777 protein-coding genes, 17 tRNA genes, 1 other RNA gene, 10 pseudogenes, 2 riboswitches and 1 other annotated feature (2 of these 808 running past the window's edge) are annotated in these 922,746 nt (G+C 33.4%); of the genes and pseudogenes, 387 read left to right on the forward strand and 418 right to left on the reverse strand.

Going from position 1 to position 922,746, the window contains the following annotated elements:
* The 3 genes in view from FPB0191_RS05055 to FPB0191_RS05065 are tightly spaced (at most 3 nt apart) and all read left to right on the forward strand, a layout consistent with a single transcriptional unit that may run on beyond the window.
* Positions 1–2,288 carry the 3' portion of a type VI secretion system Vgr family protein gene (locus tag FPB0191_RS05055; RefSeq protein ID WP_052236778.1) on the forward strand. The gene continues 103 nt to the left of window position 1, outside the view, so only the last 2,288 of its 2,391 coding nucleotides appear in the window; its start codon lies beyond the left edge, outside the window; its stop codon occupies positions 2,286–2,288.
* A 3-nt stretch (positions 2,289–2,291) separates the two neighbouring features.
* Positions 2,292–3,254, forward strand: coding sequence for a DUF4123 domain-containing protein (locus FPB0191_RS05060; protein WP_039104446.1), 963 nt, complete (start codon positions 2,292–2,294; stop codon positions 3,252–3,254).
* On the forward strand, positions 3,241–6,633 hold the full coding sequence (locus FPB0191_RS05065; RefSeq protein ID WP_039104448.1) for a T6SS effector BTH_I2691 family protein: 3,393 nt from the start codon (positions 3,241–3,243) through the stop codon (positions 6,631–6,633). The genes FPB0191_RS05060 and FPB0191_RS05065 overlap by 14 nt, the downstream gene beginning before the upstream one ends.
* 1,066 nt (positions 6,634–7,699) lie before the next feature.
* Here the strand turns inward: FPB0191_RS05065 and FPB0191_RS05075 are convergent.
* Positions 7,700–8,281, reverse strand: a complete 582-nt coding sequence (locus FPB0191_RS05075; protein WP_146202394.1) for a hypothetical protein — start codon at positions 8,279–8,281, stop codon at positions 7,700–7,702.
* 1,097 nt (positions 8,282–9,378) lie between these two features.
* Here FPB0191_RS05075 and FPB0191_RS05080 point away from each other — a divergent pair.
* The 8 genes from FPB0191_RS05080 (at position 9,379) to FPB0191_RS05110 (ending at position 20,955) form a co-directional block, all read left to right on the forward strand.
* On the forward strand, positions 9,379–11,967 hold the full coding sequence (locus FPB0191_RS05080) for a type VI secretion system Vgr family protein (protein WP_052236779.1): 2,589 nt from the start codon (positions 9,379–9,381) through the stop codon (positions 11,965–11,967).
* 11 nt (positions 11,968–11,978) lie between these two features.
* Positions 11,979–13,553 carry a VRR-NUC domain-containing protein gene (locus FPB0191_RS05085; protein WP_039104452.1) on the forward strand — a complete coding sequence of 525 codons (1,575 nt, stop codon included), beginning with the start codon at positions 11,979–11,981 and terminating at the stop codon, positions 13,551–13,553.
* 36 nt (positions 13,554–13,589) lie between these two features.
* On the forward strand, positions 13,590–14,843 hold the full coding sequence (locus FPB0191_RS05090) for a type VI immunity family protein (RefSeq protein ID WP_052236780.1): 1,254 nt from the start codon (positions 13,590–13,592) through the stop codon (positions 14,841–14,843).
* Between the two features lie 18 nt (positions 14,844–14,861).
* On the forward strand, positions 14,862–14,999 hold the full coding sequence (locus FPB0191_RS12125) for a hypothetical protein (RefSeq protein ID WP_162485154.1): 138 nt from the start codon (positions 14,862–14,864) through the stop codon (positions 14,997–14,999).
* A 113-nt stretch (positions 15,000–15,112) separates the two neighbouring features.
* The gene (locus FPB0191_RS05095) at positions 15,113–16,687 is read left to right on the forward strand and encodes a hypothetical protein (RefSeq protein ID WP_039104454.1); all 1,575 of its coding nucleotides are present in this window, start codon (positions 15,113–15,115) and stop codon (positions 16,685–16,687) included.
* Between the two features lie 36 nt (positions 16,688–16,723).
* Positions 16,724–17,977, forward strand: a complete 1,254-nt coding sequence (locus FPB0191_RS05100; RefSeq protein WP_052236781.1) for a type VI immunity family protein — start codon at positions 16,724–16,726, stop codon at positions 17,975–17,977.
* Between the two features lie 113 nt (positions 17,978–18,090).
* The gene (locus FPB0191_RS11650) at positions 18,091–19,665 is read left to right on the forward strand and encodes a VRR-NUC domain-containing protein (protein WP_052236782.1); all 1,575 of its coding nucleotides are present in this window, start codon (positions 18,091–18,093) and stop codon (positions 19,663–19,665) included.
* A gap of 36 nt (positions 19,666–19,701) precedes the next feature.
* Positions 19,702–20,955, forward strand: coding sequence for a type VI immunity family protein (locus FPB0191_RS05110; protein ID WP_039104456.1), 1,254 nt, complete (start codon positions 19,702–19,704; stop codon positions 20,953–20,955).
* Positions 20,956–22,623: 1,668 nt separating this feature from the next.
* Here FPB0191_RS05110 and FPB0191_RS05115 read toward each other — a convergent pair.
* Complete coding sequence (locus FPB0191_RS05115) at positions 22,624–23,091, reverse strand: hypothetical protein (protein ID WP_162485155.1); 468 nt, start codon at positions 23,089–23,091, stop codon at positions 22,624–22,626.
* Positions 23,092–23,795: 704 nt separating this feature from the next.
* Between FPB0191_RS05115 and FPB0191_RS05120 the strand changes: the two genes are divergently transcribed.
* The 6 genes from FPB0191_RS05120 to FPB0191_RS11660 all read left to right on the forward strand — a co-directional run bounded on the left by FPB0191_RS05120 (position 23,796) and on the right by FPB0191_RS11660 (position 32,881).
* Positions 23,796–26,492, forward strand: a complete 2,697-nt coding sequence (locus FPB0191_RS05120) for a type VI secretion system Vgr family protein (protein ID WP_052236783.1) — start codon at positions 23,796–23,798, stop codon at positions 26,490–26,492.
* The gene (locus FPB0191_RS05125; protein ID WP_039104458.1) at positions 26,492–28,036 is read left to right on the forward strand and encodes a hypothetical protein; all 1,545 of its coding nucleotides are present in this window, start codon (positions 26,492–26,494) and stop codon (positions 28,034–28,036) included. The genes FPB0191_RS05120 and FPB0191_RS05125 overlap by 1 nt, the downstream gene beginning before the upstream one ends.
* 13 nt (positions 28,037–28,049) lie before the next feature.
* Positions 28,050–28,850: a PoNe immunity protein domain-containing protein gene (locus FPB0191_RS05130; protein WP_039104460.1), complete on the forward strand. Its 801-nt coding sequence runs from the start codon at positions 28,050–28,052 to the stop codon at positions 28,848–28,850.
* A gap of 441 nt (positions 28,851–29,291) precedes the next feature.
* On the forward strand, positions 29,292–30,659 hold the full coding sequence (locus tag FPB0191_RS11655; protein ID WP_110021847.1) for a hypothetical protein: 1,368 nt from the start codon (positions 29,292–29,294) through the stop codon (positions 30,657–30,659).
* A 21-nt stretch (positions 30,660–30,680) separates the two neighbouring features.
* Positions 30,681–31,481: a PoNe immunity protein domain-containing protein gene (locus FPB0191_RS05140; protein WP_052236785.1), complete on the forward strand. Its 801-nt coding sequence runs from the start codon at positions 30,681–30,683 to the stop codon at positions 31,479–31,481.
* Positions 31,482–32,080: 599 nt separating this feature from the next.
* Positions 32,081–32,881: a PoNe immunity protein domain-containing protein gene (locus FPB0191_RS11660; RefSeq protein ID WP_052236786.1), complete on the forward strand. Its 801-nt coding sequence runs from the start codon at positions 32,081–32,083 to the stop codon at positions 32,879–32,881.
* Between the two features lie 286 nt (positions 32,882–33,167).
* Here the strand turns inward: FPB0191_RS11660 and FPB0191_RS05155 are convergent, their stop codons facing one another.
* On the reverse strand, positions 33,168–34,058 hold the full coding sequence (locus tag FPB0191_RS05155; protein WP_039104463.1) for a LysR family transcriptional regulator: 891 nt from the start codon (positions 34,056–34,058) through the stop codon (positions 33,168–33,170).
* Between the two features lie 143 nt (positions 34,059–34,201).
* Here FPB0191_RS05155 and FPB0191_RS05160 point away from each other — a divergent pair, with 143 nt between their 5' ends.
* Positions 34,202–35,425 (forward strand): alpha/beta fold hydrolase, encoded by a 1,224-nt coding sequence (locus FPB0191_RS05160; RefSeq protein ID WP_162485156.1) that lies wholly within the window; start codon positions 34,202–34,204, stop codon positions 35,423–35,425.
* Positions 35,426–35,792: 367 nt separating this feature from the next.
* Here the strand turns inward: FPB0191_RS05160 and FPB0191_RS05165 are convergent, their stop codons facing one another.
* Positions 35,793–36,470: an ArsR/SmtB family transcription factor gene (locus tag FPB0191_RS05165; protein WP_110021846.1), complete on the reverse strand. Its 678-nt coding sequence runs from the start codon at positions 36,468–36,470 to the stop codon at positions 35,793–35,795.
* 182 nt (positions 36,471–36,652) lie between these two features.
* Between FPB0191_RS05165 and FPB0191_RS05170 the strand changes: the two genes are divergently transcribed.
* The 6 genes from FPB0191_RS05170 to FPB0191_RS12290 all read left to right on the forward strand — a co-directional run bounded on the left by FPB0191_RS05170 (position 36,653) and on the right by FPB0191_RS12290 (position 45,604).
* The gene (locus tag FPB0191_RS05170; RefSeq protein WP_039104466.1) at positions 36,653–37,570 is read left to right on the forward strand and encodes a ThiF family adenylyltransferase; all 918 of its coding nucleotides are present in this window, start codon (positions 36,653–36,655) and stop codon (positions 37,568–37,570) included.
* A 17-nt stretch (positions 37,571–37,587) separates the two neighbouring features.
* The gene (locus tag FPB0191_RS05175; protein ID WP_052236788.1) at positions 37,588–38,484 is read left to right on the forward strand and encodes a methionyl-tRNA formyltransferase; all 897 of its coding nucleotides are present in this window, start codon (positions 37,588–37,590) and stop codon (positions 38,482–38,484) included.
* 23 nt (positions 38,485–38,507) lie between these two features.
* Complete coding sequence (locus FPB0191_RS05180; protein WP_039104467.1) at positions 38,508–39,872, forward strand: MFS transporter; 1,365 nt, start codon at positions 38,508–38,510, stop codon at positions 39,870–39,872.
* Positions 39,873–40,326: 454 nt separating this feature from the next.
* Positions 40,327–40,722: a rhodanese-like domain-containing protein gene (locus FPB0191_RS05185; protein ID WP_039104468.1), complete on the forward strand. Its 396-nt coding sequence runs from the start codon at positions 40,327–40,329 to the stop codon at positions 40,720–40,722.
* A gap of 197 nt (positions 40,723–40,919) precedes the next feature.
* A complete protein-coding gene (locus FPB0191_RS05190) occupies positions 40,920–44,429 on the forward strand; it encodes an NACHT domain-containing protein (protein ID WP_202965383.1) in 3,510 nt (1,169 codons plus the stop codon).
* Positions 44,430–44,437: 8 nt separating this feature from the next.
* The gene (locus FPB0191_RS12290) at positions 44,438–45,604 is read left to right on the forward strand and encodes a hypothetical protein (RefSeq protein WP_202965384.1); all 1,167 of its coding nucleotides are present in this window, start codon (positions 44,438–44,440) and stop codon (positions 45,602–45,604) included.
* A 1,254-nt stretch (positions 45,605–46,858) separates the two neighbouring features.
* Here the strand turns inward: FPB0191_RS12290 and FPB0191_RS05195 are convergent.
* Positions 46,859–47,488 carry a TetR/AcrR family transcriptional regulator gene (locus FPB0191_RS05195; protein WP_052236789.1) on the reverse strand — a complete coding sequence of 210 codons (630 nt, stop codon included), beginning with the start codon at positions 47,486–47,488 and terminating at the stop codon, positions 46,859–46,861.
* 137 nt (positions 47,489–47,625) lie between these two features.
* On the opposite strand from FPB0191_RS05195, the gene FPB0191_RS05200 reads away from it, so the two are divergent.
* From FPB0191_RS05200 to FPB0191_RS05230, 7 genes are read left to right on the forward strand one after another with little or no spacing between them, the layout of a single operon-like run.
* A complete protein-coding gene (locus FPB0191_RS05200; RefSeq protein ID WP_052236790.1) occupies positions 47,626–48,177 on the forward strand; it encodes an HPP family protein in 552 nt (183 codons plus the stop codon).
* A 1-nt stretch (position 48,178) separates the two neighbouring features.
* On the forward strand, positions 48,179–48,559 hold the full coding sequence (locus FPB0191_RS05205) for a tautomerase family protein (protein WP_039104470.1): 381 nt from the start codon (positions 48,179–48,181) through the stop codon (positions 48,557–48,559).
* Positions 48,560–48,580: 21 nt separating this feature from the next.
* A complete protein-coding gene (locus FPB0191_RS11665) occupies positions 48,581–49,012 on the forward strand; it encodes a cupin domain-containing protein (protein ID WP_052236791.1) in 432 nt (143 codons plus the stop codon).
* Positions 49,009–50,499, forward strand: a complete 1,491-nt coding sequence (locus FPB0191_RS05215) for a malonate decarboxylase subunit alpha (RefSeq protein ID WP_039104471.1) — start codon at positions 49,009–49,011, stop codon at positions 50,497–50,499. Before FPB0191_RS11665 ends, FPB0191_RS05215 begins: the two co-directional genes overlap by 4 nt.
* Positions 50,492–52,030, forward strand: coding sequence for an FAD/NAD(P)-binding protein (locus tag FPB0191_RS05220; RefSeq protein WP_039104473.1), 1,539 nt, complete (start codon positions 50,492–50,494; stop codon positions 52,028–52,030). Before FPB0191_RS05215 ends, FPB0191_RS05220 begins: the two co-directional genes overlap by 8 nt.
* Positions 52,027–52,632 carry a glutathione S-transferase N-terminal domain-containing protein gene (locus FPB0191_RS11670; protein WP_052236792.1) on the forward strand — a complete coding sequence of 202 codons (606 nt, stop codon included), beginning with the start codon at positions 52,027–52,029 and terminating at the stop codon, positions 52,630–52,632. Before FPB0191_RS05220 ends, FPB0191_RS11670 begins: the two co-directional genes overlap by 4 nt.
* Before the next feature lie 10 nt (positions 52,633–52,642).
* Positions 52,643–53,587 carry a D-2-hydroxyacid dehydrogenase gene (locus tag FPB0191_RS05230; protein ID WP_039104475.1) on the forward strand — a complete coding sequence of 315 codons (945 nt, stop codon included), beginning with the start codon at positions 52,643–52,645 and terminating at the stop codon, positions 53,585–53,587.
* 375 nt (positions 53,588–53,962) lie between these two features.
* Here the strand turns inward: FPB0191_RS05230 and FPB0191_RS05235 are convergent.
* The 13 genes from FPB0191_RS05235 to FPB0191_RS05295 all read right to left on the reverse strand — a co-directional run bounded on the left by FPB0191_RS05235 (position 53,963) and on the right by FPB0191_RS05295 (position 64,334).
* Positions 53,963–54,038 (reverse strand) — tRNA-Gly (locus FPB0191_RS05235).
* An 18-nt stretch (positions 54,039–54,056) separates the two neighbouring features.
* Positions 54,057–54,144 (reverse strand) — tRNA-Leu (locus tag FPB0191_RS05240).
* A 101-nt stretch (positions 54,145–54,245) separates the two neighbouring features.
* Positions 54,246–54,800, reverse strand: a complete 555-nt coding sequence (gene pgsA, locus FPB0191_RS05245; RefSeq protein ID WP_039104477.1) for a CDP-diacylglycerol--glycerol-3-phosphate 3-phosphatidyltransferase — start codon at positions 54,798–54,800, stop codon at positions 54,246–54,248.
* 104 nt (positions 54,801–54,904) lie between these two features.
* Complete coding sequence (gene uvrC, locus FPB0191_RS05250) at positions 54,905–56,746, reverse strand: excinuclease ABC subunit UvrC (protein WP_039104479.1); 1,842 nt, start codon at positions 56,744–56,746, stop codon at positions 54,905–54,907.
* Between the two features lie 32 nt (positions 56,747–56,778).
* A complete protein-coding gene (gene artM / locus FPB0191_RS05255; protein ID WP_039104481.1) occupies positions 56,779–57,462 on the reverse strand; it encodes an arginine ABC transporter permease ArtM in 684 nt (227 codons plus the stop codon).
* An 8-nt stretch (positions 57,463–57,470) separates the two neighbouring features.
* Positions 57,471–58,229 (reverse strand): arginine ABC transporter permease ArtQ, encoded by a 759-nt coding sequence (gene artQ, locus FPB0191_RS05260; protein WP_039104483.1) that lies wholly within the window; start codon positions 58,227–58,229, stop codon positions 57,471–57,473.
* A 104-nt stretch (positions 58,230–58,333) separates the two neighbouring features.
* Positions 58,334–59,068, reverse strand: coding sequence for a transporter substrate-binding domain-containing protein (locus FPB0191_RS05265; protein ID WP_039106689.1), 735 nt, complete (start codon positions 59,066–59,068; stop codon positions 58,334–58,336).
* A 23-nt stretch (positions 59,069–59,091) separates the two neighbouring features.
* Complete coding sequence (gene artP, locus FPB0191_RS05270) at positions 59,092–59,820, reverse strand: arginine ABC transporter ATP-binding protein ArtP (protein ID WP_039104485.1); 729 nt, start codon at positions 59,818–59,820, stop codon at positions 59,092–59,094.
* A 204-nt stretch (positions 59,821–60,024) separates the two neighbouring features.
* Entirely contained in the window at positions 60,025–60,690 is a 666-nt protein-coding gene (locus FPB0191_RS05275) for an ElyC/SanA/YdcF family protein (protein ID WP_052236793.1), read from the reverse strand.
* A 10-nt stretch (positions 60,691–60,700) separates the two neighbouring features.
* Positions 60,701–61,390, reverse strand: a complete 690-nt coding sequence (locus FPB0191_RS05280) for a CidB/LrgB family autolysis modulator (RefSeq protein WP_039104487.1) — start codon at positions 61,388–61,390, stop codon at positions 60,701–60,703.
* A 3-nt stretch (positions 61,391–61,393) separates the two neighbouring features.
* Entirely contained in the window at positions 61,394–61,849 is a 456-nt protein-coding gene (locus FPB0191_RS05285; RefSeq protein WP_052236794.1) for a CidA/LrgA family protein, read from the reverse strand.
* A gap of 154 nt (positions 61,850–62,003) precedes the next feature.
* Positions 62,004–63,764 carry an aminodeoxychorismate synthase component I gene (pabB, locus tag FPB0191_RS05290; RefSeq protein WP_052236795.1) on the reverse strand — a complete coding sequence of 587 codons (1,761 nt, stop codon included), beginning with the start codon at positions 63,762–63,764 and terminating at the stop codon, positions 62,004–62,006.
* Between the two features lie 3 nt (positions 63,765–63,767).
* On the reverse strand, positions 63,768–64,334 hold the full coding sequence (locus tag FPB0191_RS05295) for an anthranilate synthase component II (protein ID WP_039104489.1): 567 nt from the start codon (positions 64,332–64,334) through the stop codon (positions 63,768–63,770).
* 213 nt (positions 64,335–64,547) lie between these two features.
* Here FPB0191_RS05295 and FPB0191_RS12460 point away from each other — a divergent pair, with 213 nt between their 5' ends.
* The gene (locus tag FPB0191_RS12460) at positions 64,548–64,910 is read left to right on the forward strand and encodes a YbaN family protein (protein ID WP_039104492.1); all 363 of its coding nucleotides are present in this window, start codon (positions 64,548–64,550) and stop codon (positions 64,908–64,910) included.
* 181 nt (positions 64,911–65,091) lie between these two features.
* Positions 65,092–66,162, forward strand: a complete 1,071-nt coding sequence (locus tag FPB0191_RS05305) for an AI-2E family transporter (RefSeq protein ID WP_039106696.1) — start codon at positions 65,092–65,094, stop codon at positions 66,160–66,162.
* Positions 66,163–66,235: 73 nt separating this feature from the next.
* On the opposite strand, the gene bcp is transcribed toward FPB0191_RS05305, so the two are convergent.
* Positions 66,236–66,700: a thioredoxin-dependent thiol peroxidase gene (gene bcp / locus FPB0191_RS05310; RefSeq protein ID WP_039106698.1), complete on the reverse strand. Its 465-nt coding sequence runs from the start codon at positions 66,698–66,700 to the stop codon at positions 66,236–66,238.
* Between the two features lie 33 nt (positions 66,701–66,733).
* Positions 66,734–68,014 carry a glutamate-1-semialdehyde 2,1-aminomutase gene (gene hemL, locus FPB0191_RS05315; RefSeq protein ID WP_039104494.1) on the reverse strand — a complete coding sequence of 427 codons (1,281 nt, stop codon included), beginning with the start codon at positions 68,012–68,014 and terminating at the stop codon, positions 66,734–66,736.
* Between the two features lie 204 nt (positions 68,015–68,218).
* Here hemL and erpA point away from each other — a divergent pair, with 204 nt between their 5' ends.
* Entirely contained in the window at positions 68,219–68,557 is a 339-nt protein-coding gene (gene erpA / locus FPB0191_RS05320) for an iron-sulfur cluster insertion protein ErpA (RefSeq protein ID WP_039104496.1), read from the forward strand.
* Between the two features lie 40 nt (positions 68,558–68,597).
* Here the strand turns inward: erpA and FPB0191_RS05325 are convergent, their stop codons facing one another.
* Together FPB0191_RS05325 and FPB0191_RS05330 are read right to left on the reverse strand one after the other, a co-directional pair.
* On the reverse strand, positions 68,598–69,110 hold the full coding sequence (locus FPB0191_RS05325) for a GNAT family N-acetyltransferase (RefSeq protein ID WP_039104497.1): 513 nt from the start codon (positions 69,108–69,110) through the stop codon (positions 68,598–68,600).
* Between the two features lie 263 nt (positions 69,111–69,373).
* On the reverse strand, positions 69,374–69,709 hold the full coding sequence (locus FPB0191_RS05330; RefSeq protein WP_039104499.1) for a zinc ribbon domain-containing protein YjdM: 336 nt from the start codon (positions 69,707–69,709) through the stop codon (positions 69,374–69,376).
* Between the two features lie 208 nt (positions 69,710–69,917).
* On the opposite strand from FPB0191_RS05330, the gene FPB0191_RS05335 reads away from it, so the two are divergent.
* The 3 genes from FPB0191_RS05335 (at position 69,918) to FPB0191_RS05345 (ending at position 72,537) form a co-directional block, all read left to right on the forward strand.
* Positions 69,918–70,160, forward strand: coding sequence for a zinc ribbon domain-containing protein (locus tag FPB0191_RS05335; protein ID WP_039104501.1), 243 nt, complete (start codon positions 69,918–69,920; stop codon positions 70,158–70,160).
* Between the two features lie 304 nt (positions 70,161–70,464).
* Positions 70,465–71,100 carry a hypothetical protein gene (locus FPB0191_RS05340; RefSeq protein ID WP_039104503.1) on the forward strand — a complete coding sequence of 212 codons (636 nt, stop codon included), beginning with the start codon at positions 70,465–70,467 and terminating at the stop codon, positions 71,098–71,100.
* A gap of 660 nt (positions 71,101–71,760) precedes the next feature.
* Positions 71,761–72,537 (forward strand): endonuclease, encoded by a 777-nt coding sequence (locus FPB0191_RS05345; RefSeq protein ID WP_039104506.1) that lies wholly within the window; start codon positions 71,761–71,763, stop codon positions 72,535–72,537.
* A 97-nt stretch (positions 72,538–72,634) separates the two neighbouring features.
* Here the strand turns inward: FPB0191_RS05345 and umuD are convergent, their stop codons facing one another.
* The gene (umuD, locus tag FPB0191_RS05350; protein WP_082018241.1) at positions 72,635–72,976 is read right to left on the reverse strand and encodes a translesion error-prone DNA polymerase V autoproteolytic subunit; all 342 of its coding nucleotides are present in this window, start codon (positions 72,974–72,976) and stop codon (positions 72,635–72,637) included.
* Positions 72,977–74,378: 1,402 nt separating this feature from the next.
* Positions 74,379–75,410: an acyltransferase family protein gene (locus tag FPB0191_RS05360; RefSeq protein ID WP_052236797.1), complete on the reverse strand. Its 1,032-nt coding sequence runs from the start codon at positions 75,408–75,410 to the stop codon at positions 74,379–74,381.
* Between the two features lie 1,011 nt (positions 75,411–76,421).
* Here FPB0191_RS05360 and hcp point away from each other — a divergent pair.
* Both hcp and FPB0191_RS05370 read left to right on the forward strand, forming a co-directional pair.
* Complete coding sequence (gene hcp / locus FPB0191_RS05365) at positions 76,422–78,083, forward strand: hydroxylamine reductase (protein ID WP_039104509.1); 1,662 nt, start codon at positions 76,422–76,424, stop codon at positions 78,081–78,083.
* Positions 78,084–78,157: 74 nt separating this feature from the next.
* Positions 78,158–78,568, forward strand: a complete 411-nt coding sequence (locus tag FPB0191_RS05370; protein ID WP_039104511.1) for an Rrf2 family transcriptional regulator — start codon at positions 78,158–78,160, stop codon at positions 78,566–78,568.
* Between the two features lie 227 nt (positions 78,569–78,795).
* On the opposite strand, the gene ispE is transcribed toward FPB0191_RS05370, so the two are convergent.
* Positions 78,796–79,656: a 4-(cytidine 5'-diphospho)-2-C-methyl-D-erythritol kinase gene (gene ispE, locus FPB0191_RS05375; protein ID WP_039104513.1), complete on the reverse strand. Its 861-nt coding sequence runs from the start codon at positions 79,654–79,656 to the stop codon at positions 78,796–78,798.
* 1 nt (position 79,657) lies between these two features.
* Positions 79,658–80,284 carry a lipoprotein insertase outer membrane protein LolB gene (gene lolB / locus FPB0191_RS05380; protein ID WP_162485157.1) on the reverse strand — a complete coding sequence of 209 codons (627 nt, stop codon included), beginning with the start codon at positions 80,282–80,284 and terminating at the stop codon, positions 79,658–79,660.
* 346 nt (positions 80,285–80,630) lie between these two features.
* Between lolB and hemA the strand changes: the two genes are divergently transcribed.
* The 4 genes from hemA to kdsA all read left to right on the forward strand — a co-directional run bounded on the left by hemA (position 80,631) and on the right by kdsA (position 84,798).
* Positions 80,631–81,917 carry a glutamyl-tRNA reductase gene (gene hemA / locus FPB0191_RS05385; protein ID WP_039104517.1) on the forward strand — a complete coding sequence of 429 codons (1,287 nt, stop codon included), beginning with the start codon at positions 80,631–80,633 and terminating at the stop codon, positions 81,915–81,917.
* 80 nt (positions 81,918–81,997) lie between these two features.
* On the forward strand, positions 81,998–83,080 hold the full coding sequence (prfA, locus tag FPB0191_RS05390) for a peptide chain release factor 1 (RefSeq protein ID WP_039104518.1): 1,083 nt from the start codon (positions 81,998–82,000) through the stop codon (positions 83,078–83,080).
* Positions 83,080–83,916, forward strand: a complete 837-nt coding sequence (gene prmC, locus FPB0191_RS05395) for a peptide chain release factor N(5)-glutamine methyltransferase (RefSeq protein WP_039104520.1) — start codon at positions 83,080–83,082, stop codon at positions 83,914–83,916. The genes prfA and prmC overlap by 1 nt, the downstream gene beginning before the upstream one ends.
* A gap of 27 nt (positions 83,917–83,943) precedes the next feature.
* The gene (gene kdsA / locus FPB0191_RS05400; protein WP_039104522.1) at positions 83,944–84,798 is read left to right on the forward strand and encodes a 3-deoxy-8-phosphooctulonate synthase; all 855 of its coding nucleotides are present in this window, start codon (positions 83,944–83,946) and stop codon (positions 84,796–84,798) included.
* A 72-nt stretch (positions 84,799–84,870) separates the two neighbouring features.
* On the opposite strand, the gene rraB is transcribed toward kdsA, so the two are convergent.
* Positions 84,871–85,263: a ribonuclease E inhibitor RraB gene (gene rraB, locus FPB0191_RS05405; protein ID WP_039104525.1), complete on the reverse strand. Its 393-nt coding sequence runs from the start codon at positions 85,261–85,263 to the stop codon at positions 84,871–84,873.
* 89 nt (positions 85,264–85,352) lie between these two features.
* Between rraB and rnm the strand changes: the two genes are divergently transcribed.
* From rnm to FPB0191_RS05430, 5 genes are all read left to right on the forward strand, one after another.
* Positions 85,353–86,213, forward strand: coding sequence for an RNase RNM (rnm, locus tag FPB0191_RS05410; protein WP_039104527.1), 861 nt, complete (start codon positions 85,353–85,355; stop codon positions 86,211–86,213).
* A 27-nt stretch (positions 86,214–86,240) separates the two neighbouring features.
* Positions 86,241–86,861 carry an L-threonylcarbamoyladenylate synthase gene (locus tag FPB0191_RS05415; RefSeq protein ID WP_039104528.1) on the forward strand — a complete coding sequence of 207 codons (621 nt, stop codon included), beginning with the start codon at positions 86,241–86,243 and terminating at the stop codon, positions 86,859–86,861.
* Between the two features lie 168 nt (positions 86,862–87,029).
* Positions 87,030–87,581 carry a DUF3592 domain-containing protein gene (locus FPB0191_RS05420; RefSeq protein ID WP_419185255.1) on the forward strand — a complete coding sequence of 184 codons (552 nt, stop codon included), beginning with the start codon at positions 87,030–87,032 and terminating at the stop codon, positions 87,579–87,581.
* A 37-nt stretch (positions 87,582–87,618) separates the two neighbouring features.
* On the forward strand, positions 87,619–88,461 hold the full coding sequence (gene rluB, locus FPB0191_RS05425; protein ID WP_039106705.1) for a 23S rRNA pseudouridine(2605) synthase RluB: 843 nt from the start codon (positions 87,619–87,621) through the stop codon (positions 88,459–88,461).
* Between the two features lie 160 nt (positions 88,462–88,621).
* Positions 88,622–88,698 (forward strand) — tRNA-Arg (locus FPB0191_RS05430).
* 43 nt (positions 88,699–88,741) lie between these two features.
* On the opposite strand, the pseudogene FPB0191_RS12565 reads toward FPB0191_RS05430, so the two are convergent.
* Positions 88,742–88,935, reverse strand: a pseudogene (locus tag FPB0191_RS12565) (tyrosine-type recombinase/integrase); the annotation flags it as partial.
* Here FPB0191_RS12565 and FPB0191_RS05435 point away from each other — a divergent pair.
* From FPB0191_RS05435 to FPB0191_RS05485, 12 genes and pseudogenes are all read left to right on the forward strand, one after another.
* Complete coding sequence (locus FPB0191_RS05435) at positions 88,930–89,409, forward strand: phage tail fiber protein (RefSeq protein WP_473234763.1); 480 nt, start codon at positions 88,930–88,932, stop codon at positions 89,407–89,409. The pseudogene FPB0191_RS12565 and the gene FPB0191_RS05435 sit on opposite strands and share 6 nt — an antisense overlap.
* A 103-nt stretch (positions 89,410–89,512) precedes the next feature.
* A complete protein-coding gene (locus FPB0191_RS11675) occupies positions 89,513–90,103 on the forward strand; it encodes a PAAR domain-containing protein (RefSeq protein ID WP_052236799.1) in 591 nt (196 codons plus the stop codon).
* An 8-nt stretch (positions 90,104–90,111) separates the two neighbouring features.
* A complete protein-coding gene (locus tag FPB0191_RS05445; RefSeq protein ID WP_039104533.1) occupies positions 90,112–90,762 on the forward strand; it encodes a DUF4225 domain-containing protein in 651 nt (216 codons plus the stop codon).
* 880 nt (positions 90,763–91,642) lie between these two features.
* Positions 91,643–91,843, forward strand: a complete 201-nt coding sequence (locus tag FPB0191_RS05455; RefSeq protein ID WP_039106712.1) for a PAAR domain-containing protein — start codon at positions 91,643–91,645, stop codon at positions 91,841–91,843.
* 12 nt (positions 91,844–91,855) lie between these two features.
* On the forward strand, positions 91,856–92,029 hold the full coding sequence (locus FPB0191_RS12130) for a hypothetical protein (RefSeq protein ID WP_162485158.1): 174 nt from the start codon (positions 91,856–91,858) through the stop codon (positions 92,027–92,029).
* A gap of 532 nt (positions 92,030–92,561) precedes the next feature.
* Complete coding sequence (locus FPB0191_RS05460) at positions 92,562–94,913, forward strand: tail fiber domain-containing protein (protein WP_039104537.1); 2,352 nt, start codon at positions 92,562–92,564, stop codon at positions 94,911–94,913.
* A gap of 321 nt (positions 94,914–95,234) precedes the next feature.
* A pseudogene (locus FPB0191_RS05465) lies at positions 95,235–95,570 on the forward strand (HP1 family phage holin); the annotation flags it as partial.
* Positions 95,571–96,268: 698 nt separating this feature from the next.
* Positions 96,269–98,920, forward strand: a complete 2,652-nt coding sequence (locus FPB0191_RS12135) for an SEL1-like repeat protein (RefSeq protein ID WP_052236800.1) — start codon at positions 96,269–96,271, stop codon at positions 98,918–98,920.
* A gap of 321 nt (positions 98,921–99,241) precedes the next feature.
* Positions 99,242–100,282 (forward strand): SEL1-like repeat protein, encoded by a 1,041-nt coding sequence (locus FPB0191_RS05475; RefSeq protein WP_052236801.1) that lies wholly within the window; start codon positions 99,242–99,244, stop codon positions 100,280–100,282.
* Between the two features lie 307 nt (positions 100,283–100,589).
* Positions 100,590–101,444: a tetratricopeptide repeat protein gene (locus FPB0191_RS05480; RefSeq protein ID WP_052236802.1), complete on the forward strand. Its 855-nt coding sequence runs from the start codon at positions 100,590–100,592 to the stop codon at positions 101,442–101,444.
* Complete coding sequence (locus tag FPB0191_RS12140) at positions 101,431–101,637, forward strand: tetratricopeptide repeat protein (protein WP_238574488.1); 207 nt, start codon at positions 101,431–101,433, stop codon at positions 101,635–101,637. The genes FPB0191_RS05480 and FPB0191_RS12140 overlap by 14 nt, the downstream gene beginning before the upstream one ends.
* Before the next feature lie 304 nt (positions 101,638–101,941).
* Positions 101,942–103,402, forward strand: a complete 1,461-nt coding sequence (locus FPB0191_RS05485) for an SEL1-like repeat protein (RefSeq protein WP_082018245.1) — start codon at positions 101,942–101,944, stop codon at positions 103,400–103,402.
* Between the two features lie 305 nt (positions 103,403–103,707).
* Here FPB0191_RS05485 and FPB0191_RS05490 read toward each other — a convergent pair whose 3' ends face one another.
* Positions 103,708–103,944 carry a transposase gene (locus FPB0191_RS05490; RefSeq protein WP_162485159.1) on the reverse strand — a complete coding sequence of 79 codons (237 nt, stop codon included), beginning with the start codon at positions 103,942–103,944 and terminating at the stop codon, positions 103,708–103,710.
* A 436-nt stretch (positions 103,945–104,380) separates the two neighbouring features.
* On the opposite strand from FPB0191_RS05490, the gene FPB0191_RS05495 reads away from it, so the two are divergent.
* Complete coding sequence (locus FPB0191_RS05495; RefSeq protein WP_052236804.1) at positions 104,381–105,631, forward strand: PAAR domain-containing protein; 1,251 nt, start codon at positions 104,381–104,383, stop codon at positions 105,629–105,631.
* Between the two features lie 759 nt (positions 105,632–106,390).
* On the opposite strand, the gene FPB0191_RS05505 is transcribed toward FPB0191_RS05495, so the two are convergent.
* The 4 genes from FPB0191_RS05505 to FPB0191_RS05520 form a co-directional block, all read right to left on the reverse strand.
* Positions 106,391–107,479 (reverse strand): XRE family transcriptional regulator, encoded by a 1,089-nt coding sequence (locus FPB0191_RS05505; RefSeq protein ID WP_052236805.1) that lies wholly within the window; start codon positions 107,477–107,479, stop codon positions 106,391–106,393.
* A 245-nt stretch (positions 107,480–107,724) separates the two neighbouring features.
* Positions 107,725–108,096: a hypothetical protein gene (locus FPB0191_RS05510; protein WP_039104541.1), complete on the reverse strand. Its 372-nt coding sequence runs from the start codon at positions 108,094–108,096 to the stop codon at positions 107,725–107,727.
* Between the two features lie 420 nt (positions 108,097–108,516).
* Positions 108,517–108,792, reverse strand: a complete 276-nt coding sequence (locus FPB0191_RS05515; RefSeq protein ID WP_039104543.1) for a hypothetical protein — start codon at positions 108,790–108,792, stop codon at positions 108,517–108,519.
* Positions 108,793–109,190: 398 nt separating this feature from the next.
* Positions 109,191–109,913: a S24 family peptidase gene (locus FPB0191_RS05520; RefSeq protein WP_039104545.1), complete on the reverse strand. Its 723-nt coding sequence runs from the start codon at positions 109,911–109,913 to the stop codon at positions 109,191–109,193.
* Positions 109,914–110,041: 128 nt separating this feature from the next.
* Here FPB0191_RS05520 and FPB0191_RS05525 point away from each other — a divergent pair, with 128 nt between their 5' ends.
* The 33 genes from FPB0191_RS05525 to FPB0191_RS11710 all read left to right on the forward strand — a co-directional run bounded on the left by FPB0191_RS05525 (position 110,042) and on the right by FPB0191_RS11710 (position 135,614).
* Positions 110,042–110,266: a transcriptional regulator gene (locus tag FPB0191_RS05525; protein ID WP_039104546.1), complete on the forward strand. Its 225-nt coding sequence runs from the start codon at positions 110,042–110,044 to the stop codon at positions 110,264–110,266.
* A gap of 223 nt (positions 110,267–110,489) precedes the next feature.
* Positions 110,490–111,227 carry a replication protein gene (locus tag FPB0191_RS12145; protein WP_110021858.1) on the forward strand — a complete coding sequence of 246 codons (738 nt, stop codon included), beginning with the start codon at positions 110,490–110,492 and terminating at the stop codon, positions 111,225–111,227.
* Complete coding sequence (locus tag FPB0191_RS05535; RefSeq protein WP_039104548.1) at positions 111,227–111,910, forward strand: replication protein P; 684 nt, start codon at positions 111,227–111,229, stop codon at positions 111,908–111,910. Before FPB0191_RS12145 ends, FPB0191_RS05535 begins: the two co-directional genes overlap by 1 nt.
* Before the next feature lie 74 nt (positions 111,911–111,984).
* Positions 111,985–112,122 (forward strand): hypothetical protein, encoded by a 138-nt coding sequence (locus FPB0191_RS12150; RefSeq protein ID WP_162485160.1) that lies wholly within the window; start codon positions 111,985–111,987, stop codon positions 112,120–112,122.
* Complete coding sequence (locus tag FPB0191_RS05540) at positions 112,112–112,462, forward strand: RusA family crossover junction endodeoxyribonuclease (protein ID WP_052236806.1); 351 nt, start codon at positions 112,112–112,114, stop codon at positions 112,460–112,462. Before FPB0191_RS12150 ends, FPB0191_RS05540 begins: the two co-directional genes overlap by 11 nt.
* A 10-nt stretch (positions 112,463–112,472) precedes the next feature.
* Entirely contained in the window at positions 112,473–112,826 is a 354-nt protein-coding gene (locus FPB0191_RS05545) for an antiterminator Q family protein (protein WP_039104551.1), read from the forward strand.
* A gap of 964 nt (positions 112,827–113,790) precedes the next feature.
* Positions 113,791–115,821: a phosphodiester glycosidase family protein gene (locus FPB0191_RS05550; RefSeq protein WP_039104553.1), complete on the forward strand. Its 2,031-nt coding sequence runs from the start codon at positions 113,791–113,793 to the stop codon at positions 115,819–115,821.
* A gap of 506 nt (positions 115,822–116,327) precedes the next feature.
* Positions 116,328–116,416: transfer RNA gene (locus tag FPB0191_RS12155), tRNA-Ser, on the forward strand.
* Between the two features lie 7 nt (positions 116,417–116,423).
* A tRNA-Trp gene (locus FPB0191_RS05555) sits at positions 116,424–116,500 on the forward strand.
* A 92-nt stretch (positions 116,501–116,592) separates the two neighbouring features.
* Positions 116,593–116,916: a phage holin family protein gene (locus FPB0191_RS05560; protein ID WP_202965385.1), complete on the forward strand. Its 324-nt coding sequence runs from the start codon at positions 116,593–116,595 to the stop codon at positions 116,914–116,916.
* Positions 116,917–116,919: 3 nt separating this feature from the next.
* Complete coding sequence (locus FPB0191_RS05565; RefSeq protein ID WP_039104554.1) at positions 116,920–117,351, forward strand: lysozyme; 432 nt, start codon at positions 116,920–116,922, stop codon at positions 117,349–117,351.
* Positions 117,338–117,694: a DUF2570 domain-containing protein gene (locus tag FPB0191_RS12160; protein WP_039104555.1), complete on the forward strand. Its 357-nt coding sequence runs from the start codon at positions 117,338–117,340 to the stop codon at positions 117,692–117,694. Before FPB0191_RS05565 ends, FPB0191_RS12160 begins: the two co-directional genes overlap by 14 nt.
* The gene (gene lysC, locus FPB0191_RS12575; protein WP_110021859.1) at positions 117,591–117,821 is read left to right on the forward strand and encodes an Rz1-like lysis system protein LysC; all 231 of its coding nucleotides are present in this window, start codon (positions 117,591–117,593) and stop codon (positions 117,819–117,821) included. The genes FPB0191_RS12160 and lysC overlap by 104 nt, the downstream gene beginning before the upstream one ends.
* Positions 117,822–118,305: 484 nt before the next feature.
* Entirely contained in the window at positions 118,306–118,476 is a 171-nt protein-coding gene (locus FPB0191_RS12165) for a hypothetical protein (protein ID WP_162485163.1), read from the forward strand.
* Positions 118,477–118,555: 79 nt separating this feature from the next.
* Positions 118,556–119,050 (forward strand): phage neck terminator protein, encoded by a 495-nt coding sequence (locus FPB0191_RS05575; protein ID WP_052236807.1) that lies wholly within the window; start codon positions 118,556–118,558, stop codon positions 119,048–119,050.
* A gap of 2 nt (positions 119,051–119,052) precedes the next feature.
* Positions 119,053–120,564, forward strand: coding sequence for a DUF3383 domain-containing protein (locus FPB0191_RS05580; protein WP_039104557.1), 1,512 nt, complete (start codon positions 119,053–119,055; stop codon positions 120,562–120,564).
* A 9-nt stretch (positions 120,565–120,573) separates the two neighbouring features.
* Positions 120,574–121,005 (forward strand): tail tube family protein, encoded by a 432-nt coding sequence (locus FPB0191_RS05585; RefSeq protein ID WP_039104558.1) that lies wholly within the window; start codon positions 120,574–120,576, stop codon positions 121,003–121,005.
* Positions 121,005–121,421, forward strand: a complete 417-nt coding sequence (locus FPB0191_RS05590; RefSeq protein ID WP_039104559.1) for a phage tail assembly chaperone — start codon at positions 121,005–121,007, stop codon at positions 121,419–121,421. The genes FPB0191_RS05585 and FPB0191_RS05590 overlap by 1 nt, the downstream gene beginning before the upstream one ends.
* Before the next feature lie 144 nt (positions 121,422–121,565).
* On the forward strand, positions 121,566–123,371 hold the full coding sequence (locus FPB0191_RS11685) for a phage tail protein (RefSeq protein ID WP_052236808.1): 1,806 nt from the start codon (positions 121,566–121,568) through the stop codon (positions 123,369–123,371).
* Positions 123,371–124,306 (forward strand): phage baseplate protein, encoded by a 936-nt coding sequence (locus tag FPB0191_RS05600; protein ID WP_052236809.1) that lies wholly within the window; start codon positions 123,371–123,373, stop codon positions 124,304–124,306. Before FPB0191_RS11685 ends, FPB0191_RS05600 begins: the two co-directional genes overlap by 1 nt.
* 84 nt (positions 124,307–124,390) lie before the next feature.
* Complete coding sequence (locus FPB0191_RS05605) at positions 124,391–124,717, forward strand: phage baseplate plug family protein (RefSeq protein ID WP_039104560.1); 327 nt, start codon at positions 124,391–124,393, stop codon at positions 124,715–124,717.
* The gene (locus FPB0191_RS05610; protein ID WP_039104561.1) at positions 124,701–125,525 is read left to right on the forward strand and encodes a phage protein; all 825 of its coding nucleotides are present in this window, start codon (positions 124,701–124,703) and stop codon (positions 125,523–125,525) included. The genes FPB0191_RS05605 and FPB0191_RS05610 overlap by 17 nt, the downstream gene beginning before the upstream one ends.
* A 107-nt stretch (positions 125,526–125,632) precedes the next feature.
* Complete coding sequence (locus FPB0191_RS05615) at positions 125,633–126,307, forward strand: Gp138 family membrane-puncturing spike protein (protein ID WP_039104562.1); 675 nt, start codon at positions 125,633–125,635, stop codon at positions 126,305–126,307.
* The gene (locus tag FPB0191_RS05620; protein WP_039104563.1) at positions 126,297–126,662 is read left to right on the forward strand and encodes a contractile injection system sheath initiator; all 366 of its coding nucleotides are present in this window, start codon (positions 126,297–126,299) and stop codon (positions 126,660–126,662) included. The genes FPB0191_RS05615 and FPB0191_RS05620 overlap by 11 nt, the downstream gene beginning before the upstream one ends.
* Positions 126,643–127,761, forward strand: coding sequence for a baseplate J/gp47 family protein (locus FPB0191_RS05625; RefSeq protein WP_039104564.1), 1,119 nt, complete (start codon positions 126,643–126,645; stop codon positions 127,759–127,761). Before FPB0191_RS05620 ends, FPB0191_RS05625 begins: the two co-directional genes overlap by 20 nt.
* Entirely contained in the window at positions 127,754–128,443 is a 690-nt protein-coding gene (locus FPB0191_RS05630; RefSeq protein WP_052236810.1) for a baseplate wedge 1 family protein, read from the forward strand. The genes FPB0191_RS05625 and FPB0191_RS05630 overlap by 8 nt, the downstream gene beginning before the upstream one ends.
* Positions 128,407–129,960: a phage tail protein gene (locus tag FPB0191_RS12580; protein WP_082018249.1), complete on the forward strand. Its 1,554-nt coding sequence runs from the start codon at positions 128,407–128,409 to the stop codon at positions 129,958–129,960. Before FPB0191_RS05630 ends, FPB0191_RS12580 begins: the two co-directional genes overlap by 37 nt.
* Positions 129,961–129,977: 17 nt before the next feature.
* Positions 129,978–130,589 (forward strand): tail fiber assembly protein, encoded by a 612-nt coding sequence (locus FPB0191_RS05645; RefSeq protein ID WP_039104565.1) that lies wholly within the window; start codon positions 129,978–129,980, stop codon positions 130,587–130,589.
* 441 nt (positions 130,590–131,030) lie between these two features.
* Complete coding sequence (locus FPB0191_RS12260; RefSeq protein ID WP_193790357.1) at positions 131,031–132,512, forward strand: phage tail protein; 1,482 nt, start codon at positions 131,031–131,033, stop codon at positions 132,510–132,512.
* 10 nt (positions 132,513–132,522) lie between these two features.
* Positions 132,523–132,891: a tail fiber assembly protein gene (locus FPB0191_RS11695; protein WP_052236811.1), complete on the forward strand. Its 369-nt coding sequence runs from the start codon at positions 132,523–132,525 to the stop codon at positions 132,889–132,891.
* 491 nt (positions 132,892–133,382) lie between these two features.
* On the forward strand, positions 133,383–133,667 hold the full coding sequence (locus FPB0191_RS11700) for a baseplate wedge 1 family protein (protein WP_082018250.1): 285 nt from the start codon (positions 133,383–133,385) through the stop codon (positions 133,665–133,667).
* A gap of 25 nt (positions 133,668–133,692) precedes the next feature.
* Positions 133,693–135,213, forward strand: a complete 1,521-nt coding sequence (locus tag FPB0191_RS11990; RefSeq protein WP_082018251.1) for a phage tail protein — start codon at positions 133,693–133,695, stop codon at positions 135,211–135,213.
* Between the two features lie 11 nt (positions 135,214–135,224).
* The gene (locus FPB0191_RS11710; RefSeq protein ID WP_052236813.1) at positions 135,225–135,614 is read left to right on the forward strand and encodes a tail fiber assembly protein; all 390 of its coding nucleotides are present in this window, start codon (positions 135,225–135,227) and stop codon (positions 135,612–135,614) included.
* Between the two features lie 68 nt (positions 135,615–135,682).
* On the opposite strand, the gene FPB0191_RS05675 is transcribed toward FPB0191_RS11710, so the two are convergent.
* Together FPB0191_RS05675 and FPB0191_RS05680 are read right to left on the reverse strand one after the other, a co-directional pair.
* The gene (locus FPB0191_RS05675; protein WP_110021854.1) at positions 135,683–136,768 is read right to left on the reverse strand and encodes a glycosyltransferase family 9 protein; all 1,086 of its coding nucleotides are present in this window, start codon (positions 136,766–136,768) and stop codon (positions 135,683–135,685) included.
* 890 nt (positions 136,769–137,658) lie between these two features.
* A complete protein-coding gene (locus FPB0191_RS05680; protein WP_052236814.1) occupies positions 137,659–138,339 on the reverse strand; it encodes a LexA family transcriptional regulator in 681 nt (226 codons plus the stop codon).
* A 515-nt stretch (positions 138,340–138,854) separates the two neighbouring features.
* Here FPB0191_RS05680 and FPB0191_RS05685 point away from each other — a divergent pair.
* From FPB0191_RS05685 to FPB0191_RS05705, 5 genes are all read left to right on the forward strand, one after another.
* Positions 138,855–139,301 (forward strand): hypothetical protein, encoded by a 447-nt coding sequence (locus tag FPB0191_RS05685; protein WP_039104567.1) that lies wholly within the window; start codon positions 138,855–138,857, stop codon positions 139,299–139,301.
* A 449-nt stretch (positions 139,302–139,750) separates the two neighbouring features.
* Positions 139,751–140,143 carry a hypothetical protein gene (locus FPB0191_RS05690; RefSeq protein ID WP_039104570.1) on the forward strand — a complete coding sequence of 131 codons (393 nt, stop codon included), beginning with the start codon at positions 139,751–139,753 and terminating at the stop codon, positions 140,141–140,143.
* A 107-nt stretch (positions 140,144–140,250) separates the two neighbouring features.
* Entirely contained in the window at positions 140,251–140,637 is a 387-nt protein-coding gene (locus FPB0191_RS05695) for a hypothetical protein (RefSeq protein WP_039104571.1), read from the forward strand.
* 969 nt (positions 140,638–141,606) lie between these two features.
* Positions 141,607–141,969, forward strand: coding sequence for a hypothetical protein (locus tag FPB0191_RS05700; protein ID WP_039104573.1), 363 nt, complete (start codon positions 141,607–141,609; stop codon positions 141,967–141,969).
* Between the two features lie 644 nt (positions 141,970–142,613).
* Positions 142,614–142,958, forward strand: a complete 345-nt coding sequence (locus FPB0191_RS05705; RefSeq protein WP_039104576.1) for a hypothetical protein — start codon at positions 142,614–142,616, stop codon at positions 142,956–142,958.
* Positions 142,959–143,399: 441 nt separating this feature from the next.
* Here the strand turns inward: FPB0191_RS05705 and FPB0191_RS05710 are convergent, their stop codons facing one another.
* Entirely contained in the window at positions 143,400–144,077 is a 678-nt protein-coding gene (locus FPB0191_RS05710) for a S24 family peptidase (protein WP_039104578.1), read from the reverse strand.
* A gap of 663 nt (positions 144,078–144,740) precedes the next feature.
* Between FPB0191_RS05710 and FPB0191_RS05715 the strand changes: the two genes are divergently transcribed.
* A complete protein-coding gene (locus tag FPB0191_RS05715; RefSeq protein ID WP_039104580.1) occupies positions 144,741–145,106 on the forward strand; it encodes a hypothetical protein in 366 nt (121 codons plus the stop codon).
* A 457-nt stretch (positions 145,107–145,563) separates the two neighbouring features.
* Positions 145,564–146,337, forward strand: a complete 774-nt coding sequence (locus FPB0191_RS05720) for a DUF421 domain-containing protein (RefSeq protein WP_039104583.1) — start codon at positions 145,564–145,566, stop codon at positions 146,335–146,337.
* Positions 146,338–146,384: 47 nt separating this feature from the next.
* On the opposite strand, the gene FPB0191_RS05725 is transcribed toward FPB0191_RS05720, so the two are convergent.
* Positions 146,385–146,657, reverse strand: coding sequence for a DksA/TraR family C4-type zinc finger protein (locus FPB0191_RS05725; RefSeq protein WP_039104586.1), 273 nt, complete (start codon positions 146,655–146,657; stop codon positions 146,385–146,387).
* A gap of 184 nt (positions 146,658–146,841) precedes the next feature.
* Here FPB0191_RS05725 and msrA point away from each other — a divergent pair, with 184 nt between their 5' ends.
* From msrA to fabV, 5 genes are all read left to right on the forward strand, one after another.
* Positions 146,842–147,375 carry a peptide-methionine (S)-S-oxide reductase MsrA gene (msrA, locus tag FPB0191_RS05730; RefSeq protein ID WP_039104588.1) on the forward strand — a complete coding sequence of 178 codons (534 nt, stop codon included), beginning with the start codon at positions 146,842–146,844 and terminating at the stop codon, positions 147,373–147,375.
* Between the two features lie 36 nt (positions 147,376–147,411).
* A complete protein-coding gene (locus tag FPB0191_RS05735; protein WP_039104590.1) occupies positions 147,412–147,930 on the forward strand; it encodes a cytochrome b in 519 nt (172 codons plus the stop codon).
* Positions 147,931–147,987: 57 nt separating this feature from the next.
* Entirely contained in the window at positions 147,988–148,434 is a 447-nt protein-coding gene (gene msrB / locus FPB0191_RS05740) for a peptide-methionine (R)-S-oxide reductase MsrB (RefSeq protein WP_039104593.1), read from the forward strand.
* A 41-nt stretch (positions 148,435–148,475) separates the two neighbouring features.
* Positions 148,476–149,909: a deoxyribodipyrimidine photo-lyase gene (gene phrB / locus FPB0191_RS05745; protein WP_039104595.1), complete on the forward strand. Its 1,434-nt coding sequence runs from the start codon at positions 148,476–148,478 to the stop codon at positions 149,907–149,909.
* 145 nt (positions 149,910–150,054) lie between these two features.
* Positions 150,055–151,260: an enoyl-ACP reductase FabV gene (gene fabV / locus FPB0191_RS05750; RefSeq protein WP_039104597.1), complete on the forward strand. Its 1,206-nt coding sequence runs from the start codon at positions 150,055–150,057 to the stop codon at positions 151,258–151,260.
* A gap of 107 nt (positions 151,261–151,367) precedes the next feature.
* Here fabV and yddG read toward each other — a convergent pair whose 3' ends face one another.
* Positions 151,368–152,282 carry an aromatic amino acid DMT transporter YddG gene (yddG, locus tag FPB0191_RS05755; RefSeq protein WP_039104599.1) on the reverse strand — a complete coding sequence of 305 codons (915 nt, stop codon included), beginning with the start codon at positions 152,280–152,282 and terminating at the stop codon, positions 151,368–151,370.
* A 213-nt stretch (positions 152,283–152,495) separates the two neighbouring features.
* On the opposite strand from yddG, the gene FPB0191_RS05760 reads away from it, so the two are divergent.
* Positions 152,496–154,091 carry an ABC-F family ATPase gene (locus FPB0191_RS05760; protein WP_039104601.1) on the forward strand — a complete coding sequence of 532 codons (1,596 nt, stop codon included), beginning with the start codon at positions 152,496–152,498 and terminating at the stop codon, positions 154,089–154,091.
* An 89-nt stretch (positions 154,092–154,180) separates the two neighbouring features.
* On the opposite strand, the gene FPB0191_RS05765 is transcribed toward FPB0191_RS05760, so the two are convergent.
* Genes FPB0191_RS05765 through FPB0191_RS05775 form a run of 3 tightly spaced genes read right to left on the reverse strand, consistent with a single transcriptional unit; the run spans position 154,181 to position 156,770 of the window.
* Entirely contained in the window at positions 154,181–155,008 is an 828-nt protein-coding gene (locus FPB0191_RS05765) for a MetQ/NlpA family ABC transporter substrate-binding protein (RefSeq protein WP_039104602.1), read from the reverse strand.
* Positions 155,009–155,059: 51 nt separating this feature from the next.
* Positions 155,060–155,737 (reverse strand): methionine ABC transporter permease, encoded by a 678-nt coding sequence (locus tag FPB0191_RS05770; protein ID WP_039104603.1) that lies wholly within the window; start codon positions 155,735–155,737, stop codon positions 155,060–155,062.
* The gene (locus FPB0191_RS05775) at positions 155,730–156,770 is read right to left on the reverse strand and encodes a methionine ABC transporter ATP-binding protein (RefSeq protein WP_039104604.1); all 1,041 of its coding nucleotides are present in this window, start codon (positions 156,768–156,770) and stop codon (positions 155,730–155,732) included. The genes FPB0191_RS05770 and FPB0191_RS05775 overlap by 8 nt, the downstream gene beginning before the upstream one ends.
* 513 nt (positions 156,771–157,283) lie before the next feature.
* On the opposite strand from FPB0191_RS05775, the gene FPB0191_RS05780 reads away from it, so the two are divergent.
* Complete coding sequence (locus FPB0191_RS05780) at positions 157,284–158,003, forward strand: type 1 glutamine amidotransferase (protein WP_039104605.1); 720 nt, start codon at positions 157,284–157,286, stop codon at positions 158,001–158,003.
* Positions 158,004–158,111: 108 nt separating this feature from the next.
* On the opposite strand, the gene FPB0191_RS05785 is transcribed toward FPB0191_RS05780, so the two are convergent.
* The 4 genes and pseudogenes from FPB0191_RS05785 to FPB0191_RS12585 form a co-directional block, all read right to left on the reverse strand.
* The gene (locus tag FPB0191_RS05785) at positions 158,112–159,362 is read right to left on the reverse strand and encodes a M20 family metallo-hydrolase (RefSeq protein ID WP_039104606.1); all 1,251 of its coding nucleotides are present in this window, start codon (positions 159,360–159,362) and stop codon (positions 158,112–158,114) included.
* Positions 159,352–159,837: an L-2-amino-thiazoline-4-carboxylic acid hydrolase gene (locus FPB0191_RS05790; RefSeq protein ID WP_110021855.1), complete on the reverse strand. Its 486-nt coding sequence runs from the start codon at positions 159,835–159,837 to the stop codon at positions 159,352–159,354. The genes FPB0191_RS05785 and FPB0191_RS05790 overlap by 11 nt, the downstream gene beginning before the upstream one ends.
* A 69-nt stretch (positions 159,838–159,906) precedes the next feature.
* A complete protein-coding gene (locus FPB0191_RS12420) occupies positions 159,907–161,454 on the reverse strand; it encodes an amino acid ABC transporter permease/ATP-binding protein (protein ID WP_052236987.1) in 1,548 nt (515 codons plus the stop codon).
* Positions 161,455–161,514: 60 nt separating this feature from the next.
* Positions 161,515–162,282 (reverse strand): annotated as a pseudogene (locus FPB0191_RS12585) (ABC transporter substrate-binding protein); the annotation flags it as partial.
* Between the two features lie 263 nt (positions 162,283–162,545).
* Between FPB0191_RS12585 and FPB0191_RS11715 the strand changes: the two are divergent.
* Positions 162,546–163,310 (forward strand): ChbG/HpnK family deacetylase, encoded by a 765-nt coding sequence (locus FPB0191_RS11715; RefSeq protein ID WP_052236815.1) that lies wholly within the window; start codon positions 162,546–162,548, stop codon positions 163,308–163,310.
* A gap of 86 nt (positions 163,311–163,396) precedes the next feature.
* On the opposite strand, the gene FPB0191_RS05805 is transcribed toward FPB0191_RS11715, so the two are convergent.
* The 4 genes from FPB0191_RS05805 to lptF form a co-directional block, all read right to left on the reverse strand.
* The gene (locus FPB0191_RS05805) at positions 163,397–164,326 is read right to left on the reverse strand and encodes a hypothetical protein (RefSeq protein ID WP_039104613.1); all 930 of its coding nucleotides are present in this window, start codon (positions 164,324–164,326) and stop codon (positions 163,397–163,399) included.
* Between the two features lie 644 nt (positions 164,327–164,970).
* A tRNA-Leu gene (locus FPB0191_RS05810) sits at positions 164,971–165,057 on the reverse strand.
* Positions 165,058–165,151: 94 nt separating this feature from the next.
* Positions 165,152–166,216: an LPS export ABC transporter permease LptG gene (gene lptG / locus FPB0191_RS05815; protein ID WP_039104615.1), complete on the reverse strand. Its 1,065-nt coding sequence runs from the start codon at positions 166,214–166,216 to the stop codon at positions 165,152–165,154.
* 12 nt (positions 166,217–166,228) lie between these two features.
* On the reverse strand, positions 166,229–167,344 hold the full coding sequence (gene lptF / locus FPB0191_RS05820) for an LPS export ABC transporter permease LptF (protein ID WP_039104617.1): 1,116 nt from the start codon (positions 167,342–167,344) through the stop codon (positions 166,229–166,231).
* Between the two features lie 275 nt (positions 167,345–167,619).
* Between lptF and FPB0191_RS05825 the strand changes: the two genes are divergently transcribed.
* The 6 genes from FPB0191_RS05825 to FPB0191_RS05850 all read left to right on the forward strand — a co-directional run bounded on the left by FPB0191_RS05825 (position 167,620) and on the right by FPB0191_RS05850 (position 175,989).
* Complete coding sequence (locus tag FPB0191_RS05825; RefSeq protein WP_039104619.1) at positions 167,620–169,104, forward strand: leucyl aminopeptidase; 1,485 nt, start codon at positions 167,620–167,622, stop codon at positions 169,102–169,104.
* 54 nt (positions 169,105–169,158) lie between these two features.
* The gene (locus FPB0191_RS05830; RefSeq protein ID WP_039104620.1) at positions 169,159–169,620 is read left to right on the forward strand and encodes a DNA polymerase III subunit chi; all 462 of its coding nucleotides are present in this window, start codon (positions 169,159–169,161) and stop codon (positions 169,618–169,620) included.
* Positions 169,621–169,750: 130 nt separating this feature from the next.
* Positions 169,751–170,221 (forward strand): DUF3597 domain-containing protein, encoded by a 471-nt coding sequence (locus FPB0191_RS05835; RefSeq protein WP_039104624.1) that lies wholly within the window; start codon positions 169,751–169,753, stop codon positions 170,219–170,221.
* Between the two features lie 210 nt (positions 170,222–170,431).
* Positions 170,432–173,299, forward strand: coding sequence for a valine--tRNA ligase (locus FPB0191_RS05840; protein WP_039104626.1), 2,868 nt, complete (start codon positions 170,432–170,434; stop codon positions 173,297–173,299).
* A gap of 435 nt (positions 173,300–173,734) precedes the next feature.
* Complete coding sequence (locus tag FPB0191_RS05845; protein ID WP_039104627.1) at positions 173,735–174,622, forward strand: SDR family oxidoreductase; 888 nt, start codon at positions 173,735–173,737, stop codon at positions 174,620–174,622.
* A 1,064-nt stretch (positions 174,623–175,686) separates the two neighbouring features.
* Positions 175,687–175,989: a hypothetical protein gene (locus FPB0191_RS05850; RefSeq protein ID WP_039104629.1), complete on the forward strand. Its 303-nt coding sequence runs from the start codon at positions 175,687–175,689 to the stop codon at positions 175,987–175,989.
* Positions 175,990–176,710: 721 nt separating this feature from the next.
* Here the strand turns inward: FPB0191_RS05850 and FPB0191_RS11995 are convergent.
* Positions 176,711–176,890: pseudogene (locus FPB0191_RS11995) on the reverse strand (SDR family oxidoreductase); the annotation flags it as partial.
* A 157-nt stretch (positions 176,891–177,047) separates the two neighbouring features.
* Between FPB0191_RS11995 and FPB0191_RS05855 the strand changes: the two are divergent.
* Positions 177,048–177,770, forward strand: a complete 723-nt coding sequence (locus tag FPB0191_RS05855; protein WP_052236816.1) for a cyclic nucleotide-binding domain-containing protein — start codon at positions 177,048–177,050, stop codon at positions 177,768–177,770.
* Between the two features lie 30 nt (positions 177,771–177,800).
* Entirely contained in the window at positions 177,801–178,913 is a 1,113-nt protein-coding gene (locus FPB0191_RS05860) for a YdgH/BhsA/McbA-like domain containing protein (protein WP_039104631.1), read from the forward strand.
* A gap of 56 nt (positions 178,914–178,969) precedes the next feature.
* On the opposite strand, the gene hrpA is transcribed toward FPB0191_RS05860, so the two are convergent.
* Positions 178,970–182,872 carry an ATP-dependent RNA helicase HrpA gene (hrpA, locus tag FPB0191_RS05865; RefSeq protein WP_039106761.1) on the reverse strand — a complete coding sequence of 1,301 codons (3,903 nt, stop codon included), beginning with the start codon at positions 182,870–182,872 and terminating at the stop codon, positions 178,970–178,972.
* Between the two features lie 152 nt (positions 182,873–183,024).
* Here hrpA and FPB0191_RS05870 point away from each other — a divergent pair, with 152 nt between their 5' ends.
* The 5 genes from FPB0191_RS05870 (at position 183,025) to FPB0191_RS05890 (ending at position 189,635) form a co-directional block, all read left to right on the forward strand.
* Positions 183,025–183,465 carry an META domain-containing protein gene (locus FPB0191_RS05870; RefSeq protein WP_052236817.1) on the forward strand — a complete coding sequence of 147 codons (441 nt, stop codon included), beginning with the start codon at positions 183,025–183,027 and terminating at the stop codon, positions 183,463–183,465.
* Between the two features lie 414 nt (positions 183,466–183,879).
* On the forward strand, positions 183,880–185,289 hold the full coding sequence (gene pykF, locus FPB0191_RS05875; protein WP_039104635.1) for a pyruvate kinase PykF: 1,410 nt from the start codon (positions 183,880–183,882) through the stop codon (positions 185,287–185,289).
* Positions 185,290–185,610: 321 nt separating this feature from the next.
* Positions 185,611–187,665 (forward strand): polyphosphate kinase 1, encoded by a 2,055-nt coding sequence (ppk1, locus tag FPB0191_RS05880; protein ID WP_039104639.1) that lies wholly within the window; start codon positions 185,611–185,613, stop codon positions 187,663–187,665.
* A 15-nt stretch (positions 187,666–187,680) separates the two neighbouring features.
* A complete protein-coding gene (locus tag FPB0191_RS05885; RefSeq protein ID WP_039104641.1) occupies positions 187,681–189,228 on the forward strand; it encodes a Ppx/GppA phosphatase family protein in 1,548 nt (515 codons plus the stop codon).
* Positions 189,222–189,635 (forward strand): H-NS family histone-like protein, encoded by a 414-nt coding sequence (locus tag FPB0191_RS05890; protein WP_039104643.1) that lies wholly within the window; start codon positions 189,222–189,224, stop codon positions 189,633–189,635. The genes FPB0191_RS05885 and FPB0191_RS05890 overlap by 7 nt, the downstream gene beginning before the upstream one ends.
* A gap of 32 nt (positions 189,636–189,667) precedes the next feature.
* On the opposite strand, the gene lolE is transcribed toward FPB0191_RS05890, so the two are convergent.
* Genes lolE through lolC form a run of 3 tightly spaced genes read right to left on the reverse strand, consistent with a single transcriptional unit; the run spans position 189,668 to position 192,804 of the window.
* Positions 189,668–190,903: a lipoprotein-releasing ABC transporter permease subunit LolE gene (gene lolE, locus FPB0191_RS05895; protein WP_039104645.1), complete on the reverse strand. Its 1,236-nt coding sequence runs from the start codon at positions 190,901–190,903 to the stop codon at positions 189,668–189,670.
* Between the two features lies 1 nt (position 190,904).
* The gene (gene lolD, locus FPB0191_RS05900) at positions 190,905–191,603 is read right to left on the reverse strand and encodes a lipoprotein-releasing ABC transporter ATP-binding protein LolD (RefSeq protein WP_039106765.1); all 699 of its coding nucleotides are present in this window, start codon (positions 191,601–191,603) and stop codon (positions 190,905–190,907) included.
* Positions 191,604–191,613: 10 nt separating this feature from the next.
* Entirely contained in the window at positions 191,614–192,804 is a 1,191-nt protein-coding gene (lolC, locus tag FPB0191_RS05905) for a lipoprotein-releasing ABC transporter permease subunit LolC (protein WP_039104647.1), read from the reverse strand.
* Positions 192,805–193,110: 306 nt separating this feature from the next.
* On the opposite strand from lolC, the gene mfd reads away from it, so the two are divergent.
* From mfd to FPB0191_RS05920, 3 genes are all read left to right on the forward strand, one after another.
* A complete protein-coding gene (mfd, locus tag FPB0191_RS05910) occupies positions 193,111–196,554 on the forward strand; it encodes a transcription-repair coupling factor (protein WP_039104649.1) in 3,444 nt (1,147 codons plus the stop codon).
* Positions 196,555–196,575: 21 nt separating this feature from the next.
* Positions 196,576–197,892: a DUF945 family protein gene (locus FPB0191_RS05915; protein WP_039104651.1), complete on the forward strand. Its 1,317-nt coding sequence runs from the start codon at positions 196,576–196,578 to the stop codon at positions 197,890–197,892.
* 272 nt (positions 197,893–198,164) lie between these two features.
* Positions 198,165–199,655 (forward strand): DUF945 family protein, encoded by a 1,491-nt coding sequence (locus FPB0191_RS05920; RefSeq protein WP_039104653.1) that lies wholly within the window; start codon positions 198,165–198,167, stop codon positions 199,653–199,655.
* Between the two features lie 68 nt (positions 199,656–199,723).
* Here the strand turns inward: FPB0191_RS05920 and FPB0191_RS05925 are convergent, their stop codons facing one another.
* A complete protein-coding gene (locus FPB0191_RS05925) occupies positions 199,724–200,344 on the reverse strand; it encodes a riboflavin synthase (protein WP_039104655.1) in 621 nt (206 codons plus the stop codon).
* Positions 200,345–200,548: 204 nt separating this feature from the next.
* On the opposite strand from FPB0191_RS05925, the gene crcB reads away from it, so the two are divergent.
* Positions 200,549–200,923: a fluoride efflux transporter CrcB gene (gene crcB, locus FPB0191_RS05930; RefSeq protein ID WP_039104657.1), complete on the forward strand. Its 375-nt coding sequence runs from the start codon at positions 200,549–200,551 to the stop codon at positions 200,921–200,923.
* A 45-nt stretch (positions 200,924–200,968) separates the two neighbouring features.
* On the opposite strand, the gene rnd is transcribed toward crcB, so the two are convergent.
* Together rnd and FPB0191_RS05940 are read right to left on the reverse strand one after the other, a co-directional pair.
* Positions 200,969–202,060, reverse strand: a complete 1,092-nt coding sequence (gene rnd / locus FPB0191_RS05935) for a ribonuclease D (protein ID WP_039104659.1) — start codon at positions 202,058–202,060, stop codon at positions 200,969–200,971.
* 19 nt (positions 202,061–202,079) lie between these two features.
* Positions 202,080–203,216 (reverse strand): metallophosphoesterase, encoded by a 1,137-nt coding sequence (locus tag FPB0191_RS05940; protein ID WP_039104660.1) that lies wholly within the window; start codon positions 203,214–203,216, stop codon positions 202,080–202,082.
* A gap of 73 nt (positions 203,217–203,289) precedes the next feature.
* Here FPB0191_RS05940 and cmoA point away from each other — a divergent pair, with 73 nt between their 5' ends.
* The 4 genes from cmoA (at position 203,290) to pbpC (ending at position 213,814) form a co-directional block, all read left to right on the forward strand.
* On the forward strand, positions 203,290–204,021 hold the full coding sequence (gene cmoA / locus FPB0191_RS05945; protein WP_039104662.1) for a carboxy-S-adenosyl-L-methionine synthase CmoA: 732 nt from the start codon (positions 203,290–203,292) through the stop codon (positions 204,019–204,021).
* A gap of 120 nt (positions 204,022–204,141) precedes the next feature.
* Positions 204,142–205,110 carry a tRNA 5-methoxyuridine(34)/uridine 5-oxyacetic acid(34) synthase CmoB gene (cmoB, locus tag FPB0191_RS05950; protein WP_039104664.1) on the forward strand — a complete coding sequence of 323 codons (969 nt, stop codon included), beginning with the start codon at positions 204,142–204,144 and terminating at the stop codon, positions 205,108–205,110.
* Between the two features lie 195 nt (positions 205,111–205,305).
* The gene (locus tag FPB0191_RS05955; RefSeq protein WP_039104665.1) at positions 205,306–211,347 is read left to right on the forward strand and encodes an alpha-2-macroglobulin; all 6,042 of its coding nucleotides are present in this window, start codon (positions 205,306–205,308) and stop codon (positions 211,345–211,347) included.
* A gap of 109 nt (positions 211,348–211,456) precedes the next feature.
* Positions 211,457–213,814 carry a penicillin-binding protein 1C gene (gene pbpC / locus FPB0191_RS05960; RefSeq protein ID WP_039104667.1) on the forward strand — a complete coding sequence of 786 codons (2,358 nt, stop codon included), beginning with the start codon at positions 211,457–211,459 and terminating at the stop codon, positions 213,812–213,814.
* Positions 213,815–213,974: 160 nt separating this feature from the next.
* Here pbpC and FPB0191_RS05965 read toward each other — a convergent pair whose 3' ends face one another.
* The 8 genes from FPB0191_RS05965 to FPB0191_RS06000 all read right to left on the reverse strand — a co-directional run bounded on the left by FPB0191_RS05965 (position 213,975) and on the right by FPB0191_RS06000 (position 222,861).
* Complete coding sequence (locus FPB0191_RS05965; protein ID WP_039104669.1) at positions 213,975–215,036, reverse strand: beta/alpha barrel domain-containing protein; 1,062 nt, start codon at positions 215,034–215,036, stop codon at positions 213,975–213,977.
* A gap of 105 nt (positions 215,037–215,141) precedes the next feature.
* Positions 215,142–216,152, reverse strand: a complete 1,011-nt coding sequence (locus FPB0191_RS05970; RefSeq protein ID WP_039104671.1) for an amidohydrolase family protein — start codon at positions 216,150–216,152, stop codon at positions 215,142–215,144.
* A gap of 375 nt (positions 216,153–216,527) precedes the next feature.
* On the reverse strand, positions 216,528–218,027 hold the full coding sequence (locus FPB0191_RS05975; protein WP_039104672.1) for a helicase HerA-like domain-containing protein: 1,500 nt from the start codon (positions 218,025–218,027) through the stop codon (positions 216,528–216,530).
* A gap of 156 nt (positions 218,028–218,183) precedes the next feature.
* A complete protein-coding gene (locus FPB0191_RS05980; protein ID WP_039104673.1) occupies positions 218,184–219,068 on the reverse strand; it encodes an L-ribulose-5-phosphate 3-epimerase in 885 nt (294 codons plus the stop codon).
* 124 nt (positions 219,069–219,192) lie between these two features.
* Positions 219,193–219,837 (reverse strand): 3-keto-L-gulonate-6-phosphate decarboxylase UlaD, encoded by a 645-nt coding sequence (locus FPB0191_RS05985; protein WP_039104675.1) that lies wholly within the window; start codon positions 219,835–219,837, stop codon positions 219,193–219,195.
* 38 nt (positions 219,838–219,875) lie between these two features.
* The gene (gene araD / locus FPB0191_RS05990) at positions 219,876–220,571 is read right to left on the reverse strand and encodes an L-ribulose-5-phosphate 4-epimerase (protein WP_039104677.1); all 696 of its coding nucleotides are present in this window, start codon (positions 220,569–220,571) and stop codon (positions 219,876–219,878) included.
* Positions 220,572–220,581: 10 nt separating this feature from the next.
* Positions 220,582–221,049: a PTS sugar transporter subunit IIA gene (locus FPB0191_RS05995; RefSeq protein WP_039104679.1), complete on the reverse strand. Its 468-nt coding sequence runs from the start codon at positions 221,047–221,049 to the stop codon at positions 220,582–220,584.
* A gap of 27 nt (positions 221,050–221,076) precedes the next feature.
* Positions 221,077–222,861 carry a PTS ascorbate-specific subunit IIBC gene (locus FPB0191_RS06000; protein ID WP_039104681.1) on the reverse strand — a complete coding sequence of 595 codons (1,785 nt, stop codon included), beginning with the start codon at positions 222,859–222,861 and terminating at the stop codon, positions 221,077–221,079.
* A 378-nt stretch (positions 222,862–223,239) separates the two neighbouring features.
* Here FPB0191_RS06000 and ulaR point away from each other — a divergent pair, with 378 nt between their 5' ends.
* The 6 genes from ulaR to FPB0191_RS06030 all read left to right on the forward strand — a co-directional run bounded on the left by ulaR (position 223,240) and on the right by FPB0191_RS06030 (position 231,046).
* Positions 223,240–224,001 carry an HTH-type transcriptional regulator UlaR gene (gene ulaR, locus FPB0191_RS06005; protein WP_039106766.1) on the forward strand — a complete coding sequence of 254 codons (762 nt, stop codon included), beginning with the start codon at positions 223,240–223,242 and terminating at the stop codon, positions 223,999–224,001.
* Between the two features lie 32 nt (positions 224,002–224,033).
* Positions 224,034–225,101 carry an L-ascorbate 6-phosphate lactonase gene (gene ulaG / locus FPB0191_RS06010; protein ID WP_039104684.1) on the forward strand — a complete coding sequence of 356 codons (1,068 nt, stop codon included), beginning with the start codon at positions 224,034–224,036 and terminating at the stop codon, positions 225,099–225,101.
* A gap of 234 nt (positions 225,102–225,335) precedes the next feature.
* The gene (locus tag FPB0191_RS06015; RefSeq protein ID WP_039104686.1) at positions 225,336–225,611 is read left to right on the forward strand and encodes a hypothetical protein; all 276 of its coding nucleotides are present in this window, start codon (positions 225,336–225,338) and stop codon (positions 225,609–225,611) included.
* Positions 225,612–226,029: 418 nt separating this feature from the next.
* On the forward strand, positions 226,030–227,718 hold the full coding sequence (gene aspT, locus FPB0191_RS06020; RefSeq protein ID WP_419185261.1) for an aspartate-alanine antiporter: 1,689 nt from the start codon (positions 226,030–226,032) through the stop codon (positions 227,716–227,718).
* A gap of 25 nt (positions 227,719–227,743) precedes the next feature.
* A complete protein-coding gene (locus tag FPB0191_RS06025) occupies positions 227,744–229,345 on the forward strand; it encodes a bifunctional aspartate transaminase/aspartate 4-decarboxylase (RefSeq protein WP_039104689.1) in 1,602 nt (533 codons plus the stop codon).
* Between the two features lie 432 nt (positions 229,346–229,777).
* The gene (locus FPB0191_RS06030) at positions 229,778–231,046 is read left to right on the forward strand and encodes a hypothetical protein (RefSeq protein WP_039104691.1); all 1,269 of its coding nucleotides are present in this window, start codon (positions 229,778–229,780) and stop codon (positions 231,044–231,046) included.
* Between the two features lie 188 nt (positions 231,047–231,234).
* Here FPB0191_RS06030 and FPB0191_RS06035 read toward each other — a convergent pair whose 3' ends face one another.
* The 3 genes from FPB0191_RS06035 to FPB0191_RS06045 all read right to left on the reverse strand — a co-directional run bounded on the left by FPB0191_RS06035 (position 231,235) and on the right by FPB0191_RS06045 (position 234,773).
* Positions 231,235–232,788: a hypothetical protein gene (locus tag FPB0191_RS06035; protein ID WP_039104693.1), complete on the reverse strand. Its 1,554-nt coding sequence runs from the start codon at positions 232,786–232,788 to the stop codon at positions 231,235–231,237.
* A 979-nt stretch (positions 232,789–233,767) separates the two neighbouring features.
* Complete coding sequence (locus FPB0191_RS06040; protein WP_039104694.1) at positions 233,768–234,355, reverse strand: hypothetical protein; 588 nt, start codon at positions 234,353–234,355, stop codon at positions 233,768–233,770.
* On the reverse strand, positions 234,339–234,773 hold the full coding sequence (locus tag FPB0191_RS06045; RefSeq protein WP_052236819.1) for a helix-turn-helix domain-containing protein: 435 nt from the start codon (positions 234,771–234,773) through the stop codon (positions 234,339–234,341). The genes FPB0191_RS06040 and FPB0191_RS06045 overlap by 17 nt, the downstream gene beginning before the upstream one ends.
* A gap of 93 nt (positions 234,774–234,866) precedes the next feature.
* Here FPB0191_RS06045 and FPB0191_RS06050 point away from each other — a divergent pair, with 93 nt between their 5' ends.
* The 7 genes from FPB0191_RS06050 to FPB0191_RS06080 all read left to right on the forward strand — a co-directional run bounded on the left by FPB0191_RS06050 (position 234,867) and on the right by FPB0191_RS06080 (position 238,810).
* Positions 234,867–235,067, forward strand: coding sequence for a DNA-binding protein (locus tag FPB0191_RS06050; RefSeq protein ID WP_039104696.1), 201 nt, complete (start codon positions 234,867–234,869; stop codon positions 235,065–235,067).
* Between the two features lie 39 nt (positions 235,068–235,106).
* Positions 235,107–235,412: a helix-turn-helix domain-containing protein gene (locus tag FPB0191_RS06055; protein WP_039104697.1), complete on the forward strand. Its 306-nt coding sequence runs from the start codon at positions 235,107–235,109 to the stop codon at positions 235,410–235,412.
* Positions 235,413–235,422: 10 nt separating this feature from the next.
* Complete coding sequence (locus FPB0191_RS06060) at positions 235,423–236,103, forward strand: hypothetical protein (protein WP_039104699.1); 681 nt, start codon at positions 235,423–235,425, stop codon at positions 236,101–236,103.
* A gap of 18 nt (positions 236,104–236,121) precedes the next feature.
* A complete protein-coding gene (locus FPB0191_RS06065) occupies positions 236,122–236,832 on the forward strand; it encodes a hypothetical protein (protein ID WP_039104700.1) in 711 nt (236 codons plus the stop codon).
* Positions 236,832–238,070, forward strand: a complete 1,239-nt coding sequence (locus tag FPB0191_RS06070) for an ExeA family protein (RefSeq protein WP_052236820.1) — start codon at positions 236,832–236,834, stop codon at positions 238,068–238,070. Before FPB0191_RS06065 ends, FPB0191_RS06070 begins: the two co-directional genes overlap by 1 nt.
* Positions 238,060–238,329 carry a hypothetical protein gene (locus tag FPB0191_RS06075; protein WP_052236821.1) on the forward strand — a complete coding sequence of 90 codons (270 nt, stop codon included), beginning with the start codon at positions 238,060–238,062 and terminating at the stop codon, positions 238,327–238,329. Before FPB0191_RS06070 ends, FPB0191_RS06075 begins: the two co-directional genes overlap by 11 nt.
* A 148-nt stretch (positions 238,330–238,477) precedes the next feature.
* Complete coding sequence (locus FPB0191_RS06080) at positions 238,478–238,810, forward strand: Mor transcription activator family protein (protein ID WP_039104705.1); 333 nt, start codon at positions 238,478–238,480, stop codon at positions 238,808–238,810.
* 233 nt (positions 238,811–239,043) lie between these two features.
* Here the strand turns inward: FPB0191_RS06080 and proC are convergent, their stop codons facing one another.
* The 4 genes from proC to thiB all read right to left on the reverse strand — a co-directional run bounded on the left by proC (position 239,044) and on the right by thiB (position 243,310).
* Positions 239,044–239,856, reverse strand: coding sequence for a pyrroline-5-carboxylate reductase (gene proC, locus FPB0191_RS06085; RefSeq protein WP_039104707.1), 813 nt, complete (start codon positions 239,854–239,856; stop codon positions 239,044–239,046).
* Between the two features lie 210 nt (positions 239,857–240,066).
* Positions 240,067–240,762: a thiamine ABC transporter ATP-binding protein ThiQ gene (thiQ, locus tag FPB0191_RS06090; protein ID WP_039104708.1), complete on the reverse strand. Its 696-nt coding sequence runs from the start codon at positions 240,760–240,762 to the stop codon at positions 240,067–240,069.
* Positions 240,759–242,336: a thiamine/thiamine pyrophosphate ABC transporter permease gene (thiP, locus tag FPB0191_RS06095; protein ID WP_039104710.1), complete on the reverse strand. Its 1,578-nt coding sequence runs from the start codon at positions 242,334–242,336 to the stop codon at positions 240,759–240,761. The genes thiQ and thiP overlap by 4 nt, the downstream gene beginning before the upstream one ends.
* Positions 242,312–243,310: a thiamine ABC transporter substrate binding subunit gene (gene thiB / locus FPB0191_RS06100; RefSeq protein WP_039104719.1), complete on the reverse strand. Its 999-nt coding sequence runs from the start codon at positions 243,308–243,310 to the stop codon at positions 242,312–242,314. Before thiB ends, thiP begins: the two co-directional genes overlap by 25 nt.
* Before the next feature lie 71 nt (positions 243,311–243,381).
* A riboswitch (TPP riboswitch) is annotated at positions 243,382–243,505 on the reverse strand.
* Between the two features lie 118 nt (positions 243,506–243,623).
* Between thiB and argS the strand changes: the two genes are divergently transcribed.
* The 5 genes from argS (at position 243,624) to FPB0191_RS06125 (ending at position 250,107) form a co-directional block, all read left to right on the forward strand.
* Positions 243,624–245,360: an arginine--tRNA ligase gene (gene argS / locus FPB0191_RS06105; RefSeq protein ID WP_039104723.1), complete on the forward strand. Its 1,737-nt coding sequence runs from the start codon at positions 243,624–243,626 to the stop codon at positions 245,358–245,360.
* 345 nt (positions 245,361–245,705) lie between these two features.
* A complete protein-coding gene (brnQ, locus tag FPB0191_RS06110) occupies positions 245,706–247,064 on the forward strand; it encodes a branched-chain amino acid transport system II carrier protein (RefSeq protein WP_039104726.1) in 1,359 nt (452 codons plus the stop codon).
* 12 nt (positions 247,065–247,076) lie between these two features.
* Positions 247,077–247,628 carry an adenine phosphoribosyltransferase gene (apt, locus tag FPB0191_RS06115; protein WP_039104728.1) on the forward strand — a complete coding sequence of 184 codons (552 nt, stop codon included), beginning with the start codon at positions 247,077–247,079 and terminating at the stop codon, positions 247,626–247,628.
* Between the two features lie 225 nt (positions 247,629–247,853).
* Positions 247,854–248,624: a dimethylargininase gene (gene ddaH / locus FPB0191_RS06120; RefSeq protein WP_039104730.1), complete on the forward strand. Its 771-nt coding sequence runs from the start codon at positions 247,854–247,856 to the stop codon at positions 248,622–248,624.
* A 61-nt stretch (positions 248,625–248,685) separates the two neighbouring features.
* Positions 248,686–250,107: a basic amino acid/polyamine antiporter gene (locus FPB0191_RS06125; protein WP_039104732.1), complete on the forward strand. Its 1,422-nt coding sequence runs from the start codon at positions 248,686–248,688 to the stop codon at positions 250,105–250,107.
* A gap of 19 nt (positions 250,108–250,126) precedes the next feature.
* Here FPB0191_RS06125 and FPB0191_RS06130 read toward each other — a convergent pair whose 3' ends face one another.
* Complete coding sequence (locus FPB0191_RS06130) at positions 250,127–250,873, reverse strand: tRNA1(Val) (adenine(37)-N6)-methyltransferase (RefSeq protein WP_039104734.1); 747 nt, start codon at positions 250,871–250,873, stop codon at positions 250,127–250,129.
* Between the two features lies 1 nt (position 250,874).
* Positions 250,875–251,549, reverse strand: a complete 675-nt coding sequence (nfi, locus tag FPB0191_RS06135) for a deoxyribonuclease V (protein ID WP_039106771.1) — start codon at positions 251,547–251,549, stop codon at positions 250,875–250,877.
* A gap of 59 nt (positions 251,550–251,608) precedes the next feature.
* Between nfi and FPB0191_RS06140 the strand changes: the two genes are divergently transcribed.
* Together FPB0191_RS06140 and cptA are read left to right on the forward strand one after the other, a co-directional pair.
* Positions 251,609–252,205 (forward strand): IMPACT family protein, encoded by a 597-nt coding sequence (locus tag FPB0191_RS06140; RefSeq protein WP_039106773.1) that lies wholly within the window; start codon positions 251,609–251,611, stop codon positions 252,203–252,205.
* Between the two features lie 73 nt (positions 252,206–252,278).
* Positions 252,279–253,979 (forward strand): phosphoethanolamine transferase CptA, encoded by a 1,701-nt coding sequence (cptA, locus tag FPB0191_RS06145; RefSeq protein WP_039104736.1) that lies wholly within the window; start codon positions 252,279–252,281, stop codon positions 253,977–253,979.
* A gap of 72 nt (positions 253,980–254,051) precedes the next feature.
* On the opposite strand, the gene glpG is transcribed toward cptA, so the two are convergent.
* The gene (glpG, locus tag FPB0191_RS06150) at positions 254,052–254,879 is read right to left on the reverse strand and encodes a rhomboid family intramembrane serine protease GlpG (RefSeq protein WP_039104738.1); all 828 of its coding nucleotides are present in this window, start codon (positions 254,877–254,879) and stop codon (positions 254,052–254,054) included.
* Between the two features lie 166 nt (positions 254,880–255,045).
* Here glpG and FPB0191_RS06155 point away from each other — a divergent pair, with 166 nt between their 5' ends.
* On the forward strand, positions 255,046–255,546 hold the full coding sequence (locus tag FPB0191_RS06155; protein WP_039104745.1) for a thermonuclease family protein: 501 nt from the start codon (positions 255,046–255,048) through the stop codon (positions 255,544–255,546).
* Positions 255,547–255,782: 236 nt separating this feature from the next.
* Here FPB0191_RS06155 and cspE read toward each other — a convergent pair whose 3' ends face one another.
* The 7 genes from cspE to FPB0191_RS06185 form a co-directional block, all read right to left on the reverse strand.
* Positions 255,783–255,992, reverse strand: a complete 210-nt coding sequence (gene cspE / locus FPB0191_RS06160; protein ID WP_039104747.1) for a transcription antiterminator/RNA stability regulator CspE — start codon at positions 255,990–255,992, stop codon at positions 255,783–255,785.
* Positions 255,993–256,785: 793 nt separating this feature from the next.
* Positions 256,786–257,919, reverse strand: a complete 1,134-nt coding sequence (locus FPB0191_RS06165; RefSeq protein ID WP_039104748.1) for a hypothetical protein — start codon at positions 257,917–257,919, stop codon at positions 256,786–256,788.
* Between the two features lie 896 nt (positions 257,920–258,815).
* Entirely contained in the window at positions 258,816–259,835 is a 1,020-nt protein-coding gene (locus FPB0191_RS12295; protein ID WP_211305599.1) for a hypothetical protein, read from the reverse strand.
* Positions 259,836–259,852: 17 nt separating this feature from the next.
* Positions 259,853–263,932 carry an ATP-binding protein gene (locus FPB0191_RS06170; protein WP_052236823.1) on the reverse strand — a complete coding sequence of 1,360 codons (4,080 nt, stop codon included), beginning with the start codon at positions 263,930–263,932 and terminating at the stop codon, positions 259,853–259,855.
* Positions 263,933–264,741: 809 nt separating this feature from the next.
* Positions 264,742–266,325: a glutamine-hydrolyzing GMP synthase gene (guaA, locus tag FPB0191_RS06175; protein WP_039104750.1), complete on the reverse strand. Its 1,584-nt coding sequence runs from the start codon at positions 266,323–266,325 to the stop codon at positions 264,742–264,744.
* A gap of 199 nt (positions 266,326–266,524) precedes the next feature.
* Positions 266,525–268,663 carry a phosphate acetyltransferase gene (gene pta / locus FPB0191_RS06180; RefSeq protein ID WP_039104752.1) on the reverse strand — a complete coding sequence of 713 codons (2,139 nt, stop codon included), beginning with the start codon at positions 268,661–268,663 and terminating at the stop codon, positions 266,525–266,527.
* 58 nt (positions 268,664–268,721) lie between these two features.
* Positions 268,722–269,924: an acetate kinase gene (locus FPB0191_RS06185; protein ID WP_039104754.1), complete on the reverse strand. Its 1,203-nt coding sequence runs from the start codon at positions 269,922–269,924 to the stop codon at positions 268,722–268,724.
* Positions 269,925–270,146: 222 nt separating this feature from the next.
* Between FPB0191_RS06185 and yfbV the strand changes: the two genes are divergently transcribed.
* The 4 genes from yfbV to FPB0191_RS06205 all read left to right on the forward strand — a co-directional run bounded on the left by yfbV (position 270,147) and on the right by FPB0191_RS06205 (position 272,971).
* Positions 270,147–270,596, forward strand: coding sequence for a terminus macrodomain insulation protein YfbV (gene yfbV, locus FPB0191_RS06190; RefSeq protein WP_052236824.1), 450 nt, complete (start codon positions 270,147–270,149; stop codon positions 270,594–270,596).
* Between the two features lie 10 nt (positions 270,597–270,606).
* Complete coding sequence (priC, locus tag FPB0191_RS06195; RefSeq protein WP_039104755.1) at positions 270,607–271,140, forward strand: primosomal replication protein PriC; 534 nt, start codon at positions 270,607–270,609, stop codon at positions 271,138–271,140.
* A 335-nt stretch (positions 271,141–271,475) separates the two neighbouring features.
* A complete protein-coding gene (gene cysK / locus FPB0191_RS06200; RefSeq protein WP_039104757.1) occupies positions 271,476–272,441 on the forward strand; it encodes a cysteine synthase A in 966 nt (321 codons plus the stop codon).
* A gap of 113 nt (positions 272,442–272,554) precedes the next feature.
* Entirely contained in the window at positions 272,555–272,971 is a 417-nt protein-coding gene (locus FPB0191_RS06205; RefSeq protein ID WP_052236825.1) for a hypothetical protein, read from the forward strand.
* A gap of 41 nt (positions 272,972–273,012) precedes the next feature.
* Here FPB0191_RS06205 and FPB0191_RS06210 read toward each other — a convergent pair whose 3' ends face one another.
* A complete protein-coding gene (locus FPB0191_RS06210; RefSeq protein ID WP_052236826.1) occupies positions 273,013–273,960 on the reverse strand; it encodes a type IV pilus twitching motility protein PilT in 948 nt (315 codons plus the stop codon).
* A gap of 14 nt (positions 273,961–273,974) precedes the next feature.
* Between FPB0191_RS06210 and FPB0191_RS06215 the strand changes: the two genes are divergently transcribed.
* Positions 273,975–274,688: a YggS family pyridoxal phosphate-dependent enzyme gene (locus FPB0191_RS06215; protein WP_039104760.1), complete on the forward strand. Its 714-nt coding sequence runs from the start codon at positions 273,975–273,977 to the stop codon at positions 274,686–274,688.
* A gap of 33 nt (positions 274,689–274,721) precedes the next feature.
* Positions 274,722–275,291, forward strand: coding sequence for a YggT family protein (locus FPB0191_RS06220; RefSeq protein ID WP_039104762.1), 570 nt, complete (start codon positions 274,722–274,724; stop codon positions 275,289–275,291).
* A 101-nt stretch (positions 275,292–275,392) separates the two neighbouring features.
* Here FPB0191_RS06220 and FPB0191_RS06225 read toward each other — a convergent pair whose 3' ends face one another.
* Positions 275,393–276,259, reverse strand: coding sequence for a YicC/YloC family endoribonuclease (locus tag FPB0191_RS06225; protein ID WP_039104764.1), 867 nt, complete (start codon positions 276,257–276,259; stop codon positions 275,393–275,395).
* A 250-nt stretch (positions 276,260–276,509) separates the two neighbouring features.
* Between FPB0191_RS06225 and FPB0191_RS06230 the strand changes: the two genes are divergently transcribed.
* The 3 genes from FPB0191_RS06230 to pyrE all read left to right on the forward strand — a co-directional run bounded on the left by FPB0191_RS06230 (position 276,510) and on the right by pyrE (position 278,536).
* Positions 276,510–276,845, forward strand: a complete 336-nt coding sequence (locus FPB0191_RS06230) for a YegP family protein (protein WP_039104766.1) — start codon at positions 276,510–276,512, stop codon at positions 276,843–276,845.
* 243 nt (positions 276,846–277,088) lie between these two features.
* Entirely contained in the window at positions 277,089–277,811 is a 723-nt protein-coding gene (gene rph, locus FPB0191_RS06235; protein ID WP_039104769.1) for a ribonuclease PH, read from the forward strand.
* An 80-nt stretch (positions 277,812–277,891) separates the two neighbouring features.
* A complete protein-coding gene (pyrE, locus tag FPB0191_RS06240) occupies positions 277,892–278,536 on the forward strand; it encodes an orotate phosphoribosyltransferase (protein WP_039104770.1) in 645 nt (214 codons plus the stop codon).
* Between the two features lie 183 nt (positions 278,537–278,719).
* Here pyrE and FPB0191_RS06245 read toward each other — a convergent pair whose 3' ends face one another.
* Positions 278,720–280,483: a carbohydrate porin gene (locus tag FPB0191_RS06245; protein ID WP_052236827.1), complete on the reverse strand. Its 1,764-nt coding sequence runs from the start codon at positions 280,481–280,483 to the stop codon at positions 278,720–278,722.
* A gap of 478 nt (positions 280,484–280,961) precedes the next feature.
* Here FPB0191_RS06245 and FPB0191_RS06250 point away from each other — a divergent pair, with 478 nt between their 5' ends.
* Complete coding sequence (locus tag FPB0191_RS06250) at positions 280,962–282,071, forward strand: SIMPL domain-containing protein (RefSeq protein WP_039104772.1); 1,110 nt, start codon at positions 280,962–280,964, stop codon at positions 282,069–282,071.
* Between the two features lie 369 nt (positions 282,072–282,440).
* Here the strand turns inward: FPB0191_RS06250 and dinB are convergent, their stop codons facing one another.
* On the reverse strand, positions 282,441–283,496 hold the full coding sequence (gene dinB, locus FPB0191_RS06255; RefSeq protein WP_039104774.1) for a DNA polymerase IV: 1,056 nt from the start codon (positions 283,494–283,496) through the stop codon (positions 282,441–282,443).
* Between the two features lie 214 nt (positions 283,497–283,710).
* Between dinB and rnt the strand changes: the two genes are divergently transcribed.
* Entirely contained in the window at positions 283,711–284,343 is a 633-nt protein-coding gene (gene rnt, locus FPB0191_RS06260) for a ribonuclease T (RefSeq protein ID WP_039104775.1), read from the forward strand.
* Between the two features lie 307 nt (positions 284,344–284,650).
* On the opposite strand, the gene FPB0191_RS06265 is transcribed toward rnt, so the two are convergent.
* Positions 284,651–284,980: a Grx4 family monothiol glutaredoxin gene (locus tag FPB0191_RS06265; RefSeq protein ID WP_039104777.1), complete on the reverse strand. Its 330-nt coding sequence runs from the start codon at positions 284,978–284,980 to the stop codon at positions 284,651–284,653.
* 191 nt (positions 284,981–285,171) lie between these two features.
* Between FPB0191_RS06265 and yccS the strand changes: the two genes are divergently transcribed.
* Positions 285,172–287,319 carry a YccS family putative transporter gene (yccS, locus tag FPB0191_RS06270; protein WP_052236828.1) on the forward strand — a complete coding sequence of 716 codons (2,148 nt, stop codon included), beginning with the start codon at positions 285,172–285,174 and terminating at the stop codon, positions 287,317–287,319.
* A gap of 140 nt (positions 287,320–287,459) precedes the next feature.
* Here the strand turns inward: yccS and FPB0191_RS06275 are convergent, their stop codons facing one another.
* The 6 genes from FPB0191_RS06275 to yejK form a co-directional block, all read right to left on the reverse strand.
* On the reverse strand, positions 287,460–288,926 hold the full coding sequence (locus FPB0191_RS06275; protein ID WP_039104780.1) for a glycoside hydrolase family 32 protein: 1,467 nt from the start codon (positions 288,924–288,926) through the stop codon (positions 287,460–287,462).
* A gap of 208 nt (positions 288,927–289,134) precedes the next feature.
* Positions 289,135–289,815, reverse strand: a complete 681-nt coding sequence (locus tag FPB0191_RS06280) for a methionine ABC transporter permease (RefSeq protein WP_039104781.1) — start codon at positions 289,813–289,815, stop codon at positions 289,135–289,137.
* Positions 289,816–289,837: 22 nt separating this feature from the next.
* Complete coding sequence (locus FPB0191_RS06285; RefSeq protein WP_039104784.1) at positions 289,838–290,899, reverse strand: methionine ABC transporter ATP-binding protein; 1,062 nt, start codon at positions 290,897–290,899, stop codon at positions 289,838–289,840.
* A gap of 115 nt (positions 290,900–291,014) precedes the next feature.
* Positions 291,015–291,845, reverse strand: a complete 831-nt coding sequence (locus tag FPB0191_RS06290) for a MetQ/NlpA family ABC transporter substrate-binding protein (protein ID WP_039104786.1) — start codon at positions 291,843–291,845, stop codon at positions 291,015–291,017.
* A 304-nt stretch (positions 291,846–292,149) separates the two neighbouring features.
* Positions 292,150–292,992: a deoxyribonuclease IV gene (gene nfo / locus FPB0191_RS06295; protein WP_039104787.1), complete on the reverse strand. Its 843-nt coding sequence runs from the start codon at positions 292,990–292,992 to the stop codon at positions 292,150–292,152.
* A 229-nt stretch (positions 292,993–293,221) separates the two neighbouring features.
* The gene (gene yejK, locus FPB0191_RS06300; RefSeq protein ID WP_039104789.1) at positions 293,222–294,220 is read right to left on the reverse strand and encodes a nucleoid-associated protein YejK; all 999 of its coding nucleotides are present in this window, start codon (positions 294,218–294,220) and stop codon (positions 293,222–293,224) included.
* Positions 294,221–294,448: 228 nt separating this feature from the next.
* Here yejK and FPB0191_RS06305 point away from each other — a divergent pair, with 228 nt between their 5' ends.
* Positions 294,449–295,855, forward strand: coding sequence for an MATE family efflux transporter (locus tag FPB0191_RS06305; protein ID WP_039104791.1), 1,407 nt, complete (start codon positions 294,449–294,451; stop codon positions 295,853–295,855).
* A gap of 8 nt (positions 295,856–295,863) precedes the next feature.
* On the opposite strand, the gene FPB0191_RS06310 is transcribed toward FPB0191_RS06305, so the two are convergent.
* The 5 genes from FPB0191_RS06310 to FPB0191_RS06330 form a co-directional block, all read right to left on the reverse strand.
* The gene (locus FPB0191_RS06310; protein WP_052236829.1) at positions 295,864–297,744 is read right to left on the reverse strand and encodes a DNA topoisomerase III; all 1,881 of its coding nucleotides are present in this window, start codon (positions 297,742–297,744) and stop codon (positions 295,864–295,866) included.
* A gap of 103 nt (positions 297,745–297,847) precedes the next feature.
* Positions 297,848–298,891 (reverse strand): zinc transporter ZntB, encoded by a 1,044-nt coding sequence (gene zntB / locus FPB0191_RS06315; RefSeq protein WP_039104792.1) that lies wholly within the window; start codon positions 298,889–298,891, stop codon positions 297,848–297,850.
* 181 nt (positions 298,892–299,072) lie between these two features.
* Positions 299,073–299,654: an acyl carrier protein phosphodiesterase gene (locus FPB0191_RS06320; RefSeq protein WP_039104794.1), complete on the reverse strand. Its 582-nt coding sequence runs from the start codon at positions 299,652–299,654 to the stop codon at positions 299,073–299,075.
* A gap of 29 nt (positions 299,655–299,683) precedes the next feature.
* Positions 299,684–300,484 (reverse strand): siderophore-interacting protein, encoded by an 801-nt coding sequence (locus FPB0191_RS06325; protein WP_039104796.1) that lies wholly within the window; start codon positions 300,482–300,484, stop codon positions 299,684–299,686.
* 35 nt (positions 300,485–300,519) lie between these two features.
* A complete protein-coding gene (locus tag FPB0191_RS06330; RefSeq protein WP_082018261.1) occupies positions 300,520–301,635 on the reverse strand; it encodes an extracellular solute-binding protein in 1,116 nt (371 codons plus the stop codon).
* A gap of 405 nt (positions 301,636–302,040) precedes the next feature.
* Here FPB0191_RS06330 and licT point away from each other — a divergent pair, with 405 nt between their 5' ends.
* From licT to FPB0191_RS06405, 15 genes are all read left to right on the forward strand, one after another.
* Complete coding sequence (gene licT / locus FPB0191_RS06335; protein ID WP_039104797.1) at positions 302,041–302,895, forward strand: BglG family transcription antiterminator LicT; 855 nt, start codon at positions 302,041–302,043, stop codon at positions 302,893–302,895.
* Positions 302,896–303,073: 178 nt separating this feature from the next.
* Positions 303,074–304,969 (forward strand): beta-glucoside-specific PTS transporter subunit IIABC, encoded by a 1,896-nt coding sequence (locus FPB0191_RS06340; protein ID WP_039104798.1) that lies wholly within the window; start codon positions 303,074–303,076, stop codon positions 304,967–304,969.
* 3 nt (positions 304,970–304,972) lie between these two features.
* On the forward strand, positions 304,973–306,382 hold the full coding sequence (locus FPB0191_RS06345; RefSeq protein ID WP_039104800.1) for a glycoside hydrolase family 1 protein: 1,410 nt from the start codon (positions 304,973–304,975) through the stop codon (positions 306,380–306,382).
* Between the two features lie 8 nt (positions 306,383–306,390).
* Positions 306,391–307,188: a histidine phosphatase family protein gene (locus tag FPB0191_RS06350; protein WP_052236830.1), complete on the forward strand. Its 798-nt coding sequence runs from the start codon at positions 306,391–306,393 to the stop codon at positions 307,186–307,188.
* A gap of 117 nt (positions 307,189–307,305) precedes the next feature.
* Positions 307,306–308,652: an OprD family outer membrane porin gene (locus FPB0191_RS06355; RefSeq protein WP_052236831.1), complete on the forward strand. Its 1,347-nt coding sequence runs from the start codon at positions 307,306–307,308 to the stop codon at positions 308,650–308,652.
* Positions 308,653–308,664: 12 nt separating this feature from the next.
* A complete protein-coding gene (locus FPB0191_RS06360; protein ID WP_039104802.1) occupies positions 308,665–309,432 on the forward strand; it encodes a histidine phosphatase family protein in 768 nt (255 codons plus the stop codon).
* Positions 309,433–309,749: 317 nt separating this feature from the next.
* Positions 309,750–309,870: a sequence feature (His leader region), on the forward strand.
* A 52-nt stretch (positions 309,871–309,922) separates the two neighbouring features.
* A complete protein-coding gene (gene hisG / locus FPB0191_RS06365) occupies positions 309,923–310,822 on the forward strand; it encodes an ATP phosphoribosyltransferase (RefSeq protein ID WP_039104804.1) in 900 nt (299 codons plus the stop codon).
* Between the two features lie 4 nt (positions 310,823–310,826).
* The gene (hisD, locus tag FPB0191_RS06370; RefSeq protein WP_039104806.1) at positions 310,827–312,128 is read left to right on the forward strand and encodes a histidinol dehydrogenase; all 1,302 of its coding nucleotides are present in this window, start codon (positions 310,827–310,829) and stop codon (positions 312,126–312,128) included.
* Positions 312,125–313,216 (forward strand): histidinol-phosphate transaminase, encoded by a 1,092-nt coding sequence (gene hisC / locus FPB0191_RS06375; RefSeq protein ID WP_039104808.1) that lies wholly within the window; start codon positions 312,125–312,127, stop codon positions 313,214–313,216. Before hisD ends, hisC begins: the two co-directional genes overlap by 4 nt.
* Positions 313,209–314,276 carry a bifunctional histidinol-phosphatase/imidazoleglycerol-phosphate dehydratase HisB gene (gene hisB, locus FPB0191_RS06380; RefSeq protein ID WP_039104809.1) on the forward strand — a complete coding sequence of 356 codons (1,068 nt, stop codon included), beginning with the start codon at positions 313,209–313,211 and terminating at the stop codon, positions 314,274–314,276. Before hisC ends, hisB begins: the two co-directional genes overlap by 8 nt.
* Complete coding sequence (gene hisH, locus FPB0191_RS06385; RefSeq protein WP_039104811.1) at positions 314,276–314,863, forward strand: imidazole glycerol phosphate synthase subunit HisH; 588 nt, start codon at positions 314,276–314,278, stop codon at positions 314,861–314,863. The genes hisB and hisH overlap by 1 nt, the downstream gene beginning before the upstream one ends.
* Positions 314,864–314,868: 5 nt before the next feature.
* Positions 314,869–315,618, forward strand: a complete 750-nt coding sequence (gene hisA / locus FPB0191_RS06390; protein ID WP_039104813.1) for a 1-(5-phosphoribosyl)-5-[(5-phosphoribosylamino)methylideneamino]imidazole-4-carboxamide isomerase — start codon at positions 314,869–314,871, stop codon at positions 315,616–315,618.
* Positions 315,600–316,376: an imidazole glycerol phosphate synthase subunit HisF gene (gene hisF, locus FPB0191_RS06395; RefSeq protein WP_039104814.1), complete on the forward strand. Its 777-nt coding sequence runs from the start codon at positions 315,600–315,602 to the stop codon at positions 316,374–316,376. Before hisA ends, hisF begins: the two co-directional genes overlap by 19 nt.
* Positions 316,370–316,981 carry a bifunctional phosphoribosyl-AMP cyclohydrolase/phosphoribosyl-ATP diphosphatase HisIE gene (gene hisIE / locus FPB0191_RS06400; protein ID WP_039104815.1) on the forward strand — a complete coding sequence of 204 codons (612 nt, stop codon included), beginning with the start codon at positions 316,370–316,372 and terminating at the stop codon, positions 316,979–316,981. Before hisF ends, hisIE begins: the two co-directional genes overlap by 7 nt.
* A gap of 389 nt (positions 316,982–317,370) precedes the next feature.
* The gene (locus FPB0191_RS06405) at positions 317,371–319,203 is read left to right on the forward strand and encodes an ABC transporter ATP-binding protein (RefSeq protein WP_039104817.1); all 1,833 of its coding nucleotides are present in this window, start codon (positions 317,371–317,373) and stop codon (positions 319,201–319,203) included.
* Between the two features lie 153 nt (positions 319,204–319,356).
* Here the strand turns inward: FPB0191_RS06405 and FPB0191_RS06410 are convergent, their stop codons facing one another.
* The 5 genes and pseudogenes from FPB0191_RS06410 to FPB0191_RS06430 form a co-directional block, all read right to left on the reverse strand.
* Positions 319,357–320,115 carry an iron ABC transporter ATP-binding protein gene (locus FPB0191_RS06410; RefSeq protein ID WP_039104818.1) on the reverse strand — a complete coding sequence of 253 codons (759 nt, stop codon included), beginning with the start codon at positions 320,113–320,115 and terminating at the stop codon, positions 319,357–319,359.
* Position 320,116: 1 nt separating this feature from the next.
* Positions 320,117–321,103, reverse strand: coding sequence for an iron chelate uptake ABC transporter family permease subunit (locus tag FPB0191_RS06415; RefSeq protein ID WP_039104819.1), 987 nt, complete (start codon positions 321,101–321,103; stop codon positions 320,117–320,119).
* Positions 321,090–322,055: an ABC transporter permease gene (locus FPB0191_RS06420; RefSeq protein ID WP_039104820.1), complete on the reverse strand. Its 966-nt coding sequence runs from the start codon at positions 322,053–322,055 to the stop codon at positions 321,090–321,092. Before FPB0191_RS06420 ends, FPB0191_RS06415 begins: the two co-directional genes overlap by 14 nt.
* A 130-nt stretch (positions 322,056–322,185) precedes the next feature.
* Positions 322,186–323,169: pseudogene (locus tag FPB0191_RS06425) on the reverse strand (siderophore ABC transporter substrate-binding protein); the annotation flags it as partial.
* Between the two features lie 245 nt (positions 323,170–323,414).
* Positions 323,415–324,746 carry an NAD(P)/FAD-dependent oxidoreductase gene (locus tag FPB0191_RS06430; RefSeq protein ID WP_039106793.1) on the reverse strand — a complete coding sequence of 444 codons (1,332 nt, stop codon included), beginning with the start codon at positions 324,744–324,746 and terminating at the stop codon, positions 323,415–323,417.
* 261 nt (positions 324,747–325,007) lie between these two features.
* Here FPB0191_RS06430 and FPB0191_RS06435 point away from each other — a divergent pair, with 261 nt between their 5' ends.
* On the forward strand, positions 325,008–325,427 hold the full coding sequence (locus tag FPB0191_RS06435; protein WP_039104822.1) for a DoxX family protein: 420 nt from the start codon (positions 325,008–325,010) through the stop codon (positions 325,425–325,427).
* A 170-nt stretch (positions 325,428–325,597) separates the two neighbouring features.
* On the opposite strand, the gene FPB0191_RS06440 is transcribed toward FPB0191_RS06435, so the two are convergent.
* The 19 genes from FPB0191_RS06440 to aspS all read right to left on the reverse strand — a co-directional run bounded on the left by FPB0191_RS06440 (position 325,598) and on the right by aspS (position 346,176).
* The gene (locus tag FPB0191_RS06440; RefSeq protein ID WP_039104823.1) at positions 325,598–325,861 is read right to left on the reverse strand and encodes an HPr family phosphocarrier protein; all 264 of its coding nucleotides are present in this window, start codon (positions 325,859–325,861) and stop codon (positions 325,598–325,600) included.
* 193 nt (positions 325,862–326,054) lie between these two features.
* Positions 326,055–327,881: a DNA helicase RecQ gene (recQ, locus tag FPB0191_RS06445; RefSeq protein WP_039104825.1), complete on the reverse strand. Its 1,827-nt coding sequence runs from the start codon at positions 327,879–327,881 to the stop codon at positions 326,055–326,057.
* A gap of 82 nt (positions 327,882–327,963) precedes the next feature.
* Positions 327,964–328,947 carry an alpha-L-glutamate ligase-like protein gene (locus FPB0191_RS06450; RefSeq protein WP_039104827.1) on the reverse strand — a complete coding sequence of 328 codons (984 nt, stop codon included), beginning with the start codon at positions 328,945–328,947 and terminating at the stop codon, positions 327,964–327,966.
* 12 nt (positions 328,948–328,959) lie between these two features.
* A complete protein-coding gene (locus tag FPB0191_RS06455; protein WP_039104829.1) occupies positions 328,960–330,528 on the reverse strand; it encodes a UUP1 family membrane protein in 1,569 nt (522 codons plus the stop codon).
* Positions 330,529–330,551: 23 nt separating this feature from the next.
* Positions 330,552–331,079 (reverse strand): ATP-dependent zinc protease family protein, encoded by a 528-nt coding sequence (locus tag FPB0191_RS06460; RefSeq protein ID WP_039104831.1) that lies wholly within the window; start codon positions 331,077–331,079, stop codon positions 330,552–330,554.
* Positions 331,080–331,357: 278 nt separating this feature from the next.
* Positions 331,358–333,610 (reverse strand): DNA helicase II, encoded by a 2,253-nt coding sequence (uvrD, locus tag FPB0191_RS06465; RefSeq protein WP_110021788.1) that lies wholly within the window; start codon positions 333,608–333,610, stop codon positions 331,358–331,360.
* Positions 333,611–333,759: 149 nt separating this feature from the next.
* Positions 333,760–334,476 carry a 5-amino-6-(5-phospho-D-ribitylamino)uracil phosphatase YigB gene (yigB, locus tag FPB0191_RS06470; RefSeq protein WP_039104835.1) on the reverse strand — a complete coding sequence of 239 codons (717 nt, stop codon included), beginning with the start codon at positions 334,474–334,476 and terminating at the stop codon, positions 333,760–333,762.
* The gene (gene xerC, locus FPB0191_RS06475) at positions 334,476–335,408 is read right to left on the reverse strand and encodes a tyrosine recombinase XerC (protein WP_052236833.1); all 933 of its coding nucleotides are present in this window, start codon (positions 335,406–335,408) and stop codon (positions 334,476–334,478) included. Before xerC ends, yigB begins: the two co-directional genes overlap by 1 nt.
* 82 nt (positions 335,409–335,490) lie before the next feature.
* The gene (locus FPB0191_RS06480) at positions 335,491–336,267 is read right to left on the reverse strand and encodes a DUF484 family protein (RefSeq protein WP_202965322.1); all 777 of its coding nucleotides are present in this window, start codon (positions 336,265–336,267) and stop codon (positions 335,491–335,493) included.
* A 26-nt stretch (positions 336,268–336,293) separates the two neighbouring features.
* Complete coding sequence (gene dapF / locus FPB0191_RS06485; protein ID WP_039104837.1) at positions 336,294–337,118, reverse strand: diaminopimelate epimerase; 825 nt, start codon at positions 337,116–337,118, stop codon at positions 336,294–336,296.
* 260 nt (positions 337,119–337,378) lie between these two features.
* Complete coding sequence (lysA, locus tag FPB0191_RS06490; protein ID WP_039104838.1) at positions 337,379–338,626, reverse strand: diaminopimelate decarboxylase; 1,248 nt, start codon at positions 338,624–338,626, stop codon at positions 337,379–337,381.
* Entirely contained in the window at positions 338,626–338,754 is a 129-nt protein-coding gene (gene lptM / locus FPB0191_RS12365; protein WP_219997444.1) for an LPS translocon maturation chaperone LptM, read from the reverse strand. The genes lysA and lptM overlap by 1 nt, the downstream gene beginning before the upstream one ends.
* A gap of 390 nt (positions 338,755–339,144) precedes the next feature.
* Positions 339,145–340,155, reverse strand: a complete 1,011-nt coding sequence (ruvB, locus tag FPB0191_RS06495; protein ID WP_039104840.1) for a Holliday junction branch migration DNA helicase RuvB — start codon at positions 340,153–340,155, stop codon at positions 339,145–339,147.
* Positions 340,156–340,203: 48 nt separating this feature from the next.
* Positions 340,204–340,824, reverse strand: a complete 621-nt coding sequence (gene ruvA, locus FPB0191_RS06500; RefSeq protein WP_039104842.1) for a Holliday junction branch migration protein RuvA — start codon at positions 340,822–340,824, stop codon at positions 340,204–340,206.
* Between the two features lie 165 nt (positions 340,825–340,989).
* Positions 340,990–341,472 carry a crossover junction endodeoxyribonuclease RuvC gene (ruvC, locus tag FPB0191_RS06505; protein WP_052236834.1) on the reverse strand — a complete coding sequence of 161 codons (483 nt, stop codon included), beginning with the start codon at positions 341,470–341,472 and terminating at the stop codon, positions 340,990–340,992.
* Positions 341,472–342,215, reverse strand: a complete 744-nt coding sequence (locus FPB0191_RS06510) for a YebC/PmpR family DNA-binding transcriptional regulator (RefSeq protein ID WP_039104844.1) — start codon at positions 342,213–342,215, stop codon at positions 341,472–341,474. Before FPB0191_RS06510 ends, ruvC begins: the two co-directional genes overlap by 1 nt.
* A gap of 286 nt (positions 342,216–342,501) precedes the next feature.
* A complete protein-coding gene (gene agp, locus FPB0191_RS06515; RefSeq protein ID WP_039106801.1) occupies positions 342,502–343,776 on the reverse strand; it encodes a bifunctional glucose-1-phosphatase/inositol phosphatase in 1,275 nt (424 codons plus the stop codon).
* Between the two features lie 122 nt (positions 343,777–343,898).
* Entirely contained in the window at positions 343,899–344,360 is a 462-nt protein-coding gene (nudB, locus tag FPB0191_RS06520) for a dihydroneopterin triphosphate diphosphatase (RefSeq protein WP_039104846.1), read from the reverse strand.
* Between the two features lie 55 nt (positions 344,361–344,415).
* Positions 344,416–346,176, reverse strand: coding sequence for an aspartate--tRNA ligase (aspS, locus tag FPB0191_RS06525; RefSeq protein ID WP_039104847.1), 1,761 nt, complete (start codon positions 346,174–346,176; stop codon positions 344,416–344,418).
* Positions 346,177–346,461: 285 nt separating this feature from the next.
* On the opposite strand from aspS, the gene FPB0191_RS06530 reads away from it, so the two are divergent.
* The 24 genes from FPB0191_RS06530 to FPB0191_RS06645 all read left to right on the forward strand — a co-directional run bounded on the left by FPB0191_RS06530 (position 346,462) and on the right by FPB0191_RS06645 (position 367,264).
* Positions 346,462–347,007: a cysteine hydrolase family protein gene (locus FPB0191_RS06530; RefSeq protein WP_039104849.1), complete on the forward strand. Its 546-nt coding sequence runs from the start codon at positions 346,462–346,464 to the stop codon at positions 347,005–347,007.
* 31 nt (positions 347,008–347,038) lie between these two features.
* Complete coding sequence (locus FPB0191_RS06535) at positions 347,039–347,818, forward strand: DUF3100 domain-containing protein (RefSeq protein ID WP_039104851.1); 780 nt, start codon at positions 347,039–347,041, stop codon at positions 347,816–347,818.
* A gap of 1 nt (position 347,819) precedes the next feature.
* Positions 347,820–348,269: a hypothetical protein gene (locus tag FPB0191_RS06540; RefSeq protein ID WP_039104852.1), complete on the forward strand. Its 450-nt coding sequence runs from the start codon at positions 347,820–347,822 to the stop codon at positions 348,267–348,269.
* 14 nt (positions 348,270–348,283) lie between these two features.
* Positions 348,284–349,603 (forward strand): amidohydrolase, encoded by a 1,320-nt coding sequence (locus FPB0191_RS06545; RefSeq protein WP_039104854.1) that lies wholly within the window; start codon positions 348,284–348,286, stop codon positions 349,601–349,603.
* A gap of 162 nt (positions 349,604–349,765) precedes the next feature.
* Positions 349,766–350,521, forward strand: a complete 756-nt coding sequence (locus tag FPB0191_RS06550) for a molybdopterin-synthase adenylyltransferase MoeB (RefSeq protein WP_373680993.1) — start codon at positions 349,766–349,768, stop codon at positions 350,519–350,521.
* A complete protein-coding gene (dusC, locus tag FPB0191_RS06555) occupies positions 350,511–351,476 on the forward strand; it encodes a tRNA dihydrouridine(16) synthase DusC (RefSeq protein WP_039104856.1) in 966 nt (321 codons plus the stop codon). The genes FPB0191_RS06550 and dusC overlap by 11 nt, the downstream gene beginning before the upstream one ends.
* 162 nt (positions 351,477–351,638) lie before the next feature.
* A complete protein-coding gene (locus tag FPB0191_RS06560; protein WP_039104858.1) occupies positions 351,639–351,971 on the forward strand; it encodes a DMT family transporter in 333 nt (110 codons plus the stop codon).
* A gap of 536 nt (positions 351,972–352,507) precedes the next feature.
* Complete coding sequence (locus FPB0191_RS06565) at positions 352,508–352,732, forward strand: Flp family type IVb pilin (protein ID WP_052236835.1); 225 nt, start codon at positions 352,508–352,510, stop codon at positions 352,730–352,732.
* Between the two features lie 198 nt (positions 352,733–352,930).
* A complete protein-coding gene (locus FPB0191_RS06570; protein WP_039104860.1) occupies positions 352,931–353,134 on the forward strand; it encodes a hypothetical protein in 204 nt (67 codons plus the stop codon).
* Positions 353,135–353,435: 301 nt separating this feature from the next.
* Positions 353,436–354,740, forward strand: coding sequence for a TadA family conjugal transfer-associated ATPase (locus FPB0191_RS06575; protein ID WP_052236836.1), 1,305 nt, complete (start codon positions 353,436–353,438; stop codon positions 354,738–354,740).
* On the forward strand, positions 354,737–355,663 hold the full coding sequence (locus FPB0191_RS06580; protein ID WP_039104864.1) for a type II secretion system F family protein: 927 nt from the start codon (positions 354,737–354,739) through the stop codon (positions 355,661–355,663). Before FPB0191_RS06575 ends, FPB0191_RS06580 begins: the two co-directional genes overlap by 4 nt.
* Positions 355,664–355,673: 10 nt before the next feature.
* Complete coding sequence (locus FPB0191_RS06585; protein WP_082018264.1) at positions 355,674–356,534, forward strand: type II secretion system F family protein; 861 nt, start codon at positions 355,674–355,676, stop codon at positions 356,532–356,534.
* Positions 356,535–356,599: 65 nt separating this feature from the next.
* Positions 356,600–357,823 carry a tetratricopeptide repeat protein gene (locus FPB0191_RS06590; RefSeq protein ID WP_039104868.1) on the forward strand — a complete coding sequence of 408 codons (1,224 nt, stop codon included), beginning with the start codon at positions 356,600–356,602 and terminating at the stop codon, positions 357,821–357,823.
* 59 nt (positions 357,824–357,882) lie between these two features.
* Positions 357,883–358,719 carry a CpaB family protein gene (locus FPB0191_RS06595; RefSeq protein ID WP_039104870.1) on the forward strand — a complete coding sequence of 279 codons (837 nt, stop codon included), beginning with the start codon at positions 357,883–357,885 and terminating at the stop codon, positions 358,717–358,719.
* 8 nt (positions 358,720–358,727) lie between these two features.
* Positions 358,728–360,167, forward strand: coding sequence for a type II and III secretion system protein family protein (locus tag FPB0191_RS06600; RefSeq protein ID WP_162485164.1), 1,440 nt, complete (start codon positions 358,728–358,730; stop codon positions 360,165–360,167).
* A gap of 17 nt (positions 360,168–360,184) precedes the next feature.
* Positions 360,185–361,360: a CpaE/TadZ family protein gene (locus FPB0191_RS06605; RefSeq protein ID WP_039104871.1), complete on the forward strand. Its 1,176-nt coding sequence runs from the start codon at positions 360,185–360,187 to the stop codon at positions 361,358–361,360.
* Positions 361,361–361,389: 29 nt separating this feature from the next.
* Complete coding sequence (locus FPB0191_RS06610) at positions 361,390–361,869, forward strand: TadE/TadG family type IV pilus assembly protein (protein ID WP_039104872.1); 480 nt, start codon at positions 361,390–361,392, stop codon at positions 361,867–361,869.
* 16 nt (positions 361,870–361,885) lie between these two features.
* A complete protein-coding gene (tadF, locus tag FPB0191_RS06615; protein ID WP_039104873.1) occupies positions 361,886–362,686 on the forward strand; it encodes a tight adherence pilus pseudopilin TadF in 801 nt (266 codons plus the stop codon).
* A gap of 26 nt (positions 362,687–362,712) precedes the next feature.
* Positions 362,713–364,650, forward strand: coding sequence for a TadE/TadG family type IV pilus assembly protein (locus FPB0191_RS06620; RefSeq protein ID WP_039104874.1), 1,938 nt, complete (start codon positions 362,713–362,715; stop codon positions 364,648–364,650).
* 14 nt (positions 364,651–364,664) lie between these two features.
* Positions 364,665–366,017, forward strand: coding sequence for an RCC1 domain-containing protein (locus FPB0191_RS06625; protein WP_039104875.1), 1,353 nt, complete (start codon positions 364,665–364,667; stop codon positions 366,015–366,017).
* A gap of 11 nt (positions 366,018–366,028) precedes the next feature.
* Complete coding sequence (locus FPB0191_RS06630; protein ID WP_039104877.1) at positions 366,029–366,466, forward strand: A24 family peptidase; 438 nt, start codon at positions 366,029–366,031, stop codon at positions 366,464–366,466.
* A 491-nt stretch (positions 366,467–366,957) separates the two neighbouring features.
* Positions 366,958–367,045 (forward strand) — tRNA-Leu (locus FPB0191_RS06635).
* A 31-nt stretch (positions 367,046–367,076) separates the two neighbouring features.
* A tRNA-Gly gene (locus FPB0191_RS06640) sits at positions 367,077–367,152 on the forward strand.
* Positions 367,153–367,190: 38 nt separating this feature from the next.
* Positions 367,191–367,264 (forward strand) — tRNA-Cys (locus FPB0191_RS06645).
* A gap of 348 nt (positions 367,265–367,612) precedes the next feature.
* On the opposite strand, the gene FPB0191_RS06650 is transcribed toward FPB0191_RS06645, so the two are convergent.
* Entirely contained in the window at positions 367,613–368,044 is a 432-nt protein-coding gene (locus tag FPB0191_RS06650; RefSeq protein WP_039104879.1) for a lysozyme, read from the reverse strand.
* Positions 368,045–368,051: 7 nt separating this feature from the next.
* The gene (locus FPB0191_RS06655; protein ID WP_039104881.1) at positions 368,052–368,360 is read right to left on the reverse strand and encodes a phage holin family protein; all 309 of its coding nucleotides are present in this window, start codon (positions 368,358–368,360) and stop codon (positions 368,052–368,054) included.
* Between the two features lie 680 nt (positions 368,361–369,040).
* On the opposite strand from FPB0191_RS06655, the gene trhP reads away from it, so the two are divergent.
* Positions 369,041–370,417: a prephenate-dependent tRNA uridine(34) hydroxylase TrhP gene (trhP, locus tag FPB0191_RS06660; RefSeq protein ID WP_039104882.1), complete on the forward strand. Its 1,377-nt coding sequence runs from the start codon at positions 369,041–369,043 to the stop codon at positions 370,415–370,417.
* A 51-nt stretch (positions 370,418–370,468) separates the two neighbouring features.
* On the opposite strand, the gene proA is transcribed toward trhP, so the two are convergent.
* The 5 genes from proA to gpt form a co-directional block, all read right to left on the reverse strand.
* Positions 370,469–371,722, reverse strand: a complete 1,254-nt coding sequence (gene proA / locus FPB0191_RS06665; protein ID WP_039106807.1) for a glutamate-5-semialdehyde dehydrogenase — start codon at positions 371,720–371,722, stop codon at positions 370,469–370,471.
* A gap of 17 nt (positions 371,723–371,739) precedes the next feature.
* The gene (locus FPB0191_RS06670) at positions 371,740–372,228 is read right to left on the reverse strand and encodes a hypothetical protein (RefSeq protein ID WP_039104884.1); all 489 of its coding nucleotides are present in this window, start codon (positions 372,226–372,228) and stop codon (positions 371,740–371,742) included.
* A gap of 65 nt (positions 372,229–372,293) precedes the next feature.
* Positions 372,294–373,394, reverse strand: coding sequence for a glutamate 5-kinase (gene proB, locus FPB0191_RS06675; protein ID WP_039104886.1), 1,101 nt, complete (start codon positions 373,392–373,394; stop codon positions 372,294–372,296).
* 36 nt (positions 373,395–373,430) lie between these two features.
* Positions 373,431–374,711 (reverse strand): alpha/beta fold hydrolase, encoded by a 1,281-nt coding sequence (locus tag FPB0191_RS06680; RefSeq protein WP_039104887.1) that lies wholly within the window; start codon positions 374,709–374,711, stop codon positions 373,431–373,433.
* An 88-nt stretch (positions 374,712–374,799) separates the two neighbouring features.
* Entirely contained in the window at positions 374,800–375,348 is a 549-nt protein-coding gene (gene gpt / locus FPB0191_RS06685; RefSeq protein ID WP_082018265.1) for a xanthine phosphoribosyltransferase, read from the reverse strand.
* Positions 375,349–375,504: 156 nt separating this feature from the next.
* Between gpt and FPB0191_RS06690 the strand changes: the two genes are divergently transcribed.
* Positions 375,505–376,968 (forward strand): aminoacyl-histidine dipeptidase, encoded by a 1,464-nt coding sequence (locus tag FPB0191_RS06690; protein ID WP_039104889.1) that lies wholly within the window; start codon positions 375,505–375,507, stop codon positions 376,966–376,968.
* 61 nt (positions 376,969–377,029) lie between these two features.
* Here the strand turns inward: FPB0191_RS06690 and FPB0191_RS06695 are convergent, their stop codons facing one another.
* Positions 377,030–378,226, reverse strand: a complete 1,197-nt coding sequence (locus FPB0191_RS06695; RefSeq protein WP_039104890.1) for a sugar efflux transporter — start codon at positions 378,224–378,226, stop codon at positions 377,030–377,032.
* A 100-nt stretch (positions 378,227–378,326) separates the two neighbouring features.
* Between FPB0191_RS06695 and cutC the strand changes: the two genes are divergently transcribed.
* The 3 genes from cutC (at position 378,327) to moeA (ending at position 381,667) form a co-directional block, all read left to right on the forward strand.
* Positions 378,327–379,055: a copper homeostasis protein CutC gene (gene cutC / locus FPB0191_RS06700; protein ID WP_052236838.1), complete on the forward strand. Its 729-nt coding sequence runs from the start codon at positions 378,327–378,329 to the stop codon at positions 379,053–379,055.
* Positions 379,056–379,211: 156 nt separating this feature from the next.
* Positions 379,212–380,303 carry a redox-regulated ATPase YchF gene (ychF, locus tag FPB0191_RS06705; protein WP_039104892.1) on the forward strand — a complete coding sequence of 364 codons (1,092 nt, stop codon included), beginning with the start codon at positions 379,212–379,214 and terminating at the stop codon, positions 380,301–380,303.
* A 125-nt stretch (positions 380,304–380,428) separates the two neighbouring features.
* On the forward strand, positions 380,429–381,667 hold the full coding sequence (moeA, locus tag FPB0191_RS06710; RefSeq protein WP_039104893.1) for a molybdopterin molybdotransferase MoeA: 1,239 nt from the start codon (positions 380,429–380,431) through the stop codon (positions 381,665–381,667).
* Between the two features lie 207 nt (positions 381,668–381,874).
* On the opposite strand, the gene FPB0191_RS06715 is transcribed toward moeA, so the two are convergent.
* From FPB0191_RS06715 to folB, 4 genes are all read right to left on the reverse strand, one after another.
* The gene (locus FPB0191_RS06715) at positions 381,875–382,303 is read right to left on the reverse strand and encodes an EamA family transporter (protein ID WP_039104894.1); all 429 of its coding nucleotides are present in this window, start codon (positions 382,301–382,303) and stop codon (positions 381,875–381,877) included.
* Between the two features lie 15 nt (positions 382,304–382,318).
* Positions 382,319–382,525 carry a hypothetical protein gene (locus FPB0191_RS06720; protein WP_039104895.1) on the reverse strand — a complete coding sequence of 69 codons (207 nt, stop codon included), beginning with the start codon at positions 382,523–382,525 and terminating at the stop codon, positions 382,319–382,321.
* A gap of 247 nt (positions 382,526–382,772) precedes the next feature.
* Positions 382,773–383,747, reverse strand: a complete 975-nt coding sequence (locus tag FPB0191_RS06725; RefSeq protein ID WP_039104896.1) for an MBL fold metallo-hydrolase — start codon at positions 383,745–383,747, stop codon at positions 382,773–382,775.
* Between the two features lie 34 nt (positions 383,748–383,781).
* Positions 383,782–384,141: a dihydroneopterin aldolase gene (folB, locus tag FPB0191_RS06730; protein ID WP_039104897.1), complete on the reverse strand. Its 360-nt coding sequence runs from the start codon at positions 384,139–384,141 to the stop codon at positions 383,782–383,784.
* 159 nt (positions 384,142–384,300) lie between these two features.
* Here folB and rsmE point away from each other — a divergent pair, with 159 nt between their 5' ends.
* From rsmE to ruvX, 5 genes are all read left to right on the forward strand, one after another.
* Positions 384,301–385,026: a 16S rRNA (uracil(1498)-N(3))-methyltransferase gene (rsmE, locus tag FPB0191_RS06735; protein ID WP_039104898.1), complete on the forward strand. Its 726-nt coding sequence runs from the start codon at positions 384,301–384,303 to the stop codon at positions 385,024–385,026.
* Between the two features lie 80 nt (positions 385,027–385,106).
* Complete coding sequence (gene gshB, locus FPB0191_RS06740) at positions 385,107–386,063, forward strand: glutathione synthase (protein WP_039104899.1); 957 nt, start codon at positions 385,107–385,109, stop codon at positions 386,061–386,063.
* Positions 386,064–386,074: 11 nt separating this feature from the next.
* Entirely contained in the window at positions 386,075–386,527 is a 453-nt protein-coding gene (locus FPB0191_RS06745; protein ID WP_052236839.1) for a GNAT family N-acetyltransferase, read from the forward strand.
* A gap of 76 nt (positions 386,528–386,603) precedes the next feature.
* Positions 386,604–387,161, forward strand: a complete 558-nt coding sequence (locus tag FPB0191_RS06750) for a YqgE/AlgH family protein (RefSeq protein ID WP_039104900.1) — start codon at positions 386,604–386,606, stop codon at positions 387,159–387,161.
* Positions 387,162–387,164: 3 nt separating this feature from the next.
* The gene (gene ruvX, locus FPB0191_RS06755; protein ID WP_039104901.1) at positions 387,165–387,581 is read left to right on the forward strand and encodes a Holliday junction resolvase RuvX; all 417 of its coding nucleotides are present in this window, start codon (positions 387,165–387,167) and stop codon (positions 387,579–387,581) included.
* Between the two features lie 41 nt (positions 387,582–387,622).
* On the opposite strand, the gene ribB is transcribed toward ruvX, so the two are convergent.
* The gene (ribB, locus tag FPB0191_RS06760) at positions 387,623–388,300 is read right to left on the reverse strand and encodes a 3,4-dihydroxy-2-butanone-4-phosphate synthase (protein WP_052236840.1); all 678 of its coding nucleotides are present in this window, start codon (positions 388,298–388,300) and stop codon (positions 387,623–387,625) included.
* Between the two features lie 102 nt (positions 388,301–388,402).
* Positions 388,403–388,544: riboswitch (FMN riboswitch) on the reverse strand.
* Positions 388,545–388,743: 199 nt separating this feature from the next.
* Positions 388,744–389,463 (reverse strand): epoxyqueuosine reductase QueH, encoded by a 720-nt coding sequence (locus tag FPB0191_RS06765; protein WP_039104902.1) that lies wholly within the window; start codon positions 389,461–389,463, stop codon positions 388,744–388,746.
* A 1,160-nt stretch (positions 389,464–390,623) separates the two neighbouring features.
* On the opposite strand from FPB0191_RS06765, the gene sbcB reads away from it, so the two are divergent.
* From sbcB to ade, 4 genes are all read left to right on the forward strand, one after another.
* On the forward strand, positions 390,624–392,054 hold the full coding sequence (gene sbcB / locus FPB0191_RS06770; protein ID WP_039104903.1) for an exodeoxyribonuclease I: 1,431 nt from the start codon (positions 390,624–390,626) through the stop codon (positions 392,052–392,054).
* Between the two features lie 439 nt (positions 392,055–392,493).
* Complete coding sequence (locus FPB0191_RS06775; protein ID WP_052236841.1) at positions 392,494–393,819, forward strand: NCS2 family permease; 1,326 nt, start codon at positions 392,494–392,496, stop codon at positions 393,817–393,819.
* 62 nt (positions 393,820–393,881) lie between these two features.
* Entirely contained in the window at positions 393,882–395,696 is a 1,815-nt protein-coding gene (locus FPB0191_RS06780) for an adenine deaminase (RefSeq protein WP_039106818.1), read from the forward strand.
* Positions 395,697–395,789: 93 nt separating this feature from the next.
* Positions 395,790–397,526: an adenine deaminase gene (ade, locus tag FPB0191_RS06785; RefSeq protein WP_039106820.1), complete on the forward strand. Its 1,737-nt coding sequence runs from the start codon at positions 395,790–395,792 to the stop codon at positions 397,524–397,526.
* 719 nt (positions 397,527–398,245) lie between these two features.
* On the opposite strand, the gene FPB0191_RS06790 is transcribed toward ade, so the two are convergent.
* The 3 genes from FPB0191_RS06790 to FPB0191_RS06800 all read right to left on the reverse strand — a co-directional run bounded on the left by FPB0191_RS06790 (position 398,246) and on the right by FPB0191_RS06800 (position 400,571).
* Entirely contained in the window at positions 398,246–399,025 is a 780-nt protein-coding gene (locus tag FPB0191_RS06790) for an amino acid ABC transporter ATP-binding protein (RefSeq protein WP_272866953.1), read from the reverse strand.
* A complete protein-coding gene (locus FPB0191_RS06795; RefSeq protein ID WP_052236842.1) occupies positions 399,006–399,704 on the reverse strand; it encodes an amino acid ABC transporter permease in 699 nt (232 codons plus the stop codon). Before FPB0191_RS06795 ends, FPB0191_RS06790 begins: the two co-directional genes overlap by 20 nt.
* A gap of 69 nt (positions 399,705–399,773) precedes the next feature.
* Positions 399,774–400,571 carry an amino acid ABC transporter substrate-binding protein gene (locus FPB0191_RS06800; RefSeq protein ID WP_039104904.1) on the reverse strand — a complete coding sequence of 266 codons (798 nt, stop codon included), beginning with the start codon at positions 400,569–400,571 and terminating at the stop codon, positions 399,774–399,776.
* A gap of 354 nt (positions 400,572–400,925) precedes the next feature.
* On the opposite strand from FPB0191_RS06800, the gene nifJ reads away from it, so the two are divergent.
* Positions 400,926–404,468 (forward strand): pyruvate:ferredoxin (flavodoxin) oxidoreductase, encoded by a 3,543-nt coding sequence (nifJ, locus tag FPB0191_RS06805; RefSeq protein WP_039104905.1) that lies wholly within the window; start codon positions 400,926–400,928, stop codon positions 404,466–404,468.
* A 69-nt stretch (positions 404,469–404,537) separates the two neighbouring features.
* Here the strand turns inward: nifJ and ilvC are convergent, their stop codons facing one another.
* Positions 404,538–406,016, reverse strand: coding sequence for a ketol-acid reductoisomerase (gene ilvC, locus FPB0191_RS06810; RefSeq protein WP_039104906.1), 1,479 nt, complete (start codon positions 406,014–406,016; stop codon positions 404,538–404,540).
* A gap of 168 nt (positions 406,017–406,184) precedes the next feature.
* Here ilvC and ilvY point away from each other — a divergent pair, with 168 nt between their 5' ends.
* Together ilvY and FPB0191_RS06820 are read left to right on the forward strand one after the other, a co-directional pair.
* Positions 406,185–407,069 carry an HTH-type transcriptional activator IlvY gene (ilvY, locus tag FPB0191_RS06815; protein ID WP_039104907.1) on the forward strand — a complete coding sequence of 295 codons (885 nt, stop codon included), beginning with the start codon at positions 406,185–406,187 and terminating at the stop codon, positions 407,067–407,069.
* Positions 407,070–407,252: 183 nt separating this feature from the next.
* A tRNA-Arg gene (locus FPB0191_RS06820) sits at positions 407,253–407,324 on the forward strand.
* A 171-nt stretch (positions 407,325–407,495) separates the two neighbouring features.
* Here the strand turns inward: FPB0191_RS06820 and FPB0191_RS06825 are convergent.
* The 4 genes from FPB0191_RS06825 to serC form a co-directional block, all read right to left on the reverse strand.
* Positions 407,496–409,649 (reverse strand): peptidase domain-containing ABC transporter, encoded by a 2,154-nt coding sequence (locus FPB0191_RS06825; RefSeq protein ID WP_039104908.1) that lies wholly within the window; start codon positions 409,647–409,649, stop codon positions 407,496–407,498.
* A 2-nt stretch (positions 409,650–409,651) separates the two neighbouring features.
* Positions 409,652–410,914 (reverse strand): HlyD family secretion protein, encoded by a 1,263-nt coding sequence (locus FPB0191_RS11725; RefSeq protein WP_082018267.1) that lies wholly within the window; start codon positions 410,912–410,914, stop codon positions 409,652–409,654.
* Between the two features lie 413 nt (positions 410,915–411,327).
* The gene (locus FPB0191_RS11730; protein ID WP_052236844.1) at positions 411,328–411,726 is read right to left on the reverse strand and encodes a hypothetical protein; all 399 of its coding nucleotides are present in this window, start codon (positions 411,724–411,726) and stop codon (positions 411,328–411,330) included.
* Positions 411,727–412,497: 771 nt separating this feature from the next.
* The gene (serC, locus tag FPB0191_RS06840) at positions 412,498–413,583 is read right to left on the reverse strand and encodes a 3-phosphoserine/phosphohydroxythreonine transaminase (RefSeq protein WP_039104909.1); all 1,086 of its coding nucleotides are present in this window, start codon (positions 413,581–413,583) and stop codon (positions 412,498–412,500) included.
* Between the two features lie 259 nt (positions 413,584–413,842).
* On the opposite strand from serC, the gene pcnB reads away from it, so the two are divergent.
* The 6 genes from pcnB to sppA all read left to right on the forward strand — a co-directional run bounded on the left by pcnB (position 413,843) and on the right by sppA (position 422,962).
* Positions 413,843–415,258: a polynucleotide adenylyltransferase PcnB gene (gene pcnB, locus FPB0191_RS06845; RefSeq protein WP_211305600.1), complete on the forward strand. Its 1,416-nt coding sequence runs from the start codon at positions 413,843–413,845 to the stop codon at positions 415,256–415,258.
* Between the two features lie 261 nt (positions 415,259–415,519).
* The gene (gene lptD / locus FPB0191_RS06850; RefSeq protein WP_039104910.1) at positions 415,520–417,913 is read left to right on the forward strand and encodes an LPS assembly protein LptD; all 2,394 of its coding nucleotides are present in this window, start codon (positions 415,520–415,522) and stop codon (positions 417,911–417,913) included.
* On the forward strand, positions 417,900–419,258 hold the full coding sequence (gene surA / locus FPB0191_RS06855; RefSeq protein WP_082018269.1) for a peptidylprolyl isomerase SurA: 1,359 nt from the start codon (positions 417,900–417,902) through the stop codon (positions 419,256–419,258). Before lptD ends, surA begins: the two co-directional genes overlap by 14 nt.
* Position 419,259: 1 nt before the next feature.
* The gene (gene rsmA / locus FPB0191_RS06860; protein WP_039106834.1) at positions 419,260–420,081 is read left to right on the forward strand and encodes a 16S rRNA (adenine(1518)-N(6)/adenine(1519)-N(6))-dimethyltransferase RsmA; all 822 of its coding nucleotides are present in this window, start codon (positions 419,260–419,262) and stop codon (positions 420,079–420,081) included.
* A 2-nt stretch (positions 420,082–420,083) separates the two neighbouring features.
* Positions 420,084–420,893: a bis(5'-nucleosyl)-tetraphosphatase (symmetrical) ApaH gene (apaH, locus tag FPB0191_RS06865; protein WP_039104911.1), complete on the forward strand. Its 810-nt coding sequence runs from the start codon at positions 420,084–420,086 to the stop codon at positions 420,891–420,893.
* Between the two features lie 233 nt (positions 420,894–421,126).
* Positions 421,127–422,962, forward strand: a complete 1,836-nt coding sequence (sppA, locus tag FPB0191_RS06870) for a signal peptide peptidase SppA (protein ID WP_039104912.1) — start codon at positions 421,127–421,129, stop codon at positions 422,960–422,962.
* A gap of 70 nt (positions 422,963–423,032) precedes the next feature.
* Here the strand turns inward: sppA and asnA are convergent, their stop codons facing one another.
* Together asnA and fabB are read right to left on the reverse strand one after the other, a co-directional pair.
* Entirely contained in the window at positions 423,033–424,025 is a 993-nt protein-coding gene (gene asnA, locus FPB0191_RS06875; protein WP_039104913.1) for an aspartate--ammonia ligase, read from the reverse strand.
* 372 nt (positions 424,026–424,397) lie between these two features.
* The gene (fabB, locus tag FPB0191_RS06880; protein WP_039104914.1) at positions 424,398–425,609 is read right to left on the reverse strand and encodes a beta-ketoacyl-ACP synthase I; all 1,212 of its coding nucleotides are present in this window, start codon (positions 425,607–425,609) and stop codon (positions 424,398–424,400) included.
* Positions 425,610–425,857: 248 nt separating this feature from the next.
* On the opposite strand from fabB, the gene rsfS reads away from it, so the two are divergent.
* From rsfS to FPB0191_RS06925, 9 genes are all read left to right on the forward strand, one after another.
* Complete coding sequence (rsfS, locus tag FPB0191_RS06885; RefSeq protein ID WP_039104915.1) at positions 425,858–426,184, forward strand: ribosome silencing factor; 327 nt, start codon at positions 425,858–425,860, stop codon at positions 426,182–426,184.
* Positions 426,185–426,189: 5 nt separating this feature from the next.
* Positions 426,190–426,660 (forward strand): 23S rRNA (pseudouridine(1915)-N(3))-methyltransferase RlmH, encoded by a 471-nt coding sequence (rlmH, locus tag FPB0191_RS06890; RefSeq protein WP_039104916.1) that lies wholly within the window; start codon positions 426,190–426,192, stop codon positions 426,658–426,660.
* An 8-nt stretch (positions 426,661–426,668) separates the two neighbouring features.
* A complete protein-coding gene (gene ybeY, locus FPB0191_RS06895; protein ID WP_039104917.1) occupies positions 426,669–427,127 on the forward strand; it encodes an rRNA maturation RNase YbeY in 459 nt (152 codons plus the stop codon).
* A gap of 238 nt (positions 427,128–427,365) precedes the next feature.
* Entirely contained in the window at positions 427,366–428,232 is an 867-nt protein-coding gene (gene corC / locus FPB0191_RS06900; protein ID WP_039104918.1) for a CNNM family magnesium/cobalt transport protein CorC, read from the forward strand.
* Positions 428,233–429,792, forward strand: a complete 1,560-nt coding sequence (gene lnt / locus FPB0191_RS06905) for an apolipoprotein N-acyltransferase (RefSeq protein WP_039104919.1) — start codon at positions 428,233–428,235, stop codon at positions 429,790–429,792.
* A gap of 455 nt (positions 429,793–430,247) precedes the next feature.
* On the forward strand, positions 430,248–431,168 hold the full coding sequence (locus FPB0191_RS06910) for a glutamate/aspartate ABC transporter substrate-binding protein (protein WP_039104920.1): 921 nt from the start codon (positions 430,248–430,250) through the stop codon (positions 431,166–431,168).
* A gap of 75 nt (positions 431,169–431,243) precedes the next feature.
* Positions 431,244–431,978 (forward strand): amino acid ABC transporter permease, encoded by a 735-nt coding sequence (locus FPB0191_RS06915; protein WP_039106836.1) that lies wholly within the window; start codon positions 431,244–431,246, stop codon positions 431,976–431,978.
* Positions 431,979–431,980: 2 nt separating this feature from the next.
* On the forward strand, positions 431,981–432,673 hold the full coding sequence (locus tag FPB0191_RS06920; protein ID WP_039104921.1) for an ABC transporter permease subunit: 693 nt from the start codon (positions 431,981–431,983) through the stop codon (positions 432,671–432,673).
* A gap of 2 nt (positions 432,674–432,675) precedes the next feature.
* Positions 432,676–433,401, forward strand: coding sequence for an amino acid ABC transporter ATP-binding protein (locus FPB0191_RS06925; RefSeq protein WP_039104923.1), 726 nt, complete (start codon positions 432,676–432,678; stop codon positions 433,399–433,401).
* A gap of 93 nt (positions 433,402–433,494) precedes the next feature.
* Here FPB0191_RS06925 and recD read toward each other — a convergent pair whose 3' ends face one another.
* The 8 genes from recD to FPB0191_RS06965 all read right to left on the reverse strand — a co-directional run bounded on the left by recD (position 433,495) and on the right by FPB0191_RS06965 (position 440,189).
* On the reverse strand, positions 433,495–435,423 hold the full coding sequence (gene recD / locus FPB0191_RS06930; protein ID WP_052236846.1) for an exodeoxyribonuclease V subunit alpha: 1,929 nt from the start codon (positions 435,421–435,423) through the stop codon (positions 433,495–433,497).
* A 41-nt stretch (positions 435,424–435,464) separates the two neighbouring features.
* A complete protein-coding gene (gene nagK / locus FPB0191_RS06935; RefSeq protein WP_039104924.1) occupies positions 435,465–436,391 on the reverse strand; it encodes an N-acetylglucosamine kinase in 927 nt (308 codons plus the stop codon).
* Between the two features lie 236 nt (positions 436,392–436,627).
* Entirely contained in the window at positions 436,628–437,254 is a 627-nt protein-coding gene (locus FPB0191_RS06940) for a protein-L-isoaspartate(D-aspartate) O-methyltransferase (protein WP_039104925.1), read from the reverse strand.
* A gap of 23 nt (positions 437,255–437,277) precedes the next feature.
* Positions 437,278–438,303 carry a tRNA pseudouridine(13) synthase TruD gene (gene truD / locus FPB0191_RS06945; protein WP_039104927.1) on the reverse strand — a complete coding sequence of 342 codons (1,026 nt, stop codon included), beginning with the start codon at positions 438,301–438,303 and terminating at the stop codon, positions 437,278–437,280.
* A gap of 15 nt (positions 438,304–438,318) precedes the next feature.
* Positions 438,319–438,798 (reverse strand): 2-C-methyl-D-erythritol 2,4-cyclodiphosphate synthase, encoded by a 480-nt coding sequence (ispF, locus tag FPB0191_RS06950; RefSeq protein WP_039104928.1) that lies wholly within the window; start codon positions 438,796–438,798, stop codon positions 438,319–438,321.
* Between the two features lie 32 nt (positions 438,799–438,830).
* Positions 438,831–439,556 carry a 2-C-methyl-D-erythritol 4-phosphate cytidylyltransferase gene (gene ispD, locus FPB0191_RS06955; RefSeq protein ID WP_211305601.1) on the reverse strand — a complete coding sequence of 242 codons (726 nt, stop codon included), beginning with the start codon at positions 439,554–439,556 and terminating at the stop codon, positions 438,831–438,833.
* On the reverse strand, positions 439,553–439,849 hold the full coding sequence (gene ftsB, locus FPB0191_RS06960; protein ID WP_039104930.1) for a cell division protein FtsB: 297 nt from the start codon (positions 439,847–439,849) through the stop codon (positions 439,553–439,555). The genes ispD and ftsB overlap by 4 nt, the downstream gene beginning before the upstream one ends.
* 10 nt (positions 439,850–439,859) lie before the next feature.
* Positions 439,860–440,189: a TusE/DsrC/DsvC family sulfur relay protein gene (locus FPB0191_RS06965; protein ID WP_039104931.1), complete on the reverse strand. Its 330-nt coding sequence runs from the start codon at positions 440,187–440,189 to the stop codon at positions 439,860–439,862.
* A gap of 179 nt (positions 440,190–440,368) precedes the next feature.
* Between FPB0191_RS06965 and FPB0191_RS06970 the strand changes: the two genes are divergently transcribed.
* Positions 440,369–440,456, forward strand: a tRNA-Ser gene (locus FPB0191_RS06970).
* Positions 440,457–440,792: 336 nt separating this feature from the next.
* Here the strand turns inward: FPB0191_RS06970 and FPB0191_RS12000 are convergent.
* The 4 genes from FPB0191_RS12000 to FPB0191_RS06980 all read right to left on the reverse strand — a co-directional run bounded on the left by FPB0191_RS12000 (position 440,793) and on the right by FPB0191_RS06980 (position 442,286).
* Positions 440,793–440,990: a DUF3987 domain-containing protein gene (locus FPB0191_RS12000; RefSeq protein WP_082018270.1), complete on the reverse strand. Its 198-nt coding sequence runs from the start codon at positions 440,988–440,990 to the stop codon at positions 440,793–440,795.
* Positions 440,991–441,142: 152 nt separating this feature from the next.
* Entirely contained in the window at positions 441,143–441,337 is a 195-nt protein-coding gene (locus FPB0191_RS12590; protein ID WP_419185262.1) for a DinB/UmuC family translesion DNA polymerase, read from the reverse strand.
* Between the two features lie 30 nt (positions 441,338–441,367).
* Positions 441,368–441,955: a Y-family DNA polymerase gene (locus tag FPB0191_RS11735; protein WP_272866974.1), complete on the reverse strand. Its 588-nt coding sequence runs from the start codon at positions 441,953–441,955 to the stop codon at positions 441,368–441,370.
* A gap of 142 nt (positions 441,956–442,097) precedes the next feature.
* Positions 442,098–442,286 carry an acyl carrier protein gene (locus FPB0191_RS06980; RefSeq protein ID WP_162485165.1) on the reverse strand — a complete coding sequence of 63 codons (189 nt, stop codon included), beginning with the start codon at positions 442,284–442,286 and terminating at the stop codon, positions 442,098–442,100.
* A 101-nt stretch (positions 442,287–442,387) separates the two neighbouring features.
* Here FPB0191_RS06980 and FPB0191_RS06985 point away from each other — a divergent pair, with 101 nt between their 5' ends.
* The gene (locus tag FPB0191_RS06985) at positions 442,388–442,621 is read left to right on the forward strand and encodes a hypothetical protein (RefSeq protein ID WP_039104934.1); all 234 of its coding nucleotides are present in this window, start codon (positions 442,388–442,390) and stop codon (positions 442,619–442,621) included.
* 657 nt (positions 442,622–443,278) lie between these two features.
* Here the strand turns inward: FPB0191_RS06985 and FPB0191_RS06990 are convergent.
* Positions 443,279–444,346, reverse strand: coding sequence for a flavin-containing monooxygenase (locus FPB0191_RS06990; RefSeq protein ID WP_039104936.1), 1,068 nt, complete (start codon positions 444,344–444,346; stop codon positions 443,279–443,281).
* Positions 444,347–444,627: 281 nt separating this feature from the next.
* Here FPB0191_RS06990 and FPB0191_RS06995 point away from each other — a divergent pair, with 281 nt between their 5' ends.
* From FPB0191_RS06995 to FPB0191_RS07035, 9 genes are all read left to right on the forward strand, one after another.
* A complete protein-coding gene (locus tag FPB0191_RS06995) occupies positions 444,628–445,830 on the forward strand; it encodes a LuxE/PaaK family acyltransferase (protein WP_202965326.1) in 1,203 nt (400 codons plus the stop codon).
* 12 nt (positions 445,831–445,842) lie between these two features.
* On the forward strand, positions 445,843–446,202 hold the full coding sequence (locus tag FPB0191_RS07000) for an iron-sulfur cluster assembly scaffold protein (RefSeq protein WP_039104937.1): 360 nt from the start codon (positions 445,843–445,845) through the stop codon (positions 446,200–446,202).
* Positions 446,202–447,386, forward strand: a complete 1,185-nt coding sequence (locus tag FPB0191_RS07005) for a cysteine desulfurase family protein (RefSeq protein WP_039104938.1) — start codon at positions 446,202–446,204, stop codon at positions 447,384–447,386. Before FPB0191_RS07000 ends, FPB0191_RS07005 begins: the two co-directional genes overlap by 1 nt.
* Positions 447,387–447,425: 39 nt before the next feature.
* Positions 447,426–447,665 (forward strand): acyl carrier protein, encoded by a 240-nt coding sequence (locus FPB0191_RS07010; RefSeq protein WP_039104939.1) that lies wholly within the window; start codon positions 447,426–447,428, stop codon positions 447,663–447,665.
* A 9-nt stretch (positions 447,666–447,674) separates the two neighbouring features.
* Positions 447,675–448,931 (forward strand): beta-ketoacyl-[acyl-carrier-protein] synthase family protein, encoded by a 1,257-nt coding sequence (locus FPB0191_RS07015; RefSeq protein ID WP_039104940.1) that lies wholly within the window; start codon positions 447,675–447,677, stop codon positions 448,929–448,931.
* Positions 448,931–449,731, forward strand: coding sequence for a MaoC/PaaZ C-terminal domain-containing protein (locus tag FPB0191_RS11740; protein ID WP_052236848.1), 801 nt, complete (start codon positions 448,931–448,933; stop codon positions 449,729–449,731). Before FPB0191_RS07015 ends, FPB0191_RS11740 begins: the two co-directional genes overlap by 1 nt.
* Before the next feature lie 21 nt (positions 449,732–449,752).
* A complete protein-coding gene (locus FPB0191_RS07025) occupies positions 449,753–450,490 on the forward strand; it encodes an SDR family NAD(P)-dependent oxidoreductase (protein ID WP_039104941.1) in 738 nt (245 codons plus the stop codon).
* A 69-nt stretch (positions 450,491–450,559) separates the two neighbouring features.
* Positions 450,560–451,735, forward strand: coding sequence for an HlyD/EmrA/EmrK family protein (locus tag FPB0191_RS07030; protein WP_039104943.1), 1,176 nt, complete (start codon positions 450,560–450,562; stop codon positions 451,733–451,735).
* A gap of 8 nt (positions 451,736–451,743) precedes the next feature.
* Positions 451,744–453,273 carry a DHA2 family efflux MFS transporter permease subunit gene (locus tag FPB0191_RS07035; protein WP_039104945.1) on the forward strand — a complete coding sequence of 510 codons (1,530 nt, stop codon included), beginning with the start codon at positions 451,744–451,746 and terminating at the stop codon, positions 453,271–453,273.
* Positions 453,274–453,277: 4 nt separating this feature from the next.
* Here the strand turns inward: FPB0191_RS07035 and FPB0191_RS07040 are convergent, their stop codons facing one another.
* Entirely contained in the window at positions 453,278–453,991 is a 714-nt protein-coding gene (locus FPB0191_RS07040; protein WP_039104946.1) for a 4'-phosphopantetheinyl transferase family protein, read from the reverse strand.
* A 125-nt stretch (positions 453,992–454,116) separates the two neighbouring features.
* Between FPB0191_RS07040 and FPB0191_RS07045 the strand changes: the two genes are divergently transcribed.
* Entirely contained in the window at positions 454,117–454,959 is an 843-nt protein-coding gene (locus FPB0191_RS07045; protein WP_052236850.1) for a helix-turn-helix domain-containing protein, read from the forward strand.
* A 28-nt stretch (positions 454,960–454,987) separates the two neighbouring features.
* Here FPB0191_RS07045 and FPB0191_RS12595 read toward each other — a convergent pair.
* Positions 454,988–455,515 (reverse strand): annotated as a pseudogene (locus FPB0191_RS12595) (KilA-N domain-containing protein); the annotation flags it as partial.
* Positions 455,516–456,368: 853 nt separating this feature from the next.
* Here FPB0191_RS12595 and FPB0191_RS07055 point away from each other — a divergent pair.
* From FPB0191_RS07055 to FPB0191_RS07080, 8 genes are all read left to right on the forward strand, one after another.
* The gene (locus tag FPB0191_RS07055; RefSeq protein WP_039104947.1) at positions 456,369–456,848 is read left to right on the forward strand and encodes a hypothetical protein; all 480 of its coding nucleotides are present in this window, start codon (positions 456,369–456,371) and stop codon (positions 456,846–456,848) included.
* Between the two features lie 56 nt (positions 456,849–456,904).
* Positions 456,905–457,036, forward strand: a complete 132-nt coding sequence (locus FPB0191_RS12430; RefSeq protein WP_272866956.1) for a hypothetical protein — start codon at positions 456,905–456,907, stop codon at positions 457,034–457,036.
* Positions 457,037–457,091: 55 nt separating this feature from the next.
* Complete coding sequence (locus FPB0191_RS07060) at positions 457,092–457,574, forward strand: hypothetical protein (RefSeq protein ID WP_039104949.1); 483 nt, start codon at positions 457,092–457,094, stop codon at positions 457,572–457,574.
* Positions 457,575–457,618: 44 nt separating this feature from the next.
* A complete protein-coding gene (locus FPB0191_RS12435) occupies positions 457,619–457,747 on the forward strand; it encodes a hypothetical protein (protein ID WP_272866957.1) in 129 nt (42 codons plus the stop codon).
* Positions 457,748–457,806: 59 nt separating this feature from the next.
* Positions 457,807–458,286, forward strand: coding sequence for a hypothetical protein (locus FPB0191_RS07065; protein WP_039104952.1), 480 nt, complete (start codon positions 457,807–457,809; stop codon positions 458,284–458,286).
* 916 nt (positions 458,287–459,202) lie between these two features.
* Positions 459,203–464,707, forward strand: coding sequence for a calcium-binding protein (locus FPB0191_RS07070; RefSeq protein WP_039104953.1), 5,505 nt, complete (start codon positions 459,203–459,205; stop codon positions 464,705–464,707).
* Between the two features lie 117 nt (positions 464,708–464,824).
* Entirely contained in the window at positions 464,825–466,933 is a 2,109-nt protein-coding gene (locus tag FPB0191_RS07075) for a type I secretion system permease/ATPase (protein ID WP_039104955.1), read from the forward strand.
* The gene (locus FPB0191_RS07080) at positions 466,933–468,261 is read left to right on the forward strand and encodes an HlyD family type I secretion periplasmic adaptor subunit (protein ID WP_039104956.1); all 1,329 of its coding nucleotides are present in this window, start codon (positions 466,933–466,935) and stop codon (positions 468,259–468,261) included. The genes FPB0191_RS07075 and FPB0191_RS07080 overlap by 1 nt, the downstream gene beginning before the upstream one ends.
* A gap of 353 nt (positions 468,262–468,614) precedes the next feature.
* Here FPB0191_RS07080 and FPB0191_RS07085 read toward each other — a convergent pair whose 3' ends face one another.
* Both FPB0191_RS07085 and FPB0191_RS07090 read right to left on the reverse strand, forming a co-directional pair.
* Positions 468,615–469,133 carry a DUF2867 domain-containing protein gene (locus FPB0191_RS07085; RefSeq protein WP_052236851.1) on the reverse strand — a complete coding sequence of 173 codons (519 nt, stop codon included), beginning with the start codon at positions 469,131–469,133 and terminating at the stop codon, positions 468,615–468,617.
* Between the two features lie 778 nt (positions 469,134–469,911).
* Positions 469,912–470,655 carry a DeoR/GlpR family DNA-binding transcription regulator gene (locus FPB0191_RS07090; RefSeq protein WP_039106847.1) on the reverse strand — a complete coding sequence of 248 codons (744 nt, stop codon included), beginning with the start codon at positions 470,653–470,655 and terminating at the stop codon, positions 469,912–469,914.
* 396 nt (positions 470,656–471,051) lie between these two features.
* Here FPB0191_RS07090 and FPB0191_RS07095 point away from each other — a divergent pair, with 396 nt between their 5' ends.
* Both FPB0191_RS07095 and FPB0191_RS07100 read left to right on the forward strand, forming a co-directional pair.
* Positions 471,052–471,915: an aspartyl protease family protein gene (locus FPB0191_RS07095; RefSeq protein ID WP_039104957.1), complete on the forward strand. Its 864-nt coding sequence runs from the start codon at positions 471,052–471,054 to the stop codon at positions 471,913–471,915.
* 333 nt (positions 471,916–472,248) lie between these two features.
* The gene (locus FPB0191_RS07100) at positions 472,249–473,124 is read left to right on the forward strand and encodes a hypothetical protein (protein WP_039104959.1); all 876 of its coding nucleotides are present in this window, start codon (positions 472,249–472,251) and stop codon (positions 473,122–473,124) included.
* A gap of 105 nt (positions 473,125–473,229) precedes the next feature.
* Here FPB0191_RS07100 and FPB0191_RS07105 read toward each other — a convergent pair whose 3' ends face one another.
* Together FPB0191_RS07105 and FPB0191_RS07110 are read right to left on the reverse strand one after the other, a co-directional pair.
* Positions 473,230–475,662: a formate C-acetyltransferase/glycerol dehydratase family glycyl radical enzyme gene (locus FPB0191_RS07105; RefSeq protein WP_039104961.1), complete on the reverse strand. Its 2,433-nt coding sequence runs from the start codon at positions 475,660–475,662 to the stop codon at positions 473,230–473,232.
* A gap of 14 nt (positions 475,663–475,676) precedes the next feature.
* The gene (locus FPB0191_RS07110) at positions 475,677–476,576 is read right to left on the reverse strand and encodes a glycyl-radical enzyme activating protein (RefSeq protein WP_039104963.1); all 900 of its coding nucleotides are present in this window, start codon (positions 476,574–476,576) and stop codon (positions 475,677–475,679) included.
* A 204-nt stretch (positions 476,577–476,780) separates the two neighbouring features.
* Between FPB0191_RS07110 and FPB0191_RS12180 the strand changes: the two genes are divergently transcribed.
* From FPB0191_RS12180 to FPB0191_RS07135, 6 genes are all read left to right on the forward strand, one after another.
* The gene (locus tag FPB0191_RS12180) at positions 476,781–476,957 is read left to right on the forward strand and encodes an ROK family protein (protein WP_146202366.1); all 177 of its coding nucleotides are present in this window, start codon (positions 476,781–476,783) and stop codon (positions 476,955–476,957) included.
* A gap of 40 nt (positions 476,958–476,997) precedes the next feature.
* Entirely contained in the window at positions 476,998–477,246 is a 249-nt protein-coding gene (locus tag FPB0191_RS07115; protein WP_039104965.1) for a hypothetical protein, read from the forward strand.
* A 62-nt stretch (positions 477,247–477,308) separates the two neighbouring features.
* A complete protein-coding gene (locus FPB0191_RS07120; protein ID WP_039104967.1) occupies positions 477,309–478,049 on the forward strand; it encodes a DeoR/GlpR family DNA-binding transcription regulator in 741 nt (246 codons plus the stop codon).
* Positions 478,050–478,667: 618 nt separating this feature from the next.
* Positions 478,668–479,330 (forward strand): fructose-6-phosphate aldolase, encoded by a 663-nt coding sequence (gene fsa / locus FPB0191_RS07125; RefSeq protein ID WP_039104968.1) that lies wholly within the window; start codon positions 478,668–478,670, stop codon positions 479,328–479,330.
* A 102-nt stretch (positions 479,331–479,432) separates the two neighbouring features.
* Positions 479,433–480,542 carry a glycerol dehydrogenase gene (locus tag FPB0191_RS07130; protein ID WP_039104970.1) on the forward strand — a complete coding sequence of 370 codons (1,110 nt, stop codon included), beginning with the start codon at positions 479,433–479,435 and terminating at the stop codon, positions 480,540–480,542.
* A gap of 309 nt (positions 480,543–480,851) precedes the next feature.
* Complete coding sequence (locus tag FPB0191_RS07135; protein ID WP_162485166.1) at positions 480,852–481,280, forward strand: hypothetical protein; 429 nt, start codon at positions 480,852–480,854, stop codon at positions 481,278–481,280.
* Between the two features lie 295 nt (positions 481,281–481,575).
* Here the strand turns inward: FPB0191_RS07135 and FPB0191_RS07140 are convergent, their stop codons facing one another.
* A complete protein-coding gene (locus FPB0191_RS07140) occupies positions 481,576–482,283 on the reverse strand; it encodes a hypothetical protein (protein WP_039104973.1) in 708 nt (235 codons plus the stop codon).
* An 823-nt stretch (positions 482,284–483,106) separates the two neighbouring features.
* Here FPB0191_RS07140 and FPB0191_RS07145 point away from each other — a divergent pair.
* Together FPB0191_RS07145 and FPB0191_RS07160 are read left to right on the forward strand one after the other, a co-directional pair.
* Positions 483,107–484,036 carry a hypothetical protein gene (locus tag FPB0191_RS07145; protein WP_039104974.1) on the forward strand — a complete coding sequence of 310 codons (930 nt, stop codon included), beginning with the start codon at positions 483,107–483,109 and terminating at the stop codon, positions 484,034–484,036.
* 3,574 nt (positions 484,037–487,610) lie between these two features.
* Entirely contained in the window at positions 487,611–488,246 is a 636-nt protein-coding gene (locus FPB0191_RS07160; RefSeq protein WP_039104978.1) for a hypothetical protein, read from the forward strand.
* A gap of 89 nt (positions 488,247–488,335) precedes the next feature.
* On the opposite strand, the gene FPB0191_RS11745 is transcribed toward FPB0191_RS07160, so the two are convergent.
* The 3 genes from FPB0191_RS11745 to FPB0191_RS07170 form a co-directional block, all read right to left on the reverse strand.
* Positions 488,336–488,566 carry a hypothetical protein gene (locus FPB0191_RS11745; RefSeq protein ID WP_146202372.1) on the reverse strand — a complete coding sequence of 77 codons (231 nt, stop codon included), beginning with the start codon at positions 488,564–488,566 and terminating at the stop codon, positions 488,336–488,338.
* Positions 488,567–488,630: 64 nt separating this feature from the next.
* Positions 488,631–488,870 carry a hypothetical protein gene (locus FPB0191_RS11750; RefSeq protein WP_052236853.1) on the reverse strand — a complete coding sequence of 80 codons (240 nt, stop codon included), beginning with the start codon at positions 488,868–488,870 and terminating at the stop codon, positions 488,631–488,633.
* Between the two features lie 136 nt (positions 488,871–489,006).
* Complete coding sequence (locus FPB0191_RS07170; protein WP_146202373.1) at positions 489,007–489,318, reverse strand: hypothetical protein; 312 nt, start codon at positions 489,316–489,318, stop codon at positions 489,007–489,009.
* A 1,392-nt stretch (positions 489,319–490,710) separates the two neighbouring features.
* Between FPB0191_RS07170 and FPB0191_RS07175 the strand changes: the two genes are divergently transcribed.
* A complete protein-coding gene (locus tag FPB0191_RS07175) occupies positions 490,711–490,920 on the forward strand; it encodes a helix-turn-helix domain-containing protein (protein WP_039104982.1) in 210 nt (69 codons plus the stop codon).
* A gap of 833 nt (positions 490,921–491,753) precedes the next feature.
* Here FPB0191_RS07175 and FPB0191_RS07180 read toward each other — a convergent pair.
* The 9 genes from FPB0191_RS07180 to FPB0191_RS07220 all read right to left on the reverse strand — a co-directional run bounded on the left by FPB0191_RS07180 (position 491,754) and on the right by FPB0191_RS07220 (position 507,628).
* Positions 491,754–495,797 (reverse strand): RHS repeat domain-containing protein, encoded by a 4,044-nt coding sequence (locus FPB0191_RS07180; protein WP_039104983.1) that lies wholly within the window; start codon positions 495,795–495,797, stop codon positions 491,754–491,756.
* 42 nt (positions 495,798–495,839) lie between these two features.
* Positions 495,840–499,607: an Ig-like domain-containing protein gene (locus FPB0191_RS07185; RefSeq protein ID WP_039104985.1), complete on the reverse strand. Its 3,768-nt coding sequence runs from the start codon at positions 499,605–499,607 to the stop codon at positions 495,840–495,842.
* Positions 499,608–499,640: 33 nt separating this feature from the next.
* Positions 499,641–500,507 carry a hypothetical protein gene (locus FPB0191_RS07190; RefSeq protein WP_039104987.1) on the reverse strand — a complete coding sequence of 289 codons (867 nt, stop codon included), beginning with the start codon at positions 500,505–500,507 and terminating at the stop codon, positions 499,641–499,643.
* 253 nt (positions 500,508–500,760) lie between these two features.
* On the reverse strand, positions 500,761–502,785 hold the full coding sequence (locus tag FPB0191_RS07195) for a hypothetical protein (RefSeq protein WP_039104988.1): 2,025 nt from the start codon (positions 502,783–502,785) through the stop codon (positions 500,761–500,763).
* Between the two features lie 830 nt (positions 502,786–503,615).
* Positions 503,616–504,521: an endonuclease/exonuclease/phosphatase family protein gene (locus FPB0191_RS07200; protein WP_039104989.1), complete on the reverse strand. Its 906-nt coding sequence runs from the start codon at positions 504,519–504,521 to the stop codon at positions 503,616–503,618.
* A gap of 76 nt (positions 504,522–504,597) precedes the next feature.
* A complete protein-coding gene (locus tag FPB0191_RS07205; RefSeq protein WP_039104992.1) occupies positions 504,598–505,497 on the reverse strand; it encodes an endonuclease/exonuclease/phosphatase family protein in 900 nt (299 codons plus the stop codon).
* A gap of 347 nt (positions 505,498–505,844) precedes the next feature.
* Positions 505,845–506,273, reverse strand: a complete 429-nt coding sequence (locus FPB0191_RS07210) for an Sbal_3080 family lipoprotein (protein ID WP_052236854.1) — start codon at positions 506,271–506,273, stop codon at positions 505,845–505,847.
* Positions 506,274–506,718: 445 nt separating this feature from the next.
* The gene (tatA, locus tag FPB0191_RS07215; RefSeq protein WP_039104994.1) at positions 506,719–506,913 is read right to left on the reverse strand and encodes a twin-arginine translocase TatA/TatE family subunit; all 195 of its coding nucleotides are present in this window, start codon (positions 506,911–506,913) and stop codon (positions 506,719–506,721) included.
* Between the two features lie 286 nt (positions 506,914–507,199).
* Positions 507,200–507,628: a universal stress protein gene (locus FPB0191_RS07220; RefSeq protein ID WP_039104995.1), complete on the reverse strand. Its 429-nt coding sequence runs from the start codon at positions 507,626–507,628 to the stop codon at positions 507,200–507,202.
* Between the two features lie 205 nt (positions 507,629–507,833).
* On the opposite strand from FPB0191_RS07220, the gene mog reads away from it, so the two are divergent.
* The gene (gene mog, locus FPB0191_RS07225) at positions 507,834–508,424 is read left to right on the forward strand and encodes a molybdopterin adenylyltransferase (protein WP_110021814.1); all 591 of its coding nucleotides are present in this window, start codon (positions 507,834–507,836) and stop codon (positions 508,422–508,424) included.
* 150 nt (positions 508,425–508,574) lie between these two features.
* The gene (gene argR / locus FPB0191_RS07230) at positions 508,575–509,045 is read left to right on the forward strand and encodes a transcriptional regulator ArgR (protein ID WP_039106852.1); all 471 of its coding nucleotides are present in this window, start codon (positions 508,575–508,577) and stop codon (positions 509,043–509,045) included.
* A 17-nt stretch (positions 509,046–509,062) separates the two neighbouring features.
* Here the strand turns inward: argR and nudC are convergent, their stop codons facing one another.
* From nudC to glyA, 15 genes are all read right to left on the reverse strand, one after another.
* Positions 509,063–509,857 (reverse strand): NAD(+) diphosphatase, encoded by a 795-nt coding sequence (nudC, locus tag FPB0191_RS07235; RefSeq protein ID WP_039104999.1) that lies wholly within the window; start codon positions 509,855–509,857, stop codon positions 509,063–509,065.
* A 112-nt stretch (positions 509,858–509,969) separates the two neighbouring features.
* Positions 509,970–511,589: a membrane protein insertase YidC gene (yidC, locus tag FPB0191_RS07240; RefSeq protein ID WP_039105001.1), complete on the reverse strand. Its 1,620-nt coding sequence runs from the start codon at positions 511,587–511,589 to the stop codon at positions 509,970–509,972.
* Positions 511,573–511,839 carry a membrane protein insertion efficiency factor YidD gene (gene yidD, locus FPB0191_RS12005; RefSeq protein ID WP_238574498.1) on the reverse strand — a complete coding sequence of 89 codons (267 nt, stop codon included), beginning with the start codon at positions 511,837–511,839 and terminating at the stop codon, positions 511,573–511,575. Before yidD ends, yidC begins: the two co-directional genes overlap by 17 nt.
* Positions 511,840–511,856: 17 nt before the next feature.
* Positions 511,857–512,219, reverse strand: a complete 363-nt coding sequence (rnpA, locus tag FPB0191_RS07245) for a ribonuclease P protein component (protein ID WP_082018343.1) — start codon at positions 512,217–512,219, stop codon at positions 511,857–511,859.
* Positions 512,220–512,233: 14 nt separating this feature from the next.
* On the reverse strand, positions 512,234–512,374 hold the full coding sequence (gene rpmH / locus FPB0191_RS07250; RefSeq protein WP_039105005.1) for a 50S ribosomal protein L34: 141 nt from the start codon (positions 512,372–512,374) through the stop codon (positions 512,234–512,236).
* Positions 512,375–512,526: 152 nt separating this feature from the next.
* Positions 512,527–513,453 carry an N-acetylmuramic acid 6-phosphate etherase gene (gene murQ / locus FPB0191_RS07255; RefSeq protein ID WP_039105006.1) on the reverse strand — a complete coding sequence of 309 codons (927 nt, stop codon included), beginning with the start codon at positions 513,451–513,453 and terminating at the stop codon, positions 512,527–512,529.
* 82 nt (positions 513,454–513,535) lie between these two features.
* Positions 513,536–514,714 carry a lysophospholipid transporter LplT gene (gene lplT / locus FPB0191_RS07260; RefSeq protein ID WP_039105007.1) on the reverse strand — a complete coding sequence of 393 codons (1,179 nt, stop codon included), beginning with the start codon at positions 514,712–514,714 and terminating at the stop codon, positions 513,536–513,538.
* Positions 514,715–514,790: 76 nt separating this feature from the next.
* The gene (aas, locus tag FPB0191_RS07265; RefSeq protein ID WP_039105009.1) at positions 514,791–516,935 is read right to left on the reverse strand and encodes a bifunctional acyl-ACP--phospholipid O-acyltransferase/long-chain-fatty-acid--ACP ligase; all 2,145 of its coding nucleotides are present in this window, start codon (positions 516,933–516,935) and stop codon (positions 514,791–514,793) included.
* A 481-nt stretch (positions 516,936–517,416) separates the two neighbouring features.
* The gene (locus FPB0191_RS07270) at positions 517,417–517,656 is read right to left on the reverse strand and encodes a FeoC-like transcriptional regulator (RefSeq protein ID WP_039105010.1); all 240 of its coding nucleotides are present in this window, start codon (positions 517,654–517,656) and stop codon (positions 517,417–517,419) included.
* A gap of 39 nt (positions 517,657–517,695) precedes the next feature.
* Positions 517,696–520,026, reverse strand: a complete 2,331-nt coding sequence (gene feoB, locus FPB0191_RS07275) for a Fe(2+) transporter permease subunit FeoB (RefSeq protein ID WP_039105012.1) — start codon at positions 520,024–520,026, stop codon at positions 517,696–517,698.
* A complete protein-coding gene (locus FPB0191_RS07280; RefSeq protein WP_039105014.1) occupies positions 520,023–520,271 on the reverse strand; it encodes a FeoA family protein in 249 nt (82 codons plus the stop codon). The genes feoB and FPB0191_RS07280 overlap by 4 nt, the downstream gene beginning before the upstream one ends.
* A 178-nt stretch (positions 520,272–520,449) precedes the next feature.
* Positions 520,450–521,838, reverse strand: coding sequence for a hypothetical protein (locus FPB0191_RS07285; protein WP_146202374.1), 1,389 nt, complete (start codon positions 521,836–521,838; stop codon positions 520,450–520,452).
* A gap of 110 nt (positions 521,839–521,948) precedes the next feature.
* Positions 521,949–524,765: a bifunctional [glutamate--ammonia ligase]-adenylyl-L-tyrosine phosphorylase/[glutamate--ammonia-ligase] adenylyltransferase gene (gene glnE / locus FPB0191_RS07290; RefSeq protein WP_039105018.1), complete on the reverse strand. Its 2,817-nt coding sequence runs from the start codon at positions 524,763–524,765 to the stop codon at positions 521,949–521,951.
* An 82-nt stretch (positions 524,766–524,847) separates the two neighbouring features.
* Positions 524,848–525,819 carry a CYTH domain-containing protein gene (locus FPB0191_RS11755; protein ID WP_052236855.1) on the reverse strand — a complete coding sequence of 324 codons (972 nt, stop codon included), beginning with the start codon at positions 525,817–525,819 and terminating at the stop codon, positions 524,848–524,850.
* A gap of 176 nt (positions 525,820–525,995) precedes the next feature.
* Entirely contained in the window at positions 525,996–527,252 is a 1,257-nt protein-coding gene (glyA, locus tag FPB0191_RS07300) for a serine hydroxymethyltransferase (protein WP_039105020.1), read from the reverse strand.
* A gap of 392 nt (positions 527,253–527,644) precedes the next feature.
* Here glyA and FPB0191_RS07305 point away from each other — a divergent pair, with 392 nt between their 5' ends.
* From FPB0191_RS07305 to prmA, 4 genes are all read left to right on the forward strand, one after another.
* Entirely contained in the window at positions 527,645–529,039 is a 1,395-nt protein-coding gene (locus tag FPB0191_RS07305; protein ID WP_039105021.1) for an SLC13 family permease, read from the forward strand.
* Positions 529,040–529,212: 173 nt separating this feature from the next.
* Positions 529,213–529,491: a YhdT family protein gene (locus FPB0191_RS07310; protein ID WP_202965327.1), complete on the forward strand. Its 279-nt coding sequence runs from the start codon at positions 529,213–529,215 to the stop codon at positions 529,489–529,491.
* Positions 529,492–529,499: 8 nt separating this feature from the next.
* Positions 529,500–530,933: a sodium/pantothenate symporter gene (gene panF, locus FPB0191_RS07315; protein WP_039105023.1), complete on the forward strand. Its 1,434-nt coding sequence runs from the start codon at positions 529,500–529,502 to the stop codon at positions 530,931–530,933.
* Position 530,934: 1 nt separating this feature from the next.
* Positions 530,935–531,825 carry a 50S ribosomal protein L11 methyltransferase gene (gene prmA, locus FPB0191_RS07320; protein WP_039105025.1) on the forward strand — a complete coding sequence of 297 codons (891 nt, stop codon included), beginning with the start codon at positions 530,935–530,937 and terminating at the stop codon, positions 531,823–531,825.
* A 127-nt stretch (positions 531,826–531,952) separates the two neighbouring features.
* On the opposite strand, the gene fdhD is transcribed toward prmA, so the two are convergent.
* Genes fdhD through FPB0191_RS07335 form a run of 3 tightly spaced genes read right to left on the reverse strand, consistent with a single transcriptional unit; the run spans position 531,953 to position 533,802 of the window.
* Positions 531,953–532,744 carry a formate dehydrogenase accessory sulfurtransferase FdhD gene (gene fdhD, locus FPB0191_RS07325; protein ID WP_052236856.1) on the reverse strand — a complete coding sequence of 264 codons (792 nt, stop codon included), beginning with the start codon at positions 532,742–532,744 and terminating at the stop codon, positions 531,953–531,955.
* Positions 532,745–532,789: 45 nt separating this feature from the next.
* Positions 532,790–533,116, reverse strand: a complete 327-nt coding sequence (locus tag FPB0191_RS07330; protein WP_039105027.1) for an AzlD domain-containing protein — start codon at positions 533,114–533,116, stop codon at positions 532,790–532,792.
* Positions 533,107–533,802, reverse strand: coding sequence for an AzlC family ABC transporter permease (locus FPB0191_RS07335; protein WP_039105030.1), 696 nt, complete (start codon positions 533,800–533,802; stop codon positions 533,107–533,109). The genes FPB0191_RS07330 and FPB0191_RS07335 overlap by 10 nt, the downstream gene beginning before the upstream one ends.
* Positions 533,803–534,017: 215 nt before the next feature.
* Here FPB0191_RS07335 and FPB0191_RS07340 point away from each other — a divergent pair, with 215 nt between their 5' ends.
* Positions 534,018–534,548 (forward strand): DedA family protein, encoded by a 531-nt coding sequence (locus FPB0191_RS07340; RefSeq protein ID WP_039105032.1) that lies wholly within the window; start codon positions 534,018–534,020, stop codon positions 534,546–534,548.
* Positions 534,549–534,582: 34 nt separating this feature from the next.
* Here FPB0191_RS07340 and mscM read toward each other — a convergent pair.
* The 5 genes and pseudogenes from mscM to FPB0191_RS07365 form a co-directional block, all read right to left on the reverse strand.
* Positions 534,583–537,117: pseudogene (gene mscM, locus FPB0191_RS07345) on the reverse strand (miniconductance mechanosensitive channel MscM); the annotation flags it as partial.
* Between the two features lie 104 nt (positions 537,118–537,221).
* The gene (gene asd, locus FPB0191_RS07350; RefSeq protein WP_052236858.1) at positions 537,222–538,070 is read right to left on the reverse strand and encodes an archaetidylserine decarboxylase; all 849 of its coding nucleotides are present in this window, start codon (positions 538,068–538,070) and stop codon (positions 537,222–537,224) included.
* A gap of 47 nt (positions 538,071–538,117) precedes the next feature.
* Positions 538,118–539,518: a replicative DNA helicase gene (gene dnaB, locus FPB0191_RS07355; RefSeq protein ID WP_039105033.1), complete on the reverse strand. Its 1,401-nt coding sequence runs from the start codon at positions 539,516–539,518 to the stop codon at positions 538,118–538,120.
* A gap of 141 nt (positions 539,519–539,659) precedes the next feature.
* Positions 539,660–541,195: a murein biosynthesis integral membrane protein MurJ gene (gene murJ / locus FPB0191_RS07360; protein ID WP_039105034.1), complete on the reverse strand. Its 1,536-nt coding sequence runs from the start codon at positions 541,193–541,195 to the stop codon at positions 539,660–539,662.
* A 32-nt stretch (positions 541,196–541,227) separates the two neighbouring features.
* Entirely contained in the window at positions 541,228–541,803 is a 576-nt protein-coding gene (locus tag FPB0191_RS07365; RefSeq protein WP_039105036.1) for an LOG family protein, read from the reverse strand.
* 162 nt (positions 541,804–541,965) lie between these two features.
* On the opposite strand from FPB0191_RS07365, the gene FPB0191_RS07370 reads away from it, so the two are divergent.
* Positions 541,966–542,041 (forward strand) — tRNA-Asn (locus FPB0191_RS07370).
* A 205-nt stretch (positions 542,042–542,246) separates the two neighbouring features.
* On the opposite strand, the gene FPB0191_RS07375 is transcribed toward FPB0191_RS07370, so the two are convergent.
* The 16 genes from FPB0191_RS07375 to sucC all read right to left on the reverse strand — a co-directional run bounded on the left by FPB0191_RS07375 (position 542,247) and on the right by sucC (position 559,148).
* Positions 542,247–544,004 (reverse strand): fructose-specific PTS transporter subunit EIIC, encoded by a 1,758-nt coding sequence (locus FPB0191_RS07375; protein ID WP_039105038.1) that lies wholly within the window; start codon positions 544,002–544,004, stop codon positions 542,247–542,249.
* Complete coding sequence (gene fruK, locus FPB0191_RS07380; RefSeq protein WP_039105039.1) at positions 544,001–544,948, reverse strand: 1-phosphofructokinase; 948 nt, start codon at positions 544,946–544,948, stop codon at positions 544,001–544,003. Before fruK ends, FPB0191_RS07375 begins: the two co-directional genes overlap by 4 nt.
* Complete coding sequence (gene fruB / locus FPB0191_RS07385; protein ID WP_039105040.1) at positions 544,948–546,144, reverse strand: fused PTS fructose transporter subunit IIA/HPr protein; 1,197 nt, start codon at positions 546,142–546,144, stop codon at positions 544,948–544,950. The genes fruK and fruB overlap by 1 nt, the downstream gene beginning before the upstream one ends.
* A gap of 130 nt (positions 546,145–546,274) precedes the next feature.
* Positions 546,275–547,312 (reverse strand): catabolite repressor/activator, encoded by a 1,038-nt coding sequence (gene cra, locus FPB0191_RS07390; RefSeq protein ID WP_039105042.1) that lies wholly within the window; start codon positions 547,310–547,312, stop codon positions 546,275–546,277.
* 510 nt (positions 547,313–547,822) lie between these two features.
* Positions 547,823–547,898, reverse strand: a tRNA-Lys gene (locus FPB0191_RS07395).
* Between the two features lie 93 nt (positions 547,899–547,991).
* A complete protein-coding gene (ybgF, locus tag FPB0191_RS07400; protein ID WP_052236859.1) occupies positions 547,992–548,690 on the reverse strand; it encodes a tol-pal system protein YbgF in 699 nt (232 codons plus the stop codon).
* Between the two features lie 146 nt (positions 548,691–548,836).
* Positions 548,837–549,310, reverse strand: a complete 474-nt coding sequence (gene pal, locus FPB0191_RS07405; protein ID WP_039105044.1) for a peptidoglycan-associated lipoprotein Pal — start codon at positions 549,308–549,310, stop codon at positions 548,837–548,839.
* 216 nt (positions 549,311–549,526) lie between these two features.
* Complete coding sequence (gene tolB, locus FPB0191_RS07410; protein ID WP_039105046.1) at positions 549,527–550,825, reverse strand: Tol-Pal system beta propeller repeat protein TolB; 1,299 nt, start codon at positions 550,823–550,825, stop codon at positions 549,527–549,529.
* Between the two features lie 137 nt (positions 550,826–550,962).
* Entirely contained in the window at positions 550,963–552,075 is a 1,113-nt protein-coding gene (gene tolA / locus FPB0191_RS07415) for a cell envelope integrity protein TolA (protein ID WP_082018274.1), read from the reverse strand.
* Positions 552,076–552,285: 210 nt separating this feature from the next.
* Positions 552,286–552,705, reverse strand: a complete 420-nt coding sequence (gene tolR / locus FPB0191_RS07420; protein ID WP_039105048.1) for a colicin uptake protein TolR — start codon at positions 552,703–552,705, stop codon at positions 552,286–552,288.
* A gap of 4 nt (positions 552,706–552,709) precedes the next feature.
* Positions 552,710–553,390 carry a protein TolQ gene (gene tolQ / locus FPB0191_RS07425; protein ID WP_039105050.1) on the reverse strand — a complete coding sequence of 227 codons (681 nt, stop codon included), beginning with the start codon at positions 553,388–553,390 and terminating at the stop codon, positions 552,710–552,712.
* Positions 553,391–553,789: a tol-pal system-associated acyl-CoA thioesterase gene (gene ybgC, locus FPB0191_RS07430; protein ID WP_039105051.1), complete on the reverse strand. Its 399-nt coding sequence runs from the start codon at positions 553,787–553,789 to the stop codon at positions 553,391–553,393.
* A 461-nt stretch (positions 553,790–554,250) separates the two neighbouring features.
* Positions 554,251–555,387 carry a cytochrome d ubiquinol oxidase subunit II gene (cydB, locus tag FPB0191_RS07435; protein ID WP_039105053.1) on the reverse strand — a complete coding sequence of 379 codons (1,137 nt, stop codon included), beginning with the start codon at positions 555,385–555,387 and terminating at the stop codon, positions 554,251–554,253.
* A gap of 17 nt (positions 555,388–555,404) precedes the next feature.
* Complete coding sequence (locus FPB0191_RS07440; RefSeq protein WP_039105055.1) at positions 555,405–556,982, reverse strand: cytochrome ubiquinol oxidase subunit I; 1,578 nt, start codon at positions 556,980–556,982, stop codon at positions 555,405–555,407.
* A gap of 107 nt (positions 556,983–557,089) precedes the next feature.
* A complete protein-coding gene (sucD, locus tag FPB0191_RS07445) occupies positions 557,090–557,959 on the reverse strand; it encodes a succinate--CoA ligase subunit alpha (RefSeq protein WP_039105057.1) in 870 nt (289 codons plus the stop codon).
* A 16-nt stretch (positions 557,960–557,975) separates the two neighbouring features.
* Positions 557,976–559,148 (reverse strand): ADP-forming succinate--CoA ligase subunit beta, encoded by a 1,173-nt coding sequence (gene sucC / locus FPB0191_RS07450; RefSeq protein ID WP_039105058.1) that lies wholly within the window; start codon positions 559,146–559,148, stop codon positions 557,976–557,978.
* A 226-nt stretch (positions 559,149–559,374) separates the two neighbouring features.
* On the opposite strand from sucC, the gene fldA reads away from it, so the two are divergent.
* The 5 genes from fldA to cls all read left to right on the forward strand — a co-directional run bounded on the left by fldA (position 559,375) and on the right by cls (position 563,308).
* Complete coding sequence (fldA, locus tag FPB0191_RS07455; protein WP_039105060.1) at positions 559,375–559,887, forward strand: flavodoxin FldA; 513 nt, start codon at positions 559,375–559,377, stop codon at positions 559,885–559,887.
* A gap of 377 nt (positions 559,888–560,264) precedes the next feature.
* Positions 560,265–560,717 carry a ferric iron uptake transcriptional regulator gene (gene fur, locus FPB0191_RS07460; RefSeq protein ID WP_039105062.1) on the forward strand — a complete coding sequence of 151 codons (453 nt, stop codon included), beginning with the start codon at positions 560,265–560,267 and terminating at the stop codon, positions 560,715–560,717.
* 98 nt (positions 560,718–560,815) lie between these two features.
* Positions 560,816–561,382: an inner membrane-spanning protein YciB gene (locus FPB0191_RS07465; RefSeq protein ID WP_039105064.1), complete on the forward strand. Its 567-nt coding sequence runs from the start codon at positions 560,816–560,818 to the stop codon at positions 561,380–561,382.
* Complete coding sequence (gene yciA / locus FPB0191_RS07470; RefSeq protein WP_039105065.1) at positions 561,375–561,836, forward strand: acyl-CoA thioester hydrolase YciA; 462 nt, start codon at positions 561,375–561,377, stop codon at positions 561,834–561,836. Before FPB0191_RS07465 ends, yciA begins: the two co-directional genes overlap by 8 nt.
* Before the next feature lie 2 nt (positions 561,837–561,838).
* Complete coding sequence (cls, locus tag FPB0191_RS07475) at positions 561,839–563,308, forward strand: cardiolipin synthase (protein ID WP_039105066.1); 1,470 nt, start codon at positions 561,839–561,841, stop codon at positions 563,306–563,308.
* Positions 563,309–563,374: 66 nt separating this feature from the next.
* Here the strand turns inward: cls and cpdA are convergent, their stop codons facing one another.
* Both cpdA and nudF read right to left on the reverse strand, forming a co-directional pair.
* Positions 563,375–564,199, reverse strand: coding sequence for a 3',5'-cyclic-AMP phosphodiesterase (cpdA, locus tag FPB0191_RS07480; protein ID WP_039105068.1), 825 nt, complete (start codon positions 564,197–564,199; stop codon positions 563,375–563,377).
* A gap of 127 nt (positions 564,200–564,326) precedes the next feature.
* Positions 564,327–564,965 (reverse strand): ADP-ribose diphosphatase, encoded by a 639-nt coding sequence (nudF, locus tag FPB0191_RS07485; RefSeq protein WP_039105070.1) that lies wholly within the window; start codon positions 564,963–564,965, stop codon positions 564,327–564,329.
* 128 nt (positions 564,966–565,093) lie between these two features.
* Here nudF and tolC point away from each other — a divergent pair, with 128 nt between their 5' ends.
* Positions 565,094–566,455 (forward strand): outer membrane channel protein TolC, encoded by a 1,362-nt coding sequence (gene tolC, locus FPB0191_RS07490; protein WP_052236861.1) that lies wholly within the window; start codon positions 565,094–565,096, stop codon positions 566,453–566,455.
* Between the two features lie 57 nt (positions 566,456–566,512).
* On the opposite strand, the gene eco is transcribed toward tolC, so the two are convergent.
* Positions 566,513–567,016 carry a serine protease inhibitor ecotin gene (eco, locus tag FPB0191_RS07495; protein ID WP_039105071.1) on the reverse strand — a complete coding sequence of 168 codons (504 nt, stop codon included), beginning with the start codon at positions 567,014–567,016 and terminating at the stop codon, positions 566,513–566,515.
* A 197-nt stretch (positions 567,017–567,213) separates the two neighbouring features.
* Between eco and ydiK the strand changes: the two genes are divergently transcribed.
* Positions 567,214–568,263, forward strand: a complete 1,050-nt coding sequence (gene ydiK / locus FPB0191_RS07500; protein WP_082018276.1) for an AI-2E family transporter YdiK — start codon at positions 567,214–567,216, stop codon at positions 568,261–568,263.
* Positions 568,264–568,314: 51 nt separating this feature from the next.
* Here the strand turns inward: ydiK and htpX are convergent, their stop codons facing one another.
* Together htpX and ffs are read right to left on the reverse strand one after the other, a co-directional pair.
* The gene (gene htpX, locus FPB0191_RS07505) at positions 568,315–569,181 is read right to left on the reverse strand and encodes a protease HtpX (RefSeq protein ID WP_039105073.1); all 867 of its coding nucleotides are present in this window, start codon (positions 569,179–569,181) and stop codon (positions 568,315–568,317) included.
* A gap of 131 nt (positions 569,182–569,312) precedes the next feature.
* An RNA gene (ffs, locus tag FPB0191_RS12010) (signal recognition particle sRNA small type) lies at positions 569,313–569,408 on the reverse strand.
* A gap of 262 nt (positions 569,409–569,670) precedes the next feature.
* Here ffs and FPB0191_RS07510 point away from each other — a divergent pair.
* From FPB0191_RS07510 to yciH, 11 genes are all read left to right on the forward strand, one after another.
* A complete protein-coding gene (locus tag FPB0191_RS07510; RefSeq protein WP_039105075.1) occupies positions 569,671–572,442 on the forward strand; it encodes a sigma-54-dependent transcriptional regulator in 2,772 nt (923 codons plus the stop codon).
* A gap of 186 nt (positions 572,443–572,628) precedes the next feature.
* The gene (locus FPB0191_RS07515; RefSeq protein ID WP_039105077.1) at positions 572,629–573,051 is read left to right on the forward strand and encodes a PTS sugar transporter subunit IIA; all 423 of its coding nucleotides are present in this window, start codon (positions 572,629–572,631) and stop codon (positions 573,049–573,051) included.
* A 14-nt stretch (positions 573,052–573,065) separates the two neighbouring features.
* Positions 573,066–573,545 carry a PTS sugar transporter subunit IIB gene (locus FPB0191_RS07520; RefSeq protein WP_039105079.1) on the forward strand — a complete coding sequence of 160 codons (480 nt, stop codon included), beginning with the start codon at positions 573,066–573,068 and terminating at the stop codon, positions 573,543–573,545.
* An 11-nt stretch (positions 573,546–573,556) separates the two neighbouring features.
* Positions 573,557–574,330, forward strand: a complete 774-nt coding sequence (locus FPB0191_RS07525; RefSeq protein ID WP_039105081.1) for a PTS mannose/fructose/sorbose/N-acetylgalactosamine transporter subunit IIC — start codon at positions 573,557–573,559, stop codon at positions 574,328–574,330.
* Entirely contained in the window at positions 574,308–575,138 is an 831-nt protein-coding gene (locus FPB0191_RS07530) for a PTS system mannose/fructose/sorbose family transporter subunit IID (protein ID WP_052236862.1), read from the forward strand. Before FPB0191_RS07525 ends, FPB0191_RS07530 begins: the two co-directional genes overlap by 23 nt.
* 10 nt (positions 575,139–575,148) lie before the next feature.
* The gene (locus FPB0191_RS07535; RefSeq protein WP_039105082.1) at positions 575,149–576,240 is read left to right on the forward strand and encodes an SIS domain-containing protein; all 1,092 of its coding nucleotides are present in this window, start codon (positions 575,149–575,151) and stop codon (positions 576,238–576,240) included.
* Between the two features lie 23 nt (positions 576,241–576,263).
* Positions 576,264–577,274 carry an SIS domain-containing protein gene (locus tag FPB0191_RS07540; RefSeq protein ID WP_039105084.1) on the forward strand — a complete coding sequence of 337 codons (1,011 nt, stop codon included), beginning with the start codon at positions 576,264–576,266 and terminating at the stop codon, positions 577,272–577,274.
* Positions 577,275–577,510: 236 nt separating this feature from the next.
* The gene (tmk, locus tag FPB0191_RS07545) at positions 577,511–578,149 is read left to right on the forward strand and encodes a dTMP kinase (protein WP_039105086.1); all 639 of its coding nucleotides are present in this window, start codon (positions 577,511–577,513) and stop codon (positions 578,147–578,149) included.
* Positions 578,136–579,143, forward strand: a complete 1,008-nt coding sequence (locus FPB0191_RS07550) for a DNA polymerase III subunit delta' C-terminal domain-containing protein (protein ID WP_052236863.1) — start codon at positions 578,136–578,138, stop codon at positions 579,141–579,143. Before tmk ends, FPB0191_RS07550 begins: the two co-directional genes overlap by 14 nt.
* A 41-nt stretch (positions 579,144–579,184) precedes the next feature.
* Positions 579,185–579,919 (forward strand): orotidine-5'-phosphate decarboxylase, encoded by a 735-nt coding sequence (pyrF, locus tag FPB0191_RS07555; protein WP_039105087.1) that lies wholly within the window; start codon positions 579,185–579,187, stop codon positions 579,917–579,919.
* A gap of 10 nt (positions 579,920–579,929) precedes the next feature.
* Positions 579,930–580,250: a stress response translation initiation inhibitor YciH gene (gene yciH / locus FPB0191_RS07560; RefSeq protein ID WP_039105090.1), complete on the forward strand. Its 321-nt coding sequence runs from the start codon at positions 579,930–579,932 to the stop codon at positions 580,248–580,250.
* A gap of 43 nt (positions 580,251–580,293) precedes the next feature.
* Here the strand turns inward: yciH and tmaR are convergent, their stop codons facing one another.
* The 5 genes from tmaR to leuA form a co-directional block, all read right to left on the reverse strand.
* Positions 580,294–580,614, reverse strand: coding sequence for a PTS system regulator TmaR (gene tmaR / locus FPB0191_RS07565; RefSeq protein ID WP_039105092.1), 321 nt, complete (start codon positions 580,612–580,614; stop codon positions 580,294–580,296).
* A gap of 207 nt (positions 580,615–580,821) precedes the next feature.
* The gene (gene leuD, locus FPB0191_RS07570; protein WP_039105093.1) at positions 580,822–581,424 is read right to left on the reverse strand and encodes a 3-isopropylmalate dehydratase small subunit; all 603 of its coding nucleotides are present in this window, start codon (positions 581,422–581,424) and stop codon (positions 580,822–580,824) included.
* Positions 581,425–581,435: 11 nt separating this feature from the next.
* Positions 581,436–582,845, reverse strand: a complete 1,410-nt coding sequence (gene leuC / locus FPB0191_RS07575) for a 3-isopropylmalate dehydratase large subunit (RefSeq protein ID WP_039105095.1) — start codon at positions 582,843–582,845, stop codon at positions 581,436–581,438.
* Between the two features lie 66 nt (positions 582,846–582,911).
* A complete protein-coding gene (gene leuB / locus FPB0191_RS07580) occupies positions 582,912–583,991 on the reverse strand; it encodes a 3-isopropylmalate dehydrogenase (protein WP_039105097.1) in 1,080 nt (359 codons plus the stop codon).
* 53 nt (positions 583,992–584,044) lie between these two features.
* The gene (leuA, locus tag FPB0191_RS07585) at positions 584,045–585,589 is read right to left on the reverse strand and encodes a 2-isopropylmalate synthase (RefSeq protein WP_039105098.1); all 1,545 of its coding nucleotides are present in this window, start codon (positions 585,587–585,589) and stop codon (positions 584,045–584,047) included.
* 482 nt (positions 585,590–586,071) lie between these two features.
* On the opposite strand from leuA, the gene FPB0191_RS07590 reads away from it, so the two are divergent.
* Entirely contained in the window at positions 586,072–586,581 is a 510-nt protein-coding gene (locus FPB0191_RS07590) for a GyrI-like domain-containing protein (RefSeq protein ID WP_039105099.1), read from the forward strand.
* 215 nt (positions 586,582–586,796) lie between these two features.
* Here the strand turns inward: FPB0191_RS07590 and ggt are convergent, their stop codons facing one another.
* A complete protein-coding gene (ggt, locus tag FPB0191_RS07595; protein ID WP_052236865.1) occupies positions 586,797–588,500 on the reverse strand; it encodes a gamma-glutamyltransferase in 1,704 nt (567 codons plus the stop codon).
* Between the two features lie 323 nt (positions 588,501–588,823).
* Between ggt and nfsB the strand changes: the two genes are divergently transcribed.
* Entirely contained in the window at positions 588,824–589,468 is a 645-nt protein-coding gene (nfsB, locus tag FPB0191_RS07600) for an oxygen-insensitive NAD(P)H nitroreductase (RefSeq protein WP_039105102.1), read from the forward strand.
* A 93-nt stretch (positions 589,469–589,561) separates the two neighbouring features.
* On the opposite strand, the gene FPB0191_RS07605 is transcribed toward nfsB, so the two are convergent.
* From FPB0191_RS07605 to purE, 10 genes are all read right to left on the reverse strand, one after another.
* On the reverse strand, positions 589,562–591,250 hold the full coding sequence (locus FPB0191_RS07605) for an ABC transporter ATP-binding protein (protein ID WP_082018277.1): 1,689 nt from the start codon (positions 591,248–591,250) through the stop codon (positions 589,562–589,564).
* The gene (locus tag FPB0191_RS07610; protein ID WP_052236866.1) at positions 591,250–592,305 is read right to left on the reverse strand and encodes an ABC transporter permease; all 1,056 of its coding nucleotides are present in this window, start codon (positions 592,303–592,305) and stop codon (positions 591,250–591,252) included. The genes FPB0191_RS07605 and FPB0191_RS07610 overlap by 1 nt, the downstream gene beginning before the upstream one ends.
* Before the next feature lie 2 nt (positions 592,306–592,307).
* Positions 592,308–593,381, reverse strand: a complete 1,074-nt coding sequence (locus FPB0191_RS07615; protein WP_039105104.1) for a microcin C ABC transporter permease YejB — start codon at positions 593,379–593,381, stop codon at positions 592,308–592,310.
* 21 nt (positions 593,382–593,402) lie between these two features.
* Positions 593,403–595,223: an extracellular solute-binding protein gene (locus tag FPB0191_RS07620; RefSeq protein WP_039105105.1), complete on the reverse strand. Its 1,821-nt coding sequence runs from the start codon at positions 595,221–595,223 to the stop codon at positions 593,403–593,405.
* A gap of 135 nt (positions 595,224–595,358) precedes the next feature.
* Positions 595,359–596,060: a leucyl/phenylalanyl-tRNA--protein transferase gene (gene aat / locus FPB0191_RS07625; RefSeq protein WP_039105106.1), complete on the reverse strand. Its 702-nt coding sequence runs from the start codon at positions 596,058–596,060 to the stop codon at positions 595,359–595,361.
* Between the two features lie 343 nt (positions 596,061–596,403).
* A complete protein-coding gene (gene amtB, locus FPB0191_RS07630) occupies positions 596,404–597,708 on the reverse strand; it encodes an ammonium transporter AmtB (protein WP_082018278.1) in 1,305 nt (434 codons plus the stop codon).
* 76 nt (positions 597,709–597,784) lie between these two features.
* The gene (glnK, locus tag FPB0191_RS07635; protein ID WP_039105108.1) at positions 597,785–598,123 is read right to left on the reverse strand and encodes a P-II family nitrogen regulator; all 339 of its coding nucleotides are present in this window, start codon (positions 598,121–598,123) and stop codon (positions 597,785–597,787) included.
* Between the two features lie 281 nt (positions 598,124–598,404).
* Positions 598,405–599,889, reverse strand: coding sequence for a dGTPase (gene dgt / locus FPB0191_RS07640; RefSeq protein WP_039105110.1), 1,485 nt, complete (start codon positions 599,887–599,889; stop codon positions 598,405–598,407).
* 28 nt (positions 599,890–599,917) lie between these two features.
* Positions 599,918–600,997 (reverse strand): 5-(carboxyamino)imidazole ribonucleotide synthase, encoded by a 1,080-nt coding sequence (gene purK, locus FPB0191_RS07645; RefSeq protein ID WP_039105112.1) that lies wholly within the window; start codon positions 600,995–600,997, stop codon positions 599,918–599,920.
* A 22-nt stretch (positions 600,998–601,019) separates the two neighbouring features.
* On the reverse strand, positions 601,020–601,550 hold the full coding sequence (gene purE / locus FPB0191_RS07650) for a 5-(carboxyamino)imidazole ribonucleotide mutase (protein WP_039106890.1): 531 nt from the start codon (positions 601,548–601,550) through the stop codon (positions 601,020–601,022).
* 366 nt (positions 601,551–601,916) lie between these two features.
* Here purE and FPB0191_RS07655 point away from each other — a divergent pair, with 366 nt between their 5' ends.
* The gene (locus FPB0191_RS07655; RefSeq protein WP_039105114.1) at positions 601,917–602,414 is read left to right on the forward strand and encodes a single-stranded DNA-binding protein; all 498 of its coding nucleotides are present in this window, start codon (positions 601,917–601,919) and stop codon (positions 602,412–602,414) included.
* A 342-nt stretch (positions 602,415–602,756) separates the two neighbouring features.
* Here the strand turns inward: FPB0191_RS07655 and ubiB are convergent, their stop codons facing one another.
* The 7 genes from ubiB to trxA form a co-directional block, all read right to left on the reverse strand.
* The gene (ubiB, locus tag FPB0191_RS07660) at positions 602,757–604,301 is read right to left on the reverse strand and encodes a ubiquinone biosynthesis regulatory protein kinase UbiB (protein ID WP_082018279.1); all 1,545 of its coding nucleotides are present in this window, start codon (positions 604,299–604,301) and stop codon (positions 602,757–602,759) included.
* A gap of 12 nt (positions 604,302–604,313) precedes the next feature.
* Positions 604,314–605,096: a bifunctional demethylmenaquinone methyltransferase/2-methoxy-6-polyprenyl-1,4-benzoquinol methylase UbiE gene (ubiE, locus tag FPB0191_RS07665; RefSeq protein ID WP_039105116.1), complete on the reverse strand. Its 783-nt coding sequence runs from the start codon at positions 605,094–605,096 to the stop codon at positions 604,314–604,316.
* A 187-nt stretch (positions 605,097–605,283) separates the two neighbouring features.
* The gene (nadR, locus tag FPB0191_RS07670) at positions 605,284–606,219 is read right to left on the reverse strand and encodes a multifunctional transcriptional regulator/nicotinamide-nucleotide adenylyltransferase/ribosylnicotinamide kinase NadR (protein ID WP_052236867.1); all 936 of its coding nucleotides are present in this window, start codon (positions 606,217–606,219) and stop codon (positions 605,284–605,286) included.
* 241 nt (positions 606,220–606,460) lie between these two features.
* Entirely contained in the window at positions 606,461–607,570 is a 1,110-nt protein-coding gene (locus FPB0191_RS07675) for a TrmH family RNA methyltransferase (RefSeq protein ID WP_052236868.1), read from the reverse strand.
* Between the two features lie 14 nt (positions 607,571–607,584).
* Complete coding sequence (nusB, locus tag FPB0191_RS07680; protein ID WP_039105118.1) at positions 607,585–608,007, reverse strand: transcription antitermination factor NusB; 423 nt, start codon at positions 608,005–608,007, stop codon at positions 607,585–607,587.
* A 3-nt stretch (positions 608,008–608,010) separates the two neighbouring features.
* Positions 608,011–608,481 (reverse strand): 6,7-dimethyl-8-ribityllumazine synthase, encoded by a 471-nt coding sequence (gene ribH / locus FPB0191_RS07685; RefSeq protein ID WP_039105120.1) that lies wholly within the window; start codon positions 608,479–608,481, stop codon positions 608,011–608,013.
* Between the two features lie 296 nt (positions 608,482–608,777).
* A complete protein-coding gene (gene trxA, locus FPB0191_RS07690) occupies positions 608,778–609,104 on the reverse strand; it encodes a thioredoxin TrxA (RefSeq protein WP_039105121.1) in 327 nt (108 codons plus the stop codon).
* A gap of 168 nt (positions 609,105–609,272) precedes the next feature.
* Between trxA and rhlB the strand changes: the two are divergent.
* Positions 609,273–610,539 (forward strand): annotated as a pseudogene (gene rhlB, locus FPB0191_RS07695) (ATP-dependent RNA helicase RhlB).
* Between the two features lie 172 nt (positions 610,540–610,711).
* Here rhlB and FPB0191_RS07700 read toward each other — a convergent pair.
* The 4 genes from FPB0191_RS07700 to FPB0191_RS07715 are packed head-to-tail and all read right to left on the reverse strand — an operon-like array spanning position 610,712 to position 612,506.
* Positions 610,712–611,026 (reverse strand): type IV pilus modification PilV family protein, encoded by a 315-nt coding sequence (locus FPB0191_RS07700; RefSeq protein WP_039105124.1) that lies wholly within the window; start codon positions 611,024–611,026, stop codon positions 610,712–610,714.
* Positions 611,016–611,495, reverse strand: a complete 480-nt coding sequence (locus tag FPB0191_RS07705; protein ID WP_039105126.1) for a DUF2509 family protein — start codon at positions 611,493–611,495, stop codon at positions 611,016–611,018. The genes FPB0191_RS07700 and FPB0191_RS07705 overlap by 11 nt, the downstream gene beginning before the upstream one ends.
* The gene (locus tag FPB0191_RS07710) at positions 611,473–612,030 is read right to left on the reverse strand and encodes a prepilin peptidase-dependent protein (RefSeq protein ID WP_039105128.1); all 558 of its coding nucleotides are present in this window, start codon (positions 612,028–612,030) and stop codon (positions 611,473–611,475) included. Before FPB0191_RS07710 ends, FPB0191_RS07705 begins: the two co-directional genes overlap by 23 nt.
* A complete protein-coding gene (locus FPB0191_RS07715) occupies positions 612,024–612,506 on the reverse strand; it encodes a prepilin-type N-terminal cleavage/methylation domain-containing protein (protein WP_039105130.1) in 483 nt (160 codons plus the stop codon). Before FPB0191_RS07715 ends, FPB0191_RS07710 begins: the two co-directional genes overlap by 7 nt.
* Before the next feature lie 401 nt (positions 612,507–612,907).
* Between FPB0191_RS07715 and epmA the strand changes: the two genes are divergently transcribed.
* The gene (gene epmA, locus FPB0191_RS07720; RefSeq protein WP_039105131.1) at positions 612,908–613,894 is read left to right on the forward strand and encodes an elongation factor P--(R)-beta-lysine ligase; all 987 of its coding nucleotides are present in this window, start codon (positions 612,908–612,910) and stop codon (positions 613,892–613,894) included.
* A 1-nt stretch (position 613,895) separates the two neighbouring features.
* Positions 613,896–615,230 carry a DNA recombination protein RmuC gene (gene rmuC / locus FPB0191_RS07725; RefSeq protein ID WP_052236869.1) on the forward strand — a complete coding sequence of 445 codons (1,335 nt, stop codon included), beginning with the start codon at positions 613,896–613,898 and terminating at the stop codon, positions 615,228–615,230.
* Positions 615,231–615,677: 447 nt separating this feature from the next.
* Here rmuC and FPB0191_RS07730 read toward each other — a convergent pair whose 3' ends face one another.
* A complete protein-coding gene (locus tag FPB0191_RS07730) occupies positions 615,678–616,499 on the reverse strand; it encodes a Cof-type HAD-IIB family hydrolase (RefSeq protein ID WP_039105132.1) in 822 nt (273 codons plus the stop codon).
* 254 nt (positions 616,500–616,753) lie between these two features.
* Between FPB0191_RS07730 and FPB0191_RS07735 the strand changes: the two genes are divergently transcribed.
* From FPB0191_RS07735 to manA, 5 genes are all read left to right on the forward strand, one after another.
* Complete coding sequence (locus tag FPB0191_RS07735; RefSeq protein WP_039105133.1) at positions 616,754–617,734, forward strand: mannose/fructose/sorbose PTS transporter subunit IIA; 981 nt, start codon at positions 616,754–616,756, stop codon at positions 617,732–617,734.
* Between the two features lie 23 nt (positions 617,735–617,757).
* Positions 617,758–618,561, forward strand: a complete 804-nt coding sequence (locus tag FPB0191_RS07740) for a PTS mannose/fructose/sorbose transporter subunit IIC (protein WP_039105135.1) — start codon at positions 617,758–617,760, stop codon at positions 618,559–618,561.
* 17 nt (positions 618,562–618,578) lie between these two features.
* Positions 618,579–619,490, forward strand: a complete 912-nt coding sequence (locus tag FPB0191_RS07745; RefSeq protein ID WP_039105137.1) for a PTS system mannose/fructose/sorbose family transporter subunit IID — start codon at positions 618,579–618,581, stop codon at positions 619,488–619,490.
* 97 nt (positions 619,491–619,587) lie between these two features.
* Complete coding sequence (locus tag FPB0191_RS07750; RefSeq protein WP_039105139.1) at positions 619,588–619,977, forward strand: DUF956 family protein; 390 nt, start codon at positions 619,588–619,590, stop codon at positions 619,975–619,977.
* 165 nt (positions 619,978–620,142) lie between these two features.
* Entirely contained in the window at positions 620,143–621,333 is a 1,191-nt protein-coding gene (manA, locus tag FPB0191_RS07755) for a mannose-6-phosphate isomerase, class I (RefSeq protein ID WP_039105140.1), read from the forward strand.
* A 31-nt stretch (positions 621,334–621,364) separates the two neighbouring features.
* Here the strand turns inward: manA and FPB0191_RS07760 are convergent, their stop codons facing one another.
* Together FPB0191_RS07760 and FPB0191_RS07765 are read right to left on the reverse strand one after the other, a co-directional pair.
* The gene (locus FPB0191_RS07760; RefSeq protein WP_039105142.1) at positions 621,365–621,718 is read right to left on the reverse strand and encodes a succinate dehydrogenase/fumarate reductase transmembrane subunit; all 354 of its coding nucleotides are present in this window, start codon (positions 621,716–621,718) and stop codon (positions 621,365–621,367) included.
* Between the two features lie 13 nt (positions 621,719–621,731).
* A complete protein-coding gene (locus tag FPB0191_RS07765) occupies positions 621,732–622,130 on the reverse strand; it encodes a succinate dehydrogenase/fumarate reductase transmembrane subunit (RefSeq protein WP_039105144.1) in 399 nt (132 codons plus the stop codon).
* Positions 622,131–622,488: 358 nt separating this feature from the next.
* Between FPB0191_RS07765 and hslV the strand changes: the two genes are divergently transcribed.
* The gene (gene hslV, locus FPB0191_RS07770; protein WP_039105146.1) at positions 622,489–623,016 is read left to right on the forward strand and encodes an ATP-dependent protease subunit HslV; all 528 of its coding nucleotides are present in this window, start codon (positions 622,489–622,491) and stop codon (positions 623,014–623,016) included.
* 25 nt (positions 623,017–623,041) lie between these two features.
* The gene (gene hslU, locus FPB0191_RS07775; RefSeq protein ID WP_039105148.1) at positions 623,042–624,370 is read left to right on the forward strand and encodes an HslU--HslV peptidase ATPase subunit; all 1,329 of its coding nucleotides are present in this window, start codon (positions 623,042–623,044) and stop codon (positions 624,368–624,370) included.
* Between the two features lie 592 nt (positions 624,371–624,962).
* Here hslU and FPB0191_RS07780 read toward each other — a convergent pair.
* The 4 genes from FPB0191_RS07780 to aceE all read right to left on the reverse strand — a co-directional run bounded on the left by FPB0191_RS07780 (position 624,963) and on the right by aceE (position 631,258).
* Positions 624,963–625,451 carry a PTS sugar transporter subunit IIA gene (locus FPB0191_RS07780; RefSeq protein WP_039105150.1) on the reverse strand — a complete coding sequence of 163 codons (489 nt, stop codon included), beginning with the start codon at positions 625,449–625,451 and terminating at the stop codon, positions 624,963–624,965.
* A 94-nt stretch (positions 625,452–625,545) separates the two neighbouring features.
* Positions 625,546–626,970: a dihydrolipoyl dehydrogenase gene (gene lpdA / locus FPB0191_RS07785; protein WP_039105151.1), complete on the reverse strand. Its 1,425-nt coding sequence runs from the start codon at positions 626,968–626,970 to the stop codon at positions 625,546–625,548.
* A gap of 13 nt (positions 626,971–626,983) precedes the next feature.
* Complete coding sequence (gene aceF, locus FPB0191_RS07790) at positions 626,984–628,579, reverse strand: pyruvate dehydrogenase complex dihydrolipoyllysine-residue acetyltransferase (protein WP_082018283.1); 1,596 nt, start codon at positions 628,577–628,579, stop codon at positions 626,984–626,986.
* A 12-nt stretch (positions 628,580–628,591) separates the two neighbouring features.
* Positions 628,592–631,258 carry a pyruvate dehydrogenase (acetyl-transferring), homodimeric type gene (aceE, locus tag FPB0191_RS07795; protein ID WP_039105153.1) on the reverse strand — a complete coding sequence of 889 codons (2,667 nt, stop codon included), beginning with the start codon at positions 631,256–631,258 and terminating at the stop codon, positions 628,592–628,594.
* A gap of 470 nt (positions 631,259–631,728) precedes the next feature.
* Between aceE and lipB the strand changes: the two genes are divergently transcribed.
* On the forward strand, positions 631,729–632,346 hold the full coding sequence (gene lipB / locus FPB0191_RS07800) for a lipoyl(octanoyl) transferase LipB (RefSeq protein WP_039105155.1): 618 nt from the start codon (positions 631,729–631,731) through the stop codon (positions 632,344–632,346).
* 53 nt (positions 632,347–632,399) lie between these two features.
* Positions 632,400–633,359: a lipoyl synthase gene (gene lipA / locus FPB0191_RS07805; RefSeq protein ID WP_039105157.1), complete on the forward strand. Its 960-nt coding sequence runs from the start codon at positions 632,400–632,402 to the stop codon at positions 633,357–633,359.
* A gap of 172 nt (positions 633,360–633,531) precedes the next feature.
* On the opposite strand, the gene hldE is transcribed toward lipA, so the two are convergent.
* The 12 genes and pseudogenes from hldE to FPB0191_RS07865 all read right to left on the reverse strand — a co-directional run bounded on the left by hldE (position 633,532) and on the right by FPB0191_RS07865 (position 646,710).
* Complete coding sequence (gene hldE, locus FPB0191_RS07810) at positions 633,532–634,956, reverse strand: bifunctional D-glycero-beta-D-manno-heptose-7-phosphate kinase/D-glycero-beta-D-manno-heptose 1-phosphate adenylyltransferase HldE (protein ID WP_039105159.1); 1,425 nt, start codon at positions 634,954–634,956, stop codon at positions 633,532–633,534.
* Between the two features lie 68 nt (positions 634,957–635,024).
* The gene (tatC, locus tag FPB0191_RS07815; RefSeq protein ID WP_039105161.1) at positions 635,025–635,774 is read right to left on the reverse strand and encodes a twin-arginine translocase subunit TatC; all 750 of its coding nucleotides are present in this window, start codon (positions 635,772–635,774) and stop codon (positions 635,025–635,027) included.
* A 187-nt stretch (positions 635,775–635,961) separates the two neighbouring features.
* Positions 635,962–636,220, reverse strand: a pseudogene (gene tatB, locus FPB0191_RS12600) (Sec-independent protein translocase protein TatB); the annotation flags it as partial.
* Positions 636,221–636,223: 3 nt separating this feature from the next.
* Positions 636,224–636,442, reverse strand: a complete 219-nt coding sequence (gene tatA / locus FPB0191_RS07825; RefSeq protein ID WP_039105163.1) for a twin-arginine translocase TatA/TatE family subunit — start codon at positions 636,440–636,442, stop codon at positions 636,224–636,226.
* 384 nt (positions 636,443–636,826) lie between these two features.
* The gene (era, locus tag FPB0191_RS07830) at positions 636,827–637,759 is read right to left on the reverse strand and encodes a GTPase Era (protein WP_052236871.1); all 933 of its coding nucleotides are present in this window, start codon (positions 637,757–637,759) and stop codon (positions 636,827–636,829) included.
* Positions 637,756–638,442 (reverse strand): ribonuclease III, encoded by a 687-nt coding sequence (gene rnc / locus FPB0191_RS07835; RefSeq protein ID WP_039105164.1) that lies wholly within the window; start codon positions 638,440–638,442, stop codon positions 637,756–637,758. Before rnc ends, era begins: the two co-directional genes overlap by 4 nt.
* Positions 638,443–638,596: 154 nt before the next feature.
* The gene (lepB, locus tag FPB0191_RS07840) at positions 638,597–639,586 is read right to left on the reverse strand and encodes a signal peptidase I (RefSeq protein WP_039105166.1); all 990 of its coding nucleotides are present in this window, start codon (positions 639,584–639,586) and stop codon (positions 638,597–638,599) included.
* Between the two features lie 23 nt (positions 639,587–639,609).
* Positions 639,610–641,406, reverse strand: coding sequence for a translation elongation factor 4 (gene lepA, locus FPB0191_RS07845; RefSeq protein WP_039105167.1), 1,797 nt, complete (start codon positions 641,404–641,406; stop codon positions 639,610–639,612).
* A 322-nt stretch (positions 641,407–641,728) separates the two neighbouring features.
* Positions 641,729–642,769, reverse strand: a complete 1,041-nt coding sequence (locus FPB0191_RS07850; RefSeq protein ID WP_039105168.1) for a MucB/RseB C-terminal domain-containing protein — start codon at positions 642,767–642,769, stop codon at positions 641,729–641,731.
* Between the two features lie 63 nt (positions 642,770–642,832).
* On the reverse strand, positions 642,833–643,390 hold the full coding sequence (locus FPB0191_RS07855) for a sigma-E factor negative regulatory protein (RefSeq protein ID WP_052236872.1): 558 nt from the start codon (positions 643,388–643,390) through the stop codon (positions 642,833–642,835).
* Positions 643,391–643,419: 29 nt separating this feature from the next.
* Positions 643,420–643,992 carry an RNA polymerase sigma factor RpoE gene (rpoE, locus tag FPB0191_RS07860; RefSeq protein ID WP_039105170.1) on the reverse strand — a complete coding sequence of 191 codons (573 nt, stop codon included), beginning with the start codon at positions 643,990–643,992 and terminating at the stop codon, positions 643,420–643,422.
* A gap of 207 nt (positions 643,993–644,199) precedes the next feature.
* Entirely contained in the window at positions 644,200–646,710 is a 2,511-nt protein-coding gene (locus FPB0191_RS07865) for a class I adenylate cyclase (RefSeq protein ID WP_146202377.1), read from the reverse strand.
* Positions 646,711–646,876: 166 nt separating this feature from the next.
* Here FPB0191_RS07865 and FPB0191_RS07870 point away from each other — a divergent pair, with 166 nt between their 5' ends.
* Together FPB0191_RS07870 and ubiG are read left to right on the forward strand one after the other, a co-directional pair.
* Entirely contained in the window at positions 646,877–647,455 is a 579-nt protein-coding gene (locus tag FPB0191_RS07870) for an NUDIX hydrolase (protein ID WP_162485167.1), read from the forward strand.
* A gap of 63 nt (positions 647,456–647,518) precedes the next feature.
* Positions 647,519–648,223, forward strand: a complete 705-nt coding sequence (gene ubiG / locus FPB0191_RS07875) for a bifunctional 2-polyprenyl-6-hydroxyphenol methylase/3-demethylubiquinol 3-O-methyltransferase UbiG (protein ID WP_039105172.1) — start codon at positions 647,519–647,521, stop codon at positions 648,221–648,223.
* Between the two features lie 262 nt (positions 648,224–648,485).
* Here ubiG and FPB0191_RS07880 read toward each other — a convergent pair whose 3' ends face one another.
* A complete protein-coding gene (locus tag FPB0191_RS07880; protein WP_039105173.1) occupies positions 648,486–649,085 on the reverse strand; it encodes a YdcF family protein in 600 nt (199 codons plus the stop codon).
* 227 nt (positions 649,086–649,312) lie between these two features.
* Between FPB0191_RS07880 and FPB0191_RS07885 the strand changes: the two genes are divergently transcribed.
* Positions 649,313–649,528: a DUF4177 domain-containing protein gene (locus FPB0191_RS07885; protein ID WP_039105175.1), complete on the forward strand. Its 216-nt coding sequence runs from the start codon at positions 649,313–649,315 to the stop codon at positions 649,526–649,528.
* 404 nt (positions 649,529–649,932) lie between these two features.
* Here FPB0191_RS07885 and FPB0191_RS07890 read toward each other — a convergent pair whose 3' ends face one another.
* The 5 genes from FPB0191_RS07890 to prlC all read right to left on the reverse strand — a co-directional run bounded on the left by FPB0191_RS07890 (position 649,933) and on the right by prlC (position 656,223).
* Complete coding sequence (locus tag FPB0191_RS07890; protein ID WP_039105177.1) at positions 649,933–650,838, reverse strand: EamA family transporter; 906 nt, start codon at positions 650,836–650,838, stop codon at positions 649,933–649,935.
* A gap of 298 nt (positions 650,839–651,136) precedes the next feature.
* Positions 651,137–652,378, reverse strand: a complete 1,242-nt coding sequence (locus FPB0191_RS07895) for a nucleoside permease (RefSeq protein WP_039105179.1) — start codon at positions 652,376–652,378, stop codon at positions 651,137–651,139.
* Between the two features lie 66 nt (positions 652,379–652,444).
* Positions 652,445–653,263, reverse strand: a complete 819-nt coding sequence (locus FPB0191_RS07900) for a purine-nucleoside phosphorylase (protein ID WP_039105180.1) — start codon at positions 653,261–653,263, stop codon at positions 652,445–652,447.
* Positions 653,264–653,435: 172 nt separating this feature from the next.
* The gene (locus FPB0191_RS07905; protein ID WP_039105182.1) at positions 653,436–654,155 is read right to left on the reverse strand and encodes a class I SAM-dependent methyltransferase; all 720 of its coding nucleotides are present in this window, start codon (positions 654,153–654,155) and stop codon (positions 653,436–653,438) included.
* Positions 654,156–654,177: 22 nt separating this feature from the next.
* Positions 654,178–656,223, reverse strand: coding sequence for an oligopeptidase A (gene prlC, locus FPB0191_RS07910; RefSeq protein ID WP_039105184.1), 2,046 nt, complete (start codon positions 656,221–656,223; stop codon positions 654,178–654,180).
* 457 nt (positions 656,224–656,680) lie between these two features.
* Here prlC and FPB0191_RS07915 point away from each other — a divergent pair, with 457 nt between their 5' ends.
* Positions 656,681–659,713, forward strand: a complete 3,033-nt coding sequence (locus FPB0191_RS07915; protein ID WP_039105186.1) for an SEL1-like repeat protein — start codon at positions 656,681–656,683, stop codon at positions 659,711–659,713.
* A gap of 83 nt (positions 659,714–659,796) precedes the next feature.
* On the opposite strand, the gene FPB0191_RS07920 is transcribed toward FPB0191_RS07915, so the two are convergent.
* Positions 659,797–660,666, reverse strand: coding sequence for a thioredoxin family protein (locus FPB0191_RS07920; protein WP_039105188.1), 870 nt, complete (start codon positions 660,664–660,666; stop codon positions 659,797–659,799).
* A gap of 25 nt (positions 660,667–660,691) precedes the next feature.
* Positions 660,692–661,462 (reverse strand): SDR family oxidoreductase, encoded by a 771-nt coding sequence (locus FPB0191_RS07925; RefSeq protein ID WP_039105190.1) that lies wholly within the window; start codon positions 661,460–661,462, stop codon positions 660,692–660,694.
* A gap of 126 nt (positions 661,463–661,588) precedes the next feature.
* On the opposite strand from FPB0191_RS07925, the gene mtnN reads away from it, so the two are divergent.
* From mtnN to FPB0191_RS07940, 3 genes are all read left to right on the forward strand, one after another.
* Positions 661,589–662,287 (forward strand): 5'-methylthioadenosine/S-adenosylhomocysteine nucleosidase, encoded by a 699-nt coding sequence (gene mtnN / locus FPB0191_RS07930; protein ID WP_039105192.1) that lies wholly within the window; start codon positions 661,589–661,591, stop codon positions 662,285–662,287.
* A gap of 20 nt (positions 662,288–662,307) precedes the next feature.
* Positions 662,308–662,946 (forward strand): TRIC cation channel family protein, encoded by a 639-nt coding sequence (locus FPB0191_RS07935; protein ID WP_039105194.1) that lies wholly within the window; start codon positions 662,308–662,310, stop codon positions 662,944–662,946.
* Positions 662,947–663,176: 230 nt separating this feature from the next.
* Positions 663,177–665,495, forward strand: a complete 2,319-nt coding sequence (locus tag FPB0191_RS07940) for a TonB-dependent hemoglobin/transferrin/lactoferrin family receptor (RefSeq protein ID WP_052236874.1) — start codon at positions 663,177–663,179, stop codon at positions 665,493–665,495.
* A 196-nt stretch (positions 665,496–665,691) separates the two neighbouring features.
* Here FPB0191_RS07940 and FPB0191_RS07945 read toward each other — a convergent pair whose 3' ends face one another.
* From FPB0191_RS07945 to FPB0191_RS07995, 9 genes are all read right to left on the reverse strand, one after another.
* The gene (locus FPB0191_RS07945) at positions 665,692–666,144 is read right to left on the reverse strand and encodes a DUF2931 family protein (RefSeq protein WP_082018286.1); all 453 of its coding nucleotides are present in this window, start codon (positions 666,142–666,144) and stop codon (positions 665,692–665,694) included.
* Between the two features lie 24 nt (positions 666,145–666,168).
* On the reverse strand, positions 666,169–666,420 hold the full coding sequence (locus tag FPB0191_RS07950; RefSeq protein ID WP_039105198.1) for a DUF2931 family protein: 252 nt from the start codon (positions 666,418–666,420) through the stop codon (positions 666,169–666,171).
* Positions 666,414–666,701, reverse strand: coding sequence for a hypothetical protein (locus tag FPB0191_RS07955; RefSeq protein ID WP_162485168.1), 288 nt, complete (start codon positions 666,699–666,701; stop codon positions 666,414–666,416). The genes FPB0191_RS07950 and FPB0191_RS07955 overlap by 7 nt, the downstream gene beginning before the upstream one ends.
* A 650-nt stretch (positions 666,702–667,351) precedes the next feature.
* Positions 667,352–667,948: a hypothetical protein gene (locus tag FPB0191_RS07965; RefSeq protein ID WP_039105203.1), complete on the reverse strand. Its 597-nt coding sequence runs from the start codon at positions 667,946–667,948 to the stop codon at positions 667,352–667,354.
* A gap of 259 nt (positions 667,949–668,207) precedes the next feature.
* The gene (locus FPB0191_RS07975) at positions 668,208–670,034 is read right to left on the reverse strand and encodes a hypothetical protein (protein ID WP_039105206.1); all 1,827 of its coding nucleotides are present in this window, start codon (positions 670,032–670,034) and stop codon (positions 668,208–668,210) included.
* A 23-nt stretch (positions 670,035–670,057) separates the two neighbouring features.
* Entirely contained in the window at positions 670,058–670,504 is a 447-nt protein-coding gene (locus FPB0191_RS07980; protein ID WP_039105208.1) for a hypothetical protein, read from the reverse strand.
* 273 nt (positions 670,505–670,777) lie between these two features.
* Positions 670,778–671,404: a hypothetical protein gene (locus FPB0191_RS07985; RefSeq protein ID WP_039105210.1), complete on the reverse strand. Its 627-nt coding sequence runs from the start codon at positions 671,402–671,404 to the stop codon at positions 670,778–670,780.
* On the reverse strand, positions 671,404–672,108 hold the full coding sequence (locus FPB0191_RS11760; RefSeq protein WP_052236875.1) for a hypothetical protein: 705 nt from the start codon (positions 672,106–672,108) through the stop codon (positions 671,404–671,406). Before FPB0191_RS11760 ends, FPB0191_RS07985 begins: the two co-directional genes overlap by 1 nt.
* A gap of 25 nt (positions 672,109–672,133) precedes the next feature.
* A complete protein-coding gene (locus FPB0191_RS07995) occupies positions 672,134–673,918 on the reverse strand; it encodes a DUF2345 domain-containing protein (RefSeq protein ID WP_238574500.1) in 1,785 nt (594 codons plus the stop codon).
* A 209-nt stretch (positions 673,919–674,127) separates the two neighbouring features.
* Between FPB0191_RS07995 and FPB0191_RS12185 the strand changes: the two genes are divergently transcribed.
* Entirely contained in the window at positions 674,128–674,316 is a 189-nt protein-coding gene (locus FPB0191_RS12185; RefSeq protein ID WP_162485169.1) for a hypothetical protein, read from the forward strand.
* Between the two features lie 444 nt (positions 674,317–674,760).
* Here FPB0191_RS12185 and FPB0191_RS08000 read toward each other — a convergent pair whose 3' ends face one another.
* The 35 genes from FPB0191_RS08000 to prmB form a co-directional block, all read right to left on the reverse strand.
* Positions 674,761–675,681 (reverse strand): hypothetical protein, encoded by a 921-nt coding sequence (locus FPB0191_RS08000; protein ID WP_162485170.1) that lies wholly within the window; start codon positions 675,679–675,681, stop codon positions 674,761–674,763.
* Positions 675,682–675,802: 121 nt separating this feature from the next.
* Complete coding sequence (locus FPB0191_RS08005; RefSeq protein ID WP_039105212.1) at positions 675,803–676,189, reverse strand: hypothetical protein; 387 nt, start codon at positions 676,187–676,189, stop codon at positions 675,803–675,805.
* 219 nt (positions 676,190–676,408) lie between these two features.
* On the reverse strand, positions 676,409–677,518 hold the full coding sequence (locus FPB0191_RS08010) for a hypothetical protein (protein ID WP_039105213.1): 1,110 nt from the start codon (positions 677,516–677,518) through the stop codon (positions 676,409–676,411).
* A gap of 20 nt (positions 677,519–677,538) precedes the next feature.
* Positions 677,539–679,014 (reverse strand): hypothetical protein, encoded by a 1,476-nt coding sequence (locus FPB0191_RS11765; RefSeq protein ID WP_052236877.1) that lies wholly within the window; start codon positions 679,012–679,014, stop codon positions 677,539–677,541.
* A gap of 134 nt (positions 679,015–679,148) precedes the next feature.
* On the reverse strand, positions 679,149–679,799 hold the full coding sequence (locus tag FPB0191_RS08020; protein WP_039105214.1) for a hypothetical protein: 651 nt from the start codon (positions 679,797–679,799) through the stop codon (positions 679,149–679,151).
* Between the two features lie 247 nt (positions 679,800–680,046).
* The gene (locus FPB0191_RS12190; protein WP_146202395.1) at positions 680,047–680,280 is read right to left on the reverse strand and encodes a hypothetical protein; all 234 of its coding nucleotides are present in this window, start codon (positions 680,278–680,280) and stop codon (positions 680,047–680,049) included.
* Positions 680,281–680,357: 77 nt separating this feature from the next.
* The gene (locus FPB0191_RS12195; protein ID WP_162485171.1) at positions 680,358–680,495 is read right to left on the reverse strand and encodes a hypothetical protein; all 138 of its coding nucleotides are present in this window, start codon (positions 680,493–680,495) and stop codon (positions 680,358–680,360) included.
* A complete protein-coding gene (locus FPB0191_RS08025) occupies positions 680,479–681,051 on the reverse strand; it encodes a hypothetical protein (protein ID WP_039105215.1) in 573 nt (190 codons plus the stop codon). Before FPB0191_RS08025 ends, FPB0191_RS12195 begins: the two co-directional genes overlap by 17 nt.
* A 764-nt stretch (positions 681,052–681,815) precedes the next feature.
* Positions 681,816–682,784, reverse strand: coding sequence for a hypothetical protein (locus FPB0191_RS08030; RefSeq protein ID WP_039105216.1), 969 nt, complete (start codon positions 682,782–682,784; stop codon positions 681,816–681,818).
* A gap of 3 nt (positions 682,785–682,787) precedes the next feature.
* Positions 682,788–683,393: a hypothetical protein gene (locus FPB0191_RS08035; protein ID WP_039105217.1), complete on the reverse strand. Its 606-nt coding sequence runs from the start codon at positions 683,391–683,393 to the stop codon at positions 682,788–682,790.
* Positions 683,394–683,488: 95 nt separating this feature from the next.
* Positions 683,489–686,866 (reverse strand): hypothetical protein, encoded by a 3,378-nt coding sequence (locus FPB0191_RS08040; protein ID WP_039105218.1) that lies wholly within the window; start codon positions 686,864–686,866, stop codon positions 683,489–683,491.
* Between the two features lie 19 nt (positions 686,867–686,885).
* Positions 686,886–689,279, reverse strand: coding sequence for a type VI secretion system Vgr family protein (locus FPB0191_RS08045; protein ID WP_052236878.1), 2,394 nt, complete (start codon positions 689,277–689,279; stop codon positions 686,886–686,888).
* 759 nt (positions 689,280–690,038) lie between these two features.
* Complete coding sequence (locus tag FPB0191_RS08050) at positions 690,039–690,788, reverse strand: Imm52 family immunity protein (protein ID WP_039105219.1); 750 nt, start codon at positions 690,786–690,788, stop codon at positions 690,039–690,041.
* Between the two features lie 176 nt (positions 690,789–690,964).
* The gene (locus FPB0191_RS11770; RefSeq protein ID WP_052236879.1) at positions 690,965–691,714 is read right to left on the reverse strand and encodes an Imm52 family immunity protein; all 750 of its coding nucleotides are present in this window, start codon (positions 691,712–691,714) and stop codon (positions 690,965–690,967) included.
* Between the two features lie 17 nt (positions 691,715–691,731).
* Positions 691,732–692,841, reverse strand: coding sequence for a Tox-REase-5 domain-containing protein (locus FPB0191_RS12200; protein WP_039105220.1), 1,110 nt, complete (start codon positions 692,839–692,841; stop codon positions 691,732–691,734).
* Between the two features lie 9 nt (positions 692,842–692,850).
* On the reverse strand, positions 692,851–693,192 hold the full coding sequence (locus FPB0191_RS08065; RefSeq protein WP_039105221.1) for a hypothetical protein: 342 nt from the start codon (positions 693,190–693,192) through the stop codon (positions 692,851–692,853).
* Positions 693,192–693,707, reverse strand: coding sequence for a DUF4123 domain-containing protein (locus FPB0191_RS08070; protein WP_082018289.1), 516 nt, complete (start codon positions 693,705–693,707; stop codon positions 693,192–693,194). Before FPB0191_RS08070 ends, FPB0191_RS08065 begins: the two co-directional genes overlap by 1 nt.
* Positions 693,707–696,130, reverse strand: coding sequence for a type VI secretion system Vgr family protein (locus FPB0191_RS08075; RefSeq protein WP_052236880.1), 2,424 nt, complete (start codon positions 696,128–696,130; stop codon positions 693,707–693,709). Before FPB0191_RS08075 ends, FPB0191_RS08070 begins: the two co-directional genes overlap by 1 nt.
* A 589-nt stretch (positions 696,131–696,719) precedes the next feature.
* The gene (locus FPB0191_RS08080) at positions 696,720–697,448 is read right to left on the reverse strand and encodes a DUF2931 family protein (RefSeq protein ID WP_039105222.1); all 729 of its coding nucleotides are present in this window, start codon (positions 697,446–697,448) and stop codon (positions 696,720–696,722) included.
* A 381-nt stretch (positions 697,449–697,829) separates the two neighbouring features.
* Positions 697,830–698,564, reverse strand: a complete 735-nt coding sequence (locus tag FPB0191_RS08085) for a DUF2931 family protein (RefSeq protein WP_039105223.1) — start codon at positions 698,562–698,564, stop codon at positions 697,830–697,832.
* A 387-nt stretch (positions 698,565–698,951) separates the two neighbouring features.
* Entirely contained in the window at positions 698,952–699,686 is a 735-nt protein-coding gene (locus FPB0191_RS08090) for a DUF2931 family protein (RefSeq protein WP_039105225.1), read from the reverse strand.
* A gap of 381 nt (positions 699,687–700,067) precedes the next feature.
* On the reverse strand, positions 700,068–700,802 hold the full coding sequence (locus FPB0191_RS08095) for a DUF2931 family protein (RefSeq protein WP_039105227.1): 735 nt from the start codon (positions 700,800–700,802) through the stop codon (positions 700,068–700,070).
* Between the two features lie 16 nt (positions 700,803–700,818).
* Positions 700,819–702,429, reverse strand: a complete 1,611-nt coding sequence (locus tag FPB0191_RS08100; protein ID WP_039105229.1) for a T6SS phospholipase effector Tle1-like catalytic domain-containing protein — start codon at positions 702,427–702,429, stop codon at positions 700,819–700,821.
* Between the two features lie 9 nt (positions 702,430–702,438).
* Complete coding sequence (locus tag FPB0191_RS08105) at positions 702,439–702,786, reverse strand: hypothetical protein (protein WP_039105231.1); 348 nt, start codon at positions 702,784–702,786, stop codon at positions 702,439–702,441.
* 333 nt (positions 702,787–703,119) lie between these two features.
* The gene (locus FPB0191_RS08110) at positions 703,120–704,070 is read right to left on the reverse strand and encodes a hypothetical protein (RefSeq protein WP_039105232.1); all 951 of its coding nucleotides are present in this window, start codon (positions 704,068–704,070) and stop codon (positions 703,120–703,122) included.
* A gap of 15 nt (positions 704,071–704,085) precedes the next feature.
* The gene (locus tag FPB0191_RS08115; protein WP_082018290.1) at positions 704,086–706,602 is read right to left on the reverse strand and encodes a type VI secretion system Vgr family protein; all 2,517 of its coding nucleotides are present in this window, start codon (positions 706,600–706,602) and stop codon (positions 704,086–704,088) included.
* 699 nt (positions 706,603–707,301) lie between these two features.
* Positions 707,302–707,892: a hypothetical protein gene (locus tag FPB0191_RS08120; RefSeq protein ID WP_039105233.1), complete on the reverse strand. Its 591-nt coding sequence runs from the start codon at positions 707,890–707,892 to the stop codon at positions 707,302–707,304.
* A complete protein-coding gene (locus FPB0191_RS08125; RefSeq protein WP_039105235.1) occupies positions 707,852–708,691 on the reverse strand; it encodes a hypothetical protein in 840 nt (279 codons plus the stop codon). The genes FPB0191_RS08120 and FPB0191_RS08125 overlap by 41 nt, the downstream gene beginning before the upstream one ends.
* On the reverse strand, positions 708,663–711,230 hold the full coding sequence (locus FPB0191_RS08130) for a type VI secretion system Vgr family protein (protein WP_052236881.1): 2,568 nt from the start codon (positions 711,228–711,230) through the stop codon (positions 708,663–708,665). Before FPB0191_RS08130 ends, FPB0191_RS08125 begins: the two co-directional genes overlap by 29 nt.
* 591 nt (positions 711,231–711,821) lie before the next feature.
* The gene (locus FPB0191_RS08135; protein ID WP_039105237.1) at positions 711,822–712,550 is read right to left on the reverse strand and encodes a DUF2931 family protein; all 729 of its coding nucleotides are present in this window, start codon (positions 712,548–712,550) and stop codon (positions 711,822–711,824) included.
* 367 nt (positions 712,551–712,917) lie between these two features.
* Positions 712,918–713,517 carry a glycerol-3-phosphate 1-O-acyltransferase PlsY gene (gene plsY, locus FPB0191_RS08140; protein WP_110021838.1) on the reverse strand — a complete coding sequence of 200 codons (600 nt, stop codon included), beginning with the start codon at positions 713,515–713,517 and terminating at the stop codon, positions 712,918–712,920.
* A gap of 69 nt (positions 713,518–713,586) precedes the next feature.
* Positions 713,587–716,415, reverse strand: coding sequence for an excinuclease ABC subunit UvrA (gene uvrA, locus FPB0191_RS08145; RefSeq protein WP_110021840.1), 2,829 nt, complete (start codon positions 716,413–716,415; stop codon positions 713,587–713,589).
* Between the two features lie 324 nt (positions 716,416–716,739).
* Entirely contained in the window at positions 716,740–717,498 is a 759-nt protein-coding gene (locus FPB0191_RS08150; protein WP_039105243.1) for a TSUP family transporter, read from the reverse strand.
* A gap of 258 nt (positions 717,499–717,756) precedes the next feature.
* Positions 717,757–718,842: a chorismate synthase gene (gene aroC / locus FPB0191_RS08155; protein WP_039105246.1), complete on the reverse strand. Its 1,086-nt coding sequence runs from the start codon at positions 718,840–718,842 to the stop codon at positions 717,757–717,759.
* Between the two features lie 70 nt (positions 718,843–718,912).
* Entirely contained in the window at positions 718,913–719,815 is a 903-nt protein-coding gene (gene prmB, locus FPB0191_RS08160; protein ID WP_039105248.1) for a 50S ribosomal protein L3 N(5)-glutamine methyltransferase, read from the reverse strand.
* A gap of 357 nt (positions 719,816–720,172) precedes the next feature.
* Between prmB and dapD the strand changes: the two genes are divergently transcribed.
* The 3 genes from dapD to FPB0191_RS08175 all read left to right on the forward strand — a co-directional run bounded on the left by dapD (position 720,173) and on the right by FPB0191_RS08175 (position 722,208).
* Positions 720,173–720,997, forward strand: coding sequence for a 2,3,4,5-tetrahydropyridine-2,6-dicarboxylate N-succinyltransferase (dapD, locus tag FPB0191_RS08165; RefSeq protein WP_039105250.1), 825 nt, complete (start codon positions 720,173–720,175; stop codon positions 720,995–720,997).
* A 95-nt stretch (positions 720,998–721,092) separates the two neighbouring features.
* Complete coding sequence (locus FPB0191_RS08170) at positions 721,093–721,584, forward strand: YajQ family cyclic di-GMP-binding protein (RefSeq protein WP_039105253.1); 492 nt, start codon at positions 721,093–721,095, stop codon at positions 721,582–721,584.
* A 243-nt stretch (positions 721,585–721,827) separates the two neighbouring features.
* Entirely contained in the window at positions 721,828–722,208 is a 381-nt protein-coding gene (locus FPB0191_RS08175; RefSeq protein ID WP_039105254.1) for a carboxymuconolactone decarboxylase family protein, read from the forward strand.
* Positions 722,209–722,572: 364 nt separating this feature from the next.
* Here the strand turns inward: FPB0191_RS08175 and FPB0191_RS08180 are convergent, their stop codons facing one another.
* The 9 genes from FPB0191_RS08180 to FPB0191_RS08220 all read right to left on the reverse strand — a co-directional run bounded on the left by FPB0191_RS08180 (position 722,573) and on the right by FPB0191_RS08220 (position 738,615).
* A complete protein-coding gene (locus FPB0191_RS08180) occupies positions 722,573–723,814 on the reverse strand; it encodes a hypothetical protein (RefSeq protein ID WP_039105256.1) in 1,242 nt (413 codons plus the stop codon).
* 11 nt (positions 723,815–723,825) lie between these two features.
* Complete coding sequence (locus tag FPB0191_RS08185; protein WP_039105258.1) at positions 723,826–724,935, reverse strand: nucleoid-associated protein; 1,110 nt, start codon at positions 724,933–724,935, stop codon at positions 723,826–723,828.
* 540 nt (positions 724,936–725,475) lie between these two features.
* Positions 725,476–729,882 carry a chromosome partition protein MukB gene (gene mukB, locus FPB0191_RS08190; protein ID WP_039106926.1) on the reverse strand — a complete coding sequence of 1,469 codons (4,407 nt, stop codon included), beginning with the start codon at positions 729,880–729,882 and terminating at the stop codon, positions 725,476–725,478.
* Entirely contained in the window at positions 729,879–730,568 is a 690-nt protein-coding gene (gene mukE / locus FPB0191_RS08195; RefSeq protein WP_039106928.1) for a chromosome partition protein MukE, read from the reverse strand. The genes mukB and mukE overlap by 4 nt, the downstream gene beginning before the upstream one ends.
* 85 nt (positions 730,569–730,653) lie before the next feature.
* Positions 730,654–731,976: a chromosome partition protein MukF gene (gene mukF / locus FPB0191_RS08200; RefSeq protein ID WP_039105259.1), complete on the reverse strand. Its 1,323-nt coding sequence runs from the start codon at positions 731,974–731,976 to the stop codon at positions 730,654–730,656.
* 329 nt (positions 731,977–732,305) lie between these two features.
* Complete coding sequence (locus FPB0191_RS08205) at positions 732,306–733,415, reverse strand: PIN-like domain-containing protein (protein ID WP_039105261.1); 1,110 nt, start codon at positions 733,413–733,415, stop codon at positions 732,306–732,308.
* Between the two features lie 708 nt (positions 733,416–734,123).
* Positions 734,124–735,425 carry a pyrimidine-nucleoside phosphorylase gene (locus tag FPB0191_RS08210; RefSeq protein WP_039105263.1) on the reverse strand — a complete coding sequence of 434 codons (1,302 nt, stop codon included), beginning with the start codon at positions 735,423–735,425 and terminating at the stop codon, positions 734,124–734,126.
* 19 nt (positions 735,426–735,444) lie between these two features.
* Positions 735,445–737,397 carry a bifunctional 2',3'-cyclic-nucleotide 2'-phosphodiesterase/3'-nucleotidase gene (locus FPB0191_RS08215; RefSeq protein WP_110021836.1) on the reverse strand — a complete coding sequence of 651 codons (1,953 nt, stop codon included), beginning with the start codon at positions 737,395–737,397 and terminating at the stop codon, positions 735,445–735,447.
* Between the two features lie 9 nt (positions 737,398–737,406).
* A complete protein-coding gene (locus FPB0191_RS08220) occupies positions 737,407–738,615 on the reverse strand; it encodes a NupC/NupG family nucleoside CNT transporter (protein ID WP_039105265.1) in 1,209 nt (402 codons plus the stop codon).
* Positions 738,616–738,808: 193 nt separating this feature from the next.
* Between FPB0191_RS08220 and deoC the strand changes: the two genes are divergently transcribed.
* The 4 genes from deoC (at position 738,809) to FPB0191_RS08240 (ending at position 742,724) form a co-directional block, all read left to right on the forward strand.
* Entirely contained in the window at positions 738,809–739,492 is a 684-nt protein-coding gene (deoC, locus tag FPB0191_RS08225; protein WP_039105267.1) for a deoxyribose-phosphate aldolase, read from the forward strand.
* A 24-nt stretch (positions 739,493–739,516) separates the two neighbouring features.
* Positions 739,517–740,275: a DNA-binding transcriptional repressor DeoR gene (deoR, locus tag FPB0191_RS08230; RefSeq protein WP_039105269.1), complete on the forward strand. Its 759-nt coding sequence runs from the start codon at positions 739,517–739,519 to the stop codon at positions 740,273–740,275.
* A 77-nt stretch (positions 740,276–740,352) separates the two neighbouring features.
* Positions 740,353–741,594 (forward strand): phosphopentomutase, encoded by a 1,242-nt coding sequence (locus FPB0191_RS08235; protein ID WP_039105270.1) that lies wholly within the window; start codon positions 740,353–740,355, stop codon positions 741,592–741,594.
* Between the two features lie 254 nt (positions 741,595–741,848).
* Entirely contained in the window at positions 741,849–742,724 is an 876-nt protein-coding gene (locus FPB0191_RS08240; RefSeq protein WP_052236882.1) for a D-hexose-6-phosphate mutarotase, read from the forward strand.
* A 59-nt stretch (positions 742,725–742,783) separates the two neighbouring features.
* Here FPB0191_RS08240 and FPB0191_RS08245 read toward each other — a convergent pair whose 3' ends face one another.
* From FPB0191_RS08245 to FPB0191_RS08260, 4 genes are all read right to left on the reverse strand, one after another.
* Complete coding sequence (locus FPB0191_RS08245) at positions 742,784–743,344, reverse strand: PqiC family protein (protein WP_039105271.1); 561 nt, start codon at positions 743,342–743,344, stop codon at positions 742,784–742,786.
* A 2-nt stretch (positions 743,345–743,346) separates the two neighbouring features.
* Positions 743,347–744,984, reverse strand: a complete 1,638-nt coding sequence (gene pqiB, locus FPB0191_RS08250; RefSeq protein WP_039105272.1) for an intermembrane transport protein PqiB — start codon at positions 744,982–744,984, stop codon at positions 743,347–743,349.
* 155 nt (positions 744,985–745,139) lie between these two features.
* Positions 745,140–746,387: a PqiA/YebS family transporter subunit gene (locus tag FPB0191_RS08255; RefSeq protein WP_039105273.1), complete on the reverse strand. Its 1,248-nt coding sequence runs from the start codon at positions 746,385–746,387 to the stop codon at positions 745,140–745,142.
* Between the two features lie 169 nt (positions 746,388–746,556).
* A complete protein-coding gene (locus FPB0191_RS08260; RefSeq protein WP_039105274.1) occupies positions 746,557–748,476 on the reverse strand; it encodes an ABC transporter ATP-binding protein in 1,920 nt (639 codons plus the stop codon).
* 427 nt (positions 748,477–748,903) lie between these two features.
* On the opposite strand from FPB0191_RS08260, the gene FPB0191_RS08265 reads away from it, so the two are divergent.
* Entirely contained in the window at positions 748,904–751,144 is a 2,241-nt protein-coding gene (locus tag FPB0191_RS08265; protein WP_052236883.1) for a hypothetical protein, read from the forward strand.
* Positions 751,145–751,212: 68 nt separating this feature from the next.
* Here FPB0191_RS08265 and FPB0191_RS08270 read toward each other — a convergent pair whose 3' ends face one another.
* Positions 751,213–753,624 (reverse strand): glucose/quinate/shikimate family membrane-bound PQQ-dependent dehydrogenase, encoded by a 2,412-nt coding sequence (locus tag FPB0191_RS08270; protein ID WP_052236884.1) that lies wholly within the window; start codon positions 753,622–753,624, stop codon positions 751,213–751,215.
* Positions 753,625–753,901: 277 nt separating this feature from the next.
* On the opposite strand from FPB0191_RS08270, the gene zwf reads away from it, so the two are divergent.
* Positions 753,902–755,374: a glucose-6-phosphate dehydrogenase gene (gene zwf / locus FPB0191_RS08275; protein ID WP_039105275.1), complete on the forward strand. Its 1,473-nt coding sequence runs from the start codon at positions 753,902–753,904 to the stop codon at positions 755,372–755,374.
* A 15-nt stretch (positions 755,375–755,389) separates the two neighbouring features.
* Entirely contained in the window at positions 755,390–756,085 is a 696-nt protein-coding gene (gene pgl / locus FPB0191_RS08280; protein ID WP_039105276.1) for a 6-phosphogluconolactonase, read from the forward strand.
* 148 nt (positions 756,086–756,233) lie between these two features.
* Here pgl and FPB0191_RS08285 read toward each other — a convergent pair whose 3' ends face one another.
* The 10 genes from FPB0191_RS08285 to FPB0191_RS08330 all read right to left on the reverse strand — a co-directional run bounded on the left by FPB0191_RS08285 (position 756,234) and on the right by FPB0191_RS08330 (position 764,526).
* Positions 756,234–757,094 carry a metal ABC transporter permease gene (locus tag FPB0191_RS08285; RefSeq protein ID WP_039105278.1) on the reverse strand — a complete coding sequence of 287 codons (861 nt, stop codon included), beginning with the start codon at positions 757,092–757,094 and terminating at the stop codon, positions 756,234–756,236.
* Entirely contained in the window at positions 757,094–757,960 is an 867-nt protein-coding gene (locus FPB0191_RS08290) for a metal ABC transporter permease (protein WP_039105279.1), read from the reverse strand. Before FPB0191_RS08290 ends, FPB0191_RS08285 begins: the two co-directional genes overlap by 1 nt.
* Position 757,961: 1 nt before the next feature.
* Positions 757,962–758,858 carry an ATP-binding cassette domain-containing protein gene (locus FPB0191_RS08295; RefSeq protein WP_039105281.1) on the reverse strand — a complete coding sequence of 299 codons (897 nt, stop codon included), beginning with the start codon at positions 758,856–758,858 and terminating at the stop codon, positions 757,962–757,964.
* Positions 758,855–759,766: a metal ABC transporter substrate-binding protein gene (locus FPB0191_RS08300; protein WP_039105283.1), complete on the reverse strand. Its 912-nt coding sequence runs from the start codon at positions 759,764–759,766 to the stop codon at positions 758,855–758,857. Before FPB0191_RS08300 ends, FPB0191_RS08295 begins: the two co-directional genes overlap by 4 nt.
* Before the next feature lie 351 nt (positions 759,767–760,117).
* Complete coding sequence (gene tusA / locus FPB0191_RS08305; protein ID WP_039105285.1) at positions 760,118–760,354, reverse strand: sulfurtransferase TusA; 237 nt, start codon at positions 760,352–760,354, stop codon at positions 760,118–760,120.
* Entirely contained in the window at positions 760,347–761,159 is an 813-nt protein-coding gene (locus tag FPB0191_RS08310) for a Cof-type HAD-IIB family hydrolase (protein WP_039105287.1), read from the reverse strand. The genes tusA and FPB0191_RS08310 overlap by 8 nt, the downstream gene beginning before the upstream one ends.
* Positions 761,160–761,308: 149 nt before the next feature.
* Complete coding sequence (locus tag FPB0191_RS08315; RefSeq protein WP_052236885.1) at positions 761,309–762,577, reverse strand: secretin N-terminal domain-containing protein; 1,269 nt, start codon at positions 762,575–762,577, stop codon at positions 761,309–761,311.
* A 1-nt stretch (position 762,578) separates the two neighbouring features.
* The gene (locus FPB0191_RS08320; protein WP_039105289.1) at positions 762,579–762,962 is read right to left on the reverse strand and encodes a hypothetical protein; all 384 of its coding nucleotides are present in this window, start codon (positions 762,960–762,962) and stop codon (positions 762,579–762,581) included.
* Complete coding sequence (locus FPB0191_RS08325; protein WP_146202386.1) at positions 762,955–763,413, reverse strand: hypothetical protein; 459 nt, start codon at positions 763,411–763,413, stop codon at positions 762,955–762,957. Before FPB0191_RS08325 ends, FPB0191_RS08320 begins: the two co-directional genes overlap by 8 nt.
* A gap of 84 nt (positions 763,414–763,497) precedes the next feature.
* A complete protein-coding gene (locus tag FPB0191_RS08330) occupies positions 763,498–764,526 on the reverse strand; it encodes a PilN domain-containing protein (protein ID WP_039105292.1) in 1,029 nt (342 codons plus the stop codon).
* Positions 764,527–764,758: 232 nt separating this feature from the next.
* Here FPB0191_RS08330 and FPB0191_RS08335 point away from each other — a divergent pair.
* The 3 genes from FPB0191_RS08335 (at position 764,759) to FPB0191_RS08345 (ending at position 765,035) form a co-directional block, all read left to right on the forward strand.
* Positions 764,759–764,834: transfer RNA gene (locus FPB0191_RS08335), tRNA-Val, on the forward strand.
* A 39-nt stretch (positions 764,835–764,873) separates the two neighbouring features.
* Positions 764,874–764,949: transfer RNA gene (locus tag FPB0191_RS08340), tRNA-Val, on the forward strand.
* A gap of 10 nt (positions 764,950–764,959) precedes the next feature.
* A tRNA-Lys gene (locus FPB0191_RS08345) sits at positions 764,960–765,035 on the forward strand.
* A 412-nt stretch (positions 765,036–765,447) separates the two neighbouring features.
* On the opposite strand, the gene FPB0191_RS08350 is transcribed toward FPB0191_RS08345, so the two are convergent.
* The 4 genes from FPB0191_RS08350 to coaA form a co-directional block, all read right to left on the reverse strand.
* Positions 765,448–766,689, reverse strand: a complete 1,242-nt coding sequence (locus tag FPB0191_RS08350) for a nucleoside permease (protein ID WP_039105294.1) — start codon at positions 766,687–766,689, stop codon at positions 765,448–765,450.
* 57 nt (positions 766,690–766,746) lie between these two features.
* Positions 766,747–767,460 (reverse strand): purine-nucleoside phosphorylase, encoded by a 714-nt coding sequence (gene deoD / locus FPB0191_RS08355; protein WP_039105296.1) that lies wholly within the window; start codon positions 767,458–767,460, stop codon positions 766,747–766,749.
* Positions 767,461–767,776: 316 nt separating this feature from the next.
* Positions 767,777–768,190, reverse strand: coding sequence for a DUF1090 domain-containing protein (locus tag FPB0191_RS08360; RefSeq protein ID WP_052236886.1), 414 nt, complete (start codon positions 768,188–768,190; stop codon positions 767,777–767,779).
* A gap of 60 nt (positions 768,191–768,250) precedes the next feature.
* The gene (gene coaA, locus FPB0191_RS08365; RefSeq protein WP_039105298.1) at positions 768,251–769,189 is read right to left on the reverse strand and encodes a type I pantothenate kinase; all 939 of its coding nucleotides are present in this window, start codon (positions 769,187–769,189) and stop codon (positions 768,251–768,253) included.
* A gap of 243 nt (positions 769,190–769,432) precedes the next feature.
* Here coaA and yihI point away from each other — a divergent pair, with 243 nt between their 5' ends.
* Together yihI and hemN are read left to right on the forward strand one after the other, a co-directional pair.
* Positions 769,433–769,918, forward strand: a complete 486-nt coding sequence (gene yihI, locus FPB0191_RS08370) for a Der GTPase-activating protein YihI (RefSeq protein WP_052236887.1) — start codon at positions 769,433–769,435, stop codon at positions 769,916–769,918.
* A 149-nt stretch (positions 769,919–770,067) separates the two neighbouring features.
* Entirely contained in the window at positions 770,068–771,453 is a 1,386-nt protein-coding gene (hemN, locus tag FPB0191_RS08375; protein ID WP_039105300.1) for an oxygen-independent coproporphyrinogen III oxidase, read from the forward strand.
* Between the two features lie 144 nt (positions 771,454–771,597).
* Here hemN and rpsI read toward each other — a convergent pair whose 3' ends face one another.
* From rpsI to FPB0191_RS08420, 8 genes are all read right to left on the reverse strand, one after another.
* Positions 771,598–771,990: a 30S ribosomal protein S9 gene (rpsI, locus tag FPB0191_RS08380; protein ID WP_039105302.1), complete on the reverse strand. Its 393-nt coding sequence runs from the start codon at positions 771,988–771,990 to the stop codon at positions 771,598–771,600.
* An 11-nt stretch (positions 771,991–772,001) separates the two neighbouring features.
* Positions 772,002–772,430: a 50S ribosomal protein L13 gene (gene rplM, locus FPB0191_RS08385; protein ID WP_039105303.1), complete on the reverse strand. Its 429-nt coding sequence runs from the start codon at positions 772,428–772,430 to the stop codon at positions 772,002–772,004.
* A 539-nt stretch (positions 772,431–772,969) separates the two neighbouring features.
* On the reverse strand, positions 772,970–774,496 hold the full coding sequence (ilvA, locus tag FPB0191_RS08390) for a threonine ammonia-lyase, biosynthetic (RefSeq protein WP_039105304.1): 1,527 nt from the start codon (positions 774,494–774,496) through the stop codon (positions 772,970–772,972).
* A gap of 13 nt (positions 774,497–774,509) precedes the next feature.
* A complete protein-coding gene (gene ilvD / locus FPB0191_RS08395; protein ID WP_039105305.1) occupies positions 774,510–776,360 on the reverse strand; it encodes a dihydroxy-acid dehydratase in 1,851 nt (616 codons plus the stop codon).
* A 102-nt stretch (positions 776,361–776,462) separates the two neighbouring features.
* The gene (locus tag FPB0191_RS08400; protein ID WP_039105307.1) at positions 776,463–777,392 is read right to left on the reverse strand and encodes a branched-chain amino acid transaminase; all 930 of its coding nucleotides are present in this window, start codon (positions 777,390–777,392) and stop codon (positions 776,463–776,465) included.
* 59 nt (positions 777,393–777,451) lie between these two features.
* On the reverse strand, positions 777,452–777,673 hold the full coding sequence (locus FPB0191_RS08405; RefSeq protein ID WP_039105309.1) for an ACT domain-containing protein: 222 nt from the start codon (positions 777,671–777,673) through the stop codon (positions 777,452–777,454).
* A 4-nt stretch (positions 777,674–777,677) separates the two neighbouring features.
* Positions 777,678–779,390 (reverse strand): acetolactate synthase 2 catalytic subunit, encoded by a 1,713-nt coding sequence (gene ilvG / locus FPB0191_RS08410; protein ID WP_039106942.1) that lies wholly within the window; start codon positions 779,388–779,390, stop codon positions 777,678–777,680.
* 658 nt (positions 779,391–780,048) lie between these two features.
* Entirely contained in the window at positions 780,049–780,276 is a 228-nt protein-coding gene (locus tag FPB0191_RS08420; RefSeq protein ID WP_039105312.1) for a YccJ family protein, read from the reverse strand.
* A gap of 171 nt (positions 780,277–780,447) precedes the next feature.
* Here FPB0191_RS08420 and yaaA point away from each other — a divergent pair, with 171 nt between their 5' ends.
* Both yaaA and map read left to right on the forward strand, forming a co-directional pair.
* Positions 780,448–781,242: a peroxide stress protein YaaA gene (yaaA, locus tag FPB0191_RS08425; RefSeq protein ID WP_039105314.1), complete on the forward strand. Its 795-nt coding sequence runs from the start codon at positions 780,448–780,450 to the stop codon at positions 781,240–781,242.
* 172 nt (positions 781,243–781,414) lie between these two features.
* Positions 781,415–782,206 (forward strand): type I methionyl aminopeptidase, encoded by a 792-nt coding sequence (map, locus tag FPB0191_RS08430; RefSeq protein WP_039105316.1) that lies wholly within the window; start codon positions 781,415–781,417, stop codon positions 782,204–782,206.
* Positions 782,207–782,625: 419 nt separating this feature from the next.
* On the opposite strand, the gene yfbR is transcribed toward map, so the two are convergent.
* The 18 genes from yfbR to rsuA form a co-directional block, all read right to left on the reverse strand.
* On the reverse strand, positions 782,626–783,216 hold the full coding sequence (gene yfbR, locus FPB0191_RS08435; protein ID WP_039105318.1) for a 5'-deoxynucleotidase: 591 nt from the start codon (positions 783,214–783,216) through the stop codon (positions 782,626–782,628).
* A 74-nt stretch (positions 783,217–783,290) separates the two neighbouring features.
* The gene (lpxC, locus tag FPB0191_RS08440; protein WP_039105319.1) at positions 783,291–784,205 is read right to left on the reverse strand and encodes a UDP-3-O-acyl-N-acetylglucosamine deacetylase; all 915 of its coding nucleotides are present in this window, start codon (positions 784,203–784,205) and stop codon (positions 783,291–783,293) included.
* An 81-nt stretch (positions 784,206–784,286) separates the two neighbouring features.
* Positions 784,287–785,426, reverse strand: coding sequence for a cell division protein FtsZ (gene ftsZ, locus FPB0191_RS08445; protein WP_039105321.1), 1,140 nt, complete (start codon positions 785,424–785,426; stop codon positions 784,287–784,289).
* Positions 785,427–785,541: 115 nt separating this feature from the next.
* The gene (ftsA, locus tag FPB0191_RS08450; RefSeq protein WP_039105323.1) at positions 785,542–786,795 is read right to left on the reverse strand and encodes a cell division protein FtsA; all 1,254 of its coding nucleotides are present in this window, start codon (positions 786,793–786,795) and stop codon (positions 785,542–785,544) included.
* Positions 786,796–786,811: 16 nt separating this feature from the next.
* Entirely contained in the window at positions 786,812–787,642 is an 831-nt protein-coding gene (locus tag FPB0191_RS08455) for a cell division protein FtsQ/DivIB (RefSeq protein ID WP_052236888.1), read from the reverse strand.
* Positions 787,643–787,868: 226 nt separating this feature from the next.
* A complete protein-coding gene (locus FPB0191_RS08460; protein WP_039105324.1) occupies positions 787,869–788,777 on the reverse strand; it encodes a D-alanine--D-alanine ligase in 909 nt (302 codons plus the stop codon).
* On the reverse strand, positions 788,777–790,252 hold the full coding sequence (gene murC, locus FPB0191_RS08465) for a UDP-N-acetylmuramate--L-alanine ligase (RefSeq protein WP_173405094.1): 1,476 nt from the start codon (positions 790,250–790,252) through the stop codon (positions 788,777–788,779). The genes FPB0191_RS08460 and murC overlap by 1 nt, the downstream gene beginning before the upstream one ends.
* An 87-nt stretch (positions 790,253–790,339) precedes the next feature.
* The gene (gene murG, locus FPB0191_RS08470; RefSeq protein WP_039105326.1) at positions 790,340–791,395 is read right to left on the reverse strand and encodes an undecaprenyldiphospho-muramoylpentapeptide beta-N-acetylglucosaminyltransferase; all 1,056 of its coding nucleotides are present in this window, start codon (positions 791,393–791,395) and stop codon (positions 790,340–790,342) included.
* Positions 791,392–792,546, reverse strand: coding sequence for a cell division protein FtsW (ftsW, locus tag FPB0191_RS08475; RefSeq protein WP_052236889.1), 1,155 nt, complete (start codon positions 792,544–792,546; stop codon positions 791,392–791,394). The genes murG and ftsW overlap by 4 nt, the downstream gene beginning before the upstream one ends.
* Positions 792,547–793,872 carry a UDP-N-acetylmuramoyl-L-alanine--D-glutamate ligase gene (gene murD, locus FPB0191_RS08480; RefSeq protein WP_039105328.1) on the reverse strand — a complete coding sequence of 442 codons (1,326 nt, stop codon included), beginning with the start codon at positions 793,870–793,872 and terminating at the stop codon, positions 792,547–792,549.
* 59 nt (positions 793,873–793,931) lie between these two features.
* Positions 793,932–795,014, reverse strand: coding sequence for a phospho-N-acetylmuramoyl-pentapeptide-transferase (gene mraY / locus FPB0191_RS08485; RefSeq protein ID WP_039105329.1), 1,083 nt, complete (start codon positions 795,012–795,014; stop codon positions 793,932–793,934).
* A 3-nt stretch (positions 795,015–795,017) separates the two neighbouring features.
* Positions 795,018–796,376 carry a UDP-N-acetylmuramoyl-tripeptide--D-alanyl-D-alanine ligase gene (gene murF, locus FPB0191_RS08490; protein ID WP_039105330.1) on the reverse strand — a complete coding sequence of 453 codons (1,359 nt, stop codon included), beginning with the start codon at positions 796,374–796,376 and terminating at the stop codon, positions 795,018–795,020.
* On the reverse strand, positions 796,373–797,926 hold the full coding sequence (gene murE / locus FPB0191_RS08495; RefSeq protein WP_039105332.1) for a UDP-N-acetylmuramoyl-L-alanyl-D-glutamate--2,6-diaminopimelate ligase: 1,554 nt from the start codon (positions 797,924–797,926) through the stop codon (positions 796,373–796,375). Before murE ends, murF begins: the two co-directional genes overlap by 4 nt.
* 333 nt (positions 797,927–798,259) lie before the next feature.
* The gene (ftsI, locus tag FPB0191_RS08500; RefSeq protein ID WP_052236890.1) at positions 798,260–799,984 is read right to left on the reverse strand and encodes a peptidoglycan glycosyltransferase FtsI; all 1,725 of its coding nucleotides are present in this window, start codon (positions 799,982–799,984) and stop codon (positions 798,260–798,262) included.
* Positions 799,985–799,986: 2 nt separating this feature from the next.
* Positions 799,987–800,316, reverse strand: coding sequence for a cell division protein FtsL (ftsL, locus tag FPB0191_RS08505; protein WP_039105333.1), 330 nt, complete (start codon positions 800,314–800,316; stop codon positions 799,987–799,989).
* Positions 800,316–801,260 carry a 16S rRNA (cytosine(1402)-N(4))-methyltransferase RsmH gene (gene rsmH / locus FPB0191_RS08510; RefSeq protein WP_039105335.1) on the reverse strand — a complete coding sequence of 315 codons (945 nt, stop codon included), beginning with the start codon at positions 801,258–801,260 and terminating at the stop codon, positions 800,316–800,318. The genes ftsL and rsmH overlap by 1 nt, the downstream gene beginning before the upstream one ends.
* Before the next feature lie 22 nt (positions 801,261–801,282).
* On the reverse strand, positions 801,283–801,729 hold the full coding sequence (gene mraZ / locus FPB0191_RS08515; RefSeq protein WP_039105336.1) for a division/cell wall cluster transcriptional repressor MraZ: 447 nt from the start codon (positions 801,727–801,729) through the stop codon (positions 801,283–801,285).
* A 290-nt stretch (positions 801,730–802,019) separates the two neighbouring features.
* A complete protein-coding gene (rsuA, locus tag FPB0191_RS08520; RefSeq protein ID WP_039105337.1) occupies positions 802,020–802,721 on the reverse strand; it encodes a 16S rRNA pseudouridine(516) synthase RsuA in 702 nt (233 codons plus the stop codon).
* 269 nt (positions 802,722–802,990) lie between these two features.
* Here rsuA and hemW point away from each other — a divergent pair, with 269 nt between their 5' ends.
* Positions 802,991–804,121: a radical SAM family heme chaperone HemW gene (gene hemW, locus FPB0191_RS08525; RefSeq protein ID WP_202965329.1), complete on the forward strand. Its 1,131-nt coding sequence runs from the start codon at positions 802,991–802,993 to the stop codon at positions 804,119–804,121.
* Positions 804,122–804,256: 135 nt separating this feature from the next.
* Here hemW and pgeF read toward each other — a convergent pair whose 3' ends face one another.
* Both pgeF and rluD read right to left on the reverse strand, forming a co-directional pair.
* A complete protein-coding gene (gene pgeF, locus FPB0191_RS08530; protein WP_039105341.1) occupies positions 804,257–805,000 on the reverse strand; it encodes a peptidoglycan editing factor PgeF in 744 nt (247 codons plus the stop codon).
* 4 nt (positions 805,001–805,004) lie between these two features.
* Positions 805,005–805,994: a 23S rRNA pseudouridine(1911/1915/1917) synthase RluD gene (rluD, locus tag FPB0191_RS08535; RefSeq protein WP_052236891.1), complete on the reverse strand. Its 990-nt coding sequence runs from the start codon at positions 805,992–805,994 to the stop codon at positions 805,005–805,007.
* Positions 805,995–806,160: 166 nt separating this feature from the next.
* Between rluD and bamD the strand changes: the two genes are divergently transcribed.
* Positions 806,161–806,937 carry an outer membrane protein assembly factor BamD gene (bamD, locus tag FPB0191_RS08540; RefSeq protein WP_082018293.1) on the forward strand — a complete coding sequence of 259 codons (777 nt, stop codon included), beginning with the start codon at positions 806,161–806,163 and terminating at the stop codon, positions 806,935–806,937.
* A gap of 105 nt (positions 806,938–807,042) precedes the next feature.
* Here the strand turns inward: bamD and fabR are convergent, their stop codons facing one another.
* The 17 genes and pseudogenes from fabR to FPB0191_RS08615 all read right to left on the reverse strand — a co-directional run bounded on the left by fabR (position 807,043) and on the right by FPB0191_RS08615 (position 829,043).
* A complete protein-coding gene (fabR, locus tag FPB0191_RS08545) occupies positions 807,043–807,699 on the reverse strand; it encodes an HTH-type transcriptional repressor FabR (RefSeq protein ID WP_039105343.1) in 657 nt (218 codons plus the stop codon).
* Between the two features lie 12 nt (positions 807,700–807,711).
* Positions 807,712–808,638, reverse strand: a complete 927-nt coding sequence (gene oxyR / locus FPB0191_RS08550) for a DNA-binding transcriptional regulator OxyR (RefSeq protein WP_039105345.1) — start codon at positions 808,636–808,638, stop codon at positions 807,712–807,714.
* 170 nt (positions 808,639–808,808) lie between these two features.
* Entirely contained in the window at positions 808,809–810,194 is a 1,386-nt protein-coding gene (gene argH / locus FPB0191_RS08555) for an argininosuccinate lyase (protein WP_039105347.1), read from the reverse strand.
* A gap of 229 nt (positions 810,195–810,423) precedes the next feature.
* Positions 810,424–811,647 (reverse strand): argininosuccinate synthase, encoded by a 1,224-nt coding sequence (locus FPB0191_RS08560; RefSeq protein WP_039105349.1) that lies wholly within the window; start codon positions 811,645–811,647, stop codon positions 810,424–810,426.
* 161 nt (positions 811,648–811,808) lie between these two features.
* Complete coding sequence (argB, locus tag FPB0191_RS08565) at positions 811,809–812,582, reverse strand: acetylglutamate kinase (protein ID WP_039105350.1); 774 nt, start codon at positions 812,580–812,582, stop codon at positions 811,809–811,811.
* 15 nt (positions 812,583–812,597) lie between these two features.
* Complete coding sequence (gene argC, locus FPB0191_RS08570; RefSeq protein WP_039105352.1) at positions 812,598–813,608, reverse strand: N-acetyl-gamma-glutamyl-phosphate reductase; 1,011 nt, start codon at positions 813,606–813,608, stop codon at positions 812,598–812,600.
* A gap of 178 nt (positions 813,609–813,786) precedes the next feature.
* Complete coding sequence (locus FPB0191_RS08575; protein ID WP_039105354.1) at positions 813,787–815,313, reverse strand: RHS repeat domain-containing protein; 1,527 nt, start codon at positions 815,311–815,313, stop codon at positions 813,787–813,789.
* A 167-nt stretch (positions 815,314–815,480) separates the two neighbouring features.
* A complete protein-coding gene (locus FPB0191_RS08580; RefSeq protein WP_039106955.1) occupies positions 815,481–816,155 on the reverse strand; it encodes a hypothetical protein in 675 nt (224 codons plus the stop codon).
* Between the two features lie 2 nt (positions 816,156–816,157).
* Positions 816,158–816,307 carry a hypothetical protein gene (locus FPB0191_RS12205; protein WP_162485172.1) on the reverse strand — a complete coding sequence of 50 codons (150 nt, stop codon included), beginning with the start codon at positions 816,305–816,307 and terminating at the stop codon, positions 816,158–816,160.
* A gap of 118 nt (positions 816,308–816,425) precedes the next feature.
* Positions 816,426–817,100 carry a hypothetical protein gene (locus FPB0191_RS08585; RefSeq protein WP_052236893.1) on the reverse strand — a complete coding sequence of 225 codons (675 nt, stop codon included), beginning with the start codon at positions 817,098–817,100 and terminating at the stop codon, positions 816,426–816,428.
* Positions 817,101–817,492: 392 nt separating this feature from the next.
* Positions 817,493–819,361: pseudogene (locus tag FPB0191_RS08590) on the reverse strand (RHS repeat-associated core domain-containing protein); the annotation flags it as partial.
* 160 nt (positions 819,362–819,521) lie between these two features.
* The gene (locus tag FPB0191_RS08595; protein WP_052236894.1) at positions 819,522–820,196 is read right to left on the reverse strand and encodes a hypothetical protein; all 675 of its coding nucleotides are present in this window, start codon (positions 820,194–820,196) and stop codon (positions 819,522–819,524) included.
* Between the two features lie 145 nt (positions 820,197–820,341).
* Entirely contained in the window at positions 820,342–820,470 is a 129-nt protein-coding gene (locus FPB0191_RS12440) for a hypothetical protein (RefSeq protein WP_272866961.1), read from the reverse strand.
* A complete protein-coding gene (locus FPB0191_RS08600) occupies positions 820,440–825,260 on the reverse strand; it encodes an RHS repeat-associated core domain-containing protein (protein WP_052236895.1) in 4,821 nt (1,606 codons plus the stop codon). The genes FPB0191_RS12440 and FPB0191_RS08600 overlap by 31 nt, the downstream gene beginning before the upstream one ends.
* Before the next feature lie 19 nt (positions 825,261–825,279).
* A complete protein-coding gene (locus FPB0191_RS08605; protein ID WP_052236713.1) occupies positions 825,280–825,723 on the reverse strand; it encodes a DcrB-related protein in 444 nt (147 codons plus the stop codon).
* A gap of 330 nt (positions 825,724–826,053) precedes the next feature.
* Positions 826,054–827,982: a type VI secretion system Vgr family protein gene (locus tag FPB0191_RS08610; protein WP_052236896.1), complete on the reverse strand. Its 1,929-nt coding sequence runs from the start codon at positions 827,980–827,982 to the stop codon at positions 826,054–826,056.
* A gap of 548 nt (positions 827,983–828,530) precedes the next feature.
* The gene (locus FPB0191_RS08615; protein WP_039105356.1) at positions 828,531–829,043 is read right to left on the reverse strand and encodes an Hcp family type VI secretion system effector; all 513 of its coding nucleotides are present in this window, start codon (positions 829,041–829,043) and stop codon (positions 828,531–828,533) included.
* A gap of 431 nt (positions 829,044–829,474) precedes the next feature.
* Between FPB0191_RS08615 and tssB the strand changes: the two genes are divergently transcribed.
* The 14 genes from tssB (at position 829,475) to FPB0191_RS08685 (ending at position 848,188) form a co-directional block, all read left to right on the forward strand.
* Positions 829,475–829,981: a type VI secretion system contractile sheath small subunit gene (tssB, locus tag FPB0191_RS08620; protein ID WP_039105357.1), complete on the forward strand. Its 507-nt coding sequence runs from the start codon at positions 829,475–829,477 to the stop codon at positions 829,979–829,981.
* Between the two features lie 71 nt (positions 829,982–830,052).
* Positions 830,053–831,534 (forward strand): type VI secretion system contractile sheath large subunit, encoded by a 1,482-nt coding sequence (tssC, locus tag FPB0191_RS08625; RefSeq protein ID WP_039105358.1) that lies wholly within the window; start codon positions 830,053–830,055, stop codon positions 831,532–831,534.
* 6 nt (positions 831,535–831,540) lie between these two features.
* Positions 831,541–831,963 carry a type VI secretion system baseplate subunit TssE gene (gene tssE / locus FPB0191_RS08630; RefSeq protein WP_052236897.1) on the forward strand — a complete coding sequence of 141 codons (423 nt, stop codon included), beginning with the start codon at positions 831,541–831,543 and terminating at the stop codon, positions 831,961–831,963.
* Positions 831,964–832,003: 40 nt separating this feature from the next.
* Positions 832,004–833,722: a type VI secretion system baseplate subunit TssF gene (gene tssF, locus FPB0191_RS08635; protein ID WP_039105359.1), complete on the forward strand. Its 1,719-nt coding sequence runs from the start codon at positions 832,004–832,006 to the stop codon at positions 833,720–833,722.
* A complete protein-coding gene (gene tssG / locus FPB0191_RS08640) occupies positions 833,701–834,678 on the forward strand; it encodes a type VI secretion system baseplate subunit TssG (protein ID WP_039105360.1) in 978 nt (325 codons plus the stop codon). The genes tssF (FPB0191_RS08635) and tssG overlap by 22 nt, the downstream gene beginning before the upstream one ends.
* A 2-nt stretch (positions 834,679–834,680) precedes the next feature.
* On the forward strand, positions 834,681–835,916 hold the full coding sequence (tagH, locus tag FPB0191_RS08645; protein WP_039105361.1) for a type VI secretion system-associated FHA domain protein TagH: 1,236 nt from the start codon (positions 834,681–834,683) through the stop codon (positions 835,914–835,916).
* Positions 835,913–836,440, forward strand: a complete 528-nt coding sequence (tssJ, locus tag FPB0191_RS08650; protein ID WP_039105362.1) for a type VI secretion system lipoprotein TssJ — start codon at positions 835,913–835,915, stop codon at positions 836,438–836,440. Before tagH ends, tssJ begins: the two co-directional genes overlap by 4 nt.
* Before the next feature lie 12 nt (positions 836,441–836,452).
* Positions 836,453–837,796, forward strand: coding sequence for a type VI secretion system baseplate subunit TssK (tssK, locus tag FPB0191_RS08655; protein WP_039105364.1), 1,344 nt, complete (start codon positions 836,453–836,455; stop codon positions 837,794–837,796).
* Complete coding sequence (gene icmH, locus FPB0191_RS08660; protein WP_039105366.1) at positions 837,796–838,560, forward strand: type IVB secretion system protein IcmH/DotU; 765 nt, start codon at positions 837,796–837,798, stop codon at positions 838,558–838,560. Before tssK ends, icmH begins: the two co-directional genes overlap by 1 nt.
* A 13-nt stretch (positions 838,561–838,573) precedes the next feature.
* Positions 838,574–841,267 carry a type VI secretion system ATPase TssH gene (tssH, locus tag FPB0191_RS08665; RefSeq protein WP_039105368.1) on the forward strand — a complete coding sequence of 898 codons (2,694 nt, stop codon included), beginning with the start codon at positions 838,574–838,576 and terminating at the stop codon, positions 841,265–841,267.
* A gap of 2 nt (positions 841,268–841,269) precedes the next feature.
* Positions 841,270–841,953, forward strand: a complete 684-nt coding sequence (vasI, locus tag FPB0191_RS08670) for a type VI secretion system-associated protein VasI (RefSeq protein ID WP_052236899.1) — start codon at positions 841,270–841,272, stop codon at positions 841,951–841,953.
* Between the two features lie 6 nt (positions 841,954–841,959).
* Positions 841,960–843,339 carry a type VI secretion system protein TssA gene (gene tssA, locus FPB0191_RS08675; protein ID WP_039105370.1) on the forward strand — a complete coding sequence of 460 codons (1,380 nt, stop codon included), beginning with the start codon at positions 841,960–841,962 and terminating at the stop codon, positions 843,337–843,339.
* 3 nt (positions 843,340–843,342) lie between these two features.
* Complete coding sequence (gene tssM / locus FPB0191_RS08680) at positions 843,343–846,819, forward strand: type VI secretion system membrane subunit TssM (RefSeq protein ID WP_039105372.1); 3,477 nt, start codon at positions 843,343–843,345, stop codon at positions 846,817–846,819.
* A 46-nt stretch (positions 846,820–846,865) separates the two neighbouring features.
* On the forward strand, positions 846,866–848,188 hold the full coding sequence (locus FPB0191_RS08685) for a VasL domain-containing protein (protein WP_162485173.1): 1,323 nt from the start codon (positions 846,866–846,868) through the stop codon (positions 848,186–848,188).
* Between the two features lie 43 nt (positions 848,189–848,231).
* Here FPB0191_RS08685 and FPB0191_RS08690 read toward each other — a convergent pair whose 3' ends face one another.
* Positions 848,232–849,005 (reverse strand): lipoprotein YafT, encoded by a 774-nt coding sequence (locus tag FPB0191_RS08690; protein ID WP_039105375.1) that lies wholly within the window; start codon positions 849,003–849,005, stop codon positions 848,232–848,234.
* A 311-nt stretch (positions 849,006–849,316) separates the two neighbouring features.
* Between FPB0191_RS08690 and tssF (FPB0191_RS08695) the strand changes: the two genes are divergently transcribed.
* From tssF (FPB0191_RS08695) to FPB0191_RS08715, 4 genes are all read left to right on the forward strand, one after another.
* Positions 849,317–851,068 carry a type VI secretion system baseplate subunit TssF gene (gene tssF / locus FPB0191_RS08695; protein ID WP_039105377.1) on the forward strand — a complete coding sequence of 584 codons (1,752 nt, stop codon included), beginning with the start codon at positions 849,317–849,319 and terminating at the stop codon, positions 851,066–851,068.
* Positions 851,069–851,999: 931 nt separating this feature from the next.
* The gene (locus FPB0191_RS08705) at positions 852,000–852,890 is read left to right on the forward strand and encodes a hypothetical protein (protein WP_039105382.1); all 891 of its coding nucleotides are present in this window, start codon (positions 852,000–852,002) and stop codon (positions 852,888–852,890) included.
* A 34-nt stretch (positions 852,891–852,924) separates the two neighbouring features.
* Positions 852,925–854,850 (forward strand): hypothetical protein, encoded by a 1,926-nt coding sequence (locus tag FPB0191_RS08710; protein ID WP_146202388.1) that lies wholly within the window; start codon positions 852,925–852,927, stop codon positions 854,848–854,850.
* Between the two features lie 623 nt (positions 854,851–855,473).
* The gene (locus tag FPB0191_RS08715) at positions 855,474–856,631 is read left to right on the forward strand and encodes a hypothetical protein (protein ID WP_039105386.1); all 1,158 of its coding nucleotides are present in this window, start codon (positions 855,474–855,476) and stop codon (positions 856,629–856,631) included.
* 55 nt (positions 856,632–856,686) lie between these two features.
* Here FPB0191_RS08715 and FPB0191_RS08720 read toward each other — a convergent pair whose 3' ends face one another.
* The 4 genes from FPB0191_RS08720 to FPB0191_RS08735 all read right to left on the reverse strand — a co-directional run bounded on the left by FPB0191_RS08720 (position 856,687) and on the right by FPB0191_RS08735 (position 860,013).
* Complete coding sequence (locus FPB0191_RS08720) at positions 856,687–857,619, reverse strand: TPM domain-containing protein (RefSeq protein WP_082018295.1); 933 nt, start codon at positions 857,617–857,619, stop codon at positions 856,687–856,689.
* Positions 857,619–858,215: a LemA family protein gene (locus FPB0191_RS08725; RefSeq protein ID WP_052236900.1), complete on the reverse strand. Its 597-nt coding sequence runs from the start codon at positions 858,213–858,215 to the stop codon at positions 857,619–857,621. Before FPB0191_RS08725 ends, FPB0191_RS08720 begins: the two co-directional genes overlap by 1 nt.
* A gap of 150 nt (positions 858,216–858,365) precedes the next feature.
* Positions 858,366–859,721 (reverse strand): PFL family protein, encoded by a 1,356-nt coding sequence (locus FPB0191_RS08730; RefSeq protein WP_039105388.1) that lies wholly within the window; start codon positions 859,719–859,721, stop codon positions 858,366–858,368.
* Between the two features lie 22 nt (positions 859,722–859,743).
* On the reverse strand, positions 859,744–860,013 hold the full coding sequence (locus FPB0191_RS08735; RefSeq protein WP_039105390.1) for an ACT domain-containing protein: 270 nt from the start codon (positions 860,011–860,013) through the stop codon (positions 859,744–859,746).
* Between the two features lie 142 nt (positions 860,014–860,155).
* Between FPB0191_RS08735 and FPB0191_RS08740 the strand changes: the two genes are divergently transcribed.
* Entirely contained in the window at positions 860,156–861,370 is a 1,215-nt protein-coding gene (locus tag FPB0191_RS08740) for a pyridoxal phosphate-dependent aminotransferase (RefSeq protein ID WP_039105392.1), read from the forward strand.
* A 112-nt stretch (positions 861,371–861,482) separates the two neighbouring features.
* On the opposite strand, the gene ptrA is transcribed toward FPB0191_RS08740, so the two are convergent.
* From ptrA to bamE, 4 genes are all read right to left on the reverse strand, one after another.
* Complete coding sequence (ptrA, locus tag FPB0191_RS08745; protein WP_052236901.1) at positions 861,483–864,359, reverse strand: pitrilysin; 2,877 nt, start codon at positions 864,357–864,359, stop codon at positions 861,483–861,485.
* A 611-nt stretch (positions 864,360–864,970) separates the two neighbouring features.
* The gene (prfC, locus tag FPB0191_RS08750; protein WP_039105394.1) at positions 864,971–866,563 is read right to left on the reverse strand and encodes a peptide chain release factor 3; all 1,593 of its coding nucleotides are present in this window, start codon (positions 866,561–866,563) and stop codon (positions 864,971–864,973) included.
* Between the two features lie 111 nt (positions 866,564–866,674).
* The gene (dusA, locus tag FPB0191_RS08755; protein ID WP_039105396.1) at positions 866,675–867,643 is read right to left on the reverse strand and encodes a tRNA dihydrouridine(20/20a) synthase DusA; all 969 of its coding nucleotides are present in this window, start codon (positions 867,641–867,643) and stop codon (positions 866,675–866,677) included.
* A gap of 199 nt (positions 867,644–867,842) precedes the next feature.
* Positions 867,843–868,199, reverse strand: a complete 357-nt coding sequence (gene bamE, locus FPB0191_RS08760) for an outer membrane protein assembly factor BamE (protein WP_052236902.1) — start codon at positions 868,197–868,199, stop codon at positions 867,843–867,845.
* Positions 868,200–868,387: 188 nt separating this feature from the next.
* Here bamE and pheA point away from each other — a divergent pair, with 188 nt between their 5' ends.
* From pheA to FPB0191_RS08905, 29 genes are all read left to right on the forward strand, one after another.
* The gene (gene pheA / locus FPB0191_RS08765; protein ID WP_052236903.1) at positions 868,388–869,563 is read left to right on the forward strand and encodes a bifunctional chorismate mutase/prephenate dehydratase; all 1,176 of its coding nucleotides are present in this window, start codon (positions 868,388–868,390) and stop codon (positions 869,561–869,563) included.
* Between the two features lie 16 nt (positions 869,564–869,579).
* Positions 869,580–870,650 (forward strand): A/G-specific adenine glycosylase, encoded by a 1,071-nt coding sequence (mutY, locus tag FPB0191_RS08770; protein ID WP_039105400.1) that lies wholly within the window; start codon positions 869,580–869,582, stop codon positions 870,648–870,650.
* Between the two features lie 75 nt (positions 870,651–870,725).
* On the forward strand, positions 870,726–870,995 hold the full coding sequence (locus FPB0191_RS08775) for an oxidative damage protection protein (protein WP_039105402.1): 270 nt from the start codon (positions 870,726–870,728) through the stop codon (positions 870,993–870,995).
* Positions 870,996–871,010: 15 nt separating this feature from the next.
* Positions 871,011–872,096 carry a membrane-bound lytic murein transglycosylase MltC gene (gene mltC / locus FPB0191_RS08780; protein WP_052236904.1) on the forward strand — a complete coding sequence of 362 codons (1,086 nt, stop codon included), beginning with the start codon at positions 871,011–871,013 and terminating at the stop codon, positions 872,094–872,096.
* Between the two features lies 1 nt (position 872,097).
* Entirely contained in the window at positions 872,098–872,430 is a 333-nt protein-coding gene (locus FPB0191_RS08785) for a nitrous oxide-stimulated promoter family protein (RefSeq protein WP_039105403.1), read from the forward strand.
* Between the two features lie 7 nt (positions 872,431–872,437).
* On the forward strand, positions 872,438–873,538 hold the full coding sequence (trmA, locus tag FPB0191_RS08790) for a tRNA (uridine(54)-C5)-methyltransferase TrmA (protein ID WP_039105405.1): 1,101 nt from the start codon (positions 872,438–872,440) through the stop codon (positions 873,536–873,538).
* Between the two features lie 493 nt (positions 873,539–874,031).
* On the forward strand, positions 874,032–874,721 hold the full coding sequence (locus FPB0191_RS08795) for a heavy metal response regulator transcription factor (RefSeq protein WP_039105407.1): 690 nt from the start codon (positions 874,032–874,034) through the stop codon (positions 874,719–874,721).
* Entirely contained in the window at positions 874,696–876,138 is a 1,443-nt protein-coding gene (locus FPB0191_RS08800) for a heavy metal sensor histidine kinase (RefSeq protein WP_082018296.1), read from the forward strand. The genes FPB0191_RS08795 and FPB0191_RS08800 overlap by 26 nt, the downstream gene beginning before the upstream one ends.
* A gap of 339 nt (positions 876,139–876,477) precedes the next feature.
* The gene (locus FPB0191_RS08805) at positions 876,478–879,048 is read left to right on the forward strand and encodes a transglycosylase domain-containing protein (protein WP_052236992.1); all 2,571 of its coding nucleotides are present in this window, start codon (positions 876,478–876,480) and stop codon (positions 879,046–879,048) included.
* A 27-nt stretch (positions 879,049–879,075) separates the two neighbouring features.
* A complete protein-coding gene (gene rsmD, locus FPB0191_RS08810) occupies positions 879,076–879,642 on the forward strand; it encodes a 16S rRNA (guanine(966)-N(2))-methyltransferase RsmD (RefSeq protein ID WP_039105411.1) in 567 nt (188 codons plus the stop codon).
* Position 879,643: 1 nt separating this feature from the next.
* Positions 879,644–879,904, forward strand: a complete 261-nt coding sequence (locus FPB0191_RS08815; RefSeq protein WP_039105413.1) for a DUF1145 domain-containing protein — start codon at positions 879,644–879,646, stop codon at positions 879,902–879,904.
* Positions 879,905–880,153: 249 nt separating this feature from the next.
* On the forward strand, positions 880,154–882,187 hold the full coding sequence (locus FPB0191_RS08820) for a type VI secretion system Vgr family protein (RefSeq protein ID WP_039105415.1): 2,034 nt from the start codon (positions 880,154–880,156) through the stop codon (positions 882,185–882,187).
* Positions 882,188–882,201: 14 nt separating this feature from the next.
* A complete protein-coding gene (locus tag FPB0191_RS08825) occupies positions 882,202–882,762 on the forward strand; it encodes a DUF4123 domain-containing protein (protein ID WP_162485174.1) in 561 nt (186 codons plus the stop codon).
* Between the two features lie 23 nt (positions 882,763–882,785).
* Positions 882,786–884,036, forward strand: a complete 1,251-nt coding sequence (locus tag FPB0191_RS08830; RefSeq protein ID WP_039105417.1) for a hypothetical protein — start codon at positions 882,786–882,788, stop codon at positions 884,034–884,036.
* Between the two features lie 29 nt (positions 884,037–884,065).
* On the forward strand, positions 884,066–884,944 hold the full coding sequence (locus tag FPB0191_RS08835; RefSeq protein WP_039105419.1) for a hypothetical protein: 879 nt from the start codon (positions 884,066–884,068) through the stop codon (positions 884,942–884,944).
* 1 nt (position 884,945) lies between these two features.
* Positions 884,946–885,902 carry a hypothetical protein gene (locus tag FPB0191_RS12300; protein WP_039105420.1) on the forward strand — a complete coding sequence of 319 codons (957 nt, stop codon included), beginning with the start codon at positions 884,946–884,948 and terminating at the stop codon, positions 885,900–885,902.
* Positions 885,899–886,621: a hypothetical protein gene (locus FPB0191_RS08845; protein WP_039105423.1), complete on the forward strand. Its 723-nt coding sequence runs from the start codon at positions 885,899–885,901 to the stop codon at positions 886,619–886,621. The genes FPB0191_RS12300 and FPB0191_RS08845 overlap by 4 nt, the downstream gene beginning before the upstream one ends.
* Positions 886,621–886,917, forward strand: coding sequence for a PAAR domain-containing protein (locus tag FPB0191_RS08850; protein ID WP_039105425.1), 297 nt, complete (start codon positions 886,621–886,623; stop codon positions 886,915–886,917). The genes FPB0191_RS08845 and FPB0191_RS08850 overlap by 1 nt, the downstream gene beginning before the upstream one ends.
* A 364-nt stretch (positions 886,918–887,281) precedes the next feature.
* Positions 887,282–887,357: transfer RNA gene (locus FPB0191_RS08855), tRNA-Gly, on the forward strand.
* A 602-nt stretch (positions 887,358–887,959) separates the two neighbouring features.
* Entirely contained in the window at positions 887,960–890,671 is a 2,712-nt protein-coding gene (locus FPB0191_RS08860; protein WP_336433184.1) for a type VI secretion system Vgr family protein, read from the forward strand.
* Positions 890,672–890,683: 12 nt separating this feature from the next.
* A complete protein-coding gene (locus FPB0191_RS08865) occupies positions 890,684–893,305 on the forward strand; it encodes a YwqJ-related putative deaminase (RefSeq protein ID WP_039105427.1) in 2,622 nt (873 codons plus the stop codon).
* Between the two features lie 20 nt (positions 893,306–893,325).
* Complete coding sequence (locus FPB0191_RS08870; RefSeq protein WP_039105429.1) at positions 893,326–894,351, forward strand: hypothetical protein; 1,026 nt, start codon at positions 893,326–893,328, stop codon at positions 894,349–894,351.
* Positions 894,352–894,356: 5 nt separating this feature from the next.
* A complete protein-coding gene (locus tag FPB0191_RS08875; protein ID WP_162485175.1) occupies positions 894,357–895,388 on the forward strand; it encodes a hypothetical protein in 1,032 nt (343 codons plus the stop codon).
* Between the two features lie 6 nt (positions 895,389–895,394).
* Positions 895,395–896,426, forward strand: a complete 1,032-nt coding sequence (locus FPB0191_RS08880; RefSeq protein WP_039105433.1) for a hypothetical protein — start codon at positions 895,395–895,397, stop codon at positions 896,424–896,426.
* A 6-nt stretch (positions 896,427–896,432) separates the two neighbouring features.
* Complete coding sequence (locus FPB0191_RS08885) at positions 896,433–897,452, forward strand: hypothetical protein (RefSeq protein WP_039105434.1); 1,020 nt, start codon at positions 896,433–896,435, stop codon at positions 897,450–897,452.
* A 6-nt stretch (positions 897,453–897,458) separates the two neighbouring features.
* Positions 897,459–898,478, forward strand: a complete 1,020-nt coding sequence (locus FPB0191_RS08890; RefSeq protein WP_039105436.1) for a hypothetical protein — start codon at positions 897,459–897,461, stop codon at positions 898,476–898,478.
* A gap of 6 nt (positions 898,479–898,484) precedes the next feature.
* Positions 898,485–899,492, forward strand: a complete 1,008-nt coding sequence (locus FPB0191_RS08895; RefSeq protein WP_039105438.1) for a hypothetical protein — start codon at positions 898,485–898,487, stop codon at positions 899,490–899,492.
* Between the two features lie 45 nt (positions 899,493–899,537).
* Positions 899,538–900,062: an endonuclease V gene (locus FPB0191_RS08900; RefSeq protein ID WP_039105440.1), complete on the forward strand. Its 525-nt coding sequence runs from the start codon at positions 899,538–899,540 to the stop codon at positions 900,060–900,062.
* A gap of 483 nt (positions 900,063–900,545) precedes the next feature.
* Positions 900,546–900,935 carry a DUF4878 domain-containing protein gene (locus FPB0191_RS08905; RefSeq protein ID WP_039105442.1) on the forward strand — a complete coding sequence of 130 codons (390 nt, stop codon included), beginning with the start codon at positions 900,546–900,548 and terminating at the stop codon, positions 900,933–900,935.
* A gap of 404 nt (positions 900,936–901,339) precedes the next feature.
* Here the strand turns inward: FPB0191_RS08905 and celB are convergent, their stop codons facing one another.
* From celB to FPB0191_RS08945, 8 genes are all read right to left on the reverse strand, one after another.
* A complete protein-coding gene (celB, locus tag FPB0191_RS08910) occupies positions 901,340–902,692 on the reverse strand; it encodes a PTS cellobiose transporter subunit IIC (protein ID WP_039105444.1) in 1,353 nt (450 codons plus the stop codon).
* A 14-nt stretch (positions 902,693–902,706) separates the two neighbouring features.
* Entirely contained in the window at positions 902,707–903,174 is a 468-nt protein-coding gene (locus FPB0191_RS08915; RefSeq protein WP_146202383.1) for a hypothetical protein, read from the reverse strand.
* Positions 903,175–903,207: 33 nt separating this feature from the next.
* Positions 903,208–903,558 (reverse strand): PTS cellobiose transporter subunit IIA, encoded by a 351-nt coding sequence (locus FPB0191_RS08920; protein WP_173405095.1) that lies wholly within the window; start codon positions 903,556–903,558, stop codon positions 903,208–903,210.
* 2 nt (positions 903,559–903,560) lie between these two features.
* A complete protein-coding gene (locus tag FPB0191_RS08925; protein WP_039105447.1) occupies positions 903,561–905,570 on the reverse strand; it encodes a BglG family transcription antiterminator in 2,010 nt (669 codons plus the stop codon).
* 163 nt (positions 905,571–905,733) lie between these two features.
* Positions 905,734–906,051, reverse strand: coding sequence for a PTS cellobiose transporter subunit IIB (locus FPB0191_RS08930; protein WP_039105449.1), 318 nt, complete (start codon positions 906,049–906,051; stop codon positions 905,734–905,736).
* A gap of 25 nt (positions 906,052–906,076) precedes the next feature.
* Positions 906,077–907,513, reverse strand: coding sequence for a 6-phospho-beta-glucosidase (locus FPB0191_RS08935; RefSeq protein WP_039105451.1), 1,437 nt, complete (start codon positions 907,511–907,513; stop codon positions 906,077–906,079).
* A gap of 503 nt (positions 907,514–908,016) precedes the next feature.
* On the reverse strand, positions 908,017–908,244 hold the full coding sequence (locus tag FPB0191_RS08940) for a ChaB family protein (RefSeq protein ID WP_039105455.1): 228 nt from the start codon (positions 908,242–908,244) through the stop codon (positions 908,017–908,019).
* 406 nt (positions 908,245–908,650) lie between these two features.
* Complete coding sequence (locus FPB0191_RS08945) at positions 908,651–909,634, reverse strand: AEC family transporter (protein ID WP_039105458.1); 984 nt, start codon at positions 909,632–909,634, stop codon at positions 908,651–908,653.
* A 1,034-nt stretch (positions 909,635–910,668) separates the two neighbouring features.
* On the opposite strand from FPB0191_RS08945, the gene FPB0191_RS08950 reads away from it, so the two are divergent.
* Both FPB0191_RS08950 and FPB0191_RS08955 read left to right on the forward strand, forming a co-directional pair.
* A complete protein-coding gene (locus FPB0191_RS08950) occupies positions 910,669–911,553 on the forward strand; it encodes a lipase family alpha/beta hydrolase (RefSeq protein WP_039105459.1) in 885 nt (294 codons plus the stop codon).
* Between the two features lie 1,062 nt (positions 911,554–912,615).
* Positions 912,616–913,500: a lipase family alpha/beta hydrolase gene (locus FPB0191_RS08955; protein WP_039105462.1), complete on the forward strand. Its 885-nt coding sequence runs from the start codon at positions 912,616–912,618 to the stop codon at positions 913,498–913,500.
* A gap of 197 nt (positions 913,501–913,697) precedes the next feature.
* Here the strand turns inward: FPB0191_RS08955 and FPB0191_RS08960 are convergent, their stop codons facing one another.
* From FPB0191_RS08960 to FPB0191_RS08980, 5 genes are read right to left on the reverse strand one after another with little or no spacing between them, the layout of a single operon-like run.
* Positions 913,698–914,519, reverse strand: coding sequence for a transporter substrate-binding domain-containing protein (locus FPB0191_RS08960; protein WP_039105464.1), 822 nt, complete (start codon positions 914,517–914,519; stop codon positions 913,698–913,700).
* A 58-nt stretch (positions 914,520–914,577) separates the two neighbouring features.
* On the reverse strand, positions 914,578–915,003 hold the full coding sequence (locus tag FPB0191_RS08965; protein WP_039105465.1) for a GNAT family N-acetyltransferase: 426 nt from the start codon (positions 915,001–915,003) through the stop codon (positions 914,578–914,580).
* 24 nt (positions 915,004–915,027) lie between these two features.
* Positions 915,028–915,786: an amino acid ABC transporter ATP-binding protein gene (locus FPB0191_RS08970; RefSeq protein ID WP_039105467.1), complete on the reverse strand. Its 759-nt coding sequence runs from the start codon at positions 915,784–915,786 to the stop codon at positions 915,028–915,030.
* Positions 915,783–916,523, reverse strand: a complete 741-nt coding sequence (locus FPB0191_RS08975) for an amino acid ABC transporter permease (RefSeq protein ID WP_039105469.1) — start codon at positions 916,521–916,523, stop codon at positions 915,783–915,785. Before FPB0191_RS08975 ends, FPB0191_RS08970 begins: the two co-directional genes overlap by 4 nt.
* Positions 916,524–916,580: 57 nt before the next feature.
* On the reverse strand, positions 916,581–917,519 hold the full coding sequence (locus FPB0191_RS08980) for a glutathione S-transferase family protein (protein ID WP_039105472.1): 939 nt from the start codon (positions 917,517–917,519) through the stop codon (positions 916,581–916,583).
* Between the two features lie 235 nt (positions 917,520–917,754).
* Here FPB0191_RS08980 and FPB0191_RS08985 point away from each other — a divergent pair, with 235 nt between their 5' ends.
* On the forward strand, positions 917,755–918,534 hold the full coding sequence (locus tag FPB0191_RS08985; RefSeq protein WP_039105473.1) for a hypothetical protein: 780 nt from the start codon (positions 917,755–917,757) through the stop codon (positions 918,532–918,534).
* A 138-nt stretch (positions 918,535–918,672) separates the two neighbouring features.
* On the opposite strand, the gene panC is transcribed toward FPB0191_RS08985, so the two are convergent.
* The 3 genes from panC to FPB0191_RS09000 are packed head-to-tail and all read right to left on the reverse strand — an operon-like array spanning position 918,673 to position 921,224.
* Positions 918,673–919,524, reverse strand: a complete 852-nt coding sequence (gene panC, locus FPB0191_RS08990; protein WP_039105474.1) for a pantoate--beta-alanine ligase — start codon at positions 919,522–919,524, stop codon at positions 918,673–918,675.
* Positions 919,525–919,527: 3 nt separating this feature from the next.
* Positions 919,528–920,385 carry a 3-methyl-2-oxobutanoate hydroxymethyltransferase gene (gene panB / locus FPB0191_RS08995; RefSeq protein ID WP_039105476.1) on the reverse strand — a complete coding sequence of 286 codons (858 nt, stop codon included), beginning with the start codon at positions 920,383–920,385 and terminating at the stop codon, positions 919,528–919,530.
* Positions 920,382–921,224: a Rossmann-like and DUF2520 domain-containing protein gene (locus tag FPB0191_RS09000; protein ID WP_039105478.1), complete on the reverse strand. Its 843-nt coding sequence runs from the start codon at positions 921,222–921,224 to the stop codon at positions 920,382–920,384. The genes panB and FPB0191_RS09000 overlap by 4 nt, the downstream gene beginning before the upstream one ends.
* A gap of 436 nt (positions 921,225–921,660) precedes the next feature.
* Here FPB0191_RS09000 and nrdA point away from each other — a divergent pair, with 436 nt between their 5' ends.
* Positions 921,661–922,746 carry the 5' portion of a class 1a ribonucleoside-diphosphate reductase subunit alpha gene (nrdA, locus tag FPB0191_RS09005; RefSeq protein WP_039105479.1) on the forward strand. 1,200 nt of this gene lie beyond the right edge of the window, so only the first 1,086 of its 2,286 coding nucleotides appear in the window; its start codon is at positions 921,661–921,663; its stop codon lies beyond the right edge, outside the window.

Raw genomic sequence — 922,746 nt, forward strand, 5'->3', positions numbered from 1 at the left:
GATTATCCGTATTATCAATTGAAGGACAAGCGTCATTAAATCAGCCCTGGCGTTACGATATTACCTTTACAACATCTAATAAACAAATGGCTATTGATGCCGTACTCAGTCAAGCCGCATCACTCACCTTTGAAGCCCCGAGTCTTATTTCACAAATTGCTCAAATCAGCTCCCTTGAAAAACCGACCTTACCACACACATTATATGGCGTAATTACTGAGTTTAGTTTGGTCTCTGTCAGTAAAGATGAAGCCCGTTATCAGGTCACCTTACAACCACGTCTGGCTTTATTTGCAAATGACCATTTTAGTGCAATTTACCAAAACCAAAGTGTAGTAAGCGTGGTTGAAGAGGTGCTCAGGCGACATGGTTTTACGGGGATTGATTATCGGCTTGAGCTAAAAGATAACTACCCAGCGCGTGAGTTTATTACGCAATGGCAAGAGAGTGACTTGGCATTTATTCAGCGTTTGCTGGCAGATGTTGGTATTTGGTTTCGTTTTGAAAGCCACAGTGACCACCACTGTGATGTTCTAGTCCTTAGTGACTATGAAGCAGGCTATGAGAATGCGGGACATATTACTCTGAAAGCGCCGAGTGGTATGGTTGATGGCAGAAAAAACAGTGTATGGGACTTACAGTTTAGCAGCTATACCAAGGCAAAAGAAATTATCACACAAGATTACAACTACCGCACCGCAGATAGTAATCAATATTCCCTTGTTAATGCCGATACCAAAGATAGCACCACTCAAGGCACAGAATACCGCTACGGTGAACACTACAAAAGCAAAGGCGATAATAGCCAAATTGAAAGCGGGCAGTGGTATGCGAACATACGTCATGAGGCACATCTCAGTCAAAAGATGATTATTCAGGGAGAATGTAATGACTACCACTTACTGCCGGGTCAACGAATTATTATTGATAATAGTGGAATAGAAGGTATTAATGAAGGGGTTATCATTCTCTCGACCCAGAGTTACGCAGACCGCAGTGATGCTTACCAATGTCACTTTACCGCTATCCCGTACGATGTGTTAAAGCCATATCGACCAATGCCATTACCCTGGCCACAAGTTGCAGGTACCTTACCGGCGCGAGTCACCAGTCCAGACAATGATACCTATGGGTATATTGACACAATGGGTCGTTACCGAGTTAAGTTTGATTTTGACCTCAAGACATGGAAAAACGGCGAAGAGAGCTTATGGGTAAGATTGGCTAAACCGTATGCGGGCAGTACTTATGGTTTTCATTTTCCGTTAATTGATGGCACAGGTGTTGCTATTGCTTTTAGCGAAGGTAATCCGGATAGACCATACATAGCACACGCACTACATGACAGCACCCACCCTGACCATGTGACCACCATCAACAAACATCGTAATGTCATTCGTACTCCAGCTAACAACAAACTGCGGATGGATGATAAACGCGGGCAAGAGCATATCAAATTAGCCACCGAATACGGTAAAACCCAGCTTAACATCGGTCATTTAGTTAACCAAAACAAAGAGCAGCGCGGTGAAGGGTTTGAACTGCGCACTGATGAGTGGGGAGCGATTGCTGCCAATAAAGGTTTATACCTGACCAGTCAGACCGAGCCTAAAGCACAGGGTAAACAACTTGATATGCAAGGTGCCATTACCCAGCTTGAAAATGCGTTATCAATTGCCAAAGCACTGCAAAATGCAGCAAACTCATCTGAAGCCCATGGTGCGGACACTGACAGTCAGGAGCAACTTAAAGCGACATTAACCCAGTTATCCCAAAGTGGCATTATTGCTTATGCACAAGAGGGGATAGCGTTAACCAGTCCGGAAAATATCCAACTGTCCACATCAAATAGTGTATCGGTGACCAGTGAAAACCAGACAGACATCAATGCCTTAAAAAACATCACGGTTTCATCAGGGGAATCAATTAGTTTATTTGCCCATAAATCAGGCATGAAGGTCTTTGCTAATCAGGGAGATGTTGAAGTACAAGCGCAAAATGCCAACCTGAATATGGCCGCCAAACAAGATATTAAAATAGATAGCGTAGATGGCAGTGTTGATTGGTCAGCCGCAAAAGAAATTACCTTAATATGTGGCGGTTCATACATCAAAATTAGTAGCGCAGGGATTGAACTAGGCACGGCGGATAATGTTTATATAAAAAGTAATGCATTGCAGAAAATGGGTTCGACAAGTAAACAAATAAATCCTAAGTTACCAACTGGTTGTGAAGCATCACTTCAGGAAGCAAGTAATTTACAAAAAGGTAGCGTTACACTGGGATAAATAATGAATACTAATAATGAAGTAATACTAACAGTTAAATCTGGAAAAATTAAGGAAATTTTTCAAAAAATTATAGATTTATCATTACAAACTGATGGATATTTTTATCTTATCTATCAATCAAATAATAATAAAACAAACTTTGAGAATAAAATAGTAAAAAAAGAGGTAGTATTATTTCAATATATAAATTACAACATTAAGCCTACACCTGGATTAATTAAACTTAATTTAGCAAAAGAACAAGATCGAATAATATTACAACAAAGTATTGAACAATTTTACTTAGAAGTAGCACCTCAAAATACGTTATTCGCAAAACCTCGCTGTGTATATGGTTGGATTTTTTCGCCATTGAAGATTGAAATGTTAGTCAAAGATATGGGTCTTACAGCTATTCAAAAGAATAATAACACCACTGAACTGTTACGTTATTACGATCCGACAGTACTATCTGTATTATTGCGTATTTTTTCTGACAATCAAAAGAACATGTTAATTAGGTCTCTCTATTTTTGGTTATATATAAATAGTGATAGACAATTAATTATAGAAAAAAATCCTAGAAATATCAGTCGACATGCATTTTTGAATTATTCTATTAGTGAAAAGCAATGGCGACAAATCGGTTGGATTGAAAGCCGTAATCAAACACTTGCTCGTTACCATTTTTTTCATCCTCAATATACGTTGTTAGAAAGTCAAGCAGATACAATAATATTACAAGCTTTTGAAAATGCGGAAAGAAGAGGATATAAAAATAAAAATGACTTATCAGAATACGCTTATTACAGTTTAACCATCCATCCTGAATTTATCGACCATGATGTTATTTCTCAAGTTATTAAACAAAATGATAATTGCCCATTGATTGCACAACTAAAAAATATTACCTCGTCACAATGGAATAAAATTAAAGATGATTTAAACATGAACAAAATAGGAAAAAGAAATGAGTCTGTGTGAAAAATGTCGTTCTTGTGGATTACCCATTTATCCTGTTCGTTATGCTGTATCTCCAGTAGAAATGGCTGCTAATTTACCAAAATGGGCAGAAAAAAAAGAACTTTTATCCTTAAATAAAGATAGTAAATATGTACTAAGAACGACTAGAAAAGGTTATCTTTATATTCTTAGTCAATATGAAGATAATGCAACAGATTTAGACGTTTCGATATATAAAGTGGATGAAAATGGTGGATTTTGGCAGATAGATATTAGCAAAGAATTAGATTTATTACGGTTCGGTGATGATATAAAAAATGCGAATAACGAGCAACAGACCATTCCATTAAATGATATTGAAACAAGTTGCAGTAATAGTGCACATGAATCAAGTTATATTGCATTTATAGTTCTGGCCAAACCCGATAAATGTGATAAAGCATGGTTAGCTTATAGTGAACATAAATGGAGTCTAGATACTTTAAGAAAATATCTTAATGAAGAAGATAAACGTGATATTCGTATGCAGGTTATAAGACCAAAAGAGTGGTTACAAAAACAAGAAAGCGCAAATGGTGTCACCCCTGTAACTAAAGAAGCGATAGCCAGTACAATAGAAGGTCAATATTATAATTATTTATTACAACCGAATGATGTATCTAATATATTTTATGGTAAATATCCTGAAATATTTCCTTATTTATATAATCATCGGGATAATAATTCCCCGATTTCAAAAAGTCCAATTGCTGAAATCTATGAGGATCTGGTCTTTCAATATGATAAATCTTTGTTTAAAAGAAGAACAACTTTAACCCCTTGGCTTAATTTATCATACTATTCTAAAGAATCCTCTCAGTTAACAGAAGGTTACTCAGCTTTTATATATCGTAAGATCCAATCAAAACAACGTAATAATACAAAAGCTCCGGCTATGATGGTAGCTTTGATGGATAGTGTTGGAATTGTTGCTGAATTAAGTAATTGGAGTAATAGCGCACTTGCAGCATTTAAAAAAGTTGTAACAGAAAGACAATGGGAAAACTCAACATGCAGTAGTATTGAATTTTTTGAGCAATTTATTAAAAATGATGATTTAATTAATAATCAGCAAAATTTTAAAGAACATATTCGACAAAAAAATAAAGAATATCTTTCAAATGCCGAACATTATAGAACAAAGGAAATAGATCCTCCAAGCGCCCTTGGTCTACCGCCTACGTCAAGAAGAATACCGGGATGGTCTACAGCAGATAAAGCAAAAGGCGAAAGAGTAATTAAAATTATCAATCAGGCAAAAAAGCATATAATATATGATCCAAAATATCCCTATGACATCTATATGTCTGATTCAGAACTTTATTTGTATACTTGTAAAACGAATGCCAAAGAATTAGTAAATTTCACGGAGGAAAACTACTTATTAAAAGAGTTAGGCGAGGATAGGTATGCAAGTATTCTTGAAGATATATTTGAATTAAATAAGACATCACATAGAAATGAAATTGAAAAATTAAAAAATCAATGTAAGTTAATTCGAAATGAGCTTGAAGTAAAAGCTAAAGAATATGAAGCAAGTTGGCATCAACAAAACGGGACTCAAGCGTCGGGTGAAAAGCGTTGGCGTAAGTATAAAAATAGATTATTGCACACTGAATCAGGCTCCTTTGCTTATGATAATTACAGAAAAAAATATAATCAATTTTTACAAGAAAGTGGAAGTTATGTTGAAAGATTAATTGAAGATTTAATTAAATGGGTTGATTGCTTTAAACAAAAGGAAAAACACCCGCTATCATTGGCTGCCGATGATTTTGCACAAGATAGTGATGATTATCTTGCATTTGCAAACGATATTTTAATGACATTAGGAACGCATGTTAATAATGATAGAATTGTTGATCTATTTACACAATTCATTACTGATGAAACCTTAGATGCACATAATATAGTCTGGTCGGCAGTATTTGCCAAACGAAAATTAACTAAAGAGCAACAGCAAAAATACATTAATCTTATGCATGGCTTAGATAAAACAACACCAATGCAACGACAAGATTATGGGCAATTATTAGATAAATTGTCATCTGTTTTAAGCTTTTCTCAAGAAGAGTATGAAGAATCTGAAGAAGCCAAAATATTTGAAGATTGGGCGAAAGCACTGATTGACTTCGATTTTAGCATTTTAGACAAAGAGAATAAATCTTCTCCACTTGATTCAACTAACGAATTAGCAGATTTATTCAACGAACAACGTAATTTTTTATTAGAAGACAACTCAACCAATACCCAAATTACGGCTAATTATATAAAACCTATTAAAGAAAAAATATTTGCTACATCAGTAGTTCTACTGAAATATTTGCAACTCAAAGGCGGTAATATTTCGTCTGCTTTTGCTGAAGCTTTTTTTGTTGCTACTAATCCATCGCCTCATTTATCTAAATCGGCTTTACAGAGACAAATGGAATCTTATTATAATTGGTCAAATCGCATTAAAAAATCAGTAGATAGTTATATTAATACAGCAGGCACAAAATTGAGCATTGCTTATCAAGCCATCAATCAAAAAATATCAAGTATTATAAGTAGCAGAGCAGCCGGCAAGGGATTAATTGGTTTTATGGCGTTCTATCAACTAAAAACTTTATATGAAATAATTTCAGATGATAGTTATAAAACCCGAGCACAATATTTTGAAGAAAATTATAAACTCGTAATGGCGGCAACAGGAATAATCTCGTTAAGTTTTAAATTTGTTATTGTTCATGGTGAAAATAATCGGCTAAATGAAAAAATACTTAAGCAGCTAGGCTTTTTTGGTAACATTTTTGGCTTTATTTCCAATGTTATCCAAATTGGTACAAGTTGGAATGAGGATACGTCAAATAAAACAAAAAAAGAAAAAGCCTTTTATTGGATGGGAATGATTACGTCTATTGTTAGTACCGTTGATATATTCTTGCAATTAGGAAAGAAAAGCTTACTTCAAATTACTAATACCAGTCTTAAATTAATAAGTACAGCTCTTGTTAAAAAATTTATTTTAACAAGAATAGCAATTTCTGTTGGTAAAAGTGTAATAGTATTATTTATATATGCACTAAATCCATGGATAAGTTTAGGACTATTTATCTGCGAAGCGATATATGAATGGACTAAACCTGATGAAATAGAAGAGTGGTTAGAGCGTTGTCGTTTTGGCAAATTGCAAGTTGGTTATAGTTCTTATCGCTATGAATCTCAGCAACAAGAAGTCGTAGCATTAAAAGCGATTTTCATGAAATACGAAAAAGAGTGGGAAAAAAGGGAACAAGAGCGAAAACAAAGAGAGTATGAAGAAAATAATCCAGTACCCAATGGTGGATGGGAAACAATTTTCAATTATCGAATAAATTAGATAAAAGGTCTATCATGTCCTACGCAAAATATGATGGAACAGATATTCTTTATAATAATAAAGAAGAGTTATTAAAAAAACGGGGATCAGTATTACTGATCCCATTTTACCCCCTAAAAATTTAGTAAAATTTGCTGGTTCACTTTCAGAGTTTAAGGGCATATTCTGTTCTGTAGCTGTGGGTTATGATGCTTATATGAGTAAAGAAGAAAGAAAAAAATGAACGCTAAAATACGAAGTAGAGCAGCGCTTGCAACATCAACTGGAAATAATAGTGCTGGTTTAGCGACATTAGGGTATGATGATGATAATATACATGCTTGCTGGTAGTTTGATTAAGCCATTTGAATAATACCTAAGTTAAGTTGAGCAAAAGCATTGACATAAGTTTGAGGCTATTACTTAGAGATTTAATTCAAAGCTCATATTAGGTTATGATCAGATTAAAGATACTACTTTATAAGTTTGGTACATTCTTTATTTGGGTAACATACTTAGCAATGCTAAAGTGAGGAATAATAAAAGTATTGAATCAAAAATTATAATACCATTATTATCTTTATTATTTAATCTACTGAATCTGATGACTGTTGACACAATAACAACGCATATACCGATAAAAATAAAATATAACTCGTTCATATTCATAAAAGTTCACAAAAAATCTTATTCAAAAGTACAGCAAAAAATGGCTTCAGATTGCTTAATGTTACCGCCTCCAGTTCCTGGTGATAGAAAGACTGCTCATTATTTATCTAACGTTAAGTTTTGTTTAATTCAAAATTATAAACAAGAAATAACCGATATTGAAAAACAACTCGCTCACTAGCCAGAAAGTTGGATTTGGAAGAATAACATAAAAAAGTTAGATGATTACCGAGAAAAAGTTGTGTTTTTTTAAACGCAACTTTTTCAAAAATAAAGAAAGGATTAATGGTTAACAGATGAAATATTCTTATTATCTGGCATTCATTAATATCTTAAACATTATGTTATATTATTAATTAGCTAATTGATGTAATGAATGGTACCTCATCGCTTAATAATATTATTACTTCAATACTTTTTACCATTTTTTCTCTCTATCAAGATATTTTATCAATCCCTCTTTCGTCGAAAATTCACAACGTCTATCGGTTTCAAAATCATCAATACAAGGAATTTTTGATAAACTGTTATCATCCCCTATAAAAAATAACGCCCTCAATATACCATCTTCTTCTATATATAAAGGTAATTCAGTAATGCGATAGCTGTAGGATTTGTTTGGCGTTAAAGTGTCTTTAAGCAACATATAAATATATTTGTCACCTGTTTTTTTATCAACATACTCAAAAGCGCTTACTAGTTCTTCATCACCATATTGATATGTATAAAGTTCGTACGCTTTATTCAATTCTTTATTATTATTTGTTAAAAAATACACCTCTAAATTACGCCTTCCGTCTTCAAAAGTATTACTAAGAAACATCGCTGTTCCTTTATGGCCTTTATATTCAATATCAATTGGAGGATGGGCAATATTATTATATTTAGGGAATCGATATTCTTCTGGAATGCTATCTAATTCAAAATATTCATCTGAATAAGCATTTGACATGGTAAAAATTAAACTTAATAACATAAACAGTACTATTTTATATTTCATTGCATCACCTTATTTGAAAGAAACCGAATTAAATGCTTTTGCTTTATTTATTTTCTCAAAATTTGTTCGTCATTCGGCATAAGAATTAGTCACCAAATTGATTTTTTTATTACATTATCAACATTTTCGCCTTTGTTACCCTTATCTGAACATTTTATCTATTGTGCTAACATCACTAAAAACATTGTTACTTATAAATATTAATATAAATATAAATATAAATAGTAGAACTTTCTTCATTACTATAATCCATTTGCGAAAAATTTAGCTTCATCATCTCTTCTTTTCATTAATCCATCTAGCTTTTTCTTTCTCATAATCTTTTCATAGATCTAAATAAATCAGGAATCGTTAAGCTCATTATGTGGTAATTCCTCTATTGCTTTTTACTTTGATAATTTTATACGCAAAAATTGTTAGTAAGGTGTGATTAAAGGCATATTATTATTTAACTCAATGGCGTAAACATAATCGGAGCTTTTTTTAGCTTTCTCGTTCAATTTATTGCCTAATATGTTGGTGAAGATCAGATATCATAATTACAAAGAAGTATACAATATCAAGATTTTCTACTTGAAATATGTAATCATCATAAAAAAACTAATGTTATTTAATATGTTTCCAAAACAAACCAATAAAAAGCAGTCGTGAAGTGATAAATATGATGCTAAGACAGAACTATAAAATATCAATCTCACAAGTCTCTTATAAACCTATCGACACTTAAAACTAAATACAGATATTAATATACAATCAAACGGCATACACTCCTAAATATTTTTTACAGCGTAATTTATAACTTATTATAATTGTTTTAAATCAATGATATGAGATAAGTTATCTGTCTAATTAGATCCCAATCATTTTTAAAAAGGTTATAAAACATGCGAAACAGGTGTTTTATATAGTAATTCTTATCTAAAAATTACCGACAATATAAACCATACACGATCCTAATAACCCAATTACAAAGGGTATTGATCTAACCTAAAAGATCAACTATTTTATAATAACAAAACTGCTTATCGTTATTGTTTTATAAAGTTACTTAAGAATTAAATAATTATAAATTTGAGTGCAAATAATAAGGAATCAACATGGTCACGATAGAAAAAGTGACAGATACGCTAACCTCTGTTGCGAGTGGCAGTCCCAAAAATCAATATACATTAATAATTGATGGAATTGATGCTAGCGCTGGATTATCCGTATTATCAATTGAAGGACAAGCGTCATTAAATCAGCCTTGGCGTTACGATATTACCTTTACAACATCTAATAAACAAATGGCTATTGATGCCGTACTGAGTCAAACTGCATCACTCACCTTTGAAACCTCGAGTCTTATTTCACAAATTGCTCAAATCAGCTCCCTTGAAAAACCAACCCTACCACACACATTATATGGCGTTATTACTGAGTTTAGTTTGATATCTGTCAGTAAAGATGAAGCCCGTTATCAGGTCACCTTACAACCACGTCTGGCTTTATTTGCAAATGACCATTTTAGTGCAATTTACCAAAACCAAAGTGTAGTAAGCGTGGTTGAAGAGGTGCTCAGGCGACATGGTTTTACGGGGATTGATTATCGGCTTGAACTGAAAGATAGCTACCCAGCACGTGAGTTTATTACGCAATGGCAAGAGAGTGACTTGGCATTTATTCAGCGTTTGCTGGCTGATGTTGGTATTTGGTTTCGCTTTGAAAGCCACAGTGACCACCACTGTGATGTGCTAGTTCTTAGTGATTATGAAGCAGGCTATGAGAATGCGGGACATATTATCCTGAAAGCGCCAAGTGGTATGGTTGATGGCAGAAAAAACAGTGTATGGGACTTACAGTTTAGTAGCTATACCAAGGCAAAAGAAATTATCACACAGGATTACAACTACCGCACCGCAGATAGTAATCAATATTCCCTTGTTAATGCCGATACCAAAGATAGCACCACTCAAGGCACAGAATACCGCTACGGCGAACACTACAAAAGCAAAGGCGATAATAGCCAAATTGAAAGCGGGCAGTGGTATGCTAACATACGTCATGAAGCACATCTCAGTCAAAAGATGATTATTCAGGGAGAATGTAATGACTACCACTTACTGCCGGGTCAACGAATTATTATTGATAATAGTGGAATAGAAGGTATTAATGAAGGGGTTATCATTCTCTCGACCCAGAGTTACGCAGACCGCAGTGATGCTTACCAATGTCACTTTACTGCTATCCCGTACGATGTGTTAAAGCCATATCGACCAATGCCATTACCCTGGCCACAAGTTGCAGGTACCTTACCGGCGCGAGTCACCAGTCCAGACAATGATACCTATGGGTATATTGACACAATGGGTCGTTACCGAGTTAAGTTTGATTTTGACCTCAAGACATGGAAAAACGGCGAAGAGAGCTTATGGGTAAGGTTGGCTAAACCGTATGCGGGCAGTACTTATGGTTTTCATTTTCCGTTAATTGATGGCACAGGCGTTGCTATCGCTTTTAGCGAAGGTAATCCGGATAGACCATACATAGCGCACGCACTACATGACAGCACTCACCCTGACCATGTGACCACCATCAATAAACATCGTAATGTCATTCGTACTCCAGCTAACAACAAACTGCGGATGGATGATAAACGTGGGCAAGAGCACATTAAGTTAGCCACCGAATACGGTAAAACCCAGCTTAACATCGGGCATTTAGTTGACCAAAACAAAGAGCAGCGCGGTGAAGGGTTTGAATTGCGCACTGATGAGTGGGGAGCGATTGCTGCTAATAAAGGCTTATACCTAACCAGTCAGACCGAGCCTAAGGCAGAGGGCAAACAACTGGATATGCAAGGTGCCATTGCCCAACTGGAAAATGCGTTATCGATAGCCAAAGCGCTACAAAATGCAGCAATTGCCTCTGATGCCCATGATGCGGATACCGGCAGTCAGGCGCAACTTAAAGCGACATTAACCCAGTTAGCCCAAAGTGGCATTATTGCTTATGCACAAGAAGGTATCGCTTTAACCAGTCCGGAAAACATCCAACTATCAACTTCAAACAGTGTATCGGTGACCAGTGAAAACCAGACAGACATCAATGCCTTAAAAAACATCACGCTTTCATCAGGGGAATCAATCGGCTTATTTTCCCATAAATCAGGCATGAAGGTCTTTGCTAATCAGGGAGATGTTGAAGTACAAGCGCAAAATGCCAACCTGAATATGGCCGCTAAGCAAGATATTAAAATAGACAGTGTCGATGGAAAATTAACGGTCACCGCAAGTAAAGAGCTGACGTTAATGTGTGGCGGTTCATACATCAAACTCAGTGGTGAAGGAATTGAACTGGGCACGGCGGATAATGTTTATATAAAAAGTAATGCATTGCAGAAAATGGGGCCAGCTTCAATACCGACGCCTTATCTTAGCTTACCTTATGTCAATGGATGTAGCGAATTTTTTATTCTAACGGATCATGAAACCGGCAAGCCTTTACCTTTCCATCCTTATCAAATTGAAATTAATGGACAAATGGTTAGTGGTATCACAGATGCAAAAGGGCATACCCGACGAATATTTACTGATAATCCAGAAACAATTGTTGGTGAGGCTCTTGAGAAAAAATCACAAAATACGTTCGAAGCAAGACATATAGCAACAGGTAAGCGAGTAAAGCTCGATTTTAATGATAGTTAGGATAAAAAACAATGAATGGAATGATTGATAAAAAAACCGCAAAACCAACATCTGCAGGGCGTAGTACTGCCACAACTCGTCGTGATGCATCCGCATCAGGTACAGTATTACCAGTAGTTCATCCCGTCGATATTTTTTATTTATGCCTTAAAATGCAAGCAGCAAAAAATTCCCCCTATATTTGTAAAACAAATAATACACCTCGATATCAACGACAAGTAACCATGTGGATTAGGCAAGATGCTGCAAGTTTTGGATATCAATTCCCTTATTGCGGTGAGGTAGGATACAAAATGACGACTATCCCACCTACACCATTAATGAGTAACAGTGAACCGTTTCGACCAAGTTATTGGCCAGTATCGAAATATCAAATGATCTATCGTGAATACCGCGAAGCAAATATATATGGTGACCCAACAGGAGGTTATCGATTTGATTTTGGTGGCGTTAACGTGGTTGACTCTATGGTTAATAAAACAACACTTGAAAACGAGCTATCGCTAAAAAGAAGTCGTGATAATGATATTGAAAAAGCCTATCGAACACTCAATGCCAAAGTTGCAAATGAGCGATTCCCAAATGGACGCGGTATGATCCGCATTCCTGACGTAATTAAAAAAAAGGATCATACTTTAACCGGTGAAAAAGGTTACCATCCTGATAATATTGATACTGTTATTGAAATAAAATTTCCTGGGGATAGTCTTAGTAAAGACCAAAGTAATGATTATTTGATAATAGCAGGTAATGATGTTAATAAATTTCGTTTAATGACATTAAAGCAATGTGAATTCCGTAACCGCAAAGACAAAGAAGAAGAGATGCTTGCCAAAGCTAAAGCCGATCCACTATATCAGACAGTTGGTGAAACCGCTATGGCTAATACTAAATTAGCTCTAAGCATTGAACAGCGCATGCAGCTTGAATATGATGCTATATATAAACATATTATTAAATGGGTCAAACAACAAGAGATTGAATACAGCCGCCCACAATTAGTGGCAATTGATGATTACAATGAAAAAAATTATCTAAAAGCTTGGCAACGTTATGAACAACGGCATGAGATGATTGTTAACTATCCATTAGCTGCAGTTGGCGTTGCAAGCATGTCCGCAATGGCTGGTGCTTTCGTTGCTGGGACCTCCGTTACCGAAATAGCAACTACAACAGTGGTTCGTAGTGGTGCTAAAGTCATTAAGTTTACCCCAATAACAAAAGCCACGGTAGCAACCGTTGGATCAGCATCTTTACCATTAGCAGCCAAGCAGAGAACAACTAATAATTACGTATTAGAACGTAATGGGCAGCTTACCTATTATCCAGAATTTAATGAGCAAGAAAAGCTTAAGTATAAAGATGATCGCCTTATTGAGATTGATTATCGTTATCAGCAGAATTCAGACTTTGATAAAATAAATAAAACGATAGGGTATATCGATGATTCTGCCGAAGCTAAGCAAAATAAAGACAGATTTCGGTTGGATAAAAACAATTATAAAATTCATTACTATCCATATCGACAACAGTTTTATTACTACTTTACTCCCGGTGATGAACCGACAGATTTTGAAGGCAGTTGATAACCACATTAAGCACAATGAATTATAGGATATACCATGCAAGATAAATTACAAAAGTTATTAAATGAATATCAGGAAAACTATAACAGATTTACCTATGGTCATTATTTGGATCCCAATAATATCGAAGATGCAATAAAAACCGGCTTGGTAGGATGTTATTATTTAGACCAGGGTTATCTACCTGAAAAGCGCCAAGCAATAGGTCAGGTTTTGGCACTATATGATAAATATTGGGGCAATAAGCTAAAGTTTGGTTTTTTGGATGGAAACCCCAACCAACTGCATCCTTATCAAAAATTCAGTATAGATAAAAAGCAAGATCTTATTAATAACTATGCTTTTGAAACATTGAATTTTTATTGGAGTAACGTTGATAATTTAGAGTTTGTTCCAGAATATTTTATTGAGACTTTTTCAAAACCAGAGTGGCATGAAAAATTACATCAGTACCTAAGTTATGTTCAACTCTATTTACCTATATCGGAACTTAAAGAGTTTGGTGTCGAGCAATTAATAGCGTTAAATCAACAAATCAGCGAAATATTACAGCCAATGCATGGATTTTTTGGATTAGGTATCCAGCATAGTCATGAGTATTATGATTATCAATATTTAGAGTATGAACTGGCACATCAGTTTTTGGGATTAGATATCTCTAATGTTGAAAGTGATTTGCGTTTTCGTGGTGGTTTTAAGTGTATCAACTGGTTAACCATACTCAGTGACCAACTTATAGCCGATAAATTAGGCAGTCTTGAGGCGTTAAAAGAGCGTAATAATGATAACGAGATCCGTTTTTATCCTTACACCGGCGGTGTGGTTGTTCGGGCAGGTGAAGTGCCTGAGCTGGGTGATGTAGCAAGCAATCCCTATCCTAAGCACTATGTTAATGTTAATGCTTTATTGAAACCCGCACGAGCACCAGAAATTGCCTCATTAGGTTTTGGCTCAATAAACGGTGAAGTTCGTTTTAATAATCGAACCTCAAAAGAGTGGCAAAGTCGGTTTGATGATGTCGAAGCAACGGATATTGCAGTAAGTCATGAGCAACAATCAGCGGAAGTTATTAATATGGATTCAAAAGTTCGGATTAGCATTCAAACCGGTCAATTATGCCCACATACGGGTGTTTATTCCGCTCAGATTAATGGCAAGGTTGAATATCGGGAGTTAATCCAAGGTTATAAAGTTGAGCCATTTATTGATAGTGAAACGCAACAAGTCTATAACGATGTAACTTGGCAACTGTTACGTCGGGAAGATGGTGGCAATGTCTTTCGTGATTAACCCAAGGCTGAGCAGTGAATGAAAATTGAATATCGGGAGTTAATCCAAGGTTATAAAGTTGAGCCATTTATTGATAGTGAAACGCAACAAGTCTATAACGATGTAACTTGGCAACTGTTACGTCGGGAAGATGGTGGCAATGTCTATCGTAATTAACCCAATGCTGAGCAGTGAATGAAAAATAAATCACAAAATACGTTCGAAGAAAGACATATAGCAACAGGTAAGCGAGTAAAGCTCGATTTTAATGATAGTTAGGATAAAAAACAATGAATGGAATGAGTGATAAAAAAACCGCAAAACCAACATCTGTAGGGCGTAGTACTGCCACAACTCGTCGTGATGCATCCGCATCAGGTACAGTATTACCAGTAGTTCATCCCGTCGATATTTTTTATTTATGCCTTAAAATGCAAGCAGCAAAAAATTCCCCCTATATTTGTAAAACAAATAATACACCTCGATATCAACGACAAGTAACCATGTGGATTAGGCAAGATGCTGCAAGTTTTGGATATCAATTCCCTTATTGCGGTGAGGTAGGATACAAAATGACGACTATCCCACCTACACCATTAATGAGTAACAGTGAACCGTTTCGACCAAGTTATTGGCCAGTATCGAAGTATCAAATGATCTATCGTGAATACCGCGAAGCAAATATATATGGTGACCCAACAGGAGGTTATCGATTTGATTTTGGTGGCGTTAACGTGGTTGACTCTATGGTTAATAAAACAACACTTGAAAACGAGTTATCGCTAAAAAGAAGTCGTGATAATGACATTGAAAAAGCCTATCGAACACTCAATGCCAAGGTTGCAAATGAGCGATTTCCAAATGGACGAGGTATGATCCGCATTCCTGACGTAATTAAAAAAAAGGATCATACTTTAACCGGTGAAAAAGGTTATCATCCTGATAATATTGATACTGTTATTGAAATAAAATTTCTAGGGGATACATTGTCAACATATCAAGCACAAGATTATTTAAAAATTGCAGGAGATGATCCTGATAAATTGCGTTTAATGACATTAAAGCAATGTGAATTCCGTAACCGCAAAGACAAAGAAGAAGAGATGCTTGCCAAAGCTAAAGCCGATCCACTATATCAGACAGTTGGTGAAACCGCTATGGCTAATACTAAATTAGCTCTAAGCATTGAACAGCGCATGCAGCTTGAATATGATGCTATATATAAACATATTATTAAATGGGTCAAACAACAAGAGATTGAATACAGCCGCCCACAATTAGTGGCAATTGATGATTACAATGAAAAAAATTATCTAAAAGCTTGGCAACGTTATGAACAACGGCATGAGATGATTGTTAACTATCCATTAGCTGCAGTTGGCGTTGCAAGCATGTCCGCAATGGCTGGTGCTTTCGTTGCTGGGACCTCCGTTACCGAAATAGCAACTACAACAGTGGTTCGTAGTGGTGCTAAAGTCATTAAGTTTACCCCAATAACAAAAGCCACGGTAGCAACCGTTGGATCGGCATCTTTACCATTAGCAGCCAAGCAGAAAACGACTAATAATTACGTATTAGAACGCAATGGGCAGCTTACCTATTATCCAGAATTTAATGAGCAAGAAAAGCTTAAGTATAAAGATGATCGCCTTATTGAGATTGATTATCGTTATCATCAGAATTCAGACTTTGATAAAATAAATAAAACGATAGGGTATATCGATGATTCTGCCGAAGCTAAGCAAAATAAAGACAAATTTCGGTTGGATAAAAACAATTATAAAATTCATTACTATCCATATCGACAACAGTTTTATTACTATTTTACTCCCGGTGATGAACCGACAGATTTTGAAGGCAGTTGATAACCACATTAAGCACAATGAATTATAGGATATACCATGCAAGATAAATTACAAAAGTTATTAAATGAATATCAGGAAAACTATAACAGATTTACCTATGGTCATTATTTAGATCCCAATAATATTGAAGATGCAATAAAAACCGGCTTGGTGGGGTGTTATTATTTAGACCAAGGTTATCTACCTGAAAAGCGCCAAGCAATAGGTCAGGTTTTGGCACTATATGATAAATATTGGGGTGATAAGCTAAAGTTTGGATATATTGACGGTGAACCAAATAATCTAATTTCTTATACACAAACAACATTACATGAAAAAATTAATCAAATTAATCTAGCAGGAACAGATAATATTTGTTTTTATTGGAGTAATGTTGATAATTTAGAGTTTGTTCCAGAATATTTATGCAATGCCTATTCAAGAGCAGAATGGTATGAGAAGGTACATCAAGAAATAAGTTATGTTCAAATTTATTTACCTATATCGGAACTTAAAGAGTTTGGTGTCGAGCAATTAATAGCGTTAAATCAACAGATCTGCGAAATATTGCAGCCAATGCATGGATTTTTTGGATTAGGTATCCAGCATAGTCATGAGTATTACGATTATCAATATTTAGAGTATGAACTGGCACATCAATTTTTGGGTTTAGACATTTCTAATGTTCAAGCTGATAAGCGCCTTAGAGAAGGTTTTAAATGTATCAACTGGTTAACCATATTAAGTGACCAACTTATAACCGATAAATTAGGCAGTCTTGAGGCGTTAAAAGAGCGTAATAATGATAACGAGATCCGTTTTTATCCTTATACAGGCGGTGTGGTTGTTCGGGCAGGTGAAGTGCCTGAGTTGGGTGATGTAGCAAGCAACCCCTATCCTAAGCACTATGTTAATGTTAATGCTTTATTAAAACCCGCACGAGCACCAGAAATTGCCTCATTAGGTTTTGGTTCAATAAACGGTGAAATTCGTTTTAATAATCGAACCTCAAAAGAGTGGCAAAGTCGGTTTGATGATGTCGAAGCAACGGATATTGCAGTAAGTCATGAGCAACACTCAGCGGAAGTTATTAATATGGATTCAAAAGTTCGGATTAGCATTCAAACCGGTCAATTATGCCCACATACGGGCGTTTATTCTGCCCAGATCAATGGCAAGATTGAGTATCAGGAGTTAATCCAAGGTTATAAAGTTGAGCCATTTATTGATAGTGAAACGCAACAAGTCCATAACGATGTAACTTGGCAACTGTTACGTCGGGAAGATGGTGGCAATGTCTATCGTAATTAACCCAAAGCAGAGCAATTAATGAAAAATAAATTACAAAATACGTTCGAAGCAAGACATATAGCAACAGGTAGACGAGTAAAGCTCGATTTTAATGATAGTTAGGATAAAAAACAATGAATGGAATGAGTGATAAAAAAACCGCAAAACCAACATCTGCAGGGCGTAGTACTGCCACAACTCGTCGTGATGCATCCGCATCAGGTACAGTATTACCAGTAGTTCATCCCGTCGATATTTTTTATTTATGCCTTAAAATGCAAGCAGCAAAAAATTCCCCTTATATTTGTAAAACAAATAATACACCTCGATATCAACGACAAGTAACCATGTGGATTAGGCAAGATGCTGCAAGTTTTGGATATCAATTCCCTTATTGCGGTGAGGTAGGATACAAAATGACGACTATCCCACCTACACCATTAATGAGTAACAGTGAACCGTTTCGACCAAGTTATTGGCCAGTATCGAAGTATCAAATGATCTATCGTGAATACCGCGAAGCAAATATATATGGTGACCCAACAGGAGGTTATCGATTTGATTTTGGTGGCGTTAACGTGGTTGACTCTATGGTTAATAAAACAACACTTGAAAACGAGTTATCGCTAAAAAGAAGTCGTGATAATGACATTGAAAAAGCCTATCGAACACTCAATGCCAAGGTTGCAAATGAGCGATTTCCAAATGGACGAGGTATGATCCGCATTCCTGACGTAATTAAAAAAAAGGATCATACTTTAACCGGTGAAAAAGGTTACCATCCTGATAATATTGATACTGTAATTGAAATAAAATTTCCTGGGGATGATCTTAGTAAGGATCAGCGTAAAGATTATTTAAAAATTGCAGGAGGCAATCGTGATAGATTTCGCTTAATGACATTAAAGCAATGTGAATTTCGTAACCGCAAAGACAAAGAAGAAGAGATGCTTGCCAAAGCTAAAGCCGATCCACTATATCAGACAGTTGGTGAAACCGCTATGGCTAATACTAAATTAGCTCTAAGCATTGAACAGCGCATGCAGCTTGAATATGATGCTATATATAAACATATTATTAAATGGGTCAAACAACAAGAGATTGAATACAGCCGCCCACAATTAGTGGCAATTGATGATTACAATGAAAAAAATTATCTAAAAGCTTGGCAACGTTATGAACAACGGCATGAGATGATTGTTAACTATCCATTAGCTGCAGTTGGCATTGCAAGCATGTCCGCAATGGCTGGTGCTTTCGTTGCTGGGACCTCCGTTACCGAAATAGCAACTACAACAGTGGTTCGTAGTGGCGCTAAAGTCATTAAGTTTACCCCAATAACAAAAGCCACGGTAGCAACCGTTGGATCAGCATCTTTACCATTAGCAGCCAAGCAGAGAACAACTAATAATTACGTATTAGAACGCAATGGGCAGCTTACCTATTATCCAGAATTTAATGAGCAAGAAAAGCTTAAGTATAAAGATGATCGCCTTATTGAGATTGATTATCGTTATCAGCAGAATTCAGACTTTGATAAAATAAACAAAACGATAGGGTATATCGATGATTCTGCCGAAGCTAAGCAAAATAAAGACAAATTTCGGTTGGATAAAAACAATTATAAAATTCATTACTATCCATATCGACAACAGTTTTATTACTATTTTACTCCCGGTGATGAACCGACAGATTTTGAAGGCAGTTGATAACCACATTAAGCACAATGAATTATAGGATATACCATGCAAGATAAATTACAAAAGTTATTAGATGAATATCAGGAAAACTATAACAGATTTACCTATGGTCATTATTTGGATCCCAACAATATTGAAGATGCAATAAAAACCGGCTTGGTGGGGTGTTATTACTTAGATCAGGGTTATCTACCCGAAAAGCGTCAAGCAATCGGTCAGGTTTTGGCACTATATGATAAATATTGGGGCAATAAGCTAAAGTTTGGTTTTTTGGATGGAAACCCCAACCAACTGCATCCTTATCAAAAATTCAGTATAGATAAAAAGCAAGATCTTATTAATAACTATGCTTTTGAAACATTGAATTTTTATTGGAGTAACGTTGATAATTTAGAGTTTGTTCCAGAATATTTTATCGAGACCTTTTCAAAACCAGAATGGTATGAAAAATTACATCAGGATATAACTTATGTTCAACTCTATTTACCTATATCCGAACTTAAAGAGTTTGGTGTCGAGCAATTAATAGCGTTAAATCAACAAATCAGCGAAATATTACAGCCAATGCATGGATTTTTTGGATTGGGTATCCAGCATAGTCATGAGTATTACGATTATCAATATTTAGAGTATGAACTGGCACATCAATTTTTGGGTTTAGACATTTCTAACGATGAAGATGATGAACACCTTAGAGATGGTTTTAAATGTATCAACTGGTTAACCATACTCAGTGACCAACTTATAACCGATAAATTAGGCAGTCTTGAGACGTTAAAAGAGCGGAATAATGATAACGAGATCCGTTTTTATCCTTACACCGGAGGCGTGGTTGTTCGGGCAGGTGAAGTGCCTGAGCTGGGTGATGTAGCAAGCAACCCCTATCCTAAGCACTATGTTAATGTTAATGCTTTATTGAAACCCGCACGAGCACCAGAAATTGCCTCATTAGGTTTTGGCTCAATAAACGGTGAAGTTCGTTTTAATAATCGAACCTCAAAAGAGTGGCAAAGTCGGTTTGATGATGTCGAAGCAACGGATATTGCAGTAAGTCATGAGCAACAATCAGCGGAAGTTATTAATATGGATTCAAAAGTTCGGATTAGCATTCAAACCGGTCAATTATGCCCACATACGGGTGTTTATTCCGCTCAGATTAATGGCAAGGTTGAATATCGGGAGTTAATCCAAGGTTATAAAGTTGAGCCATTTATTGATAGTGAAACGCAACAAGTCTATAACGATGTAACTTGGCAACTGTTACGTCGGGAAGATGGTGGAAATGTTTTTCGTGATTAACCCAAAGCAGAGCAATTAATGAAATACTAATTTAAAACTGATACAACCTATGAGTATAAAAGACTTTTATAAAATTCAAAAAGAAATTGAAAATAGCGCTTGAGGTCATTCAGCCAATGACAAGGTTTTGCCACAGCAATATGAAGAGCAGTGTTAACTAAACAACATTATAGAGACCAACATTGCCCAGTATTTTGGCGAGGATCAAAAGTTAAAAATTCTTTATGAGTAAAATTATATTAAAATAGTTATAAACTTTAGACTTAAGTTTGAGGCTATTACTTAGAGATTTAATTCAAAGCTCATATTAGGTTATGAGCAGATTAAAGAGACTACTTTATAAGTATGGTACATTCTTTATTTGGGTAACGTGCTTAGCATAACGTGCTTAGCAATGCTAAAGTGAGGAATAATAGAAGTATTGAACTAAAAATTGTAACACCATTATTATTATTATCTTTATTATTTAATCTACTGAATCTGACGATTGTTTGCACAATAACAACGCATATACCGATTAAAATAAAATATAACTCGTTCCTATTCATAAAAGTTCACCTTTTTAATTATTATTTATACTATTTTAGTGTTTTTTTTCAACAATGCAATAAATTATAAGTTTTAATGAATTTTTTAGATCATTCAAACAAAGATTAAAACGCATTCATTATTTTTTATTTAGAACAGATTGATCTATTTGATAACTAAACAATTAAAAAAATATATTATTCATTAAGTTACTTAAAAAATCATTTGATCTACATCAGGATTCTATATTGGCAAGCTAATCAGTTATTATTTGAAAATAAAATAAACATTGGTATCATAATCAGCCAATAATTAATATAAGCTTATGATATTTTGTTTTTAAAAGAAAAATAGAGACAATTAAAATCAAAATTACATTATGTTTTTTGCTTTTAATTACTTTTGATGCATTTAATTACTATAGTACAAAAAGGAATATGTATTGAATATATCAGGATAAACTTACCACCTAAAGAATAAGAAAAAATGGATTTGGTATAGTTTTCTATTTTATCGCTATTATCTGTTTTTTAAGATTATCAGTTATTTTCTTATACTTAATCAATAAAAACTAAAATAATCTATCATCATATACAGAAGAATAATAAACTCAAAAAATATAGAAGAAATAATAATGAAAAACATAGTGGTACTTTTAATTTGTTTCCTGATTCATATAGATACAGCCTTTTCATATATCCGACCCATACATGTACCATCAATGTCATCAATGAGACATGGTCCGACTTTTGTAGACTATTTTTTTATGTGGACTTTTTTAGGAATCATATCCTTAATACTTCTGTTTGTCTTATTTGCTTTTTGTACGCAATTTCTTCCTGACCGCGTGTCGAGGGGGATTTTGTTTATATTTGTAGGCATTTATTTTTTAATATACTTTTGTATAAAAATTATTATAAAACCATTTCAATTACTATATGCAATTTTATGGTCAAAAAATTAGATTATTTAATTATTTTGTATGTGGTTACAAAATAATTAAGTCAATTGACAATCATTGAATAAATCCAAGGGAATGAATACTAAACTTGTATTAGTATTCATTATGATCATGCAATTACTTATGTATAGGCTTTAAAGAAAACTCAAAATAAAATAGAGCAATTATTAAAAAACAGACTATTTTATCTTTTGTTTGCGATATTGATCGGTAACAATTGATATATCGATTGTCCCATCTTCTGACGAGGAGAAGAATAAAATATTATTACTACTATTCACATCGTCCACGGTGAATTTCCACATTTTATCACCCATAAAGTTTTTGGATTGTTCTTTACCATATTTTTTGACTAATGCTTCATACTCATGTTGCTCTGCTTCACTAGAATAGGGTATCATTTGATCGATACCAAAGACAACTATTTGAACAGGATCATGCATGATATCTTCTTCCAGTCTAACAATTAATGTGACAGACTTATTCGGATCTAACGTTACTTTGTAAGTTTTTAGCGTGCCGATGATTGTAGATTGTTCCTCAGGTTTTGATGGTGGCAATTTCATTTTTTGTTCTTTAATGGTAATGTCAGTATCAGCAAGTTGATATTTATTTTTAAAGAGTTGTATCAATTCAGATTCTGTCATTCCTAACTTAACTCCAGCTAGTTCTAAAGTTTTAACGTCTTTTTCAGGTATACTGTTAGCAAAACAAATCGGAATAAAAAACAAAACAGCTAGCAGAATGCAGTATTTTTTTAACATAAATTTCCTCATCATTATATTAATTATTTTATTTGTAGATTTAATATTATAATACAGTATCTATAGTGTAAATGGCTATTTAAACTCAAGCGACTCCCCCCTCCATATTGTGTAATGTTGACTCAATAATTCTCCCTTAATCTACCAAGATACTTGTTTTCTAATACTATAGTATATTCTCATTCAAATCTCTATTTTTTCATAATGCAATGAATTTTGTTGGGAATTTGAAGGCAAATCACGTTCATTTTTATTTTTGTTAATTGATTTGGTTGTGTATTACCTTCAACCTTGATGGTTAATGCAAACCTAACGTCGTTATTTATGCTGCTTCGTCAAGCAATTTCACGGTAAACAAACAGTTAGCCAGTAAACTAGAAGAAAGACTCGGATTTGTAATGAATAACCTGTATTGTTCGATTTGTAGGAAAGGGGATAACAGCGTCAAGTTTGAAGAATTTATCTGACTAGTTATAAATTTATGTTTGCTATAAATTGTTAATAATAGTATTTTTATTAATTAACTAAGTTTGTTAAAATTTTATAAAAATAATAATTACTCATAATAAAAACAATAAGGAGAGCTAATGGTTGATATACCTATAGCATTTGATCAGTTAGGAAAATTGAAAGCATCCAATCAATATACACTTACAATTGATAATTTAAACTCTTCACTCTCTGTATTATCCCTCACCGGCGAGGAAACATTAAACCAACCATGGCGTTATGAGGTGATCGTAACTTCAACTGATAAGAGTATTTTGGTTCAGTCCGTATTAGCCCAAAAAGCCACCCTTACATTCAACCCTAAGCTTAGTTTTAATATCACTAAGACGATAACCTTTTCAGATAATCACATTAAAGAACGGTTACTTCATGGGGTAGTAAGTGAATTTAGCCAAATAGCTGTCAATAAAGAAGAGGCACATTACAAAATTGTGCTTGAACCTCGTTTGGTGTTGCTCAACTTAAATCGCTATAGTGCTATTTATCAAAACCAGAGTGTCATTGCAGTAGTTGAAGAAGTATTACGTAAACATGGTTTTACGGGGGTAGATTACCGTCTTGAACTTAAGGAAGCTTATCCTGCACGTGAATTTATCACCCAATGGCAGGAAAGTGATTTGACTTTTATACAACGAATTTTAGCTGATATAGGTGTTTGGTTTAGATTTGAAAGTGATGCTAAACATCACTGTGATGTATTAGTTATTAGTGATTATGAACAAGGTTTAGAAAATGCAGGCTCAATAACATTTAAACAACCAACTGGAACGAATGACGGTGGTACAAGCAGTGTTTGGTCTTTACAAACTCATAGTAAAATGGTGACAGCCTCTGTTTTAGTACAGGATTATAATTATCGCCAAGCACAGACTAACATGTCAGATGAAGTTAATACTCAGCCAAAGGATGAAACCACATATGGTATTGACTACGGTTATTCGGAACATTATAAACAACTAGGTAGTGAAACTGAACCAGAAAGTGGTTTATGGTATGCAAAAATTCGTCATCAACGACATATTAGTGAGCAAATATTGATTAAGGGTACCAGTAATGAATATACACTTACCCCCGGACAAAGAGTATTGTTGAAAGGGCATCCGCTTAGTCAGAGCTTAACTGAAGGTGTAATGATTTTAAGTATTGAATCTGTAGGAGACAGAGTTAATCCTTATGAACTCAGATTTACCGCAATCCCTTTTGATGTTCTCAAACCTTATAGACCTAATCCCCTACCTTGGCCAGAGATAAATGGTACTCTTCCTGCTCGCGTAACAAGCCCAGATAATGATACCTATGGCTACATAGATGTTAAGGGTCGTTATCGGGTTAAGTTTGAATATGATTTAAAGACATGGAAAAATGGTGAAGAGAGTTTATGGGTTCGTCTTGCAAAGCCTTACGCCGGCAATCTTTATGGATTCCATTTTCCTTTAATTAATGGCACTGAAGTTGCAATAGCATTCACAGAAGGTAATCCTGATCGCCCCTATATTGCTTATGCACTGCATGATAGTAGCCATCCTGATCACGTTTCTACCGCTAATAAACACCGTAATGTGATCCGAACACCTGCAAATAATAAACTAAGGATGGACGATAAGCGTGGACAAGAACATATTAAATTGGCGACAGAATATGGTAAAACACAAATAAATTTAGGGCACTTAGTTGATAAAAAGAAAAAACAACGAGGTGAAGGTTTTGAACTACGTACCGATCAGTGGGGGGCGATTGCTGCTCAAAAGGGATTATATTTAACAACGGACACCCAGTCTAAAGCACAGGGAAACCAGTTGGATATGCAAGACGCGATTGCTCAACTTGAGAATGCTTTATCTATTGCTAAATCATTGCAGAATGCGGCTAAAAATTCACAAGCCCATTTAGCCGATATACCGAATCAACAACAACTTAAAACTGCACTTAGTCAGTTATCTGAAAGTGGTATTCTTGGCTACGCGCAACAAGGAATTGGTCTGCTTAGTCCAAAAAATATACAATTGTCAAGTGCTCAGAGTATTTCTCTTATTGCAGAAAAAAACACCGATATTAGTACATCCCAAACAATTACCTTAGCAGCAGAAAAGGCACTAGGCTTTTTTGCTCAACACGACGGAATTAAAATGTTCGCCTCTCAAGGTAAGACCGAAATTCAGGCACAAAATGATGCAATGGATTTGATCGCTAAACAGAATATTAAGATTGACAGCGTGGATGGTTCTGTACTAGTTACAGCGTCAAAAGATTTAACATTTGTTTGTGGTGGATCTTATATCAAAATTGATGCCAGTGGTATAGAGCTAGGAACATCAGGTAATGTGAGAGTGAAATCCGCGTCGCTTGAAAAAATAGGTCCATCACAAATCAATCTAACCCCCACATCCTTACCTGTTCCGTTTGTTGATAACACTGGGCAGCTCAAACTTTTTTATCATGACAGTGATTTGAATCCTATTCCTAGAGTGAGTTATCGCGTTGAATTTGATGATGGTTCTGTTCGAGAAGGTATTTTGGATGATAATGGAGAGGCTTTACTTGAGGATACACCTCTAGGTCATGCCAATGTCTTTTTTGGTTACAGTACGGATGACGCAATTTTACCATCATTGAAAGAATATGAAACGGAAGATTATTCTAAAACGAGCGTAGCCGCGCAATTGCAAGAACACATCAATATAACCCCGGAAGAATTGAAGGCTTATATCGATAGTCAGCTTGCTTACACAGAAGAATACCTCGAAATCGGTAAACAAAAACAGGGAAAAGAATAATGACTAACGAATACAATGATGAAGAAGTTCGACCCGAAGATGATGAAATAGAGTTTGAAGAAGAAGATGATGATGAATTTGATGAAGATGATGCCGATAGTGAAGAGTCTACCCAAGATGAAAAAAAAGCTTATGCCGAAATCATGGGGGATATGGCCTTTGCTATAGCATCCAGTATTCCACCCGCTTCACTAGTTGTTGCCGTTTCTGAAGTGGCTAAAGCTGCATGGGATATGTTCCAAGCAAAAGATAACTCGCCCGAAAAATCACAAGCAAAATTTCAATTATTAATGGGTATTATTTGTGTTATTCCTGGAATTGGTGGTGGTTTTCGGCTTGCATTTAAATCTTTAATTAGAAAACCGCAGTATTATGGTCCAGTAATGTTTGATGTGGTTGTGGCAATTTTAGAAGAGGCTAATCGGCTTTTTAAAATGGACTTACCCCTCAATCCCGAGAAGTATCTGACACAAATGATTAATGTACCTGTGTTACAGGGTTATTTGGATGATGTTCGTGAAAAATGTGTTGCAGAGCTTAACGACTATGCCTTTGCTCGTTGGTTAGATTTACCTGGGATGCTAGATGGGTTTTTACGTGAAACTAGTAAGCAATTAGCTACTATAATTGAAGATGTACTAGCACCAGCTGTACGAATTGCTATTGAGCGTTGTATTATGCGACGCAAAAATTCAGCAAAACCTAGCAACACTACATCTAAAAATACCAATCCTGGGACAGGTACAACGAATAAGGGGAACAGTAAACCGACCGTATCAAAAAGCCGAGGTAATTTATCCGCTCGAATCAGAAGTAAGTTTAACGATATCAATATGGCCTTTGTTATTGGTGGAGTGGGGGAACATATTGCAGATTATTATTGTTTAGAGGTATTAGGCTGGGGCAAAGATCAATGGAATGGACATGACAAACATAAACAAGGAATTTGGCGTACGAAACCGAGTTCTATTACTTTAGGTAAACTTAATGATAACTATATACTTAACAAAAACCATGCGATAGGTAATGATAAAGGGATCGATGGATTATGGCGGGCAAATCCTCTTACTAACCAAGATAAAAAATATGCTGTGATTGAAACAAAAGCAACCATTGGGGCAGCATATCCAACGACTAAATATGTTGCGAGTAGATTGTCAGTTTTAAAGAAAAAATTTAGAGGTAAACCTATTATTCAGATGGATCGTAATTGGATACGAGCAAGATTAAAAAAAGAGTTAATCAAATTACCAATTGACATTCAAAATGATTTTAGAGGTATGAACTCAAAGATTGTCCCGTATACACGCCATATTATTGTAGTATCCTTATTAGTTGATCCGGGAAAAATACATATTGAATCGTTGTTGCGGGGTTATAGTGATCATGGTGATCATGGTGATCATGGAAATGTGGTGATGCCGGATGAGTTTGATCATAGTTTTCATAATGGTATAGTGATACATAAACATGGTGAGCCGACTATTGAAAATATTATTGAATTCAAACGTAAACGTCTTAAAAGTAATAGAAAAAAGCCTTAGGAGATAAAATAATATGTCAGAATTTGAAAAACAACGCCGCCAAAAATTATTGGATGAAGATTTTTACCCTTATATTAAAAAAATGTTTGATTGGCAGATAGAAGATTTAAAACAAAGGGCACAGGCTATAGAAGATCCTTATCGGGAAGGATTGATAGAAGTTTATTATCAACAATTATGCCTTGATTATACGGCTGGTAAACCGATTACTGATTTATTACCGATAATGGATAAAGTAATATATTATACCGAAGATACAATTGATTTCGTTAAACGATATAATCTCGCTCATCCAGATGAAAGAGAAGAAATTACAATTTTAACCGAGTACTTTGAGACTGAAAAATTATCAAATTTATTAGGTTTATGTATTTTATTTGAACGGCAAGACTGGTTAGAAACGATTGTTGAAGCTGTCGATTTAGATTATGAAAATCGAGAAAAAGCATTAGATAGTTTGATTGCTATGAAAATTCCTAACTATCCGATTACCGAAGAAAAAACACCGCGAATACTCAGCTTTCGTAATTCTCTTTATAAAGCGATTCATGCAGAAAAACCTGAGGATACTTTAAAATTCTTGGATGAATATTTACGCCGTTGGTATAATGGATTGCGTAAAGCCGGCAATGTTTATATGGACATTCATTTAATGCAACAAAGTGATTCACGAGAATGTTGTTCGTTTTATGGTTACTGGTGTTTTGAAGCAGCAGCCGTTGCATATTTAAAAAATATTGATGATAGTACATTACATCGTTTTATGTATTACCCAAAAGATATGGTTGAATATGCTCGTCAGCAATTTTCATAAGCGATTGAAGCACATAACCTAACTAGAAATAAAACCACCTAAACCCATCAGACTATGAAACGGTATAAGTATCATAGTAATTGTGTTGGGCAGGTGCTTTTTTGTTTGCTGTTTGTTACTCCTATGAGTATTAACAATAATTAACTTTTTATAGTAATTCTCAGTCATATCCTCTAATTTGTAACAACAGTACTGCTTGTTAAAACTTTAAAATTTGAGATACACAAATCAGGAACTACGATAGACAATGACAAGCATAGTCAATTCAATTTTTGGTTACGTTTTGAATGTCGCTAATAAATATTAAAATTTATCGAACGATGATTCTTTGAACAATCAAAGTATGATGAAGCGTTTGAATAGGATAATGAGCAACTTGATACCGTTAATGAAGAGTCTACCGAAGATGAAAAAAAAGCTTATGCCGAAATCATGGGGGATATGGCCTTTGCTATAGCATCCAGTATTCCACCCGCTTCACTAGTTGTTGCCGTTTCTGAAGTGGCTAAAGCTGCATGGGATATGTTCCAAGCAAAAGATAACTCGCCCGAAAAATCACAAGCAAAATTTCAATTATTAATGGGTATTATCTGTGTTATTCCTGGAATTGGTGGTGGTTTTCGGCTTGCATTTAAATCTTTAATTAGAAAACCGCAGTATTATGGTCCAGTAATGTTTGATGTGGTTGTGGCAATTTTAGAAGAGGCTAATCGGCTTTTTAAAATGGACTTACCCCTCAATCCCGAGAAGTATCTGACACAAATGATTGATGTACCTATGTTACAGGGTTATTTGGATGAGGTTCGTGAAAAATGTGTTGCAGAACTTAATGATTATACCGCTGCTCGTTGGTTAGGTTTACCAGAAAAGCTAGATGGTTTTTTACGTGAAATTAGTAAGCAATTGGCTACTATAATTGAAGATATACTAGCACCAGCTGTACGAATTGCTATTGAGCGTTGTATAATGCGACGCAAAAATTCAGCAAAAACTAGCAACACCACGTCTAAAAATACCAATCAAGGGACAGGCACAACGAATAAGGGGAACAGTAAACCGACCGTATCAAAAAGCCAAGGTAATTTAACAGCTCGAATCAGAAGTAAGTTTAACAATATCAATATGAACTTTGTTATTGGTGGAGTAGGGGAACATATTGCTGATTATTATTGTTTAGAGAAATTAGGCTGGGGCAAAGATCATTGGGATGGTCATGATAAATACAGGCAAGGAACTTGGCGTACGGAACCGAGTTCTATTAGTTTAGGTAAACTTAATGAGGGCTATAAACTTAACAAAAACCATGCGATAGGTAATGAAGATGGGATAGACGGCTTTTGGCGAGCAGATCCTCTTAATAACCAAGGTAAAAAATATGCAGTGATTGAAGCAAAAGCCACTACTGGGGTGGCAAGACCAACGACTAAATACGTTGCGAGTAAATTAGGAGTTTTAAAGAAAAAACATGAAGGTAAACCTATTATTCAGATGGATCATCATTGGGTACAGGAAAGAATAAAAATAGAGATAGCCAAATTACCTAAGAGCATTAATAATGATTTTAGATCTGGAAAAATAGGCAATAGCATGTATACACGACATATTATTGTCGTATCGCTTTTAGTTGACCCAGGATTATCACATATTGACGCACTATTGAATGATAAATCTGAACTTGATCATACTCGTCATGATGGTACTGAAGGTATAGTGATACATAAATATGGTGAGCCGACTATTGAAAATATTATTAAAGCCAAACGTGAACGTCTTGAAAATAAAGGTAAGAAAAATAAGTCGAAGAAATAAAGCCAAGGAGATGAAATAAATATGTCAGAATTTGAAAAACAACGTCGCCAAAAATTATTGGATGAAGATTTTTATCCATTTGTTCAAGAAAGATTTGAATGGGAGATAAAGGAGTTTAAAAAAACAATACAAGCTATTGAAGATCCTTATCTGGAACCAATGATAGATCTTTATTATCAACAATTATGTCTTGATTATACAGCAGGTAAACCTATTGCTGATTTATTACCGACGATGGAGAAAATAATAAATTATACCGAGAATACAATTGATCACGTTAAACGATATAATCTCGCTCATCCAGGTGATAGGGCTGACATTACAATTTTAACCGAGTACTTTCAGACTGAAAAATTATCAAATTTATTAGGTTTATGTATTTTATTTGAACGCCAAGACTGGTTGGAAACGATTGTTAAAGCGGTCGATTTAGATTATGAAAATCGAGAAAAGGCATTAGATAGTTTGATTGCTATGAAAATTCCTAACTATCCGATTACCGAAGAAAAAACACCGCGATCGCTCAGCTTTCGTAATCCTCTTTATAAAGCGATTCATGCAGAAAAACCTAAAGATACTTTAAAATTCTTAGATGAATATTTACGCCGTTGGTATGATGGATTACGTAAAGCAGGTAATGTTTACATTGATAGCCATTTAATACAACAAGGTGATTCACGAGAATGTTGTACATTTCATGGTTACTGGTGTTTTGAAGCGGCAGCCGTTGCATATTTAAAAAATATTGATGATAGTACATTACATCGTTTTATGTATTACCCAAAAGATATGGTTGAATATGCTCGTCAGCAATCTTCATAAGCGATTGAAGCACATAACCTAACTAGAAATAAAACCACCTAAACCCATCAGACTATGAAACGGTATAAGTATCATGGTACTAATGTTGGGCAGGTGTTTTTTTGTTTGCTGTTTGTTACTCCTATGAGTGTTAACAATAATTAACTTTTTATAGTAATTCTCAGTCATATCCTCTAATTTGTAACGGCAGTACTGCTTGTTAAAACTTTTAAATTTGAGATCCACAAATCAGAAACTATGATAGACAATGACAAGGATAGTCAATTCAATTTTTGGTTACGTAGTTACGCTTTGAATGTCGTTAATAAATATTAAAATTTATCGATCGATGATTCTTAGAAAAATCAAAGTATGATGAAGCGTTTGAATAGGATAATGAGCAACTTGATACCGTTAATGAAGAGTCTACTCAAGATGAAAAAAATAGTTATGCTGAAATAACGGGAGATATGGCCTTTACTATAGCATTCGGTATTCCAACCGCTTCACTAATATGGTGAACCTACTATTGAAAATATTATTAAAGAAAAGCAACTACGTCTCGAAGGCCAAGGTAGTAAAAGTAAGAAAAAATAAAGTAGTAAAGGAGAAACATTAATATGTCCGAATTTGAACAACAACGTCGTCAGAAACTATTAGATGAGGATTTTTACTATTATTTCCAAGAAAGACTAACCAAACTAATTAGTATGGTTGATAGTGATATGAAAAGGGAAAAAGATGGTTATGCTGAATTTATGATAGGACTACAATATCAACAACTCTGTTTAGATTATACCGTAGGTAAAAAAATCATTGGATTATCATCCAGAATGGAGTGTATTTTAAAATATATACAAAGTTCTATCGATTATGTAGATAAATATAATATTGCCAATCCTAATGATAGAATGGATATTACTATCCTGACGGAATATTTTGAAACGGAAACATTATCAAATTTATTAGGTTTAGCTATTTTATTTAAACGCCAAGATTGGTTTGAAACTATTGTTAAAGCTGTGGATTTTGACCAAGAAAATCGAGAAAAAGCGTTAGATAGTTTGATTGCCATGAAAATTTCTAACTATCCGATTACTGAAGAAAAAACACCGCGATCACTCAGCTTTCGTAATCCCCTTTATAAAGCGATTCATGCAGAAAAACCTAAAGATGCTTTAAAATTCTTAGATGAATACTTGCGTCGTTGGTACGATGGGCTACGTAAAGCAGGAAATGTTTATATTGATATTCACTTATTGCAACAAGGAGACTCCAGAGATTGTTGTTCTTTCCATGGCTACTGGTGTTTTGAAGCAGCAGCCGTTGCATATTTAAAAAATATTGATGATAGTACCTTACATCGTTTTATGTATTACCCAAAAGATATGGTTGAATATGCTCGTCAGCAATCTTCATAAGCGATTGAAGCACATAACCTAAATGGATATAAAACCACCTAAGCCCATCAGACTATGAAACGATATAAGAACCATGGTACTAATGTTGGGCAGGTGTTTTTTTGTTTGCTGTTTGTTACTCCTATGCGTGTTAGCAATAATTAACTTTTTATAGTAATTCTTAGTCATATCCTTTATTCGAACAGCAGGGATGCAGTTAATCCAAACACAACTAAGACCTGTTGCATTTATAAATGGAGTTAATGAAAAATGTATAATCCAACTTCCCCATAGAGCCCGCACTGCGCTATAATGAATCAATTAATTTAAATTCATTAAGTTCCTGAACAATAAAATCAATAACTGCTCTTATATTTTTTGATGAGCGTAATTCCGCATAAGATACTATCCAAAGATCATCTGCAAAAACATCTTCTTTTATAGCAATCAGCTTTTTATCATGTGCAGTCAATAAATTCGGCAATACAGCAATACCTAACCCGGCTTTTACTGAAGCTAACTGAGTAGCGATACTGGTTGTTGCAAGAATTGATTGAGCATTCGGGATATGTTTGGCTAACCAGCGGGCACTAGGTAGATGAGAATAAACACTATCCCAAGTTATAAACTGATACTGATCTATATGCTTGGTGTAAGGTTTCTTAAAATTAGCCAGATATTTTGTATGCGCAAAAAGGCTATATGACATTTTTCCAACACGTCTGACTAATAAATTATCTTGTTCTGGTCGCACAGAGCGCAGAGCAATATCAACTTCATGCTTTAGAAAACCAACAGTATTGGGACTAGTCACTATTTCTAAGCGTAAATTAGGATATTTTTGATATAGTTTTGGTAATGCTGGAATAATCACCTCAATCGCCATGTTCTCTGCTGTCGCTAATTTCACGGTACCTGCCACATCATCTTTTACTGAATCGACAGCAGATTCAAATCCCATTATCTTAGCTTCTACAGCCAGCGCATATTGAAAAATACCTTTTGCTTGATCAGTTAAAAAATATCCAGTTTGATGGCGAGTAAATAGTGTAATTTTTATATCTTTTTCTAGACCACTAATTCTTCGAGCAATGGTAGATTGACTGACTTTTAACTCCAGTGCCGATTGCGTTAAATTATTTGTTCTCGCAACATGTAAAAAATACCGTAAATCATCCCAATTTAATTGATTCTTCATTATCTTAATTACGCATGTTTTCTATTTTTGCAAAGTAGTCTGGCATTATTTTGCATTTTCATCTTTATTGCAATGGCATAGCATAGATTTATCAAGTTTCTGACAAATCGGTAGATTCACTGATCTTAATGGAGATGCATTTAATGACAGATAAACGAAAATTATTACCCACCAAAGATATTATACAAAGCTATTTTAAAGCCATTGCACAAGGAGATATCGATAAAGCACTTTCATTACTTACGGAAGATGTGGTCTGGCATGTAGATGGCGATGCTAATATTTTTAGTATTGGTCTTGCCTCAGGTAAGCAACAAATTGCCAACTGGATGAGAGCTTTTCCAAAGCAATTAAATCCTATTGCAGTCAATATTAACAATACATTAATTGACGGAAATGAAGCGATTGTATTGGGTGATTTTCGTTATTCAGTAAATAAAACTGGCCATTTTATTAGCAGCGATATGGCTATCCATTTTACTTTACGTGACGGAAAAATTGCTAGATACCATATTTTCGAAGATTCATTACTATTATCACGGAGTTTTAACTTTACTAACGATTTTACTAAAAAAGAAATTAAACTTAACGGCACACGATATGCTTATTCTGACCGAGGAAACGGCCCTACATTAATCTTCATGCATGGATTATTTGCCGATAGAGCTATTTTCGAGTCTCTGGTTACACAACTAGAAAAGAATTATCGTTGTATCACGTTTGATTTACCCGGACACGGTCACAGTGATTATCCTAAACAAGGTTGGACGTTGGAGGACTTGGCTCAAGATATTGCTTTATTTATTAGTGAATTAAAACTATCTCCCGTTACATTGATAGGGCAAAGTCAGGGAGGGATGATTGCGATTTTACTTGCTGCTTTACATTCATCACTCGTCGCTAATCTGATAGTAATAGGCACCTCTGCACGCAAAGAATATAGCGAAAGGTTGCCAAGATGGCAAGAAACCAAACATATTATTGCTAAAGGTTCATTTGACGAGAAAGAGCAACTTTTTATACGAATACAATCACTTGCCAACTCATCTGAATGGATAAATAGTAATACAGAGCAGGCTGCTAATGAAAGACGGCTAATGCACACTTATAATGAAGTCGGTCTGTGTTTAGCTATTGATGCAGCAACAATTAAACGACAAGATATCCGATCTTATTTACCAGAAATTCGAGTACCAACCCTTGTTATTTGTGGTGATAAAGATCAAGCTACCCCTATTGAAGTCAATAAAGAAATCAGTGATAACGTAGCTAATGGTAGACTTATTGTATTGGAAGGCGTCGCTCATCATCCGCCAACAGAAGCACCTGATGAAGTTTTAAAGCACATAAAATTGTTCCTACAATAAGATAGTCATAACGATTTAATTAATTTATTAATTATAGCTATCCTATATTTGATATAAAAAATGCCCTTGGCTAAAGGGCACGCTAAGAATTAGCATGATTGGGTATTTATTTGGATAAATAATTAACATTTAGAACAATAACGGTATAGACTCCTGAATATTTTTTACATGATAAAACTGTTTTGTATTTAAAAATGCACACAATCTAAAAGTTTTTGAGATAATTTAAGTGGTTGTATTATTCACTATAGGAAAGCGACGCATTTGATGAAATATATTCAACGGATTATTGGTTAGATTCAGTGCTATATTTTTTGACCAAATATAAAACGAGCTTATCATCAAACAGTTTTAAACCTCCTATTTATCAATTAATAATAGATTTAAGTTTTTTTCTACCTTTTGACGTAATTGTTAATTCGCGATTATTATTATTTTGTACGAACCATTCTTGTTGTAGCATTGATTGCAGCAATAAAGTCCCTAATGGTCCGCCAATATGATCTCTATGTTCAGAAAAATCTATACAGCGCTTTCCAATAGAAGCCGTATTTAACATATTAACTAATAACTTATGTTCATTAAAAAAATTTTTACCATTCTCAGTAACCACAAAAAAATTATTTTGTATAACAATAAATTTATTATCAATAAATGACTGGGTAAGTGCAACAGACCATGAACCCGCTAAATGTTTATAGCATGTTCTTGCTTCTTTAAACTTCTCTTTAGTATTAGCATTGGTTAAAAATAAATCCTCTTTAGGTGGGATAACTTTAAAAGTTGATTCAATAAACATCGCTGTATCTTGATTTTTTATTTCATAGTAGCGATGTTTACCACATGCCCTGTGGTGGATAAGTTCAACATCTTCTAATTTTTTTAAATGAAAACGAGTAGCTTGTGGTGACAAATTTAATCGATTTGCTAGCCATGAGGCTGAAAGAGCTCTGCCATTCATCAATTCCGTAATAATTAACACTCTATTGAAGTCAGACATTGCATCCGAAAATCGTATTAGATCCTCACAATATAATTTATTCACTCTTAATATTCTCCCTGAAAGATCAATGATGTTGTTAATTATTATTCAATTCAAAATAACTTAAACAGAGCATATTAATACATACTTTAGATAAATTGTTTAAATTTATTTTTAAACATAACCCTTAAAAAGTAAATAAACTGATCCGATATTTTCACCAACAAAAAATAAGAGAGAAAGACATGAAAAAATATGAAAAAAATAGAATTTTTTATCGTACTTTTGATATTGACCAAGAGTTTTATTGGGAAAGAGTCAATCGTAGTTTAGGTTGGTTAGGTAATACAGAAGAAGAGCAAAAACAAACCCAGCAAAAACTTAGTAATATTACAGTCGGTTTAGCAGGGTGTGGAGGAATTGGCGGTATGGTAGCTAGCCGTTTGGGTCGGTTAGGTATAAAAAAAATAAAATTGGCAGATCCTGACTCTTTCGATGTATCGAATATCAATAGACAGATAGGTGCTTCTCCTGCGAATTTGAAGAGGAACAAAGCAGAAGTTGTTGCTGAATTAGTAAATGACGTAACGCCTGATGTTGATATTGATGTTTTCACGGATGGTATTCTTCCTCAAAATGCCGAAGAATTTGTTGAAGGATGCGACTATATTCTAGATCAAATGGATTTTTATGAAGTAAAAAATAGATATGCTTTACATCGTGCTTTTAGAAAATCACCTAAATTTAAATTTGCTCTAAAAGTCCCGACAGTTGCCCATGGGACTTATATATTTAAATATACTAAAGAATCAATGCATATAGAAGACGTTTACGGTATTGATGAAAATACCACATTAACGCCAGAGGCTATTTTAAGGCTGATGGAGAGAATTATGCCTCAAATTCCAGATTACCCATCAAGAGAGATGTTGAAACATTGGTTTATTGATTTAAAACGCATGCCTATATTTGCCGCTTGCCCCCCATTAGCTGAAGGAGTGCTGCTAGAAAGGCTTACTATAGAAATGGCTGGTTTAGGAGAAAAAATTCCCAATTATAAATCATTGCCAGAACAACCAGGATATGCATTTTTTGACACCGCTTCATGGGAAGCCCGTCTTTTTAATGGTAAATGGTGGGATAACGATAACATTGTTAGATAAAAACAAAGGATTGAATTATGAAGGTAATATTATTTACAGAAAAAAACTCTCCCTATGGAATAGAGTTTTTAAAAAGAATTCACGAACATGAAAAAGTATCATCTGTAATGTTAGTGACCCGAGAAAGTTTAATGCCATTTAATTATTACCAATATGATAATCAACTTTATGATATAAAAGAAATAGTTAAAGAACTCAATGTTAAACATATTGAGCAGGATGATTTAAAAAATCAGGACTTTCTAAAGGTTATTAAACAATTTGATCCTGATTTAATTGTGATTGGCAATTTTCAGAAAAAGTTAAATTCTGAGCTATGCAATTTAGCAAAGAAAGGGGCGCTAAATTTTCATCCAAGTCCTTTACCACGTTATGCAGGATTGGCTCCCTTTTTCTGGATGGCTATGAATAGTGAACGATTAGGTGGTGTCTCCTGTTGCAGAGTTGCAGATATTATTGATGGCGGTGATATCATCGATCAATATGCAATAGCGCTAAATGGTAATGAAAATTCTTATCAAATTAGAGAATGCCATTTTCAAAAAGCTTATCAATTATTAGATAAAATTCTTTATGATGCTTTTGACGATTGTTTGGTTCCTACAACACAAACATCTGAAAATAGAACCTATTATAGTGCTCCTACTGAAGATCTTTTGCAGATTAACTGGTCTGATACTACACAGCATATATTGCAAATAATCCGAGCTGCATCTCCTTTACCTGGTGCTATGGTCACATTAGGAAACAATAAAACTATCCGGATTACTGATGCCGATGAGTTTTTCTTAATACAAGAAATCGCTTCACCCGGAACAATTAAATACCATAATGAATATCCAATTATTGCAACTTCTGACGGTTGGTTACGGGTAAAATCACTTTCTTCTGTAGGAAGTCAGCTAATAGTTTAATTATATTGAGATGAGGCCTATAAATGACAAAAGTAGCAGATAGTTCTAAACCTATATTTTCTATTTATATTATATGTTGCTTAGGATTGTTTTTATCAACCCTAGATACCGGTATTATTAACTTAGCACTCAATGCATTTTCTATCAATTTTGACGTTTCTTTGGAATATATCGGATTATCTGTTACTTTATATTTATTATTTTTAATTATTTTTCTCATTCCTAGCGGTTGGCTTGGTGACTTTTGGGGGCAAAAAAAGGCCTTAATACTGGGTTTCTTGCTTCTTGGGATAACCTCATTAATTGCTGGGCTTTCTGAATCTGCAAATCAGCTTATTTTATCAAGGTGTGGTCAAGGAATAGGTGCCGCATTATTGCAAGCAAATTGTTTGGGATTGGCTGGTTTACAATCAAGTGAACAGAAAATAAGATTAAATTCTTTCATAATGTTGGCGATAAGTTTAGGACCAATTTTAGGACCTTCTTTTGGCGGTATTATTTTAAAATTATGGGGGTGGCAATTCTTGTTTCTAATTAATGTTCCCTTGTGTATTGTGGGTTGTTTTTTTTGTTTAAAAATAAATAATGCAGTAAAAAGACTAATGAGAAAGACTTTCGATTTAAACGGAATGATACTATTTTTCATAATGTTAGTCGGTTGTGTTTCTCTTATTTATTCTAACAATATAAATCTGTCGCTGATTGAAACAAGTTTCATTGGTATTTCTACTTTAATCATATTTATATTTTTTTGGAGGATAGAGTCAAAATGCTCCAATCCTTTTTTCCCTGTTAAATTATTATTAACCTCGTCAATTAGATACATTTCAATTAGTAGTTTGATATTTGGATTGACAGCGGGCATTATTTTTTCAGCATCACCTATCATATTTATTAGAGAAACTAGTTATACTATTGATTATATAGGATTAATTTGTACTGCTTCACCCATTGGCGTTATTTTAAGTGTGTTTGTAAAAAAAGTAATGAATTCAAATTATGATAAAATTATACTAATTTATGCTTTACCGCTTATGTTGTTTGCTTTTGCTTTATTTTTCTTGGTTAGTTTTAATATTTCAGTCTTTAATTATGTTATAGCTGCTTTGTGCTACGGACTAGGTGGCGGACTGTTTCAAAGTTCATTAATTCAGATAGCAATGGATCAAAAAGAAGATAAACAATCAATGATTGGTGGCTTGTTAAGGCTTTTTCAAAATGGAGGAATTATTATTGGAGCAGCATGTTCTTTAGCGTTGTTAGAAATAGATATTTCTCCTTTAAAGTACATTTCCACCTATCAAAAATTATGGGGTATCACTTTCATCGTACTTACTATCATGTTTGTTTATTCATATGTGTCTTTATTTAGGATGAAAAATAAATAAAATCTCATTGGCTAGCAATCCAATGACGACCGCTGATTCCGTATTTACCATATTTTTCATAAAAATCTTCATAAAAAAATAACAGCGCAACCATTCAACCGTAAAAACAAAATCCACATAACCAAAAAAAGATCATTTTTACTTTAATTTATCCTTAAAAAAGGATAGTTAATAATCATCAAAGTTACCAAATTCACACAATAAGATGATTAGATTGTTTGGTGGCAATAAATTACCGTTTATCTAGGTTCTTTATAAGGAATAATGATCGTTGTTAGGTAAAATAATAAAAAATAGACATAGATCTACAAAATTACTTTAATTTAATCAAAACAGTTTATATTTGCGTTATAAACAGCTAATTGAAAATAAAATTAACATTGATATGATAATTGATCGATTAGCCTATATTTTAGGCAATATTCTTCACGTTTAAATTTTAAAAGGAGTTTTTATGAGTATCGAGCAAATGTGTCATTATCAAGCAAAATTATCTTTTGAATTAGATTCAGCAGATTTATACACGTCCATTATAAAGCAAGAAAATATAACCATCATTGATGCTCGATCTCCTCAAGCATATAAAAAGGAACATATACCAGGAGCCGTAAATTTATGGCATAAAGATATGTCATTTCATACAACCGACCATTTAGATAAACATAAAATTTATATTTGTTATTGTGACGGTATTGGCTGTAATGCCTCAACTAAAGCGGCGCTTAAACTTTTAACGCTAGGATTTAAAGTAAAAGAATTAATAGGCGGTCTTGATTGGTGGAAACGAGATGGTTATGCAACAGAAGGGGACGAATCTCAAAGCGGTCTTGAAGTCGATTGTGGCTGTTAAATGTAGATTTACACAGTGGATATAATGATAGCAAAATATCTAAATTTTATTATTGTTGAATCAACGATTGTGGGTTGCTTCTGTTGCTATTATGGTAAAAAGTGGTGCTTAAGTTACATTAATGGAACTATCTGAATTTGAGATTAAACTATTCAAAAATATATCATAACCAGTAAGGGTATCATAAGGGACATAAGATGGCTTTAGAAGCAGGTGGCTATGCTGAAAAATTAGGTAATGGATATGAAGCTAATTGGGTTGCTCTCCAATTACTTCGTCTACTTGAAGAAAAGATCACATGGATTGTCGTCGAACCTATTGGTGATGATGAAGTTGGTGTTGATGTAATAATTGGTATCGATCAAGATCATACAGAGCATCATCAATGTAAGGTTGGTGTAGGTTATAATGAGCTTTGGACATTATCTCAACTCAATGAATCCAAAATTTTTCGCAATGCGTTATTTCAAATTGAACGAAATATTGAAAAACAGATAGTTACCGAGTTTCATCTTGTATCCCCCTTATCCAGTAAAAAAATGAGTGATCTCAGCGATACTGCACTTAATAGCAACATGAACCCTAATGATTTTATGGAATACCAAATTAAGGTTAGCAAAGAACGCGAAAAAAATTTTACTGCTATTTGCAATTATTTAGGATTAAATATTGCTGACCCATCAGATATAAAAAGAGCCATTTACTTTCTTCAAAAATTCAAAGTTACCCCCTATATTATTAATCGTTATACCCAAAGTGAGCTTGAAGATAAGGCTTCGGCATTATTTTCAGATGAGCCAGTAAAACTATTAAGTTTTCTCAAAAATTATCCAGTAGAGTTTAAGAAACTAAGGAAAAAAATAACATTATCAGAGTTATTGACCGATTTAAAAACAAGTGGTTTTGAACAAAGAATTGTACCCGATGACCACAGAATATCGACTGTACTAGATAAGCTTTCCACAGAGTTTGAAGAGTCAATTAAACCGTTTCTCATTTCCAATACATTAATTCGGCGGAATGAACTAAACGCTATTATTAATTCAATTCAAGATAACGCAGTAACCTTAATTAAAGCCGAGGCAGGAACAGGAAAAAGTGCTTTACTTTTGGAGTTGCATAATCATTTAAAAGCCAACAATATAATTTCGGTTCCTATTAGATTAGATAGAAGACATCCTCAAGATAATTCAAAAGAATTTGGAAAGTCTTTAGGGTTTCCTTATTCTCCTGTACATAGTTTAATTAAATTTACATCACAACAAAAAGTTGTGTTTATTCTTGATCAACTCGATGCCATAAGATGGACTGCATCACATTCAAGTAATGCATTAGATATTTGCAGAGAAATAGTTCGGCAAATTATTAGGTTAAGAAAAGAAGGGAAAGATATCTGCATTGTTCTCGCATCACGAGAATTTGATTTAAATGAAGATATTGCCTTATCCAGTTGGCTACAAAGCATTAACGATAATCGTTTAGATATCACATTATCTTCTTTAGGTGAAAACACAATAATCCCTTTAGTTTCACCATATGAAACTTATTCTTCTTTAGCAAAGGAAAAAAAAGAGATACTTAAAATTCCTTTATGGTTAGGTATCTACTTATCTATTGCACAACGTACGCAAACAGCTCCTCAATTTAATAATAAATTAGAACTAGTAAGAACGTTCTGGGAAGATAGACTAAAACAAATTACCGATTGTAAGGTAACAGAGCAAGAGGCAGCCATTTTTATTGATCATATTGTGACATTGATGATTAATCACTCACAATTATCAATTTCTGAAAGTGCACTACAAATAGGGACCAAAAAACAGCTAGAGGCACTAATTTCTGTTGGGGTACTCAGTAAACAAAACCAAAGAATCAGCTTTCGGCATCAAGCTTTATTTGATTATCTAGTGGGCACCAAACTTTTTAAAGCAGGAAGTGAGTCCCCAGAAAGACTCTTATTTGAAATTGGTCCTTATGAAACACAAACCTTAGCCAAAAGAGAGCATCTCAAATATGCGCTAAATATACTATTGGATTCCGGGCAAGATCTCTTTTGTAACTGCGTTGAGGCAATCTTATTCAATGATAATATTAGATTCCATCTAAAATACTTAGTTTTAAACTCAATTAAAGAAATCAAAGATATTAAAAAACCAGCAAAATCACTCATTGATAAAATCCTCGAGTCCCCGGCGCTTTGTAAAAAATTCTTAACGATAAGTTGTTACTCAAATAGTGCTATTATCCATTACTTAACTGAAAATCAGTATATTTCAAAATGGCTACACAGTAGCGATGATAATCTAATTAATATAGCTATTAGATTACTCAGATCCATAGCGACAAATGATTCAGAATTAATTATCAAAGAGCTATCTGACTTCGTTGGCCAATCAGAACAATGGAATCAAAGGGTATATTCTGCACTACCTTGGACAATTGAAGATGATACCGATGATATTTTTGAGCTTCGAAAAAGATTACTCAATTTAGGTTGTACGGCAAATTATATTAATTGGGCGTCACTTAGCAAAACCCATCCATTACGAGTACTATCTTTAATTGAATTAATATTAGAGCAGTATAGAAACGTTATCTGCGAATCTCCACACTCATCAAGTAAAAAAAATATTAAACAGATAACTAGTCGTTATCGTTGGACTAGTGATGAACTCAAACAAATTAAACAATTAGCCATAGAGATACCCGAAGAAACTATTAAGCTTTTGTTAAAATATATAGACCGTGTTTTTAACTCAGAACAAGATAAATACGCTATTCATGAATGGTTTTATCGATATTGGTATAGCAACTATCAAGATGTAAGTAGTATTCAACATGGGCTATTCATCCTCATTGAGTTGGCAGGCCAACAGTTAGAAGCCGATCCAGACATATTGTTAAGCATGATTGCACCTTATGTGCAAAAATCAAATGCCGTGATAACACATTTGGTTGCAACGCTTTTATTAAATTTATCAAATCAACATGCCGATCAGGTTATTAACTGGCTATTGGCTGCTCCTAAAACACGTTTAGCCTGTGGCAATAAGTATATTGAGCCTGCTTGGATTTTATCAGGAAAACTTATCACTAAATTCTCCCCACATTGTTCAGATGCATTATTTTGGCAACTGGAGAAAATAATTTATTTTTTCCCATCCTCAATAGATATCGAACAAATAAAGATAGAATTAAAAGCGAGAAGAGTTAACTTATATTATAGTTATTGGGGGGAACTCCAATATTTTTTATTGCCGACCTTGGATCAGCAGCGCATATCGTGTAAATCAAAAAATTTAATTCCAGTACTAGAGCGGAAATTTAGCGCCTATACTAACTTTGATTTCTGTAAGGCGAATAACAGTATTGGAGGGATTGTCATCTCGCCCTTACGTGGAAAAAATAAACTCTCTAATAAAGCATGGCGCAAGTTAATATTAACACCAGCATCTGCATTTACCCCCCATAAGTTAACTCAAATAGATAATGATACTGTTGCCGAAGCAGATATTAAGCAATTTGCTCGTGATTTGCAGTCGCGTGTAAAAAACGAGCCAATTCGTTTTGCTCAATTAGCGCTTTCACTCCCTCAGAACATTCATACAGAATATATTGATGCTTTTTTCTATGGTTTAGCCGAAACTAATAATACACCAATTAGGATAATTATAAGGAGCAATGGGAAACTTGTCCTACGGAATTAATAGAGCAAGTGATTCTTCATTTTAATAATGAGGCTTGCGAATATTCGTTAGCTAGCTTATTAGCAAGCAGAGCTGATAGCTGGTCTAAGCAGATCATTGATAGATTAATAAACCTCGCAAAATATTCAACTAATCCTGAATCAAATCAATTAACTGTTTGGGACCCCCAAAAGGAGAACTCAACAGATTGTGTAGATGCTCAAACATTGCTAGATACAACGATTAATAGTATTCGAGGCAAAGCTTATCGAGGCATTTCTAACATTTTTTGGCGTAACCAGACATTTGCATTGGAAAACCTTGAACTAGTCGATTGTGCAATTAATGATGAACACCCTTCCGTTAAAATGGCTGCCTTTTTTCTTTTAACACCACTACTTAATTATCAAAATGATTATGCGCATGAAAAATTTATTGAATTGTGTCATAAAGATTTACGTATGACGTGTGGAAATTATGCTTATCATTTTTTTAATCAAGGTTTTGAAGGAAAACATCAACAGCAATATATAGCTTTAACCCTATCAATGCTAGCGTCAACCAACGATGAAATAAAAAAACAAGCCGCAATACAAATATACGCACGTTGGTTTTTTAATGGTTTATTTGAGGAACAACTTAACGCGGTGCTTCAAGGGGATAATATTTTAAAAGAGGGGTGCGTATCTGTTATTTTACAGTTTCTTCGTGAGGATAAATATAACGATAAGCTAGATAAAATAGAACATGCCTATCAGTTATTAATCAATGATGATAATGATGAAATACTAAGGAAACTAGCAATATGTCTTAGATACGAAAACTATTGGTTAAAACCTAATGCTGATAAATTATTCAGCTTATTTATCGTGTCAAAGGCGGCTTTGAAATGTTTAATCATGCTATTTGATTCATTGAAAAAATATCCTGGAAATTTATCCAATTTTAGTGTTCCTATTTTACAATTAGTAGAAAATATTACGGGTAATTGCAATGCAAATAATCAACCATCAGGAATAGATCTTGAAGAATCAAGTCTGCTTGCTGTTCTTCAAAGAATTTATGATGAAGCCACAGAGGATATGGATAAAGAGGCTATTAATACCTGTTTAGATATATGGGATAAATTACTACAATCTGATATTTATTCAGCTATGATAGCAATAGATAAATTAGATGGCGGTCTACTTAGTTAAAGGTGAATCAATCCTACATATTGTTATAGCTTAGGCTTCTACTATTGAAACAAATATGTTTTAGACTCAAATGTTAGAGGAGAGAACGTTAACATCGCAATGTGCGGCATTATTTTTGCGTTTTGGTTGCTACGGAGCAAAATTATGCCTATCTGCCTTGGTTGTTAATTACTGTTGGAATCTGCAATATATAAGATAGCTCTATTGCATTTTTTGTTCCTATCAATAATGAGTAAACAAGGAAACCATAAAAACAAAACCCGCATAATACAGTGGATAGATTAATCTAAAAATTCAATTTCTAGCCATAGAAAACAAGTTTAGCGCTTGTTTTAATGCATCATAGATTAAATTCTGACCAATATAACAACCCGTTAGAGGACCAGTCACATGTTATGTTAACGAATCAATAATTACAGGTGGGTTTGATAAACCTCCCGATTTTTTGACTTAAGTGATATCAGTTACCTAAGCAATATACAGCTTATCGGAATTAAATTACTCACCAACATAACGGGAACAAAATCTTATCAAATATAGGCAATCACTGCGCTAAGTTCTCAGCAACAGTCACATAGACACGTTCAGCTACGAACTAACGCAAAATTGATCATTGCCTTTCCAATTCGAACTTTATTTGAGTTTATTAAAGATATATGTGGCAGATTTTGTTAGTTGAGTTGAATTTTCTGCTCTCTTTATCGATCATCATTGAAATGTTTTGTTTAATTCATCACGATAAACAAGGAATTCATAATTCTCAAACTAGGGATAATTGTATTAAACTTTTAAAAAAATGAATCTATCAGTGAGAATTACACATCAATAATTAGAGGATTATTTTAGCTAAATTGAAATCGGATGAAAATCTAATTGATATTGGTTGTGAAATGGTTTTAAAATTCGCATGGTAATGATTTTTTTTAAAATTTATCTAGGTATGATGTAAACTTACCAAGTTTCTACTGTTTTTCAATGCTTTCCAGTTAGTCTGCAATCCTCATCAAAAAGAAAGAAGAGTCATTAAGGGGAAGCTATAAGTATTGCCTATAAAAGAACTGATAGGACGTTGCTAGATTGGAGCGGGAGGCGAGCCCCACACCCAACCCTACGACCAAGTAAATAAATTATCCCTTAATCTCACTATGCCAAAAACTTCTTGGACCTAATTTCCCGAGGAACTTCATGGATTTTTATGGACTACGACGAACTGAAAATAATAATGGCAACCCATTGACAATAATCAACTTTGTTTTATTCTGTAGCTTGCTTGGCACTGTCAATACTGTCTATTATATCATAGATATACATTTTTTCCCTTTCAAAATCATATCCATCGACACCAAAAATTGAGGTATACGAGATCATACCCTCAAGTATTAACATAATTAGAAGAGCAGGTTCTAAACTTTGTTCCGTCCCACCTAGACACTGACAAATCGAATCTTGAATCCATTGTTTATGCTCTTTGACAATGGCGCACACCTCTTCGCTTTTGTTATCATATTCAGCTTTAGCCCGAACAAACATACAACCACGATAATTCTTGTCATTGAACCATTTAATATGCCACGAAACAATGGCATTAATTTTATCTTTTCTCCCTGAGAAAACCGCAATTACATCCGTTAATGATTTTTTAAAAAAAGCGTTCCGCTTTTCCAAGACTTTACATACAAGTCCATTTTTGTCACCAAAGTATTTATACAGCGTTCTCTTCGAAACACCTGCACTTTCTGCAACAAGTTCAAGACTTACTGGGCAATATCCCTGCTCATTGAATAACGATTCGGCGGCAGTAAGTATAGTTTCCATAATTTCAGGTTTTAGTTTCATTTTTACAATTTCCAAATAAATAACGAAATAACGCGCCCATATTAACATAAAAAATCATTTAAGGATAATTATAAATAATATTTGACCTTTAATGTTTTTAACTATAAGATTTGTATCTGGTATCGTTTACAAAGTTTATTTATTTAAACTTAATGGTTTCACTGTATAACTAACGGGAGATTTCCATGTTAAGAAAGATTACGGGGGGAGAGGCTATACAACCTACACCCAATTTTACATCAGTACTACGGGGCTTTGTTGGTGGCTCATTGGGGATCTCAGTCCTGCTTGCGGTTACTTACTGGGCTGGGACTCCATCAATCATGGCCCCGTTTGGTGCAACATGTGTGCTGCTATTCGCAGTGCCTAAAGCTCCGTTGGCACAACCTAGGAGCGTCATAGGGGGACACTTCGTTTCCGCTCTGGTGGGGCTTTTGGCCATTCATTTGTTCGGCGACGGAATGCTGACCGTGGCACTCGCTGTCGGAATATCAATTGCATCGATGCAGTTGTTGCGTGTCGTCCACGCTCCAGCGGGAGCGAATCCCATACTTATTATCATGTCTGGTATCACTGATTATTCGTTCCTATTCACGCCGGTTTTGATGGGATCTGTGTTATTGGTCATTGTCGCGTTGATAGTCAACAATATAGGTGCAGGATCGCGATGGCCTAGTTACTGGTTTGGGCATTCTTTAAATATGTTCAGCAAAAACACTAAATCAAAGGAGGATTAAAATGCCTATACTAACTCTAACAACATCGATTGCTATCACAGAATCGAAACAAGAAAAGATTGCCAAATCACTAACCACACTGACGAGTCAATGCCTGCATAAAAATAAGGATGTCACGATGGTTAATATCGTGCCTGATCACGGACTGTGGTTTGGTGCAAACGGTTTAGTCACCGACGCAGTCTACCAGTTATCCATATTCATTACAGCAGGAACAAATACCGAAAAAGACATAGTTTCATGGTTGGATGAAACATGGCAGTACCTCAGAAAAGAGCTTGATATCGCTGATGATAGCGTTTGTTACACCTCAGTGTTAAATAACGACGGTACTAATTGGGGATTCAATGGAATTAATCAATCGACAAGAAACAAAACTTAACAACAGAAAAAAGGAGATTATATGGAATTTAAAACACCACCAGATCAGAGAGATTCCGTAATCAATTTGGGTTTCCCACAGGATATACAATTACCCGACAGCATGCAGTTTGTTCCATATCAAAAGGGATTAAGGGAGGGGGTTGATATCTCCGTCATCTTCGATGAAACAGTTAACAACCCAAAGGGTCCTGACTTAGCATTTCTAAGATACGAACCGGGGGCTTATGTGCCAGGCCACGTTCATATGGGGTTTGAGACTGTTCTGGTCTTGAATGGCGATTATATAGAAAATGGTCAAGTATTTACCGCAGGAAATTTTATTGTTCGAGCTCCGGGAACATGTCATAGCATGGCATCGAAGGGGGGATGTACTATTCTTGCTTCGAGATACATTCCAGTGAAGCAGCTGGTTGATGGCTTGGCAGACGATGGGAAAAAGGATGCTAAATGAAACTTATTACAACAGATGAGGCAGCTTTGCTAATTTCCGATCATGCTACTATTGTTCCTGGTGGGTTCGGTAGTTGCGGGCATCCAGACTTGTTAACTGAAGCTATAGAGCGGCGTTATCTAAACACTGGAACACCTAGAAACCTCAGGCTTATGTTTGCTTCTGGGGCAGGCGATCGGGCTGATGCAGGTCTAAATAGATTAGCTCATGATGGATTGGTAAGTTTCGCAATAGGAGGTTATTGGGGCTTGTGCCCCAAGCTTGTCGATATGGCCAAAAAAGGATCTCTTGAGGGGCATAATTGGCCCCAAGGTGTAATGAGCAATTTGTTTAGAGAAATTGCCTCAGGATCTCCAGGTGTTCTGACTAGGATTGGCATGGATACTTTCGTTGATCCTAGACATGAAGGAGGCGTCATTTCCCCATGCGGAGAGTCAATGGTTAAAGTTAAGCACTTTGAGGGGAAGGATTACTTGTTTTATCCCACGATAAAAGTTGACTGTGCCTTGCTCAGAGGAACAGAGTGTGACAAAAATGGCAACATAACGATGACGGATGAGGTTGCTTACCATGATGCGCTGGCGCAGGCGCAGGCTGTTAAAATATGTGGTGGTAAGGTGATCGTACAGGTTAAAAAGATCGTTGATCAGGTTTTGCCTCAGTCGGTTAGAATTCCCGGACATTTAGTTGATTACGTCGTTGTTGCTGATTCGGACGAATGCCATCCGCAGACTTATGGTCATGCCTTGCCGAGTGCGGAAAAGCCAGAAGATGATCTGCAAAAATTGATTATAGCCAGTAGAGCATTATGCGAGATACCTAAAGGTAACGCGGTAATTAATCTCGGGATCGGAATACCAGCCCTCATCGGGGCTCTTCTGAAACAACAAGAGGAAACGGTTACGCTTACTGTTGAGTCCGGAGTGATAGGGGGAAGTCCACTATACAATTTATCATTCGGAGCATCAAGTTGTCCTCATGCCGTTATGGAACAATCCTCTTTATTCAATTTTTACGATGGTGGTGGAATAGATGTTGCGTTCCTTGGCTTTGCCGAAATAGACAGACGTGGCGCTATCAATTCTAGCAAATTCGGCAAAAATTTAATGGGTGCAGGTGGTTTCATTAATATCGCACAGTCAGCAAAAAAAATTGTCCTTTGTGGAACTCTCACTACGAAGGGGTTAGAAATAGAACTACAAGAAGGTGTTGGACTCAACATAATAAAGGAAGGGAAGATTAGAAAGTTTGTCGATTGTGTACAACAGATCACTGTCCAAGCTAAGTCCACTTGTAACAATATACTCATCATCACTGAACGGGCGGTATTTCGCTTGAAAGACGATGAACTTATTTTAGTTGAGATCGCACCTAACATCTCAATTGATTCAATCAAACAACTAATTGCTTTTCCGATTCAAGTGTCGAAAAGCATTAGGACAATGAACCTATTAAACTCTATATCAAAGGAAATCATTTATGGATAATATTATTGGTGTTATTGGTGGAGGCGCTGCCGCAATTGCATTTCTTCATAACTTATCGAAGATAAAATCGAGTGAAATGATTACAGTATATTTATTTGAAAAAAATATGTCATTTGGTCCCGGAAATGCCTATTCGCCAATGGATCTCGACTCTAATATACTCAATACTAAAGCTGGTTATATCACTGTTTTTAAAGATAAACCGGGGGATTTTTACCGTTGGTATCTGGAAAACTACGCCAACTTCGAACATCGATTCCCTAAAAAATATACTGAAGATGATTATGTGCCGCGTTCCTTATTTGGTCTATACCTGAAATCAGCCATGTGGTTTAGTATAAAGGAGGCGTCAAGAAATGGAATAATAGTAATGCCAATTAACGCTAATGTAATTGATATAGAGGTTGGTAATGGTAACGAGAAACATATTTTAAAAACCGCGTGCAATGAGGAGTTCCGTGTGAATAAAGTTTTGCTCGCGTGTGGCACTATGAAAAGAAAAATCGGCGACAGCGAAAGATTGGGCAAAAATCTGTTCTCAGATCCTTATCCAATCAGTAAGCTAGTGACTAGAGTTTGTAAGAATGATAATGTGGCCATCATTGGTTCGAGACTAAGCGCTATCGATTCGGTAATCGGTTTAATTGAAAATGGTCACAAAGGCAAAGTTACTCTTTATTCCCGAAGTGGATTTTTTCCCTACGTAAGGGGCTCGCAGGGACGTTATGAGTGCAAACACTTAACAAGGGAAATATTAGAACAATTGACACATCGTAATGGTAAATTAACTTTGTCAGATTTACTTGATTTGTTCAAGCAGGAATTGACTGTTTATAAAATGGAAAATGATGATCAAGATGAAGAAATTATTTTTCCTCCAAAGGCGGTTGATAACTTGGGTAATTTTCTTTCAAAAGAAATATCGCTTGCTGAGGGAAGCCGTGGTTGGCAAGCTATCTTGTATAACACCAATCACTTATTGGGGTTAATTTGGGCGTCAATGCAGGATGAAGAACGTAATCTCTTTTTTTCGAGTTTATTTGCCGCCGCAATAGCGATGAGAGTTTCTATCCCTAGGGAAAATGCAGAAAAACTATTCGGTTATTTCAAAGAGGGTAAAATTGATTTCGTCACGGGTAATGCTCAGGTTTCCGACGGGGTAGATAATAAGTTTCATATAACCGTTGGTGAGCAAAGCCGACATGTGGATACCGTCATCTATGCAACTGGAAGTCCTCGCAAACTCGCTGAAGCCGATGCTCCATTTATAAATAGATTGATAGAAAAGGGAATTGCAGTTGAGCACCCATTCGGAGGGATCGATGTTGATAAAAATCATTCAATCCTTAATAAAAAGGGGAATGCGAGTCAATGTTTTTTCGCCATAGGTGAGATTGTCAGTGGTAAGTTTTTATTCACAAGCGCTTTGGATATAATTATTCCTCAAGGCGAAGCATGTGCCCATTCAATTGGTGCTGTAATTGGTGGCCTCAGTGGCTCCCAAAATATAATGAAGGAAGTAAGTCTATGAATATCAAATTGATTGGCAACAAAACGAGCCCTTTTGTTCGCAAGGTCGAAATTGTACTCCAGGAACTAGGTTTATCGTACGATTTTTTACTAGACTCGCCTTGGGAACCCAATAGCCAAGTGGTAAAACTTAATCCAATAGGGAAGATCCCCGTCATTGTTATTAATGAAGAGATTGCCCTATTTGATTCATCAGTTATTACCGATTTTTTATTGGAGAAGATCCCTTCTGATTCATTAAGAGGGCTGGAAGGAATTAATGAAAAGTTGTTCATCAGGGTTGTTCATGACACTTTAGATACCGCCGTATTATGTTCATGGGAATTGAAACGAGCTGAGGGTAAGATCGATTCAGGTGTCTTGGAAAAATATAAGAAGAGGATAAGTTCTTGTCTACAATATATTGATGGGTTCTATAGTGTAGAGAAGGCACAATTTTCTATATCAGATATAGCGATGGTGTGTTGTATTGATTATCTGTTATTGCGACAATTCTTTTACATTGTGGAAGATGATTATCCGAATTTATTCAACAGACGTAAAAATCTGTATGAACGTGAAAGCGTGAAAATAACATCCCCTATTTCATTAGATTTTAAATGAGGTACGTCGAATGTATAAAATAGCAATTTTAGATGGGATAACTATCCCCGATATATCTTTGGTTCTGAATTTTCCGAACGAAATCTCCTATCGTGAGTCTTGCACTGACCACGGTGTATTTGATGTCATTGCAGGAAAAGATATTATTATTACCAATAAAGTAAGGATTACGCGAGATCATATGGTAGCTAATCCTGAGTTGAAGATGATAGCGGTTGCGTCTACAGGTTTTAATCATATTGATATTAGTGCGGCTAGAGAGTTTAACATTGTTGTTACAAACGTGAAAAGTTATAGTACGCAATCGGTTGCTGAACATACCATGATGATGATGCTAGCTTTATCGCATCAATTGTTTGTATACAATACATTTATTCGCGAAGGAAAGTGGCAAAAGTCTGCATTTTATTCGATATCTGGTCCCGATTATTTTGAGTTAATGGGCAAAATTTTGGTCATTATTGGTAAAGGTGATACGGGTCGGGCTGTCGCCAAGTTAGCGAAAGCATTTGGTATGACGGTATTGTTTAGTGAGCGAAAAGGTGCTGAGAGTTGTCGTTCCGGTTATGTCCCTTTTGAAGAAGCTTTATCTCTAGCGGATGTTCTGACATTACATTGCCCACTAAACGAGACCACCGTAAACTTGATCGGTTCAAATGAGCTGGAGCAAATGAAAAAAACAGCGTTGCTGATCAATGTCGGTCGTGGCGGTTTGGCGAATGAACAAAGTCTGGTTAATTCTCTGCGTCGTAGTGATATCGCCGGTGCAGGTTTTGACGTATTATGTGAAGAGCCACCGAAAAATGGAAGTCCATTGTTGCAGGAGGATCTCGGTAATTTTATTATAACACCGCATCTTGCTTGTAGAAGTTCGGAGTCTTTCCAGCGCTTGGTCGAAGGATTGAGTGATAATTTGAATTCCTTTGTCGCCGGTCATCCGATCAATGTTGTTTAAGTGTCATTATAATGGTTCATAGCTCTGCGGTGTGGATTGTGTTTACTATTCCAAGGGAGTTGATTTGGCCAGTATTTTGTATCGCTGGGATGAATGTTGAGAAATGGGGAGTGCCTATCTTTTAAGTATATTATTTCTCTTCGGATTTTGCCGACTTGATTGTATATTGTAATGCGCAGAGCCGTGATAAAATTTTTACATTACAAATAAACCTGAGGGTGGTTGTTCAATATTTAAAGAAAGACATATTATTAAAACAATACATTTCCTAAACCAAATCCTCGGGGAAGGTTTTAAATGGCTCTGTTCTCTGATTGAAAGTAAGATTAAACCTTCGTTTATCGAACTTATACGGACTACTATGTAGTGTCGATTTGGAGCGGGAAACGAGGTTCGAACTCGCGACCTCAACCTTGGCAAGGTTGCGCTCTACCAACTGAGCTATTCCCGCGTAAGACGTGTTTGTTATTGGTGCCCGGGGCGAGACTTGAACTCGCACGGCTAAAAAAGCCGAGGGATTTTAAATCCCTTGTGTCTACCGATTTCACCACCCGGGCGTTTTAGCGAGTGATTCGCTGAAAACCAGTGCATTATACGTAATTGAGAATTTACATCAATAACAATTTTGCATTTTTAAGTTTGATTGATTATTTTTAAGTCATTCTCCATCATCTAGTAGATCTTTTCGAGCAACCCAGAGATATTGGAACATAGACCAAAGCGTTAATATTGTTGCAATATAAAGCATTATTAAACCTGCATTAATAACCAAATCACACGGTCGCCATAATAACCAGGTCAATGCTGTCATTTGAGCTATAGTTTTAAATTTGCCAATTCCAGATACTGCCACATTTTTACGTTTACCGATTTCTGCCATCCATTCCCTTAATGCTGAGATAATAATTTCACGGGAAATCATGATAATTGCTGGAATGGTAATCCACCATGCATCATAATTTTCGGTCACCAATACGAGGGCAATGGTGACCATTATTTTATCTGCAACAGGATCAAGAAATGCACCAAATCGTGTCGTTTGCTTTAATCTTCTAGCTAAATGACCATCTAAAATATCAGTAAGTGCCGCTACCAAAAATATAAGTGCAGTAAAAAAAGCTGACCATTCACCGGGAAAATAAAATGAAAGTACGAAGAAAGGAATTAAAATGAGTCTAAATAATGTTAAGTAAATGGGTATATTGAATTTCATGACTGAACTCTAAAAAGATATAACGTAAAACAAAAAACGACGATTCATAATATTATAACATCAAGTGACAAGCTTGACTCTAATGTTTTGTCGATTTAAGAATATTAACGTTGCAATTCTTCAAATATTTTTTCCGCTAATGATTTAGAAATACCTTGTACTTGAGATATTTCGCCAGCCGTAGCATTTTTTAGTTCTCGCAATCCGCCAAAATGTTTTAGTAATGCTTGTCTTCGTTTTGCGCCAACACCTTCTATCTGTTCTAAGGTGCTTTCGGTTAATTGTTTTAAGTTTTTCTTGCGTTGACCGATTATAGCATGATCATGTGAAGCATTACGTATCTGTTGAATTAAGAGTAATGCAGGTGAATGGACATCCAAATAGTGTCCTTTACCATGAGTTTCAAAAAATAACGTTTCTAACCCTTCTTTACGTTCAGAACCTTTAGCAACCCCTAATAAAATAGGGTGATCTTTATTCCAGTTAACGTCTAACGAATCAAAAAGGGTTTTTGCTTGATTAAGTTGTCCTTTTCCACCGTCAATAAAAATAACATCAGGAATTTTATCTTCTGGTAAGTCAGGTTTATTATAACGACGAGTTAAGACTTGATTCATCGCAGCATAATCATCACCTTCTGTTATACCACTAATATTATACCGTCTGAATTCAGATTTAACGGGTCCTTTATCATCAAATACGACACAGGAAGCAATGGTATTTTTGCCCATAAAATGACTGATATCAAAGCATTCCATGCGATTAATTTCTTTGATCCCTAAGAACGTTTTTAAGTCATCATAACGTTGTTTTAGGGTTGAACTTTGCAATAATTTATTTTTGACTTCTTTTTGTGCATTTTCAATGGCAAGATTAAGTAGTTTTAGATTATCACCTTTAGGTTCATCAACTAATTTTACTTGGTAATTAGCAACAAGCGATAGGGTTTCTTCCATCGCCTTGCGATCAGATAACGAATAATTAAGCAAAATTTTCTTTGGAATATTGCGATTATTATTACCTTGTAAATAAAATTGTCCTAAAAAGGTTTCGATAACTTCTTCAAGTTCGGTATTAGACGGCACTTTAGGATAATAGGCACGGTGTCCAAAAGTTTGTCCATTACGTATAAATAGGATATAGACACAAGCTACCCCTAGTTGGTAATGAAAACCAATCACATCTAAATTATCATTTTTATTATAAATAACCTGTTTTTCATTGATCTGTTTAATAGCTTGTAATTGATCTCGTAGCTTAGCCGCTTTTTCAAAATTTAAATCAGCACTCGCTTGCAGCATATCACGAGTGATGGTCTCTATAATTGTTTCAGACTGCCCCTGTAAAAATAGTCTGACATAATTAACTTGCTGTTGATAATCTTCATCACTTACAAGACCAGCAACACAAGGCCCTAAACATCGCTTGATCTGGTATTGTAAGCAAGGTCTGGTGCGATTATGATAAGTTGAGTCTGGGCACTGACGAATTGGGAAGAGTTTTTGCAATAAGATCAATATTTGTTTAACTGCATAGGAACTCGGATAGGGTCCATAAAACTCATCCGTTTTTCGATTAATCGAACCTCGATAAAGTGATAATTGAGGATGACGCTCTTTGGTGATTTTAATAAAGGGGTAACTTTTATCATCTTTTAGTAGAACGTTATATCTTGGCTGATATTTTTTTATATATGTCTGTTCAAGAAGCAATGCTTCTGTTTCAGTGTGAGTCAGTGTAAATTCAACACGCGCTATGTGGCTAACTAACAAGTCAGTCTTTAGTGTTTTTTTGCTGCTGTTAAAGTAACTTTTTAAGCGATGATTAAGATTTTTCGCCTTACCCACATAAATAATGGTATTTTTATCATTAAACATCTGATAAATACCCGGTTTATGTGGGACAGTTTTTAAAAATGATACAGAATCAAATTTAGTAGGGTTCATAAATGGTTTTAATATCAATTCAAATTAAAAAATTATTGAGTATTTTCAAAAGCTAATGCTTTTTTCTCCAATAATCTCATAATGGTACTTAATAGGCCATTTATCAAGAGGTAAATACAACCTGTTGCAATAAAAATAGTAAATTCATAATAACGACCATTCAAAAATTGGTTATAGCCCATTAGATCCATAAGCGTAATGGTCGAGGTTAAAGCTGTACCTTTAACTACAAATATGACTTCATTAGAATAAGAGGACAATGCACGTTTTAAAGCATAAGGTAAGATTACTTTTAAGGACTGTTTACGATTCATACCCAATGCGACACATGCTTGCCATTGTCCTTGAGGCACAGCTTTTAAAGCACCATGAAAAATTAATGTTGTATAAGCGGCACTATTAAGTGTTAAGGCGACATAAGCACAAAACCAAGGATAGGATAATAGCTGCCATAAAAGTGGTAATGATTCTCTTATGAATTGGAATTGTGCAGGACCATAATAAATTAAAAATAACTGAACTAATAAAGGTGTACCAGTAAATAATGTAATAAAAACGCTAATTGGTTTGGTTACATACCATTTATCTGAAGTTAATAAAACAGAAAGGAATATAGAGATTAAACAGGCAGACAAAATGCCAGCTATACTTAGTGACAGTGTTGTAGGTAAACCCTGAATTAAAATAGATAAATAATAAAAAAACTTGTCAGACATATATTCCTCTATTTTTCATTAACAGATTGCGATTGTTCAAAATAAAGCGAACGTGTCTCAAAATATTTCAAAACGCGTTGACTGAACAATGAAATGACTAAATAAATAATAGCTGCAATTAGGTACCAGGTGAATGGTTCACGCGTATAACCGATAATACTGCGAGTTTGCATCATTATGTCATTGACTGTTATTAATGAAACTAAAGCAGTATCTTTTAATAAAACTAACCATTGATTACCCAAGCCGGGAAGGGCATGACGCCACATTTGAGGCATAATTATACGGGTGAACGTTCTGAATTTACTTAATCCTAATACTTGAGCCGCCTGTTTTTGGCCATTAGGAATGGCTTTGAAAGCACCACGTAAGGTTTGTGATGCATAAACAGCATATAAAATCGATAATGCAATAATCCCACATAAAATAGGATTTACATCAAAATCAGTAATTTCAAGATGTAATGATAGATTTGTGAAAAATAGTGGTATTGTGACATCCAAACCGCCATTTAAAATAGTATCATTGATAAATATTAATGCTAGTGGTGCACCATTATAAATGGCAATAACAATCAGCATTTCGGGTAATGCACGAATGGCGATGACACATAATGAAACAAACCATGCAATAGGTTTAAATCGCCATGATTCTAAAATAGTAATGATAAATGCTAACACTATTCCGATTAGTAAAGCACTAATCGCAATGAATAATGTGATTTTAGTCGCATCAAATAAAGGTAATAAAGTATGCCAATCTTGCATCGTTAATTGCTTTCTATGTGATTAAAGTAAATTAATTAAATACGCTAATAAAAAAAAGCGCCGCAGTTATGCGGCGAGTTGATTTGAATCAACAACAAATAGAACTATTTAAACCATTTTGCATAAATTTGATCATAAGTACCGTCAGATTTAATTTTAGTTAATACCTGATTAAATTGGTCAAGAAGGGCACTATTCCCTTTACGTACAGCAATACCTAAGCCAGCGCCAATATAATCTGGATCTGAGACTTCTTTACCAATCTTAACTAAACTTGGTTCTTTATTTAACCATTCTGTGGCAGCGGCTGAGTCGATCAAAATAGCATCAATACGTTTCGCTTTTAAATCTAATACAGCAAATTGATAACTATCATAGCTTACGATATCTATTTCAGGATATTTATCAATAAGATATTTTTGTAAAGTAGTACCATTTTGTACACCTACATGCTTTTTATTTAATTCAGAAATGGAATCTAAAGATTCTAAATTTCCCTTTAAACCAATGAACTGAGCGACATTATCATAATATGATTGTGTGAAATCGACTTGTTCACGACGTTCAGGGGTCATGTCTAAACCCGAAATAGCAGCGTCAATACGACGAGTTTTAATACTTGGAATTAAACCATCAAAAGATTGGTTGGTAAATTTACAAGTGTAGTTTAATTCTTCACAAATTTTATTCGCAATATCAATATCAAAACCAACTAATGTATTATTATCATCATAAAATTCATAAGGTGCATATGTAGCTTCAAGACCAAAATTGATATCTTTGGCTGAAACACTAAATACTGCGGAAGTCAAAGCCGCGATAAGGAAAATCTTTTTCATAATTTCACCTTTTATATTAATGGTTAATGCGATAAATATGCCTGAAATTGTTTTGAAAGCGGGTGAATAAAGCACGTTTTATCACCTTGTTCGATTATTTTGCCTTTTTCCATATAAATCACTTGTGATGCTACTTTTTTGGCGAAATCAACTTCATGAGTCACAATAATTTGTGTAATACCTGTTTCAGATAATTCATTAATGATATCCGCCACTTGTGAGGTGATTTCTGGATCTAAGGCCGCCGTTGGTTCATCAAATAATAAAATCTTTGGTTCCATCATCAGCGCTCTAGCAATAGCAACACGCTGTTGTTGTCCTCCCGAAAGATGTAATGGATAACGATTTGCCATACTATCAATTTTTAATCGTTGTAATATTTTTAGTGCTTTTGCAGTCGCTTGTGCCTTAGACATTTTTAGCACCTGACAAGGCGCTTCGATCAAATTATCTAAAACTGTCAAATGCGGCCAAAGATTATAATTCTGAAATACAATACCAACATCACGACGTAATGTTCTGACTAATTCTTCAGCCGGCTTTTGCTGAAAATCAAGATGAATATCGGCAATGGTCATTTCACCAGAAACCGGTACCTCAAGTAAGTTAAATACTTTCAACAATGAACTTTTACCTGCACCACTAGGACCAAGTAACACTATCGTTTCCCCTAAAGGGTAGCAAATAGAAATATCATATAAAGCCTGATGCGAACCATAAAAACAATTAATATGGCTTAATTCAATATTCATAAAATAATAAAAACTCGGGTTATTAAATTTAGAAATAATAATTTCTACTTAAGAAAGAAGAACTCAGTTATTGATTATTTAAGATCTTATCCATAATTCCTAATTGTTTATTTTAGTCCATATGGCATTACTGAGAAACAAAATATGACTAAATATTATATTTTTATGAATAGAAATGCAATCTAAATTATGAGATTCCTAATTTTAATTCACTTTATTTGTCGATAATGGGGGGGTAATAATAGGAATAACAGGTCCTAGGAATTTCGGTTCTCGTTTTAATATATAAAGATCAATCATTACACTAATACGAGCAAAAAATTCACGAACCCGAACCAGTTTCATGCGACGCGGTGAAGGAACAGCAAAACATTGCGCTTTTATGCCTTGGTATTGAGCGATAAATAAAGCACGTTCGCAATGAAATTTTTGAGTAATAATAGTAAAGTTATCGGCGTCAAAGACTTTATTAGCTCTAATGATAGAATCCAATGTTCTAAATCCAGCATAATCTAAGACTATGTCTGAACTAGGGATACCCGCTTTTAGTAAATCGCGACGCATAGTAATTGGCTCATTATAATTAAGTTGAGCATTATCACCACTAAGAAGCAAATATTTCACTTTATCTAACCAATAAAGATCTATTGCTCCTTCAATCCTATATTTATAAAATTCATTTATTCCACCTGATTTTACGTATTTAGATGTACCTAACACAATACCAATAGAGGTGGGTGGTAAATCTTCATAGTTATAATAGATATTTGATCTTGTTTTTAAACCAACATAAAAATCTAATAAAAATATAATGAGAATAAAAAACATCATTAAATAGAAAAGGTATACAAATAATTTTTTTAATTTCATCAATATTCCATTAGAAAAGGCTAAATATAAAAATTAATACAGGAAATAAAAATGGAGCAGTAATCGATGTCATTATAGCACATAATACTAATGATAATGAACTATAAGCCCCTTCATTATAATCAACTTCAATACACCGTGCAGTACCCACGGCATGTGCCACCGCCCCAATTGCTAAGCCTCTAGCTGCTGGCGATTTAATTTTAAATAGGTTTAATAATTGGTGACCAAATATTGCACCTAATGTACCAACTAAAATGACACACATCGCAGTTATAGAAGGAACGCCACCTTCATTTTGCGATATAGTCACGGCGATAGCTGTGGTCACTGATTTGGGTAGTATTGAAGCAAGAATTTCTTTATCACCACCTAACCAAAAAGCAATAGATACCCCACTCAACATTGCTGTTATTGATGCAACAAAAGTAACAAATAAAATTGATTTCCAACGTGATTTAATTTGTGGCATGAGTTCATATAGTGGATAGGCAAGTGCAACTACCGAATAGGGGAGTAATTCATGAATAATTTTCACATTAGAAAAATAGGTAGTATAAGATGTGTGAGTCACTAATAAGATAGGTATCAAAATAAGTACTGTTATTACGATTGGATTAAATAATGGATTTTTAATCTTTAGCGCCATTTTTCGTGTATATAAAAAGATAATTAAAGTTAATGGTAACATCCAAAACATGGGTTATTCTCCTTTGGTATTATCATTTATGCTATTATCAATAGCCGGTAAGGCCCGTGAATGAAGCCTCTGAGTTAACCAACCAATGAAGACCATAATAATAAAGGTGCTCGCCAGGCTCCCAATGATAATTGGCGCCCAACTATTTAAAAGATAAACATAATTATCCATTATTCCCATTGCAGCCGGTACAAAAAGAATGGTCATGTAACGCATAAAGAGATTGCAGCCATTACGAACCCATGTAGACGGTATAATTTGAAATACGAGTAAGAAGAATAGAATTAATAACCCAATGATACTGCCAGGAATCAAAATAGGTAATAACAGGGATAAAAAGTTACCTACCCATAAACAAACAAATAAAATCAATAAACTACGAGCATAACAAAATAATGTGCAATAAAGTGAATAACAGCGATGGCGTAGTGTTGCGTTTTTGGCTAAAAAGTGTTTCATAATTATTTTAAATAACAATCTATATTGTATCTTACTAGGTTAATGATACGCCTATAAAATTAAATGTGCAAAAACGTATTATTATTTAATCAAGTAAATCTTACCGTTATCATGAAATTCCTTATTAAAAAAGATAGACATCCTTATGAGGTTTCTATTCATGATTGAGATTTCTATGATCGTGTTGGATTTGTTGTTTTAATTTAGTGAGAGTTAGATCATTAATGTTGATCCATTTTCGTACACTATTTATAAACGCCATTTTTTCAGCTTTTAAGATATCTTCAATCGATAAAGTTGCTTCAAAAAGGATCGCTTGTTTTAAGTAATGTTCACGCATTACGCCAGGTAATAGACCACTAGTGAGTTTGGGAGTCAGCCATTGATTATTGATGAAAAGCGCGATATTACCATTTACAAATTCGGTAATCTGTCTTGATTCATTGTATAATAGTATTTCTTGACCCGATTCAATTTCCGGTAAATGAGACCGATTTGATGTTTTATGATAGATAAAGATATTATCGCGTTTAATGCAATGCGTAGCTAATGTTATGTTAGATATTTGCATCGGTTGGAGAATTGGATTTGCATCAAGAGTATAATGACCATTTTCTCTCAAACATAAACGAATTTTGTAATCATATTTAGGATCAAGTTTTTCAATATGCTTAACATCCTTTCTGATAAGATCTAAATCATGCTTAAAATTAAAAAACTGCGCGGATAACGTTAATCGATTTAAGTGTTCATCTAATAAATAAATTTGTTGATTTTGACATAAAAAACACTCAATGAGGTATTCGGGTTTTATGGCTTTATAATTCAACATCGCTGTTTTATTGATAATTTCTTGATACTCATTTGAGGCAGTTGAATCCCAAGTAATACCACCGCCTACACCATAAGTTGCTTGTTGATGATGGACTGTTAGCGTTCTAATGGGAATATTGAATATTGTTTGCTTAAAGTTAGGTTCAATATAGCCAATTGTTCCACAATAAACCTCACGTGGTTGTTTTTCAATATCAGCAATAATTTGCATGGTACTCGCTTTGGGAGCACCAGTAATTGAACCACATGGGAACAGTGCTGTTAAAATATCGAAGAGGGCAGTATCTGGTTTTAATTCTGCTTGTATTGTTGAAGTTAATTGCCAAACGGTTGGGTATTTTTCTGCACTGAAAAGTTGGCTAACATTGACCGTTCCGGGGATTGATATTTTACTTAAATCATTTCGTAAGAGATCGACGATCATCATATTTTCAGCTTGATTTTTTTCTGAAAATAATTCTCTTAACTGTAGATCATCATCAATAAGATTAATACCTCTTGCTGTCGTGCCTTTCATCGGTTTAGTGGTGATTTGGTGATTTTGCGTTTTAAAAAACAGTTCAGGTGATATTGATAAAATATGTAAGTTATCTAATTGGATATAAGCACAATAATCAGCTTCATTATGTCGTTGTAAAAATTGATAAAAGGCATAAGGATCACCATTAAATTCACTATGAAATTGAACAGTATAATTCGTTTGGTAAGTGATACCGGATTCAATATATTGCTTTATCTTGGTAATATTGTCTTGATAGTCTGACTCTGAGGTATTGCAATTTAATGATAATGTTGCAGATTGGTTATAATTAAGATCTTGCATAGGTGTATGATATTCTTTATAAATACCAAAAAGTAATAAAGGCAATTTATTTTCAGCCCAATCTTTTGTAATGTGATATTGATTAAATGCTGAGGAAGCCTCATAAGCAAGATAACCAACGGCATAAAAACCCTGATTAACTAACTGTGTTATTTCATCAATTGTTTGTGCGATTAATGATATATCATTACAGATAAACGTTTTTATAGGATTTTTGAAAAGTCGGCTTTCACCTTCAAAATCAATTTGAACCTTCATGTTTTATATAGTTCCATTAATAAAGTTGGCTATCATTTCTATGCCGGAATCGGTTTTAATCGCTTCTGGATGAAATTGAACGGATTCAATGGGGAATTCTGGATGTCTTAATCCCATAATTATATTATCTTTGTTACGTGAGGTAACGTGTAATCTATGGGTAGAGGATTCTTTGACTATCAATGAATGATAACGTACAACCTTTAATGGATTGATTAAGTTAGTATATATTCCTTTGTTATCATGCCAAATTGTATCAATCTTTCCGTGCATCGGGCAGGGTGCTTTGACAATTTGATAACCAAAATATTGGGCAATAATTTGATGCCCTAAACAGATACCCAATATTGAAATTTGTTGATGATATTTATCAACGATTTCTAACGATATTCCAGCTGAATCAGGATTACCCGGGCCCGGTGATAAAATTATCTTATCAAAATATAACCGCTTAATTTGATTAATTGTCAGTTGATCATTTTTGATAACTTGAATTTCTTCACCTAATCTTTTGACATAATCATAGATGTTATAGGTGAATGAATCATAATTATCAATAAGTAAAATCATAAATAGAACAACCGATGAATTGAAGGGATATCACGCCAGAGATGTATATTGTTTGTTTAATATTGAGCATATATTAAAGCGTTTTTAGGCTATTATCAATTAACAAATTGAAATAACATGATATTCTAATAATTAATTTGATGTACTTATATTAAGATGTACTTATATTAAAAAGTGCAACCAAGAAAGAGCTTACAAAGAGTTATAGTATTAATGAAAAAAATAATTTTTATCACACTTGGTTATCTATCATTTTTTTTGGGAACAGTTGGAATATTTCTACCAGTACTACCAACTGTGCCATTTTACCTATTGACTGCTTATCTTTGGTTTAATAGCTCTGATAAACTACATAATTACTTAGTAAATAACCGTTACTATAAACAATATATACAAGAAGCATTTTTAAAAAAGAAATTAACACTTAAAAAATTAATCAAAATACTGATATTTCTATTTATACTATTGGCCATTCCAGCCGTTCTTGTTAATTCCTTACATGTCAGAATGATGTTATGTTTTGTTTACATCGCTCATGTGATCGGTTTTTATATATATTTTTATCGAAATAAATAATTGTTAGGTTGTTAATAAAACAACTTATCTTTATTTATAAAAAATAGATATAATCAAAAAAATAAAAAAATTAATTATTAACTTGCCTTAGCATATGTCATTATATTAATGCGTTTAATAATAGTTATACGTAAAGGTATTTTCGTAATTAAATTCTAATCTAATCAAAGTGGTCAAACAAATGTTTAAAATATTTATGGATTGGTATCGAAGGCGATTTAGTGATCCAGATGCAGTATCATTGTTAATTCTTATTATCCTCTTTTTTGTTATTATCTATTTTTTTAATAAGATTTTATTACCTATTTTAATTGCCATAGCCTTGTCTTATTTATTAGAAACTCCGATTAAGTTTTTGATAAATAAAGGTCTACCTAGAACCTTTGCGGTTGTACTCGTTTTATTGATTTTCGTCTCCTTTGTTTTATTAACTGGGATAATTCTTTTACCACTTATATGGCAGCAGGGTATCAGCTTACTCGATAATATCCCGGCGATGCTCACCTTTTTGAATAAATTTTTAATGACTTTACCGCAACATTACCCAGAACTGATTGATGTAGGCGTGTTTGATACCATTATTCAGAGTATCAACCAACGGGTAGTTCAAACCGGCAATTCCTTACTACAATTTTCAATAGACTCTATCTTTAATTTACTGACCGTGATTGTAAATTCTGTATTGATACCTATTATGATGTTTTTGTTACTTAAGGATAAAGAAAAAATCTGGAATTATTGTTCAAAGATGTTACCTAAAAATCGACAAGTTCTTAATAAAGTCGCGGCGGAAATGGACAAACAAATTGGTAACTACATTGTCGGTAATGTATTACACATTATTATCCTATTTTGCTTAATTAGCATTCCTTTTTCGTTTATGAAATTGGATTATGCATTACTGTTGGCATTTATTGTCGGTGTTTCGGTTATAGTGCCTTATATTGGTATCATAATTTCCACGATACCAGTAATTTTAGTGGCACTTTTCCAATGGGGATGGAGTTCAGAATTAGGCATATTAATAGCCTTGTATACTTTAATTCAGGTAATTGATGGTAATGTAACTGTTCCCATGCTATTTTCGGAAAAACTCAATCTTCATCCTTTAGTTATTATTATTGCAGTATTGATTTTCGGCGGATTATGGGGTTTTTGGGGGGTATTTTTTGCCATACCTTTGGCAACATTAGTTAAAGCGATTATTAATGCTTGGCCAACAAATCAAGAGGAATTAGTGAAGAACAAGTAACCTAATATAAGGCGTCTTAAAGACGCCTATTTATATTAATATCGACAAACTTTAGGCAATATTATAGATTAAACTAACCTCTTAAGTATTTTAAAACGACTTCGTGATGGTTATTTGTTTTAAAGTCATCAAAAACGTGTTCTACCTTACCATGTTGGTCAATGAGAAAACTGATGCGATGAATGCCATCATAGCTTTTCCCCATGAATTCTTTATGACCCCAAACACCAAATGCTTGCGCTACTTTATGCTCCTCATCAGATAATAAAATGAAATTAAGTAATTCTTTTTCAACGAATCTATAAAGCTTTTCCGATTTATCGGTACTAATGCCAATAATAGCGACCTGATACTTTTCAAATTCTTCGAAATTATCACGTAAATTACATGCTTGCACTGTACATCCTGGTGTCATCGCTTTGGGATAAAAATAAATTAAAACACGCTGACCTTTAAAGTCTTTGGAACTTACTATCTCGCCATCTTGATCAGGAAGTGAAAATTCAGGGGCGTTTTCACCTGCTTGAAGTGGTTTAATCATATCATTATTACCTATAGAAAAACTAAATTGTTAAAGTGTTTTGAAAAAACGATTGGCAGAATCAATCGTATGATTGATTTCTCTATCGCTGTGAGCCAGTGACATAAATCCTGCTTCAAATGCGGATGGAGCAAAATAGACACCTTCAAGAAGCATATGATGATAGAATTTTTTGAATAATTCAATATTACTTTTCATTACGTCTGAATAACTGGTGACTTCTTCTACATCTGTAAAAAAGAGACCAAACATAGCCCCAACATAGTTGGTGACAAAGGGTACATTATGACGTTTAGCAGCGTATGATAATCCTTCACAGAGTTGAGCAGTTGAATCGGCTAATTGTTGATATATACCAACATCATTAAGTCGATTTAAAGCCGTAAAACCGGCTGTCATAGCAATTGGATTTCCAGACAATGTTCCAGCTTGATATATCGGACCTGTTGGCGCTAATTGCTGCATGATTTCAGCACGCCCACCAAATGCCCCGACAGGCATTCCACCACCAATAATTTTACCTAGGCAAGTAAGATCAGGAATAACATCATAATACTCTTGCGCACCACCAAGGGCTACTCTAAAACCTGTCATGACTTCGTCAATGATTAATAATGCACCATATTCATCACATAATTGACGTAAACCGGATATAAATTCACTTTTAGCCGGTACACAATTCATATTACCGGCCACCGGTTCAACAATTATTGCAGCAATTTCTTCTGGATATTGTTCAAAACGCTGTTTCACCGAATTTAAATCATTATAATTACAAACTAAAGTATGTTTGACAAAATCTTGTGGAACACCCGGTGACGTAGGATGACCGAAGGTTAATGCACCCGATCCCGCATTTACTAATAAATAGTCTGCATGGCCATGATAACAACCCTCAAATTTGATAATTTTATCTCTTTTAGTAAAACCACGCGCTAACCGTATGGCGCTCATCGTTGCTTCTGTTCCAGAATTAACCATACGGATCATTTCAATTGAAGGTATAATACTTGAAACAAGATTAGCTAGTTTTACCTCAATTTCGGTTGGTGCGCCATAACTTAAACCTTGTTGAATCGCTTTGGTTACGGCAGAAGCAATTTCAGGATGATTATGACCCAATATCATTGGACCCCACGAGCCAACATAATCTATATAAGCTTTGCCGTCTACGTCATAGATATAGGCGCCATCCGCTTTTTGTATAAATATTGGGGTGCCACCCACGCCATTAAAGGCACGTACAGGTGAATTAACACCACCGGGCATAATGTGTGATGCCTTTTGATAAAGTAATTCAGATTTATTCATTATCATCTCTCAAAGAAAATTAATTTAGGTTATTTATTCATAAAAAACATTTGAATTCAAGTGAGTTGTTTTACAGTGCATATTAGTAGATTTATTTAATTTACTTATTTTGTCCTTGAATGAGTTATAATATAATAAATTTGTTATTAAAATTTCTATAGTTTGCTGAAAATTTAATAAAGCAAATCAAAGTAGGAGAGTAGTATGAGTAGTGCAATGCCATTAGTTTTTACCGATGCCGCAGCTAACAAAGTAAAGTCATTGGTTACTGAAGAAGAGAATTTAAATTTAAAGTTGCGTGTGTATATTACTGGCGGTGGTTGTAGCGGTTTCCAATATGGTTTTACTTTTGATGAAAAGGTAAATGACGATGATTTAACCATCGAAAAAAATGGTGTCGCTTTAGTTGTGGATCCTATGAGCTTACAGTATTTGATTGGTGGCACAATTGATTATGTTGAAGGATTACAAGGATCACGCTTTGTTGTTGACAACCCTAATGCTGTTACCACCTGCGGATGTGGATCTTCTTTTAGTGTTTAATTAAATTTAGCGGATTACCTCCCGTTTAACGCGGGAGTTGTTATTTTAGTTGTTTACCTAATATCACTAAATCCCGCTTTATTTCGTCAAGTTCCGCAATTCCGGGTAAAAGTCCCCATTTTTGGTAACCTAATTTATTAAATAATGCTAGACTCGGTTGATTGTGACCAAAAATAAAACAAAAGATATTACATATACCAATTTCTTGCGCATATTTTTCTAGGGTTTGCATGGTATATTGACCAATTTTTTTTCCTCTATATTGTTCTTCAATATAAAGACTTACCTCTACTGTTTTATTAAAGGCTGGTCTGCCATAAAAAGTAGATAAACTTACCCAACCACATGGTTTATTTTTGTATTGAATAAGCCATAAAGGACGGTTAGTTGTATTATGAGCTTCAAACCATGTAATGCGATCTGCCACTGTTACGGGGGAAGTATCAGCTGTGATCATTCGGCTAGGTATGGTCTGATTATAGATATCAACAATGTAAGGAAGGTCATTCAATTCAGCTTTTTTAAAGGTTATATCATTATTGAATTCGGTCATATTTTAAATATTATTAAGTTAGAATTTATATCTATGCGAATCATACAACATTTTTATTGATAATTTAATTGATAATTTTGGTTATTCAAAAACAAGACAATTAGAATTCTTGTAGATTTTTAGTTTAGTTTGAAATGGTAAATTTTGTATGCTTTATTTTTTTATTTAAACCAATTTTACGGCGAAATGTAATATTTAAGATTTGTGTTGAAATGCTCTTAAGCAAGTCAATGCTGATATAAATCAGCATTAAAATAACGCAATTATGCTTTTTTAACAAAACATGCTTTTAGCATAATTTTCATATTATCAATTTTACAATCGATTTCGTGGTCACCTTCAACTAAACGAATTCCTTTAGCTTTTGCGCCTTTTTTAAGAACGGTAGAAGAGCCTTTTAATTTTAAATCTTTAATTAGAATAATATCGTCGCCATCAGCGAGTAAATTACCATTGCTATCTTTAACTTGTAATCCTTCCGACACATTTGATTGTTCATCAGGATTCCATTCATGTGCACATTCAGGACAGACGAAAAATGTGCCATCATGATAAGTATGTTCCGATTTACAAATAGGGCAGTTAGGTATTAATTCCATTATTACAGTTACCTTTTTAAATAAAAATGGCGTGTAATATAGCAAAAAAAAGCCTAAAAGTCATGAATTACCATTTCAAAATAAAGATTAGCGAACGGATATAACCAATAATAAATTAAATAATTAGTTTTATCGGACTAGTAGTATTGAAAAGCTAACGACCTCAGAGTAGCATAAGATAAATTAATGGCATCTTGAAGGTTTAAACATGAAAATGTGTATTGCTTGTGGCATGCCAATGACACAAATTTCTGAATATCCATTATATGATATTTCAAAGAATTATTGTAAATACTGTGCTAATCCTGATGGAAGTATGATGAGTTTTGAGCAAAAACTTTCAATATTAACTGCCAATTATATCCAAACTTACAAAATGGATAATAATACCGCTAAATACACAGCTTATACCATTTTAAAAAAACTACCAGCATGGAGAAGGAATCAATAATTTTCATAACATATTGATTAATTGTGATTAAAAATAACTGATTATTTTTGTTTCAATAGCCTTTATAATACTAAAACGATTTCTACTTAAAGTTATTAATGAAATGAGTGTGCATAAAAAACTAATAAAATGCCCAAAATGTCGTTGCAACAATATGATATCTTTATCAGAAGAAACCCCTATTTGTTGTATTCGATGTAAAAATTCTCTATCTATGGATAAAAATTTAAGGTCAATTAACGTTAATCATCAGTATAGACGTTCAAGATTTATCGAACGGATTTTAATCTGTTTAGTACTATTAATGCTTATTGCTTTACTTTCCTTCCAATATTTTAATCGGTTTGAGAGAGCTAAAAATCGATCCTTACAACAAAGTAATTATTTAAATGAAAATGCTGACGAAATCAGTTTAAAGGATAAAAATACTCCGATTGATTCTTATTCCAGAACAGCGTTTGTTTTGTATCCAGAGACAAACAAACAAGAACGTTACTTATTTAAAGCAACTTTTCTTACTGATAATCAAGATACAAACGATACAAATGCGGTTTTAATTAAACAAAATGGTGATTCTTATATTGGCTTAGATGCAATAAGTGGTGAAATCATTCCTAATTTTGGACGTTTAGTCAACACTCCTTTTTCCATTGATGCAGAAATACTTTATTCTGATACAGATTATGTGATTGTTAAAAATAAAGTAAATAATCAATTCCAATTAGAAATGATCGATAGCTATACAGGACAGATTAATTGGACTCTATCCAATCAAGAAATTCTAGGATTAGAAAAACTTACAGCGCCCAACTCATCAACAAGTGATTCAGTAGTGAGTTCATATTACGGTGATTTTAAAATCCAAATCCCACCTAATTATTATATTGTTGATAAATATGGTGAAATTACAGATTTTGGCAATATTGATTATATAAATTAGTGTATATATTCAATTAATTTCTTTTTTTTATCACTTCGTTATATTTGGCTAAATATAACAATTTCAATATTTAGCTGATATAACCTATCTTTTAAATTACTTTAAGTCCAACATTAATAATGTAATCATTAGCCTAGATAAGGACGTCAATGTTATCTGTAGATCAAGTTCTTAGTTTTCGATAAAACAGTACTATTTAAATAAGATCACTTAATTAAAAAATTATTCTTAAATAGTACTTAACCCTTTGATGTTTATATTATTAAATTAGATCTCTTTTTTCACTTATTTAATATTAAATTCAACACTTCTTCTGTTTAGTACATCAAATTACTACTTTAAACAATTTAAATGTATTAGACCTGTTATCTCAATATTTAGTTTTGATTTATATATTTTTAGTTAAAACTTTTTCGTATCAATTAATTGTTTTTTCTAAAATTGGAAATTTTTATTCTAAATATAACAAATTGTAAGAAATGAAACAGAGTCTTTTCATCTAAATTTTAGGATCAATATTAAGAAACAAATTTATAATTTTATAATTATTGAGTTCGTAAAATTTTGAAAGTATAATTTGCCAAAAATGCGATTAATATCGCATAAATCTTAACGCCTTGAGGTACATTAAGGTGATTTAGTGCATTAGGAATTCTATAAATGGACTTTAAGAAAAAGCTGATTTTACTTATAACTTTCGTAATTTTTTCCTTTAATAGCCAAGCAGTTAACAAAAATTATCATGTTGTTAATTCTTCTAACGGAGCTATTAGTCAAATTGTCGTTGATGATCCTGCCCCAAACAGGCAAAATTTCACTAAAGCAAAAACACAATTAATTAAGTTATATAATGATAATCCATCGACCTTAACCTTCTATTGTGGTTGTGAATTTAAATTTATTAATAAAAAGGGGATGGTAGATTTCGAAAAATGTGGTTATAAGTCACGTAAAAATGAAACCAGGGCTTCTCGAATCGAGTGGGAACATGTTATGCCAGCAGAGAATTTTGGACGTAATTTACAATGTTGGCAAAATGGTGGGCGTAAGAATTGTAAAAAAGATAAAACCTTTAATCAAATGGAAGGTGATATGCATAATTTACAACCTGCTATTGGTGAAGTAAATGGCGATCGTTCTAATTATCAATATTCATTATTTACTAAAAAATTTACTCAATATGGAAAGTGTCAAACTGCTGTAGATTTTAAACTTCGTCAATTTCAACCACGCGATGAAATTCGGGGCATAATTGCACGTACTTACTTTTATATGTCTGATAAATATCATATAACTTTATCAAAACAGAATAAGCAGTTAATGTTAGCATGGGATAAATTGCATCCGCCAGAACGTTGGGAATGTGAACGCAACAAGCTGATTGCCAAGATTCAAGGTAATGAAAATAAGTTTATCAGTCAACAATGCTTAAAATGATTAATCATAGCAAAGGATGATTTAGAATTGTTTTTTAGCCTAAATTCGTTCGAAAAGCTAAGTTAATATCAATGTTACAATATGATAGTCTTTGATATTAACTTATTTTTTCAATTGAATGTGTTACTACACCAAAAATAATATTATTATCAATATCACCTAGCGAATCCAAGTAGATAGGATTGTAGTCTGGATTCATCGGTATCAAAGCCAAACGAGGATGAAGTTGTAGTTTTTTTACAGTAAATTCGCCATTAATCGCTGCCACGACTATATCACCATGGGTTGGTTCTTTAGCTGAATCAACTATAATTATATTACCATCATTAATTCGCCCATCTTTCATTGATTCACCGCTTACTCTTAAAATATAAGTTGCGTAAGGGTGTTTTATTAATAATTGGTTTAAGTCAATTTTGTTAACGTTATCTCTGTTCATTTATACAGTATAATAGGAAATGATAGCGTTGAATGTATAATTCTTGAAAATGATTTTTTAAGGAATTGTATTAAATAATAGATTATTATCAGATCATTAAGTTATAGATTTAACATAAAAATAGAACTAACGAATGAAATAAATTTATCGAAATCTTAAATCTAAGAAGATTTGTTGATCATTAAATAATAAGCAAATTTAAATAGCTATTAAATATTGTACTCTTTACAAAATGAAAGTTAGCCTGAATAGAGTAATTGGAATCGGAACACCTCATTGCAGTAGACTTAACTGATTTTATCTGGTTTATATTGATTCCTCACTATAAAAAAGATGTCTTATATGTAATTCAGATAGAATAATTAATTCTTAAAATGAATCATCATATATAAATAGTGATATTAAAAAAAACTACCCTATCGGTTTCTGATATACTGAAAAAGTTAAATGATTTAACAGGAAGAGCTATTTTGGCACAAGGAGAATTTGATCTACAAATAAGAAAAATATTTAAATACGTCTGTTTAAAATAAATCCACTCAATATGGTTTTTTCTCGTTTAAAATTCACAGAGTGATAGAACAAATTATATATTCTGCATTATGTAAATTATTGCTATTTAAAAAAATGAATATAATATATAGCATTCAAAACTAAAGGTAAGTAGTTCAGCATAATAAATGCAGGAAACTCATAAGAATGATAATAAATATGTTACAAAAAAAGGGAAATAAAATTACTAAGATTGCAGTATTGTTCCTTATTGCAATTCAAAGTATTAATAGTCATTGTGCACTTGCGTATTCTAGGAGTACTTATCATCCACATATTAGAAGATCTTACACTCATTCTCATTCTCATAATAATAATAGCGAGTTCTATACATTTCTTATTTATCTATTCTCATTTGCGGTAATATTTGTTTTAATTCAATTAGTTATTGAACGATTTATTATTAACAAAAAAACTAATTTAACAAAACCTGTAAATAATATAAATGTGACAAATTATAAAAAAAAGCGTAGGAAAAAAAAGAAAAAAAAGATACAACAAACCTTTAATAATGACAGTTAATATCTAAATTAATTGGTTATGGAATATACAATAATATTCAAATTAAGAGAATATAAAGGTTTGCAACTGATAGTATTATTATTTCGATGAATGTCCTTGGCCATTTAAAATAGATGAGTTATAAACTCAGCGTGAATGGAAAATCTATTACATTAAAATAGAATAATCAATAAATTATTTATAGTGTAAATATATGTGTTTAATATTATTCATAACGATACTACCATAATCTTATTTACTAGGATTCTGATAGTATCATATGCTTCATATAATCTAACTTAATATTGTTTTAATAAAATAACTTAAAAAATTTACTGGACTGTGATCATTAAGTATAAAATTTCTTTTCGATAAACAAATAGGTTATTTTTGCTATAAATGCAGTGCTTAAGAAGAATACCACACTAAAAGCTATACAAGTAAAATAATTCAATTGAGTTCCATCAGGAATGAATCTAACTAAAATAGATAATACTAATCCATGGAGTAGATAGATACTATAACTAACTTCACCTAATGATACGATTGTTTTATTAGATAAAAAGGTGAATAAATTGTTGCCACTTGAAATAATTAGGAAAAATATTGATGAAAAGAGAAAAATAAGGATGTAGTAAAAAGTATTTGAAGTAATAAAAAAACTAATTATAAAACAAAAGATAGCTATAATTGATGCAATATTATTATTTTTCAATATGCTTAATTTATCACTTAATTTAAAGGCAACAAATCCTGTAAAAAATCCTAATGTAGGTCTAGGATCAACGTAAAAATCGCAATAAATTCTCATTAAAGTTGCAATTGATAATATTAATAATATGCTTACTATTACAAATAAATCTTTTATTTTGTTATTAAACTTCTTCAAAGAGATAGATAAAATTACTATTGACAAATAGAGAAGCCACTCAATTTTAAGCGTCCATTCAACACCCTGATTTATATCTGCTGTCGATAAATTGCCAATCTTATAATTTCCAATAAATAAGGCCCATTTTATTGATTGTATAAATGCAATAAGATTAAATTTGAAATCTAAAAAAAATAAGCCAAAAGCAATTATTAATAACAAAGAAAACCAATACATTGGGATTATTCTTAAAACTCGTTTTTTTATCATTTCTTTAGCATTAAAGTTTGGATTGTAAATGCATCTATAAAATAAAAAACCTGATATCATGAAGAATATCAATACCCCAACTTTGCCTGAATTAGAATAAAAATTATCTAATCCAAAGTAAATTTTATGGTCCTTATCAAAAATCCATTTATTTCCATTCATTGTATAAAGAAAGTGATTAGAATGGGATAATGCTACGAAACCAGCAAGAAATGCTCTAGAGCCTGTTATAGATATCACACCATAATTATTATTAATTTTATTGCTAAAATTTATCCTATGCAAAATAAAAAAAGATATAAAAAGAGATATGATTGAACATAATATGATCATAGAATTGAACTAAATATTATAATAAGTATTCATTATTATAAATTTATAAGAAACTCATGGTAAACAAGAAATATGTAAATAATTGATTAATAAAATTATTTCTCATTATAAATTGTTTATTAGTCACAACAAATAATGTTTTTTAAGAAAAATAATTATAAATATATTTTCTAAATATGAAAATAAAATATAACATTATGATGTTATAAATCCTCCAAAATTAAATAATAATTATTATTTCTTAACTTTTCTATTTACAAATAAAATAAACAATTACCATTTTATCTTCCATCCTTCTTTTAAATATGAGTTTTATCTATCTGTTATTAGAAAAATATAGATTGCTGAAATTATGTTTTGTATTCAGTGTGAACAAACAACAATAAAATCAAAAATAAAGCGTTGAACATATTATAAAGAAATGTGTGCTAAAACTGTTGAAGTTTGAAATTTGCAAGGTGTTTTAATAGGTAATTTGCATACAGTATCATTTTGGGCTGTTCCTTGCCGAAAATATGGCATTGTGATTAGATAGATTGACAGATGGTTAAATCAAACTTTTCCTATACTATGGGGTTTATAGTATCTTGAACGGTTGATGAAGATAGCTTTTCCGAGCTATTGCATAATACAGAATTAATCTATTAACTTAATCTCATTTTCACGTTTTATTGTCGATAAATTTTTAATCTTATTTGATTACCAAAAATAAGAATGAAAACGGTATTAAAAGAATTTTATCCGTAGCTTTGGAATAATGTTTAAATATCATTAATAGTAAAACTAAATATTAATTATTATTCCTTAACTCTCTGATTTATTAAATAAAATAAATAAAAATCATTTTACTTTCCATTCACGCTTAAAACATGTATTTTATATACATCTTTTGGGAAAGTAAAATAGACTGGTGAAATCATGTTTTGTATTCAGTGTGAGCAAACAATAATAAAATCAAATATAAAAGGGTGTAGTTATTCAAAAGGAATGTGTGGTAAGACCGCTGAAGTTTCAGATTTGCAAGATGTTTTAGTGGCTAGTTTGCAAAGGGTATCATTTTGGGCAACACTCTGCCGAAAATATGGCATTGTAGTTAGAGACATTGATAGATGGTCAGCTCAAACGTTTTTTTCTACACTAACGAATGTTAATTTTGATGCAGATAGAATGTTAGAATATCTTGAACAGGCTGATAAAAATAGTCTAACATTAGAAAAATTAGCAAAAGAAGCTGCACATAATTTCAAAGATAATCTGCCATCATATACCTATGCAGCACAGTTAAATTATCCAAAGACTAAAGAAGCATTTTTAAAATTATCTACTTTGGTGATGTTAAATCGTGAGCAAGATAGCGTTGGTAAGGATGTGATCGGATTACGTCTATTAGTTTTATATGGCTTGAAGGGTACAGCGGCATACATGGAACATGCTGCGGTATTAAATCAATTTAATCAAGAAATATATACTGAATATCACCAAATTATGAGTATATTAGGTAATAATCCAACAGATATTGATCAACTTTTCCAATTATCTATGCAAGTAGGTCAATTAAATTACAAAGTAATGGAAATGTTGGATAATGGAGTGACAACTTCATTTGGTCACCCGATACCTACACAAGTTAATACTAAACCAATCGCTGGAAAGTGTATTTTAGTTTCGGGCCATGATTTTCATGATTTACGGCTTATTCTGGAACAAACGCAAGGTAAAGGAATCAATATCTACACCCATGGAGAAATGTTACCCGCTCATGCTTATCCGGAGCTTAAGAAATATTCTCATTTAGTTGGAAACTATGGAACGGCTTGGCAAAATCAGCAAACTGAATTTGCTAATTTTCCTGGTGCAATTGTGATGACATCAAATTGCTTAATCAATCCATTCACACGAGGTTATGCTGATCGGATTTTTACTCGCAGTATTGTTGGTTGGCCAGGTGTGACACATATTAAGAATAACGATTTTAGTCAGGTAATTGATTGTGCATTAAATCAAAGCGGTTTTAGTTATACCGAACTGGAACATTATATTACGATTGGTTTTGCAAGAAATACATTGATAAATGTTGCACCTAAAGTCCTTGAGGAAATTAAATTAGGCAATATTAAACACTTTTTCTTAATTGGTGGATGTGATGGTAGTAAGAGTGAACGCCATTATTATTATGAAATGGCTAATAATGTGCCCAGAAATAGCATTATCTTGACTTTAGGTTGTGGTAAATTTAGATTTAATATGCAAAATTTTGGTGACATTAATGGTGTCCCTAGATTACTTGATATAGGTCAATGTAATGATGCTTATTCAGCTATTCAACTTGCCCTAACGTTAAGTCAGGCTCTCAATTGTAGTGTCAATGAATTACCTTTAACGTTAGTATTATCTTGGTTTGAACAAAAAGCTATTGTTGTTTTATTAACACTTTTATCATTAGGTATTAAGGGGATCTATGCTGGTCCGACTATGCCTGAATTTTTAACGGACAATCTACTACAGGTTTTACAAGAAAAATTTGATTTGCATAAGACTACCCGTGTTGATAAGGATTTAAATCAAATCTTAAATTCTTGAGTAGATTTGAAAGATATGAATTTAATTTTATGTATTTTTGAATATAATCCCAATTATTTATCATGGAAATGTAAATGCAATTATCTAATTTCACTGACTATAGTATCCGAGTTCTTCTTTATTTATCGTTTTTAACTGATGAAGAACGAGTGACTATTACTCAAATTAGTGAATATTATAAGATATCCAATAATCATTTGGTTAAAGTTGTTTATAATTTAAGTAAATTGGGTTATATCGAAACAAAACAAGGAAAAAGTGGCGGGATTAAATTAAAGATAGCCAGTAAAGATATAAATGTAGGCAAATTGATAAGGCAAGTAGAACAGATGGAATTACTGAATTGTCAACCATCAGCTTGTAAGATAAGTCAATTTTGCCTATTAAAGAATTATCTTCTCGATGCTAAAGAAGCTTTTTTAAAGCAATTGGAACAATATACCATTGATGATTTAATGGTTAATGAAAACCTATTAAAAAAATAGAATTCGATAATATAAAATTCCATTATTTAATTTTAATTATTAAACATAACATTATAATCTTCGGAAAAAATACATCGTGATATTCTGTTTCAAAAAATAACCTAAATAACTTAATTTCAACTAGTATTTGAAACAGTCATATATAAGAAAAGTGATTAAGACTTTAGTCGGTTATTTAGGTTTAACATAATTCTTATCACGCCTATTTAGGCTGATAAATAGATTACTCATTGATAAAGTGGTGACTTATTACATCCTTTAGCTAAGAAGCTCGTTATATTATCTGTAGGTAAAAATTGGTTATTTAAAAATAATTGTAGTTTTTGAGCGTGTTGTAATGATTCACATTCACAAAAGATGCAAGAGCCTGTACCCGTCAAACGGGTAGGGGCTTTAGTGGATAACAATGTGATTATACGGTCAATGATAGGATATAACTTTCTTACTATTGGCTCACAATCATTTTCGAACGAATTATTAAGTAATTGATCAATATCTCTAGTGACAGTGTCACGTTTAAGTTCAGGGTGTTTAAATATAGATACCGTGGAAATCTCAATATTTGGTTTAATAATTAAGAACCACTTTTCTGGAATTGCGACAGATTTTAATAAATCGCCTATACCTTGAGCAAAAGCACTATGCCCATAAATAAAAATAGGCACATCTGCACCTAATGACTTACCAAGCGTCATAAGTTGATTAACAGATAAATGCAATTGCCATACTTCATTTAATGCAACCAACGTTGTTGCCGCATTAGACGAGCCACCACCAAGTCCCCCTCCAATAGGCAACTTTTTATTAATGTGAATTGTTATGCCATATTGTTCTGGTAGCGTCAGATGATGAGTATGGGCATATTCCAGTAATAATTTGCTTGCTTTAATAACAAGATTATTATTGTCATCAATATCTTTAATGGGGGTTGCTAGGGTAATACGATTGTCCTGACGTCTGGAAAATTGCAACTCATCACATAAATCTACAAATTGAAATAATGTTTGTAAATTATGATAATTATCAGCTCGTTTACCCGTTATATAGAGAAACAGGTTTAATTTTGCCGGTGATTGCCAGATTTTCATATTAATTTAATTTCCAATTACTGATGGTTAATCGAAGTTTATTATTTGAATTGTTAAGTTCAATGATTGTTGGCAGATCTATATTACTACCGCTAAATCTAACTTTATTATATTTATTAAATGATACATCCCAAGTCTGATTGGCTTGTAATAATTTAGAATTGAGCAGTCTTCCTGCGTTATCAAACTTATCGGTAGCCAGATCGTTTGAATAACCAATCAACCATTTCGTCATGGTCTTTAAAGGCATGTCCATACCAGTAATATTTTTCATTAATTGCTCTGCATTAACATCGTGATATGTTTTGCCTTTATTATCAGTATATTCTGCATAACTTGGTGTGACATTTAATGAAAAGATAGAGGTTCCGATTGGAGTAGTGAGTTTTAGTTGATAATTATTATACGATGTTTGCTTAAGGTAAAACCGACCATAGTAGCGTGATTTTTCTGCAAAATAGCTTAAGCTACCGGTAATCTGGAAGGCAGTGATATGCTTAAGTTGATTTTGACGTTGCAGCTTTAGTTGCGATTGGTTTTCGGTTATTGGGGTATTTTGAGTAAAACTACAAGCGGTGATTAAACAGGATAACAGCAGGGTAAACAATAAGTTAATGGGTTTTTTCATATTTAGCATTGACAATTTCAACAGTAGTATGGCTATAAGCTATTATAGCTAAACATATTCATTATGGGAAATATGTTTACTATGAAAGCAATTCATTAACTTTTATTAATTTTAATGTATAATTACGCCATATCATTTTTAATAATTAAATAGCTGTGATTCATGAGTTATATAACCAATTCTTATATTTAATGAAATCACATGTAATTATGCTATTCAAATCATTTTAGACAATATAAATAAGGTAATTACGTATGAGTTTTTCATCGTTTTATACCCCAATTTATTGACTAAATTGTTGCATGAATAATGTTGCTCACAGCGTTGGGAAAATTGAATATTAACAATGTCTATTGCAATTTTAGGTATTAATCATAAAACAGCATCGGTTAGTTTAAGGGAAAGAGTTACATTTTCACCAGAATCCATTGATAAAGCATTGTATAGTCTTTATCAACATCCGTTGGTTGACGGTTGCGTGATTTTGTCCACTTGTAATCGTACTGAAATCTATTTTAGTTATCAGCAGGCATCAGATTTAGTGCGTTTGCAAAGTTCTGCAGAACAATGGTTAAGCCAATTTCATCATTTAGATATTCAATTATTTAAAGCTAACCTATATTGGTATACCGATCATCATGCAGTTGAGCATTTAATTCGAGTTGCTTGTGGGATTGATTCAATGATAATTGGTGAACCGCAAATTTTAGGTCAAGTTAAACAAGCTTATGCTTATTCTCATGAGAATCAATGTTTATCTGTTGAGTTAACAAAATTATTTCAACGGGTTTTCCATGTAGCTAAACGTATTAGAACGGAAACGAATATCGGTTCTAGTTCTGCTTCGGTTGCTTATTCCGCATGCCTTATTGCCAGACAGTTATTCAAAAATCCAGCACAGCTGAATGTTATGCTCGTGGGAGCAGGTGAAACAATAGAACTCATTGCTCGTTATCTCAAGCCGCATGGATTTAACCATATTATTGTTGCTAATAGAACGCGTGAAAAAGCATTAAATTTAGCGAATTTATTAGATGCGGAAATCATTGCGCTACCAGATATCGCTGTGAGACTGAAAGAGGTTGATATTGTCATCAGTTCTACGGCTAGTCCATTACCCATTATTGGAAAAGGTATGGTGGAGCGATCTATGGCGCTTCGTAAACAACTTAATTCAGTTAATCAAAAAATGTTATTAATTGATTTGGCTGTACCTCGTGATATTGAGGGCGAAATTAGTAACATGGATGATATTTATCTTTATACAATTGATGATTTGCAACAAATTGTTCAATCGAATTTAGAACAACGTTTAATTGCAGCTAAAGAAGCAGAGCTTATCATTGAAGAAGAAGCTAACCTTTTCATGCAATGGTTACGCTCACGAAATGCAGTAGCATTAATTAAACAATATCGAAGTCAAGCTGAAATGATTAAAGCAGAATTAACCCATAAAGCTATCAACGCGATTAAAGAGGGCGGAGATATAGATGAAATTATGACTAAATTCTCTCATCAACTCACTAATCGACTTATTCATGCCCCGACGCAATCTCTACTTCAAGCTGCCAGTCAAAATTGCTGTAACTGTTTAAAAGTGTTAAGTCATGGACTTGGCCTTAAAGAACATTAGCAAGTTAAATTCATCTATCAAAAACCTTTATTTAAACGCAGTTTTAAAAATTTTAACAGTTAATTAGGTACTACTTTTATATGAAACCGTCTATTATTACTAAATTAGAAACTTTACAAGAACGTTTTGAAGAAGTTCAAGCGCTTTTATCTGATGCCAGTGTTATATCCGATCAAGAACGTTTTCGCACTTTATCAAAGGAATATGCACAATTAACAGATGTTGTTAATTGCTTTTCCCAATGGAAACAAACTCAAGATGACATTGAAACAGCAAAAATGATGTTGTCAGATCCTGAAATGGGTGAAATGGCTCAAGAAGAGTTAAACGAAGCGAAAGAGAGAATCGATCAACTTGAAACTCAATTACAATTACTATTATTACCAAAAGATCCTAATGATGAATATAACTGTTTTCTGGAAATTCGTGCCGGTACAGGTGGCGATGAAGCCGCTATTTTTGCAGGTGATTTAGCTAGAATGTATACACGATATGCGGAAGCTAAACGTTGGCGCGTTGAGATTATGAGTTCTAGTGATGGTGAACATGGTGGATATAAAGAAGTAATCATGTTAGTCAGTGGAGATAGTGTATATGGTAATCTAAAATTTGAATCTGGTGGGCATCGAGTGCAACGTGTACCTGAAACTGAATCACAAGGGCGGATTCATACCTCGGCATGTACAGTGGCAGTATTACCTGAAGTACCAGAAGCCGATTTACCTGAGATTAATCCTGCGGATTTACGTATAGATACATATCGTTCTTCGGGAGCCGGTGGTCAGCATGTAAATACCACAGATTCAGCCATCCGTATTACCCATATTCCTACTGGTATAGTTGTAGAATGCCAAGATGAACGTTCTCAACATAAAAACAAAGCAAAAGCGATGTCTGTATTAGCAGCTAGAATTCAAGATGCTGAAAGGCAAAAACGCCAACAGGAGGAAGCATCTACTCGTCGTAACTTATTAGGAACGGGTGATCGTTCGGATCGTATTCGCACTTACAATTACCCACAGGGACGAGTAACCGATCATCGTATCAATCTAACAATCTATCGATTAGATGAAGTCATGCAAGGTAAGTTAGAAATGTTAATTGATCCAATTGTACAAGAATACCAAGCAGATCAGCTAGCAGCGCTTTCGGAACAAGAATAATGACCTATTTAGAATGGCTTAAACAGGCATCTTTATCTCTTAATGAAAGCGAAAGTCCGAAACGAGATGCAGAAATATTATTAGGATTTGTTACAAATAAAACACGTACTTTTCTTATGGCATTTTGTGAGACGGAATTAACTCAACAAGAATTAGACTTACTTGATACCTATTTAAAGCGTCGGCAAGAAGGTGAGCCGATTGCTTATATTACCGGTATGAAGGAATTTTGGTCATTGAAATTTCAGGTTTCTCCATCGACCTTAATTCCAAGACCCGATACTGAGAAACTTGTTGAAATAGCATTAGAATATTTACCTAAAGTTCCTTGCGAGGTGCTAGATTTAGGTACGGGTACAGGTGCAATTACTATTGCGATGGCAACTGAACGACAAGATTGCCTTTTTACAGCAGTAGAAAAAAGTGAACAAGCCTTACACTTGGCACAGAATAATGCTAAACACAATGGGGTTAACAATGCCTATTTTTTACTGGGTAATTGGTATAAATCATTAAAAGGGCGTAAATTCTCAATGATTGTTAGTAATCCACCTTATATTGATGAAAACGATATTCACCTTTCTCAAGGAGACGTACGATTTGAGCCAAGAAGTGCTTTGGTTGCTGATGATCAGGGGCTAGCAGATATTAAACTAATTGTTGAGGGTGCAACGAAGCATCTTAACCAATATGGATGGTTATTAATAGAGCACGGTTGGCAGCAAGGAGAGGATGTAAGAACTATTTTTAAACAAAATAATTTTCAACTAGTTGAAACTCATACCGATTATAGTGGTAATGATAGAGTGACGGTCGGTCGCTGGTTTAAACCATAAAGTCGAACTAATATTTAGGAAAAAAATATGAAACAAAAGATTGTTAAAATTGATAATATCTCCGTTGCTAATGATTTGCCATTTGTTTTATTTGGCGGAATGAATGTGCTTGAATCTCGCGACTTAGCCATGCAAATCTGCGAACATTATGTAACGGTAACGCAAAAATTAAATATTCCATACGTTTTTAAAGCGTCTTTCGATAAAGCTAATCGTTCTTCCGTTCACTCATATCGTGGACCTGGCTTAGAAGAAGGAATGAAAATTTTTGAAGAATTAAAAAAGCAATTTGGTGTCAAAATTATCACTGATGTTCATACGGAACAACAATGTCAACCCGTTGCTGATGTAGTGGATGTCATTCAATTACCTGCATTTTTAGCACGACAAACTGATTTAGTCGTTGCAATGGCAAAAACGGGTGCCGTAATTAATGTAAAAAAACCTCAATTTGTCAGTCCAGGACAAATGGGAAATATTGTCGAAAAGTTTGAGGAAGCCGGTAATGATCAAATCATTCTGTGTGACCGTGGCAGCTGTTTTGGCTATGATAATTTAGTAGTCGATATGCTAGGCTTCAATATTATGAAGAAAGTCAGCAAAGGTTCTCCTGTAATTTTTGATGTTACTCATGCCCTGCAATGCCGTGATCCAATGGGTGCTGCTTCTGGTGGTCGTCGTGGTCAAGTAACTGAATTAGCGCGAGCTGGTATGGCCGTAGGAATTGCTGGATTATTTTTAGAATCTCATCCAGATCCTGCTCACGCAAAATGTGATGGACCTTCGGCTTTACCATTAGCTAAATTAGAACCTTTCTTAAAACAGATGAAAGCTATAGATGAATTAGTGAAGAATTTCGAAGAAATCGATACCGAAAACTAATCGTTTTATTGGGGATAAAAAACAATAAAAGCGGATATTAAGCTATCCGCTTATTCATAAAAAAATGGTAATTTAATGAAGTGTATTTTCAGCTTCAAAATCATCTTCTTCATCTTCACCATCTTCAAAATAGGTACCCCATCCATCATAATGGACATTAAACTTATTTATTAACTCAATAAGTTGGGCTATTTGACTATTAATAAGATCCGCTTCAAGAGGAATTTCAGAAATAATATCACAACAGATAATAGGTTGATTATTATCATCTTCCATTTCTTCTGGATCAGTCACTTCATAACCTAATTTAAATGCTTCAACCGCTACTTTTTCTAAACTGTCAAAGTCAGTTGAAGATATATGATGCTCTATAAGATATAGCGCATCAGGATCACTGCCATCCTCTAGCAGTTCTTCAATGATAGAATCCGTTTCTTTTTGTGCTAATGCAATTTGAGTTTTCATAATATACCTATATAGGAATAAATAGTTGTGTGGTATATTACACGCTAATCATTTAAATACTAACATTTTTTATTTATAAAGTAGAATTAATGACCATTACTAACGCAAATCAGGCGTCTGTATATGATCTTCATAGCCATACTAAAGCCTCTGATGGTATTTTAACTCCTGCTCAAGTCGTTCAAAGAGCAGTAGATAATCTTGTGGATGTGCTAGCAATTACAGATCACGATACAGTCAAAGGTTTAAACGAAGCTCATCAGTATATTCAAGATAAAAATTTATCAATACGATTAATTAATGGAGTAGAAATTTCGACACTCTGGAAAAATACAGAAATTCATATTGTTGGTTTGAATATTGATATCGATGATTCACAATTAGATGTATTTTTACATCACCAAGAACAATGTCGAATAGAGCGAGCTTTGCAAATTAGTCAGAAGCTTAAAAAAGTCGGGATTGAAAATGCTTATGAGAATGCTCGCAATTATGCACAAGGCGATATTGTCTCAAGAGCACACTTTGCACGGTTTCTTGTTGATAATGGTTATGCTAAAGATATTAAGCGAGCATTTAAGAAATATTTAGGAAAGTCGGGCTATGCTTATGTAGCACCAAAATGGTCAACTATAGATGAGGCTATTAATATTATTCACCAAGCAAAAGGCCAAGCTGTGCTGGCTCATCCTTCTCGATATGATTTTACAGCTACTAAAATGCAGACTCTGATTCACTATTTTAAAGAGCAGGGTGGTGATGCAATGGAAGTATCACAAAGTCGTCAAACGTTAGAAGCTCTGAAATTGTTAGCACATTTTGCTAATAAATTTGATCTTTTGGCTTCGCAAGGTTCTGATTTTCATGATCTAAATAATTACCTTGATTTAGGGAAAACTCAACCTTTACCAACTAATGTAAAGCCTATATGGTATAATTGGTCAACTTAAAACCACTCTTAATATAAAGTGATAGCTATGGCACAAATGTTTTATATTCATCCAGACAATCCACAGAAACGATTACTTGAACAAGTCGTTAATATACTAAACAATCAAGGTGTGATTGCCTTTCCCACTGATTCTGGTTATTCGCTAGGTTGCACCTTGGATAATAAATATGGTGTTGATCGAATTTGTAAAATAAGAGAATTAAATAAAAATCATAATTTCACTTTAATGTGTCGTGATTTATCAGAATTATCATCCTATGCTTATGTAGATAATTCTAGATTTCGATTATTAAAAAATAATACACCCGGTCAGTATGTTTTTATTTTAGAAGCTAATAAAGAAGTTCCAAGACGTTTGATGAATGAAAAACGCAAAACAATTGGTTTGCGTATCCCGGATAACAAAATTGATCAGTCCCTATTAGCATTATTAACCAAGCCGTTAATGACAACTAGTTTAATTTTGCCTAATGATGATTTTGCGCAGTCTGATCCGGAAGAAATTGATCAGGTTATTGGTCATCAAATTGATGCCATAATTCATGGTGGTTATTTGGGGCAACAACCTACCTCTATCATTGATTTAACCCACGATTATCCAGAGATTATTCGTAGAGGGAGTGGTGATGTAACGCCATTTATCTAAAACAATAGTATAACGAGAAAAATAATGAAAAAAGTGATGCTAAGTTTATTAATTATAGGTAGTTTATTGCTAATTTGTACAGTTATATTGCTTTTTAACCAACTTGCATTCATTAATAATTCATATCATGCTTCGGGTAATGTTATTAATTTTAGAATAAATTATAAAATGAATTCAAAAGGTGAAAAAATTCGTTTTTATCACCCAATTGTTAAATATACAGATAAAAATGGTCATGCTGCTTATTTTTTATCTACTGAGGGAAGTATTAATCCTCAATATGAATTAGGTCAAGAGGTAGATGTACTATATACATCAAATCATGCGGAAATCAAAACCTTTCATGCTATATGGTTAGTTATTGTGCTTATGGCAATGCTAGGTATCGTACCGATAATCATCGCACTGATTTATTTTGGATGTATCTATATAAAAAATAAACGAATAAATCGATTAATTCATAAAGGACGATGCCTTGAAACCATAATTCAATCAATTGAAGTAAAGATGTTTTTCAGGTTTAGATGGCTTTGTTCTTATGTTATCTATAGTGAGAATGCGGATAGCAATTACCCGGATATTAAACAAGTTTTCAAAAGCGGATCATTTTGGTTTAATCCAAAACCTTATATCAAAAACGAAACTATTTCTGTATATATTGATGAATCTAATCCTCGTCGATATTATATGGATACCAGATTTATATCAGCAGTTAAATAACAAAATAGGATACCTGTGAAGGTAGCTAGAGGAGATTATGAAAAGTATCAAAGATAATACTGAAAAGTTACAAAAAGTTTTAGCTAATTTAGGGCACGGCTCACGCCGAGAACTTGAAGCATTAATTCAAGAAGGTAAGGTGAGTGTTAATGGTCAATTAGCGAAACTTGGTGATAGAATTGATGTGCAAACGCAACCTAAAATCCGAATTAATGGCCATTTGATCTCCACTAGACTAAAAGAACAAGATATCTGTAGAGTGCTATTATATTATAAACCAGAGGGCGAAATTTGTTCACGTAATGATCCACAAGGGCGTGCAACTGTTTTCTCTAATTTACCTAAATTAAAAAATGCTCGCTGGATTAATATTGGTCGTTTAGATATTAATACCTCCGGCTTATTGTTATTTACCACTGATGGTGAATTAGCTAATCGTTTAATGCATCCGCGTAATGAGATCGAACGCGAATATGCGGTTCGAATTTTTGGGCAAATCACTGATGAACAAATACGACAGCTTCAAAAAGGTGTACAACTAGAAGATGGTCCCGCATCTTTTAAATATATCCAAGCTCAAGGTGGGCAAAATGCTAACCAATGGTTTAATGTCGTTATAACCGAAGGTCGAAATAGGGAAGTCCGTCGCATGTGGGAAGCTGTAGGGGTTAAGGTTAGCCGCTTAATGCGTGTTCGATATGGGAATATCTATCTTCCTAAAGGTTTACCTCGTGGCGCTTATACTGAATTAAATATTAATGATGTAAATTACTTAAGAGACTTAGTCGGTTTAAATAGTGAAGAAAAAAGTTTCTTAACGCCAGAACAGCGCAAAAACAAATACAAACGACTCCGAGCTAAACGCCCAAGTCAGCGATAGCACCAATTATTTTCAATCATTGGTTATGAGTCGATGACAAATAGCCAATGATTTTAATTATTGTCGATATTTTATATAAACAATCATAAAAATACTAAAATTCATTGACTGATTAAAATTGCTGAATATAATACCTAACGCAACAACAAATCCTATCTAAGTCTCCTTAGCTCAGCTGGATAGAGCAACGGCCTTCTAAGCCGTAGGTCACAGGTTCGAATCCTGTAGGGGACGCCATGAAAAACCTTAGTAATCAATCATTTATGAACACCAAGCCTAACTATTGATTATCCTTACTTTCATTTTGTGACCAAATTGTGACTGCATTTGAAAATTGGCTTAAGTGTCCCGCATTTAAATGAGCATATTTTTATACCTTTTCTAAAGTTTCCCAACCCCTAATTCTTTTAAGGTGAATAAAGGCGTTCCTCTTTGCACATGCCAACTCGTTCATGTGTGTCGCAAATCATGAAATACGGTAGATTTATAGGGATTGCTGAATTTATTACTTCTGCGAATTCAACAATTGATAGTAATGGCTTTCTTAAAGCTGCTTCACCTATTTTTAGATTATTTGCTAGTGATGATGTTAATCCGGATGAAGGTTTTATTAAATCCGGTTTTGCTCATGTAAATGATGAAGCTAAAAACGCGTATGCAAAGAAAATTGCTGTCGGTCATTATGAAATACACGGAAGCTTAGGATTTGCCAAAGATGGATGGTATATCACACTACCAGAAGACGCGAACGGTAATAAAAAATTCTTTGCTGACTATTCAGTTGATGAAAATAATATTATTACTATTAAAACCTACACTAAAAAATTTGATACAGATCGCTGTGAAACTGTTGCAAATGATCCAATTGATATTACGAAAAGGCGTTGGATTGATGTGCGTCTACACATGATGATTAATGATCCACCTTATAAACAATCAGAAGAGTAATAAAGATTATCTAAACAATATAAATAATAGATTTTTTATTATAAATATATAAACTATATACCCATTCCTAACAAATATAATAATTATAAAGTGAGGTTCTGAAATGGGTAAACTTGTCGCAGTGGTAGGCGATCGAACCACGAAAGGCGGATATATACTTACTGGGTCAGGTCCGGCTACTTGTGGTGGACGGAGTATCGCTTTAGTGGGTGATTTGGTCACTTGTCCAAAATGTGGAAGTAAAGGACAAATTGTTGAGGGCACACCTAATCTTACATTTCATGGTAAACCGGCTGCTTATAATGGTTGCCATGTAGCTTGCAAATGTGCTCCTGTAGGAAGTAATCAAATTATAGCGGGTCTAAGCTGGATGTCCGTTGATGTTATCCCGCCAAAATCATCAGAAAGCACAAGCTATGTATCTAATTCAGAAACCCGCTCAAAAATTAGATTAGATGTAAAAAAGCTATTAGATTTAGCTAAAGAAGTTAGCGAAAAGCATTTATATTACGAAGAGATAAAACAGCAGTTTATACAAGCTATAGAATCCTTTGCAAATAGTATAGTTACTCAGGTTGATAATGGCTCAATAAGTTATGCTGAAGGCTCGGAAGAAATCCAAAAAGAGAAAAAAGCCTCCTTAATCAAGCATATCTCTGGGTTAAAAATGGTCTTTCTGTTTTTGGTGGTATAGGTCAGATTGTGTCAGGGGTAGCATTTTGTGAGACGGGTATCGGTTGTGTATTTGCAGCGCCTATGGTTGCTCATGGATTTAATGGCGCATATGAAGGTGGGGCGGGTATTTATAATGGAGTTATGAATCAAATTGATGGCGGTAATAGGAGTTTGGAAGTTAAAGGTGACTTAAGGAAATTATATGAATCAGCCGCTGAAGCATTAGGTTTTGACGCTTCGGTAGGTTCTACAATCTATGATTCGGTAGATTTAGCAGTTTCAGTACGAGGTAAATTAAAGCTTGTGCCTAAATTAAACGAATTTGGAGATCCAAAATTTAAACTGTTTTGGTATGGAAGACAGGATCTATTAAGGGCTTATAAACAAATGAATATTAAACTACTTAATTTAGAGATGTTGGGTGATCTTTCATTGACCGTAGATATTATAAAACAGTTTAAAAATGCTTTCTTTTATAACAAAGATAATGAACAGGTTATTATGGTTGTAAAAGAGCCAGAAACAATTACTAATGTAGGGCAAATTGTTGATGATTGTCATCTTGTAATAACTGTAACGGGTACAGATGAAGATGTACCGGCTTATTATCGTTGTAAAGCAAGTGATAACTCGGAATATAGAAAAGATCTAGATGGCAATATAATTAAGGTTGATTAGAACAATGATAATTTTCACTTGTGCCCTCTATTATTTTTTAGTAATAGTAGGGTTCTTTTTTCAATATTATTTTAAAAAATTTACAGCTTCTGATTATTACATGAATCCACAATTAAATCTTAAAAGGGTATTTTGCATTGCATATCATTATTTTATATTAGGTTACTCAATGTTATTATTTGAGTTAGTTGGAAATGAAGTAATACAAAGTTTTACCGTCCTAATTTCTGTAGTTATCATTTTCATAGTTTATATTTCTTTTTCTGGTAATTTAGAGTTTGCCATAAGTCCCAGAGAAATAAAAAGAAAAAGAAAAAGAAAATGGAAATAATGTATTAAGACTAAGGAGCTATCTAACAATGATTATTCAATGGATATTATTTATTTGCTTTACGGTATTCAGTGTTTACGTTAGGCTTTATTTTTTCTTACGTGCAACAAATTATTACAGTGATAAATCTTTAAATCTTAAGCGAATATATGCAATTATTTATTACATTTTTACGCTTAGTTATTGTGTTTATATGTTTTTTGTAGTATTTGATAACTTGGATGTGTTCGGAGGGGATTTTTTATTCACATTCATTTCATGGCTTTTAATTATGAACTTCACTATGAATGTGTTTTTTGTAATTAGCCTAACACAAAAATACTAAAATAAATAAAGGTAATTGGTAAGGTGATCCAATTGATATTACGGAAAGGCGTTGGATTGATGTTCGTCTGGACATGGTAGTTAATGATTCGCCTTATAAACAATCCGAAGAGTAATATAGATTACCCAAACAATATAAATAATAGACCTTTTATTATAAATATATAAACTATATACCCATTCCTAACGCATATAATAACGATAAAGTGGAGTTCTGATATCACAGTGGTAGGCGATCGAACAACGAAAGGCGGATATATTATTATTGGATCGGGTCCTGCTACCTGTGGAGGCAGAAGTATCGCTTTAGTGGGTGATTCGGTAACCTGTCCAAAACGTGGAAGTAAAGGACAAATTGTTGAGGGAGCACCTGATCTTACATTTCATGGTAAACCGGCTGCTTATAATGGTTGCCGTGTAGCTTGACAATGTACCCCTGTGGGAAGTAATCAAATTATAGCGGGTTTAAGCTGGATGTCCGTTGATGTTATCCCGCCAAAATCATCAGAAAGCACAAGATATGTATCTAATCCTGAAACTCGTTCAAAAATCAGAATAGATGTAAAAAAGCTATTAGATTTAGCTAAAGAAGTTTGCGAAAAGCAGTTATAAAAGAATATGCTTTCTTATCTATTGTTATCTTGTAATTACCTACAGTGTATTTATATTAGTTTTACTAAAACAAGGGTATATATTAAGTTTTCTTGTTTTATTATCTGTATTGTGAATATTTATTATATATATTTGTTTCACAGGTTTTTTAGAAACGCCCCCAAGATACAAAAAGCGGAAGAAGTAGGAGTAACCCAGACAAATCGAATTAAAGTGCGACATGCGCTTATTAATAGATATTAGAGATTAAAGATTAAAAATATTTTGTTTTAAAAGATCCAGTCATTTTTTCCTATCAACGTGAAGAGATTTTGTTTTCGGTGATAGATAACAATAAACCAATCTCAAGTGTTCATTCCTTAAACGTTATTTTTTTTATTTGAAATTTCCTCTCTAATTTCACGCAGTGTCATTGCTATTACCATTAAATTAGTAATAATTGAATTAAGCATGACTAAGAACATTATTGAAAAACATAATAAAGAGGCATAAATTAACACACATACAATAACTATTAATCAAGGAACTTGGCATGGTAGATTTGAACAATAATTCAAAATGGGAAAATGATGTTTATATAAAACAATCGGGCGATGCTGTAAAAAAAACTCACGAAGCATTAGCAAACAGAACAGAATATTTAAAGGAGAATTTAGAGGCTTTAACTGAAGAAGTTAAAAACAGTGTTAGCGCTAATGCACTCCAAGAAAACTTAATTAATACCAGTGATGATAAACTTGGTGATGCTATGATTGGGGTTAAACAACCCTTTGCTGGTGCGGTGGCTCGAACTCAACATGATAAAAATACGGAACAACTTTCATCTGCGGATTTTGGCGCGTTGGGTGATGGCACTTCAAATGAAACAGAAATATTTTTATTGATTGATAGTGTAGCAGCTAATCGAACCATCGACTTATTAGGTAAAACATACCTTGTAAATAAAATGCCCACCAAAGCACATTATTTTAATGGTTATTTTTTGATAAATGGTACTCTAAAAAAGGCAACATATAAAACATTAATTAAAGCATGGGATCATGAAGCAAAAATATCAGGACCTGGAAACGGATTAATTGCAATAGGAACGAACACGGCCAAAAATTTACCATCGGATCAAATTGGTCATATTGCCGATAATATAGCAATGGGTCGAGATGCATTAGGTGCGGCAACACAGAGCAATATGAATATTGCCATTGGTGCACAAACAATGAGTAAAAATACACCAGGTGCAGCAAATATAGCTATCGGTTCATGGGCATTAACTAACATTACTGGTGATCCATCGAAGGTTTCAAATACTACGGGTTCTAGAAATATTGCAATCGGAGCGTTGTCTCTACATTTTTTGGAAAAAGGCTATAGAAATGTTTGTATTGGTAGAGACGCGGGGCATTCACTCGTTGATCAACATGATAACACGTCTGTTGGTTATGGTTCTTTATCTCACGGACATTGTACTATGTTTGTTGATGGTAAAATAACAAATCAACAAATACCGGTGGGAGGGAATGGCAATTCAGCATTAGGTTCACAAGCGGGTGCATATAATTCAGAAAATTATAATGTTTTTGTCGGTCACCAAGCAGCAAAGTACAGTAAAAACTTATATGCCAGTGTTTTTGTTGGTGCAGGCGCTGCGGGAACTGTTCAGAAAAACACTTCAATCAATGGACGAATTATTTCTCAAGTCGAAAGTATTGGTACCTACATACAAATTGATACAGATATTATTATTACAATGCCATCACATAATGTTATTGTTGGTAATTACGTAACGCTAAGATTCACATCAGGCGAAATTTATAATAACACAACCGAAAATGTTTGTATGAAGGTGAGTTCAATAGATGGTAATAGTTTTACAGTAGTTTCGCCAGTCGAACTTTCAACAAGAGGTGAGGTGATTTTAGTTAACTATGAAACCGATGTTATAGATGATGCAGCTAATTCTAAATTCATTACTGTTGTTGGTCGAGGAGCTGCGTTATCAGCGCAACAAATTTATAACAATAATACTATTATAGGAGGCTATTCTACATATTCAGCAATAGCCATTAAAGAGGGTAATACTGTAATCGGAAGCCAGGGAGCTAGGAATGCAATAGAGATTGGCGCTCATAATGTCATATTAGGTACAAACGCAGGTGCAAAATCAACATCAATTGGTACCCAAAATACAGTTGTTGGAGGGTACGCTGGTGAAAAAATGGTTGGTAATGGTAATGCGCTATTTGGTTATTCTTCGGGTGGAGCATTAATTACTGGAGATAGTAATACTTTAATCGGGCGTGATGCTGGATATCGAATGGTAACCGGGGAGACAATGAAGACCGCAAACAATGTCACTTGTATTGGCGCTTATTCATTCGTAAGCGGTTCAAATCAGGTACAATTAGGTAATTCAGAAACAACGCCATATGCATACCAACCACTACAGTTACGTTCTGATATTAGAGATACAACGGATATTAGAGATTCTGATTTAGGTATTGATTTTATTTTAGGTTTACGTCCTGTTCGTGGAAAATGGAACATCCGTGAAGATTACTTAGAAAAGTCTGAGGTTCAAGTTGGAACAAGTAAAAATGGCCAACCAATTTATGAAACAAGAATTAAATTTAATAAAACTGATTATCTAGCAAAAACTAAAAAACGTACCCGTGATCACGAATGGTTTATTGCTCAAGAAGTAGAAACACTTTGTAAAAAAATGGGCGTTGATTTTTCAGGATTACACCATTCTTTAGTTAATGGAGGGAGTGATGTGTACTCATTAGGTTATGACTCATTTATTCCACCCATCGTTAAAGCAATACAAGATTGCTGGAATAAAATTACTACTCTTGAAAATCGTATAAAGAAACTTGAGTCTAAATAAAATATTTTTATTAAAACTATATGGATAATTTTTAAACTAATAAACTCTCTTCTGAGAGTTTTACTCCTTCAAAAAGACTGTCCTCTAACATCCCAATAGAACATTTAAATGGGTCGGGAATCGTTATGGCAGTCACCAAATCGGTGGCAACACTAGACACACATTAAACTAGTATTGACCAATCAGCTAGTACGCCGCCATCCTTTAAATAGCCCACTTCACGGAGGGCATAACGATGAACATACACAAAATGAATAATAAAACTTCCTTATCAACATGGTTGTTTAGGGTGGTTAGCATGGTTTTTGACTCACTCTTAACGAATGGGCAGTAGTCATAGGTATGTCCGCAACAATTTTTAGTTTCTTGATTAATTGGTACTACAAACATCAGGAAGTTAAGATAAAAAAACAATCATTAGAGAATCACGGACATGGCCATAAAAAAAATAGCAAGAAAGCGAATGCTGAAAACAAAGTAATCTATAAACACGAAAATGGTGAGTATGAATTGATCGATCAGCTCACTTATCAAACTTGTAGCTATGTTAATAGCGAATGGATTGAAGATGCCACCAAGAAAGCAGCTTATCAACAAAAAATCATAAATATGAACAAATTGACTTCAAGTAATTTACTAGATGAGGCGAATAATTGAATGTCTACACTTCTTCATACAACAAAATTAAGGGGTAACTGTTTATTAAATGCCATCGGCATCAAATAACCTAATGATGAATGCAACCGATTGTTGTTGTACCAATATGCATAAGCAGAAAAACCCGGTCTTAGTTCATTGCCGTTTTATTTTCATCGTATTTTCTTTTTTTAAGGTGGTTTATCTTATCCCTTAAAAAAGTTGTACGAATTAGTGTAACCTATCCAAAAAGTAGCAGGACAAAGTGATGCTGAAGCACAATATCGTTTAGCGTTTATGTACGATAAAGGGGGGGTGTTAAGCAAGATAAATCTTTAGCTAAAAAGTATTACCAACAAGCTTGCGATGGAAATTATAAAAAGGCTTGTAATAAATTAAAGTAACTAACAGAATAATTAAATTATTTCAAAAAACACCTTAAATCACCGTTTTTCACCAAAAGCACTCAATGAGTGCTTTTGGTGTTTTTCCCCTAGAATAAAAAATGAGTTGATGCATTTTTAATTTAGATAAAAATAGCCATTCTATTAATGATTTTTTCGGAAAAATTCGTTATAGTTTTCTTCGATTTTTTTATAAAAATCCTATTAATAATTTTGTATAAATTTTATAAATATATTGATAGTTAACTCCTAAAATAACATTTAAAAAGTATAAGTAAGTTTTCGTTGTTATATAAATATAATATAAGGAAGATTATGAAAAATGGATTATTAATCATATCATTATGCTTATTTTCTTTTGCCGGGTATGCAAATCAATGCAGTGAATATTGGCAAAAGGAAAATTACGAAAAAGCCTTTACTCCCTGTAAAGAAGAAGCAGAGCAAGGTAATGCTGACGCCCAATATAATTTAGCGCTTATGTACGATAACGGTGATGGCACCGAACCAGATAAGCAAAAGGCTTTTTATTGGTATACAAAAGCAGCGGAGCAAGGTTACCCCAACGCACAACATAATTTAGCGATAATGTATTATCAAGGTGAAGGCATAGAACAAGATAAGCAAAAGGCGTTTTATTGGTTTACAAAAGCAGCAGAGCAAGGTTATCCCGACGCACAATATAATATAGCAGTTATGTATAATAATGGTGATGGCACCGAACCAGATAAGCAAAAGGCGTTTTATTGGTATACAAAAGCAGCAGAGCAAGGTAATCCCAACGCACAACATAATTTAGCGTATATGTATGAAGAAGGAGACGGCATAAAGCAAGATAAGCAAAAGGCGTTTTATTGGTATACAAAAGCAGCAGAGCAGGGTTATGCTGATGCCCAAAATAATTTAGCGCTTATGTACGATAACGGTGATGGCACCGAACCAGATAAACAAAAGGCGTTTTATTGGTATACAAAAGCAGCGGAGCAGGGTTATGCTGACGCCCAATATAATTTAGCGTATATGTATGATAAAGGAAACGGTATAAAGCAAGATTATCAAAAGGCGTTTTATTGGTATACAAAAGCAGCAGAGCAAGGTTACCCCAACGCACAATCTAATTTAGCGTATTTGTATTATCAAGGTGAAGGCATAAAGCAAGATAAGAAAAAGGCGTTTTATTGGTTTATAAAAGCAGCAGAGCAAGGTGAGTTTTATGCGCAAAACAATTTAGCACTTATGTATGATAATGGTGATGGCATAAAGCAAGATAAGCAAAAGGCGTTTTATTGGTTTACAAAAGCAGCAGAGCAAGGTTACCCCAACGCACAACATAAGTTAGCGGTAATGTATGATGAAGGAGACGGCATAAAGCAAGATAAGCAAAAGGCGTTTTATTGGTTTACAAAAGCAGCAGAGCAAGGTAACCCCAACGCCCAATCTAATTTAGCGTATATGTATGATAAAGGAGACGGCATAAAGCAAGATAAGCAAAAGGCGTTTTATTGGTATAAAAAAGCTGCGGAGCAAGGTGAGTTTTATGCGCAAAACAATTTAGCGTATATGTATGATGAAGGAAACGGCATAAAGCAAGATAAGCAAAAGGCGTTTTATTGGTATACAAAAGCAGCAGAGCAGGGTTATGCTGACGCCCAATATAATTTAGCGAATATGTACGATAACGGTGATGGCACCGAACCAGATAAACAAAAGGCGTTTTATTGGTATACAAAAGCAGCGGAGCAGGGTTATGCTGACGCCCAATATAATTTAGCGAATATGTACGATAACGGTGATGGCACCGAACCAGATAAACAAAAGGCGTTTTATTGGTATACAAAAGCAGCAGAGCAAGGTTACCTCTACGCACAATATAATTTAGCGAATATGTATTATGATAAAGGAAACGGCACAAAGCAAGATAAGCAAAAGGCGTTTTATTGGTATACAAAAGCAGCAGAGCAAGGTGAGTTTTATGCGCAAAACAATTTAGCACTTATGTATGATAATGGTGATGGCATAGAACAAGATAAGCAAAAGGCGTTTTATTGGTATACAAAAGCCGCGGAGCAAGGTAACCCCATCGCACAATCTAATTTAGCGTATATGTATGAAGAAGGAGACGGCATAAAGCAAGATTATCAAAAGGCGTTTTATTGGTATACAAAAGCAGCAGAGCAAGATAACGCCTACGCACAAGATAAGTTAGCGTATATGTATCATCAAGGTGAAGGCATAAAGCAAGATAAGCAAAAGGCGTTTTATTGGTATAAAAAAGTTGCGGAGCAAGGTTACCCCAACGCACAACATAAGTTAGCGGTAATGTATGATGAAGGAGACGGCATAAAGCAAGATAAGCAAAAGGCGTTTTATTGGTATACAAAAGCAGCAGAGCAAGGTTACCCCATCGCACAACATAATTTAGCGTATTTGTATTATCAAGGTGAAGGCATAAAGCAAGATAAGCAAAAGGCGTTTTATTGGTTTACAAAAGCAGCAGAGCAAGGTTATCCCAACGCACAAGCTTATTTAGCGTATATGTACAATAACGGTGATGGCATTGAACAGGATAAACAAAAGGCGTTTTATTGGTATACAAAAGCAGCAGAGCAAGGTAACGCCTACGCACAATATAATTTAGCGGTAATGTATGATGAAGGAGACGGCATAAAGCAAAATAAGCAAAAGGCGTTTTATTGGTTTACAAAAGCAGCAGAACAAGGATTAGCTGACGCTCAACGTAATTTAGCGTATATGTATTATCAAGGTGAAGGCATAAAGCAAGATTATCAAAAGGCGTTTTATTTGTTTACAAAAGCAGCAGAGCAAGGTGACGCCTACGCACGATATGTTTTAGCGCTTATGTATGATGAAGGCGTTGGTGTTAAGCAAAATAAATCTTTAGCGAAAAAGTATTACCAACTAGCTTGCGATGGAGATTATAAAAAGGCTTGTAATAAATTAAAGTAACTAACAGAATAATTAAATTATTTCAAAAAACACCTTAAATCACCGTTTTTCACCAAAAGCACTCAATGAGTGCTTTTTTTGTTTTCTCCCCAGGATAAAAAATGCGTTGATGTATTTTTAATCTTAATCTTAATCAAAATATCCATTCTATTAATGATCTTTTCTGAAAAACTCGTTATAGTTTTCTTCGATTTTTTTATAAAAATCCTATTAATAATTTTGTATAAATTTTATAAATATATTGATAGTTAACTCTTAAAATAACATTTAAAAAGTATAAGTAAGTTTTCGTTGTTATATAAATATAATATAAGGAAGATTATGAAAAATGGATTATTAATCATATCATTATGCTTATTTTCTTTTGCCGGGTATGCAAATCAATGCAGTAAATATTGGCACAAGGAAAATTACGAAAAAGCCTTTACTCCCTGTAAAGAAGAAGCAGAGCAAGGTAATGCTGGCGCACAAGATAAGTTAGCGTATATGTATCATCAAGGTGAAGGCATAGAACAAGATAAGCAAAAGGCGTTTTATTGGTATACAAAAGCAGCAGAGCAAGGTAACCCCATCGCACAACATAATTTAGCGATAATGTATTATCAAGGTGAAGGCATAGAACAAGATAAGCAAAAGGCGTATTATTGGTTTATAAAAGCTGCGGAGAAAGGTAACCCCAAAGCACAATATAATTTAGCGTATATGTATCATCAAGGTGAAGGCATAAAGCAAGATAAGCAAAAGGCGTTTTATTGGTATACAAAAGCAGTAGAGCAAGGTGACGCCTACGCACAACATAATTTAGCGTATATGTATCATCAAGGTGAAGGCATAAAGCAAGATAAGCAAAAGGCGTTTTATTGGTATACAAAAGCAGCAGAGCAAGGTAACCCCAACGCACAATCTAATTTAGCGTATATGTATGATGAAGGAGACGGCATAAAGCAAGATAAGCAAAAGGCGTATTATTGGTATACAAAAGCAGCAGAACAAGGTGACGCCTACGCACAAGATAAGTTAGCGTATTTGTATCATCAAGGTGAAGGCATAGAACAAGATAAGCAAAAGGCGTATTATTGGTATACAAAAGCAGCGGAGCAAGGTAACGCCTACGCACAATATAATTTAGCGGTAATGTATTATCTAGGTGAAGGCATAGAACAAGATAAGCAAAAAGCTGTATATTGGTATACAAAAGCAGCAAAGCAAGATGCCCCCTACGCACAATATTATTTAGCGGTTATGTATGATAAAGGTGATAGTATTGAGCAAAATAAACCTTTAGCGAAAAAGTATTACCAACTAGCTTGTGAAAGGTATCATGAAAAGGCTTGTAGTAAATTAAAGCAACTAACAGAATAATTAAATTATCTCAAAAAACACCTTAAATCACTATTTTTTTCACAAAAAGCACTCAATGAGTGCTTGTTCTGTTTTCACCCTAGGATAAAAAATGAGTTGATGTATTTTTAACCTTAATCAAAATATCCATTCTATTAATGATTTTTTCTGAAAAACTCGTTATAGTTTTCTTCGATTTTTTATAAAAATCCTATTAATAATTTTGTATAAATTTTAAAAATACATTGATAGTTAATATCCCTAAAATAACATTTAAAAAGTATAAGTAAGTTTTTGTTGTTAATATTAATATAATATAAGGAAAATTATGAAAAAAGGATTATTAAACATATTATTACACTTTTTTTCTTTTACCGGGTATGCAAATAAACGCAGCAAATATTTGCATAAGGAAAATTATGAAAAAACCTTTACTTCTTGTAAGGAAAAAGCAGAACAAGGTGATGCTGACGCTCAATATAATTTAGCGTATATGTTTGATGAAGGAGTCGGCATAAAGCAAGATAAGCAAAAGGCGTTTTATTGGTATACAAAAGCAGCAGAGCAAGGTGACCCAAACGCACAATATAATTTAGCGTATATGTATGATGAAGGAGACGGCATAAAGCAAGATTATCAAAAGGCGTATTATTGGTATACAAAAGCAGCAGAGCAAGGTTCCCCCATCGCACAACATAATTTAGCGAATTTGTATGATGAAGGAAACGGCATAAAGCAAGATAAGCAAAAGGCGTTTTATTGGTATACAAAAGCAGCAGAGCAAGGTTACCTCTACGCACAATATAATTTAGCGAATATGTATTATGATAAAGGAAACGGCACAAAGCAAGATAAGCAAAAGGCGTTTTATTGGTATACAAAAGCAGCGGAGCAGGGTTATGCTGACGCACAATATATTTTAGCGTTTATGTACAATAACGGTGATGGCATTGAACAGGATAAACAAAAGGCGTTTTATTGGTATACAAAAGCAGCAGAGCAAGGTTACCTCTACGCACAATATAATTTAGCGAATATGTATTATGATAAAGGAAACGGCACAAAGCAAGATAAGCAAAAGGCGTTTTATTGGTATACAAAAGCAGCGGAGCAGGGTGATGTTAACGCACAATATATTTTAGCGTTTATGTACAATAACGGTGATGGCATTGAACAGGGATAAACAAAAGGAGTTTTATTGGTATACAAAAGCAGCAGAGCAAGGTTATCCCAACGCACAATATAATTTAGCGCTTATGTATGATAAAGGCGATGGTGTTAAGCAAAATAAATCTTTAGCGAAAAAGTATTACCAACTAGCTTGTGAAGGGCATCATAAAAAGGCTTGTAGTAAATTAAAGCAGCTAACAGAATAATTAAATTATTTCAAAAAACACCTTAAATCACTATTTTTTTTCACAACAAGCACTCAATGAGTGCTTGTTCTGTTTTCCTCCAGGATAAAAAATGAGTTGATGTATTTTTAACCTTAATCAAAATATCCATTCTATTAATGATTTTTTCTGAAAAACTCGTTATAGTTTCTTTGGATTTTTTATAAAAATCCTATTAATAATTCTATATAAATTTTATAAATACATTGATAGTTAACTCCTAAAATAACATTTAAAAAGTATAAGTAAGTTTTCGTTGTTATATAAATATAATATAAGGAAGATTATGAAAAAAGGATTATTAAACATATTATTACACTTTTTTTCTTTTGCCGGGTATGCAAATAAACGCAGCAAAGATTTGCATAAGGAAAATTATGAAAAAGCCTTTACTTCTTGTAAGGAAAAAGCAGAACAAGGTGATGCTGACGCTCAATATAATTTAGCGCTTATGTATGAAAAAGGTTATGGCATAAAGCAAGATAAACAAAAGGCGGTATATTGGTATACAAAAGCCGCGGAGCAAGGTGAGTTTAAAGCGCAAAACAATTTAGGGTTGATATATGATGGAGGTGAAGGCATAGAACAAGATAAGCAAAAAGCAATATATTGGTTTACAAAAGCAGCAGAGCAAGGTAACTCTACTGCACAAAACAATTTAGCGTATATGTATTATAAAGGCACAGCACAAGATAAAGTTAAAGCTGTATATTGGTTTACAAAAGCAGCGGAGCAGGGTGATGCTGAAGCTCAATATAATTTAGGGGTTATGTATAATAAAGGTGAAGGCATAGCGCAAGATAAAGTTAGTGCTATATATTGGAATACAAAAGCAGCAAAACAAGGATTATCTCAAGCCCAATATAATTTAGCACTTATGTATTATGAAGGCACCGAGCAGGATAAGCAAAAGGCGTTATATTGGTTTACAAAAGTAGCAGAACAAGGTGATGCTAACGCCCAACACAATTTAGGAGATATGTATTATAACGGTGAAGGCACCGAGCAAGATAAGCAAAAGGCGTTATATTGGTTTACAAAAGCCGCGGAGCAGGGTTATGCTGATGCCCAATATAATTTAGGGGTTATGTATGATGAAGGTGATGGCATAGAGGAAGATAAGCAAAAAGCAGTAAATTGGTTAACAAAAGCAGCAACACAAGGATTATTTCAAGCCCAATATAATTTAGCACTTATGTATTATCAAGGTGAAGGCATAGCGCAAGATAAAGTTAAAGCTGTATATTGGTTTACAAAAGTAGCAGAACAAGGATTAGTTGACGCACAACACAATTTAGCGATTATGTATGGTAAAGGTGATGACATAAAACAAGATAAAATAAAAGCTGTATATTGGTGTACAAAAGCTGCGGAGCAAGGTTATCCCAACGCACAATATAATTTAGCGGTTATGTATGATGAAGGCGATGGAATAGAGCAAGATAAGCAAAAGGCAGTATATTGGTTTACAAAAGCGGCAGAACAAGATATTGCTATCGCCCAATATAATTTAGCGTTTATGTATTATGAAGGTAATGGCGTAGAACAAGATAAGCAAAAGGCGGTATATTGGTATACAAAAGCGGCGGAGCAGGGTGATCCTGACGCCCAATACAATTTAGCGCTTATGTATGATGAAGGCGATGGTGTTAAGCAAAATCAATCTTTAGCGAAAACGTATTACCAACTAGCTTGTGAAGGGCATCATAAAAAGGCTTGTAGTAAATTAAAGCAGCTAACAGAATAATTAAATTATTTCAAAAAACACGTTAAATCACTATTTTTCACAAAAAGCACTCAACGAGTGCTTTTTCTGTTTTTCCCCTAGGATAAAGAATGAGTTGATGCATTTTTAATTTAGATAAAATTAGCCATTCTATTAATGATTTTTTTAAAAAAACTAGTTATAGTTTTCTTTGATTTTTATAAAAATCCTTGGAATGAATACTTTTTTCTCAAGGCGCGTTTTGCACTGATAATAAAAGTAATGCCTTGATACACCTAAACATCGACCCAACCAACTCAATAAATGGCGATGTCGATTTGATTGTATTACTGCGATTTTCGTGCCATTATCAGTGTGGCTTGCTTTAGGATATCGTTTTCCATCAATAACCGTTTATTTTCTTTGCGCAGGGCAAGTAACTCATTATCTTCAGTACTTAGATTATCTTTAGTTTTGAATGAACCCGTTGTGGAGTATTGTTTTATCCATCTATCTAATGCTGATGGCGTTAACTCATACTGTAAAACTAATTCACTGCGGGTTTTACCTTGTTGATATAGCATTACCATCTACTGTTTAAAATCATCTGTATAGGTTCGTCTTTCTGGTCGTTTTATTTTCATCATATTTTTCTTTTTTAGAGTAGTTTATCTTATCCCTTAAAAAAGTTGTACGAATTAGTGTAGCCTATCCAATAATAATATATCGATACTGCAAGACGCTATTGATTTAGATATGCAAGCAGGTAATGAGGAGGAACAGATTAAAAATGGAAAAAGTACCGTATATTATTGACTGGTATTGATATAAAAATTCCCGATGTTGTTTCCCTTCAAAATTAATAACGTTTAACGATCATAATTAATAATACACCTTACAAACAGTTTAAAGAGTAATATAGATTACCCAAACAATATAAATAATAGATCTTTTATTATAAATATATAAACTATATACCCATTCCTAACAAATATAATAATTATAAAGTGAGGTTCTGAAATGGGTAAACTTGTCGCAGTGGTAGGCGATCGAACAACGAAAGGCGGATATATACTTACTGGATCAGGTCCTGCTACTTGTGGTGGCAGGAGTATAGCTTTGGTGGGTGATTTGGTTACTTGCCCAAAATGTGGAAGTAAAGGGCAAATTGTTGAGGGTGCTCCTAATCTTACATTTCATGGTAAACCGGCTGCTTATCATGGTTGCCGTGTAGCATGCCAATGTACTCCTATAGGAAGTAATCAAATTATAGCGGGTCTAAGCTGGATGTCCGTTGATGTTATCCTACCAAAACCATCAGAAAGCACAAGATATGTATCTAATCCTGAAACTCGTTCAAAAATCAGAATAGATGTAAAAAAGCTATTAGATTTGGCTAAAGAAGTTTGCGAAAAGCATTTATATTATATGGTGATTCAACAGGAATTTATGAGGGCTATAGAAATCTTTGCAAATAGTATAGTTGCACAGGTTGATAATGGCTCAATGAGTGATACGGAAGGCTCGGAAGAGATCCAAAAAGAGAAAAAAAGCCTCCTTTATCAATCATATCTCTGGGGTAAAAATGGTATTTCTGTTTTTGGTGGTATAGGTCAGATTGTGTCAGGGGTAGCATTGTGTGAGACGGGTCTCGGTTGTGTATTTGCAGCTCCTATAGTTGCTCACGGATTGAATGGCACATATGAAGGCGGGGCGGGTATTTATAATGGAGTTATGAATCAAATTGACGGTGGTAATAGGAGTTTAGAAGTTGAAGGACCTTTAAGAAAGGGGTATCAATCAGCCGTAGAAGCATTAGGGTTTGACAGTTCGGTCGGTTCTATAGTCTATGATGTATTTGATTTAGCAGTTTCAGTACAAGGTAAATTAAAGCTTGTGGCTAAATTAAACGAATTTGGAGATCCAAAATTTAAACTGTTTTGGTATGGAAGACAGGATCTAGAAAGGGCTTATAAACAAATGAGTATTAACCTACTTAATTTAGAGATGTTGGGTGATACTTCATTGACCTTTGATATTATAAATCAGTTGAACAATGTTTTCTTTTATAACAAAACTACAGAACAGGTTATTATGACTGTTAAAGAGCCTGAAACAATTACTAATGTAGGGCAGATTGTTGATGACTGTCATCTAGTAATAACTGTAACGGGCACAGATGAAGATGTACCGGCTTATTATCGCTGTAAGACAAGTGATAACACAGAATATAGAAAAGATCTAGAAGGCAATATAATAGGGATTGATTAGAACAATGATAATTTTCACTTGTGCCCTCTATTATTTTTTAGTAATAGTAGGGTTCTTTTTTCAATATTATTTTAAAAAATTTACAGCTTCTGATTATTACATGAATCCAGAATTAAATCTTAAAAGGGTATTTTGCATTGCATATCATTATTTTATATTAGCTTACTCAATGTTAATATTTTGGTTAGTTGGAAATGAAGTAATACAAAGTTTTACCGTCCTAATTTCTGTATTTATAATTATCTTAGTTTATAACTCTTTTGCAACTACTTTAGAGTTTGCCATAAGTACCAGAAAAAGAAAAAGAAAAAGAAAATGGAAATGATGTATTAAGACTAAGGAGCTATCTAACAATGATTATTCAATGGATATTATTTATTTGCTTTACGGTATTCAGTGTTTACGTTAGGCTTTATTTTTTCTTACGTGCAACAAATTATTACAGTGATAAATCTTTAAATCTTAAGCGAATATATGCAATTATTTATTACATTTTTACGCTTAGTTATTGTGTTTATATGTTTTTTGTAGTATTTGATAACTTGGATGTGTTGGGAGGGGATTTTTTATTCACATTCATTTCATGGCTTTTAATTATGAACTTCACTATGAATGTGTTTTTTGTAATTAGCCTAACACAAAAATACTAAAAATAAATAAAGGTAATTGGTAGGTAGTGGTGAGTGTTTTATTAAAAATTATTTATCTTTTCTTTTATTATTCCATTTGCCACTACAATCGTGATTCACACAATATTGGTTATTGAACTATTCTAAATGTGGGAATAGCAGGCTTTAAGTTGTAAAGTTGTTCAACTTCTTTTGAAGACAGAAAAAATATTTTGGCTATATCGTCCAAATCATAATCCAATTCATTTCTCATATAATTTAATATAGCAGTTATAAGAGTTGGTTTTTCGCCAAGTATTTCAATTTCAACAGGCTCATTTATCCTATAACCTCGTAACGACATTTGTCTATTTAGATAATTTTCTTGTCCTGCTGTTATAACCTTAAGTGTTTTCGCTCTATAAATTAGCGACTTCATAGAAGCCCGCCAGAAAGGTTTCAAATAAGCAGCCTTTTCTATAGTCATCTCTTTTAGGTCTGATTTTATGTCCGATGCTGGCATTAAAAATTCTGCTGCAAATCGATCTGCTTCCTCTTCCATTGTTGGCGTTGGAATTCTATGCATAACTAAATGTCCTAGTTCGTGCGCTAGTGTAAATCTATAATTGTCTTGAAATTGGTTTTTATTAATAAAAATTAAAGGAGGTAAACCAGATATATAATAACTCACGCCTGATAATCCAGTGTGCTCCATATCGCAGTCCATAACTATGCAGCCAGCACGCTCTAAAGCTGAAATGATATTTTTAATTGGACCAGACGGTAGATGCCATGCTTTTCTTACATTTTTAGCGATTTCTTCAACATTTCCGTCATAATCATCAAGATCATATTGTGGGAATATATATTCTGGCTCAAAATCAATAAATTCAAGTAGTTTACGCAAATGAATTATTCTAATGTTGATCTCGGCCACCAATTTATCTAACACCTTTACGCCAATAGATGCATTTTTCTTAAACATAGGTATCGCGCTTAAAGGACCACCATATAATCTTGATTTTTGGAAAAATAAAGATTTGGGGCACGCTAAAGCAGACGAAAATAAATCTATTTGTTTGTCAGTAATAGGGTTCAAACCTTGTTCTATTTTTGATAAAGTACCTTGAGTAATACTAACTCTTAAGGCTAATTCTTTTTGACTTAGCCCTAGCATTTTTCTTCTTAGCTCAATCATTTCAGGGTGAATTAATTCACTCTCATTTATTAGCTTCGTCATTTGTAACCTTAAGTTTCTTTAAAATATATCTTTTTCATTTTTAAATACTGAATATCATTTCAGAATGAGCAAGCATGATATTGCTAGTTTGTCATTGACCTTCAATATAAACTTGTGAGCCTTTTTACAATATTCACCTATAATCCCGGTTAACTTATCAATACCACAATTTAATGCTATGCTGTTTTATCGCAACTCTCGCTTCCGGAGGAGAGGTTTAAAGTCGGTATAGAATGAGGTGAGTTTTACGGCAAAGAGCAAGTCATAAATTGGTTAAACTTAGATATTCTACGATGTTTATCCATAAAATATCTGATTGCAAGTTCTGTCAATATTGACTTCATTACATCCCTTAATCGATTAAGGCGTTTGTAAGTTAACAGTTTTTTCTCCAATTTAAAAAGGCGAACAGCTAACTTCTCATCAATCCAAGTTATTTCGTTTATGAACTCATCATATTCTTTAGTATAGGATCCATTAATTAGCTTTTTTGCTTCCTCAATAGCTTGATTTTCAATAATTAACTCTTGATTACGTTTTAAATCTTCTTCATGGTCTAACCTACGTAGATGTTGATTAGTTATACAGTCATTTGCAGATATGGCTTCGGCGTACATGATCAACCTCACTCGTTATTATTAATTTCAAACTAAAAACCATTGGATAAAATGGGCTTTGATTTGAATGTTATGTAAAACATTAGCAATCTATTTAGTAAAAGAACTTGCTAGCTAGTCGATCTCTCTTTAAGGTTAGGGCTAGTAGTGGGTAAGTCGTTCACCCGATGCGTACTTTTATGATTGCTAATTTTTACTTTGTTATGAGGTATAAATATTACCAAATGGTTATATTTTAGTAAATACCATTTAGTTAGATTGATTTAAATTTATTGACCAATAGGTAATAATTTATTGTTTTGTTAGGGTTAATTTATTTTCTGATTGATTACTTTTTAATCTAAAATATACATGAAAGTGGATTCAGAGATGTTTTTGAACTAAAAAAGCCCCAAAGGGGCTTTGTCAATCATTATGATGTTAAGCCGCTATAGCTAAAGATAATGCAAATTTATATCCATCATTATATGCAGCAAAAGCATCTTTATGACGAACATGACCTGCTTGACTATAAGGAATAGTAGCTAATACAGAATCATTTTTTGCTTTAGGTATTTGATTTATTGCATGAAAATAACCTAACTCATATGCGCAGCCAGCACATTTGTGTCGGCTGAACGTTCCTTGATAATTAGGTAACGATCCAAATGAATTATCATATCGATGAGAGTTCTGACATATTGGTGAATAGGCCATATATATTTTACCTTCTGATAATAGAAAGCATTAAATAGGGCTTTACACAAAAAGAAAACGAATATACAATCATTTCGAGATCTCAAAATAAAAGCCCTAATGCTTTATGTTTTTATATTTGCCCGATATATCACACATATCGGGCCCCCATATCTAGTAGCATAAAAAATAATTAACCACTAAATATAGATCAAAGTTTATACGATAAAGGAAAAACTTTCAATAATTGATCGAATTAAAAACGCTCAAAATCAAAAAAAGTGATTCTTTTAACCTAATATTGCCCTTTGGATTACTTTAATTAGAAACTATGCTTAAAATGTCATTGAGGAGTAAATAGGCGTAGGTTAGAAATAGGGATAAAGAAACCGCCGAAGCGGTTAGGTATGAATCAAAGTTTAGTCAAAGTATATATAATCAATATTTTGGCCAATAAAAACTTTTCCTTGTATATAAAAATTTTTCATTAACTGTTTATCAAGTCGCCATCTTTCATAAATGGCGTTATCAGAAATAACAATAATTTCTGTGCCAGTCATTTGTAATCTTTTAATATATATTTCATTATCAAAAACAAAGACATAAACACCATCACCATCAAAATAATTTATTTTTGTATCAACGAAAACATTTGCACCCGATTTAATTGTTGGCATCATGCTATCACCTTTAGCGGTAATTACTTTTATATATTCCGTTGATCTTTTCCCAAATATTTTCATAGCAAAATCATGTGTGAACTCAATTGAGCGCAAGACACTTACGAATTCGCGATCAGTTATAATTCCATTACCACAGCTCGCTTTTACATCTAAAACTTCTATTTTCACTCCGCTATTTCCATCGTTTTCGTTACCTGCCAAATCGTTTCCTTGTTTGACCATTTTATTATCATCGCTTAAGCCATCGAGCCATCCACGCGGTAAATTAAATGCTTTTTCAATATCGAAAACTAATTTGTCGGCTATGTTTTTTTTATATTTTTTACCTTCTATGTATAAAAGTCTCGATACGAAACCTTGATCCTTATTTAACTTCTTAGCAAGATTAACGATTTTTCCATCGCAAAATTCATCTCTTAAGCGAATTAAATTTAATCTTCTAATTTCATATCTATTCATACGCACTCCTTAATATATATCGGTTAATACTAAAAAAAAATTACCAAAAGGTAAATATAAAAAATTGTTGATTTAAATATTACCTATTGGTATCATTTGGTAATAAATAAAACCTAAAGGTCATTGGAATGGAAGAATTAAGAGCCTTTTTAAAAACATTAACGGTACCTGAAAAAAAAGAATTCGCGACTAAATGCGGTACTACTATTAGTTATTTAAGAAAACGATTAAGCGATCGTACCTCTAATCTTGGCATAAAAATATGTATAGAAATTGAACTACATTCTAAAGGCAAAGTTAAATGTGAAGATTTAAGACCTGACATCAACTGGTCAGTTATTCGTAAGAGTTAAATATGTGACATTAATAACGACAAAACTCAAAATCAATGTGAGCTAATTTTAGAACATCTACAAAGCGGTAAATCAATTAACCCAGTATAAGCGTTAGAGCAACATCATTGTATGAGAGTAAGTTTACATATTTATGATCCAAAAGAAGCAGGTTTTGACATTGATAGCAGATTGGTTTGTAAAAATGGAAAAATTTGCTGAGTATTTAATGGAGTGTTAATTAATGACGAAGTTTATAACTAATTCCTTTCAGGTTCCTAACGCTGTTATAGATGAGTTAATGGCTGAAATGTCAGCAAATGCTTTACGTTGTTATCTGTTAATAACTCGTAAAACAACAGGATGGGGTAAACCGAGTGACAAAATCAGCATTTCACAGTTTATGGATTATTTAGGAATAAAGGACAAAAGAACTATTTATACAGCATTAACTGAATTAGTTAGTTTGGGATTGATTAACACGATAAAGAACAGTGGCACAATAACAGAATATTCACTCGTTCTTGATTCATCAATACCAATAGCCAAAAATGTGGGTTCAAAAATTGCTACTGGTGGCAAAAAATGCATTGAACCAATAGCAAAAAATGTACCTGCTACCAGTGACAAAAAATGTACCTCTACAAAAGAAAATACAAAAAACAATATTACAAAAAAAAGAAATGTTAATTTTGATCCTCTGATTGTTAAGCCTAGAAACGTAAGTCTTGAGATTTGGAAAAACTGGATTGATTACAGAAGTAAAATAGGTAAAAAACTTCAACCGCAATCCTGGATAAAACAATCTCAAATGTTAGAGGAACAAAATAGCCCTGAGGCGATAATCAATCAATCGATTATGAACGGTTGGCAAGGACTATTTCCTACTAAAAATAAACCAATAACTATTACTTCTACCAGAAATAACACCAATATACAGGACATATCTTGGATAGAAGATATCGAAAGGGATTTTTTCTAATGAGAAACATTACTGAATTAGTACCTCAAATCAAAATCATTAATAGTGATGATTCTGAAAAAAAACAAAAGAAGGAAGAGATTGCTGAGATTGTAAATAAATTATTTAGACAACTTAAAGCAGCATGTCCGGCCATGTTTCACACACTGAATAATAATGATGAGAATGCGGTTAAACGTCAATGGATTATTGGATTTATAGAAAATGGCATTAATCCCACAATGATTAATTCAGGTATGCGAATAGCAAGACGACAAAATAATCCATTTATGCCGTCAGTAGGGCAATTTATTGAATGGTGTGAAAAGGGAATGTCAGAAATCTACGGATTACCCACCCCCGATGAGTTAGTCAAAAATGTTATTAGATTTTGTGAATGCAAATGGTCTGATGATTTTTGTAATTATGATTATGGCAGTGACGCTAATTATTGGTTGGTCAATGATCTATACCGAGCAATGCAAGATGAATATTTAAGTAGAGATAAATTACTGATTAAAGCTGAGAAGTTAATAGCAATACTCACAAAAAAGATGATGACGGGTTATGTTATTCAACCTGCTAAAAAAGCAATAACTCAAACAATAAAAGTAAAACGCGAGCCATTATCGCGTGAAGCACAATTATCAAAACTTAATGAGATAAAACAAAAATTTGGATTTATCCATGCGCAAGGACGTTAGTTAGAAACATTTTTCACATAAACAGATTTAATAACATTCGACAGATACAAAGAACAATTATTCAAGGTAGCATGATGGAACAATTAGAAACATTGGACAGGCTCATAGCCGAAACGGAACAATATTTAGAGCGATTATATGAACAACGTAGAGAAATCGTTAATCGAAATGATTTGAACAAAGTAAGGGATGAGCAATTAAATGTTAAATAAAGTGACTCTACCTTATCAGCCATTAGTCAATCATTATTGGCCGGTATCTCATGGACATGTTTATATTAACGAACAAGGCATTGATTTGAGAAATGCCGTCATCGCGATAGTAATTAAAGAAAACGTTGCCCACAAATTAATTGGCAAGTTAAAAATAGAAATTTACACAATTATGCCAGATTGGCGAGTTAGAGATTTTGATAATTTAAATAAGGTTATTTTGGAATCATTAACCTACGCAAAAGTGATTGAAGATGATAAGTACATTGATGATTTACGTATCGTTAGAGCAGGTTTTGAGAACAATAATGACACGTTGAAATTTATATTAGCGAATTAAAGGAGGCAAAATGAGAGGAACTAAAGATATTCTAATGGCGTGGAAGAATACACGTGTTTTAAAGCGTATTGGAACAGAATATCCATCAAAATCAGCGGGTATTGAGGGAGCTTTAAGAGATTTTGACTATCGCCAATATTTGACAGAAGACGAGGCACAGATTGTTGATAATGCCGTGTTAGCGCTTAAGGCTGATAACTTTGAGTATTGGACTGTACTGACTTCTTTTTATTTACGTGAAATATCATGTACTAAGCAGGCTAAAGTTTTAGGTAAACAGACAACTGAAATCACAAAGATATTACTTGCAGCTGAATGTTTTATCAGAGGTCACATCATTGAACTATTTTCAAAAGCTGCATAATTATGGTTGGTTAAAAATAACTAAATATACTAGACTGTTTAAACGTTTAAATATATAATATGTTAATAATGCGGTGTTGAGCGTACGAAATACCGAAAAAGTTCAAATAAAGCCTCTCATGAGGCTTTTTTCTTTTCTTTAAAGAATTTTATCGTTTCTATTACAAGCTTGACTTTTGACCATATTCAAATCTATGGCAGTTTGTTTGATTTTAGTAAACTGAGAAACTCGAACCTACTAACATCAAGAGAATTAAAACTTGGACCATCTTCTTTATCTCTTCATTTCTCTTCTGACTTACTCTTTGGTAGGTTTAGCACTACTGCATTAACATATAAACAAAATTTCAATAATACTAAAACTCACTTTGTTAAAACTTAGAGAACCAATCCTGGATAAACTACTTTTTATTTTGGCTGTGAGTTTTGATTCAATTATAAAAAAGTAATGTGGATTTCAGTTAAGGGCGATAGGTCAAATTACCCTTACTTGAAATTTACCAAGACATGTAACTAATACGGTCAATGTCAATTTGCCGTAGATTTTAAAGCCCGAAAATGTCAGCCGAGGGACGAGGTATATTTCTTAATGTTGAGTTATTCTCTCAACACCAAACCGATAACAACACCAGACTCACACACATTACTAATCATGAGCTAGTACGCTGTCACATCGTTAACTAATAAGAAGATTTAATCTTAGAAAGAAACTCATCACCAATATCTTATTTCTGTGGTTGTAATATGCACGCTTTTAGGTGTGATTATCTTAAATGATGGGGATCGCGACATTTATTATTAATTGGTTGTATAAATGCCGAGATTTTTTTCATAAAAAAACTCGTTTACACAGCTAAATTGATAAAAGAATAACTTTGGGGACAATGTTAAGTTCTTTACTCAGAGTTGTTGAACGAACTTAGGCAATGCAATGCGAATAAAATTACTATTAAGGAGATAATTAAATGAATTCATTACAAGAGTATGATAAAAAATCAAATATTATTTCAGTTAAAGAATTCGGAGCCGTAGGGGATGGGTTACAGGATGACACTTTAGCTATTACTAAGGCAATTGATGAAACGTATAAGAGTGGTGGAATTTTACTATTCCCGAGCGGCACTTATATTATTTCATCAGATATTGAATTAAAAAGACAGTTTATTTCCACAGGCGTTGTTTCTTTTAAGGCTCCTGACAATAAAGATCTTTCTCCTAGTGTGGTTTTTTATATTGGACGTAGAATGAATGTTTCAAATGTAACATTTTATAATCTGGTAGTGAAAATTGCGCCAAAAGATAATGAACAAATCTATACTCCGGTTGAGTTAAACGGTGTGAATTTTTTACATTCGAGCCTTCAAATTGGTCAATCGCGTACGATAACAAGTGGATATTCTATTCGTTGTTGTAAATTTACTTCGATTAAGAGCCGAGCATTCAATGGATTAACTGTTCTAAATGCTAATCACGTATTAATCGACAATTGTGAATTTCAAGAGTTCCTAACAGGGATCTATATTGAACCAACAATGTCATTTGCTGCTACTGAAATTCGTATCCAAAATACCCGTATAACAAATTGTGTCGTTTCTGGTATATCTTTAATTGGTACGAATACAGCAAGACTATCTAAAATAATTTTAGATAATTTGGTTATTACAGGTTCATTGCGTGATAGGGATATGTTAAAGCATGGCGGGATTAGAGCATACTTTTGTAATGGTCTTATGATTAATAATATTACAGCCAGTACAATAACAGACACTATAAAATTAGAGGCCTGTACTGATGTAAAAGTTCATAACTCGAATTTAACTTCTAACCAAAGAGCGAGTAATATTAGGGCAACGGGATGTGTTAATGTTGATTTATTCAATTGTGTATTTGATCGTGGTATTGAAGCAGGTTACGCCGTTATTATTGGTGATGCTAATTTCAATGCACAAACAAAAGCAAATACTTATCCAAGTAAATTCTGGCGAATACATGATTGTAGATTTCATTGTATAGCAGTAGGCGTAAAAATTGAATCCACTGATAGTATTTCTGTTTTTAATAATAAATTTTACACAGATATTGCAAAAACAAATACAGGATTATTATGGTTTAGTAAGGAAGTAACAAATGGCCAATACTATAACAATGAATTCTATGCCCCTGGAGAAATAAAAACCATTAGAAATGATTCTTCTGCTAACGTAACAAATACTTATAATGAGCAAAAATTAAATATAATTAAGCCGTCAAGAAATGATTATATTTCAGAACCAATTATAAAAGAGCGTGATTCAGATCTTAATGATGCAACTTCATACCTTATTGAGTTTCGAGTCAATGATTACCGAAATATACGACAAGCAGCTGATAACTATGATTTTAAAACACTATCAGACTGGATGAAATCTATTAATAATGCAACCTTAGCATGGAATAGCAGTGCTTGGCATGTTCCAAGTAAAAAACTTGGTGATATCGTCGTAAATGGGACTGTATATGATACTTATGGCACAGAAAATTTTTGGTGGGCACGTAGCATGCTTGTTATTGATAGATACAATAGATTAACATGTCGCGATTTTTCAACACCTAGTTATAGTTCCAATAACCCATTAATGATTGCTTCAGCTAGTATTGCTGAAAATGCATGGCAAACAGCAACATTCCAATCTCCACTTGTTGTAGATGGTGAGGTATATGATCCGCTTCCATATGGATTGGTAACTCATTATGGTTGGTTTAAAAATTTATCCGCTAGAATGTGTTTAGGACAGAAAAATGATGGAAGTTATATATTGCTTGCGGTTGATGGTAAATCTGGATTTGCTGGTTGTACAATGGATCAAATAGCTAGAAAAATGAAAGATCTTGGTTGCATTCATGCATTTAATCTTGATGGAGGTGGTAGCGCATCATTGTGGTACAAAGGAAAAATTATAAATAATCCTAGTATAGGTGAAGGAGAAAGGAAAATACCAGCAATCATGTATATTTAAGCAAAATTGAGGAAAGATTATGAAAAAGGGCAAAAGAAAAAAATAGTTTGCCCAAGTGAATCCGACTTTAAAAGCTGCATAATTATGGTTGCTTAAAAATAATTTAATAAAAAAACATTAAATACTTGACCGTTTAAACGTTTAAATATATAATATGTTAAAAATGCGGTTTTGAACGTAAAAAATACCGCGAAAATTTAAATAAAGCCTCTCATGAGGCTTTTTTCTTTTGTTTAAAGAGTTTTATCGTCTCTACTATAAACTTGACTTTTGACCCTATTCAAATCTATGGCAGTTTGTTTGATTTTAATAAATTGAGAAACTCAAACCTACTAACACCAAGAGAATTAAGATTTGGATCATCTTCTATTTTTAACTTCTTGCTTTGTTCCAGCTCTATGAGCAATTTGTCATCTTAAAAACTCACTTTGTTTCACTATCCCTCAGTATTGCTTTGAGACATGATTAAAATAAACAAAAATGTTATTTTTTTTTAAAAGATCATTGGATGGTTTGCTGAGCAGGTTAATGTACTGGTCTTGAAAATTAGCAAGGGCTAGCACTCTGCGTGAGTACGAATCTCACACATCCACCACAATTATATGAGCTTAGTTTAACGGTATTAAAACGATGGTCTCCAAAACCATTGATAAGGGTTCAATTCCTTTAGCTCATGCCAAATCGACAGCAACCTAGAACACTCACTGAAATGACTTGGTCATTAGCTAGTACGCTGTCACTACTATTAACCGCCTCACAATGGAGGCCTTTATGAAGAAAAAGAAAATGCCTATAAAAGACCCAAACAACATAAATTGGACGGTTGTTATATATTTATTTTTTATAACATTACTAGGTTCCCTAGCTAGTTATTGCTATCACATTATGAATGGTGATACGTTCCGCATTGGTATGCTATTGGCACAAATATTAGTATCAACATTTGCAGGCGCATTAGTTGTGCTAGGCGCCAGTTATTTCAATCTGGATTTTGAGCTAGCAGGTGGTATAGCTGGGTTGGCCGGTTGGTCAGGCGCAACATTGATAAAAGCGTTAGAAGAACGACTAATTAAGAAAGCCAGTGGAAAGGATTAGGACATGATCATTAGTAAGAATGGTTTAGACTTAATTAAACACTTCGAATCATTGCAACTAAAAGCCTATAAATGTTCAGCCAATGTATGGACGATTGGCTATGGTCATACGAAGAACGTCAAAGAAGGCGACCGTATATGTGAAGATCAAGCTAATTGTTTTTTGATGCAAGATTTATATTCGGTTGAACGGGCAATTATTCGTTTGGTTAAGGTGAAAATTAATCAAAATCAATTTGATGCGTTATGTTCATTGATATTTAACATTGGTATTTCAGCATTTAACAAATCTACATTATTAGCCAAGCTTAATACAAGTGATTTCGTTGGAGCATCTAATGAGTTTAAACGTTGGAACAAAGCAAACGGAATGGTTTTGTGTGGTCTAATTCGTCGTAGACAAGCAGAAGAAGATTTGTTCAATGCTAAGCTCTAATAAATTCTTGATGATAAGTGCCATTATTGGCGTTTTATTAATGTGTCTTGTTTATAACCTATGGCAAGACAATAGAGTGGCCCATCAAAAAATCAATGAGTTGTCCGCAAAGTTACTACAGTTAGAAAATAACGCAATCAAGCAAAACAAAATCATAACAGAGAATGAAAATGCAACGCGTGAATTAGAAAACACATCACAAGAACAGCAGGAAAAAATCAATGAATTACTTAAAAATAATGATTGTGCTGATCAGCCTGTGCCTGTTTCCATTTCTAACAGCCTGTACAACAGAGCGAAAAGTCTACGTCAATCAACCGATACCAGCAAACCTGCTAAGTGATTGCCTCCCCAATATACCGCCTAAAACAATGACCTTTGGTGATAGTGTTAGATATAACGAACATCTATTAAATGTTATTGAGATATGTAACCAGGATAAAAAAGCGATTAGGTTAATTAATCAATAATTATTAATTCTTACTACATAAACTATAAAAATTTGCGTGTATAGCAATATAACCAGTTAATGCATATTTTAATCAGCTTGATATCGTCAACAATCAAAGGAAGTTGAATGTAAAGGGCGATAAGAAAAAAGCCTTGATTTATGAGTTTGGCGTACCGGAAAGAGGGATCCCTAAGCGATCATTCTTGCGCTCTAACGCTTCAAAGTAGTCAGGAAATTTAACGCAGTTAAGTAAACAGCTATTAAATGAATCTTTAGCGGGTAATATCTCTCATTATGATGCTTATGCAACGATTGGCTCATATTTTAGGGGAAAATCGTGGATAAAATCACTGACGGTGATTTTGAGCATAACACCACAGAAAAACCACAAGACGAAAGTTAGCTACTGTTAGAAATAACATAAGGAGGTCACCCGATGCAAACATACCACTGATTAACACGCGTCAATTACATGCATCCATAACATATGAGGTCAGGAAAAAATGAAACGTGAATTTATATCACAGGTTCTAAGTGATGCGTTTTTCGCAAATAAAGTTAATGTTGACGGGTTAGGTGATATCACATGCATTATTCGACCGACCTGTAATGACGATTTGCAAATTCTGTCCGAAAGCGAAAGGTTTAATCCCACAGTTCGGCTATTTTCTTAAACTGCATTAACTAATGGGATGCTATTTCATTATCACGATATGAAAAACAAAATCATATCTAAATCAATATGGAGTGATTATGGCTATTACGACTGTTTGGCAACTCGATATGGAGGAAGTCAGGCGCATGATAGCGGAGATTTTAACGTTACCTGATGAGCGAGTATTTGATGCTAACAATATGCAGGATGTTTCGGAACTGGATTATTTTGTTACCGTTTTAAATTCACACCAGTTGGATATCGGTACTGAAATAAAGTTTAACGGTAAGGATGAGGAAGAAATCATATCGACATTGAAAGAGGTCAACATCTCGATTAATGCCTACGGTAAAAATTCCTATCAGCTACTGTGTAAATTAACACAATCCATGCGATCAACGTCAGTTTGGCAACGATTAAAGCGTATGGGTATGGGTTATTTACGATGTTCAGAGATTCGAAGTCTGCCGACTGCTATTGATGGCGGTGAAGAACAACGTGCAGAGGTTGATCTTATTTTTTCAATTAATTCAATCATTAAAGCCAACGTTAAATGTGGCAAAACAGTAAATTTTAAATTAATACGAGGTTAACAATGAGTTTACCAATTAGTCAGGTTGTAGATGTAATTCTACAACAGTCCCCACAAGGCGCACAGAAACGCGATTTAAGCGTTGTGGCAATTTTTACTAATGAAATGTGCGACGAGTATAACAACCCTGATTCACGTTATATCGTTGTGTCAGATGCTAATCAAGTTGCATCACTATTCGGTACTAATTCGGATGCATATAGAGCAGCATCAGCATTATTTTCAGCAAAACCTAAGCCTAAAACGGCGATCATTGCTAGATATGTTCAAGAAACAGTAACGATCCCCGCTACCTATTCTAAAATTAACGGATCAGCTTTAGCGATAAGTTATATTCATTTTAAAACCATCACTGATGGCTATTTATCTTTTTATTATGGCTCAGACCAAATCGATATTAGTGGCTTAGATTTTTCTAAAGTATCGAATATGGATGATGTAACAAAGATCATTAATGCAAAATTAGAGGATCACCAAGTCAAATTTATCTTTGATTCGGTCGGTAGGCGTTTTATTTTATCGTCTAAAACAGAAGGTAAAGGATCTAATTTTGGTTATGTTTTTAATGCTGAATTAGGTGGTACTTACATCGGTCATTTAACTAACCTAGTTGACGGTAAATGTACGCTAATTAATGGTGAAGACGCGGCAAGTTATAACAAAGAAACGCCAGCCGAAGCACTGAGTAAATTACAAAATCAATACCAGAATTGGTACGGTGTTTATTTTGCAAATACGATTAATGACGCTGAATTAATCGAAGCACATGATTGGATCATTGCTCAAGGGGTCGAAAATGCGAAGGTTATGGCATTTACTGAGACGCGACCTGCTAACATTGAATACGTTGATACGAATGTACTTAAAACACTTTCTATGCGCAACAGTGGTCGTTTAATGGTTCAATATAACAATAAAGGTAATACACATGCTGCTGCGGAATTAATGGGTATTGCATTAACTACAGTTTGGAATGGAATCAATACTGCAAAAACAGTTAAATTTAAACAGCAAGTTAGCGTAACATCTGACGATAAAATCACCATAAATGAGGCTAACAAATGCCGCCGTTTAGGTATTAACTATTATACCGATTATGCAGGTGTCAATATGTTGGCGGAAGGTGTCATGCTAGGTGGTACATTTATTGACGAAACAACCGGATTAGATGCATTTATTAATGCCGTCCAGATTCAAGCTTTCAATACGTTACAAGGTCAGCCAACTAAAATTCCTCAAACCGACAGAGGTCAAGAAATTCTCATCAGTTCTATTAAAGTGATAGGTGAGCAGTTTATCGATAATGGCTTTTTAGGTTCAGGTAAATGGACATTAGGCGATTTGGGTGGCTTGTCTTATGGTGACCAAATCAATGGCTATTATTTTTATTCTGATTCATTTGATACGCAAGATATAGCAGACCGTGAAGCACGCAAAATGATGCCAATCAATTGTGCATTAAAACTTGCTGGTGCAGGTCATAGCGTTGATATTATTGTCCAATTTAATCGATAAGGAGGTTAAATGTCTAAATCATTTTCTTTAGAAGATGCAATCGTGACTATTGATGGTGTTGAAATAACAGGTTACGAGAATGCACAAGATTCAATCTCAATCGCTCCCGCTGGCGATGATGGTAGTATCACCCATGGTATTAATGGGCAAGGTGTTTTTGTCCACTCAAGTAATCGTGGTGCGACTGTTACGATTAAAACATTACAGCACAGTGAAATTAACGAAACACTCAATAGATTACGTGAGCAACAAATTAATAACCCGACTAATGCAACAGCAAAATTAATTACCTATAAAGATATGCGTAATGGCGATGAAATTTTATTATCGGGATGTTGGTTTTCCACACCGCCAACTATCAGTCGTGGAACGTCACACAATGGTATGACATGGACATTTGTAGCAACTAAAGCAGAAATAAAAATTAAAGGTGGTTTATAATGCAAAACAAAGATTTTATAATTGATGATGTAACCTATACATTCAAACAAGCCGATTTTTTCAAAGCCAACAAATATCTTAAAAAATTAACAGCCCTTTTAAAGGGCTGTTTTTCATTGGAAGGTAATCAAACAGGCTTTGATATTGGTCAGCTCGCATCCAATATTGGTAGTGAAGAATTTGTTGAGATTGAAAAGTTTGTTCTGGATTATGTATCCGCGGTTGATGAAAACGGTAAAACGATTTTATTTCAAAATCCTAAAGAACAAGGTGAATTTTTTAATACACATCGAAACCATTATTATCAAATTATTATTGAAGGTCTGAAGTTCCATTTTTTGGGTTTTTTACCAAATGGCATATTGTCCAATCTAAGTACGCTCAGCTTGGCGGAAATAACCAAGAAAGCGATATAGATTGGTTTCTATGGGGCGTTGTCGTTAATAAATACGCAACGCTTCACGAATTGAGGACTGTTTATTCGCTTGATGATGTCATTGATATGCATAACGTCATAGCAGAACTGAAATTAGCCGAAAAACAACAGAGTGAGGCATAATATGATTTTAGAGGAAATTTTAATAAAAATAGGTGTTGATGCTTCTAAAGCCGCTGAAATTTCTGGTGTCATCAATAATTTAAAAACAGGCTTTTCAGAGTTGAATAATGTTGCCGTTACATATGGCAAAATGATGTGGAATGCATTTAACGGGGCAATAGAGAATGCGCAAATTCTTGCTTTACAAAAAAATGCACTTTTTGACATCTCTGAAAAAGAGCTGCTTCAGGCAGAACAGTATAAAAGTGTAATGTGTAAGGTAGGGCTCGCGGTTGAAACTATAAAGACCAAAATTGCGCTTGGTCTTGCACCGGCTGTTACTGATTTAATTTTAGTCTTTAGTGATTGGCTCATTGCCAACAAAGAATTGATCGCGGATGGGATCGACATAATCGTTAAAGTGGTTGGTAATATTATTCAAGTTATAAAGCATTTTTGCGAATTCTTGGATTTGGTTATTACTAATACGATTGGTTGGAAAAATGCAATTATTGCCTTTATCGCTATATGGGCATTATTTAATAAGGCTTTTTTACTGAGTCCTGTGGGACTTGTGATTGGGGCGATTACGGTTTTACTGTTACTTATAGATGACTTAATGGTTTATCTGAAGGGCGGTAAAAGTCTTTTGGGCAGTTATTGGCAACCACTCATTGATGGCGCAAAAGCACTGTGGGAGCATATCAAATTAATTTTTCAATTTATAAAAGCTCTTTGGAGTGGTGATTCAGAAGCTATCAAATCAACATCGAAAAAACTCATTAGTTCTATTATACAAATATATGAAGGCTACATAAATGGAATTAAAACCATACTATCAAATTTGTTAAAATACATTTTTGTTTTTTTCGGTATGTCAGAAAGTAAAGCCAGTAAAACAGTAGATAGAATAGGGAAAATATTTAGTTATCTATTTGATCTGATTATTTTTCCTTTCCGTGCTTTATACAAAGCAATTTGTTATATCATGGATATGCTTGGGCTTGATATCGGTGATGTTATAAATGGTATTTATTTATCATTTATAAGACTTTGTGAGTCAATAATTGCACCTTTCAAAGCAGCGTGGGAATTGGTCAGTTCACTGTTTGATATTTGGGAGGATGACACCACAACGTTTATAGATAAAATTTGTCAAACATTTAAAGCTATCTTAACTTTCTTGTTGTTTCCTTTTGTACAACTTTGGCAGAATATTAAAGGTCTTGGTAAAGCCATTTTAGAGCTATTTGAGCTGATCATCAATGGCTTAATTAATTGCATAGATTGGGTAATCGGTAAAATTATAGAGACATGTAAAGATATTTTTGCTTTCATTACATCTACTTTTACACAATTTTGGCAGTATATTAAAGACGGGTTTGAGTCTTTGGTGACGGATGTTAGCGAGATCTTTACAGGTCTATATGAATCGTTAATTAATCCAGTTAACGATGGCATAGATTGGATAAAAAATAAGTTTTCCGAATTAATTGATTGGTTTAACAATATTTATTCCAATTTAAGTAAAAAGTTCACATCCAAATTCAAAAAATATTTTTCTTGGACAGGATTATTTGATGATGATAAGGACAAAGAACAGGTTAAAACTACTATAATTGAGCACCCTAACTCGTTAAATACTAATAACGCAAACGCAGCAGCCATGAATCGAGTTTCATCAAAGGTGAATAATAATGCTGTGACAATTAATAACACCATGCACGTTAGTACACCGCAAGAAGGGTTTGATAATTTGAATAATCTTGCCAAAAATGAGATTCAAAATGTCGCTGATAATACACAAACCGCACTCGGAGCAAATTAATGTATAAATCTATACTGAATGAATCATCCTTAAATTCTGGTTTAATCATTACCGATGATTTTACTTTTAATTTGGACATAAATACGGTAGAACAGCATACATCAAAGCTAAGATTGACAGAAAATCCGATAGAGAATGGGGCAAATATCGCAGATCATGCGGTGTTAGAGCCTAAAGAGGTGACCGTTAATGGACTGGTTGTTAGTTATAATCCTAATAATAACATAGACAAAAGCGTGACGAGTTATGACATTAAAGACTATCCGTCACCCATACCGGTAAGATCTATCACACCACAAGCTGAAAAAACGGTTAAGGGGTACTATACATCACTTAATCAGACTAAGGAAGAAAACTTAGTTCAGCCTGTTGCCGACTTTTTGCCGGATTACCAATCACCTAAATTCCAAAAACTATCATCTGATAGGATCGCTGATGCTCATGAGAAATTATTAGCTATCCAGCGAAGCGGTAAACCAGTGACGCTACTAACCAATGCACGGCAATACAAAAATATGATTATTACGTCTATTGGTCTTACGCAAAAAGAAAGTACCGTCGGTGAATTTATCATAACATTTCGTGAGATATTCATTGTTGAAACTCAAATCTTTAACGTTCTAAGGATCTCTAAACTTGAAAAGACTAATTCAGGTCACATTCAGCTCGAAAATAAGGGGAATTTCAGAAGTGTGTTTGCAAAAACGGCTGAAGGGGATTTCTCCTTAAACCCGATTTTTTATCCAAATCAGGGATCATATGATAACTATTGGATTTATGAGAGACTCAACAGTAACAATGGTAACAGTGTTCAGAATAAACAGGTTAGATTTCCCCAGAATCAAAAGGATACAGGTAACCCGAGTAACAAGGGTAACAAGGGTAACAAGGGTAACAAGGGTAACAAGGGTAACAAACAGGTTAAATTTCCCTAAAATAAACAGGATACAGTTAACCCTTATCCATCGATTTTGACGAAAGACTAGTAGTGTATCAAAGGATAGAAGGAACAAACAAACATGTATATCATACCTATAACATCAGATGATATTCTAGTGCAATCATTTTCTTTGTACGATATCAATTTGCGATTAACACTGCGTTACAATTCTGTCTTGAGGGGGTATCAATTCGATTTATTTGATATAAATAAAAACCAGTATATTACGAGAAATAAAGGACTTGCTGTTGGTAGTCCTTCACTCATTGAGTTTAATTTGCCTTTTGTGCTAGTTCTTTATGATAAATCAGGTAAAGGTATTAACTCAATTTCGAAAGATGATTTTAATAATCGTATGCAATTGCTAATCATGATAAAGGAGGAATACCGTGCGTCAATTTGGTAGAATGTTGCAACTTAAAATTGGTAATCAAAATGAGAGCATTATTATTGATCACCTGCGTGTCACATTCTCAATAAAAAAAACGTTATCCTCCAATCCCAATGCTGCAGAAATTAGTATTTATAATCTCAACGATTCAAATCGTAATCTAATCGCGACTAAACAATATCATTTATTAGAGTTAAGCGTATGTTATAAGGATGATATGCTTAGGTTAATATTTTGCGGAGACATTATTAACGTAGAAAACAAATTAAATGATAAAGATATCATCACGGTTTTACGTTGTGGAGATGGATATAAGGCTTTTACTGAAAAAACGATCATTAAAACAGTGGCAAAAGGACAAACTGATAACGACTTGTTGAATGAAGCGGCAAACAGTTTCGGTATACAAAAAGGCAGTGTCAATTTACCGAATGATAGAGTATTACCTCGAGGCAAAGTAATGATGTGTGATACCCGAGAAGTTATGCATGAAATAGCTATCAACCAAAATGCTGATTGGTTTATTCAAGACGGTCAACTTTTTATTATTCCTAAAAATAAGGGACTGGCTAATAACCAGGGTTGGGTTATTTCTCGGACAACAGGCATGATAGGCATCCCACAAAAAAATAATGAGGAAGTAGAGGTGAAAACGCTATGCAACCCTCATTATAAAGTTGGTTCAATTGTCCGTATTGAATCGAGAGTATCTGAATGCAATGGCGATTATAAAATTAAATCAATAGAGCATAATGGCGATCTTTACGGTTCAAATTGGTATAGTAAATTGGTTTGTACGAGTGGAAAATTTGAAGAGATTTAATTATTTAAATTTCACGACAATACAACCCGTAAAAGATTAATATAAATGTTTGAATTACGACCCTCTTAATGAGGGTTTTTTATTATCTAATAAATCATAGGTAATTTATGACAGTTTCATTATATACCGCAATAGAAAATCAAATTAAACGCGCACAATCAAATATCTATACTGCGTTACCGGCAAAAGTAATTAACTTTAATGGTCATACGGTTAGTTGCCAAATTATGATTAACCGAATTATTGCAAATGGACAAGAAATCACGATCCCCCCTTTAGTGGATGTCCCCGCTCAGTTCCCACATGCTGGCGGATTTTGTATTACTGTACCAATAAAAGCTGGGGATGAGGGGTTGGTCGTTTTTTCAAGTCGCTGTATTGATGGTTGGTATATAAGCGGTCAACAATCAAAACCACTAGATAACAGAATTAATGATCTAAGTGACGGCTTTTTTATTGTAGGTTGCAATAGCGTACCTAATAAAATCCCTGATTTTTATCATAATGGCGCATCAATGCAAACTGATGATGGCTCAACTCATATTCGACTAACTAAGGGGACTATTTACATAAAAGGTAACATTATTCATGAGGGCAGCACGGAACAACTGGGCAATTATAACCAAGTTGGAAGTTATAACCAAACTGGAGGAAATACAGTAAGCTCAGGTACGCTAAAAGCTGAAAATGTTATTACTAATAAAGGCGTGAGTTTAAATACACACGTTCACAATGGTGTACAGAAAGGAAACAACAATACAGGAGCGCCAAATGAAGGTTAGACAGCTTGATGACGATCATGACTGGATGTTTGGGCGAGGTTATGCTGATTATCTTAATTCATCTCAAGCCATAACGCAATGCATTAAAACAAAGTTACAAGCACTAAAAAGTGATTGGTTCATGAATCGTAATGATGGTATTGCCTGGTTTGACTATCTCACCAAAAATCCGAATACGAAACAATTAGAAATTGATGTTAGGACAGAGATTTATAAGGTTGAAGGTGTTGTAAGTATTGATGAATTCGATATTTTACTCGATCCAGAAACTCGCCAATTTCAGATTCACATTACTTATACTGATAAATTCAATAATACTAATGGGGCATCATTCAATGTTACAAATAACAGATAAAGGTATAGAAATAGACGATATATTAACGATTCAGAATCGATTAGTGAATGCGTTTAAGTCCATTTATGGCGATGATGTAAACCTAGATAGCGATACCCCCGATGGACAATTATTAGGTTTGTTCTCACAAGAGCTTGCAAATATCCACCAGTCGATTTCTTTTATTGTTCAGATGTTAGATCCCTACCAAGCAACAGGGCAGTGGTTAGAGCAGCGTGCAATGTATGCAGGAATAACACGAATAACCGCATCCTATTCATATTTAGATCAAGTTATTTTTAACGGTGAACCTAAAACTCATATCCCGGCCAATTCAATTTACCAGGATAAAAATAAAAATAAGTGGGTTACAACCGAGCCAATAACGTTAAATGATTTAGGTAGTGCGACAACGACATTAAGATCGTTAGAACTAGGTTGCTTCAATGTTAATGCGCAAGAAGAACTAATGCCATGCGCTATTATTCTGGGTGTAGAAAAAGTCACAGCGAGCAAGGAAAGTTACGGCGGTGTTGATGAAGAATCCGATCCTCAACTATTAAAGCGCTTTATGCTATCTCATTCCATTAATAATTATGATGACAGACAAGGCATACAATCTGCATTATTAAATATCACAGGTGTGACTAAATGTGTTGTTTATGAAAATTTTACGGACATAACAGACGAAAAAGGAGTACCTGCGCATTCATTAAATGCAGTTATTCTTGGCGGAGTTAATGAAAATATAGCTGAGGTCATTGCCAAGAAAAAAATAGGTGGGTGTGGTCTATTTGGCAAGATAGAAAGTGCTTACCTATTGGATGGACTACTCCGAAAAGTCTTTTTTGATCGTCCGAAAAAAATAGACGTTAACGTATCAATGATCATTGGTCGTTATCAATTATTTAGTGATATTGATATTGAACAAATCAAAGATAATTTAATCACACTAGAATTTGATATTGGCGAGAACGTTTATGCATCTCGGATTATCTCTGATATTAATTTAGTGGATGGTTTTTATATTAAATCTCTTACTGTCAATAATTCCAATATTGCCGATATCGGTTTTAGAGAATATGCACAGATTAATAATGTAGAGGTGATCATTGAGTAGGGAAAATTTCTTAATATGGCAATATCGTACCAAGCCAAAAGCGCTTAAAACTATCAAAGCAATCAACAAAGAAACTGAAAATACCTTTAAAAATGCAATTCAAATCGCTGATATTCTAAACATAGAGACAGCAACTGGTTACGCACTTGATTTAATCGGTCGACATGTTGGCGTGTCACGGGTTTTACCAACGGCTCTTAAAAAAGAGTATTTTGGTTGGCTAGAAGATGAAAGTGCACTTCCATTTGGAATAGGTGACTTCTATCGATATGGTGATGCGTTATCCGCATCAGTTATTTTGAATGATAGTGATTATCGTTTTTTTATTAAAGCGCGAATAACTAAGAATTATCAAATCGGCACATTATCAAATATCGTCAAATCAATAAAATTTGTCATAGGTGCGAAGGGTAATGTGATAGATCTACAAAACATGTCCATGAATATCATTCTTAATAGTGATCATCTCAATTCATTATTATTTTATGCTATAAGCAAAATGGATATTTTAGTTAGACCCGTAGGCGTTAATTATCAATCAATAGTTTTAGTAAATCATACACCTTTTGGATTTTCTAATGATAGTCAAGCAAAAGGCTTTGGTATCGGTAGATTCGTAAGGATTCAAAATGTAGGAGGCAAGCAATGTCAAGAGAAGTACAAGAAACCCCAGATTATTTAATTTTTGCTGAGGAGGCAAAACAAGGAGAATTCATCGCATTTCCTGATATTAGTCGTGGATGGGGTGTAACAAGTGAACGAACCGGGAAAAAGCCACCAATGGAATGGTTTAATGGGGCATTTAATAGGGTTGATAGGCATTTGCTTTATTTACTTCAACAAGGTGTGCCCGAATGGAATGATAAGGTCACATATCCCGTTAATGCCGTAATTAAATATAACGGTATTTTATACATTGCGACAAATGAAAATAATAATGCTAAACCTTCAACGACTACAACAAAATGGAAAAAATTGTTAGATGATGCCAGTTTAACTAAAAAGGGGATTGTTCAGCTTAATTCAGCAGTGAATAGCGTATCAGAATCCGAAGCTGCTACACCTAAAGCGGTTAAGGCTGCATATGATAAAGCGCTTAATGCATTCCCTAAAACTGGTGGAATCGTTAGTGGATTAATAAAATCTAACCAACCAAAAACATATGATATTGTTGCTTCTAAGAATTGGTTACGAGCTGTAGAAAACACTTTCCCAAATGCCATTCTTGCACATGAAGCCGGAGGTGGTGGATTTGCTATTGTTACCGGTGCCGATGATGCCAGACTAGGGAAAACAGCCAATTTAACATTTGCATCATGGAACGGTGTTGGTTTCGCTCCGATGCATGCTTCAGGTCAAGAAGATACTGCTATTAATAGTACTGTTGTCATTAATTGTCGCAACGGGGAGGTTAATGCATTAAAGGGATTTTATGAAAAAGGTATTAAATTAATAAAGCGAGGTGAGTATGGCGTAGGTCATCAAAACTTATCTCTTACAAAGATATCGGATAATTTGAACGAGCAGAACGCCTCTTTTTTTGGTAGTACATATGTCAATATGCCAGAATCGATTAAACCATATGTTAACAAAGGTTCAGGTGTAGTTGGATTTGTTTTGCCATATCGAGCGACAGACAAAGGATGGAATTTTTCGGCTAGGATTTACGCAGAAGTAGGCGTGACACCTTTAAACCTATGCTATCAAGAAAACAGGGATGATACTTGGCAAAAACCAATAAAATTAATAACTGAAGAAAACGTCAATGATATATTGCCTGTAGGTATTCCCCAACCTTGGCCTACAACGACACCACCCACAGGCTGGCTTAAATGTGATGGGTCAGCATTCAATAAAAATAAATACCCATTATTAGCTAAAGCTTATCAATCGGGCTTTCTTCCTGATTTGCGAGGTGAATTTATTAGGGGGTTAGATAGTGGTGCTAATATTGATTTAAATCGAAATATATTAAGCAAGCAAGGTGACCAAGCTCGAAATGCTACTGGTTTTTGGTTCTGTAAGAACCGAGGAGGAGTAGACGGTGAGCTTATCACTGCTGAACCTGGTGGAAAAACTGGTGGAGACGCCGGAGGACAGGCCATGAAACATACAATTGATTTCTCAAATGTGTGGCCGACAGGGGACGAGTTCAGACCAAGAAATATTGCATTTTTATATATTGTTAAAGCCGCATAAGAGAAAGGAGTTTATAAATGGGTTATCAAATAAAACCTACACAAGCCGTATTTGATCCAGCAACAGGTTTTGCAAAAATTGCAGGCTGGGCAGAAGTCTATCACTATGATTCAAAAACTAAAGAGTTTACCGGCGTCACCTATGAATTTATCAATGAAGGGGTAAGCGTTCCTGCAAATTCATGTACAGATGAACCTTCTCCGGTTGAAAATGGAAAGGCAATAGTTAGAGAAAATAACCAATGGGTTTATTTAAATGATTATCGAGGACAAACGATTTACTCAAAAGAAACACTTGCCGAATCAATACAAATTAAAATTGGCGAGATTTCTGATGAGTTTACATTACTTAAACCGACTAGCGATTTTGATAGGTGGAACGGGAAAGGATGGGAGCTTGATAAGCAAAGAAAGCACCAATTTTATGTTGAACAAGCCACAACTAAAAAAGCTGATTTAATTAAAGAGGCAACAGATCAAATTAATTATTTTCAAGATGCAATTGATACTGAAATAGCTACAGAAAAAGAAAAAATGCTATACACAGAGTGGAAAAAATATCGGGCGCTATTAAATCGCATTGATGTTAATCAAAATTCCGATATCACGTGGCCAGCGAAACCTGAATAGTAAAATGGGTGCATGCGCCCATTTTATATTCTATCCCATGAAAGGAATTTGTAAGTTGCCTTTATTATTAAGATAAGTGTTTTTATTCATTTATCAACAATTGCTAATCTCATTACTTCTTATTCCATACTGAAATTAGTCAATTAAAACAATCAACCAACTACCGATATTACAAAATTTTTGTATATTTCCAATATTGGTTTTAAAGAATATGCATAGTTAATAATGTAGGGATGATTGTTGAATAGGGAAAAGGCTGTATCTCACTAACCCCAAAATGCTTATTACCATCAAGGCAATCATTGAGTTAGACCAATTGGCGTCATTTATCAATCAATAGTTTTAGTGAATCATACACCTTTTGGATTTTCTAATGATAGCCAAGTAAAACGACTTTGGTATCGGTAAATTCGTAAGGATTCAAAATGTAGGAGGACAGCAATGTCAAGAAAAGTACAAGAAACCCCAGATTATTTAATTTTTGCTGAGGGTGCAAAACAAGAAGAACTTAATGCATTCCCTGATATCAATCGTGGATGGGGTGCAACAATTGAACTAACCGACTCAAAGCCACCAATGGAATGGTTTAATGGGGCATTTAATAGAGTTGATAGACATATGCTTTATTTACTTCAACAAGGTGTGCCGGAATGGAGTAATAAGGTTACATATCCCGTTGATGCCGTAATTAAATATAACGGTATTTTATACATTGCGACTAACGAAAATAATAACGCTAAACCTTCAACGAACACAACAAAATGGAAAAAATTGTTAGACGAAGCAAGTTTAACCAAAAAGGGGATTGTTCAGCTTAATTCGGCAGTGAATAGCGTATCAGAATCCGAGGCAGCAACGCCATCAGCTGTCAAAAAGGCATACGATTTAGCATCAAATGCGCAAAACAGTGCAAATACGGCGAATGATACTGCAAAAAAAGCATATGATAAAGCAAATAATGCATACCCAAAAACTGGTGGAATCGTTGAGGGATTAATAAAATCTAACCAACCAAAAACATATGATATTGTTGCTTCTAAGAATTGGTTACGAGCTGTAGAAAACACTTTCCCAAATGCCATTCTTGCACATGAAGCCGGAGGTGGTGGATTTGCTATTGTTACTGGTGAGGATGATGCCAGACTAGGAAAAACAGCCAATTTAACATTTGCATCATGGAACGGTGTCGGTTTTGCTCCGATGCAGACAGGAGACAATGAAGATAAGGCTATTAATAGTACTGTTGTCATTAATTGTCGCAACGGGGAGGTTAAAGCATTAAAGGGATTTTATGAAAACGGTATTAAATTAATAAAGCGAGGTGAGTATGGCGTAGGTCATCAAAACTTATCTCTTACAAAGATATCGGATAATTTGAACGAGCAGAACGCCTCTTTTTTTGGTAGTACATATGTCAATATGCCAGAATCGATTAAACCATATATTGATAATGGTGCTGGTATTGCTGGCATAAATCTACCTTATAGAGCAACAAGTGAGGGATGGAAAGTTTCATCAAGATTTTTTACAGTAGTAGGCGGGATCCCGTCAAAAATATTCTATCAAGAATGCCACAATGGTACTTGGCAAAAACCCGTACAATTAATAACTAATGAAATAATAAACAATTACCAAAATGGCATTGGAATAGGTCAGACCTGGCAAAATGTCAAAAAATTGAGAGCTTTTGGCGTAAATTATACAAATACAACAAATAAACCAATATTAGTAAATGTCTCTTTTTTACCGAGTGATGCTGGTTTTAGTGAAAATGCACTATATGTTGATAATATTGCGGTTGCAAAAATTTGGCGGAATTCAAGTTATAACAATGGGGGAACATTATCCGCTATAGTACCAGTTGGTTCAGTATATTGTTTGAAAGGTTATTGGGTCATTGAGACTTGGACTGAATTAAGATAGGAGTTTTTTTATGAAATTTTACAAAAATGATGATAATCAAGTCTATGCTTACGAAGATGATGTGCCTGAATATGGAGAGTCCGATGGTTCCGAAATAACCGTTCAATCGGGATTAAAGCGAATTACTGAAGAAGAATTTTTAGAATTATCAAAACCGAAAATAACAAAAGAAGATATTATTTTTAATAATAAAATTAGAAAGGATAATCTAATCATTGAGGCTAATGAGAAAATAAAAATATTAGAAGATATTATTGAGCTTGAAATGCAAGAAACTAATGAGGAAGAGCAACTTAAGGAGTGGAAACGGTATCGTATTGTTTTAACTCGTATTGATACCAATAATATTGATATAAAATTTCCATCCAAACCAAATTAATTTTTTCATGATACTGTAATAGCTACAGAAAAGAAAAAAGGATTTCCAGATATGAAATAATGTCAGGTGCTATTAAATCGCATTGATATTAATCAAGAGTCTGATATCACATGACTATCGAAATCTGATTAATAAAATGGGGGCATGCCCCCATTTTTAAATTCAACCCGATGAAAGGAATTTGTAAGTTGCCTTTATTATTAAAATGACTGTTTATATTCATTTATCGACAATTTCTATTCTCATTACTTCTTATTCAATACAGAAATTAGTCAATTAAAACAATTAACAAACTACCGATATTACAAAATTTTTATATATTTCCAATATTGGTTTTAGAGAATATGCATTGTTAATAATGTAGAGATGATTGTTGAATAGGGAAAAGGCTGTATCTCACTAAGCCAAAAGTGCTTAATACCATCATGGCAATCATCTGGAATAGATGACTTCTATTAATATGATGATTATTGCTTTTTTATTAAACGCGAATAACTAAGAATTATCGAAACAGCACACGATCAAATATCGTCAAATTAATTAAATTTGTTATAAGCTTGAATGGTAATGTGATAGAGCAGCAAACCATGTCCATGAATATCATTCTTAATAGTGATCATCTCAATTTGTTATTATTTTATGCCATTAGCAAAATAGATATTTTAGTTAGACCAATTGGCGTTAATTATCAATCAATAGTTTTAGTGAATCATACACCTTTTGGATTTTCTAATGATAGCCAAGTAAAACAGCTTTGGTATCTGGTAAATTCGTAAGGATTCAAAATGTAGGAGGACAGCAATGTCAAGAGAAGTACAAGAAACCCCAGATTATTTAATTTTTGCTGAGGGTGCAAAACAAGAAGAACTCAATGCATTCCCTGATATCAATCGTGGATGGGGTGCAACAATTGAACTAACCGACTCAAAGCCACCAATGGAATGGTTTAATGGAGCATTTAATAGAGTTGATAAACATATGCTTTATTTACTTCAACAAGGTGTGCCGGAATGGAGTGATAAGGTCACATATCCCGTTAATGCCGTAATTAAATATAACGGTATTTTATACATTGCGACTAACGAAAATAATAACGCTAAACCTTCAACGAACACAACAAAATGGAAAAAATTGTTAGATGATGCCAGTTTAACCAGAAAGGGGATCGTTCAGCTTAATTCGGCAGTGAATAGCGTATCAGAATCCGAGGCAGCAACCCCATTAGCTGTCAAAAAGGCATACGATTCAGCATACAATTTAGCATCAAATGCACAAAATAGTGCAAATACGGCGAATGATACCGCAAAAAAAGCTTATGATAAAGCGCTTAATGCATTCCCTAAAACTGGCGGAATCGTTAGTGGATTAATAAAATCTAACCAACCAAAAACATATGATATTATGGCATCAAATAGTTGGATACAAGCTGCAGCAAACACTATTCCGAATGCCATTCTTGCACATGAAGCCGGAGGTGGTGGATTCGCTATAGTTACCGGTGCGGATGATGCCAAACTAGGGAAAACAGCCAATTTAACATTTGCATCATGGAACGGTGTTGGTTTTGCACCGATGCATGCTTCAGGTCAAAAAGATACTGCGATTAATAGCACTGTCGTAGTTAATTGTCGCCTTGGGACAGTTTATGCAATGGGTGATTTTTATGCACAAGGTAAAAAATTAATAAAGCAAGATGAATATGGCGTAGGTCATCAAAACTTGTCTCTTACAAATATATCCGATAATTTAAACGAGCAGAATGCCTCTTTTTTTGGTAGTACCTATGCCAATATGCCAGAATCGATTAAACCATATATTAAAATTGGTTCTGGAGTTGCTGGGGTAATCTTACCCTACAGAACAACAAGTGATGGATGGAAATTCTCATCTAGATTTTTTACAGAAGTAGGCGTGTCTCCTTCAAAATTATTCTATCAAGAATGCGACCAAGGTACTTGGAAAAAACCTACACAATTAATAACTGATGAAAATATAAAAAGCCATATAGGGTCAGCGCATATTATAGAAACATACGCTAGCGAAGACGGTAGCAGTTGGTATAGAAAGTGGAGTAATGGCTTTGTTGAGCAAGGAGGGATAAAGCAAGGTATATTTAATATGTCTACTGTTCACAACTTGGTCACTCCATTCTCATCTAATAAATACGTTATTTTGGTCAATACGCTAGCATTAAATGACACTGTAAGTACAACTAGTGCTGCTCAAGACAAACAGCCTTCTACATTTAGATGCGAAGCATCAAGATCGCAGGGTTACAATTATACCTATTCCACCCTTACATTTTTAGCTTATGGATTTTAATAGGGACAATTATGATAAGTAATAAAGAATATGCTGATTTAGCCGTAAAAGCAAATGCTGAAAACAAAGTAATCTATAAACACGAAAATGGTGAGTATGAATTGGTTGATCAGCTCACTTATCAAACTTGTAGCTATGTTGATGGCGAATGGGTTGAGGATGTAACAAAGAAAGCATCTTATCAACAAAAAATCATAAATATGAACAAATTAGCTATAAGTAGTTTACTAGAAGAAGCTAATAACAATATATCGATGCTGCAAGATGCTATTGATTTAGATATGCAAGAAGGTAATGAGGAGGAACGGATTAAAGAATGGAAAAGGTATCGTATATTATTAACGCGGATAGACGTTAATAATATAGTAAATATTGAATATCCGGAAAAACCTATCTTTTAGTAATAATAGGACTAATATATAGTTAAGTATATTAGTCCCTTATTTTTTAATAAGTTATTTGAAGGTAATTAGATTAAAGCTCGTTGTATCTCTTGATAAAGTTCTCTTTGATCGACATCATCCATATTTTCACTTTTTGAAAATAATTGAGTAGAATTATTGTAATTCGGAGACCAAATTAAATTGTTATTAAACCGACCCCACATTAAATTATTATAGAGACTAATTAATTTTTTATTGAATATTTTAGAAAAATGAACGATTGATGTATCAACACTTATAACAATATCGCTAAGAGAAAGTAACGCAATTGCATCACTTATATCATTACTAATAAATTTAATAACATTATTAAAACATGGTAATGAATTAATTAAACGTGGGTCTCCAATTATGATAGTTTTATGATCATATACAGCATTTAGATATGTCATAATATTGATTGTTTTTTCAATAGACAAACTCCTTTTATCATTTGCAGCAAATGGATTGAAGATTATAATTTTTTTGCCATCAAAGTTTGAAACAAAATTTTTTGCATTAGACAAATTATTTTCTTTTAAATTAAAAATATAGCTTAGTTTTCCATAGTTTGTAATGTTTAATCGTTCTAAGATATGTTTATATATATTTTCACAATGCTTATTGTATTCTTTATAAATTATTGCTTCGTTGTGTATTCGAGTTAATTTTTCGTATGATGGCTCTTTTCGTGTGCTAGTATGAAGATAAAGATAAATCGAATAAATTGGATTTATTTTTTCTTTTAGTATTATTCTATGATATTCAGTCAGAGTGTTATAGGTAAGATCAATCAATAAATCAATGTTAAGATGATTATATTCATCTATATGCTTCAAACTTTTAATAATAATCAACTGATCTAGATATTCATTGTTTTCTAAAATTGTTTTGGCTTTATCATCACAGAAAATAAATATTTTGAAATTATTTTCTTTAAGAGGTCTTAGTATTGAACTCATAACCAATGTATCTCCCAACTGCTTGCCATAAAATAAGATACCAATATTTCTACATTTATTTATTTCTAATATGGCAGGGGTAGTTTTATAAGAGAAAAATATTTTAAAGTTGAATTTAATATTTCTTGTAAATTTAATTCTTTCTCTATTTATCTTTTTTAAAATTTTCATAATTCAAGGTTTATAGTTAGTTATATTATTTATATTTTACATCATTATTTACTATCGGAACGTTTGAAATAAAAGTGGGAGCAGTACTAAGTTTTTAATTTTCTAAGACTTTTTTGCATAATATGCAATTTTAAATCGTTCATTAAATGTATTCATAGAGACTCTCACTTTCTAATTATATAATTTTGGTTATAAAAAATTAATAAATATAAGTTATCGCAATATTGATATCATTTTCAATAACTTTAGTTATCGGATTTATTGTTAATTGGTTAATTATTCGTAGAAAGTGATTTTTATGCTGAAAATCAAAAAATACAAAGCCATTGCGAACGGATATTAATTCATTTGCAGATTGGTAGAGCCATTAACTCATTACAAGCATGGAATTTATACGGTTGTTATTGATTGAACGTTCACATTTATGACCTTAAGAAGGCTGGATTTGATATTGATACCGATTTGGTTAGTAAGAACGGTGCTCAATAAGCCGAGTACACTATGATGGATGTTAAATAATGAATCATTTTATAGCTAATCCCTTCAGGTTTCTAATGCCGTTATAGTTGAGTTAATGGTTGAAATTCATCAAATGCTTTACGTGTGTATCTGTTAATAACTTGTAAATCAACAAGATAGGGTAAAACGAGTAACAAGATTAGCATTTCACCGTAAATTGATTATTTAGGTATAAAGGATAAAAGCGCCATTTATCAGTATTAAATGAATTAGTTAGTTTAGGACTGATCAACACTCTAAAAAATAGTGGTCAATAACTGAATAGTTGCTAGTTCAAGTATTGTCCTTAAATACAGAAATAGCCAATTGAAATCACAATCTAGCTATGGAAGCTACTTCATTCCTAAAATAAAATAGTTATAACAATAAGCTCATATTAGCCGTGTTTTTTTAAGCATCATTGATTGGCTTAACATTACTTTGCCGTGTATGTATAAAAGGTCAAATTCATTTTCGTTAATATTCCATTCTTTGTATTTTTTATTATCCGATATAACAAATAACTTGTTCTTAATCATTTGTAATCGTCTAACATATAAGTTTCTATCAAATGAGAAAACATATATGCCGTCACCATTAAACTCTTTTTTTGATATATCTACATAAATTGAATCGCCACTTTCAAAAGTTCCCATCATACTGTCACCAACGATATTGATTACTTTTAAATTATTAGCGTCAATATTATTAAATAAAATTTTTGCTTGATCCGAATCATATTCTATCGATTTTATCACTTCCATAACATCCGAATTAAGATATCCATTGTCGGTGTTAGCTGTAACATCTAACCCTTCAATATAAAAATTATTTTTATTATAATTTAGTTGCGAGTTTGTTTCATCGGCAGAACCATCTGAACTTATTGTTATACTCTTAATTCCAACTGCTTTTATTATTGATGCTACTATATCTATATCAGGTTTTCTCCGGCCAGATAACCAATGAGCAATACTGCCTTGGGTAACATTCAATTTTTCCGCTAATCCTTCTTGAGTTTCACCAATACCCTTCATTTTTTTCTTTACTAAGCTTTGCCATGTGTTGCGCATAAAGCATTCCTTTTTAAAATTTAAATACTATAGTTTGAGTTAAACACGTAACTAGCAAAATATAATATTAAATAACCCAATGATGAAAATATCTATCTTAACTATAAATTGGTGGAAAAACCAATTTGCTAAAGGAATTGAAGGGGATTTTTCTAATGAAAAATATTACTGAATCAGTACCTTAATCTATTTTATTTGCAAGTAATAGTAGAATTTATTGAATTTTGGACTACATTTAATTTAGATATATTCTAACGTTGAAAGGATAATCACCTTCAATCGAACGTCCCATGAATTGTACAGTAAATTCTTTTTGTTCTATATCAGACATTTTATTAACCGATGCTAGAAAATAGGGTATAACTGTATTATTAAATTCAAAAAATAGCAGATAGCATTCGAGTCCCTTGTGGTATGTGGATTTCCGTGTTTAATTGCACAAAAATATAGCTAAAATCGTATTTGATGTTTTAAAGGATTTTATATATTATTGTTCCAAAAATAAGGAGAATGGTATGAAAAAGGTATTTTCGATTGGTTTGGTTAGTTTATTTTTGATTGGTTGTGATAAGACTGTTACAAAAGAAATGCTTGTAGGTGATTGGAAATGTGAAGCTATCGAATATAAATCTACTTGGGATGGAAATAATTTCGGTGAATTTACAATAAATGGAACACATGAAGCATCAATAAAATACAAAAATAAAAATAATTCTTTGTATGTACGGAAACAAGATGATAGAGGATGGCATGAAGCTAATGACTTACTTGATAAGTATACAAATGAAACAAAGACATTTGAAGGGGACGATTACATTGCTAAATCAACTAAAACCTTAAGAAAAATAAATGATAATAAATTTCTTGTAATTGAGGAATATGAAAATATCCAAAAATATGATAAAGACAGTTCAAGTAATAAAAAAGATAAAACTGAAGTTACTTGTACTAGAATAAAATAATTATCTAACGAGCAACTCAATTAATGATGAATATAAATAAAAACATGAACTAATAAATGATTAATTAGATATAACGATTATAGGTTTTATTTTCCATGGGTGACATGTGAAACTTTACCAACTTCCTATCAGAAATTTTATTAATCCATTAGTTTTTTAAATTTTATTTAAAGTTATTATTTATAATCAACTATAGAGAAATTGACTATAGTTGATTTATCTTCAATTATATATTCCCCGCAATTTTATAGACTAATTTCTTGTACTGATTTATTTTATCTAATTAGATTTGTTGAACCAACAGATTATTTAATTTATATAAAATAATTCGGGAATTTATCCTAAAATAGAGAATAATTATTAATAAAAGCTATTTTATATGTAAGTAATAGAAAAATTAATTGAATTTTGGACTACATTTAATTTAGATATATTACAGCGTGGGAATAATGAATATTTTAAACAAACTAGCTAGGGGTGAATTAAGTTTAGCGGTCACTTTTTGGATATTTTATATTTTAGTTCGTCTCATTGTAAATAGTATTTTTGGCATATGTTATATCCTATCTCTTGAAAGTTGGATTTTTTTTATTTCAATTCGCTTTATTGTGGAAAATATTTTTGGAATATGTTACACCTTATTTTTTGCAAATAGAATACCCGCAACACCTTTCTTTGAAATTCTTTTGGTAACCAGCATTATTGATTTTATTATAATAATAATGGTCATTATCGGTATATTTAATATGCTGAGAAAAAAAGTAACATTTTGGGGAATAATAGCATTATTAATATGTTTGATAAATTTTATAGCTATTTTTATAGTTCCCGTTGCTGACTAATAAACTAAATTGATATGATAATGATTAGATAACTGTTAAGAGATTTATAATTAAAATATAATAAACTCTATTAGGTTAAATATAATAAGACAATAAGGATGAATATAATGGGTATTTTAAAAAAACTAGTTGATGGTAGATTGAGTTTAGCGGTAACTTTTTGGATATTTTATTTTGTATTTCGAACTGTAATGAATATTGGCATTATCATAGGTTATGTAGTAGCTCTTTTAGGTGTGATAACTGAACCTGTGCTTTATAGTATCATTACTGTAATTGTTATACTCGAATTTATCATGCTTATTGTAGTAATTATTGGTATATCTAATATTTTAAAAAATAAAGGAGTTACATTTTGGCCTATTGTTGCATTGATTGTATGTGGTTTTAACTGGATATTTATGATGCAATCTTTCTTTGATGGTTGCTATTCTTATGATGTTTTTTTAGACACTTATGCAATCGCTCTTGATGCATTAGAATCCCTAAATTAACTATAACATTTTTTAATTTTATTGAATTATATAGTTTTTACATAAAACTTAACATGATCAACCATTAAGCTAAATGGAAAAATTAACAAAATAAAAATAGTCATTCATTTTATATAATTCTCTTCTTAAGATCTTTTTAAAAGAGAATTATTAAAAGTGAATAAGATTCAATGGTTAGTTTTCATATTTCACTCTGATTTTCTTTTAATTAATCGCCTTTACTTGAAAAAACATCGCATACTATTTGAAAACCATAGTTTTAAATTTTTAGATCTACGCGTTTGTAATTGGTTTTTCTTCATAGTTGCTCCTATTTTTTATTTTTATTCACTACACAAGCAAATGCTAAACTTTAATTTTAAATAAACCAATGGTGAAAATAAATTCTTAAAATATTTATCTTAGCTTTAAAGAGGTGGAAAAAATTTATTAAAGAAATTGAAATCTCAAAATCATTTTATATCAGCTTAAGTTAGGTGTCGTTTATATTTCAACAAGAGATACCACCAATAACACTAGTTACATCTTGAATTGAAGGAGTTTCTCTAATGAAAAATATTACTTAATTAGTACCTTAAGTCAAAATTATTAATAGTGATGATTCTAAAAAAATATGAAAAAAGAAGAGGTTGCCTAGACTCTTAATAAGGCATATGTTATACCTTATTTTTTGCAAACAGAATTCTTGCAACACCTTTCTTTGAAATCCTTTTAGTAACCAGCATTATTGATTATTTTTATAATGGTCATTATAAGTATATTTAATATACTAAGGAAAAAAGTAACATTTTGGGGAATAATAGCATTAATAATATGTTTGATAAATTTTATAGCTTTTTTTATAATTCCCGCCGCTGATTAATAAACTAAATTTTATATGATAGTAATTGGATAATGGCTAAGAGATTTATTATTAAAATATAATAAACTCTATTAGCTTAAATATAATAAATATTAAGGATGAATATAATGGATATATTAAAAAGAATAGTTAGTGGTAAATTGAGTTTAGCGGTAATTTTTTGGGGATATTATTTTGGATTTATAATTATAGCTAATATCTGCTTGGGCATAAGTGGTGGAATAGCCCTTAGTAGTGGTATAATTAATGAATCTGTGCTTAATTGTATCGTTATAGTGACGGTGATCCTTGAATTAATCATGATTATTGCAGTAATAGTTGGTATATCTAGGATTTTAAAATATCAAGGAGTTACGTTTTGGCGTATTGCTGCATTGATTGTATGTGCTATTCACTGCCTTGGAATAATCGGATGTTTGATAAATGGTGAGTATTCTTATTACGTTCTTGTAATTGGCATTTCTTCATAGTTACTCCTATTTTTTATTTTTATTCACTACACAAGCAAATGCTAAACTTTAATTTTAAATAGACCAGTGGTGAAAATAAATTATTAAAATATTTATCTTAGCTTTAAATAGGTAGAAAAAATTTGTTAAAGAAATTGAAATCTCAAAATCATTTTGCACAGCTTAAGTTAGGTATCGTTTATATTTCAACATGAGATACCACCAATAACACTAGTTACATCTTGAATTGAAGGAGATTTCTCTAATGAGAAATATTACTGAATTAGTACTTTAAGTCAAAATTATTAATAGTGATGATTCTAAAAAATATGAAAAAAGAAGAGGTTACCTAGACTCTTAATAAGGCATATGTTATATCTTATTTTTTGCAAACAGAATACCTACACCACCTTTCTTTGAAATTCTTTTAGTAACCAGCATTATAATTATAATGACCATTATAAGTATATTAAATATACTAAGAAAAAAGTAACATTTTGGGGAATAATAGCATTAATAATATGTTTGATAAATTTTATAGCTTTTTTTATAATTCCCGCGCTGATTAATAAATTAAATTTTTTATGATAGTAATTGGATAATAGCTAAGAGATTTATAATAAACTCTGTTAGCTTAAATATAATAAATATTAAGGATAAATATAATGGATATTTTAAAAAAAATAATTAGTGGTAAATTGAGTTTAGCGGTAATGTTTTGGGGATATTATTTTGGATTTATAATTATAGCGACTGCCTGCATGGGCATTACTTACGGATTCGGATTTAATAAACCTATGCTTTATTGTATCTTTTTAGTGACTACTATAATTGAATTATTAATGATTATTGCAGTAACAATTGGTATATCTAGGATTTTAAAATATCAAGGAGTTACGTTTTGGGGGCTTGCTGCATTGATTGTATGTGTTCTTCACTGCATGGGAATAATCATATGTTTCTTAGATGGTTCGTATTCTTATAATGAATTTTTAGATAAACATTTATAATTTGAAGAATCCGCAAATTAACTATAACATTTTTTAATTTTATGAATTATATAGTCTTTACATAAAACTTAACTGATCAACCATTAAGCTAAATGGAAAAATTAACAAAATAAAAATAGTTATTCATTTTATATAATTCTCTTCTTAAGATCTTTTTAAAAGAGAATTATTAAAAGGGAATTAGATTCAATGATTAGTTTTCATATTTCACTCTGATCTTCTTTTAATTAATCGCCTTTACTTGAAGAAACATCGCATACTATTTTGTTGTGCAAGGAATAAAAAATCAATTAATGGTATTTTTCTACCAAAGCAATAAAAATAAGATTATTTTATGACAATTTTAAACAATAAAAACACAAAGTCAGTGTGAATGATATATAGTACTCAAGTATTCAATGAGGGTATTAATTAATGACTAAGTTTATAGCTAAGTTCATATTAGCCATGCTTTTTAAGCATCATAGATTGACTTAATATTACTTTACCATGTATACCTAATTGATCAAACTCATCAGTTAATATTTCCCAATCTCTATATTTCTTGTTATCTGATAACACAACAAGCTTATTTTTTATCATTTGAAGACGCCTTACATATAATCTATTTTCAAAGGTAAATATATATATACCATCATTTTGGAATTGATTAACTGTAATATCTATATAAATAATGTCCCCATTCTCAAACGTTCCTTGCATCGAATCATTGGAAACATTAATAATCTTTAAGTTGTTAGATGGCATTCCGTTAAATAATGTTTTTGCTAGCTGATTGTCATATTCGATACATTTTATAAGTTCTACTATATCTTTATTTAAATTTCTATTTTCTGAAAATGCAGTTACGTCCAAAACTTCTATTACATACTTATTATTATCGATGTAATCTTCATTAACATTATTAGTTACACTTAAATCTTCGTTAAGTAATTTATCTAAATAAAACGGAGGCATACCATAATCAGATTCTAAACGACGTGCTGATCTTTCCCCGAAAGGGGCTTTACCATGAGTTAGCTGAGAAATATAGCTTTTCTCTTTTGGTGGTATTGATCTATTTGAAAACCATAGTTTTAAATTTTTAGATCTACGCGCTTGTAATTGGTTTTTCTTCATAGTTGCTCCTATTTTTTATTTTTATTCACTACACAAGCAAATGCTAAACTTTAATTTTAAATAAACCAATGGTGAAAATAAATTATTAAAATATTTATCCTAGCTTTAAAGAGGTGGAAATAATTTGTTAAAGAAATTGAAATCTCAAAATCATTTTATATCAGCTTAAGTTAGGTGTCGTTTATATTTCAACAAGAGATACCACCAATAACACTAGTTACATTAAATTGAAGGAGATTTCTCTAAAGAAAAATATTACTGAATTAGTACTTTAAGTCAAAATTATTAATAGTGATGATTCTAAAAAATATGAAAAAAGAAGAGGTTACCTAGACTCTTAATAAATAGTATTTTTGGCATATGTTATACCTTATTTTTGCAAACAGAATACCTGCAACACCTTTCTTTGAAATTCTTTTAATAACCAGCATTATTGACCATTATTATAATGGTCATTATAAGTATATATAATATATTAAGGAAAAAAGTAACATTTTGGGGAATAATAGCATTAATAATATGTTTGATAAATCTTATAGCTTTTTTTATAATTCCCGCGCTGATTAATAAACTAAATCTTTTATGATAGTAATTGGATAATAGCTAAGAGATTTATAATAAACTCTGTTAGCTTAAATATAATAAATATTAAGGATAAATATAATGGATATTTTAAAAAAAATAGTTAGTGGTAAATTGACTTTAGCGGTAATTTTTTGGGGATATTATTTTGGATTTATGATTATATCTACCATCTGCATGTTCATTAGTCGCCGTTTCCCATTTAATAATACTATGCATTATTTTATCTTTTTAGTGACTATTATAATTCAATTATTAATGATTATTGCAGTAATAATTGGTATATCTAGGATTTTAAAATATCAAGGAGTTACGTTTTGGTGTCTTGCTGCATTGATTGTATGTGTTCTTCACTCCCTGGGAATAATCGTAGGTCTTTTCGAAGGTAAGTATTCTTATGATGTATTTTTACATAAATATTTATCAATTAAAGAATCCGCAAATTAACTATAACATTTTTTAATTTTATGAATTATATAGTCTTTACATAAAACTTAACATGATCAACCATTAAGACAAATAGAAAAAAATTAACAAAATAAAAATAGTCATTCATTTTATATAATTCTCTTCTTAAGATCTTTTTAAAAGAGAATTATTAAAAGGGAATTAGATACAATGGTTAGTTTTCATATCCCACTCTGATCTTCTTTTAATTAATTGCCTTAATTACTTAATTATAACTTCTTCATTTTTTAATCATCTTTTTAACAATCCAACTTAAATTTTCAATATCGTTCATTTCTTATTTTATATTCATTGAATTGATTTTATGTAATAAAAAGGATGTTATTTTGTCATTTTTCAATCCAAATTCAGCATTTAAATTAGTTGTATAATATTGATTTTTAATGATATTCTAATAAAACAATGACTTAACTTTTAAACTGTTCGGAGAGTGGTTATGTATTTAGTAGAGATGACACCCAAATTTATATTAGCGCTTATAATATTACTTATCTATGTAAAATTATCTGGTAAAAGTCAAATTGCACCGATGTCCCAATTAGATCAAGTCGGTAGTATGGTCATTGGTGCTTTAGTTGGTGGTGCACTATTAAGTCCATCTGTATCGGCTATAGATGCATCTTGTTTAGTTATCATTTGGGGAGCTTTATTAATTCTCATTCGTTATATTAAATCGAAAAATTCTCGTTTAAGAGATGCCATCGATGGTAAACCGATTCAGTTAGTTAAAAATGGTCATTTGATTTCAACAAATTTCACAAAAGCGAATTTACCAGTTAGGGATTTTGAAACTTTAGTCAATATCCAAGGGGTATATAGCTTTAATCAATTGAAAGAAGTCTGGTATGAATTAAATGGTTCATTAACCATTATCAAAAAAGGCGATAAAGATATTGCCGTATTAGTGATTGAAGATAGTGCAATAAGTCAAAATAATCTTGAACAGTTACATAAAGATGAAAATTGGTTAAATGAAGAAATCAAAAAACAGGGATACAAAGAAGTGAGTGAAATTTTCTGTGCAGAATGGTTTGATAATAAATTATGGATATATCCTAACGATGGAGTTGTCGTTCAACCTCCTAAAGCACATCATGAAGTTCGCCATGAAAATACTTTGACAGAAACAGAGGATAAACCCGTTAAAAAAACCGCTACTAAAAGAGCAACAAAGCCAAGAGTAAGCAAAAAAACCACGCCAACGGAATAACTTAAATAAGGTGGAAATAATTCCACCTTACCCAATAAATTACTTATTCAACGTAATTGACTATCTTTATTACCACGTCGATTAAATAATGAAAAATTTTTTTCAAGTTGTTTATCGATTTGATATTGACAATCTATACAATATTTTACGCCTTTTATAGCTTTTCTTCTTGCTTCTGGGATTAATTCTCCACATTCAAAACAATACTTTGCACTGATTGAATTTTGATTTAACTGACGTCGCGCGTTTTCAATTCCATCAGTTATTGTACTTTCAATTTGTTGATTAACGGCATCATCAGACGCCCATCCAACTGCCATATACTTATTACTCCTGATAGATTTTATATTGCCTATATATGGGTATAAATTGTTAAATATCAATAGGTTATATTGATTTTAGTAATAAGTTTGGCTTGTGGTTAATTACTTTAATGATATGATAAAATGAAAGTATATAAATAACTGAATTTTAAATATAACGGGTTAAAAATTGGGTGATAGGATGAAAAACTATGAACTTGCAACTTTTGCGGGTGGTTGTTTTTGGTGTATGGTAAAACCATTCGATCAGTATGATGGCGTAATTAAGGTTATATCAGGTTATACTGGTGGTCATTTGATTAATCCCACTTATCAACAAGTATGTAAGGGAGATACCGGACATACTGAAGCTGTACAAATTACTTATGATCCAAACAAAATTAGCTATTCACAATTATTATCAATTTTTTGGCAGCAAATTGATCCTACCGATGGAAATGGACAGTTTGCCGATAGGGGAGATTCTTATCGGCCCGTGATTTTCTATCATAACGCTGAACAGCAGAATCTGGCATTAGAATCGAAAAAAGCATTACAAGACAGTAAACAGTTTAATAAACCTATAAAGGTAGCGATAGAACCCGCTCAACCTTTTTATCCTGCAGAAGATTATCATCAAAATTTTTATTTAAAACAACCTAATCATTATCAACGTTATAATCAATTATCTGGCCGAGCGGATTTCATCACTAAACATTGGTCTCATAAGAAATAACCTCTATAACATGACTTTTTAGGAAAAGGAAAGAAAATGCAAAATTATCCACAATATACTAATAAGCAAAAATATTTACACTGGTTTTCAGCATGTTTAGTTTTCATCGTTATTGCTTTACCGCTTTATAAATTATATTTCGTAAATTGGTTAGGTTCGATGGCTAATTTATTTTCTTTGCATAAATCTCTTGGGATCATCATTTTATTATTGACCATATGGCGTATTATAATCATCAGAAAAAACGGGGTACCCGATGTCATACCCAGAGAGCATAAATTACAACGTATTTTAGCTAAATCTGTTCAAGGTTTCATCTATTTACTATTGTTTCTTTTACCTCTTTCCGGCTATTTAATGAGTAGTAAAGCACTTAATTTTTTGGGGATAATTTCCATACCCGCTGTCTCATTGCCTAACAATGGCTATGTAATATTTCATCTTATTCATAATTATGGTTCTTACTTATTAATTATGTTTCTTTTTTTACACATAATTGGTGCATTATTTCACTATTTTTGGGTAAAGGATAAGGTACTTCAATCTATGCTATAAATTTGTATCAACGAATATGATGAAGATTCGTTGTTTTGTATTTTAAAGGGGAGATTTATGAATAATGTCAGTAAAAAACAAGCAATATTAGCTTTGAATGCTATGCAACGATATGTGACACAGCAAGATGGCACTGAACCTCCCTTTGATAATGAATTTAATAGTCACAAAGCAGAAGGATTGTATGTTGATATAGTCTCCGGCGAACCTTTATTCTCATCTTTAGATAAATTTGATTCGCGTTGTGGGTGGCCAAGTTTTAGTAAACCTGTTGAACCTAACAATATTGTCGAGAAAGCTGATAATAGTTACGGTATGCATCGTACCGAGGTACGATCCGCTGATGCAGATTCCCATCTAGGGCATGTATTTAATGATGGGCCTAAAGCAGCAGGCGGTTTGCGTTATTGTATTAATTCGGCAGCATTACGTTTTATACCCAAAAATGAATTAGAGAAAGAGGGGTATGGACAATATCTGAAATTATTTACGAAACAAAAGTAGCTTTTTAATTTGATTCACTTTTTTACTAAGACAGGTATTGTATGGCTGTGCATTTAGTATGGTTTCGTAATGATCTACGCATTAATGATAACATGGCACTTTATCATGCTTGTACAGACCCAAATGCATTGGTAATTGCTGTTTATTTTGCGACGCCCAAGCAATGGCATAAACATAATTTATCAGCGCGACAAGCTTGGTTTATTTATCAACATTTGCAATCGCTTAATGATCAATTATCTGAATTAAACATTCCACTAATTTATAAGGAAGTTGCATTATTTGAAGATTCAATTCCAGTAGTTTTATCTTTATGTCAACAATATAAAGTGACTGATGTTTATTTCAATCGACAATATGAATTTAATGAACAGCAACGTGATAATAACTTAAAAAATCAACTAAGTTTGTATAACATATGCTGTCATCATTATGATGATTCAGTATTGCTACCACCAGGAAAAGTTGTCACTAGTAGTGGTAATATGTATCAAGTTTTTACACCTTTCAGACGGCGCTATCAAAAATATTTTTTACAACATTCGATAACTGTATTGCCTAAACCTAATAAACGTTGTCAATCGCTATTATCTGAACATCATGCAAAACAGATTAGATCATTTAATTATCCCATGTTGAGTAGCACATTTTTTGCAATAGGTGAAAAGCAGGCTATAAACCTTTTAGATAAATTTTGTGAACAGTCGGTAGAGAACTATCTAGCATTTCGGGATATTATGTCCATAAATGGCACAAGTCAATTATCAGCCTATTTAACAGTTGGTATACTATCCCCAAGACAATGTTTATCGAATTTATTATCAAAACATCCAAACTTACTACATTTCAGCCAATCAGGTGCTTATGGTTGGTTTAGCCAATTAGTTTGGCGGGAGTTTTATCGTCACCTTCTGGTTGCTTATCCTAAATTATCTAAAAATTTGCCATTTATTGATTGGACTTGTCGTATTATCTGGCGCAATAATGAAGCTGATTTTTTAGCATGGCAAAAAGGATTAACCGGTTTTCCAATTGTTGATGCAGCTATGCGACAGTTAAACTCTACTGGTTGGATGCATAACCGTTTAAGATTGATTACTGCTAGTTTTCTTGTAAAAGATTTACTGATTGATTGGCGTCAAGGTGAATCCTTTTTTATGTCGCAACTTATTGACGGTGATTTAGCAGCGAACAATGGTGGGTGGCAATGGTCTGCATCGACTGGAACAGATGCAGCTCCTTATTTTCGGATTTTCAATCCTACAACTCAGGGAAAACGTTTTGACCCGCAAGGTAAATTTATCCGGCAATACTTACCCGAATTAGCCGATGTTCCTGATAAATTTATTCATCAACCGCATAAATGGGCTGAGCAACAGCATTTAAATCTTGATTATCCTAAACCTATAGTCGATCATAAACAAGCAAGACTACAAACCTTAACTGCATTTGATATGGCTAAATTAACATCTTGATCTGAAAGATCAGTATTGTCTTATTGGCACATTTTTAAAAGAAATGATAGAATTAGTTGCTTTTTTAACATTAAAAATTAAATGAATTTATTTTGTTACATATCAACATGTAATAAAAATGTTATAAAATTATTGAGACAAAATTATGATAATTAAACCAAAAATTCGTGGCTTTATCTGTACAACCACACATCCAGTGGGTTGTGAGGAAAATGTAAATCAACAAATTGCTTATGTTAAGTCAAAAGGGAAAATTGCCAATGGACCTAAGAAAGTATTAGTCATTGGTGCTTCTACAGGTTACGGATTGGCCTCACGTATTACAGCAGCATTTGGTTCTGATGCAGCAACAATTGGCGTATTTTTCGAAAAGCCAGGAACTGAATCTAAACCGGGCACAGCTGGATGGTATAATTCTGCAGCATTCGATAAGGCAGCTAAAGCGGCTGGTTTATATGCTAAAAGTGTAAATGGCGATGCATTTTCTAATGAATGTCGTCAAACAGTGATTGATTTAATCAAACAAGATTTAGGTCAAGTTGATCTTGTCATTTATTCTTTAGCTTCTCCTGTTCGTAAAATGCCAGACACAGGTGAAGTGGTACGTTCTTCACTTAAACCAATCGGACAACCTTATAAATCAGTCGCTGTTGATACTAACAAAGATGTTTTAATTGAAGCAACGGTTGAACCGGCTAATGAACAAGAAATCGCTGATACCATAAAAGTAATGGGTGGTCAAGATTGGGAATTATGGATGAATGCATTAGCAGATGCAGGTGTATTAGCTGACAATGCCCAAACGGTTGCTTATTCTTATATCGGTACAGAATTGACATGGCCAATTTACTGGCATGGAACATTAGGTAAAGCAAAAGAAGATTTAGATCGAGCAGCTCATGCAATTGATCATCAATTAGCTGCAAAACACGGTCATGCTTATGTTGCTGTGTTAAAATCAGTTGTGACACAAGCTTCTTCAGCTATCCCTGTTATGCCATTATATATTGCTATGTCATTTAAGGTGATGAAAGAGCAGGGCATTCATGAGGGTTGTATAGAGCAAATTCAACGTATGTTTTATACTAAACTTTATGTAACAGGTGAACCTGAAACAGACGATAATCATCGTTTACGTTTAGATGATTGGGAATTACGTCCTGAAGTACAAAACGCTTGTAAAGAAATTTGGTCAAAAGTGACTAATGATACCATTTATCAAGTGACTGATTACCAAGGTTATAAAGATGAGTTTTTACGTTTATTTGGTTTTGGTATTAGTGGTGTTGATTATGATGCTGATGTTAATCCAGACGTTAAATTTGATGTTATTGATTTAACTGCAAATTAACCCGTAAAAACCATGGCTTAATCCCCCAGTGCTGGGGGATTTTTTAAAACAATTAAAACAGTATCAATTAATTATTATCCGTTTAGTCAATATCTTAATTATTGCTATCATTGCTTAATCTCTTTAAGATGACTTTTTTTATTTCGCGTTGCTAACCAACATAACATAGCGCCAAAACAAACTAACCCCGTACCTTGCCAAAAACTGTAAGTTAAAGTCAGATTTAACAAAATCGAAGATAAAAATGCTGAAATGATTGGAATAAAATAAGATGCGCCAGCTAGTATTGTAACATTGCCATAAAATACCCCATAATTCCATGCCGCATAGCCAACGCCAATGGCAAATGCAGCTAAAAAACTATATAAAATTAAACTGAAACTATTAATTGATAAGGCAGGTTCTGAAGAGAAAGCATATTGAACCCACATAATGATCGCAGTGAAAATAAGGAAAAGTGCTACACCATTTTTTCCATCAGCTAATTTGACTGTTACCATACAGTAACTAGCCCAAATTAAAGAACCAATGAAAGCAAGTGCATAACTTAATGGATTATCTTGTATATTAGCTAACATCATCATAGGGTTTAAGCCTTGATCTCCGCCTAATACCCAACTAATGCCAATAACAGGTAATATCGCGCCAGGTATAATTAAAAAATTTGCTTTTTGGTTATTGAAAGCAATAGCAAATAAAATAGTCAAAGTTGGCCATAAATAATTAAGCATACTAACTTCTACTGCTTGTCGCCCATTATTTGCAAAACCTATAGATAAAGAGAAACATAGCTCATAACTTGCAAATAATAATCCTCCCCAAAATAAATATCGTTTCGGAATATGACGAATTGTTTTCAAACCAAAAATTAACAGTAATATTACACTTGCCGCACTATAAATGACTGCAACTCCGCCATAAGCACCAAGATTTTCACAGACGATACGGATTGTACCAACTAAAGAACTCCATAATAAAATGGCTGAAAAACCTATTAAAGTCGCTCGATTTTTATTTGTCATAGAATGAAACTTCACATCATTATTTGGGATTAAAAATAGAAGAGAGGTTAATATACAATTTTCGTAGATATCAGACCTAATTACGATTCCTATTATATCATATAGTTATAGTAAACTAGATAAAAATGTTGATTTACTCGCGCCAATTGTCACGATATGGCATAATACCCCACAATTTTTTGACCACATTTTTTTAAATCTGAGAGTTAATCTGTGCTAAGTACAAATAATATTACAATGCAGTTTGGTAGCAAACCACTATTTGAAAATATATCGGTTAAATTTGGTGGTGGTAATCGTTATGGACTGATTGGTGCTAATGGTAGTGGTAAATCGACATTCATGAAAATCTTAGGTGGCGATTTAGTGGCAACATCTGGCAATGTTGCTTTAGATCCACATGAACGCATTGGTAAACTAAAGCAAGATCAGTTTGCTTTTGAGCAATTTACTGTTATTGATACTGTAATAATGGGACATACCGAATTATGGCAGGTTAAACAAGAGCGTGATCGCATTTATGCTTTACCTGAAATGAGTGAGGAAGATGGTTACAAAGTAGCAGATTTAGAAGTTCAATATGCCGAAATGGATGGTTATAGTGCAGAGTCCCGTGCCGGTGAACTTTTATTAGGCGTTGGAATTCCCGTCGAACAGCATTATGGTTTAATGAGTGAAATAGCACCAGGTTGGAAATTACGCGTGTTATTAGCTCAAGCACTTTTTTCAGATCCCGATATTCTATTGCTTGACGAACCTACTAATAACTTAGATATTGCAACGATTCGTTGGCTTGAACAAGTGCTTAATGAACGTGAAAGTACTATGATCATTATTTCCCATGATCGTCATTTTTTAAATATGGTTTGTACCCATATGGCAGATTTAGATTATGGTGAATTACGGATATATCCAGGTAATTATGATGAGTATATGACGGCAGCCACACAAGCACGAGAACGTTTATTAGCCGATAATGCTAAGAAAAAAGCACAAATTAGCGAATTACAATCTTTTGTTAGTCGTTTTAGTGCTAATGCGTCAAAATCAAAACAGGCAACATCTCGAGCTCGTCAGATCGAGAAAATTCAATTAGAAGAAGTCAAAGCATCAAGTCGACAAAATCCTTTTATCCGTTTCGAACAAGATAAAAAGCTATTTCGTAACGCATTAGTAGTCGAAAATTTAACTAAGGGTTTTGATAATGTTCCGCTTTTCAAACAGCTTAAACTAATGGTTGAAGTAGGGGAGAAAGTAGCAATTCTAGGTACCAATGGTATTGGTAAATCTACGCTATTAAAAACACTGATGGGTGAATTGAGTCCAGATCAAGGTGAAATCAAATGGTCTGAAAATGCTAACATTGGCTATTATGCACAAGATCATGAATACGAGTTTGATCAAGATCTCAATCTTTTTGACTGGATGAGTCAATGGAAACAACCACAAGATGATGAGCAAGCGGTTCGAGGTATTCTTGGGCGTTTACTTTTTTCTCAAGATGATATTAAGAAAAATGTTAAAGTTTTATCGGGTGGGGAAAAAGGGCGTATGTTATTTGGTAAATTAATGCTACAGCGTCCAAATATCATTGTAATGGATGAACCTACGAATCATATGGATATGGAGTCAATTGAATCATTAAATCTAGCTTTAGAATTATATAAAGGTACTTTGTTTTTTGTTTCACACGACCGTGAATTCGTAAGCTCTCTAGCAACAAGAATTATCGAAATTACACCTGAAAAAGTAATTGATTACAGTGGTAATTATGAAGATTATCTTCGTAGTCAGGGTATTGTGTCATAACACATCTTATTTTTGCTAATGATACCAAATGACGCCTATTCTGTTTTTGACTCGAATAGGCGTTTTTTAGCATACCAATTTAGAATAGGTTATCCACGAGGCCAAATGAATCGACCTTTCGCGTCAGGATCGTTATTGATAAATTTCTTCATTAAATCGGATTGATAAAGGTTTTTAATGTCTTTTGCCCACTGTTTATTAAGATCTTCTTTTTTAACCACAACCATTAGTTCAAGATCCGGTGTTAATTGTTCTTGAACTAATGCATCAGACGCGGGTACTTTACTTAACCAAGCAACACCGCCAGGCATAATACCATAATCCATTTCACTCAACATGCGGGGTATTAATTCAGATAGTACTGACTTAAATTGTAAATTATATTGATTCTCTGCTAAATCCGTCAAATTTGCTGTTCCTAATTCAATTCCGGGTTTGAGGGAAATCCAATTTAATTTCTGTAGCATTAATAATGCTCGCGCGGTATTGGATGGATCATTGGGTATAGCAATTGTTTGACCTTTAGCAATTTCATTAATGGAATGATGTTTTTTAGAATATAATGCTGCCGGTATTGAAGGTATATGTACAAGAGAAACTAAGTTATTGTTTGTTTCTTTATTATAGACATCCAAATATGCTTGATGCTGCGCAGCATTTAAATCAGTGTAACCTTCTACTAAAGCCGAATTAGCATCACGTAATGAGCTAAAATTAACCAGCTTAACTTTATATCCCATCTTTTCTAATTCAGGTTTGATGACACGTTCCATCATTATATTGTGCATACTAGGTGGTAGTCCGACTACAATCTCTTTTTTCTCTGAATGATTTGTTTGGTTATCCGATTTGTGATCACATGCAAAGGAAAGAAAGCCTAAAATGATCACAATGGGTATAGATAACAATTTCTTCATGATAACTCCTTTATAATTGGGGTTTTATAGAATCTAATAATAGAGATTGATTTAATCTTTACGATGATGATTGCGTATTGATTTGGATAGTCGATTACCAATGGTTTGTATAATTTGAACAATGATAATTAAGGTGATAATCGTCGTTATCATTGCAATATGATCAAATCGATAATAACCATAGTTAAGCGCTAAGTCACCAATTCCTCCCGCACCTATTGTGCCAGCTACAGCTGTCGCACCAATTAAACCGATTGTTGCTGTGGTATAACTTAACACTAACGATGATTTTGCTTCTGGAAGTAAAAAATGCCAAATAACTTGCCAGGTTGTTGCTCCCATAGCATTAGCTGCTTCAATAATACCAGTATCAACTTCTAACAATGAATTCTCTACTAATCGAGCAATATAAGGACTTACAAAGAAAATTAACGGTAAGACGGCTGCTGTTGTGCCATAAGAAGTACCAATGATAAAGTAGCTTAAAGGTAGAACAGAGACGAGAAGAATTAAAGAAGGAATTGAGCGAACAATATTAATGAAGGTATTGAGTATTACATAAATAATCCTATTTTCGGCGATACCTTTTGGTTTAGTGATAACTAAGATTACAGCGAATATTGTTCCTAAAATTGCGCCAAAAAATAATGATATTCCAACCATCAAGAAGGTTTGATACAACGAAGTTAGAAATAAATCAGTTGTCAATAAGCTATTAAAATCAAACATAATTACCATCCTTATCCAATTTTGCAATTCGAACTTGCTTATTTCTTAAGAACTCGATCGCATCTTTAATATCTTTTGGTTTTCCTTCAATATTTACAAACATATAACCAATGACATTTTCTTTGATATCAATCATGTTTGAGAAAAGAATATTGATAGAGATTTTTCCGCAATCACGCAGTATGGCATCACTTAATACAGAATGTCGGCAAGATGAGCCTAGAAATTCAAATCGATAAATATTCGTAATGTCATTTTCCAACATATTATTAAGAATTTGGGTTGGTAATTTATCGTAAATAACGGCATTGATAAATTTTCGAGTAACAGGGGAGGCCGGGTTTTGAAAAATATCTACTACATTGCCTTGTTCGACAATTTGTCCTTTTTCCATGACTAACATATTATTACATATATGTTTAACCACACTCATTTCGTGTGTTACCAAAACGATCGTAACTTTTTGTTCTTGATTAATACGCTTAAGTAAATCAAGAATTGCTCGTGTTGTCTGTGGATCTAGTGCCGAAGTTGCTTCATCACATAATAGTATTTTAGGTTGGTTAGCAAGCGCTCTGGCAATACAGACGCGTTGTTTTTGCCCGCCCGATAATTCACTTGGATAAGCAAATTTTTTCTCTTTTAAATCAACAAAATTTAATAGTTTATCGACGATTTTATCGCGTTCTTTTTTAGCTACTTTAGCTAACAATAGCGGTAATGAAATATTTTCAGCGACAGTTTTAGACTCTAAAAGGTTAAAACCTTGAAAAATCATCCCTATCTTCTGTTTCATTTGGCGAATTTCATGAGTATTGAAATTTGCTAAATCATGACCATCAATTAAAATTTTACCAGAAGTAGGTTTTTCTAAAGCATTAATGAGTCGAATTAAGGTACTTTTACCTGCACCACTGTAACCAATGATGCCAAATATATCATTGTCCTCAATAGCAATATTAATATTCTTTAATATCTTAGTTTCCTGTTTATTATGATAAAACGACTTATTAACATGTTTAAATTCAATCATAGGAATCTTACTTAATAAATTATCATTAATGCATCAAATGCGCCCAATTTATAAACTGCTAGTTATCAAAGAGTGACAAATGGAATAATAAATATTGATTACTACCAGTTTTGATTCCTACCTAAATTAAATCTTCTTTATTTTCGATTCATTTTTTAAATATTACATTATTATAATAAAAACAAATATTTAGCAAATATTTTTTATAAAAAACCCATCCTTTTAATATATTAAATGCATCTTACCGGTGTATTTTTGTTTGATTTTCTCAAAATAATGAGAATAATTCCTATTTAAATAAAAATATCTAATTCGTATTTGTATAATAAATATATTATTATCTGTTCTAAATTGATATTAATAAAATAATTGACGATTTTATTTGATGTTAATTGGGCATTATTTTTAACTTATTACAATAATAAAAGTTGGATTTATTGATTTTTAACTATTGGCATGAAAAGAATATTGAGCCAGCGTTAGTGAATTAAATTATAAAAAGGAGTTGATCTAATGCATATTCATTTTGTTATTCATGAAGCATTTGAAGCACCAGGCGTATATTTAACTTGGGCACAGCAGCACCATTATCAAATAACCTATTCTCGAGTTTATCTTGATGAACTATTACCAAAGGATGTTAAGGACATTGATTTACTTATCATTATGGGAGGGCCTCAATCTCCAGCTACTTCAATTGATGAATGTCCATATTATGATTCAAAAGCAGAACAACAATTGATTTACGATGCTATTCAAGCAAATAAAATGGTATTAGGTGTTTGCTTAGGAGCTCAATTGATCGGTCAAGCGCTGGGTGCTAATTATGAACATAGTCCAGAAAAAGAAATTGGAAAATATCCAATTACGATGACACACATTGGACAGAATCATCCATTATTTAGCCATTTTGGTTCTCAATTAGAGGTTGGACATTGGCATAGTGATATGCCTGGATTAACAGCTGATGCAGTTATTTTAGCACATAGTGAAGGTTGCCCTCGTCAGATTATAGCTTATAGTGATCGAGTTTATGGTTTTCAATGTCATTTAGAGTTTACTACAGAGATCATAGAAATGTTAATTTCTAATACACAGAACGATCTCCGTCATGCAACTAAATATCGATTCGTTGATACAGTTGAAACGCTTCGTTCTCATGATTACAACGATATGAACCAAAAATTGTGTGTATTTTTAGATAAATTGGTAGCAATGTATAAAAGTAAATAATGCTTGAACGGTAATTTCAAAATTGTCGTTTATCATTCGATAAACGACCTAATCCTGATAGGTAAAGTAATAATAGAAATTGGGGACTGTAACTAGTCTTATCAACGATTAATCACCGCCATTTTCTGCCAAAATTAATAATGTATCTAATAATACATTAGCACCGGCTTGGCACCATTCGGTTGTAATCGCTTCACTCTCATTATGACTCAATCCCTTTATACAAGGAATAAATATCATTGAAGTAGGGGCAATGGTACTTAGATGACAAGCATCATGGCCTGCACCAGAAATCATTTCGCGTGATGCATAGTGATTTTTAGTTACGGCCTTGCGGACGGCATCTATACACTGTTCATCAAAATGTATTGCGGGCATTGAAAGCACCCGTTGGATATTTATATTTAAATTTAATTGGTCGGCAATAGAAGTCAACTCTGAACGTAATTGAATTTCGAGATCGGCTAACAGGTCAGCATCATAATGGCGCATATCAATAGTAAAAAACGCTTCATCCGCTACAACGTTGCGTGAATTTGGGCTAGCTGTAATCATGCCTACGGTTAACCTAACATCGTTGCTGCTTGGTTTAAGTGCCAAACGATTAAGAGCGACAATGCAATGGGCCATCCCAAGAATTGCATCTTGACGCATATTCACCGGTGTTGTTCCAGCATGCATGGCAAGACCAGTAAGTTTTACTTCAAACCAACGTTGGCCAAAGGCACCGGTAACAATACCTATAGTTTGATTATTTAATTCTAAGATAGGTCCTTGTTCAATATGAGCCTCTATTACCGCTTTGATTGGTTGTCCAATAACTTTATCTGTTCCTATATAACCAATTTTTTCTAAGGCTTCTTTGACAGAAATTCCATCCTTATCCTTGATCTTATAGGCAGTTTCAATTTCAAGTTGTTCTGTAAATATCGCTGATCCCATCATTGCTGGCGCAAAGCGAGAACCTTCTTCATTTGTCCACATTACTAACTCTATCGGATGACGAGTCTGAATATTAAAATCATTTAGGGTCAACAAAACTTCTAAACCGGCTAATACACCATAGATACCATCATAACGTCCACCTCTTGGTTGGCTATCGCCATGAGAGCCCGTCATCACCACGGGAAGATCTTCAAGTCCATTACGACGAATAAAAATATTGCCGAAATTATCTATGCGAATCTTAAATCCAGCCGTTTTACTAATGCTTATTAGTAGATCTCTCGCTTGTTGATCAACTTTAGTCAGTGTTAATCGAGTCACACCACCTTTATCAGTTTTACCGATCTGCGCAAAATCACTCAACATCTGTTCTAAACGATTAATGTTAATTTGGGGTAGAGTTCTATTTTTCATTTTCAACCTGCAAGCGATAACGAAAATCACAAATGCCGTCACCCATCATTATGGTATGTGGGCGATCTAGTTTAACGTGTGGGGCATAGCCTTCTATGAATTTACTATCTCGATTGCATGATAGTAAAAAACCGATTTCAGCTAATCCCATTTCTTGATACATTTCTGCATAACGACAACGATGGACATTGTAATCATATTTTTCGTGGTCATTTTCTACTACGGTAATTTTTAAAGCATCATCTTGTTCCCAAAGATGTTGTAGTGCGACAAAGCTCTCAACACTTGTACCATTCGGCTCTTTAGCAGCGAACTCTTTTCCAGCATTAACGGCAGCTTGCCCCACAGCTTCACCAATAATGGCTTTAGCCACTTCTTTACCGTAATCACGGACTAATATTTCATAAATAGGTTTGATTATTTCTGCTTCGATTTTACGTCGATGTAAAATACCAATATCAGGAAACTCTTGCATCATTTAATCCTTAAAAAAATCATTTTCTTTCATTTAACAGTTATTTATATTAATAATATACAATTGTTTTTAATGTTCACATTGATTTAAAAATTGTTGTAGACGTTTATCACTACTTTTTCTTATAGCATCCGGAGAATCATCATGAATAATTTCCCCATTCTCCATAAAAATAATACGATTTGAAACTTTAAACGCAAAAGACATCTCATGTGTCACAATTAACATTGTCATACCTTCCGCCGCTAATTGAGCTATCACTGATAAAACTTCATTAACTAACTCGGGATCTAAGGCAGAAGTTGGCTCATCAAATAATATTATACTCGGTTTCATTACTAAAGCTCGTGCTATTGCCACACGTTGCTGTTGCCCGCCAGATAATTGATGAGGATATTTAAATGCATGATCTATCATTCCCACTTTATTTAATAAAATTAAAGCCGATCGTTTGCTTTCCTCTTTATCCATTTTATGATAATCCGGTGCTAATAGCAGATTGTCTAGAACCGTTTTATGCGGGAATAAATTATAATTCTGGAAAACCATACCTAAATGAACAATTCGTTCATAAAACTGTTTATTAGGATTTTTACGTCCTTGAATAAAAGGCGTACCTTCCAACTTAATCGTACCTTCATCTAAGTGGGTTAAGCCGTTTATCGATCGTATTAATGTCGTTTTACCCGATCCAGATGGTCCAATAATTGATATTACATTTCCCCAACAGACATTTAAATTAATATTTTTTAATACCTGAGTATGTCCATAGTATTTATTTAGGTTCGCTAGTTCTAAAACAAATTTACTTTTTTGATTATTTGATAAGATTGAGGTTGTTTCGGTGTTTGAAAATGAAGTTAAAGATGTCAATTTTTCTGGTTGTTTATTTTTGCGTTTTGTGACGTCTAGATAGATTTCAAATCGTTTAATTAACCATGTAACCATTGTCACAATCGCGACATAATAAATTGCAACAACTGTTAGGGTTTCTATGACTAAAAAATTTCGCGTATAAAGCTGCTGTCCTACTAGTAAAATCTCAGTTAATGAAATCACGGACAGTAATGAGGTAAGCTTAACTATGGTAACGAGTTGATTCGTTAGAGGAGGTAGTGCAATGCGTAAGGCTTGAGGGAAAATTATTTTTGTTTGAATTGCCCAATAACGTATACCTAATGCTTTACCCGCCTCTATTTGACCATTTGGAATAGCTTGTAAAGCTCCGCGATGAATTTCGGCCATATAAGCACTTTCACTTAAAATTAAAGCTATCAAACCAGCCCAAAAAGGGTCAGACAACACAACACTGCTTGCTTCCCAAAATCGCGGTAAACTGTAAATGTAAATTAAAAGAACAAGCAAAGGTAAGCTACGAAATAACCAAATATAGGATGTTGTTAAATTCTGTAAAATTGGATTTTTAGCTCGATTGCCTAAAGCTAATAACAAACCAAAGAGTAGGGCACATGTCCAAGCTATGATACTTAACTTAGTTACTGTCCAGCTTGCTTTAACAAAATTAGGATTTACTAATTGTGATACAAAATAATGCCAGTCAAAACCTTGTGATGTAACGACATCTCTATTTTTTAATTCACCATTTAAATCAGTAATGATGAATTGCTGATTACTTGCCAGCAAAGACTGATTTGGGTAGGCTAAATTATATTGCTTCACTAATTCATCATATTGACCCGTTTCTCTTACTTGCTTAATTAAACCAACTAAATCTTGTTTAATACTAATATCATTTTTTCTAACCGCTAATCCTATTAAAACTGGGTTAAGCATATGTTTACTTGTGATCTTTAATTCATTATTTAATTGTGCGATCACCATTTGTGCAACAGCGGCATCTTCATATTGTACGTCAACTCCACGGGCTAATAATGCTTGCGATGCTTCAGGGGCACTTGGATATTCTTTAACAACAATAGCGCCTAAATTATGCGTTTTACAATAGGTTTCACTGATTTGGTTAATGGTTTCAATCCAAGCAGCACCTTTCATTGATGAGACTTTTTTATTACATAAATCTGTTATATTTTGTGGATTAAAGTTATCCTCCTTACGGACTAGTAATACACCGCCAGTTTGTAAGTAAGGGATAAAATCCACTTGTTTAGCGCGAGTTTCATTCACGTAGAGTGCACTGGCCACAACATCATAATGACCAGACTCTAAACCAATAATAATATTCTCGATTCGTGTATCATTGAATTGTGCAGTTTTATTACCTTTGCTAGCTAATAATCGCATAAAATCTGGATCAAATCCTTCAGGCTGATTATTCTCTAAATACGCAAATGGCGCATAGGTCAAATCAATTCCCACTCTTAAGATATCTGTCTTAGCTTGAGCTAGAGGAGTGATAAAAATAATTAAAAGAGCGAGGATAAATCCTAAAAAGTCCTTTTTAGGTAACGGGTAAGCATGCATCATTTATTTATCCTATTTCCTATAATAATATAATTTTAATTTTGTTATGTTTAATGTTATTGATTATAGTTAGCTAATAAGATTTAAATAATAATAAATCGTTATATTGATATGATGATTTAATATATATTTCTAATTTACCTTCAAGTTATTAGCTTATTAATATGTATTATTGGTTTGTATAAAAGATTAGAAATAGTGAACTGAAAATATTGAATTTATTTTCAATAAGAAATATTAGAACAATTAAAACGGAGTTACCAAACATGAAACTAATTATCAACGGAGATGATTTTGGGATTTCGCGCGCATGTAATCTTGGCATTATTGATTGCTTTAATCATGGTGTTTTAACTTCAACTTCAATCATGATCAATATGCCCCATGCTGAAGATGCAATTAAACTCTGGGAAGCTAATCCAAAGCTATCTGTCGGTTTACATTTGAATATTACGCTAGGGTATCCAGTAAATAAAAGAACTAAATCAATTCTTAAAGAAGATGGCACATTCAATAAAGCAATCCTTAATGATTCCTCAAATCATATAAAATTAGTTGAGATTGCTCAAGAGTGTCAGGCACAAGTAGATAGGTTTATTCAATTAACAGGTAAAATCCCTGACCACATTAATTCCCATCATGGTATTGAAGCAATATACGGAGGCTCGCAAATTATACAGGAATTAGCGAATCGTTATGATTTGCCTATCCGCCAATTAACCTTCGTTAATAAAAATGAATGTTTTAAGGAAATTATCCATAGAACTATACCAATCCAAAAAATGTTAACTGTACCAAGTAAAAATATAGCAGATACCATAAATCTTTTTTCTCAAGAGGAACTGAATAGTGACGGATATTTTGAATTAATTGGACACCCTGGATATATTGATTATGAATTGACACAATTATCAAGTTTGACGATCGGAAGATGTATTGATATACAATGCTTTTGTGCAGAAGAGTTAAAGAATTGGATTAAACAGAATCATATAGAATTAATTAGTTATAAAGATTTACCACAAAAATAATAATACATTTAAGAGAGTTGAGGTGAGGGCATAAAATTTACACTAATAATTTTATGCCAATTTAGTAATTATGTACCTTGATTGTACTAATTGATTACGTAAAGATGAACATCACGTACATCATTTATAGATTTAAGGAATTTTGTTAAGTTTTTATGATAAGTTTTATTAGGATCATTTTCTTGAGTACACAGTTTTTCTGATTCACTGTTTTTATGATTTTCATCATCTGAAACTAATTTATTATATGAACTTGCAAAATCACCACCTTTTAATGTAAAAAGATGTTCCCAGTTATCTAATAAGTTTTTCATATATTCACGACCAGGTTCACAAGTTATTTCGTTTAGATTAATCTTAGCAAAACTGTATTTTTTAATTTTTTCGAATTTTTGAGGTTCGTAAGGGAAAATAAACTCATCTTTATCGCGTACTTCATCACCTAATAAATATTTGAGATAATCATTTTGTCGGTATAGTTTTCTTTTTATTTCAAAATTAGTCGTGTTTTTAGATAAATCTGCCTCTTCTTTAGGTAATTCTTCATCATATGAATAGTCCCAATTATTATCATATCTATCAATAATAACATCATTAATGAGTTTAGCAGGTAGGGTGAATTCTCTTCGAACACCATCAATAATTACAGGAATATTTCTAAGCTCCTTTCTTGCAACTTTTTCATATTCTTCGTTATTCGTATTTGGTGCTGCAAGAATGATAGAACGTACAAAATAATTACTCTGCGTTGGATTAATAAAACTAGTAGTACCTAATTTAGCGGGTTTGACAACAAAAGTTAACGTTTCATTGTTATAGGTTAAAGTATGTTTACCAAAATCAAATTCATAATCAATACCAGATCTTGCTGGAATTGTTAATTCAGTATTATCGATCTTTAATTTAATTTCATTTGCTGTTGGATTATCAATCCAACGATTGAGAGAGCCTTTTTCAAAACAACCCACAAGAGACAAGCTAGAAGCGAATAATAGGATATATTTTACTAATTTCATCACATTAAAAATTTTATAAGAATTAATTGTAAAGCGATTTTAGCACAATTTTAAAGTAACTTTCTAATCAATTCAAAATAACACCATTGTTTTGGCAATGAAGCTATACTGAAAAGTTTAATAACAATCTAGATATCTGAATGATACGTTAGAATTCTATTGATTACATTTTTATTTCAGAGGTGAATGTATACAGATGATTTATTTATATTCAATGGATTTGATAGCCTACTTTTCTTTTAGGAAGAAATAGTATTTAGTCATTTTTCTATATTTTCGGTGAATTTTCATGTGACACTGTCACGTTACTTTACAGTATAATAAATTAGCTTAGAGGAAAGTAGAAACAAATTCTATTAATTGTTTCGCATTAACAACCTTGATTTGTTATACACCATTCATTATTTGTTTCACAAGTCTTGCTAAGACTACATAGCTAGGCAAATAAATAAATCAAATCAAGCAAAGAGAGCTGTAAACAGATTGATATCAGCAAAATGTAGAATAGTGCAAACTTAATCGCGTTACAATTTTTGTTCAGTGTATGTGAGAATAAGTACTAATGAATAGATTGTTTTATTTATTGAGATGGGCGATTTAATTAATTTTTAAAACTATTATAGTGGATTATGTATAGTGGATTATGGTGCCAGTGGTCGGACTCGAACCGACACGCTTTTAAGGGCGGCGGATTTTGAATCCGCTGCGTCTACCGATTTCGCCACACTGGCATTGCTAGGTAAATAAAGTAAACGTTGGCATTATACTAAGCTCTTATTTCCTTGCAACTATAATTATTCATTTTCGCATTGAATGATGAAAAATTCACCTTTTCCGCGTAAACAGATAATAACTAAAGCCTAAAAATAGCATACTTGTAATTAAAGCACCTAGCATAGGAGATAAGCCAATATAAATAATAATCTTAGAAAATAGCGTATCGGTGATATAAAAAATAAAACCAAAAAAGACACCAGTAACGACTCTAATTCCCATTGGAACACTTCGCAAAGGTCCAAATATAAAAGATAGAGCAAGAAGCATCATTACTGTAATAGAAAGTGGTTTAAACATTTTCTTCCAGAATAAAAGCTCATAATTACTTGCATCTTGACCTGATAATTTTAAATACTGTGCATACTGATACAACCCAGATGCTGATAATGAATCAGGATCTTGTGCTACGATATTTAATTTATCAGGTGTGATAGTGGTTTTCCAATCCATATTAATATAGTTAGTATTTTGAATTTTATTAGCATTGGTTAAATCGGTTTTATCAACTTGCTGTAATTGCCAATGATTTTTTTTATAAGTACCAAAAGCTGCATGTGTAATTGCGGTTAAATTACCATTATTAACTGAATAGATATCAATATTTGAAATAGAATTATCTGCATTAACTTTATTTATATGTACAAACTCATTAGTATCCTTGACCCAGATACTATTTTGTGAAGCTAATAATGAACCACCATACAGTTTTTCAGATCGCATATTACGCGCTGCTTGCTCAGCTACAGGAGCGACCCATTCACCAACGGCCATAACAATTAGCATTAACGGAATAGCTGTTTTTAATACTGATTTGACGATATTAATGCGACCAAAACCAGCCGTTTCCATAACAATCAATTCACTCTTAGACGCTAATATACCAAGCCCAATTAAAGCACCAATAAGTGCTGCGATTGGAAAGAATAATTCTAAATCTTTTGGCACTAAGAACAGGGAATATAATGCTGCTGAAAAGGCATTATAATCTAACTTAACTCGTCTTAATTGATCGATAAAACGAATAATCACTGATAAACTAATAAGCAAAAATAATGTAATACCAATCATATTCAAAATCGTTTTGCCGATATAACGGTCTAAAATCGTAAACATGTCTGTATTTCCTTATGAAGCAAAACGAGTTGGTAAAAATTTATAACGCAATTTTCTCATTGGTAAACTATCCCAAATATTAAAGATAACCGCCAACATAAAATAACTACCATTAACAAGAAAAAACCAAAATGCCGGGTCAAGTCTTCCTTTAGCAGCATTAGCCTTAATTGAACTTTCTAGTAAAAAATAGATTAAATATAGCAAAATAGCAGGTAATACCCTCGCTAATCGCCCTTGTCTTGGGTTGGCCGCACTAAGAGGTATAACTAGAAAGGCCATTAATGGAGCAGAGATAATTAACGTCAAACGCCAAAAATATTCAGCTTGAGCCTTAGGTGTATTGAGCTGACGTAATTCACTTAATGAGATTTGATCAACATCATTTGCTTTTTTATAGTCTGATTCTTTCAATTCTTTTGTTTTGATAATACCTTGATAATGATTAAAATTCGATATACGAAAATCTTTGATATTCGATGTACCTTCGTAACGATTTGCATTATCTAGAATAATAATTTGATTGTTACTTTCATCAGACAGAATTTGACCTTTATTAGCTAAGATAATAGTAGGGCGCTGTGATTTAGAACGATTTGTAGTAGCAATAAATACATTTTCAATTGTATTATTTTTCACATTACCGATATAAATAACAGAATCACCTTGTGGCATTCTTTGGAATTGTCCAGCTAATAATCCGGCCAAACTTGGATTTAATTTAGCGTGTTCAACTAATTGCTCTTGCTGAATATCAGACCAAGGTCCAAACCAAACAATATTACTTATAGTAAATACAGATGTAATTATAGAAAGTAAAATAACGACTTGATAAATGATAGCCTTTTTAACGCCACAAGCATACATAGCTACCATTTCACTATTTGAATAAAAACGACCTAATGTAATTAAAATTCCGAGAAATAGGCTTAGTGGTAAAATAAGTTCGGCCATATCTGAGACACCCAACAATAATAACGGCATAACTAAATTTGCAGGGATATCACCATCAACAGCATTTGATAAAATTCTTATTAATTTTTGAGAAAAGAATATCATCAATAAGATAAAGAGTATTGCTAATTGGGTTTTTAGGGTTTCTTTTGTAATATATCGACGAATTATCACGCGTACTTTGCCTACAACAAATGTTTTATATGAAAATGACACAGGATTATAACGCGAAAATGTTCATTTCGTTATTAATTTTTGTTGATATCAATGTGTTTAACGTTAGAATAACAATCATTATTCTTTTTTTATTGAAATTTATAATCCGCATATCGAAAAACAACCACTATTTGTTGTTAATTTTAGCATATCAATTTGATTTGAAATAATATGCAAAATAAAATCAACTAGTTATTGCTTTTGATCAACCAGACTAATTTTGAGGTCATGTTATGAAGTTTGAGATTAAACACTATGATATATTTAAACAAGAAACGGACTGTTTAATTTTAGCCGTAGTTAACGGTGAAGAACAATCAGATCAGATTAAAGCATTTGATCAGTTAACAGATAATTTGGTAGCTAAACTAATTAAGTCAGGTGATTTCAAAGGAAATATTGGTGACACACTACCACTATATCATTTATCGCAGGTGGCAGCTAAGAAAGTATTATTAGTCGGGATTGGTAATTCGCAAGATAATCTATTAATCAACATACCTAAAATTACGAAAAGTATCGCTGATCAATTAGCTTGTTTAAATAGCAAAACAGTTAGTTATGCAGTAAGTCATATTACTGATTCATCCGTTTATCACTTCGTACGATTTTTCATAGAAAACCTTAACAATCATACATATCGATTTGATGAGTATCAAACGACAAAATCCAAGACCGTTATTACTGAAAAACTTGACTTAATTTTAGCTGATAATACATTGTTAAAATCTGCGCAATTAGCGGTTGATCATGGTCAGATTATTGCTAATGCTGTAAGTGCAACCAAATCACTCGCTAATCAACCATCAAATATATGTAATGCACAATATTTAGCGGATAGAGCTAAACAATTGAGTCTTGAACATGAGAAATTATCATTTTCTTGTTATGACGAACAAGCATTGGCATTATTAAAAATGGATGCCTATTTAGCTGTTGGTCGAGGTTCAGATAATGAGTCTATCATGACCATTCTAGATTATCGTGGTTCAAAAAATAAGAAAGATGCGCCAATTGTATTAGTTGGAAAAGGTTTAACTTTTGATTCGGGTGGAATATCGATAAAACCTGCAGCGTCTATGGATGAAATGAAATATGATATGTGTGGGGCTGCAACGGTATATGGTGTAATGAAAGCTATTGCTGAACTCAATTTACCGATCAATGTAATTGGTGTTATGGCAGGTTGTGAGAATATGCCAAGCAGCACATCTTATCGCCCAGGTGATATTTTGACAACACTATCCGGTCAAACAGTTGAAGTTATTAATACAGATGCTGAAGGTCGTTTAGTATTATGTGACGTACTGACCTTCGTTGAACGATATAAACCGCGTTCAGTGATTGATATCGCAACATTGACTGGTGCTTGTATTGTTGCGCTAGGACATCATTATACAGGTGTATTAGGTAATGATGATCAACTTGTTGCTCAACTAATAGAAGCATCAAAAAAAGCACATGATAAAGCTTGGGCATTACCTATGGATGATGATTTTCAAGCGCAAATCAAATCAACTTGTGCCGATATTGTTAATTCGGCAGGGCGAGATGGTGGGACTATAACTGCCGGTTGCTTTTTATCACGATTTACAAAAAATTACCATTGGGCTCATTTAGACATTGCCGGTACCGCTTGGAAATCAGGTGCTAATAAAGGTGCAACGGGTAGACCTGTTGCAATGTTAATACAATATTTGTTAGATCAATCTCATTAGGTCAATATGACTTAATGAAATATTTAATACTAAATTAGTTTGATTGGAGCAATAATGCTAAAAAAAGTTATTTTTTACTTAATTGAAAATGCAAAAAAATTTTCTATTGATAACGCATTATTGCCTCATGAAAAACTAGCTTGTGAACAGATTATATTAAATTGGCAGCAAGGATTACGAATTCTTGTTGCTTGTCAAAATCAAGAGCAAGCGGAAAGGATTGATGAATATTTATGGCAACTAAGTCCAGAGAGTTTTGTTCCGCATAATTTAGTAGGAGAAGGGCTAACCAATGGTTCTCCTGTTGAGATTGCATGGGTCGGCAAAAAGGGGAATGGTAATAGGCAATTATTAGTTAACCTTCAGGAACAATTCCCTGAATTTTCGCCAGCATACAATGACATTATTGATTTTGTTCCACCAGATGAGAACTTAAAAGCATTGGCAAGAGAGCGTTATTTAACTTATAAAAGTATGGGATTCAATATTAAAACTATTAAAGTTTCTGGTGGGTAATTCTACTATCTTATTGATAAATATAGTAATTTTTTAAATCTAACTCATTGACATATACGTTGATTTAATATTAACTAAATACATAGTTTTATGTATTGGTGAAATTTTCTAGTTAACCGAGGAGTTTTAAATGAGTATTTTGCAAAATATATTTTCAAAAATTATTCCATCATCATTTGGCAATGTCGTTGGTAATATCAAAGATAAAGTCGAAAATGCAGCTAAAGCAACGAAAGACGCAGTCACCAATCATCCTAATGAATCTAATCAAGCAAATCAATCTAACCAGACCCAATCATCAACTAACCAAAACCAAAATAATCAAACTAATTCAAGCAATCAAACACCACATATAGATGTCGTTTCGATCCTTGACGGTTTAGCAAAAAATAATCCTCAGAAACTTAATTGGCGTACATCAATTGTTGATATGTTAAAATTGTTAGGATTAGATAGTAGTTTAGAGGCACGTAAAAAATTAGCTGCTGAACTTCATTATCAAGGTAATACTAGTGATAGTGCTACAATGAATACTTGGTTACATAAAGAAGTAATGAAAAAAATTGCCGAAAAAGGCGGTAATGTAAAAGATCTTTTCTAAAATAAACTTCACTCTTTAATTCGATATTTATTTTAATTTTGCTTTTCATTTAAACATAAATATCGAATTTCTTCTATTGAACATTTTTGCCTATTAAATTGTAATTATTCCGTTTCTTTCTCAGAGCAAATTGTTGTAGAATAACGGCTATTTATTTATGTGCTTAAATTTTATGGGCACAGTTTCTTTATATTGGATTTGCAAAGTCACATGAAAATAACATTAGATAAAACATATAATCCTCAAGAAATAGAACAACCCATTTATACTCACTGGGAAAAAAGCGGCTATTTCAAACCAAATGGTGATAAATCAGCACCAAGCTATTGCATCGCAATTCCACCACCAAATGTAACGGGTAGCTTACATATGGGGCACGCATTTCAGCAAACCATCATGGATGCACTAATTCGCTACCATCGTATGCAAGGTGATAATACGCTATGGCAATCAGGTACTGATCATGCTGGCATTGCAACACAAATGGTTGTTGAACGTAAAATTGCAGCTGAAGAAAATAAAACGCGTCATGACTATGGTCGAGAACAATTCATTGAAAAAATCTGGCAATGGAAAGCTGAGTCTGGTGGTAGTATCACTAAACAAATGCGTCGTCTAGGTGATTCCGTAGATTGGGATCGTGAACGTTTCACTATGGACGATGGTTTATCTAATGCCGTTAAAGAAGTCTTTGTTCGTTTATATAAGGAAGATTTAATTTATCGAGGAAAACGATTAGTTAATTGGGATCCAAAACTTCGTACAGCAATTTCAGATTTAGAAGTTGAAAATAAAGAAGTTAAAGGTTCAATGTGGCATATTCGTTATCCTTTAGCAGATGGTGTTACTACTGCTGATGGTAAAAATTATCTTGTTGTAGCAACCACACGTCCAGAAACTTTATTAGGTGATACAGGCGTAGCGGTTAATCCTGAAGATCCTCGTTACAAAAATCTCATCGGAAAATATGTTTTATTACCTTTTGTTAATCGCCGTATACCAATTGTTGGCGATGAACATGCGGATATGACTAAAGGAACGGGATGTGTGAAAATCACACCTGCACATGACTTTAACGACTATGAAGTTGGTAAACGTCATCAATTACCGATGATCAATATATTTACATTTGATGGTGATATACGTGAACAAGCAGAAGTCTTCGATACCAATGGTGAACCTAGTTCTGTTTATTCTTCAGAAATCCCGCAAGAATTTAGAAAGTTAGAACGTTTTGCCGCTCGAAAAGCTATGATTGCGGCTTGTGAAACATTGGAAATACTAGAAAAAATCGAACCTCATGATTTAACAATTCCATATGGCGATCGTGGTGGTGTAGTCATTGAGCCAATGTTAACCGATCAGTGGTATGTTAGAGCCAAAGTGTTAGCTGAACCCGCTATTGATGCTGTAAAAAATGGAGATATTCAATTTGTACCAAAACAATATGAAAACATGTATTTTTCTTGGATGAATGATATTCAAGATTGGTGTATTTCTCGTCAACTTTGGTGGGGACATCGTATTCCGGCTTGGTACGATAATCAAGGTAATGTTTATGTTGGCCGTGATGAAGCGGAAGTGAGACGAGAAAATAATCTTGCTAATGATATTATCTTAAATCAAGATGAGGATGTTCTTGATACTTGGTTCTCATCAGCACTTTGGACTTTTTCAACTTTAGGTTGGCCAGAAAATACCGATGATTTAAAAACCTATCATCCAACAGATGTGCTAGTAACTGGTTTCGATATTATTTTCTTCTGGGTAGCCAGAATGATTATGATGACTATGCATTTTATTAAGGATGAACATGGTAATCCACAAGTACCATTCAAAACTGTTTATGTAACAGGTTTGATTCGTGACGAAGAAGGGCAGAAAATGTCAAAATCTAAAGGGAATGTCATAGATCCTTTAGATATGATTGATGGTATTTCTTTACCCGATCTACTTAATAAACGTACTGGCAATATGATGCAACCTCAGTTAGCTGAAAAAATAGCAAAACGCACTGAAAAACAGTTCCCAAATGGAATTGAACCACATGGTACTGATGCATTACGTTTTACATTAGCTGCTTTAGCTTCAACTGGACGAGATATTAACTGGGATCTTAAACGTCTAGAAGGTTATCGAAATTTCTGTAATAAATTATGGAATGCTAGTCGTTACGTATTAATGAATACACAAAATCATGATTGTGGTTTCAAAGGTGGGAATTTAGAATATTCTCTAGCTGATAAATGGATTTTAGCTGAATTTAATCAAACTATTAAATCTTATCAAGATGCTTTTGCAACCTATCGATTTGATATTGCTGCGAGTATTTTATATGAATTTACTTGGAATCAATTCTGTGATTGGTATTTGGAATTAACCAAATCTATTTTAAATAATGGAAATACAAATCAACAAAGAGCTGCTCGTCATACATTAGTTTCAATACTTGAATCACTATTACGTTTAGCCCATCCGATTATTCCATTTATTACTGAAGCTATTTGGCAAAATGTTAAAGGTATAATGAATATTCATGCCGATACCATTATGTTGCAAAAAATACCAAATCCTGATCATAGACATGATAATGAACAAGCGGTTTCTGATTTAAATTGGATTAAACAGGTTGTCATAGCAATTCGTAATATAAGAGCTGAAATGAATATTGCACCAAGTAAACCATTACAACTCTTAGTACGTGATGCATCACCTTTAGTTCATCGACGAATTAGTGACAATGTCACATTTATTAAATCATTGGCGAAGCTTTCCGAGATTCTTATTTTAGATGAAGGAGAGAAAGGTCCAATGTCTGTAACTAAATTAGTCGATGGAGCTGAATTATTGATTCCAATGGCAGGATTAATTAACAAAGCTGATGAATTAGCACGATTAAGTAAAGAAATAGATCGTCTTGATAATGAAATTAAACGAATTGATGGGAAGCTCTCTAATGCTAGCTTTGTAGATAAAGCACCTGAAGCAGTTGTAGCAAAAGAGAAAGAAAAACGTCAAAATTATCAAGATGATAAAATGAAATTACTTGATCAATATGCTTCAATTGAAAAACTATAACTAGGAGTGCTCAAAGTTACACCCTATAGCCCGTCCTTTGGACGGGTTTTTTTATGGTTTTTAATTTATAAACTATTGCTTGAAAAGATCACAATACGATCCTCTTTAAATAGGGGAGGGGGACACAATAAAAAGCCATATAAAAGTAATCTTCAATTAATCGTTATGTGACAATGTCACGTTTATTTAATATTAATGTATCTGACTGTGTTGTGAATATGATTTAGATTTGACTTATATATGTATATACGAAACTGATATGGTTAAAACGACATTCATTGTTTTAATAATCGCCATAAATCATAACTATATGAATTATTTAAATAATTTAACGATAAATAACATTCAGCAATAGGATTTTGTGATTAGTAAATTGATTTTATTTAAGTTATATTAAAGTTGCATTTAAATGCAAGTCTAACTTAGGAGAAAATCATGAGTAAACAATCAAACAATCCGCTAACTAAATACTATCACGACAAATTCCCAAAACAGAAACAGCCAGCTCCGGGATTACAATTTGAAATGAAGCCTGTTCCGGATTGTGGAGAAAAAAGCTATCAAGGTCATCAACGTTTAGAAGGCCTTAAAATGTTGGTTACCGGTGGCGATTCTGGAATTGGTCGAGCGGCAGCAATAGCTTATGCTAAAGAAGGTGCTGATGTAGCAATTAATTATTTACCTCATGAACAGAAAGATGCCGAAGATGTAGCTAAAGTGATTGAATCAGTTGGTCGCAAAGCTGTGCTCATTCCAGGCGATCTAAGTGATGAAGCATTTTGTAAAAAATTAGTTGATCAGGCTCATGAGAAACTTGGTGGATTAGACAATGTCACATTCGTTGCCGGAAAACAAACGGCTGTCGAAGATATAATGAAATTAACAACAGAGCAAATTAAGAAAACCTTTGAAATCAATGTATTCTCTTTGTTCTGGGTCACGAAAGCTGCATTAGGATATTTAAAAGCAGGTTCAACAATTATTACTACCTCATCAATTCAAGCTTATCAACCAAGTGCCAATTTATTAGATTATGCTTGTACTAAAACAGCTATAATTGCTTTCACTCGAGGCTTAGCAAAACAAGTTGCTAAAAAAGGTATACGAGTAAATAGTGTTGCCCCTGGTCCAATCTGGACACCGTTACAAATCTGTGGAGGTCAACCAAGTGAGGTGATCCCGGAATTTGGGAAACAAGCTCCATTAATGCGAGCGGGTCAGCCGGTAGAATTAGCGAGTTTATATGTATTTTTAGCGTCAGAGGAATCGAGTTATATTACGGCGGACACATTTGGTGTTACGGGTGGTATGCACATCAATTAAGATCGGAACGAAGATCGTTACTCTCTATTATTCAGGTTAAAAAACAAAAGGGCTTTAAGAAGTCCTTTTTATTTTATGACTTAATCAGAACTTGAAACCAACATAATAAAACGGGTACATATTTTTACCAATATAATTAAACGTCAAAAAAAACCATAGACTTAGTTTGTTCCCAGCACATCACACAAATTGACAAAACAAAGATAGAGCAGACATCAGACCATATAATTCATCAGCAAAGACTCGTGTTAAAATAGTTAATTTAACATAATATACATTATGCGAATTTATTATTTTTTTAAAAAGGATCTTAATTTATCAATGCGATCCTAGATAAAACGATCAAACTCAAAACCTATCCATCATAATCCAATTTTTAATTACGCCAAGTTTCCATAACTTTCCTTTTTCTTATCCAAAATATTTCTTATAGATTTATTCAAATATTCTGTTTTTGTAAAATTTGAACTTATAAAATAAAAAATTAATTTTCTTTAGCAATTTCTAGTAAATAAAATATGACTAAATTTTATTATGTTACTTGCCAATAAGATATGTTATTAATAAGATATTTCCAACCTAAAAACTTCGCATAACTCAACCAATCAAAAAACATATGTATACATGTTACTTATTACTTGCCAACAAGTAACAGACAATGACCGCACAATAAAGTAGAATTTATATCAACTATGCGGATTAGTTATCAAACAAGGTTATAAAAGGGGTTAAAGTGGATACTCTAAAAAAAACTATTAGATTAAAAAAGAAGAATCTGTTTCATTACAAGATAAAGCATTTTCTCTAACAAAAAGGCAATCTATCAGGGTAATAAAATTGTTTATCAAGAATCTAATATTGTTCATTATATAATTGATAAAATCTTAGAAAAAGTTGATATTGATGAAAATGGGAAATTAACTATAAGATAATTTTTACCATGGAAAACCATGGTAAAGTTCGGGTGTCACTTAATTGACGTCGAAAGTGATAGTATAAATAACAAGCTATTTGTAATATATTGTTACAAAATTAAACTATATTAATAAAAAGGATAAAAAATTATGAATATAATAACAGCAGACACTTTGCCTAATAATATGAGAATAAAAGAAATTCACGGTATTATTGAAACAACGTATCCAATTGAAATATCAAAAAAAGGATTTATTAGAGGTCTTGTAGAGCGCAATAAAAATGAACATCAAGAGGCTTATGATAATTTTGTTAATTCAGCCAAAGAGTTAGGTAACGGTAATACCATATATGGCGTAAAAATATCAACAGCAATTGGATCTTTTTCAAACGGTACATATCTTTATATAACTTATTATGGAACAATTGCTACCACAGAAATCATTGAGTAATAAATATTGATTCACATTTCGCATAATGACGTTATGCTAAATTCTTGATTGTTAGCCGACTGAGTCGGCCAACATTTAACAATCTGCGACTTCAACATAACGCATAACGCATAACGCATTTTACATTATGCGAAGTTTTTAGGTTGGAAATATCTTATTAATAACATATCTTATTGGCAAGTAACATAATAAAATTTAGTCATATTTTATTTACTAGAAATTGCTAAAGAAAATTAATTTTTTATTTTATAAGTTCAAATTTTACAAAAACAGAATATTTGAATAAATCTATAAGAAATATTTTGGATAAGAAAAAGGAAAGTTATGGAAACTTGGCGTAATTAAAAATTGGATTATGATGGATAGGTTTTGAGTTTGATCGTTTTATCTAGGATCGCATTGATAAATTAAGATCCTTTTTAAAAAAATAATAAATTCGCATAATGTATATTATGTTAAATTAACTATTTTAACACGAGTCTTTGCTGATGAATTATATGGTCTGATGTCTGCTCTATCTTTGTTTTGTCAATTTGTGTGATGTGCTTGGCACAAACTAACACTATGGGCTTTTTTGACGTTTAATTATATTGGTAAAAATATGTACCCGTTTTATTATGTTAGTTTCAAGTTCTGATTAAGTCATAAAATAAAAAGGACTTCTTAAAGCCCTTTTGTTTTTTAACCTGAATAATAGAGAGTAACGATCTTCGTTCCGATCTTAATTAATGTGCATACCACCCGTAACACCAAATGTATCCGCCGTAATATAACTCGATTCCTCTGACGCTAAAAATACATATAAACTCGCTAATTCTACCGGCTGACCCGCTCGCATTAATGGAGCTTGTTTTCCAAATTCCGGGATCACCTCACTTGGTTGACCTCCACAGATTTGTAATTATAATCAAGACAAAAACTTTATAGGCGATTTAAAAAAATTTTTAATGGAATTATAAATTATTTATTAATGTTGTTACCCAACCTTTAATTTTTTTTTGAAAAATGTTAATCTTTACGAAGATAGGCACAATTTAACAATAAGATATATAATCCTAATGCAAAATATTTATAAAACCATTCGCAGTAAGAGTTACTCAGTATCATGTGAACTATGTCGCATTGGTCCATCTATTTGCATACCTAAATTACTAAATAACGCTCTTGATACAGTGGTCAATTGTAAACATGCGGTTTCAAAGGATGAAATTATCGTTAATGAAGGTACTGCTTTAGATAGATTCTATATTATAAATGCTGGCGCATTAAAAACCTATATTACTGTCGAAGGTAAGGAGCAAATAAATGGCTTTTATTTACCCGGTGATATTATAGGTTTAGATAGTATTCATTCTTTAAAATATAATTGTTCAGTTAAAGCATTAACCAATAGCTTAATCTGTGAATTAAAATATGAAGAATTGATGACATTAGTATCACAAAATACTCATGTACGAGATACTTTATTTAAATTAATGAGTGAAGATATTCATGACTTTAAGAAGCTAATTTTGTGTTTTTCGCAAAAAAATGCTGAAGAACGAGTTGGAATGTTCATTTATTCTTTATATAGCAAATATGCCCGTCGGGGTCATGTATCCCTTAATATAAAATTATCGATGAGCCGTAATGACATTGCAAACTACCTAGGGTTAACTATTGAAACGATTAGTCGTATCTTGACTCGTATGCAGGATTTAAATATTCTAACGGCACGCGGTAAGTATATTACAATTAAAAATCTACCTGCATTAATCAAATTTGCTGAATATCACAAGTGACAAGGTCACAAACAGGGAAATGAATTTTATATGAAACTAATTAAGACATCTTACATAGCTACATTGTTAGCTACTATGATTGGGGTTGGTACTGCCAATGCATCTCAAGAATTAACACCTGAAAAAGCCGATTCACTTCAGTCTTTTAAAGAAATCTCTATTCGAGGATTATTCTATAGTGAATCTGATAGTGTTAGAGCAATGTCAAAAGCAGCAGATAAACAAGGTGCTGACTACTTTTATATTACGAGTACCAATGTAGCTCCAAGTAATGATGGATTAAGAATTGTTTATGCAAAATTATATAAAGCAGATGCAAAACCAGTTGATAAGACAGTAGAAAATTTCCGACAATTTAATGGTGTACTTGAATATCCAAAAGATACCGCTATTCATTATGAACCTTATGACATAATAAGATTACGTGGATACTTCCCTACTCAAGTTGAATTAAATAATGCTGTTGCTAAAGCCGCATCTAAAAAAGATGCTTATGCTTTTTTTATAGATAGATTAGTTGAAGTTAATGGTGGAAATAAACAAATTACTGCATATTTATTTAAAAAAGATGCTGCTGAAAGAAAACTTCAACCTGAAAATGCGATTCCTTATGATTCAGAAGCGGGTCAATTAGCTTTAGCTCAAGGGGGCGAAGCTGCAATGCAGGTAGAACGCCCAGGATATTATTCGTCATCAGCATTTAATGAACAATTTTATTCTAAAAAATTCAATAATTCAGTAATTGAAGATGTTAAGCAAGAACCAAATGTTAAAAAAGAACAAGCTGTAGAGAAAAACCAAACAATTGTGACTAATAACAATAAACCGGTCGCTTCTACAACTTTGGTCACCCCTACCCCATCTACGAATAATCAATTAGTAATTCCTCAAGTAAAAAGCTCTCGTTACACTGTAACGTTGCCAGATGGAACAAAAATTGAAGAACTTAATGATGGAACTGCGGCTAAAATGGTAGCATTTGATACAATTAAAATTAGAGGTTATTTTGTAACAGCACAAGAAATTTCTTATAAAGCTGGTAAGAAAGCAGCAGAAAATGGAGCTAAATATTTCCATATATCTCGAATTGCACAAGATTCAAAAGGACCAAATAAAACAATTTATATTGATCTTTATCGTTAACGCTATAAATATCGATTTAATAAATTAAATAAAAGAAGAGGATCACCCTCTTCTTTTTATTTCTCTAGTTCATCAAAAATTTGGTTAATCCGTTTTTCAGAAATTGGATATGGTGTGCCAAGTTGTTGGGCAAAAAGGTTAACTCTTAATTCCTCAATCATCCAACGTATTTGCTGAATTTTATTTTCTTGTCCTTTATATAAATTGCTATTTTTTTTGAGAAATAAATAGCGTTGCGTTACTCTTTCAACAATTATCAAATTATTACGATCTTTGTTAGGATCTATTAATAATTTTTCAATGCGTTTTTCTATTGCCTGTAAATAACGATACAGATCAGGTAATCGTTGATAACCAATATCACAGACAAACCCTTTATATATTAAATTAGATAATTGTTGTTTAATATCAGCAAATGCTAAAGCCTGATTTAAATCAACTCGACCTTTCAGCTTTTTATTGATTTGATAATTTAACGTTAATATTTTTTCTAGTTGTTGTGCAATATCGACGACTAATTCATTGATATTACTTTTCACTTTTTCTAATAAAGGCGGGAATAAATGTTGTTCATAAATAATACCTTCAGATTTTTGCTGAATTAAATAATCTATTCCACAAAAAATACAATCATCGATTAGGTCATTAATTTTGCCAAATGGATTAAAGTACAAACCTAATTTTGCTTTATTAGGAAGTTTCTCATGTAAATATTTAATCGGTGATGGAATATTCAAATAAATTAATCGCCTAATTCCCGATAACATTAATTGAGATTGGTCATAGGGATTGTCGACTAATTTTATTGCAACGCTATTACCTTCATCAATTAAAGTTGGATAAGCCTTGATTGTATAATTCTTTTTTCTTTGCTCATAAATAACAGGAATATCCCCAAAATCCCAATTAGTTAATTCTTGTTTTTCTATATCACTGTCAGTATGTTGAGTAACTTGTTGAAGAGCAGATTGAACTTGATCTTTCAATTGCTGTTTGATTTGATTCAAATCTTTACCAGCTAAAATCGTTTTATTATTATCATTAACTATATTAAATGTTATTTTCAGATAATCATCAACTAATGCTAATTGCCAGTTTTCACGATTTATTATGACGCCCGTCATTCTTTTAAACTCCTTTTCAAGAGTTACTAATAAATCTTCCTCACCAGGTTTGACTCTTTCCAGAAAAGCTTTGGCATAATTTGGTGCGGGCACTAAATTTCGCCGTAATGATTTAGGTAGGGACTTTATTAACGATATGATTAAGTCTTGACGAAAGCCGGGAACTTGCCATTGAAAAATAGTATCGTTGTCGATTTGATTTAAAACAGAAACCGGTATTGTAACCGTGACACCGTCACGTGCACCACCAATGTCAAAATGGTAACTTATTTTTAGTTTGATATTGTTATAAATCCAGTAATCTGGATAATCTTCAGTAGTTACTTTATTAGCATTAGGATTAATTAAGGTTTGTTTATCAAATAACAAATAATCTGGGTTTGTAAGATGCTCTTTTTTCCACCAACTATCAAAATGTTTGGTTGAAATGACAGTATGAGGTATTTTTTGATCGTAAAATTGAAATAATGTATCAACATCGACTAAGATATCTTGTCGCCTTGATTTATGTTCGAGTGTTTCAACTTCTTTAATGAGTTTCTGATTTTTGAGATAGAAATCATATTTAGCATCCCACTCCCCTTCTACTAAGGCATGACGAATAAATAGTTCACGACTCAACACAGGATCAATGTCGCTGTAATTGACCAAACGATTATTAACAATTGGTAAACCAAATAGTGTGACTTTTTCATTGGCAATAGTCGTTCCTTGCTTTTTAGACCAATGCGGTTCGTGATACTGTTTTTTTATTAAATGTTTAGCTAAAGGTTCAATCCACTCAACTTCAATTTTAGCAACATTTCGACCCCATAGTTTTGCTGTTTCAACTAACTCATTGGCCATACACCATTTAGGCGAGTTTTTAAATAAGCTAGAACCCGGGAAAATAGCAAATTTCATATTTCTAGGACCAAGATATTCAAATTTATCAATTTCTTTCATCCCAATATGAGATAATAAACCACTTAAAATTGATGTATGTATAGCTTGATAATCACTGTCATGATTATTAATTGGAAAATTGAGTTGCTTTATAGTTTGTCTAATTTGCGTATAAATATCTTGCCATTCTTTAATTCTTAAGTAATTTAGGAACTCCTTCCGGCATAATTGACGAAATTGATTATTTGTTAATGCTTTTTGTTGTTCTTCAATATATCTCCATAAATTTAAATAACTTATGAAATCTGAATTTTTATCTGCAAAGCGTTGATGTTTTTGATCTGAAGCTTGTTGTTTGTCAAAAGGTCTTTCCCTAGGATCCTGTATAGACAGTGCAGCAGTTATAATCATTATTTCTTTCACGCTTGCATGTTTACGAGATTCAACTAGCATACGAGCAAAACGAGGATCAATAGGCAATTGTGCTAACATCCGCCCTATTTTGGTTAAATGATAATGATTTTTCTTAGTATAAATTGCACCCAATTCTTCTAATAAACGGCTACCATCTTTTATATGCTTTTTTTCAGGCGATTCGATAAATGGAAATGCAGCTAAATTACCAAGATTTAATGCAATCATTTGTAAAATAACTGATGCTAAATTTGTCCGTAGAATTTCAGGTTCAGTAAATAAAGGTCGATTTAGAAAATCTTGTTCATCATATAAACGTATACAAATTCCATCTGAGGTTCGTCCACAACGACCTTTACGTTGATTCGCTGATGCTTGAGATATTGCTTCTATCGGTAAACGTTGAACTTTTGTGCGATAACTATAACGGCTAATTCTTGCCATTCCTGGATCAATCACAAATTTTATGCCAGGCACTGTTAATGAAGTTTCAGCGACGTTAGTTGATAAAATAATGCGTCTACCATTATGTGGGCGAAATATACGATTTTGTTCAGCACTTGAAAGACGAGCATATAAAGGAATAATTTCTGTATGGAATAGGTTTAATTTAGACAGAACATCGGCCAAATCTCGTATTTCTCGTTCACCTGTCAAAAAAATCAGAATATCACCACGATTATCTTCCATTGACAATTCATCAATTGCATTAATAATCCCTTGAAAATCATCATAATTATTTTCATCATCTTTCATAATAGGTCGATAACGAACTTCAACAGGATAAGTTCTACCCGATACTTCTATGATAGGTGCATGATTAAAATGACGAGAGAAACGCTCAACATCAATTGTTGCTGAAGTAATAATAACTTTTAAATCAGGTCTTTTAGGTAAAATTTGCTTTAAATAACCTAAAATAAAATCAATATTGAGACTTCTTTCATGGGCTTCATCAATAATAATCGTATCATATTGAGTTAATAACCGATCATTTTGGATTTCGGCTAACAATATACCGTCGGTCATCAGTTTTATTAGCGATGAATCTTTAACATTATCATTAAATCTGACTTTATATCCGACGATATCTCCTAATTCAGAGTTCAATTCCTCAGCAATACGAACGGCAACAGATCGGGCTGCAAGTCTTCTTGGTTGCGTATGACCAATAAACCCTTTGACACCGAGTCCTAGCTCTAAACAAATTTTTGGTATTTGTGTCGTTTTTCCAGAACCTGTTTCGCCTGCAATAATGACAACTTGATTATCATTTATAGCTTTATATATATCGGCTTTTTTTTGAGTTACTGGTAATTCTTCTGGATAACTAATTCTATTAGGTACCTTATGTAGTCGAATAAGATAATCATTGTGCGCAATTTCTATGCGAGATTTAACTGATAGTAAATCGGCTTCGCTCGCTAATTTCCTTTTAGATAAATCAGATAATTCTTTGATAAATTTCACTTTTTCCTTAATAGTGACAGTATCTAACTTATCAAATAATTCTTGTATTTGCTGAGAATTAAGCATATTTTGTAATAAAGTTAATTTCATGAAAATCTTCAATTAGTTATGTATTATAGCAAAATTTAAAGATTTTAAAAAAAACTATTACTTAGTTATGATTTTAATCATAATGACAAGAATATAGTGTTTTGTACCGACAAATGAGGAGTAAATGTATGAAAAATGTATTTTATTTATTAATGATATTAACTGGAACAATATTATTAAGCGGATGTGACGATAAAGATAAAACCGATATTATGAAAGAAGAGCTGCAACACCATCGTTTTTTACTAGTTAAGGCTAATGGTGAAAATATTGCACCTGAAAAACAAGCTTTTATTGAATTTAGTGAAAAATTAACTTTTAATGGAAAAATGTGCAATACTTTTTTTGGAGAAGCGTCTTTAAATAAAGATACGATAACCAGTAAAAACTTATCTTCTACACAAAAATATTGTAGTGATGATCAACAACTTAATAAACTTGATGGTATTGTCAGCGATTTATTTACTTATGGGGCTAAAGTCAAAATTAAACATGATTATGATACAACTTATTTAGAATTATCAAATAAGAGTAATGAACTACATTTTGAAGTTAAAGATTTAATGTAGTAATCTTCAAATTAAAGGGAGCAATGCTGTTTTTTAAGCTCCCTTTAGCACAAAAATTGATAAATTAAAATGATGTGAAACCAGATATTAACCTTATCTATTTTTTAATATTATTCCTAATGTTAATATTAAAAACATCTTACTTTAGCACCATATAAATCATAAAATTCTTTATAAAAAAAAATGTTGCGATATAATATAGCCAACGATTAAAATGGTTTATGAGTTCAACTTGTGAGTATATTATCATTAAAAAATACAGGTAACTTTAACAATATTGTTTTAACTTTGTTTTTATTATTCAAGAAACCATAATCTATTTATACCAATGCTTTGCCATTGGTTTTTTTATTTCCGATTTAAAATATTCCACTAATTTTTATTTTTAACATTAACTTAACAGCAGATATTAATATGAAAAAAACTAAAATTGTATGTACGATAGGACCGAAATCAGAATCTAAAGAGATGCTAACTAAACTTTTAAATGCAGGTATGAATGTCATGCGTTTAAATTTCTCTCATGGTGATTATAATGAACACGGAAATCGTATCAAAAATTTACGTGAAGTAATGCAAGAAACCGGGCTAAAAGCGGCGATTATGTTAGATACTAAAGGCCCTGAAATCCGTACTATTAAACTTGAAGGCGGTAATGACGTATCTTTAGTTGCAGGACAAACGTTTACTTTTACTACCGATAAATCAGTTGTTGGTAACTCACAACGTGTTGCTGTGACCTATGAAGGTTTCGCTGAAGATTTAAGTGTAGGTAATCGTGTTTTAGTTGATGATGGGCTGATTGCGATGGAAGTTACCGAAATTAAAGGTAACGAAGTTGTTTGTAAAGTATTAAATAATGGTGACTTAGGTGAAAATAAAGGTGTTAATTTACCAAATGTCTCTATCAAATTACCTGCATTAGCCGAAAAAGATAAACAAGATCTTATTTTTGGTTGCGAACAAGGTGTTGATTTCATTGCAGCTTCTTTTATTCGTAAACGTTCAGATGTGGAAGACATCCGTAAACATTTAGCAACACATGGTGGCGAAGATATTAAAATTATTTCTAAAATTGAAAACCAAGAAGGTTTAGACAATTTTGATGAAATTCTTGATGCATCTGATGGTATTATGGTCGCTCGTGGTGATTTAGGTGTTGAAATACCGGTTGAAGAAGTTATTTTTGCTCAAAAAATGATGATCAAAAAATGTGTCAGAGCATCTAAACCAGTTATTACTGCGACACAAATGCTTGATTCAATGATCAAAAACCCTCGCCCTACTCGTGCTGAAGCCGGTGATGTTGCAAATGCAATATTAGATGGAACTGACGCAGTTATGCTTTCAGGTGAGAGTGCTAAAGGTAAATATCCTTTAGAAACAGTACAAGTTATGGCAACAATTTGCCAACGTACAGATAAAACAATTTCTGCATCTTTAGAACTGCAAGCTCTTGAAAAACTCAGAATTACAGCAGCTGTTTGTTGTGGCGCAGTTGAGATTGCTGAAAGATTGAATGCTCCTCTAATTATTGTTGCAACAAGAAGTGGTAAATCAGCTCGTGAAGTTCGTCATTACTTCCCGAAAGCAAAAATCTTGGCGTTATCTTCTAGCCAAAAAACAATCAATCAATTACTATTAAGTAAAGGTGTTGAGCCTATCTTAATCGATTCTATTAACTCTACTGATGATTTCTATCGTTTAGGTAAAGAAATGGCCGTTAAGTTAGGTTATGTGAAATCTGGCGATATCGTCGTAATGGTTTCTGGTGCGCTAGTTCCCAGTGGTACAACTAATACAACTTCCGTCCACCGTGTATAGTTAATTGATAACTTCAATTTGATTAAGTTTATTAAAAACCCGATGATTCCATCGGGTTTTTTATCTTTGATAAATACATTCTTCTATAGTTATATATGTTTCTAAATATGATTATTCGCAATTCAATTGTTTAATTTTAGTTGTTTCTTAAAATTAAACAATTAACTGAAACAAAAATTAGTTAATCTCATTTATTATTGACCAGATATTATTATCAGGTGATTTTGTTTTTTTTAATCACAATAATGTGCAAAATCAATTAATTTAAGTATAATCATTAATCATCAAAGTATATGATTGTGAGGCTAATCTAAAATTAATATGAATAGTGAAAATTTATATTTTCAGAAAGAAATAAGTTGGTTAGCTTTTAATGAAAGAGTATTACAAGAAGCCGCAGATCCAAGTAATCCATTAATTGAGCGTGTTCGATTTTTGGGTATTTATTCAAATAATCTTGATGAATTTTACAAAGTCCAATTTGCCAATTTAAAACGATATGTTTTAATTGAACAAGAAAAAGGCAATGCTTCTAATGCTAAGAATACGCTTAAATTAGTACATCAAAAAGTTATTCAAGCTGAGTTGAAATTCGAAACACTTTATAACGAATTACTTTTAGAAATGGCTAGAAATCAGATATTTCTAATCAATGAAAGACAACTCACATCTAATCAAGAAGAATGGATTAAGAAATTTTATAAACAAAATCTGCGACAGTATATCAATCCTATTTTACTTGATAGTCATACAGAATTGATCCAGTTTCTAAAAGATGATCATTCCTATCTTGGTGTTGAAATCATTAATAATAATGAAATTAAATATGCATTATTGGAATTACCTACTGATAAAATTTCACGTTTTGTCTTACTTCCATCAGATAGTGCTTCAAAAAATAAATCTATTATTTTCTTAGATAATATTTTACGTTACTGCTTACCAGATATTTTTAAGATTTTCTTTGATGCTACTGAATTCAATGCCTATTCTATCAAAATCAATCGCGATGCTGAATATGAGCTAAGTAGTGAAATGGATAGCTTATTGGAACTCATGTCTCAAGGATTAAAGCAACGTGTAACTGCTCAACCTGTAAGGTTTATCTATCAAAAAGATATGCCTAAAGCGCTCATGGAGTTATTGTTAACGAAATTAAAGCTAACTGAAAATGATGCAATGCAAGGTGGCCGTTATCCTAATCTTAAAGACTTAATGAGTTTTCCATATATTGGTCGAACGAATTTATTAAATAAAGTACTACCGAATTTGACATATAAACGATTTAAACAATTTCGTAATACCTTTGATACGATACGCGATCGAGATATTCTATTGTATTATCCTTATTATTCATTTGGTCATGTTTTGGAAATTATGCGTCAAGCTTCGTTTGATCCGAACGTGACGCATATAAGAATTAACATTTATCGTGTAGCTAAAGATTCTCGGTTTGTCCAAGCTGCTATTAATGCTGCCAATAATGGGAAAAAAGTAACAGTTGTAGTGGAATTACAAGCACGTTTTGATGAAGAAACGAATATCCATTGGGCTAAAACACTCATGAGTTCAGGTGTTAAAGTCATTTACTCCCAACCAAGACTAAAGATTCATGCTAAATTGTTCCTAATTGAACGTAAAGAAAATGAACGTATTACTCGTTATGCGCATATTGGCTCCGGTAATTTTAATGAAAAAACAGCCAAAGTTTATACTGATTTCTCTTTATTAACAGCCGATCCAATGATTACCGAAGAAGTTAAAAAAGTATTTAACTTTATTGAAAATCCATTTAAACCAGTTACATTCCATTATCTTTTAGTCTCCCCGCAAAATACACGTATGCGATTTATGGAATTGGTACAACGAGAAATTAATAATGCAAAATCCGGTAAACCGAGTGGTATTTATTTAAAACTCAATGCTATTACCGATAAAGAAATGATTAATAAACTATATGAAGCGTCTACAGCCGGTGTAAAAATTAGATTGATTATTCGTGGCATGTGCATACTTAAACCGCAGATTCCAAATTTAAGTGAAAATATTTTTGTGACTAGTATCGTCGATCGTTTTTTAGAGCATGCGAGAGTTTATATATTCGAAAATAATGGATTAAAAGATACTTATATCTCTTCAGCAGATTGGATGCCAAGAAACATTGATAACCGCGTTGAAGTGGGAGTAAAGATTTTAGATACAGGTATAAAAAAAATAATCCGAGATATATTCACAATCCAATCTAATGACAATGTTAAAGCTAGGATTATTGATCAAGACTTAAAAAATAATTACGTTCAACGCGGTAATAAGAAAAAGATAAGATCACAGATTGCTATTTATGATTATTTAAATCGTTTAGAAAATGATAAATAACGATTGAGGGTGCAAATGCATACGAATAAGCCAGATTTTAATGAATATGCGGTTATCGATTTAGGATCCAATAGTTTCCATATGATTATTGCGAAAAAGATCGATAATTCTCTCCAAATAATCTATAAAAATAAACAACAGGTTCAATTAGCTTCAGGCTTAGATAAATATTATCATCTTAGCCAAGAAAGCATCCAACGTGCAATAAACAGCTTAGCCTTATTTGCCGAGCGTTTGAAAGATTTTCCTATTTCACATGTTAAAGTTGTGGGAACTTTTACATTGCGTGTTGCTAAAAATAGACTTGAATTTCTAAAAGCAGCAAGTCTTGTTTTCCCCTTCCCTATTGAGATCGTTTCTGGTCAAGAAGAAGCGCGATTAATTTATTTGGGAGCTATTAATAGTGAATCGGTCAAACAATCTGATGTTAAATTTATTATTGATGTTGGCGGAGGATCGACAGAAATAGCTATTGGCAAAGATCAAATACCAGCCTTTGTTGAAAGTCGTCCAATGGGCTGCGTTACTTATGCCAAACGTTTTTTCCCAAATCAAGTTATTACAAAACAATATTTTGAACGGGCGAAATTGGCTGCTGAACAACAAGTTGAGAAATTTACACAATCAGTGAAAAGTAAGAATATTACGATTGCTTTTGGTTCTTCTGGCACAATTAAAAGTATTTATAAAATCTTACTCGACCTTGGCGTTACTGATGGAATTATAACCCTCAAACGGTTAGAAGATTTAGTATCTTATGTTCTTGAATTTAAGTGCTTTGATGACATTGATTTCCCATCATTATCTAATGATCGTAAACTAATTTTCGTAAGTGGATTAGCGATATTCTACGGTGTATTTAGTGCATTTGGTTTACAGGAACTACACTATACCCACAGTGCTTTAAGAGAAGGTGTTTTATATGAAATTACTGGTCACAAAAGTACACAAGATATTTGCGAGAAAACGGTTGGTTTTCTAATTAAACACTATAACATTGATAAACTTCATGCTGGTAAAACCGTCGATATTGTAAAATGGTTATTTTCGCAATGGAAAATGTCAGCGAATATAATTATTGACGAAAAGTTAGAATCACTACTCTATTGGTCGGCATGGTTACATGAAATTGGTTTAAGTATCAATTTCTCAAATATTCACAAACATTCAGCCTATATTTTGAAAAATTGTAATATGCCTGGTTTCAATGAAGAGCAGCAATTTTTGCTGTCTACTCTAGTTCGCTATCATCGCAAAGGATTTATGGTTGAAAACATTCCTAATTTTAGTTTGTTTGAACAAAAACAGGTTCTGGTTTTACTACAAATACTAAGGCTTGCCGTTTTAATTAATAATCAACGTAGTGCGACACTTAATGAAAAAGTATTTAAGTTGAGAATTGTAGATGATAACATTTTTCATGTGGAATTATATATTGAAAATAACTTTGCCAAAACAAATGGCTTGATACTGCTTGATTTAGAACAAGAACAAATTTATTGGCAAGAAAATAAACATTGGCAATTGGATATTCGAATAAATGAAGCTGGTCAAATATGGTAAAAAAGATTTTAATTTCTAATAATATTCGGAATATAAGAGCACAAACCAAAAATTTATCACTTGAACTTTTGGAAGAGATACATCAAAAATTAGGCCTAGTAATCGAAGAACGGCGTAAGATTAATGAGCAAGCTCAAGAAGATATCAATAACTATAATAAAAAAATAGCGACATATTTACAATTAATTAAGAAAGATGGCATAGAAATTAATGATTTGCTGAAAAAAGCTGACTTCCCAACTTTCAAGCGACTACGAAAATCTCGAGCAATCCGCCCACCAAAATATAAATACTATGATCAAAATGGTGATTTAAAAACTTGGACTGGGCAAGGAAGAATGCCCAAACCAATACGACAAGCTTTAAATGCTAATAAAAAAAAATCATTAGAAGATTTTCTTATTTAACACTGCCCTCTTCTAACATCGTTAACGTTTATCTAATACCCATTTAATATTTTTACTGGATCGATTTTACATGCTCGACGGGCTGGGTAATAGCTGGCAATCAATGTAAGTATAACGGAAGTACAAAATACGATTAGAATATCTATCATATGAATTTCTGTAGGAATGAAATCAATAAAATAGATATGGCTATTAAGTAATTGATGACCAATTAAATACTCAATACATTTTACAATATTAGATAACTGATCAGTTATCAAAACACCTAATACAATGCCAAAAATACTACCAATTAGACCGGCTATAATCCCATAATAGATAAAAGTTTGGCTGATTAGACGATTTGTTGCGCCTAAGGTTTTTAAAATTGCTATCTCACGCTGCTTATCCTTCACCGCAATAACTAATGTTGAAACAATACTAAAGCAGGCAACACCAATAACAATTATCATAGCTAAGTACATAATTTGCCTAATCATTTGTATATCATGATACATAAAACCATAGTTACTTTGCCAACTAACTACATAAATGGGTTGAAAATAACTTAGCTTTGTCCGTTGAATAATTTCACTGGCATGATAGAGATCGTTAACATTTACTTGAATACCTGTGACAGTGTCACCTATTCCTAAATAATTCTGTGCATCTGATAAGGGTATTATTGCTAAATCATTACCTAAATTACCACTAAAATCCATTAAGCCCGCTATTTGTAATCGGATTCGCTTAGGTTGCTTTAATTTCTTTTGTGAATCCGAAATAGGAATTAACAGCGTAATCCAATCCCCGGCAGTGACAGACAGTGATTTTGCTAATCCGGTGCCGATTAATATACCTTTATTATTCGATTTAAAGTCATTCCATCGGTTATCTAAAATATATTGTGGTAAACGGCTCATTCTAGCTTGTTGGTCAATATCAATTCCCTGTATTTGTATTGCTTTTAATTTATTACCATTTTCTAATAAACCGGTAAAGCGAACAAAAGGTGTTGCTGCTGTGATATCTGGATTTTTTTCAATTTGTGATTTAAGTTGACGCCAATGAGATATTTGTCCCTCTGGTACATAGAATTCACCATGCGGAATAACCGATAAAACACGATTATGTAATTCTTTTTCAAATCCATTCATAGCACTCAAACCAATTATTAGCGCAGCAATACCAATGGCTATACTAAGAGTTGAAAGTATCGAAATGAAAGATAACATACCACTTTGACGACGACCTTTTCTAAATCTTCTTGCCATAGTTAACGATAACATATTACGATCCTTGATGATTTATTGGTTTTAACGTGCCTGATGTCATCACATATTGGTATTTCATCTTTTGGGCTAATGTTAAGTCATGCGTAACAACTAAAAAAGCCGTTCCATGTTTTTGGTTAAGATTGATTAATAATTCAAAGATCGACTCAGCCGTATTCTGATCTAAATTACCAGTAGGTTCATCCGCCATTACGATTGAAGGATTATTTATCAATGCCCTACCAATTGCTATACGTTGCCGTTCACCTCCGGATAATTCAGAAGGTCGATGTTTTGCTCTATGAAGTAGATTTATTGACTCAAGCATTTCATATGCATGTTCATATGATTGTTTATGATTAATACCTGCTATCATTAATGGCATCGCTATATTTTCTAATGCGTTAAAGTCAGATAGCAAATGATGAAATTGATAAACAAAACCAATTTCTTTATTACGTAAATTTGCTTTTTGCGATTCTGATAATTGTGAAATAGATTGAGAATTAAATAATATATCACCCGATGAAGCGGTATCTAAGCCTCCTAGAAGATGTAATAAAGTACTCTTACCTGAACCTGAACTGCCAATTATCGCATTCATAGTTTTAGGCATAATATTGAAATTAATTGATCTTAATACTTCAGTGCTAACCTTACCTTCTTGGTAACTTTTACATAGGTCAATCGTTTTAATAAGTGGTTTACTTTCCATAGTATATTCATTATTCATAACGTAATGCCTCTGCTGGTTGAGTACTGGCCGCTCGATAAGCGGGATAAAGAGTTGACAAAATTGATAATAATAACAATGAAATAAAGACTATTATAACTTGTTTTGAATCAACTATGGAAGGTAAAGGGATACCAGAAAAAGTTAAATTAAATTTGGCTAAACTCAATGCGAAAATCAGTCCAATTGAACATCCAATCAACGATCCTATAATACCTGAACTGGCACCTTGGATAATAAAAATCAGCATGGTTTTAAAACGGTTTAAACCTTGAGTTTTTAAAATTGCAATTTCTGTTTGTTTTTCCATAACAAGCAAGCTTAATGAAGTAATTATATTAAATGCGGCAACAATAACGATAAGACTAATTAATAAAGCCATAACATTCTTTTCCATTCGTATGGCTTGAAATAATTCACCTCGTTTATCGCGCCAATCGTTAAATTGTAATTGTTTACTCAATGGTTGTGCCACAATAGACTGTATATTTAATGGATTGTCTAAAGTTAATCGCCAACTTGTAATCGTATCAGATGGATAACGCATTAATTTTGCTGCATCGTTGATATTTAGATAAATGATTGATTGATCAATATCGTGATTAACAGAAAATATACCTGCAACTTCAAAAAGTCTTTGGCTTGGGATTTTGCCTACAGGTGTTATTTGGCTAGCATCAGTTACCATTAAACGTAATTTATCACCAACGCCAACATTAAGTTTGCTAGCTAGATAATCGCCAATAATAATTTTATACTCATTCGGTTTAAGATCTGATAAATTACCCAAATAAATATACGAAGTGATAGGATCAAATTCGTTTGGATCCACCCCTACTATTGTACTCATCGTAATATTGTTTGGACTTTGAATAATCACATCACCAGTAATTAATGGTGTAATATGCTTAATATGGTCATTATTAGGAACCACTGTTTTTGGATAATCTATGAAATTTAAACGATGTGTTTGAGTCGTTATTTGAGCTTGCGGAATAAATTGTAGAATATTTTTTTGCATCTCATTTTCAAATCCATTCATAACTGACATAATAACGATTAAACCAAATGAGCCTAACATAATGCCAATCATTGATAACCAAGAGACAAAACGACCAAAGCTATCTGATTTTCTACTGTAGGCATAGCGTAGACCGATAAAGAACGGCAAAGGATAAAACATAGTGAATTCTCGAAATAATCTTAAGAATAGCTAATTTGATTAAATGTCGCATTAATAATTCCATGATAACGGCTATTAGTGATGAAGACAAGTTATTGCGACAATGACTAATGCGGCTCAATTAGCGTAAATAATAATAATTTGCTAAATAATACTTAGCTTTACTATTTGTAGGTTAATAAATAGTTAGCTTTGAATATTTTGAAAAATACTAAAGTAAAATAAGTAAGATAATAAAATCTGTTTTTTTCTTACATTTCGGTATAATTAAACACATAATATTTTATGTAATTTTATAATTTATCTATGTCTGATATAAAACTACCCACAAAAGCTGGCACGGTATTGGAATATGGTCAGTTAATCGGTTCTTCCTTAGCATTATTTTGTGCGCAGGTATTAGCTCAACATCAGGGAACCATTGTAATTATTACAGATGACATGCAACAAACAACACGCTTGCATGAGGAATTAAAGCAATATACTTCCTATCCAACCCTATTATTTCCAGATTGGGAAACTCTACCCTATGACAGCTTCTCTCCGCACCAAGATATCATATCTGAACGGTTATCAACGCTTCATCAATTGCCTCAATTGACTCAAGGCGTATTAATTCTACCTATTAATACCCTGATGCAGAAAGTTTGTCCTATTTCCTATTTGAATGGGCATGTTTTTATTATGCAAAAAGGGCAAATTTTATCTCGCGAAAATCTAAGATTACAATTGGAAAATGCTAGTTATCGACATGTAAGTCAAGTCATGGAGCATGGAGAATATGCAACCAGAGGGGCATTATTCGATATTTTCCCTATGGGAAGTGATGTTCCTTATCGTATTGATTTCTTTGATAATGAAGTTGATAGTATCCGTATTTTTGATGTTGAGACACAACGAACTTTAGACGAAATTAATCAAATTCAATTATTGCCTGCCCATGAGTTTCCTTTTGATAAATCAGCAATAGAATTGTTTCGTTCCCAATGGCGTGAAAATTTTCCCGTACGCTTAGAATCAGAAAGTCTTTATCAACAAGTATCAAAAAATATTCTTCCCACCGGTATTGAGTATTGGCAGCGACTTTTTTTTAATGAACCACTCATCCCTTTATTTGATTACTTACCTGAAAATACGTTATTAATATCAACAAAGAATATCCATAATCATGCTGAAAAATTTTGGTTAGATATACAGGCTCAATACGAAAGTCGTAATGTGGATCCAATGCGTCCCCTACTTCAACCAAAGGATATTTGGTTAAATACCAATGAAACCTTTGCTTTATTTAAGCGCTATCCCCGAATATCTATTAGTCAAGAAAACTTAATGACTAAAAACGCGGTAAACATGCACTTTACCGAATTACCCGATTTAGCAATCCAAATTCAACAAAAAGAGCCCTATTTATTATTCAAACAATTTATTAATAACTTTGAAGGAAATATTATATTTTCAGTCGAATCTGAAGGCCGTCGTGAAGCCCTGCAAGATATATTGAGACGTATTCAAATTTTTCCTACTTTCATTAAAAAAATAGATGATATTCAAGTAGATTCAGTTAATCAGTTTTATTTAATGATAGGGGCAAGTGAAAAAGGGTTTATCGATCAAACAAATCACTTTGCCATCATAACTGAAAACGAGTTATTAGGTAGACGAATCATTCGTCGACGAAAAGAAACTAAGCAAACAATAAATACAGACGCTTTAATCGGTAGTTTAGCTGAATTGACGCCGGGTAAACCCGTAGTTCATTTAGAGCATGGTATTGGTCGTTATGCAGGATTAACCACTCTAGAAGCAGGTGGCGTTACAGCTGAATATTTAATATTAATTTATGCAAATGATACCAAACTCTATGTTCCTGTTTCCTCATTAAACTTGATCAGTCGTTATTCTGGTGGGAATGAAGAAAATGCACCACTCAATAAATTAGGTACCGATGCTTGGAGTAAGGCACGTCTAAAAGCTGCCGAAAAAGTACGTGATGTTGCTGCAGAATTATTGGACATTTATGCGCAACGTGAATCTAAACCAGGATTTGCATTTAAACAAGATCGTGAACAGTATGAATTATTTTGTCAAAGTTTTCCCTATCAAGAAACGGATGATCAATTAAATGCTATTGGTGCTGTGATTGGTGATATGTGCGCTCCATATGCAATGGATAGATTGGTTTGTGGTGATGTAGGTTTTGGCAAAACTGAAGTGGCCATGCGGGCTGCTTTTTTAGCCGTCATTAACCATAAACAAGTCGCAGTTTTAGTTCCAACAACGCTACTAGCTCAGCAACATTATGAGAATTTTTGTGATCGTTTTGCAAATTGGCCTATCAGAATTGAATCATTATCACGCTTTAAAACAGCCAAACAACAACAACAGGTTATACAAGCATTAGAAGATGGCAAAGTTGACATCGTTATTGGTACTCATAAATTGCTACAAGCTGACGTCAAATGGCATGATTTAGGTTTATTAATTATTGATGAAGAACATCGGTTTGGCGTTAGACAGAAAGAACGAATTAAAGCTATGCGCGCTAATGTTGATATTTTAACATTAACCGCTACACCTATTCCAAGAACTTTAAATATGGCAATGAGTGGTATGCGTGATTTATCGATCATCGCCACTGCACCCGCTAGAAGATTAGCTGTAAAAACCTTTGTTAGAGAATATGATAATTATGTAATTCGAGAAGCCATCTTACGTGAGATATTACGTGGCGGTCAGGTTTATTATTTGCATAATGATGTGGCGGATATTGAAAATCGGCGTGATAAATTACAGGAGCTTATTCCTGAAGCAAGGATTGCTATCGGTCACGGTCAAATGCATGAAAGAGAATTAGAACGTGTAATGAATGACTTTCATCACCAGCGCTATAATTTATTAATTTGTACAACAATTATTGAAACGGGAATAGATATTCCTAATGCTAATACAATTATTATTGAACGGGCTGATAAATTTGGGCTAGCACAATTACATCAATTACGTGGACGAGTTGGACGCTCCTACCATCAAGCATATGCTTATTTATTAACTCCCCCACCAAAAGCATTAACGAAAGAAGCAAAAATGCGATTAGATGCGATCGCTTCATTAGAAGATTTAGGAGCAGGTTTTGCTTTAGCTACTCATGATCTCGAAATACGCGGTGCTGGAGAGCTATTAGGTGAAGATCAAAGTGGTCAAATTGAATCAATCGGATTTAATTTATATATTGAATTACTTGATGAGGCAGTAAAATCTCTCAAATCAGGGAAAGAACCGTCGCTAGATACATTACTTAACAATCAGCAAACTGAAATCGAACTTAGATTACCGGCGTTAATTCCTGATGATTTTATTCCAGATGTAAACGCTCGTTTATCTTTATATAAACGAATAGCATCAATTGATGATCTTAATCAATTAACTGATATCAAAATAGAAATGATAGATCGCTTTGGTAAATTACCTGATCCGGTTTTATTTTTATTAGAATTGACTAAACTCCGTTATATTGCTCAACAACTTGGAATTAAGAAAATAGAATTAACTAAAAAAGGAGGTTACATAGAATTTAGTGAAGCGAATCAAGTATCGGTAGATTATCTTATTAGCCTAATCCAGAAAGACCCTAGAAGTTATCGTTTGGATGGTCAAAATAGACTTAAATTATTAAGAATGGAACTTCAAGGACAACAACGAATTGACTATCTTATGAATTTATTAGAACAATTTGCATTGAATAAAGAATAAACCAAAAGAGGAAATAAATTAATGAAAAAAAAATTATTACTAGCAGGAATCCTACTTGTAGTTGGCGGTACCTATACCATAGCTTCATGGCAAGTTGGCAATCAAATTGAAGCTGGAATTGATACGAATTTAAAAAATGTTTTAGCTAAAATAAGAGCAGAATATCCAGATTCACATGTTTATGCTGAATTAAGCGATTATCAAAAAGGGATATTTTCTAGTACAGTTCGTCTTAAAGTAGAATTTGCTGATTATAATGATATGAATTTTGATGATATAATTAAAATACATCATGGACCATTCCCACTATATAGTTTTACCGAAGGTGATTTTTATCCTAAACTTGCCGTGATTACCTATGATTTAGATAAAAAATATAATGAAGATTTATGGGAAATGGCAGGAAATAAACCTTTCATTAATCTTTCTTTAACAAGATATTTTGATAATACTAATAAAATCGTGTTAAAAAATGCGGCAATTCATAAATTTGAAGATTCAAATTCTATTGATCTAAGTGCTAACAAAATGATAATAAATTATGATTCCACTACAGATTTATTACAAACAAATCTGTCAATAAATAATTTCACATTAATTAAAAATAATAAAAAAATAGAACTCAAAGACTTATCATTAATTAGCGATTCTAAACAAAATTCGGATAATATGAAAATTGTGGGGAAATTAGTATTAAATCTTGGTTCTCTATCTATTTCTGATGATGAGTATGAAGTTGAAAAAACATTCAAAATTAATGGATTATCTATTAATCAGGATTCATTGCAAAATAATAATAATATTTCGAGTAATTCATCGCTTTTAATTGATAGTATATATTTTAATAAACAAAATTTAGGTAAATTTAAAGCAAATATGGATTTAGGATTTGTCTATGACTTCAATAATACTAGTGAATATACACTAAAAACTAATCAACTTTCATTTGAAACAATGCATGGTTCACTTGAAGCTGACATTAATATGAAGATGAAGACTGATAACTTGTTTAAAAATCCATTCTCTTTCGGTTCCTTTAATAATTATGAATTTTTACAAACTCGTATTGAATTACCTTACAACGCACTATTTTCAATAATCGCTAGATGCCAAAATAGTGAAAAAACAACAATTTCACAAGAAGACATTGATCAAGCCACTTATCAAACGATACCGTTTATTAGTATGATGACAGCAAGAACGCCATTTATTGTTATTAAAAACGATGAAAATGATTTTTCTAAAAATGTTATCTCTAGTAGCATATATTATTCACCAAGAGAAAATAAACTAGAAATTAATGGTAAATCCTACGATCCGTTAGAATTTGGTTTCTAAAATATAAACAAATAATAAGGATAATGTGAAAATAAAATCTATTAGAAATAAATAATTTCTTTATTTATGAAACTCTACTTATTCTAAAGGATTTTATTTTCTTTTTTGTTCAATAACGTTAGAAAGTTAAGATAAGGTTTGATAGTATAAATAGCCATCGTATAATTGAAAAAAACAATATATATAATTATTAAATTACATCATTTTGTTAAATTATCAATTTTATAAAATATTCAATACGAAAAATAAGCAACTTTTAAGGATTAAAAATAATGAAGAAAAGTGCATTAATCGTTGGAATAGTAGGAATATTAGCAATTAGTTATACAGGGAGTTCATGGTATTTTGGTTCTAAAATTAAACATACCGTTTATGAAACATTACCCCTTGTACAACAAAGATTAAATGATATTTTAGCAGACAATGATTTGTTTTATGATAAAGAAATCCAATTAGTTATTAGTGAATATGAACAAAATATTTTTAGCAGCGATTTGAAAATAGAAATTGTTCTAATAGATAATTATGGATTAACACAAAAGGAAATTAAGTTACTTGACTCTAAAGAACCTTATTCATATGAAGAGCTGGCAAGATTTAGCGATTATTTAACTATCTATCATGGTCCATTTCCTATTTTTAGCATTTTAAAGGGTGATCTGATCCCTAAACAGGCTTTACTAACTTATCAATTAACTAAAACACCTAAATTTATACAAAAAGCGATTGATAATAAGCCTTTATTAACATTAGAGGCTAATTTTGATCTTAATGATAATAGTCATGTCATTATAGAAACCCCTCCCATCAACATCAAAAACCGAGATTATTCTTTAACCGTCAGTGCCAACAAAGTTATTTTAGACCAATCAACTGATGGTGACTTATTTAATCAACACTCAGATTTCATTATTAAAAATATTGATTTTACAGTTTATAGTCCCTATTTTGACATAATCTTTAAACTGGATAATTTTAATTTACAGAGCAATGTAAATTATGATTTCATAAAAAAGAATTTTTCTGCCACTGCCAAGATGCAAACTAATGAATTCAGTATAACGGATAAATCTGAAACGAGCGTTCGTTTCAAAGATATTTTATTACTGACTAATCAAGATACTATAAACAGCACAGGAACCATTAATTTCGATATTGGAAGCATTACCTATAGTGAGCAAAACCTAGGTAAGTTCAATACAAAACTATCTTATCATGCAAAAGATAGTAGAGATTTATTTGAAAATATGGAATTAGATATTGAAAATATTTCCTTAGAGACATCTCAAGGTACACTTAAAGCACAGTATAAAAATAAATATTTTATGAAAAGTGACCTTTATTACGATCCTTCTGATATTTTTTCAGAAAATGAATTCAATGAACTCAATATTGAGACACATGTCAGTTTGCCTGCTAAAGCTTTAGCATTATTGTCTTCTCAGTTTCAAAACAAGCATCAAATAATCAGCTTTCCTGATTTATTCATAGATCCAAAACGTCAAATTGCTAGTAATTGGTTAACAATCCGTGAATCATATACTTATGATGATTACACTTTTTATCCATTCTTTGTTATCAACGAAGATAATAATAGTATTGAATCTAATATCATTATCTCATTAGAGGATAACAAAATGATAATTAATGGTAAATCAATCGATTATGATTATACCCAACGTGTAGTTGATAATTTTGATAAAGATTTATTCTTTAGCTATTATATTAATATTCCTGAAGTTGATAAGGTTTATGAGGAATAATACCTTAATCTTTTTTATGCTACCTTAGAATATTTTGCTAAAGTAGCATAAACAAAGAAATTAAAAAACTAATCCAATTTTCCTTCTTTCATAGCCATTACTCTTTCGACAGTATCAACAATAGCTTGTGTTTGACTATCTATTTCAATATTGACTTTATCACCTTCTTTTTTATCTTTAAGTGTAGTTATGGCTAATGTTTCGGGAATTAGATGAATTGAAAATTGATTATCATTTATTTTGCCAATCGTTAAGCTTGCTCCATCAATACCAATAAACCCTTTATATAAAATATATTTCTGAAAAAGCGATGGTATTTCAATGACCATCGTACAATTTGTTTCTGTCTTTATAATTTGAGTAATCTTTGCAGTACAAGCAACATGACCGGACATAATATGCCCCCCTACTTCATCACCATATTTAGCACTACGCTCAATATTAATATAATCTCCGACTTTTTTATCTCCGAGTGTAGTTATAGATAAAGTCTCTTGCATAATGTCAAATAGTACCCAATTATCACCAAACCCCGTTAATGTTAAGCAACAACCGTCATTAGCGATTGAAGCACCTATTTGTAAGTTTTGCATTAGGTGTTTAGGCAATTCTATTTTAAAACTCCGCAATTTGTCTTTATCTATAATCTGTATTATTTTTCCTACGCCCTGAACAATTCCAGTAAACATACAATATAATCCTGAACTATGCTATTTAAGTGTAAGCGCTATTTTAGCACTTTTTATTTATTTTTTTCTTTCAGTTTTAACCTATCATCAACATGTTAATAACCATCATCTTTTTAACAGGTATTATTTAATGATATCTTTATCATGATTAACTCATTTATAATAAAAACTTCAACTAGTTGGTTAAAAGATTAGGAAATGTCTATGTTAAAAACTATGTTTGCCATAATACTTGGTTCAAGTATGGGAGGTTTATTACGTTGGTTATTATCAATACGTTTTAACACATTGATAACAATCCCTTTTGGTACTTTATTATCGAATCTTATTGCTGGCTACATTATAGGTTTTGCGATGATGTTTTTTTCCCATAATCCTAATATTTCATCTGAATGGCGTTTATTCATTATGACGGGGTTCTGTGGTGGACTTTCAACATTTTCCACCTTTTCAGTCGAAGTAATTTCATTTTTTCAGCGTGGGCAAATTGCTTTAGGTTGTTCAACTATTTTTATTCATGTTATGGGCTCATTATTAATGACAATATTAGGTATCATAACCTTTCAATACTTAAAATAAAAATAGCTATGAGCACCGTTAAGTGTGCTCATTAACGTGTTTTAATCATTCATCCTTAATTAATATTCTTTTAAATAACTTACCACGCCAGCCTGTTAAGATTTCGGGCTGCTCAGTCATATCATGATTATGCCATCTTAAAAATTGTTCAATATGTCGTTTACTCACTAAAAGCTCACTATTTAAACCTGTTTTCATTGAGATCTCTTCAGCAGCTTCTTTGATGAGCGTTGACCATTTTTTATAATCAGGATAATCAGTCATGCGCTTGATCTGCGCTACTGGTTCACTCGCTTTTTTGAGGATAGATAAAAGCGTATCACCAAATAAACGTAATTGTTTGCCATTCATACCTAAAGCTGATAATTCACTTAATGATTTTGGCTGATAACGCGCTAAAGACCAAAGTATATCTTGATGAATTACAAAATTAAGTGCCATATCATGAGTTTTAGCATATTCAAAACGCCAACTTGCTAGTTTTTTCAAATAGCCTAATTGTATGGGGCGCAGTTGCCAAGCATTTTTGATTTGTAAATAAGCCTCATCAGCTTGAGGTGATTGGCTACGACGTTTTACTGCATTAAGGCATTCCTCATAGGCTGCATTTAAAAAACCATTATCAAAAAGTAACGATTTTAATTTATGCATTAATGGTAAAAGATATAACACATCATTCGCCGCATAAAGACATTGTCTATCTGTCAATGGACGTTGTAACCAATCAGTGCGAGTTTCACTTTTATCCAATTTAATTGATAGATATTTGTCTATTAATGTTGCATAACCCGAACTAAGTGGGTTATCTAGAAAAGATGCCAAAATTTGACTATCAAGTATATTTTCAGGCACACAATCAAAGTGACGTATAAATACTTCAATATCTTCACTACACGCATGAAAATACTTTTCAATTTTGTTGTTTTTCAATATATCGACGAAAGGTTGCCAATCTTCAATTAATAAAGGATCAATAAGCGCTAGATTTATACCATCATATACCTGTAGTAACGCTAAGCTCGGATAAAAAGTTTTGGTTCGCATAAATTCCGTATCTAATGCCAAACCATTTGATATTTGTAAATGTGTACAAAATTCTTTTAAAGCGACATCGCTATTAATGAATTGATAAGACAAAATTATTCCTTAATAATTATCACATATGTTTTTTAAAATGTAGTTCAGCAACAACAATTTCAGCCCGAGACATTAATCGTATCGGTGGTCCCCATAGACCATACCCGCTAGTAACAATACTGGTAAAACTGTCATTACCTTTCGGGTGATAAATCCCCCAAGCATTAGTATATTGTTGTTTAACCACAAGTGTCATAGGAAATAATTGCCCGCCATGTGTGTGACCCGCAAACATTACATCAATCCCAACCTTCTCAGGCTCAACTAAATCACTCGGGCGGTGATCTAACAATATAATAGGTTTATCCTTTTCGACAAAATTCATTAGAAATGGCAAATCCATACGCTGAACAGATTCATCATCACGACCGATAATATAAATACCGGTTCGACTATCATAAAAAACATCATCATGAAGAACTTTCATATTACCTGCTTTGAAAGCAGTAATAACATCTTCTGTCGTATTATAATGATCTCGTTCGATCCCATAATGTTCATGGTTACCAAAAATAATAATTGTGCCATAAGTTGATTTAATTTTACTAAAATCTTCGGCCAGATTTTTTTCAAGATAAGGTTGTAGCTTATTATCTAATGTATCACCAGTAATAAATACATAGTCCGGTTTCAGTTTATTTATATTACTAACCATAGTTTGGATGAACTGTTTTGCAGTGATTTCACTTAAATGAATATCAGAAACCTGAACAATTTTTAATTGTTCTACTTCAGCTGGTTTATTAATATCAACTTGATAAGTTACAATCCTTGGAAAACTTGCACAATATAATCCAACGAAAAATAGACAAAAAGAGAAAAATATATAGAATCCTTGCAATACAATACTATTTTTAGTGCTTTGTTTTAGAATAAATCGAATAATATCTACAACAATGATTCCGTAAAAAAAACAGATTATAATGGAAAAGACTATATAACCAATCATCGGTAACCAATAATCAGACAAATCCCTTAATAGCATACATCCTATAAAGGAAAACGAGCCGATTAAAAGAATGAACCAATATAGTTTTTTAGCAATAGTGTTAACATAACCAAAATACTGCAAATTAAAAAGATTGATTGATCTAAAACCTAAATACAAAGCAATAAAAAGGCTACCACATAATTCAACAATTAAATTCCATTCCATAAATTTTACATCTATAAAAGCAATATTAATGTTATCATATCAGAAATTTATAAGTATTTAGTATTATTAAGTAATGAAAAATAAAAAAGATTCCCTTTTTTCTTCACCAATTGAGCAATTAGGTGATTGGACTTTTGATGAAAAAGTCGCAGAAGTTTTTCCAGATATGATTAAGCGTTCAGTACCAGGTTATTCTAATATACTAGCTATGATTGGTATGTTAGCCAAGCGATTTATCACCCCTAGTTCCAATATTTATGATCTAGGTTGTTCACTTGGCGCAGCTACACTTTCCATTCGCCGGAACATTGTACACAATAATTGTACTATTTTTGCTATTGATAATTCTCCAGCTATGATTGAACGTTGTAAAACACATTTAAGAGCTTATAAAGGTATTACGCCTGTAGAAGTGATTTGTGCTGATATTAATGAAATAGAAATGCACAATGCCTCAATGATTGTTCTAAATTTTACCTTACAATTTTTAACACCTGAAAATCGTCAATTATTAATTAATAAAGTTTATCAAGCCTTACAACCTGGAGGTATTTTAGTCTTATCAGAAAAATTCAGTTTCGCTGATAACATTATTGACGAATTATTATTTGAAATGCATTACGATTTTAAACGTGCCAATGGCTATAGCGAATTAGAAATTAGCCAAAAACGGAGTATGCTAGAAAACGTTATGATCACAGATACTTTTGAAACACATCAACTAAGGTTAAGTAAAGCTGGATTTATGCATGTTAATATGTGGTATCAATGTTTTAATTTTGGTTCGATGATTGCTATAAAATAGCAGTCTGATAAAAGTTAATACATATGGAAAATGCAAAAATCCTCTAAATACGATATAAACGCGTGATAATAATTAAACTTTTTAACAATTTAATTGAATTAATTTAAAGTGAATAACAAAATGATAGATTTTGGTAATTTTTATCAAATAATTGCTAAAAACCAACTTGCACCTTGGCTTGAAACACTACCGGCGCAGTTAGCAACTTGGCAAAAACATAATATTGATAATCGTTATAATCAATGGTTGAATATTATTGAACATCTACCGATGTTAAAACCCAATTATTTAGATTTTTTACATAGTGTAACGGCTAATAATCAAATCCCTTTATCCGATGGTGAACAAAAACGAATTCGCCATTTATTAATGAATTTATCACCTTGGCGTAAAGGTCCCTTTTCTCTATATGGCATTAATGTTGATGCTGAATGGCGCTCAGATTGGAAATGGCAACGCTTAATTCCTTTTATTACTAATTTGGAAGGAAGAACAGTTTTAGATGTAGGGTGTAATAGTGGTTATCATCTTTGGCGAATGATTGGTGCGGGAGCAAAACTTGCAGTAGGGATTGACCCTATGCCATTATTCTTATGTCAATTTGAAGCGATCCGGAAATTACTTGGTAATGATCAACGTGCTCATTTTATTCCTATCGGAATCGAAGATATGCCAAAATTGGCAGCATTTGATACGGTTTTCTCAATGGGGGTATTATATCATCGCCGTTCGCCACTGGATCACCTTTATCAATTAAAAGATCAGTTAAAAAACAAGGGTGAATTGATACTTGAAACGTTAGTCATTGAAGGTGATGAGCATCAAGTACTCATGCCGGGTGAACGTTATGCACAGATGCGCAATGTTTATTTTATACCATCCATTCAAACAATGAAAATTTGGCTCGCAAAATGTGGTTTCCATGACATTAAAGTAGTTGATGTATCCATTACCAGTTTAGAAGAACAGCGTAAAACAGATTGGATGACATCGGATTCGCTTAGTGATTTTCTTGACCCACATGACCGACAAAAAACCATTGAAGGTTATCCAGCACCAATGCGAGCGGTTTTTATTGCTAAAAAATAATCATTGCCATTCAATTAATTTTATTTATGGTTTATACTTTTATCAAAGTATTTACTTTTTTTAGTAACATCAAATTATTCACACTAATAATATAACAACACAAAACAATAAAACTTAATATAAATTATATATTAAGTTTTTTTGCGATTAAAAATCTATTATTGATAATAATTAATTGAGATGATAAGGAATACCATGGACATAATACGTTTCATTCTCCGTCTACCCTATCGCATCTTCTGTATCTGTCTAGAAGCGATTATCTATTTTGCATTTTTTCTACTAATTGTATTACGATCCATATTATGGTTTATAAGCCCGATTATTGGTCAAGTTAATTGGTCAATACCTAAATGGTATCCACGGGTTAAAGATATTTATCAAGCATCAATTAAAAGACTCAATAATTATAGTATGATTATTGGTAGTGTTGTTATTTTTGGAATTATTGCCTATTTCAGTGGTAATTATGCCTACCATTGGTACTTAAATAGACCAAAACCTATTGAGCCAGCCCCGGTAATAGTTAATACGTATGGCATTTCTTATTATGCGCCTGAAGAATCAGGTACCTTTAATAATAATAATCCTAATGAATCTTATTTAAAAATCCGATTTACTGGACATACACGATCACCCGCTCCAATAGATAAAATTGGTAAGGAAATAACTGAAGGTATTCAAATTTCACCTGAAATTAAAGGTACATGGCGTTGGCATGATGATGAAAATATCCTTTTTAAACCAGAACAACCATGGCCAATAGGTGAAACCTATACGGTTAAGTTAGATGATTCAAAGTTACTTGATGCTAACAATTTAATCAGAAAAAAAGATAATATTTTTACATTCAAGACAAACGGTTTTTCTTATGGATTTATAAGTAGTGAATTTTATCAAAATCCTATTGATCTTGATGAAAAACAGGGTATTTATGAAATAAAATTCTCTCATCCTGTCGATCCCTCAACCTTTGAAAAAAAATTAAAATTATCACTATTTGAAATATCAAATGAAAAATATCAGCCAAATAAATTTGTCCAAAATGTAAACTTTACAATTGATTATAATAAAGATAAAACACGTGCCTATATAAAAAGTGATAAATTAGAATTCGCTGATATGGATAGGTATTTATCATTAACTATTGCAAAAGGTGTAACATCTTCAATAGGCGGATTTCCAACGACCTCAGAAACTAGGAAAGATATCTCCATACCGAATAAATATAATCTTAGTATCTATTCAACTAATATTTCCATTGTTGAACTGTCGAATAATGAAATGCGTCAAATTATCACAATTACTTTAGATTATAACGTTAAAGCGAGAGATTTACAGAAAGCATTGTCAATCTGGCAGTTACCCGATCCAAAAGCCAAATATAGTGAAGAATATTACGATAAAATCGATAATACCTACAAAACTAAATATTTTATCGATAAAGCCATTTTAGATAAATCAAAACGATTAACCACTAAATACATTGAAACTGACGACAATAGAACTTATCAAAATCAATTTAGCTTTGAAATAAACGGTGATCAACGTCAACAAATATTTCTCACTATTGATCCATCTTTAACGTCCGAAGGTGGTTACACATTTAAAAATAAATATGAGAAATTGATGCGAATTAGTGAATATAATAAATTACTTAATTTTGCTGCATCCGGTTCCCTATTATCACTATCAGGTGATAAAAAGATTCCTGTCGTTTCTCGTAATGTTAATCAAATAAAGCTAGAACTCAAACGTGTTATCCCATCCCAATTACAGCATTTGGTCTACGATAATGAAAGCGATTTTAGTTATATGAATTTTGAATATTATAACAGTGATAATTTTGTTGAAAAATATTCAATTATAAAAGATGTTAAGGGTAAATCAGGAGCTATTCAATACTCTGACTTTGATATAACACCATACCTTAACAAAGATGTTAAGGAAAACGAAGCTAATCACGGTGTATTTTTATTAAATCTCTATGCCAAAAAAGATAATGTAAAAAAAGGTGAAGAACCTTACGATTATTACAATTCTCGATTCATATTAGTGACCGATTTAGGCATTATAAATAAAAAATCACTTGATGGCTCTTATGATCTCTTTGTGCAATCTATTAACAGTGGTTTACCTGTCAACGGTGCTAAAGTTTCAATACTCGGCGCCAATGGTATTGAAATTACGTCTTCAATCACCGATAACACTGGTCATGTCCATTTCGCACCATTATCGGATTACTACAAAGGTATTAAACCGTTGTTATTCTTGATTGAAAAAGATAAAGATATGTCATTTTTGCCAATTTCTAAAGGTTATCGCAATCATGATAGACAACTTAATTACTCTCGTTTTGATGTAGATGGCCAATACGAAACAATTGACCGAGGAGAGCTACATGCACATCTATTTTCTGATAGAGGAATCTATCGACCTGGTGATACATTCCACATTGGAATGATAATTAAAGCAGAGGATTGGACTAAATCATTGAATGGAATTAAGTTAGTAGCCGATATTTATGATGCTAAATATAATATTGTTGCAACTAAAAAAATCAAACTTGATGAGTATGGTTTTAATGAGATTTCATTTAAAACGGAAGAAAGTTCTCCAACCGGACAATGGTATGTATATCTATACATTGATAATGTTAAAAAAGATTCAGAGTATGATGATCGGGATTACCTAGGTTCTACTTCTGTCATTATTCGAGAATTTGAACCAGATAAAACTAAAGTTACAGCACAAATAGTGACAGAAAACAAACAAGGATGGGTTAATCAATCTGACATAATTGCTAAAGTGACTGCGAAAAATCTTTTTGGTACCCCTGCTCAAGACCGTCGGGTTGAGAGTAAATTATATTTACAACCAACAAGATTTAGTTTTAAAAAATATGAAGATTATCAATTTTATCAAGTAAGTAATAACCGTAATAATTTCAAAATTGAACTTGAAGATAATTATACAAATGAAGAAGGAATTGCTGATATTGATTTACATATTGAAGACTTTGAAGGTCAATATGAAGCCAAATTCTTGACTGATGTATTTGAACCAAATAGTGGTCGTAGTGTTGCAGCAACTGATTCTATTTTGATTTCTGCATCTGATTATTTAGTTGGGGCAAAACCTGATGGTCGATTAAGCTATATTAAACGGGATAGCAAACGTTTACTTAATCTCATAGCGATAAATCCAGCGCTAGATCAAATTACACTAGATAGTCTCAAACTCGTTACCCTTGAGAAAAAATATCTTTCAGTGTTAGTTAAACAGCCTTCAGGTGTTTATAAGTATGAATCAAAACAAAAAGATGTATTAATTTCACAAGTCCCTTTTGAAATTGATAATAAAGGAACTGTTTATCAAATTCCAACTCAAACCCCGGGTAACTATATTCTTCAATTGTTAAATAACAAAAATCAAGTAATTTATCAAACCGAATATACAGTTGCAGGATCAGCAAATGTAACACGTTCATTAGATCGTAACAGTGAATTAATGTTAAAAATTGACGCTAATCAATATAAACCGGGTCAAGATATAGAAATAGCAATAACGGCACCTTATACCGGAAGTGGAATCATCACTATAGAAAGGGATAAGGTTTATGCTTGGAAATGGTTTAAAACCGATACGACAAGTTCAGTACAAAAAATCACTTTACCTAAAGAAGTGGAAGGAAATGCCTATATCAATGTGCAGTTTGTTCGTGATCCAAATTCAGAAGAAATATTCATGAGCCCACTTAGTTATGGTGTTGTTCCATTTAAGGTTTCAGATGATAAATTTGTAGAGAAGGTAACATTAGAAACACCGAAATTAATCAAACCTGGAGATACGATTCCAATTACGATTAAAACTAATAGCAAACAACGTGTCGCAGTTTTCGCAGTTGATGAAGGTATATTACAAGTTGCTGGCTATCAGTTAAAAAATCCAATTAAAGAGTTTATGCGTAAAAAAGCTTTATCAGTAAGAACGGATCAGATTTTAGATCTTATCTTACCGGAATATAAACGCCTACTTACTTTATCTGCACCAGGTGGTGATCTAGAAAGTGCTAGCGCAAATGATAAAATTGATGCTCATTTGAATCCATTTAAACGTAAGACGGATGAACCTGTTACCTACTGGTCAGGAATTATAGACGTTAATGGTGAAAAACAACTGAATTACACAGTTCCAGAGTTTTTCAGTGGAAAAATTAGAGTGATGGCAGTGACGGTCGGTAAAAAAACAATGGGCGTTGCACAAACGGCTACTACAGTTCGTAATGACTTTGTATTAAGCCCTAATGTACCTTATTTCGTCACGCCAAACGATGAATTTGAAATAAGTTTATTAGTTGCAAATAATATTACTGAAATTGGTAATGAAGAAATTCCAATTGAAGTTAAGCTAACAACAACGCCACATCTAACTGTTTTAGATGAGCCAATGAAAACCGTCAAGTTAGCGTCAATGAAAGAAGGTACTTTAAGTTTCCGTTTAAAAGCAACCGAACAACTAGGTAGTGGTGATTTACTCTTTACTGCAACTTATAAAGATAAAACGATAACAAGACAAGTCAGTACTTCTGTTCGTCCGGTAAATCCTTATCGAATAAAAACCATTATGGGACGAATGGATGGTAAAACACAAACTTTTTCTGGGTTTAGACAAATGTATCCAGAATTTAATGAACAGAATGCTGGCGTCTCTTATTCTCCAATGATCTTAGTTAAAGGTCTTACCGAATACCTAGATGATTATGAATATTTCTGTTCTGAACAGATTGTTAGTCGTGCTTTACCACTGGTGATTGGCAATAAATATCCTGATTTTAATTTGATCACCGATAAAACAATACCATTTAACGGAGTAATGCAAAAACTACAAAGTCGTCAAAATAGTGGCGGTGCAATTGGTTTATGGTATTCAACATATAATGTTGATCCATTTATTACACTTTACACGGTTCATTTCCTACTTGAAGCAAAAGATGCTGGATTAGTGATACCAAAAGATCTACTAGAAAATGCAAATAAATATGTTAAATTAGTTGCTGCTGGAAGTTTAACTGATAGTTACAACTTACGATTACGAGCTTATGCAATTTATTTGCTAACTAGACAAAATATCATTACAACCAATCAGATTGCTTCAATCGTTGAGGATTTAAATCATAACTATAAATCATGGACAACAGATCTTACGGCATTGTATTTAGCATCATCATACAAAATGCTGAAAATGGACAAACAAGCAGATAAACTTTTAAAACCGATTTGGAAGGATCTGTCCAAAGCCTATGATAAAGCATGGTGGAATCACAATTATTATGATCCATTAGTTATTGATGCTGGAAAAATCTATTTAATTGCAAAACATTTTGATAATAAAATCAATGACATTCCTGCTCAAGCTATTGAGAATATGACATTAATGCTGAATGAGGAACGCTATACTACGCAATCGGCTGCCATGACTATGTTGGCTTTAGATAGTTATAATTCTGCAATTAAAGCTCATGAGTTAGATGAAAACGATCTAACCGTAACAACAAAGTCTAAAGATCAAGAGGCAAAAATTGCAACTATCGCTAAATTGAAAAACTTGTTAGCTAAAGGTAAATTCAATAATTCGGTAGAGTCTATTAGCTTCCACAACGCTAAAAATTTGCCTGCATGGTATTCAATATCGCAGAAAGGCTTTGATCGTTCAATTCAACAAGAACCAATTAATAAAGGGCTTGAAATTTACCGTGAATTTACAGATAACGATGGTAAGCAAATTGATACGGTGAAATTAGGTGATACTATTAATGTAACCGTCAGAATCCGTTCATTATCTAAAGAAGGATTAACTAACATTGCAATTGTTGATATGCTACCAGGTGGTTTTGAAGTTGTTCAACAAAAAGCAATTAATAATCATGCCGAATCTGAAAACGATGAACAAAGTGATGAGAGTGAAGATAATAATTATGATTCTGGAGAACAGTGGATATCACCAATTGCCACCGGTAAATATACTTGGTATCCAGAATATACAGATGTTAGAGAAGATCGCGTCATTATTTATGGTTCGACTATGGATGATCATATACAAACATTTAATTATCAGATAAAAGCTACCAATATTGGCGAGTACGCTGTTCCTCCAGCTTATGGTGAAGCAATGTATGATCGAGATATTCAAGCTGTATCTAAAGGTGGAAATAAGATTATTATTGAACCTCGTTAATTAACCACTGGCAGAGGGTAAACGCCTTCCCTCTGCTATTTTGTATTTATTGCATGATTACTAACATTAATTTTTTAGTGTTATATCATTACTGGTGTAACTTAATAAAATGGTAAAACAACTTAAGTATATTGGGAATATTATTGTTATTCTTATTATCCTTTCTTTAATCGTCATTGCCTTTCGTTTAACCCCTAACCCACCGTTAAACCAATCGCTAAATTTTTCCACTATTTTGTATGATGAAAAAGACCAATTATTGCGCATAACGTTAGCAAACGACCAACAATATCGAACATGGACACCACTGGAAAAAATTTCTCCACACATCATTAATAGTCTTCTATTACATGAGGATCAATGGTTTTATTATCATGTTGGATTTAATCCGGTTAGTTTGATTAGGGCATTTTGGGCAACCTATATTGGTGGTGGTAATCGACAAGGAGCATCGACTATCACTATGCAACTGGCACGTATGCATTGGAAAATCAATACTAAAACAATAGATGGTAAATTACTGCAAATATTTAGAGCTATTGAATTAGAGTTAAAATACTCTAAACATGACATTTTAGAAGCCTATCTTAATTATGCTCCTTTCGGTCGTAATATTGAAAGTATTGGTGCTGCATCGTTAATTTATTTTGATAAAACGCCTGATAGAGTTAACTTACCCGAAGCGTTAACGTTGACAGTTCTTCCTCAATCGCCTACTTATCGTATAGACAAGGAAAAAGGCATTGCAGGAAAAGCATTAGTTAATGCTAGGCAACGATTATTTGAACGTTGGCAAGAACATTATGAAACCGAAGAAAATATAGCGGTGCTATTTGATTTACCACTAATAATGCGTCAACCAGAACAATTACCGTTCATCGCCCCCCATTTCACCAACCAAATACTTCAACAACAAATTCAAAAACCAAATACTGAACAAAACGTCATTAAAACTACATTAAAAATAGATCTACAAACAATTATTGAACAGCAAGTCAGGGCATTTATTGAACGCAATAAAACAAAAGGGATTCATAACACATCTGTGTTATTAGTTGATAACAACACAATGGAGGTGAAAGCATTACTTGGATCTGCCGATTATTTTAATCGTAGCATTCAAGGACAAGTTAACGGAACTGATGCTAAACGTTCACCCGGCTCAACATTAAAACCTTTTATCTATGCCTTAGGTATGGATCAAAGTATCATTCATCCTAAAACAGTATTAAAAGATGTCGCAACAGATTTTGGATTTTATACGCCAGAGAATTTTGATCACCATTTTAAAGGTCCTATCTCTGTTACCGATGCACTCATTCACAGTCGTAACATTCCTGCGGTATATGTTGCCGGTAAATTAAAAAAACCTTCATTTTATCAATTCTTAAAACAAGCTCATATTCGCGAGATGAACACAGAAGATCATTATGGTTTAGCTTTAGTTCTTGGCGGAGGTGAAGTGACAGCCCAAGAATTAGCAACACTATATGCAATGTTAGCGAATCAAGGTATTTGGCAACCGTTAAGAATGACAAGAAATACCGATAGCCAACCACCTTTAAGTCAGCGTTTGTTGAGTCCTGAAGCGAGTTTCATGACATTAGATATGTTGTTAAAAAACACTCGCACTGAAGATATTTTAGCAAAAAAACAGCAATCTTTAACACCTATATATTGGAAAACAGGCACATCTTGGGGATTTCGAGATGCTTGGACAGCGGGTGGATTTAATAATTATACTCTTATTGTTTGGATGGGTAATTTTGACGGGCATAGCAATAATGCTTTTGTTGGTGCTAATGCCGCAGCTCCCCTATTTTTCAATATTATTGATTCAATAACTGCTTATTATCCTAATCAGAAAGGTTATCAAAACCCAATTCCACCTAACTTAACGCAAGTCGATATTTGTTTACCGAGTGGGAATTTAGTCACACAATGGTGTAAGATAAAGGGTAAAACGTGGTTTATACCAGGAGTATCACCGATTAATATCGATACAGTTTATCGTCCTGTTGTAATTGATAATAAAACGAATAAAGTTGCTTGTCCTCCTTTCAATCCGAAGGATACGCATGTAGAAGTTTATGAATATTGGTCTTCAGACTTAGTTAAAGTATTTGCTAAAGCGGGAATTCCCAAAAAAACACCACCTAATAGTGCACATTGTGAAACAACACAAAATTATATTGGTTCTCCTCCCCGAATTACTTCACCATTAAAAAACGTTGTTTATAAATTAAGGTTAAGTAATAAAGAAAATGAGAAAATTGTGCTAAATGCCATTGCAGATGGTGAGGTTAAGAAATTATATTGGTTTGTCGATAAAAATTTTCTTGGTAGTAGTTCAGTTGAAAATACACTGGATTGGGTTCCTAGTAAAAGTGGCATTTACAAAATATCTGTAATTGATGATCTAGGGCGAAGCGACAGCAGAAAATTAAAAGTAGACTTAATTGATTAATTAAAACAAGACTAATACTCTTAGTAACGCTATAACAACATGATGTATAACGTTGAAATATAATTTACCAACTTGAAATTAGTCAAGATCATTAAACACATTAAAATAAATTATCAATTAAAACGCCCACTTGGGCGTTTTGTTTTATTGATTTCGATAATTAGCTTTTGAGAGCGCGTTTAATATCAAAAGCTAATTGTGGATTCCACATTGCACCTGTTGCACTCATTACTGCATCAGCTCCCGCTGCTAAAAATGCTTGATAATGCTCTACTGAACTCACACCGCCCACACCTATTATCGTAAAGTGATGATCTAAATGAGTTCTTAGGCGGGCAAGACGAGCTACCATATCCAATCCAGCCCAACGTATAGCATCACCACAGACACCACCTATTGGTCTATCTACTCCTAATGCTGGTTGACCATTAGCCGTAACAGGACGTGCAGATAACGTATTTATCGTACTATACCCATCAACAACTCCCGCTAATTTTTTTAATAACGGCAATACCGCATCATCTTGCGCAAAATAAGCCAATTTTAAGAACAACGGTCTATCAGGAACGGCATTTTTTATCTCTTTAGCTACACGTTCAACTTTATCAAAGTCAAAGCATAATAACTTATTAACCCCTTCATTAGGGCAACTTAAATTCGCTTCTAAAATAGGTGCTCCTGTTTCGGCTACTAGCCGAGCTGCTCGGGCATAATCTAATTCTATAGTGTTTTCATTACCCGGTGTACCTTGAAAACTCCCTATCATATATTGCCCTTCCCCTGAAGCATTTACTGCTTCAGCCATATCCGACTGCCAAACATCGGGATCAAATGAGGGTACTCCAAAGGAATTAGTAATTGAAATCGGCATATCAAACTGCTGATCAGCTAAGACTGTATCAACATTTGCCGATAATTTTTCATGTGGATGAACCGATAAAATATTAGGTAACTTATGACTTTTATGCGCTCGAGTACGGACTGTTTTATATACACATAAGTCAAATCCATAACTAAATGCAGCCTTAATATATTTAGCATTAAGCAATGGACCAGCAGGTATACCAAAGGGTAAATTAACCGCTAAATCTACAAAATGAGTATTTCTCGGCATTGAAATTGGTGATTGAGGAGGAGCAGAAAAATCACCAAATGGACCTTGTATATAATTGTCCTCATAACTTAGAAAAGGATCATAAAATGGGAGTATGCTGTTTTTCATTTAATAACCTTCATAGAATAATCTATATTTGTAATTTACTTATTTAGAAGTGTCGAAACTTGAATCAAATACGTACTTTTATTCCAACATTCTCTTTAATAATGCTTATAATCCAAGTACTAAACGACCATTCTGGCTAGCAACTTTAATTACATTTTCCAAATCGGTATAACGACAACCTGTTACTAATAATTTTAGTTCTTCCCACATATTCCCTGTTGAGAAAGGTAACATATAATCACTGATGTTATCGGTACCAATTGCCACAGGAATTCCTGCTGCAGATAGTTCATCTACTGGTGTTAGAGAGTTGCGAGTCGGGCCATGATCTTCACGTCTTGGACTATCAATCCAAGCAAATGGGCAAGCAATAACCATCATTTCTGCTTCTTTCATTTTTTTATACAATTTTTGGCGATACGCTAAATCGTGAGCGGTTATAGAAATACTATGAATTGCAACAACTTTACCATGCATGCCATGTTCAAGTGTCTTATCAGCCAATTGTTCTGTTTCAATTTCTTCACTTGAATTAAACTGATCAACATGCACATGCACCATTTTCCCCAGTTTCTTTCCTGTTTGCATTAAGACATCTAAATGGACTAATCCCATACCCGGACCATGATCTCGTTCATCTCGGCGTGGTAATCCACCGATAATATCAACTAAATCAGCACCTTTATCAAACCAATAACGTGCCTCTTTATCAATTACCCCTTTTAGTGTTTGATTGACTAATTTGATAACAATATCATTTTTATATGTTTCTCTGGCTCGTAAGGCACCCTTAATTGCGCGTTCTTGCGCAATAGGATCAATGTCAACAAAAGAACCCATAGCGCTTACACCTTGCTCAATCATGCGTTCTACCGCCATGCTAAAATGGCGATAATAATCATCTTCGGTCATGGCCGCTTTTATTCGATCCAGTGTGTCCCATTTTTCAATTAATGTTTGTTTTTGATAAACATCAAAACTATCTCGAGTTATTGTAAAAGCACGATCAGCATGCATATGTGCATTAACCCACCCTCCGTTTTCTTTAATACTTTTTAGCAAAAATGCTTTTAAGCTTTGGTCTCGAGTAGCTAAAAGGATCTCTTTATTAATCATAATTTGTTCTCGCTGTTGCCCTAATGTAATCTCTGAATTTTAGTCAAAAAAAATCCTCCAAAAAGGAGGATAAAATGAGAAATAATACGCTTGCAATTTAAAACCGCTGATGAAAAAAATAAGTAAATAAGCATTGTTTGTTATTATTCCAACTGCTAAATATTAATAATATTCTAAATGAGAATACGAGAATAGCAACTGTTTTATCTTGAAAAAATATAAATAAATGAAAAAGTTACAGTATCAAAATTGAGACAGCCAATTAACTACATTGTTCTGATAACATAAATAAAGTAATCATTGACCTATATACTTTTAAAAAAATCTTTTAGAAAAGATCAGAAAATTTTTTCAAGTCAATTAATTAACCGAAGCTTATTTCTTCTTTAGACTACCTAAAATACCTCGTGTAATTTCACGACCTATATTATTGGCTATTTGCCGAGAAGTACTTTTAACAACTTTTTGGGCTAAGCCATCTTTATTACCGCCTCGCGATCCTTTTGTGCCAAATAAAAAACCTTTTAACATGTCCCAAAAGCCACCTGATTGTTCGGAGGAACTCTCAGTTTGAGCTGTATTATCTGAATGATGAAAACCTGCTTTTAACATTTCATAGGCTGAATTACGATCTATTGTTTGTGTGTATTTTTGATTCAGATTAGATTGGTTAATAATTGATTGTTGCTGATCAATTGGCATCGCTCCCATTAATGATTGTGGTGCGATAATCGCGCCGGTTTCTACTTGATTAGGGCGCCCATGTTCATCAAGAAAAGAGATAAGTGCTTCACCAACGCCCAGTGTCGTAATGACTTTCTCGGTATCAATTTTCGGATTTTGATTCATTGTTTTAGCTGCTGCTCGCACCGCTTTTTGATCATTCACAGAAAAAGATCGTAATGCATGTTGGACACGGTTACCAAGTTGCCCCAAGATAGAGTCTGGTATATCCGTTGGGTTTTGGGTAACAAAATAAATCCCTACTCCTTTTGAACGGATTAAACGCACGACTTGCTCTATCTTATCCAATAGTACTTTAGGAATTCCATTGAATAATAAATGAGCTTCATCAAAAAAGAATATCAATTTAGGTTTATCTATATCCCCTACTTCGGGTAATTGTTCAAACAATTCGGATAACAACCAGAGTAAGAAAATGGAATATAATTTTGGAGCATTAAACAATTTTTCACATTCAAGAATGTTAATTTTACCTTGACCTTTGGCATTTTGTTGTATCAGATCATTAATATTCAACATTGGTTCACCAAAGAATTTTTCCGCTCCTTGCTGATCTAACGCTAATAAATTACGCTGTATGGCACCTATCGATGCGGACGAAATATTACCATAATCAGTAGTGAATGATTTCGCATTATCACCCACATATTTAATTAGTTCACGTAAGTCTTTAAAATCTAGCAAAAGCAATTGATTATCATCAGCAATTTTAAAAGCTAATTGTAAAATACCTGATTGTACTTCGTTTAAATTCAATATACGGCTTAATAATAATGGACCTAAATTTGAAACAGTCGCCCTAACCGGAATACCTTTTTCACCATAAACATCCCATAATTCTATAGGATATGACTGAGGATGCCAGTCATTAGCACCAATAGCTTTTAAACGCTTACTCAATTTATCTGATACGCTGGCTGCAACACCAAGACCCGTTAAATCGCCTTTGATATCGGCTAAAAAAACTGGCACCCCAATTTGCGAAAAACCTTCGGCCATTTTTTGTAAAGTTACTGTTTTACCTGTACCGGTGGCTCCCGTTATCAAACCATGCCTATTTGCTAGGGCTGGTAAAAGAATCAAATCCTGATGATCAGTGATAGATTTTGCAATCACAAGAGGACTTACCATATTTATTCCTTATCAATTTTTTAAACATCATAGTCTTTTTTAGGGTAAATACTCAAGATTATTTTAATGAAATATTTAAATTATTCATATATTTATGATGATTAATAATGAAATAAGCAGTAGTTGTACTGCTTATCTATTAGATTTGCTAAAGACTTAGCTATGAGAAGACATAAATTGAAAATCAGCCGATTGCGCTGCAGTTTGTAACCTGTTAATAGCTGTTATAATATTTTGTTGCCAATTATCATCATTTGCCCACATTTCAATCACAAAAGGGGCTTGATAATCTATCTGTTTTAACGTCTTAAATATATTGACAAAATTAACCTCTCCTTCACCTATAACTAAATCACGGAATTGACCTTTAAAATTATCTTTAACTTTTAAAGTATCTTTTAAATGAATTTGTACGATGTGCTCTTTAGCCAATTGTAGTTCGGTACACGTATCATAATTCCAACCATTAATATTGCCAACATCTGGATAAGCCATAAAATAAGGCGATGGTATATGTTTTTTCAAAATCTCGAATTTACTTAAACTATTGAGATAATTGGTGTCCATAATTTCTACAGCTAACATGACTCCAGCTTGTTCAGCTAATTTCGCACTAAATTGCATACCTTCAATAAATCTTTGATGGGTTGCAGTATTAGCTGGTTCATAATAGACATCATAACCTGCTAATTGGATAACACGAATTCCCAATTGATGTGCTAACTTGATAGCCTTAATCATAATTGTTTTAGCTTGCGCAACAATATTTGGATCAGCGGAACCAAATGGAAATTTACGATGAGCACTTAAACACATTGATTGAAGGGGTATGGCATAATCGTCACATAATAGTTTCATATCACGAATTTGCTGTTTTGACCAATCCAATCTTGCTCGCCTGTTTTCCGTTTCGTCAATCGAAATTTCCAGAAAATCAAAGCCTAACTCCTTAGCAGCTTGAATTCGTTGTTGCCAAGACATTTCAACAGGAAGCGCCTTTTCATATATACCAACAAGGTTTCGACTATTTATTATTGTCATAAAACTCCTCTTTTATCATTTGATTCTATTAATTTTGTTTAACCATTTTCAAAATTAATAGCTCATTCTTGTTTGAGAAGAAGCAGTCATTAAACTGCTTTCCTATCACAATACTGAAATCGACCTACCAATATTTAGCAATTTGTTCACGAATTGCTGCTGCAACTTCTTGCCCACTTTCACTTGCTAATGCCCGCCCAGCAATAAATGTTTTCGTTGAAATCCCAGCAAATAAATGAATATCTTCTGGAACTATTCCCCCTGTAATAGAAAGTTCTAGACCAAGTTCGGACAATTTGCGCATTTTATTTAGATCTTCATCTGTCCAACCTACTCCTGCTAATTCAGCATCGCGCGAGCGATGATAAATAGCCTGCTTTATACCTAATGCCCGCCATGCTTTAGCATCTTCATATGTCCAATGTCCATAGAGTTCTATTTGGATTTCACGTTGAAACTCATCGGCAATTTTCTTACATGCTGCCACTGTCGCAATATGTGCAGCAGCCGATACGGTCAGCCAATCAGCCCCCGCTTCAAATGCCATTTTAGCTAAAATAGCCCCACCATCGGTGGTTTTTAAGTCACAGACTAAGATATGATTAGGATGAGCTTTACGCAACTGACGGACAGCGTCAATACCGGCACCAAAAGCTAGGATTGTACCAACTTCAATAACATCAACATAATTTGCAACATTTTCAGCTACTTTCAAAGCTGGTTCTAATTGTGTTTGATCAAGAGCGATTTGAATCATAGGTTTACTCATTGCATTCTTCCTTATTCTCTTATTTATAAATTGAAAAGTTATTTACGTTGACCATAATATGCATTTGCACCATGTTTACGAAAATAGTGTTTATCTGACAAGTTTTGGTCAATATGAGCTAACGGATTAAGAAAACATGTAGATATTGCCATTTTCGCGACTTCTTCCATTACTACCGCATTATGTACAGCATCAAAACTATCTTTACCCCAACAAAATGGTGCGTGACCCGAAACTAGCACACCAGGCATTGCGACAGGATCAAGTTTCCGATTTGAAAACTCTTCTACAATGACCATACCCGTATTTTTCTCATAATCGTGTTGTATTTCTTGAGCAGACAAAGATCTAGCACAAGGAATATCGCCATAGAAATAGTCAGCGTGGGTTGTACCAAGTGCCGGAATATCTTTGCCAGCTTGTGCCCATACTGTAGCGTGGGTTGAATGCGTGTGCACAATACCACCTATATTGGGATACGCTTTGTATAACTCTAAATGTGTTGGCGTATCACTGGATGGATTTAGCGTACCTTCAATAATATTACCTGCTAAATCAACAATGACGATATCATCAATTTGCATATGATCGTACTCAACGCCAGAAGGTTTAATTGCTATAACCTGTTTTTCTCGATCAATTTCAGATACATTACCCCATGTAAACGTAACTAAATGATACTTAGGTAATAATAGATTTGCCTTAAGAACTTTTTCTTTTAATGTTCTAAACATGTTAAACTCCTTAGGCTAAGGCTTGATCAATAACATTGTAAATTTCATCTTTAGAGCGACATTGGATAAATTTATCAAGATTTATACCGGTATCACTATTTTCATCTTCTAAGACTTGCGTTACTTCCATCAATCCTGCCATATGTTTGTCCGAATCACTGCCGGCTAGTGTAATTAATACCCTTACTGGTTCATCTTCACCGTCAAAATAGACAGGTTTATCTAACGTTACCAATGCAAAAGCCGTACGGATAACGCCATCTTCAGGTCGAGCATGGGGCATGGCAAATCCGGGGGCAATAATAATATAAGGCCCCATATTTTCGACACAATTGATGATCGCATCATAATAACCTGGGGTTATAGCCCCAGACTTTACAAGCATATCCGTACCTAATTTCACTGCTGCTTTCCAATCATTGGCAGAAGCATTGAGTAAAACAGAATTATTTTCAATTAAAGATTGTTTTAATGCCATTGTTCCGTTCCTCCCAAAAATCGATCATTATATATTTTGTTGTTTTTGATTAACTTGATGAATCAGTTCAATTAACTCATCACCGAATGTATTTGGATTTAGCATATTTTGTACCCCTAAAGCATATTGGTTTTCACCAACTTGTATTTCATGTAATAAGTGCTTAGATGAGACAATAATATCAACATTATTTAGACGTGATTTATAATCAGTTACCGCACAAGAATCCATGATGTTGGCAATACCTTTTTTATCCAAATAGTTAGCAATCTTCATTTTCATCATCATTGAAGAGCCTTGACCACTACCACAGACGGCAAGGATTCTTATTGGACGAGATTCAGCATTAGCAACGTCATTTAATTTTGCGACAACTGATGGATTTTGATCTTCCTCAGCAATCATTTCATCTGCTGTTGGTTCATGTTTCTGTTGGGCTTCTTCAGCACGAAGTGTTTTTGCTGCGAAATACATATAAATTAAGGCGAGACCAATAAGAACATAGATAAACAAGTGAGAAATAGATAAACCTTGTAAGATTGGTGGGAATAATATTGCCCAATCAGCCATACCCATCCAAGCAGGAATTGGCGTATTATTTTGTAAGAAAATGTTTAAAGCCCAAGCTGAACCAAGTACTTCAACGATTCCCATTACAAAACAGATTTTCATTACGGCCTTCCAACCCCCAAAGTGGTTAGCAAATACGCCGATGGTTGCATTCGAGAAAAACATCGGAATAAAACCCGGAATAATCATAATTGGAGAATGGAATCCTAATAAAATTGCAATAGCAGTAAATTGCCCTAAAGCCCCCCAAATGAAACCAAATACCATTGCATTAGGAGAGAAAGCATAAATAGCTGCACAATCAATGGCTAGAACAGCATTTGGAATCAGTTTTTCAGAAATACCTTTAAAGGCTTCAGATAATTCGGCAACGAACATACGTACACCGCCAACAATAATTTGAATCGCTACAGCAAATTTCAAACCGGTCTCAAAAATATAAATACTCCAATGAGTCTTATCAGCCATAGCTTGTAAATTATCTAAACCAAATGACAATAAAATAATACCAAAGAAAAAAGTCATGACTATTGTAGTTGCGGCGATGCTGTCATGAAAAATATGTAACCATTTTGGTAGTTTCAAATTATCAACGGTATCATTTTTATTACCTAATTTGGGCGCTAATTTTACTGCGATCCAAGAACCGAGTTGTTGTTGGTGACCAATAGAAAAACCTGCACCACCCGTAACCGCTTCCGTCGGTTTAAACATCATATTGGAGAAAATACCCCAATATAAAGCAATAATAATGGCGCTATAAATTATGGTTTCCCACATTCCGAAACCAAATAAATAATAGAAAAGAACAATCAGTCCTACTTGTTGGAACATGATATGCCCAGTTAGCATTATGGTTCGAATACCCGTGATTCGTCGGAATAACACTAATACAATATTAATGGCTAATGCTAATAGTACCGCATAACCGACCCAAGAATAATTTTCCCCCATACCCTGCTCAACGGCGACCATGGATGCATAAGTATCAATGATAGAACCATCAATGTTATGATATTTGGACAAGTTAGCAATTACAGGTTTAAAGGTTGACACGAGTACATTGGATCCAACTTGTAATAACATAAATCCAACAATCGTTTTAATTGTTCCTTTAATGATAGTTGTGATATCTTTTTTTAATAGACTATATCCTAAACAGGTTACTAGCCCTAATAACAGTGGTGCTTTAGTCATCACCTGACTATAAAATATATAAAACACTTCATAGATTGTTTCCATATTGCCTCACCTTGTTTCTTTATTTTTGTACAATCAGATAGCTATCTGAGCTTCCACATAAAAACTAATTAACCATTATTTCTTTATGTAACTTTCACCTCGTCTCATTATCCATAATCCTTAAAAACAACTTAATAATAACAATCAAATTAAATCACTCAATGATTATTTATGAGTATTGTGATAATTATCACGATTGTTAAATTTTCTTCACAAATAGATGATTCAACAATAGACATACTGAAAAATGTAGAGTTTAATGTATTTAAAGGAATTTGTTGACAATGAGAATCACTACTAATAAAATCAAAAGTAATCATAATAAATTATCAAATTACTGTTTCAGTGATTTACTAAAAGGTATTAATAGAAATGGTTATGAATGAAGCAAAACGACATGAGGATATCGTTAAACTCATTGATTCAAAGGAGAGCTTATCAGTCGTTGAATTGACTGAAATGTTTAATATCTCACCTGCTACAGCTCGTCGGGATATCATCAAACTTGCCGAAGCAAATAAGGTAAAAAAAGTCCGTAATGGTATTGTTCGTATTGAAGATAAAAAACCGATTTGGACACCGTTGGATATTAACAATACTGATAATTATCATGAAAAAGCGCGAATAGCCATTAAGGCAGCAACTTTGATAAAAGATGGTGAGAGTATCATTTTGAATTGTGGTTCCACAGCATTTTTATTAGGTCGAGAGCTTTGTGGTAAAAATGTCAACATAATTACAAATTACTTTCCTCTAGCTAGTTATTTAATTGAACACGATCATGAGAATGTCACTATTATCGGTGGGCAATATAATAAAACTCAGAATATTATTCTAAATCCAACAAGTGAATTATCAGCGATTTATAGCGGTAATATTATGTTTACTAGTGGAAAACAGTTAACCCCTGCTGGGTTATATAAAAGTGAAATTTTAACGGCAGTATCTGAGCAACAAATACTTAATAATGCACAAAAATTAGTCGTTGTCGTTGATAGTACCAAAGTGACCAATCGAATTGGTTCTGGCATGCTATTTTGCCCAACCTCTAAAATAAATGTAGTTATTACTGGCAAATCTGCTGATAAAACTGTTGTTGAAAGTCTAAAAAAACAAGGTGTTGAAGTGATATTAGTATAATTTTAATAATTGATAACGATAAGGATTGAAATATGAGTAAAGTTAATGAAATCACACGTGAATCATGGATTTTAAGTACTTTTCCTGAATGGGGAACTTGGTTAAATGAAGAAATTGAAGCCACTAAAGTTGCCCCTAATACGTTTTCCATGTGGTGGTTAGGTTGTACCGGCATCTGGCTTAAAACAGCCGGTAATACCAATATTTCAGTAGATTTTTGGTGTGGTACAGGTAAACGTACCCATGGTAATCCTTGGATGAAAAAACAACATCAAATGATGCGAATGGGGGGAGTACGAGAACTACAACCGAATTTACGTACGACACCTTTTGTATTAGATCCTTTCGCTATTAAAGAAGTCGACGCTATAATGGCCACTCATGATCATGCTGATCATATTGATATTAATGTTGCCGCTGCCGTTCTACAAAATTGCAGTGAAAAAGTTAAATTTATTGGACCTAAAGCTTGTGTTGAATTATGGCAAAAATGGGGCGTACCTGCTGATCGCTGCATTACGGCACGTGTTGGTGATATCATTGAAATTGGTGATGTCACAATTAAAGTGCTCGATTCCTTCGATCGTACTTCATTGGTGACATTACCTGAAGGCGTTTCTTCAACTGATAAGTCCATATTAGATGGTATGAATGATCGAGCGGTAAATTATCTTTTTGAAACCACGGGTGGTAATCTTTACCATTCAGGCGATTCTCATTATTCAAATTATTATGCTAAACACGGTAATGACCATAAAATTGATGTTGCCTTGTTATCTTATGGTGAAAATCCTCGAGGGGTTACCGATAAAATGACTTCTTCAGATATTATTCGTGCTGCTGAATCACTTAATACAGAAGTCGTCATTCCTTTCCATCATGATATTTGGTCTAACTTCCAAAGTGATACCCGTGAAATTGAAGTCCTTTGGAAAATGAAACGGGATAGATTGCAATATAAATTTGCGCCATTCTTCTGGCAAGTAGGTGGAAAATATACCTATCCGACCGATAAAGGGCGTATGTATTATCAACATTTCCGTGGATTTAAAGATATCTTTACCGATGAACCTGAATTGCCTTATCGTTCATTCCTATAAGCAACGTAAGTTTAATAGCCATCCAATACTGGATGGCTTTTGTATTTTAATAAAAAAATGAATAATAAATTCAATCATAAATTCTACGTTAATAATATCTTAAAATTTTAAAATCCTCTTATCAAACTCTCGTCATTTATCGTAACTCATTGTAAAATAAAGATTTTTTAATTGCTATTCTGATTAAAACCATGTAACATCAAATTACGGTAACCTTTTGATATATTTGATGTTATGAAAAAATTCATTAAAGTTCTATCTATCATTTCTGCTATTCTAGGCTGTTTGGCTGTCATAAATGGCATTATCTGTTTAATCATTGTGATGTTAAATATGTTCAGTGAAAGCAATCCTTCCTTGTATATCATTGATCAATTATTTTTTATCCTTGAAATTTATCTCATTTTTGCTGCTGCGAGCGTCATTGTGTTTTTACAAAGTATTTGGATTTATTATCAAATCACTCGAAAAAAACCAGTGGGAAGAACCCCTAGAGTTCATCAAAAATAGTTTTATTAAGTGCCAAATCTGAATTGTTTTGGCACTTGTTTTCATTTGACGTCCAAGGTAAACAATTGGTAATTGCAGTAGTTACTTGATCATAACTTCATTAATTATTTTTAATATTTAATAGTAATTAATACCATCACAATATGTGACAACGTCACTTTAAAACCACATTAAAAACCACATTCAACATTTAAATTCTTTCTTGTTTCGAAATAAAAACGTCTAAATTGTCATCAATAATCCTAATTTTTGTTCAAAAATTAATTGTTATTCATAATTAAAGCAATTATTTAATTTTACTTTATATTTTATTTACATAAGGTTAATATACTATAAATATAATAAAATCAGGAATATAGCAAAATCACTTCAACACCTTTTTATTTTGACTTTAAGGAGATTTGGTATGCTTCATTGGTTGTCTAACTGGATAACAGAAGGACTTAAAAACTCACCTGAAATTTTATTATTTTTGTCTTTAAGTTTAGGTTATTTGATTGGTAGTATTCGGTTTGGTAAATTTCAGCTAGGTGGCGTAGCGGGTTCGTTACTAGTTGCTGTTTGCTTTAGTCTGCTGGGCGTAACCGTTGATGCCGGTGTTAAAGCAGTTCTATTTGCTTTATTTATTTATGCTGTCGGTTTCGAAAGCGGTCCGCAATTTTTCCGCTCTTTAGGTATTAAGACGCTACGTGAAATATTTTTAGCATTGTTCATCGCTATTGTCGGTTTAATTACTGTATTAATTATGGCCAAACTTTTCCATCTAGATAAAGGTTTAGCGGCAGGTTTGGCTGCAGGTGGATTGACTCAATCGGCTATTATGGGTACAGCTTCCGATGCCTTAACACACTTAGGCTTATCCACGCAAGAACTGAGTAAGTACCAAAGTAATATCACTATCGGTTATGCGGTAACTTACATATTTGGTTCACTTGGCGCGATTATTGTGTGTGTCAATATTCTACCGAAATTAATAAAACGCGATATCCGTGATGATGCGATGCAAGCTCAAGCGGAACAACTTAATGGATCACTCTTATTAAATAGTAATCAAAACTTTGCTATATCAGAAATTAGCGGACGTTTGTTCCGTCTTTCTCACAAAACAAATCAAACCGTTGCTCAAATTGAACGTAATATTAATGGTATTAGTATTGAACGTATAAAACGTGGCAATAAAATCATTGAAGTTACCCCTGAAACGAAACTCAAATTACGCGATATAATCTTAGTAGTAGGACATAGAGACTCCATTATTAAGGCCAATTCCTTATTTGGTACGGAAATCACTTCAGCATCGGGTATGGATTTTATTATGAATACACAGGATGTTGAAATGCGTAATGAGCGTTATGTTGGACAAACATTATCGCAAATACTCAAATCAGAAGAAGTGAAACAATTTAAACACGGTGTATATCTTATTGCTATTCACCGGGATGGCGAATCGGTACCTCTCCGAGATAATGTGAAATTACAACTTGGTGATGTTATTACTATTTATGGCGCTGATAGTGACCTTAGACGCGTTATTGATCGAATAGGTGCTCCGATAACAAAAAGCCAAAAAACGGATTGGGTTTTCCATGGTTTAGGTTTGGTTGTTGGTTTGATAATTGGTTTAATCGTCATTCGAATTGGTGATATTCCACTTACCCTTGGTGCAGGCGGTGGTGCCCTTCTTTCAGGTCTATTGTTCGGTTGGTATCGTTCACGTCACCAAACAACCGGTAATATTCCTTCTAGTGCACTACAATTATTAAAAGACTTTGGCTTAGCTGGTTTTGTGGTCGTAATTGGATTGAGTTCTGGATTAGAAGCAATCAATACCATAAAACAACAAGGTCTTTCACTGTTTTTAATCGGCATTGTCGTAACGTTGTTGCCAATGATACTCGCAATTTTCTTTGGCAAATATATTCTTGGTTATAAAAACGCTGCTGTTTTTGCAGGTGCTTTAGCTGGCGCTCGTAGTGCTAATCCTGCATTCGGTGAAGTACTTAATAAGGCTGGTAATGCAACACCAACCAACTCATTTGTTATTACCTACGCCTTAGCTAACGTTTTCCTTACTTTATTAGGTCCGTTAATTATTGCTTTTGTTTAAATTATCCCAACAAGGATCCAAGATCATGAAAAAACCAATCGATTATGCTCAATATGCTAATTTAAGTCCATTTGAATTAAAAGATAACTTAATTAAACTGGCGCAAAGCCATACTGACCGTATTATGTTGAATGCAGGCCGTGGTAATCCTAATTTCCTCGCTACTTGGCCTAGACAGGCTTTCTTTCAACTCGGACTTTTTGCTATTGAAGAGTCTGAAATGTCCTATTCTTATTTAAATGAAGGGGTTGGCGGTTTTCCAATTCGAACAGGATTAACGGGACGTTTTGAAGCATTTATTCGTCGTAATTATAACACTCCGGGTGTGTCGTTTTTAGGTAAAGCCTTTTCTTATATTCGTGACCAATTAGGATTGGATGAGAATGCTTTTTTACAAGAAATGGTAGAAGGTATTTTAGGTTGTAATTATCCCGTTCCCGATAGGATGTTACATTTTAGTGAAGAAGTAATTAAAAGCTATGTTTTACAACAGATGGGGGCACAAGGACTAAAAACTGACGAACTCGATCTCTTTGCTACTGAAGGCGGTACAGCAGCAATGACATACGTTTTTAATTCCATGAAAGAAAATGGGTTAATTAATAAAGGTGATAAAATCGCTATCGGTGCACCAATATTCACGCCTTATTTAGAAATTCCCAGTTTAAATGATTACCAATTGGTAGAAGTTTTAATCAATGCTGATCCACAATTAGAGTGGCAGTATCCTGAATCAGAATTACGTAAATTAGAAGACCCTAGCATTAAAGCCTTTTTCTTAGTTAACCCTTCTAATCCACCATCCGTGAAAATTGATGATAAAAGTCTGCAATTAATTGCGGATATCGTTAAAAAAAGACCTGATTTAATTATTTTAACCGATGATGTTTATGGTACATTTGCGGATAATTTCCAATCACTGTTTGCAATTTGCCCTAAAAATACGATTTTGGTTTACTCTTTTTCAAAATACTTTGGTGCGACCGGTTGGCGTTTAGGGGTAATTGGTTTAGCCCATGATAATGTCATTGATAAATCCATTAGTGCTCTTCCATCAAAAACCAAGCAAATTTTAAACAAACGTTATAGTTCAATTGTCACTGAACCAGATAAATTGAAATTTATTGATCGATTAGTGGCGGATAGCCGTGCCGTTGCTCTAAATCACACTGCGGGATTATCGACCCCACAACAAGTACAAATGGTACTTTTTGCTTTATGTGAAATGATGGATGCCGATCAAAGTTATAAATCTACGTTAAAAAATCTTATTCGACGTCGTGATGCAGCGCTTTATCAACGCTTAGGTTCTAGTAAAAAAAGAGATATTAACAGTGTCGAATATTATACATTAATCGATTTAGAAACTATTTGCCATGAATTATATGGTGATGATTTTGCTAAATGGATATTAACAAATAAAAATCCAACCGAATTATTATTTAGAATTGCTGATGAAGCTGGCGTTGTTTTATTACCTGGTAAAGGATTTGCTGTGCAACACCCTTCCGCACGTGCTTCATTGGCAAATCTAAATGAATATCAATATGCTGCTATCGGTTCTTCATTACGTAAACTTGCCGAAGAATACTATGCTGAATATACATCTAAACATAAAAAGAAATAATCACTTAAATAATAAGCAACGGATTGCTTATTAATTTTAGAGTCGAATTATTGATGAGCTTTTTCTTGCTATCTTTTAGTACTTTCTTATCTCGTCTCTATATTGATAATTTTATTTATTATGTTTAATTCATGTTAAAATCTGACATGTTATACGGAATCAAATAAAATATTCTTAATATATGCAATAATTTAGTAATACTTGCAAAATCCACAATAAATCATTAGATTATGATCAAAATAATGAATACTCCTAATTATTTGATAATCACATAAGTCATTTTAAGCAATAAGTAATTTCATTATGTTTTCAAATCTGTTATTACCATCAAAAGCAATATGCCACAATAATTTTATTTATTTCAAGCTACTGTTTATTTGGTTGAATTCGATCGTTTTTTGCCCCTATTCTTATGCTGAAGTTATCTCAACAATGACGAATATAATTCAAGGTACTGCCCCTTACTTAACTTTTGATGGCGATCTAACACCGGCAAGTAATACTGATGAATTACTTACTATTCAATTACCTGACGGAACAATTTACTCAAAAACCAACAATCAGTCTTCACTATCCAATCCCATTATTCTTCCTGCAAATGGAATCAAACTAGGCGATATAATCACGTTTATTCCAGCAGGACAAATTTCCATATCGATGACTGATTTATTAAATAATAACGCTTTTTGGCATGATTTAGACGGTGATGACGAAATGATTGCAACTGGAAATTTAAGGCTTGTGGCTCATGATATTAAAGGAAATGAGATAAGTTTAAATGATCCATTTGTCGACTGTTATGCCCCTTATAGTATAATGCTACAAAACGACGCAACTATCTTATCAACAACTTATGGTTTCCCTAATTCAACATTAATCAATGCAAATAACGTTATTTACTATATTACACCGCCGAAAGGAGCGTGTAGTTACGCTGCGCAACCTAATTTAACATTAAGTAATAGCCACAATAATGGCTCGCTGGGTTCGAATTATTCAGGACCTACTGCTGAATGGGACGATGTAAAAGGCTTCAAACTTCAAGATATTAATAATCACAAGCTAAACTTCCCAACAACAGGTGCAAATAACTTCTTTTTTTTGATGGATCTCATGAATACTGTAGCCAACGAGGTAAACTATGTTAAAACCCCCTCCAATTCGGGTATAAATCTAAGCATTACTTCTGAAGGTGGAAGTAAAATTAAAGTTCGTTTAATGGGTCCCAAAGCTGGGGCAAGTTTAAACGAAGCTATAACCGCCGTACCAACGTCATTCATTCTATATTCAGATAAAGAAAAACAGAATAAAATCTACAGTTTTACCATAAAAAAATGGTTTATCGCCCAAACCGGTGATGGCATTAGTTATCATGATGCTACACAATATTGTAATAATTTGGGATATCAGCTACCTAAAATTGAACAACTAACTAATGCGTCTTTGGACGATATAAATGGTAATATAGCCGGTCAACCGAACCATTATCAGCGAAGGATTGGAGGAGGATTATTTTCAGAATGGGGTGAAGCAAATGATGAATATTATCGTGGCAGCAACTTTAAAAACAATACTAATTATTGGACACTAGCTTCCTCGCAAGAGGATCTATTTGAGGATAAAGATCTAAATACCAATGAACCTATTAATTTAGATACAATGGAGCTTAACAACCAAACTGTTTGTATCAGTCCTGATTAACTTATAAAAATATGCGCACAGAAATCAACCAGTTTTAGAGATTATTTTTGATAGTATTAAGTCTGAAAAGAATTAGAGCCTACAATTTTTGCAAGCTCGTGATTACTTATCGTTATTTCACTAAGTTAATAGACTTCATTTACAATTATTATCGTCGTTAAATAAGATGAAACATAGCACTTATTATCCTATGGTGTAACACACCCAATATTTTGTTGGTAATAAAGGTAACTATCAAGTACCGTTCCTGTCCAATTTATTATTATTGGTCTTCCGTTTACTGTACTATTAACAGCATTATTAATAATAAATGATGTCCAATAGCCAAATGGTTGAGCTACTGCCGAAGGTCTCTTATCCTGATTCCCCCATTCATTATATAACCCACCAACCCAACGATCTCCTGATCGGTAACTCAATTGTCTATGAAACCAATTAATATCTTCTGGAAGCCCTCCTTCCCATCCGAGACGTTTATTAGTTCCATTTGAGTAATCGTATGGTGCAGGGAGTCTATATCCACTAATACTATTACAATATTGTACAGCCTCACTATAGTTCATAGTTTCAGTCTGGGGCTTTTGAATATACCAACGTTCAATTTTGAAACTATATAATAATTGGTTATGGCTCTTATCAGCATAAATTTTAAATAAAGAAGGTGAAAAATGTTTATTCGCCGAATTAACATTAGGTCCATTAAACAAAATTTTTAACACTGTCAATTTACGTTTACTTGGAGAATCATAAGAACCAGGAATTTCTTTTTCAGACGATAATGATAAACTCACCCCTCTACCACTTTCCGCCATTACAGTTGTACCATTAGCGGCAACAACTTGTTCGGGAGTAATACCGGCTAATACTAAATAGAAAAAATAACCGTCTACAGCCACGGTAGGAAAATTAGAACTTGGATTATTAATATCCCCTACTTCAAAGCCAACCTCATCTATAAATCCTTTTCCTGCATACATACTGCTTCGACTTTTATAGTCTATTAATGTCGCATAACATACGTATGGCTTAATTATTTGAGGAGAAACATAGTAGGTGTGACTTACACTAGAAAGATTAGTTACCTTTGGGAAACCATACTGAGATTGCAGACTAATATCTTCCCCTGTTGTCATAATTAAAGAATAAGGGGCTTGACAAGGATCTAATTCTTGAATTGAATTTTCACCAATTTTTTTAGTAATATCATTATCATTTCTATCTAACCATTGTAAACGTATTTTACCAGTAGCATGTAAATTTCTATCACCATCTTCATCTACTATGGTAGTAGATGAGGATCTAATGATGTCATTTAATAAAACTCTTGGATAAATTCCATTACCTGCTGATGAAGGTGGGACAATAGTTTGAAAATGATTAAATTTTACTGATTGAGGGACTATTATTGGCTGTGTTAGCGTTGAATGATCTTCTTTAGCATTAATCACTCTATCATCAGCTATTTTCAACCACAATAACCCTTCCATTGTTAGTTCTTTCGTTACACCACCGTCTAGTGATAAATAAGGCTCTGTTCCTTGAATTACGTTTGCAGTTCTGACGCTTAAAGCATTGGCATGATTAATAGCTAAACAAAAGCTTAAGCATAAAATCATGATTTTAATTATTAATGAATAAGCAACTAAAGATTTTAAAACTACGTCTATATTATTTGGAAATTTAAAGTAATTTACTTTCTTAATAGATGAAAAAAAACGGTACTTTAATACATTAGTTTCCATATGCAATCGTATCCTACTTTTATAATTTTATTTTTGAGATCAAAAAAAATATAAATTTCTATCTATATTTAAGCAAATTTAATATGGTAAAAATTTGTTTAGTTTTTTAATATTAGTTTATAAATTAAAAAAATTATCAAAAAACTAAAAATTATTTTTATTAGAAATAAACATTTTTTTCATCTTGAAATTTCAAAAATAAATGTATTTATGATGTATTTAATTGTCGAAGGTAAACTAATTATTTTGAAAATCTGACTATATAATGACTTAATTTTATTTAGTAAAATATTTTTAATTGTTCAATCGCTAGCTTTTTTATTATTTGAAATATTCCTTTTTATATATGTATTGTTTAGATAATCGATTATTTTATAGTTTTCTTAATTATCTTGACGCTTGTGGTTAATGTTAACTCTTTATTTGCAAATTTAGTAATAAAAATAGAATTATTTTTTGGAATAATTATTTTATTATAAACAATTTCTGTAATTTTTCTTATTTTTTTAGATGTTTTTAAAAAGTAATGGAAGAATAAGCGTTAAAGATAAGGTTAAATACATATCTAATTTTTCAAAAAAATTAAATGTACTTTGAATTTTTTAAACAAAAATAAACAGATTTTATTTTTAACAATCCTTTATCTGGCACTTTAAAATAGTCAAAGCTGAAGGTGAAAAATTGAAGATAATTACACTAATGCACTCAATTCACAAAAACTTTAAATTACATCAAAGGGTGATTAAGTGCATATTTTATTTCCATTGAAATTAACTGGATTAAAAAATGTCTTTTATCATTAATAGTTTATAGTAGTCTAATTAAACTGATTATATGATACATACTTATCCTACATGAACGCTTATTAAGGTGTGATAAAAATTCATAACTATTCTATGTTTACTACTCCTTTTCAACGATTAATTAAACATAACTTAAGTTGTCATTTTTGACTTAATCTCAGAGATAGTATCGATTTTCATAAATGCGTCACAATGGCGCCCAAAATAAATCCCGTCAATAATATCGCTAGAGTCGGTCTAGTATTAGTTTTGAATAAGCTTTTAGTTTGTTTAAAGAGACTTTGGTTGTTTAAGTTTTGAAGGTTTGACAACTCTTCAATATAATTTAGGATATTTTGTAATTGAATTTTATTAAGTTGTTTAAGATTAGACGTTCCAAATTGCCTTGTTCCATAATAATTCATCTTTTCTTTTATATCAATCCGGTTATCTATTTCGATCAAAATTAAATGAATTAGCATGTTGCAAGTAGCTTTTTCAGCTGCTACTTCAATTTCATTTATCAAAAATTTTTCGGCAGTAGAATATTGAGATACTGTTATCTCATTGATACTACAAACGCCTAATAGAGCATGCAATTTAAGCCAAATCTCTCTTGCACTAAATTCACCATATCCTTCAATATCTGAAATTAAGCTATGTAAAGTTCTTCTTTGAGCGGGAACTAATGGGCGACAATCATTTTCAACACCATTAGTAGTTATATTATAAATATTTCTGCCAGCTATTTGCTCGGCTACATTATCCTCAACTTTTATTATCATTTTTTATTTGCCTTCTTAATGTATAAATATTACCGCCAGCTATTTGTCCATTATGGATACTATTATTAGATATATTAACACCTGTTTTTTGTTGTGCTGTTCCTGCTGTTAGTGCGCCCAAAGCTGCAGCCTTAACGGCTAAAGGGGAAGAACGAAATAAAAGCAATAGCTCTTGCTCATCGTTTGTTAAATCTAACGTATTTCCCTCACCAGTAAGTAACCAAGTTGGATCGATATTAAATTTAACCATTAAGATAAAGATGACATTTGCATCAATAACCCTATTCCCTGATTCATATCGAGCAATACTCTGTCTATCTAAACCTAATTCTTTCGCAAAAGCTGTTTGTGAAAGGTTACCTCTGACTTTTTTTAACCTTTCACCGACTTGTAATTTATCTAATTCGATTAAATGCATCCAAAAACACCTTGACATAGCATCCATTTGGATACAATATGCCTATATAAATTATAAATTACTTATTAATAACTAATATTAACGGAGAATAAAATGCCAAAAATACTCACTCCAGAACAAGTTAAACAGAAATTCCAACAAAACGGAAAGACCATTAAATCATGGGCAATTGAAAATGGTTACCATCCTGTCGTTGTTTACAATGTGCTTAACGGCTTGAGCAAAGCTCATCGTGGAAAAACACATGATATTGCAGTTAAACTTGGTCTTAAGCAAACACATAAGTACAAGTAATTGTAACAGTTTTTCGTATACAGCAAAAGGTAGAAAAATATGAGTGGATCACAAATTTCAACTTCCGGAACAAGAATATTAAAAGTTTTAAAGGCTTTGAAAGGACATACCTTAACTGGATTATCTAATGGTGAAATTGCCAAAATACTAAACGAATCACCTGTAAATATAACAAGATCGCTTCAAACATTAATTGAAGAGGGACTAGTTATTAAACTTGAGAATGGATCATTTGCACATAGTATTCAAATGTTACAAATTGCTCAAGCACATGCGATGCATTTAAATCAAATCCATAAAAAAATAATTGATATAAATCAAGAAATTATGAATGACGCAAGTTAGGATCAAGGAAATGTTTATAGCAAGAAATTCATATTCTAAAGCGATCAAATCTACAATATTTTATCAGCAAGGAATTAACAAGGTAATGAACACTCTAACCACTTTGGTACCGGCTGCTTATGTTTTTAAGAAAGAATATGTTTATATAAATCAATTGGATAAAAATAAAAAGTCGAAAAAAAACATTAACATTTTACTTATTTCTGTAACGAGTTCTATATCTTGGCAATACTTTAGTTTAACGATTACTAGACTTAAATTTTCAATTAAAAAGGTATTAGAGGTAATATCTCAAATGGATATTAATCATCGCCAAATAAGTCAAAATGATGGACATTTAAAATTCAAAAATCCATCATTTTTTAATGTTACTCAATCAAATAGTAATGCATTATTAATTAAATCAGCCTTAGCATTAATCACTAAAAATAATCATGAAAAAGCACTGTTAATCAAAAAAAAGTACTCTCGCAGATTACAAAAAGAGAAATTAAAACAGAATTGTAGCCTTTTTCAAATTTATATCTTATTAAAATCATTACTTAGAAAATTAACAATGCTACAGCAAATTATAAATGTGAGCGCTATGAATATGAGAAAAATTTATCGTTTATTTTGGATAGTTTTCACAATCAATATAGAAACTAATGCCGTCATCAATAGTAATGTTATGACCACTAATACTAAATAGTAAGAATCGGTGATTAAAATGATTATGTTTACTATTAATAAATTTTTAATGACATTTACAGCTTTATTTAATCAAATTATTGATAGTCAATTTGGTTTCATTTTTGCATTAACACGAACACAAAAAACAAAGTATTTATATTATTTAAATCATGTAATTAGCAAATTAATTATTGACGATTATCTTATCTCAACAAACATTTTTACCTTTAATAACAATTGTTTACCTTCTGTTATCAACAAGGCTGATCATTTTGACCACATTAATTTGCAAGCAGATTTATATATTATTGATAAAAAAAATGAATCTAAAAAGAAGAAAAAATCCAAAACGCTAACGCTGTTTACGATCATGGATCAAATAATTTTTAGGCAAGCCAATAAACCATTTTTATTAATCTATAATTTATATAACCACCTAATATATAATTTTTCTGTTATTTATCATCTTGATAATTTAGAAAATCATTATAAATGTAATGATTTTCATTCATTAAAGTCTTTCAAATCTATTTTTACAATTTTTTCTATCCATAGCGACACACTAAAAATAATTAATACACAAAAAAAGAATTTAGCCATTGAAAAAAATCATTGGTTAAACAATCGTTGGTTAAACAATCGTTATAAAAATGATATCCAAGGATTAGAAGATAATAGCTTGAATAAATTAAATAAAAAAACTATTACAATCGAAAACGGAACAACCAGATTAAGGAGCGTCAAATAATGCTAAAATTAAAAAGAGTTATGAAGCAATTCAATATTACCCAAGCGCAATTAGCAAAGCACATTGAATACAAAGGCAATAGCATTAGCCAAGCCGTGATTAATTTGATTGTTAATCGTGATATATGGCCACGTTCAATTTCTCGTAATCAACTTGAACAACAGATTAAGAAAGCACTAATTAAGTTAGATGTCGAAAATCACTATTTAACTGATATTTTCGAACCAGATTCGGGGGTTGAAAACGATTTAGTCAATACACCTCCACCTTTGAGTTTAACGAGATCATTAAATCAGGAATCGATTTATAGGTTATTAAGAAAACAGAAAATTAGTCAAGAAACGCAAACATATTTTAATATACCGCGCGATCCATTCACCAACGAAATAACGCAAAATATTGATGTCTATTTGTCAGATGATATTCGTAACGTGCGGGATTCAATGCGTCTAACGGCAAAAAATGGTGGAATGCTAGCTGTAATCGGTGAGTCAGGTAGCGGTAAATCGGTTTTATATCAAGATTTAATTAATTGGATTAACGTAAAAAATGAGCCGATTACTGTCATTGCTCCTTATATTTTGGGATTAACGGATAATGAACTCAAAGAAAACACTCTCAATAGTACAGATATGAGTGTTGCTATTATCCGTGCCATTAATCCACATATAAAACCGAGTCTTAATCCTGAGGAATGTGCTAGACAAATGTATGAACTACTTAAGAATAGTGCACTTACCGGTCGTAAACATTTATTGATTATCGAAGAAGCTCATCAATTATCAATTTCTATGCTTAGGCAGTTAAAACATTTCTATGAGTTGCAGGAAGGATTCAAAAAATTATTATCGATTATTTTAATTGGTCAATTAGAATTACAAGCCAAACTTTCAGAAAGTAATCCTATTTTACGAGAATTAATACAACGCTGTGAAATCGCCAAATTAAAACCACTTGATTTAAAAATTGAAGACTATATTAAACACAAATTCGCGCGAATAGATATGGATTATATAACATTATTTGATTCCTCAGCATTTGATGAAATTATGAATCGTTTTCGTATTGTTTCTAATAATGGTGATATCAAATATGTTCATTCTTTATGTTATCCCTTAGCTGTAAATAATCTGATATCCAATGCCTTGAATACCGCCACACGTCTAGGAGCTCAGAAAATAACCAGAGAAATCATTATTGAGTGTATTAAGGAATATGGAGGAGTGAATGAATATTAACCACCGCGTCCATAATAGTATTAATGCCATCAATCAGGCTGTTAAGTTATTATCACGTGAAGGTTTTATCATCATTGGTTTTTACCATGATTCACAATCTAAACCAACAGTTGAGATTGATTATGCTCCAAAATGTAATACTTATATTACTATTGGACAAGCCATTTATTATCGCCATGAAGGTTATTATCGATTTGGACAATTTGAATTAGAAGGTTGCCGAATAATTTGGAAAGAACGTAATATTCGTCGTTCATAATAAAAATAACAAGGCGATTTAGTAACATTGATTATAAATATAAAATAAATTTTACTGTAAATCGCCATTAAATTTTCAGCTACAACACTTAAGTACTACAAAAACATATCAAACTTAGTAACCTAATATATTTTAAAAGGAGAATTTTATGGCTAAATCTGCAATGTCAATTAAACGTCACCATTTATTAACTCATATTGCCTTATCTGTTACTAATCAAGCCCTTGACTTTGGTCTAAGTCAAGAAGTTGCTTCGCAATTAGGTGATAACGTGGCAAATACTATTTCAGAACTATTCGGTGGTCAAAATTTTACTTTTCCACGTGATCATATTTTTAAATTAAATCAACGAGATCTCGAAATATATGCTGAATTTAGAGGAAATAACTACAATGAACTGAGTAATAAATATAACATGACTGAAAGGGGAATAAGAAAAGTTATCGATCGTATTCACAAACGTCAATTAAATGAAAAATAATTATGATTCTAAATTGCAATCTATGTGGTTAATACTTGATTAAATATCGCAATTTAATAATTTTTGTTAATTAGACTATGATTGGTCATTCACTTCTTGGGTTATTGATTCCTCCCAATAATAAAGGTAAAACCCATTATCTGTTACATTTTTAGAAATACATTACAAATAATACCCGTTATGCTCTTGATCAATTCATTGATTTAATTGAACAAGAGCTTAAGCCAGTGAAACTATTTTTCTCCCGAGAGCTGTTTTGAGCGATTTACACATGCTTCAACCGCATTCATTATCGCTGCTCTGAAGTTATTTTGTTCAAGTGTTTGAACGCCTTCAATAGTAATACCGCCTGGTGAACATACCATATCTTTTAGTTCACCTGGGTGTTTATTTGTTTCTAACATCAGTTTAGCTGATCCCATAACTGTCTGAGCTGCAAATTTATAGGCTTGTTTACGTGTCATCCCCCCTTTTACTGCACCATCCGCTAGAGCTTCAATAAACATAAAGACAAAAGCAGGACCACTTCCACCAACGCCTGTTGCTGAATGGACTAACGATTCTGGTATAACTTCGGTTAATCCAATACAATTTAATAAACCTCTAACCGTAAGAAGCTCTTCGGGACTAACTTCCGTATTAGGTGTAAGCGAACAGATAGCTGAATTAACTAAAGCCGGTGTATTAGGCATAACTCTCACAATCTTTTGTTCATAACCAATGATAGCTTCGATCATTTTTATAGTCACACCTGCGACAACAGACACAACAACAGTAGATTTTTTAAGTTCTTTTTGAATTTCAGCTAAAACTTCATTAATATTCTGTGGTTTAACAGCAATAAAAACGATATCAGACTCTTTTGCTACTTCTTTTGCTGATGCTAAAACATTTAAATCATAACTCTCTTTTAATTTTTCACCATTCTCAGGATGAATATCATAAACATTGATTTGAGAAGCCGGAATAAATTGGCTGGCAATAATTCCATGTAAAATCGCACACCCCATATTTCCTAGCCCAATAAATCCAATACGTTGTTCCATGAGGTTCCTCTTTGATTATTAAATAGATTTGTGTAAAAGTTATATAACGATTCAGGATAAATAGCAAAAGATATTTTAAACAATATATTTTGCATTTTGATATCAACGAAATATCAAGCTTAATAAATTATCTTTAATATTGATTATAAATATCCTTCAAACTTTGCCATTAATGACTTCAAAATACAACTTTATGTTATTCGTTTTGGATTAGGATTCTATTCCCAAATATTTTGCAATTTCTTGTTGTTGTTTAAGACCTGAGTATGTTCCATCATAGACTATTTGACCATCAAATATAACCAAACAACGGTTTTGATAACTATTTATATCGTCCAACTGATGAGTTACCATAAGTGTAGTCAACTGGTATTCATGTTGAATTTCATTAAGTAAAATATGCATTTCCTTTTTCAATTTTGGATCGAGTGAAGAAAACGGTTCATCTAATAATAGAATTGGTCGTTGCATAAGTAGGCAGCGCCCTATTGCAACGCGTTGGCGTTGCCCACCCGATAATTGTTGCGGATATTTTGATAAATGATTGGTTAATCCAATTCGTTCTGCAATGGCATCAAGTTTTAAGCGCTGAGTAATATTTAGCTTCATCGTTGGTGTTAACCCTAGAGCAAGATTTTGTTCAACGGTTAAATGAGTAAACAGATTATTTTCTTGAAACAATATTGCTACGGGTCTTTTAGCTGGCGATATTTCTGTGTTATTTTTGTTATTTAAGATAATTTGACCATTATCAGGCATGATAAAACCGGCAATGATATTTAATAATGTACTTTTACCTGCTCCACTAGGACCTAAAATTGTTACAGTTTCTCCTTTTTTAACCGTAAAATTAAATCTCATTATTTGTTCTTGATAAGCGTAGTTCACATTTTGTAATTCAATCATGGGGTTCTCTCAAACGAGTTAATTAATAAATAGCTAGTAATTAATAAAATTAACGCAGAAAATGAAGCTTCTTGATAACGATAATGTGAAACTAATTCAAAAAGATAATAAGGTAAAGTCATAAAGTCTTGACTACCGAAAAGCGCAATAATACCAAAATCCCCCAATGAAATAACACAAGCAAAGGCGAAACTATAGGTAAATAATTGTCTTAATGCCCTAAATTCAACAATATATAAATAGTTTAATCCCGTGATATTTAAGGATAATGCTAAATATTGATAACGTTTAGTTAAATCTACTAAGGGAGTAGCTAAATTCCTAAGAATGAACGGCAATGCTAATAAAGCGTTACTTACAACAACCAATACAAAAATAAAACCTGGTACATCAGTCATACTGATGAATAATAAAAAACAACCCACTGATAAAACCATATTAGGTATAGCTAAAATCAATGATCCTAGAAATAGCAGATAATCACTAACTAATGTATGTCCAACAAGCCTTAAACGACTATTAGTCCAAAGAATCGACAGCGCTAATATCATCGCTAATATGGCTGAACATAATGCCACAATAAATGATGTTAATAATGATTGGATTAATGAAAATGAGATAAATTCAGTAGAAAAATAACAAATGGTATCAAGAATGATCGCCAATAAAGGACTGAGTATATAGACCGCACTCATTAAGATCACAATAACAGCAATACCTTTTTTTACTAAAGATGTTCTCGCAATATAATACTCTTTATTAGCGATTAACTGCGGGGAATGTTTTGGAGTAAGTAACCTTAGCAATAACATAAATCCGATACAAAATAATAGCTGCACAAAAGACAATATTACGGCTTGGGATAATTCAAAGTCTCGTATTGCCTGATAAATTGCGACCTCAATCGTAGTGTATTTAGGACTCCCGCCCAATGTTAAAACAGTTGCAAAACTTGAAAAGCAAAACATGAATATTAACCCGCCCATTGGTAATAATTGTTTGGCAACTATAGGCCATTCAAGATATTTAAAAGATTGCCATAAATTAAAATTGAGTTGTTGGGCAAGTTTCTTTTGCTCATTAGGTATTAGTAACAAAGACTGATAATAAATTTTGGTTGCTAAAGGAAAGTTAAAAAAAACATGTGCCATCAAAATACCCTTAATACCATATAGTGACAATGAATAATTAAGTTCAAAATAATGGCAAATATTAGCAATAATGCCCTGTGTCCCATAAACTGATAGTAAACCTGTAATAACCACTAACGAAGGCAGTGCAAAAGTCAATGAATAGCAATTTAATAAAAATGATTTACCTTTAAAATTAATTGAAAGCAGTGATTTTGCCACGATTACCGCTAAAGCAAGCGATAGCAATGTTGAAATAATTGCTTGATAAAAAGTAAAAAACAAAACATGTTGTAGATATGGATCTAGACTAACCTCACTTTCTCCTTGTTGATAAGCAAATAACCATAAAGTAAATAAGGCACAAATTATTACTACAGTAACAAAAATAACGGCCAAGGATCCAGGTAAATAATCACTTATTGACTGACGGAATTTTGCCATTGTGTAATCCATGCTTTTTGGTTGTTACTCACTTCATCCTCAGTAAAAGAAAGCGATTTTTTCACTGTTTCTATTTCATTGTAAGCATTGGGTAATTCGATCTTAATTGATGGATACATATAGTTCTTTTCAACAAATTGATTTTGCACCTCTGGCGTTAATAAAAAAGCCAAAAATTTTCTCGCTAAGGTTGTTTGTTTTGTGTAACGACTTAAAGCTGCGACTTCAATTTGTCGATAATGGCCTTCATCAAAGATAGCGGCTTTATATTGATAATCGTGATCATTAATAATGTGAACAGTGGGTGATGTGCTATAACTTAAGACGAAATCAGCTTCCCCCTTTAAAAATAATCCGTAAGCTTCACTCCAACCTTTGGTTACCGTTAAAGTATGTTTGCTTAAATCTCGCCATGCTTGATTGACTTTATCGCCATAAACATTATTCATCCATAACAAAAAACCTAGACCCGGCGTACTCGTTCTTGGATCTTGATAAACTATTTTCCAATTATGTTGATTATGAATCAGTTGATCTAAACTTGTTGGAGGATTCTTGATTTTATTTTGATTATAAATGAAAGCAAAATAACCATAATCATATACTATAAAATCATTATCCCACCAATCAATTGTTAGGTTAGCGGGTTTAGCGATTTGATGTGGTTGCACTAACTGTGCTTTTTTAGCTGTGCTGATTAAATTAGTATCAAGACCCAGTATCACATCCGCTTTTGTCTTTGCTCCTTCTAAACGCAGTCGATTAACTAGGGTGACGGCATCACCGACACCAACAATGTTTACAATACAGTCACATTGTTGTTCAAAATCATGTTTGATTTTATCACCAGGTCCCCATTTTGATTGGAAGGAACTATAACTATAAACCGTCAGAATCGGTTTCTTTTCTTCCGTTGCCATAACTAAAGGGATAAATAATAAAGAAATAAATAAGATCGTAAGATTACGAAACATTTTGCCTCCAATGGTAGCCATTTCAGTAAAAGACAAAAGGTTTGAGTTGAATAAAGATGGTGCATAATTACATCTTTGATAAGCTCAATCCCTCCGCCGGTATTAGCCGGTTCAGGTTCGACGGGTCATGTTTTCCATTTCTAATGAATTACAACTCTCAGCTGACTTTCGTTATTAGCTCCCCGTTGAGAACAATTTTATTTTAGCTGATTTATTAATAAAGTAAACGCTTAACACATTGTTAGCATGACAATTCCATCCTTTACAGGTATTATATTGCCCAATTTACTTTGCAATAATTAGGTAACTTTCTGTGAATATTCAAAATTTATTATCTGACAAAATTAAACATGCCATGATTGCTGCCGGTGCGCCACCTGAATGTGATGCTTTAATCAAGCAATCGGCCAAAGCGCAATTCGGTGACTATCAAGCTAATGGTATTATGGCTGTCGCCAAGAAAATGGGCATCAACCCGCGTCAATTAGCGGAAAAAGTCGTAGCTCAATTAGCTATTGAGGATATTGCAGATAAAATAGAAATTGCAGGACCGGGCTTTATCAATATATTTCTAAAGTCAGACTTTATTGCTAACTTGAATGAATTAGCACTTAAAGACAGTAAATTAAATTTAACAATAGCAAATAAAGGGCAAACTGTCGTTGTCGATTATTCAGCACCAAATGTTGCTAAAGAAATGCATGTTGGTCATTTACGTTCAACAATTATTGGCGATGCAACTGTCCGAGTATTAGCATTTTTAGGTCATCATGTTATTCGAGCTAATCATGTTGGGGATTGGGGTACGCAATTTGGTATGCTCATCGCCTATTTAGAAAAAATGCAAAACGAAAACGCTAATGATATGGCATTGGCTGATCTTGAATCATTCTATCGTGCTGCTAAAAAACACTATGATGAGGATGAACAGTTTGCTGAAAAAGCCCGTAATTATGTTGTAAAACTTCAAGGTGGTGACGAATATTGTCTTGCTATGTGGCGAAAATTAGTCGATATAACTATGACACAAAATATCGCAACTTATAAACGTTTAAATGTGACTTTATCGCTTGAAGATACAATGGGTGAAAGTATCTATAATGAATTACTGCCTAAAGTGGTAAGTGATCTTAAAAATCAAGGATTGGCGGTAGAAAGTGATGGCGCGTTAGTTGTATTTTTAGACGAATTTAAAAACAAAGAAGGCGAGCCAATGGGAGTAATCATTCAAAAACGTGATGGTGGTTATCTCTATGCTACGACTGATATTGCAGCCATTAAATACCGTTATGAACAACTTCATGCTGAACGAATTCTCTATTATACCGATTCACGTCAACATCAACATTTAGAACAAGTATGGATGATCGCACATAAGGCACATTACATACCAGAATCTTTAAAATTAGAGCATCATATGTTTGGAATGATGTTAGGTAAAGATGGCAAACCATTTAAAACACGTTCAGGCGATACTGTCAAATTAAATGATTTATTAGATGAAGCGGTTGAACGAGCCCAAAATCTAATTAAAAATAAAAATACGGAATTAACCGATGAAGAATTGGCTGAAGTAGTGGATGCGGTAGCAATTGGCGCTGTGAAATATGCTGATCTCTCTAAAAACCGCACGACGGATTATGTCTTTGATTGGGATAATATGCTCTCATTTGATGGAAACACTGCACCTTATTTACAATATGCATACACCCGCGTGCTATCTGTATTTAGAAAAGCAGAACTTGCAATTGATAGTGATTTAAACGGTAACATTGAACTCGTTCATGATAAAGAACGTTCTTTAGCGATTCGTTTAGCACAATTTGATGAAACTATTGTTACAGTAGCGAATGATGGTTTACCCCATATTTTGTGTAATTATTTGTATGACATTGCCACATTATTTTCAAGTTTTTATGAAAACTGTCCGATCTTAGCAGCGGAAAGTAGTAATGAAAAACAAAGCCGTTTAAAATTAGCTGCACTTACAGCTAAGACCCTAAAAACAGGCTTGGATATGTTAGGCATTAAAACTGTAGAAAAGATGTAAAAGTCTTTTGATATAATCATTGCTCGGTAAAGACTAATGTCGAGCAATGATCATATTAGGCTTAAATTTATTGACTCATTCTTGCCGTTCACTTCATTAAGTATCAGTAATTCAATATCTATTAAATAATTAACATTCATTAGTAACAAATCATAACCTATTGAAATATTTAATTAAATATTTGGGTATGGATAAAAAAGTATGTGATACTAATTTATAAATGGTTATTTTCACTGTGTTTTATATCAAAGAGAAGGCTTTAACACTTGGGGAATTTTGCAATTATTGCCTCATCAAGTATATAATAGCCGGTTTTTGATAAACAATTAAATTTAAAGGAATGATATGCGGATTTTTGTTATAGGAATAGCCTTATTTGCACTCTATTTTGGTGCTGGAAATTTGATTTTTCCTGTCATGCTTGGGCAATTGTCGGGGGATCATTTTACCCTTGCCTCTTGGGGATTTGTTATTACAGGGGTAATACTCCCATTATTAGGTGTCATTGCCGTCGGTTTTTCTGGTGAAAAAGACTGCCTTAAAATTACGCAACGAGCAGGAACTATATTTGGCCTAATTTTTGCTACAACACTTTACTTAACAATTGGTCCATTATTCGCAATGCCAAGAACAGGTAGTGTGTCTTTTGAGATTGGTATTAAACCTTTCGTTAATGAAGAATACTACACACTGGCCTTAGCAATTTTTTCAGTTCTATTTTATGGCATCTGTTGCTTACTAGCACTTAAACCGCATAATTTCATTGATATTGTCGGTAAATTTCTAACACCTATTAAGATTAGTTTTATTCTTATTCTTATTTTAGCTGCATTATTTTTCCCAATGGGAGAAACATTACCACCTGTCACAAAAAATTACCAAGATTTTCCTTTTTTCACTGGCTTTTCTGAAGGATATCTCACAATGGATACCTTAGCATCACTAGTATTTGGTATTATTGTTGTACAAGGTATTATTCAATCAGGTGTCGAAGATAAACGCAAAATTATGTTGGGTTGTTTGAAAGCAACATTAATTGCAGGTTCAATTCTTGCGTTTTTCTATATTTCATTGGCATATATGGGAGCAACCAGTGTCTCTCAATTAGGTGTACTAGAAAATGGTGGGCAAGTTTTAGCTCATACTTCAACTTACTATTTTAGTAGTTGGGGTAATTTGGTTTTAGGTTTAATGGTAACCGTGGCATGTATGACAACTAATATTGGACTAACCCATGCCTGTGCTAACTATTTAGTATCAATCTATCCAAAATTATCCTATCAAAAATATGCCATCTTATTTACTATCATCAGCGCCCTCTTTGCTAATATTGGTCTTAATGCCCTTATTTCATTTTCTATACCCGTATTGTCGATTATTTATCCGGTGACAATTGTATTTATTATTTTAACCTTTGCTCATAATTTGTTTAAAGGGTATAAAGCGGTATATGTTGGTGCAATATACTTTACTCTTTTCACTAGTATTTTATCTGTAATTAATACTACCCTATTACCAGGTACGGCATTACATGAAGAAATGCCCACTATTGCCTATATTGTTAATCTAATTAATGCTATGTTTAGCAAATATATACCTTTATATGTACAAGGTATAGGGTGGTTAATACCTGCTATTATTGGCGGTATATTGGGTTATATCGTCGCTAAGTGTTTTGCCAAACAAAACACGGTTTGCAATTAAGGAACATCAGCTATGCAAAATAAACAAGCTCAACTAGACTTAATCAAAAATAGTATCATTACTATACCTAATTACCCTAAGGAAGGTGTTTTATTTAGAGATATTACAAGTCTATTAGAAGACCCTATCGCTTTTAAAACAACAATTGAACTATTTGTTGAACATTATCGTGATAAGAAAATTGATAAAGTAGTCGGAACAGAAGCAAGAGGATTTATCTTTGCAGCACCCGTTGCATTAGCCCTCAATGCGGGATTTATTCCAGTTCGTAAACCACATAAATTACCGCGTCATGTATTTAAAGAAGAATATCAACTTGAATATGGTAAAGATGCTTTAGAAATTCACACTGATGCGATTAAACCTGGTGAAAGAGTGTTAATGATCGATGACCTACTTGCTACTGGTGGCACTATTGCCGCAACAACCAAACTGATCCGTAAAGCAGGTGGCATTGTTGAAGATGCGGCATTTGTTATTGATCTACCTGATTTAGGGGGTAGAAATAAACTTACCGAGTTAGGTGTTAACTGTTTTACTCTTGTTGAGTTCTCTGGCGAATAAAGTCTATTATAAAGAGCAATCCCTATTGCTCTTTATTCTCCACTTGATTTTTCTTTCTTCTTATCATTGAGTCGTAATGACCTCATTATTATTTTTTTAATATTATATTTCTTACATTTTTAATGATTTATATATTTTCATGCATAATAAATCAATTTATTACTTGATTAAGCCTGAAATGTGAATTATTATTCAAAAATAAAGCATAATTATTAAGGAATAAAAATGACAAGATTTAATCATATTATCGTTAGAACACCTGCTAAATCTCTCGTCGATGGTTTAACTTCGGCTAATTTAGGCAAACCAGATTATAAAAAAGCGCTTGAACAACATAATGAATATATTCGCGCTTTACAACAATGTGATGTTGATATCACTATTTTATCTCCTGATGAGCATTTCCCTGATTCTGTTTTTGTTGAAGATACCGTCCTTTGTACACCACATTGTGCCATTATCACACGCCCGGGTGCAAAAAGCCGACGTGATGAAACACTAATTATTGAAGATACTATTAAACGTTTCTATCCTAACAAAGTCGAAAAGATAATGGACCCAGGCACGGTTGAAGCTGGTGATATTATGATGGTAAATGATCATTATTTTATTGGCTTATCGGCAAGAACTAATCAACAAGGTGCCGAACAAATGATCGCACTTTTAAATAAATATGGTTTGACAGGTTCAATAGTCACGCTAGAAAAGGTACTACATCTTAAAACTGGCTTAGCCTATTTGGAAAATAATAACTTGCTAGCCGCTGGGGAATTTATTACCAAACCAGAATTCCAACATCTAAATATTATTGAGATTCCTGAACAAGAAAGTTATGCAGCAAATTGTATTTGGGTTAATGATCGTATCATTATGCCAGCCGGTTACCCAATCACAAAAGCTAAAATTGCTGCATTAGGATATCAAGTTATCGAGGTTGACACTTCCGAATACCGCAAAATTGATGGTGGTGTAAGCTGTATGTCATTACGATTCTAATGGAACGACGCATATAACACCTAAACACAATATATAAATCAACATTAAGTAAGAATTGATGATGAATAGAATAGTACGCAATAAACTTGGCATACTTCCCTTAACTCTTCTTGTAGTTGGGAGTATCGTGGGGAGTGGTATCTTTAGTCTACCGCAAAACATGGCTGAAGGTGCTGGAGCCGGTTCAATATTAATTGCATGGAGTATTACGCTTTTCGGCATGTTAATGTTGACACGTATTTTTCAATATTTATCTATTCGATTTTATAAAATAAATGATGGTCTATATGGCTATGTTCGAGAAGGTTTCGGTGATTATATTGGTTTTAATGCTGCATGGGGTTATTGGATTTCAGCATGGATGTCTTGCGCAAGTTATCTCGTAATTTTATGCAGCGCATTAGGTTCTTTTGACTGTTTGAGTTATTTTGGTGATGGTACGACTTTGCCGGCTGTGATATTTGGTCTGTTTTTTTTATGGTTAGTACATTTTTTTGTTTTAAAAGGTATTTATCAAGCTTTTTTGCTAAATTGTTTGGTAACTTTAGCTAAAATTGTTCCAATTGGTCTATTTATTATTTGCATTATTCTGGCATTCAAAGTTTCAACTTTTAATACTGATTTTTGGGGATCACCACAATTAGGTTCTGTCATAGACCAAGTCAAACATACCATGCTCTATACGGTTTGGGTATACTTAGGGATTGAAAGTGCAACTGTTTATGCGGCTAGAGCTAAGACAATTTTAACAATCAGCCGTGCTACATTTTTTGGTTTTGCTATCACGAGCTTATTATTAGTCTGTGTTTCCGTATTGTCTTTAGGTGTGGTACCTCAAGAAGAACTCGCCATGATGAAAAACCCATCTATGGCATTGGTGATTGAACGTGTAGTTGGTAGTTGGGGCGCAACATTTATTAATATTGGTCTTATCGTTTCAGTTAGTGGCGGTTTATTATCTTGGATTATGCTAGCTGCCGAAATGTTATATTTAAGTGGACAAGGTGCACAGCATACGGTACCTAGCCGATTTGGTAAACTAAATAAAGTGGGTACTCCAGTCAATGCTTTGTGGTTAACCAGTTCATTAATTACTCTCTTAATAATTTTAGCCCATTTTTATCAATCCGGTTATAACACCTTAATTCAGTTATCAACATCAATGGTGTTAATTCCATATCTCCTTGCTGCTGCATTTGTACTTAAAATAGCGTTACTTAATCGGAAACCTTATTTAGTTATGATAGGAATAAGTGGCACTATTTATGGAATATGGCTCATTTACGCCGGCGGTATCGATTACCTGTTATTGTCAATGATTTTGTATAGTTTAGGATTGTGTTTCTATCTGTATGCTCGCAAACAACGAAAATTACCAGCTTTTAGCTATTTTCACGACAAAATTTATGCCATTTTCATTGTGTTATTAGCTGTTTATGCATTAATCTATTTTTTTATCATACCGTATTTTTCTAATTGTTAATAATGAAACAGGTATTTGATTAATCGATCTTATTCTTTGATCTAAATAAATAAAAATCTGTTAATAATTTTCTAAAATCATTAGTATAACTGCCATCATTATTTCGCATACATAGTTCGGAATAAACACTGGGTTCATACTGTTTAGTAAAACACATTAAACTTAATGAAATTGGTCTTGTCATCATATAACGTACATTTAAACGCTGTGCCATAAGCAATTGATTGGCTTCACACATATATTTAAAAGTATCAGCTATGTGATACGGTAAAACTAAACAGAATTTACCCTCTGACTTAAGCAAACGTTTTACAGTAAAAATCAGTTGTTCAAAATTCAGACTTTCTGTATAGCGTGCTAATTGCCGTGGCTGATCACGACAATTAACTGCCGGTTGAAAATAAGGTGGATTTGTAATAATCAGGTCATAGTAATCCGTTACGTCTTGTTTAAATTGGTTAATATCACTTAAATAAGACCTAACTTGCTTAAAGGGTGATTGTTGAATATTTTCTTGGCATTGTTTTGTCGCATTGTTATCAATATCCACGGCGTCAATCTGACAACATTGATGCTCTAGACGTTGTGCTAACATTAAAGCAATGATGCCGCATCCTGTACCAATATCCAAAACGCTTTCAATTTTAGGATTGATTGGAACCCATGCACCTAATAAACAACTATCAGTCGTCACTTTCATTGGACTTTTATCATGTCCTACAAAAAAGCGTTTAAATGTAAACCCTCCCTTTTTCAATGACGACACGTTACATTCCTCGCAATACTTGACTAAAGAAAGGTTTATTTGATGCGACAGCATCGGCAAAGCGTGTCGGTTCGGGCAATCGATATCCCTTCAAACATTTAATGACCCAATCTAATGCTGTTTGATAACTGACACGATGACCCGGCGAAATGAACAAAGGATTACAACGTAATTTACTGCGTAAGACCCAGCCTATTTGTTGTTCCCCATGTTTATCCCACAGTTTTTCATATGACAAAGGTTTACTATCAGGATCGGTATATTGCCCATAAAGGCGTTTTTTGGCGACACCAATAGTTGGTATATTTAATAATAGGCCAAGATGACTGGCTATACCAACGCCTCTAGGATGTGCGATTCCTTGTCCATCTACCAGTAACAAATCCGGTTTTTGTGATATTTGCTGCCACGCTTCTTCTAACGCTGGATATTCACGAAAAGATAAATAACCTGGAATATAAGGAAATTCTGTTTTAACTTTCGCTACTTTATACTCAACTAATCTAAGATCTGGATAAGATAAAACAACGATAGCCGCTCGGGTTATCTCTCCTCCATTTTCAAACCCAACATCTGTGCCACCAATGAATTTTGGTATTGTGAAATCAAGCTTATCTTGAATGATGATTGATTCAGCATATTCAAGCTGTTGTTGTTTTAATTGTGCCAAATTGATAGACATTTTTCATAGGTATCGTATTATTGAAGCGTTTTACTATTTTAGCAGATTATTCAATGGCATTTACATTAATTACACCCTATTGCATCACTGAAGAAATAAAAAAGAGTCGCTTTGTTGTTAATGCTTCTCCTATAAAATCGATTCACGAAGCGAATGAGTTTATTGAATTGGTCAGCGATCAAGCTGCAACACATAATTGCTGGGCATGGAAACTGGGGCATCAATATCGATTTAATGATGATGGTGAACCCTCTAGTACTGCCGGACGCCCTATTCTGGCAGCAATTGAAGGGCAAAATTGTGATCAGGTTATTATTGTTGTTACCCGTTATTTTGGTGGGATAAAATTGGGCACCGGTGGACTAATAAGAGCTTACGGTGGTAGTGCAAGCCATTGTTTGCAGCAGGCTGAATTACAGCCGATTATTGAACGTATAAAGTGTCATTTTTCTTGTTTATATGCACAATGGCCAATTCTGGAGAGCAAACTTAGAGAAATAAACGCAATTATTGAAACACAAGATTTTGATGCCAATGGTCCCAAACTGATGATTGCCATAACTGAAGATAAGTTTGAATATTTCAATCAATTATTAATAAATCTAACTCGAGGAAAAGAGCAATTAAATATCATAAATACAAATAATTAATTATTGTAATTTAAGGTTTTCTTAATTTTCGATTGATAGACTCCATTAAACTTTTATTAATGGAATATCAAATATGAAAAATACGAAAATAACTAATTGTATAGCCATACTCTGGCAATTTCTATTTTTTGCTTACTTTTCGTGTGGTTTACAATTGGTTTTAGTACTCACAAGACATAGTATGATTGGAGGATTACGTGATTCTCTCATTTATTCACTACTTTATTTAATTCCAGGAATATTATTTCCCAAATATACCAAAAAAATAGCTGCCATGGTAGGTTGTATATTATGGATAGCCTCCTTAATTCCAATTGGATATTTCTACATTTACAGACAAGAATTTTCTCAAAGCGTATTTTTTGTTATGTCGGAATCAAATTGGCGTGAATCCTCTGAATATTTACAACAATATTTCAGCATCAGCTGTTTAATTGTATTGATCATATACAGTATCATTGCCTATTTGCTATGGAAATGTATTCGTCCTATTAAGTTCAAACTGACTAACAAATTAATCGCTTGTTTTTTGATTATTTGTCTAGCATTTATATGGCCTTTTGTTAATTGTTTAATTTTAAAACAAAAAAACCTTGCCGGTAGTACCAAATATATTATGTCAAAAATGGAAACTACAGTACCTTGGCAATTGTTAATCAGCTTTAATAAATACCATCAGCAATTATCAAATATGCAAACACTGTTAAAACAATATGAATTAGTGCCACCCATTCTGAATTTAAAAGATAAAAATGGTGACCAACCAAGAACGTTAGTATTGGTAATAGGTGAGTCGACCACTAAAACACGTATGAGCTTATATGGTTATGAACGAAATACTACACCTTTACTCGATAAACGTTTTAAAGAGGATCCTAACTTTATCAGATTCAATGATGTCATTACTCCCAGACCTTATACTATTGAAGTATTAGAACAAGTTTTAACATTTGCTGATCAACATCATCCCGATCTTTATTCACAATCACCTTCAATCATCCAGATTATGAAACAAGCTGGTTATAAAACCTATTGGATTACAAATCAGCAAACGATGACAAGACGAAATACCATGCTGACTATGTTTTCCCAACAAGCAGATGAACAGTTCTATCTTAATAACGATCGTAATCAAAATTCTAGCCAATATGATGAAGTTGTATTTACGCCATTTCAACAAGTACTACAAGAACCAAACGATAAGAAGTTTATTATTATCCATCTTTTAGGTACTCACATGAATTATCGTTATCGTTTTCCAAAACAATATGATCTCTTTAAAACAATACCAACTAATTCTGACTTTAAATTAGATGATCGAGAATTGGAGCTTTACAATAATTATGATAATGCAGAACGATATAACGATTTTGTTGTTAATCAACTGATTGATATCTTTTCAAAAAATAACTCAAATGGTTTTTTACTTTATTTTTCTGATCACGGAGAAGATGTATTCGAAAGTCCTTCACATAAAATTTTAGGACGAAATGAAAAAGCACCGACTAAACCAATGTATACCATACCATTTTTACTTTGGTTATCACCTCAATGGCAGGAACAACACAACATAAATTATAAACAATACGTTGATCGAAAATATAGTACTGCTGATTTTATTCATACTTGGTCAGATCTCGCAGGATTAGAATATGATCTTTACGATGCAAGTAAAAGTCTTGTCAATCCTTCATTTATTAAAACACCACGTTGGATAGGTGACCCTTATATCAAAAATGGGTTAAGTGATTTTGATAAACGATTTGCTAAATAGATATTTTAGAAATACCATTTTTATAATGATTCTCAATCAATATATATCAAAATACATTTAGATATATATTGATTATTTTTTAATAAACCAGATGTCTTTAGCGGCCAACAATAGACCTATTATTAAACCCATCAAATGCGCTGTATTTGCAATTGATCCTAACCAACCAAGATAACCTGCAACTAACCAGATTAAGGCAAAAAACATCATTGTTCTATCAAAGCGTATTGGTGAGGATTTTACTTTTTCACCATATAACCAAACATAACCCATTAATGCATATACGACCCCAGACAATCCACCAAAACTTGGTCCCGATATAATACCTGTTGCATAATTAGATAATATTCCCGCAAATAACAACAATTCAAGTAGCTTAAAAGTTCCTCGATTTTTTTCAATCATGCCACCTAAATACCACCACCACATAAGATTTGAAACAATATGAATTAGAGAGAAATGAATCAATGCTGGGGTAAAGTAGCGCCAAATTTCATAAAAATGCCCTACTGTCGGATAGCCAATATAATCCAATATTTGATAAGGACCCATAATAGTATATAAAACAAATACTAAGACACAAATCAACGTGATTGAAGTGGTTAGCTTCCCGGCTGAAATAATTTTAGGTAAACCTAAATTCAATCTTATGCTTTGTTTTTCTTTAAAATGTGATCCTATCTGCCAACTAGCATTACTATATTGTGGATCAAAAGGATTTTTAAGATATGAAATAAGTTCTGATTTAACTAACGCAATAGTTTGTTCATCTTCACTATCTATGAATAATTGACTATTTCCTTCTATATCTAATTCAATATGCATTGCAATACCTTTTGTTTTCATATAATCAACAAAAGTTTGCGCATATTGTGCTTGTTTAAATGACATTAAATACATATTCATTACCATATTTTATTGAAAACAATAATTCAGCCTAATACTAAAGTATAACAAATCGAATAAATATAAAATTAAACTAACCTTTCGATTCCAATAATTTTAAAAAACATAACAAAACAACGTATAATTTATTAGAAACTGGCTTATTACGGTTACTAGTTAAATGAGAAAATATAATACACGATTTTGGATAGTAGCTCTTCTTTTTGTATCCTTTAATTTATTTGCTGAATATCCGGCAACCGTTATTCGAGTCATTGATGGTGACACGGTTGTAGTAATAACCGAACAAAAAAAGAAAACTCGTATCCGTTTAATTGATATTGATGCACCAGAATTAGGTCAACCTTTTGCAAAGAAATCTAGACAACATCTTTCATCACTTATTGCAAATAAAAAAGTAATAATACAAGAAAGCGGTAAAGACACTTACAATCGGAAATTAGCAACAATATTTTATTGTGAAGATAATATCAATGAATTAATGGTTAAAGAGGGCTATGCGTGGGCTTATCGTTACAATAACATAGCTTCTAATCCTAAAATGGTAAAATTTGAAAGGCAAGCAAAGCAAAAGAAGTTGGGTCTTTGGCAAGATAAAAAACCGATAGAACCCTGGAAATATCGACAAATTCAAAAAAACTTACATAATTTTATTAAATAAAATGTTTACCTAATAACATTCATTGAACAAATTAAATTGAATAACAATGATAAGTAAAAACAAGAGTTAAAAACTTAAATTAAAATGGAATAATGTGATAAGAAAGGATTAATATCAGTCTTTACATTATGCAATACCCAAAGGGGTATTGCAAATAACAGAAGATTCACTGGAATCAAAGTTTTAAAATCTAAAAAAACATCATTAATTTTTTGTAGATTTTAAGACTATTATGCTTAGATTACTCTAACATCTGCAGCAGCTGGACCACGAGCACTGTCTTGAATTGAAAACTCAACGTTTTGACCTTCCGCTAAGGTTTTAAAACCATCATTTACGATTGCAGAAAAGTGAACAAAAACATCTTTGCTACCATCAACAGGAGTAATAAATCCAAAACCTTTACTTTCGTTAAACCATTTTACTTGGCCAGTTTTTTTAGTCATCTAAAAATATCCTAAATATATAAACAAAATAAAACACATAGTTAATCTATGTGGATCAACATATAACTTACAAATCTTATTTATAACGCTAGAAAGAAGCTAAAGCTGAAGAAAACTAACACGGTTTGGCAAGTAAACTATTAACGACTTATATTCAAATTCTAATGCTTTAATAGAGCTGCATGTTGTATGCATGCCCATATTAACGCATATTACCTTACATATAGCAAGCTTATTTTGAATTTTTTTCTTAATGATAATTTTACAAAAACTAGATAAAAAAATATTATAATTAAGATTGAAGCTCTCTCTTTTTAGAATAAGACTCTATTACTTTCATAAAATCAAACTGTTGAATAATTTTCCCTATTTGTAATTTGTTTTATTCATGAGTAAATTCAATATAATCGTCACACCTTCAACCATTTATAATATTGTTGTTATTGCTGGCACAGTTTCACTTAGATGACACTAGAGAAACAACGATAGGATTTTTGGCAAATTATGTGAACTTATATACTTTTACTGGATAATGTATACTATTCAAGTTATTGAAGACAGAATCAGTGTTTAAGTAACGCAATAAAAGTGTATTTTTTATCAAATTCATAGAACTGTAATTTGATTAAGAACCAAAATATGTTTCTACTTAAATTGCGTTACATTACTTAATTTTTAAAACGAAGAAATTAAACTTAAAACTAGCTGAAGAGAAAATGCATTACAATGCGATAATACCAAAATTCAAATTCAGCGTTCTTTAGCTAATAATTTTTTGTTTAATTGCTGTAATTCAAATTTCCTTAGGCCAATGCCCGGTTGTTTCACATAGCCACTTTAAGACTCGTTTGCTATAGGAACGATCATTAAAATATGCAATTAGCGAATAAATTAATAACGTCAATGGAGGATAAATAATCTTTAATCCTATTAACCCTAATAGCATAATACCATTAGTTGGAGACCAACCATCAAAAATTCCATATGCTATTGCTAGTAAAAACAATACGTTATAGGAAGGATCGAGATACCAATGACGTAGTAAAATTTTTGCTTTTCTTCTACTTATCCAAATACAGTGACTAATTAGGTAACTTGAACCATCGCTATGATTAACAATACCTCGGATTTTATTTTTTTCCAATACTAAGCTGAGTCTATCTTTAGAGGCAATAAAGGTCGGGTGGTTAATGTTATAAATAACAGGTACAAGAAAGTTAGATAAAACGAGGCTAGACTCTTTTATTGTAAAAGAACTGGCATTGAAATTAAATGATATTTCCTGCCAAACATTTACTTTTATAGATGATGATGATGATGTTGATGATTTTTTCATTTTGCTAGTAACATTAGTAGCAATTCCTTCATAAATAGGTAAGTCTGTTACTGCACAACATAAGGGTTGGCGTTCTTCTAAAAGCGAATTCTTCATAAACCCAAAATCACCGCCTTTTAATCTAAAATATTGCTTACGTAAAAAAATTTGTTTAGGTAAAAATAAATTTATTAAATTAAATAAATTTAGACAAATGTACCCTGCTATCATTAAAAACAGAAAACCATTCAATATTAGTGATATGATATCTATATTTAGCCAAACAAATAACAGCCCTAAAAATGCTAAAACTAGCATAATTAACATAAGACGATATGGCATATCATAATTAAATTTATCCTTAATTGCCAAATCACCTTTAGATGAAACTAGCCAATGAAGCCAATAAGTACCATCATCAAGCTCATGAGAACCGACATGGATAACATCATCTTTTTTTAATTCATCTAAAACCTTTACATCAATAAATTGATTTCGATAAAAAAAATAGACCTCTTTATTGGTAATAATACGACAACAAATCTTACCTGAATCTAAAAACCGGTCATATCGATTAAATTTTGCAGTAATAAATTGACAATTATTTTTCATATTTCTCTTTTTTAAATTTTATTATTTTATTTTGTAATCTAATTATTTATTTAGTTAATTATTAATAACCGTGACATTATTTCATTTTACAATGAAAATATTTCAAATATTTTACTATTTTAACAGATTAACAATCATGTAAATGTAAATAATATTACTACACAACTTAAAAGAGGGGAAATGAAAAAATAGACAAGAAAATCTGGTTACGATATTTTAAAGAAAAATAACAATTAATATCAAGTTTGATAAGTGAACAGTATTTTCTACAAGACATCTATCATCATTTACAGCGTAATGAAAAGCTGAAAACATGATTATTTAATTTTTATAAAATAATTTGAAGCAGGCATTATGAATTAATCAATAGTGCATTAAAATCAGAAAAGAAGATATAAAAAAATAAATAGTTATTTTATTTACTCAATACCATGATTCAATTTATTAGCAATCCACACTCTTAGTTTTTTATTCAACGTTCTTGATGATAAAACCCAAATCCCTTTAGTTTCACACGGAACTGTTACAGATATAAAATAGCGTTGATTGGGGGAAATGTCGTTATGTAAATCTACATGCTGATTATAATCAAATTCGAAAAGAATTGTTAAACTATTATTGGATGATAAAAATCAGTTTATCGATCATTCGCAATGTTTAATCTGGTATGTAACGGCACAAGCGATTATTTAAATGCATATGCATTATTATAATTAGTTGTTATAACTTTTAGTTTTAATAATGTTTAGAATCTGATACTAAATAAAAAGCCATTCTTGTGGAATGGCTTTTTTATATTGATGAAAGTTAACAATTGAGAAAGATATACACCTACTCAAGAGTCATATGATATATAACATTTTTAAAAGTAAATAAATTATATTTTATTTAAAAATTTATACCTCTATTTTTCTTGAACGGATCAAATGTTCTCTAAGATAGTAGGCTCTAGCGGACCCCGTTTCAATCACTCCATTTAGTAATATCATACATGAATTAAACATTTCTTTAGGTAATGAACCAAGATTTTCAACTTGTAAATAATGCTGGATAGACATTTCAAGGTAATAAGCTGTATTCAGCCGTTTTGAAATTATTGATGAATTCTTATCAAAATAATTAGCAAGAATAGAAATACCTTTATTGAAAAATAATGTTGGGAAATAATGAATCAATGAAGCTAAGCCTTCAAAAACATAGCTATTACTCGCCGTCTCTTCTGCAAATTGCAGTATTGCGTTAGCTCCCCCAGAAATATAGCGGGATTCATCAATATGCCCTTGCCATTTTCTTCCTGAATAAAGCATATCTTTTAATAGGAGAACACTGTCCGTTTCAATCCCAGAATAACGCACATTCATTTCGGTTTGAGCTAGTTTTTTAACATCAGGAGCTAACATATTCCAAAGCAACCATATAGACTGAGGTTCGTTTTTTCGTTCCATTTCCGCTTCAAAACTAACTTTTACTGAATACATAAAAGCAGGGGCTTTCTGGCAAGCTTCAATTAATAAACTCTTATAAGGGTGAAAATTCTTATTTCTTAAAAAAACAATATGTTCAATAAAACACTCTTCTATTTCTCGTTTTATTTCATGATGTAATTCTTTATCTGAATCCTGATCTGAGAAGTGACTTTTATATTTATATTCATTTTCAAATAAAATATTTATTAGTTTCTCTATCAAAAGAATATGATTTTGTTCCTCTGAGCCTAAAGGAACGATAAACATTGCAACAGAAATAAACCATGGTAGATGACTTGAAAGTTCAACATCATCAAGGATTGGCTGATATTTTCCTTGAATTAAATTCTGTCGAAAAGTTCGAATTAAATTCTCCCAATTTTTTATGGCTTCATCCAATTCATGTTTTTTTATATAATAAAATCTCCAAGCTTTACAATTTTCCTTCATAAATTTAGGAAACTCTATCATTCCGTATAAGCAGTTTGTGGCAAACTCAGCATCCCTTTGCCAAAGGAAATCTCTAATACCTTTGGCTGTTTTTTTCTTACAGTTGCATTTGGGTGAGTTAAAGCTATAACTATTAATTCTTTTAATTGCTCTTTTTCATCTTCTTCGGTGTAGTCAAATAATATAGGTAGAACATAAGCACAAGCCGCAGAACCAAATGAATCGCTAATATCGTCTGATAATTCTGAATAGTCATTGTTTGCATCTTTAATGGCAGCCTCACAAATAAGTAAACTACACCATTCTAAATCTTCATCAGTCAAGTTCTTTGCGTGATCGCGCATACAAATCGCGGCTGTTTTAATAATAGCTCCTAGAGCCATCATAGAATATGATTCCTGAATTTCATTTTCTTGCCAAGCTGTAAATAATGTTTTTGCCAATAACAGGGCTTTATCAATATTTATTGATTTTTTGTCACTTACTTTCTTTAGATCTAACATATCATGAGTCCATACATAAAGTGTATGGATTGAGGTATCGTGTTGGTGCTTTTTTTGATAAACTTGCTGGGAATATTGCAACTCATTAGGTAAATTTGAACTGTTTTGTAATAGTAATCTATTATTTTCTTGATCTACAATAACTTCCCACTGGCGACTATCTGAACGATAAATTAGAAACTTTAAGTTCTCATTGTTAGTTTGTTTTGCAATATTAGATAATTCATCAAGTATTTCTAATACATCTTCTCTATATAATTCATTAAGTTGCAACTCACACAATAATGTTTCTAATGTGTTTTTTCGCCATGATTTTTGATTAGAGTCGATACGTTCCCGACGATAGTATGGAGTCATAATATCATTATCGATACCAAACCAGTGTGGATGATTTTCTCCCATCTCATTCGCAAATCTTTTTATATCTAAAAAATATAGGTCATAGTTTCTTAATAAGGGATAAGCCGCTTTTCCTACCTTTCTAGGAAAACCTACTGCAATCGATGCCAGTACGGATGTTGGCATAACTGAATTGCTGGCACGTAATGTATAATCAAATATCCATTCAATAAGGTTAATTTCAGCATTAGGTATTATTTCTATCAACCAGTTTTCCAGAGCCATCAGTGCACACTGTAAAATATAAGGTAATGTTGATGAACCTCGATAACCTTTCCATAAATATGGGGAAGCATATTGTTTAATAACGGTTCCATCATTAAGGGTTAATTCAATTTGTTTTGCAACAGTTTCAAAAGCCATTATAGAATGCTCTTCATCTTCTTTGGCTTTCGAAAAATCAGAATTAGCGTATGATTGAGCTGTAGTGTTAAATAATTGAATAATAAAATCTAACCCCAATCTTGTATGGAAGTTTAGAAGTGGCTTAAATGGTCCCTTCATACCACTTGCTGGAAAGAATCCTTTTTCATACTCAAGTCCAAAGTATTCATTAAAACCCATACGTGCATACCTTCCAAAAATATCTTCATTTTCTTCTATCGGTAGAGATAAACATTCATGCCACACTAATTTAATAATTAATTTAGGTGAATATTTACAAATAAATGGTACATATGGGCTAACAAACAGCAAATTAATCAATGTATCAACATAAGCAAGTCTTTCGCTAGGTTTTTGAGAAATAAATACATCCTTCTCCATTAACTCATTAAATTCACCGTCTATTGCTAAGCTTACTCTAATTAAAATACTTAGTATAATTTCTCGGTGTTTTTTATCATTATCTTGATATGAGTCTTTAATTGGTTCCAAAAGCCATAATGCAATCAGACCAACTGTTCGTGCAAATTCCGGCAGATTATTTTGAATGTTAATGATCTTACACCACTCATCCATTAATTGTATTAATTGAGGTTTGGCATTGTCTGTTATTTTTTCAAGATTTTCATAGATGAAATCAAATATACTTTGCCATCCCTTACCATTAGGTTTTAAAAATAATGTGTTAGTTTGATGACTATCATGCGCCTTGTTATTTAACTGTAATGAGACTGGTTTTTGGCAGGTAAGTCGAAGGATAAAACAAAACCTGATTAAAAAATAACACTCATTTTCTAATAAGATATTAGTCATGGTTTTAATAAATTCATCAGGACAATCACTTTGTAAAAGTGCAGAAATAACTTCATCCTTCCAATGATTATCAATGTTATCTGTGAGTAGTAGTTTATAAATAAAGTCAATATTAATTTCTTTATATTTTATTTGTTGGAAAAACCATAAACGAAAAGCACGATTTATTGCGGGCTCATTACCAATAGAACGCAAAAATAGTTTAATATCATGGCGGTTTTTTGCATATTCTTTTGATATAAACTCTTCTAAAGCCCAATCTTCGAGTACATCATGCTTTGGGCTAATAACATATTTTTTTGAATCCCTATGAATTAAATTATCAGCTTCGAGTTTTGCAATTACCTCAGAATCATAGTCGTCTTCGTCAACACCAAATGTCATTTCTTTAGCACGTTTTTTTGCAATTTCAATAAATGTCATTTTTCTTTTTATGTGCATACCTAATTTTCTATCTGAATCACGCGATATCACACTTTGCCAAATAATTTCTTTAAATTCTTTTTCGGTGTTATTGGCATTAAATTTTGCGCCATTGTTTATTGCTCGCATAGCTAGTTCAATATAAAACGGAATGTGTAGTAACTTATTTAATGATTGATTTTCTAAAAGTGTTTTTAATGCAGGTATCTTACTACCCAATTCTTCAATTTGATCGTCAGAAAATGGACCAACATTGATACTTTCATAAAGTATTCCTCTTGGCTGAACATAATTAAACATAATCTGTTGATAAGCATAGTCTCGCCCAGTTGCAATAATTTTCCAGCCAGTCTGTTTTTTTAAGAATTGTAATAGATCAATAAAAGCATTATTTAAATTTAGCTCTAATATCTTTTCTAATGATTCAATAACTAAAATTTTTTCAGGTAGAAGAGAAAAATAACCTTCTAGTTGAGAAAGCGAAGATGCTAATCCAAAAGAAGCAAAAACATCGTTAATATGACCTTTATCCAGATCCTCTGTTCGTAAATAAAAAGTAGAGACTTCAAGATTTCTATCTAATATAAAATCACGAATGATGGCTGATTTTCCTGTCCCTCTTGCTCCAGTAACAAACAAAAAATCATGGTTACTTAGTTTTTCATATATATCAGTTAAATAATCGGCACGTATAACATGCATATCAATGATGCAACTATTAATACCATTAAAAACGTAATCACTGCGCTCTTTCAATAAACGAATATCTTGATAAACAGAATTAATAATTTTTTTATCAAAAAGGTTACGAATTTCTTGTGAAACATTATCTAATTCTAATGTACCTGCATTTTGATTAAACTCCTGTGTATACGTTATAACTTTTGACAGGACTAATGATGGAGTTTGAGATGAGCAGGTTTCAATAAGTGAGCATAACAAGTTTGCGACAATAGAAGATTTAGAATCTAGATCATAAGAAATTACTTGAAATGTTTTTAAAAATAACCAAAATTCCTCATCTGTTATAGCAGCCTGATTGGCCATATTAAGCTGGTGACGAAAAACCTCTAATTTATTAATTTTATCTTTACTTGTGAAGCCTTTAGTATTTACTTTTTTAATAAACTCAGAAGAACTAGATGCATATTTTGCCCAATCAAGAATTGGTAGTATATTATTTATGTCATTTTTTGATAATGTTCCTGTAATTAGCACAATTAAATCAGCATTAAGATTGAAATGGTCGCTTTTAAAATCATGCCATGCATTATTAATAACCTCTTTAAATATACTATCTCTTTCAGTCATTGATATTTCATGTTTTATTTGAGCAAACAGCTTATTTTCAGATCCTTTACTATCTACTGCATAAAGTAAGAAGTCATCAGTGTTAATTCCTTCATATTTACTTTGAAATTTAATTTTTTTTGCTTTCATCGTAGAAGAAAGGCATGGAACATATAAACCTGCTAATAATGCGATAACAAAAGTTGCTTGTACCCGTGTCTCAAAATTAACTCCACCCCCACCAGTTGAAAAAGGATTACTTTGTTGTTTTAGATTATTAGCCATAATGATCCCTTATACTTTAAAAGAAATGTTATTTTGATTTAGATACTTTTATTAATGTATATTATCTCATTTAAATAAGATATGAACATATGCTGTACTAACTGTTGATTTTAATTATATGATCTCGATAAACAATACAAATAAAATAAACATTTAAAAAGCAAAATATTAAATTATTTTAATTAAAAAATTTTAATGAGAATATTAAGATGTTTTATGTCATAATATTTTTATTTTTAAATAGTCATTAATAATAGTAATATCTCATTTTTACATTTCTTATTATAATGAAATATTTGATTTCTTAAATTTTAACTACTCAATATCAACCTTAATAACATTCCCTTCAATAAAAACAAGCTTTGCATCCACTAATTTGCTTAGCCACTGAGCAGACTTCTTACCTACATCATTCCTCATTGAACATAAATCGTTGTGAATGATCGTTTTTGAGTAAGAGTCATTATCTTGTATGTGATTAAGTATATACTCTCACAAAGCAATATAATTTTTTGTCAGATTAGGAATATTTTTTAAGTTCTGGATATATACTATCACCTTATTCTAGGGCTGTTCTTGATATCTCACTGATAAAATTAGCTACTGAACATCATAACCCTTTGCTTTTAATGGTTTCAATTAACATATAGATTTCCTAATAAAAGCTAATTAATTTTCCGATTATATTTTACGTGAAAATTTAAAGATATACTGGATGATAGTTCTTTTAAAGGCACAAAAAAACCAGTGATATAACTAATATCACTGGCTTTTATATATACTCATTAAAATTTACAACTAAAAAATCTTTACTCCCATTCAATAGTCGCTGGGGGTTTACCACTTATATCATAGACAACACGTGATATGCCATTGACTTCATTGATAATGCGGTTCGATACTCTTCCTAAGAAGTCGTAAGGAAGATGAGCCCAATGGGCGGTCATAAAGTCGATAGTTTCTACAGCACGCAATGACACTACCCAGTCATATCGGCGTCCATCCCCCATAACTCCAACCGAGCGTACCGGTAAAAATACGGTAAATGCTTGGCTGACTTTGTGGTATAGGTCAGCTTTGTAGAGTTCTTCAATAAAAATAGCATCAGCTTGCCTTAATAAGTCACAATACTCTTTTTTCACTTCACCTAATACACGTACGCCTAAACCAGGTCCAGGGAATGGATGACGATAAAGCATATCGTATGGTAAACCAAGCTCCAGACCGACTTTTCGTACTTCGTCTTTGAATAACTCTCGTAATGGTTCAACTAAGCCCATTTTCATATCTTCGGGTAAACCACCGACATTATGGTGAGATTTGATGACATGAGCTTTACCGGTGTCAGCAGCAGCAGATTCAATAACATCTGGATAGATAGTTCCTTGGGCAAGCCATTTGACATCTTTTAATTTTGCTGCTTCTTCATCAAAAACGGCAATAAATTCACGACCAATGATTTTACGTTTAGCTTCTGGATCGGTTTCGCCTTTTAATGCAGCCATAAAACGGTCCTCAGCATTAACGGCAATAATATTTAATCCAAATTTATCACCAAACATCTCCATTACTTGCTTTGCTTCATTTAAACGCAGTAAACCATGATCAACAAAGACACATGTTAACTGATCGCCGATTGCTTGATGTAATAATAGTGCCGTAACGGATGAGTCAACACCACCAGAAAGACCTAATAACACTTTATCGTTGCCAACTTTCTCTTTAATACGGGCAACGGCATCGGTAATGATAGAAGACGGTGTCCATAATTTTTCACACTGGCAAATATCAATAACAAAACGTTGTAGTAACTCTAATCCCTTAACAGTATGTGTTACCTCAGGATGAAACTGCACACCATAAAACTGTTTTTCATCGTTGGCCATAATGGCAAATGGACATGTCTCGGTTTGGCCGATTAGAGTAAACTCATTGGGCAATGAAGTAACTTTATCTCCATGACTCATCCATACATCAAGTTGATCAATACCCAAATCATTAGTGCTATCTAAAATACCCTCAGTTAATTTTGATTTTGCAACAATATCTACTTTAGCATAACCAAATTCGCGTTGATTAGATGCCGTAACTTGTCCGCCCTGACCTACTTGGATTGCCATAGTTTGCATACCATAGCAGATACCTAATACAGGTACACCAGCATTAAAGACATATTCAGGTGCTCTCGGGCTATTTTCTTCCGTAGTACTTTCAGGACCACCAGATAAAATAATACCTTTAGGATTAAATTGTTTAATTTTTTCTTCCGAAACATCCCACGGCCAAAGTTCACAATACACGCCAATTTCCCGAACTCTTCGAGCAATTAATTGCGTTACTTGTGAACCAAAATCCAAAATTAAAATACGCTGCTGGTGGATGTCTTTTTTCATGAAGTTTTTCCTAATTAGCAATTGAATATTATGAACTGAAAATAAACATCAAAACATAAGTTATTGATTTTATTGTTAAATATAGCTTTTAATAATAATCTTAATAAATATACGATAATAAGATTATTATTAAATACTCTAAAACAATATGAGGCGATATATTATCACCTCATATGTATTATTCTACTTGAAAAAATGATTATTGTTGAGTCGCTTGAATCGCAGTTAAAGCAATTGTATAAACAATATCATCTACCAATGCGCCTCGGGATAAATCATTCACTGGTTTACGCATACCTTGTAACATTGGACCAATTGAAACCAGATCAGCAGAACGTTGTACCGCTTTGTAGGTAGTATTACCTGTATTTAAGTCAGGGAAAATAAATACAGTTGCTTGACCCGCTACTTGTGAATTTGGCGCTTTAGATTTAGCAACATCAGGCATTACCGCTGCATCATATTGTAAAGGTCCATCAATTAATAAATCAGGACGTTTTTCTTTTGCAATACGCGTTGCTTCTTTTACTTTCTCAACATCGGCACCTTGTCCAGAGTTACCTGTTGAGTAAGAAATCATAGCAACTTTTGGCTCTATACCAAAGGCAATCGCAGTATCCGCTGATTGAATTGCAATTTCAGCTAATTCTTGTGCATTAGGATCTGGATTAATAGCGCAGTCACCATAGATATAAACTTGCTCAGGCATTAACATAAAGAACACTGATGAAACAAGTGAACTACCTGGGGCAGTTTTGATTAATTGTAATGGTGGGCGAATAGTATTAGCTGTAGTATGAACAGCACCGGATACTAAGCCATCTACTTCATCACGTTCCAACATCATAGTTCCTAAAACAACATTATCGGCAAGTTGTTCTCGAGCTAAAATTTCGGTCATACCCTTATTTTTACGTAATTCAACTAAACGAGGTACATAATTTTCACGAATCGCCTCTGGATCCATGATCTCAATGCCTGCACCTAAAGTTACCCCTTGGGTAGCTGCAACACGTTTAATTTCATCAGGATTTCCAAGTAATACACATTTAGCAATACCACGTTCAGCACAGATTACAGCGGCTTTAATAGTACGTGGTTCATCACCTTCAGGTAAAACAATCGTTTTGCCTGCCTTACGTGCAAATTCAGTTAATTGATAACGGAAAGCCGGTGGTGACATACGAGCGATTCCTGAAGTAGATTCATTTTTCAGTGCTTTAATCCATTCAGAATCAATATGATCTGCCACAAAATTTTGTGTATTATCTAAACGTTCTTTATCATCGACAGGAATTTCAAGATTAAAACGTTGCAAGTTGATCGAAGTTTGGAAAGTATTAGTATCAACACTAAAAACAGGTAAACCTGTCTCAAATGCTGGTTTACAAAGTTTTGCAACATTTGCATCAAGTTCATATCCACCGGTTAAAAGTACGCCACCGATCTCAGTACCATTCATAACTGCTAAAGAAATAGTTGTAATAATATCAGCGCGATCAGCAGAAGTTACTAATAATGCATTAGGTCGTAAATGAGAAATGATATTAGGAACGCTACGAGAACAGAAGGAAACATGTTTGATACGACGTTGTTTAATACCACCTTCATTAATAATTTTAGCTGATAAGTGATTTGCCATATCAATAGCACGGCATGCTGTTAAATCAATATTCCATGGAATACATCCTAATACAGGCAATGGACTATGTTGTCTTAAATCTTCAATAGTAATTGTTTTACCATCAAATTTTGGTGTATGGTAAATATCTGAAACATCAGGTCGAGCTAGTGTTTGCGCATCAATTGGTGCATTCACTTTATTAATAATAACGCCTGTAATTTTCTCGTTTTTAACACCACCAAAGTTAGATCGCGCAATCTCAACGCGTTCTTTTAATTGTTCTGGGGTATCACTTCCCATAGACATGACGAAAATAATTTCAGCACCTAAGGTTTTAGCAATATTATAATTCAGTTCACTTGCAAACGGATAATTATTGGTTGGTACGATACCTTCAACAAGCACAACTTCTGATTGCTTATTATTTTCAGCAAACAAAGCTATAATCTCTTCCATTAATACATCTTGCTGATTTAGACCTATTAACTTTTCCACATGACTCATTTTCAGAGGTTTATTTGACGGAATTGATGTATTGCTTTGAATTAAGGTAGTAGTTTGATCAGGACGATCACCACCTAGAGCAGGTTGCGCAACAGGTTTAAATAAACTGATTTTTACCCCTTGACGTTCCATTGAACGAATAACGCCTAAGCTCACGCCTGTTAAACCGACATTTGAAGACGTAGGGATTAACATAATTGTACGAGCCACTTTTGTACTCCTTTTTCTTTTAACCTAAAAAAACCGCCAGATTTGGCGGTCAATTATTTTATGCTGTCAAACGTGCAGCATCTTGCGCAATAACCAATTCTTCATTGGTCGGAATTACCATCGCAATCGCCGAACCATCTTTAGTAATCGTTCCGCCTTTACCAAAACGAGCTGCTAAATTACGTTCTTGATCGAGTTCAAATCCTAGTAAACCTAATTTTTGTAAAGCCATACGACGAACTTCTTCAGAGTTTTCACCAATACCACCTGTGAAAACAATTGCATCCAAACGACCATCTAATAACATTGCATAACCACCAATATATTTTACTAAACGGTGCACAAATACATCTAGAGCATTTTTAGCATTTTCATCCGTTTCATAATGGTCAGTTACATAACGGCAGTCACTACTAACACCGGTTAGACCTAATAAACCAGATTTTTTGTTTAATAGGTTATTAATATCAGCTACTGACATTTTCAAATTATCATGTAAGAAGAACATAATAGCTGGATCAATATCACCACTACGTGTACCCATGACTAAACCTTCAAGAGGAGTTAAGCCCATTGAAGTTTCAACACATTTACCATTCTTAACTGCAGAAATTGAAGCACCGTTACCTAAATGACAAGTAATTACGTTAGTTTCTTCTACTGGTTTATTCAATAATTTAGCAGCTTGTTGGCTAACATAATAATGACTAGTCCCATGAGCACCATATCGACGAATACCATATTTTGTATATAATTCATTTGGAAGCGCATATAAATAAGCTTCTTTTGGCATGGTTGTATGGAAAGCGGTATCAAATACTGCTACGTTCTTATCTTTCAAATGTGGGAAAGCTTTAAATGCTTCTTCGATACCGATAAGATGAGCTGGGTTATGTAAAGGAGCAAATGCTGATGCGTCTTTAATACCTTGTAATACACTATCATCAATAACAACAGATTGTGTATATTTTTCTCCACCATGAACAATACGATGTCCAATGGCTTTAATGTTAGCTAATAACTCTGGCTTTTTAGAAAAGATTTCTTTAACTAGATAGTTAATCGCTTGACTATGCGCGGCGCCTGCACCTAAAGATGCTTCACCTTTTTCACCGTCTAATTTCCATTTAATACGCGCATCAGGAAGATTAAAACATTCAGCCAAACCAGAAATATATTCATCACCATTTTGTGGATCGATAATGGCAAATTTTAATGATGAACTGCCACAGTTCAAAACGAGAACAAGATTACTCGACATAATAAATCCTTTTTTAAAATAAAACAAAACCACCAACCAAAATGGGGATGGTTAAACTTATTTAAATTAAAAACATATAAATTAATCATGATGATTAATATGACTTAGAAACTCTATATAAGACGCTTTTTTTATAATAAAATAAAGGTTAGATAAAATTCCCAATGCTAATGAGCAATATTTTATGCCATTAAATAACTAATGTCGAGGAATCCTCTTGTAATGAATTTATTAAAACTGTTTAAGTTTGGTCAAAAATATATGTCTGTTTGTCCAATTGAAAAGTCTTTGGTTCACTCTTTTCCAGAAATCACGATTATTAAGTATATTAAGTATGGCATGAAATATTTACCACCACTTATTGTGCTGCTATTTGTGTGGCAATACTATATGAACATTGAGATTGCGATTACCCTAGTTACAATAATCTTTGCTTTAAGTTTACCCATTCAAGGTATAATTTGGTTAGGTAAACGCGCCCTATCCCCATTACCATTAAACCTATTAGAATACTATAATACCATTCAGGAACGGTTAATTAATAAGCAAATTATCGGGGCGAAATCTATTAAAACGACAACCATAAATTTTATGGATTTTATGCAATTAATGAATCTGGCTAAAAGTCATTTAGATGATGATACAGATTCCAATCAATTTCTAGACAACTGATCAAAATATTATGCCAAATAGTACAACTGATTTACTGGATAAATTTAATAGAATTATCCAACAATTAACGCAGAATGTAGAAAAGTACCAACATATCACCCTATACAGCCCATGTTTTGATATGTCACTTTTTGGGAATGTCCCGCCAAAGGCGAATTATCAGTTCTATTTAAAGGAAATTAATCAAAACTATCAAAAATTATGTAAATTAATTGAGAAAAATAATATTCTACCTTGTTTAGAAACAATTGAATATTTAACACAACGATTAATAAATCAGATTGAAGCACTTAATCGACAACTAGCCAATATTCAAACTAATGATGAACCAGCGAAAACAAATCAATCTCCTCAATCTTTATATGAAAGGTATAACACTAATTTGGATTATCTAAGAAGATTGCAAGCAAGCAAATATGAATTAGAACTATCATCAAACATTGCCGATAAATCAAAAATAGCTCTGCTTAATCAACGCATTTATCATTGTCAACAAGCAATAAAACAAATTGAATTAGAGATCGAGCAAGATATCAATAATTAATTTAAATAATAAATACAAGCAGTTAGTTAAATTGTGAGATTTATTTTCCTATAGAAGCAATTAATCTTGGTTTATGACATAAACTAAATGTTATAAATACCAATGCCATTCGAGTATTTGAGTAAATAATAATAAAAAATCGTAACTTTGAAATAATAACGCTAGGGCTTAAAAAACAAATAACTAAGATAAAAATGTTGTTGCTTATATTTAAAATGCATCTAGATATAATTATTAATTAGTATCATCTTTTCGAGTTAGTTTTATAATATCGAACATTGTTAAATAACGTTGTTAATAGTTAACTTTTATAAATTATTTATAAGGATTTTATTATGAGTAAGATATTTGATGATAATTCACAAACTATAGGCCATACTCCCCTTGTCCGTTTAAAACACTTTGGTAATGGAAATATTTTAGCGAAAATTGAATCGCGTAATCCAAGTTTCAGCATTAAATGTCGTATTGCCTCTAATATGATTTGGGATGCTGAAAAACGTGGTTTACTAACAACTGACGTTGAGTTGGTTGAACCAACGAGTGGTAATACAGGTATTGCTTTAGCAGCTGTTGCTGCAGCTAGAGGTTATAAATTGACGTTAACTATGCCAGAAAGTATGAGTATTGAACGTCGTAAATTACTTAAAGGGCTTGGCGCAAATCTAATCCTGACGGAAGCATCCAAAGGGATGAAAGGCGCGATTGAAAAAGCAGAACAAATTGTTGCATGTGATCCTAAACATCATTTAATGTTACAACAGTTTAGTAACCCATCTAATCCAGAAATCCACGAAAAAACTACCGGTCCTGAAATTTGGCAAGATACGGATGGTAAAATCGATATTTTTGTTGCTGGTATAGGTACAGGAGGGACTTTTACTGGAATCACCCGTTATATTAAGAAAACACATGGTAAAGATATTACTGCTGTAGCTGTTGAACCATTAAGCTCCCCAGTTATTTCACAAGCATTAGCAGGACAACCTTTGCAACCTGGACCTCATAAAATTCAAGGTATTGGTGCTGGATTTATTCCTGATAATCTTGATTTATCACTTATTGATTTAGTTGAAAAAGTATCAAATGAAGAAGCTATAGAAACCGCTCGCAAAATTATGGATAAAGAAGGCATTTTAGCGGGAATTTCCTCTGGTGCAGCTGTTTTTGTCGCAGATAAATTAGCCAAATTACCTGAAAATAGAGATAAAACGATCGTTGTTATCTTACCATCATCAGGTGAACGTTATTTAAGTACTGATTTATTTAGTGGGCTATTTACTGAGAAAGAATTATTATAAAAAATACACATCTCATTGAATTTTAAAGATATTTATAAATAAATTTCTTGATTAATGCTAAAAAAACAGCATAATTTATATGCTATTTAGCATCAATCAGAGGAAATTTATAAATGATTATCACTTGTATTATTTTAATTGTTTTAGGTATTGCAGCGGCACCATCAATTATTTTGTCTAAAAAACCTAATGCAAAAGATATACTCGATAAATTGGTTCCATTTCAAGGTTGGCTCGGTGTAATAATTTGTATTATAGGTATTTGGAGTTTAATTGGCAGCATAATGGGTATTAAAGTGGTAGGTCAAGCACCTTTTTACTGGTTAGCCGGTTTAATTGTATCCCTCGTGGAGGCTGTCTTAGGTTTCATAATGGGCTTCAATTTAATTAACAAATATCTATTGTCACATAGCCCTGCTACCGAAGAGAAAGGTCTAAAGTTGATGGCTAAGTTACAACCTATGCAAGAAAAATTAGGTATAGCAGCTATCATCATTGGCGTTATCGCACTGATCATCATTTTTATTTAAGTAAGATAAAAGAATTTATTTTGATTAACTGTTTAAAACAGTTAATCAAAATTCTGCATACCGTAGTTCCTTCCTGTTTGCATAATTGAAATAATCTGCTTGATTTTCCCTTCCTGTATCAGATTGCTGATAGCAGGAAGGTTTAATAGAATTTCATATTGTGCTTTACGACCAAGCTGAGCATCAGGAATTAATCGTTGTGAAATAACTGCCTGTAAAGTGTGAGCTAATTGAGATCTAATAAATGGTTTTGCTTCATCAGGAAATGTATCGATAATACGACTCACTGTTGCAATAGCACAGTGTGTATGTAAAGTAGCAAAAACAATATGCCCTGTTTCGGCTGCCTGTAAAGCTGCACTAATAGTTTGCTGATCACGTAATTCACCAATAACAATCACATCGGGATCTTCTCTTAAAACAGCAACAAGCCCTTCATTATAACTATGGCAATGTATGCCTATTTGACGCTGTTGTATCAGAGATAAATCACTTTCATATAAAAATTCTATTGGATCCTCTAACGTAATAATATGTTTCTTTTGATTTAGATTAATATAGTTGATCATTGACGCTAAAGTAGTAGATTTACCACTTCCTGTAGCACCACTAATCAATATTAGACCTTGAGATTTTGAGACTAGATGCTTAAAAACATCTGGCGCCTGAATTTCATTAAATGAAGGTATATGATAATTAATCAGTCTAAAAGAGACCGAAATACCACGATTTTGATAAAAAATATGTCCACGAAAACGTGCTAATCCATTTATCTCATATGCAAAATCAAGTTGTTTATCCTGTTTGAGTATTTGCCTTTGTTGAGAATTTAATATTGCTAATAATTTTTGTTCAAGTTGTTGGTTGGTTATCCTATCATGATCTAATTTTAATAATTCACCATAACGACGAATAATTATGTTTTCCCCACTGGAAAGATGCACATCGGAGGCATTTTGAGTTAAACTTAACGCTAATATTGATTCCATATTTGAATTTATTAATGCTTATGACAATTAAAGATAATTTACATGAAATACGCCAACAAATTACAACAATAGCGAAACAATGCGATCGTGATCCCAATCAAATTCAGTTAATTGCTGTAAGTAAAACTAAACCTGTTACAGCAATTGAACAAGCTATTGAATGCGGACAATATCAATTTGGTGAAAATTATGTTCAAGAAGGTGTAGATAAAATACATTATTTTCAAGAGCAACAAAAAACTGATTTGGAATGGCATTTTATTGGTCCTTTACAATCAAATAAAACTAAACTTGTTGCAGAGAATTTCGCATGGGTGCATACAATTGATCGAATTAAAATAGCCAAACGTTTAAACGATCAACGCCCTTCTAATCTGCCATTACTCAATGTTCTTATTCAAGTCAATATAAGTAATGAAGCAAGCAAATCAGGTGTTATTGTTGAAGAAATTAATGATTTAGCTCAAGAGATAGCCAAATTACCAAATCTAAAACTGCGAGGATTAATGGCAATACCCGCTGTAACAGATAATTATGAACAACAACTTGCCACGTTCAAAAAAATGCAATGCTTATTTCAAGAGCTTCAACAGCAATTTAATAATATTGATACACTATCAATGGGAATGACAGATGATATGCAAGCCGCTATAGTTGCCGGTAGTACAATGGTCAGAATCGGTACAGCGATCTTTGGCGCCAGAGCATACAATTCAACAAAATTATGATATATTACAACGATCAATTTAAAGGAGTTTTTAATGTCACCTTTGTTTTTTGTTGTTAATACTGTATTAGGGCTAAGTGTTTATTTGTTTATTCTACGTCTATGGATGCAATATGCAGGCGTCAATTTTTACAACCCTTTAGCGCAATTTGTAGTAAAAATTTCTCAACCTATAATTGGTCCATTGCGTAAATTTATACCATCTTTAGGTCGATTTGATACAGCAACATTCATTGTGTTATTTTGTGTTGCTGCGCTTAAATTATGTGCAACATTATATTTCACTAAATTTAATATCTATTTAGGATATAAGTATTGGCAGTGTTTTATATATGCCCCTCTCGTCATTATTCATAGTTTTGGTTATTTGATATTTTGGTTATTATTTATACGTGCTATTTTAAGCTGGGTTAGTCATGGTCAATCACAGCTTGAAGTCGTACTTTATCAACTTACAGAACCGCTTATTACACCTATCCGTCGTGTTATTCCACCGATTGGCAATATTGATATTTCATTTATGATCTTTTTGTTTGGACTGACATTTTTAAATATTGTTTTTAGTAATCTATTTGGTTTTTGGTGGGAAATTCTATCTATTTAAATAACCTTTATTATTATTAATATTGTTTTCAAAACACATAAAAAAGCCCTTATATAAAGGGCTTTTATTTTATTTAGAGAAAATTAAATTTAAAACAATGATTACTCAATGTTTTGGATCTGTTCTCGCATTTGTTCAATTAATACCTTTAATTCAATGGCTGAAGCGGTAATATTTGCATTAATAGACTTTGAGGCAATAGTATTTGATTCTCGGTTAAATTCTTGCATCATAAAATCTAGACGCCGTCCGACAGCTTCATTTTTTTTCAAAATAGCATAGGTTTCTTTAACATGAGTCGATAGACGATCTAATTCTTCTGCAATATCGATTCGTTGTGCCGTTAAGATCAGTTCTTGCTCCAATCGATTGGGTTCAAATTCGATATTAGCTTCTTCCATTTTTGTTTTTAGTTTATCTTTTTGCCATTGTAAAATTTCCGGCATCCAATTACGAATCTTAGTTACTTCGCCGGTAATAGCTTCAAGTCTTTGAACGAGTAATTGTTCTAGAGATTTACCTTCGCTTTCTCTTACTTTAATAAACTCATCAATCGCTTTTTCAAGCAAAGCCAAAATCTCTATAGAAATTTTATCAAGGTCTTGCTCTTTAGCTGACATCACCCCAGGCCAACGTAAAATATCAATAATATTAATATTGCCATCGTTTACTTGATCCTTGATCCAATTGGCGGATTGTATTAATTGACTAGCCAAATCTTTATTTAGAAAAAGCTGTTGCTGAAAATTAGACAAATCCAATTCAAAACGTAAATTACACTCCACTTTACCTCGCGTTAAACGGCTTCTTAACCTTTCGCGAATGATGGGTTCAAGTGAACGAAACTGTTCAGGTAAACGAATATATGTTTCTAAATAACGTTGATTCACCGAACGAAGTTCCCAACTTGCATTTCCCCAATTAGCATTTATTTCTTTTCTGGCATATGCCGTCATACTACGAATCATATAAAATAACCTTACTAACAAATTTATAATCATCATAGCATACTCTTAACTAAGAATTGCAATTATTAGATTGGCAATCATTCTTCAATATTAATGGAAGAATTATAATCAATTGATTATTTTCATTTTTTAAAACAATTTTTTATTTTCCAAAGTAGCAATATCTTTTATAATCTGTTATAAATAAATCTTTAAAAATTAAATAGATACAGTTTATTGTAGTCATAAATTAATTGTAAAGGAGAGAAGTATGAGTGGTAAATTTGAAATCTTTAAGAGTGAAAAAAATCATCAATTTTATTTTCGTCTTAAAGCGAGTAACGGACGTATTATTTTACAAAGTGAAGGCTACAAAACTAAAGCAAGCTGTTTAGCAGCAGTAAAATCTGTTAAAAAATATGCAACGGTTGAAAAGGCATATCACATACAAAATCTGCATTTCAATTTAAAATCGACCTCTAATGGCAAAATTATAGGTTCAAGTGAAAAATATTCGAGTAACGCTTCACTAACTAATGGCATTGCTTCTGTAATGAAAAATGCACCAACAGCTATCATTAACGATCTTACTGTTAAAACTTCGTAACTCATTTTTATTGGTTTGGTCCTATATGTTGAATAGGACCGACCATTAAGCGCTTTGTTAATCAATTAATAAAAAATCTTATTTAAATCTTATCTTTTTTCCTTAATTGCAGTGTGCATTGTCCGCTAAATTCTGTATAATATCGCCTTAGCTTTAGCTAAACATTATAAAATCTTAATTTATAATGTCCTTCTTAATTGTTATAACCATTTTAAAATTTATTCATTAGATCTGGAGAATTGCATGCGCCCTTCTGGCCGAACAGCGGAACAAGTCCGTCCAATTAACATTACTCGTCACTATACTAAACATGCGGAAGGTTCGGTATTAATTGAATTTGGCGACACAAAAGTCCTCTGTAATGCCACTGTCGAAGAGGGAGTACCACGTTTTTTAAAAGGGCAAAATCAAGGATGGATCACCGCTGAATACGGTATGTTACCAAGAGCAACCAATAGCAGAACCCAACGTGAAGCAGCTAAAGGTAAACAAACAGGTCGCACAATGGAAATTCAGCGTTTAATAGCTCGCTCTTTAAGAGCAGCGGTAGACCTTGGATTACTCGGTGAATATACTATTACTGTTGATTGTGATGTCATTCAAGCTGATGGCGGTACACGGACTGCATCTATTTCAGGCGCATGTGTTGCTTTATATGATGCATTACACGCCATGGTAGAAAAAGGTTTACTAAAATCGAATCCATTTAAAGGATTTATCGCAGCAGTATCAGTAGGTATTGTTGATGGTAATGCTATTTGCGACTTAGAATATATTGAAGATTCTAATGCGCAAACTGATATGAATGTCATCATGACAGAGGAAGGTAAGTTGATTGAAATTCAAGGTACAGCTGAAGGTGAACCTTTTTCTCATGATGAATTACTAGAATTATTATCATTAGCAAAAGGTGGTATTAATTCCATTATAAAAGAGCAAAAAAAAGCATTGAATATTGCTTCTTGAATGAATTTAAAAGCGACTTAGGTCGCTTTATTTTTGCATAGAATAAAATGATATCGTCACAAAAGTCTGGAGAATTTAAAATGAAATCTTATAAACGCCAATTTATTCAATTCGCATTAGAAAGGCAAGTATTACGATTTGGCGAATTTACTCTGAAATCCGGACGCAAAAGTCCTTACTTTTTTAACGCAGGCTTATTTAATACGGGTAAAGACTTAGCTTTATTAGGTCGTTTTTATGCTGAAGCCCTAATTGACGCTAATTTGGAATATGATGTAATTTTCGGTCCAGCTTATAAAGGTATCCCAATTGTGGCATCTACCGTAGTCGCACTCTCTGAGCACCATAATATTGAAGTACCTTATAGTTTTAATCGCAAAGAAGCAAAGGATCATGGTGAAGGGGGTAATTTAGTTGGTTGTTCAATCAAAAACAAACGCGTAATGTTAGTTGATGACGTAATTACCGCCGGAACAGCGATTCGCGAATCAATGCGTATTCTCGAAGACAATCATTCTCAATTAGCCGGCGTGTTAATTAGTCTTGATCGACAAGAAAAAGGGCGTGGTGAACTTTCAGCTATTCAAGAAATCAAACAAGCCTACCATTGTGATGTAATTTCAATCATAACCTTAACTGATTTAATTAATTATCTAGAACAAGATGGTAAAACCACTGAATTAAATCAAGTGAAAGCTTATCGCGCTCAATATGGAATTAATTGATGACAAGATAAAGATATTTAAATAAAAACTGAAAAATATATTATGTTCATGGTAATCAATTATTATTAAATTGATTACTTACTTTATACATTAATTGAAATTATTTTCATTGAATATTGTTTGTAAAAAGAACCATAAAACTAATATCGTTTATGGTTCTTTTTTATGAATGACTTTGAGAATTTAGTACCAAACTTCTGTTTGAACACCAAAACTAATTTGATGATCTTTTCCATTAAAATCAAATTTACTTATATCATTTTTTCTTGATTTTATGTAAGAAAGATAGAAACGGATATCCGGTCTAGAAGTTAAAAGACTCTCTTCAACTTTAAATGAATGATAAAGTGTTGCTTTATAACCTTCCTCACGATAAGTTTTACCATTGACTTTATTCTTTTGTCTAAAGTAACCAACTTCAAATCCAGATTGATTGTAAGTATTCCAGATATAAGCTGGGCGGAAAGCAGATTTAATACTGTTAAAATCGGTATGTGGCATATTCAAGTCATAAGAATAGACATCTTGACCTGTAGTTAACGCTAAAGCGTGTGCCATAATAATTTTATCTGATAAGTAGGCTTCCCCTTGTGAAACAAAGCGATAAGCCTTTCCATCATGATCTCCATAATAATCATTATCTGAATTAGCCGCAAATTCTGGGTTATTAGTGTTAATATTGGCAAACTGCGCTGCAACCGAATTTGTTGCTGCCTGTAAAGTGAATTGATTGAATCCACCAAAGAATTCATTTTGCGTTAAAACTAAACTGCCTAACCATGCATTTTTAACCGTGATATCATTCTGCAATTTTGATTTATTTGGTGCTGAAAATCTAATATTTGCACCTAATGTCGCATCTTTCCATAATGGAATATCATAATATCTAGCCTCAAATTCATTCAAATCCACATCTGTTTTTTTCCGTTTTTCTACCGGCACGTTATTTTGTTTTTTAAGTGGGACGTTGACATCAGCTCTTACAACGGCTAAATCAACTTTACCAACACCCATTTCAAGATTCTCTATACCAATCCCGCCGCCAGCAGGTGCTTTTTGAGTTTTCCAATCAAGCATTTGTATTTCATTATAAAATAAGGAGTGTTTACCTACCCAGAATTTAGCCTCTGGAAAACCTGGTACGAAGCCAATAGTTGATAAATATATATCTGAGAATTGCATGATATTATCATCTTGCGTGTTAAATAATCCTGCTGCTTTATCTGTTGCAACATTACCATCTACCATAATAATCGCATCAACACGGTGTCCATCTTTATCATAAACTTTTTGTTTAAATATTAAGTCATACCAACCACCATATTCATTACCAAAACGCCCTAGTGCTCCTTCAGCATAATTTTTAGGTTTACCATTACTTGATGTAGACCAACCGCCACGGAAATAACCATTAAATGAGAAGCCTATTTCATCTTTAATATAATCTTTAAATTCTGTAAGGGTATAAGTATTTTTCACCCCTGCAGTATCTTTAACTTCACCCTCTAATGAGTCATTAACCAGCACTATTTGATTACTGTTAATAGTAGTTGTATTAATATTTGGGTTTTTCTGTGTATTTTGAACAGTGGCAACTTGTTGTTTCGATGTTTCTTTAGTGGCTTGCTGTACTTTTGGTTTGGTTTTAGCTGGCGATGGATTAGTTTTAACATTTTGTTGTTGAGTTTGTTGTTGTAGATTTTTATTTAATAAAGCGAGTTGTTTATTAGATTCAATTACTTGTTTCTTCAAATCAACAGATTCTTGTGTAAGTTCAAGCAATTTCTGTTCTAACAGTGAAATTCTAGCCTCCATTTCTTCTTGAGTGGCACCCCAACTATTAGGTAAATAAAATAAGCCTAATAATGTTATTAATGCTATACGTTTGCATTTCACATTTAGCTTAGGCTTAGTTATCAATTGACGGTTTAAAGACGATTTTTTCATTTTTTCCCTACTCTTTGTTAATGGACAATAAATAAATTTCGCTATTTTTGAATGAAAAAAAAACCTAAAAAACAGATGGTTAATCTGTCTTTTAGGTTTTGCCCGATACTTCGTCGGTAACAATCCATTCTTTATCAACTATGCGTTATTAATATAACGAATAAAAAAACGCTTTCAAAACCAATTTATAAATTCTGTGATTGCTGTCACTTTCTCTATACATTTTTTTAAATATCTCATAAATATATCTCACAATTGCGTGACTTTTGAGCAAATCATCACTATTCTATGAACAATATATCCATGTTCGTTCAAAGTTGAAGCGCTTAAAAAAATAAATTTATTGTGATCTATTTAACTGAATAATCTAATTAAATAATTAAAAAAAAACATAAGATTACTTGAGTTAGGAAATCTAATTATAGAATTAATCTTGGTATAGTATTGTTATAGCGTAAATTATTTAATGAGGATAATGATGAAACATAAATTATTATTGATAGTGCTACTTAATTTAGCGATATTACCCCTAGCAAATGCACAAAAACAATCAGATGAAAATCAGCTTTTATTGCAAGAATATAAATACGGTAAAGGATTTATTTCTGTTGGTAATATCAATTTAACGGTTAATGATAAATTTAAAGTCAAACCAGATGTTGCTGAATTTACCGTTACTTATAAAACAGAAGGAAATAGTTATAAAGAAGCATCTGATAAAAATGCTGTAACAATGAAAGAATTCAATCAATTTTTATTAGATTCGGGATTAAAGAAAGCTGATTTAACCACGGTAAGCTACCGTAACCTCGAAAGACAAATAGAGCAACCAATAAAAACAAAAACTGTACAATATCAATCTAGCTACGTAGTTCAACTATATATCGATCAAAATCTATTTTTTAACGTTACTGAAATACTTGATAAAAATGGTATCCATAATATTAAACAAAATAATTATGATTTTAATCTGAAACAATCTGGCAATATCTCACATTATGTTTTTAATCTTCAAGAAGTGGCAAGTTCGCGTGAGAAAGCTAAACAACTAGTTCAACAAAAATATCAAAATATTGTTGATGAACTGAAAAAATTAGGGGATAACACTATTACTGTTAGTGCATATGATAACCAAGAAAATGCTCAAGACACAAACGCTGAATTAGTCAAAAAATACTACGTACTCAATACTCTTGCTTTAAAAGTGAAAAATTTTGATTTAATTGGCAAGATAATGGCTAAAGCTCAAGCGTTAAATATAAGTGTTAATAATGATTTAAGTTATAGCGTATCCGATGAAGAATTGGAAAATACGCTTCAGCAACATGAAAAAATGTTGTATAAGAAGCTTGAAGAGAAAGCTAATCGTTTACTTGGCAATCACTACCAACTTGGTGTTGCTAACTATTTGAATTACACAGCTACTGATGATTTTCCAATCCAAAAAAATCCGAGGTTATATGCTCAATCTTTAGTTGCACAAGAAGCAAGTATCGATAATAAAATTGATATACAAACCCCTGAAGATTTAGAACTCATATTAACAATGGAAGGATCTTTTGAAATCGTTAGAAAGATAATAAATTAATAATTATTATCCTTTTTATAGCGTTAATGTATGCAATTTGAATGAATAGAACGCTATAATTTAACTCTATTTTTGTTTTGAGCATACTTTAAATATTAAACAATATATTAGTGACACAATTGGCAATATTGAAATAATTTTATCATATTCAAAATGATATGAAGTGAAAATTTGAAAAAGGTAAAATAACGATTTTACCTTTTTTAGTTTATAGAGTATGTCCAATTTTCTTTTTATAACAAAAGGTTATTAAAGCTTATATTTTTCAGATGCTACTTTAGTTTTAACTAACTGATTTTAAAGATTGGAAACGTTTTGATGACAGGAAATATCTAAAGGACAAACAGAAATCATATATAAAAGAGTATACTACCACGGTAAAACAAGTTGTTTATCAACTTGTGGATCAATGAGCGTTACATGAAATCCAATGAGTCGAACGCCACGTTCTTTACGTCGTTCATGCCAAATTTGATATGCTTGATTAATTAAATCTTGCTTATCTAACTTAGGGAAAATATGTTCTTGTGTAGTTAGTTGAAAATCGTGAAATTTAAATTTTACGCCTTGTCTGGCAATGGAACCATCAGGTCTCACTCTCTCTAATCGTTTTTCAAGTTCATCGTAAAGTGAATCAAAAATCGGTAAGCAGTCATCCCACAAATAGAGATCCTTAGCAATCGTCCGTTCGACACCAACCGATTTTCGTTGTCGATCATTATTAACTTCTCGATCGTCAATACCATTACATCGTTCATAAAGCACACTACCAAATTTCCCAAATTGGGACAGAAGTTTATTTAAATCATAATTTACAACATCACGACAATAAATTAATCCAAGCTCAGCTAAACGTTTTTCTATTACCTTACCTACTCCTGGTATTTTTTTTAACGGTAAATCAGCGATGAACGTTTTAACATCTTTCGGTAGAATCACGTATTGTCCATTTGGCTTATTCATATCAGACGCTATTTTGGCAAGAAATTTCAACGGTGCAATACCGGCTGAAGCGGTTAAATGCAACTCATTAGCAATCTTTTGTCTGATATCTTGAGCGATTAATGTAGCTGAACCGTGAAATAATGAGCTGTTAGTTACATCCAAATATGCTTCATCTAAAGATACCGCCTCAATAATATCTGTATAACGTTTAAATATTTGGTGAATTTGAATAGATACTTCTTTATAAACCGGAAACCGTCCAGGGATAACCTTTAAATGTGGGCATAGTTTGATTGCTTGAACCATTGACATTGCACTATGAATACCAAATTGACGAGCAAGATAATTCGCAGTAGCAACCACCCCACGTTTTTTTGGATCACCCCCTACTGCAATTGGTAGATTTCGATAACGCGGATTATCACGCATTTCTACTGCAGCATAAAAGCAATCCATATCTATATGAATTATCTTTTTCATCGATTTAAAATGCTTTCTTTATGATTAAGTCACAATTATATAATTACTTATTTAATTAATACTGACTAAATATACAGTAAAAAATAATTTTTTTCTATAACAAAATACAAGGACTTAGCTAAAAATGGTATAATTTATCTACCCGTTAATCAATAAAACTGGCATAATAGCCCATTGTGTTAGTCTTACCTTTCTATTTAAAACAGTAAATACAGTGTCGAATATTACTTATAATAAACTATGTAACCGATTTCGAGGATTTTATCCTGTTGTGATTGATATTGAAACCTCTGGTTTCGACAATAAACTCAATGCCATTCTTGAAATTGCAGCAATTACCTTAAAAATGAATCAAGATGGTTGGCTTGAGATCGATCAGAAATGTCACTTTCATGTTGAACCCTTTGCCGGAGCAATTTTGGAGCCATCATCTTTAGCCTTTAATGGCATTGATCCCAATAACCCTTTACGTGGTGCCGTACCAGAAAAAATAGCAATCGATGAGATTTTTAAAGTTGTACGAAATGGGGTAAAAAGTAATGACTGTACACGAGCCGTGATTGTTGCACATAATGCTAATTTTGATCAGGGTTTTTTAATGGCAGCGGCTGAACGTTGTAAGATGAAACGTAATCCATTTCACCCTTTTGCCATGTTTGATACCGCTACTTTAGCAGGTATGGTATATGGGCAAACGGTTTTAGCTAAAGCTTGCGAAGCAGCCAAAATAACTTTTGATCAGCGAGAGGCTCACTCAGCATTATATGATACAGAAAAAACGGCTGCTTTATTTTGTGATATGATTAATCGTTTCAAAAAACTAGGTGGTTGGCCATTAAGCGATTAACTCAAGTCGCTTAATTTGTTTATTTACGATTGTTTATTCTTAGTCCGTTTGATAGATTGGTTTATTTATCTTAGATTAACTTGTTAATTTGACATTAAATCATTCAATAATCATTGACATAGATAAATTATAAGCTAGATTTTTGATGATTTTGTATTGGTTTAATGGTGTTTGGATTGCTTTTAACTAAAAAGCTTAAAAAGCTATTTTTCTGACTATGATAAATAGTCCATGCCTACATTATTTAAGAAAATTAATAAAGAACTAAAGTGCTATGTGAACATAGCACGAATAATAAAACAGTTAATTATGCGGTTTGGTATTTATTTGCCGTTTCTTTAATAAGCGTTTGTAATTCACCAGATTGGAACATTTCAATCATAATGTCGCAACCACCAATTAATTCACCTTCAACCCAAAGTTGTGGGAAGGTTGGCCAGTTAGCATAATTAGGTAATTCTGCACGGATGTCAGGATTTTGTAAAATATCAACATAAGCAAACGGTACACCGCATTGGGATAATACTTGCACTGCTTGTGCTGAAAAACCACAACTTGGTAATTTAGGTGAACCTTTCATATATAAAATAATAGGATTTTCGCTTATTTGCTTCTGTATTTTTTCAATAGTTGTCATATTTATCTCAAGTTATTTAGAAATGGTTAATATTAACTGAAAAGAACATTTTATATTGATTGAAATTAACTATTATTTCAGTTGTTAAATATTAAATAAGTTCGATTTTAGTTTAGTGTAAAATTATTTTACATCAAATGTTAATGGCATACTTATTTTAGATTTTTTAAGTTAGAATAGTAAAATGGATCATGAGCATTAAGTCAATTTTGTCTTCACTACAAACATCATTTAAAAAAGTATTCTATCATAGCAATATGCTTTATAGCATACGTATAGTCATTAGCTTAGCGGGTAGTACATTTATTCCGTGGTATTTGGGTAATATTAAAGCAGTAATTCCATTGACCTTGGGTGTTGTAGCTGCAGCTTTAACGGAAATCGATACGCGCTTATTATATCGAGTTATTAATTTAGTATTAACTTTATTCTGTTTTGCATTAGCGATTTTCTCCGTCCAATTACTATTCCCGTATCCAATCCTTTTTATTATCGGTCTGGTTTCTTCAACTTTTCTGTTTACCATTCTTGGATCATTAGGCCAGCGATACGGCGTCATTGCTTTTGGTTCATTACTAATTGCAGCTTATACTATGTTGGGACATCAATTATTTGATGATTTCTATACACAACCTTTGTTATTACTATTAGGTGCAATTTGGTATAATTTAGTTTCTTTTACTGAATCACTCATTCAGCCGATTAGAACCACACAGGAAAGTCTATCTGTCACATTTGCTAAATTAGCAACTTATCTTGATGCTAAAGCGACTTTTTTCGATCCTGATGAAAATGATGGTTTTAAAATTCAATCTCGCCAATTAACGGATAGCAATGATCAATTAATAGCAGCATTGAATCAAACCAAACATTCATTATTTAATCGTTTTAAGAGTTTTCGCGGACAGGCTCATATTCGCATGATGCTTAATAGCTATTTCGTTGCCCAAGATATTCATGAACGAATTAGTGCTGCACATGTCAATTATCAGGTACTGAGTAATCAATTAAAACATAGCGATATTTTATTTCGTTTTTCACATATTATTCATTTACAAGCACAGGCTTGTCAGAAACTATCTGTCTGTTTTAAATATAATCAGACTTATCATCATGATGCCTCTTTTGATAAATATTTCAAACATTTGGAGGAAGCTATCAGCCATGTTGAAAATAATACTAGGCTTTATAATGTGCTGACATTATTAATGAAGAATCTTGAAAATATAAATTTACTCTTAGCTAATATTAACAATGAACAACAGTTATCAAGTCAATATACTGAACGACAACTCATTGATGATCAGTTGTATGGATTGACAGATGCTTGGCAGCGAATTCGACAGAACTTCACCATTAAATCACCATTATTTCGTCATGCTGTACGAATGAGTTTGGTCTTTCTTGTAGGATACTTCATTATACAAATGACTGAAATCCAGCATGGCTATTGGATTATTTTAACAAGTTTATTCGTATGCCAACCCAATTACTCAACAACTAAATATCGGTTAACGTTAAGAATATTAGGTACTATTGGTGGAATCATGCTTGGTATTCCATTAACCTATTTATTACCAAATGTTGAAGCTCAATTGGTATTAATCGTATTAAGTGGGTGGTTATTCTTTTTATTTAAAAATTCACAATATGCCTATGCTACAGCATTTATCACACTTTTAGTATTTTTTAGTTTTGGTTTAGTCGGCGAAAGTAGTTTGTCAGTAGCTGGAGCTCGTATGATAGCTACAATTATTGGTTGTGCCATCGCTTGGTTAGCTGTTACCTATATCTGGCCAGATTGGAAATTCCGTAATTTAAGTAAACTAATAAAACGAGCCTGTGAGGATGATTGTCACTATTTATCCTTAATTGGTATGCAGTATTTATCAGGTAAGAGTAACGATGCACATTACCGAGAAGTACGCCGACGGGTACATGAAAATAACGCCGATTTATCCTCTTTAGTCAGTATCATGACCAAAGAGCCCCATGTTAATCAACATATTATTGAACTTGCCTTTCGTTTTATTACCATTAACTATACTTTGATTAGTTATATATCCACACTTGCTGCTCACCGTGATAAACCGATATCATTAACAATACTTAACTTATTCGACGAAGTTAATTTATTAATTATTGATGTATTAAATGGCAATAAGACGCTTGATAGACAGTTCGAAACAATGAAAAATGCAATCAATCATTTAATAGAAGATGATTCCGAGCATTTTAGTCATAATGACACATTAGTATTACAACAATTACTATTAATTTTAGATATCGTTCCGCAAACCGCACAGCTTGCCGAACAACTGATTAATAATCAAGAATAGATTAATTACCACATTTTCTGATTATTAAATTATTATTTGGGTTTAATTCTTATTAATTTGAACATACTAAAACTATGGTAATGAATAAGTTCAACTTAATTTACTATTTTGTCTTTTATTATTTCAATTTACTATTATTTTTAACCTCGCATATTTTTGATTTGCCAGTAATCCAATTGTTCGACTCTTAATGCACCATTTTCTGCAAATAGGAAAAGAGTCCGTTTTTCAGATGTTGGATAAATACGGCTAGTTAACGTAGCTTGTCCTTCATTAACAAAAACTTCTACCGAAGAATGATCAATAAAGATATGTAATGTTAAAAACTTATCAGCAGGTAGCGCAACACTTCGATACCCTACCATACCTTCACCTGAATAGGTTCTATCTAAAATTACCCGTTGTGCTTGATTATCAACATATAATAATGTGGACTGCTTACCATCTGGCGATGCAGATAAAGCTATACCTGCACGTTCAGCATCACTATTTGTTAAATCAATTTTTAGAATTAATTCACATTGCATACTATCTAACTGTAAATCTTGTATAACATTGCTTAAATTAATTGAGGTGATTTTTTTTTGAATACCTCTTAATGATTTAAGTTCTGTGATGGGATTGATTAGCAACTTATTATTGGAAGATAGCATTAATGTTCTAGGTAGCGTTAATACTCCTGCCCATTTATCTGCTTGGCTTGGCATGACAGAATCCCACATATCCATCCAAGCAATAACAATACGTCGCTGGTCATGGCTAATTAGCGTTTGCGGTGCATAATAATCATGCCCAAAATCTAATTCGGTAAAATCCTGTGTAATAGTAAAGGGTGAGCCGGGTTGCCAATCACCGACTATATAACCTGATTGATATCGATTTCGATAATGATAACCGTTAGCTTTCATACCCTGTGGCGAGCAGGTTAATACATATTTATCACCTAATGGAAAAAAGTCTGGGCATTCTAACATGTATACATTCGGGTCAGCCATTTTTGCCAAGACCTGCACAAACTGCCAATGATAAAGATCTTGAGAATGATATAACCAAACCTGACCAGTATTATCATGATCATTGACGCCTACCACCATATACCATTGATCATCTTGACGCCAAACTTTTGGATCACGAAAATGCATAATACCTTCAGGGGGAGTAACAATCACACCTTGCTTTTCAAAATGAATCCCGTCCTTACTGGTCGCTAAACATTGTACTTGTTTGAATACACTTTTATCACCGGCTTCTTTTAAAACAACATGACCAGTATAAATAAGCGTTAGTATACCATTGTCATCAATTGCACAACCCGAAAAACAGCCATCTTTATCATATTCTTGAGAGGGAGCTAATGCGATAGGCAAATTACGCCAATGAACTAGATCATCACTAACAACATGCCCCCAATGAATTTTACCCCATTGCTCATTGTAAGGATGATGCTGGAAAAAAACATGATATTGATTATTAAAATAAATCAAACCATTGGGATCATTGATCCATCCGGATTTTGCTGCAATGTGATAAGCGGGATAGTAACGGGCTTTAACCTGCCCAGCAAACTGCTCAACTGCTTGATTAGCTTCAGCGATTAAGTTTTTCATGTCACATTCCTTTTCAATATCATCAATAATTTAAATAAAGATGAATAGCGTGTTTGTTAAGGCAGTGTCTTGTATAGATTCATATAACTAAATGATTATCTATCATATTTCTTTATTATACCGTTTAACACTAATTACAAAAATCACTGATAACTATTAATATAATATATCTATGATAGATAATACCAATGGAATGATTTCTGAAAACTTAATGACTGACTTTCTTAATTAAGACATTACACACCCATTGAGTAAAGAATACCAAAACAAGAATAATCAATGTACAAACAATTGAAATGTCATCCTTGAATCCCTCATGGCCTTTTTTGACAGCTAATGTGCCTAATCCTCCTGCTCCTACTGCTCCAGCCATAGTAGTTAAACCTATTAAACTGATAATGCTAACAGCTGAAGCACGAATAATAGCAGGTAATCCCTCTTTTAAATAAACATGGACAAAAATCTCGTAAGGTGAGGAACCCATAGCTTTCGCTGCTTCAATGATTCCCTCATCAACTTCAAGTAATGCATTTTGGATCTGTCTGGCAAAAAAAGGCGCAAAACCGATAATTAATGGAACTAAAGCTGCATCTAATCCTATCGTTTTACCAACTATTTGACGAGTGAATGGTGTTAATAATGATAGTAAAATGACAAACGGAATTGCTCTAAATAAATTAATGAGTTTGTCTAAAGCCGCATAGATTTTAGGTTGCGCTAAAACTCCATTAGGTTGTGTGGCTACCAATAGCAACGCTAAAACAATGCCAAAAAATCCTCCAACTAATCCAGAAAAAAATGTCATATACAACGTGTCAAAAGTAGATTGTAGGATTTCCATTTTCATATCAATGACATTAGGAAAATAGTGGTAAAAAAAGTCATCCATAATTTAAACTCGCTTAATATCTTTAGATTGAATAATAGTTCTCATGTTGCAAGGCATGTAAACGACTTAACGCAATATTTTGCGACTGTAAATAACTCTCAATAACTTCAATCGGTGTTGAATCAGATGTCAATAATACGATTAGTCGACCAACAGGTTGAGCTTGGATTATTTCTACATTACTGTACAAAATGGTAAGCTTAGCTTGATAACGTTGGTTAATTTCACTGATAAATGGAGAAAATGAATTATGCCCTTTATATTGAAGCTCAAATAAATGATTAATTTGCAATTTACTGGCTAATTGAGGGTGATCAAAAATATTCTGATAAGCCAGCTCAACATTAGACGCCGTATATATAAAATCTTGTGTTAGAGAATGTTTGGGATGACAGAATATATCCACTAAATTACCTGCTTCAATAACTCGTCCTTTTTCCATTACGGCAACTTTATGGCAAATCTCTTTGATGACATCCATTTCATGGGTAATTAACACCATAGTTATACCGAGTTTTTGGTTAACCTCTTTGAGTAATTTTAAAATCGCTTGGGTATTTTTGGGATCCAGTGCACTTGTTGCTTCATCACACAATAAAATCTCTGGATCATTAGCTAGCGCTCTGGCAATGGCAACTCGTTGCTTCTGCCCGCCAGAGAGTTGAGAGGGATAGACATCACGTTTATCAGACAAACCCACTAAAGATAATAGCTGTTCTATTTTTTGTTCTTTCTCCGTTTTGGATAGTTTAGCATCCCGTAAAGGATATAATACGTTGCCATATACGGTTCGGCTATTCATTAAATTAAAATGCTGAAAAATCATGCCGATTTTCTTTCGGGCAGCACGTAATTGTTTATCGTTAAGATCCATAAGATCTTGGTTATTGATAATTACACTACCGGCTTGTGGTTTTTGAAGTAAATTAATTACACGTACCAGCGTTGATTTACCTGCGCCACTGTAGCCAACTATGCCAAAAATCTCACCTTTTCTTATATGTAAATTAACCTTATCGACCGCTTGAACGGTTTGACCATGTTTATCATGAAAATAAACTTCAATATTTTCAAGTTTTATCATAACGTTTATTCCTAGGATTCTTATATTTACTCACATAAATTACGAATTAGCTTGCATCATTAAAACTTAAATAGTTAAAAACTAACAAACTCTTTTTAATCGCTCTTAATAAACGTTATTGTAATTCTTGAGGAACAAACCAAAAATTATGTGGATTGTGTTGAGCTAAATATTGTTTAAACGCATCTGAATGATAAGCGGCAACAACTGCTTTTGCCCAATTCGTTTCTTTATTACTTTGCTTAACGGTAGCAACCAAAATTAAGGGTTCAAGGAGATCTTCACGTAATAAAGCTCTTTGCGAATCAATTTTTGCTGCATGCACAATACTTCCAGTGATAACTGCATATTCAAGATCTGGTAGCGCTCGAGGAATTGTAGCACTATCCATTTCAACAATTTTAATCCCATATTTATTTTCAATGATGTCGCGAGAACTAGCTTTAGTTAAATCAATTCCTTGTTTTAACGTGATCCAACCAGCTTTTTGGAGCAGAACATAGGCCCTTGCGGTATTTGAAGGATCGATTGGAATTGCAACTGTATCACCTTTAGCTACCTGATTGAGATTATTTTTTTTACCTGCATATAATCCTGCTGGTACGGTAGGAATCTTAGTAATGCCGACTAAATCACTACCACTACTATGATTAAAATCTTCATAATAAGCCGTATGTTGATCCACATTTAAATCAATATCACCATAATCTAAAGCGACATCAGCTTGGCGTAAATTAACAAAATCTGTGGTAACTATTTGGTAACCTTGTTGTTCTAAGATAGGTTTTATTGCATCTAAAAATAATTCACTATATGGACCCGGTGATGTACCAACACGAATCGTTGTTTTATCTTGATTAATAGTCTGATTGGCAGATTTATCACACCCTACTAAACCGAAAATCAAAGCAAAAGCAAGCAAAATACGGCTTAATATATTATTCATTATCATTCATTCCTTATTTAAATCATTAAAAGATATTAATTAGTTAATATAAGTCATAAACTAACAATAAAAATGATAACTATTAAATATAAAAAGAGTATATTGTTATGCTCTTTAGTTATATAGTCGCAATAAAATAGTAAATTCTTAACGATATATTCAATAATGACATGATAATTCTGGTAGTCAGGATTAATCATGTAAAAGGTAGTTTATTAAGTAACATAACTAAACCACCTCAATTAATAATCAATACCAAAACGGGTAATAGGGACTAGGTGAAATAAGAAAAAGTAATATTCACTTATTTATGAAGGGATTTTAACCAAGCTATTTCATCTGCCCAAATATCTGGGTTAATTGTTTCTAAGATAAGTGGGATTTCATCAATTCGGGGATCTTGCATAATGTATTCAAAGGCTGTTTTACCAATATTACCTTTACCTAAACTATCATGACGATCAACATGGCTTGCCAGTTCACTTTTCGCATCATTCAAATGCATTGCGCGTAGATATTTGAAACCCACGATTTTATCAAATTCAGCGAATGTCTCATCACAAGCTTTTTTAGTTCTTAAATCATAACCAGCAGCAAAAGCATGGCAAGTATCTATACAGACACCAACACGCGACTTATCTTCAACTTGATCGATGATTTGAGCTAAATGTTCAAATTTATAACCTAAATTAGAACCTTGACCTGCTGTATTTTCAATTACCGCTACAACGTTTTGAGTTTTTTCTAAGGTAATATTGATCGATTGAGCAATCCTTGCTAAGCAGTCATCAACTGAAATTTGACGAAGGTCACTACCTGGATGGAAATTTAATAAAGTCAAACCTAACTGTTCACAACGCTGGAATTCATCTAAAAATGCTGAGCGTGATTTTTCTAACTGTTCTTTATCTGGATGACCTAAATTGATCAGATAACTATCATGTGGCAATATCTGTTTACTATGAAAATGGTATTTCTCGCAATTTAACCGAAATTGATCAATGGTCTTGCTCTCTAATGGTTTAGCATGCCATTGACGTTGATTCTTGGTGAACAATGCAAATGCCGTTGCATTGATTTGATGAGCATTCAAAGGGGCATTATATACACCACCTGATGCACTGACATGAGCGCCAATATATTTCATGCTAAAACTCCTTAAAAGGGTGCTGGTAATATCGATGATATTTTCAATGAGAATGATTTAAAAAATGTCTTTAATTAATATAAAGTAACGAAAAGTTCACTAGTTATGAAGCTATTAAATTGATTGGTTAATTTTATTTGGTTAACAACACGTTCCAAATTAAACAAAATCCCATGCTAATGTTACGTTATTAGCATGGGATATGCTATTGAATCAATGGCTTATATATTTAGTTTTGATTTCGTTGAAGTTGATCACGTAAGTTAGGTGGTAAACCAGTAATAACTAATGAATCAGCTTGAGGGTCCCATTTAATACGGTCACCCAATAAATCGGCATCAAAATTGATAGTTAAACCACCACCGCTACCAGAGAACTTTTTAAGCTGACGAAGCGTCGAACGATCTACGGGGAACTCCTCATCTAAATCATAGTCATTTTCAGTAATAAAAGAATTAAAATCTTGCTCATGCCCAGACGGTAATTCTTTAGCAAGATTGGTCAGTTTGATCTCTTCACCGGCTTCCAACTGCCCTTTACAATAACCATAAACTTGTTCGCGAACCGCTTTCTTTTCTTGCTTATCCAGCTCAATTACTTGACAATAATCATCAACAGCTTTTACAAGCGCTTTATTTTGCTGTTTGGTATTAAGTCCTTCACTCGCCCCAAGATAATCCATAAAGAAATCTGCAACTTTGCGCCCTACTCTTCCTTTTAAGAAAGTTAAATAACGTTTAGAATTTGGGTCTGTTTGCCACTCGGTAATATCTATACGTGCGATAATATCTGCATGATCAACATCAAGATATTGAGTCTGGTTAATTTCTAATTGTTCGTTAACTAACATGCTATGACAACTACTTAATACCGCAATCATTAAATATTCAACCGCCAAATAGCGATATTGGCAAAAAATGACCGTTCCACCTTCTACAAAAGGATATTTAGCTAATTCATTGCGTAATTGCTTAACAGAATGTTGGCTAAAATTGAGAAAATCTTGGTTACCGCATTTCAACTCTTTAACAGAAGTTTCAAACAAACTATTTTCATGAAACAGACCATATGCTTTAGTCTTATTATTGTAAACCCTATTGATATCAGCGATTAAATCACTTACTACTTGATGGTTTTCAAGGAGTGAATCGCGCAATTCAACATCAATTTCCGTTTCGCTTTTACGAATTAATTGATGCAGAACAATTTGTTCAATCTGTAAACTCATTAACTGACCTTTCTTATTGGGTAAAATTGTGGGCTATTGTAACAGAATTTATAAAAAAATAGATATTATCGTAGTATTTGTCTGTTAGAATATTTCTAATGAAAACAAACATATTTGAATATTTTTAGCCATTAATAGCCGCTATCAATATTGATTTTCTATTATTTGACGTATATTTAATAGATTCGTAATAATCAACCGACTTATTTAATTGTAAAAAGACAGACTATGACTAACCAATACCGCGATTTTACTGATAAAAAAATCAGTACCCTATTTTGGCAATACGCCCTCCCTGCTATTATTGGTACCAGTGTAAATACCTTATATAATATCATTGATGCCACCTTAATTGGTCATTTTATTGGGCGAGAAGCATTAAGTGCTACTGGATTAATTTTACCAATCATGAACTTTGCTACTGCGATTGGTGTTTTAGTCGGTGTAGGTTCGGCAAGTCGCATATCAATTTTATTAGGTCAAAAAGCTTATGATAAAGCTGAAAAATTGGTCGGCACATCATTTATGCTATCTTTATTATTAAGCGGAAGTGCTTTATTAACGATGTTATATTTTATTGACCCACTCCTTTATTTTGTTGGAGCGAGTAATGTCACGCACTCTTATGCTAAAGATTTTTTAGAGATTTTCCTTCCTGGTAGTTTGTTTCTTACTCTCGCTTTTAATTTTAACAATATGATGCGGGCATGTGGTTTTCCTTTTAAAGCAATGATAACGATGTTTATAAGCGTCATTGCCAATATTATTTTGGCACCGATATTTATTATTATTTTTGATATGGGTATGCAAGGTGCGGCAATTGCGACCACTATATCAATGATAATTAGCTTTTTATTTGTCATGCACCATTTTACTAATAAGAAAAGTACGATCCGACTTTATTGGCATAACATTCGACTAGATTTAGATTCCATTAAAGGCATTTTATCGATTGGTATGTCCCCTTTTGCTATGCAGTTAGCCGCATCGGTCATCGTTGTTTTTATCAATTGGCAGCTTAACAATTATGCGCCAATAAGCCATATTAATAGTGATGATGCAATCGCTGCTTATGCTAATGCTAACCGATTAATTACACTTATTATTATGATCGTAATAGGGGTTAATCAGGGGATGCAACCTATTGTTGGCTATAACTATGGTTGTAAGAATTTAAAACGTGTTAAAGAGACTTTTTTCTATGCGGTAAAAGTTGCCACAGCTATTACCAGTATCGGTTTTTTACTTGGCATGTTTTTCCCTCACATATTGGTAAGTGCGTTTAGTTCTGACCAAGATATGATTGATTTATCTTCTGTTGCATTAAATTTTGTCACAGCCGCCTATGTTTTCGTCGGCTTCCAAATGGTAACTACTAGTTTCTTTCAATGTATCGGAATGGCAACTATTTCCATTATTTTAAGTCTGTCACGACAAGTACTTATTTTGCTACCTATGTTATACATCTTACCGCTATTTTTAGGGGTCAATGGTGTTTGGGCGGCTCCACCAATTTCTGACTTTTTATCTACAGCGCTTGCTTATATCGCAATTTATTGGTATTTCAAATCTATCAATAAACGCCACGGTTTAAACAAAGTCCCTAAAACTAGTAATAATAAACCCCAGAAGTAATAAGCTAATTAAGGCAATTGTTGTGTAAAATGCGTTTTATCAATTTGCGCAATTAAATGATGAATAGATTGAGTTAATTGCGCCATAAATTGATGATAACTATATGTCTTATGACTGATGGCATTTAATTGAGATTCCCAATGAGCGGTCATATCAGGAACTGTCATATCCGAAGGAAGCATATTAATTAAACGGCGCCCAATAGGTGTTGAACGAATTCTTTTTCCTTGTCGTGTTAAAAATTCCCGTTTGAATAATAGTTCTATGATTCCTGCGCGTGTAGCTTCGGTACCTAAACCGTCAGTAACGCGTAAGATTTTCTTGATCGCAGGATCATTGACAAAACGCGCAATGCCGGTCATTGCTGAAAGCAAAGTAGCATCACTAAAAGGTTGAGGTGGTGTAGTCTCTTTATTTATTAATTCCGCATCAATACATAATCCTTGATCGCCTTTTTTTACCAAATGAGTTAATAAAGGTTCGGATTGTTGATTTGGTTCACTATTAGTTGATCTAAACAATTTCTTCCAACCTTCTGCTATCATTTGATTAGCCTTCGCAATGAATTTACCTCTAGCGATTTCAGCATCAATCTGTAATTCTGCATATCGATAATTCGGATAAAATTGTGCTAAATATTGTATTGCAACCGCAATATAAACAGCTTGTTCATCAGCTGTTAAACGACTAAGATCAGCCTTTCTCAGAGTGGGAATAATAGCATGGTGTACTTCGACTTTTTTATCATCCCAAGTTTTGCTTCGCAAATTGAGATCAGCCTGTTCAATGGCAGGTATCAAACTAGGGCAATTATGACTCATCGCAACGATAACCCCTTTTATTTGTTTAAGGTGGTCTTTAGGTAAATAGCGACAATCTGAACGAGGATAGGTAATGAGTTTATGTTTTTCGTACAACGACTGACAAACGTCTAATACATCTTGTGCACTTAATCCCTTCTTTTTTGCCATTTCGATTTGTAATGTCGATAAATTATAAGGTAATGGCGGTGCAATTTCTTTTTTCTTATTACTCACATTTTTTATATAAGCGGGTTGCTGTTTGATACGTTGACAAACATTTTCTGCTAATGCTTTAACCAGTATGCGCCCTTCTTCATCCTGATAAGGTGCACAAGCCTCACTTGGTTGCCATTTAGCTTTAAATGTCTCTTTATGCTCCGTTTCAATAACAGCAAATACTTCATAAAAAGGTTTACTCACGAAATTCTCAATTTCTAGATCACGACGCACTACTAATCCTAACACTGGCGTTTGTACGCGACCGATTGAAAGTACACCTTGATAACCTTGACGTTGTCCTTTGATAGTACATAAACGACTCATATTAATACCATATAACCAATCAGCCCGTGCTCTAGCTAAAGCGGAAGTGGATAGTGATATAAAATCTTGGTTATCACGTAAATTATTCAGTGATTTTTCAACTGCCTCCGCGTTTAAATCACTAATTAAACAGCGCTTTATCGCTCGACGCTTTTCTATATTGATTTTGCAATAATTAATTACTTCATCAACCAACAATTGACCTTCTCTATCAGGATCCCCGGCATGAACAATTACTGAAGCATCCTTTATTAATTGCTTAAGAATAGTAAATTGTTTTTCAGTACTGTTTTTGGGAATGAGTAACCAATGCTCGGGTAAAATTGGTAAATCACTAATTTGCCATTTTTTATACCGAGGATCGTATTTATCTGGCGCAGCTTGCTCTAATAGATGACCAATACACCAACTTACAATATCACCATTACCGGCACGAATAAAACCTTGACCTTTTTGGTGTGGTTTAGGTAATACATCCGCAATTGCTCGGGCTAGGCTTGGTTTTTCGGCAATAAATAACCGGTATGGTTGCTTGTGTTGCATAATGAGTTAGTTAAATTAAAGTTCATAGTAAAAATCCTACAAGATCTTAACAGTCTTATAGGAAATAGAGATTAAATATAAACATGCTATTTAGCGGTATTTATTACCACCATTTTTTTAGTCTTAGCCAAATTACAGAAACAATGCTAATGGCAAAAATTAAAACGACTAATAAACTAAAAGACCATATTCGATCATTGAACGGTATCCCTCCTAAATTAACGCCCAGCAGACTAGTTAAAAAAGTAATAGGAGTAAATATGATCGTAAATACGGACATTAAATAAATGCGTTTGTTTGTTGATTCGGCCAAAAAACTAGTAATTTGTTCCATAATTGACGCTAATCGTAATAAGCAACTATCAATATCAGAGACATAATGATTTTGCTGATTGGATATATCATGTAAACGTTGCCGATCATTATCATCAATCCATGATATACGTTCGGTTGAGATCTTAACAAAAATATCACGTTGAGGCGATAATAAGCGTCGTAAAACAATTAATTGTTTCCGCACTCGTCCAATTTCCTTATAAGAAAGGATATGTTGATTTAATACTGAATCTTCAAGTTTGATAATTTTATTGTGCACACCATCAAAAGACAAATTGACTTGATCACTAATCAGTTCAGATACCTGAATCAACCAGTCTGCAACATCCACAGGACCAATTCCTTTTTCTAAATTCTCTTTTAGTTGAGATATAGCATCAATTTGTTGATGTCGGGTTGAAATAACAAGATTATCAGTAATATAAAAACGAAATGTGACAATTGGATCAGGTAATGTATTAGGCGTATAATTTACACCACGCATAACGACTAAAATACCTGAATCAAATCGAGTCTCTTTGGAAATTTGATTTGGTTTGATCAATTCTTCCTTAACTAAGTTTGGAAGTAAATCGGTTGATTGTATCCAATTTATAGTCTGTTGATTTGAAAAATCTAAATGAATCCAACACGGTTTTGCAATAGTTGCTTTACCATGGCTCTCTATCGGCATTCCATTACCTTTACCATCTAGTTGGCAACTAAAAATTGGATTCGCTGACAGAAGTTCGGAATTTTTGATGGGTAAGATCTTGACCTTTTTATCAATAAAACGATTAGCTTCACAATTTTGGGAATCTTTATCCGCCATAATTTAACCTTTAAAATTTAATCTGAACTCTTCATATTCATTATTCTTAAAAGTCAGTTTTATTAATATACTCTCATCTGGCTACCATAAATTAACCAAATAAGAAACCTCATCTCCTTTCGTCTATTTAGTTATTAATATAGATAGAATTATATTATTTATTAAACTCATATCAACCCAACTATAGTTTGTTAAATGTAGCATCATGCACTAATAGTGGGTAAAAGCTGTCAAAGATTTGTGCCAATTGATCGTAATGCTGCTCAATATCCATAAACGTATTACGTAATGAGATCAATTTAGGACGGCGATTAGCCATACCATTAAGTACTTTGCCAATAAACTGTAAATTGGCATACCTGATCAACCAATTATCTTGCCACATATGTTGTATGAATTGTTTAAATTCAGTACCAAATAGATCAATATAAGGATTAATTTGATGTTGCATATTGTTATTGAATGTCACTAAATCAAGTTTCAAACCATAACGATGCCAATATCTCGATAAAAAATGGTCCCATACAATGTCCAACGTTATGGGGGCGACTCTTTGATACTGTGGTTGAAATAATGATTTTGCTTGTTTTACAGCATCAAGTTGATCTGTTCGTTTATCGATTCGCCGATGTAACATAATGCCATCGGCTATTTTTGTTGGATACTGCCGGTAAGGATCGCCTTTAACAAAATCAGCAGCAACATTGCCAATTATTGAGCTGTTAGCCAAAGTAGCCAAATGCATATGAGCAAGTAAATTCATATAATCTTCTTTACCTTGTTAGGTAATACTTAATCATGATGTTTAAATTCCCCTTCAGCAAAACCTTTACGCCAATAACTAATTAGGCTTAGATTCTCACGTGTAAGTGTTGGAAATAAATCCATTATGGTATGACGTAATTGCTGAGCCGCCGAGGATTCCAGTCCACCCCAAATCATTATTTTTGAAGTGTCACTTAAATTGTTTAAATATTTAACCATATGTTCATGTAACGAATTTTCGTCATGAGTTTGAATTAACCAATTAACATTGGCATTAGCGGGTAGATTTAATGTTTGAATATCGGACTTATTTTTTATTTCGATAAAAGCCAATATTTGTTGTTGTGCTGGAGCGTGCTCCAAGGTATAACATATAGCGGGCAATGCTGAAAGATCTCCTGCTAAAATCCATTGTTTGTCAATATCATAGGTTGATTTTGCTCCTAAACCAATTATTCCGATCACATCATTAATTTTTGCATTTCGTGCCCAATTAGTGGTCTTACCTTGATCGTGAATAACAAAAATCACTGATAATATTTGTTTTTTAACATCATATTGACGGACACTATAGATTCTTACCCTTTCCTGAGCACCATCCTGCCAAATAATTTGATTGTCTTGATTAATAGTTGGAAAAGCCAGATCGCCATTTTGGTCAGGGAATAATAAAGTTATATGAGGACCAATCCACTGATCCTCTATGGGTAAAGGTTTGGATGATATAAAGCTGATCTCAATCAGATTGTCAGAACATAATTTAATTTCACTAACGGTTAATAGACCATTGATAATAATCCGTTTTTTTGCTGATTGTTTTTTATTCATCCTTCAGATTCCTTTTTGTATTATATATGCGACATTCAGCGACCTGTTAATACTCGAGTCCACATTCTTGTCATCATGCGATCGATATTAGGAGATTGTTCTTTAACTATAAATAAACGATTTATCACATCTTTATCAGGATAAACAATCGGATTATTCCTAACATCTGGTTTAACATACTGTAATGCATCTTTATTGGCACTAGGAAAATAAATACCATTAGTTATATTTGCCATAACTTGAGGTTCTAATAAATAGTTTAAAAAAGTATACGCTTCTTTTATATTATGTGCATCTTTTGGAATAGCTAAAGCATCAAATGAAATAATTGCACCTTCTTTAGGAACAAAATAATCAATTTCGACGCCATTTTTTGCTAATTTGGCAGCACTAGCGGCTTGCTGGATATCACCCGACCAACCTATTGCTACACAAATATCACCGGCTGATAAATCATTAATATATTTGGAGTTATGGAAATACGTCACATAATCACGTAGTGTCTTTAAAAATTGTGTAGCTTGGTCATAGTCAGCTTGTTTTCGGCTATTAGGATCTTTACCAAGATAATTTAATACGGTAGGAAACATTTCACTTGCCGTATCCAAAAATGCCACACCACACTGTTTTAATTTGGCTAAATTTTCCGGTTTAAAAATCAAATCCCAACTATCAACAGGTGCATTTTCGCCTAAAATTTCACGCACTTTTTTTACATTATAGCCAATACCCGTTGATTGCCAAATATAAGGGATAGCATAACGATTTTCAGGATCGTGGATCGCCATCATTTCAAGAAATTTCTCATCTAAATGATAATAATTTGGTAATTTAGTTTTATCTAAGGGTTGATATATATCAACGCGCAACTGCCGAGCAAGGAAATTATCAGAAGGTACAACAATATCATAACCCGTTTTACCAGCCATTAATCGACCATCTAATACTTCATTAGAATCATAAACATCATATGTCACATTAATATGTGTTAATTGTTCAAAATTAGCAATCGTATCTTTGGCAATAAAATCCGACCAATTATATATGTGCAAATCTTGTGCCTTAGCAAAAGTAGCAAAAAATATCCATAGACCAATGAATATTATGAAATTTTTAAGTCGAGTTGGAATCTGAAGATATTTGCTTACCATTTCTGCGCTTGTCCTCCTTTAAGCAAAGTAGTTAGTTTAATTCAAAATTAAAATATAATTATTAATCAATAGCATAACGATTAATTGCGATAATTACTATTATTTAATTTTTATTTACAATCTTTAATTTAAGTAAATCGATCAATTCATTAATATAAGTTAAAATAGTAACTAACCATGCAAATAATATTGATAAGTCGCTAATATTACTATTTTTAATCCTAATTATTAAGTGACTTTACATAATCAATAATAGCTGAACGTTATTTTTTTTGATCCACAGCACATAATTAAGCTGTAAAGTCTGATTAAGATCACACAATCTAGTTTTGCAACTTTTCAGGTACGAATTTAACGGAGTATCATGTTTAGGGGCAGTTCTAATGATAACTATACAATTACGATATGAGAATTCATAAAATACTAAATAATAATGTCCTTGTTACGCTTGATAGCGTAGGTAACGAGAAAATCATTACGGGACGAGGAATAGGATTTAAAAAAAAAATTGGCGATGTTGTTGATAAATCCTTGATTGAAAAACAATTTTCATTAACTAGCCAAGAGTTATTGCCCAAATTCAGCGAGCTATTGTCGGAAATCCCACTAGAAGTTATTACCGTAAGTGAAATTATCATTAATTATGCCACCACATCTTTAGGACAAAAGTTACAAGATAGCATCTATATTTCACTTACCGATCATATTCATTATGCCATCGAAAGGCAAAAACAAGGATTTTTCATACCAAATAGTTTTTTATGGGAAACCAAGAAACTTTATGCTAAAGAGTTTAAAATTGCCGAATATGCTCTTGAGATTATTAATGAAAGATTAGGTATTAAATTACCAGAAGATGAAGCAGGTTTTATTACTTTTCACATCATTAATGCCCAACTCAATGATTCCATGTCAAACATTATTACCATGACCAAAATCATGCGAGAAATTTTGCATATAGTTAAATACTATTTCAAATTTGAATATGATGAGGAAAGCCTAACGTATCAGCGTTTCATTGTTCATTTAAAATTTTTCGCTCATCGAATGCTGAATAATAATGTTACAAAATGTCGTGATATCGCTCTACTTGAAATCATTAAACATCAATATCAACAAGCATTTCTATGTACTCAACGCGTTGCAAAACACTTGGAACAACATTATGATCACACCTTAACAGAAGATGAAACGCTTTATCTAACAATTCATATTGAACGGCTTCGTAATGAGTTACAGCAAATTGCTGAAACAGGTTAAATTGCGAAGCTGATCACAATTCTAATTTTATTATTAATTAGGGACTTTTCAGAATATAAAAAAAAATGCTAGTCTTGTCTCAAAATTTGGATTGTTACTGTTAGTAATAACAGGCAAAACCTAAATCTCCTGCCTCGGGGGGTTTAGGTTTTTTTTTGATTTGGAAATAGGATGACTTATGAAAAACAAAGAATTAGCTGAATCAATTATTCAGTATGTTGGCGGTAAGGATAATGTAATTAGTTTAGTGCATTGTGCAACCCGATTACGTTTTGTATTAAAGGATGATAATAAAGCCGATGATGCAACAATAAAAAAACTAACCGGTGTCATAACAGTAGTTAAAAGCGGTGGACAATTCCAAGTTGTCATTGGCAATCATGTTGCTGATGTATTTGCTGAAATTATGAAACTTGCTAATTTCAATAATGCAGGTGATACTCCTAGCAAAAAAACAGGTATTTTCTCTAAACTGATTGATTTAGTTTCAAGTATCTTTGTTCCAGCATTAGCTATCTTAGTTGCTGGTGGGATAATAAAGGGATTGATGGCATTATTACAAACATTTGATTATTTACAACTAAACTCTCCAACTTATAATATCTTAAATGCAATTGCAGATGCCCCGTTCTATTATTTACCTGTTATATTAGGATATTCTGCTGTTAAAAAGTTTGGAGGTAATCCCTTTGTTGGATTAGCAATGGGTGCGGCATTAGTACATCCTAGTATTACCGAAATGCTAAATACAAAAGATTTGGTAGTTGATTTTTTCAATATCCCAATTAAACTCATTTCATACTCCTCATCTGTATTCCCAATTATTCTTGCCAGCTGGTTATACTCTATATTAGAACGTACCTTTAACAAAATAATGCATGATTCATTCAAGAAATTCATTTCACCATTATTAGGTATGTTAATTACGGTTCCTCTAACATTTGCCGTTTTTGGACCGATTGTTAGCATATTGAGTGATGGGGTAGCTGGAGGAATTTTGTATATTTATGAACTTAATTCCGTTATTGCTGCCATGATTTTATCTGCATTTTGGCAAATTCTGGTAATGTTTGGTATTCACTGGGGTTTTGTACCTTTTATGATGACTAACTTTAAAGCCTTTAATCAAGATTTCATGGGTCCTATTTTGTTCCCAGCAGTTTTTGCCCAAACCGGCGCAGTGTTAGCAATCATGTTGCGAGCTAAAAATCAACAATTAAAAGCGTTGGCTAGCTCATCCGTTTTATCTGGTATTTTTGGGGTCACTGAACCAGCCATTTATGGTATCAATCTGCCATTAAAGAGACCATTTATTATTGGTTGCTTAGTAGCATCAATTGGTGGTGGTATTATTGGTTATTATAAAAGTGTAATCTATTCTTTTTGCTTTGTTAGCGTTTTCTCGTTTTTACAACTAATTCCATCAACGGGTATTATTGATGAGCGTTTCTATGCCGTTGTTGTTGGTTCAATCTCATCATTTGCATTAGCTTGTGTGATTACTTATTTCTTCGGTATACCAAAAGATAAACTATCAATGGTTATGGGAGACGATTCTACATCAGATTCAGACGTTACTGAAACACCCGTTAAAGTTAATAAAGCTAAGCAATCAACAATCGATAGTCCTATGACAGGCAAAATTATCCCATTAAGTGAAGTTAATGATCAAACTTTTGCAAGTGAATTAATGGGGAAAGGCGCTGCTATCATCCCAACTGTTGGTCAAGCTGTAGCACCTGCTGATGGTGAAGTGGTATCACTATTTCGAACCAAACATGCTATTGGATTACTCACAAATACAGGTGCTGAAATATTAATTCATATCGGAATTGATACCGTAAAATTAGATGGGCAATATTTTACCGCACATGTACAAACAGGTAGCAAAGTTAAAAAAGGTGATGTTCTAGTTAGTTTTGATATTGATGCCATAACTCAAGCGGGCTATGAAATTACGACACCGATAATCATCACTAATAGCGATGATTACGACGATATACAATGTATTTTTAATGGTGACAATATTCAAAATGGTGAAGCGTTATTAGCGCTCAACAAAAATAAGGAGTGAAACATGACAATAAAATTTCCTAATGATTTTCTTTGGGGCGGTGCGATTGCCGCCAACCAAGTTGAAGGTGCTTATCGTGAGGATGGTAAGGGGCTATCATCATCAGATTGTACCCCAAATGGTTTGTTTGGCGATATAGTTGATCGTAATCAAAATAATATTACTGGTATTAAAGATCGCGCTATTGATTTTTACCACCGTTATCCAGAAGATATCGCACTTTTTGCCGAAATGGGATTTACTTGTTTACGTCTTTCTATTGCTTGGACACGGATTTTTCCTAATGGCGATGAAACGCAACCAAATGAAAAAGGGTTAGCGTTTTATGACCGATTATTTGATGAAATGGAAAAATATAATATTACCCCATTAGTGACGTTATCTCACTATGAAATGCCTTATTATTTGATAACGCAATACGGTGGTTGGGGAAATCGTAAAGTCATTGAATTTTTCACACGTTATGCCAAAACCGTTTTTGAGCGTTATAAAAACAAAGTTAAATATTGGCTAACCTTCAACGAAATCAATATGTCATTGCATGAGCCTTTTACTGGTGTTGGCTTAGCACGAAATAGTACTAAAGAACAGATCTATCAAGCAATTCATCATCAACTCGTTGCTAGTAGTCAAGCGGTTAAATTATGTCATGAAATTATCCCTGATGCTAAAATCGGTAATATGTTATTAGGTGCTGTAGCCTATCCATTAACACCAAAACCGGAAGATGTTTGGGCAACACATAATGAAAATCATGGTTGGTTATTCTTTGGCGATGTTCAAACGCGTGGTTACTATCCAACTTATATGCGACGTTATTTTAAAGAGAATAACATTAATATTAACATCACGGATCAAGACAAAGAAGATCTTAAGTCTACCGTCGACTTCGTTTCTTTCAGCTATTATATGAGTTGCTGTGGGACTTCAGACGATTCATTACGTCAAAAAGGTAATATCCTTGATATGGTACCTAATCCATATTTAAAAGCCTCCGAATGGGGTTGGCAAATAGATCCGACAGGTATCCGTTATTTATTAAACTTGCTATATGAACGTTTCCAAAAACCACTTTTCATTGTTGAAAATGGCTTAGGTGCGAAAGATGAGGTTCAACCTGATGGGTCAATAAATGATGATTATCGTATTGATTATATGAATGATCACCTAGTTCAAGTCCATGAAGCAATTGAAGATGGTGTTGAAGTTCTAGGTTACACCAGTTGGGGACCAATTGATTTGATTAGTGCTTCAAAAGCAGAAGTTACTAAGCGTTACGGTTTTATTTACGTTGATCTTAATCAAGATGGCAGCGGAAGTTTACAACGTCGACCTAAAAAGAGTTTTTATTGGTATCAATCAGTAATTAAATCTAACGGTCAAACGCTTAAAATTAAATCATCTAACGAGTAACCGAAAATATGACGATGAAATTGAAATCTATATTAACCATTGCGTTTTTTTTCATTTTATCGGCAATTACCGGCTGTAGTAGTACGCAGTCGGTATCATCTGACGATACGGTGACAATCTATTTTGCACGTCATGGCAAAACACTTTTTAATACATTTGATTTAGTTCAAGGTTGGGCTGATTCACCTTTAACTGAACAAGGCATTGAGGTGGCACAATTTTTGGGTGAAGGGTTGAAAGACACCAAATTCGATGCATTTTATACCAGCGATGCAGGTAGGCAGCGTGAAACTATGCGTGTCATTTTACAACAAATGAAAGTTGAAAATTACTCCATCCAAGAACTTAGTGGTTTACGTGAGGTATTTTATGGTGGTTTTGAAGGTCAACCTAACAAAACCATGGTAAATGCTAGTATGAAATTACTAGGTTATCAATCAACATCTGCTTTCTATGATGCCTATAAGGCCGGCAAAATTCCAGTAAAACGTCTAACTAATAGCATCGCACAGATGGATAACAAAAAACTAGCAGAAACTTATGCGCAAGTAAAATCAAGAACACAAGATGCTCTAAATACTATCGTTAAGAATGCCCTAGCTAGAGGTCAAAATAATGTGTTGGCGATTTCATCAGGTATGTCAATGCAAATTATGATCGATGATTTAACCGATGATAGTACTAAGAACAAACCATTAAGTAATGCCACAATCGTAAAAATTACTTATCACAATGGTCAATATCACGTTGATGAAATTGGTAATATGCAATACGTCAATCAAGGACGAATAGCTTTAAAAAAATAGTATTTATCGATCAAAAAATTAGGTTAACTTTAAGTTAGAAGCTAATTTAACTAATAACCCCAAATAATTTAGTAATTATATTTATTGAATTGTTTAGGCTCCTAAAAGGAAATAAATATGAAAAAAATAATACTGTTAGGACTCATCGCATCAATGCCATCTTATTATGTTTATGCAGACAATAATCAAGAACATACATTTTTTTCCTCAATTGGTGATGATCCTTTTTTTAAAGATAGTAAATTTTACTTATCTACCCGCAACCATTGGAAGTATTTGAAAGAAAATGCCGCTCAGCAAAAAGAGGTCCATAGTGCATGGGGGCAAGCATTTAGTTTTGATTATAAATCAGGTTATTTATTTGATACTTTAGGTTTTGATGTTACCTATAATAACGTAATCAAACTTGGCGCAAGTGATTACTTTGCATCACGTAATTTACTTTATAATCATGGCAAAGGCCTCAATAAGCACAATGCAACAGGTTTTAATAAATTTACACAACGCTATGCTAAGATTAAATTAGGCGATGATGATAGTACGGTTAATTTTAATGGCAAAATGGGTTGGCATAGTTTAAAAGACTTTGGTGTAATTAGCTCTTCACAACATTTAACGCGCAATAGTTACCTCGGCTATAGTGGAACGCTTAAATATGATAATTTTGCCTTTTCATTGGGTTATATTACCAGTACGTTACCCCGTGAATCATCTAGAAAAGTTCATTTTATGAGTTTAGATGGTAAGCATGTTATTGATAATATCAGTACTGCAGAAATTGCTTATAAAGATAAAAACATGACACTTGATTATTCTTATGGTGTAGCTAAAGATTACTTACGGCGTCATGCTATTGAGTTGGCTTATAAACCCATACCTAAACTTACATTAGGTGCCCAATTTTATGGTAGTTATGCATTAAAGAATCATGATAAGATGAAGCAAAATGTCACAGATTTTGAAGATCATGCTTGGCATTATGCGACTGATTTAGAATGGAAAGAAACGGATTGGTCAATTAAAGTCGGATTAGGCTATACCGATGCCAATAAACGTAATGCAATAGGTTATTATCACCGTCATCTAGGTAAAAATAACCGTGCTCGCTTTAATGGAATGGCAGCAACTGGCGCCGATTATATGCGAGATGGTGAATGGGTAATTTCAAGTATATTATCTTACGATTTTATAAAAGATAATACTTCAGGACTTTATTTAAACTATGGTGAATTTAACTACAAACATGATACATTAAAGAACGGAGAAATTAATGTTTTTAACATTTGGACTCCAAGTAGTGGCATGTTTAAAAATTTATCTATATTATCTAAATTTGGCTATGGATGGTCTTATAAAACACAAAGTGTCAAAGATATAACACCAAAACTAAGACACGGCAAGGCACAACGCTCTCCTACTTTATCAGCTGAAACTGCTATTGATTATCGCTTTAACATATTATAGAAGGAATAAATTATGAAAAATATCATTAAATTAGCTAGCATCTTGGTACTTTTTACTTCCAGCATAGTACAAACCGTTGCTGCCGATGTTAATCTTTATTTTACTCGTCATGGTAAAACCATGTTCAATACTGCTCAACGTGTACAAGGTTGGTCTGATACACCACTTACAAAACCCGGTATTGAAGTTGCTCAATATTTAGGTAAAGGTCTAAGAGGAACTGATTTTATTGCTGTTTATTCAAGTGATCTCGGTCGAGCAAGAGAAACTGCTCGCTTAGTATTGGAGGCAAAAGGTGAGGAAAGAATCAGTATTATTGAGTCTAAAAACCTACGTGAAACATGTTTCGGTTTATATGAAGGTGATTTAGATCCAAATATGTGGACCCCTGCGGCTCAATATCTTGGTTATAATTCAGATAAAGAATTAATGGCTGATTTAGCTGTGGGTAACATCACATTAGATAAAATGATGAATGCCATTGCTGCAATTGAAAAATCAGGTGAAGCTGAAAATTACAACACAGTTAAAAAACGTATGACTCTGGCAATGGAACAAATCGCTAAATCTGCTCAAGCTAAAGGTGGCGGTAATGTATTAATCGTATCTCATGGTATGGCAATTATGGCATTGGTTAATGATATAGCTGACTCTCCAGTTAGAGAAGGTTTAGGAAATGCTAGCGTTACTAAAATCCGCTACACTGATGACGGTAAATTTATTGTCGAAAGTATCGGTGATATGAGTTATGTTGAAAAAGGTAAACAAGCTAAAAAATAACTAATTATTGTAGTATTAACTTGCCACCCCAGTAGCGGGTGGTTTTTTATGATAAAATCAGACTCTCCTTATTTTCGGTACCGTATTAAATTTCCTGATCTTTCTATCCAATTTATATTAACAAACTATAATAAAAATTAATCATCTAAGTAGAGATGTAAAATTAATTAATAAAGCCTGATTTTTAGCTCTTTTAATCGTAATCAGAATAAAAATAACTTGTCAGTGGTGGATTTCTAAGCTATTTTATTCAAATTGTTATTTGATTATTATTATTTTATGAATTTACTTTGCACCATTATGATTAACAATATTATCCATCATCACCATCACCCTGATTAGTCTTCGGGCATTTGGTGCTGGAAGACAAAGGTCTTCCGGATAAGTGCGAAAGTAATCAGAAAGCCCTCGGAAGATCTCTTCCGGGGGCTTTTTTTATTGTTTCAAAAGGGAATAAGTTACATTTTAAGTCATCAATCAGGAGGGAAATATGTTAGATAATTCACGATTAAGAATTGCAATGCAAAAATCAGGGCGACTCAGTGAAGAGTCCCAAAAACTACTTGCTCAATGCGGTATTAAAATTAACTTACAAGAACAGCGCCTTATTGCTTTCGCTGAAAATATGCCTATTGATATTCTCAGAGTTCGAGATGATGATATTCCTGGTTTGGTGATTGATGGTGTTGTCGATATCGGTATCATCGGTGAAAATGTACTTGAAGAAGAGGTGCTTTCTCGCCAAGCAGAAGGTCAGCTACCACAATTTAAAATGCTTCGACGTTTAGACTTTGGTGGATGTCGTTTATCCATTGCTGCTCCACGCGATTTTGATTATCAAAGTCCACAATGTCTAGATAACTTGCGCATTGCTACAACCTACCCTCACCTACTTAGACGTTATTTAAATCAATATAACGTCAAATTTAAAACGTGTTTATTAAATGGTTCGGTTGAAGTGGCTCCTCGTGCAGGTTTAGCTGATGTAATTTGTGACCTTGTTTCCAGTGGTGCAACATTAGAAGCTAATGGCTTAAGAGAAATAGAAGTTATATACCGCTCAAAAGCCTGCTTAATTCAACGTGAAGGTAAATTAACAGAAGATAAACAAGCTTTAATAGATAAATTATTGACTCGTATTCAAGGTGTCATTCAAGCACGTGAATCAAAATATATTATGTTACATGCACCAACCGAAGTATTGGATCAAGTCATTGACTTACTACCCGGAGCTGAAGATCCAACCATCTTACCGCTTGCTAATGAGAATAACCGAGTAGCGTTACATATGGTAAGTAGTGAATCGTTATTCTGGGAAACCATGGAAAAACTTAAGGCGCTAGGTGCTAGCTCAATCCTAGTATTACCAATTGAAAAAATGATGGAGTAAAGCTATGCAGATCTACTATTGGCAACAGTACAATCAAGATGAGCAGCAAATGTTACTAACACGCCCTGCTGTTAATCAGTCACAATCAATTAGTATTGCAGTCAGTTCAATTTTACAGCAAGTAAAACAAGGGGGAGATAGTGCGCTAAAAACTCTAAGTAAAAAATTTGATAATATAGATCTTGATAATGTTCAAATGTGTAGTGAAGAGATTTCTGATGCAACCAATCGTATAAAACCAGAGCTTAAACAAGCGATGCAACAAGCAGCAGATAACATTACTTTATTTCATCAAGCTCAAATTCCTACGCCGATTACCATAGAAACAATGCCTGGGATAAAATGTCAACAAGTGACTCGACCTATTAAATCGGTTGGTTTATATATTCCTGGTGGATCAGCGCCGCTATTGTCTACTGTATTGATGCTTGCTATTCCAGCGAAAATTGCAGGCTGCCAACAAGTAATCTTATGTTCACCTCCGCCAATAGCTGATGAGATCCTTTATGCAGCTCAATTATGTGGTATTAGTAAAATTTACCAGTTGGGCGGTGCACAAGCAATTGCTGCCATGGCTTTTGGTACTGAAACGATACCAAGTGTAGATAAGATATTCGGACCGGGTAACGCCTATGTTACGGAAGCAAAACGTCAAGTTAGTCAACGTATCGATGGTGCAGCCATAGACATGCCTGCCGGTCCTTCCGAAGTCTTAGTTATTGCTGATAGCGAAGCAAATCCAGCTTTTATTGCGGCCGATCTTCTTTCACAAGCGGAACATGGTCCAGATTCTCAAGTTATTTTATTAACTCCTGATGAAAAACTAGCAAATGCTGTATCAATTGAAGTGGATAAACAATTAGTATTACTTGCCAGAAAAGAGATTGCCGAGATAGCACTTAAACAAAGTCGTTTAATTATTACTACTGATCTTGAACAATGTATAGCAATCAGTAACCAATATGGTCCAGAGCATTTAATTATACAAGCCAGAAATGCCAACGACTTAGTTGATAAAATCACGAGTGCTGGTTCAGTCTTTTTAGGTGACTGGTCGCCTGAATCTGCAGGTGATTATGCTTCGGGTACTAACCATGTGTTACCAACTTATGGTTATACCGCCACCTATTCAAGTTTAGGATTAGCAGACTTTCAAAAACGTATGACAATTCAAGAATTAACCCCGCAAGGTCTGTTAGCTATTGGAAAAACCGTCGAATTAATGGCCGAAGCAGAGTGGTTAACAGCTCATAAAAATGCAGTAACAATTCGACTTGCTGCGTTAAATAAGGAGTCCCAGAAATGACGAATACTTTTGATATTAGCCCATTAATTAGGAAAAATGTTCGTGAACTTACACCTTACCAGTCCGCTCGAAGAATCGGTGGTAAAGGCGATATTTGGTTAAACGCAAATGAATTTCCGACCGCCCCCTATTATCAATTAACTCAACAAACGCTTAATCGATATCCTGAACCACAACCTGAACAAGTCATAAAACTTTATGCAAATTATGCTGGGGTTAAACCTGAACAATTAATTGTCAGTCGTGGTGCAGATGAGGCTATTGAGTTACTAATGCGTGCCTTTTGTGAACCTGAGAAAGATAGTATCATATATTGTCCACCAACCTATGGTATGTATATGGTTAGTGCTCAAACTATGGGTATTGGATATAAAGCCATACCGCAGACCGAAAATTGGCAATTAGATCTGCCAAATATTGAAAAAAACCTTGAAAATGTGAAATTGATTTACATTTGTTCTCCCAATAATCCGACAGGTAATATACTCAATCCGGATGACATTAAAACACTTTTAAATATGACTAGAGGCAAAGCGTTAATCATTGTTGATGAAGCTTATATTGAGTTTTCAATGCAAAATACGGTTGTAAGTTGGTTAGAAAACTATCCGCATTTAGTAATTTTACGCACCCTGTCTAAAGCATTTGCATTAGCTGGATTACGTTGCGGTTTTACTATTGCTAATGAACCGATAATTACCACGTTGCAGAAAGTAATCGCACCTTATCCACTCGCTACGCCTGTTGCTGATATTGCCGCACAAGCTTTATCGCCTGAAAATATTAGCATCATGCAAAATAATGTTGCTGGTTTAAATAAACAAAAGCAAAAGCTGATTGATGATTTACAAACCATTAATTTAGTCGATATTGTCTACCCAAGTTATAGTAATTATCTTTTGGTCAAATTTAATAGTTCAGTGCCTGTATTTAATGAGCTTTGGCAGCATGGTATTATTTTGCGAGATCAACATAATCAACTTGGTTTAAATAATTGCATTCGAATTTCTATTGGTACCCAAACAGAATGTGATAGATTAATTACGGCATTACGTCGTTTAACAAATGAGGAAATATCATATGGCTGATAAATATCTATTTATTGATCGTGATGGCACATTAATTACCGAACCACCTGTTGATTTTCAAGTCGATAAATTTGAAAAATTGGCCTTTGAACCAAATGTGATTCCCGCACTATTAAAATTACAAGCGGCTAACTTTAAGTTAGTTATGGTTACCAATCAAGATGGTCTAGGTACTGATAGTTTTCCGCAAGCTGATTTTAATGGTCCACATAATTTAATGTTACAAATTTTCAAATCTCAAGGGATCAATTTTGAAGAGGTATTAATCTGCCCACACTTCCCAACGGATAACTGTAATTGTCGTAAACCCAGTATTCAGTTAGTGTTACCTTATTTGTTAGAAGGCAAATTGGATAAGAACAATAGCTATGTCATAGGGGACAGGGAAACGGATCTTCAATTAGCAACTAATATGGGAATAAAAGGCTTACGTTATCACCCTAATGAATTAAATTGGGATGAGATAGCTCAACGCCTTACTACACCTGACCGCTATGCTAAAGTTGAACGTAAAACGAAGGAAACCGAGATATTAGTTGAAATCTGGTTAGATCGTCAAGGTAACAGTACCATTAATACAGGTATCGGCTTTTTTGATCATATGTTAGACCAAATTGCAACGCATGGTAATATACGGTTAAACATCCAAGTTGCAGGCGATTTGCATGTGGATGATCATCACACGATTGAGGATACTGGGTTAGCATTAGGTGAAGCATTAAAAATTGCGCTAGGTAATAAACGTGGAATTACACGATATGCATCAACTATCCCTATGGATGAATGTTTAGCTTCTTGTTCAATAGACATTTCTGGTCGTCCTTACTTAGTATATTCGGCTGAATTTACGCATCAGAAAGTCGGTGATATGAGTACACAAATGGTTGAACATTTTTTCTATTCACTTAGTTATGCTATGGGAATTACGTTACACTTAAATACAATTGGTACTAATGATCACCATAGAGTTGAGAGTTTATTCAAGGCTTTCGCACGTGCTTTAAAACAATCCATAAAAATAGACGGCAACAATCTGCCAAGTTCGAAAGGAGTGCTCTAATGAAAGTCGTCATCATTGATACCGCCTGCGCTAATTTGGCTTCGGTAAAATATGCTGTTGAACGTTTAGGCTATCAGCCTGTTATAACAATGGATCCTGATTTGATTTTACAATCGGATAAATTGTTCTTACCCGGCGTCGGAACGGCTGAAGCAGCAATGAATCAATTAGCGCAACGAAATCTCATCGATCTGATAAAAGTCTGTACACAACCTATTTTAGGAATTTGTCTTGGCATGCAGTTGTTAGCGAGTCATAGTCAAGAAGGAAACGTCAATACGCTCGGTGTAATTGATGAATCGATTGTTAAATTACCTGATTGTGGTTTACCATTACTACATACTGGTTGGAATCAAGTCAATGCTAAGGCTGGCGATCATTTATTCAGAGATATTCCCGAAGGTTCTTATTTTTATTTTGTTCATGGATACGCACTACCAATATGTTCAGCAACTATCGCGGAAACCAAATACGGCGAAAACTTTTCCGCTGCCGTACAAAAAGACAATTACTTCGGCGTTCAATTTCATCCCGAACGTTCTGGTTCAGTAGGTGCAAAACTGCTGAAAAACTTCTTGGAGATATAGATACTATGCCAATACCAACTATTATCCCCGCATTAGATCTTATAGATGGGCAGATTGTCCGCCTCCATCAAGGTGATTATGCACAAAAAAGAGAATATGCGCACGATCCTCTAAAACAGTTACAATTTTATCAAGCACAAGGTGCCAAACAACTTCATTTAGTTGATTTAACGGGTGCAAAAAATCCACAACTACGTCAAATTGAATTGATAACAAAACTCATCAATGGTGTTGATATTCCGATACAAATTGGTGGAGGAATTCGCCAACAAGCCGATATTGAAGCTTTGCTAGCTGCCGGTGCTCAACGGGTGGTGATTGGTTCAACTGCTATTAAAACACCAGAGATCGTCAAACAATGGTTTAGTAATTACGGCGCTGATAGATTAGTATTAGCCTTAGATGTACGAATTAGCCCTGAAGGTAAAAAATACATTGCTATTCATGGATGGCAAGAACAATCTAACCAGACCTTAGAGCAGGTCATTGATAATTACTTACCTTTTGGGCTTAAGCATGTACTTTGTACTGATATTTCAAAAGATGGCACTTTAAGTGGTTCTAATGTAGCGTTATATCAGCACATTACCCAGCAATACCCTCAAATTGCTTTTCAAGCATCTGGTGGCATTGGTGATATCAATGATATTAAAGCGCTAGAAAAAAGTGGTGTAGCAGGCATTATTGTCGGTCGAGCATTATTAGAAGGCAAATTTACCATTCAGGAGGCGATGACATGTTGGCAAAACGTATAATACCTTGTCTTGATGTTCGTAATGGTCAAGTCGTTAAAGGTGTACAATTTCGTAATCATGAAATTATCGGCGATATCGTACCACTTGCTGAACGTTATGCTAAAGAAGGAGCGGATGAATTGGTATTTTATGATATTACTGCCTCTTCTGATGGACGTGTTGTTGATAAAAGCTGGGTAGCAAAAGTCGCCGAAGTGATTGATATCCCTTTCTGCGTGGCAGGTGGAATTAAAACGATTGATGATGCTGCCCGCATACTTGCTTATGGAGCAGATAAAATATCCATTAATTCCCCTGCCTTAGCAAATCCAGATCTTATCAGCCAATTGGCCGATCGTTTTGGTGTTCAATGCATCGTAGTGGGTATCGATACTTGGTATGATAGCCAAACCAATCAATATAATGTTTACCAATTTACTGGTGATGAGAAACGGACTATCGCCACTGTTTGGAACACTTTAGATTGGGTTGAAGAGGTACAAAAACGAGGAGCTGGTGAGATTGTTTTAAATATGATGAATCAAGATGGAGTGAAACAAGGCTATGATTTAGTTCAGTTACAAGCTGTACGCGCCAAATGTAAAATTCCATTAATTGCATCAGGTGGTGCAGGTGAAATGCACCATTTTCTTGATGCTTTTTTAAAAGCTAATGTAGATGGTGCACTGGCAGCATCCGTATTCCATAAACAACTTATTAATATTAAAGAATTGAAACAATATTTAGCTAAAAAAGGAGTGATAATACGCTTATGTTAACCTTAGAACAAATCAATCAATTGGATTGGCAAAAAGTGGGAGATTTAATGCCTGTTATCATTCAACATGCCGTTTCCGGTGATGTACTCATGCTCGGTTACATGAACAAAGAAGCATTAGAACATTCTATTACAACAGGTAAAGTAACGTTTTATTCTCGCACTAAAGCGCGTTTATGGACTAAAGGTGAGACGTCTGGACATTTTCTGGAGTTAGTAGATATTGCACCCGATTGTGATCATGATAGTTTGTTAATATTAGTTAATCCGCTCGGACCAACTTGCCATAATGGCACTAAAAGTTGTTTCAGTCCCGCACAGTCAGAATGGGGATTTTTGTTTGAACTTGAACAGCTCCTTGCTTCTAGGAAAAACGCTGATCCTAATTCGTCATATACCGCTAAACTTTATCAAGATGGGACTAAACGTATTGCACAAAAAGTTGGCGAAGAAGGTGTAGAAACAGCATTAGCCGCTACCGTTAGAGATCGCGAAGAACTAAAAAATGAGTCTGCTGATTTGATTTATCATCTTTTAGTGTTATTGCAAGATCAAAACTTAAACTTACAAGATGTTATTGGTATTTTAAAATCCAGACATCAATAAGCGTTACTAATTCTTTGAGCTATTTTTAACTTAATTCGTCGTTATTTAAAAAATGTGTTTTAGGTTAAAAATAGTTCAGTATATAGGTCTACCCTTCCTCATGATCGACTTTATCATTTATAATTTATCTCATTCAACACTATAAATTATTTGTAACTAAAACTTGATCATTTCATCAATACATTTGAAATGTTACTAAATTTGTTGTTATCCATTCTAATCACGTGGTTTGTATCTACAACTCACTGAATAATCGCGTTTGAAATGATCCCACTTATAAATAAAATAACAAGATTAAAACACCTATTATTCGGTCATTATATTAACATCTCTTGCATTATAGTTTATGATCCTAAACAATTGTAATTAATATTGTATTGGATCTTCTGATGTATCGCTGGTTTGAAAAACGAATTAACCCCTACCCTAATAATGATCCTCAACCCGTTGCTAAAAATCTGTTTGTATTTTTATGGCAAATGACAAAAGGTATTCGGTTTTATATTTTATTATTAATCTTTTTTAGTGCCTTTGTCAGCGCTTTTGAGACTTTTTTATTTGCTGTTGTTGGGAAAGTAATAGACAAATTAAGTATCGTGACACCTCTTGAGTTGTGGCAAAAAGAGGGGGGTACATTAATCATATTGGCAATCATTATTGCAGGTAGTACTTTATTTGTTGCGCTAGGTACGATTATCAAACATCAAGTGTTAGCTGGCAACTTCCCTATGCGTTTACGTTGGAATTTACATCGGTTAGTTCTCAATCAAAGTATGCAGTTTTTTCAGGATGAATTTGCCGGTCGGGTATCGGCAAAGGTAATGCAGACCGCATTGGCGGTACGCGATACTATATTTTTGATTTCCGATATTTTAGTTTATGTTGTTATCTACTTCTTTACTATGTCGTTAGTTTTATCAGACTTCAATATCTGGTTACTTATTCCTTTTACCAGTTGGTTATTCTGTTACATGATAGCGATGATTTATTTCGTACCCCGTTTAGGAAATATTGCTGAACGTCAAGCCGATGCCCGTTCACTGATGACAGGTCGCGTTACTGATGCTTATACGAATATTATGACAGTAAAACTCTTTTCACATTCAGGTAGTGAAGCTAATTATGCTAAAGAATCAATGGATGGCTTTTTGGTTACCGTTAACAAGCAAATGCGTTTAGTTAGTAGCTTTGAGATTGTGAATCATATTCTAAATATTGGTCTATTTTTAAGCACTTTTGGTCTGTCCTTATGGTTATGGAGTAGTTCCATGATAGGTGTAGGAGCAATCGCAGCTGCTACTGCGCTGGCTTTACGTTTAAGTGGTACATCACACTGGGTAATGTGGGAAATGACTTCACTATTTGAGAATATAGGTGTAGTCAAAGATGGAATCAATACTTTTTCTGTCAATCAAGAAATCAAAGATAAACCTAATGCTAGCGAACTTAAAGTAACAAAAGGTAATATCGTATTTAAAGATGTTAATTTTAATTATGATAATCGTGTAGATGATCCGATTATTGAGCAACTAAATCTTAATATTAAACCCGGTGAAAAAATTGGTTTAGTCGGTCGTTCTGGTGCAGGTAAATCTACTCTGATAAATCTCTTACTACGTTTTTATGATCTAAAAAGCGGGCAAATTATCATTGATAACCAAGATATTCGTAACGTGACACAAGATAGTCTGCGTTCTCAAATTGGTATGGTTACCCAAGATACCTCTTTACTGCATCGCTCGGTACGAGAAAATTTGCTTTATGGTAATCCAACCGCCAGTGAAGAACAAATGTATCAAGCTGCGAAACAAGCAGAAGCTGATAAATTTATTGTCACCTTACGTGATGCACAAGGTCGAATGGGCTATGATGCTTATGTCGGCGAACGTGGAATAAAATTATCTGGTGGACAACGGCAACGAATTGCTATTGCCCGCGTAATGTTAAAAAATGCACCAATTCTATTGTTAGATGAAGCTACGAGTGCATTGGATTCAGAAGTGGAACTTGCCATCCAACATAGTTTATATCAACTAATGGAAGGAAAAACAGTAATTGCCATTGCTCATCGTTTGGCAACTATCGCTGCCATGGATCGCTTAATAGTACTGGATCAAGGTAAAATCATTGAACAGGGTAGCCATCAAGAATTGTTAGCGTTAAATGGTCTTTATGCCCAACTATGGAAACATCAGAGCGGTGGTTTCTTAGGTGATGCTTAAATAATTAAATGCTCATTAGATCGTCATCAAGAATTTGATGACGATAAATCAATGAAGTATAGATTGATAAACCTTATAAGCATTTCATAAATTTGACTGAATATGATTTTTTGATAGTGATTTACTCAATAAGAGTATTATTAGATTCTGTCATTATTGATAATACATCGCAATTAATTGCCCAGCGACTTCATGGATAGATAAGGGCGTATCAAATATATCTTGCAAAATATCGGCCTGCATAATCGCTTTAGGTTGCCCCTGATAACAAAGTGCACCTTTTTTCATGGCTAAAATATAATCAGAATATGCAGAAGCGAAATTAATATCATGAATGACTAGAATAATGGTTTTACCTAACTGATCGGCTGCTAAACGTAGCTGTTTCATCATGGCAACTGCATGTTTCATATCAAGATTGTTAAGCGGTTCATCTAACAATATATAATTGGTATCTTGGCATAAAACCATTGCAACGTAAGCCCGTTGTCGCTGTCCACCTGATAATTCGTCTAAAAAGCGATGTCGCAAATCCAATAAGTTTAAGAATGCTAATGATTGGTCAATTATCTCCAGATCTTTTGTGGTTAATCTTCCTTTGCTGTATGGATATCGACCAAACCCTACTAATTCTTCTACTGTTAATCGACTATTGAATTGATTTTCTTGTCGTAGAATTGACAAATTTTTTGCCAACACAGCACTATTCGTTGTCACAACATCTAGATCGCCAACTTGCACTCTACCAGAATCCGCTAGTAATAATCGACCTATGATAGATAATAACGTTGATTTACCCGCTCCATTTGCGCCAATGATAGAAGTAATACCGCCATTTGGAATGGTTGTTGTGATATTGTCTAAGATGACAGCATCGCCATATTGTTTTCTAATGTTATCAATGGTGATCATTTTAGAACCTTTTTAATATTAAATAAATGAAGACGATACCGCCAATAAATTCTAATACTACCGATAATGTACCTGACATATTTAATGCATATTCTAAAACAAGTTGACCGGCTACTAAGGCAATGACAGCCAATAAAAATGCGGTAGGTAATATAAATCGGTGTTGGTAACTTCCAGCTAGCAAATAAGCTAAATTTGCAACCATTAAACCTAAAAATGTCAATGGACCAACTAAAGCCGTAGCAATGGCGACTAAAATCGAGACTAAAAATAACGTCACCATCACTTCACGCGAAAAATTCAGTCCCAAATTAATTGCATGACTTCGACCTAAAGCTAATACATCAAATAGATGACGTTTGCGCCAAACAATCCAGCCGATGATTATAATAATAAAAACAGAAAACCAAATTAACTCTGGCGCTGCACGAGTAAAAGTAGCGAAGATCCGCCCTTGTAAAATCGCGAACTCGCTTGGATCGAGTAACCGTTGTAATAATGTGGATAGACTGCGAAATAGTGCCCCTAGAACAATACCAATCATTAACACAAGATTAATGTTAAATTTTACAACTTTAAAAATCCATTGATATAGCAATATCGAAAACACAACGAGTAAACTTGTCTCAATAACAAATTTCAAAATGCTAAATAACCAATATGAACTAACATTACCGCTATAGCTAAAGACAATTAGTGTTTGAATCAATACAAATAGACTTTCAAACCCCATTAATGATGGCGTTAAGATACGATTATTAGTAACACTTTGAAATAGCACAGTTGAAATACTTGCTGAAAATGCCACAATAATCATCGTCAAAAGAATATAACCTCGATGAACTAAGACATAATGTAGATTATTTCCCAGATTAATCGTCATGAAAACACTTATCAATATGCACGCTAAAATACAAAGCAGTACTAAGCGCTGTTTTGATGTAAAATTTGATTTCCAAAATGTCAAATAGTGTTTAATGCTTTGCATATTTGGCTTGCTTAATTAGTAAGTAAAGAAAAATGATTGCACCAATCCCACCTAAAATAGTGCTGGCTGGTATTTCAAAGGGGGCAATAACAATACGGCCAATAATATCACACACCAGAACTAAACCGGCACCGAAGATACAAACGTAAGGAATAGTTTTGCGAACATTGTCTCCCATTATCATACTGATCAAATTAGGTACAATTAAACCAATAAATGGTAATAATCCAACTACTGAAATCACAATGCCGGTTACTAATGCAATGACTGTTAGACCCATTAACATGACAGAACGATAATTTAGACCAACGTTTATAGCAAATTCTCGCCCCATACCTGCAACAGTAAAACTATCTGCTACCCAACATGCAAATAATGTTAAGAAACCAACCAACCATAACAATTCATAACGTCCTTGAAGCACGCCGGAAAAATCACCACCATATATCCAAGCCCACAATGATTGTAATAAACCATAATACATAGCGATAAAAATTGTTACAGCACTGATGACACTTCCTAACATGATTCCTACTAATGGTACAATCAATGCTGACTTTAGAACTATCTTACGCAAAATTATCATAAATAACGCTGTTCCAACCAAAGCAAATAGACTCGCAATTGTCATTTTAAAGAAGATTGTTGCCTCAGGTACAAACACCATGACTAGCAATAACCCCAAACTTGCAGATTGTGTTGTACCTGCTAAAGAAGGTTCGATAAAACGGTTTTGAGTCAACAATTGCATAATTAATCCGGCCACACTCATAGCACTACCGGCTAATAATAGAGCCATTGTACGAGGAAGACGACTGATAAAAAGTATATCGCGCGTATCTGAATCAGTCATAAAGGTTAGAAAAGAGATATTTGTTACACCAGTTAATAGGCTTATCAATGATAAGCCTATTAAAATTATGATACCAATAATTAGGTAAGTTGACTTCATAGATTAATTATTCTTGACCTACTATTGTTATTTCATCAGCTTGCGTTGTATCTTGTTCTTCATCATATATCACATTCTCATCCGTATCGTCTGATTCATCTTCCACATCCTCATCGGATTGAGTCGAAGCTTGATCGAGCGCATCACTGACTTGGTCAAGTAAGATATTATAAGTCTGAATACCACCGGCAATATAAATAGAGGCTGAATCTAAATAAACAATATGGTTATATTTCCATGCATTAGTTTTATGTATTAAAGCATTATCTAATAACTGTTTCGCAGATGGTGAATCAGTTCGACCAATAGCATTATCACGGTCAATAACAAATAACCAGTCAGGATTTACTGTAAGTAAAAACTCAGCATTAATCACATTGCCATGAAGACCTGTACTAGCAAAGGTCGTTGCAGGCGCAAAACCTAATTCGTCATAAATAAAACCAAAGCGTGAACCCGGACCATAACCTGACATTTTACCGCCGGTCACTAGTATAACCATGGCATTACCTTGATTTGTTGCCTTTTCTTTAACAGTGGCTACTTTTTGTTTAAACTGGTTAATCAATTCTTCAGCGGCTTGTTGTTTTTCAAAAATCTGTCCCAATTGTTCAACTCGTTGAGTCAAACTTGGTAAAAAATTATGGCTATCAATTGTTAATGAAACCGTTGGCGCAATTTCGTTTAATTTCTGATAAGCATCATTTGCACGACCACCCGCAATGATTAAATCAGGTTGTAGATTGCTAAGTGCTTCGTAATTTGGTTCAAATAAGCTACCAGCATTTTGGTAATCACTACTTTCGTATTTACTTAAAAAAGGAGGTAAAGATGCATCAGTTTGCGGAACTGCGGTAATGTTAATACCAAGTGCATCCATCGTATCAAGTGTAGCCGGATTTAAAACTACGACTTTTTTAGGGTTAACGGGTACAGATGTTGTTCCCTGTTCATGTTCAATCGTGATTGTTTTAGTCGTTACCGATGCCGTATTATCAGATGTTTGCGACGTTTCAGATGAAGAATTTTTATTATCACACCCTGTCATAGTAACGGCTAACATTAGGGAAAATGCTATACTTATTGTTTTAACTAACTGTTGACGTACCAACATACAATTACCTCATTTCGTAAAAGAGACTTATTATCATTATCAATTAGTTGTCCACTATAACAAAAATTACAATATATAAAAATAAGATTATTTAATTGATTATTTAGCTGTTTAAATATTAATCGTAATAATTATTATAATCGTGTTTAACAATGGTACGAAAAGGCTTGGACAAAAATTATAATACACTGAAAATAATTATTTTTTATTATTTTTCCCCTTCAGAAACTACTTTTTAGTTACTATCAGTAGCTTTCTTTAATTTTATCAGCTACATATAACCCTGTTGCCGCAGCTTGTGATAATGAACAGCTTACACCCGAGCTATCACCTATAATATAAAGCCCATTAACCTTAGTGGCAAAATCATCATTAGTTTGTATTATAGGCGCGTAAGATTTGCTATCCATCGCATATAATATAGTATTTCCATCAATTGGCTCACCTATTAAACTTTGTAGAGCAAACAGAAAATCACATGTTTGTTGTAAGTAATCATTGGGTGTTAAACTAGCTAAATTAGCAAATTCTGCTTTAGTTAAAGTTGGTTCTATTAGATGCTTTTTAAATTTAAAGCGCGCATCAATGGTATGTAATCGTTGATAAGCAATCGGCTGTTGACCCTGATTTATGTGGTTTATTGTTTGTTGGAGATAACTATGGGCTATTTGATGATGCTTAAACCATTTGGGAATAAATAATGTAAAATTAAGATTGCTACTCTCACCTACTTCATAACAGTTTTGTCCATCTGGCATGACTAATCCGTTCTGATATTTTGCAATTACACGCCCTGATGGATTCATGCAATAAGTATAACCGGTAAAATTTTTCGTTTGATACAAAAGCTTGGTTTCAAAGGTGTTAGCTAATAATGATTGCAATTGCTTATTATGCATTTCAATTCTAAATCCAAGATCGAGTCGTGTTTCACCATAACTAAGTTCTAACTTTTGTGCGATTGTTTGCAACCATGGTAGACCACTATTTCCAACGGCAATAATTACCTGTCTACTTTGAATTATCTCACCATTAGATAATTGCAACAATATGCCATTATTATTTGGTTCAATATCCTGGGTGGTAATATTGAATTGAAACTCAACTTTTTGATTTAGTTGGTGAGCTAATTTTTTAAATATTGATGTTGATAGCGATGTTCCTAAATGTCGCGTTTGCGTGGTAAGTACTTTAAATCCATATTGTTGAGCTCGCTGCATAAGCTCTTCATTATAAGTATTATAAAGAGGTCGTTGATCAGCACCAAATTGACACAAAAGTTGATCAACTTGGAACTGATAATTAATACTCTGCTGCGCACCAATCTTTTGAGCTAATTCTCCACCAAAATCATTCGTATAATTGTATTTCCCTTCGGATAATCCTAATCCACCAAAGCCTAAATAACGAGCCTGTGTTTGATGAGTAGCAACATCTTCTCCTAGTAATAATAAGCGCTCTGTTAAAGAATGACCGGCATCCAACACTAAAACTCGTTTTTTAGTTGATGACAGACCTAAGGCTGCAAATAACCCACTCACTCCAGCGCCAATAATAACTACATCATAATTTCGCATAGTTCTAATAATACAAATATATAAATGCGCTAGTATAACACTTTTATGTAGGCTGAATAAAAAGGAAATTAACATAATAAATTACCAAGACTACATTTTTTACTGAACAACATTTTTTACTAAACAAACTATCATTATTAACGGCATGTAATTTATTAAGTTAAAACTAGATATCAGATTAGATTATTTATCTTGTTATTATTCATAAGTATAATAAAATAAATTATAACGTTTTGATTTTATTTAACTTGAGGGGAAATTATGAAAAAAAACAGTTCTGTCGATTTAGCGACTTTAATAATAAGAATTGCATTTGGTGTAATGTATTTAGCTCATGGATTAACCAAACTCTTAGTTTTTACTCCATCAGGTACCGCAGCGTATTTCACATCGTTAGGATTTCCAGCTTTGCTAGGTTATCTAGTCATTGCATTTGAAATTGGAGGAGGGATATTGCTCTTAGCTGGTTTTTTCACACGATTAATTGCTCTATTAGCGGTTATTGAAATGATCACCATTAGTCAAATTCATTCGGTAAATGGTTGGACATTTAGTAATCCTGGAGGTGGTTGGGAATATCCTGCATTTATGGCATTTATCGCATTAGCACTGATGTTTCTTGGAAGTGGAAAATTAAAATTGAATCGCCTATTCCATCATAATGACTTCAATAATAATTAATCAAAACTCGTTTATGATAGTCTTTTAATTCTAATATGATTAAAATCTTGATGTGTTATTAACTTTGGTGAATATAGAAAAAAGGAAAAATAATGAAAAATAAGTTAATAATAAAATGAAAACACGAATGATCAAATGAGCTTGCCCATTTGATCATTAATTACTAATAATTATTCACCAAATCCAGTAGCAAATAATTCACGGATTTCATCCATCGCAGCTTGTTCGTCTTCACCATCACAGACGATTTCAACAGTAGAGCCACCTTTAACGCCTGCACCAAGTAAACCCATCATACTTTTCATTTTAATGGTTTTATCGTTATAAATTAGTTCAATATTACTTTTATAACGACCCGCTAATTTAACTAAAGTGGTAACAGGACGTGCGTGAAGACCCGTACTATTCTTAACTACCATTTGTTCTTTTAACATAATTAAAGTCCTTGTTTATTTCATTAAACTTAAAATTTTAAATATTGTGTCTTATTTATTTAAATTCGTCTAGAGGAAATTTGTGCGCCCATTTGGCATCTAAATTGATTAGTCAATCAAATTATGATGTATGGTCTATAACTTATTGAATATTATATTAATAATCACCGAATTGGTAACAATAAATCATTTATCAATAATAGTTATTAATAAAACCTCGAATTTCTTTGAGGAATAAATCACCATATTTTTCCAATTTTACTTTTCCTATTCCGCTTACAGATAAAAGATCCTGTTCTCTTTCAGGAAGAATCTGCACCATTTCAAGTAAGGTTCTATCGCTAAAAATGATAAAAGGTGCCACATCTTCTCTTTCGGCGATGGTTTTACGTAATTTCTTTAAACTTGCAAACAATACTCGTTCTTCATCAGATAACAATGCCGATTGTAATGTGGATTTTGCGTTGCGTTTTTGTTGATCTATATTTGATATTTTTACACTTGGTTTAACCATCATTAAAGGAGATTCTCCACGAAATATCGTTCTTGCCGCTTCTGTAAGATATAATGTTGAGAACGTCGCAAAATTCTGTTTTATATAACCGCGATGAATCAATTGTCGGATTAAGCTCATCCAATGATGAGATGATTCCGATTTTCCAATACCAAATACCGATAATTTATAGTGACCATTATCTATAATTGCCGCTCTTTTAGAGCCTCTTAATACATCGACAACATATTGAGAACCAAAACGTTGTTCAATTCGATAGATACAAGATAAGATTTTTTGTGCATCAATTAGGGCATCATAATGTTTCGGAGGATAAAGGCAAATATCACAATTATGACAGGAACCATCATGGTTCTCACCAAAGTAATTCAGTAATATTGTTCGTCGACAAGTTTCTGCTTGTGTATAAGCTTCCATTTCGTTGATTTTTACGGTTTCAATTTGCTTTTGAAATCCATCTTCTTTTTGTGCAATTAACTCTTTAAACCAATTGAAATCGCGCAAATTATATAGTAATAATGCCTCAGCAGGTAGACCATCTCTACCGGCTCGTCCGGTTTCTTGGTAATAGGCTTCAATGGTACGAGGTGCATCCGCATGAATTACAAATCGAACATTAGATTTATTAATTCCCATCCCAAATGCAATTGTGGCTATCATAATTTGAATTTGATCTTTTAAAAAGCGCTCTTGCGCTTTGGCGCGCTCTGCTCGTGTTAATCCAGCATGATAAACCATTACCGAGAATCCTTTCAAAGATAATTTGGTTGCCATGTTTTCTACTTTAGCTCGGCTCGAACAATAAATAATGCCACTTTGTCCTGCTTGTAGTGCTAAGAAATCGGTAATTTGTTTGATCTGATCATTACGTTCCATTACGGTATAACGAATATTGGGTCGATCAAAACTGCTAATATGAATATTGGGGTTATTTAGATTGAGCCGTTCAATGATATCTTTACGAGTCATCTCATCGGCTGTTGCTGTCAATGCAATTACAGGAACTTGAGGGAATCTAGTTTTAAAACTACCAATTTGGAGATATTCAGGACGAAAATCATGTCCCCATTGTGAAATACAGTGTGCTTCATCAATACTAATTAAGGCAGGAGGATATTGTTGTATAATTGCTGAAAACATTGATGTTACAAGGCGCTCTGGCGCAATATATAACATTTTTATTTCATTACAGCTATATTGACGTATAACTTCACGCTGTTCTTCATTAGATAACATTGAATTTAAATAAGCAGCTTTAATTCCAAAGGCCGCTAATTGATCAACTTGATCTTTCATTAATGCGATTAATGGTGAAATCACAATGGTTATGCCAGAACATAACAGAGCTGGAATTTGATAACACAACGATTTTCCTCCACCAGTTGGCATTATGACTAGATTATCTTCACCAGCCATTATAGACTCAATAATTTGTAGCTGCTTATGGCGAAAAGTTTTATAACCAAATATGTTTTGTAATATGTCTTTGGCTTGATCAGCAATCATGAAATAGCACCTTTAATTATTACAACTTTAGCTGAAATAGCTTATGTAAAGATTTATAAAATCCATATTACAAATCTATTGCTTACCGTCCTCCTAAGACGGAGAAATGTTTCATCGAAAATTTGATACGCTGTTGAACCGTTTCTGTTTTATTTGCTTTTTTTAATTCAGCAATATGCTGTTCAACGATACTTGCTCTTTGATGTAAACCCACATCATTTGCAATTTGGATATTTAAACCTGGTCTTGCATTAAGTTCTAATATTAGTGGGCCTTTGTCTTTATCTAAAACTAGATCAACACCTATATAACCAAGATCTACTAGTTCATAACAACGAGTCGCTAATTCAATAAACTTAGGCCAAAGAGGTAATTGAATATTACTTACAATATTGTCTGTATCTGGATGCCTTGAAATTTGCTCATTAAACCAAGAACCATTTAAAGTTATCCCGGTAGCTAAATCAACACCTACACCAATCGCACCTTGATGGAGATTTGCCTTACCATTTGATTGCCGTGTTGGTAAGCGTAACATTGCCATAATAGGGTATCCTAATAACACAATAATCCGAATATCAGGAACACCTTCATAACTGATGCTTTTAAAAATAGGATCTGGCTTAACACGATATTCAACAATAGCATTATCACGCATACCACCAAGTGAATATAAGCCAGTAATAATATTAGATAATTGGTATTCCAATTCACTATGTAATACCAATTTACCCGATACGGTTTTAAAACGATCTTTTTCGTAACGATCAGCGATAACGATAATGCCATCGCCTCCTGAACCTTGAGCAGGTTTTATTACGAAATCACGATGATCCTTTATAATTTCATCAAATTTTGAAATATCATGTTCGGTTCGAATTATCCCATACATTTCAGGTACACTGATACCCGCTTCAATAGCTCGCATTTTGGTAAGAATCTTGTCATCAACATAGGGATAATTACGACGATTATTATATTTTAAAATATAATCTGCATTACGTTGATTGATTCCCATAACGCCTTTTTTTCTAAGATTCTTCCACGTATTAATTAATGAGATCATCTTTTCTTCTCACTATTTCAACATTGCTTGAAAGCGAAATAATTCTAATAATCGATAACCACGATAGCGCCCCATTGCTAACATAAAACTGATCAATATTAATAGAATTGATGGGAAGGTGAACACCCAATAAATCAATGGCTTAAAGCCCATTATTCCATATGCTAAAGATGCTGTTATTAGTGTTCCTAGTGCCACTTTTAGGGCGAAATTAGCACCTCGCTCTTCCCATGTTATGGATAATCGTTCAATTGTCATTGTGAGGATTACCATTGGGAATAGTGATACAGATAAGCCTTGCTCAAAACCTAATTTGTGACTTAATAAACCAGTAAATATGATTAACATAACTACGAACGTGAGTACCACCGATAGTCTTGGGAGCATCTGCAATTTCAAATGTTCTAAATAAGAACGTAATAATAATCCAAAAAATACGATTATTGAGAAAAATACTAATCCGAATATCAAACCGGTTTCTCTAAATGCTAGTGCAATAAGCACAGGGGTAAAGGTTCCTAAAGTATTAACGCCAATTATATTCCGTAATAACAATATCATTAATACACCAAAAGGAATCATTAGCATAACTTGATAAGCCAATTGGGTTGTGATAGGTAAAGTATAAAAGGAATATTCAGTTAAATTATTACTGTCGGGTGTTAACTTAGCTAAATGAATAGCAGTTAATTCACTATTTGCTAAACTAAAATTCACTCTTGCTCTGCTCGCATTATCGGCTTTAATAATATCATCATTACCTATCCACCAGACCATTTGGTCATCCGGTAATCCTATGTCTCCATTTGAAGGATTAAAATAATACCAATTACCATTGGATCCATTTATAGTACTATCACGATTATCAATGCTCTTACTTGGTTCAATATAACTGCGAATCCATAGATTCAGGTTCTGATTGGTTGATTTACTTAATTGTAAAGTATGAACTAATTGAATGGGAATGTAAGCGTGAGATAAAACTAATTCAATGGCATTAACTCTATTTTCTAAGGAATTATTGCCATTTAAAATCAATTGTACATCACTGTTATTAGGATCATTGATTATATTAATGGTTGTAGTAATAAATGAAGATATATTAGCAGATTTACTTCTGATCTCTTTAACTAGACGTTCAACTGCATCTTTCTTGGCGCCAACAACCGAAATGGGTGAGCGCCACATATCGCCTTTAATATTGTTTGCTGTAGCGTCCGAATAACGTTTAGTGAGATTTAAGCGATAAAATAAAGTTTGCTGTCCGGATACTGATCTAGCAGACCAAGTTACTTGGCGATTATAAGGCAAGTTAGTGATATTTTGACCATAACCACTTGCTAAAAATAATTCATTAGATACCGTGTAATCACCGCCTTTTGGTGGAATATAAAATTCAATATTAACAGGCTTGCTTCCCTTAACTTCAAAATTAACTCTAGCATCAATAGTCCATAAATTGTCTACCTCTTTCTCCGTAAGTGGTGTTTTAAGTACGAAAATTTGATAGGACAGAATCGAGACACCTAATACTAATAAAATTGTAATAATAATTTTTAAATGCATGGTTAATGAACGCATGATAAAACTCACCTATAAAATATTTACAGTGAACAATCCGATTTGGCTTTATATCTTAAACTCGGATCAACAATAGCTTTGAATTGCACTAAAGCTGTACGTGCTATTAGAAGAGGGTAATTAAAACGTGACCGATCAGTTAAATTAACTTCAATTTCATGAACTTGCCCATCAAAGCAAACATTTAGCTTAACGACGGGTCGTTGAGTATGAGATTTGTCTTCATCATCACGAATATCATCATTTCTTGTTTTAATCTTACTATATCTAATTAATGGTTTTTCAATTGTTGGCAAATTTAATCCTTCGACTTGTGGTTGGAATCTAACCCATGGTTGGCCATTTTTGTTAAAAATGGCCACATTTGTAGCACTAAACGAAGAAGTTAACGCTCCAGTATCAAGTTTGGCTTTAATTGCAACATTTCCTAATTCTTTAATATGTACCTGTTCATATAGTCCATAAATACTTTTATTTTGCTTAGCTTGTAAATTCATTGACAGAGGGAACGATAATAAAAATAGACTTATTATAAAACCAATTAAACGCATATTATTAATATCCTGAAAAAATGCTCAAACAAAGATACAACAAGAATAAGATATTTAGACTAGCAATGACTATATTATTATAATTACTGTCTTTAGAATTATTTAATCAGTTGCTTATGCTTATATTTAAAGCTAATGCTAATTACACTAAAATTATAAAAAATTACCATATCTTGTATTATTAATATCTGATACTGATATAAAAATCTTTATAAGATAAAACGAATCGGTAAAATAGCAATATTATTTTTATTATTTTTACATTAAATGACTTTAATTTAAGCTAACGTTAAATTTGCAAGTTTGATAACTAACCATTTGACCCCTTCATTAACAAAAGCAATTTGTACGCGCTTATGTTCACCTTCACCATCAATATTAATAATGGTACCTTCACCAAATCGCTTATGAATGACTTTTCGGCCTAAAGTATATCCCTCATTCTCAGACTGGCTTTTGATAAAGGCATTACGACGCTGTTCAATAAATTGCTTATTTTGTTCTTTATTAGCAATATTATCATAATGATTTGTATCAGCAGTTGTAAAATTAATCCCACCACGATAGCTTACATCTTGCAGTAATTCTTCGGGTAACTCAGCTAAAAAACGAGACGGCAAATTCCGCTCTTCTTTACCATATAAACGCCTAATTTCACACATTGTCAGTGTCAGTTTCTTTCGCGCTCGAGTAATGCCAACATAAGCTAATCGGCGCTCTTCTTCCATTCTCTGCATATCACTAATAGATCGCTGTGCAGGAAAGATTCCTTCTTCTAAACCAACAATAAATACATGATCAAATTCAAGTCCTTTAGCTGAATGTAACGTCATCAACTGTACTGCATCACTATTTTTTTTGCTCTCTTTTCCTTCTAAAGAAGTGTAGGCTAAAAAGGCTTCTAAAACGTTTAATGTTCTTCCATCTTGCACGTCAACAATTTCAGTTAGTTGATTGTTTTTAATATATTGTTGATAAAATTGTTCTGCAGCACTGATCAATTCATCCAAGTTTTCAAGGCGGGATTGACCTTTTATGCCTGCTTCTTGTTCATACATTTCATAAATACCAGAATGTTTAATCATTTGTTCCAGTTGCTGATAAAATGGTAGTGTTTCAACTTGTTCATGAATTGATTGGATTAACTCAACAAAACGAGCAAGACCTGAACGTTGTCGAGCAGTTAGTATATTCAATCCTAAAAGGTCAATCGTTGTTTTCCATAATGATTGTTGACGTTGTTTTGCTAGATTGCGTACTTTATTTAAAGTCACATCGCCAATACCACGTGTTGGGGTATTTATAATAAGTTCATAAGCATTATCGTTATCGTGATCATGAATAAAGCGTAAATACGCTAGCGCTAGCTTGACTTCCTGACGTTCATAAAAGCGAATTGAGCCATAAATTTGGTAAGGAATAGACGATTGCAAAAGTGTATCTTCTAATAAACGAGATTGCGAATTATTACGATATAAAATCGCACAATCTTTATATTTAGCACCATCATCATAGTATTTTTTGATTTGACCAATGACAAAACGGGCTTCATCAATATCATTAAAACCAACATAAATGGCGATTTGCTCACCCTTTTCACTTTCAGTCCATAAGTTTTTACCTAATCGATTGCGGTTGTTAGCTATAAGGTGATTAGCAACCGCTAAAATATTACCGGTTGAACGATAATTTTGTTCTAAGCGAATAATTTCAGTATCTGGATAATCATTTATAAATAATTGTAAATTATCGGCATTAGCTCCGCGCCAACTATAAATTGATTGGTCATCATCCCCGACAATCATGATATTAGCCGTATGGCCTGCAAGAATTTTGACTAATTGATATTGTATTAAATTGGTATCTTGAAATTCATCAACTAAAATATTGGTGAAACGTTTATGACAATATTCTAATACCTCACGATCGCGCTTTAATAACTCATAAGTTCTTAATATCAACTCGGAGAAATCAACATAGCCTAAACGATCACATATTGCTTGATAATCCAGATATACTTTTTGCCACATCGCTGATTTTGGGCTATCAATTATAATTTGATGAGGTCGTAAGCCATTTTCTTTTTGGCTAGAAATAAATCCTGCGCATTCTTTTGCTGACCATTGCTTTTCGTCAATCTTTAACTCTCGGAAAATACGTTTTACTAATCGATTTTGATCTTCAGTATCAATCAATTGGAAATTACTTGGCAACCCAGCTTGTCTAGCAAAAATACGCAATAAACGATGAGTCAAACCATGAAATGTTCCAACCCACATACCATTTAAATGACCTTCCCCAACTAACGCTTCAATACGTTCTTGCATTTCAGCTGCCGCTTTATTAGTAAACGTAACCGCAAAAATCGAATTAGTTGGGTAGTGTTTTTCAATACACAACCAAGCGATACGATGTACCAGCACGCGAGTTTTACCACTCCCCGCTCCTGCTAGTACTAAAGAATACTGGCTATCGGTTGTAACTGCGTTATTTTGTTCTGTGTTTAAATCAATCAATAAGGACTTTTTCATCATTTTTTTATTGTGAATTGGCGATTTATAATCTTTAACAACACATTATAAATCGCGATAAGATGGCATTAGATATGCTTAAAAAAGTATATCTTGTCATTAAAATAAACAAGATATAACAGACTTTAAATGCATAATAGTTATAAATATTATAACAAAAAATTCAATTCGAACAAATCAGTTATTGAAAAATGCGGCAACAGTCGAGTTTCAGGTTGTTGATAAATATTAATATGTGAGATTTGTAACCAGCAAGCCATCATTCCACTGTTTATTGCGCCAATAACATCAGTATTTAAATTATCACCAACATGTAATATATGCTCTGGATTGATTTTTAATCGATGGCTAGCTAAATGAAACATATCACTATATGGTTTGGATAATCCATCTACCCCAGAACGTAATGAAAACTGAAAATAATCGCTTAACCCAATTTTATTAACATCCGCATTACCGTTGGATATGATGGCTAATGGGTAGCGCTCTGCCAGTTTTTCTAAAAGATTTAGCGATGCTTGAGGTACATTGATTTGATTGCGCCAATAAATAAATGCATTCATAGCATTATCAGTGATGTTATTAATGATTTGAGAATCGTTAATTCCATTTACTTTTAAAAATTGATATATACTTTTTGTTCGCCATCGCGTTACATCATGATAGATAGATGGATCGTCAATGGTTAGTGCATGTTTAATTTTATCAAATTCACTAAGCGTTGCTTGTTGTAAACCATCGACTTTCTGTATTTCTTTCATCATGGCATTTAAGGCTTGTTCCATATGGGGAACATTGTCATAAAGTGTATCATCAAGATCAAAAGTAATGGCTTGAATTGGATTAATTCGACGATAACAATGCATTAAATTTTTCCCCTTTTTGATCGCGGATGGGCTGAATCATAGACCTCAGCAAGATGAGCGAAATCAAGATGCGTATAGATTTGAGTTGTCGATAAATCAGCATGACCTAGTAATTCTTGAACAGCTCTAAGATCACCGCTGGATTCCAACATATGCGTTGCAAATGAATGTCGTAATTTATGTGGATTGATGTGTATACGAAGTCCTTGCTTTATTCCCCATTGTTCAAAACGTTTTTGTACATTTCGGTGTGATATTCGCTTACCCAACTTTGAAATAAATAGCGCATCATTTTCAGGCGAGAGTAATGGACGAACGGCTAACCACTGTTTTAACCATTTAACAGATTCACCACCAAGAGGTAATTTTCTTTCCTTACTACCTTTACCTAATACTCGAATTTCAAAATCTATCAAATTCAATACTTTGCAATCGAGACCTATCAACTCAGATAAACGTAAACCTGAACCATACATTAATTCAAGCATAGTTCGATCTCTGATAGACAGCACATCATTCCGATCTATATTCATTAGTTGATTAATATCATCAATCTCAATATTTTTGGGTAAATGACGAGCTTGCTTTGGGTTCGATACGCCTGTAACTGGATTAGCTGTTAAATCTCCCTGTTTTACCATCCAGTTAAAAAAACTTCGCAATGCAGATAATCGCAACGCAATACTACTGGTGCTTAGTCCATCACGTTTACTGCGAGAAACAAACATGCGTACTACCGAAGGATCTACATTGCTCCAACATGAAATTTCTAATTCCATAGCATGTTTAATAATAACGTAAAGTTGCCGGAGATAATTACTTTGAGTATGAACACTTAGCTGACGTTCAGATTTCAAATATAGCAAAAATTGCTCAACAGGTTTGCTAAGTGCTTCGTTATATTGAAATGTATTTTCTGCTTGCTCTTTCACGTCTTACCCAATAATTTTTACACATTAATCCGAATTTGCTTACTTTGATTATCTATTTTCTGGTTATCTATTTTCTGGCTATCTATTTTCGATGTACCCATTTTTCAATAAATAAGGGTAAAACTTTACTTAATTTTTCTAATAAAAATGTCCCTTGACCGGCTTGATAATGATCTTTATGGCGACTAGCAAAAACTAATACGCCGAGATCTCCATATTCACCTAGTAAAGTCATAGCCACAGAACCGACAAACTGGGTATCGGTTATTAGTAATTCTAGTTCGGTAGTATTAAGCTGACCCAGATATTGAAAATGGTATTGTAAATGACGAACACGAATAAAATCAAACTTATTGGGTGAGAGTGCATATGAATAGTAATTAGAAGGGGGAGAAACTTGCCATTTATTATCAAAAAGATACAAATAGGCACCAGTAAGTCCCATTGATTTAGCCCAACCATCTAATCGCTTAATGAATTCAGAAAAACTATCTGCTTGTAATAATACCATGAATAATTCTATTAAGGATTCAAACAGTTTTTGATTAAAGCTTGCTTGCTCCATTAGTAGCGTAATTTCTGTTTCAAGCTCTTGAATTCTAATACGTTGACGCGCTAGCTGCCACTCAGGTAAAGATATTGCCCCTCTTACTGGATGTGGAATAACTAAGTCCGCAATTTGTTGAGCATTACGTATGAAAAAATCAGGATTCTCAATTAAATATTGATGAACCAATTCATCATTTAAAATATGGCGTGCATTGGTGTTTTTAATGTGCTTCTGCTTACGCTGTTTTTTACGTACGGTAGTTATTGACTGTTTTGATTGTTGCGTTGATTGTGGTTGCTTAGATTTCAATGGGGAATCCTTATTTAATCATTATACTATAAGGCAATAAACCCATCATAAACATGAGTTGCAGAGCCTGTCATAAATAGTGGAGAATTTCCACCTTGCCATTCAATGAGTAACTCTCCACCCGGTAAATTAACACTCACTTTATTATCAAGTAATCCTTGATTAATGCCTACGGCAACGGCTGCACATGCTCCAGTTCCACAAGCTTGTGTTTCACCTACACCACGCTCGAATACTCTTAGTTTGATGTTGCGTCGATCTATAATTTGCATAAAACCAATGTTTGCCTTTTCAGGAAAACGTTCGTGCGTTTCCAATACAGAACCTAAGGTTGTAACGGGTGCAGTTACCACATCATCGACTTGTATAACACAGTGTGGATTGCCCATTGATACCACACCACATAAAGTAGTCTGATCTTGAGTACGAATGATATAAGTTTTTTCTTCCTTTATTGCTTTAAAAGGCACTTTACTCGGCGCAAATACAGGCGAGCCCATGTTAACACGAACTGTTTCATCTGAATTAACAGTAAGTGTAATCAGTCCCTTTTGAGTACTAACTTTTAGGACATTTTTCTTAATTAATCCTTTAAGACGAACAAAACGCGCAAAACATCGTGCACCATTTCCACACTGCTCAACTTCACTACCATCGGCATTAAAAATACGGTAATGAAAATCAGCGTCTGGGTTATAGGGCGGTTCTACTAATAAAAGCTGATCAAAACCAATCCCTGTATGTCGGTTAGCTAATCGTTTTATTGATTCAGAGGATAAATGAACATTTTGCGTAATGCCATCAATAACCATAAAGTCATTGCCCAATCCATGCATTTTAGAAAAATTCATACTAATCTCACTTTACGTATGCAATACGTTTTCATTCTATATTGATTGAATTATTATATCAGTGACTGCTATAACTAGCTATTAATGAGTTAAAATACAATTTGGTGAGATTTTATTGCTTGATGATATGTTTTAATGATTATCTTTCGAGGGATTCATTGAAAATAAAGGATAAAAAAGAACATTAAGCAATAGAAGAATTACTTAATATTCTTGAGATGTATATAAAAAAACATGGAATATGGTCACGGGTAAAACCGTTAAATCGTCTCACCGTCCCAAAGTGACTGAAATGTTTCACGTTTTCTAATTAATCGATGTTCAAGACTATTAATCATTACCTCTGCGGGTCTTGGGTGACTATTGTAATTGGATGCCATACTAAACCCGTAAGCCCCTGCCCCACAAATTGCAAGTAAATCATCTTGTTTAATTGCTAATTGTCGGTTTTTACCTAGTACATCACTTGATTCGCAGATCGGACCAACGATGTTATAAGAATATGGCGTTTCATTGCTCTCATGTTTATTAACAGGAATTATGTTCATCCATGCATTATATAAAGCTGGGCGAATTAAGTCATTCATCCCTGCATCAACAATAGCAAAGTGATTGTCGTCCTGATGTTTAGTATATTCTACCTTAGTGACTAATAGTCCCGCATTAGCCACTATAGATCGTCCTGGTTCGAATAATATTTCAACTTCAGGATAATTAACTAATTTTTCACTTATTGCATTAACCAAATCAACGATTTCGAGTGGTTGTTCGTTTTTATAACAGACACCTAAACCCCCTCCAAAATCAATGTGCTTGATATGGATGCCATCTAATTTTAATTGTTCAAATAAGGCAATAATTCGATCTGCACTATCTAAAAAAGGCGATAACTCAGTTAATTGCGATCCTATATGACAATCAATGCCTTCAATAGAAATATGTGATAACTCGGCAGCAGCACGATAAACGTCATAGGCTAATTGATAGCTAATACCAAATTTATTTTCCCGTAAACCAGTCGATATATAGGGGTGCGTTTTAGCATCAACATCAGGATTGATACGTAATGATATAGGGGCTATTTTATTCAACTGTTTTGCTATAGCCTGAATACGATAAAGCTCAGCTTCTGATTCAACATTAAAACACTTTATACCTACATTTAATGCTCGTTCAATTTCGGTAACTGACTTTGCGACACCTGAAAAAACGATCTTCTTGGGATCAGCACCAGCATGTAATACTCTTTCTAATTCACCTTGTGATACAATATCGAATCCAGCACCTAACTTTGCCAATGAATGCAAAATTGCTAAATTACTATTGGCTTTAATTGCATAGCAAATTAGATGTTTACGGTTATTTAACGCTTGATCATATTTAATCCACCGATTTTTTATATAATCTTCATTATAAATATATAAAGGAGTGCCATATTGTTCTGCCAATGCTTCAACAGGATAGTCTAAAGCATACAGTTTTCCACTACGGTAATTCAAGAAATCCATTACTCAACTCCATTTGAGACAGATGATGATACCTGAGTTGTCTGATTTTCAGGTGAATGCAGTGAACCTTTCAAACCACAGGCAGTAAGTAAGCCACTGACTAATAAAACGGCAATGAAAAATCTCATAATAAATTCTTCTTATAAATAGGTTAGCTAAAATTATTATTGATGGTTTAACCATCACAATGTGTGACGTATTTTATAAAATCTATACTTAATAAGCTATTACATTGTCATACAATGGTAAAATTATTAATAATTGATTAAATATAATTAATCACAATTATAGTTGCTGTTTTAAGGGAATAACACTTACATAATATTCGTATAATAAGTATTAATCGTGATTGATTCTAATAGGCTGTTTAGAATTTATTATCGTCTTATAAATTTAACGTTTTTTCAAATATATCTTAAATTTGCGCTAGAATTGTCTCACTTTTAAGTGACAGATATTTTGATACCATTACTTTTGTTAATTAAAAATATCATAAGATAATATCTAACCTACTAACTCTATTTATTATCTTGATAAATGATTCCAAAATGCCGATAAGCATGTGGGGTTGCAAGACGACCTCGTGGTGTTCGTTGGATATAACCTTGCTGAATTAAAAATGGCTCTAGAACATCTTCAATAGTTTCACGTTCTTCACCGATTGCTGCCGCAAGATTATCCAATCCAACCGGTCCTCCCATAAATTTTTCAATGATGGTCAATAATAATTTACGGTCCATAAAATCAAATCCTTCCACATCTACATCTAACATATCTAATGCACGAGTAGCGATTTCACAATCCACAACACCATTTGATTTGACATCAGCAAAATCACGGACTCGTCTTAACAGACGATTAGCGATTCGAGGCGTACCTCTTGAACGTTTTGCTATCTGGTGAGCGCCTTCTAAAGATAAATCCATACCTAGAAATTTAGCGCTACGATTAACAATATATTCTAGATCCTCAACTTGATAAAATTCTAATCGTTGAACTATGCCAAAACGATCACGTAATGGAGATGTTAATGATCCTGCACGTGTTGTTGCACCAATTAAGGTAAAAGGAGGTAAATCAATTTTTATGGAGCGAGCCGCCGGCCCTTCTCCGATCATTATATCCAGCTGATAATCTTCCATAGCAGGATAAAGTATCTCTTCAACAACAGGTGATAAGCGATGTATTTCATCAATAAATAATACGTCATGGGGTTCTAAATTAGTCAACATGGCGGCTAAATCACCCGCTTTTTCGAGAACGGGTCCGGAAGTTGTTCTTAGATTGACATTAAGTTCATTGGCAACAATATTAGCTAATGTCGTTTTACCTAAACCCGGTGGACCGAATATTAATAAATGGTCTAATGCATCCCCCCTATGCTTGGCAGCTTGAATAAATATTTTCATCTGTTCGCGGACATGAGGTTGACCTATGTACTCGTCAAGATACTTAGGACGGATAGCTCGATCTATCGTTTCTTCTTCTTTTTTACCTGTTGGGGATATTAAGCGATCTGCTTCAATCATGACTCATGCTCTTAGGATAATCAGTTATTAATTTCAATTGGTCGCATATTATAATGCGGATTTTAATGCTTCTTTAATCAAAGTTTCGCAATCCATATTTGGTTTCAATACTTTGTTAATAATTTTGCTTGCTTCTTGTGGTTTATAACCCAGAGTGATCAATGCTGAAATAGCTTCACTTTCAATTTGGTTTTGTGAAGAAATAGATAAAGCTGATTTATCATTATCAATATGTTCATGAATTGGATTGATTAATTCATGACTAAATTGTTTTAAACGATCTTTCATTTCAACAATTAAGCGTTCTGCTGTTTTAGTGCCAACTCCTGGTAATTTTATTAAGGTTTTGATTTCACCTTGCTCCACTGCTGCAACAAATTGAGTAGCAGACATACCCGACAATATGGCTAGTGCTAATTTAGGTCCAACACCATTAACTTTGATCAGTTCCCTAAATAATGTACGTTCTTGCTTATTATTAAATCCATAAAGTAATTGTGCATCTTCACGGACAACAAAGTGGGTTAGAATAGTCGCTTCTTGTCCATTATCTGGTAATTCATAGAAGCAGGTCATTGGCATAGTAACTTCATAACCAACGCCATTAACTTCAATCAAAACTTCTGGAGGTTGTTTTTCAACAATGAGTCCACGTAAACGACCAATCATTTTAATCTCTTTTTATAAATACAAATTTTTATGCAGTTTAACTCATGTTACCAAAAGAATAAAGCATTAACTGTATATATAGCCAGTTTATAGAATTAGAAATTTGATAATAAATAAAAACTTCAAGGCTAATTTTATTATGATTAAGTAAAAGCAAAAATCTTACTATTTTTTAATCAAGGTATGCATCATATGAGCATGAGTAATAGCAATGGCTAATGCATCAGCGGCATCAGCTTGTGGAGAAGCAGGCAATTTTAATAACATTTTTACCATATGCTGGACTTGTTTTTTATCGGCTGCACCAGTTCCAACAACAGATTGTTTTACTAACCTAGCGGCATATTCAAATACGGGTAATTCATTATTGACCGCAGCAACAATTGCGGAACCACGTGCTTGCCCTAATTTTAACGCTGAGTCAGCATTTTTCGCCATAAAAACTTGTTCAATTGCAAAATAATCAGGTTGAAATTGTAATATAATTTCACTAACACCCGCATAAATTCGCTTCAAACGAGTAGGAAGATCATCAACAGCGGTTTTAATACAACCACTGCCGAGATAACTAATTTGACGTCCAACTTGACGAATTACACCGTAACCCGTCAATCTTGAACCGGGATCAATGCCTAAAATTATAGACATTATAATGTAGCTGCAACCTCATCAGAAACTTCACCATTATGGTAAACTTCCTGAACATCATCGCAGTCTTCTAACATATCAATTAGACGTAATAATTTAGGTGCGGAATCAACATCTAAATCAACTTTAGTTGCAGGAATCATTGAAACTTCCGCTGATTCAGAAACTAAGCCGGCAGCATCTAATGCATCTTTGACCTCTCCAAAAGAATCTGGTGAAGTAAATACATCAATCGCGCCGTCATCATAGGTGACTACATCGTCAGCGCCTGCTTCTAAAGCAGCATCCATGACTTTATCTTCATCCGTACCGCTAGGATAAGAAATTACACCTTTTTTAGTGAAAAGATAAGATACTGAACCATCAGTCCCTAAATTACCACCTGTTTTAGTAAAAGCATGACGTACTTCTGAAACAGTTCGGTTACGGTTGTCACTTAAACATTCCACCATGACTGCTGTACCGCCAGGACCGTATCCTTCATAGATGATAGATTCCATATTGCTATCATCTTCACCACCAACCCCGCGAGCAATAGCACGATTCATAGTATCGCGAGTCATATTATTAGATAGTGCTTTATCCATTGCTGCACGTAAACGAGGATTTGAGCTTGGATCACCACCACCTATTTTTGCTGCAGTAACTAGTTCGCGAATAATTTTGGTAAAGATTTTACCACGTTTGGCATCCTGTGCCGCTTTACGGTGTTTGGTATTAGCCCACTTACTGTGACCTGCCATAAAATTCTCCAAAAATAAATTGGTCTTATAAAATCGGCGTATCTTAACATAATTTTTAGGCTAATTCATTATTGTTTGTTTCGATTATAACGGCTTAGATAAGCTTTAGTGCTGATATATGATTTAAATAATTTTATTTTCAAATATACAATAAAGAATATTAATTGTTGTATCCAACTAAAATATATAGCTTCAACCAGTTGAATCGTGTTTAAAAATAATTTTACCTATTAAATGAAATTAGCGACCACTTCGTTAAAATCATTAATAACGAAATGGTTAACGATTATTGCGTTAAATTATCAAGATAAGATTTAAAGGTAGTATATTGACAATATCCTTGATTGTCTGTTGGGCAATCAGTCATTTTCAATGTTACTTTTTGTGGTGGATTCTGTCTATTTAGCATTGTAGCATTCACAATCTGTTTAGTAGTTTGATAAACATATTCAATTTTTATGAATTCTTGACCTGTCTTAGGATTTTTCCATCGTTCAAAGAACAGCTTCCCACCTATTGGCGTCGTTTCAAATTGATTAGGTAGTTGGTAAGGCGTAATCTTTAATGCTGCTAGTAGAGATGCCACATTTGAGTCATGACCAACTAATACGGTTACCTTTGGTTTATTTTCCGAATTGGTAAAAGTATTGTCTATATATGTTAACAAGTTTTTAGCTACGTAATTAGCAATAACGGGAGCACCAAAAATAACCGAATTATAATATTCTTTGACTGAAATCAATTGTTCCAGTTCATCTAAAGATTGTATTTTACCCCATCCCACATTTTGAATCGGTGTTCCCTCATAATATTGTAAGATAAAGGCATCAGATAATGATGTACCTATTCGTAAAGGTCCTGTTATTGCCGGTTCCTGACCTTTTACAATTTTAATTTCAGCATCAAGATTATTTAAATGACATTGATTAATCCCTGTGCATGCGCTTGCACCTTGATAATCAATGACTTGCTCCATTTTCTGGTAAATTGGTTTTAACCGTTGATTAAGTCCATTAATTCCCCCCTCTCCTGCCTGTTGTATAATAGAAGCCATCGCTTGTTGTTTAAATTGCTCATTATCAGTTTGAATATTTAAACTAAATAATGGATCCATCGTATTGATTTTTTCTTTATGAAAAATAGTAACATCACATCCAGAAAATCCACCTAAAGCCAGATATTGTGCGGTAGCTATAGTTCGCTGCATGCTATTAGCATAGAAAAAAATATCTTTCTCAGTTGGGCAGGTTTTTTCATTTAATAATTTATTATCAACTAACCATTCTTGTAGATAATGTCCAAAATAACTTTCTAATACACCGCCTTTTATAGTTAAATAGCTTGCCGGTGTTTCCCATTGTGGCCATTGATGTGATGTTAATTGTCCTAACGCACTACTTGGTGTAGCTAAGGGGGCTCTTAAACCATGACGACTAAAAATGACAACTTGTTCAAGCGTATAATCCTCAATATCGCCTGCTGCCTGTACTGGTAAGGAGGTTACTAATAAAAATAAGGCCATTAACTTTGTTTTGCCGAAACATAGTTTACTAAATTTCATTTTTTCCCCATATATATTTATTTCAACTATTACATTATCAACTGTCAGATATGATAAATCTAACTTGATTGAATTATATAACATTGGATTGATTCAGTATGTGATCATCTCATCACATTTAATTAAACTGTATGAAATTTAGACAAAATTGATTGCTGAACTAATTGTAAAGCTTGACGATTGTTCCATGAGGGGGTCATATTAATAGCTTGTATATAAGGTGACCATTGATATGACAAATGTTCAGTTAATATAGGTTTAATTTGATATGGAAGATCCAAACAAAACCAATGTTCCTTATTAATATTCACATTGGGTGCATAGCGATATTTGAACTGAGGAAATATTTCAAATTCTACTGTTGTATGTAGATCTTTTAACGATAAATCAGATTGAAGGATATCAATTCCTGTCTCTTCTTTAACTTCTCGTAATGCTGTTTGTATCGGTTCTTCACCCTCTTCCATACTCCCTGTTACCGATTGCCAAAATGTGGCATCGTCTTGGCGTTGTAACATAAGAAAGTTACGGGTCAAGGAACAATATATTACGACTAGAATAGATTCAGGATTTTTATATTTCATTTCACGAATACCCAAAGCGTTAAGATATGCTTAACGCTTTGATGATATGAATAGTTTAACTATTTTTAATCACTTCAATACCTAATTCAATTAGCGATGAAGGATTTGCAGGACTTGGTGCCTCTGTAAGTAAGCATGCTGCTGCTGTCGTTTTAGGAAAAGCAATTACATCGCGAATATTATCTGTACCCGTTAATAACATGGTTAGACGATCTAAACCAAATGCCAAACCGGCATGAGGTGGTGTACCATATTTAAGTGCATCAAGTAAGAAACCAAATTTTTCACGTTGTTGCTGTTCATCAATTCCTAACAATGTAAATACAGCTTGTTGCATTTCATTCCGATGAATACGGACTGAACCACCCCCCACTTCATAGCCATTAATGACCATATCATAAGCATTAGCAACCGCATTGAGAGGATCGGCAATCAATTGCTCTGGAGTATAATCTTTTGGTGAAGTAAATGGATGATGCATAGCACTCATTCCATCATCACTTTCTTCAAACATAGGGAAATCAATAACCCACAGTGGTGCCCATTCTTGTTCATGGGTTAATTGCAGATCTTTGCCAACTTTTAATCTTAATGCTCCTAATGCGTCGCATACAACTTTATAGCTATCTGCACCGAATAATAGGATATCACCATCATTAGCCTGAGCTCGCATTAACAAGGCTTCCATTTGTTCTGCTGTAAAAAATTTTGCTACTGGGCTTTGTACACCTTCAATGCCTTTATTACGTTCGTTGACTTTAATCCAAGCCATACCCTTAGCACCATATACACTAACAAATTGTGTATATTCATCTAATTGCTTACGTGTTAATGTTGCTCCATTCGGTACACAAAGAAGTGCAACACGACCTTTCGGATCATTAGCCGGGGTTGAAAATACTTTAAAATCGACATCTTTGACAATATCTGCAACATCAATAATTTCAAGAGGATTACGCAAATCTGGTTTGTCACTACCAAAGCGACGCATTGCCTCAGCATAGGTCATTTGAGGAAATTCACCTAATTCAATCTGCGCTATATTTTGCCATAAACCTCGAATCATTGTTTCCATCATTTTGCGGACTTGTTCAGCTGTCATGAAAGAGGTTTCTACGTCAATCTGAGTAAACTCTGGTTGACGATCTGCACGTAAATCTTCATCACGAAAACACTTTACGATTTGATAATAACGATCAAATCCAGACATCATCAGTAATTGTTTGAATAATTGAGGTGATTGTGGCAATGCATAAAATTCACCTTTATGAATTCGACTCGGTACTAAATAATCACGAGCACCTTCAGGTGTTGCCTTGGTTAACATTGGTGTTTCGATATCTAAAAAACCATGTTCATCCATAAAAGCTCTGACGAAAGCGGTTATTTTGGCTCGCGTTTTAAAAATATGAGTCATCTCAGGACGACGTAAATCTATATAACGGTATTTTAAACGCTGTTCTTCAGTATTGTTTTGATTAAAATCCAGTGGTAATACATCACTACGATTGAAAATAACAAGTTCTGTCGCTAATACTTCAATTTCACCGGTTGCCATATCTCGATTTACTTGACCTTCTGGCCTACTACGTACTTTACCTTTAATTTGAATGCAGAATTCATTGCGTAATTCGGCTGCCAACTTGAATGCTTGTTCATAATCTGGATCAAAATAAACTTGAACTATACCTTCACGATCACGGAGATCAACAAAAATCATGCCACCTAAATCTCGACGTTTATTAATCCACCCACATAATTTAACCTCTTGATTAATATGAGAGGCGTTAAGCTGACCGCAATAAATTGTTCTCATTAAATATATATCCTGTGTGCTAATGCAAAAATGCCAATTATTATAGAACAAATTATTTTTGTATAAAGACTGTAATTAAAAATATTCGCTATTTATTTTATTTATATTCCTATTACTAAAATTACTTTGATTTATAATTGATTTATTGATTTTCATTAAATTCAAACAGTTAGTAAAATAAATCTATCATTTAATTAATAATATAATGATATTAATTAGTTAAGGACTTGTCATAATTGACATTTATTAATAAGCTTTAGCAACTTTTAAGAAAAATAAATCGTTATGAAAGCACTAATTTCAATTGATTATACTCATGATTTTATCGCTGATAAAGGCGCATTAACTACAGGTCAAGCAGGCCAATTGATTGAGTCTGCAATGATCTCATTAGCCACATCATTCATTAAACAAAATGATTTTGTTGTTTTTGCAATTGACGCTCATAACCCAGAAGATAAATATCATCCTGAAAATACGCTTTTCCCGCCACATAATATTATTGGAACTAAAGGGCAAAAATTATTTGGAGATTTAGGAAAATGGTATGAAATTCATAAAGATTCTCCTCAAGTCTATTGGATGAATAAACGACACTATTCCGCATTTTGTGGCACTGATTTAGATTTAAGGTTACGAGAAAGACATATAAATGAAATTCATTTATCCGGTGTTTGTACTGATATTTGTATTCTACATACTGCAATAGATGCCTATAACTTAGGTTATAAGATTGTGATCCATCAAAACGCCGTTGCGAGTTTTGACCCTATCGGTCATCAATGGGCCTTAAATCATTTTCAAAAAACCTTAGGGGCGACTTTAATATGAAATTAAGTCGAATAAATAAAAAGGAACAATAATGGAAATATTAAGAGACTACAAAGTGCATATTCTTGCGCTATTAATAGTACTAGTTTGTGAATTAATAGGGAAACAAACCCTTTGGGTGGTTACTGTTTATCCAATGTTATATGCTATGATCATTGGTGGTTTTTTTAGTTTGCCTAAATTTAAAATATTAGCTACGAAAAACATGAATAATGCTAGCAGCATTATGCTCATTGCTTTAATGCTTTTAGTCGCTAAATTAGGTGTATCAGTTGGTCCGAAAATTGATGAAATATTAAATGCTAAATTAGCCTTAATTTTTCAAGAAATTGGTCACTTTGCCGGCACAATATTACTTGGTTTACCTTTAGCTGTGATGTTAGGTATGGGGCGTGAAGCTGTCGGGGCTACCTACTCTGTGGCACGAGAACCAAATATTGCCATTGTTGCTGATAAATATGGCTTAGATTCTCCTGAAGGTCGGGGGGTAATGGCGATGTATGTCTGCGGTACCCTATATGGTGCAATTTGGATGAGTATTCTAGCTAGCGCGATTGCACACTTAAATATTATTCATCCTTATGCACTTGCAATGGGGGCTGGTGTTGGTAGCGGAAGTATGATGGCAGCGTCATTAGCACCAATTAGTGATCTTTATCCACAAATATCAGAAGAAATTAAAGCCTATGCTACTGCAGCAAATTTGATGTCTAGTATATTAGGTATCTATATCTATATTTTGTTTTCACTCCCCTTCGCATCGTTTTTATATAATTTAATTACTCGTCGCCATAAAAAACCAGAGGCTTAATATGAAGATTTTAGAAACACTATTTTTATTAATACTTGTCGGGATTATTGTGGCTGCTGGTAATTCTGTGGGTTATCAAATCAACATTGTAAATTCATTAGAAGCTTTAGTTGTTTTGGTCATTATTTCCGCTATTGGATTTTTATTAAGCAGACTACCTTTACTCAATAAATTACCTGTGATTTTATGGGTATCAGTTGTTGCAGCGTTTGTATCATCACCTATTTTCCCTTGGCATGAAAAGATCATTACCCTTTCCGATCAGGTCAGTTTATTAGCTGTCTGTACGCCTGTATTAGCATATGCAGGATTAGCTATTGGTAAAGATCTTGCACTATTTAAACGTATCTCATGGCGTATAATACCAGTATCACTTGCCGTGTTCTCGGGCACTTTTATTTTTGCATCATTAATAGCTCAACTTACACTTACATGGGAAGGGGTGATTTAATTTAAGGACTCATTATGAATAAAGAACAATTAAAACAGAAAGTATGTCAGGCTATTGCTGACAGAAAAGTTGATATTAAAGCAATGGCACTTGCCATTTGGGAAGAACCTGAGTTAGGTTATAAAGAAACAAAAACTGCGCAAAAAGTTGAGGCTGCTTTTGATAAGCTTGGCGTTGAGTACAGAAATAAGTTGGCATTAACAGGTGTTAAAGGTCGCTTAAAAGGTGGAAAAGGAAGCAAATATAGCGTTGCGGTGATTGGTGAGCTTGATGCAATTATTTGTGCAGATCATCCATCTGCTAATGACATATCAGGTGCAGCACATTGCTGCGGTCATAATGCTCAGATCGCTAATATGATGGCTGTTACCATGGGATTAATTGATTCTGGTGCAATGGAATATCTAGCGGGGGATGTTGTGCCTTTTGCTGTTCCCGCCGAAGAATATGTAGAAATAACTTACCGTAAACGTTTAATTGAAGAAGGTAAAATAAAATATGTGGGTGGAAAACCTGAATTGATTCATCGAGGCGAATTTGATGATATAGATATGGCATTACAAATTCATTTAACTAGTGTTCCTAAAGATAGATCGAATGGTTTCATTGAAATATCAACAACTAGTAATGGATTTATTGGTAAATTGATAGAGTATAAAGGGGAAGCAGCACATGCTGCAGCAGCACCACATGCTGGAGTTAATGCTTTAAATGCAGCAATGATGGGAATGATGGGTGTACATGCTATTCGCGAAACCTTTCAGGAAAAAGATTATATTCGTTTTCATCCAATTATTACACAGGGTGGCGATCTTGTTAATGTTATTCCTAGTAGTGTTAAAATGGAAAGCTATGTTCGTGCAAGCAATGTTCCAGCAATGATAGATGCAAATGAACGTATCAACCGAGCTTTAAAAGCAGGTGCAATGTCTGTCGGTGCAACTTGTGAAATAAAAGATCTTCCGGGTTACCTTCCATTGCAAAATAATCCTACTTTAAATGAATTATTGCAAAATAATGCCCAACAACTGATTGGTGAAGAAAATGTATGGGTAGCACCACATATGACGGGTAGTACAGATACCGGTGATTTATCTCACATTATGCCTGTCAGTCATCCATGGATTGGCTCTGTCCGAGGTGTCTTACATGGTAAAGATTATGAAGTATTTGATGAAGATATGGCTTACATTCGTCCCGCTCAAATGATGGCGTGTACAATTATTGATCTACTTTATAATGATGCAGAACAAGCTGAGCAAATGATGGCAAATTATCAACCATTAATGACTAAAGAAGCTTATCTTGAATTCCTATCAGATTTTGATAAATAGCATATGTAAAGCTAGGCAAAAGTTATTGCGCCTAGCTTTAGATTTTAAATCCTATCTTTTAATTAATTTTCCATTACAATGCTATCAATTATCTATTACAATCTAATTATAAACCGATTTTTTATGTTATAATCCAGCTAAATATATTTTTTTTCAGAAATGATGTTACCTCTTTCCAAAGAAGAACTATTACGTTATAACCGTCAAATCTCTCTAAAAGGTTTCGACATCGATAAACAGCAACTTTTAAAAAATTGCTCAGCACTAATCATTGGTGTTGGTGGTTTAGGATGCAGCGCCTCATTGTATCTTACAAATGCTGGTATTGGACAATTAACGATTGTTGATTTTGATACGATTTCAGAATCAAATTTAAATCGCCAAATTTTATACACAGAAAACTCTATTGGATTAAAAAAAGTTACAATAGCGAAACAAACATTAGCTCAATATAATTCACAAATTAAAATTAATACCATCAGTCACACACTTAATGATAACGAACTGCAAGACCTGATTAGTCATCATCATGTTGTCTTAGATTGTAGTGATAATCTTGCAACGCGACTACAAATCAACCGTTGTTGCCATAAACTGAAAAAGCCACTTATTTCAGCATCGGCTATTAGAATGGAGGGTATATTAAGTGTTTTTACCTTTCAGGAACATGAACCTTGTTATCAATGCTTAAGTCAGCTGTTTAAAGATGAACAATTAAGCTGTGTGGAATCCGGTATTATGGCTCCTTTGGTTGGTGTTATGGGCACAATGCAAGCACTTGAAGCGATCAAAATCATTACTCATTATGGAACACCCCTTGTTGGTCGAGTATTAGTGATGGATGCATTGTCAATGCAATTCAATGAACTCAAATTATTACAACAAGCTAACTGCCCTATTTGCCAATATGTCAATTAAATTCAATCAAATTATTCTTGCTCCGATGGAAGGGGTTTTAGACTATTATGTAAGAGATTTATTAACAAAAATCAATCAATTTGATTATTGTGTAACAGAGTTCGTTCGTGTCACTCATCATCTTTTAACTAAAAAAACATATTATCGACTTTGCCCAGAGCTTCATCATGGTGGTAAAACTAAATCTGGTACGCCCGTAAGAATTCAATTACTTGGTCAAGCACCCGATCTTATGGCTGAAAATGCGGCTTTGGCGATTGAATTGGGATCTTACGGAATAGATATTAATTGTGGATGCCCTGCTAAAACGGTTGTCGGAAGTCAAGGTGGTGCATATTTGTTAAAATCACCACAATTAATATATCAAATAACAAAGAAAGTACGTCAAAATATAGGTCTTAATGTGCCTTTATCCGTCAAGATAAGGCTTGGATTTGATGATAAAAGTCAGTGTTTTGATATTGCAGATGCCGTTGAACAAGCCGGCGCATCAGAAATAGTAATTCATGGAAGAACAAAAGTTGATGGCTATCAACCCGATAAAATCGATTGGTTAACCATTGGTAAAATCAAAAATCGACTAACAATTCCCGTTATTGCTAATGGTGAAATAATGACTAGACAATCAGCTCAGCAGTGTATTGCACAAAGTCAGACAACAAATATTATGCTGGGAAGAGGTATTCTAACAATCCCAAATTTAGGTAATGTAATTCGTAATGAAGAATTTCCGCTTAGTTGGGATGAAGTTTTATTATTACTACAACAATATGCTCAATCAGATTCGGTAGACGAGAGTATATCGCATAAACCACTGTATTTTTCATCTAGAATCAAACAGTGGTTATCCTATTTAAAACAACATTATTCTCAAGCGCATCAATTACTACAACAAATTCGTACTTTAAAAACCCAACAAGACATTATTGATGGTCTTCAAAACTACAAAATATAGATATTATGATAATTTGATGAGATTTATGTAAATAGAAATGATATCGATAAAATTCAAACAATTATAATATGTTTTGTATTATAATAGTCACAAACTATTTTTATTAAAAATAGTTAATAAGGATTTTTTACATAATTTATATCGAAAATATATTATTTAAATATGAAAGCATATCTTTTTTTATTTCTTGCAATTTTTTTTGAAGTTATTGGTACAAGTTTTTTAAAATTATCTAACCAATTTACCAATATTGGACAGACTATCGTTGCTATTGGTGCCTATTTAATTGCCTTTTTCTTTTTAAGTTTAGTTTTAAAAACCATTCCTATTGGTATCGCTTATGCAATATGGTCAGGTGTCGGTATTATCTGCATTACGCTAATTGGACTGCTTGTTTTCAAACAAAATTTAGATTTCCCTGCCTTTCTAGGTTTAACATTGATTATTCTTGGTGTAATTATTATCAATATTTTTTCCAAAACAACAGGACATTGAAAATGTTTATAATAGTTTTATTTTAAACTAATTAATAAACAATTTATAATCTTTTGAAAGAGAAAAATAACCTACAATATTTTTGACAAATATCATAACTATAACAAAAAGTTATTTATGCTAGTGTCACCATTTTTTTGATAAGTGCGCTTCAAATTTTTATTATGGAATGTATTTGGTTAAAAGCTAATTTCTTATCAATATTATTAAAATAATTTTACTATTTATAATAAAAAAGATGTTATTTACAATTTAATAGCAATTATTTTTCAAATATTTTATTAATAATATAATTCTATGAAAAAGCAGTTAACTTATTGAATTAAATAATTATTATTACAATTAAAGAATTAAAAAAAATTTTTTTTAAGTTTTTTTATATGGTTTAACGATAAAATAACGAAGAATAATTAGACTTTGCCTATTGTAAGGTCATATTTCGTTGGATATAATGCGTCCAGAATTAATTGCTTATCTTTTAATTCAAATTTGTAATTTATTACATATCTCATCTTATAATAATGAAAGGAGAAATTATGAAATTAACTCAATCTATTTTTTCAGCATACAATTCAGCTAAAAATTCTGTACAAAACTTTTTAAAACGCGAAGATGGTGTAACTGCTATTGAGTATGCAATTGTTGCAGCTGGTGTTGCCGCTGTTGTGGTTGTTCTTTTCCAAGATGGTGGTACTTTCCAACAAGCAATGGAAGGTATCTTCAACAGATTAAGTTCACAATTAGATACTTTATTACCATAAGTAATGAATTAACTGATTCATTATAATTAATTTTTAAGCTATTAGGTTATGCCTAATAGCTTTATGAACCGGCTATTGCTTTGGTTAAATTAATTTTCGGTTATTAATAGTTTATTCTTAATATTAGTATCAGTCAGTGAGTGTAAATCTCCAAAATTGTTTTTTATTTGCCTTATAACTATAAAAAAGAGGCTAAAAATGATATTTAATATTATTTATTTAACGATTAGAACTTTTGTAATTAAATTTTACAAGCTACAAAACGGTATTACATCTATAGAGTACACGGTATTGATAGCCTGTATTGCTGCAATAGTAATTGCTCTTTTCCGTGATGGCGGTTCTCTCGCAGTTGCTCTTGAAGGAATGTATCAAAGTTTAGGTAGTAGATTGATAAGATAATCCAATCATAAGTTTGATTATATAAAAATGGATTTTATTGAAAAAAGTATGTAATAACATACGGTTAGTTGTAAAAATATCCATAATATCAGATATCAAGTTAGATAAAGAATAAAGTAATTGTTTAAATGTTATTAAAAAACAGATGTGTGAAAAGGGATGATTTTATTTCGATTCGCCGTATAGATAATTTGTCTTTACTAATCCCTCTGATTACAAATCTGTTCTAATTTTTAATCAATTCATGATAGGTTTAAACTTTTTATAATAAAATTATAAAAATTAACGTTGAAAAATAATAATGAGCGAACAAAACATTGTACCACTGGAATGGGTAAAAGTAAGAGATTTAGTATTCCAATCTCTTGATCTTGATCTAATAGATGGATTGAAAGATGATCCTAATAAAGTTACGCGTGAAATTGTATTAATTATTCGCGATATTATTAGTTCAGGTAGAGCTTATATATCTTCAGATGACGCTAATACATTAGCTAGCATGATCTGTGACGAAATCGTCGGATATGGTCCGTTAGATTCTTTAATGAATGACGATTCAGTGAATGATATTTTAGTCAATGGTCCTTATAGTATCTACGTCGAAAGAGCAGGAAAACTAGTTAAAACTAACAAGTTTTTTATTAATGATCGTCAATTACTGGATATCGCTAGGCGCTTAGTTAATAAAATTGGTAAAAATGTTGATGAAGCTCACCCTCTTGTTGACTCAAGAATGCCAGATGGCAGTCGATTAAATGTTGTAATCCCCCCTATTGCTATAGACGGTGCATCTCTATCTATACGTAAATTTGGTAAAGGTAGTCGAAGTTTTTCTGATCTGATTAATTTTCGCTCATTAAATGAAGATATGGCAAACTTCTTAGTTATTGCTGCCCGTTGTCGAATGAATATTATTGTATCAGGTGGTACGGGTTCGGGTAAAACAACAATGCTCAATGCCTTATCACAATTCATAAATGATTATGAACGTACCATAACCTTAGAAGATGCCGCAGAATTGCGTTTACAACAGGATCATGTTGTTAGATTGGAAACTCGCTCTGGCGGTGAGGATGGACGAGGTCAAGTTACAATGCGTAATCTGCTTATCAATGCTCTACGTATGCGGCCAGACCGAATAATATTAGGTGAGTGTCGTGGCGAAGAGGCATTTGAAATGCTACAAGCTATGAATACAGGTCACAATGGTTCTATGTCAACATTGCATGCTAATACAGCCCGTGATGCTTTGGCGCGTTTAGAAAGTATGGTTATTATGGGTCAATCTGAGCTACCTATTACTGCTATTAGACGTTACATTAGCTCCTCTGTTAATTTTATAATTCAAGTCTCTCGACTTCCTGATGGTCAACGTAAAGTTACCAGTATTACTGAAGTATTAGGCATGGAGTCTGAAAATATAGTCACTCATGATGTATTTAAATTCGAAATAGATGATGAACGTGATGTTGACGGTAAAATTCAAGGAGAATTTGTCTGTAATGGATTAGTTAGACGTTCGGCACTTTATGAAGGTGCACAATATTATAATTTAACCAACATTTTGGAAGAACTCATGTTAAAAGCAGGGGGATTTGAAAAATGAATTTTATTTTTGGTTTTATTTTAGTACTAACATCTGTAATTAGTTTATTCTCACTAAAAAGAAAGCATGAACGGTTACAGATTTTTAATCTGGTCACTCAACAAAATAATTCTGCATTATCCCTCTTTGAAAATAAGATGGATGAACATAAAGTTTCATTATGGCAGAGCATCAATAGATCAATTATTATAAATTTTAAAACTAACTATAATTTACTTATTGATAATTTACCGAGTAAATTACATTTAGTTTTTATGATCTTCGCTGGCACCATAAGTGGCGTAATTTTCAATAATTTATATTTAGATGTAGATAATATTCTTGTCATTTTCGGTAGTGCAGTATTTTCTATTTTGCTTATGTTATTTATTGTTAAACGAAAAGTTAAAAAGCAATTCTATGAAACTTTTCCAGAAGCATTAAGTACAATAATCGGGATAATTAGCTCAGGTTCATCTATTTCAGTTGCATTTCAACAATGTGCGAAAATGGAGGGATCTGTTGGTAAAGCCATGAAAGAAGTTAATGCTAGAATGGAAGTCGGTGAGAATCCTCACAATGTTCTGTTAAACTCTTATCGTTTACTACCTTTTAATGAGTATTACTTTTTTGTCCTTACTGTGATGGTAAATTTAGACGGCGGTGGTGAATTAAAAGATGTTTTGACTAATTTATCCAAAGTGTTAACAAACAATGCTGCATTAGCAAAAATTCGTGATGGTAAAACAGCTGAGTTACGGATGACGTTACTTATTCTTTCACTAATTCCACCTGGATTCATTTTGTTACTTAAATATCTTGCTAAAGAAAACTATGAATTATTAGTAAATACTGATGGTGGTCATTATATACTTTATTATGTTGTTTGTAGTGAGCTTTTAGGTATCATTTTAATTAAAAAGATGATTAATAAAGCTATTTAAAAGGATAACAATGATGTTGATTTTGGTCTCTCTATGCTTAATATTTTTCGCTCTTAAAGAGCTAATTAATGAATATCAATATCAAAAGCAGAAAAAAACTTTAACTTCTTTATTAAAGGAAGAAGTTATTAAGCCTAAGACTACTAATAGAAAAAATAACGACGTAGCATTCGAAAAAATTATCGCTCAAAATAGTGTTGCTGTTAGTTTTCTAAATCGTTTTCAAGATGAGCAACTTTGGAAAGTTTACGCTATAGTAGTTATCCTTGGTATACTTTTCTTAATTAATAGTATATTTGATATTGTAAATTTAGATGAGACGACTTTAATAGTATCACTGTTTTTAATTGCTGTCGTGATAATTATAATACCCGAGCGACTAGTGAAAGCTCAAACAGCCAAAAGAATTAGAGGCGTATCTCGAGATTTACCTCTTGTCATTGATATTATCGCAATTATGGTCAAATCAGGGATGACCGTAGAAAATAGTTTTAATTATCTTAGTACACGAACTAGTAATATCAATAAAGATATAGAAACTATATTAGAACGGGCTTGCTTAATGATGGAAGTAAATGGCATTGAACAAGCGATTGATCTCATTTACCGAGAAGTACCATCTAAAGAAATGAGAATGTTTTGTACAACGTTGAAAAGAAATATAAGTTATGGCGACTCAATTTATATTACGCTATTGAATCTTTCATCTGAAATAAGGGAAATGCAACGGCTCTCTATTGAAGAAAAAATTGCAGCAGTTTCAGCAAAGATGACCGTACCAATGATGGTTTTTATACTTTTCCCATCATTAGTCGTTATTGCTGGTCCTATAATTTTAAAAATTTTAAGTATGCCTGTATTCAACAATTAATGCGAAAAAGTTGATAATTAATAGAATTTGAATAACCAGATAACATTAACCAAGTAGGAATCATTATGAAAGCAAAATATTTTTTTATATTTGCGATTATTGTAATAACGACAGGATGCCAAAACAGTAGCTTCAAAAGAGATCTTGCGGAAGAGCAAAGAATATATATTCTAGAAACCACAAAAAATTATGGCGGTCTAGTTGAAATTTATAAAAATCAACTAAAGGTTTCCGACTCAGAGAAAACACGCTTTAAGCTCGCTCAAGCCTATTATTTATCAATGGATTACGACTCCGCTCTGCGTGCACTAAAACCTATAATTAATGAAAGTAAAAATGATAGTGTTTTAGTACTCTATGGTAGAGTCCTTTCTGAGATTAAAAATCCAAAAGAGCAACAACCAAGATATCAAGAAGCTCTTCAATATTTAAATTTAGCATTAGAATTCAATCCGAAAAATGGTGAAGCATATAATTTGAAGGGTATAGTCGAAGTTAAGCTAGGTCAATATGATGCCGCGCGCTACTCGTTTATGAAATCCAGAGAGTTATTTTATGATGAAAATAAAGTCCTCAATAATTTAGCTACTTTGTCATTATTAGACAAAGATTATTTGACAGCTTATGATTATCTTAACATTCTATATAATAAAGGATATCGTAATAAAACTGTATTACATAATCTTTTATTTACCTTAGTAAAATTGGATAAGATAACGTTAGCTAAACAATTTTGTAAAGAACATAAATTATCTAACCGACCTGAAATTTTGATTGAAGAATTAAAAAAAGTGGAGCCAAATACTACTGTTAATTTTAATGAATTAGTTCCACCGGCAGGTCAAATGAAAAAGAACTATGAAAAAGTAAAAAATGCTGAAGAGAATACTAATAATCAAAAAAACAATATACCTCAAAATGATATTGTCAAATCGAAAGGGAATAATTTAGTTGCTATTCGTTCTGGTGAACATAAATCTTTTTCACGAATTACTTTTGAAACCACTAGTAAATTAACAAAAGAACAATATAGCATCCAAATATCATCAGGCAATGTATTACAGATAAAATTATTTAATGTGGAATTATCAACTTTAAATATAAATCAAATAATCAATAAGATAAAAAATAGCGATCGTAATTTTTCTAATGTATCTGCACAATATACCGATCAGGGAGTGTTAGTAATAAATATAAAAATTAAAAATGTTACTGAGCCTAAGATATCTTATATGGGTAAAGGCCAAAAAGGACACTGTACTTCAATTGACTTTTATCTGAAAAACTAATACCTGATAATTGTGTTAACAAAAATGATAATAGAAATATACTGTAAGGTTGGAGTTGTATGAGAAATAAAAGAATCATTATTTTATATATTATAATGTTAGTGATTGGTCTAGCTTTACTTTTTACCAATCGTTCTAATGAAAAAGAAGCCGTAGTAGCTCCACCTAAAGTAGAAACTGATTTACCAGTTTCGACAAAACCTGTTACTGAAATGGTAAATGTGGCTGTTGCTAAAACAGACATTCAATTACGTACGATTATCAAACCAAAAGATTATTATTTCAAAACTATAGAAGTAAATATCGAAACATTTGATAAATCAAAATACATATTTGATCCAAGTGAAATTAATGATTATGTGGTGAAAACTAACATTCAAAGAGAATCTCTAATTGAAAAAAGTCTTATTGCCTCCCCTTATAGTGAAGAATTTCGAACGTTATCATTAAAAAAAGGTGAATTCATATTTCCTATTGACATTGCCAAGGCAGATTCTTACTTATTAAAGAATCTACGTATTGGAGATTTGATTGATATCTATATAGTATTTGGTTTTGAACCTAATAATGCTGATTCTGTTATATCACCTGGTCGTAATTTTTCTACTACGAATATTAAACCAATCGTTGCAGGAAAGAAAATTCTATTTATTCAAGATGAAATGAACAATAATGGAAAATTTTCTAACGGTAGAATTGATCTTATTCTTACAAATGAAGAGATTAAATTGGTCAGAACACTTATGACTAATTCAACAGTTATATTATATCCGAGCTCCTTTAATGAAAGTTTTGATAAAGGTATGTTTATTTTAGCTGATAAAGAAAAAAGTTGGCCCGAATCAAATCAACAAATATTTAATAAAACTCCAATTTCAAGGCTAAGAGGCAAGTAAATATGTTAATGCTAGTAATAAAAAAAATATATGAACGACGATTTAGCTTAGCTATTTCTTTAGCTTTAATTTGTTCATCAAGTTTTAGTTGGGCGCAAATATATTATTTTCAACCAGGTCAAAGTAAGACAATCACACTCCCTGAAAAAATTCGTACTGTATTTATTGCTAAAGAAAGTGTAGCGAATTACGAGATTATTGGTGAAAATAAATTGCTTATTTATGCCAAACAAAACGGCTTAACAGGATTGCTAGCATATGATGAAAATAATAATATCATAATTGATGATACGATTATAGTTGATCCAATATTATCACAAGTCGTATTCCGTTTGAAAAAAGAGTTTCCTAACAGTAATGTAACTATAACTAAGTATGCTATTGGCCAAACTGGTGATGAATTTGCCTATCTTGTAAGTGGTGATGTACCTGATACAGATACTAAATCAAGAATTCTTAATTTTATTGGTTCATTAGTAGGAACTAACAAAAAAACGAGAAAAATTGAATCTAACGACGGAGCCATAAGTAATGATGATATTGATTTTTTAGAAAAAACTACTTATAGCAATATTATTGATAAAATTAATGTAGTTCAAGAAACCCAAATCAATGTAAAATTAACATTTGTAGAAGTTAGTAAAGAATTTACAGATGCACTAGGCATTGATTGGAGAAATTTTACATTAGAATCCATGAGTAACCCTACTAAAACGCCATCGTTAACTGATTTTGGTGAGTTTAATTTAGTGAGTTTAAAACAAGGATTTGATATTAAAAATATAGTAACTATTATTCGTGCATTTAATAATGATAAATTAGCAAAAGTACTTGCTGAACCAAATTTATCTGTATTATCAGGTGAAGCAGCATCGTTTCTTGTAGGCGGTGAAATACCTGTAGTCACAGCTGGAGGTAAGGAAAATACGTCCAATGTTGAATATAAAGAATATGGTATTAAACTTAACATTGGAGCTAAAGCAAACAATAATAAACGTATTCGTTTATTCATAGCGAATGAGTTTAGTTCAATTTCCGGTGCTTATTCCTTTAATAATTACTCAATTCCTACCTTACGCACTCGTAAAGCAAGTTCAACTATTGACGTAGGAGATGGTGAAAGTTTTGTTATCGCTGGACTCATAACAGAACAAGATGAAGAGACATTAAGTAAAATTCCATTTATAGGTGATATACCTATTCTAGGAGCTTTGGCGCGAAGCACTTCTGTAAATCGAGGAAAAACAGAACTGGTTGTTTTTGCTACGGTTAATATTGTAACACCTAAAAGTAGTTTCGAAGTGATCGAATTACCTAAATTTGAAAGGACAAGTACAACAAACTTGTTTTTCAATTTAAAAAATAATATGGAAAAACAAAAACAACGCACTATCCCAATTTCAAATGAAAGCGAAAAGTTTGTTAATTATATGGGATTTATTGAATAGATAATATTGGGGATAATATGCAACTGTTTAGTAGCAATGATAAAAAGAAATCATCAAATAGTAATGCCAATCAAGAGTATGTTGAAGGTCGAATCTCAGGGTTTAAAGTAGCCATCGTAAGTACTCGTGAATCTATTGTTGATAGTATTAAGTCAATTTTATATTTATACAACGTGCTAAGTATTGAAGAAATATCATTAAAAATTGACGATATTAATGAAAACCCTCGGTGGGGGGAATTTGATGTTTTTATTATTGATATTAATAATAATCAAAATGCTGAAGAAATCTCAGCTATTGTAAATCGTTATATACCGATTAAAGCTTCGACTATTTTAGTAGGAAATAATGACTCAATTTCATTTGCAGATATTCTATCAAAAAAAGGGATTCATTTTCTTTTAGAAAATAATCAATTTGAACGAATTCCGGAACTACTTTATTCTCGAAGTACTTCTGCTGAAAGTTTAAGTAAAAGAGTTGGTAGCGTTGTTACATTTTTAGGCTGTAAAGGTGGTATCGGGACATCCTCTTTAATCGTACATATTTTAAAAAAAATAAGTCAATCAACTCAATACCCCATCTTATATATTCAAGGTGCATCAACTAGTCGAAATGCTGATTTTCTGTTAGAAAAGCCAATTGATAAAGGGGGATCGGTAACAGATATTGATGAAATGTTGAAAGTGAAAATTGAACAAGATGATGAAATTGGTAAATATGATTATCTAGATACCAGTTCATTTAATATTTCTATCCTTGATCAAAATATAGGATTATATTCATGTTACAAAAATTTAGAAAATATTATTAATTTATCTAATATTATTATTTTTGTTGTCAATCGTGATCCATATTCTATAAAAGTGGCAAAAAACGCTCTTGATGAAATTAACCGTATTGGGCAAAAAAATAAGTTGATACTTAATAAGCGTTTTTTAGTTTGCGTTAACGACAATCAACCGTATGATAAAAAATCATCATTACAAGATGCCGATATTGAAGAATATCTAGGTAGACAGATTGATTTTACACGCAAATATATCGCAAATGGCGAGAAGTTTAAGAAATCATATACTAATAATGAAATTAGCGAAATTTCCGCAGCTGTAATAGGTGTAGTTAAAAATAGTAAAAATAATAATCCTCGTTCTATTTTTGGTTTGCTATCGAAGAAAAATGCAAAATCCTAGAACTAACTATCATATAGGGAAACTTTATCATGTTGAAATTATGTAAAATAATTAAAGAAAAAAGAGGCGTGATATCAATTGAATTTGCTATCTGTTTTCCATTATTTATTCTGTTGTTCGCTTTTGTTTTGGAAATGAATCGATTAATGTTTATCAGTTCTTCATTGGATTTACTTACTGCTGACGTAGCTAGAAGAGCATCAATCACAGAGAATATAAATAAAAACTCTTCATCATATTCTAATATCTTTTATAATGAATTAAGTAAAGAACTAACTTTATGGCCGATGTTGACCTCTCAAGACAACTTTATAGTTCAAGTCGAATTTTGCAACAATATTAAAAATATCATCGATAATAAATGTAATACAACATCTACATCATTAAGCAAAATTATTCGTTATAAAGTTGAATATAAATACAATGCTTTTTTCTCTTCATTATTTCCAGATTTAGCAAATGCCAGTTTAAAAAGAGAATCAGTTGTTTATCGTGAATTTCAATCTTAAAAATGGGGGGTTTAACATGAAAATTAACATTCTAAAATTTTTAAAATCTCCAAAAGGTTCTATATCAATTGAATTTGTTGGTGTGTTTGCTGCTTTTGCTGCAATTATATTTATGGGCTACGATATTTATAACTCAATATCTTTACAAAACAATCTAGAACGTACTAATTATGCAGTTGCATCTTTAATTCGTGAACGGTCATCTCTTTATAATCGAATGGATGATAGTGCATTTATGCCCATAAATGGCACTAATTCACACCCATCTTTGTGCGATATATCTAATTATGAATCATGTTTTAAAACATATGAATTAGTGAGTAAAGAACAACTTATAGAAGCTCAAAATTTAGCGTCAACGTTATTAAATAAAGAAGTGTCTATTCGTATAGATAGTTTATTCTTATTACAACACCTTGATTTCCCGGGTGATTTAAATAAAGCTAAATTAAAAAATTTCACACTTTCTTCTTGTGATAATGGTAATTGTGACGCCCGTATAAAAAGCTTTTTAGATGGGCGTCCAAATATGGAAGATAGATCTGTATCAGAAAAAGATTATACCAAACTCATACCTTTTGTATCACGAACTCGAAATATTGACTATCCTCATAGTGGTATAACTGGTCGATTTATACCACTTTATCGAGTAAGTATGTGTATTAATAATGCAGAGAGTTTCTTTTTAAAGTTTCACGATAGTAGTCGTCAAGAAAAGGGAATCTTACCCAATTTATGTAGTGAAATATCGGTAATATCTAGATGTAATGATCTTGCGGATCCACAAATAGGATGTCCTATTTATGTTTATAGATAACAATCATAAGAATTGAGAAGGTCATCATGAAGAAAAATAAAACAATATTCAAAAAATCTAAATATTTTAATTTTGACTTTTTAGCCAACACAACAGGTAGTATCCTTATTCCTTTTGCCGTCATGTTGCCAACAATCTTTCTTTGTCTAGGTATGGGAGTTAATTACGCTTATACTTTTAAAAGTAAAACTGCACTTTCTGAAGCGACTAATGAAGCCGCACTAGCTTTAGTTGCGTTAAATAATAAAAATTTAACTCAGGAAGCTAAAGCTCGTAATCAAGAAATTACTTTAAACTATATTAATTATTATTTGACTAAAAAAATTACTGATAACATAGATGATAAGTCCTCAATTAGCATTAATTATAATGAGAGTGAAAAAGAATATTATGTTTACTATACTCATGATGTTGAATCATTAATAAAAATGGAAAATGGAAATTTAACTAGCTCTCCAATAACTATAGCTAATAATATTGATACTTATGGTAATACCCGAAAAACTTTCCTTAATACCGATACGATAGATGTTGCTTTTGTTACTGATTTTTCCGGTTCCGTAACTTGTTCCTATAATGATTCCAATTGTAATTCATACTCATCTGGACAAGGTAATCAACGTCGACTTGATTATATGCGTAAAGCAATTAGCGAGTTAGTAGAATCGTATTCTGATAAAATAGGTTATAAATTTGCTTTAGTACCTTATGATATTGGTGTACCAATTGAAAACGGTAAGAAAAATCTCGCTGGAGGTGATTCTTATTCATGTTCTATACCTTTTAAACTTAAACCACCTTACAATACGGTTGATTATGATTTCTGGGCGAATAAATATGTACAATTTAGTGAATGGGTTAGTTTAAAAGAGGCTGGTATAATAACTGACTATTTGGCTTTTGATTATTTTGCTGAACATGCAAATAGTATTTTTTATTATATTGATAGAAATAACTATGAATATTATAGAAGAGTCATCGGTCCCTCAAAAGGTTTTAACTCTGACTTTGACTTAGTAAATAATAATTTATGTATAAAAAGGCATTCTGTTCCATCTACCCAACATGGTGAATATAAATATGGTTGCGGTATTGAAAGAGACGATTATGCTTTGAAGCAAGAAAATCTTCAAAAAGTTGAAGAACAATATCCATTACTTGTTAAACTCTATGACTTCATGTATACCGATAATAACAGAGAATATGATACTCATTATTCTTTTGCAAATACAATGACAATTGATGTTGATGGGACAATAAAAGCATTATTCAGTAATGAGAAAAAATCCATTACATTTACTCGCCCTATTATTCCTACAATGGCAGAATATACTCCATTTTCAGCTATGTGCTTATCACCAATCTATAGTAATAAGGTGATGGTCGGTAATGATAATGATCTAACTTATTTTAAATTATATAAAAATACCTCCGAAAATATCGCAAGTTTCAAGAATTCACCCCACTTAGTAAAACTGACAGAAGGCGCTAAATTACTTAAATATATAAAAAGTAATGAATGGTCACCTGGCGGTGGTACAGATACAATGTCTGGTTTTTTAACATCCGTTCCGGTTTTATCGGAAGGCGAAGGTAATCATAAAGTGATTATTTTAATGTCTGATGGCAAAGACGATTCAGGTGCAGATAGATTACGCGATGAATTTATTCGTAGAAAAGTCTGTAAAACAATAAAAGATGGTTTTATGAATCAAGATTATGAAGACAAAGGCTTTATAGCAAAAAAAGCAGCCTCAGCAGCTATTCACTTTATAAAACTTGATCCATCTGTTGCTAATATGGATCAATTTAGTGAACAAGATTATAAAAGAGAATTCGGAGCTTGGTATGATTGTGTTAATCGTGATAAAAAATATTTACATGTCGCGACTGATTATGAATCAATACTAGATATATCCAAGCATATAATAGAATCAGAAACAGGTAATTTTATTTCTAAATAATAAAGGTGAATAAAATGAAATTTAAAATACTATGTTTTTTTGTACTTTTAAATGGTTTTGTAGGATCAATAGAAGCCCAAACAAAACAACATATTAAATCGACTGATGCCGTATTAATTTCAAAACAACCCATGATTCCATATGGGGAAGTTAGTAGTGTTAACATGATTACCACAGCTGTAACCATTGAAAACGGCGATGTTTGGGTATGGGGTTATAGAGGTGGGGCTGAGCAAGGTAATGGCAAAAAAAACGTTAGTAAAAAAGCCAAACCAGCTAGAGTCGAATATTTTGCTAAACATGGAATTAAGATAGATCATGTTGCTGGCGGTGCCTATCACATCATTGCTTTAGACGATAAAGGAGATGTTTGGGGGTGGGGGCAAAATTTTGCTTTTCATGCTGATGGTGGTGTATGTCAAGATAAGGGCTATGTTGACACACCTTGTCGAATTATAGAAGGAAAACAAGTTATACAAATTGGGGCTGGTGAATATACGGGTATAGCTTTGACTAAATCGGGAGAAGTATATGCTTGGGGTAAAAACACTTATGGTGAAGGCGCTACTGGGGATAGAAATAGTCCCGTCAAATTACATCAAATCCCTCAACAATACTTTAATGGACGTAAAGTTGTGTTGATTGGTACTGCATACCAAGGTGGCTATGCCATAAATGATGTGGGAGAAGTATTTGGTTGGGGAGATGATCAGGAAGATTCTTTTGGTATACCTCAATCGGACAGACATGTATATCAAGTAACACCTGTTCAATTAGGAATAACCACTAGTGGACAAAGAATTGACTATATTTGTGGTGGCGAAGGTTATACTGAATATTTGACTGATGACGGTAATGTCTACGGTATGGGGCGTGTCGCTGCATTAGGAAAAGGTGGCGATGTACTTAACGGCTCAGCAAAAACAGCTCAACCTGTTTTGATCCTAAATAATGTTAAAACATTATATTGTCGTTGGCGTGGTTCAACAGCATTAACTCATGACGGTAAATTATATACTTGGGGAAATGCTAAAAGCGGTGAAGTTGAAAATGTTGAGGATATAGTGGTTGAAGGTGACGAAAGTGATCCAAATGATGGGAATAACGGTGAAAAAGATATTTTAGGATCTAAACCAATACGACGCAATTTCAATGGAAATGTAATAACAAAATTAGATGGTGGTAAACATCACCTTATCTATTGGACCGATGAATCTAAAGGTTATGGTGTGGGATATGGACATTTAATAAAATTTAACCCTAATAATAGTAATAACGAAATTTGGCCTGGACGAGAATTGATTTGGGTAGCAGATGCGATGAGAGAAGTTTATGGTAGCGATTATAAAATAGGACGAGGAAGGTAATCTAACTTAATATGTTTCTATTCGAAAACTTTATTTTATATTTAATATGGGCGATTTTAATTGTAATATGCTACACGGATATTCGTTATAGAATCATCGCTAATTCAATTATAATCGCTTTATTTTTTATTATTTTAACTAACTTTTTTCTTGGTTTTGGCAAGCTAAATTACATCAGCGCTCTAATATTCTTTATCATCGGTTTAATTATGTATACATTTAAATTGATAGGCGCTGGTGATATAAAACTAATTACTGTACTTTTGTTATCACTATCTTATGAAGAAGTATGGAATTTTCTTATTATGATGACGCTATTAGGTTTGCCTCTTGCTGTTATAGCTATAATATGGAAAATGATAACTAAATCAAAGGTTACTATTCCTTATGGTGTAGCGATTGGCTTAAGCTATATTATCACTACATACTTATCATTAACTTCAACATAAAAATCCCTAGTATATTAAATAAATTAAATTCTAACTATGATTTAAAAAATAAAAGTCTTATCATAATGTTAAGACTTTTATTTTAATTCTAAATTACAATGTTCACTTAATAACTGCCTATTAAATACAATTTGAGCAAAAGACTATTATCAACAAAAATATCATTTTTACTATATTAACTCTTTCATAAATATTTATTACAACAATCATCCGAACGATTGGAAACAAATTAATATTAATTAAAATCCAATTTATCAAACTGAATTTTTTTAGATATAGAAACATAATTTATTGCTTATTATCACTCTATAATTGCAATAATTATTCTGTAAAATTGCCATGTTTTAATACAAAAGGATAAATCTAAACCTAAATCTATCTAAAGGTTAACCAATCGAGATTTTTATTTAAAATATCTATTGACTGAAATGATAGAAAAGGTAAAATGCTCAGCATTCAGAAGGCAGTTATACAAATATAACTTCCTCTAAGCCCGGGTGGTGAAATCGGTAGACACAAGGGATTTAAAATCCCTCGGCTTTTTTAGCCGTGCGAGTTCAAGTCTCGCCCCGGGCACCAATTTTACTTAGTTTTTTTAAGTAACCTCTATGCGGGAATAGCTCAGTTGGTAGAGCGCAACCTTGCCAAGGTTGAGGTCGCGAGTTCGAACCTCGTTTCCCGCTCCAATTTATCTAATATAGTTTAAAGTTATAATAAGATAAATGGCGCGTTGGCAGAGTGGTTATGCAGCGGATTGCAAATCCGTGGACCTCGGTTCGATTCCGGGACGCGCCTCCATAAATATTATATTTGTCTAGTTAATTTTACAATTTAAATCTATATTTTATTATATACCCTACCCTTTTTATTTACTCATTCTGTTCTTTATCAGAGCTTTCCAAAAAGATATTATTCCCATCCATGGGATAAATCTACATTACATTTAATACAATCTAAGTATTTTAAAATTTAGCAGACTCATTAAATACAATGCAGAATTTAAGTCTTAATAATTTGCCTAATGAGTTAGTAATATTAATTTAATTCTGATTTAATAAATCGTTAAAATGATATTTATTTAGAATATGAATTAGAAAGTCTTATAAATAGATTGAGGATAATATAGAGTTGGCATTTAATGATGGATTATAAATCAGAACAGAAAAGTTCTGTTTCCATCTTCCTGCGACGAATTAATTTAGCCAAAACTAAATTCTCTGATTTATTAAACTTTTTAAACTCTTTTGATGCGCCTAAATAATCAGCTTTATTAAGTTTAATTAATAAGGCTGATTTATTAAATACCATAATACCTATATCCATTATAAGGGAGCAAAGCGCATCAAATTGATTCTGATTAATGTCAACACAGACTGAGTCGTTAATCGATTGCTCAATCTGATATAAATCTTGTATTAAAAAGCAATCGGCTTGTAACTCACTGATCATATCATTAGGCGTAACATTTTTAGTATGTCTATAACCAATTTCCCAATTCCCGGAAAGTGATTGATAGGCTTTTAATCTTAATGATTCAAATTTTTTGATTAGGTTGAGTCCTTTATTACTAATTATCATAGTAAAACTACTCCTTTTCTTTTAATTTTTTAAGAAATTTATCTTCCAAAATTTTAACTAGATTCGCGCCTGACCAACCAGCTAAGCCAGCAGCGCCTCCAGCAAATTCAAATTCCCAATTAAAATAACTAGCGATAAATATCACTAAAGTTCCAGCAAAGATGGAAATAAATATTTGGGCTATAAGTGTCCATAATAAAAACTGTTTACCATTTAAAATTTCGTAACTGTAACTTGCTAATGAGCCTAATAAAGTAATAACGTACAAAACAATGACAACAAGCCAATTGACATTGTCAGGATTTTTAATAGTCATAAAATAACTCTCTTTTTAATTGAATAAAAAATAAAAGAACTCTATTACGTTTTTAAAAATAATAACTGTAAGAGTAATGAGTACTTTTGATTAAATGAATAAAGGGGAAATATTTTGAATTTGAAACTACTTTTTTTAAAGTATTTCAATATATAAAGTGAAATGAATTAATAGATATGTTCACATATCAGAACATAAAAAAACCTAGCAATCTGCTAGGTCTAAAGGTATATTATCACTAATAACATAATGTAGCATTTTTCTTCCCAAAAATCAATTATCATACCACGTATAATTTTGTGTTAATTTCAAAGTAATTAAAAATTATATTTTATAGATAACCAATGTAATTATTAAGTATAAAGCACACTCTAGTTATACTTTAATTAAAGGAAATGAAAATAGCTTTTATGAATTGCTAAATTAAATCATTAAATCATTTATTGCCAACATCAAAAAATCGAATGTATTAACCCAAAAATAAAGTTCCATATGAGTAAATATTCCAAACTAAATCTGCAAGTGAGTGTAAATATCAAAATTACGTCATAATTATCCAATTTTTAATAGAATTTATATTTGCTATTATTTATCTCAACGCGTAAAATCTGCGCCTTATTTATTTGCTTAATGGCTAAGAATTTAATCTTAGTACTGACTTGAAATCAGAGGCATTTTTAATGAAAACTCTATTTGTAAAACCTGAGCTACTTTCTCCAGCCGGCTCATTAAAAAATATGCGATATGCTTTTGCCTACGGGGCAGATGCGGTCTATGCTGGTCAACCACGCTATAGTTTACGTGTACGTAATAATGAATTTAACCATGAAAATTTATCTATCGGAATTAATGAAGCTCACGAACAAGGTAAAAAATTCTATGTGGTAGTTAATATCGCACCACATAATTCGAAACTAAAAACGTTTATTCGCGATCTTAAACCCATCGTTGATATGAAACCAGATGCATTTATCATGTCAGATCCAGGATTAATAATGTTAGTAAGAGAACATTTTCCAGATATGGAAATCCATTTATCTGTTCAATCCAATGCAGTAAACTGGGCTACAGTCAAATTTTGGCAACAAATGGGATTAACACGAGTTGTTTTGTCTCGAGAATTATCAATAGAGGAAATTGCCGAAATACGTGAAAAGGTACCAGAAATGGAATTAGAAGTGTTCATTCATGGCGCACTTTGTATGGCCTATTCTGGCCGTTGTCTATTATCTGGTTATATTAATAAGCGTGATCCTAACCAAGGAACGTGTACAAATGCCTGCCGTTGGAAATACAACGTATCTGAGGGTAAGCAAGATGAAACAGGACAAATAGTCCATAAACAAGAGCCAATTGTTATAAATAAAATTGAACCGACATTAGGTATTGGTGGACCGACAGATCAAATATTTATGCTAGAAGAATCAGGTCGTCCCGGTGAATATATGCAAGCATTTGAAGATGAGCATGGTACTTATATCATGAATTCTAAGGATCTACGTGCGGTAGAATTAGTCGAAGATTTAACCAAAATCGGGGTGCATTCTCTAAAAATTGAAGGACGAACCAAGTCTTTCTACTACTGTGCCCGAACAGCACAAGTATATCGACAGGCAATTGACGCAGCCGCAGAAGGTAAACCATTTGATCCTCGTTTATTAAATGAATTAGATGCTTTAGCTCATCGTGGCTACACTGAAGGTTTTTTACGTCGACACCATCATGAAGATATGCAAAATTATGAACATAGCCATTCCGTTTCAGATAAACAACAATTTGTCGGTGAATTTAGTGGTCAACGTTTAAATGGATTGGCTGAAGTAATAGTAAAAAACCGTTTTTCCGTGGGAGATAGCGTTGAGCTTATGACTCCTAAAGGGAACCATACATTTGTTATTGAAAGTATGCAAAATAAAAAAGGTCAACCTATACAATCTGGATTAGGTGATGGTCATGTGGTTTATTTACCTATTTCTAACGATATTGACCTTGAGTATGCGCTTTTAATGCGTAATTTTAGTAATGGAGCAACAACTTTAAATCCTTTAAGTAAATAAAACAAAGGCGACCAAGTCGCCTTTCTGTTACTAAACAAGTGGCAATAAGATCTATTCGCGAATTAAATCATCCCCATAACCTATCCATTTATAAGTCGTTAAAGCATCTAAACCCATTGGTCCTCTTGCATGTAATTTTTGAGTACTGACGGCAACTTCAGCGCCTAATCCAAACTGAGCTCCATCAGTAAAGCGGGTTGATGCATTGACATAAACCGCAGCAGCATCAACTAAATTAACAAACTTTTCTGCATTTATTAAATTACGAGTTAAAATTGATTCTGAATGACCACTTCCATATTCACGAATGTGTTCAACAGCATCAGTCAAAGTGTCAACAATTATTACGTTAAGATCTTTCGACAACCATTCTTGTCTTAACTCAATATCAGTAACCAATTCAACTAATGCGCCATTTATGTCTAAAATCGCTCGTGCTTCTTCATTCGCATGCAATTTTACATCGTTTTCAGCCATTATTTGGCTTAACATAGGTAAAAACTGTTTAGCTATGTTTCGATGGACTAATAATGTTTCTAAAGTATTACATGTACTTGGACGTTGTGTTTTAGCATTGACAATAATGGGTAATGCTTTTATAAAATCGGCTGTTTCATCTATATAAATATGACAAACACCAATCCCACCGGTTATGACAGGAATAGTAGATTGTTCACGGCATAATTGATGCAGAGCTGCTCCACCTCTTGGGATAATCATATCGACATATCGATCAAGTTTAAGAAGCTGAGTAATAAATTTACGATCTGGATTTGTTATTGTTTGCACAGCGTTAGCAGGTAAATCCGTTCTACCTAATGCATCTTGTATGATCTTTATCAACACTGTATTTGTATTAATTGTTTCTTTACCACCACGTAAAATTACTGCATTACCGGTTTTTAAACATAAAGAAACGATATCAATTGTCACATTTGGACGTGCTTCGTAGATTACCCCTATAACACCTATTGGAACGCGTTTTCGTTGTAATCGTAAGCCACTTTTTAAAGTATAGCCATCAATCATCTCACCAATAGGATCTTTTAATCCCATTACATTAAGAACATCTTTAGCTATTGTCTTTAATCTTTCTTCTGTTAATAACAACCGATCAATTATGGCATCACTTAAGCCACTTTCTTTAGCTAATTGAACATCTTTTTGATTTGCAATAAGAATTTGATCGCTATTTAGAATTAATAAATCGGCTATGGTATTTAAAGCGAAATCCTTTTGCTTAGATGTTGACTGTGAGAGTTCAAATGCGGCTTGCTTCGCAGCTATACCTAACTGTTGTAACACCATGAATAGAGCCCTCTCTATATTGATTCTTTAGATTGTCTAAATTGATCTAAAGCCATTTGTAATTGCTTTAACATTGACTTACGATCTTTCGACAACATTCTATCAAGTTTGATTGTTTTTTTATTTATTAATTCATTATCAATGCCATTAGCACGATAATTAATCAGGAGTGATTTTTTCTTAACCGAAAAATCAATCAAATTTGAGAACAAATAGGTTTCGCATTTAGCACCATAAATGGTTATAGATGTTTCATTAATGACGATAAATTTTCTTTTGAATTGTATGGCAACTGAAAGCATAGCAATGATCATTACTAATACATTAACTTTTCCATAATTCATATAGTATAAAGTGTAAATCGATAACGTTAAACCAATAATAATTATAATTAAAAGGACAAGCAATAAACGTCTAGCATAATATGTTGTTTCAGGTATTGTAGTTTTTGATGTATTATTTTTTTGAGAATGTTCATCACAAACATCATTAAGGTCTTTCATATGCCCTCATTTATAATTATTAAAAAATTGATAATACTATTTTAAAATTAGATGATTAATACAAATTATATAGTAATCATATCATCTCGATGAACAGCAACAGCACCATATTCATAACCAATCAACTTGATAATTTCTTGGGAATGATGCCCTGCAATACGTTTTAGGGCGTCGCTATTATAGCGTGTTACACCTCTTGCTATACTGTAACCATCTTGATGACAAATATCTACTACTGCCCCTCGTGAAAAATTATTGTTTATTTTTATAATACCTTTGGGTAGCACAGATCCACCTTTCAATAAAATAGCATCAATAGCACCTTTATCTAATATTATTTGCCCCGCAGGCGGAGCGCCAAATAGCCAATACTTACGATGTTCTAAGCGCGACTCTTTAGGTTTAATTAGCGTTCCAACATTAATATTGTTGGCTATATCAATGATCACATTAACGCGACTACCCGCAGCGATTATAACTTCAATACCGGCTTTACCTGCGATTTCAGCCGCTTGGAGTTTAGTTGTCATACCGCCTGTCCCCAATCCTGAAATACTACCTCCAGCAATAGCTTTTACTTCGCTATCTATAGTTTTAATTTCACTTATTAATTTAGCTGTAGGATCTTTTCTAGGATCAGATGTAAATAACCCCTCTTGATCCGTTAATAAGATTAGTTTATCGGCCTGAGCTAAAATTGCAGCCAATGCTGATAAGTTATCATTATCCCCTACTTTAATTTCAGCTGTTGCAACAGCATCATTTTCATTTATAACGGGTACAATTTGATAATCAAGCATTGCTTTTAATACGTCTTGTGCATTTAAAAAGCGTTCGCGATCTTCTAGATCTGCGCGAGTCAATAGCATTTGTCCAATAGAAATATTATAAATAGAGAATAATTGCTCCCAAAGTTGGATAAGTTTACCCTGTCCGACTGAGGCCAACAGTTGTTTCGTAGCGATTGTTTCAGGTAGTTTCGGATAATTTAATGCTTCTCGACCAGCGGCTATTGCCCCAGAAGTGACGATGATAACTTTATGACCTTGCTGATGTAATTGATGACATTGTCTTACAAGTTCGACAATCCTAGCGCCATCCAATTTTTTTGAACCGCCCGTTAATACGCTGGTGCCTAGTTTTATAACGATTATTTGTGGTTTCATATTAAGCCACTTACTTAAATGTTTAAGATCGAAATATTAAGAAACTAAATTCTTTAGCCAATTTGTAAGATTGTTTGAACTTAACTTTATATCCTGCTTTAAACGAGATGATTTTATTTTAAACAAACTAATCGGCTTTGTTGATGTAATTAATTTCGTTTCAGTTAGATTATTTAGGGGATCCCCTTCATAATAAATATTAAGGATCGGGACATTACATGGTTTAATTAATAATCGCTGTTCTTTAAGTGAAAAAAACTTCAATTCGGCCCGCAGTTGTTGTTCAGAAAAACTCTTCATACCTAAACGATTGACGAGCATATCACGATAAATTGTCGGCAGATTTACCTGCATTTGCGGATCTGTAAATAATTGATGGATAATTGGTCCAATATTAATAATACCTTTTATTTTAGACGGCATTAAATATGCAAGTCGAGTCGCAATATTTGCGCCAAATCGATAGCCAAACAAAATAATATTTTGATAATCAATTAGCGGTATTGTTTTAATTTGTTCAATGATAGCTTGATGAATAATTGAAGTATTTTGTGTTAAATTAAACGATTTGCTATTGCCAATAGAAGGCATATCGACGGTAAGCAATCCTATCCCTAAAGGCGCTAAATGTTCTTCAAATAAGCGATAGAAATCAATTTGTAAATTACTTAATCCTGTACATAGTATTACTGTGGGAAATGCGCGTATTTCATCATTACGTTTAAGCGGTGTATGTAATATAGTTTTTACACATTTATCTTCTATATGAAAATCTAGTTCTTTGATAATGTGAGGGGAATGTTCCATCGCTTGACGATAATAGCGATATGCCAATAATACCGCCTGATTAGCTAAATCATCATTGCGAAAATAAGGAAAACCGGCTAGAGCCATAAAACTGCTTGCCATAAGCCAAGATTGAAAACACGTTGAATGATGTTGCTGTGAATCAGCTTCAACAACATCTGCTTGTTCTGCATTATCTGCTTGCTTTTGCCATTTAGTTGCTTGCGACCAGAATTCATAAATCCAATTACCGGACTGATAACCGATAACTGTATCTAACCAATTAGGATTAGATCGTTTTTTATCAGAAATAGCGATTCGTGATAACACATCTTCCGTTTCCATAAATGGCAATCCGCGCCATTGCCATGACAAACGATTGATAGCTCTGTACCAATAACTCTGCCCTTCACTATCTAAAAGTGAATTAGTTAAATGTCGCGTATTAGCGGAGGGCGTCACCAAAGTTGATGTCTCTGGATAATCAAATTTTGGTTTAAACAATTGTTCAGATAAATTCTTTTCTGTCATCTCTATTTTTAATAGTCGTTAATAGTTATAAGTAAATTATTAATATTATTAATAAAAAATAGCACAGTTACTGTGCTATTTTGTCGATTTAATTTTGGTCACATATAGGCTTAACAAATGTAACGCCCATATCCCATGGTTGTTCGATCCATGTATCTTGTGGGATATCAACAACATAATCATCAACTAATGGACGTCCTTCCGGCTTAGCAAAAATTGTTACAAATTTCGCTTTAGGATACATTTCGCGAATTGAGTGAGCTGTGCTACCGGTATCAACCAGATCATCAACAACAATAAAGCCTTCGCCATCGCCTTCTGCACGTTTTAGCACAAGTTTTTCACGCTGTTGATTATGATCGTAGCTTGATATACAAACAGTATCAACATAACGGATACTTAATTCTCTAGCAAGAATTGCTGCTGGAACCAAACCACCACGACTAACCGCAATAATACCTTTCCATTGAGAGGCTGGTAATAACTTCATTGAAAGTTCCCGTCCAAACATTTGTACCATTTCCCAAGTAACGGTATACTTTTTCTTTTCGGCAATTTCATCAGCTTTGATTTGTTTTTTTGCTTTAATTTCTTCTTCTAAAAGCGCTTGTTCAGTTGATACTGGATTTAATGACATAAACACCTGCAATTTCTAAATTAATTGAGTAAATAAATCACACGCAAATTAAATTGCGATATCAATACACTCAAAATGGATGTAAAATTGCACTTTATTATAGTGTGAGTAGTGAATAAAAACTACTATTAATTAATAGAATATTTGAGGATTATTATGTTGACGTCTTTAAAACCGAAATCACTCTGGACTATTTTTAACCAAATTTGTCAAATTCCCCATCCTTCCCATCATGAACAGATGATTACAAAGTACTTAGTTGATTTTGCTCAAAATCACAATATTGAGTGCCATTTGGATAAAGTCGGTAATATTTTATTAAGAAAAGGTGCGACTGAGGGACTAGAACATTTACCGTCAATTGCACTTCAAGCACATATGGATATGGTTCCACAAAAAAATGAAGATACTCAACATGATTTTTTAATAGATCCTATTAAACCTTATATAGATGGTGAATGGGTTAAAGCTAAAGGCACAACATTAGGTGCAGATAATGGTATTGGACTAGCTTCAGCATTGGCGGTATTAATTGACCCTGAAGTTAAACACGGACCAATTGAGGTATTAATTACAGTTTCTGAAGAAACTGGCATGGTTGGCGCTTTCGGTTTGCAACCAAATTGGTTAAAAAGCCATTACCTCATAAACACTGATTCTGAAGATGAGGGCGAAATATTCACAGGTTGTGCAGGTGGCGTTGATTTTAAATCAACTTTTGCTATTAATTATGGATTAATTCCAGAAGTACATGATACTTTTCTACGTTTATCGTTAAAAGGATTGAAAGGTGGACACTCTGGCTGTGATATTCACCTTGGTAGAGGTAATGCAATTAAATTATTAGTACGCTTTTTGGTCGAATATGCTCAAGATATTCCATTTAGATTGGCAGATTTATCGGGAGGTACGTTACGTAACGCTATACCACGTGAAGCATTTGCTGAAATTTCTTTAAACAGCCAAGATTTGGCTAAGTTTGAATCCATAATTAAACAATATCAAGACATATTAAAAAGTGAGTTACAAAGAGTCGAACCAAATATTCATTTTGATTCAGTTAAGATTTCACAGGATAAATTAAAACGTGTATTGACTATCGAGCATCAACAAAAAATCCTTAACTGGCTAAATTGTGCGCCTAATGGTGTAATAAGAATGTGTGATGATATGCCCACAGTAGTAGAAACATCTCTTAATTTAGGTATTGTTGAAATTAAAGAAAATCAAATTTCAGCTTATTTTTTAATTCGTTCACAAGTTGATACAGCAAAAGATGCTGTAGTCGCAACTTTAATCTCACATAGTCAATTAACTAACGCTAATTATGAAATTAGTGATGGCTATTCAGGTTGGACGCCTAATCTTAATTCACAATTGCTTAAGTTATCAGAAGAAAAATACGATGAGCTTTTTTCAAAAAAAGCAAAAATTATGATTATCCACGCGGGTTTAGAGTGTGGCTTATTTACCAAACATTATCCTAATATGGATATGATTTCCATTGGACCAACGATTGTTTCACCTCATTCACCTGATGAAAAAGTTAATATAAAGAGTGTGGAAAAATACTGGTTATTATTGTTGGCAATTTTGAAATCAGCAGATAAATTAAAATAATTTGATCATCTTAATAAAAGGGCTAATGCCCTTTTATTTAATCATCACTTATAAAATAATTTTATCGAACAGTTCTGACTTGTATACATAATAATAATGATATCAATAACATAGCAAGAGCAATATAGTAAATTATTTCATGCCCATATAAATCACTCGCAAAACCTTGTATCATTCCCCCTAAAATAACGCTACAAGTTACGCCATTATTAAAAAGCGTAGTTGCAACGCCCATACGGGTTGGTAGTAGATCTTGGAAATAAATGATACCAATATTTGCCACAATACCTATAAATAGACCATTTAAAATTTGTAATCCAAATAATGCTAACTGACTTTGACAAAAAATTATACCAATGTAAAAAAATACACCGCAAAGAATGGCAAAAATCATTAACCTATGTTTACCAAATTTAGGTACTAAATAGCCAGCAATCAACATAATTGGAATTTCAATACCGGCTGCTAAACCCATTAATTTTCCCGGCAAATTTTTTGACAAATGTAACACTTCATCAACGTACAACGGCATATCAATAAGATACATTATATTAGCCGTCCACATAAAAACTGTAGCTAAAAATAAAAAAATGATATTTTTGTTTTTAAGAATCGAATCATTTTGATTGATAAGTTTAGATTCAATGACTTGAGGCGTTACCTGATTACGCGCTACTGATGGCAAAAATAATGCCACCACAAAAATGGCTATAAAGTACATACCGATAGCGCTAAAATAAAGAGTATTAAAACCATAATTAATGGCTAATGCGAAAGACAAAGGTGGTCCTATTACCCATGCTAATGATAATTGTGCTCGGATTAACGAATTAAACACAACCACATTACGCCCTGTTTTCTCGGCATATTCGCGCGCCAAAGCAAAAATCTGTGGCATTGCAGCTGATGCTAAAGCGGCAAAGAAAACGCCTAACGAAATCAAAATCAGATAATTACGCGTTAAAGCAAAAACAAGATTATTACCTATTCCCATTAAACAACAAAACAGTACAATGTAACGACGCTCACCTTTTTTATCTGAATAGCTTGCTAGTAAAAAGCTCCCTATTATACTTGCAAAAGCATTAACAGAATAAAATATACCAACCAAAATGGGATTAACTTTTACCTCATCGGTTAAGAAACGACTTAGAGTCGGTGATTGTAAAGCACCTGCAATCCCAATAATAAATGCACTGATTAAAAATGCAGCAAAAATAATGCTTGAATTCCGATTAAAAATAAATTTACTAGACATAATGACTCTAAATAATTAAGTATTGTCTTATTATAGTTATGTGACATATAACAACAAGCGTTATAATTAATTGCTCTAAATAAATAAAAGTTTAAAGATTATGAAACTAGAAATTTGTTGCTACAGTATTGATGATGTTATATTAGCTTTTAATAATGGTGCCGATCGTATTGAATTTTGCGCAGGTCGTAGTGATGGAGGATTAACACCAAGTTATGGTGATTTATTGCAATTATCTCAATTAAATTTACCTATACCTATTCATCCAATAATAAGACCGCGTGGTGGTGATTTTCTTTATAGCCAATGTGAAATTAATACAATGTTAATGGACATTGAATTAGTAAGGAATTTAAATTATTCTGGTATAGTTTTTGGTTGCTTACAGGCAAATGGACATATTGATATTAAAAATATAGAGAAATTACTGCATGCTGCTCAAGGATTATCTGTTACCTTTCATCGTGCTTTTGATGTATGTCATGACCCAATTCTAGCACTTAAACAACTTAATGAATTAGGAGTTAATCGTTTACTTACTTCAGGGCAACAACAAGATGCAACGAAAGGAATAAAATTGATTGAACAGCTTCATAAGCTTACACAATCAACATTAATCATGCCCGGATGTGGCGTTCGCTCATCCAATATTGAAAATTTTAAAGCGATTGGTATAACAGAATTTCATTCATCAGCGAGTTTATCCTATCCATCACCAATGCAATATCAAAATCACAATGTTACTATGAGTCATAATAAAAATGATGAGTTTCTTCGTTATGGCATTGATCCGCATGAAATCCAAACAATGAAGGCTTTGCTGAATTAAATGTAAATTTGTAAATTATCAATTAGGAAGATTCTTCTTCTAATTTCAACATAGCTTTAATAAAAGACCTAGTAGTGATTATTAATTTCACTATATCGTTAATACTGAAAATAAGATATAATCCTGCCATTTTTGAGGGTTAGAAAAGGTTTTATTATGGGATTTAAATGTGGAATTGTGGGGCTACCAAACGTTGGTAAGTCAACCTTATTTAATGCATTAACAAAAGCAGGTATAGAAGCTGCAAACTTTCCATTTTGCACCATTGAGCCAAATACCGGTGTTGTACCAATGCCAGACAATAGGTTAGATCAATTGGCTGAAATTGTTAAACCACAACGAACATTACCTACAACTATGGAATTTGTAGATATTGCAGGTTTAGTTAAAGGTGCGTCTAAAGGTGAAGGATTAGGTAATCAATTTCTATCTAATATCCGTGAAACAGAGGCAATTGGACACGTAGTACGATGCTTTGAAAACGATAACATTATTCATGTTGCAGGTAAAATTGATCCAATTGAAGACATCGAAACAATTAATACTGAATTAGCTCTGGCTGATTTAGATACATGTGAACGAGCAATTTTACGGGTACAGAAAAAAGCTAAAGGTGGCGATAAAGATGCAAAATATGAACAAAGTGTTTTAGAACTTTGTTTACCACATTTAGAAAAAGGGAATAAATTAATTACCCTTGATTTAGATAAAGAACAAATTGATGCTATTAAATACCTTAGCTTTTTAACTCTAAAACCAACTATGTACATTGCCAATGTTAATGAAGATGGTTTTCAAAACAATCCTTATTTAGATAAGGTGAATGAATTTGCGGCTAAGGAAAATGCAGTTGTTGTTCCTGTTTGCGCAGCGATTGAAGCAGAAATCGCTGAACTTGATGATGAAGAACGCGATGAGTTTATGCAAGATTTAGGTATTGAAGAGCCTGGCTTGAATCGTGTAATTCGTGCCGGTTATAAGCTATTAAATTTACAAACCTATTTTACAGCTGGTGTAAAAGAAGTTCGAGCTTGGACAATTACCGTTGGTTCAACAGCACCGCAAGCTGCTGGTAAAATTCATACTGATTTTGAAAAAGGTTTTATCCGAGCACAAACCATTGCCTTTGATGATTTTATTAAATACAAAGGTGAACAAGGTGCCAAAGAAGCTGGGAAAATGCGTTCTGAGGGGAAAGACTATATTGTTCAAGATGGCGATATTATGAATTTCTTATTTAATGTTTAAGTATTAAAAGTTCTAAGCTCTAATTTATCATTAGAGCTTTATACAACCCACATTAGCTTCTTTACAACTGATCATAAATGCATTTAATATTATATTCATATTACAACGATTAATAATAAAAGCATATGAACAAATCTCCTCTACTAACTTTTCAGCAGGCGAAAGAATTAATTCTCACTACTGGTAATGCATTTAATTACGATCAATGTAAAACAGTCTCTTTAATGGAGTCTATTGATTGTTATCTAGCAGAAAGCATTTATTCCCCTTTAAGTATTCCTTCTTTTAATAACTCCGCAATGGACGGTTATGTAATTAGACAACAAGATATTGAAAATTTCTCAACTTTACCAATAGCCGGGAGTATTTTTGCTGGTGATAATGATGAAATTACTTGGCCAAAAGGTAGTTGCTTGAGAATCATGACTGGGGCTTATGTGCCTCAAGATGCTTATGCCGTTATTATGCAAGAAAAAGTAACTATACAGAATAATTGTATTACATTTGATCAACAGCAAATCAAAAAAGGGCAAAATATACGATATATTGGTGAAAATATTAATAAAGGTGATAAAGTTCTTACTAAAGGTGAAAGACTGACTATCGGTAAACTTGCAACCCTTGCCACGCTAGGTATTGAACAAGTAAAGATCTATAAACCCATAAAAGTTGCCCTCTTTTCAACTGGTAATGAGTTGACTTCAATAGGTGAAGATTTAAAGTCTAATAATCATATTTATGATAGTAATCGTTTCACACTTCATTTAATGCTAAAAACATTAGGTTGTGAAGTAATCGATTTAGGCATTATCAAAGATGATTTAACACTCATTAAACAAACATTACAAAAAGCTAGTGAAGAAGCTGATTTAGTTATTACGAGCGGTGGCGTATCTGTCGGAGATGCTGATTATGTTAAACAAGCTCTTGAACAACTAGGTCATATTAATTTCTGGAAAATTGCAATTAAGCCGGGTAAACCTTTTGCTTTTGGACGTCTGGGGCAATCACTCTTTTGCGGACTTCCCGGCAATCCGGTTTCCTCTTTAGTAACCTTTTATCAATTGGTACAGCCACTTATTTTGACAATGTTTAGTCAAAAAATAGCACCAAATTCGCTCACTTTTAAAGTCAAAACGACAAGTAATTTAACCAAAACACCTGGGCGTTTGGATTTCCAACGTGGTTATTTATATAGTAATAAAAATGGGGAATTAGTTGTAACCTCTACTGGTCAACAAGGTTCTCATATTACATCATCTTTTGATCGAGCTAATTGTTTTATTTTGTTAGAAAAAGATAGAGGGGATGTACTTGCTGGTGAATGGGTAATAGTTGAACCATTTAACAAACTATTATCATAATTTATAACATGGCGTTTAGGGTAACTACCTAAACGTCATAAACGATATTTAATATATTTTTGTTGGTAATCCCTAAATAAAACATAAAGCCTCTATTAACAGCTTAATACTGCTATGTAATTATATAAATAAAATAGTAGTAATTAAAATCACATTAATAGAATAAAATACTAAAGCAGATTAGCATTTGCATAAAAACTGAGATTATTAATTTAACGCGACTAAAATTGCGCCAATTGCAATTAGAGCAACACCTACTCCCGCCCAAAGTGATATCTTCTCACCAAATAATATAACTGCAAATACGACGGCAAATACGACACTAAGTTTATCAATAGGTGCAACTTGTGATACTTTACCTACTTTAATTGCCATAAAGTAAAATAACCATGATAATGCTCCAGCTATTCCACTCAAAGCAATAACGAAGATTGCTTTTTTATCTTGGACTATCGCTTGCACCAATTGAAATTTACCTTGTACAATGACAACACCGACCAAAAAAACTGCCATAATTACAGCACGTATAGCGGTTGCAGTATTAGCATCTAATTGCTGTAAACCTATTTTCCCTAAAATAGCTACTGCAGCAGCAGTTATTGCTGATAACAGAGCATAAATTAACCATGCGCTCATAAATTTAATTTTCAGTTATTTATTTTCAATTTTAATCATCATTTGTTGATTATTCGGATTATCTTGACACTGTTTAGAGTTCTGCATCACACCATCGCAGCCTTCTAATATCGGTTCCGGTTTAGACCACTTTCTTTGATGGTCAGGCGCTGTACGTCCTCCACAACTAGCCAAGCTTAATATCACACAAAATACACTTATAACAAGAGCAAATTTATTCATAACCATTCCTTCATATCACAACTTAAAATGACTCTGACAATATATATCTAATAATTGATAAACTAATGTTTTACGAATGTTTACAATCCAAATTCAGAAAAATAATAGAATAACATCAGATTGTTATTACTATTTTGAGCCGAATAATATAATTTGCAAGAAATAACTACTTAGTTTAATAACCTATTTTTTTAATGAAAAACTGATTTTAGATTTTTAGTTTAATTCTTATTAAATCTATGACTTACTAAATTGTCGTATGCTGTCCAATTTTTAACAAACTAAAAAGCTGTTTGTGCTCAAGCTCCTGTTCCGTCAAAGTCTGTAGAAATTTGGGTGGTTCATCAAGCGCATCATCTGCTAGTTCAAACACTCCCCAATGGATAGCAATGGCACGTTTGCAATTTAGTTGCTTAAATATCTGTACCGATTGTCTTGGATCTATATGTTGTTTATGCATAAACCATTGTGGTGCATAGCAACCAATTGGTATAAGTGCAAGATCAATATTTGGGAAACGTTGACCAATTAAATTAAAGATATTTGCATAACCGCTATCACCCATAAAATAAATCGTATAATGAGGATATTCAATCATCCAACCGCACCAAAGCGAACGGTTCGTATCAAATAAGCCTCTTCTGCTCCAATGTTGTGCTGGAACAGCTGTTAATTTTATATCTGATATAGTAAAGGAATCCCACCAATCAAGCTCAGTAACTTGGTTAGCGCCCCATTTTAACAACTTTTTCCTTAATCCCAATGGAACAAAAAATGTAATATCAGGGAAACGCTTGATAAGCTGTTTAATTGTTGGATAATCCAAATGATCATAATGATTATGAGAAATAACAACGAAGTCAATGTTGGGTAATTGCTCCACAGATGTTGGACAAGGTGTTCGACGCTTTGGTCCAATAAAATTAAATGGTGAAGCATATTCTGAAAAAACAGGATCAATTAGAATCGTTTTTTGGTTAATTCTAATTAAACTTGAAGCATGTCCTAGCCACCAAATACCTTCTTGAGCAACTGTAAAATCTGCAGGCTGAAACCAATCCTGTATAAATTTTTCATATCCTGCTTTGGGGGGATGGATTTTTCTTTCCTTACGCCATTTGACAAAATCCTTCTTTGAAATTGCAAAAGGTTCTAAATTTCGAAAACCTCGTATAGTGTGATGCTTTTTACTGGCATCATAATAAGGATTTTTGTAGAACATTAATTATTCCTTGTCATTTTATCTTTTTTATACGTTAAACATTAGTCCTTTCAATGATTATAGCAACATTCCGAGCTGCAACTACCGCTGTTGGCTTACTAACTTTTATTCTTATCCAAGGTACTGAATAATCTTGCAATATCATTTCCGCGACACATTCTGCCACACGTTCTATTAAATCAAATTGATTGTTTTCAACAAAATCAATTACTGATTGACTAACTTTAGCGTAATCCAAGCAATCTTCAACATTATCACTCATCCCTGCGGGCTGATTGTTCCAAGCGATTTCAATATCAAGGACCAACTTTTGCTTAATACTTTTCTCCCAATCGTAAACACCAATAGTGGTCAGAATGGTTAATCCTTCAATACAAACACGATCGCGATTCATCTTTTATTATCCTATGATTAGCAAAATAAAAAAAATATTAATCAACAAACTTAATAGATAAAATAGGAATTATAACATCTACAAATTCCCTAATTTTAATTATTTACGCTATAATTTAAAACATCTATTTTAATTTACTTATTAATTGTTGTCCTAATTATGGTGAGAATATTTCAACCTACCAAGATTTTGCCTAATCATTCAATTGAACTTGACGAAAATGCATACAATCATATTGTTAGAGTCTTGAGAATGAAAATTGGCGAGTCAATAACACTTTTCGATGGTAGTAATTCTATTACAACAGCGATAATCCAACAAATCAATAAAAAATCCATTATTGTACAAACTTTACAAACTATAGAGCAAAATCGTGAATCTCCCCTTGATATTCATTTAGGTCAGGTTTTATCACGCGGTGACAAAATGGAATTTACTATCCAAAAATCCGTTGAATTAGGGGTAACAACAATCACCCCCCTTCTATCAGAACGTTGTGGCGTCAAACTTGATGAAGCTCGATTAGTTAAAAAAGTACAACAATGGCAACGTATTGCCGAGTCAGCCTGCGAACAATGCGGTCGTAATATCGTTCCACAAATTCAACCTGTTGAAAAATTGGAGACTTGGTGCAAAAATTTAGCAGGCTATAATAAATTAACGCTTCATCCGCGAGCCAAACATGGCATTAATCATTTAAAACTAGAAAATCATCGAATAGCATTGTTAATTGGACCTGAAGGCGGATTAACTGAAAATGAAATTAATATGACGGTTAATCAACAATTTACCGAAATATTATTAGGACCAAGGGTACTTCGCACTGAAACTGTTGCATTAACCGCTATCACAGCATTGCAAGTAAAATTTGGTGATCTTGGTTAATTATTTCCCCTACTTTATTAGAAAAGTATATACTAACTAACATATTAAAATTGCAGACATTTATTCATAAAGGAGTTGTCATGATTAAGCTTGGCATAGTAATGGACCCAATTAGCAACATTAAATTAAAAAAAGATACAAGCTTTGCGATGTTAGAACAAGCACAAGCACGTGGATATCAACTTTTTTATATGGAGTTAAATGATCTCTATTTAGAACAGGGTCAAGCATACGCGACAACGCGCAGTTTAACTGTATATAACGATAAAGAGCATTGGTTTGATTTTGGAGAAGAACAAACTTTACCCTTAAGTGAACTTGATGTGATTTTAATGCGTAAAGATCCACCATTCGATACTGAATTTATATATGCTACTTACATTTTAGAACGAGCCGAACAAGCGGGCACACTAGTGGTCAATAAACCACAAAGTTTACGAGATTGTAATGAAAAACTTTATACTGCTTGGTTTGCACAATTTACTCCGCATACTTTAGTTACAAGACAAACTGCTTTAATTAAGCAATTCCATCAACAACATCAAGACATTATTTTAAAACCACTTGATGGCATGGGTGGATCATCTATTTTTAGAGTCAAAGCTGATGACCCTAATTTATCGGTAATAATTGAAACGTTAACGCATAATAATAGCCAATTTTGCATGGCTCAAACCTTTATCCCTGCTATCAAAAATGGTGATAAACGCGTATTAGTTGTTGACGGTAAGCCTGTACCATATTGCTTAGCCCGAATCCCTCAAAATGGTGAAACACGTGGTAACCTAGCCGCAGGAGGACGAGGTGAAGTAAGACCGCTTTCTGAAACAGATTGGGCTATTGCTAATGCTATCGGTCCTGTACTTAAAGAAAAAGGACTATTATTTGTAGGACTTGATATTATTGGTGATAAGCTGACAGAAATTAATGTAACAAGTCCAACATGTGTTCGTGAAATTGAGGCTGAAATTCCTTCATTATCCATTACTAGCATGCTAATGGATGCCATTGAAACACGCATTAACGCTCAACGATAAGGTTATAGATAATGATTAGAGAATATCAAACTAAAGATTTAGATTCAGTAATGTCATTATGGCTTTCTGGAAATCAACAAGCTCACCATTTTATTGACCCACAATTTTACCAAAATAATTATGAATTTGTAAAAATGCTGATGCCTGCTTCGACGATTTTCGTACAAGATATTGATGGTGTTAGAGGATTTATTGGGTTAATGGATAACTATATTTCTGGTTTATTTGTTGATGAACATTATCGTCACCAAAATATTGGTAAAGCACTCATTGCCAAAGCTAAACAATTACATAACGAACTGACTGTTATAGTTTATAAACAAAATTCTTCTGCAATAGCATTCTTCCAATCTCAAGGTTTTGAAGTTATTGGTGAATCAATTAATGAAGAGACCTTAGAACCTGAGGTAACCATGAGCTGTGTTGTAAATCATACCGTTAAAATAGGTAAATGCGCTTTATAATTGATAATTAAGACATTTGTTTTTTGCATGATTTAGTTGACCTTTTTAATGAAGATTTAGCATAAGATTATCTACCATGAATTTAAAAAATCATTTTGTTATTGCAATGCCCACTTTAAACGATCCATTATTTCATCGCTCTGTGGTTTATATTTGTGAGCATAATCGTGATGGTGCAATGGGTATTATTATTAACAAACCACTGGTTGAATTAACCATCCAAACGGTGTTATCACGATTGGATATTACTCCATTTAAAGCATGTGCCGAGCTAGAACAACCTGTTTTTAATGGAGGACCACTTGCCGAAGAACAAGGCTTTATTTTACATACTCCACAAACAGGATTTTCTTCAAGTATTGCTGTTTCTGATGAAATTATGATTACTACTTCATTAGATGTATTAAAATCTATCGGCTCAAATATGCAGCCTAAAGAACTATTTGTTTCATTAGGCTATGCGAGTTGGGGGAATATGCAACTCGAAAATGAAATTGTAAATAATGATTGGCTTGTCACTCAACTTAATTCAGATATTATTTTTAACTGCCCGATTGAAGACCGCTGGCAAAAAGCAGCACAAACGCTCGGTATTAATATTGAAACCATATCTACATTTATGGGGAAAGCATAAATTATGTCTACAGTAATCGCATTTGACTTTGGCACCTCTAGCATCGGTGCAGCGATAGGTCAAGATATTACTAAAACGGCTAGACCATTATGCGCTTTTAAAGCGCGAGATGGTAAACCTAACTGGCAAGAAATTGAAAAAGTTCTTAAAGAATGGAAACCCGATTATTTAGTAGTCGGTTTACCACTTAATATGGATGGTACTGAACAAGAACTTACCCAAAGAGCTAGGAAATTTGCTAATCGTCTACATGGTCGTTTTGGTTTTCAAGTACAACTGCAAGATGAACGCCTTTCAACAGTAGAAGCAAAATCTCAATTATTTGCTAATGGTGGTTTTCGAGCCTTGAAAAAAAGTAGAGTCGATGCCAGCTCTGCAGTCATTATTTTAGAAAGTTGGTTCAATAACATTGTCAAATAGTGAGCAATTGATTAATTGCTCACTCTAGCTGAAATGAAAAGTTAGCAAAATTGTTGACGGTATTCAACGAGATCTTCAATTGTTACTACCGGCAAATTAAATTGCTTAGCAAATGCGACAACTTGCGGAGCTCTAGCCATGGAACCATCAACATTCGTTATTTCACAAATCACAGCTGCTGGTTTGTAACCTGCTAATGTAACTAAATCAACTGAAGCTTCAGTATGTCCTCGACGTGTTAGCACTCCCCCCTCTTTAGCAACCAAAGGAAATACATGTCCAGGATGATTTAGATCAGATGGTTTGGCATTATCGGCTACGGCGGCTTTAACAGTAGTTACCCTATCGCTTGCAGATACCCCAGTTGTTACACCTTTGGCAGCTTCTATACTAATGGTAAAAGCGGTATGGTTTTTACTGGTATTATTTGCTACCATCATAGGTAATTCTAATTTATCACAGTAAGCTTTAGGCATACATAAACAAACAATGCCACTTCCATGACGAATTGTTAATGCCATCTGTTCGGGAGTGATTGTTTCAGCTGCCCAAATCACATCGCCTTCATTTTCACGATCTTCATCGTCTAACACGAGTACGCCACTGCCATTTTTTAATGCGACAATTGCTTTCTCAACGCGCTCAATCGGCGTACCAAATTCAGATAAATTAAAGCTATTATAAATAGTTTTATGAACATTTTTCGTTTGCTGATTCATGGTAAAATGTATCCTTATTGTCGAAATACCAGAATCAGGGCAAGTGCTTAACCATAGCAAAAGAAGTATGATAAAGAATCATAACGACAAAGATGTTAGATAAGCAACTCTCTTCCATCCAGACTATCACTGTCGGCTTTGGAATCACACCAAATCAGCTAACCTTAATCGTATATAATATAAAACTAAGTGCTAGTGGGCTATTACCACCGGTGGGGAATTACACCCCGCCCTGAGAATTATCAGTTAACCTGACATGACTACTATAATATGAATTTGGATTAGGCGGAATAAATTTAATTAAATAAAATTGTTAATAGAATTGATTTAACGCTTATTAAACCTAATTTAGTTAATATACTTATTAATTACTTTATACATAAATTCAAACTACAGTGATGTAAAAATCATTATGGGAAAAACGAATCTAATTAAAAATAAAATTAGAGATTTAATCCTAATGATTTCTTTGCATTATCAATGACTACTTTAAAATCAATTCCCTGCTGTTTAGCAGCAAAAATACAACCACAATAACATTGTCGATATACATCATATTCTTTGCAAATTTCAACAGAACGCTTATAACCGTTATTTTTTTTGAAATCTGAAGGTAAATACTTAACCGAAAAGAGCTCTTGAATTTCAAAACCAAGCTCATTTATTTTTTGACTATTTTTTTTAGGGCTTAGTGTTAAAGCACTCGCGAAATAATCAAAACCTAATTCCTGCGCTTTAATCGCAGCCAAATCTAATCTCATCTTATAACAAATATGGCAACGAGCGCCACCTTCGGGTTCATTACGTAAATGTTCAACTTCCTTAATAAAATCTGCTGGCTTATAAGGTGCTTCTAAAAACTGTACGTTATTTCCTGTTTTCTGATTGAAGTCCTTAATAAATTTTTGCTGAACTTGACTACGATACTCGTATTCCAAGCGAGGATGAATATTTGAATTTGCAAAATAGATTGTAATTTCTGCATATTGTGCTAAATACTCTAACACATATGTGCTACAAGGTGCACAACAACTATGAATCAAAATTTTGGGCTTAACAGATTGGCTTTGCCAAGATTCAATCATTGATTTTAATATAGTATCGTAATTGATTTTATTATGAGGGTTATGAAGTTTTAAAATAGTATCGGCATTGATTAACATACTTTATTTGAGCTCTTTATATTACTTATTAAAATTATTTCTATAAAAATACCCTTATTTATTATAGGGCTTTGTTTTATTTACAAAAACGATTATACAGTGATCATCAAAAAAAGGAATGAAGAAAATTAATGAACAATAAAACATGACTATTTACACCTCAAACTAACACGATGATTACTGTAACTTAAATGGTATGGAATTTGGGTTATTAAACTGATTGATAATGAAAATTAATCTAAGAATAACCTTCAAATAGTTTTATGGTATGACCTATGCTAGTTTTTAATATACTGGTATCAATTCAGAACTATCTATTATCAACGCCTTTTAAATAACAACCATCCTATCCCTCTACTAAATTTTCTTATCATTAATATGATAAATAACTAAAAATACTCACAAATTATATACATACTTATGCACATTAATTACGTTTTATGTATAGTAAACTAATATATTAATAATAATCAGAATTGTTATTAACATTTACACTGAATAACCCTGTTTATAACAGTGTTAAGCCATTGATATTACTAGCTAAATTAAACTGCTCAATGAATAATCATATAGTTTCTTTAAAGGAAGAATCATTTTAAGTAGCCAAGATAAGGCAAAAATCTTAATAATTTAAGTCATTATTTAATCTACTAAGACAAAGTTAACTGAACAGCAATTAAATATTAATAATTGATTATGTAATAAAATTAATTGTTAGCACTTTATCAGTAATTAATTTATCAAAATAAAAGGGAAATAAAGATGAAGACTAAGGGAAATGATGCTGATTTTATTATTGAACTTGTCAATTATCTTTTATTATTCTTTACATAATGAATATCAGCAATCAGTCCACCCCAAATAATACTATCAAGTTTATTTTTGCTACTTATATCAAAATTGAAATATAATTTATATCTTACTATGTAATTCAATTATTGAATCTAATATATAGAATTATAAAGATAATTAGTTATGTTTTAGATTAAAAATTCTCTTAATTTACTATCACTTAGTACCAAAATTGTAATTTATAGAAATAAATTTGACGTATAAAGTGATATATTAACAATCAGACGCTTAAGAAATACCAAAAATAAAATTGAATTATACTCAAAATTAACTAGTTGAAACATAAGCAATGAAGAACATAAATATTTATGAAAGCAGATATTGAACACCCAAATTTTTACTTCCACGATTACGAGACGTTTGGTGTAAATCCGGCTTTTGATCGTCCCGCACAATTCGCAGGTATCAGAACCGATTATAATTTAAATATTATTGACGAACCAACTATCGTTTATTGTCAACCTGCTTCAGATTACTTGCCCTCTCCCGAAGCGGTACTTATTACGGGAATAACCCCTCAATTTGCATTAGCTAAAGGTATTTGTGAAGCCGAATTTGCACGTATAATTCATAATGAATTTAGTCAACCAAATACTTGCATCTTAGGCTATAATAATATTCGATTTGATGATGAAGTATCACGCAATATATTTTATCGTAATTTTTATGACCCTTATGCTTATAGTTGGAAACACAACAATTCAAGATGGGATTTACTTGATGTTGTAAGAGCATGTTATGCGCTGCGCCCAGAAGGAATTGAATGGCCTACAAATGATAGAGGTTATACCAGTTTTCGACTCGAAGACCTTACCGCAGCCAATCACATCAATCATCAACGTGCCCATGATGCGATGTCTGACGTTTATGCTACGATAGAAATGGCAAAACTGATCAAACAACATCAACCAAAATTATTTAATTATTTTTTTAAACTCAGAAATAAAAAACTTGTCATTAACCTAATTGATATCGTAAATGCTACACCATTAGTACACGTGTCAGGTATGCTAGGCTCACACCGTGGCAACACAACCTTAATTGCACCATTAGCTTGGCATCCATATCAAAATGATTCTGTGATTATTTGTGATTTAACGGGGGATGTTGATAGCTTAATCAATCTTAGTGCTGAACAAATTCGTGAAAAACTCTATACAAAAACGGCTGATCTAAAGGAATTAGAATCGCGAATACCTTTAAAACTGATACACTGCAATAAATGTCCAATTATTGCGCCTACTAATACACTTGATTCAAAAAATGCTAAACGTTTAGATATTGATTTGACTTTATGTGAAAAAAACCTATTAAAGATCATCCAACATTTAGATCTCATACAGCAAAAAATTATTGATATATATAATCAACAACCCTCATTCAATAAAACTCATGATGTAGATGGACAAATCTACCAAGGTTTTTTTGATAATTATGACAAATCTTTGTGTAATCTCATTCAACAAACAGCGCCTGATAATTTATCGACTATTAATATAGAACCGCATGATTTACGGTTAAAAATGCTATTTTTTCGTTATAAAGCTCGCAATTATCCATTTTCTTTAACCGAGAAAGAACAGTTGCAATGGCGTGACTATTGCCGGGACAAACTAAATCATGAAACACTGACACATTATTTAGTAGAGCTTGAAAATCTAGCTATACATTATCAATTACAACCTAAAAAAATGGAATTGCTAAAAGCGCTTTATCAATACTGCCAAAGTATTGTTTAGGCTTAATAGGGTAATTTAATAATAATGCTCATTTATAGCATATTTCTTTATTTTAAAATCACTTTAATGGTTACCTAAATCATTCTAACTATTATTTTAAATATGATATCCCCTATTCAAAATTGATCATTAATGCTTTGAACCAGCATAAATTATGATTAAACCTTCAAATTAAGCGCAAAATAAAAAAGTTAAATTTTAACCAATTGATTATATTGAGATAAAATTATAGCCAATTATACTTAACAAAAAATATACTTTTTTTTAATTGATTGACTTTAATCCTTGTTGCTATAATGCCTTTCCGAGAACATCAGTAACTATTATTAGCGTACTCCGCGCCAAAGTGATTGATGTGTACTTAGGTTTTTCGGATGCTTAATCACCCACGCAACAATAATTCTAATCGTTTATCTCTTCCATTCAATGGAGCTATCCCGTGACTATTCATAATTTATCGACAAAACGATCGTTTTTAGATCGTTATTTTGCTTTTAAAGAAAATAAAACTACATTAAAAACTGAACTTATTGCTAGTTTTACTACTTTTATTACCATGGTATATATCATTTTTGTAAATCCCAAAATTTTAGGTGATGCGGGAATGGATTCACAAGCTGTATTTGTTACGACAGCCTTAATTACGGGAATCGCATGTATGGCTATGGGTATTATTGCAAAATTACCGATAGCATTAGCTCCGGGCATGGGAATAAATGCTTATTTTGCTTATGTGCTAGTTAATTCAATGGGTTTATCATGGCAAACAGGAATGACTCTCGTATTTATGGCTGCATCTGGTCTATTTTTACTTTCAATATTCCGTTTGCGTTACTGGATGATTGCTAACATTCCCGTTTCGATTCGTATCGGCGTAAGTAGTGGTTGTGGTTTAATGATTACTTTAATCGGGTTACATAATGCTCACATTATTGTTGCAGATCCGGATACAATGGTTCGTTTGGGTGATCCGACAACTATTCCATTTGTTTTAGGTTGTTTAAGTTTTTTAATTGTAGCAATCCTTGCTCAACGTAAATGGAATTCCTCAATTTTAATATCATTTATTATTGTCACTTTAATAGGTTGGGTGGTTGATCCAGATGTAGTTTACCATGGTATAGTCAGCTTACCGCCTGATATATCGGGTGTTGTCGGTCAACTAAACTTTGACAATATCTTTGAAATTTCACTCCTTGGTATCATTATTTCAGTTATGCTGATTAACCTGTTCGAATCTTCCGGTACTTTAATTGCCGTTACAGATAAGGCAGGATTAGCTGACCAATATGGACGATACCCTAACCAAGAACGTTCACTTTATATTGATAGTGCAAGTTCTGCTTTAGGGTCTGCAATGGGAACCTCTGCTGTAACAGCTTATGTTGAGAGCGCTTCTGGTATTGCTGTTGGTGGTCGTACTGGCATGATGGCATTGGGGGTTGGTGTTTTATTTATTGCCTCAATATTTTTATCTCCCCTAGAGAAAATGGTACCACTATATGCTACTACAGGTGCATTAATCTATATTGGTGTATTGATGGCATCAGATTTAGCTCGCGTTAAATGGGACGACCTCACTGAAGCAGTGCCGGCATTTGTAGCCACAATTATGATGCCATTCAGTTTTACTATCACAGAAGGAATTGCAACTGGTTTTATTACTTTTGTAGTAATGAAAGCGGGTTGTGGCAAATTTAAAGATCTCACCGCTTGTTCGGTGATTATGGCTATGCTGTTTTTAGCTCGTTATATTTTTCTTTAATGGAAACAATGTATAACGATTAGTTTAATGTACATGATAAGAAGGAACAAAGCATGACATCAATGTATAAAGAGTCTATTTGTGAAATGATCGATGCTGGGGCGGCTAAAATCCCTGCTGATTTGATTATTATTAACGGCCAATTGGTCAACGTAAATTCCTGTGAAATCTATTCTGCTGATGTCGCAATATATAAATCACGCATTGTTGCAATAGGCGATGTTTCAGGGTATATAGCTGCACAAACTAAAACAATCGATGCTAAAGGTAAATATATCGTTCCTGGGTTAATTGACGGTCATCTTCATATTGAATGTAGCAAGTTATCCATGACAAGTTTTGCCAAAGCGGTTTTACCTCACGGTACTACCAGTATTATATCTGGATTAGATCAATATATTGTGACAGCAGGGCTTGACGGCATCAGAGAGATTCTACATGAAATAGATAAAACACCATTAAAAGTATTTTGGGGATTACCATTTTTAACACCTTATACACTCCCTCAAAGTCATGTTGGATTTAATGTTACAGCCAAAACTCACGCAGAAGTTCAAAAGTGGCCTGAAGTATTTGGTGTCTGGGAAACTGTTAGCGAATTTATTGAAAATCAGCATAGCGATGTCATGAAAGCCATTGAGTATGCACGATTACATCGCTTACCAATTTTCGGTTGTGCTCCAATGACACGCGGTCATAAACTTAACTCAATTCTTTGTGCCGGTGTAAGACTTGATCATGAAAGTTATGACCATGAAGAGATGATGGAAAAGATCAGAAAGGGTATGAATGTACTTATTCGTGAATCATCTATCTCTCACTTTTTAGAAGAAAATATTAAAGTAATTACACATCTCAATCCTCAATTATCTCGTCGTGTGAGTTTTTGTACTGATGACGTAATTGCTTCCGATATAGTTACCAATGGGCATATGGATAAACTCATTCGTATGGCAATTGCTAATGGTGTCGATCCTCTTACAGCTATTCAAATGGGAACCATCAATTCTGCTGAAGCATACCGAATTGATCATTTAGTTGGCTCCGTTTCTCCAGGTCGTTTTGCGGATATTTTATTAGTTGAGGATTTAATTAAATTTGAGATTGATACTGTTATTGCAAAAGGCAAATTAGTCGTTGAAAATAAACAAACCGTATTTGATTTTGTTCCTCCAAAACGCAGCGATGTACTATTGCAAAGTATGAAATTGAAGAAGGTTGATGCTAATGATCTTAAAGTTAAGACAGATGATAAACAATCAAAAGTAAAAGTGTTGTCTTTGGATGTTGACTTTGATATTCCATTTGTTCGTCGTGGACGTCATGTTGAACTATCGGTGGAAAATGGCGTAGTTCAAGCAGATATTGATAACGATGTTATATATGCTACTGTAGTTGAACGTTTTGGTAAAACCAAGGGTATTCCTAAAGTTGGTTTCTGTTCAGGATGGAAATTAAAATCAGGTGCAATGGCAAGTTCTTGTGCTCCAGACGACAATAATGTGGTATGTATTGGAACTAATCCTGAAGATATGGCAATCGCTATTAATCATTTAGCTCAGGAAGGCGGTGGTCAAGTTATTGTTGACAAAGGTCAAGTTATTGGTTTCTTACCTCTACCTATTTGCGGTATTGTTTCTGATCTCGATCCTCATGTTATGGCTGAAGAAGAAGAAAAGTTATTGCAAATAGCTCGACAACTGGGTTGTGATCTTCCAGATCCACTATTCTATATGTGTTGCTTACAAATTACTGCTATTCCTGATTATGCTATTACTGATTTAGGCGTTATAGATTTTCATGAACAAGCCGTCATGGATCCTGTATTTAAATGCGGATGCACACATGGTAAATTACAGCCAATTTGCCATAAATAATAAGCTTGTTATATAACTAGAGTAGAAAATAACCTTATCTAATACTATATAAGGTTAATCTACTCGCCAATGAATGATCGTGAAGAGGATTTTATGACGGAAAAAGAACAATTGAATGAATTAATTGATATGGCTGCTGGTCGTAGAAAAGCCGATCTATTAATTATCAACTGTAAGGTAATAGATGTTTATAACCAATTGGTTGTAGACGGACCGCTAGCTATTGGACACGGAAAAATAGTTGGTTATGGCTATGAATATCAAGCGCATAAAACCCTCGACGCACAAGGCGGATATGTAATGCCAGGATTCATTGATGGTCATGTGCATATTGAATCTTCTTCATTAATCCCTTCACAATTTGCGCGTTGTATTTTACCATTTGGTACGACTACAATTATCGCGGATCCACATGAAATTGCCAATGTATGTGGTCTAGATGGCATTCGTTATATGCTTGAAGCATCTAGAAGAACACCATTAAATGTACAAATCATGTTGCCATCTTGTGTGCCGGCTACGCCATTCGAAGAGGCTGGTTGTGTAATAGAAGCAGAAGATCTAGTTCAGTTAATTAATGAACCAGGTGTTAGAGGATTGGGTGAAGTCATGGATTATCCTAGTGTCATTGATCATGCACCCAATATGATGGCTAAATTATGGATGGCAAAAAATTATAACCGTGTAATTGATGGTCATAGTCCCGGAGTAAAAGGCAAGGATCTAATTGCCTATGTTATGGGTGGGATAATGACTGATCATGAATGTAGTACTCCTCAGGAAATGCATGATCGTATACGTTTAGGTCAGTATGTATTATTAAGAGAAGGATCAACGTGTAAAGATCTATTAAATCTTATTCCGGCTATTACACCTTCCAATGCTCGCCGATGTGTGATGTGTACAGATGATAGAGAACCATCAGATATTCTCTCAAGTGGACATATTAATAAGAGCATACGTTTAGCAGTAGAAAACGGTATTGATCCTATTTTAGCGATCACAATGGCAACACTAAATGCAGCTGAATGTTTTCGTTTACAAGGTAAAGGCGCTATTGCACCTAACTTTGATGCAGATTTAGTGATAGTAAATGATCTTAAATCTTTTGAAGTCAAACATGTGTTTGTTGCAGGTAAAGAAATCGCTCGCGACGGCAAATTACTTGTTACATGGGATGACTATATAGCTGAAAATGTGCTTAATACTGTCAATTTACCTGATCTAACAGTAGAGAGTTTTACCATACCGTTAAGCACTGAAAAAGTTAATGCAATTGGTGTTAACCCCGGTAGTGTTTTAACGAGTCATTTACAACTTGAAGTAATTAAAGATAATTTTGGTCATTTTGATTGTAAATTAAATTCAGGATTGAACAAATTAGCCGTAGTTGAAAGACATCATGCTACTGGAAACATCGGGTTAGGAATTTTAGCTAATTATGGATTAAAAAACGGCGCTATTGCTGTCACGGTGGCGCATGATTCTCACAATTTGGTGATAGTTGGCGACAATGATGCTGACATGCTTGCAGCTGCAAAAGATGTAGAAGCAATGGGAGGCGGTTTCTCATTATGTCAAAATGGTAAAATTATAGCCCATTTAGCTTTACCAATTGCTGGTTTAATGTCGGATTCATCAGCACAGCAAGTTGCTGATCAATTACACCATATGATAAAAGTCGCTAAACAATCCTTTGGTATTAATCCCGCCGTACATCCTTTGATGACTTTAGTCTTTATGACTTTACCGGTAATTCCTGAATTAAAATTAACTTCAACTGGTTTATTTGATGTAAAAAGCTATCAACCTATAGATTTATGCATTTAATCGTGATCAAAAATTAATGAAAAAATATGTAATACTCTATAAATAACCGAATTAAATTCAATTCGGTTATTCTTACATTGGTTCTTATAAATCTACTGAATATGTGATTTGAATAATTATGAAATCTATTTTTTAAACCTACTAGATAAATAAACCTAAATAATAGTTTATAATCGCTAGTATTATAAATAATAATAAAGATAATAAAAATGCACCACTCATAAGGCCATAGCAAAAAATTATTTCATGGATCAATAGTGAATTGTCAATCATGTAAGATATACAAAAGCCGACCAATGCATTAAAAAATAAAAAAATTAAAATAGCTATGAATAAAAAATTATTTGTGGTTAAGATATTAAAAAAAGCGACTATAAGCGAAAACATTAACGCGATTACAAAGATAGTAATAACAAACTTATCGTTAAAATTATCTACTAATGGATTAAAAGCGCAAACTATGGAGGGTAATAAAGTTAAGAATAAAGATTTAAAATCCTTTTTTGTGAACTTCCGTCTCATCTTATTGTTATTTTAATGTAAAAAAACATATTATACTTAACTCATATAAAAAAAGAAATAGTATTTTTATGTACTAATTATCTCTGACATTAATTATTGGAATTTAAACAAATGGTAATATTAATCCTAGCAATTATTTCTTTAATGTAAAAATAATAGCTAGGATTCGATAATTTTGATAAAGATATAATGTTGTTTTAATCAATGAATCGCGATAAGAATGCACATGTTCTAGGATGCTGTGGATTTATTAGTATATCTTCAGGTTTGCCTTGTTCTACTACTATACCACCATCCATAAAAACGACTTTATCTGCCACAGCACGCGCAAAACCCATTTCATGAGTTACGATGACCATCGTAATTTTATCTTCCGCTAAATTTTGCATTGTTTTTAAAACTTCACCTGTTAACTCTGGATCAAGTGCAGAAGTTGGTTCATCAAATAACATAATATCTGGTTGCATAGCTAAAGCTCGAGCGATGGCCACGCGTTGTTTTTGACCACCCGATAACTGCGAAGGATAACTATCTTCTTTATTAGATAATCCCACCTTTTTTAATAATTCTCTGGCAAGTGGTAATATTTCCTCACGTTTCATTTTTTTTACAGTCATCGGTGCTTCAATAATATTTTGCAAAACGGTCATATGAGGAAATAGATTAAAATGTTGAAATACCATACCCATTTTGGTACAAATACGTTTAATTTCACGTTCTGATTGATAAACAGCTTGTTTTAAATCATTATTCTTAACTAACCATTCGTTTTCAATTGAAATATTACCGGAGTCAATTTTTTCCAGATTATTCAAACAACGCAATAAGGTGGATTTTCCAGAACCAGAGGAACCTATAATGACCACTACTTCAGACTTAGCAACTTTAAGATCAACTCCTTTTAAAACAGCCAGATTACCAAATGCTTTGTAAATCTGTTGTGCATCAATCATGATATCAGTCGTCATAGCGGGCATAATATTTCTCCAGTTTTTGATATAGCATCGTTAATATTAGCGTCATCGCTAAATAAAACACAGCGGCAATGAAAAAAGGCGATAGATCGAAATCGCGTTTAACGAGTTGGTATGCAATACGCATTAAATCTTGTAAAGCCAAAACATAGACTAATGAGGTATCTTTAATCAAAGTGATGGTTTCATTACTTAATGGTGGTAAGATTTTCTTTACCATTTGTGGTAACACAATGCGCCACATTGTTTGACGATAGCTCATTCCTAAAGTTTTAGCAGCTTCATACTGACCTTTATTTACACCTTGGATACCAGCTCTAAAAATTTCAGCAAAATATGCCGCATAATTTAAGGTAAAGGCTATTACTGCTGTCGAAAAACTATCAAATCGTATACCTAACATAGGTAAAGCAAAATAAATGAAAAAAATCTGTAGCATGAGTGGTGTACCCCGCATTAGCCAAATATAAGCATTAACTAAAAAGCTAATGAATTTAATGCGTGATAAACGTAAAAGTGCTAACAATAAACCAAATGGAATTGACAATAGCAAGGTAATCGTAAATAGACCTAATGTAAGTTTAGTTCCTTCCCATAATTGTGGTGATATATCAATACAGTAATCGGTTGTAACTTGTAAAACAAACCATAATTGCTGGATAGCATTAAGTATATAATCCATCTAAATTCCTATAAAAAAACAACGCAGTCCTTTTATGGCCTGCGTTTGAATAAAACAAAATAGTCAGTTTTATTTAGTAACATCGGTTCCAAACCATTTCTGCGAGATCTGAGCCGCAGTACCATCATTGATCATACTGTCTAATGCTTTTTGGATAGCTTTTTGTAATACTACGTTACCCTTCTTAAAACCAACACCATATTGTTCCTGTCCAAAATTGTCTTTAAGTACAGTATATTCATCAGGCTTTTTAGCAACGTAATAGTGTCCAACTACACCATCTACAACTACCGCATCAAGTCGTTGATTAGCGAGATCTAATAATGCTGTTACATTATCAGCATATTGATTTAATTCTGCAAAACTACTATGAATAGGATCTGCATTAACAGCATCTAAAGCACTGCTACCATTTTGTAAACCGATCACTTTGCCCGCTAAATCAGCTTTAGTGTGGATGTTACTATCCGATCTGACGACAATAATTTGATGATTTATCATATAAGGGGAAGAAAATAAAATATTTTCTTTTCTATAATCAGTAATGGTTAAACCATTCCATAATGCATCTACTCTACCACTATTTAGTTCAGCTTCTTTTGCTGACCAGTCAATCGGTTTAAACTCTACAATTAGATTTGCTCTTTTAGCAGCCTCGCGTGCTAAATCAATATCAAAACCTACCAACTCATTATTTTGGTCACGAAATCCCATTGGTGGAAAATCATCATCTAAACCTACCACAATCGTTTGTTTTTGATTTTTAGCATCTTGACTAGCTTGTTCTTGCTTGGTTTGATTATCGCAACCATATAATAAAAACAGTGCTGCAAATGCCATTATCCATAAATAAACCCGTTTACGCATACAAACCCCAATATATTTATCGTGTTTTAATAAAAATTTTGTTGTAATGCTATCTTATGTCACATTATTTATCCAGTACGTTTTGACGTTTTGCCACAAAATAATTCAATTATCAAGCATAAATCAACTGAATTGTAGTTTGTTTTATTAATTTTCGATTATTTAACAGATTAAATATTTATTTTGAATAATCTTTAAGCTCGCTAAATCTGTTTTTCATGACTAAAACATAAATAATTAATTTAATATTTGATTGATAAAATAGATAAAGTTGTTTTAGTTTCTGATACAATATAAGGTTATAAAATTAAAGAGTAATGTCAAAATAGTAGCAGATAGAGTATAAGGTTTTTAATGATTACAACTGATGCCAATAGCGCTGTGTCTTCCGTTGCTTACCGCGCTAACGAAGTGATTGCGATATATCCTATTACCCCAAGTTCTTCAATGGCTGAGCAAGCTAATACATGGTCAGAATTTAATAAAAAAAATATTTTTGGCGATATCCCAAAAGTTATTGAAATGCAATCAGAAGCTGGTGCTATATCTACGGTACACGGTGCATTGATGACTGGTGCTCTTGCCACCTCCTTCACCTCTTCACAAGGATTATTATTAATGATCCCATCCTTGTACAAGATTGCTGGAGAACTTACCCCTTTTGTATTACATGTAGCAGCTCGGACAATTGCCACCCATGCTTTATCAATTTTTGGTGATCATTCGGATGTTATGGCCGTTCGTCAAACTGGTTGCGCTTTACTATGTGCTAGTTCAGTACAAGAAGCTCAAGATTTCGCTTTAATTGCACAAATGGCTTCTTTTAATAGCCGCATACCATTTATTCATTTTTTTGATGGTTTTCGTACCTCACATGAAATTAATAAAATAGCACCAATCAGTGATGAAACAATCAAAAATTTGTTACCTTATGATGCGATTAAAGCTCACCGAGCTAGAGCTTTAACGCCCGATGAACCAGTTATTCGCGGTACTTCTGCTAATCCTGATACTTTCTTTCAATGTCGAGAAGCCATAAATCGATATTACGATGAAACATATGATCATGTTGCTAATGCTATGGATGCTTTTGCGAAGGAAACTGGACGCAATTATCAACCATTTGAATATTATGGTTCACCCGATGCAGAACATATCATTATCTTGATGGGGTCTGCTATTGGAACCTGTTATGAAGTAGTCGATCATTTGTTATCTCAAAATAAAAAAATTGGGGTAGTTGTTGTCCGTTTATACCGTCCGTTTTCAGCCAAACACTTACTTGCTGTCATTCCACATTCAGTAAAAAAAATTGCTGTTTTAGATCGAACTAAAGAACCGGGTGCTTTAGCTGAACCATTATACTTAGACGTAATGACTGCCTTTGCCGAAGCTGTTTCGCGAGGAGATCGTCACCAATTACCATTAATAATTGGTGGTCGTTATGGATTATCTTCGAAGGAATTTGATCCGCGTTGTGTACTTGCAATTTATAATGAATTGCAATTATCCAACCCTCGCCCGAGATTCACTGTCGGGATTTACGATGATATAACGGGGCTTTCTTTACCTTTACCAAAAGAATCGATTCCTCAAAAATCAGCACTTGAAGCGCTATTCTATGGTCTAGGTAGTGATGGTACCGTATCTGCGACTAAGAATAACATTAAGATTATTGGCGATAGTACACCTTTTAATGTACAAGGTTATTTTGTATATGACTCTAAAAAGGCTGGTGGTTTAACGGTTTCACATCTGCGAGTGAGTTTAGAGCCGATTCAGTCCTCTTATTTAATAAATAGTGCCCATTTTATTGGCTGCCATCAAGATCAGTTCATCGATAAATATCAGATCGTTGATCATTTAAAGGAAGGCGGTATTTTCTTACTCAATACTCCTTATAGTAAAGAGGAAATCTGGCATCGGCTACCTAAAGAAGTTCAAGCCGAGCTTATTAAAAAGAATGCTCAATTTTATATAGTCAATGCGGCTAAAATCGCTCGTGAATGCGGTCTCGGTGCTCGAATTAATACGGTCATGCAGGCAACATTCTTTTATCTAGCTGAAATTTTCAAACAAGACTTTACTGCTGAAAAATTAAAAGATGTTGTAGCTAAAGCCTATAGTAGCAAAGGACAAGATTTAGTTGAAAAAAATTGGCAAGCAATTGATATGGCTGTTGATTCTTTAGAACATATCCCACTAAAATGCCTTGATCAAACTAGTTCACTACGTCCCCCTATCGTACCTGATCATGCACCAGATTTTGTTAAAACTGTTACTGCTGCCATGTTAGCTGGAGTGGGTGATAGTTTACCAGTTTCAGCATTTCCCCCTGATGGTACTTGGCCAACAGGCACAACAAAATGGGAAAAACGTAATATAGCCGAAGAAATTCCATTATGGAAACCCGAATTGTGCACTCAATGTAATCATTGTGTCGTCGCTTGCCCTCATGCTGCGATAAGAGCTAAAGTGGTTGAGCCACAACAAATAAGTAATGCACCAGATACACTTGCTTCGTTGGAAGTAAAAGCTCGCGATATGAAAGGACAACGTTATATTCTACAAGTTGCTCCTGAAGATTGTACCGGTTGTAACTTATGTGTCGAAGTTTGTCCTTCACGCGATCGCAATAATTTTGATATCAAAGCCATCAATATGGCTTCACGAATAGATAACCTTGAAGTTCAAAAACAAAATTATGAGTATTTTAATGACCTACCTGACCGCGATCCGCACAGTCTAGAACGCATTGATATTAGAACATCGCAATTATTGACACCTCTCTTTGAGTTTTCCGGTGCATGTGCAGGTTGTGGTGAAACCCCATATATCAAATTATTAACTCAACTTTATGGCGACCATTTGGCTATTGCTAATGCGACAGGTTGTTCCTCTATCTATGGTGGTAATATGCCTTCTACGCCTTATACGACTGATCGTCATGGACGTGGTCCGGCTTGGGCAAACTCATTATTTGAAGATAATGCCGAATTTGCTTTGGGTTATCGCTTAACGTATAACCAACATAAGCAACGCGCTTTACGTCTATTAGATCAAGTTGCAGCAGAAATTCCACCAGAAATTGTGATTGGTTTAAAATCTAATGACACCACAATAGGAATGAAACGAGATTTACTAGAACAACTTCGACGACAACTCGGTGTGTTAGTGTCAGAAGAAGCCAAAGAACTGATAACGCAAGCCGACTATCTCATTGATAAATCTGTGTGGGCTATTGGTGGCGATGGTTGGGCATATGATATTGGATTTGGTGGACTAGATCACGTAATGAGTTTAACTGAAAACGTTAATATTTTAGTATTGGATACTCAATGCTATTCCAATACGGGTGGTCAACAATCCAAATCTACTCCAATGGGTGCGGTAACTAAGTTCGCTGATCTAGGTAAACAAAAAGCACGTAAAGATCTTGGTGTCAGCATGATGATGTATGGTCATGTTTATGTTGCGCAAATTGCACTTGGAGCACAACTTAATCAAACCATTAAAGCGCTACAAGAAGCAGAAGCCTATGATGGACCATCACTTGTGATTGCCTATAGCCCGTGTGAAGAACATGGCTATGATCTAGCAAAATCGCATGAACAAATGAAAGATTTAGTTAAATCAGGATTCTGGCCTCTATATCGCTATGATCCAAGAAATCTTGCTAATGGTAAATCGGCGTTGACCTTGGATTCAAGATCACCTAATAATGAAATCCTAACCGAAACATTGTTAAAAGAACAGCGTTTTAAACGTTTAGAAACATTAGAGCCGATGACGGCTGATGAACTACATATACGCTCAAGTAAAGGAGTAAATGCTAAATACAAATTGTTACAACTTTTATCTACTTACACGGAAGCTGAAACACCTCCTGATATTTAATTGTCAAATAGCACAAAGATAATTACTATAAAAAAGGCGTTAAAAACGCCTTTTTTATTAATTTGATGCTTAACCTGCTACATTGATTTTCTTCATGTCTTTCATGTAACTACGAAGCGTGTGACCAATTTTTTCAATTGGATGATTGCGTATAGCTTCATTAACATCACGCAATAATGCGTTATCAACGCTACCCTCTGGAATTGCTTTACCTAAATCACCAGCTTGTAATAATGGCATAAATTTCTCTTTTAATAATGGCACTGCTGCATTGGAGAATAAATAGTTACCATATTCAGCTGTATCAGAGATAACAACGTTCATTTCGTATAAACGTTTACGAGCAATAGTATTTGCAATTAAAGGAAGTTCATGTAAGGATTCATAATAAGCTGATTCTTCAAGAATACCTGCTTCAATCATAGTTTCAAATGCTAATTCTACGCCAGCTTTAACCATTGCTACCAATACAACACCTTGATCGAAATAGGTTTGTTCATCAATTTTACCTTGATATTCAGGTGCCTTTTCAAAACCAGTTTCACCGGTTTGCTTACGCCAAGTCAGTAGATTTTTATCATCATTATGCCAATCTTCCATCATAGTGCGTGAGAATTCACCAGAAATAATATCATCCATATGTTTACGATACAGATCAGTCATAATTACTTTCAATTCTTGTGCCAAGGCATTTGCACGTAACTTAGCAGGATTTGATAAGCGATCCATCATTAGTGTAATTCCACCTTGTTTTAATGCTTCAGTGATCGTTTCCCAACCAAATTGCAATAATTTACAAGCATAAGCAGGATCTACGCCTTCACCAACTAGTTTATCAAAGCATAACAATGATCCAGTTTGTAACATACCACACAGAATAGTTTGCTCACCCATTAAGTCAGATTTAACTTCAGCAACAAAAGAAGACTCAAGTACACCAGCTCGGTGTCCACCTGTTGCAGCAGCCCAAGCTTTAGCAATAGCTAAACCTTCACCTTTTGGGTCATTGGCAGGATGAACTGCGATTAAAGTAGGTACACCAAATCCACGTTTATACTCTTCGCGAACTTCTGTACCAGGACATTTTGGTGCTACCATTACTACAGTAATATCAGGACGTATTTTTTCACCAACTTCAACAATATTAAAGCCATGAGAATACCCTAAAGCAGCACCTTGTTTCATTAAAGGTTGTACCGCTTTAACAACTGCTGAATGTTGTTTATCTGGTGTTAAATTGATTACAAGATCCGCTGTTGGTACTAATTCTTCATAAGTACCTACTTTAAATCCATTTTCAGTCGCTTTCTTCCATGAAGCGCGTTTTTCCGCTATAGCTTCTTGACGTAATGCATAAGCAATATCTAAACCAGAATCCCGCATATTTAGACCTTGGTTTAAACCTTGTGCACCACAGCCTACAATGACAATTTTTTTGCCTTTTAAGAAATTTGCTTCTGATGCAAATTCGTCACGTCCCATAAAACGGCATTTACCTAGTTGTGCTAATTTTTCTCGCCAGCATAAGGTATTAAAATAGTTTGACATAGTTATTTCCTTAATAAATTCAATTTTTAGCATTAATCGTATTCGTAATCTAATTTTGCTAGTAGTTAGTCCCAAAAAATTAATATTAATATACTCGTTTTTTGTTGTTGCGAAAATTGATATATTCAGAATACTATATTGCATTTATTGCAATAAGAAAGGTTAACCATGAATATACACGATTTAAAGACTTTTCTGACTTTATGTGAAACTCAGCACTTTGGTTTGGCTGCAAAAGCAATGCACATCACACCATCAACACTGTCTAGGCAAATTCAGCGCATTGAAGATTCCATTAATCAACAACTTTTCATCCGTGATAATCGTTCGGTAAAAATTACACCGGCAGGCTATCAATTTAGGATATTTGCAAAACAAGTACTCGCTGAATTTAATCAATTACAACAAGACTTTGAACAAAATAATCAGCAATTATCGGGAGAATTAACCCTATTTTGTTCTGTAACGGCGGCATATAGTCACTTACCCGATATTCTGGATAAATTCCGTGCGTTGTATCCACTCGTCGAAATCAAATTAATTACGGGGGATGCGGCTGATGCGGTTACAAAAATTCAACTTAACGAAGCGGATTTAGCGATTGCGGGTCGTCCGAAAAGGCTTCCCAATAGTATTGAATTTTTCAAATTAGGAGAAATTGATATGGTACTTTTAATCCCTCGTTTAAAATGCCCCTTCACAGAGAAATTGCATCAAAAACAACCTGATTGGCATCATATCCCTTTTATCTTACCAGAACATGGTCCGAGCCGTCATAGAATTGATCAATGGTTCAAACAAAATAAAATTTCATCTCCCCATATTTATGCAACTGTAGCCGGTCATGAAGCCATAGTATCAATGGTTGCGGTAGGATGTGGTGTCGCTCTATTACCGAAAGTTGTTATGGAAAACAGTCCAGATAGAATTCGTGAGCGGATCATTGAATGGTCATCACAAATTATTGAGCCTTTTGATATTGGAGTCTGCGTACAAAAGAAACGTTTGTCAGAAAAGATCATTGCCTCATTTTGGCAATCAATTCAAAGGTAATTTAAAGATGTTTTGTATGTGAATACTAATTTTAAAATTACTCATAATTTCCGACGATTTCATTCTTAGTGGGAGGATTGGCATAGTTATTACTCTATATCACCTTAAATTTTAAATAATATAAATAATTCGTTAAGGAAATGATGGAAATATTTTTAAAATACACTAAAATAGACCCCCTATGACCCCATAGTTAAATGGATATAACGAGCCCCTCCTAAGGGCTAGTTGCAGGTTCGATTCCTGCTGGGGTCAATAATAGAACATTTTATTGTTTAAAATTAAAAGGTTAATAATAAATTATTCCGTTCCAAAATTCTCTTATAAATTAAGATTTATTAAAAGTAATTATTCTATCTATATCCATCCAATTACCTTGTAGATAAAACTATCAGAATTCTGAATTACGTATTTCGATATAAATATTTAATCTAACGCTTCACTAGCTGCGTTTTCTCCATGTTTATTCAATTCATCAGAAATGATTCTTCCTTTATTCAAAACAATAATTCTATCTGCTGCATTAATAGTTTCAGGTCTATGCGCTATAACCAATTTAGTAAAATGATATTTTTTCATGGCGTTATTTACAGCAATTTCATTTGGTACATCTAGATGACTTGTTGCTTCATCTAGGGCGAGGATTTGAGGGTTACGATACAAGGATCTTGCCAATAAAATCCGCTGTTTTTGACCTCCCGATATTCCTGTTCCGATTTCACCGATGAGTGTATTATATCCCATTGGCATATATTTTATTTCTTCATGAATTGAAGCATCTATCGCACATTTTTCAATTTCATTAAAATCAGGAGAAGCTTGGAAAAAACTTATATTCTCTGCTATGGTTCCAGTAAATAAATGATCTTCTTGCATGACAGTAGCAATTAATTTCCTATAACTATTTTTATTAATAGTTGAAAGTGGAATCCCGCCGATGAATACTTCACCTCGAGTGGGAGTTAGTAATCCTAAAATTATTTTTAGTAATGTTGTTTTCCCACAACCCGAAGCTCCGGTAATTGCTAAACATTGTCCCATTGGTATTGTAAGATTAATATTATCTAGGATCATAGGTTCATTTTGCGAATACTGATAAGATATATTTTCTAATTTTATAGTGACATCATGAATTGTATTTTTTTCAAAAATAGAATTTGTTTCTGAATTATCTTCAGGTAGCGTTAAAACAATATCAGCAAGGCGTTCAACATGGATTTTCAACATTAAAATATCACTAATTTTATCAATCAAAGAAATAATTCTACCTGAAAATTGTTCTTTATAGCTGATAAAAGCAAATAGCATACCTATTGAAAAATTGTTCTCTAAAATTAACAATGTAGCAACCCAAATAACAATTATTCTATCCAAACCAAAAATTATTTTATTGGCAAAACCCATTGATAACGAGAACTTTTCCATTCGTAAACCGGTATTAATTTCTTTTACCGATAAATTCATCCAATTAATTGAACGCTCGATTTGGTGATTATATAACCGGATACTTTGCATTCCCCGAATAGATTCTAGAAAGTGACTTTCTTGTTGAGCTTTATTAATAATATATTCAGAAATAATATTCTTTTGCGCATCAAATGAAACCCATCGCAATATTAAATAAAAAATAATAGCCAAAAAAGAAAACAAAGCTAATGCTTTACTATATAAAAACATCATAACAAAGGTTGTAACCACTAATATCCCATCTATTAAGCTAGAAACAACTTTATTAGTAATACCATCTTGGATTTCTTGAATTGAATGGAACTTTGAAATAATGTCGGCAAGACTTCGTTTTTGAAACCATTCTAATGGCAGATTTAAAATATGATTAAATACATTTCCTCGCCATTTGTAATTAAGTTGGATGGAAAATATTGAAATGAACCAATCTCTTAGTGTTTCAATTGAAGTTCTTAACAAAGTCAGTAATATGAAACCAATCCCTAATACCGTTAATAAATTTGTGTCATTTACGGCAATCACGTCATCAACGATCCATTGTAAATATAATGGTGAGATTAACATGCAAATTTGAATCATAATTCCTAAAAGGAATAACTTCACTAATCCTTTCTTCAAACCAATAATTTTACCTACAACAGATTTTGTAGAGATTTTTGAAGAAGATTTTTCTGGTTTAAATGTTGTGGCAGGATAAATCTCCAAAGCGACGCCTGTAAAATGTTTCGAAGCTTCACTCCACTTTATTTTAACTTTACCAATTGCGGGATCATGTATATAAAGTTTATTTCCTTTAATTTTTTTTAATACCACAAAATGATCTAAATCCCAGTGTAAAATACATGGACAAGTAAGATGTTTAATCGCCTCCATTTCTAATCTAACAGGACGAGAATTAAATTTTAAATCAGTTGCGATATTGATGATATTTTTAAGGGACGCGCCACGTAGCGTAAAAGGATATTTTTCTCTTAATTCTCTTAAACTAAACTCAATACCCCAATAATGACCAATCATCGCCAAACATGCAAGCCCGCACTCTGACAATTCATTTTGTAATATTATTGGTAGTTTTTTTCTTCTAAAAAATGTTATATCCAGTTGATGTTGCATGATCAAATACCTTGAATACTGATTAACGGTTCAAATATCCACTCATATATTTTCCTTTTATCTAATATAATATTAGATTCTAGGGACATGCCAATTTTCAATGGATAATGCTTGCCATATGCTAATATATCTTGGTTATTTAATTTAACTTTAATACGATAATAAGTATCTTTTTCATTGCTAAATAATTGAGAATAAATACCTAATGATTTTAACTCACTTGAATGTATGGCATTATTAGCAACATCAATAACTATTCCTGATTGCTGACCAAATTTTTGATAAGGGAATGCATCGTATCTCAATGATACAGATAACCCCTCTTCAATAAATCCAATTGCACTTGATGGTATAAATAGATTAGCCTCTAAAGTTGGATTATTTGGTAATACCGTGGCCATTAACATATTTTCATAAACACTCTGACCTTTAGAAACCAGAATATTACCAATTATGCCATCTTTTGGAGCAAATACTGTTGTAAACTTAAACGCATTATTTTCAACGAGTTCTTTTTCAATTGCTTCGATCTCATTCTCAAATATTGAAATCTCTTTTTGTTCTTCTAAAGGTATTTGGAGTAATTCAGTTTCTAAATCGTTAATATAACGATTTACAGAAGCAAGTTTTTGTTCTAAATCAAATAATAAGGATTTTTGATCAAGTGATTCGGATCTACGATTGTTGAATTCAATTTCCGATACAGCATTTACACTATAAAGTCTGTTATATTTCTCAAGTGTATCGTCTGTAATTTGCACTTTTTCAGTTTGAACTACAATTTGAGCTTCTAAAATTTTTTTTTCTTCTTCAAGATTTTTTTTTGTTTGTTGAGCTGAAATTATTTTTACTCTATTTTGTTCTAACTGTAAGTTATGCTCAATTGATAAACTATTTTTTCTACTTAGTAAGTATTTTTTAACAGCATCATAGGTAGTGCTGTATTTTAAATTTCTAAGTATAAACAATGGTTCACCCATTTTGACTTCTTGATTTTCCTTTACTAATACTTGATCAACAATACTATTCTCAGAAGGTAAGATAGTAATTACTCCCTCTTTAGGAAGTAAAGCACCTTTTACATTAATTTTGCGGCCATACTCAAAAAAAACGAAGAGATAAATAATTGCAATAAAAATCAAAATAAAGAATATTATGATTAAATTTACACTAAAGGGACTAGTAAGCATAATTTGTCCAATAAGTGTGGGCTTATTGTGCTCTATACACTCTTTTCTAAAAAGCGACTTATTTGGTTTATTCATTCAGTTATCTATTTTTTTAATTGTGCGAAAACATGATGAAAATTAAGTAATTTTATTTAAAATTGGAAGGTTACTTAACACATAACATTTTAATTTGTTCAATTAATTTCAAATTATATATTTACTTATGTATTTTATAATTGAGTCAAAATTGAAGATCTTTTTACTTATATACTTTCATATTAATAAATTAAATTTTATAGTTCATTAATTTAACAATAATTCACCCGTTAAAATAATTTTACATAGTTAAATAATAAACGATTTATTGGAAATATTCTTTCCAATAAATCTATGTTATAGGGAAACATTTATTATTCTTTTCCCATATAACATAGCTATAATTAATTGTTAATTAACATTCGTATTTGATTTTATGTTGGTTTAGAAAAATCTACATAGATTTATAGATTTTACCATTCAAAATCCAATCCTGTTTGAATAGAAGCGTCATGATCTTTCGCTTCAACCCATACATGAAAACGTCCAGAAGTACTACCACCAGAGTTGCCAGAACTACAAGAATTACCGCTTCCTCCCCAGTTGCCACCGTTACCGCCACATCCTCCGTTACCGCCGTTGCCGCCATTTCCGCAGTTGCCACCATTTCCCCAGTTACCACCATTTCCGCAGCCGCCACCATTACCCCAGTTGCCGCCGTTTCCCCAGTTGCCGCCATTTCCCCAGCCTCCTGAACCACAACCACAACATCCACCATTGACAGCTTCTAATTCATGATCATCAAGATCAATCATTTCAAAGTTATTTAAATGTACAGACTCTGATTGGCTATTTTTCTTGTTGTTAAACATATTTGCTCCTAATTAATTTTAATTTTATTTGAGTTATTTGATGTTATCATGTGTTTAATAATTGATAACGAAGCGATTATAATTTGATCCACTTTGAAGTCAAACAAATAATATCCTTGGTTTTTGGAAAAAGTGACCGATAAACGTAACATTTCATAATGAAACAGTGTAAAAATAGAAAATTTATATAATTTATTCAATAAATTATATTATATTTATTAACGTAAAACTTATATATAATACTATGTAGTTAATTGCTTAAAAATAAACCGACACGTGTTGGTGTTTCTATTTATGTTTCTATTTGTGTTTCTGTTTTTCAGATCTAAATATTTATAACACCAACCAAATTAAAATTTAATTTTTGAATAAATAAATATTTAATGATCTAAGTTCAATTATTTTGTTTGGTAAATAGTAGAATCACTGACGATTAAATAGATTTGATTAAAATGAATAATTTAAAAAACCTAAAATAATTATAAACATGGATAAATTATTTAATAAAATAATTAAACAATGAAATTCATAACAGATAAATAATAAGAAGTTTTATAAAAAACCATGAACAAAAAGCAATTTAGATACAAAGTATGGTATGTTGTAATGATTAAGTAAGATAATATTTAATCTAAATAATTGGACGTTAATATAAGATTAAAAAACAATCTGTCCATAACGTCCTCATTATCATAATTAAATATAAAAAAAGAGTTTCTCAATTTCTAAATATCGGAACTTAAATTCTAAAAATTAGCAATAGAGAATTTTTTATCCATTTGTTTTCTCAAACTCTTTCATAAATTCAATTAAATATTCTACTTCTGCTAGATCCATAGCATTATATATTGATGCTCGCATTCCACCAACAATACGATGACCTTTAATTCCAATAATCCCATGTTGGCTAGCTTTTTCAACAAACCGCTTATCAAGATCTTCACTCGGTGATGTAAAAGGTACATTCATAATTGAGCGGTTTTCAGTCGCTATGCGATTATGATAAAAATCAGATTGATCAATATAACGATATAACATCTCTGCTTTTGAACGATTGCGTTCTTCCATTGCAGTTAATCCACCAAGTTGTTTAATCCATTTAAAAACTAAACCTGACATATACCATGCAAAAGTTGGTGGCGTATTAAACATTGAATCATGTTTAGCCTGCACCGCATAATCTAAAATTGATGGTAATTCTTGCTTAGCTTTGCCAATTAAATCATCCCTTACAATCACAATAGTAATACCTGAAGGACCTATATTTTTTTGTGCTCCTGCATAAATAATGCCATACTGAGAGATATTAATAGGTTTAGATAATATGCAAGAAGAGAAATCTGCCACGATAGTTTTATTATCGAAAGTCGGATCATCAAAAATGGCTAACCCTTCAATAGTTTCATTTGGACAATAATGAATATATGCACTATCAGGATTGATTTGCCATTGTTCATATGGCTTTAAACTTAAAATACCATTATTATCGTTTTGAATCTTAATTCGATTTACGTGACAATATTTTTCCGCTTCATCACTCGCGCATTTGCTCCAATAACCACTTTCTATATAATCCGCTGTTGTATTATCGGACAAAATATTTAATGGAACAGATGCAAATTGGGCCCTTGCACCACCTTGTAAGAAAAGTACCTTATAATTATCTGGGATATTTAATATATCGCGTAAATCTTGAGTCGCTTCTAATGCGTATTGTTCAAAATCTTTACCTCGATGACTAAGTTCCATTACTGAACAACCCGTCTGATGCCAATTTAAAAGCTCGGCTTGTGCTTGAATAAGTACTTCGTGAGGAAGCATCGCTGGACCAGCGCTAAAATTAATCGTTTTTTTCATTATTCTATGCTCTTGATATAATAACCATTATTCATTTTATTACATAAATAAGTAAAGGCAATTATAACAATGAAATTGAATGATAAGATAAGTAAGATTAATTAATTTTTGATAATTATTCAGGTTAGGTTATAATTGAAAGAATTTTTTAGTATTGCCATCATTGTTGAGGTGTCAAATTTTTAAATTAGTTACACGAATATGTCAGAAGTTATTCCAACCCCAATCATCAAATAAAACAAAATCGAATATTAGGCAATTGACAAAATCAGGTTTGGAAATACCTACAGATTCTAAATGTGAGATTATCCCTCGTAAACAACATGATATTTCACGTCAAGCAATTAGCGAGAATGCCTTGAAAGTTTTGTATCGGCTGAATAAGCAGGGTTATCAAGCTTATTTGGTAGGTGGATGTGTCCGCGATCTTTTATTAGGTAAAAAACCGAAAGACTTTGATATTACAACAAATGCGACTCCAGAACAGGTACAAAAAGCATTCCGTAATTGTCGCTTAGTGGGGCGCCGTTTTCGCTTAGCTCATATTATGTTTGGTAAAGAGATTATTGAAGTTGCAACATTCAGAGGTGACCATAGTAATTTAAATTCTGAAATCACTAATACTAAGCTGACGAAAATAGATTCTAATATGTCCAAACGTTCTCAATCAGGGATGTTATTGCGTGATAATGTTTACGGCACAATCGAAGAAGATGCTATGCGTCGTGATTTTACTATTAATGGTTTATATTATAGTGTTAAAGATTTTACTATTCGAGATTATTGCCACGGTATTGATGATTTAAAAAACGGTTTAATTCGTTTAATTGGCGATCCTGAAACACGATATCGTGAAGATCCTGTCAGAATGTTACGCGCAATTCGATTTGCAGCTAAATTGAATATGACTATTGAGTCAAATACAGCAGCACCAATTAAATCATTAGCATCTTTATTAAAAAATATTCCTAGTGCTAGATTGTTTGATGAGGCAATTAAATTATTCCAATCTGGTCATGGTTTACCTACCTATCATCTTTTAAGAAAATATCATTTATTTTTTATACTTTTTCCTACATTACAACGCAGCTTTAATTATCAACAACGATCGAATAAAGCTGACATTAGCTATGCTGAACAGATCATTGAGCAAGCATTAAAAAACACTGATTATCGTATAGCTAATTACAAAAGAGTAAATCCTGCTTACCTATTTGCTGTTATGCTTTGGTATCCATTAGCAGAGCGTACCAGAGAAATTATTATGGAAAGTGGTTTGACTTATCATGATGCATTTGACTTAGCGATGAATGATATTTTAAAAGAACAATGTTCTGTCATTGCTATACCTAAACGACTCACATCAACTATGTGTGATATTTGGCGCCTACAGTTGCGTTTTAGTAAACGTAGCCTTAAACGTGTTACTTCCATTTTTGAACATCCTAAATTCAGGGCTGCCTATGATTTATTAGAGTTACGTGCATCAATTGAAAAAGGCGAATTACTTGAATTAGCTAAATGGTGGGATGAGTATCAACACTGTGGTCTAGATCAACGTTTAAAAATGGTGAAGCAGATTACTCAAAATGACTCAAAATACCAGAATATGAATAAGGCTCGCAATAAATCAAAATCTTTTCGCTCTCGCAATAAAGGTAAAAAAACTGAATAAAGAGAAATAATATAATTAATAACGATGTAATTGCTATTAATTAATATACCAATTCGTCATCGTGCACAGTAAATAATTTATGCATTTGATTATGACTATTAACAATATTTATTATTAGCAATTTTTTCTTTATTATCTTTACTCTTCATCAAGAAAATAAAATCTTAACCGATTTTACGCTTATTCGTTAACACTTTTGTAAATTAACGTTATAATATTGGGATTGGAAATAATGTGTGATAATTGCTTAGATAAAAACTAATGAAAAAACTAACTCCTTCTTTTATTGCTATTACTGTTTGTTTATCAATATATTCAACAAACAACTATGCTGATGAAAATAAAATACTTAAGCAATTTGAAACACAAACTAACCCCCGATGTCTTACTAATGTACCAAAAAGTAATTTATCTGATCCACAAGATAATATTAATGATTTGCCAATCAATGTCATGTCAGATAGTTTTAAGGCAGAGTTACCAAACAAAGCTATCTATAATGGCAATGTGGTAGTAACACAAGGTAATCGCCAAATTAATTCTGACCAATTAACATTAATTCAATCCCAAAATCAAAATCGAGAAATCATTTTAAATGGTAATGTGAGCTATCAAGATAATATGATTGAGATGCATGGAGATAAAGCCTCCATGAATTTGGTTAACAAAGAAATTCAAATTGATAAATCACAATATAACTTAGTAAATCGATTAGGTCGAGGTTCAGCGGAAAGCGTTCAATTTACAAATAATCGATATTTAATTATTAACGAGGGTAGTTTTACATCATGTCCAGTTGATAATAAAAGTTGGAATATAGAAGGTTCTAAGATTGTTCATGATAATGACGAACAATTGTTAGAAGTATGGAATGCAGTATTTAGAATTGCAAATGTACCCGTATTATATACACCTTATTTACAATTACCTACTGGAAACAAAAGGCGTTCTGGTTTACTGATGCCTGATTTTTCTTATAACAGTATCGGTGGAATTGACTTTTCATTACCTTTTTATTGGAATATTGCACCTAACTATGATGCAACTTTTACACCAAGGATTATTCAAAAACGCGGTATACAACTGCAAACTGAAGCACGTTATCTTAATGCATTAGGTTATGGTACCTTGGCATTTGATTGGCTGCAACATGATAAACAATATAGTAATGATAGAAATCAAAAACATCACAGCAATGATTCTGGATATAGTGACAATAGTTACCGTTGGTTATTCCATTGGAAAAATGAGGAACAGATTAACGATAACTGGCGACTTGCAGTTAACACTACGCGAGTAAGTGATAACCAATATATTACAGATTTGGGTTCAAAATATGCTTCTGAAACAGATGGATATCTAACCCAAGATTATACGATTGGCTATGCCGATGAAAAATGGGATGTTGATCTAAACTATAAATATTTCCAACCATTATATGACAGCTTAAAGCACAAATTATATAGACCAGAACCACAATTAAATATTAATTACTATGATTCAGTTGGAGATTTTAATTTTAAAACCTTTACTCAAGTCTCCCACTTTGTAACTTCTGGAAAGGAAAATCCCAAAACATGGCGATTCCATTTTGAACCCGTTGTAAACTATAACATTATTTCGTCCTGGGCATCATTATCTACAGAAGCTGGTTTTCTGGCTACTCGTTATAATCAAGATGTTCCAAAATCAAACCAGAGTAAAGCTTATCTTAAAGAGAATACCAATCGGTTTCTACCAAAATTCAGCATTGATGGCAAAATAATTTTTGAACGTAATATAAATTCTTTTGCTGGTTATACTCAAACTATTGAACCAAGAGTTAAGTATCTTTATATTCCATACCGAAACCAATCGCGTATTGATAACTATGATTCATCATTATTACAATCAGATTATATCGGGTTATTTAGAGAGCAGCCATTTAGTGGACTTGATCGTATCGCATCTGCAAACAAATTAGCAAGCGGCATTACAACCCGTGTATATGATGATAATCAAGTCGAAAGATTTAATTTATCTTTTGGTCAAGTTTATTATTTTACTCGTTCAAAAACAGGCGATAACAGTTCTCTGCTAGATCAGGATAAAGACACTGGCACATTAACATGGGCTATGGACAATTTCTGGCGTATTAATGACGATATGATTTTTAGAAGTGGAGTGCAATATGATACGCGTATTAATAAAGTATCTCTAGCAAATGCCATATATGAATATCGTATTAGTGAAAATAAAATGACACAACTTTCTTATCGCTATGCGAATAAAAAATATATTGATAGTATTGATACAGGCACCGATAAGAATCCTTACAAGCAAAATATCTCTCAATTTGGTGTCATGAGTTCATGGCCACTTACTGATAGTATTAGTGCAGTTGGTTCCCTTTTTTATGATATTGATAATAATCAGATTGCAGATGATTTTATTGGATTACGTTATGAAGATTGTTGTTGGGGTGTGAGTTTACAATATGGACGTAAAATTGTTGACTGGAACAGTGATTCAAAATCCAGTAAATATGAAAATAAATTCTCAATCAATTTTGAACTTAGAGGACTTAATCAAAATCGAAATACTATTGCAAAAATGCTAGATTTTGGCTTGCTTCCATATAATACGGCGTTTGATGAGAATTATGGAACTAAATAACAAATTATATTGTCAAATTGAAACATCAACGAATGAATGGTTAACCATGATTACTAAATTTAAACTCTTTTTAATATCTTTTTTTGTATTAGCTTATTCGGTGAGTGTACAGGCTGCACCAAAAGTTCTTGATAGTGTTGTTGCTGTAGTGAATAACAACGTAATTTTACAAAGTGAAGTAAATGAAGTATTACGCAATGTTAAGGCAAGCACTGATCCACAAAATCTACCAGATGATAAAACATTAAAACAACAAATTATTGATCGTTTAATTAATGAAAATTTAATATTACAACAAGCAAAAAAATTGAATATCACCGTTAGTGAAGAAGATATTACTGCGACAATCAAATCAATAGCAGCTAAAAATAATATGACCGTTGATGAATTACGAAGCTACTTAGCAAGTGTCGGAATGAGTTATAGCAGCTATCGTAACAAAATATCTAATGAAATACTTATTGATCAAGCGCGTATGAATATTATCAAACAACGTATTTTTATTAGCGATAGAGAGGTTAATAATTTAGCTAACACGATTGCAAAACAACCAAATAAAAATCGTGAAGTCAACATTAGTCATATTTTAATTGCCCTGCCTGATAGCCCGAGCAAGAAACAAATTTCAGATGCGAGTAACAAAGCCCAGAAAATTGTTGATCGTCTAAAAAATGGGGAAAACTTTGCCAAACTAGCTGCCACTTATTCTAATGATGAAAGAGCTTTGGACGGCGGTAAAATGGGATGGCATAAATTAAATGAATTACCATCCATTTTTGAAGAACGTTTAGTTCGAGCTCAAAAAAATGACATTATTGGTCCAATTCGTTCAGGTGTCGGATTTCATATCCTAAAAGTCGAAGGAAACCATTCTGAAGCATCAAAATCAATAACAATTACCGAAGTGAATGCTCGTCATATCCTTGTAAAAACCAACGTATTAGTGACTGATGAAATAGCAAAAAATAAAATTCAAGAAATTCGTCAATCTATAGTTAATGGTGTTTCATCTTTTGCATCAGCTGCTAAAAACTATTCAGAAGATCCAGGGTCTGCTGATAAAGGCGGAGAGTTAGGTTGGAATAATCCGGATAATTTTGATAGTAATTTCCGTTCTGCTTTATTGAAATTAAAGAAAGGTGAAATTAGTCAACCAGTTAAATCTAATTACGGTTGGCATTTAATTCAACTCATTGATAGCCGCAAGGTTGATAAAACTGAAGCTGCAATGAAAGATCAGGCTTATCGATTAATATTTAATCGTAAATTCAGTGAAGAATTACAAGTCTGGATACAAGAACTTAGAGGCGATGCCTATATCAAAATTACAGGTGATGATAATTAGTATGAATAATCGAATGCATCAAGGACACTTTGCTCGTAAACGTTTTGGACAGAATTTTTTAAATGATGAAAATGTTATCGAAAATATTGTTGCTGCTATTCAACCAAAAAAGGATCAAGCGTTAGTAGAAATTGGTCCAGGTTTAGCAGCTTTGACTTTACCCGTTAGCCAATATGTCGATCATTTGACTGTTATTGAAATTGACCGTGATTTAGCAACCCGATTACTTGAAAATCCGTTTTTAAAAGATAAGATAAATGTTATTCAACAAGATGCCATGACAGTAGATTTTACTGCATTAGCAAATCAAATGAATCAACCATTAAGAGTCTTTGGTAATTTACCCTATAATATTTCAACACCTTTGATGTTTCATCTTTTCCAATTCACGCATGCCATTAGTGATATGCATTTTATGCTACAAAAAGAAGTAGTGAATCGGTTAGTTGCTGCACCAAATTCAAAAGCCTATGGGCGATTAAGTGTTATGGCACAATATTATTGTCAAATTATTCCTGTATTAGAGGTTCCGCCTTATGCATTCAAACCTGCACCAAAAGTTGATTCTGCCGTTGTGAAATTGATTCCTTATAAGAGTTTACCTCATCCTGTTAATGATATTCGCGCTCTATCGCGAATTACAACTGAAGCATTTAACCAGCGTCGCAAGACAATCCGTAATAGTTTAAGTAATATCTTTTCTGCAGAATCTTTAACTAATCTAGGCATTGATTTAGACGCTCGGGCTGAAAATCTTAGCGTCGAACAATACTGCCAGCTTGCTAACGCCTATAGTAAAACCTATAGTATAATGAGTGAATAATTATGGCTAATCTACTAATTGGTGATATTCATGGTTGTTATTATGAATTTATGCGTGTTTTAGAAAAAGCCGGTTTTAGTTCAACTGATACAATCTGGTTAACTGGTGATCTTGTCGCTCGGGGACCAGATTCATTATCTGTGTTACGTTTTGTAAAACAACATAGTGATCAGATTAGATTGACATTAGGCAATCATGATATTCATCTATTAGCTGTTTATGCAGGTATTACTAAAATTAGTAAAAAAGATCATACAGAACAAATTTTCAATGCTTCTGATTGCGATGAACTAATTAACTGGTTGCGACGCCAACCCTTATTACAAATTGATGAAGAGCTTAATTTAATTATGGCACATGCTGGTATTTCACCACAATGGGATTTACCTACTGCTATCAAATGTGCTAAAGATCTTAGTTCTATATTATCTAGCGATACTTATCCACTCTTTCTAGATTCAATGTATGGTGATTTTCCTGATAGTTGGAGTGACGATCTACAAGGTTTAGATCGATTACGTTTCATTGCTAATGCATTTACTCGTATGCGATATTGTTATGATGATGGGCGACTTGATTTTTACTGTAAAGATGCCGTGGAAGATGCACCAAGTAAACTTAAACCATGGTTTATGTTACCGCGTAAAATACCTGAACAATATAGCATTGTTTTTGGGCATTGGGCTTCTTTAAAAGGTAAAGGTACTCCCGATAATGTCTACGGATTAGATACAGGATGCTGTTGGGGGGGGAAATTGACCTGCTTGCGCTGGGAAGATAAACAGTATTTTCATAAACGTCATCATAAGTAGTTGAAAGAAGAGTATGCTTTTACAATAAGTCGCAACACTCAAATTTAATAATTCAATTTTACTATGACCTCTAATTTATCGCCTAATATCTTCAATATTAGGCGATTTGCTTTATCTTTATTATAATAATTTATCAGTTATATATAAAACCTGTTTAATAATTTAATTACACGGGTGTTTTTTTAGCATTATGAAGTTATACTTATTAAACTTAATTAAAATAAGGATTGTGTATGTTTATTTGGCGCATTATTCGTACTGGGCTTAAATATATTTGGAAGACAATTAATACAGTAAGAATCATTACTTTAAATTTGGTCTTTTTTTTCATCCTCTTTATGGTAATTGGATTAAGTGGATCAAATATAAGTCCTCAATCGGGCATTTTAGTTCTTGATATTGAAGGTGTTCTTGTTGATTCAACCAATATGGACCCAAATTTCTATCAATTAAGCAGAAAATTAAGTGGTAACAAAGTTGATCCAGCACGTGAAAACAATTTGTTTGAAATCACACAAAAAATAGATCAAGCTGCCACAGATCCCAATATAAAAGGAATCGTTCTAAAATTAGATAATTTTGATGGCGGTTCCCTTCCTTCTCTTGAATATTTAGCTAAATATTTAAAAAAATTTAAAGCCACAGGAAAACCAATTTACGCCTACGGAAGTAGCTATAATCAAAAACAATATTATTTGGCAAGCCTAGCCAATAAAATTTATTTATCTAACTTTGGTTCTGTTGAGCTTTATGGTTTGGCTGCTAATAATTTTTACTTTAAATCGTTGTTGGATAATTTAAAAATTAAAACACATGTTTTTAGAGTTGGAACATATAAATCAGCTGTTGAACCTTATATCCGTAATGATATGTCAAAAGAGGCAAAGGAAAATACTCGTCGTTGGTTAACTTCCATGTGGAAAAATTACTTAAATGATATTTCCGATTCTCGAGGAAAACCTGCTGGTTCTTTATCCCCTAAAGCTAATACATTAATAGAGCGTTTGAAAGCTGTTTCAGGAAATATGACTGAGTATGCTTTAGAAAATAATATTGTCGACACAGTTGTTTCAGATTATGAATTTGAACAAGAAATGCATTCACAATTTAAAACAAGCGATTCTGTGAGTATTTATGATTATCAGCTCAATGCTAAAGCTATGCAATCATTTGAACCAAATTCACCAGCAACTCACCATAAACCATTAATTGCTGTTGTGTTTGTTAATGGTACAATTTCACAAGGCAATAGTAGTGAAATGATTGTAGGCAGTAATTCTATTACTAAGCAACTAAGAGCATTAGGTAATGATAAAAGTGTTCGCGCTGTAGTTTTACGAATCAATAGCCCAGGCGGAAGTGTTAATGGTTCAGAAGAAATTCGTTCTGAATTAGCAGCATTAAGGGAAAAAGACATTCCTGTTGTTGTTTCTATGGGGGGAATGGCTGCATCAGGAGGCTATTGGATTGCAACAGAATCAGATTATATCTATTCAAGTGCCAATACTATAACTGGATCAATTGGTATTTTTGGCATTTTACCAAATTTTGAAGGGACCTTAAATAATATTGGCATTAATTCTGATGGCGTAGCGACTTCACCATTGGCGGGGGTCACAATGACCAAAGAAATACCAGAACAGTTTAGTCAGTTGATGCAAATGAGTGTTAACAATGGTTATGATAATTTTCTATCTATTGTTTCACAAGCTCGAAATATGAATTATGATGATGTTGATAAAATTGCTCAAGGTCAAGTTTGGTTAGGTGAAGAAGCGCTAAAAATAGGATTAGTTGATGAAATCGGTGATATTGACAATGCCATTCAAAAAGCAGCAACTATAGCAGGTGTTTCTGATTATACTGTGACATGGCAAAAACAAGAAGCTGATTTATTTAGCTCAATTCTCAATAATTATTCAGCCATTTTACCTAATACATTAACTCAATTGATTTATAACGAGTTACCTGCAGCAAAACAATTTAAAGAACAAATAACTATTTGGAATAGCTTAAATAAAGCACAAAATAGATATGTTTACTGTTTAAGTTGTGCTGATGTCAAATAATTATTTTAATTAACTAAAAGGGCTTCATTTAAAGCCCTTTTTTAATAACTATGGTTTTATTTTGTATGATTTAAAGTAAATCAGAATAGTTTTGTGTGGTTTGTGCATCCCATACACTTGATTGCACTTGTCCGATGTGTTTACATTGCAAAAGTAGCATGACTAATCTTGATTGACCAATGCCTCCTCCAATTGTAGGTAGTAGTGTTCCATTGATAAGTGCTTGATGCCAAGGTAAATTCAGCCGATCTTCATCATTAGTACTCTGTAATTGTTTTTGTAATGCTTTCGCATCAACCCGAATTCCCATAGAAGAAATTTCAAAAGCACTGTTTAAAATTGGATTCCAAACCACAATATCTCCATTTAAACCATAGTGTCCCTCTTCATTTTTTGTAGACCAATCATCATAATCCGGCGCACGTACATCATGTTTTTGATTGTTAGATAACACACCACCAATTCCGATAATGAAAACTGCGCCCAGTTCTTTAGCAATCGCATTTTCCCGCTCTTTAGCAGATAAATTAGGATAGCGTTTAAGCAGACTTTCACTATCAATAAATTGTATATTTTCAGGCAAAAAAGACTTTAATCCATATTTTTCCGCTACGATAAGCTCAGTTTGTTTAATTGCTGTATATATTTGCTTAACAGTAGATTTTAAAAAAGCAATGTTTCTATCCTCAGGAGCAATGACTTTTTCCCAATCCCATTGGTCAACGTATACAGAATGAATTGGTGTTAACACGTCTTCATCAGGACGTAATGCTTTCATATTCGCATATAGCCCCTCCCCTACGGCAAAATGAAATTGGCTTAGAATTTTACGTTTCCATTTAGCTAATGAATGAACGACTTCAAATTTTGCATTGGCAATACTTTTTATATTAACTTGTACCGCTTTTTCGTGACCGGATAAATTATCCTGAATACCATCCCCAATTCTGCTCAAAATAGGAGCTTGTACTTCAATTAAATTAAGCTGATTAGAAAGTTGTTGAGAAAAATATGTTTTTACAAAGGCAATTTGATTTTGTAATTGTTTATATGAAGATTGCATACGACTCCTTAACAAGATTGCTTCAATACATAAGTATAACGATAATTTTAAATCGAATTATTAATAGGTCATAGAAACCTAATCAATAACTATAATTATTATGTACATTACCATAAACGAGAATACGTAATTATTCAAATTAATCTCATTTATCTTATTATTGAAAAAATAAACTTTATATTATTAATGCAAAAATGCTTTGTTATCGCTTAGCTTCAATTAACCAACACACTTTGTGTTGTTAAATCTTTGCGATAAATATACAGAATCCGTATTAAATAGATGAACTTTTGACAAGTTATTATTATAGAAAGTAAAAAGACACCGAAAATCGGTGCCTCTTTTTAGATACATAAATTTATATTAAAAAAATTACTTATTGTATTTTCTTAAAACGATTGCGGCGTTTGTACCACCAAAACCAAAACTATTAGACATAACGGTAGTTAATTCTCTTTCGGTTGGTTTGGTTACAATGTTCATGCCAATTGCAGCTTCATCTAATTCATCCACATTAATACTTGGCGCAATAAAATTATTTTGTAACATCAATAAGCTAAAAATAACTTCTTGAGCTCCTGTTGCACTTAATGAATGCCCAGTCATTGATTTAGTAGAAGAAATAGCAGGTACATTTTCACCGAAAACTTGTTTAATTGCCCATAGCTCTTTCACATCACCAACAGGTGTTGATGTACCATGGGTATTAATATAATCAATTGGAGTGTCAACACTTTCAATAGCAAGCTGCATACAACGTACCGCACCTTCACCTGAAGGAGAAACCATATCGTAACCATCAGAGGTAGCGCCATAACCCACAATTTCACCATAAATATGTGCACCACGTGCTAAAGCATGCTCAAGTTCTTCAACTACAACCATACCTGCACCACCAGCAATAACAAAACCATCACGATTACTGTCATATGCACGCGATGCTTTTTCAGGGGTATCATTATATTTTGTAGATAGTGCACCCATAGCATCAAATTCACATGACATTTCCCAAGTTAGTTCTTCACCACCGCCGGCAAACACAATATCTTGCTTTCCTAATTGAATTAATTCTGCTGCATGACCAATACAATGTACCGAAGTTGCACAAGCAGAAGTCATTGAATAGCTTACACCTTTAATTTTGAATGGTGTAGCCAAACAAGCAGAAATAGCCGAAGACATTGATTTTGTAACAGCGTAAGGACCAACACCACGTAATCCTTTTTCTTTCATGCCTGCGACAACTGCATATTGTGTTTTAGTCGAACCACCATAACCGGTAATAAGACCTGTTCTTGGATTAGAAACCATTTCCGGTGAAAGTTGAGCATCTTCAATTGCTTGTTGTAATGCTAAGTAACCATAAATTGAAGCATCATTCATAAAACGTACCACTTTACGATCAATTAAACCAGTGGTATCAAGTTTAACATTACCGCACACATGGCTACGCATGCCACTATCTTTCATTTCCTGAGAGAAAGTGATTCCACTTTTCCCAATTTTTAGAGCTTCTAATACCTCTTTAGTATTGTTCCCAATACTTGATAAAATTCCTAAACCTGTAATAACAACTCTTTTCATGTAATACTTTGCTCCCAAAGAAACATTTGTCATATGATAAATCGCGCTAATTATAGCTTACACTTGTAAGCTGAACAACTATATTTAGTACTTTTTGAAAATCAATTTTGTTTCTATCTCTAAAAATAGCATTAATAGTCTCTTTATTTAGACTTACAATTTTTTATATAACCTATATGAAGCGTTTGGGATATTTGGTTACTCTCGTAATAATATGCTAAAATGAGCGCAGATTTTTGTTAGAATTTATGAGGATTATTTTGCAGCAGTCACTTCAAGAATTTATTATCGATAAAATTGATGATCTTAAAGGAAAAAATATTACTTTATTAGATGTTCAAGGTAAATCAAGTATTACCGATTATATGGTAGTTTGTACCGGTACTTCTAATCGCCATGTCAGTTCCATAGCAAATCACTTATTGGATGAAGCAAAAAAACATGGTTATCTGGTATTAGGTGCCGAAGGACAAAACGATGCTGATTGGGTTGTGGTCGATTTCGACTCTGTTATGGTTCATATTATGCAAGAAGAAAGTCGTCAGCTTTATGAACTTGAAAAGCTCTGGAGCTAAGATTAGTGAAGCTTCAACTTATCGCAGTTGGTACTAAGATGCCACAATGGGTAACAACTGCTTTTAAAGAGTATTGTTCCCGTTTTCCTAAAGATATGCCTTTAGAACTTATTGAGATTCCAGCAGGAAAAAGAACCAAAAATGCTGATATCACAAGGATTTTAGATAAAGAAGGCGAACAAATGCTTGCTAATTGTGGAAAAGGTAATCGTATTGTAACTCTTGATATTCCTGGTAAGCCTTTAACAAGCGAAAATTTGTCAAATGAATTAGAAAAATGGAAAATTGATGGGCGCGATGTCAGTTTATTGATTGGGGGACCAGAAGGATTATCGCCTGCATGTAAAACCGCTGCTCATCAAAGTTGGTCATTATCGCCATTAACCCTGCCCCATCCATTAGTGAGAGTTATTGTTGCCGAGAGTCTCTATCGCGCATGGAGCATTAACACTAACCACCCTTATCATAGAGAATAAGCGATAATATGGATAAAATTATTTTAGATTTACAGATAGCTACTTCTGATAGCAATGATATCCCATCACAAGATAAAATACAGCAATGGTTAACCTTCATATTACCGCAATTTGTAAATGAAGCAGAACTAACAATCAGAATTGTTGATGAGCAAGAAAGCCAATATCTTAATAACCTTTATCGTCATAAGGATAGACCAACAAATGTGCTTTCCTTTCCTTTTGAATCACCCGTAGAAATGGAAACCCCGTTATTAGGTGATTTAGTAATCTGTAAACAAATCGTTCAAAAAGAGGCGCTAGAGCAAAACAAATCATTAGAGTCACACTGGGCGCATATGATAGTACATGGTTGCTTACATTTATTGGGTTATGATCATATTGATGATAATGAAGCGCAAGAAATGGAGTCTATTGAAATCGACATCATGGCAGCTTTAGGTTTTGCTAATCCCTATGAGACTTAATAAATATATCAGCTCAAACAACAAATATATTAAAAAAATGGAATGAAAAATTAATATTATTACTGGGCACAACAGAGTAAGAAATAACTCGATTGTTGCAGTTATCTAATGATATTGTTATCATTTCAATATATTTATATTGTTAATATAATAAACAAAGTAATGATTGTGAATAATATTAACGATGTAGAACTTAAATCAAAAAGAGTCAGTAACCTTTTGGAAGGAATAATATAAAATGGTCGATGATAATCACCGGCGATCTAAAAGAAAGTTAACGCTATGGCTAAATCAATTATTCAGTTCAGAACCTCAAAATAGAGATGAACTGATCACTTTAATTCGGGAAGCTCAAGAAAACCAATTAATTGATCCTGATACACTGGACATGATAGAAGGTGTAATGGATATTGCTGAACAACGTGTCAGAGATATCATGATACCCCGAACTCAAATTGTTCCAATCAAACTAAATTACACTTTAACTGAATGTTTAAATATTATTTTCGAATATGGACATTCCCGTTATCCCGTTATCAGCGATGATCGTGATCATATTGAAGGTATTTTGCTAGCAAAAGATCTTTTAATATTTATGCAACAAGGTAATGAGTCTTTCGATCTTAAAAAGATTTTACGTCCAGCCGTTATCGTGCCTGAGGGTAAGCGCGTTGATCATATGTTGAAAGAATTTAGAATGCAACGTTACCATATGGCAATAGCTATTGATGAGTTTGGTGGAGTATCTGGTTTAGTCACAATTGAAGATATTTTAGAACTCATTGTCGGTGACATTGAAGATGAATACGATGAAATAGAAGATCGTAACATTCGTAAGCTCTCCCCATCGGTCTTTACTGTTAAAGCTTTAACCACCATTGAAGATTTTAATGAGATTTTTTCAACTCATTTTAGTGATGAAGATGTTGATACCATCGGTGGTTTGGTAATGCAGTATTTTGGACGATTACCTGTCAAAGGTGAAACAGTTACTATAGAAGGCTATCAATTTAAAGTTGCATTGGCTGACAAACGACGCATTATCCAATTACATGTTACTTTGCCCGACAATGCCCCCGAGCCGGATTTAGAGAAACAAAACTAAATGATTAAGCAAGTAATGATACCACGTATATTGGCTATTCTACTTGGTGCCATAGCCGTTTTTAGCTACGCTCCTTTTCATTATTCATTGCTTGCTTTCTTCTCTTATACCGGACTTTTACTATTAATTGCTGATAAAACCATAAAGCAAGCTGCTATAATTGGATTATGTTGGGGTATCGGCTACTTTAGTTCTGGAGTACATTGGGTATATATTAGCATTAAACAATATGGCGAATTACCTACCATCATCGCGTTATTGATATTAGCCTTACTTATTCTTTATTTGTCCATTTATCCTTTAATATTTAGCTTATTACTCAGATTATTTCGCAAATTTGCACCTGCTTATTCAATCAAACAATTGGTATTTTTAGCACCCGTAATTTGGCAATTTACTGAATTCTTACGTGGATATATTCTTGGTGGTTTTTCATGGTTGCAATTTGGCTATAGTCAAATTGATTCCCCCCTAAAAGGATTATTTCCACTAATAGGGATTGATGGTGTTAATATTACCTTCAGTTGTTTATGTGGTTTATTAGCGTATTTAAGCTATCATTTATTCTGCACTATTCAAAATAAAAAACTAACATTAGCTAAAATGCACTTTTTTAATGCATCAATTGCACTATTGGTAGTTTACTTTGCACCATTACTGTTCAGTTTAACCTCATGGACTCACCCAGATCATTCTCGTCAGGTTAATATTGCTTTAATTCAAGGTAATATTGCTCAATCATTAAAATGGAATCGGACACAGTTAAATCAAACACTCACAACCTATTATTCATTAACTAATTCTGTAATTAAATCAAATGATATCGTTATCTGGCCTGAAGCTGCTATAACCGATTTAGAAACTGAACAACAACTTTACCTTAAAGATATTGATCACATAGCAAGAGAGAATAATAGTTCCGTTGCCGTCGGTATCATTGATCTTAAATATCAACAAGATAATTATGATATATATAATAGTTTAATTGTTTTGGGAGACAAAAAACCTTATCAATATCCTACAAGTAACCGTTATCTGAAACACCATCTCGTGCCTTTTGGTGAATATATTCCTTTACAATCGTTGCTGGAACCTATATCAAGTTTACTCAATATTCCAATGTCGTCTATGTCTTCTGGAGCAAAAATTCAAAAGCCATTGATTATGCAAGGTCTTAAATTCACTACAGTAATTTGCTATGAAGCGATTTTGTCAGATTTAGTTTTAGAGAATTTCAATAGCGATAGTGATTTCATTTTAACAGTCTCTAATGATGCTTGGTTTGGTGATTCAATTGGACCATGGCAACATTTACAAATGGTACAGGCAAGAGCACTCGAATTTGGTAGAAACGTAATTCGAAGCACCAATAACGGCATAACAGCTTTCATTGATTCTCATGGCAATATTATTAAACAAGCACCACAATTTGAAACCACCACTCTAAGTATGAAATTATCTCCAAGCCAAGGGCTAACACCTTATGCAACATGGGGAAAATTACCTTATATAATATTATTAGGTTTACTGCTCTCTTTATTCATTATCAAAATAAAATAATTCTAAATATGGCATAATTTTTGCTTAATTATAATTGGTATAATTATAACGACTCACTGAATTGCGTATAAACTTAATAACAGAAACTCATCATTTTGTTTGTTCTTTTAAATTTTTATTCACAATTTACTGTTTAAGTATCAATAAGGTTTATATTTTATTGACTATTTTAATCAGCAACTCCATATAGTTTTATCAGATTCTAGGAGTATTAAATCGTAACTATTTTACTAAAAAGTGCCAAAAATTTAATAAATTAGCTAAAAACACCTTAATTTATTTTTATTAAAAAACCAATTAATTCAATAAGTTAACCATAAAGCTATGCATAAAAAGAGCATAAATATGCAAATAATTTACTGTTATAAGCAAAAATCAGTTATAATATGCAATTGTTGCCAAAAATATCAAGGATATTGAATGCAATATAAACCTTAGAAAAAGAGGAAATTGATATGACTAAATTTAAAAAGTCAAAGACTAAACTGGCTATATTAATGTTATCATTGGGCATGCTTGGATCAATCCAATCAGTCGCTAATGCTGAAGAATTAACCGGGACACTAGCGAAGATTAAAGATAGCGGCGTAATTGTTGTCGGCCATCGTGAATCATCAATTCCTTTTTCTTATTATGATAATAATCAAAATGTAATTGGTTATTCGCAAGACTATTCAAATCTGATTGTTGATGCGGTTAAAAAAGAACTGAATATGCCTAATTTAAAAGTGAAATATTTACCCGTCTCTTCTAAAACGCGTATTCAATTATTAAATAACTATACCTACGATTTTGAGTGTGGTTCAACAACTAATAATCTTGAACGTCAAAAAGTCGTTGATTTTTCTAATTCAATTTTTATTGTTGGTACACGCTTTTTAGTAAAAGCTGATAGCAATATCAATGGAATTGAAGATCTTAAAGGTAAAAATGTAACGACAACTGCAGGAACAACTTCTGAAATTCGTCTGAATCAGCTTAATAATCGCGATAAATTGAAAATTAGGATTATTACACCTAAAGATCATGGTGATACATTTAACGCGCTTGAAACAGGTCGTGCTGCTGCGTTCCTAATGGATGACGCTTTACTGGCTGGTGAGCGTTCGCGTGCTGTTAATCCTGCTGAATGGAAAATTGTTGGCGAACCTCTTTCTTATGAATCTTATGGCTGTATGATAAGAAAAGGCGATACTCAATTTAAACAATTGATTGACAAAGTCATCGCAGATGCGCAAACTTCTGGCAAAGCTTTAGAATCATATAACCGTTGGTTTACACAACCTGTTCCACCTAATGGTGCAAATATGGAACTTGAAATTTCACCTAAAATGGTAGAGCTTTTTGCCAACCCTAACGACAAAGCATTAGATTAATTGCTTTAGATTTGCTAATCAAAGTACTGAATGTATTTTGCATTCAGTACAAACCTAACAAATAATAATTTAATTATGAATTTTAATTGGACTTTATTTCTTGAACCAACACCTTATGGTGATGGTGTTTATTTTGACTGGCTTTGGAATGGTGTAATTGTCACTACTTCATTAGCTTTTACGGCATGGATTATTGCGTTCATTCTAGGCTCAGTAATCGGAATTATGCGTACACTTAACAACAAATTTTTAAATAAATTTGCTGTAATATATATTGAACTTTTCCGTAATATTCCATTATTAGCTCAAATGTTTTTGTGGTATATGATTATGCCCGAAATGTTAAGTGGATCTTTGAAAACATGGTTTATCGAGGATCTTGACCCGAATATTCATAGCTTTATTCTGGCAGCTATTGCTTTAGGTTTATTCACTTCGGCACGTATTGCTGAACAAGTTCGGACGGGTATCCAAACTTTACCTGTAGGACAGAAATATGCTGCGGTAGCTTTAGGTTTATCAAAAGTACAAATGTATGGTTATATTTTACTACCTAATGCTTATCGCAAAATTATTCCGACTTTAACATCGGAAATGACTAATATTATCAAAAACTCATCTGTTGCATCGACAATAGGTTTAATTGATCTAATTGGTCAAATTGATCGTATTAATGAGTCAACCAATAGTATTGTTGAAATATTATGTGGTGTAACACTAACCTTTATGATTATCAACTATTCGGTGATTTTAGTTATGCGAATTGTAGAGTGGAACACTCGTTTACCTAATACGATGAGTGGAGGTTAATAATGCAATTATTTGAATGGATTGCAAATATTCCAACACTTATTATGGATCATTATGAAATATTGTTAAGTGGTTTATGGTTAACGATAAAGATTACTTTTACTGCAGTAGTGGTAGGGATTGTTTGGGGAACTGTATTAGCTTTAATGCGTTTATCCAACATTAAGATATTAAATATTATTGCGCAAATTTATGTCAACTTATTCCGCTCAATACCATTATTATTAGTATTGTTATGGTTCTATTTGGCATTGCCTCAAGCGATTAAATACCTATTTAATTTACCGCCTTATGCGGATGTACGAATAGCTTCTGCTATGATCGCTTTTGCCTTATTTGAAGCAGCTTATTATTCAGAAATCATCAGGGCTGGTATTAATGCTGTTAGTAAAGGCCAATATCATGCAGCTTTTGCTTTAGGTATGACTAAAAAGCAAACTATGAGTCTAATTATTTTGCCACAAGCATTTAAAGCGATGATTCCACTATTATTAACACAAGGTATAATCTTGTTCCAAGATACATCATTGGTCTATGTAATGAGTCTAATTGATTTATTTGGTGCAAGTGTTACTCATATTGGAATGTCTCAAGGTGGTACAGCAAAATATTCAATGATCATCTTTGCTGCTGTTTGTTATTTTATTATTTGTTTTAGCGCATCGCGTTTAGTGAGTTATTTGAAGAAGGACTAAAAATGATTACCTTAAAAAATATATCCAAATGGTATGGTCGATTTCAAGTTTTAAAAGATTGTACAACACAAGTAAATAAAGGTGAGGTTGTCGTTGTTTGTGGTCCATCTGGTTCAGGTAAATCAACGCTGATCAAAACAGTTAATGGACTTGAGCCTGTACAAAAAGGACAAATTTTTATAGGCGATACTGAAATCACCAGTAGAGCGACTAACTTAGCTCGTTTACGCTCAAAAGTTGGTATGGTGTTCCAACATTTTGAATTGTTCCCACACCTAACAATTCTAAAAAATCTAACTTTAGCTCAGATCAAAGTCTTAGGTCGTACCGAAGCTGAAGCCAAAGAAAAGGCACTTGCTTTACTTGAACGAGTCGGGTTATCTGCACATGCCAATAAATATCCTGGCCAACTTTCAGGTGGTCAACAACAACGTGTTGCGATTGCTCGTGCATTATGTATGGATCCTGTTGTTATGTTATTTGATGAACCAACTTCAGCTCTAGATCCTGAAATGGTGAATGAAGTATTAGATGTTATGGTCGAATTGGCTTACGAAGGTATGACAATGATGGTAGTTACTCACGAAATGGGTTTTGCGCGTAAAGTAGCTCATCGTGTTATTTTTATGGATAAAGGTGAAATTATCGAAGATACTTCAAAAGAACAATTCTTCAATAATCCACAAACTGATCGTGCTAAAGACTTTTTAGCTAAGATTATCCATTAATTCTAATTACCTCTAATAAATAAAAGTGGATCATAATGATCCACTTATTATTAAACCAAATACTTATACCCTTAATTTCAATACTATAAAGAACTATTCAGCCACCTTGTTGAGGTTTGCTGTTATATTTTCTAATTCGTATAATAATCCACTTTGACGTTGAGTTTTACTCAGTACAGTCCGAGATAGGATCTGATTATCGGCAAAAATAGCCACATTCTTTTTCGCACGTGTTACGGCTGTATATAATAGTGATCGTGTTAATAATGGTGAATATTCTGTAGGCAAAATAATACTGATATGATCGAACTCTGAACCTTGAGATTTATGTATTGTCATAGCATAAGCTGTTTCATGTTCTGGTAAACGATAAGGAGCAAATCCCTTAATTTCCCCACTCGGTAAAGAAAAATAAACTCTTAATTTATCTTTATTATGGGGATCAGGCAATGTAATACCAATATCACCATTAAACAAACCTAATGAGAAACTATTACGTAATATCATGATGGGTCTTCCAACATACCAAGCTTGATTTTTATTGCGATGAATAATATTTTGTTTTTCTAATTCTTGTTCAATAATTTTATTTAAACCTGAAACACCATATCGCCCTTCCCTTAAAGCACAAAGTAAGCGAAATTCGGCAAAACAAGTTAATATATGTTGGATTTTTGTTGGGTATTTTAAAATCTGCAATAAATAATGACTATAATAGGACACTGTATGCTGAATCGCTTTGATATAATGATTCTCATCAACTAACGGATTTAGAACAATATCATGATGTTTATTCTGTTTAAATAATAGTTCTATCGCTTCATTTTGTCCTTCTTTGATGTAATTAGCTAAAACACCAATACCAGAATTTAGATTAAAACGATAACTCTTCTGTAATAAACATACGCAATCAGCAAAGTTTGCTTGATGCTGCGTATTGGATTCTAAACGATATTGGCAAATTTCATAAATTGTATCAATGTGATTTTGACTGTATCCCTGTTCCATCATTTGACATAGATCTGCAAAAACTGCCCCGGCTTCAACTGAAGAAAGTTGTTCCTTATCACCTAATAAGATAAGTCGACAATGCTCTGGTAATGCATTAATAATCTTAGCCATCATAGATAAATCGACCATTGAAGCTTCATCAATTAACAGAAGATCAATATTTAATAAGTTATGCTCATTATAGAGATATTGATTACTATTTGGACGAGCACCTAACAAACGGTGAAGTGTAATGGCTTCTGTTGGTAAACTTGATTTAATAGGATCAGCAATAGTCAAGCTTGATAATGCCGAACTTAAAGACTCGGTTAATCTAGCAGCGGCTTTTCCTGTCGGTGCAGTTGCTACAATACGTAAATTTGTTAAAGTATTTTCATGATTAATCGTAAGTAAAGCAGTGAGTAATTTACTGATCGTTGTTGTTTTACCTGTACCCGGTCCTCCCGATATAATAGCTATTTTGTGAGTTAATGCTGAAACAACTGCTACCTTTTGCCAATCAATCTCAACGCTATTTGTACTTGGAAAAAGCGTATCTATTAACGAACAAACGCTAGTTTTATCCTCGAAATGATATGAATGTTGATTCAAAGCAAAATACTGTGCAACTCGTTTTTCATATAGCCACATTCGTTGAAAATAGAGTCGATTGGAACATAATATTAGGGGCGTTAAGTTTTGACCATCGCTAATAATATCATGACTAATTTCCGCACATAATTTTAACCAATCCGTTAATTTCGGTTTATCTAAATCGGTGAATATAGAATCTGATAATTCCCGACCAATGCGATAGTCAAATTGTTTTTTAGTTAATTGTGTCAAATCAATGCACACATGACCAGACCTAACTTCGAGACTTAGCCAAGCTAGAAGAAAGGCAAACCGACGATTGGCCTGTGGATCGTTTATATTTGCTTTCTGATGTAGAAAATTGGCAAGATAGAAATCTAATGCAGTAATAATCCCATTAGATTTCAAAAGCTCTAATAAATCGTTTCCGGTCATCATCTAATAAACAATTCACATTTTAAGATCGGTTAATATAAAACTTACTCGCATTTAAGTTCTCTACCATAACAAAGCAATGCTGCGCCTCGAGCTCCACCTGCATCACCATATTTGGCTTTCTCAATTCTTGGTACTGTCATACGCGGTAAAAGATATTTAGGTAAACGTTTAGGCACCTCATGATAAATCAGATCAAAATTGGATAATCCTCCACCGATAACAATAATCTCTGGATTGGTTACCATCATGATGTTAGCTAAATAAGCAGCTAATAATTCAAGATAACGATCAACATGCGCTAATGCATCATTATCACCATTATAATAATGTTCTAGAATAGTTTTAGCAGATAATTGTTTATGATAAAAATGATGATATAACCATTCAAAGCCTGTTCCAGATAGATATCTTTCACAGCATCCCTCTAGTCCACAACCACATTTCACCAAAGGAATGTCATAACCTAAAATCTTTAACATATTAATAGATAAACCAACATGCCCTATTTCTCCGCCACAACCATCAGCACCATTAACCAATTGATGATTAATGACTAAACCGCCTCCTAATCCCGTTCCTAATATTACACCAAGAACATTCTTATAATGCTTAAATGCTTTATAATAGGCTTCTGATAAGGCAAAACAATTGGCATCATTATTCACTGATATCGGTCGGTGAATTGCTTGCTCTAAATCATTTATTAATGGCATATTTTTAACTGCATCAATATTAGTTGTATAAACAGTTTTATCTTTTTCATTAATTATGCCGGGAATGCCAATACCGATTTGACCTTTAACGGCAAAACGATCATCCGCTTCATTTACTAATGAAACTAAGCATGCCAAAAAAGACTGATAGCTGTCTGTAGGCGTGTCAACTCGTTTACTCCAAACTTGTTTTAGTTCATCATCAAAAACCGCTAGTTCAATTTTAGTACCGCCAATATCAAATCCATAAAGCATTATAAATTATCCTTTTTTGAAAATAATTATTAGCTGATTAGTATAAACCTATCTCTATTCAAAGTGTATTTTTTGAATGGTAAAATATGTCATTACTCACATAAAAGGTTGATTAGTGGTATTAATACAACAAAGACCCTAAATAATTTAAGTCACTAAGATTAATAAATTCTGATAAACTTGCCATAATCCTAGCTATAAACACGATTATGGCATCTATTTGATTTCAAAAATGATTATAATAACTCGCCTTTAACTAATGGTACAAAGTTAACCGTCTCAATAATTGTAATGGTGAATTGATTTTGTCTTCTTTCAATGACCTGCAGAGATTGTTGTTGATCGCCTATCGGTATCACTAAACGTCCTTTATCGGCTAATTGGTGCATTAAATCCTGAGGAATTTCGTATGCTGCTGCTGTTACAATAATACCATCAAATGGTGCACGCTCTGGCCAACCTAACCATCCATCACCATGCCTCGTTGAAACATTGTGAATATCAAGTCGTTTTAATCTTCGTTTGGTATTCCACTGAAGACTCTTAATACGCTCAATAGAACAAACGTGATCAACCAAATGCGCTAATACTGCTGTTTGATAACCTGAACCTGTCCCGATTTCAAGTACTTTCGAAGACGGTTTTAAAGATAGCAACTCTGTCATTTTAGCAACAATATACGGCTGAGATATAGTTTGCCCTGCACCTATAGGTAAGGAACGATTATCATAAGCTTGATGAGAAAGTGCTTCATCAACAAATCGTTCTCGTGGAACTGAGGCAATCGCTCTTAATACCGCTTCATCCTGAATTCCAAGATGCTTAAGCTGTCCAATTAATGATTGCATTTTTAGGGTAAACATAACATCAATTCCTTGTCATAAAATCACACTATTAATTCTCGTATAATGCTGGTGCCAAAACATCCAGCAGGTAACCAAAAATTAATTAAGATGGTTGCTTGATCTTGCCATTGCCAAGTCAAATTTTTCGGTCGGAGAATTATTGCTCGTCGAGCTGTCTCAATTCGTTCTTTTTTGAATAAATTCAGAAAGGATGACCAATGATGATTAATACAAGATGTTTCAAATAGTAGCGCATCTTCCATGGTATTTAGTTGGTTATCACCAACCATTGGAGCTGTAATATTTAACTCACCGAGATTCATTCTTGATTGTAAAACATCTAATTCTTTAGCTTCTGCAACAAACCAACTTCCGCGTTCAGCAAGTTGTAATACATCACCATTAAGAACTGTATTAAAAATTCCCTTTGCAATGCGTTGGCTAACGATATCATTGAATATCGCACTGCGTGCAGCCGATAAATAAAAACTGCGTTTTTTACGATCCTTGATATTAATTTCTCCATTAGCCCACAGCATTGCTTGCGTCAAATTATGTTCATCACGACCAAAACGTTGTTCACCAAAATAATTAGGAACACCGGAATGCTGAATTAATTGCAATCTAGCTTCAAGGGCACTGGCATCACTGATATCTCTAAGCCGTAAAGAGAAAAAATTACCTTTTAGTCCACCAATTCGTAATTTTTTATTGTGCCGAGTCACTGATAATACTTCGCAACCCGCTAATTTAAATTGTGAGAAATCAGGAGTTAGTTTACCTGGAATATGCAGTCCGAAGAATTGAGTTGTTATCGCATTACGATCTTTTAATCCTGCATATCCAACTAGTTTTGTGGAAATGTTAGCAAATTTAGCTAACTGTTCAGCAACAAACAACGTATTACAATCTTCCTTACGAATTTCAACAAATACATGTTCACCTTCGTTAGTCAGTTCATATCCTAAATCTTCTTTAACAATAAAATCTTGATTATATTGTTTATAAATACCAGTAACTTTTGGTTTACCATTTAAATAGCTAAGGTCTTGTAATTTATTTACCATAATACACTTTGTTTATCACTGATTGACTTTCTTTAATAATACTACTGCTTCACAAGCAATGCCTTCTTTTCTGCCTGTAAAACCTAACTGCTCCGTAGTCGTGGCTTTTACACTTACTTGATCAAAATGCACATTTAAGTCCTCTGCAATGTTAACCCGCATTTGTGGGATGTGCGGTTTCATTTTTGGTTCTTGGGCTATGATTGTGCTATCAACATTGACTAGTTGATATCCTTTAGATCTTACAATATCAAATGCTTTCTTTAATAAAATTCTACTATCAATATTTTTATATTGAGCATCGGTATCAGGAAAAAGCTGACCTATATCACCTAATGCCAATGCACCAAGTAAAGCATCAGTAATAGCATGCAATACCACATCACCATCAGAATGAGCAATAAAACCATATTCATAGGGAATTTTAACACCACCAAGGGTTATTGGACCTTCCCCACCAAATTTATGAACATCAAAACCGTGACCAATTCTCATCTAACTCTCTCATATAATATTAAATTTCTCAATTACTCTTGATAATAACCTTGCTCTTTTAAAAAAAATGCAGCTAAAGCAAGATCTTCCTGACGGGTAATTTTGATATTATCACGCCTGCATTCTATTAATTTTGGAAATTTACCAGCTAACTCCATAGCTGAAGCCTCATCAGTTATCGTTAAACCGAGAGTTATTGCTCTAGATAAATTATCTCTTAATTCCTGTACTTTAAACATTTGTGGGGTTGCTGCCGCCCATAACAAACTTCGATCGCAAGTTTCTGCTATATAATTGTTTTTATCGATTGATGATCTTTTTATGGTATCAGTGACTTTGGTCGCCAAAATACCACCATTTTGTTCATCAATAAGCACTTGATTAACTAACTTATTGATATCACTATGCAAAATGCAAGGACGAGCTGCATCATGTACCAATACCCAATCATGGTTATCTAAGAGTTTTAATCCTGCAAGAACAGAGTCTGAACGATTTTCGCCACCATACGTAATATGGATCTTTTTATGATTAGATACAGATAAATTCTGAAAATAACTATCATTAGGATGGAGCACTACTATGATTTTTTCAATCAAAGGAAAAGTAAGTAATTTATCCAAGGTGTATTCTAAAACTGTTAATGAACCGAGTTTAATATACTGTTTAGCTATAGGGCTATTCATTCGGGTACCAATTCCTGCTGCAGGTACAATAGCCATTAATTTTGTTTTTTCTAAATTTTTAATCATACTCATTTCGGTGATACTGATTCTGTTACTATGCGATAGAAGTGTTCATTAGGCTTAATCATACCAAGATGACTCCTTGCACGCTCTTCAATCGCTTCCGATCCTTGATAAAGATCAGCTATTTCGGCAAACATTTGCTCATTACGCATTTTTAATTGATTATTTTCATATGTTAGCTTAGCAACAATATCTCGGTTTTGAAGATAATCTGAAACATTGTTCTGACCAAACCAAAGCGCATATTGTAAATAACATAATATAACTAATAATAGAGCGGGTAGTCGCCATTTTAACAACATGATAATACCTTTAGATACATTTAACTGGTTTTGGTAATCCTGCTAATTTGGTTGCTTGTTTTGCAGGACCTTCCGGAAAAAGCTTATATAAATAACGACTATTACCTTTTTCAACACCAAGTTTCTTTTCCATCGCTTTAACTAATGCTCTTATAGCCGGCGATGTTTTATATTCTAAATAAAACTCTCTAACAAAATGAACGACTTCTAAATGCGCATCAGTTAACGATATTCCTTCTGATTTTGCAATGATATTAATTAACTCTGGGCTCCAATCCTGCCAATTTTTCAAATACCCTGCTTCATCGGTAGCAATAACTTTACCATTTAACTCTAACATAATGCCTCAATAACAATAAAATTATCATTATTATACAGAATTTAAAGCCCTTGAGCATCGTTAGCTAATAAAAATGGATATTTTTTAGCATATTTGATGAAAATTAAACCAAACGATAAAAAAATTAAAATTAGCTATTTACAAATGATCAAGTCTACTTTAATATTCACAGCCATTGCGGAAGTGTGGCTGAGCGGTTGAAAGCACCGGTCTTGAAAACCGGCGAGGGGCGACCCTCCCAGAGTTCGAATCTCTGCGCTTCCGCCATCTTCTTTAAATATTATCTAAAAATCAAAAAGTTGAAATAGAATTTTTTTCAGCATGCTATCTAATATACCACTTTAGTTAAATAATCTTAGAATCTTAAATAAGTTCTCATCTGCCAATATTTTAAGTCAATACGCACTAACTTATGGCCAAAACGGCTAAATTAGCCGAATTAGCAAAAAAATAATGAAATTTTTTTAAATTTAAAACACTAATTAAAAAAATATGAACTATTTAAAATAGTTCGTATTATATGAATAGACTTTAATGATTTAATTCTATTGTTAGGCTCTTCTAAAAGTGATTTATTGTATTTCTTTTGATATACTTTCTGTTCTATTCTCCATTATTTAGTTCGCTATCATAATGAGACCTCATTTTTTTATTTTTATCATTAATTTCGTCATTTATTTCCACCAGTGCTTTTCTTAACGAATTATCTACTGTGCTCTTTCTTTCACCAGATTCAGCAATAGTTAAAATAAATAAGCTGGTTGGAGTTACCAATTTTGAATTAATCTGTATATCAAGCATTCCTTGAATAGTTGACTATAATAAAGACAAATTGACGCAAAAATGATTGGTCTTGAGGCTTGAGTAATCAATTCTACTTCCGCTACAAGATTATCGATACTTAAATGACTTTTTTGATTATGATCTTGATCCATTGAGTTCTCCCCGATTACTTATAATTTCTCGTATTGATGATACTGCATCACATCTTCACGAAACCGATTAGTTTTTAAAAAGATCAGTACCGCACTGGCAACCGAGTTTTGGCGCCTAAGTTTTTCAGCCTCTTGATTAACGTGTACGCGAATCGCTTCTTGCAAATCGTATAATTTACCAGTTAACTGACCTAAGCTATGAGAAGTTATGATATTTTGCTTAGGTGTGGATAAATCATCTAATTAGATACAAGCTGTTCCTCGTAGTTCCAACACTGTATGCTCAAGCACCACCGAAAACTGTTGCTGTTGCTTGATTTGTTTCACATTCGCTTGACGTAAATCCCATGCAGTCTGGATGCCTAACGATTGCAGCTTCTCAGCAATACGTAGTCCAACGCCCCACACGTTACCCACAGGAAACTGCTTTAATGCATCAATTAATAGAGACTCATCGTCTGATAAATAACAAACGCCTCGATAATCTATTTTCTTTTTAGCTATATGGTTAGAAACTTTTGCTAAAGTTCGAGTTGAAGCAATACCAATACTAACGGGTATGCCGGTATCGCTTTTAACAACATGTCTGATTTGTTGGCAATGCGAAGTGACATCAACAAATCCATCTAATGCAATAAATGCTTCATCAATAGAATAAGGCTCTATATCCGCGGTGTACGCTCTCACCGTATCAAAAACACGCTGACTCATATCACCATATAGTTCATAATTAGAGCTTAATAAGGTCACTTGCTTAAGAATAACGAGGGAAATCTGATAAGTAGGTATTCCCATCAGAACAAGTGACTTTAACACATTGGAACGAGCAATGACACAGCCGTCATTACATTATAGTCCAGCCAATTCCTGATCTAGTTTTGATTCAAATTCTTTTTTTATTGCCATCGTATGAAAATGCATTTTAATTTCCTCTTATAGGGTGCTTAATAGGTAAGTTCTATTATTTGCCAAATTAATTAGCGATACTTGCAACATTATTAAAGAAAGATATATCAAGATCTTCCAAGGGAATTGGTTTTCCTGTTTGTTCTTCTAAGAAGACTATTAAAGCCATGATATTCATACTATCAACAAGTCCAGAATCAATTAAATCCGTATCTAGAGCAATACTACCTTTCTTCGATTCAGTTGCTTCTTCCAAAAAAATCAATAATCTTATTTCCTAGTCCCATAATAATTTCTCCTTTTGTTTGTGGATCGCCTTTAAGTATTCTTGATGCGAATAAAGGCGCTGTCTGCCCAATGAAAAAGGCAAAAGGGTTTATTGGAAAGGTGAAAAATTGGCTCACATTCGGCTTGGAGAGACATCATTGTCATGGGCACTTGCTGGCAAAAGCGAAGTTAGTGATGCTGGCTAACTTATTGCTATCTCTTGATATTAATAAGTTTCACATCACAAGATCTGAAAAAGATAAGAGACCCACTAATTTTAGGCATCCTACACCTTACAAAATAGAACCCAAAAAAGTTAGTTAAACAGTGAGTGATATGTTGCTCTAGTCGGTTTGTCGAATGGTTTATCATTGAGGGAGAGTAAAGAAAATGAAAAAATTATTGAAAATAGGTAAGATAGACTTGTTGGAAAATATAGAAAGCACATTAAAATTGAGCTGGAATAGTTGGCTCCAGAAGGTTTGTATCTGGATAAGTGTGCAACTCTGTCAGTGGATATTTTTCTCCCTCCATAACAGTTATGATTTTGTCAATGGAGCATGATAAACAACAGATAAAAGCTAAAATTGCTGTTTTGTTTACTGAGATAGAACCAGCATATTGTTGTCCTATGATTTCATAGTGAACATCATGGTATATGTGATATGCAAGTGATTATTGATATGGCGACAGGCGCGGTATTTATTTAGCTTGTTAATTAGTAGTCTCGGAATTTATATTAAGTAATGTAGCGAGTGTAAGTTCTCTAGGATAGTAAAACATCTGTTTGATTCAATTGAACGGAGCTAGAAGTAGCAGAGAAAATCGAATCATTCTCTGCAATCGGTGTAGTTTTACTGTTCTAGACCTTGTTTATTCCATTTATCAATTAAATCAGCTCATTTTTGCTTCATAACGTGGTGGTGTTCTGTATATTTCACACGATTATGAGTATCCCTGACTTTGTTGCAGATATATAAATCACTTGTTTTTTAAAGCCATTTCAACAAAATTAGCTACTCGTTGAGCATCTTTGACACATCCATAAATTAGTTCTGATGCACGACAACTTAACCATTTTCTTCCAACAATAAATAAGTCGGGATAAGGAGTCTTACCTCCAACATCATGTCCAACTTGACAAATAAACCCGTCTGAATTGGAAGAATCAGGAATAGTCAACCAATCTGTATCTTCTTTATATCCTAGGCTCCAAATAACAATATGTGGTTCACAGTTTTCGCCACGATCGGAAATTAACTTTTTACCATCTACGCTAGTAAATTTAGAGTAAAGCCTAACTCCTTTTTTCTTCAGAATTTTATTGGTAATATTGTTACAAGGTATAAAATTTCGTTTCCTAAGCCAACGACCTATAATGTTTCGAGAGTCAGAATTTAAAATAGTCATTTTTTTAAATAAAACTAATGTGTTTATTCCAAACAGTTCCTGAGGAGTAAATGGACGAGGAGAGCCACAAAACAAAGTTACATTATGTGTTTCAGCTAACTCTTTAGCAGCTTGGCGGCCACTAGCACCATCACCAATTATTGCAATATTTTTTGAAGACAGTTGTTTTGGATTTTGATACTGATCTATTGTCATCTGCTGTATCTCTGCTGGAATATCTCTGGAAATATCAAGAACATTAACTTTCTGATTTGCCCCTGTTGCATTGACCAAACACTTTGCTTGAAAAGTTTCTCCATCTTGGGTTTTTATAGAATAAATTTTATCATTATATTCTACAGAATATACATTTTTATTTAGTAATACATGTAAGTTGTTATGTTGAGCGTAAGACTCTAAGTAATCAGCCACTTCATGCTTATCTGGATACCCTTTTTGATCACCAGCCATAATTAAACCTGGTAGCTGATCCATTGCTCTTGGTGTAAACAACCGCATACTATCTGGTCGTCTACGCCAGACGTCTCCTATACGTTCATCTCTTTCTAATATAAGAACAGTGATATTTTTTTTAGTCAGAAATGATGCTAAACACAGTCCAGCTTGTCCAGCACCAATGATTACACAGTCGTAAGTCATGGATTTTATCCTCTAATTTGATATATGTTGGGTGAGCATATATCAATTCAAAGGTTATTTAATTGAATAAACTAGCTATATTAGATCTCTCATTCTTTTTTTTTAAATGAAAATAATTGTAAAGAATAAATAACTATTTGAAATATAGAGAGTTAAATAAATCAATGATTTTTTCATAAAATGAAGTCAGCTTATTTGTTCAAGACAATATTACTCACTCATTTATACAATGCCGTTAACTTTTCACAATCTAATAACAAAACAAGAGATGGAGTAATATAATGAAAATGGAAAATAATATTGTTAAATTATATAAAGATATACAACAACAGGGGTTTGACCCATTAAAACTTTTGATTGCTGATGTTGATAAATTATATAGATTATCAACATCAGAACAAAAAGAGTTAAAGCTATGTTTAATTAAGGACACAGTTGCACATCATTTTGAAAATAATCCCTATTATAAAAAACTTTGTGAAGAGCAGGGTTTTGTCCCTTCTGATATTAAAGTTTTCGATGACTTAACCAAAATTCCATTGATTCCGGTTTCGGTGTTTAAATCTGGAGATAATTATAAGTTATTGAGTAAACCACTTCAGGAAATTGAGCACGAAATGCGTTCGACAGGTACAAGTGGCATCCCAAGTGTTTATCGACGCTGCCATCAAACTATGACTAACACTGCTTTCGCCGTTGTTTCTAATTATCGCTCAATGTTTCAAATATCAACAGGAGCGGGTCTTTTCTTGTGCCCATCTCCAGAAGATGTGCCTGAAATGGCTATGGTGAAAATCTTCAACTTTTTAGCTGGTTTATTAGATACAACTTATTACGCATTAGGTGAGAATTATAAGTTTAATGCTGAAGAATCAATAGAAAAATTAAATAGTTGGCAAGATAAGTTTTCTCGACACATCATTGGACCGCCATTTTTGATCAATCGCTTTATCACTTATCTAAAAAATAACAATATTAAATTAAAACTCGATAGCCAGAGCTTAGTCATCATGATGGGTGGATGGAAACGATTCACCGGAGAAATGATATCTAGAGATCAGCTCAATCAGGAGATTGAAACTTGGCTAGGTATTCCTCGTTCCAATGTTCGTGATATGTATGGCATGGTTGAAGCTAATTTTATGGCTATTGAGGATGAATTTAACCATAAGCATGTACCTCCGTACATCCACTTTTCAGTCAGAGATCCTAATGACTTGTCAAAAGAATTACCTGATGGAGAAACAGGACAACTTGCTATTTTAGATCCTCTTTCTCTTTCTGCACCAGTTATGATTCAGACGGAAGACTTAGTTTTTATTCGTAAGGATGAGACTAAATCTTGGCGAAATTCTCAACGTATTGAATTTGTAAGTCGTACTCCTGCTGCAAAAGAGTTTGGTTGTTGTGCTGTCACTCTGGAAAGAAACATGGCTAGTAATGAAGCTTGTGAGGGAAATAGCAAGTCATGCTGTCAAAAATAATATGAGGTAAACATGTTTAATCAAATCATTGTGGATAATTTTTGCAATCCAAAATATCAAGGAAATATGACAGCCCCAGAGATTGTACTAGCACTTTCTAACCCGGTATGCGGAGATAAGGTTGATATATTTATTAACTACAATAAAGAAGAAGATAAATTTGTGCAGGCGCGATTTCAAGCATGGGGATGCACAACATCGCTCGCTATGTCCAACATTTTTTGCAAATATATTGAAAATAACCCTGTATCTGAAATTAGGACAATTTCAAACGATGACATTCGACAACTATTAGGAAAACTTGAACCATCACAGCAACATTGTACTGATATGTTAATCAGTTTGTTTAGTCAACTAAAGGAAAAGATTTAATGGACTTATATTTTGATAACAATGCAACAACGCCCTTAAGTGATGCAGTGAAAAAAGCAATGATCGATGCGATGAGCTATTATGCAAATCCTTCCAGTCCATATCAACTCAGTAGAATTCCGCGAGAAATTGTCGAAAATGCGCATAAACAATGCGCAGATTTACTTGGTACACAACCAAATAATATTGTAATAACATCAGGAGGAACAGAGAGTAATAATCTTGCCATAAAAAGTATTTTATCACTCTATGCAGAATGTGATTGGAAATCCATTCATGTGATTAGTACGAGTATAGAGCACCCTTCAATTCTTGAGATTTTGTACTTTTTTGAAAAAAAAGGCTTACAGTTGACATTATTATCCCCCTCTAGTGAGGGGATAATTGATGTTGCTGATATTGAAGCCAAAATTCAACCTAATACAAAGTTAATTTCAATGATGGCTATTAATAATGAGACCGGCGCTATTCAAGATTATGCAAGAGTAGCCCGCCTTGCTTATGAAAAAGGTATTTTTTTTCATATCGATGCCGTTCAAGCTGTTGGGAAAATTAAAATAGAACTGAATAAATTACCGGGTGTATCAACATTATCCTTTTCTGGACACAAATTCAATGGACCTAAAGGTATCGGAGGATTATTTGTTGCAGAAAATATATCCTTAACCCCTTTACTACATGGAGGCGGTCAAGAGAAAGGATTACGTAGTGGAACGGAAAATACTATCGGATTAGCTGGTTTAGCAATAGCAGCCCAAGAGGCAAATAGCCAGCTAATTTCAAGGTATCAACATTATTTGCAATTGCGAAACCGGCTTTTAGAAAAATTAAGTTTACTATCTGTTCAATATGATGTTAATGGCAGTAAAAATCCTGAATATCAGGCAGCTTGGACAATAAATCTAAGTTTTAAAAATATCCGCGCCGAATCTTTGGCTAGCAGATTGAATTTGCTCCATGGTATATCTTTATCCTTAGGCTCTGCTTGTAGCAATAATAAGGAGTCACATCGTTCTTACGTCCTTTTGTCAATGGGATTATCTAATGAACAAATTGATGGTGCTGTTCGCATTAGTTTGGGTAATAAAACAACCATTGATGAAATAGATATATTAGCAAACGCCATTCATTTGGAAATTTCTCATCTGCTTTCGTTATCAGGAAGAGCAACTGAAACTTATTAATTTAATTGAAAAAAGGAAAACTAAAAAAGGAAAACTATTATGGAGTTATTTGATTTTATTGTGGAACAAGTCACTGAATTAACAGACATTGATGCTGAATTAATCACAAGAGATACACTGTTATCGGAGCTAGACTTGGTTAGCCTGGATTATGTTTCAATTGAAGTGGCTTTAAAGAAAAAATATGGTTTATCTATAAATATGGCGGAATTGGCGCAAAAACAAATTAGTTCAGTTGGTGGTTTTATTGACTATTTATCTCGATCTTTAGAATCTTAAGGAACAAACATGGAACACGAAAATTCTAGACAACGTGTGGTCGTTACCGGGTATGGGGCGGTTACCTCATTAGGCCAAAACGTAGAAGAGATTTGGAAAGCTATAATGGATTATAAGATTGGATACTCTAGATATGAATATAGCGATGATTCTATCACTGCAAAATTTTTTGGTAAGATTCCATTCGAATTGAATTTATCTCCATTTTCCAAACGAATTTTGAAAAACACGCCTCGTTTTGGTCGTTTAGGGCTAATAGCTGCTGATGAAGCGTTAAAGATGGCTTTTGGAGACGACTTAAGTGAGCTAGATAAGCACTACCCTCCTTTTTCTCGAGGAGTCATCTTTGGAACAGGTTGGGGAGGGGCCGATGCCTTAGCTCAAAATAGCCTGTCTTATAATACAGAGGGTTTTGCGTCACCATTGACTAATATTTTATCTATGAACAATGTTGGCTCTGCAATAATGTCCATGAATTGGAATTTAAGAGGTTATCAGAATACGCCTGTTTCAGCATGTGCGACCGGAGGGATTGCCATTGGTGATGCTGTCGAGATAATCAGAAGTGGGCGAGCAGAAATGATGATAGCCGGTGGTGGAGAAAGTCTAAATAGTGATCTAAATATATGGAGTATTGATATTCTAAATGCTTTAAGCAAAGAGCAAGAAAATGTAGAAACTGCCTGTTGTCCATTTGATAGGAATCGTAATGGTTTTGTTTTATCAGAAGGCGCGGCGGTTCTTTGCTTGGAAAAATATGAAACAGCATTAACAAGGGGAGCAACAATTCTTGCTGAAGTTACAGGATATGGTAATTGTTCAGATGCCTACGATGTAACAACCCCAGCTCCTGATTGTGGTGGTAGATATCATGCTGTTAAATATGCTTTAAAGCAAGCTGATATTGAGTTAGTTGATTATGTAAATGCACATGGAACTTCAACACAATTGAATGACTTCAATGAAACGGAGATGTTGAAGATGGTATTTGGTGATTCCGTGTATTCATTACCGATATCAAGTACAAAATCCTATACTGGTCATCTTATTGCTGCCGCTGGAGCTTTAGAGTCAATTTTAAGTATAAAATCTATTGAAACTAATATCATTCCTGCGACCATTCATTTAAATAATCCTGATCCAGGCTGTAATTTAGATTATGTTCCAAATAAGCATCGTCAGGTAGAGAATATTCAATCCGTTTTAAATGTGAATTATGGATTTGGCGGCTCAAATAGTGCATTGATTTTTGAAAGGTATAAATAATGAGATTGAATTTTGACAAAAAGTCCATACAGGAATGGGCTGATTTTTCTGGTGATTTCAATCCAATCCATTTTGATGAGCTCAAAGCCAGACAAATTGGCCTTGATAATCTTGCTGTGCATGGTATGTTAGCCATGCTACCGTTGAAACAGTATACTGCCGACTCATTTTTGAAAGAACAATTAGGAGGATATGCTTGGCGTTCCTCCTTACGTTATCCTTTAGATATTGATAAAGAATATCAACTTTCATTAAGAAATTCGGATAGTAAGGTTTCATTTACTTTACACGATCAAGACCAATCAAAAAAATATTTTATTGGTTCGATTCAAAAAAATTCTTTTGATGAAGAAATGCGGCGGTTTAATTTTTCAGACACTGAAAAATTTCATATTTCTTCACAATTTATAAAACAAAAATACCAAGAATTTAAAGCAACTTTCCCACATATCTCTCTTTTGTGGATATACATTGACGCGCTTATTTTTTCTATTTTTATATCCAAACATGCAACTGAGTTATGTGTTCGGAAATTCAAAAATTTTATGGGCGATCAAGAACAATTTATTGGCGATAATGTTTTATTTTTACATACTAATCATCAGGTTAATGTCAGTTCTCATATGAGCCAATTAAACATTGAAAAGGTACCTGAAACAATAAATTATAGCGTGATGATAAATGATACAACATATCATGAAAACTCACTATTAATTAGCGTTGTTATGCCTGTTTGGGTTACAGGTGAAATATCGATAATTATAACAATGAGTATTATGGGAATAAAAGCTTACAGTTAAATGAAAATAGAGAGGTTAAATATGGAAAATAAATGGATTTTTGTTTCAGGTGGTTCACGAGGTATTGGAGCTGAAATTGTGTCAGAACTGGCTAGAAATGGATTTAGTATTGTATTCACTTATAGAAATAGCAAAGAGGAAGCACTTAAGTTATGTGATTCTTTGACTTCACAAGGTATGCAATGCAGAGCTTATCAATGCGATGTCTCTATAGCAAAAGAAGTTGATCAAGTCGTAAAAGAATGTATTTCATTATTCGGTGCTCCTTACGCAGTAATTAATAATGCAGGAATTGTAAAAGACAACTTGTTTATAAACATTGAAGAAAAGACATGGTTAGATTTAATGAATAATAATGTTTTATCTAGCTATTTAGTCAATAAAGCTTTTTTGCCTCATATGATTAGTCAAGGAGATGGTTGTATTCTCTTTATTAGTTCAGTAACTGCATTTAAAGGTAATACAGGGCAAGTAAATTATGCTGCGTCAAAAGCTGCAATGATTGGCATGACTCATTCATTGGCTGTTGAATTAGGTCGTTTTAATATTCGGGTCAATTCAATAGCTCCAGGTCTTATCGAAACGGATATGAGTAAAAATTTGTCGAGTATTGCATACAAAAATATGATCAAAAAAATTCCTTTAGGTCGTATAGGTTCAACCAAGGAAGTGGCTATGTCTGTGAATTTTTTACTCGGTTCTGGGGGTAATTATATTACGGGTCAAACTCTAGTTATTGATGGTGGAATGTCTGCTTAATGAAACAGCATTTTGTGATGCTGTTCATAGAAGCAATGATTAAAATGAAAGATGTAAATGGAGTGTAGAATGAAAAACAACACCGATGGCCGACAATTCAATGGTTTAACACGATATAAAAAATTGATTATTTTATCTGTTATTTTCCTAGTTTCAGGGATAGGATACTTCATTTTTTGGTTCATGTTTTCTCGGTTTACACAATCTACAGATAATGCGTATGTTATGGGAAATCAAATTCCAATTCATACTCAAATAAGCGGAGGAATCTCCTCCATTTACGTTGATGATAATGACTTTGTGAGAAAAAAAGATGTTATCGCTCAATTAGAATCAATTGATGCTGAAAATAATTTTATTTATGCAAAAAATGAATTAGCCAAGGTAATAAGAGAAACTCAACAGATCAAACTGACAACTGAAAAATTGTTAGCAAGTATTCGATTAAAGCAAGCGACATTAGATAAATTAGAAAAAGATTTAGCTCGGAGAGAAGGCCTTTGGTCTCGTAAGGCTATTTCAAAAGAAGAAATAGAGCATGCTAGGCAAGATGTATTAATTGCGTTAAATGACTTAAATATTTCCAAGCAAGAGTTAGAAATTAATAATGCCCTATTAATGCAGAATTCATTATTAGAACAGCCAAAAATTCAGCAAGCTATTTCTAAACTAAAGGAAGCTTGGCTTAACTTAAAACGAGTAACAATTGTTTCCCCTGTCACTGGATATGTTTCAAGGCGCCAAGTCCAAATTGGAGCACAAGTTAATAGAGGAGAACGATTATTAGTTATTGTTCCTTTGGATCAAGTTTGGGTAGAAGCTAACTTTAAAGAAGTTCAACTAAAACACATTCGATTAGGACAAAAAGTTAAGTTAACTAGTGATTATTATGGAGATGATATTAAATTCGACGGGGTGATTACAGGAATTGCTATGGGAACGGGAAGTGCATTTTCGTTATTACCAGCACAAAATGCAACAGGAAATTGGATTAAAGTAATTCAGCGTTTACCTGTTCGTATTGAATTGAATAAAGAGCAAATTAAGGAATATCCATTACGGGTGGGGTTATCTATGTATGTAACAGTGGATACCAGTGATGTAAGTGGAAAATTACTTACTGATATTTCACCTCAAGAAATTAAATATCAAACAGATGTACTTGCTTATGACTTAGATGAATTCAAGCAACTAGTACAAGAAATTATGCAAAATAACTTAATTTTAGAGAGTAATATTCAGTGAATCATAAAATGTCACCATTACATCTATCAGGTGCAAAATTAATCGGGCTTATTGTTGCATTGGCAACAGTAGCCTTCTTACAAATTTTAGATTTAACAATTGCCAATGTAGCACTTTCTACTATTTCTGGAAACCTAGGAATATCAACTAGCCAAGCAACATGGGTAATTACATCATTTGCCGTATCCAATGCCATTTCAATTCCTATATCTGGATGGCTAGCTAAGTACTTTGGGGAAGTTAAGTTATTTTTGTATTCAATTTTGTTGTTTGTTTTAGCTTCTTGGTCATGTGGTGTCTCCAACAGCCTTGAAATGTTAATTATTTCACGGGTACTACAAGGTGCGGTTTCTGGACCAATTATTCCTCTTTCTCAAAGCTTATTATTAGCTAACTCTCCAAATTCCAAAAAAAATATGTCTTTAGCAATATGGTCGATGACTATTATTATTGCTCCCGTCTGTGGACCTATTTTTGGTGGATGGATAAGTGACAATTTATTTTGGGGCTGGATTTTTTTACTAAATGTGCCAATTGGTCTAATAGCTTGGATAAGTATTAAAATATTATTAAAAGGACGAGAAACAGAAATAAGTAAATCTCGAATAGATACTATCGGGCTTGCTTTATTAATATTTGGTGTTGGTAGTTTACAGCTTATTTTAGATAGAGGGAAAGAACTGGATTGGTTTAATTCATCTGAAATTATTATTTTATCTGTGATAGCGTTAGTAACACTTTCTTTTTTTGTTCTTTGGGAAATGACATCGAATCATCCTATCGTTGATCTATCTTTATTTAGATCAAGAAATTTTACAGTAGGGACGATTTGCATAAGTTTGGCATTTTTGCTACATATAGGGACATTAGTTATGCAACCACAGCTATTACAACGAGTTTTTGGTTATACTGCAACATGGGCAGGATTAGCATTGTCTCCCATCGGTTTAGTTCCTATCGTTCTTGCTCCAATAGTCGGCCGTTTTGTTCCTTATTTAGATATGAGGAAGCTTGTGACTTTTGGTTTCATTGTTTTTGCTGTGTGCTTTTTTTGGAGAGCTTACTCGTTTGAGCCTAATATGGATTTTTCGAGTTCTGCATGGCCCCAATTCTATCAAGGATTTGCGATAGCTTGCTTTGTTATGCCTTTGAATATAATAATTTTAACTGATATACCTTCTCACAAGTTAGCGGCAGCAGGAAGTTTATTTAATTTTTTTAGAACATTATCTACTTCCATTGGTACTTCTTTAACAAATTCATTATGGGAACATCGTGAGGCAATTCATCACAGCCAACTAACTGATCTAATGAATCAAAATATACAAACGCTAGAATACACATATCAGCAGTTTCAGTTGCAAGGTTTTTCCGAAACTCAAGCTTCGGCAAAGCTCGCACAAAATATTACTAATCAGGGGCTGGTAATCGCAACCAACGAAATTTTTTGGCTATATGGAATTATTTTTATACTATTAATCATAGTTGTTTGGTTTGCAAAATCAACCATTACATCAAAGAATGAAATAGAAAAATAGTTGGTTAGATAAGTACGTAAGTCATAACAAGATTATAATATTTTGAAAAATAAAAATGAACTTCAAAAACTTTATTGATCGGATTACCTACATGTAATGTACATGTTTTTTTTTCTTTGTTTATACCTATGCAAAATATATCTTCATATGAAAGTGTAATACCAATTGAGCTAAATGCCTTATATAAACTCTCTTGGGCTGAAAATACTAAAGTAATGTAATGTGTTATGTCCATTATCATGTCACTGGGAGTAGAGCATTTTAGGATCGTTTCACTTAAATCAATTGCTTTTTGAGTGGACATTATTTTTTCTATATCAACTCCTATGCTTTGAACCTCATTTGAGAGTTTTATTGTAACCGCAGTTACAAAATTATTAGAGTGAGATATTGAACCAGCTATGTTTTTAGGCCATGAAACGGCTCCGTTGGAACTTTTTAGTCTCCAGTAATATTCTCCATCACGCAATAAGTTTTCTAATGCCGTAGCAGAACACACTCTACCAGCTAAGAACTCTATTTTTCTTCTTATTGGAAAGTATTGAATATCTTTTTTTAATTTTAATGGTAAATCATCAAAATTATTAATATTAAAATTATCTACTGAAAAATGGCAAAAAGATTGTGAAACATTTTGAGATCCTATAATAAAGTTTTTGGTGATAGGTTTAAAATAGCCAAAAATGCGTTTGTACTGTTCTTGATTAATTTTATACATGATATGTGTTATCCTTTTTAGTTAGTTTAAGTTAATCGAATTACGTATATATGTATAGTCTTTACATATGGTTTATGTTACTGTTTTTAATGACAAGGATGTTTATTTAGCAAGGATAAAATATCATGTTAGACAATGATTTGTTAGTTAAAGTGCACCGACAAAATTTATCTACATTGCTTTTTATATACAATATCACGACGGATTGGCATCGTCACCCTTCTCTTCAATTGACAATATCATTGCACAATATGTCTTTTGAGCTAGAAACACCAGATGAAAAAAAAGATGTGTTTGGTTTTATTATTCAATCAAATGTTCCCCATAAACTGAGCGCACCAGATGTCTGTTGTATTAATTTGCTTATTGACCCAGAAGATCCCTATTATCACTTATTATCGCATTTTACTGAAACTAATCCTGTTTATTTTCTTACTTACAAAGAAGCATTAAAAATTGCCAGTTATTTTATGAAATCTGTTACTATTAGCCAACCATTTGAGCTGTATCACGTCTATAAGATATTATGTGAATCAAAGCCTAATTGTTTATGTAAGTCAGATCCTAATTGTTCATGTGATCAAGATAACCGCATTAATAAAGCAGTCTCTATTATTTCATCATTACCCATAAAGCGAATTTCATCGAGGGAAATCGCCGAAAAAATACACCTTTCTGAAAGTCGCTTTCTTCATCTTTTTCGTTCTAAGTTGGGTATTAATTTCAGGGGTTATCTATTATGGAAAAGATTACAGGATGTAATTGATCTACTCGACTCATCTACAACACTGACAAAATTAGCCAGTGATATGGGATTTTCTGATTCGGCTCATTTTAGCAGAACATGTTTATCTAGTTTGGGGCTGAGACCATCACAACTGAAACGAGCTTTAATAATTGATAATAATGACATTATGTGTGGAAAACATTACTGTTTGTACAGCGTATTTCAGGCATTACATACCTAAAATACACTGTATTATCGTTTATATACTACTAACTGAATATAAGATTCTTCGTTTCAGAAATATTGACCAAAGATTGCATTTGATTAATCGTAATACCATTGAGTTGTATCAAGCGTCCGCAAGCACTTATACCTTGATGAATTAAGACTGAGTTAATACTTTCCAGATTAGATAAAACGACTAATTGCTCTAATGTAGCAACATCACGTATGTTTCCTTTTTGATCAGGATTGGCTTGTCGCCATTGTGCTGCTGTCGTACCAAACAAAGCCATATTCAGTAAGTCTGCTTCACTGGCATATACTTTCCCTGTCTGTGCATTTTGTTAATTGTATCGGAATCAAGTGTTCTTTAATGGCATCTGTATGTATGCGGTAGTTGACCTTTGCCAAAGTACGTTGGAAATTCCATTCCAGTGACATTGCTTTGGCTTCTTCATCTTTAAGTCTTTGAAATTATTTAATTAGATAAAGCTTGAATTCAGGGCTCAGCCATGAGCCGAACTCAAAAACAATATCTTTATGGGCATAAGTGCACCGTAACGACCTGCCTTGGATTGTTGCTGCTTTCCGCAGTAAACACATTAAATCAAATAAAAATTCGCTTTATTGGGCATTCATCTAAATCATATCAGGTGCATGTCCCACTTTACCATTCGGTTCCCCCATGATATCAGACTCTTGATTAACATCAATAAGCGTCATTAATTTACGATATTATTTAATAACGAAAACAATTTAAAGCCCTCTATATGCCCACCTTTAGAATAGTTCAATAACCAATATTGTGTGAATCACTATTGTAGTGGCAAGTGGAATAATAAAAGAAAAGATAAATAATTTTTAATAAAACACCCACCACTACCTACAGATTACCTTCATTTATTTTAAGCATTTGTATGTTAGGCTAGTTACAAATAACACATTCATAATTAAAACCCATGAAAGGAATGTAAATAAAAATTTCCCTCCGATCTCCACCGAGTTACTTAATACCAACCAAACATATAAAAAAAACAATAACTTATCTTATTCAATTCGTTTATAAAATATTGAATTACCGATCCCATGTTTACGGTATAAATCTTTAACCGATATGCCACTTCTGCTTATTTCAAAATGACCACAATCCGACTTTCTGTCACGCGATTGCTCATCACCAAACTCCTTTGATTTGTTTTAAAAGCAATTCTACGAGAACGCAATTTTATTTAAGGTGAGCTAATTACATCATCTATATGATTATAAAAAAATAATATAAATTAACTTGACAAAATCCTTTTTTTATCACATGAAATTTAAGTTTTTTTATTTACAAGCTATTGTTAATTAATATAATCAAAATATTTAAGTAATGTAATTTAATCATTTCTATATATAAACGCAAATAACTCAATTAAGGAACTTGTTATGCCATTTGTAAATGAATATGTCTCAGACGAAGATGCTCTAAAGTATGATTTAGATAATTTATGGAATAAATACTATTTTACAGGACTGGAAATGCCTGAAGCCTTAACTTACTTTGAGGTCCATAAACATGCTTGGTGTGTGAATAAGGAGCAAGGTTATTGGCTATTTTACTGTGGTTATGTAATGAGCGAAGAAAGTCGGACCGGATATCCTGAGCCAAGTAATAAAGAGGTATTTATACTGCATGTCAATGATCAAAATATTGAATTTATTTTGACTAGAAATAGTTTGGGAGCTACTGACTTATATCCTATACATTATTGTTGGAATATTGTGTCAATGGCTCCGAGTTGTTTACCGAACATGTCTAAGGAGAAGTTGCTTACCATCTTAAAAGAAGCGTTAAAAGTCTATAAAAACAGTGGCATTAGAGATTTGGAAGGAAATGCAGAATCACTCGTTGAGTTTAATTTTTAGAGTTTATTAGACAATAAATATAACAATAGATAATTATAACAAAGGAATAAAAATATATGGCAGGACTTACAGCAACAGAAGCAGAAAAAAAATTATCTGGTATTAAGGATGCAGAGGGATTACGAAATTTAATAAACCAAAGTATATGCTATTTATTGTTAATTTATATAATCAAAATATTTAAGTAATGTAATTTAATCATTTCTATATATAAACACAAATAACTCTATTAAGGAACTTGTTATGCCATTTGTAAATGAATATGTCTCAGACGAAGATGCTCAAAAGTATGATTTAGATAATTTATGGAATAAGTACAATTACTCTTGGATACTGAAAATGCCCAAAGCATTGAATCACTTTGAGGTTCATCAACATGCTTGGTGTGTGGATAAAGAGCGAAGCTATTGGCTATTTAACTGTGGTTTTTTAAGAAATGAAAATAGTCGTTCAGGTTATCCAGAGCCAAGTAATAAAGAGGCATTTATATTACATGTCAATGGACAAAATATTGAATTTATTTTGGCTATTCATGAAATGGAAGTTACTGACTTATATCCTATACATTTTTCTTATGAGCTTGTGTCAATGGAACCTAGTTGTTTGCCAAACATATCTCGAGAACATCTGATTACCATTTTGAAAGAAGCGTTAAATGTCTTTAAATGCAGTGGCATTAGAAATTTGGAAGAGAATGCGAAATCAATTATTGAGTTAAATTTTTAGTATTTATTAGAAAATATATAATTAAAACAGAGGGATGAAATTATATGGCAGGACTTACAGCAGCAGAAGCAGAAAAAAAATTATCTGGTATTAAGGATGCAGAGGGATTACGAAATTTAATAAACCAAAAGTATCTGCTATTTATTGTTAATTTATATAATCAAAATATTTAAGTAATGTAATTTAATCATTTCTATATATAAACGCAAATAACTCAATTAAGGAACTTGTTATGTCATTTGTAAATGAATATGTCTCAGACGAAGATGCTCAAAAGTATGATTTAGATAATTTATGGAATAAGTACAATTACTCTATGCTGAAAATGCCAGAAGCCTTAACTTCCTATGAGGTCCATCAACATGCTTGGTGTGTGGATAAGGAGCGAGGCTATTGGCTATTTAACTGTGGTTATTTAATAAATAATGATAGTATTTCGGGTTATCCCGAAGCAAGTGATAAAGAAGTATTTATACTGCATGTCAATGGTCAAAATATTGTATTTATTTTGACTAACTATGGAATGGAAGCTACTGACTTATATCCTTTACATTTTTCTTATAAGCTTGTATCAATGTCACCGAGTTCTTTACCGAACATGTCTCAGGAGAGCCTGCTTAACATCTTGAAGGATGCGTTAAATATCTTTAAATTCGATGGCATCAGAGATTTAGAAGAGAATGCGAGAACACTTGTCGAATTTGATTTTTAGTATTTATTAGAAAATAGAAAATTATAAAAATAGATAATTATAACAGAGGGATGAAATTATATGGCAGGAATTTGCTAAATAACGTTGTTGAGGATAAAAGCATTTACTATATATCTCTAATGAAGTATTCAATTGTAATTTAATCGCTGGCAAACGCTTCTGGTTATAAGTTATCTCTAATTTTTACTATAAAAAACAGTTTAAATATTGAATTACCGAACACATATTCACGGCATAAATCTTTAACCGATATGCCACTTCTGCTTATTTCAAAATGACCACAATCCGACTTTCTGTCATGCGATTGCTCATCACCAAACTCCTTTGATTTGTTTTAAAAGCAATTCTACGAGAACGCAATTTTATTTAAGGTGAGCTAATTACATCATCTATATGATTATAAAAAAATAATATAAATTAACTTGACAAAACCCTTTTTTCATCACATGAAATTTACGTTTTTTTTATTTACAAGCTATTGTTAACTTATATAATCAAGTTATCTAAGTAATGTAATTAATTATTGCTAAATATAAACGCAGATAACTCAGTTGAGGAACTCGTTATGCTATTTGTGAATGAACATGTCTCAAATTAAGATGCTAAAAAGTATGATTAAGATAACTTATGAAATAAGTACTATTACACTATGCTGGAAAAGCCAGAAACTTTGAATTAATCCGAAGTTCATCAGTATGCTTGGTGAGTTGATAAGGAGCAAGGCTATTAGCTAGCTATTTTGTTGTGTTTATATAATATGAAAGCGGAATTAAATGTCTTTGAATGCAACGACATTAGAGATTTGGAATAAAGTGCGAAATCACTGATTGAGTTAGATTTTTAGTATTTATTAAGCAATATTTGATTTTTAAGATTTATTAGAAAATAAATAATTATAACAGAGGGATGAAACTATATGGCAGGACTTACACAAGCAGAAGCAGAAAAAAATTTATCGGGTATTAAGGATGCAAAGGGATTACGTAATTTAATAAACCAGCTTGACGTTAGCACCCATGGTTCAAAGACCGTACTATATTCAGATATAGTTAATGATACACAATCTAAAAATATTATTAAGAAGTTACAAAAGGATTCGAATTATCGAATTATTGATAATACAGAGGCTGCTAAATTTTTAAATACCGCTAATCAAGAAGGCTCACCTTTAAATAAAAAGTTGCGAGCTATATTTGGTTCAAATGGTAAAAAATTATCGAATCAGGCAATAGAATTCCTTTATGGTTCACAACTCAATGGTGCTCGTCAAAATAACGGTGCATGGGATGTAGTTGCTAATAACTTTGATAAAGGTGCAAAGGGTGACGTCTGCGTAATCGGCAGCATGGATTCGAAAAGTATATTTGCTCAAACCGAGTTACCCGCTTTAATGAAGAATCCGAACGTAATCAGAATCAATGGTATTGATAAGTCAATTCTTAAGCCTTTGGAAAATAATGGTTTGGAACACATTAGAAATGCTGCAACAATGAGAGATGCCATAAGAAATTCAACATCAAATAATAAAAATTGGGGAAAGTTTAAATTAAATAATAATTCGTTGAATAAATTAAAAGAACTTTATGATAACTCAGATTCTCCAACTAGAAAAAGTTTACAAGATACGGCTGACCTTATCGCAAATTCTCCTGTTAATAAGTTAGCAAATAAACTTCCGGTAATAGCCTATGTCTGGACTGGAATTGGACTTGCTGGTGCTGCAGCTGAGATTCAAACTGCAATGGATCGAGGCGATATCGATGAAGCAAAAGCAATTTTACTAGAATGGGGTGCAAAAGAAATCAATGGTACTAAATTATCAACATTATTCGAAACATTCTCGGTAGGCTCTTCTACCACGACTGTTGGAGAACAATCCTTTGTGACTGCAAGTATTGGGTTGGGTATGGGGATTGGTGCAGGTCTACTCTCCGATTCTATAATAAACTATTTTACTGTTTTACTAATTGATAACAATCGCTATGGATTGATTCAATTTTGGGATAAACTAAAAGATTATTTTTATCATACCGCAAAGCCCATTTCAGGACCTATACCAACACTATATCCTTCAATACCAGGTGCTTCTAAAACCGCTTTTTCTCCAATTATTCTTGATCTTGATCGTGATGGTATTGAAACAATCAGCAAAAATAACAATATTCACTTTGATTTAAATGCTAATCAATTTGCCGAAAATACTGGATGGGTAGGCAGTGATGATGGTTTACTAGTACTAGATCTTAATAATAATGGCATAATTGATAATGGACGAGAACTATTTGGTGAACATACGTTATTAAAAGATGGAAGTTTAGCAAAAAATGGTTATCAAGCATTAGCGGAATATGATGAAAATGGTGATGGTGTTATTGATAAAAAGGATAGTATTTGGCAAAAATTAAAAGTATGGCAAGATAAAAATAGCAACGGCTATACCGATGAAAATGAGCTAATAAGTCTGGAAAAAGCTGGTATTTCGGCTATTAGTACTAAATATTCAAAATCAGATTACACAGATAGTAATGGTAATGAATATCGTTTAATTGGTGAAATTACCTATACGGATGGAAAAAAAGGTCAATCTACCGATGTATGGTTTGCAACAAATCAAGCTAATACTATTTATACTGGTGATAAACACTATATTGAAGGTATTGAAAATTATCCGTCCATTCGGGGATTTGGCAATTTAATTAATTTATCCTATGCTTTAAGTCAAAATAATAAGTTAAAAAATTTGTTAGATAAATTTATTGCTAATCCTATTACTACTGATATTCAAGATGTTGTTGATGATATTATTTTTAGTTGGGCTAACGTTAGTCAGATTGATCCTAACAGTAGAGGTATATTCGATGCGAGGAAATTATCGGTACTAGAAATCATTACAGGTGAAAAGTATACTAATATTTATTATGGTGACAAAACCCCTCCTGTTGAAGGTTATGCTACTGATTTATTACTTGCTGAATATAATAAATTTAAACATTATGTGACAGCTAATCTTTTAGCACAAACTGAATTTAAACAAGAATTCAAATTGTTAAAAATAGATATTAATGATAATAAAGAGCCTTTTATCGATTTTTCGCAGTTAGAAAATTATTTAAATTCTAATAAAAAAAATAACGACGTTCGTTCTCTTTTGTTGCAAGAAGTTATTGATGGTTATTTAACGTATAACAGTAACGATAAATATTATCAATCAATTAAAGATAATTTAGGTCAAAATACATTATTAGGCGATAATTTTTATTTATTCGGTTTATCTGGACATACTACAGTCGAAGACACTTCTGGACGTGACAAACTATTATTTATGAATAATATTAAAGCAAAAGATATTATTTTTTCACGACAAGGGGCCAACATAACGGTTAAATCAATTAATGGCAACAGTAGTATTACTTTTAAAAATGTTTTTAAGGATGCAAAATCCGTTAAATCCGGTATAAATAACGACAATGTTATTGAGGAATTTGTGTTTGCAAATGGAACAAAACTAACCTGGGATGAAGTGTTAAAAGACCACTTAAAAATGGTTGGCTCAAATGGTAATGATACATTATTAGGCAGCTCGGGTAATGATATCTTATCCGGTGGTAAAGGGAATGACTTTTTATCCGGTGGTGAAGGCAATGATACCTACATCTTTAATTTGGGCGATGGTCATGACACCATAGATAATCAGGGGCAATTTAAGTATGTCGGTTTCTGGAGTGAAGAAAAATCAGATGTTGATATTATTCGTTTTGGTAAGGGCATACGTGCTGACATGTTACGCAGTGCTAGAAAAAACAAAGATTTAATCATATCAATTGATAAAAAAAATTCCATTACGATAAAAAATTGGTTCTCAACCGGAAATGAGCAGCTTATTGCGCGCGTTGATTATTTTGAGTTTGCCGATGGAAGTCAACTAGGCGTTAAAGAGTGGTTTGACAGTAATCCGATCATCATATCAGGTACAGAACAAGATGAAACGCTATTAAGTTCAAATTATGGTGATATTTATAGATTTGGTTACAATAGCGGTCATGATCAAGTGACCGAGTTAGGCGGCTCTGATAAATTAGAATTTCTGGATGGTATCACACTCAAAGACGTTCGATTTGCTCGGGATGGTGGCGATATCCTTATCACGCTCAATGCGAATTCAGCCTCCAGCTTTAGAATTAAAGATATTTTTTCAAGCCCACAATCCGCAGCATCTAAGATTAATAGCGACAATGTTATTGAAAAATTTGTGTTTGCAGATGGAACAAAACTAACCTTGGATGAAGTGTTAAAAGACCACTTAAAAATGGTTGGCTCAAATGGTAATGATACGTTATTAGGCAGCTCGGGTAATGATATCTTATCAGGTGGTAAAGGGAATGACTTTTTATCCGGTGGTGAAGGTGATGATACCTACATCTTTAATTTGGGCGATGGTCATGACACCATAGATAATCAGGGGCAATTTAAGTATGTCGGTTTCTGGGGTGAAGAAAAATCAGATGTTGATATTATTCGTTTTGGTAAGGGCATACGTGCTGACATGTTACGCAGTGCTAGAAAAAACAAAGATTTAATCATATCAATTGATAAAAAAAATTCCATTACGATAAAAAACTGGTTCTCAACGGGAAATGAGCAGCTCATTGCGCGCGTTGATTATTTTGAGTTTGCCGATGGAAGTCAACTAGGCGTTAAAGAGTGGTTTAACAGTAATCCGATCATCATATCAGGTACAGAACAAGATGAAACGCTATTAAGTTCAAATTATGGTGATATTTATAAATTTGGTTACAATAGCGGTCATGATCAAGTGACCGAGTTAGGCGGCTCTGATAAATTAAAATTTCTGGATGGTATCACACTCAAAGATGTTCGATTTGCTCGGGATGGTGGCGATATCCTTATCACGCTCAATGCGAATTCAGCCTCCAGCTTTAGAATTAAAGATATTTTTTCAAGCCCACAATCCGCAGCATCTAAGATTAATAGCGACAATGTTATTGAAAAATTTGTGTTTGCAGATGGAACAAAACTAACCTGGGATGAAGTATTAAAAGACCACTTAAAAATGGTTGGCTCGAATGGTAAAGATACGTTATTAGGCAGCTCGGGTAATGATATCTTATCAGGTGGTAAAGGGAATGACTTTTTATCTGGTGGTGAAGGCAATGATACCTACATCTTTAATTTGGGCGATGGTCATGACACCATAGATAATCAGGGGCAATTTAAGTCTGTCGGTTTCTGGAGTGAAGAAAAATCAGATGTTGATATTATTCGTTTTGGTAAGGGCATACGTGCTGACATGTTACGCAGTGCTAGAAAAAACAAAGATTTAATCATATCAATTGATAAAAAAAATTCCATTACGATAAAAAATTGGTTCTCAACCGGAAATGAGCAGCTTATTGCGCGCGTTGATTATTTTGAGTTTGCCGATGGAAGTCAACTAGGCGTTAAAGAGTGGTTTAACAGCAATCCGATCATCATATCAGGTACAGAACAAGATGAAACGCTATTAAGTTCAAATTATGGTGATATTTATAGATTTGGTTACAATAGCGGTCATGATCAAGTGACCGAGTTAGGCGGCTCTGATAAATTAGAATTTCTGGATGGTATCACACTCAATGACGTTCGATTTAGTCGAGATGGTGGCGATATCCTTATTACGCTCAATGCGAATTCAGCCTCCAGCTTTAGAATTAAAGATATTTTTTCAAGAGCACAATCCGCAACATCTGATATTAATAGCGACAATGTTATTGAAAAATTTGTGTTTGCAGATGGAAAAAAATTAACTTGGGATAAGGTGTTAAAAGATCATTTAAAAATGGTTGGCACGAAAAGAAATGATACGTTATTAGGTGGCTCGGGTAATGATATCTTATCCGGTGGTAAAGGGAATGACTTTTTATCCGGAGGTGCAGGCAATGATACCTATATCTTTAATTTGGGCGATGGTCATGACACCATAGATAATCAGGGACGATCTGGGTATTCGGGCTTAGATAGAGTCAAATTAGATGTGGATACGATCCGTTTTGGTAAGGGTATTCGTGCTGACATGTTACGCACAACTAAAAAAAATGATGATTTAATCATATCAATTGACGAAAACAGCTCTATTACAATCAAAAACTGGTTTTCAACGAGTACTGATACAAGGCTTCAATCTCGAATTGATGTTTTCCAATTCAATGATGGCTCTTCATGGTTAGCTGAAGATATTAATGCTCATATTAACGATGGAATACCATTACCTGTATTTTCATCGAAAACATCTCTATCTAATTTTTCATTAATGACGCAAAATATAAGTGCATTTGTTGCGTCGGAGGATGATAGTGATGTGGTTACTGGAGATTTAATGTTGGCAAATCCGCAACCACATTTTGGTTCTTCAGCCAAGATCTAATCAATGTTCAGGTGTTCTCCTAATTATTAAAGACAGCTATTAATAGCTGTCTTTTATTAATAATTGGAATCTGTTTTATCAGTATTGTGTTAGAAATAATTATCTTTGGAAAAATTGATGCAAAAAGAAAAGTATAATGATTTATGGATAGGTTTCACCATTATCGCTCAATTTTATGGAATGGCAGTTAACACTAAATCGTTACAAGAGCAATTCTATCTTGATGATAAACACGATATTTCACTCCAGTTTGTTAGAGCAGTAAAAAAAACAGGATTAAAATGTCGTTATATCAATAAATTAAATATTAAAAATAAAATTACGACCCCGATTATTGTTAATTTAGAACAACATGGTTATGTGGTTTTACTTGCAATTAAAGACGGGCAATGGCTAATTCAATCTCCTCATAAAAAACAGCCTGAAGTAATTGTGCCAGATGAACAAGAAAAAATAAGTGCTTTCTTATTCACAAAACGAATGACATGGGAATCTGTAAATCGAGAGTTTAATATCCAATGGTTTTTTCAAGCCTTTATGCGTTATAAAAAATTGATTGGTGAAATTTTATTAGCCTCATTTTTTATTCAGATTTTGGCATTAGTAACACCGTTATTTTTTCAGGTCGTTGTCGATAAAGTTTTGGCGCATCAAAGTTTAAAAACATTAGATGTATTAGCGATTGGTATGCTCACTATCGTCATCTTTGATGTAATTTTAGGTGGGTTGCGCAACTATCAAATGGCCCACACTTCGCAACGTATTGATGTCATGCTCAGTTCTTTACTGTATAAACACTTATTGTCATTACCTTTAAGCTACTTTAAATCACGTCAAGTTGGCATTACTGTTGCAAGAGTATATGAATTAAAAACAGTACGTGAGTTTTTAACGGGTAGTGCAATGACACTTTGTTTAGACATTCTGTTTGCAATCGTTTTTTTTGTGATCATGGCATTTTATAGTATTCCACTGACACTAATTGTTTTAGCATCCCTCATTCCTTATATTTTATTATCGGCTTTCATCACACCGGTTTTACGTAGGCGTCTTGATGAACAATTTCAACAAGGTGCCAAAAATCAGGCTTTTTTAGTTGAAAGTATCTCAGGCGTTGAGCAAGTTAAAGCCATGGCGGTTGAAAATCATATGACTCGTCGATGGGATGAACAAATTGCTTACTTTGTAACTAGCTGTTTTAAAACACAAAACTTAGGGAATGTTGCAGGACAGATCTCTCAACTAGTGAGCAAACTAACTAGTGTTGCTATTTTATGGTACGGCGCTCATCTAGTAATAGAAGGAAAATTAACTGTTGGGGGACTCGTTGCCTTTAATATGTTTGCAGGACAAGCGACATCGCCAGTATTACGTTTAGTTCAATTGTGGCAAAGTTTTCAACAAGTTTCGATATCTGTGAAACGACTAGGTGATATCTTAAACGTTCCTGCTGAACAACAACAAGAAAATAGCAGTGTTTTAAAGGAAATCAAAGGGCATATTCGTTTTGCTAATATCTCTTTTGCTTACAGACCGGATGCTGCACCAGTAATTCGCCGAGTGAATTTATCGGTAAACGCTGGAGAAGTTATTGGTATTGTTGGACGCTCAGGCTCAGGGAAAAGCACATTAACTCGGCTTATACAACGACTTTATACTCCGATAGAGGGACAAGTTTTTATCGATGGTATTGATATTGCACAAACCGATCCGCAATGGTTACGTAAACAAATTGGTGTTGTATTACAAGAGACACAACTCTTTAATGGCACTATCCGTGACAATATTGCGTTAGCTATTCCTGATGCTTCTCTTGAAACAGTCGTAAATGCTGCAATTATGGCCGGAGCTCATGATTTTATTAGTGAATTTCCATTAGGGTACGACACACCTGTTGGTGAAAATGGAGGGCAATTATCGGGTGGTCAAAAACAACGTATTGGTATTGCTCGAGCATTAATAACAAATCCAAAACTTCTTATTTTTGATGAAGCAACTAGCGCGCTTGATTATGAATCAGAGCAAATTATTCAAGACAATATGGCTAAAATCTGTCAAGGTAAAACTGTTTTTATTATTGCTCACCGTTTATCTACAGTCAGACAAGCGAATCGTATTATTGTGATGGAAAAAGGTGAAATTGTTGAACAAGGTTCTCATCAAATGTTATTAGAACAAAAAGGAATCTATCAAAAGTTACATGACTTACAAAGTGGGAGCCATTGATGAAGCAAAAATATCGTGATTTTTTACCTGCTGCATTAGAAGTTCAAGAGACACCCCCCTCCCCCATAGGACGATTTATTCTTTGGTCCATTGTTATTTTATTGGTAATAGCAATCGCTTGGGCATCACTTAGTAAAGTTGATATTGTCGCTGCAACAAGGGGAAAATTAGTCGTAAATGAATTATCACGGCCCGTTAATTCTGCAGTAACGGCTGAAATTGTTGAGGTGTTAGTTAAAGAAGGTGAGCATGTAGAAAAAGGACAATCTTTAATTAAATTAAACAGTGCATCATTGGTAGCACAATTGGAAGAAAATATTCTACAGCAAAAAATTAATCGTTTTCATATTGCTCGATTGGAATTGTTATATGAACACTATTTGAATCGACCTGCTCCACTCATATTATCCGATAATTTTCAACTTGAATCTCCCTTATTAGCACAACAAATTTCTATGCAACTGCAAGCAGAGGTTGAGGATGATTATAATGAGAAAGAGGTGTTTAAATTAAATCAGCAGATTATAACTGCTCAGATTGAAAATTATCAGATTCAAAAAGAAATGGCAGAAAATTTATTGCCAATTTATAGAGAGCAATATGAAGCATTAAATTCTCTCTACAAAAAGGACATGACTAGTAAAGATAGTTTGCTTGAGATTCAAAAGAAATATTTAGAAGCCAAATTTACGGTGAACAGTGCTGATGCAAAAGTTAAAGAGATGCGAGCAAATTACGCTCAAATTGATGCTCAAATCAAGTCTCATGTTGCAGATAAAATCCGAGAGATTGAACGAGAAAAAATTCAAAGATTAAATCAGAACGATATCTTATCAGCTCAACAAAAACAGCTTGAAGCACTTATTGCACAATATGAATTAAAAGCTCCGATAGCTGGAATTGTGGAATCATTAGTTTATCGTGATGCGGGGGCTGCTGTTGAAGCGCCACAGGAGTTATTAAAAATTGTTCCTGAAAATGAAAAACTCATTGCAGAAGTTTGGGTGAGTAATCAAGATATTGGTTTTTTACGTAGAAATCAATTAGCCGCCGTGAAAATCGACACGTTTGATTTTACACGTTATGGTTGGATTGAAGGCAAGTTGTTAAATATATCATCTGATGCTATAGATGATAAGGATTTAGGACTAGTCTATAAAGCGGTAATTGAATTAAGTACAAATCATTTAATTATTGATGGTCAAACTATTAAATTAGAGTCAGGCATGTCTGTTTCTGCTGAAGTAAAAACTGGGCAAAGAACCGTATTAAGTTATTTATTAAGTCCAATGATGGAAGCTTTGGATGACGTTGGTAAACAACGGTAATTTAACTTTTTATCTCCGATTTGCTTAAATTATTCTTCATACTCTGGTAATTTTTATTGTTAAATAATTAGAGGAAAATCATAATCAGCAAATGAGAAGATTGAAAAATAATAATTTTGTTTTTGATATTTAATAAAGTTTTAATGAAATAAATATACAATAACGCTAACGAATGAAGATGAAAAACAATGCCGTTGAGGAGTATTAATTGCAGCATTAGATCTTATCAAGAGAGCAATTTGTTACGATCTAATACAAATGACAACATTATTTTTTAGCATAATAAATAAGCACGTTTTCAATTTATATTTTATTAACTAAGTAAGAACGGGCAAGCTCTTGTTGCATCTTTCTCAGCTTTTATCAATATTAATATTTTTGAATAAATTAGTAACAATATATGGATGAATAATTGAAACAGGCAGCATATATAACTTACCAACGAAATTATGATTCTTAACAGATGTGATTAAATACAATTTATTTTTATCATTATTATCGACGACGCGAAGATATACACAAACATCTAGATGCGAATCCCTCACATTTAATGTTAGTGTATCTTCTGCTTTTTCTAAGACTGTAAAAAAATGAACTAAACTTCCAATTTCAGGCTCTTTCTCATCCAGTTTATCAAATCCTTTAATAGGTCTAATTCCAACTATTCGTCCAAGAAAATCTCTAATTCTAAATAATATTTCGAGCCACTTTGGTTGCTTGTAAGTCATCATTATATAACAATCATATGCGGAAATATTTTTGGAAATGTCCAAACATTGATAACTTAAATAATCTACATTGTCTGAGACAAGCGTTATTTTATTTAATAAGATATTAAGCTTTTCAATAGTCGCTTTTTGCTTCGTATTCATATGCTAATTTAACTTTTAATATTATTTATCTTAGAGATATATATTTAATAAAAAATACACTTAGAAACTCTTAAATCTACCATGAGCAACTTTAGAATCAGTTTTTAAAAAAGCTCTTTAGTAAATACCTCAAATGCGTTTAATCTTTTGAAATTAGATCTGTTATTTTTTTCGAAAAAAGAACTGCGTTATTTTTCAAGTTCATTGTCAAATTGAGTTCTTTTATGATTTAAAAAAGGTAATTCTTAAAAAATATAATAATTATACTAAAATAATATTAAATAGAACTTAGAATCTTTAGACTATCTTATTCTTTGACAAACTTCTTTTCTGTTGAGTGTGTCTTAAAATAAATCTTCTCCCCTATCGTCTTTAAAATAATGAATTGTTTTTGATCCAAGTGTATTGGTTGCGGGAATTTTTTACTAAATTACCAATTAAAGCTACTTTGTAACTTTCGTAGGTTAGTTCTTGGGTTAAATTTTTATAAATTTTATCTAAACCTAATTTAACTGCTGCCATATCACTATTTTTAAACATCAAAACATTATCGATAAGCTTATATGAATGTTTTATCTGTGTGTCAATTTTTGGCTTTTCATTATTTAGCTCAATGTTATGATAATATTCATTTCTATTTAGGTGAGAAGTTTAATCCATTCATAGACAAGATAATCTGTTATCACTTTATCATCACAACCAGATAAAATAAAACCAATCAAATTGAATGAGTACCAGGATTTATTGTGTAAGATAAATTATGGATTTTGAACGTTGATCAAGTAACTTTATCAACAATAATTTTTTTTGCCATTAGATATTGTTCATCTTTAATATTAATGGCCTGATCAGTAATTACACGGTGAATTGATTCAATCGGCGATAATTGATAGGGTTGCTTTTGACCGAATTTAGATGAATCAGTAATGATAATGTTTTCACTCGGTTTAGTTAAAATGGTATTAACTAATTCGGTGCGCATTTGGTTTCTTCCAGAAAAACCTGTAGTTTGCAAAAAACCATCAATACCAATAAAGGCTTTATCAAATTGTAGATATTTGATTGCAAGACAAGCGAGTTCGCCGACCACACTTTCACTTTTCTTCTGATACTCACCACCAATCACAATCACTTTTAAATTGGTATTTTTCAATAATTGAGCGATGTAATAACTGGATGTAATTAAAGTAATACGACGAGTGTAGGCTAAATGCCTGGCTAACAAGGCGTTAGTACTTCCACCTTCAATAAAGATATGTTCATCGTTATTAACTAGCGATGCAGCATATTCTGCTATCTTTTGTTTTAGTGGGAACTTTATCTTCATTCGAGCATCAAGATTATCACTATCGACCGCAACAGCGTAACCATGCTCCCGCTTTAAATAACCATTTTGCTCTAAAAAATTAAGATCATGACGAATTGTCACAACTGAAACATTAAGTTGCTCTGCTAGTGCATTGACACTAATTTGATTCACTTCATTTACTGTATAAATAATCTCTTGTTGCCGTTCATTCATTAAATAAAGCATACTCACCTGTTATTCATTCGTCATATCAATATACTGAAATATGAATAAATATTTCAGATAAAGATAGTAATGAATCAAAGCTAATTTGTCATTATAAAAGTAGCAAAACCTAAAAAAGACGTTAGTAGATTTTTTAAATTTGTTTATAAATTAAATTAGATTTTGTTTTTTCAATAATATTAACTTGTGTTTCCGTTGTACGTATCTTAAAGATACGTAATAATCTGCTGTAGCACCAAAAATAAAATCATGATCTAGAATTTATGTTGTTGTATAACAATTAGAAACTATTAAAATGACTAAAAAACAAATGATCAATAATAAATATTTTTTAGTATTTTCAAATCAAAAGATATATTAGGAATGAGAAATGAGGATAGTTCAGTGAATAAAAAAATACTATTTTTAATCATGTTGTTTATCAGTCACTTTGCACAAAGTACTGAAGTCACTTGGGATCTAACTTTTGATAGCAAATATAATTTACCGTTAATAATGATGGATTATCAAGGTGAAAAAATTGCAATGACGTTGGATACAGGTTCTAAAACAGCTTTACATCTACCAATGGATTTAATTAATAAGATTTCTAATAAAACGGAAAATTCTAAAAGAAACAGATCGATTGATCTTTCTGGTAATGTCACAGAAGCTAAATCATTTACTGTCAATAAATTAGAATTAAATTCTTTTACCTTTAATAAGGTGGAAGTGGTCGAATATAAGGATTGGGGATTATTTATTTCAAGCGATCCGACTTATGATGATAGTGGGGATAAAGATGAAGATAAATCTGTTATTGGGCTTGGGTTGTTTGATGGTTACGTATTAACTATCAATTATCCGGAAAGTAATATAACGATATCAGATGATATTTTAACTGATTTAAATCCGAAATGGATTTCCATTCCCTTTGAATTAAATGATGAAGGTTTGGTTGTCAATCTATCCGATGGGATAAAGAATTATAAAATGGTTTTAGATACTGGGGCAACGGTATCACTTATCAAAGAACAATCACTTTCACCAGAATCAATTAAAATAAGCGATCCTGAAGATTATTTTGAATCTATATTACTTAATGTGAATAATGTCGCTAATGATAGTGTTCTTCCCATGATAATTGATTCTATTCCTGATGAATTTCAATCTGATGGATTATTAGGTGCTGATTTTTTTAGTAAAAATAGAGTTAAAATTGATTTTAAAAATAAGCAAATGTGGATTCAACCCATTACAACAAAATAATTTTATCCTAATATTAGTAATTAAATCATTTAAGAAGACCAACGAGAGTAGTTCTTCAAATTACAAGTTTATAAATTATCCATTAATAAGATAACATGTCCTGTTTTTGCGATAATATTATTTTAAGTATGAAGTGTCAGAGTAATCAAGACCATTCAATAATCGCTTACATGAGTAACTAAATTAAAATAAACAAACCTTATTGTTGCACGAGGATTTGAAAGTATAGATAAAGCTAATAAAATAGCGATATAAGATGGTTATCAGACACTTTTATGGAATATACATATCCAAGAGTGAAAAATAGAATAATAAAGCAATAAGGATAATTCAATGAATAAAAAATTACTATCTTTAATAATATTATTTATAAGTAATTTTGCTCAAAGTGCGGAAATAACTTGGGATCTAGTTTTTGATAACATCTATAATTTACCTTCAATAATAATGGACTTTCAAGGTGAAAAAATGCCCTTGATATTGGACACGGGATCTAAAGAAGCTTTACACCTTCCAATAGCTTTAATTAACAAAATTCCTAATAAAACTGAAAATTCAGAGAAAGTAAGATCGATTGATTTATCAGGTAATATTAAAGAGGTTAGATCGTTTATTGTCGACAGGTTAGAATTAGATTCTTTTATTTTTAACAATATACAAGTCCTTGAATATAAAAGTTGGGGCTTATTCATATCAAGTGATCTTACTAAGAGTAATCCTGATAACGAGGAAATTGATGCAGAAAGTTCAGTGATTGGGCTTGGCCTGTTTAAAGATTACGTATTAACTATTAATTATCCTGAAAATAAAATAACAATATCAGATAGTATAAATATTTCTGATGATTTAAATAAAAATTGGATATCTATTCCCTTTTATTTAAATAGGAATGGATTAGTTATAAATATGTTTGATGGTTTAAACAACTACGAAATGATATTAGACACAGGCGCTACAATATCAATCATAAAAGAAGAATCACTCTCACCTTTTTCAAGTAAATTTACTGAACCTGAAGATAATTTTAGATATATATCACTTGAAATGACAGACGTAGCTAGTGATAAAATTAAAGCAGTTATAATTGATTCACTTCCTGATGAATTTGAATCTGATGGGATAATAGGATTTAATTTTTTTCGTAAGAATATAGTTAAAATTGATTTTAGAAATAAGCAAATGTGGATTCATCCTATTGTTACAGAATAATTTTAAATTAATAAACTTAATTAAATTAGAAAAAAAGACCTACATTAGTAGGTCTTTTAGATAATTATTACTGCGTAATTAATGTTTTAAATAACAATTAATGGTTTAAATAACATGCTCTGTTCGGGCAATAATATCATCTTGTGTATCAGGTGATAGTGCGGTGAAGAATGCCGAATATCCAGCAACACGTACAACTAAATCACGATACTGATCCGGATGTGCTTTCGCTGCAAGTAAGGTATCACGCGAAACAACGTTATATTGAACATGCCATCCTTTATGAACTTCAAAGAATGTTCTTAACATCATCATGAGTTTTAACTTATCACGCGGATTATCTAAAGTTGATGGATTGAGTTTTTGGTTTAAAAGCACGCCACCAAGAATCTTATCCGTTGGTAATTTACCTAATGAGTTAAATACTGCTGTTGGTCCTAAAGTATCAGTACCAGATGATGGGCTAGCACCTTCTGCTAATGGTGTCCATGCTTTACGTCCATCAGGTGTTGCTGCAGTTTGTGCACCAAATGGGACATTGGCAGAAATAGAAGACGTTCCCGCATAATATGTACCACCAATTGGACCACGACCATAACGAGGGTTACGATAATTTTTTAATTCATCAATATAGTAGTTGTATAGTTCAGCTAAAAGATAATCCACTTCATCGTTATCATTACCGTATTTCGGGGCATTATTGAGTAGACGTTGACGTAATTGTTCGCCCGCAGAACCTTCAAAGTTTTCAGCTAATGCTTTAGCTAAATCAGATTGTTTGATGATATGTTCATCAAAAATCAATTTTTTAACTGCTTCTAAGCTATTGGTAGTATTTGCAAGTCCTACTTGTAAGCCTGATACCCAATCGTATTTAGCACCGCCCGCTTTAAGTGTTTTACCACGTTCAATACAATCATCAACTAATACTGAGCAAATAATGTCATGCGCATTTTCTTCTAAGATAGTATCAATCACATACTCAATTTCGATCGATTTTCGTGTGTAATAACGAATTTGTTTATCCCATTGGGCTTTGACTTCATCAAAACTTTTGAAGTTATTTTTACTGAGTGCTTGTTCTTGCGGTAAGTAAACAACGCCACTGGTTGCATCTTTACCACCTTCTAAGGTTGCTAATGCAACACGAGCAAAGTTAATAAAGCTCATCCCTGTACAACGATAACCCCATTTACCTGGTACCGCAGTTTCAATACAGCCGATAGCAGAATATTGGTAAGCGTCCTCACGTTCTACACCGAGTTTAATAAATTCAGGAATAACGATTTCGTCATTATTAAACGCTGGCATACCAAAACCACAACGAATAACTTGTACGCAAGCATCTAAAAAGTCATCACTCATTCCAGCATGATAGCGTACACTTAAATTAGGTTGAGTTGATTTTAATCGTCCACAAGACTCTAAAATAGCATAAGATAATGAGTTAACTGCATCAACAGCGACATCATCTACCAGCTTTTGACCACCAATCGTCACGTTCTGGTACATCGGACTACCGGCTGAGCTTTTAGAGTGTGAGCCTGAACGGATTTTATTGACTTCTAACAGTTTCAACCAACAACTGTGTAATAACTCAATGGCTGCTTCGCGAGATAAAGTTTTATCTTGTTCAACATCTTTTTCGTACCATGAAGAAAGATATTGGTCCATGCGACCAAATGATACAGAGTGACCATTTGATTCGATTTGTAACAATAACATAACAAAATAGCATAACTGAATAGCTTGCCAAAATGTTTGCGGTGGTTTATGAGCGATAACATCACAGTTTTTAGCTATTTGTAATAACTCATCTTTACGCCACGAACGTTCTTCTTTAGTAGCCATTTCACACGCTAATTCGGCATAACGTTCAATATATTTACTCATGGCTTGCATTGAGATTTCAGATGCTTTTAAAAAGTGATCTTTATGGAAATCGTCAAAATCTGTAGTATTAATTCGACTACGACGTTCTTTAATTTTGTCAATAATTCCATCAATCCCTTTTTCCAAAATAAATGGGAAATTAACGGCAAGATGAGCATCACCAGAGTTCATATTTCCTTCGGCTTTGATCATAACTGTATCAAGTAATGATTTGTGTTCATCACTGAATAATGCATAACAGCGATCAAGTACAGTTTGACCGTGCCACCAAGGACAAACGCGATGAAGAACTTCTTTGTCATGGTCAGTGACTTCAAATCCTGCACCAGGACGATCACCTAATACATCGATTTCTTTTTCAACCCAGCCAACAGTGTATTCCGGAAATATTGGCGCAGCTCTCGGTGCGCTCGCTTGGTTACCAACAATTAATTCGTCGTGTTTTATCCAAATTGTTTTTTTATTTAGATGATTGGCTAATGCATATGCACGACGCAATACGACGGGTTGTGCTAAATGTTCTTGATAAGATTCGGTATAATGCTCAGCGCGTTCAACACAAATTGGTGGTTTAATAATATGGATTAATGCATTTTTATGTGCTTTAATCCGTTGTGTAACTGTAGTAAGGTCTAGATCAGACATAGGGATCTCCTTGGTTATCCTCGTAAAACAGCAGTTAATTGCTTTTGTTTGGCATAGTTAGTCGCAAAATCTATAATATTTGTATCATTAAGTGGCTCTTTAGGTGCATAGTAAGGCAGATCAAGCATCTTATATTTATTAATACCTAAGGTGTGATAAGGTAAAAAATGAATCTCATCAGTCGGGATTTCACTCGCAACAAAATCAACAATACTTTTTATTGATTTTTCATCAGCATTAAATCCCTGAATTAATGGCACTCTGATAATAATTTTTTTATTAGATTTAGCTAAGTATTGGAAGTTTTTTAGAATACGTTTAGCTGAACCTTTAGTCCATGCATAAAAAATAGACTCGTCAGTATGTTTTAAATCGGCCAAGAAAAGATCTAAATACGGCAATGACGCTTCAATGTTCTTCCAAGGCACATGCAAACAAGTTTCAACGGCGGTGTGATAGCCTTGTTGTTTGCAAGCAGAGAGAATTTCTTGGCTTAAATTAGGTTGCATAAAAGGTTCACCGCCAGACAGTGTTATCCCACCACCTGTACGTTGATAAAATGGACTATCCTTATTGATAGTTTGCATCACTTCTTGTACAGATAATGATTCACCACAGACAGTTAACGCTAAGCTTGGACAAATATTTTGTACTTTTTTATAATCGGCTTGCTCAAATTCTTTTCGATTAATCTGAATGTGTCCATTTGATTTATTAATTAAATTTGGGCAAGATGCAGAACAAAGATCGCAATCATTTATGCAGAGCCTTTCATCAAACAGAATTTCTTGTTTAGCGGATTGACTTTCTGGGTTTTGGCACCAAAAACACCCTAAAGAGCACCCTTTTAAAAAGACAACTGTTCGAATTCCAGGTCCATCATGTGTGGAATATCGCTGTAAATTAAAGATCATAACCTACCCCAATATTTTTTCTATATAGTAATAACTTTCGAAAGAAAGTGTCTGTGATGTAAATCACATTTTCATGTACAAAAATCAAAACTAAGAGGCCGATCACATTTCTAAAAATTAAATATTCTTATGTAACCATTTAATATTTCGATCGAAATTTATTTATGTTTTAATCAGAAAAAACAGTACAACATGAGGGATAATATGAATAATTATACAATTGGTATTGATGTAGGTGGCACTAAAACAGCTTATGGGCTTTTTGACAGTAATAAAAAGTTAATCTTTAAAAATAAAGTACCTACTGATCCAAACTTAGATGGACAAACTTTTTTCGATGAAATGACCGTCTGGAATATCAGCTTTATTTGGCATTATTGATGCCTGCAATATATACAGTGAATTTACTACTAAAAAAACAATGATCGGAGTATATTTTGATAGTGATGCTTGTTTGCATGCAATGACGGGGTATTTTGCTAATTCGGCTATGTCATTCGCTTTCTCTGGACTTGTAACACTCCCTGTATTTATGGGTGTTGCATTTTATGGCTTTTTATTGGCTATTATTACCGGATTTTTAATTGGCTTTCTATTTACTTTAGCTTGCCAGAAAAAAATAAAACTATCTGAAGTTGATCAGCCGGAATTATCAAATATTAATAATTAACCTTACCTATTTAGTTAAATTTGGTTATGATATTAATCATTTAAATTAACTTGATAGTGTATATGAATAAGCGTCATCAAATAATCCTAGAATTGATTAATAATAAAAAAAAGATTAGTGTCAATGAATTATCCGAATTAACAAAGGTATCATTGGTTACCATTCGTAATGATTTATCCATTCTAGAACAGCAAAACTATGTAAAACGCACACATGGTTTTGCTGAAATTCTCGATCGAGATTCTATGAGTGAAAGAATGGATGTCAATTTTTCTTTAAAACAAAAATTAGCGAAATATTCACTCAGTCTAATTAACGAAGGTGATTCAGTATTTATCGAAGGTGGAAGTACTAACTCATTATTAGCTCGTGAGTTACTTAATTTTAAAGGCGAAATTGTTGTTATTACTGTTTGTACTTATATTGCCACCTTACTACGAGATGCTCCATTTGATGTCATACTATTTGGTGGATTATTACAAGCTAAAAGTGAAAGCGTTATAGGTCCTTTAACAAGAACTTGTATTAATCAAACCCATTTTAATAAAACCTTTTTAGGTATTGATGGTTATAATCCTGATTTTGGTTTTACTGGCCGAGACATGATGCGTGCTGAAGTAATTAATGCTGTACTAAATAAAGGTGCTGAAAATTTCGTTATTTCCGATTCTTCAAAATTTGGTCTTGTTTATCCCTATACTATTGATTCCGATAAGATTAAACAAGTAATTACTGATAGTGACATTAACTCAAATATGGAAAAATCATTAAAAAATAAAGGCATTATTGTTCACAAGATTTAATCTTATTTCCTCATATACTCATTTATAGTGCCTGTTTTTTATAAAAACTTGGCATCTATAATAAACAACTTATTTTACCTTGCATTTCATATTTCAATGATCTTTCATTAATATCATTACTTAATTTGTTTTCTTACATCAAAATAATCTTTAATAATTAATTAACCATTCACATACGAATTATTTTTTCGTTTGAAAGTATTTGTAAGCTATTTAGAATTTAATATAAGTATCTTAACAAGGAAAAACTCATTAATTAGATAGCCAATAAAAGACATATTGTTACCACCCTATAATTTTTAGATTCATTTATTCTTTTGACCGGTTTAGGTATTACTTTTGGAGTTGTTTTTGCAATGGTAGTTGCGACAAAATTAATTAGTGACAATTACTTAGTCTTTTATACTCTTCTTGAGTAATAGTAAACGCCATTTATTTCATAAGGCTTAAAGCCATACAACACTACTTGCATTCTTTTGCTTTTAATCAGAGCAAAAGAATGTATTCTCAATTATGTGATCTTAGATCAATATCTGATAAATAAATATTAAAAAAAGGTAGAATTATTTCCTTTTGTAAGTAAAATACATTTCAAACGTAAATAAATGAGGAAACACTATGGAACTTTACTTAGATACCGCTGATGTTACAGCCGTAAAACGACTTGCCCCTATATTCCCTATCAAAGGCGTAACCACTAACCCAAGTATTATTGTTAAATCAGGTAAACCTATTTTTGACGTATTGTTAGCATTGCAAGATATTATTGGTCCCGATGGGCAGCTTTTTGCACAAACTATTGGTAATAATGCTAAAGACATGATTAAAGAATCTGAAAAATTACGCAGTAAAATTCCATCAATTGTTACTAAAATTCCTGTTACACCAGAAGGACTTATTGCCATTAAAGAATTAACTAAACAAGGTGTTCCAACATTAGGGACTGCAGTTTACGGCGCAGGTCAAGGTTTATTAGCCGCTTTAGCTGGCGCAAAATATATCGCACCTTATGTCAATCGTATTGATGCCCAAAGCGGAAGCGGAATAGATGTAGTAAATGAATTACAAACCTTATTAGATCTACATGCGCCCTCTTCAATGATCTTAGCTGCTAGCTTTCGAACCCCAAGACAAGCTTTAGATTGTTTATTAAGTGGATGTAAATCTATTACCTTACCTATTGATGTTGCTGAGTTATTCCTAGCTGATCCTGCTGTTGAAGCTGCAATTGATAAATTTGAAGACGATTGGGTTAAGGCTTATGGAACACTGTCTTTCTAATATATTTATTTAATATATGGAACGTCAATTAACCTAATTAAGGCTATTGGATTTAAATTCAATATAAATTTTTAATATTATTTTTAATAATAGGGAAAAATTATGAGTGTTGTAGCTATTCAATCACCGAGCAAATATATACAGGGGGCTGGGGTTTATGATGATATTGCCAAATATCTGTCACCAGTAGCAAACAAGTTTGTTATTTTAGTTGACCCTTTTGTTTTACCATTGATTAAAGATAGATTAGAACACAATCTTTCATCACACAACATCAGCTATATCATAGTTGAATTTGGTGGAGAATGTTGTCAAACAGAAGTTAAACGAGTGATGCAGCTAGCCATAGAAAATCATTGTTTAGCTATTTTAGGTATAGGTGGCGGTAAGACACTTGATACAGCAAAAGCAGTTGGTTTTTATGCTAAATATCCTATCGTATTAAGCCCAACCGTTGCTTCAACAGATGCACCTTGTGCAGCACTTTCAGTTTTATATACTGACGATGGTATATTTGATTCCTATTTATTTTTACCAAACAATGCCGATATTGTTCTCATTGATACCCAAATTGTTGCTAATGCACCTAGTCGGTTATTAGCGGCTGGAATGGGTGATGCATTGGCCACATGGTTTGAAGCTCGTGCATGTCATCGAAGCGGAGCAAAAACTATGGCTGGAGAATTGGCCTCTGCAACTGCTTTAAGTTTAGCTAAATTCTGCTTTGATACTTTAATGGCAGAAGGTAGAAAAGCGATGATCGCCGTGCAAAATAAAGTGGTAACACCAGCAGTTGAAAGAATTGTAGAGGCTAATACTTATCTTAGTGGTGTCGGCTTTGAAAGTGGTGGTTTAGCTGCAGCTCACGCTGTGCATAATGGTTTAACAACACTTGACGAAACACATAAATATTTACATGGTGAAAAAGTCGCATTTGGTGTATTAACACAGCTTATTTTAGAAAATGCTAGTGATGAGGAATTAGAACAAATTGTTAGTTTTTGTTATGATCTTGGGTTGCCAATCTCATTATCGCAAATTGGTGTTACTACCGATATTGAAAAGAAAATGCAGAAAGTAGCAAATGAATCTTGTTCCGACAATGATACTATGAAAAATATGCCAGGTAACATTCAACCTAAAGATGTTTATGCAGCCTTAATTGCGGCTAATCAATATGGGGAAAACTACTTGTCACGAAAAAATAAGTAATTTCATCGTAATTGCTTATGGTACTAAAGAGATTATTCTAAATGTTAGTCTGATATGTGAAGTATTCTCATTCTATGACTATCAAATTTAAAATTGTTTAACTACAATTCATATCATAACAATAATTATATTTTTTATTATTTATGTTATTCATATAGTTATGATGAATAACATAAATAATTGTTATAAAAAGTGTTTTGTTAATAGCCAAGAGAAGAACATCAATATTTTGATTATTTTGACAAGTTTATTTTTAAGCTATAATGTACCCGTGTATTCATTAATAATAAATCAAAATAAAACTTTTCAATGATTAAAGAATTATCTAATGTAAAACTCAATCATAATAAAGTAATAATTAATGGTCACGACAGCATGGTTCATATAGAGGGCGTTTACTTAGAGGCAGCACTTTCATTTAATGAACGTTATATCTTACTCTTTGTTACCTGTGATTGCCCATTTGAAGAAATCCTAAATATTTATTTAATGGATACACAACGAAATCTTATTGTTGATCAAGCAATAATATCTCAACAATACAGTCCAGGTTTATTTACAGATTTAATTATTCGCTCGAAAAATACCCTTTCTTTTGAATTTATGATCGAAGGAGAATGGATTATTGAATTATTAGAGACACCAAAAAAATCAATCCGTAATTTGTTCTCGAATAGATTCGTTAAGCGTCCTTTTTCGTTATTTCGATATTTTAATATCGTAAATCGTCAAAAATAATGTCTTTAAATATACGATAATATCTTGTTTTAATTAGTGATTTTTACACTATAAAATAGTGTTGTCTCAGTTTCTATTATATGCACTATTTTAAGTCCACTGATTATTTCTGTTAAATATCATAGTGATAACACTAGGATTAGAGAAGTTTTTAAACTTGCCATCTAATAGTATATTTAAATAGAATGCTATATCCATGATATTTTAAAAAATCACTTATCACTATGATGCATCATTATACATTCGCTATATTACTTTCTAAATCAAATATTAATGAAACATATCCAATAATAAATTAAGGCTGAGAGTCACACTTATTATCGATTCCCTCTTTTGGTGTGATATAAAAGCTGTGACTTGCATTTTCAAAATTAGTTTGGTTTGGTAAACCAGAATTAGTTTTTAAATAACCTTTTGTTAATGTTATAGTTAACCTGTATGGTCTATGACAATAGTTTAAATGCTGATTAGGTTGTTTTTTAACCATCTCTGTGATGTCAGTATAATTATTATCACTAACTTTTCTCTCCCATTTTACTTCAACCTTTCCTTCAGCATCTGCATATTTATCTCCGTCATCATCAAAAAAGAATTTATAATTTTTTAGTTCCGCCAAATCGATCTTTGGATAGTTAGGGTTGCCCAAAGGCACTATAGTTTTGATGCCTTGAAATGTTTCAAAATAAGGTAATTCTATAGGATTAAGTTCGCTTGATGTATCATCAATTCTTTTTATAACTTTTCCATTTGATAATTTAATTGATAACAAGGACTCAGTATCTTGCATCTTATTTTTACCAGAATCAATTGAAAAATAAGGCAGACTGCCCTGAATTGTATTTTTAGTAGTAATAACTAGTGCATTTGCATTGTTAATACTCGTAGTTAACAATAGTATAAAGCAATTGGTTAAGATTATTGTTGATAATGATAGGCGTCTTAGTAATTTGAAACAAAAGTTACTCAATTTATAGTCTAAATTTGATCTTTTAATTTTTATCATAATTTTTATTCTTCTTTATATTGTTTTATTTTTCTTATGGTTAACTAAAATTATAGATAATCGGTTTAGGTTATGCAAACAAGGTTTTTATAAGATTTGTTAAAAACAAAAAATGATTTTTGAAGACAGTTAACTTTCGTAACTAATTAATAAAATGAATCTTTTTGATGTTATCTGTTTATTTATATTTTGAAATTGAAATGACTTTGTAAGTAAATTTACGGTTATTCCCTCAATTTATCTAAACTAATGAAAACTATTGTTATAAAACTAACACTATTTGTGATACAAATTATCGACTATTTGATGTATATCATTACAAAATTATCTTTGCTAAATATGAAGGTATTTCTTCAATATTTTGGAAATACTATAAAATTGATAAATTAAAAAATACTACCAAACAGAATATTCAACAAGTTGTAATATTGACTCATATCGGAGTTGCTTTGTTCCGTGATTCACTTATGATGGCCGGTGTTATTTAGTGCCAGTTATCTTACCCACTTATAGAGAGTCACGTACGTTTACTAGCTTACTAATAAATAGCTAAGGCATCGGTATATTTTTTCGGCATGGATTAGTAAGTATTTTCATTAAACCAGTTTTGCAGGAGTTTCATATGATAATAGTCCGTAAAAAAATTATAAATAGATTTAATCTGGCAAAAATCTATAAAAAACTGGTAATTGTTAGATATCCTATCGATTTCTTCTTAAATAAAATTGGAATTAGTTAATTAATCTTAATAAAGGGCTTCACTTTAATTAAAAAAAACTGTTATGATAAATATATTAGTTATAACAATTATAATAGAAACATAATGAATACGCATAATGATCAATCTTATTTCAAATTACCTTTAATTGTCACTATTTGTTCTTGGGGTATTTTAACGTTAATTAGAACATTTTCATTTTTTATTAATCTTGATAATTTTGATTACTTTGATTTTTTTGTAACTTTAATTATTTATAATTCTACTTTTCAATCTTTGTCCTCCTTTTTTATCATTTTTATCTTAACTCTATATTGTTGTCAAAAATATTGTATACATGATGTTTCTAAAAATTGGAAAAGAATTATTTTATTGAGTTTTGTTTTTTCTCTTCTAAAATGGGCATCAATGCAGTTTGTTTATGATATTAATAATCAAATTAGAATCATATTAGCAGATAATCTATATTTAAACTATTTTTCTAATTTTTGCTTGGATATTTTAATAAATATAGTAATTTTATTTACATTATTTTATTTCTTTTCTCGAATTAATATTTTTTATCGTTCAATATATGACTTGGATAATACAGCCTATATCAAGCTCTTTGCTTTAATTTTATCGTATATTCCATTACAAATTCTTTTATTAAATGATGAATTATTTACACAATTATTCAGATCTTATTTTTTAATTACATTGATATTTTTAGCGATTTTATTTCTATTATGGCCAGTTTTATATAAGCTTTTCAACATAATAATTAAAAATAGTTTAGAACATGATGATTCTATAATAAAGTTAGGAAAGTTAATATTGACTTTAATCGCAATATGTTTTTCAAGTGCTGTGACAAGCTCAGCTATAATTTGTATTTTTTTGATAGTTTATTTTTCTTCGGACTACTTAAGTTTTACAGATATAATTGTTGCCTATAAGACTAATATTTTATTAGTTTACTTTTGGATTAATTTAATTTTATCATTTTTATTAAGTTACTTTTTTATTAAAGTATTTTATAAAAAAGATAACTAGCAAATATAAGACCTTACATTTAACCAATTAAAAATAATTTAAATGGTTCTTTACAGTTATTGTTGAAGGTCGGCTATAATTTAATTAGTTTACAATTATAATTAATATAGGAATATAATGGATAATCAAAATCAATCTTACTTTAAACTGCCTTTATTTTTTACTTTTATGTGTTATTGCATCTGGACAGCATATTCACTAATTAACTATTTTTCTAACATTGAAACAAATCATGAATATGATACGTTTTTTATTTATCGCATAACATTGGGCACACTAGATCTTTATCTGTTGATTTATATGATCTCTTTGTATTTTTTTCAAAAATATCGTATATATGATTTAACAAAAAATTGGAAAACAATATGTTTATTAATTGCCGTTTTTATGCTGATTAGGTATTATCTTTCAACACTAGAAGGCTATATTCTTAGAATTATAATTACTCAATTAATTGGCAATTTTCAGATCATTAGTTATGATGACATTCCCATATGTTTTAGTATACTAAAATGGTTTAATGTCATATCAGTTTTAGGTATTTTAATTATATTATTTAAAATTATTACTTTTTCCCCATCAGCTGTCGATTTTAACCCTGTAACATTAAAGAAAATTCATATCCGAATATTTAGTCTTTTTTTGTCTTATGCTTCTTTAGAGGCTATTTTGTTAAATACTAATGTAATTAATAAATTATTAGAATCCAGCATTAATGTAATGCAATTATTTATATTGGCAATTCTTCTTTTATGGATAATTTTATATAAGCTTTTCAATATAATTGTTTTTGATTGTTTTGAACAACTTGATTCACAAGTAAGTTTCAAAAAGTTAATATTAATTATTATCAGAACAGCTTTTTGGAGTGGTTTTGTAAGTACTATTATTGTTTGTCTGTTATTAATGCTTTATATGCCAGGGAATCTGAAATTGAAATATAAAATTCAATTTTATTCCTCCTACTTTTTGTACATTTTCTCAGGGATAAATTTATTATTTTCTTTATTATTTTGTCGATATTTTATAAAGTCTTTTTATAAAATAAGATAATTGTCTTTTTTCTATCGGATAAAAAGGCAAAGAATTGCATAATCCCCCAAAATGAGTACCATCATTCAAATGAGATTTCTAGATAAATTGACTTAATAAAGGAATCTCATTATGAAAATCGAACGACCAAAAGTAAATTATAAAAGTGATTAATCGTTATGAGGCCGTTTATAAGGTTAACAATTTATGTTTCTAATATAGTATTTCAACACGGATATTTTAATATATCAGAGTAGTTAAAAATATTCATATTTTAATATCATGCATTGTTAAAACTCATAGTTAACAATAGTAAAAAGCAATTAGTTAAGGTTATTGTTGATTATGATAAGCGTCTTAGTAATTTGAAACAAAAGTTACCCAATTTATAGTCAAAATTTGATCTTTTAATTTTTATTTTTTGCCAAATATGAAGATATTTCTTCAATATTTTGGAAATACTATAAAATTGATAAATAAAAAAATACTACCAAACAGAATATTATTGATTCATATCGGTTTTGCTTTGTTCCAAGATTAACTTATGATAGCCGGTGCTTTTTAGTATCAGTTGTCTTACCTACTTATAGGGAGCACGTACGTTTAATAGCTTACTAATGGATAGATAAGGTATCTGTACATTTTTCGGCAAAGATTAGTAGCATTTATTAAACTAGGTTAGCATGAATTTCATATGGTAATAGTCCATAAAAAAATTATGGATAGACTTAACCTGACAAAAATATATAAAAAACTGGTAATTATTAGATTTTCTTTCGATTTCTTTTTAAATAAAATTGAAATCAGTTAATTAATTTGAATTAAATAACTTTACGTTAATTTAAAAAAACTGTTATGATAAATATATTAGTTATAATAATTACAATAGATATATAATGAATACGCTTAAAGACCAATCTTATTTCAAATTACCTTTAATTGTTACTATTTGTTCTTGGATTATTTTGAAGTTACAAAGTATAATTTATTTTCCTATTCACAATATTAAACCTGATAGTCTTATTGATCTTAATAATTTTATTAATCACCCTGATTTTGATCACTTCTTAGATGTTTATAAATTTTACATTTTTTATTATGTTTTAACTTCTGGTCCATTATTTACTTATTTTACCATTTTTATCTTAACTCTATTTTGTTGTAAAAAATATTGTATACATGATGTTTCTAAAAATTGGAAAAGTATTATTTTATTGAGTTTTGTTTTTTCTCTTCTAAGATGGCAATCATGGAGAATTGTTTCTACTATTCTAAAGCAAATTAGATTCACATTTTCGGATAATCTATATTTATACCATTTTCTTTATTTTTGCTCTGATTTTTTAATAACTTTAGGAATTTTGTTAATATTATTTTATTTCTTTTGTCAAAAGAATATTTTTTATTGTTCAAGATATGAATTCAATACTAGAGCCTATATCAAGCTCTTTGCTTTATTTTTATTGTATATTCCATTACAAATATTTCTATTAATGAATGGTGATTTATATAACCAATTATTAGGATCTATAGCTTCATATTTGAATATATATTTTCCCTGATTTTATTCCTATTATGACTAGTTATATATAAGCTTTTCAATATAATTTTTTGATTGTTTTGAACAACTTGATTCACAAGTAAGTTTCAAAAAGTTAATATTAATTATCACCAGCACAGCTTTTTTAAGTAGTTTTGTAAGTACTATTATTGTTCTGGTATTTATGTTTTATATGTAAGAGAATCTGAAATTGAAAGATAAAATTCAATTTTATTCCTCTTACTTTTTGTACATTTTCTCAGGGGTAAATTTGTTATTTTGTCGATATTTTATAAAGTCTTTTTATAAAATAAGATAATTGTCTTTTTTCCTATCGGATAAAAAGAGAAAGAATTGCATAATCCCCTCAAAATGAGGGCCATCATTCAAATGAGATTACTAGATAAATTGACTTAATAAAGGGATCTCATTATGAAAAAACGAACGACGAAAAGTAAATAATAAAAGTGATGAAGCGTTACGAAACTGGTTATAAAGTTAACAACTTATGTCTCTAATAAAATATTTCAACAAGGATATTTTATATATCGGTGTAGTTAAAAATATTAATGTTTTAAAATCAAAGAAGCTAAATGATTGAAAATACTTTTCTTAAAGCTAATCCCTTATTTAAATTAAAATTGCATCAATGAATTAAGTTAAATAATAGTTTATATTTTTGCTAAAAGTTGGGTTTAATGAAACTTTATTAATTACGATAGAATAGAATTATTTTCATAAACTTGTATATATTATTAATTTCAAATCCACCTTTAAGTTCATAAAATAGGAACTAATTATAGTGTTGCTAAGAAAAGGATTAAATGTTTTTTTAATTTCTTTTTAAAATAAATTTCAGTATATTATCATCAATCAGATCCGACCTTTATAGAGATAAATACTGTCTGTTATTTTAGTAAGGATCAATATATCAATCACTTTTAATCCTAAGATATTTATTTTATGGCAACTAGAACTCAAAAAATTAGAGATTAACTTCTAATGATAAAGATAATCAATCCAGCATTTTTCCTTTTATTTTTATATTCTTATACTATTGATGCTTTCGCTTATAATGAAATTACACTAGATGTGAATAATTTTAATTCTATTTCATATTATAACGGAAAGGATATTGAGACTTTAACAATTACTTCAACAAAACAACCCGACTATTGTATTTTGATTTCATCAAGTCAGGGGATCCCTTTCACAAAAGGTAAAATATATTTCAATGAACCTATAGAATTATTAAAAAAAGCACTAAATAATGCTTATTTGAATCCAGCTTCAAAATGGTGGTCAATTGAACTATATCATGATAATGATTTTAATCACCCTTATGCAATTTTACCTATTACTCCGAATAAAGAATGCGATAATGGCGGATTAAACTTCGAAATTATTGAACACCACCCACCTTATTACTTTGTTTCAATAAAACTTAATGATAAAACTAATTATAGATTTGGCTTTATTAAATCAGAAATTGAATTAAATGAAAAAGATTTTGATTTTACTTTACTTGATGAAGTTTATATGAAAAACAATAATAAATACACTTTATTATCATGTGATAAAACAAATTTTGACTGTAGTATTGCCAAATATGCATATCCTTACCAATTTTTCAAATAGAAGATCAAAAAATAATAATTATTAAAGCTAAGGATATTTTTCTTCAATAAAATTAAAAGTTGTTTAGTTCTGATTTTATCTTTCGTTTTCTATCTGCTTTTTTTAGGTCTTTTATATTGTCCGTAATCAATAAATTGACCCGTCTCATCATCTATTACGCCCCATTCTTGACTATTATTTAATATCGCTTTTTGTACTTCTATCGGATAATCTGATAATGTCGTTTCCTTTGGTAAGGGTTTACCCTCTTTACCTGCTTCTTTTATCTCCTTTGACCATCGTGGTTGCCAACACAAGCATTCAGAAATAAAGTAATCCACAGTATACACTGGCAATAAAATTAAAAAAACCGGTATTAACATTAATAATATAGTTATACTTCCGCTATTTTTTTGCTATATAAATCATTGGACTTATATGACCATTTAAACCGTGTAATGGCATCGGTAAATGGGTACTTAAGCGCAATTTAGGCAGGTTATTTGGTCCCTCTTCCATATAGCGACGTATAAATTCCCATTCATCTTTATAATCTTGAGGATTATAGGTATTTTTACCCACCCCGATTGATTGAGTTACTGGGAAACCGGATTTATAAGGATGAAAAGAAAGCAAATTAACCATATTAGTTCCCCCCCATATCCGAGCCTGTTTCACCAAAATTAGAGGGCATAATGTGTTCCCATTTGAATACTGCTGTGCCACCACAATATTTAGGACGCTGTATATAGACTTGTCGTGTGATTCGATTAAAACGTACTCAGATATAGCGAATATACAAATAAAATGTAATTAAAAATAAAATTAAAGCAATAACCATGACAAAAGTATTCGAAATAATTTTAGTTGTTTCATGATTCAACAAAAGTAATGCTATGCCTACCCATAAATAACCTGATAAATAAGTAGGTAAAAATATGCTGATCCATGTAATTATGCCTCGAAAATTTTCAAACATCCCGCCTCGGATCTCTAAATAATGATCATTATAAGCATAATAAGGACCTATTGGGCTTGGATTATGACTAACTATTTCCTTAGTATAATCTTTGATTACTTCATTTAATTTCATATCCCCGCTTTGATAACCTATGTTCAATTTTTTGCGGGTTTCCTGTTTAATTGAATTTCCTAACCACAATACATCTATCACGTTTTGAATATTAAAAAGATATGTACGGTAACATAAATTAGCACGAGTAATTTTAGTTTCACCCCACCATTCATCAAAAATTTATCTTATTGCTGGTGAACGGCTCGCACCATATAAACAAACATTGACTTGTAAACTGTACTAAATACCATCAAGTAGCTCGTTTGAGTCATATAAATCTAATGCTAATAATAACTGCTCTGATTTCAACCATTTTATATAATCATTACTTCGCTTTTCCGCTAGCTTTTCAGCATCTTCACTTCGTTTTTCAAATTGATTTATTTTTGCTTGTAGCTATCGGCTCCAATATTTTTTTGGAATTCTTTGACAGATACTTCTTCTGTTTTATCTTTGATTAATAGTCATATATTAAATAAAAAAGTATATTTGTTTTCTCGTTATGAATAGAGATTATAATTTTCAGATTGTAAGTATGGCATTATGGAAAGTTTCTACATTAATTAGAAAATATTTGGTGGGAACAAATGAATAATACACATCAGGATCAACTTGATCTTATTAATTGTTAACCTAAAAGTTAATTTTATAAAGAGTATGTATAATCATAATTATTGATTATGAGTATTAGGGATGAAGGGATATTTATTTTTAAGATCATTAAAAAAATTTTCGTCATTAATTGATCATAATTAGTTAATATTACTCAATAAGATAAATAAAAGAACTAAGAAGATACTTATTTGATTATTTAGTCTAGTTTGGTAAGTTAAAATTTACATATATTTGATATAAGGATGCTCTACATAGCCCCTGAAAGTAACATTCAAAAAGTTAAAATTGGGTAAGGGTGAAAATTTTTAACTTGTTTATTTTAGGAAATGTTAATTAAGGAAAATTTTCCTAAAAGGATCGCTAATGTGCCCATGAAAAATTGATATTATAACTAACATTATTTAAATAAATTGATCATTATTAGTTTTATATACAGTACAGTATATAGTATCACAATGATGATGATTTAAATTGTAATTTAGATCAAATTTGTATACATTTTGTCTTTGATATTTATGAGATATATGGCGTCATTTCTTTTAAAGAAAATTAATTTTCTATAAAACAATACCTAATTGGACATACTTTTAAAGCATTTCATTCTTTTATTCCTACACTTCTATTTATGTAAAGAATACCTTAAAAATCATTGTTTTAATCGATCAATAACACTCAAATTGATCGCTATAAACGATTTCCATTTCTGGTGCCCATCCAAGATAATACGTGTAAATAATCGTTATCGATAATTGATATCACGTAAATATAAATTCACAACTATAAATTAAAAATATCATGAATAAAGATTGGCAAAGAGCAGATATTATTGCTGCAATAAAGAAAAGAAAAAAATCATTGAGAAGTCTTTCTCTTGAGGCGGGTTTAGCGCAAGATACACTTAGAAATGCGCTTGAAAGAAAATGGCCAAAAGGTGAACGTATTATTGCCCAAGCAATCGGTATACCGCCGGAAATTATTTGGCCATCAAGATATAATAAAAAATAACTCAATTTGATAAAATGTGAATAGAGCATAGGTAACTTGACGGCTTTGCCTTGCGAAACTTGCTTTGCAAGTTTTGCACAAGTTAATTTCTTTTTGAATCGAATAAATAGTTAAATAAAACATCTAAGGCAAAATCAGGCACTGCACGGTAATTTTTGCTATTCTTGCTCCTTCTCCAATCCCGTACTTGACTAATTGTAACCGCATATCCTGATTTTTCATTAATTTCACTATTGACCTATGATACTAATAATTACAAAAAATAGAGCAACCAAATAATAGTAATTGTTTGGTTAAAAAGTATTTTTATTAATAATTTGACAGATAAGATATGAAAACTGTATTAAAAGATCACTATTTTATACTGTAGATTATGAAAAAATGATCATACTTAATTACCTGTTTAGCATAACTTGCTAAGCAATAGCGATGTGGTTTTTTCCAATCTTCTGGTTTATTAAGCCTCTTAATAAACTTATTTGCTATTGAAGATCACACCCTCCTATTTAAATCATGAACTCTAAAACTTTCATATTTCTCATAGATTTTTTTCCTAATAACGCATATAAAAGTATCGCTTAAAACATCCATTAGCTTACTGGTTTTAATTAAATTTGAAGTTTTTAATTTAAATTTAATAAACCTACACTAGGGTTTATGATTTTATTGTTAGTATGCGCTATGAGCGTTACTTTCTGATATTTTATCGCAGATTTTAAGATCTATACCAAAAATCGTAACGCCCGTTTTTGTAAGCTCATATCATATTAAAACGACACTAATCAATATTCCTTACAAATCATCATAATTAATTTTAGAAGGTCAAGATAATATTATAAAGTAGTTGACTTGTGTGAAAACTTTCCGAAAAGGCCATTATCAATATCTTTACATTCGCAGTCATCTCCAAATCTTAAATTTGGTAATATCTTGTTAAAAGTCGCTTTGACGGGCTGGGTAAAGCCTAAGTGATATAGAATTACGTCAGACCGTGCTAAACCCAATTCACAACATCCAGGTTTTACTAGTTGAAATAAGCCAGGGCTTGCTGCACCTAAAGCAGCAGAGACTAAAACTTTTTGGAATTTAATACAACGAAAAGAAACCCATGCATTACCGGTTATGTAGTAGTTTACCAATAATTGTCCCCCAAAACTCAAGCCAGCTCCCCAAGCTGCTCCTACTAAACCAAATTTCCCATTTGGATCTATATAAATTAATGGGTTACTGTTAGCATAGATATAGGTATTAATACCGCCAGAAATACCTATAGGATCACTTTGTATATAACGACCTATCTTTGGATTATAATCACGAAAGTAATTATAGAACAATCCTGTTTCTTGATCGTAATATTGTCCAGGAAATCGCAAATTTAAAGTAATATTATTATTAGGATCTAAAATAACATTCCCAAAGGCATCATTATATATTTTCCATGTCGGTTGTCCTTGGTTGTTGAACGCTAGTTGCGGGGTACCTAAATGATCAGTAATTAAGTAATTATAAGTTGCTGTTTGCAGTGTCTGATTCATTGCCAATTTAGCATACCATAATGGGTGAGTACCCCATTCTGAGTTGGGTACCCAACCATAGGCCACGATCAGTTCACCGTTATTATTTAATTCAGCTATTAATCCTTCATTTGCATACATAAAATAGGTAACTTCACCGTTAACCATTTTACTGATTCTACGACCAAATGCATCATATTGGTAACTTGCTATTTCATTATTTTCATCTTTAACGCTGATGAGACGATCAGCTGCATTATAATGATAACTCCATTTTTTATCGCTTGTTACTTCTGAGGCTAACTGACCATTTGGTGTATAAGTTAATATCGTTTTATTTTCACCATCTCCTAATTTTGTGAGTTGATTAAATTGGTTATAAATCCATTCCTCTGAATATTGTAAACTACTGATTCGATTACCTATCAAGTCATATTCATAAGATTCAATTGGTACACCCAAATTTTGAATTTCATTTGATGGTTTAGACATGGTCATTCGATCAAGTGAATCATATTGATAATTAATGAGACCATTTTCAGTTTCAATTTGTGAAATATTTCCAACCTCATCATATAAATAATCACGCTTAAGTAAAGATTTATCATTGTTTGATACATTTATCTGTAAAATTCGTAACAAGGGATCATATAAATTATTTTGAGTAATACTTGGATAATTTATTTTAGTTGGCATAAGCCATTGGTAATTACTCCAAGTAATTATTTCACCATTTGCTAAGGTTGCTTGAATTAATTGATTTTTATCATACTGATAGTTGACAGAACTGTTATCTGGATAATTAAAGGAAATTAAATTTCCCTCTTCATCATAACTATATTTAAGTGTTTTAGTAATCTTATCATTTCCATCACCGTAACTAATGGTTTCTTGTATAACTCGCCCTAAAGCATCACGCTGATAAATAAAATGAGTGTTTGTATCGCCTGTTTGTTGTACTTCTATTAACTGATTTGCCTCATTATAAGAATAATAAATTTCCTGACTGGGTATTGATTGTGCTTTATCAAGATAACTTTTTTTAATATTATTTCCAGCCTTATCATACTGATATATGACGCGGTTTCCATTACTATTTTTTTGCTCAACTAACTGATCAATTTCATTATAAAAATACTCTACTTCATTGCCTAAGGATTTTGTTTCCTTAATAAGATTATTGTTTTCGTCATAAACGTAAGAATATTGATTTTCATTGGCATCTATAATTTTATTCAAGTTACCTAATAAGTCTCTCTCAAAAGTTGTTTGACCTCCTACAGCATCAATTTTTTTTATAGGATAACCTAAAATATTAAAATCAGTTTGTGTTAACCTATTCGCAGCATCAATTACTTGAGTTAAAGAACCCATTTGATCGTAAACAAAATGTTTTGTTATTGTTTTGTTGTCACCCAATAATTGATTAATTTCCGTGATATTATTTGTGTTATTATAACTAAATACTGCTGAATAAGTAGGAAGGACTATTTTAGCTACCAAACCTGCCAAATCAGATCCTTTAGTTCCATATTCATAAGTGATGACATTACCTACCTCATCTATATCTTGAATTATTTCTCCTTCCGCATTATAAATTTTTTGTTTCTCTAATCCTGTAGTACTTATAGTTTTAATAAGATGATATAAATTATCATACTGATATGTAGTTGTTTGATTGAGTGGATTGGTAACTTTAGTTTCATATCCATCCGGAGTAAAGCTATAATTAAAAAGTGTTTCATGACCTAATGCGTCAATATACTTTGTTAAGCGTCCCATAAAATCGGTTGTAAAAAACATGCTATGATTAAGTGGATCAATGATTTCTGTGGAATACCCAGCTAAATTATAATTAAATTGCCAAAAGTCCTGTAAATAATTCTTTACAGTTTTAATTTGTCCTTGGATGTTATAAGTATATTGAGATTGATACCCTTTACCATCAGTGTAAGTAATAATATTCCCATATCTATCAAAAGTCTTTTGTAATTCAATTGTTTTATTGCCATCACTGATAATCGCTGCTATTTGTTGACCATAATTGTCATAACTAAAACTAATTTTACGTTGTTCAGGTTTACCTAGTGCAAAGATTACCTCCTTGGGTCTCATTAAATTGTCATAGTCAAATGTAACTACTAAACCATTTATGTTGGTTATTTTTATTAGTTTATTTGATTTATTATATTCATAAAACTCACTGGCACCGTTAGGGTAAACTATTTTAGTTGGGAAATTACTTTCATTATACTGTATAGTTGTGTTTAATCCTCTTTCATTTGTAAATTTAACTTCATTATTTAATGTGTCCCTTTGATAAAGTTCAGTTAAATTATCATTTATAGTTTGTTTTAATTTACGCCCCTTAGAATCATATTCAGTTGTTATTTTTTCTCCATTAGCAGCAGTTAGAGTAATTGAGAATTGCTTATTAATACGATTGTAATGACGATTATAAATAGTTACTGCGCCATTTTTCTCAATAATTTTACCAACTTGTGCTAATTTAGTGTCTCGATTAATTGAACCAGTTGTTATTACGGGATTCTGTGAAATTACTGCACCTTCTTTACCACTGGTCATTGCCGTTAAAGGAGCAGGAGTAGAAACAGTATAATCAATTTTAATAAAATTACCATCTGGCGATGTTTTTTGATTAAGCTGTCCATTTGCATCATAACCATAAAACCATTCATTACCCATCACATCAATGACTTTTACAAGCTTATTGCCAGACCATTCATAATTAACTGTTCGACCTTCGCGATCTGTAACTTGTACAAGATTTTCTTGGTCATTATAGGTAAAACGATATACAAGTTCACCAAAATGATCGTTAATAGCAATTCGTCGTCCTTCATCATCTAAGATAAAACTAACTTTGACATTATTTGCATCACCATATTCAAGTAACCTTCCTTTATCATCAAAATTAATCCAATTACCTTGTTGATCAAACCATCGCCAACCACTTTCAATTTTCTTAATTGCGACTGTCTCGTAAGTAAATAATTGATCATTCTTAACACGTTGGTACATTGTACCTGCTCTATCAATCGTTTTAACACTATTATCTAAAGGATCAAGTATAAAACGTAAATTTGTCCAAGCCGGATTAGCATACCAACGCCCATTAACCCAACTTCGATTCAATTTTACCTCTCCACCAAGTACTTTCACTCTCAGATCAACATTACTTTCGATGTATTCTAGGTTAGGTAATTTAACATTATCATAACTTTCGCCTGATATAATTTGTTGATCATTATAAAAAAGTTGTGCGTGGGCTATTTTCTGTAACGGTAAGGTGATGGTTATTATAAAAATTATGATTAACCGTTTTATGTGTTCATTTATCATAAGACTATCCTTTCTTTAATTTAATATTAGTAATTTTTTTGATCATTTACCGGCACTTCCTTCTCCCCCGCTAGCACATGAAGCTTCTGGTGAACAACCGGGAGCAAGAGGAATTGGTGATGGAGATGCGCCTCCTATCCAAAATGGATTTCCTATCCCACCGTGAGGATCCCAATCAAAAAATAGACATTGGCCATCATTTTTATAGTAATGACCGCCACTACTACCTTTTGAGGTATCACCATTGGCACATATGCTTTCATGAATTAAAGAATAAGGAGCCAAATAACAGTGATTACTCTTTTTTTCACTTCTTAATAATGTTGATTCAAAATGTTTTACTGTTTTGGTTATTTTTGATTGATCTGGATTAAGAGCGGTAACTCGGTAAGCAATAACTCTTTTCTCCTTAGGTAAAAGCGTTTTTGGTAATTCACCAAAAAATTCATATTTAAAATAACGATCAGTTTGTGGTAAGTTTAAAACAATATTTTGAGCTTCTATCAATCCATAATTAGTGATAGTTAACTCACCCACTTTTTCTTCCCCAATTTGCATATATCCTAAATTAATTGATAATGGTTCGATTAACACTACAGGTGCAGGCACTTGAGTATTGAAAGTTGCGTTTAACTCTATGTCATAAATATCTTTTATTGTTGTTTCAGTCACATTAAATTCTACATTTACGATTTGATATTCTAAAAAAACATGTTCATTGATCGTTGTATCCGGTCTGATATTGATTCGACCTGATACATCCATATGATTTGGTGCACTCACTCTATAGCGATAAATACCTTTAGGAATATTCTCGAATAAAGCAATACCTTGTTCATTAGACTGAATTGTGTATTCTTCCGTAAGCACATCTTCATTTTGTAATTTAATCGTTGCACCACTAACACCCGTGATAAGTTGACCATGTTCATTTAATGTTGCAGTATAAATATCTGCAATATCAAACTGTACCGAACCTTCTCCATTTTGAGTTACTGAAACACTAACAGGAATTACTCCTAATAGTTTGCTGTTTGCTGATACATTAAGATTAAAATGATAAACCCCATTAGGAATTGATTTATCTGGTTGAATGAGTAAATGTATTGGGACTTGTTCATTTACTGCAACTGATTCAATCATGTTTTCAGTTGTAATGAAGATCCATTTCGGCGCCGGTTGATTGTTGCTATCTACTAATTGAATTTGTACATTTTCAGCGTTTGCAAACCCCTTGTTACCTAAATTGATGTTGGCATTTATTACAGTCCCTTGTTGTAAACCTGTCTGAATATAACTCGGAATCGCATAAAGAAGTGGTTTAGCTTGCCCTAATTGATAGTTAATTCTTAATTTACCACGAATTTGATCTTTTGAGTCATCTGCCAAAGCTACGAGATAGATACTCCCTGTTGATGATGCTGTATCGTCAGCAATAAATTCAATATTTATTGATTCGGAATTACCTTCACTTATATCTAATGAATCGGACTCAATTTTGATCCCAACTGGTAGGCTTCCGTTAGGTTGATTATCGGCAGTTAATACCCAATGCAAATTTTTAACAGATTTAAAAGAGGTTGCTTTTAAATCTATTGTCGTGGCTATGTTACGAGCTACTTTTAACTCATAATTTTGATAATCAAATATGATTTGATCCACTTCAAACTTATCTTGTGGAGTAATCATTTTTTCATCGGGATGGGCAACAGCTACCTTGTATATACCTGTATCAGTCTCTTGTGGAATAAAAGTATATGAAAAATCACCATTATCATCCGTTGCTGTTGCAATTCTTCGCTCAAACCCATTAACATTTAGTACCAATTTAATAGGAGCATTGGCTACAAAAGAACTGTCTTTACGATAAATGGCTTGACCTGTAATTGTAACGGGCTGTAATCCATAACTTATTTTAGGATTAATACTAGTTACTTTACCTGTATAAGCTGTTAGTGGTGCTGGTTGCTCAATATTGACCATTACTCGGCTTTCATTTATCGCTACTTTATTATTAGTATTTCTGGCTTTTACTTTAACAATATGCGAACCATTGTCTTGAGACGTTAATGGCCAATGTACTTGATATGGTGGTTGTGTAAATGTGGCAAATAAACTATTATCAAGAAAGATTTCAACTGCCTTAATTCCTATCTCATCAAAAGCGGTGACTTGAATATCAATTGGCGCAAAAATGTCTTGTTCTGGTAATGGTGTTATAAATTTAGTTACAGGAATCGGTAATTTGAAATCTAAAGATACCGATTGGCTTAATTGGTTTATAGTGAAATCATTATTCAATTCAGCAGTTAATTGATAATTTCCTTCTTTAGGAAGATTGACAATTTGAGAAAAATATCCATTTTCATCAATTATCAATGGTTTCCCTACTTTTTTACCATCCAAATAGATTTGTACTTCTCCAACTGAATCACTATGACCTTGAACTTCTAAACTTGAGGAGTTAATAGTTGATTTATTAAGCGGATATAATATCGTAGGAGCCTTCGAAGATATTGGTAAAGGTTCAGTATACTCTGAAGTATTCCCTGCTCTATCTGTTACTTTCAGCCTTGCATATAATTTTTGATTATTTTCATAGTTTAAATTTTGCACTAAATAACTATTGTTGCTAACATCAATATCTTGATCTATAAGAAGAACATCAAAATTTTGATTATTTGCAATTTGTAAATGGCCAGATTCAATACCACTTAAATTATCATTTACAGAATAAGTTACTTTTACTGTATTATTATCAACCCGATTAAATTGTTGGAGAGTAACATTTGGCTTGATAGTATCAATAGTAACTAAATTGGAAAATATTGACCACATTTCCCATGTTCCGCCATCGTTAATACTACCTCGTATTCTGGCTCGATATGAATGGCCATTTTGTAAACCATCAATAAAAGTATAATGATCTACGTCACCAGTAATTTCACGATGAACCATGTTACCGGATTGATCTTGAATTTCAATTTCATAAGTATTTAGAGTATTGATTTTCTGCCATGACCAAGTTGGAGCTTGGTTGCTATAGCGTTTTGTTGGATTGGGTGTATTTACAGTTAAGCCCGAAATATCAATAAAATTGTAATCTGCATCAGTATCAACTTGATATTGACTAAAGTCACTATTAGGTGTAAACAGGATTGCTTGTTCTGGTTTAATCGCATTAGCTGTATTACAACCTATTTCTATGTAATTTGTATTCGATTCTATTCCGCCATTAATTCCAATCGTTGCACTGTTACCTTTACTTCGATCATCATACAAATAACGATACTGATACTTAATTTGATTAGAGTTTTCATAAAGAATAGCTTGAAATGTTCCCATAGGAAGATTAGAACGGAAAAAATATTGATTAGTCCACTGTACAATTAACTTCCTATTAGGTGATATACCTTGTAATTCATATTCAATAGTGCCTGTTGGTTGATTTGAAACATCAGTTCTTAAATCATCCCAAAATACATAAAGCGTATTTCTATACCATGGAAGACAGTTGTTAATATAGGAGCTTGTCGGATTGGTGAATTGAATAAGCCCATTAGTGGAAACATAAAACTGATTAAAGTCCTGATTATAATATTTGAAAGTGAAACCAATAGGAAACGGACCAGCATAATGATCATCACCATAAAGCCCGGTATTAATGGCGGCAAAGCAAGAGTTATAGAAAAAAATAGTTAATGCAAAGAAAAATATTACATATTTACTTTTAGTTATTAAGTTACGTTTTACTAATAATTCTTTATCCGATTTTATAAATCGATCTCGCCTACGTTTATATATTTTCATTTTTGCTCCAGTATTATTAAAATTGTCACTAAATCATAAAGTTATTCTACAAGGGCTAGATAAGCTCTTACCTGTGTTATTGATTAAATTGGTTTGATGTGCCACGTATTCTTGATAAGCTGATAAACCACCCTGTAGCCAAACTGCATTAATAGACGATGGGAGTTTTAGCTGTTTTTTTAGCAATTCAGTGACGTTATCATTAGGGGTTATAAAGACATAATTAATGAATTCAGCAGGATATCCGTCATTATGTTCTAGAAAGAATGTTATTTCTGAATAAGAATCTTGCGATAAATTAAAATTTTGAACAGGTTTTTCAGGTAATTTATTAATATCAGAAGGAAATAAACCTATAGTAATAAGTTGCCAATTAATTGTTTTGCCACCTTGCACCAATTCTTCTGATGTTATTACATTTTGTTCATCTAAATGATATTGTTTAAATTTGTTCCATGTTCGTATTCCACCCGATAAAGCATAAACATTATTAAAATTGCCTTGTGTTTTTAATGAATTTATAGTTCTGTTAATCAAATGTTGATCAAATCCCGATCCCACTAACACAACAGTTTTATTAAAAAGAAAATCTTTTTTTTGTAATTGGTTGAGGCGGATGGTCAACATACCAAGTTGATTTTCAGATTTAGATACACTAGATCTAACATCAATCCACACGATATCATTTGATAAATTATTTACTTCTTCTATCGATAACCAAAAGTTACTGTTTAATAATTCTTTGTGGTTATTAGTTGGCCAATGAGTAATAACATTCTGATAATTTTGATTATCAAGTTGACATTTATTAATTTCACTTGCATAAACATGATAACTAATAAATAGTAAAATAAAGCATAACAATAAGTTACAAAGGAAATTGAAATAATAATTCAACATTTATAATCCTTTTAAAGGCATATAATTAGTTTTCTCATAATCAAATGGCTTTGATTTTTAAGTTAATTTGCTGATAACGACATAAATTTAAATTAACTGTCGTGATTACTGACTGGATTAATTATTAATTAAGATTAATTACAGATAAGATCAAATCTAATGAGTTGTTAATTAATTTATTCTAAATACATTACCCCCATATAAATAGATTTTTATATGGGGGTAACCATTTTTATGTATAGTCATCGGAGAACTATAATGGAATAACAATTGCTTTAATATCACCGTCTTGACTAGCAGATAGATAAAAATTGCCTTTAAACGCATCATTATTAGTATCATTTGTGTCTAACGGCGTGAATATATTAGATTTAAAAATGTAATTACTATCAGCATTTGCTATGCAGGTCTTACTTTTTATATCAAATATCTTTTTTATATCAAAAATCTTATTATTTGAACAATAACGGCTATTGGCAACCACCCCAGAAAAATAAATGAAATAGGATTTATTAGCTTCAAATATATAATTTGTTGGCAATAATTCATTTAAAGAATATCTAGAACCTTTTAATACTGTTGTTGTTTTAGTTAATGAATTATTTATATCTAAAGGGGTAACAATAGCATTAATTGTTTCGGATTTTTTAGCTTTAAGATAAAAACTGCCTGTAAAAGTTAAATCATTATGAAGAATTCCTGATTTTAATGGCGTAAAAATCTCAAAATTATAATCATAATTTTTATCTATATCATTTTGACAACGTTTAGTTTCATTATCAAAATTCTTTTTACCCGAGCAAGTACGATTAACCTTAGAATCAACGATAAATTTGAGTAAATAAGGTTTATTAGCTTCAAAGTAATAATTTTCAGGTAATAATTCGTTTAATGAATAATTATTCCCTTTTTGTACATTAATATTATATGTTTGCATTTCATTTGGACGATTCTCGTACAAACTATAATTACCTGTACTATCGTTATCAAATAAATTGATGAAATATGACCAAGATAAATCTTCATTACGTGTTTTAGATTGCCAAACATTTTCTGTAGGTAATACTTTTCCATCTGAACGAATTACATTATTTAGTTTCTGTTTACCTGAACTTGGATCAGTTATTTTTACATAAACTAATCCTTTGGTTTCCGGAAATATGAGCTTAGTTTTTCTGTCTATTCTTCTAAGTTCTGCATTAGCTGATTGATCAGAAACTTCGGTGTGAAACCCTTCTGATTCATATACACGTATAACATCCCCATCTAGGGCTAAAAAATCAATAAGCTTATCTCGATTATCTGCATCCACTCTAACATTCTGTATCAGTTGGTGAGAATTAACAGCTTTTAATAAAGAAGTGACGGCACCACCAAGTGTATCTGTATGAGTAAAAGTTGCGTCAAATTCTACAAATTTACCAGATAAACTCGTTATCATATCCCATCTAGCGACTTTAGATTGTTGACTTTCAATATTACCAAAATCCAATAATAAACTTTTACTACTCGACTTATCATTTATATGACTGGATAAAATAGCAAATTCGATAAGTAATTTTTGTTTATTTTCAACTATTTTAGGCTGTGCTGACTCAATAATAGTATTATATGATGTACCATAACCTTCATTTTTAATTCTTAAACCTAGCGTAAATGGTATTGAAGGTTCAACTTCATCAGTAAAAGGATCATCTCCGTAGACATCTATAGGCATAAAATAATCCAATGTTAATAGTGGCTGAGGTCTAACCATAACGTAATCGGGTGATACATCAACAACTGTTTCTTTACCATTTAAAGTATAACTAATCTTAGCGCCAATATTATAGAAAGTATCTTCATAACTAGCAGCACCATAAGCGGGAATAATTAGCCAGTGAATATCTGCGTTTGTTTTGGGAGCGATCTTTCCATCACCATCAATGCTATCAATGTTGTCTAATGAGTCAATCGTATAAAAAAACTTTACGTTTTCATCCTCATTATTACTGTCTTGAGTAGCTATGACTTGCTGACTATTTTTATCAGTGAAAATTAAATCAACACGAATGTTTTCCAACATCATATCTGTTAGACCATTATTAATGATCATTCGCGCATCAAATGCTTGTCGTTCCAATGACAATTTTTGTTCAATTACTATTTTTACTTCTGCACAAATATAATCCTGAGCTGAGGCTTGTTTGCTAAATGCAGAAACACAGGTAAACAAAAAAAATAATAACATCAAAATAACATATTGATGTTTTTGCCTATATTTTAAGGAGATATTCATTTATGGTTGTCCTTTTATATAATTTTTATAGATAGGTAAAAGAATTTGCTGAGTAGCTATTGAATGATTCTTTAAAAAAATCGAGAAAAAATACTTTTTGCATAACAATGTGTTACAACAAAGTATGCTAAATATCTTATTTGATATTGCTGTTTATTAATTTCCAATGAAATTCGATCCACTGACACTTATTACAAATTATAAAAATCATTAAATAATTAATATCTTTCATTATTACCTATTTAATATTCTGATATTAAAGGCTTTTTCTAATTAGAAGTATATTAGAAATATAATGTATTGTTAGTTGCTTTTAAGTTTATAGCGGTTGTAAAATGACTAGATATTTTAATTTCCTGATAATTTATAGCGTAAATAAATATGAAAAAATCAGGAAAAAGATGCTAACAATTGAATAAATATGGGATTAATGAGTGATACATCGGAATTTTAGAAAATTAGAATCTATTGATTTAATTAAGTCTGGTTTTCTTGTTATACACTAAGTATTACTAAAAAATTAAAGTATCATTTCGAAAAATGTTAAGTTTCAATATTATTGATGATTCAATTTATTAAAAATTAAGCACTAATAAAATTTTTGTTTTCTTATCGGTTATATATAAAAATACCGATTATGTGATCTTTTAGCATATTTTTTCCCATTTTGTCAAATCTATATTATTTTATTATTGCAACATCAATTAAAATCAATGTTGCAATACTCAGAAGTTAAAATAGTTAGCTCAATATCTTAATTGAGTTTAATTTGTGTAATCGATATCTTTTTAAAGATAATTTGTTTATCTTAATTAACATGCTTATGTTAATTATTGTTCAACTAACTTTAATTTAGCTATAACAGGTATATGATCACTAACCAAAGGCCAATGAACATTATTCCATTCGTTACCATCGTTTGGAATAATCAATTTTTCAACATACCATTTTTGATTGCGGCTAGTAAAAATATGGTCAAGATCAAGACCGGGATTGCCAGCAGGCCAAGTTCTGGTATCAACATTTTCTTGTTTAACTAAACTCCAATACTTTTCCAATTCTTTAATAACTCTATCATTTTTAACGGAATTAAAATCTCCAAGTAACAACATAATTCCAGTAACTAGATTTGGAAATTCTTCATCTAAATCAAGATCGTCAAATACGATACTATTGATAAATCTAGCTTGAGACAATCTAACATCATCTTCTTCATGCCAATCAAAGTGAGTATTAAATATATATATTGGTGAATCAAAGCCTGGTACATTAATTTTACTTAACATTAAAGCTCGTTGCTCAAAATCACCTGATGGTAATGGGAATATTTTTGTTTTTTCAATTGGATATTTTGATAAGATCGCATTGCCATAATTACCACTATCCATATCTGTGGCTTTTCCAAAAACATAATACATTCCTACTTTTTCAGCCAGTATTTTAGCTTGGTCTAAGTTACCACTACGTGTTGTATTTTGATCAACCTCCTCTAGTGTCACAATGTCAGCATCCATAGATTTAATCGCTTTTGCCACTAAATCTAGATCCATCTTATGTTTTCTTAATCCCCCTGCTATATTATAGTTTGCGATAGTGATTTCTGGTTGCTTGTCATTAGGATACATTTTATTTGGAGAACTATAATATTGAGTCTCAAGTAAATCATCCATCGCATAAGTATTGAACACTAATGAAAATAATCCTATGAATACAAATATTAAACTCTTCTTCTGCATATATTTATCCTTTTACAATTTTAAAGGGCAAATACCTTTAAATTTTATCTACCCTTATCTGCAAAATTCATAATCATTAATGATTTTTTATAATCATTTGCACAGGATAATGATCAGAATAATTATCGGTGAAATCATCTTTTATTACTTTCACGTCTAACACATCATTTTTTAGTGTAGGTGAAACATAAATATAATCGTAACGCAATGGCGTGGAAGATTGGTCATAAAATACTTTAGTAGGTGCAGTTGAGATAAATTCATTATGTTTGATCTTTAAGGCATCAATAAAACCTGCATTAATAAGATTCTGTTGTACTGTATAGCTTAATTTACCATCAACAAGATTTTCAAGAATAGGACGCTTTTTTTCTTTTTCTTTTATATCATTGAGAAGGTTACTTTTATCGTATTCACTTTTATCCATTGGTGAAAATGAGTTCAAATCGCCAGCAATAATCCATTTACCTTTTGGATCTTGACTATATTTAATGGAGTCAATTATTAAATTCATTTCATCAATTCTTTTTGCTGTCCAAAAAGGATTTAAATGCGTTATAACAAAATGATAATTACCAATGTCAGCATATAAAGCACCATGCCATAAATTATCTACGACTTTATTGACATTCACTATAGGATATTTTGAGGTGATAGCGACAGGGAAAAATGCTGCATCATCTGGAGATTCTTTTAATAAAACGGCATAATTGTGACCATAACTTGCTGCAAATTTTTCTAATTTTTCACGGGTGAAAAAATTCATTTCCTCCCAAGCGATAATATCCGCATCTTGTTCTTTAGCCCATTTAATAAATTGTTGTTTCCCTTCTGATTCATCTAATTTCATACCATTATAAACATTATAGTTAATTATTTTTAATTCCTTACTTTCATCAAGAGAAGCAAATGCTGAAGAAGCGCTAAGAATGATACTACTAATAATTGCTACAATACCAAGTCTCGTTTTATTCATAATACTCACCTTTTTCTTCCAGTTATTAATATAAGTATTATATTGATTCAAATATAAGAAAAACTATTTTTATAATTTATGTGATATACATCAATAATATTTATCTGTTAAGTCTTAAATCCTCGATTATTATTGTTGTGATATGAATAAATCTAATCAACATATCAAAAATTAAATACGATCAATAATGGAAGAATAACTTTAGTATTTTTTCATTTGAAAAAATGATATCTTCTATTTGGTATAATCTTTTTATCTAAATATCAATGATATAGCCTATTTACCAAGTATAAAAAAAGCCCTTTCGGGCTTAATAGTGGTTAAGTTATTAGCTATTTAAAGGTTTATCATTTTTTATTTAATAATTCATCAACAACAGGATTCATTTTACTTGAAATTGATGCCCATTTTGTTAAAGAAAGACCACCTTTGCCATTCAGATGATAGGTAGCTTCTGCAATTAGATCATTACCTTTAAATAGGTTAAGTTCTGCGTGAGACAAATAAAGACCTAAATCCCAACTTCTTAATGCTGAATACAATAATGTATATTCACACTCCGCGGGTTTATTTGCATCTGAAAATACTAAGGTTCTAATATGGTGATATTCTATTCTTCGCCTGATTGTATCAATAAATTCATAAAATTTTACAGACTTATTCTCATTAATACAGATCTGATCTATTTGAAGATTTTTATCCACGCTTTTAACTTTTATAGAGGTACATGCAGGGAGTAATAAACTACATAAGACGAGACTAATAAGTTTTTTCACACATTTCTCCTTATTATATTGTATGAATTTTTTAATTATTTTATATCAATTATAAACCAACAACTTTCTCTAAAGAATTCTATAGATTAAATTGTTAGATCACTTTATTACTTGTCGTTGAAGATATAAGTTGGGCTATGATAAACCAATTAATATTACAAAAAAATCATAAAATATAATTTATATAGTTTTGATAGTTTTTAGAACTACTTTATAGTTAATTATTTTGTTAGAAATAAATTATGAAATGTTGCTCACATTAGAATTCATTTAATATCATTTTTTATTTTGTGAATTTGAAGTTATTTAATTATAAGAAGAAAATTACAGAACTTTTGTAAAAGATATCTTTTAATGTTTTATATTTTTTGTTTGTGTGATTGATTCCCCATCATGAATTAAAACATGATGAGGAAAAGGCGTAACTACTAACTATTAGTTAGTTTTAATCATGCTCATTGTTATTGTTTGCATCTTTATTATCAATTAAAGGCGTTTTTTTATCGCCTTCATTCATTTCTTTTTTAAACCCTTTAATGGCTGCACCAAGATCAGATCCCAATGAACGTAAGCGATCAGTCCCTAAAACTAGTACCGCAATAACGAGCAGAATTATTAATTTTGGCCAACTTATCATCATATATAGAACCCTTTTTTAACTTAAAATTCAACTAAAATATGATCATCGCTTTAACAACTTAATGAAGTCATTAAATAACTTAAGTGTTTGATATCATATTATTTTGAGAGATTGCATAATAATCATTGATAAACAAGAGTGCTAGATGAATTTGATTTTTTACATAATTTTATGATGATCTTAATAATTATTTGATAATTATATTATGCCTACGATAAAACGTATTGTATTGCTTATTTTGATAGGATAACTCGTACAAGGTGTACGAGTTAAATTAGTAATAATATTAACGAATAACTAATACTGACATTTTCGCTTGTCGAACAATTCCAGCGGCATTAGAGCCCAATAAATGAGTTGATATATTCGGACGTCTTGAACCAACGATAATGAGATCAGGTTGTAATTCATCCGCTAAAGTCAGTATTTCATCACGTGGATTACCAAAAGCAAGTGCATAAGAAAGATTTTCTTTAGGTAAATCAATATCGTGTATTAATTTTTTTAACCATTTTTCCGCCCCTACTGTCGCTTGATCTTTAAATTCATCATAACCGAATGAAAAAGCATTAATGATTGCTGATGAGATAGGAAGTGTATGAAAAAATTTTACTTTAGCATTAGAAAGCCTAGCTAAATATTCTACGTGAGGAATAACTTTTTGCGTCAATTCTGTTTCAGAAATATCAACCGGTACTAAAATAGATCTATACATTGGTTCCTCCCTATGAAAAGGAAATTTATTTAAAGTCTTATAACTATTTTAGTATATACCTAAAATCATTTGTTTAATATTGAGCTAGCGCACATTACTAAAAACTAAAACAGGGTTTTTATTGCCCTATTTTATAATTGCTACAGTACAATTTAGATTAATAACCGTATAATATTCAAATAATGAATGATCTTTAAGGAAATATATAATGTTATTAAAAATTGGTCTAGTCTCTATATCTGATCGTGCTTTTTCCGGTATCTATGAAGATAAAGGTATTCCATCATTAATAGACTGGCTACAGCATGCTATAAAGAGTAATTTTACAATTGAAACCAGATTAATACCTGATGAACAAGCAATCGTTGAAAAGACATTGATAGAATTAGTCGATGACCATAAGTGTCATCTTATTCTTACGACTGGTGGAACGGGTCCGGCTAAACGCGATATTACTCCAGAAGCAACGCTTGCGATTGCTGATAAAGAATTACCTGGATTTGGTGAACAAATGCGACGAATCAGTTTACATTATGTTCCTACAGCAATTTTATCGCGTCAAATCGCCGTAATTCGACGACAATGTTTAATCATCAATTTACCAGGTCAACCAAAATCAATTAAAGAAATTTTAGAAGGTGTTAAAGATGAGCAGAATAATCAAATTGTAACAGGAATATTTGCCAGTGTTCCCTATTGTATTGAACTACTAGATGGTCCATATATTGAGACCCATGATAATGTTGTAAAGTCATTTCGACCTAAGAATGCAAAGATTCATTCTCAGAATAAATAGCTTTAATATGTAATAAATTATTTAAACTACACTAAAACTTGATTACATTTTTAGCAATCTTCATTAACTTTTGATTTTATGATTTTAATTTATGCAAAAATATTGCATAATTATTGAATAATTATGAAATTTTATAGGGTTAAACTACCAATGTCAGTACGTAGTAAACAAGATGAACTTATAAAAGCATTTAAAGAGATGTTGAAACAAGAGAAATTCAGCTCACAACTGGAAATTGTTCAGGCATTGCAACATCAAGGTTTTGATAGTATTAACCAGTCAAAAGTTTCCCGTATGCTAACCAAGTTTGGTGCTGTTCGAACTCGCAACGCTAAAATGGAGATGGTTTATTGTCTACCGGCTGAAATTAGTGTACCCACTGCATCTAGCCCATTGAAAAATTTAGTTTTAGATATCGATTATAACCATGCTATGGTCGTCATTCGTACCAGTCCTGGTGCGGCTCAGCTTATTGCCCGATTACTCGATTCAATTGGCAAATCTGAAGGGATTTTAGGTTCAATAGCAGGTGATGATACAATTTTCAGTACTCCAACTAATGGTTATACAGTTAAAAAATTATATAAAATTATTTTAGAACTATTTGAGCAAGAACTTTAGTTTTTGCTCTTTTGATTTTATGAACCGTATTCTTCATATTCACGGCATAATATAATAGTATCTTCAATTAATCTTCTTGCAACAGTCCCATATCCTGGTATTTTAGGTAGCTGACTATAATGATACCAATTAGCTTCAACTAGTTCATTAGGATCAATTTTGATTTCACCATAATCATAATCGGCCATGAAGGCTAGCATCATAGAGTTTGGGAAAGGCCAAGGTTGAGATGTTACATAACGAATATTTTTAATGCTAATTTGCGATTCTTCATATACTTCTCGCATAACAGCTTGTTCAATTGTCTCTCCAACTTCAACAAAACCAGCCAGAACTGTATATAGATTATCTTGGTTATGACGAGTATGCTTAGCAAGAAGTATCTTATTTTTATCTCGAATGGCAACAATGATTGAAGGTGATATTTGTGGATAATAACGTTGATGACAGTTATCACATAAACAGCACCATTCCGTTGTACTTAAATACATTTCATTCCCACAATAACCACAAAATTTATGTGAACGATAAAATTCTGCAAGTTGTACGGCTCTACCTGCTAATAAAAATAATGATTGATCAATTGTATCTAATAACGTTCTAACTGAAGCCATATTATGTAACATTTCATGACAAACTAACCAAACTGGTTGCTCTTGCCATACACCAATAGATTGAGCTTTCTTTTGTGTTAATCCAAATTGTTGTGCCGTTCCAAATGGTACTTCTCCATTTGGTAACCATAATCGACCATTTTGGCTGACAAACCAATAACCCTTTTCATGACCGAGTAATTCAAACTGTGGTTGCATTTTCGTTACGTTTCCTTGTCTTATAATTTATTGAACTGGTTAGTCGATAAACATAATTAATTATTTTTTATAAAATAAAAAAGGCAGAGTATTCTCTGCCTTAAATTATAAATTATTTTGCTTTTTTCTCGTGGAGCCCGTTCTTTTCAAGTTCCCAGTAAATAACACGTTGTTGCACAATTGTGAATAGATTACTCACAATGTAGTATAAAACGAGTCCTGATGGGAACCATAGGAAGAATGCAGTGAAAATGACTGGCATGAATGTCATTAATTTCTTTTGCATCGGATCATTCACAGTAGTTGGTGACATTTTTTGAATTAAAAACATTGTCAATCCCATTATTAATGGTAATACATAGTAAGGATCTTGTGCTGACAGGTCATTAATCCATAGCATAAATGGCGCATGACGTAATTCAATAGAGTTTCCTAACATATAAAATAATGAAAGGAAAATCGGCATTTGAATTAGTAACGGCAAACAACCACCTAATGGATTCACTTTTTCTTGACTGTAAAGTTCCATTGTGGCTTGTCCCATTTTCTTACTGTCATCGCCATAACGTTCTTTCAAGGCTTGCAAACGCGGTTGCAACAATTTCATTTTAGCCAATGAACGATATTGTGTTCGAGTTAAAGGGAATAAAATACCACGAACAATAAAGGTTATTATAATAATTGCCACACCCCAGTTTGAAACAAAACTTTGGATGAATTTCAATAAATAGAATAAAGGTTGAGATAAGAACCATAGCCAACCATAATCAACGATTAAATCTAAATGTTGCGCGGTATCTTTAAGTTCACTTTGGATTTCAGGTCCCAACCATAACTGAGCATTAATGGTTTGACGGCTACCACTTGCTATTGTTGTGTTTTCACCTCTAAAACCAATGGTTGCTTGTGTATCATTATTAGTTGATCGACTATAAATATGATTTTCTTGATTCTGAGATGGAATCCAAGCCGAAGCAAAATAGTGCTGCAACATTGCAATCCACCCTGTTTGGGTATTTATTTTTAAATTGTCACTTTTAATGTCATCAAAACTATATTTACTGTAATTTGTTTCAGAACTTGAATAAGCTGCTCCACGAAAAGCACTTAAACCTAATCCACTACCACCCTCTGAAACTATATCATTCGGTAAGGCTATCGTTTGCTTCAATTGACCATACATTGTCACTTCAATAGGCGATGCACTTTTGTTCTCAATATCGTAACTAACATCAATTGCATACTTACCGCGTTTTAACGTATACGTTTTAGTATATTTCACACCATCTTTAGTATAAGTAAGCGGTACACGTAATTCTTCTTGACCATCTGCTAACACAAATTCATTTTGCGTAACTTTATAAACAGGGCGAGCACCTTTTTGTGCATTGTCTGGACCATCTTTTCCGGCTAAACCACTTTCTGCTACATAAACAAAATCTGGTTTTGTTATTAATAACTGATATGGTGTTTTGGAATTCAAGGTTTGGTCATATTTTAACAAATCTGCCGATTGAACATCACCGCCATAAGTGTTAATCGTTAGCGATAATACATCAGATTTTACAGTGATTATTTTAGCGGAAGAACTTGTTGAATCATTAGATACCATCTGTTCAGTTTGTTGGTTTTCTATAATTGGCTTCGGCGCATGATCATGCTGCCAAGCTTGCCAAATGAAAAAAGAAACAATAAGTAAAGCAATAACTAAAATATTACGTTGTGCTGCCATTAGTTTTTTTCTCTATTTTGTCTGGTTTAGGCGGTACTGGATCTTCACCACCTTCATTTAAAGGGTGACATTTTAATATACGTTTAACCGTTAGCCAACACCCTTTTATCAATCCAAAACGTTTGAAAGCTATTATTGCATATTCAGAGCACGTAGGTCGAAAACGACAATGTGGTCCTAGCAAAGGACTGATAATCTGTTGATAAAAACGAATTAATATTATAAAACAATTTACAAAGAATAAATTTATCCAAGATAAAAATAATTTCAGTTTTTGTTTTTTTGACCGGAAAGAAGTCGTTGCCATAATTTATCTAATATAGTTCGAATTTCTTTATTATCTAACGCTACAGCAGCCGTTCTTGCCATGACAATAATATCAACAGCAGGAATCTGATTTTGTCTTAAGCGAAAATCTTCTCTAATTACTCTTTTTAAACGATTTCGTTCATGTGCCCGCTTGACTTGTTTTTTGGCAATAGCAAAACCTAGTCGAGGATGGTCAACATGATTATTCCGAAAAACAAAAGTAATATAAGGAGAGCCGACTCTTACAGATTGACTAAAAACGTGGTTAAAATGGCTGGGAGTTAACAAACGTAACTCCCGATCAAAGGAGAGCTGATTAATCACTCAACTTAATATTAGCTTGATACAGTTAGACGAGCGCGACCTTTTGCGCGACGACGAGCTAATACTTGGCGACCGTTTTTAGTTGCCATACGAGCACGAAAACCATGAGTACGGTTACGTTTTAAAACTGATGGTTGAAATGTACGTTTCATGATGATTTATACCTAAATCTAATTTTATTAAATTGGCAAACGAAAATCTGCCTTTATTACCTAAAAGAAGCCCGAATTATAGAGATAAAATAACTATTAGTCAATGCACTTTCTTGCTTTTGGTAACGATATCTATAAAAAAATAGCCATCTTTATTTTGATAAATATTCATCTCTCTTATTCGCTAATACGTGAGCAATCATTCCTCTATTTTCATTTAATAAGTCCATTGCTTGCTCCGCACTAATTTGCATCAAAAGCATAATAATAGCTGTTTTACATTGCCTGTTACACTGTTCTAAGGCATTAATCACTTGTTGACGAGAGCAAGACGTTGCCTCGATAACAATCTGAATTTGTCGTTCGATTAATTTAGCATTGCTAGCTTCAACATCAACCATTAAATTACTAAATACTTTACCTATTTTTATCATACTGGCTGTCGTTAGCATGTTAAGAACGAGTTTTTGTGCAGTTCCGGCTTTCATACGTGACGAACCGGTAATTACTTCAGCTCCAACGATAGGAGTAATTGCAATATCAGCTAAACCGATCATTGGAGCATTCGGGTTACAGCAAAGACTAATCACGGTTGCCCCCTGCGATTTGGCATATTCCATCGCTCCTATTACATACGGAGTTCTCCCACTAGCCGCAATACCCACTAAAATATCTTTATAATCAAATTGAATTGATTGCAGATCAGCCTGACCTTGTTCAGGTTTATCTTCGGCATTTTCTACAGCTTTAAAAATAGCCGGTGTACCGCCGGCAATAATTCCCATTATTTGTTCTGCCGGCGTGCCATAAGTTGGCGGACATTCACTAGCATCCAAAATGCCTAATCTTCCCGAAGTACCTGCCCCAATATAAATAAGTCTACCTTGTTGTTGAAATGCTTCTACAATCTTATCAACCGCCTGAGCAATTTGTGGCAACTGTTTTTCAACTGCAAATGCGACTTTTTTGTCTTCTTCATTGATAACTTTTAACATATCAATTGTAGTCAATTGATCAATAGTCAAACTAGCCTGATTACGACTTTCGGTAATCATAGTCGTTAAATCAATATGTTGCATAATAGAACCTTTGTTTGAACGTTTTTATTTACTAAATTTTTATTTACTAAATATGTACCAATTACTAAATTTGTTTTAAGTATTATATACGTTTTTGTCCTAACCACAGTAAGGTAACCAGTAAAGCCAAGGTACAACCAAAGCCGATACCAATAATTATTAAGGAAATTCCCAAGGCGACCGACAGCGAATAAAGTCCTAACATTAACATCATGGAACCATATTCACTAAAATTTTGTACAGCAATAGCACTGCCTGCTCCTACTGATTGTTTACCTAAGTTTTGTAATAGTGCATTAAGTGGAACCAAGAAGAATCCGCCCAACGAACCAATTGCAATAAGTAGTATGTAACATACCATCATATTTGATTGTAAACTAAAACAGATCACCACAATCCCCATTAGAATTCCGGCGGGAATACAACGAACCGTATTTTTTAAATTGATAAACTTCCCAGCTAAGCCTGCACCGATGACAATACCTATAGCAACTACTGCATTAAGTATGGTTGGGGTCGTATTATCTGTAATACCAAACACTAATGGTATCCAGTCAATTAATAAAAAACGTAACGTTATTGTTGATCCCCAAAATAAGCTAGTACCAATTAATGACATTCTTGCTTGTGGATGATTATAGAGTTTACACAATGTACGAATAAAATCTGTAATCATGAATTTAAAATTCCACTTAACATCGGTTCTGGCAGGCGCTAATTTAGGTATAAAAAAATTGGCGATCATAGCTACACAAAATACAACAGCACAAGTTACTAACGACATGATAACATTTAAATCAGCAATATAACCACCGGCGACACTTCCCAATAAAATCGCTGCGATAGTCGATGTTTCAATTAATCCATTGGCTTTGATTAAATTATCACCACTCGTTAACTCACCTAAAATGCCATACTTAGCTGGGGAATAACATGCAGCTCCTATTCCAACAATTACATAGCCAACAAAAGGGTTTAGACTTAAGCAAATGATTGCAGCCCCTATAAACTTGAGGCTATTGGCCACTAACATTACCCTTCCTTTTGAAAAACGATCAGCAATTTGACCAGTAAAGGGGGCACTCATAATAAAGGCACCGACAAATGCCATTTGTAAAACAGGTTTACTCCAATCAGGATATTGTAAATTTTTCATTAATGCTAATATAGCGAATAATAAGGCATTATCACTAAATGCTGAAAAAAAATGTGCTAATAGTGTGGCTACCATTCCACGTGTAAATAGTGTTGAATTTGTCATAACAACTCCTAATTAGTAACCATGCTGAAAATAAGCATGATTACTAATATTCTAGAAAAGGTTTAATTAATATTATTTAATTCTCTTGTGCCATTTTGTGGAGTGTCACAAAATCAATTTTACCTGTACCTAGTAGCGGTAATTGTTGAAGAATACGAATATCACGAGGTACCGCTATAGCCGGAATACCTAATGATTGTGCAGTTTGCGAAAGTTGTTCGCGTGTGAGATGTTCAGATGTTGTGAATAAAACTATTGCTTCCCCTTTAGTCGCATCTTGTTTGATTGTTGCACCATGCATTGCCTCGCTATCAATTGCTTTAGCAATTGTCTCGACACTTTCGAGGGATACCATTTCTCCGGCTATTTTTGCAAAACGTTTTAAACGGCCTTTGATAGTCATGAAACCATCATTATCAATGTCAACTATATCACCTGTATCATACCAACCTCGGCTAACAATCCCTTCGTCATCAATTGAAGTTGGAACAACTAAGTGACCCGGATTATCTACCAATAAATATCCTTTCATAACATTTGGACCTTTTAACTGTAGACGACCACCTTGGGTAATACCCGGAATTTTAATTAATCGTGTAGTAATCCCTGGTAAAGCACGTCCAACTGTTCCTTCTCTATAAGCCATTGGCACATTTAAAGAAACAACAGGCGCACATTCAGTTACCCCATAGCCTTCAAGAATACGAATACCGAATTTTGTTTTCCATATATCTCGTATACTATCAGCTAATTTTTCTGCACCCGCAACCACATAACGTAAGCGCATAAAATCATAAGGGTGAGCATATCGAGCATAGTTGGCTAAAAATGTCGGCGTACCAAATAAAACCGTACAGTTTTGATCATAGATGATTTCGGGTACCATTTTATAATGCAATGGATTAGGGTATAAGAATGTTTTACTTCCTGAATAAAGGGGTAATAATAAGCCAGCTGTTAACCCAAACGCATGAAAAAGTGGTAAAGCAGACATAAATCGATCACTTGGCATTGGATCAATTACACTACGAATCTGTTCAACATTAGCCAATAAAGTAGCATGTGAATGCACAACGCCTTTCGGATTACCTTCAGAACCAGAAGTAAATAGCACCAATGCTTCTTTATCATAATCATGATTACGGCGAATAAAACGAGGTATATATTGATGAAATAAGACCCATAACTTATTGGTAATTGTTAGTGAATCTTTCAAGTCTTCAAGAAAATACCACTGCACTCCTTCTATCTGTTCTAAGAGATAATCAAGTTTACCTTTTGTTAAGAACTTCTTAGAAGAAATGATTATTTTAATTTCGGCTGCTTTAACAGCACAATTTAACCCTTTTTCGCCTGCCGTATAATTCAACATTGCAGGAATGCGATCTTTTAATGACAAAGCCATTATGGTTGAAACACTGATTGCTGCATTGGGCAAAAGTACCCCAACTCGTTCATGTTTTGTCGTATGCTTTTCAATAAAGCAACTAACACCGAGTATTTGCTGCAACAATTTACGATATGACAAGTGTTTAGTTATTGGATCTTGAATAACATAAGACTTAGCCCCATAACGCGCTTGCGCCTCCAACAATGCATCGAATAATGTCCGTTTTGGACGGCTTTCCATTCGAGATTCCATCATAATCTGATGTAATTTCTCACCAGCAATATATCGACGTTCTCTAGCCTTAGGTGCATCCGGCATTGCGATATGTTTAGGTTCTAGGATATTGATAGTAATTTGAGGAAACAATCGGCGTTTAAATATACCTTTCAGTCGACTCATGATGGTAAACTCAGCACCCTCAATCCAGACTGGCACAATAGTAGCATTTGCTTTAGCTGCAACAAATGCAGAACCATCGTAAATCTTCATGAGTGAACCTGTGATTGTTATTCTTCCTTCAGGAAAAATAACCAGTGGTCGACCTTTAGCTACCTCTCGCACTAGTCGTTTTATTGCGATTGGTCTAGTAGGATCCATTGGCACAAAATCAACATAATGTTTCGCTAAGTTAACAAGCCAATGATTGAAATAACCCGAATAAATGGCAAAGACAGGTCTTATTGGTAGAAATGCACCTAATAATACACCATCTAAAAAAGAAACATGATTTGAAGTAATGATAAGTCTATCGTAATTGAAATGATTAAGATTTCCTTTAATTTTAACTTGAAAAAGAAATTTTAAAATAACTTTGATTATCTTAAGTACCATGAGAAATTCTCAATATCATGCAACATTGCATATAAACGATAATAAGCATAAAAAAATCCCAATCAAGCCTTTTAAGCTCCTGTTTGTACAAAAAAAATACATATTTTTATTTGGCTTTATGTTGTTTTTTTATCAACTAGCTGATTAATATTGACATTACATTTGATTGCGTGAAATTTAAACAAAAACATCGTATGATTAAATAACAGACGTTAATAGTATATTTTATATACTCATTAATTCAAAATTAGTCTAAAATGATGTAAATATCGCTTATTTTTTTGCACAGTTAAGTTAAATCTACTGTTCATTTATTTTAAATAATAAAATAACTAATTGAATTAATTTAATATATTTTTGTTTAAAAATTATTTTATATTTATTTTGCAATATGTTACGAAATGATTGATACATTACGGACACATCATCTAACGATTAAGAATAGCCAAGGGATTTTTAATAAGACTATTTCAATAAATATTTAATCGTTAAGCTGATAAAACTGTAATGCACTAGGGTCGCATTCATGGCAATCTGCGCAAACTTTATTAGTTACACATGCAGAAACCGGCAAATTTATAGCGGTTAATTTGCCTTTTCTAACCCAAAATTCCAACATTGGTTTAATTGCACTTTCTTTGAGATGAAAATGTCGAGTCAGATTAAGTAAACTAACCCGACCATTTAATTCAATATAGTGATAAATATTAGTTAATAACATGTTCAATTTTTCTTACCTTAAGCAAAAATACCATATATATTAACAATGCTCAGAATCATGACCGATGTGTGTTCTTTTTAAGCTATTATATTGAGTAAAAGCTGTATATTGACCGATGATCTTTAACACACAAATGATAAATACTAATAAAGCAGCTAAGCCAATTAACCAAAAAAATGCGATTGAAGATACCGCTAATTGTGACAATTGATAATAACCAGTAGCTATAATCCAACCTATACAGAAAGTCCACAAGGCAACAAATATCATCCATCGCATACCGGCTTCACGATACACAGCACCAAGCGCTGCAACACATGGCGTGTAAAGTAAAATAAAAATTAAATATGCCATTGCAGCCTGCGGAGAACCAAAAGATGAAGAAATTTTGCTGATTGTAGTATTATCAATATCTAACTCATCTTGTAATGTATCAATGCTTTGATGAGTTTGCGAAAAACCAATGGGATCGAGCAATGAATGGGTTAATTCCACTAAATTAGCGGGTATCGTCAACCAAGCTGCTTTAACTTCTGCAAAAAAATCCCATGATTCTTCTTGGTTAGAATTTTGTTGATTTTCTATAGAATAAAGCGAATTTAAAGAAGCAATAACAGCTTCTTTTGCAAATATTCCGGTAAAAATCCCCACTGTCGCTGGCCAATTCTGTTGTGTTACTCCCATCGGGGTAAAAATCGGTGTAATAGAATGACTAGCCAAAGCTAAGATAGATTCATCAGTATTTTCATGACCAAATGTTCCATCGCGACTGATCGAATTAAGTATGCTTAAAATCATTACCATTAACACTATGGCTTTACCTGCTTTAAAAATAAAGCTCTTCAATCTTTGCCAAGTTAAATGCAGCATACTTTTTAAGGTTGGAATACGATAAGCGGGCATTTCCATAATAAATGGCGTGATTTCACCTTTTAATAGGGTAAATTTCAATAATAATCCTGTCGCAATCGCAATAACTATTCCTAATAAATACAAGATAAAAACGACAGTTGATGTATGCTGAGGAAAGAAAATAACCGCTAATAAGACATAAACGGGTAACCGAGCATTACAAGACATAAAAGGGATCATACAAATTGACATAATACGATCTCGTGTACTTTCCAGTGTTCGAGTTCCCATAATAGCCGGTACACCACATCCAAAACCTACTAACATTGGAACGAACGCTTTGCCAGGCAAACCTATCATACGCATACCACGATCGACAACCATTGCAGCTCGCGCTAAATAGCCAGAATCCTCCAAAAACGATAAGCAAAAAAACATAGCCGCAATAATAGGTATAAAACTAGCGACGGTCTGAATACCAGAACCAATACCATTGGCCAAAATAACAATTAACCAATCTGGTGCCCCTATATTAATTAGGATATGGCCAAAACCCTCTACACATATTGCAGAGAAAAGTCCATCAAAAAAGTCAATAAATACTGAGCCTAACTTAACGGCAAACATAAACATTAAATAAATAACCAATAAAAAGCAAGGCACGCCTGTGATACGTCCTAAGGTGATTTTATCGATCTTTTCTGATAATGAACTACTAGCTTCACGAGGTGAAGAAATGACCATTTTACAAATTTGATCAATCGCTTCATAACGACTGCTTGCTAATGCGACATCTAATTCACCGTCAAATTGTGCAGCTAATTCATGACGACACTTATCAATAATTGTTAGCTCATCTCGTGTTAGATTCAATAAATGATGATCAATTAAACCTTCCAGTAATTGCCATCGGTTAAGTAACTTAAGCTTACTAGTATCAGGCAAGTTTGATAAATGCTTATCAATAATTTGTTCTTGAGGTTTAGCTAAAGTCGCTACTATTGGTAACTTTGGCAGAGGATCTGTAACAGAATTCTCAATAAGTTGATACAAATTTTCAAGACCTATTTTTTTACTAGCAGAAATTGTAACAACAGGGTAACCCAACAATTGCGTGAGTTTATCCTTATTGATATATTCACCTAAATCTTCTAATGCATCGATCATATTAAGTACAATAATCATCGGTAGATTTAGGTCAATGAGTTGCATGGTTAAATATAAGCTACGCTGTAAATTTGTTGCATCTATAATATTAATAATAATGTCATTTTCTGCCGATAATATATAGTCTCGGGTAATCATTTCATCTTGCGAGCTTGCTTGATTATTATTTTCAATTGCATATGTACCCGGTAGATCAATAATATGATAGTGTCGTTGATGATAATTAAATACACCACTTTTACGTTCAACTGTAACACCCGGCCAATTCCCTACACGTTGAGTTGAACCGGTAAGAAGATTAAATAATGTTGTTTTACCGCAATTTGGATTACCAATTAACGCAATATTCATTCGGCAATTTCCTTAATAGCTATGGTTGCAGCTTCTTTTCGTCGTAAACAGAGAAAAAAACCGCGTATTTTGATCTCTAATGGATCACCAAATGGTGCAACACGGACTAACGAAACTTTACATCCTGGTGTAATCCCCATTGCTAACAATTTGCGTCGGAAAGGGGATGATTCAGGAAGTAAATGGGTGATTACAGCTTCCTTACCATAAGCAAGCTGATTAAGAGTTGATACGGCCGTAACCATTATGAAGTTCCTAAAAATATTAGCATATATCTGTGATAATGCGAATTATTATCAATTTTACTACGAATAAAGTTGCGATTTTATCATTAATTTAGAAAAAATAACAATTTATAGATTGGAATATTGTTTTAATCTGCGAATACAGCAGATTAAAACAATATTAATTGACAATTTCTATTTATAATTGTTCCGTATAACTATAAATATTTTTTAGAATATCTGATATATAACTTTCTGATTGTTTATAAGCGTATTGATATAGCTCTTCACGAGTTAGATACTGACCGGAGGTATAATTACGATATTTTTTGGGTACATCACCTGTATAAACATATTGATTCTCAATTGAATTGTGAAGGAAATTCTCACTATGGCTATAATTATATAATCCTCTCACATTTATATTGATATTTTGTTGTATTTCATTTGAATAAGTACGTGTTTCTAAATTAAAATAATACGTTTTATATATGTCTTGTTTTTCGATCTTATCATTTTCTCCTTTTATATTAATCGTTTTTTCAAGCAAATTTTCACTCATACTATCAATACGAGATTGAGGAGAGGTATTTTGATAATAGTTTTTAGTTGTTATTTCAATCACTATGTCAGCCTGTTGGGTGCTGTTGACAAATTGATAATATTGATTAGTAAAAACATTTGAAGCCAAATTGCGATAGTCAGGACTTAGATAAATTTTAATAATACCTTTTTGCTGATATTGTTTCGCCAATGTGGCAGCATTTTGGTAATTACCATAAGGTTGGTAAATTTCAGCGGCCTGATTAAGAAGTTGTGTAATTTCTCGATAACTATAACGAGTATTAGCATGTTGTAAAATGGTTTGAGCTTTTTCATAATACGATTTTGCTTCTCTTGTTCGATATTTTTTATCGTAAGTTATGAATAATTGTTCACTATCTTTATATTTACCAAGCGGTTTATAAACTTCAATTGCTTGAGCAAAATTTTCAGCTGCGAGTTTAAATGAGTCAAACTGTGCATAATACTTACCCGCATTATAAAATTCATTTGCAGCCACCTGCATATATTTGGTATTAGCCTTCTGATATAAGTTTTCAATATCATTATACTTGTAATATTCTAAGCCTTTTTTGTACAAATCTGCTCGCATCGAATAGCAAGAACTTGATTCACAGGTAACAGCATTACCCCACAAATAATATTCTTCCGCTATGGCTTTCCTTAATGAGAAAAAATCATATTTATTATTAAAGAAAGAGACTTGTTGACTAAAAAAACGATTAGCTAATTGGGATTTCATATTGAGAAGTGCAACTAGACTCTCAATACGACTATTATGATCATTTCTATCTGCTGTTAATAAACGATTTTCGTAATGTCCCATTACATCACTGACCAATTGACGAAAATGAGTTAAATCATCAGCATCAAGTTTTTGCTCACCTTTTTCTTCAACGTATGCGATGATTAAGCTAATGCTCTCCAAATATTTGCCTTCTTTATAAGCTTGATCTGCTGTTCGTTCGAATGCACAAGCCGTCAAAATAACAACACAAAAAAGAATTAAATAGATACGCATCATTATTCCTACTAATATTGTTTAATTAAGTGAGATACTGAGTCGCAAACATTTTAACAATATAATTCAGGTAAAGTTTAATATTCTAGATAAAATGAATGTTCATCTCAGCATTAAATTAACCATTTTTTCCAACTGTTATTTACATATTCTCTTTGTTGTTGAAATTCCTCTTCAACAACATTGGCTGACAATAATTGTAATGATAGACGATGAATTTCATTACGCATCATGATATAGATTTGTGTCAATTTTTCAGCTTCATCTTTAGGCATAATACCTAGTTGAGCAGCTAAGGCAAGAATTCTTACATTATCGCTCCATTTCGTCATCTTAGGTTGCGTGGAGGCATAATTCAGTACTAGATATTGGGAAATAAACTCAATATCACCAATACCACCTTCATCGACTTTTATATTAAATTTTCCATCTGGTTGGCTTAAATGTGCTCGCATTTTTTCACGCATTTCACGAACATCATCTTTTAATTTCTGTTGTTCACGCTTTTTGGTTAAGACTTGGTGACGAATTGAGTCAAATTTTGCTTTTAGTTGCGCTTCGCCATAAACTACTCGGGTTCTAACTAAAGCCTGATGCTCCCATGTCCAAGCATCGTTATTTTGATAATCGGCAAAAGCAGATAATGTACAAGCAAGTAATCCAGCGTCTCCTTGTGGACGTAAACGAACATCAACCTCATATAAAATGCCAGAATTAGTGCGAATATTAAAGAGATAAATAATCCTTTGAACCAGCCTTAAATAGAATTGACGACTATCAATAATCTTAGAACCCGTAGTCATACTTTCGGCAGGGCAATCATGCAAAAAAACCAGATCAAGATCAGAACCATAACCTAATTCTAATCCACCTAATTTACCATAACCTACCACTAACAACCCTTTTTGATTATCATCTTGTAAATAATCTGGACGACCATAACGCTGTATCATCTGATTCCAAGCAATTTGTACAACAAAATCTAGCATTGCCTCCGCTAGATAAGTCAAGTGATCACTCACTTTCATGGTAGGTAATACTTGTTCAACATCAGCTGCAGCAATGTGTAATAACTGCATTTGCTTAAACTGACGTAACGCCTCAAGCTGCTGCTCTTCATCATCTGTCGGGACACGTAATAGATATTGATATAGCTCACTTTTATATTCATTGAGCGCCACTGTTTGATAAAGTGAATTCAGGTCAATCAGTTCGTCAAGCAAAATTGGATAACGCATAAGTTGATCACTGATCATAGGTGATGCTGCACATAAACGAATCAATTGTTTCAAGGCATTGGGATATTCAACTAGCAACTCTAAGTAAGTGGTACGACTAACAATATTAACTAAAATTTGTAATATTCTCGGTAAAATCGTAAGCCATTTGGAATCTTGACACACTAGAGCAAAAACATTTGGCATAAGTTGGTCTAAAATATCTCGACCTCTTACTCCAATGGTACGCTTACCAATATCCTTTCTAAATTGTACAATGAGCTGATATAAAGCGTTATATGCTTCATCATTAGCTAAATTAGGCAGAACAGTTTTGATATCCTCCGCTACTAGATCAATGTCCCATAATTCATTAAATTTTAAACTTTTTACATTCTGTGAATGCTCATTCTCATCACTGCCGATTAAATCATTAAAAATAATACGATTTGCGGATAAACGTTCAGTGAGTTCCTGCTCAAAATTGCTCCAGTTCGTAAATCCCATTCCTATTGCTATACGTGTTTGATTAAGATCATCGTCTGGAAGCGTTTGAGTCTGTTCATCATTAATTGCTTGCAATAGATTCTCACAACGCCTTAAAAACAAATAATTATGTTGTAATGTGTTGACTTCATCAGTCGTTAAAAGCCTTTCATGTTCAATAACTTTTAATGCGTCAAGTAGGGAACGTGTTTGCAAAGCCACCACACGCCCACCTCGAATAAGTTGAAATACTTGTACAATGAACTCAATTTCACGAATGCCTCCCGCCCCTAATTTAATATTATTTTTTAAACCGCGCCGTCGTACTTCTCGCTCAATCATCCCTTTCATATTTCGTAAAGATTGCAATACACTAAAATCAATATAGCGCCGATAGATAAAGGGTTTTAACATTTTATAGAGTTCTTGCGCATAAGGTTCTTGTTGAACACCTAACACTTTTGCTTTCACCATCGCATAGCGTTCCCAATCTCGCCCCTGCTCTTGATAATAATCTTCCATTGATGAAAAACTTATAACAAGTGGTCCACCTTCCCCCAGAGGGCGCAAACGCATATCAACTCGATAGACGAACCCATCTTGAGTAATTTGGTCAAGCGCTTTAATTAACCTTTGTCCAAGGCGGGTAAAGAAAATTGAATTATCTAATTCTCTTCGACCTCCGATTGTCATTCCATGTTGAGGATAAGTAAATATCAGATCGATATCTGATGAGAAATTTAGTTCACCACCACCGAGTTTACCCATTCCTAAAATAATTAATGGCTGTGGATGGCCTTCATGATCACACGGTGTCCCCCACTCTTTGCAACTCAGTTGATACAACCAATCTCGTGCAGCAATAATGATCACTTCAGCTAACGTACTTAATTGTTTTAATGTTTCTTCGGTTGAGCTAGTACAACTAATCTGTGACCAATTAATTATGACTAACATTTTACGTCTAAACTGCCGTAAAACACTCATTAATTGCTCTTCACTACTTACCGTCGTAATTAATTGCTTAAGCCAAGTGGCATAATTTTGGTAATCTGTTGGTGATGGCGGGTTATTATGTATATCAACTAACCAGTTGGGAAAACGAGAAAATGATTCCACTAAAAAATCACTTTGCCATAAAATATCAAGGTAATGATTAACCAGATTTTGATCACAATTGACCAACTTATTTACAACGTTTTGTTTCTGTGTGACTAAACAAGACATAAATCCACCCTGATATTACTTAATTTTTATAGTGAAATAGCTTATGATCTGCATTAACTAATGATATTTTGGTGCTGTTCAATTAATAATTGTTACCATCCAATTCATTCGTTAACATTACCCGCATTAATAATAATTTCAATTTATTATTACTTTCACTGAAAGCAAACGTTTTAATTTGTTCTATATGATTACACTGCTGTGACCATATTTGATAACTAGAAATTAACAAATTTGAAGATTCTTTATTAGTAAGGGCTGCGATAATTTTGGCCAAACTAGTTTTAACTTCAAATAATGTATTTTGATAAAAATCGAGATCATCATGAATAAGGGCATATTCCTCGTTCGTTTGCCAAAATTGTAACAACTTGGCTAATGTAGATTTCAAGTTTTCGATATCAATATCTAAATTATCTATTTTATTTATCTTAGAACCTTTTAATAACTGATATCCACGAGATGCTTTACTTTGGGAAAATAAATGACTTTTAAATCGCGTCACTTGGAGTGCCAATTCGATTAAATCGTTTTGATTTCCTGATTTTAATTCAAGTTCAATTTCTTGTATTGGTATCTGTTTATTCTTGGTAACTGCAATGGATCCCATGTCTAAAGCAATTTCTATCTCACTTTGATTAACGCTAACCAACCAGACATGTCGCGTAAAATGAGTAGTAAACTGTGCTATTAACTGCTTTGTTAACCAAGTTATATCAGCATCTTTAGGCAAAGCTAGGCGAGGGAAAAGAGTCAAATCAATCTGTTCATTGGTTAAATCGACATTATATTCCAACCGTTGATGTAAACCCGCAACGGCTAAACCAGCAGATTTTAAAGTCATTTCATATTGCTTAGCTTGTTGTTCAATTTGTTTGGAACGAACTCTGATGCTTATACGATGCGATTTTAAATAACTATCCGGCGTGTCATAGTAGATATTTTCTAATTGATAATTTGTTCGTTCTAAAATTGTTAAAGAGTCAAAAAAATGACTTATAGACTCGATCGATGATTGATCAATTTCAAATTTTAACTCAATCTCATTACTCATTAATTGAATCTCTGGCTAAGGATGATAAAAATATACTATAACAATTTACCTAAACCGTCACTAGAGTGATTAGATAACCATTAATATAATTATGACAAAAAAGTGCGCTATACAGCGCACTAATATTCATAAATTTGAACGTTTATAAAATGGTTTAATAATCAGCTAAAGATATATTATTTTTCATACACAGGGAAACGTTGACAAAGTTCAATAACTTGAGCTTTAACCTTATCAATCACTTCAGCATCATTAATATGATCTAAAACATCACATATCCAATTAGCAAGCTGTTTTGCTTCGCCTTCTTTAAAGCCTCTGCGGGTCATCGCTGGTGTACCTAACCGTATACCGGATGTAATAAATGGGCTTTTCGGATCTTTTGGCACACTGTTTTTATTCACTGTAATATTAGCACGCCCTAAAGCTGCATCAGCCTCTTTACCAGTTATATTTTTATCAACTAAATCAATTAAAAATAAGTGATTTTGTGTTTCTCCGGAAACTACTTTATAACCTCGCTTGATGATTGCATCCACCATCGTTTTAGCATTTTTAACAACTTGTTGCTGATATAACTTATATTCAGGTTCCATTGCTTCTTTTAAAGCAACCGCTTTTGCAGCAATAACGTGCATTAAAGGTCCACCTTGTGCACCTGGAAACACAGCGGAATTTAATTTTTTATATAAGTCTTCATCACCATTTTTAGCAAGAATTAACCCACCTCGTGGTCCGCCCAATGTTTTATGTGTAGTCGTTGTTACTACGTGTGCGTGTGGAATCGGGTTTGGATAAACACCTGCTGCAACTAATCCTGCAACATGTGCCATATCAACAAATAAATAAGCCCCTACACTGTCAGCTATTTCGCGCATTCTTTTCCAATCGACAATTCCAGAATAAGCAGAAAATCCACCAATGATCATTTTAGGTTGATTTTCTTGCGCAATTTTTGCCATTTCGTCGTAGTCTATATGTCCCGTTTCATCGACACCATAAGCAACAATATGATAGAGCTTACCAGAAAAACTGACCGGTGCACCGTGAGTTAAATGTCCACCTTCTGATAAATTCATGCCTAATACTGTATCACCCGGTTGTAAAAGAGCGGAATAAACAGCAAAATTTGCTTGGGAACCAGAATGAGGTTGCACATTTGCAAAATCTGCCCCAAAAAGTTGTTTAGCACGATCGATAGCCAATTGTTCAACTGTATCAACATATTCACAACCACCATAATAACGTTTACCTGGATAACCCTCGGCATATTTATTGGTAAGTTGTGTCCCTTGTGCTTGCATAACGCGAGGACTAGTGTAATTTTCAGATGCAATTAATTCGATGTGTTCTTCTTGACGTCTGTTTTCACACTCAATTGCATCCCATAAATCTTGGTCATAATCCGCTATTGTCATTTGCTTATTAAACATTTTTTCTCCTAATAGCTGTATAGTTATTACATTTTGAAAACCACAATTCATTATTATTGAATTGATTATCCTAAACCGATAAGAAATATTCAATTAAAAAGATAATGTTTCGATTAAGATCAATTTTAACCATAATACAATAATCGTTAATTTTCCTCCTATCATATTAATTTATTATCATAATTATCTACTATAGCTAAATTCAACGATAAGGTAACGATTAATAAAATAAGCTAATAATCATATGATTATCAATTAAATTTGTTATACCAAATTCCATTTTTAAGATAATTTATTGAATAATAACAATTTTATTATTTTCAGCTTTGTTTGGTTTAAATCCATTATTCAATTAAAATGACCAACTGCATTATTTAACAATACGATTGCTAATGAAAATAAATAAACTTGTTGCTATCACATTAGCCTGTACAGTGCTATTAATTATTCGCTTTGCTTTACCTGATATAGATGGCTTATCTGTTCAGGCAAAATCAACATTAGCTATTGCCGCATTTTCCATAATAATCTGGATCTCTGCTGCACTGGAAGATGTAATAAGTGGTTTTGTGGTTTTGCTATTATTATGCTTATTTCACGCTACTACCGTGCAAGGTGCATTAATTGGTTATGCGAATTCGGCTTTATGGTTAATTGTGGTTGGATTTATTATGGCGACGTCGATGGATAAAAGTGGTTTATCTAAGCGAATTGCCTTAATTTTACTGAATTATTCGGGAGGGAAGGTATTACGTATCTATTGGTCAATTGCTACCGTTATGTTAGTACTGACCTTTTTAGTACCATCCATTACCGCTAGAGTTTTGTTAATGTTACCCATTGTTATGGGAATTGCAAAAGCGTTTAATTGTAAACCGAATGAAAGTAATGCAATTAAAGCCATGTTATTAATTGTTTCTATTTGTGGCACCATGATGAGTATGGCAGTGATTACAGCGCATGCTGCCAATCCTATTACCGCTGGGCTTATTGAAAAAAATCTGGATATAAGTATTAGTTGGACACTGTGGTTTCAAGTCGCTGGTTTACCGGCTTTATCTTTAGCTATTATTTCCATTGTTTTAATTAGTCTAATGTGGCGACCTGAATCTCTTAATGCACATGATGCCAAAACCTATATTCAACAAGAGATTAAAACACTCGGAAAACTTACCGCCAAAGAGATTTATACCTTAATTATATTTTCACTAACATTATTATTATGGGCAACAGATGCCATTCATAATACGCCAATATTAATTGTCGGTCTTGCTAGTAGCATCGCCTTATTATGGCCACATTATGGAGCCATAACTTGGAAAGAAGCCCAATCACATATTCCTTGGAGCATATTTATCCTTTATGGAGCTGGATTATCTATGGGTATGGCACTTGTCAATACCGGTGCTGCAAAATGGATTGCTAGTCTGGCATTTTCCCCTTTAGCTGGTCTATCTATTGAATGGCAATTAGTGGCGATTATTTGGTTTATAACAGCGCTTCAACTGATATTTACCGGTGGAGGACCGAAAACGACAGCACTTATGCCAATCGTTATTACTTTCGCAATGCATAACCATACTAACTCTCTTATTTTTAGTATTATTATTGGTATGAATATGTTACATCAATATATTTTACCTGTTAATAATATGCCAAATATGATAATTCTGGGAAGCGGTTATATCAAAGCACGTGAAATGATTATTACTGGATTGATCATGAGTTTTGTTTCTGCCTCTTTCATGAGTGTAATGGTCTTTACGTATTGGCAGTGGTTTCTTTAAATAAAAGATAATACATTATAAAATAAACCGATTTATTACAATTAATTAATCGGTTTATCAAAGATATAGTATTAAGATTTCAATAAAATTGTCTGCCAAATAATACTGACCTTCGTGAAAAGGTAAATCGACTTGCTTATTTAAATAGTTTATTTTAATCTAGATCTTTTTTAATGGCATTGTCAGTAGTTATGATAGATAAACGTTATTTGCAAGCAAACAAAGAAGCTCGATTATCATTCTACATTACCGTTCTTTATATGGTATGTTGGATATTATCTGCCTACTTTTTACATAATCAACAAGGCATATTTGGATTTCCAGCATGGTTTGAAGTTTCCTGCCTTTTTACACCCATTGGTTTTATTATTATTTGTTATTTCGTCGTCAAAACTCAATTTAAAAACATATCACTTGAAAACCAACAATTAGATTCACCATCTGAAGAGTAAACTATATTATGAATACCGATATAATTATACCATTGGTACTTTATTTAGTATTGGTGTTTGCCATTTCTGGTTACGCCTACTTTAAACGCAAAAAAAGTGATCAGTTTAGCGATTATTTTATTGGTAATCGTACCATGGGCGGCTTTTTACTCGCCATGACTCTAGCTGCAACTTACATTAGTGCAAGCTCATTTATCGGCGGTCCTGGTGCTGCTTATAAATTTGGCTTAGGTTGGGTACTACTTGCCATGATCCAAGTACCTACCGTGTTATTATCACTTGGTATCTTAGGTAAGAAATTTGCCATATTAGCTCGTAAATATAATGCTATTACCCTAAGTGATATGCTCTATGCACACTATCGAAGTCGTATAATCGTTTGGCTAGCAAGTATTGCTATCGTGGTGGCATTTGTTGGTGCGTTGACTGTGCAATTTATTGGCGGTGCGCGGTTGTTAGAATCTTCAGTCGGCATTTCCTATTATCATGGGCTACTAATATTTGGTATTGGTACGGTTATTTATACTGCTTTCGGTGGATTTAGAGCAGGTATACTTAATGATGCATTCCAAGGCATGGTCATGATAATAGGAGCCATTTTATTACTTGTCGCGGTAATTTATACCGGTGGAGGAATCCACCACATGATGGATACAATTAGTCATATAGATCCTGCATTATTAACTCCTCAGGGTCCAGATAATTTTATGGACTTCCCATTTATGACTTCATTTTGGATTTTAGTCTGTTTCGGTGTCGTCGGTTTACCCCATACAGCGGTACGTTGCATGGCTTATAAAGACAGTAAAGCCGTTCATCGTGGCATTATATTAGGTACGATTATCGTCACGGTTATCATGTTTACAATGCACTTATCTGGTGCTTTAGGACGAGCAATATTGCCTGATTTAACCATTCCTGATCAAGTAGTCCCTAATTTGATTGTTCAAGTATTACCACCCATTGTGGCTGGTATTTTTCTAGCTGCACCATTAGCCGCTATTATGTCAACAATTAATGCTCAATTATTACAAGTTTCATCAGTATTAATTAAAGATCTATTTTTATCCATCAAACCTGAAGCTAAAAAATACGATAAAGCCCTTACCCGATTATCCGTTTTAATCACCTTTATTTTTGGTGCATTATTAATATTCGCTGCTTGGAATCCTCCTAATATGGTAATTTGGTTAAACCTTTTAGCATTTGGAGGCTTGGAGGCCGTATTTTTATGGCCATTAGTATTAGGTTTATATTGGAAAAACGCTAACGCATGTGGTGCGCTATCTTCTATGCTAGCAGGTGCTGGTTGTTATATCTATTTAATAAGCTACAACATTAAGATTTTTGATTTTCAGCCCATTGTACCTACGTTACTGTTGGGACTGATTGTCTTTATTATTGCTAATCACTTTGGCAAAACACTTCAAAATAGGGATTAATATGCCTTGGATTCAATTAAAAATTAATACAACTAATCAATATGCAGAACAATTTAGTGATTTATTAGAAGAGAGTGGTGCTGTATCAGTTACCTTCCAAGATACTTATGATAATCCCGTGTTTGAACCATTGCCTGGCGAAACACGATTATGGGGAAATACAGATGTAATTGGTTTATATGATGCAGACATTGATACACATCAATTAATCAGCATGTTGCAAGCATCCCCACTTTTTTCAGATGAAATAACTTATAAAATAGAGCAATTAGAAGACAAAGATTGGGAACGCGAGTGGATGGATAATTTTCACCCAATGAAATTTGGTCAAAAACTTTGGATTTGTCCAAGTTGGCGTGAAGTTCCTGATCCTAATGCTGTTAATGTGATGCTCGATCCGGGCCTAGCCTTCGGAACCGGTACTCACCCTACAACTTCTCTATGCTTACAATGGCTAGATAGCTTGGATCTTAAAGATAAAACGGTAATTGATTATGGCTGTGGTTCAGGAATATTGGCTATTGCAGCATTAAAACTCGGTGCAAAATCTGTTATTGGTGTTGATATTGATCCACAGGCATTACAGGCTAGTCGTGATAATGCCGAGCGTAATCATGTTAGTGAACAGTTATCTCTTTTTTTAGCCAAAGATTTACCTGCAAATCTAGAAGCTGATATCGTAGTCGCTAACATCTTAGCAGGTCCACTTAAGGAACTTGAGCCAAATATTGAAATTTTGGTCAAACCTAATGGATTGGTAGGATTATCTGGTATTTTGGCGACTCAAGCAGACAGTGTTTATCAAGCCTACCAAGCAGACTTTCAGCTTGATCCGATTGTTACATTAGATGAATGGTGCCGAATTACGGGTAGGAAAAGCCAATCTAAATAACTTAAAATCATATTACTTGGTATTTTCATAAATTAAAGATGCCTATTGGTATCTTTAATTTATAATCTCAGCCTATTCAAGCCTAAAATAGTGATAAAAAACTATAAATCTAAATGAGAGTGTTCTATTAGCTTATTATTCGTTGTTGACCAGAGTAAATAACACCGCTATCTCCACGAAAAAAACCGACTAATGTCAATTGGCATTGTTGGGCCGTTGTTATGGCTAACGAAGTAGCTGCTGAAACGGCAAATAAGAATTCTACACCACATTTAGCTGCTTTTTGTACCATTTCATAACTCGCCCGACTAGAAACTAGAATAACACCTTGTTGTTGTGTTTGTTTAGCACGGAAGCCTAATAATTTATCGAGTGCCACATGGCGACCAATATCTTCAAATCCAGCGATAAATTGTCCCTTAAGATCTAACCAAACTGCTGCATGTGTGCATCCTGTTTGTTCTCCAACGATTTGTATTTGCTTTAACAGTGGTAAACTATATTGAAAATCATTTAACTTAATTTGATTTGAAAATGGTAATGTTTTAAGTGTTTGATATATTTGATTAAGTTGTTCGGTTCCACAAATACCACATCCTGTACGGCCGGCTAAACTACGGCGTCTCTCTTTAAGTAACATAAACCGTCTGCTTGCCAATTCAATATTAAGTGTAATACCTTTTTCGTTGTAATCTATATCAATACCATAGATTTCACTCACATTTTCAATAATACCTTCCGTTAACGAAAAACCAATCGCAAAATGAATCAAATCTTTTGGGGTTGCCATCATTACTACATGGGAAATACCATTATAAACTAGGGCCACGGGAACTTCTGCTGCAACAATATCAGTTTGGGGCGGTAAAATGATATCTTTATTAAATTTATCAACAATTACTGTATTTTCTACTTTCATCCTTTTACCTTTATATTAAAAATGCTCTTTTTAAAACCAAATTTATCAGATCAATGACCTTATTAATGCCATTGCTGCCATACCGACAATGACAACCCACATTAAATTCCGAGTGACAATAGCGCTTATTATAGTTGGTATAGCGGCTAGAATATATTCAGTGTGCATTATTGGCCATGTATCTTTTTGATATAACGTCAAACTTTGTACTAATAATGCAGTTAGTATACATAAGGGTATATAGGATAAAAAATCAGTGATAATTTGAGGAATGTGAACTTTTCTTACTAATAAAAATGGAATAACCCTTGGCAACCAAGTAACAAGTCCACAGCCCAGTATAACTAGCAGGCTATAAATACTTATTTGCATTTTTCAATTAATACTCCTATAAAACATCCTAGTAATGTAGCAACTATGATTGCCAACTCGGGAATCATTATTCTCATTAAAAAAATCATTAAAATAGCCACAATAAATATAACAAAAAGATTATGTAATTTAGAATGTTTTTTATCATTGATAAATTGTAAATAAAGTAAACCAATAAACATAGCAATTAAAGAAAAATCAAAACCAAATTGATAAGGATCCGGTAACCAATTTCCAAGTATTGCTCCTGTAATACAAGACATAATCCAAACCAAATAAGCGGTAATATTTAATCCGTGCATCCAGTTTGCATCAATCGTTTTTTGTTGACTAAACGCATTAACTGCCACTGCAAATGTTTCATCAGTTAATAATGTTCCAATACCAATATTATTGATTAAAGAAAAACGTTTGAAGAAAGGTGCAATCGTCATTCCCATCAATAAATGACGTAAATTAATTAAAAACACTGTGAAGATGATGACCATAATAGGAGCTGTTGTTAATAATAGACCGGTGATAATAAATTGAGCAGCACCGGCATAAACAATGATAGATAATAAAGTAATTTCTAGGATTGTTAGATTGGCTGCTTTACCAATAATACCAGCAGCGATACCAATACCAACATAGCCAAATAAAGTAGGAATACAATCAATTATGCCCTTTCTGAATGAAGAATTCATATTTCAAAATAGAATGGAAACGTTTGCAGTTAATTATAGAAAATAACAAACCTGAAAGCGATACTTACTTTCGTCTGCAATAAAAACAAAATTATTAATTATTATTTTTTTTGAAATTTTTAAAATTGCTTTAAACAATTTTTTAGATAATGAACTGTTGTTAAGGTAAAATATCTGTCATTAACTTACTTTTAAATTATTTTGAGATAATGAATATGTCAATACATGAAATCACTTTAGTGACAATGGAATTCATCAAAGCTCATCAGATTTGGGCGTTACCAATCATTTTTTTATTGTCTTTTGGTGAATCTTTAGCAATTATCTCGTTGGTGATACCAGCCACCGCCATTTTATTAGCGGTAGGTGCGCTAGTTGGAGCAGAACTTGTACCTTTCTTACCTACTCTCCTTGCTGCTTCCCTTGGAGCGATTTGTGGCGACTGGATATCTTATTGGCTAGGAAAACATTATCACCATAAAGTTATTAATTCTTGGCCTCTCAAAAAACATCCTAAGCTTGTCTATCGCGCTGAACAATTTTTCCAACGTTACGGTGTGATGGGTGTGTTTATTGGTCGCTTTTTTGGACCACTTAGGGCGATTGTTCCATTAATAGCCGGTGCAATGCATATGCCGAATTTAAGATTCAATCTTGCCAATGTACTGTCTGCACCACTTTGGGCATTTGTGATATTGGCACCAGGTGCATTTGGTATGCAATGGTTAACCCCGTTATTTGGCTAAAAGATTGAATCCTTATCAAATGGAAATTAGTAACTTATATTGTACCTACGGTATAAGTACGCCGACCTGTTTTCCTTCCACACGATTCTAAATTAGTTTGTAATGGCGGGAATGGTAAAACGAGATCATGTTGGCGATATTCTTTGATAATCAATTGTTGAATCTCGCTACGTAATGGCATTCGATGCGACATTTCTGAGGCGAACATACGTAATTCAAATAGCTGTATTCCCTCTTGAATATCAACCAAGAAAACCTGAGGTTCTGGATCATTAAGGACATATTCGCTTTGCTTAGCCACTTTCAATAAAATGTCCATAACCAATTGAGTATTTGCTTCAATCGTTGCCGGAATGGTTAGTACTATTCGTGTAATAGCATCCGATAATGACCAGTTAACTAATTGCTCAGTAATAAAGGCTTTATTAGGCATCACAATTTCTTTTCTGTCCCAATCGACAATTGTGGTAGCCCGTGTATTAATCTTGGTAATAGTGCCCGTTAAGTCACGAATTGTGACAGTATCGCCAATGCGCACCGGCTTTTCAAATAACATGATTAGACCAGATATAAAATTAGCAAAAATTTCTTGTAAACCAAAACCAAGACCTACCCCCAATGCGGCGATCAACCATTGGATTTTAGCCCAATCAATGCCCACAAAAGAAAATGCAATCATACAGCCAACCATAAGAATAATATACTTACTTACAGTTGAAATAGCGTAACCTGTACCTGGGGTGAGATCCAAGTGTTGTAAAATACCCAATTCAAGTAAAGCGGGTAAGTTCTTCACTAATTGAATCGTGATCATTAATACTAAGATCGCAATAAATAATGAGCTTAGACTAATATATTGTTCGACTTCAGTACCATTAATAATGGCTTTAGTTCTCCATAGTTTGATATTGTCCATAAAGGCAAACGCTGAATGAAGCTCTGACCATAGTAGTATCATACTGATCAACGCTATCATAGCGATAATCGAACGCACTAACTGTAATGATTGCGCACTAATTACATCCAAATCAATAACCGGTTCATCAATAGCATCTTGGTTATTCACTGACGTAGTATGTTCATCTTCACTTTTAGCCCGTTGAGCAAGTCGATCAATACGTCGTTGTTTCGCTCGATCAAATTCAATACGGCGTTTTTGAATCCACATCCAACGACGGATCAAGAAGTAAATTACTAATAAGGCAAACCAAGTTGTGACTGAAGCCTCCAAACGTCCTAATAACACCTGAGCCGTCGACAAATAACCAAAACAGGTTGCAATAATGGCTATCCATGGAGCACTTAATATAATTAGCCATAAAATTCGGCTTAAAAGATTATCGCCCGATCCTCTTTTATCTATGTAGAGAGGTACACCCGCTCTATGAATGGCATTAGTCATAAACACTAAGGCGAAACACAATAATATAAAACCGAAACGCCCTATAGTCGCAGCAAATTGACGATTGTTATATTGCTCAAAACTCATGACTATCATTACTAACGGGATAACCACCCAAACAGATAATTGATAATACTTCATAGCAGAACGAACTTGTTGAGCAGTCCAGCCAAAATGCGCAATGAATAATCCTTTAGGCGAAGCTAAATAGGCACTAATAATAAATCCCCAAAGTATAGGTGCTGCAGCATTCACACCATAACCCAAAGCAACCACCGCAGGATATTGCCAATTAGCTTGCATTAAATAGCCAATAATAGCCCATAAAATTGGAATAGGAAGAGCCATCAGTAGAGAATAAATAACAACCTTAATTGTTAGTGAGAAACTATCTTGAGTAACCTTACCAACACGTAAAGCCGTTTTTTCTAAATATTGGTTATATTTAGGTTTCGCTTTAAAATCTATGTATACAGCAAAAGCAGCAAGCAATAAGAATAAGATTAAAGGTGACTTGATTATATCCAGACTAGCATTGTAAATCTGCGATAAAGTATCGACAGAAAACAAGGTGTAGGCCGTATCTTTTGCTAAATCAATCAGAAAAGATGTCGAAATTGGATTAACATCAGCGACCCAGAAAAAATACCGATGCGCTGCATCGTTAACACTATCAATAGCACTAATTAATTGACTATTCGCGATCTTCAGTTTAGTGAGTTCAAGTATAATTGTGTCATAACCCGACATCAACGTTTTCAATAAATCACGTTGTTCACGAAGTAATTGCCGATATTCATTAATTTTTCGGTTATCTAATTTAGAATTAGCTAAATTAGAATATTGCTCTAACTGTTTAAGAAAATTATTATCATTTAATTGTTGAACTTTGGCTTCAGCAATATCAGCATCAATTGCTTGTGGTTTTGGTTTTTCTGGTAGGTTAAGAAGTTGAAGACGTAATGTTTCACCTAAAGCAGTTGAAAAACTAAGCCATTCTCCTTGTTCATCAAGCGTTACTAACGTATTTTGAACATGTGAAATTTGAGCCAATATAGTATTTTGATTGGTTGTAATATGATCAAGCTGTTCTTTTTGCCAATTTAGACGGTTCTTTAATTCGCTATTCTTATTAGACAACTGCGCAATAATTTTAATCAAATCTTCATTATTTTCAATAGTTGGAATAGTATTAGCCTGAGTTACCGTACAAAAGAAGGCGATAATAAAAATGAAAATAAAATTAATAATATTACGCATGTTAAATAACTCTAATTAATTTTTGCCATCTTTTGACCAACTCGAGTTATATCACCCACTCTTAAGGAATCTACAAATTGCACACTATTTTGGGCAAATAGCGTTATCACAGTCGATCCTAATTTAAAGCACCCAAAATCTTCACCTTTCTCAACAGGGATTCCTGAAGCATAGGTCCACCGTTTCATAATACCATCTCTTGGAGGAGTAATAAGACCTTCCCATTTGGTTTCAATACTACCCACAATAGTTGCACCAACTAAAATTTGCGCAATCGGTCCTATTTCGGTTTCAAATAGGCAAATCACTCGTTCATTACGCGCAAATATATTCGGGATACTTTCAGTCGTTGCTTTATTTACTGAATAAAGTGATCCTGGTACGTAGATCATTTCTTTAAGTTTACCAGCAAAAGTGGCATGAAAACGGTGATAATTACTTGGTGCTAAATAAGTTGTAACATAGCTGCCATTTGTGAAATAACGGATCATTTCTGGATGACAAGCAACCAGCGAATCTAATGTGTAAGTATGTCCTTTTGCTTGTAATAATCCTTTATCCTGAATGGTACCAAATTGGCTAAGTACACCATCAGCCGGCATAACGATACTATTTTCCGATTCATCAATTGGTCGAGCATTAGGTTTCAAGTTGCGTGCAAAAAAGTCATTAAATGTTTTATAGTCTTCGGCTTTTTCAAATTCAGCCTCATTAAGATCGATTTTATAAAGCTTAATAAAGCCTTTGATCATTAATTGCGTAACACCACCTAATTGTTTACGTGCTAACCAACCAAACATACTCGTTAAAAGTTGTTTTGGTAATAGATATTGGATAATGGCTTTAATTTGATTTAACATGAGGTTAATTTCTCTTTTTGTTAATAACATAGTTACATTACGAATAATTATTCATCATCAAAATAATCTGCTGCATTAGCATAATTATCAAAACGAGACCATTGCCCCTGAAATTTCAGACGCACTTTACCGATCGGACCATTACGTTGTTTACCTAGAATAATTTCCGCAACACCTTTATGATCAGAAGTTTCATTATAAACTTCATCACGATAAATAAACATAATCACATCAGCATCTTGTTCAATAGAACCTGATTCACGTAAATCTGAGTTAACTGGGCGTTTATCAGATCGTTGTTCTAAACCACGATTAAGCTGAGAAAGTGCAACAACGGGTACTTGCAATTCTTTCGCCAATGCTTTTAGTGATCGCGAGATTTCAGCAATTTCTAAAGTTCTATTTTCCGATATATTAGGCACACGCATCAGCTGTAAATAGTCAACCATAATCATACTAAGACCATTATGCTCGCGATAGATTCGGCGTGCTCGTGAACGTAATTCCATCGGCGTTAAACCTGATGAGTCATCAATGTACATATTTTTCTTTTCGAGCAAAATCCCCATCGTGCTGGATATTCTAGCCCAATCATCATCATCAAGTTGTCCTGTTCTAATTTTAGTTTGATCAACGCGTGATAATGACGCTAACATACGCATCATAATTTGTTCAGCTGGCATTTCTAAACTGAAAATTAACACCGGCTTATCTTGCATCATTGCTGCATTTTCGCATAAATTCATAGCAAAGGTTGTTTTCCCCATAGATGGCCTTGCTGCAACAATAATTAAATCTGAACGCTGTAAACCAGCTGTCTTTTTATCAAGATCAATAAAACCTGTAGAAACCCCAGTTACACCATCATGTGGTTTCTGAAATAATTCTTCAATCTTTGCTACAGTATCTTCAAGAACTGATGTGATACTTTTAGGTCCTACACCTTGTTTAGCACGTTGTTCTGCTATTTGAAAAACCTTTGTTTCAGCTAAATCTAAGATTTCTTCACTACTTCGCCCTTCTGTAGCATAAGCATTATCTGCTATGTCATTGGATGCACTGATTAATTCACGTAATATTGCTTGTTGACGAATAATCTCCGTGTAAGCGACCACATTGATAGCACTAGGTGTATTTTTAGATAATTCAGCCAAATAAGCAAAACCACCAACATCACTCAAAATATCTTTACTTTCTAAACTCTCTGACAATGTAATTAAGTCAATTGGTATAGCCTTACTAGCCAAATTTTGCATTTCAGCAAAAATGAGTTGGTGGTGTCGAGAATAAAAATCGCGTTCTGTAATTGTTTCGGCAACACGATCCCAACGTTGATTATCAATCATTAAACTGCCTAGTACAGCCTGTTCTGCCTCAATAGAGTGTGGTGGTAATTTCGAGCTATGAATGTTAGCTTCACGCTCTTGTTTAAAGGGTTTATTTGTCATGGATTATTTACATTAAGTTATTGACTCAATACTACAAAAGTAGTTTAACATTATTCTAAGTTAGTTTCATTAGTGATAATAATACCGTCATAATTTACTTTTATTATAACAAGCATATTTAATAGTTAATTAATAAATAATTTAATCGATGCGTTTCAAAAATTGTTTGAGTTTCAAACCTAACAATAAAAGAGAAACAAAATAAGTGACTATACCTGCTACCACTAAAATTAGCAATCGACCGAAACGTGATAGCATACTCCCTGTTGACCAATCAGGTAAAAGTTCACTACCAAACCATAATACCAGTGCCATAATAATAACAGCAGTAGATACTCTTAAAATAAATGGTAACCAGTGAGGTTGCGGTTTATAGTGTCGCTGTTTTATTAATTGCCAAAATAATAATGTGGCATTGAAACAGGCAGCAATACTTATTGATAGGGCTAGGCCTGCATGTTTAAAAGTACCGATCAATGCTATATTCATTAACTGTGTAAAAAGTAAAGTAAACATAGCAATTTTGACTGGCGTTTTAATGTCTTGTCGAGAATAAAATCCAGGCGCTAATATTTTTACTAACATCAAGCCTAATAAACCAAATGAATAAGCAATTAATGCTTGTTGCGTCATGATAGTATCAGTTTGGGAAAAATGTCCGTATTCAAATAATGTTGATATTAGAGGTTTTGATATTACACCTAAACCAACTGCTGCAGGTAAAGCTAATAATAAACAGAGACGTAATCCCCAATCTAGCAATTCTGAATATTGTTTGAAATCACCTTTCGCAACACTTTTCGATAAAGAAGGCAATAATATAGTACCTAAAGCAACCGCTAGCACACCCGAGGGAAACTCCATTAGCCGATCAGCATAATACATCCATGATACGGATCCTGAAATAAGAAAAGATGCAAAAATTGTGTTAATGATTAATGATATTTGCCCTACCGATACGCCTAAAATTGCTGGACCCATTTGCTTTAATACTCGCCACACACCACTATTTTTTAAATCAATACGTGGTAGGACTAACATACCAATCTTTTTTAAATAGGGTAATTGATATAGCAATTGTAGAATGCCACCCACTAATACTGCAAACGCAAGTGCCAAAATTGGTGGATGAAAATAACTTGATGCTAAAAGAGTAAAGCCGATCATACTTAGATTCAAAAAAACAGGGGCAAAAGCAGGCACCGAAAAACGATTCCAAGTATTTAGTATTGCACCAGTCAACGAAGCTAATGAAATAAACAGAATATAAGGAAATGTAATACGTAACATTGTCGTGGCTAATTCAAATTTTTCCACAGGTTCACTGAAACCCGGTGCCGTAATATAAATAATAATTGGTGCCGCAATAACGCCAACTATTGTAATAACAGCGAGAACTAATGTTAATAATCCAGCAATATAGGCGATAAAAGTTCGGCTAGCCTCATCACCTTGCTGACTCTTATATTCAGCTAATATTGGAACAAAAGCTTGTGAAAATGCGCCTTCTGCAAAAATACGACGCAATAAATTAGGGATTTTGAATGCTACGAAAAATGCATCGGTTGCCATGCCAGCACCAAAATAACGTGCAATAATCGCATCACGAATAAAACCTAATAGACGTGAAACCATCGTCATAGAACTGACGGTAGCTAATGACTTAAGAAGATTCATTAATTACATTTTAACCTATTATTAATTATTACTTATCTTTTAATCCAACGATTAAGATCTTTAGGAATATACTGATCCATCGTTTGCAGTAAATGAGAAGGTGAATCTGACACAATCAGCGTATTATAGAAACTTTGTCGTATAAAACCCTCATTAACCGCATGATTTAAAAATTGCAACATAGGTTGCCAGAATAGTTTAACATTCAATAAAGCAACAGGCTTCTCATGGTAACCGATTTGTGCACCAGTCCAGACTTCAAAAATTTCCTCTAATGTGCCTGATCCACCAGGCATAGCAATGAAACCATCTGCAAGTTCAGCCATTCTTGCCTTGCGGGCATGCATATCGTTAACGACTTGTAATTGGGTAATACCATGATGGGCGGTTTCAGCCTTTACAAGTGCTTCTGGTATAATGCCGATGACTTCTCCGCCATTTTCTAATACCTCATTAGCAATAACTCCCATCAACCCTTTATTGCCTCCCCCATATATCAATCGTCGATTTTGACTAGCAATTAATTTACCTAACTGTTTAGCTGCTGTTTGATATTCAATATCCTGCCCTAAACTTGCCCCACAAAATACACAGATGTTCTTTTTCATTTATGCCAACAAATTAAAATATTTGAAGTTAATTATTTTATCATAATATCAATTATGGTAGGTTATTTTATTAAAATGATTACTGACTAACCAATCAAACTCTTTTTAACGTTTTTTTATTGACTCTTTTGCAAGAGATCGTTAATATTCCGCTCCATATGTTCCTCCATAGTTCAGTCGGTAGAACGGCGGACTGTTAATCCGTATGTCACTGGTTCGAGTCCAGTTGGAGGAGCCAAATTTCAAATATTAAAACCTGCAAGAAGCAGGTTTTTTTATGTTCACTCAACGTCTATTAACACATTCTATCATTATCAGTACCTTGATTATTTTCTCAATTAAATTCGATACGTTATTAAAATATTAAATTTTCAATAAAAAAAAGCGAGGAAATAACCTCGCTATTATTATTAAATTATTAGTTAAAGCAATAACAAAATAAGTTAAGCAACCGATTCTTCTGCTTCTTTTTCTAGATTAGTTTCTGGCTTTTTAATAATAGCATAAATAGTACCACCAACAATTGAACCAATAGTAATTGCTAATAGATATTTAACCGGATGTTCTACTACGCCAGGAATAACTAGCGCAAACAATCCACCATGTGGGGTTCTTAATGTTGTTTCCCATAATAAAGCTAGTCCACCTGCAATGGCACCGCCGATGATACAACTTGGTATCACACGAAGCGGATCTCGAGCTGCAAATGGAATCGCACCTTCAGAAATAAAACATAACCCTAATACAAATGCTGCCTTACCACTGCCTCGTTCAGTTTCATTGAATTTATTACGTGCTAAAAAGGTTGCAATACTCATCGCTAAAGGAGGCACCATTCCGCCTGCCATAATTGCAGCCATTGGAGCATACTGTTGCGTCGCAATAAATCCTACACCTGATGCATAGGCAACTTTATTCAATGGTCCCCCCATATCAGTACACATCATGGCACCTAAAACAGCACCTAAAATAACTGCTGATGAAGAGTTACCCATATTTTCTAACCATGCATCTAATGCTGCCATCAAATAAGCAATAGGCCCTCCAATGACAAATTGCATAGCCAAACCAGTAGCTAAAGTTGCGAGTACTGGTACTATTAAAATTGGTTTTAATGCGCTCATACTCTGTGGTAATTTAATAAAGCGAGTTAACAACAATGCTACATAACCAGCAAAATAACCTGCAACAATTCCACCTAAGAATCCTGCCTTAATTTCAGAAGCTAAAAATCCACCAACAAAGCCAGGGGCTAAGCCAGGTCTGTCTGCTATTGAATAGCTAATGTAACCCGATAATAATGGAATCATTAATTTAAAAGCAAGACTTCCTATTTCGCCAAAATGAGGTTCACCAACTAATGTATTGACCATCGATGTTTTGGTCACTTCGACACCCTCTACTATAACTTTAACGAGCTTAGGAACATCTTCAAAATGACCTAGAGCAAAAGATAAGGCTGTAATTAATCCACCCGCTACTACCATCGGTAACATATAAGAAATACCGGTTAACAAATGCTGGTAAATACCTTTTTTCTCTTTTGTTGTCGTGGATTTTACTGTAGAAGTTGGTTGATAAATTTGCGCTTCTTTAAATGCACGATCAAATTCTTGAGCTGTTTTCTTAAGTGCCGGTCCTGTCTTTGTTCGATAAACCAATTTTCCGGCAAATTTACTTAAATCTACCTCAATATCGCATGCCACGATGACAATATCAGCTGAAGCAATTTCTTCAGCCGTTAATTCGTTACCGACACCGACCGATCCACGAGTTTCAACTTTACACCACCAACCACGCTTTTTAGCTTCCTCTTCTATTGCTTCGGCTGCCATAAAGGTATGTGCAACACCCGTAGGACAAGCCGTAATCGCCACAATTCTTTTCATGTCAGAATCAGCTGACGTTGCTTTCTCATCGACGGAAGACATGATATAAGATTTAGCTTTTGTAGCTGCATCCTTCAATATTTGTTTTGGATTAGCAAAAACTTCATCTACATTTGATACTGAATATACGTTTTTCCCATTAAGAACTAGATCGGTCGACGTACCCTTACCAATCAAAATCGTTACATCAGCAGTATTCACATTTTCTGCAATTGTTTCATTTATTTCCTTTGCAGCTAAATTTAATTCTGCTTTTATTAGTTTAGCAATTGCAGGTCCCGTTTGATTTGTCGTAGTAATATATATACTCATTTTTTCTCCTTTCCAGCAATGGTATTTATTTGCTCAAGCATACTATTTAATTTAGCCATATCTGAAATACCGACTCCAGCTTGGCTAACCGATAGCGCTGAAACAGCAGAGGCGAAAATTAAAGTTTGTTGAATTGAAAAGTTTGATAATAATCCGTGCACAATACCAGCAACCATTGTATCGCCAGCCCCAACCGTACTAACAACCTGGCATTTTGGTGGTGTAGCAATCCAGTATTCATCTTTGGTTACCCACAATGCACCTTTGCTTCCTAAAGAAACAATGACATTGTTTATACCTTGATTGACTAGATCCATCGCAGCCTGTTTAATTTCGTTAATTGATGTTAATGGATAACCAACTAACATTTCTAGTTCTTTATCGTTAGGTTTTATTAACCACGGTTTAGCTTTTAACCCAGCAATTAAAGCATTGCGACTACTATCAAAAATAACTTTGGAACATATTGATTTTACTTGTTTAATCCAATCAGTAAAATCTTCCAAATTGATTCCTGTTGGTAAGCTACCGCTGATAACAACAATATCTGTGTTCTTTATGAAATCAAGAGAACTCTTTACGAAATTTGCCCATTGTCCTTCATTAATTGAAAAACCGGAAAAGTTTAGATCAGTGACCTCGCCATTCTGGTCAGTCAATTTAACATTAATACGTGTACTTCCAGTTACTGTTTGAAATTTATTTTCAATACCTAATTTGTCAAAGAGATGATTAAATGCTTCGCAATTATCTTCTCCTAAAAAACCCCCAACGGTTACCTGATGATCTAAATCACATAATACCTTAGCGACATTAATTCCTTTCCCTGCCGGTAAAAAATCATTGGTATTTACTAAATTAACGTCTCCAAGTTCAATGTTTGGGCAATAACCTAATAAATCATAGGCAGGATTCAATGTGAAAGTTACAACTCGATTACTCATTATTCACTTCCTTCTCCAAAACCATCCGCAATAGCTTGACCTATAGCATCTAATGCTTGTAAAGCATCTTCACCCTTAGCTATAACTTGTAAACGATGGCCCTTTTTAGCACCTAGAGTCACAATTTTCATTAAACTGGTTGCACTAACTGGTTTTCCTGTACCATCAAGATTTGCGATGGAAATTTTACTATTAAATTCTTTTGCTATCTTAACTAGCATTGATGCAGGACGAGTATGTATGCCATTTGGATTGATTATAATAAATTCTCGAACCTGCGTTGCATCGTCTGCCGATGGTTCTTGTATGGTCGAGGTATCATTAGTTTTTGATGGATTACTTTGAGGACTATCATCCATCAATAATGATAAAATTTGAGTTTTATCACCCTTGACCAATTGAGACAATTGCTGATGATATGATAGAGAAGCTAACCGATTCATAATCGGATTAATAGCATCATTTTTGCTGGCGATAGTTAGTAGCATCTTAACGGGTAAATTGTCTTCTGTAAGATCATCACTTACACGACTAATCACAATAGCATTTTTTAAATTACCTTCATGACTATCGTTTAACCAAACACCATTTCCAAGATGATAAGGTTTATTATCCAAAGCATTTATAACAAATTGAGTGTCGATTGCTTTAATATATTTTAATCTTGATGCATTTAAAGCTTGTAAAGTAGCTAGATCATCTGCTGGAATATCTAATAACAATAGTGAGTCATTTAATGTGACTGATTCATCATCAGTTTCATCTTTTTTGCCTGTTAATAATGTAATAGCATCTTGTTTGGTTTGAATCTGTTTGATTCTTGTTTCTATATCATCATCACCAAGCACATGCGTTAATTGACGCAATAATGTCAAATGCTCATCTGAGCTTGCAGCAATACCAATAGCAATATATGCTTTCTCACCATCATCGCCCCATGCAACACCTTCTGGAAAACAAAATACTTGTACGCCTGTTTTCTTAACTAAATGTCGAGTTGTCGTTGTACCATGAGGAATGGCAATGCCACTGCCTAAATAAGTAGCAGCTTGAGATTCACGTTCTAACATGCCATTGACATAACCTTCTTCAACATATTTTTTTTCAGTCAAGGCATGAGCTATTTGTTTTATAGCTTCTTGTTTATTATCAGCTTGCTGATTCAAATAGATATCATCTTGCGTGAGCTGCAACATAAAAACTCCTTATTCATCATTTTTTGGGAATACGAATCTAACAATCAATTGAATCGTTTCAGCTATAATGCTAAGAAAGACCCAATTTAGCAATCTATTTTTATTCTAATTATAAAGAATGAGATTATTATCACATTTTTACTAAGGAATTGGTTTTAAAACTATAACGATTTAATCGTCCTCGGTATTTTAATTTTCGATTAATTTCAGTATAACCCGGTTCATAATTGTCCTGCTTAACCAATTTATTAAGTAAGGTATTGACTGTTACTTCAGCTATCATTTTATGATCTTGAGCAAGGCTAATGACATTACACGGCAAGAAATCCAATAATTCATTATCGCCAAAGGTTGCGATAACCAAATTATTAGGTAGTACTTGATTTTTTGATAAGATCGCATCAATTACGCCTTGTAATAATGAAAAAGATGTCACAAATAATGCATTTGGCATGGCATTATGATGTAACCAGTTTTTAAAGCAATAATAAGCAGCTTCTCGGCTATAATCTTCTGCGTAAAGGTAATCAATATGATTTCTAATAGATTTAGCACTTGTCTTGAATCCACATTTACGCAAATAGCTAATGAATAAATCGGGAGAAGCACCAACATAGACAATATTTTCATTACCAATTAAATTGATAAATTCAGTTGCTAATAACTGAGCATCACGTGAATCAGCACCCAAAATACTTTTGAATTTAGAGGGATTTAAAGGTCTATCTAGTCCAAATATTGGAATATTATTATTATCCCAATGATCATAAAAAGAATAATCAGAAATAAATGAAGAAGAAACGATAATAGCGTCAACGTGTCTTTGCTTTAAATGGAGTATACAACGTTTTTCGATCTCAGGATTATCTTCTGAGCAAGATATTAACAATTGATAGCCAGATTCTCTTACCTTTTGTTCAAGATGATTAGCAATTTTAATATAGCTACTGTTTTCTAAGTCTGGAATGATAATACCTATTGTATTCGTCTTGCCAACTCTTAAGCCAGCTGCAACAATATTAGGTCGGAAATTATACTTTTTTACAATTTCTGTTACTTTTGCTATTGTTTTATCGCTAACCCTATATTGTTTTGCCTTACCATTTATAACATAACTAGCAGTAGTTCTAGATACACCAGCTAGGCGGGCAATTTCCTCTAGTTTCATTGTTATTATCTCGTAGAGTATTGATATAAAATAAAGAATTTACCACAAAAACCACAGAAAAAGGAAGTGTTAAAAACATTACTAAAGTAACCATTTGAATTTAAATAATATTATTTCATAATTAATTATAAATGTTTATAATTAATGCCTTATGTTTAAAAAATAGTATCGATAGAAGAACATTAACAAAAGTAACGCTAAAATGACAAATAAAAGTCAACAAATATTCTACAAAGAAGTTTACATATCTATCAATCTTTATTTTTTAATAATAGTTTTTATTACAATCATTTAAATCATGAAATCAGAGTAGAGAAAAAATAATTTATTTTTTTACAATAAATTTAAAATTATGCTATTGATGATTTTGTTATATGACTATGAATTAACAAAGCTAACTGCTAATGATAAATAAGTCAGTCTTTATGAAAATAAATCAAGCTATACTGTTCGATGATATGTATATGAAATAAATATGAATAGAATTAAAATAGGATGACTTGAGGATGTTGGTGGGTCGTGAAGGATTCGAACCTTCGACCAACGGATTAAAAGTCCGCTGCTCTACCGACTGAGCTAACGACCCGTTCGTTATTTCGGGTTGCATAATACTTGTGTTTTTCTACTTTGGCAACCCTTTTATTTAATTTTCTTATTGATAGCTTACTATTTAAACGTTTTAGCCTAAAGTCGCTAATTTATTGTTAGTTGCTGATATAATTGATTTCTCTTTTGGATATTGGATAATCACTTGTTCAAAAACAGCTTTAGCTTTTGCTTTTTCACCTTTATCTAATAAAATCACGCCAATCTTATATAAACTATCTGCTGCTTTTGCTGATTTAGGATAATCTTTTACAACTACAGCAAAATAGAAAGATGCATCATCTTTTCTACCCTGTTTATAGCACAGTTGTCCTAACCAGTAATTGACATTAGCACGATAGGATGATTTTGGATAATCTTTTAGGAACTGTTGAAATGCTGTAATTGCAGCTTTGGATTCTTTACCGTCAATGACAAATTTAATAATAAAATTATAATCTGTTTTTTCATCTCCTGACGGTGTCCAATTCGCTAAACTAGTTGGTACCGATTTAACTGTAGAAGCTGATGTTCGGGTAGTATTATTTGGACTTGAATTATTAGCTAACTGCTGCAAAATTATTTTTTGACGTTCAATTGTTTGATTTAAAAGGTAAGTTGTTTGTTCTAATTGACCTCTTAATTGATCAACTTCTGTTTGTAATTCTGTAATTTGCTGTTGATATTCCGTCAATAATTGTCCATGTGCTTGAACAACTCTGTCCATTTGAGAATTAGCACAAGAATGAAATGAAAAAAAAAGAATTGATAAACTTGCGAATTTTTTAAACATTAACTTCAATAACCTTCATAAATTAGACTCAAAAAACAAGAGGCAATATGGCGATTCGATAATGTATATTATTATTTAAATGCATCATTAGTAATCTCACAATACATCTAGAATAACGGCTACTAAAGTAGCCGTTTTAATTAGTATTAATATACAATTACTGCTCGACGGTTTTTAGAATATGATGCTTCATCATGTCCTAAAACAGCAGGTTTTTCTTTACCATATGACATTATAGATATTTGACTTGCGGCAACACCACGACCTTGTAAGTAAGCTTTAACAGCTAAAGCACGACGTTCACCTAATGAAATATTATACTCAGGGGTACCACGTTCATCAGCGTGTCCTTCAATTACAATATTAAATGATGGGTGACTAATTAAGAATTTAGCATGTTCATCAAGTGCTTTTGTAAATTCGGATTTAATATTATATTTATCAAAATTGAAGTAAACAGTATTAATCTGACGCATATTTTCAATTTGTTCAGAATCGGATACTGTAGCTTCGGGTGAATGATAAACATTTTTATTCGGTTGGTTAGATGTACTACATGCAGTAGCTACCACTAATGGCATAACGAAAAATGCACATTGCATAAGTTTAGATAATTTCATTTATAACTCCTCATAAATTCTAATAAAAATATTACATTAATATAAATATATCGCAGATAAGATCAACGCAAAATCCGAGCTATATTTAATGTACTATCAATTCTCAATCCCTTTAAGCGATTTTTCGAACCAAAATTACGTTAAATTTGATTTTATCTTCGCTAATTTTATATAAATCCATGAATACAACACTTACTATAACAAATAAACACACTTTTATAAATAAGGTGACCAAGCTGGGAATCTAGCTTGTCCATCAGTTGCTGGTAACTTAGCTTTAAAATTACCATCTGTAGAAACTAAATTTAAAATGGTTCCCAAACCCTGTGCTGAACTATAAATAATCATCGTTCCATTAGGAGAAATACTTGGCGTTTCATCTAAAAATGTATCCGTCAATTTTTGATAACCATTCGTCGCAAAATCAAATTTAGTTACATGTTGTTCACCATTATTTGTTGAAATCATAGCTAGAAAACTTCCATCGTTGGAAACTCTTGCATTTTGATTTTGTACGCCATCCCAAGTTATACGTTGTGGTAGACCATTATTGATATTGATTGAATACAATTGTGGTCTACCTGTTTGGTCTGAAGTATAGACAATAGTCTTATTATCTGGCATCCAAGAAGGTTCAGTACTGTTACTTCTACCAAATGTTAAACGCTTAATTTTCTTATTTGATAATTCCATCATGTATAAATTCAAATTACCATCTTTCGATAAAACAAATGCCAATTTTTTTCCATCTGGTGAAAATGCTGGTGCACCATTATGTTGCGGAAAATCTGAAACTTTTTCAATTTCACCGGTTTCTAATGTCTTAATTACCAATGCTGATTTACCACCATCAAAGGTAACATAAGCTAACTTTTTGCCATCAGGAGACCATGTTGGAGACATGAGTGGTTGCATTGATCGATGGATTGTAATTTGATTATAGCCATCATAATCCGATACCCTTAATTCATGAGTATATTTTCCGCGATTCATCTTCACGACATAAGCAATGCGTGTTCTAAATGCCCCTTTTATTCCCGTTAATGTTTCAAAAATTTGATCACTAGCAGTGTGAGCAGCATAACGTAACCAACGTTTTTCAATTGAATATTGATTTTGTGCTAATACTTCACCTGGATTATTAACTGTATCGACTAATTGATAACTAATTAAATAATTACCTGAAGCATCAACTTTCATGTTACCAACAACGACCGCATCTATACCAAGTGCGCTCCATGCTTTAGGTGTAACTGCTGATGCCGTATCAGGTAATTGAGGCATTTTTCTAGAATCAATTGGATTAAATTTACCACTATTACGTAGATCTGAAGCAATAATACTATCTATATCTTGAGGAGGAGCTCCATTACCGATCCATTTGAAAGGAACAACTGCGATGGGTTTAGCAGTATTTATACCATCAGTAATAATAATTTTAATATCAGCGTTCGAGAAAGTAGCAAAAAACAAAATAAAACAACTTATTAGAAAGCGATATGAAAATTTTAACATCATAAAATTCCTTACATAATTTTGAAACTAACTATTATTACACATTCGAAAATATCGCTGTATTATCACTCATAATATTTCATACATATTTTCATTAAAATTAAATTTATCAGCCTAAATCAGTACAAAAATTAATTTTATTTCGGGCTAAAATTAATATCTAAATTCTTAACTTCTTTATATAATTGATTATTCTTAGGTTTTGGGAAAATAGCTGATCGAGTAGCTGAAATAGCTTCACGACATAATGCGGGATCACCCTCTCCCGCACTGACATTTAATAATAGACCATCGGGTGCTAATTGTATTTTTAGATTACAATTTTTTCCTTGATAAAGCTTAGGATTTATAAATTTATTACTTATAGCACTCATTACCATTGATTTAAATTGATTTAAATCTGCTGAAGACGCGTTAACATCAGAACTTGGCGCCTTAGACGTCAAACCACCTAAAATATCGTTTAGATCTTTTTGTCGTTGTTTTTCTTCAGCAGCTTTTTGTTTAGCTAATTGTTCTGCTTTTAACTTCTCTTGCTTGACTTGTTCAGCTTTTAGCTGTTCCTGTTCAAGCAATTGTTTTTGTTTTTCAATCTCTTTTTTAACTTTTTCTGCTTCTAACAATGCCGCCTGTTTATCCAATTCAGCCTGTTTTTTTTCGGCCTCTATTCGTTCTTTTTCAGCTTTGGCATTTTGAGCGGCTAGTTTGGCCTCTTCTTCGGCTTTTTGTTTTGCTATCAATGCTTGTTTTTTTTGTTCTTCAAGTTGTTCTTTAGCTTTAATAGCTTCACTTTCGAGTTTCTGCTTTTCGGCTAAAGCCTTGGCAATCGCTTCTTGCTCTTGCTTTTGCTTTTCAGACGCTAAAAGACTTTCTTTTGCAAGTTGTTTTAAGCGTTGCTGCTCCGCTAACTGCTTTTCTTGTAATTCTTGAGCTTGTTTTTCAATAATCTGTTGTTGTTGTTGTTTTATTTGTTGGCTGGCTATTTCATGTTCTTTTAATCGCTGCTTTTGTTTATTCAAAATATTACTGTCAACCATAATGGCTTCAATTTGTTGCCCATTATCATTAATATTATAAGAAGATGAATAGTGCCATGCACTATATGCTAACATTGATATAAGCCCTAAATGGAGGATAATTGAAATAATTAAAGCTAAACTAAAATTAGATTTGATCTTCTTCGCCATAAGTATAATTAAAAACAGCCAAACTAATTTGTGTATTGTCGCATTAATGATGTTAAAAATCATCACAAATTTAAACGGTATTAAAACATTTCGACTATCTCAGTTAGTGATCTTCTGATAATTATGTTTATTAATTAATAAATTATGACATACTAAATAAAACTGAGTATAGGAAAGTATAGAAATTAGTATTAAGAATATAAAGAAATTATTACTTTTAAAAGTAAGTAACCTGTTGTTAAAACTAATAAAAGTAATAATAAAGAAAATAATTTATACCGGTTGTGTCATCAGACCTACTGATTTAACGCCAGCAGATTGTAACATATTTAAAGCCTTAATAATTTCTTCATAAGGGACATTTTTACCACCACCTATTAAGAAAATCGCTTTCTCATTTACACTTAACTGTTGTTTAACCTCAGCAATAATCTGTTCTCTTGTTAGATTACTGGAACGATCTTGATTAATAATTAAAGTATAAACACCAACACCTGAAACTTCGATAATAATAGGCTTATTTTCAGAAGTAGTTACAGTTTTTGACTCTGAGGCTTCAGGTAAATCAACCTCAACACTTTGACTAATAATAGGTGCTGTGGCCATGAAAATCAAAACCAAAACTAGCAATACATCCAACAAAGGAACAATATTTATTTCGGATTTTGGGGAATAACGCGATCTGCGACTCATTTTGCTACTTCCTAATTGCAATAGCTTGACGTTGTAAAATTGCTAATAACTCATCAATAAAGTTCAGATAACTTTGCTCAATTCTGCCAACTTTTAATGTTAAACGATTGTATGCGATAACTGCTGGTATGGCAGCAAATAAACCGATAGCAGTAGCAATAAGAGCCTCAGCAATACCTGGAGCAACCATCTGTAATGTTGCCTGTTTTACAGCACCTAGTGCTATAAAGGCATTCATGATCCCCCATACGGTACCGAATAAACCAACATAGGGACTAGTCGATCCTACTGTACCTAATAATGATATGTATCGGTCTAAATTATCAATTTCCCGATTCATAGATAAATGCATCGCACGTGAAGCACCATCTAATGCTGCAGTTGGCATATTAGGATTTATTTGATGTAAACGCGAAAACTCTTTAAAGCCTGAATAAAAAATATGTTCTGTTCCTTGAATTCCCGTCTTTCGTTGTTGAAGTTCATTAAAAAGGGTATTGAGATCTTCCGCAGACCAAAATTTATTATCGAAATAATTAATTTGCTTTTTAGCTTTAGAGAGTATCACACTTCTCTGAATGATGACTGCCCATGAAGCTATTGAACAAAATAATAATAATATCATTATCAATTGAACTAACAGACTTGCACTTAAAAACAAGTCAATAATATTCATATTTTCCACTTATAAAAACTCCGAAATAAATAACTTAGGAAAAACACAAGGTTTATTTTTATTTAGATCAACACAAGCAATTAATACTTCTGCCTCATTATAAACACGGTTTACTTCATCAATAATCTGTTGCTTAAAAGTTAGTGATGCTTTACGAACACTCACAACCTGACTTCTTACAATAAGAAGATCATCTAAACGGGCTGGCAACAAATAATTGATATTCATATTTTTTACAACAAAAGCTATTCTAGCTTGCTCTAATAAAGTTTGCTGTTGAATATTGGATTGTCGCAACATTTCAGTTCGCGCTCTTTCATAAAATGCCAAATACCGTGCGTGATAAACTACACCGCCGGCGTCGGTATCCTCATAATAAATTCTAATCGGCCAATCAAACTCTTTCATTATTATCAATATCCTAAAAATTATTAGGAATATTATATAGTGATTAATCTGAAATAAAATGATTATTATCATTAATAAATGAATATTTAAGCAAATTAGATTTTACTAATTTATTGATACTACTAATGATATATAATACAAGATATTAAATTAACCACTCAAGAATAAGTTAATTTGTAATAATACAACAAAAAATTATTAACTTTATAATTTTGTACGTATATCAATTTGAGCATCTGACTATCATATAATGACTTTCAAATGAAAACAATTATCATTAAAAATAAAAAAGCGAATATCTTACAATATTCGCTTTCATTAATATGAATTTTAAAAGATTATTGGTCGTTTAATTTTTTATCTAACCATAATCCAGTTCTAGCTGAAATCATACATGCAGCTATTACCACAGCAAACCAAATAAAATAATACATTTTATAACCTCTTTTATGCCGACTAATTTAGTAAAGTATATGATGATGTTTTTCAATATAACTTTTATTTAATCGACCAAACATTTTTATATATGACCAAATTGTATATAGTAAAATAATTGGTAAAAATATGACGACAACCCAGAACATTACTGTCAATGTTAATTGACTTGATGTTGCATCCCAAATAGTCAAACTTGCATTTGGCACTATGCTAGAAGGCATAATGAATGGAAAGGTTGTTATTGCAAATGTCATAAGTACACTTGCAATAGTTAAAGAGGATGTTAAAAATACCCAGCCATTTTTATCTTTACCTGACAAAATGATCGTCAAAATTGGCATAATAACGGCTAATGCTGGAACTGCCCATAATAATGGTATGGCATTAAAATTATTTAACCATGTAGTTTCTGTAGACACAGATTTAAATAATGGATGAGAGTCAGCACGGTGATCCATTACACTTGTAATCTCATAGCCATGTAATCCAAAGATTACCCATAAACCAGCCAAAATAAATGCAACCATAAGAATTAATGCAGAGATCTGAGTCGCTTTACGAGCCTTTAAGTATAGTTCACCCGTTGTTTTCATTTGTAGCCATGCCCCACCTTGAGTAACAATAAGCATTAAGCTAATTACACCTGCTAGTATGGCAAAAGGGTTAAGTAAGCCGAAAAAGTTCCCTTCATAATAAACGCGCAGGAAGTCGTCATATTTGAATGGAACACCTTGTAATAGGTTACCAAAAGCAACACCGAAAACAAGTGCCGGTACAAAGCTACCAATGAAAATTCCAAAGTCCCATAAGTTACGCCATTTTGTGCATTCCAATTTACCACGGTAATCAAATCCTAATGGTCTGAAGAATAATGCACAAAGGACTAGAATCATGGCTATATAAAAACCTGAGAACGACGCAGCATAAACATCTGGCCATGCAGCAAATATGCCCGCACCTGCAGTAATTAACCAAACCTGATTACCATCCCAGTGTGGGGCAATTGAATTAATCATAATTCGGCGTTCATTGTCCGTTTTCCCTATGATAGGTAATAAGATCCCAACACCCATATCGAATCCATCAGTAATGGTAAAACCAATCAATACGGCGCTGATGATTACCCACCAGATAACACGTAATATTTCATAATCAAACATTAACTTACTCCTTTACCTTAGTGCGTAACCGATTGTGGTTGTGTCATTTCATAATGATATTTACCAGTACCTAATGAACTAGGTCCTAAACGTGCATATTTAAACATCAAGAACAATTCTGCTATTAAGAATAAGGTATATAAACCACAAATTAAGAGCAAGGTAAATAAAACTTCACCAGCGGTTAAAGAAGAGTTAGCAACGCTTGTTGGTAAAATACCATCAATTGCCCAAGGTTGACGACCGTATTCTGCGACAAACCAACCACATTCACACGCGATCCAAGGGAATGGAATACATAAAACCATGAAACGATGGAACCAACGTAGGTTACCAATTTTATTTTTAAATGTTAGTAATACCGCTATAGCAATTCCTAATAACATTAAGAATCCTAAACCAACCATTATTCTAAATGACCAAAATAACGGCGCAACTGCAGGGATAGAATCTTCAACTGCAGCACTGATATGCGCTTGGGTAGCTTCTGGAATAGTTATATTATCACGATCTGTAAATCGTTTAACTAAATAACCATAACCGAGATCCTGACGGTGTTGCTCAAATTGTTTGATAACTTTCGGATCTTGGCTACCTTGCTTAATTTTTTGTAAACTATCAAACGCCAAAATACCGTTTCGAATTCGAGCCTCATTATCAACCATAATTTCTCTCAAACCTTTTACTTCTTTATCAAACGATCTTGTGGTGATAAGACCCATTACATAAGGTATTTGGATTTCGAAAAGATTTTTTTTCTGAGATTGAGAAGGGAAAGCAATGACGTTAAATGCCGCGGGTGCAGGTTGAGTTTCCCATTCACCTTCAATTGCAGCAAGTTTAGTCGGTTGAACAGTTGTCATTTCATGCCCGGCTTCATCACCCATTAAAATGACTGCAACAGACATGATAAAACCAAACATACTCGCAACTGCAAAAGAACGTTTAGCGAAAGCGGTATCTCTATTTCTCAGTAAATAATAAGAACTGATTCCTAATACAAATATAGCCCCGGTTACATAACCTGCAGCTACGGTATGGAAAAATTTAAATTGCGCAACAGGACTGGTTATTAATTCAAAAAAATCAACCATTTCCATTCTTGCATTAAAAGAATTAAATTCTGAACCAATTGGGAATTGCATCCAACCATTAGCAACTAAAATCCAAAGTGCTGATAAATTCGAACCAAAGGCAACACAATAGGTAACAATTAAGTGCTTAACTTTAGTCAAGCGCTCCCAACCAAAGAAAAATAGACCTACCATAGTTGACTCTAAGAAAAAGGCCATTAGACCTTCTATTGCTAAAGGTGCACCAAAAATATCCCCTACGTAATGAGAATATTGAGACCAGTTCGTACCGAACTGAAACTCCATGGTTAAACCTGTAGCAACACCTAGAGCAAAATTAATCGCAAATAACTTGCCCCAGAATCTTGTCATATCCTTCCATATTTGCTTACCGCTAACTACGTATACCGTTTCCATAATTGCCAGTAAGAATGACATTCCTAATGTTAAAGGCACAAATATGAAGTGATACATAGCTGTTAAAGCAAATTGAAGTCTTGATAGTTCAACGATATCTAACATTTTTACTCCCTAGACTACAACAAAGCCCAAATTATTTTTAATTATAAAAAGTCAACGTATTGTACACTAAATATTATTAATAAAAATTAACTAAAATCAAAAAAAATTTAATTTATAAACTTTTTTATAGCGTTACTTAATTCTATTAAGCTTGGAACCACAATGACTCCGGCATTTTGTAAGGATTTTGTTTTTTCAATTGCAGTTCCTTTACCTCCCGAAATTATGGCTCCAGCATGTCCCATTCGTTTACCTGATGGCGCAGTTGCACCAGCAATATAACTAACAACGGGTTTTGTTACATGTTGACGAATATATTCCGCAGCTAATTCTTCGGCAGTTCCACCAATTTCGCCAATCATTATAATAATTTCAGTTTGTGGATCTTTTTCTAATAGAGATAAAATTGTAATAAAATCACTACCAGGGATTGGATCGCCACCAATACCAATACAGACAGATTGACCAATACCTATATCTGTTGTTTGTTTCACTGCTTCATAGGTTAAAGTGCCGGAACGAGAGACAATACCTACTTTACCTGCCAAGTGTATATGACCCGGCATAATGCCAATTTTGCATTGATCAGGTACGATAATTCCCGGACAATTAGGACCTATTAAAATAGTATCGGTCTGTTTAAGTTTTTCTTTAATATAAAGCATATCTAAAGTTGGAATACCTTCAGTAATACAAACAATCAGCTTTATACCCGCTTCCGCAGCTTCTAATATAGAATCTTTACCAAAAGCTGCGGGAACATATATCATACTAGCCGTTGCACCGGTTGCTTGAACCGCTTCTTTTACTGTATTAAATACGGGCAGACCTAAATGAGTTGTTCCCCCCTTACCTGGCGTTACCCCTCCCACTAATTTTGTGCCATATTCTAACGCTTGTTGAGAATGGAATGTACCTTGACTTCCAGTAAAACCTTGACAAATTACTTTGGTATCTTTATTAATTAAAACTGACATTTTGAACTCCATTCAACTAATTGGCTAAAGCAGAAATTTTTTGCGCTGCGTCAGATAAGCTTTCGGCACTGATAATATTTAAATCACTATTAGCTAGCATTGCTCGAGCAATTTCGGCGTTATTCCCTTCTAATCTAACTACAACCGGTATAGCTAAATCAATTTCTTCAATAGCAGCAATAATACCTTCTGCAATCAAATCACAACGAACAATTCCACCAAAAATATTAACTAAAATAGCCTTAACATGACTATCTGAGACAATTAATTTAAATGCTTCGCAAACGCGTTCTTTTGTTGTACCGCCACCCACATCAAGAAAATTAGCAGGCTCACCACCATATAATTTAATAATATCCATGGTTGCCATTGCTAATCCTGCGCCATTAACCATGCATCCGATATTTCCACTTAGCGAGACATAACTAAGTCCTTGTTTTGTCGCAATGGATTCTCGTTCATCTTCTTGGGTAATATCTCTTAATTGACTTAATTCAGGGTGGCGATAGAGGGCGTTATCATCTAAAACAATTTTAGCATCAACACATAACAGTTCCTCATCTTCTGTTATCACTAATGGATTGACTTCAGCTAATGATAAATCGTTCTCAATAAATAATTTTGCTAAATTGGTAAATATTTTTGCAAATTGATTGACTAGTTTACCTGTTAATCCTAACTTGAAAGCTAATTCCCTTCCTTGATAAGCACATGGACCAAGTAATGGATCAATAGGCATAGTGAAGATTAATTCTGGCGTGTTGGTCGCGGTTGATTCAATATCCATCCCGCCTTCGGTTGAAGCAATAATCACAACACGTTTCAGAGCCCTATCAACAACTGCTCCTAAATATAATTCTGTTTTTATTGAAGATGCTTGTTCAAGTAAAATTTTATTAACTGGTTGACCTTTCTCATCAGTTTGATAGGTTACTAATCTTTGTCCTAACCAATGTTCGGCAAATCGTTTAATCTCATCAAAATTTTCTGTACAAATCACACCACCCGCTTTCCCTCTTCCGCCGGCATGAACTTGACATTTCGCTACCCATTTCATTTGATTTTCTTGACTTGTTAACTCAGCCAATTTTTCAATTATTTCATCAACAGAATTACATAAATAATTAACGGGAACAGGTAAACCATATTTTTTAAACAACATTTTAGATTGATATTCGTGCAGATTCATAGCGATGTATTCCGAGCAATTAATAAAACAATTAGTGATAATTGTTTTATAAATAGATAAAACATAAGTATTGTTAAAGTGTAATCTAATAATTAATTATTGTGTAGTTTTCTAATTGCCTAATAAAAAAAATCTATGAAAATAACTTGTCTTATTGTTGTTTTTTATTTTGTGATGTTATAATTTTCGCTTATTTATAACAATGTAATGACTATAAGGTAAATATATGTCCAAAGTTGGAATTTTTTTTGGTAGCGATACCGGAAATACTGAGAAAGTCGCTCAACACATTCAAAAATTGTTAGGTGAAGATAAAGCCGATTTGTTTGATATCGCAAAAACTACCAAGGAAGAAATACAAAAATTTGATTTCCTATTTTTTGGTATCCCAACTTGGTATTATGGTGAATCACAATGTGATTGGGATGACTTTTTCCCTAATCTTGAACAGGTTGATTTTACCGGCAAAACAGTAGCTATTTTTGGCTGTGGCGATCAAGAGGACTATGCAGAATATTTTTGTGATGCAATGGGTACATTAAGAGACATCATTGAACCAAAAGGTGTGAAAATCGTCGGTCATTGGTCAACTGAAGGTTATCACTTTGAATCATCGAAAAGCCTTGTTGATGACAACCATTTTGTCGGATTAGCTATTGACGAAGATAGACAAGCTGAGTTAACGGAACAACGCATTAACCAATGGGTTGAACAAGTTAAACAAGAAATGGGTATTTAAGCATTAGAATAATATTTAGTTATCTTATCAAAATAGCTAATTTGTAATATCTAATATTGATAATGAGATCTTTTGTAGATCTCAATTTCAACATACAAATGCGCAAATGATTTTACAGAAGCTTAATTTCAAATAATAATATCCGCTCTTCATCGTTATCTAATTGTCCAACTATTTTTTTTTACAAATGAGTCAGATTAACTTCCATCAACTAAAAAATGATTAAATAAATCCCAATAAACAAATATCTATTTAAATTATCGATTAGATAGAATTTGGATTATCAAATTGGCAATACCAGTTAAAATGATTGCTTTATTTTTTTTAAATTTTTTTTATAATGAATACTAATTATGTGATAAGGGATTCAGATTTTTATGACAGTACAAGACAACAATGCGGCGCTAAAAAATGCAGGGCTGAAAATTACGTTACCAAGATTAAAAATTTTGGAATTACTACGGGATCCTCATCACCAACATGTTACTGCAGAAGATCTTTACAAAAGACTTTTAGACTTAGGTGAAGAAATTGGTTTAGCAACAGTTTACCGTGTTTTGAATCAATTTGATGATGCGGGTATCGTGACAAGACACAATTTTGAAGGTGGAAAAGCTGTTTTTGAGTTAGCAACTCAAACTCATCACGATCATCTCATTTGTTTAGATTGTGGTGAAGTTTTTGAATTTAATGACGAAGTGATCAACAAAAGACAAAAAGAAATCGCCAACCGATATGGAATTAATTTGACTTATCACAGTTTATATCTTTATGGGCATTGTTCCGGAGGTAACTGTAAAAAAGATTCTTCTCTACATAATCCAAAATAATATTATTTTCTATTCCAATTACATGATCTTTTATTTAAAATTCGGTAATTGGAATTATTTTTCATTACTCTCTTCTTCTACACAGGTTTAAACTCAAAATGCGACAATTACTTAATTTTATTCCATTAGTAGTTTTTTTCGTCTTTCTACTTGTTTATGACATGTTTGTTGGCATTAAAGCACTAATGATTGCTGCCACCCTATCCTTTATCTTAACTTTAATCGTTTATAAAAAAGTAGAAAAGTTAGAGCTTTTTTCTTTTTTAATGATTATCATTTTTGGTGGGCTAACCATTTTCCTTGATAATAAAGATATTTTTAAATGGAAAATTACCTTAATAAATTTCGGCTTTGCGCTTATTTTGTTAACTAGCCAATTTATTTTCAAGAAAAATCTCATTCAAAAAATAATGGGTAAAGAATTAAAGCTAAATATTTCCGTTTGGAATAAATTAAATATCATTTGGTCTTTATTTTTTATTGTATGTGGACTGGCTAATATTTATGTGATTTTTTATATGTCCGATGATTTCTTTGGCTTGTTCAAGGCATTTATCTTACCTGGTGCATCACTAGTCATTACAGTAATTTCAAGTATATATATCTATAAATATCTTGAACCGAATGATAAATCTAAATTAACGGAGTTTAAAAATCATGAATGAGACAGCTAAAAAACCTAAAGGTCAATTGGTATTACGTACTTTAGCTATGCCAAGTGATACAAATCCACATGGACACATTTTTGGTGGTTGGATTTTATCGCAAATGGATCTAGGTGGTGGCATATTGGCTAAAGAAATAGCCCGAGGAAGAGTAGTAACCGTGAATGTAAGTAGCGTAACTTTCCATCGCCCAGCTATGGTAGGTGATGTTGTTTGTTGTTATGCTCGTTGTTTAAAAACGGGTACGTCATCTATTACAATTGCAATTGAAGTCTGGGTTAAACGAATTTCTGATAATCACACTAATTTTGGGCAACGAGATTGTATTACAGATGCAATTTATACTTATGTTTTAGTTGATAAACATAATAAACCTCGTTCGTTACCCGAACAATTTCAACAGTATGATTCAACTAAAGACGATATTAGTAAACTAGCGTTATTTGATAATTAATAATGAACTTATCTGTAGATGTCTTTTATACATGGGGTAATACATTATTTTTAATCAGTTATTGGCTGATTATTGTTGCTATAACACTACGTATATTAATGAAAAGAAAGCCAACCACATTTGTGGTTGCTTGGTTGATGATTATTTATATCATACCGATTGTTGGTATAATCCTCTATCTCCTATTAGGTGAAGCGCATATTGGTCAGCAACGTGCTAAACGAGCACAAAAAATGCGCCCAACTATTAACCACTTTATTAATAAATCCCTTGATTTCCCATTTATCTTTACGGAACAAGTTAGTGATGTGGCTAAACCTTTATTCCAATTATGCAAACATCAAACAGGCTTAAATGGAATTAATGGAAATCACATTGAATTAATTCATACACCGAATGCTATTTTTGATGCGCTTATAAATGATATCAATCAAGCTAAATCAAATATAGAAATGGTTTTTTATATTTGGAATATTGGTGGTCGTGCTGATGAAGTTGAATATGCCTTAATCCGTGCGGCAACTAGAGGTGTCAAATGCCGAATTATGCTTGACTCCGCAGGTAGTCGACGCTTTTTTAATAGCAAGCAATCTAAAATAATGCGTAATGCAGGAATTCAGATTGTTGAATCCTTAAAAGTGAATCTTTTCCGATTTATCTTTCGCAGATTAGATATTAGGCAACATCGTAAAATAGCGATTATTGACAACCATATTGCTTATACAGGAAGTATGAATATTGTTGATCCTCGCTTCTTTAAACAGAATAAAAATGTTGGCGAATGGGTTGATGTTATGATTAGAATGAATGGACCGATTGTAACGCTAATGGGAGCTATTTATGCCATTGATTGGGAATTAGAAATAGGTGATAAATTATTTTTACCAAAGATAGTAGATTTTGCTGAAAAGCCTGAACAAAAAAGACATATTATGCAAGTAATCCCTTCTGGTCCTGGATATAGCGAAAATATAATTCAACAAGCATTATTGACAGCAATCTATTCTGCACAACAAGAAATCATTTTCACTACACCATATTTAGTACCTAGTGACGATCTTCTCCATGCTATTTGTACTGCAGCACAGCGCGGAGTAATAGTGAAGATCATCGTTCCACAAAAAAATGATTCTATTATGGTTGATTGGGCAAGCCGAGCATTTTATAGTGATTTGTTAGATAGTGGGGTTGAACTGTACCAATTTAAGAACAATTTATTACATACAAAAAGTGTGTTAATTGATAAGCAATTAAGTTTAGTCGGTACAGTTAATCTTGATATGCGCAGTCTTTGGCTAAATTTTGAATTAACCACTGTGATTGATGATAGTGAATTTGCTCATCATTTAGACATATTATTATCAGACTATTTTGCACAATCTGAACAATTAGAATTAGAATCATGGAATAAACGACCTTTTTGGCATCATATCATTGAACGGTTATTTTATTTCTTTGCGCCTTTGTTGTAATAACGTCAAATCATTAACTATATCTTGAATCATTGTTATTACATTTAAATAAATCATTTTTAGATTTTAATAACCATTTTGCGACAAATCGGGTTCAAAGAGATTATTTTCAAGATTGTAAACAGCAGTATCAACATGACCTTCAGGTTTGAGTTCAATAATGCGCCAGCCGGGCGCGTCATTTGCAACACTAAAATCACGACTTAATGGTTTGAATTGAACACAAGTTGATGGCGTAGAGAATGCCAAACAATGAGGTAATCGTTGTTGTGTAATTTGATGAATATGCCCCCAACCAACACCTTTAATCTGCGGTAATTGATTTATGAGGTTAATAAATTCTACATGATTAATCAGACTGTGTTTATCTAACCAATCACAATTAGACATTAAAGGATGATGATGTAAAAAAACCATTGCAAAACGATCTGGATACTTTTGCAACGAAGTCGTTAAAAATGCTAATTGTTGCTTTGAAAGCTCACCATATGTTTCTCCAACCACTTGACTATTAAGCATAATAATTAACCATTTTTCACCCAATAATACAATTTTGTTTTCTGGTAAACCTTGTTGTTTAAAAATATATTGCATATTTTCATGAATATCATGATTACCAGCTAACCACACACAGGGTGCCATAAATTGTTTTATTGTTTGAGCGAATTTCAAATAAGCAGCTTGACTGCCATCTTGAACAAAATCCCCAGTAGCAACGATTAAATCAAAATGCTCAGCACGCTTTTTAATATTGTCAATTACCGCAGCAAAACTAGCGTTAGTCTTAACCCCTAATAAGTTATTCTCATCATCGGCAAAAAGATGCGTGTCAGTAATATGAAGTATTTTGCCAACAGATTTTTTAAGTGGAATGATTAAATGTGAGTTCAATTTCAATCTCAGCAATTAACAAATTTAGCTAGTATAAGCCAATAAACACAATAATTCTGTTGCAAAGCGCACATTTTCTTTCAATCGCACATTTTTCATTCATTATAAGTTGTTAATTTGCTGATATTTAACTTTTTGACCATGCCTGCCTTAAGGTTTGATAATTTAATTGTAACCACTGTAAAGCGATTATTGAAGCTGCATTATTAATTAAACCACTTTCCACCCATTGGTAAGCTTGTTCACGGGTTACAACATGCACTTTAATATCTTCGTTTTCATCGGCTAAACCATGAATTCCTTTGGCTTTAGTCGCATCAGTTTCGCCAACAAAAATATGCAGTTGTTCCGTTAAACCTCCTGGACTTGCCAAGTAATTGATTATTGGTTTACAGCGACCGATATCTATACCGGCTTCCTCTTTTGCTTCTCTTCTTGCTACCTCTTCAAGAGATTCCCCTTCATGATCAACCATGCCAGCAATCAATTCTAAAATCCATGGGCTTTGTTGAGTTTCAATTGCAGCTATACGAATCTGTTCAATTAGAACCACCTGATCTAACTTAACATCATAAGCTAATAATACAACAGCATGTCCACGTTCTAGAATTTCTCGACTTACCGTATTACTAAGAGAACCATCAAACTTTCGATATTGAAACCGGTATTCCAATAATGAAAAAAAACCTTTATATAACACACACTTAGTTAAATTCACAACATCTTTTTTTGTGAAAGAAATTGGATTATTATCTTTAATTTGCATAATAGACACTCTATTTTTTAATAAAAAATGCGAATGAGTATAAACTCTGCTTATGCATATACTAATTATCTGTTAGAATTAAGCAATATGTTTCGTTAAAATAACTCTGTTTAATTTTGGGAAAATTCATGAAAAAAGTCTTACCCCTTCTAATCAGTATTGTCCTAGCCCCTTCTGCTTTTGCTGAAAACTTAATCCAAGTTTATGAACAAGCTAGATTAACTAATCCTGACCTTAAAAGTTCGATTGCAGATAAAGAAAAGGCTTATTCTGCTATTTCAGAGCAACGTGCAAGCTTGTTACCTCAACTCGGTTTAAATGCATCTTATGGATTAACTCATGGATATCGAGAAAATAAAGATATCAACAATAAAAGTGGTAAACTAGGTCTATCATTAAATCAAAGTATTTTTAATTATGCTAATTGGAAAAAGCTTGATATTACTAAACAGCAAGCGAGTGTTGCCGATATTGCATATCAATCAAAAGAACAAGCGTTAATTTTAAATACTGCAACCAATTACTTTAAAGTACTTAGAGCAATTGATACCTTAAGTTATGTAGAATCACAAAAGAAAGCCATCTATCGTCAACTTGAACAAACACGGCAAAAACATAAAGTTGGTTTGGTGGCAATTACGGATGTACAAAATGCTCAGGCAAATTATGATTTAACCATTGCTGAACAAGTAAGTTCTTTAAATGATTTAAATAATGCTTTGGAAGATTTACGTCAAGTGAGTGGTCGATTTTATGCTAATTTAGCTACTATTGATATCAAAGCTTTTAAAACTGAAAACCCATCACATATTAGTAAATTGTTACAACTTTCAGAAAATGCCAACCTTGATTTACTGACAGCTCGTTTGAGTCGTGATATTGCTAAAGAACAAATCAGACTTGCTCAATCTGGTCACTTACCAACAATCAGTCTTAATGCTTCAACGGGATTAAATAAGAATGAAAATTACGGTGATAAAGTTGGTGTTAACCGTAATGGCAGTCATTCTTATGCTGATAATAGTAAGATTACTGGTGCAAATACTATTGGTATTTCTTTTGATATGCCTATATTTACAGGAGGCGCGACGATGTCTCAAGTTTCACAAGCTCAATATAATTATGTTAGCTTTAGTGAAAAACTAGAGAGTACAAACCGTGCTGTAATCAATAAAGTACGCTCATCTTACAATAATATATCTGCTGCTATCAGTTCAATTAAAGCTTATGAGCAAAGTGTTGTATCTGCGCAAAGTTCATTAGATGCGACCCAATCTGGTTATGAAGTTGGAACTCGTACTATCGTTGATGTATTAACAGCTACTACTCAGCTTTATGATTCTAAAAAGAAACTAGCAAACTCAAAATATGACTATTTAATTAGTCTTTTACAAATGAAATCAGCGATTGGTACATTAACTGCTAATGACCTATTACAGCTTAATAGTATGTTAGGAAAAGAAACAACGACTTTAATTACCATCAAATAATATATTTCAAAACAAAAAACCTGCTTAAAGCAGGTTTTTTTAACTTAATTATCAATATTATTCAATAATAGCAGTTAAAGTTTTACCCGAGTTTGACCAGATTCGGTATTTAACTTGTACATCTTCCGGGTTATATACCACAATTGGTAAACGACTATTATAGTCCATTAAACCTAAACTATGTTTAATCGTAACAAATTCAGATTTACCTTCGAAATCTGGTGGGCACGCCATCAAAGTCGAAATACCATTTGTCACTTCACTAACGGTAAGGTATTGGTATCCCCAACCTTTCAATTCATTTATTTTAACATTACCTGCTAAACTACGGAAATTGCAATCAGTTGTCATTTGTTTACCGATTAACAATTCAACTTTAGCATCCTGTTCATTTTTCAATTGCGGAAGGTAAATTACAGAACGTACATATCCCGCTTCTGCTTCAGGATATGGAGCAATTTCATTAACATTTCTGACAGTATTTTTTGCTGCATTCGCTCCAGTACATGCTGTTAATAAAATAGCAATTGATGTTAATGCCAAAGTGGCTAATTTCTTCATTCTCTACTCCCAAATTAATATATTCATATAAAAAAATGGGCATATAAGATTGATTTATCTATACAAACCCATTTAGTTGCTAAATATATAAGCTAATTTTTAGTTTAGCAAGCCAAATATCATTTTTGAAAATGATAGCTGTATAACCAAGAATCCGCTATTATACACTGACTTATGCGTTTTTAAGAATTTTCACTATGCAAATGTCTAAAAATAATGATTTATTAAAATTAATTTTGAATTTAATTATTATTGGATTATTTATCATTATTACTTATCAAGTAGTCCAGCCTTTTTTATTCGGATTTTTTTGGGCGGTCATGGTGGTCATTACCACATGGCCATTTATGATCAAATGTCAGGAAAAACTTTTTAATAAACGGATTTTAGCTGTGACAGTAATGATGATAATTTTATCATTGTTCTTTATCATCCCTATTATACTTATAGTGACAAGTATTGCGAAAAATAGCAGTTTTCTAATCGATTTCGCCAAGAACTTTTCTCAACAGAAGTTACCTACTTTATCATGGTTAGAAAGCATACCTCTAGTCGGAGAAGAACTACATTCTAAATGGAATAACCTAATTACAGACAATGGATTGGAGCTTATCCAACAGGTTCGTCCTTATTTTGGTACTGTTGCAAAATGGATAATTGATCAAGCAACGAATGTCAGTATCTTTATTTTCCATTGCGCTATTATGGTGATCTTTAGTGGTTTACTCTTTTTGAAAGGTGAAAAAGTAAAAAAATATGTTTACCATTTTGCTCATCGATTATCTAAACAACATGGTAAAAAAACAGTTCTATTAGCTGGTCAATCAATTAGAGCTGTGGCCTTAGGTGTCGTGGTTACTGCATTAACATTAACATTAATAGGTGGAATCAGTTTACTTTTAGTTAACATGCCATTTACAGGCTTCATTACATTAGTACTTTTTGTTTGCTGTGTGGCACAAATTGGTCCTGTTATCGTAATGGCAAGTTGCGCAATTTGGCAATTTTGGAGTGGTAATATCATTGCTGGTATTTGTTTGTGTGTAATAACAGTTATATTGACAACTTTAGATAGCTTAATGAGAACTTATTTAATCAAAAAAGGCGTGGATCTTCCATTCTTATTAATTCTTTTTGGTGTAATTGGTGGCTTATTAGGATTTGGTGCTATGGGATTATTTATTGGTCCAGTCATGTTAGCTTTATCTTATAATTTAATGCAAGCTTGGATTCAAGAGAGAGATTAAGCGATACTGCGTCTAAACGACGCAGTTTTCCGTAGATATTCTGAAATCAATTTATATAAATTGTCCATTTCGTAATGCTTCTATACGTTTATCTAAACTTGGATGAGACATAAATAGCTCAGAAAATTTTACTTTTTTAGCGCCATTAATACAAAACGCCATAATGGTGCTTTCTTCTTGTGGTTCATAACTGACTTTTAATCGTTGTAACGCTGCTATCATCTTATCTTTACCAACCAACTTTGCGGCACCTGCATCAGCATGGAATTCTCGATAACGTGAAAACCACATCGCAATGATGCTTGCTAAAATACCAAATACAAATTCAAAAACCATAACAATGACAAAATATGCCATTTGCGACATATCACGACTACGTTCTGACATAGCTTGGCTCACAACAGAAGCCAACATTCGTGAAATAAATATCACAAACGTATTTAATACACCTTGTAAAAGTGTCATTGTTACCATATCACCATTAGCAACATGGCTAATTTCATGTGCAAGAACAGCTTCTGCTTCATCTTTGTTCATCGTTTCAAGTAAAGCTGTACTGACAGCTATTAACGAATGATCGCGTCGTGCACCTGTTGCAAATGCATTCATATCAGCAGCTCGATAAATCGCCACTTCAGGCATTTTAATTTGTAATTGATTTGACAATCCTCTCACAGTATCCAATAACCAATATTCCTCAGCATTTCTTGGCTGAGTAATAATTTGTCCGCCTACCGCTTTTAAGACCATGGTTTTAGACAATAGTAATGAAATAAAGGAACCAGCAAAACCAAAGATGAGCGCAAAAATAAGTAGACCTGTGACACTATGAGCATCAATACCTAATATGCTCAATACGATACCAAATACTAGCATCACGGCTAAATTTGTCAGCAGAAAAAGTCCTATACGCATCATAAATGTTGGTTCTCCAATCTCAAAAAAGAACAATTATAATGATTCAACCAGTTAATTACTAGTTACTAAAAAAAGAAATTAATGAATGAGTTAGATAGAAAAATGAGAAATAATATTTGAATTGGAGGAGACCCTATCAGCCGAATCTCACACACATATAACCTACTTAGGCTGCTTCCTTCCGGACCTGACCAAGTGAGCAAGCAAACGTTGCAAGAGGACCCATAGAGTCTCCATCGAAGAGTGCATATTATCCTTTAAATAATTTCAAAATACAACTAGCTATTTTTGTTTGTCTAAAAAATTATCGATTTTAATACAAACAGTAAACTAACTTCACAAATATTGGTGATAGAGCGCATAAATATGAGTAAAAATATTAGAATTATATTCAAAAGATTATATGATCATAACTGAAAAAGAGTAATCATCATTATATCGTGCTTAATTAGCATACGGCAATAAACGGTTTATTTATGGATTACAACAATGTTAAAACAAAAAATTTTATCTTATTTAGCCAATCAGACCGCTTTTTTTGATCCCGAAAATATTAGCGATATTTTTACCGCTAGCCATATAGCAGATAAATTTGATATCAAACGGAATACCGCTAGTTTATATCTTAATGAATTGGTAACCGATAAAAAAGTGATCAAAATAATCAGTCGACCTGTTTATTTCCTGCATAAAACCGTTTTTGAAAATCAATTTTTCAACATATTAGAATACCAATATCCGAGTGTTAGTGCTTTGTTTGCCAATCAACCGCAAATTGAGAGTAACCACGATTTATTCTCGTTAGTAATTGGTCATAATCAATCATTAAAAAAACCAATTGAACAGTTAAAAATGGCTATGCTCTATCCTAATGGTGGGTTACCTTTATTAATCGGTGGATCAAGTGGTACAGGTAAAAGCTATCTAGCTAATTTATTGTATCAATATTGTAAAACAAACCAATTAATCGATGAAAATGCACCATTTGTTACATTCAATTGTGCGCAATATGCTAACAACCCAGAATTATTAACTAGCAACTTGTTTGGTTATGTCAAAGGCGCATTCACCGGAGCTGATCATGCTAGACAAGGCGCCTTTGAACATGCCAATGGGGGTATATTATTTCTTGATGAAGTTCATCGTCTCAATGGCGAGGGTCAAGAAAAACTGTTTACCTATTTAGATAATGGTATTATTTACCGCATGGGAGATACAAAAAATAGTATACCGCTCCATGTAAGATTGATTTTTGCCACTACGGAAAATCTCAATGATAATTTCATGCGTACTTTTCTAAGGCGTATTCCCGTTCAAGTTACCCTACCCGATCTTGAAGACCGAACCAAACAAGAGAAAGAACAGCTAATTTATCTCTTATTTCGTAATGAGGCTAAAATAATCGATCGTAAGCTATCAATATCACCTCAGACTTTAATCAATTTTAAAAATCAACATTTTATAGGTAATATTGGTTCTCTTGAAAATGCAATTAAAAATACCATCGCCTATGCTTTTGCTAAACAAGTCAATCAAGATCTAATTAAAATAACGATCTACGATATCCCTCAAGAATTTATCAATCAACAATTTAACCCCAACCCACAACTAAATGAATCTAATATTGAGATAGATAAAACAACTGATTTAGGTTATTTAATTCATCAAAGTAACCCTATTAATGAAATGATTTATGATGCCTATATCAAATTGTCATATCTTTTCAAAAAGAATCCTCAACAAATTGATATAACACCTGATATCGAAAATGAACTGCTTAATGAGATTGATAGATTATTTGACAAACTGATTTATGAAAATAAACAGCAAAACCAAAACATTATAAAACATGTAATTAATACGGTTACTTATGAATTACAAAACCTTGAACAAATGTTTAATGTTCAATTTAATGGAAATTATATATATGCAATAAGTTATTACCTCTATTACCGAGCAAATGTTGAATACCAATTTAATCAAATTAATTTTGCAATGATGAAATCAATACAACAAGCAGTTAAAAAACTCAATCCACATATGTATCGTTTAGTTAAACAACTATTTCGATCGATTGAGAACAAAATTGATTTACAAACACAAGCTGTTGACATCATCATCCTAACGCTATATCTCAATAAAATGGGAGGAACCGAAAATAGTGGATTAACCAAAGCAATTATTCTTGCGCATGGTTATGCAACTGCCAGCAGTATTGCAAATGTCACCAATCGATTATTGGGAAAAAATGTATTTGAAGCGTTTGATATGCCAATCGACATTGCACCACAAGATATTGCGAACAAAGTCATTAATTATATCGAGCGTAATGATATCTCGCGTGGTTTACTAATTTTAGTTGATATGGGATCGTTAAAAGATATTTATAAATTTTTACCACACACCATCAATAGTCCTATCGCTATTATCAATAACGTCTCAACACAAATTGCAATGAATATCGGTAGTTTAATTCTCGATCATATCTATCTTGAAAAAATCATTGAAGAAGTCATTCCAAAAAATATTCCAGAACATAATATTATCTATCCTAACCATAATAAACCTAAAGCAATTATAACAACTTGTGTTACTGGAATTGGTACTGCTAACAAAATTAAGACATTGCTTAAAGACAGTATTACAAATGTACTCAATATAGAAATTATCGCTTATGATTTTCAAGCTTTAGAACGTGACAAAGGAACAGATTCTGTTTTCTTACTTTATAACGTTATTGCGATAATTGGTACACTTAATCCAAACATCGCTGATGTACCTTTTATATCCTTAGAGGAATTAATTTCTGGTAACACTAACTCTATCTTGTTATCTCTATTACACGAAGCCAATCAACAAACAATTCAAGAGATAAATAACAGTATTATTAAGAACTTTTCACTTGAGCGAGTCATTGAATCAGTAACAATATTAGATACCAATAAGGTAATTAATTATATTGAACAATGTATCATTGAATTTGAGAACATAACTCAACAAGCATTACCTAATGACAAAAAAATAGCACTTTATATTCACATTAGTTGTTTAATTGAACGTTTAATTCGGAATGTCCCACTAGAAAATCATATTCATCAAACATTCCAACAGTGTCAAAAAGTGTCCTTACAACAGATAAAAGAAGCGTGTAGTGTCATTGAAAAGACATATAGTGTCGAAATCCCCAAAATTGAATTACTTTATATTCAAGACATAATCAAACAAAAAACAGAATTTCCTGAATTAACTCAAGAGTTTTAGTCATCTTCCTTTCACCTTTATCAACATTGCCAGATTTTCTGGCATGTTTATTGCTTATATAAATATACCAAACAGCAATTTAATTCAGCTTTACATCAATTAATTAAATTCATTCGGTTTGAAATGGTATGCCTCAATTATTGAATGATATTAACTGATATAAGAATTGAAAAAAGAGAATAACTCATGAGTAGAAATATTATTATGGCAAGTCACGGTACTTTAGCCCAAGGCATGAAAAATACCATTGAAATTATTCTTGGTAGCCAACCTCATCTTTATTGTCTTTGTGCTTATGTGAAAGACAATGATGATATCAGCCTATTAGTCGCCGAAGCGATTAACCAGTTTCCTATAGAAGATGAAATTATTATTGTTACCGATATTTTCGGTGGAAGTGTTAACAATGAATTCATGAAGTATTTAACAAAACCCACTATTCATCTTATCGCTGGTTTGAATTTACCATTAATGATCCAATTAATCACTAACGAAGAACAAGAAAATACAGCTCAATTTATTGATGATGCCATCAAATCTTCATCACAATCTATCCAATATTGTAATCATACTTTGAATAATAGTGTTATTACGGACAACGATTTCTAGAAGGGAGTAAATATATGATTAAACTACTACGAGTCGACCACCGATTATTACATGGTCAGGTCGCATTTTCTTGGACACAGTATTTAGGTGCGGACTGTATCCTTATCGCTAATGACAGTGTTATGAACGACGAATTACGTAAAACAACAATAAAACTTGCCAAACCCCCTGAAGTTAAACTCGTCATTAAAAATATAGCTGATTCAATAGAAGCCATTAAAAGTGGTGTAACTGACAAGTATAAACTATTTATAGTAGTTGAATCTGTCGAAGATGCTTATCGTTTAAGCAAAGACATTGCTGAAATTAATCAAATCAATCTCGGTGGCACAAAACCTAAAGATGGTACACACAATATATCCAAAACGATTAATGTAACCCAAGAAGAAGAACAATTTTTAAAAGAACTGCACAACATGGGTAAAGAAGTAGAAATTCGTATCGTGCCAAATGATAGAAAACAACCAATTAGTGATTGTATTAACATACAATAAGGAGAACACCTATGTTAGAAGCGATTCTATTGGGTATTGTAGCATTTGTGGCACAGTCAGAATATGCCTTAGGCACCTCACTAATATCCAGACCCATTGTGACAGGTTTGCTTACTGGTTTAGTCTTAGGGGATGTGCAAACAGGTGTCACAATGGGAGCAATGCTTGAATTAACGTTTATTGGCTCCTTTTCGGTCGGCGCTTCCATTCCTCCCGATACGGTTACGGGGGGTATCTTAGGTACTGCTTTTGCAATTACCGCCGGAGCCGGAACAGAAACAGCGTTACTACTTTGTTTACCAATTGCAACACTCACTTTAATATTGAAAAACATATATTTAGGTATATTCATACCTTTACTCAGTAACAAAGCAGATCAGTATGCAGAACAAGCCAATGCCGATGGAGTCGCACGTATGCATCTAATCTCAGGGTTTGGATTATCGTTGATGTTAGCAATGGTGGTAACGATTTCTTACTCAGTTGGCAGTAATACAATTAAAGCTTTATTAGATTTAATCCCAGAATTCGTTAAACATGGATTATCTGTTGCGACTGGTCTTATCCCTGCATTAGGTTTTGCAATGTTAGCAAAATTGATTATCAATAAAAAAGTTGCACCTTATTTCTTCTTAGGCTTTGTACTCATGGCTTACCTAAATATCCCAGTGACAGGTGTCGCAATTCTCGGCGCGATCATCGCCGTTATCATGGTCAATGTCTCACAACCTCAACCTGTTGTTCAACCACAAGGAGATAACAATGAACAAGATGACGACTTCTGAGAATAAAAATCAAGTGATAACTAAGCGTGATTTAAGAAGAGTTTTTTGGCGGTCTTTCCAGATGGAGTTTTCTTGGAACTATGAACGTCAAATGAATCTGGCATATGTTTACGCTATGCTGCCTATTCTGAAAAAACTTTATACAAAAAAAGAGGATATGGCAAAAGCTCTTAAACGTCATTTGGTCTTTTTTAATACTACACCGCACATCGTAACGTTATTGCTGGGGATCACTACAGCAATGGAGGAAAAAAATGCGACAGAAAAACATTTTGATGAATCCACAATTGATACGGTGAAAACCTCATTAATGGGCCCTATTGCCGGTATAGGTGACTCCTTCTTCTGGGGAACATTACGCTTAATCGCAACAGGTATTGGAACTAGCCTTGCTATTAGCGGTAACCCTCTTGGACCAATCCTCTTTTTATTAGTATTTAATATCCCCCATGTGATATTGCGTTATATCCTTACAGATGTTGGCTATAAGTTGGGAACAGGCTTCTTACAAAAAGTACAACAAAGTGGCATGATGCAAAGTATCACCTATGGTGCTTCAATTATAGGATTGATGGTAGTCGGTGCGATGACAGCATCAATGATCGAAATTGAAATCCCAATCAAAATAGGGTCAGGCGATTCTGAAATCGGTATTCAAAGTATTATTAATGACATCATGCCATGTTTATTACCTTTAACAGCTTTTGGCATAGTATTTTGGTTACTGAAAAAACAAGTCAAACCTCTAACTATTATCGCAGGTATGGCTGTGTTCGGTATTGTAGGTTCATTTTTAGGTATCATGTAAAAGGTTACTTATGGAAAATAACACTCATACTATGATGACTTATATAAATCAAGAGCCATCATTATTTACTAAAATTTTAAATGAATACCAAATTAAGCTAAAACCGTTTATTGATTTTTGCCAGCATCATGATATTAAACGTTGTTTAATTCTAGCAACGGGATCATCATTTAATGCTGCATTATGCGCTAAATATTGTTTCGAGAACAAATCTAATATCATCGTTGAAATTAAAGAACCGTTTAATTTTAATTATTATGAAAAACTCGACCAACAAGTTGACTTAGTTATTGCTATTTCTCAAAGTGGGAAAAGTGCTTCTACCATTGAAGCACTTGATAAAATCAAGGCGGCGAATATCCCAATATTTGCTTTAACGGCTAATTTAGAAAGTCCTATTTGTAGTAAAGCTGATTATATTTTAGATATTAATTGTGGTATTGAAACCGTTGGCTTTGTTACTAAAGGGTTTCTAATGACTGTGTTGAATCTGGAATTAATGGCACTAATTATAGCAAAGCATAATCAAGCAATCACATTAGCAGAATATAACGAACTTATCGCTCAATTATCCCAAATAGGAGAAAAAATACCGCAAGTCATTGAACAAAGTCTTGCCTTTTTTAATCAACATCAAATTTCAATGGCTAATTCGCCACGTTTTATTGCCATTGGCTATGGTGCATTATATGGCGTAACAAAAGAGTTTGAAACTAAATTCACTGAAACTGTCAGACTACCTTCAACGGGCTATGAACTAGAAGCCTATATGCATGGACCTTATCTAGAGGCAAATCGCCAACATTGTCTATTCTTTATTGAAGACTGTCATCACGACAATGGTCAGTATGAACGATCGTTAAGATTAAAAAACTATATGGCTAGTTACGTTGGTCAAGTTTATACCCTTTCTATAGGTGACGTTGCACAACCCAATATTAATACACTAAATATTAATATGAAACTTGATCATCACTTTACACCACTGTTAACAGTAATCCCAATACAAATATTGGCTTATCATATAGCTGGTGCCAAAAATATTGATTTAAGTATCCGCATTTTTGATGACTTTGACAAAGTGCTCAAAAGCAAAATTTGAATAAAATAATTAAGGAGAGATTTATGTTAAGTTTTAAAGAAGATGAATACAAAACAAGTGAAAAATTAATCATTGAAGCTCGACCTATTGCTGAACAAGTTGCCGAGGAAATCAATAAACAAGGATATAGTAATATCTTTTTTGCTTCCGTAGGTGGTAGCTTAGCGCCGATGATGGTTATTGGAGAAATCGCGAAAGAAATTACTGATGCACCTGTATACGTTGAACAAGCTGCCGAACTATTGATAAAAGGTAATAAAAAATTAAACAAGGATTCAATTGTTATTACTTTATCCAAATCAGGAGATACGAAAGAATCTGTCGCGATAGCAAATTGGTGTAAAGAACAAGGCATCCGTGTTGTTGCTATCACCAAAAAAGCTGAGTCTAACTTGGCTAAAGCAGCTAAGTGGCATATTCCAATGCGTCATGAGAATGGTGTTGAGTTTGAATACATGTTACTGTTTTGGTTATTTTTCAAATTACTTCATTTACGCGGTGATTTTGCTGATTATCCTCAATTTGGTCAACAACTTGAATATCTACCAAAAAATCTTTTAGAAGCCAAAAAACAATTTGATCCAAAAGCAGAAGAAATTGCCCAAAAATATCATAAGAGCAACTACATGATATGGGTAGGTGGTGCTGAAATGTGGGGTGAAGTCTACTTATTCTCAATGTGTATATTAGAAGAAATGCAATGGTTAAAAACTAAAGCCGTTTCATCTGCCGAGTTTTTCCACGGTACACTGGAATTAGTCGACAAAGATCAACCATTATTCTTAGTAAAAGGTGAAGGTAAAGCACGTGCTCTTGATGATCGTGTTGAACGTTTTGCTCAAAAAGTGACGGATAATCTTGTTGTTATTGACACTAAACAATTCCCGCTCAATCAAATTGATGATAAATTCCGTTGGATATTAGCTCCGACTGTTTGCTCAACAATATTAGTTGATAGATTAGCGGCACATTTTGAAAAATGTACAGGACATAGCCTAGACATTCGACGTTATTACCGTCAATTTGAATACTAATTTATACAATTACTCATTTTATTTCCCACTAAAATAAGAGGAGGAGTATCATACTTCTCCTCTTTATTTATTCTTATTAAAATTCTCGTTTATTTATTGTTATCGGAATTTAATTCAAACACTCACTAAAATTTGGTATTTCAATTTAATGTAAATAAAACCAAAGTTTTCAGATATCTAACCATTTCAAAAATTATTGTTGTATAATTAGAAAAGGAATTATTTGAGAGCGATTTATGTCTGGTAAGTTTATTGTCATTGAAGGACTTGAGGGCGCAGGTAAAACAACTGCGATTAATACTGTTGCAAACATTTTGAAACAAAATCATATCACTGATCTTGTGTATACTCGAGAACCCGGTGGTACACCGATAGCTGAAGCACTTCGTAACCTGATCAAAAACGGTTTAGAGGATGAGCCTTTAACTCCTAAAGCAGAATTATTAATGTTTTATGCAGCGCGTATTCAACTTATCGAAAATGTAATTAAACCAGCATTAGCCAGAGATCAATGGGTGATAGGTGACAGGCATGATCTTTCAACTCAAGCATATCAAGGAGCAGGTCGTCAACTTGATAGCCAATTCATGACGATTTTAAGAGAAAATGTATTACAAGATTTTAGACCAGATCTTACTCTCTATTTAGATATCTCACCAGAATTAGGTCTTAAACGAGCAAGAACTAGAGGAGAATTAGATCGCATTGAGCTAGAATCGTTAACTTTCTTTGAACGTATTCGCAATAAATATCGTGAACTAGCACAACACGATAGTTCTATCATTACGATTGATGCCTCTCAAACATTAGAACAAGTTACTCTAACGATTGAACAGACGATTAAAACTTGGTTAGATTATAATGCCAATACATAACCTTACCATGAATACACAACCTTGGTTGGATGAAGCCTACCAAATAATAACTAAGCCATTAATTCAAAATAGAGCGCACCATGCGTTAATAATTAAATATATTACTGGTTCGGGTGAAAACAGCTTAATTAATCGATTAGCTATGCGGTTATTATGTTTGCACCCTTTGGATAATCAACCATGTGGCCATTGCCATAGTTGCCAAATCTTTTTAGCTGAAAATCATCCTGATTTTTATATTATTGATCTTGAAAAGGGTAAGTCAGCAATCAGTGTAAATCAAATCCGTCCAATCATTGCCAAAATCTACGAACGTTCTCAACAAGGGGGACGCAAAGTAATTTGGATTAAAACCGCATCATTAATGACTGAAGCGGCAGCTAATGCACTATTAAAAACGTTGGAAGAGCCACCCATAGAAAGTTATTTCATTCTATCTGATCAGCAAAATGGTCAATTACTACCGACTATCCGTAGCCGTTGCCAATACTATTTCCTTAAAGTACCTGAACTAGATAATTCGGTAATTTGGTTAAAGCAACAATTAAAATCCAATACATATAATGATAATGAACTGGCAAGCGCAATACTACTTAATGAAAATGCACCATTAGCTGCATTAGCTTTACTTAATCCTGAACAATGGTCAGTTAGGCAACAATTTTATACTCATCTTTATAGTCATCTAATTGATAATGATTTATGGCAGTTACGTGACAAACTCATAAATCAAGATAACCTATTTTCCCTTCTACATTGGGTAAAAACACTATTCGCTGATGCACTAAAAGCTCGCTTAAAATCGGGACGATTCATCATTAATCGTGATCAAGTACCTTTAGTCAGATTAATAGCGAGTTTTGGCAATGATCGAATCATGCAACTTTATAGATTGTGGGATAATAGCTATCAGCAATTAGTCACCATGAGCGGTTTGAATCAAGAATTAATAATAAGTAATCTTTTGGCACAATCAGAAATAATCCTTAATTAACAGGCGTTTTAACTGCAAATCAAAATAAAGTTAGTTATAATATATCTCAATTATTTTTGACTCAAAAGGAGATTGTTATGTCCTCCCCTATCATCGTTGCCGTTGATTTTCCTAATACAAAAACAGCTTGGAATTTTATCGATCGCGTTGATCCTAAGGATTGTCGATTAAAGATTGGTAAAGAACTATTTACCTTAGCTGGGCCTGATTTTGTTAGAAAAATTCAAAGTAAAGGATTTGAGGTGTTCCTTGATCTAAAATTCCATGATATTCCTAATACGGTAGCTAAAGCTGTTTCAGCTGCAGCTGAATTAGGGGTATGGATGACAAATGTCCATGCAAGTGGTGGGTCACGAATGATGCAAGCTGCAAAAGATGCGCTTTATCATTTTGGTAAAGATGCTCCGCTTCTCATTGCTGTCACAGTTTTAACGAGTATGGAACAATCCGATCTACAAGAAATCGGTATTGCAGCGAATCCACTTGAACAAGCTACACGCTTAGCCGTCTTGGCGAAAAATTGCGGATTGGATGGTGTTGTATGCTCAGCAAAAGAAGTACAAAGCTTCAAAATTCGTTTAGGTAGTCAATTTAAATTAGTAACACCAGGAATACGCCCAGCTGGTACATCAGCCAATGATCAACGTCGAATAATGACGCCTCAACGTGCTATTGCAGCAGGTTCAGACTATTTGGTTATAGGTCGTCCTATTACACAATCCGAAGACCCGCAAAAAGCGCTAAATGATATTCTTGCTACACTAACAATAAAATAAGGTTAAAAGTATGGCAGAAAATCATCTCGTATATTCAACAGAAACAGGCCGAATCAAGCAACAATCTCAAGCCATATCTCGCCCCAAAGGCGATGGTATTGTACGGATTCAAAAACAAACTGCGGGTCGTAAAGGTAAAGGTGTATCGGTAATCACAGGACTAGATTTAGAAGCTGATGAACTGACTAAACTCGCTGTAGAACTCAAAAAAAAGTGTGGTTGTGGTGGTAGTATTAAGGATAATACTATTGAAATCCAAGGCGATAAACGAGATTTACTCAAGCAATTACTTGAACAAAAAGGCTATAAAGTTAAATTCGCTGGTGGTTAAACTATCAAAAAAAACCAAAACTACTGTTTTGGTTTTTTTATTATTAATGGCTACCTTTAGCTCGCATTTTGGCAGAAATTTCTCGACGTTCTTTTGATATTTCCGCATTCTTAATAATGAAATCATCAACGCGATCTTCATAATCTAGCTTCATATTAGCGATAATTGCTTGAATTTCATCATAACTCATTTCTGGTTTAATATAGTCACTTAAATTCTCAAGCAATAAAACTCGTTTCTGATTATCACGGATTTTCTTTTCATTATCCGTAATTTCACGTTTTAACTTATTTAACTGACGAGATAAACGCACATATTCAAGTACATCCTGGAATGAAGGTTTTTTCGCATTTTCTTTTTCCATTAGCTAACCCCTTAAAATTAAAAATTATTAAAAACAAAAGTTGTGCTCAGTATATACTAGTTACGCAACAAAGTGGATCGAATTCCTTAAGTTAAGAACGATTACAAAAATTAATAGAACCGTCGATATTAGTAATTTCAAGCATAAACAATATATATTTAATTAGAGCGCACTTAGCACTCTAATTAAGTATTTCATAATTACCAATTAATCAAGAAAACTCGGAATATTATTTTCAAAAGAACTAATCGCATCTTCATGCTGCAAAGTTAGACCAATATTATCTAAACCATTTAACAAGCAGTGACGTTTAAAAGCATCAATTTTAAATGAATATTGTTTATCACCAACAACGACAATCTCATTAACTAAATCAATAGTAAACTCCATCCCCTCATTGGCTTCAACAATTTTAAATAACTCATCAATATCTTCTTCCGACAAATTGACTAATAACAGTTGATTATTAAATGAATTATTATAAAAAATATCAGCAAAACTTGAGCCAATAATTGTTTTAAACCCATAATCGGCTAATGCCCATGGCGCATGTTCTCTTGATGAACCACATCCAAAATTTTCGCGGGTAAGTAAAATGCTTGCACCTTTATAACGTGGTTTATTTAAAACAAATTCAGGATTTGGTTGCTCACCGGCATCATCTAAAAAACGCCATTCATGAAAAGCATGTTTTCCAAATCCGGTACGAGTAACTTTTTGTAAAAACTGTTTAGGAATGATAGCATCGGTATCAACGTTAGCCGCATCTAAAGGAACGACTAGTCCAGTATGTTTAGTAAATTTTGCCATAACACGTCTCCTTAGAATGGTTTACGGATATCTGTAAAGTGACCAGTAATCGCTGCAGCGGCGGCCATAGCAGGGCTAACCAAATGTGTTCTTGCATCGCGCCCTTGCCGTCCTTCAAAATTACGATTACTTGTAGAAGCACAACGATCGCCTGGCGCTAATTTATCATCATTCATCGCCAAACACATTGAGCAACCTGGTAAACGCCATTCGAATCCCGCATTAATAAAAATCTTATCCAAACCTTCTGCTTCTGCTTGTTCCCTGACGGGTCCAGAACCTGGTACAACCAATGCTTGCACACCCTCAGCAACCTTCCGTCCTTTAGCCACTTCCGCAGCAGCCCGTAAATCCTCAATTCGTGAATTAGTGCATGATCCAATAAATACTTTATTAATTTTAATGTCCGACATTTTGGTTCCTGCTGTTAAGCCCATGTATGCTAAAGCACGTTCAGCAGAATGCTTTTCAATAGGATCTGCAAAATCATCTGGATTCGGTACATTTGCTTCAATTGAGGTAACTTGGCCTGGATTAGTTCCCCAAGTCACTTGAGGAGCAATGTCTTTTCCATCTAATGTTACAACAGTATCAAATTGAGCACCTTCATCTGTTTTTAGTGTTCGCCAATAAGCAACGGCTTTTTCAAATTCTTCGTCTTTAGGTGAAAATTGACGACCTTTTAAATATTCAAAGGTGACATCATCGGGTGCAATGATTCCTGCTTTAGCGCCCATTTCAATCGCCATATTACATAAGGTCATTCGACCTTCCATAGATAATGCCACAATAGCATCACCACAAAATTCAACCACATGTCCAGTACCACCAGCACTGGTAGTTTTACCAATAATAGCCAGAATAATGTCTTTAGCGGTAATACCTGGCGCAACTTGGCCTTTAACTTCAATTTTCATAGTTTTAGCGCGAGCTTGTTTTAAGGTTTGTGTTGCTAAAACATGCTCAACTTCTGATGTTCCGATACCAAACGCTAATGCACCAAAAGCACCATGGGTTGCTGTATGAGAATCACCACAAACAATCGTCATACCCGGTAAGGTCATGCCTTGCTCAGGTCCAACAACATGTACAATTCCCCGTAATGGACTTTCTAAATCATAAAGGGATACGCCAAACTCTTTGGCATTTTTGGCCAGTTCAGTTAACTGAATTCGGGCCATTTCACTACAAGCGCTTAAATCATTACTTTTAGTTGAAGTATTATGATCCATTGTCGCAAATGTTTTATGCGGTTGGCGAACTTTTCGATTCATTGCGCGTAAGCCATCAAAGGCTTGCGGTGAAGTGACTTCGTGCACTAAATGTCGGTCTATATATAAAATCGGCGTTTCATTGGGCGCTTGATAGACAACATGTGCATCATACAACTTTTGGTAAAGTGTTTTAGGATTCGTTGACATTGCTAATATTTCCTTATTCTTCTAGCAGAATCAATTTTTAATTAATTCTGCATTTTGCAAATCTTATTAGATTAAACGGCAAATTGTATCGCCCATTTCATCAGTTGACACGTAAGATCCGCCCCGAGCTAAATCAATAGTACGTATACCTTGCTCTAATGCTTGATTTACCGCATTTTCAATTGCTTTAGCAATATCATCACGTTTCAGGCTATAACGAACTAACAATGCAAGAGACAAGATTTGCGCAACTGGATTGGCAATATTTTTACCCGCAATATCTGGCGCACTACCACCAGCAGGTTCATATAAACCAAAACCATCTTCATTCAAGCTAGCTGAAGGTAGCATACCCATTGAGCCTGTGATCATGGCACATTCATCAGATAAGATATCACCAAATAAATTTGAACAGAGTAAGACATCAAATTGTGCGGGATCTTTAACTAATTGCATTGTCGCATTATCAATATACATATGTTCAAGCGTTACATCTGGATATTCTTTGGCAACTTCCGTCACGATTTCACGCCATAAAATTGAAGTTTGTAAAACGTTAGCTTTATCAACTGATGTAACTTTTTTACGACGAATTCTCGCTGCTTCAAATCCCATTCTAGCAATACGTTCTATTTCAAATCGATGATAAACTTCAGTATCAAATGCACGTTCTTGTTGACCATGACCTTCTCGTCCTTTTGGTAATCCAAAATAGATACCACCTGTTAATTCTCGCATACATAAGATATCAAAGCCACGTTTTGCAATATCCTCACGTAAAGGGCACAATTCTTCTAAACCTTGATAAAGACTCGCTGGTCTCATATTAGCAAACAACTTAAAGTGTTTACGTAATGGCAATAAAGCACCGCGTTCAGGTTGTTGATCAGGTGGCAAATGTGTCCATTTTGGACCACCAACTGAACCAAATAAAATCGCATCTGCTTTTTCACAACCTTCCAATGTTTCTTTTGGCAATGGACAACCATGAATATCAATTGCTGCACCGCCTACATCATATTCACTTGTAGTAATGGCAAGTTGATATTTTTGGCGAATAACATCCAGTACTTTATAAGCTTGTTTCATAACTTCTGGACCGATTCCATCTCCTGGTAAGACTGCAATATGGTAAGACTGTGACATAATAATCCTCTATTTTTTATACTATCTGTTAATTTAATTAATAATGCTTCTAATTAACCATGTAAACGTTGTTTTTCTTCAGCAACAATTATCGCTCTAAAAATGTTATTTAATGCATTAATCAATGCTTTAGCTGAAGATTCAACGATATCAGTTGCTAATCCGATACCATGAAAACAGCGCCCATTATATTCAACAACGATATCTACTTGACCAAGCGCATTTTCCCCTTGCCCTTTTGAAGCTAATTGATATTTTACAATTGATACAGGAATTTTAGTAATGCGATTAATCGCTTGATAAACGGCATCTACTGGACCATTACCGGTTGCAGCATCGGAGTATTTAGTATCGCCAACAATAATACTTACTGAAGCGGTCGAAACAATGGTGCTACCAGATTGAACATTGAAATAATCTAACGTAAAATGTTCTTCGTCATCTTTAATTTTATTCATAAAAATTAAGGCTTCAAGATCATAATCAAACACTTGCCCTTTTTTATCGGCTAATGCTAAAAATGCAGTATAGATTTGATCAATATCATAATCGTCATCTCGATAACCTAACTGTTGCAAACGGTGTTTGACTGCCGATCGACCTGAACGAGACGTTAGATTTAAAGGAATCTGTTTTAAGCCAATGGATTCTGGCGTCATTATTTCATAGGTTTCACGATTTTTTAAAACTCCATCTTGGTGAATACCTGAGGAATGAGAAAAGGCATTACTACCAATCACAGCTTTATTAGCTGCGATTGGCATATTTGCAATTTGACTGACAATTTGGCTGGTACGATATATTTCTTGATGATTGATATTAGTGTGAACATTTAAAATATTTTGACGAACTTTAATCGCCATAATAACTTCTTCTAAGGCTGTATTACCTGCTCGTTCACCTAAACCATTCATCGCGCCTTCAATCTGCCTAGCGCCTTCTTGAACCGCGCTAATCGAGTTAGCCACCGACATGCCCAAGTCATCATGACAATGAACAGAGATAATCGCTTTATCAATGTTCGGGACACGTTCAAATAAGGTACGAATAATGCCACCAAATTGATAAGGGACAGTATAACCGACAGTATCCGGAATATTGATCGTTGTTGCCCCTGCTTGAATTGCTGCTTCAACAATCCGACATAAGTTATCAATTGGGGTACGGCCTGCATCTTCACAAGAAAACTCCACATCATTTGTATAGTTACGCGCACGTTTTATACAGTGCACAGCTCGTTCAATGACATCTTCAAATGTCATTTTTAATTTGTCTTTTACATGTAAATTTGATGTTGCCATAAAAGTATGAATACGAAACTGATCGGCTACTTTTAATGCTTCTGCTGCAACATCAATATCTTTGTCCGCACATCTTGATAATGCACAAACACGGCTATCTTTAATTGTTTTAGCAATCGTTTGTACGGATTCAAAATCACCCGGAGAAGAAATAGGAAAACCAACTTCCATCACATCTACTCGCATTCTTTCTAACGCTAGTGCTATTTGCAATTTTTCTTTAACACTCAAACTCGCTTGTAATGCTTGTTCACCATCACGTAAAGTTGTATCAAAAATAATGACTCGATCTTTCATTTCCTTCTCCTTACTCATTTAGCACATGATTGCCGATTTATTTTGCGAGTTAGTTATGTTTAAAAAAGCAAAAACCCGCAATTTGACGCGGGTTTTTGTTAGTTAAAAGTAAATGTTTAAATCTATTTACTCCGACCACAAGTCTTCCGCGCAATTAACTGCGAGGAGGAGGTTGAGGAGGATATTTTTAGATTTAATCATACTTCACTCTTAACTTTTGGATGATTTTTATAAAATAATTGCCGTTATTTCTATCAAATGTTAGATTTTTTGTCAAGTTTTTAATTAAATTAATTAATTTCACTTAACAATACATCATGATAAACATTATGTTATGCCTAGTGTTTATTTATTATTTGTTTATTTATTATTAATAGTCAAATTTTTTGATTTTGCTGGTCTAGAAAATGGCAATATTATTATTTATTAATCTATTATAATTATAATTACACTAATCTAATAATTACTTAGAGGAATTTTACATGTTCTCAAATAATCTACAAATTATTGGTCGCCAAACATTAAAAAAAATGATAGGCAAATCTATTGAATTATATACTACTCACCATTCTCTCGATATATCTGAACAGTCAAATAACCAAAAAATATTTAACCTATGGCAACAATTCATGGTTAAGTATTATTCTCAACTAAAACCTTTTCTTATCAATGAAAATATTATTTCTTTAGAGGGAACGATAGCTGATAATCATATTAGAAAATGGGCTATGGTAGAAATTGATGATGAAAATGATAATTTATCTAAATTTACTGAATTAGAAATATTGACTCTAAATAGTAATTATTTTGGTTTTACTCATACAGGTTCTGCCATACAATTTAATTCATCTTTCCAAAAGTCCATAGAATATTTAAAAACAAATAAAATTCAAATAGATGAAAGGTATCCTAGACTAGAAATAATGCATAACATTTACCAACCCGATGTTCCATTGAGTAAAGAACAATTCTGGATTCCCATTATTTGTTGATCATTATATTGATTCCACTTTGATTCAGCTAACGTTTTGGATGTGAAATATCACAAGAGTGAGCTTGCATATGAACAATAAAAATGGAAATTCAGTCAACCAGTATCTAGATTGACTGATATTTGATAATGTTTAGTCTTTAAATCAACTCACTTGTTCAATAAGAATATATTCACTATTGAGCTTAAAAATGCATTTTAACCAATCTAGTTGTTTTAATTAGTAAGCATTGATCGACCACGTCCCCGAATATCAGAAACAGCATTAGGTTGATTATCAAGAATTTGAATTGCTTGAATGTCACCACTAAAATCTTGCTGATAAAAATTATACCCCATATCTTCAAGAGTTTGTTTAAACTGTTTTGAAACTCTATTTTGGAAACGTTCTATAAAAATCTGATCCTTTGGTAATAATTGGTGATGATAACGTGGTGCAAACACCGCTTCACTTAGTGACATTTGGTTATCAAAAACGTTTGTAATAACCTGAAATATTGAAGTGAAAATTCGAGATCCGCCAGGTGTACCAATTACTAATAATACTTGATTATCCTTAGTTATAATTGTCGGTGTCATGGAAGATAAAGGTCGTTTGTTTGCTTCAATCGCATTTGCATCATTTCCTACCACTCCAAATTGATTGGCAATACCGGGTTTACTGCTAAAATCGTCCATCTCATTATTTAGAATGATGCCTGTCCCTTTAATTACAATAGCTGAACCAAACCAACCATTTAACGTGTAAGTGTTTGATACAGCATTACCCCATTTATCCACCACTGAAAAATGCGTCGTCTGTAATTTTTCTTTATTATCACTTAAACCGGGTTGGATCTCATCAGTATTTGAGATAGCAGTTGGATTAACCTGATTCGCTCTTTCCAATAAGTAGGCATGATCAATCAATTTTGTAACAGGAACCGAAATAAAATCAGGATCACCCATATAATTTGCACGGTCTGCAAATACGCGTTTTTCAATTTCTGCCAATAAATGAATGTATTTAGGTGAGTTAACTTCAATATTTTTGAATTCGTCTGCTAAAATGTTCTTCATTGTTAATAATTGAATTAAACCTACACCGCCAGAACTTGGTGGAGGAGCAGTAATAATTTGCATCCCTTGCCAGTTAGCAATTAATGGTTTGCGCCATTTAGCTTGATAATTAGCTAAATCAGCTTCAGTAATTAATCCACCATTTTCAGCCATTTGTGAAGCAATAAGTTTTGCTGTTTCACCTTTATAAAACCCATCCATTCCCTGTTTAGCAATAAGTGTTAATATATTTGCCAATTCAGGCTGTTTAAACAGTTTGCCCGTTTGTAAACCAGAGAAATATTTTTCAAAATAACTATTATTGGGCGCTTTTCCTAAAACTTCCTGATAACGCTGTGCTAGTTGAGATTCGACATAAAAACCATCATTTGCAAACTCAATTGCTGGTTGTAACACTTGTTGCCAAGGTAAACGTCCAAAGCGTTGATGAACCGACCACATCCCGGCTACTGTACCCGGTACACCTGGCGCTTTATATGAATATAAACTTAAGTTATCGATAACTTCTTTATTCGTATCTAAATACATATCTCTAGAAGCTAAGGCCGGCGCCACTTCTCGATAATCAATAAAATATGGTTTACCATCCATTAGTAAGGTCATGAAACCACCCCCACCAATATTACCGGCTTCAGGATAAGTTACAGCTAGTGCAAAAGCCGTTGCAACTGCTGCATCAACGGCATTACCACCTTTTTGTAATATTTGTTGTGCAGCTAATGCCCCATAATAATCAGGTGAAGCTATCGCACCGGCATCTAAGGTAGTATTGTTTTTTTGTAAAGCAATAACATTTTGGCTGAAAATTAACAATAAAATGAAACTACAGCATTTAACTATTGTTCTCCTAAGATAAAACATATTTACCTCCTATTAGATAGTTAATTATAGTTATTTAATAGTAATGACTATTTTTAGTAGTCAAATATTGAAAAAATCAAGCTAATTGCCAATATATCACACAAAAAACAGAAGATTTAATAATAACTACTTATATAAGAGCCTTATAAACTGATTAATTGTATTATGTATCAGTAAGTACACGGATTAGTAAGACATTGCTGCTTAAATAATTCCGCAAATGCTCTCATTAAATTCATCTTTTAAGATTGAGACATTTTATTGTTTGATTAAAGAGGAATATAGTTATAATAATAAAAGACAATATATACAGGAGCCGTTATATGAACATTGTTGAAATTTCCCAAAAGCGCTACACAACAAAACACTATGATAAAAGTAAAAAAATCCCTAAAGATAAGCTAGACCAACTTCTAACGGTACTGAAAAATAGTCCTTCTTCGGTGAACTCTCAACCTTGGCATTTTTATATTATTGATAATGATGCAGCAAAAAATAAAATTCTACCTGCAATTACAGATTTCAATCGCCCCCGAGTTACTGACTCATCGCATACTATCGTCTTTTGTATTAAAACACCTTTAGATGAAAAACATTTAGCTAATCTCCTTGAGCAGGAAGATAAGGATGGACGTTTCCCTAATCCAGGTCTTAGACATTCTCAGGATCAAGGTCGACATCACTTTGTTAACCTCAATAGCTCAACGATTGAATCTCAACAAGCTTGGGAAGGTCGACAATTATACATTGCATTAGGACAATTACTCTTTGCTGCTGCTGCCATCGGAATTGATTCAACTGCTATTGAAGGTTACGATTCAGCAAAAATGGATGAACTTCTCGGATTAAAATCGTTAGGGCTTAAGAGTGTTGTATTAGCATCGCTAGGCTATCGTGCTGATAGTGATGGAAATGCTCATCGACCAAAATCACGTTTACCAGAAGAACAAATATTCACATTCTTATAAGTTTTGGATTAAAGTGGGTCAAATCGTCCCACTTTAGCTTGATGTTAATATAGTTTTTTGCATTTAAAATTAAACAATTACAAACATATTTTATTAGACATCCCGTCGCCTAATTAATAGCGCATCATTCCAATTGATTTGATTAGGATCTTTTACATGCTTTTTATCTGAATCATTTTTCAGTTTTTCTTTAAAAGATTTATCTACAAATGATAGTAATTTTTGAGTATATTCATGTTGTGGTTCATTAAAAATCTGATTACGTTTACCACTTTCAACAATGCGACCATCTTTCATCACAATCACTTGATGGCAAAATGAATAAACTAAAGATAAATCATGACTAATAAACAGATAACTTAATTGATATTTCTGTTGCAATAATTTTAATAACGTAATAATTTGCAATTGCACCGTGCGATCTAATGAAGACGTTGGTTCATCTAAGATTAATAACTGCGGTTGTAAAATGAGTGCTCGGGCAATTGCTATACGTTGTCGCTGCCCACCTGAAAACTCCATAGGATATCGATAGCGCCATTTTGGATCTAACCCTACTTCGCGCATTATATCAATGACCCTTTGTTGAGTTTCTTTCTTACTAAGTTTCTTGTGAGTTCGTAAACCTTCACTGATAATTTGCTCGACATTTAATCGAGGATCCAGTGATGAAAAAGGATCTTGAAAAACAACTTGAATTCGACTACGAAATGGTAATAAACGTTTACGACTCAATTTTGATAAATGATGACTATCAAACCAAATATCCCCTTCGGATTTAATTAACCGTAAGATAGCTAAGGCTGTTGTACTTTTACCTGAACCTGATTCACCGACTAATCCAACTGTTTCACCCTCATGAATGACTAATGCAACATCATCAACAATTCGGCGTTTCTCTTTTTTAAACCAACCTAATTTCGTTTTAACTTCTACATTTAAGAAATTAACATTAAGTAAAATACCCGGCATTTTAGGTAATGGTACGGGATCGCCTTGTGGTTCAGAGTTAATTAATAATTTAGTGTATTGATGTTCAGGACGTAAGAAAATACGATGTCGATTATTAAATTCTACGATCTCGCCTTGCTTCATTACGGCAACATTATCAGCAATTTTCTTTACAATCCCCAAATTATGGGAGATGAACAAAATACTCATATTCAATTCTTGTTTTAGTTCTTTTAATAATTGAATGATTTGTGCTTGTACGGAAACATCTAATGAGGTTGTCGGTTCATCAGCGATTAATAATTGCGGATGAGTTAAAATTGCCATGGCTATCATTACACGTTGACGTTCTCCCCCTGATAGTTGATGAGGATAACTGTTTAAACGACTTTTAACATTCTTAATTCCAACACGCTCTAAATAATCAATGATTTCACTACGAGCTTTTTCTCGATTTATACCTAAATGAAGTGATAATACTTCATAAAGCTGTTTTTCTATAGTATGTAAAGGATTGAGTGATACCATTGGATCTTGGAAAATCATGCTAATACGATTACCACGAATTTGTTGTAAGGTTTTTTCTTTAACCGCTAACAAATTTTGCTCTTGAAACCAAATTTCCCCACTATTATAGATAACCTGCTTGGGATGTAGTAATTTTAAAATTGATAATGCTGTGACCGATTTACCACTACCTGACTCACCCACCAAAGCAACTGTTTCCTGTTCATTAATAGCAAAACTAACATGTTTAACGACAGGCAGTAATCCTTGCGATTGCTTAAAAGAAATAGACAGATCATTAACATTTAAAATAGGTTGATTCATTAATTCACTCCCTTGTTTGAATCAAAGGCATCTCGAACCGCTTCACCGATAAAAATTAATAAAGATAGCAAAATAGCAATAATTAAAAAGGAACTTATTCCTAACCAAGGGGCATGTAAATTGTTTTTACCCTGTAATAGTAATCGCCCTAATGATGGTGAATCAATTGGTAAACCGAAACCAAGAAAATCTAATGACGTTAATGTGGTTATAGAACCACATAAAATAAAGGGTAAAAAAGTTAATATTGCAACGGTTGCATTAGGTAAAATATGCCTAAACATAATTTTACAGTCACTTAATCCCATTGCTTTTGCTGCTAAGATATAATCAAAATTACGAGTACGTAAAAATTCAGCTCGCACTACACCTACCAATGCAGTCCAACCAAATAATACTGTGATGGCTAATAACCACCAAAAATTCAGTGGCATAATGCTTGATAGCAATATAATCATGAAAAGAACAGGTAATCCGCTCCAAATCTCTATGAATCGTTGCCCAAGCAAATCAATCCATCCTCCATAATAACCTTGCAATGCACCTAAAAAAATGCCGATTACTGATGTTAGCATACCTAAAAACAATGCAAATAACATCGATATTCGGAAACCGTATAACAAATTAGCCAATACATCAAATCCAGCATCAGTAGTACCTAACCAATGTTGAGCTGAAGGAGGCGTGGGAAAAGTTGTTGATGTATCATAAACTAATGTTGCATAGCTATAGCGAAACGGTGGCCAAATAATCTTTCCATTATGTTGCATAATATTATCAATAATAGCCGGATCAAGATAATTCGTCGGTGTTGCAAATTCACCACCAAAAACTGTTTCAGAATAGGTCTTAAATATTGGGAAATAATAATTATCCTGATATTCCACTAAAATTGGCTTATCATTCATGATGAAATCCGCCATTAAACTTAAGACGAAAAATAACATAAATAGCCATAATGAAATATAACCACGACGATTTTTTTTAAAACGCTGCCAACGTAGTTGATTAATGGTATACGGAACAGGCGCTTGTAGTTGTTTATTATTGCTCATTATTATCGTGCCTCAAAATCAATACGTGGGTCAATTAGCATATAAGTTAAATCAGTAATTAATTTAGTAACTAACACGATTAATGTAAAGATATACAATGTTCCAAAAATAATAGGATAATCGCGTTGAATTATGGCTTCATAACCCAATAAACCCAATCCATGGAGCGAAAAAATCACTTCGATTAACAATGATTCCGTAAAAATAATACCAATAAAAGCAGCCGGAAAACCAGATATAATGAGTAATGTAGCATTACGAAATACATGGCGATAAAGTGTTTGCCGTTCACTCAATCCTTTAGAGCGGGCGGTTATAACATATTGTTTATTGATTTCATCTAAAAATGCATTTTTAGTTAGCATTGTCAAACTTGCAAAGCCACCTATCACCATGGCCAAAGTTGGCAAACAAATATGCCAAAAATAGTCTTTTATTTTCCCCCAAATATCAAATTGCTCAAATTCTGACGAAACTAGACCTCGTAGAGGAAAAATATCCCAATAATTGCCACCGGCAAACAAGACAATTAATAAAATAGCTAATAAGAATGCTGGGACAGCATAACCGACAATGATAATGACACTTGACCAAAAATCAAAAGATGAGCCGTCTTTGACTGCTTTACGAATACCAAGAGGAATTGAAATTAGATAAACTAATAATGTTGTCCATAATCCCAATGAGATAGAAACAGGTAAACATTTAGCAATTAAATTGATAACAGAATCACTTTTAAAAAAACTATTACCAAAATCGAAAAATATATAATTTTTAACGGTATCGATATAACGCTGCCAAATTGGCTTATCAAAGCCATATTGCTTCTCAATAGCAGCTATAATTTGCGGATCTAAGCCACGTGAGCCGCGATAAAGTTGATTTTCATTACTTATTACGACTCTTTCACTATTGGGTAATATATTTTGACTGCTATCAATCCCCATTTCAATCATCGCTATTGCTTGATCAACTGGTCCACCAGGAGCAATTTGTACAACGAAAAAATTAAGTGTCAGAATTGCTAATAAAGTAGGAATAATAAGTAATAACCGTCGTATAATATAACCTAGCATGATTAATTGTCCTTTCAACCATTATTTTTTAGTTAGTTTCCCTGCTTTATTTGCATCATACCACCATGTATTTAGCCCACTACTATAAGTAGGTTTTATTGGCGGTTTAGCAAATTTGTTCCAGTAAGCGTAGTTAATATAACGCGGTGACCACATTGGAATCATAGGATAAAAATGTGTTAAAACGCGATCTAATGCTCTACCTAAATAGATTAATTGTTCTTCATCATCAATATAATCAGGGATAAGTCCAATCAATTCATCGATCGCTTGATGATGTAATCCTGATGTATTCCAGCTTGAATTCAAATAATCACTGCCCCACAATATTGATAACAAGGAAGTTGGATAATCAATATTACTATAAGTAGTTGGTATCATATCGAAATCACGATGCCGTAAGCGACGAGTCATTTGAGCATAATCAACAGAATTGATATGTAAAGTAATTCCTAATTTTGCTAAATTTTGCTTAAATGGAATAACAAACTTCAAATCAGAACCCATATAGGTTAATAGTTCAAATTCAAACGGTTGGTTGGTTTTTTTATTAACCAATTGATTGTCTTTAACAATCCATCCAGCTTGTTCAAGTAATTGACTAGCAGCTAACAAATTTTCGCGATTAAATCCGTCACCATTACTTTGCTTAATTTGGTAAGCTTCACCATAGACAGATTGTGGTAAAATTGCAGCATAGGGTAACAATAAATCTCGTTCACGTTTACTAGGTTTTCCTTGAGCCGCATAGGGTGTAAAAGCAAAAAAACTGGTAGGTTGAATATAATTATCATAATAATAAGCATGATTTAACCAATTAAAATCAAATGCAAGAGTCAATGCTTGTCTTACACGAATATCCGCAAACAATGGTTTTTCCAAATTAAACGCTAGCCAATGCGTTACGACAGACTTAGTTACTTCATCTTGTTGTTTGATAATATAACCTTTATTAAAATACTGACCTTGATATTGACTGAACCATTTTTTTGGTTGTGTTTCGTTGCGAAAATCATATTCACCAGCTTTAAAGGCTTCTAACGCCACATCATCATCAACAAAATAATCGAAGCGTCTATATTCAAAATTATTGATTCCTTGATTAACGGGTAAATCTTTCCCCCAATAATTTGGATTTAACTGATAAACCGCATAATGACCTAATTTATAATCACTGATGATGTATGGTGCACTACCAATTGGAGGCTCAGATAATGGTTCAGCTAAATCCTTATCGTGCCAAAAATGTTCTGGTAATACTCTAAAATTACCAATAAAGTTCAATAATCTTTCTCGATTTGGTTCAGGTAATTCAAAGCGTACGCGATAAAGGTCTAACGCTTTTACTGTAACACCTTGATAATAAAGACGATATTGGGGTACCCCTTGTGTCATCATTTTATTAAAACTAAATTCAACATCTTTGGCTGTTATAGGTAGACCATCACTAAAACGTGCTTTAGGGTTAATAGAAACTTCTGCCCATTGATATCGATCTGAGTAGGTTATAGCGGTTGCAACGAGAGGATAGTAGCTATTAAGTTCATCATCTGATGAGGTAAAAAGTGTTTCATATAGTTCATCTGATGATCGTTCTGCAATACCACGACTTGCAAGGCGATTAAAATTATCAAAATTGCCAATCACGGCTAATCTAAGTGTACCACCTTTTGGTGCATTCGGATTAACATAATCAAAATGTCTAAAATTATCGGTATATTTAGGCGTACCGATTAAAGAAAAACGGCTTGCCGTATAAACATGTTCTGCAGGAAGTAAAGATGTTTGGTATAAATCAGATAATGGCACCGATTCAACTAATTCTTGACTGTATGCCGGCATTGAAATCGTACCAATAGCACATAGAACTATTAATAATCTCGATAACCTTTCCCTATTCAGTCTATTATTAATTTTATTTTTATACATTTTATTCTCGCTATCTCACAATGCGACTATTTGATCTAAATTCTACGTTTAACAGAAAGAATGATAACGTAAATATTGTTTCTGATAACAGTGTGGTTTTAAAATTATTGTTTGCAATTGTTTAAGATACCGTAAATAATCCTTTCTTGGAATATTGAAAGCACCTAACTGTGCTGTATGTTCATTAAGAACCTGACAATCAATTAGCAACCCACCACAATCAGCAAAATGATGACTAAAGGCGTAGAGTGCAATTTTCGAGGCATTTGATTTAAGGCTGAACATCGACTCACCACAAAAAATACCTCCCTGTGAAACACCATATAAGCCACCTATTAAATAATCATTTTGCCAAACTTCTACAGAATGAGCAAAACCTAATTGATGAAGTTTGCTATAGGCGTTAATCATTTCATCAGTAATCCACGTGTCACCATGATTTTTGGCACATCCATGAATAACGGACAGAAAATCATGGTTAATAGTTACTTGATAGTCGCATTTCTTCAAAAATTTACTAAAAGTTCGATTAACATAGAATTGGAGAGGATCAAATACTGCTCTTGGATCAGGTGACCACCATAAAATAGGTTCATCCTCACTAAACCACGGAAAAATACCTTGATGATAGGCAGCTAACAACCTTTCCACAGATAAATCCCCTCCCTGAGCTATAAGTCCATTGTAATAACTCAATGCATTATTGGGATCGGGAAATGTTAAGCAATCGTCTAAATTGGTTAGCAACACACAAAAATCCTAGTAACAAGAAGAAGTTTAAATTATAACGCAAAAATAACTTAATATGTGTTTTTATCATCTTTTATCTAATGAGAGCTTAATAGTTATTTATCAATTAGAAAATAAGTCATTGATTTATTATCATTCCTACAATTCTTATGATGCAAAAGTAATAAAAAAGCATCGGATATTATTATTAAGCTATAATTTAATTGAATGTATAGTCAAAATACCATTCTGATAATGGTAGGAGATAGACATAAGCGGTTTCATTTATTATTCAAACAAATAGATTTTTTTACTCAATTGAGGGGCAAATTATTGCCCCATAATAAATTATTGCTAAAATTATTTAATCATTAAAGGCACTTTCGCCATGACTATTAATATCCAAACCTTCACGTTCATGATCGATACTAACACGTAAGCCTACAAGTTTATCTGCCACTTTAAAAGCAATCAAGGCTACAACTGCTGTCCATATAACGCAGGTTATAATACTCATTACTTGGATAAATAATTGTTCAATCATAGAAATATTATTTTCAAAACCAACTCCACCTAAGGATTCAGCAGTGAAAATACCTGTCAAAATACAACCTACAATACCACATACGCCATGTACACCGAACACATCACAGGTATCATCAACTTTTAATAATCGTTTTAAACCTGATACGCCCCAAACACCAGCAACACCACATATTAAACCAATAATTAAAGCTCCCCCTACTCCGACAAATCCGGCTGCTGGAGTAATACCAACTAAACCAGCAATTACCCCTGAACAGGCGCCTAAGCACGATGGCTTACCACGATGAATCCATTCTACAGCTGACCAAGCTAATACACCGGCTGCTGTCGCCACAACGGTATTGATAAATGCTAATCCAGCAATTTCGTCGGCATGAGTTGATGAACCAGCATTAAAACCAAACCAACCGATATATAAAATTGCGGCACCGATGTAAACATATGGTAAATTAAATGGTTTGAGCGGTTCTTTATTAAAACCTATTCGTTGCCGAACTAAATAAGCACCAATTAACCCGGCTACTGCTGCATTAATATGTACAACCGTACCTCCTGCGAAATCTAAAGCACCTTCATTACCTAAAATGCCACCACCCCAAACCATATGAGCCATCGGTACATAAGAAAAGGTAAACCAAATCACCATAAAAATCATAACCGCGGCAAATTTAATTCGTTCAGCAAATGCACCAAGAATTAAACAACAGGTTATACAGGCAAAAGAACCTTGAAATGCTACCCAGATTAATTGATAAATAGATCCTTCTACATCGGTAATAGCAATACCTTTTAATAATACCCACTCAAAATTACCAAAAAACCAATTCCCATCACCAAATGCCAATGAGTAACCATAAATTACCCACAATACAGCTATCAATGAAAAGCTGATTAAAACTTGTGATAGCATTGATAAGATATTTTTCGAGCGCAATAAACCACCATAAAATAAAGCGATACCGGGTACAGACATAAATAATACTAAAACAGTGCAGATCATCATAAATGCATTATCAGCTTTATCTGCAACCGTTTTGACGATCACTTCTTCAACAATGATATTTTCAGCCCAAGCATTACTGGATAATAATAATCCGAGCAATAATAAGATACGTTTTATCATCTTGCATATTCCTTAACTCATTTCATTATAGGATTAAACCCTAATTAATGGTTTGTATATAAAAATTCATTTTTTATTAAAGAGCAGCTTCATCTGTTTCGCCTGTACGGATGCGAATGACACTTTGTAACTCCGTAACAAAAATCTTTCCATCACCAATTTTTCCTGTGTGTGCGGATTGTGTGATCGTATTGATTACTTCATCAAACTGTTCATCAAGAATTGCAATTTCAATTTTGACTTTGGGCAAAAAGTTTACGGTATATTCAGCACCCCGATACAATTCAGCATGCCCTTTCTGGCGACCAAACCCTTTCACCTCTGTAACAGTTAATCCCGTCACATTAATGTTCGATAATGCTTCGCGAACTTCTTCTAATTTGAAAGGTTTAATAATGACCGTTACTAATTTCATAGACTATCTCCGATTAATTTCAGATATTTAAGTCATTGCAAATAACATGCCAAACTTTAATTGAAATATTCTATAAAGATGAGAGATTAAATGACTATTAATAAAAGTCAGTGGGTATTGAGAAATAACGTTTTACTTTCTCTTGATATTTTATTTTTTAAACCGTTATGAGATGGAAAAAATGGCTAAATAGGTGCACAACAAAGTTTATGCACCGATTCTTGTTTGATAGGGTTGCCCATTTTAAGATCACGGGAGCAATGTAATGCACTACGATAGTGCTAATCACAGACCATCAGTTTACGATATTCATCATATGCGAAATGGTCAGTCATACCACTAATATAATCTTGAATTAAACGGGCTCGATAATAGAATTCCCAAATATCAAATTCTAAATCATAAATATTTAATTCATCAATTGCATTTAAGTAAGCTTGGCGGTGTTTTTCGGGTAATTTGTGGAATAATCGGGTTTCAATCATATAGTCAGAATGACTATCTTTTTTTATTAACTTCAAAAAGTCTCTAGATGGCATCTGTAATAAAGGGCTATAGATATCTAATAAACCACTTATAATGCGATAACCTTGTAACTCAATAATTTCAATAGAGTCATGATTAAAAATATATTTAATCGCGACTCTTTTAAAGATTTCCAATAATCTACATTCAGCGTCTCGATCTTCTAATAACGCTTGATTAAACGAACCAGCATAGACTGACTCGATATTCTCAATAAAGCGTTCTGCTGCATGAGGAACTAAGCTGTTAATTGTATTAACACGTAAATACATAAAGAACTGATCGACAACCATACCGCGATTTTCATTATTCATTGCACTTTGATAAGCTGCTTTAATGACAGAGTCAAATAGATCACCTTTCTTAACTTGCCCCCACTCTTGCCATAAATATTGATATAGCTGATCAACCGTAAAAATACGTTTTTCGACAGCATCTTCTAAATCTGCAATGCAATAGGAGATATCATCCGCGGCCTCAACAATATAGGTTAATGGATAACGGTGAAAAGGAACCATATCCAATGTCGTCATTAGGGTTTTAACAAATGGTTCTTCTGATAAATAATAACCTGGTTTTTTCATCAAATAACGATACTTATCTGCAATCGGTTCAAACCAGTAAGCTGGTTTGGTGTATTTTAAAATACAGGCTATTTGTGAATAGGTAAGATTGAGTTTTAGTATTGATTGCACTAATCTGATTGCTTGTGCATTACCATCGAAATTACATAAATCTTGCCGAATCTTGCGACGTAACGCATTTAACTGTAACTGTTCAGGTTGATAACTTAAAGCGGTATATTGTGTTGAACCTTCAACGCCTAATTTATTATTAAACCAATTATTAATAGCTATTTCACCAAAATGCCCAAACGGCGGGTTACCAATATCATGCATTAAACATGCCATTTCAACTAAACTTTCGACAATAACAGCCAAATCTTCAAGACCATAAGCGATTAATTGATGATTATTACTTAACCGTTGATAAATCTCTTTAACAATATAGCGACCAACTTGTTGTACTTCTAAGGAATGGGTTAAACGGGATCTTACAACAGCATTTCGTTCCAAAGGAAAGACTTGTGTTTTTTGCTGTAAACGACGAATTGCAGCAGAGTTCAAAATTCTTCCACGATCACTCTCAAAATAACGAATGAGTGAATAACTATCATTAGGTAAATCCTTGGTAGGCTTGGTTTGACGTTGATAACTTATTTTTTTATGAAAATCAACCATAACACACACTCCTTGGAGTCGTTTTATTTTATTGTTTGTTAGCTTGTAAAACTTCTTTTGCCCATTGAATTGCTAAGGAATAATCGTCCGGCAAAATGTCCTTTAAATCAGATAAACATGCATTTATCTTTTGCGAATCTAAATGAGTTAGGTTTAAATGCCCTACCTTACGAGCTGGTCTAACTTCTTTATTATACCAATGAAGATGTACTAAAGATTGATTTAACCAAGCTGCATTATAAGGTGTACCAATCAGATTAACCATAACAGAGGGCGCAAAAACAGCTGGGGTAGGCAAAGCTAAATCTAGAATTGCACGTAAATGTAATTCAAATTGACTTATTGAGGCACCATTTTGAGTCCAATGTCCACTATTATGCACACGTGGTGCCAATTCATTAATTAATAATTGATCACCAACTAAAAAACACTCCATTGCCATAACACCAATGTAATCTAACTTAGCCATAATCATCGATAACATTGATTCAGCTTTTGATTGTAGCACCGTATTACTTTGAGAAAATGCCACACTCATTTTTAAAATACCATCTTGTTGCAGATTATGTGTGAGTGGATAAAAAACCATTTCACCATGGCGATTACGGGCACCAATCAAGGATAATTCACCATCGAAATTGATCGCCTGTTCAACGATTGCAGATTGATAGGCATCACTGGGAACTTGTGTAATCGTATCAGAATTTACACGCCATTGACCTCTCCCATCATACCCGCCCACTCGACGCTTAATAATTAACCGCTCACCTAATTTAACAAATAACCGTGACCAGTCTGATTGATGATTTAAAGGTTCCCAATTTGCAGTAGGTAATTTAAGATCAGAAAGCAATTGCTTTTGCGTTAAGCGATCTGCAATGATAGGGAAAATGGCTCGGTTAATAAAAGCGTCATGATTTGCTAACGTGCGAGTGAATGGTGTGTCTGGCCAGCGTTCAATTTCAGCTGTAATCACTGCATCTTTATAATCTAAACTATTAGGCTCAATGTCTGAACCTACTGGATAAACATCAATCCCTAAAGGTTCACCCGCTTGTTTTAGCATTCGGCCTAATTGTCCATTACCCAATACACATACTTTTTTCATGACAAACCCTATTGATAAGTAATTAAATAATCCGCGGATCTGGATTGGCAAGCACTTCCTTTGTCTGTGCTTCTCTAAATAGTACTAATTTATTAAAAATAATCGGATCATTAATTGCTAAAATTTGTGTTGCTAGTAATGCGGCATTTGCTGCACCAGCTTTACCAATAGCTAATGTACCTACTGGAATTCCTTTAGGCATTTGAACGATAGAATACAAACTATCTACACCACTTAAGGCAGCACTTTGGACGGGGACACCTAATACAGGCACCAAGGTTTTTGCTGCTAGCATTCCTGGTAAATGGGCTGCCCCTCCTGCTCCAGCAATAATCACTGCGAACCCATTACTTTTAGCTTTTTCAGCAAAATCAAATAACTTATCGGGTGTTCTATGTGCTGAAACAATCTCAACATGAAAAGAAATATCCAGTTGAGTCAGTATCTCTGCAGCGTGTTGCATGGTTTCCCAATCACTTTTCGACCCCATCACAATAGCAATTTTAGATTGGACTTTTGAATCAGACGAATTCGTTAATGACGTTTTAGGCATAATCATTCTTTTTATCATTTCAAAGAGCCTTATTATAAATAAAATACTTTTCCAGTATAGAGATTATTCAATATATTTTCTTAATATCGAATGTTTTAAAACAATAATTTTGTTTAAAGGAATATTCATTTAACTCATAGATATATTCGGTTAATGATTTCAATATCATGAACGTATTATGCATATTTGCTATATCAAGCACAAATTTAAAATAATCATTTGGTTAATCAATTTAAATTTATAGTGAATATCACAAAAAGTAGGCAGTAATCACAAATACTATTAGCAATAACAATCGCACATGTTACAATAATGAACAATATTAAAAAATGTTATAATATTTTAAAAACGTTTAGGAGTTTATCAATGGCAAGTCGAGGTATTAATAAAGTCATTTTAGTAGGTAATTTGGGACAAGATCCTGAAGTTCGTTATTTACCTAATGGTGGCGCTGTAACTAATATTAGCGTTGCAACATCCGAAACGTGGAAAGATAAACAAACTGGCGAACAAAAAGATCGTACTGAATGGCATAGAGTTGTAATTTTTGGCAGATTAGCCGAAATTGCAGGCGAATATCTCAAAAAAGGCTCACAAGTTTATATTGAAGGTCAATTGCAAACTCGCAAATGGCAAGATCAATCTGGTATAGATCGCTATACGACTGAAATCGTAGTTAATATTGGTGGTACTTTACAAATTTTAGGTAGTCGTAACACTAACTTTGATGATAGCCCTCAACAAAATTGGGGACAAAGTGCAAACAATATGCCATCAGCCCCTGTTGCTCGTCAACCCGTTCCACAGCAACCGATTCCTTCGAATGAACCACCTATTGATTTTGATGACGATATACCGTTTTAAAAAAATTTCAACCGTGGTTTTAAACAAACTTGAACGCTATTTTAGCGTTCATTTTTTTGTCATTAAATAACCAGTCATTATAGAAAAGCATGATTTTGTGAATGGACAATAGATATTATCATGATGAAAACTTGTGAAAGTTAAGTTAAAGTTATGATATTGCTATCAAAATATTATCTTTTTTAATACAGAATAAGCTCATTTCTATAACTACAAATTCCATTACCTATTTTTCTATATACTCAATATATTATATCAAGATCGCAAACCACACCCAGTATAGGTATGGTATGCTCTTATAATAACACTAAGAACATATTTCATTTTTATAGTTTAAACAATTTAAAAACTAAAATAGTTAAGACCTAAAGCTACAATAATAATAACAGCTATTATGTAATTTAATCGCCTTTGCCTGATTTGATTTTGCCGCAGCTGTTGATTAATTTCTAACAATTGTTGATTAAGCTGTTTAGTGGTTAGCTCATAATTTTTAATTTTATTTGGCAAATCAGGTAATAAACTGTGCCACTGTGGTAGTGAATGCACAACATTTTTGGCTAGATGTAAAGGGCTAATTTGTTCTTGATACCAAGCCTCTAAAAATGGTTTTGCTGTTGACCATAAGTCTAATTGAGGATAAAGCCTACGTCCCAACCCTTCAATATAAAACAGCGTTTTTTCTAATAATACAAGTTGTGGTTGGATTACCATATCAAATTGACGTGCAACTTTAAATAAATTAAATAAAATTTGCGCAAATGAAATTTCACCCAGCGATTTTTCAAAAATTGGATCACAAACTTCACGCATAGCCAATTCTAATGAAAATATATCTGTATGTTCAGGAACCCAACCCGATTCAATATATAATTCGGCAATTTTGTAATAATCACGATTAAAAAAAGCAATGAAATTTTTAGCCAGAAAGTGTTGATCTTCTTTACTTAGTTCACCCATGATCGCACAATCAATTCCTATATAACGAGGATTTATCGGATCTGTGGCATCAATGAAGATGTTACCGGGATGCATATCAGCATGGAATAAATTATCGCGAAACACTTGAGTAAAAAAAGTATTTACCCCTCGCTCGGCTAATAATTTCATATTAACACCACGTTCTATTAGGGCTGACATATCATTAATCGGAATGCCAGATATACGTTCTTCAACCATTACATTAGTCCGACACAATTCGCGATAAACATAAGGTATATAAAGCATATCGCTATTAAGAAAATTATGCCGTAAACGCTTGGTATATTCAGCTTCACGCAAAAGGTTTAATTCATTTAAAATCGTTCTTTCATAATCCCTTACCACTTCCTGTAATCGTAATCGTTTAGCATCTGGATTAGCATTTTCAATTCGATTAGCAAACCAGTACATCAACGATGTGTCGGCTAAAATAAGCGGTTGGATATTAGGACGAATAACTTTAATAATAACATCTGCACCACTAGATTTAAGTTTAGCTGTGTGAATTTGAGCGATGGATGCTGAAGCTAAAGGTGTTAAGCAAAAATCCGTAAATAAACTCTCAATTGGCACGGATAAAGACTGTTCAATAATTTGTTGAGCTAAGTGACCATCAAATGGTGCAACATTATCTTGTAGCTGTGAAAGTGAATGTAATAGATCGTCCGACAATAAGTCCTGACGGGTAGAGAGCATTTGACCAAACTTAATCCAAATCGGTCCTAATTCTTGTAATGCTAATTTTAAACGCTCACCACCAGTGCTATTCTTCGCTTTTTTTCTTACCCAAAATAGTGAAGCTAACACTATTTTAAATCGTTTAGGTAATAATGATTTTGGTAATAATTCAACTAATTGATAAGCACGAAATACTGCCAAAATTTGGTATAGCCGCCAATACTTCATCCGTATCCTCAATTAAAATTTAAAACCAATATGCAAAGCAACAATTCCACCCGTCATATTATGATATTGCACATCTCTGAATCCGGCTTCTTCCATCATTTTTTTTAATTTCAATTGATCGGGATGCATACGAATGGATTCGGCTAAATACCGATAACTATCGGCGTCATTGGCTACAATTTTTCCCATTAGTGGTAACATGGAAAAGGAGTACAGATCATAAGCTTTATTCAATAATTTATAATCAGGCTTAGAAAATTCCAAAATTAACAATCGCCCACCTGGTTTTAAAACTCGCCACATAGATTTGAGCGCTTTATCTTTATTGGTAACATTACGTAAACCAAATGAAATCGTTATGCAGTTAAAACTATTATCAGCAAATGGCAAGGCTTCAGCATTCGCTTGAACATATTCGATATTCTTGAATAGCCCTTTATCGCGTAATTTTTCACGCCCCACTTTTAGCATTGATTCATTGATATCAGCTAACACCACGAGCCCGTCATCACCAACTAATTGTGAGAATTTAGCTGTTAAATCACCTGTTCCACCTGCTAAATCTAATACTTTTTGCCCGCGTCTTACACTACTGTATTCAATCGTAGTTTTCTTCCAAAGGCGATGAATACCAAATGACATTAAATCATTCATGACATCATATTTATCAGCAACCGAATGAAACACTTCGGCTACACGTTTTTCTTTCTCTTGTTTTGGGATTTGTGTATATCCAAAATCAATAGTTTCTTGATTATGTTGGTCATTTGACTGTGGATTAGAAGTATTTGGCATAGTAAATTATCGTAAAATAGTTTTGCGTTATTTTAACATAATGACGAAAACTGTACTACATCATTTAAAATAATCAAAATCACAATATCTTTGGCTATATCTATCTTTTTTATAATCATGATTCACATAAAAAGTGTCAAATCATGTATTTACTAACTCATGATATATACACAATAGAAACTAAATTCTAATTTAATTGATTTCTCACTTGTTCAAGAACTGCTTCAAAAATCGATAATTGGCTATGTTTCGAATTAAAATCATGATAATTAATGACTAAGTCAAAAGGGTATTTATTAATTAATTCATTTAGCGTTTGATCTTCTTTATGAAACATGTTCTGAAAAGACTGCTGTAACGTAACAAAATCAAGCGCAGTAAATAATACCCTATTTGCATTTAGTGCAGCTTCATCAATACGTTGAGCTTGTAATTTAGCTATTCGAATATAATCATCAGCGGTTACTGATATAGGTATCTTTCCATAGTGATCATAGTGAAAATAATTACTATATCCATTATTAACATAAACGGTATTAAAAATATTAGCCAATTGTTGAGCAATCTCATCAAATTGATTTTGTTTACTCACTAGAGCAATTTTGGTAACAAAAAAAGGTCTGGCAGCCTTGGCAAGATATTGCCAGTTTTTGTAAGGGTTATCCCGAATCTGAGTAGCGCTAATATTAATAAAATCTCGATTTACATCTATTAGTTTTACTGTGCAATGAAAAAAACGCTCATATTCAACAACATCTTGCTGTTCACTGGTAAAAATGACCGTTGGTTTCACTTGATGCTTGGCTAAAATTGCTTTTACACGATCACTCCAATCTCTCCAACCATTTGGATAATACGCAATTCCCTCTTCATTTAATACATGGATGTAGATATTTTGATGATTTTGGAAGGTTCTTTTTAACCAATAAAATCTATCACTTACTTGCGGTTGTCTTGGCATATGACTTGCTTCAAACAACTTCAAATCGCGAAGTTGCTCACAACCTAAAAAAACATGTAACACTTCCACTTGTGTTATTGCTTTCTCAATTAGGTAGATATGACCACAATGTAATGGATAAAATTTCCCAAAAATAACACCTATTTTGCATTTAGTTTTCATAATATTGTGATACATTTTATAATTTAGAAGCGCTCTTTATTCTTTATATAATACAATGTATCTAAAATAGATTCTATTTTAAAGTTAAAAGATATGTTTGAATTAATTGTTTAAAACATTTTTTTTTAAATTAAAAGTCGTTATACGGTGTCAGTAAATTAATATTGAAATGGAAAAGGGCATCATATTAGACACCCTTTTTAATACTTTGATTGTTACCTAATGACTAGTAAACTAATTGCTATTTAGCATTTGTGCTGGTCAGTTTAGTTAATAAAATGCCAGTTAAAACTGAGATGTTTAATGCAGGCATAATATCACTACCGGGTAAATAGACAATCTTATCAGCAAAATTGGCCAGTTTAGTGTTAATCTGTTGAAAAATGACAAACACAGTCTTAGCCGACACAGATAATTTAGCCAAATTTTCCGCTTTTAGTGAATTGATTTTACACGGTAACAAGGCAATGATTTGATAGCCTTGTTGTTTAAATTGATCAAGTGAAGCAATAAAATCATCCGCATGTATAGGCTCAAGATACTCAGAACCCCCCTCGGAAACCCGAAGACAAGCACCATTATCTAATAGGTCAGGCTGTCTTAGTAATAATCCATTCACATTAAAAAATGCTGCTGTTCGAGCTATAGCACCTAAATTATGCGGATTATTGATATCATCAATTGCTAGGACATAATTCTTCTTATCATCGATATGTTGTGATAGATAATTACCAGTCGATAATGTTGCACGTTTTTTCACAATTAAACAAACCCCACCATGATGCGGTGTTTGGGCTATTTTGTTCATTCGTTCTTCATCAATAATGTCATAGCCGAGGCGATGTTCAACTAACCATGCAATTAAGGCTTTAAATTCATAGGTTTTTTCTTCTAAAAAAAACGCTTTAATTATTGATTCTGGACGCTTTGCAAAAACTGCTTTACAACTATTTTCGCTATACACTAGAGTTTCTTGCTTGCGTTGTCGTCGTACCTGTTGCTCAAATGATGCGGGATGATCATTCTCAAAGGTATTCAATTGCTCAGATTTTTGTACCCGACTTTTCCATGGCGAATCAGTTGATGTAGCAAGATGACGTGTACGAGGTTTAAATGTCTCAATACGATTATCATTTTCTCGATGATTATGGGAACGATCGGCTCGTCCAGTACCTTGATACGGTTTTCTGGATTCATTTCGTTTAGCAAATGAAGATTGAGACTGTTTATCACGCTCTGTTTTAGAACGTTTATTAGGTTTATTTACATTTGATTTAGTGGCGTAAAAAACAGTTGGTTTTGCTTTATCTTCGGTTAATGGATTGCCATTTGATGACGATTGGTCATTCATAATATTCTCACAATTTAACGGGTTCTGATCGTTGGCGCAACTTTGTCAAGCACACCATTAATAAATTTATGACTATCTTCAGCGCCAAAAGTCTTAGTAAGATCAATTGCCTCATTAATAACAACTTTATAAGGTACATCTTCTCGTTTTAATAATTCATAAACGGCGATTCTTAAGATGGCATGTTCAACAAAACCTAATTCATCTAAACTACGCTCGTTAAGAAAGCTTTCCATTTTTGTGTCCAGTTCACTGCTATGAGAAATAACACCATGCAATAATTCGCGAAAATATTTTTTATCAACGCCTTTCATATCTTGTTCAGCCATGAAACTAGCTTCGATTTCAGATAAGTCATTTTTTGAAACTTGCCAAGAATAGATAGCTTGAACGGCACATTCGCGTGCTCGACGACGAGGATTAACATTAGTCGTCACAGTTTACCCCTTGATACGTTTTAAAGTGTTATACATCTCAAGTGCTGTTAATGCAGCTTCAGCACCTTTATTGCCAGCCTTTGTGCCAGCTCTTTCAATTGCTTGTTCAATATTTTCAGTGGTTAAAATCCCAAAACCAACAGGAATAGAATAATCCAAACTAGTAGATAATAAACCTGAACTTGATTCACCGGCCACATAATCAAAATGGGCAGTGCTACCACGTATTACCGTACCTAATGCAACAATAGCATCATATTGCTTACTTTCGGCAACTGCTTTTGCTGTTAAAGGAATTTCATAAGCACCAGGAACTTTGATTATCACAATATTTTCATCTGCTACCTGACCGATACGTTTTAACGCATCAACAGCCCCTTCAACTAGGCTGTCATTAATAAAATGATTAAATCGAGCAACAATAATCGCGACTTTTGCTTCTGGCGCGGCCACTTGCCCTTCAATAATTTGCATGATTATTCCTCAAAATATCTTCAACTAATCTTAACTGATTAGCCTTAATAACCAATAAAATCCATTAAAAGGCAATTTTAACATATATTCTATATTTCGCTATGTCGATTTTTGTGCGTCACTATTAAAAGATTAAAAAATAATTTTAATGATCAATTAAAAAAACTAATCTGGAATAATTAGGAAGGAAATAGAGTAAAAAATTTTGTGGATTAAGATTTAAAATTACTAACGAATAGCGCAATTAACGAACCACACGGTAATAAACCATGTGGTTCTCATAAATTATTAACTAATTAAAGATGGTTATCTAAAAAAGTTTTTAATTGAAGTTTAGATAAAGCGCCTACCTGAGTAGCAATAACTTGACCTTCTTTAAATAACAGTAAAGTTGGAATACCTCGAATACCGAATTTAGGTGAAATTGACGGATTCTGATCAACATTTAACTTAGCAATTATCACTTTATCAGCATATTCTTGGGCTACTTCTTCCAATATTGGAGCAATCATTTTACAAGGACCACACCAATCCGCCCAAAAATCGACTAAAACTGGTTTATTTGCTTCTGTTATAGTTTTCTCAAAATTTGCTTCTGTTACAGAAATAATTGCGTTACTCATTTTGTTCTCCGTTGTTATATGCGTTAACTTTAGCTATCACAATTTTAGGTCAACTCTAAATTTTTCACTATCAATTAATATGATAGGGGGTAATAATTGGTGCGAGTTTAAACGTGTATGTGATATAATATTAAAATTGATCGAAATAAGGATAATTTAAATATTTCTATGACGCAATCTTATCTCACTAAAACTGAGTTTAGCCAGTTGCCACTGCATCCGCTTGTATTAACAGCATTACAAAAAAATGGTTTCCAATATTGTACGCCTATTCAAGAGAAATCTTTACCTTTTACAACAAAAGGATTAGACATTGCTGGACAAGGTCAAACAGGGACGGGCAAAACGATCGCATTTCTTACTGCGACATTTAATTATTTATTAAATCACCCGCCTGTTGAAAAGCATAAAATTAACCAACCTCGTGCTGTAATCATTGCCCCAACTCGTGAGTTAGTGGTTCAAATTCATTCTGATGCGCAAATGTTAGCTGAAACAACCGGTTTAAAATTGGGAGTAGCATTTGGTGGTGATGGCTATGAAAAACAATTAAAAACACTGGCAGACGGTGTAGATATTTTAATTGCGACTACCGGCAGATTGATTGATTATGCGAAACAGGATTATGTTAATTTACAAGCTATCCAAGTTGTAGTATTAGATGAAGCTGATCGCATGTTTGATTTAGGATTTATTCGTGATATCCGTTGGCTTTTTCGTCATATGACTCCGCCTAAAGAGCGATTAACCATGTTATTTTCTGCCACACTCTCCCATAATGTGCGTGAACTTGCTTTCGAACATATGAATGATCCCCAGTATATTGAAGTTGAACCTGAGCAAAAAATTGGACATCGAATCAAAGAGGAACTCTTTTTCCCATCAGATGAAGATAAACTAGCTTTGTTACAAACATTGTTAGAAGAAGAGTGGCCGGAACGTTGTATTATTTTTGCTAATACTAAAGTTACCTGTGAAAAAATCTGGCGCCATTTGTGTGCTGACGGATTACGAGTAGGGTTATTAAACGGTGATATTGCTCAGAAAAAACGTTTAGCGGTATTAGATAAATTTACTCAAGGTGATTTGGATATTCTTGTCGCAACCGATGTTGCTGCTCGTGGACTACATATTCCTCATGTAACTCATGTATTTAATTACGATCTCCCTGATGACTGTGATGATTATCGACATCGTATTGGTCGTACGGGGCGAGCGGGTGAAAAAGGATTTTCAATTTCTTTTGCCTGTGAACGTTATGCTCCCAACCTAACTGCAATAGAAACAGTGATTGGTCACGCTATTCCTGTTAGTCATTATGACCCAAGCGCTTTATTAACTGATTTACCTAAACCAAAACCACCTAAACCTTATAATGGAAGACGGCATAAACGGTCTACCATTAAACCGTAGTTATAACGCGAATTTTCATTAAAAGAGTCAATATGACTCTTTTTTATTTCGATAATATAATCAATTTTAATTTTAGCTATCACTAGGATTATTTACCAAACGCTATCGCTCTAGTTATCAGATTATTTATTACTAATGCCCTTAAATCTCAATATCAATTAAAATCCATTGCAAATATTTAAAGAACCTTATTTCTAATGACAGAACCAACGTTGTTGATTAATCTCATGCATATAATCAGTATAAATTGTTACTTTTACAATTTGGCATTGCAGATAAGGGATTTGAATTATTTGATAATTCCAATTAGATGGCATCTTAATTGTCGTTGTGTCGGGATAACGTTCTAAAATTTCAAACGCTATGGTTTGCGCATTATTTTTAGCCTTTGCCTGCCACATCATTGTGGTTAACGTAGTCTGAAATTGAATGAATCCAACCATAACAATTGAAAACAATAATATTGCTATTAATAGCTCAAATAAACTAAAACCATCATTATGATTCACAGTATTGACTCCGATTATTCGGGCAATAATCTAACCAATGCCCTAATGTCAGCTTTAATTTGGCATTATTATAGGTAGCTAAATGATAGAGTTTAAACTGAGAAGATTCGCCTTTAATAATAACGTAATTTTCTGCGACTAAATTGGCAAGTTTAATACATGCTGAAAGTTGATAGGAAGCTAATGTTTGACACTGCCAGAGCTCAGTTGGTGGAGACCAATTTTGTAACGTAGCCCACTCAATAGAGGATTGCGCTTGATTGAAATGATAATAATACTGTTGATATTGAATGTAATCCTTCTGCCAAGAAGATGATATATAGCTATATGTTTTGATAATTACCATCCCTAAAGCCAATATAATCAAAACCATTAATAAAGTACTAAATCCCCTTTCACCTTGATGTAGTTTGAATAACATTTCTTTATTATTTAGAACTTCAGATTTATATATTTTCTGTTTTAACATAATGAGTCGTTGAATAGGTTATAAAATTGTTGGACTTTAGTCGTACTGATAAATCTATTGCAACAAAATGCGAGTAAAGTAAAATTTTAAATCTGGTCACTTCTATTTCATTGCTATCAAATAATCTTTCCCAATCTCGTCCTTTACAATTTGGAATACCCAACCGATAAACGATATTCTTTTGATAATAACGATACACAAAAATATCGGAATCACTTTTATTATATTTATCTTCGCGCCATTCACCTCTACGATAAAGATCATAACGAATCATAATACATTGCTTATCATTTGATATTACTATTGGTGATTTAGTTAAATTTGTTAATTGATTAGCAATAAACCCAGCACGTTTAATATCTTTAATTAAACCAGATAATACCTGATTAACACTTTCTTCGAGCCGATATTGTTGATAAAAAATCAGGCTATCCATCTGCATTTTTGGATAAAATGCCATAATAACTATCATGAGGATTGATGTTAAAATGATGGCTAATAACATCTCAATTAAACTAAAACCAGCTTTTAACATTTCGGAAATCCTGCTAATTGCATCGCATATGCACAATAACGGATACGTCCACGCGTTGAAATAATTATTCGGCTCTCGCCTATATCATTTTTCAATTTAATCGTCTCTGGCTGTGCCATACACCTTCGCCCATGAAATATCGACAATAGATCATTATTCTTATTCAGGATTTCGACTTGGTTGTTAGGATTAATAAACTGGAAAAAAATTTGATCATGATCGTTTTGTTCATTATCAATTACAATTAATCGCCAAGGTTGATCTTCTTCTTTAATGATATAAATGGCATTATTTCGATTTTGGAAATTAGCATTACTTTTAACTTGGTTTAGGAAGGTAACTAATGCTAACGTTGTATTCCTTAATTCACTACGCAATTGAAATTCACGCCAATTAACGATTGCTATAGTAAACATAACCGAACTGATGACGACAACAATTAATAATTCAAATAAAGAAAATCCTTTTTGTTGCATAACTCACTCACATTAACCTCATTGCTATAACCCTAACTTATAATTGATACTAAAAATATGAAAAAAAGGTATTAATGCGAGTTATTTCGAAAAGATGAATCATTTTTTTACGACCAACCTCATTAATGCTATTGTATTTAGCAATTAATTGTAATTTATTCGTAATTTGCTATGTTTTTAACCTTATTTCTATGTATGAATGGTAATTTAATTTAAATCCGCTAAAATTAGCTGTTTACAGTTTTGATGTTTGCTAAATAAAGCCTATATCAGGCATAAAAAGCTAACATATTGATGATAATTGAGATTATAATTCGGATTTTTGCTTATTAGCATTCTTTATTTATACTTATTAAAAGTGCTTTGAACTACCCTGATTTATTACAAGAGATAATTTATTTATGTTAAACCCCGAAAATTGGCAACCAACAGCTACCATTGATTTACTATTAAAACGTGCCAAAGTTGTTAAACAGATTCGAAACTTTTTTGCAGATCGTTGCATTCTTGAAGTTGAAACCCCAATTTTAAGTCATGCTGCGGTTACTGATGTACAACTTAGTTCTTTTCAAACCATTTTTACAAAACCGGGAATTGTAGATTTGGAAAAAGGGGAAAAACTATTTCTTATTACAAGCCCAGAATATCACATGAAAAGGCTAATTGCAGCAGGCAGTGGCCCCATTTACCAAATCTGTAAGTGTTTCCGTAATGATGAGGAAATAGGTCGTTATCATAATCCAGAATTCACCATGTTAGAATGGTATCGAACTCAATTTGATATGATGCAAATGATCAATGAGGTTGACGATTTGTTACAACAAATTTTGGATACAGAACCTGCTGAATATGTTAGTTATCAAAATGTGTTTTTAAAATATTTATCCATTGATCCGCTTGAAGCCAATAAAGAAACGCTAATTAGTGCAGTGCAGAAATTAAATATTGGTTTTAATACAGATAATTGCGATCGCGATACTTTGTTACAAGTATTATTTACCTTTGGTATTGAACCAAATATCGGGCGTGAAAAACCAACAGTCGTTTATCATTTCCCAGCATCACAAGCAGCATTAGCAGAACTAAATAGTGAAGACCAACGTACAGCACGACGTTTTGAGTTTTATTATAAGGGTGTTGAATTGGCTAACGGTTTTAAGGAATTAACTAATGCAAAAGAACAAAGGGCACGCTTTGAACTGGATAATCAACAACGAATAACTAAAGGGTTACCTACTCAACCTATTGATGAATTTTTATTATCGGCAATGCAGGCAGGACTCCCTGATTGCGCTGGAGTTGCATTAGGCTTAGATCGATTAATTATGTTAGCATTAGAACAAACTACTATAAGCCAAGCAATGAGTTTTAACATGGATAATGCTTGATATGATGACATCTCTAACTATGCTTGAAATTATTTTGGCAGGATTACTATTCCTTGCTTTACTAGTTTCAACCATTTTAATCATCAAATTGCGATTTAATTATCAAAATTACCATCAACTTTTTGAACTGCAATTAGATCAGAAGAATCATGAAAATCAGACACTTTTATCTGAAGTATCATTTTTACAACAAGAACTCAATCAACTTCGACAACAATATTTATTATTAAGTAATGAAGCGACAGAGCTTAAAACTCGATTAGAACAGAGTAATATCTTAGCGTTTGAAAAACAAAAAATTCTCGTGGAAAGCGAGCATCGATTAAATGAACAATTTGAAAATTTGGCTAATCGAATTTTCGATAATAGTGGCAAAAAAATCGACCAACAGAATAAACAAAGTTTAGATTATTTACTCTCTCCACTAAAAGAACAGTTAGAAGGATTCAAAAAGCAAGTCCAAGATAGTTTCAATATAGAAGCAAAAGAACGTCATACTCTGACATATGAAATCCGTAACTTACAAAAGTTAAATGAACAGATGTCAAAAGAGGCCGTTAACTTAACCAATGCCTTAAAAGGCAACAACAAAACTCAAGGTAATTGGGGTGAAGTTGTCTTAAATCGAATTCTAGAAAATTCCGGTTTACGTGAAAATCATGAATTTGAATTACAAGTTAGTTTAAACAATGAAAATAACCAACGTTTGCAACCTGATGTTATTGTTCATTTACCTCAAGGTAACGATGTTATTATTGATTCAAAGGTAGCATTAGTGGCTTATGAACGGTATTTTAATAGTGATGATGAACTTGAAAAAAATAAAGCCATATCTGAACATCTCGTTGCTATCCGTACTCATATTAAGCACCTTAGTCAGAAAGACTATCATAAACTTTGCGGAATTAACTCTCTAGATTATGTGCTTATGTTTATTCCTATTGAACCGGCGTTTTTAACGGCTGTAGATCGCGATCCGAATTTGATTAACGATGCCTTAAAAAGCAATATTATATTAGTAAGCCCGACTACTTTGCTAGTAGCCTTACGAACCATAAATAATTTATGGCGTTATGAATATCAAAATCGCCATGCTGAGCAAATTGCTGACAAAGCTAGCAAATTATATGACAAAGTTCGTGGATTTGTTGAAGATATGGAAGTATTAGGCAATAGCCTTAACAAAGCTCAACAGACTTACTCAAATTCTATGAATAAACTTACCAGTGGGCGTGGTAATATCATAGGTCAAATAGAGCAGTTCCGAGAAATGGGTATTGAAGTTAAAAAACCAATAAAGAGTGAAATTAGTGATAAGGCGATTACAGAATGTTAAAAAACTGATCTAAGCTCTATATGTTGTCATTACAAAATCCTTAATTATTATTACTAGTGTTTTGATTATATTATCTTTTTTGATTGAGAAGAAAATGTATATATGATTGTAAGTTATAGATACTAGACGCTTTAAACTGATAATTAATATTAAAGGAATCATACATCTGTATTTAAGGTTTTGCATCAGATAGATATTGAATTAAAAAGTGATTTAGAAGATTGATACAAAATGATAACTCATAACTGAGTGTATATAAGGAAAGATGCTTCAAAGATAATGAATTCAAGTACCGGTTATCGCTTAAATCGATTGATTTAAGAAACAAATCATTTAACCTATTTAATATGACTTAGATTAATAAAAGTATATTGCTAATCAATCCGCTATATTTGAATTGTTCACTAATCATTTGTACATCAATTTCTTATACACTCCTTATTCTACTTAATTAAGAACATACTGCTCGATTACTTGTGCAATGGCTGACTGATTATTCGTATATTCTGACACAACTTTTGCAGCTTCTTTAGCATCAGTAGTCGCATTAGCAACAGCTATACCTAATCCCGCTACTTCTAACATTGAAATATCATTATTATTATCGCCAATCGAAATCATTTCATCTTGATTGATACCTAACTCTTTAGCCAACTGTAATAAAGCGTTACCTTTGCTGACACCTTGACTATTAAATTCAATATAACGGTTACCTGAATAACTGATCGAAAATTGCGACAATGTCTCTTTAGTCATTTCTCGCTCTATGGTTTCAAGATATTGACGATCATTATTTTGGAATAGAATTTTTATAATTGTTTCATCTTTTAAGAAGTCAATATTGGGTTCAGGCAAAACAATGCAATTATCTAACCGTCCGGTCATATAATCTAGCTCTTCTTGAGTTGCGCGATAAATATATACCTTATCCAAAGTATAAATATGAAAACCAACATCATATCCTAGACCAATTTTAAATAATGTATTAGTTTGCTCAAAGGTAATACCTTGTTTAAATAATATTTTATTATCCTTATTTTCAGTAATTACCCCGCCGTTAAACGAAATAGTGTATTCTCCATGCTTATCAGCAAGATTTAACGTTCTAGCAACATTTTGAATATCTGTGTAACCACGCCCACTAGCTAAAACAAATTTAACCCCTAATTCACACACTTTTTTAATAGCATTATGATTTTCTGGTGAAACATGTTTTTCGTCGTTCAATAATGTTTCATCCATATCACAGGCAATTAATTTATACTTCATAGTTAAGCTTCCTTATTAATGTTATATACAAAACGCTAAATTACCGATTTTTAATAGGAAAAAGCTAATTTAGCTTTGTATAAATTTAATGGAAAATAGTAAAACTCTACTATTTTGACAAAAAATATAAAATTTTTAAGCAAAATTGTTTTAAAACCTGATCTAGAACACATAAAAACATCGCTAAATTGCTTAAACTCTAAGGTGATAGATTTTTATTTTAGTAGAAAGTCTCGTCGAAGAGGAGAAACAAAATGGTTGGAATTATCCTAGCAAGTCATGGTGATTTTGCACAAGGAATTTTACAATCAGGTACGATGATCTTTGGAGAACAAGAAAACGTTAAAGCCGTTACATTGCATCCTAGTGATAGTCCTGAAAGTCTGAAACAGCATATGGAAGATGCTATAGCAAGTTTTGACAATACTGAACAAATATTATTCCTTGTGGATTTGTGGGGTGGCACACCGTTTAATCAAGCTAATGGTTTATGCGCAATGCATCAAGATAAATGGGTGATAGTTTCAGGATTAAACTTACCCATGTTAATAGAAGCTTATTCAGCACGATTATCAGGAGAGAGTGCACAAGAAATAGCGGCTTCAATTATACAACCAGCACAAGAAGGAATTAAAACCACTTCAAATCAAATTACCACACAAAAAACAACAACAGTACCAAAATCTAATCATATTCCACCAGGTACTGTAGTTGGGAACGGTAAAATTAAAATTGTTCTCGCAAGAATTGACTCACGATTATTGCATGGTCAAGTTGCTACATCTTGGACACAATCAACCAAACCAAACCGAATTATTGTTGTTTCCGATTCCGTAGCTAAAGATGAATTACGTAAAAAACTCATACAAGAAGCAGCCCCACCGGGCGTAAAAGCTAATGTAATACCAATTAATAAAATGATCGAGATTGCCAAAGATCCTCGTTTTGGTAACACAAAGGCACTCTTATTATTCGAAAACCCTCAAGACGTTTTACGAACAATTGAGGGGGGCGTTGATATCAATACAGTTAATGTTGGATCAATGGCTCATTCAGTGGGTAAGGTGATGGTAAATAAAGTCCTATCATTGAATGCTGACGATGTTGCAACGTTTGATAAGCTTAAACAAATGAACATTAAATTTGATGTCCGCAAAGTGCCTAATGACTCGGCTAGTAATATGGATGAGTTACTGCAAAAAGCCAAAGACGGGCTAGCTGAACAAAATTTGTAATACTGAACTTAAGAGGTTTTATTATGACATTATCAATTTTCGCTATTGTATTAGTAATAATTATAGCGTTCCTTGCCGGTATGGAAGGTATTTTAGATCAGTTTCAATTTCATCAACCTTTAGTTGCCTGTTCATTAATTGGTTTAGTCACCGGTAATCTTGAACTTGGTGTTATGTTGGGTGGTTTTTTACAAATGATGGCTATGGGTTGGGCAAATATTGGCGCAGCAGTTGCACCCGATGCAGCTCTAGCCTCCGTTGCTTCTGCAATTATTTTGATATTAGGTGGTCAGGGCAAAGAAGGAATTGGAACAGCTATTGCTATTGCTACACCGTTAGCAGCTGCTGGACTTTTTCTAACCATGATCGTTCGCACGCTAGCTGTACCACTTGTTCACATGATGGATGCGGCAGCAGCAAAAGGAAATATTCGCAAAATTGAATTTTTGCAGGTTATTGGTATTTGTATGCAAGGACTACGTATTGCTATACCAGCGGCTGCATTGCTTTTTATTCCAGCACAAACTGTGAGAGACGCATTGGAATCAATGCCAACTTGGCTAACAAGAGGTATGGAAATTGGTGGAGGTATGGTTGTTGCCGTCGGCTATGCCATGGTAATTAATATGATGGCAAACAAAGAAGTTTGGCCATTTTTTATCATCGGCTTTGTGGTTGCGGCTATTTCTCAACTCACGCTAATCGCACTTGGTGCTTTAGGTATAGCTTTAGCGATTATTTATCTAAATCTTACAGAACGCGGCGGTTCTTCTAACGGCAGTAATAATACTGGCGACCCGCTTGATGATATTTTAAACGATTACTAAGAGTTAGGAGAATCAACATGGATCATAAAATTCAATTAACTAAAAAAGATCGTCTATCTGTAGCATGGCGCTCTACTTTTTTACAAGGTTCTTGGAACTATGAACGTATGCAAAATGGCGGTTGGGCATATTCCATGATACCTGCCATTAAGAAGCTATATACCACGCAAGCAGATCGGGCATCAGCTCTAAAACGTCATTTAGAATTTTTCAACACCCACCCTTATTTAGCTTCACCTATTTTAGGTGTGACTTTAGCACTAGAAGAAGAGCGCGCCAATGGTGCACCAGTCGATGATGTAACGGTGCAAGGGGTTAAAGTTGGTATGATGGGACCTTTAGCCGGTGTTGGCGATCCTGTATTTTGGTTTACAGTTCGTCCAATACTTGGTGCATTAGGTGCTTCACTAGCCATTGGAGGGAATGTCCTAGGCCCTATCCTATTTTTCCTTTTATGGAACATGATTCGTATTGGCTTTATGTGGTATACCCAAGAATTAGGTTATCGTACGGGAACTAAAATTACAGATAATTTATCTGGCGGATTGTTGCAAAAAATCACCAAAGGCGCTTCAATTTTAGGGATGTTTATCCTTGCGGCACTAGTTGAACGTTGGGTATCAATCAAGTTTAAACCCATAGTTTCAACCGCAGATTTATCTGAAGGTGCTTATATTGATTGGAGCAAAATTCCCTTTAACTCTAAAGGGTTACAAGAAGTACTGATTCAATTTAGAGATGGTCTATCATTAACTTCACACAAAATAACAACGCTACAAGATAATTTGGATCAACTCATTCCTGGCCTAGTTCCATTGCTTTTAACTTTCTTCTGTATGTGGTTATTGCGTTGCAAAGTACCGGCAATCGTTATCATATTAGGTTTGTTTATAGTTGGTATTTTGGGGCATGTTATTGGGTTATTGTAAGTTAATTTGCGGAGCATTATGCTCCGCTCTAATCTCAAAATAAACTATCTACATTCATATGAGTTAATTCAATAAGATTGTTAGGAAAATTCACAATATGGTTCAATCATTAAATACGAAAGTTGATCTTGTCACTTCTGGCACGTCCTTTATAGGCATGACCGATTATGGAGATATTATGATCGGCGATAAAGCCTTTGAGTTTTATCATCTTCATAATTCACGTAAATATATTCAAATTCCTTGGGAAGAAGTTGATTATGTTGTCGCTTCTGTATTATTTAAGGGTAAGTGGATTCCACGATATGCCATTCAAACTAAAAAAAATGGTCGATTTATTTTTGCTTCTAAAGAACCTAAAAAAGTGTTACGTGCAATGCGTCAATATATTGATGGACAAAAAATGGTGAGATCACTGAGTTTTATTGATGTGCTAAAAAATAGCTTATTTCGCAAGAAAAAATCTGCTGAAACCAATAATTCATGAAATCTATTTGATAATACAAATTAAAACATGAGGATAATGCGGTAAATACTATTTTTTGATGTAAAGATGTAAATCAGTGCTTATTTATCTGTTGATGAAATAAACACTATAAATTTAGCTTTGTAACTTGTCTTTTTCTGTAAGATTAATCCATGACGAGGCTATATGAAAACAACACTCTGGAAGTTAAAAAACGTTATCAAAAATTATGACTGGGGTAGTATTGATGGTATTGCAAAACGATTTCACATTGATAACCCTGAACATAAACCAATGGCTGAATTATGGATGGGGGTTCACCCAGCAGGAACATCAATAGCCATAAATGCCTTAGGGGAAAGCTGCCCACTCAATCAAATTATCCAAAAATCACCTATTAAAATACTCGGTCAAAAGACCTATCAGAAATTTAATAATCTACCTTATTTATTTAAGATTCTTTCAGCGCAACAACCTCTTTCAATACAAGTTCATCCAGAACTGAGTAAAGCAATAGAAGGATTTAAACGAGAGAATCAACTTGGTATACCGATTAATTCACCCGAGCGTAATTATAGAGATGCAAACCACAAGCCGGAATTGATTTATGCTATCACGCCATTTTTAGCCATGAATGGCTTTCAACCCGTTACGGATATTATTGAACACTTTGAACAATTGAATATTTCAGTATTAAAAAAATGCATTAACGAACTTCGCCATAATGCAACATCAGATGGCTTAAAAGTGTTTTTCTATCGCTTATTGACCTTAGAAAAATCATTAAAACAGCAAGCGATAGCTGAACTTGTTGCATACGCCAATACTCACAATCAATGTCCCTATAACATTATCAAAATGATTGCCAAAATATATCCTGATGATAGTGGTATCTTTGCGCCATTGATTCTTAATGTAATAAAACTCAATCCTGGCCAAGCGATGTATATTAAAGCTCAAACACCGCATGCTTACATATCTGGCACTGGACTTGAGATTATGGCTAGTTCCGATAATGTATTACGGGCGGGATTGACGTCAAAACATATTGATATAACCGAATTATTTAAAAATACCTGTTTTGATACAAGCTATCATGACCATTTATTGACTCAACCGATTAAACATAAAAATAAGATCACTTTTCCTGTACCGGTTGAGGACTTCGCTTTTGAAATTATTACAGGTCAATTAAAACCGATAAAACAACTTATTAATAGTGCTGAGATTTTACTTTGTATCGATGGTAACATTACGATTAAAACTGAGACAGATAATATCACCTTGACGGCAGGAGAATCTGTATTTATTGCCTGCTGTGCAAAAGCATTCGAATATCAAGGTGAAGGAACATTTGCTCGCGCTTTTAATCATTAGATTAGTCAATACCCATTTTTATTCTTATCAATTAGCGCATAAAAAGTATGTAAAAGGCATGGAGTGTCCAAATTGATGCAATGAATACCGATATCAATTTTCCACGCTTAAGATAGATTTGAAACCGTTGAAAGATAAGTAAGATTCGATCAAATGCATACCAACTTGGTAAACTCATCATGAAGAATAAAAATATCTTACCCAACATGGTATCTGTTATTTTTAAAATATGACTTAATGTTCGCACATCACCATTAGGAATAACAAAAATGATAATAAACAAAACAACAGGAGCGAAAATAGCAAACCATAAACTGGCAAGTTTAATTAATCCTATTGTAGGTGAAATATGAGATTGTTTCGTTGTAACTGTTTGCTTAGTCATAATTTAATTAACCTTACCCCAAATAACCTAAAGCTGTAATAACTAGCTGTCTTGAAATCATGCCAATAGCCAACATTAAAATAATAAATATCCCTATTTGCAGACGCTTAAAATTCGGATATCTATTAATAATCGCTTTACTTAATGAGATGCAGCTCATGATTGAAAATAAAATTGCTACTATCAATGAAAGACTATTTAATATTATGACAACGGGGTGTCGCAAGAAAAACAAAAAACGATAAAATTCATCCTGTCCCAATTCGTTGGTATGCGCGCAAATGACCCCATATACTAAAACAATATTTAGCCATAACATGGCAAACACAACCAAATTCTGAATCCAATTCATTAACGACAGTTTATCTTTATTTTGGTGACAAGTTAAATTTAATTTACTATTAGACATCATTAACTACTCTTAATAAATGTATTGCCATACGACTACGCTTAACTATAACCTATTTTCAATGAAACATGATAACTAAATTACTGTTAGCATTGAATAACGTCTTAAAAAAGCTGAACATAATAATGACTAGAGTACTAAGTTATGTGGCATAAAATGCGCTATTCTAACAATTTACAATTCTGTATTAATTACAAAATATTAAATTATGCCTATTTTTAAGTGCAACGTACTATGTACGTGCTCATTTTTACATTTTCTATACATTATTACAGTTGAAAATGGAATGTTTAACCCAATATAAAATCTATCTATACCAAATTGGTCATTACGTTATGACCAAAATTTAAAGGAGTAATACATGACTACAATTGTTAGTGTTCGTCGTAACGGGCAAGTTGTCATTGGTGGTGACGGTCAAGTCACTTTAGGTGAACGAATTATTATGAAAGGCAATGCTAAAAAAGTACGTCGCCTTTACAATAATAAAGTGATTGCAGGATTTGCTGGTGGTACCGCTGACGCTTTCACTTTATTTGAGCTTTTTGAACGAAAACTTGAAATGCATCAAGGTCATTTAACTAAAGCTGCGGTTGAACTTGCTAAAGATTGGCGAACTGATCGCATGCTTCGTAAGTTAGAAGCTCTACTTGCAGTAGCGGATGAAACAGCCTCTTTAATTATTACAGGCACGGGGGACGTCATTCAACCTGAAGATGATTTAATAGCGATTGGTTCAGGTGGTCCTTACGCACAAGCGGCAGCTAGAGCATTACTCGATTGCTCTGATTTATCAGCTAAAGATATTGTAAAGAAATCCCTTGCCATTGCGGGTGACATCTGCGTTTACACAAACAGTTTCCAAACTATTGAAGAATTAAATTACTAATTAACCGAATTTAAGAGAAAATATTATGTCTGAAATGACTCCTCGTGAAATAGTCAGCGAATTAAACCAACATATCATTGGTCAAGATAAAGCAAAACGTGCGGTAGCCATTGCACTTCGTAATCGTTGGCGACGTATGCAACTTGACGAAGCATTACGTCAAGAAGTAACACCAAAGAACATTTTAATGATCGGTCCTACTGGGGTCGGTAAAACAGAAATCGCGCGTCGTTTAGCTAAATTAGCGAATGCACCTTTTATTAAAGTTGAAGCAACCAAATTTACTGAAGTCGGCTATGTTGGTAAGGAAGTCGATTCCATTATTCGCGATCTTACTGATTCAGCTGTAAAAATGATCCGTAGCCAAGTTATGGAAAAAAACCGTAACCGTGCCGAAGAGCTTGCTGAAGAACGTATCTTAGATGTATTAATTCCACCTGCTAAAGATAGCTGGGGAAACAATGAAAATACGTCAGATTCCACTGCTAGACAAGCGTTTCGTAAAAAACTACGTGAAGGTAGTTTAGATGACAAAGAAATCGAAATTGAAGTATCTAGTTTAAACATTGGTGTTGAAATTATGGCTCCTCCCGGTATGGAGGAAATGACTAGTCAATTACAATCAATGTTCCAAAATTTGGGTGGTCAAAAAGCCAAACCACGTAAAATGAAAATTAAAGATGCTTTTAAACTATTGATTGAAGAAGAAGCAGCTAAACTAGTCAATCCTGATGATCTTAAACATGAAGCGATTGAAGCTGTTGAACAAAATGGTATCGTCTTTATTGATGAAATCGACAAGGTCTGTAAACGAGGTAACTCATCAGGTCCAGATGTGTCACGCGAGGGTGTACAACGCGATTTATTACCTCTTGTCGAAGGTTGCACTGTCTCAACAAAACATGGCTCGGTGAAAACGGATCACATTTTATTCATCGCATCAGGAGCATTCCAAACCGCCAATCCTTCTGATCTTATCCCTGAATTACAAGGGCGCTTACCAATTCGTGTAGAATTGCAAGCATTAACTACTGATGACTTTGAACGTATCTTAACCGAACCTAATGCATCGTTAACTGTACAATATAAGTCCCTAATGGCAACTGAAGGGGTGAATATTGAATTTACTCAGGATGGTATTCGTAAAATTGCTCAATCTGCTTGGCAAGTTAATGAGCAAAATGAAAATATTGGTGCGCGACGTTTACATACTGTATTAGAAAGATTAATGGAAGAAGTTTCTTTTGATGCAAGTGAAATAAGTGGTCAAACAGTTGTTATTGATGCCGAATATGTGAGTTCGCATCTTGATAAACTAGTTGCTGATGAAGACCTCAGTAAATTTATACTATAATCCTTTATTAATTGTAAAAAATGACCCAGCTAAGCTGGGTCTATTGCTATAAGCAAAAAGTTAATAATAATTTTACAACATTTATATAATACACACACAAAGGATACAAATAACACGACCAGTCCACTATATTTGATCGCTTCTAATATATCCAATAGATAATTACTATAGATAATCTGTTAACAAATGTCGCACTCTATCCAGATTCTATAAACCGATAATCTATTTAAATATTTTTTTTATTTTTAGCTTACTTTTTAGCATTTATAACAAGCAGAAATGACTATAAATTTGTAAAGATGAATATAAACAGGATATTCTATCAATATATTTGTAAGATAATGATTATGAAATTAATTTATTCACTGTGGTTTATTTATTATCTTGAAGAGTATTTTGACTTAATTAATGCGAGATAGTTTTAACATCGAGCACAATAAATCGTATGATTTCTTTAGAATAGTTATTTTGTTATTGATCAGTATATTATAGTCTATAAATTTTTAGACTAATTACAATATAAAGGCTATGACTAGCCTATATATTGTATAAAAATCCTCAATGCTATAATCTTTAGATTATAGAGCACCGATTATAATTCGATATTACCAATTGATTGCGCTTTATTTACAGCACCAGAATGGTTTATGGCTACTTTCTGATTCTCTTCTAAATTAGTAAATACCATAATAATATCACGATCTTTACCTTGTTCAGTAATAAAATCAACATCCATATCCGCTAATAAGGTATTTTGATCAACTGTTTGACCTTCTTGTACATGCACATTGAACCCGTCACCTTTTAAGGCAACTGTATCAATTCCCATGTGAATTAAACCTTCAATCCCTTCATCTGTGACAAATGTAATCGCATGTTTAGTTGGAAAAATACTCATTACTTTACCTTTAACTGGTGAGTAAACTTGCACTTTTCCATCTACTGGAGTGATAGCATAACCATCGCCCATAACTTTACCAGAAAAAACTGGATCATTAACTTGCTCAATACTCTTAAATGTCCCTTCACATACAGAAAATAGCTCTACTTGCTTTTTCTTCTTTTTAAATAAACCAAACATCCCAACTCTCCAATATATTAAAACGCTATATAATACTATTAAAAAAACCGACGTGAAAGTCGGTTTATATTATATTCAGTCAGATTTTAATCAATCACTTTTTTTTAGCTTTCGCATTTGGTAAATCGGTGATTGAACCCTCAAAGACTTCTGCTGCCAGACCAATAGATTCATAGAGAGTCGGGTGAGCATGAATGGTTAATGCCATATCTTCAGCATCACAACCCATTTCAACCGCTAAACCAATTTCACCTAATAACTCACCACCATTTACCCCAACAACTGCTCCACCTAATATTCGGTTAGTAGCCTTGTCAAAAATAAGTTTGGTCATACCTTCAGAACAGTCAGATGCAATTGCACGACCAGAAGCTGCCCAAGGGAAAGTCGCAACCTCATAATTGATACCTTTTGCTTTTGCCTCTTTTTCTGTTAATCCAACCCAAGCTACTTCCGGTTCAGTATAAGCAATTGAAGGAATAGTTTTAGGATCAAAGAAATGATTCTTACCAGCAATAACTTCTGCCGCTACATGACCTTCATGAACCCCTTTATGAGCTAACATTGGTTGTCCAACAATATCTCCGATTGCATAAATATGAGGCACATTAGTACGCATTTGTTTATCAACTTCAATGAAGCCTCGATCGGTCACATTAATTCCCGCTTTTTCAGCATCAATTAATTTGCCATTTGGCGTACGACCAATTGCGACTAATACTGCATCATAAGCATGCGTTTCAACTGAGCCATCTTTTTTCTCCATGGAAACATAGATAGCATCTTCTTTTGCTTCAACCTTAGTTACTTTAGTTTCAAGCATTAGAGTGAATTTTTTCTCAATTTGCTTGGTAAACAGCTTAATAATATCTTTGTCTGCAGCCGGTATAACTTGATCGAGCATTTCAACAACATGTACTTCTGAGCCTAAAGTATGATAAACAGTACCCATTTCAAGGCCGATTATACCTCCGCCCATAAGTAATAGACGCTTAGGAATAGACGTCAATGCAAGTGCATCCGTTGAATCCCAGATGCGTGGATCATCATGTGGTATAAAAGGAAGTTGAATAGGTCTTGAACCTGCAGCAACAATTGCATTATCAAAGGTAATGACCGTTTCACCTTCTGCTGTTTGTACCGTCATTGAGTGACTACCAGTAAATTTAGCTTCACCTTGCACCACATTGACTTTACGCATTTTAGCCATACCAGCTAAACCACCCGTTAACTGACTAATGACTTTTTCTTTCCAACCACGAACTTTGTCTAAATCTAATTTTGGAGTTTCAAATACAATGCCATGTGCAGAGAGTGATTTCGCTTCATCTATAACTTTAGCAACATGTAATAATGCTTTAGAGGGAATACATCCAACATTAAGACATACGCCACCAAGTGTTGAATAACGTTCAACTAAAGTGACTTCTAGTCCCAAATCTGCTGCTCTAAAGGCTGCCGAATAACCGGCAGGCCCCGCACCCAATACTAAAACTTGCGTTTTAATTTCTTTACTCATTGATTTCTCCCTATTACATCACTAAACGACGTAAATCGGATAACACTTTAACAATATGACTTAAAAATCTTGCACCATCTGCACCATCAATCACTCGGTGATCAAAAGATAATGATAGTGGTAACATTAAGCGAGGTGTAAATTCCTTACCATTCCAAATTGGTTTCATGCTAGAACGTGATACGCCTAAAATACCGACTTCAGGGGCATTAACAATTGGCGTGAATGATGTTGTACCGATTCCACCTAAACTTGAAATTGTAAAACAACCCCCTTGCATATCGCCGCCGGTCAATTTACCGTCACGTGCTTTCTTGGAAATTTCCGCTAATTCACGCGATAATTCAACAACACCTTTCTTATCAACGTTTTTGAATACCGGCACGACCAAACCATTTGGTGTATCCACTGCAACACCAATATTAATGTATTTCTTAATAATCAGAGTTTGCGCATCCTCTGATAAAGAGCTATTAAAGCGAGGGAAAGTGGCTAACGCATTCGCTACAGCTTTCATGATAAATACTAATGGTGTAATTTTCAGATCTTGCTTACGTTTTTCTGCTTCAACATTTTGTTGTTTGCGGAATGCTTCTAATTCCGTAATATCGGCTTCATCAAATTCAGTTACATGTGGAATCATAACCCAGTTACGATGTAAGTTAGCGCCAGATACTTTTTGAATTTTGGTCAACGGTAATTCTTCAATTTCACCAAACTTAGCAAAATCAACTTTTGGCCAAGGTAATAAACCAGGTAATGCGCCACCAGATGTTCCACTTTCAATCTGTTTTACAGCATTTTTAACATATGCCTGAACATCTTCACGTAAAACGCGGTGTTTTGGTCCTGTTGCTGTAACTTTAGCTAAATTTATGCCAAATTCACGTGCTAAGCGTCTTACTGACGGGGTAGCATGTGCATAAGCCTCATTTTCAACAAAATCGTTGCCAGTGGTTGATGCTTTTGCCGGCGTTGGTACAGTAGATGACGTCGCACTAGTTTTCTCTGCTACAGGTGCTGGTACTGATTCAGGCGCCTCTTTTTGAATTGAAGGTGATGCTGCGGTACCAGCTGTTGCCGTTTCAAATTCCATAATTTTGGAACCTGTTTTAACCTTATCGCCCACTTTGACTACAATATTTTTAACCACACCTGCAATTGAGGAAGGAACTTCCATTGAAGCTTTATCGCCTTCAACAGTAATTAAAGAATCATCAACCGCTACTGTATCGCCAACTTTTACTAAGATTTCAGTGACTTCTACTTCATCACCGCCTATATCCGGCACGTTGACATCTACAGTTTGATTCATTGCTGCAGCCGTCGGTTTGACTTCAACTTTTGGCTCTTCTGCAACAGGGGCTACTGCCCCATCTGCTGCATCAAATACCATAATATCAACACCCGTTTTTACTTTATCACCTACTTTTACCGATATTGATTTAACAACACCAGCTTGAGGTGCAGGAATTTCCATTGAGGCTTTATCGCCTTCAACTGTCAGAAGCGACTGATCTGCTTCAACTTTATCGCCAACATTGACTAAAATCTCTGTTACTTCGACTTCATCACCACCAATGTCAGGTAATTTTATTTGAATACTCATTATTACAACCTCTTACGCAATACGTGGATTAGCTTTTTCAGCATTAATGTCGAATTTCTTGATAGCCTCTTCTACTACAGAAGCATCAATATCACCGCGTTTCGCTAATTCACTTAGAGCTGCAACCACTACATAGGTAGCGTCAATTTCAAAATGATGACGTAAGTTTGCTCGGCTATCACTACGCCCAAATCCATCAGTACCCAATACTTTATAGGATTCTGCTGGAACATAAGCACGAACTTGTTCAGCAAATAGTTTCATATAATCAGTTGAAACCACAGCCGGATTTTTATTCATCACTTGAGTAATATATGGTACACGTGCATCTTGAGTTGGGTGTAACATATTCCAACGTTCACAGTCTTGACCTTCACGCGCAACTTCAGTGAATGAAGTCACACTATAGACATCACTACCGATACCATAATCATTTGCAAGAATTGTCGCAGCTTCGCGAACGTGACGTAAAATAGCTCCCGAACCGAGTAATTGAACACTTGGTTTACCTTCTTTCGCTGGAAGTGTATCAAGTTTATAAATACCTTTACGTATTCCTTCTTCAGCACCTTCTGGCATAGCCGGTTGTTCATAGTTTTCATTTAATGTAGTGATGTAGTAGTAAACGTTTTCTTGATCACCATACATTCGACGTAAACCATCTTGCATAATGACTGCGACTTCATAAGCATAAGACGGATCGTATGAAATACAATTAGGGATAACAAGTGATTGAATATGGCTGTGACCATCTTCATGTTGCAATCCTTCCCCATTTAAGGTGGTTCTACCAGACGTTCCGCCAATTAAGAAACCACGTGCTTGCTGATCACCTGCTGCCCACATTAAATCGCCAATACGTTGGAAGCCAAACATTGAATAGTAGATGTAAAATGGAATCATCGGATAATCGTTGGTGCTATATGAAGTAGCTGCAGCTAACCATGATGCACCCGCACCCATTTCGTTAATCCCTTCTTGTAGAATTTGGCCTTTTTCATCTTCACGATAATAAGCCACTTGATCTCTATCTTGAGGAATATATTGTTGACCGTGTGGATTATAAATACCAATTTGACGGAATAGACCTTCCATACCAAAGGTACGTGCTTCATCAGCAAGAATCGGAACGAGGCGAGGCGCTAACTCTTTATCCTTTAACATGATGTTAAGGGCACGCACAAAAGCAATTGTAGTTGAAATTTCTTTGGTTTGTGCTTCTAATAAGGACTGGAATTCGCTTAATGGTGGAATAGAAACGGTACCAGTAAAATGTTCTAGACGTGATGGAACATAACCTTTTAATGCTTGACGTCGTTCATGAATATATTTGTATTCTGGCGTATGATCTTCAAATTTAATATACGGTAATTTCTCTAAAGCATCATCAGTAACAGGAATATTGAAGAAATCACGTACATGACGTACGCCATCCATGTTCATTTTCTTAACTTGATGCGCTATATTTTTCGCTTCAGCCGCATCCCCCATACCATAACCTTTAATAGTATGAGCAAGAATAACGGTTGGGCGATCTTTAGTTTCTTTTGCTCTTTGGAACGCAGCAAACATTTTTGCTGGATCTTGTCCACCGCGATTTAAACGGAAAATTTCTTCGTCAGACATGTCTTTGACTAATTCAGCCGTTTCTGGGTATTTACCAAAGAAATGTTCACGAACGTAAGCACCATCTTTGGATTTGAATGTTTGATAATCCCCATCTAGGGTTTCATTCATTAGACGAATCAATTTACCTGATTTATCTTTTTGGAGTAATCTATCCCAACGATCGCCCCAAAGTACTTTAATGACTTGCCAACCTGCACCGGCAAAAACACCTTCTAATTCGTTAACAATCTTACCATTACCCGTTACTGGACCATCTAGACGCTGTAAATTACAGTTGATAACGAATACTAGATTATCTAACTTCTCACGTGTTGCAACAGTAATTGCCCCTTTAGATTCTGGTTCATCCATCTCACCATCACCTAAGAAAGCATAAACAGTTTGTTCTGTTGTATCTTTAAGACCCCTATGGTTTAAATATTTCAAGAAACGAGCTTGATAAATTGCACTGATCGGACCTAATCCCATAGAAACGGTTGGGAATTGCCAGAAATCAGGTAATAATTTTGGATGAGGATAAGATGGTAAACCATGACCATGCACTTCTTGACGGAAATTATCGAGCTGTTCTTCAGTAAGACGACCCTCAATAAAAGCACGAGAATAAATACCTGGAGAAATATGACCTTGGAAATAAACTAAGTCACCTCCATCTTTCTCGTTACGTGCACGGAAAAAATGGTTAAAGCAGACTTCATAGAATGTTGCTGCAGATTGGAAAGATGCCATATGTCCACCTAAGTCTAGATCTTTCTTAGATGCACGTAAAACCATCATCATTGCATTCCAACGAACGATAGAGCGAATACGCCTTTCAAGCTCCCAATCACCGGGATACTCTGGTTGTTCATCAACTGGAATAGTATTGATGTAATTACTAGTAGAAGAACCGAATAATAACGGAACGCCACCTTGACGGGCTTGGTTGACAATTTGCTCAATAATATATTGCGCACGTTCGGTACCTTCTTCGCGAATAACTGATTCAATACTCTTCAGCCAATCCTGCGTTTCTAAGGGATCGATATCATTCATTTGCATGTCTGACATATTTAAACCTCATTTTTTGTTATAAAGATCGCAGATATTAAATATCTGCATTACGTTTGCCTAAAACATAAATTTTGATATAAGTCTGCCATTTACCTAACCAAAGGTAAAGAAAACGACACGACAGAAAGGAACGTTAATTCCTATCAAATTAATCAACTATTTCAATCTATAGGCATTAACTTTCAATACTATTATGATAGTATTAAAGTTTTTAAGAATTTAAATATTAAATCAGCATTAATTACCTTATATCCTTTTTTGTCGTCTATTGTCAACACCTATCTATTTTTGTTATATTCGATCAAATTACTGTTTTTTAATTTAAATAATATAAACACTTATTAAAAACAGCATAAAAAATGAAAAAACTTGACAAGTTATTAAAAATCAATGATTTTAGATTTGATGTTTGTCAACCAATATGGACGGTGTTTAATTGTTTCTAATGGGAAAAAGGTCATCTAAAGATGAAGAAACCTCTTGTTAAAAATCTTGGCTTACAACCTTACTCAATAATCTACAATGCAATGCATCAATTTACACAACAACGTGACGCTGATACGCAAGATGAAATTTGGTTGGTAGAACACCCCGCGATATTCACGCAAGGTAAAGTAGGGAAAGCTGAACACTTACTTCATCAAACAAACATTCCCGTTATTCAAACTGACCGTGGTGGGCAAATAACTTACCATGCACCAGGTCAGCAAATTATGTATATCTTAATTGACTTAAAACGATTAAAAATGGGTATTCGAGATACGGTGAGTGCATTAGAAAATAGCGTCATAAATACATTAAATGATTATCATATTAGTGCTGTAGCTAAACCTGATGCCCCAGGTGTATATGTCAATGAGCAGAAAATATGCTCGCTTGGACTTCATATTCAGCATGGTTGTACCCTACATGGTTTAGCATTGAATGTTGATATGGATTTATCACCGTTTAACAACATTAATCCATGCGGTTATGCTGGTTTAAAGATGACGCAAGTCAAAGCATTTTTATCCGATATTAATCCTGAAGAAATTCGTTCTAAATTAGTTAATTATTTTATTGATCAGCTATATCACGTAGCTTAACGATTTCAAGATTAATATTATTTGCATTTAACAAAAGTAGATAAGTAACAAATATGGCTAATACCACAACGTCTGTCAGAAGTTCAAAATATCGCGATGCGGATAAGACGCGTTTAATTCCATCTGTCACGATTGAAACAACTGATTTATTAAAAAAACCGGCATGGATGAAAATTAAATTACCGACTCATTCGGATAATATCGCTCATATCAAAAACACTATGCGTAAACATGGTTTACATTCAGTATGTGAAGAAGCCTCCTGTCCAAATCTGGCAGAATGTTTTAATCATGGTACTGCTACATTTATGATATTAGGTGATATTTGTACGCGCCGTTGTCCATTTTGCGATGTAGCTCATGGTCGCCCACTCCCACCGGATTCACAAGAACCTATCAAATTAGCAACAACTATTCAAGAAATGCGCCTTCGTTACGTTGTTATTACATCCGTTGATCGTGATGATTTAAAAGATGGAGGAGCAAGTCATTTTGCTGATTGTACACGAGAAATCCGTGCATTAAGTCCTAATATTAAAATTGAAACATTGACCCCTGATTTTCGTGGTTGCATTGATGAAGCGATTGATATACTACGTGAAAATCCACCTGATGTTTTCAATCATAACTTGGAGAACATACCAAGATTGTATAAAAAAATCCGTCCTGGCGCTAACTATGAAGGTTCACTTGAATTATTAGCTAAATTTAAACAATTACACCCTGATGTTCCAACTAAATCTGGATTAATGGTTGGTTTAGGTGAAACTAATGACGAGCTCATTCAAGTCCTTAAGGATTTACGCTCAAGTGGTGTCACAATGCTCACATTAGGGCAATACTTACAACCAAGCAAATTTCATTTACCTGTTGAGCGATATGTTTCACCAAAAGAATTTGAAGAACTTAAACAAATTGCTTTAGGTATGGGCTTTACTCATGCTGCTTGTGGACCTTTTGTAAGATCATCTTATCATGCTGATTTACAAGCCCAAGGAAAAGAAGTTAAGTAACAGGAATATAAATTAAGTGGGTATTAAACCCACTTAGAACTATTAAATTAAACAACCGTAATCAAACGCCATTAATTTTTATATTTTGCCCATGATATGCTGATTATCATTCAATCTATTAACATAAAACATGATTCATCTACTGGTATCAATTAATATTTAGCACGGTGTATTAGCTGTTTTTAATACTGTTGATAATATTGGTCGTCGAACAGCCATCTTCAAAATTGAGTACTCTAACTTCCCCACCAGCAGCTATGACTTCTTTACTCCCAGCAATTTGATCGGGCTTATAGTCACCACCCTTAACTAGAACGTCAGGCAAAATACGAGCAATTAAGCGTTGTGGTGTTTGTTCTTCAAATGGTACGACCCAATCAACTGAATCTAACGCTCCTAGTACTATCATACGTTGCATCAATGGATTAATTGGTCGTGATTCGCCTTTGAGCTGTTTCACGGATTGATCACTGTTTACCGCGACAATTAAACGATCACCTAATTTTCTGGCATTAGCTAAATAGGAAACATGGCCTGCGTGCAAAATATCAAAACAACCATTAGTCATTACAATTTTTTCACCACGTTGGCGAGCGTTAGCAACTTGCTTGAGCAAATCCTCTTCACTCATTACACCAAAACCGTTATCAGTTCGCGCACGAATGGCATCTTCTAGTTCAACTTGCGTAACCGTTGAAGTACCCAGTTTACCTACTACTACGCCTGCTGAAGCATTTGCTAGGAAACAACTATCTTCTAAAGTGTACCCTGCTGCTAATGATGCAGCTAATGTAGCTATAACCGTATCACCAGCACCAGTGACATCAAATACTTCTTTAGCTTGAGTTGGTAAATGATAAGTTGGTTGACCAATTTGTAATAATGTCATCCCTTTTTCACTACGTGTGACTAAGAGCGCCTTAATATCATAATCACGAATCAATTGATGACCTTTTACCTCAATATCTTCTTCACTATGACAAGGACCCACCACAGCTTCAAATTCCGACATATTAGGTGTAAGAAGTGTTGCACCTCGATAACGTGTAAAATCGGTGCCTTTAGGATCTATGAGCACGGGTACATTAGCTTGTTGTGCCATTTTGATTATTGCTTCAACGGATGACAATACACCCTTAGCATAATCTGAAAGAACCATAACTTTAGCTTGTGGTAATGCATTTTCAATACGTTGCAACAATGGTAGCGAATCAACATCACAAAACGGTTCTTCAAAATCGAGTCGTATTAATTGCTGATTACGTGATAAAACTCTTAATTTTGTAATGGTCGGATGGGAATTAAGTGCTACAAAATCACATACCACATGCTGTTGCTGCAATTGTTCTGTCAAAATTTTAGCCGGTTCATCAATACCTGTTAAACCTATTAATTTAGCTTCACCGCCTAATGAGGTAACATTCATTGCAACATTGGCAGCACCGCCAGGTCTTTCTTCTAGTGCGTTAATTTTTACTACAGGTACCGGTGCTTCGGGTGAGATGCGATTAGTCGCACCATACCAATACCGATCAAGCATAATATCACCCACAACTAATACATTAGCCTTACTAAAATCAGGTAAATTATTCTTCATTACAACTTCCTAAACATAAAATACACTACTACTTTATTTAATTATGACAATCGAATAAAACAGTATTCTTAATCAAGAGACTGCGATTCTTCTTCAGTTTGTCTTGGCTGATAGAATCGAGCAAAAAAGACACCAATTTCAAACAGTAAACACATTGGGATTGCTAAAAGTGTTTGCGAAAATACATCCGGTGGTGTTAAAAACATGGCAATAGCAAACACGCCAACAATAATATAAGGGCGTTTCTTTTTAAGACTTTGTGGAGAAGTCACGCCAGCCCAACACAGTAAAATGATAGCAACAGGTACCTCAAAGGAAAAACCAAATACAACAAACAAGGTCATAACAAAATCAAGATATTTAGTAATATCTGTATTGATTGCTATGTCAGCAGGCGCGCTATTAATAAAAAAGTAAAATGCCAACGGAAACACAACAAAATAGGCAAAAGCAATGCCTAAATAAAACAGTGTAGTACTTGAAATCACTAACGGAAGAACTAATCGCTTTTCTTTGCGGTATAAAGCAGGAGCAACAAATCCCCATATTTGATATAAAATATAAGGAATAGACACGAATAAAGACACGATTAAGGTCAATTTAATTGGGGTAAAGAAAGGTGCAGCAATATCAGTAGCAATCATGACACTACCTGTAGGTAATTGTCGAACTAGTGGATTAGCTACAATACTATAGATATCGTTCGAAAAATAGATTAACCCTAAGAAAACGATAATTATACAGAGAATACAACGCAATAACCGTGCGCGAAGTTCTAACAAATGGCTCATTAATGGTAATGCATTATCCTCTGTCATGATTGATGTTTCCCTGCATCTTTATCCACTAAATTGTTAACCTCGGTTTGATTATTCTCATTTTGCTGTTTTAAATCAGATTTAGTATCATCTTTATTATCAGTCAAATCAGTAATGGGAGAATTAACCACAGAATTTACTTTTTGGACTGTTTGATTATACTCTTTTTGTAATGACTGTGTTATGCGTTTCAACTCATCAATTGATGCTTGTATTTCGGGCGAAATATTATTGATACCACTTTGTTCAGCTTGCTTCAAACTATCTTGTAACTCTTGTAATTTTAATTCTTTATTCAATTCCAACTGCACAGAAGCGGATAATCGGCGCAATGCATTGATCCAACCAACCACCGTTTTCACAGCAGTCGGTAGACGAGCGGGTCCAAGAACAATTAGGCCTATGATAAAAACTAATAATAATTCCCCAAAGCTAACGTCGAACACAAATTACTCTTTTTTATCAGTTTGATTTTCAACATTATGAGCAGATGAACCAGCATTACTGGTTTGATTATCAGATGTTTTATCATCACCATCGCTCATCGCTTTTTTAAAGCCCTTAATAGAAGCCCCTAGATCTGATCCCAAAGTGCGCAATTTTTTAGTACCAAAAATCAAGACGATAATTGCAATCAGTATTAATAAGTTAGGCCAACTCGGCATCATGATAAACACCCCACTTTTCATATAGAAGGAATTATTATAAACATAATTTATTTTAAAATGCACGCAATAAACGCTATGCAATTAAATGATTTAATTAAGATACAATATAGTTCGCCAATCATAATTTCATAGATTATTATTAGCATTTGTTATTTAAATTTAAAGACAATAATTTAATGAAATCAACTAAATATACTAAAAATATAGCAAGAAATAATAACAGATTTTATGAGAAAACAAATTGGTGTAAATTAGAAAAATCTATTGAGGGGGTAATAAACATAATTATAAGAAATCTAAAATAGCATTACTCAATTAGATAATAAATAATCATAATCGTCATTGAGTAATGGTTTTTATCTAACAAATAACTTTATTAGTGCTTTATAAGTCATCCATATAGCCAAGACTTCTAAGAGCACGTTCATCGTCAGCCCAGCCTGCTTTTACTTTGACCCATAATTCTAAATGAACTTTATTTTGGAAAAAATCTTGCATATCTTTACGCGCTTCAATACCGATTTGCTTAATTTTTTCTCCTTTATTGCCGATTACCATTTTTTTCTGACCATCACGTTCGACCAAAATTAAACCATTGATGCGATACATACCATTTTTTTCATCAACTTTAAATTGCTCTATTTCAACAGTCACAGAATAAGGCAATTCTTCACCTAAGAAACGCATTAACTTTTCACGGATAATTTCAGATGCCATAAAACGCTGTGAACGATCAGTTATATAATCTTCGGGAAAATGATGTTCTCCTTCAGGTAAATGCTGCTTTACAATTTGTTTAATAATATCTATACCTTCACCTTTTTCAGCACTAATTGGAATCACATCCATAAAATGGAATTTTTGGCTGATTTCTTGAATATGAGGTAATAATTTAGTTTTATCACTTACATTATCAATTTTGTTAATCACTAACAATACAGGGCATTTAACACTTTTAAGCTTATTGAGTACCATTTCATCATCTTCATTCCAATGCGTACCCTCTACAACAAATAGTATTAATTCCACATCTCCAATAGAACTGCTTGCTGCTCGGTTCATAAGGCGGTTAATCGCGCGCTTTTCTTCAATGTGTAAACCCGGCGTATCAATGTAGATTGCCTGATAATCACCTTCCGTATCAATCCCCATGATCCGATGACGTGTCGTTTGAGCTTTACGCGATGTAATAGATATTTTCTGACCTAAAATCTGATTTAATAATGTCGATTTTCCTACATTAGGACGCCCAACAATGGCAATAAAGCCACAATGTTGAACCCCATTATTATCTTGTATATTTTGCTGTTGTATCATTTAATTCCCAACTTATCGATTGCCATTTGTGCAGCGGCTTGTTCTGCTTTACGGCGATTAACACCACGACCTAAATACTGATTGTCATCGTTCTCTAATTTACATTGAACAACAAATTCCTGATCATGATCATCACCAATTACTTCTACAATTAAATAAACAGGTCGATTCTGGCGTTGACCTTGCAAATATTCTTGCAAACGAGTCTTTGAATCTTTTTGTTTAATGCCGGGCTGTATTTGAACTAAACGAGTTTGATACCAAGCCAAAATTAATTGTTTAATGGTTTGGATATCACTGTCCAAATAAATGGCACCAATAATTGCTTCTACCGCGTCAGAGATGATCGATTCACGACGATGACCACCACTTTTTAGTTCACCCGGCCCTAGTATCATACTATCGCCAATATTGAAGTTTTGCCCCATTTTCGCCAATGTCTCGCCACAGACTAAAGAAGAACGCATTTGACTTAAGTCGCCTTCGTCTACTTTTGGGAAACGCTCAAAAAGTGCTTCAGCAATCACATAACTTAATATTGAATCACCTAAATATTCTAAACGTTCATTATGAATTTTATTTGCACTGCGATGAGTCAGTGCATGAATTAACAAATCAATATTCTTAAATGAATAATTAATTTGCTTTTGTAACGCGACTAATTTATTTTTGTCATGTTTCATCTATGTTAATACTCAATACCTTTAATATGATTTACCACCCAAATATCAAAAAATGAGTGTGAGTAAACCTTAAAACTAAAGCATATTATTGCTTTTAATAAGCCTAAATTTAACCAGCGTAAACCCTGCTTAAATTTAGCATTTTATTCATGATTTAATTTACTTTACCTATTCGGCTAAATCTTATACTTGTTGGCCACTCATCAGGTTGTTTCTCTAAGCTAAGCCAAATAGCCGATACACGACCAACAAAATTACGTTCGGGAACAAATCCCCAAAAACGACTGTCATCGCTGTTATTACGGTTATCACCCATCATGAAGTAATAACCTTCTGGAACCACCCATTCACCCAATTTTTGATTAGGCTGTTTAAAAAAGTGTTCAGATTGATATAGTTGATTAGGTATTAATAAGATATCATGAGTATGACCCCCTATCGTTTCCTGACGGGAATTTAAATTGATCGTAAAATTTTTACCGGCCAATTTTAATTCATTAAATTGTTCATTAGTATAAAAATTAATACCAGAGTCAGAGAATACTTGCTGCCATTCGCTTGGTTTTTCTGATGTATAATGTAAATCTAATGGAATGACCTGTTGCTGTGAACATTGCTGATCTTCAGCTTGGCAAGCAGGATAAATTCGTAATTCCTTCTTATCTTCATCATAAACAATTTTATCGCCAGGAATACCAACAACTCGCTTAACAAAATCAATACTGGTATTGTTAGGGTTTTTAAACACAGCAACATCACCACGTTGTGGTTTACCGGTAGGAATCAGCGTGGTATTGGTTATAGGATCTTTGATCCCATAAGAATATTTCTCAACAATTATAAAATCACCAACTAACAAAGTCGGCATCATAGAACCTGATGGAATTTGAAAAGGTTCAATGATAAATGAACGAAGTACGAATACGAAACATAAAATAGGGAATAATGATGACAATAAATCCACTAAACCAGAAGATTGACCAACTTTAGCCAAAACCTGACCATCAATTTTGCCTTCTGTTTGTTGTCTTACGGCTTCCACTTTACGCTGTCTAGCGGGTTTCCAGCGATAACGTTCCAAACACCAGAAAATTCCTGTAATAAATGTTGCCAATGTTAGGAAAATTGCAAACATACCTGCCATTGATTATCCTCACTTAATAAAATTTATTCTTTACCGACATGTAAAATCGCTAAAAACGCTTCTTGCGGTAATTCGACATTACCCACTTGCTTCATGCGTTTTTTACCTTCTTTTTGTTTTTGTAAGAGTTTCTTCTTACGACTTACATCGCCGCCATAACATTTTGCCAATACGTTCTTACGTAATTGTTTAACCGTTGAACGAGCAATAATGTGATTCCCAATAGCCGCTTGAATAGCAATATCAAACTGTTGCCGTGGAATCAGATCTTTCATTTTTTCAACTAATTCTCGTCCACGATAAGGTGCATTATCGCGATGGGTAATTAGTGCTAACGCATCGACACGTTCACCATTAATTAAAACATCTAGTCGAACCATATCAGCGGTTTGGAAGCGTTTGAATGCATAATCCAATGAAGCATAACCGCGGGACGTGGATTTTAATTTATCAAAGAAATCCAATACAACTTCAGCCATTGGAATATCATAGGTTAGTGCAACTTGGTTTCCATGGTAAACCATGTTTGTTTGTACGCCCCGTTTTTCCACACAAAGTGTAATAACATTACCTAAATAAGTTTGTGGAACGAGAATATTACATTCTGCTATTGGCTCACGTAACTCATTAATATTATTCACCGCAGGTAATTTTGCCGGACTATCAACGTAAATAGTTTCATTACCAGTAGTAATCACTTCATAAACTACAGTTGGCGCAGTAGTGATTAAATCAAGATTATATTCACGCTCTAGACGTTCTTGAATAATCTCCATATGTAGTAATCCAAGAAAACCACAGCGGAAACCAAAACCAAGCGCGCTTGATGTTTCAGGCTCATAAAAAAGTGATGCATCATTTAGACTCAATTTTCCTAATGCATCACGAAAAGCTTCATAATCATCAGAACTCGTTGTAAATAAGCCCGCATATACTTGTGGTTTGACTTTTTTAAATCCAGGTAGCGGTTTGTCGGCAGGATCACGAGCCAAAGTTAACGTATCACCTACTGGAGCGCCATGAATATCTTTAATAGCACACACTAACCAACCCACTTCACCACACGCTAACACCTCTTTATCTACTTGTTTTGGTGTGAATATACCTAAGCGATCAACATTATAAGTCATACCTGTACTCATGACTTTTACTTTATCACCTTTTCGTAATTCACCATTTTTAACGCGAATTAAAGAAACAACACCTAAATAGTTATCAAACCAAGAATCAATAATTAGCGCTTGTAGAGGTGCTTGGCTGTCACCTTCTGGTGGTGGAATTTCTTGAACTAAACGTTCAAGTACATCTTGCACACCCACCCCCGTTTTTGCTGAACAGCGTACGGCATCGGTTGCATCAATTCCAACAATATCCTCAATTTCTTGGGCAACACGTTCAGGCTCTGCTGCTGGTAGGTCAATCTTATTAAGTACAGGAACGACTTCGAGATTCATATCTATAGCCGTATAGCAGTTAGCTAGCGTTTGAGCTTCAACACCTTGCCCTGCATCCACGACTAATAAAGCCCCTTCGCAAGCTGCTAATGAACGTGATACTTCATAAGAAAAATCAACATGTCCTGGGGTATCAATAAAATTTAATTGGTAAGTTTGACCGTCTTTTGCATGATAATCAAGAGTCACACTTTGAGCTTTAATCGTAATGCCTCGTTCACGTTCTAAATCCATTGAATCTAAAACTTGTGCTTCCATTTCACGATCTGATAATCCCCCACATATTTGAATAATCCGATCTGATAAGGTGGATTTACCATGATCAATATGGGCAATAATTGAAAAATTTCGGATATTTTTATTCATATCTACTATTCAGTTAATCTATTTATTAATGTTAAAAATCGAGTTATCTTATTTGCTTTAAATCTACAAAGGATTGATAGGTCATTAATTAAAATCGCCATAAATTATGGCATTATGTTAACCCTATAAAATCAATATCTAATAAATCATTCAAATAAAGTAATCATAAATTAGTTAGTTAAAGCTAAACCAAGCATTCTACACATTAATTAAACTAAAACATAGTATCTAGCTTGGTTTTTATCTGTAATTAGTTAAATATCATCGGGTAGTTACTGATTTATCAGCAACATCAATCTAAGTCATTAAACTATTGCTGTTTCTATTTTAATTTTAGATTATGTGCAATTTGTTTAATTGTCTCGGCTGGCAAATTACCTATGACAATAACATTTTGTTTTCCATAATTAGTCGAGTAAATAGTTCGATCTCCTTGGACGGATAAATAAGTAACATCAGAAAGTGATCGTGGTGAAATATTAATTGTAAACGAGAAGATCCCATCGGAAAAGCGACGAGTATCAATATTTACATTATGAAAATCAATGCTGTAAGCATTAATTTCCTTGAAACCCTTAGGTATCCATGAAGCTTGCCAATCATAATTATGACTGACTTGTTTATCAATCGGAAATAAAATAGGATAATCACGATCTGCTATGTAATTAGCAAATTGTTGTTTATCAAAATTGAAATCAACTAAGATGACTTTGGTTTGACTAATGATTTTGGCATCCAAATCCAATAAATCAATTCTTAATGGAAGGTAATTTTGATCATCAATCCAAATTACATAATTGTAGCGGTCTTTATCTTTAGGAACGATTCTGATTAGTTGACTACTGCGATTCGCCATTCGTGCCTTACCTAAATTGATAAAATCATAATAAGGAGTAAGTAAATCAAAGTTATTATAAATAACGTCTGGAAAAGCTTCTACAATATGATTAGCGCCAATAGAAAACGACGCACTATCGGTTAGAAAATGGCTAACAATATTATCATGTAAAATTATTTCTTTTGAGGAACCTTCTAAATATAAAAGATCACCTTTTTTATTCGACTGCGATCCGATATAGGTATATTCGTAGGATTTGGGATTTTCGTTTTCATTCTGAATTACAAAATAGAGTTTATAATCACTATTTTGAACCGCTTCTCTCATTTTATTTAACATATCAACTGTATCTGAACCATCTGAATCAGAATCGATAGAGGTGATTAAATCAGAGGATATATCATTAGATAGCGGGTAAACTACCTTTTGAGCGTAACTCGAAAATGAAATAGAACAAATTAAGCTACAAAGAAAAAAGCACCACTTAGCCTGTTTAAAACTAACTAATGCCATTAACGGTTTCATAATTAATACCTTATTAGAAACAAGCAATTTCATTATTAATTAATGACCAATAAAGGATATATTTTATTGAAAATTCAAACGTCTTTGCAACTCATAATCTTGAACAAGCAAGCGTATTTTATCATATTGTTGGTTTGATATGGTGTCATGTTGTGGTTCGTAATTATTTGTAGGATTTGTTCCACCAACTGGAGCTAAATTAACACCGACAGGCATAGTATTAAGTACTGGAATATCATTATTATTAGAAGAATTAGAATTATATTGTACTACACCGATAATACCTAAAGTAACGCATGCAGCTAAACCAACTTGACCAAGTTTGGCAAAAACATCTTTCGTTTTTAGCCAAATTAATCGTGATAAAGCCGGAACAGCGACATTCTCCGTTAAAGGTTGATCAAGAATATCTTCTGTTTTGATAAGCTGAGCAACTTTATCAGAAATATCTAAATTTAAACAATTAACTTCTGACCGCCCCTGCATTACATCACGGGCAACATGATAACGGCGCCAGCATTGCTGTAATTCAGGTTGACTTAAAACAGCATCAATAAACGCCGTTTCACATTTTTCGTCATCCATTAATGAAGAAAGTTGTTCTTTCTGCTTTTTTAGCATATCTCTACCTTTAGAATATTAGGTTTAAATTAACCTAATAATGGTTTTAACTTCTCATCTATTGCTTCACGTGCCCTAAAAATACGGGAACGCACGGTACCTACTGGTGTTGCCATAATTTCGGCAATTTCTTCATAACTTAAACCATCAAACTCTCGCAAAGTAATGGCGGTTTTTAAATCTTCCGGTAACGACTCAATGGTTTGAAAAACTACACGTTTTATTTCATTAGATAATACAATACTTTCTGGATTATCTATATCATGTAATAAATCAGCACCATCATAGCTCTCTGCCTCCACAGCATCAATATCTGATGTTGGTGGTCGTCTACCTTGAGCGATTAAATAATTCTTGGCTGTATTGACTGCTATTCGATAAAGCCAAGTATAAAAAATACTCTCACCTTTAAAAGAACCCAAAGACCGATAAGCTTTGATAAATGTTTCTTGTACAACATCAGCTACTTCAGATGGTAATACAAAACGAGACACTAAATGAGCTAATCGATTTTGATAACGTAACACTAATAAATTAAAGGCATTTTTATTACCACCAAGTACACGTTCAACTAAGATTTGATCGGTTACTTGCTCTCCCATTTAAGGCCATTCCTCATTAACGTTGCTTTTAATACCTATGGCCAAAAATGCTCATATGGTAATTTAGATTATTAAAGACTCAAAAAGTTCCAGCTTATTTTAATTAAATTTGCTTCTTTATACTACCATTATAGACCAATCAATTGTTTTAACATATGTTTATATGTAAATGAAGAGTAAATAAAAATTGTTTTAATTGTCTAGAAATTATTCAATTCCATTAAATAAAACAATTTTCTTTGAACCATCACTATCGTGTAGTATTTGATAAAATTGTGGTAAATTAAAATTAACGGAAGAACTTGCCACAAACGTAAATCTATCATCTGACAAAGCGTAGAAACTATTTACATCCCTGACCATATTCTGTTTATTGCCGTTACAATTTCGATAAATTTCAACTTGATTATTTTCATTAAGAATATATAAATCAAATCCTTCTTGCGTATCTTCAAAAAAGAACTGAATAATGCCTTCACACGCAACGCTATCTATTTCATTAGGCAATTCATTTGATTCATCTTGAATATTTAATGCTCGACCTTGTACTTTATTATTTGATACCGCACCATAAAAATCAATCGAATTATCAAACTGATGTACTGATACACCAAAACGTTCAAAAAATAGATACCATGATGAACCATTTATCCGTAAAGGTAAAAATTGTTCAGAGTTATTTTTGGTGGTTGATAGACGCAGATCGATACAACGCTCAATAAGCTGTTCAATTTGCTCTTTGATTTCTTTGGCTAAATACTGGCTATAACAAAAGATCTTAATTGCATTAGGTAGATCAGCATCTTTATGCATTCTATTTAACAAGGTTTTAATCGCATCTAGGACACATAATGATCCCGAAAAATGGAGTACTCGAATTTCATTCCAAGAATTCCGATAAAGTAAATTTATCGATTGAATTAAACTGAGTTCTTTCTCTCCGAAATTCAATACATTGCCATGAGATAAATCATCTTCAAAACTCACTTGTTGCTCATCAAGGGTAAGATCTTCTTTTAGATTGATCATGATAGCTAAATGACGAATTTCACAAGGTCCATAAAGTGCTTCTTCACTCGCACTCGGTACATCAATTGTGAAATAAGATTGCAAATCAGCGACTAATTGATTTAATTTTGTCGGATTATGATTATCACCGTCTCGATAAAAAAACTGCGTTTTGTCAGAGATAAGACGATTAAAATAACACCAAGCAACCAATTTCACTAATGAATGACTATATTCTAAATATTGATGACTAATAATCGATTCAAAAGTTGGTTTTTGCTTATAAACATACCAACCAGGACGATTAACACGATCATTTTTTACATGAATAAATGTTAAATAAGGTTCGGAAAGATCATTGGAAATATTAGAGTTGATAATCGTAACTTTGCCCGGTAAAACTTCATAAACTGCATAAAGTTTACGAGTTAATATTGCGAGATCTTTGGGACTTATTAACGATTCCACATTATTTCTTCGCCCAAAACTAAGTAGATGACGATAGCCAGTCATCATAGTTTGCAATAATACTTCATGAATTTGGCGAGCTTGCTCTATTTTCCAACCATCACATCCATCTAAGTTTGCAATTTCTTCATGATGCCATCCCCAATCATTCACTAATTTTCTTAATAACAATTGGCGCCAAGAAGTATTCGTGTCTTGAAACGACAGTTTCTCATTAACTTTTAAATAAAAGCAACTTCGAACTAAATTTAACCGTTGCTGATCATTAACAGCATGCAAATAATCCGTAACTCTTTTTAACATCATATAGTAAGAATCAAGACAGAAGTATTGCATATTATTTTGTTGAATAGCCTGCTTAACTTCACAAGCAATTAACTTATTTTCAGGATATTGCCATGAATAGGCTTCCAATAAAAGGGTTTTTAGTACAGCTTTAAAGGGGGAATCAATACTTTTATAAAGCTGCCATAAACTAGCCCCAAAATACTCTTCGGCGGATAAATCAACTAAAGAACCAAAATCAATCCAGTCTTCTCGATTAATGGCATTTGAAACGATTAATGCAAGAATACATTCGTCATAAGAATCATATTGCTGACCATTGATCACAAAGTTATCGGGAATGACATACCACAATAATAGTTTACCAGCTAAAAGATTAGCGCTTCGATAAAACTCTTCTAATAGCAGCATATGTTGCGCCGATCCGCAATTTTCACCCATTAAGCATTCATGATGCTTATCACGAAAACGATCAACATTTACGACAAATAACGTTAATTGAACGCCTAATGAGCTTGCCCACTGTTCAATTAAAGTGCATTTTTGTTGTAATGCTGCTCTTTCATCTGCATGCAAATTTTGCTCAATACAAACCCAAACATCCAAATCAGAATCAATAGATTGACCCAAAGAACAGGTACTCCCCATTGAATAAAGTGCTGAGATTTTAGTTGTTGGCTGTGTTAATGCCGAATCTTCGAATGCAAATTGGCTATAGAGTTTATCTATAATTACCTTATCTGGTTGATAAAAGCTAATACCATTAGGAACAGGTTCTGGCATATATCCCGGTAAATTCGGATGATGATAATGCAAAAGCGCGGGCAACAGCAAAAAAACCTGATGAAACGAATCTGGCATAGCATCAAGAGCTCGCTCTCTTTTTATTAAAGCAAGTTCAACTAAGGTCTGTTTGACTTGAGCAACATATTCCTGCATAGTTATTTTGAAAATCAAAAAAATGACATAGATCACATTTTTATAATGATATTGCAATCTAACATGATATTCTGACAACGTAAAGGGACGAAATTTAACAAAAATCGATTTTGACTTGAAAAATAGAAAACCAAATACATATAACAGAAAAACAATGATATCAATAAATTATATAGAAAATAAGTTGTCCAATCAAATAAAAACACCCAATGTCGCGGAAAAGGCAGGGGTACTTATTCCTATTATTCAGAACACTCAAGGTGAGTTACATTTACTATTTCAAATCCGATCAGCGCAATTAAAATGGCAACCCAATGATATTTGTTTTCCGGGTGGACGAATGGAAGAACAAGATAAAACGCCAATTGACACAGCTTTAAGAGAAACACAAGAAGAGCTCGGTGTTGATGCTAAAACCATTAAAGTTTGTGGTCAACTTCCTCCTTTTATTTCGCCATTAGGTTTAAAAATTTACCCTATTATTGGGCATTTAACTTGTTTAGAGTTCAATTTAAATCAAGATGAAGTTGCTGATGTATTTACCGTGCCTATTGAATGGTTTATGGCTAATCCCCCTACAAAGTCAACAATGCAGACCGCATTTAAACCCGCTGATGATTTTCCATTTCACTTAGTAAAAAATCGCTCCAGAAATTGGCAAAAACATGCTCAGCATGAAGTACACTTTTATCATTATCAACAATATACCATTTGGGGATTAACCGCAAAAATAGTACAATCATTCATAACTATGATCCGCTAAATAACATTGAAAAAATCATCATGCATCTCAGTGAGTGCAAAAAATAATTGGGTTAATTAAGCTATGCCACAGAATATCGACTTAAATGAAATTAATAAATTTGCCAAAATGGCTCAAGAGTGGTGGGATCCTAACGGAACATGTAAACCGCTCCACATTATCAACCCCTTACGCGTTCAGTATATTCAATTACAATGTGGGGATTTAACCGACAAACATGTATTAGATGTCGGTTGTGGTGGTGGAATCTTATCCGAAAGCTTGGCAAAACTAGGCGCTCACGTTACTGGTTTAGATATGGCTCAGGAATCTTTAAATGTTGCCCAACATCATGCTAAACAAAATGGCTTAACTATCAATTATTTGAAAAGTTCTATTGAAGATTATGCTAATACAATAGATCAGCGATTTGATATAATAACATGCATGGAATTACTTGAACATGTCCCCGAACCACAGTCGATTATCACTGCCTGTGCCAAACTCTTAAAACCAAATGGTCAGCTATTAATGTCTACCATCAATCGCAATCATAAAGCAAAAATACTGCTTATATATGGCGCCGAGTATATTGCTCGTTTGATCCCAAAAGGAACGCATGATTTTAACCGATTTATTCGACCTTCTGAATTAATGCAATATATTGAAAATGCCAATTTACAAACTAATGACATCATCGGTATGGAATATCAACTGTTAAGAAACCGCTTTATTTTGAGTAATAAAGTCGATGTTAATTATATTATTACAGCAAGCAAATTAAATTAAAAAAATAAATATTAATATTTAATTAAGGCAATCATCCAATAGTTAACTTAGGTTATGAAATGAACAACTTCATAACCTTTCCTAAACGATAGTCGTTAACGAAAACTATCTTGCTTATATGCCTTCATAGCGGATTTAATGCATATATTAGTTTTAACTGTACATCCATAATGACGTTACTGTGCATTTAAATTCTCAATATATTTAATACATACTGTTCTTTCTCATTTAGTTTCAGGTATGAGAGTTATCTATTAATCTACTATTTCGCCGATGTAGTAACATAATCCATAGGATGATCAAATAATAATGAATTTAACAAAGCCAAAGGCTCTCTGATCAAAGCAATGCGTTTATCTTTATTGGATAAAGATGCAGGTAGGCCTGATACATCATGAATGCCTGATCGTTTAGCTAAGATGATTGAGCGTAATAAATGAAAATCACTTGTGACTACAATGGTTTTTCCTAATGGCAAAATTTGATTGGCAAATACAAATTGTTGAGCGGTTCGAATTGATTGATCTTCAATATAGATTCTTGATGTGTCAATTCCGTTTTTTATCAAATAATCAGCCATGACACTGGCTTCCGTAGCTGATTCATTTCGACCTTGTCCACCGCAAACAATGACCTTTGTCCGTGGATTTTGATGTAAATAAATAATGGCTACATCTAAACGCGATTGTAACGTTGGATGCGGTCGTGCTGGTGTACCTATAACTTTTGCTCCTAAAACCACCATGGTATCGGCATCGGCTACTGGATTTTGTTGTGCATAAAGATATATGACAATATTACATACAACGAAATAAGATAAGATAAAAAGTATGATATAGAAGACTAATTTGATTATTGTCATTAAACAATCTCATTTTTAAAGATAAGAGTTCCCATTATAACTAAACACGGCAAAATCATCCTAATATGATTTATCCGATAAAATATATTTAATGTATTGCTTATTAGTTAAACTAAAAAATGATTGATAGTTTAAAAAATCATTTCTTTTGTTCTAAAAATGAACATTTACAATATTAAATGGATTGGTTATTATAACGAAAATAATAACAATTATGGAACATTAACATGAAAGAATATAAAGTCATCATTTATCAAGAATCCCTACTTTCTTCAGTATTACTTGGTTCCGCAAAAGTCGATCCCATCAAATTTACTGAATTCTTAAATCGTCATGCATCGCTAGGTTGGCGTGTCGTCACGATGGAAAAAGAAATGCGTCGTGCATTATTATTCTCTAGTCGTGAAGCATATATTGTCATTTTAGAACGTGAAGCAAATTAGCTATTCTATTGTTTTTGTTTATTTCATAACTACTAATATTTAGATCTCTCCCCTTAGGAGACATAACATCGTTAAATTATCAAGGAGTGTGGTTATGTTTATATTTCTAGGTTTAATTATCGTTCCTTGCTTAATCATATTAGTGATATATTTATTAGTAAAAGACTACAAAGAAGACAAAAAATTAAAAGATAATGATTTTTTAGACTAATTTAAAAAGTTTATTATTAACTTTCAAAGGATTGAAAGTTAGCTCATTCTAATTTACAAAAACAGCACCTATCCAAAATTAATTTTATTGAGTATGATCAGATGATAGTTTTTAGCTATCATCTGATAAATTAATTCAAGTTAAATAGACATTTCTAATTATAGATTCTTTAACAAAAATCCATTTTCTTATCCTAAGACTTGTTTTTTTTACTTATCACAAGATTGGAACAGATAATTGCTAATAAAATGACCATGACGCCTAACCATTGAGTAAAATAGACGGATTCATTAAGATAAAAATAAGAGGCAAGTACAGCTACAGGTAGCTCCGCTGCAGTTAAAATTGCACTGACCGAAATACCAACTTTAGGAATTCCTACAGCAAACAAAAAAGGAGGTAAAACAGTACCAAGTAATGCTAATAATAATCCCCACTGATAGATCTTTTCATGCCAATCAAATTGAAATAAAAAAAACGGTGGAAAGATTATAAATCCTAATATACAGGCTCCAGTAATCATCAATGCACTCTTTTTCAAAGTAGGTAAATCAGTACCTACACGATTGCTTGTGATAATAAATAATGTATAAGTAATGGCCGCTAAAAATCCAAATAAACACCCCTTAAGATTTAAAGCAATATCTTGATTAAATACACCGGCTGCCAAAATACTACCGCCAACAATAATAATGACCGCTATGATTTGCTGAAAAGAGGGTTTATTTTTAAAAACAATAAAATCTACAATGACACTAATCCATAAATATTGCATTAAAAGAATGATTGCAATTGATGCAGGTACCAATTGCACACATTGATAATAAAAGATGGCGACTAGGCAAGGAAAAACGCCTGTTAAACAAACTTGCCAATTTTTGGTTGTTTGCTTACTTTGCGAATTCTTTGCTGATTTTTGGAAGCATTTATAACCTAAATATAATCCCCATAACATTAACATACCAAACAGATTTTGCACACCGGTAACATTCCCTAGTGTATACCCTGCTTTATATGCTGTTTTGACAATTGAAGATAATACTCCAAAGCTACACGCTCCTAAAAAAACGAGCACTCCGCCCCAATAACGTTCTTTCATAATTGTACCTACTATTTAATTCCATTTTGCCTGACATTCAGGCCAATACAAACTTCGTAACTTGTTATAATCATTTTACTATTTAATTTATAATCCTATTGTAAAAATAACGCATCAAATATCAGATCATAGCTAAGCAATCTTGGTTAATTAATATTCATTTTTTAATTTACGATAAAGAACATAAATCCGAGATGATTAACTAAACAAATGTCTGTCAAACAGATGTTACGTCAAACAACAGCCGTCTCGGTGCCGATTGGCACCGATAATTATTATTTAATAAAAAGTGAATTATCTACTGATTTAATGCAGTTTTAGTGTTAGGTCTATAATGAAATGAAAAACAGAAAACCACAGCTAATACAAGTGAATAACTTGCAAAAATTAACCAAATCGATTGCCAATCTTTCACCTTATCATAAGTAAACAAATCAACGATTTTACCGCTAACAATCGCACCGACCATCGCCCCAATACCATTTACCATTGTCATATACAGACCTTGTGCACTTGAACGAATGGTTGATGATACTTCATTTTCAATAAAAATCGATCCTGAAATATTAAAGAAATCAAAAGCACAACCATAAACAATCATCGATAATACGAGTAAAACAAAGCCAAATGGTGAAGGATCACCAAAAGCAAATAATCCAAATCGTAACGTCCAAGCTAGCATACTAATAATCATTACTTTCTTGATGCCAAATCGTTTTAAGAAAAACGGAATAACTAAAATAAAACCAATTTCCGCCATTTGTGATACTGAAAGTAAAATTGCTGAATATTGAACGACTAAGCTATTTTCATAAGCTGGATTTAGACCAAAATCACGCAAAAAGGTTCCACCAAATGTGTTGGTGATTTGTAAAACTGCACCTAACAACATGGCAAATAAAAAGAATATTGCCATAGTCGGTTTTTTAAATAAAACAAATGCATCTAAACCAAGTGCTGAAACCCATGATTGACTTTGCTTTTTAATGACAGGTATATAAGGAAGTGTTGCGGAATAAGCGACCAGAACTAAAGAAGCGATGGCGGCTAGATAAAGCTGTACCATACTCAGTTCTAATTTTAACAAACTTATGCTCCACATTGCCACAATAAAACCGACCGTACCAAACACCCTAATTTTAGGGAATTCCGTAACCGTATCCAAATTCTCCTTAGCTAACGTAATATAACTAATAGAATTAGATAATGCGATTGACGGCATAAATACCATCATGTTAATAAACATTACGATAAACATTAAATCAGGATCAGTAATTGATGCAGCATAAAACAGTGAAATCGCACCAATTAAGTGACAGAGCATGTAAAGGTATTTAGCGGGTATAAATTTATCAGCAATGATGCCGACTAAAAATGGTGTGAAAAATGCGGCTAAGCCTTTAGAACTAAAAATAACACCAACATCAGTACCTGAAAAACCTAAGGTTTTAATCAGGTATCCCCCCAGAGTAATTAACCAACATCCCCAAATAAAGTACTGCAAAAACAACATAACTTTTAAACGGTTTTTGATATTCATTATTATATCCTGGCATTTATTATTTTAAGTTGATATTTCTGGATAGAAATATCAACAATAACTCAATTAAAATTTAGCAATGGTTTGCGTCACTAATTTTAAGAAAGTTGATTTCACTCGTTCGGCTGTTTCGATTACTTCTTCATGCCCTAAAGGTTGATCTAAAATACCGCATGCCATATTGGTTAAACATGAAATACCAACAGTTTCAATACCTGAATGACGTGCAATAATTGCTTCAGGTACTGTAGACATACCAACCGCGTCAGCACCTAAAACTCGAATCATACGCACTTCCGCTGGTGTTTCATAAGTTGGACCTGTCCACCAAGCATAAACACCATGACGTAAAGTCACATCAAGTTCTTTTGCTACTTCGGTCACAATAGCACGTAATTTTTTACTGTATACTTCGCTTACATCTAAAAAACGCACCCCAAGTTCTGGATTATTAGGACCAATTAGCGGATTATTTGCAGTAAGATTGATATGATCGGTGATTAACATTAAGTCGCCCGGTGCAAATCCAGTGTTGACCGCACCACATGCGTTAGTAATAATTAATTTTTCGACCCCCAACATTTTCATAACACGAACAGGGAAAGTCACTTGATCTAAGGTAAACCCTTCGTAATAATGGAAACGCCCTTTCATCGCTACCACTTTCTTACCGGCAACTTCACCAATAACTAACTCATTAGCATGACCAACCGCAGCAGATTGAGCAAAATGAGGAATATGATCGTAACTAATACGAACGGCATTTTCCATAGTATCCGCAAAAGGACCTAATCCAGATCCTAAAATAATACCGATAGTAGGTTTAACATCCGTTAATTGCTGAATATAGCTGACCGCTTCTTGAATATCACTGGTCTTATGCATAGTGTAATTCCTTAGATTATAAAATATATAGTTAACACAATAATTTTTCGTTGCAAATTATCGCAGAAAAAAAAACATAACAAAACAGTGTTATAATAAAAAACAATAAATCTAAGTGAATTTAACAAAAGAAGAAGACTAATTTATCATGATAATTAAGTGAAAGATGTCATCATCTTTCACTTGCAATCGGGGAATAAATATCAAAACGATGATTTTTAGTTTTTATTGATGAAACAGGTTTTTGATTATTTAAAAATCCTGCATAATCAGGACGTTTAACCACCACCCGTTTATTTGCCATTTGTCGCGCTAAGATTAACAACGAGTCAGCATCATTATCGCTTCCAACTAATTGTTGAAAAATACGCATTTCTTTTTTAACTAAAGCGCTTTTCTGACGATGCGGAAACATTGGATCAAGATAAACCACATCAACTTTATTAGTAATATCTGCCATAGCCGTTAAACTGTTATTAGGGATCAGTCGTAGATTTTGTTGTAACAACATACCCATTTCACTGTCAAGATAAGCACGTTTTAAACCATCTTCTAGCAATGCCACCACTACAGGATGACGTTCAAACATTGTTACTCGACATCCTAAAGCGGCTAAGACAAAGGCATCACGACCCAATCCTGCCGTGGCATCAAGTACCGTTGGTAAATAATCGCCTTTAATACCAACCGCCTTAGCAACCGCTTCACCACGACCACCACCAAAGCGTCGACGGTGCGCCAAAGCACCGCCAACAAAGTCTACCGCTATTCCCCCTAATTTAGGTTCGTCAGTTTTAAACAAAGTTAGATAACCATTCTCATTATTCAATTGAAAAATAGAATGTTCATCATTTTGTGCTAACCATAATGTAGCGTTTTCCAATAATGACATTAATGTCTAAATCCCTACTAATTTACATTGAAGACTTAATACCATAATGATGTAATAACGCCTCAAGTTTTGGTTCACGACCGCGGAAATTCTTGAATAATGTCATTGGTTCATCGCTACCACCTTGCGATAAAATATGATCTAAAAACTCATTACCGGTTTTAACGTTGAAAATGCCCTCTTCTTCAAAACGAGAAAACGCATCAGCCGACAACACTTCAGCCCACAAATAACTGTAGTAGCCTGCTGCATAACCGCCAGCAAAAACATGACTAAAGGCATGTGGGAAACGACCCCATTCAACTGTTGGTGTAACGGCTACTAATTCACGCACTTGCTTTAAGGTTTCTAAAATTAAAGCACCTTGTTCTGGAGAGTATTCAAAATGCAAACGGAAATCGAACAGACCAAATTCAAGTTGGCGCAAAATAAATAAAGCAGCCTGATAATTCTTAGCGTCTAACATTTTAGTTAGCATTTCTTTTGGTAATGGTTCACCGGTTTGATAATGACCAGAAATAAAGGCTAATGCCTCAGGTTGCCAACACCAATTTTCCAAAAATTGACTTGGTAATTCAACCGCATCCCATGCTACCCCATTAATTCCAGCTACTGACGACGTTTCAATTTCCGTTAACATATGATGTAAACCATGACCAAATTCATGGAATAAAGTTGTTACCTCATTATGAGTAAATAACGCTGGTTTATCATCAACAGGGCGATTGAAATTACAAGTTAGATACGCGACTGGTTTTTGTAGATGACCATCAGCGAATCGCATTTGTCCAATACAATCATCCATCCATGCACCACCACGTTTATGCTCACGAGCATAAAGATCTAAATAAAAACTCGCTTTGTATTGACCTTGTTTATCAAATAAATCAAAGAATCGTACTTCTGGTGACCACACTTCTACATCTTTACGTTCTTTAAATGTAATACCAAATATCCGATTAACGACTTCAAACAAGCCACTAATTACCTTTTCTTCTGGAAAGTAAGGACGTAACTCTTCGTCATTAATGGTATATAAAAATTGCTTTTGCTTTTCACTGTAGTAACTAATATCCCAAGGTTTAATATCACTGGCGCCAAAATATTCATAAGCATAACGTTTAAGTTGAATCAGTTCTTCTTCACCTTGTGGTTTAGCCTTTTCAGCTAGGTCATTCAAAAATGCTAATACTTGCTCAGGGCGATCCGCCATTTTAGTTGCAAGTGAAATATGGGCATAACTATCAAACCCTAATAATTGTGCCAACTCATGACGTAAAGCAAGAATCTGTTTGATATTCTCAGTATTATCCCATTTATGGGCATTTGGACCTTGATCAGATGCTCGGGTAGTATAAGCGTGATACATTTCATAACGTAAATCACGATTATCACAATACATCATTACGGGAATATAACTCGGCATATCCAAAGTTACTAACCACCCTTCTAAACCTTTAGCCGTAGCTTGTGCTTTTGCAGCAGCTAAAGCACTTTCCGGCAATCCCGCTAACTCTTCAATATTGGTAATTAACTTTGTCCAACCCATTGTTGCATCAAGAACATTGTTACTATAATTGGAAGATAATTCTGATAATTTAGCAACGATTTCTCCATAACGCTTTTGTTGTGCTTCCGGTAATCCGATTCCAGATAATTCAAAATCACGTAGTGCGTTGGTTATGGTTTTCTTTTGTGCTTTGGTTAACTGATTGAATTGTTCGCTTGCTTTTAAAGATTTATAAGCATTGTACAAACCTTTATGTTGACCAACCCATGTTGAATATTCAGATAACAACGGTAAACATGCTTCATAAGCTTCACGTAATTCAGGACTGTTTTTTACCGAATTAAGATGGCTAACTGGAGACCAAACGCGGCTAAATTTATCATCCGCTTCATCAATCGGTTGAATCAAATTATCCCATGTATAATGCTCTTGATTAACAACCTGTTCAATCACTTCTCGACAATGTTCAATTGCTTGTTTCACTGCCGGTACCACATGTTCTGGTTTGATTTGTGAAAATAACGGCAACGCTGATTGAATTAATAATGGATTTGTCATGGCAATACCTTTAGGCGTATTTTAAAAAGAATGATATATTATATTGGCTTAAATTTCGTAAATTCAAGGGATACAAACAGATTTAATTACTACCTTATCTAACTGACCTGCTGTTTATTAATACTTACCAAACATACTCTCATAATTCAGGTTTGCATTAAACTTATCTACTCCATCTTCAACAAACCCATTTATAAGTATTGATTATTACTAGCAGTTAAAATTGATTCTTTTACAAAATATAACTTAGCTCACAAAAAACCAAAATTCAAAGGAAAACTACTGACGAATTCTAATCTTACTGCTAAACTAGGTAAGTTTGGCAATAACTTTAATAACAATAATGATATGCAAAATAACATGAATAAAAACAATAGCAAGCGACTATAACCAAAATCACAAATTCACCCATCATAGTAACCACATTCGATTAAATATAAAAAAAACAGGAAACCGGATGACAGAACTTATCATTGACCCAAAAATCGAGCAACTGAAAAAGATCACCCGCCAAGATGGCGCTGATAAATATGCTCAAGCACTGTATGACTTAGCAGATATTTACCATTTTGAAAAAAATGATATTGAACAAGCTGAATACTATTATCAATTAATTGAAAAAAATGATAACTCTATAGTTTATGCTGGTGCGCAATACAATTTAGGATACATTTACCATTATCATAAAAATGATATTAAAGTTGCTCAAGTTTATTATCAATTAGTTGAAAAAAATGATCACCCACAAGCTTATGCACTAGCACAATACCAATTGGGTCAGATTTTCCATTTTTATAAAAATGATATTGAACAGGCCGAATACTATTATCTATTAGTTAATAAAAATGATTGTCCTCAATCTTATGCATATGCGCAATGTCAATTGGGAAATATTTATAAAGATTACAAAGATGATATTAAATTGGCTGAAGACTATTATCGATTAGTGGAAAAAAATAATAGTCTTGAAGCTTATTCACAAGCACAACACCAATTAGGGCAGATTTATCAATTTTATAAAGATGATATTGAACAGGCTGAAGCTTATTATCGATTAGCTGAAAAAAATAATAGTCCTCAAGCTTATGCGCACGCACAATTCCTATTAGGGCAGATTTATCAATTTTACAAAGATGATAGTGAAAACGCAGAACACTATTATCGATTAGTTGAAAAAAATGATAATCCTCAAGCTTATGCAGATGCACAATACCAATTGGGACAAATTTATCAATTTGATAAAGGTGATATTGAACACTCAGAACACTATTATCAATTAGTTGAAAAAAATGATAGCCGTCTATCTTTTGCAGAGGCGCAATGTCAATTGGGAAATATATATCAATATTACAAAAATGATATTGAACAGGCCGAAAATCATTATCGATTAGTTGAAAAAAATGATACCCCTCAAGCTTATTCAGATGGCCAATGCCTAATGCGACGTATTTATCAATTTAAAAAAGATGATATTAAACAGACCGAAAATTATCATCAATTAGTTGAAAAAAATGGTAGTCTTCATGCTTATGTAGAGGCCCAATGTCAATTGGGAAATATATATCAACATTACAAAAATGATATTAAACAAGCCGAATACTATTATCGATTAGTTGAAAAAAATGGTAATCGTCAAGTTTATGCATATGCACAATTCCAATTGGGACAGATTTATCAATTTGATAAAGATAATATTGAACACGCAGAACACTATTATCGATTAGTTGAAAAAAATGATAACCCTCAAGCTTATGCAATAGCGCAATTCCAATTGGGACAGATTTTCCTTTATCATAAAAATGATATTGAACAGGCCGAAAATCATTATCGATTAGTTGAAAAAAATGATAGTTCTCAAGCTTATGCAGAGTCGCAATACCATTTGGGATTAATTTATCATTATCATAAAAAAGATATTAAACAGGCTAAAGCTTATTATCGATCAATTGAAAAAAATGACCTCCTTACTGTTTATGAAATGGCACAAATTAATTTAGGGATTCTTCACTCAGATGATCCACAACTTGCTAGTAAATATTATTTACAAGTCTGTGATAGCGAGGAGCCATGGTTAGCTAACTGGGCAAACCAAAAATTAGGTAATATTGCCTATTTTTCAAAAATAGACACTGATTTGCAATCCCCCAAATATTATTACCAGAAAGTTATCTATACCAGTTTATCATTTGAGGCCTATATTACCGCTCAAATCATGTTAGCATTTATTAATAGTGGTCATGATCAAATATTTAAAAAAATAGAAGAATATAATAAGCATGTTATCAAACCAATTTGTGACATTCGAAAATTAACTGTAGATATACAAAAAAAGCTATTAGTGGATTTTAAATTAGATAAAACGTTAAGTGAACAAGAACAACAATTTGAACGGTTAGTTGCACACTATACCAAACCCGGCGTGTTATTTAATCTTTTAAAAAATGAGCCAAGTGATTTCCGTTTAAATGTCGTTGATTTTATGAATGATCCAACCGAAAATCAGCTATTAAGCAATTGGCTAGGAATTAAAAGTGACAGCAATAACGACATTAAGAGCTTCTTAGCTAGTTTTTCATTTAATCATAACTCATTAAATCAATTTCGCTTATATGGCAATGAAAACAATATTGTTGGCTCTGGTGTAAGTATTGTTTTTAATCAACAGTTTTTTGGTAGCGATGTTAATCGAAGCATCAATGATGACAGTATAAATCTCTTAAATCAAAATCTTACCTCTAAATTAACCGCCAATACTGATATGTTAAATAAAGCGAAAAACGGTAGCGATGTTAATCGAAGCATCAATGATGACAGTATAAATTTCTTAAATCAAAATCTTACCTCTAAATTAACCGCCAATACTGACATGATAAATAAAACGGAAAACAATACAAAAATAGTAAAAGATAATGATATATCGCCGTTACATCCTCTATCGTTATTTCGCTGTGTTTATTTTGACCCTGAAACTAATTATATCAGCATTGCCAAACGTAACTTATACTCATTTTATTTAGAACATAAAGGTTGTAAACCTGAAGTAATTAACAGCAAATGGCAAAAATATTTAGATCTTCTAGATGAAGAAAACAAAATATCTGAAATCAGGGAGTTATTAGAACAAATCCGTAACGAAATAATAAACTTAAAGGAGAATAAGAAACTTCAAGTAATTTCAAATCTTGATCAATTAATTTCACTGGCATTAATGCCTATCTCATGTTTAATAAAACATGCTGCTTTTGAGGATGAAGATGAATGCCGAATAATTTATATTACCCATATTGCTGATGAAAAAATTCAAGCGCCTTATGACTATGCTTCGGCAAATAGCCTATTTATAAATTATGCCAAGGTTGAGAAATATATTGATAAGATTTACTTAGGGCCTCAATGTCAACCCTCTCATAAATTATGGATCACCAACCATGTAAGAAAATCAAATTATAACTCAATTAAAGTTATTCAATCAGAAATGCCATTACGCTAACATAAAAAAGGGCATCAACCTTGGTGCCCTTTAAACAATTTTAATTGTTACATTTGCTAGATATTGTATCAGTGAACAGTTTATCAATAAAGTAAAGTATATAACTTACGACGGTAAGTTGCTGCCAACGGATTACTTGTACCAAGCGCCGCCAGCATATCTAATAACGATTTTTTCAACTGCCCGTCGCCGGCATTAAGATCATTTTGTAATGGTTCAAATACTAGTGCTAATGCTTCTTCATGGCGTCCAACTTGCATAAGTTGCGTTGCTAATTGGCTAATTAACGCAATATTATTGGGATCTTGAGCTAAGTCATGTTGTAATTGTTGAATTTCTGGAGAATTAGCTGCTTGCTGTAATAACTCTATCTCGGCAATTAAACCATGATAAGTTGTATCTTGATCTTGCAGTGGAATAGACGCTAATGTTGCCTTAGCATCATCAAGCTGTTTTAATTCAATTTGAGCTTTCGCCAACAATAATGCAATGTCACTACGCGGTTTACCTAAGTGATCCATTAAATTTTGCCAAGCTTGTTTCAATAACGGCAAAGCTGCCGTGTAATTCTGTTCGGCAAGAAGCTGCTGTGCTTCGACTAATTTTAATTCATCTTCATTAGGTAGAACTTTGTCTAATAATGCCTGAATTGCTTCTTCTGGTTGTGGACCTTGAAAACCATCAACAGGTTGCCCATTTTGAAATAAGTAAACAGTGGGAATAGCACGTAAGCCAAATTGGGCAGCTAACATTTGCTGCTCGTCACAATTTAATTTGGCTAAAATGAAACGACCTTGATGTTGGTTAGCTAGTTTTTCAAGTGTAGTAGTGAGTTCTTGGCATTGTGCACTACGTGCTGACCAGAAGTAAAACAAAACCGGTAATTGGGTTGATTGTTGTAAAATCTGTTGAATATTTTGTTCATTAATTTCAATAATATATTGCGTTTGCATAGTTTTTTCCATAACGAATTGTTCACTATTTACTAATCAGAATTTTATCCATTAGTTTATCAGGTAGTATCCGTTTGGCAATGGCAGCTAGTTGGGTAACCAAAGTAACCCTATAACGTACTTTAGGTGAACGACTTTCTAAAGCATGAAATAGTTTGGGTAATATCGCTTCTGGCGGTAGCGTAAATCGTTTAGCAATAGGTGGATTTTCAACCTTTCGCTGTTGCTCAGTTTGTAAGACATTGGTTTTAAAATTGGTGGTTAATGGACCCGGCTCAATTAAACAGACTTTCACATTACAGTCTGATAATTCTAAGCGCATTACATCTGACCATGCTTCAAGAGCATATTTACTGGCACTGTAAGCGCCTCGCCCCGGCGTAGCAATAAAACCAACTATTGAACTGGTTTGAATAATACGACCGCCCCCTTGTGCCTTTATGGCGGGTAATAATAATTGCGTTAATTGATGGACTGCAAAGAAATTGGTTGAAAATTGTTGCTCCAATTGTTGACGGCTAATTGTAGTTAGTTTGCCGTAAACACCAAATCCAGCATTATTAAATAGCGCATATAAATTATTATTTGTTAATGCTAATACTTGTGCTGCTGCTTGCTCTACTGACAACGGATCATCTAAATCAAGTAAAACTGACTCAAAACCTAAACCATTTAGCCGTTCAACGTCTTGAATTTTACGACAAGAGACAATCACGCGATAACCCCTATTTTTTAATGCATTAGCCGATAAGAATCCAATTCCGCTTGAGCAACCTGTAATAAAGATAGATTTCATTGATAAATATTCCCTTAGCCGATTAATTCGCCACCAATCTGCTTTAATATTGTAAATTTACCTGTAACTCCTTATGATAACATAACTGTTTATTTAATTATATTTTTCACATCACTAAGGGATAATATGAAAATTGCAATTATTGCCGCAATGGCAGAAGAAGTTGCCATCCTGAAAAGTAAGATCACTGATTGCCAAATTGATAATATCTTTGGCTTTGAATTTTATTGTGGTCAAATTCAAGGTTGTGAAGTTGTGTTATTACAATCGGGTATCGGCAAAGTTGCCGCAGCCAGTGCAACCACCTTATTATTAAGCCGTTTTGAAGTAGATGCAGTTATTAATACAGGTTCAGCCGGTGGCACAGATAGTCGTCTTAAAATTGGTGATGTAGTAGTTTCTACCCAAGCTATTTATCACGATGTTAATTTAACCCCATTTGGATACGAACCGGGGCAAATGGCTGGCTGCCCAATCACTTTCGTCGCAGACGATTCGTTACGTATGATAGCCAAACAAGCTATTGAAGCACAAGGCGTTAATGCCATTGCAGGCGTTATAGCTAGTGGTGATAGTTTCATCAATGGCGAACAAGCATTAACAACCATTAAAAGCCAATTTCCTGAAACCGTGGCTGTTGAAATGGAAGCTGCTGCTATCGCTCACGTATGTTGGTTGTTTTCCACGCCGTTTATTGTGGTAAGAGCAATATCGGATAATGGTGATAAAGCCTCAGCTGTGAATTTCGATGAATTTTTGCCACTTGCAGCAAAGCAGTCCTCTTTAATTGTTGAAACTATGCTAAAACAACTAATGAGCAAATAGTAACGTAACGACTTGATACTATGAACTACATTTTTTGGTGTGATATTCTGGGTACTATTGTTTTTGCAATTTCAGGTGTTTTGTTAGCAGCAAAAAAAGAGATGGATCCCATTGGCGCCTTAGTACTGGGCGTCATTACAGCCGTTGGCGGAGGCACGATCCGAGATGTCCTACTAAATCATGGTCCAATCTTTTGGATTACTGATTCAACGGATCTTTGGGTTGCCATAATCAGCTCCTTTCTTGCAATGATATTTATTCGTTATTCATCCTATAACAAATACCCTAAGTGGCTAATGCCAGTCTTAGATGCTATAGGTTTGGCGGTTTTTGTCGGAATAGGTGTCAATAAAGCGGTAGCTTCACAGGTTAATGAACTTGTCATGATTTGCATGGGTGTCTTAACAGGTGTTGGTGGCGGTATACTTCGTGATGTATTGGCTCGTGATATACCCATGGTGTTTCGAACAGATATTTACGCCACAGCTTGCCTTGTGGGCGGATCTGTACACACTATAAGCTATTTATATTTCAACTTACCTTTAGAATCGGCAACCGTTTTAGGTATTATCGTGACCTTAACAATTCGTTTATTTGCCATTTATTGGAAGTTAACTTTACCCGTAGTATGTGCGAAACAAGATAAATCAAATTCTTAAGGATGATAATAAAAAACCCGAGCGTGTTATAGGTGATATTTTAACCAATCAAACTTAAAGCTAATCATAAAACGGATTAAAAACATATTTAACGTAAAAATTTGCTTTCTATCATTCAGTAAAGCACCTATACTGCAAATGCTTGCTATTTGCAAATGATTATCATTAACAAAAATAATATTATAATGAATTTACTATCCATTCAGTTTTAAATCTGACAAGGAATACATATGAATTACAAAAAAACGGGAGTATTGTTGCTTTTTCTTGGTTTTTCTTCTTATGCACAGCAACCTCCTGTTCAAGAAAATGAAATAGAAGATTCCGAAAAATCGCACACCTCTTCTAAAAGTACAACAAAAAATAATAAAGATGTGACAGATGTCATTACAGTAATTGCCGATACGTCATCATCAGAACAATTAACTAAAATTAATAGTGTTATTGCTGGACGTTCAACGCTCTCATCTAGTTTAATTGAGCAAAAACAAGCTGATAATGTGGCCGAATTACTTAATACGCTCCCCGGTGTCAGTATGACTGGATCAATGAGACCAAATGGACAATCAATCAACATTTGGGGTTTTAGTAAAGTTGAAGATGTAAAAATTATTGTCGATGGTGCACAAAAGGGATTTCAGAAGTATCAACAAGGATCTATTTTTGTTGAACCTGAATTGCTAAAACAAATTGAAGTCAATAAAGGACCTCATGATGTTAAATTTGGCAATGGTGGATTTGGTGGTGTAATTCGAATGGAAACGAAAGATGCTATTGACCTACTTGATCCAGGTCGACTTGTTGGTGGATTAATTAAATATAGCTTTCATTCGAATAACCATCAAAATATGACAACGGGGTCAGTTTACGGAAGAACGGAAGATGACCGTTTTGATGGCATGGTTTACTATACCAATCGTAATAGTGGGAATTTTAAACGACCTGACGGTAGCCGTTTTATGTTTTCTCAAGATGACATGGATAGTTACATGGCTAAGTTAAATTTCAGACCTAATGAAGAACAGACTTTTACAATATCTGGTGTACAATCTAAACGTGATTCATGGCAACCGTGGGCAGCAAAATATGTCGAAAAAATGACGCCACCAACGAAAGATCAAATTCGAAAATATGGCTATAAAGGTGCATGGCTAAGAAAATTGGTTAAACGTGATCAAACTGATACTTCAGCCCAATTCAAATGGAATTATCAACCAACCTATAATCCACTTATTGATCTAACATTTCACGCGACCTATTCAAAAACCAAGCAACATGATACGCGACCTAAAAAATATAATCCGCCTATAGCTATCGGTACTATGGGAAATGAAAGTTGGGTTAGCTATACAGACAAAACTTATGAAATAGAAAACACCAGTGCTTTTACCACTGGAATACTGGATCACAAGTTACTCATTGGTAGTCAAATTCATTTACATGATCGTGATACGCTGATGTACTATCAAAAGTATGCGAACAAACCTAATTATAATGGCGGATATTTTCAACCAGCCTACATGCCGTCAGGAACACAACGCACTTATAGCTTTTATATTGAGGATCAATTATCCGTTAACAATATCGTGCTAACCCCTAGTTTACGTTATGATTATGTTCGCAATCATGGCAAACGAAATTATGCCAAAGCCTATAATGACCCTAACCCACTTTTTGGTCATAACTATTCTCCCGTCACTTATTCAGGATGGACACCGCGTTTTGGTAGCTACTGGCAAGCAACAAAAAATATCGGTTTCTTCGGTGATGTAAGTTATGCGTGGCGAGCACCGACAATCGATGAAAATTATGAAGTACAAATTACCCCAACGAATGGTGGTTCAGGAAAAATAAGTGCAACTAGCCGCCATTTGGATAAAGAACGCGATTTATCTATTCGTATCGGTAATATGTTAGACTATAGCGATCTCTTATTTGATAATGATAAATTGCAAATCAGAACAACACTATTCAAACAACGAGTAACAGATGAGATTTTCATCACGAGAGGATATCAAGGGACAATATGTGGACCCGGTAAAAATTGCCCTTTAGGTCAATCTAACTATCATAATAATCCAGGTCAGAAAGTCATAAAAGGTCTTGAATTAGAATCTTATTACGATAGTCGTTATTGGTTTGCAAGCGCCAGCTATTCTATTCAAAAAGGTCGGCGTGATGTAACAGCCCAAGCGCCGTGGCTAAAAAAACGAAATTATGTCGCTTCCATTGCCCCACGTACCGCCACATTTACAACTGGTTTTAAAATTCCAGAATGGAACTTTAAAGCGGGTTGGAATGCGCAATTTGTTCGTAAGCAAGATCGCAATAAAAATAAGCATATTAATCCCGATTATTACGGATTACCGGCCTCATCAGGTTATACCCTCCATAACCTATTTGCTAGTTATCAACCCACTTACCTACCACGGGCAGAAATTCGTTTTTCAGTAGACAATCTATTTAACAAAGACTACCGATTATATTTAGGTGAAAATACGTACGGTATGGGACGCAATATCAAAGCTAGCTTGCTTATCAAATTTTAACAGCGTGATGTTATAACTATCATAAAATACTTCATTGTTAGTTCAACAATGAAGTATTTAAATATCGGTTTTTCTTATTCTGTAGTGTTTTATCTTACAGACGCCCAGCCAATCAAATAAGTGAACTTTGATGGCTCGTGTCATTTTGACTAATGTCATTAAGCTTTATTTTATTTATTATCCATATTAGCAAATATTAAAATCTGGCTGGGTTTTTAAGTTTAAGATATTGCCCCATAGTGACGTTATTGTATTTTTCTTGCCACTCTTTCGGCATACCATGTTTCTTTAACCATGCTTTAGCTTCATCTGTAATTTCTGGTATTTTCCCATCGATATAAGGATTTGGACATACATCTGAACCTTGTGGTATTCGTTCCGTTACTCCTTTTCCAAACTCTATGGCTTCTTGTTGAGGAACTCCTGTAACCCATCCAGTAACACTGCCTCCGGGTGCAAAACCAATAATAATAGTATCATTATAACCAATATGATTCTTATTACGCGCATAGGAATAATATTGATGTGGTTTCACCATCTCTTGACGCGCCCACAATGGCATCACTAATTTGGTTCGATAAAAAGTCTGGTCAGCAAAAGATACCCAACAAATAAAGAATTCCTCGGGTAAATCAGAATAGACTGGCAGATGGCTAAATCCAAATCCTGTTTGCTATTGACCTGGTGTCTTATAATTTTGATTATTCATAGTGTTAATATCAATAATTTTGTATTTATTAGATTGGGTTTTTATCATAGTACTAAATGCCTTAGCGTAGAAATAGTGTGGATAACGGCCACTAATATGCCATCTGCTGTAAGGCATTTTGGGTAGATTGGGATCGATTGGTTTAGATTTAATCGGCGATTGGCAACCACTGATTAGTAACGTCAAACAAAGGGTGGAAATGAGTAACTTTAACATAGGTTTTCCTTATATTGTTCAGAAGTATGTAGGTGGTACTGATTTTTAGCTATATAAGATCTATATAAGAAATCAATACTCATACCATTAATATGTAAAATACTTGAAAAACAACTCCCCCATTGAAATGTACTCCCTGTGGTAATAACACTTATATTATAAACCGCGATACGGCCTAACATTGCAGCAAATAACCCTGGATTAGCATAATGACGTTTGGAATCTTTAAAATCATATTTGATATTAAAATTATCAAATTGTTTATCTAAAGAATCGGGCATTTTAATTAATTCAGCATCATTGGTGGTTACCCTAAATAATCGCAAATGGTTTTCATGGTAACCAAAGTTAGATTACAAAATCTAGATTTTTATAAATTCTGTAGTTCTCAATGATTAAATTTTATTTACATTCCCAACTTGTTGGAGAATCACTACTAGGGCTATCATATTTATAATTGCATTCTATAGATTCAATTAATTTAAAATGTTTATTTTCATCAATTTGATAATGTTTCCAATAATCAATTTGTTTAACTTCATAAAAAGAGATTTCATTTGTTAGAGAACTATTTTCATACATTACAATTTGTAAAAGCCATAAATTTTGCAATTGATTATCAATATAGTAATATTGTGCGAGAGTGGCTGATTCAAAAATATTTTCCTTATAGATGGGTAAGCGGTCTATTAATTTATTATTTTTTTTCTATATTCAAATATATTTCGTATTCAAATTCTTTTATTTGATTTTTAGTAAAATAGAATTTATCTTTATTTTTCTAAAAACTATATTCTTTTTCGGCGTCTAATTTATTTATTACACTGGCAAAATATATACCTAACTCTGTTAATGAACATTTGTTATAACTATCATATATATAATACCCATCATCAGGATAATCACACTCTTTATTTATTTTAGTGGATAGTTACTGTATTTTCCCATTTTTATCAATGTAATAATAAGTTACTTTAGTTTGTTCCGATAATAATCTATCATTTTCTTCTATATCTAAGCATTTTTCTTTTTCTATAATTTCAAAATTTCTATTTTTATATAAACGAATTCTTTTGTTAATTGAACATTCTGCTAAAGCTCCATCGACAACAATTATTTTGTCTATAAAATTATAATTTCTATCAAAAATCTGCATTTCGATTGTAAATAAATTCAAATATGAATCTTGTTCATCTGGATCTAAATATGCAAAGAGCAAAATTTTTAAATTTTTATCCAGATGTATTTCTTTAAAAAATTTAGCTTCACCTGTATAAGGCTTTCTATGATTAACCATACTATTCAATGAGGTATTTGGTTGAAAAAGTGAATTTAATGAATTATTTTCATCATAAACAACATGATTATCACTGAAAAAATTTTTTAACGTATATTCAGGGGATGAGACCTTTGACGAATATTCTTTAAACTCATAAAGAATTTTATTATTAAATTTATCTTGTGCATTAACTTGAAAGACTAATAAAATTACCACCCAAAAAATACAAAATTGTCTAATCTTGCTCATATTTTATACCTATATAATTAAAATACTCATATAAAAACTTATATTTAATCTCTTATATTTACTATTAAATCATGATCAAAACCACAAATATGTAAATGATGGTAGTGCGCATATCCACCTTTACCCTCTTTGTGCATATGTTTGGTATAATTCAATAATGTATTTGATTTCTTTTTATAAGTAAAATATTCAGAATACATTAACGAAGTTCTTGCCCAACCAAATTTATATAATGCGTCATTAAATTCATTCTGTTTTTTCAAAATCGAAATGTGAATGTGTTAAATATGTCTTTTCTCCTAGTTTGTAGTTTGTAAATTGATAAATATCTCAAATCTCCAGCAATACCATTTATATGAGATTTACTTTCAACAGATTTTGCATCATATGTACTAAATCCATTAAAACCTAGATAATCAATATTTAATTCAAGCATTGCTCCAAGTAATCCAGCAAAGCAATTTGGATTTATATACCATCTTTTACTATCACTATTAAATGTTTTAAATTTTGCTTTAACATTTCCTTCTTTTGAACTATATCCTTCTTCAAACTCCTTTACATTGATTAATTCTACATCATAATCTAAAGCTACATTTCCTCTTTCCATTGCTTTTGTTTTATGTATATTAAAAATACCAATTTCATGTTGATTTTTATTTACATCATGATAAACATACTTATATTTTTGCTTGTAGTCTTTCGATATTTCCTGTGGTATGTGTTTTTCAATTTTTCCATCATGGTAAATATGATATGTCACTATACCTGGGTTTACAAATCTACCCAGCATTGATACTGGATGAATAAACCATGCTTTACCATCAGTAGAAAGATTGCTTAGTGCCGGTGTTTGTGGTGTTTGGTTGTTTGATGATTGGGTTGGTTGGGATTGTGCTATTTCTCGCCACCAAAGGGAGGGTTTAATACGTTGCTCTTTTTCCAGCTGCCAAATTGATTTTATTTTCTCATGCTCTTCATCCACCATGTTTAAGGCATAATCTCGCAGAAAAGGCTCTTGTATATTCATTTGATCTAACAATTTTTGTAGTAATTTTTTTTGTTTCTGTTTTTCTTCCTCAAGTAAATTATCTATTTCTTTCCATTTGGTTAGCGCTTCGTCTGCATACCATTCACTTTCATATTTTATTATTAAGTGACCTATCATTTCGGCTATCCAACTGTTGCGTAAACCGTCTTTGAGAAATTCTACAGTAAAAGGCGGCAGTCCTTTTTTTCGCTGAACAGAATATAAAAATGATTCAATTAAGATTTTATGCATAGCTTTCATTGAATCAGTGTATTCTTTAATATCTAATGTCCCTGTTCGGTTATCGTTTATTTTAGTATAAAATTCTCCCACAGAAGCTTTTTCGATTACTGTCTCAAATCCTTGCCAATGCCAAGGACTGATTCGTTTAACGTGCTCTTGAGCATCTTTTTTGATGTTTACCCAACCTGTTACTGACCAACGCTGTTCATTTCCTGCGGTGACTTTTGCCCAAATTGAACCCGTGCTTTCATCTTCTATCGCGATTAAATTCTCATTACTTAATGAATTTAATGAAACAGTTCGTGGAAAATGCACCGTGTTATCTTTGGTTGCAGGGGGTAACTTATCAAGTGATAACGGAAAATTATTCCAATAAGGAATCGCGCTATTAAGTGTGCCATCTTGTCCAAATAAGTGAGAGACATCTTTTGACACTATCCAATAATGTTTAGCTTCCACACAAAAACGTATTTTAACAGATGAGCTAGTGTGCTCAACTTCAACCAGCTCAACTTTATCCGGAATATCTGACTTGATTAACTGCGGATAAGTTTCATTATATTTTTTTTCTAACTGTTCTTTATGGGCGGCTGTTAAAATGATTTCTACAGCCTTATTCGCTAGGTTGTCATCATTTTTTCCAATTTTTTCATCAACGTTAGATTGTGCTGCCAGATTGTTATCAATATAGTATTCCTCTGAATTTAAAGTATATTCCAGATTAATTTTAATGTAATAATTATCTTTATCGCTAATAAACTTTATGCCTAATCCTGAATTTAAGTTACCATCCTCTTTTGATTCTTTTATCAATCTCGCCCCTTTTTCAACCAGAATTAGTTTTTTTCACTTTCCGGTAAACGATCGGCTAAAGCACGGGTTTTCGTAATAAATGCTGGCAAGTCATCACAGGTAAATAATTTAACATGTAACAGTTGTGGTAATTTTTCATCTGATGAACGTTTTAACGTTGATATCGCTGTCTGTACTAATTCCCCAATACATTCTTTGGGGCGTTGATTATGTCCGATATAACCGATAAAATCGCCACTTGAAATTGCAATCGGTGATTTTAATACCACAATGTCATTGAATTTTTCAGGTTTAAACGTGAATGAAGTCAGTGAGGTTACTTTGACATAACCTTTATGTAGTGCGTCTGAACTGCCATTTTCTTTTACTAATAGGTTTGGAACGTCACAATCATTAATCTTACGAATTTTAGCGTATCCGTTTTTTTCTCCATCTAATTCAAATGTTGCCTTTGGTGGTAAATAAGTCAATTTTTGTTTATTATCTCCCTCACTCAATTGAAGGTCAGTAAACAAAACTTCAGGAGTTGGATAATTAAGTAATAAAGGTATAAAAAACTCAGGGTAATGGTAATACTTTTTTATTTTCTCAAAATCCTTTTGAAAAGACTGTTTTTTCTATTGATGATATTTAGTTTATCTAACCATTTAAAGTAATTCGATTGTTTTATGTCAACCATAATTATTTATTTCACTTAAATTAATATTTATAATTTAAGTGAAATCATTATACATATTGTTTTTTTATTTAAAAAATTGGTAAGGATATGCATATTTGGCAATACTACAGTCAAAATTTGTTTCATCACATGATAATAAAGTGTATTTATTATTGTTTTTCATATAAATTTCTTCAAATAAAGCAAAATCAAAATCTTTTTCATTTAATTCAATTTCTGATTTAATAAAGCCTAATTCATAAATAGTTTTATCATTAAGTTTTATTGAAACAAAGTAATAAGGCGGATGTTGTTCAATAATTTCGAAGTTTAATCCGCCATTATCGCATTCTTTATTCGGAGTAATAGGTAAAATTGCATAAGGGTGATTAAAATCATTATCATGATATAGTTCAATTGACCACCATTTTGAAGCTGGATTCAAATAAGCATTTTTTAGTGCTTTTTTTAATGATTCTATAGGTTCATTGAAATATATTTTACCTTTTGTGAAAGGGATCCCCCCACTTGATGAAATCAAAATACAATAGTCGGGTTGTTTTGTTGAAGTAATTGTTAAAGTCTCAATATCCTTTCCGTTATAATAAGAAATAGAACTATTATTTACAGCTAATACAACTTTATTGGAAGCAAAAATATCAATAGTATAAAAAAATAAAAGTAAAAACGTATAATTGATTATCTTTATCATTAGAAATTAACCTCTAATTCATTTGTTTTGTAGTTATAAAATAAGTCTCTTACTGTAATAATTAATTGAAATTGCTGCATATATAGAGTTGGAACTCTGCTCCCAAAATATCCTGCTAGTGAAGTATATGAGACTATTGTTGGAGCGTAAAAACCTAAATATACAGTCAATTCTCGTACAAATGTTACGCAGCTGTTACTATAAATTGAATAAGGCTTTCTATTAAGATCATCATTTTCTTTTATTTTTTTTTCACAATATTCTACTGCCTTATCATATATGTTGTCACTCCTAAGAATTCCTCCTTCAATTCTTCCTTTTTGTCCTGATGATGCTGATATTTTGCGTAATACTTGTTTTAATGATGTTATTGTTATCATTTTTTTTGGAGTTATTTTAACATTATTTATTGGAACACTTCTCGTTCTCCCAAGATCTCCTGGAGGATATCTACCATATTCATAATATTTGGTTTTACCATTTTGACCATTAATTATTAATACTCCAGCATGTCCCAAATAAGGAACCCGCTCTGTGCCTAAATATTTATTTGACGTTGCTGCACTTCCTCCTTCTAATCGAATAAGATAATAAGGAAAAACTAATGGAATTAAATAGTCTTCAGATCCACTAATATAAGCTTCCTTCACATCATCATTGTCAATTTTATTCATTTCGGAATTCATTATTTCAATTTTACTCATAAATCTATCATCTCTTAAATCAAATTCAATTATTTGTAAATGATGGTTTAAAAATCCTTAAATTAACAATTTCATTATTTTCTGAAATAATTTTTTTAGTATATCCTTTATTATCGCTTATTCCTTTTAACTTAATACCATTAGCTAATATAATTTCATATTTAACATTTTTTAAAGGTTCATTTGTATTGGTATCTTTCAATAGAAATTTTATATGATATAAACTATCATCCGTTTTACATGGTAAGTATAGGCTATCAATTTGTGATATTTCTGGTCCCATTTTCTGCAATGCACTACTTTTTATATAAACATTATCAGCCGTACCCAGTTCAATTCCTTCACCGCTGAGTTTGATGTATGAACCGCCACACATTAACATCAGCTCTTGACTTGCGGTGACCGTCAGCTTTCCATCGACACTGTCTATTTTAATATCTTGTTTGGCGGCCATATTTAGGTTGGCATTTTGCGCTTGTACTTCAACATCTCCCTGATTGGCAAAGACTTTCATGCCTGATTTATGGGCAAATAAACTAATTGATTCCCCTGATGAAAGCGTGATGTTTTTTAAGGCATTGATGTCTGTCTGGTTTTCACTGGTCACCGATACACTATTTGACGTTGACAGTTGGATATTTTCCGGACTGGTTAACGCTATCCCCTCTTGTGCATAAGCAATAATGCCACTTTGGGCTAACTGGGTTAATGTCGCTTTAAGTTGCTCTTGACTGCCGGTATCCGCATCATGGGCATCAGAGGCAATTGCTGCATTTTGTAGCGCTTTAGCTATTGATAACGCATTTTCCAGTTGGGCAATGGCACCTTGCATATCCAGTTGTTTGCCCTCTGCCTTAGGCTCGGTCTGACTGGTCAGGTATAAGCCTTTATTAGCAGCAATCGCACCCCACTCATCGGTGCGCAATTCAAACCCCTCACCGCGCTGCTCTTTGTTTTGGTCAACTAAATGACCGATGTTAAGCTGGGTTTTACCGTATTCGGTGGCTAATTTGATATGCTCTTGCCCGCGTTTATCATCCATCCGCAGTTTGTTGTTAGCTGGAGTACGAATGACATTACGATGTTTATTGATGGTGGTCACATGGTCAGGGTGAGTGCTGTCATGTAGTGCGTGTGCTATGTATGGTCTATCCGGATTACCTTCGCTAAAAGCGATAGCAACACCTGTGCCATCAATTAACGGAAAATGAAAACCATAAGTACTGCCCGCATACGGTTTAGCCAACCTTACCCATAAGCTCTCTTCGCCGTTTTTCCATGTCTTGAGGTCAAAATCAAACTTAACTCGGTAACGACCCATTGTGTCAATATACCCATAGGTATCATTGTCTGGACTGGTGACTCTCGCCGGTAAGGTACCTGCAACTTGTGGCCATGGTAATGGCATTGGTCGATATGGCTTTAACACATCGTACGGGATAGCAGTAAAGTGACATTGGTAAGCATCACTGCGGTCTGCGTAACTCTGGGTCGAGAGAATGATAACCCCTTCATTAATACCTTCTATTCCACTATTATCAATAATAATTCGTTGACCCGGCAGTAAGTGGTAGTCATTACATTCTCCCTGAATAATCATCTTTTGACTGAGATGTGCCTCATGACGTATGTTCGCATACCACTGCCCGCTTTCAATTTGGCTATTATCGCCTTTGCTTTTGTAGTGTTCGCCGTAGCGGTATTCTGTGCCTTGAGTGGTGCTATCTTTGGAATCGGCATTAACAAGGGAATTTTGATTACTATCTGCGGTGCGGTAGTTGTAATCTAGTAATGAAAAAAGTTCTACTATTTATATTAATATTTATGAGTAACAATATTATTAGTGATGTTAGCACAATAGATAAAATATTCAGATAAGGGCAACAAAGACGAAAATGTTGATAATGTAACAAAAAAATCAATTTGGTGACTAATTCTTATGCCGAATGACGAACAAATTTTGAGAAAATAAATAAAGCAAAAGCATTTAATTCGGTTTCTTTCAAATAAGGTGATGCAATGAAATATAAAATAGTACTGTTTATGTTATTAAGTTTAATTTTTAACATGCCAAATGCTTATTCAGATGAATATTTTGAATTAGATAGCATTCCAGAAGAATATCGATTCCCTAAATATAATAATATTGCCCATCCTCCAATTAATATTGAATATAAAGGACATAAAGGAACAGCGATGATACTATAACACCAAACAAATCGTACAGTTATAACTTTACTGAATTACCTTTATATATAGAAGAAGATGGTATATTGAGGGCGTTATTTTTTATAGGGGATGATAACAGTTTATCAAAAATTCCTTGTATTGATGATTTTGAAACCGATAGACGTTGTGAATTTTCGACGAAAGAGGGATTGATAAAATATCTTGATAGAGAGAAAAAATGGTAAAAAGTATTGAAGTAATAATATTATTAAGCGATGAGGTACCATTCATTACATCAATTAGCTAATTAATAATATAACATAATGTTTAAGATATTAATGAATGCCAGATAATAAGAATATTTCATCTGTTAACCATTAATCCTTTCCTTATTTTTGAAAAAGTTGCGTTTAAAAAAACACAACTTTTTCTCTGTAATCATCTAACTTTTTTTATGTTATTCTTCCAACTCCAACTTACTGGCTAGTGAGCGAGTTGTTTTTCAATATCGGTTATTTCTTGTTTATAATTTTGGATCAAACAAAACATAACGTTAGATAAATAAGGATCGGTCTTTCTCCTATTACCAGTAACTGGAGGCGGTAACATTAAGCAATCTGAAGCCATTTTTTGCTGTATTTTTGAATAAGATTTTTTTATTGTATTGTTATTTTTATTCAATAAGTTAATTTTTTGTTTTAATCTATTGTTGTAATGGTTATAAATATCTATATAACAACTATAATATTCTTCTTTGTTATACTCATCTTCACATGATTTAAGTTCTTTGGGATCGATTTTTGTAACCGGTTTATTCGAAATAACATTGAATTGGTTTGGATAAATAATTTGATACAGTTCCCCATCTGTAACATTGAGTAACATATCTTGAAGTACAAACTTCATTTTTTGATTATCAATTTTATAGTGTTTCCAAAACATTGGACAAATACCCTCTTCTGTCTCTATCAAATATAATGTATATACCTCGCCCTGTGGAGATATAAAATAACGTTGATAAGCTACCGCAAAATCAGAAAGGTAAATAGAATTATTAGCCAAATAAACCTGATCTTTTACGATATTATCTTTAACTATTGATAGAGATATACCACCACCAAAAATAGTAACATCGGATTCAATATCATTATCTTCATAATCTTCATTATTTTCATAATCCTCATAATCCTCATAATCCTCATAATCTTCTGACATACTTAATGTCAGTTGAAAATCTTTTCCGTTATAGATGATTACTGGCTCTTTATAAATAAATTTATATAATCCTTGAAAATCAAATTTGAGATTATTTAAAGGACAAAACTTATCTATTTCTTCTCGTTTTGAGTCACTTAATTGCCAGTAATTTAGTGGATAAGTACAATCTTTTTCTAATTTATTCATGTCGATTTTTCTAAATAATGGATCGCCACGATATTTGTCCTCTATTTGATAGTGCTGACTGTAACAGTAGGTGCTGAATAGTAAACATAATGATGCAAGATAATATGAGCATTTCATAATATTATTCCTCAATCTCTTTAATTTTGGTGAGTGAAAATTCTGCATGAAAATGACCGTCATGTAATCCTCCACCATTGACAACGCCTTTTAATTTTCTAAATTCTTCAAAATGCACATTTTTGCCAACTAGAATTTTCTCAAAAAATAACCGCATCGCATTTAAAAAAGCTTCGTCATCTTTATATTGTTGAGAAGTATGTGGATGGTAATCACGCTCCCGAATTTTTTTACCGTTTATTTCGACTGTTTTTTTCCCTTTATATGACTTGTAGGTAAAATCAATACTCATACCATTAATATGTAAAATACTTGAAAAACAACTCCCCCATTGAAATGTACTCCCTGTGGTAATAACACTTATATTATAAACCGCGATACGGCCTAACATTGCAGCAAATAACCCTGGATTAGCATAATGACGTTTGGAATCTTCAAAACCATATTTGATATTAAAATTGTCAAATTGTTTATCTGAAGAATCGGCATTTTAATTAATTCAGCATCATTGATGGTTACGCTAAATAATCGCAAATGGTTTTCATGGCAACCAAAGTTAGATTACAAAATCTAGATTTTTATAAATTTTATAGTTCTCAATGATTAAATTTTATTTACATTCCCAACTTGTTGGAGAATCACTACTAGGGCTATCATATTTATAATTGCATTCTATAGATTCAATTAATTTAAAATGTTTATTTTCATCAATTTGATAATGTTTCCAATAATCAATTTGTTTAACTTCATAAAAAGAGATTTCATTTGTTAGAGAACTATTTTCATACATTACAATTTGTAAAAGCCATAAATTTTGCAATTGATTATCAATATAATAATATTGAAATTTAGGTATCAATGTAGATCCACTTTCCTTGTATATCATAATGCTATCTATAACCTCACCTTTTTTTTCTATATTTAAAGTTATTTCAAGGTGATCAAGGTTATTTGAATCTGTTGGAAATTTTGATAATAAATAATATTCATAATCATTAACTTTATTTAGAGAAGATTTATATAATGACGTTTTAATTTTCGAGAAAATATAAGGATAATAAACATACAACTCATCGAAGGCACATTCTCCATATTTTAAAGATTTATCTTCATTGGCAAAAAAATTACAGTTTTTATTTATCTGATTGATAATTCTTTTGTCCTTAATCATTGGATGTCCAAATAAACTGAACGGCCGATGACGTCCTTTATATTCACTTGACAACTGCTTTTTATCGGCTTGTTTTGAAAAAAATATTAAATACCCCTCGTTTGTTATGTTCACTAAATAATCATCAAATTTAATTAATTTGTTAAAAATTTCTGAACATGATTTATTCGATTCAGAAAAGTTAATAACATCTATTTTTTCCTTCAAAGATATGCTTTCTTTGATGAAAAGATTTTTATATAAAGTGTTATTTTGACTTGATCCCCAATAATTTTTGGAACTAGTCGAATGAATAGAATATTCTGATAAACATTGATTATTAATTTTTAAATGACTATCTGTCAGCTCTATTATTGTATCAGCAAACTGTTCAATTATAGCTTCTCTCTTCTGCAATAAATTATCTCTAGTTTCTTCTGTCTCACCATAGACTGTACTTTTTGAAACTTTATAAAAATACCATGTTTCTGATGATTGATTTGCATAGCAATTAGTTATAAAAAAAACAAGAATAATAAAAAAACTGAAATTAAATTTTTTTAATGACATAATTTTTACCTCCCAGTAATTTAATCTGTTTTAGTAATTACTGCTTTTTCATCAAAATTTTCTGTATGTAAGTGAGAGTTATGTAAATCTTTACCATCTATATATCCTGGCATATTTTCGAATGTTTTCTTGAATTTAATTCCTATTCTAAAATTTTGAAAATGAAATTTATGTAATGCTCTTATAAAAGCTTTATCATTATCCCAATTTAATAAATCAGGATTTTTATCATATCTTGCGTATCTATTAAAATAAGCAGTATCGATGCTTTCACCATTAACATGTAATTTACTCGGATAACAACTACCATTTTTAAAAGCACTACCAGTTGAAATTACTTTTAATTTGATCTCAGCTAAAGCTCCAAGAAAACCCGCCATTACATCAGGATTAGTATATTTCCGGTATGTTTGCTCCAATTGGTAATTAATCACGACATCTCCATTAGAATAATTTAAACTATCTGGTAATCTAACTAATTGAGCTTCTTCTTTTTGTCTTTTATATATTACCCATCCTTTGGTTTTACCATATTCAGCAATATCACCACTAGAAAGCGTTAATCTTTCTTGTATATCTATTTCATCACCTTTTCTAATCCATTCATGAATCGCACCATTGGTATAAACAGCTCTTGCAACTATTATTTCTTCATCAACTGTTTTTTTTGCTTCACTGACAGTCCCATATTTAGGATATGTGAAAGAGTCTTGTTCAGTAATTGTTAGCTTTTTAAATAATAGTTTATTTATTGTATGCCAATCACAAATACATATTTCATGTTCATTACCGTTTTGATCATGATAAACATACTTATATTTTTGCTCGTAACCTTTCAATATTTCCTGTGGTATGTGTTTTTCAATTTTTCCATCGTGATAAATATGATATGTCACTATACCTGGATTTACAAATCTACCCAGCATTGATACTGGATGAATAAACCATGCTTTACCATCAGTAGAAAGATTGCTTAGTGCCGGTGTTTGTGGTGTTTGGTTGTTTGATGATTGGGTTGGTTGGGATTGTGCTACTTCTCGCCACCAAAGGGAGGGTTTAATACGTTGCTCTTTTTCCAGCTGCCAAATTGATTTTATTTTCTCATGCTCTTCATCCACCATGTTTAAGGCATAATCTCGCAGAAAAGGCTCTCGTATATTCATTTGATCTAACAATTTTTGTAGTAATTTTTTTTGTTTCTGTTTTTCTTCCTCAAGTAAATTATCTATTTCTTTCCATTTGGTTAGCGCTTCGTCTGCATACCATTCACTTTCATATTTTATTATTAAGTGACCTATCATTTCGGCTATCCAACTGTTGCGTAAACCGTCTTTGAGAAATTCTACAGTAAAAGGTGGCAGTCCTTTTTTTCGCTGAACAGAATATAACAGTGATTCAATTAAGATTTTATGCATAGCTTTCATTGAATCAGTGTATTCTTTAATATCTAATGTTTCTGTTCGGTTATCGTTTATTTTAGTATAAAATTCTCCCACAGATGCTTTTTCGATTACTGTCTCAAATCCTTGCCAATGCTAGGCGCTGATTCTGAGCATCTTTTTTGATGTTTACCCAGCCTGTTATTAGCTTATGCTCTTCATTTACTGCGTAAACATTTTGACAATTAAACTTATTTACATACATTCATCTCTTTTCCATCTTTAAAAAGATAATGACATTTAATAGATTCTTGTAATTTAAATTTGCCATTATTCTCAATTGAATATTTACCCCAAAAGTTTAATGTTTGCCCTTCTTCTAATATATTAGAACTTAATACATAGATATAATTATCAATGAAATAGTATTGTGATTTAGCATAATAACTTTCCATATCATACTCATTAGAGTAAATGATTAGCTGATCAATTACTTTATCATTCATTTCTGTATATATTTTAACCTCATCATCTAATAAGTTTTTTGGATAATTTGGTTCTTTTGTCTTTTTTAAAAATAAATTGATACCGTTTATAGGTGTTAAATATATTTTTTCATTTAATTTCATGTTATCTACTATATTTTCATAATCAAAAGTCACTTTAGAAAAGATACATTTTTTTCTCTCTTCATTGATTTCTTTATCAATTCCTCCATATGGATGAGCCACATTGCAAGATAAATCTATTTTTTTAGCAAACTCTTTTTTACTTATAAGTTCATCACCTATGTAGTTCTTAGAATCGAAAATTAACTTTGATTTTATACTGGTATCTTTTATCTCTGCATGAATATTAAAGAAGAAAAAACAAAGCAACATTATAAATAATTTTTCTTTCATAATTTATAATCCTTACACATGATTAATCATTAGAATAATTTAATCTCTTTTACTTTAGTATTATCAAAATCGCCTGAGTGTAAATGAGTATTATGAAGTTTATCCTTTTGTTCAGCATTAGTTAATTTATAAAAATATGATTTAATTCCAACTAACCTTTTAATGAAATGGAATTTTGCCATAGCATCTATTATTTTTTGATCTTCTTCGACTTTCCATTTATATAATGTATCTACACTTATACCGTTTACATGTTCTGAACTCGGGAAACATGTAGCCTCTGCAAAACATTTTCATTACTTAATGAATTTAATGAAACAGTTCGTGGAAAATGCACCGTGTTATCTTTGGTTGCAGGGGGTAACTTATCAAGTGATAACGGAAAATTATTCCAATAAGGAATCGCGCTATTAAGTGCGCCATCTTGTCCAAATAAGTGAGAGACATCTTTTGACACTATCCAATAATGTTTAGTTTCCACACAAAAACGTATTTTGACAGATGAGCTAGTGTGATCAACTTCAACCAGCTCAACTTTATCCGGAATATCTGACTTGATTAACTGCGGGTAAGTTTCATTATATTTTTTTCTAACTGTTCTTTATAGGCGGCAGTTAAAATGATTCCTACAGTCTTATTCGATAAGTTGTCATCATTTTTTTCAATTTTTTCATCAACGTTAGATTGTGCTGCCATATCGATTAGCTAACTCAAATTTTCCTGTTTCAGGATTGATTTTATATTTAATCCAACTTCCAGTTGTTGTGGATTCTAAATCATAAATAAAATATAGTGTCCATAAATTATAATCTTCTATATAGTACAGTTTTTCAACTGCCAAACTATCATTTGGATCATTTTTGTATTCATAACATATTATAGAATCCACTTTTTTATTATTTTTATATGAGATCAATTCGATAGTTATTAAAAATTCGTTTTGAGTTTCTTCTTTTTTTAATTTTAATTCAATATTATTCTTAAGCTTCGATATGGTTATTTCATCATTGTTTAGGTCACGAAATTGCTGATAATAACTTTTTTTTATCTTCGAAAGAGTACATGTGTCATCATCTTCACAAGTTCTATTTACGGATCGTACAAATTCTTTACTTGATATTAATTTTTCTCCAGTAAACGAACTGGTTATTAAGATTTCATTATTTTTAGTCTTTGCCTCTACTATTTTAATATTACTTTCAGTAAATACTGTAATTAATAGAAGGATTGGGATATAAATAAAATTTTTCATATTGTTATTTCCTTTATAGAATTCTCCTAAATATGAAATATAAATGAGAATGATGAGGAGTTTTCTTTCTTCTTATATTTTCAGTTTATTAGTTTATTAAATTTATAATTATGCAAATTCTTCATTATTATTTAATTCATGAATATCCAAAGCTTTTGCAATTTATATGTTCATAATAGCTGAAAAACAGAATATTAAAGCAAAAATCGGTTTTATTCACATTCACATTCACAATGTTGTATTGATATTTAAATTTTATTGCGATTTTTATCTGAACTTAATGTAATAATTAAATAGATAGTTATATTTTTGTTAATTTTAAATTTAATTAATTCTTCCCTCATTTTGAATAAAGTTACAATTTAAATTACAGCTTTTCCTCTATAAACATCTAACTTTTTATTAAATAATGAGAAAGTGCTTTTTTGCTTTAGATTTTTTGACTACTAATGCCATGTTCTTTTTGCTTCTTTAAGATAATATGTAAAAGTATTTTTGCTATTGCATTAAATATCAAATTCTTCTAAATACTGTTGAACTGGTTTTTTTATCGTAATCTGAATTGGAAAATACGATCAAATTATCAGGAAAATTTATTTATACATTCAGGTTGTTGACCCTTAATGCCTCAAATTTAATTTTTTTTGAGGCTATTCTAGAATACCTCAATAAATTCATCCAATAACCCTTCTTGGCAATGTCATGCTCTAATAACCAAATATTAATTTGCTAATAATTAACTAAATGCATATATAAAACTTAGATCATCGACTTTCTAATATTTCATCGATTTTTTCAATCCTTTTGTTCAATTGCTCAGTTAAACATTTAGTGATGGTAAAGGTAAAATTCTCTGCTTCAAAATGATCATCCGGCTCAGTTATTGATAAACATATTTTATTGATTTCCTTATCAATTATTTCTATCGATTGTTTATTATTTATATTTTTTTCTTTTAACTTCTCAAGTTTTTGAGACAAAATATTATGGTAAAAACGATACGAATCAATACTACAACGTGTCGAATATTCTTTTTGATAACATGTTTTTAATTTGTCAACTTCATAATTTGATTCTTCTAATGAACCTTCAAGAATTTTAAAATGATCTGGATAAATGATTTCATATTTATATCCATTATCGATCAACAGTTCTGAAAGTTTAAAATGTAAATTTTCTTTGTCTATTTGATAATGTTTCCAGAATATAGGCTCCACATTACCATCTATATCCTTGACTGATAATGTATAAATATCCCCGCTGTCACTAATATAATAATATTGATTGATTAACCAATAATAACCTTCCACATCATAATAACTCTTCGCTAAAGTAATTTTATCTATAAAATTTGTTTTATTAAAAATGGATAAATTGAGTGCTTTAATGGGATATTTTATATTGTTAATTATTTTGGCAGAGGTAGTTTTCTCAATAATAAGATCTAGCTTCTCAGAACTATAAATATTTTTTTTATTGTTAATTGTTTTATATAAATTTTCAAAGTAGAAAGCAATTTGATTAATTGGACAATTTTCTCTTATCCTTTCTCGTTCAGAATTTGTCATCTGCCAAAAATCAATTGTTTTACGGCAATCTTTTTCTAATTGAATTATATCCATTGAGGGAATATTAGATTTACCTTTATAATCATCCGCCACATTAAATTGCTCAGCATAGCTATTAAAAATAAGCAAATTTATTATCACTGCTATATATATTGATTTTTTCATAAGCTACTCCTTTGTTGGATTAAAAATACCAGAAGGAGTCATTTGAAATTCTACAGTTTTGGTATCGATTTGATTATTTTTTGGCTCCTCATCGTCCTCAAAAAGGTTTTCTTGCTGATATTGAGTTATCAAAATTTTTCCATTTGGATTTATAATAAAGTCATTCCAGTATGATATTTCACCACCCTCAACTTTATAAAGTAATATTGCATCAATAAATTCACCTTGATTATCATAACTATATACTTGGAAAGTAAAGACTTTTCCATCATTTTCACCTGTCGCCATCTGTATAACGCCTTTATATAAAATATTTTTATAATAAAAATAACAATGAGGAAAATAAAATGTCGTTTTAGCGAGATAATCAAATAATTTAGGTTTATATGAAAATTCTTTATTAGTGAACCTGAGAGGAAACGGCATATCAGGAGACAAATACAATCCATATTCTCCCCAATAATAGTATTTTTTTAATTCATTAGAGGAATAAGGTAAGTTTATTTTTTTATAGTAATTTAATTCACTTGTTACATTTGTTGAAAATGCATAATTTACGGATAAATAACTTATGGAAAAAATAATTAAATATTTTCTTAATAATTTCATTATGTTATTTCCTCTAAACTTTAAAATTGAATTTCCTATTTTTCATTTTATCTCCTGAAATTAAAAAATAATAAATTAATTCCAAAAAATTCAAATCAATCTTGTTTTTTTATGATCAAATTAAAATCAAAACCACAAATATGTAAATGATGATAGTGCTCATATCCACCTTTACCCTCTTTGTGCATATGTTTAGTATAAGAGAGTAATGTGTTAGCTTTTTTGTTATAAGTAAAGTATTCAGAGTACATTAACTCAGTTCTTGCCCAACCAAATTTATGTAATGCTATATTAAATTTTTCTTGTTCATTAAAATCAAAGGTTGAATAACTTAACCAAGTGACCTCTCCTTTTCTTTTTATTGATATATATCTTAAATCTCCAGCAATACCATTTATATGAGATTTACTTTTAACAGACTTAGCATCATATGTACTAAATCCATTGAATCCTAAATAGTCAACATTTAATTCAAGCATGGCACCAAGTAATCCAGCAAAGCAATCGGGATTTATATACCATCTTTCACTATCACTATTAAATGTTTTAAATTTTGCTGTAACACTCCCATCTTTTGAACTATATCCTTCTTCAAACTCCTTTACATTGATTAATTCTACATCATAATCTAAAGCTACATTTCCTCTTTCCATTGCTTTTGTTTTATGTATATTAAAAATACCAATTTCATGTTGATTTTTATTTACATCATGATAAACATACTTATATTTTTGCTCGTAACCTTTCAATATTTCCTGTGGTATGTGTTTTTCAATTTTTCCATCGTGATAAATATGATATGTCACTATACCTGGATTTACAAATCTACCCAGCATTGATACTGGATGAATAAACCATGCTTTACCATCAGTAGAAAGATTGCTTAGTGCCGGTGTTTGTGGTGTTTGGTTGTTTGATGATTGGGTTGGTTGGGATTGTGCTACTTCTCGCCACCAAAGGGAGGGTTTAATACGTTGCTCTTTTTCCAGCTGCCAAATTGATTTTATTTTCTCATGCTCTTCATCCACCATGTTTAAGGCATAATCTCGCAGAAAAGGCTCTCGTATATTCATTTGATCTAACAATTTTTGTAGTAATTTTTTTTGTTTCTGTTTTTCTTCCTCAAGTAAATTATCTATTTCTTTCCATTTGGTTAGCGCTTCGTCTGCATACCATTCACTTTCATATTTTATTATTAAGTGACCTATCATTTCGGCTATCCAACTGTTGCGTAAACCGTCTTTGAGAAATTCTACAGTAAAAGGTGGCAGTCCTTTTTTTCGCTGAACAGAATATAACAGTGATTCAATTAAGATTTTATGCATAGCTTTCATTGAATCAGTGTATTCTTTAATATCTAATGTTTCTGTTCGGTTATCGTTTATTTTAGTATAAAATTCTCCCACAGATGCTTTTTCGATTACTGTCTCAAATCCTTGCCAATGCCAAGGACTGATTCGTTTAACGTGCTCTTGAGCATCTTTTTTGATGTTTACCCAACCTGTTACTGACCAACGCTGTTCATTTCCTGCGGTGACTTTTGCCCAAATTGAACCCGTGCTTTCATCTTCTATCGCGATTAAATTCTCATTACTTAATGAATTTAATGAAACAGTTCGTGGAAAATGCACCGTGTTATCTTTGGTTTCAGGGGGTAACTTATCAAGTGATAACGGAAAATTATTCCAATAAGGAATCGCGCTATTAAGTGCGCCATCTTGTCCAAATAAGTGAGAGACATCTTTTGACACTATCCAATAATGTTTAGCTTCCACACAAAAACGTATTTTAACAGATGAGCTAGTGTGCTCAACTTCAACCAGCTCAACTTTATCCGGAATATCTGACTTGATTAACTGCGGATAAGTTTCATTATATTTTTTTTCTAACTGTTCTTTATGGGTGGCTGTTAAAATGATTTCTGCAGCCTTATTCGCTAGGTTGTCATCATTTTTTTCAATTTTTTCATCAACGTTAGATTGTGCTGCCAGATTGTTATCAATATAGTATTCCTCTGAATTTAAAGTATATTCCAGATTAATTTTAATGTAATAATTATCTTTATCGCTAATAAACTTTATGCCTAATCCTGAATTTAAGTTACCATCCTCTTTTGATTCTTTTATCAATCTCGCCCCTTTTTCAACCAGAATTAGTTTTTTTTCACTTTCCGGTAAACGATCGGCTAAAGCACGGGTTTTCGTAATAAATGCTGGCAAGTCATCACAGGTAAATAATTCAACATGTAACAGTTGTGGTAATTTTTCATCTGATGAACGTTTTAACGTTGATATCGCTGTTTGTACTAATTCCCCAATACATTCTTTGGGGCGTTGATTATGTCCGATATAACCGATAAAATCGCCACTTGAAATCGCAATCGGTGATTTTAATACCACAATGTCATTGAATTTTTCAGGTTTAAACGTGAATGAAGTCAGTGAGGTCACTTTGACATAACCTTTATGTGGTGCATCTTCACTGCCATCTTCTTTTTTTAATAGGTCTGGAACTTCACAAGCATTAATCTTACGAATTTTAGCGTATCCGTTTTCTTGGCCATCTAATTCAAATGTCGCCGTTAGTGGTAAATATGTCAATTTTTGTTTATCATTAGCAGTTTCATATACCGCTATGCCCTTTACCTTCACATTTGACTTACCAACAGTGTTATTGTCTTCTTTTAAAATTTCATAATCTTGATTAGCATCTGCTGTGTTTCCGGTTGGTAGCGGCGATAGGTCCTTATGCCAAACATAACCGGTAATCTTACCTAATTGTTGTTTAAATTCGGTTGTGGTTACCAATGTCCCTTTTGATATCGAAACAATTTTATACCAACCTGCTTTTTTGTGTTGTTCACCTAAACGAATCTTACTTCCTTTTAACAATAAGCCAACCACTTCGGTTCCGCTGCCATCTGTTCTAATTACACTGCCACAAACCGTATCCCCCTCATTCTCGTCAACTTTTCCTGATTCAAGATTCCAATAGTGAGGATATTGTACGTTTGTTGTTTCATCTTTCATTTTTTCCTGATAACCATACCAATCGAGCTGATGCATATACAAACTGTATAAGGTTATTGCCGGAGGCTCCTCTTTTACGCCAATAATTTTCGGCATTTGTAAAAGATGTCTGACTAATGTGAAACCAGTGGAAAAATAAGAAACCCTCTTAAACCTAGCACGTACTGTAGGAATTGTATATTTTGGGGGATAGGTTATTTTAGGGTAAACATCATTAATACGATAGGCAATGACTTCACCGTTAGCCATGCAATGTAATTGCTCATCATTACCAAGCTTGTTTAATACTTTTTTATCGATATGTATTCCACCATGCCATAAACCATTTTCTCCAAATGGATAAAAACCATGATCAGCTTCGGATAATGCTCTATAATAAGTATTCTGGCTTAATTCTTTTTTACCAACTGGAAAAATGAATTTTGTTATTTTTTTTATGGACATTTTATTATTCCTTTATCAATTATCCCGAAAAATTAACGTAATGACTATTTATTAAACGTAATATAGACACTTCAAGTTCATTTTTGGTAAAATTACGCTTCTCGTTATCTTGTGTAGTAGGCCCCATTTTCTGCAATGCATTACTTTTTATATAAACATTTTCGGCAGTGCCCAGTTCAATTCCTTCACCACTGAGTTTGATGTATGAACCGCCACACATTAACGTCAGCGCTTTACTTGCTGTGACCGTTAATTTTCCATCGACACTGTCTATTTTAATATCTTGCTTAGCGGCCATATTCAGGTTGGCATTTTGCGCTTGTACTTCAATATCTCCCTGATTAGCAAAGACCTTCATGCCTGATTTATGGGAAAATAAACTAATTGATTCCCCTGATGAAACCGTGATGTTTTTTAAGGCATTGATGTCTGTCTGGTTTTCACTGGTCACCGATACACTGTTTGATGTGGACAGTTGGATATTTTCCGGACTGGTTAAAGCTATCCCTTCTTGTGCATAAGCAATAATGCCACTTTGGGATAACTGGGTTAATGTCGCTTTAAGTTGCGCCTGACTGTCGGTATCCGCACTATGGGCATCAGATGCAATTGCTGCATTTTGTAGCGCTTTGGCTATCGATAACGCATTTTCCAGTTGGGTAATGGCACCTTGCATATCCAGTTGTTTGCCCTCTGCCTTAGGCTCAGTCTGACTGGTTAGATATAAGCCTTTATTAGCAGCAATCGCTCCCCACTCATCAGTGCGCAATTCAAACCCTTCACCGCGCTGCTCTTTGTTTTGGTCAACTAAATGCCCAATATTAAGCTGGGTTTTACCGTATTCGGTGGCTAATTTGATGTGCTCTTGCCCACGTTTATCATCCATCCGCAGTTTGTTGTTAGCTGGAGTACGAATGACATTACGATGTTTATTGATGGTGGTCACATGGTCAGGGTGAGTGCTGTCATGTAGTGCGTGCGCTATATATGGTCTATCCGGATTACCTTCGCTAAAAGCAATAGCAACACCTGTGCCATCAATTAACGGAAAATGAAAACCATAAGTACTGCCCGCATACGGTTTAGCCAACCTTACCCATAAGCTCTCTTCGCCGTTTTTCCATGTCTTTAGGTCAAAATCAAACTTAACTCGGTAACGACCCATTGTATCAATATACCCATAGGTATCATTGTCTGGACTGGTGACTCGCGCCGGTAAGGTCCCTGCAACTTGTGGCCTGGGTAATGGCATTGGTCGATATGGCTTTAACACATCATACGGGATAGCAGTAAAGTGACATTGATAGGCATCACTGCGGTCTGCGTAACTCTGGGTCGAGAGAATGATAACCCCTTCATTAATACCTTCTATTCCACTATTATCAATAATAATGCGTTGACCCGGCAGTAAGTGGTAGTCATTACATTCTCCCTGAATAATCATCTTTTGACTGAGATGTGCCTCATGACGTATGTTCGCATACCACTGCCCGCTTTCAATTTGGCTATTATCGCCTTTGCTTTTGTAGTGTTCGCCGTAGCGGTATTCTGTGCCTTGAGTGGTGCTATCTTTGGTATCGGCATTAACAAGGGAATTTTGATTACTATCTGCGGTGCGGTAGTTGTAATCCTGTGTGATAATTTCTTTTGCCTTGGTATAGCTACTAAACTGTAAATCCCATACACTGTTTTTTCTGCCATCAACCATACCACTTGGCGCTTTCAGTGTAATGTGTCCCGCATTCTCATAGCCTGCTTCATAATCACTAAGGACTAAAACATCACAGTGGTGGTCACTGTGGCTTTCAAAGCGAAACCAAATACCAACATCTGCCAGCAAACGCTGAATAAATGCTAAGTCACTCTCTTGCCATTGCGTAATAAACTCACGTGCTGGGTAGCTATCTTTTAGTTCAAGCCGATAATCAATCCCCGTAAAACCATGTCGCCTGAGCACCTCTTCAACCACGCTTACTACACTTTGGTTTTGGTAAATTGCACTAAAATGGTCATTTGCAAATAAAGCCAGACGTGGTTGTAAGGTGACCCGATAACGGGCTTCATCTTTACTGACAGAGACAAAACTAAACTCAGTAATAACGCCATATAGTGTGTGTGGTAAGGTCGGTTTTTCAAGGGAGCCAATTTGAGCCACTTGTGAAATAAGACTCGGGGCTTCAAAGGTGAGTGATGCGGTTTGACTCAGTACGGCATCAATAGCCATTTGTTTATTAGATGTTGTAAAGGTAATATCGTAACGCCAAGGCTGATTTAATGATGCTTGTCCTTCAATTGATAATACGGATAATCCAGCGCTAGCATCAATTCCATCAATTATTAATGTGTATTGATTTTTTGCACTGCCACTCGCAACAGAGGTTAGCATATCTGTCACTTTTTCTATCGTGACCATGTTGATTCCTTATTATTTGCACTCAATATTTATTATTATTTAATTCTTAAGTAACTTTATAAAACAATAACGATAAGCAGTTTCATTATTATAAAATAGTTGATCTTTTAGGTTAGATCAATACCCTTTGCAATTGGGTTATTAGGATCGTGTATGGCTTATATTGTCGGTAATTTTTAGATAAGGATTATTATATAAAACACCTGTTTCGCGTGTTTTGTAACCTTTTTAAAAATGATTGGAATCTAATTAGACAGATAACTTACTCATATCATTAATTAAAACAATTATAGTAAATTATAAATTACGCTGTAAAAAATATTTAGGAGTGTATTGCGTTTGATTTTATATTAATATCTGTATTTAGTTTTAAGTGTCGGTAGGTTTATAAGAGACTTGTGAAATTCATATTTTATAGTTCTGTCTTAGCATCATATTTATCACTTCACTACTGCTTTTTATTGGTTTGTTTTGGAAACATATTAAATAACATTAGTTTTTTTATGATGATCAGATAACCACCTATTTTTATTAATTTGGTTAAATTTAGGTTACGTTGGTCGATTGTTTTTGCTGTTCAACCTTTCACAGCATCATCTCTCCATAACAGTTTTTTATCTTCCCTTTTTTTACATAGCTATATTTTACACTCGACCGTTTTTAATTTAGCATTATCATCATATTGATTTTTAACTATATCAATAAAAAATTTAATGATTTTCATTATTTCGCTTTATTTGTTTTTTAGATATCACCATGCTATTGTCTTGTTGGCAATAGATCTGCCTCGCGTAAACGAATATCTAAACGATTTATAATTTTAATATCCTCTATATTGTCGCGATTCGGAATATGATCGAGTGAAATAATGATCGTTCCCACTTGTTTATCATCCTGATTAATTGGGATCATTCTATGAGCTTCAGGATAATCATCAGCATTTAATGCTCTAGGAATATAAACAATCATTGATGAGCCAATACGTTCTGGAAATAGTGCATTTTGTTTTGGAAAAGTATCCTCTAGATCAATTTCAATATAGCAATCACTAAATACTTTTGCTAATTCTGTAAAAAATTGAGTAATTTTATTATAAATTCCTGCTTTTTTGTGGGTAAATGAAAATTTAATTTCTGATTCGAGAAATGGGCTATTTCCATATCTTGAGGCCATGTAAAATAATGCTTGCCCTTCGATCGCTGGATCTTTATCAATGTCTATAAAAGGAAGTATTAGATCCCCATCATTTCCTACTCTTTTAAATCCGAATGTTAGCTTTTTCAAAACTAATTCAGTCAAACCCTCTTTATTGTAGGCCAATAATTTAGGGTCAGCTTTGATTGAATTACGAAAATAATACCAACTAACATCCGAATTAAAGTTATTTCGATAAATTTTAAATGCTTCATCTAGATGATTTTGTATTTCTGGAATATTATTTTCCAATGCTTTTGGGAAAAAAATTTCAATAGTGTAATCTATAAGATCTAATCGCATTTGTGCTGACATAATTAATTCCTTATTCATTATTTAGGTAAAGTAGTTGGTACATACACTGCAGTATTACATAGCTATATTTTACACTCGACCGTTTTTAATTTAGCATTATCTTGATTTTTAATTATATCAATAAAAAAATTTAGGATTTTCACTATTTCGCTTTATTTTTTTTAGATATCGTCATGCTATTGTCTTGTTGGCAATAGATCTGCCTCGCGTAAACGAATATCTAAACGATTTATAATTTTAATATCCTCTGTATTGTCGCGATTCGGGATGTGATCAAGTGAAATAATAACCGTCCCCACTTGTTTATCATCCCGATTAATTGGGATCATTCTATGAGCTTCAGGATAATCATCAGCATTTAATGGGCTTGGAATATAAACAATCATTGATGTACCAATACGTTGAGGAAATAGTGCATTTTGTTTGGGAAAAGTATCCTTCAGATTAATTTCAATATAGCAATCACTAAATACTTTTGCTAATTCTGTAAAAAATTGAGTAATTTTATTATAAACCCCTGCTTTTTTGTGGGTAAATAAAAATTTAATTTCTGATTTGAGAAATGGGCTATTTAAATATCTTGAGGCTAAGTAAAATAATAGTTGTCCTTCGATCGCTGGATCTTTATCAATGTCTATAAAAGAGAGTATCAGATCCCCATCTTGTCCTACTCTTTTAAATCCGAATGTTAGCTTTTTCAAAACTAACTCAGTCAAACCCTCTTTATTGTAGGCCAATAATTTAGGATCAGCTTTGATAGAATTAGCAAAATAATACCAGTTAGCATCCGAATTAAAGTTATTTTGATAAATTTTAAATGCTTCATCCAGCTGATTTCGTATTTCTGGAATATTATTTTCCAATGCTTTTGGGAAAAAAATTTCAATAGTGTAATCTATAAGATCTAATCGCATTTGTACTGGCATAATTAATTCCTTATTCATTATTTAAGTAAAGTAGTTGGTACATACACTGTAGTTATAGTAGGTAATATTTCAAATGCTAATCTAGCTGTAAATGCATCATATAACAATGGTGTCATAAATATCCAGCAACATCGCGCAGGGGGATGCGCCGAACACACAGTATTATGTCGCGTTGCTTGTTTTAGTAATGTATCCATTTTCTTTTCCCCTATACCTTTTAATTTAGGGGTTCCGAAAGAGTCAATTTGTGTTTTACTAAACATTAATGAATCGTAATTAGCTTTCATTTCTAATAACAGGCAATAATTTGGCATCCAACCATCAAAATCAACTTTTTTACTCGCAGGTCCAATATAAACCCATTCTGAAATTTCTACAGACATTTTACCGGTTTCTGGGTTTTTACTTCTTTGCCATTTCGCACCACTTATGGTTGCTTGATAATCTGCAGCTAAATCACTCATTTTTCGGCGAAATGTATTAAGTTTTATAAAAGGAATAATAGAACAACCACAGGTTTTTATTTTGTCACGCTGTTCTTCCTTGATTTTTACCATTCTTTCGGCCAACAATCCTCTTACAGTATTTTTTTCATCTCCAGTTAAGCCTGTGGATAACCCTCCTTTTAAAATAACTAAATTAAGTTCCATTTCAGCAAGTTCGAGTTCACAAAACTGTAGCTGTTTTACTAAATCTTCTTCCCCATACCCGCTATTACTTGCTTGTCCATTTCTTACTTTATCAAGTTCTTTTTCATAATAACCTAATATATGTGTTCGAAAAAATTCAATTTCTTTTTCGAATTCTGCAATATCTTCAGGTGTATCGGGCTCAATGTTATCATTCATCGTTTCGTCTATAACATCAGCTTTATTTGATAAAGGTATGTTCTTTGTTTCTATTTCTTTAAGTATATTATAAAAAATTAAGGGATCTTGATATAAAGGATAAGTATCTTTATTCGTTGAATATGTCTGTTTTTGGATTGTAGGCCAAACAGGTGTATAACTTGTTTCATATCCAGAAGGATATGAATCTTGTTGATTACTATTATAAATATATACTGCACCTGTTGATAATAATATTGAAGCTAATTCTGCAAGACCTACTACAATTGGAAATGGCATATTTCTTCCTTATTTTTCCTGTTGAATACTATTGGCTATCCTTAATAAATCTTCAAATTGATTTTCAGGAATTTCATTTTGCTTTTCGATCCAAGCCTTAAGTTTTGGATTATCTTTATATCCCGGTGTCGTTGCTTCTGCGCATAAAAATGTTTCGATAAGAATTTTTTTAGAAAAACCTAACTCAATAAGGTATTGATAGGTAACTTTTAAACGATTAAATAACTCATCAATATCTTCCTCTGGCAATGTTAAACGAGAGTCTTTTTTAAATTTATGCACGAGTTCCCAAATGTATTCATCTTGTTCTTTTTGAAAAATAGCATCAATTTGTTCTTGACCAAGTTTCATTATAATTTACCTCTCATTAATGAATAATAAGTGTGATTATGATAGTAGATCCAGTCATTGATATTTAAGGTAAATAATTTGAATTGTTCAGGTGTAAAAACATCTAAAAGCTTGTGTAGAACACGAGGATCATAAAAACGTAATAAAGCATTACGTTTATCAGGTAAGCGGAGATATAATTGGCTTTCTAGTTGATTAAATAGATTCGTTAAACTTTGCATAGAAATCAGCCATGTTGTAGAAGGATATACTTGTTCTAGTTGCAATAAAGAATTTTGCATCTCTTTATCAACTTTCATAATATCAACAAGCCAAGGTCCCGCAAAGTACACATCTTTATTGCTGTTACGAATAAAAAGTGGTAATGTGACCTCATTTCTTATAAGGTCATTTTGAAATAATCGTTCGTATTCTAGTCCATCTACTAATGCATAAAGTTTCAATTTCAGTTTAAAAGGTGGTAATTGTTTTTGCAGCTCTAAAAATGTTTGATAAGCAATATGTTGGTATAACATTATTCATCTCCTAACATTACTAACATTTGCGCATTTTCAGCGGCTTTAATCAAGCACGGCAAACAAATTTTCTCATTAATAAAGGATGTAATTTTAGGTAATGACAAAGGTATCACCTCTTTCGAGGCTGGCCCCATTTTCTGCAATGCACTACTTTTTATATAAACATTTTCGGCAGTGCCCAGTTCAATTCCTTCACCGCTGAGTTTGATGTATGAACCGCCACACATTAACGTCAGCTCTTGACTTGCGGTGACCGTTAATTTTCCATCGACACTGTCTATTTTAATATCTTGCTTAGCGACCATATTCAGGTTGGCATTTTGCGCTTGTACTTCAATATCTCCCTGATTAGCAAAGACCTTCATGCCTGATTTATGGGCAAATAAACTAATTGATTCCCCTGATGAAAGCGTGATGTTTTTTAAGGCATTGATGTCCGTCTGGTTTTCACTGGTCACCGATACACTGTTTGACGTTGATAGTTGGATGTTTTCCGGACTGGTTAAAGCTATCCCTTCTTGTGCATAAGCAATAATGCCACTTTGGGATAACTGGGTTAATGTCGCTTTAAGTTGCGCCTGACTGTCGGTATCCGCACTATGGGCATCAGAGGCAATTGCTGCATTTTGTAGCGCTTTAGCTATCGATAACGCATTTTCCAGTTGGGCAATGGCACCTTGCATATCCAGTTGTTTGCCCTCTGCCTTAGGCTCGGTCTGACTGGTTAGGTATAAGCCTTTATTAGCAGCAATCGCTCCCCACTCATCAGTGCGCAATTCAAACCCCTCACCGCGCTGCACTTTGTTTTGGTCAACTAAATGCCCGATGTTAAGCTGGGTTTTACCGTATTCGGTCGCTAACTTAATGTGCTCTTGCCCACGTTTATCATCCATCCGCAGTTTGTTGTTAGCTGGAGTACGAATGACATTACGATGTTTATTGATGGTGGTCACATGGTCAGGGTGAGTGCTGTCATGTAGTGCGTGCGCTATGTATGGTCTATCCGGATTACCTTCGCTAAAAGCAATAGCAACACCTGTGCCATCAATTAACGGAAAATGAAAACCATAGGTACTGCCCGCATACGGTTTAGCCAACCTTACCCATAAGCTCTCTTCGCCGTTTTTCCATGTCTTTAGGTCAAAATCAAACTTAACTCGGTAACGACCCATTGTATCAATATACCCATAGGTATCATTGTCTGGACTGGTGACTCGCGCCGGTAAGGTACCTGCAACTTGTGGCCTGGGTAATGGCATTGGTCGATATGGCTTTAACACATCATACGGGATAGCAGTAAAGTGACATTGATAGGCATCACTGCGGTCTGCGTAACTCTGGGTCGAGAGAATGATAACCCCTTCATTAATACCTTCTATTCCACTATTATCAATAATAATGCGTTGACCCGGCAGTAAGTGGTAGTCATTACATTCTCCCTGAATAATCATCTTTTGACTGAGATGTGCCTCATGACGTATGTTCGCATACCACTGCCCGCTTTCAATTTGGCTATTATCGCCTTTGCTTTTGTAGTGTTCGCCGTAGCGGTATTCTGTGCCTTGAGTGGTGCTATCTTTGGTATCGGCATTAACAAGGGAATTTTGATTACTATCTGCGGTGCGGTAGTTGTAATCCTGTGTGATAATTTCTTTTGCCTTGGTATAGCTACTAAACTGTAAATCCCATACACTGTTTTTTCTGCCATCAACCATACCACTTGGCGCTTTCAGTGTAATGTGTCCCGCATTCTCATAGCCTGCTTCATAATCACTAAGGACTAAAACATCACAGTGGTGGTCACTGTGGCTTTCAAAGCGAAACCAAATACCAACATCTGCCAGCAAACGCTGAATAAATGCTAAGTCACTCTCTTGCCATTGCGTAATAAACTCACGTGCTGGGTAGCTATCTTTTAGTTCAAGCCGATAATCAATCCCCGTAAAACCATGTCGCCTGAGCACCTCTTCAACCACGCTTACTACACTTTGGTTTTGGTAAATTGCACTAAAATGGTCATTTGCAAATAAAGCCAGACGTGGTTGTAAGGTGACCCGATAACGGGCTTCATCTTTACTGACAGAGACAAAACTAAACTCAGTAATAACGCCATATAGTGTGTGTGGTAAGGTCGGTTTTTCAAGGGAGCCAATTTGAGCCACTTGTGAAATAAGACTCGGGGCTTCAAAGGTGAGTGATGCGGCTTGACTGAGTACGGCATCAATAGCCATTTGTTTATTAGATGTTGTAAAGGTAATATCGTAACGCCAAGGCTGATTTAATGATGCTTGTCCTTCAATTGATAATACGGATAATCCTGCACTACCATCAATTCCATCAATTATTAATGTATATTGATTTTTGGGACTGCCACTCGCAACAGAGGTTAGCATATCTGTCACTTTTTCTATCGTGACCATGTTGATTCCTTATTATTTGCACTCAAATTTATAATTGTTTAATTCTTAAGTAACTTTATAAAACAATAACGATAAGCAGTTTTGTTATTATAAAATAGTTGATCTTTTAGGTTAGATCAATACCCTTTGCAATTGGATTATTAGGATCGCGTATGGTTTATATTGTCGGTAATTTTTAGATAAGGATTACTATATAAAACACCTGTTTCGCATGTTTTATAACCTTTTTAAAAATGATTGGGATCTAATTAGACAGATAACTTACTCATATCATTAATTAAAACAATTATAGTAAATTATAAATTACGCTGTAAAAAATATTTAGGAGTGTATTGCGTTTGATTTTATATTAATATCTGTATTTAGTTTTAAGTGTCGGTAGGTTTATAAGAGACTTGTGAGATTCATATTTTATTTATATTTTTAATATTAGCTAAAATACCGTTTCAGTAACGGTATAGCTAATTTGATTTAAAAGTGTATTATCAACTATAGATAATTAATAAATCAGGAATTTTTTTGCTAAGTCAGAATAAACAAATAGGTTACTAACTCTGCATTATTTTTGCTAGTAACCTGCATTATAATATTAAAATCTGGCTGGGTTTTTAAGTTTAAGATATTGCCCCATTGTGACGTTATTGTATTTTTCTTGCCACTCTTTCGGCATACCGTGTTTCTTTAACCATGCCTTGGCCTCATCTGTGATTTCAGTTATTTTTCCATTAGGATATTCGTTTAGACATACATCTGAACCTTGTGGTATCCGTTCCGTTACTCCTTTTCCAAACTCTATGGCTTCTTGTTGAGGAACTCCTGTAATCCATCCAGTAACACTGCCTCCGGGTGCAAAACCAATAATAATAGTATCATTATAACCAATATGATTCTTATTACGCGCATAGGAATAATATTGATGTGGTTTTACCATCTCTTGACGCGCCCACAATGGCATCACTAACTTAGTACGATAAAAAGTCTGGTCGGCAAAAGATGACCAACAAATAAAGAATTCTTCGGGTAAATCAGAATAGACTGGCAGATGGCTAAATCCAAATCCTGTTTGCCATTGACCTGGTGTCTTATAATTTTTATTATCTCTAACGACAATATCAATAATTTTGTATTTATTAGATTGGGTTTTTATCATAGTACTAAATGCCTTAGCGTGGAAATAGTGTGGATAACGACCACTAATATACCATTTGCTATAAGGCATTTTGGGTAAATTGGGATCGATTTTTTTAGATTTAAACGGCGATTGGCAACCACTGATTAGTAACATCAAACAAAGGGTGGAAATGAGTAATTTTAACATGGATTTTCCTTATTGTTTATTGATCTGGATGAACCAGTCGTTGCCAGCTACCTTGGTCATTACTAAGCGTTTCATTTTTTGATACCCTTAACTTTTTCATATCATAATATCCAATCTGTAAATAATCGTTATTCATTTCATTTTTATTGTCGGCTTTAGGTAATATTTAATATTTTCTTATAACTTATCAAGTAATTTATATTTTATTTGTATTTTTAATATTAGCTAAAATAACGTTTCAGTAACGGTATAGCTAATTTAATTTAAAAGTGTATTATCAACTATAGATAATTAATAAATCAGGAATTTTTTTGGTAAGTCAGAATAAACAAATAGGTTACTAACTTTGCATCATTTTTGCTAGTAACCTGCATTATAATATTAAAATCTGGCTGGATTTTTAAGTTTAAGATATTGCCCCATTGTGACGTTATTGTACTTTTCTTGCCACTCTTTCGGCATACCGTGTTTCTTTAACCATGCCTTAGCCTCATCTGTGATTTCTGGTATTTTTCCATCGGGATAAGGATTTGGACATACATCTGAACCTTGCGGTATCCGTTCCGTTACTCCTTTTCCAAACTCTATAGCTTCTGAATCTTTTTGAGGATTACCTGTAACCCATCCAGTAACACTACCTCCTGGGGCAAAACCAATAATAATAGTATCATTATAACCAATTTTATTTTTATTAAAGGCTTCAGAATAATAATGATGTGCTTTTACCATTTCTTGGCGTGCCCACAATGGCATCACTAATTTAGTACGATAAAAAGTTTGGTCGGCAAAAGATGACCAACAAATAAAGAATTCCTCGGGTAAATCAGAATAAACTGGTAGGTGATTAATCCCAAATCTCGTTTGCCATTGACCAGGTGTTTTATAATTGTAATTATCTCCAGTGGCAATATCAATAATCTTGTATTTATTAGATTGGGTTTTTATCATAGTACTAAATGCCTTAGCGTGGAAATAGTGTGGATAACGACCACTAATATACCATCTGCTGTAAGGTTTTTTGGGTAAATTGGGATCGATTGATTTAGATTTAATCGGCGATTGGCAACCACTGATTAGTAACATCAAACAAAGGGTGGAAATGAGTAATTTTAACATGGATTTTCCTTATTGTTTATTGATCTGGATGAACCAGTCGTTGCCAGCTACCTTGACCATTACTAAGCGTTTCATTTTTTGATACCCTTAACTTTTTCATATCATAATATCCAATCTGTAAATAATCGTTATTCATTTCATTTTTATTGTCGGCTTTAGGTAATATTTAATATTTTCTTATAACTTATCAAGCAATTCATATTTTATTTTTATTTGTATTTTTTATATTAGCTAAAATAACGTTTCAGTAATGGTATACCTAATTTGATTTAAAAGTGTATTATCAACTATAGATAATTAATAAATCAGGAATTTTTTTGGTAAGTCAGAATAGACAAATAGGTTACTAACTCTGCATTATTTTTGCTAGTAACCTGCATTATAATATTAAAATCTGGCTGGGTTTTTAAGTTTAAGATACTGCCCCATAGTGACGTTATTGTTTTTTTCTTGCCACTCTTTCGGCATACCATGTTTCTTTAACCATGCCTTAGCCTCATCTGTAATTTCAGTTATTTTTCCATTAGGATATTCGTTTGGACATACATCTGAACCTTGTGGTATCCGTTCCGTTACTCCTTTTCCAAACTCTATGGCTTCTGAATCTTTTTGAGGATTACCTGTAACCCATCCAGTAACACTACCTCCTGGGGCAAAACCAATAATAATAGTATCATTATAACCAATTTTATTTTTATTAAAGGCTTCAGAATAATAATGATGTGCTTTTACCATTTCTTGGCGTGCCCACAATGGCATCACTAATTTAGTACGATAAAAAGTTTGGTCGGCAAAAGATGACCAACAAATAAAGAATTCCTCGGGTAAATCAGAATAGACTGGCAGATGGCTAAATCCAAATCCTGTTTGCCATTGACCTGGTGTCTTATAATTTTGATTATCCCTAGCGACAATATCAATAATTTTGTATTTATTTGATTGGGTTCTTATCATAGTAGAAGTCACCGTTGCTGGAAAATAATGTGGATGACGACCACTAATATACCATTTGCTATAAGGCATTTTGGGTAAATTGGGATCGATTGGTTTAGATTTAATTGGTGATTGGCAACCACTGATTAGTAACGTCAAACAAAGGGTGGAAATGAGTAATTTTAACATAGGTTTTCCTTATTGTTTATTGATCTGGATGAACCAGTCGTTGCCAGCTACCTTGGTCATTACTAAGCGTTTCATTTTTGATATCTTTAACTTTTTTCATATCATAATATCCAATCTGTAAATAATCGTTATTCATTTTATTTTTATTGCCGGCTTTAGGTAATATTTAATATTTTCTTATAACTTATCAAGTTATTCGTATTTTATTTGTATTTTTAATATTAGCTAAAATACCGTTTCAGTAACGGTATACCTAATTCGATTTAAAAGTGTATTATCAACTATAGATAATTAATAAATTAGGAATTTTTTTGGTAAGTCAGAATAAACAAATAGGTTACTAACCTTGCATTATTTTTGCTAGTAACCTGCATTATAATATTAAAATCTGGCTGGGTTTTTAAGTTTAAGATATTGCCCCATAGTGACGTTATTGTATTTTTCTTGCCACTCTTTCGGCATACCATGTTTCTTTAACCATGCCTTAGCCTCATCTGTAATTTCTGGTATTTTCCCATCAATATAAGGATTTGGACATACATCTGAACCTTGCGGTATCCGTTCCGTTACTCCTTTTCCAAACTCTATGGCTTCTGAATCTTTTTGAGGATTACCTGTAACCCATCCAGTAACACTGCCTCCTGGGGCAAAACCAATAATAATAGTATCATTATAACCAATTTCATTTTTATTAAAGGCTTCAGAATAATAATGATGTGCTTTTACCATTTCTTGGCGTGCCCACAATGGCATCACTAATTTAGTACGATAAAAAGTTTGGTCAGCAAAAGATACCCAACAAATAAAGAATTCCTCGGGTAAATCAGAATAGACTGGTAGGTGGCTAAATCCAAATCCCGTTTGCCATTGACCTGGTGTCTCATAATTTTGATTATCTCTAACGACAATATCAATAATTTTGTATTTATTTGACTGGGTTTTTATCATAGTACTAAATGCCTTAGCGTGGAAATAGTGTGGATAACGACCACTTATATACCATTCGCTGTAAGGCTTTTTGGGTAAATTGGGATCGATTGGTTTAGATTTAATCGGCGATTGGCAACCACTGATTAGTAACGTCAAACAAAGGGTGGAAATGAGTAATTTTAACATAGGTTTTCCTTATTGTTTATTGATCTGGATGAACCAGTCGTTGCCAGCTACCTTGCTCATTAAGATGGGGTTGGTGAACTTGCAATAAGCCGGTTCTTGCCTGTTCTTTGGCATTTTTTGCTGGCCAGCTAATTTTGACGATTTGACCGGTGTTTTTATCTATCAATTCTTTTTCTGCTGGTTTGGTATAAAAATAACGTTCGTACTCCGTGGATGAGTGAACATAATTATTTAAAACTAAGCGCTTTTCAGCATCTGTTAACTGATAATTTTGATAATTGTCAGCAGTTTTAATTATCTTAATTGCAACATTTTGTAATTCATTGGGAATATCATGATCTTTATCAAAAATGTTAAATTTACAATTATTTTTCACCGCTTCATTATACATTATTCTTAAAGCGATGCGATCAAGACCAAATTTGATAATTCTCTTAATACGAATCACACCATAAGCATTTGTATAAGATTGATTATCGTATTTGACCGGCGTTGTCCACTGATAGAAGTTTTCTTCACTTAATCCATAAAAAATATAATATAAATCTGGATGCTGTTGGATCTTGATAAGTGCGTTTTGTAACTTTTCGCGAATATTTGATGGTTGACTTAAATAGAGATCAGTTTGCTGATAAACATCGGTAATATAGAGATTTTCTTCTATATCATTATTTGGATATCCACCACCTATATCTGAATGAGAGCCAGGTATAATTACTTTTTTAAAATAACTTGGTACCGTATTAAGTGAAAAATTGTGCCGGTATTCATGCGCTGCCTCAATATGTAAACCCGCATCCGTTGAGTCAGGATGAATATGGATATCAATATCAAAGGTGTTGGCATCACCAGCATCAAATAAATTCTCCGGTCGACCAATCCCCGCAACGGTATCAAAGATTCCCAAAAAGGATACACGACCATTTACATGTCCCTGCCAGTGATCGCTAATTTTGCCATCTAATCTCTGGTTTAACATTTTAGTTAGTGGGTTATTATTTCCTCGTTTATCATCGTATTTCAACTTATCGGCAACAAAATTAGTAAAGTAGCGAGCCGTTGCTGCGCCTCGACTGAAACCAAATACATTATATTTAATCTGTTGGATACGTAATTTAGGGGATTTCTCCAAAAATATCTTTAATTGTTTATCTATCTCAACAATCGCTCGATTAATTTTGCCTTTAATTCCAGTTGAACCTAGTCCTGTGGCAAAGCCAATATTACTATCTGTTTCACCTATTCGGCTCCCAACCCCCTCAATATAGACGCTTAATTGACAATGAACGATTCCATTTTTATCTTTTGGAAGTGATGAGAACTCTTTTTTTTCATCGCTGACATACATTAGATATAGTTTATGAATATTTGAATGTTCATTAGTATAACTGGTATTGAATACTGGAAAGTTGATTTCTGGTGTTTCACCACGTGCAAGCGCTTGCTGATATTCCTCTCGCATAGCTATATTGATCGAGTTATTGGCGGTACCGTCAAAAAATACCCCTATAGTTAATATAACTTCCTGTGGGCGTTTAATCACTTGCTGATGTACTGCAACTTCACCATTAGGTGAAACATTTTTTGTTGTAGCCGTAGTAAATGTTTTTTGCGTCTTGTTATTCATTGTGATCCCTTATATTAATCGGACTAATTGTATATTAACTGATTCAAGGGAGTCAGTATAAAATGCTTTAGTTCTTCCATCTTCATCGGTTAAACCATGTATCTTTCTACCATCAGGTAGCTCTGCAATATAAGGTTCATTAGCATATACCATACCTTGCTCATCAACAAAATGAAATCTAATACCACTTTCGGTAATCTTTTGTGGTAGTTCGATATCTGGATATTCAATCTTCTTAGGTCCCATTTTCTGCAATGCATTACTTTTTATATAAACATTTTCGGCAGTGCCCAGTTCAATTCCTTCATTGCTCTCAGTAATAACGCCATATAATGTGTGAAGTAATAACTTACTCATATCATTAAATTAAAAAACCATTATTATAAGTTATAAATTATGCTGTAAAAAATATTTAGAAGTGTATGCCGTTTTATTTTATATTAATACCTGTATTTAGTTTTAAGTGTCGGTGGGTTTATAAAAAATTTAAGTTGTCATATTTTGTAGTGGGATCGCCATGACAACTTTATTTGAATAGTATAGCCTATAGTTATATTATCCTATTAAGTTGAGTTATTATCTGAATTTATTGAATTATAAAAATGAAAAAGTACAATACTGACAATCAAAAAAATACCTATAGCTATCGATTTTTTTGTATTGTCTTTTTTGTTTTAGTTGGCTTTTTCGTTAAAGATACTCCAAATCTTCTTTATTAAAATAGTTAAGTACTACTATGGGCTTGTGTACTAACGTTCCATTCTTGAATATTCGACATGGCATAATCTGATTTTCAGGACTTAGTACATCTACGTAATGAGCAATAGGATAAGGTTTATTTATACATTGCAAATACCTGTTATGATTATTCACTATATCTAAGCCTGTTTTACCAGTAGTTATAGCATATCCCCACAAAACACGATTAACAGAGAATCTTTCAAGTAATAATTTACTTTTAGCCGCATTAGGTCGATATCCAAATCTTTTTGCCTCCTCTTCTGCTGTATTTGATAAATCAAATAACAGTTCAGGACAAAAACTGGCATAACAAATTTGCCCTAAGCAACGTGTACTTTGTTTAACCGAAATAGTGTTGGCTAAGCATATTTTTTTGTCAACCTTCTCTTTAATAAATGTATCTTCATAAGCAGCACCGCGACAAGAGTGCAAAACAAAAATACCTTTACCCGGATCCCAAGGTAAGCGCTCCATATTATCACTATCATTAAAAAAAATTTCACTATTCGCTCCATTTCTTCCACCTTCTTTCTCTAAATAAAGCGACTCAGGTCCTCCATGACCAAAATAATGAACTTCCCAAAGTGAATATTCATTAGCTATTTCAGATTTTGTTAGATATTTATATAATTTAGTCCATTCTGCTTTAAAGTGAGAAGGATATTTAAACGTATTTATAATTCGAACATTGGCATTTGGATATCTTTTTCTTAATCGTTTTTCTTTAAATCTAGCGGCATTGAGCATCTCTTTAGCTCCATTCTCTCCAGCATATGCAAATAATACAAATAAAGGTTTGAGCGGTTTTTTTATTATGGTTGGTTGAATGTAAACCATACCATTTTTTATTAAACGTGTTTGTGCTGAAGAGGTTGTGATTATTTTAGTTTTATCCGGCATAATTTTATCTCACCTTTAAATAAATTCTAATGTGACTGTTTCATTTTCATTTTGTGTATAAAATGCTTTTGTACATCCATTTTTATCGGTTCGACCTTGCACCTTTCTGCCATCTGGCAATGTTGCAATATAAGGCTCATTAGCATGAATTTTTCCTGTTTCATCTTTACACCTGAATTTAATTGCATAATTGCTTATAAGATAAGGTAATGCTAACGGATCCACTTGTATCGTTGCAGGACCCATTTTCTGCAATGCATTACTTTTTATATAAACATTATCCGCCGTGCCCAGTTCAATTCCTTCACCGCTGAGTTTGATGTATGAACCGCCACACATTAACGTCAGCTCTTGACTTGCGGTGACCGTTAATTTTCCATCTACGCTATCTATTTTAATATCTTGTTTGGCGGCCATATTTAGGTTGGCATTTTGCGCTTGTACTTCAACATCACCCTGATTGGCAAAGACCTTCATGCCTGATTTATGGGCAAATAAACTAATTGATTCCCCTGATGAAAGCGTGATGTTTTTTAACGCATTGATGTCCGTCTGGTTTTCACTGGTCACCGATACACTGTTTGACGTTGATAGTTGGATGTTTTCCGGACTGGTTAAAGCGATACCTTCTTGTGCATAAGCAATAATGCCACTTTGGGATAACTGGGTTAATGTCGCTTTAAGTTGCTCTTGACTGCCGGTATCCGCATCATGGGCATCAGAGGCAATTGCTGCATTTTGTAGCGCTTTAGCTATCGATAACGCATTTTCCAGTTGAGCAATGGCACCTTGCATATCCAGTTGTTTGCCCTCTGCCTTAGGCTCGGTCTGACTGGTTAGGTATAAGCCTTTATTAGCAGCAATCGCTCCCCACTCATCAGTGCGCAATTCAAACCCTTCACCGCGCTGCTCTTTGTTTTGGTTAACTAAATGCCCAATATTAAGCTGGGTTTTACCGTATTCGGTCGCTAACTTGATATGCTCTTGCCCACGCTTATCATCCATCCGCAATTTGTTGTTAGCTGGAGTACGAATGACATTACGATGTTTGTTGATGGTGGTCACATGGTCAGGGTGGGTGCTGTCATGTAGTGCGTGCGCTATATATGGTCTATCCGGATTACCTTCGCTAAAAGCAATAGCAACACCTGTGCCATCAATTAACGGAAAATGAAAACCATAAGTACTGCCCGCATACGGTTTAGCCAACCTTACCCATAAGCTCTCTTCGCCGTTTTTCCATGTCTTGAGGTCAAAATCAAACTTAACTCGGTAACGACCCATTGTGTCAATATACCCATAGGTATCATTGTCTGGACTGGTGACTCTCGCCGGTAAGGTCCCTGCAACTTGTGGCCAGGGTAATGGCATTGGTCGATATGGCTTTAACACATCGTACGGGATAGCAGTAAAGTGACATTGGTAAGCATCACTGCGGTCTGCGTAACTCTGGGTCGAGAGAATGATAACCCCTTCATTAATACCTTCTATTCCACTATTATCAATAATAATTCGTTGACCCGGCAGTAAGTGGTAGTCATTACATTCTCCCTGAATAATCATCTTTTGACTGAGATGTGCCTCATGACGTATGTTCGCATACCACTGCCCGCTTTCAATTTGGCTATTATCGCCTTTGCTTTTGTAGTGTTCGCCGTAGCGGTATTCTGTGCCTTGAGTGGTGCTATCTTTGGTATCGGCATTAACAAGGGAATTTTGATTACTATCTGCGGTGCGGTAGTTGTAATCCTGTGTGATAATTTCTTTTGGCTTGGTATAGCTACTAAACTGTAAGTCCCATACACTGTTTTTTCTGCCATCAACCATACCACTCGGCGCTTTCAGGGTAATGTGTCCCGCATTCTCATAGCCCGCTTCATAATCACTAAGGACTAAAACATCACAGTGGTGGTCACTGTGGCTTTCAAAACGAAACCAAATACCAACATCAGCCAGCAAACGCTGAATAAATGCTAAGTCACTCTCTTGCCATTGCGTAATAAACTCACGTGCTGGGTAGCTATCTTTCAGTTCAAGCCGATAATCAATCCCCGTAAAACCATGTCGCCTGAGCACCTCTTCAACCACGCTTACTACACTTTGGTTTTGGTAAATTGCACTAAAATGGTCATTTGCAAATAAAGCCAGACGTGGTTGTAAGGTGACCTGATAACGGGCTTCATCTTTACTGACAGATATCAAACTAAACTCAGTAATAACGCCATATAATGTGTGTGGTAGGGTTGTTTTTTCAAGGGAGCTGATTTGAGCAATTTGTGAAATAAGACTCGAGGTTTCAAAGGTGAGTGATGCAGTTTGACTCAGTACGGCATCAATAGCCATTTGTTTATTAGATGTTGTAAAGGTAATATCGTAACGCCAAGGCTGATTTAATGACGCTTGTCCTTCAATTGATAATACGGATAATCCAGCGCTAGCATCAATTCCATCAATTATTAATGTATATTGATTTTTGGGACTGCCACTCGCAACAGAGGTTAGCATATCTGTCACTTTTTCTATCGTGACCATGTTGATTCCTTATTATTTGCACTCAAATTTATAATTATTTAATTCTTAAGTAACTTTATAAAACAATAACGATAAGCAGTTTCGTTATTATAAAATAGTTGATCTTTTAGGTCAGATCAATATTCTTTACATTTGGGTTATTAGGATCGTGTATGGTTTATATTGTCGGTAATTTTTAGATAAGGATTACTATATAAAACACCTGTTTCGCGTGTTTTGTAACCTTTTTAAAAATGATTGGGATCTAATTAGACAGATAACTTATCTCATATCATTGATTTAAAACAATTATAATAAGTTATAAATTACGCTGTAAAAAATATTTAGGAGTGTATGCCGTTTGATTTTATATTAATATCTGTATTTAGTTTTAAGTATCGGTAGGTTTATAAAAAATTTAAGTTGTCATATTTTGGAGGGGGATCGTCATGACAACTTTATTTGATAAGATGACTTTAGAAAAAAAGTAAATTATTTCAATCAGACCATTATATATAACCAGTTAAAACTTTTATAAATGATCCTTACTAGGAACATTAATCTTTCCAATTCAGATTTAGTTACAGTATACCGTTTCGTAAAATGACCTATTTTGATTATAAATCCACATCTTATAACATATTTATAGGGTCACTTACAGTTAAATTTATAAACAATTATCATTATTACAATTGAATAATTAACAATTTTTTTGAATCATTATTTATAACATTTATCTACAATAACTTTTTCTTCAATTGATTTTTCAGGGTTGTTACTTAAATCATCTAAAATATCACCTAAACATTGACTGCGTTGCTTACTTACTTGCAGCATATTTTGTTCACTTAATGTTAGATTGCTATTTTTCTCTAACATGATAATAATAATTTTATATATTTGAAAAATTCTTATATATTCATTAAATACTAAAGACCCAACCTCATCTGAAGAAATCTTCGTTTTATTATATTCCTTTTTTTTATCATCTTCCTCACTCAATTGAAGGTTAGTAAACAAAACTTCAGGAGTTGGATAATTACGTAATAAAGGAATAAAAAACTCAGGGTAAGGGTAATCCTTTTTTATTTTCTCAAAATTCTTTTGAAAAGACTGTTTTTGTTCTAACGAAAGTGATGATATTTTTTTTTCAAAAAAATTTGCACATTCTTCAATATCGTAATTAACAATCAAATTCAGATTGCAATAAGAATGAGTGTTTGCAAATGATTGGTTATTAATAAAAACAAACAATAAGGGTATTAAAATTTTATTTAGTAACTTGCAAAGTTGCGACAATATTATTTCCATTCTTTCCTTTTCCTCTGTGTTTAATTAAATAATCATGTATTTCCGGATATTTATGATAATCAATAATCGTTACACAACCATGAGATACATGACCTATATGGAGATAGCGCTGTTCAGATAAGGGATAAATAGGAAACCAGACGGTATGATATTTAACAGTTTTACCACCTACCAATGTACCATTTTGATTAGGCTTTCCCCCAACTTTGTACGCTTTCGTATATTCTTGAGAATGAGGGAAATCTGGTAGTGCTATTTCATAAGTGCCCTCATCTAGTGGTTTTCTTCTTCCAGAATCCCATTCTGTATTTAATGTTACTTCTACAGAAATATTGCCAATAGTTAAAGTAGCAAGTTGTTGATCATAGATTAATGGCATTCCTGTATTTAGATTTGTTCTAATATTAGATTGCCAATTTTTTTTTCGCTTACCATATTTGAGAGTTATTTTTGCTGCTGCATTAATAATAGGTGCTGTATCACTTAAATGCTCTTTAGCACCACCTTCAATTCTCATTGATCCGTATTTGCCTTTAAATGCTCCTCCTTCAATTCTAAATATTACTCTATCACCATCCTTATTAAGTTTTAATAAAGTTAATTTTGTGTATTTATAAATTGATTCATATTCTCCTTCAACTATTATTGTAACCCATCCATCTTGCCCAACTTTATTAACATAAGCTGTCATAGCTACCCCTATTGAAGTGGTATTATTATCTCCTTGTGATGTTGTTGTTGTTTTCCGCTCTTTTTGCTCTTTTTGCTTATTAATCCAATTTATCACTGCTTCTGGCATTATTTTCTCCTAATCTATCTATATCTACTTCCACATGTAATGGTATTTCTGTTTCAGAATAAACAATACTGGTATAACCATTTGAATCTGTTGTTCCAGTTGCATAAACACTTTCACCAAGCAAAACTTTATAGGGTATAAATGCGATGGGATTATCTTCATTGTCAGTCAACAAAAACTTCATACTATTTAGACCTACACTGATATAATTAGGTAAGATAATTTTTTGTATATCTTTCGTTGCCGGCCCCATTTTCTGCAATGCACTACTTTTTATATAAACATTTTCGGCAGTGCCCAGTTCAATTCCTTCACCGCTGATTTTGATGTATGAACCGCCACACATTAACGTCAGTTCTTTACTTGCAGTGACCGTTAATTTTCCATCGACACTGTCTATTTTAATATCTTGTTTGGCGGCCATATTCAGGTTGGCATTTTGCGCTTGTACTTCAACATCTCCCTGATTAGCAAAGACCTTCATGCCTGATTTATGGGCAAATAAACTAATTGATTCCCCTGATGAAACCGTGATGTTTTTTAAGGCATTGATGTCTGTCTGGTTTTCACTGGTCACCGATACACTATTTGAAGTTGATAGTTGGATGTTTTCCGGACTGGTTAAAGCGATACCTTCTTGTGCATAAGCAATAATGCCACTTTGGGATAACTGGGTTAATGTCGCTTTAAGTTGCTCTTGACTGTCAGTGTCCGCACCATGAGCTTCAGAGGCAGTTGCTGCATTTTGCAGTGCTTTAGCAATTGATAACGCATTTTCCAGCTGGGCAATGGCACCTTGCATATCTAGTTGTTTGCCCTCTGCCTTAGGCTCGGTCTGACTGGTTAGGTATAAGCCTTTATTAGCTGCAATCGCTCCCCACTCATCAGTGCGCAATTCAAACCCTTCACCGCGCTGCACTTTGTTTTGGTCAACTAAATGCCCAATATTAAGCTGGGTTTTACCGTATTCGGTGGCTAACTTGATGTGCTCTTGCCCACGTTTATCATCCATCCGCAGTTTGTTGTTAGCTGGGGTACGAATTACATTACGATGTTTGTTGATGGTGGTCACATGGTCAGGGTGGGTGCTGTCATGTAGTGCGTGCGCTATATATGGTCTATCCGGATTACCTTCGCTAAAAGCAATAGCAACACCTGTGCCATCAATTAACGGAAAATGAAAACCATAGGTACTGCCCGCATACGGTTTAGCCAACCTTACCCATAAGCTCTCTTCGCCGTTTTTCCATGTCTTGAGGTCAAAATCAAACTTAACTCGGTAACGACCCATTGTGTCAATATACCCATAGGTATCATTGTCTGGACTGGTGACTCGCGCCGGTAAGGTCCCTGAAACTTGTGGCCAGGGTAATGGCATTGGTCGATACGGCTTTAACACATCATACGGGATAGCAGTAAAGTGACATTGGTAAGCATCACTGCGGTCTGCGTAACTCTGGGTCGAGAGAATGATAACCCCTTCATTAATACCTTCTATTCCACTATTATCAATAATAATTCGTTGACCCGGCAGTAAGTGGTAATAATTACATTCTCCCTGAATAATCATCTTTTGACTGAGATGTGCCTCATGACGTATGTTCGCATACCACTGGCCGCTTTCAATTTGGCTATTATCGCCTTTGCTTTTGTAGTGTTCGCCGTAGCGGTATTCTGTGCCTTGAGTGGTGCTATCTTTGGAATAGGCATTAACAAGGGAATTTTGATTACTATCTGCGGTGCGGTAGTTGTAATCCTGTGTGATAATTTCTTTTGGCTTGGTATAGCTACTAAACTGTAAATCCCATACACTGTTTTTTCTGCCATCAACCATACCACTCGGCGCTTTCAGGATAATATGTCCCGCATTCTCATAGCCTGCTTCATAATCACTAAGAACTAGCACATCACAGTGGTGGTCACTGTGGCTTTCAAAGCGAAACCAAATACCGACATCTGCCAGCAAACGCTGAATAAATGCTAAGTCACTCTCTTGCCATTGCGTAATAAACTCACGTGCTGGGTAGTTATCTTTTAGCTCAAGCCGATAATCAATCCCCGTAAAACCATGTCGCCTGAGCACCTCTTCAACCACGCTTACTACACTTTGGTTTTGGTAAATTGCACTAAAATGGTCATTTGCAAATAAAGCCAGACGTGGTTGTAAGGTGACCTGATAACGGGCTTCATCTTTACTGACAGATATCAAACTAAACTCAGTAATAACGCCATATAATGTGTGTGGTAGGGTTGGTTTTTCAAGGGAGCTGATTTGAGCAATTTGTGAAATAAGACTCGAGGTTTCAAAGGTGAGTGATGCAGTTTGACTCAGTACGGCATCAATAGCCATTTGTTTATTAGATGTTGTAAAGGTAATATCGTAACGCCAAGGCTGATTTAATGACGCTTGTCCTTTAATTGATAATACGGATAATCCAGCGCTAGCATCAATTCCATCAATTATTAATGTATATTGATTTTTGGGACTGCCACTCGCAACAGAGGTTAGCATATCTGTCACTTTTTCTATCGTGACCATGTTGATTCCTTATTATTTGCACTCAAATTTATTATTATTTAATTCTTAAGTAACTTTATAAATGAATAACGATAAGCAGTTTTGTTATTATAAAATAGTTGATCTTTTAGGTTAGATCAATACCCTTTGCAATTGGATTATTAGGATCGTGTATGGCTTATATTGTCGGTAATTTTTAGATAAGAATTACTATATAAAACACCTGTTTCGCATGTTTTATAACCTTTTTAAAAATGATTGGGATCTAATTAGACAGATAACTTATCTCATATCATTGATTTAAAACAATTATAATAAGTTATAAATTATGCTGTAAAAAATATTTAGGAGTGTATGCCGTTTGATTTTATATTAATATCTGTATTTAGTTTTAAGTATCGGTAGGTTTATAAGAGACTTGTGAGATTCATATTTTATTTGTATTTTTAATATTAGCTAAAATACCTTTTCAGTAACGGTATACCTAATTTGATTTAAAAGTGTATTATCAACTATAGATAATTAATAAATCAGGAATTTTTTTGCTAAGTGAGAATAAACAAATAGGTTACTAACTTTGCATCATTTTTGCTAGTAACCTGCATTATAATATTAAAATCTGGCTGGATTTTTAAGTTTAAGATATTGCCCCATAGTGACATTATTGTATTTTTCTTGCCACTCTTTCGGCATACCATGTTTCTTTAACCATGCCTTAGCTTCATCTGTGATTTCGGGTATTTTCCCATCGATATAAGGATTTGGACATACATCTGAACCTTGTGGTATCCGTTCCGTTACTCCTTTTCCAAACTCTATGGCTTCTTGTTGAGGAACTCCTGTAACCCATCCAGTAACACTGCCTCCGGGTGCAAAACCAATAATAATAGTATCATTATAACCAATATGATTCTTATTACGCGCATAGGAATAATATTGATGTGGTTTTACCATCTCTTGACGCGCCCACAATGGCATCACTAACTTTGTACGATAAAAAGTCTGGTCAGCAAAAGATACCCAACAAATAAAGAATTCCTCGGGTAAATCAGAATAGACTGGTAGGTGGCTAAATCCAAATCCCGTTTGCCATTGACCTGGCGTCTTATAATTTTTATTATCTCTAACGACAATATCAATAATTTTGTATTTATTAGATTGGGTTTTTATCATAGTACTAAATGCCTTAGCGTGGAAATAGTGTGGATAACGACCACTAATATACCATCTGCTGTAAGGCATTTTAGGTAAATTGGGATCGATTGGTTTAGATTTAATCGGTGATTGGCAACCACTGATCAGCGGCACTAAACAGAGGATGAACATGAATAATTTTAGCATAGGCTATCCTTATAATTAATCGATCGTCGTTGCTAATCTTATTGATGATTAGGATGAGGTTGATAAATTTGTAACAAACCAGTTATAGCATATTCTTTTCATTTCTAACTGATCTGCCAATTTTAACGATTTGCGCTACGTTTTTCTAACAACTTTTTCTCTATAAATTTATAATAAAAAGCGTTGTTATTGAATCAAGAAATGTACAATTATTATATAGAAAAACGGACCAAACACAGTATTTTAAGCATCTTTTAAGCGCATATGAGTGATAATAAAGTTTGATATAAATTATAAAATAAGCCATTCAAATTCTTTTTTATTATCAATAATAATTGCAAAATGAATGTCATATTAAATTAAAATATTATTTTTGTTTTCCTCGATGAAAAATTTTTAGTTCTAATCCTTTAGATAAACGAACAATATTACTACTATGTTTAATGAGTATTAGGCAAGATAACATGGCAACCGGCATGGTAAATTCTGGATGGATAAACCAAACGTACAAGGGCGCTAATAAAAAACTCACAATTGCAGCTAACGATGAGTAGCCAGTAAGGAATACGGTTGTTAGCCAAGTACAAATAAATAGTCCGGTAAAATCGAAACCGATCAAAACCATGGTTCCTAATGCCGTTGCGACCCCTTTCCCGCCACGAAAATGATAAAAACACGGGAAAATATGTCCTAAACAAGCTGCTATCGCAATGATTCCTAAATAAAAAGGTGAGATGGCTAACCGATAAGCTATATAAACAGGCAATAATCCCTTTAGCATATCGAATATTAGTACAAATAACGCGGGTAGTTTACCATTTACTCGCAACATATTTGTTGCCCCTGGATTATGAGAACCATAATCACAAGGGTTACGTAAATGCATAAATTTGCTAATGATAAACGACCCTGATAATGAACCTAGTAGGTAGGCAATAATTATCATAATTACGCTTAACAACAAGATATTTTCCTCATCTATCCGAAGTTAATTAGTTATTTTATATGAAAAAATATCGTTATTATTATCTTTAAATTATTTTTCTAGTATTGGTTTTAGATACATACCGGTATAAGATTGTTTGCATTTTGCAACTGTCTCAGGTGTACCTTCGGCAATTATTTCTCCACCACCACTTCCGCCTTCTGGTCCTAAATCAACAATCCAATCTGCCGTTTTGATCACATCAAGATTATGTTCAATCACTACAACAGTATTTCCACGATCTCGAAGTAAATGAAGTTGGTTAAGTAGTTGTTTTACATCTGCAAAATGTAAGCCCGTAGTGGGTTCATCAAGTATATAAAGTGTTTTCCCGGTATCACGTTTTGATAGCTCTTTCGCTAATTTAACGCGTTGTGCTTCACCACCAGATAAAGTGGTAGCCGATTGACCAATAGTAATATATGCTAAACCAACATCGACCAGTGTTTGCAATTTACGGGCAATCATAGGTACTGCATCAAAGAATTCTCGGCCTTCTTCTACGGTCATATCAAGAATTTCATTGATGGATTTGTCTTTATATTTGATTTCAAGTGTTTCACGATTATAACGTTTACCATGACATTGATCACACGCAACATAAATATCAGGTAAAAAATGCATCTCAACTTTGATTAATCCATCGCCTTGACAAGCTTCACAGCGTCCACCTTTTACATTAAAGCTAAACCGTCCGGGATTATAACCACGTGCGCGCGATTCCGGCACGCCGGCATAAAGTTCTCTGATCGCAGTAAAAAAACCAGTATAAGTAGCGGGATTTGAACGTGGCGTTCGCCCAATTGGGCTTTGGTCTATAGCAATAACTTTGTCAAAATGCTCTAGACCTTTAATTGCTTTATAAGGCGCTATTTCACTTTTTTCTGCCCGATTTAATTCATTTTGTGCTAGAGGATAAAGTGTATCATTAATTAAAGTTGATTTTCCTGAACCCGATACACCAGTTATACATGTAAATAAGCCAACTGGGATATTAAGTGTGACATCTTTCAAATTATTACCGGTAGCACCAATTAAAGATAGCATCTTTTTCTTATCGACTTTAGTACGTTTAGTCGGGATTTCGATCTTTTGCTTACCCGATAGATATTGCCCAGTAATTGATGCAGGATTAGCCATTACTTGTGCAGGCGTTCCTTGTGCCACAATGTCACCTCCGTGCACACCGGCTCCCGGTCCAATATCAATAAGATAATCAGCAGCTAACATGGCTTCTTCATCATGCTCAACAACAATTACAGTATTTCCTAGATCACGTAAATGGGTTAAGGTGTCTATTAATTTCGAATTATCACGTTGATGTAATCCAATTGAAGGTTCGTCAAGCACATACATGACGCCTACTAACCCCGCCCCAATTTGGCTTGCAAGTCGAATTCTTTGAGCTTCACCGCCTGATAGCGTTTCTGCCGAACGTGATAAATTTAAGTAATTTAATCCGACATTGATTAAAAATTGTAAGCGTTCATTAATTTCTTTAAGAATCTTATCGGCAATTTGTGCTCGTTGACCGGTCAATGTTAGAGAATCAAAAAAGGCTTTAGCATTTTGTATGCTCAACTCAGTAATAGCTGGTAAATTAGTGTCATTGATAAATACATTGCGTGCTTCAATTCGTAATCGAGATCCATGACAGCTCGGACAAGCACGATGACTAATATATTTAGCTAATTCTTCACGAATAGTTTGTGAATCCGTTTCTTTATATCGCCGACTTAAATTATTTAAAATGCCTTCAAATGGGTGAACACGTTTTACCGAGTCTCCCCGATCATTTGTGTATACGAATTGAATATCTTCACCATTGGAACCATTTAAAATAATATCTTGTATTTTTTTAGGAATGTCCTGAAATGGCAAATCAATATCAAAATGATAATGATTGGCTAGAGATTTTAACATTTGGAAAAAATAAAAATTCCGCCTATCCCAACCTTTAATTGCACCCGCAGCTAATGACACTTCTGGCATTTGTACAATTCGCTTCGGATCAAAAAACTGTTGCACCCCTAATCCATCACATTCAGGACAAGCACCTGCCGGATTATTGAATGAGAATAATCTTGGTTCTAACTCTGGAATGCTGTAACCACATATTGGGCAAGCAAAATTTGCTGATAAGATAAGTTCTTGACCGGTAGCATCATCTAGATTAGCGACTTTGACAATACCATTGGTAATAGCTAAGGTAGTTTCAATTGATTCAGCCAGCCGTAACTTTAGATCATCACGAATGCGGAAACGATCAACTACAACTTCGATAGTATGTTTTTTCTGGAGCTCAAGTTGTGGCGGTTCAGACAAATCATAAATATCGCCATCTACACGTACACGGGTATAACCGCTTGCTGATAATTGCTCAAATAACTTAACAAACTCACCTTTACGCTCAGTCACTACTGGTGCAAGAAGCATATAGCGATGTTCTTCAGGTAATGCCATTATGGAATCTACCATTTGTGATACAGTTTGAGCAGCAAGCGGTAGATGGTGAATTGGGCAACGTGGCTCACCAATACGAGCAAAAAGTAGTCGCAAATAGTCATAAATTTCGGTAATAGTACCGACAGTCGAACGTGGGTTATGCGATGTCGATTTTTGTTCTATCGAAATAGCGGGAGACAGACCTTCAATATGATCAACATCTGGTTTTTCCATTAATGATAAAAATTGTCGCGCATAGGCTGATAGTGATTCAACATAACGTCGCTGCCCTTCCGCATAAAGGGTATCAAATGCTAAGGATGATTTGCCTGATCCAGATAATCCTGTAATGATGACTAATTTATCACGCGGAATGGTAACATTTATGTTTTTCAGGTTGTGTGTTCTGGCACCACGAATTTCAATATCTTTAATTGACATGTATATCTTCTTTATCGACTCTAAACTAAATGGTTTTGAACTAAACGTTCAGTTAAACCTTGCCACTATATCAGTATTTGGCTAAAAAATATATTAATTATAAACATAGTCTTTTTATTATATTAAAATATAACACTATGAATTTTAATGATTAATAAAAATAAAAGTAAATATTTTTATTCATTAAATTTGGCTAGATTTATCTGAACTTATGAGCATAATTTAGAATTAGTCATGTCCTTATTAACTAAAATTGTAATATTATAATTCAAGTTAATGCTAGGCTCATTGATAACAGTCCCATTTGTGTTGTTTATTTTAAAAGAAATTATCAGAAATTAATTTAATGCTCATAACACAGGAAACAATGATCAACATAGGTCTAATCAATTTTTTCCCTTTTGATATAACCATTTTAGCGCCTAGACGGGCACCAATAAACTGTCCAACTAACATTACCAAACCAATAATCCAAAAGACTTTGCCACTAATAATAAAAAACAGTAACCCTGCCAAATTTGAAGTGAAATTAAGAACTTTTGTATGAGCAGTGGCTTTAGTGAGATTAAACCCCGCTAAAGTCACATAACCTAAAGCGTAAAATGAACCCGCTCCTGGTCCGAAAAAACCATCATAAAAACCAATAATCATGGCTACCAGAATAGCAAATTGTTGTTCTGATAGTCTCCGATTACGATCCTGCTCACCAATTGTAGGACATAATAGGAAATAAAGCCCCACGCTGATAGTCAGTATAGGTAATAATAATCGCAAATAATCAGCATTAATCTTTAATATTAAATAACTGCCTAGCAATGATCCAACAAATGCCAATGCAATTGATAATTTAATTTCTTTCAAATTCACCATACGCTGACGAACAAAATAAAGACTTGCCGAAAATGAACCGCCACAACTTTGTAATTTATTGGTAGCTAAAGCATTGGCAGGTGGGATACCTACAGCAAGCAATGCGGGGACTGTAAGGAGTCCACCACCTCCAGCTATTGAATCTATAAATCCAGCAATTAAGGCTACAGCAAATAAAATTGCCAATAATTGATAGGTCAGTTCCATGTTTTTATTGCCTATTAATGAACCAAATTTAAACGTAGATAAACATAACTAATTATAAAAATAACAGCTAGAATAGCGATTAAATACTTCATTGATTTATAGGATAAATTTGCTATTCGGCTTTTAAAAAAGAACTTATCAACGAGTATACCAATAGCTAACAATAAACAAAAACCACTGCTAAAATACAATTGAAAATCATCTAAACTCATTTTTATTTCACTTTCATCTTATAAATGCATTATTTAAGGCGGATTATTATTTAAAATATTGTCTAATTTCAACATCATTACATTGTGCACGATGTCGCAGATAATGATCCATCAATGTAATTGCAACCATTGCTTCAGCGATGGGAACCGCACGAATTCCGACACAAGGATCGTGTCTCCCATGAGTCGAAACAGTTACATCGTTGCCACGAACGTCAATGGACTGACCGGCAATTTCAATACTTGGCGTAGCTTTAAGTGCAATACTTGCCTGAATGGTTTGACCGCTACTAATGCCACCTAAAATACCCCCTGCATGGTTGGATTGAAAACCGTTAGTGGTAATTTCATCTCGATTTTGGCTACCTCGTTTATCGATCACGTTAAAGCCATCACCAATTTCCACACCTTTTACCGCATTAATGCTCATAAGCGCATGAGCTAAATCAGCATCTAACCGATCAAAAACCGGTTCTCCTAATCCAACTGGAACATTCTCAACAACAATTGTTACTTTTGCTCCAATTGAATCGCCGGATTTTTTTAATTCCCGTAAAAGTTCATCTAGATAAGGTAATTTTTGTTCATCAGCACAGAAAAACGGGTTTTGTTCGACTTGTTGCCAATCTTTAAGTTCACACTGGATATCACCCATTTGTGCCAAATAACCGCGAATTGTTAAACCAGCTTTTTCAAATAGGTATTTTTTAGCTATTGCCCCCGCAGCAACGCGCATTGCTGTTTCACGTGCTGAAGCACGTCCGCCACCGCGATAATCACGTACACCATATTTTTGTTGATAAGTATAATCAGCATGGCTAGGACGAAATATATCTTTTATACGACTATAATCTTGTGAGCGTTGATCCGTATTTTCAATCAATAGTCCTATACTTGTACCCGTTGTTTTACCCTCAAATACACCCGATAATATTTTGACTTGATCTGCTTCACGCCGTTGAGTGGTATATCGTGATGTACCTGGTTTTCGACGATCTAAATCATGTTGTAAATCGGCTTCAGTTAATTCTAATCCAGGTGGTACGCCATCAATAATACAACCCAAAGCTGATCCATGCGATTCTCCAAATGTGGTAACGTTAAAGAGTTTACCTATTGAATTTCCTGCCATAATTATCTTACCCTTTTATACATTATCTTGATTTATCGGTTATCTTACTATTAATCATTGCTAAATATCATTAAAACATATCTTTATATTCAATAAGTTGTTGTTTAGTTAGCATAAATACACCATCACCCCCATGTTTGAATTTAATCCATTTAAAGGGAATTTGAGGATAGTGTTTTTGTAATGCTACGCTACTATTACCCACTTCACAAATTAATATACCTAAATCAGATAAATGATCTGCGGCTTGCTTTAAAATCCGTATCACAATATCTAGTCCATCGACGCCTGCTGCTAGCGCTAATTCAGGTTCAATTTTAAATTCATCCGGTAGATCGTCCATATCTTCTTGATCGACATAAGGAGGGTTAGACACAATAATGTCATATTTAATCTCTGGTAAATCATTAAACAGATCCGATAATATTGGAAATACCCGATGTGTAAGTTGATGACCTTCAATATTAATTTGTGCGACTTCTAATGCGTCACTTGAAATATCAACCAGATCAACTTCGGCCTCTGGATATTGGTAAGCACACGCAATACCAATACAACCACTGCCAGTACAAAGATCTAAAATATTACCCGGTTCAAAGTCGATAATATCGGCAAAATGATTTGTAATTAACTCACCAATCGGCGAACGTGGGATTAATACACGTTCATCAATATAAAACTCTTGACCACAAAACCAAGCGCGATTAGTTAGATAAGGCGTTGGTATATGCTCCTGTGTACGAGCCAATACATTATCAATGATAGACTGTTTTTCTTCATCAGTAAGATTAGCTGCATAAAATTCTGCTGGTATGGTCAAAGGTAAATGAAGCGTCGGTAACACAAGCTGCTTGGCTTCGTCAATCGCATTATCTGTACCATGTCCGTAATAGATGTCAGAACAATTAAATAATGATGCTGCCCAACGAATATAATCTTGAACAGTGTGTAATTGATTGATGATATTACTCATAAAACTCCCAATGCGATTAGCTTGTAACTTGTTACCATTTACTCTTTGTAATTGGTTATTTTAGGGGTAATAAGGCGATAATACAAGGTAAGTTAAATAAGTTGTTTACCAGCTATAAATCAGCTTTTTCAATACGACATTTATAATGTTTATTATTGATATTTTTATTCGCTGTTTCCATTAGCCAAACCCAACATGCTAACGAAATAACATAAAATAACTAAATATTATTAAACTCAACCAATTATAAGAAAACTATTGCTACCATTAAAATGCATTGGATTTTATATTATACTTATTGACTAATTTTAGCTAAAACTAGCTAACAATCCAGTTATTACTAAGGACAAAACAACTATGCAACAATTACAAACGATCATTGAAGCAGCATTTGAACGTCGTGCTGAAATCACACCAACTAATGTTGATGTCGCAACACGCGATGCCATTAATCAAGCAATTGAACTTTTAGATAGCGGTAAAATGCGTGTAGCAGAAAAAATCAATGGTGGTTGGGTAACACATCAATGGTTAAAAAAAGCGGTACTTTTATCTTTTAGAATTAATGATAATCAATTAATCGATGGTGGAGAAACAAATTATTACGACAAAGTGCCATTAAAATTTGCTGACTATGATGAGGCGCGTTTCAAGCAAGAAGGCTTCCGTGTCGTACCGTCAGCGATTGCGCGTAAAGGTGCTTATGTGGCACGTAATACTGTGTTAATGCCTTCCTATGTTAATATTGGAGCGTATGTTGATGAAGGTACAATGGTTGATACTTGGGTAACCGTAGGGTCTTGTGCTCAAATTGGTAAAAATGTTCACCTTTCTGGTGGCGTAGGAATTGGGGGAGTATTAGAGCCACTACAAGCCAACCCTACTATTATTGAAGATAATTGCTTTATTGGTGCTCGCAGTGAAATTGTTGAAGGCGTTATCGTTGAAGAAGGTAGTGTTATTTCAATGGGCGTGTTTATTGGGCAAAGTACCCGTATCTATGATCGTGCGACAGGTGAAATTCATTATGGTCGTGTTCCGGCAGGATCAGTCGTTGTTTCAGGTAACTTACCATCTAAAGATGGTTCTTACAGTTTATATTGTGCTGTCATTGTGAAAAAAGTAGATGCTAAAACACGTGGTAAAGTCGGTATAAACGAATTACTTCGTACAATTGATTAATTGACATATAATTAAACTCGCTTAACTGATTTTAATTTATTTAATTATTATTTCGTCGCTCTGGTAGCGACGATTATTTTTTATGGGAGTAAATCATGCCTTCATTTGATATTGTGTCTGAAATTGATATGCCTGAAGTTCGTAATGGTGTTGAAAATGCCACGCGTGAACTTAGCACACGTTGGGATTTTCGCAATGTTCCAGCATCATTTGAACTAAATGAAAAAAATGAAACCATTAAAGTATCTAGTGAATCTGACTTTCAGGTACAACAATTACTAGATATCTTACGCGATAAACTTGCAAAACGAGGAATTGATGGCGGTGCATTAGAAATCCCTGAAGAGTTAGAACACAGTGGTAAAACTTACGCTACTACCGTTAAACTTAAACAAGGAATTGATAAAGAGTTAGCTAAAAAAGTGATTAAATTAATCAAGGATAGTAAGCTAAAAGTACAAACGCAAATTCAAGGAGAGCAAGTACGGGTTACCGGTAAAGCACGTGATGATTTGCAAGCTGTAATTGCCCTAGTTAAAGGTGCTGAACTTGGTCAACCTTTCCAATTTAATAATTTTCGTGATTAATATTAATTAGCAATATTAAAATCGAATATTAACCAAGACTAAGGCTTAAAATTAAAGTCATCCATATAATTGACTTGTCATTGTCAAAAAAAATGATAAGTCAATTTCATCATTTGTCTATTATTCAATAAATCCATATATTTTAAATAAAATCAGTCTTTGATAATTAATATGTTCATTTTATAAATCGTTTTATACTAAGATAAATGATTAATAACTAAACAAAATTATGGAGGTTTTCCCATGACCCAATCACGACGCTCTAAAGGGTTAAAAATGATTGCTGAACTATATGGTGATATTGGTACAGAAGGGTTAAAAACAAATGCTAAATTAGCACCTAAATTAGATGAGTACATTTCTGACTTTGCCTATGGTGATATTTACAATCGTAATAGTTTAACCTTACAACAAAAACAAATCGTGACCATCTCCTCACTTATCACACAAGGTTGCGTAGAAAACGAATTAAGAATACATATTCATGGTGGATTAAATGCCGGTTTGACTGAAGAACAAATCATTGATATTTGTGTTCACAGTTTACCTTATATTGGCTTTCCTCGAGTTACCAATGCTTTAGAAACTGCTCATAAAGTATTTGAAGAAAGAAAAAAGAAATAACTACAATATAGCAACCTAACCTATCTGCTACATAATCATAGATGACTAAGATGATCATTGGTTTTATGATCATCTTGATTTAGTTTATTAAGAATGTGGTTTAATGAATGGATTTACTCTAAAATAAGCAATATTTCGTTATTAAAATTATCTGTTATTTATACAAATATAATATTTCTTTCAATAAAGTAAATTCAATAATATCATTTACACAAATGAAGATTAGATGAGTTTTATATGGAAACCACTCTTTTTTTATTTTCCTGATACGGTCACCATTATTCAATTATTACCTGAATAGTAAATAAAATAGGTATGAATATTTGCTCTTAACTCACATTATTATCAGAAAAAAATTAAAACTTTAAGAATAAAAAAATATTCTTGGTATATATATCACCATAATGAATATAAGGGATAAAACAAATGGTGATAAAGAGAGAATGAAAAAAATATGCAACCACATAGAAGTTTCTTTTTGTTGCTCATCGAGCATTCGTTTTTCATTCACGATCATATCTCTAAGCGTTTCAGGACAAGATAGATATCGATTTATAAATCCGTCAAATACATTTTTACTTGCAGATTTAATAGCATTAAGATTATTTAATTGAACTTTAACTGTTGAAGTTAAGATTAAACTTGTAAAAGTTATTCCTATAAATAACATTAAAATTTCATATTTATCTTTTGAGTTAAATATTGCAATTACACCAGCCAAAGAAATAGGAATACCTAATAATTTTGCTTGAATGTCTGATAACGTTTTTGAGCATTTTTCTGAAAAGTCTATTTCAGCATTAGCTACCTCTTGCCTTATTTTTTGAAACGAAAATTTATCAAAATATAACTTTAAATTATTTAAAAATAATTCTTGAAATTTTTTTATTTCAGTTACCAAGGATATAAATCTTATTTCTTCTGGAAGTGGTCTAAGAAAATCATTTAAGGTAGTTAAAAATATATTTTTCTTCTCGTTTATTAATAAATCATCTGATTCTTCAAGAAATAATTCATTGAATATATCAGAATCAATTTTATCGACCAGTAAGGTTGGATTGTTAAAATTAATTTTTAACAACATTTTATCCACTATACCCTCTTCAGACTTACAAAAATAAACTAAACATAAAAATTTTTCTTCAAAATAAGTACCTTCAGCTTGAGAAGAAAGGTAGTTAACAAGTTTAACTAATATTTTTAATTTTGAATCAGTTATATTTATTCCAACTTCTTTTGAGTAATAATCGTCCTTAACAATATAAAACTCTTCTGGATAATTACATTTTATTAACTCATAATTAGCAGCATAAATAAAATCAGCCCAACTCAAATAAAATGCAATTAAACCATCGGGCGCCAATTTTATAGTAAATTTTATAGAATCATTTTTTTTACAATTAGGAAAGCCATTATTTTTATTAACAAAATTATTATTTATTTCGAATTTAGCGTCTTGAATAAAATTAGAATCAAAATCAATTTCACTCAGTTTTTTACGAAGCGGATTTGTATATGATCCATTATAACTAAAACGTCTGTCATTAGAATCATATACTGGCTTGTTTAAGTGTCGATATAAATCAATTATACTTTTAAAGCTCATTAACTAATCTCTTAAATTTTTAAAATTTCTTTGACTTTATTACTAGATATTTCGTCCATATCAAAGATAAGTTTCCCGAATTTTCCTTTTTTTTCATCAAAATAAATTTTATGAGCTTCCGTTGTTCCTAAAAGTTTACGTGCAAAATTAAGAGTGTAATCATCATTTTCAAGTTTGACTTTTAACATTTTATTTAATTGATCTTTATTAACATTAAATGCCGCAGATATATTAACACTTTCACTATTTAGTATTTCTAATAATTCATCTGCTTTTTGGTTACTATTTTGAAAACCTGACAAATCTAAAATAAGTCTGGCTTTAGAAATTACTTGTTCTAAAGTTGCCATTTGTTTTTTATCACAACAATATGTTAAATATTTAATCAATTCATCTTTAAAGTCGTTTGTATATTTTTTTATTTCAGGATCATTTTCAAAAAATGCTTCACTAACATCTATTATATTTTTTGTCATTTTTGAAGCAGTTGTATTTTTTTGACAACCAAGAGCTGTAATGAAGTAACTAGATGTATTTCCATCTGTCGCAGAACTAACAAAACTTAAATAAAAATTGTCATCATTTTTTGATGCTAATGCTTGGGAATAATGTGTACAATTTATTCTTGTTGCCTGATGTATCTTAGATAAATCAATAGATAGTAATTCTTCTAAATTTAAATTATCTGTAATCGTCAAAGCATCTTTTTGCTTTATCATTGCAATTACTAAATAAGAATTTTTATCATAAAAATAATCAAGAAATAAAATATATCCGCCCGAAGATGACTTAATTTTACTAGCTTTTGTCGCTAATTCATTCATTACTAAAACAGATAAATCAATAAACGCTTGTTTAGTTTTTCTTTTTAAGGAATGATATTTTTGAAATGCATCGGGAAATTTTCCTCGGCGAATTTTATCAGTGTCAAATGAACTATATGTAACAGTGTTGTATTTTTTACCATATTTTTGTATTAATTCTTGCGAAAGTTTTATAACGATAGGGGAATTGCAATCTAATTCTTTAGTTCTTAAGTTATATTTTTTTTTATCATCAATATCCATGTATTGTTCTTTTAATAACTCATGAACAATTGCATGACGTAAGGTAAAGCTCATTAAAACATCTCCTTTCCTAAACTGTAGTTCATAATTACTTAATAAAATTAAGTTATAAAACATAATTAATTAACATAATTAATTATTCTTTATTTTTATTAACTGGAAATATAATTCTTTTAATGAAATTACAAAATGCAATATCCTTTGCTATATTTCTAATAAATCCATAAGTTATGAAATTAGCTCTTATCTTTAAACATTTTAAATAGGTATACTAGGATCTAGATATAAGAGTAGCTTTTCTTTTTTTAATTTCGTTAATCTTCAAATATTTTTTCTAATAATGAAATATAATTACCGGATTTTTCTTTTATATAGACGATAGAATTCTTGCAATATCGCTTCTTTATACTTTATCGTCGTCCTATTAATATAATATCAATATTTTATTATTAATATTTAAATATTATAAAATAGCTTTTAATAATTTTGAAGCTAGCATTTTCTACTTTAACAATAAATAAGAAATCAACTTTAATATGGAATTAGATGTATTCATAATAATGAGAAAGATGCCCAATTGGGCATCTTTTAGATTTAAGCAAATCCTTTTAAACCAACTACATGAACATGCTCATGATTGTTAACCACTTTACGAACTAACTTGTAGGTTGTTCCTTTTTCAGGACTTATATTTTCTGGAGCTGCGATAATCAATTGCATGGCTAGTTTTTCACACAATTCAAATAATGTGGCGATTGATTTGGCATCCAAGCGAGCCGCTTCATCTAGGAAGAGTAATCGACAAGGTAAAATATCTTTACTTCTTAGACGTTTTGACTCTTCTTCCCAACTTTGAATTACCATTAGTAGAATCGACATACCAGTACCAATAGCTTCACCAGTTGATAAGGCTCCACTCTCTGCTCGTAACCAACCATCAGCACCACGATTAACTTCAACATCTAAATCAAGATAATTACGATAATCAAGTAATTCCTCACCGACATTTTGCGCAGTACGTTGCCCCATATCAATATGCGGATTTAAACGTTGATATAGTTTGGCTAATGCTTCAGAAAAAGTGATTTTATTATTAGTGAATAGATCCTGATGATTATCTTGTTCATCCGATAATGCACTTAACAAAGTCGAATGAGTTTCACGAATATTGACATTTAATCGTACACCATTAACCTGACCAAATGATACCGCTTGCAACCCTTGATTTAACATACGGATACGATTTTGTTCACGCTGAATAGTTTTACGAATAATATTAGCCACACTTTTGGCGCTGATCGCTAATTGTTGCTCTCGACTCGTCAACTCTTCAGTCAGGCGATTTAATTCAATTTCCATTTGTTCAATCGCTTCGATTGGGTCATCTGTTTTGACTATATCTTGGCGAATACGTTCGCGAAGATGTTGGTAGACAGCTATATAAAAATGAATTTTCCGTTCTGGATGTTTTAAGTCTTCAGACAGACGCAAGACATCGCGCAGATGTTCATTATCTGCTACAGCTAAACGCAGTGAACCTAAGGCCTTATCCGACATGGAGCGTAATTCATCCGCACTTAAATAAGCCAATTCACGACGATGTAATCGACGTTCTACCCCATTATCCTTAACCAAGCGTAGTACAATACACCAACCCACCTTTGCTTGTACAACTTGCTCGCGTTTAATTTGATAATCTTTCTCAACCTGACGCAATTTTTTCTGTAATTGGGTCATTTCGTTTTCACACATCACAATTTGTTTTTCAAGTGATGAGCAAAGTTGGCGATTTTGATTCACTTTTTGATGAATTTCATCGCGTCGTTGGCGAGCACGTTCTTCAGTTGTAGCATCCGCTTTAACGCCTATTTGTTCAATCTCTTTTTTCAGATCATCAAGTACTGCACGCTTAGTTTCATAAGCACTTTTTAATGATGCTAATGTTTGATGACTTTGATTGTACTTATTCTGGCAGCTTTGCATTTTATTACGTGCATCAAGTCTTTCTTTTTCAACAATTTCTAGGCGATGACGTAATTTTTCATTTAAATCGGAATTTTCCGTCAACATCCCCGCCGAATCGGCATAACTAAAGTGAGTTCGACGTTGTATCACTTCCGTTAAAGCAAAAACTTGTTGCTTTATAACCCGTTGTTGTTGAGTAACTTGCTCATATTGCTGATGTAAATTATCATTTTGTTGCGGATCACTTTGTAACACATTAATTAATGGTTCCAATTCAATAATCGTTTTCTGATGTTCATTAACATAATTTAGCGCATCTTGAGCTTGCCCAACCTGATCCCGTAAATCATCGACCCGATCTGCCAGATCTTCATCAGCTAATAAATGTAAGTAAGATAATAGTTTATTAACTAAATTAAGTTGTTCCTTAGTTTCAACGACATTTTGTTGATTTTGTTGATCAAAAGATTGTTGTTGATTAAATTCACGTTCAATCTCACTACGACGAGTGGTTAATTTTTGAATTTCTGCTTCTGGATCCGGTTCAAAGGCTACCGCTAAATATTGTCCAACAAATTGGCTGAAGTTTTGTTCAATACGTTGTATTTTTTGTAAATCAAATGATAATTTCGCATACTCTTCATGCAGTTGATCTCGTTCAGTGGTCAATTTATCAAGATGTTTTTCACGTGCAGCCCGCCCAAATAATGGCACTTGAGGAAAACGTGAGTAACGCCACTGCCGATCACCGGTTTTAACTAAGACTGCATTAGTTAATTCTTCGTTATCAAAAACACTATCATCGAATGAAGCAGGATCACCTTCTATAAAATATAAATCATCTGGACAATCTTCTAAGTTGTCTAAATGTGCTTTAACTAGGCTCAAGTCAGGAACAACAATGGCTTGACGTGATGGTCCATAAAGTGCCGAAAAATACGGCGCATCGTCAATAGTCACATCCTCGTAAATTTCAGAAAGTAAGACACCATTAAAACGTTCAGCAAGCGTACTTAATCGACTATCATCAGCACCATTAGGTTGATTAAGTTGGTTGATTGTTTTGTCTAATTCATCACGTCGATGAATGACATGATCTCGCTCTTGAGTGATCTGCCGCTCTTGCTCTAACAGCTTTTGCATATACTCAGTGACTTGCTGAGTGTCAGCTAATGGCGCAGCAACTTGTTCTCGTAATGCGGTTAATGCATCTTGAGCTTTTATCCAATTTGGTGCTTTTTGCCGATATTCAGACATTTTAACCTGAATATGTTCTAATTCTTGCCTACTTGCAATACGTTTTTCGCTTGATTCATTAGCCAAATTAACATTTTCGTCAAGAGTCGCTTCCAATGTTAATTTCACTTCATCTAATTCATCAAAGTTAATTTTACGACCAATGCGTTTACAGAACTGATTTAATAAAGTTTCTGCTTCTTTTTGCTGATAGAAACGTTGTTCTAATTCAGCTAATTGAAGTTGTAAAACCTCCGCATTTTGCGCTTGATAACTAAGAGATGGCCACTCCCTCATCACCTGTTTTGCAGTCTGCCAAGCATCACTACGTGTCACATCACCGACTAATTTAATAACCAATTGATAAGCGTGATCAAATTGATTAACTGCGGCATCAGCCACACTTAGTTTCTGTTCAAGCTGTAAAACAACTTCCGTAATTTGATCTTCTTTTTCTTTAAAAATAGCATAATGTTCTTCAATATTTGCTATAGTTAAATCTGGCATTACACAAAGTCTTTTGGCATTTTCTAATGCCTGTAGAGCTTGTTGATACTGAATAGCGCGTGTTTGTTGAACATCTAATGCTTGTTGATAATCAGCTAATTGTGTTTTGATTTCATCAACTTCTTGCTCTGTGGCTTGAGCTCGTTCCTGACATATTAAATATTGTTCATTTGCAAGTTCAACTTCTTCGCCTTGTTCTAGCAGTTTTTCATTTAAGTCATCTAAATCTAGTTGGTAATTGTCAATCTTTTCTTGTTGGCGATAAGCTGTTTGAACCAAATTTAGATGATCATTCGCCGCTTGATAATCCATTTCCAGAATGGATTGTGCATCACTTTTTTCTTGCAATTCTTTTGCCGTTTCTACATGGCGATATTGATTAGTTATTAACTGTCGTTTGGTGGTTAACAGATCATTACGTAGTAAAAGTGCCGACTCAATATGCGTTTTTCGCTCATTAGCATGACGCATATAATCTGCAGCCACATAATCTGTAGACTCAGTGATAAGATGTTTAAATAAATCCCGATCAGACTGAGTTACTCGAATAGCTTCTAAAGTCATCCGATTTTCACGTAAAGCAGCTTCCATATCTTGAAACGCTTTACGAACACCACTATTCTCTGGTAATAAATAATCACGCAGTGAACGAGTAATCGCACTCGATATCCCACCATATAAAGATGCTTCTATTAACCGATAGTATTTACTTCGATCAGAAGATGAACGTAAGCGTTTTGGCAAAATACCAAAGTCAAACATTAATGAGTGATAATCACTTATGGAGTTAAATTGTTTAAATATAACACCTTCGGTACTATCCAATTTCTCTTTCAATTCTGCTAACGTTAAGATGCGCACTTGACGTTGATCAAGGCGTGCGGTAACCAAATCTGTCGGTAAGACACTATTTTCAACACCTTGAATTAGAAACGGCTTAATATCAACTTTTTTATCACGCCCGGCAATTTGCTGTAATCTCACCCCACAGATGATTCGTTGGTTACGAGAGTTGACGGTTTCTAATAACGAATAACAGACTCCCGGACGTAATTTACCGTGAAGCCCTTTATCACGCGAACCACCTGTAGCTCCCGCTTCTGTGGTATTTCTAAAATGCAAAAGTGTGAGATCGGGAATTAACGCCGTTACAAATGCAGCCATAGTCGTTGATTTACCGGCGCCATTACCACCCGACAATGTGGTAACGAGTTCATCAAGATCAAAGGTTCTGGCAAAAAAACCATTCCAGTTGACTAATGTTAATGAACGAAATTTACCATGTTTAATCATAATTCATCCTCTATTCCGTCATTAACTTCAAGTTCTTCATTTTCATTATCTGTTAGTGATAAAGATGATTCAATTGTCATTGCCTCGCCATCACGAATCAGACGTAATTGTGCTTCTTGCATATCATCACTACTTCTTACATCGGCACCAAATCGGAAAATTGCCTCATTAATACGGAATTTGCTACTATCATTACCAACGAGGAAAAAAACCATACCCAATCTACGTAACCGATTGAGTGAAGTTTTAACTTTATCAAACAATTTTTGACGATCTAAATCTGATCCAGTAGAACGTTGATTGACTAATTTTAATAGTTTGCTTTCATCTGCTAATGTAATTAATTCTTCATGTAAATCTTGTAAAGTAAAAATGCCTTCATGTGCCAATCGTTCAGGGCTTAAATAAAGGTAACATAAAACCTTACCAACAAGCATATCTAATTCAGACAATACCGATCGCGGAATTAAAGTGGTAGAACGCGGTCGTAAATAAAAAAAGCCTTCTGGTGCTCTCACTAGCTCAACGTTATATCGATGATAAAATAGCTCAAGTTCACCCTGATAATCCATTAAAAAAGCGTGAAAATCTAATTCATCGATACCAATATGACGACCAGATCGCAAGATACTGTCTAATTGAGGGAAGATCGGTGTAGCAATTGCTTGAGCCAATTTGATTGGCATATATTTTTCAAACGCTGCGTGTGAGGCAGTCGAGCGACGATCATGAGCATCGTTAAGTGAAGATGCATGCTGATGATCAGGTTGTTCAGTATGTATTGATGACATGTGCTTGTACCTTAGCTCCATAATCGTTAATTGGTTTCCATTCAGCAGGTAATCCTGCTAAATCAGCATCGGAGATCCCTAATCGGATCGCTTGATCGATAAATAATCGTGCAATATCGAAATGCTGCTCACGTGGAAATTGAGATAAATATTGATAAATTGCCTGGCTGATATCAAGAGGCAAACTTTGCTCTTTAAATCTCAATAGATTTTGTTCAATATGAGCAATAATATGTTCTTGTATTTGCTCAATGCTTTCAAATTCAAGTTCGGGTGGTAATTCGCCTGTCACATCAGCATCTTGTAATGCCAACTCTTCATCGCGCATATCTAATAAGCGTTCTGCATTAGCGAAGGTTAAAGTCCACGGTGCATTGAAATAACTTTGAATAGAGCGACGTAAGCGTTGAGAAAAGACACGATTTTTATCCAAATCAATTGCCGTGCGAATAAATTTGTGTACATGGCGATCATAACCTATCCATAGATCAATCGCTTGTTGTCCCCATCCCATGATGCGATCAAGTTTACTTTGAAGATCTATAACAACGTTACCGATTTTCTCTAAACTTAGATCCCCTAATGTTGCATCTTGAATGAGTAATAAACTTGCTTGTAATTTATCACCGGCTGCTTCAAGTGTATCTTGTAATTCACGTAGAGTATAAGAGGTTTCAGATAACAGCTTTTCACAATTAGAAATAGCTAATTGCCAGTCTTGACTGAGTAATGCAGCAATATCTTGTTTAACTGCTCTTTGCTGTTCATCCATAATTCGCTGAGTCATATCAATGCTATCAAAAATCTCAGCAACTGAGTACTTTAATGGCGCAAATACATTTCGGTGCCAGTGCATTTCATCCCCACCTTCTAATGCCGCATCAGCTGCACGTTTTAATTCTTGCGCAACAATTGAAAGTTGTAGGGATAAACGAAGTGAAGAAAATTCACGTTGACGAATGTAATAATCACTTATACCAATACCTAAAGGTGTAAGACGATATATCGCTAAACCATCGTTAATTTCACTGGTAAATCGATTAATTAAACGCTGGCGAACCAAATCATTTATTGCATTATTTGATCGTATCGTTACTGTATCATTACTTTGTTCAAATGCTTTGGTAACATGACGAAAGGCATCGACTAATTCTGCCTCACTCATTTCACCATCAAATCGCTCACCATTAAGTGCTGCAATGGCAAGCAAAAACGCTAGTCTTTCCGGCGGTAGCGAGATCGAAAAATCATTTTTTTTTGCCCAAGAGACGAGTTCTGGCACTGATTGAGAAAAATCAGTCATAATTTTCCTTGTTAGCAAGTGGTAAATATTTTAATTAAACAATAAGTTATTATTGAAACGACGAGTGTTGAATAACAAACTCAAATATTAGTAATTATATATCAAATATAGCAAAATTGTAATGGGATTGTTAGGAAGATAAAGGAACGGTTAATCACAGTAAGTGATTCATATAAGTTATTTAATGAATTGAAAATTTAAAAACAGGCAATCATTATAATTTCACAAAACTAACTTTTTTAACATTCAAACCTATTACCATTTGACAAGTTAGTATAAGAGTTTATAAAACTTGTCAAATGGACAAAAATGCAAATTAAATACGATAATTATTCTTCAATCGATCTGCTTACGACAGAGGAGACATGAAGAATTTCTATATTGGTTAAAGAAGAGAAAGTTTTTAATTTACTACTAAAAATTTCAAAAATATCATTCATATTTGGCAATATTATTTGTAAAATGACGATGTCATTTTTACTATTTTGTTGGAAAATTTCATATCCATCATTGGTTATCATTTCTAATAATTGGTTCAAGTCTTTATTTTTATCATTTTTAATTTCAATATATATCATTTGTTCATTTGAAGAAAATTGTTTCACTTCATTCATTACAGTCTCATCAATGTCACCAACTTTTGTCAGCGTTTTAGCATATTCTAAAAAGTTAAATGCCCGATACATATAGAATAATTCACCAGTCATATTATAAAACTCACGTAACAGATTATAATCAGGTGAAAATGTTTTACTTTCATTTTGAATCCACCAATTATTTTTAATATCATCTGTAATAAATAAAATCGGGCATTTATCACTCTGTGCTTTATTAATGAGCTGAAACCATAACATAAGATCATTGTAACGATCACTACTAGTACTATTATCATTCATAAAAAGAGCTAACGATTTGTTATCAAATCTTTTTTCTCCTTCTTTAATCAGTATTGTTTGAAATTCCTGTTTAGACAAAGGACGACCAATTTTTTTATCAAAAATATTTGAAATCGTATCAAGAATATTATCATTTTGGATTAAATTCTTGAAAAATTGCTCTTTTACAAGAAGTTCTTCTTTTATTTTATTAAATCCATCTTTGGTCTCAGACAATAATAATTTGGATATAAAGGGGCTTTTAATTTCGTTTTCAAAATCTTTTTGAAGTTTATCCAATTTTTTCCTGTATTCGTAATAGATTTTAATTTGATTATCAATCACACTTAATCTGTAAGCATGTACTTCTTCAGCAACTTGAAAAGGTATCCAGATTTTATTAGATAACATGTTTAATATTTTACTGAAGGTTTGGAATGTATTTGGTGAATATCGATAAAAATTTAATAACACATTTGTATCAAAAACAATGATAGCCTTATTCCAAATTAATTTATGCTCTTCTCGCGATAAGGGATAATATTCACGAAATGTTTCTCTCATTATTCTTCTTCTCTCCAAAAAAAGTGGTTATGTTTTCAATTCGTATTCCTTATCTGTACCACTTAATGAATGACGATTTCTCTTGTTATCATAAAAAACAAGGGTATTTAACTGATTTGTCTAAACTTCATTCAAATGTTGGAAACTCTTTAATTTTCTTATAAATATTCATATTAATGATTAGAGAGAACGATTATTCAAAATTCGAATAATCATGATGTTATTACATAAGATTTATTTATGTATTTCTACAGCTAACAATGTATTATCCACTTTAGTTAAATTGGATCAGAATATTATTAAGAATTGAGTTTATGGATATCGTCATATACTATTTTATTCTTATTATTTGTTTAAATTTAATGAAACTAAATAGCGCATCATCAATATAGATTGCCTTATCAATTTCAATTTTTGAAGTTCAGTATCGCTATAACTTTAATCTTTGATAAATATCAAATATGAAATTGTTTTACACATTTTTTCAACAAGCTATCTATTTTACTTACACTTCTAATTCTGGCTACATATTACATTAAACAGATAATCCAAACAACATAAATCATTATTTATTCTATTATTATTCTGAGATTTATATAACCATTAATAGGATAATAACGAAAGAGCAATTTTTAGCTATAAGGTATGAGTAATGGAAGGCTATCGAATTAAATCAAAATGATTTAATTCGATAGATGATTATTAAAGTTATTCTGTAATAACAGAGTAAATTAATTGAAGCTTTTCAGCTTGATCTGAAATTTTGATATTGTCATATAATTTTTGCTTAATTGCATCAATATCTTCTCGATTGCTATGAATAGTAAGTAATGACTCACCTTGTTCGACACGATCACCCACTTTTTTATGTAACATCAATCCAACAGAGACATCAATGCTATCTTCTTTCGTTGCTCGACCGGCACCAAGTTGCATTGCAGCAATACCGATTTCATCGGCGACTATTTCTGAAATATAACCAGCTTGCAATGCAGGTAATTCGATTTTAAATTTAGCCTCAGGGAGTTTTTCTGGTTGATCAACAACCGATGCATCACCACCTTGATTTTTTAACATGACTTTAAATTTTTCAATCGCTTTGCCGTTGTACATCACTTCTTCTAAACGTGCTCTAGCTTCTTCTAATGTATCAGCACCGTTAGCTAACACCACCATTTGACTACCTAGAGTTAGCACGAGTTCATGAAGATCAGCAGGACCTTTACCTTTTAGAGTATCAATTGCTTCTTTCACTTCTAGCGCATTACCAATTGCAAATCCTAAAGGTTGTGACATATCGGAAATAATTGCCATGGTACGACGACCAACATTATTACCAATTTTTACCATTGCATTAGCAAGTTGTTTAGCTTCATCAATGGTTTTCATAAAGGCGCCCGCACCCGTTTTCACATCTAATACAATGGCATCACTGCCAGCTGCAATTTTCTTACTCATAATTGAACTAGCTATAAGTGGGATACTATTAACGGTACCTGTAACATCACGTAATGCATATAGTTTTTTATCCGCCGGCGTTAAGTTACCCGTTTGACCAATTACAGCAACTTTGTCATCATTCACTAGTCGAATAAAATCTTCTTTAGTAATTTCAGTTTGAAAACCAGCTATAGAATCTAATTTATCGGTAGTTCCGCCTGTGTGACCTAACCCACGTCCAGACATCTTAGCTACAGGAATATCTAGAGCGGCGACTAATGGTGCTAGTACTAAAGTCGTTGTATCACCAACCCCACCAGTTGAGTGTTTATCAACTTTTATACCTTTGATTGCTGAAAGGTCTATAGTTTCACCTGAATTAACCATCGCCATTGTCAAATCAGCACGTTCGCGATCCGTCATATCTTTAAAATAGATTGCCATCGCCAATGCACTCGCTTGATAATCTGGAATCGTACCTGCAGTATAACCTTTAATAAAAAAATCAATTTCTGCAGTGGTGAGTTCATGCCCGTCTCGTTTTTTGGCAATAATATCTACCATTCTCATTCGTAATGTCCTCTGTAATCTATTTTTCAGTTTGTAAGTTAATTTGATAAACCGCATAACCGACGTTATCGTTATTCAGATAAATCATCGGATAGTGTGAGTGGTTATCAATATAATTTTTAGCCAAAGATGTTGGCGATGTCTCAATTCTTAAATCAAGTTTAACTGGACTTTTAATTGGTTTTAAATGCCAATTATTATCAGGCTCTACGTTCACTTGCCCATATTGTTGAGTCGTTTTTTCAATATAACGCGCTAGAATCTCTTTTACAGGATCAGGCGAATTAATGACAACATTTTGTTCACCTGAACCAGGAAATATGCCTGTCAATGCCCGATAATTATTCGATGCTAAAATAAAATTTTGTTGCGGATCAATCGGTTTATTATTAAATGTTAAATTTTTAATTCGTTGTGAATTTGGATTGATTAATTTACAGTTTTCATCATAGCGTGGAGGTTGTGTGATATCAATCGCATAGCGAATACCGCCATCAATAATATCAAAGTTATATAAACGGAATTTTTCCCAATTTATAATATATTGAGGTTGAGTGCTATGAATATCGACTTGATTAAATAGCCCTGCTGTGCATTCCAACCATTCTTTTACATTGGCACCACTAATTTTAACAGCAGCAAGTGTATTGGCATAAACATAGAGATCAGCAACACTTTTAACGCTAAGTTCACCTTTTGGTATTTCAATATAGGCTGTTGGATCATTTTTACGTGAACCTGCCTTAAATGGAGCTACAGCAGAAATGATCGGTAAATCAGCTAAATCTGGGTCACCCTGAATAAAGTACTTAATATAGTCAATTTGAGCATTATTAATTACTTGTATTGTTGGATCATCTTGAACCAATGCTAATACACTGAATAAATCTCCGGAAGATTGACCAATCACTCGTCCCATATAGTCTCGAGTTTGTTTAAAATCATCGGCTAATACCTTCCTAATAACCGGATCAGCATCAACTAATGGTTTATTTTCAACCGTATCAAAAATCGGTTTTGCAATTGATTTTGATTGCGTTACCTGCCAACGACCTTCCCGTTGTTCAAGTGTGAGATCAATTACACCTAAATGATCTCCCCATTGTCCGGGCATGACTGCTGGAATCCCATTTACACGTCCATTTTGATTATCGACACCGGCAATATTTGCAAAGGTTTTACCCGGAAATACACTATGAGTGTGACCAAATAATATGGCATCTATATCTTTAACAGTACTTAAATAATAAACTGAATTTTCTGCCATTAATTTATAAGGATCAGAAGATAAACCTGAATGAGCAATGGCAAATATTATGTCAGCCCCTTCTGCTTTCATTTGGGGAACATAACTTTTTGCGGTTTCAACAATATCTTTAGCATAGACTTTACCCGCTAGATTATTTTTGTCCCATTCCATCACTTGAGGCGGTACAAAACTAATATAACCAATTTTTAAGTATTGTTGATTGCCTTCGCGATCAATCACTGGGGTATTTAAGATAACATAGGGTGTAAAGTAGGGTTTATCGGTTTTTGCATCAAAAATATTGGCATTAATATAAGGGAATTTAGCACCGGCAATTGCTTTATTTAAGAATGGTAAACCATAATTAAACTCATGATTTCCTAATCCTCCTACCGTATAGTGCATTTCATTTAAAGCCTTTTGTGCTGGATGAATAGCATCATTTTCTAATTGACTGCTATAAGCCCAATCTCCCATAGGGCTTCCTTGTATAAGATCCCCATTATCAACTAGTACACTGTTTTTTACTTCACTTTGCATTTGCCGTATAAGTGAAGCGGTTCGTGCAAACCCAAATCGCGCAGTGTAATCATCTTTATAAAAATCATAGTCCATCATATTGGCATGGACATCTGATGTTTCTAAGATTCGTAAATCAACCGTACTGGCAAAAGCCATATTCATCATAAGTGAAATAAGTAAACTCAATTTTATTATTTTCATAGAGATTCCTTAAAATTGGAGCCCAAAAATTAGACCAACAATTGTTGCACTTAGTAAACTAACAAGTGACGCGCCATAAAGCAGTCTTAAACCATGCTTAGCAATAGCATAACCTTGTTTTTCATTTAACGCCTTTAATGCACCAGAAATGATTCCAATTGATGAAAAGTTAGCAAATGACACTAAAAATACAGAAATTACTGCTTGGCTGTGTTCAGAGAATTTACCAACATTGTCAGCAAATAAAGTCATCGCAGCAAATTCATTTGTTAATAATTTAGTTGCCATTACTTCACCGGCTAAGACACATTCATTCCATGGTACACCGATTAAAAAGGCAAAAGGTGAAAATAAGTAACCTAATACGTGTACAAATGTTACTTGGAAAATTGCGGCAAAAATACCATTAACCATTGCAATTAAAGCAATAAATCCAATCAGCATCGCTCCCACTATAACGGCAACTTTAAATCCATCAATGATGTATTCACCTAACATTTGAAAAAAGGCTTGCCGTTTTTCTTCTTTAAATTCTATTTCTTCATCCCGGTGATCCACAAGATACGGATTGATGATTGAGGCAATAATAAAGCCACCAAATAAGTTTAAAATAACAGCAATTACAACATATTGTGGGTTAAGAATATTCATATACGCACCAATAATCGCCATTGATACGGTAGACATAGCTGAAGTGCATAAAGTGTATAACCGTTTTTCGGGGAGATGATCGAGTTGTTTTTTGATTGAAATGAATACTTCTTGTTGACCTAAGATTAATGCTGCAACGGCATTATATGACTCTAATTTCCCCATGCCATTTATTTTACTAATGACATAACCTAAGCCTTTAATTACTATCGACATTATGCGGAAATATTGCAAAATACCAATGAGAGCTGAAATAAAGACAATTGGTAGCAACACGTTAATAAAAAAGGTGAAACCATGATTACCTTCAGCATCAACATTAACCATCCCACCGAATACAAAATCAACTCCTTGTTGTGCATAACCTAACAAATAATTGAATCCTGTAGTAATACCACCAATTAAAAATTGGCCAAAAGAGGTATTTAATAAAATAAAGGTTAAAATAACTTGTACGACTAACATCACCAAAATCGGTTTATAACGCACCTTATTACGATTAAAGCTCGCTATCCATGCTAAGAGCAGAATAACGAGAATACTGACCACACCGATTAGATACTTCATTTTTACCTCAATAAATGTTATTAAAATCACAATATTTTAAACTAAAGTGAAGTTAATTGTTAGTCAAAATCATGAATTTGTAATTTATATCACAATTAATGATTTAAAAAGTTATAAAATTAACCATTTATGTTAATATATTAACAATCTATAGGACAACTTCTTTAAGAGATTTTTAAGGAGATAATAAATTATGACTTCTCAAGCTACTAATTTAGCTAAATATATTGACCATACTTTGTTAAAAATGGATGCCACTGAAGCTGAAATCAAACAAATTTGTGAGCAAGCTATTGAACATCACTTTTTCTCTGTCTGTGTAAATTCTTGTTATGTACCACTCGTATCTAAGTTATTAGCAGGCTCGGATGTAAAAACCTGTTCCGTAATTGGTTTCCCTTTAGGTGCTTGCTTAACTTCAGTTAAAGTATTTGAAACCAATGCCGCTATTGAAGCTGGTGCTAATGAAATTGACATGGTAATTAATGTGGGTTTATTAAAAAGCCACGCTATGGATGCATTTATTGATGATATTCGCCAAGTTAAAGCTGCGACTGCGGCTAAAGGTGCATTATTAAAAGTGATTTTAGAAACTTGTTTATTAACAAAAGATGAAATTAAACAAGTATGTGAAATTTGCCGTGATCTTGACGTTGAATTTGTTAAAACATCGACTGGTTTTAGTTCTGGTGGCGCAACCGTTGAAGACGTTCGCTTAATGCGTGAAACCGTGGGAGCAAAACTAGGTGTTAAAGCTTCTGGCGGTGTGCGTGATAAAGAAACGGCCGAAGCAATGATTAGCGCAGGAGCAACACGTTTAGGCAGTAGCTCCGGTGTTTCAATTGTATCTGGCTTAAAGTCCAACAGTAGTTATTAATTCTATATATTAAGATAATTAAATATGAGCAAGCGAGAAGAACGATTACAAAAATTAGTTGAATTAGTTTCCGGCAGCGTTAGTCTACATGTTAAAGATGCAGCAAAGCATCTAAATGTGTCAGAAATGACAATACGGCGTGATATTAATGATAGTCATTGTTCTCCGCTGAATTTATTGGGTGGTTATATTGTTAAAAGTAAAGATCAAGACCCTATCTCACATTATTTTGTTTCGCAGCAACAACAACGCCATGTGATTGAAAAAAAACATATTGGTCGATTAGCAGCAAGTTTAGTTCAAAATAATGATATTGTCTTTTTTGATTGCGGTACAACCACCCCTTATATTATTGAAAACATCCCTGAACATATTCATTTTACGGGTGTTTGTTATTCTCTAAATGTGTTTGTTACTTTACAAAAACACGAAAATTGCAATGTGATTCTTTGCGGTGGTCAATTTGAAGTTGATAATGCTATTTTTACTCCGATTATTGAACAATCGCCTTTAGATATCATTTGTCCATCAAAATCATTTATTTCCGCCGCAGGTATCAGTTTTAAGGGAATTACCTGTTTTAATTTACATGAAGTTAACTGGAAGAAGAAAGCTATAAATAAATCAAATACTACCATTTTAGTAGCAGATAGTAGCAAATTTGATGAATTAAAAGCGGCTTATTTTGGCGTTTTATCCGATTTTGATATGCTTATTAGTGATCATATTAGTGATGAGTATTTGGCTTTTTGCCATCAAAACAATATTAAAGCCTATCAGTAAGATTGCTTGCAATAACAACGGATACAAATTATAAAATCACTTTGAGTTTCATTCTAAAATAATAGAGATAATGCATTATGAAAAGAGTATTTATTATGGTATTAGACTCCTTTGGTATAGGTTCAGCGCCTGACGCTGATAAATTCGGTGATGCCGGCGCCAATACCTTAGGACACATTGCTCAGTGGTGTGCCGAGCATCGTAAAAATGCAGATGGTCATCCACAACCACTCTATTTACCTCATTTAAGTCAGTTAGGTTTAGGTAAAGCTGCTGAAGAATCGAGTGGTATTTTTCCTATTGGTTTAGATCAAGATGCCCAAATCATTGGTTCGTATGGTTATGCGGCCGAGATATCCTCCGGTAAAGATACGCCATCAGGCCATTGGGAAATCGCGGGTGTACCTGTTTTATTTGATTGGGGATATTTCCTTGATAAACAAAACAGTTTTCCACCTGAACTGCTTGATAATTTAGTTAAAAAAGCGAATTTGCCGGGATACTTAGGTAATTGCCATTCATCTGGAACAGTAGTATTAGATGAATTAGGTGAAGAACATATGAAAACGGGTAAACCGATTTTTTATACATCTTCTGATTCTGTGTTTCAAATTGCTTGTCATGAAGAAACCTTTGGTTTAGAGCGTTTGTATGAACTTTGTGAAATTGCACGTAAAGAGTTAACTGATGGCGGATATAACATCGGACGTGTTATTGCTCGACCATTTGTTGGCAATAAAGCTGGCGAGTTTGAACGCACAGGTAATCGCCATGATTATGCTGTTGAACCGCCATCAAAAACCGTGTTACAAAAACTGGTTGAAGAAAAACAAGGTGAAGTCGTATCTATAGGTAAAATTGCCGATATTTATGCTCATGTTGGCATTACGAAAAAAGTCAAAGCTACCGGTATTGATGCACTATTTGATGCAAGCCTTGAAGAAATTAAACAAGCTAAAGATAATACCATTGTGTTTACTAATTTTGTTAATTTCGACTCTGACTATGGTCACCGACGTAATATTCAAGGTTATGCTGAAGCACTTGAGTTATTCGATCGTCGTTTACCTGAAATGTTAGCATTAGTCGAAAATGATGATTTATTAATTATTACCGCTGATCATGGTTGTGATCCTTCTTGGACTGGTAGTGATCATACGCGTGAACATATTCCGGTATTAATATATAGCCCAAATGTTCCGCCGAAAAATCTTGGTCTAAGCCCAACATTTGCTGATATAGGTCAAACAATTGCGCATTATTTTTCAACGACACCTATGGATTATGGTACATCATTGATTAAGTTCAAACATCAATAGTATTACCACATTTAGTGTTTTTTATTTTTTATCAACTATTGTCTTCGCCATCTTTGACAATAGTTGATTTTTTATCTTTATTTAATGTGGTTTATCAATCCATTTTAGTAGATTCTACTTCATTGATTTGATATCTGGATAAATTGATATAAGTGAATAGTAAGTGCTCTGTTAATTAATAAGATTATAGTTTAATCAATAATAAAGAAAGGGTAAAATAATCGCATTAATACTAGTTATTTTGGAGCATAAGCATGTCGATTATTCAATCCATTCAAGATTGTCATCATCAATTAAAATCTGTTAGTAAGCATATCAACCAAGTGCATTATGATGAACACCAATTATTGGTGATAGCACATCCTCTTTGCAAAGCAGCAATTTCTTTACAGGGTGCTCATTTACTTTATTGGCAACCAACCAATGAGGATATTCCTGTTGTCTGGTTAAGTGAAAAAGCCTTATTTAAAAAAGGGAAAGCCATTCGTGGCGGTATGCCGGTATGCTGGCCATGGTTTGGTAATACACTAACCCCTGCTCATGGTTTTGCCAGAACAACAGATTGGCACTTGAAAAATGTTGCTGAAACGGAGGAAGGTGTTGAGCTCGTTTTATCACTTCGTGAAAATGATACAACTTTACAAGTCTGGCCACATAAATTTGATTTAGAAATGAAATTTCAATTGGGGAAAACGTGTAAAGCTGAATTGATGTGTCGGGGTGATTTTTCTGCAACAAGTGCTCTTCATACTTATTATGGTGTTAGTGATATCGACTCTATTCGTGTGGATGGATTAGGTGACAATTATGTAGAAAAATTATCAACTGTTAATTTACCTAAAGTGACAGGTGAAATGACATTTAATCAAGAAGTTGACCGTATCTATACGCATCCTGCTTCTGTTAATCATATTATCGATCGTCACCGCAAAATTAAAATTAATCATTTTTCACATAGTGATGTTGTCGTCTGGAATCCATGGGCGGATAAATCTAAAGCAATGAACGATCTTGAGGATAACAGCTATCAACATTTTGTCTGTGTTGAGACTTGCCGAATACATCATCCAATCATGCTAACCGAGCAACAATTTGCTCATTATGGTGTTGAGATCAGTATAGAAAAATAATTTGAAGGATTAAACTATCTTATCATTAAAAAGCGAGCTTGATTAGCTCGCTTTTTTTATTAGAACTTTACATTTTTTACTAAATCAATTTCTTCTTCTTGCCATCCTAAGGATAATGTATTGACTAATGCAGTATAGCCATCATTGGCTAAACGTAACGTATAATCAAACGGCTTAGTAATGACACCCTTTGTATTACTGATAAGCCAATAACCTTTAATTACTGCATCGCCAGTATCTACCCCATGAAAACTCTCAATATATAGTTTTATACTCGCTTTTGGTGAAAGCGAAGGTTGAGCAGTAATCAAGTAATTGGGTAATAAGATCGATAAATCTTGTAACAAACGTTGCTTGATTTGATCTGAAAGCGGTGTTAACCATAAGTTATTATTGGCCGTTACATATTTAATCTTATCTATTTGATAAACAATACCATTTTTATCCAAGTAATTCGCCACTTTAACATTATCAATAAAAATAACGTCTGTTACTTTGCGCGGTTGCAAACGCGTACTGTCGCTAAAATCACTCGTTAGTTGGTAATAGGTTTTATTTGGCAACGAAGATGAACAACCAACAATCAAAAATATAACTGACAAAATGATTAATCGTTTCATGGTTAATGACCTCTAGCTTTTGGTTGTGGATCGTCTTTTTTTGGTGCAGCAAAGATTAAAGAGTTACTTTTATCATTTAGAGTTTCCAATACGGGAGACAACTGATTCATGATCTCTTCAAACTTTTGCAAATCTGCCTGTAACTGATTTTGTAACGTTGATCCTGGTTGAATACCTTGTAAGGTTTTATTAAGCGAATCAATCGTTGTTTTAAGTTCTTTTGGTAAATTCTGTATATCTTTACTGTTAATAAGCCTATTTAATGAATCAAGTAATTGCTGACTTTTTTCCAAAGACTGATTAAATTCCGTAACCGTTTTATCTAAAGGTAAATTATTAAGATTATCCAACGTTTGAATTATTTTAGCTTGCAACTGTGACAAGCCAGTTGGAACTGTTTTTATTGTGTCATAACCATATTCCTGATTTTGAATATTAGTCTCTTCGTTTTGATAATTAGGGTAGAAGTTTAAATCAACATACAACGAACCAGTTATAAAATTTGCCGATTTTAAGGCTGCCCTTAAACCATTATTTTGTTCTCTAATAATAATACTCGCTAAATCAACTGGCTTATCGATCACATTACTTAAACGTCCGGGCTCAATCCGAATTAGAACAGGGATGTTATGATTAGAAATAGGATTAGTATCAAAAATTTGTTTAGTATAGAATGGAACTTCACTCACAGTACCAATCCGTATTCCACGATATTCAACAGGAGCACCTTTATCAAGACCAGAAATTGAATCATTGAAGAATAATAAGAACTCATGATAATCAGTATATTGGGAGTCTTGAATAGATTTTTTATTTGGATAGAGTTCATAAGTGGCAAATTGTTTTGCTTGCTCACCAAATTTGGAACCATCAGGTACATCAAAGCTAACACCACCTGATAAAATTACGTCTAGTGAAGGTATGTCTAAATTAGCACCCTGTGAAGATAATGACAGATTCACACCCCCTTCTTTCCAGAATCGAACGTTTTGTGTTACTAAGCTATCGAAAGGTTTTGCGATAAATAACTGATATTTCATTTTACGTAATTTAATATCGAAATTAGATGACTCAACATTACCAACTTGATATCCTCGAAATAATACCGATGCGCCCCTTGGCACAACACGGCTTTGACTACTTTCTAAATTAATTCGAATCCCTGCCTCATTTGGCGCGGTTAAAGGCGGCGTATCATACAATGTAAATGGTTTACCATTAAATCCGGCTTCATCTTTGCCCGTTACTAGTTCAATGTAAACACCTGATAACAGTGTATCAAGCCCTGTAACACCAGCTCGACCAATTTGTGGTTTGACAATCCAAAAAATAGAGTCATTTTTTATTAATGGTTCCATTTCTTTGTTAATTCGACCATGAATGACTACTTTTTTATAATCGTCACTTAATGTCACTGATTCGACAATACCAATATCAACACTACGGCTTTTTATAACGGTTTTACCCGCCACAATACTACTTGCATCATGAGCTAATAGTGTGACACTTTTACCCTGTTGTGAAAAATGACTATAGAGCATCCATATCCCAATGCATAAGGTAACAATAGGAATGATCCAAATTGCCGAGATACGATTGATTTTCACCGTTTTAGCCAATCTGTGCTTTAATAATGACATAGTTCCCCTAAATATAGTTACGCAACCAAGTAAATGTTAACGCTAATTAGCGTTAAATAAGTAAAAGTTTTAACAAAACGTAAATATGAGTTTTCCAGCAATTTATGGAATATATAGGCAAAACCAGTTTATCAATTGTAGCCCTATTCCACTGATTAACCTTTATGTCTATCCCAAATTAACCGAGAATCATATAGATGTGAAGCAATCATTGTGATAACTACTACCGCAGCAAAAAAAACTGCACCAATATCTGGATAAACTGAAATCAACTCACCATTACGTATTAATGCTGAAATCACAGCAACAACAAAAATATCAATCATTGACCAGCGACCTATAAACTCGACCATTTTATATAACCGACTCATTTTCATACACTCATTCCGTGTTTTACGACGAATGACTAATACGAAATAACATAACCAAGTTAATGCGATAATTTTTAGCACTGGAATGATAATACTGGCGGTAAAAATGACTAAAGCAACGGGATAATCACCCTCTTGCCACATATAAATAACACCATCAATAATGGTTGAGCTGGATGTAGAGCCTAAAAATAGCGTATTCATAATGCCAAATAAATTGGCTGGAATATAGAGCAAAAAAGAAGTAATTAATAATGCGATTGTCCACTGTAGCTTATCTCGCTCTCGCAGTTTACCCTTTCGTTTACAGCGTGGACAGTGAGCTTGTTCAGCAGGTAAAATTGCATGACAACACAAGCATAAACGTATGTTTTGTCTAATACCAATTTTTCCCGCTACTAATGGTGTTTTAACAAAATTATTACTAGCAATTTCATCCCAAATTTGGCGTGTAGAGAAGGTAATTGTGGATTTAAGTTGCCAGATAATAAATAAACAAAATGCCCAAAAAGCTTGATTTATGCCTATATCGCCATAATTAGTGAGTTTAACAAAACTCACTAATACACCGGCCATAAATATTTCCGACATTGTCCAATGTTGTAATTTATCATATAAAATCATCAAATCACGTTTACGAAATTTCGATAAGGGCAGTTCGCAACATACAATGATCTGTATTAGTAATAATAACACTGGCGAAACAAGAACAAATAAAACAAAAACAAGTACCAATGAAACGTAGTTATCTTGGTATAAGATGTCAGAAATATTGAGAAGATTTAAATTATTGGTATTTCCTACAACACGAATATTGATGAAAATAAAACAACAAGCAAGTAATAACATGGTTAACGCACATACAGAATAAATAATTGTGTCGCGTTTCATGTTTAGACTTCCTCGTGCCAAACGAGTATGACAACGAGGACAAATCGCTTTGTAATGATTAGTTATAGCCGGCAATTCACTGAGTAAATCACAGTGATAGCATAAGGCATAATGAACGGTTGATTCAGAATTGCATACCATAAATAACTTAACTTTGACTCCAAGTAAGTAATCTTTTCCCTAAAATTACCTTATTATCACCAATAAATAACCCCACACTTATGCTGTTAATAATTAGATAAAACAATATACTGAATAATTATTATACCTAGCTTACCTTAATAAATGTGTAAAAGCATCAATTATTGAATTAATTGCTACAATTTTTGATTGCCTCAAGTTCTTCCCATAAATTGAATGCTTGTTCTAATGCTTGTTCTTTGTCTGCAATATCACTTAACACTTTATTTGTTATTTCATGTGGCTGTTCAAAAAAGCTTGGTTCAGTAATTTGCTGTTGTAATTGACTTAATTCCTGTTCTAATTGTTCGATACGTTGAGGTAACGCTTCTAGTTCCCGTGTTTGCTTATAGCTCAAACGTTTAGCGGTCGTAGTCGTTCTGACATTTTCCGGCTTTGCTGCCGGTTTAGCAGTTTCAACTACTTTTTCGATATTTTTTTCAACAGGTCTGGTATTTTGCTGTTGTTGGTAAGCATCATAATATCCGCCCGGATAAGCAACTATTTTTCCATCACCTTCGAAAAACCAGCATTGATTTACAGCATTATCTACAAATTGTCTATCATGGCTTACTAATAGAACGGTACCTTTATATTCATTGATTAACTCTTCAAGTAGTTCTAAAGTTTCAATATCCAGATCATTCGTTGGTTCGTCAAGTATCAATAAATTACTCGGTTTAAGAAAAAGCTTTGCGAGTAATAAACGATTTTTTTCTCCACCTGATAAAGCACTGACTGGTGTTCGAGCACGTTTTGGATGGAATAAAAAATCCTGTAAATAACCTAATACATGACGACTACGTCCGTTAACGGTTACCTCTTGTTTACCATAAGCAAGATTATCCATTACTGATTTATCTGGATCTAGATCAGCACGATGTTGATCAAAATAAGCGACCTCTAATTTAGTACCACTATGAATGGAACCGGAAGTAGGCGTGATTTCTTGCAACATCAATTTAATCAGCGTCGATTTGCCGATTCCATTTGGTCCAATTAATGCAATTTTATCACCACGTAATATTTGCGCAGTAAAGTGATCGACTAATTTCTTATTTCCTATCTGATAACTGACGTTTTCAATATCAAAAATGATTTTACCTGAACGAAGCGCCTCTTCAATTTGCAGTTTGGCTGTCCCCATTACTTGTCTTCGTTCCGCATACTCCTGCCGTAATGCCTTAAGTGCTCGAACCCGACCTTCATTACGTGTGCGTCTAGCTTTAATACCTTGACGTATCCAAACCTCTTCTTGTGCTAACTTTTTATCAAATTCAGCATTTTGTAACTCTTCAACGCGCAATGCTTCTTCTTTTGCTTGTAGATATTGTTCATAATCACCAGGCCAAGATGTGATATTACCACGATCAAGATCAACAATTCGTGTTGCCATATGACGAATAAAAGAACGATCATGTGATATAAATACAATACTTCCGCTAAATCCTTTTAAAAACTCTTCTAACCAAGCAATGGCATCAATATCTAAATGGTTAGTGGGTTCATCTAACAGTAATAAATCAGGCTTATTAACTAGTGCTTTTGCTAATGCTGCTTTACGTAACCAACCTCCAGATAAACTAGATAATTCACTATCAGGTGATAAATCCAATTCTGACAGCACATTATTAATACGATTGTCCATTTGCCAACCATTTCTAATATCTAGCTGTTCTTGTAAACGGGCTAATTTTGTTAGATTATCGTCACTCGGATCATTTTCAATCAACTTTGACATATGGTGATATTGTTTAAGTAAATCGGCAATATCTTGTAACCCCTCTGCTACAAAGTCATAAACCGTACCACCAATATTACGTGGAGGATCTTGTTGTAAACGGGCAATAACAATATCATTTTCTACAATTATCTGCCCATCATCTAAGGGAATTTCTCGATTAAGTATTTTTAATAAGGTAGATTTACCTGCCCCATTGCGACCTACTAAACAAACTCTTTCACCACGTTCAATAGATAAGTTGGCATGATCTAGAAGTGGCGCGTCACTAAAAGAGAGATAAGCATCATGTAATGTAATTAAAGCCATATGTTCGTTATTTGTCTAATGAAAATAAATTTAATAGCAAATTATGCCATGTTATACCTAATAATACCTAATAAAGATAGTAAAAATCCAATAAATGAATTATCCCAAATAATAATGTATGCCAGATTATGTAGATAATATATCCAGACCAATAATGAAAATTTACGAATCATTTAGACATACAAAAAAATAAATAAACTATTATAATTAATAGAGTTATCTTAATAGCATTATAAATTTATCTATAGCATAATAGTCGAGTATTAAATTTGGCATGGTTAAATAGTATGTTAGAGGCATTGTTTCATACATGCCTCATCAATGACATATAAGTAATCCTATTTTTCGATTTATTGTTACTAAAATATGTCACTTTTGAAACATTTTTTAAATCTATTAAATAAGCTTAGATGAAAAGGATAAATGCATGAGGGAAAACAAAAAAAAATATCACTGGAAATTCAAACGTGTTGGTGGTTTGGATCAAGTTGTCTTAAGTTGTGCAGATGATATTGCTCATTTAGATGAATTAGACCCTAAGTTATGGGTCGCGTTGAGTTGTCCCGCATCGGGGTTTGATTTTGATAACAAAACGTTATCTTTACTTGATGATGATAAAGATGACCGTATTCGAATTCCTGATGTTATTGGTGCCATTAAATGGTTAAAAGCTCGTCTTAATAGACTTGATAGTATTATTAATGGTTCAAAAGAACTGCCTTTGTCTGCTATCAATACCAAGATAGATGAAGGTAAAAAACTATTAATAACTGCTCAAGCAATTTTAGCCAACATCAATCAGCCTGATAAAAAAACTATCTCTCTTGATGATTTAAAACAATCTACCTTATTTAATAGTAATAATTTATATAATGGTGATGGAATTATCCCACCAACTCCTAAACTCTCGGATCCTTTACTGCAATTTATCAAAGATGCTTTAAATGTCATGGGAGGCGTTAAAGATGCCAGTGGTTTAGATGGTATAAATAATCAAATTGTACAAGCGTTTAGAGAATCTCTACAAAACTGGTTGAATTGGCACAACAGCGTGAGTTCAGCGACGACACCACTTGGTGAAGATACCGCAGAAGCTTGGCAATTACTTCAAGATGTCAAAGATAAAGTAAATGACTATTTTTTACGTGCCGAACTGGCTAGTTATGCTCCTCAAGCACAAAATTCATTAAATGTTGATGAAAAATATATTGTACCAACTGACAATGGTCTTCTTTCCGACGTATCGTTAGCTGAATTACCATTATCTCGAGTTGTAGCTGATCAGCCATTAATGCTTGATAAAGGCTTAAATCCAATTTGGCGCGATAAAATTACTCGCCTTGCAGAATTAATTCAACCGTTTTTAGCTGATAAACACCAATTGACACGTGAAGATTGGCTTAATATTCAGAAATTATTAACGCCATATTCCATGGCTGTTGAGTCTAAACCTGCTTTAGTCAGCGTCAACGTTACGATTCAACCTAAAATTACTATTGATAAATTGGGTAGTAAGCGTATTAATGAAATATTAGGTAGTGACTTATTCGAACAATTTGAACAATTATCAGAAAAAGATAGTAAAACACCCGCTGCTGCTGCAGATGTCGCAGATATTGAGAAATTGATTTCATTTCATAACAATTTGTATCGATTATTGATGAATTTTGTTACGTTTGAAGATTTTTTTGATTTAGATACGCGTCGAGCAGCCTTTCAATCTGGGCGATTATTCATTGATGGACGTTGCTGTTTATTATGTATTCCAGTAAACGATATCAGTAAACACACAACGCTCGCAAATTATTCTGAACTGTTTTTATTATATTGTGAATGTTCTCGTAAAAACCCGCCGGTTAATGGCAATCAAGAAAAAAAGACCATTGTGGCAGCAATGACGGCTGGCGATTCTGATTTCTTATTAGAAGGAAGAAATGGTGTTTTTATTGATAATGATGGACATGATTGGGACGCTAAAGTGGTCAAAATCATCTCTAAACCTATCAGTATCAGTCAAGCTATATGGGATCCTTATAAACGTCTCGGTCGTTTTATTACCGATCAAATTAATAAATGGGCTAATTCGAAAGATAGTGCCGTACTTGATACAGCAAATAAAGCGGTTCAAACACCTGACCAAAAATTTGATATTAGTAAAAGTATGGGGATTTTTGCTGCTATTGGCTTAGCGCTCGGCGCTTTAGGAACAGCTCTAGCTAGTATTGCAAGCTCATTGTTCCAATTAAAATGGTGGCAATTTCCATTAGTATTTTTAGGTATTTTCCTGATTATTTCAGGTCCTTCTGTTATTTTAGCGTGGATTAAATTACATCAACGTACGTTAGGACCACTATTAGAAGCATCTGGATGGGCAATTAATGGTAAAGTTAAAATTAACTTCTTCTTGGGAGGGCAATTGACTTCAAAAGCTGAACTTCCGCCCAATTCATCACGTTGCTATATTGATCCGATGCTGAAAACTAAGCGTAAAACAAAATATTGGTTAGCTTTTTTCTTAGCGTTGCTAATAAGTATCGTTATCACGGGAGTGTGGTTGTGGAAAAGTAACTATTTATCACACATTATTTCACCTTCATTGATCACGACTTTAACAAAGCCCAATCAAATCGACGTAACTCAACCAATCCCCCCTTCTAGTACTCAATAATTCATTGCCCTTATTACGATCTACGTAATAAGGGCTATATCTTAGTAATACAGGATTTATAGTCAGTCTTAATTAATTTTCCCGCGAAATACTTCGTACTTATTTTTAGGTAGAGCATAAGCAATAATATAATCGCCCATTTTAGTGCCAAATGAGCCGTGTCCACCAACGACTAACACTATGTATTGTCGATTATCTTTTCCCCAAAAGGTCATTGGTGTGGCTTGCCCACCAGCAGGTAACCTTGATGACCATATTTCTTTACCATTAGTAATATCATAAGCTCTAAGATATTGATCTAAAGTGCCACTTAAGAAAGCTACGCCACCTGCTGTCGTCATAGGACCTCCCATTGCAGGAACACCAACAGGGAAAGGAAGAGGTATAAATGGTGTATTATCACGTGATGTACCATTTGGATGTATCCAAGCTATGCTATTATTCGCTAAATTAATGCCAGCTACATTTCCCCATGATGGAGCTTGACAAGGAAAACCAACTAACGATAAAAAGGGTTGAATTCTAACTGCATAAGGCGCACCTTGGTTTGGTTGCAGACCAGCGCCTTCTGAAGCATTAGCTTCATTCTTTGGCACTTCAGCTTGCGGAATGAGTTTTGATGTAAATGCCATATAATTTGGACTTGCAAAAATGATTTTTCTAACTGGATCGATAGCGACACCACCCCAATTCATAACACCAACATTACCCGGATAAATTAAACTACCTTGTAAAGACGGCGGTGTATACTGTCCTTCATATCTTAAGGATTTAAATTTAATTCGGCAACTGAGTTGATCAAACGGCGTAGCACCCCACATGTCCTGTTCACGTAACGGTGGTGGTAATAAATTGAGTTGTGAACGGGCTTGGGTTGGCGATGTCCAATCCCCTTTTACCGCGCCTTGCGGTACCGAAACTTCATTAATTGGCACAATGGGTTGACCTGTTTTACGATTTAAAACATATAAACTACCTTGCTTAGTTGGTTGTATTACCGCCGGTTCAATTCCCTGAGTAGTTTTTAAATCAACTAAAATAGGCTGAGCAGGCACATCCATATCCCATAAATCATGATGGGTAAATTGATAATTCCAAACCACTTTCCCACTCGTAATATCTAACGCAACAATCCCAGCAGCATATTTTTCTACCACCGGTGTACGATTTCCACCATATTGATCAGGTGTCTGATTACCTAAAGGTAAATAGACTAATCCTAATGCTTCATCAGCACTAGTAATTGACCAAACATTAGGAGAATTGCGGGTATATTTTTTATCTTTTGGTAAAGGCGTCGTCGCATCAGGATTACCACTATCCCAATTCCAAACCAGATGACCATCATAGATATCAAACGCTCTAACAACACCAGAAGGCTCATTGGTTGATTCGTTATCTGTAACATGTCCACCAACAATGACTAATTGTTTTGTTACAAGTGCAGGAGAAGTTGAGTAATAACCACCGGGAGTAAATTTGCCAATACCTTGAGTAAGATCAACTTGTCCATTGACCCCAAAACTATCACATAACTGCCCATTATCTGCATTTAAGGCTATAAGTCTGGCATCCGCTGTTGGTAAATAAATTCGACGTGGACATGAACTACTTTTAACCTTTAAGGCTATTTTATCTTTAGCAAACTGTTTTAAATAACGATCACTATCATAGTAAGATAAACCGCGGCATGTCATGTGAGCCCATCCTTTGAACGTACCTGCTCCACTGTTACTAATAGCCGGATCAAATTTCCATAAAGTTTTACCCGTTTCAGGTTCCAATGCTAAAACCCATCCATGTGCGGTGCAGGTATATAACTTATCATTCACCTTTAATGGCGTATTTTCATTAGTAAGTTCGACTGGATCGTCTGCTGTTGGCATATCACCGGTACGAATTCGCCACACTTCCTGCAATTTATGAATATTGTTAGGTACAATTTGGTTTAAAGCGGAATAGTGTAATCCTGCATTAGTGCCACCATAAGCAATCCAATCTTCAGCAGCTACCTGCATTGGATTAGCGCGGAATAAATTGGTATTTTCAATTTTACCCTCAATAACGCCCGGTGATGTAAATAAGGAAGCAACACTTACAACAGTTGTCACAATTAAGCTAGTTAAAAGCATAATGGAAGACAGACGATTATTCATCATTGTTTTTCGAATCGGTGGTAATAAAAGTACCCAACCCATCACAAACCATACCCACAAACGTGGCACCAATTGCCACCAATTTAAACCAACTTCCCAAACTGCCCAAATTGTCGAAAAACATAATAGAATTGCATAAATAACTAAAGCTAATTTGTTATGTCGAAATACTAAAATAGCGCAAGCTATCATTACAGCACCACATAACAAATAATAACAAGAGCCACCTAAACTAATTAGCCAAATACCACCGCCGAGTAAAACGACACCCATTACTATCAAAATCAGTCCAACTAAAGTCGATAACACATTGATTTTAAACATAAATGCATTTAACACCTTATTCCGATAACCTGATTGTAATTTTACGCTAAATAAATTATTTAAAAAGTAAAAAATTCAAAAAATCTTATTAAAAACAATAACTAATGTGTTTAAAACTCCGTTAACACCACATAAAATTAGATATTGAATACTGTTTAACATCAAAAACACTGATTGTTATAATTTTCATAAATAACTGGATTTTTAAAAGTAAATCATCATAATTAATAGATTAATCTTAAAGTAGTAAATTAAGTTTGTTTTTTGGAGAATATTCATGTCCATTAATAGTATGGCAATTCCGGCCTGTGATCTGGTTATATTTGGTGCGAAAGGCGATTTAACACGGCGAAAACTATTGCCTTCTTTATATCAGCTTGAAAAATATGGCTATCTTCCTAAGGAAACCAAAATATTGGGTGTAGGTAGAGCTGATTGGACACAGCAAGATTATGCTAAAGTGGCTAAAGAAGCACTGCAAATATTTATGAAGGAAGAAATAGATGAACAAATTTGGACAAAGCTTTCCAAACGTTTGGATTTCCATAAGTTAGATGTAAATGATATTCCTGCTTATCAAGGTCTAAAAGATAAATTAAATGCAGATCATCCTGCTATCTTCTATTTTGCAACCCAATCGACTATTTTTGGTTCAATTTGTCAAGGCTTAGGAGAAGCAGGGTTAAATCAGCCAAAAAATCGCATAGTATTAGAAAAATCATTAGGGACAGATCTGAAATCTTCACAAAAGATCAATGATGCTGCAGCAACTTATTTTGATGAATCTCAAATTTATCGTATTGACCATTATTTGGGTAAAGAAACCGTTCTGAATTTACTGGCATTACGCTTTGCTAATCCTGTCTTATCTACTTTATGGGATCGTAATTCAATTGATCATGTTCAAATCACTGTAGCGGAACAAGTAGGTATTGAGGGACGTTGGGGTTATTTTGATAAAGCAGGTCAAATGCGAGATATGGTTCAAAACCATTTATTACAAATACTAACAATGATTGCGATGTCGCCTCCATCCAATATTTCCGATGATAGTATTCGTCAGGAAAAAATTAAAGTATTAAATGCATTACGACCAATTGATAAATCAAACGTGGCACAAAAAGCTGTACGTGGTCAATATACTGCTGGTTTTATTAATAACATTAATGTACCTGGATATTTAGAAGAAGATGGCGCCAATAAGACCAGTCAAACTGAAACTTTTGTCGCAATTCGCGTTGACATTGATAACTGGCGTTGGGCTGGTGTGCCTTTTTACTTAAGAACAGGTAAACGTTTAGCTGAAAAATGTTCTGAGATTGTCATCTATTTTAAACAACAACCTATTAATTTATTTAGTGAATATTATTCAACTTTACCTCAAAATAAACTCACTATTCGATTACAACCTGATGAAGGAGTTGATATTGAGATTCTTAATAAAGTGCCGGGTTTAGAAAATCATAACCGTCTACAAACAACTAAACTCGACCTGAGTTTCAATGAGACATTTCGTGAACATATCGCTGATGCTTATGAACGCCTGTTACTGGAAGTTATGCATGGTAGACAAGCATTATTTGTTCATAGAGATGAAGTTGAAGCAGCGTGGAAATGGACAGACTCTGTATTAAATGCTTGGGCGCATGATAAAGAAGCACCTAAACCTTATCAAGCTGGTACTTGGGGACCCGTAGCATCAGTCGATTTAATCACCAAAGATGGTCATTCTTGGAATGACTTTGAATAGAAGGATGTATTGCACATGTTTACTTTAAATCAATATAGTTCATCAGCATTACTCATCGATGATATGGTCAAACATATCGTTACTGCGTTGGAACAAGCTATAGAACAACGTGGTAGAGCGTCGATTGCCGTTTCAGGTGGGAGCAGCCCTATTCCAATGTTTAAGAAGTTAAGTGAGCAATCATTACCTTGGAATAAAGTCTATATTACATTAGTGGATGATCGTTGGGTGGATACCACCCATGCAGACAGTAATGAAAATCTCGTCATGAAGCATTTATTAATTAACAAAGCTAAATTGGCTAACTTTATCGGTTTTAAAAATAATGCACCGACTCCTTTTGCGGGAGAACAATATACTCAAGACAAATTACGTGAAATACCGGTACCTTTTGATGTCGTCATTTTAGGGATGGGTGAAGATGGTCATACTGCTTCACTCTTTCCTCATGCTGAAAATCTACATCATGGATTAGATATGCATTCAGGTAAATTAGTTGTTGGTATGGTGCCATTAACCGCACCTCATGAACGAATGACCTTAACGTTACCTGCTATTCTCAATAGCCATCATATTTATCTGTTATTGAATGGTAAATCTAAAAAACAAGTATTAGAAAAAGCATTGCAAGGGCATGATGTTGATGAAATGCCTATCCGTGCAGTACTTGAACAGAAAAAAGTCGATGTGATTGGCTTCTGGGCTGAATAGTAAAACACAATAGATAAAAATACTAAATAGACTATTGCTTTTAGTTCTTCCTAATAATCAAGACTAGCTAAAGGCAATAGTGAAAATTCATACAGTTTAACGCTAACGCTTTATCAATTCTATTTGACCATCTCTTTGATTTATCGAACTATTGAGCATAGCTTTTTCTTTTATTCAATGTTGTTTGTTGATAATTGAGAATAAAACGATAACATAGTGCCAGAATAAAAATAAAGGCTTGAATTAGTACGATGCAAGCACTACTACTTGCACTAAAATGGTAGCTAACAAGTGTTCCAGAGACACAGGATATAATAGATACAATAACTGCAATAATTAACATATTTTCAAAACGTCTTGAAAATAGAAATGCAATAATTCCGGGTGCAACTAACATTGCGATGACTAAAATTACGCCGACAGCTTGTAAAGAAGCAACAATTGTTAAAGCTAAAAACGTCAGTAAGCCATAATGCAATAACCGTACCGACAAACCAACAACTTTCGCTTGCACTGGATCGAAACAATATAACATCAAATCTTTACGTTTGACCAACACTATCAAGGCTACGATTATGGCAATAATGATAATTTGCCGCAATTCTTCCTGTGTGGTACCAAGAATACTACCGAATAATATATGATTAAGATGCTGTTCAGTATCAATTTTAGAGAACAAAACCAATCCAAATGCAAACATACCAGAATAAACAATACCCATCACAGTATCTTCTTTCACTCGGCAATTTTCCTTGATATAACCTGTCGCCAATGAACAGCAAAAACCGGAAACAAACGCACCTATTATAATAGGAATACCACCCAAATAAGCTAAAATTATACCCGGTAAGACTGCATGAGAAATTGCATCCCCCATCAAAGACCAGCCTTTAAGTACCAAGAAACAAGATAAAATTGCACAGACAAAACCTGTTGTTATTGAAACAATTATCGCTCTTTGCATAAAAGGATAACTGAGCGGTTCCAAAAGAAAATTCAACCAATCCATTATGCCTTCCCCTGATTTATTAATTTTTTGTGGATTCTTAGCCGATTGGGAATTAATCCATGTTGCGGAGCAAATAAAAAGACTAATAAGAAAATAATTGTTTGTAATGTTATAATTACTCCGCCGGTAGCCCCATCAAGATAATAACTAATCCATGCACCAATTCCACTCGTTACAAATCCCATAACCACTGCAATAATGAGTAATGTTGAAAAACGATTTGTCAGTAAATATGCCGTTGCACCCGGAGTGATAACCATAGCAATAACTAAAATCGCCCCGACAGTTTGTAAAGCTGCCACCGTACAAGCACTCAATATTGTAAAAAAGATAATCTTCAAACGTAAGGTATTAATTCCAATTGAGCGAGCATAGGTTTCATCAAAAAACGATAATAATAAATCTTTCCAAATTAACAATAATACAATTAATGATACACCGATAATAATATGAACCTGCAATAAATCCTCACTACTAATACTTAAAATATCACCCATGATGATAGTATTAACATTAACCGAAGTAGGATTAAGCGATATAATTAATAAACCAAAAGCGAAAAAAGTCGAAAAAATGAAGCCAATTATGGCGTCTTCTTTTAATCGACTCAAATAGCGGATAATCGTTATTGAAATAGCGGCTAGAAATCCAGTGAAGAAAGCCCCAATTGAATAAGGTTGCCCCAGAGCATAAGCTCCAGCAACGCCTGGAACTACAGAATGCGATAATGCATCCCCCATTAATGACCAACCTTTTAACATTAAATAGGCGGATAAAAAAGCACAAGCGGCACCCACAATACTACTTGCCCAAATTGCTTTAATCATATATTCATATTGAAAAGGCTCTAAAATTAAATCCCACATATTATTTTTTCCGCAATTCGTCAATCAATAAATTATCATGAGGTGCTTCATTTTTCCCTTCGCCATAAAAAACAGCAGCCCTTTCATCATCTGTTAATACTGAAACGATTCTAGGATCTTCATCATCATGTAATTTATCGCCTGAAAGGCTGAGATAACGTAAAGCACCACCAAAAGTGGTCATAAGATTTTGTGGTGTAAATGTCGTTTTAGTCGGACCATAATTAAGTACTGTGCGATTAAATAGTACGACTTGATCACAAAATTCTGGTACACTCCCTAAATTATGTGTTGAAACCAAAATTAAATGACCCTGATCGCGTAATGCCTTTAGCAAATCAATAATCGCATTTTCCGTTTGAACATCAACACCGGTAAACGGTTCATCAAGTAATAATACATTACCTTGTTGAGCAAGCGCTCTAGCAATAAAAACCCGTTTTTTTTGCCCCCCTGAAAGCTCGCCAATTTGCCTATTTTTTAATTCCGTCATATTCACTAAATCTAAGGCAATATCTACTTGTCGTTTATCTTCTTTAGAAGGAATACGCAAAAATGACATTTTTCCGTATCTCCCCATCATAACAACATCTGATACCAGAACAGGAAAATCCCAATCAACTTCTTCAGTTTGTGGAACATAAGCAATGATATTTTTCTTTAATGCCGTCATAACGGGTAAATTATTTAATGTTACTGTACCCTTATTTGGCTTAACCATACCCATGATGCTTTTAAACAACGTGGATTTACCGCTCCCATTGACACCTACTAAGGCACATATAGTTCCACCCGTTAATTTAAAATTCACATCATGAATTGCCGTGTGACCATTGTTATATGTCACAGTTATGTTATTTATATTCAAAGTGACCGGATTTACATGTTCATTCATCATTCAAAGCCTTTTGCAATGGTTTCTACGGTTACATTAAGTAAATCAATATAAGTCGGTACTGGTCCATCTTTTTGAGACAAAGAGTCCACATATAACACACCGCCATATTTGATACCTGTTTCTCGACTAACTTGGATTGCTGGTTTATTAGAGATTGTACTTTCACTAAAAATCACCGGAATATTATTAGCACGCACTAAATCAATGACCGCCTTAACTTGTTTTGGCGTTCCTTGCTGTTCAGCATTAATAGGCCATAAATAAGCTTCTTTAAAATCGTAATCACGAATTAAATAACTAAATGCACCTTCACTAGTGACTAACCAACGCTTTTCCTTTGGAATTTGAGCTAGTTTCTCGCGTAATGGACGATCCATCTCTTTAATTTTGGCAATATAATTAGCGGCATTACGATTATATATATCGGCATTCTTAGGATCATATTTAACTAATGCCTTACAAATATTCTCAACGTATATTAAACCTTCACTAGGTGACATCCAAGCATGTGGATTTGGGTTACCTTTATAGCTTCCTTCACGAATCGGCATAGGATCTATACCGTCAGTTACAATAACGGAAGGCACATCTTTAATATCTTGAAAAAAACGTTCGAACCAACGCTCTAGATTCAAACCATTCCACAACACAAGATCGGCAGACTGAGCACGAACAAGATCTTTTGGAGTTGGTTCATACTCATGTATTTCTGCCCCGGGAACTGTTATTGATTCAACAATAGCAGCATCACCAGCCACATTTTGTGCAATATCTTGAATAATTGTGAAGGTAGTAACAACTTTAAATTTTTTATCCGCTGCTTGACTAGATTGACTATATGAAAAAAGAAGAAATAAACAGGTTAAAGAAAAAAATATATTGTATATCCATTTAACTGACCATTTCATCAAAAACTCCTATTAACCTAAACTAAAAGATAATGAGAATTATTATCGTTTAAGTAGCAAAAGTCAATTTTTAAATTACATTATTATTATTTACTAAATAAATTAAATTTAAATCTATCTATGAAATAGGTATTTACGTCAAATAACTTATTGTTTAATTATGATTTATTTAAATAAATTTAAATATAATTACATAATTTTATTTAATTAAAAATTATTTAGATGAGAATTTCTACGACAAAAATAGCTATTTTAATGGCAAGATGTGATCAAAATATGGCAATTAGTGACTAAAATGTGCATATTAATTGTCATAGAATTTAATTAAACAAGCGTTAGAAGCTAGAGTTTCTAACGCTTTTTAATCCAATAATGAAATGGTTTTTGTTCTGTTTGAGCTTCAATTAGCTGATGCTCCATATGTCGGCAGAATCCTGGAATATCACGCACAGTTGCGGGATCATCAGCAATAATATGTAAAACCTGTCCGCTATCTATCTCACGAATAGTTTTACGCACTAACATAATTGGTTCTGGGCAACGCAGACCTAATGTATCAAGTTCTTTATCAGCGTGTATTTTATTCATTGAAAAATAATTTATTTAAATAATGAGGAACAGCATCATCAGCATTTGAGCCAATAATTTCAATTTCTGGTAACGATTGTTTTAGTTCTGCACTTGCATTTTGCATAATGCAACCTTTACCGGCCATTGATAACATTTCAAAATCATTCATGCCATCACCAAAAGCAATACTATCTTGCAATGTATAACCCAATTTTTTTACTACAGCGTCAAGTGCACTACCTTTTGAAACATTAGCATCCATGATTTCTAAACAATTTAAAGATGAAAATGCCATCGAAATATTGTTACCATAGCGTTCAAATAATCTATTTTTCAATTCAACTAAATGAGTATGGAGTGAATCATCCTTAGTCGTAAAATAGATTTTTGCAATATCATCACTAGCAAAATCAATTGGTTCAAATAACCGATAATGGAATTGTGTTTCAGTAAAAAACTCAAGTGAAAAAGGATCTTCTTTATTAATTAACCACTCATCACCACGATAAATATGGGTATAAACTAATGGATCATCCATTGCAATTTGAGCAATTTCATAGGCAATTTTAGGTTGTAAACTTTTACTAACAATCAAATTCCCTTTACTATCATGAACTCTTGCGCCATTCGATGTAATCATATAAGCATCTATATCCATATTTTCTCGCATTTGCGCAACATCAATATGATGTCTGCCTGTCGCAAAGATAAAATGAACATCTTGTTTTCTTAATCTTTGTAAAGTTTGTTTAGTATAAGCTGAAAGATTGTGATCGGGGGTTAGCAAAGTACCATCAAGATCGGAAGCAACAACGCGGAACATAATTAACTCGTTATTATAAATTTGAATGCCTATTATTATATACTAACACCCATTACCATAAAAGCCTATTTAGCACTCAATGAGAAGAGTATTGCCGATCATTAAAATTGATTTATATTTAATGCCATTCAACATTATCAATAGTAATTTTAATATACTAACTGTGGAGTAATAAAAATCACAAGCTCTCTTTTCTGCCATTGCTTTCCCTTATATTTAAAAAAATTACCAATTACCGGGATCTGACTTATCCCAGGCACAGCTTGTTGATTTTGTTGCTGACTTTGTTCAAATATACCACCAAGAATTAATGTTTCACCATTATTAACCAAAACCCGAGTATGAATTTCTTGGGTATTGATTGCTAAAGCTTCCCCACCATCACCGCGTTTAATTGCTCTTCCTGCCGTATTTTGGGTAATTATAAGATCTAACTCCAGTTGATTATTTGTTAACACTCGTGGTGTTACCTCCAATCCTAATACAGCTTGCTTAAACTCGATTGCTGTTGCACCATTATTGTCGTTAGATACTTCATAGGGAATTTCTGTTCCTTGTTTAATATAAGCTGTATGCTGATGTGATGTTAACAAATTAGGGCTTGCGATAATTTCTAATTGATTTTCAGCTTCTAAAGCTGTTAATTCTAAATTTAATAAATTATTAGCGCGTTTAGCTAAATTAAAACCTAACGTAGTTGTTGCATTAGCCACACTATTATTAATATCTAATTGTTCTAAAAATTGTGATTTATTTTTTGTATAAGCCCACTTGATACCAAGTTCATCAGCACTTTCATTACTCATTGTTACAATATGTGCAGCTATATGAATTTGAGGTATAGGTTGATCTAATTGTTCAATGAGTTCTTTTACTTTTTTATGATTTTTTTCAATATCATAAATTATTAATTTTTGCGTTCTATCATCAATGACTATCTTACCGCGATCAGACAATAAGTTATGTTCGTTTAGTATTTCCATTATAGCTTTAGCCTCTGCATGACTAATATTAATTGATGAATAAACAAGTGGTAATTTTAATTCATCGCCTTTTTGTTGCTGATAGAGTTGTTCTTGTAGAATTTTAGGGTCTGTGGGCAGGCTAATAATTAAAAAATTATCTTCAATTCTATAATGCAATTGCGCTGATTGAGTAATGACTGTTAATGCGTCCTTCCATTTAACATTATTTAATTTAACGGTTTGTATATGGTTAATCTTATCCTGTAAAACTAAGTTTAATTGATTATGATCGGCTAGTGTTTGTAAGATAAGGCTAGTCTCTGTTTGATAAAAATTTAGTGATATACGGTTTTCAACTATCTTTTCAGAACCAAAACAATAAATTGATATGAAAAATATTAATAACATCAAAATTATCTTGGGTGTTTGCAAATGAGATGATATATATTTCATATTATTCTCCTTGCAATTTAATTATCGTAACCAGTTGTTTACGACAATACATAGGTAATTCAGCCTTCCAGTGAATTTCATTGGGTGATAGTTTGTTGATCTGCCAAGGTAAAAATTCAAGAGGGTTATTAATGGTAGAAATAGCCAACCAAGTTTTAGTTTTAGAAGATTGAAGAAAAATCTTCATACTGTTCCCCATATCATGATCCGCTATATATCCTCGAAATTGCCACAGACTTAATTGTGAGATTAATTGCGATTCTAAATCTGCGCATGGCACATATTTTGGAACAGCAAAAGGATCATTTAACAAGGTTATTATCTTTTGTTCTGACTGAGCCAATGTTGAAATTACCATTAATATTAATAAAAGATATTTATTCATGAAATACCTGCTGATGTTTACATGACAAACCTAAAAGAAAAAATAATTTGTTGTCATCTCTTGTAATGAATAACATGTCTATTTGCGGAGAAATACTTTGGTGATTGAGTTGTTGTAAAAAAAGAAAAAAGTCATTGAAAGTACCTGAAAAATTAAAATGGTAACGTGATATTTCTGCCATATTCTCTTTTGAAAATTCTACCAATCTAAGATTGCTTTCAATTAATGTATTAGCAAAAATATCTTTGTCTTGGAAAGAAAATGACGTTAACTCACTTAGTTGATTATTAAGTAACTTATTCTCCTCCAATATTAAAGATATTGATGGGAAATTAGCAATTTGCTGTTCTACTAATTCAATATTTTGTATTAACGTTTGGCTATCTATTATTTTTTGCTGTAATTTATCGGATATAGGCATTATCCATATGAATATGATTGCCCAGATCACTGGTATTAATATTCCTACTATAGTGCTATATCGAATTAAATAAGACTGATAGAGCCAATGGTCCAATTTTTCTAAATACATATCTTAGTCATCCAATCTATCTGTATGCTTTAATTGAACAACAAGATTAAACTGGAGCTGCTCATCTTGTTTTTTAATCGAAATAATCTTACAACTTAATATCGATTCAAGCTGATTCATATGATCGACAAATAACAAAATATCATCATATAAAAAACTACTTCCATTAATATTCATTTCATCGTTCTGATATTGCAGATTATTTAACCAAATTTTATTTGAAACGTTGATGGACAAACTCTCTAATATTCTGATAATCGTTTGATAAATTTGTTTAACTTCTTGTTGTTGATCTTGTAATGTTTTTAACTGATTGTTCTTATGAGTTAACTCGTTCAATTGCATCAGTTTTGATTTTACTTGTGAATGATAATTTTCTAAATTTTCATTGGCTATAATTTGCTGATTAAGCTTTTGCATACTAAATGTAATTATTATCGTGGTGACTATGATTAATATGATTACCATACCACTTATAAAAATAATGAGATTTCTTCTTTTATTCCTTCTTTGTTTATCTCGCCAAGGTAATAAATTAATACCCGTAATAGCAGTCATTTCTGCAATGCCATTAATATCGATTTGCTGTTCATTAACTTGATTAATTAGTATTTCAGGCAATCCAATAAAATCAATTTGCCAAGTTAGCAAATTCGTCATGGGCTGGAGTTCTTTTATTTGATAAGCATAAACGGCTAACTGTTTTGTTGTCTCATTAGTTGGTGGATTGTCTTCCACTAAAAAATCATATGCTAATGTGTCTTCGCTTGCGAATAAACTAACAAGGTGATGTTTTACATAATTATCAATTTCATAGGGCATTAACGATATATTAGGAATGGGTAGATATGCCTTATTTAATAAATTATCTAATAAAATTATCCGACAAGTTATTTTTGATTTAACACTTGTTATTGTTTTTCGAAGAAAAAAAGCCAAATCATCAACTAAATTATCATCAAGTTTAAAATTTTGTTTAGTTAAAATGGATATTTTCCGAAGTTTATTCTTTCCAATATAACATTGGAGCATGTTTTTTTTCAGAAATAGCGTGACAATGTACAAATTTCAATCTCTCGCAACAAATTATTTATTAATAATTATTTAATAATTTATGGCTCTGAATCTTGGAAAAAAGTTAATTTTGCGAAACACTAAACAAAATATGTTTAAATTTACAACGGAAGAATGATTATTACAAAAAAACTTAAAAAAAGTGTTGACTGATAGGTAACTATCCTTATAATGCTTTTTCACACGGTCAGGGTGATTAGCTCAGTTGGGAGAGCACCTCCCTTACAAGGAGGGGGTCACTGGTTCGAACCCGGTATCACCCACCAATTCTAACCGTGTAATTCTAAATTCATTTTTGAATTTTGGGGTGATTAGCTCAGTTGGGAGAGCACCTCCCTTACAAGGAGGGGGTCACTGGTTCGAACCCGGTATCACCCACCATCTTTAAGATGGGTCGTTAGCTCAGTCGGTAGAGCAGCGGACTTTTAATCCGTTGGTCGAAGGTTCGAATCCTTCACGACCCACCACTTTTACCTCATTTTTTAAATATCATTAATTGCACTTTTCTATTATATTTCTCTTATAACTATCTATATCAATAAATAATATAAATCATAAAGACACGCTTTTAATATTTTTCATTTAATACTTTTTACACATTAAATTAGACAAGGTTATTTGTCTCTAAAAACGATAGCAAATTGCAAATAATTAGATGCGCTATCACAATATATATCACGTTCATGAAATACCTCTAAAAATCTATTTTTTCGCAAAACAGCGCATTGATTAGGTCATTTGAAATAAATAAGGAGCACGTCAGAATGAACTGAGCGGCTCCCTGATTTAGACATAGTCTGTTTTAGCAGAATATCAATTAGTTATAGAATCAAATGGCGATTAACCTTATGAACGCCATGTTTCTAATTATCATAAATATTATGATGCTTTTTTTGACTTTTTATTTTTATCTGGGTAAATGAAATAAAACAATATGGCTAATGCTAACGAATATCCAGCAAAGACCAACCAAATTGAATGCCAATTTTTTACACCTTCGATAGTAAAATAATCTACTACTTCACCACTAAATAGCATCCCAAAATAAAGTCCAAAGCCATTAACCATTGTCATAAATAGTCCTTGAGCACTAGCTCGTATTTTAGGCGGAACTTCTTTTTCAATAAATACAGAACCAGAAATGTTGAAGAAATCAAACGCACAACCATAAATAATCATTGATAGCATAAGTAAAACACAGCCGACAGGCGATGGATCACCAAACGCAAATAATCCAAAACGTAGAGTCCAAGCTAACATTGATATTAGCATGATGATACGTATACCAAAACGTTTAAGGAAAAATGGAATTGTTAAGATAAAAGCGAATTCTGAAATTTGTGATAACGACAATAAAATAGCTGGATATTCTACAACGAGACTTCCTTTATAAACTGGATTTTCTGAAAAATCATGTAAAAATGGATTACCAAAAGTATTTGTGATTTGTAATACTGCTCCTAATAACATGGCAAATAAAAAGAAGATAGCCATTTTAGAGGAATTAAATAATGCAAATGCATCTAATCCTAATTTAGATACTAAAGACATTTTGGTTGTAGATTTTGATGTTTCTACTGTTGGTAAAGTCAATGCATATAAGGCTAACAATAAAGAACTGGCTGCTGCAATATAAAGTTGCTGATTACTAAGTTCGAGATGTAATAAGCTAATAGTCCACATTGCTAAAATAAAACCGATTGTGCCACAGGCTCGAATAGGTGGGAATTTCGCAACACTATCTAGTTTATATTTATCTAAGCAATAGTAAGAAATCGAATTTGATAATGATAATGTTGGCATAAAGGCTAATGAATTTATTAACATTATCCAGAACATTTCGTTTACTGTTGTAGCACTAGCTGCATAATACAAAGAAATAGCACAAATAATATGACAAAATGCAAATAAGCGATTAGCGGGTATATATTTATCTGCTAACATTCCCAATGGTGCGGGCATGAATACGGATGCTATACCTAAAGAACTATAAACCCATCCCACATCAGAACCTGAAAAATCAAGAGTCTTGATCATATAAGATCCTAAGGTGATTAACCAACATCCCCAAATGAAAAACTGTAGAAATGATAATGTTTTTAATCGTATCATAATGTTCATAAGTAAGGTCTCGTCAAAAAAGCTACTGTTATTAATTGATTTAGTAAATTATTATACTTATTGAGCAAGTATAACTGACTCAAGTGCAATAGTTATCATTTCATTAAATGAAAATTGACGTTCTTGCGCACTAAGTTTCTCACCACGACGAATATGATCCGAAACTGTGCAAATCGTTAACGCTTTAGCCTGATATTCTGCAGCTAAACCATAAATACCTGCAGCCTCCATTTCAACACCTAAAATGTTATACTTTTCCATTACATCAAATAATTCAGGCTGTGGAGTATAAAACAGATCTGTAGAGAATAAGTTACCAACTTTTACCGGAATGTTTTTTAATTTAGCTGCTTGCACAGCATTATGTATTAAATCGTAATCAGCAATAGCAGCAAAATCATGGTCCATAAAACGAATACGATTGACTTTTGAATCAGTACAAGCTCCCATACCTATTACGATATCACGTAGGTTTACATTCTGACTTATTGCACCACAGGAACCGACACGAATAATATTTTTTACACCATATTGAGTAATGAGTTCAGTAGCATATATTGAACATGAAGGAATTCCCATGCCATGACCCATAACTGAAATGCGTTTACCTTGGTACTCGCCAGTATAACCTAGCATATTACGGACATTAGTAACTTCATGAAAATTATCTAAAAAAGTCTCAGCTATAAACTTTGCTCGAAGCGGGTCACCAGGCATAAGAACTGTTTCGGCAAAATCACCAAGATTAGCATTAATATGAGGGGTCGACATAAAAGCTCCTAATTATTTTATAATTTATTAAATCCGGATAAATTGTAGTATTCCTAACGTATTTTGCATTAGTTTTAATTAAATATGACATAATAAATGCTAAATTAATACCAATACTAAAATCAGCATTTTAAAAGCGCAAAATAATACGTTCTTGATAACGGCTACAATGATAAAGAAATAGCTCTAATTTGCAAGTATCTATATGATTTATATCTATGATTTGTCACTGAGACTTAAATACATATAATCTAAGTGAAGTGAATGAATAAATAGCATCAGATGATTAATCAATCTGATGCTATTATAAAACAAGTTAATGAGACTCTTGTTGCAAAGCTTGATAAAAGTCATTCAATTGATCTTGAGCTTTTTTTAATTCTTTTTCAGCTTTACGTACTTTTTGTTCTTGTTTACTAATTTTACTGCTAGCTTCACCTTTTAGCTTTGCCTCATGTAAATCAGATTGTTTTTCTTTGAGTTTTGCTAGTTTTTCTTTAACTTTGTTTTGATATTTTTCTTTTAATTTATCATTGTCACAATGTGTGGTTACATCATCTAAGGCTTTTTTAAGCCCAGTAAGTTGATGATGATTATTCATCTTCTCGGCTATGTTAATTTGATTATTAATAGTTTCTTGTTTACCCAAACAAGTTAAATTGTTAGCATTGGCAAAAAAGCTAAACTGCAGTAATAAAGGTAATACCCAATAAATCGCTTGTTTTTTCATAACACATACACCCCTATTAATAAAATTCAAGGTTGATAAAACGATAATAAACCTCTGATTTCACTTTCTCAACTGAATGCTTGCTACACGATGGTCAGCCCCTTTTGTCAAAATTAGACTGGCTCGCTCTTTGGTAGGAAGTATATTTTCAATAAGATTTAATTCATTAATTGTTTTCCATACCTGTTCTGCTCTTGCTAATGCTTCAGATTCAGGAATTTGCGAATAATGATGGAAATAAGAGCTAGGATCACTAAAAGCACCTGCTCTAAATTTCAAGAAACGATTAATATACCAATCATGTAATAATGGGATTTCCGCATCAACATAAATTGAAAAATCCACATAATCCGAAACAAATACTCGATTACTTTTAGCTGCACCATTAGCTTGATTTTGCAGAACATTTAGCCCTTCTAAAATTAATATATCAGGTTGTTCAACTTCAATAGATTCATTTTCTACAATGTCATAAACAGAATGCGAATACACAGGTGCATTTACTTTCTCAATACCTGATTTAATATCAGAGACAAATTTTAATAATTTTTTTACATCATAGGACTGTGGAAAACCTTTTTTGTCCATCATATTACGTTCTTGCAATATTTTATTAGGGTACAAAAATCCATCTGTAGTCACTAATGCTACTTTACGATGCTCTGGCCAACGCGTTAATAGTGCCTGTAATACGCGAGCTGTCGTACTTTTACCAACAGCAACACTACCAGCAATGCCAATAACATAGGGCGTTTTATGATCTTGACCTAAGAATCGAGATAAAATCATGTGACGGGTAAAATGGTTACTGATGTAATAATTAAGTAGTCTTGATAGTGGTAAATAGATTTCGCTGACCTCCTCTAAAGACAGATCTTCATTAATACCTTGCAATGACGATAATTCTGCTTGAGTTAGTGTCATAGGTACCGCATTTCGTAAAGCTGCCCATTCTTTACGATTAAATGTCATATAAGGGCTTAAGTGATGATTATCCATAAAGTTAACTAAAGTTAAAACGATCTATTCATAGTTTAATGACTGATATAGTTGTCATTTTACCCATCAAGCTTAATAATGCAATATTGAATACATAATATGTACAATAGAACATCAAGTAACTTTAATTAAAATCACTAATTTACTGCCAATTGGAATGACTTAAGTGTATAATTTGGCAATCAACTGAAATTCGAATTCGTTTCACTCTTTTATATTGATAGATTATTCACCCATATTGTTATGATTAAGAAAAAACCTAAACTAAGTCGTGCTGAAATTAATGAACGTTCAAGATTACTAAAACGCAAAAAGAAACACAAAGGATTACCGAGTGGCTCACGCATTAGCCCATCTAATTCCGCATCAAATGAAAAAACCACTGTGGTTTCTGACCCTCGGGTTGGTAGTAAAAAACCGATACCTTTATTTGTTGAAACAACAAAGGTTTCTAATAAAGCAAAAAATAATATTTCAACTGTAAAGCCAAAGAAATTGCCACCTGAACTAGAATTGCAGGAATTGGAAAACAATCCTTATCTCGATGAATTGTTGGATATGATAGAAAGTGATCAAAAGTTGACACCTAAACAGCAACAAGATTTAGATATAATGCTTGATCGTATTGATGAATTAATGAATCTGTTAGGTTACACAGAATCTGACGAAAATCAGAGAGATGAATTGGATACATCAGAGGATATTGTTAGTTTACTAAGAAAACGCTAACTATATGTTAATGCTAATAATGCTCAGTTTATATTTCGGTTTGGCTATTTGTTTGTTGCTTTATTTAAGAAAAATCAAGAAAATTAAACATACACTAACTGTGAAAACTAAACCGAAATTAAAAACTAATCAAAATTATTCTAAATGCAATGTCAAAACAAATAAATAAAGGATCACTTATTTGGGATCAAGATTTAATTCAAAAATACAATTATTCAGGACCAAGGTATACCTCTTATCCAACTGCTCTAGAATTCAATGAACAGTTTAATGAGCAGGATTTTCTGACTTCCGTGACATTATATCCAGAAAAACCTCTCTCTATATATGTCCACATCCCGTTTTGTCATAAACTTTGTTACTTTTGTGGATGTAACAAAATGGTGACTCGTCAACATCATAAAGTTACAAAGTATCTTGAAGCATTAAAACAAGAAATTATAAATCGGGCACCTTTATTTAAAAATAAAATTGTTACTCAAATGCACTGGGGAGGCGGTACACCAACTTACCTTAATGATGAGGAAATTGGGTGGTTAATTGACGTACTAAAAGATAATTTCCAGTTTGCAAATAACATAGAGCAATCAATCGAAATTGACCCGCGTGAAATCACACCCAAAACTATTGATCATTTAGCTTTAGTTGGTTTTAATCGCTTAAGTATGGGAATTCAAGATTTTAATCAAGAAATTCAGACTTTAATTAATCGTGAACAAGATGAGAATTTAATTGCTAATCTAATTAAACAAGCGAGAAAAAGAGACTTTGCATCGATTAGTTTAGATTTAATTTATGGCTTGCCTAAACAAACAGTTGAGAGTTTCACCGATACCTTAAACAAAGTTATTGCACTTTCTCCCGATCGATTAAGTGTATTCAATTATGCACATCTACCGACACGATTCGCAGCTCAACGTAAAATAAAGGACGAGGATTTACCTGCCGCTATTGAGAAATTAAAAATATTACAAAATAGTATTGAACAGCTTACCCAAGCTGGATATACGTTTATTGGGATGGATCACTTTGCCAAACCAACTGATGAATTAGCCATTGCTCAGCAACAAGGCATACTACATCGCAATTTCCAAGGCTATACAACACATGGTGATGCCGATTTATTGGGTTTAGGAGTGTCAGCAATTAGTATGCTCGGCGATAGCTATGCTCAAAATCAAAAAGATCTACAAATATACCAATCAGAAGTTCAGAAAAAGGGTAACGCTCTCTGGAAAGGGTTTACATTAAATCAGGATGATAAGATTAGACGTGATGTGATTAAACAATTAATTTGCCATTTTAATTTAAATAAGGCAACGATTGAAAATCGTTATCAAATTAAATTTGATGATTATTTTGCTGAAGACTTACAACTCCTTGCCCCACTTGTTAAAGATGGTTTAGTTGAGAATAAAGCTGATTCGTTAATAGTTTCAGCTAAAGGACAAATGTTAATACGGAATATTTGTATGTGTTTTGATATTTATATGCGTAAAGTAGCCCGTCAACAACAATTTTCTAGAGTAATCTAATCTTTTTATTGGATTTAGATAGTAGGAAAATCGAAAGCTAATTATTTATAAGAATCCATCAAGACAAATTAATTTTGTCAGCACAACTCAATTTAGGAATAAAAAAACCCGGTATAACCCGGGTTTTTGCTTTGTATGAAAAAATTAACGTTTTGAGAATTGTGGACGACGACGTGCTTTGCGTAGACCAACTTTCTTACGTTCAACTTCACGAGCATCACGCGTTACGAAGCCCGCTTGACGTAATGGAGAACGTAATGTTTCGTCATATTCCATTAATGCACGAGTAATACCGTGACGAATTGCACCCGCTTGACCAGAGATACCACCACCTTTAACAGTGATGTAAAGATCAAACTTGTCAGTCATTTCAACTAATTCTAATGGTTGCATTACAACCATACGAGCAGTATCACGACCAAAATATTGTTCTAAAGAACGTTTATTAATTACAATGTTACCGCTTCCTGGTTTAATGAAAACACGAGCAGAAGAACTTTTGCGGCGACCTGTACCGTAATATTGATTATCAGCCATCTTTTATCCCCTTAAATATCTAGTACTTGCGGTTGTTGTGCCGCATGATTGTGCTCGTTACCTGCGTAAACTTTTAGTTTACGGTACATTGCACGACCAAGAGGACCTTTCGGTAACATGCCTTTAACAGCAATTTCGATAACTTGTTCAGGATGACGTTCAATCATTTCTTTGAAAGACGCGTCCTTAATCCCACCAATGTAACCAGTATGACGATAATACATTTTATCAGTGCGTTTTTTGCCAGTTACAGCAACTTTTTCTGCATTGATAACAATGATGTAATCACCTGTATCAACATGTGGTGTATATTCTGCTTTGTGCTTACCGCGTAGACGGCTAGCGATTTCAGTTGCAAGACGACCTAGTGTTTTACCAGCCGCATCAACAACATACCAGTCGCGTTTTACTGTTTCTGGTTTAGCTGAAAAAGTACTCATTAGTAATTTACCCAAAATTATTAAATTAATCTCACGTTAATAAATCCGCCTTATGTAACCAGATTTATTTACACATATGTTTTTATTCGCTGAACCATTAACCCCTTCGAGTCATGTATTCAAGGAAGTCTAACTAAAAAAGCAATGTCGGGAAAACATTGCTGTAACGTGGGTGCGTTTATTATACAGAAATAAAATAAGATCACCAGTTCCCTAAGCAAAATTTATTATCCTTTTTAGGATTATTAATCTTTTTAGAACATTATTAGGAGCGATCAAATCTAATGCCATAGGTAATCCACTAAAAGTGGCTTTTATTTTTATTTGGTTTTTACAAATTTTAAACAAAATGATGAGATATATAGCATGCCAAATATAACATTTTGATCATCGCAATCCAGTTTACAATTAGCAAATAACATAATCTAGCAGTATAAATTATAAACTTATATGAAGATATTTTTTGAAATAGAAATAAGGGATAACGCTAGATTACCCCTCAAATATTATGATATGAATTAATACTTACCGCACTTATATTAATCCGTTAAAAAATATTTTAATGACGGATTTTCACTTTCATTATGGTAATCATAATTTAATTCGGCGAGATGGCTTTCAAATGCTTGATCATTAGCATCTATTTCAAATCCTGCTAAAACACGCCCATAATCGGTACCATGACTACGATAATGAAATAATGAGATATTCCAATTGGTTCCTAAAGTCTGTAAGAACTTTAATAAAGCGCCCGCTGATTCTGGAAATTCAAAACTATAGACTTGTTCCTTTAACGGCTTACATGGTTTTCCACCAATCATATAACGCAAATGTAACTTGGCCATTTCATCATCAGATAAGTCAAAGACTTGATAACCACCAGCACTTAGTTGTTGGATAATTTCTTCTTTTTCAATATCTCCATTGGTTATACGAACGCCAACAAATATACAAGCATTTTTATCGTCATGATATCGATACTTAAACTCAGTTACAGAACGACCACCTAATAATTGACAAAATTTTAAAAAGCTACCCTTTTGTTCTGGTATCGTTACGGCAAACAGCGCCTCTTTTTTCTCACCAAGTTCACAACGTTCAGAAACATAACGTAAAGTATGAAAATTAAGATTAGCGCCCGATAAAATATGTGCTAAATTTTCACCGCGAATGTTATGCAGTTCAATGTACTTTTTCATGCCAGCTAGCGCTAAGGCGCCAGAAGGTTCAGCTATAGCTCTAATATCGTCAAAAAGATCTTTAACTGCTGCACAGATTTCATCACTATCTACGACTACAATATCATCAATATATTGTTGGCAGAGCCTAAAAGTTTCATCGCCAATCCGTTTAACAGCTACTCCTTCGGCAAATAATCCTACTCGATTCAAATCTACTGGATGCCCAGCCTCAAGTGCCGCTTTTAAACATGCAGAATCTTCGGCTTCAACTGCAATGATTTTGATAGAAGGTAAAATTTGCTTAATAAGCACAGCAATTCCAGCTGCTAGCCCTCCGCCACCCACAGGAACAAAAATGCGATCAAGTTTGGCATTTTGCTGTAATAGTTCCATTGCAATACTACCTTGACCAGCAATTACTAATGGGTGATCAAATGGAGGAATGAAAGTACGATGTTGCTCTGCCGCAAGTTCAATAGCTTTATTTTTGGCTTCATCGAAGTTGGCACCATGAAGTAGTACTTTACCACCAAATCCTTTAACTGCTTCAACTTTTATATCTGGCGTTGTTAATGGCATAACAATTAGTGAGTCAATGCCTAGTTTGGTCGCGGACAAAGCCACTCCTTGAGCATGATTGCCTGCTGATGCGGCGATAACGCCACACTGCCTTTGCTTGTCGTTTAAACTAGCAATCATCGCATGAGCACCACGAATTTTAAAACTATGAACTTTTTGACGATCCTCACGTTTAACAAATACGCGATTACCTAACCTTATCGAGAGTTTTTCCATCTCTTCTAATGGTGTCACATCGGCGATATCATAAACGGCGGAACATAGCGTTGCTTGTAGGTACTGTGCACCTGTCATCTCTTTTTTCATGGTCTTTTCCGCCTTAACCCGCTAGTTTACTTTTATCTCTAACGGCACCTTTGTCGGCACTGGTTGCCAAGCTAGCATAAGCTTTTAAAGCATAGGAAACTTGACGATCTCGATTGTGTGGCGTCCATGCTTTATCCCCTCTCGCCTGTTCTGCAACACGACGCATTTCTAGTTCAACTTCAGGAACATCTAGAACCAATTTACGATTTGGAATATCAATATCAATAATGTCGCCATCTCGGACTAAACCAATAACGCCACCATTTGCGGCTTCTGGTGAAATATGTCCAATAGATAATCCTGATGAACCACCGGAAAAACGACCATCGGTAATTAGCGCACATTTTTTACCTAATCCCATTGATTTCAGATAACTTGTAGGGTAAAGCATCTCTTGCATGCCTGGTCCACCTTTAGGACCTTCGTAAATGATAACAACAACATCACCTTCTAAAATCCTCCCCCCCAAAATCGCACTGACCGCATCTTCTTGACTTTCAAATACTTTAGCTGGTCCTCTAAATACAAGATTTTCAGCTGCAACACCAGCCGTTTTAACAATTGCTCCATCTATCGCAACGTTACCATATAGTGTTGCCAATCCGCCATCTTGACTATAAGCATGGGCTTTGTCACGAATACAACCATTTTGGCGATCATTATCAAGGCTATCCCAATAACAATCCTGAGAGAAGGCTTTAGTTGTCCTAATACCTGCCGGACCACTACGATACATTTTTTTCACGTCTTCATCTTTCGTTTGCATAATATCGTATTTGGTAAATGTTTCTTCCAAATTTAAGCCTAGTACATTTTTAACATTTCGATTTAGTAAACCGGCACGATCGAGTTCTGCCATGATACCAACTACCCCACCTGCTCGATGAACATCTTCCATGTGATAAATTTGTGTACTTGGTGCAACTTTGCATAAATGTGGAACTTTACGAGATAAACGATCAATATCCGACATAGTGAAATCAATTTCACCTTCTTGCGCCGTAGCTAATAAATGAAGTACCGTATTGGTTGAGCCTCCCATCGCAATATCTAATGACATAGCATTTTCATATGCTGCTTTTGTGGCTATTGAACGTGGTAGCACTGAAACATCATCTTGTTCATAATAACGTTTGGTAATCGTAACAATATGTTTTGCTGCTTGTTTGAATAATGCTTCACGTTGTTTGTGTGTCGCTACAAGCGAACCATTACCTGGTAGTGCTAATCCTAAAGCTTCAGTTAAACAGTTCATTGAATTAGCCGTAAACATACCAGAACAAGAACCACAGGTTGGGCAAGCAGTTTCTTCAATTTGTTGGCTAACATTATCGGCAACGGTAGGATCAGCACTTTGAATCATTGCATCAATTAAATCAAGTTTAATAATCTGATCAGACAATTTAGTCTTACCGGCTTCCATTGGTCCGCCCGATACAAAAATTACAGGTATGTTAATTCTCAATGCTGCCATTAACATTCCTGGGGTAATTTTATCGCAATTAGAAATACAAACCATAGCATCAGCACAATGAGCATTAACCATATATTCAACAGAATCAGCAATTAATTCTCGTGAAGGTAATGAGTACAACATTCCACCATGCCCCATAGCAATACCATCATCTACAGCAATAGTATTAAACTCCTTGGCAATTCCTCCCGCCGCCTCAATCTCTTTAACAACTAATTGGCCAATATCTTTTAAATGTACATGACCGGGTACAAATTGTGTGAATGAATTAACAACAGCAATGATCGGTTTACCAAAATCTTCATTTTTAACGCCAGTAGCACGCCATAATGCCCGTGCGCCTGCCATATTACGACCTTCTACTGATGTTGCTGAACGATACTTCGGCATAAAATGCTCCCAATTCCTTTTCTTGAAATAATATATTAATTAACTATTTGATTATTAAAAATAATGCAGAATTTAAATTCTGCATTGATTAGCCAACTGAGATTATTTTACGCTATCTAACCAGTGATACTTATCTTCTGTTTTACCATTAAATAATCCAAAGAATGCTTGTTGAATTCGCTTAGTAGTCGGTCCACAGCGACCAATACCAACTTGGATACCATCAATACTACGTACTGGCGTAATTTCAGCAGCGGTTCCTGTCATAAATACTTCATCAGCCAAATAAAGTGATTCGCGTGAAAGCGTTTGCTCACGAATTTCAATACCTAAATCTCTAGCTAATGTTAAGATTGCATCACGCGTAATACCTGGCAGTGCAGCTGATGTTAAAGTTGGTGTAAATAGAATATTATTTTTTACAATAAAAATATTTTCACCCGCACCTTCTGACACATAACCATGAACATCAAGTGCGATACCTTCTTGATAGCCATGACGACGAGCTTCACTACCAACTAATAGTGATGATAAATAATTTCCGCCGGCTTTAGCAGCTGTTGGTATAGTATTAGGTGCAGAACGATTCCATGATGATACCATTGCATCAATACCTTGTTCCAATGCTTCCGGACCTAAATATGCACCCCATGGGAAAGCGGCAATAATAACATCTGTTTTGTAACCGGCGGGTGGATTCACTCCCATTCCTACGTCACCAATAAATACCAAAGGACGTATATAAGCACTGTTTAGATTATTTTTGATTAAAGTCTGGCGAGTAGCACTCATTAATTCATCAACAGAGTAACTAATTGGCATACGATATATTTTGGCTGAGTCATGTAACCGTTGCATGTGTTCGCGATGACGAAATACTGCTGGACCATTATGGGTTTCGTAACAACGCACACCTTCAAAAACAGATGTGCCATAATGTAATGCATGAGACATAACATGGACTTTTGCTTCGTCCCATTTAATCATTTCACCATTAAACCAAATATAATCAGCCTTTGCAGTTGTTGTCATGTTAAAATTCCTCTAATTTATAACTTATTGTGTTGTTAAATTTCTGATTCTGACCAAATTTAATCAATTGCGATAATATCAGCCAGTTTAAGTAATTGTGTTGTTATTTGTGATTTAGCTTTACTGTTAATTAAATCAAATTTTACTAATAGTTCTTTGTTTTGCTCCGCATGCATATTCATAGATTGAATATAACCACCACGATGACGAATCACTCTTAATATTCGCTCTAAAGCACCTGATCTATCATAAGCTTTTATGATTAATTGATAATTTTCCATATAATTAAGCGCCTTCTTTTTCTAATGAATCAAGCATATCATGATTAGCCGCACCAGGCGGGACTAATGGCCAAACGTTTTCCATTTCATCTATCTTAACATGTAATAGGAATGCCCCTTTACTGGTTAAAAGCTGATTTATGGCAGGTAAAACTTGTTCTTTTTCTGTAATTGTAATTCCAGGAATATTGAACGCTTGAGCTAAAGTAATAAAATCAGGATTATCAGAGAGATCTGTTTCACTATAACGTTCATTGAAAAAAAGTTGTTGCCATTGTCGAACCATTCCTAAACGCGAATTATCAATCAATATTATTTTGATGGGTAATTGTTTACGTTTAATCGTCGTTAGCTCTTGAACATTCATCATAAATGAACCATCTCCGGAAATGCAGATTACGCAATTATTAGGTTTGGCAATCTGTACACCAATTGCGGATGGCAATCCAAATCCCATAGTACCTAATCCACAAGAGCTGATAAAGGTATTTTCACTAGCAAATAACATATGTTGTGCTGTCCACATTTGATGTTGACCCACATCTGTAGTCACAATAGCATTTAAATGTTTACGTTCTAAAATAATATCAGATAACTGTTTTAACAATAAGGGGGCATAAATGCCTTTGCCGGGATGATCATATCTAGCTGGATAAGCAATTTTCAGTTGTAATATATGTTGACGCCATTCTGTAATATCTACAGACTGAGTTAATAATGGTAATACTTTTTTGGCATCAGCAGCTATCTCAACATGAGCAAGTTTTAATTTGCCTATTTCTGCTGTATCAATATCAATATGTATTACTTTAGCTTGACTCGCAAATTGGTTAAGGTTGCCTGTTACACGATCGTCAAATCTTACCCCTATCGCGATTAATAAATCACATTCCTGAACAGCCAGATTAGCTGATTTAAATCCATGCATACCAACCATACCTAGGTAACAAGGATCATTGATATCAAGGGCACCTATCCCTTTTAATGTACAAACTGCTGGTATTGACGTATTTTCTATCCACTGACGTAATTCGGGGACTGCATTAGCTATAATAATGCCACCACCAATATAGAGTATTGGTTTCTTTGCATGTTGAATCATTTGGTTGGCAGATTGAATGGCGTCTAATATTGATGGTGATAGCTGAGAAGAGTTTAAAGAAGAAGATAATGCTGATGATTGATAATAACTCGACTTATGTAAATACTTTTCATAATCCTCTTTAGCTAATTGAATATCTTTAGGAATGTCAATCAAAACTGGTCCAGGACGTCCAGAATTGGCTATCATAAAAGCCTGTTCAATAATATCGGGAAGTAACTTAGGATCATCAACTAAAAAACTGTATTTAGTACATCCAAACGACATTCCTAACATATCAACTTCTTGAAATGCATCGGTACCTATTAGTGATGTAGGAACTTGCCCTGTAATAGCAACAATAGGTACTGAATCAACAAGTGCATCCGCTAATCCTGTAATTAAATTTGTTGCACCTGGACCTGATGTTGCAATACATACACCTGTTTGTCCTGTTGCCCTTGCATAGCCTATAGCAGCAAAAGCAGCACCTTGCTCGTGACGACATAAGAGATGTTCTAAACCACCGTCATATAGTGCATCATATAAAGGCATTATTTGACCACCCGGGTAACCAAAAACGGTTTTAATACCATGCTTTTTTAATGATTCAACTATCCATTGTGCACCTGTCATCATTCTTACCAACCTCTTGTCGTTTATTTATATGCTTAATAAAAAAAACCCCTACAAATTTGCGGGGGTTTTAAATCGTCAGTATGACATTCTAATTCAATAGCGCCCCCGCGTCGGTATAATGACGACGCTAACAATGCTAATAAGGACGATAAGGATATTTAAAAAGCTCATAACAACTTGTATCTTTCTATTATAAATAATTTACTTTCTTTAAACTGGATTAGTATTAAAAATACTCGCTTTTCATAAAAGTGCAACTTTTTTTTAACAATTTTATCTTCAAATTTTAAAATATGATGATTGATAAAGTATCGGTAAGTGCAATCGTTACTTGAATTTTAAAGGAAATTATCATAATTGCTATTATTATAGATAAAATTATTCAATATCTTAGGCATTTTTAAGTGTAAGCAAATACTTATTAGTTTCCTTCTACTATGTTTGAGTAATCAAGTTACTAATTCTTTAGGGCAATCTAGATAATGATCATTATGTGAATATGAGATAAAAATCTTTTCTAATTTAGCTAAATTATATTTTATTGTTAATAACTGATATTGAGTACCTTCCACCAAAATCAAATCACTAAAAATAATATGATTATTTTGGTAAATTTCTGGCCGGGTACTCAAAAATATGGTTAACATCTTATTCTTTAAATATTCTTACGATCAATTGTTTGTTCACCCCAAAATAATTGATCCGCATCCGTTTTGGAAAAAGCTAATGGTAAAACTTCATCATTCCCCTCTTCCCAAATTTTTTCTGCTAGTACCTCATCATAATTAGCTAACTCAAAAATTGCCTCAGCAATTTCTACAGATGTTTGACGCGTTGATGCCCAAGATTTAATTTCATGTGCTTCTTTTTTACATGGATTCATAATTTATCCTCCGAAAATGTTAACATCTAATAATTATGATACTATCAAATTTTATCCATTACGAATAATAATAAAATGACTATCATTTTAATTAGTTATATTTTTCAATAATACATAGGATAATTAAAGAAAAATGAAACAAACTATAAAGTTATAAACTATAAGGTTATTATGCTGATTTTACTTTCTCCATCGAAAACACTTGATTATCATTCTTCTCTCCTAACACAACAATATACACTACCTGAGTTACTTCAATATTCCACTGACTTAATACAATGCTGTCAAAAACTTTCTGTTGATGATATAAGTCAATTGATGAAAATCAGTGATAATTTGGCTGAGGTTAATTATCATCGTTTCCAAAATTGGCAACCAGATTTTAATTTATCTAATGCGCGTCAAGCTATTTTGGCTTTTAAAGGCGATGTATATGAAGGTTTAGCGGTTGACGATTTTACACAGTTGGACTTTGATTATGCTCAAAAACATCTTAGAATTTTATCTGGTTTATATGGTTTACTTAGACCACTTGATTTAATTCAACCATATCGATTAGAGATGGGCATTAAACTTAAAAATGGTACACATAATAATCTTTATCAATTTTGGGATGATGTTATAACTAAACAACTTGTTCAACAATTAAGTCAAAATGAGAATTTAATCAATCTTGCATCTAATGAGTATTTCAAAGTCGTCAAAACTAAGCAATTACATCATAAGGTGATTGAACCTATTTTCCTTGATGAAAGTAAAGGTGATTTTAAAGTGATTAGTTTTTATGCCAAGAAAGCTCGTGGATTAATGAGCCGCTATATAATTAAACATCAGCTATCTAATATCAAAGATGTTCAATCTTTTAACCTTTCAGGTTATCAATATAATAAGCAACTATCCAGTGAGAATAAATGGATTTTTAGACGAAGTGAAGAACAGCTTCAACATTTCAAAGAATCGAATTAGATTTTGAAAAATTTATCCGATAATTATTAGATTAATATTATTGATTTTGTTAGTATCAAAAATCCTTAACTATTATGGTTAATATTAATTGTTATTGATACTTTACCTGCTATTGGTAAGTTTAAATATAATTATGCTACTATAGGTGTCATTTATAAATTAGGACGTTCTCATGGCTATTAGATTAAAAACCCCTGATGAAATCGAGAAAATGAGAGTCGCTGGGAAATTAGCGGCCGAAGTTCTCGAAATTGTCGCTCCCTACGTAAAGCCAGGTATTTCTACTGGTGAACTTGACCAAATCTGCTATGAACATATCGTTAATGTTCAAAAAGCTATTCCTGCAAATATCGGATATAGCGGTTATCAACATACAAGTTGTATTTCAATTAATGATGTAGTTTGTCATGGTATTCCAAGTTTTGATAAGAAAATAAAAGATGGTGATATTCTTAATATTGATGTAACTGTCATCAAGGATGGATATCATGGTGATACTTCTAGAATGTATATTGCTGGAAAACCCACGATAGCAGGCAAGAAATTGTGTGATGTTACACAAAACAGCCTTTATGAAGCTATCAAAATTATAAAACCGGGTTTGCGATTACGTGAAATCGGCAAAACTATCCAACGCTATGTTGAATCATTTGGTTTTTCGAGTGTTCGTGAATATTGCGGTCATGGTATTGGTGAAATCTATCATGATGAACCACAAGTTCTACATTATAATGCCGATGATGGAGGCGTTATTTTGCAGGCGGGAATGACTTTTACTATCGAACCTATGGTTAACACTGGCGACTGGCGTACTCGAACAATGAAAGATGGTTGGACTGTAAAAACAAAAGACCATGGTTTATCTGCTCAGTATGAACATACTATTCTTGTAACAGATAATGGTGCTGAAGTTCTAACCTTACGTTCAGATGAACAATTTCCAAGAATTATTGAACATAAATAATCGTCTTTGATTATGACAATTGAATAGATCAAAATAGAATGATAATATCAATTCGCACAATATCATTTTATTTTGTTAACTGTTTTTAGTTATCCTGATCCTTATTTAATTGTCAATTCTTCATAAAATAAAAGGGCTTTCGCCCTTTAATAGAATATGAGCTAAAAATTATTTCTTTTTAGCTGGTGCTTTTGATGGTGCTTTAGCAGGAGTTTTTACTGCTTCTTTGGTAGTTGGAGTTTTAGCCATTTCAAAATCCTTAGTTAGATTTACAAAAATTGTGAATATTATTTAATATTCCTTTACTTTATACATCTAAGTTTACAGAAAAACAACAACTATTTGATAAATTTTAACTTTTTTTTGAAAATTTATAATTTTTAGGCAAGATTTCTCATAAAAATCACACCTAATTTTATCTAATCAGAAGATATTTCATCAAGCGATAAGCTAAAACTAGGCACAAAGATTTCCATAAAATATTCCATTTCAGGACTACTGCGTTCTGATAAAGTTTTTTTTAATCGTTGTTCTGCTAGTTTAAATTCATTATTTCCGGCACTTAATTCCTCTATGGTTTTTAAATATGCGCATAAAGCATCTGCTTGTTTGACAATATGTTTCTCTTCATCAGTATAATAATCATCATCAATCAAAGGACGAAAATCATCTTGAAGCTCATCAGGTAGCATTGCAATTAGTTTATTTTGTGCAATTTTCTCAATTTTTTTGTATTCCGCAGTAATTTGAGGATTATAGTATTTTGTCGGTGTTGGCATGTCACCTGTTAGTACTTCTGAACTATCATGATACATTGCCATCAAAGCAATATGTTCGGGATTAACTAGACCATTAAATTTACGATTTTTAATTATCGCTAAAGCATGAGCAACAAATGCAACCTGTAAACTGTGTTCTGAGACATTTTCTGTCCTAACATTACGCATTAATGGCCACCGATTAATTAATTTTAATCGCGATAAATGTGCAAAAAAATGACTTGTATTCATAATTATGACCTTTTTTAGCAATAAAAAAACGCTTTCATTAATTAAAATGAAAGCGTCGTAATTATAAGCTTAAACTAAGCTAATACTAAAGATGGTGTGCCTAATGCTACAGGAACAGATTGGGCATCATCAAATGTGACAAGCTCCCATGCTTCTTGCTTAGCTAAAAGTGCCTGCAATAATTGGTTATTTAATGCATGACCTGATTTATAACATACGACTTCACCTAACATGTTATGACCACTCATATATAAATCACCAATTGTATCAAGCATTTTATGTCTTACGAATTCATCTTCAAATCGTAAGCCATCTTCATTTAATACACGATAATCATCCACTACAATAGCACAATCAAGACTACCACCTAAACATAATCCTTTAGATTGTAGCATTTCAATATCACGCATAAAACCAAACGTTCTAGCTCGGCTAATTTGGCGTATAAAAGATTCAGATGAAAAATCCATTTGATAACGTTGTGAACTACTATCAATCGCAGGATGATGAAAATCAATAGTAAAATCAAGCTTAAAACCAGTATATGGTCTAATTTCAGCCCATTTATCACCATTCTCAACGCGAACGACCTCTTTCACCCGCAAAAACTGCTTAAGTGCTGATTGTTCTTCAATACCTGCATCTAAAAGCAAGTAAATAAATGGGCTAGCACTACCATCCATAATAGGAATTTCTGGTGCATCTACCTCTATAATCAAATTATCAATACCCAATCCCGCTAAAGCCGCATTAATATGTTCTACGGTAGAAATACGGATATTGTCTTCATTAACTAAACATGTACACAACATTGTATCGCGCACTGATTTAGCATCGACAGGAAAATCAACAGGCGGATTTAAATCAGTACGGCGGTAAATAATTCCCGTATTATCTGGCGCAGGTCTCAACGTCAGTGTTACTTTCTTACCTGTATGTAAGCCAACACCTGTCGTTTGTATTTTGGATTTCAATGTTCTTTGTTTCACTTCGCACCTATCATTATTTAGCTATAACGATTTTTAATTCTTTCCAACTAATTAGACAATAAATCTTTCAATAAGTTCTAATTAATCCGCTTGTTTACGTAAAAAAGCTGGAATATCAAGATAATCTTCTTTACTTACAGCGACACTAGACTGATCATTAACTACTTGAGCCTGTTTTACTTCTTGTGTAAGAGGTGTAGTGGATGCTGCTTGGTTATAAATAGTTCGCTGTGGCATCGTTTGCACAATTTTAACTTCTGGACGTTTATCCATACCGATACCTGTTGCAACTACAGTAACTCGAATCTCTTCGCTCATTTCAGGATCAATTGTAGAACCAACAACAACAGTTGCGTTATCAGAAGCAAAAGCTTGAACAGTACGACCCACTGTATCAAATTCTTCCAAACTTAAATCAAAACCTGCCGTTACATTAACAAGTACACCCCTAGCACCAGATAGATCAATATCTTCCAACAATGGGCTAGAAATTGCCATTTCAGCAGCTTCTTCAGCGCGATTATCTCCTGACGCTTTGCCGGATCCCATCATTGCATAACCCATTTCAGACATTACTGTTCTCACGTCAGCAAAGTCAACGTTAATAATACCCGGTTTAGTAATTAATTCAGCAATACCTTGTACTGCCCCCATTAAAACGCCATTTGCAGCAGAAAACGCATTTAAAAGTGTGACCCCACGACCGAGCACTTTTAATAATTTATCATTTGGAATTGTAATCAAAGAGTCAACGTGTTTGGCAAGTTCGGCTATTCCTTGTTCAGCAAAAGCCATACGTTTCTTACCTTCAAAACCAAATGGTTTTGTTACAACAGCAACAGTAAGAATACCAAGTTCTTTAGCGATTTCAGCCACAACAGGTGCTGCGCCGGTTCCTGTACCCCCGCCCATACCAGCAGCGATGAATACCATATCCGCGCCTTCAAGTGCACTGCGAATCACATCACGATCTTCTTCAGCTGAAGTTCTACCAACTTCAGGATTAGCACCTGCACCTAAACCTTTAGTAACATTGCTACCAATTTGTATTGTTTGACCCACTTTGATTCTTCTCAAAGCTTGAGCGTCGGTATTAGCTGCAAAAAATTCTACACCTTCAATATGCTCCGTAACCATGTGTTCAACGGCATTACCACCGCCGCCACCAACACCGATAACTTTAATAACTGGCTCATTTGATGCAACCATAGGTTCAAACATAATTACTCTCCAAATTTACGTACTCTGCGCGTATAAAAATCGCTCTGCGGATATATTACAGTTAAGCGAAAGTAAAGTCACGCAGAGAATGAAATAATATTGTAAAAATCACCAGCTAAAATTCTTTCTTAAACCAACTTGTTAAACGTTTAGCTAGCACCTTTAATGATGATCTATTCTTAATATCGTTGTCATCATTTAATAAACTCTGTTTACCATAATGCAATAAGCCTACGGCTGTGGAACAATAAGGTTTTTGAACATAATCTGTTAAACCAGATATATTTAAAGGATATCCGATTCTTACTTGGTTCTGGAACACTTTCTCAGCACATTCAACTAATCCTTTGATTTGTGCAGCACCGCCGGTTAAAACTATACCTGCGGCTAACTGATGTTTAACATTTTGTTGTTTTAAATTTTCTTGAAGTACTGTTAATTCTTTTTGTACAAGAGATAAAAGTTCAATATATCTTGGTTCAATAACATCTGCTAAAGTTTGTCGCTGCAATGTTCTTGATGGACGTCCGCCTACACTTGGTACATCAATGACTTCATCCTTACCTACTAATGAACCTACTGCACAACCATATTTGATCTTGATATTTTCTGCGTCCATTGGTGGTGTTCCAAAAGCATAAGCAATGTCGCTGGTCACCACATTTCCAGCATAAGGAATTACCACAGAGTGTCTTAATGCACCGCCTGTATATACAGTAATATCCATTGTACCACTACCCATATCAATTACACATGCACCAAGTTCTTTTTCATCATCCGTGAGAACCGCATCACTGGATGCTAAACCGGAAAAAATTAATTGATCAACTTTCAATCCACATCGTTCAACGGCTTTAACAATATTCTTTGCCATATCATTATGGCAAGTGATCAAATGTACTTTCGATTTAATTCTAACTCCAGATAGACCTATAGGATTTTTAATACCCTCTTGTAAATCAATCGAATATTCTTGAGCGATAACATGTAAAATACGATGTTCATCTAAAATACGTACTGATTTCGCAGTATGTACAACATTTTCAACATCATCACTACTTACTTCGCCTTCAGCGATAGGTACCATACCAATTTCATTTTGGCAGCGAATATGTTTGCCTGATAAAGCCAGATAAACTGAGGAAATCTGACAATCCGCCATTAATTCAGCTTGATCAACCGCTCGTTGTATTGATTTTACAACAGATTCAAGGTCATTAACGCCTCCTTTATCAACACCTTTTGAAGGACAATGACCTACACCTATAATATTTACTATTCCATCAGGAAGGACTTCACCAACAAGGGTAAGTACTTTTGATGTACCAACTTCAAGTCCGACAACTAACTTTTTTTCTGTTGCTTTCATACATAACATACCCTAATTATGATTCAATTTTCTGTCTTTTTACTGCTATACCATTATCATAACGTAAATCGACTTCACTTATTCGTTCATTGCTTGGGATATCAGCTTGGATATCTCCATAAAAACGGATAAACCGTTTAAATCTATCGTTAATATGTTCTCGTCCTAAAATCACTTTTATATCTTGGTTATTAGCACAAATCCCTCTAAAACAAGGTTTTAATAATAATTGCCAAGCATTACGTTCATCAGCTGAAGCTAAATTAATGAATAGCTGTTTACCTTCTTTAGATAGCGTATTAGAAATAGTCTCTAATTGTTGATAACTATTCAAAATTAACTTTTCTTTACCTATTGGACCAAATAATTTAGGAAGATTAACATCTCGAAATCGTCCACTAGGTATATTAAATAAATTACCTTCAGAATCTAAAAAATAGACTTCATTCCACAAATATTTTGGTTTATATTCAATAACATGAATAATTAAACGATCTGGCCATTGCTTACGAACACTTACTTGTTGAATCCAAGGTAAACGCAAAATTTCTTGCTGTATACTATCAACATTTTGCCCTATGTAAGTGTTAGGTAACCCTAAATCTAATATCGCTTTTCGCACATCTTGTTTTGTCGTAAATTGATTATCTCCACTCAATGTTAATTGAGATAACACAACTCGCTCAGGATCATCTATCCAATTTTTAACAGTGATTATACTCCAACTACATATTGTTATTACTACAATAAAGAATAAAAATCCCAAACATTGCTCAAAACTAGCAAAAATGAAAAAAAACTTTTTCTTGCTTTCTTTTCTTTGAGCAGCTTGCTGAGGTTTTTTCATATTAAATATCTTTAATCCAAAGTGCCTATGAAATTTTGTTTATTTTTTACAATAATTTATAAATCCATTAAACGATCACAATTCCTTAGTAAACTTATTGATTTATTAATTTATATTACAATCAATTTTAACTATGACAATAATTTTAAAAAAATTCAATATTTTTATACGCTTATGTGAAATTTACCCATGTATTATAAACAAATTTATAAATAAAATTTGATATTTATACGTTTGCTAATGATAGTATTCGATAAACCAAATCATCAAATGACCAACCATATTGTTTAGCAGCCATTGGTACAAGGCTATGGTTTGTCATTCCTGGTGCAGTATTAACCTCCAATAAATAAGGATTGCCAATATCATCAAACATAACATCAACACGTCCCCATCCACGGCAACCTACGGCCTGATAGGCTTTTAAAGCTAATGAACGCAAAGCAGCTTCTTGCTCTTCATCAAGTCCACTTGGGCAAAAATATTGCGTTTCATCAGACAAATACTTAGCGTTATAGTCATAAAACGACGTGGATGGTTTGATTCTGATTGATGGTAATACTTCATCGCCAACAATAGCTACGGTATATTCAGCACCCGCTAAAAATGATTCAACCATTACCGAATTATCATATTGAAAAGCATGTTCTAATGCTTGCTGTAATTCTTTTGCTTCATTAACACGGCTCATTCCCACACTTGATCCTTCATGACTCGGTTTAACAAATAAAGGTAAACCCAGTTGATTAACAATTTCTGAGATACTATAAGCGTGATTTTTATCAACCATAATATAATTTGCAATAGGTAGATTACAGGCTTGCCAAATCTGTTTGGTCTTTAACTTATCCATTGTTAGTGCTGAGGACAGAACATCACTTCCCGTATAGGGTATATTCTGATAGGTCAAAATAGCTTGAGTCACACCGTCTTCACCCCCACGTCCGTGTAATGCAATAAAGGCTTTGGTAAAACCATCATTTTTTAATTGCGTGGTTGAGTAGTATTTAGTATCAATAGCATGAGCATCAACACCTTTTGCTACAAGTGCTTTTAACACTGCATTACCCGATTTTAAAGAAACTTCACGTTCAGCAGAAGTTCCACCAAATAATACTGCGACTTTTTCCGCCATTATTTGTTATCCTCTAAATTAGATTGTTCTAGAAATAATCCGGTCTTTGACAAATCACGCGCGATTTTACCGACACTCCCCGCACCCTGTGTTAATAAAAGATCATTACCTTTTAAAACTGATGTTAGTATTTGTGCTAAGTTATTCAGATCAGATACATAAATAGGATCAATTTTTCCTCTATTACGAATAGTACGACATAATGCTCGACTATCTGCTCCAGCAATTGGCTTTTCCCCTGCTGCATAAACATCCAACATAATCAATGCATCAACTTGTGATAAAACATGAGCAAAATCATCGAATAAATCACGTGTGCGGGTATAACGATGTGGCTGGAATAACATTACCAACCGCCTATCTGACCAACCATTTCGTGCAGCTTGAATCGTTGCATTTACTTCGCTAGGATGATGACCATAATCATCTACTAACATAATATCACCGCCATTAGGATGAGGATAATTGCCCAAAAAGTCAAAACGACGATTAGTACCACCAAAATTAGCCAATGCCGTTAATATATATTTATCCTCAATACCGTCCTCAGTCGCTGCGATTAATGCAGCTGTAGCATTTAATGCATTATGTTTACCCGGTGCATTCAGATCGATATTTAAATCAGGAAAATTAGGACGACAAACTGTAAAATAGCTGCGATTTAACTCCTGACGATAATTTTTAATTAGTACATCTGCTCCCTCATCAAAACCGTAGGTAATTATTTTACGTCCAACCACCGATATCAATTCACGGTTAATTGGATCGTCATAACACATAATGGCTAAACCATAAAATGGTAAATTACGTAAAAAGTTGATAAAGGTTGATTTGAGATTATCGATATTCCCTTTATAGGTATCCATATGATCTGCTTCAATATTAGTTACTATTGAGACCATAGGTTGTAGATGTAAAAACGACGCATCACTTTCATCTGCTTCAGCAATGAAATAACGGCTTTTCCCTAAACGTGCATGGGTACCTGCAGCTTTGACTAAACCACCATTAACAAAAGTGGGATCAAGTTTTGCTTCAGCATAAATTGCTGTTACCATAGCCGTTGTAGTCGTTTTACCATGTGTACCTGCTATAGCGATACCATAACGAAAACGCATTAATTCGGCTAACATTTGAGCCCGTTGAATAACAGGAATTCGAGCTTCAATGGCGGCAACTACTTCTACATTATCTTGGGCTATTGCTGATGAAATTACCACGACACTAGTATTAATAATATTATTAGCATCATGGCCGATAGTGATTTTAGCACCTAACTTCGCTAAATGCTCAGTAACAGCATTTTCAGCAATATCTGAACCGCTAATATCATAACCCTCATTAGCAAGGACCTCCGCTATTCCTCCCATGCCCGCACCACCGATCCCAACAAAATGGATTTGTTTGACGCGTTTCATCTCGGGAATCATTGTTCTTAATTCTGCTAATTGTGTTGCATTAATATTTGTGTTCATCTTCTATCTATTCATAAATAATAAGTTAATTTTTACTAACTTTAAAAAAATTCTATTTTTTAAAGTTGATAAATATTCTTTAAAAGTTTAAATCGTACAATCTTTAATGGCGCGAGCAACTTGTTCCGAAGAGTCAGATATTGCCAGACTCCTCGCCTTTGTAGCCATATCCAACAACTTATCTCGATCCAATGATTGTAAAACTTCAACTAATTTATCAACTGAAAAATCCATCTGTTCAATTATGATCGCAGCACCTTTATTTTCTAACGGTTTAGCATTCCAATATTGTTGGCGATCCTTATGCAAAAATGGAACGAATATTGCACCTAGACCAACCGCTTGAATTTCACTAACTGTTAGTGCACCACTGCGACAAATCACTATATCAGCCCAATTGTAAGCTTCGGCTACATCATCGATAAATTCAACGACTTGATTTTCGGTCATATCAATGCCATTGTAAGCAGATAAAACAGCTTCTTTGGCACCTTTTCCCGTTTGATGACAAATAATATAACTATTCGTGACTTGTTTAAATGCCTTAGGAATTACATCGTTTAAGATTTTAGCACCTTGACTGCCTCCCATTACCAGTATTCTTATAGATCCATTACGATTCGACAATCTAGCGCTTGGTTCAGGTAATGAAAGCACATCCTTGCGAACTGGATTACCGACTACTTTCGCATGTTTAAATGCTGTTGGAAACGCCTGTAAGACCGTTTTGGCAACCTTAGCTAACCATTTATTGGTCAATCCTGCCACACCATTTTGCTCATGTAAAACAACAGGAATACCACAAAGTTTAGCTGCTATTCCGCCCGGACCTGAAACATATCCACCCATACCTAATACTACGTTAGGTTGATAAGCTTTAATTATACGTTTAGCCTGTATTACTGCTTTCATTATTCGGATTGGAGCTAACAATTTTGCTAAAATTCCTTTACCACGAATACCGGTTATTTTTATAAAATCAATTTCTATTCCATACTGAGGAACTAATTGCGCTTCCATACGATCAGCAGTTCCTAGCCACCTCACTTCCCAGCCTTCTTTAATCAATTCTTGCGCCACTGCCAAACCAGGAAAAACATGTCCACCAGTACCACCAGCCATAACTAATAATTTTTTTGTCATCTAGCAACCTTTATTCGTGCTTGTATCGATTCTTGACGAAATTCAAAATCAATGCGTAGCAATATCGCTACCGCTAAACTCATAATAATTAAACTTGATCCACCATAACTGATAAAGGGTAATGTTAAGCCTTTAGTCGGTAACATACCCGAGGTTACACCAACATTAACAAAGGTTTGAAAACCGAACCATATACCAATTTGGCAAGCCAAATAACCCGAAAATAATGAACCTATACTTAATGCTCTATAGCCAATTGATAAAGCCTTAAAAGTTAAGAAAAACAGCAGAGCTAATACCCCGATAACACCTACATAACCTAGTTCTTCAGAAACAATCGAAAAAATAAAATCAGTATGCGCTTCAGGTAAATAACCCAATTTTTGAACAGAATTTCCTAATCCTTTTCCCCAAAAACCACCATGACCAATTGACATCAATGAATTAGTTAACTGATACCCCGATCCTGATGAATCTTTCCAAGGATCTAAAAAAGTAGTGAAACGTTTAAAACGATAAGGTTCAAATAATATCAGTAAAATAACGGAAAAAATCCCTGTCGCTAGAATTGCAATAAATTGCCATAGTTTTGCGCCAGCTATAAATAAAATACCAAGAGTAACAAAAAATAATACTATTACAGTCCCTAGATCAGGTTGTTTAAGTAATAAAATTGATAAAACCAACATAATTGTCATGGGTTTAAAGAACCCCCAAAAACTACTTTGAACTTCATTTGTTTTACGCGATAAATAACTCGCTAAATAACAAAATAAAGCTAATTTAGATAATTCTGCTGGCTGAAAATTGAATATACCTAATGGAATCCACCGGGCAGCACCTTTTACTGAAGAACCAATAAATAAGACAATTATCAACATTCCTATGCTAATAAATAACAAACCAACACTTGCTTGTTGCCAGCGAAAAGTCGGGATATATAAAACGATGACTATTAATAATAAGGAAAGACCAAGCTGTATAAGTTCACGCTGAGTGTAAAATAGAGGTTGTGTCTCTTTTATAGACAATGATGCAGAAGTTACCATGATTAATCCAATAGCAACTAGCCCCATTACAGTCCACAATAAAGAACGATCATAAAACATTTTCTGTGCATTAACGTTCTGGCGAACGCGAAATAATCGCATTTAATCAAGCTCCTCTACTAGTTTGGTAAATGCATTGCCACGTTCAATATAATTTTTAAATTGATCTAAACTAGCGCATGCAGGTGAGAGTAATACGACATCATCGGGTTTTATCTGTTTCCTGATAATTATCATCGCATCCTGCAAAGTATCAACCACGGTTGTAGCTTCTGGTTTAAGTTGGGCTAATAGTAATTTATCTCGACCATAACAATAAATTCGTATTGAAGCTTGATTTAAACAAGGAATAAGTGGAGTAAAATCAGCCGCTTTCCCATCACCGCCTAATAATAAAAAAAGTGTTCCTTTGCACACTATACTATTTAACGCTGCAATAGTACTTCCAACATTCGTTGCTTTAGAATCATTAATCCACATCACATTATATCGCTTTGAGATTAGTTCAAAGCGATGGGGTAAACCATTAAATTCACAAATTGCTTTACAACTAATAGCTTGGTCAATGCCAAGACAATCAGCAATCGCCAACGCCGCTAAGGCATTAAGGTAATTATGTATTCCAATTAGCTTCATCTTGGCTGTATCAAGAACGATATCATCGTTTATCATTAGATGTTGGAATGTTTCATCCAAATGATATTTCCCATTATGCAAACCAAATTCAATATAGTTGGAATTGTCAGACCTAACTTCTGGAAAAGTTAATCTATCATCATGATTCACAATGCAATTTTTGGCATTATGATAGATACGTTGTTTAGCTGCAGTATATTGGGTGATCCCTAAAGGATAGCGATCCATATGATCTTCTGAAATATTTAAAATAGTTGCAGCTGTTGCCCTTAAACTCTTCGTTGTCTCTAATTGAAAACTTGATAGCTCTAATACGTATACATCATGATCTTCATTTAATAATGATAAAGCAGGTTTTCCTATGTTGCCCCCTACTGCAACTTTAATTCCCGCTGTAGCAACAATTGAGCCAACTAAACTTGTTACCGTCGTTTTACCATTAGCGCCTGTAATTGCGACTATTTTTTTATTTTCTAGTAAATTTAGCTCACGACAAAATAATTCTATATCGCCAATAATTTCAACGCCTTTGCGTTGAGCTTGTTGTAATTCTGGCGTTGCTAATGCAATACCTGGACTAACCACAATTAAATCAGCTGCTAATATCCAATCTAAATTAAAACTTCCTAAGTGACAAGCTACTCGGAGATCCAATTGCTCCAACCCTTGTGGCTCTTTTCTGGTATCAATTACCTTAGGTATAACATTTTGAGCGATAAAATAATCAACACAAGACAAACCAGTAACACCGAGCCCAATAATAACAACATTTTTATCTTGATATTTATTCATTATATCGCCTTTAATATTTTTTATGACTATCTAAATAAATGAATTCATTAATCTAGTTTTTAACGTAATTTCAGTGTCACTAATCCAATTAATACTAGCATCAAAGAAATAATCCAAAATCGAACAATAACCCTTGGTTCCGGCCACCCCTTTAATTCGTAATGATGATGAATTGGAGCCATACGGAAAATGCGTTTACCTCTTAATTTGAAAGAGCCAACTTGTAAAATAACGGATAACGTTTCAATAACAAAAATACCGCCCATTATTACTAATAAGAATTCTTGTCTTAATAAGACCGCGATAATGCCTAATACGCCACCTAAAGCTAATGAACCGACATCCCCCATAAAGACCATTGCCGGATAGGTATTAAACCACAGAAAACCTAAACCAGCGCCAACTATTGCCATGCAGACAATCATTAATTCACCACTATAGCGAATATAAGGTATATTTAAATATTCGGCAAAATTAACATTACCTGTTGTCCAAGAAACAATAGCAAAACCACCCGCTACAAAAACAGTAGGCATGATAGCTAAACCATCTAACCCGTCGGTTAAATTGACAGCATTACCTGAACCTACAATCACAAAATAGGTAAAAATAATATAAAATAACCCTAATTGTGGCATTACATCTTTAAAAAATGGTACAACTAACGCCGTAACTGGTGTATCTTTTCCATAAATATAAAGACCAAAAGCAACCATTAAGGCTATTACTGATTGCCAAAAATATTTCCAGCGTGCAATTAAACCTCTCGGATTTTTACGTACAACTTTTAGATAATCATCAGCAAAACCAACCAAGGCAAAGCCGCCTAAAACGAATAAAGTAACCCAAACATAAGGATTTGATAATTCAGCCCATAGCAATACTGAAATCATAATTGAGGAAACAATTAATATTCCCCCCATAGTTGGCGTACCCTTTTTACTTAAATGGCTTTCAGGTCCATCATTACGAACTACCTGCCCAATTTGCAATTTCTGTAACCAATCTATTACTTTTTGTCCCATCAACATTGAAATAATTAATGCCGTTAATAAGGCAAAAATTGCTCTTACGGTTAAGTAAGAAAACACATGAAAAAACGATATATATTTAACTAAATAATTAAAAAGACAAGCTAACATAATCTATTCCTGATTATTTAAAATATTTTCAATAATTTCTTCCATTTTTGCACTGCGAGAACCTTTAATTAGTACAGTCGCACATTGCTTTTCCTTTAATAGCTGCTGTAAATATGAATTAACTTCATGTTTACAATTAAAGTGGTGACCAACTTCACTAAATTGACTAATTAAAGCACTGTTATTCCCGACACTGATAACACAATCAATTTTTGCATTTTTTGCTTCTTGACCAACTTTTTTATGTAATTGTTCGGCTTCTGAACCTAATTCTGCCATGTCACCAACAACTAACACTCGATAGCCTTTCTGGTCAGCTAATACATGAATAGCCGCGGTCATAGAACCAACATTAGCATTATAAGAATCATCTAAAATAAGTTGGTTATCATTCAATCTGATGGGATAGAGCCGACCTTTGACAGCTTTAACTTTCTCCAACCCTACTTTAATATCATTTAAACTTGCACCCGCCGAAGTGGCTAATGCTGCAGCAGCAAGCGCATTAGTTACGTTATGTAATCCCATGACCGGTAGATTAATATCTATTTCACCATTAGGCGTATGCAAAATGAAATGAGTACCTTCATGTTGATTGACTGATTTAGCATAAAAATCTGCTTTAGAATTATCTAATGCGAAGGTATACAATAAATGATCCTTGATTAGCTCAAACCAATTTTGCGAAAAGCTATCTAAATTAATTATGGCAATACCTTTTTCGGTTAAACCACTAAAAATTTCACCTTTTGCTTGTGCCACACCGGCTAATGAACCAAATCCTTCTAAATGAGCGGCTGTAATATTATTAATTAACGCTATGTGAGGTTTAACAATTTCCGTTGTATAACTAATTTCACCAATATGATTAGCACCTAATTCAATAACGGCAAATTTATCCTGTTCAGATAAGCGAAATAAAGTTAAAGGAACACCAATATCATTGTTATAATTACCTTGCGTGAATAAAGTTGGTCCACATTCAGCTAAAATCGTTGCCGTCATTTCCTTGACTGAAGTTTTACCGGAGGAGCCAGTTAAAGCAATAAATTGGGCTTGAGATTGTTCCCGAAACCATTTAGCGATAAGGCCTAAAGCACGATGAGTACTCCTTACCACTATCTGCGGTAACGTACTATCAATAGGATGCTCAACTAATGCTAGTAATGCACCAGCATTAAAACTTTGTTTTACAAACTGATGACCATCAAATTTTTCACCCGCTAACGCTACAAAAAGTGCACCAGCAGTTATCTTTCTTGAATCAATAATAATGTCTTTAATTAAAACATCACGATCAGTTATTGCAATTAACTGACCATCAACAATTTTTTGCAGTTTTTCAATAGTTAATTTCATCATAGGGCAATTCCCAAAATTTGACATACGGTTTCGCGGTCAGAATAATGATGTTTTTGTTTACCAATAATTTGGTAATCTTCATGACCTTTCCCAGCAACGACAATGATATCGTTGGTATTTGAATGCGCTATCGCATAATGGATTGCTTGTTGTCTATCTTTAATAACAACAGTTTTATCTGGTTGAATAAACCCCTGATGTATATCCGCAATGATGGCATCTTGATCTTCCGTGCGAGGATTATCATTAGCAACAATAACATGATCAGAATAATATTCTGCAATTTTTGCCATAAGTGGGCGTTTACCTTTATCTCTATCACCGCCACACCCAAAAATTACCCATAAAGCGCCATGGCAATGATCTTTTACAGCAGCTAACGCCTTATCTAACGCATCTGGAGTATGGGCATAATCAATGACGACTGTCGCTTTATCGGGAGCTGAGAAAATCTCCATCCGACCACATACTGGTAATAGCTGTTCAACAGTTTTAATAAGATCATCAAAGGAATAATCTAATGCGATTAATGCGCTAAAAGCTAATAATAGGTTGGAAACATTAAAAGCACCATACAACGCACTGTTAAACTGAGCACTGCCATAGCTTGACTCAAGACTAATGTTGACCCCTTTATCATGATAAGTTAAATGTGAAACACCAACATAGGGTTGCTTGAGAGTTTTAATCTCCGCCAAATTCTCAGGTTTCGCAGATACTACTATGACTTCATCAAGTATGGTAATCCACTGTTGACCGACATGATCATCAAAGTTAATTATTCTTTTACCGGTACTTTTTACAGCACTCTCAGCTTTATTTGGCGTAAATAATGACCATTTAGCTTGTTGATAAGCTTGCATAGTGTTGTGAAAATCTAAATGATCACGACTTAAATTTGTAAATAGTGAAGCTGCAAAAGTAATGTCTTTTACTCGATTTTGAACTAATCCGTGAGAGGATACTTCCATTGCAACAAGTTTTACATTTTGTTTATAAAAATCAGCCAAATAGGACTGTATTTCTACTGGTGAAGATGTTGTATTAACGGATGGTTCTAACTGATTATAAATACCATTGCCTAACGTCCCTAACATAGCACTTTTATAATTTAATAGCGTAGCCCATTGAGCAACTAAATGGCTAATTGTCGTTTTTCCATTTGTTCCAGTTATACCAATAACTGGCATTTTTTCTGAGGGATAATCATAGAAATGATTCGCAAAAGCCGATAATTGTTTGGATAATTCAAAAATATAGAATAACGGTATTTTTCGGTGTTGAAATGAATAATAATCAACTTGCCGATGTTGTTGGCAATTGTCAGTTTCAACTAATACCGCAATTGCGCCAGCTTCAATGGCCTGAGGAATAAACTGACAACCGTCGACTGTATGACCTTTCAACGCAATAAAAAGGTCATCCGATTCAACCAAACGGCTATCAATTCTAAGATGTTGGATATGCCCTTTATTTTGGGTATCTAATCCATCTTCATCTAAGCTAATATTGAAATAATCAATTAATCTTTGAAGATTATAATAAGCCATATCTTAATTATTATCCATTGTAAAATTAACATTACTCGTAATAAATCGGTAAACCACTTTATAGTTGAGCTTCGTTTTAAAAATATTCATCAATTTGACCATCCTATATTTTAAGATGATTTAATCGCATTTTATCGGTATCACATAACTCTATAACCAAAAAAACGCTATATCTTAAGTAAAAACTACCATTACAAGCAATAATTAATTCGTTTATTTTTTTACAAAATACAATTATTGTAATTAAACTTTGTAAATAGATACGATTTTTCTATCAATTAGCCTTTTACTAAATAAAATACCTAATTTAATAAACTTACTAATATATTTTTTTCAGTAATTAATTTGTTTGCTATCTTGTTTACGGTCAGGAGCAATATTCATCGTTCTTAAAACACCACTCATAATTCGACTAAAAACGGGTGCCGAAACCGTACCGCCATAATATTGTCCTGCTTTAGGATTATCAATGATTACGACTAATGAGTATCTTGGTTTTGAAGCCGGTGCGATACCGGCTGTATATGCAATATATTCATTAATATATTTGCCATTTGGTCCTAACTTTTTTGCTGTTCCTGTTTTTACTGCAACACTATAATCAGGCACCGACGCTTTAACACCCCCACCTGTAACAGCCACAGCTTCCATTAATTTTATTACGGTTTTGGCTATGGATTCCGATACTACGCGTTTTCCCTCAACAGGTTCGGTCACTTTTAAAATTGATATTGGTTTGTAGATACCGTAATTGCCAATTGTGGCATAAGCTCGAGCTAGCTGTAATGGGGTCACCATTAATCCATAGCCAAAGGCATAAGTCGCTCTTTCTATATCCAACCATTTTGTTCGATTGGCCGAAATAGAACCACTTGATTCACCACCTATTCCCAACCCTGTTGATTGACCTAATCCAAAACGGGAATAAAACTCAACTAAATCTTCCGGACGCATTTTTAATGCTAATTTACTGACTCCGACATTACTCGATTTTTCTAATATACCAGCCAAATTTAGTGCTTTTTGGTAAGAAACATCTTTAACTTCATAATGATTCAGATAAAAAGGGCGAGTATCAATAATAGTATTTAAATCAGCTATTTTCTTTTCTAACGCTGCCATCACTACTAACGGTTTAACTGTTGAACCGGGTTCAAAAGCATCTGTGACGGCGCGATTTCTAAGTAAACTTGAATCAATTCGTGAGCGATTATTTGGGTTATAAGATGGATTAGTGACCATAGCCAACACCTCCCCTGTATTGATATCAATTAATACTGCCGTTCCGCTATCTGCTTTATTGAATTTAACAGCTAGATCAAGTTCGCTAAAAATTAACGATTGTAAACGTTCATCTATGCTTAAAACCAAGTCATTGGCAGCTTCACCATCAATATGCTGTATTTTTTCAATTACTCGACCAAATCGATCCCGGCGAATGACGCGTTGACCAGCTTCACCTATCAGTAATTCGTTATAACTTTTTTCAATACCTTCTACACCACTTTCAATACCATTATCTACATTTGTTAAACCTATTAATTGGGCTACACTGCTACCTAATGGGTAAAAACGCTTAGAAGTCTTATTGAAATTAATGCCAGATAATTTTAAAGCTTTTAAATAATCCGCTTGTGTCGGAGAGATTTGTTTACTCAACGGCACAAAACGCAATTTTGGTTGGTCTAATTTATGTTCTAATTCATCAACCGAAAGCGATACACTTTTCGCCAATTCCTGCCATTTAATATCTGATACATCAACGCCACCCGCTTGTTTTACTATTTTTGGATCAGCCCAAACATCGTACATCGGCACACTTACGGCTAATGCTCTTTCATTGCGATCTAGTATCATTGCTCTTGGTACATAAACATTTTGATAACGCAAAGACCGTTTATTGCCTTCAGCAATTAATTTGTCAGCATCAACAAGTTGTAAATATGCAAGTTGGATTAATAACGCAAGCAAAGCAATAAAAATAACACCATAAACGACATAAAAACGCCATTTTTCAAAAGGTTTATTCGTTATGGTAAAATTTTTGAATACTTTCATCACTATTTCTTTATGACAATAATTGTTTCATCTATTTTAGGTTGTACATACTGCATTCCTAAATGGTAGGCTTTTGATTCAATTCGTTTTGGATCAGCAAGCACATTTTCTTCAATGATTAAATTGCGCCATTCACTTTCTAATACATCACGCTCTAAGGTTAATTGTTCTTGATAGATCACCTGTTTTCGTGTTTGTTGAGTTGTTAATAAAACCAAAAAGGCAGAAATTATAACTAACCCAAATAATATTAATGATAATTTTTGATATTTAAATAAATCATCAATAATTGACTTAACTAAGCTAAAACGATTTTTAACTGGTTGGTTCATTATACCCGCTTAGCAATTCGTAAAATCGCACTTCTTGAACGAGGATTGTATTTAATCTCATCCAGTGTCGGTTTAACTTTCCCTAGCGATTTTAAAGCACTACCACCATAGTGTTTAATTTGTTCTTCTGTTAAAGGCAATCCCGGCGGTAATTCAGGTCCTTTGCTTTGTTTGGCAATAAATTGTTTTACAATACGATCTTCTAACGAATGAAAACTAATGACCGCTAATCGTCCCTGTTTAGCTAAGATTTCTAAACTTGATTTTAATGCAACTTCAACCTCTTCTAATTCACTATTAATGTAAATACGAATGGCTTGGAAACTACGTGTTGCTGGATGCTTATGACGCTCTTTTATTGGACTAACTTTTTCAATCAATGATGCCAATTCTAACGTACGTGTTATGGGAGATTGTTTATTTTGCAAAACAATTGCTTTAGCTATTCGTTTGGCAAAACGTTCTTCTCCAAAAGTTTTCAAAACCCACGCGATATCTTCTTCATTACTTTGCATTAACCATTCACTGGCCGAGATCCCTTTAGTTACATCCATTCGCATATCTAAAGGTCCGTCACGCATAAAAGAAAATCCTCGATTAGCGTCGTCAAGTTGAGGAGAAGAAACCCCTAAATCTAACAAAAAACCATCAACTTTACCGGTTAGACCTAACTCTGCAATATATTGAGCTACATTGGAAAACTCACCATGTATAATACTAAAACGGTCATCTTTTATAAGCCTTGAATCTTCAATAGCTTGTGGATCACGGTCTATCGCAATTAAACGTCCATTCACGCCTAAGTGTTTAAGAATAAGACGAGAATGACCTCCTCGACCAAATGTACCATCAACATAAATGCCATCAGACTTAATAGCTAATGCATCTATCGACTCATTTAATAATACGGTGGTATGTTGGAAACTGTGCTGCTCAACGTTCATTTTGCCTACTAAATAGTAAATATTAAATAGTTAAATTTTTAAGATTCTCAGATAAATTCGTGAAATCATTGGAAATTATTGCAATATCGTCTTCAATTTGCTGATGCCATCTTGCTTCGTCCCAAATTTCAAATTTATTTGATTGTCCAACAAACATAATATTTTTGTCCAACTGGGCGTATTGTCGCAATGAATTAACAATTAATATTCTTCCAGAATTATCCATCACGCATTCTGAAGCGTGACCAAGCAACAATCTGACGATACGTCGTTCAACTTCATTCATTGTGGATAATTTAGCAAGTTTCTGCTCTATTAAAACCCATTCTTCCATTGGATAAAGCATCAGGCAGGGATCATGTAGTCCAATAGTACACACCATTCCTTCCAACATTTTTTCACGATAGCGCGTGGGGATCGCCAAACGACCCTTGCTATCTAAGCTGACGGAAGTTGCACCACTAAACATATCTTATCCCGATAAAATTGAAAATTATTTATCTTAATAAAATCAATAAATTATTATTTTTATTTTTTATGCCACATTTCCCCACTTTTTACCACAAAAAAGTCAAAAATGATAGTTATTTTACTTTTTACTTTCAACTAATTAACTTCAAAAGATAAGAGAATAACGTGGATTAGTAAGTATTATTTGCTAGATAAGTAATTATTGATAATATCATTAACTATTTGAATTAATATTATATACAGCCAGTTTTTAAACTGGCTGTATCATGGTTACTTAATTAAGATAACTTAATTTGGAGAAGTTAAAAATTTATTAACCTCTTCGGTTGTTAATGGACGGTATTCGCCTAAAGCAATATCTAATTTTAAATGACCAATTTGTTCACGATGTAGGGAAATTACATGATTATCTACCGCTGCAAACATACGTTTTACTTGATGATATTTACCTTCACTAATAGTTAGACGAGCATGAAAATCATCAATAATTTCTAAGTCAGCTGGTTTAGTTAGTCCTTTTTCATTCTTTAATTGGATACCATGCTTAAACACTGAGACCAAACTAGCAGATAATGGCCGTGCCAATTCAACTAAGTAGACTTTTTCACAGTGGCGTTTTGGCGATGTAATAATATGAGACCATTGACCATCATCCGTTAGCAAAACTAAGCCTGTTGTATCCAAATCTAGGCGCCCTGCTGAATGAAGTTTATCCGCCATTGGCTCGTCAATAAAATATAGAATAGTCGGATGATCAGGATCTTCAGTAGAACAGACATAACCTTGAGGCTTATGTAACATAAAATAACGTTTACTGGTAATGTGTTCTAACAAATTATCTTGATATTTTATGACATCATCTGTGCTGATTTGTAATGCTCCAGATTTGGTTATTTCACCGTTAATTGTTACATGACCGGCTCTAAGTTCTTTAGCAACTAAAGTTCGACTAATTCCCAAATGATGGGCTAAAAATTTATCTAATCGCATATTTTACATGTTATCAATTTTAAAAGAATTATTGTAAATAAAAACATGTCATCCCTAAAGCTATTTTAGCGTTATCATAATCAAAATAATAAAACGTACTAACAAACTTTAGGATTAAATATAGCCGGTTACTCTTTTTTACGATGGAAAATTCTTCTTATAACTTAGCGCTTATTATTGAAAGTAATTTAGAATTTAGCTATTTAAAAAAAACAAATATTTGCTATACTCATGAACCAATTTTACATTTGTTTCTTTGATTAATTGATGTGGTTATTCCGTTAAGTCTCTATATTCATACACCTTGGTGTGTACAAAAATGCCCCTATTGCGATTTCAATTCTCATAATATTAAGCATGGACCGGATTATACTCAATATATAGAGCATTTACTTTGTGATCTAAAGCAAGATCTTAAATTGACTAATGGTCGAAGTATTCATTCGATATTCATAGGTGGTGGAACACCAAGTTTGTTTTCGGCTGATCTTATTGCTCATTTGTTAAAAGAAATCCAAAATATTATTCCTTTTGAATCTGATATTGAAATAACTATTGAGGCAAATCCAAATTCCGTTGAAGCCGACCGCTTTGCCGGTTATATCTTAGCCGGTGTTAATCGTATATCTATAGGTATCCAGAGTTTCCAAGCAGAAAAATTAATTCAATTAGGTCGCGTACATAGCCCTGACGAAGCAATTAAAGCTGCGAACTTGGCTAAAGAATTAAAGATTAATAGTTTTAATTTGGATTTGATGCATGGTTTACCTAATCAGTCCTGCCAAGATGCTTTATTAGATTTAAAACGAGCCATAGAGATAAATCCTCCTCATTTATCATGGTATCAATTAACTATTGAACCTAATACGCTTTTTGGCTCAAAGCCACCTATTTTACCGGATGAAGATTGTCTATGGGATATCTATCAACAAGGACATCAACTCTTAATCGAAAATGGTTATCAACAATATGAAACTTCTGCTTATGCTAAACCCGGTTATCAATGTAAGCATAACTTAAATTATTGGCATTTTGGTGATTATTTAGGAATTGGCTGTGGTGCTCATGGAAAATTGACTCAACCAGATGGAAAGATAATACGCACGATAAAAACCCGTCATCCTAAAGGTTATATGGAAGGACGTTATTCAGAAAAAACCTATACTGTACCAATAGACGAAATACCTTTTGAATTTTTTATGAATCAGTTTCGTTTACATGAAGCAGCTAGCAAACAGCAATTTATCGAACGAACAAATTTAACTTTACCGGTAATAGAAAAACCGATTCATCAAGCGATTAAAAATGGTTACCTGACAGAGGATCAAGACTATTGGTATTTAACTGAAAAAGGTCATTTGTTCCTTAATTCATTATTAGAGTTATTTTTGGAAAATTAGATAATTTACAGATAAAGGCAAAATTTAGTATTAATTAATTGTAGAAAGTACAAATAATTATTCTAAATCATTCACATTTTAAATTACAGATAAGACTAACGCTGTTTAATAAGTATATTTTGCGATTCGATATGCTTATTCAATCCAAATCATTGATGCTATACGACCAGTCTTTTTTTCGCGTCTATATGAAAAAAATAGATCATTTTGTTGATAAGTACAGTATTCTCCCCCATAAATCTGCGAAATACCTAATCGATTTAATCGTTGCTTAGCTAATAAATAAAGATCTGCCAAGTATTTCTGCTCATGAGGATTAATGAGTTGAAATGCGCTAGATGCATCAGGGTCATACAATTCAAATTGCTGTTTGACTTCGATGCCGACTTCAAATACTTGCGCTCCAATTGCCGGACCCAGCCAAGCCATTATCTGTGAGGGATCGCAGTGGAAGTGTTTTATTGTATTTTCGAGTATTCCCCCACATAGCCCACGCCAACCAGCGTGGGAAGCTGCAACTTCATCACCAGATAATGAACAAAATAAAACCGGTAAACAATCAGCCGTTAATACCGCACAAACCGTTTTCATCGTATTTGTATACGAAGCATCGGCATTAAACGGCTGTCGAGATGTTCGAACATTGGAAATATCAACAACGTCTGTACTGTGAATTTGATTTAACCAAACGGGCATTTGAGGCAAAGCTTCTCGTTGACAAATAAGTTGCCGATTCGCCATAACAGCCGCTTCATCATCACCAACATGATTAGCCAGATTCATCGACTTATATGGTACTTCACTTACACCATGCAAACGTGTTGTCGTTAATGCGCGAATATTTCTAGGTGCTGGCCAGTTTGGATAAATACATTTCATATCATTACCAATCTAATTCATCCTGATGTTGTTTAGTATCATCTTGTAATACTTTTATGAGTTGTTGCATATCTTCCGGAATGGGAGCATCCCATTGCATTTGCTCACCAGTGATCGGATGAAACAGACGTAACATAGTGGCATGCAGTGCTTGTCGGTCAAAATTGCGTAAAACTTGCATAAATTCTTGACTTGCACCTTTCGGTGGACGTGGTCGCCCGCCATACAATGGATCACCTATTAAAGGATGAGCGATATGTGCCATATGCACTCGGATTTGATGCGTACGACCCGTTTCTAAACGTAGTCTTAATCGAGTATGCAACCGATATCGCTCCATAACACGATAATGCGTTACAGCAGGTTTTCCTGTTGGAAACACAGCCATATGCGTACGTTTAGTTGGATGACGAGTAATTGGTTCATCTACTGTCCCACCCGCGGTAATAATTCCCATTGCTACGGCCTCATATTCACGCGTAATTTCACGTAATTGGAGTGATTCAACTAATCGTGTTTGAGCTTCAATTGTTTTAGCCACAACCATTAAACCAGTTGTATCTTTATCTAAACGATGGACAATTCCAGCTCTGGGCACATTAGCAATATCAGGATAATGATAGAGTAACGCATTAAGAATCGTTCCATTCGGGTTACCTGCACCAGGATGTACCACTAAATCACGTGGTTTATTTATAACCAAAATGGCATCATCCTCATAAACAATATTTAAAGGGATATTTTCAGCCTGATGATTGACTTCTTCCTCAATAACTGTATCAATTCGTATCTTTTCGCCACCCAATACACGCTCTTTGGGTTTATCCATTACAGTTCCATTTACTTGAACATGACCATCTAAAATCCAAGTTTTAATTCTTGAACGTGAATATTGTGATAAAATCTCGGCTAAGGCTTGATCCAATCGCATACCTAATTGATGTGGTTGAATTTCCACCATTAGTTCTAGTCTATTTAATGAGTTTTCTAACATAATTTGTTTACAATTTAATCTCTAAAGTAGAGTTTCCTCTATTGGGGGTGTTTTAAGCAACGATAAATTAGAGTATCATATACCCTTAAATGGGTTAATGTTAATGTTTATTTTTGCTTTTTATGGCATAAAAACATACAAATGGTAAAAACGGATTAAATATTGAATGAAATTGTACCTTAAATATCTTTTAGTTGTTTCGATCACTGGTCTGTTATTTGGTTGTACATCGTCAAAACCTAATTTTGAAAATGTTCCGGAAAAAGAACTATTTACTAAAGCACAGCAGGAGTTAGAAAACGGTAATATCCGAACTAGTATCGCTGTTTTAGAAGAAATGGATAAATCCTTTCCTTTTGGTCCATATTCTCAACAAGTTCAATTAGATTTAATTTATGCCTATTACAAATCTAATGATTACCCCATTACGATAGCCTCAATCGATCGTTTTATTAAGCTCAATCCGACTAATTCAAACATTGATTGGGTAATTTACCTGCGTGGTTTATCTAATATGGCACAAGATGATAATCAAATTCAAAGCTGGTTTAATGTTAACCGATCCGACCGTGACTATTCCTTTGCTGTTGCAGCATTTAAAGATTTTAATTATCTAATTGCTAGCTATCCGAATAGTCCTTATAGTTACGACGCGGAAAAAAGACTGGTTGCTTTGAAAAATCGTTTAGCTAATTATCAATTAAAAGTTGCGCAATACTATGATGAACGTGGTGCTTATGTTGCCGTTGTAAATCGTGTAACTAAAATGTTAGAAGATTATTCCGATACTGATGCTACTAGACGAGGAATTAATTTAATGAAGAATGCTTACGTTGAGCTAGGCTTATTTGAAGAAGCAAGTAAAGCGGAACTATTATATCAAGCTAATATTGATCAGGTTTCATCTACCGATGAAGATAAAGACTTTTTGTGGGTCTTTTAATTCATAAATTTAATTGAAAGAGCGATAAATTATCGCTCTTTTTTATAAATACAAATTGACTTAATTTCAAACAAAACGAATTATTTACTTTCCAGCCACAACAGACTAATCGATTATTTTTTTCTCTAATAAATCACGGCGATATAAATAATTAGCGCCACGAGTTACCATTCTTAATTGAAAGATCAAACTATCAATTAACTGTTGTTTCTGTTCTGGCTCAAAATCAATCGCATCTGCACCAGAATTAAAAACAATTGTAACCATCGCTTTAGCTTGTGCCTCGTTAAAATAATTCGGCATATTATTGGCATTATTTAGATAGTCTGTTAGCTCAACAATAAAATGTTGGATTTCTCGCGCAATCGCTGAACGGAATGCGGCTGAAGTACCGGCTCGCTCACGTAATAACAATAAAAAAACTTTCGGATTTTTATCGATAAATTCTATAAATGTTGTGACAGAGGTTTGTAATACACTACCACCACTTTCAATGCGTTTACGTGCTTGTCGCATAAGTTGACGTAATGTCAGACCACTTTCATCAACCATAGCTAAGCCTAATTCATCCATATCCCGAAAATGGCGATAAAAAGAAGTGGGTGCAATACCCGCTTCTCTTGCCACTTCTCGAAGACTTAAACTCGCAAATCCCTGTTCAGAATTCAATTGATTAAAAGCAGCATCAATCAAAGAACGCCGAGTTCGCTGTTTCTGTTGCGCTCTAATTCCTGATTGCGAATTGTATTTATTATTCTTCATAAAATTTAGAGATCATGCATTTAGATTTAACACATTTTCCTTAGCTTTTAGAACTTCTGGCATATGGGAGCGAATCTTTTTAGCAATTTGTTCATAACGACTACGTAATGGCGAACCAGGACGATAGATAAGTTCAATTGCACGAGCAGGAATAGGATCAATACAAGGAACATAACAGATGTTATCTCGAATACGTTCATTTGGAGCAGCTAATTCTGGAAATAAGGTTATACCACGACCTGCAGAAATCATACTGCGTAAGGTTTCAAGGCTTGTAGCTTTAAAACGCTTATCTTCTTCAATTCCAGCTTGGAAACAATAGCCCATTGTTTGTTCACGTAGACAATGCCCATCCTCTAACATCAAGAATTTTTCACCACGTAAATTAGATAGTTTAACAACTTTTTGTTTCGCAAGTGGATTATCAACAGGAACGGCTAACATCATCGGCTCATCAAATAAAGGAAGTTCAATAAATGGAGATGACTCTTTTACTTGAGCTAAAATAGCGCAATCTAATTTTCCTTGTTCTAACTGTGAAACTAAAACATGAGTTTGTGCCTCATGTAAGTATAACTCTAAAGAAGGATACGAATCATGTAACAATGTAATGATGTGAGGAAGTAAATAAGGTGCCAATGTTGGAATTAACCCAATATGCATTGGTCCGGACATCTCCTCCCCCTGTTTACTTGCCATTTCTTTAAAGATTTGGACATTGCGAAGCACTTCACGAGCTTGATCAACTAGCATTAACCCCGTTTGTGTAAACAACACTTTTCTACTTGTTCTTTCAAGCAACATTACACCAAGTTCATCTTCCAGCTTTCTTATCTGGCCACTTAATGTCGGTTGACTTACATTACAAGCGTCTGCTGCTTTACGGAAATGACGAAATTCAGCTAATGCCACAAAATATTCTAAATCACGAATATTCATGAATGCCCCCAATAATTGGTTGGTAAAATAAAATAAAAACACATTCTATAGAGTATAACTGTTTTTAATAGCTTCATCATTATAATTGTTTCTCATAATAACTAATTTTTTATCAAAAACTAACCGTTAATACATGATTTTATTATATTTTTTTTGTTTTTACCATTCAATTAATTTAATATCCCAATTAAACAATTTTTAGCTTTTTTAATCGCTTTTGTAATTTGTAATGGAGATACACCACCTTTCGCACAACGTTTAGCTAAACATGATTCAATTGATAATATAGAATAAACATCATCTTCTATAACAGAACTAAATTGTTTTAATTCTTCCAATGTCATTTCCTCCAACGCTTTTTGTTTAGCTATTGCACCTACCACTGCTTCACCAACAATATGATGAGCTTCCCTAAAAGGGACACCTTTCGCAACTAAATAATCGGCTAACTCTGTTGCATTAGCATAGCCTTGTTTAGCTGCTTCTAAACACCGTTCATTATTAATTTTAATATCTTCTAAAACCAATACCGCCATTTCTAAACAATCGTGCCATGTATCAAGTGCATCAAATAGTTGTTCTTTATCTTCTTGCATATCTTTATTATATGCTAACGGTAACCCTTTAAAAGTCATTAATACAGCCGTTAATGCACCACAAACTCGACCAGATTTACCTCGAATCAATTCCAACGCATCGGGATTTTTCTTCTGTGGCATCAATGATGAGCCGGAAGTAACACGATCAGATAATTCAACAAAATTCGCTTCACCACTATTAAAAATAATCAAATCCTCGGCAAAACGTGACAAATGATTCATTCCTATGGCGGCATTACTTAATAACTCAATCACATGATCACGATCAGATACCGAGTCTAAGCTATTATTGGTTGCTTTAGCAAAACCTAAATCATGAGCCAATTTATCGCGATCTATCGGATAAGCGGTGCCAGCTAATGCGCCAGATCCCAATGGGCATACGTTTAAACGGGTTAATGTATCATTTAAACGATTGACATCACGGGTTAACATCTCAAAATAAGCTAAACACCAATGTGCAAAAGTGATAGGTTGTGCACGTTGTAAATGAGTAAAACCAGGCATGACAGAATTTTGGTATTTGTCGGCTGTATTAACTAATTGGCTACGCAGTTGATTAATGCTTTCGATTAATAATACTATCTCATCAACGCACCAGAGTTTTAAATCCGTAGCAACTTGATCATTACGGCTACGTCCCGTATGCAATTTTTTACCTAAATCGCCGACTATTTCAATCAATTGTTGCTCTACCCAGCTATGAATATCTTCTGCATTACTATTTAAAATCTGTTTAGGATCATCCTTAACCGCAATACGCAATGCTTGTAAAGCCGTTTCAATCTTTTGTTGTTCATCGATAGTTAATATACCAACCGTTTTCAATGCTTTTGACCACGCTATTGAGCCAATAATATCGTGTTCAACTAAGCGATAATCAGACCCTAATGAATCATTAAAATGTCTAAAACGATCATCCGCTGCTTGGCTAAAACGCCCACCCCATAATGCCATAGTTCCCTCAATTAAGCTGATTAAATTATTTTTTAATTATCATTGCGACCAATGTGAAATAGCGAATAATTGCATAAACATCGCCGTAAAGTTCTATTACTTTTTTTAATAATAAATATACTCAATTATGACAAAAAATAAATTATTCATTTATTAACGCTAAAGGCGATGTTAGCATCGCCCCATATCATAAATAGCTTCTCATTACATACGGTAATTATAACTGACTTTACTTATTTTTATTTGCTTCATTTAATGCTCTGATACGTGAAGAAAGCGAGAACAAACGGATAAATCCACCAGCATGACTATGATCATAAACTTCATCTTCACCAAATGTCGCAAATTCTTCATTGTATAGACTATATGGTGATTTCTTTTGAATCGCTGTTGCATTACCTTTATATAACTTAACAACAACTTCACCATTCATATTTTCTGCCAATACTTCAGCTGCAGCTTGTATAGAACGGCGGAATGGTGCAAACCAACGACCATCATACACGACGTAAGACATTTCTAATCCAAGTTGTTCACGCCACTTAAAGCTATCACGATCTAATACTAATTGTTCAAGCCCACGTAATGCCGTCATTATAATTGTCCCACCTGGTGTTTCATAGCAACCACGTGATTTAATACCAACTAAACGATTTTCGATAATATCTACACGCCCTACACCATGCTTAGCACCAATTTTATTTAGTTCAGCAACACAATGATATGGTGATAATACTTTACCATTAACTGAAATTACCTCTCCCTTGTCAATGCCAATTGTAACGAGTTCGGCTTCATCAGGTGCATCTTCTGGCGCCACTGTCCAAGCCCAACAATCAGCATTTGCTTGATTCCAAGTACTTTCTAATACGCCACCTTCTGTTGAAATATGCCATGCATTTTCATCACGGCTATAAATTTTTTCAACCGTTGCTGTCGTTGGAATATTTCGTTGTTTTAAATAATCAATAAGCGCTTCGCGTGAACGCAAGTTCCATTCCCGCCATGGTGCTATAACTTTTAATTGCGGAGCTAATGCCGTATACGTTGTTTCAAAACGGACTTGATCATTACCTTTACCCGTCGCACCATGACATAGCGCATCTGCACCGACTTCTAAAGCATATTCAACTTGTGCTTTTGCAATGATCGGTCTAGCCATAGAGGTCCCAAGATAATAAGTTCCCTCATAAAGCGCACCTGTTTTAAGCACCGGATAAACATAATCTTTAACAAATTCTTCACGCAAATCAACAACTCGACAAGCCACCGCACCTGATGCTTTGGCTTTTTTCTCTACATCAATTAATTCATTTTGATCTTGACCAACGTTAGCTACAAAAGCATATACCTCGCAACCTGAATAATTTTCTTTTAACCATGGGATAATAGCTGATGTATCTAAACCACCTGAATAAGCTAAAACAACTTTTTTAATTCCACTTTGTTTCATGTTATACCCTTTATGAATTTATATGCACTTGGCGATCTTATTTAGTTATGTAAAATCGCATTGAAATTTCACTTATTTGACCAAGCTTACCGCTCAGATGTTACTTCCTTTATATCTAAACTTAAAAAGTACTAATGTTTAAATACTCTATGACAGCACATTTAAACTTTAAGTGTTGTACCAATTGATTTACCATTAAATAAATCAATTAATTGATTACTTTCTTTCCAACTGGTAATGTGAATAGGTTTACCTAACATTGTTGCAGCCTCAAATACTGATTGCACTTTAACGACCATTCCACCTCGAATTACACCTTGATCAATTAACTTATTAGCTTGTTCATACGTTAATACATCTATACGTTGATTATTTTCATCTAAAACACCGTCAACATCCGCAAGCAATACTAAATCAGCATTTACCGTTTTGGCGATCGCTACAGCTGCATGATCAGCATTAACATTCATTAAATGCCCTTCAGCTGTAATGCCAATTGAGCTAATAATTGGTAAATATTCTTGTGAAAGTAATAAATTAAGTAACGTAGGATCACCCGCTGTGGCATCGCCAACGCAACCTAATTCAGGTGATAACTGTTTTACTGTCACACTGTTACCATCAGCTAAAGATATTCCAATACCTAGTAAATGATGTTTATATGCCTGAGCAAGTAATGCTTTATTTGCACTACCGGATAATGCACCCACAATGACATCAATTTGATCGCTCGGTGTAACTCTTAAACCATTACGACGTACAACGGGTAAGGCTAACCTATTCATCAAGTCATCGACTAAACACCCACCACCATGAACAATAATTAATGGTCGATGTTGTTGCGCCTTATAGGTACTTATTACAGCAAATAAATCTTCTAAAGCTTGCTTATTATCAAGTATGACACCACCTAATTTTATGACCAAGGGATTCATAATTTACACCTTATGTTAAATCAATGACGTCGTTTCATTAAATCCAAAACGAATATTCATGCACTGCATCGCTTGAGCCGCAGCTCCTTTTAATAAATTATCCTCAACTGAAATCATAATTAAATGATCGTCCTTGAGTACAAAACCAATATCACAATATGGCAAACCTTCGACTGATTTTAAAGAAGGCCAATCTTTTTGATAAATACGAACTAGCGGTTTATTCTTATAATATTTATTTAACGCATTCAAGATATCATCGGCAATAACACCTTGCTTAACTCGACAAGTTATCGTGGCATGAATACCTCGTTTAAAGTTACCCAAATGAGGAGTAAAAATGACTTGCTGATCTAAATGGTAGGCGATTTCAGGTTGATGACGATGTGCAAATAAACTATAAGCATGAATGCTGACTTCACAAAAATGGTTTTTTAAAGACGCTTTTCGCCCGGCACCACTAACACCACTAATTGCATTAATTACCGGCCAATAAGCAGGATCTAATAAACCTTCAGTAATCATAGGTTTTAATGGTAATTGGGCTGCTGTAGGATAACAGCCAGGTACAGCAATTAATTGCGCATTTTTGATAGCATTATCATTCCATTCTGCCAAGCCATAGACTGCTTTATCTAACCAATGTTTATATTGGTGAGTAAATCCATAATATTGTGTATAAAAATCAGCCAGATTCACGCGGAAGGCACCTGACAAATCAAAGACAATACATCCTTTATCTAGGAAATAAGGTGCTAAATCATGACTTACCACATGCTCAGTAGCTAAAAACACAATATCAACATTCTCAATTATTGAAGAGTAATCACTCGTCGCTATTAAAGGAAGATCAACGACCCCTTTAAGCTGAGGATATAGATCATAATCCGAAATCAATTTCCCCGCATCAAGGCTATTTCCCGAAACTGTTAATGCTGCTATTTCAACCTGAGGATGCTTACTTAAATAATAAGCAAGCTGGGCACCTGCATAACCACTAGCTCCAACAATTAATGCCTTTAACATCTTTATCCTTATTATTTTTAGCTATTTAATGAACACTAGAATAATCGATTTTATTCATCATTTCAACATTAAAGTGAATTATTATGCATTTATAATGAATTTTTATTTATTAATGAATATTAAGAATTAAATTATTTTGAATAGAATCCTAATAATTAAGGTTAAGACATATTTTGCTTTATAAGGTTATTAATATAAGAATGATCATGAGTTTCTTGAGTAAAGCATCATAACTACAAATATTGTTTGTTATAGAATAGCGAATTTGTTGTTGCTCATTGGCTTCACCACTTAACCGCATTCCCTGCCAACTAAAATCGGTGCCTGTTGTGGTATATCGCTGACTATATTTATCATAATGCTCCGTCGTCTTATTAATTCGTCGACCCAGCGCATCATATTGGTATCGGGTGATTGAGCGGTGTTGTAAACTCTCAACCCTCGCTTCTATAAGTTGATGTTCATGGTTATAACTGAACCACTGCGTGATGTTTTCAGCCGGTCGTTGCCGTTTAATCAGTCGACCAAAACCATCATAATCGTAGTGATAACCATTGTATTGTCGCAACTGATTCGCCCGGCATACGTCACCTTGCTCATTGAATAAATTACCTGCCGGGTCATATACAAAATGCTGCTGGTCTGTATATTCACGCTGCATCACCACTTGTTGCGCTGCATCATACTCATAACGTTGACTGTAACGAGCTCTACTATCTAGCGTTTGTGCTGGATAGTTACCGTAACCGTTAACTTGTTGTATTAAATTCCCCACTTTGTCATAGTCAAAGCGTTTGTCTATCAGCGGTAATGCATGACTACCTAAATCATTAAATGCCGTGCGTTTACTAGTCATTTGCCCCAAAGCATCAAACGTGATGCGCTGGGTCAGTTTACCTTGTCGACGACTAATCTCACGATGTAACCGGTCTCGCTCATACTCTGCAATATCATACATGGCTGTCGGCGTCTTAAAGTTCAATTGACTTAAGTGACCCGAGCCATAATAGAGGTATCCTAACTGATTACCATCCGGTAAAGTGTGATTGATGACATTACCTAATGCATCATAGCTGTATTGGTGTAAACCTTCATGATTTTGTTCTGCGATGAGTAATCCTAATTCGTCAGTAGTGAAGCTTAGAGTCTGTTGTTTATCGGCACTGACCGTTTGCCCCGCTAATTGTGCAGTAGCCCAATCGTATAATTCACTGCGTGTTAGCGTGGCTTGGTTCGGTTGATAGTGATATTCAGTGACATAATCTGGACTACGACGACGAGTTAGTCGTCCTATACTGTCATACTGGTAATCATAGATAATTGGATTAAAGTGTGATTCCTGATGGTTTTCAGACTCAAAATGCAGATTGTGTGGATAATGATATTGGCGAATTACCCGTCCTAATCGGTCATAATCATAACATTTACGTTGTCCGGTTAAGTCAGTTGAACTGATTAACTGATGATTGATATCATAACTAAAACGGTATGCTTCATCCTTCTCATTGTACAGTGCCACCAAACGCCCAAATCCGTCATAGTGGTAGCGAAGGCGTTTATTGTCAGGGGATAATCTTTCTTGTAACTGTCCGCGTCCGTTATAATGATACCTAGTCACCGTGCCATCAAAATCGTGTACTGCTTTCACTAAGCCAGCTTGATTATAAATGTACTGTTGACAACTACCATCCACCCGCTCAATCATGGTGAGACGATTGACGGTTGGTCATTGTGATTATCCAGTGCATCCACTTCTTCAATAGGGGTACAATATTTGCGCTAACACCGTTTTAAAAAGTAAAAGTTAATCACAATGTACTTTGATAATCTATAATCTGACTTTGGAAACTACTCCATTTTTAACTTGGTTTTTTATGAGGCAGTTAAATATTTATAAAATAAAATAAGATCACCATCAGGATTATTTTTCGCTAAAAAAGAATTATATTTTTCATCCAATTCAATAATTCGGTTTTGCTTTTTCAAAAGGTACAGAGCGGGATAGTATGTATTATCAATAATCCATTGTTCTGGATTAGATTGAATATTTGAAAACCATTTTTCTGCAAATAAAACACTTTGCACTAGTTGCGCTTTCCAATTAGGGATTTCATTAATATCATTAAAGGCTGTAACCCAAATAGAAAATCGATCATTAAAATCAGTCAAAGATTCATTTTCCTCTTTAAAATAACGCCAATCTGTTAACATCCTTAAGCAAAAATTACTAACCCTTGATTTTATTATTTTTTCTATTAAATTTTTATCGAAATTTTCTGGATGAATATAATTCTCATCTAACCATACTTTTTCAAGAACTTTATTAACTTCTTTCATAAATGGTTTATTCAATAAATTTAGGAGTAAATGTAGTGAAAAATAGCCCTTCCTTTTCGAAAGACGTATTTCATATTGATATATATTTTTAGTGTTACTATCATGAAATTCAAATATATTTTTCTTTTGCACAAATCCTTTTTGTTCAAACAAGGGCCCAATTACTTTAGCTATATCTAATATAACTTCATCTTTTGTTGTCTTATTCATTTTCATAACTTCCATAATGGTACTTGTGTTTCACTGTTGATGATACCAGTTGTTTTCGTAGTAGAAAGAGACGTGCCATCAATTTTAGTTGGCGCCTTCTTCCAAAATTCACCCTTTCCAAATCGAATAGTAAATATGATTACCCAGCGCATCCACTTCTTCAATAGTGGTCATAATATTTGTGCTAACACCGGTTTAAAAAGTAAAAGTTAATCACAAAGTACTTTGATAATCTATCATCTGGAAGCTACTCCATTTTTAACTTGGTTTTTATGAGGTAGTTAAATATTTATAAAATAAAATAAGTTCATCATCAGAGCTATTTTTCGCTAACAAATAACTATATTTTTCATTTAATTTGATAATTCTGTTTTGTTTTTTCAAAAGGTATAAAGCAGGATAATATGTTTTATTAATAATCCATTGTTCCGGATTAGATTGAATATCCAAAACCCATTTTTCAGTAAATAAAACACTTTGCACTAGTTGCGCTTTCCAATTAGGGATTTCATTAATATCATCAAAGACACACATCCAAATAGAAAATCGATCCCTAAAGTCAGACAAAGATTCATTTTCCTCTTTAAAACCGCGCCAATCAGCTAACATTCCTAATCTAAAATTGCTAAGCCTTGATTTTATTGCACTTTTTTTTGATTTATCGTCCCAACCTTCAAGATAATCATAATCTTTATCTAATAATACCTTTTTAAGTACTTCATTTACTTCTTTCATAAATGGTTTATTAAATAAATTTAGGTGTAAATGTAGTGAAAAATAGCCCTTCCTTTTCGAAAGACATATTTCATATTGATATATATTGTTAGTGTTACTATCATGAAATTCAAATTTGTTTTTCTTTTGCACAAATCCTTTTTTTTCAAACAAAGGCCCAATTACTTTAGCCATATCTAATATAACTTCATCTTTTGTTATTTTAACCATTCTGCTAATTCCTCTGGTGATACTTCTATTACTTTAGTGTTGATACCTTTTGTACCTTTATTAGCAAGTGTCTTTCCATATATATCATATGGCGCATTTTTGCCAAATATTACGTTATTTTCGCCAATTTTGCCCCTTTTAATTGCTTTATCTTTTGCCTTTTGAAGCGCTGATCTCGTAGCACCATTATATTTAACCTCGATAGCTGTTATTTTCCCTGTATTTAAATCTTGAACAAGAATATCAATATATCGCCCTCTACCTAGACCCGGAGTTTTTACATAAACTTGAGTATCCAAAACTTGAATATTAGATTTTTTACCTAGTTTTTCTGCAATATATTTTTCAGCGTTTTTCCCATTAATCCTATTATCAGCTAATTGCTCTGGGCTACACTTCAATCCCCACGGGTCAATCCAAGAGAGTGTATTAGGCGCATATTGGTATAGATTAATCCCGCCTGCCAGACCTATCGGGTCTTGTTGGGTAAATCGTCCGCAGTTGGGATCATAATAACGCAATGTGTTGTAATGTAAACCCGTTTCTTGGTCATAATATTGCCCCGCAAAACGCAAGTTTTGCTCTGTCTTATCTGAACTATACCACCGGTCTCGATTGCGTTGGTGTTTCAATTGCCCAAATAACGTATATTCCCCTAACCAAATTATTTCACCTTCCTCATTAGTTAGCTCCGTCGGTAAGCTGTTAGCTAACGTATGAAAATACTCAATCTGGTAGTGAACATCTGATGTCTTAGGGTGACGGTCACTTATCGCTCTGGCAATTGGCTCATAATCTTGTCCATTATAAAGATAGCGAATTTGTTGTTGCTCATTGGCTTCACCACTTAACCGCATTCCCTGCCAACTAAAATCGGTGCCTGTTGTGGTATACCGCTGACTATATTTATCGTAATGCTCCGTCGTCTTATTAATTCGTCGACCTAGCGCATCATATTGGTAGCGGGTGATTGAGCGGTGTTGTAAACTCTCAACCCTCGCTTCTATAAGTTGATGTTCATGATTATAACTGAACCACTGCGTGATATTTTCAGCCGGTCGTTGCCGTTTAATCAGTCGACCAAAACCATCATAATCGTAGTGGTAACCATTGTATTGTCGCAACTGATTCGCCCGGCACACGTCACCTTGCTCATTGAATAAATTACCTGCCGGGTCATATACAAAATGCTGCTGGTCTGTATATTCACGCTGCATCACCACCTGTTGTGCTGCATCATACTCATAACGTTGACTGTAACGGGCTCTGCTATCTAGCGTCTGTGCCGGATAGTTACCGTAACCGTTAACTTGTTGTATTAAATTTCCCACTTTGTCATAGTCAAAGCGTTTGTCTATTAGCGGTAATGCATGACTACCTAAATCATTAAATGCCGTGCGTTTATTGGTCATTCGTCCCAAAGCATCAAACGTGATGCGCTGGGTCAGTTTACCTTGTCGACGACTAATCTCACGATGTAACCGGTCTCGCTCATACTCTGCAATATCATATATGGCTGTCGGCGTCTTAAAGTTCAATTGACTTAAGTGACCCGAGCCATAATACAGGTATCCTAACTGATTACCATCTGGTAAAGTGTGATTGATTACATTACCTAATGCATCATAGCTGTATTGGTGTAAACCTTCATGATTTTGTTCTGCGATGAGTAACCCTAATTCATCAGTAGTAAAGCTTAGGGTCTGTTGTTTATCGGCACTGACCGTTTGCCCCGCTAATTGTGCAGTAGCCCAATCGTATAATTCACTGCGTGTTAGTGTGGTCTGGTTCGGTTGATAGTGATATTCAGTGACATAATCTGGACTACGACGGCGAGTTAGTCGTCCTATACTGTCATACTGGTAATCATAGATAATTGGATTAAGGTGTGATTCCTGATGGTATTCAGACTCAAAAGGCAGATTGTGTGGATAATGATATTGGCGAATTACCCGTCCTAATCGGTCATAATCATAACATTTACGTTGTCCCGTTAAGTCAGTTGAACTGATTAACTGATGATTGATATCATAACTAAAACGGTATGCTTCATCCTTCTCATTGTACAGTGCCACCAAACGCCCAAATCCGTCATAGTGGTAGCGAAGGCGTTTATTGTCAGGGGATAATCTTTCTTGTAACTGTCCACGTCCGTTATGATGATACCTAGTCACCGTGCCATCAAAATCGTGTACCGCTTTCACTAAGCCAGCTTGATTATAAATGTACTGTTGACAACTACCATCCACCCGCTCAATCATGGTGAGAAGATTAGCGACTGATAAGTGTGGCTATCCAGTGCATCCACTTCTTCAATAGGGTTACAATATTTGCGCTAACACCAGTTTAAAAAGTGAAAGTTAATCATAAAGTACTTTGATAATTTATCATCTGGAAACTATTCCATTTTTAGCTTAATTTTCATGAGGCAGTTAAATACTTATAAAAGAAAATAAGCTCATTATTAGATTTATATAGTGTTAAAGAATAATTATATTTTTCATTTAACTCAATAATTCGGTTTTGTTTTTTCAAAAGGTACAAAGCTTGGTATATTGTATGGTCAATTATCCATTGTTCCGGATTAGATTGAATATCCGAAACCCATTTTTCAGTAAATAAAACACTTTGCACTAGTTGCGCTTTCCAATTAGGAATTTCATTGATATCATCAAAAACAGAAAACCAAATAGAAAATCGATCATTAAAGTCAGACAAAGGTTCTTTTTCCTCTTTGAAATTACGCCAATCAGTTACCATTCCTAAATTATAATCGCTAAGTCTTATCTTCATTGCGTATTTTATCATTTCATCACTACGGCCATCTAGACGAATAAAATCCTCATCTAACCATACTTTTTTAGCTACTTTATTCACTTCTTTCATAAATGGTTTATTCAATAATTTTAGGCGTAAATGTAGTGAAAAATAGCCCTTCCTTTTCGAAAGAAGTATTTCATATTGATATATATTGTTAGTGTTACTATCATGAAATTCAAATATGTTTTTCTTTTGCACAAAACCTTTTTGTTCAAACAAAGGACCAATTACTTTAGCTATATCTAATATAACTTCATCTCTTGTTATCTTAACCATTCTGATAATTCCTCTGATGATAATTTTATTACTTTAACGGTGATACTCTCTATTTTTTTACCACCAAGTAAAGTTCCATTTTTATCTGGTGGCGCATTTTCCCAAATATACCTTTCCCTTTTTCCATTCCTATATCCTTTGCTTCTTAAGGTGGTGATCTCATAGCGCCATTATATTTATCCTTGATAGCTGTTAATTCTCCTGTTTTCTTATTTTGAATAAGAATATCAATATACCTTCCACCTATAACTTCATCTTTTGTTGTCTTAACCATTTTGCTAATTCCTTTGGTGATACTTTTATTTCTTTAACGGTGATACTCTCTATTTTTGTGCTTCCAAGTGAAATTCCATTTTTATCTGGTGGCGCATTTTTCCCAAATATGCCTTTTCCATTTTGCATTCCTTTATCCTTTGCTATTTGAGACGGTGATCTCATAGCGCCATTATATTTAACCTCGATAGCTGTTAATTCTCCTGTTTTCTTATTTTGAGTAAGAATATCAATATACCTTCCACCTGGACCTTCTCCTTCTACTTTTACATAAACTTGACGACCTAAAACTTCAACATCAGGATCCTGTAATTGTTTCCAGTAAATATAATCTTCAGCTTTTTTTCCATTACTCCTATTTTTGGCTAATTGCTCTGGGCTACACTTCAATCCCCACGGGTCAATCCAAGAGAGTGTATTAGGCGCATATTGGTATAGATTAATCCCGCCCGCCAGACCTATCGGGTCTTGTTGGGTAAATCGTCCGCAGTTGGGGTCATAATAACGCAATGTGTTGTAATGTAAACCCGTTTCTTGGTCATAATATTGCCCCGCAAAACGCAAGTTTTGCTCTGTCTTATCCGGATTATACCACCGGTCTCGATTGCGTTGGTGTTTCAATTGCCCAAATAACGTATATTCCCCTAACCAAATTATTTCACCTTCCTCATTGGTTAGCTCCGTCGGTAAGCTGTTAGCTAACGTATGAAAATACTCAATCTGGTAGTCAACATCTGATGTCTTAGGGTGACGGTCACTTATCACCCTAGCAATTGGCTCATAATCTTGTCCGTTATAAAGATAGCGAATTTGTTGTTGCTCATTGGCTTCACCACTTAACCGCATTCCCTGCCAACTAAAATCGGTGCCTGTTGTGGTATATCGCTGACTATATTTATCGTAATGCTCCGTTGTCTTATTAATTCGTCGACTCAGCGCATCATATTGGTATCGGGTGATTGAGCGATGTTGTAAACTCTCAACCCTCGCTTCTATAAGTTGATGTTCATGGTTATAACTGAACCACTGCGTGATGTTTTCAGCTGGTCGTTGCCGTTTAATCAGTCGACCAAAACCATCATAATCGTAGTGGTAACCATTGTATTGTCGCAACTGATTCGCCCGGCACACATCACCTTGCTCATTGAATAAATTACCTGCCGGGTCATACACAAAATGCTGCTGGTTTGTATATTCACGCTGCATCACCACCTGTTGTGCTGCATCATACTCATAACGTTGACTGTAACGGGCTCTGCTATCTAGCGTCTGTGCCGGATAGTTACCGTAACCGTTAACTTGTTGTATTAAATTTCCCACTTTGTCATAGTCAAAGCGTTTGTCTATTAGCGGTAATGCATGACTACCTAAATCATTAAATGCCGTGCGTTTACTGGTCATTTGCCCCAAAGCATCAAACGTGATGAGCTGGGTCAGTTTACCTTGTCGACGACTAATCTCACGATGTAACCGGTCTCGCTCATACTCTGCAATATCATACATGGCTGTCGGCGTCTTAAAGTTCAATTGACTTAAATGACCCGAGCCATAATACAGGTATCCTAACTGATTACCATCCGGTAAAGTGTGATTGATTACATTACCTAATGCATCATAGCTGTATTGGTGTAAACCTTCATGATTTTGTTCTGCAATGAGTAATCCTAATTCGTCAGTGGTGAAGCTTAAGGTCTGCTGTTTATCGGCACTGACCGTTTGCCCCGCCAATTGTGCAGTAGCCCAATCGTATAATTCACTGCGTGTTAGCGTGGTCTGGTTCGGTTGATAGTGATATTCAGTGACATAATCTGGACTACGACGACGAGTTAGTCGTCCTATACTGTCATACTGGTAATCATAGATAATTGGATTAAGGTGTGATTCTTGATGGTATTCAGACTCAAAATGCAGATTGTGTGGATAATGATATTGGCGAATTACCCGTCCTAATCGGTCATAATCATAACATTTACGTTGTCCGGTTAAGTCAGTTGAACTGATTAACTGATGATTGATATCATAACTAAAACGGTATGCTTCATCCTTCTCATTGTACAGTGCCACCAAACGCCCAAATCCGTCATAATGGTAGCGAAGGCGTTTATTGTCAGGCGATAATCTTTCTTGTAACTGTCCGCGTCCGTTATAATGATACCTAGTCACCGTGCCATCAAAATCGTGTACCGCTTTCACTAAGCCAGCTTGATTATAAATGTACTGTTGACAACTACCATCCACCCGCTCAATCATGGTAAGTCGATTGGCCACTGAATAGTGGTAATGCGTATTCTCACCTTGTGCATTTTGCTCTAATCTCGTGCGTCCCCATTCATCATAATACCAATAATGGCTGTAACCCGAGCAGTCAACAAATCGCTTAAGCTGACCACTTGCTGTATAGTCATAGTAAGTATGATTACCCAGTGCATCCACTTCTTCAATAGGGTCGCCCCATTCATTGTAACGGTAACACGTTTTCCCTCCTTTCGGGTCGGTAAACGTAATCAGGTCACCGGTGTCATTGTACTCATAACTAACATATGCTCCATTAGGATAACGACGATTTAATGGAACAAAAAAATCAGTATCCCATGAGGTACCCGTTTCTTCACCCAACGGATTAACCACTACCTCTAAGTTACCGTACTCATCATAACTAAAGTGGTATTGTCCCCCTTCAGCATCTGTGATGCCAGTCAGCGCTGATTTATCATTCCAAGTAAATTGCCAGTGACTGCCATCGACATCAGTAAACGCGGTAATTTGACCCAACTCATCCCACTGCCGGTAAGATATTCCCAACCCTTCCTGATGTAAAATCAATGTTTGGGCAGCTAAATCGTATTCAAAACGACAATACTCTTGTCGTGCATTATTTATTTTATCTGTATCTGTATCGGTCTGGTCACTTTCGTCGGTTAACCATTGCTCTGATACAGTCCAACGAACGCCACCATCATGGTCAGGCACCGATTGCCGTTGCCAACGATAATGTGAGGTTAACCCGCTAGCATAACGGTGTGCACTCATCAGTCCACTTTGTTCATCATAACAAAACGTTCGTAAGCAATAATCTTGTGCATCATAAACAGCGATTAACTGCTCGGCATCGTTATAAACATAACGAACCAGTAATCGCTCATGCTCTTTGTTTTCAGTGCTTTGTTGGTAAACAGCGTGTAATCGATAGGTGACTTTGTCTTGTGTCGATAGTGGGGCAGTGACCTGCGTGTGTTCCGGTGCCTGATAACTTAGTCGAATGCACATATCATGATTATCATCATGAATATGCGTTAAACACCCTTGTGCATCATAAACGTAACTTAAACTGTTTTCATGGCGGTCTTGCTTCTTATACAGACGTAAATGGTTTGGTTGATGAGGGTCGGCCTCAAAAATAAAATAATCACCCTCCGTCGTCTCCAGCATAAAGATATTTTGCAAGCTACGATATAACCGAAAACCTTCATCAACATAAAAAGCATATTGCCCTAATTCAAGATGACCTAATCCTAACTCCCGACCAGAATAGTCAGTATAGATAATATTATCAAGCTCTGCATCTTGAGGGTTTGGCTCTATACGGAGTGTTATCTCAAAGGGTAATGTCCAACCCACGCCTAACACACCACTGCGATGATTACGACTGTGATATAAACGTTGCCAGAATAACGGTATTCGTCCCGCTAACTCAAAATCACAGTCTTCCGCTCCCGCAAGAAGCTTGGCTCCCGTCGTAAAATGAACCGGATGTTGGCTTGAAGTCGCTCGATTAACAGCCTCACCAACAACTCCACCGACAACTGAGCCAATTGCTGTGCCAAGGGCTTCAGAGGCTAGCGCACAACCAATACATTTTATTGATTGACGTATACCGTTTTTCAATAAACCAACTAATAATCCACCTACAATCTCCCCGGCTAAACTTGCAAACGGATTTTTACCACTTTTAATATCTCGTACAACAACACTTTCACCACCGATCTTCACCAATCGATCGGATTGCTTATGACTGATTTTTGCTTCACAAGTACTGCGGTCACCATTACGACAAGCCGGTTGGCTATTAATAAAGACTGATCTGGAGCCTTCCGCCAGATAAAGGTCACCACCAAAATAATGCCACTTTTCGCAGGTGATTTTATCCATATCCGCCGGTGTCGTTCCTGGCATCGCTGATGCAACAGTCGGTGCTAATATATTATCGGCAACACTAGCAAAAAACCCTTTAGGCGGAGGGGGAGGCGGGGCATCCTCTGCGGGTGGTGGTGGGGCTGGTTGAGGCTCGGCTTTATTATCACCTGCTATTAAATTTTTGGCAGCCTTGGCTGCAACTAAAGGAAAAGAAACAACTTTCAGCATGCGCTCCGCAATTTCCTCTGCCTTATTTAGGTAGGGATTTTTTGGCTCACTATCATCTTGCGCTTGTGCATAATTCTCTGCGGCTAACTTTTCCAGCGGTGGTTTCCCGGCTGCCCGGGCAGCTTCCATCCCTTTTATTTTGACATTTGGGGAGCCTTCAATAATCGTGCCATCAAGATTCTTCCCCCCAAAAAACTCCCCAATGGCATCACTGACATTATCAATGACATCACCAATCACAAATCCCGCAGCAAGACCTACGCCTACCGACAATGCTAAAGCCGCCCCGCCTGTCAGACCAGTAGCTGCCACCGCAGCCACACCAATGGCGGCATAAATCGCCCCTTTAACGACGCCACTAATAAAATCAGCAAGCAATGATGGGTGCTCTAATTTATCCCCTAACTTAGCCGCCAGACAATCGCCCATCTTTCTCCTCCTTTGTCAACTAAGCTGGAATAAATGAGTCTTTAATCGCTTGCCAGCATTGATTATCTGCCTCTGTCAATGGTCTGGGTTGCGAATAGGTCAGCACTAACAGGTGTGATGAGTCGGGGCGCACCGTTGTCAGTAAAAACTGATATAACACAACCCCTTTATTTTCAAACTGTATCTGTACCTGTTTAGCCTCAATCGCCTTTTCACCTCCCAAGGTTGTCATCACTCGGTCTCCCACTATTAAGTGACGCATCTCTTTTTTTAACAAGGCAATTTGTTGCTTAAAATAACTGTCCTCTGTTTGTTGCGCTTTTAATATCGTACGAGTAATAATAAGATTAGCTTGCTTATGTGGTAGTTTTAATATTTGAACCGAGTCATCCTGATAAGCCTCCGGCAATATCAGTTGCCCCTCATTAAATTGATAGGTGTATAGTTGTGCCTGCTGATTCATTATTATTATCCTTATTAGTTTGCACCTGCTGAGTATCTTTCTTTTTATTTATTCTGCTTTTTTTCTATTTATTCTTAATTCTTCTTAATTCTTGATAGTTACTCTTACCGCTCTTTATTGTTCAAGTTATCCCTTTATTTTATTGGTCTAACCTTATCCTAACTTTGGTTGGCAATTGACTCTGACGTAGATTGTAATCGCTTTAACTTTAACGCTTTATCCGTTAGTACGTGATACTCTAGAACTTTAGAACGTTATCGTTTTATACCTCATACACTTTAACGTCTCACTTTTCACATTAATTACCGCCCTCACTTTAATTACCGTTAACTATTTAGGGAATGTGCTTTCAAGACTCGCCTCAATATTTGCAGCAACCTCTTCTTCGGTAACTTCGGCTTGTGCTCCATCACCATTAATTTCAACAATGGATTGCCCAATTACATCACCTCTATTTTTGGCAAAAATATGAAAATTATTACAATGCAGTTTAATATTGCCACCACTGTCCATTTCAATCACCGATTGTCCACAGTCAAGCCGGATAGCAGTCGCTGACGATATGTAAACCACATCTTTAACCTGAATATCACATGCCCCTCCCACTAAGGTCTTAGAATCACCCTGAACAGAGAGGATACGATTGGCTAAAATGGTTGAATCCTGATTTTCTCCTACCTCAATAATGCGATTTTCACCAACAGTCATAATTTGATTCGCCGCCACATTCTCAGTATGGTTTGCCATTACCACCGTTGAGCGGTCATTAAGCACAACCGTGTTCATGTCTTTTTGCGCATGCATAAATAATTCTTGTTTGCCATTCTCATCTTCAAAACGTAATTCATTAAATCCTTCACCTTTGTGTGTTTTCGATTTAATAGACATTTGCGTTTTAGCGGAAGGTAAATCCAGAGGTGGGCGATTATTACCATTGTAAGTGGTGCCCATAATAATCGGTCGGTCAATATCCCCATTGATATAACCTACCAAGACTTCCTGACCAATACGCGGAATCGACAGGAAACCAAAACCATCACCGTTCCAGTTTTGTAATACCCGTACCCAACAAGAGGCCCGTTCATCCGCTGCATCATAACGATTCCAGTGAAAATGGATTTTCACTGCACCATGTTCATTTACATGGATTTCTTCACCCGCCGGTCCAACAACCACCGCAACTTCATCACCGTCAGCTTGTGGTTTGTGAATAAACGGTGGGCGCCAGTCATTCTTGCCGGGAATAAAGGTAAATTCATTGGTTAATGTCGCCGGACGGTCATCACTCTCATTATCCAGCGACTGCGGTAAATAACCATGATGGGTAATGGTGACAATCTGCCATGATTGATTCATTGACTGGGATGGATGTTCGCTAATGCTGAAAATCTTTCCCGGCATTAATTGAAAATAATTACTTGCCGCCTGACCCTGCTCACTGTCAGATTGTAATGCTTGTAAACGATATTGACTTAGCTGCTGCGCCATCTGTTCATCATCGTAACGTCCGTAACTGTCAAAAATTTCAAAGCTAGGTAACGGTTTATCTGTCTTACTCTTCGCATCCATCATCACATCAGGATGACTGTAACGATAATCCTTAGTTTTAGCTTCCGTCGGGCGCATAGCACAACCAAATTTTAAAGCGCTAATCGTCGGCAGAAAGGTGGCAATTTGCGGGTGAGGGTTATAGATAAGTGATAATCCTCCCGTCATCCCTAAATGACTATCGCTGTAAAATAATTGATTTTCCTCAAACCAAAACGCTATCCCTTCTTCAGCTGCCAGCCGAGCAATAAATTGAAAATAGGATTCACGTTTCATCGTCGTGTATTCCCTGACCGGGTGAGGGTCCATCAATTGTTTATCAACAACAATATTATAATCTTGAAGAATTTCATCAATAATGTCGGGAACACTCTTAAAGTGGTAAATTCGGCTGTCTTTTGTCAGCGTTAATTGCCATAGTGCCGGGCGCGCTGTAATAGTGTAAAAGGTACGTTTAAATCCGCTGTCGCCTCGCTCTGCCTTCTCTACCAGTGCATTAACCGTCCGTTCAACTTGACCATTGCTGTACACCACCAGTTGCACTTTCTGAAGTAATTGCGCCTGTAAATCAATATTGCTATCTTTACTCGACAAGGTTAAGCTTAACGTGAATAATGTTGACAATCCTTCCTGTAGGGTAAACTCAACTACATCAAATGTATCTTTGGGTAAATCACCAATTGTTACAGAAAAATATAACCCAGTTTTCATGAAGCCGTCCTTATTCTTATTATCATTGTGCTTGATAAGCTAAGTTTGGATGAATAAATAAACAATCAATCAATCTAAATATTCAATACTGCTTTATTAAAATCTATCGTCTGCTAGCGATGCAGACACACATTGCGTTATTGTTTTTAAATGAATAAACGCAATGTTTATAACGATAAATACTATAAAACTATAAATACGATAAAAATAGATATTTGCGCCTCTATTTACATGCATTAATTAACCTAAATAAATTATCGTTATAATATATAAAATGGTACAAAATAAAAACAAAAATATTGATTATTTTTGGAGTGATGAGGTAAAAATAAGACATGAAATAAGAAGATAACATTATAACTATTTGAATTTAAATTATTTATAATGAAAACTCAAACTATAAAAATAACAAATTTAGCGATGTTTTATTTATAATATTAAGAATAATTATTAATAATGGAACTTGAAAATTATTAAATTTATTAAAAAAATCCAGCATTGAAAAATATAAGAAGCGACTATGCCAATATAGTCGCTTATCAAGTTATTTAAAGAGGTTTACGCCAGTCATCAGCACCCGAAGTACCAGCAACTGTATGTTCCCAATTGATTTTACGATACGCAAGATAAATATCAATTAATTGTGTAAAGTTTGACATCGCTGGATCTTGGCTATTTGGCATATTAAGATCAATATTTACAATAGTTGCATCAACCAACGAAGTAGTGAAATAATGCTCTTGTTTACCATCAGCTGAGGTACGATACCATCTGAGCGTCACATCCGTTAAACTCTCACCTGAAGCTAATGCATTATATAATAATGGTACGGCTTTATTTAATGCAACGGTTAAAATCAACGGTTTATGTTGTCGCTGTCCTGAAGGTTGACCTGATTGAGGATCAGTTGGGACAAGAATTTCATGTCGCACAGCTTGAACAATCATCTCATCTTCATGACCTTCAACAAAACTCTGTCCTACTGATTCTAGAGTATAAGCACCTTCAGTGATATTTCCTTGAGTTTTTCCTTTGATGGCAACAAAACACGGTGTAGGCATAACATTCTCCTTATATTTATTATTCATTTTGATTAAATAACTACAACTAAACTATGTACATCTACAGCAGACAACAATTACTTTGGTAAAATTTATAATATTCATTTCAAAACAATTCAGATCAACTTGTCTGAATAATATTATAAAAAAATTGCCTAAATAGATTAAAACGGAGAGTTACTGAATTACACTATTTCGGTAACCAAAATAATTTAACCTAAATTATATAAAATTCTTAACAAAATGCAAAAATTAATTTATTATAATTTGAAACGTTCCAAAATAATATTATGTTAAATTTTCATTAATATATTGCTTTTAATGAATAAAATCACATTTAAATAAAAAATCTCACTAATATTAGAATTTCCAGTAAATTTTTATAATAGTGAACTAGTTAGCAATGCTGTTAATAATTAAAGGACTCATCTATGGCGAATAAAGAAGGCAGTGTAGCACCTAAAGAACGTATCAATATTAAATATACAACTGAAACAAATGGGCAAGTTGCTGAGAAAGAATTACCATTACACATGTTAGTTACTGGTGATTTTCTCGGCAAAACTCAAGATATTCCCATTGAAGAACGTAAGCCTATCTCAGTTGATAAAAATAACTTCAACGCTGTTATGTCTAACGCAGGAATTGAACTTGAATTTGCTGTTCCAAATCGTTTAGAAGAAGATAGCAAAACAGACATTCCAGTAAAAATAAAAGTTGAATCACTTAATGACCTCTCTCCCGATAATATTGCTAAAAATATCCCCGAGTTGAACAAACTATTGGCTTTACGCGAATCACTCGTGGCATTAAAAGGACCGCTAGGTAATAAACCGGCTTTCCGTGCTCAATTAGAAGCACTTATTGGTGATGAAACAAGTCGTGAACAATTACTTAAAGAGCTCAATATGCTCGCTGTCGAAAATGATAATAAGTAATAAAAAGGCTTTATTTCAAAAATTGATACCAACCCTTCTGTAGAGAGGGTCATTTATAGGGAGTATTAAAGATGTCTAAAGTAGCAACGAGTAATTCAGTAGAATCACAGGAATTTACTTCCGGTAGTCTTCTTGATCAAATTGCTTTACAAACAAGTTATTCTCCAACAGACGAAAGTTACGATATTGCCAAGCAAGGTATTGTCGCTTTAATATCTAATTTACTAGATAGTGGTAACACCGAAGAAGCGATCAACAAACAACTTGTAGATCGAATGATTGCCGAACTAGACAAAAAAATGAGTTTGCAAATTGATGAAATTCTACACCATCCTGATTTACAAAAAATTGAATCTTCATGGCGCGGACTAAAATTACTAATTGATAGAACTGATTTTAGAGAAAATATCAAAATCAATATGCTTTATGTAACAAAAGAAGAATTACTAGAGGATTTTGAATTTGCTCCTGAAATTACTCAATCTGGATTCTATAAACATGTTTATTCAGATCAATATGGTCAGTTCGGTGGCGAACCAATCGGAGCTGTTATAGCCGATTATCAATTCAATGCCAGTGCCCCTGATATGAAATTATTACAGTATGTTGCGGCTGTTGGTAGCATGGCTCATACACCATTTTTATCTGCTGTATCACCTAAATTCTTCGGTATTGAAAGTTACACCGAATTAAGTACTATCAAAGAATTAAGTTCTATTTTTGAAGGTCCAGTTTATACAAAATGGCGTTCATTACGTGAACAAGAAGATTCACGCATGTTAGGGCTAACTACAGTTAGATATTTGGCGCGTTTACCTTATGATCCTGTTGATAATCCTATAAAAACATTTGGTTATCAAGAAGATGTTAGCCGAAATCATGAGCATTATCTATGGAGTAATTCGGTATACGCTTTAGCCACACGTTTGGCCAATAGTTTCGCAAAATATCGTTGGTGTCCTAACATCATTGGTCCACAAAGTGGTGGTGCTGTTGAAGATTTACCTGTTCATGTTTTCAATGCTATGGGAGAGCTACAGGTTAAAATTCCAACTGAAACACTGATTACTGACCGTCGTGAATTTGAGTTAGCTGAAGAAGGCTTTATAGCGTTAACTATGCGTAAAGGTTCAGATAATGCCGCATTCTTCTCAGCACAGTCAGTACAAAAACCGAAGACCTTCCCAAATACTGAAGAAGGGAAACGAGCTGAAACCAATCATAAATTAGGAACACAATTACCATATATTATGTTGGCTACGCGTGTTGCACATTATCTGAAAGTGATTCAACGTGAAGAAATTGGTTCTTATAAAGAATCTTCAGATATGGAACGTTTCTTAAATACTTGGTTAAAGCAATATGTATCTGACCAAGAAAATCCACCTGTTGATGTTCGTTGTCGTCGCCCATTCCGTGCAATTAGACTTGAAGTAACGGATATTCCAGGCGAACCAGGTTGGTCAAAAACCCGTTTGCATCTCCGTCCACATATGAAATTTATGGGATCTTATACTGATTTATCTTTAGTTGGTCGATTAGATAAGGAGTAATAAGTTATGGTCGCTCTGCATCATTGGGATAAAGAATATCATAAAGCTAGCCTATTTGAGCGTTTACAGAGCGATAGAACTTCCATTGCAAAAGGTAAAGTGGCACTTGTCTTGTCGATTAAAAAAAATTTACAACGCATCTTTAATGCTCGACCAGGTGAATGTCATGGAAGTAAAGAGTTAGGCATCATAGATATTAATGATGCCTTACTTGGTAGTGAAGAAATACAGAGTGCGATTTGTAGTTCTATTCAACGTTGTATTGAACGCTATGAACCGCGCATTAGTCATATAAGCGTAAGTATGCATCAAGATCCCATTACTTTTTACCACTATTTTTCTATTATCGCTTATATCAAACATATTAATGAAAATGACAAAATAGAAATAGATATTCACATAAATGATAATAAATTAAAAGTCGTATAAAAGTCAGATAAATCGAAGATTACAGATTAGGAAAAATAGGATGCAAGATAGTTTTATACGTAGTGAACGTCATTATCTCTATCAAGAAAGTAAAGAGTTTGTTGATGCTTTTCCACAAGTTTCTAGATACCTATCTGATCTTAGTGCTGATCCAGATATAAATAGAACCTTAGATGGTTTTACTTATTTATGTGCCTTACTTAATGCAAAATTAGAAAAAGAGTATCCACAATTAACGGCTGGGTTGATGAATATGCTATGGCCGAATTATTTACAACCCACCCCTAGCATGACGATGCTTCAGTTTAAGAATTCGACTAATCGTACTATTGATGTACCTGCTAGTGCGACAGTTTTAAGTCGAGAAAAACATGATGTCGACGTCCAATGTAAATTCACGTTAACTAGAGATATTCATGTTAGCCCTTTCAATATTACAAGCATCACGCAAAATATTAACAATCAAGAGATAGTTATTAATTTTGAAGCAACCGAGCCAGTATTTCTAACTAAAAATGAATTTAATGCATTACGGTTGTATTGTGGTTCAGATCTTCATTCTGGCTACTTAATATATCTTTGGTTAGCTGAATATCTGGAAGAGGCAACACTATTAGTTAATGATAGTGAATATACGTTAAGAGATCTCTCTTTTGAACCAATTGGTTTTAAAGATATTAATGCCATGTTCATTTATCCTAAAAATACATTTAGTGGCTATCGCTTGCTCCATGAGTATTTTTGCTATCCGGAAGGTTATCTGTTTTGTGATATTAATGGTATACCTGACTATTTCAATAAAATTAGCGCAAATAAATTTGCACTAAGGTTAACGTTTCAAAAACCATTACCAAATACCATTAGATTACATGATGAGCTTATTAAAACCAATTGTGCACCAGTAAGAAACATATTTTATTATGATTGCGAGCCAATAATTTTAAGTGGTCAAAGAACAGAATACCCACTAGCAATAGATTATAAAAATAAGGATTTTTATGAATTATTTGCAATTAACCAAGTTACCGGTTGGTTCAAAGATCATTATCGTGATTATGCATTGTTTGATGGCTTTCATCATCAAGTTACTTATAATAAAAAACAACCATCATATTACTATTATGTTAATCGCTATCAAGAAGCGAATGACGATCAAATTAATTATACCCTTTCCTTTGTTCGTGATGATGAAACAATTGTACATGGTCAAGATGAGATCATATCAATAAAAGCATTATGTAGTAATGGCGATCAAGCACAAAGTTTACGGATTGGTGATATTAATGTTGCTGGCGATGATATTCCGATTGGAGTTAGTTTTAGTAATATTGCATGTCCCACAAAGGCTATGCGACCAACTCTAAACGCGAGTCTTCAATGGACCACAATTTCATCATTAGCTCTAAACTATCATTCTTTACTTAATGCAAAATCATTAAATCAAATATTACAAAATTATAACTTCACTACTTTATATAGCCATCGTGCAGAGAAATCACTCATAAAACTATTGCACAGTATCGTAGGCTTTGAAACCAATTGGATAAGTTATCCTTATGAAGATCTTAAAGTAACAGGTTATGAATCAACTATTTATATAGAGCCTAGTGCATTTAATAATGATGGAGAGATGTATCTTTTTGGTTCGGTAATTGCTCATTTTTATTCTCAATATGCTGCGGTAAATTCTTTTCATTTTCTTAAATTGGTCAATTCATTAACTAGTGAGGTATATCAATGGAAGTTAATGAATATTTAATACCATCTGAAATTGAAAAATTTCAATTTTTCCAACTTACTGAATATCTCTATCGGTATAAGGGTATTGATATTGATTCTCTGTTGAAATTGGCTCCTAAAGCGGATCCTTTACGTTTTGTTGGTGATGCATCATTATCGTTTGTTACGCGTGATATTACGGCTATAACAATGGCCAAAGAGAAGATACAAGTCAAAATTCCATTTAATAATTTGCTTGGTGCTCATTCTCCATTACCTAGTTATTATCTTGATGATTTAGTATGGGAAGATTTACAAGAGGATCCGCGTGTAGTTACCCTACTTAATTTATTCAATCACCGGCTCAATGTTTTTCTCTATAAAATCTGGCGGAAATACCGCTACTTTATTAGTTTTAAACATAATGGTGAGGATGAAGTATCGCAGCGCATGTTTGCCCTAGTTGGTTTAGGATCAAAACGCATTCGCGATTTATTGCTTGTTAATCAAAGTAAGATGCTTTCATATGCAGGTATTCTTGCCAATTCAAGCCGATCACCTCAACTTATCTCGGCCCTTATCTCGCATTGTTTTGAATTATCTTCAGTTAAAATTCAATCATGGCAATTTAGGCGCGTTGAAATTCCTGCTCAGCAGCAAAATAAAATTGGTAAAAAAAATAATATACTTGGAAAAAGCTTTATAGTTGGTAGTCATATGCCTAACTATACTGGTAAATTTATCCTCACCATCGGCGACTTGAGCTTTAAAGAGATGGAAAGATTCTTACCTACTGGTTCTTTATACCATTCTCTTATCAATTTTGTTTCATTTATTTTGCGTGATCAATTAGCTTGGGATTTACAACTAATTTTATCCAATAATCAGGCATCAAGTATGAAACTTGGTACTGATACTAGCTGTTATCTTGGTTGGACAACATTTTTAGGACAGCCACCGAATAATCCATGTGCTTTGCTTACGATTCAGGAATAATTATGAAAACAACGGATACATTAACATTAAAAATATTAAATAATGATAATTTAGCCAGTGGAAAACATGGTACTGCTTTATTTGCCATAGATGGTGGTACAATTGGTAACACTGATGATAACCACTGGTCTATTCAGAGCCAAACACAATCAGTTGAACAAGTTCATGCAAATATTGAAATGATAGATGGTTATTTCTGTATTAGCGCCTATGCACCTAATATACTACTTAACGATATTGATCTCTTTAATAAAAATAAACCGATCCGCTTACAGCATAATGATTTACTTGTTATTGGTGATCTTAACATCAAAGTGCGTATTAATGATAATGGAATCCCAAGACCTGATCCATTAGCGATAAGTCCAGAAAATATCATTTCTAATTATCAAAATCCGCTAAGTGAAATTCTGAATAAAGAGAAAGCGGACTTTAGTGAACCATCCCTAACAAATAAAGTTGAGGCGCCGTTAATTACGCCTTTGCCTGTTGACCCATTAAAAGTTCTAGACTCTGAAAAATCATCGGCGATCTATAATGCATCACCCGAGACATCAGTATTTGATTCGCCGACAGATAATATTTTAGAACAATCTATCAAGTTAAATCCATTGACAGGTCATTTCTTTAATGATGAAAATCGTTTAACAAATGTTGCTATTCAACCCCTTTATCAAGGACTAAGAACGACATTACCCTTAAATAATAGCCAAGAAGCTTATGATGTCCTTGAAGAGATAGGACACAGTATTAAGGCCATAATCGATGGTCTATGTGATCTGCATAACAATCACCTTCATTTGGCAAATAAGCAATTAACGCCAACTGAAGATAATCCATTGTATTTAAATTTAGATTATCAAGAGACGCTAAATTTACTTTATTCTACTGATAAATGCCCTGTGCATCTTTGTGCTCCTTCGGCAATTACTGAAAGTCTAAATCACATTAAATTTCATCATCAGGCTAATAAAATTGCTATTTCTAAAGCGCTTTCAGCATTACTTGAGGCCTTTGCACCAGTAGCATTAAAACAACGTTTCATACGCTATCGTCGGCATTACGAAAAAGGCAATACCGATAGTGAATGGGCATGGAATATGTACAGCAGTTATTACAATGAACTCATTTCGAAACGTCAACAAGGTTTCGATAAATTGTTTTGGGAAATATATGAACAAGCCTATGACCAAAATATTCGTCGCTTAAAAAAAGAGCAAGATCAAAAGGAGCAATGATGAAGTATTTTTGGCTAGCTATTTTATTACTATCATCCTTGATATTAAATGGATGTGAAACTAGTAAAAAAATCTATATGGTTATTTCTGATCCTGGTGTACCTGTAGGCTATCCGGAAAATGAAGCGAGTGAAGTATCGTTTTCGATTCTAGCTGATAAGGATATTAATTTAAATTATAGTGGAGAACCTACCCCTGTTGATATACAACTAATATATCTTAATGAAGAATCAAAAATATTAAATGTTGACTATTATCAAATTGCAACAGAACCATTAGATCAACTGCTTAGCAAAAACTATATTGACCACCAAGATTATACGGTTGAGCCTGGACAATTTAAGATATTAAAACCATTTAAGCTCGATCAAAACACCCAATTCATCGCTGTGATCGCACATTATGCCGACGCTGATAGTAGTGTTGTTCAATGGTTAGACCTGATCAAGGTTGAAAGTACCGGACAAAAATACACATTGTTAATACATGTACGTTCCGACGAAGTTGAAATTAAAAAAACGTAAAGGATTCACTCTATGGCAAGTAAAAACCGCGTTATCTGGAAAGAAGGGATGTCAGTTTCCCCTCAACATTTTCAACAACAACAACGCCACATTGATTATCTCGTTTCATTCAAAAGTGAGGCTACCATAAACTATGGATATGGTTTTAGCCGATTACAACTCGATCTGGAATTGCTTAAATTGGGCAGAATTGGAATTACAGAAGCACTTGGAATTATGCCAGATGGAACATTATTTGAAATTCCTTATCAAGACATACAACCACAACCCATTGAAATAAAACAATTGACCACTAGTGAGAGTAAAAATATCTATTTAGCTCTGCCGATTATGAATGAAGCGCTTAGTGAGGTTGACTCTGCACTTGAACTTTCATCAGACAGTTGTCGTTATAAAAAAACGCCAATACCAGTTAAAGATTTACACACCAAAGGTGGTAGTTATATCCAGTTAGATGGCGCACAGTTAGCACCTAAAATAGTACAAGGTTCTGATGATCTCAATGCCTATACCATTCTACCTTTATGTCGCATTAAAGAACTTAGAACCGACGGTACAATTATCCTTGATGAAGATTTTATTCCAACCATATCTAAAGTTAGGGCAGCTCCGCATTTACAAAATTTCTTAGAAGAAGTTGCTAATTTAGTTGCTGAACGTGCTAGACAACTTTCTGAAAAAATCGGGGCGCCAACTCAACAAGGTGTTGCCGGTATTGCTGAATTTCTAATGCTACAACTTCTTAATGCAGCAAAGCCTCGTTACCGACATCTTGCTTATACTAAAATGGTTCATCCTGAAACGCTCTATTTAATATTAACTCAAACCTGTTCTGAACTTATGACGTTTACTTCAGAATCTAAAATAGCAATAGAGTTCAAACAATATAATCATGATGACCTAACAAATACATTCAAAGATTTAATTTTAGCGACTCGTCAGGCATTAAGTATTGTTCTAACGCCACGTGCTGTTTCTATTCCGCTTAGTGAACAAAATGGTATGTTTATCGGTACTATTCAAGATCAGGAATTACTCAAAACTGCCAATTTTGTATTAGCGGTTAAAACTCAAATACCACAAGAACAATTAATCCGAACTTTTGTACAACAAACAAAGATTGGTTCATCTTTAACTATTGAAAAATTAGTTCGTGTTCAGTTGACAGGTATTCCATTAGTTCCACTATCAGCTGCTCCACCACAATTGCCATTTCACGCCGGCTATACCTACTTCCAACTGGATACTCATGCTCAAAGTTGGGAAGATATTATTAAAACAAATAGCATCGCTTTTCATGTTGCCGGTAATTTCCCCGAGCTTCAATTGCAATTTTGGGCAGTAAGGAGTAAATAATGTCGGAACAAGTTATTCGTCATGGTGCTAATGCTTCTATTCAATATCATAATAAATTGGAGCAATATTCATTGCTTTTACGAGGCGATAATATCAATCCCATTATAGATGCAGCGACACCACTTTTAGGAATGATTCTACGTATTCAGGATCTAACCACGCCGATAACTGATCCTGATTATCTTTATCGACAAATAGTGACAGATATACAAACGATTGAGCAACAGCTCGAACTTAAAAATTATGAACCTGGCTCAATCATCACTTTCCGTTATGTACTTTGTTCCTTTATTGATGAAACTATCATGAGTTCAGAACCTTCATTAGCCAAATTCTGGAGTAAAAAATCCTTGCTCATTCATTTCCATAATGAAGGCTGGGGAGGTGAACGGGTTTTCCAAATTACGGAACGTTTAATGAATGAACCGAAACGTTATAAAGATATGCTTGAATTTATCTACTTATGTTTTGGTTTAGGCTTTAGAGGTCGTTATAAAGTACAAAACCCAAATAGTGACGAGTTTGAAAAATTATTTAGACGCTTAAATGCCCTACTCCAATCGTTAAATGGTGAACCCGCAGCGACATTTCTTAATCTTGGTGAGGTTCAAGCATCAGAATATAAACTACCAAAACAAATCACGAGAAGGCATATCTTATTTTTAACTTGTGGATTAATTTTATTAGCTTATTTCTTCTATTTACTAAGCTTAAATTTACAAAGTGCTGAAATTTTGGAACAACTTAATTTGTTATTAAAATAAATAGGATCGTACTATGATTCATATCGATTTACCGCAACTGATTAAACATCTTAACCCAATAAGTCGTCATATTTTTGAAAATGCTGCTGCTGTTTGTGTCAATTCACAATCAATGGAAATTACAGTGGCTCATTTCCTTTTACAAAGTATTGCAACACCCTTATCAGATGTTAGACAAATTTTATCGAAAGCCAACATTGATCCTGAAAATCTTAAAAACTGTTTAGAAGAAGTACCTTTTGATATTTCTGTAACTTCTTCACCAACACCAAGTTTCTCGCCACTACTCGTCGAATTACTTCAGGATGCTTTTTTACTTAATAGTGCTGAATTTAAAGATACTAATCTACGAACAGGCACCCTTTTGTTAGCTATCTTGCATAGTCCATTACGTTATTTACCCAAATCTGCGGTACAACTACTTTCCCAAATCAATAAAGATCAACTTAAATCGCAATTTTCTATATGGACTAGTGGCTCTGCTGAAAATAGTACACCAACCACACCAACATCAACTAATACTAATCAAGTTGAACAAACTTTATTAGAACGCTATGCCGTTGATATGACAAAGCAAGCTATCGAAGGGAAATTAGATCCAGTGTTAGGAAGAACGCACGAAATAGATCTCATGATTGATATTCTTTGTCGACGTCGAAAAAATAATCCAATTATCGTTGGTGAAGCTGGGGTTGGTAAAAGTGCGCTTATTGAAGGGTTGGCATTAAGAATTGCTGAAAAAAATGTACCTAAACAGCTTATAGGTACCCACATCATGAACCTTGATTTAGGTGCATTACAAGCTGGTGCATCAATAAAAGGTGAATTTGAAAAACGCTTCAAGGGCATTATGTCAGAAGTTATTCATTCCCCTGAACCAATTATTTTATTTATTGATGAAGCTCATACAATTATTGGATCGGGTAATCCTAGTGGTGGTTTAGACATATCTAATTTATTAAAGCCAGCCTTAGCTCGTGGTGAATTAAAAACCATTGCTGCCACAACTTGGAGTGAATATAAAAAATACTTCGAAAAAGATGCGGCACTATCACGTCGTTTTCAATTAGTAAAAGTTAAAGAACCTACCGTTGAAGAAGCCATTATCATCATGCGTGGTCTTCGTAAAATTTATGAAAAATCACATGGTGTATTAATTGATGATGAGGCTTTGATTGCTTCAGCTCAATTAAGTGCTCGTTATCTTTCTGGTCGCCAATTACCTGATAAAGCAATTGATGTATTAGATACAGCCTGTGCACGTGTTTCTATCAATTTAACTTCACCTCCACGTCAAGTATCACAACTTCAAAACCTGTTATACCAATATCAGGAAGAAATTGCTTTATTGGAAAGAGAAAATAGAGTTGGTTTGGGCAACCATGATCAGCGTCTAGTAGAATTAAAGCAACAAATGGAGACAACACAGGAAAATTTAGCCCAAATTCATACTCAATGGCATCAGCAACAAACGATTGTTAATCGTCTAATTGAGTTACGTGCATCACTATTATCGCCGGTCGAGATAGCTAGCGATTCTGAATCACAAGTTAAAAAAATATCTACCAATGAAACAAATTCTGATGAACAAACAAATGAGATAATTGATGACATTAAAAGTGAAGAATCAGTCCTTGATGAGCTTAACCAACTTAGTAATGAATTAATTACTCTACAAAAAGACGGAGTATTAGTTTCACCACATGTAAGCAAGCAGCAAGTTTCCGCTGTAATAGCTGAATGGACTGGTGTGCCACTCAATCGCATTTCTCAAAATGAAGTATCAGTAATCACTAACTTACCTGATTATTTAGGTAAAGAAATTAAAGGTCAAGACTTAGCCATTGCATCATTGCATCGCCATCTATTAACGGCTAGAGCTGATTTACGACGTTCAGGAAGACCATTAGGAGCTTTTCTACTGGTTGGACCAAGTGGTGTTGGTAAAACTGAATCAGTGATTCAAATTGCTGAATTATTATTCGGTGGTCGGCAGTACCTTACTACAATCAATATGTCAGAATATCAGGAAAAACATACCGTTTCTCGTTTAATCGGTTCACCGCCGGGTTATGTTGGCTATGGTGAAGGTGGTATATTAACGGAAAGTATTCGACAAAAACCTTACTCGGTTGTGTTATTAGATGAAGCAGAAAAAGCACATCCTGACGTATTAAATCTATTTTATCAAGCTTTCGATAAGGGTGAATTAGCTGATGGTGAAGGTCGTATCATTGATTGTAAAAACATTGTTTTCTTCCTCACTTCCAATTTAGGTTATCAAACAATTGTCGACTATGCTGACCGTCCTGAAGAAATAAACGATCAACTTTATCAAGAGTTAGCTGCTTTTTTCAAACCCGCATTATTAGCGAGAATGGAAGTGGTACCTTATCTGCCATTATCAAGTGATGTACTGCTAAATATCGTACATGGCAAATTGAAAAAATTAGAAAAGAATCTTTATGATAAATTTCAATCGGAAGTGGTTTTTGATGATGAAGTTTGTGAACAAATTATCCTCAATGCAACGCGTTCAGAAAATGGTGCTAGAATGTTGGAATCTATTATAGATGGACATCTTCTTCCCCCTGCATCATTACAAATACTTAATAAGTTAGCCGCTGGCGAGCCAATTAATTACATTAGGTTTAGTGTCATTGATAACCAATTTACTACATACATTGGTGAACGCGAGGATTCCTAAATATGACAATCTCTTTTGATAATATAAATACTCGCTCTTATACTGCTATCATATTAATGTTATTAATCTTATTTTCATGTTCGCTAAAGGCAGAAGATGATATTACGCAACAATTACTTCAATGCCGTGAAGAAACCTCTGCGTTAATTCGATTAGATTGCTACGATAATACACTAAAGTCTAAATATGGTGATCTGGAGAAACAAAAAAAACCTATTTTCAGCAGTGAGATAGCTGCTCGAATTTTAGCTCAAGAAAAAGAACGCAATAATGAGGATATTGATCATTTCATTAAGAGTGAAGCACAAGGCGCCATATCAAAAGAGATTATTCTTACTATACCAGCTCTAGGAGTAAAGCCACCACGACCGGTATTAGCTTTTAGTTGCTTAGATCATATAACACGTATGCAAATCGTACTTTTTCAACCACAGCCTAACTCATCTCGTCAATTCACACTTAAAACAAATACTAATATAAATCTTAATGTTAGTTGGTTTATTCGAGATGATGGTTATTTACTTGAAAGCAGTCGTGGATTACCTGTTATTTCACAAATTCAACGATTATTTAACGCTGAAACAATCTACATTGAATCCGATAATCCATATATAAACGGACTTTCTTTTAATATTCATAATTTGGCTCAGGAGATCACCCCTTTGCGCCAAGCATGCAGATGGTAATAACACATGGAAATGATTACTCAACATCCGTGGCGTGAAGCTATCAATCAACGTCTTTCACCTGAATACGAGAAAAACCCAATAGCTGCTGATAATAGTGATTGGGAATATATTGAAGGTGAAGCAGCAAAAATCGGTACTAACGGCCACGATACAGTCAATATTGAACAGCTTCAAAATACAATTTTGCAACTTCTCTCAACAGAAACCAAAGATTTTCGGTTATTGGCTCATTTGTTAAATACTTTACAACGCCACGGTAAACCTGAAAATAATCTTCTTGCTATAGTATTACTTACTGAATATTTATCACTATATTGGCAGGTTGCCGCCCCTCAAAAATTAAAAAAACGTATTCTTCAGCTAATTATACAACGCTTTAATTTAGCTAAAAATGACTTTAATAATAATGCTACTGAAGAAGAACGCGAAGCATCAACCACTTATTTTATTCAATTAAAACAACAATTAGAGGAATATTATCCCGAACTTTGTGATGATATTGATATGTTAATTGTAAGCTTCGCTAAAAAACCAGCGAACGCAAGTACATTAGTGAATAAAAATGAAGCAGCGTCCTCGACACCAAAACCGGTTGTTCCAGAAACCAAATCAGAAACAGAATCTCCTTCAATTATAATTGATTCATCTTCTTCGCAAAATTGGCGCAAAACTTTATTAAAGATTGTGGAGTACGAAAATAAAAAAGCATTTGATCAACCGATTGTTTTCCAGTTACGTCGGCATATTGTATGGCTAGATTTAACCATACCCCCAGCAACCGATTGTGTCACCAACGTACCTGCACTTCCAATTGAGAAGACTAATGAATATCGCCGAGAATTAAACCGACCGACTTTAGAACTTTGGCAAAAAATCGAAACGACCATTACTTATTCTCCATACTGGTTTGATGGTCATTATATGTCGGCTTATATTGCAAGAAAATTGGGTTATGTGTTGCTCGCTGAATTAATAAAAAATGAGTTAAATTATTTTCTTGACCGTTTTCCTGAATGTAGGGATTACAAATATAGTAATAATACGCCTTTTGCTGATGAAGAAACCTTAAAATGGTTAAAAAAGGAAATGCCAACTGTTTCCTTAACTGCTGATAACAATAAAGCACTGAATGTGCTTAATGATGAAGGCTTACCGTCAGCATTTCAGTATTTGGAAAAAAATACCTCTAATGAAAAACGTTCACTTTTCTATTCACAATTGCAAGCAGTAGCGTTATTGAATTTAACTGGTTGCCATAAATTAGCATCTCAACAGTTGAATATGTTATACGACGGAGCAAAGGATCTTAGCGTACAAGAATGGGAACCTTCATTCTTTGAACATTGTAAAGAGATACAAGAAAAAATAACTAATAAGGAGTGATTCATGAAGTTATTATCAATTCCTAAACCCAAATTACCTAATATTAGCACAAAAAAAACGCTAGTGTATTCAATTGTTGTGTTATGGGCTATGGCATTGCTATGGTTATGGACGCTAGGAACGGATTTTGAAATTCTGCAAATTAAACCATTCGATTCAATATATAAACGATGGTTAATTACTTTAATTTCCACAGTTTGCCTAATGATATGGTTTACTGTCTTTTTAATCCGTAAGCTCAGAAGATTGAACTCTTTGCAATTACAAATGAAAAAAGAGCAAAAGGATCCTCTCCAAATAGAAATTAATACACAATCTCGCTATTTATCGCGTTGGTTGCTACGGTTACAAAAACAATTAGTTGTAAAAAATTTTCGTTATAAATTACCTTGGTATTTAGTAATTGGTAATGTTAACAGTGGTAAAACTACTTTCTTAAAAGAAGGTTGTAAACTTAATGAACTCTATACCCCAGAAATACCACAACTTGTACATTGCTGGCTAAATGAAAGTGCAGTTATTATTGAAAGTAAAGGTCAATTATTTGAACAAGATAATAATAGTACATTACCTACATTGTATGAGCGACTTTGGAAAGGAATGTTAGAATGGTTAGTTAATGAAAGAAATCGGCAACCCCTAAATGGGATGATATTAACCATTGATATTTATCAACTCAGTACTTTTACCAAAACAGAAAGAGATAATTATATTACTAAGTTAAAAGCCCGGTTAGATGATATAAAAAAAATACTCGATACTCAATTGCCTGTTTATATTGTGCTAACTAAGTTAGATCTATTATATGGTTTTGAAGCTATGTATCAGTCCCTCGACAAGAATCAACGTGAAGAAGTTTTGGGAATTACTTTCACTTATAATGAAGAAAACTGGTTAAATGAGCTTGATAACTTCTGGCAAAAATGGATCTCCCATTTGAATGGGGCTATGCCGGCAATGATGGTTAATAATGTTGATATAAGTCAACGTAGCCAATTATTTACCTTTATACGTCAAGTTTATGGCATAAAAGACTATGTAACCCATATTATTGATAATTGTTTTCTTTCACTAAAAGAAGGATCTTTTGCTTTAAGAGGGGTCTATCTTACTTCATCGCAACAAAAAGGACAGATGGAAGACCTATTTGTCAAATCAGCTTCCTCTCAATACAATTTACCAGAACAAATATATCCAAGTTGGCAGTCTCCCATTTCCCATACATATTTTACTCATAACTTATTAAATTCTTTATTATTTAAAGAAACAAATTTGGCTGGAGAAAATAAAAATTATCATAATCAATCTCGTTATCAACTTTATCGTTGGGGAATATCGTCAGCTGTGGCTACATGTCTTTTAGTTATCGGTTGGCAATATTATTACTTACAAAATTACAATTCTGGTGATGCTGTATTAGTTAAAGCGCAGGAGTATATGCGTATTCAATTACCTGATCAAAAAGACTATTGGGGAGATCTTCAATTACCTTTACTAAATCCGATTAGCGAAGCCACACTAGCATATGGCGATTATCATAGACGTAATCAATATTTATCTGATTTAGGATTATATCAAGGATATAAAATTGGACCTTATGTTGAAAATACTTATCTTAATTTACTACAACAACGTTATATGCCGGCCATTATGAATGGTTTACAACGTGACTTAAATAAAGCGCCCGAAGGAAGTGAGCAAAAATTAGCTATTTTACGCATAATGCGTATGATTGAAGATGAAAGTGGTCGGGATATAAAAATGGTCACCCAATATATGTTATCCCGTTGGAGTGTTAGATTTAATGGTCAAAGTGAACTACAAAGTCAATTACATAAACATTTAACCTATGCGTTAGAGCATATAAAATGGAAAACTTCACGTAATAATAATGATCAGATTGCTATAAACAGTTATCTTCCATTCCAACAAAGTATCAAAGATGCACAAGTTGACTTGCGTAGGATACCCGTTTATCAAAGGGTATACCAAAATCTTCGAGCACAGTCCAAAACGGCTTTGCCTGTTGATTTAAATATTAGAAATCAAATTGGATCTGGCTTTAATGCTGTTTTTTATCCGGAAAATGAAAAGTTATTATATATACCCCAGATTTTAACACGTTCAGGATTAACCAATTATTTTATTCATCAAGATAATCGTTTGATTGAGTTAACTTCTTTGGATAGTTGGGTGTTAGAAATTACACCTAATGTTAAATATAGTGAAGAAGATAGGAAAGAAATACAACACCATATTACTACATTATACTTGAATGATTATATTTCAACTTGGCATGCCGCTTATCATAATATTCATATTAAAAAGTTTGCAAATATCCCTGAAGCAATTTACGCACTTGAACAAATTACTAATGGAGAACAAATTTTCAGACGGGCGATCGAATTACTAAAAGATAATACCTCACCAAAAATTTTAACTGAAACTAAAAATTCTCCGGAAGTCATCAATAACCGTGATTACCAGTTACTTAATTATCTAAATCATGAATTTCGCCAAGAAACAAGTGTTGTTACAGAAGATAATGATCAAGTCAGTGAATTGCAGAATGTCATAAGCAAACTTTCCGAAATGCATCGTTACTTGCTAGCCATCCAAAACTCACCATCACCGGGTAAAGCAGCATTACAGGCCGTACAATTGCGTGTGAATAATAATGGAAGTGATCCTATTTTTGAAGCACAACAATTAGCAAAATCCTTACCTATGCCACTCGGACGTTGGGTTGAAGAATTAGCACAAGAGACTTGGAATACGATTATGGTCGAAGCGATTAAATCACTTGAAATAGAGTGGAATGAAAAAGTCGTTAGTCCATTTAAGCAATTTTTTGCTAATCGTTATCCATTTAATCCAACCTCTAAATTGGATGTACCACTAAGTGAATTTGAACGTTTCTTTGGCTATAACGGTACAATTGATAATTTTTATCAACAAAATCTAAAAGCATTTATTGAAAATAATTTAGGCATTGATAAATCAGGAAAACCATTAATTCGCCAAGACATTATAAACCAAATAAAACTAGCGGAAAAAATACGCCATACTTATTTCACACAACAAGGATTAGGTATGCAATTTTCATTACAACCTCTAGAAATGTCTGGAAATCGTCGACGAGGAATATTGAATCTAGATGGTCAACTTGTCGAATATAGACATGCAGGCAACAATGCCGTTCGTCTAATTTGGCCAAATTCAATGCGTGATAACATTGAAAGTAGGCTTAGCCTAACTGGAGGTGATCGTGCGACGAAATCAATTGTTTACAATGGACCTTGGGGACTCATTCGCTTAATCAATGCCGGCAAATTAACTAATGTTAAAAACAATACTTTTGATGTTCGTTATGATATTGATAATAGTTATATTATTTATCGTATTCATATTGATGAATCCGATAATCCTTTTGCCGGAGGACTATTTAGTAAATTCTCTTTACCATCAACACTCTATTAATTACAAACACCCAGGATAACTCCTGGGTATACCTAGGACAATGGATATGCTAAAACTATTAAAGGTAGGTGACGATCCAAGGAAATACTTAGAATTTACCGAAATACGTAATGAAATTAATAAACTAAGTCACCCCGCAGCAGAACAAGTTGATTTTTCTAATATAGAGTCACTAGCGAAAACGCTTTTTACCAAAAATGGGGTTGATTTACAAACAGCCACCTATCTAACATTTGCTAAAACGCGTCTTAATGGTCTTGAAGGCTTTATGGAGGGGTGTGAAATTATTGCCAAATTAATAACTAATCATTGGCAACAACTATGGCCGACAGATGAAACGGTCCGTATTAATATTTTAGACTGGCTAAATATTCGAGTAGATCAAGAAGTCCGTGATTTTCCTTATACCGTCAATCATATTGCATTACTAATCCAACTGGAACAACCTCTAAAAAAAATAGTAGATAAATTAAAAAACGAACAATTAAAAAAAACACCTAAGATATTTGAATTATTAGAATATCTAAAAAATACAAGAATGACCCTTGAAAAAAGGTTAATGGAAAAACAAAAAGTAGTTAAAAAAGAACCATCAGTATCACTTCCCAAAAAAGAAGAAACAAAAATCTATACATCCCCAATTTCAATACAACCCGTTGCAACGAATTCACCACAAATTCACTATGTGACTAAAATCATCCCAGCGCCACAACAAAAAACATCTCGTTTTAAAGGATGGCATGGTTTAATAATTGGGAGCTTAATGACTGGTATATTGCTATTAGGGATTAATAGTTATTGGCAACATGCTGCTAGACCTGAAAAAGTTGAATTAGCTTTGTTTACCCCATTATCTAAACCGAGTGTATCATTGCTATCAAAATCATATGAATTGCAAATTCAATTTAAACAAATTAATCCAGAAATTTTTCAACAACAACTTCAACAACTTTATACTTTATCACCGCTAGCTACGCGTTATTATGGTGATAATTTAGTTTATATCACTCAAAATCTATGGCCTAAAAATAAAATATCGCAAGATATGGCACAAGATTGGCAGAAATGGTTGGATATTCAGCGTCAAGATCGTTTTATGCGAGACGGATATTACAAAGCCAAACGACAGTTACAAAAACTTGAGGATACGCTAACAAAAGCAGAAGAGCAGAATCAAACTCTCACAATTTCACAGGTTAGATCTGCTATCTATGACATAAAAACTCAATTAGATCGAGAAGTCCCTCTTGAAGAATTATTAAGACAATTATCAGTAACTAAAAACGCGTCACCAATACTCATTAAAAATATTGATGACCGCTTTAATACATTACTCAGTCATTATCATGAACTTCGAAAAGAGAAATAACACAATAACTGAATTATTAAATGTGATTATTGTAAGGCTAAATTTATTCAAATTGAGCTAAAAGGTTTTCTACTGACAATAGATATGCATCATTTTTAACTTTGGTTAATTGGGCTATATCCTCGCTTGTACTATTAATAGAACGCCTTTTATAGGGTTCTTCTTTGTTAATTGATGAGTACATTGCCCACATACCGGTATTAACATCAACTATGGCAAAACGGACTAAATAACGCAGATATTCTGTTGACGATGGAATACTACCCCCGTTATAACCCTCCCATACCCGTGTTTTACTTTCCCGATCTAATCGACCTAATTCCATTTTTCCCCAATAAACAATAATCTTATCTTGTTTAGCTCTTGCGGAAGCCAATCGTAATTTTCTAATAAAGCTATTATTTGATGTAACCGTAGATTGATCATTTTTCTTGAATACTTTAGGTGTATTTTTAGCCTGTGATATACCCGAATAAACTGATACTCGATAATGTTTCATCATGATTTCTTGCATCGTCGTGTCAGGTACGGTTGCGCCTGATTGAACTAATACGATTTTTGATTTAGGCGCTAGTTTAAAAACCTGTGATTTAGCAATTTCTACAGCTGTTCGGATATCTTCTTCACTAATCTCCTGATTTAAATCAATATCTAGAACTTCATATTCGGTTAATTGCATATTTTGCGAATTACCAAGATTTTCAACTCTGGGATAAAAAGGCCGTTTTGTTGGAGAGGAACAACCAGTGAGAATAAGACTGAACAGAAACAAAGATAGTAGGGTAAATAATGGCTGCCAATAATTATGTTGCCGCATGTTGAATTCCTTTTAAAAAAGAGGTTAAACAGGCCAATTAAATTATAAAAATTAACTATGTCCTCGTTATATCTAATTATTCATCAAATGATGAAATTATAATAAAATCAAATATTCAATTTAGAAGTAAATAGCTAAGTAAAAAATCATATATAAATTATTTATGCAAATTTGTTTATTTAATTAGATAACCAAAACATAGTAATATAAAATACATTATAAAGTAAATTAGATAATAAATATCCATTTATAATCAGAGATAACTAATATTTTATTAACCATATAATATTAATAATAAAAATGAGGGAATTATGGATCTTAAAGATTATTTTCGTGATGAATTAGCTTATATAAAAGAACTCGCTCAAGAAAGTTCAAACAACAGCAATATTTTCCATGATTTTCTAACATCTTTTGATAATGAAAATGATATAGAATATTTATTTGAGCATTTTGCTTTTTTAATGGCCAAATTACATCAAAACATTGATGATGCATTTCCTGAAATCACTCAAAATTTATTATCAAGAGTCTGGCCAACGCCAATAAGACCCATTCCCTCGACGTCTATTTTGCAATTCATGCCTAAATCTGCTGATATACACCACTTATCTAAAGGATCGGAGGTTAAAAGCCAGGCGGTTGAAAGTGAAAACTGTATTTATCATACGGTCAGAGATAAAACAATTATTCCTTTAGAAGTGAAAAGTTGCAATCTAGTCAACACACCAAATGGCTGCAAAATAAGTTTGAAAATAAAATGGAAAGGATCATTAACAGAAACCAAAACTTGGAAAACATTACCTATTGACTTTTTCCTAAGCACAAATACACATATTGCTGGTTTTTTACAACTTTGGTTTCAACAATATTTAACTAGCGTAACAGTTATACAAAAAGATAAAACCTTTACACTAAGTCGAGATGTTGTTTCTAATTTTGTACCAGCACCAGAAAAATTGATATTACCTTTAGAACAGCCATTATTCTGGCGCTTACAATTGCTACAAGAGTACTTTTATCTACCTCATGTTAATGACTTCCTTACCATTAATCTTCATAATGAATTATTCGAAATAGAACTTGATGAAGATAATACATTTACCATAGTATTCCAATTTAACGAACCATTAATTACGGTATTGCAGCTAGATAATACAAATTCTTTTTTAACTAACTGTGTACCAATTATTAATCTATTTAAAAAAACAACTCCACTATTAAATTTTGAACCGGGAAAAAGTAGTTATACTTTAAAATTAGCCAATAACAATAATATATATCAAATAAATGAAGTCTATTCCCCTTTAGAACCAGCAAAACAAGTGCAACGCGGTGAAAAAGAAAAATATATTGCCATAACAGAATTTGCGACTAACAGTTTCAGTCAAATACGTAATATTTATTATCAAAGCATGTTCAAAAATAGTGTTACAGGAAAAGTTAAAAGCGAAATTACTTTTATAAATAGCCAAGGAGAATCTTTTGACGATTTTTGTCATGAGAACTTTATATGTAATGTAACGGCAACTAATGGTGATAAAGTTAATATGTTAAACATTAATGATATTTACTTACCCACACAAACAATTAGTAGTAGCTTAGCTTTCAAAAATATCACGAAACCGACCACAGAAATCCCGCCAATAGTAGACAGCTATCAACACTGGTCCATTATTTCTCATTTATCTTTAAGTACAGTATTTTTAAAGAACATTGATGCTATTAAACAACTAATATCCGATTTAAATTATCATGGCTATTTGAACGCACCATTAAAACTAAAACAAGATAAAGCACTTGATGGTATTGTAGACGTTAAAACAAGACCGATTGATTGGATTTTCAATTGTGATATGCAACGCGGTATTGAGATGATCATTACACTTGATCCGAAATGTTTCGAAAATGAAGGTGAAATGTATCGATTTAGTTTGATGCTAACTAATGTATTTCCTTTTTGCGTCACAAGTAACAATTTCCTGATGGTTAAAATCATTAATTTGGATACACAACGTGTTTGGGAATTAGCACCAATACATGGTAGCAGAGAACAAATATAGAGTATAAAATTACAGTTAACTATTCTTTCATAACTAACCGCTTTTAAATAAATTAACTGTTTTTTGGATTTTATTAAATTTTACTCAATATTTTCTTAAAAAATATGCTATTTTTTAGATAGTTATTAAACAATATTTATTACATTTTATTTGTTAAATGACATTATTTATCACACTTTTAGTTGAATCTTGAAAATCATTGAATTGTCTAAAAAAATAGCTTATTTTATGCTAACCGCTTATCTTTATTAAAGAATAACCAAAATAATAAGGAATACTTGGCAATTATGATAGAAGAGGTTTTGATTGCAATTAACAGATTGAAAAGTGAATTTTTTTGTAACCTATTAACGATAATCGTATTAGTTAATTACTATAGTGTTTTAGGTTCTAATACTTATAAAAATAATAAATGTTTAACCAATGAAAAATTTAAGTTAATTTTAACATCAATAATCTTTAAAACTGCTCGACTTCTATTTTGTTTTCAACGACCTATGTGGTATTCCGGTTTAAAAGATAGAATAGATATAATATTTAGCAACTTTTACCAATACATTGAACAACCAGTTTCACTGATAAGCATTCAATATATTAATACGCTTAAAAATAAAGTAATTGAAATTAAGAATGATCTTTTAAGAATTTATAAGCAATATAGTTTTAATCGTGTGTTAAACCTCATTTTAGATTTTGCTAGAAAAAGATACGATTTTTATTTAACTTATTCCTCAGACCACTATCAACGCTTCACTAACTTTAGTCGATTTAATTTAGTATAAGGTATAAATAAACTGTTTATTAATCAAAGTAATAGGTCTTAAATAATAATTCAATTATCGCAAAAAGTGAAAAAGACAAGTTTAAATGGTGACATAAATCTACAAAATAATAAAAGAAAATTCAAATATGAAAAAATAAAGGCGGTTTTATGTATTTTAATGAAGTAACATCAATAACTTGTAGCCCTTGGGACAGAGATGCTAGTATGGATACCAAAATTATCTTTGGCGCAAGAAGATTAGAAAATATATTAATACGCAGAATACCCAAAGATGGTTTAAATACGGGTCACTATTGGATAGAAATTATCCATGAAGATGAAGAAGAAATGGATGAATTTTTTGTCCAAGCCCAACAACAAGGTTTAAAAGAAAAAGATTTCATAAAACTTGGAAAAAAAGCAAAGAAAATAAATGGCTTTCGTGAAAGTTATGGCTGGTATCCCATATCGGATGATTTTTGGCGGAATTTTAGTATTCTAGGTGCTATCACAATTAATTCAAGAGCGATTTCTAATCAAGGATGTTTTAATGGTGATCACGAGGATAGACGCGAAAAAGATGAAGATCTTAAATTAGATCATACATTAGTAAGAATCGCGGGTAGGAGTGAAAGTAATAATGAGTTATCTAAACTAGCATTCGATTGTGGTCAATACCGACGATTTATAGAACCGACGCCAATTAAAATCACCTCAAATCCTTATTTATTACCAAATGATACGCGAACTGAAGAACAAGTAATAGATGAAATTAGAGACTATGTTAAACGATTCAAAGAAACTGAAAATGAAGAATGGAGTTGGAATGGCGATGGCTTTGATGAAACGAATTGTCATACATTATTGTTTCTAATATTAGCACACTGTAATTTAGCTGATCCCGAATGTATCGGTTTAGATCTGGATAAACATTTTAGAGATTATAAAAAATCCTTAGACGATGAAGATGATTCTGATCTAGATGAAAAATTCAAGCAACGAAAGGAATTAATGAACAGACTATTTAAAATATCCGATTTAGCGAATTTTAAAATATAACAGTTTAATTATATTTGAAATGATTAAGGATTATATGAAGACTTTTCAGAAAATTTGTTTTTCATTTTTTATAGCATTTATACCAATAAATAATTTACCTGTTATAGCGGAGATAACAATGGATGAACTATCTGTAATTATTACGAAATTAAAAGATCAAGCAATAGAACCTCATAAAACCTATTACCAACTTAATTTTAGTGGTTTTATTGATATAAAAAACAGTTTTCCTGAAAAGTTATTTTCATCAATTAGTAATTCATTAGAAACTGAACCAAGTATGTACTCTACTGCTACACAAGATATTTCCCAAGTGAAATTGAACGATAATTATCAGTATAGTGATATAGTTAAAAGAAGAAGAAATATAATCGAAATATTATACCCATCAGAGACTTTTCAAACACTGGAAGATGGTGTCCATTTCTATATTTTTGATCAAGATAATCAATTACAAAAAAAAGATAATTTTGGAGATTTATTCGAATTACCGGCCTATTTACGTGTCGAAAAGAAAAATGGAAAAGTAGTAAGCATTCAAAAACGACCTTTAATATCAATCAGCCATTATACCTATGAATACTGGCCAAATAGAAATATCAAACATTCAACAACTGAAATATACGATAACTATAATAATGTTATATATTTTAATGAAATATCTTATGATGAGCAGGGAAAAAGGATAAAAGGCAAGCAAAAAAATCTATTAACCCAACAAACCATGCATTATACAAATATCCGTAAAAATGGCATTGAAAAAATTGAAGAGTATTTTGATAATAACGGCATCAAAACTAACCATGTCATTTACTACGATAATCCTATGCCTTCCCCGCGCATTGAAAATCAGTTATTAAATGATAATGGTGACATAATAAAAACAATAACTAATAAACCCGAAGAGATATTTGATTCTAGCAAATATTTAGATGAGACTTATCCTTATAACTCACTAATTATGGATATCGAAAAAACCGATTACGTTCTAATCAATAAACTATTTAAACATACTTTCGACAATAACACGGCTAAATGGGATAACGAAGCAATAATGCGAGCTAACTATTTAGGAATTAAAGCAAATCAAATTTATTACCACAAACTCCCCTATCCAAAATTTTTAAATGACCGTTATAAAAATTTCCCTCATCAAAAACCATTAACTTTAATTGAGGCAGAAAATCAACAACCGAAAAATGAATACAGTGATCTTATTAAAGTCGAAATTGGTGATAATTTACAATACAGGGAAGTTATACATGAAGTGTGGCAACAACGCCCTATTAATTTAACTTTAGATCAATTTAAATCATTAGAGAACGGTATTCACTTTTTTGAAATAGCTGAAGATCAACAATTAAAACAGTTAGATAGTGCTGAACAAGCGATTGAGCGTCCAAGTTATATTCGGGTTGAAAGAGTGATGGGAAAAATTATATCCGTAATCCAAAAAACACGAATTATTAAAATGTTAAATGAATATGAGTATGAGAGTAATAATATAACAAGAAGTCAACATACGGTACTCGAGAGCCCTGTTTATCAAAATATGATAATAGAAACTACATATGAAAGTGGGAACTGCATTCCAAATCAGCAAGAACTTAAAAATGCTAATGGCATCGTTATCAGGATGTTTGAACGCGTTAATAAAGAAAATATCTCCGCAACTTTGGATAAATTTAATGATGAGGGTATCAAAACACAACATATTGAATTAATTAAGTCAGAGATAAAACATCGCCATTATATTAAAACTCAATTTTTTGATGGATTAGGCAATATCTTACTTACCATTGATGAGTCAAAGAAAAACGAAAATAATAAAAACAAGTTAAAATGGTTAGATAACGATGAACCACAACCCTATGATAATCTACCTTTTATTCCTGATACTTTTGAAACAGTTCTTTTGGATACGCTTATAAGGCAACAACGGTTAGATAATAATAATTAAATAAAGAAAGCAACAAGTCGTGAAAATAAAAGAAGTTAAACTATTATTTGTATATAGTGGGTTAACTTCATATTTTTAATCTAAGTGCCCAGTAATAAATTTAAAAATGAAACAGCAAAAAAACTCTGATCACTTAAATATAAATTACCATATTCTACTATACAAATAAAATGTCATTATTTTAATATTAACTGTTGCCTAAAGGATACTTTATTAAGTGTTAAAATTAAATAATTCACTGGTCACTTTATTTATTACCTAAAAGATATGGTAGAGTATATGTCTGCTCAATTTATAGATTAAAGTAAAGCCAAAGCAAAACTAAAAAAATAAACTGTTTTTACACGAATAAAATCTATTGCAATGGTGTACTTGCAATAAGTATTGCATAACCCAATTAATAGAAGTTTTTAACGTTAATTAGTAATATCTGAAAAATTAGCAACAATATGAAGTTGTATTGGTTATGGATTTATCATAATTATTGAAAAATACACCATCAATACAATTTGAATTAATTTAGGTCGCAATGTATTAAGTAAAAACTTATTATAAATCAATCATATTAATGATGAAATATATCTGATCGTATATTAAGCAATAATGATTATAAAGGAAATAATATGTGGGAAAAAAAAACCATTCGTGAATTACCTCCACCGAGAACAATAAAAATCTGGCACTGGTTATGTATTATGTTATTTGTATTTGTCTGTAGCTTATTAAGCATAATATTTATTTTCCCTCTTCAAGTTAATAATAATACTCTATTTATTGTAATTCTTTTCTGTATTACCTCTGTGATAACAGGAATACTCTTTAGTGTTCGGGTTTTTACCTATTATTTAACATTAGAAAAAGTTAAAACTTGGGATGAACAAATAAAGTTTTATGATAAACAATGGCAACAGTGGTCAATGCAATCCTTAGCTGTTTTAAATAGTGTGATAATTACTCCATTAAATTCATCTATTGATGATTTCCTAACTAATCAAAGTGAAATGAAATGTGCTGCTAATAAAGCATTTTCTTTTGATAATAATGATCAAAACTTTTATCTTGAATCTTATGAATGGATCTTTGCTAATTTAGCGGATAGCTTAGAGCTAATTGACCCTAAATGTGTACTAACAGTCATATTATTTAGTTTTCCTGGTGAAAAAACTGAAAAAGAAAACCTAATACGCAAAGCATATAAATTGATTAACGGTAATCTGACAATTGAGTTTTTTCATGAATCGACTTTAAGTAAAGAGCCATTTAATTTTGATACGCTTATTGATGATGAAAATCCTGGTCTTTATTTAATTATTACCGATAACACTGAAACAACGGAAAGTTCTCAATTTATCACAGCCTTATTGCTCGCAAATGAATCATTGTATGAAAATCGAACTCATTTAAATCCACAAAGTTATATTTTAAGATCGATGTTAACAACAGAAAATGAGTACCCTGCTGCAGTAGCACAAATGCATGAAATACAACCTGAGTTTAGTGTGATTAAACAGATTTGGTACAGTCAGATCGATCAAAAAATAGTTACAAAGATACAGATTTTACTTTCGGACTATGGTATCAAACTTAATGAATCTGATTCGCCAAATTCACATTTGTTAGATACTTATTTAGGATACCCAAATAAAACTATAGGTTATTGGTTAGTTCTTGCATTTACAGCACAAGCAGCTAGTAGAACACAACAAACACAGCTCATGGCAACAAGCGTTGTGGACAAACTCTTATTAACAATTGTGACATCTAGTTTAAATAATAATTAAATAAAAGAATAAATTTGGTTTAAGGCAATGGTACGTTCGCCTTAAACCATCTTCATTACCAACTTCCTGATGCACCGCCACCACCGCTGCGACCGCCACCACCACCACCGAAGCCTCCACCAAAACCACCGCCGAATCCTCCGCCAGAATTTCCACCACCAAAGGGACCACCGCCACCACCAGAGCCTCTAATACTAAAGATGCCATAGATGATAGTGCTGACGACAAAAACTAAGAATAAAATTGGCATCGCAATTGAAAATGGAAAGCCTAAAAATAATGAAAAGCCTCCAGTTGATAAACCATTCAATGCACCGATCAGCGGTCCTCGTAATTTACTGGCCTTTTTTAGATAATTTAACGGTATTATATTGCCAATCAGGACACAAATAACAAACGAGAAAGCAGCATAATTGAAAAGTTGCCGACCTGAATCTCCACTTAGTACATCCTGTATTTGTAAATCCTTAGGCGAATTTTGGCGATCGTTATTAGTTACATCCTGCGTCAATTGACGAATCATCTCCGTTAGTCCATTATCAATCCCTTGATAATAATTATCCTGCTTAAATTCTGGCGTAATGTTGCGATTAATAATCAATTTTGCCTTTAGATCTGGTAAATCTCCTTCTAAACCATAACCGACCTCAATACGTATTCGGTGATCATTTTTCGCTATGAGCAATAATATGCCATTATCGTTGCCTTTTTTGCCAATTTTCCATTTCTCAAATACGCGAACGGCATAATTTTCAATCGGTTCATCAGACAGTGTCGGTATCATGAGAACAGCAATCTGGGCACCATCTTTTTTAACATTCTCGTATTGTATGATTTTCTGCTCTAGAGCCTTTAACTGTGTTTCCGTCAATGTATGAGTTGTATCAACAATACGCTGACTAAATGTTGGTATGGCAGTATCACCATAAGCCAAATAGCTTAAAAACAGTAAAGCAAACAACAAAATGTGGCTTAAACGATTCATCATTAATCAAAATTGATAGTTGGTGCAGTCGAAATTTGTTTTTGGTTTTCGACACTGAATTGTGCTTTCGGTTTCAAATCAGAGAACATTGCAATAAATTTGCCCGGAAAACGCCTAATATAGCTATTATAAGTTTGAATCATATCAATATATCGATTTCTTGCTACAGTGATTCGATTTTCAGTACCCTCTAATTGTGCCATTAAATCTTGGTAAAGTGAGCTAGCTTTAAGATCAGGATAATTCTCACTCACAGCAATTAAACGGCTTAATGCTGAACTTAACTGTTGTTGCGCTTCTTGGAATCGAGCGACAGCTTGGGGATCAGATAATTGATCGGCATTAATCTGAACTGAAGAGACCTTCGAACGTGCCTGTGTCACTTGAACTAACACGTCTTTCTCGTGATTAGTATATCCTTTAACAGTATTAACTAAATTAGGCACTAAATCAGCACGACGTTGGTATTGATTAAGCACTTCTGACCAAGCCGCCGAGACTTTTTCATCATTAGACTGTACATTATTATAGCTGCTAAAAAAATATATTCCACCTATAACAATTAACACAATAATTACTAGAAATAACTTAGATTTCATGATTTACCCTTCCCCAATTTTATGGCTAATTTAAGTGGTTCGAAATGCTATATTATATAAAGTATAATATAATTTATTGATTAATAAAGATAATTTTAAATTCACCACTAATTATTTATGAATTAGTGATGAATTCATTAAACTTTAAGATTAGTTCTTAAAGGAATGTATAGGAGCTGGAATACGTCCGCCACGGTGGATAAAATCGACAGAACTAAAAGGATTAACAGGCATAATAGGTGCATGTCCGAGTAAACCTCCAAATTCAATGTTATCACCCACTTGCATACCCATCGCTGGAATAATCCGAACCGCAGTAGTTTTGTGATTAATGACACCAATGGCTGCTTCATCAGCAATTATGGCAGCAATTGTCTCTGCCGGTGTATCACCAGGAATAGCAATCATATCTAAACCAACGGAACAAACACAAGTCATTGCTTCAAGTTTTTCCAAGTTCAAAGAACCTTTATTGACAGCATCTATCATTCCGGCATCTTCAGATACTGGGATAAAAGCCCCACTTAAACCGCCCACGTGCCCACAAGCCATTACTCCGCCTTTTTTCACAGCATCATTTAGCATCGCTAGTGCAGCGGTAGTACCATGCGTACCAACCACTTCTAACCCCATCTCTTCCAAAATATGAGCAACTGAATCACCAATTGCCGGGGTCGGAGCTAACGAAAGATCAACAATACCAAACTGGACACCTAAACGTTCGGAAGCCTCTTTACCAACTAGTTGACCCATTCGTGTAATTTTAAAAGCAGTTTTCTTAATAGTTTCTGCAACGACATCAAATGATTGCCCTTTAACTTTTTCAAGTGCTCGTTTAACCACACCAGGACCACTTACTCCGACATTAATTACACAATCTGCTTCACCAACCCCATGAAAAGCACCTGCCATAAATGGATTATCTTCAACAGCATTAGCAAAAACTACTAGCTTAGCACATGCCATACTATTATTATCGGCAGTTAATTTAGCTGCTTGTTTAATTACTTCACCCATCCGTTTGACCGCATCCATATTAATACCTGTTTGGGTCGAGCCAACATTAACGGAAGCGCAGACCCTTTCGGTTTGTGCCAATGCCTGTGGAATAGAGTCTATTAAAATTTGATCACCTTTGTGAAATCCCTTTTGTACTAAAGCTGAAAAGCCACCAATAAAATTCACGCCCACAGCTTTTGCTGCTGCATCTAAGGTTTTAGCAAATTCAACATAATCTTTATCATCACTAGCACCAGCAATTAATGAAATAGGTGTTACAGAGATGCGCTTGTTAATAATTGGAATACCAAATTCTGAAGAAATTGCCTCCCCTACACTGACTAAATTCCCGGCTAAACGCGTTATTTTGTCATAAATTTTTTGACGAGCCTTTGCACCATCACTATCAATACAATCTAGTAATGAAATACCCATAGTGATTGTTCTTATATCTAACTTTTCTTCTTCGATCATTTTGATCGTTTCTAGAATTTGTCTGGTTTCCATGATTGATTACCTTGTAATTTATTTATAGTCGGTGCATTGCATCAAAAATCTCTTCACGCTGTAGATTAACTTTTACTTTCAATCTATCACCTGTCTCCGTCAGTATTTGTTTTATTTCATCAAAAGGACGATCAACTTTACTCAGATCTAATAACATAATCATGGTAAAAAAATCACCCATGATAGTTTGAGAAACATCAAGAATATTAATATTTAATTCATAAAGCTGCTGACTAACACCAGCAATAATACCTGTTTGGTCTTTTCCTATAACAGTTAAGATGGTTTTCATATGATGCTCCGTATAATTATTAGGCAATTTAAATATTTTTATCAATTGGTTATAATAACATCTTCAAAAATTAACTAAATAGTAGTAGATTGGCTATTAATAAAAATTATAACGATAAACCCTCACATAAAGGTCAATAATTATGGTGACATTTGATAAATCAAATAAATTAGATCATGTTTGTTATGATATTCGCGGTCCAATTTTGGAATATTCCAAAAAGATGGAAGAAGAAGGGCAAAAAATTCTAAAACTCAACATTGGTAATCCTGCGGTATTTGGTTTTGATGCACCAGATGAATTACTCGTTGATGTTATTCGTAACCTTCCTACTTCACAAGGTTATTCTGATTCGAAAGGCTTATATTCGGCACGTAAAGCGATTATGCAAAAATATCAAGCTGTTGGTATTTATAGTATCGATGTCGAAGATATTTATATTGGTAATGGTGTGTCGGAATTGATTGTCCAATCTATGCAAGCATTATTAAATACCGGTGATGAAATCCTAATACCAATGCCCGATTATCCACTTTGGACAGCCGCCGTGAGTTTGTCGGGTGGTAAAGCGGTTCATTATGTATGTGATGAAGAACAAGACTGGCAACCTGATTTAGCTGATATTAAGCAAAAAATCACTCCTAAAACGAAAGGGATTGTGATTATAAATCCGAATAATCCAACAGGTTCTGTCTATAGTAAAGAAGTTTTGTTAGAGATTGCTGAAGTTGCTCGTCAAAATAACTTGATTATCTTTGCTGATGAAATTTATGACAAAATACTCTACGATGATGCTGTACATCATTCAATTGCTGCACTAGCTCCTGATTTATTTATAGTCACAATGAGCGGATTGTCTAAAACATATCGTGCAGCAGGATTCAGACAAGGCTGGATGGCATTAAGCGGACCGAAAAAACATGTAAAAGGGTATATTGAAGGATTAAATATGTTGTCTTCAATGCGTCTATGTGCCAATGTACCATTACAACATGCAATTCAAGCTGCTTTAGGTGGTTACCAGAGTATTAATGAATTCATTGTTCCCGGTGGACGTTTATATGATCAATGTAAATTAGCGTGGGAACTGCTTAATGAAATTCCTGGAGTGAGTTGTCGTCGTCCGAAAGGAGCATTGTATCTGTTTCCTAAATTAGATGTGAAAAAGTTCAATCTACATAATGATCAAAAATTAGTACTAGACTTTCTTATCCAAGAAAAAGTGTTACTGGTACAAGGTACAGGATTTAACTGGCATAAACCTGATCACGTTCGAATTGTCGCCTTACCTCATACCGGGGCATTAGAAGATGCTATTCAACGTTTTGCCCGCTTCTTATCTAATTATCGTCAATAAATAAAGTTGAATATGATTTATTTAATATAAAAAATAACCGCCAATTTGGCGGTTATTTTTTAGTTAGGTTAGCATAATTAATTTAGGGTAAATATTATTGCATATATCAAGATCACAGGCTTGATAAAACCCTTTGTAATTCTGCTGCATTCTGATATGGAGTCAGGCCTTTAACGTGATTAAGTTCTTTATCAGGTTGATTACCTATTACTTCTGATGCAATAGTTAATCCGTTTTGTTGAATGACTGATTGTTTAAAAAACTCAATAACATCATTTTTAGTCAATAGTTTAAATTGCTCAATTGATTTTCGTTTAGTATCAAATTTAAATAGTGAATCATAGTAATCTACATAATAGTCACCAAATTCTTCATAAAATGTCTGTGCAGGCATCATCCATTGATTCAATATAGATTGCTTATAATTATCAAATTCAGCATCCGATAATGCATTTAGCCTTTCCAATATTACTGGATAGAAGGCTTGATAACGTTCATTCAAATAAGCAGGATCATGTTCATTACTTTGAATTAAGAAGCCAATACCACTACTGTTACTAATATCAAATGAAAAAACAGATACGATATACCCCAGCTGTTCATTACTACGTAATTGATCATAAAACCAAGGATAAATGATTTGAGATAATAACATACTAATATTTCCGCTAGCTATTTTATCATAGCCCTTTGGTACAAAGCCCATAAATAATGCATTGTCTGAACTCACTGCATTTTGAGTTATGATAGCATTAATTTGATGATTAATATCCCATGTTGAATCCGGATAATATTCTATATCAGAATTTAAGTGGTTTTTAACGGTCTTATATAATTCTAGTGCTTGTTGATCAGATAAATTACCAAAAGTAAGCATGTAAGGCACTGAATTGGTTAAGAGTTGTTGGCGAAAATTTTGTAAATCTTCAACTGTCACCGTTGAAATGGCTTGGCGTTTATCTTTACGATTAAAATAAGTTTTTCCTGTTATTGCATAAATTGGCTGCATTGCTAAGCTATTACTATTAGCATGATCAGCTTCATCTAATCTTTCTAAATACCAAGATTTAGCTAATGCTAAATCTTCTTCTTTGATATCAAAAGTCCGATAAGTTGCTAGCGTGGCTTCAATTAAAGCTAAAATATGTTGATTAAAACCATTGGCAGTTATTTCAATACCTGAGTCGTTAAATGTTCCAATAAATATACCTGCAACATCAGCTTGAAAATTTAGGGTGGCTAATTGACGTTTGACTAAATAATTTAGTGTAATGAACATCACCTGATTTTTAACATTATCATCAACAAAATTATTCCGTAGAGATAAAATAACAGCAGCTTTAGGATCTTCTGCAAAATACTTACTAGCAAAATGGAAATAATTACCTTTTGGATTAAAAGGCTGATTAATCAATTGTTCTTCTTTAGTAGGTTTTTGATCGATTTCAAAACGATCTGGAATATAAGGGTTAAATAAAGGAAGCGAAAATTGAAGTTGATCTGCTTCTTTCATGATTTGATTAATTTGAGAAGTCGATATATTTTCTATTTGATAAGGTACGTCAAGGAATTTAGCTCGTTTATCTGTTTTCTGATTTGGTGCAATAAACCAAATTCGTGCATTTTTTAACGTAAGTGATTCCAGTCTTTGTTCGATCGCTTGTTTGTTAAAATGATTGGCAACATAATCCGCATCTAAAATATGTTGGGTCGGATATAACAACATCTGATCAGATAAATATTCAACATATGACATATCTTGGGTTATATCTGAATATTTGAATTCAAGTGCTAAAACCTTTTGCAATTCATCATAATATCTTTTATCAATACCTTCTTTTTTTAACAGCTTTAAATAACTAAAAATAGAGGCCAACACTCGATCCCTTTCATCAAGTCCATTATCTGTTAAGTTAACATAAATGCTAAAAACACCACTTGTTCCATATCGAATAGGATCATTATAAGCATTGATCGATTCAATTAAACCTTGTTTTTGCAATTTATCAAATAAGGTATTAGGGCTACGATTTCTAATCATATAGCCGATATACTCATCACTTTTATCCGCAAACTTATCCAGATTATTTTCAATAGGAAATTGAATATATAATACTTTTTTAGGTTGGGCGGGTTCCATATAAATTATTTTACCCACATTTTCCTTTGTAATTGCTGATTGATTTATTTTTTGGATTTTATTTTTGTTTACCTGAATTCTGCCAAATGTTTTTTCAGCCAGTTGAGCTAAATCGTTTAAAGATTGATTACTATATAATACCCCGCTCATTATATCAGGCAGGTAATATTTATGATGAAAATCGACTAACTCTTTATGTAATTGACTATTGGGTTTATCGCTTAAGGTTTCTAAATTACCTCCGGAAAACATTGAAGCCGGATGATTTTGATTAATTGTCTCAGCATCAGTCTGAAATATACGAAAACCATCATTAGATCGTGACAGTGTGAATTCAGAATTAACGGCATTACGTTCTTTATCGGCATATTTTGGATCAAATAATGGTTCAGATATCGCATCAGCTAAGCGATCTAATGCCCCTTCAAAAGCGCTATTTTCTACGTCAAAATAAAAAGATGTACGATTTAATGTAGTACTTGCATTATAACTACCTGCATGAGCACTCAAATATTCTGAAAAATCTGAGGGATTGGGATATTTTTTAGATCCCATTAATACCATATGTTCGGTATAGTGAGCCAGTCCTTGCTGTAATTTAGGATCGTATAATGAACCAATCGGTAATGCTAATGCACCTAATGATTTCACTGCTTTTTCGTCTGAGATTAATAGCACATTTATTCCATTGATCAGTCTTATAACTTCATATCGACGATCATCTCGCTCGCTTTTATTAATTTCAACATTCGAGACGCTATAAGATTGCTCAGTTGCGAAAACAAGCAGAGGTATGGAAGAAAGTAAACTAGCAAAGCACAGAAACAAACATCGACATAGTTTTTTCATTTACACTATCCTAAATAATTTTAAAAAATATATGGGGTTAATTGTATTTATCGAATTACCATAAGCTATCATACCACTATGATTTTCGGTTATACTAATAAAACAGTAATAAAAATCTTTAAGTCGCTTTCGTGTTTAAAAACTAACCTTAACAACCACCTATAGATTATACAAAAAATACCCCATTTGTAATTAAATAGTTAAGATCGATTTTTTTATCGGTAACTTATTGTCGCGATAGCATGAAAAGTTGTGACATCGTTTTAAAGAAATAATATTAAAACCATTAGATATCTATCTTACTACATAATTAACTTGATAGATAATCGTTGCCTTCCGTAATGTAATAATGTAGAGAACACGTTAAGAACTACATGACTAACTCATTAAAGTGAGCAATATTAATGATGAATAATACGCTTTAATTTTGATATTGTGAGAGTATGTTGTTAGATTGAATTTATAGCAATTTAATAAGTCTTCAAGTAATAATTGGCATAAAAAAGATAATACATCTTGTTGCATATAATGTTATGAAACAAGATGTATTCCTAATTTAGAACATATTTAGAATTTGCTTAGATTAAACAATTCCAATTAAAAAATGCTAATTAATGTTCACGCGTTTTTCTAAATACTACATCTGGATAACGCTCTTGCGTTAAATTTAGATTTACTAAACTTGGGGCGATATAGCTTAAATTATCTCCACCATCTAAAGCTAAATTAGCTTCACATTTACGTTTAAACTCTTCCAATTTTTTAACATCATGACACTCAACCCAACGGGCAGTAGTCACATTTATTGGCTCATAAATTGCTTCTACATTATATTCTGATTTTAGACGAGCAACTACCACATCAAACTGTAATACCCCAACCGCACCAACAATGAGATCATTATTCATTAAAGGTCGGAAAACCTGTACAGCACCCTCTTCTGATAATTGAACCAAACCTTTTAGTAATTGTTTTTGTTTAAGTGGGTCTTTTAAACGAATGCGGCGAAACAGTTCTGGCGCAAAGTTAGGAATACCAATGAATTTAAACTCCTCACCTTGACTAAAGGTATCTCCAATCTGAATTGTACCGTGGTTGTGTAAACCTATAATGTCGCCGGCATAAGCCTCTTCAACATGCTCTCTATCACCAGCCATAAAGGTTAATGCATCTGAAATATTAACATCTTTACCTAAACGGACATGACGTAATTTCATACCTTTATCATACTTACCCGAAACAATTCGCAAAAACGCTACTCTATCGCGGTGTTTTGGATCCATGTTTGCTTGTATTTTAAAGACAAACCCACTAAATTTTTCTTCCTGCGCCGTTACTTCACGTTTATCCGTTTGGCGAGGTTGTGGTGCTGGAGCCCATGCAGTTAAACCATCAAGCATGTGATCAACACCAAAATTACCTAAGGCTGTACCAAAAAACACAGGGGTCAATTCACCGTTTAAAAAAGCATCTAAATCAAACTCATTCGAAGCACCCTGCACTAATTCCAGTTCTTCACGAAGTTGAGCAGCTAAATCTTCACCGACCGCTTGATCGAGTTCCGGATTGGCTAATCCTTTAATTATACGTACTTCTTGAATTGTGTGACCTTTACCAGATTGATATAAATAAGTTTCATCCTTTGTTAAGTGGTAAACGCCCTTAAATAACTTACCACAACCAATTGGCCATGTAATTGGTGCACAAATGATATTTAATTCATTTTCAACCTCATCTAGTAACTCCATAGGATCGCGAATATCGCGATCAAGTTTATTCATAAAGGTTAAAATTGGCGTATTACGTAGCCGAGTTACTTCCATAAGTTTGCGAGTTCTGTCTTCTACCCCTTTTGCTGCATCAATTACCATTAAGCAGCTATCGACCGCGGTCAAAGTACGATAAGTATCTTCCGAGAAGTCTTCGTGACCGGGAGTATCAAGTAAATTTACTAAACAATTAGCGTAAGGAAACTGCATCACGGAAGTGGTGATAGAGATTCCCCGCTGCTTTTCCATCTCCATCCAATCTGATTTGGCATGTTGCGCATTCGCACCACGTCCCTTCACAGTTCCGGCTGTTTGAATGGCTTGTCCAAATAGTAACACTTTTTCAGTTATGGTAGTTTTACCTGCGTCAGGGTGAGAAATAATGGCAAAGGTTCGACGATTTGCCACTTCATCTAAATAAGCTTGATCGGTCATGATATTTAACTATTAAACTATAAGCAAAAATAATGGCAGCGATTTTAGCAGATATCCCATTAAATAGATATCTGCAGGATTAAATCTGTTGTAAAGATAAAATAAACTTGATTAATGCAATTGAATAAAACTTAGTGCTTTCTCTACGACTTCCAAGCCAGCCCCTTTTTTGTGAGCATTTTCACTCAAATAGCGACGCCATTGTTTTGCGCCTTTTTTACCATTAAAAATACCTAAGGTATGACGCATAATGTGATTTAATTGCGTTCCCTTAGCTAACTCGACTTCAATATAAGGAAATAATTGTTCAATTACAGATATAGGATTGGTAATTACATGATCCTTTGCAAAAATTTGTTGATCAATTTCACTTAAAAGCATCGGATTTTGATAAGCTTCGCGTCCAACCATTACTCCATCTACATGTTGTAAATGTATTTTAATTTGTTCTAGCGACGTAATGCCACCATTAATAGCAATAACTAATTCTGGATAATCGCGTTTAAGTTGATAAACACGTTCATAATCAAGTGGTGGTACTTCGCGATTTTCTTTCGGGCTTAACCCTGATAACCACGCCTTTCGTGCATGCACAATAAATGTTTGACAATAGGGCATAATAGTTTCGATAAAATGACATACAAATTCATAACTATCTTGCTGATCTATTCCAATACGGTGTTTAACTGTAACCGGTATTGTTACGGCATCTTGCATTGCTTTAATACAATCAGCAACTAAAGTTGCATTACCCATCAAACAGGCACCAAACATACCATTTTGCACGCGATCGGAGGGACAGCCGACATTAAGGTTGATCTCATCATAACCCCTTTGCTCAGCCAGTTTTGCACATTTCGCTAATGACACGGGATCGCTACCACCCAATTGTAGAGATACCGGATGTTCTTGTGCATTAAAGGTCAAATAATCCCCTTTACCGAATAAAATCGCGCCAGTTGTCACCATTTCGGTGTATAGTAACGATTGCTTAGTTAAAATCCTATGGAAGTAGCGACAATGACGATCGGTCCAATCAAGCATTGGCGCTACGGAAAATTTATTTAAAGTTGATTTCATTTTGCGTATTTATTTTACTTGGCTTAATCTAAACTACTTATATTTGATACATCTTCTGGAATGTAAATTAAAATTACTCTTCTAATATCACTATTTACTATACTTTGATTTAACTAAATAATGGTTTTAATTTCCAATCAATCGAAATAAATAAACCCGTCAGTGACGGGTTTTTTAAGAATTTTAATACACGTAAGTATTATTCCATTTCATCAAGAGTTGTGTTATCGCTTGCTGTTCGCTTAATATCAGCTACGTTACCTGCACTATTAAATGAAATCGTATATGTGATTTGTTTAGTGTAACCATGTTGCGGATTTTGACGAAATACATAATACCAAATATCGTCACCAAATATAGAAGTTAACATTGGCGAACCCATTATGAATAATACTTGTTCTTTGGTTTGACCAACCTTTAACTTATCTACGGCTTCCTGAGTAAGATAATTTCCCTGATTGATATCGGGACGATATACCCAACGGTCAACAAAAGAACAACCTACTAATAAAAATGACGTAGTAATTGCAACAATAATAAAACGCAACAATGACATGTAACAATACCCATTCTAAAAATTGTGGCGTATATTATCGCTGATATTTTCTCTAAACGCTACTGCTTATTATATAAGTTCAAAAGTAGCTATTCTCTAATATTGAATAAAATCTAATTATTTTGAATATTTCAATTGGATTATGACTGAAATCTAATCATCACATTTAAGCATTATTAGTATATAATATGCCATCATTTTTTAGCCGAAACAGTCTTATGTCACATAATCCATTATTAACTTTAAGAGATAAAATAACTGCACTAGATAAACAATTATTGCAATTAATTGCTCAACGACGTGAATTATCTACACAAGTAGTCAATACAAAAATTAAAGCCAACATTCCAGTACGTGATATTGAACGAGAGCGTTTGTTGGTCAAAACGCTTATTGAAGAGGGCAATCAGTTTTCGCTTGATGAGCTCTTTGTTAAAAGGCTTTATCAAATTATTATAGAAGATTCAGTGTTATTGCAACAACGCATTTTGCAGCAACAGCTAAATCAGAATGCTGTTAAATCAGCAAAAATAGCGTTTCTTGGTCCAAAAGGTTCTTATTCACATTCGGCAATGCGTCGATACGCTGCGAATCATTTTGATCATATTGAAGAATCTAGCTGTTCAAGCTTTAAAGATATTTTTGAAAGTGTTGATAAAGGATTGGTCGACTACGGTGTAGTTCCAATTGAAAATAGTAGTTCAGGTTCAATTAATGAAGTGTATGACCTGTTACAAAAAACAAATCTACACATTATTGGTGAAATATCCCTTTTTATTGATCACTGTATTTTAGCTAACAACCAAGCAAGTTTAGCTAAAATTGAAACTGTTTATAGTCATCCTCAGCCGTTTCAACAATGTACTAATTTCATAGATAAATATCCAAATTGGAAAATTATCTATTGCGACAGTACCTCATCGGCAATGCAAACTGTAGTAGATTTGAATCAAGACAATGTCGCAGCTATTGGTAATAAAGATGGCGGAGAATTATATGGATTACAAGTTTTAGAACATAATTTTGCAAATCAAAAAGAAAACATAACTCGTTTTATTATTTTGTCACGAGAAGCGATCGAAGTATCTCAACAAATTTCCGCTAAAACGACTATATTAATGAAAACTGGACAACAAGCTGGTGCTCTGGTTGATGCTTTGTTAGTACTACGTAACCATAATATAGTGATAACTAAACTTGAATCACGACCAATACATGGAAACCCGTGGGAAGAAATGTTCTATGTTGATTTACAAGGAAACATCGAAAGTGTTGTGATGCAACAAGCTTTAAAAGAGCTGTCTTCAATTACACTATTTACAAAAGTACTAGGTTGCTACCCAAGTGATAATGTTACACAATAAATTACACTAAAGTTATATGATTGATTTTGCGAAATCTGTTTTGACTTGGTATGAACAATACGGCAGAAAAACATTGCCTTGGCAAGTTGAAAAAACACCTTACCATGTTTGGCTGTCGGAAGTCATGCTACAGCAAACCCAAGTTGTAACAGTCATACCCTATTTCGAACGTTTTATTCAACATTTTCCAACCATTGCGGACTTAGCGCGTTCTTCCATTGATGATGTACTTCACTTATGGACTGGGCTAGGATACTATGCTAGAGCGCGAAATTTACATAAAGCTGCGCAAATAATTGTTGAAAAATATAACGGTATTTTTCCAACTTGTTTTGAAGATGTTGTAAATTTACCGGGCATTGGTCGTTCTACCGCTGGTGCCATCTTATCATTATCACTAAAGCAGCATTACGCTATATTAGATGGGAATGTTAAGCGGGTATTAACACGTTTTTTTGCCATTGATGGTTGGCCTGGCAACAAAAAAATAGAAAATCAACTGTGGCAATTATCAGAACGCGTCACGCCTGTGAAAGATGTTGAAAAATTCAATCAAGCTATGATGGATATCGGTGCGATGATCTGCCTACGCAACAAACCTAAATGCACACTTTGCCCTTTATCAAAGGATTGTATTGGATATAATACTAATCGTTGGCAAGAATTCCCGACTAAAAAACCGAAACAGACTATACCAACTAAAACAGCCTATTTCTTGATTTTAGATAATCATCAAAATATTTGGTTAGAAAAACGACCACCAGTAGGAATTTGGGGGGGCCTTTTTTGTTTTCCACAATTTGATAACGTTCAAGCTATACACGATTGGCTTAAACAGCAACATTTGATAACATCAAAATTAATACAATTGATTTCTTTTAGACATACATTCAGCCATTTTCATCTTGAAATTGTACCCATTTATACGCAATTATTAAAAAATCGTGCTCGCTTAAATGAACCGAATGGTTGTTGGTACAATCTGGATCAACCCGCTAAAATAGGATTGGCGACACCGGTAAATAACTTACTGAAACAATTGGCGATACAATCACCATCAGATACAATCACCAACATTACTTTTTAGCTAAACAGTTTTTAGCTATAACTTTAACAAAATCTTTAAAATAGACATTTTAAAGAACAATTTAAGGATACCGTTATGAGTCGTATGATTTATTGCCATTTTTTAAAAAAAGAAGCACCTGGTTTAGATTTTCAATTATATCCGGGCGAGCTTGGAAAAAGGATTTTTAATGAAATATCACAGGAAGCTTGGAACGAATGGATAAAAAAACAAACGATGTTAATCAATGAATTAAAATTAAATATGATGAATCCGGAACATCGTAAACAAATTGAAAATGAGATGGTAAAATTTTTATTTCAAGGGCAAAATATAACCATTTCTGGCTATAAGCCACAGATTTAATTGGATATTTAAGGAATGACACAGATCAGAAATTTGAAATCTCGTTATATCAAAATAGTTAGTTTATTAGGTATATCTGCTTTACTTGCAGCATGTCCGAGCTCACATAACGACATTGATAAACCGGTCTATATCAAAAATACAAATGCTCTAAATATATTAATAAATCAGTATGCTAATAATATAGAACAAATTTGGGGACCGCATGAAGTGTTAATTGCTGGCCCGAAAGATTATGTTCAATATAGTAATGATTTATTAACGCGTGTTCATATTAACTTCGTATCGGGTCAATTAGCTATTGAGACATTATCAGAAGATCCAACTAAGCAATTAAAATCAGCGATTGTTACGACTTTATTAATGCCTGAACCCGAAGATATAATCAAACAATCGGACTCGCCGTTAGATAATACTAAAGAACCTTTTTTATACAAACAGATACTTGATGAAAACGGTGAACCAATCAGATGGGACTGGCGAGCAGCGCATTTTGCCGATTACTTAGTTGAAAACCAATTACATACGCGCAAATCAGGTGATAAACAGATTAGTTACGTTAAAATTAATTTAGTACCGGATCATGTTAATGAACGGGCACATAAATTTATACCATTAGTTCGCCAATCTGCTCATGAATACCAAATTGATGAACGATTAATTTTGGCTATTATTCAGGTTGAATCTAATTACAATCCATTTGCGGTAAGTCGTAGCGATGCCCTAGGGTTAATGCAATTACAACAACATACTGCTGGACGCGACCTTTATCATCGATGGGGTAAAAGTGGTGAGCCAAGTAAATCTTATTTACTCGATCCTAAAAATAATATTAGAATGGGGTCAGCCTACTTAGCATTAATTCGCGACTCTTATTTGAAAGGTATTAAAAATCCAATTTCAATGCGTTATGCAATGATTTGTGCCTATAATGGTGGTGCGGGTAGTGTATTAACCACCTTCTCTAAAGATCGCGTTAAGGCCATTGATGTGATTAATCGTATGAGCCCTGAACAAGTTTATAAAAAACTTATAACGTCCCATGCATCTCAAGAATCACGTAATTATTTAATCAAGGTGAACCAAATTCTTACAAAATAGTATGGTAAAGAATAATAATGGACCAATTATAGAACGCGAAAAGAAAACAGTTAGTTTTATGATTGGTCTTTATTGTCAGAAAAAGCATCATCATCCAAAAAATAAATTATGTAATGAATGTAATGAACTTAAACAATATGCTTTACAACGCCTAACGACTTGCCGATTTGGAGAACAAAAAACCACTTGTGAAAAGTGTCCCAAACATTGTTATAGGAAAGATTATCAACAAAAAATCAAACATGTCATGCGATTTTCTGGACCAAGAATGTTATTATATCATCCTATTTTAGCCATTAACCATTTATACAAAAATCTTAAATACCGTAATTAAGAATAATATGACCAATCTTGTAACCCCTGAAAATTATCAACAATTGCTTGACGAGAAAGTCACTCGCACTATGGCTTTATTTAATCAATTTGATGTTAAAGAACTCGCCATTTATCCTTCACCAAAAACGCATTATCGTATGCGTGCTGAATTTAGAATTTGGCACAATGGTGACGATTTACATCATATTATGTTTGATAAAGTTAATAAAAAAAGAATCTATATTAACGATTTCCCTGTTGCGACAAAAATTATTAATCAAGCAATGCAGTTAATTGTGCCATTGATAAAATATAATCATCTTTTAAGATACAAATTATTTCAAATTGATTACTTGTCGACGCTAAGTAATCAGTTATTAATATCACTGGTTTATCATAAAAAACTTGATGATGACTGGACTACCGAAGCAAATAAGTTAAGAACAGAACTTATTAAAAAAGGTTTAGATGTACATATTATTGGTCGTGCATCTAATCAGAAAATATGTTTAGAGCATGATTACATAGACGAACAGCTTAATATACTGGGAAAAAAATATACCTATCGACAAGTTGAAAATAGTTTTACCCAACCAAATGCAACTATTAATATTGCTATGTTAAGTTGGGCTATCAATGCAACAAAAGAATTCTCAGGCGATTTGTTGGAGCTTTATTGTGGGAATGGCAACTTTTCTATTGCTTTGGCGCAAAATTTCAAACGCGTGCTTGCAACTGAAATCGCTAAATCTTCAGTTAAAGCAGCCCAATATAATATTGCAGTCAATAAAATTGAGAATTTAAAGATCATTCGACTTTCTGCGGAAGAATTAACTCAAGCAATAAATAATGAAAGGGAATTTAATCGACTCAAAGGAATCTGTTTATCTGATTATCAGTGCAATACAGTATTAGTTGACCCACCACGAAGTGGTTTAGATATTAATACATTAAAAATGATCGCAAAATATCAGAACATTATATATATTTCTTGCAATCCATTAACTTTACAAGAGAATTTAAACTATTTAACTCAAACCCATCACATCCAAAAGATGGCATTTTTTGATCAGTTCCCTTATACCGATCATTTAGAATGTGCTGTTGTTTTATATAAAACATGCTGATAAAATAGTTAATAATATCATAACGTTATAAAAAGATTCGTTTTGTTAGAGATTATTCATTGTCAAATAAAATACTGACAATGAATTTTCTATTAAAAAACTATATTCCATATCTTAATAATAAGATAAATCAATCTAAATTATTTTCTTTTGATTTAAATATTGTTATGTCTACAAATAACTAATAGGAAAACTTGTATAAACCGGATTAATATCGGATTAATTTGGTAAAATATAAGTAAAAAAAACCCCTAATTAAAATTAGGGGTGCATAATTGCAAGGAATGGATGAAAGGAAATAAAACAATGAAACAACAACTACCAAATAGCCTTAGGCTTCATTGTTTTTATACTATAAACTACAAATACCGTCAGTAACATTACAATAAAATGACAATTATATCATTAAGTTATCATTATTTAATATTGATTATTTATTTATTATATTACTCATATATCCGAGGCTAAAACCTATTAAGGAAATATATCCAAAATGAAACTATTAGTTGTTGAAGATGAAACTAAAACAGGTGAATATCTCCGCCAAGGCTTGATTGAATCCGGATTTATTGTTGATCTGACTAATAACGGTTTAGATGGTTACCATCGTGCAATGACAGAAGAGTATGATCTTATTATTCTAGATGTTATGCTCCCAGATATTAGTGGTTGGAAAATTATTCAATCACTCCGTGATGCAGGTAAAGAAACTCAAATAATATTTTTAACGGCCATGGGCAGTGTTGAGGATAAAGTCAAAGGACTTAACCTTGGCGCCGATGATTATCTCGTAAAACCCTTTTCTTTTGCCGAACTTTTAGCTAGAATCAAATCGCTTCTAAGACGTAATGTTCCTCAAGTCAGTCTACATCAATTAACCATTGCCGATTTAGTGATGGATCTACCCAAACGAACAGTTACACGTGCTGGGAAACGCATTGAATTAACTAACAAAGAATTTCTTCTTTTAGAATACTTCTTACGTTATCAAGGAGAAGTTTTACCACGTTCATTAATTGCTTCTCAAGTATGGGATATGAATTTTGATAGCGACACTAATGTAATAGATGTTGCTGTAAGACGTTTACGCAACAAAATTGATACCCCTTTTGAACCAAAGCTAATTCATACAATTCGCGGAATGGGATATAAATTGGATGTCTTTAACGAAAACGAAATATAGAAAGATACTGCACTTCTCGACAATAATTCGCATGCCTTTAATGGTTTGCTTTTTTACTTGCATTTTACTTTATGGCTTAAGTCTTTTTATTGAGCGCTCTTTTGAAAAATATTCGGTAGCACAAAATATTGCTGAAATACATTCCGTTATGGAATCAATTGAGCGAGAATTTTCATATTATGACCCACAAGATGATCGTGAAAATCTGATTCAAAACATTTTATTGATCTTAGCAAGTCATAATCAATTGTTAGTTTGTATTGTTGATGAAAATAATAATATCCTATACAAAACCCGTGGACCCAACTTATTATTAACCCGTAAAGCATTTAAACTTGATTCAATTATCAATAAAGAAAAAACATCCATTTGGGATAATGATCATCATTCCTATCGCATTGCAGCTTCACAATTTCTGACATTAAAAAAAGAAAAATATACAACAATTATTGCGATTGAACGAGATTTTCAACTTGAATTTATCACTCGATTACACGATGGGCTGTTAATATTAATTTGCATAGCCTGCTTACTTACACTTTTAGGCACTTTATTAACTATTTATATTACACAAAAACCGATCAACCGATTAATTAAGATTATCGAATCTTTAAACAGTAAGAGCTTAAATTATCGTATTCCTGTATCTATGGTTTCACCAAAGTATATCAGTTTAATAAAAGCATTTAACAATATGTTAAGCCGTATGGAATTCGTATTTCAAAGACAAAGTAATTTTACCGCAGACATTGCCCATGAAATGCGAACCCCCATTACTAATTTAACAACACAAACGCAAATCGCTCTTAATAACGCAAGGACGACTAATGAATATAAAGAAGTACTTTATTCTCATTTAGAAGAATTTGAACGTTTGTCGCAAATTATTACGGATATGCTCTTTCTTGCCCATGCTGATAATAAATTATTAAAACCTGATCTTGGTGATATTGATTTAGTCAAAATGTTTAATAACATGTTTGATTACTTAGAATTTATAGCGGAAGAAAAACATATTAAACTTGTTTTAAAAGGACATTGTAATTTAATGCAAGGTGATAAGCTGATGATTAATAGAGCAATTGGTAATCTACTTTCAAATGCTATTCATCATACACCTAACGGTGAAACCATTTCTGTAACTTTAAATCAAGTTAACCAAAAAACAATTAAGATTGTTATTGCTAACCCTGGAAAAGAAATTCACAAAAAACATCTGCCACATTTGTTCGATCGCTTTTATCGCATTGATGAATCAAGACATAGTAATGGACAAGGCGCAGGGATCGGACTTGCTATTGTTAAATCAATAGTTGAAGCTCATAATGGTACAATCTCTGTTGAATCAGATAAGACATCAACTCGTTTTATCATTATGTTTCCAGTATCTCAAACTAGAATAAGTAAATTTTATTAGTTTAAATAATAAAAAATGATTATTCAGGCAGTATCTTGCTGTATAATAATGTCCCAATAAAATTGGGACTTAGCTATTTATTTGTTTTTATATATTTACAATAATTCTGACTATATTCTCAAAGGTTAATTAGATCCTTCAATCATAATCTAATAACATTAAAAAAATATTTTTTTACAATGAGTTACAAGTAATTAGAAAATAATGTTAAGATACCGATAACCTCTAAAATGTAATCTTAACTACCTATCATGTTGATTTAGGAATAATTTTGTGAAGTATTTTCTCGGTTTATTAAAATTTTTGCTGATATTTACAATTATCGGTATTTTAGCAGGTATGATTATTGGTTATGCCGGATACGTATACTTTTCCAAAGATCTACCTGACGTTACGCGTTTAAAAGACGTAAGATTACAAACTCCAATGCAAGTTTTAAGTAGTGATGGAGAACTTATTGCTACTTTTGGAGAACACCGCCGTCTTCCTTTAAAATATGAAGATATTCCGCCTGTAGTCCTCAATGCAGTTATTGCAACAGAAGACTCCCGTTTTTATGAGCATTTCGGTGTTGATCCGGTAGGAATCTTGCGAGCATTATACATAGCAGTAAAAACGCACAATTTTTCACAGGGTGGTAGTACCATTACTCAACAAGTGGCTAAAAACTTCTTTCTAACACCCGAAAGAAGCATCGGACGTAAAATCCGCGAAATGATTTTGGCTATCCGCATGGAAAAAGAGTTAAGTAAAGAAGAAATCATTGCATTATATTTAAATATGATTAACTTCGGTTCACGTGCCTATGGTATTGGTTCCGCAGCCTATACCTTCTATGGTAAGGAAGCAAAAGATCTTACTTTAAGTGAAGCCGCTCTTTTAGCTGGATTACCTAATGCTCCATCAGCATATAACCCGATATATCACCCTAATAAGGCATTACATCGACGTAATTGGGTCTTACATCGTATGCTAAATCAAGAATTTATTACCCAAGCAGAATATGAACAAGCTGTATCAGAACCTTTAAATGTTGGTTATTTTGTGCCAAAAATTTCATTTTCAGCACCTTATGTTGCTGAGATGGCAAGACAGTTTATGTATGATAAATTCGGTGATAGCGCTTACACCGATGGTTACAAAGTCTATACAACAATAACAAAAGCCAATCAGGAGGCTGCCAATCATGCAATGAACGAGAATATTATCAATTATGATATTCGCCATGGTTATCGCGGTCCAGAAAAAACATTATGGAATTCAGGTGAAAAAGCTTGGAATGATGATGAAATCCAAAAGGCTTTAAGTAGTTATTCTTGCTATCAAGAAATTTGCCCTGCCGTAGTAATAGAAGCAAATCCAGAATTTGCTAAAGCTAAAATAAATAACGGTACGACAATCACACTTGATCGTAACAGTATTAAATGGGCAAGAGCATTTATTAATGACAATCAACAAGGACCACTTCCGACCTCGGTTTCTGCTGTAGTCAAAACTGGTCAACAAATATGGGTGAAACAACAAAACGAAAGCTGGATGTTGTCACAAATCCCTGCTATCAATGGTGCTGTTGTCTCAATTAATCCAGAAAATGGTGAAATCAAAGCATTGACTGGTGGTTTTGATTATGGTTTAAGTAAGTTCAATCGAGCGACCCAAGCTATTCGACAAATTGGTTCTACGATTAAACCTTTCATCTATTCCGCAGCTTTAGACAAAGGTCTAACGTTAGCTACTGTTTTAAATGATGCTCCAATTATGCGAAGTAATGCGGGTAGTGAAGCATGGCGACCTAAAAACTCTCCACCAAACTATGCGGGTCCACTTCGTTTAAGAATTGGTTTAAATATGTCGAAAAACGTTATGATGGTTAGAACAATTCGCGCAATTGGTGTTGATTATGCAGCAAATTATTTGGAACGTTTTGGCTTCCCACATGATAATATTTCGCGTAATGAATCGCTAGCTCTTGGCTCGGCATCCTTTACGCCATTACAAGTTGCCCGTGCGTATTCTGTTATTGCTAATGGTGGTTATTTGATCACGCCATATTTAATTGACCGAATTGAATATAGTGAAGGCGGTGTAATTTATCAACATCAACCTGAAATCGCCTGTACTGATTGTGTTACTGAATCTTCTTATAGCAATGGGAACGCTGACACCGCTAACTTAGACAACGTTGAAAACGTTGCGCAATCCAGTGAGTTGGACGAACCAGAACAAGATAAATTAAGAGCGGATGATGGTATTCTTCTGCCTAAGTCAGATATTCCGTTCAAGCAACTCATTAATCCAGATGGTACAGTTAATATTGATAAAACGAAGCAATTACAATCTCAAGGACCAACTTATGCTCCTCACGTTATAAGTTCAGAGAATGCTTTCTTAATTAGAGATGCTCTTAAATCCACAATTTGGGGAGATCGTGATAATCAATGGCGTGGTACAGCTTGGCGATCACGTTCACTAGGTAGACATGATATCGGTGGTAAGACAGGTACAACTAACTTATCAAAAGATGTTTGGTTTGCCGGATATGGTCCAAATTTACTCACGACGGTTTGGCTCGGTTTTGATGACCATCGGCGTGAACTAGGAAAAGCAAGACGTGATATTTTTAACGATAAATCTGCAAGCGTTTCCGAAGGAGGAGCAATTTCTGCCGGTCCAATTTGGAATGATTATATGAAAGTAGTATTAAAAAATGTACCTGAGAAAAAAGAGATAATACCACCTTCAATAATTAGTGTTCTTATTGATAAAAAAACAGGGTTATTAGCACCACAACCTAATAGCAATGCTATACCTGAATATTTCATTAAAGGAACTGAACCAACTAAATATGCAACAAAAGAAGTTGGAACAAAAGTTACCGATGCACAAGGTGTTACATCGGAATTATTCTAATAACATGTAGGAAATGAGATAGTTATAATGATTGGATTTATTCGTATCATCGGCGGAAAATGGCGTGGACGTAAATTACCGGTGTTAGATAGTAATGGTTTACGACCTACAACTGATCGAGTCAAAGAAACATTATTTAATTGGTTAATGCCAGTTATTCAAGATGCGAATTGCTTAGATTGTTTTAGTGGTAGTGGTTCATTAGGCTTTGAATCAATTTCGCGGGGTGCTTATAAAAGTACGTTAGTTGAAAAAAATGTAACTATAGCCAAACAATTGAAAAAAAATTGCCAATTATTGAACGCTCAAAATATTGAAATTATTAACCATGATTTAATATCATGGTTAAATAAACCAGCTAGCCAACAATTTGATCTTGTTTTTATTGATCCTCCTTTTCATCAAAATCTAACTGAAGCAACGATTTCATTGTTAGAAAATAATGGTTGGCTAAAAAATGGTAGCTATATCTATATTGAAACTGAAACGCTATATAATCAATTAGCGCAACAAATCCCTAGTAACTGGTATTTACATCGAGAAAAAATTGCTGGGCAAGTTCATTCTCGTTTATTCATTAGAGCAGATTCATAATATGTTTATTTTAATTGGTAAAATCGCTTATCTATTCATTTGGTTATTCTTGTTATTTAACTTAGTTCACCCTTACCCTGCCCCAGCTAATATCATCGCTTACGTGTCATTAGCGACATTTATCATTTTGCATGGTCTACAAGCCTGTTTATTAAATGCAACACTTACCAACCATGAAAAAAAGCAATATCCATACAGAATTTTGAAAATATTCTTATTTGGAATATTTGAAGCACTCAGTTGGAAACAAAATAAACAATAGTACTCAAAAAGCTGTTGTCATGAAGTAAATTTTTTGTATAATCGCTATTATAGTTATCGGTAGCACTTCAATTCTTTACATATAATGAAAGCGCAAATTGTAAGTGTAGCATATCTATTTAGCTACTTGTCCAGCCATAATGAACATAGTAGTTTTGTTGATCTTTATTTTTTTTAAATTTCTATTTTATATTTAAAGCTATTCAATCCAATTAACCTGTTCCAATAATAAAAAGACAGTAGGTAACGAATGCAAACAGGATTGTATTTTTCTATTCAAATAGGTGAGCTTAATCAACATAAACTGGATGTCGTCAGCTTTAGGTTAGAAGAAGCATTATCTTCTCTTTTCACATTAAGTGTTCAGATCAGTACCACTGATGCTAATATTAATTTACAAGAACAGTTGCTACAAAAGGCAAGTTTTACCGTTTATGTAGATGGTAAAAAACAGCGGACAATTAATGGCATTGTTGAAAAAGCGGAATGTGGTGACATAGGATTCAAACGAAGTTTCTACACTTTTATTATTCGTCCTGCTATGTGGTTATTGACATTAGTACAAGATAGTCGGATTTACCATTTTAAAAGCGTACCTGACATTATTGATGAAATCTTAAAAGATTTTAATATCCCTTTTGATAAACAATTAATGGATAGACATAGTGTACGTGAATATGTCACACAAAAAAGAGAAAGTTATTATCAATTTGTTTCTCGCCTAGCTTCTGAGGAAGGAATTATTTTTTGGTTTGAGGAAGATAAACTATTTTATAGTGATAGTCACCTTGGAATGCGAGCTGGACCTAAAATCATTTACAATCCTCACCCTCAGAACTCAACTAAAGATTGGGTGATTAACCAACTTAAATTCGCATGTACAATGCGTTCGACTGAGATTAAAACTAAAGAATATTTATATACCCATCCTGATGTGCCAATGGATGCAAGAAGTATCACATCAAAACAATTACCCGTTTATGAAACCTACGACAGTTATGGTCGCTACGATAATAGTGATATAGGACAGTTATTTAGTTCATATCGGATTGATGCATTACAATCTGATAGTGAGCAGGGACAAGCCTTCAGCAATTGTTTTCCATTAATGCCTGGTGTTATTTTTAGCCTATTAGAACATCCAACACAATCAATGAATAATAGTTGGCAGGTAGTACATATTGTTCATAAGGGTACCTTACCACAATCATTAGAAGATGAAAGTGATAATAATGCTGCAACCTTAACTAATGAATTCTCTTTTGTGCCTGGAAAAAATGATTGGCGTCCGAAATTTACTCATAAACCGCTAGCAGATGGTGATGAAGTGGCGACAGTAGTTGGTCCTGCTGGAGAAGAAATCTATGTTAATGAAGATGGTGCAGTAAAAGTAGCATTCCATTGGAATCGTTATGACCAACTTAACGAGAATGCATCTTGTTGGGTGCGCGTAGCACAAAATTGGAATGGTGATGGTTATGGTTTTCTAGCAACCCCACGTATCGGTCAGGAAGTAATAATCTCTTATCTAAATGGCGATATTGATCGCCCTATTATTACAGGCACGACTTATAACGGTAAAAACCGTCCTCCTATTGATCTTCCTAGGCATAAAACCCAAATGACCATTAAATCTAAAACACATAAAGGAGAAGGATTTAATGAAATGCGCTTTGAAGATGAAAAAGGGCTAGAAGAAATTTATTTTCATGCTCAACGGAATCACCGAACTAATGTACTTAATGATCAATTTATTGATATTGATCATAATCGCACAAAAAATATTGGTTTAGACCAACAAGAAACAGTAGGTCGAGATAAACGCACTAATGTTGGACAAGATCACTATGAGACTATTGGTCGTAATTCAATAATTAGAGTAATGTCTGATCAAGAAATTGAAATTGAAAATAATCAAACAACTATCATCAATAGTTCTCGAAAGCAAGAAATTTATGCTGATAATATTACTAAAACAGGCGGTAATCAAAGATTAGAAATTGAAGGTACCTATGATGAAATAGCTAAAACTAAAATTTTTTCTCGAACGAAGCATTATATTCTTCATGCTCAAGATAAAATGACAATAGCTGGACCCGGCGGTAGTATTACTATTGATAATAATGGTATCACACTAAAAGCCACCGCCTTAAAAATTATTACCCCATCTTTTGATATTATCAACGGCGGTTCAAACCAAGTTACGGCACTTAAAGCTGCTGTTCAAGAAGGTAAACCGTTTTGTGAAATCTGTGCGAAAGCAAAAAAGGATGATAAATCATGATAATGCGACAGAGAATGAAACAGATTCAGTTACCCGATGATAAATCAGCTAAAATTGAATTATTAAAACATGTATTATTCGGTGCTTTAATAGAATTTAATGACACATTAGAAGTGATCAGTAGTAACACGCCAACAATTTGCCCCACTTATGTAATTATTGATGCTATACATCGCCCCGATATTACTGTGCTATTTGAAGGATATAACCTTGATTGGCGCTGTTTATGGAAAGGGGAAAGCGCTGAAAAATTTGCACTCCATGCACCTTATATCGCACAACTTAAGGAAGATAATGAATTTACAGATTGGTTATTATCTCAGGGATTTGGTAAAGGATGGGGTATTTTCTTACGTAGTTATTATTCCATCAATGAATTAACTGATCATTTACGTAAATTCAATCAAGTATACAGTGATGTAGATAAAATTTGGTTAATGTTTCGTTATTACTCACCCGTAGCTATAAAACAAGTCTTGCCTTATTTACCAGGCAATGATTTTATCGATTTTATGCGACAGATTAATCAATTGATGTCAGAAGTATCCGAAAAAAGTCTGATGATAATTAGATGAATTTATAAGAAAAGGGAAACTAAATGGATGAACAAACAGGTGTAAGTACCCATGACGTACCTGATGATGGTCTACTATCGAGCAGTAACGAGCAAATAAAACCCTGCCAAGTTTTAGATGGAATAATGCAGATAGAAGATGAAGAAAAGGCACTGGAGTTGATAAAAAAAATCGCTAGTTTATTGAGTATGGATTTAGAAGAATCACCATCTGAGGAAAATGAGTGGGTTAATGCTGTAACCGAACCTCAACCCCTAGGGGTACCTTGGAGCGATTTTGAAAACTGTATTCAAGAAATGAGTAATAAAAATACAGATGGAAAAGAAAATGATAACATATCCCAAAATTTAGCTTATCTGAGCGAAGAATTACTTAAAATGGATGAGTTATTTGATAAAGTAAAGAATAAAATAGGCGAAGAAAAACTCGTAGCCTTTTTAGGCTTATTCTCTCTTGCTAGTCGTAAAAGTAATCCCGCTGGTGAAAATAATAAAAAAGGTAAATGGAAAGTAGAAATTAATGGAAAAAAAATTAATGCTAAAAATGCCGAATTCAAGGTTGATTTTAAATTAAAACATGATTATGTCGTAGTTAGTTCAGATGGTTATGATATAGGAAATAAAGGTGATAATGTTTTTAGGACAGGATCAACATTTTGTAATGACAATTTTACTATCTGCGTCTCTCCTCAATTTACTCGCCATATCCGTTCTTATGATTATGAGGGAAAAGAAACTTATAAAGTAGAGGCTACTCAAGTAAAAACGATTGATGAATTAGCTGACTTACTTATTGATGAAATTTACGACACTATTAAGTTAAATAACACAGTGGATTGGTATACAGATACAACATTGACTGCAGTAGAAATAGTGTTAACAGTTGCTGCAATCTGTACGGGTGTAGGCGGTGCTTTGGTGGCAACCACAAAGCTAGCGCGAGCAGCATCAATCGGTATGGTAGTAATGGAAAGCAGTAATTTGATTGAGACTACCACCCGTTTTCTTGGTCCGAATCATACTGGTTATAACCCTCTTTTAGAAGCTTCTCGCTATTTAGATAAAAAAATTGCGAAAGATCGTCACCCTTTTGAAGCTACATTTCATGGACTCAATATGATGATTGCTTTTGGAAAAAAACCTGTGACAAAAGTTTTGTCTGCATTAACAACCGGGGCAGCAGGTACCGCAGCAGGAATATACTTAATTATTGACGATGGTGGTGAGCAACAAGTCATTGAAAGTTTTGAAAACGTGAATTGTGATACACACTAAAAATAATAATACAAAAGCGAGGTACATTAATGAGAGGGAGAGCAACAATAAAAGTTGTTAATAGTAAAAATGTTAATAATTACGAAATAGCAAAATTATTTGATTTACAAAATACTAAACAAATCAAAGCTGTTACTTACATTTTTACCCAGCATCTTAAAAATGCCACGATTCATATAATTGGTCCTTTACCTAATGGCACAAGTGTTTTACGTATAACGGCAAAACCATTAAGCGGAGAGAAAATTTTAAAAGCTCATGTTGAAATAAATTTGACGGGTGATGAATTGAATAAATTCCTTTTAAAGCAAGAATTTTACGATGCACTAGCTATAACTAAATTAAATCAATTTACTGGCTATATGGGAGAGCAAATATTAATGGATTATGCTCTTAACGGTATATTGCACAATAAAGCTTATATGAAAACGTTGGGTAAAATAAAAGCGAAAACTTTTCATGAGGCCACTGGTAAAACAATTAAAAGTAATAGGGTGTGGGCAATTCAAAATAGAAGTGGACATGGTATTGATTTTCTTGCTGAAGTAGAACCCTTCCCTCCTGAGCCAAAATATATTACTATTGATGCCAAATCAACATTACGTGGCAAATACGGTGATTACGCAACACCTCGTGGGCCTAGTTTAGGTGATAAACAGGAAAGCCCCGTTAATAATTTATTATATCATTTAAGAAAAGCTATACGTAAATATGCAACAGATAACCCTTATAACCTTTCTAAAAAAGAGTTTTACGATTTTGAACAACTTATTAATTATATAAGTTTGAATAGAAAATTAGTTGATGGTTATGTTGCTAACATAGGTTTAACAAAAGGATTCAATGTTGCTAAAAATTCAAAATATGGTGAACTGATCGTTTTAGAGAAAATAAAGGAGAAAACATAGCATGGTCTCTATTAATGAAATTAATAAGTATTATAATAAATATGTTTTTTTGAAAAAAGATCTGAATGATTATCAAAAAACTGAAATTAATAGGTTTGAATCTGGATTAGAGAATATTTATAAAGAAAATAAAGAATATATTATAGGTTATACATCAATCAAGATGTCTGATATGAAAGAATTCCATTCTACCCTTTATCTAAACTCTAAACAAGAAAGGAATCCTTATTTATGTGGTTATATTGCTACATCAGCATTAAATTTGTTACTTGACTATTATAATATATATCCACAACAAGACCGTTTTATATATAATCTATCAGATCATGGTCAAATCTTACTAATGATGTTTGCCTGTAACCGATTTGAGTTAATTGTGCCTTGCTACCCTAAAATTGTTGAAAGTATTCTCAATGGTAATATGAGCCGAAGTTTACCTTGGGGGGGGGATGGTAGAGGTAATGTTGTACCACCGAGACCACAGCGCTTAGGAGTATTAGCGATTGAAATGATGGCTAGTGAACGTAAACAAACCATTGATTGGAATAACGCAAATATCCCAATTGACCCTTTTTATCATCGTTTTTGTCATGAAGCACTATATAGTACCAATGAAAATGAATTGGTATACTGGTTAACAAAGCTTTGTGATAATCATTTAGAATGGGTATCACTATTTCTTGATAATGATGAAAAGCAGCCAGCAACTGGTTATGAAATTGATGATGAGATGTTATTTCTTTGGCCGTTTGAATATCAGGCAGTCAAAAATTTTCGAGCTCGTCATGGTCTTTCTACCCCAGAAATTGATCACCCTCTGTTAAAGACACCAATGGCAATTGACCATTTCCCTAATTTTGCAACATGGCAAAAACCAATGTGGTTTGACAAGATGGTAGATAAAGTAATAGAAGTAAATCCTGAACTAAACTTTATTAAAGAGTTATTTAATTCATGAGATTAACTCAGGATAGTTTAACTATTGTTAAACAAAATCAGCTACGTGCTTTTTGTGAAAGAGGAGCGGATATTTTAATTCGCTTATATCCTGATGTTATTCAATGGAGGGATTTGTCTCACCAATCACTTTTAAACTTAATAACAGATACTTATATTTGGACTGAAGAACATGCAAGATCAAGTCAACTTTTAGCAGTTAGAATTGCATGTGCACGGTTGTGTTTAGGTTCTTTTTTTATGCAAGATCCTCGTTACAGCGATTTACAAAATATTGTTAAACAGCAAATGAGTTTATATCGTTTAACCGATGATGATCCCATCAATCAATATTTGTTAACGATTAAATCTGATTGGTCGAAAGATGCTTTTAAGGAACAATTACCGCAATTAAGTGAATTATCAACCTCAATTCTAACTTATTTAGATTATGAAGATTGGATGAAACGTTTATTAATTAATGACTGGCGCATTTCTAAACCTAAAGAAAATCAAGAACAACAAGCGTTATTTCAAACACTAACATTACGGGCTCGAAATGAACTAAAAAGTAGTGATGAATTTCTCACTTTTCTTCTTACCGTTGCACAGTATTATGACGGTATTAATTGTTTTAATGATCCATTAAGCATACGTTGGTTCGAAAAAATAATACATAATGCACCAACATTAACTCATAATAATATTATATCTGCTTTTAAACCATCAGGAGGTTATTAATGAGCCGAGCTGTAGCATTAAAAGGGCATCATCATACTTGTCCCGATAAAGAAGGAAACGTGCCGCATGTAGGTGGTCCAATTGTTCAATGCCAACAGGACTTTGTTAAAATAAATGGTGTCCCTATTGCATTAGTGGGGGATCAGTTATTATGTGAAGGTGCGGGTGTAATTGATACAATAGCAACCGGTTCCAGTTGCGTGAGAATAAATGGTATTCCTGTAGCCAGAATCGGTGATGCGACAGCACATGGAGGTACAATTGACGAAGGTGATAGTAGTTTAAAGATAGACTAAAATGACTATGAATGTGATTTTCTATATGATCTGACTTAAATAACATATTCAATTTTTATGTCAGGTCATATATTAAGATAATCTTTATTGCCACTTTAAATATTAAAGTTATATTTCCTCATTATTAGTTTTAGTAAATACTTAACAAGTATCAGACTTCTTTGATGAGAACTTTGCACTTTCTATTATATCGTCGTCATCCTTATCTTCTTCATGAATATTAAATTACCTCAGTAATAGTAGAAGAATAAATAGCCTAGAAGCACTCAGTTGGAAACAAAATAAACAATAGTACTCAAAAAGGTGTTGTCATAACGCAAAATTTTTGTATAATGAGCACCGTCTTTTCGAGACTACTTCAAATGCGGGAATAGCTCAGTTGGTAGAGCGCAACCTTGCCAAGGTTGAGGTCGCGAGTTCGAACCTCGTTTCCCGCTCCAATCCTTTATTGATAATTTAATCAAGTCCATCTTAATATGTCTAAAATATCAAGGAACATATAATATTTTTCATCGACTAGCATACAATTAAAATCAAACAAACGTGCACATAGAAATGTGCAGTGATTCCATAATTTTTTAAATTTTAGTATTTTGGTAGTATTCCCAATGGGCAAAATTAATTCGTAATTAAAGACATGTTAGTTACATTTGTTTGTTATTATGAAAAAAGCTAACCAATAAACTACTTACTTTTCTATAATAAGTTATTAACAATATAGGCTATTATCACTAGCATCACAGATTTCTGATAGTACCGTAAGTCACTTGATTTATTGCAAGTGCTATCATTTATACTGAATTTCTTTGCACTTTAGTACAGTTTTTTAAATTATAAAATTAATCTATAATGAAAAGGCAGCAAGTAATCTAATTCAATTTTTACAATAAATTATTAATTTAAATAGATAGTTAACCTAAATTAACATTTATTTACTATGCTGTTATATAATAATAAGGAATACGACATGCTAGAACCATTTAAGAGCGCTAAGGAATTACTTGAAAGCCAACTAAACAGCAATAATCAATAGACTTTACAAATCAATGACTTAAATATACCAATATCCGTCCATACAGTCACTGGAGAAGAAGCATTAAACAAACCATGGCGTTATGAAATTATTTTTACCTCCATTGATAAAATAATATCGCCTAATTTAATTCTTAATCAAAAAGCAAGTTTTACTTTTGAGCCACATTCGACATCTTTACTATCACAACAAATAAGCTCATTGATACCTTCTGAACAACCACGCACTTTATATGGTGTAATTACTGAATTTGGTTTGATATCAGTCAATAAACAAGAAGCACGATATAAAGTCATACTAAAACCACGATTAGCTCTATTAGAACTACACAATGACAATGCTATTTATCAAAATCAAAGTGTCATTGAAGTAATTGAACAAACATTACGTAAACACCAATTTACCGGAATAGACTATCGTTTAGAATTACATGAAACTTATCCTATACGTGAATTCATTACTCAATGGCAAGAAAGTGATTTAGCTTTCATTCAGCGATTATTAGCTGATATTGGTGTTTGGTTCTGCTTTGAAACAAATGATAAGCACAAATGTGAAGTAATGGTGATAAGTGATTCAGAACAAGGTCATATTAATGGTGGTAGCATTGTTTATAAACAACCGAGTGGTACAGTGGATAATGGCACACTTAGCATTTGGGATTTACAACAACACAGTAAATCCGTTCCGCAATCCGTGCTAGTTAAAGATTATAATTATCGTGAATCTAACAATGATATGCTAGCCAATGCCAATAGCCAACCTAATGATAGCACAACTGTCGGTATTCAGTATCTTTTAGATCAGCATTATAAACAAAAGGATAACAAAGATATTGTGGAAACCGGTAGCTGGTACGCTAAAATTCGTCACCAGCAATATATAAGTGAACAAAATATTATCAAAGGTAAAACTAATCAATACCACTTAGCACCAGGACAACATATTACCCTCTTAGAAAATCCCCTCGAAACTAGTTTAAGTGAAGGCTTAATTATTCTTAGTACCCAAAGTCAAGGCAACCGTACCGATAGTTATTATATTGAATTTACAGCAATGCCATTTAATCTATTAAAACCATACCGTCCACCATTGCTACCAATGCCCAAAATTAACGGCACGTTACCAGCAACGATCACCAGTCCTGATAATGATACATATGGATATATTGATACTCACGGACGCTATCGGGTTAAATTTAATTTTGATCTGAAAACATGGAAAAATGGCGAAGAAAGTTTATGGTTAAGGTTAGCAAAACCCTATTCCGGTGATACCTATGGTTTCCATTTCCCATTAATAGATGGGACTGGTGTCGCCGTTGCCTTTACCAATGGTAACCCCAATCGTCCCTATATTGCTCATGCAATGCATGATAGTTCTCATCCCGATCATGTTTCAACAGCAAATAAACACCGCAATGTTATTCGAACACCTGCCAATAATAAATTACGTATGGATGATAAGCGTGGACAAGAACACATAAAGCTTGCTACAGAATATGGTAAAACTCAGCTTAATTTAGGACATTTGGTTAATAACAATAAAGAACAACGTGGAGAAGGTTTTGAATTACGAACCGATGAATGGGGAACAATCGCTGCTAACAAAGGATTATATTTAACCACTCAAACCGAAGCTAGGGCACAAGGAAAACAACTTGATATGCAAGGCGCCATTGCGCAACTAGAAAGTGCTCTTTCCATTGCCAAAGCTCTTCAAAATGCAGCTATTCAAGCACAAGCTCACCCAACCGACACAGAGAGTCAAAGTCAACTAAAAGCTAATCTTAGTCAACTAACAGAAAGCGGTATACTCGCTTATGCACAGGAGGGCATCGCCTTAACTAGCCCAGAGAATATTCAACTATCATCGGGGAATAGTGTAACACTTGCAGCTAACAATCAAACCGATATTAATGCGCTCAACAATATTACCCTATCTTCCGGTGAAGCAATAGGATTATTCGCTCACAAAAATGGAATAAAATTACTTTCAAATCAAGGGAATGTTGAAGTACAAGCGCAAAATTCCGACCTATCTATAGCAGCCAAACAAGATATTAAAATTGACAGTGTTGATAGCAAAGTTGCTTTATCCGCGGTAAAAGACATTGAATTAATTTGCGGAGGATCCTATATCAAAATAAATAGTGAAGGAATAACACTTGGTACTGCTGGGAGTGTCTCAATTAAAAGTGCAGCTTTTCAAAAGATGGGACCGGCGGTATTAAATTATCGTTCAACATTATTATCTGGTGAAATTCCCAAAACCTTTACTGAACAAGATAAACGACAAGGTATTACACTATATCTTGAAACAGATGATGGTTATCCGATTCCTACAACTAAATATCAAGTGCGTTTCGAAAATGGTGAATTCAGGCAAGGACGTTTAGATCGGGAAGGGAAAGTAGTATTGAAGCATGTGCCTCCAAACATGGATTATTATTATCAATTTCCAGACGATGATGACATCATATCAAAAGCCAATGCCCAACGTCTAAACAAAGCAATAAAAACAATAAATTCAGAACAAATTATTGGTTATTTAGCTTATTCGAAAACTATCGTTCACAAAACAATTGAAGCATACAAAGAGATATATGATGAGGATATGATAAAAGCTATTTATTTAGCTTTAGGACCATTCCATAAAGATAAAAAAGCTATTGATTATCTTTTTGCAAAAGCAAATATAAAAAGGAATAACAATAAATAATAAGGAATAACCATGCAAAATTATAAGATTTTAGCTAAGCCAAATTTAACTAATGTAATACGTGGCAAAATCATGTCGTTTTCCTTACAAAGGATCAATCCTAACGCACCTGCACTTGAACACATTCGAGCATCATGGATTTGTTATAACCATATTTCATACAGAAATCATGACAAATATCTGGCGAAACCGGTTAACGGCCCCCGAAATTCACTTGAATGGAACGAAGCCAAATGGAGTATTGAAGGTCAACACAAAATTGTTTGTGAAATAAAATATGCGAACAATACAGAATATGTTGAACATATTCAAAATGTAATTAATGCTAAGCAAACAGTTGCCTATTCGTCAAATACTTTTGAGGAATCAGAAAATCCATTCATATTTTATAAAAATTTATCCGAACAGATTGAATGGACGCGAAGAGAAGAAAAACATCAACAACTCTCAGATGAAGATGAAAAAGCTTATCAAAATCGGATGGAATTACTTGAAAAATTTAAAGAAAAACTTAAATTTTTACTTGATAAAATACCAAATGATTGTCGTGATAATTTTATTTCTGTAAGCGTTAAACATATTGCGAGCTTTTATGGTGATGCTGAATCTATATCATTAAGAGTCGGTTGTTTTTGTTATGATAAAGAAGCATATTTGATTGATTGGACTAATCCATTAGAACGCATAGCTTGTGGCGTATATGTTGGTAAGGGTGATAATGAGGAAGACGCAATCAGAGATGCGATAAACAGTTGGGATAATGAGAATCGATATCCTGAAGGAATTATGAAAGGAAGAATACAGTATGAAAACAATAAAAGACCAATAGAGGACAATGAAAAAGATAAAGTAGAAGTAGAAGAAACCATAAAGATAGAAGGTGAAGCTCATTTACCACCAATAATTGTTACTCCCACCCGTCTTATCAAAATAGAATTTGAAACCGATGGAAAGAGTGATTTGGATACCCTTTCTGATTTTCTCAATACATTAGCAATTGCGGCGATAATTGTTGCTGGTATCGTAACATTAGTTGCTCCAGTGCCCGGTTCAAGAGTTGTGTCTGGACTAATATGGACTTCTATGGCTGCTTCGACTACTTCCGCGGTAATCAATATAGCTGATCGTCATAGTGAAGGCTTTGGTAATTGGAGAGATGATTCACTAGATACTTTAACCATTATTGCCAATGCATTTTCCGCTGGCACGTTATCTGCAGGAACAAAATGGGCTAGTAAAGCACTAACCTTAACCAATATTAGTCAAAAACAGGTGGTAAAAATCACACTTATAGGTCAAATAAGTGCGGATTCATTACAAGGTATCTTGATGACCGAAGAATTAGCATTAGCGATTTATTCAGTAATGAATAACAAAGAGATACCAGCAGATATCAAATTATCCAAGATATCGGCACTTCTTTCACGTGGTGTCATTGATGGTGTGTTAATTACTGTTAATATTCACGGTAACAAAAAAAATCTTACAGCATTAAAAAATGAAACATCTTCTTCTCAAATTATGATGAGTTTGGAAGAAGTTGATCAATATATATCTGGCAAAAAAGCTTTCAATAAAGTCGATATTGAAGACTCATTATCAAATAAACCAAATACAAAAACGCCACCAGAAACCAATAAAATGGAGGCGAACAATATAATAGAAACTAACAATAAAATGATAACGAATCTGGTTAATGATATTGAGAATTTAAAACCAAAAATAAAAGATGAAAAATTAACTCAAATAGTTACAGCACAAGTGGATGATAACGGGGTAAAGAAAACATTTTCTGCCATTTATTTACCGAAATGGCACAAAGAAAGTGTAGAGCAACGTTCCATAATAAATGGAGGTGAATTTTTTGAAAAGTTACTTCAATCTAATTTAATCGAAGGTAAAAAATTATCTTCATTAACGTCTAGTGAACCTTCAAATACCACCAATTTAGATGCAGGTAAAAGAAAAGCCAATACAAATGAACCTGAAAGCAAAACTACGGTTTATACTAATCATGCGACTAAGAAAAAGGGGCTGCAAGAATTAGAAGATGAGTTGAATACACTAAAAAATAGTAAGATGAATCCTAGTGAAATTAAAAAACGTGTAGCCTTAGCTCAAACTCGTTGCGAAGTAGAAGGAATAGTTTCACAAGCTAATTTTTATAATCTCCAAATACCAAATTATAAAATTTTAAAAAAACCAGAAGTTGGGGTTATTGAAGCAATTGATAATACTTATTATAGATTTATTGATGTTGAAAAATATATGAATTTATTGAAAGAATCTTATAGGAAGTCCCATGGTCTCTATTCCAGTGTACCTTTCGGTTTCACTGATATGCATCCAACTACCGAACGGTTAATCAGAGAGTTTCTTGCTAATCATCAACAGTTTCGTATAATTGATGGGTTACCGGGAATGCATGCCGAAGTTTTATCCACTAATAACGTATTTCAGCAATTAGAGGCTAAAGGGAAAAATGTTGAAGCTTATCTGGATAAAATTGAAGTCAATACTATTCGTTTAACCGAATACGAACAAGGAAAAGCCTTTCCTGCCTGTCGACACTGTAGCGGTATTCTCTCTAAATCAAAAGGAATTAGTATTCCTACTGGCCGCGTTGATGATTAAAAGATTAAGGAGTTAATAATATGATAGTCAGAATAGAACTCAATCAATTAGAAAATCGTAGTAATTATTACTTTTATAATGACATTTTATTTACTGGCGAGGCGTACGATCATCGCGATAATCAGCTCTATCAAGTCTATGAAATAACCGACGGCGAGATTACTGGCAGTCGAGATTATGGCTTTTTTGAAACTAACGGTATGGTAAAAGTGGATTCTGAACTTGTCCATAGTGGAGATTTTGACTATGTGATGAATGATATTCCTTATACTTATCTTGGTAAGCCATTTACTGGTTTATTTTATGATTATTTTGCAGGATTTGTATCTGGTGAAGCACTTTGTATTAATGGTTGGATTGTAAAATATATCAGTTTTTATCCTGACGGTACGGGTAGATTAAGAATATACGAAGAAAAACATATTGATATTACTGAAACCACGGGTGATAGAGAATGGTCTTTGCAATGGGAAAATAATTCATTTAAAAGAATTGAATCACGTTATTTAGATTATCAAGACACACATCATACAGGTGAATTAGAATTGTTTTTTAATGATCAAAATCAAATTCAACAAGTGATTATAAAAGGTGATTATGCTTATGTATCATGCTTAGTTCCTCGCGATGATTTGGAGATTGATTTTAAAACCTTTAATGATTTACTAGCAAAGCAGAATATTTTTGCCGACAATCTATCTATCTGGTCTATCGAAGATGCACTCTTTAATCAATGGTTAGATCAAGGACTCTTAAATCAAGTTAAGCAATTAGAGTTATATAAAACAAAAATTGAACTTTCAACTATTGCTAGATTGATTAAATTACCTTCTTTAGAAAGACTAAACTATCAAGAATCTTCGTTATACCAAACGGATTTAGTCCATGCTGAAAAACAAAAACAACAATATCGAGCACAAGCACTTGCTTTATTTGCTTTACAACAAAATAGCAATATAAAAATAACGTTTACTGATGGTAGAGTTGACTACTTTCAAGCTTTTTTACCCGATGAGTTAAAACAGCAGCTTCCTAAACAAGAATAACAATCATGATAGTCAGAATGGAACTCAATCAATTAGAAAATCGTAGTAATTATTACTTTTATAATGACATTTTATTTACTGGCGAGGCGTACGATCATCGCGATAATCAGCTCTATCAAGTCTATGAAATAACCGACGGCGAGATTACTGGCAGTCGAGATTATGGTTTTTTTGAAACTAACGGTATGATTAAAGTCGATTACGATTTGTTACAAAGTGGTGAGAATTTTGATTATGAGATGAATCAATTACCTTATTATTTCCAAGGTCAACCATTTACTGGTGTTATGTATGAATACAGATTTGGTTTTGTTTTGTCTGAAGCAATATTTATTAATAGTTGGTTAATTGAACATATCAGTTTTTATCCTGATGGAACCGGCAGAATAAGACTTTATGAAAAAAATGATATTGACCCCACCGAAACTACAGGCGATAGAACTTGGTATTTGGAGTCGGAAAATAATTCATTTAAAAGAATTGAATCACGTTATTTAGATTATCAAGACACTAACCATACGGGTTACTTAAAGTTACTCTTCAATGATAAAGAACAGATTAACCGTGTCATTATTGAAGATGATTTTGCTTATGTATCCCTCTTAGTCCCTCGCGATGATTTAGAACTTGGTTTTAAAACCTTTGATGATTTACTAGCAAAACAGAATATTTTTGCCGACAATCTATCTATCTGGTCTATCGAAGATGCACTCTTTAATCAATGGTTAGATCAAGGACTCTTAAATCAAGTTAAGCAATTAGAGTTATATCACACTCAAGTAAAACCATTAACTTTAACAAAAATACAGAAGTTACAATCTTTGCAAGAATTAAAGATATCAGAATCAAAAATTTATGAAGATGATGACCCTTTATCAATTAAACTACAAAAACAACGCTTCACTGAATTAGCATCAGCACTTTATTCATTAAAAGAGAGTTGTTCTATTCATGTTATTTTAGTTGATGATGATGAAAATATTTTAGAAAAATATTTACCAAATGACTTAAAGCATCAGCTTACTAAAGAAGAATAAAAAATCATGATAGTCAGAATAGAACTCAATCAACTAGAAAATCGTAGTAATTATTACTTTTATAATGACATTTTATTTACTGGCGAGGCGTACGATCATCGCGATAATCAGCTCTATCAAGTCTATGAAATAACCGACGGCGAGATTACTGGCAGTCGAGATTATGGTTTTTTTGAAACTAACGGTATGATTAAAGTCGATTACGATTTGTTACAAAGTGGTGAGAATTTTGATTATGAGATGAATCAATTACCTTATTATTTCCAAGGTCAACCATTTACTGGTGTTATGTATGAATACAGATTTGGTTTTGTTTTGTCTGAAGCAATATTTATTAATAGTTGGTTAATTGAACATATCAGTTTTTATCCTGATGGAACCGGCAGAATAAGACTTTATGAAAAAAATGATATTGACCCCACCGAAACTACAGGCGATAGAACTTGGTATTTGGAGTCGGAAAATAATTCATTTAAAAGAATTGAATCACGTTATTTAGATTATCAAGACACACATCATACAGGTGAATTAGTATTGTTTTTTAATGATCAAAATCAAATTCAACATGTAAATATAAAAGGTGATTATGCTTATGTATCATACTTAGTTCCTCGCGATGATTTGGAGATTGATTTTAAAACCTTTAATGATTTACTAGCAAAGCAGAATATTTTTGCCGATAATCTATCTATCTGGTCTATCGAAGATGCACTTTTTAATCAATGGTTAGATCAAGGACTCTTAAATCAAGTTAAGCAATTAGAGTTATATCACACTCAAGTAAAACCATTAACTTTAACCAAAATACAGAAGTTACAATCTTTGCAAGAATTAAAGATATCAGAATCAAAAATTTATGAAGATGATGACCCTTTATCAATTAAACTACAAAAACAACGCTTCACTGAATTAGCATCAGCACTTTATTCATTAAAAGAGAGTTGTTCTATTCATGTTATTTTAGTTGATGATGATGAAAATATTTTAGAAAAATATTTACCAAATGACTTGAAGCATCGGCTTCCTAAACAAGAATAAAAAATCATGATAGTCAGAATAGAACTCAATCAACTAGAAAATCGTAGTAATTACTACTTTTATAATGACATTTTATTTACTGGCGAGGCGTACGATCATCGCAATAATCAGCTCTATCAAGTCTATGAAATAACCGACGGCGAGATTACTGGCAGTCGAGATTATGGCTTTTTTGAAACTAACGGTATGGTAAAAGTGGATTCTGAACTTGTCCATAGTGGAGATTTTGACTATGTGATGAATGATATTCCTTATACTTATCTTGGTAAGCCATTTACTGGTTTATTTTATGATTATTTTGCAGGATTTGTATCTGGTGAAGCACTTTGTATTAATGGTTGGATTGTAAAAGATATCAGTTTTTATCCTGACGGTACGGGTAGGTTAAGAAAATACGAAGAAAAACATATTGATATTACTGAAACCACGGGTGATAGAGAATGGTCTTTGCAATGGGAAAATAATTCATTAAAAAGAATTGAGTCCCGCTATCTAGATTTTCAAGACACTAACCATACTGGTTACTTAAAGTTACTCTTCAATGATAAAGAACAGATTAACCGTGTAACAATTGAAGATGATTTTGCTTATGTATCCCTCTTAGTCCCTCGCGATGATTTAGAGCTTAGTTTTAAAACCTTTGATGATTTACTAGCAAAACAGAATATTTTTGCCGACAATCTATCTATCTGGTTTATCGAAGATGCACTCTTTAATCAATGGTTAGATCAAGGACTCTTAAATCAAGTTAAGCAATTAGAGTTATATAAAACAAAAATTGAACTTTCAACTATTGCTAGATTGATTAAATTATCTTCTTTAGAAAGGCTAAACTATCAAGAATCTTCGTTATACCCAACAGATTTAGTCCATGCTGAAGAACAACAATATCGGGCACAAGCACTTGCTTTATTTGCCTTGCAACAAAATAGCAACATAAAAATAACGTTTACAGATGGTAGAGTTGACTTCTTTCAAACGTATTTACCTGATGAGTTAAAACAACAGCTTCCAAAACAAGAATAAAAAATCATGATAGTCAGAATAGAACTCAATCAATTAGAAAATCGTAGTAATTATTACTTTTATAATGACATTTTATTTACTGGCGAGGCGTACGATCATCGCGATAATCAGCTCTATCAAGTCTATGAAATAACCGACGGCGAGATTACTGGCAGTCGAGATTATGGCTTTTTTGAAACTAACGGTATGGTAAAAGTGGATTCTGAACTTGTCCATAGTGGAGATTTTGACTATGTGATGAATGATATTCCTTATACTTATCTTGGTAAGCCATTTACTGGTTTATTTTATGATTATTTTGCAGGATTTGTATCTGGTGAAGCACTTTGTATTAATGGTTGGATTGTAAAAGATATCAGTTTTTATCCTGACGGTACGGGTAGGTTAAGAAAATACGAAGAAAAACATATTGATATTACTGAAACCACGGGTGATAGAGAATGGTCTTTGCAATGGGAAAATAATTCATTAAAAAGAATTGAGTCCCGCTATCTAGATTTTCAAGACACTAACCATACTGGTTACTTAAAGTTACTCTTCAATGATAAAGAACAGATTAACCGTGTAACAATTGAAGATGATTTTGCTTATGTATCCCTCTTAGTCCCTCGCGATGATTTAGAGCTTAGTTTTAAAACCTTTGATGATTTACTAGCAAAACAGAATATTTTTGCCGACAATCTATCTATCTGGTTTATCGAAGATGCACTCTTTAATCAATGGTTAGATCAAGGACTCTTAAATCAAGTTAAGCAATTAGAGTTATATAAAACAAAAATTGAACTTTCAACTATTGCTAGATTGATTAAATTATCTTCTTTAGAAAGGCTAAACTATCAAGAATCTTCGTTATACCCAACAGATTTAGTCCATGCTGAAGAACAACAATATCGGGCACAAGCACTTGCTTTATTTGCCTTGCAACAAAATAGCAACATAAAAATAACGTTTACAGATGGTAGAGTTGACTTCTTTCAAACGTATTTACCTGATGAGTTAAAACAACAGCTTCCAAAACAAGAATAAAAAATCATGATAGTCAGAATAGAACTCAATCAACTAGAAAATCGTAGTAATTACTACTTTTATAATGACATTTTATTTACTGGCGAGGCGTACGATCATCGCAATAATCAGCTCTATCAAGTCTATGAAATAACCGACGGCGAGATTACTGGCAGTCGAGATTATGGCTTTTTTGAAACTAACGGTATGGTAAAAGTGGATTCTGAACTTGTCCATAGTGGAGATTTTGACTATGTGATGAATGATATTCCTTATACTTATCTTGGTAAGCCATTTACTGGTTTATTTTATGATTATTTTGCAGGATTTGTATCTGGTGAAGCACTTTGTATTAATGGTTGGATTGTAAAAGATATCAGTTTTTATCCTGACGGTACGGGTAGATTAAAAAAATACGAAGAAAAACATATTGATATTACTGAAACCACGGGTGATAGAGAATGGTCTTTGCAATGGGAAAATAATTCATTAAAAAGAATTGAGTCCCGCTATCTAGATTTTCAAGACACTAACCATACTGGTTACTTAAAGTTACTCTTCAATGATAAAGAACAGATTAACCGTGTAACAATTGAAGATGATTTTGCTTATGTATCCCTCTTAGTCCCTCGCGATGATTTAGAGCTTAGTTTTAAAACCTTTGATGATTTACTAGCAAAACAGAATATTTTTGCCGACAATCTATCTATCTGGTCTATAGAGAATACACTATTTAATCAATGGTTAGATCTGGGACTCTTAAATCAGATTAAAGATTTAGAATTATGTTTTGTAAATTTTGATCTTTTAACTATTGCTAGGCTAGCTAAATTAACTTCATTGAAAACACTAAAATATCAAGTAGACTCTCTAAACCAAACAGATTTAGTCCATGCTGAAAAACAAAAACAACAATATCGGGCACAAGCACTTGCTTTATTTGATTTACAACAAAATAGCAATATAAAAATAACGTTTACTGATGGTAGAGTTGACTACTTTCAAATGCTTTTACCTGATGAATTGAGGTTATAATTAATAAATGTAATTAGGTATTTTTATAAAAGGAAATTAATACAAATGATACTTGCAATTGATGTTTACTATATTGAAAATAGAGCTAAAACTGTCGGCATATTATTTGAATATTGGACGGACACAAAGTCTGATATTAATGCAGTCATTTCTGATTATCAAGATAACATTGAACCTTACCAATCTGGTCAATTTTATCGTCGTGAGTTACCCTGCATTATGTCGTTATTAAAGAAAATTGATTTATCATCTGTTTCAGTCATTGTGATTGATGGATATGTTCAGTTGGCAGAAGGAAAAATGGGTTTAGGCGGTCATCTTTATAATAGTTTAAATAAATCAATACCTATTATTGGCGTGGCTAAAAAACCTTTTGCTGGAAATAGTCCATATTTGATTGAAGTAGTTCGTGGTGAAAGTAAACATCCACTGTATATTACTGCAATAGGAACTCCATTAGAGGATGCAGCTGCAAATATAAAATTAATGGCTGGTAAATATCGCATGCCAGATTTATTAAGTTTTTTAGATCAACAAACAAAATTATTTAAGTCTGAAACCGTCGTTTAAATGATTTGATTTTGTCTATTTAAATGAATCAAGCAGGTAAAACTATAACTGTGAGCCATCTACAGCAATATTATCCTATCTGCTAGTTATTCCATAATAACCGTAATAATCTTTTGTTTTATTGCTACACATTTTTTAAAGTTATTTGTTAATTGAATTATTCTTATATTTCTACAATATATAAGTAAAACAATCTTAATAAGCTAGGCGCTTTTATAAAACAAATCAATAATTTTAAAAGCCTAATCTAGAAAATATCTAAAAAATAGTTATAACAAAAAATCAATTAAATATTAATAAGTTATATATTTTTTGATTTAGATTGTTATTAAATTTTTTAAAAATAGCAATTATGATGAAATAATTCGTTTGGAAAACTGCTTTAAAAGTATACAGTTCTAAAGTATTATTACCCTTTTAATATAAATCTACATAAAAACGATAATTGAATTGGATAATTAAATAATAAAGGGGATATTAACAATGAAATTAATATATAAATTAATAGGCGTTTTTTTATTAGCATTTTTAGTAACAGCATGTTCACCCGATAAAAATAGTACACCCGATAAAGTTGCTGAAAAATTTATCACTAATTTCTATCAAGGTAATGGAAATGAAATTAAGGAACAATTATATGATATGGGAGAAAATGAAATTAAATTAATCCAATTAATGGCGGATAAAGCAAAGGAATTTACTCAACAACATAAAGGATTAGATAAAGTCGAAATTAATGAAACTGTTTTTTTACCCGACTCAGAAACATTAGCTTCAGTTCAACTTAAACTAGAATTTAAAGATGGTTTTTTAAAAAAAGAAAGCGTTCCTGTAATTAAAGTCGATGATAAGTGGTTTATTAAACTAAGATAGAATAATTAATTTATTATGAAGTAATGATAGAAATAATATTCAATATTATCAAAAAAGAGTCGCTTTAATAGATGACTCTTTTTTGTTCCCTTATTAATGTAGCTTAATATTTTTTAAGTTCGCGAATCCAATCTTGTTCCGATTACTAATTACTATATAAAAATTCTTTACTCAAACATCTGAAGATATTCATTTAAAAAAATAGATATTAGTGTCATATTTCATACATGGTATTACTCTGAATAAAAACAAATCATTTAGGTATGCAATAGCATCCTAGTTTATGACTTGAATTTTAACAATAACAAAAAATTGATTTTTTGAATGCACGTTTCATTACATTTGCAATATAAGCGCTACTTCTAAAATCATGTAGCGCTTTATTTAAGACTAAGCAGAAATGATTATTCCATTACCGCATCTGTGACTGGCTTGCTTTGTTCTTCTTTGTAGAGTTTACTATCATAAACTTTGACAAAAGGCAGATAGATTAACAATGCTAAAATGGCTGCAAATATAGCAACAAAAATTGCTTTGTAGTCTCCCCCTGTACTAATAAAAGCACCTAATCCCATTGGAGATGGCCAAGGAATTAAGGCAATAATAGGTTGAATGAAGCCTGTATTAATAGCAAAATAACCTAATGTTCCTGCTGCCATAGGTGCAAGAAAGAAAGGAAGTGCTAAGTATGGATTATAAACAATTGGCATACCAAAAATGATAGGTTCGTTAATATTGAATATTGCCGGAACAACTGAAGCCCGACCAAGTATTTTTAGTTGGCTAGATCTAGCAAAAAATGCAATGAAAAATGTCATTAACAATGTTGAACCTGACCCACCAATTATGGCAAATGAATTATTGAATTCTCCGGCAAACGGAATTTGCGCACCTGTACTAATATTCTCATTCATATTAACTAACATAATTGGCGTAATAAATGCACCGATGATACTTGCACCATGAATACCCACTACCCATAAAGCATGGATTAAAAAGAGAATAACCATAACACCCAACCAACTCTTGGTTAATTCCGTCACAAATGAGAATGGAATACTGATTATATTAAAAATGTCGGTACCTAAATAGACGAAAATTCCATTTATAATGATTACCGTGAAGGCAATAACAAACGTTGGAATTAAAGCAGTGAAAGAGCGAGAAACACCTAATGGTACAGTTTCTGGCATCTTAACAACCCAATTTCTTCTAACACACATACAATAGAGTTTAGTTGCCAAAATTGCCATTACAATGGCAATGAATATACCAGACGTACCTAACCGTAAAACGAAAGGTTCTAAATGTACACCATTATATAAAAATTTATCATGTGCATTTAATAATACCATATAACCATTTTCCATAACGAGTTCAGGAATGGTCATAAAGAAAGCAAAAACAGATAGCATAGCACCATTAAGTGCATTAACTTTTAATCCTGTTTCATCTGCTTCAATTTTAGTTAGTTCATACCCAACAACAAAATTGAAATAAAGTGCTAAGATACCAATTGTTGCGGTATTAGCAATCATATATAAATTACTAACTCTAAAAACGGTATCCTGGAAAAAACCTTCTAGACCAGTAAAGGTCGACGGTAACGTATTGAAAACCAAAAACATAGAGCCAACAATTGAAAATGGAACGGATGCCATTCCTGCCGCCATTACCGCGCGAACAATCTTAAATTGCGATATTTTGGCCATTGGTGTCATCAAATACTTTTGTAAAAACACAAATCCGGGATTCATTTTATTTTCCTCACTTAATTAATGATGTCTTCGTAAGCTTGGATTCTTTTGAAATGCTTATCCTCATTACGTAGAATCTTATTTAACTTTTTGAGCATTAAGAAAGTAATTAACAAACTTACTAACAATAATACTGTCATTACATTTAAAACATTTTGATTATTTTTTAAAAATGGAAAGAAGAAATGATATAAAGGACTATACAGCGCAATCATCAACATAATACAAACGATCATTAAAGAACGGTAAAAAAAGCGAGCATAGGGTAAGTGATTACTGTGTTTACGATATAGCTTAATCTGCTCAAACGCCGTTAAAATAGCTAGAATGAATAAAAACAGTGGTAGAATAACCGCAATTGATAATGAACCAGCTAAAAATACAGCCCAATAGAGATTCAAAAATAGGAAAAATGCTGTGCTATAACGAACTGCTAAGAACCGATTAAAATAGAGATTCGTCAAGCTTAATTTATTATGCATTTTTAGCTCGTTTGTCAGCAATTTACTCATGGATTATCCTCTTAAAGTGGCGGACAATTTATGATTTTGTTCATATAAATAGGACATTTCAATGGCCATTTCACGAAGTGTCATCGTCGTCATTAAATGATCTTGTGCATGAACCATAATAATTTCCATTTCAATCTTTGTGCCATTGGCATAACTTTGTAAAAGTTCGGTCTGTGATTGATGCGCTAATAATATTTCTTGATTAGCATCTTCAAGTAGTTGATTAGCAGTATTAAAATCAGCTTCTCGCATCGCCTTAAATGCACTATGAATTTGCATTTTGGCATTACCACTATGCAATATAATGTTAAAAGCAATTAATTGAATTTCCTCGGAATTCATCTTCTCATTCATTGCTATACTCCTTTTTCAATAAGTTTGATAAAAAGTGATTTGAATTCAGCAAAATTTTGACATTTCAACAAGCTGTTCTGCATTTCTAAATCGTCGATCAAATTAACAACCGCTTTTGTCATCATGGCTAAATTTGGATTTTGGTAAATGGATGGAGAAATAATAAAAATAAAATATACTTTGGGATAACAATCGTCCCAATATAGACCATCAGGAATAATCGCAACGCCCATCTTAGACAATTTACCGACAGGCATCGCGGGATGCGGAACAACAATGGCCGAACTGAAAAATATTTCACCTAGAACCATTCTATTTTGCATCTGCTGTATCATCTCTTTTTTATAATGCTCTGTTTCGTTGACAGATAAAAGTTCTAGCAAATGATCTAAAACTTGTTGTTTGGTTTGCGATTTACGGCAGCGACAGAAATTACCCGCCACTAAATCATCAACAACTTGTTCAATATGATGTAAATAGTCATCAGACTTTAGTGTAGGTAAAGCGGATAAAGGATCCTTACAAGCGCAAATGAACATGTTACGTGATGATAGATAGTGTCGAATCTTTTGTACATCATCTTCAGTTAAAAAGACTGAAACATGAAATACGGGAACTTTAAATACTTTCGAAGACAAATCAACCGAAGAAATAATGAAATCAATTTCACTTAACATTTCTGGTCCTATTTCATAATAACCTCGGGTCGCAACAATTTTAACCCGTTCATCAAATTCACTTTCGACGCGATTTTTAAGCAATAGAGCGCTACCCATACCTGTAGCACAAATAATTAACACTTTAGCCTTTTGATCGTTTCTCAGTTTTTCCATGGATGCTAAGAAATGTAGTGTTAAATATCCCCATTCATCATCATTAATAGCAAATTTGCGTAAATTGGCTAGTTGACTAAAATATCGTTTCACTAATGCAAATAATTCTGGATTATTACTTTTGATTTCATCAAGTAACGGGTTTTCAAGTTTAATATTCTGTTCTAATCGGACTATCATCGGTTTTAAATGCTGAATTAAACCCTGTTTCAATTGATCGTCTTTTAAGAAGAGATAACCCGTCTCTTTTTGGATGGTAATGAGTAAATCATTAACAGATAAACTCAATTCAGAATCTAAATCTTGTTGAATAAAGTTTGATTTACTCATCAGATGTAAAGTAAGGTACATCTGTTCTTCTTTTGGAAAGTGAAATCCAATTACCGATTCCACTCTATCCATAATCTTTTTGGCAACTTGATATTCCAAGGTGTTTTTCGTGGACTCTGGCATATTTAAATTTTGAATTGAGAGTCCTAATTGCAGACGCTTAATAGTTAATGAAAGATGCAACACAATATTTTGCATCATCACGTCGGATAGTTTTATTTGAGATTCTCGACATTCATCAATGATGATAATTGTTAAAGTATCAAAGCTAATTGCATCACTAAATTTATTAAATGAGGTGAGGCGTTGTAAAAAGTTGGTTGATTCTTCATGAAAAAAATAACTCATAATAAAATGGCGCTTCGCTTTTTCGGCACCATCAACGTAAATTAATGATTTATTTTTCTTGAGTGTAAGTTCAAAAGGTTGTAACTGATTTTTTATTTCTAAGATATCTTTATTAAGTTGGGAAGTACTGATAAATAGCTGTTCAGATAAGACTTCTACATCTATCTTTTGACATTCTAATAAAAGTAAATTGAGGATATAGTGTTTTCTTTCACTGACCTCTCGTATATTTGCTTGTTCATCCTTGTGTTCAAGAAAATGGTGTTCAATTAAAAATAAATTAAAGGCCGTTCTATCTTTGATTTCTAATTGATATCCATATCCTTGCTTACTAACAATTACACCACCATTTTTTTCAATTAAGCTCTTTAAGTCTTTAAGATAAGTACGTACTGTTCGATCAGATAATGATAATTCTGCTGCAAGTTTAGCGCTGCTTTTGTAGGTATTTTGACAACTGACTAGTAAGCTAATCAACTCACGTTGTTTATTCTTTATCATTATTTTCATACCTATCATTATTGGAAAAACTATCTATCCCATTTCGGATATCAGTAATAAGATAAGTATTAAAACTTACCTCAAAAGTAGGTGCCGACCTTTATAATTGTAATAATTCATGGAAGGCACCATTAAAATAGTCAATACAAAAATATAATGATGACTATTTCATATTATCATCAATTAGCTTAGCCAATTGCTCGATACCTGATTGAATCGGTATATAAGCCTGAAAAGGAATACTAACCACCGGTTTACCCACTTCATCGCCTAATTTTTTAAACTTATCAAACATCATCATGGTTTGAGGACTGATTAAAAACAATGAAAAATCACTGTTCTTAATCATATTGTTTCCCTCTGTTGCAGAAACTGCATCCACTGAAATAGCTTTATCCTTACTGGCAAAATATTCAGTTACTTTTTTTGCCATTAATGATGATGACATACCTGCAGCACAAATAATTAATGCTTTTTTCATAGAATCTCCAAATGATAATCTGCTATTATAAATCTTCACCGTTCGATTCAATTACACGCTTGTACCATGCAAAAGAGTCTTTACGACTACGTTTCAACGTTCCATTACCTTGATTGTCTTTGTCGACATAGATAAAACCATAACGTTTTTCCATTTCGCCGGTACCGGCAGATACTAAGTCGATACAACCCCAAGGTGTGTAGCCCATTAGATCGACACCATCTTCTTCAACAGCTAGTTTCATTTGCTTGATATGTTCACGTAAATATTCAATACGATATTGATCATGGACGCTACCATCAGATTCAACCTTGTCATACGCCCCAAAACCATTCTCGACAATAAATAATGGCAAATGATACATATCCGTTAGCCAATTTAACGTATAACGCAACCCTTCTGGATCAATTTGCCATCCCCAATCAGACACTTTAACAAATTGATTGCCGATCAAATCCGTTTTTTCATTATAATCGTAGTGGTCATTACCCGCTTTCTTACGAATAGCGTTCGACATATAATAGCTAAAGCCAATATAATCAACGGTTCCTCTGGTTAGTATTTCCAAATCTTGATCAGTAATATCAAGTTGGAATCCTTTTCGTTGCCAATATTTCTTAATATGATTTGGATATTTGCCATGCACGTGAACATCGGTGAAAAAGTATTTACGCTCCATCGTTTTTTGTGCCATTAAAATATCACCAGGCTTGCAAGTTTCAGGATAAATTGGTACTAACGCAATCATACAACCAATTTGAAAATCCGGATTAATTGCATGACCGATTTGTACTGCCTTAGCGCTGGCAACTAATTCATAATGCGCAGCTTGGTACATAATCTCTTCACGATTATCATTTTCTTTATAATAAATACCCGAATTGGTAAAAGGTGCAAAATCTTCTTGATAATTAGCTTGATTATTAATTTCGTTAAAAGTCATCCAATATTTGACTTTATTTTTATAACGATCGAAACAAACCGTTGCAAAACGGACAAAGAAATCGATTAACTTACGGTTACGGAAACCACCATACTCAGTGACTAAATGATAAGGTAATTCAAAATGTGAAAGGGTAACGACAGGTTCAATATTGTATTTTAGGCATTCATCGAAAAGATCATCGTAAAATTTTAATCCTTCCTCATTAGGCGCTTGTTCATCACCTTTAGGGAAAATACGCGTCCATGCTATCGAAGTACGGAAACATTTAAAACCCATTTCGGCAAATAATTTAATATCGTCTTTATAATGATGGTAAAAATCAATTGCCTCATGATTTGGGTAATACTGACCTGGAACAATACCCTCGGTAATTTTACGATAACTTTTTGGCGATCCAACCGTCATCACATCGGCAACACTCATCCCTTTGCCTCCTGCTTGCCATGCTCCTTCTAATTGATGAGCAGCAACTGCACCTCCCCATAAAAAGCCATTTGGTAAACCTTTATTATTCATAATTAAGTACCTATATTTATTGAGAATCTAAATTCAGTATAAAAGGAAAGAAAAGAAAATTCTAATCAACTTTTTCCGTATTGATTAGGAAAATAAAGGCATATTTATTAAATATGTATAATATTATGAATTCGATATAACCATAATCTAACTAATAAATTGAAATTATGTCTAATAAAACATCATAATTTTTTAAAACCAAATAAATTTATAACAAATTCGGAAAGACTAATCATGACAATACAGCCTACCCTAGGCTAAATTTTGATATATTTATTATTGTTGAGCGATATATTTTATATACTTTAGACATTAGCAAAGTACTGTTCAAACTAAGTGGTGAATCTTAATTAACGAAGAAATTAGTATCAGCACATGAGTGACCAACACTAAACTCTTTCGTTATATTAATCAGTATTGTTTGAGTGAAATTTTGGTTGAATATTGTTTTAATTAGAATAAATTTAAATCATCCTTTCTCACTAATTTTTAGACTTCATCGTCTATTTTTGATGCCATTTACCATTTTCATCTTTGTAATAGGCCTTTTCAACAGCCGACCAAGCTACTCTAAAAGCAATCTGTTCTGGCGTGCTATTATCCCGTCTTTTATTGGGATCCTTGTATTCTTTTATTGCATTATTGAAAGCCGACTTGAATATATCTTGAGCATGTTCCGGTAAAACATGGCGAACTGATTCCGGCAAATCATCACGAGTTTGATAAGGCATCTTAAATTTCCTCTATCTATAAAAAGCATTGCAATAAACTGAAAGAAAAACAGCAATAATATATTTAAAAACATATAGTTATATTAAAATGTAGTGTTTTTTTATAAATTATACAAGTTTTATTTTTACTAAAAGAATTGTTTAGAGATTTAAGAGTGAAATATTAAGATAACGTTAGATTGGATGACCTTAACTGTTCTTTATAAGAATATATGATGAGGCATTGATTGATAAGATTCTAATTATTGAAATTTTAAGTAATTATAGAAAAGAAAATTCTAATTAAATCATTCTATCTAGAAATAAAACGGTTTCATACCGCTAAATTATCAATTGAAAATGCGATTAAGATTAATAAAAATCCCCATTTAGTAACAACCAAATGGAGATTTTTCATGATTTTTTATTACGCTACACCAGGTACCATAAAGTCCATGATGAGTAATAATGTTGGTAAAATAAAGATGGATAAAACAGTAGAAGCGAAGAAAATACTTGATGCTTGTTCTTGTTCTACGTTCCAGTTATAAGCCAAAATAACGGCTGTTGAAGCAGTTGGCATTGCGAGTAAGAACACAAGTTCTTCTGCTTCCATACCAGTGATACCAAATAATCTTACAGCAATTAGCGCTATGATTGGCGTGAAGAAACTCTTTAAAATAATATTTACAATTAACGGTTTGGAGAATTTTAATTTAACACCATATATACCTACTCCCACCGCAATTAACGAGATGAAATTACAAGCATTAGACATAATATCAAATGTGTTAAAGATAAAATGTGGCATCCAATTTAAACCATCAGTTGTACTCACAATTAATCCAAGAATAACAGCTAAAAACATAGGCTTCATAAGTGAACTTTTCACAGCACTAAAAACCATATTTCCAGTTACTTTACCGCCTGAAATTTTAGTATCACATAATTCCAATAAGAAAATTGTCATTGGGATTAATGATAATGCCACCACAAAGTTAGCCACTGCAACAGATATAGTTGAAGATGCACCTAACATTAAGGTTAGAAATGGAACCCCCATTCCACCCATATTAGGGAAACAACAGAGCATAGAATTCATAGCGGTTGATTTTAAGTCTTTATGTAAAAAATATTTGTTCGTTAAGAAACAAACAATCCACAAAAAAGACATGGTACAGAAAAAGGCGATCATCCAAATACCATTAAAGATTTCTGACGGTTTTGCATGAGCAGTATGGACAAAAAGCAGTGCCGGAAAGACAAAGTTTGAGACTAATCCGGATAATAACTTCTTCGAATCTTTAGTAAATATTTTCTGTTGTACGCACAACCAACCCAAAAATATTAGTAAAAAAACTGGAAGACAAGAACTTATTACTTGCCCAACTGCTGACCAGATGAGATTCATTTTTTAAAACTCCTAAAAATTACATTACTTAAAATTTATATTCTGTAAATGATCGGTAACTTTGATTTGAATTTTTATTTATAGACCGAGCTAAAAATAAGGGGGTATTAAAATAGGTCATACCTAAATATATATAACATCATACATTCATATGGAGTAACTTAATGTTAGTTAGCTTGTTTCCACACATCATACTCATATTTAATTGTAAATAAGATTACAGCCCTTAAGATGTTTATTTGTTAAAATTGATAACTTAAGAAATATTATAGCTTAAACTTATCGATCCTGATAAACCAAAATATACTAATATTGTTAAAAAACAAACAGTTATCAAAAATAAATTTGATTAATATCAAAAATAACTTTTTTTTATTATATAAAATAGTAAGCGGATTTTTATAAAATGAAGTGTTAAATAATAGTAAAAGTTAGATTTTAAACGATTTTTTAGTAAAAAATGTGATTTTACATCGAAATTATATGAGAAAAATACATATAAAGTCTAATTTTACATAATTATCACAGAAAATCACTTAGTTATTATTTTTTTAATATTATATTTGAAATTCGTTAAGTATTGATAGAAAAATAGCACTTATTCTAAATTCTATTTGACATTTGGGAAAAATATGATTAACATATTAGATAATCAAATTAGTGTATAAATTACTTACTCACCATCCTTTGTTTTAAGCTAATAATTAGATACTATTCTCTCGTTTTTTCTTCAACTTATTTCTATCAATATTTAGTTGTAAAACCAAAAAAGAATCAAATCTGAGTAATAAAGTAATACTTATTTTTCAACCTATTTTTAATAACAAATCATTATTACTGATACTTGCTATTGAGCATATTTAATACATTCACACATTTTATCAATCAGTTATTTCTCATCTTAAATTTTATAGCTATTTGCTATTAACCATTTAAATGGTGGCTATAAAAATAAATTTCAAAATTGTTTGTAGTTTATTGTTGTTTAAATATTCAAAAAATAAATCTTAATTAAATCAATAATGGAGGAAACAATGGAACAAACAATTCAAACAAAGTACCCTATAGTTTTGGTACATGGCTTATTTGGATTTGATAAAATTAAGGGCTATCCTTATTTTTATGATATTCCAGAACGACTAAGAGAACTAGGTTTGACAGTCTTTACCCCTGCTGTTTCAGCAGCTAACAAAACAGAAAAACGTGGTAAACAATTGTCATCAGAGATTTCAAAAATCCTAAAAAAAACTAAGGCGAAAAAAGTGAATTTAATTGGTCATTGCCAAGGAGCGCCAACTTGTCGTTATGTTGCAGCGGAATCTCCTAAACTTGTCGCATCAGTTACATCTGTTAACGGAGCAAACTATGGCAGTGAAATCGCAGATTTAGTCATTGATGCTTTAGATGGCAAAATCATTGGTGATAAAGCGACTAAAATTATTAATCTTTTCTTATCTTTTTTAGGGTTATTTAGTACTAAACCTTTCTTACCACAAGATTTTTATGAAGCAACGAAAAGTTTAACAACTAAAGAAACGGAGGAATTTAACAAAAAATACCCTCAAGGTTTGCCTCAAACATGGGGAGGAGAAGGTAAAGAATTAGAGAGTAATGGCATATACTATTATTCATGGAGCGGTATTATTAATTCGAAAAAAATCCTAGCTGAAGGTTTAAATAATCTTGACCCATCACATACAATAATGTATGCCCTAAGCAAATTATTTTCTAATGAGAAAGATCAAAATGACGGATTTGTAGGACGTTTTAGTAGTCATTTAGGCCAAGTAATCAAATCTGATTACCCTATGGATCATTTGGATGCGATTAATCAGATTCACGGCATTCATCCTAATTCTCTTGATCCTGTTCAACTCTATATTGACCACGCTAAACGGTTGCAGGAAAAAGGATTATAATCAGTTATTAGGGTATTTACTTTTATGAAGAAAAACCACTTACACAATGGTTTTTAAATATTACCCTATATAGTTAATTACTAATCCTAAGTAATATTAATTAAGCCTGTTTTAGTATTCTAACACCTAAATAATTTCCATTTTTTTATAGCTATCTATCATAAAATTTGAAAGGCTATAAAAATAAACGCCATAATTATTTGGGGTTTATTAATTATTTGGGAATAAAAAGGATTTGATTCCCAGATAATTTTACCTAAGATAAATAGTAATAATAAGCATATTTTTCAAACTACATAAGTTTTCTAGTATGTAGTTTTTTATTTTTAATATTGTGAAATAATTACTATTTTTCAATATCTTCATAACGCATCTAAAATTAAACATCACTGTTTTTCTATAAGCAGTTTTTACTGCTTTTGCTATTGGAAATTGCTATAAGCTCACATTTAATAAAACAAGTGAAATCCTAAAAAAATTTTAGGACAATCAAGCAAAGTATTATCAAGTTTAATTAGATTATTTTACATATGAATTAACATTATTAATCCACATGTAATATTCAATACTTAATATTGATATGCTAATTTCTTGCAGTAATATATTGATTTTATATAATTTTTTACACAAAATCGATTAATATAGAAAATGACACAGGTGAATCTAAAACACCTGCTTCATATGAACTATTATAAGTGGCGTATCCATGATTATCATTCTAAGCATCGGAATGCTGTAACATCTTCTGCTGAAATGCACCCAAAGCATTGAGATAATTTAGATATTGAATATATTTAACATTTAATTAGAAATGTTCTGGAATTTTTTTAAATATCGATAAGAATATTGCCAATGATGTTTTTATTCAACTTGGCATCATGTTTATTGCACATGTTATTGATGATTGATATGAAATTAAATCTTTTTCGAATCATCAATATTTGTCACTTACTTTGTATATGTTTTATAGCGCTATCCCTCAATAAAATCTCAATAATATTCGAATATTATTGATCAAGTAATAATAAAATCACTTTCATTTCAAATTATAAAGGACTAATGATGAAAAATACAACACAAACTAAATATCCTATCGTTTTAGTACATGGATTTAATGGCTTTGATAAAATTATGGGGTTTCCCTATTTCTTTAACATCGATAATAGCCTAAAAAAAAACGGTGCTATAGTTTTTACCCCAGCCCTCTCTGCTGCGCATTCTACGGAAATGAGAGGTGAACAATTAATAGCAGAAATAAATAAAATATTAAAAGAAACTAAAACAAATAAGGTGAATTTAATTGGGCACAGTCAAGGTGCTTTAACTTGCCGTTACGTTGCGGCTGTTTCTCCCGAATTGGTTGCATCCGTGACTTCAGTAAATGGTGTAAACTTTGGTTCAGAAATTGCCGATATAGCACTGGGCGTTTTAAATGCGAAAGTTATTGGTGATGTGGCTACCAAAATCATGGATTGTTTCACCAAATTTTTCAGCTTATTGAGTAATAAAGCATTATTACCACAAGATTATTATCAAGCAATTTATAGTTTATCCACTGAAGGAACAGCAAAATTTAATGAAAAATACCCACAAGGTTTACCTAAAGAATGGGGAGGTGAAGGTAACGAATTAGAAAGTAATGGTGTCTACTATTATTCTTGGAGTGGTATTATTAAATCGGATGCGTGTGATAATGAAGGGTTAAATAGAATGGATCCATCACATATTATTTTAGCCACATTAAGCCAATTTTTTACTAAAGAAAAACATCAAAATGATGGACTAGTAGGACGTTTTAGTTCTCATTTAGGAAAAGTAATTAAATCCGACTATCAGATGGATCACTTGGATTCTATCAATCAAATTGCCAATTTGCATCCGAAAGATCCAAATCCAGTCGATCTCTATATTGAGCATGCCAAACGTTTGAAAGAAAAGGGATTATAATTAAATTAGGCTTTATTATGAATGAAAACCACCTTAAAAGGTGGTTTTTTATGTTAATAGTCGAAATTTAATGAATTTATTAAACTCAACAAACAACTACATTTGTAAAAATAATTGGGATTATCAATATACATCAATTCACTAATCGGATCAAATCACTTAATGTAAAATTATTAAAAATTAATGTAACAATTTATTTACTTTGGTGCATAATCTGCTTTAAAGTAGCGATAACTAATTTCAGTAAGTTTACCATTTTGAATGATTTTCTTAATACCTTGATTAAGATCTTTTGTTAATTGTTCCCCTTTTATCCCCTTACTGACTAATAGATAACTGTATGGTAAGCCAATACGAGCACTATCTGCAGTGCTTAATTCTATACTTTTTAGTTTTAACTGATGCTTTTCGATAAATAGCATTAACATTGCACGATCCACTAACTGAAAATCATATTTTCCACTTTCTACATGCTGTAAGAGAGCTAAAAGGTCGGCTTCACTATAATGAATATCAACCGGATTATTCGAATTTTGTAGATTATATTGTTCCAAAGCTGTTGAATAATTTAAACCCGGTGTGGTTTCGGTAGATTTACCTTTTAGATCATCAAAAGAGTTGATACGATTATCGTTTGCTCTTACCGCAATAACATATTGATTAACAAATATGGGGTCAGTATAAAAATATTTTTCTTTGCGCTTCTCATTCATTGCAAAATTATTAGCACCTACTTGATAGCGATCGGCATCAAGTCCAGCTAATACTGACGGAAATTCGGTCACTTCGAACGATATTTGATATTGAGGTAATTCTGCAAAAATAGCTTTAACTACATCTATATCATATCCTATTAATTCACCTTGACCATTTACGGTAACAAAAGGGCTGGGCTCACCAGACGTCGCTATGACAATTTTCTTTTTTGCCGTGGCTTGCGAGGTTTCTGTTTTATTATCACATCCTGTTAATATCAATATTCCTGAAATTAACAGCAGATACCATTTAATATATTTCATAACTTCAACCTCCTCATGTAATTATCTTTCGACTATGAGATATTCTGTATTTTCACTACTAGATAAACCCCATATTTTTCATTTCTTCAATATGATCTGATTGATAACGTGCCATTCCCGTCTTCATTAAATTAAAGCCTAAATGCTGATAAAATTTAACTGTTTGCGGATGCGTATATAAAATGATGTTGCACTGTTTAACTTGTTCAACCAGTTTTTCCACAATTAATCTACCATATTGCTTACCGTGTAAATGTTTAGCCAATGCAATGTTATAAATGGCAGCTTGACAAATCCCATCTGATAATGCCCTTCCCACTCCCACAACACGATTGTTTTCTAATAAAAATACAACGGCATAACTTCTTTCAAACACTTGTTTCTGAGTTGTGGCATCAAATTCACTTAATCCAAACAATCGTAATAATTCCGCAACTTGTTGCCAATTAATGCCTTCACAGTGCTGTTGGATAACTATTTCCATAATTTTTCCTTCTTTTGTTGGCAGTCAAATTTCATAATCCGATTGGAAAGTTGCATAATAACGCGATAAAAAGGCTTTAGTTCGCGGATTTGTTGGATTATTAAAAACTTGTTTTGGTGTACCATCTTCAATAATTTGTCCTTGATCTAAAAATAATACTCGCGAAGCAATTTCACGAACAAACTGCATTTCATGAGAAACTAAAATCATTGTATTGCCAGATAAAGCAGCTTGTTTAATACACATTAATACCTCACCAACCAATTCTGGATCTAACGCCGATGTTGGTTCATCAAGTAATAATACTTTAGGATTCATAGCGAGTGCTCTTGCAATCGCCACACGCTGCTGTTGTCCGCCAGAAAGTTGTTTTGGATAGTGATAAATTCGTTCACTTAACCCTACTGCCGTTAACTTTTCTAATGCAATTGAAGTTGCTTGTTCTTTGGATAGTTTTTTAACAACTAATAATCCTTCCATAACATTTTCCAATGCATTTTTTTGTTGAAAAAGATTAAATTGTTGGAAAACCATTGCACTTTGTTGCCTAAATTGGACAACATCACTATGTTTTATTTTTGCTAAGTCAATCTGCATCTTATCAATACGGATTTGTCCTTGTTGGGGCTTTTCTAACAAATTTAAGCAACGTAATAGCGTTGATTTACCGGCTCCAGATGCACCAATAATTGCAATAATTTCGTGCTGTTTAATGTCCAAGCTGATTTTGTTCAAAATACAATTTTGATTGAAATTTAAAGTGAGGTCTCGAATACTAATCATAATAACTTGCCTCGTCGATAACTTGGAATAGAATTAGAATCAGGAATAGTTACTCGTTTTTCACAATATTTAACTAAATGTTCAATCATAATCGTTAATGACCAATAGATTAATGCTAATGAAATATAAACTTCAAAATAACGATAGTTAAATCCAGCAAGGATCTTGCCTCTAGCCGTCATTTCAACAACAGAACAAACAAATGCTAAAGATGTTCCTTTTAAAAGACCAATCAGGGTATTACCTAAATTAGGTAATGCTACGATGAACGCTTCAGGGATAATAATGCGTTGTAATACTTGGCGATAAGTCATACCAAGTGACTGTGCAGCTTCAATTTGCCCTTTATTCACGGATTGTAAAGCTGAACGAATAGTTTCGGAATTATAGGCAGCCTCATTGAGGGAAAAAGCAATTAAAACAAATAACATTGAGGGGATATTATTCACGTTATAATCAGTACCATTAAAATAGTTGATATAACGTAAAATGACCGGGATACCATAATAACTCAAGTACAATTGCACCAATAACGGCGTACCACGCATAAAAGAAACAAATACCGTAGCAAGTGGCGATAAAATCATAATACGATTCATCTTAATCAGTGCAATGATTAATCCAATTATTACACCAAAAATCATTGAGATAACGGTTATAAATAAAGTCATTGGTAAATAAACCAATAATGTTGGAATTTGACTAAAAATTAATGAAAAATCTACAATATTGGGCATAACGCTTTATCCTAATGATCAATAATATTAACTGCTAAATCGCTGTGATTTTGTATATCAAATTGGTGTATTCCAAATACTTATATCAGGACCTAGAGGTAAAATATCATGAGGATTTTTAGCATGATTACCTAAACAATAACCTTGTTTTATCGCTTGAAAATCAGTGGTTAAGCCAAATGCAGGAATTTGATAAAGTTCACGTGCATAAGCCCACAAACGAGGGAAATCAACTAAACGATTACGATTGGTATTAAACACTGAATAATAAGCCACATCAAAACGTGCTAATGTTACATATAAACGGATATCAGAATCTGTAATCTGATCACCAAAAAGGTAACGAGAATGAGCTAAACGTTTTTCAAGTTCATCTAAACGGTTAAAGACTAAGTGATAAGCTTCTTCATACGCTGATTGCGATTGAGCAAAACCTGCTTTATAAACACCATTATTTAATTCATGAAATAGTGTCTGATTAAATGCTTCAATATCAGCGCGCAAATGATCGGGGTATAAATCAGGTGCATCTGCTTTGTGAAATGGTTTAAAAACAGTTTCCCAATAATAAGTTAGATTGAAATAGTCATTATTGACGACTTTACCGGTTTTAACATCAACCACCGTCGGTACCGTTGCTCGTCCACTGTATTGTGGATCAGTTTTAGCATATATTTCCGGTAAATAACGAATACCTAATACGGGATCGACGCCATTATGATCTAACGAAAATTCCCATCCTTGTTCCGTTCGAATTGGGCTAGCTTTGCCAATACTAATTACATTTTCTAGCCCTAATAATTTGATAGCAATAATCGAACGATGCGCCCAAGGGCATACCGCAGCCCATAATAATCGATAGCGACCTGATTCGACAGGCAACATGCCTGGTTGGTCACCAAAAGGGGTAGTAAAATGATTTTGTTGACGATTAAATTTACCACTTTTATCAATTTCCTTTGCCTCTTCCGAGGTCACAACTTTTCCTATTGCCATAGAACGGTTCCTTATTTTTGGGCATAAATTGATGACATTTAAGGCGTACTAAAGCAATCTAACATCAAATAATTAAGTGATAAAATAACCAATAAATATATGGATATAATCATCTATTATATTAAACAATATATGTTGATAAATCTTTACAAAGGTTTATATAAGCTATGTATATACGTTATATCAATTTTTTGTTATGATTGTATAAAATATGAATAGTGTGGGATAAATATAAATGTTTTATAATTTAGTGCCAGCTGAACTACAAAATGATTTTGATGCACTACTTAATGATTTATCTTATTTACCCGAACAAGCAAAAGAAAGTTGTCCATTTTGTCACCATATTGATTTTCAGAAAATTCGCCAAAAACCTTTAACTTTTCGTTGTAAATGTTGCCATAAATATTTTAATCCTTTGACTAAAACCCCATTTAATCGTTTAGTACCTACAATCTGGTTAGGATTAATTTTAACGCGCCGTATTGAGAAAGTTACCCTTGAAACCTTAGCATATGAACTTAACTGTACCCCTGAAATGGTTAAAAGACGGGAACGTGCTTTAATCGACTATATGCAGCAGCATTATCCAAAGTTTCATCAATGGTATACGCAAACCCGGTTACATGAAAACAATATGTTACCAACAACCATTAAACAACAATATATTGATTTATCTGAAATCATAGATCAATTATTAATTATTGAAAAATTTCCCTGCGCTTATTGCCAATCTTCTAATACTGTAAGAATAGGTCAAAGAGCTGGATTTCGTTGTCGGAGTTGTCGTAAAACATTTAATATCCTTAAGGATACTCCTCTCAATAAAATTCCCCATGCAGAACTATGGAAAACTTTTATTGAATTACTGGTAAAAAATAACACTAACAAGTCTATAGCCCAAACTCTCGAATTAAGTTTAAATACTGTAAGTAAGTGGCGTAAAGTATGGTGTGAATTAATGCAAAATTGGGGTTATGAAGAACTTGCTGTTTGGTGTAATAAAAAACAATAGCAGTAATTACCCCTTTATGCTGCCTTCATTCCTTATTCTGGTTAATGAAAGATGAAGAAAATCAATCATACCGGAATAATCAGCATTTAAACTGGTTATTAGTATGACTGATTTTGAATTTAATTAACATGTTAGCTTTTATTCGGGTAACGTAAAAACGAAATTATCAATTAAACGAGTGTTACCGATAAACACTGCTAAAGCGATTAATACACTTTGCTCTATATGTTTTACAGATTTGAGTGTATTGAAATCGGTAATTTCAATATAGTCTATTCTGGCTAATGGCTGCTGTTCAATTACGGTTTTCATCGCATTAATTAATTTATCGCTTTGTCGTTCGCCTTGCTGTAATAAAGACTTTGCCAAAGTTATCGCTTGATAAAGACATAAAGCAGCATTACGTTCCTGTGTGGATAAATAACTATTGCGTGAACTTTTAGCTAATCCATCCGCTTCACGAATAATTGGACATCCGACAATGACGATAGGGATATTTAAGTCATTAACCATTTGTTTTATTACCGCCAATTGTTGGGCATCTTTCTGACCAAAATAAGCACGATCTGGTTGTGTGATATTGAATAACTTTGTGACCACCGTGCAAACACCTTTGAAATGACCTGGACGTCGTTTGCCACAAAGTTGTTCAGTAATACCGATCACATCAACGAAAGAACTAAAATGCGGATCATACATTTCACTGGCTGGTGGGCAAAAAATCATATCTACCCCCATGTTTTGGCAAGCAAGTATATCTCGATCAAGATCACGCGGATAATTGGCTAAATCTTCATTTGGACCAAATTGTATGGGGTTAACAAAAACCGACACAATGACTTTATCATTTTGTTGTTTAGCTTGTGCCATCAGACTTTGATGACCTTCATGTAAATAACCCATTGTTGGCACTAAACCCACTGTTAAACCCTGTTTACGCCATTCTTTTATTTGATTTCTAACATCAGCGACGGTATTGAAAACTTGCATCGTTTATTCCTCTTTTTTGCTATTAGAAAATTCGTCCATCAATGTGTGGATAATAGTTTCATCTATTGAGAATTCATGTTCTGGCGCTGGAAATTGGGCTTGTGCAACTTCTTGGCAATATTCTGTAAATGCTTGTTTCATTTGCTGACCTATCGGTGCAAATGTCTTAGTGAACTTTGAACAAATCCCATCATACATTCCTAACATATCTTGAAAAACTAAAACTTGGCCATCACATCCCACTCCTGCACCAATACCTATGGTTGGTATATTCACTAGTTCAGAGATTAGTTTTGCCAATGCCGCAGGCACACACTCCAATAAAATCGCCACCGCACCAGCCTGTTCAACTGCCAACGCATCAAGAATGATATCTTTGGCTTGCTGATACGCTTTACCTTGCACCTTATAGTTACCTAACGTTTTAATAGATTGAGGCATTAAACCAATATGAGCAATTACTGGAATAGATGCTTGGGTAATCATTTTTATATGTTCACAAAATGCTCTGCCCCCCTCTAATTTCACTACTTGAGCTTGTCCTTCTTGTACTAAACGACCAGCATTACGTACAGCATCATATACAGAAGCATGATAAGACATGAACGGTAAATCCGTAATTACTAATGCCGATTTGACTGCTCTTGCCACCGCTTTTGAATGATGAATCATGTCTTCCATGGTGACAGATACCGTATCCTCATAACCCAACATAACCATTCCTAATGAATCCCCTACTAATATACAATCTATACCAGTCTGATCCATCAGTTTTGCTGTTGTATAATCATAAGCGGTTAACATCGTTATTTTCTGCTGCTTTTGTTTGCGTTGTTGTAATGTTAATACTGTATTTTTCAAAATGATAACTCCAATTGTAAACGTTGATAGTCCTTATCTGGGTGTTTTTGTTGACTTAGGTTTATAAGAACTTTAGATAAGTATTGGTAAATAGGTTTGATTTCGTCTGGCAGGGCGGCAAGATGTTGTTGAATTGTTGCCACATCACCGCGTTCAACCGGACCTGTTAATGCTTGTTTAGCACCTAAATGGCATAAAGCCTGTGCATTATCGAGAAATAATGGTTGCCACGCTTGTTTAGCAAATTGGTCATCTAATCCGCAATGCATAAAGAGTTGACTACCCAGTTCTGCTAAAGCAATAACGTGATTACTTAGCAAGACACAAGCCGCGTGATAAAGTGCTTTTTTTTCAGTTCTAATTGTGGCGATAGGATTATTTAGTGGTTTAAACAATGTTAATAATTGCTCTATCATCCCCTCATTTGCTTCTAGAGTGAAATAGGCATGATGAAGAGATAAATAACTATTAAAACGATCTGAAATTGCATATAACGGATGTAAAGAAAATCCGAAGGGATAGCTAACTTGTTTATGACTAAATACCTGAGAAGATAATAATCCACTGCAATGACCGACTAATTTATTATTGAGTTTCAATGTCATCAACTCTGACCATACAGATACTATCTGACTATCTGGTACCGTAATAAAAATGCAATCACATTCTTGAACAAGTGCCTCTAATGTTTCAAATGCATGGCTATTAGTAAATTGACTAGCTTGTTTGGCACTAACAGATGAGAGACTATAAAAACCGCACACGTTAAAACCACATACCAGCAAATATTTAGCTAAACTACAGCCCACTTTGCCAGCACCAATGAAACCTATTCTCATTATTTTCTAATAATTATTAAGCATGCCATATTATAGCCTGCTTACTAAGATGTTCAACAAATGGCTTTTATATGAATTTTTAAAGGATATTCTTGCTATCAGACAGAATTAAGTAATGATCGACTTGTTTAAAGTTGCTAAATATATTTTAGTCTCCCAAAATAGCAAAATTAACGACAATTTATATTTATTTGTCTTTGTAAATAGCCCAAGGGATTTAATTTTATGACCAAATTATGAAACGCTTTTTGTCTCTAAAGCCTTATGACAAAACTGTTTTAGCTCTATTTATAAATTTCAATTTGTATTATTTTTAGACAAAAAACACAATATCTAGTGGTAATGTTATTAATAGATACTACATATTGTATTTTTTGATTATTATCAATTATCATATATTTTATTAAAGTTTGTTTTTCAATTATGGATAGGGGCGATGAATAAATCTATATTAGTCACAAAACGCAATGGTAAAAAAGAACCGATTGATCTTGATAAAATCCACCGTGTTATTACATGGGCAGCGGAAGGTTTAAGTAATGTATCGGTTTCTCAAGTTGAATTAAGATCACATATCCAATTCTATGATGGTATTCGTACAGCTGATATTCATGAAACTATCATTCGTGCTGCTGCTGATTTAATCTCTCAAGATGCGCCAGATTATCAATATTTGTCAGCTCGCCTAGCTATATTTCATCTACGCAAAAAAGCCTATGGTCAATTTGAACCACCTAAACTCTATGAACATGTAAAGAAACTTGTCGCAGATGGTCGTTATGATAAACATTTGTTAACCGATTACACGGAAGATGAGTTTAATCAAATGGATACTTTCTTAGATCATTGGCGCGACATGACATTTTCATACGCTGCCGTGAAACAACTTGAAGGGAAGTATTTAGTTCAAAATCGTGTAACAGGTGAAATTTACGAAAGCGCTCAATTCCTTTATATACTCGTTGCAGCTTGCTTATTTGCCAATTATCCTAAAGAAACGCGTCTGGATTATGTTAAGCGTTTTTATGATGCAGTTTCCACTTTTAAAATTTCCTTACCAACACCAATTATGGCAGGAGTGCGGACTCCAACTCGTCAATTTAGTTCTTGTGTTTTAATTGAATGCGACGATAGTTTGGATTCCATTAATGCTACTGCTAGTGCGATTGTTAAATATGTATCGCAACGTGCTGGAATCGGTGTCAATGCAGGGCGTATTCGTGCATTAGGTAGTTCTATTCGTGGTGGAGAAGCTTTTCATACAGGTTGCATACCATTTTATAAGTATTTTCAAACTGCTGTTAAGTCTTGCTCACAAGGTGGAGTACGGGGTGGTGCGGCAACCGTGTTTTATCCATTATGGCACTTAGAAGTAGAAAGCCTATTGGTATTACGTAATAATCGTGGTGTAGAAGAAAACCGAGTTCGTCATCTTGATTATGGCGTACAAATTAATAAATTGATGTATCAACGATTAATCAAAGGTGAAGATATCACATTATTTAGTCCTTCGGATGTACCT

The organism is Frischella perrara, from assembly GCF_000807275.1.
Classification (GTDB): domain Bacteria; phylum Pseudomonadota; class Gammaproteobacteria; order Enterobacterales; family Orbaceae; genus Frischella; species Frischella perrara.

Coding starts and splice junctions, on each gene's coding strand:
- guaA (WP_039104750.1), bottom strand. CDS start 266,325: ATGAAAAAAGACATCCACCAGCAGCGTATTTTAATTTTGGATTTTGGT.
- FPB0191_RS05535 (WP_039104548.1), top strand. CDS start 111,227: ATGAGAAACATTACTGAATTAGTACCTCAAATCAAAATCATTAATAGT.
- pbpC (WP_039104667.1), top strand. CDS start 211,457: ATGGTAAAACAACTTAAGTATATTGGGAATATTATTGTTATTCTTATT.
- FPB0191_RS08455 (WP_052236888.1), bottom strand. CDS start 787,642: ATGAAAAAACCTCAGCAAGCTGCTCAAAGAAAAGAAAGCAAGAAAAAG.
- FPB0191_RS12145 (WP_110021858.1), top strand. CDS start 110,490: ATGACGAAGTTTATAACTAATTCCTTTCAGGTTCCTAACGCTGTTATA.
- FPB0191_RS05110 (WP_039104456.1), top strand. CDS start 19,702: ATGCAAGATAAATTACAAAAGTTATTAGATGAATATCAGGAAAACTAT.
- ptrA (WP_052236901.1), bottom strand. CDS start 864,359: ATGAAAAAACTATGTCGATGTTTGTTTCTGTGCTTTGCTAGTTTACTT.
- FPB0191_RS08295 (WP_039105281.1), bottom strand. CDS start 758,858: ATGATGAATGAACATGTAAATCCGGTCACTTTGAATATAAATAACATA.
- FPB0191_RS08825 (WP_162485174.1), top strand. CDS start 882,202: ATGAAACAGATTCAGTTACCCGATGATAAATCAGCTAAAATTGAATTA.
- FPB0191_RS08030 (WP_039105216.1), bottom strand. CDS start 682,784: ATGAAAAAATCAATATATATAGCAGTGATAATAAATTTGCTTATTTTT.
- FPB0191_RS06340 (WP_039104798.1), top strand. CDS start 303,074: ATGAAAAACAAAGAATTAGCTGAATCAATTATTCAGTATGTTGGCGGT.
- lepA (WP_039105167.1), bottom strand. CDS start 641,406: ATGAATAAAAATATCCGAAATTTTTCAATTATTGCCCATATTGATCAT.
- FPB0191_RS05765 (WP_039104602.1), bottom strand. CDS start 155,008: ATGAAGAAATTGTTATCTATACCCATTGTGATCATTTTAGGCTTTCTT.
- FPB0191_RS07045 (WP_052236850.1), top strand. CDS start 454,117: ATGTTAGACAATGATTTGTTAGTTAAAGTGCACCGACAAAATTTATCT.
- FPB0191_RS05200 (WP_052236790.1), top strand. CDS start 47,626: ATGTTAAGAAAGATTACGGGGGGAGAGGCTATACAACCTACACCCAAT.
- FPB0191_RS08800 (WP_082018296.1), top strand. CDS start 874,696: ATGTCTTTAACGAAAACGAAATATAGAAAGATACTGCACTTCTCGACA.
- FPB0191_RS06995 (WP_202965326.1), top strand. CDS start 444,628: ATGAAAATGGAAAATAATATTGTTAAATTATATAAAGATATACAACAA.
- yigB (WP_039104835.1), bottom strand. CDS start 334,476: ATGCATTGTTATCGTCGAATTAATCCAATTCAAGCCATTACTTTTGAT.
- FPB0191_RS05515 (WP_039104543.1), bottom strand. CDS start 108,792: ATGGCCTATTCACCAATATGTCAGAACTCTCATCGATATGATAATTCA.
- FPB0191_RS08360 (WP_052236886.1), bottom strand. CDS start 768,190: ATGAAAAAACAAGCGATTTATTGGGTATTACCTTTATTACTGCAGTTT.
- FPB0191_RS06345 (WP_039104800.1), top strand. CDS start 304,973: ATGACAATAAAATTTCCTAATGATTTTCTTTGGGGCGGTGCGATTGCC.
- FPB0191_RS08985 (WP_039105473.1), top strand. CDS start 917,755: ATGTTTTATAATTTAGTGCCAGCTGAACTACAAAATGATTTTGATGCA.
- FPB0191_RS05265 (WP_039106689.1), bottom strand. CDS start 59,068: ATGAAAAAGATTTTCCTTATCGCGGCTTTGACTTCCGCAGTATTTAGT.
- FPB0191_RS06320 (WP_039104794.1), bottom strand. CDS start 299,654: ATGAATTTACTTGCTCATATGCATTTGGCTACTTTGGCTAACAGCTCA.
- cmoA (WP_039104662.1), top strand. CDS start 203,290: ATGAAAAATAAAAAAGATTCCCTTTTTTCTTCACCAATTGAGCAATTA.
- FPB0191_RS08025 (WP_039105215.1), bottom strand. CDS start 681,051: ATGAAAAATTTTATTTATATCCCAATCCTTCTATTAATTACAGTATTT.
- FPB0191_RS07065 (WP_039104952.1), top strand. CDS start 457,807: ATGTCATTTGTAAATGAATATGTCTCAGACGAAGATGCTCAAAAGTAT.
- FPB0191_RS07965 (WP_039105203.1), bottom strand. CDS start 667,948: ATGAGCAAGATTAGACAATTTTGTATTTTTTGGGTGGTAATTTTATTA.
- tssM (WP_039105372.1), top strand. CDS start 843,343: ATGAAGTTATTATCAATTCCTAAACCCAAATTACCTAATATTAGCACA.
- FPB0191_RS07160 (WP_039104978.1), top strand. CDS start 487,611: ATGATAAAGATAATCAATCCAGCATTTTTCCTTTTATTTTTATATTCT.
- FPB0191_RS05885 (WP_039104641.1), top strand. CDS start 187,681: ATGCATACGAATAAGCCAGATTTTAATGAATATGCGGTTATCGATTTA.
- FPB0191_RS07745 (WP_039105137.1), top strand. CDS start 618,579: ATGGATCATAAAATTCAATTAACTAAAAAAGATCGTCTATCTGTAGCA.
- bamE (WP_052236902.1), bottom strand. CDS start 868,199: ATGTCATTGTTGCGTTTTATTATTGTTGCAATTACTACGTCATTTTTA.
- FPB0191_RS05580 (WP_039104557.1), top strand. CDS start 119,053: ATGAGTTTACCAATTAGTCAGGTTGTAGATGTAATTCTACAACAGTCC.
- FPB0191_RS12135 (WP_052236800.1), top strand. CDS start 96,269: ATGAAAAATGGATTATTAATCATATCATTATGCTTATTTTCTTTTGCC.
- FPB0191_RS07180 (WP_039104983.1), bottom strand. CDS start 495,797: ATGATAAATGAACACATAAAACGGTTAATCATAATTTTTATAATAACC.
- rph (WP_039104769.1), top strand. CDS start 277,089: ATGCGCCCTTCTGGCCGAACAGCGGAACAAGTCCGTCCAATTAACATT.
- crcB (WP_039104657.1), top strand. CDS start 200,549: ATGTTAAAAACTATGTTTGCCATAATACTTGGTTCAAGTATGGGAGGT.
- FPB0191_RS11725 (WP_082018267.1), bottom strand. CDS start 410,914: ATGAATAAACCAAATAAGTCGCTTTTTAGAAAAGAGTGTATAGAGCAC.
- FPB0191_RS11670 (WP_052236792.1), top strand. CDS start 52,027: ATGAATATCAAATTGATTGGCAACAAAACGAGCCCTTTTGTTCGCAAG.
- FPB0191_RS06585 (WP_082018264.1), top strand. CDS start 355,674: ATGATGTTGATTTTGGTCTCTCTATGCTTAATATTTTTCGCTCTTAAA.
- FPB0191_RS06350 (WP_052236830.1), top strand. CDS start 306,391: ATGACGATGAAATTGAAATCTATATTAACCATTGCGTTTTTTTTCATT.
- cls (WP_039105066.1), top strand. CDS start 561,839: ATGAACTTATCTGTAGATGTCTTTTATACATGGGGTAATACATTATTT.
- tolC (WP_052236861.1), top strand. CDS start 565,094: ATGAAAAAAGTCTTACCCCTTCTAATCAGTATTGTCCTAGCCCCTTCT.
- FPB0191_RS07740 (WP_039105135.1), top strand. CDS start 617,758: ATGACATTATCAATTTTCGCTATTGTATTAGTAATAATTATAGCGTTC.
- rnc (WP_039105164.1), bottom strand. CDS start 638,442: ATGAAACATGACAAAAATAAATTAGTCGCGTTACAAAAGCAAATTAAT.
- FPB0191_RS06540 (WP_039104852.1), top strand. CDS start 347,820: ATGAAGATTTTAGAAACACTATTTTTATTAATACTTGTCGGGATTATT.
- lpdA (WP_039105151.1), bottom strand. CDS start 626,970: ATGAGTAAAGAAATTAAAACGCAAGTTTTAGTATTGGGTGCGGGGCCT.
- deoR (WP_039105269.1), top strand. CDS start 739,517: ATGAGCAAGCGAGAAGAACGATTACAAAAATTAGTTGAATTAGTTTCC.
- FPB0191_RS08805 (WP_052236992.1), top strand. CDS start 876,478: ATGATTATTGGTTATGCCGGATACGTATACTTTTCCAAAGATCTACCT.
- FPB0191_RS06220 (WP_039104762.1), top strand. CDS start 274,722: ATGTCACCTTTGTTTTTTGTTGTTAATACTGTATTAGGGCTAAGTGTT.
- mfd (WP_039104649.1), top strand. CDS start 193,111: ATGTCTGATATAAAACTACCCACAAAAGCTGGCACGGTATTGGAATAT.
- FPB0191_RS08330 (WP_039105292.1), bottom strand. CDS start 764,526: ATGCTCCAATGTTATATTGGAAAGAATAAACTTCGGAAAATATCCATT.
- FPB0191_RS11770 (WP_052236879.1), bottom strand. CDS start 691,714: ATGCCAGTACAAATGCGATTAGATCTTATAGATTACACTATTGAAATT.
- FPB0191_RS05710 (WP_039104578.1), bottom strand. CDS start 144,077: ATGAAGAAAAACCAATTACAAGCGCGTAGATCTAAAAATTTAAAACTA.
- tssC (WP_039105358.1), top strand. CDS start 830,053: ATGTCTAAAGTAGCAACGAGTAATTCAGTAGAATCACAGGAATTTACT.
- tolR (WP_039105048.1), bottom strand. CDS start 552,705: ATGAGTCGCAGATCGCGTTATTCCCCAAAATCCGAAATAAATATTGTT.
- FPB0191_RS08035 (WP_039105217.1), bottom strand. CDS start 683,393: ATGAAATTATTAAGAAAATATTTAATTATTTTTTCCATAAGTTATTTA.
- ispE (WP_039104513.1), bottom strand. CDS start 79,656: ATGAAAATCTGGCAATCACCGGCAAAATTAAACCTGTTTCTCTATATA.
- FPB0191_RS08905 (WP_039105442.1), top strand. CDS start 900,546: ATGAAATTAATATATAAATTAATAGGCGTTTTTTTATTAGCATTTTTA.
- rsmH (WP_039105335.1), bottom strand. CDS start 801,260: ATGAACGTTGAGCAGCACAGTTTCCAACATACCACCGTATTATTAAAT.
- FPB0191_RS12460 (WP_039104492.1), top strand. CDS start 64,548: ATGAAAAAAATAATTTTTATCACACTTGGTTATCTATCATTTTTTTTG.
- hisA (WP_039104813.1), top strand. CDS start 314,869: ATGCCAATACCAACTATTATCCCCGCATTAGATCTTATAGATGGGCAG.
- recQ (WP_039104825.1), bottom strand. CDS start 327,881: ATGATTGCTGATCAAGCCAAAGACATATTACAAAACATATTTGGTTAT.
- FPB0191_RS06125 (WP_039104732.1), top strand. CDS start 248,686: ATGAATAGAATAGTACGCAATAAACTTGGCATACTTCCCTTAACTCTT.
- deoC (WP_039105267.1), top strand. CDS start 738,809: ATGACTTCTCAAGCTACTAATTTAGCTAAATATATTGACCATACTTTG.
- kdsA (WP_039104522.1), top strand. CDS start 83,944: ATGAAACAAAAGATTGTTAAAATTGATAATATCTCCGTTGCTAATGAT.
- zwf (WP_039105275.1), top strand. CDS start 753,902: ATGTCCATTAATAGTATGGCAATTCCGGCCTGTGATCTGGTTATATTT.
- FPB0191_RS06440 (WP_039104823.1), bottom strand. CDS start 325,861: ATGTTAAAAGAACAAATGGTAGTTAAGAATAGTACGGGTCTTCACGCA.
- FPB0191_RS07035 (WP_039104945.1), top strand. CDS start 451,744: ATGTCACCATTACATCTATCAGGTGCAAAATTAATCGGGCTTATTGTT.
- lolB (WP_162485157.1), bottom strand. CDS start 80,284: ATGAAAAAACCCATTAACTTATTGTTTACCCTGCTGTTATCCTGTTTA.
- FPB0191_RS07620 (WP_039105105.1), bottom strand. CDS start 595,223: ATGCCGGCATACAGTCAAGAATTAGTTGAATCGGTGCCATTATCTGAT.
- ftsW (WP_052236889.1), bottom strand. CDS start 792,546: ATGCGATTATTTCGCGTTCGCCAGAACGTTAATGCACAGAAAATGTTT.
- FPB0191_RS07940 (WP_052236874.1), top strand. CDS start 663,177: ATGAATTACAAAAAAACGGGAGTATTGTTGCTTTTTCTTGGTTTTTCT.
- trhP (WP_039104882.1), top strand. CDS start 369,041: ATGAAAACTCTATTTGTAAAACCTGAGCTACTTTCTCCAGCCGGCTCA.
- FPB0191_RS05090 (WP_052236780.1), top strand. CDS start 13,590: ATGCAAGATAAATTACAAAAGTTATTAAATGAATATCAGGAAAACTAT.
- FPB0191_RS07905 (WP_039105182.1), bottom strand. CDS start 654,155: ATGTCATTATTGGAAAACGCTACATTATGGTTAGCACAAAATGATGAA.
- thiQ (WP_039104708.1), bottom strand. CDS start 240,762: ATGATTGAATTACAAAATGTGAACTACGCTTATCAAGAACAAATAATG.
- trmA (WP_039105405.1), top strand. CDS start 872,438: ATGACCAATCTTGTAACCCCTGAAAATTATCAACAATTGCTTGACGAG.
- FPB0191_RS07605 (WP_082018277.1), bottom strand. CDS start 591,250: ATGAATCAACCTATTTTAAATGTTAATGATCTGTCTATTTCTTTTAAG.
- FPB0191_RS06245 (WP_052236827.1), bottom strand. CDS start 280,483: ATGAAAAAATCGTCTTTAAACCGTCAATTGATAACTAAGCCTAAGCTA.
- FPB0191_RS05860 (WP_039104631.1), top strand. CDS start 177,801: ATGAAACTAATTAAGACATCTTACATAGCTACATTGTTAGCTACTATG.
- murJ (WP_039105034.1), bottom strand. CDS start 541,195: ATGAATCTTCTTAAGTCATTAGCTACCGTCAGTTCTATGACGATGGTT.
- ppk1 (WP_039104639.1), top strand. CDS start 185,611: ATGAATAGTGAAAATTTATATTTTCAGAAAGAAATAAGTTGGTTAGCT.
- FPB0191_RS12260 (WP_193790357.1), top strand. CDS start 131,031: ATGTCAAGAAAAGTACAAGAAACCCCAGATTATTTAATTTTTGCTGAG.
- FPB0191_RS07115 (WP_039104965.1), top strand. CDS start 476,998: ATGATCGGAGTATATTTTGATAGTGATGCTTGTTTGCATGCAATGACG.
- FPB0191_RS06225 (WP_039104764.1), bottom strand. CDS start 276,259: ATGATTCGTAGTATGACGGCATATGCCAGAAAAGAAATAAATGCTAAT.
- FPB0191_RS05080 (WP_052236779.1), top strand. CDS start 9,379: ATGGTCACGATAGAAAAAGTGACAGATACGCTAACCTCTGTTGCGAGT.
- FPB0191_RS08080 (WP_039105222.1), bottom strand. CDS start 697,448: ATGTTAAAATTACTCATTTCCACCCTTTGTTTGATGTTACTAATCAGT.
- ulaR (WP_039106766.1), top strand. CDS start 223,240: ATGAATGAAGCAAAACGACATGAGGATATCGTTAAACTCATTGATTCA.
- tssF (WP_039105377.1), top strand. CDS start 849,317: ATGGATCTTAAAGATTATTTTCGTGATGAATTAGCTTATATAAAAGAA.
- FPB0191_RS06410 (WP_039104818.1), bottom strand. CDS start 320,115: ATGATCACCATTGATAACATTAGAAAACAATATGGCGATGCTGTCATC.
- FPB0191_RS08875 (WP_162485175.1), top strand. CDS start 894,357: ATGATAGTCAGAATGGAACTCAATCAATTAGAAAATCGTAGTAATTAT.
- FPB0191_RS07010 (WP_039104939.1), top strand. CDS start 447,426: ATGGAGTTATTTGATTTTATTGTGGAACAAGTCACTGAATTAACAGAC.
- rmuC (WP_052236869.1), top strand. CDS start 613,896: ATGATGACATCTCTAACTATGCTTGAAATTATTTTGGCAGGATTACTA.
- FPB0191_RS07200 (WP_039104989.1), bottom strand. CDS start 504,521: ATGCAGAAGAAGAGTTTAATATTTGTATTCATAGGATTATTTTCATTA.
- FPB0191_RS05805 (WP_039104613.1), bottom strand. CDS start 164,326: ATGAAATTAGTAAAATATATCCTATTATTCGCTTCTAGCTTGTCTCTT.
- lepB (WP_039105166.1), bottom strand. CDS start 639,586: ATGGCAGGTATGTTTGCAATTTTCCTAACATTGGCAACATTTATTACA.
- FPB0191_RS07985 (WP_039105210.1), bottom strand. CDS start 671,404: ATGATAAAGATAATCAATTATACGTTTTTACTTTTATTTTTTTATACT.
- FPB0191_RS11990 (WP_082018251.1), top strand. CDS start 133,693: ATGTCAAGAGAAGTACAAGAAACCCCAGATTATTTAATTTTTGCTGAG.
- phrB (WP_039104595.1), top strand. CDS start 148,476: ATGGCTGTGCATTTAGTATGGTTTCGTAATGATCTACGCATTAATGAT.
- FPB0191_RS06450 (WP_039104827.1), bottom strand. CDS start 328,947: ATGATCTCATTAATTAATACGTGGAAGAATCTTAGAAAAAAAGGCGTT.
- FPB0191_RS05540 (WP_052236806.1), top strand. CDS start 112,112: ATGTTAAATAAAGTGACTCTACCTTATCAGCCATTAGTCAATCATTAT.
- FPB0191_RS05170 (WP_039104466.1), top strand. CDS start 36,653: ATGAAAAAATATGAAAAAAATAGAATTTTTTATCGTACTTTTGATATT.
- asnA (WP_039104913.1), bottom strand. CDS start 424,025: ATGCAATCTTCATATAAACAATTACAAAATCAAATTGCCTTTGTAAAA.
- FPB0191_RS07280 (WP_039105014.1), bottom strand. CDS start 520,271: ATGGTTACGGCCGTATCAACTCTTAATCAGCTTGCTTATGGTAAGGAA.
- pal (WP_039105044.1), bottom strand. CDS start 549,310: ATGAAATTATCTAAACTTATGCAATGTGCATTTTTCGTTATGCCATTA.
- aas (WP_039105009.1), bottom strand. CDS start 516,935: ATGGTACTTAAGATAATCAAAGTTATTTTAAAATTTCTTTTTCAAGTT.
- ftsL (WP_039105333.1), bottom strand. CDS start 800,316: ATGAACCAACCAGTTAAAAATCGTTTTAGCTTAGTTAAGTCAATTATT.
- FPB0191_RS06140 (WP_039106773.1), top strand. CDS start 251,609: ATGGCATTTACATTAATTACACCCTATTGCATCACTGAAGAAATAAAA.
- FPB0191_RS07955 (WP_162485168.1), bottom strand. CDS start 666,701: ATGCCCGATTCTTTAGATAAACAATTTGATAATTTTAATATCAAATAT.
- ybgC (WP_039105051.1), bottom strand. CDS start 553,789: ATGAAAGAGTTTGATTGGCCGATTAGAATTTATTATGAGGATACCGAC.
- FPB0191_RS07330 (WP_039105027.1), bottom strand. CDS start 533,116: ATGCAAATAAGTATTTATAGCCTGCTAGTTATACTGGGCTGTGGACTT.
- FPB0191_RS06325 (WP_039104796.1), bottom strand. CDS start 300,484: ATGAATAAAAAACAATCAGCAAAAAAACGGATTATTATCAATGGTCTA.
- FPB0191_RS08980 (WP_039105472.1), bottom strand. CDS start 917,519: ATGGCAATAGGAAAAGTTGTGACCTCGGAAGAGGCAAAGGAAATTGAT.
- FPB0191_RS05330 (WP_039104499.1), bottom strand. CDS start 69,709: ATGGAATTAATACCTAACTGCCCTATTTGTAAATCGGAACATACTTAT.
- FPB0191_RS05675 (WP_110021854.1), bottom strand. CDS start 136,768: ATGAAAATTTTAAAAAAGATAAATAGAGAAAGAATTAAATTTACAAGA.
- FPB0191_RS07890 (WP_039105177.1), bottom strand. CDS start 650,838: ATGAAAGAACGTTATTGGGGCGGAGTGCTCGTTTTTTTAGGAGCGTGT.
- tatC (WP_039105161.1), bottom strand. CDS start 635,774: ATGACAGAGGATAATGCATTACCATTAATGAGCCATTTGTTAGAACTT.
- fabV (WP_039104597.1), top strand. CDS start 150,055: ATGATAATTAAACCAAAAATTCGTGGCTTTATCTGTACAACCACACAT.
- FPB0191_RS08010 (WP_039105213.1), bottom strand. CDS start 677,518: ATGTCATTAAAAAAATTTAATTTCAGTTTTTTTATTATTCTTGTTTTT.
- yihI (WP_052236887.1), top strand. CDS start 769,433: ATGATTAAGAAAAAACCTAAACTAAGTCGTGCTGAAATTAATGAACGT.
- FPB0191_RS05100 (WP_052236781.1), top strand. CDS start 16,724: ATGCAAGATAAATTACAAAAGTTATTAAATGAATATCAGGAAAACTAT.
- recD (WP_052236846.1), bottom strand. CDS start 435,423: ATGATGACCGGAAACGATTTATTAGAGCTTTTGAAATCTAATGGGATT.
- FPB0191_RS05890 (WP_039104643.1), top strand. CDS start 189,222: ATGGTAAAAAAGATTTTAATTTCTAATAATATTCGGAATATAAGAGCA.
- FPB0191_RS08930 (WP_039105449.1), bottom strand. CDS start 906,051: ATGAAAAAAGCATTAATTATTTGTGCTGCAGGTATGTCATCATCATTA.
- yaaA (WP_039105314.1), top strand. CDS start 780,448: ATGCTGATTTTACTTTCTCCATCGAAAACACTTGATTATCATTCTTCT.
- ilvG (WP_039106942.1), bottom strand. CDS start 779,390: ATGACAGGTGCACAATGGATAGTTGAATCATTAAAAAAGCATGGTATT.
- FPB0191_RS07135 (WP_162485166.1), top strand. CDS start 480,852: ATGATTAAAGAATTATCTAATGTAAAACTCAATCATAATAAAGTAATA.
- lysC (WP_110021859.1), top strand. CDS start 117,591: ATGATTGTGCTGATCAGCCTGTGCCTGTTTCCATTTCTAACAGCCTGT.
- FPB0191_RS08560 (WP_039105349.1), bottom strand. CDS start 811,647: ATGAAACAAAGTGGAATTAAAAAAGTTGTTTTAGCTTATTCAGGTGGT.
- FPB0191_RS08880 (WP_039105433.1), top strand. CDS start 895,395: ATGATAGTCAGAATAGAACTCAATCAACTAGAAAATCGTAGTAATTAT.
- murF (WP_039105330.1), bottom strand. CDS start 796,376: ATGATGAAATTAACTATTGAAAAACTGCAAAAAATTGTTGATGGTCAG.
- dusC (WP_039104856.1), top strand. CDS start 350,511: ATGTCAATTAAATTCAATCAAATTATTCTTGCTCCGATGGAAGGGGTT.
- FPB0191_RS05345 (WP_039104506.1), top strand. CDS start 71,761: ATGGACTTTAAGAAAAAGCTGATTTTACTTATAACTTTCGTAATTTTT.
- nudB (WP_039104846.1), bottom strand. CDS start 344,360: ATGAAATATAAAAATCCTGAATCTATTCTAGTCGTAATATATTGTTCC.
- FPB0191_RS05065 (WP_039104448.1), top strand. CDS start 3,241: ATGAGTCTGTGTGAAAAATGTCGTTCTTGTGGATTACCCATTTATCCT.
- ispF (WP_039104928.1), bottom strand. CDS start 438,798: ATGAGAATTGGTCACGGTTTTGATGTTCATAAATTTGGTGGGGAAGGT.
- proB (WP_039104886.1), bottom strand. CDS start 373,394: ATGAAACCACAAATAATCGTTATAAAACTAGGCACCAGCGTATTAACG.
- FPB0191_RS07100 (WP_039104959.1), top strand. CDS start 472,249: ATGAATAAAAAATTACTATCTTTAATAATATTATTTATAAGTAATTTT.
- FPB0191_RS08075 (WP_052236880.1), bottom strand. CDS start 696,130: ATGGTCACGATAGAAAAAGTGACAGATATGCTAACCTCTGTTGCGAGT.
- FPB0191_RS07205 (WP_039104992.1), bottom strand. CDS start 505,497: ATGAATAAAACGAGACTTGGTATTGTAGCAATTATTAGTAGTATCATT.
- FPB0191_RS11750 (WP_052236853.1), bottom strand. CDS start 488,870: ATGGTTAATTTGCTTTCTTTTCATCCTTATAAATCCGGTTTCCCAGTA.
- FPB0191_RS05475 (WP_052236801.1), top strand. CDS start 99,242: ATGAAAAATGGATTATTAATCATATCATTATGCTTATTTTCTTTTGCC.
- ubiB (WP_082018279.1), bottom strand. CDS start 604,301: ATGAAGTATTGGCGGCTATACCAAATTTTGGCAGTATTTCGTGCTTAT.
- FPB0191_RS05955 (WP_039104665.1), top strand. CDS start 205,306: ATGGACATAATACGTTTCATTCTCCGTCTACCCTATCGCATCTTCTGT.
- hslU (WP_039105148.1), top strand. CDS start 623,042: ATGTCTGAAATGACTCCTCGTGAAATAGTCAGCGAATTAAACCAACAT.
- FPB0191_RS08135 (WP_039105237.1), bottom strand. CDS start 712,550: ATGCTAAAATTATTCATGTTCATCCTCTGTTTAGTGCCGCTGATCAGT.
- FPB0191_RS06595 (WP_039104870.1), top strand. CDS start 357,883: ATGAGAAATAAAAGAATCATTATTTTATATATTATAATGTTAGTGATT.
- tmk (WP_039105086.1), top strand. CDS start 577,511: ATGTCTGGTAAGTTTATTGTCATTGAAGGACTTGAGGGCGCAGGTAAA.
- pqiB (WP_039105272.1), bottom strand. CDS start 744,984: ATGTCATTATTAAAGCACAGATTGGCTAAAACGGTGAAAATCAATCGT.
- fruB (WP_039105040.1), bottom strand. CDS start 546,144: ATGTTGCAGCTCACGCAAGATGATATCTATTTGAATCAGCAAGCTGAT.
- FPB0191_RS06060 (WP_039104699.1), top strand. CDS start 235,423: ATGTTTATAGCAAGAAATTCATATTCTAAAGCGATCAAATCTACAATA.
- FPB0191_RS06565 (WP_052236835.1), top strand. CDS start 352,508: ATGAAATTAACTCAATCTATTTTTTCAGCATACAATTCAGCTAAAAAT.
- FPB0191_RS06620 (WP_039104874.1), top strand. CDS start 362,713: ATGAAGAAAAATAAAACAATATTCAAAAAATCTAAATATTTTAATTTT.
- FPB0191_RS06570 (WP_039104860.1), top strand. CDS start 352,931: ATGATATTTAATATTATTTATTTAACGATTAGAACTTTTGTAATTAAA.
- FPB0191_RS07110 (WP_039104963.1), bottom strand. CDS start 476,576: ATGATCTTTAATTTACAGCGATATTCCACACATGATGGACCTGGAATT.
- FPB0191_RS05645 (WP_039104565.1), top strand. CDS start 129,978: ATGGGTTATCAAATAAAACCTACACAAGCCGTATTTGATCCAGCAACA.
- FPB0191_RS05850 (WP_039104629.1), top strand. CDS start 175,687: ATGAATATAATAACAGCAGACACTTTGCCTAATAATATGAGAATAAAA.
- yfbV (WP_052236824.1), top strand. CDS start 270,147: ATGAATTTATTAAAACTGTTTAAGTTTGGTCAAAAATATATGTCTGTT.
- FPB0191_RS05340 (WP_039104503.1), top strand. CDS start 70,465: ATGCTTATTGCTTTACTTTCCTTCCAATATTTTAATCGGTTTGAGAGA.
- lnt (WP_039104919.1), top strand. CDS start 428,233: ATGATTAAGCAAGTAATGATACCACGTATATTGGCTATTCTACTTGGT.
- FPB0191_RS08205 (WP_039105261.1), bottom strand. CDS start 733,415: ATGAGAGAAACATTTCGTGAATATTATCCCTTATCGCGAGAAGAGCAT.
- cspE (WP_039104747.1), bottom strand. CDS start 255,992: ATGACTAAAAAAACTGGCCAAGTAAAATGGTTTAACGAAAGTAAAGGT.
- FPB0191_RS05925 (WP_039104655.1), bottom strand. CDS start 200,344: ATGTTTACTGGAATTGTTCAGGGCGTAGGAAAAATAATACAGATTATA.
- FPB0191_RS08285 (WP_039105278.1), bottom strand. CDS start 757,094: ATGGATTGGTTGAATTTTCTTTTGGAACCGCTCAGTTATCCTTTTATG.
- dapF (WP_039104837.1), bottom strand. CDS start 337,118: ATGAATTTTTCTAAAATGCATGGATTGGGCAATGACTTTATGGTTATT.
- FPB0191_RS08915 (WP_146202383.1), bottom strand. CDS start 903,174: ATGCATAATAAATTAAGCTTGACGAATCTCTATTTTAATCGGTTCTTA.
- FPB0191_RS06680 (WP_039104887.1), bottom strand. CDS start 374,711: ATGACAGAAAAGAATTTATCTGAACAATTGTTTAAACCAAAATTTGAT.
- FPB0191_RS07515 (WP_039105077.1), top strand. CDS start 572,629: ATGAGTAGAAATATTATTATGGCAAGTCACGGTACTTTAGCCCAAGGC.
- prfA (WP_039104518.1), top strand. CDS start 81,998: ATGAAACCGTCTATTATTACTAAATTAGAAACTTTACAAGAACGTTTT.
- FPB0191_RS05775 (WP_039104604.1), bottom strand. CDS start 156,770: ATGATTGAATTTAAACATGTTAATAAGTCGTTTTATCATAATAAACAG.
- FPB0191_RS06670 (WP_039104884.1), bottom strand. CDS start 372,228: ATGAAAGACCTTAATGATGTTTGTGATGAACATTCTCAAAAAAATAAT.
- FPB0191_RS05510 (WP_039104541.1), bottom strand. CDS start 108,096: ATGTACGCCGAAGCCATATCTGCAAATGACTGTATAACTAATCAACAT.
- FPB0191_RS05490 (WP_162485159.1), bottom strand. CDS start 103,944: ATGCTATATCAACAAGGTAAAACCCGCAGTGAATTAGTTTTACAGTAT.
- rsfS (WP_039104915.1), top strand. CDS start 425,858: ATGAGGATTATTTTGCAGCAGTCACTTCAAGAATTTATTATCGATAAA.
- FPB0191_RS05835 (WP_039104624.1), top strand. CDS start 169,751: ATGAGTATTTTGCAAAATATATTTTCAAAAATTATTCCATCATCATTT.
- FPB0191_RS06610 (WP_039104872.1), top strand. CDS start 361,390: ATGTTGAAATTATGTAAAATAATTAAAGAAAAAAGAGGCGTGATATCA.
- ruvC (WP_052236834.1), bottom strand. CDS start 341,472: ATGTCTATAATTTTAGGCATTGATCCCGGTTCAAGATTGACGGGTTAC.
- dgt (WP_039105110.1), bottom strand. CDS start 599,889: ATGGTTGATTTTCATAAAAAAATAAGTTATCAACGTCAAACCAAGCCT.
- pabB (WP_052236795.1), bottom strand. CDS start 63,764: ATGAAGGTTCAAATTGATTTTGAAGGTGAAAGCCGACTTTTCAAAAAT.
- prmC (WP_039104520.1), top strand. CDS start 83,080: ATGACCTATTTAGAATGGCTTAAACAGGCATCTTTATCTCTTAATGAA.
- FPB0191_RS05215 (WP_039104471.1), top strand. CDS start 49,009: ATGAAACTTATTACAACAGATGAGGCAGCTTTGCTAATTTCCGATCAT.
- FPB0191_RS05305 (WP_039106696.1), top strand. CDS start 65,092: ATGTTTAAAATATTTATGGATTGGTATCGAAGGCGATTTAGTGATCCA.
- msrB (WP_039104593.1), top strand. CDS start 147,988: ATGAATAATGTCAGTAAAAAACAAGCAATATTAGCTTTGAATGCTATG.
- FPB0191_RS08710 (WP_146202388.1), top strand. CDS start 852,925: ATGAAGACTTTTCAGAAAATTTGTTTTTCATTTTTTATAGCATTTATA.
- FPB0191_RS08835 (WP_039105419.1), top strand. CDS start 884,066: ATGAGAGGGAGAGCAACAATAAAAGTTGTTAATAGTAAAAATGTTAAT.
- prmA (WP_039105025.1), top strand. CDS start 530,935: ATGCCTTGGATTCAATTAAAAATTAATACAACTAATCAATATGCAGAA.
- FPB0191_RS05840 (WP_039104626.1), top strand. CDS start 170,432: ATGAAAATAACATTAGATAAAACATATAATCCTCAAGAAATAGAACAA.
- FPB0191_RS05550 (WP_039104553.1), top strand. CDS start 113,791: ATGAATTCATTACAAGAGTATGATAAAAAATCAAATATTATTTCAGTT.
- FPB0191_RS07780 (WP_039105150.1), bottom strand. CDS start 625,451: ATGTTTGGTTTATTTAAAAAGAAGAAAAAGCAAGTAGAGCTATTTTCT.
- ftsA (WP_039105323.1), bottom strand. CDS start 786,795: ATGAAAGCAACAGAAAAAAAGTTAGTTGTCGGACTTGAAGTTGGTACA.
- FPB0191_RS08065 (WP_039105221.1), bottom strand. CDS start 693,192: ATGAAACTTGGTCAAGAACAAATTGATGCTATTTTTCAAAAAGAACAA.
- pykF (WP_039104635.1), top strand. CDS start 183,880: ATGAAAAAAACTAAAATTGTATGTACGATAGGACCGAAATCAGAATCT.
- artQ (WP_039104483.1), bottom strand. CDS start 58,229: ATGCAAGATTGGCATACTTTATTACCTTTATTTGATGCGACTAAAATC.
- mraZ (WP_039105336.1), bottom strand. CDS start 801,729: ATGTTTAGTGGTGCAACTTCCGTCAGCTTAGATAGCAAGGGTCGTTTG.
- FPB0191_RS08000 (WP_162485170.1), bottom strand. CDS start 675,681: ATGAATAAATTAGAAAAAGATTGTACTTATCCACTAAATTACTGGCAA.
- fabB (WP_039104914.1), bottom strand. CDS start 425,609: ATGAAAAGAGTTGTTATTACAGGTTTAGGAATTTTATCAAGTATTGGG.
- murG (WP_039105326.1), bottom strand. CDS start 791,395: ATGACAAAAAAATTATTAGTTATGGCTGGTGGTACTGGTGGACATGTT.
- FPB0191_RS05940 (WP_039104660.1), bottom strand. CDS start 203,216: ATGGAATGGAATTTAATTGTTGAATTATGTGGTAGCCTTTTTATTGCT.
- FPB0191_RS08180 (WP_039105256.1), bottom strand. CDS start 723,814: ATGAGCTTTAAAAGTATAATTGATTTATATCGACACTTAAACAAGCCA.
- proC (WP_039104707.1), bottom strand. CDS start 239,856: ATGGAACAACGTATTGGATTTATTGGGCTAGGAAATATGGGGTGTGCG.
- FPB0191_RS08595 (WP_052236894.1), bottom strand. CDS start 820,196: ATGGTTAAGATAACAAGAGATGAAGTTATATTAGATATAGCTAAAGTA.
- FPB0191_RS06825 (WP_039104908.1), bottom strand. CDS start 409,649: ATGCAACATCAACTGGATATAACATTTTTTAGAAGAAAAAAACTACCA.
- FPB0191_RS07015 (WP_039104940.1), top strand. CDS start 447,675: ATGGAACACGAAAATTCTAGACAACGTGTGGTCGTTACCGGGTATGGG.
- oxyR (WP_039105345.1), bottom strand. CDS start 808,638: ATGAATATTCGTGATTTAGAATATTTTGTGGCATTAGCTGAATTTCGT.
- ggt (WP_052236865.1), bottom strand. CDS start 588,500: ATGTTTTATCTTAGGAGAACAATAGTTAAATGCTGTAGTTTCATTTTA.
- hrpA (WP_039106761.1), bottom strand. CDS start 182,872: ATGCTTAATTCTCAGCAAATACAAGAATTATTTGATAAGTTAGATACT.
- FPB0191_RS06015 (WP_039104686.1), top strand. CDS start 225,336: ATGAAAAAATTCATTAAAGTTCTATCTATCATTTCTGCTATTCTAGGC.
- FPB0191_RS05220 (WP_039104473.1), top strand. CDS start 50,492: ATGGATAATATTATTGGTGTTATTGGTGGAGGCGCTGCCGCAATTGCA.
- FPB0191_RS05085 (WP_039104452.1), top strand. CDS start 11,979: ATGAATGGAATGATTGATAAAAAAACCGCAAAACCAACATCTGCAGGG.
- ilvC (WP_039104906.1), bottom strand. CDS start 406,016: ATGTCAAACTATTTTAATACCTTATGCTGGCGAGAAAAATTAGCACAA.
- priC (WP_039104755.1), top strand. CDS start 270,607: ATGCCAAATAGTACAACTGATTTACTGGATAAATTTAATAGAATTATC.
- FPB0191_RS12000 (WP_082018270.1), bottom strand. CDS start 440,990: ATGCTTGATATACAGATTAATTCAAAATTGGTAACTCCAACCAGCTTA.
- FPB0191_RS07525 (WP_039105081.1), top strand. CDS start 573,557: ATGTTAGAAGCGATTCTATTGGGTATTGTAGCATTTGTGGCACAGTCA.
- FPB0191_RS06360 (WP_039104802.1), top strand. CDS start 308,665: ATGAAAAATATCATTAAATTAGCTAGCATCTTGGTACTTTTTACTTCC.
- FPB0191_RS08255 (WP_039105273.1), bottom strand. CDS start 746,387: ATGGTATGCAATTCTGAATCAACCGTTCATTATGCCTTATGCTATCAC.
- FPB0191_RS06250 (WP_039104772.1), top strand. CDS start 280,962: ATGAAACATAAATTATTATTGATAGTGCTACTTAATTTAGCGATATTA.
- rsuA (WP_039105337.1), bottom strand. CDS start 802,721: ATGCGATTAGATAAATTTTTAGCCCATCATTTGGGAATTAGTCGAACT.
- rraB (WP_039104525.1), bottom strand. CDS start 85,263: ATGAAAACTCAAATTGCATTAGCACAAAAAGAAACGGATTCTATCATT.
- FPB0191_RS07715 (WP_039105130.1), bottom strand. CDS start 612,506: ATGCAACAAAAAGGATTTTCTTTATTTGAATTATTAATTGTTGTCGTC.
- FPB0191_RS05575 (WP_052236807.1), top strand. CDS start 118,556: ATGGCTATTACGACTGTTTGGCAACTCGATATGGAGGAAGTCAGGCGC.
- FPB0191_RS08575 (WP_039105354.1), bottom strand. CDS start 815,313: ATGATTGAGCGGGTGGATGGTAGTTGTCAACAGTACATTTATAATCAA.
- ilvA (WP_039105304.1), bottom strand. CDS start 774,496: ATGAAAAAAGAGATGACAGGTGCACAGTACCTACAAGCAACGCTATGT.
- rpoE (WP_039105170.1), bottom strand. CDS start 643,992: ATGGGAGAGCAAGTAACCGATCAAATCTTAGTTGAACGTGTACTTGGT.
- agp (WP_039106801.1), bottom strand. CDS start 343,776: ATGAAATTTAGTAAACTATGTTTCGGCAAAACAAAGTTAATGGCCTTA.
- FPB0191_RS06080 (WP_039104705.1), top strand. CDS start 238,478: ATGGCTAAATCTGCAATGTCAATTAAACGTCACCATTTATTAACTCAT.
- artM (WP_039104481.1), bottom strand. CDS start 57,462: ATGTCTGACAAGTTTTTTTATTATTTATCTATTTTAATTCAGGGTTTA.
- FPB0191_RS07760 (WP_039105142.1), bottom strand. CDS start 621,718: ATGACTAAGCAAACAGTTACAACGAAACAATCTCATATTTCACCTACA.
- hemA (WP_039104517.1), top strand. CDS start 80,631: ATGTCTATTGCAATTTTAGGTATTAATCATAAAACAGCATCGGTTAGT.
- yciA (WP_039105065.1), top strand. CDS start 561,375: ATGAATGAGACAGCTAAAAAACCTAAAGGTCAATTGGTATTACGTACT.
- FPB0191_RS06575 (WP_052236836.1), top strand. CDS start 353,436: ATGAGCGAACAAAACATTGTACCACTGGAATGGGTAAAAGTAAGAGAT.
- dinB (WP_039104774.1), bottom strand. CDS start 283,496: ATGAAAAAGATAATTCATATAGATATGGATTGCTTTTATGCTGCAGTA.
- FPB0191_RS08040 (WP_039105218.1), bottom strand. CDS start 686,866: ATGTCCATAAAAAAAATAACAAAATTCATTTTTCCAGTTGGTAAAAAA.
- panF (WP_039105023.1), top strand. CDS start 529,500: ATGAATACCGATATAATTATACCATTGGTACTTTATTTAGTATTGGTG.
- FPB0191_RS08310 (WP_039105287.1), bottom strand. CDS start 761,159: ATGTTCCGCGTTGTTGCTTCCGATCTTGATGGTACTTTGCTAACCCCC.
- FPB0191_RS07675 (WP_052236868.1), bottom strand. CDS start 607,570: ATGAATGACCAATCGTCATCAAATGGCAATCCATTAACCGAAGATAAA.
- ilvY (WP_039104907.1), top strand. CDS start 406,185: ATGAATATACACGATTTAAAGACTTTTCTGACTTTATGTGAAACTCAG.
- hisB (WP_039104809.1), top strand. CDS start 313,209: ATGGCTGATAAATATCTATTTATTGATCGTGATGGCACATTAATTACC.
- tssH (WP_039105368.1), top strand. CDS start 838,574: ATGATTCATATCGATTTACCGCAACTGATTAAACATCTTAACCCAATA.
- FPB0191_RS05335 (WP_039104501.1), top strand. CDS start 69,918: ATGAAAATGTGTATTGCTTGTGGCATGCCAATGACACAAATTTCTGAA.
- yciH (WP_039105090.1), top strand. CDS start 579,930: ATGGCAGAAAATCATCTCGTATATTCAACAGAAACAGGCCGAATCAAG.
- FPB0191_RS06600 (WP_162485164.1), top strand. CDS start 358,728: ATGCTAGTAATAAAAAAAATATATGAACGACGATTTAGCTTAGCTATT.
- FPB0191_RS12160 (WP_039104555.1), top strand. CDS start 117,338: ATGCTAAGCTCTAATAAATTCTTGATGATAAGTGCCATTATTGGCGTT.
- tusA (WP_039105285.1), bottom strand. CDS start 760,354: ATGAATAAAATACACGCTGATAAAGAACTTGATACATTAGGTCTGCGT.
- FPB0191_RS07850 (WP_039105168.1), bottom strand. CDS start 642,769: ATGAAACCGTTAATGGCATTAGTTAGTTTTAAACAGGCTAAGTGGTGC.
- FPB0191_RS08125 (WP_039105235.1), bottom strand. CDS start 708,691: ATGCCAGAAGCAGTGATAAATTGGATTAATAAGCAAAAAGAGCAAAAA.
- FPB0191_RS07335 (WP_039105030.1), bottom strand. CDS start 533,802: ATGAATTCTTCATTCAGAAAGGGCATAATTGATTGTATTCCTACTTTA.
- bamD (WP_082018293.1), top strand. CDS start 806,161: ATGAAATTGTACCTTAAATATCTTTTAGTTGTTTCGATCACTGGTCTG.
- FPB0191_RS06405 (WP_039104817.1), top strand. CDS start 317,371: ATGTATCGCTGGTTTGAAAAACGAATTAACCCCTACCCTAATAATGAT.
- celB (WP_039105444.1), bottom strand. CDS start 902,692: ATGAATCCCGGATTTGTGTTTTTACAAAAGTATTTGATGACACCAATG.
- FPB0191_RS08460 (WP_039105324.1), bottom strand. CDS start 788,777: ATGGCGGAAAAAGTCGCAGTATTATTTGGTGGAACTTCTGCTGAACGT.
- panC (WP_039105474.1), bottom strand. CDS start 919,524: ATGCAAGTTTTCAATACCGTCGCTGATGTTAGAAATCAAATAAAAGAA.
- FPB0191_RS07000 (WP_039104937.1), top strand. CDS start 445,843: ATGTTTAATCAAATCATTGTGGATAATTTTTGCAATCCAAAATATCAA.
- FPB0191_RS07550 (WP_052236863.1), top strand. CDS start 578,136: ATGCCAATACATAACCTTACCATGAATACACAACCTTGGTTGGATGAA.
- hemN (WP_039105300.1), top strand. CDS start 770,068: ATGTCAAAACAAATAAATAAAGGATCACTTATTTGGGATCAAGATTTA.
- FPB0191_RS05415 (WP_039104528.1), top strand. CDS start 86,241: ATGGCACAAATGTTTTATATTCATCCAGACAATCCACAGAAACGATTA.
- FPB0191_RS06330 (WP_082018261.1), bottom strand. CDS start 301,635: ATGGTAAGCAAATATCTTCAGATTCCAACTCGACTTAAAAATTTCATA.
- FPB0191_RS11710 (WP_052236813.1), top strand. CDS start 135,225: ATGATAAGTAATAAAGAATATGCTGATTTAGCCGTAAAAGCAAATGCT.
- FPB0191_RS08945 (WP_039105458.1), bottom strand. CDS start 909,634: ATGAATCTCATCTGGTCAGCAGTTGGGCAAGTAATAAGTTCTTGTCTT.
- FPB0191_RS08965 (WP_039105465.1), bottom strand. CDS start 915,003: ATGGAAATAGTTATCCAACAGCACTGTGAAGGCATTAATTGGCAACAA.
- FPB0191_RS07170 (WP_146202373.1), bottom strand. CDS start 489,318: ATGAAATTAAATGAAGTAATCAAAGATTATACTAAGGAAATAGTTAGT.
- FPB0191_RS06560 (WP_039104858.1), top strand. CDS start 351,639: ATGAAAGCATATCTTTTTTTATTTCTTGCAATTTTTTTTGAAGTTATT.
- rpsI (WP_039105302.1), bottom strand. CDS start 771,990: ATGGCTGATAATCAATATTACGGTACAGGTCGCCGCAAAAGTTCTTCT.
- FPB0191_RS08900 (WP_039105440.1), top strand. CDS start 899,538: ATGATACTTGCAATTGATGTTTACTATATTGAAAATAGAGCTAAAACT.
- FPB0191_RS07140 (WP_039104973.1), bottom strand. CDS start 482,283: ATGATAAAAATTAAAAGATCAAATTTAGACTATAAATTGAGTAACTTT.
- FPB0191_RS05965 (WP_039104669.1), bottom strand. CDS start 215,036: ATGAAAAACAGCATACTCCCATTTTATGATCCTTTTCTAAGTTATGAG.
- FPB0191_RS05790 (WP_110021855.1), bottom strand. CDS start 159,837: ATGCAAGAGTTTCCTGATATTGGTATTTTACATCGACGTAAAATCGAA.
- FPB0191_RS07070 (WP_039104953.1), top strand. CDS start 459,203: ATGGCAGGACTTACACAAGCAGAAGCAGAAAAAAATTTATCGGGTATT.
- FPB0191_RS06590 (WP_039104868.1), top strand. CDS start 356,600: ATGAAAGCAAAATATTTTTTTATATTTGCGATTATTGTAATAACGACA.
- tmaR (WP_039105092.1), bottom strand. CDS start 580,614: ATGGAAAAAGAAAATGCGAAAAAACCTTCATTCCAGGATGTACTTGAA.
- tssB (WP_039105357.1), top strand. CDS start 829,475: ATGGCGAATAAAGAAGGCAGTGTAGCACCTAAAGAACGTATCAATATT.
- FPB0191_RS06795 (WP_052236842.1), bottom strand. CDS start 399,704: ATGGATTATATACTTAATGCTATCCAGCAATTATGGTTTGTTTTACAA.
- licT (WP_039104797.1), top strand. CDS start 302,041: ATGAGAATTCATAAAATACTAAATAATAATGTCCTTGTTACGCTTGAT.
- aspS (WP_039104847.1), bottom strand. CDS start 346,176: ATGAGAACAATTTATTGCGGTCAGCTTAACGCCTCTCATATTAATCAA.
- FPB0191_RS12295 (WP_211305599.1), bottom strand. CDS start 259,835: ATGAAGGAAAATTGTAAAGCTTGGAGATTTTATTATATAAAAAAACAT.
- asd (WP_052236858.1), bottom strand. CDS start 538,070: ATGTTAAATCAAATTAAAGCCATTATCCAATATCTATTACCAAAACAA.
- FPB0191_RS06155 (WP_039104745.1), top strand. CDS start 255,046: ATGAGAAAATATAATACACGATTTTGGATAGTAGCTCTTCTTTTTGTA.
- FPB0191_RS06210 (WP_052236826.1), bottom strand. CDS start 273,960: ATGGAATCAATATTAGCGTTAAGTTTAACTCAAAATGCCTCCGATGTG.
- FPB0191_RS08820 (WP_039105415.1), top strand. CDS start 880,154: ATGCAAACAGGATTGTATTTTTCTATTCAAATAGGTGAGCTTAATCAA.
- FPB0191_RS05205 (WP_039104470.1), top strand. CDS start 48,179: ATGCCTATACTAACTCTAACAACATCGATTGCTATCACAGAATCGAAA.
- FPB0191_RS06990 (WP_039104936.1), bottom strand. CDS start 444,346: ATGACTTACGACTGTGTAATCATTGGTGCTGGACAAGCTGGACTGTGT.
- FPB0191_RS07285 (WP_146202374.1), bottom strand. CDS start 521,838: ATGATGCGTATCTATTTAATTCTTTTTTGTGTTGTTATTTTGACGGCT.
- FPB0191_RS07305 (WP_039105021.1), top strand. CDS start 527,645: ATGAAAATAAATAAACTTGTTGCTATCACATTAGCCTGTACAGTGCTA.
- pgsA (WP_039104477.1), bottom strand. CDS start 54,800: ATGAAATTCAATATACCCATTTACTTAACATTATTTAGACTCATTTTA.
- fur (WP_039105062.1), top strand. CDS start 560,265: ATGACAGTACAAGACAACAATGCGGCGCTAAAAAATGCAGGGCTGAAA.
- FPB0191_RS06720 (WP_039104895.1), bottom strand. CDS start 382,525: ATGAATAAATTTGCTCTTGTTATAAGTGTATTTTGTGTGATATTAAGC.
- FPB0191_RS08420 (WP_039105312.1), bottom strand. CDS start 780,276: ATGAATCCATGTAAAAAAGAAGCACATGAAATTAAATCTTGGGCATCA.
- apaH (WP_039104911.1), top strand. CDS start 420,084: ATGGCTAATCTACTAATTGGTGATATTCATGGTTGTTATTATGAATTT.
- FPB0191_RS07270 (WP_039105010.1), bottom strand. CDS start 517,656: ATGTTATTAACTAATATTTATCACTATATTGAATTAAATGGTCGGGTT.
- cydB (WP_039105053.1), bottom strand. CDS start 555,387: ATGTTTGATTATGAAATATTACGTGTTATCTGGTGGGTAATCATCAGC.
- FPB0191_RS07710 (WP_039105128.1), bottom strand. CDS start 612,030: ATGTTAAAAGCTGGTTTTAGTTTAATTGAGATGTTATTAGCCATCATT.
- FPB0191_RS07750 (WP_039105139.1), top strand. CDS start 619,588: ATGGTTCAATCATTAAATACGAAAGTTGATCTTGTCACTTCTGGCACG.
- FPB0191_RS08885 (WP_039105434.1), top strand. CDS start 896,433: ATGATAGTCAGAATAGAACTCAATCAACTAGAAAATCGTAGTAATTAC.
- ribH (WP_039105120.1), bottom strand. CDS start 608,481: ATGCAAATTATTGAAGGGCAAGTGGCCGCGCCAGAAGCAAAAGTCGCG.
- FPB0191_RS07185 (WP_039104985.1), bottom strand. CDS start 499,607: ATGAAAATATATAAACGTAGGCGAGATCGATTTATAAAATCGGATAAA.
- FPB0191_RS07105 (WP_039104961.1), bottom strand. CDS start 475,662: ATGTCTGATCTAGACCTTACTACAGTTACACAACGGATTAAAGCACAT.
- prlC (WP_039105184.1), bottom strand. CDS start 656,223: ATGACAAATCCATTATTAATTCAATCAGCGTTGCCGTTATTTTCACAA.
- FPB0191_RS05735 (WP_039104590.1), top strand. CDS start 147,412: ATGCAAAATTATCCACAATATACTAATAAGCAAAAATATTTACACTGG.
- FPB0191_RS08045 (WP_052236878.1), bottom strand. CDS start 689,279: ATGGTCACGATAGAAAAAGTGACAGATATGCTAACCTCTGTTGCGAGT.
- cptA (WP_039104736.1), top strand. CDS start 252,279: ATGAAAAATACGAAAATAACTAATTGTATAGCCATACTCTGGCAATTT.
- FPB0191_RS07880 (WP_039105173.1), bottom strand. CDS start 649,085: ATGACAATAATCAAATTAGTCTTCTATATCATACTTTTTATCTTATCT.
- artP (WP_039104485.1), bottom strand. CDS start 59,820: ATGAATATTGAATTAAGCCATATTAATTGTTTTTATGGTTCGCATCAG.
- FPB0191_RS08100 (WP_039105229.1), bottom strand. CDS start 702,429: ATGAATAACAAGACGCAAAAAACATTTACTACGGCTACAACAAAAAAT.
- FPB0191_RS05920 (WP_039104653.1), top strand. CDS start 198,165: ATGAAGAAAAGTGCATTAATCGTTGGAATAGTAGGAATATTAGCAATT.
- FPB0191_RS06415 (WP_039104819.1), bottom strand. CDS start 321,103: ATGCAAAGCATTAAACACTATTTGACATTTTGGAAATCAAATTTTACA.
- FPB0191_RS07935 (WP_039105194.1), top strand. CDS start 662,308: ATGAACTACATTTTTTGGTGTGATATTCTGGGTACTATTGTTTTTGCA.
- FPB0191_RS08725 (WP_052236900.1), bottom strand. CDS start 858,215: ATGAAATCTAAGTTATTTCTAGTAATTATTGTGTTAATTGTTATAGGT.
- FPB0191_RS05970 (WP_039104671.1), bottom strand. CDS start 216,152: ATGATTAATAAAGAGATCCTTTTAGCTACTCGAGACCAAAGCTTAAAA.
- FPB0191_RS08405 (WP_039105309.1), bottom strand. CDS start 777,673: ATGGAAAATTATCAATTAATCATAAAAGCTTATGATAGATCAGGTGCT.
- FPB0191_RS12440 (WP_272866961.1), bottom strand. CDS start 820,470: ATGGTTAAGACAACAAAAGATGAAGTTATAGGTGGAAGGTATATTGAT.
- ulaG (WP_039104684.1), top strand. CDS start 224,034: ATGAGTAAAGTTAATGAAATCACACGTGAATCATGGATTTTAAGTACT.
- fsa (WP_039104968.1), top strand. CDS start 478,668: ATGGAACTTTACTTAGATACCGCTGATGTTACAGCCGTAAAACGACTT.
- FPB0191_RS08245 (WP_039105271.1), bottom strand. CDS start 743,344: ATGAAACGATTAATCATTTTGTCAGTTATATTTTTGATTGTTGGTTGT.
- ybeY (WP_039104917.1), top strand. CDS start 426,669: ATGGATAAAATTATTTTAGATTTACAGATAGCTACTTCTGATAGCAAT.
- leuB (WP_039105097.1), bottom strand. CDS start 583,991: ATGTCACAGTCTTACCATATTGCAGTCTTACCAGGAGATGGAATCGGT.
- sbcB (WP_039104903.1), top strand. CDS start 390,624: ATGAAAGCAGATATTGAACACCCAAATTTTTACTTCCACGATTACGAG.
- FPB0191_RS05505 (WP_052236805.1), bottom strand. CDS start 107,479: ATGACGAAGCTAATAAATGAGAGTGAATTAATTCACCCTGAAATGATT.
- FPB0191_RS07510 (WP_039105075.1), top strand. CDS start 569,671: ATGTTAAAACAAAAAATTTTATCTTATTTAGCCAATCAGACCGCTTTT.
- FPB0191_RS07145 (WP_039104974.1), top strand. CDS start 483,107: ATGAATACGCATAATGATCAATCTTATTTCAAATTACCTTTAATTGTC.
- tatA (WP_039105163.1), bottom strand. CDS start 636,442: ATGATGCCGAGTTGGCCTAACTTATTAATACTGATTGCAATTATCGTC.
- FPB0191_RS12125 (WP_162485154.1), top strand. CDS start 14,862: ATGAAAATTGAATATCGGGAGTTAATCCAAGGTTATAAAGTTGAGCCA.
- FPB0191_RS07465 (WP_039105064.1), top strand. CDS start 560,816: ATGCGACAATTACTTAATTTTATTCCATTAGTAGTTTTTTTCGTCTTT.
- FPB0191_RS08600 (WP_052236895.1), bottom strand. CDS start 825,260: ATGGGCGATTGTCTGGCGGCTAAGTTAGGGGATAAATTAGAGCACCCA.
- FPB0191_RS05325 (WP_039104497.1), bottom strand. CDS start 69,110: ATGACCGAATTCAATAATGATATAACCTTTAAAAAAGCTGAATTGAAT.
- cysK (WP_039104757.1), top strand. CDS start 271,476: ATGAGTAAGATATTTGATGATAATTCACAAACTATAGGCCATACTCCC.
- FPB0191_RS07060 (WP_039104949.1), top strand. CDS start 457,092: ATGCCATTTGTAAATGAATATGTCTCAGACGAAGATGCTCAAAAGTAT.
- FPB0191_RS06205 (WP_052236825.1), top strand. CDS start 272,555: ATGATTATCACTTGTATTATTTTAATTGTTTTAGGTATTGCAGCGGCA.
- fldA (WP_039105060.1), top strand. CDS start 559,375: ATGTCCAAAGTTGGAATTTTTTTTGGTAGCGATACCGGAAATACTGAG.
- era (WP_052236871.1), bottom strand. CDS start 637,759: ATGATACAACAGCAAAATATACAAGATAATAATGGGGTTCAACATTGT.
- hisIE (WP_039104815.1), top strand. CDS start 316,370: ATGTTAACCTTAGAACAAATCAATCAATTGGATTGGCAAAAAGTGGGA.
- FPB0191_RS08935 (WP_039105451.1), bottom strand. CDS start 907,513: ATGAATAATAAAGGTTTACCAAATGGCTTTTTATGGGGAGGTGCAGTT.
- FPB0191_RS05095 (WP_039104454.1), top strand. CDS start 15,113: ATGAATGGAATGAGTGATAAAAAAACCGCAAAACCAACATCTGTAGGG.
- FPB0191_RS08960 (WP_039105464.1), bottom strand. CDS start 914,519: ATGAAATATATTAAATGGTATCTGCTGTTAATTTCAGGAATATTGATA.
- ybgF (WP_052236859.1), bottom strand. CDS start 548,690: ATGTTTAAAAAATTCGCAAGTTTATCAATTCTTTTTTTTTCATTTCAT.
- hslV (WP_039105146.1), top strand. CDS start 622,489: ATGACTACAATTGTTAGTGTTCGTCGTAACGGGCAAGTTGTCATTGGT.
- mutY (WP_039105400.1), top strand. CDS start 869,580: ATGATTGATTTTGCGAAATCTGTTTTGACTTGGTATGAACAATACGGC.
- FPB0191_RS08005 (WP_039105212.1), bottom strand. CDS start 676,189: ATGTTAGGCCGTATCGCGGTTTATAATATAAGTGTTATTACCACAGGG.
- FPB0191_RS08730 (WP_039105388.1), bottom strand. CDS start 859,721: ATGGAAACCAGACAAATTCTAGAAACGATCAAAATGATCGAAGAAGAA.
- FPB0191_RS06655 (WP_039104881.1), bottom strand. CDS start 368,360: ATGACTATTAAAAATCCTGACAATGTCAATTGGCTTGTTGTCATTGTT.
- gshB (WP_039104899.1), top strand. CDS start 385,107: ATGATTAAGCTTGGCATAGTAATGGACCCAATTAGCAACATTAAATTA.
- aroC (WP_039105246.1), bottom strand. CDS start 718,842: ATGGCAGGAAATTCAATAGGTAAACTCTTTAACGTTACCACATTTGGA.
- FPB0191_RS05280 (WP_039104487.1), bottom strand. CDS start 61,390: ATGTTTTGGATGTTACCATTAACTTTAATTATCTTTTTATATACACGA.
- pgl (WP_039105276.1), top strand. CDS start 755,390: ATGTTTACTTTAAATCAATATAGTTCATCAGCATTACTCATCGATGAT.
- FPB0191_RS07005 (WP_039104938.1), top strand. CDS start 446,202: ATGGACTTATATTTTGATAACAATGCAACAACGCCCTTAAGTGATGCA.
- FPB0191_RS08950 (WP_039105459.1), top strand. CDS start 910,669: ATGGAACAAACAATTCAAACAAAGTACCCTATAGTTTTGGTACATGGC.
- FPB0191_RS05620 (WP_039104563.1), top strand. CDS start 126,297: ATGAAGGTTAGACAGCTTGATGACGATCATGACTGGATGTTTGGGCGA.
- FPB0191_RS11675 (WP_052236799.1), top strand. CDS start 89,513: ATGGGTAAACTTGTCGCAGTGGTAGGCGATCGAACCACGAAAGGCGGA.
- hisD (WP_039104806.1), top strand. CDS start 310,827: ATGCAGATCTACTATTGGCAACAGTACAATCAAGATGAGCAGCAAATG.
- tolA (WP_082018274.1), bottom strand. CDS start 552,075: ATGATTTTTAACATCATTAATGCGACAATACACAAATTAGTTTGGCTG.
- tssE (WP_052236897.1), top strand. CDS start 831,541: ATGGTCGCTCTGCATCATTGGGATAAAGAATATCATAAAGCTAGCCTA.
- FPB0191_RS08270 (WP_052236884.1), bottom strand. CDS start 753,624: ATGTTTAAAATCAATGTGTTATCGACTTTAGTTGGACTGATTTTGATA.
- FPB0191_RS08350 (WP_039105294.1), bottom strand. CDS start 766,689: ATGAACATTATGATACGATTAAAAACATTATCATTTCTACAGTTTTTC.
- manA (WP_039105140.1), top strand. CDS start 620,143: ATGAAAACAACACTCTGGAAGTTAAAAAACGTTATCAAAAATTATGAC.
- murD (WP_039105328.1), bottom strand. CDS start 793,872: ATGAATAAATATCAAGATAAAAATGTTGTTATTATTGGGCTCGGTGTT.
- FPB0191_RS05785 (WP_039104606.1), bottom strand. CDS start 159,362: ATGAAAAATAGAACTCTACCCCAAATTAACATTAATCGTTTAGAACAG.
- tssJ (WP_039105362.1), top strand. CDS start 835,913: ATGATGAAGTATTTTTGGCTAGCTATTTTATTACTATCATCCTTGATA.
- glyA (WP_039105020.1), bottom strand. CDS start 527,252: ATGTTTAATAAGCAAATGACAATAGCGGATTATGACCAAGATTTATGG.
- FPB0191_RS08070 (WP_082018289.1), bottom strand. CDS start 693,707: ATGTTATACCAACATATTGCTTATCAAACATTTTTAGAGCTGCAAAAA.
- FPB0191_RS05600 (WP_052236809.1), top strand. CDS start 123,371: ATGTATAAATCTATACTGAATGAATCATCCTTAAATTCTGGTTTAATC.
- yddG (WP_039104599.1), bottom strand. CDS start 152,282: ATGACAAATAAAAATCGAGCGACTTTAATAGGTTTTTCAGCCATTTTA.
- surA (WP_082018269.1), top strand. CDS start 417,900: ATGGAACTAAATAACAAATTATATTGTCAAATTGAAACATCAACGAAT.
- FPB0191_RS06650 (WP_039104879.1), bottom strand. CDS start 368,044: ATGATAATTAGTAATAAAGGACTCAACCTAATCAAAAAATTTGAATCA.
- FPB0191_RS06305 (WP_039104791.1), top strand. CDS start 294,449: ATGACTAACCAATACCGCGATTTTACTGATAAAAAAATCAGTACCCTA.
- FPB0191_RS08020 (WP_039105214.1), bottom strand. CDS start 679,799: ATGAAAGAAAAATTATTTATAATGTTGCTTTGTTTTTTCTTCTTTAAT.
- trxA (WP_039105121.1), bottom strand. CDS start 609,104: ATGAGTAACGCAATTATTTCTGTAACAGAAGCAAATTTTGAGAAAACT.
- FPB0191_RS07535 (WP_039105082.1), top strand. CDS start 575,149: ATGGAAAATAACACTCATACTATGATGACTTATATAAATCAAGAGCCA.
- FPB0191_RS05160 (WP_162485156.1), top strand. CDS start 34,202: ATGACAGATAAACGAAAATTATTACCCACCAAAGATATTATACAAAGC.
- FPB0191_RS11715 (WP_052236815.1), top strand. CDS start 162,546: ATGAAACTAATTATCAACGGAGATGATTTTGGGATTTCGCGCGCATGT.
- FPB0191_RS07520 (WP_039105079.1), top strand. CDS start 573,066: ATGATTAAACTACTACGAGTCGACCACCGATTATTACATGGTCAGGTC.
- FPB0191_RS08735 (WP_039105390.1), bottom strand. CDS start 860,013: ATGAAAACCATCTTAACTGTTATAGGAAAAGACCAAACAGGTATTATT.
- vasI (WP_052236899.1), top strand. CDS start 841,270: ATGACAATCTCTTTTGATAATATAAATACTCGCTCTTATACTGCTATC.
- FPB0191_RS06055 (WP_039104697.1), top strand. CDS start 235,107: ATGAGTGGATCACAAATTTCAACTTCCGGAACAAGAATATTAAAAGTT.
- FPB0191_RS06625 (WP_039104875.1), top strand. CDS start 364,665: ATGAAATTTAAAATACTATGTTTTTTTGTACTTTTAAATGGTTTTGTA.
- hisG (WP_039104804.1), top strand. CDS start 309,923: ATGTTAGATAATTCACGATTAAGAATTGCAATGCAAAAATCAGGGCGA.
- tagH (WP_039105361.1), top strand. CDS start 834,681: ATGAAAACAACGGATACATTAACATTAAAAATATTAAATAATGATAAT.
- lptM (WP_219997444.1), bottom strand. CDS start 338,754: ATGAGATTTTTCATTGCCGTTTTATTAGTCAGTGGCTTACTTACTGCC.
- lptG (WP_039104615.1), bottom strand. CDS start 166,216: ATGTTTACGATTTTAGACCGTTATATCGGCAAAACGATTTTGAATATG.
- thiP (WP_039104710.1), bottom strand. CDS start 242,336: ATGGCAAAATTCCGTCAGTCAATAAGTGATTATTTACCTGGATCCTTG.
- FPB0191_RS08150 (WP_039105243.1), bottom strand. CDS start 717,498: ATGGAACTGACCTATCAATTATTGGCAATTTTATTTGCTGTAGCCTTA.
- hisH (WP_039104811.1), top strand. CDS start 314,276: ATGAAAGTCGTCATCATTGATACCGCCTGCGCTAATTTGGCTTCGGTA.
- hemL (WP_039104494.1), bottom strand. CDS start 68,014: ATGAATAAATCTGAATTACTTTATCAAAAGGCATCACACATTATGCCC.
- FPB0191_RS05830 (WP_039104620.1), top strand. CDS start 169,159: ATGCTAAAAAAAGTTATTTTTTACTTAATTGAAAATGCAAAAAAATTT.
- FPB0191_RS08715 (WP_039105386.1), top strand. CDS start 855,474: ATGTGGGAAAAAAAAACCATTCGTGAATTACCTCCACCGAGAACAATA.
- ispD (WP_211305601.1), bottom strand. CDS start 439,556: ATGAGTATGATTAAAAATTTAGAAAAAACAAAATTAATGGCTATTGTA.
- FPB0191_RS06435 (WP_039104822.1), top strand. CDS start 325,008: ATGAAAAAAAACAGTTCTGTCGATTTAGCGACTTTAATAATAAGAATT.
- FPB0191_RS05485 (WP_082018245.1), top strand. CDS start 101,942: ATGAAAAAAGGATTATTAAACATATTATTACACTTTTTTTCTTTTGCC.
- glpG (WP_039104738.1), bottom strand. CDS start 254,879: ATGTATTTAATGTCATTTAAACAAGCACAATATGCGCAAACTTTTGTT.
- FPB0191_RS07855 (WP_052236872.1), bottom strand. CDS start 643,390: ATGCTAAAAAAGCAGAAAGAACAACTTTCTTCATTAATGGATGACGAA.
- FPB0191_RS05615 (WP_039104562.1), top strand. CDS start 125,633: ATGACAGTTTCATTATATACCGCAATAGAAAATCAAATTAAACGCGCA.
- FPB0191_RS05680 (WP_052236814.1), bottom strand. CDS start 138,339: ATGCGCAACACATGGCAAAGCTTAGTAAAGAAAAAAATGAAGGGTATT.
- FPB0191_RS08740 (WP_039105392.1), top strand. CDS start 860,156: ATGGTGACATTTGATAAATCAAATAAATTAGATCATGTTTGTTATGAT.
- FPB0191_RS07175 (WP_039104982.1), top strand. CDS start 490,711: ATGAATAAAGATTGGCAAAGAGCAGATATTATTGCTGCAATAAAGAAA.
- lplT (WP_039105007.1), bottom strand. CDS start 514,714: ATGACAAATTCAACACTATTTACACGTGGAATGGTAGCCACACTATTA.
- ychF (WP_039104892.1), top strand. CDS start 379,212: ATGGGATTTAAATGTGGAATTGTGGGGCTACCAAACGTTGGTAAGTCA.
- map (WP_039105316.1), top strand. CDS start 781,415: ATGGCTATTAGATTAAAAACCCCTGATGAAATCGAGAAAATGAGAGTC.
- aceE (WP_039105153.1), bottom strand. CDS start 631,258: ATGTCAGACATGCAAATGAATGATATCGATCCCTTAGAAACGCAGGAT.
- FPB0191_RS06290 (WP_039104786.1), bottom strand. CDS start 291,845: ATGAATAATATATTAAGCCGTATTTTGCTTGCTTTTGCTTTGATTTTC.
- rsmD (WP_039105411.1), top strand. CDS start 879,076: ATGATTGGATTTATTCGTATCATCGGCGGAAAATGGCGTGGACGTAAA.
- rsmE (WP_039104898.1), top strand. CDS start 384,301: ATGGTGAGAATATTTCAACCTACCAAGATTTTGCCTAATCATTCAATT.
- FPB0191_RS08050 (WP_039105219.1), bottom strand. CDS start 690,788: ATGTCAGCACAAATGCGATTAGATCTTATAGATTACACTATTGAAATT.
- FPB0191_RS08605 (WP_052236713.1), bottom strand. CDS start 825,723: ATGAATCAGCAGGCACAACTATACACCTATCAATTTAATGAGGGGCAA.
- ftsZ (WP_039105321.1), bottom strand. CDS start 785,426: ATGTTTGAACCTATGGTTGCATCAAATGAGCCAGTTATTAAAGTTATC.
- FPB0191_RS05460 (WP_039104537.1), top strand. CDS start 92,562: ATGGTAGATTTGAACAATAATTCAAAATGGGAAAATGATGTTTATATA.
- FPB0191_RS06550 (WP_373680993.1), top strand. CDS start 349,766: ATGTTACCTCTTTCCAAAGAAGAACTATTACGTTATAACCGTCAAATC.
- FPB0191_RS07925 (WP_039105190.1), bottom strand. CDS start 661,462: ATGAAATCTATCTTTATTACAGGTTGCTCAAGCGGAATTGGATTCTTA.
- FPB0191_RS07915 (WP_039105186.1), top strand. CDS start 656,681: ATGACAGAACTTATCATTGACCCAAAAATCGAGCAACTGAAAAAGATC.
- ade (WP_039106820.1), top strand. CDS start 395,790: ATGACGGAAAAAGAACAATTGAATGAATTAATTGATATGGCTGCTGGT.
- rsmA (WP_039106834.1), top strand. CDS start 419,260: ATGAATAATCGAATGCATCAAGGACACTTTGCTCGTAAACGTTTTGGA.
- FPB0191_RS05060 (WP_039104446.1), top strand. CDS start 2,292: ATGAATACTAATAATGAAGTAATACTAACAGTTAAATCTGGAAAAATT.
- FPB0191_RS05825 (WP_039104619.1), top strand. CDS start 167,620: ATGAAGTTTGAGATTAAACACTATGATATATTTAAACAAGAAACGGAC.
- mukF (WP_039105259.1), bottom strand. CDS start 731,976: ATGACTGATTTTTCTCAATCAGTGCCAGAACTCGTCTCTTGGGCAAAA.
- FPB0191_RS12430 (WP_272866956.1), top strand. CDS start 456,905: ATGGCAGGACTTACAGCAACAGAAGCAGAAAAAAAATTATCTGGTATT.
- leuD (WP_039105093.1), bottom strand. CDS start 581,424: ATGGCAAAATTTACTAAACATACTGGACTAGTCGTTCCTTTAGATGCG.
- FPB0191_RS05525 (WP_039104546.1), top strand. CDS start 110,042: ATGGAAGAATTAAGAGCCTTTTTAAAAACATTAACGGTACCTGAAAAA.
- lysA (WP_039104838.1), bottom strand. CDS start 338,626: ATGGATTTCTTGAATTACCGTAGTGGAAAACTGTATGCTTTAGACTAT.
- FPB0191_RS05700 (WP_039104573.1), top strand. CDS start 141,607: ATGGATATATTAAAAAGAATAGTTAGTGGTAAATTGAGTTTAGCGGTA.
- fabR (WP_039105343.1), bottom strand. CDS start 807,699: ATGAAGAATAATAAATACAATTCGCAATCAGGAATTAGAGCGCAACAG.
- FPB0191_RS06285 (WP_039104784.1), bottom strand. CDS start 290,899: ATGATAAAACTTGAAAATATTGAAGTTTATTTTCATGATAAACATGGT.
- FPB0191_RS05565 (WP_039104554.1), top strand. CDS start 116,920: ATGATCATTAGTAAGAATGGTTTAGACTTAATTAAACACTTCGAATCA.
- FPB0191_RS06420 (WP_039104820.1), bottom strand. CDS start 322,055: ATGAAGTCAACTTACCTAATTATTGGTATCATAATTTTAATAGGCTTA.
- tssF (WP_039105359.1), top strand. CDS start 832,004: ATGCAAGATAGTTTTATACGTAGTGAACGTCATTATCTCTATCAAGAA.
- FPB0191_RS05695 (WP_039104571.1), top strand. CDS start 140,251: ATGGGTATTTTAAAAAAACTAGTTGATGGTAGATTGAGTTTAGCGGTA.
- epmA (WP_039105131.1), top strand. CDS start 612,908: ATGTTAAACCCCGAAAATTGGCAACCAACAGCTACCATTGATTTACTA.
- FPB0191_RS07655 (WP_039105114.1), top strand. CDS start 601,917: ATGGCAAGTCGAGGTATTAATAAAGTCATTTTAGTAGGTAATTTGGGA.
- FPB0191_RS05770 (WP_039104603.1), bottom strand. CDS start 155,737: ATGTTTGATTTTAATAGCTTATTGACAACTGATTTATTTCTAACTTCG.
- FPB0191_RS05845 (WP_039104627.1), top strand. CDS start 173,735: ATGAGTAAACAATCAAACAATCCGCTAACTAAATACTATCACGACAAA.
- FPB0191_RS05125 (WP_039104458.1), top strand. CDS start 26,492: ATGACTAACGAATACAATGATGAAGAAGTTCGACCCGAAGATGATGAA.
- argC (WP_039105352.1), bottom strand. CDS start 813,608: ATGTTAAAGGCATTAATTGTTGGAGCTAGTGGTTATGCAGGTGCCCAG.
- FPB0191_RS07615 (WP_039105104.1), bottom strand. CDS start 593,381: ATGCTAGGTTATATTATACGACGGTTATTACTTATTATTCCTACTTTA.
- FPB0191_RS07080 (WP_039104956.1), top strand. CDS start 466,933: ATGAAGCAAAAATATCGTGATTTTTTACCTGCTGCATTAGAAGTTCAA.
- gpt (WP_082018265.1), bottom strand. CDS start 375,348: ATGTCATTAAATCCAGTATCAACTGAACAAGCGCTTTTAGAAGAAGAA.
- FPB0191_RS08130 (WP_052236881.1), bottom strand. CDS start 711,230: ATGGTCACGATAGAAAAAGTGACAGATATGCTAACCTCTGTTGCGAGT.
- FPB0191_RS05985 (WP_039104675.1), bottom strand. CDS start 219,837: ATGAGTAAACCTATGATTCAAATCGCTCTTGATCAAACACAATTAGAA.
- FPB0191_RS06460 (WP_039104831.1), bottom strand. CDS start 331,079: ATGCGTTTAATTGGTTTTATAATAAGTCTATTTTTATTATCGTTCCCT.
- nudC (WP_039104999.1), bottom strand. CDS start 509,857: ATGCAACCACAGTTTGAATTACTCGGTCATGAAAAGGGTTATTGGTTT.
- FPB0191_RS07900 (WP_039105180.1), bottom strand. CDS start 653,263: ATGCATAAGACCAGTGATATTCAAGAAGCGGTCAGCTATATTCAGCAA.
- FPB0191_RS08870 (WP_039105429.1), top strand. CDS start 893,326: ATGATAGTCAGAATAGAACTCAATCAATTAGAAAATCGTAGTAATTAT.
- FPB0191_RS08105 (WP_039105231.1), bottom strand. CDS start 702,786: ATGAGTAAGTTATTACTTCACACATTATATGGCGTTATTACTGAGAGC.
- FPB0191_RS11695 (WP_052236811.1), top strand. CDS start 132,523: ATGAAATTTTACAAAAATGATGATAATCAAGTCTATGCTTACGAAGAT.
- lolC (WP_039104647.1), bottom strand. CDS start 192,804: ATGTTTTATCCTTTGCCGTTCTTTATCGGTCTACGCTATGCCTACAGT.
- FPB0191_RS12180 (WP_146202366.1), top strand. CDS start 476,781: ATGAATAATTATACAATTGGTATTGATGTAGGTGGCACTAAAACAGCT.
- erpA (WP_039104496.1), top strand. CDS start 68,219: ATGAGTAGTGCAATGCCATTAGTTTTTACCGATGCCGCAGCTAACAAA.
- FPB0191_RS08265 (WP_052236883.1), top strand. CDS start 748,904: ATGAGGGAAAACAAAAAAAAATATCACTGGAAATTCAAACGTGTTGGT.
- FPB0191_RS12185 (WP_162485169.1), top strand. CDS start 674,128: ATGAAATATAAAATAGTACTGTTTATGTTATTAAGTTTAATTTTTAAC.
- deoD (WP_039105296.1), bottom strand. CDS start 767,460: ATGTCGACCCCTCATATTAATGCTAATCTTGGTGATTTTGCCGAAACA.
- FPB0191_RS05605 (WP_039104560.1), top strand. CDS start 124,391: ATGTATATCATACCTATAACATCAGATGATATTCTAGTGCAATCATTT.
- FPB0191_RS07610 (WP_052236866.1), bottom strand. CDS start 592,305: ATGAGCAATAATAAACAACTACAAGCGCCTGTTCCGTATACCATTAAT.
- leuC (WP_039105095.1), bottom strand. CDS start 582,845: ATGTCAACGAATCCTAAAACACTTTACCAAAAGTTGTATGATGCACAT.
- argH (WP_039105347.1), bottom strand. CDS start 810,194: ATGGCATTATGGGGTGGGCGTTTTAGCCAAGCAGCGGATGATCGTTTT.
- FPB0191_RS11660 (WP_052236786.1), top strand. CDS start 32,081: ATGTCCGAATTTGAACAACAACGTCGTCAGAAACTATTAGATGAGGAT.
- FPB0191_RS06025 (WP_039104689.1), top strand. CDS start 227,744: ATGAAAAAACCAATCGATTATGCTCAATATGCTAATTTAAGTCCATTT.
- fdhD (WP_052236856.1), bottom strand. CDS start 532,744: ATGAAAGTAGAAAATACAGTAATTGTTGATAAATTTAATAAAGATATC.
- FPB0191_RS05705 (WP_039104576.1), top strand. CDS start 142,614: ATGGATATTTTAAAAAAAATAATTAGTGGTAAATTGAGTTTAGCGGTA.
- FPB0191_RS05915 (WP_039104651.1), top strand. CDS start 196,576: ATGAAAAAAAAATTATTACTAGCAGGAATCCTACTTGTAGTTGGCGGT.
- FPB0191_RS08920 (WP_173405095.1), bottom strand. CDS start 903,558: ATGAATGAGAAGATGAATTCCGAGGAAATTCAATTAATTGCTTTTAAC.
- FPB0191_RS07920 (WP_039105188.1), bottom strand. CDS start 660,666: ATGCAAACGCAATATATTATTGAAATTAATGAACAAAATATTCAACAG.
- FPB0191_RS08235 (WP_039105270.1), top strand. CDS start 740,353: ATGAAAAGAGTATTTATTATGGTATTAGACTCCTTTGGTATAGGTTCA.
- lolE (WP_039104645.1), bottom strand. CDS start 190,903: ATGTTATCGTTAACTATGGCAAGAAGATTTAGAAAAGGTCGTCGTCAA.
- corC (WP_039104918.1), top strand. CDS start 427,366: ATGGTCGATGATAATCACCGGCGATCTAAAAGAAAGTTAACGCTATGG.
- mraY (WP_039105329.1), bottom strand. CDS start 795,014: ATGTTAGCTTGTCTTTTTAATTATTTAGTTAAATATATATCGTTTTTT.
- FPB0191_RS05720 (WP_039104583.1), top strand. CDS start 145,564: ATGTATTTAGTAGAGATGACACCCAAATTTATATTAGCGCTTATAATA.
- FPB0191_RS08580 (WP_039106955.1), bottom strand. CDS start 816,155: ATGAATAAGACAACAAAAGATGAAGTTATATTAGATATAGCTAAAGTA.
- FPB0191_RS05590 (WP_039104559.1), top strand. CDS start 121,005: ATGCAAAACAAAGATTTTATAATTGATGATGTAACCTATACATTCAAA.
- FPB0191_RS08315 (WP_052236885.1), bottom strand. CDS start 762,577: ATGAAATATATATCATCTCATTTGCAAACACCCAAGATAATTTTGATG.
- FPB0191_RS08300 (WP_039105283.1), bottom strand. CDS start 759,766: ATGAAATGGTCAGTTAAATGGATATACAATATATTTTTTTCTTTAACC.
- FPB0191_RS08185 (WP_039105258.1), bottom strand. CDS start 724,935: ATGAGCTTTACCTTACGTCATGCAATTGTTCATGAGTTATTAAAAGAA.
- mtnN (WP_039105192.1), top strand. CDS start 661,589: ATGAAAATTGCAATTATTGCCGCAATGGCAGAAGAAGTTGCCATCCTG.
- FPB0191_RS07190 (WP_039104987.1), bottom strand. CDS start 500,507: ATGTTGAATTATTATTTCAATTTCCTTTGTAACTTATTGTTATGCTTT.
- FPB0191_RS07195 (WP_039104988.1), bottom strand. CDS start 502,785: ATGAATATCTCCTTAAAATATAGGCAAAAACATCAATATGTTATTTTG.
- FPB0191_RS12580 (WP_082018249.1), top strand. CDS start 128,407: ATGTCAAGAGAAGTACAAGAAACCCCAGATTATTTAATTTTTGCTGAG.
- FPB0191_RS12205 (WP_162485172.1), bottom strand. CDS start 816,307: ATGCGCTGGGTAATCATATTTACTATTCGATTTGGAAAGGGTGAATTT.
- FPB0191_RS05625 (WP_039104564.1), top strand. CDS start 126,643: ATGTTACAAATAACAGATAAAGGTATAGAAATAGACGATATATTAACG.
- FPB0191_RS06040 (WP_039104694.1), bottom strand. CDS start 234,355: ATGATAATAAAAGTTGAGGATAATGTAGCCGAGCAAATAGCTGGCAGA.
- FPB0191_RS06750 (WP_039104900.1), top strand. CDS start 386,604: ATGAATTTAAAAAATCATTTTGTTATTGCAATGCCCACTTTAAACGAT.
- FPB0191_RS06985 (WP_039104934.1), top strand. CDS start 442,388: ATGAAAAAGGCAAAAGGGTTTATTGGAAAGGTGAAAAATTGGCTCACA.
- FPB0191_RS06690 (WP_039104889.1), top strand. CDS start 375,505: ATGTTGACGTCTTTAAAACCGAAATCACTCTGGACTATTTTTAACCAA.
- tadF (WP_039104873.1), top strand. CDS start 361,886: ATGAAAATTAACATTCTAAAATTTTTAAAATCTCCAAAAGGTTCTATA.
- FPB0191_RS05190 (WP_202965383.1), top strand. CDS start 40,920: ATGGCTTTAGAAGCAGGTGGCTATGCTGAAAAATTAGGTAATGGATAT.
- FPB0191_RS11755 (WP_052236855.1), bottom strand. CDS start 525,819: ATGAGTAATGAGATTGAGTTAAAATTTGAAATTGATCAATCATCGATC.
- mltC (WP_052236904.1), top strand. CDS start 871,011: ATGACACAGATCAGAAATTTGAAATCTCGTTATATCAAAATAGTTAGT.
- ubiG (WP_039105172.1), top strand. CDS start 647,519: ATGCCACAGAATATCGACTTAAATGAAATTAATAAATTTGCCAAAATG.
- tssK (WP_039105364.1), top strand. CDS start 836,453: ATGGCAAGTAAAAACCGCGTTATCTGGAAAGAAGGGATGTCAGTTTCC.
- purE (WP_039106890.1), bottom strand. CDS start 601,550: ATGCCTAAAACGTCATTAACGAATTCGTCTGATTCAAAAGTCCAATCT.
- FPB0191_RS09000 (WP_039105478.1), bottom strand. CDS start 921,224: ATGAGAATAGGTTTCATTGGTGCTGGCAAAGTGGGCTGTAGTTTAGCT.
- FPB0191_RS08240 (WP_052236882.1), top strand. CDS start 741,849: ATGTCGATTATTCAATCCATTCAAGATTGTCATCATCAATTAAAATCT.
- FPB0191_RS08290 (WP_039105279.1), bottom strand. CDS start 757,960: ATGTGGGATTTAATTTTAGAGCCTTTTCAATATGAATATATGATTAAA.
- yfbR (WP_039105318.1), bottom strand. CDS start 783,216: ATGAATACAAGTCATTTTTTTGCACATTTATCGCGATTAAAATTAATT.
- FPB0191_RS06215 (WP_039104760.1), top strand. CDS start 273,975: ATGCTTATGACAATTAAAGATAATTTACATGAAATACGCCAACAAATT.
- brnQ (WP_039104726.1), top strand. CDS start 245,706: ATGCGGATTTTTGTTATAGGAATAGCCTTATTTGCACTCTATTTTGGT.
- cutC (WP_052236838.1), top strand. CDS start 378,327: ATGAAACTAGAAATTTGTTGCTACAGTATTGATGATGTTATATTAGCT.
- yidC (WP_039105001.1), bottom strand. CDS start 511,589: ATGGCAGCACAACGTAATATTTTAGTTATTGCTTTACTTATTGTTTCT.
- FPB0191_RS08320 (WP_039105289.1), bottom strand. CDS start 762,962: ATGAATAAATATCTTTTATTAATATTAATGGTAATTTCAACATTGGCT.
- FPB0191_RS06745 (WP_052236839.1), top strand. CDS start 386,075: ATGATTAGAGAATATCAAACTAAAGATTTAGATTCAGTAATGTCATTA.
- murQ (WP_039105006.1), bottom strand. CDS start 513,453: ATGCAACATATTGATTTAACGACTATGATTACCGAAAGTCGTAATCAG.
- FPB0191_RS07075 (WP_039104955.1), top strand. CDS start 464,825: ATGCAAAAAGAAAAGTATAATGATTTATGGATAGGTTTCACCATTATC.
- yejK (WP_039104789.1), bottom strand. CDS start 294,220: ATGAGTTTACAGATTGAACAAATTGTTCTGCATCAATTAATTCGTAAA.
- FPB0191_RS05370 (WP_039104511.1), top strand. CDS start 78,158: ATGCAATTATCTAATTTCACTGACTATAGTATCCGAGTTCTTCTTTAT.
- FPB0191_RS12435 (WP_272866957.1), top strand. CDS start 457,619: ATGGCAGGACTTACAGCAGCAGAAGCAGAAAAAAAATTATCTGGTATT.
- FPB0191_RS05855 (WP_052236816.1), top strand. CDS start 177,048: ATGCAAAATATTTATAAAACCATTCGCAGTAAGAGTTACTCAGTATCA.
- FPB0191_RS05560 (WP_202965385.1), top strand. CDS start 116,593: ATGAAGAAAAAGAAAATGCCTATAAAAGACCCAAACAACATAAATTGG.
- sucC (WP_039105058.1), bottom strand. CDS start 559,148: ATGAATCTGCACGAATATCAATCTAAAATGTTGTTTAAAAAATATGGT.
- FPB0191_RS06430 (WP_039106793.1), bottom strand. CDS start 324,746: ATGCGAAATTATGATGTAGTTATTATTGGCGCTGGAGTGAGTGGGTTA.
- moeA (WP_039104893.1), top strand. CDS start 380,429: ATGAACAAATCTCCTCTACTAACTTTTCAGCAGGCGAAAGAATTAATT.
- FPB0191_RS08120 (WP_039105233.1), bottom strand. CDS start 707,892: ATGGAAATAATATTGTCGCAACTTTGCAAGTTACTAAATAAAATTTTA.
- FPB0191_RS06455 (WP_039104829.1), bottom strand. CDS start 330,528: ATGCGTTCATTAACCATGCATTTAAAAATTATTATTACAATTTTATTA.
- FPB0191_RS07085 (WP_052236851.1), bottom strand. CDS start 469,133: ATGAATACGAAGCAAAAAGCGACTATTGAAAAGCTTAATATCTTATTA.
- yccS (WP_052236828.1), top strand. CDS start 285,172: ATGAGCATTAAGTCAATTTTGTCTTCACTACAAACATCATTTAAAAAA.
- FPB0191_RS05420 (WP_419185255.1), top strand. CDS start 87,030: ATGAATTCAAAAGGTGAAAAAATTCGTTTTTATCACCCAATTGTTAAA.
- FPB0191_RS07340 (WP_039105032.1), top strand. CDS start 534,018: ATGTCAATACATGAAATCACTTTAGTGACAATGGAATTCATCAAAGCT.
- apt (WP_039104728.1), top strand. CDS start 247,077: ATGCAAAATAAACAAGCTCAACTAGACTTAATCAAAAATAGTATCATT.
- FPB0191_RS12165 (WP_162485163.1), top strand. CDS start 118,306: ATGAAACGTGAATTTATATCACAGGTTCTAAGTGATGCGTTTTTCGCA.
- rluD (WP_052236891.1), bottom strand. CDS start 805,994: ATGTTAGAAAACTCATTAAATAGACTAGAACTAATGGTGGAAATTCAA.
- ilvD (WP_039105305.1), bottom strand. CDS start 776,360: ATGCCGAAGTATCGTTCAGCAACATCAGTAGAAGGTCGTAATATGGCA.
- FPB0191_RS07530 (WP_052236862.1), top strand. CDS start 574,308: ATGAACAAGATGACGACTTCTGAGAATAAAAATCAAGTGATAACTAAG.
- FPB0191_RS05690 (WP_039104570.1), top strand. CDS start 139,751: ATGAATATTTTAAACAAACTAGCTAGGGGTGAATTAAGTTTAGCGGTC.
- FPB0191_RS08795 (WP_039105407.1), top strand. CDS start 874,032: ATGAAACTATTAGTTGTTGAAGATGAAACTAAAACAGGTGAATATCTC.
- zntB (WP_039104792.1), bottom strand. CDS start 298,891: ATGGCGGATAAAGATTCCCAAAATTGTGAAGCTAATCGTTTTATTGAT.
- FPB0191_RS11740 (WP_052236848.1), top strand. CDS start 448,931: ATGAGATTGAATTTTGACAAAAAGTCCATACAGGAATGGGCTGATTTT.
- truD (WP_039104927.1), bottom strand. CDS start 438,303: ATGGTAAATAAATTACAAGACCTTAGCTATTTAAATGGTAAACCAAAA.
- ydiK (WP_082018276.1), top strand. CDS start 567,214: ATGCAAATGTCTAAAAATAATGATTTATTAAAATTAATTTTGAATTTA.
- purK (WP_039105112.1), bottom strand. CDS start 600,997: ATGAAAAAAGTATGTGTATTGGGTAATGGACAATTAGGCCGAATGCTA.
- FPB0191_RS05275 (WP_052236793.1), bottom strand. CDS start 60,690: ATGAAATTAAAAAAATTATTTGTATACCTTTTCTATTTAATGATGTTT.
- FPB0191_RS08775 (WP_039105402.1), top strand. CDS start 870,726: ATGAGTCGTATGATTTATTGCCATTTTTTAAAAAAAGAAGCACCTGGT.
- FPB0191_RS12200 (WP_039105220.1), bottom strand. CDS start 692,841: ATGCCATTTCCAATTGTAGTAGGTCTTGCAGAATTAGCTTCAATATTA.
- rplM (WP_039105303.1), bottom strand. CDS start 772,430: ATGAGTACTTTTTCAGCTAAACCAGAAACAGTAAAACGCGACTGGTAT.
- ruvX (WP_039104901.1), top strand. CDS start 387,165: ATGTCTACAGTAATCGCATTTGACTTTGGCACCTCTAGCATCGGTGCA.
- tolB (WP_039105046.1), bottom strand. CDS start 550,825: ATGTTAAAATTTTCATATCGCTTTCTAATAAGTTGTTTTATTTTGTTT.
- FPB0191_RS08115 (WP_082018290.1), bottom strand. CDS start 706,602: ATGGTCACGATAGAAAAAGTGACAGATATGCTAACCTCTGTTGCGAGT.
- FPB0191_RS07365 (WP_039105036.1), bottom strand. CDS start 541,803: ATGAAAAAGAACATCTGTGTATTTTGTGGGGCAAGTTTAGGGCAGGAT.
- FPB0191_RS05980 (WP_039104673.1), bottom strand. CDS start 219,068: ATGACAATAATAAATAGTCGAAACCTTGTTGGTATATATGAAAAGGCG.
- FPB0191_RS05120 (WP_052236783.1), top strand. CDS start 23,796: ATGGTTGATATACCTATAGCATTTGATCAGTTAGGAAAATTGAAAGCA.
- FPB0191_RS07025 (WP_039104941.1), top strand. CDS start 449,753: ATGGAAAATAAATGGATTTTTGTTTCAGGTGGTTCACGAGGTATTGGA.
- nadR (WP_052236867.1), bottom strand. CDS start 606,219: ATGAAAACTAAATGCAAAATAGGTGTTATTTTTGGGAAATTTTATCCA.
- pgeF (WP_039105341.1), bottom strand. CDS start 805,000: ATGAAATGTATTTATCCAAACTGGCCAGCACCTAGAAATATTCGCGCA.
- FPB0191_RS07895 (WP_039105179.1), bottom strand. CDS start 652,378: ATGAATATCAAAAACCGTTTAAAAGTTATGTTGTTTTTGCAGTACTTT.
- ribB (WP_052236840.1), bottom strand. CDS start 388,300: ATGAATCAGCAAACGAAAAATGTTCATAAAACTATTTATAATAGCTTT.
- lipA (WP_039105157.1), top strand. CDS start 632,400: ATGGCTAATACCACAACGTCTGTCAGAAGTTCAAAATATCGCGATGCG.
- argB (WP_039105350.1), bottom strand. CDS start 812,582: ATGAATCCCTTGGTCATAAAATTAGGTGGTGTCATACTTGATAATAAG.
- uvrC (WP_039104479.1), bottom strand. CDS start 56,746: ATGAACCCTACTAAATTTGATTCTGTATCATTTTTAAAAACTGTCCCA.
- FPB0191_RS06530 (WP_039104849.1), top strand. CDS start 346,462: ATGAAAGCACTAATTTCAATTGATTATACTCATGATTTTATCGCTGAT.
- FPB0191_RS08865 (WP_039105427.1), top strand. CDS start 890,684: ATGCAAAATTATAAGATTTTAGCTAAGCCAAATTTAACTAATGTAATA.
- FPB0191_RS08585 (WP_052236893.1), bottom strand. CDS start 817,100: ATGGTTAAAATAACAAAAGATGAAGTTATATTAGATATGGCTAAAGTA.
- FPB0191_RS07950 (WP_039105198.1), bottom strand. CDS start 666,420: ATGTTAAAGTTACTCATTTCCACCCTTTGTTTGACGTTACTAATCAGT.
- FPB0191_RS08850 (WP_039105425.1), top strand. CDS start 886,621: ATGAGCCGAGCTGTAGCATTAAAAGGGCATCATCATACTTGTCCCGAT.
- FPB0191_RS06230 (WP_039104766.1), top strand. CDS start 276,510: ATGAGTGGTAAATTTGAAATCTTTAAGAGTGAAAAAAATCATCAATTT.
- nfsB (WP_039105102.1), top strand. CDS start 588,824: ATGAACATTGTTGAAATTTCCCAAAAGCGCTACACAACAAAACACTAT.
- FPB0191_RS06070 (WP_052236820.1), top strand. CDS start 236,832: ATGCTAAAATTAAAAAGAGTTATGAAGCAATTCAATATTACCCAAGCG.
- FPB0191_RS11685 (WP_052236808.1), top strand. CDS start 121,566: ATGATTTTAGAGGAAATTTTAATAAAAATAGGTGTTGATGCTTCTAAA.
- FPB0191_RS08940 (WP_039105455.1), bottom strand. CDS start 908,244: ATGCCTTATCAAACTCGTGATGATTTGCCGGAATCAGTTCGCCATGTT.
- FPB0191_RS07440 (WP_039105055.1), bottom strand. CDS start 556,982: ATGTTAGATATCGTTGAACTATCAAGACTTCAATTTGCTTTAACAGCT.
- FPB0191_RS05870 (WP_052236817.1), top strand. CDS start 183,025: ATGAAAAATGTATTTTATTTATTAATGATATTAACTGGAACAATATTA.
- glnE (WP_039105018.1), bottom strand. CDS start 524,765: ATGTCTTGTTTAGTCACACAGAAACAAAACGTTGTAAATAAGTTGGTC.
- FPB0191_RS05230 (WP_039104475.1), top strand. CDS start 52,643: ATGTATAAAATAGCAATTTTAGATGGGATAACTATCCCCGATATATCT.
- FPB0191_RS06915 (WP_039106836.1), top strand. CDS start 431,244: ATGAATTTTAATTGGACTTTATTTCTTGAACCAACACCTTATGGTGAT.
- FPB0191_RS07885 (WP_039105175.1), top strand. CDS start 649,313: ATGAAAGAATATAAAGTCATCATTTATCAAGAATCCCTACTTTCTTCA.
- FPB0191_RS05995 (WP_039104679.1), bottom strand. CDS start 221,049: ATGGCATTAAAACAATCTTTAATTGAAAATAATTCTGTTTTACTCAAT.
- rluB (WP_039106705.1), top strand. CDS start 87,619: ATGAAAAGTATCAAAGATAATACTGAAAAGTTACAAAAAGTTTTAGCT.
- FPB0191_RS08210 (WP_039105263.1), bottom strand. CDS start 735,425: ATGAGAATGGTAGATATTATTGCCAAAAAACGAGACGGGCATGAACTC.
- prfC (WP_039105394.1), bottom strand. CDS start 866,563: ATGACCGATCAAGCTTATTTAGATGAAGTGGCAAATCGTCGAACCTTT.
- FPB0191_RS05480 (WP_052236802.1), top strand. CDS start 100,590: ATGAAAAAAGGATTATTAAACATATTATTACACTTTTTTTCTTTTACC.
- FPB0191_RS05285 (WP_052236794.1), bottom strand. CDS start 61,849: ATGAAACACTTTTTAGCCAAAAACGCAACACTACGCCATCGCTGTTAT.
- nifJ (WP_039104905.1), top strand. CDS start 400,926: ATGATTACAACTGATGCCAATAGCGCTGTGTCTTCCGTTGCTTACCGC.
- FPB0191_RS05685 (WP_039104567.1), top strand. CDS start 138,855: ATGAAAAAGGTATTTTCGATTGGTTTGGTTAGTTTATTTTTGATTGGT.
- FPB0191_RS05520 (WP_039104545.1), bottom strand. CDS start 109,913: ATGAATAGATATGAAATTAGAAGATTAAATTTAATTCGCTTAAGAGAT.
- FPB0191_RS07765 (WP_039105144.1), bottom strand. CDS start 622,130: ATGATGTCTAATAGTAAATTAAATTTAACTTGTCACCAAAATAAAGAT.
- rnm (WP_039104527.1), top strand. CDS start 85,353: ATGACCATTACTAACGCAAATCAGGCGTCTGTATATGATCTTCATAGC.
- FPB0191_RS06630 (WP_039104877.1), top strand. CDS start 366,029: ATGTTTCTATTCGAAAACTTTATTTTATATTTAATATGGGCGATTTTA.
- FPB0191_RS07730 (WP_039105132.1), bottom strand. CDS start 616,499: ATGAAGTATAAATTAATTGCCTGTGATATGGATGAAACATTATTGAAC.
- FPB0191_RS08705 (WP_039105382.1), top strand. CDS start 852,000: ATGTATTTTAATGAAGTAACATCAATAACTTGTAGCCCTTGGGACAGA.
- FPB0191_RS08895 (WP_039105438.1), top strand. CDS start 898,485: ATGATAGTCAGAATAGAACTCAATCAACTAGAAAATCGTAGTAATTAC.
- FPB0191_RS05495 (WP_052236804.1), top strand. CDS start 104,381: ATGGGTAAACTTGTCGCAGTGGTAGGCGATCGAACAACGAAAGGCGGA.
- icmH (WP_039105366.1), top strand. CDS start 837,796: ATGTCGGAACAAGTTATTCGTCATGGTGCTAATGCTTCTATTCAATAT.
- FPB0191_RS05130 (WP_039104460.1), top strand. CDS start 28,050: ATGTCAGAATTTGAAAAACAACGCCGCCAAAAATTATTGGATGAAGAT.
- umuD (WP_082018241.1), bottom strand. CDS start 72,976: ATGAACAGAGATAACGTTAACAAAATTGACTTAAACCAATTATTAATA.
- FPB0191_RS08260 (WP_039105274.1), bottom strand. CDS start 748,476: ATGGCTTTAATTACATTACATGATGCTTATCTCTCTTTTAGTGACGCG.
- FPB0191_RS08090 (WP_039105225.1), bottom strand. CDS start 699,686: ATGTTAAAATTACTCATTTCCACCCTTTGTTTGACGTTACTAATCAGT.
- glnK (WP_039105108.1), bottom strand. CDS start 598,123: ATGAAATTAGTAACGGTCATTATTAAACCTTTCAAATTAGAAGAAGTT.
- FPB0191_RS06075 (WP_052236821.1), top strand. CDS start 238,060: ATGAATATTAACCACCGCGTCCATAATAGTATTAATGCCATCAATCAG.
- FPB0191_RS05115 (WP_162485155.1), bottom strand. CDS start 23,091: ATGACAGAATCTGAATTGATACAACTCTTTAAAAATAAATATCAACTT.
- FPB0191_RS06965 (WP_039104931.1), bottom strand. CDS start 440,189: ATGTTAGAGTTAAATGGTAAAGTTATTGCTACCGATGAAGCAGGGTAT.
- ruvA (WP_039104842.1), bottom strand. CDS start 340,824: ATGATTGGTCGTTTACGTGGACTCATTGTTGAAAAACAACCTCCAGAA.
- FPB0191_RS08815 (WP_039105413.1), top strand. CDS start 879,644: ATGTTTATTTTAATTGGTAAAATCGCTTATCTATTCATTTGGTTATTC.
- FPB0191_RS07120 (WP_039104967.1), top strand. CDS start 477,309: ATGAATAAGCGTCATCAAATAATCCTAGAATTGATTAATAATAAAAAA.
- lptD (WP_039104910.1), top strand. CDS start 415,520: ATGAAAAAACTAACTCCTTCTTTTATTGCTATTACTGTTTGTTTATCA.
- FPB0191_RS05185 (WP_039104468.1), top strand. CDS start 40,327: ATGAGTATCGAGCAAATGTGTCATTATCAAGCAAAATTATCTTTTGAA.
- dnaB (WP_039105033.1), bottom strand. CDS start 539,518: ATGACAAATAAACCCTTTAAACAAGAGCGTGAAGCTAACATTCATAGC.
- FPB0191_RS06715 (WP_039104894.1), bottom strand. CDS start 382,303: ATGAGCGCATGGTTAATTTATGCTCTGTTATCAGCAATAACTGCTGCT.
- FPB0191_RS06065 (WP_039104700.1), top strand. CDS start 236,122: ATGATTATGTTTACTATTAATAAATTTTTAATGACATTTACAGCTTTA.
- lolD (WP_039106765.1), bottom strand. CDS start 191,603: ATGGAAAGTAAACCACTTATTAAAACGATTGACCTATGTAAAAGTTAC.
- ruvB (WP_039104840.1), bottom strand. CDS start 340,155: ATGATTGAAGCAGATCGCTTAATATCCCCAACAGGTAAAAAAGAAGAA.
- FPB0191_RS07590 (WP_039105099.1), top strand. CDS start 586,072: ATGTTCTCAAATAATCTACAAATTATTGGTCGCCAAACATTAAAAAAA.
- FPB0191_RS06030 (WP_039104691.1), top strand. CDS start 229,778: ATGACGAATATAATTCAAGGTACTGCCCCTTACTTAACTTTTGATGGC.
- FPB0191_RS06765 (WP_039104902.1), bottom strand. CDS start 389,463: ATGTTAATCAATGCCGATACTATTTTAAAACTTCATAACCCTCATAAT.
- pyrE (WP_039104770.1), top strand. CDS start 277,892: ATGAAATCTTATAAACGCCAATTTATTCAATTCGCATTAGAAAGGCAA.
- FPB0191_RS08610 (WP_052236896.1), bottom strand. CDS start 827,982: ATGAAAACTGGGTTATATTTTTCTGTAACAATTGGTGATTTACCCAAA.
- FPB0191_RS06050 (WP_039104696.1), top strand. CDS start 234,867: ATGCCAAAAATACTCACTCCAGAACAAGTTAAACAGAAATTCCAACAA.
- FPB0191_RS07540 (WP_039105084.1), top strand. CDS start 576,264: ATGTTAAGTTTTAAAGAAGATGAATACAAAACAAGTGAAAAATTAATC.
- FPB0191_RS05975 (WP_039104672.1), bottom strand. CDS start 218,027: ATGGTAAGTCCTCTTGTGATTGCAAAATCTATCACTGATCATCAGGAT.
- dapD (WP_039105250.1), top strand. CDS start 720,173: ATGCAACAATTACAAACGATCATTGAAGCAGCATTTGAACGTCGTGCT.
- FPB0191_RS06725 (WP_039104896.1), bottom strand. CDS start 383,747: ATGTTCTACAAAAATCCTTATTATGATGCCAGTAAAAAGCATCACACT.
- hldE (WP_039105159.1), bottom strand. CDS start 634,956: ATGAAGAATAATTTACCTGATTTTAGTAAGGCTAATGTATTAGTTGTG.
- FPB0191_RS06035 (WP_039104693.1), bottom strand. CDS start 232,788: ATGGAAACTAATGTATTAAAGTACCGTTTTTTTTCATCTATTAAGAAA.
- FPB0191_RS08215 (WP_110021836.1), bottom strand. CDS start 737,397: ATGAAAATAATAAAATTGAGTTTACTTATTTCACTTATGATGAATATG.
- FPB0191_RS08095 (WP_039105227.1), bottom strand. CDS start 700,802: ATGTTAAAATTACTCATTTCCACCCTTTGTTTGACGTTACTAATCAGT.
- dusA (WP_039105396.1), bottom strand. CDS start 867,643: ATGAAATCAACTTTAAATAAATTTTCCGTAGCGCCAATGCTTGATTGG.
- nudF (WP_039105070.1), bottom strand. CDS start 564,965: ATGCAAATTAAAGATAATAATCCAATTTCTTTCACAAAAAAAGATGTT.
- FPB0191_RS11650 (WP_052236782.1), top strand. CDS start 18,091: ATGAATGGAATGAGTGATAAAAAAACCGCAAAACCAACATCTGCAGGG.
- FPB0191_RS12300 (WP_039105420.1), top strand. CDS start 884,946: ATGGTCTCTATTAATGAAATTAATAAGTATTATAATAAATATGTTTTT.
- FPB0191_RS08170 (WP_039105253.1), top strand. CDS start 721,093: ATGCCTTCATTTGATATTGTGTCTGAAATTGATATGCCTGAAGTTCGT.
- FPB0191_RS05585 (WP_039104558.1), top strand. CDS start 120,574: ATGTCTAAATCATTTTCTTTAGAAGATGCAATCGTGACTATTGATGGT.
- feoB (WP_039105012.1), bottom strand. CDS start 520,026: ATGAATATTGCGTTAATTGGTAATCCAAATTGCGGTAAAACAACATTA.
- FPB0191_RS05195 (WP_052236789.1), bottom strand. CDS start 47,488: ATGTTAATATGGGCGCGTTATTTCGTTATTTATTTGGAAATTGTAAAA.
- hcp (WP_039104509.1), top strand. CDS start 76,422: ATGTTTTGTATTCAGTGTGAGCAAACAATAATAAAATCAAATATAAAA.
- pheA (WP_052236903.1), top strand. CDS start 868,388: ATGCCATCATTTTTTAGCCGAAACAGTCTTATGTCACATAATCCATTA.
- FPB0191_RS12195 (WP_162485171.1), bottom strand. CDS start 680,495: ATGGCAGCACAATCTAACGTTGATGAAAAAATTGAAAAAAATGATGAC.
- FPB0191_RS05715 (WP_039104580.1), top strand. CDS start 144,741: ATGGATATTTTAAAAAAAATAGTTAGTGGTAAATTGACTTTAGCGGTA.
- hisC (WP_039104808.1), top strand. CDS start 312,125: ATGACGAATACTTTTGATATTAGCCCATTAATTAGGAAAAATGTTCGT.
- FPB0191_RS05140 (WP_052236785.1), top strand. CDS start 30,681: ATGTCAGAATTTGAAAAACAACGTCGCCAAAAATTATTGGATGAAGAT.
- FPB0191_RS05075 (WP_146202394.1), bottom strand. CDS start 8,281: ATGAAATATAAAATAGTACTGTTTATGTTATTAAGTTTAATTTTTACC.
- serC (WP_039104909.1), bottom strand. CDS start 413,583: ATGAAAAAAACGATTAATTTTAGCGCTGGTCCAGCGATGCTTCCTCAC.
- FPB0191_RS06790 (WP_272866953.1), bottom strand. CDS start 399,025: ATGCCCGCTATGACGACTGATATCATGATTGATGCACAACAGATTTAC.
- FPB0191_RS06535 (WP_039104851.1), top strand. CDS start 347,039: ATGGAAATATTAAGAGACTACAAAGTGCATATTCTTGCGCTATTAATA.
- FPB0191_RS06580 (WP_039104864.1), top strand. CDS start 354,737: ATGAATTTTATTTTTGGTTTTATTTTAGTACTAACATCTGTAATTAGT.
- FPB0191_RS06165 (WP_039104748.1), bottom strand. CDS start 257,919: ATGAAAAATAATTGTCAATTTATTACTGCAAAATTTAATCGATATGAC.
- htpX (WP_039105073.1), bottom strand. CDS start 569,181: ATGATGCGTATAGGACTTTTTCTGCTGACAAATTTAGCCGTGATGCTA.
- FPB0191_RS08785 (WP_039105403.1), top strand. CDS start 872,098: ATGGTAAAGAATAATAATGGACCAATTATAGAACGCGAAAAGAAAACA.
- FPB0191_RS08110 (WP_039105232.1), bottom strand. CDS start 704,070: ATGCCGGATAAAACTAAAATAATCACAACCTCTTCAGCACAAACACGT.
- aceF (WP_082018283.1), bottom strand. CDS start 628,579: ATGAGTATTCAAATAAAATTACCTGACATTGGTGGTGATGAAGTCGAA.
- FPB0191_RS05175 (WP_052236788.1), top strand. CDS start 37,588: ATGAAGGTAATATTATTTACAGAAAAAAACTCTCCCTATGGAATAGAG.
- ftsI (WP_052236890.1), bottom strand. CDS start 799,984: ATGAAAGTATTCAAAAATTTTACCATAACGAATAAACCTTTTGAAAAA.
- FPB0191_RS07030 (WP_039104943.1), top strand. CDS start 450,560: ATGAAAAACAACACCGATGGCCGACAATTCAATGGTTTAACACGATAT.
- cmoB (WP_039104664.1), top strand. CDS start 204,142: ATGATAGATTTTGGTAATTTTTATCAAATAATTGCTAAAAACCAACTT.
- FPB0191_RS08845 (WP_039105423.1), top strand. CDS start 885,899: ATGAGATTAACTCAGGATAGTTTAACTATTGTTAAACAAAATCAGCTA.
- murC (WP_173405094.1), bottom strand. CDS start 790,252: ATGAACACAAATATTAATGCAACACAATTAGCAGAATTAAGAACAATG.
- mukE (WP_039106928.1), bottom strand. CDS start 730,568: ATGCCAATCAAATTGGCTCAAGCAATTGCTACACCGATCTTCCCTCAA.
- FPB0191_RS06510 (WP_039104844.1), bottom strand. CDS start 342,215: ATGGCAGGTCACAGTAAGTGGGCTAATACCAAACACCGTAAAGCGGCA.
- FPB0191_RS06940 (WP_039104925.1), bottom strand. CDS start 437,254: ATGTTTACCCTAAAAATGCAATCATTAATTGGACAGCTTAAGCATCTT.
- murE (WP_039105332.1), bottom strand. CDS start 797,926: ATGGCTTATTATAATCTTCAAAGATTAATTGATTATTTCAATATTAGC.
- FPB0191_RS06780 (WP_039106818.1), top strand. CDS start 393,882: ATGTATAAAGAGTCTATTTGTGAAATGATCGATGCTGGGGCGGCTAAA.
- FPB0191_RS08400 (WP_039105307.1), bottom strand. CDS start 777,392: ATGACAACAACTGCAAAGGCTGATTATATTTGGTTTAATGGTGAAATG.
- ftsB (WP_039104930.1), bottom strand. CDS start 439,849: ATGTTGTTAAAATGGCGACTACCCGCTCTATTATTAGTTATATTATGT.
- FPB0191_RS08085 (WP_039105223.1), bottom strand. CDS start 698,564: ATGTTAAAATTACTCATTTCCACCCTTTGTTTGATGTTACTAATCAGT.
- FPB0191_RS06170 (WP_052236823.1), bottom strand. CDS start 263,932: ATGGCTAATAATCTAAAACAACAAAGTAATCCTTTTTCAACTGGTGGG.
- eco (WP_039105071.1), bottom strand. CDS start 567,016: ATGAAGAAATTAGCCACTTTGGCATTAACATCAATTGCTATTTTATTA.
- FPB0191_RS05780 (WP_039104605.1), top strand. CDS start 157,284: ATGCATATTCATTTTGTTATTCATGAAGCATTTGAAGCACCAGGCGTA.
- FPB0191_RS05155 (WP_039104463.1), bottom strand. CDS start 34,058: ATGAAGAATCAATTAAATTGGGATGATTTACGGTATTTTTTACATGTT.
- FPB0191_RS11665 (WP_052236791.1), top strand. CDS start 48,581: ATGGAATTTAAAACACCACCAGATCAGAGAGATTCCGTAATCAATTTG.
- argR (WP_039106852.1), top strand. CDS start 508,575: ATGTCAGTACGTAGTAAACAAGATGAACTTATAAAAGCATTTAAAGAG.
- FPB0191_RS07090 (WP_039106847.1), bottom strand. CDS start 470,655: ATGAATGAACGGCAACAAGAGATTATTTATACAGTAAATGAAGTGAAT.
- FPB0191_RS06545 (WP_039104854.1), top strand. CDS start 348,284: ATGAATAAAGAACAATTAAAACAGAAAGTATGTCAGGCTATTGCTGAC.
- FPB0191_RS08830 (WP_039105417.1), top strand. CDS start 882,786: ATGGATGAACAAACAGGTGTAAGTACCCATGACGTACCTGATGATGGT.
- FPB0191_RS06185 (WP_039104754.1), bottom strand. CDS start 269,924: ATGTCGAGTAATCTTGTTCTCGTTTTGAACTGTGGCAGTTCATCATTA.
- FPB0191_RS08975 (WP_039105469.1), bottom strand. CDS start 916,523: ATGCCCAATATTGTAGATTTTTCATTAATTTTTAGTCAAATTCCAACA.
- FPB0191_RS06910 (WP_039104920.1), top strand. CDS start 430,248: ATGACTAAATTTAAAAAGTCAAAGACTAAACTGGCTATATTAATGTTA.
- FPB0191_RS05435 (WP_473234763.1), top strand. CDS start 88,930: ATGAAATACGGTAGATTTATAGGGATTGCTGAATTTATTACTTCTGCG.
- mukB (WP_039106926.1), bottom strand. CDS start 729,882: ATGATTAAACATGGTAAATTTCGTTCATTAACATTAGTCAACTGGAAT.
- FPB0191_RS05725 (WP_039104586.1), bottom strand. CDS start 146,657: ATGGCAGTTGGATGGGCGTCTGATGATGCCGTTAATCAACAAATTGAA.
- FPB0191_RS07705 (WP_039105126.1), bottom strand. CDS start 611,495: ATGTTAAAACAGAAAATATATAAATCTGAAGTTCTAAATAATAAAGAA.
- coaA (WP_039105298.1), bottom strand. CDS start 769,189: ATGGATAATCATCACTTAAGCCCTTATATGACATTTAATCGTAAAGAA.
- FPB0191_RS08220 (WP_039105265.1), bottom strand. CDS start 738,615: ATGAAGTATCTAATCGGTGTGGTCAGTATTCTCGTTATTCTGCTCTTA.
- prmB (WP_039105248.1), bottom strand. CDS start 719,815: ATGAGTAATATCATCAATCAATTACACACTGTTCAAGATTATATTCGT.
- uvrD (WP_110021788.1), bottom strand. CDS start 333,610: ATGAAAAAGTCCTTATTGATTGATTTAAACACAGAACAAAATAACGCA.
- FPB0191_RS08925 (WP_039105447.1), bottom strand. CDS start 905,570: ATGATAAAGAATAAACAACGTGAGTTGATTAGCTTACTAGTCAGTTGT.
- ddaH (WP_039104730.1), top strand. CDS start 247,854: ATGACAAGATTTAATCATATTATCGTTAGAACACCTGCTAAATCTCTC.
- cra (WP_039105042.1), bottom strand. CDS start 547,312: ATGAAACTAGAGGAAATTGCCCGCCTAGCTGGTGTATCTAGAACTACT.
- FPB0191_RS06045 (WP_052236819.1), bottom strand. CDS start 234,773: ATGCATTTAATCGAATTAGATAAATTACAAGTCGGTGAAAGGTTAAAA.
- araD (WP_039104677.1), bottom strand. CDS start 220,571: ATGTTTAGAACATTAAAAGAAAAAGTTCTTAAGGCAAATCTATTATTA.
- FPB0191_RS06355 (WP_052236831.1), top strand. CDS start 307,306: ATGAAAAAAATAATACTGTTAGGACTCATCGCATCAATGCCATCTTAT.
- FPB0191_RS06265 (WP_039104777.1), bottom strand. CDS start 284,980: ATGACAACTATTGAAAAAATACAGAAGCAAATAAGCGAAAATCCTATT.
- FPB0191_RS07375 (WP_039105038.1), bottom strand. CDS start 544,004: ATGAGTATATATATTACTACGACAAATCAAACGGGACCTGCAATTGCT.
- FPB0191_RS06000 (WP_039104681.1), bottom strand. CDS start 222,861: ATGGAAACAATCTATGAAGTGTTTTATATATTTTATAGTCAGGTGATG.
- leuA (WP_039105098.1), bottom strand. CDS start 585,589: ATGAAAGATCGAGTCATTATTTTTGATACAACTTTACGTGATGGTGAA.
- FPB0191_RS06925 (WP_039104923.1), top strand. CDS start 432,676: ATGATTACCTTAAAAAATATATCCAAATGGTATGGTCGATTTCAAGTT.
- folB (WP_039104897.1), bottom strand. CDS start 384,141: ATGAATCGCGATCGTGTTTGTATTGAAGGATTAACCATTCTGACCACT.
- FPB0191_RS06280 (WP_039104781.1), bottom strand. CDS start 289,815: ATGGATGACTTTTTTTACCACTATTTTCCTAATGTCATTGATATGAAA.
- FPB0191_RS07735 (WP_039105133.1), top strand. CDS start 616,754: ATGGTTGGAATTATCCTAGCAAGTCATGGTGATTTTGCACAAGGAATT.
- FPB0191_RS08685 (WP_162485173.1), top strand. CDS start 846,866: ATGCTAAAACTATTAAAGGTAGGTGACGATCCAAGGAAATACTTAGAA.
- FPB0191_RS08970 (WP_039105467.1), bottom strand. CDS start 915,786: ATGATTAGTATTCGAGACCTCACTTTAAATTTCAATCAAAATTGTATT.
- FPB0191_RS07220 (WP_039104995.1), bottom strand. CDS start 507,628: ATGTATAGATCTATTTTAGTACCGGTTGATATTTCTGAAACAGAATTG.
- FPB0191_RS08955 (WP_039105462.1), top strand. CDS start 912,616: ATGAAAAATACAACACAAACTAAATATCCTATCGTTTTAGTACATGGA.
- msrA (WP_039104588.1), top strand. CDS start 146,842: ATGAAAAACTATGAACTTGCAACTTTTGCGGGTGGTTGTTTTTGGTGT.
- FPB0191_RS11730 (WP_052236844.1), bottom strand. CDS start 411,726: ATGTTTAACAACAAGAAAAATAGCCAATCAGAGTCTGTACATTTAAAT.
- FPB0191_RS06275 (WP_039104780.1), bottom strand. CDS start 288,926: ATGAAAAACTTAATCGCTGAAGCTAATCAAGCAGTTGAGCAGTTTGCT.
- tatA (WP_039104994.1), bottom strand. CDS start 506,913: ATGATGATAAGTTGGCCAAAATTAATAATTCTGCTCGTTATTGCGGTA.
- FPB0191_RS07310 (WP_202965327.1), top strand. CDS start 529,213: ATGGCATTGTCAGTAGTTATGATAGATAAACGTTATTTGCAAGCAAAC.
- sppA (WP_039104912.1), top strand. CDS start 421,127: ATGTTTATTTGGCGCATTATTCGTACTGGGCTTAAATATATTTGGAAG.
- FPB0191_RS05545 (WP_039104551.1), top strand. CDS start 112,473: ATGAGAGGAACTAAAGATATTCTAATGGCGTGGAAGAATACACGTGTT.
- FPB0191_RS06695 (WP_039104890.1), bottom strand. CDS start 378,226: ATGTCTAGTAAATTTATTTTTAATCGGAATTCAAGCATTATTTTTGCT.
- FPB0191_RS11655 (WP_110021847.1), top strand. CDS start 29,292: ATGGCCTTTGCTATAGCATCCAGTATTCCACCCGCTTCACTAGTTGTT.
- FPB0191_RS06800 (WP_039104904.1), bottom strand. CDS start 400,571: ATGCGTAAACGGGTTTATTTATGGATAATGGCATTTGCAGCACTGTTT.
- FPB0191_RS05180 (WP_039104467.1), top strand. CDS start 38,508: ATGACAAAAGTAGCAGATAGTTCTAAACCTATATTTTCTATTTATATT.
- nfo (WP_039104787.1), bottom strand. CDS start 292,992: ATGAAATATATTGGCGCTCATGTCAGTGCATCAGGTGGTGTATATAAT.
- thiB (WP_039104719.1), bottom strand. CDS start 243,310: ATGTTTCGTAATCTTACGATCTTATTTATTTCTTTATTATTTATCCCT.
- rpmH (WP_039105005.1), bottom strand. CDS start 512,374: ATGAAACGTACATTTCAACCATCAGTTTTAAAACGTAACCGTACTCAT.
- lipB (WP_039105155.1), top strand. CDS start 631,729: ATGAAGAAACCTCTTGTTAAAAATCTTGGCTTACAACCTTACTCAATA.
- tssA (WP_039105370.1), top strand. CDS start 841,960: ATGGAAATGATTACTCAACATCCGTGGCGTGAAGCTATCAATCAACGT.
- FPB0191_RS08615 (WP_039105356.1), bottom strand. CDS start 829,043: ATGCCTACACCGTGTTTTGTTGCCATCAAAGGAAAAACTCAAGGAAAT.
- FPB0191_RS06920 (WP_039104921.1), top strand. CDS start 431,981: ATGCAATTATTTGAATGGATTGCAAATATTCCAACACTTATTATGGAT.
- fruK (WP_039105039.1), bottom strand. CDS start 544,948: ATGAGTAATCGAGTTGTAACTTTCACATTGAATCCTGCCTATGATTTA.
- ubiE (WP_039105116.1), bottom strand. CDS start 605,096: ATGCCAAATACTTCTAATCCACAGTCAAATGACCAACATAATCAAGAA.
- FPB0191_RS07130 (WP_039104970.1), top strand. CDS start 479,433: ATGAGTGTTGTAGCTATTCAATCACCGAGCAAATATATACAGGGGGCT.
- sucD (WP_039105057.1), bottom strand. CDS start 557,959: ATGTCAGTTTTAATTAATAAAGATACCAAAGTAATTTGTCAAGGTTTT.
- FPB0191_RS08720 (WP_082018295.1), bottom strand. CDS start 857,619: ATGATGAATCGTTTAAGCCACATTTTGTTGTTTGCTTTACTGTTTTTA.
- hisF (WP_039104814.1), top strand. CDS start 315,600: ATGTTGGCAAAACGTATAATACCTTGTCTTGATGTTCGTAATGGTCAA.
- FPB0191_RS05295 (WP_039104489.1), bottom strand. CDS start 64,334: ATGATTTTACTTATTGATAATTATGATTCATTCACCTATAACATCTAT.
- tssG (WP_039105360.1), top strand. CDS start 833,701: ATGGAAGTTAATGAATATTTAATACCATCTGAAATTGAAAAATTTCAA.
- FPB0191_RS08175 (WP_039105254.1), top strand. CDS start 721,828: ATGACCCAATCACGACGCTCTAAAGGGTTAAAAATGATTGCTGAACTA.
- FPB0191_RS12150 (WP_162485160.1), top strand. CDS start 111,985: ATGGAACAATTAGAAACATTGGACAGGCTCATAGCCGAAACGGAACAA.
- FPB0191_RS06605 (WP_039104871.1), top strand. CDS start 360,185: ATGCAACTGTTTAGTAGCAATGATAAAAAGAAATCATCAAATAGTAAT.
- amtB (WP_082018278.1), bottom strand. CDS start 597,708: ATGATAAAACGTATCTTATTATTGCTCGGATTATTATTATCCAGTAAT.
- FPB0191_RS08890 (WP_039105436.1), top strand. CDS start 897,459: ATGATAGTCAGAATAGAACTCAATCAATTAGAAAATCGTAGTAATTAT.
- FPB0191_RS08690 (WP_039105375.1), bottom strand. CDS start 849,005: ATGCGGCAACATAATTATTGGCAGCCATTATTTACCCTACTATCTTTG.
- FPB0191_RS11760 (WP_052236875.1), bottom strand. CDS start 672,108: ATGAGTAAAATTGAAATAATGAATTCCGAAATGAATAAAATTGACAAT.
- FPB0191_RS06310 (WP_052236829.1), bottom strand. CDS start 297,744: ATGCAACACAAGCAACCATACCGGTTATTTATTGCCGAAAAACCAAGC.
- nagK (WP_039104924.1), bottom strand. CDS start 436,391: ATGCTTTATGGATTTGATATTGGCGGTACTAAAATTGAACTAGCGGTT.
- FPB0191_RS07055 (WP_039104947.1), top strand. CDS start 456,369: ATGCCATTTGTAAATGAATATGTCTCAGACGAAGATGCTCTAAAGTAT.
- FPB0191_RS07040 (WP_039104946.1), bottom strand. CDS start 453,991: ATGTATAAAATTAATCAAGAACAGTACAAACGCATTTTTGGCTATTTT.